This is a genomic window from Thioclava sp. GXIMD2076 (assembly GCF_037949795.1).
Taxonomy (GTDB): domain Bacteria; phylum Pseudomonadota; class Alphaproteobacteria; order Rhodobacterales; family Rhodobacteraceae; genus Thioclava; species Thioclava kandeliae.
This window is the reverse complement of the sequence record NZ_CP149932.1, coordinates 1,078,784-1,979,787: the sequence shown is the minus strand read 5'-3', so window position 1 is coordinate 1,979,787 and position 901,004 is coordinate 1,078,784. Positions and strand designations below refer to the sequence as shown.

At 62.1% G+C, this 901,004-nt stretch carries 874 protein-coding genes, 10 tRNA genes, 2 other RNA genes, 5 pseudogenes, 2 riboswitches and 1 other annotated feature (1 of these 894 cut by a window edge); of the genes and pseudogenes, 367 read left to right on the top strand and 524 right to left on the bottom strand.

Going from position 1 to position 901,004, the window contains the following annotated elements; all coding sequences use genetic code 11:
• A protein-coding gene (locus tag WDB91_RS09750; RefSeq protein ID WP_339112370.1) for a hypothetical protein crosses the window boundary here: on the bottom strand, positions 1–66 show its 5' end (the start). The gene continues 618 nt to the left of window position 1, outside the view; the window shows 66 of its 684 coding nt (coding positions 1–66); it begins with the start codon at positions 64–66; its stop codon lies off the left edge, out of view.
• A 322-nt stretch (positions 67–388) separates the two neighbouring features.
• On the opposite strand from WDB91_RS09750, the gene tkt reads away from it, so the two are divergent.
• The 3 genes from tkt to WDB91_RS09735 are packed head-to-tail and all read left to right on the top strand — an operon-like array spanning position 389 to position 4,251.
• Positions 389–2,407: a transketolase gene (gene tkt / locus WDB91_RS09745; protein WP_339112369.1), complete on the top strand. Its 2,019-nt coding sequence runs from the start codon at positions 389–391 to the stop codon at positions 2,405–2,407.
• 35 nt (positions 2,408–2,442) lie between these two features.
• The gene (locus WDB91_RS09740; protein ID WP_339112368.1) at positions 2,443–3,339 is read left to right on the top strand and encodes a DMT family transporter; all 897 of its coding nucleotides are present in this window, start codon (positions 2,443–2,445) and stop codon (positions 3,337–3,339) included.
• A 39-nt stretch (positions 3,340–3,378) separates the two neighbouring features.
• The gene (locus WDB91_RS09735; protein WP_339112367.1) at positions 3,379–4,251 is read left to right on the top strand and encodes a lysophospholipid acyltransferase family protein; all 873 of its coding nucleotides are present in this window, start codon (positions 3,379–3,381) and stop codon (positions 4,249–4,251) included.
• A 60-nt stretch (positions 4,252–4,311) separates the two neighbouring features.
• Here WDB91_RS09735 and WDB91_RS09730 read toward each other — a convergent pair whose 3' ends face one another.
• Complete coding sequence (locus tag WDB91_RS09730) at positions 4,312–5,262, bottom strand: DUF1223 domain-containing protein (RefSeq protein WP_339112366.1); 951 nt, start codon at positions 5,260–5,262, stop codon at positions 4,312–4,314.
• Positions 5,263–5,703: 441 nt separating this feature from the next.
• On the opposite strand from WDB91_RS09730, the gene acnA reads away from it, so the two are divergent.
• Positions 5,704–8,460: an aconitate hydratase AcnA gene (gene acnA / locus WDB91_RS09725; protein WP_339112365.1), complete on the top strand. Its 2,757-nt coding sequence runs from the start codon at positions 5,704–5,706 to the stop codon at positions 8,458–8,460.
• A 142-nt stretch (positions 8,461–8,602) separates the two neighbouring features.
• Positions 8,603–8,914, top strand: coding sequence for a TM2 domain-containing protein (locus tag WDB91_RS09720; RefSeq protein WP_339112364.1), 312 nt, complete (start codon positions 8,603–8,605; stop codon positions 8,912–8,914).
• A 3-nt stretch (positions 8,915–8,917) separates the two neighbouring features.
• Here the strand turns inward: WDB91_RS09720 and WDB91_RS09715 are convergent, their stop codons facing one another.
• Positions 8,918–9,871, bottom strand: a complete 954-nt coding sequence (locus WDB91_RS09715) for a DUF3445 domain-containing protein (RefSeq protein ID WP_339112363.1) — start codon at positions 9,869–9,871, stop codon at positions 8,918–8,920.
• A 171-nt stretch (positions 9,872–10,042) separates the two neighbouring features.
• Here WDB91_RS09715 and purB point away from each other — a divergent pair, with 171 nt between their 5' ends.
• From purB to WDB91_RS09685, 6 genes are all read left to right on the top strand, one after another.
• Positions 10,043–11,347: an adenylosuccinate lyase gene (gene purB / locus WDB91_RS09710; RefSeq protein ID WP_339112362.1), complete on the top strand. Its 1,305-nt coding sequence runs from the start codon at positions 10,043–10,045 to the stop codon at positions 11,345–11,347.
• A 176-nt stretch (positions 11,348–11,523) separates the two neighbouring features.
• Entirely contained in the window at positions 11,524–12,585 is a 1,062-nt protein-coding gene (locus tag WDB91_RS09705; protein WP_339112361.1) for a FliG C-terminal domain-containing protein, read from the top strand.
• A 212-nt stretch (positions 12,586–12,797) separates the two neighbouring features.
• Positions 12,798–13,805: a type I glyceraldehyde-3-phosphate dehydrogenase gene (gene gap / locus WDB91_RS09700; RefSeq protein WP_339112360.1), complete on the top strand. Its 1,008-nt coding sequence runs from the start codon at positions 12,798–12,800 to the stop codon at positions 13,803–13,805.
• 35 nt (positions 13,806–13,840) lie between these two features.
• Positions 13,841–13,984 carry a glyceraldehyde-3-phosphate dehydrogenase gene (locus WDB91_RS09695; protein ID WP_339112359.1) on the top strand — a complete coding sequence of 48 codons (144 nt, stop codon included), beginning with the start codon at positions 13,841–13,843 and terminating at the stop codon, positions 13,982–13,984.
• 88 nt (positions 13,985–14,072) lie between these two features.
• Positions 14,073–15,074, top strand: coding sequence for a type I glyceraldehyde-3-phosphate dehydrogenase (gene gap / locus WDB91_RS09690; RefSeq protein ID WP_339112358.1), 1,002 nt, complete (start codon positions 14,073–14,075; stop codon positions 15,072–15,074).
• Positions 15,075–15,253: 179 nt separating this feature from the next.
• Positions 15,254–15,952, top strand: coding sequence for a YfdX family protein (locus WDB91_RS09685; protein ID WP_339112357.1), 699 nt, complete (start codon positions 15,254–15,256; stop codon positions 15,950–15,952).
• A 22-nt stretch (positions 15,953–15,974) separates the two neighbouring features.
• Here WDB91_RS09685 and coaD read toward each other — a convergent pair whose 3' ends face one another.
• The 3 genes from coaD to WDB91_RS09670 all read right to left on the bottom strand — a co-directional run bounded on the left by coaD (position 15,975) and on the right by WDB91_RS09670 (position 18,243).
• Entirely contained in the window at positions 15,975–16,472 is a 498-nt protein-coding gene (gene coaD / locus WDB91_RS09680) for a pantetheine-phosphate adenylyltransferase (protein WP_339112356.1), read from the bottom strand.
• Between the two features lie 200 nt (positions 16,473–16,672).
• The gene (locus WDB91_RS09675; RefSeq protein ID WP_339112355.1) at positions 16,673–17,107 is read right to left on the bottom strand and encodes a CBS domain-containing protein; all 435 of its coding nucleotides are present in this window, start codon (positions 17,105–17,107) and stop codon (positions 16,673–16,675) included.
• 221 nt (positions 17,108–17,328) lie between these two features.
• Positions 17,329–18,243 carry a LysR family transcriptional regulator gene (locus tag WDB91_RS09670; RefSeq protein WP_339112354.1) on the bottom strand — a complete coding sequence of 305 codons (915 nt, stop codon included), beginning with the start codon at positions 18,241–18,243 and terminating at the stop codon, positions 17,329–17,331.
• Between the two features lie 153 nt (positions 18,244–18,396).
• On the opposite strand from WDB91_RS09670, the gene WDB91_RS09665 reads away from it, so the two are divergent.
• The 6 genes from WDB91_RS09665 to WDB91_RS09640 all read left to right on the top strand — a co-directional run bounded on the left by WDB91_RS09665 (position 18,397) and on the right by WDB91_RS09640 (position 23,441).
• The gene (locus WDB91_RS09665) at positions 18,397–19,896 is read left to right on the top strand and encodes a CoA-acylating methylmalonate-semialdehyde dehydrogenase (RefSeq protein ID WP_339114500.1); all 1,500 of its coding nucleotides are present in this window, start codon (positions 18,397–18,399) and stop codon (positions 19,894–19,896) included.
• Between the two features lie 112 nt (positions 19,897–20,008).
• A complete protein-coding gene (locus WDB91_RS09660; protein ID WP_339112353.1) occupies positions 20,009–20,815 on the top strand; it encodes a hypothetical protein in 807 nt (268 codons plus the stop codon).
• A 55-nt stretch (positions 20,816–20,870) separates the two neighbouring features.
• The gene (locus WDB91_RS09655; RefSeq protein WP_339112352.1) at positions 20,871–21,920 is read left to right on the top strand and encodes an enoyl-CoA hydratase/isomerase family protein; all 1,050 of its coding nucleotides are present in this window, start codon (positions 20,871–20,873) and stop codon (positions 21,918–21,920) included.
• 112 nt (positions 21,921–22,032) lie between these two features.
• Positions 22,033–22,395, top strand: a complete 363-nt coding sequence (locus WDB91_RS09650) for a hypothetical protein (RefSeq protein ID WP_339112351.1) — start codon at positions 22,033–22,035, stop codon at positions 22,393–22,395.
• A gap of 162 nt (positions 22,396–22,557) precedes the next feature.
• Positions 22,558–22,971, top strand: coding sequence for an excinuclease ABC subunit A (locus WDB91_RS09645; RefSeq protein ID WP_339112350.1), 414 nt, complete (start codon positions 22,558–22,560; stop codon positions 22,969–22,971).
• An 11-nt stretch (positions 22,972–22,982) separates the two neighbouring features.
• Entirely contained in the window at positions 22,983–23,441 is a 459-nt protein-coding gene (locus WDB91_RS09640; RefSeq protein WP_339112349.1) for a hypothetical protein, read from the top strand.
• On the opposite strand, the gene WDB91_RS09635 is transcribed toward WDB91_RS09640, so the two are convergent.
• Together WDB91_RS09635 and uvrA are read right to left on the bottom strand one after the other, a co-directional pair.
• On the bottom strand, positions 23,438–23,836 hold the full coding sequence (locus tag WDB91_RS09635; RefSeq protein ID WP_339112348.1) for a DUF4260 family protein: 399 nt from the start codon (positions 23,834–23,836) through the stop codon (positions 23,438–23,440). The two genes, WDB91_RS09640 and WDB91_RS09635, sit on opposite strands and share 4 nt — an antisense overlap.
• Complete coding sequence (gene uvrA, locus WDB91_RS09630; protein ID WP_339112347.1) at positions 23,833–26,688, bottom strand: excinuclease ABC subunit UvrA; 2,856 nt, start codon at positions 26,686–26,688, stop codon at positions 23,833–23,835. The genes WDB91_RS09635 and uvrA overlap by 4 nt, the downstream gene beginning before the upstream one ends.
• A gap of 256 nt (positions 26,689–26,944) precedes the next feature.
• Between uvrA and WDB91_RS09625 the strand changes: the two genes are divergently transcribed.
• Positions 26,945–27,310 carry a rhodanese-like domain-containing protein gene (locus WDB91_RS09625; RefSeq protein ID WP_339112346.1) on the top strand — a complete coding sequence of 122 codons (366 nt, stop codon included), beginning with the start codon at positions 26,945–26,947 and terminating at the stop codon, positions 27,308–27,310.
• A gap of 30 nt (positions 27,311–27,340) precedes the next feature.
• Here WDB91_RS09625 and WDB91_RS09620 read toward each other — a convergent pair whose 3' ends face one another.
• The 6 genes from WDB91_RS09620 to WDB91_RS09595 form a co-directional block, all read right to left on the bottom strand.
• Positions 27,341–27,580, bottom strand: coding sequence for a hypothetical protein (locus tag WDB91_RS09620; protein ID WP_339112345.1), 240 nt, complete (start codon positions 27,578–27,580; stop codon positions 27,341–27,343).
• A gap of 205 nt (positions 27,581–27,785) precedes the next feature.
• Complete coding sequence (gene lpdA, locus WDB91_RS09615; protein ID WP_339112344.1) at positions 27,786–29,180, bottom strand: dihydrolipoyl dehydrogenase; 1,395 nt, start codon at positions 29,178–29,180, stop codon at positions 27,786–27,788.
• A gap of 70 nt (positions 29,181–29,250) precedes the next feature.
• Positions 29,251–29,859, bottom strand: a complete 609-nt coding sequence (locus tag WDB91_RS09610; RefSeq protein ID WP_339112343.1) for a DUF924 family protein — start codon at positions 29,857–29,859, stop codon at positions 29,251–29,253.
• A gap of 122 nt (positions 29,860–29,981) precedes the next feature.
• Positions 29,982–31,382 (bottom strand): MFS transporter, encoded by a 1,401-nt coding sequence (locus WDB91_RS09605; RefSeq protein ID WP_339112342.1) that lies wholly within the window; start codon positions 31,380–31,382, stop codon positions 29,982–29,984.
• A gap of 149 nt (positions 31,383–31,531) precedes the next feature.
• Positions 31,532–32,581: a tRNA preQ1(34) S-adenosylmethionine ribosyltransferase-isomerase QueA gene (gene queA / locus WDB91_RS09600; RefSeq protein WP_339114499.1), complete on the bottom strand. Its 1,050-nt coding sequence runs from the start codon at positions 32,579–32,581 to the stop codon at positions 31,532–31,534.
• Positions 32,582–32,588: 7 nt separating this feature from the next.
• The gene (locus WDB91_RS09595; RefSeq protein ID WP_339112341.1) at positions 32,589–35,918 is read right to left on the bottom strand and encodes a hypothetical protein; all 3,330 of its coding nucleotides are present in this window, start codon (positions 35,916–35,918) and stop codon (positions 32,589–32,591) included.
• Positions 35,919–36,155: 237 nt separating this feature from the next.
• Here WDB91_RS09595 and WDB91_RS09590 point away from each other — a divergent pair, with 237 nt between their 5' ends.
• From WDB91_RS09590 to WDB91_RS09580, 3 genes are all read left to right on the top strand, one after another.
• On the top strand, positions 36,156–36,632 hold the full coding sequence (locus WDB91_RS09590; protein WP_339112340.1) for a peroxiredoxin: 477 nt from the start codon (positions 36,156–36,158) through the stop codon (positions 36,630–36,632).
• Positions 36,633–36,860: 228 nt separating this feature from the next.
• Positions 36,861–38,171, top strand: coding sequence for a M23 family metallopeptidase (locus tag WDB91_RS09585; protein WP_339112339.1), 1,311 nt, complete (start codon positions 36,861–36,863; stop codon positions 38,169–38,171).
• Positions 38,161–38,661, top strand: a complete 501-nt coding sequence (locus WDB91_RS09580; RefSeq protein WP_339112338.1) for a polymer-forming cytoskeletal protein — start codon at positions 38,161–38,163, stop codon at positions 38,659–38,661. The genes WDB91_RS09585 and WDB91_RS09580 overlap by 11 nt, the downstream gene beginning before the upstream one ends.
• A 53-nt stretch (positions 38,662–38,714) precedes the next feature.
• On the opposite strand, the gene WDB91_RS09575 is transcribed toward WDB91_RS09580, so the two are convergent.
• The 6 genes from WDB91_RS09575 to WDB91_RS09550 all read right to left on the bottom strand — a co-directional run bounded on the left by WDB91_RS09575 (position 38,715) and on the right by WDB91_RS09550 (position 46,700).
• Positions 38,715–39,449: an SDR family NAD(P)-dependent oxidoreductase gene (locus WDB91_RS09575; RefSeq protein WP_339112337.1), complete on the bottom strand. Its 735-nt coding sequence runs from the start codon at positions 39,447–39,449 to the stop codon at positions 38,715–38,717.
• Positions 39,450–39,503: 54 nt separating this feature from the next.
• The gene (locus WDB91_RS09570) at positions 39,504–40,055 is read right to left on the bottom strand and encodes an adenylate kinase (protein WP_339112336.1); all 552 of its coding nucleotides are present in this window, start codon (positions 40,053–40,055) and stop codon (positions 39,504–39,506) included.
• Between the two features lie 238 nt (positions 40,056–40,293).
• Positions 40,294–41,421, bottom strand: a complete 1,128-nt coding sequence (prfB, locus tag WDB91_RS09565; protein WP_339112335.1) for a peptide chain release factor 2 — start codon at positions 41,419–41,421, stop codon at positions 40,294–40,296.
• A gap of 94 nt (positions 41,422–41,515) precedes the next feature.
• Positions 41,516–44,080: a PBP1A family penicillin-binding protein gene (locus WDB91_RS09560; RefSeq protein WP_339112334.1), complete on the bottom strand. Its 2,565-nt coding sequence runs from the start codon at positions 44,078–44,080 to the stop codon at positions 41,516–41,518.
• 163 nt (positions 44,081–44,243) lie between these two features.
• Positions 44,244–45,482 carry an N-acetylmuramoyl-L-alanine amidase gene (locus WDB91_RS09555; protein WP_339112333.1) on the bottom strand — a complete coding sequence of 413 codons (1,239 nt, stop codon included), beginning with the start codon at positions 45,480–45,482 and terminating at the stop codon, positions 44,244–44,246.
• Between the two features lie 69 nt (positions 45,483–45,551).
• Entirely contained in the window at positions 45,552–46,700 is a 1,149-nt protein-coding gene (locus WDB91_RS09550) for a pyridoxal phosphate-dependent aminotransferase (RefSeq protein ID WP_339112332.1), read from the bottom strand.
• Between the two features lie 180 nt (positions 46,701–46,880).
• On the opposite strand from WDB91_RS09550, the gene WDB91_RS09545 reads away from it, so the two are divergent.
• Complete coding sequence (locus WDB91_RS09545) at positions 46,881–47,627, top strand: DsbA family protein (protein WP_339112331.1); 747 nt, start codon at positions 46,881–46,883, stop codon at positions 47,625–47,627.
• 67 nt (positions 47,628–47,694) lie between these two features.
• Here the strand turns inward: WDB91_RS09545 and WDB91_RS09540 are convergent, their stop codons facing one another.
• From WDB91_RS09540 to WDB91_RS09530, 3 genes are all read right to left on the bottom strand, one after another.
• Entirely contained in the window at positions 47,695–48,393 is a 699-nt protein-coding gene (locus WDB91_RS09540; RefSeq protein ID WP_339112330.1) for a DUF1236 domain-containing protein, read from the bottom strand.
• A gap of 132 nt (positions 48,394–48,525) precedes the next feature.
• The gene (locus WDB91_RS09535) at positions 48,526–49,125 is read right to left on the bottom strand and encodes a DUF1190 domain-containing protein (protein WP_339112329.1); all 600 of its coding nucleotides are present in this window, start codon (positions 49,123–49,125) and stop codon (positions 48,526–48,528) included.
• A 32-nt stretch (positions 49,126–49,157) separates the two neighbouring features.
• Positions 49,158–50,381, bottom strand: a complete 1,224-nt coding sequence (locus WDB91_RS09530; RefSeq protein WP_339112328.1) for a glutathionylspermidine synthase family protein — start codon at positions 50,379–50,381, stop codon at positions 49,158–49,160.
• 151 nt (positions 50,382–50,532) lie between these two features.
• Here WDB91_RS09530 and WDB91_RS09525 point away from each other — a divergent pair, with 151 nt between their 5' ends.
• Positions 50,533–51,816, top strand: coding sequence for an AcvB/VirJ family lysyl-phosphatidylglycerol hydrolase (locus WDB91_RS09525; RefSeq protein WP_339112327.1), 1,284 nt, complete (start codon positions 50,533–50,535; stop codon positions 51,814–51,816).
• Between the two features lie 69 nt (positions 51,817–51,885).
• On the top strand, positions 51,886–52,716 hold the full coding sequence (locus WDB91_RS09520; RefSeq protein ID WP_339112326.1) for an aldo/keto reductase: 831 nt from the start codon (positions 51,886–51,888) through the stop codon (positions 52,714–52,716).
• Positions 52,717–52,732: 16 nt separating this feature from the next.
• Here WDB91_RS09520 and WDB91_RS09515 read toward each other — a convergent pair whose 3' ends face one another.
• From WDB91_RS09515 to WDB91_RS09500, 4 genes are all read right to left on the bottom strand, one after another.
• Positions 52,733–54,022, bottom strand: coding sequence for a DUF3422 domain-containing protein (locus tag WDB91_RS09515; RefSeq protein WP_339114498.1), 1,290 nt, complete (start codon positions 54,020–54,022; stop codon positions 52,733–52,735).
• A 215-nt stretch (positions 54,023–54,237) separates the two neighbouring features.
• On the bottom strand, positions 54,238–55,707 hold the full coding sequence (locus tag WDB91_RS09510) for an NAD(P)(+) transhydrogenase (Re/Si-specific) subunit beta (protein WP_339112325.1): 1,470 nt from the start codon (positions 55,705–55,707) through the stop codon (positions 54,238–54,240).
• Between the two features lie 13 nt (positions 55,708–55,720).
• Positions 55,721–57,310: a Re/Si-specific NAD(P)(+) transhydrogenase subunit alpha gene (locus tag WDB91_RS09505; RefSeq protein WP_339112324.1), complete on the bottom strand. Its 1,590-nt coding sequence runs from the start codon at positions 57,308–57,310 to the stop codon at positions 55,721–55,723.
• 440 nt (positions 57,311–57,750) lie between these two features.
• The gene (locus WDB91_RS09500) at positions 57,751–58,224 is read right to left on the bottom strand and encodes a hypothetical protein (RefSeq protein ID WP_339112323.1); all 474 of its coding nucleotides are present in this window, start codon (positions 58,222–58,224) and stop codon (positions 57,751–57,753) included.
• Between the two features lie 170 nt (positions 58,225–58,394).
• On the opposite strand from WDB91_RS09500, the gene moaA reads away from it, so the two are divergent.
• A complete protein-coding gene (gene moaA / locus WDB91_RS09495; RefSeq protein ID WP_339112322.1) occupies positions 58,395–59,402 on the top strand; it encodes a GTP 3',8-cyclase MoaA in 1,008 nt (335 codons plus the stop codon).
• Positions 59,403–59,460: 58 nt separating this feature from the next.
• A complete protein-coding gene (locus WDB91_RS09490) occupies positions 59,461–60,228 on the top strand; it encodes a Crp/Fnr family transcriptional regulator (protein ID WP_339112321.1) in 768 nt (255 codons plus the stop codon).
• A 16-nt stretch (positions 60,229–60,244) separates the two neighbouring features.
• Here the strand turns inward: WDB91_RS09490 and WDB91_RS09485 are convergent, their stop codons facing one another.
• Positions 60,245–61,423: a M20 aminoacylase family protein gene (locus WDB91_RS09485; RefSeq protein ID WP_339112320.1), complete on the bottom strand. Its 1,179-nt coding sequence runs from the start codon at positions 61,421–61,423 to the stop codon at positions 60,245–60,247.
• A gap of 290 nt (positions 61,424–61,713) precedes the next feature.
• Here WDB91_RS09485 and WDB91_RS09480 point away from each other — a divergent pair, with 290 nt between their 5' ends.
• A complete protein-coding gene (locus WDB91_RS09480) occupies positions 61,714–63,645 on the top strand; it encodes a bifunctional diguanylate cyclase/phosphodiesterase (RefSeq protein WP_339112319.1) in 1,932 nt (643 codons plus the stop codon).
• 6 nt (positions 63,646–63,651) lie between these two features.
• Here the strand turns inward: WDB91_RS09480 and WDB91_RS09475 are convergent, their stop codons facing one another.
• Together WDB91_RS09475 and WDB91_RS09470 are read right to left on the bottom strand one after the other, a co-directional pair.
• Positions 63,652–66,075: an ATP-binding protein gene (locus WDB91_RS09475; protein ID WP_339112318.1), complete on the bottom strand. Its 2,424-nt coding sequence runs from the start codon at positions 66,073–66,075 to the stop codon at positions 63,652–63,654.
• Positions 66,076–66,147: 72 nt separating this feature from the next.
• On the bottom strand, positions 66,148–66,522 hold the full coding sequence (locus tag WDB91_RS09470) for a response regulator (protein WP_339112317.1): 375 nt from the start codon (positions 66,520–66,522) through the stop codon (positions 66,148–66,150).
• 78 nt (positions 66,523–66,600) lie between these two features.
• On the opposite strand from WDB91_RS09470, the gene WDB91_RS09465 reads away from it, so the two are divergent.
• Positions 66,601–69,222, top strand: coding sequence for a CheR family methyltransferase (locus WDB91_RS09465; RefSeq protein ID WP_339112316.1), 2,622 nt, complete (start codon positions 66,601–66,603; stop codon positions 69,220–69,222).
• Between the two features lie 17 nt (positions 69,223–69,239).
• Here WDB91_RS09465 and WDB91_RS09460 read toward each other — a convergent pair whose 3' ends face one another.
• Positions 69,240–69,893, bottom strand: a complete 654-nt coding sequence (locus WDB91_RS09460; RefSeq protein WP_339112315.1) for a TetR/AcrR family transcriptional regulator — start codon at positions 69,891–69,893, stop codon at positions 69,240–69,242.
• 170 nt (positions 69,894–70,063) lie between these two features.
• Between WDB91_RS09460 and WDB91_RS09455 the strand changes: the two genes are divergently transcribed.
• Both WDB91_RS09455 and WDB91_RS09450 read left to right on the top strand, forming a co-directional pair.
• On the top strand, positions 70,064–71,176 hold the full coding sequence (locus tag WDB91_RS09455) for an HlyD family secretion protein (protein WP_339112314.1): 1,113 nt from the start codon (positions 70,064–70,066) through the stop codon (positions 71,174–71,176).
• Positions 71,173–72,717, top strand: coding sequence for a DHA2 family efflux MFS transporter permease subunit (locus WDB91_RS09450; RefSeq protein WP_339112313.1), 1,545 nt, complete (start codon positions 71,173–71,175; stop codon positions 72,715–72,717). Before WDB91_RS09455 ends, WDB91_RS09450 begins: the two co-directional genes overlap by 4 nt.
• A gap of 15 nt (positions 72,718–72,732) precedes the next feature.
• On the opposite strand, the gene WDB91_RS09445 is transcribed toward WDB91_RS09450, so the two are convergent.
• Together WDB91_RS09445 and WDB91_RS09440 are read right to left on the bottom strand one after the other, a co-directional pair.
• Positions 72,733–73,125, bottom strand: coding sequence for an adenylyltransferase/cytidyltransferase family protein (locus tag WDB91_RS09445; protein ID WP_339112312.1), 393 nt, complete (start codon positions 73,123–73,125; stop codon positions 72,733–72,735).
• The gene (locus tag WDB91_RS09440) at positions 73,122–74,315 is read right to left on the bottom strand and encodes a LicD family protein (protein ID WP_339114497.1); all 1,194 of its coding nucleotides are present in this window, start codon (positions 74,313–74,315) and stop codon (positions 73,122–73,124) included. Before WDB91_RS09440 ends, WDB91_RS09445 begins: the two co-directional genes overlap by 4 nt.
• 857 nt (positions 74,316–75,172) lie before the next feature.
• On the opposite strand from WDB91_RS09440, the gene WDB91_RS09435 reads away from it, so the two are divergent.
• Genes WDB91_RS09435 through WDB91_RS09425 form a run of 3 tightly spaced genes read left to right on the top strand, consistent with a single transcriptional unit; the run spans position 75,173 to position 79,822 of the window.
• Complete coding sequence (locus WDB91_RS09435) at positions 75,173–76,507, top strand: hypothetical protein (protein WP_339112311.1); 1,335 nt, start codon at positions 75,173–75,175, stop codon at positions 76,505–76,507.
• Complete coding sequence (locus tag WDB91_RS09430; protein ID WP_339112310.1) at positions 76,485–77,831, top strand: hypothetical protein; 1,347 nt, start codon at positions 76,485–76,487, stop codon at positions 77,829–77,831. The genes WDB91_RS09435 and WDB91_RS09430 overlap by 23 nt, the downstream gene beginning before the upstream one ends.
• Positions 77,828–79,822: a cellulose synthase catalytic subunit gene (locus WDB91_RS09425; RefSeq protein WP_339112309.1), complete on the top strand. Its 1,995-nt coding sequence runs from the start codon at positions 77,828–77,830 to the stop codon at positions 79,820–79,822. Before WDB91_RS09430 ends, WDB91_RS09425 begins: the two co-directional genes overlap by 4 nt.
• 871 nt (positions 79,823–80,693) lie before the next feature.
• Here the strand turns inward: WDB91_RS09425 and WDB91_RS09420 are convergent.
• The gene (locus WDB91_RS09420; protein WP_339112308.1) at positions 80,694–81,608 is read right to left on the bottom strand and encodes an NADP-dependent oxidoreductase; all 915 of its coding nucleotides are present in this window, start codon (positions 81,606–81,608) and stop codon (positions 80,694–80,696) included.
• Between the two features lie 85 nt (positions 81,609–81,693).
• On the opposite strand from WDB91_RS09420, the gene WDB91_RS09415 reads away from it, so the two are divergent.
• The 5 genes from WDB91_RS09415 (at position 81,694) to WDB91_RS09395 (ending at position 86,274) form a co-directional block, all read left to right on the top strand.
• Positions 81,694–82,467, top strand: a complete 774-nt coding sequence (locus tag WDB91_RS09415) for a helix-turn-helix transcriptional regulator (RefSeq protein ID WP_339112307.1) — start codon at positions 81,694–81,696, stop codon at positions 82,465–82,467.
• 277 nt (positions 82,468–82,744) lie between these two features.
• Positions 82,745–84,115 carry an IS1182 family transposase gene (locus tag WDB91_RS09410; protein WP_339112261.1) on the top strand — a complete coding sequence of 457 codons (1,371 nt, stop codon included), beginning with the start codon at positions 82,745–82,747 and terminating at the stop codon, positions 84,113–84,115.
• Positions 84,116–84,440: 325 nt separating this feature from the next.
• Positions 84,441–84,938, top strand: coding sequence for a TetR/AcrR family transcriptional regulator (locus tag WDB91_RS09405; protein ID WP_339112306.1), 498 nt, complete (start codon positions 84,441–84,443; stop codon positions 84,936–84,938).
• The gene (locus tag WDB91_RS09400; RefSeq protein ID WP_339112305.1) at positions 84,938–85,372 is read left to right on the top strand and encodes a DMT family transporter; all 435 of its coding nucleotides are present in this window, start codon (positions 84,938–84,940) and stop codon (positions 85,370–85,372) included. The genes WDB91_RS09405 and WDB91_RS09400 overlap by 1 nt, the downstream gene beginning before the upstream one ends.
• Positions 85,373–85,380: 8 nt before the next feature.
• Entirely contained in the window at positions 85,381–86,274 is an 894-nt protein-coding gene (locus tag WDB91_RS09395; RefSeq protein WP_339112304.1) for an alpha/beta hydrolase, read from the top strand.
• 181 nt (positions 86,275–86,455) lie between these two features.
• Here WDB91_RS09395 and WDB91_RS09390 read toward each other — a convergent pair whose 3' ends face one another.
• The gene (locus WDB91_RS09390) at positions 86,456–87,316 is read right to left on the bottom strand and encodes a LysR family transcriptional regulator (protein WP_339112303.1); all 861 of its coding nucleotides are present in this window, start codon (positions 87,314–87,316) and stop codon (positions 86,456–86,458) included.
• 98 nt (positions 87,317–87,414) lie between these two features.
• Between WDB91_RS09390 and WDB91_RS09385 the strand changes: the two genes are divergently transcribed.
• Entirely contained in the window at positions 87,415–88,323 is a 909-nt protein-coding gene (locus WDB91_RS09385; protein WP_339112302.1) for an alpha/beta hydrolase fold domain-containing protein, read from the top strand.
• Entirely contained in the window at positions 88,320–88,955 is a 636-nt protein-coding gene (locus WDB91_RS09380) for an SDR family oxidoreductase (protein ID WP_339112301.1), read from the top strand. The genes WDB91_RS09385 and WDB91_RS09380 overlap by 4 nt, the downstream gene beginning before the upstream one ends.
• A 190-nt stretch (positions 88,956–89,145) precedes the next feature.
• On the opposite strand, the gene WDB91_RS09375 is transcribed toward WDB91_RS09380, so the two are convergent.
• The gene (locus WDB91_RS09375; RefSeq protein WP_339112300.1) at positions 89,146–89,628 is read right to left on the bottom strand and encodes a MarR family winged helix-turn-helix transcriptional regulator; all 483 of its coding nucleotides are present in this window, start codon (positions 89,626–89,628) and stop codon (positions 89,146–89,148) included.
• Positions 89,629–89,694: 66 nt separating this feature from the next.
• On the opposite strand from WDB91_RS09375, the gene WDB91_RS09370 reads away from it, so the two are divergent.
• From WDB91_RS09370 to WDB91_RS09360, 3 genes and pseudogenes are all read left to right on the top strand, one after another.
• Complete coding sequence (locus tag WDB91_RS09370) at positions 89,695–91,227, top strand: FAD-dependent oxidoreductase (protein WP_339112299.1); 1,533 nt, start codon at positions 89,695–89,697, stop codon at positions 91,225–91,227.
• A 33-nt stretch (positions 91,228–91,260) separates the two neighbouring features.
• On the top strand, positions 91,261–91,437 hold the full coding sequence (locus WDB91_RS09365; protein WP_339112298.1) for a hypothetical protein: 177 nt from the start codon (positions 91,261–91,263) through the stop codon (positions 91,435–91,437).
• A 59-nt stretch (positions 91,438–91,496) separates the two neighbouring features.
• Positions 91,497–92,702, top strand: a pseudogene (locus WDB91_RS09360) (IS3 family transposase).
• Positions 91,778–91,893, top strand: a sequence feature (AL1L pseudoknot). It overlaps the preceding pseudogene by 116 nt.
• A 300-nt stretch (positions 92,703–93,002) precedes the next feature.
• On the opposite strand, the gene WDB91_RS09355 reads toward WDB91_RS09360, so the two are convergent.
• From WDB91_RS09355 to WDB91_RS09210, 30 genes are all read right to left on the bottom strand, one after another.
• Positions 93,003–93,377, bottom strand: coding sequence for a hypothetical protein (locus WDB91_RS09355; protein ID WP_339112297.1), 375 nt, complete (start codon positions 93,375–93,377; stop codon positions 93,003–93,005).
• Positions 93,359–94,081 (bottom strand): lysozyme, encoded by a 723-nt coding sequence (locus WDB91_RS09350; RefSeq protein WP_339112296.1) that lies wholly within the window; start codon positions 94,079–94,081, stop codon positions 93,359–93,361. The genes WDB91_RS09355 and WDB91_RS09350 overlap by 19 nt, the downstream gene beginning before the upstream one ends.
• Before the next feature lie 575 nt (positions 94,082–94,656).
• Positions 94,657–95,148 (bottom strand): hypothetical protein, encoded by a 492-nt coding sequence (locus tag WDB91_RS09345; RefSeq protein WP_339112295.1) that lies wholly within the window; start codon positions 95,146–95,148, stop codon positions 94,657–94,659.
• Positions 95,145–95,441, bottom strand: a complete 297-nt coding sequence (locus WDB91_RS09340; protein WP_339112294.1) for a hypothetical protein — start codon at positions 95,439–95,441, stop codon at positions 95,145–95,147. The genes WDB91_RS09345 and WDB91_RS09340 overlap by 4 nt, the downstream gene beginning before the upstream one ends.
• A 44-nt stretch (positions 95,442–95,485) precedes the next feature.
• A complete protein-coding gene (locus WDB91_RS09335; protein WP_339112293.1) occupies positions 95,486–95,818 on the bottom strand; it encodes a hypothetical protein in 333 nt (110 codons plus the stop codon).
• A 10-nt stretch (positions 95,819–95,828) separates the two neighbouring features.
• Positions 95,829–96,860 (bottom strand): hypothetical protein, encoded by a 1,032-nt coding sequence (locus WDB91_RS09330; RefSeq protein ID WP_339112292.1) that lies wholly within the window; start codon positions 96,858–96,860, stop codon positions 95,829–95,831.
• The gene (locus WDB91_RS09325; RefSeq protein ID WP_339112291.1) at positions 96,860–97,774 is read right to left on the bottom strand and encodes a hypothetical protein; all 915 of its coding nucleotides are present in this window, start codon (positions 97,772–97,774) and stop codon (positions 96,860–96,862) included. Before WDB91_RS09325 ends, WDB91_RS09330 begins: the two co-directional genes overlap by 1 nt.
• Positions 97,771–103,800: a hypothetical protein gene (locus WDB91_RS09320; RefSeq protein WP_339112290.1), complete on the bottom strand. Its 6,030-nt coding sequence runs from the start codon at positions 103,798–103,800 to the stop codon at positions 97,771–97,773. The genes WDB91_RS09325 and WDB91_RS09320 overlap by 4 nt, the downstream gene beginning before the upstream one ends.
• Before the next feature lie 125 nt (positions 103,801–103,925).
• A complete protein-coding gene (locus WDB91_RS09315) occupies positions 103,926–104,183 on the bottom strand; it encodes a hypothetical protein (RefSeq protein ID WP_339112289.1) in 258 nt (85 codons plus the stop codon).
• Positions 104,180–104,386 (bottom strand): cold-shock protein, encoded by a 207-nt coding sequence (locus tag WDB91_RS09310; protein ID WP_339114496.1) that lies wholly within the window; start codon positions 104,384–104,386, stop codon positions 104,180–104,182. Before WDB91_RS09310 ends, WDB91_RS09315 begins: the two co-directional genes overlap by 4 nt.
• Before the next feature lie 139 nt (positions 104,387–104,525).
• On the bottom strand, positions 104,526–105,527 hold the full coding sequence (locus tag WDB91_RS09305) for a Hint domain-containing protein (protein ID WP_339112288.1): 1,002 nt from the start codon (positions 105,525–105,527) through the stop codon (positions 104,526–104,528).
• A 106-nt stretch (positions 105,528–105,633) separates the two neighbouring features.
• Positions 105,634–105,885 carry a hypothetical protein gene (locus WDB91_RS09300; RefSeq protein WP_339112287.1) on the bottom strand — a complete coding sequence of 84 codons (252 nt, stop codon included), beginning with the start codon at positions 105,883–105,885 and terminating at the stop codon, positions 105,634–105,636.
• 92 nt (positions 105,886–105,977) lie between these two features.
• Complete coding sequence (locus WDB91_RS09295; protein WP_339112286.1) at positions 105,978–106,433, bottom strand: hypothetical protein; 456 nt, start codon at positions 106,431–106,433, stop codon at positions 105,978–105,980.
• A 115-nt stretch (positions 106,434–106,548) separates the two neighbouring features.
• On the bottom strand, positions 106,549–106,998 hold the full coding sequence (locus WDB91_RS09290; protein ID WP_339112285.1) for a hypothetical protein: 450 nt from the start codon (positions 106,996–106,998) through the stop codon (positions 106,549–106,551).
• 3 nt (positions 106,999–107,001) lie between these two features.
• The gene (locus WDB91_RS09285; protein WP_339112284.1) at positions 107,002–107,220 is read right to left on the bottom strand and encodes a hypothetical protein; all 219 of its coding nucleotides are present in this window, start codon (positions 107,218–107,220) and stop codon (positions 107,002–107,004) included.
• 38 nt (positions 107,221–107,258) lie between these two features.
• Positions 107,259–107,669, bottom strand: coding sequence for a hypothetical protein (locus WDB91_RS09280; protein WP_339112283.1), 411 nt, complete (start codon positions 107,667–107,669; stop codon positions 107,259–107,261).
• Position 107,670: 1 nt separating this feature from the next.
• Entirely contained in the window at positions 107,671–107,991 is a 321-nt protein-coding gene (locus WDB91_RS09275) for a hypothetical protein (protein WP_339112282.1), read from the bottom strand.
• Positions 107,988–108,320: a DUF2190 family protein gene (locus tag WDB91_RS09270; protein ID WP_339112281.1), complete on the bottom strand. Its 333-nt coding sequence runs from the start codon at positions 108,318–108,320 to the stop codon at positions 107,988–107,990. Before WDB91_RS09270 ends, WDB91_RS09275 begins: the two co-directional genes overlap by 4 nt.
• A gap of 89 nt (positions 108,321–108,409) precedes the next feature.
• Positions 108,410–110,476: a head maturation protease, ClpP-related gene (locus tag WDB91_RS09265; protein ID WP_339112280.1), complete on the bottom strand. Its 2,067-nt coding sequence runs from the start codon at positions 110,474–110,476 to the stop codon at positions 108,410–108,412.
• Positions 110,460–111,917 (bottom strand): phage portal protein, encoded by a 1,458-nt coding sequence (locus tag WDB91_RS09260; RefSeq protein ID WP_339112279.1) that lies wholly within the window; start codon positions 111,915–111,917, stop codon positions 110,460–110,462. The genes WDB91_RS09265 and WDB91_RS09260 overlap by 17 nt, the downstream gene beginning before the upstream one ends.
• A 5-nt stretch (positions 111,918–111,922) precedes the next feature.
• Positions 111,923–112,126, bottom strand: coding sequence for a hypothetical protein (locus WDB91_RS09255; protein ID WP_339112278.1), 204 nt, complete (start codon positions 112,124–112,126; stop codon positions 111,923–111,925).
• 2 nt (positions 112,127–112,128) lie between these two features.
• Positions 112,129–114,354 (bottom strand): terminase gpA endonuclease subunit, encoded by a 2,226-nt coding sequence (locus tag WDB91_RS09250; protein WP_339112277.1) that lies wholly within the window; start codon positions 114,352–114,354, stop codon positions 112,129–112,131.
• A 3-nt stretch (positions 114,355–114,357) separates the two neighbouring features.
• Complete coding sequence (locus WDB91_RS09245) at positions 114,358–115,020, bottom strand: DUF1441 family protein (RefSeq protein WP_339112276.1); 663 nt, start codon at positions 115,018–115,020, stop codon at positions 114,358–114,360.
• Between the two features lie 132 nt (positions 115,021–115,152).
• Entirely contained in the window at positions 115,153–115,863 is a 711-nt protein-coding gene (locus tag WDB91_RS09240) for a hypothetical protein (RefSeq protein WP_339112275.1), read from the bottom strand.
• A complete protein-coding gene (locus WDB91_RS09235; protein WP_339112274.1) occupies positions 115,856–116,143 on the bottom strand; it encodes a hypothetical protein in 288 nt (95 codons plus the stop codon). The genes WDB91_RS09240 and WDB91_RS09235 overlap by 8 nt, the downstream gene beginning before the upstream one ends.
• Before the next feature lie 96 nt (positions 116,144–116,239).
• Positions 116,240–116,911, bottom strand: coding sequence for a hypothetical protein (locus WDB91_RS09230; RefSeq protein ID WP_339112273.1), 672 nt, complete (start codon positions 116,909–116,911; stop codon positions 116,240–116,242).
• On the bottom strand, positions 116,908–117,486 hold the full coding sequence (locus tag WDB91_RS09225) for a hypothetical protein (protein WP_339112272.1): 579 nt from the start codon (positions 117,484–117,486) through the stop codon (positions 116,908–116,910). Before WDB91_RS09225 ends, WDB91_RS09230 begins: the two co-directional genes overlap by 4 nt.
• A gap of 261 nt (positions 117,487–117,747) precedes the next feature.
• A complete protein-coding gene (locus tag WDB91_RS09220; RefSeq protein ID WP_339112271.1) occupies positions 117,748–118,362 on the bottom strand; it encodes a hypothetical protein in 615 nt (204 codons plus the stop codon).
• Positions 118,362–118,820 carry a DUF1937 family protein gene (locus WDB91_RS09215; protein WP_339112270.1) on the bottom strand — a complete coding sequence of 153 codons (459 nt, stop codon included), beginning with the start codon at positions 118,818–118,820 and terminating at the stop codon, positions 118,362–118,364. The genes WDB91_RS09220 and WDB91_RS09215 overlap by 1 nt, the downstream gene beginning before the upstream one ends.
• Positions 118,804–119,283: a hypothetical protein gene (locus tag WDB91_RS09210; protein WP_339112269.1), complete on the bottom strand. Its 480-nt coding sequence runs from the start codon at positions 119,281–119,283 to the stop codon at positions 118,804–118,806. The genes WDB91_RS09215 and WDB91_RS09210 overlap by 17 nt, the downstream gene beginning before the upstream one ends.
• Positions 119,284–119,650: 367 nt before the next feature.
• On the opposite strand from WDB91_RS09210, the gene WDB91_RS09205 reads away from it, so the two are divergent.
• The 6 genes from WDB91_RS09205 (at position 119,651) to WDB91_RS09180 (ending at position 124,327) form a co-directional block, all read left to right on the top strand.
• Complete coding sequence (locus WDB91_RS09205) at positions 119,651–119,956, top strand: helix-turn-helix transcriptional regulator (protein WP_339112268.1); 306 nt, start codon at positions 119,651–119,653, stop codon at positions 119,954–119,956.
• A 390-nt stretch (positions 119,957–120,346) separates the two neighbouring features.
• On the top strand, positions 120,347–120,496 hold the full coding sequence (locus WDB91_RS09200; protein WP_339112267.1) for a hypothetical protein: 150 nt from the start codon (positions 120,347–120,349) through the stop codon (positions 120,494–120,496).
• Positions 120,497–120,707: 211 nt separating this feature from the next.
• Entirely contained in the window at positions 120,708–120,959 is a 252-nt protein-coding gene (locus WDB91_RS09195) for a DUF2312 domain-containing protein (protein ID WP_339114495.1), read from the top strand.
• Between the two features lie 215 nt (positions 120,960–121,174).
• Entirely contained in the window at positions 121,175–121,489 is a 315-nt protein-coding gene (locus tag WDB91_RS09190) for a hypothetical protein (RefSeq protein ID WP_339112266.1), read from the top strand.
• Positions 121,482–121,724 (top strand): helix-turn-helix domain-containing protein, encoded by a 243-nt coding sequence (locus WDB91_RS09185; RefSeq protein ID WP_339112265.1) that lies wholly within the window; start codon positions 121,482–121,484, stop codon positions 121,722–121,724. Before WDB91_RS09190 ends, WDB91_RS09185 begins: the two co-directional genes overlap by 8 nt.
• 536 nt (positions 121,725–122,260) lie before the next feature.
• Complete coding sequence (locus WDB91_RS09180; protein ID WP_339112264.1) at positions 122,261–124,327, top strand: PAS domain-containing methyl-accepting chemotaxis protein; 2,067 nt, start codon at positions 122,261–122,263, stop codon at positions 124,325–124,327.
• Between the two features lie 208 nt (positions 124,328–124,535).
• Here the strand turns inward: WDB91_RS09180 and WDB91_RS09175 are convergent, their stop codons facing one another.
• A complete protein-coding gene (locus WDB91_RS09175; RefSeq protein ID WP_339112263.1) occupies positions 124,536–125,180 on the bottom strand; it encodes a DUF2268 domain-containing putative Zn-dependent protease in 645 nt (214 codons plus the stop codon).
• 222 nt (positions 125,181–125,402) lie between these two features.
• Here WDB91_RS09175 and WDB91_RS09170 point away from each other — a divergent pair, with 222 nt between their 5' ends.
• Complete coding sequence (locus WDB91_RS09170) at positions 125,403–125,813, top strand: NUDIX domain-containing protein (RefSeq protein ID WP_339112262.1); 411 nt, start codon at positions 125,403–125,405, stop codon at positions 125,811–125,813.
• An 83-nt stretch (positions 125,814–125,896) separates the two neighbouring features.
• Here WDB91_RS09170 and WDB91_RS09165 read toward each other — a convergent pair whose 3' ends face one another.
• From WDB91_RS09165 to WDB91_RS09150, 4 genes are all read right to left on the bottom strand, one after another.
• Positions 125,897–127,267, bottom strand: a complete 1,371-nt coding sequence (locus WDB91_RS09165; protein WP_339112261.1) for an IS1182 family transposase — start codon at positions 127,265–127,267, stop codon at positions 125,897–125,899.
• 483 nt (positions 127,268–127,750) lie between these two features.
• Positions 127,751–128,716: a tyrosine-type recombinase/integrase gene (locus WDB91_RS09160; protein WP_339112260.1), complete on the bottom strand. Its 966-nt coding sequence runs from the start codon at positions 128,714–128,716 to the stop codon at positions 127,751–127,753.
• Between the two features lie 139 nt (positions 128,717–128,855).
• A tRNA-Thr gene (locus WDB91_RS09155) sits at positions 128,856–128,931 on the bottom strand.
• Positions 128,932–128,982: 51 nt separating this feature from the next.
• A complete protein-coding gene (locus WDB91_RS09150; RefSeq protein ID WP_339112259.1) occupies positions 128,983–130,650 on the bottom strand; it encodes an iron ABC transporter permease in 1,668 nt (555 codons plus the stop codon).
• A 114-nt stretch (positions 130,651–130,764) separates the two neighbouring features.
• On the opposite strand from WDB91_RS09150, the gene WDB91_RS09145 reads away from it, so the two are divergent.
• A complete protein-coding gene (locus WDB91_RS09145; protein WP_339112258.1) occupies positions 130,765–131,640 on the top strand; it encodes a hypothetical protein in 876 nt (291 codons plus the stop codon).
• Between the two features lie 103 nt (positions 131,641–131,743).
• On the opposite strand, the gene WDB91_RS09140 is transcribed toward WDB91_RS09145, so the two are convergent.
• On the bottom strand, positions 131,744–131,995 hold the full coding sequence (locus WDB91_RS09140) for a DUF2312 domain-containing protein (RefSeq protein WP_339112257.1): 252 nt from the start codon (positions 131,993–131,995) through the stop codon (positions 131,744–131,746).
• A 156-nt stretch (positions 131,996–132,151) separates the two neighbouring features.
• On the opposite strand from WDB91_RS09140, the gene WDB91_RS09135 reads away from it, so the two are divergent.
• The gene (locus tag WDB91_RS09135; RefSeq protein WP_339112256.1) at positions 132,152–132,367 is read left to right on the top strand and encodes a hypothetical protein; all 216 of its coding nucleotides are present in this window, start codon (positions 132,152–132,154) and stop codon (positions 132,365–132,367) included.
• On the opposite strand, the gene WDB91_RS09130 is transcribed toward WDB91_RS09135, so the two are convergent.
• The 6 genes from WDB91_RS09130 to WDB91_RS09105 all read right to left on the bottom strand — a co-directional run bounded on the left by WDB91_RS09130 (position 132,364) and on the right by WDB91_RS09105 (position 140,615).
• Positions 132,364–134,346: an enoyl-CoA hydratase-related protein gene (locus tag WDB91_RS09130; RefSeq protein ID WP_339112255.1), complete on the bottom strand. Its 1,983-nt coding sequence runs from the start codon at positions 134,344–134,346 to the stop codon at positions 132,364–132,366. The genes WDB91_RS09135 and WDB91_RS09130 overlap by 4 nt on opposite strands.
• Before the next feature lie 137 nt (positions 134,347–134,483).
• A complete protein-coding gene (locus WDB91_RS09125; protein WP_339112254.1) occupies positions 134,484–135,617 on the bottom strand; it encodes a FliM/FliN family flagellar motor C-terminal domain-containing protein in 1,134 nt (377 codons plus the stop codon).
• Between the two features lie 110 nt (positions 135,618–135,727).
• Positions 135,728–138,436, bottom strand: coding sequence for an ATP-binding protein (locus tag WDB91_RS09120; protein ID WP_339114494.1), 2,709 nt, complete (start codon positions 138,434–138,436; stop codon positions 135,728–135,730).
• A gap of 55 nt (positions 138,437–138,491) precedes the next feature.
• On the bottom strand, positions 138,492–138,761 hold the full coding sequence (locus WDB91_RS09115; protein WP_339112253.1) for a hypothetical protein: 270 nt from the start codon (positions 138,759–138,761) through the stop codon (positions 138,492–138,494).
• Entirely contained in the window at positions 138,748–139,173 is a 426-nt protein-coding gene (locus WDB91_RS09110) for a response regulator (RefSeq protein ID WP_339112252.1), read from the bottom strand. Before WDB91_RS09110 ends, WDB91_RS09115 begins: the two co-directional genes overlap by 14 nt.
• 71 nt (positions 139,174–139,244) lie before the next feature.
• Positions 139,245–140,615 carry a short-chain fatty acyl-CoA regulator family protein gene (locus tag WDB91_RS09105; protein WP_339112251.1) on the bottom strand — a complete coding sequence of 457 codons (1,371 nt, stop codon included), beginning with the start codon at positions 140,613–140,615 and terminating at the stop codon, positions 139,245–139,247.
• Between the two features lie 154 nt (positions 140,616–140,769).
• Here WDB91_RS09105 and WDB91_RS09100 point away from each other — a divergent pair, with 154 nt between their 5' ends.
• Positions 140,770–141,963, top strand: coding sequence for a mechanosensitive ion channel domain-containing protein (locus tag WDB91_RS09100; RefSeq protein WP_339112250.1), 1,194 nt, complete (start codon positions 140,770–140,772; stop codon positions 141,961–141,963).
• Here the strand turns inward: WDB91_RS09100 and WDB91_RS09095 are convergent, their stop codons facing one another.
• The 10 genes from WDB91_RS09095 to WDB91_RS09050 all read right to left on the bottom strand — a co-directional run bounded on the left by WDB91_RS09095 (position 141,964) and on the right by WDB91_RS09050 (position 151,349).
• A complete protein-coding gene (locus WDB91_RS09095) occupies positions 141,964–142,407 on the bottom strand; it encodes a hypothetical protein (RefSeq protein ID WP_339112249.1) in 444 nt (147 codons plus the stop codon).
• A gap of 119 nt (positions 142,408–142,526) precedes the next feature.
• Positions 142,527–143,510, bottom strand: coding sequence for an ABC transporter substrate-binding protein (locus WDB91_RS09090; protein ID WP_339112248.1), 984 nt, complete (start codon positions 143,508–143,510; stop codon positions 142,527–142,529).
• 53 nt (positions 143,511–143,563) lie between these two features.
• A complete protein-coding gene (locus WDB91_RS09085; RefSeq protein WP_339112247.1) occupies positions 143,564–144,406 on the bottom strand; it encodes an ABC transporter permease in 843 nt (280 codons plus the stop codon).
• On the bottom strand, positions 144,403–145,266 hold the full coding sequence (locus WDB91_RS09080) for an ABC transporter permease (protein ID WP_339112246.1): 864 nt from the start codon (positions 145,264–145,266) through the stop codon (positions 144,403–144,405). The genes WDB91_RS09085 and WDB91_RS09080 overlap by 4 nt, the downstream gene beginning before the upstream one ends.
• Positions 145,267–145,374: 108 nt before the next feature.
• Positions 145,375–146,154 carry an ABC transporter ATP-binding protein gene (locus WDB91_RS09075; RefSeq protein ID WP_339112245.1) on the bottom strand — a complete coding sequence of 260 codons (780 nt, stop codon included), beginning with the start codon at positions 146,152–146,154 and terminating at the stop codon, positions 145,375–145,377.
• Positions 146,155–146,235: 81 nt separating this feature from the next.
• The gene (gene hydA / locus WDB91_RS09070) at positions 146,236–147,690 is read right to left on the bottom strand and encodes a dihydropyrimidinase (protein WP_339112244.1); all 1,455 of its coding nucleotides are present in this window, start codon (positions 147,688–147,690) and stop codon (positions 146,236–146,238) included.
• Between the two features lie 64 nt (positions 147,691–147,754).
• Complete coding sequence (locus WDB91_RS09065; protein ID WP_339112243.1) at positions 147,755–148,147, bottom strand: tautomerase family protein; 393 nt, start codon at positions 148,145–148,147, stop codon at positions 147,755–147,757.
• A gap of 175 nt (positions 148,148–148,322) precedes the next feature.
• Positions 148,323–149,573 carry a Zn-dependent hydrolase gene (locus WDB91_RS09060; RefSeq protein WP_339112242.1) on the bottom strand — a complete coding sequence of 417 codons (1,251 nt, stop codon included), beginning with the start codon at positions 149,571–149,573 and terminating at the stop codon, positions 148,323–148,325.
• Positions 149,574–150,072: 499 nt separating this feature from the next.
• Positions 150,073–150,498 (bottom strand): hypothetical protein, encoded by a 426-nt coding sequence (locus tag WDB91_RS09055; RefSeq protein WP_339112241.1) that lies wholly within the window; start codon positions 150,496–150,498, stop codon positions 150,073–150,075.
• Between the two features lie 224 nt (positions 150,499–150,722).
• Positions 150,723–151,349 (bottom strand): TetR family transcriptional regulator C-terminal domain-containing protein, encoded by a 627-nt coding sequence (locus WDB91_RS09050; RefSeq protein ID WP_339114493.1) that lies wholly within the window; start codon positions 151,347–151,349, stop codon positions 150,723–150,725.
• 280 nt (positions 151,350–151,629) lie between these two features.
• Between WDB91_RS09050 and WDB91_RS09045 the strand changes: the two genes are divergently transcribed.
• Complete coding sequence (locus tag WDB91_RS09045) at positions 151,630–152,523, top strand: hypothetical protein (RefSeq protein WP_339112240.1); 894 nt, start codon at positions 151,630–151,632, stop codon at positions 152,521–152,523.
• Positions 152,524–152,589: 66 nt separating this feature from the next.
• Here the strand turns inward: WDB91_RS09045 and preA are convergent, their stop codons facing one another.
• Together preA and WDB91_RS09035 are read right to left on the bottom strand one after the other, a co-directional pair.
• A complete protein-coding gene (gene preA, locus WDB91_RS09040; RefSeq protein ID WP_339112239.1) occupies positions 152,590–153,888 on the bottom strand; it encodes an NAD-dependent dihydropyrimidine dehydrogenase subunit PreA in 1,299 nt (432 codons plus the stop codon).
• A 3-nt stretch (positions 153,889–153,891) separates the two neighbouring features.
• On the bottom strand, positions 153,892–155,235 hold the full coding sequence (locus WDB91_RS09035; protein ID WP_339112238.1) for an NAD(P)-dependent oxidoreductase: 1,344 nt from the start codon (positions 155,233–155,235) through the stop codon (positions 153,892–153,894).
• Positions 155,236–155,249: 14 nt separating this feature from the next.
• On the opposite strand from WDB91_RS09035, the gene WDB91_RS09030 reads away from it, so the two are divergent.
• The 3 genes from WDB91_RS09030 (at position 155,250) to accC (ending at position 157,350) form a co-directional block, all read left to right on the top strand.
• Positions 155,250–155,426 (top strand): hypothetical protein, encoded by a 177-nt coding sequence (locus tag WDB91_RS09030; RefSeq protein WP_339112237.1) that lies wholly within the window; start codon positions 155,250–155,252, stop codon positions 155,424–155,426.
• A 75-nt stretch (positions 155,427–155,501) separates the two neighbouring features.
• A complete protein-coding gene (accB, locus tag WDB91_RS09025) occupies positions 155,502–155,993 on the top strand; it encodes an acetyl-CoA carboxylase biotin carboxyl carrier protein (protein WP_339112236.1) in 492 nt (163 codons plus the stop codon).
• 10 nt (positions 155,994–156,003) lie between these two features.
• Positions 156,004–157,350 (top strand): acetyl-CoA carboxylase biotin carboxylase subunit, encoded by a 1,347-nt coding sequence (gene accC / locus WDB91_RS09020; protein WP_339112235.1) that lies wholly within the window; start codon positions 156,004–156,006, stop codon positions 157,348–157,350.
• Positions 157,351–157,441: 91 nt separating this feature from the next.
• Here accC and WDB91_RS09015 read toward each other — a convergent pair whose 3' ends face one another.
• A complete protein-coding gene (locus WDB91_RS09015; RefSeq protein WP_339112234.1) occupies positions 157,442–158,152 on the bottom strand; it encodes a class I SAM-dependent methyltransferase in 711 nt (236 codons plus the stop codon).
• 72 nt (positions 158,153–158,224) lie between these two features.
• Between WDB91_RS09015 and aat the strand changes: the two genes are divergently transcribed.
• Entirely contained in the window at positions 158,225–158,863 is a 639-nt protein-coding gene (gene aat / locus WDB91_RS09010) for a leucyl/phenylalanyl-tRNA--protein transferase (protein ID WP_339112233.1), read from the top strand.
• Here the strand turns inward: aat and WDB91_RS09005 are convergent.
• The 5 genes from WDB91_RS09005 to uraH form a co-directional block, all read right to left on the bottom strand.
• Positions 158,827–159,210, bottom strand: a complete 384-nt coding sequence (locus WDB91_RS09005) for a DUF2155 domain-containing protein (protein ID WP_339112232.1) — start codon at positions 159,208–159,210, stop codon at positions 158,827–158,829. The genes aat and WDB91_RS09005 overlap by 37 nt on opposite strands.
• Before the next feature lie 4 nt (positions 159,211–159,214).
• Positions 159,215–159,589 (bottom strand): NADH:ubiquinone oxidoreductase subunit NDUFA12, encoded by a 375-nt coding sequence (locus WDB91_RS09000; protein ID WP_339112231.1) that lies wholly within the window; start codon positions 159,587–159,589, stop codon positions 159,215–159,217.
• A gap of 133 nt (positions 159,590–159,722) precedes the next feature.
• On the bottom strand, positions 159,723–160,988 hold the full coding sequence (gene clpX, locus WDB91_RS08995; protein WP_339112230.1) for an ATP-dependent Clp protease ATP-binding subunit ClpX: 1,266 nt from the start codon (positions 160,986–160,988) through the stop codon (positions 159,723–159,725).
• Between the two features lie 126 nt (positions 160,989–161,114).
• Positions 161,115–161,744, bottom strand: coding sequence for an ATP-dependent Clp protease proteolytic subunit (locus WDB91_RS08990; RefSeq protein WP_339112229.1), 630 nt, complete (start codon positions 161,742–161,744; stop codon positions 161,115–161,117).
• 235 nt (positions 161,745–161,979) lie between these two features.
• Complete coding sequence (gene uraH, locus WDB91_RS08985) at positions 161,980–162,336, bottom strand: hydroxyisourate hydrolase (RefSeq protein ID WP_339112228.1); 357 nt, start codon at positions 162,334–162,336, stop codon at positions 161,980–161,982.
• Between the two features lie 148 nt (positions 162,337–162,484).
• Between uraH and puuE the strand changes: the two genes are divergently transcribed.
• Genes puuE through WDB91_RS08970 form a run of 3 tightly spaced genes read left to right on the top strand, consistent with a single transcriptional unit; the run spans position 162,485 to position 165,209 of the window.
• Positions 162,485–163,900 carry an allantoinase PuuE gene (gene puuE / locus WDB91_RS08980; protein WP_339112227.1) on the top strand — a complete coding sequence of 472 codons (1,416 nt, stop codon included), beginning with the start codon at positions 162,485–162,487 and terminating at the stop codon, positions 163,898–163,900.
• The gene (locus WDB91_RS08975; protein ID WP_339112226.1) at positions 163,900–164,733 is read left to right on the top strand and encodes a bifunctional allantoicase/(S)-ureidoglycine aminohydrolase; all 834 of its coding nucleotides are present in this window, start codon (positions 163,900–163,902) and stop codon (positions 164,731–164,733) included. Before puuE ends, WDB91_RS08975 begins: the two co-directional genes overlap by 1 nt.
• Positions 164,730–165,209 (top strand): ureidoglycolate lyase, encoded by a 480-nt coding sequence (locus WDB91_RS08970; protein ID WP_339112225.1) that lies wholly within the window; start codon positions 164,730–164,732, stop codon positions 165,207–165,209. The genes WDB91_RS08975 and WDB91_RS08970 overlap by 4 nt, the downstream gene beginning before the upstream one ends.
• A gap of 77 nt (positions 165,210–165,286) precedes the next feature.
• Here the strand turns inward: WDB91_RS08970 and WDB91_RS08965 are convergent, their stop codons facing one another.
• Positions 165,287–166,483 (bottom strand): deoxyguanosinetriphosphate triphosphohydrolase, encoded by a 1,197-nt coding sequence (locus WDB91_RS08965; protein ID WP_339114492.1) that lies wholly within the window; start codon positions 166,481–166,483, stop codon positions 165,287–165,289.
• Between the two features lie 100 nt (positions 166,484–166,583).
• Here WDB91_RS08965 and WDB91_RS08960 point away from each other — a divergent pair, with 100 nt between their 5' ends.
• The 4 genes from WDB91_RS08960 (at position 166,584) to WDB91_RS08945 (ending at position 169,958) form a co-directional block, all read left to right on the top strand.
• A complete protein-coding gene (locus WDB91_RS08960; protein ID WP_339112224.1) occupies positions 166,584–166,916 on the top strand; it encodes an iron-sulfur cluster assembly accessory protein in 333 nt (110 codons plus the stop codon).
• A gap of 52 nt (positions 166,917–166,968) precedes the next feature.
• A complete protein-coding gene (locus WDB91_RS08955; protein ID WP_339112223.1) occupies positions 166,969–167,583 on the top strand; it encodes a hypothetical protein in 615 nt (204 codons plus the stop codon).
• A gap of 108 nt (positions 167,584–167,691) precedes the next feature.
• Positions 167,692–168,498 carry an exodeoxyribonuclease III gene (gene xth, locus WDB91_RS08950; protein ID WP_339112222.1) on the top strand — a complete coding sequence of 269 codons (807 nt, stop codon included), beginning with the start codon at positions 167,692–167,694 and terminating at the stop codon, positions 168,496–168,498.
• A 41-nt stretch (positions 168,499–168,539) separates the two neighbouring features.
• Positions 168,540–169,958, top strand: coding sequence for a hypothetical protein (locus tag WDB91_RS08945; RefSeq protein ID WP_339112221.1), 1,419 nt, complete (start codon positions 168,540–168,542; stop codon positions 169,956–169,958).
• Positions 169,959–170,013: 55 nt separating this feature from the next.
• Here WDB91_RS08945 and proB read toward each other — a convergent pair whose 3' ends face one another.
• The 10 genes from proB to WDB91_RS08895 form a co-directional block, all read right to left on the bottom strand.
• A complete protein-coding gene (gene proB / locus WDB91_RS08940; RefSeq protein WP_339114491.1) occupies positions 170,014–171,111 on the bottom strand; it encodes a glutamate 5-kinase in 1,098 nt (365 codons plus the stop codon).
• A gap of 32 nt (positions 171,112–171,143) precedes the next feature.
• Positions 171,144–172,175, bottom strand: coding sequence for a GTPase ObgE (obgE, locus tag WDB91_RS08935; protein WP_339112220.1), 1,032 nt, complete (start codon positions 172,173–172,175; stop codon positions 171,144–171,146).
• Between the two features lie 133 nt (positions 172,176–172,308).
• On the bottom strand, positions 172,309–173,337 hold the full coding sequence (locus WDB91_RS08930; RefSeq protein ID WP_339112219.1) for a GNAT family N-acetyltransferase: 1,029 nt from the start codon (positions 173,335–173,337) through the stop codon (positions 172,309–172,311).
• A gap of 27 nt (positions 173,338–173,364) precedes the next feature.
• On the bottom strand, positions 173,365–173,904 hold the full coding sequence (locus WDB91_RS08925) for a GNAT family N-acetyltransferase (RefSeq protein WP_339112218.1): 540 nt from the start codon (positions 173,902–173,904) through the stop codon (positions 173,365–173,367).
• Positions 173,905–174,135: 231 nt separating this feature from the next.
• The gene (gene rpmA / locus WDB91_RS08920; protein WP_339112217.1) at positions 174,136–174,405 is read right to left on the bottom strand and encodes a 50S ribosomal protein L27; all 270 of its coding nucleotides are present in this window, start codon (positions 174,403–174,405) and stop codon (positions 174,136–174,138) included.
• A gap of 19 nt (positions 174,406–174,424) precedes the next feature.
• Positions 174,425–174,808, bottom strand: a complete 384-nt coding sequence (gene rplU, locus WDB91_RS08915; RefSeq protein WP_339112216.1) for a 50S ribosomal protein L21 — start codon at positions 174,806–174,808, stop codon at positions 174,425–174,427.
• A gap of 198 nt (positions 174,809–175,006) precedes the next feature.
• Positions 175,007–176,110, bottom strand: coding sequence for a histidine kinase dimerization/phosphoacceptor domain -containing protein (locus tag WDB91_RS08910; RefSeq protein WP_339112215.1), 1,104 nt, complete (start codon positions 176,108–176,110; stop codon positions 175,007–175,009).
• A gap of 152 nt (positions 176,111–176,262) precedes the next feature.
• Entirely contained in the window at positions 176,263–178,101 is a 1,839-nt protein-coding gene (locus WDB91_RS08905; RefSeq protein WP_339112214.1) for an ATP-binding cassette domain-containing protein, read from the bottom strand.
• A 126-nt stretch (positions 178,102–178,227) separates the two neighbouring features.
• Positions 178,228–178,965, bottom strand: a complete 738-nt coding sequence (locus WDB91_RS08900) for a GNAT family N-acyltransferase (protein WP_339112213.1) — start codon at positions 178,963–178,965, stop codon at positions 178,228–178,230.
• Positions 178,966–179,163: 198 nt separating this feature from the next.
• Positions 179,164–179,643, bottom strand: coding sequence for an outer membrane protein assembly factor BamE (locus WDB91_RS08895; RefSeq protein ID WP_339112212.1), 480 nt, complete (start codon positions 179,641–179,643; stop codon positions 179,164–179,166).
• Between the two features lie 231 nt (positions 179,644–179,874).
• Here WDB91_RS08895 and WDB91_RS08890 point away from each other — a divergent pair, with 231 nt between their 5' ends.
• The 8 genes from WDB91_RS08890 to WDB91_RS08855 all read left to right on the top strand — a co-directional run bounded on the left by WDB91_RS08890 (position 179,875) and on the right by WDB91_RS08855 (position 185,990).
• Positions 179,875–180,435, top strand: coding sequence for a DUF177 domain-containing protein (locus tag WDB91_RS08890; RefSeq protein WP_339112211.1), 561 nt, complete (start codon positions 179,875–179,877; stop codon positions 180,433–180,435).
• Positions 180,436–180,748: 313 nt separating this feature from the next.
• Positions 180,749–180,955, top strand: coding sequence for a 50S ribosomal protein L32 (rpmF, locus tag WDB91_RS08885; RefSeq protein ID WP_339107683.1), 207 nt, complete (start codon positions 180,749–180,751; stop codon positions 180,953–180,955).
• Positions 180,956–181,105: 150 nt separating this feature from the next.
• On the top strand, positions 181,106–182,146 hold the full coding sequence (gene plsX, locus WDB91_RS08880) for a phosphate acyltransferase PlsX (RefSeq protein ID WP_339114490.1): 1,041 nt from the start codon (positions 181,106–181,108) through the stop codon (positions 182,144–182,146).
• A 4-nt stretch (positions 182,147–182,150) separates the two neighbouring features.
• On the top strand, positions 182,151–183,125 hold the full coding sequence (locus WDB91_RS08875; protein WP_339112210.1) for a beta-ketoacyl-ACP synthase III: 975 nt from the start codon (positions 182,151–182,153) through the stop codon (positions 183,123–183,125).
• A gap of 123 nt (positions 183,126–183,248) precedes the next feature.
• Positions 183,249–183,548 carry an integration host factor subunit alpha gene (gene ihfA / locus WDB91_RS08870; protein ID WP_339112209.1) on the top strand — a complete coding sequence of 100 codons (300 nt, stop codon included), beginning with the start codon at positions 183,249–183,251 and terminating at the stop codon, positions 183,546–183,548.
• A 90-nt stretch (positions 183,549–183,638) separates the two neighbouring features.
• Entirely contained in the window at positions 183,639–184,646 is a 1,008-nt protein-coding gene (locus WDB91_RS08865) for a MerR family transcriptional regulator (protein ID WP_339112208.1), read from the top strand.
• A 102-nt stretch (positions 184,647–184,748) separates the two neighbouring features.
• Positions 184,749–184,826, top strand: a tRNA-Pro gene (locus WDB91_RS08860).
• 123 nt (positions 184,827–184,949) lie between these two features.
• Positions 184,950–185,990, top strand: a complete 1,041-nt coding sequence (locus WDB91_RS08855; protein ID WP_339114489.1) for a 2'-deoxycytidine 5'-triphosphate deaminase — start codon at positions 184,950–184,952, stop codon at positions 185,988–185,990.
• A gap of 6 nt (positions 185,991–185,996) precedes the next feature.
• Here the strand turns inward: WDB91_RS08855 and WDB91_RS08850 are convergent, their stop codons facing one another.
• From WDB91_RS08850 to WDB91_RS08820, 7 genes are all read right to left on the bottom strand, one after another.
• Complete coding sequence (locus WDB91_RS08850) at positions 185,997–186,215, bottom strand: hypothetical protein (protein WP_339112207.1); 219 nt, start codon at positions 186,213–186,215, stop codon at positions 185,997–185,999.
• Positions 186,216–186,226: 11 nt separating this feature from the next.
• Positions 186,227–186,895, bottom strand: coding sequence for an SMC-Scp complex subunit ScpB (gene scpB / locus WDB91_RS08845; protein WP_339112206.1), 669 nt, complete (start codon positions 186,893–186,895; stop codon positions 186,227–186,229).
• Positions 186,892–187,671 carry a ScpA family protein gene (locus WDB91_RS08840; RefSeq protein WP_339112205.1) on the bottom strand — a complete coding sequence of 260 codons (780 nt, stop codon included), beginning with the start codon at positions 187,669–187,671 and terminating at the stop codon, positions 186,892–186,894. The genes scpB and WDB91_RS08840 overlap by 4 nt, the downstream gene beginning before the upstream one ends.
• Positions 187,671–188,663: a glycoside hydrolase family 3 N-terminal domain-containing protein gene (locus WDB91_RS08835; protein ID WP_339112204.1), complete on the bottom strand. Its 993-nt coding sequence runs from the start codon at positions 188,661–188,663 to the stop codon at positions 187,671–187,673. The genes WDB91_RS08840 and WDB91_RS08835 overlap by 1 nt, the downstream gene beginning before the upstream one ends.
• Entirely contained in the window at positions 188,663–189,994 is a 1,332-nt protein-coding gene (locus tag WDB91_RS08830; RefSeq protein WP_339112203.1) for an SPOR domain-containing protein, read from the bottom strand. The genes WDB91_RS08835 and WDB91_RS08830 overlap by 1 nt, the downstream gene beginning before the upstream one ends.
• Before the next feature lie 180 nt (positions 189,995–190,174).
• Positions 190,175–191,917 (bottom strand): arginine--tRNA ligase, encoded by a 1,743-nt coding sequence (gene argS / locus WDB91_RS08825; protein WP_339112202.1) that lies wholly within the window; start codon positions 191,915–191,917, stop codon positions 190,175–190,177.
• A 110-nt stretch (positions 191,918–192,027) separates the two neighbouring features.
• On the bottom strand, positions 192,028–193,923 hold the full coding sequence (locus tag WDB91_RS08820; RefSeq protein ID WP_339112201.1) for a sodium:proton antiporter: 1,896 nt from the start codon (positions 193,921–193,923) through the stop codon (positions 192,028–192,030).
• Between the two features lie 330 nt (positions 193,924–194,253).
• Here WDB91_RS08820 and WDB91_RS08815 point away from each other — a divergent pair.
• A pseudogene (locus WDB91_RS08815) lies at positions 194,254–195,837 on the top strand (DEAD/DEAH box helicase); the annotation flags it as partial.
• 719 nt (positions 195,838–196,556) lie between these two features.
• Here the strand turns inward: WDB91_RS08815 and WDB91_RS08810 are convergent.
• The 23 genes from WDB91_RS08810 to WDB91_RS08700 form a co-directional block, all read right to left on the bottom strand.
• A complete protein-coding gene (locus tag WDB91_RS08810; protein ID WP_339112200.1) occupies positions 196,557–198,230 on the bottom strand; it encodes a ribonuclease J in 1,674 nt (557 codons plus the stop codon).
• Positions 198,227–199,006, bottom strand: a complete 780-nt coding sequence (locus WDB91_RS08805) for a type III pantothenate kinase (protein WP_339112199.1) — start codon at positions 199,004–199,006, stop codon at positions 198,227–198,229. Before WDB91_RS08805 ends, WDB91_RS08810 begins: the two co-directional genes overlap by 4 nt.
• A 12-nt stretch (positions 199,007–199,018) precedes the next feature.
• Complete coding sequence (locus WDB91_RS08800; RefSeq protein ID WP_339114488.1) at positions 199,019–199,708, bottom strand: biotin--[acetyl-CoA-carboxylase] ligase; 690 nt, start codon at positions 199,706–199,708, stop codon at positions 199,019–199,021.
• Positions 199,709–199,766: 58 nt separating this feature from the next.
• Complete coding sequence (nuoN, locus tag WDB91_RS08795) at positions 199,767–201,206, bottom strand: NADH-quinone oxidoreductase subunit NuoN (RefSeq protein WP_339112198.1); 1,440 nt, start codon at positions 201,204–201,206, stop codon at positions 199,767–199,769.
• Between the two features lie 12 nt (positions 201,207–201,218).
• Entirely contained in the window at positions 201,219–202,748 is a 1,530-nt protein-coding gene (locus WDB91_RS08790; protein ID WP_339112197.1) for an NADH-quinone oxidoreductase subunit M, read from the bottom strand.
• The gene (gene nuoL, locus WDB91_RS08785) at positions 202,748–204,862 is read right to left on the bottom strand and encodes an NADH-quinone oxidoreductase subunit L (RefSeq protein WP_339112196.1); all 2,115 of its coding nucleotides are present in this window, start codon (positions 204,860–204,862) and stop codon (positions 202,748–202,750) included. The genes WDB91_RS08790 and nuoL overlap by 1 nt, the downstream gene beginning before the upstream one ends.
• A 3-nt stretch (positions 204,863–204,865) precedes the next feature.
• A complete protein-coding gene (gene nuoK / locus WDB91_RS08780) occupies positions 204,866–205,171 on the bottom strand; it encodes an NADH-quinone oxidoreductase subunit NuoK (protein WP_339112195.1) in 306 nt (101 codons plus the stop codon).
• 104 nt (positions 205,172–205,275) lie between these two features.
• Positions 205,276–205,878 carry an NADH-quinone oxidoreductase subunit J gene (locus WDB91_RS08775; protein ID WP_339112194.1) on the bottom strand — a complete coding sequence of 201 codons (603 nt, stop codon included), beginning with the start codon at positions 205,876–205,878 and terminating at the stop codon, positions 205,276–205,278.
• Entirely contained in the window at positions 205,875–206,297 is a 423-nt protein-coding gene (locus tag WDB91_RS08770; RefSeq protein ID WP_339112193.1) for a carboxymuconolactone decarboxylase family protein, read from the bottom strand. The genes WDB91_RS08775 and WDB91_RS08770 overlap by 4 nt, the downstream gene beginning before the upstream one ends.
• Positions 206,298–206,303: 6 nt before the next feature.
• Entirely contained in the window at positions 206,304–206,795 is a 492-nt protein-coding gene (gene nuoI / locus WDB91_RS08765) for an NADH-quinone oxidoreductase subunit NuoI (protein WP_339112192.1), read from the bottom strand.
• Between the two features lies 1 nt (position 206,796).
• Positions 206,797–207,834, bottom strand: coding sequence for an NADH-quinone oxidoreductase subunit NuoH (gene nuoH, locus WDB91_RS08760; RefSeq protein WP_339112191.1), 1,038 nt, complete (start codon positions 207,832–207,834; stop codon positions 206,797–206,799).
• A gap of 23 nt (positions 207,835–207,857) precedes the next feature.
• Entirely contained in the window at positions 207,858–208,229 is a 372-nt protein-coding gene (locus WDB91_RS08755) for a hypothetical protein (protein ID WP_339114487.1), read from the bottom strand.
• Positions 208,230–208,271: 42 nt separating this feature from the next.
• Entirely contained in the window at positions 208,272–210,269 is a 1,998-nt protein-coding gene (gene nuoG, locus WDB91_RS08750; RefSeq protein ID WP_339112190.1) for an NADH-quinone oxidoreductase subunit NuoG, read from the bottom strand.
• 63 nt (positions 210,270–210,332) lie between these two features.
• Positions 210,333–210,629, bottom strand: coding sequence for a hypothetical protein (locus tag WDB91_RS08745; RefSeq protein WP_339112189.1), 297 nt, complete (start codon positions 210,627–210,629; stop codon positions 210,333–210,335).
• Positions 210,630–210,646: 17 nt separating this feature from the next.
• Entirely contained in the window at positions 210,647–211,942 is a 1,296-nt protein-coding gene (gene nuoF, locus WDB91_RS08740; RefSeq protein WP_339112188.1) for an NADH-quinone oxidoreductase subunit NuoF, read from the bottom strand.
• A 102-nt stretch (positions 211,943–212,044) separates the two neighbouring features.
• Positions 212,045–212,803: a hypothetical protein gene (locus WDB91_RS08735; RefSeq protein WP_339112187.1), complete on the bottom strand. Its 759-nt coding sequence runs from the start codon at positions 212,801–212,803 to the stop codon at positions 212,045–212,047.
• Positions 212,804–212,846: 43 nt separating this feature from the next.
• Entirely contained in the window at positions 212,847–213,737 is an 891-nt protein-coding gene (gene nuoE / locus WDB91_RS08730; RefSeq protein WP_339112186.1) for an NADH-quinone oxidoreductase subunit NuoE, read from the bottom strand.
• The gene (locus WDB91_RS08725) at positions 213,737–214,975 is read right to left on the bottom strand and encodes an NADH-quinone oxidoreductase subunit D (protein ID WP_339112185.1); all 1,239 of its coding nucleotides are present in this window, start codon (positions 214,973–214,975) and stop codon (positions 213,737–213,739) included. The genes nuoE and WDB91_RS08725 overlap by 1 nt, the downstream gene beginning before the upstream one ends.
• A 28-nt stretch (positions 214,976–215,003) precedes the next feature.
• The gene (locus tag WDB91_RS08720; RefSeq protein ID WP_339112184.1) at positions 215,004–215,630 is read right to left on the bottom strand and encodes an NADH-quinone oxidoreductase subunit C; all 627 of its coding nucleotides are present in this window, start codon (positions 215,628–215,630) and stop codon (positions 215,004–215,006) included.
• 12 nt (positions 215,631–215,642) lie between these two features.
• Positions 215,643–216,176, bottom strand: a complete 534-nt coding sequence (locus tag WDB91_RS08715; protein WP_339112183.1) for an NADH-quinone oxidoreductase subunit B family protein — start codon at positions 216,174–216,176, stop codon at positions 215,643–215,645.
• The gene (locus WDB91_RS08710; RefSeq protein ID WP_339112182.1) at positions 216,167–216,532 is read right to left on the bottom strand and encodes an NADH-quinone oxidoreductase subunit A; all 366 of its coding nucleotides are present in this window, start codon (positions 216,530–216,532) and stop codon (positions 216,167–216,169) included. The genes WDB91_RS08715 and WDB91_RS08710 overlap by 10 nt, the downstream gene beginning before the upstream one ends.
• 410 nt (positions 216,533–216,942) lie before the next feature.
• The gene (locus WDB91_RS08705; RefSeq protein ID WP_339112181.1) at positions 216,943–218,136 is read right to left on the bottom strand and encodes a DegT/DnrJ/EryC1/StrS family aminotransferase; all 1,194 of its coding nucleotides are present in this window, start codon (positions 218,134–218,136) and stop codon (positions 216,943–216,945) included.
• A gap of 60 nt (positions 218,137–218,196) precedes the next feature.
• The gene (locus tag WDB91_RS08700; RefSeq protein WP_339112180.1) at positions 218,197–218,871 is read right to left on the bottom strand and encodes an HAD hydrolase-like protein; all 675 of its coding nucleotides are present in this window, start codon (positions 218,869–218,871) and stop codon (positions 218,197–218,199) included.
• Positions 218,872–219,010: 139 nt separating this feature from the next.
• Between WDB91_RS08700 and glmU the strand changes: the two genes are divergently transcribed.
• Genes glmU through WDB91_RS08685 form a run of 3 tightly spaced genes read left to right on the top strand, consistent with a single transcriptional unit; the run spans position 219,011 to position 223,080 of the window.
• Entirely contained in the window at positions 219,011–220,345 is a 1,335-nt protein-coding gene (glmU, locus tag WDB91_RS08695) for a bifunctional UDP-N-acetylglucosamine diphosphorylase/glucosamine-1-phosphate N-acetyltransferase GlmU (protein WP_339112179.1), read from the top strand.
• A gap of 3 nt (positions 220,346–220,348) precedes the next feature.
• Positions 220,349–222,163 carry a glutamine--fructose-6-phosphate transaminase (isomerizing) gene (gene glmS / locus WDB91_RS08690; protein WP_339112178.1) on the top strand — a complete coding sequence of 605 codons (1,815 nt, stop codon included), beginning with the start codon at positions 220,349–220,351 and terminating at the stop codon, positions 222,161–222,163.
• On the top strand, positions 222,160–223,080 hold the full coding sequence (locus WDB91_RS08685; protein ID WP_339112177.1) for a DNA alkylation repair protein: 921 nt from the start codon (positions 222,160–222,162) through the stop codon (positions 223,078–223,080). Before glmS ends, WDB91_RS08685 begins: the two co-directional genes overlap by 4 nt.
• Positions 223,081–223,196: 116 nt before the next feature.
• On the opposite strand, the gene WDB91_RS08680 is transcribed toward WDB91_RS08685, so the two are convergent.
• Both WDB91_RS08680 and WDB91_RS08675 read right to left on the bottom strand, forming a co-directional pair.
• Positions 223,197–223,970 (bottom strand): gamma-glutamyl-gamma-aminobutyrate hydrolase family protein, encoded by a 774-nt coding sequence (locus WDB91_RS08680; RefSeq protein WP_339112176.1) that lies wholly within the window; start codon positions 223,968–223,970, stop codon positions 223,197–223,199.
• A 198-nt stretch (positions 223,971–224,168) separates the two neighbouring features.
• Positions 224,169–226,325, bottom strand: a complete 2,157-nt coding sequence (locus WDB91_RS08675) for a malate synthase G (RefSeq protein WP_339112175.1) — start codon at positions 226,323–226,325, stop codon at positions 224,169–224,171.
• Between the two features lie 175 nt (positions 226,326–226,500).
• Between WDB91_RS08675 and pepN the strand changes: the two genes are divergently transcribed.
• From pepN to WDB91_RS08655, 4 genes are all read left to right on the top strand, one after another.
• Positions 226,501–229,044 carry an aminopeptidase N gene (gene pepN, locus WDB91_RS08670; RefSeq protein WP_339112174.1) on the top strand — a complete coding sequence of 848 codons (2,544 nt, stop codon included), beginning with the start codon at positions 226,501–226,503 and terminating at the stop codon, positions 229,042–229,044.
• A 251-nt stretch (positions 229,045–229,295) separates the two neighbouring features.
• On the top strand, positions 229,296–230,813 hold the full coding sequence (gene gatB, locus WDB91_RS08665) for an Asp-tRNA(Asn)/Glu-tRNA(Gln) amidotransferase subunit GatB (RefSeq protein WP_339112173.1): 1,518 nt from the start codon (positions 229,296–229,298) through the stop codon (positions 230,811–230,813).
• Positions 230,814–230,992: 179 nt separating this feature from the next.
• Entirely contained in the window at positions 230,993–231,553 is a 561-nt protein-coding gene (locus tag WDB91_RS08660; protein WP_339112172.1) for a DUF4177 domain-containing protein, read from the top strand.
• 173 nt (positions 231,554–231,726) lie between these two features.
• The gene (locus WDB91_RS08655; protein ID WP_339112171.1) at positions 231,727–232,353 is read left to right on the top strand and encodes a DnaJ domain-containing protein; all 627 of its coding nucleotides are present in this window, start codon (positions 231,727–231,729) and stop codon (positions 232,351–232,353) included.
• Between the two features lie 107 nt (positions 232,354–232,460).
• Here WDB91_RS08655 and WDB91_RS08650 read toward each other — a convergent pair whose 3' ends face one another.
• The 8 genes from WDB91_RS08650 to acs all read right to left on the bottom strand — a co-directional run bounded on the left by WDB91_RS08650 (position 232,461) and on the right by acs (position 242,159).
• The gene (locus WDB91_RS08650; protein WP_339112170.1) at positions 232,461–234,479 is read right to left on the bottom strand and encodes an exonuclease domain-containing protein; all 2,019 of its coding nucleotides are present in this window, start codon (positions 234,477–234,479) and stop codon (positions 232,461–232,463) included.
• Entirely contained in the window at positions 234,479–234,877 is a 399-nt protein-coding gene (locus WDB91_RS08645; RefSeq protein WP_339112169.1) for a response regulator, read from the bottom strand. The genes WDB91_RS08650 and WDB91_RS08645 overlap by 1 nt, the downstream gene beginning before the upstream one ends.
• Positions 234,870–235,403: a hypothetical protein gene (locus WDB91_RS08640; protein ID WP_339112168.1), complete on the bottom strand. Its 534-nt coding sequence runs from the start codon at positions 235,401–235,403 to the stop codon at positions 234,870–234,872. Before WDB91_RS08640 ends, WDB91_RS08645 begins: the two co-directional genes overlap by 8 nt.
• Positions 235,404–235,429: 26 nt before the next feature.
• A complete protein-coding gene (locus WDB91_RS08635) occupies positions 235,430–237,277 on the bottom strand; it encodes a DUF294 nucleotidyltransferase-like domain-containing protein (RefSeq protein ID WP_339112167.1) in 1,848 nt (615 codons plus the stop codon).
• 115 nt (positions 237,278–237,392) lie between these two features.
• The gene (locus WDB91_RS08630; RefSeq protein WP_339112166.1) at positions 237,393–239,135 is read right to left on the bottom strand and encodes a sodium:solute symporter family protein; all 1,743 of its coding nucleotides are present in this window, start codon (positions 239,133–239,135) and stop codon (positions 237,393–237,395) included.
• Between the two features lie 12 nt (positions 239,136–239,147).
• Complete coding sequence (locus tag WDB91_RS08625) at positions 239,148–239,405, bottom strand: DUF4212 domain-containing protein (protein WP_339112165.1); 258 nt, start codon at positions 239,403–239,405, stop codon at positions 239,148–239,150.
• A 122-nt stretch (positions 239,406–239,527) separates the two neighbouring features.
• Positions 239,528–240,220 (bottom strand): adenylate kinase, encoded by a 693-nt coding sequence (locus WDB91_RS08620; RefSeq protein WP_339112164.1) that lies wholly within the window; start codon positions 240,218–240,220, stop codon positions 239,528–239,530.
• 4 nt (positions 240,221–240,224) lie between these two features.
• Positions 240,225–242,159, bottom strand: a complete 1,935-nt coding sequence (gene acs, locus WDB91_RS08615) for an acetate--CoA ligase (protein WP_339114486.1) — start codon at positions 242,157–242,159, stop codon at positions 240,225–240,227.
• Between the two features lie 507 nt (positions 242,160–242,666).
• Between acs and WDB91_RS08610 the strand changes: the two genes are divergently transcribed.
• Positions 242,667–243,209, top strand: a complete 543-nt coding sequence (locus tag WDB91_RS08610; protein WP_339112163.1) for a pyridoxamine 5'-phosphate oxidase family protein — start codon at positions 242,667–242,669, stop codon at positions 243,207–243,209.
• Positions 243,210–243,242: 33 nt separating this feature from the next.
• Here WDB91_RS08610 and WDB91_RS08605 read toward each other — a convergent pair whose 3' ends face one another.
• The 3 genes from WDB91_RS08605 to WDB91_RS08595 all read right to left on the bottom strand — a co-directional run bounded on the left by WDB91_RS08605 (position 243,243) and on the right by WDB91_RS08595 (position 248,090).
• Positions 243,243–245,531, bottom strand: a complete 2,289-nt coding sequence (locus WDB91_RS08605; RefSeq protein ID WP_339112162.1) for a glycosyl hydrolase family 28-related protein — start codon at positions 245,529–245,531, stop codon at positions 243,243–243,245.
• Between the two features lie 165 nt (positions 245,532–245,696).
• The gene (locus tag WDB91_RS08600) at positions 245,697–246,329 is read right to left on the bottom strand and encodes a hypothetical protein (protein WP_339112161.1); all 633 of its coding nucleotides are present in this window, start codon (positions 246,327–246,329) and stop codon (positions 245,697–245,699) included.
• Positions 246,330–246,443: 114 nt separating this feature from the next.
• A complete protein-coding gene (locus WDB91_RS08595) occupies positions 246,444–248,090 on the bottom strand; it encodes a lysine--tRNA ligase (protein WP_339112160.1) in 1,647 nt (548 codons plus the stop codon).
• 120 nt (positions 248,091–248,210) lie between these two features.
• On the opposite strand from WDB91_RS08595, the gene WDB91_RS08590 reads away from it, so the two are divergent.
• Entirely contained in the window at positions 248,211–248,639 is a 429-nt protein-coding gene (locus tag WDB91_RS08590; RefSeq protein ID WP_339112159.1) for a tellurite resistance TerB family protein, read from the top strand.
• A 3-nt stretch (positions 248,640–248,642) separates the two neighbouring features.
• Here the strand turns inward: WDB91_RS08590 and dacB are convergent, their stop codons facing one another.
• From dacB to WDB91_RS08560, 6 genes are all read right to left on the bottom strand, one after another.
• The gene (gene dacB, locus WDB91_RS08585) at positions 248,643–250,073 is read right to left on the bottom strand and encodes a D-alanyl-D-alanine carboxypeptidase/D-alanyl-D-alanine-endopeptidase (RefSeq protein ID WP_339112158.1); all 1,431 of its coding nucleotides are present in this window, start codon (positions 250,071–250,073) and stop codon (positions 248,643–248,645) included.
• 58 nt (positions 250,074–250,131) lie between these two features.
• Positions 250,132–250,749, bottom strand: coding sequence for a nicotinate-nucleotide adenylyltransferase (locus WDB91_RS08580; RefSeq protein ID WP_339112157.1), 618 nt, complete (start codon positions 250,747–250,749; stop codon positions 250,132–250,134).
• Between the two features lie 86 nt (positions 250,750–250,835).
• On the bottom strand, positions 250,836–251,867 hold the full coding sequence (locus WDB91_RS08575; protein WP_339112156.1) for a GGDEF domain-containing protein: 1,032 nt from the start codon (positions 251,865–251,867) through the stop codon (positions 250,836–250,838).
• Positions 251,864–252,487 carry a heme NO-binding domain-containing protein gene (locus WDB91_RS08570; RefSeq protein ID WP_339112155.1) on the bottom strand — a complete coding sequence of 208 codons (624 nt, stop codon included), beginning with the start codon at positions 252,485–252,487 and terminating at the stop codon, positions 251,864–251,866. The genes WDB91_RS08575 and WDB91_RS08570 overlap by 4 nt, the downstream gene beginning before the upstream one ends.
• Positions 252,488–252,551: 64 nt before the next feature.
• Positions 252,552–253,271, bottom strand: coding sequence for an HAD family hydrolase (locus WDB91_RS08565; protein WP_339112154.1), 720 nt, complete (start codon positions 253,269–253,271; stop codon positions 252,552–252,554).
• A 10-nt stretch (positions 253,272–253,281) separates the two neighbouring features.
• Complete coding sequence (locus WDB91_RS08560) at positions 253,282–253,560, bottom strand: DUF3572 domain-containing protein (RefSeq protein WP_339112153.1); 279 nt, start codon at positions 253,558–253,560, stop codon at positions 253,282–253,284.
• A gap of 93 nt (positions 253,561–253,653) precedes the next feature.
• On the opposite strand from WDB91_RS08560, the gene WDB91_RS08555 reads away from it, so the two are divergent.
• The gene (locus WDB91_RS08555) at positions 253,654–255,051 is read left to right on the top strand and encodes a diguanylate cyclase (RefSeq protein WP_339112152.1); all 1,398 of its coding nucleotides are present in this window, start codon (positions 253,654–253,656) and stop codon (positions 255,049–255,051) included.
• A gap of 96 nt (positions 255,052–255,147) precedes the next feature.
• Here the strand turns inward: WDB91_RS08555 and WDB91_RS08550 are convergent, their stop codons facing one another.
• From WDB91_RS08550 to WDB91_RS08535, 4 genes are all read right to left on the bottom strand, one after another.
• The gene (locus WDB91_RS08550; protein WP_339112151.1) at positions 255,148–255,621 is read right to left on the bottom strand and encodes a periplasmic heavy metal sensor; all 474 of its coding nucleotides are present in this window, start codon (positions 255,619–255,621) and stop codon (positions 255,148–255,150) included.
• Entirely contained in the window at positions 255,622–255,999 is a 378-nt protein-coding gene (locus WDB91_RS08545; RefSeq protein WP_339112150.1) for a hypothetical protein, read from the bottom strand.
• Positions 256,000–256,062: 63 nt separating this feature from the next.
• The gene (locus WDB91_RS08540) at positions 256,063–256,641 is read right to left on the bottom strand and encodes an RNA polymerase sigma factor (RefSeq protein ID WP_339112149.1); all 579 of its coding nucleotides are present in this window, start codon (positions 256,639–256,641) and stop codon (positions 256,063–256,065) included.
• Between the two features lie 101 nt (positions 256,642–256,742).
• Positions 256,743–257,462 (bottom strand): EF-hand domain-containing protein, encoded by a 720-nt coding sequence (locus tag WDB91_RS08535; RefSeq protein WP_339112148.1) that lies wholly within the window; start codon positions 257,460–257,462, stop codon positions 256,743–256,745.
• Between the two features lie 216 nt (positions 257,463–257,678).
• Between WDB91_RS08535 and WDB91_RS08530 the strand changes: the two genes are divergently transcribed.
• On the top strand, positions 257,679–258,257 hold the full coding sequence (locus tag WDB91_RS08530; RefSeq protein ID WP_339112147.1) for an NUDIX hydrolase: 579 nt from the start codon (positions 257,679–257,681) through the stop codon (positions 258,255–258,257).
• Here the strand turns inward: WDB91_RS08530 and WDB91_RS08525 are convergent.
• From WDB91_RS08525 to msrB, 5 genes are all read right to left on the bottom strand, one after another.
• Positions 258,254–259,141, bottom strand: a complete 888-nt coding sequence (locus WDB91_RS08525) for an EamA/RhaT family transporter (protein ID WP_339112146.1) — start codon at positions 259,139–259,141, stop codon at positions 258,254–258,256. The genes WDB91_RS08530 and WDB91_RS08525 overlap by 4 nt on opposite strands.
• Before the next feature lie 87 nt (positions 259,142–259,228).
• Positions 259,229–259,750: a lipocalin gene (locus WDB91_RS08520; RefSeq protein WP_339112145.1), complete on the bottom strand. Its 522-nt coding sequence runs from the start codon at positions 259,748–259,750 to the stop codon at positions 259,229–259,231.
• Complete coding sequence (locus WDB91_RS08515; RefSeq protein ID WP_339112144.1) at positions 259,738–260,103, bottom strand: hypothetical protein; 366 nt, start codon at positions 260,101–260,103, stop codon at positions 259,738–259,740. Before WDB91_RS08515 ends, WDB91_RS08520 begins: the two co-directional genes overlap by 13 nt.
• Positions 260,081–261,124 carry an aldo/keto reductase gene (locus tag WDB91_RS08510; protein ID WP_339112143.1) on the bottom strand — a complete coding sequence of 348 codons (1,044 nt, stop codon included), beginning with the start codon at positions 261,122–261,124 and terminating at the stop codon, positions 260,081–260,083. Before WDB91_RS08510 ends, WDB91_RS08515 begins: the two co-directional genes overlap by 23 nt.
• 135 nt (positions 261,125–261,259) lie before the next feature.
• Positions 261,260–261,709, bottom strand: a complete 450-nt coding sequence (msrB, locus tag WDB91_RS08505; RefSeq protein WP_339112142.1) for a peptide-methionine (R)-S-oxide reductase MsrB — start codon at positions 261,707–261,709, stop codon at positions 261,260–261,262.
• 259 nt (positions 261,710–261,968) lie between these two features.
• Here msrB and WDB91_RS08500 point away from each other — a divergent pair, with 259 nt between their 5' ends.
• Positions 261,969–263,297, top strand: a complete 1,329-nt coding sequence (locus WDB91_RS08500; protein ID WP_339112141.1) for a hypothetical protein — start codon at positions 261,969–261,971, stop codon at positions 263,295–263,297.
• Positions 263,290–264,054, top strand: a complete 765-nt coding sequence (locus tag WDB91_RS08495; RefSeq protein ID WP_339112140.1) for a hypothetical protein — start codon at positions 263,290–263,292, stop codon at positions 264,052–264,054. The genes WDB91_RS08500 and WDB91_RS08495 overlap by 8 nt, the downstream gene beginning before the upstream one ends.
• A 25-nt stretch (positions 264,055–264,079) precedes the next feature.
• On the opposite strand, the gene WDB91_RS08490 is transcribed toward WDB91_RS08495, so the two are convergent.
• Complete coding sequence (locus tag WDB91_RS08490; protein WP_339112139.1) at positions 264,080–265,093, bottom strand: putative zinc-binding metallopeptidase; 1,014 nt, start codon at positions 265,091–265,093, stop codon at positions 264,080–264,082.
• Between the two features lie 358 nt (positions 265,094–265,451).
• Between WDB91_RS08490 and WDB91_RS08485 the strand changes: the two genes are divergently transcribed.
• The 4 genes from WDB91_RS08485 to pdeM all read left to right on the top strand — a co-directional run bounded on the left by WDB91_RS08485 (position 265,452) and on the right by pdeM (position 271,912).
• Positions 265,452–266,081: a hypothetical protein gene (locus tag WDB91_RS08485; protein ID WP_339112138.1), complete on the top strand. Its 630-nt coding sequence runs from the start codon at positions 265,452–265,454 to the stop codon at positions 266,079–266,081.
• On the top strand, positions 266,078–268,654 hold the full coding sequence (locus WDB91_RS08480) for an HWE histidine kinase domain-containing protein (protein ID WP_339112137.1): 2,577 nt from the start codon (positions 266,078–266,080) through the stop codon (positions 268,652–268,654). The genes WDB91_RS08485 and WDB91_RS08480 overlap by 4 nt, the downstream gene beginning before the upstream one ends.
• Before the next feature lie 70 nt (positions 268,655–268,724).
• Positions 268,725–271,112 (top strand): ligase-associated DNA damage response DEXH box helicase, encoded by a 2,388-nt coding sequence (locus WDB91_RS08475; RefSeq protein WP_339114485.1) that lies wholly within the window; start codon positions 268,725–268,727, stop codon positions 271,110–271,112.
• Positions 271,109–271,912, top strand: coding sequence for a ligase-associated DNA damage response endonuclease PdeM (gene pdeM, locus WDB91_RS08470; protein WP_339112136.1), 804 nt, complete (start codon positions 271,109–271,111; stop codon positions 271,910–271,912). The genes WDB91_RS08475 and pdeM overlap by 4 nt, the downstream gene beginning before the upstream one ends.
• A gap of 10 nt (positions 271,913–271,922) precedes the next feature.
• Here pdeM and WDB91_RS08465 read toward each other — a convergent pair whose 3' ends face one another.
• The 3 genes from WDB91_RS08465 to WDB91_RS08455 are packed head-to-tail and all read right to left on the bottom strand — an operon-like array spanning position 271,923 to position 275,041.
• On the bottom strand, positions 271,923–272,423 hold the full coding sequence (locus WDB91_RS08465) for a DinB family protein (protein ID WP_339112135.1): 501 nt from the start codon (positions 272,421–272,423) through the stop codon (positions 271,923–271,925).
• 27 nt (positions 272,424–272,450) lie between these two features.
• Complete coding sequence (locus WDB91_RS08460) at positions 272,451–274,040, bottom strand: cisplatin damage response ATP-dependent DNA ligase (protein ID WP_339114484.1); 1,590 nt, start codon at positions 274,038–274,040, stop codon at positions 272,451–272,453.
• Positions 274,040–275,041, bottom strand: a complete 1,002-nt coding sequence (locus tag WDB91_RS08455) for a ligase-associated DNA damage response exonuclease (RefSeq protein WP_339112134.1) — start codon at positions 275,039–275,041, stop codon at positions 274,040–274,042. Before WDB91_RS08455 ends, WDB91_RS08460 begins: the two co-directional genes overlap by 1 nt.
• A gap of 155 nt (positions 275,042–275,196) precedes the next feature.
• On the opposite strand from WDB91_RS08455, the gene WDB91_RS08450 reads away from it, so the two are divergent.
• The 8 genes from WDB91_RS08450 (at position 275,197) to WDB91_RS08415 (ending at position 283,976) form a co-directional block, all read left to right on the top strand.
• Positions 275,197–277,263, top strand: coding sequence for a PAS domain-containing methyl-accepting chemotaxis protein (locus tag WDB91_RS08450; RefSeq protein ID WP_339112133.1), 2,067 nt, complete (start codon positions 275,197–275,199; stop codon positions 277,261–277,263).
• Between the two features lie 286 nt (positions 277,264–277,549).
• On the top strand, positions 277,550–278,434 hold the full coding sequence (locus WDB91_RS08445) for an SPOR domain-containing protein (RefSeq protein ID WP_339112132.1): 885 nt from the start codon (positions 277,550–277,552) through the stop codon (positions 278,432–278,434).
• Between the two features lie 9 nt (positions 278,435–278,443).
• The gene (locus WDB91_RS08440; protein ID WP_339112131.1) at positions 278,444–279,625 is read left to right on the top strand and encodes a D-alanyl-D-alanine carboxypeptidase family protein; all 1,182 of its coding nucleotides are present in this window, start codon (positions 278,444–278,446) and stop codon (positions 279,623–279,625) included.
• Positions 279,626–279,634: 9 nt separating this feature from the next.
• Positions 279,635–280,264, top strand: coding sequence for a dTMP kinase (gene tmk, locus WDB91_RS08435; RefSeq protein WP_339112130.1), 630 nt, complete (start codon positions 279,635–279,637; stop codon positions 280,262–280,264).
• The gene (locus tag WDB91_RS08430; RefSeq protein WP_339112129.1) at positions 280,264–281,391 is read left to right on the top strand and encodes a DNA polymerase III subunit delta'; all 1,128 of its coding nucleotides are present in this window, start codon (positions 280,264–280,266) and stop codon (positions 281,389–281,391) included. The genes tmk and WDB91_RS08430 overlap by 1 nt, the downstream gene beginning before the upstream one ends.
• A gap of 22 nt (positions 281,392–281,413) precedes the next feature.
• Positions 281,414–282,226: a TatD family hydrolase gene (locus tag WDB91_RS08425; RefSeq protein WP_339112128.1), complete on the top strand. Its 813-nt coding sequence runs from the start codon at positions 281,414–281,416 to the stop codon at positions 282,224–282,226.
• A complete protein-coding gene (locus WDB91_RS08420; RefSeq protein WP_339112127.1) occupies positions 282,223–283,029 on the top strand; it encodes an MBL fold metallo-hydrolase in 807 nt (268 codons plus the stop codon). The genes WDB91_RS08425 and WDB91_RS08420 overlap by 4 nt, the downstream gene beginning before the upstream one ends.
• Positions 283,029–283,976 (top strand): AEC family transporter, encoded by a 948-nt coding sequence (locus WDB91_RS08415; RefSeq protein ID WP_339112126.1) that lies wholly within the window; start codon positions 283,029–283,031, stop codon positions 283,974–283,976. The genes WDB91_RS08420 and WDB91_RS08415 overlap by 1 nt, the downstream gene beginning before the upstream one ends.
• Positions 283,977–284,000: 24 nt before the next feature.
• Here WDB91_RS08415 and map read toward each other — a convergent pair whose 3' ends face one another.
• From map to WDB91_RS08275, 28 genes and pseudogenes are all read right to left on the bottom strand, one after another.
• A complete protein-coding gene (gene map, locus WDB91_RS08410; RefSeq protein WP_339112125.1) occupies positions 284,001–284,771 on the bottom strand; it encodes a type I methionyl aminopeptidase in 771 nt (256 codons plus the stop codon).
• A gap of 93 nt (positions 284,772–284,864) precedes the next feature.
• Positions 284,865–285,710, bottom strand: a pseudogene (locus WDB91_RS08405) (ABC transporter permease); the annotation flags it as partial.
• A gap of 14 nt (positions 285,711–285,724) precedes the next feature.
• On the bottom strand, positions 285,725–287,287 hold the full coding sequence (locus tag WDB91_RS08400; RefSeq protein ID WP_339112124.1) for an ABC transporter permease: 1,563 nt from the start codon (positions 287,285–287,287) through the stop codon (positions 285,725–285,727).
• 106 nt (positions 287,288–287,393) lie between these two features.
• Positions 287,394–288,506 carry an extracellular solute-binding protein gene (locus WDB91_RS08395; protein ID WP_339112123.1) on the bottom strand — a complete coding sequence of 371 codons (1,113 nt, stop codon included), beginning with the start codon at positions 288,504–288,506 and terminating at the stop codon, positions 287,394–287,396.
• Between the two features lie 91 nt (positions 288,507–288,597).
• Positions 288,598–289,707, bottom strand: coding sequence for an ABC transporter ATP-binding protein (locus WDB91_RS08390; protein ID WP_339112122.1), 1,110 nt, complete (start codon positions 289,705–289,707; stop codon positions 288,598–288,600).
• Positions 289,708–290,059: 352 nt separating this feature from the next.
• Positions 290,060–290,467 carry an SgcJ/EcaC family oxidoreductase gene (locus WDB91_RS08385; protein ID WP_339112121.1) on the bottom strand — a complete coding sequence of 136 codons (408 nt, stop codon included), beginning with the start codon at positions 290,465–290,467 and terminating at the stop codon, positions 290,060–290,062.
• Positions 290,464–291,864: an FAD-linked oxidase C-terminal domain-containing protein gene (locus tag WDB91_RS08380; RefSeq protein ID WP_339112120.1), complete on the bottom strand. Its 1,401-nt coding sequence runs from the start codon at positions 291,862–291,864 to the stop codon at positions 290,464–290,466. Before WDB91_RS08380 ends, WDB91_RS08385 begins: the two co-directional genes overlap by 4 nt.
• Before the next feature lie 113 nt (positions 291,865–291,977).
• A complete protein-coding gene (gene recN, locus WDB91_RS08375; protein WP_339112119.1) occupies positions 291,978–293,627 on the bottom strand; it encodes a DNA repair protein RecN in 1,650 nt (549 codons plus the stop codon).
• Between the two features lie 36 nt (positions 293,628–293,663).
• Positions 293,664–294,515 carry an outer membrane protein assembly factor BamD gene (locus tag WDB91_RS08370; RefSeq protein WP_339114483.1) on the bottom strand — a complete coding sequence of 284 codons (852 nt, stop codon included), beginning with the start codon at positions 294,513–294,515 and terminating at the stop codon, positions 293,664–293,666.
• A 239-nt stretch (positions 294,516–294,754) separates the two neighbouring features.
• The gene (lpxC, locus tag WDB91_RS08365; RefSeq protein ID WP_339112118.1) at positions 294,755–295,672 is read right to left on the bottom strand and encodes a UDP-3-O-acyl-N-acetylglucosamine deacetylase; all 918 of its coding nucleotides are present in this window, start codon (positions 295,670–295,672) and stop codon (positions 294,755–294,757) included.
• 282 nt (positions 295,673–295,954) lie between these two features.
• Positions 295,955–297,781, bottom strand: a complete 1,827-nt coding sequence (ftsZ, locus tag WDB91_RS08360; RefSeq protein WP_339112117.1) for a cell division protein FtsZ — start codon at positions 297,779–297,781, stop codon at positions 295,955–295,957.
• Positions 297,782–298,040: 259 nt separating this feature from the next.
• On the bottom strand, positions 298,041–299,375 hold the full coding sequence (ftsA, locus tag WDB91_RS08355; protein ID WP_339112116.1) for a cell division protein FtsA: 1,335 nt from the start codon (positions 299,373–299,375) through the stop codon (positions 298,041–298,043).
• A 24-nt stretch (positions 299,376–299,399) separates the two neighbouring features.
• On the bottom strand, positions 299,400–300,356 hold the full coding sequence (locus tag WDB91_RS08350) for a cell division protein FtsQ/DivIB (RefSeq protein ID WP_339112115.1): 957 nt from the start codon (positions 300,354–300,356) through the stop codon (positions 299,400–299,402).
• Positions 300,344–301,267, bottom strand: a complete 924-nt coding sequence (locus WDB91_RS08345; RefSeq protein WP_339114482.1) for a D-alanine--D-alanine ligase — start codon at positions 301,265–301,267, stop codon at positions 300,344–300,346. The genes WDB91_RS08350 and WDB91_RS08345 overlap by 13 nt, the downstream gene beginning before the upstream one ends.
• Positions 301,268–301,351: 84 nt before the next feature.
• Positions 301,352–302,284: a UDP-N-acetylmuramate dehydrogenase gene (murB, locus tag WDB91_RS08340; protein ID WP_339112114.1), complete on the bottom strand. Its 933-nt coding sequence runs from the start codon at positions 302,282–302,284 to the stop codon at positions 301,352–301,354.
• A 71-nt stretch (positions 302,285–302,355) separates the two neighbouring features.
• Entirely contained in the window at positions 302,356–302,622 is a 267-nt protein-coding gene (locus WDB91_RS08335; protein WP_339112113.1) for a DUF2484 family protein, read from the bottom strand.
• A 247-nt stretch (positions 302,623–302,869) separates the two neighbouring features.
• Positions 302,870–304,300 (bottom strand): UDP-N-acetylmuramate--L-alanine ligase, encoded by a 1,431-nt coding sequence (gene murC / locus WDB91_RS08330; protein ID WP_339112112.1) that lies wholly within the window; start codon positions 304,298–304,300, stop codon positions 302,870–302,872.
• Positions 304,297–305,400 carry a UDP-N-acetylglucosamine--N-acetylmuramyl-(pentapeptide) pyrophosphoryl-undecaprenol N-acetylglucosamine transferase gene (locus tag WDB91_RS08325; protein WP_339112111.1) on the bottom strand — a complete coding sequence of 368 codons (1,104 nt, stop codon included), beginning with the start codon at positions 305,398–305,400 and terminating at the stop codon, positions 304,297–304,299. Before WDB91_RS08325 ends, murC begins: the two co-directional genes overlap by 4 nt.
• 11 nt (positions 305,401–305,411) lie before the next feature.
• Complete coding sequence (ftsW, locus tag WDB91_RS08320) at positions 305,412–306,581, bottom strand: putative lipid II flippase FtsW (RefSeq protein ID WP_339112110.1); 1,170 nt, start codon at positions 306,579–306,581, stop codon at positions 305,412–305,414.
• A gap of 247 nt (positions 306,582–306,828) precedes the next feature.
• On the bottom strand, positions 306,829–308,229 hold the full coding sequence (gene murD / locus WDB91_RS08315; RefSeq protein WP_339112109.1) for a UDP-N-acetylmuramoyl-L-alanine--D-glutamate ligase: 1,401 nt from the start codon (positions 308,227–308,229) through the stop codon (positions 306,829–306,831).
• Between the two features lie 150 nt (positions 308,230–308,379).
• A complete protein-coding gene (gene mraY, locus WDB91_RS08310; protein WP_339112108.1) occupies positions 308,380–309,462 on the bottom strand; it encodes a phospho-N-acetylmuramoyl-pentapeptide-transferase in 1,083 nt (360 codons plus the stop codon).
• A gap of 13 nt (positions 309,463–309,475) precedes the next feature.
• On the bottom strand, positions 309,476–310,909 hold the full coding sequence (gene murF, locus WDB91_RS08305) for a UDP-N-acetylmuramoyl-tripeptide--D-alanyl-D-alanine ligase (RefSeq protein WP_339114481.1): 1,434 nt from the start codon (positions 310,907–310,909) through the stop codon (positions 309,476–309,478).
• Entirely contained in the window at positions 310,906–312,396 is a 1,491-nt protein-coding gene (locus WDB91_RS08300) for a UDP-N-acetylmuramoyl-L-alanyl-D-glutamate--2,6-diaminopimelate ligase (RefSeq protein WP_339112107.1), read from the bottom strand. The genes murF and WDB91_RS08300 overlap by 4 nt, the downstream gene beginning before the upstream one ends.
• Before the next feature lie 197 nt (positions 312,397–312,593).
• Positions 312,594–314,399 (bottom strand): penicillin-binding protein 2, encoded by a 1,806-nt coding sequence (locus tag WDB91_RS08295; RefSeq protein ID WP_339112106.1) that lies wholly within the window; start codon positions 314,397–314,399, stop codon positions 312,594–312,596.
• Between the two features lies 1 nt (position 314,400).
• Positions 314,401–314,769: a cell division protein FtsL gene (locus WDB91_RS08290; protein ID WP_339112105.1), complete on the bottom strand. Its 369-nt coding sequence runs from the start codon at positions 314,767–314,769 to the stop codon at positions 314,401–314,403.
• Positions 314,766–315,794: a 16S rRNA (cytosine(1402)-N(4))-methyltransferase RsmH gene (rsmH, locus tag WDB91_RS08285; RefSeq protein WP_339112104.1), complete on the bottom strand. Its 1,029-nt coding sequence runs from the start codon at positions 315,792–315,794 to the stop codon at positions 314,766–314,768. Before rsmH ends, WDB91_RS08290 begins: the two co-directional genes overlap by 4 nt.
• Positions 315,795–315,797: 3 nt before the next feature.
• On the bottom strand, positions 315,798–316,310 hold the full coding sequence (mraZ, locus tag WDB91_RS08280; protein WP_339112103.1) for a division/cell wall cluster transcriptional repressor MraZ: 513 nt from the start codon (positions 316,308–316,310) through the stop codon (positions 315,798–315,800).
• A gap of 877 nt (positions 316,311–317,187) precedes the next feature.
• Complete coding sequence (locus tag WDB91_RS08275) at positions 317,188–318,243, bottom strand: Mrp/NBP35 family ATP-binding protein (protein ID WP_339112102.1); 1,056 nt, start codon at positions 318,241–318,243, stop codon at positions 317,188–317,190.
• Positions 318,244–318,516: 273 nt separating this feature from the next.
• Between WDB91_RS08275 and WDB91_RS08270 the strand changes: the two genes are divergently transcribed.
• Both WDB91_RS08270 and rlmJ read left to right on the top strand, forming a co-directional pair.
• On the top strand, positions 318,517–318,714 hold the full coding sequence (locus tag WDB91_RS08270) for a DUF1127 domain-containing protein (protein WP_339112101.1): 198 nt from the start codon (positions 318,517–318,519) through the stop codon (positions 318,712–318,714).
• A gap of 515 nt (positions 318,715–319,229) precedes the next feature.
• On the top strand, positions 319,230–320,009 hold the full coding sequence (gene rlmJ, locus WDB91_RS08265) for a 23S rRNA (adenine(2030)-N(6))-methyltransferase RlmJ (RefSeq protein WP_339112100.1): 780 nt from the start codon (positions 319,230–319,232) through the stop codon (positions 320,007–320,009).
• Here rlmJ and WDB91_RS08260 read toward each other — a convergent pair.
• From WDB91_RS08260 to ftsY, 5 genes are all read right to left on the bottom strand, one after another.
• Positions 320,006–322,450 (bottom strand): UvrD-helicase domain-containing protein, encoded by a 2,445-nt coding sequence (locus WDB91_RS08260; RefSeq protein ID WP_339112099.1) that lies wholly within the window; start codon positions 322,448–322,450, stop codon positions 320,006–320,008. The genes rlmJ and WDB91_RS08260 overlap by 4 nt on opposite strands.
• A 198-nt stretch (positions 322,451–322,648) precedes the next feature.
• The gene (folE2, locus tag WDB91_RS08255; protein ID WP_339112098.1) at positions 322,649–323,740 is read right to left on the bottom strand and encodes a GTP cyclohydrolase FolE2; all 1,092 of its coding nucleotides are present in this window, start codon (positions 323,738–323,740) and stop codon (positions 322,649–322,651) included.
• A 77-nt stretch (positions 323,741–323,817) separates the two neighbouring features.
• On the bottom strand, positions 323,818–324,996 hold the full coding sequence (locus WDB91_RS08250; protein WP_339112097.1) for an aminotransferase class I/II-fold pyridoxal phosphate-dependent enzyme: 1,179 nt from the start codon (positions 324,994–324,996) through the stop codon (positions 323,818–323,820).
• 125 nt (positions 324,997–325,121) lie between these two features.
• Entirely contained in the window at positions 325,122–325,733 is a 612-nt protein-coding gene (locus tag WDB91_RS08245; protein WP_339112096.1) for an inner membrane-spanning protein YciB, read from the bottom strand.
• Between the two features lie 79 nt (positions 325,734–325,812).
• Positions 325,813–327,102 carry a signal recognition particle-docking protein FtsY gene (gene ftsY, locus WDB91_RS08240; RefSeq protein WP_339112095.1) on the bottom strand — a complete coding sequence of 430 codons (1,290 nt, stop codon included), beginning with the start codon at positions 327,100–327,102 and terminating at the stop codon, positions 325,813–325,815.
• A 183-nt stretch (positions 327,103–327,285) separates the two neighbouring features.
• Here ftsY and WDB91_RS08235 point away from each other — a divergent pair, with 183 nt between their 5' ends.
• The gene (locus WDB91_RS08235; RefSeq protein ID WP_339112094.1) at positions 327,286–328,347 is read left to right on the top strand and encodes an alkane 1-monooxygenase; all 1,062 of its coding nucleotides are present in this window, start codon (positions 327,286–327,288) and stop codon (positions 328,345–328,347) included.
• Positions 328,348–328,427: 80 nt separating this feature from the next.
• Positions 328,428–328,847, top strand: a complete 420-nt coding sequence (locus WDB91_RS08230; RefSeq protein ID WP_339112093.1) for a hypothetical protein — start codon at positions 328,428–328,430, stop codon at positions 328,845–328,847.
• A gap of 96 nt (positions 328,848–328,943) precedes the next feature.
• Here WDB91_RS08230 and xseA read toward each other — a convergent pair whose 3' ends face one another.
• Positions 328,944–330,503: an exodeoxyribonuclease VII large subunit gene (gene xseA / locus WDB91_RS08225; protein WP_339112092.1), complete on the bottom strand. Its 1,560-nt coding sequence runs from the start codon at positions 330,501–330,503 to the stop codon at positions 328,944–328,946.
• Positions 330,504–330,616: 113 nt separating this feature from the next.
• Here xseA and purD point away from each other — a divergent pair, with 113 nt between their 5' ends.
• The gene (gene purD, locus WDB91_RS08220; protein WP_339112091.1) at positions 330,617–331,879 is read left to right on the top strand and encodes a phosphoribosylamine--glycine ligase; all 1,263 of its coding nucleotides are present in this window, start codon (positions 330,617–330,619) and stop codon (positions 331,877–331,879) included.
• 85 nt (positions 331,880–331,964) lie between these two features.
• On the opposite strand, the gene WDB91_RS08215 is transcribed toward purD, so the two are convergent.
• Positions 331,965–333,344 carry an L-serine ammonia-lyase gene (locus WDB91_RS08215; RefSeq protein ID WP_339112090.1) on the bottom strand — a complete coding sequence of 460 codons (1,380 nt, stop codon included), beginning with the start codon at positions 333,342–333,344 and terminating at the stop codon, positions 331,965–331,967.
• 202 nt (positions 333,345–333,546) lie between these two features.
• On the opposite strand from WDB91_RS08215, the gene WDB91_RS08210 reads away from it, so the two are divergent.
• The 6 genes from WDB91_RS08210 (at position 333,547) to WDB91_RS08185 (ending at position 341,365) form a co-directional block, all read left to right on the top strand.
• Complete coding sequence (locus tag WDB91_RS08210) at positions 333,547–334,539, top strand: Hint domain-containing protein (protein WP_339112089.1); 993 nt, start codon at positions 333,547–333,549, stop codon at positions 334,537–334,539.
• A gap of 106 nt (positions 334,540–334,645) precedes the next feature.
• Positions 334,646–335,431 (top strand): ribose-5-phosphate isomerase RpiA, encoded by a 786-nt coding sequence (gene rpiA / locus WDB91_RS08205; RefSeq protein ID WP_339112088.1) that lies wholly within the window; start codon positions 334,646–334,648, stop codon positions 335,429–335,431.
• A 182-nt stretch (positions 335,432–335,613) separates the two neighbouring features.
• On the top strand, positions 335,614–336,966 hold the full coding sequence (gene gorA, locus WDB91_RS08200; protein ID WP_339112087.1) for a glutathione-disulfide reductase: 1,353 nt from the start codon (positions 335,614–335,616) through the stop codon (positions 336,964–336,966).
• Positions 336,967–337,093: 127 nt separating this feature from the next.
• Positions 337,094–338,257, top strand: coding sequence for an FtsH protease activity modulator HflK (hflK, locus tag WDB91_RS08195; protein WP_339112086.1), 1,164 nt, complete (start codon positions 337,094–337,096; stop codon positions 338,255–338,257).
• Positions 338,257–339,204, top strand: coding sequence for a protease modulator HflC (locus tag WDB91_RS08190; protein ID WP_339112085.1), 948 nt, complete (start codon positions 338,257–338,259; stop codon positions 339,202–339,204). The genes hflK and WDB91_RS08190 overlap by 1 nt, the downstream gene beginning before the upstream one ends.
• Positions 339,205–339,976: 772 nt before the next feature.
• Complete coding sequence (locus tag WDB91_RS08185; protein WP_339114480.1) at positions 339,977–341,365, top strand: DegQ family serine endoprotease; 1,389 nt, start codon at positions 339,977–339,979, stop codon at positions 341,363–341,365.
• Between the two features lie 61 nt (positions 341,366–341,426).
• Here WDB91_RS08185 and WDB91_RS08180 read toward each other — a convergent pair whose 3' ends face one another.
• Positions 341,427–342,029: a peptidoglycan-binding protein gene (locus WDB91_RS08180; protein ID WP_339112084.1), complete on the bottom strand. Its 603-nt coding sequence runs from the start codon at positions 342,027–342,029 to the stop codon at positions 341,427–341,429.
• Positions 342,030–342,163: 134 nt separating this feature from the next.
• Between WDB91_RS08180 and WDB91_RS08175 the strand changes: the two genes are divergently transcribed.
• Both WDB91_RS08175 and purU read left to right on the top strand, forming a co-directional pair.
• Positions 342,164–342,487: a 2Fe-2S iron-sulfur cluster-binding protein gene (locus tag WDB91_RS08175; protein ID WP_339112083.1), complete on the top strand. Its 324-nt coding sequence runs from the start codon at positions 342,164–342,166 to the stop codon at positions 342,485–342,487.
• A 169-nt stretch (positions 342,488–342,656) separates the two neighbouring features.
• On the top strand, positions 342,657–343,577 hold the full coding sequence (gene purU / locus WDB91_RS08170; protein ID WP_339112082.1) for a formyltetrahydrofolate deformylase: 921 nt from the start codon (positions 342,657–342,659) through the stop codon (positions 343,575–343,577).
• Between the two features lie 101 nt (positions 343,578–343,678).
• Here the strand turns inward: purU and WDB91_RS08165 are convergent, their stop codons facing one another.
• From WDB91_RS08165 to secG, 3 genes are all read right to left on the bottom strand, one after another.
• Positions 343,679–344,329, bottom strand: a complete 651-nt coding sequence (locus WDB91_RS08165) for a LysE family transporter (RefSeq protein WP_339112081.1) — start codon at positions 344,327–344,329, stop codon at positions 343,679–343,681.
• 206 nt (positions 344,330–344,535) lie between these two features.
• On the bottom strand, positions 344,536–346,179 hold the full coding sequence (locus WDB91_RS08160; protein ID WP_339112080.1) for a CTP synthase: 1,644 nt from the start codon (positions 346,177–346,179) through the stop codon (positions 344,536–344,538).
• Between the two features lie 211 nt (positions 346,180–346,390).
• A complete protein-coding gene (gene secG, locus WDB91_RS08155; RefSeq protein ID WP_339112079.1) occupies positions 346,391–346,780 on the bottom strand; it encodes a preprotein translocase subunit SecG in 390 nt (129 codons plus the stop codon).
• A gap of 242 nt (positions 346,781–347,022) precedes the next feature.
• Here secG and WDB91_RS08150 point away from each other — a divergent pair, with 242 nt between their 5' ends.
• Positions 347,023–348,315 (top strand): adenylosuccinate synthase, encoded by a 1,293-nt coding sequence (locus WDB91_RS08150; protein WP_339112078.1) that lies wholly within the window; start codon positions 347,023–347,025, stop codon positions 348,313–348,315.
• A gap of 5 nt (positions 348,316–348,320) precedes the next feature.
• Positions 348,321–348,563 (top strand): DUF2842 domain-containing protein, encoded by a 243-nt coding sequence (locus WDB91_RS08145; RefSeq protein ID WP_339112077.1) that lies wholly within the window; start codon positions 348,321–348,323, stop codon positions 348,561–348,563.
• Between the two features lie 60 nt (positions 348,564–348,623).
• On the opposite strand, the gene WDB91_RS08140 is transcribed toward WDB91_RS08145, so the two are convergent.
• The gene (locus WDB91_RS08140) at positions 348,624–351,077 is read right to left on the bottom strand and encodes a hypothetical protein (protein WP_339112076.1); all 2,454 of its coding nucleotides are present in this window, start codon (positions 351,075–351,077) and stop codon (positions 348,624–348,626) included.
• A gap of 134 nt (positions 351,078–351,211) precedes the next feature.
• On the opposite strand from WDB91_RS08140, the gene WDB91_RS08135 reads away from it, so the two are divergent.
• A complete protein-coding gene (locus WDB91_RS08135) occupies positions 351,212–351,874 on the top strand; it encodes a thiamine diphosphokinase (protein ID WP_339112075.1) in 663 nt (220 codons plus the stop codon).
• On the opposite strand, the gene phaR is transcribed toward WDB91_RS08135, so the two are convergent.
• The 3 genes from phaR to phaC form a co-directional block, all read right to left on the bottom strand.
• Complete coding sequence (gene phaR / locus WDB91_RS08130) at positions 351,875–352,423, bottom strand: polyhydroxyalkanoate synthesis repressor PhaR (protein WP_339112074.1); 549 nt, start codon at positions 352,421–352,423, stop codon at positions 351,875–351,877.
• 142 nt (positions 352,424–352,565) lie between these two features.
• Complete coding sequence (locus WDB91_RS08125) at positions 352,566–353,021, bottom strand: Phasin (RefSeq protein ID WP_339112073.1); 456 nt, start codon at positions 353,019–353,021, stop codon at positions 352,566–352,568.
• Between the two features lie 171 nt (positions 353,022–353,192).
• Complete coding sequence (phaC, locus tag WDB91_RS08120) at positions 353,193–354,983, bottom strand: class I poly(R)-hydroxyalkanoic acid synthase (RefSeq protein ID WP_339112072.1); 1,791 nt, start codon at positions 354,981–354,983, stop codon at positions 353,193–353,195.
• Positions 354,984–355,110: 127 nt separating this feature from the next.
• Between phaC and phaZ the strand changes: the two are divergent.
• Positions 355,111–356,337: pseudogene (gene phaZ, locus WDB91_RS08115) on the top strand (polyhydroxyalkanoate depolymerase); the annotation flags it as partial.
• A 541-nt stretch (positions 356,338–356,878) separates the two neighbouring features.
• On the opposite strand, the gene WDB91_RS08110 reads toward phaZ, so the two are convergent.
• From WDB91_RS08110 to WDB91_RS08100, 3 genes are all read right to left on the bottom strand, one after another.
• Positions 356,879–357,670 (bottom strand): pyrroline-5-carboxylate reductase dimerization domain-containing protein, encoded by a 792-nt coding sequence (locus WDB91_RS08110; RefSeq protein ID WP_339112071.1) that lies wholly within the window; start codon positions 357,668–357,670, stop codon positions 356,879–356,881.
• Positions 357,671–357,875: 205 nt separating this feature from the next.
• Positions 357,876–359,681 (bottom strand): TRAP transporter large permease subunit, encoded by a 1,806-nt coding sequence (locus WDB91_RS08105; RefSeq protein ID WP_339114479.1) that lies wholly within the window; start codon positions 359,679–359,681, stop codon positions 357,876–357,878.
• Between the two features lie 2 nt (positions 359,682–359,683).
• Positions 359,684–360,262, bottom strand: coding sequence for a TRAP transporter small permease subunit (locus tag WDB91_RS08100; RefSeq protein WP_339112070.1), 579 nt, complete (start codon positions 360,260–360,262; stop codon positions 359,684–359,686).
• A 582-nt stretch (positions 360,263–360,844) separates the two neighbouring features.
• Between WDB91_RS08100 and WDB91_RS08095 the strand changes: the two genes are divergently transcribed.
• Together WDB91_RS08095 and ilvN are read left to right on the top strand one after the other, a co-directional pair.
• Positions 360,845–362,590, top strand: a complete 1,746-nt coding sequence (locus WDB91_RS08095; protein WP_339112069.1) for an acetolactate synthase 3 large subunit — start codon at positions 360,845–360,847, stop codon at positions 362,588–362,590.
• 63 nt (positions 362,591–362,653) lie between these two features.
• Positions 362,654–363,214: an acetolactate synthase small subunit gene (ilvN, locus tag WDB91_RS08090; protein WP_339112068.1), complete on the top strand. Its 561-nt coding sequence runs from the start codon at positions 362,654–362,656 to the stop codon at positions 363,212–363,214.
• Between the two features lie 57 nt (positions 363,215–363,271).
• On the opposite strand, the gene WDB91_RS08085 is transcribed toward ilvN, so the two are convergent.
• The 4 genes from WDB91_RS08085 to WDB91_RS08070 form a co-directional block, all read right to left on the bottom strand.
• Entirely contained in the window at positions 363,272–363,610 is a 339-nt protein-coding gene (locus tag WDB91_RS08085; RefSeq protein ID WP_339112067.1) for a hypothetical protein, read from the bottom strand.
• 157 nt (positions 363,611–363,767) lie between these two features.
• Positions 363,768–364,478, bottom strand: a complete 711-nt coding sequence (locus WDB91_RS08080) for an alpha/beta fold hydrolase (protein ID WP_339112066.1) — start codon at positions 364,476–364,478, stop codon at positions 363,768–363,770.
• Positions 364,479–364,626: 148 nt separating this feature from the next.
• Positions 364,627–365,373: an alpha/beta hydrolase gene (locus WDB91_RS08075; RefSeq protein ID WP_339112065.1), complete on the bottom strand. Its 747-nt coding sequence runs from the start codon at positions 365,371–365,373 to the stop codon at positions 364,627–364,629.
• Complete coding sequence (locus tag WDB91_RS08070) at positions 365,370–366,647, bottom strand: MFS transporter (protein ID WP_339112064.1); 1,278 nt, start codon at positions 366,645–366,647, stop codon at positions 365,370–365,372. Before WDB91_RS08070 ends, WDB91_RS08075 begins: the two co-directional genes overlap by 4 nt.
• Before the next feature lie 187 nt (positions 366,648–366,834).
• Here WDB91_RS08070 and thrS point away from each other — a divergent pair, with 187 nt between their 5' ends.
• Positions 366,835–368,781: a threonine--tRNA ligase gene (gene thrS / locus WDB91_RS08065; RefSeq protein ID WP_339112063.1), complete on the top strand. Its 1,947-nt coding sequence runs from the start codon at positions 366,835–366,837 to the stop codon at positions 368,779–368,781.
• Between the two features lie 228 nt (positions 368,782–369,009).
• Positions 369,010–369,216 carry a cold-shock protein gene (locus WDB91_RS08060; protein ID WP_339112062.1) on the top strand — a complete coding sequence of 69 codons (207 nt, stop codon included), beginning with the start codon at positions 369,010–369,012 and terminating at the stop codon, positions 369,214–369,216.
• Positions 369,217–369,377: 161 nt separating this feature from the next.
• Here the strand turns inward: WDB91_RS08060 and WDB91_RS08055 are convergent, their stop codons facing one another.
• The 7 genes from WDB91_RS08055 to WDB91_RS08025 all read right to left on the bottom strand — a co-directional run bounded on the left by WDB91_RS08055 (position 369,378) and on the right by WDB91_RS08025 (position 375,359).
• Complete coding sequence (locus WDB91_RS08055; RefSeq protein ID WP_339112061.1) at positions 369,378–369,665, bottom strand: helix-turn-helix domain-containing protein; 288 nt, start codon at positions 369,663–369,665, stop codon at positions 369,378–369,380.
• A gap of 125 nt (positions 369,666–369,790) precedes the next feature.
• Positions 369,791–370,114, bottom strand: coding sequence for an ArsC/Spx/MgsR family protein (locus tag WDB91_RS08050; protein WP_339112060.1), 324 nt, complete (start codon positions 370,112–370,114; stop codon positions 369,791–369,793).
• 1 nt (position 370,115) lies between these two features.
• A complete protein-coding gene (locus WDB91_RS08045) occupies positions 370,116–370,793 on the bottom strand; it encodes an ABC transporter ATP-binding protein (protein WP_339112059.1) in 678 nt (225 codons plus the stop codon).
• Entirely contained in the window at positions 370,786–372,078 is a 1,293-nt protein-coding gene (locus WDB91_RS08040; protein ID WP_339112058.1) for a lipoprotein-releasing ABC transporter permease subunit, read from the bottom strand. Before WDB91_RS08040 ends, WDB91_RS08045 begins: the two co-directional genes overlap by 8 nt.
• Before the next feature lie 96 nt (positions 372,079–372,174).
• The gene (locus WDB91_RS08035) at positions 372,175–373,323 is read right to left on the bottom strand and encodes a cytochrome c peroxidase (RefSeq protein WP_339112057.1); all 1,149 of its coding nucleotides are present in this window, start codon (positions 373,321–373,323) and stop codon (positions 372,175–372,177) included.
• 126 nt (positions 373,324–373,449) lie between these two features.
• The gene (gene proS, locus WDB91_RS08030) at positions 373,450–374,790 is read right to left on the bottom strand and encodes a proline--tRNA ligase (protein WP_339112056.1); all 1,341 of its coding nucleotides are present in this window, start codon (positions 374,788–374,790) and stop codon (positions 373,450–373,452) included.
• An 89-nt stretch (positions 374,791–374,879) separates the two neighbouring features.
• Positions 374,880–375,359 (bottom strand): hypothetical protein, encoded by a 480-nt coding sequence (locus WDB91_RS08025; RefSeq protein WP_339112055.1) that lies wholly within the window; start codon positions 375,357–375,359, stop codon positions 374,880–374,882.
• Positions 375,360–375,593: 234 nt separating this feature from the next.
• Between WDB91_RS08025 and WDB91_RS08020 the strand changes: the two genes are divergently transcribed.
• Genes WDB91_RS08020 through WDB91_RS08005 form a run of 4 tightly spaced genes read left to right on the top strand, consistent with a single transcriptional unit; the run spans position 375,594 to position 381,205 of the window.
• Positions 375,594–376,676 (top strand): AI-2E family transporter, encoded by a 1,083-nt coding sequence (locus WDB91_RS08020; protein WP_339112054.1) that lies wholly within the window; start codon positions 375,594–375,596, stop codon positions 376,674–376,676.
• A 35-nt stretch (positions 376,677–376,711) separates the two neighbouring features.
• A complete protein-coding gene (locus WDB91_RS08015; protein ID WP_339112053.1) occupies positions 376,712–377,401 on the top strand; it encodes a DnaA/Hda family protein in 690 nt (229 codons plus the stop codon).
• 45 nt (positions 377,402–377,446) lie between these two features.
• The gene (locus WDB91_RS08010; protein ID WP_339112052.1) at positions 377,447–379,612 is read left to right on the top strand and encodes an RNA degradosome polyphosphate kinase; all 2,166 of its coding nucleotides are present in this window, start codon (positions 377,447–377,449) and stop codon (positions 379,610–379,612) included.
• Between the two features lie 42 nt (positions 379,613–379,654).
• On the top strand, positions 379,655–381,205 hold the full coding sequence (locus WDB91_RS08005) for a Ppx/GppA family phosphatase (protein WP_339112051.1): 1,551 nt from the start codon (positions 379,655–379,657) through the stop codon (positions 381,203–381,205).
• Between the two features lie 2 nt (positions 381,206–381,207).
• Here the strand turns inward: WDB91_RS08005 and WDB91_RS08000 are convergent, their stop codons facing one another.
• The 3 genes from WDB91_RS08000 to WDB91_RS07990 form a co-directional block, all read right to left on the bottom strand.
• Positions 381,208–382,227, bottom strand: a complete 1,020-nt coding sequence (locus WDB91_RS08000) for an endonuclease/exonuclease/phosphatase family protein (protein WP_339112050.1) — start codon at positions 382,225–382,227, stop codon at positions 381,208–381,210.
• 7 nt (positions 382,228–382,234) lie between these two features.
• Entirely contained in the window at positions 382,235–382,933 is a 699-nt protein-coding gene (locus WDB91_RS07995) for a TerB family tellurite resistance protein (RefSeq protein WP_339112049.1), read from the bottom strand.
• Positions 382,934–383,103: 170 nt separating this feature from the next.
• On the bottom strand, positions 383,104–383,604 hold the full coding sequence (locus tag WDB91_RS07990) for an Lrp/AsnC family transcriptional regulator (RefSeq protein WP_339112048.1): 501 nt from the start codon (positions 383,602–383,604) through the stop codon (positions 383,104–383,106).
• 237 nt (positions 383,605–383,841) lie between these two features.
• On the opposite strand from WDB91_RS07990, the gene trxB reads away from it, so the two are divergent.
• Positions 383,842–384,795, top strand: a complete 954-nt coding sequence (gene trxB / locus WDB91_RS07985; protein ID WP_339112047.1) for a thioredoxin-disulfide reductase — start codon at positions 383,842–383,844, stop codon at positions 384,793–384,795.
• A 202-nt stretch (positions 384,796–384,997) separates the two neighbouring features.
• On the top strand, positions 384,998–386,062 hold the full coding sequence (locus tag WDB91_RS07980) for a Hint domain-containing protein (protein WP_339112046.1): 1,065 nt from the start codon (positions 384,998–385,000) through the stop codon (positions 386,060–386,062).
• Positions 386,063–386,077: 15 nt separating this feature from the next.
• Here the strand turns inward: WDB91_RS07980 and WDB91_RS07975 are convergent, their stop codons facing one another.
• The gene (locus WDB91_RS07975) at positions 386,078–386,308 is read right to left on the bottom strand and encodes a DUF1150 family protein (RefSeq protein WP_339112045.1); all 231 of its coding nucleotides are present in this window, start codon (positions 386,306–386,308) and stop codon (positions 386,078–386,080) included.
• A 19-nt stretch (positions 386,309–386,327) separates the two neighbouring features.
• On the bottom strand, positions 386,328–386,741 hold the full coding sequence (locus tag WDB91_RS07970) for an Hsp20 family protein (RefSeq protein ID WP_339112044.1): 414 nt from the start codon (positions 386,739–386,741) through the stop codon (positions 386,328–386,330).
• 233 nt (positions 386,742–386,974) lie between these two features.
• On the opposite strand from WDB91_RS07970, the gene WDB91_RS07965 reads away from it, so the two are divergent.
• The 3 genes from WDB91_RS07965 to WDB91_RS07955 all read left to right on the top strand — a co-directional run bounded on the left by WDB91_RS07965 (position 386,975) and on the right by WDB91_RS07955 (position 388,846).
• Complete coding sequence (locus WDB91_RS07965; protein WP_339107863.1) at positions 386,975–387,193, top strand: DUF465 domain-containing protein; 219 nt, start codon at positions 386,975–386,977, stop codon at positions 387,191–387,193.
• A 124-nt stretch (positions 387,194–387,317) separates the two neighbouring features.
• Complete coding sequence (gene purE, locus WDB91_RS07960) at positions 387,318–387,785, top strand: 5-(carboxyamino)imidazole ribonucleotide mutase (RefSeq protein WP_339114478.1); 468 nt, start codon at positions 387,318–387,320, stop codon at positions 387,783–387,785.
• Complete coding sequence (locus WDB91_RS07955; RefSeq protein ID WP_339112043.1) at positions 387,782–388,846, top strand: 5-(carboxyamino)imidazole ribonucleotide synthase; 1,065 nt, start codon at positions 387,782–387,784, stop codon at positions 388,844–388,846. Before purE ends, WDB91_RS07955 begins: the two co-directional genes overlap by 4 nt.
• Positions 388,847–388,879: 33 nt before the next feature.
• Here WDB91_RS07955 and WDB91_RS07950 read toward each other — a convergent pair whose 3' ends face one another.
• Complete coding sequence (locus WDB91_RS07950; RefSeq protein ID WP_339112042.1) at positions 388,880–389,686, bottom strand: alpha/beta hydrolase; 807 nt, start codon at positions 389,684–389,686, stop codon at positions 388,880–388,882.
• Positions 389,683–390,282 carry a 2-hydroxychromene-2-carboxylate isomerase gene (locus WDB91_RS07945; protein ID WP_339112041.1) on the bottom strand — a complete coding sequence of 200 codons (600 nt, stop codon included), beginning with the start codon at positions 390,280–390,282 and terminating at the stop codon, positions 389,683–389,685. The genes WDB91_RS07950 and WDB91_RS07945 overlap by 4 nt, the downstream gene beginning before the upstream one ends.
• Positions 390,283–390,403: 121 nt before the next feature.
• Between WDB91_RS07945 and WDB91_RS07940 the strand changes: the two genes are divergently transcribed.
• Positions 390,404–391,423 (top strand): ribose-phosphate pyrophosphokinase, encoded by a 1,020-nt coding sequence (locus WDB91_RS07940; RefSeq protein ID WP_339112040.1) that lies wholly within the window; start codon positions 390,404–390,406, stop codon positions 391,421–391,423.
• Between the two features lie 60 nt (positions 391,424–391,483).
• On the opposite strand, the gene WDB91_RS07935 is transcribed toward WDB91_RS07940, so the two are convergent.
• The 7 genes from WDB91_RS07935 to WDB91_RS07905 all read right to left on the bottom strand — a co-directional run bounded on the left by WDB91_RS07935 (position 391,484) and on the right by WDB91_RS07905 (position 397,308).
• Positions 391,484–392,569: a low specificity L-threonine aldolase gene (locus tag WDB91_RS07935; protein WP_339112039.1), complete on the bottom strand. Its 1,086-nt coding sequence runs from the start codon at positions 392,567–392,569 to the stop codon at positions 391,484–391,486.
• Positions 392,566–393,018 carry a YcgN family cysteine cluster protein gene (locus WDB91_RS07930; RefSeq protein WP_339112038.1) on the bottom strand — a complete coding sequence of 151 codons (453 nt, stop codon included), beginning with the start codon at positions 393,016–393,018 and terminating at the stop codon, positions 392,566–392,568. The genes WDB91_RS07935 and WDB91_RS07930 overlap by 4 nt, the downstream gene beginning before the upstream one ends.
• A 48-nt stretch (positions 393,019–393,066) precedes the next feature.
• Positions 393,067–393,987 carry a bifunctional riboflavin kinase/FAD synthetase gene (locus tag WDB91_RS07925; protein WP_339112037.1) on the bottom strand — a complete coding sequence of 307 codons (921 nt, stop codon included), beginning with the start codon at positions 393,985–393,987 and terminating at the stop codon, positions 393,067–393,069.
• A 38-nt stretch (positions 393,988–394,025) separates the two neighbouring features.
• Positions 394,026–394,475 carry a MaoC family dehydratase gene (locus WDB91_RS07920; RefSeq protein ID WP_339114477.1) on the bottom strand — a complete coding sequence of 150 codons (450 nt, stop codon included), beginning with the start codon at positions 394,473–394,475 and terminating at the stop codon, positions 394,026–394,028.
• Positions 394,476–394,704: 229 nt separating this feature from the next.
• A complete protein-coding gene (locus tag WDB91_RS07915) occupies positions 394,705–395,586 on the bottom strand; it encodes a TIGR01459 family HAD-type hydrolase (protein WP_339112036.1) in 882 nt (293 codons plus the stop codon).
• 95 nt (positions 395,587–395,681) lie between these two features.
• The gene (locus WDB91_RS07910; RefSeq protein ID WP_339112035.1) at positions 395,682–396,425 is read right to left on the bottom strand and encodes a sulfite exporter TauE/SafE family protein; all 744 of its coding nucleotides are present in this window, start codon (positions 396,423–396,425) and stop codon (positions 395,682–395,684) included.
• A gap of 91 nt (positions 396,426–396,516) precedes the next feature.
• Complete coding sequence (locus WDB91_RS07905; RefSeq protein WP_339112034.1) at positions 396,517–397,308, bottom strand: SDR family oxidoreductase; 792 nt, start codon at positions 397,306–397,308, stop codon at positions 396,517–396,519.
• A 179-nt stretch (positions 397,309–397,487) separates the two neighbouring features.
• Between WDB91_RS07905 and WDB91_RS07900 the strand changes: the two genes are divergently transcribed.
• Positions 397,488–398,372, top strand: a complete 885-nt coding sequence (locus WDB91_RS07900) for a LysR family transcriptional regulator (protein WP_339112033.1) — start codon at positions 397,488–397,490, stop codon at positions 398,370–398,372.
• A 66-nt stretch (positions 398,373–398,438) separates the two neighbouring features.
• Here WDB91_RS07900 and WDB91_RS07895 read toward each other — a convergent pair whose 3' ends face one another.
• From WDB91_RS07895 to mgtE, 6 genes are all read right to left on the bottom strand, one after another.
• Positions 398,439–399,179 (bottom strand): YebC/PmpR family DNA-binding transcriptional regulator, encoded by a 741-nt coding sequence (locus WDB91_RS07895; protein WP_339112032.1) that lies wholly within the window; start codon positions 399,177–399,179, stop codon positions 398,439–398,441.
• Between the two features lie 88 nt (positions 399,180–399,267).
• Positions 399,268–399,636 (bottom strand): hypothetical protein, encoded by a 369-nt coding sequence (locus WDB91_RS07890; RefSeq protein ID WP_339112031.1) that lies wholly within the window; start codon positions 399,634–399,636, stop codon positions 399,268–399,270.
• Between the two features lie 20 nt (positions 399,637–399,656).
• The gene (locus WDB91_RS07885; RefSeq protein WP_339114476.1) at positions 399,657–401,435 is read right to left on the bottom strand and encodes an SLC13 family permease; all 1,779 of its coding nucleotides are present in this window, start codon (positions 401,433–401,435) and stop codon (positions 399,657–399,659) included.
• 119 nt (positions 401,436–401,554) lie between these two features.
• Positions 401,555–402,376, bottom strand: coding sequence for a TIGR00282 family metallophosphoesterase (locus WDB91_RS07880; RefSeq protein ID WP_339112030.1), 822 nt, complete (start codon positions 402,374–402,376; stop codon positions 401,555–401,557).
• A gap of 57 nt (positions 402,377–402,433) precedes the next feature.
• Complete coding sequence (locus tag WDB91_RS07875) at positions 402,434–402,994, bottom strand: 5-formyltetrahydrofolate cyclo-ligase (protein ID WP_339112029.1); 561 nt, start codon at positions 402,992–402,994, stop codon at positions 402,434–402,436.
• Positions 402,991–404,376 (bottom strand): magnesium transporter, encoded by a 1,386-nt coding sequence (mgtE, locus tag WDB91_RS07870; RefSeq protein ID WP_339112028.1) that lies wholly within the window; start codon positions 404,374–404,376, stop codon positions 402,991–402,993. The genes WDB91_RS07875 and mgtE overlap by 4 nt, the downstream gene beginning before the upstream one ends.
• A gap of 135 nt (positions 404,377–404,511) precedes the next feature.
• Between mgtE and guaD the strand changes: the two genes are divergently transcribed.
• On the top strand, positions 404,512–405,792 hold the full coding sequence (guaD, locus tag WDB91_RS07865; protein WP_339112027.1) for a guanine deaminase: 1,281 nt from the start codon (positions 404,512–404,514) through the stop codon (positions 405,790–405,792).
• A 5-nt stretch (positions 405,793–405,797) separates the two neighbouring features.
• Here the strand turns inward: guaD and WDB91_RS07860 are convergent, their stop codons facing one another.
• From WDB91_RS07860 to WDB91_RS07820, 9 genes are all read right to left on the bottom strand, one after another.
• Positions 405,798–406,265 carry a GNAT family N-acetyltransferase gene (locus WDB91_RS07860; protein WP_339112026.1) on the bottom strand — a complete coding sequence of 156 codons (468 nt, stop codon included), beginning with the start codon at positions 406,263–406,265 and terminating at the stop codon, positions 405,798–405,800.
• 191 nt (positions 406,266–406,456) lie between these two features.
• Entirely contained in the window at positions 406,457–407,803 is a 1,347-nt protein-coding gene (glmM, locus tag WDB91_RS07855) for a phosphoglucosamine mutase (RefSeq protein ID WP_339112025.1), read from the bottom strand.
• Positions 407,800–408,822, bottom strand: a complete 1,023-nt coding sequence (gene folP, locus WDB91_RS07850) for a dihydropteroate synthase (protein WP_339112024.1) — start codon at positions 408,820–408,822, stop codon at positions 407,800–407,802. The genes glmM and folP overlap by 4 nt, the downstream gene beginning before the upstream one ends.
• Before the next feature lie 52 nt (positions 408,823–408,874).
• Positions 408,875–409,777: a dihydroneopterin aldolase gene (locus WDB91_RS07845; RefSeq protein ID WP_339112023.1), complete on the bottom strand. Its 903-nt coding sequence runs from the start codon at positions 409,775–409,777 to the stop codon at positions 408,875–408,877.
• 113 nt (positions 409,778–409,890) lie between these two features.
• Positions 409,891–410,562 carry a cell wall hydrolase gene (locus WDB91_RS07840; RefSeq protein WP_339112022.1) on the bottom strand — a complete coding sequence of 224 codons (672 nt, stop codon included), beginning with the start codon at positions 410,560–410,562 and terminating at the stop codon, positions 409,891–409,893.
• A gap of 235 nt (positions 410,563–410,797) precedes the next feature.
• A complete protein-coding gene (locus tag WDB91_RS07835) occupies positions 410,798–413,332 on the bottom strand; it encodes a putative PEP-binding protein (protein WP_339112021.1) in 2,535 nt (844 codons plus the stop codon).
• Positions 413,333–413,462: 130 nt separating this feature from the next.
• The gene (glyS, locus tag WDB91_RS07830) at positions 413,463–415,523 is read right to left on the bottom strand and encodes a glycine--tRNA ligase subunit beta (protein WP_339112020.1); all 2,061 of its coding nucleotides are present in this window, start codon (positions 415,521–415,523) and stop codon (positions 413,463–413,465) included.
• 1 nt (position 415,524) lies between these two features.
• Complete coding sequence (locus WDB91_RS07825) at positions 415,525–415,950, bottom strand: DUF6446 family protein (protein ID WP_339112019.1); 426 nt, start codon at positions 415,948–415,950, stop codon at positions 415,525–415,527.
• A 1-nt stretch (position 415,951) separates the two neighbouring features.
• Positions 415,952–416,887 (bottom strand): glycine--tRNA ligase subunit alpha, encoded by a 936-nt coding sequence (locus WDB91_RS07820; protein ID WP_339112018.1) that lies wholly within the window; start codon positions 416,885–416,887, stop codon positions 415,952–415,954.
• Between the two features lie 193 nt (positions 416,888–417,080).
• Here WDB91_RS07820 and WDB91_RS07815 point away from each other — a divergent pair, with 193 nt between their 5' ends.
• Entirely contained in the window at positions 417,081–418,979 is a 1,899-nt protein-coding gene (locus WDB91_RS07815; protein ID WP_339112017.1) for a trypsin-like peptidase domain-containing protein, read from the top strand.
• Positions 418,980–419,020: 41 nt separating this feature from the next.
• Here WDB91_RS07815 and WDB91_RS07810 read toward each other — a convergent pair whose 3' ends face one another.
• Together WDB91_RS07810 and WDB91_RS07805 are read right to left on the bottom strand one after the other, a co-directional pair.
• Positions 419,021–419,854: an inositol monophosphatase family protein gene (locus tag WDB91_RS07810; protein ID WP_339112016.1), complete on the bottom strand. Its 834-nt coding sequence runs from the start codon at positions 419,852–419,854 to the stop codon at positions 419,021–419,023.
• A 110-nt stretch (positions 419,855–419,964) separates the two neighbouring features.
• On the bottom strand, positions 419,965–420,330 hold the full coding sequence (locus WDB91_RS07805) for a helix-turn-helix transcriptional regulator (RefSeq protein WP_339112015.1): 366 nt from the start codon (positions 420,328–420,330) through the stop codon (positions 419,965–419,967).
• Positions 420,331–420,652: 322 nt separating this feature from the next.
• Here WDB91_RS07805 and WDB91_RS07800 point away from each other — a divergent pair, with 322 nt between their 5' ends.
• The 3 genes from WDB91_RS07800 to WDB91_RS07790 all read left to right on the top strand — a co-directional run bounded on the left by WDB91_RS07800 (position 420,653) and on the right by WDB91_RS07790 (position 425,180).
• The gene (locus WDB91_RS07800; RefSeq protein WP_339112014.1) at positions 420,653–421,645 is read left to right on the top strand and encodes an NADPH:quinone oxidoreductase family protein; all 993 of its coding nucleotides are present in this window, start codon (positions 420,653–420,655) and stop codon (positions 421,643–421,645) included.
• A gap of 144 nt (positions 421,646–421,789) precedes the next feature.
• Complete coding sequence (locus WDB91_RS07795; RefSeq protein WP_339112013.1) at positions 421,790–422,563, top strand: Bax inhibitor-1/YccA family protein; 774 nt, start codon at positions 421,790–421,792, stop codon at positions 422,561–422,563.
• Between the two features lie 97 nt (positions 422,564–422,660).
• Complete coding sequence (locus WDB91_RS07790) at positions 422,661–425,180, top strand: cation:proton antiporter (RefSeq protein ID WP_339112012.1); 2,520 nt, start codon at positions 422,661–422,663, stop codon at positions 425,178–425,180.
• 6 nt (positions 425,181–425,186) lie between these two features.
• Here the strand turns inward: WDB91_RS07790 and WDB91_RS07785 are convergent.
• From WDB91_RS07785 to WDB91_RS07755, 7 genes are all read right to left on the bottom strand, one after another.
• A tRNA-Arg gene (locus WDB91_RS07785) sits at positions 425,187–425,263 on the bottom strand.
• A gap of 85 nt (positions 425,264–425,348) precedes the next feature.
• Positions 425,349–425,825, bottom strand: coding sequence for a GNAT family N-acetyltransferase (locus tag WDB91_RS07780; protein ID WP_339112011.1), 477 nt, complete (start codon positions 425,823–425,825; stop codon positions 425,349–425,351).
• A 95-nt stretch (positions 425,826–425,920) separates the two neighbouring features.
• Positions 425,921–426,100 (bottom strand): hypothetical protein, encoded by a 180-nt coding sequence (locus tag WDB91_RS07775; RefSeq protein ID WP_339112010.1) that lies wholly within the window; start codon positions 426,098–426,100, stop codon positions 425,921–425,923.
• Between the two features lie 154 nt (positions 426,101–426,254).
• Positions 426,255–426,752, bottom strand: a complete 498-nt coding sequence (nusB, locus tag WDB91_RS07770) for a transcription antitermination factor NusB (RefSeq protein ID WP_339112009.1) — start codon at positions 426,750–426,752, stop codon at positions 426,255–426,257.
• Entirely contained in the window at positions 426,749–427,300 is a 552-nt protein-coding gene (locus WDB91_RS07765) for a 6,7-dimethyl-8-ribityllumazine synthase (RefSeq protein WP_339112008.1), read from the bottom strand. Before WDB91_RS07765 ends, nusB begins: the two co-directional genes overlap by 4 nt.
• Before the next feature lie 12 nt (positions 427,301–427,312).
• A complete protein-coding gene (ribB, locus tag WDB91_RS07760) occupies positions 427,313–428,452 on the bottom strand; it encodes a 3,4-dihydroxy-2-butanone-4-phosphate synthase (RefSeq protein WP_339112007.1) in 1,140 nt (379 codons plus the stop codon).
• Entirely contained in the window at positions 428,449–429,054 is a 606-nt protein-coding gene (locus WDB91_RS07755; protein WP_339112006.1) for a riboflavin synthase, read from the bottom strand. The genes ribB and WDB91_RS07755 overlap by 4 nt, the downstream gene beginning before the upstream one ends.
• Positions 429,055–429,283: 229 nt before the next feature.
• Between WDB91_RS07755 and WDB91_RS07750 the strand changes: the two genes are divergently transcribed.
• From WDB91_RS07750 to WDB91_RS07740, 3 genes are all read left to right on the top strand, one after another.
• A complete protein-coding gene (locus WDB91_RS07750; protein WP_339112005.1) occupies positions 429,284–430,570 on the top strand; it encodes a capsule biosynthesis protein CapA in 1,287 nt (428 codons plus the stop codon).
• A 95-nt stretch (positions 430,571–430,665) separates the two neighbouring features.
• Positions 430,666–431,799, top strand: a complete 1,134-nt coding sequence (locus WDB91_RS07745; protein ID WP_339112004.1) for a polysaccharide biosynthesis/export family protein — start codon at positions 430,666–430,668, stop codon at positions 431,797–431,799.
• Positions 431,800–431,822: 23 nt separating this feature from the next.
• Positions 431,823–433,781: a capsular polysaccharide biosynthesis protein gene (locus WDB91_RS07740; RefSeq protein WP_339112003.1), complete on the top strand. Its 1,959-nt coding sequence runs from the start codon at positions 431,823–431,825 to the stop codon at positions 433,779–433,781.
• Here the strand turns inward: WDB91_RS07740 and ribD are convergent.
• From ribD to WDB91_RS07715, 5 genes are all read right to left on the bottom strand, one after another.
• Positions 433,778–434,845, bottom strand: a complete 1,068-nt coding sequence (gene ribD, locus WDB91_RS07735; RefSeq protein ID WP_339112002.1) for a bifunctional diaminohydroxyphosphoribosylaminopyrimidine deaminase/5-amino-6-(5-phosphoribosylamino)uracil reductase RibD — start codon at positions 434,843–434,845, stop codon at positions 433,778–433,780. The two genes, WDB91_RS07740 and ribD, sit on opposite strands and share 4 nt — an antisense overlap.
• A gap of 20 nt (positions 434,846–434,865) precedes the next feature.
• Positions 434,866–435,327: a transcriptional regulator NrdR gene (nrdR, locus tag WDB91_RS07730; protein WP_339112001.1), complete on the bottom strand. Its 462-nt coding sequence runs from the start codon at positions 435,325–435,327 to the stop codon at positions 434,866–434,868.
• Between the two features lie 145 nt (positions 435,328–435,472).
• Positions 435,473–435,892 carry a secondary thiamine-phosphate synthase enzyme YjbQ gene (locus WDB91_RS07725; RefSeq protein WP_339112000.1) on the bottom strand — a complete coding sequence of 140 codons (420 nt, stop codon included), beginning with the start codon at positions 435,890–435,892 and terminating at the stop codon, positions 435,473–435,475.
• A 5-nt stretch (positions 435,893–435,897) separates the two neighbouring features.
• Positions 435,898–436,239 (bottom strand): hypothetical protein, encoded by a 342-nt coding sequence (locus WDB91_RS07720; protein WP_339111999.1) that lies wholly within the window; start codon positions 436,237–436,239, stop codon positions 435,898–435,900.
• Between the two features lie 58 nt (positions 436,240–436,297).
• Positions 436,298–436,672, bottom strand: coding sequence for a helix-turn-helix domain-containing protein (locus tag WDB91_RS07715; RefSeq protein WP_339111998.1), 375 nt, complete (start codon positions 436,670–436,672; stop codon positions 436,298–436,300).
• Positions 436,673–436,779: 107 nt separating this feature from the next.
• Between WDB91_RS07715 and WDB91_RS07710 the strand changes: the two genes are divergently transcribed.
• From WDB91_RS07710 to WDB91_RS07700, 3 genes are all read left to right on the top strand, one after another.
• A complete protein-coding gene (locus WDB91_RS07710) occupies positions 436,780–437,631 on the top strand; it encodes an NmrA family NAD(P)-binding protein (protein ID WP_339111997.1) in 852 nt (283 codons plus the stop codon).
• 164 nt (positions 437,632–437,795) lie between these two features.
• The gene (locus tag WDB91_RS07705) at positions 437,796–438,449 is read left to right on the top strand and encodes a 3-oxoacid CoA-transferase subunit A (protein WP_339111996.1); all 654 of its coding nucleotides are present in this window, start codon (positions 437,796–437,798) and stop codon (positions 438,447–438,449) included.
• Entirely contained in the window at positions 438,449–439,102 is a 654-nt protein-coding gene (locus WDB91_RS07700; RefSeq protein WP_339111995.1) for a 3-oxoacid CoA-transferase subunit B, read from the top strand. Before WDB91_RS07705 ends, WDB91_RS07700 begins: the two co-directional genes overlap by 1 nt.
• A 3-nt stretch (positions 439,103–439,105) precedes the next feature.
• Here WDB91_RS07700 and fabI read toward each other — a convergent pair whose 3' ends face one another.
• The 4 genes from fabI to dnaG all read right to left on the bottom strand — a co-directional run bounded on the left by fabI (position 439,106) and on the right by dnaG (position 444,646).
• Complete coding sequence (gene fabI, locus WDB91_RS07695) at positions 439,106–439,870, bottom strand: enoyl-ACP reductase FabI (RefSeq protein ID WP_339111994.1); 765 nt, start codon at positions 439,868–439,870, stop codon at positions 439,106–439,108.
• 123 nt (positions 439,871–439,993) lie between these two features.
• Positions 439,994–440,485, bottom strand: coding sequence for a hypothetical protein (locus tag WDB91_RS07690; protein WP_339111993.1), 492 nt, complete (start codon positions 440,483–440,485; stop codon positions 439,994–439,996).
• 3 nt (positions 440,486–440,488) lie between these two features.
• Positions 440,489–442,495, bottom strand: a complete 2,007-nt coding sequence (gene rpoD / locus WDB91_RS07685; RefSeq protein ID WP_339111992.1) for an RNA polymerase sigma factor RpoD — start codon at positions 442,493–442,495, stop codon at positions 440,489–440,491.
• 132 nt (positions 442,496–442,627) lie between these two features.
• Positions 442,628–444,646 (bottom strand): DNA primase, encoded by a 2,019-nt coding sequence (dnaG, locus tag WDB91_RS07680; RefSeq protein WP_339111991.1) that lies wholly within the window; start codon positions 444,644–444,646, stop codon positions 442,628–442,630.
• A gap of 336 nt (positions 444,647–444,982) precedes the next feature.
• Here dnaG and WDB91_RS07675 point away from each other — a divergent pair, with 336 nt between their 5' ends.
• The 11 genes from WDB91_RS07675 (at position 444,983) to WDB91_RS07625 (ending at position 454,187) form a co-directional block, all read left to right on the top strand.
• Positions 444,983–446,797, top strand: a complete 1,815-nt coding sequence (locus WDB91_RS07675) for a pilus assembly protein TadG-related protein (protein ID WP_339111990.1) — start codon at positions 444,983–444,985, stop codon at positions 446,795–446,797.
• Between the two features lie 9 nt (positions 446,798–446,806).
• Positions 446,807–447,385, top strand: a complete 579-nt coding sequence (locus tag WDB91_RS07670) for a hypothetical protein (protein ID WP_339111989.1) — start codon at positions 446,807–446,809, stop codon at positions 447,383–447,385.
• Positions 447,382–448,026: a hypothetical protein gene (locus WDB91_RS07665; protein WP_339111988.1), complete on the top strand. Its 645-nt coding sequence runs from the start codon at positions 447,382–447,384 to the stop codon at positions 448,024–448,026. Before WDB91_RS07670 ends, WDB91_RS07665 begins: the two co-directional genes overlap by 4 nt.
• Before the next feature lie 82 nt (positions 448,027–448,108).
• Positions 448,109–448,339: a hypothetical protein gene (locus WDB91_RS07660; protein ID WP_339111987.1), complete on the top strand. Its 231-nt coding sequence runs from the start codon at positions 448,109–448,111 to the stop codon at positions 448,337–448,339.
• 121 nt (positions 448,340–448,460) lie between these two features.
• On the top strand, positions 448,461–449,765 hold the full coding sequence (locus WDB91_RS07655; protein ID WP_339111986.1) for a homoserine dehydrogenase: 1,305 nt from the start codon (positions 448,461–448,463) through the stop codon (positions 449,763–449,765).
• Positions 449,766–449,999: 234 nt separating this feature from the next.
• A complete protein-coding gene (gene glpX / locus WDB91_RS07650; RefSeq protein WP_339111985.1) occupies positions 450,000–450,971 on the top strand; it encodes a class II fructose-bisphosphatase in 972 nt (323 codons plus the stop codon).
• Between the two features lie 101 nt (positions 450,972–451,072).
• Entirely contained in the window at positions 451,073–451,978 is a 906-nt protein-coding gene (gene rlmF / locus WDB91_RS07645) for a 23S rRNA (adenine(1618)-N(6))-methyltransferase RlmF (RefSeq protein ID WP_339111984.1), read from the top strand.
• Positions 451,979–452,041: 63 nt separating this feature from the next.
• Positions 452,042–453,796 (top strand): single-stranded-DNA-specific exonuclease RecJ, encoded by a 1,755-nt coding sequence (recJ, locus tag WDB91_RS07640; protein ID WP_339111983.1) that lies wholly within the window; start codon positions 452,042–452,044, stop codon positions 453,794–453,796.
• A gap of 116 nt (positions 453,797–453,912) precedes the next feature.
• Positions 453,913–453,987, top strand: a tRNA-Glu gene (locus WDB91_RS07635).
• Between the two features lie 25 nt (positions 453,988–454,012).
• Positions 454,013–454,087 (top strand) — tRNA-Glu (locus WDB91_RS07630).
• Positions 454,088–454,112: 25 nt separating this feature from the next.
• Positions 454,113–454,187: transfer RNA gene (locus WDB91_RS07625), tRNA-Glu, on the top strand.
• 156 nt (positions 454,188–454,343) lie between these two features.
• Here WDB91_RS07625 and ychF read toward each other — a convergent pair.
• Positions 454,344–455,441 (bottom strand): redox-regulated ATPase YchF, encoded by a 1,098-nt coding sequence (ychF, locus tag WDB91_RS07620; protein WP_339111982.1) that lies wholly within the window; start codon positions 455,439–455,441, stop codon positions 454,344–454,346.
• Positions 455,442–455,604: 163 nt separating this feature from the next.
• Between ychF and trpA the strand changes: the two genes are divergently transcribed.
• The 3 genes from trpA (at position 455,605) to WDB91_RS07605 (ending at position 458,655) form a co-directional block, all read left to right on the top strand.
• Positions 455,605–456,402, top strand: coding sequence for a tryptophan synthase subunit alpha (gene trpA, locus WDB91_RS07615; protein ID WP_339111981.1), 798 nt, complete (start codon positions 455,605–455,607; stop codon positions 456,400–456,402).
• Positions 456,403–456,763: 361 nt separating this feature from the next.
• Positions 456,764–457,927, top strand: coding sequence for an alpha-hydroxy acid oxidase (locus WDB91_RS07610; protein WP_339111980.1), 1,164 nt, complete (start codon positions 456,764–456,766; stop codon positions 457,925–457,927).
• Positions 457,928–458,034: 107 nt separating this feature from the next.
• Entirely contained in the window at positions 458,035–458,655 is a 621-nt protein-coding gene (locus WDB91_RS07605; protein WP_339111979.1) for a 50S ribosomal protein L25/general stress protein Ctc, read from the top strand.
• 71 nt (positions 458,656–458,726) lie between these two features.
• On the opposite strand, the gene WDB91_RS07600 is transcribed toward WDB91_RS07605, so the two are convergent.
• The gene (locus WDB91_RS07600) at positions 458,727–459,134 is read right to left on the bottom strand and encodes a rhodanese-like domain-containing protein (RefSeq protein WP_339111978.1); all 408 of its coding nucleotides are present in this window, start codon (positions 459,132–459,134) and stop codon (positions 458,727–458,729) included.
• Between the two features lie 65 nt (positions 459,135–459,199).
• Between WDB91_RS07600 and ftrA the strand changes: the two genes are divergently transcribed.
• On the top strand, positions 459,200–460,210 hold the full coding sequence (ftrA, locus tag WDB91_RS07595) for a transcriptional regulator FtrA (RefSeq protein ID WP_339111977.1): 1,011 nt from the start codon (positions 459,200–459,202) through the stop codon (positions 460,208–460,210).
• 61 nt (positions 460,211–460,271) lie between these two features.
• Entirely contained in the window at positions 460,272–460,976 is a 705-nt protein-coding gene (pth, locus tag WDB91_RS07590) for an aminoacyl-tRNA hydrolase (protein ID WP_339111976.1), read from the top strand.
• Positions 460,977–461,032: 56 nt separating this feature from the next.
• Here pth and WDB91_RS07585 read toward each other — a convergent pair whose 3' ends face one another.
• Entirely contained in the window at positions 461,033–461,467 is a 435-nt protein-coding gene (locus WDB91_RS07585) for a VOC family protein (RefSeq protein ID WP_339111975.1), read from the bottom strand.
• Positions 461,468–461,657: 190 nt separating this feature from the next.
• Here WDB91_RS07585 and thyX point away from each other — a divergent pair, with 190 nt between their 5' ends.
• Both thyX and WDB91_RS07575 read left to right on the top strand, forming a co-directional pair.
• Positions 461,658–462,572: an FAD-dependent thymidylate synthase gene (gene thyX / locus WDB91_RS07580; protein WP_339111974.1), complete on the top strand. Its 915-nt coding sequence runs from the start codon at positions 461,658–461,660 to the stop codon at positions 462,570–462,572.
• Positions 462,572–462,997, top strand: a complete 426-nt coding sequence (locus WDB91_RS07575) for a DUF1810 domain-containing protein (protein ID WP_339111973.1) — start codon at positions 462,572–462,574, stop codon at positions 462,995–462,997. The genes thyX and WDB91_RS07575 overlap by 1 nt, the downstream gene beginning before the upstream one ends.
• 238 nt (positions 462,998–463,235) lie before the next feature.
• Here the strand turns inward: WDB91_RS07575 and WDB91_RS07570 are convergent, their stop codons facing one another.
• Together WDB91_RS07570 and betC are read right to left on the bottom strand one after the other, a co-directional pair.
• Positions 463,236–464,078: an alpha/beta hydrolase gene (locus tag WDB91_RS07570; RefSeq protein ID WP_339111972.1), complete on the bottom strand. Its 843-nt coding sequence runs from the start codon at positions 464,076–464,078 to the stop codon at positions 463,236–463,238.
• Positions 464,079–464,182: 104 nt separating this feature from the next.
• Positions 464,183–465,691: a choline-sulfatase gene (gene betC / locus WDB91_RS07565; RefSeq protein WP_339111971.1), complete on the bottom strand. Its 1,509-nt coding sequence runs from the start codon at positions 465,689–465,691 to the stop codon at positions 464,183–464,185.
• A 186-nt stretch (positions 465,692–465,877) separates the two neighbouring features.
• Between betC and choX the strand changes: the two genes are divergently transcribed.
• The 4 genes from choX (at position 465,878) to WDB91_RS07545 (ending at position 470,724) form a co-directional block, all read left to right on the top strand.
• Complete coding sequence (gene choX / locus WDB91_RS07560; RefSeq protein WP_339111970.1) at positions 465,878–466,798, top strand: choline ABC transporter substrate-binding protein; 921 nt, start codon at positions 465,878–465,880, stop codon at positions 466,796–466,798.
• A gap of 282 nt (positions 466,799–467,080) precedes the next feature.
• Positions 467,081–468,316, top strand: coding sequence for an aromatic ring-hydroxylating dioxygenase subunit alpha (locus tag WDB91_RS07555; protein ID WP_339111969.1), 1,236 nt, complete (start codon positions 467,081–467,083; stop codon positions 468,314–468,316).
• Positions 468,317–468,320: 4 nt separating this feature from the next.
• Positions 468,321–469,391: a hybrid-cluster NAD(P)-dependent oxidoreductase gene (locus tag WDB91_RS07550; RefSeq protein WP_339111968.1), complete on the top strand. Its 1,071-nt coding sequence runs from the start codon at positions 468,321–468,323 to the stop codon at positions 469,389–469,391.
• 301 nt (positions 469,392–469,692) lie between these two features.
• Positions 469,693–470,724: an autotransporter domain-containing protein gene (locus tag WDB91_RS07545; protein WP_339111967.1), complete on the top strand. Its 1,032-nt coding sequence runs from the start codon at positions 469,693–469,695 to the stop codon at positions 470,722–470,724.
• Here WDB91_RS07545 and WDB91_RS07540 read toward each other — a convergent pair whose 3' ends face one another.
• From WDB91_RS07540 to WDB91_RS07505, 8 genes are all read right to left on the bottom strand, one after another.
• Positions 470,725–471,801, bottom strand: a complete 1,077-nt coding sequence (locus WDB91_RS07540; protein ID WP_339111966.1) for a DUF1513 domain-containing protein — start codon at positions 471,799–471,801, stop codon at positions 470,725–470,727. It lies immediately after the preceding gene.
• Position 471,802: 1 nt separating this feature from the next.
• Positions 471,803–472,792 (bottom strand): imelysin family protein, encoded by a 990-nt coding sequence (locus tag WDB91_RS07535; protein ID WP_339111965.1) that lies wholly within the window; start codon positions 472,790–472,792, stop codon positions 471,803–471,805.
• Positions 472,792–474,189, bottom strand: coding sequence for a di-heme oxidoredictase family protein (locus WDB91_RS07530; protein ID WP_339111964.1), 1,398 nt, complete (start codon positions 474,187–474,189; stop codon positions 472,792–472,794). The genes WDB91_RS07535 and WDB91_RS07530 overlap by 1 nt, the downstream gene beginning before the upstream one ends.
• 75 nt (positions 474,190–474,264) lie before the next feature.
• Positions 474,265–475,536 (bottom strand): imelysin family protein, encoded by a 1,272-nt coding sequence (locus WDB91_RS07525; RefSeq protein ID WP_339111963.1) that lies wholly within the window; start codon positions 475,534–475,536, stop codon positions 474,265–474,267.
• An 84-nt stretch (positions 475,537–475,620) separates the two neighbouring features.
• On the bottom strand, positions 475,621–475,968 hold the full coding sequence (locus tag WDB91_RS07520; protein WP_339111962.1) for a hypothetical protein: 348 nt from the start codon (positions 475,966–475,968) through the stop codon (positions 475,621–475,623).
• Between the two features lie 182 nt (positions 475,969–476,150).
• Positions 476,151–476,318: a 50S ribosomal protein L33 gene (gene rpmG / locus WDB91_RS07515; protein WP_339111961.1), complete on the bottom strand. Its 168-nt coding sequence runs from the start codon at positions 476,316–476,318 to the stop codon at positions 476,151–476,153.
• Positions 476,319–476,459: 141 nt separating this feature from the next.
• Positions 476,460–476,869, bottom strand: an RNA gene (rnpB, locus tag WDB91_RS07510) — RNase P RNA component class A.
• 125 nt (positions 476,870–476,994) lie between these two features.
• Positions 476,995–477,447 (bottom strand): nucleoside deaminase, encoded by a 453-nt coding sequence (locus WDB91_RS07505; RefSeq protein WP_339111960.1) that lies wholly within the window; start codon positions 477,445–477,447, stop codon positions 476,995–476,997.
• A gap of 102 nt (positions 477,448–477,549) precedes the next feature.
• Here WDB91_RS07505 and WDB91_RS07500 point away from each other — a divergent pair, with 102 nt between their 5' ends.
• The 8 genes from WDB91_RS07500 (at position 477,550) to WDB91_RS07465 (ending at position 486,467) form a co-directional block, all read left to right on the top strand.
• Positions 477,550–479,376, top strand: coding sequence for a pseudouridine synthase (locus WDB91_RS07500; RefSeq protein WP_339111959.1), 1,827 nt, complete (start codon positions 477,550–477,552; stop codon positions 479,374–479,376).
• Positions 479,377–479,658: 282 nt separating this feature from the next.
• A complete protein-coding gene (locus WDB91_RS07495; protein ID WP_339111958.1) occupies positions 479,659–480,561 on the top strand; it encodes a 5-bromo-4-chloroindolyl phosphate hydrolysis family protein in 903 nt (300 codons plus the stop codon).
• 27 nt (positions 480,562–480,588) lie between these two features.
• On the top strand, positions 480,589–481,770 hold the full coding sequence (locus WDB91_RS07490) for a toxic anion resistance protein (protein WP_339111957.1): 1,182 nt from the start codon (positions 480,589–480,591) through the stop codon (positions 481,768–481,770).
• Positions 481,767–482,786: a DUF2927 domain-containing protein gene (locus WDB91_RS07485; protein ID WP_339111956.1), complete on the top strand. Its 1,020-nt coding sequence runs from the start codon at positions 481,767–481,769 to the stop codon at positions 482,784–482,786. Before WDB91_RS07490 ends, WDB91_RS07485 begins: the two co-directional genes overlap by 4 nt.
• Positions 482,787–482,834: 48 nt before the next feature.
• Positions 482,835–484,028, top strand: a complete 1,194-nt coding sequence (locus WDB91_RS07480) for an SPFH domain-containing protein (RefSeq protein ID WP_339111955.1) — start codon at positions 482,835–482,837, stop codon at positions 484,026–484,028.
• Positions 484,029–484,054: 26 nt separating this feature from the next.
• Complete coding sequence (locus WDB91_RS07475; protein WP_339111954.1) at positions 484,055–485,179, top strand: primosomal protein N' (replication factor Y) - superfamily II helicase; 1,125 nt, start codon at positions 484,055–484,057, stop codon at positions 485,177–485,179.
• An 89-nt stretch (positions 485,180–485,268) separates the two neighbouring features.
• A complete protein-coding gene (gene dtd, locus WDB91_RS07470) occupies positions 485,269–485,718 on the top strand; it encodes a D-aminoacyl-tRNA deacylase (protein ID WP_339111953.1) in 450 nt (149 codons plus the stop codon).
• A gap of 170 nt (positions 485,719–485,888) precedes the next feature.
• Positions 485,889–486,467, top strand: a complete 579-nt coding sequence (locus WDB91_RS07465; protein WP_339111952.1) for a thymidine kinase — start codon at positions 485,889–485,891, stop codon at positions 486,465–486,467.
• A 120-nt stretch (positions 486,468–486,587) separates the two neighbouring features.
• Here WDB91_RS07465 and WDB91_RS07460 read toward each other — a convergent pair whose 3' ends face one another.
• The 4 genes from WDB91_RS07460 to gltX all read right to left on the bottom strand — a co-directional run bounded on the left by WDB91_RS07460 (position 486,588) and on the right by gltX (position 490,116).
• A complete protein-coding gene (locus WDB91_RS07460; protein ID WP_339111951.1) occupies positions 486,588–486,923 on the bottom strand; it encodes a tRNA-binding protein in 336 nt (111 codons plus the stop codon).
• On the bottom strand, positions 486,920–487,732 hold the full coding sequence (gene proC / locus WDB91_RS07455; protein WP_339111950.1) for a pyrroline-5-carboxylate reductase: 813 nt from the start codon (positions 487,730–487,732) through the stop codon (positions 486,920–486,922). Before proC ends, WDB91_RS07460 begins: the two co-directional genes overlap by 4 nt.
• Positions 487,733–487,761: 29 nt before the next feature.
• Positions 487,762–488,262, bottom strand: a complete 501-nt coding sequence (locus WDB91_RS07450) for a YbjN domain-containing protein (RefSeq protein WP_339111949.1) — start codon at positions 488,260–488,262, stop codon at positions 487,762–487,764.
• 528 nt (positions 488,263–488,790) lie between these two features.
• The gene (gltX, locus tag WDB91_RS07445; protein WP_339111948.1) at positions 488,791–490,116 is read right to left on the bottom strand and encodes a glutamate--tRNA ligase; all 1,326 of its coding nucleotides are present in this window, start codon (positions 490,114–490,116) and stop codon (positions 488,791–488,793) included.
• Positions 490,117–490,178: 62 nt separating this feature from the next.
• Here gltX and WDB91_RS07440 point away from each other — a divergent pair, with 62 nt between their 5' ends.
• Both WDB91_RS07440 and WDB91_RS07435 read left to right on the top strand, forming a co-directional pair.
• Positions 490,179–490,628, top strand: a complete 450-nt coding sequence (locus tag WDB91_RS07440; RefSeq protein WP_339111947.1) for a metallopeptidase family protein — start codon at positions 490,179–490,181, stop codon at positions 490,626–490,628.
• Between the two features lie 110 nt (positions 490,629–490,738).
• On the top strand, positions 490,739–491,695 hold the full coding sequence (locus tag WDB91_RS07435; protein ID WP_339111946.1) for an MBL fold metallo-hydrolase: 957 nt from the start codon (positions 490,739–490,741) through the stop codon (positions 491,693–491,695).
• Positions 491,696–491,772: 77 nt separating this feature from the next.
• Here the strand turns inward: WDB91_RS07435 and WDB91_RS07430 are convergent, their stop codons facing one another.
• Positions 491,773–492,768, bottom strand: a complete 996-nt coding sequence (locus WDB91_RS07430; RefSeq protein ID WP_339111945.1) for a hypothetical protein — start codon at positions 492,766–492,768, stop codon at positions 491,773–491,775.
• A gap of 14 nt (positions 492,769–492,782) precedes the next feature.
• Positions 492,783–492,992 (bottom strand): hypothetical protein, encoded by a 210-nt coding sequence (locus WDB91_RS07425; protein WP_339111944.1) that lies wholly within the window; start codon positions 492,990–492,992, stop codon positions 492,783–492,785.
• Between the two features lie 146 nt (positions 492,993–493,138).
• Here WDB91_RS07425 and WDB91_RS07420 point away from each other — a divergent pair, with 146 nt between their 5' ends.
• Entirely contained in the window at positions 493,139–494,086 is a 948-nt protein-coding gene (locus WDB91_RS07420; RefSeq protein ID WP_339111943.1) for a 1-phosphofructokinase family hexose kinase, read from the top strand.
• A 12-nt stretch (positions 494,087–494,098) separates the two neighbouring features.
• On the opposite strand, the gene WDB91_RS07415 is transcribed toward WDB91_RS07420, so the two are convergent.
• Positions 494,099–495,763, bottom strand: coding sequence for an NAD+ synthase (locus tag WDB91_RS07415; RefSeq protein WP_339111942.1), 1,665 nt, complete (start codon positions 495,761–495,763; stop codon positions 494,099–494,101).
• 194 nt (positions 495,764–495,957) lie between these two features.
• On the opposite strand from WDB91_RS07415, the gene WDB91_RS07410 reads away from it, so the two are divergent.
• The 3 genes from WDB91_RS07410 to WDB91_RS07400 all read left to right on the top strand — a co-directional run bounded on the left by WDB91_RS07410 (position 495,958) and on the right by WDB91_RS07400 (position 500,054).
• Positions 495,958–497,466, top strand: coding sequence for a 2-isopropylmalate synthase (locus WDB91_RS07410; RefSeq protein WP_339111941.1), 1,509 nt, complete (start codon positions 495,958–495,960; stop codon positions 497,464–497,466).
• 180 nt (positions 497,467–497,646) lie between these two features.
• Positions 497,647–499,050: a YcjX family protein gene (locus WDB91_RS07405; RefSeq protein WP_339111940.1), complete on the top strand. Its 1,404-nt coding sequence runs from the start codon at positions 497,647–497,649 to the stop codon at positions 499,048–499,050.
• A complete protein-coding gene (locus WDB91_RS07400; RefSeq protein WP_339111939.1) occupies positions 499,047–500,054 on the top strand; it encodes a TIGR01620 family protein in 1,008 nt (335 codons plus the stop codon). The genes WDB91_RS07405 and WDB91_RS07400 overlap by 4 nt, the downstream gene beginning before the upstream one ends.
• 18 nt (positions 500,055–500,072) lie before the next feature.
• Here WDB91_RS07400 and WDB91_RS07395 read toward each other — a convergent pair whose 3' ends face one another.
• The 5 genes from WDB91_RS07395 to ruvC all read right to left on the bottom strand — a co-directional run bounded on the left by WDB91_RS07395 (position 500,073) and on the right by ruvC (position 503,374).
• On the bottom strand, positions 500,073–500,621 hold the full coding sequence (locus WDB91_RS07395; protein WP_339111938.1) for a sugar O-acetyltransferase: 549 nt from the start codon (positions 500,619–500,621) through the stop codon (positions 500,073–500,075).
• Positions 500,618–501,025 carry a group III truncated hemoglobin gene (locus WDB91_RS07390; RefSeq protein ID WP_339111937.1) on the bottom strand — a complete coding sequence of 136 codons (408 nt, stop codon included), beginning with the start codon at positions 501,023–501,025 and terminating at the stop codon, positions 500,618–500,620. Before WDB91_RS07390 ends, WDB91_RS07395 begins: the two co-directional genes overlap by 4 nt.
• A 7-nt stretch (positions 501,026–501,032) precedes the next feature.
• Complete coding sequence (gene ruvB / locus WDB91_RS07385) at positions 501,033–502,064, bottom strand: Holliday junction branch migration DNA helicase RuvB (protein ID WP_339111936.1); 1,032 nt, start codon at positions 502,062–502,064, stop codon at positions 501,033–501,035.
• Between the two features lie 96 nt (positions 502,065–502,160).
• Positions 502,161–502,838: a Holliday junction branch migration protein RuvA gene (gene ruvA / locus WDB91_RS07380; protein WP_339111935.1), complete on the bottom strand. Its 678-nt coding sequence runs from the start codon at positions 502,836–502,838 to the stop codon at positions 502,161–502,163.
• Positions 502,835–503,374: a crossover junction endodeoxyribonuclease RuvC gene (gene ruvC, locus WDB91_RS07375; protein ID WP_339111934.1), complete on the bottom strand. Its 540-nt coding sequence runs from the start codon at positions 503,372–503,374 to the stop codon at positions 502,835–502,837. The genes ruvA and ruvC overlap by 4 nt, the downstream gene beginning before the upstream one ends.
• Before the next feature lie 270 nt (positions 503,375–503,644).
• On the opposite strand from ruvC, the gene WDB91_RS07370 reads away from it, so the two are divergent.
• A complete protein-coding gene (locus tag WDB91_RS07370) occupies positions 503,645–503,800 on the top strand; it encodes a DUF1127 domain-containing protein (protein ID WP_339114475.1) in 156 nt (51 codons plus the stop codon).
• Positions 503,801–503,927: 127 nt separating this feature from the next.
• Here WDB91_RS07370 and WDB91_RS07365 read toward each other — a convergent pair whose 3' ends face one another.
• The 3 genes from WDB91_RS07365 to msrA form a co-directional block, all read right to left on the bottom strand.
• Positions 503,928–504,275 carry a hypothetical protein gene (locus tag WDB91_RS07365; protein ID WP_339111933.1) on the bottom strand — a complete coding sequence of 116 codons (348 nt, stop codon included), beginning with the start codon at positions 504,273–504,275 and terminating at the stop codon, positions 503,928–503,930.
• Between the two features lie 107 nt (positions 504,276–504,382).
• Positions 504,383–505,252 carry a 50S ribosomal protein L11 methyltransferase gene (locus tag WDB91_RS07360; RefSeq protein ID WP_339111932.1) on the bottom strand — a complete coding sequence of 290 codons (870 nt, stop codon included), beginning with the start codon at positions 505,250–505,252 and terminating at the stop codon, positions 504,383–504,385.
• A 118-nt stretch (positions 505,253–505,370) separates the two neighbouring features.
• The gene (gene msrA, locus WDB91_RS07355) at positions 505,371–506,006 is read right to left on the bottom strand and encodes a peptide-methionine (S)-S-oxide reductase MsrA (protein ID WP_339111931.1); all 636 of its coding nucleotides are present in this window, start codon (positions 506,004–506,006) and stop codon (positions 505,371–505,373) included.
• A gap of 162 nt (positions 506,007–506,168) precedes the next feature.
• Between msrA and truA the strand changes: the two genes are divergently transcribed.
• The gene (gene truA, locus WDB91_RS07350) at positions 506,169–506,939 is read left to right on the top strand and encodes a tRNA pseudouridine(38-40) synthase TruA (protein WP_339111930.1); all 771 of its coding nucleotides are present in this window, start codon (positions 506,169–506,171) and stop codon (positions 506,937–506,939) included.
• Between the two features lie 6 nt (positions 506,940–506,945).
• Here the strand turns inward: truA and WDB91_RS07345 are convergent, their stop codons facing one another.
• The 3 genes from WDB91_RS07345 to WDB91_RS07335 form a co-directional block, all read right to left on the bottom strand.
• Positions 506,946–508,895, bottom strand: a complete 1,950-nt coding sequence (locus tag WDB91_RS07345; RefSeq protein WP_339111929.1) for a nucleoside-diphosphate sugar epimerase/dehydratase — start codon at positions 508,893–508,895, stop codon at positions 506,946–506,948.
• A gap of 67 nt (positions 508,896–508,962) precedes the next feature.
• Complete coding sequence (locus WDB91_RS07340) at positions 508,963–509,568, bottom strand: sugar transferase (RefSeq protein WP_339111928.1); 606 nt, start codon at positions 509,566–509,568, stop codon at positions 508,963–508,965.
• Positions 509,565–510,494: an NAD(P)-dependent oxidoreductase gene (locus WDB91_RS07335; protein ID WP_339111927.1), complete on the bottom strand. Its 930-nt coding sequence runs from the start codon at positions 510,492–510,494 to the stop codon at positions 509,565–509,567. The genes WDB91_RS07340 and WDB91_RS07335 overlap by 4 nt, the downstream gene beginning before the upstream one ends.
• 109 nt (positions 510,495–510,603) lie before the next feature.
• Between WDB91_RS07335 and WDB91_RS07330 the strand changes: the two genes are divergently transcribed.
• The 13 genes from WDB91_RS07330 to WDB91_RS07270 all read left to right on the top strand — a co-directional run bounded on the left by WDB91_RS07330 (position 510,604) and on the right by WDB91_RS07270 (position 522,479).
• On the top strand, positions 510,604–511,716 hold the full coding sequence (locus tag WDB91_RS07330; RefSeq protein WP_339111926.1) for a polysaccharide biosynthesis/export family protein: 1,113 nt from the start codon (positions 510,604–510,606) through the stop codon (positions 511,714–511,716).
• 128 nt (positions 511,717–511,844) lie between these two features.
• Positions 511,845–512,711 (top strand): branched-chain amino acid aminotransferase, encoded by an 867-nt coding sequence (locus tag WDB91_RS07325; protein WP_339111925.1) that lies wholly within the window; start codon positions 511,845–511,847, stop codon positions 512,709–512,711.
• A gap of 111 nt (positions 512,712–512,822) precedes the next feature.
• The gene (locus WDB91_RS07320; protein ID WP_339111924.1) at positions 512,823–513,278 is read left to right on the top strand and encodes a universal stress protein; all 456 of its coding nucleotides are present in this window, start codon (positions 512,823–512,825) and stop codon (positions 513,276–513,278) included.
• 85 nt (positions 513,279–513,363) lie between these two features.
• Entirely contained in the window at positions 513,364–513,933 is a 570-nt protein-coding gene (locus WDB91_RS07315; RefSeq protein WP_339111923.1) for a NifU family protein, read from the top strand.
• On the top strand, positions 513,923–514,600 hold the full coding sequence (tsaB, locus tag WDB91_RS07310) for a tRNA (adenosine(37)-N6)-threonylcarbamoyltransferase complex dimerization subunit type 1 TsaB (protein WP_339111922.1): 678 nt from the start codon (positions 513,923–513,925) through the stop codon (positions 514,598–514,600). The genes WDB91_RS07315 and tsaB overlap by 11 nt, the downstream gene beginning before the upstream one ends.
• A 10-nt stretch (positions 514,601–514,610) precedes the next feature.
• Positions 514,611–515,036 carry a ribosomal protein S18-alanine N-acetyltransferase gene (gene rimI / locus WDB91_RS07305; RefSeq protein ID WP_339111921.1) on the top strand — a complete coding sequence of 142 codons (426 nt, stop codon included), beginning with the start codon at positions 514,611–514,613 and terminating at the stop codon, positions 515,034–515,036.
• Positions 515,037–515,192: 156 nt separating this feature from the next.
• Positions 515,193–516,182 carry a BMP family ABC transporter substrate-binding protein gene (locus tag WDB91_RS07300; RefSeq protein ID WP_339111920.1) on the top strand — a complete coding sequence of 330 codons (990 nt, stop codon included), beginning with the start codon at positions 515,193–515,195 and terminating at the stop codon, positions 516,180–516,182.
• Between the two features lie 13 nt (positions 516,183–516,195).
• Positions 516,196–517,863, top strand: a complete 1,668-nt coding sequence (locus WDB91_RS07295) for an ABC transporter ATP-binding protein (protein ID WP_339114474.1) — start codon at positions 516,196–516,198, stop codon at positions 517,861–517,863.
• Positions 517,863–518,951 (top strand): ABC transporter permease, encoded by a 1,089-nt coding sequence (locus WDB91_RS07290; RefSeq protein ID WP_339111919.1) that lies wholly within the window; start codon positions 517,863–517,865, stop codon positions 518,949–518,951. The genes WDB91_RS07295 and WDB91_RS07290 overlap by 1 nt, the downstream gene beginning before the upstream one ends.
• A complete protein-coding gene (locus WDB91_RS07285) occupies positions 518,951–519,919 on the top strand; it encodes an ABC transporter permease (protein ID WP_339111918.1) in 969 nt (322 codons plus the stop codon). The genes WDB91_RS07290 and WDB91_RS07285 overlap by 1 nt, the downstream gene beginning before the upstream one ends.
• Complete coding sequence (locus tag WDB91_RS07280) at positions 519,903–520,706, top strand: purine-nucleoside phosphorylase (protein ID WP_339111917.1); 804 nt, start codon at positions 519,903–519,905, stop codon at positions 520,704–520,706. The genes WDB91_RS07285 and WDB91_RS07280 overlap by 17 nt, the downstream gene beginning before the upstream one ends.
• A gap of 100 nt (positions 520,707–520,806) precedes the next feature.
• Positions 520,807–521,724: a sulfite exporter TauE/SafE family protein gene (locus WDB91_RS07275; RefSeq protein WP_339111916.1), complete on the top strand. Its 918-nt coding sequence runs from the start codon at positions 520,807–520,809 to the stop codon at positions 521,722–521,724.
• On the top strand, positions 521,724–522,479 hold the full coding sequence (locus tag WDB91_RS07270; RefSeq protein ID WP_339111915.1) for a TIGR02186 family protein: 756 nt from the start codon (positions 521,724–521,726) through the stop codon (positions 522,477–522,479). Before WDB91_RS07275 ends, WDB91_RS07270 begins: the two co-directional genes overlap by 1 nt.
• Here WDB91_RS07270 and WDB91_RS07265 read toward each other — a convergent pair whose 3' ends face one another.
• Both WDB91_RS07265 and WDB91_RS07260 read right to left on the bottom strand, forming a co-directional pair.
• Entirely contained in the window at positions 522,480–524,033 is a 1,554-nt protein-coding gene (locus WDB91_RS07265; RefSeq protein WP_339114473.1) for an AAA family ATPase, read from the bottom strand. It lies immediately after the preceding gene.
• Between the two features lie 78 nt (positions 524,034–524,111).
• A complete protein-coding gene (locus WDB91_RS07260; protein WP_339111914.1) occupies positions 524,112–526,088 on the bottom strand; it encodes a protein meaA in 1,977 nt (658 codons plus the stop codon).
• Positions 526,089–526,531: 443 nt separating this feature from the next.
• On the opposite strand from WDB91_RS07260, the gene ccrA reads away from it, so the two are divergent.
• Complete coding sequence (gene ccrA / locus WDB91_RS07255; protein WP_339111913.1) at positions 526,532–527,824, top strand: crotonyl-CoA carboxylase/reductase; 1,293 nt, start codon at positions 526,532–526,534, stop codon at positions 527,822–527,824.
• 40 nt (positions 527,825–527,864) lie between these two features.
• On the opposite strand, the gene WDB91_RS07250 is transcribed toward ccrA, so the two are convergent.
• From WDB91_RS07250 to WDB91_RS07235, 4 genes are read right to left on the bottom strand one after another with little or no spacing between them, the layout of a single operon-like run.
• Complete coding sequence (locus WDB91_RS07250) at positions 527,865–528,575, bottom strand: glycosyltransferase (RefSeq protein ID WP_339111912.1); 711 nt, start codon at positions 528,573–528,575, stop codon at positions 527,865–527,867.
• Entirely contained in the window at positions 528,560–529,147 is a 588-nt protein-coding gene (locus tag WDB91_RS07245; RefSeq protein WP_339111911.1) for a VTT domain-containing protein, read from the bottom strand. The genes WDB91_RS07250 and WDB91_RS07245 overlap by 16 nt, the downstream gene beginning before the upstream one ends.
• Before the next feature lie 4 nt (positions 529,148–529,151).
• The gene (locus WDB91_RS07240; RefSeq protein ID WP_339111910.1) at positions 529,152–530,270 is read right to left on the bottom strand and encodes a ceramide glucosyltransferase; all 1,119 of its coding nucleotides are present in this window, start codon (positions 530,268–530,270) and stop codon (positions 529,152–529,154) included.
• Complete coding sequence (locus WDB91_RS07235) at positions 530,267–531,082, bottom strand: UDP-2,3-diacylglucosamine diphosphatase (RefSeq protein ID WP_339111909.1); 816 nt, start codon at positions 531,080–531,082, stop codon at positions 530,267–530,269. The genes WDB91_RS07240 and WDB91_RS07235 overlap by 4 nt, the downstream gene beginning before the upstream one ends.
• 208 nt (positions 531,083–531,290) lie before the next feature.
• Here WDB91_RS07235 and WDB91_RS07230 point away from each other — a divergent pair, with 208 nt between their 5' ends.
• From WDB91_RS07230 to WDB91_RS07215, 4 genes are all read left to right on the top strand, one after another.
• Positions 531,291–531,569 (top strand): hypothetical protein, encoded by a 279-nt coding sequence (locus WDB91_RS07230; RefSeq protein ID WP_339111908.1) that lies wholly within the window; start codon positions 531,291–531,293, stop codon positions 531,567–531,569.
• A 153-nt stretch (positions 531,570–531,722) separates the two neighbouring features.
• On the top strand, positions 531,723–532,508 hold the full coding sequence (locus tag WDB91_RS07225; protein ID WP_339111907.1) for a hypothetical protein: 786 nt from the start codon (positions 531,723–531,725) through the stop codon (positions 532,506–532,508).
• Between the two features lie 278 nt (positions 532,509–532,786).
• Positions 532,787–532,993, top strand: coding sequence for a cold-shock protein (locus tag WDB91_RS07220; RefSeq protein WP_339111906.1), 207 nt, complete (start codon positions 532,787–532,789; stop codon positions 532,991–532,993).
• 626 nt (positions 532,994–533,619) lie between these two features.
• The gene (locus tag WDB91_RS07215) at positions 533,620–534,768 is read left to right on the top strand and encodes a GAF domain-containing sensor histidine kinase (protein WP_339111905.1); all 1,149 of its coding nucleotides are present in this window, start codon (positions 533,620–533,622) and stop codon (positions 534,766–534,768) included.
• A gap of 15 nt (positions 534,769–534,783) precedes the next feature.
• On the opposite strand, the gene WDB91_RS07210 is transcribed toward WDB91_RS07215, so the two are convergent.
• Positions 534,784–535,146, bottom strand: a complete 363-nt coding sequence (locus WDB91_RS07210) for a response regulator (RefSeq protein WP_339111904.1) — start codon at positions 535,144–535,146, stop codon at positions 534,784–534,786.
• A gap of 595 nt (positions 535,147–535,741) precedes the next feature.
• On the opposite strand from WDB91_RS07210, the gene WDB91_RS07205 reads away from it, so the two are divergent.
• Positions 535,742–536,623, top strand: coding sequence for a transglutaminase family protein (locus WDB91_RS07205; protein WP_339111903.1), 882 nt, complete (start codon positions 535,742–535,744; stop codon positions 536,621–536,623).
• Between the two features lie 508 nt (positions 536,624–537,131).
• Here the strand turns inward: WDB91_RS07205 and WDB91_RS07200 are convergent.
• From WDB91_RS07200 to WDB91_RS07150, 11 genes are all read right to left on the bottom strand, one after another.
• Positions 537,132–537,323, bottom strand: a complete 192-nt coding sequence (locus tag WDB91_RS07200; protein WP_339111902.1) for a hypothetical protein — start codon at positions 537,321–537,323, stop codon at positions 537,132–537,134.
• A 28-nt stretch (positions 537,324–537,351) separates the two neighbouring features.
• Entirely contained in the window at positions 537,352–537,726 is a 375-nt protein-coding gene (locus WDB91_RS07195) for a TniQ family protein (protein ID WP_339111901.1), read from the bottom strand.
• 299 nt (positions 537,727–538,025) lie between these two features.
• A complete protein-coding gene (locus tag WDB91_RS07190) occupies positions 538,026–538,574 on the bottom strand; it encodes a hypothetical protein (protein ID WP_339111900.1) in 549 nt (182 codons plus the stop codon).
• Positions 538,575–538,811: 237 nt separating this feature from the next.
• Positions 538,812–539,474 (bottom strand): hypothetical protein, encoded by a 663-nt coding sequence (locus WDB91_RS07185; protein ID WP_339111899.1) that lies wholly within the window; start codon positions 539,472–539,474, stop codon positions 538,812–538,814.
• 95 nt (positions 539,475–539,569) lie between these two features.
• A complete protein-coding gene (locus WDB91_RS07180) occupies positions 539,570–540,076 on the bottom strand; it encodes a hypothetical protein (protein WP_339111898.1) in 507 nt (168 codons plus the stop codon).
• A 155-nt stretch (positions 540,077–540,231) separates the two neighbouring features.
• Positions 540,232–540,408, bottom strand: a complete 177-nt coding sequence (locus WDB91_RS07175; RefSeq protein WP_339111897.1) for a hypothetical protein — start codon at positions 540,406–540,408, stop codon at positions 540,232–540,234.
• An 88-nt stretch (positions 540,409–540,496) separates the two neighbouring features.
• On the bottom strand, positions 540,497–542,293 hold the full coding sequence (locus tag WDB91_RS07170) for a TniQ family protein (protein ID WP_339114472.1): 1,797 nt from the start codon (positions 542,291–542,293) through the stop codon (positions 540,497–540,499).
• Complete coding sequence (locus WDB91_RS07165; protein WP_339111896.1) at positions 542,286–543,152, bottom strand: ATP-binding protein; 867 nt, start codon at positions 543,150–543,152, stop codon at positions 542,286–542,288. Before WDB91_RS07165 ends, WDB91_RS07170 begins: the two co-directional genes overlap by 8 nt.
• Before the next feature lie 88 nt (positions 543,153–543,240).
• Positions 543,241–545,391: a hypothetical protein gene (locus WDB91_RS07160; protein ID WP_339111895.1), complete on the bottom strand. Its 2,151-nt coding sequence runs from the start codon at positions 545,389–545,391 to the stop codon at positions 543,241–543,243.
• The gene (locus WDB91_RS07155) at positions 545,391–546,083 is read right to left on the bottom strand and encodes a hypothetical protein (protein ID WP_339111894.1); all 693 of its coding nucleotides are present in this window, start codon (positions 546,081–546,083) and stop codon (positions 545,391–545,393) included. The genes WDB91_RS07160 and WDB91_RS07155 overlap by 1 nt, the downstream gene beginning before the upstream one ends.
• 214 nt (positions 546,084–546,297) lie before the next feature.
• A complete protein-coding gene (locus WDB91_RS07150; protein WP_339111893.1) occupies positions 546,298–546,540 on the bottom strand; it encodes a helix-turn-helix domain-containing protein in 243 nt (80 codons plus the stop codon).
• Between the two features lie 228 nt (positions 546,541–546,768).
• On the opposite strand from WDB91_RS07150, the gene WDB91_RS07145 reads away from it, so the two are divergent.
• The 5 genes and pseudogenes from WDB91_RS07145 (at position 546,769) to WDB91_RS07125 (ending at position 551,478) form a co-directional block, all read left to right on the top strand.
• Positions 546,769–547,389 (top strand): helix-turn-helix transcriptional regulator, encoded by a 621-nt coding sequence (locus tag WDB91_RS07145; RefSeq protein ID WP_339111892.1) that lies wholly within the window; start codon positions 546,769–546,771, stop codon positions 547,387–547,389.
• A gap of 247 nt (positions 547,390–547,636) precedes the next feature.
• Positions 547,637–547,858: pseudogene (locus WDB91_RS07140) on the top strand (integrase core domain-containing protein); the annotation flags it as partial.
• A gap of 80 nt (positions 547,859–547,938) precedes the next feature.
• Positions 547,939–549,594: an AAA family ATPase gene (locus WDB91_RS07135; protein ID WP_339111891.1), complete on the top strand. Its 1,656-nt coding sequence runs from the start codon at positions 547,939–547,941 to the stop codon at positions 549,592–549,594.
• Positions 549,591–550,472 carry a hypothetical protein gene (locus WDB91_RS07130; RefSeq protein WP_339111890.1) on the top strand — a complete coding sequence of 294 codons (882 nt, stop codon included), beginning with the start codon at positions 549,591–549,593 and terminating at the stop codon, positions 550,470–550,472. Before WDB91_RS07135 ends, WDB91_RS07130 begins: the two co-directional genes overlap by 4 nt.
• A gap of 337 nt (positions 550,473–550,809) precedes the next feature.
• Positions 550,810–551,478 carry a hypothetical protein gene (locus WDB91_RS07125; protein WP_339111889.1) on the top strand — a complete coding sequence of 223 codons (669 nt, stop codon included), beginning with the start codon at positions 550,810–550,812 and terminating at the stop codon, positions 551,476–551,478.
• Positions 551,479–551,674: 196 nt separating this feature from the next.
• Here WDB91_RS07125 and WDB91_RS07120 read toward each other — a convergent pair whose 3' ends face one another.
• From WDB91_RS07120 to WDB91_RS07100, 5 genes are all read right to left on the bottom strand, one after another.
• On the bottom strand, positions 551,675–552,193 hold the full coding sequence (locus tag WDB91_RS07120) for a hypothetical protein (protein ID WP_339111888.1): 519 nt from the start codon (positions 552,191–552,193) through the stop codon (positions 551,675–551,677).
• Between the two features lie 147 nt (positions 552,194–552,340).
• Complete coding sequence (locus tag WDB91_RS07115) at positions 552,341–553,897, bottom strand: TniQ family protein (protein WP_339111887.1); 1,557 nt, start codon at positions 553,895–553,897, stop codon at positions 552,341–552,343.
• Positions 553,898–554,048: 151 nt separating this feature from the next.
• A tRNA-Arg gene (locus WDB91_RS07110) sits at positions 554,049–554,125 on the bottom strand.
• A 56-nt stretch (positions 554,126–554,181) separates the two neighbouring features.
• Positions 554,182–554,258 (bottom strand) — tRNA-Arg (locus WDB91_RS07105).
• A gap of 94 nt (positions 554,259–554,352) precedes the next feature.
• Positions 554,353–555,753: a HAMP domain-containing sensor histidine kinase gene (locus WDB91_RS07100; RefSeq protein ID WP_339111886.1), complete on the bottom strand. Its 1,401-nt coding sequence runs from the start codon at positions 555,751–555,753 to the stop codon at positions 554,353–554,355.
• Positions 555,754–556,031: 278 nt separating this feature from the next.
• On the opposite strand from WDB91_RS07100, the gene rpmH reads away from it, so the two are divergent.
• From rpmH to yihA, 8 genes are all read left to right on the top strand, one after another.
• Complete coding sequence (rpmH, locus tag WDB91_RS07095) at positions 556,032–556,166, top strand: 50S ribosomal protein L34 (RefSeq protein ID WP_339108028.1); 135 nt, start codon at positions 556,032–556,034, stop codon at positions 556,164–556,166.
• A 29-nt stretch (positions 556,167–556,195) separates the two neighbouring features.
• Positions 556,196–556,714, top strand: coding sequence for a ribonuclease P protein component (gene rnpA, locus WDB91_RS07090; protein ID WP_339111885.1), 519 nt, complete (start codon positions 556,196–556,198; stop codon positions 556,712–556,714).
• Positions 556,715–556,716: 2 nt separating this feature from the next.
• The gene (gene yidD, locus WDB91_RS07085) at positions 556,717–556,998 is read left to right on the top strand and encodes a membrane protein insertion efficiency factor YidD (RefSeq protein WP_339111884.1); all 282 of its coding nucleotides are present in this window, start codon (positions 556,717–556,719) and stop codon (positions 556,996–556,998) included.
• Positions 556,985–557,866 carry a tRNA 2-thiocytidine(32) synthetase TtcA gene (gene ttcA, locus WDB91_RS07080; protein ID WP_339111883.1) on the top strand — a complete coding sequence of 294 codons (882 nt, stop codon included), beginning with the start codon at positions 556,985–556,987 and terminating at the stop codon, positions 557,864–557,866. The genes yidD and ttcA overlap by 14 nt, the downstream gene beginning before the upstream one ends.
• Before the next feature lie 119 nt (positions 557,867–557,985).
• Positions 557,986–559,473, top strand: coding sequence for a GGDEF domain-containing phosphodiesterase (locus WDB91_RS07075; RefSeq protein ID WP_339111882.1), 1,488 nt, complete (start codon positions 557,986–557,988; stop codon positions 559,471–559,473).
• Positions 559,474–559,598: 125 nt separating this feature from the next.
• Positions 559,599–561,443: a membrane protein insertase YidC gene (yidC, locus tag WDB91_RS07070; protein ID WP_339111881.1), complete on the top strand. Its 1,845-nt coding sequence runs from the start codon at positions 559,599–559,601 to the stop codon at positions 561,441–561,443.
• The gene (locus tag WDB91_RS07065; RefSeq protein ID WP_339111880.1) at positions 561,440–562,198 is read left to right on the top strand and encodes an MOSC domain-containing protein; all 759 of its coding nucleotides are present in this window, start codon (positions 561,440–561,442) and stop codon (positions 562,196–562,198) included. Before yidC ends, WDB91_RS07065 begins: the two co-directional genes overlap by 4 nt.
• Positions 562,198–562,848: a ribosome biogenesis GTP-binding protein YihA/YsxC gene (gene yihA, locus WDB91_RS07060; protein WP_339111879.1), complete on the top strand. Its 651-nt coding sequence runs from the start codon at positions 562,198–562,200 to the stop codon at positions 562,846–562,848. Before WDB91_RS07065 ends, yihA begins: the two co-directional genes overlap by 1 nt.
• Here the strand turns inward: yihA and WDB91_RS07055 are convergent.
• The 3 genes from WDB91_RS07055 to WDB91_RS07045 are packed head-to-tail and all read right to left on the bottom strand — an operon-like array spanning position 562,845 to position 565,720.
• On the bottom strand, positions 562,845–564,377 hold the full coding sequence (locus WDB91_RS07055; RefSeq protein ID WP_339111878.1) for a cryptochrome/photolyase family protein: 1,533 nt from the start codon (positions 564,375–564,377) through the stop codon (positions 562,845–562,847). The two genes, yihA and WDB91_RS07055, sit on opposite strands and share 4 nt — an antisense overlap.
• Positions 564,367–565,071 carry an SDR family oxidoreductase gene (locus WDB91_RS07050; RefSeq protein ID WP_339111877.1) on the bottom strand — a complete coding sequence of 235 codons (705 nt, stop codon included), beginning with the start codon at positions 565,069–565,071 and terminating at the stop codon, positions 564,367–564,369. The genes WDB91_RS07055 and WDB91_RS07050 overlap by 11 nt, the downstream gene beginning before the upstream one ends.
• A 4-nt stretch (positions 565,072–565,075) precedes the next feature.
• Positions 565,076–565,720: an SDR family NAD(P)-dependent oxidoreductase gene (locus WDB91_RS07045; RefSeq protein ID WP_339111876.1), complete on the bottom strand. Its 645-nt coding sequence runs from the start codon at positions 565,718–565,720 to the stop codon at positions 565,076–565,078.
• A gap of 363 nt (positions 565,721–566,083) precedes the next feature.
• Between WDB91_RS07045 and WDB91_RS07040 the strand changes: the two genes are divergently transcribed.
• A complete protein-coding gene (locus tag WDB91_RS07040) occupies positions 566,084–567,643 on the top strand; it encodes a 2-isopropylmalate synthase (protein WP_339114471.1) in 1,560 nt (519 codons plus the stop codon).
• Between the two features lie 33 nt (positions 567,644–567,676).
• Here WDB91_RS07040 and WDB91_RS07035 read toward each other — a convergent pair whose 3' ends face one another.
• Complete coding sequence (locus WDB91_RS07035; protein WP_339111875.1) at positions 567,677–568,669, bottom strand: acyltransferase family protein; 993 nt, start codon at positions 568,667–568,669, stop codon at positions 567,677–567,679.
• Positions 568,670–568,953: 284 nt separating this feature from the next.
• On the opposite strand from WDB91_RS07035, the gene WDB91_RS07030 reads away from it, so the two are divergent.
• From WDB91_RS07030 to WDB91_RS07005, 6 genes are all read left to right on the top strand, one after another.
• A complete protein-coding gene (locus WDB91_RS07030; RefSeq protein WP_339111874.1) occupies positions 568,954–569,991 on the top strand; it encodes a rod shape-determining protein in 1,038 nt (345 codons plus the stop codon).
• Positions 569,992–570,111: 120 nt separating this feature from the next.
• Positions 570,112–571,038, top strand: a complete 927-nt coding sequence (gene mreC / locus WDB91_RS07025) for a rod shape-determining protein MreC (RefSeq protein ID WP_339111873.1) — start codon at positions 570,112–570,114, stop codon at positions 571,036–571,038.
• Positions 571,031–571,570: a rod shape-determining protein MreD gene (locus WDB91_RS07020; RefSeq protein ID WP_339114415.1), complete on the top strand. Its 540-nt coding sequence runs from the start codon at positions 571,031–571,033 to the stop codon at positions 571,568–571,570. The genes mreC and WDB91_RS07020 overlap by 8 nt, the downstream gene beginning before the upstream one ends.
• A gap of 75 nt (positions 571,571–571,645) precedes the next feature.
• Positions 571,646–573,592, top strand: a complete 1,947-nt coding sequence (gene mrdA / locus WDB91_RS07015; protein WP_339114414.1) for a penicillin-binding protein 2 — start codon at positions 571,646–571,648, stop codon at positions 573,590–573,592.
• Between the two features lie 11 nt (positions 573,593–573,603).
• The gene (gene rodA, locus WDB91_RS07010) at positions 573,604–574,749 is read left to right on the top strand and encodes a rod shape-determining protein RodA (RefSeq protein ID WP_339114413.1); all 1,146 of its coding nucleotides are present in this window, start codon (positions 573,604–573,606) and stop codon (positions 574,747–574,749) included.
• Positions 574,750–574,758: 9 nt separating this feature from the next.
• Complete coding sequence (locus WDB91_RS07005) at positions 574,759–575,700, top strand: glyoxylate/hydroxypyruvate reductase A (RefSeq protein WP_339114412.1); 942 nt, start codon at positions 574,759–574,761, stop codon at positions 575,698–575,700.
• A 29-nt stretch (positions 575,701–575,729) separates the two neighbouring features.
• Here the strand turns inward: WDB91_RS07005 and hisG are convergent, their stop codons facing one another.
• Genes hisG through hisS form a run of 3 tightly spaced genes read right to left on the bottom strand, consistent with a single transcriptional unit; the run spans position 575,730 to position 579,006 of the window.
• On the bottom strand, positions 575,730–576,437 hold the full coding sequence (gene hisG / locus WDB91_RS07000; protein ID WP_339114411.1) for an ATP phosphoribosyltransferase: 708 nt from the start codon (positions 576,435–576,437) through the stop codon (positions 575,730–575,732).
• Positions 576,434–577,504 (bottom strand): ATP phosphoribosyltransferase regulatory subunit, encoded by a 1,071-nt coding sequence (locus WDB91_RS06995; RefSeq protein ID WP_339114470.1) that lies wholly within the window; start codon positions 577,502–577,504, stop codon positions 576,434–576,436. The genes hisG and WDB91_RS06995 overlap by 4 nt, the downstream gene beginning before the upstream one ends.
• Entirely contained in the window at positions 577,504–579,006 is a 1,503-nt protein-coding gene (hisS, locus tag WDB91_RS06990; RefSeq protein WP_339114410.1) for a histidine--tRNA ligase, read from the bottom strand. Before hisS ends, WDB91_RS06995 begins: the two co-directional genes overlap by 1 nt.
• Positions 579,007–579,192: 186 nt before the next feature.
• Here hisS and WDB91_RS06985 point away from each other — a divergent pair, with 186 nt between their 5' ends.
• Positions 579,193–579,396: a SlyX family protein gene (locus WDB91_RS06985; RefSeq protein WP_339114409.1), complete on the top strand. Its 204-nt coding sequence runs from the start codon at positions 579,193–579,195 to the stop codon at positions 579,394–579,396.
• Between the two features lie 85 nt (positions 579,397–579,481).
• Here WDB91_RS06985 and WDB91_RS06980 read toward each other — a convergent pair whose 3' ends face one another.
• Positions 579,482–580,210: an SDR family oxidoreductase gene (locus WDB91_RS06980; RefSeq protein ID WP_339114408.1), complete on the bottom strand. Its 729-nt coding sequence runs from the start codon at positions 580,208–580,210 to the stop codon at positions 579,482–579,484.
• Between the two features lie 159 nt (positions 580,211–580,369).
• On the opposite strand from WDB91_RS06980, the gene argB reads away from it, so the two are divergent.
• Positions 580,370–581,263: an acetylglutamate kinase gene (gene argB / locus WDB91_RS06975; protein ID WP_339114407.1), complete on the top strand. Its 894-nt coding sequence runs from the start codon at positions 580,370–580,372 to the stop codon at positions 581,261–581,263.
• Positions 581,264–581,391: 128 nt separating this feature from the next.
• Positions 581,392–581,913 carry a histidine phosphatase family protein gene (locus WDB91_RS06970; protein ID WP_339114406.1) on the top strand — a complete coding sequence of 174 codons (522 nt, stop codon included), beginning with the start codon at positions 581,392–581,394 and terminating at the stop codon, positions 581,911–581,913.
• Between the two features lie 36 nt (positions 581,914–581,949).
• Here the strand turns inward: WDB91_RS06970 and WDB91_RS06965 are convergent, their stop codons facing one another.
• From WDB91_RS06965 to crcB, 9 genes are all read right to left on the bottom strand, one after another.
• Entirely contained in the window at positions 581,950–582,792 is an 843-nt protein-coding gene (locus WDB91_RS06965) for a 3-keto-5-aminohexanoate cleavage protein (RefSeq protein ID WP_339114405.1), read from the bottom strand.
• Positions 582,793–582,967: 175 nt separating this feature from the next.
• On the bottom strand, positions 582,968–583,738 hold the full coding sequence (locus WDB91_RS06960; RefSeq protein ID WP_339114469.1) for an amino acid ABC transporter ATP-binding protein: 771 nt from the start codon (positions 583,736–583,738) through the stop codon (positions 582,968–582,970).
• A 24-nt stretch (positions 583,739–583,762) separates the two neighbouring features.
• On the bottom strand, positions 583,763–585,079 hold the full coding sequence (locus tag WDB91_RS06955) for an amino acid ABC transporter permease (protein WP_339114404.1): 1,317 nt from the start codon (positions 585,077–585,079) through the stop codon (positions 583,763–583,765).
• A 1-nt stretch (position 585,080) separates the two neighbouring features.
• Entirely contained in the window at positions 585,081–586,334 is a 1,254-nt protein-coding gene (locus WDB91_RS06950; RefSeq protein WP_339114403.1) for an ABC transporter permease subunit, read from the bottom strand.
• Between the two features lie 134 nt (positions 586,335–586,468).
• Complete coding sequence (locus tag WDB91_RS06945; protein WP_339114402.1) at positions 586,469–587,485, bottom strand: amino acid ABC transporter substrate-binding protein; 1,017 nt, start codon at positions 587,483–587,485, stop codon at positions 586,469–586,471.
• A gap of 222 nt (positions 587,486–587,707) precedes the next feature.
• Positions 587,708–588,418, bottom strand: a complete 711-nt coding sequence (locus WDB91_RS06940) for an ATP12 family protein (protein WP_339114401.1) — start codon at positions 588,416–588,418, stop codon at positions 587,708–587,710.
• A complete protein-coding gene (locus tag WDB91_RS06935; protein WP_339114400.1) occupies positions 588,415–589,077 on the bottom strand; it encodes an HAD-IA family hydrolase in 663 nt (220 codons plus the stop codon). The genes WDB91_RS06940 and WDB91_RS06935 overlap by 4 nt, the downstream gene beginning before the upstream one ends.
• The gene (locus WDB91_RS06930; RefSeq protein WP_339114399.1) at positions 589,077–590,120 is read right to left on the bottom strand and encodes an RluA family pseudouridine synthase; all 1,044 of its coding nucleotides are present in this window, start codon (positions 590,118–590,120) and stop codon (positions 589,077–589,079) included. Before WDB91_RS06930 ends, WDB91_RS06935 begins: the two co-directional genes overlap by 1 nt.
• The gene (crcB, locus tag WDB91_RS06925) at positions 590,117–590,497 is read right to left on the bottom strand and encodes a fluoride efflux transporter CrcB (RefSeq protein ID WP_339114398.1); all 381 of its coding nucleotides are present in this window, start codon (positions 590,495–590,497) and stop codon (positions 590,117–590,119) included. Before crcB ends, WDB91_RS06930 begins: the two co-directional genes overlap by 4 nt.
• Positions 590,498–590,662: 165 nt before the next feature.
• On the opposite strand from crcB, the gene WDB91_RS06920 reads away from it, so the two are divergent.
• On the top strand, positions 590,663–591,994 hold the full coding sequence (locus WDB91_RS06920; RefSeq protein WP_339114397.1) for a replication-associated recombination protein A: 1,332 nt from the start codon (positions 590,663–590,665) through the stop codon (positions 591,992–591,994).
• Here the strand turns inward: WDB91_RS06920 and WDB91_RS06915 are convergent.
• The 29 genes from WDB91_RS06915 to rpsJ all read right to left on the bottom strand — a co-directional run bounded on the left by WDB91_RS06915 (position 591,991) and on the right by rpsJ (position 608,055).
• On the bottom strand, positions 591,991–592,602 hold the full coding sequence (locus tag WDB91_RS06915) for an autoinducer binding domain-containing protein (RefSeq protein WP_339114396.1): 612 nt from the start codon (positions 592,600–592,602) through the stop codon (positions 591,991–591,993). The genes WDB91_RS06920 and WDB91_RS06915 overlap by 4 nt on opposite strands.
• 209 nt (positions 592,603–592,811) lie before the next feature.
• Positions 592,812–593,228 (bottom strand): 50S ribosomal protein L17, encoded by a 417-nt coding sequence (gene rplQ / locus WDB91_RS06910; RefSeq protein ID WP_339114395.1) that lies wholly within the window; start codon positions 593,226–593,228, stop codon positions 592,812–592,814.
• Between the two features lie 154 nt (positions 593,229–593,382).
• Positions 593,383–594,399 carry a DNA-directed RNA polymerase subunit alpha gene (locus WDB91_RS06905; RefSeq protein ID WP_339114394.1) on the bottom strand — a complete coding sequence of 339 codons (1,017 nt, stop codon included), beginning with the start codon at positions 594,397–594,399 and terminating at the stop codon, positions 593,383–593,385.
• A 117-nt stretch (positions 594,400–594,516) separates the two neighbouring features.
• A complete protein-coding gene (rpsK, locus tag WDB91_RS06900; RefSeq protein WP_339114393.1) occupies positions 594,517–594,906 on the bottom strand; it encodes a 30S ribosomal protein S11 in 390 nt (129 codons plus the stop codon).
• Between the two features lie 15 nt (positions 594,907–594,921).
• Entirely contained in the window at positions 594,922–595,290 is a 369-nt protein-coding gene (gene rpsM / locus WDB91_RS06895) for a 30S ribosomal protein S13 (RefSeq protein ID WP_339114392.1), read from the bottom strand.
• Between the two features lie 182 nt (positions 595,291–595,472).
• A complete protein-coding gene (locus WDB91_RS06890) occupies positions 595,473–596,060 on the bottom strand; it encodes an adenylate kinase (protein WP_339114391.1) in 588 nt (195 codons plus the stop codon).
• Positions 596,061–596,074: 14 nt separating this feature from the next.
• The gene (gene secY, locus WDB91_RS06885) at positions 596,075–597,436 is read right to left on the bottom strand and encodes a preprotein translocase subunit SecY (protein ID WP_339114390.1); all 1,362 of its coding nucleotides are present in this window, start codon (positions 597,434–597,436) and stop codon (positions 596,075–596,077) included.
• A gap of 112 nt (positions 597,437–597,548) precedes the next feature.
• Positions 597,549–598,019 (bottom strand): 50S ribosomal protein L15, encoded by a 471-nt coding sequence (gene rplO, locus WDB91_RS06880; protein ID WP_339114389.1) that lies wholly within the window; start codon positions 598,017–598,019, stop codon positions 597,549–597,551.
• A 178-nt stretch (positions 598,020–598,197) separates the two neighbouring features.
• Positions 598,198–598,533 (bottom strand): ribonuclease E inhibitor RraB, encoded by a 336-nt coding sequence (locus tag WDB91_RS06875; protein ID WP_339114388.1) that lies wholly within the window; start codon positions 598,531–598,533, stop codon positions 598,198–598,200.
• Between the two features lie 78 nt (positions 598,534–598,611).
• A complete protein-coding gene (gene rpmD / locus WDB91_RS06870; protein WP_339114387.1) occupies positions 598,612–598,797 on the bottom strand; it encodes a 50S ribosomal protein L30 in 186 nt (61 codons plus the stop codon).
• 12 nt (positions 598,798–598,809) lie between these two features.
• Positions 598,810–599,364 (bottom strand): 30S ribosomal protein S5, encoded by a 555-nt coding sequence (rpsE, locus tag WDB91_RS06865; RefSeq protein ID WP_339114386.1) that lies wholly within the window; start codon positions 599,362–599,364, stop codon positions 598,810–598,812.
• 155 nt (positions 599,365–599,519) lie between these two features.
• Positions 599,520–599,879: a 50S ribosomal protein L18 gene (gene rplR / locus WDB91_RS06860; RefSeq protein ID WP_339114385.1), complete on the bottom strand. Its 360-nt coding sequence runs from the start codon at positions 599,877–599,879 to the stop codon at positions 599,520–599,522.
• A gap of 11 nt (positions 599,880–599,890) precedes the next feature.
• A complete protein-coding gene (gene rplF, locus WDB91_RS06855; RefSeq protein WP_339114384.1) occupies positions 599,891–600,424 on the bottom strand; it encodes a 50S ribosomal protein L6 in 534 nt (177 codons plus the stop codon).
• A gap of 12 nt (positions 600,425–600,436) precedes the next feature.
• Positions 600,437–600,835 carry a 30S ribosomal protein S8 gene (gene rpsH / locus WDB91_RS06850; protein ID WP_339114383.1) on the bottom strand — a complete coding sequence of 133 codons (399 nt, stop codon included), beginning with the start codon at positions 600,833–600,835 and terminating at the stop codon, positions 600,437–600,439.
• Between the two features lie 12 nt (positions 600,836–600,847).
• A complete protein-coding gene (gene rpsN / locus WDB91_RS06845; protein ID WP_339108075.1) occupies positions 600,848–601,153 on the bottom strand; it encodes a 30S ribosomal protein S14 in 306 nt (101 codons plus the stop codon).
• Between the two features lie 18 nt (positions 601,154–601,171).
• Positions 601,172–601,729 carry a 50S ribosomal protein L5 gene (gene rplE / locus WDB91_RS06840; RefSeq protein ID WP_339114382.1) on the bottom strand — a complete coding sequence of 186 codons (558 nt, stop codon included), beginning with the start codon at positions 601,727–601,729 and terminating at the stop codon, positions 601,172–601,174.
• Positions 601,729–602,034: a 50S ribosomal protein L24 gene (gene rplX / locus WDB91_RS06835; RefSeq protein WP_339108077.1), complete on the bottom strand. Its 306-nt coding sequence runs from the start codon at positions 602,032–602,034 to the stop codon at positions 601,729–601,731. Before rplX ends, rplE begins: the two co-directional genes overlap by 1 nt.
• On the bottom strand, positions 602,034–602,402 hold the full coding sequence (gene rplN / locus WDB91_RS06830) for a 50S ribosomal protein L14 (protein WP_339114381.1): 369 nt from the start codon (positions 602,400–602,402) through the stop codon (positions 602,034–602,036). Before rplN ends, rplX begins: the two co-directional genes overlap by 1 nt.
• Positions 602,403–602,499: 97 nt before the next feature.
• Positions 602,500–602,733, bottom strand: coding sequence for a 30S ribosomal protein S17 (gene rpsQ / locus WDB91_RS06825; RefSeq protein ID WP_339114380.1), 234 nt, complete (start codon positions 602,731–602,733; stop codon positions 602,500–602,502).
• Positions 602,734–602,744: 11 nt separating this feature from the next.
• Complete coding sequence (gene rpmC / locus WDB91_RS06820; protein ID WP_339114379.1) at positions 602,745–602,948, bottom strand: 50S ribosomal protein L29; 204 nt, start codon at positions 602,946–602,948, stop codon at positions 602,745–602,747.
• Between the two features lie 208 nt (positions 602,949–603,156).
• Positions 603,157–603,570 (bottom strand): 50S ribosomal protein L16, encoded by a 414-nt coding sequence (gene rplP / locus WDB91_RS06815; protein ID WP_339114378.1) that lies wholly within the window; start codon positions 603,568–603,570, stop codon positions 603,157–603,159.
• Positions 603,571–603,583: 13 nt separating this feature from the next.
• Entirely contained in the window at positions 603,584–604,297 is a 714-nt protein-coding gene (rpsC, locus tag WDB91_RS06810) for a 30S ribosomal protein S3 (RefSeq protein ID WP_339114377.1), read from the bottom strand.
• Complete coding sequence (rplV, locus tag WDB91_RS06805) at positions 604,297–604,677, bottom strand: 50S ribosomal protein L22 (RefSeq protein WP_339114376.1); 381 nt, start codon at positions 604,675–604,677, stop codon at positions 604,297–604,299. Before rplV ends, rpsC begins: the two co-directional genes overlap by 1 nt.
• A gap of 5 nt (positions 604,678–604,682) precedes the next feature.
• A complete protein-coding gene (gene rpsS, locus WDB91_RS06800; RefSeq protein ID WP_339114375.1) occupies positions 604,683–604,961 on the bottom strand; it encodes a 30S ribosomal protein S19 in 279 nt (92 codons plus the stop codon).
• Positions 604,962–604,964: 3 nt separating this feature from the next.
• Positions 604,965–605,804 carry a 50S ribosomal protein L2 gene (gene rplB / locus WDB91_RS06795; RefSeq protein ID WP_339114374.1) on the bottom strand — a complete coding sequence of 280 codons (840 nt, stop codon included), beginning with the start codon at positions 605,802–605,804 and terminating at the stop codon, positions 604,965–604,967.
• A gap of 301 nt (positions 605,805–606,105) precedes the next feature.
• Complete coding sequence (locus tag WDB91_RS06790; RefSeq protein WP_339114373.1) at positions 606,106–606,402, bottom strand: 50S ribosomal protein L23; 297 nt, start codon at positions 606,400–606,402, stop codon at positions 606,106–606,108.
• The gene (gene rplD, locus WDB91_RS06785) at positions 606,399–607,019 is read right to left on the bottom strand and encodes a 50S ribosomal protein L4 (protein WP_339114372.1); all 621 of its coding nucleotides are present in this window, start codon (positions 607,017–607,019) and stop codon (positions 606,399–606,401) included. Before rplD ends, WDB91_RS06790 begins: the two co-directional genes overlap by 4 nt.
• The gene (gene rplC, locus WDB91_RS06780; protein ID WP_339114371.1) at positions 607,016–607,735 is read right to left on the bottom strand and encodes a 50S ribosomal protein L3; all 720 of its coding nucleotides are present in this window, start codon (positions 607,733–607,735) and stop codon (positions 607,016–607,018) included. Before rplC ends, rplD begins: the two co-directional genes overlap by 4 nt.
• An 11-nt stretch (positions 607,736–607,746) precedes the next feature.
• On the bottom strand, positions 607,747–608,055 hold the full coding sequence (gene rpsJ / locus WDB91_RS06775; protein ID WP_339108089.1) for a 30S ribosomal protein S10: 309 nt from the start codon (positions 608,053–608,055) through the stop codon (positions 607,747–607,749).
• Between the two features lie 306 nt (positions 608,056–608,361).
• Here rpsJ and WDB91_RS06770 point away from each other — a divergent pair, with 306 nt between their 5' ends.
• A complete protein-coding gene (locus WDB91_RS06770; RefSeq protein ID WP_339114370.1) occupies positions 608,362–608,928 on the top strand; it encodes a type 1 glutamine amidotransferase domain-containing protein in 567 nt (188 codons plus the stop codon).
• Positions 608,929–608,963: 35 nt separating this feature from the next.
• Here the strand turns inward: WDB91_RS06770 and WDB91_RS06765 are convergent, their stop codons facing one another.
• The 19 genes from WDB91_RS06765 to tuf (WDB91_RS06675) form a co-directional block, all read right to left on the bottom strand.
• The gene (locus tag WDB91_RS06765; RefSeq protein WP_339114369.1) at positions 608,964–609,956 is read right to left on the bottom strand and encodes a zinc transporter ZntB; all 993 of its coding nucleotides are present in this window, start codon (positions 609,954–609,956) and stop codon (positions 608,964–608,966) included.
• Between the two features lie 135 nt (positions 609,957–610,091).
• Entirely contained in the window at positions 610,092–611,267 is a 1,176-nt protein-coding gene (gene tuf, locus WDB91_RS06760; RefSeq protein ID WP_339114354.1) for an elongation factor Tu, read from the bottom strand.
• A 69-nt stretch (positions 611,268–611,336) separates the two neighbouring features.
• The gene (gene fusA / locus WDB91_RS06755) at positions 611,337–613,460 is read right to left on the bottom strand and encodes an elongation factor G (RefSeq protein ID WP_339114368.1); all 2,124 of its coding nucleotides are present in this window, start codon (positions 613,458–613,460) and stop codon (positions 611,337–611,339) included.
• 20 nt (positions 613,461–613,480) lie between these two features.
• The gene (gene rpsG, locus WDB91_RS06750) at positions 613,481–613,951 is read right to left on the bottom strand and encodes a 30S ribosomal protein S7 (RefSeq protein ID WP_339114367.1); all 471 of its coding nucleotides are present in this window, start codon (positions 613,949–613,951) and stop codon (positions 613,481–613,483) included.
• A 19-nt stretch (positions 613,952–613,970) separates the two neighbouring features.
• Positions 613,971–614,342 (bottom strand): 30S ribosomal protein S12, encoded by a 372-nt coding sequence (rpsL, locus tag WDB91_RS06745; protein WP_096433949.1) that lies wholly within the window; start codon positions 614,340–614,342, stop codon positions 613,971–613,973.
• A gap of 270 nt (positions 614,343–614,612) precedes the next feature.
• Positions 614,613–615,353 (bottom strand): phosphatase PAP2 family protein, encoded by a 741-nt coding sequence (locus WDB91_RS06740; RefSeq protein ID WP_339114366.1) that lies wholly within the window; start codon positions 615,351–615,353, stop codon positions 614,613–614,615.
• Positions 615,343–616,764 carry a glycosyltransferase family 39 protein gene (locus tag WDB91_RS06735; RefSeq protein ID WP_339114365.1) on the bottom strand — a complete coding sequence of 474 codons (1,422 nt, stop codon included), beginning with the start codon at positions 616,762–616,764 and terminating at the stop codon, positions 615,343–615,345. The genes WDB91_RS06740 and WDB91_RS06735 overlap by 11 nt, the downstream gene beginning before the upstream one ends.
• Positions 616,739–617,047 (bottom strand): lipid-A-disaccharide synthase N-terminal domain-containing protein, encoded by a 309-nt coding sequence (locus WDB91_RS06730; protein WP_339114364.1) that lies wholly within the window; start codon positions 617,045–617,047, stop codon positions 616,739–616,741. The genes WDB91_RS06735 and WDB91_RS06730 overlap by 26 nt, the downstream gene beginning before the upstream one ends.
• Entirely contained in the window at positions 617,044–617,778 is a 735-nt protein-coding gene (locus WDB91_RS06725) for a glycosyltransferase family 2 protein (protein ID WP_339114363.1), read from the bottom strand. Before WDB91_RS06725 ends, WDB91_RS06730 begins: the two co-directional genes overlap by 4 nt.
• Before the next feature lie 181 nt (positions 617,779–617,959).
• Complete coding sequence (rpoC, locus tag WDB91_RS06720; protein WP_339114362.1) at positions 617,960–622,192, bottom strand: DNA-directed RNA polymerase subunit beta'; 4,233 nt, start codon at positions 622,190–622,192, stop codon at positions 617,960–617,962.
• A 56-nt stretch (positions 622,193–622,248) separates the two neighbouring features.
• The gene (rpoB, locus tag WDB91_RS06715) at positions 622,249–626,385 is read right to left on the bottom strand and encodes a DNA-directed RNA polymerase subunit beta (RefSeq protein WP_339114361.1); all 4,137 of its coding nucleotides are present in this window, start codon (positions 626,383–626,385) and stop codon (positions 622,249–622,251) included.
• Between the two features lie 238 nt (positions 626,386–626,623).
• On the bottom strand, positions 626,624–626,995 hold the full coding sequence (gene rplL / locus WDB91_RS06710; protein ID WP_339114360.1) for a 50S ribosomal protein L7/L12: 372 nt from the start codon (positions 626,993–626,995) through the stop codon (positions 626,624–626,626).
• A 76-nt stretch (positions 626,996–627,071) separates the two neighbouring features.
• Positions 627,072–627,584 carry a 50S ribosomal protein L10 gene (gene rplJ / locus WDB91_RS06705; RefSeq protein WP_339114359.1) on the bottom strand — a complete coding sequence of 171 codons (513 nt, stop codon included), beginning with the start codon at positions 627,582–627,584 and terminating at the stop codon, positions 627,072–627,074.
• Between the two features lie 343 nt (positions 627,585–627,927).
• Positions 627,928–628,626: a 50S ribosomal protein L1 gene (gene rplA, locus WDB91_RS06700; RefSeq protein WP_339114358.1), complete on the bottom strand. Its 699-nt coding sequence runs from the start codon at positions 628,624–628,626 to the stop codon at positions 627,928–627,930.
• Positions 628,627–628,629: 3 nt separating this feature from the next.
• Positions 628,630–629,082 (bottom strand): 50S ribosomal protein L11, encoded by a 453-nt coding sequence (gene rplK / locus WDB91_RS06695; protein WP_339114357.1) that lies wholly within the window; start codon positions 629,080–629,082, stop codon positions 628,630–628,632.
• A gap of 84 nt (positions 629,083–629,166) precedes the next feature.
• Positions 629,167–629,709, bottom strand: coding sequence for a transcription termination/antitermination protein NusG (gene nusG / locus WDB91_RS06690; protein WP_339114356.1), 543 nt, complete (start codon positions 629,707–629,709; stop codon positions 629,167–629,169).
• Positions 629,710–629,912: 203 nt separating this feature from the next.
• Entirely contained in the window at positions 629,913–630,095 is a 183-nt protein-coding gene (secE, locus tag WDB91_RS06685) for a preprotein translocase subunit SecE (RefSeq protein WP_339114355.1), read from the bottom strand.
• Between the two features lie 117 nt (positions 630,096–630,212).
• Positions 630,213–630,288: transfer RNA gene (locus WDB91_RS06680), tRNA-Trp, on the bottom strand.
• 217 nt (positions 630,289–630,505) lie between these two features.
• Complete coding sequence (gene tuf, locus WDB91_RS06675) at positions 630,506–631,681, bottom strand: elongation factor Tu (RefSeq protein WP_339114354.1); 1,176 nt, start codon at positions 631,679–631,681, stop codon at positions 630,506–630,508.
• A gap of 400 nt (positions 631,682–632,081) precedes the next feature.
• Between tuf (WDB91_RS06675) and WDB91_RS06670 the strand changes: the two genes are divergently transcribed.
• Positions 632,082–632,933, top strand: coding sequence for a DUF533 domain-containing protein (locus tag WDB91_RS06670; protein ID WP_339114353.1), 852 nt, complete (start codon positions 632,082–632,084; stop codon positions 632,931–632,933).
• A gap of 74 nt (positions 632,934–633,007) precedes the next feature.
• Here the strand turns inward: WDB91_RS06670 and parC are convergent, their stop codons facing one another.
• Positions 633,008–635,266, bottom strand: coding sequence for a DNA topoisomerase IV subunit A (gene parC, locus WDB91_RS06665; RefSeq protein WP_339114352.1), 2,259 nt, complete (start codon positions 635,264–635,266; stop codon positions 633,008–633,010).
• 159 nt (positions 635,267–635,425) lie between these two features.
• On the opposite strand from parC, the gene WDB91_RS06660 reads away from it, so the two are divergent.
• The 5 genes from WDB91_RS06660 (at position 635,426) to WDB91_RS06640 (ending at position 639,409) form a co-directional block, all read left to right on the top strand.
• Positions 635,426–635,998: an SH3 domain-containing protein gene (locus tag WDB91_RS06660; protein ID WP_339114351.1), complete on the top strand. Its 573-nt coding sequence runs from the start codon at positions 635,426–635,428 to the stop codon at positions 635,996–635,998.
• 118 nt (positions 635,999–636,116) lie between these two features.
• Positions 636,117–636,956 (top strand): SDR family NAD(P)-dependent oxidoreductase, encoded by an 840-nt coding sequence (locus WDB91_RS06655; RefSeq protein ID WP_339114350.1) that lies wholly within the window; start codon positions 636,117–636,119, stop codon positions 636,954–636,956.
• 46 nt (positions 636,957–637,002) lie between these two features.
• The gene (locus tag WDB91_RS06650; protein ID WP_339114349.1) at positions 637,003–637,575 is read left to right on the top strand and encodes a cob(I)yrinic acid a,c-diamide adenosyltransferase; all 573 of its coding nucleotides are present in this window, start codon (positions 637,003–637,005) and stop codon (positions 637,573–637,575) included.
• 155 nt (positions 637,576–637,730) lie between these two features.
• Complete coding sequence (locus tag WDB91_RS06645; protein WP_339114348.1) at positions 637,731–638,489, top strand: electron transfer flavoprotein subunit beta/FixA family protein; 759 nt, start codon at positions 637,731–637,733, stop codon at positions 638,487–638,489.
• On the top strand, positions 638,489–639,409 hold the full coding sequence (locus WDB91_RS06640; protein ID WP_339114347.1) for an FAD-binding protein: 921 nt from the start codon (positions 638,489–638,491) through the stop codon (positions 639,407–639,409). The genes WDB91_RS06645 and WDB91_RS06640 overlap by 1 nt, the downstream gene beginning before the upstream one ends.
• A gap of 56 nt (positions 639,410–639,465) precedes the next feature.
• Here the strand turns inward: WDB91_RS06640 and WDB91_RS06635 are convergent, their stop codons facing one another.
• Positions 639,466–640,287, bottom strand: coding sequence for a DUF6473 family protein (locus WDB91_RS06635; protein WP_339114346.1), 822 nt, complete (start codon positions 640,285–640,287; stop codon positions 639,466–639,468).
• A 164-nt stretch (positions 640,288–640,451) separates the two neighbouring features.
• Between WDB91_RS06635 and WDB91_RS06630 the strand changes: the two genes are divergently transcribed.
• On the top strand, positions 640,452–641,327 hold the full coding sequence (locus tag WDB91_RS06630) for a 3-hydroxybutyryl-CoA dehydrogenase (protein WP_339114345.1): 876 nt from the start codon (positions 640,452–640,454) through the stop codon (positions 641,325–641,327).
• A 25-nt stretch (positions 641,328–641,352) separates the two neighbouring features.
• Here WDB91_RS06630 and WDB91_RS06625 read toward each other — a convergent pair whose 3' ends face one another.
• Genes WDB91_RS06625 through WDB91_RS06595 form a run of 7 tightly spaced genes read right to left on the bottom strand, consistent with a single transcriptional unit; the run spans position 641,353 to position 646,780 of the window.
• Positions 641,353–642,282, bottom strand: coding sequence for an acyltransferase (locus WDB91_RS06625; RefSeq protein ID WP_339114468.1), 930 nt, complete (start codon positions 642,280–642,282; stop codon positions 641,353–641,355).
• A 36-nt stretch (positions 642,283–642,318) separates the two neighbouring features.
• Positions 642,319–642,588 carry an HPr family phosphocarrier protein gene (locus WDB91_RS06620; RefSeq protein WP_339114344.1) on the bottom strand — a complete coding sequence of 90 codons (270 nt, stop codon included), beginning with the start codon at positions 642,586–642,588 and terminating at the stop codon, positions 642,319–642,321.
• Complete coding sequence (locus WDB91_RS06615; protein ID WP_339114343.1) at positions 642,569–642,991, bottom strand: PTS fructose transporter subunit IIA; 423 nt, start codon at positions 642,989–642,991, stop codon at positions 642,569–642,571. Before WDB91_RS06615 ends, WDB91_RS06620 begins: the two co-directional genes overlap by 20 nt.
• Positions 642,988–643,911 (bottom strand): RNase adapter RapZ, encoded by a 924-nt coding sequence (rapZ, locus tag WDB91_RS06610; protein ID WP_339114342.1) that lies wholly within the window; start codon positions 643,909–643,911, stop codon positions 642,988–642,990. The genes WDB91_RS06615 and rapZ overlap by 4 nt, the downstream gene beginning before the upstream one ends.
• On the bottom strand, positions 643,908–644,333 hold the full coding sequence (locus tag WDB91_RS06605; protein WP_339114341.1) for a serine kinase: 426 nt from the start codon (positions 644,331–644,333) through the stop codon (positions 643,908–643,910). Before WDB91_RS06605 ends, rapZ begins: the two co-directional genes overlap by 4 nt.
• A gap of 3 nt (positions 644,334–644,336) precedes the next feature.
• Positions 644,337–646,043, bottom strand: a complete 1,707-nt coding sequence (locus WDB91_RS06600) for a sensor histidine kinase (protein ID WP_339114340.1) — start codon at positions 646,041–646,043, stop codon at positions 644,337–644,339.
• 32 nt (positions 646,044–646,075) lie between these two features.
• A complete protein-coding gene (locus WDB91_RS06595; protein WP_339114339.1) occupies positions 646,076–646,780 on the bottom strand; it encodes a response regulator transcription factor in 705 nt (234 codons plus the stop codon).
• A gap of 355 nt (positions 646,781–647,135) precedes the next feature.
• Here WDB91_RS06595 and WDB91_RS06590 point away from each other — a divergent pair, with 355 nt between their 5' ends.
• The 3 genes from WDB91_RS06590 (at position 647,136) to WDB91_RS06580 (ending at position 651,494) form a co-directional block, all read left to right on the top strand.
• A complete protein-coding gene (locus tag WDB91_RS06590) occupies positions 647,136–648,734 on the top strand; it encodes a phosphoenolpyruvate carboxykinase (protein ID WP_339114338.1) in 1,599 nt (532 codons plus the stop codon).
• A gap of 172 nt (positions 648,735–648,906) precedes the next feature.
• Positions 648,907–649,869, top strand: a complete 963-nt coding sequence (locus WDB91_RS06585) for a VPLPA-CTERM sorting domain-containing protein (protein WP_339114337.1) — start codon at positions 648,907–648,909, stop codon at positions 649,867–649,869.
• Positions 649,870–649,955: 86 nt separating this feature from the next.
• Positions 649,956–651,494, top strand: a complete 1,539-nt coding sequence (locus WDB91_RS06580) for a phospholipase D family protein (RefSeq protein ID WP_339114336.1) — start codon at positions 649,956–649,958, stop codon at positions 651,492–651,494.
• On the opposite strand, the gene rnr is transcribed toward WDB91_RS06580, so the two are convergent.
• From rnr to WDB91_RS06560, 4 genes are read right to left on the bottom strand one after another with little or no spacing between them, the layout of a single operon-like run.
• Positions 651,486–653,768 (bottom strand): ribonuclease R, encoded by a 2,283-nt coding sequence (gene rnr / locus WDB91_RS06575; RefSeq protein WP_339114335.1) that lies wholly within the window; start codon positions 653,766–653,768, stop codon positions 651,486–651,488. The genes WDB91_RS06580 and rnr overlap by 9 nt on opposite strands.
• A 45-nt stretch (positions 653,769–653,813) precedes the next feature.
• A complete protein-coding gene (locus WDB91_RS06570) occupies positions 653,814–654,230 on the bottom strand; it encodes a GNAT family N-acetyltransferase (RefSeq protein WP_339114334.1) in 417 nt (138 codons plus the stop codon).
• Complete coding sequence (dapE, locus tag WDB91_RS06565) at positions 654,227–655,381, bottom strand: succinyl-diaminopimelate desuccinylase (RefSeq protein ID WP_339114333.1); 1,155 nt, start codon at positions 655,379–655,381, stop codon at positions 654,227–654,229. The genes WDB91_RS06570 and dapE overlap by 4 nt, the downstream gene beginning before the upstream one ends.
• Before the next feature lie 60 nt (positions 655,382–655,441).
• On the bottom strand, positions 655,442–656,200 hold the full coding sequence (locus WDB91_RS06560; RefSeq protein ID WP_339114332.1) for a sulfite exporter TauE/SafE family protein: 759 nt from the start codon (positions 656,198–656,200) through the stop codon (positions 655,442–655,444).
• 176 nt (positions 656,201–656,376) lie between these two features.
• Between WDB91_RS06560 and WDB91_RS06555 the strand changes: the two genes are divergently transcribed.
• A complete protein-coding gene (locus WDB91_RS06555; RefSeq protein ID WP_339114331.1) occupies positions 656,377–658,038 on the top strand; it encodes an acyl-CoA dehydrogenase family protein in 1,662 nt (553 codons plus the stop codon).
• Between the two features lie 87 nt (positions 658,039–658,125).
• Positions 658,126–658,629 (top strand): N-acetyltransferase family protein, encoded by a 504-nt coding sequence (locus tag WDB91_RS06550; RefSeq protein WP_339114330.1) that lies wholly within the window; start codon positions 658,126–658,128, stop codon positions 658,627–658,629.
• A 10-nt stretch (positions 658,630–658,639) separates the two neighbouring features.
• On the opposite strand, the gene recO is transcribed toward WDB91_RS06550, so the two are convergent.
• From recO to folK, 12 genes are all read right to left on the bottom strand, one after another.
• On the bottom strand, positions 658,640–659,362 hold the full coding sequence (gene recO, locus WDB91_RS06545) for a DNA repair protein RecO (RefSeq protein ID WP_339114329.1): 723 nt from the start codon (positions 659,360–659,362) through the stop codon (positions 658,640–658,642).
• Position 659,363: 1 nt separating this feature from the next.
• Positions 659,364–659,690, bottom strand: coding sequence for a DUF1491 family protein (locus WDB91_RS06540; RefSeq protein WP_339114328.1), 327 nt, complete (start codon positions 659,688–659,690; stop codon positions 659,364–659,366).
• Positions 659,690–660,601 (bottom strand): GTPase Era, encoded by a 912-nt coding sequence (gene era, locus WDB91_RS06535; protein WP_339114327.1) that lies wholly within the window; start codon positions 660,599–660,601, stop codon positions 659,690–659,692. The genes WDB91_RS06540 and era overlap by 1 nt, the downstream gene beginning before the upstream one ends.
• Positions 660,598–661,284, bottom strand: a complete 687-nt coding sequence (rnc, locus tag WDB91_RS06530; RefSeq protein ID WP_339114326.1) for a ribonuclease III — start codon at positions 661,282–661,284, stop codon at positions 660,598–660,600. The genes era and rnc overlap by 4 nt, the downstream gene beginning before the upstream one ends.
• A complete protein-coding gene (lepB, locus tag WDB91_RS06525) occupies positions 661,281–662,069 on the bottom strand; it encodes a signal peptidase I (RefSeq protein WP_339114325.1) in 789 nt (262 codons plus the stop codon). Before lepB ends, rnc begins: the two co-directional genes overlap by 4 nt.
• 56 nt (positions 662,070–662,125) lie before the next feature.
• Positions 662,126–662,551, bottom strand: coding sequence for a holo-ACP synthase (acpS, locus tag WDB91_RS06520; protein ID WP_339114324.1), 426 nt, complete (start codon positions 662,549–662,551; stop codon positions 662,126–662,128).
• The gene (locus tag WDB91_RS06515) at positions 662,548–662,991 is read right to left on the bottom strand and encodes an ABZJ_00895 family protein (protein ID WP_339114323.1); all 444 of its coding nucleotides are present in this window, start codon (positions 662,989–662,991) and stop codon (positions 662,548–662,550) included. Before WDB91_RS06515 ends, acpS begins: the two co-directional genes overlap by 4 nt.
• Before the next feature lie 18 nt (positions 662,992–663,009).
• Positions 663,010–663,753: a pyridoxine 5'-phosphate synthase gene (locus WDB91_RS06510; protein ID WP_339114322.1), complete on the bottom strand. Its 744-nt coding sequence runs from the start codon at positions 663,751–663,753 to the stop codon at positions 663,010–663,012.
• A 78-nt stretch (positions 663,754–663,831) separates the two neighbouring features.
• The gene (locus WDB91_RS06505) at positions 663,832–664,581 is read right to left on the bottom strand and encodes a DUF2062 domain-containing protein (RefSeq protein ID WP_339114321.1); all 750 of its coding nucleotides are present in this window, start codon (positions 664,579–664,581) and stop codon (positions 663,832–663,834) included.
• 76 nt (positions 664,582–664,657) lie between these two features.
• Complete coding sequence (locus WDB91_RS06500) at positions 664,658–666,775, bottom strand: bifunctional (p)ppGpp synthetase/guanosine-3',5'-bis(diphosphate) 3'-pyrophosphohydrolase (protein ID WP_339114320.1); 2,118 nt, start codon at positions 666,773–666,775, stop codon at positions 664,658–664,660.
• 34 nt (positions 666,776–666,809) lie between these two features.
• Entirely contained in the window at positions 666,810–667,172 is a 363-nt protein-coding gene (gene rpoZ, locus WDB91_RS06495) for a DNA-directed RNA polymerase subunit omega (protein ID WP_339114319.1), read from the bottom strand.
• A 73-nt stretch (positions 667,173–667,245) separates the two neighbouring features.
• Positions 667,246–667,830, bottom strand: a complete 585-nt coding sequence (gene folK, locus WDB91_RS06490; RefSeq protein ID WP_339114318.1) for a 2-amino-4-hydroxy-6-hydroxymethyldihydropteridine diphosphokinase — start codon at positions 667,828–667,830, stop codon at positions 667,246–667,248.
• 150 nt (positions 667,831–667,980) lie between these two features.
• Here folK and WDB91_RS06485 point away from each other — a divergent pair, with 150 nt between their 5' ends.
• On the top strand, positions 667,981–668,535 hold the full coding sequence (locus WDB91_RS06485) for an NYN domain-containing protein (RefSeq protein ID WP_339114317.1): 555 nt from the start codon (positions 667,981–667,983) through the stop codon (positions 668,533–668,535).
• Between the two features lie 105 nt (positions 668,536–668,640).
• On the top strand, positions 668,641–669,090 hold the full coding sequence (locus tag WDB91_RS06480; RefSeq protein ID WP_339114316.1) for a YqaA family protein: 450 nt from the start codon (positions 668,641–668,643) through the stop codon (positions 669,088–669,090).
• Here the strand turns inward: WDB91_RS06480 and WDB91_RS06475 are convergent.
• Genes WDB91_RS06475 through WDB91_RS06465 form a run of 3 tightly spaced genes read right to left on the bottom strand, consistent with a single transcriptional unit; the run spans position 669,087 to position 671,341 of the window.
• A complete protein-coding gene (locus WDB91_RS06475) occupies positions 669,087–670,403 on the bottom strand; it encodes an MATE family efflux transporter (RefSeq protein WP_339114315.1) in 1,317 nt (438 codons plus the stop codon). The two genes, WDB91_RS06480 and WDB91_RS06475, sit on opposite strands and share 4 nt — an antisense overlap.
• Positions 670,404–670,415: 12 nt before the next feature.
• Positions 670,416–670,922: a PaaI family thioesterase gene (locus tag WDB91_RS06470; RefSeq protein ID WP_339114314.1), complete on the bottom strand. Its 507-nt coding sequence runs from the start codon at positions 670,920–670,922 to the stop codon at positions 670,416–670,418.
• Positions 670,919–671,341 carry a PaaI family thioesterase gene (locus WDB91_RS06465; protein WP_339114313.1) on the bottom strand — a complete coding sequence of 141 codons (423 nt, stop codon included), beginning with the start codon at positions 671,339–671,341 and terminating at the stop codon, positions 670,919–670,921. The genes WDB91_RS06470 and WDB91_RS06465 overlap by 4 nt, the downstream gene beginning before the upstream one ends.
• A gap of 199 nt (positions 671,342–671,540) precedes the next feature.
• On the opposite strand from WDB91_RS06465, the gene WDB91_RS06460 reads away from it, so the two are divergent.
• The 3 genes from WDB91_RS06460 (at position 671,541) to WDB91_RS06450 (ending at position 672,924) form a co-directional block, all read left to right on the top strand.
• Positions 671,541–671,897, top strand: a complete 357-nt coding sequence (locus WDB91_RS06460; RefSeq protein WP_339114312.1) for a MerR family DNA-binding transcriptional regulator — start codon at positions 671,541–671,543, stop codon at positions 671,895–671,897.
• Positions 671,898–672,112: 215 nt separating this feature from the next.
• Positions 672,113–672,511 (top strand): MerR family DNA-binding transcriptional regulator, encoded by a 399-nt coding sequence (locus tag WDB91_RS06455; protein WP_339114311.1) that lies wholly within the window; start codon positions 672,113–672,115, stop codon positions 672,509–672,511.
• A gap of 200 nt (positions 672,512–672,711) precedes the next feature.
• On the top strand, positions 672,712–672,924 hold the full coding sequence (locus WDB91_RS06450) for a hypothetical protein (protein WP_339114310.1): 213 nt from the start codon (positions 672,712–672,714) through the stop codon (positions 672,922–672,924).
• 69 nt (positions 672,925–672,993) lie between these two features.
• Here the strand turns inward: WDB91_RS06450 and WDB91_RS06445 are convergent, their stop codons facing one another.
• Together WDB91_RS06445 and WDB91_RS06440 are read right to left on the bottom strand one after the other, a co-directional pair.
• On the bottom strand, positions 672,994–673,593 hold the full coding sequence (locus tag WDB91_RS06445; RefSeq protein WP_339114309.1) for a Hint domain-containing protein: 600 nt from the start codon (positions 673,591–673,593) through the stop codon (positions 672,994–672,996).
• Between the two features lie 257 nt (positions 673,594–673,850).
• Entirely contained in the window at positions 673,851–674,540 is a 690-nt protein-coding gene (locus WDB91_RS06440; protein ID WP_339114308.1) for a sulfotransferase family 2 domain-containing protein, read from the bottom strand.
• Positions 674,541–674,642: 102 nt separating this feature from the next.
• Between WDB91_RS06440 and WDB91_RS06435 the strand changes: the two genes are divergently transcribed.
• The gene (locus WDB91_RS06435; protein WP_339114307.1) at positions 674,643–675,662 is read left to right on the top strand and encodes a hypothetical protein; all 1,020 of its coding nucleotides are present in this window, start codon (positions 674,643–674,645) and stop codon (positions 675,660–675,662) included.
• A 47-nt stretch (positions 675,663–675,709) separates the two neighbouring features.
• Here the strand turns inward: WDB91_RS06435 and WDB91_RS06430 are convergent, their stop codons facing one another.
• From WDB91_RS06430 to WDB91_RS06410, 5 genes are all read right to left on the bottom strand, one after another.
• A complete protein-coding gene (locus WDB91_RS06430; protein ID WP_339114306.1) occupies positions 675,710–677,251 on the bottom strand; it encodes an SPOR domain-containing protein in 1,542 nt (513 codons plus the stop codon).
• Positions 677,252–677,319: 68 nt separating this feature from the next.
• On the bottom strand, positions 677,320–677,952 hold the full coding sequence (upp, locus tag WDB91_RS06425) for a uracil phosphoribosyltransferase (RefSeq protein WP_339114305.1): 633 nt from the start codon (positions 677,950–677,952) through the stop codon (positions 677,320–677,322).
• A 57-nt stretch (positions 677,953–678,009) separates the two neighbouring features.
• On the bottom strand, positions 678,010–679,245 hold the full coding sequence (locus tag WDB91_RS06420) for a phosphopentomutase (RefSeq protein ID WP_339114304.1): 1,236 nt from the start codon (positions 679,243–679,245) through the stop codon (positions 678,010–678,012).
• Entirely contained in the window at positions 679,245–680,552 is a 1,308-nt protein-coding gene (locus WDB91_RS06415) for a thymidine phosphorylase (RefSeq protein ID WP_339114303.1), read from the bottom strand. Before WDB91_RS06415 ends, WDB91_RS06420 begins: the two co-directional genes overlap by 1 nt.
• A complete protein-coding gene (locus WDB91_RS06410) occupies positions 680,552–680,944 on the bottom strand; it encodes a cytidine deaminase (RefSeq protein WP_339114302.1) in 393 nt (130 codons plus the stop codon). Before WDB91_RS06410 ends, WDB91_RS06415 begins: the two co-directional genes overlap by 1 nt.
• Before the next feature lie 206 nt (positions 680,945–681,150).
• Between WDB91_RS06410 and WDB91_RS06405 the strand changes: the two genes are divergently transcribed.
• From WDB91_RS06405 to WDB91_RS06395, 3 genes are all read left to right on the top strand, one after another.
• The gene (locus tag WDB91_RS06405) at positions 681,151–683,427 is read left to right on the top strand and encodes an NADP-dependent malic enzyme (protein WP_339114301.1); all 2,277 of its coding nucleotides are present in this window, start codon (positions 681,151–681,153) and stop codon (positions 683,425–683,427) included.
• 235 nt (positions 683,428–683,662) lie between these two features.
• A complete protein-coding gene (locus WDB91_RS06400) occupies positions 683,663–685,558 on the top strand; it encodes a propionyl-CoA synthetase (protein WP_339114300.1) in 1,896 nt (631 codons plus the stop codon).
• A 339-nt stretch (positions 685,559–685,897) separates the two neighbouring features.
• On the top strand, positions 685,898–687,283 hold the full coding sequence (locus tag WDB91_RS06395; RefSeq protein ID WP_339114299.1) for a sigma-54 dependent transcriptional regulator: 1,386 nt from the start codon (positions 685,898–685,900) through the stop codon (positions 687,281–687,283).
• A 4-nt stretch (positions 687,284–687,287) separates the two neighbouring features.
• Here the strand turns inward: WDB91_RS06395 and WDB91_RS06390 are convergent, their stop codons facing one another.
• Positions 687,288–688,049 (bottom strand): NAD kinase, encoded by a 762-nt coding sequence (locus tag WDB91_RS06390; RefSeq protein ID WP_339114298.1) that lies wholly within the window; start codon positions 688,047–688,049, stop codon positions 687,288–687,290.
• A gap of 182 nt (positions 688,050–688,231) precedes the next feature.
• Between WDB91_RS06390 and glyA the strand changes: the two genes are divergently transcribed.
• Complete coding sequence (gene glyA, locus WDB91_RS06385) at positions 688,232–689,524, top strand: serine hydroxymethyltransferase (RefSeq protein ID WP_339114297.1); 1,293 nt, start codon at positions 688,232–688,234, stop codon at positions 689,522–689,524.
• Positions 689,525–689,620: 96 nt separating this feature from the next.
• Here the strand turns inward: glyA and WDB91_RS06380 are convergent, their stop codons facing one another.
• Positions 689,621–689,992 carry a hypothetical protein gene (locus tag WDB91_RS06380; protein WP_339114296.1) on the bottom strand — a complete coding sequence of 124 codons (372 nt, stop codon included), beginning with the start codon at positions 689,990–689,992 and terminating at the stop codon, positions 689,621–689,623.
• A 97-nt stretch (positions 689,993–690,089) separates the two neighbouring features.
• Here WDB91_RS06380 and WDB91_RS06375 point away from each other — a divergent pair, with 97 nt between their 5' ends.
• Positions 690,090–690,851, top strand: a complete 762-nt coding sequence (locus WDB91_RS06375) for an alpha/beta fold hydrolase (RefSeq protein WP_339114295.1) — start codon at positions 690,090–690,092, stop codon at positions 690,849–690,851.
• On the opposite strand, the gene WDB91_RS06370 is transcribed toward WDB91_RS06375, so the two are convergent.
• From WDB91_RS06370 to WDB91_RS06355, 4 genes are all read right to left on the bottom strand, one after another.
• A complete protein-coding gene (locus WDB91_RS06370) occupies positions 690,848–691,186 on the bottom strand; it encodes a hypothetical protein (protein ID WP_339114294.1) in 339 nt (112 codons plus the stop codon). The two genes, WDB91_RS06375 and WDB91_RS06370, sit on opposite strands and share 4 nt — an antisense overlap.
• Before the next feature lie 68 nt (positions 691,187–691,254).
• The gene (locus WDB91_RS06365) at positions 691,255–692,109 is read right to left on the bottom strand and encodes a metallophosphoesterase family protein (protein WP_339114293.1); all 855 of its coding nucleotides are present in this window, start codon (positions 692,107–692,109) and stop codon (positions 691,255–691,257) included.
• Positions 692,106–693,077, bottom strand: coding sequence for a diacylglycerol kinase family protein (locus WDB91_RS06360; RefSeq protein ID WP_339114292.1), 972 nt, complete (start codon positions 693,075–693,077; stop codon positions 692,106–692,108). The genes WDB91_RS06365 and WDB91_RS06360 overlap by 4 nt, the downstream gene beginning before the upstream one ends.
• 82 nt (positions 693,078–693,159) lie before the next feature.
• The gene (locus WDB91_RS06355; protein WP_339114291.1) at positions 693,160–693,471 is read right to left on the bottom strand and encodes an antibiotic ABC transporter; all 312 of its coding nucleotides are present in this window, start codon (positions 693,469–693,471) and stop codon (positions 693,160–693,162) included.
• Between the two features lie 309 nt (positions 693,472–693,780).
• Here WDB91_RS06355 and WDB91_RS06350 point away from each other — a divergent pair, with 309 nt between their 5' ends.
• From WDB91_RS06350 to WDB91_RS06335, 4 genes are all read left to right on the top strand, one after another.
• The gene (locus tag WDB91_RS06350) at positions 693,781–694,920 is read left to right on the top strand and encodes an efflux RND transporter periplasmic adaptor subunit (RefSeq protein ID WP_339114290.1); all 1,140 of its coding nucleotides are present in this window, start codon (positions 693,781–693,783) and stop codon (positions 694,918–694,920) included.
• Between the two features lie 12 nt (positions 694,921–694,932).
• Positions 694,933–698,001, top strand: a complete 3,069-nt coding sequence (locus tag WDB91_RS06345) for an efflux RND transporter permease subunit (protein WP_339114289.1) — start codon at positions 694,933–694,935, stop codon at positions 697,999–698,001.
• A gap of 212 nt (positions 698,002–698,213) precedes the next feature.
• On the top strand, positions 698,214–698,624 hold the full coding sequence (locus tag WDB91_RS06340; protein WP_339114288.1) for a hypothetical protein: 411 nt from the start codon (positions 698,214–698,216) through the stop codon (positions 698,622–698,624).
• Positions 698,625–698,811: 187 nt separating this feature from the next.
• Positions 698,812–698,973, top strand: coding sequence for a hypothetical protein (locus tag WDB91_RS06335; protein WP_339114287.1), 162 nt, complete (start codon positions 698,812–698,814; stop codon positions 698,971–698,973).
• Here WDB91_RS06335 and WDB91_RS06330 read toward each other — a convergent pair whose 3' ends face one another.
• A complete protein-coding gene (locus WDB91_RS06330; RefSeq protein ID WP_339114286.1) occupies positions 698,974–700,587 on the bottom strand; it encodes a GMC family oxidoreductase N-terminal domain-containing protein in 1,614 nt (537 codons plus the stop codon).
• 210 nt (positions 700,588–700,797) lie between these two features.
• Here WDB91_RS06330 and WDB91_RS06325 point away from each other — a divergent pair, with 210 nt between their 5' ends.
• The 3 genes from WDB91_RS06325 (at position 700,798) to WDB91_RS06315 (ending at position 703,270) form a co-directional block, all read left to right on the top strand.
• Positions 700,798–702,108, top strand: coding sequence for a glycosyltransferase N-terminal domain-containing protein (locus tag WDB91_RS06325; RefSeq protein WP_339114285.1), 1,311 nt, complete (start codon positions 700,798–700,800; stop codon positions 702,106–702,108).
• Between the two features lie 96 nt (positions 702,109–702,204).
• The gene (locus WDB91_RS06320) at positions 702,205–702,684 is read left to right on the top strand and encodes an NUDIX hydrolase (protein WP_339114284.1); all 480 of its coding nucleotides are present in this window, start codon (positions 702,205–702,207) and stop codon (positions 702,682–702,684) included.
• Positions 702,685–702,829: 145 nt separating this feature from the next.
• The gene (locus WDB91_RS06315) at positions 702,830–703,270 is read left to right on the top strand and encodes a DUF1178 family protein (protein ID WP_339114283.1); all 441 of its coding nucleotides are present in this window, start codon (positions 702,830–702,832) and stop codon (positions 703,268–703,270) included.
• Between the two features lie 10 nt (positions 703,271–703,280).
• Here the strand turns inward: WDB91_RS06315 and WDB91_RS06310 are convergent, their stop codons facing one another.
• Positions 703,281–704,792 (bottom strand): pyruvate kinase, encoded by a 1,512-nt coding sequence (locus WDB91_RS06310; protein ID WP_339114282.1) that lies wholly within the window; start codon positions 704,790–704,792, stop codon positions 703,281–703,283.
• A 211-nt stretch (positions 704,793–705,003) separates the two neighbouring features.
• Between WDB91_RS06310 and WDB91_RS06305 the strand changes: the two genes are divergently transcribed.
• On the top strand, positions 705,004–706,266 hold the full coding sequence (locus tag WDB91_RS06305) for an aspartate kinase (RefSeq protein ID WP_339114281.1): 1,263 nt from the start codon (positions 705,004–705,006) through the stop codon (positions 706,264–706,266).
• Between the two features lie 56 nt (positions 706,267–706,322).
• Positions 706,323–708,563 carry a phosphoenolpyruvate--protein phosphotransferase gene (ptsP, locus tag WDB91_RS06300; protein WP_339114280.1) on the top strand — a complete coding sequence of 747 codons (2,241 nt, stop codon included), beginning with the start codon at positions 706,323–706,325 and terminating at the stop codon, positions 708,561–708,563.
• A 77-nt stretch (positions 708,564–708,640) separates the two neighbouring features.
• Here ptsP and WDB91_RS06295 read toward each other — a convergent pair whose 3' ends face one another.
• Together WDB91_RS06295 and WDB91_RS06290 are read right to left on the bottom strand one after the other, a co-directional pair.
• Positions 708,641–709,411, bottom strand: coding sequence for an EcsC family protein (locus tag WDB91_RS06295; RefSeq protein ID WP_339114279.1), 771 nt, complete (start codon positions 709,409–709,411; stop codon positions 708,641–708,643).
• Positions 709,412–709,469: 58 nt separating this feature from the next.
• Entirely contained in the window at positions 709,470–709,970 is a 501-nt protein-coding gene (locus tag WDB91_RS06290; RefSeq protein WP_339114278.1) for an N-acetyltransferase, read from the bottom strand.
• Between the two features lie 102 nt (positions 709,971–710,072).
• Between WDB91_RS06290 and WDB91_RS06285 the strand changes: the two genes are divergently transcribed.
• Genes WDB91_RS06285 through WDB91_RS06275 form a run of 3 tightly spaced genes read left to right on the top strand, consistent with a single transcriptional unit; the run spans position 710,073 to position 712,111 of the window.
• Positions 710,073–710,675 carry a flavin reductase family protein gene (locus tag WDB91_RS06285; RefSeq protein ID WP_339114277.1) on the top strand — a complete coding sequence of 201 codons (603 nt, stop codon included), beginning with the start codon at positions 710,073–710,075 and terminating at the stop codon, positions 710,673–710,675.
• A gap of 10 nt (positions 710,676–710,685) precedes the next feature.
• Positions 710,686–711,552, top strand: a complete 867-nt coding sequence (locus WDB91_RS06280; protein ID WP_339114467.1) for an S-methyl-5'-thioadenosine phosphorylase — start codon at positions 710,686–710,688, stop codon at positions 711,550–711,552.
• A gap of 28 nt (positions 711,553–711,580) precedes the next feature.
• Positions 711,581–712,111, top strand: coding sequence for an adenine phosphoribosyltransferase (locus WDB91_RS06275; RefSeq protein ID WP_339114276.1), 531 nt, complete (start codon positions 711,581–711,583; stop codon positions 712,109–712,111).
• 137 nt (positions 712,112–712,248) lie between these two features.
• On the opposite strand, the gene WDB91_RS06270 is transcribed toward WDB91_RS06275, so the two are convergent.
• From WDB91_RS06270 to cyoE, 6 genes are all read right to left on the bottom strand, one after another.
• The gene (locus WDB91_RS06270) at positions 712,249–713,652 is read right to left on the bottom strand and encodes an FAD-binding oxidoreductase (RefSeq protein WP_339114275.1); all 1,404 of its coding nucleotides are present in this window, start codon (positions 713,650–713,652) and stop codon (positions 712,249–712,251) included.
• Between the two features lie 23 nt (positions 713,653–713,675).
• Complete coding sequence (locus WDB91_RS06265; protein ID WP_339114274.1) at positions 713,676–714,260, bottom strand: GNAT family protein; 585 nt, start codon at positions 714,258–714,260, stop codon at positions 713,676–713,678.
• The gene (locus tag WDB91_RS06260) at positions 714,260–715,519 is read right to left on the bottom strand and encodes a pitrilysin family protein (RefSeq protein ID WP_339114273.1); all 1,260 of its coding nucleotides are present in this window, start codon (positions 715,517–715,519) and stop codon (positions 714,260–714,262) included. Before WDB91_RS06260 ends, WDB91_RS06265 begins: the two co-directional genes overlap by 1 nt.
• On the bottom strand, positions 715,516–716,913 hold the full coding sequence (thrC, locus tag WDB91_RS06255) for a threonine synthase (RefSeq protein WP_339114272.1): 1,398 nt from the start codon (positions 716,911–716,913) through the stop codon (positions 715,516–715,518). The genes WDB91_RS06260 and thrC overlap by 4 nt, the downstream gene beginning before the upstream one ends.
• Positions 716,914–717,025: 112 nt before the next feature.
• Positions 717,026–717,202, bottom strand: coding sequence for a hypothetical protein (locus WDB91_RS06250; RefSeq protein WP_339114271.1), 177 nt, complete (start codon positions 717,200–717,202; stop codon positions 717,026–717,028).
• Positions 717,199–718,158, bottom strand: a complete 960-nt coding sequence (gene cyoE / locus WDB91_RS06245) for a heme o synthase (RefSeq protein WP_339114270.1) — start codon at positions 718,156–718,158, stop codon at positions 717,199–717,201. Before cyoE ends, WDB91_RS06250 begins: the two co-directional genes overlap by 4 nt.
• A 362-nt stretch (positions 718,159–718,520) precedes the next feature.
• Between cyoE and tldD the strand changes: the two genes are divergently transcribed.
• From tldD to WDB91_RS06220, 5 genes are all read left to right on the top strand, one after another.
• A complete protein-coding gene (tldD, locus tag WDB91_RS06240) occupies positions 718,521–719,945 on the top strand; it encodes a metalloprotease TldD (protein WP_339114269.1) in 1,425 nt (474 codons plus the stop codon).
• A 241-nt stretch (positions 719,946–720,186) separates the two neighbouring features.
• Positions 720,187–721,227: a DNA-processing protein DprA gene (gene dprA / locus WDB91_RS06235; protein WP_339114268.1), complete on the top strand. Its 1,041-nt coding sequence runs from the start codon at positions 720,187–720,189 to the stop codon at positions 721,225–721,227.
• 101 nt (positions 721,228–721,328) lie between these two features.
• Positions 721,329–724,073: a type I DNA topoisomerase gene (gene topA / locus WDB91_RS06230; RefSeq protein WP_339114267.1), complete on the top strand. Its 2,745-nt coding sequence runs from the start codon at positions 721,329–721,331 to the stop codon at positions 724,071–724,073.
• Positions 724,074–724,233: 160 nt separating this feature from the next.
• Entirely contained in the window at positions 724,234–724,935 is a 702-nt protein-coding gene (locus WDB91_RS06225; protein ID WP_339114266.1) for a CoA transferase subunit A, read from the top strand.
• Positions 724,936–724,938: 3 nt separating this feature from the next.
• Complete coding sequence (locus WDB91_RS06220) at positions 724,939–725,583, top strand: CoA transferase subunit B (RefSeq protein ID WP_339114265.1); 645 nt, start codon at positions 724,939–724,941, stop codon at positions 725,581–725,583.
• 454 nt (positions 725,584–726,037) lie between these two features.
• Here the strand turns inward: WDB91_RS06220 and WDB91_RS06215 are convergent, their stop codons facing one another.
• Positions 726,038–726,817, bottom strand: coding sequence for a lytic transglycosylase domain-containing protein (locus WDB91_RS06215; protein ID WP_339114466.1), 780 nt, complete (start codon positions 726,815–726,817; stop codon positions 726,038–726,040).
• 519 nt (positions 726,818–727,336) lie between these two features.
• Between WDB91_RS06215 and WDB91_RS06210 the strand changes: the two genes are divergently transcribed.
• The 12 genes from WDB91_RS06210 to WDB91_RS06155 all read left to right on the top strand — a co-directional run bounded on the left by WDB91_RS06210 (position 727,337) and on the right by WDB91_RS06155 (position 739,310).
• The gene (locus WDB91_RS06210) at positions 727,337–727,552 is read left to right on the top strand and encodes a pilus assembly protein (RefSeq protein WP_339114264.1); all 216 of its coding nucleotides are present in this window, start codon (positions 727,337–727,339) and stop codon (positions 727,550–727,552) included.
• Between the two features lie 371 nt (positions 727,553–727,923).
• Complete coding sequence (gene cpaB, locus WDB91_RS06205) at positions 727,924–728,802, top strand: Flp pilus assembly protein CpaB (RefSeq protein ID WP_339114263.1); 879 nt, start codon at positions 727,924–727,926, stop codon at positions 728,800–728,802.
• A gap of 174 nt (positions 728,803–728,976) precedes the next feature.
• Positions 728,977–730,338, top strand: coding sequence for a type II and III secretion system protein family protein (locus tag WDB91_RS06200; protein WP_339114262.1), 1,362 nt, complete (start codon positions 728,977–728,979; stop codon positions 730,336–730,338).
• A gap of 3 nt (positions 730,339–730,341) precedes the next feature.
• Positions 730,342–730,989: an OmpA family protein gene (locus tag WDB91_RS06195; protein ID WP_339114261.1), complete on the top strand. Its 648-nt coding sequence runs from the start codon at positions 730,342–730,344 to the stop codon at positions 730,987–730,989.
• Between the two features lie 217 nt (positions 730,990–731,206).
• Positions 731,207–732,475 carry an AAA family ATPase gene (locus tag WDB91_RS06190; protein ID WP_339114260.1) on the top strand — a complete coding sequence of 423 codons (1,269 nt, stop codon included), beginning with the start codon at positions 731,207–731,209 and terminating at the stop codon, positions 732,473–732,475.
• A gap of 26 nt (positions 732,476–732,501) precedes the next feature.
• Complete coding sequence (locus WDB91_RS06185; protein WP_339114259.1) at positions 732,502–733,935, top strand: ATPase, T2SS/T4P/T4SS family; 1,434 nt, start codon at positions 732,502–732,504, stop codon at positions 733,933–733,935.
• A gap of 2 nt (positions 733,936–733,937) precedes the next feature.
• Entirely contained in the window at positions 733,938–734,906 is a 969-nt protein-coding gene (locus WDB91_RS06180; RefSeq protein ID WP_339114258.1) for a type II secretion system F family protein, read from the top strand.
• 27 nt (positions 734,907–734,933) lie between these two features.
• Positions 734,934–735,911 carry a type II secretion system F family protein gene (locus WDB91_RS06175; RefSeq protein ID WP_339114257.1) on the top strand — a complete coding sequence of 326 codons (978 nt, stop codon included), beginning with the start codon at positions 734,934–734,936 and terminating at the stop codon, positions 735,909–735,911.
• A 75-nt stretch (positions 735,912–735,986) separates the two neighbouring features.
• The gene (locus WDB91_RS06170) at positions 735,987–736,484 is read left to right on the top strand and encodes a tetratricopeptide repeat protein (protein WP_339114465.1); all 498 of its coding nucleotides are present in this window, start codon (positions 735,987–735,989) and stop codon (positions 736,482–736,484) included.
• Between the two features lie 23 nt (positions 736,485–736,507).
• Positions 736,508–737,368, top strand: a complete 861-nt coding sequence (locus WDB91_RS06165) for a hypothetical protein (protein WP_339114256.1) — start codon at positions 736,508–736,510, stop codon at positions 737,366–737,368.
• Position 737,369: 1 nt separating this feature from the next.
• The gene (locus tag WDB91_RS06160) at positions 737,370–737,876 is read left to right on the top strand and encodes a prepilin peptidase (RefSeq protein WP_339114255.1); all 507 of its coding nucleotides are present in this window, start codon (positions 737,370–737,372) and stop codon (positions 737,874–737,876) included.
• A 123-nt stretch (positions 737,877–737,999) separates the two neighbouring features.
• Positions 738,000–739,310, top strand: coding sequence for an ATPase (locus tag WDB91_RS06155; RefSeq protein ID WP_339114254.1), 1,311 nt, complete (start codon positions 738,000–738,002; stop codon positions 739,308–739,310).
• Here WDB91_RS06155 and WDB91_RS06150 read toward each other — a convergent pair.
• The 20 genes from WDB91_RS06150 to WDB91_RS06055 form a co-directional block, all read right to left on the bottom strand.
• Entirely contained in the window at positions 739,307–740,215 is a 909-nt protein-coding gene (locus WDB91_RS06150) for a LytTR family DNA-binding domain-containing protein (RefSeq protein ID WP_339114253.1), read from the bottom strand. The two genes, WDB91_RS06155 and WDB91_RS06150, sit on opposite strands and share 4 nt — an antisense overlap.
• Positions 740,216–740,411: 196 nt before the next feature.
• Positions 740,412–741,314, bottom strand: a complete 903-nt coding sequence (folD, locus tag WDB91_RS06145) for a bifunctional methylenetetrahydrofolate dehydrogenase/methenyltetrahydrofolate cyclohydrolase FolD (protein ID WP_339114252.1) — start codon at positions 741,312–741,314, stop codon at positions 740,412–740,414.
• Positions 741,311–741,616: a chorismate mutase gene (locus WDB91_RS06140; protein ID WP_339114251.1), complete on the bottom strand. Its 306-nt coding sequence runs from the start codon at positions 741,614–741,616 to the stop codon at positions 741,311–741,313. Before WDB91_RS06140 ends, folD begins: the two co-directional genes overlap by 4 nt.
• 182 nt (positions 741,617–741,798) lie before the next feature.
• Positions 741,799–742,386, bottom strand: a complete 588-nt coding sequence (locus WDB91_RS06135) for a sulfurase (RefSeq protein ID WP_339114250.1) — start codon at positions 742,384–742,386, stop codon at positions 741,799–741,801.
• Between the two features lie 136 nt (positions 742,387–742,522).
• Complete coding sequence (gene ftsH, locus WDB91_RS06130; protein WP_339114249.1) at positions 742,523–744,436, bottom strand: ATP-dependent zinc metalloprotease FtsH; 1,914 nt, start codon at positions 744,434–744,436, stop codon at positions 742,523–742,525.
• A gap of 83 nt (positions 744,437–744,519) precedes the next feature.
• Positions 744,520–745,725, bottom strand: coding sequence for a tRNA lysidine(34) synthetase TilS (gene tilS, locus WDB91_RS06125; RefSeq protein ID WP_339114248.1), 1,206 nt, complete (start codon positions 745,723–745,725; stop codon positions 744,520–744,522).
• A 73-nt stretch (positions 745,726–745,798) separates the two neighbouring features.
• The gene (ybgF, locus tag WDB91_RS06120; RefSeq protein ID WP_339114464.1) at positions 745,799–746,635 is read right to left on the bottom strand and encodes a tol-pal system protein YbgF; all 837 of its coding nucleotides are present in this window, start codon (positions 746,633–746,635) and stop codon (positions 745,799–745,801) included.
• Between the two features lie 2 nt (positions 746,636–746,637).
• Positions 746,638–747,171: a peptidoglycan-associated lipoprotein Pal gene (gene pal, locus WDB91_RS06115; RefSeq protein WP_339114247.1), complete on the bottom strand. Its 534-nt coding sequence runs from the start codon at positions 747,169–747,171 to the stop codon at positions 746,638–746,640.
• A 66-nt stretch (positions 747,172–747,237) separates the two neighbouring features.
• Complete coding sequence (tolB, locus tag WDB91_RS06110) at positions 747,238–748,566, bottom strand: Tol-Pal system beta propeller repeat protein TolB (RefSeq protein WP_339114463.1); 1,329 nt, start codon at positions 748,564–748,566, stop codon at positions 747,238–747,240.
• Between the two features lie 146 nt (positions 748,567–748,712).
• Positions 748,713–750,011, bottom strand: coding sequence for a cell envelope biogenesis protein TolA (locus WDB91_RS06105; protein WP_339114246.1), 1,299 nt, complete (start codon positions 750,009–750,011; stop codon positions 748,713–748,715).
• A gap of 19 nt (positions 750,012–750,030) precedes the next feature.
• On the bottom strand, positions 750,031–750,501 hold the full coding sequence (locus WDB91_RS06100) for an ExbD/TolR family protein (protein WP_339114245.1): 471 nt from the start codon (positions 750,499–750,501) through the stop codon (positions 750,031–750,033).
• Between the two features lie 3 nt (positions 750,502–750,504).
• Positions 750,505–751,200 carry a protein TolQ gene (tolQ, locus tag WDB91_RS06095; RefSeq protein ID WP_339114244.1) on the bottom strand — a complete coding sequence of 232 codons (696 nt, stop codon included), beginning with the start codon at positions 751,198–751,200 and terminating at the stop codon, positions 750,505–750,507.
• 117 nt (positions 751,201–751,317) lie between these two features.
• A complete protein-coding gene (gene ybgC / locus WDB91_RS06090; protein ID WP_339114243.1) occupies positions 751,318–751,719 on the bottom strand; it encodes a tol-pal system-associated acyl-CoA thioesterase in 402 nt (133 codons plus the stop codon).
• A gap of 4 nt (positions 751,720–751,723) precedes the next feature.
• On the bottom strand, positions 751,724–752,434 hold the full coding sequence (locus WDB91_RS06085) for a hypothetical protein (RefSeq protein WP_339114462.1): 711 nt from the start codon (positions 752,432–752,434) through the stop codon (positions 751,724–751,726).
• Between the two features lie 57 nt (positions 752,435–752,491).
• Entirely contained in the window at positions 752,492–753,046 is a 555-nt protein-coding gene (locus WDB91_RS06080) for a DUF924 family protein (protein WP_339114242.1), read from the bottom strand.
• A 98-nt stretch (positions 753,047–753,144) separates the two neighbouring features.
• The gene (locus tag WDB91_RS06075; RefSeq protein WP_339114241.1) at positions 753,145–754,767 is read right to left on the bottom strand and encodes a BCCT family transporter; all 1,623 of its coding nucleotides are present in this window, start codon (positions 754,765–754,767) and stop codon (positions 753,145–753,147) included.
• A gap of 252 nt (positions 754,768–755,019) precedes the next feature.
• The gene (locus WDB91_RS06070) at positions 755,020–755,724 is read right to left on the bottom strand and encodes a CDP-alcohol phosphatidyltransferase family protein (protein WP_339114240.1); all 705 of its coding nucleotides are present in this window, start codon (positions 755,722–755,724) and stop codon (positions 755,020–755,022) included.
• 177 nt (positions 755,725–755,901) lie between these two features.
• Complete coding sequence (locus tag WDB91_RS06065; RefSeq protein WP_339114239.1) at positions 755,902–756,312, bottom strand: hypothetical protein; 411 nt, start codon at positions 756,310–756,312, stop codon at positions 755,902–755,904.
• 350 nt (positions 756,313–756,662) lie between these two features.
• Positions 756,663–757,583 carry a tyrosine recombinase XerC gene (locus tag WDB91_RS06060; RefSeq protein WP_339114238.1) on the bottom strand — a complete coding sequence of 307 codons (921 nt, stop codon included), beginning with the start codon at positions 757,581–757,583 and terminating at the stop codon, positions 756,663–756,665.
• 3 nt (positions 757,584–757,586) lie between these two features.
• Positions 757,587–758,303 carry a DUF484 family protein gene (locus tag WDB91_RS06055; protein ID WP_339114237.1) on the bottom strand — a complete coding sequence of 239 codons (717 nt, stop codon included), beginning with the start codon at positions 758,301–758,303 and terminating at the stop codon, positions 757,587–757,589.
• 242 nt (positions 758,304–758,545) lie between these two features.
• Between WDB91_RS06055 and WDB91_RS06050 the strand changes: the two genes are divergently transcribed.
• Positions 758,546–758,860 (top strand): hypothetical protein, encoded by a 315-nt coding sequence (locus tag WDB91_RS06050; RefSeq protein ID WP_339114236.1) that lies wholly within the window; start codon positions 758,546–758,548, stop codon positions 758,858–758,860.
• A gap of 67 nt (positions 758,861–758,927) precedes the next feature.
• Here the strand turns inward: WDB91_RS06050 and fsa are convergent, their stop codons facing one another.
• Positions 758,928–759,581: a fructose-6-phosphate aldolase gene (gene fsa, locus WDB91_RS06045; protein ID WP_339114235.1), complete on the bottom strand. Its 654-nt coding sequence runs from the start codon at positions 759,579–759,581 to the stop codon at positions 758,928–758,930.
• Between the two features lie 150 nt (positions 759,582–759,731).
• On the opposite strand from fsa, the gene WDB91_RS06040 reads away from it, so the two are divergent.
• Positions 759,732–761,921, top strand: a complete 2,190-nt coding sequence (locus WDB91_RS06040; RefSeq protein ID WP_339114234.1) for a primosomal protein N' — start codon at positions 759,732–759,734, stop codon at positions 761,919–761,921.
• 36 nt (positions 761,922–761,957) lie between these two features.
• Here WDB91_RS06040 and WDB91_RS06035 read toward each other — a convergent pair whose 3' ends face one another.
• From WDB91_RS06035 to WDB91_RS06015, 5 genes are all read right to left on the bottom strand, one after another.
• The gene (locus WDB91_RS06035; RefSeq protein ID WP_339114233.1) at positions 761,958–762,935 is read right to left on the bottom strand and encodes a glutathione S-transferase C-terminal domain-containing protein; all 978 of its coding nucleotides are present in this window, start codon (positions 762,933–762,935) and stop codon (positions 761,958–761,960) included.
• Positions 762,925–763,740: a VOC family protein gene (locus tag WDB91_RS06030; RefSeq protein ID WP_339114232.1), complete on the bottom strand. Its 816-nt coding sequence runs from the start codon at positions 763,738–763,740 to the stop codon at positions 762,925–762,927. The genes WDB91_RS06035 and WDB91_RS06030 overlap by 11 nt, the downstream gene beginning before the upstream one ends.
• A gap of 74 nt (positions 763,741–763,814) precedes the next feature.
• The gene (locus WDB91_RS06025; protein WP_339114231.1) at positions 763,815–764,270 is read right to left on the bottom strand and encodes a DoxX family protein; all 456 of its coding nucleotides are present in this window, start codon (positions 764,268–764,270) and stop codon (positions 763,815–763,817) included.
• Between the two features lie 155 nt (positions 764,271–764,425).
• Positions 764,426–764,965, bottom strand: coding sequence for a hypothetical protein (locus WDB91_RS06020; RefSeq protein ID WP_339114230.1), 540 nt, complete (start codon positions 764,963–764,965; stop codon positions 764,426–764,428).
• Between the two features lie 61 nt (positions 764,966–765,026).
• Positions 765,027–765,809, bottom strand: coding sequence for an SDR family oxidoreductase (locus tag WDB91_RS06015; RefSeq protein ID WP_339114229.1), 783 nt, complete (start codon positions 765,807–765,809; stop codon positions 765,027–765,029).
• Positions 765,810–765,963: 154 nt separating this feature from the next.
• On the opposite strand from WDB91_RS06015, the gene ffs reads away from it, so the two are divergent.
• From ffs to WDB91_RS05960, 11 genes are all read left to right on the top strand, one after another.
• Positions 765,964–766,062: signal recognition particle sRNA small type (ffs, locus tag WDB91_RS06010), an RNA gene on the top strand.
• 164 nt (positions 766,063–766,226) lie between these two features.
• Positions 766,227–767,438, top strand: coding sequence for an efflux RND transporter periplasmic adaptor subunit (locus tag WDB91_RS06005; RefSeq protein ID WP_339114228.1), 1,212 nt, complete (start codon positions 766,227–766,229; stop codon positions 767,436–767,438).
• Positions 767,439–767,448: 10 nt separating this feature from the next.
• On the top strand, positions 767,449–769,383 hold the full coding sequence (locus WDB91_RS06000; protein ID WP_339114227.1) for a MacB family efflux pump subunit: 1,935 nt from the start codon (positions 767,449–767,451) through the stop codon (positions 769,381–769,383).
• A gap of 85 nt (positions 769,384–769,468) precedes the next feature.
• On the top strand, positions 769,469–771,334 hold the full coding sequence (locus tag WDB91_RS05995; RefSeq protein WP_339114226.1) for a DNA polymerase III subunit gamma/tau: 1,866 nt from the start codon (positions 769,469–769,471) through the stop codon (positions 771,332–771,334).
• Between the two features lie 15 nt (positions 771,335–771,349).
• On the top strand, positions 771,350–771,703 hold the full coding sequence (locus tag WDB91_RS05990; RefSeq protein WP_339114225.1) for a YbaB/EbfC family nucleoid-associated protein: 354 nt from the start codon (positions 771,350–771,352) through the stop codon (positions 771,701–771,703).
• A gap of 4 nt (positions 771,704–771,707) precedes the next feature.
• Positions 771,708–772,307, top strand: a complete 600-nt coding sequence (gene recR / locus WDB91_RS05985) for a recombination mediator RecR (protein WP_339114224.1) — start codon at positions 771,708–771,710, stop codon at positions 772,305–772,307.
• Complete coding sequence (locus WDB91_RS05980) at positions 772,308–772,664, top strand: TfoX/Sxy family protein (RefSeq protein WP_339114223.1); 357 nt, start codon at positions 772,308–772,310, stop codon at positions 772,662–772,664.
• Between the two features lie 58 nt (positions 772,665–772,722).
• Positions 772,723–773,388: a glutathione S-transferase family protein gene (locus WDB91_RS05975; RefSeq protein ID WP_339114222.1), complete on the top strand. Its 666-nt coding sequence runs from the start codon at positions 772,723–772,725 to the stop codon at positions 773,386–773,388.
• On the top strand, positions 773,369–774,436 hold the full coding sequence (queG, locus tag WDB91_RS05970; RefSeq protein WP_339114221.1) for a tRNA epoxyqueuosine(34) reductase QueG: 1,068 nt from the start codon (positions 773,369–773,371) through the stop codon (positions 774,434–774,436). The genes WDB91_RS05975 and queG overlap by 20 nt, the downstream gene beginning before the upstream one ends.
• A gap of 32 nt (positions 774,437–774,468) precedes the next feature.
• Positions 774,469–775,410, top strand: a complete 942-nt coding sequence (locus WDB91_RS05965) for a DMT family transporter (protein WP_339114220.1) — start codon at positions 774,469–774,471, stop codon at positions 775,408–775,410.
• Positions 775,411–775,515: 105 nt separating this feature from the next.
• Positions 775,516–775,710, top strand: a complete 195-nt coding sequence (locus WDB91_RS05960) for a hypothetical protein (protein ID WP_339114219.1) — start codon at positions 775,516–775,518, stop codon at positions 775,708–775,710.
• Positions 775,711–775,786: 76 nt separating this feature from the next.
• Here WDB91_RS05960 and WDB91_RS05955 read toward each other — a convergent pair whose 3' ends face one another.
• Entirely contained in the window at positions 775,787–776,656 is an 870-nt protein-coding gene (locus WDB91_RS05955) for a branched-chain amino acid aminotransferase (RefSeq protein WP_339114218.1), read from the bottom strand.
• 150 nt (positions 776,657–776,806) lie between these two features.
• On the opposite strand from WDB91_RS05955, the gene WDB91_RS05950 reads away from it, so the two are divergent.
• The 6 genes from WDB91_RS05950 (at position 776,807) to WDB91_RS05925 (ending at position 781,796) form a co-directional block, all read left to right on the top strand.
• Positions 776,807–777,307, top strand: coding sequence for a MarR family transcriptional regulator (locus tag WDB91_RS05950; protein WP_339114217.1), 501 nt, complete (start codon positions 776,807–776,809; stop codon positions 777,305–777,307).
• Positions 777,307–778,020 (top strand): response regulator, encoded by a 714-nt coding sequence (locus WDB91_RS05945; RefSeq protein WP_339114216.1) that lies wholly within the window; start codon positions 777,307–777,309, stop codon positions 778,018–778,020. Before WDB91_RS05950 ends, WDB91_RS05945 begins: the two co-directional genes overlap by 1 nt.
• Positions 778,021–778,268: 248 nt before the next feature.
• The gene (gene petA, locus WDB91_RS05940; RefSeq protein WP_339114215.1) at positions 778,269–778,829 is read left to right on the top strand and encodes a ubiquinol-cytochrome c reductase iron-sulfur subunit; all 561 of its coding nucleotides are present in this window, start codon (positions 778,269–778,271) and stop codon (positions 778,827–778,829) included.
• An 11-nt stretch (positions 778,830–778,840) separates the two neighbouring features.
• A complete protein-coding gene (gene petB / locus WDB91_RS05935; protein ID WP_339114214.1) occupies positions 778,841–780,166 on the top strand; it encodes a cytochrome b in 1,326 nt (441 codons plus the stop codon).
• A 1-nt stretch (position 780,167) separates the two neighbouring features.
• Positions 780,168–780,977: a cytochrome c1 gene (locus WDB91_RS05930; RefSeq protein WP_339114213.1), complete on the top strand. Its 810-nt coding sequence runs from the start codon at positions 780,168–780,170 to the stop codon at positions 780,975–780,977.
• A gap of 72 nt (positions 780,978–781,049) precedes the next feature.
• A complete protein-coding gene (locus WDB91_RS05925; protein WP_339114212.1) occupies positions 781,050–781,796 on the top strand; it encodes an NYN domain-containing protein in 747 nt (248 codons plus the stop codon).
• On the opposite strand, the gene WDB91_RS05920 is transcribed toward WDB91_RS05925, so the two are convergent.
• Entirely contained in the window at positions 781,797–782,456 is a 660-nt protein-coding gene (locus WDB91_RS05920; RefSeq protein WP_339114211.1) for a TetR/AcrR family transcriptional regulator, read from the bottom strand. It abuts the gene before it with no gap.
• 242 nt (positions 782,457–782,698) lie between these two features.
• The gene (gene aroC / locus WDB91_RS05915; protein WP_339114210.1) at positions 782,699–783,802 is read right to left on the bottom strand and encodes a chorismate synthase; all 1,104 of its coding nucleotides are present in this window, start codon (positions 783,800–783,802) and stop codon (positions 782,699–782,701) included.
• A 214-nt stretch (positions 783,803–784,016) separates the two neighbouring features.
• Between aroC and WDB91_RS05910 the strand changes: the two genes are divergently transcribed.
• The 4 genes from WDB91_RS05910 (at position 784,017) to WDB91_RS05895 (ending at position 788,735) form a co-directional block, all read left to right on the top strand.
• Positions 784,017–785,348 carry a dicarboxylate/amino acid:cation symporter gene (locus WDB91_RS05910; protein ID WP_339114209.1) on the top strand — a complete coding sequence of 444 codons (1,332 nt, stop codon included), beginning with the start codon at positions 784,017–784,019 and terminating at the stop codon, positions 785,346–785,348.
• Positions 785,349–785,414: 66 nt separating this feature from the next.
• Positions 785,415–785,516, top strand: a riboswitch (TPP riboswitch).
• Positions 785,517–785,555: 39 nt separating this feature from the next.
• The gene (gene thiB / locus WDB91_RS05905) at positions 785,556–786,542 is read left to right on the top strand and encodes a thiamine ABC transporter substrate binding subunit (RefSeq protein ID WP_339114208.1); all 987 of its coding nucleotides are present in this window, start codon (positions 785,556–785,558) and stop codon (positions 786,540–786,542) included.
• Entirely contained in the window at positions 786,521–788,056 is a 1,536-nt protein-coding gene (locus WDB91_RS05900) for a thiamine/thiamine pyrophosphate ABC transporter permease ThiP (protein WP_339114207.1), read from the top strand. The genes thiB and WDB91_RS05900 overlap by 22 nt, the downstream gene beginning before the upstream one ends.
• Positions 788,040–788,735, top strand: a complete 696-nt coding sequence (locus tag WDB91_RS05895; protein ID WP_339114206.1) for an ATP-binding cassette domain-containing protein — start codon at positions 788,040–788,042, stop codon at positions 788,733–788,735. The genes WDB91_RS05900 and WDB91_RS05895 overlap by 17 nt, the downstream gene beginning before the upstream one ends.
• A gap of 99 nt (positions 788,736–788,834) precedes the next feature.
• Here the strand turns inward: WDB91_RS05895 and WDB91_RS05890 are convergent, their stop codons facing one another.
• Entirely contained in the window at positions 788,835–789,965 is a 1,131-nt protein-coding gene (locus WDB91_RS05890) for an S-(hydroxymethyl)glutathione dehydrogenase/class III alcohol dehydrogenase (RefSeq protein WP_339114205.1), read from the bottom strand.
• A gap of 73 nt (positions 789,966–790,038) precedes the next feature.
• On the opposite strand from WDB91_RS05890, the gene WDB91_RS05885 reads away from it, so the two are divergent.
• Together WDB91_RS05885 and WDB91_RS05880 are read left to right on the top strand one after the other, a co-directional pair.
• Positions 790,039–790,386 (top strand): hypothetical protein, encoded by a 348-nt coding sequence (locus tag WDB91_RS05885; protein ID WP_339114204.1) that lies wholly within the window; start codon positions 790,039–790,041, stop codon positions 790,384–790,386.
• The gene (locus WDB91_RS05880) at positions 790,386–790,673 is read left to right on the top strand and encodes an I78 family peptidase inhibitor (RefSeq protein WP_339114203.1); all 288 of its coding nucleotides are present in this window, start codon (positions 790,386–790,388) and stop codon (positions 790,671–790,673) included. Before WDB91_RS05885 ends, WDB91_RS05880 begins: the two co-directional genes overlap by 1 nt.
• Before the next feature lie 36 nt (positions 790,674–790,709).
• On the opposite strand, the gene WDB91_RS05875 is transcribed toward WDB91_RS05880, so the two are convergent.
• Entirely contained in the window at positions 790,710–791,144 is a 435-nt protein-coding gene (locus WDB91_RS05875; protein ID WP_339114202.1) for a cytochrome c, read from the bottom strand.
• 387 nt (positions 791,145–791,531) lie between these two features.
• On the opposite strand from WDB91_RS05875, the gene WDB91_RS05870 reads away from it, so the two are divergent.
• On the top strand, positions 791,532–791,870 hold the full coding sequence (locus tag WDB91_RS05870) for a DUF2794 domain-containing protein (protein ID WP_339114201.1): 339 nt from the start codon (positions 791,532–791,534) through the stop codon (positions 791,868–791,870).
• Between the two features lies 1 nt (position 791,871).
• Here WDB91_RS05870 and WDB91_RS05865 read toward each other — a convergent pair whose 3' ends face one another.
• The 3 genes from WDB91_RS05865 to WDB91_RS05855 all read right to left on the bottom strand — a co-directional run bounded on the left by WDB91_RS05865 (position 791,872) and on the right by WDB91_RS05855 (position 794,617).
• Entirely contained in the window at positions 791,872–792,729 is an 858-nt protein-coding gene (locus WDB91_RS05865; protein ID WP_339114200.1) for an NlpC/P60 family protein, read from the bottom strand.
• Positions 792,726–794,126, bottom strand: coding sequence for a leucyl aminopeptidase family protein (locus tag WDB91_RS05860; RefSeq protein ID WP_339114199.1), 1,401 nt, complete (start codon positions 794,124–794,126; stop codon positions 792,726–792,728). The genes WDB91_RS05865 and WDB91_RS05860 overlap by 4 nt, the downstream gene beginning before the upstream one ends.
• A 110-nt stretch (positions 794,127–794,236) precedes the next feature.
• On the bottom strand, positions 794,237–794,617 hold the full coding sequence (locus WDB91_RS05855; RefSeq protein WP_339114198.1) for a hypothetical protein: 381 nt from the start codon (positions 794,615–794,617) through the stop codon (positions 794,237–794,239).
• A 245-nt stretch (positions 794,618–794,862) separates the two neighbouring features.
• Between WDB91_RS05855 and WDB91_RS05850 the strand changes: the two genes are divergently transcribed.
• Both WDB91_RS05850 and WDB91_RS05845 read left to right on the top strand, forming a co-directional pair.
• Positions 794,863–795,513: a carbonic anhydrase gene (locus WDB91_RS05850; protein ID WP_339114197.1), complete on the top strand. Its 651-nt coding sequence runs from the start codon at positions 794,863–794,865 to the stop codon at positions 795,511–795,513.
• A gap of 68 nt (positions 795,514–795,581) precedes the next feature.
• Positions 795,582–796,307 (top strand): hypothetical protein, encoded by a 726-nt coding sequence (locus tag WDB91_RS05845; protein WP_339114196.1) that lies wholly within the window; start codon positions 795,582–795,584, stop codon positions 796,305–796,307.
• Here the strand turns inward: WDB91_RS05845 and WDB91_RS05840 are convergent.
• The 4 genes from WDB91_RS05840 to WDB91_RS05825 form a co-directional block, all read right to left on the bottom strand.
• On the bottom strand, positions 796,264–797,811 hold the full coding sequence (locus tag WDB91_RS05840; protein ID WP_339114195.1) for a DUF4139 domain-containing protein: 1,548 nt from the start codon (positions 797,809–797,811) through the stop codon (positions 796,264–796,266). The two genes, WDB91_RS05845 and WDB91_RS05840, sit on opposite strands and share 44 nt — an antisense overlap.
• A gap of 148 nt (positions 797,812–797,959) precedes the next feature.
• On the bottom strand, positions 797,960–798,982 hold the full coding sequence (locus WDB91_RS05835) for an aspartate-semialdehyde dehydrogenase (protein WP_339114194.1): 1,023 nt from the start codon (positions 798,980–798,982) through the stop codon (positions 797,960–797,962).
• A gap of 75 nt (positions 798,983–799,057) precedes the next feature.
• Positions 799,058–799,672: a glycosyltransferase family 29 protein gene (locus WDB91_RS05830; protein WP_339114193.1), complete on the bottom strand. Its 615-nt coding sequence runs from the start codon at positions 799,670–799,672 to the stop codon at positions 799,058–799,060.
• A complete protein-coding gene (locus WDB91_RS05825) occupies positions 799,669–800,694 on the bottom strand; it encodes a glycosyltransferase family 4 protein (RefSeq protein WP_339114192.1) in 1,026 nt (341 codons plus the stop codon). Before WDB91_RS05825 ends, WDB91_RS05830 begins: the two co-directional genes overlap by 4 nt.
• A gap of 147 nt (positions 800,695–800,841) precedes the next feature.
• On the opposite strand from WDB91_RS05825, the gene WDB91_RS05820 reads away from it, so the two are divergent.
• The 4 genes from WDB91_RS05820 (at position 800,842) to modC (ending at position 803,788) form a co-directional block, all read left to right on the top strand.
• Positions 800,842–801,186 carry a LysR family transcriptional regulator gene (locus tag WDB91_RS05820; protein WP_339114191.1) on the top strand — a complete coding sequence of 115 codons (345 nt, stop codon included), beginning with the start codon at positions 800,842–800,844 and terminating at the stop codon, positions 801,184–801,186.
• A gap of 65 nt (positions 801,187–801,251) precedes the next feature.
• Positions 801,252–801,992: a molybdate ABC transporter substrate-binding protein gene (gene modA, locus WDB91_RS05815; protein WP_339114190.1), complete on the top strand. Its 741-nt coding sequence runs from the start codon at positions 801,252–801,254 to the stop codon at positions 801,990–801,992.
• Between the two features lie 4 nt (positions 801,993–801,996).
• Entirely contained in the window at positions 801,997–802,689 is a 693-nt protein-coding gene (gene modB / locus WDB91_RS05810) for a molybdate ABC transporter permease subunit (RefSeq protein ID WP_339114189.1), read from the top strand.
• 1 nt (position 802,690) lies between these two features.
• Entirely contained in the window at positions 802,691–803,788 is a 1,098-nt protein-coding gene (modC, locus tag WDB91_RS05805) for a molybdenum ABC transporter ATP-binding protein (protein WP_339114188.1), read from the top strand.
• Positions 803,789–803,839: 51 nt separating this feature from the next.
• On the opposite strand, the gene WDB91_RS05800 is transcribed toward modC, so the two are convergent.
• Positions 803,840–804,307, bottom strand: coding sequence for an Hsp20 family protein (locus WDB91_RS05800; RefSeq protein ID WP_339114187.1), 468 nt, complete (start codon positions 804,305–804,307; stop codon positions 803,840–803,842).
• Between the two features lie 167 nt (positions 804,308–804,474).
• Complete coding sequence (locus WDB91_RS05795) at positions 804,475–805,266, bottom strand: trypsin-like serine protease (RefSeq protein ID WP_339114186.1); 792 nt, start codon at positions 805,264–805,266, stop codon at positions 804,475–804,477.
• 177 nt (positions 805,267–805,443) lie between these two features.
• Between WDB91_RS05795 and WDB91_RS05790 the strand changes: the two genes are divergently transcribed.
• The gene (locus tag WDB91_RS05790; protein WP_339114185.1) at positions 805,444–806,142 is read left to right on the top strand and encodes a DUF599 domain-containing protein; all 699 of its coding nucleotides are present in this window, start codon (positions 805,444–805,446) and stop codon (positions 806,140–806,142) included.
• Between the two features lie 71 nt (positions 806,143–806,213).
• On the opposite strand, the gene WDB91_RS05785 is transcribed toward WDB91_RS05790, so the two are convergent.
• The 3 genes from WDB91_RS05785 to WDB91_RS05775 form a co-directional block, all read right to left on the bottom strand.
• Positions 806,214–807,584, bottom strand: a complete 1,371-nt coding sequence (locus WDB91_RS05785; protein WP_339114184.1) for an aspartate aminotransferase family protein — start codon at positions 807,582–807,584, stop codon at positions 806,214–806,216.
• Positions 807,585–807,605: 21 nt separating this feature from the next.
• Positions 807,606–809,075 carry an NAD-dependent succinate-semialdehyde dehydrogenase gene (locus WDB91_RS05780; protein ID WP_339114183.1) on the bottom strand — a complete coding sequence of 490 codons (1,470 nt, stop codon included), beginning with the start codon at positions 809,073–809,075 and terminating at the stop codon, positions 807,606–807,608.
• 99 nt (positions 809,076–809,174) lie between these two features.
• Complete coding sequence (locus WDB91_RS05775) at positions 809,175–809,654, bottom strand: Lrp/AsnC family transcriptional regulator (protein WP_339114461.1); 480 nt, start codon at positions 809,652–809,654, stop codon at positions 809,175–809,177.
• 131 nt (positions 809,655–809,785) lie between these two features.
• Between WDB91_RS05775 and WDB91_RS05770 the strand changes: the two genes are divergently transcribed.
• Both WDB91_RS05770 and WDB91_RS05765 read left to right on the top strand, forming a co-directional pair.
• On the top strand, positions 809,786–810,595 hold the full coding sequence (locus WDB91_RS05770) for a glucose 1-dehydrogenase (RefSeq protein WP_339114182.1): 810 nt from the start codon (positions 809,786–809,788) through the stop codon (positions 810,593–810,595).
• 1 nt (position 810,596) lies between these two features.
• Positions 810,597–812,477: a glycoside hydrolase family 15 protein gene (locus WDB91_RS05765; RefSeq protein ID WP_339114181.1), complete on the top strand. Its 1,881-nt coding sequence runs from the start codon at positions 810,597–810,599 to the stop codon at positions 812,475–812,477.
• Positions 812,478–812,524: 47 nt separating this feature from the next.
• On the opposite strand, the gene WDB91_RS05760 is transcribed toward WDB91_RS05765, so the two are convergent.
• Positions 812,525–813,970 carry a PLP-dependent aminotransferase family protein gene (locus WDB91_RS05760; RefSeq protein ID WP_339114180.1) on the bottom strand — a complete coding sequence of 482 codons (1,446 nt, stop codon included), beginning with the start codon at positions 813,968–813,970 and terminating at the stop codon, positions 812,525–812,527.
• Positions 813,971–814,159: 189 nt separating this feature from the next.
• On the opposite strand from WDB91_RS05760, the gene WDB91_RS05755 reads away from it, so the two are divergent.
• The 4 genes from WDB91_RS05755 to metG all read left to right on the top strand — a co-directional run bounded on the left by WDB91_RS05755 (position 814,160) and on the right by metG (position 818,518).
• The gene (locus WDB91_RS05755; protein ID WP_339114179.1) at positions 814,160–815,533 is read left to right on the top strand and encodes an aminotransferase class III-fold pyridoxal phosphate-dependent enzyme; all 1,374 of its coding nucleotides are present in this window, start codon (positions 814,160–814,162) and stop codon (positions 815,531–815,533) included.
• Between the two features lie 97 nt (positions 815,534–815,630).
• Positions 815,631–816,263: a LysE family translocator gene (locus WDB91_RS05750; protein ID WP_339114178.1), complete on the top strand. Its 633-nt coding sequence runs from the start codon at positions 815,631–815,633 to the stop codon at positions 816,261–816,263.
• Positions 816,264–816,285: 22 nt separating this feature from the next.
• Positions 816,286–816,723: a GNAT family N-acetyltransferase gene (locus WDB91_RS05745; protein WP_339114177.1), complete on the top strand. Its 438-nt coding sequence runs from the start codon at positions 816,286–816,288 to the stop codon at positions 816,721–816,723.
• Between the two features lie 85 nt (positions 816,724–816,808).
• Entirely contained in the window at positions 816,809–818,518 is a 1,710-nt protein-coding gene (gene metG / locus WDB91_RS05740; RefSeq protein WP_339114176.1) for a methionine--tRNA ligase, read from the top strand.
• Positions 818,519–818,589: 71 nt separating this feature from the next.
• On the opposite strand, the gene WDB91_RS05735 is transcribed toward metG, so the two are convergent.
• The 10 genes from WDB91_RS05735 to WDB91_RS05690 all read right to left on the bottom strand — a co-directional run bounded on the left by WDB91_RS05735 (position 818,590) and on the right by WDB91_RS05690 (position 828,857).
• Entirely contained in the window at positions 818,590–819,480 is an 891-nt protein-coding gene (locus tag WDB91_RS05735) for a LysR family transcriptional regulator (protein WP_339114175.1), read from the bottom strand.
• A 93-nt stretch (positions 819,481–819,573) separates the two neighbouring features.
• Entirely contained in the window at positions 819,574–821,055 is a 1,482-nt protein-coding gene (locus WDB91_RS05730) for an MATE family efflux transporter (RefSeq protein WP_339114174.1), read from the bottom strand.
• A 27-nt stretch (positions 821,056–821,082) separates the two neighbouring features.
• Complete coding sequence (locus WDB91_RS05725) at positions 821,083–822,105, bottom strand: HesA/MoeB/ThiF family protein (RefSeq protein WP_339114173.1); 1,023 nt, start codon at positions 822,103–822,105, stop codon at positions 821,083–821,085.
• Positions 822,102–822,695 (bottom strand): thiamine phosphate synthase, encoded by a 594-nt coding sequence (locus WDB91_RS05720; protein WP_339114172.1) that lies wholly within the window; start codon positions 822,693–822,695, stop codon positions 822,102–822,104. Before WDB91_RS05720 ends, WDB91_RS05725 begins: the two co-directional genes overlap by 4 nt.
• Complete coding sequence (locus WDB91_RS05715; RefSeq protein WP_339114171.1) at positions 822,692–823,465, bottom strand: thiazole synthase; 774 nt, start codon at positions 823,463–823,465, stop codon at positions 822,692–822,694. The genes WDB91_RS05720 and WDB91_RS05715 overlap by 4 nt, the downstream gene beginning before the upstream one ends.
• 1 nt (position 823,466) lies before the next feature.
• Complete coding sequence (thiS, locus tag WDB91_RS05710) at positions 823,467–823,664, bottom strand: sulfur carrier protein ThiS (RefSeq protein ID WP_339114170.1); 198 nt, start codon at positions 823,662–823,664, stop codon at positions 823,467–823,469.
• The gene (locus tag WDB91_RS05705; protein WP_339114169.1) at positions 823,655–824,638 is read right to left on the bottom strand and encodes an FAD-dependent oxidoreductase; all 984 of its coding nucleotides are present in this window, start codon (positions 824,636–824,638) and stop codon (positions 823,655–823,657) included. Before WDB91_RS05705 ends, thiS begins: the two co-directional genes overlap by 10 nt.
• On the bottom strand, positions 824,635–825,438 hold the full coding sequence (gene thiD, locus WDB91_RS05700; RefSeq protein ID WP_339114168.1) for a bifunctional hydroxymethylpyrimidine kinase/phosphomethylpyrimidine kinase: 804 nt from the start codon (positions 825,436–825,438) through the stop codon (positions 824,635–824,637). The genes WDB91_RS05705 and thiD overlap by 4 nt, the downstream gene beginning before the upstream one ends.
• Before the next feature lie 67 nt (positions 825,439–825,505).
• Positions 825,506–825,604: riboswitch (TPP riboswitch) on the bottom strand.
• Positions 825,605–825,669: 65 nt separating this feature from the next.
• Entirely contained in the window at positions 825,670–828,177 is a 2,508-nt protein-coding gene (locus WDB91_RS05695) for an FtsX-like permease family protein (RefSeq protein WP_339114167.1), read from the bottom strand.
• On the bottom strand, positions 828,174–828,857 hold the full coding sequence (locus WDB91_RS05690; RefSeq protein WP_339114166.1) for an ABC transporter ATP-binding protein: 684 nt from the start codon (positions 828,855–828,857) through the stop codon (positions 828,174–828,176). Before WDB91_RS05690 ends, WDB91_RS05695 begins: the two co-directional genes overlap by 4 nt.
• Before the next feature lie 115 nt (positions 828,858–828,972).
• Between WDB91_RS05690 and WDB91_RS05685 the strand changes: the two genes are divergently transcribed.
• A complete protein-coding gene (locus WDB91_RS05685) occupies positions 828,973–829,581 on the top strand; it encodes an arylesterase (RefSeq protein WP_339114165.1) in 609 nt (202 codons plus the stop codon).
• Here WDB91_RS05685 and WDB91_RS05680 read toward each other — a convergent pair.
• From WDB91_RS05680 to hemC, 3 genes are all read right to left on the bottom strand, one after another.
• Positions 829,569–830,798: a hypothetical protein gene (locus WDB91_RS05680; RefSeq protein ID WP_339114164.1), complete on the bottom strand. Its 1,230-nt coding sequence runs from the start codon at positions 830,796–830,798 to the stop codon at positions 829,569–829,571. The two genes, WDB91_RS05685 and WDB91_RS05680, sit on opposite strands and share 13 nt — an antisense overlap.
• 91 nt (positions 830,799–830,889) lie before the next feature.
• Positions 830,890–832,323 carry an FAD-binding oxidoreductase gene (locus tag WDB91_RS05675; protein ID WP_339114163.1) on the bottom strand — a complete coding sequence of 478 codons (1,434 nt, stop codon included), beginning with the start codon at positions 832,321–832,323 and terminating at the stop codon, positions 830,890–830,892.
• Positions 832,324–832,353: 30 nt separating this feature from the next.
• Complete coding sequence (gene hemC, locus WDB91_RS05670; RefSeq protein WP_339114460.1) at positions 832,354–833,304, bottom strand: hydroxymethylbilane synthase; 951 nt, start codon at positions 833,302–833,304, stop codon at positions 832,354–832,356.
• A gap of 145 nt (positions 833,305–833,449) precedes the next feature.
• On the opposite strand from hemC, the gene hemE reads away from it, so the two are divergent.
• Together hemE and WDB91_RS05660 are read left to right on the top strand one after the other, a co-directional pair.
• A complete protein-coding gene (gene hemE, locus WDB91_RS05665) occupies positions 833,450–834,481 on the top strand; it encodes a uroporphyrinogen decarboxylase (RefSeq protein WP_339114162.1) in 1,032 nt (343 codons plus the stop codon).
• A 78-nt stretch (positions 834,482–834,559) separates the two neighbouring features.
• Positions 834,560–834,727 (top strand): hypothetical protein, encoded by a 168-nt coding sequence (locus WDB91_RS05660; RefSeq protein WP_339114161.1) that lies wholly within the window; start codon positions 834,560–834,562, stop codon positions 834,725–834,727.
• 74 nt (positions 834,728–834,801) lie between these two features.
• Here WDB91_RS05660 and WDB91_RS05655 read toward each other — a convergent pair whose 3' ends face one another.
• Positions 834,802–835,452, bottom strand: a complete 651-nt coding sequence (locus WDB91_RS05655; RefSeq protein ID WP_339114160.1) for a GcrA family cell cycle regulator — start codon at positions 835,450–835,452, stop codon at positions 834,802–834,804.
• A 274-nt stretch (positions 835,453–835,726) separates the two neighbouring features.
• On the opposite strand from WDB91_RS05655, the gene WDB91_RS05650 reads away from it, so the two are divergent.
• From WDB91_RS05650 to rimO, 4 genes are all read left to right on the top strand, one after another.
• Positions 835,727–836,536 carry an ABC transporter permease gene (locus WDB91_RS05650; protein ID WP_339114159.1) on the top strand — a complete coding sequence of 270 codons (810 nt, stop codon included), beginning with the start codon at positions 835,727–835,729 and terminating at the stop codon, positions 836,534–836,536.
• Positions 836,537–836,779: 243 nt separating this feature from the next.
• A complete protein-coding gene (locus tag WDB91_RS05645; RefSeq protein WP_339114158.1) occupies positions 836,780–837,961 on the top strand; it encodes an aspartate aminotransferase family protein in 1,182 nt (393 codons plus the stop codon).
• Positions 837,962–838,004: 43 nt separating this feature from the next.
• Entirely contained in the window at positions 838,005–838,931 is a 927-nt protein-coding gene (gene argF, locus WDB91_RS05640; RefSeq protein WP_339114157.1) for an ornithine carbamoyltransferase, read from the top strand.
• A 131-nt stretch (positions 838,932–839,062) separates the two neighbouring features.
• Complete coding sequence (rimO, locus tag WDB91_RS05635) at positions 839,063–840,457, top strand: 30S ribosomal protein S12 methylthiotransferase RimO (RefSeq protein ID WP_339114156.1); 1,395 nt, start codon at positions 839,063–839,065, stop codon at positions 840,455–840,457.
• Between the two features lie 6 nt (positions 840,458–840,463).
• On the opposite strand, the gene WDB91_RS05630 is transcribed toward rimO, so the two are convergent.
• From WDB91_RS05630 to WDB91_RS05620, 3 genes are all read right to left on the bottom strand, one after another.
• Positions 840,464–841,225 carry an ion channel gene (locus tag WDB91_RS05630; protein WP_339114155.1) on the bottom strand — a complete coding sequence of 254 codons (762 nt, stop codon included), beginning with the start codon at positions 841,223–841,225 and terminating at the stop codon, positions 840,464–840,466.
• Positions 841,226–841,324: 99 nt separating this feature from the next.
• On the bottom strand, positions 841,325–841,549 hold the full coding sequence (locus tag WDB91_RS05625; RefSeq protein ID WP_339114154.1) for a hypothetical protein: 225 nt from the start codon (positions 841,547–841,549) through the stop codon (positions 841,325–841,327).
• Positions 841,550–841,793: 244 nt separating this feature from the next.
• On the bottom strand, positions 841,794–842,336 hold the full coding sequence (locus WDB91_RS05620) for a hypothetical protein (RefSeq protein WP_339114153.1): 543 nt from the start codon (positions 842,334–842,336) through the stop codon (positions 841,794–841,796).
• A gap of 261 nt (positions 842,337–842,597) precedes the next feature.
• Between WDB91_RS05620 and ettA the strand changes: the two genes are divergently transcribed.
• A complete protein-coding gene (gene ettA / locus WDB91_RS05615; RefSeq protein ID WP_339114152.1) occupies positions 842,598–844,253 on the top strand; it encodes an energy-dependent translational throttle protein EttA in 1,656 nt (551 codons plus the stop codon).
• 127 nt (positions 844,254–844,380) lie between these two features.
• Here the strand turns inward: ettA and WDB91_RS05610 are convergent, their stop codons facing one another.
• Positions 844,381–845,076, bottom strand: coding sequence for an outer membrane beta-barrel protein (locus WDB91_RS05610; protein WP_339114151.1), 696 nt, complete (start codon positions 845,074–845,076; stop codon positions 844,381–844,383).
• 270 nt (positions 845,077–845,346) lie between these two features.
• Here WDB91_RS05610 and WDB91_RS05605 point away from each other — a divergent pair, with 270 nt between their 5' ends.
• From WDB91_RS05605 to WDB91_RS05580, 6 genes are read left to right on the top strand one after another with little or no spacing between them, the layout of a single operon-like run.
• Entirely contained in the window at positions 845,347–846,312 is a 966-nt protein-coding gene (locus WDB91_RS05605) for an aspartate carbamoyltransferase catalytic subunit (protein ID WP_339114150.1), read from the top strand.
• Positions 846,305–846,742, top strand: a complete 438-nt coding sequence (locus WDB91_RS05600; RefSeq protein WP_339114149.1) for a hypothetical protein — start codon at positions 846,305–846,307, stop codon at positions 846,740–846,742. Before WDB91_RS05605 ends, WDB91_RS05600 begins: the two co-directional genes overlap by 8 nt.
• Positions 846,739–847,302: a hypothetical protein gene (locus WDB91_RS05595; protein WP_339114148.1), complete on the top strand. Its 564-nt coding sequence runs from the start codon at positions 846,739–846,741 to the stop codon at positions 847,300–847,302. Before WDB91_RS05600 ends, WDB91_RS05595 begins: the two co-directional genes overlap by 4 nt.
• 9 nt (positions 847,303–847,311) lie before the next feature.
• Positions 847,312–848,595 (top strand): dihydroorotase, encoded by a 1,284-nt coding sequence (gene pyrC / locus WDB91_RS05590; RefSeq protein WP_339114147.1) that lies wholly within the window; start codon positions 847,312–847,314, stop codon positions 848,593–848,595.
• Positions 848,596–848,607: 12 nt separating this feature from the next.
• Positions 848,608–849,219 carry a glycerol-3-phosphate 1-O-acyltransferase PlsY gene (gene plsY, locus WDB91_RS05585; protein ID WP_339114459.1) on the top strand — a complete coding sequence of 204 codons (612 nt, stop codon included), beginning with the start codon at positions 848,608–848,610 and terminating at the stop codon, positions 849,217–849,219.
• A gap of 51 nt (positions 849,220–849,270) precedes the next feature.
• Positions 849,271–849,672, top strand: coding sequence for a DUF805 domain-containing protein (locus WDB91_RS05580; protein ID WP_339114146.1), 402 nt, complete (start codon positions 849,271–849,273; stop codon positions 849,670–849,672).
• Positions 849,673–849,746: 74 nt separating this feature from the next.
• On the opposite strand, the gene WDB91_RS05575 is transcribed toward WDB91_RS05580, so the two are convergent.
• Both WDB91_RS05575 and WDB91_RS05570 read right to left on the bottom strand, forming a co-directional pair.
• Positions 849,747–851,117 (bottom strand): glutamate--cysteine ligase, encoded by a 1,371-nt coding sequence (locus WDB91_RS05575; RefSeq protein WP_339114145.1) that lies wholly within the window; start codon positions 851,115–851,117, stop codon positions 849,747–849,749.
• A gap of 78 nt (positions 851,118–851,195) precedes the next feature.
• Positions 851,196–851,696: a hypothetical protein gene (locus tag WDB91_RS05570; protein ID WP_339114144.1), complete on the bottom strand. Its 501-nt coding sequence runs from the start codon at positions 851,694–851,696 to the stop codon at positions 851,196–851,198.
• 93 nt (positions 851,697–851,789) lie between these two features.
• Between WDB91_RS05570 and WDB91_RS05565 the strand changes: the two genes are divergently transcribed.
• The gene (locus tag WDB91_RS05565; RefSeq protein ID WP_339114143.1) at positions 851,790–852,197 is read left to right on the top strand and encodes an SRPBCC domain-containing protein; all 408 of its coding nucleotides are present in this window, start codon (positions 851,790–851,792) and stop codon (positions 852,195–852,197) included.
• On the opposite strand, the gene WDB91_RS05560 is transcribed toward WDB91_RS05565, so the two are convergent.
• A complete protein-coding gene (locus tag WDB91_RS05560) occupies positions 852,194–852,940 on the bottom strand; it encodes an SDR family NAD(P)-dependent oxidoreductase (protein WP_339114142.1) in 747 nt (248 codons plus the stop codon). The genes WDB91_RS05565 and WDB91_RS05560 overlap by 4 nt on opposite strands.
• Before the next feature lie 100 nt (positions 852,941–853,040).
• Here WDB91_RS05560 and WDB91_RS05555 point away from each other — a divergent pair, with 100 nt between their 5' ends.
• Positions 853,041–853,439 (top strand): helix-turn-helix domain-containing protein, encoded by a 399-nt coding sequence (locus tag WDB91_RS05555; RefSeq protein ID WP_339114141.1) that lies wholly within the window; start codon positions 853,041–853,043, stop codon positions 853,437–853,439.
• 3 nt (positions 853,440–853,442) lie between these two features.
• Here the strand turns inward: WDB91_RS05555 and WDB91_RS05550 are convergent, their stop codons facing one another.
• On the bottom strand, positions 853,443–854,168 hold the full coding sequence (locus tag WDB91_RS05550; RefSeq protein ID WP_339114140.1) for a 16S rRNA (uracil(1498)-N(3))-methyltransferase: 726 nt from the start codon (positions 854,166–854,168) through the stop codon (positions 853,443–853,445).
• Positions 854,169–854,179: 11 nt separating this feature from the next.
• Between WDB91_RS05550 and ubiA the strand changes: the two genes are divergently transcribed.
• From ubiA to WDB91_RS05535, 3 genes are all read left to right on the top strand, one after another.
• Complete coding sequence (gene ubiA / locus WDB91_RS05545; RefSeq protein ID WP_339114139.1) at positions 854,180–855,151, top strand: 4-hydroxybenzoate octaprenyltransferase; 972 nt, start codon at positions 854,180–854,182, stop codon at positions 855,149–855,151.
• An 85-nt stretch (positions 855,152–855,236) separates the two neighbouring features.
• Positions 855,237–857,246, top strand: coding sequence for an OmpA family protein (locus tag WDB91_RS05540; RefSeq protein ID WP_339114138.1), 2,010 nt, complete (start codon positions 855,237–855,239; stop codon positions 857,244–857,246).
• Between the two features lie 29 nt (positions 857,247–857,275).
• Positions 857,276–857,590 (top strand): hypothetical protein, encoded by a 315-nt coding sequence (locus tag WDB91_RS05535; RefSeq protein WP_339114137.1) that lies wholly within the window; start codon positions 857,276–857,278, stop codon positions 857,588–857,590.
• Positions 857,591–857,688: 98 nt separating this feature from the next.
• Here WDB91_RS05535 and fdhD read toward each other — a convergent pair whose 3' ends face one another.
• Complete coding sequence (gene fdhD / locus WDB91_RS05530; protein ID WP_339114136.1) at positions 857,689–858,465, bottom strand: formate dehydrogenase accessory sulfurtransferase FdhD; 777 nt, start codon at positions 858,463–858,465, stop codon at positions 857,689–857,691.
• 102 nt (positions 858,466–858,567) lie between these two features.
• Between fdhD and WDB91_RS05525 the strand changes: the two genes are divergently transcribed.
• The 9 genes from WDB91_RS05525 (at position 858,568) to WDB91_RS05485 (ending at position 865,965) form a co-directional block, all read left to right on the top strand.
• The gene (locus tag WDB91_RS05525; protein WP_339114135.1) at positions 858,568–859,407 is read left to right on the top strand and encodes a S49 family peptidase; all 840 of its coding nucleotides are present in this window, start codon (positions 858,568–858,570) and stop codon (positions 859,405–859,407) included.
• A gap of 1 nt (position 859,408) precedes the next feature.
• Entirely contained in the window at positions 859,409–859,594 is a 186-nt protein-coding gene (locus WDB91_RS05520) for a hypothetical protein (RefSeq protein ID WP_339114134.1), read from the top strand.
• Between the two features lie 10 nt (positions 859,595–859,604).
• Entirely contained in the window at positions 859,605–860,546 is a 942-nt protein-coding gene (locus tag WDB91_RS05515) for a calcium/sodium antiporter (protein ID WP_339114133.1), read from the top strand.
• 28 nt (positions 860,547–860,574) lie between these two features.
• Complete coding sequence (locus WDB91_RS05510) at positions 860,575–861,351, top strand: SDR family oxidoreductase (protein ID WP_339114132.1); 777 nt, start codon at positions 860,575–860,577, stop codon at positions 861,349–861,351.
• Between the two features lie 431 nt (positions 861,352–861,782).
• Positions 861,783–863,558 carry an excinuclease ABC subunit UvrC gene (gene uvrC, locus WDB91_RS05505; protein WP_339114458.1) on the top strand — a complete coding sequence of 592 codons (1,776 nt, stop codon included), beginning with the start codon at positions 861,783–861,785 and terminating at the stop codon, positions 863,556–863,558.
• Between the two features lie 32 nt (positions 863,559–863,590).
• The gene (locus WDB91_RS05500; protein WP_339114457.1) at positions 863,591–864,613 is read left to right on the top strand and encodes a lysine-2,3-aminomutase-like protein; all 1,023 of its coding nucleotides are present in this window, start codon (positions 863,591–863,593) and stop codon (positions 864,611–864,613) included.
• A gap of 41 nt (positions 864,614–864,654) precedes the next feature.
• Positions 864,655–865,278, top strand: a complete 624-nt coding sequence (gene pgsA / locus WDB91_RS05495; RefSeq protein WP_339114131.1) for a CDP-diacylglycerol--glycerol-3-phosphate 3-phosphatidyltransferase — start codon at positions 864,655–864,657, stop codon at positions 865,276–865,278.
• Positions 865,275–865,526: a molybdopterin converting factor subunit 1 gene (gene moaD, locus WDB91_RS05490; protein WP_339114130.1), complete on the top strand. Its 252-nt coding sequence runs from the start codon at positions 865,275–865,277 to the stop codon at positions 865,524–865,526. The genes pgsA and moaD overlap by 4 nt, the downstream gene beginning before the upstream one ends.
• Position 865,527: 1 nt before the next feature.
• Positions 865,528–865,965 carry a molybdenum cofactor biosynthesis protein MoaE gene (locus WDB91_RS05485; RefSeq protein ID WP_339114129.1) on the top strand — a complete coding sequence of 146 codons (438 nt, stop codon included), beginning with the start codon at positions 865,528–865,530 and terminating at the stop codon, positions 865,963–865,965.
• 144 nt (positions 865,966–866,109) lie between these two features.
• Here the strand turns inward: WDB91_RS05485 and WDB91_RS05480 are convergent, their stop codons facing one another.
• The gene (locus WDB91_RS05480; RefSeq protein WP_339114128.1) at positions 866,110–867,186 is read right to left on the bottom strand and encodes an FAD-binding oxidoreductase; all 1,077 of its coding nucleotides are present in this window, start codon (positions 867,184–867,186) and stop codon (positions 866,110–866,112) included.
• A gap of 68 nt (positions 867,187–867,254) precedes the next feature.
• Between WDB91_RS05480 and mnmD the strand changes: the two genes are divergently transcribed.
• Positions 867,255–867,938, top strand: a complete 684-nt coding sequence (mnmD, locus tag WDB91_RS05475; RefSeq protein ID WP_339114127.1) for a tRNA (5-methylaminomethyl-2-thiouridine)(34)-methyltransferase MnmD — start codon at positions 867,255–867,257, stop codon at positions 867,936–867,938.
• Positions 867,938–868,843 (top strand): DMT family transporter, encoded by a 906-nt coding sequence (locus WDB91_RS05470; RefSeq protein ID WP_339114126.1) that lies wholly within the window; start codon positions 867,938–867,940, stop codon positions 868,841–868,843. Before mnmD ends, WDB91_RS05470 begins: the two co-directional genes overlap by 1 nt.
• Here WDB91_RS05470 and WDB91_RS05465 read toward each other — a convergent pair whose 3' ends face one another.
• Complete coding sequence (locus tag WDB91_RS05465; protein ID WP_339114125.1) at positions 868,844–870,808, bottom strand: lytic transglycosylase domain-containing protein; 1,965 nt, start codon at positions 870,806–870,808, stop codon at positions 868,844–868,846.
• Positions 870,809–870,955: 147 nt separating this feature from the next.
• On the opposite strand from WDB91_RS05465, the gene dapA reads away from it, so the two are divergent.
• The gene (gene dapA, locus WDB91_RS05460; protein WP_339114124.1) at positions 870,956–871,828 is read left to right on the top strand and encodes a 4-hydroxy-tetrahydrodipicolinate synthase; all 873 of its coding nucleotides are present in this window, start codon (positions 870,956–870,958) and stop codon (positions 871,826–871,828) included.
• Between the two features lie 49 nt (positions 871,829–871,877).
• Here dapA and WDB91_RS05455 read toward each other — a convergent pair whose 3' ends face one another.
• The 7 genes from WDB91_RS05455 to WDB91_RS05425 form a co-directional block, all read right to left on the bottom strand.
• Positions 871,878–873,305: a sulfotransferase gene (locus WDB91_RS05455; protein WP_339114123.1), complete on the bottom strand. Its 1,428-nt coding sequence runs from the start codon at positions 873,303–873,305 to the stop codon at positions 871,878–871,880.
• A gap of 77 nt (positions 873,306–873,382) precedes the next feature.
• A complete protein-coding gene (locus tag WDB91_RS05450) occupies positions 873,383–873,883 on the bottom strand; it encodes a Na+/H+ antiporter subunit G (protein ID WP_339114122.1) in 501 nt (166 codons plus the stop codon).
• An 8-nt stretch (positions 873,884–873,891) separates the two neighbouring features.
• Positions 873,892–874,161, bottom strand: coding sequence for a K+/H+ antiporter subunit F (locus WDB91_RS05445; RefSeq protein WP_339114121.1), 270 nt, complete (start codon positions 874,159–874,161; stop codon positions 873,892–873,894).
• The gene (locus WDB91_RS05440) at positions 874,158–874,649 is read right to left on the bottom strand and encodes a Na+/H+ antiporter subunit E (protein ID WP_339114120.1); all 492 of its coding nucleotides are present in this window, start codon (positions 874,647–874,649) and stop codon (positions 874,158–874,160) included. The genes WDB91_RS05445 and WDB91_RS05440 overlap by 4 nt, the downstream gene beginning before the upstream one ends.
• Positions 874,650–874,662: 13 nt before the next feature.
• Positions 874,663–876,303 carry a monovalent cation/H+ antiporter subunit D gene (locus tag WDB91_RS05435; RefSeq protein WP_339114119.1) on the bottom strand — a complete coding sequence of 547 codons (1,641 nt, stop codon included), beginning with the start codon at positions 876,301–876,303 and terminating at the stop codon, positions 874,663–874,665.
• Entirely contained in the window at positions 876,303–876,644 is a 342-nt protein-coding gene (locus tag WDB91_RS05430) for a Na+/H+ antiporter subunit C (protein ID WP_339114118.1), read from the bottom strand. Before WDB91_RS05430 ends, WDB91_RS05435 begins: the two co-directional genes overlap by 1 nt.
• On the bottom strand, positions 876,644–879,649 hold the full coding sequence (locus WDB91_RS05425) for a monovalent cation/H+ antiporter subunit A (protein WP_339114117.1): 3,006 nt from the start codon (positions 879,647–879,649) through the stop codon (positions 876,644–876,646). The genes WDB91_RS05430 and WDB91_RS05425 overlap by 1 nt, the downstream gene beginning before the upstream one ends.
• Positions 879,650–880,055: 406 nt before the next feature.
• On the opposite strand from WDB91_RS05425, the gene WDB91_RS05420 reads away from it, so the two are divergent.
• The 4 genes from WDB91_RS05420 to WDB91_RS05405 are packed head-to-tail and all read left to right on the top strand — an operon-like array spanning position 880,056 to position 884,938.
• Positions 880,056–881,699 carry a glucan biosynthesis protein G gene (locus WDB91_RS05420; RefSeq protein WP_339114116.1) on the top strand — a complete coding sequence of 548 codons (1,644 nt, stop codon included), beginning with the start codon at positions 880,056–880,058 and terminating at the stop codon, positions 881,697–881,699.
• Entirely contained in the window at positions 881,696–881,887 is a 192-nt protein-coding gene (locus tag WDB91_RS05415; protein WP_339114115.1) for a hypothetical protein, read from the top strand. The genes WDB91_RS05420 and WDB91_RS05415 overlap by 4 nt, the downstream gene beginning before the upstream one ends.
• Before the next feature lie 20 nt (positions 881,888–881,907).
• The gene (gene mdoH, locus WDB91_RS05410) at positions 881,908–883,689 is read left to right on the top strand and encodes a glucans biosynthesis glucosyltransferase MdoH (RefSeq protein ID WP_339114114.1); all 1,782 of its coding nucleotides are present in this window, start codon (positions 881,908–881,910) and stop codon (positions 883,687–883,689) included.
• Positions 883,682–884,938, top strand: a complete 1,257-nt coding sequence (locus WDB91_RS05405) for an OpgC domain-containing protein (RefSeq protein WP_339114113.1) — start codon at positions 883,682–883,684, stop codon at positions 884,936–884,938. Before mdoH ends, WDB91_RS05405 begins: the two co-directional genes overlap by 8 nt.
• 73 nt (positions 884,939–885,011) lie before the next feature.
• On the opposite strand, the gene WDB91_RS05400 is transcribed toward WDB91_RS05405, so the two are convergent.
• Entirely contained in the window at positions 885,012–885,896 is an 885-nt protein-coding gene (locus tag WDB91_RS05400) for a LysR family transcriptional regulator (RefSeq protein WP_339114112.1), read from the bottom strand.
• Between the two features lie 114 nt (positions 885,897–886,010).
• On the opposite strand from WDB91_RS05400, the gene WDB91_RS05395 reads away from it, so the two are divergent.
• The 16 genes from WDB91_RS05395 (at position 886,011) to WDB91_RS05320 (ending at position 897,794) form a co-directional block, all read left to right on the top strand.
• Positions 886,011–886,580, top strand: coding sequence for an NAD(P)H-dependent oxidoreductase (locus tag WDB91_RS05395; protein WP_339114111.1), 570 nt, complete (start codon positions 886,011–886,013; stop codon positions 886,578–886,580).
• A 70-nt stretch (positions 886,581–886,650) separates the two neighbouring features.
• Positions 886,651–886,986 (top strand): antibiotic biosynthesis monooxygenase, encoded by a 336-nt coding sequence (locus tag WDB91_RS05390; protein ID WP_339114110.1) that lies wholly within the window; start codon positions 886,651–886,653, stop codon positions 886,984–886,986.
• A 168-nt stretch (positions 886,987–887,154) separates the two neighbouring features.
• Complete coding sequence (gene ffh, locus WDB91_RS05385; protein WP_339114109.1) at positions 887,155–888,651, top strand: signal recognition particle protein; 1,497 nt, start codon at positions 887,155–887,157, stop codon at positions 888,649–888,651.
• The gene (locus WDB91_RS05380) at positions 888,651–889,163 is read left to right on the top strand and encodes a GNAT family N-acetyltransferase (RefSeq protein WP_339114108.1); all 513 of its coding nucleotides are present in this window, start codon (positions 888,651–888,653) and stop codon (positions 889,161–889,163) included. The genes ffh and WDB91_RS05380 overlap by 1 nt, the downstream gene beginning before the upstream one ends.
• The gene (locus WDB91_RS05375; protein ID WP_339114107.1) at positions 889,160–889,696 is read left to right on the top strand and encodes a GNAT family N-acetyltransferase; all 537 of its coding nucleotides are present in this window, start codon (positions 889,160–889,162) and stop codon (positions 889,694–889,696) included. Before WDB91_RS05380 ends, WDB91_RS05375 begins: the two co-directional genes overlap by 4 nt.
• On the top strand, positions 889,693–889,989 hold the full coding sequence (locus WDB91_RS05370; RefSeq protein WP_339114106.1) for a chorismate mutase: 297 nt from the start codon (positions 889,693–889,695) through the stop codon (positions 889,987–889,989). Before WDB91_RS05375 ends, WDB91_RS05370 begins: the two co-directional genes overlap by 4 nt.
• Positions 889,990–890,037: 48 nt before the next feature.
• Positions 890,038–890,400, top strand: coding sequence for a 30S ribosomal protein S16 (rpsP, locus tag WDB91_RS05365; RefSeq protein ID WP_339114105.1), 363 nt, complete (start codon positions 890,038–890,040; stop codon positions 890,398–890,400).
• 2 nt (positions 890,401–890,402) lie between these two features.
• Positions 890,403–891,044 (top strand): 5,6-dimethylbenzimidazole synthase, encoded by a 642-nt coding sequence (gene bluB, locus WDB91_RS05360; protein ID WP_339114104.1) that lies wholly within the window; start codon positions 890,403–890,405, stop codon positions 891,042–891,044.
• Between the two features lie 4 nt (positions 891,045–891,048).
• Positions 891,049–891,549: a ribosome maturation factor RimM gene (rimM, locus tag WDB91_RS05355; protein WP_339108363.1), complete on the top strand. Its 501-nt coding sequence runs from the start codon at positions 891,049–891,051 to the stop codon at positions 891,547–891,549.
• Between the two features lie 61 nt (positions 891,550–891,610).
• Positions 891,611–892,480 (top strand): tRNA (guanosine(37)-N1)-methyltransferase TrmD, encoded by an 870-nt coding sequence (gene trmD / locus WDB91_RS05350; RefSeq protein ID WP_339114456.1) that lies wholly within the window; start codon positions 891,611–891,613, stop codon positions 892,478–892,480.
• Between the two features lie 3 nt (positions 892,481–892,483).
• A complete protein-coding gene (locus WDB91_RS05345; RefSeq protein WP_339114103.1) occupies positions 892,484–893,080 on the top strand; it encodes an HAD-IA family hydrolase in 597 nt (198 codons plus the stop codon).
• Positions 893,081–893,353: 273 nt separating this feature from the next.
• Positions 893,354–893,728, top strand: coding sequence for a 50S ribosomal protein L19 (gene rplS / locus WDB91_RS05340; protein ID WP_339114102.1), 375 nt, complete (start codon positions 893,354–893,356; stop codon positions 893,726–893,728).
• Positions 893,729–893,739: 11 nt separating this feature from the next.
• On the top strand, positions 893,740–893,961 hold the full coding sequence (gene rpmE, locus WDB91_RS05335; protein ID WP_339114101.1) for a 50S ribosomal protein L31: 222 nt from the start codon (positions 893,740–893,742) through the stop codon (positions 893,959–893,961).
• Positions 893,962–894,187: 226 nt separating this feature from the next.
• Positions 894,188–894,997, top strand: coding sequence for a division plane positioning ATPase MipZ (locus tag WDB91_RS05330; protein WP_339114100.1), 810 nt, complete (start codon positions 894,188–894,190; stop codon positions 894,995–894,997).
• 661 nt (positions 894,998–895,658) lie between these two features.
• Positions 895,659–897,128 (top strand): acetyl-CoA hydrolase/transferase family protein, encoded by a 1,470-nt coding sequence (locus WDB91_RS05325; RefSeq protein WP_339114099.1) that lies wholly within the window; start codon positions 895,659–895,661, stop codon positions 897,126–897,128.
• A gap of 60 nt (positions 897,129–897,188) precedes the next feature.
• Positions 897,189–897,794 (top strand): exopolysaccharide biosynthesis protein, encoded by a 606-nt coding sequence (locus WDB91_RS05320; RefSeq protein WP_339114098.1) that lies wholly within the window; start codon positions 897,189–897,191, stop codon positions 897,792–897,794.
• Here WDB91_RS05320 and WDB91_RS05315 read toward each other — a convergent pair whose 3' ends face one another.
• From WDB91_RS05315 to WDB91_RS05305, 3 genes are read right to left on the bottom strand one after another with little or no spacing between them, the layout of a single operon-like run.
• Positions 897,795–899,075 (bottom strand): TRAP transporter large permease, encoded by a 1,281-nt coding sequence (locus WDB91_RS05315; RefSeq protein WP_339114097.1) that lies wholly within the window; start codon positions 899,073–899,075, stop codon positions 897,795–897,797.
• Positions 899,075–899,617 carry a TRAP transporter small permease gene (locus WDB91_RS05310; protein WP_339114096.1) on the bottom strand — a complete coding sequence of 181 codons (543 nt, stop codon included), beginning with the start codon at positions 899,615–899,617 and terminating at the stop codon, positions 899,075–899,077. Before WDB91_RS05310 ends, WDB91_RS05315 begins: the two co-directional genes overlap by 1 nt.
• A gap of 3 nt (positions 899,618–899,620) precedes the next feature.
• On the bottom strand, positions 899,621–900,634 hold the full coding sequence (locus WDB91_RS05305; RefSeq protein ID WP_339114095.1) for a TRAP transporter substrate-binding protein: 1,014 nt from the start codon (positions 900,632–900,634) through the stop codon (positions 899,621–899,623).
• 216 nt (positions 900,635–900,850) lie between these two features.
• Here WDB91_RS05305 and WDB91_RS05300 point away from each other — a divergent pair.
• Positions 900,851–900,940 (top strand) — tRNA-Ser (locus WDB91_RS05300).
• Positions 900,941–901,004: the final 64 nt, after the last annotated feature.

Below are 901,004 nucleotides of genomic sequence, written 5' to 3'. Positions count from 1 at the left end.
GACACGGGCCAGAGCGAAAGCCAGCCTCCGTTCATATTCCGCGAAATCGGCCGCCTTATCTGTCATCGTGTCAAATCTCCGCTTAACAGCACCTTGCCTGCTGATCTTAATCTAGTCACAAACCAGCGGCCATATCAAATCACCGGATGGGTTCCCCCAAGCGCGGGGCCCGGCCTGCGCCCACGAATCGCGCTATTTACGGTGTTAGTCTGCAGTTTATCCCCTCAGGTCAAGACATTCCCAGTCCGCGCCCCAATATGATCAGCAACTTGGCGCCCGTTCTTGCGACAAAGACCAAAACCGCCTCCACGCAGGCTTGATATTCAGGCGATCCCTGCTATCAGGGGCCGAACGAACGCCACCAAGTCGCCGTATGAGGATCCCGCCCATGGATATCGCCACGCTTCGTGAACAGCACCCCGACCACTGGAAACTCGCCTCGGCCATCCGCGCCCTTGCGATGGACGCCGTGCAGGCCGCCAATTCCGGTCACCCCGGCATGCCGATGGGCATGGCCGATGTGGCGACCGTTCTGTTCCAGAAGCACCTGAAATTCGATGCCAAAGCTCCGAAATGGATGGATCGTGACCGGTTCGTGCTGTCGGCAGGCCATGGCTCGATGCTAATTTACGCTCTCCTCTATCTTTGCGGCGACGCGCAGGTGACGCTCGAGCAGATCAAGAAGTTCCGCCAGAAGGGCGCGCTCACCGCGGGCCACCCCGAGAACTTCCTGCTCGATGCCGTGGAAACCACCACCGGTCCGCTGGGTCAGGGCATCTCGACCGCCGTGGGTATGGCGATTGCCGAGGAAAGCCTGCGCGCGCGCTTCGGCAAGAAGATCTTCGATCACAAGACCTATGTGATTGCAGGCGACGGCTGCCTGATGGAAGGCATCAGCCATGAAGCCATCGGCCTTGCCGGCATGCAGAAACTCAAGAACCTCGTCGTTCTGTGGGACAATAACAACATCACCATCGACGGCCGCGTCGACAAGGCCTGCATCACCGACCAGCGCATGCGCTTCAAGGCTGCGGGCTGGAAAGTGCTGCATTGCGACGGTCATGATCCGGAAGATATCGACCGCGCGCTGACCGAAGCGCAAAAATCGAACGCACCGGTCTTCATCGACTGCAAGACCATCATCGGCTTCGGTTCGCCCAACAAGGCCGATACCTACTCGGTTCACGGCTCGCCGCTGGGGGATGCGGAAATCGACGCCACCAAGAAAATCTATGGCTGGGATCACGGTGCCTTCGAGATTCCTGCGGATGTGAAATCCACCTGGGAAGCCATCGGCGCGCGCGGCGCGGCAGAGCGCGGCGAATGGGAAGAGCGTTTCGGCGCAATTTCGGCCACTAAACAGGCGGAAATCACCCGCATGATGGACGGTGGCGTGTCCAAGAAGCTTGCTGGTGCCATCCGCAAGTTCAAGAAGGACAATTCCGAGGCGGCGCCTAAAGTTGCCACCCGCAAGGCATCGGAAATGGTGCTGGGCGCGATCAACCCCGCCGTTCCCGAAACCATCGGCGGCTCGGCTGACCTCACCGGTTCCAACCTGACCAAGACCGCCGATCTGGGTGTCTTCGATCCCGAGAACCGCAAGGGCCGTTATGTCCATTACGGCATCCGCGAGCATGGTATGGCGGCGGCGATGAACGGTCTTTGGCTACATGGGGGCGTGCGCCCCTATGGCGGCACCTTCTTCTGCTTCACTGATTACGCCCGCGGTGCGATGCGTCTGTCGGCGCTGATGAAAGTGCCTGCCGTCTACGTCATGACCCATGACTCGATCGGCCTTGGCGAGGATGGCCCGACCCACCAGCCCGTAGAGCATCTGGCAATCTGCCGCGCGACGCCCAATACTTGGACCTTCCGCCCGGCGGATGTGATCGAGACGGCGGAAGCGTGGGAAATGGCGCTGACGACCGAGGAAACCCCCTCGGTGATCGCGCTCTCGCGCCAGAACCTGCCGACGCTGCGCACCAAACACACCAACCAGAACATGGTCTCCAAAGGCGCTTATGTGATCGAGGAAGCCGAGGGCAAGCGTCAGGCGATCCTGATGGCGACCGGCTCGGAAGTCGAGATCGCGCTGAAAGCCCGCGAGATCCTGCAAGCACAGGCCATCGGTACACGTGTGGTGTCGGTGCCCTGTATGGAACTGTTTGACGCGCAGGACGAGACCTATCGCCGCCGTATCCTGCCCGCAGGCGCTGTGCGCGTGGCCGTGGAAGCCGCAATCCGTCAGCCGTGGGACAAATACCTCCTCGGCGAGCGTGGCCGCGAGACCAAGGCGGGCTTCGTGGGTATGGAAGGCTTCGGCTCCTCCGCTCCGGCCCCCGAGCTTTACGAGAAATTCGGCATCACCCCCGAAGCGATTGCCGAAAAGGTCAAATCCCTCCTGTGAGACCAGCTGGGGATATGAACCAAGAGGGGGCCGCAATGGCCCCCTCTTCCGTTGCGGCGGGTGGCGGGGCCGAAGGCCGCGTCGCGCCGCGCAACGGGCTTGGCATGCTCTGCGTGCTGGGAGCCTTCGCCTGTTTCACGCTGATGGATGCCATGGCCAAGGGGCTGTCGCGCCAATATGATCCGGTGCAGATCGTCTGGCTGCGCTATCTGTCCAACACGCTGTTGCTGGTGGCGATCTTCGCGCCCCGCCTGCACCGGCTGCTGCCCTCGCGCCAACCCGGCTTGCAGATTGCCCGCGGTTTGATGCAGCTTGCCACCGTGCTCCTATTCTTTACCGCGATCCAGTTTATCGGGCTCGCCGAGGCGACCGCACTTGCCGATCTCAACCCTGTGCTGGTCACGCTGGGGGCTGCGCTCTTTCTGGGCGAGAAGCTCGGACCGCGCCGCCTTTTAGGGATCGCGGCGGCCTTCTGCGGTGCGATGATCATCATCCGGCCCGGTCCGGGCGTCTTTCACTGGGCCTCGCTTCTGGCATTGGGGACCGCGATAAGCTTTGCAGGCGGCATGCTGATCACCCGCCTGATCCAGAAGGACGGGCTGATCACCTCTCTCCTTTGGGGCGCAATCATCGGATTGATCGGCTCGAGCCTCGCGCTGCCTTTTGTCTGGCGGCCGATTAGCGCCGATACGCTCTTGCCGATCCTCGGGCTCGGCCTCACCGGCGCCATCGGTCAGGGCTTCATCGTCAAGGCCTACAGCATTGCCGAAGCCTCCTCTCTGGCTCCTCTGGGATATACCGGGCTGATCTTTGCCACACTCTGGGGGATCGTGTTCTTCGGTCAGTATCCCGATCTCTGGACGGTGACCGGTGCGCTTGTGATCGTGAGCGCCGGACTTTATGTCTGGTGGCGTGAAAACCGCAGGGCCTGAGCGACACGCCGCCCCCTGTGGCACAAGACGGAGACCCCGATGCCCAAACGCGCAACCCCGAGCCTCACCGACAAGCTGTCGAATACCGTCTTCAGGGCGGGGATGGGGCTGTTGCAGCTGATGCCCTATGAAAAGCGCATCCCCATGGCGGGACGGCTGATGACATGGGTCTCGCCGGTGCTGGGCTTCCGGCGCCGTATCCGTGCCAATCTGGCCCTGACCTGCCCCGATATGCCGCAGACCGAGGTCGAGCATCTCTGCCGTGCCGTGCCCGACAATATCGGGCGCACGCTGGCCGAGATGTTCTCGGGACAAGAGTTCATCGCGCATGTGGGCAATGTGGCCATCGAAGGTCCGGGTGCGGCGCGGCTCATCCAACTGAAGGAAGAAGGCCGCCCTTGCGTGCTCGTTTCGGGGCATTTCGGCAATTATGACGCGGCCCGGGGCGTGCTGATCGCGCGGGGCTTCCCGATTGCGGGGCTCTACCGCCCGATGAACAACGCGCTTTTCAACCGCGACTATCTGGCCGCGATCGAGACCGTCGGCACGCCACTCTTCCCGCGTGACCGCCGCGGCATGACCAATATGCTGCGGCATCTGAAATCGGGCGGCATGGTGGCGCTGGCAACGGACCAGTATTTCCGTAGCGGAGCAATGCTCGACTTCTTCGGCCATCCCGCGCCCTCGCCGCTATCGGCGGCAGAGATGGCGCTTCGGCTCGAAGCGGATCTGATTCCGATCTATGCGATCCGCCAGCCCGACGGGTTGAGCTTCCGTATCTTTGTCGATACCCCCGTGCCACCTACGACGCCCGAAGAGATGACACAGGTTACCCTGCATTCGCTCGAGGCGCAGGTGCGCGCGCATATGGACCAATGGCTCTGGATCCACCGCCGCTGGCGCAAGAAATAAACGCAGCAAAAAAGCCCCGCCAGAAGGTCGGGGCTTCGGCAATATCGCCGCAATTGGTCGTTACTTGATGCGCGCGGAGCCGACGATCGCGCCGGGCAATGGAACGGTTCGCCCGGGCTGCGAGGTCTGGACGATCACCACCGCCGGATTATCGCCCTCGACCTGCGTATCAAAGCTCATTGGCGTCTCGCCATCCCAATCAGCCACGATATGCCACTGGGTCACGATATTGGCGTAATTGACGGTCAGTCCCGCATTCTCGCCGCGCAGGATATCGACGGAGGCATCGGGGATATAACGCACCACCTGCACCATGGCATCCTGCCCGAGCGCAGTCTTGGCGGCCAGCGAGATCCGGTAGTTGGCTCCGTCCTGCGCCACCGAGATCTCGACCGGCGAGGGTTTCGATGTTGCGGCATCGAGGGCGGATTTGATCGCCATCCGGTCAGCGCCCAAGAGGCGCTGCTGACCATTCACGATCATCTGCGGGGTGTAGATCATCCGCTCCTTTACCGCACGGGCATAGCCCTTCTGGCGCGAGGTGAAGGCTGGCTGGCCGAAGGGATCCTTCCAGCCCAGATAATCCCAGTAATCCACATGCAAAGCGAGCGCGATCACATCGTCCCGCGCGGCCAGCCCCTGCAACAGCTTGTCGGCGGGCGGGCAGGCCGCACAACCTTGCGAGGTGAACAGCTCGACCACGATCGGTGTGCGCATATCGGGCGTGTCGAGCGTGGCGATGTCGCGCGACGACGCGACATCCTCGGATCCTGTGGCGCTGCCGGTCGCGGCCTGATCGTTCTGCTGGAGCCCGTCCTGAAGGGAGGGCGGCACGGAAGGTGTCTGCGCGCCTCCCATCATATCAGTCGGGGTGCCCTCCTGCGCCCAGACCGGATCGGACAGGCACACCGCTCCCGCGAACGCGCCAAGGCTGAACAGGAGCGCAAAGCGCAAGGGCAAGGCGCGGAACTGTTGTCTTTTCGCCGGATGATCCACCTGCGCAGTCGTCATGGAAGCGTCCAAATCCTTTACATTCCGCCAGAAGACTTAATCAGCCCCTGTGATGAAAGCCAATCAAGGTTTTGCGAGATGGCACGGGCACGGTTACGGCGTCATATTTGCCACGCGACAGAATTCGCCAGCAAGATGGATATACGGTTAATCGGTAACTGGCGCAGATTTGCAACGCCCACCCGAGCAGCGGCACGGATTAAGGTGGACTCTCGCTTCCCGCGCATTAGCATCAGTCGCAGGGCCGGTCAGATATTGAGGGCCCGCACGCGGCGCGCCTTGCAGGGTGTCGTATGTTCCGGCATGTCGCCGGAGCCCGATCGCCCTCGTGCGCAGTATACTGTTGCATACAAAAATTGCGCCTGCCCCCTTGTCCTCCCCCCCTTACCGCTCCAGATTAGGGGCAGCGATACCCTATTGACCTAGAGGGAGGCCAGACACATGCCCATCGAAACCGGCAATGATACCGCCAAGACCCGTCGCAAGCTGACGGTCGGCGACAAGACTTTTTCCTATTATTCCATTCAGGCAGCCTCCGATGCGGGGCTTGGCGATTTCTCCAAGCTGCCCGCCTCGTTGAAGGTCGTCCTTGAAAATCTTCTCCGCTTCGAAGACGACGGCTTTTCGGTGTCGGTCGATGACATCAAGGCCTTCGGCGAGTGGGCCGAAAAAGGCGGGAAGAACCCTCGCGAGATTGCCTACCGCCCTGCCCGCGTGCTCATGCAGGATTTCACCGGCGTTCCCGCCGTCGTGGATCTGGCCGCGATGCGCGACGGCATCAAGGGCTTGGGCGGCGACGCCCAGAAGATCAACCCGCTGGTGCCCGTCGATCTGGTGATCGACCACTCGGTGATGATCGACGAATTCGGCAATCCGCGCGCCTTCCAGATGAATGTGGATCGCGAATACGAGCGTAATATGGAGCGCTACGAATTCCTCAAATGGGGCCAGACCGCGTTCAAGAATTTCCGCGTCGTGCCGCCCGGAACCGGCATCTGCCATCAGGTGAACCTCGAATATCTCGCCCAGACCGTCTGGACCGATACCGATCAGGAGGGCAACGAGGTCGCCTATCCCGATACATTGGTCGGCACTGACAGCCATACCACGATGGTCAATGGCGCCGCCGTTCTGGGCTGGGGCGTGGGTGGCATCGAGGCCGAGGCCGCGATGCTGGGCCAGCCGATCTCCATGCTGATCCCCGAGGTCGTGGGCTTCAAGCTGACCGGCGCCATGGTCGAGGGCACCACCGGCACCGACCTCGTGCTAAAGGTCGTCGAGATGCTACGCAAACATGGTGTGGTGAACAAATTCGTCGAATTCTATGGCGATGGGCTCGATAACCTGCCGCTTGCGCAACGCGCCACCATCGCCAATATGGCGCCCGAATATGGCGCCACCTGTGGCTTCTTCCCGATTGATGCCGAAACCCTGCGCTATCTGGAACAGACCGGACGCGAGAAGGACCGGATCGCGCTGGTCGAGGCCTATGCCAAGGAGAACGGCTTCTGGCGCGATGCGGATTACGCACCGATCTACTCCTCGACGCTCGAACTCGATATGGACACCATCGTCCCGGCGATCTCGGGCCCGAAACGCCCGCAGGATTACGTCGCGCTGACCAATGCCGCGACCGCCTTCGACGCCGTGGTGCGCGAATTCCGCGGCCAAGATGAATCCCAGGCGTCCGCCGATATGCTGGCCGAGGCTCCTGCCCCTGATACCGTGGCCGATCTGAAAAAATCGGTGACAATGGAGTTCGAGGGCGAGGAGATCACCCTGCATGACGGCTCTGTCGTGATTGCCTCGATCACGTCCTGCACCAATACCTCGAACCCCTATGTGCTGATCGCGGCAGGGCTTGTGGCGCGCAAGGCGCGGGAACTGGGCCTGAACCGCAAACCGTGGGTGAAAACCTCGCTGGCACCCGGGAGCCAGGTGGTGACCGAATATCTCAATGCCGCAGGCTTGCAGGAAGATCTCGACGCGGTGGGCTTCAACCTCGTGGGCTATGGTTGCACCACCTGTATCGGTAATTCCGGTCCGATCCATCCCGATCTGTCGAAAGCGATCAATGACAACGACCTGATCGCGACCTCGGTCCTGTCGGGCAACCGCAACTTCGAGGGGCGGATCAGCCCTGATGTGCGCGCCAATTATCTGGCCTCGCCGCCACTGGTAGTGGCCTATGCGCTGGCGGGCGATATGAATATCGACCTCGCCGCGAGCCCCATCGCGCAGACCCCCGAGGGCAAAGATGTCTATCTAAAAGACCTCTGGCCGTCGGATAAGGAAGTGGCGGATCTGGTGGCCAAGGTCGTCACCCGCGAGGCCTTCCAGTCGAAATATGCCGATGTGTTCAAGGGCGACGAGAAATGGCAGGCAGTAGAAGTCAATGGCGGCGAGACCTATGACTGGCCGGCCTCCTCGACCTATATCCAGAACCCGCCCTATTTCCAGGGGATGAAGCCCGAGGCCGGCACCATCTCGGATATCAAGGGAGCGCGGGTGCTGGCGCTCTTGGGGGATATGATCACCACCGACCACATCTCGCCCGCAGGCTCGTTCAAACCATCGACCCCTGCCGGTAAATATCTGACCGAGCGTCAGGTCGCGCCGAAGGACTTCAACAGCTACGGCTCGCGCCGCGGCAACCATGAAGTCATGATGCGCGGCACCTTCGCCAATATCCGCATTAAGAACGAGATGCTCGATGGTGTCGAGGGCGGCTTCACCAAGGGGCCCGATGGAGAACAGACCACCATCTTTGACGCCTCAATGGAGTATCAGAAAGCGGGCACGCCGCTGGTGATCTTCGGCGGCGAGCAATATGGTGCGGGCTCCTCGCGCGACTGGGCGGCCAAGGGCACGAACCTTCTGGGCGTCAAGGGTGTGATCGCCGAGAGCTTCGAGCGGATCCACCGCTCGAACCTGATCGGCATGGGGGTCATTCCCTTCGAGTTCACCGAAGGCGATACCCGCAAGTCGCTTGATCTGACCGGAGAGGAAGTGGTGACGATCGAAGGGCTCGAGGGCGATATCAAACCGCTGAGCCTTGTCCCCTGCACCATCGAATATGCCGATGGCAGCAAAAAGGAGATCAAGCTGAAGGCGCGGATCGATACGGCCGTCGAGATCGAATATCTCAAGAATGGCGGCGTGCTGCATTATGTGCTGCGCAATCTCGCCAAAGCCTGATCGGCTGATATGACGAGAAAGGCCCCGCCCCTCGTGGCGGGGCCTTTTGCATGGGCGGGGCCTGCCTTACGCAAGCGCCCCTTGAAACGCGCCCCTCTCTCCCCATATCCATAAAGACACATGTAACAAGGATTTACATCACATGGACGAGACCCGTCAGCTTTATGTAGAGCAGCGCGTGGCCAACGAAAAAAAATCGGCGCTGATCGCCTATCTTCTATGGTTTTTCCTGCCGATGCTGGGCGTGCACCGCTTCTATCTCGGGCGGTGGATGTCGGGGCTGATCATGCTCATCCTGTTCGGGATCGGCACGGCGCTGGCGGTGATCCTGATCGGCTATATTCCCTTGGCTTTTGTGGGGCTCTGGTGGCTGATCGATGCGCTCCTGATCCCGTCGATGATCCGCCGGGATATGGACGAGATGCGCGCCCGCTATCTGTGGGAAAGCCGCTAAGTATCAGATACCGAGGCGTAAATGGCTGGTCTCCAGCGTTTGCGCCTCGTGGGCGCTGAGGCTTTCGGGGTGCACCATCTGCGTATGGATGGAAAACACCACCGCACGGGTCTGCGGTAGCCGCACGAGCCCCTGCCGCTCGACGCGGATCAGAGGGCGCTCCGCTCGCGCCCGACCGCGCTCGGCTTCTGGGCGGCTGTCGAAGAGATGCTGACCTGTGCGCGAGGCGGTCCCGCGCATCAGCGCCCGCCCCGGTTGCACCCCGTCCAGCAAGCGCTGCACACGGCGGCCCAGATCCTCCGTATAGATCTCGACGGGCTTATGGATACGCATCATCGGGCGGCCGATTTTCTCGGAGAGCTGCCAGCCCGCCGGAAAACACAGGATCGCGCCGGTCAGCAGATGCTCGCCCGAAGGCCCGTCCTGCATCAGGCAGAAATCGTTCTGAGTGAGCCTTCCGAGCGTGAGAAGCGGATGCTGCGCGTCGAGCAGGACCGCGCGCCCGTCGGGGCAGATCATCCGCTCCCCCTCCTGCCGGTAGCCCTTGGCGGGCAGCAGATCCAACACCATCCCGTAGAGCTCCCGCGCAGCCTCTTCGGCCTGCGGCAAAAGCGCATGCACCGCCTCCTCGCGCTCGGCGATCAGCGCCTCGCGCAAGGCCATCTGCCCCGCATAGGCGTCATCCACCTCGATCCAGTCGGCCAGATCGAGCGGCACGATCCCCGGCAACCGGTTGGTGCGCGGATCGGCCCAAGGGGCGAAAGACAGACGGGATTGCAACACATGTTCCATGCCCCGAAGCTGCCCCCGCGCGCGGTTCCCGGCAAGCAGCTTTGCGCCATGCGCGGGCCAGTTTGCGACACTCACGCCCGTTTCAGAGACGATGGCCGGATCGGTGCGCGAAATTCCGGCGTCCGGCAACGCATCGCGCGATGGATTCGCCCGATTATGCGCCACGCCGCGACACCGAGCGCGCAAGCGCCCCGATTTTACTCTCCCTACCGCCATTGATGCGCTAAATCGGCCAGTTTCCCTCCCCATCGCTGCCCCTCCGCCTTGCCCGAACGGGGCGCGCGGTCTAGAAGCGCCCCGACAGCACACATCAAGCGCAATCGAAAGGTCTCAAGCATGATCCCGCGTTATGCCCGTAAAGAGATGGTCGACATCTGGGAACCGGCCACCAAATTCAAGATCTGGTACGAGATCGAAGCCCATGCCTGCGATGCACAGGCCGCCCTCGGCGTGATCCCCAAGGAGAATGCAGACGCCGTCTGGAAAGCCAAGGATGTCGAGTTCGATGTCGCGCGCATCGACGAGATCGAAGCCGTCACCAAACATGACGTGATCGCCTTCCTGACCCATCTGGCCGAGCATGTCGGTTCGGAAGAGGCGCGCTTCGTGCATCAGGGCATGACCTCCTCGGACGTGCTCGATACCTGCCTCAACGTGCAACTGGTGCGCGCCGCCGACATCCTGCTGGCCGATCTCGACCGCGTTCTGGCCGCGCTCAAGACCCGCGCGATGGAGCATAAGAATACCGTCCGCGTTGGCCGCTCGCATGGTATCCACGCCGAGCCCACCACGATGGGTCTGACCTTTGCCCGCTTCTATGCCGAGATGGACCGCAACAAGGCCCGTCTGCAGGCAGCCCGCGCGGAAGTCGCGACCGGCGCGATCTCGGGTGCGGTCGGCACCTTTGCCAATATCGATCCGGCGGTCGAGGAGCATGTGTGCAAGCAGCTGGGCCTGACCCCCGAGCCGATCTCCACACAGGTCATTCCGCGTGACCGCCATGCAATGTTCTTTGCGGTGCTGGGCGTGATCGCCTCCTCGATCGAGAACGTTGCCATCGAGATCCGCCATATGCAGCGCACCGAAGTGCTGGAAGGCGCGGAATTCTTCTCGATGGGCCAGAAGGGCTCGTCGGCGATGCCGCATAAGAAAAACCCCGTTCTGACCGAGAACCTGACCGGTCTGGCGCGTCTGGTGCGCATGACCGTGGTGCCCGCGATGGAGAACGTGGCGCTCTGGCACGAGCGTGACATCTCGCATAGCTCGGTCGAGCGTGGCATCGGCCCCGACGCGACCATCACGCTGGACTTCGCACTGAACCGTCTGGCAGGCGTCGTCGAGAAGATGCTGATCTTCCCGCAGAACATGCTCGACAACATGAACAAGTTCCCGGGTCTGGTGATGAGCCAGCGCGTGCTTCTGGCGCTGACGCAAGCGGGTGTGTCGCGCGAGGACGCCTATTCCATGGTGCAGCGCAATGCGCTGAAGGTCTGGGAAGAGCGTCTGGACTTCCGCGAGCTGCTGCTTGCTGATGAAGAGGTCGTCAAGGCGCTTGGCGTGGACGGTATCAACGCGAAATTCGACATGGACTACCATACCAAACATGTCGACACGATCTTCAAGCGCGTCTTCGGCGCGTAAGGTCATCAGTATCGTTTATGAAAAGGCGCCCCTTCGTGGGCGCCTTTTTCTCATTCTGGTTGTGAGTATAGTTAACTTACGCGAATTGCGTGTTTTTTTCTGATTTCCGGTAACCGCCCCTTAACGCTGAACTGCGAATGTGTGCCGATACAAGGCAGAAAGTCATGGAGTCTCGGGTGAACCAACTTGCCACTTTGGGGAATTTTTCGGCGGCCAGCTTCGATATGGGAAGCTCTCGCCCCGCATTGAGCAAAAAGCAGAAAGCCGCCATCATCGTGCGTCTTCTGTCCTCCGAGGGCGAGAAACTGCCGCTGATGCAGCTAAGCGATGACCAGCAGACGGAGCTTGCCGAGGAAATCTCGCGCCTGAGCCTCGTCGACAAGGACACCATGAATACGGTGATCGAGGAATTCTGCACCGAACTGGAGGCGATCGGTATCACATTTGCCGGTGGTCTGGATTCCGCCCTGAAGCTTTTGCAGGGCCAGCTGACGCCCTCTGCCGAGAGCCGGCTACGCAAACTCGCGGCGGGCAATTCGCGCTCCGACCCGTGGGAGCGGATTGCCGCACTCGAAACCGATGCTCTGGTGCCGATTGCGGATGAGGAAAGCATAGAGATCTGCGCCGTGCTGCTCTCCAAGCTAACGGTGGCGAAATCGGCCGAACTGCTCTCGAAAATGCCGGGCGAGAAAGCACGCCGTGTGGCCTATGCCGTCTCGCTGACCGGCAATATCGCGCCGGAAACCGTCTGGAAGATCGGTCAGGCGATTATCGCGCAGGTGGATGCCGTGCCAGTGCGCGCCTTTACCTCCGGCCCTGTCGAGCGTGTGGGGGCGATTCTCAACTACACCCGTGCCACAACGCGTGACGATGTGCTGAACGGCCTTGATGAGGCCGATAAGGATTTCGCCGATCAGGTGCGCAAGGCGATCTTCACCTTCGCCAATATCCCTGTGCGTATCGCCAAGAAAGACCTGCCGAAGATCCTGCGCAATATCCCTCAAGAGAACCTGCTGACCGCGCTTGCGGCCTCGACCTCGGGCGAGAACCAGAAAGCGGCGGAATTCATCCTCGAGAACATGTCCAAGCGGATGGCCGATGGTCTGCGCGAGGAGATGCAGACACTGGGCAAGGTCAAGGACAAGGATGCCGAGGACGCCTATGGCGTCGTGGTCAACGCGATCCGCGAGATGGAGGCCGCAGGCGAGATCTTCCTTGTTGCCGAGGACGAGGATTAAGCCTTTTATCGATGCAATCGATTCCCCCATTGCCGTCGCAAGAGGGCACTCCCGCGGCGCGCCCAGCAGTAAGCTGCCGAAGTTATCGCCACCGTTAGCGCAACCTTGGAATGTTTACGCTAGCATATTGATCTGAAATGTTTTCTCGAAACGCATGCGATGGTATCCAAGGGGCAATTCACGCATCCGATCGCTTCGCTTGGGAGAGCATCATGACAGTCACCATCGGGATTAACGGTTTCGGCCGTATCGGGCGCTGCACTCTGGCGCATATCGCGGAAGCCGCGCGCAATGATGTGCAGGTCGTCAAGATCAACGCCACCGGGCCGATTGCGACCAATGCCCATCTTCTGAAATACGACTCGGTCCATGGGCGCTTTGGTGGTCAGGTGAAGGTCGAGGGAAACACGCTCGATCTCGGCCAGGGCCCGATCGAGGTAATGTCGACCTATAATCCGCAGGAGCTGGATTGGGAGGGCGTAGACGTTGTCATGGAATGCACCGGCAAGTTCAATGCCCGCGACAAGGCCGCCGTTCACCTGACCCGCGGTGCTAAGCGCGTGCTGGTCTCGGCCCCCGCGACCGCCGTTGACCGGACGGTCGTCTATGGCGTGAACCACCGCGATCTGACGCTGGCCGATGAGGTTGTCTCGAACGGATCGTGCACCACGAACTGCCTCGCGCCGCTGGCCAAGGTCCTCAATGACGCCATCGGTATCGACTCGGGCGTGATGACCACCATCCATTCCTATACCGGTGACCAGCCGACGCTGGACCGCCGCCATAAGGATCTCTACCGCGCCCGCGCCGCCGCAATGGCGATGATCCCGACCTCGACGGGTGCTGCCAAGGCCATTGGCGAGGTGCTGCCCGAACTCGCCGGCCGCCTTGATGGCTCCTCTATCCGCGTCCCCACGCCGAATGTCTCGGCGGTAGACCTGACCTTCATCGCCAAAAAGACCGTGACCGTCGAGGACGTGAACGAGGTGGTGCGCGAGGCCGCAATGGGCCATATGGGCAAGGTTCTGGCCTATGATCCCGAGCCCAAGGTCTCGATCGACTTCAACCACACCCCCTACTCGTCGATTTTTGCTCCCGACCAGACGAAAGTCACCGGTGGCAAGCTTGTGCGCGTGCTGGCTTGGTATGATAACGAATGGGGCTTCTCCTGCCGGATGGCCGATGTGGCCGGCACGATGGGCCGTCTTCTGCTGAACTGAGGCTTCCGGCCAGCCGGGAGCGGAAACGGGGGTCTATGACCAACATCATCGCTCTTTGGCTGGCCGCCTTCGTCGTGCTGGCGATCATCGCCGATTTCATCCTGACCGGCGGCCACACGCTCTTCTTCCTTACTGTCAAATTGACTGATCTTGTCGATTATCTTCAATTCTGGCGCTGATGACCCTACATTCGCGTTGACCTTTCATGGCGAATGTTCATGTTAGCGCAAACGACGACAAAGGCGTCGCAGAAGAGAGGAGACAAAGATGACGGTCAAAGTAGCGATCAACGGTTTCGGTCGGATCGGGCGCAACGTTCTGCGCGGTATTATCGAATCCGGTCGGACCGATATCGAGGTTGTGGCGATCAACGACCTCGGGCCCGTCGAAACCAACGCGCATCTCATCCGGTTCGATTCGGTTCATGGCCGGTTCCCGGGTGAAGTCACCACTGGCGAGGACTGGATCGATGTTGGCCGTGGCCCGATCCGTGTCACCGCGCTGCGCGATCCCAAGGAACTGCCCTGGGGCGATGTCGATGTCGCGCTGGAATGCACCGGCATCTTTACCGACCGCGAGAAAGCCAAGATCCATCTGGAGAACGGCTCCAAGCGCGTTCTGGTCTCCGCCCCCTCGAACGGTGCCGACAAGACCATCGTCTTCGGTGTGAACGACAACACCCTGACCGCCGAGGATCTGGTTGTCTCCAACGCGTCCTGCACCACCAACTGCCTCTCGCCCGTGGCCAAGGTGCTCAACGATAGCGTGGGCATCGTGAAGGGCTTCATGACCACCGTGCACAGCTATACCGGTGACCAGCCGACGCTGGATACGATGCATAAGGATCTCTATCGTGGTCGTGCCGCGGCCCTGTCGATGATCCCGACCTCGACCGGTGCGGCCAAGGCCGTGGGTCTGGTTCTGCCGGAACTCAATGGCAAACTCGACGGCGTCGCAATCCGCGTGCCGACCCCGAACGTCTCGGTCGTCGATCTGACCTTCGAGGCTTCCCGTGCAACCACCGTCGAAGAGATCAACGAGGCGATCAAAGCCGCCGCTGATGGCCCGCTGAAAGGCGTTCTGGGCTATACCGCGCGTCCGAATGTCTCGATCGACTTCAACCACGACCCCCATAGCTCGACCTTCGCCTTTGATCAAACGAAGGTGATGGACGGCACGATGGTCCGTATTCTGACCTGGTATGACAATGAATGGGGCTTCTCGAATCGTATGGCGGATACCGCCGTGGCGATGGGTAAGCTCATCTGAATATTGGCAAAAATGTGTCACAAAAGGGGCCCTCGGGGCCCCTTTTTCATTCCACTCACTTTGGCTTGAAAGCTATGTGACTGGAATCGCGGAACCTTTCTTTCCATGCTGCGTTATCTTTGCAACAGCGCCGGGAAATCCCTGCCCTAATCGATAACTACTCCTCGGAAAGGAGTCACATGATGGACTGTAAAACTCGTTTTGTTTCGGCCGCTCTCATCGGGAGCCTGATCTCCGCCACCGCGATCGCCCCGGTTTTCGCAGAAGAGGCGCAAACGCCCGATCTGGAGAAAATCGAACAGAAATCGGCGACGGATGCAGACCTTGTGAAACTCTCCAAAAATGCTGCGCTATCGATGCATGCGGTGCGCGGCGCACGCCTCGCTATGTTTGATGGCCAGAAAGAGGCTGCAGGCAAGATGATCGACGGGGCTCTGACCTATATGCAGAAAGCTGAAGCCAGCGACAGCAAGGGCATCGCGCCGATGAACACTACACAGCCCGGCGACTATGTGCCCTTTGATCTGGCCATGAATGTCGGCGCCGATTTTTCGGTGACCAAGCAGAACGAGCATCAGATCGAAGCCGCGCAAACCATGGCGGCAAATGGTGACCAACTGGGCGCGGCCAAACTTCTGAAGGCATCGGATGTTTCGGTGGGTCTGTCCTCGGCACTCATCCCCGCCGATCTTGCAACCGAGCAGCTGAAAGATGCGCAGGACGCCTATAAGGCCGGCGATATGGACAAGGCCAACATGGCGTTGAAGGCGGTCGAGGAATCGGTGGTGTTCCAGAATGTGAACTATACCGAGATCCCCGATCAGTCGCCGCAGATCAGCCGTAACAATGCCGCCGCCGTGCTCCGGAACGAAAGCTGACCTTACAACTGCCTGACTTAGGTCAGGCAGTTTTCAGTTTGGCGGTCAGGCGTTGATGCACAAGCGGCGTGACGAAATGCGACACATCACCATCGAGCCGCGCGATTTCCTTCACCAGTTTGGACGCGATCGCCTGACGGCGCGCATCGGCCATCATGAACACGGTCTCGATCTCGCTATTGAGTGCGCGGTTCATCCCGACCATCTGGAATTCATATTCGAAATCGGCGACAGCCCGCAGGCCACGAATGATCACATTGGCACCGACATCGGCCGCACAATCGATCAACAGGTTCTCGAACGGATAGACCTGGATCTCGCCCCCCCGCTTGGCGGTGATCCGCGCACATTCCGCCTCGATCATCTCGACGCGTTCTTCAAGAGAAAAGAGCGGGCCCTTGTCGCGGTTGATTGCGACACCGATCACAAGACGGTCCACAAGCGACAGGCCGCGTTCGATAATATCGAGATGCCCCAGAGTAACCGGATCAAAAGTGCCGGGATACAGGCCGATACGCATGATTGGGGGGCTCCTACCTCTGCTTTTGCGCGTCCTCGCCCGCGCAGTCATCAAGGCACAGGCAACAAGATTGTGTCAGCAGATGCAAGGGTTAACGCGCGCAGAGCGCGAAAACTGGTGCAGATTTACGACCAGTTCCGGCGATCGACCCCCTGACGCCATCGACCGATAGGGCGGGCCACTGGCCCACCCGCAGTCTTTCAGTTACCCATGATCATTCCGGTCAGGGCTTCTTTTTCCATATGCAACTCGTCCACACGCGCCGCAGCCACATCGCGGATCGAGATCAGACCGACCATCTCGCCATCGGCAACGACGGGCATATGGCGGAAACCGCCCGCGCTCATCATTTCGAGAACCTCGGTCGTGGTGGTGGTGCGGCAGCAGCTGGTGATCTTGGTCGACATGATCGTGGAGACCGGATGCGACAGGCAGGTGCCGCCATGGCGACCGATCTCGCGCACCAGATCGCGCTCCGACACGATCCCGTCGATATGTTTGCCATCGCGTGACACAACGACCGCACCGATCTTGCGCGCCGAAAGCAGGCGGGCCACATCGGCAATCGAGTCCTCGGGCACTACGGTTACAACGCCGTCATCTTTCTTCGACTTCAGAATTTGCAGAACCTGCATGGTATCCTCCTCGGGCTGGAATGTCCTTTCCCCAAGTTCAAGGGTCGGGGTCAGACCCCCTTCATGTCAAGCCCGAGCAGTGAACAAGAGATTGCCAGATGCGTATTTCCGCGCGACTCCCGCCAGAGTTGCGACAGTCTGCCGCAGGCGGGTGCCCCTTTTTTGGGCGTAAGCTAGCTCATTGGTTTCTAAAGAATTAATAAGCCCAACCCGAAACGAAACTACTCCGGCAAAGGCAGCCCCTGTGCCGCCAATGTTTCCAGCCGCGCCACTTCCGCGCGCAGGCCCTGCCCCAGCATCTCGGCCACGCGGGTCAGCCGCTCGGAGCGGCGATCATCGGCATGGCGCAGCAACCAGAAGGTGCGCCGGATCGCCACTTCCTCGGTCAGCACCGTCACCACTCCCGGCGCGAAGGGCAGCGCGAAATCATGCACCACGCCCAGCCCTGCACCGGCCCGCAGCATTTGCATCTGAACCGAGACTGAATTCGAAGCCAGCTGCACCCGCTCCGCCCCTGTCTCGGACAGATAATCGAGCCCCTTGTCGAAGATCATGTCGGCGATATAACCGACAACCCGATGATCCCTGATATCGGCCTTCGTGCGGATCGGCGGATGGGCGGCCAGATAATCGCGATGCGCGGCCAGATGCAGGTGGTAATCGGCCAGTTTCTGGACCGTGAGCCGCCCCGCCGTGGGCCGGGAGACGGCAATCGCCATATCGGCCTCGCGCTTGGAAAGGTTGAATACCCGCGGAAGTGCCACGATCTGCAGATCCAGCTCGGGGTTCTCCTCGGTGATCCTTTTGCAGATCTGCGGCAGCAAGTAATTGGCAATCCCGTCAGGCGCACCGATCCGCAGCTGACCCGTCAGCTTGCCCGCCTGCCCACTGATCTCCTCTTCGGCCTGCCCCATCACCTGTTCCATCGCCTCGGCATGCGGCAAAAGCCGCGTGCCCGGATCGGTAAGCGTATAGCCTTGGGGAGATTTCAGAAAAAGCTTCGTCGACATCACCTCCTCGAGCCGCGCGACACGCCGCCCGACTGTCGCGGCGTCACATTTCAGGCTGCGCCCCGCGCCCGAAAGGCTCTCGGCACGGGCCACCGCAAGGAAAACACGCAGATCGTCCCAGTCCATTTACCACCATCCCCTTCAGGCTTTGCGAATTTGCAAAACGTCCTTTGAGACTTATCCCCTTTTCTGCGCAATCCCGCAACACTAGCCTGCTCTCCAGAAACTGCCCTTGGGCAGACAGAGGAGGACACTATGAAAGATTTCGGGAGCCAAGGCGTGAAAGAACTGGGTCATTGGATCAACGGCGAATATGTCGCCGGCAAATCGGGTCGTTTTGCGGATATCTACAATCCCGCAACCGGTGAAATTCAGGCCAAGGTCGCGCTGGCAACGGTCGAAGAAGTGCAATCGGCCATCGCGAAAGCCGCCGAGGCGCAGGTGAAATGGGCGGCCACGAACCCCCAGCGCCGTGCCCGCGTGATGATGAAATTCGCGCAGCTGATCAACGACAATATGGAAGAGCTGGCAGAGCTGGTCTCCAAAGAGCACGGCAAGACCATCCCCGATGCACGTGGTGACGTGCAGCGTGGTCTGGAAGTGGTCGAAGTCTGCCAGGGCGGTCCGTCGCTGCTCAAAGGCGAATACACCGATAACGCCGGTCCGGGCATCGACCTCTACTCGATGCGTCAGGCTCTGGGCGTTGTGGCCGGCATCACGCCGTTCAACTTCCCGGCAATGATCCCGCTGTGGAAAATGGCGCCCGCACTGACCTGCGGTAACGCGATGATCCTCAAGCCCTCCGAGCGTTGCCCCTCGACCTCGTTCCGTCTGGCCGAACTGCTGAAAGAAGCAGGCCTGCCCGATGGCGTTCTGCAGATCGTCAATGGCGACAAGACCGCAGTAGACGCGATCCTCGACGACGAGACCATTCAGGCCGTAGGCTTCGTGGGCTCGACCCCGATCGCGCAATATATCTATGGCCGCGCCACCAGCAACGGCAAGCGCGCGCAGTGCTTCGGCGGTGCGAAGAACCATATGATCATCATGCCCGATGCGGACATGGACAAAGCCGCAGACGCGCTGATCGGCGCGGGCTACGGTGCGGCAGGCGAACGCTGCATGGCAATCTCGGTTGCGGTTCCGGTGGGTGAAGGCACCGCCGAGAAACTCGTCGAGCGTCTGGTTCCGAAGATCGAGAAGCTGAAAATCGGGCCGTATACCGCAGGCGAAGACGTGGATTACGGTCCGGTCATCACCAAAGCGGCTCAGGACCGTATCCTCGGTCTGATCGACAAGGGTGTGGAAGAAGGCGCGACGCTGGTCACCGATGGCCGTGGCTTCAAGCTGCAAGGCTACGAGAACGGCTTCTATGTCGGCCCGACGCTGTTTGACAACGTCACCCCGAATATGGAGATCTACAAGCAGGAGATCTTCGGACCGGTCCTGTCGATGGTTCGCGCAGAATCCTACGAGCAGGCTCTGGCTCTGGTGATCGAGAATGAATACGGCAATGGCACCGCCATCTACACCGCCGATGGCGATGTGGCGCGCGACTTCGCAAGCCGTGTGAATGTGGGCATGGTCGGCATCAACTTCCCGATCCCGGTTCCGCTGTCCTACTACACCTTCGGCGGCTGGAAGAAATCGGCCTTCGGCGATCTGAACCAATACGGTCCGGATGCCTTCCGCTTCTACACCAAGACCAAAACCGTCACCGCACGCTGGTTCTCGGGCATCAAGGACGGTGCCGCGCTGAACTTCAAGGCGATGGACTAAGCTCCCGCTCGGGCTTTGCCGCCCGGCACGAAAGCCGCCCCTCGGGGCGGCTTTTTCTATTTGCGGAACAGCTGCGGCCACGGCGGGGTTGAGCGGGAGAAAGGATCTTCCCATGTTTGATACGTCAAAACCCACCGCCACATTCCCCGAGCCGATCCGCCATAATCTGGACGGCATCCCCGTGCTGGCGCAGCCGCCCGCAGGAGAGATCCGCGGGATCTGGTTGCATGTTCCCGCCTATGAGCTGTCGAAGGAGGATGCGCTCCCCGTCCTGCAGCGTGCCGCGCGTCTGGGCTATCTGGGCGTCAGTTTCGACCCCTGGATGATGGGCGCCCGCACCATCCCCGAAGACACCGATGACGACACCCGCCGCGCCCGGATCTTTGCTAATTTCCGGCGCAATTTCTGGCCGATCCTCGGCCAGACCGCGATCGAGGTGCCACGGGTGCTCGACTGGGCCGAGGCGGAGTTCGGCATCCATGCGCCCGTCACCATGACCGGCCATTCGATGGGTGGCGATATTGGCGTGGTGGCCATTGGTATGGACAAGCGCATCACCAGACTGGCCGCTGTGGTGGGCACGCCCGACTGGACCCGCCCCGCCGCACGCGATCTCGAAACCCAGACCACCTTCATGGATCTCGGGCAGGCCGACTGGCATGCGCGCTTCTTCCATGATGCGCTGGACCCGATGACCCATCCCGAACGCTATGCCCATGGTCCGCGCATCGCCTTCATCCTTGGCGGCGATGACGAGCATGTGCCACGCAACGGGGCCGAGCGTTTCCGGACCGATCTGGTGGAGCGCTACGGGCTGGAGAGTGTCACCATCACCTATCTCGACGGCAAGACCCATATGGATTTCATGGACTATGATTTGTGGTGGGACGAGGCTGTGGCGCAGCTGCAGGCACAATGAGCTTGCGGCCATCGGCCACCTGCCCCACCATTGCCCCGAACGAGGAGGACCCCGAATGGACGACGTGCAGACCCGTATCCAAGGCCGTGCGGGCCGGATTACCCTGACCCGCCCCAAGGCGCTTAATGCGCTAAGCCACCCAATGTGTCTGGAGATCGAGCGCGCGCTTGATCAGTGGCGCGAGGACGGCGCGGTCGATCTGGTGATCATCGATGCCGAGGGCGAGCGCGCCTTTTGTGCGGGCGGCGATATTGCCGCTGTCTATCATGCGGGCCGCGCGGGTGATTATGCCCTGGGCCAGGAATTCTGGCGCGACGAATACCGGATGAATGACAAGCTCGCCCATTACCCCAAACCCATCGTGTCTTTCATGCAGGGCTTCGTCATGGGCGGAGGTGTCGGGCTCGGCAGCCATGTCAGCCACCGGATCATCGGGCATTCGACACAGGTCGCCATGCCCGAATGCGGCATCGGGCTGATCCCCGATGTGGGCGGCACCTGGCTTCTGGCGCGCGCACCGGGACATATCGGCGAATATCTGGGGCTGACCGGCGCCCGTATGGGACCATCGGATGCGATCTTCGCGGGCTTTGCCGACAGGGCAATCCGCGAGGCACAATGGTCCGCGCTGATCGAGGAGCTTTGCAACACTGGCACGGTCGCAGCACTCCCCGCGGGCGAGACGCTCGGGGACGGACCGATCGCGCGGGCGCGCATGACAATCGATCGTTGTTTCTGGGGTGAGGATATCGCCGCCATCCAGTTGAAGCTGGAAACCGCAGGCGACAGTTTCGCGCTCGAGACACTGAAGACCATGCAGCAGAAATCGGCACTGTCGATGGCGGCCACCCTGCGGCTGATCCGCATGGCGCGGGAGGCGCGTGATATCCGCGAGGCTCTTTCGAACGAGTTCCGCTTCACCGCACGCGCCTGCCAGTATGGCGAATTCATCGAAGGCGTGCGTGCCCAGATCATCGACAAGGACCGCCGACCGATCTGGCAATTCAAGGCGGGTGACGTGCCGGAGGACCGGCTCGGGACGCTCCTGTCACCGCTTCCAGAAGGATTGGCTATCGATTTTGGCGCACAAGCAGCCCCAGCTTAAGCAAAGCTGAAAAGTTCCCTCAACACAAAAAAGTTTTTCTTTTAAAAACAGCAACAAAAATCCGACGGAGCACGTTTAAAGGACATCTGAAATAGAAATACGGAGCTGTTATATGAAACGCTTTTTGATGTCCGCCTCTGTCGCCCTCGTTGCAATGTCCGGCGCGGCTTTCGCCGACCAGCATGGTGCAAATAACTGCGCCCCGGGTCAGAAATGCCCCCCCGGCCAATCGCAGAAAGTGGATAACCACAGCCAGAAGCCGCAGGCCAAAGGCGAACAGCACGCACAAGCGACCAAAGCTTCGGGCCATAGCGCTCCGGGTCATGCCCCTACAGCCGCTCAACTCAAGCGCCTGCCGGCTCCGCCGAAAGGTCAGGAATACCGTATCGTCAACGACAAGGTTGTCCGCATCGACAGCGATACGCTGAAAACCGTGGCGGCCATCGGCCTCGTCAGCGCGCTTCTGAGCAACTGAGGCGCTTGCCTGTCTCTCCCGGCCGGGCATCCCAGCGATGCCCGGCTTTTTTTCGCCAACGCTCTTGGCGGAGTTCGGCAATAAGCCGCGCAAGCCACATTCCGCTTATGGAACATTTTCAGGGCTATGCGCATTTCTTACCCAACTCGAAAGGAGTACGTCATGCACAAGACCATTAAAACGTCGATGATCCTCGCCACCACTCTCTCGCTGGCACCGCTGGCGGCGCTGGCAGATCCGCCGTGGCAGAAGAACGGCCATGGCCTGCCCCCCGGGATCGCCAAGAAAATGGATCACGGGCATCACGATGATGACCGGGTGATCGTCATTGACCGCGACCGCGATGACCGCCGCGCCGATGACTACCGCGATGGCTATCGCGACGGGGCCCGTGCGCGCCACGATTGGCAGCGTGGTGAGCGTATCGACCGCGACTATGTTGTGATCAACGACCCGCGCCGCTATGGTCTGGATCCGCGCTACACCTACTATCGCAGCTACGATCAGGTCTATCGTGTCGACAAGACCGGCCAGATGCTGGCACTGATCGGCGCGGTAAGCTCCATCCTCAACTGACCGGAGACGGCATGTCCCGTTTGACACCCAATATGATCTGCACCCTCGGCGCGACCGCCGGGGGTGTTTTACTGAGCGTGGCTCTAGCAGCACCTCTGGCCGCCCAGACCGTCATAAACGGCGGCAATGCGTTGAATGCCCCCAAAAACCTTGCAGGGGCAGAGTTGGTTCGCCAGCAGCCCGAAAGCGAGCGGACCTGCAAGACGCTTTCCACCGGCTCGACTTTCTGCCGTGTCCCCACAACGGACGGCACCAAAGGGCGCTGGGTTCTGCAGGGCGAGAAGAAGCCCGATTTCGCCGTGGGCGACAGCTTTCCTATCTACAAGCATTCGATGCTGATGGATCTGCGCCGCTACAGCCTGCCCGACGTGGATGGCGACTGGCGCTATTACAAGGTCGGACGCCATATCTACCGCGTTGACCCGCGTAGCAAGAAGGTGATCGCCGTGGTCAAAGGCAGCTTCGACTAACCCTTGCGCCCCACTTGCCCAAGATCGGTGTCCTGAAATCCCGCGCGCCGCTTCAGCCCGAAGCCGAGCGCGCGGTCAATGCCTGCATGGCCAAGCACAACAAGCCCTGCCGCCACCAGCCACGGGGTGGCCGTATCCGCTCCCCAACCCGCCGCGCCCAGTGCCGCAATCCCCAGACCGAACCCGTAGATATGGCACAGGTTATACGTGATCGCCCCCGTGGCAGGGCCGAAGAGATAGCCGAAAAACGATAGATCGGGCGCCAGAAAGATTACCGGCCAGACCCACCACGGCCAATCGGGATCAAGCATATAGGCCAGATAAAGCGCCGCCCCGCCAACCGCGAGGCCCTCGAGGCGGCGCCACATCCGGTCCTGAACCTGATCCGCGATCATTCAGCCGCGACTTTCAGCCCCAGCATCGGCGCAAGATACCGCCCCGTATGGCTGCGCGAAACTGTAGCCACATCCTCGGGTGTGCCGACGGCCACGATCTCGCCGCCGCCATCACCGCCTTCGGGGCCGATATCGATCAGCCAGTCAGCCGTCTTGATGACATCGAGATTATGCTCGATCACCACCACCGTATTGCCCTGATTGACCAGCTCGTGCAGCACTTCCAACAGCTTGCGCACATCCTCGAAATGCAGACCCGTGGTCGGCTCGTCGAGGATATAGAGCGTGCGGCCCGTCGAGCGGCGCGAGAGTTCCTTTGACAGTTTCACCCGCTGCGCCTCGCCGCCGGAAAGCGTGGTCGCCTGTTGGCCCACCTTGATATAGCCAAGCCCCACTTCCATCAGCGCATCCATCTTCTCGCGGATCGAGGGCACCGCCTTGAAGAATTCCTGCGCATCTTCCACCGTCATATCCAGCACATCGGCAATCGACTTGCCCTTATACTGGACCTCCAGCGTCTCGCGGTTATAGCGTTTACCGTGGCAGGTCTCGCATTCGACATAGACATCGGGCAGGAAGTGCATCTCGATCTTGATGACGCCATCCCCCTGACACGCCTCACAGCGCCCGCCCTTCACGTTGAACGAGAACCGCCCCGGTTTGTAGCCGCGCGCCTGCGCCTCCGGCAGACCGGCAAACCAGTCGCGGATCGGCGTGAAGGCGCCAGTATAGGTGGCGGGGTTCGACCGCGGCGTGCGCCCGATGGGACGCTGGTCGATATCGATGACCTTATCCAGATGCTCAAGCCCCTTGATCGTCTCGCAGGGCGCGGGCGTCTGCTTGGCACCATTGAGCCGCATCGATGCCGTCTTGAACAAAGTCTCCAATGTCAGGGTTGATTTGCCGCCGCCCGACACGCCCGTCACACAAACGAACTTGCCCAGCGGAAACTCGGCGGTGACATTTTTCAGATTGTTGCCGGTGGCCTTGACCACCTTGATCTTCTTACCATTCCCCTTGCGGCGCGTCTCGGGGACCGAGATCTCGCGCTTGCCCGACAGATACTGTCCGGTGATCGAGGCCGGATCCTTGGCCAGTTCCTCGGGCGTGCCATGCGCCACCACACGGCCACCATGCACACCGGCCCCCGGACCGATGTCGAAGACGTAATCCGCATGGCGGATCGCATCCTCGTCATGCTCGACCACCAGCACCGAATTCCCCTGATCGCGCAGGTTCTTCAGCGTGGTCAGCAGGCGGTCATTGTCGCGCTGATGCAGCCCGATCGACGGCTCGTCGAGCACATAGAGCACGCCCGTCAGCCCCGAACCAATCTGGCTGGCCAGACGGATCCGCTGGCTCTCGCCGCCAGAGAGCGTGCCGGCCGCGCGTGAAAGCGTCAGATAATCGAGACCGACATTGACCAGGAACCCCAGACGCTCGCGGATCTCCTTCAGGATGGCGCGGGCGATCTCGTTCTTCTGGTGGCTGAGCTGCGAGGGCACGGTATCGACCCATGCAAAGGCATCCTTGATCGACATCTCGACCACCTGCCCCACATGCAGTCCTGCGATCTTCACGGCCAGTGCCTCGGGCTTCAGACGGTAGCCGTGACACGCCCCGCAAGGACGGGTGTTCTGATAGCGCTCCATCTCCTCGCGCGACCATGCGCTTTCGGTTTCGCGCCAACGGCGTTCGAGATTGGGGATGATGCCCTCGAAGGTGCGTTCGACCTGATAGACACGCCCGCCCTCATCAAAGCGGAAGGGGATTTCCTCCTTGCCCGACCCATGCAGGAACAGGGTCTGGATCTTCTCGGGCAGATCCTTCCACGGGGTCTTCTTGTCGAATTCGTAATGTTTCGACAGAGCGTTGATGGTCTGCGTCACATAGGGGCTCTTGGTCTTGGCCCACGGCGCCAGCGCCCCGCCCGCGATTGAGAGCGACTGGTCCGGCACCACCAGGCGGTCGTCGAAGAACATCTCGACGCCCAGCCCGTCACATACGGGGCAGGCCCCGAAGGGCGCGTTGAACGAGAAGAGCCGCGGCTCGATCTCGGGGATGGTGAAGCCCGACACCGGACAGGCGAATTTTTCGGAAAACGTGATCCGCTCCCCCTCGCCCTCACGCGGCGCGGTCTCGAGAATGGCAATGCCATCGGCCAGATCAAGGGCTGTGCGGAAACTGTCGGCAAGCCGTGTCTCCAGCCCCTCGCGCACCACGATCCGGTCCACCACCACATCGATATTATGGCGGAACTTCTTGTCCAGAACGGGCGGCTCCTCGAGTTCGTAGAACTCGCCATTGACCTTCACCCGCTGGAAACCCTGCTTGCGCAGTTCAAGGAATTCTTTCTTATACTCGCCTTTCCGGTCGCGCACGATGGGCGCCAGAAGATAGCCGCGCGTGCCCTCTTCCATCGCCATCGTGCGGTCGACCATATCCTGCACCTGCTGTGCCTCGATGGGCTGGCCGGTTGCGGGGCTATAGGGCGTGCCAGCGCGGGCAAAGAGAAGGCGCATGTAGTCATAGATCTCGGTCACGGTGCCGACCGTCGAGCGCGGGTTCTTTGAGGTGGTCTTTTGTTCAATCGAGATTGCCGGTGACAGACCCGAGATATGGTCCACATCGGGTTTTCCCATCATATCGAGAAACTGGCGCGCATAGGCCGAGAGGCTCTCGACATAGCGCCGCTGCCCTTCGGCATAGATCGTGTCGAATGCCAGAGAGGACTTCCCCGACCCCGAAAGACCGGTGATCACCACGAACTGGTCCCGCGGAATATCCAGATCGACATTCTTCAGGTTATGTTCCCGTGCGCCACGGATTTCGATGGTTTTAAGATCGGGCATTTGGACCTCCGGTTGCCTTGGACCCATAGATAGGCGCATGCAGGCAAAACGCCAATGGGATTTAGTGAACAAATTACGAACGTCAGCCAAGGAACTTGTGCAAATCCACCGCGATCAACGGCGACGCCTGCCCAAGAGGCAGAAATACCGGAAGATGGTCGATGTGCTGATCAAATTTCCGCCCATGCCTCAGGCACCCCCTTGCATATGGGCCCGCATTGGCACCATGTCACAGGAAATTTCCAAGGAGCATGACATGTTCGGTTTCCTGCGCCGCCGCGGCAGCGCCATCCCCAGAATCGACGCAGCCGAGGCCCTCACGCGGGTGCGTGCAGGCACGCTGACCCTGATCGATGTGCGCGAGGCCGGCGAGCTGCGCCAGACCGGACGCGCCACGGGCGCGTTGCATATTCCGGTGGGATCGCTCCTGAAACTGGCGCATCCCGAGAGCGCGGAATGCCTGCCGGCGCTCGAGACCTGCCCGCCTGTCGCGCTCTACTGTGCCTCCGGTGCCCGCGCCGAGAATGCGGCCAAGATGATGCTGCAGATGGGCTATACGGAGGTCTATACGATGGTCAGCCTGCGCTACTGGCAGGATGCGGGTGGCGAGATAACTGCCTGACCCAAGTCAGGTAGCTATCCCGCGAGATCCTCAACCCAACCAGCCCCCATCGGGCGCGGCGCAGCCTACAGGCGGCAGGGTTTTGCCAAAGGTCACATGAAGCTTCGCGCAGCCCCATGCGGCGACCGGCGCGGGCATCACGCGATTGAGCGCGATCCCCACCTCGTCATAGGGCGTATCGGAATTGGTGACATACATATACCAGCGCCCGCCCGCCATCACGATTGCGGCGATCAGCGCCACGACCAGAACATTCACGACCTTTGCCATATATCCCTCCTTGCAGATCTGCGCGTAGTTGCGGCAAGACCGGAAACAACCACAAGGCGAAATTCCTGTTTTCCGGCCCCGCAAGGGCCAGTGCGCGGGTTCTTGCGCGAGCCCCCCGCCTGCGGGCGGAATTCCACCGCAAATCATCCCGAAATGCAGAACACCCGCCTGAAAAGGCGGGCGTTCATGGTTATGGATCCGGCACTCAGAAGTGGATCGCGATCCCGTAGGCATCGAGCACGGCTTCATGCATCGATTCCGAAATGGTCGGGTGCGGGAAGACGGTATGCATCAGGTCTTCCTCGGTGGTCTCGAGCGTGCGCCCGATCACGAAGCCCTGGATCATCTCGGTCACTTCCGCGCCCACCATATGCGCGCCGAGCAGTTCGCCGGTTTTCGCATCGAACACGGTCTTCACCATGCCCTCGGGTTCGCCCAAGGCGATCGCCTTGCCATTGCCGATGAAGGGGAAACGACCGACCTTGACCTCATGGCCCGCGGCTTTCGCCTTGGCCTCCGTCATGCCGACGCTTGCGACCTGCGGCGTGCAATAGGTGCAGCCCGCGATGGTGCCTTCCTTGATCGGATGGGCATGTTTGCCCGCGATCAGCTCGGCCACCATGACGCCTTCATGGCTCGCCTTATGGGCCAGCCACGGTGCGCCCGCGATATCGCCGATGGCATAGAGACCGTCCACACCGGTGCGGCAGAACTCGTCCACCACCACATGGGTGCGGTCGACCTTCACGCCCAGCCCCTCGAGGCCCAGACCCTCGACATTGCCCACAATCCCCACGGCGGAGATAACGGTATCGACCTCGAGCGTCTCGGTCTTGCCGTCTTTTTCCAGCGTTGCGATGACCTTATCGGCCTTGCGGTCGAGCGATTTGACATTGGTCTTCTCGCGGATCTTCATGCCCAGCTTCTCGAACTGCTTCTTGGCGAATTTCGAGATTTCCTCGTCTTCCACCGGCAGAACGCGGTCCATGACCTCGACCACGGTGGTCTCGGCGCCCAGCGTATTGAAGAAGGAGGCGAATTCGATACCGATCGCACCCGAGCCGATCACCAGAAGTTTCTTCGGTTGATGCGGCGGGTTGAGCGCGTGCTTGTAGGACCAGACGCGTTTGCCATCGGCCTCAAGACCGGGAAGGTTGCGCGCCCGCGCACCGGTGGCCAGCACGATGTTTTTCGAGGTCAGTTCCTCGACGCCCTTGTCGGTCTTCACCGAAACGGTGCCTTTTTTCGGCAGCGTCGCCTCGCCCATGAAGACAGTGACCTTATTCTTCTTGAGCAGGTGGCCGATGCCGCTCGAAAGCTGCTTGGCCACACCGCGCGAACGTGCCACGACCTTGTCGAGATCGTAGCCGATCTTCTCGGCGCTCAGGCCGAAATCTTTCGCGCGCTCCATCAGGTGATATACCTCGGCCGAGCGCAGGAGCGCCTTGGTCGGGATACAGCCCCAGTTGAGGCAGATGCCCCCGAGATGCTCACGCTCGACGACGGCGACATTCAGCCCGAGCTGTGCACCGCGGATCGCAGCAACATACCCCCCCGGGCCCGCGCCGATCACGATCATGTCGAAGCTTTTGGCGGCCATGCGGATTCCTCCATCTGAAAACTAGTTTGGTATTAAACTAGTTCTGTCACCGGATCAATCACCGCTTGCCCTAGAACTGGTCTTCGCGCGAAATCGTCGCCGCGGGAAGGGTTATGCTCATTTCTTCGCCCTGCCGCAGCAAGGCATGCCCGCCATTCCACAGAAACCGCGCCTCCTCCTCGGTCGAGCGGCGGCCGATGATCTCATTACGCCACGGGAAGCGTCCGAACCGCGCGATGACCGCCTGACGCAACCGCGCATCCAGCACCGACCCTTCGGGCATCCGGTCACGGAACAGCGCCACCCCATGCGCCTGTGCAACGGGATCCTCGGCATGGATGTAGGGAAAATAGAAAAACTGGCGCAGCGGCCCGGCAACCTGCAGGTCATAGCCCCGCGCGGTCGCGACATGCGCCATATCGAGCGCCTGCGCTTCGGCGGCCCAAGCCTCGGGCGCGGCGCGGAACATATGGCGGGGCATCTGGTCCAGAAGAATGATCAGCGCCCATGCCCCCTGCGCGCTCTCGAGCCAACCATCAAGCGTGCCCACCCGTGCCTTCCGCCAGAGCCGCGCAAAGCGGCGGCGCATCTCCTCATCAAGGTCGCCATCCTCCCCGAACCAGCGCTCGGGGCCCATCTGCGCACACCAGAAACCGGTGATATTGGCAATCTGCTCCAAACCCTCACCTCCCCAATTCCATTTTAGGGACGAGCCTGTCAGGTTCTGGCCGTGTTGCAAGCCCTGAAAGACAGGGGCACGGAGATTAGCCCCGAAGCAAGGGCCTCAGCGGTCGGAACCGCCTATCCCTGACGCTCTTCGGTATTGGTGCCATATGCCGGATCGGCAGCCCCCTCGAAAGGTGTATCCCCTTCCTGGGGATCAGCCGGCAGTGGCAGCGCCATACCAGAGGCGGCTTCGGCGGCGCGCAGATTGTCATGCGCTTCCGCCTCGGCGCGGGCCTCGGCATCGGGGTCATCGGTCACCGCATCGAGCGTATAGTTCACCGCATAGGCCGTCACGGTGGGCGAGAGCACGGCGAAGGTGCCGGTATCATCCGAGGACGGCGCCGCACGTTGGGTCATCCGGTAGAGACCATAGGCTGTCAGGCAGGCAAAGAGCACGCTGATGAACAGGAAAAAGGCCTGCGGGCCGAAGGTTTCCATCATCCAGCCGGTCACCACCGGCCCCGCCACCGAGCCGATCCCGTAGAGGAACATCAGCCCCGCAGAGGCCGCCGCCATCTCGGCGCGATCGAGGAAGTCGTTCGTATAGGCCACAAGGATGGAATAGACCGGATTGGAGATTGCCCCCAAGAGGGCTGCCATTGGCAGCAGCACAGCGAAACCGGGTGTGGCGATGAACAGGTAGAACATGGCTACGGCGGCAATTGCCGTCAGCACGGTCACCATCTGCCGCCGGTCGAGCCTGTCGGACAGATAGCCCAGCGGGTATTGCGCAACCAGCCCGCCGACATAGATGGCCGAAACGAAGAGCGAGATCTCTTTCACATTCAGCCCCGCCTGCGTGCCCCAGACCGACACCATCCCGAACAGAGCCGAGAAGATACCACCCATCAGGAAGATTCCGACACATCCGAAGGGCGAGACCGTCCAGAGCCTGCGGAAGCTCATCCGCGTCTCAGTCGAGAAATCGGGCGCGCGCCCCGCCGAAAGCAGGATCGGCGTGAAGGCCAGCGACACGAGAATTGACGGGATGACAAACAGGAAATATCCCGACGGATCGCCCACATTTAGCATCAGCTGCGCCGAGACGATCCCGATGGATTGAACGATCATGTAGGCCGCCAGAAGCTGGCCGCGATTTTCCTTGTCGGCGCTCGAATTGAGCCAGCTTTCTGCCGAGATATACACCCCGCAGAACGAGAAGCCGATCAGCACGCGCATGAACGACCAGGCGATCCAGTTGGGCGCTGCCGCATAGGCGATCAGGACAGCCGAGATCAGCGAGCCAAGCGCCGCGAAGACCCGCACATGGCCGACCCGCCCGATGAGCCCCGGAATGGAGCGCGACCCGATCAGGAACCCCGCGAAGTAGCCCGTCATGACGATGGACATCTCGTAGGTGCCGATCCCCTCCAGCTGGCCACGGATCCCCAGAAGCGTGCCCTGCATGCCGTTGCCGACCATGAGCAACATCACACCCAGCAACAGTGCCCAGCTATCCTTCACCGCAGCAAACATCGAAAGCTCCCAATCCTGTGCCCGAACCGTGGCACAAAGCCGACATCCATGTCGAGAATCAAACATCCCCGCTTGGCGGTCAGCTAGCCCTCATGGTCCTCACTGTCCAGCTTAGTCTGCCCATTTTCGGTGCAAGTTTGACTAAAGGGTCAAGGGATCAGAAGCGAGCTGTCGCCATAGGAGAAGAACCGGTAGTTATTCGCCACCGCATGAGCATAGATCTCGCGGATACGTTCGGGGCCCATCAGCGCCGAAACCAGCATCATCAGCGTCGATTTGGGCAGGTGGAAATTTGTCATCAGCGCATCGGTCACGGCGAATGTGAAACCGGGATAGATGAAGATATCGGTGGTGCCACGGAAAGGCGCGATGGCCCCTGTCCCGCGTGCGGCCGATTCAATCAGGCGCAGCGCCGTGGTGCCCACCGGAATGACCCGCCCGCCCGCGGCTTTGGTGGCGGCGATCTCGGCGGCAGCCTGGGCGGTAATCTCGCCCCATTCGCTATGCATCTTGTGGGTGGTCACATCATCGACCTTCACCGGCAGGAAGGTGCCCGCCCCCACATGCAGCGTGACTTCGGTGAACTCCACGCCCTTGGCATGGAGCGCCTCCAGAAGCTCGCGGGTGAAATGCAGACTCGCGGTGGGCGCGGCCACGGCCCCCGAATGGCGGGCAAAGACGGTCTGGTAATCATCCTTGTCCTGCGCATCGGGCTTGCGCAGCGCCGCGATATAGGGCGGCAGCGGCATCGCGCCCGCCTCGGCCAGTGCCGCGTCGAAATCCTCGCCCGACAGGTTGAACCGCACGGCCAAGCGGCTCTCGGTCATCTCCACCACCTCGGCCGAGAGATCGGCGGAGAAGCGGATCACCTCGCCCTCTTTCACCTTGCGCAGCGGTTTGGCCAGCGCCTCCCATGCACCATCGGCACGCGGCTCGAGAAGGGTCACTTTCACATTGGCCGTCACCTCGCCCTGCGCGGACTGGCGTGTGCGCGTGCCCGAAAGCCGCGCGGGGATTACCTTGGTGTTATTGAGAACCAGCCTGTCGCCCTTCTGGAACACATCGACCAGATCGCGCACATGCAGGTCGCGGATCCCGCCGCCTTGGGCCAATAACAGTTTTGCCGCATCGCGCGGGCGGGCGGGCCGTGTGGCAATCAGGCCCTCGGGCAGGTCGAAGTCGAAATCCGAAAGATGCATCATCGTCTTATTCTGTGCTCAGCGCGGGCGGATCGCTCCGGAACAGGTCGCGGAACATCCCCGGCGTGAAGATGGAAAGCGGGTTGATCGAAACTTTGGGCGCGGTCTTCGATCCCCGCAATGTATAGGTGAAGCCGAACAGGCCTTCTCCGCGTCGGCTCAGGATCTGGCCTATCCCGTTGACGATGTAAAGCGGAGAGATCACCCCTTCCATATCGAAGACGCCGGACTGGGTGAAGTAATTGCCGTTGAGCGTGACCCCCATCGAGGCCCCCGTGGCGCGGCCTTCGCTGATCGACACGCCTTTGGGCGTCAGCTTGAAATCGGCGGAGGCGTTGTTGAACACGATCCCGTCGCCGTTGAGCTGCTCGAGAAGGCCCACGATAGAGGCCGCCGACAGCATGGAGGCCAGTACCGGCGCCTTGATGATCTTGAGATTTCTGACGCGTAACTGGCCCTGATAGCTCCGGTCGCCGGTTGGCGAGAGGTTCAGGGTCATCTGCCCGTCGCGGGCATTGTCGAAGAGTTTCGCCGAGGCCAGCACACCGCCCGCATCACGGGTCTCGACCCGCACGGCGGGACGGCCCGAGGCCGAAGGTCCGACCGCGCCGGACACCACCGCGCCACCGTTCAGCCGCGCATCGAATGTCCCGTTGAAGCCTGCGCGGGTGTTGAACTGCCCCACCAGATCGGTGAGTTCGATCCCGTCGGTCACCAGAAGCCGGTCGAGCCGCACCGAAAGCGGTGTGGTGCCCGAACTGCCGCCCCCACCGCCCGCACTATTGGGCAGATCCGACAGGGTCAGCCGCCCGCCCCTGATGGCCACTTTCGGCGGCAGGTTGCGCCCCTGCCCGATCAGGTCCGCCGCCCCGTTGAACCAGCCGCCGATCGACAGAGCGTCAAACCGCGCTCGCTCCAGCCCCTGACCATCGGCGCGCAGCGAGACCGAGCCTGCGGCCTTGAGCCCCGGCACATCGAGAGCGATGCGATCCACCTTGACCGGCTGGGTCAGCGCGCCGCTGATCGCCAGACTTCCCGACGAGCCTTGCGCCTTGCTCCAGCCGATCTGCGGGATCGAGAGCCCGATCCCCTTCATGTCGCTGCGGATGGAATAGGTCACCGGATCGCCCGTCACCATATCCAGATCGAGCGCGGCCCAGCCCTCGCCCGAGAGGATATTGTCGGGCAGAGCCACGCCCAGAGCCTTCAGCCCGTCGGGGGTGATATTCAGATAGCCCTGAACCTGCGAATGGCCCGCTTCCTCGGGGCTGAACTTCTTGATCCACCATGCATCGAATTTCTGGTCCTGGAACAGACCGCGACCGCCAATGCGCAACCCGTTCTCGGAATCGGCCAGCAGCTTCATCTCGCGCGAGCGCAGCACCTTTCCGGGCACGATCTTGTCGCTATAGACATCGGTGAGCGTCGCACGCACATCATATTTGAAATCGGCAGGCTCGAGATGTTTCTCCAGCGGAAACTCCAGATGCGTGCGCGCCACGGCCCAACCGGTGGCAATATCGGTGCTCTTGCCCGCTTTCGACAGGAAATTGAAGGGCGGCTCATCCATCAGCGAGAGCGCCGCGGGGATCGGCGAACGGGTCACCAGATCGACCTGCATCGGCGCGGGCTTGAGTTTGATATCGGGCACTTTCAGGGTGGTATCGGCCACCTCGATCGGGCCGCCATTGGGGGCGGTAACCTGCCCCTCCTCGACCATCATCGAATAGGTCTTGCCATCTAGATTGGCAAACCCGCGCCCGTCCTCGATATGGGGCAAGGTCTTGACCGCGCGCACATCGGCACCGCTGAACTCGTAGCCCAGATCGATGCGCGGATCATGGCTGGGCGCGATACGGATCGCCGCGCGCACATTATAGAGCGTGCCATCGGCGATATTCTCCTCGGCCCATGTGCGGGTATGCGCCACCAGTTTCGGCGGCCAGAGCGCCAGCAGGCCCTTCGAGGAAATCCGGCTGATCCCGCTATCGAGGGAGACCTGCCAGCCCTGCGGGCTTGCGGTGATCCTGCCCTTGGCAGAGAGGCGCGTCCGGTCCTCGATCAGCTGGGCCTGTCCGATATCCACGCGGAACGGGTCCAGACCGATACGCAGGTCAATGGCCCCTTCCGAGAAATGCGCGGGCTCCTCGAGCACGCCCTCGGGATCGAGCTGCAGATCATCGAGCGCCACTTGCGCCAGCATCTGGCGCGGCAGGCCCTTGCTGAAATCGCGCAAGAGGATCGAGCCGTTGGCCTGAACGGCGGCGGCAGCGCTGCGGACCTCGAGACGGCTCATCTCGATGCGCTGGTCCTGCTGGTCGTAATGCAGCTCAAGCGCCGCACTCTCGAAGGGGATCGGCTGCGAGCCTTCCACAGGGCTCAGCGCCCCCGCCCCGATATCAAGCTTGGCCACCATCCCCGAGACAACACCCTGATCGTCTATCGAGCTTTGCAGCGACCCCGAGATCGGCGCATCAAGCACCGACAGCCCCGCCAGCGCGGGTGATTGCACCGCCAGATCCCGCGCCGGCACACCGGTGACTGCCGCGCCGAATTGCGCGCGCGGGGAGTTCTTGTAGGTCGTAGCGCCCAGGGCCAGCTGCGCAGGCCGGTCGTTCTGGTCGCCAACATTCAGCGACAGGCTGGCGGAGATGCGGTCGGCTTCCTGTGTCAGGCGGAACTGGCCGTTCGAGACCCGCCAGACACGGCCCAGACGTTCATCATCGAGCCGGATATCGATGGTATCGGCGCGGACCTCGGACAGATCGCGCAGCACGGGTGTGGCAAAGGCCGCCTCGATCGCATCGGTGACATCGGACAGGCTGTCGATCTCGAAATGCTGCATCTCGCCCTGCCCGAGATTGATATCGAAAGAGCCGTCGGCAAGACGGCGCATCGCGATGGCCGCCCCCTTCAACGTGACCGAGGACAGTGCGATCCGGCGCTGCAGGAGGGGCGTGGGCATCACGGCGGCCTGCACCTCGGGCAGCACGGCGATGGGCCGCCCCGAGGGGGTGAGCAGCTGCACCGAATTCAGCTGCACCTGCGGGCGCAGCCCGCTTGCGATCACCAGATCGATCCCGCCCGAGAACCGCGCCTGCAATGTCGCCCCGAGCGCCTGATTGACGCGCGTCTCGATCTTGGCGGTCACGCTGGCAGGCACCCGCATCGGATGATGGGTGAGCGCCGCCCAGACCAGAACCACGAAGAGGCTCACAACAGGAATGGTCACCAGCGCCAATAGCCACAAAAGTGCCCTGCGCAGCGGGCGCCGCTTGGGCGGCGGTGACTGACCGGCCTCGGCCGTCTTCGGAAGATCGGAACTCTCTATGCTCACGCGCCTGTCCTGTTGCGGCCTGACCGCCTTCACGCAATAGCCCTTGCGGGCCGCTCCTATGCCGGACGGCGGGTGCCGACCTGTTTTCGGCCAACCCCATCCCTCACCGCCAGCCATAACCGGAAAACGGGACCAATCCGCGAAAGAGGCTCTTGCCTCCCACGGGCTGACAGATAGAGTTCGTCCGGAAATCATCTAGGCCGTGTTTGGGCTTAGAGACAAGCAAAAGGATAGAAAATGGCGACTATCGGCGAGTTGGCGCCCGAATTCACCCTGCCGCGCACAGAAAATGGCGGCAGCGAAACCGAGCTGAGCCTGAGCGCACTGCGCGGCCGCAAGGTGGTTTTGTATTTCTACCCCAAGGACAATACGCCCGGCTGCACGACCGAGGCGCTAGAGTTCACGCGACTGTCGGAAGATTTCGCAAGTGCCGATACCGTGGTGCTCGGCGTGTCCAAGGACAGCCTCAAGAAACACGAGAATTTCTGCGCCAAACATGATCTGAACGTCATCCTGCTGTCGGATGCCGAAGGGCAGACCTGTGAGGATTATGGCGTGTGGGCGGAAAAATCCATGTATGGCAAGACCTATATGGGCATCACCCGTTCGACCTTCCTGATCGACCGCGACGGCACGGTTGCCGCGCATTGGCCGAAGGTCAAGGTGGCGGGCCATGCGGCAGAGGTTCTGGCAAAAGCTAAAGAACTGGCCTGAATCCGTTAATTATCATCGCCCCGCTCTCGGCGAGTTTTCGCTGATGTGAAGGATTGTGCCGCCAAACGGCGCCGGTGCGACAAGGAATCAGGTTGTCACGGGGGGTGCGCGGTTGGTAATCCCTTTCCAGCCGCGCGCAATAGCGCCACATCAATGAAGTCGCACAGGTGACAAATCGGCCACATCCGCCAGACGGACAGGCCCATATCGAAGAGCAGGACAGCCCCTTTGCCCCGACGTCTACTGGATCGAACCAATTCTGCGCTGGAGCGTTTCCTTCCGGAGCAGCGCCTTTTCATGAAGTCGGACGACTCGACCCGTTTCCTGCGGTTGCGCCCCCTGACACAGGCATCGGTTCTGGCAGTGGGCACGGTCCTGTTTGGCTGGTCCATCGTGGCCACCTCGCTCCTGTTCATCGACAATATCTCGGAAGGCTCGTCCGAGCAGCAGGCGGCCATCTCGCAGAAAGCCTTCGAGGACCGCCTCGACAGCCTGTCCTCCGAACGTGACAGCCGCGCCTCCGAGGCGCTGGCCGCGCAGGAACGGTTCCAGACGGCGCTGGGTCAGGTGAGCCAGATGCAATCGGCGCTCCTGCAGTCCGAAGAGCACCGGCGCGAACTGGAAACCGGCCTGCATGTGGTCCAGCAGACCCTGCGCCGTGTAATGAATGAGCGCGATGCCGCCAAGGACGAGCTGGCGGGCCTCCAGACCGGTAGTGACGGCAGCGTCAACCCCGCCGCCCGCACCGCTGATATGTCCGAGACGGTGAAGATGCTCTCGAACGCTCTGGGCGATGTCGCCACCGAGCGGGACGATGCCACCAAAGAGGCGCAGGCCGCACGGCAGGAGACCGAGCAGCTGGCCCTGTCGAAGCGCCAGCTGGAGCAGCGCAACGACCAGATCTTCTCGACGCTCGAGGATGCCGTGACGATCTCGATGGCACCGTTCGACAAGATGTTCAAACAGGCGGGTCTGAATACCGACAAGATCCTTGCCGAGATCCGCAAGGGCTATTCGGGGAGCGGCGGGCCTTTGGGCGTGACCATGTCCTCCAAGAGCCCGGCAGCCCTGACCGAGGATGACAAGCGCGCAGCCTCGATCCTCAAGAAGCTCGATGAGATCAATATGTATCGCATCGCCGCCGACAAACTGCCCTTCCAGCTGCCGCTGAAATCGCAATTCCGCTACTCCTCGCCCTATGGCTACCGCTGGGGCCGGTTGCACGCGGGCGTCGATATGGCCCTGCCGGTCGGCAACCATGTGCTGGCCCCTGCCGATGGCGTCGTGATCGCCTCCGAGGTCGAGCACGGCTACGGCAACGTCATAAAAATCCAGCACGAATTCGGTGTTTCGACCGTATACGGGCATTTGTCAAAACGCCGTGTGAAAAAAGGCCAAAAGGTCTCGCAAGGTGACTGGATCGGTGATACGGGTAATACTGGTCGGTCGACCGGACCGCATCTGCATTATGAAATCCGGCTCGGCGGAAAGCCCGTCGATCCGATGACCTTCATCAAGGCTGCCAAGAATGTTTTCTAAAAGCAAAATCCACGAGCCCGGTTCCAAATCCGGAGACACCGAAATCAGCAAGCCCGACACCGGCATGCCGCCGTCGCGCAGCGAATTCGCTCCCTCGTCGGGGCCGGCCCGCGCGAAACCCGGCGCATCGGTTCTGTCTTCGGACTTGACCATCACCGGCAATATCCGCACCACGGGTGATGTGCAGGTCGAGGGCGTTGTCGAAGGCGACATCCGCGCGCATCTGCTGACGGTGGGCGAGACCGCGACCATCCGTGGCGAGATCGTGGCCGACGATATCGTGGTCAACGGTCGTGTGATCGGTCGCGTGCGCGGCCTGAAGGTGCGTCTGACCTCGACTGCCAAGGTCGAAGGCGACATCATCCACAAGACCATCGCGATCGAATCCGGTGCGCATTTCGAGGGCTCCGTTCAGCGTCAGGAAGACCCGCTGCAGACTGGCGAGACCACGCCCAAACTTGCCCCGCCGGTGGCTGCAAGCGAAGACTGATTTCTCGCGAGAGGATTAGTGAAAAGGGCGGCCAACGGGCCGCCCTTTTTACATTACAACAGACGTTTCGTCAGGCGCAGCGATAGTGCATAGGGCAAGCGTTGCAGGAGCTTCAGCCCCAATGTCAGCTTCTTGGGGAAATGGGTCTCGAACCCGTCGCCCGCCAACCCATCGGCCACGGCCTTCGCCGCCTCCTCCGGCTCGATAATGAAGGGCATGTCGAACTGGTTCTTCTGCGTGAGCCGCGTGTTCACGAAGCCGGGCGAGACAAGGCGCACATCGATGTCGGGCGCGTATTCCACCCTCAGGGATTCCACCAGATTGATGACGCCCGCCTTGGTCGCCGAGTAGAACTGGCCTTTCGGAAGCCCAAAATAGCCTGCGACCGAGCCGAAGATCGCCAGTTGCCCGCCCTGCCGCAGCACAACCGGCGCCGCCTGTGCAAAGCTCAATGTGCCCAAGAGGTTCACCCGCAAAAGCGCCTCGGCCTTCTCCCAGTCGATCTCGCGCACCAGTCCCGGATCATAGAGCGCCGCCGTGGTGATCATGCCGTCGAGCTGCCCCTGCCCGATCTCGGCCACCGCCGCGTCTAGGCTCGCCCGCTCCGACAGATCGACCGTCAGGACGCGATGGGCGGGTCCCAGCCGATCCTGTAGATTGCGCAACGGCTCTTCGGAGCGCGCCGACAGGATCAGCCGTGCCCCGCTCGCAGCCAGCTCGACCGCAAGCGCCTCGCCGATCCCCGAGCTGGCGCCGACAAGCCAGATCACTTTATCTTTGAAATCCATTGGGCATCTCCTTTCCATTCCCTACGCCGGAGCGGACAAGGAGTTCCCTGATGCTTACGCAGCGACCAGATGCCCCAGCTCGGCGAGGACGGTATTCTCGAGATCGGTGATCGCCCGCCCCCCCGACAGCTCCAGAACCGGAGCCGGCTGGCTCTTCAGCCACTCGCGATGGCGGTTCAGCGACCGGCCACAGAAATAGGGGTCGTCGTAGCTGGCAGCCCAGTTCAGGAATTTGCGGTAGATCTGCTCCATATCGCCTCCCGGTGCCACACGGGTGCCATAGCGCAGCACCTCGCGTTTGCGCAGCCGTGTCAGTCGCAAGGGCGTAGGTGTGCGCAGGAAGATCACAAGATCGGCCTGTGAGAGGATTTCGTCCCCCCAGCCATCGCAGGCCCCCGCCAGCACCCAGCCCGCGTCCCCTTGTGCTTCACGTATCAGATCGCACCGCTCGCTTACGCAGCGCTTACGGGTGAAGGGAATATCGGTCTCGGCCCAATAGCAATCATCGGTATCGATATAGGGTATCTGAAGCGTTTTGGAGAGCTGCTTGCCGAGGGAGGTAGAACCGGCGCCGGCAGCCCCTGTAATATAAATTCGTTGCGTCATGAAGCCTCCTAAATTTCCCGTTAAAGGGCCCTGTAGGCAGTCATTTAGTGTTTACAATTTCCTCCATCGGCCTAAGAAAATCAATCCGTTCAGCGATCACATCTCGCTCTTGCAGTAAAAAACTGCGCAATTAGATCAGATATATTCAGTTTTCATTCATCAAATTGGAAAAGGGGAGAGCCTTCGCCCTCCCCTTTTGCTCAATCTGTCAGCAGAGATTCGCGGAAACGCCCGTGGATCAATCCGCCGATTGCGCATCCGCGCGGGATTTGCCCTCAACGCCCATCGCAAGCGTCGCCGCCATGAGACCGTCCAGATCGCCATCCAGAACACCCTGGCTGTCAGAGGTCTCGTAGCCGGTGCGAAGGTCTTTCACCATCTGGTAGGGCTGCAGCACATAGGAGCGGATCTGGTTGCCCCAGCCGGCCTCGCCCTTGTTCTCGTGGGCCTCGTTGATCGCGGCGTTCCGCTTGTCGAGCTCCATCTGGTAGAGACGCGATTTCAACGCATTCATCGCGATCTCGCGGTTCTGGTGCTGCGACTTCATCGAGGAGGTCACCACGATATTGGTCGGCAAGTGGGTGATCCGCACGGCGGAGTCGGTGGTGTTGACGTGCTGGCCGCCCGCCCCCGATGACCGATAGGTATCGATACGGATATCAGAAGGATTGATCTCGATCTCGATATTGTCATCGACCACCGGATAGACCCAGACCGAGCTGAACGAGGTATGGCGACGCGCTGCCGAGTCGTAAGGCGAGATGCGGACCAACCGGTGCACGCCGGATTCCGATTTCAGCCAGCCATAGGCATTGGGACCGGTGATCTTGTAGGTGGCGGATTTGATGCCCGCCTCCTCGCCCGCGGTCTCGGATTCCAGCTCGACCTCGTAGCCCTTTTTCTCGGCCCAGCGGACATACATCCGCGCAAGGATCGAGGCCCAGTCACAGCTCTCGGTCCCGCCCGCGCCCGAATGGACCTCGAGATAGGTATCGTTGCTATCGGCTTCGCCATTGAGAAGCGCTTCCAGCTCCTTGGCGGCAGCGTCTTCTTTGAGGGCCTTCAGCGCAGTCTCCGCCTCGGTGATGACATCAGCGTCATCTTCCATCTCGCCCAGCTCGATCAGCTCGATATTGTCCTCGAGCTCCTGCTTGATGCGCTGATAGGTCTCGTATTTGTCCAGCAGCGCCTGACGGTCACGCATCAGCTTCTGCGCGCGCGCCTGATCATCCCACAGCGTCGGGTCCTCGATCATGGCGTTGAATTCCTCGATCCGGTGCGGCGCCGTCTCGAGGTCCATCCGCTGGCCCAGAAGCTCGAGCGATTTCTTGATCTGTTCAACGATGTTCTGCGTCTCAGCGCGCATGTCGCAACGTCCTTTTCCTGTTCTGGCCGGTCATACAGAAAGACGGCCCCCTCGACAAGTTGCCGAAGGGGCCGAAAATCCGGTCCTGCGCGTGTTAGTAAAGCCCGCCGGCACTGATCGTGCCGAAATTGGCCCGCTGTTTGGGAATGATGGCGGTTTTGCCCGAGGAGGTCGTGACCGATGTGCTGCCGCCCTCATCCGTCTGACCGGGCGCAAAGAGCGGCAGGTTCGAGCCCATACCGAAGCCCCCATCGACCACCAGCCCCATACCGGCCGTCGATTGGCCATCGCGGATATATTCGGCCTGCACATAGTCGCCCGTCGCATCCGCCGAGACCATCTCGCCGGTGAAGCGGTTGAAGTTCTGCCAGTGGCCTCCCGGCGGCACGGTGAACTCGGTGCCACCGTATTTCTTCACCGCTTCCTTCATGAACTCGTTGAAGACCGGCACACAGAGCGTGCCGCCAAAGGCATGTGCCCCGAGCGAGCGCGGATTGTCATAGCCGATATAGCACGAGGCCACGATATTGGAGGTGAAACCCGTGAACCACACATCCTTGGAGTCGTTGGTGGTCCCCGTTTTACCCGCCACCGGCACGTTCAGGTTCACGCCACGGCCCGAGCCACGCTGGACCACGCCCTTCATCAGCGAGATCATCTGGTAGGCGGTGATCGGGTCGATGACCTGCTCGGCATTGGATTCGATGCGCGGGCCCTCGCCTTCGGGCAGCGTCTGGGCCGAGCAATCGTCACAGACGCGCTGGTCATGACGGTAGATCGTGCGCCCGAACCGGTCCTGCACACGGTCCACCAACGTCGGCTCCACCCGCTTGCCGCCATTGGCAAACATCGCATAGGCCGAAATCAGGTTGAACTGCGTGACCTCCTGCGCCCCGAGCGCATTGGCGAGGAACCGTTTCATCGGATGGTAGACACCCAGCTTCTCGGCAAGATCGGCAATGGTATCCATGCCGATCTCCTGCGCGATCCGCACCGTCATCAGGTTACGCGACTGTTCCAGACCGGTGCGCATCGGTGTCGGGCCGAAATAGCGGTTCGAGGCGTTTTTCGGGCGCCACATACCTTGCGGCGTGTTCACCTCGATCGGTGCGTCGACCACCACCGTCTCGGGCGAGAAGCCCGAATCCAGTGCGGCCGCATAGACGATCGGCTTGAAATTGGAGCCCGGCTGGCGCTCGGCCTGCGTCGTGCGGTTGAAGACCGAGGACTGGTAGGAGAAGCCACCCTGCATGGCCAGCACGCGCCCGGTATGCACATCCATCGCCATGAAGGCGCCCTCGACCTGCGGCACCTGCCGCAGGGTCCAGCGGATGAAGCTGCCATCGCTATCGGAGGTCATGGCGCGGACCATCACCACATCACCCACCTCCAGCAGATCGGAGGCCACGCGCGCCTTGCGCTCGAGCTTGCCATCCTTGTTCAGCTTGCGGGCCCATTGAACGTCCTTGGCAGGGATCCAGTTGCCCTTGCCCTCTTCCTTGATGCCCTCGATACCGATCCGCGCATCCTCGGAGGTCAGCTCGAGCACGACAGCAGGCATCCAGCCCTCGACATCGCGCGGCACCTTGTCGCTATGCACATCGGCAAGTGCGGCCCGCCAGTCGACCTCGGTGCCCAGCTTGTCCTTGGGAATGGTCACGCCCGTGCCGCGCCAGACACCGCGGCCACGATCGTATTCCTCCAGCGCGTGCTGCAGCGCGCGCGCCGCCTGTGCCTGCATATCGGGGTCGACGGTGGCACGCACGGTCAGACCGCCCGAGAAGAACTCGTCCTGACCGAAACTGCGCGACAGCTGGCGGCGGATCTCGTCGGTGAAATAATCGCGCGGCGGCAGCTGGTCACGGAAGGGCGCGTAATCGCCGTTCTGAACCGATTTCACCGGCAGTTCTCGCTCGGTCTTGTAGGTCTCTTCCGAGATATAGCCGTTCTGCCACATCTCGTGGAGCACATAGTTCCGGCGGTCTTTCAGGCGCTGCATATTGCGCACCGGATTGTAGTTCGAGGGCGCTTTCGGCATCGAGGCCAGAGTGGCGGCCTCATAGGGCTTCAGCTCCGAGAGCGGCTTGTTGAAATAGGTCAGCGAGGCGGCGGCCACACCATAGGAGTTCTGGCCGAGGAAGATCTCGTTGAGATAGAGTTCGAGGATCCGCTTCTTGGGGATCGCCTTTGACACCCGCGCGGCCAGAATGAGTTCCTTGATCTTGCGCTCGACCGAGCGGTCCGAGGAGAGCAGGAAGTTCTTCATCACCTGCTGCGTGATAGTGGAGGCCCCGCGGATATCATGTCCGCCAGTCTTCACAGCCTCGAAGACCGCCTGCGCGATCCCGACCGGATCATAGCCCGCATGATACCAGAAATTCTTGTCCTCGGCGGAGACGAACGCATCCTGCACGACCTTCGGGATCTCGTCGATCGGCACGAAGATCCGCCGCTCGGTGGCGAATTCGTCGATCAACCGGCCTTCGCTGTTATAAATCCGCGAGATGGTCTTGGGTTGATACTGCGCCAGCTGCTCGTGGCTTGGCAGATCGCGCGAATACATCCAGAAGACGGCCCCGATGGTCAGCGCAGCAAAGAACAGTGCCGTGACTATCCACGAAAAGATGCTGCCGAAGAAGGACAGGATAAATCGGATCAAGGTTCGCTCCTTACCGGGGGATGCCCGTTTTTCGGGAATTACCCGCAATTGTGCCTGCCTATAGCCGCCACGGCTCGGGGCGTCAAAACAAGTTATACCACATCAAGGCGGGATCGCGCTCACATCTCGCTCATGTGAGCGGCCCGCTGTCAGGGTTTTAGGGCTATTTGCGCAAAAGTCTCGCCTCTGCGGCATCCGATTGCGCCCATGTCTGCACCGCCTGCGTGATCACCTGCGCCATATGTTTGCGCCATGTGTCATCGAGCAGTTTCTTGCGGTCGGCGGTTGCATCGAGGAAGCCCAGCTCGATCAGCACCGAAGGGAAATCAGCCGATTTCAGCACCGAGAAATCCGCCCCCTGCACGGGATTTTTGTAAAGCGAGATGCCGCCCGCCTTCATCGCGCCTGCCAGCACCTGCGTGAAGCGCACTGTCCGCGGGCGGGTCTCGGTGCGCGCCAGATCCATCAGAATCCGCGCCACGTCATCGCCATGTCCGTCCAGATCTACGCCGGCCAGAATATCGGCGCGGTCATGGCGCTCGGCCAGTTTCTGCGAAGCGGAATCCGTAGCCTTATCGGCCAGCATATAGATCGTAGTGCCGCTGGCATGGCCGCTTTGCACCGCATCGGCATGCAGCGAGATGAAGAGATCGGCCTCGGCCTGACGTGCGATGGTCAGGCGCGTCTCCAGCGGCACGAATGTGTTTTCGTTACGCGTCATCACCACATCGATTCCCGCCCGGCTCAGCGCCTCTTTCAGCTCGCGGGCAAAGGTCAACACCACGACGGCTTCCGTCGTGCCATCGGCTTCCGCCCCCGGATCGATGCCGCCATGTCCGGGATCGAGCACCACACGCAGCGCCCGCGTGCCGTCCTGCCGCAGGATCGGCGGCGTGACCGGTGTTGGCTGTGGCAGATCCCAAAGCGCGGAATCCGGATCTCCTTTGGCCGTCTCGAACCGGTCTTTGCTGACCGGGGTCAGGGAAATATCCACATCGGGGCTCTCGCCCGTATGCAGCTGCGCCGAGGCGATTTTCATAGGCCCCGTCAGCTCGGCCACCATCCGCGACCAGCCCGGGCGGAACGGCCCCCAGCGCAGCGCACTGACACCGCCCCTGCCCAGCATTTTCGCCGGATCGTGCCCACCGAAATCGACCTCGCGGAAATCCACGACAAGCCGCGGGGGGCTGTCGAGCAGGAAGGCGCGCCACGCCACGGGCTGGGAGATCCCCAGCCGCAGCCGCGTTTCTTTGGCATCTCCGGTGATACTGCTGCGCGCGGGATCCATCTGCGCCAGCGCCGAGAGCCGGTTATCCTGCGCATGGCCCTGAGCAGCCATAAGCGCAAGGCCGATAAGCACCGCGTAAGCCAGCGCCCAGCGGCCAAGGAGTGCTCGCCCCAAAATCTGCATTCTGCCCGATTCCGTTTTGGTTCTTGTCGAAGGCAACGCTAGCCGAAACCGCATCGCAAGTCAGCCAGCCAACCGCGCCGCCATGAAAGCCCTGAGCCGCTCCAGCCCCTCGCGGATCCGTGGTGTGGACTGGGCATAGGAGAAGCGCAGCGTGCTCGCCCCGCGATGGGGATCGAAATCGAGCCCCGGCGTGACCGCCACCCCCGCCTCGCGCAGGATCTCCTCGGCAAAGGCGAGGCTGTTATCGGTCAGATGCGCGACATCGGCATAGATATAGAAGGCCCCGTCGGGCGGCGCGATCCGGTCGAACCCGATCTGCGGCAGCACCTCCAGCATAAGGCGGCGGTTTTCGGCATAGGCCGCGCGGTTGGCTTCCAGCTCGTCGATACAGTCCAGTGCCGCAAGTGCCGCGATCTGGCTGGCGTGGGGCGGACAGATGAACATGTTCTGCGCTAAGCGCTCGACCGTGCGCACATGGTCCTCGGGCACCACGAGCCAGCCGACCCGCCACCCCGTCATCGAGAAATATTTCGAGAAGGAATTGACCACATAGGCCTGATCGGAGACCTCCAGCGCCGTCACCGCGCGATCCTCGTAATGCAGCCCGTGATAGATCTCGTCGGAGATGAAGGCCAGATCGCGGGCTTGCGCCAGATCCATCAGCGCCTTCAGTTCGGGCTTGCCCAGCATCGTGCCCGAGGGATTGCCCGGCGAGGCGACGATCAGCCCCTGCACATTCTCGGGGATGTCCTGCGGCACCGGCTGATAGCGGTTTTCAGCCGATGCGGGCATCCCCACCGGCTCGACCGACATCGCGCGCAGGATCTGACGGTAGCTCGGATATCCGGGCTCGCCCAGAGCCACACGGTCCCCCGCATCGAAGAGCGCCGAAAACGCCAGCACAAAGGCCCCCGAGGAGCCCGAGGTCACCACTACCCGCGCGGGGTCCAGATCGACGCCATACCAGCGCTGGTAAAGCTCCGCGATCCCGCAGCGCAGCGCAGGAAGACCCAGCGCCACCGTATAGCCCATCGCCTGATCGTCGAGCGCCTTGGCCAGCGCATGGCGCGCCCCTTCGGGGGCGGGGGTCGAGGGCTGGCCCACTTCCATGTGAACGATATCGCGGCCCGCATCCTCGGCCGCGCGAGCGGCCTCCATCACATCCATCACGATGAAAGGATCAACTTGTCCGCGGCTTGAGAAACGCATGGGGGGCCTCCATTTTCGGGCTTCGACCCTGCCGCGATAGGCCACGGGCCGCGCAGCGTCAATGCCGCCGCCCCCGAACCTGCGGCAGGCCCTTGCTCCGCAGCGCCGCATGCGTCACTGTGGGGCCCAACCCTCCGCACCTCATCCCATGTGCCGGAGACAGGATCGACAGAGGACCCGATGAACCGCAAACTTATTCCCGCCTTCGCCCTTTCCGCGCTCATGGCCCAGCCCGCAGGAGCGCTGGATCTGGGCTCGATGACCGACGCCGAGCGCGATGATTTCGGGCGCGCGGTGCGCAGCTATCTGATGGACAATCCCGAAGTGCTGGTCGAGGCCATCAACGAGCTGGAGAAGAAACAGAACGCGCAGGTGGCCGAGGGCGACCAGCAGATGATCGCGGCCAATGAGGACGATCTGCTCAACGATCCCAATTCATGGGTCGGCGGCAATCCCGATGGCGATGTGACGATTGTCGAGTTCATGGATTACCGCTGCGGCTATTGCAAGAAGGCCTATCCGGAGGTCAATTCGCTGCTGAAATCGGATGGCAATATCCGCTTCATCGTGAAGGAATTCCCGATCCTCGGCGATGCCTCGGTAAAAGCCGCGCGCTTTGCGATCGCGACCAAGCAGGTGGCGGGCGATGCGGCCTACGAGAAGGTCCATGACGCGCTGATGCGCCTGCGCGGCGATATCACCGACGAGAGCCTGAGCGCGCTGGCCAAGCAGCTCGACCTCGATGGCGAGGCGATCCAGAAGGCCACCAACTCGTCCGGGGTCGAGGCGGTGATCGAGGCCAATTACAAGCTCGCCCAGCGGATGGGCCTGTCGGGCACACCCTCCTTCGTGATCGGCGACGAGATGCTGCGCGGCTATGCGCCGGAGGAAGCCATGAAACAGATGGTGGACGACCAGCGCGGCTGATCGCGCCCCGCGCCATGCAAAAAGCCGGCCCTGAGGCCGGCTTTTTCAATCACGCGTCATGGATGTCTTACTTGAAGACATAGACGATGGCGCGGGTTTGCGGGTCCACGAGGACCGGTTCCTTGTTCACATTGACATAGGAATACTGGCTATCGGGCACGGGCTTGAGCACGACATTCTCGGGCAGCTTCGCGCCAGTCTTCACCTCACCCGACAGATAGACCGGCTCTACCGGGTTTTTCTCGACATAGGTCACGGTGGCCGGTTCGGGCTTGGCCGCATCGCCAATCAGTGCCCCGCCGATGATTGCGCCCACAATGGCACCTGCCGGACCGCCCATCGCCGTGCCCGCCGCGATCGCACCGCCCGCTGCGGCGCCGGCGCCTGCCCCTGCCAGTGCACCTGCGGCTTGACCATCCTCGGCATCGGGGTCGGGCGCCGTGATCGTGGTCACTTCGACATTTTTCGGGCGGTCGGCAAGATAGACGACGTTGTTGCCCTGATTGATCGCGATGTTCGATGCGGGGGTCCAGCCGGTCTGGCCTTCATAGGTCACCTGGCACCAGCTGCCGGTCGCGATGCAGCCATCGACCTCGATATTGGCCGCCTGCGGCGCGCTCATGCTCACCGAGTAATCCGCCCCCGGACCTGCGCGCAGCGAGCCGTCGGTGCCCAGCATGGCCGGAAAGGCCGATGCGGTGGTGGCGATGCCGGCGGTGGTCAGTGTGGCAATCGCAGCGACGGTCATTTTGGTCTTGTTGAGCATCTTCGTATCTCCTCGTCTATTCACGGGCGGCGCTGTTGGCCGCATTTGGACAGACAACTCGGAATGGCCGAAAAGCGTTCCGCCATCCCGATCACAAGATTCTCAGTCTGCTGGCGGGAACCCGCCGAAGGCTCAGCCGCCGAAGCTGCGCGTCGTGGCGCTCGACCCGAAGCCCCCGCGCGAGACAGCGGTGGCTTTGGTCATCGGCGCCTTACCGATGGTCGAGGCCGGTTTCTTGAACAGGCCCTGATTGAGCTTGGCCTTGCCGTTATTGGTCGAGAAGGTCGCCGAGCGGTCGGCATTGGTATAGCCGCCCTGTCCGTTGCGATAGAGAGGCTGCGCCGAGCCGCGTCCGCCCAGCATATTGCCGATCAGATAGCCCGCCAGAAGCGGCATGAAGATCGAGCCCATACCGCCGCTGCTCTGCTGACCGGTGGCCTGTTCCTCGGAGCCGCAATTGCCCGCGCCATGCTCTTCCTCGCAGACCTGCAGGCTGTCATAGCGTGGCGCGGATTCCACATTCAGTTCTTGCGCCTGCGCGAAGGCAGTGCGGCACTGCTCGGCGGTGAACTCGCCCCCCGCGCCCGCGGCCTGCTCGCAAGAGGCCAGATCGGGGAAGGCCTGCGCATCGACCTGACTGTCATCCTTGCACCCCGCCAGTGCAAAGGCCGCGGCCCCCATGATGGTCAGCGTGACATATCTCGAACGTTTGGGACGGAAATGTTTTGTCATCTTTGTGATCCTTCGTCGAACTGGGGCTGCGGTCAGCCGCGGATGAAATGCGGCTTGAACCGCGACAGGTCTTGGGTGATGCGCGAACGGTCCTCGCGGATGCCGATCCCCACACAGGTCTCGCCCACGATCCACGCGCCAATGATCGGACGGAACCCGTCAAATTCCGGCAGCAGCTGATAGGCCTGCACGATGCGCGGATGCTGGGCATAGCCGTCCTGCGTGGCCTTCTCGACTTTAGCCCCTTCGATGATCGAGACCGACGCCCCCTCGCGCGAGAAGATCGGCTTGGTCACATAACCTTTCAGGAGCTGGTTATGGGCGCGCGCGAAGCTCTCGCCGATCTCGGGTGCGGGGCGGCCAGTGCCCGCCAGCGCGCCCGCCACATCCTCTTCGAAATAGGCCGGAAGCAGGTTCGGATGGCCCTCGAAGAAATACCACAGCATCGGCAGGATCGCTTTGTTGGACAACAGCGCCTTCCATGCGGGCTCGAGATATTGCACCCCCGCGCCTGCCAGATATTGCGCGTAATCGTCGCGCAGGAGATCCTCCCACGGATAGAGCTTGAAGAGCGTGCCGATCACACGGTCCTCGTCATCGAGGAACTGCTTCTCCTCGCTGAGCCCGATTTTCTCGAGGTCGAAATAATGCGCGCCAAGCCCCGCCTCACGGGCCGCCCATCCCAGCGCCTCGACGGTGGCATAATCCTCGGGATTGCCGCCCATCGCGGTGAAATGCAGATCCGTATTGGGCTGGAAGAGCTGGCGGAACCGCTCGACAATCGCCTCGTGGATGCCATTGAACTGGTCGCAACCGTCCTCCAGCACGCCCGCCTGCATCTGTTCCTCGAGCCATTGCCACTGGAAGGCCGCGCTCTCGTAAAGCGAGGTCGGCGTGTCGGCATTATATTCCAGCATCTTCGCCGGCCCCTTGCCGTCATAGGCCAGATCGAAGCGGCCATAGAGCTCGGGCTGGTTGTCGCGCCAGCTGTTGCGCACCAGATCCCAATGCGCCTCAGGCAGGCCCATCACCCCGATCAGCTCCTCGGAGTCTACGATCCGGTCCACCGCCTCGCGGCACATCGCATGCAGCTCGGTCGAAGGGTCCTCGATCCGGTCCTCGATCTCGCGGAGCGTGAATTCATAGGCCGAGGTCTCGTCCCAATAGGGCTCGCCATGCATATCGGCAAAGGTGAACCCCACCTCCTGCGCCATCTCGCGCCAGCCTTCGCGTTCGGGCAGATCGATCTTTTGCATGACATCCTCCTGAGGTCTTTCCCGCGATGCCTAGACGTTTTCGCCCCGCCGATCCAGCCTTCTCCGCCCCCAGAGGCGAAAACAACCCGTAGCTTAACCCTTGGGCAAAGATTTCGCCTTATGTCTTTGGCCATTGCAGGAGATGGCCTTGATGTTTTTGCGCAGCCTTACCGTTTTCCTATCGATGATTGTGATCAGCCTTGGTGCCGCCCGCGCGGAGGGGGTGGCCGAGCACGCTGTGACCGGCGTCTTCGCGCCCAATACCGATATCCGGTCCACAGCCTTGATGATTGCAGGTGGGGCCGCCGACCAGAACGCCGCCGAGCTGACCGCTTTGGCGCGGACACTTGCGGATATGAATACCCTCGTCATCCTGATCGAGGCCGACTGGCTTCTGGATTTGGGCGGGGGATGCAGCGGGGCGGTGCCGTCCCTGCTTTCCATTTCGGAGGAGATCGGAAAGCGCCGTGGCGCCGCCCCGAGGGCACCTGTTCTGGTGGGGATCGGGGCAGGGACCGCCGTGGCGCGGGCCGCAGCCGCGCAGGCACCCAACCGGTTCAAGGGGCTGGTGACCGCGGGGCTTGCGCGCGATCTGCCCGATCCGTGCAGGACGCCGCTTCCCGAAACCGGCCGCAAGACTGTGCTGCGCTGGCATGAGGTCGCCTCCGAAGAGACGTCCGCTCTGGCGGGCGTCAGGGGCGTACGCTTCTATCCGCCCGAGGACCGAAGCCCCGAGGCGACGCGCGCCGCGCAGGTGAAGGCCTATCTGGCGCTTGCCGGCACCGATCATGCCTTTGACACCGATACCGGCGCGGAGGGCCTTGATGATCTGCCCATCACCCTGCATCTGCCCGAAGCCGACGCGCCGCCACCGCCGGCCTATGTGATCTTCCTGTCGGGAGATGGCGGCTGGGCCAATTTTGACGAGGAAATCGCCGACAGGCTGGCCAAGGCGGGCCTGCCGGTGATCGGGATCTCTTCCATGCGCTATCTCTGGCAGGAGCGCAAACCAACCAAGATCGCGCAGGACATAGCGCGGATCGACCGGAGTTTTGCCGCCCGTTTCGGGACCGATCGGGTCATTCTTGCGGGGTTCTCGCTTGGGGCCAATGTGACGCCGTTTTATGCACCCTTGCTGCCACAGACGATGGCCGAGCGCGTCTTGGGTCTCGCGCTCCTGTCGCCCGAGACCCATACCGGTTTCGAGGTGGTGATGGGCGGCTGGCTCGGCCAGAAGACCGGATCGCAGGATGTGGTCGCGGCACTGGACGCGCTCCCTAAGGCCATGACCACCCTATGCCTTTTCGGCGAGGATGATAAACATAGCGCATGCCCCGCCACCCGCCATGCTCTTCCGATGGCCTTTGACGGCGGCCACCATCTGGGAAAATCCTATGATGAGGCTGCGGGCGCCATCCTCGACCTTCTTCCCTAAGGGCAGCTTGTTCTCCCCCTCAAAGCCATTAGCTTATGCCCTAAGTTTTTTGACTTAGGAGGTTTGAAAATGGCAGCACCGCTCATTCAGCTCAACGATGGCAACAAGATCCCGCAGTTGGGTCTCGGGGTCTGGCAGATGCCCGAAGAGGACGCCCCCGCCCTGATCAAGGCCGCCACCGATGCGGGATACCGCCATATCGACACCGCCGCGCGTTACGAGAACGAGGCCGGTATCGGGCGCGGTATCCGCGACTGCGGCATTCCGCGCGAGGACCTGTGGATCACCACCAAGGTCTGGAACGACCATCAGGGTTATGACCGCACGTTGACCGCCTTTGACGAAAGCATGAAAAAGCTCGGCCTCGAGGTGCTCGATCTCTATCTGATCCATTGGGCGATGCCCGCGCGCGACACCTATATCGACACATGGAAGGCGCTGATCGAGCTGCAAACGCAGGGCCGTGTGCGCTCGATCGGTGTGTCGAACTTCACGCCCGACACCCTGACGCGGCTGATCGATGCCACAGGTGTGGTGCCTGTGCTCAATCAGATCGAGCTGCATCCCGCCTTCCAGCAGCGCGAGATGCGCGCCCTTCATGACAGGCTCGGGATCAAGACCGAATGCTGGTCACCGCTTGGTCAGTCGCAGGTGCTCTCGCGCCCGGAGCTGGCCGAAATCGGCGAGAAACATGGCAAATCACCGGCGCAGATCGCGCTGCGCTGGCATGTGCAGAACGATCTGATCGTGATTCCGAAATCGGCCAATCCGGAGCGGATCGCCGCAAATATCGACGTGTTCGATTTCACGCTCGATGCCGAGGATATGGCAAAGATCGCCACGCTCGACCGCGCGGATGGCCGGATCGGGCCAGACCCTGCTACCGCCGATTTCACCTGAGATCGCGGCATGGGCGTCAATGCGCGCCCATGCCCCTCTTGATGCGGCGGATCATCAGCCAGACCGCCAGCACGACCAGAGGTGTCAGCCCCGCGATCATCATCTCCTTGCTGACACCCAGCTCTCTAGCCAGCGGATAGACAAGATAGCCGCACAGGCTGACCGCGTAATAACTGATCGCCACCACCGACAGCCCCTCGACGGTATGCTGCAGGCGCAACTGCAGGTCAGAGCGGCGGTCCATATTCTCCAGCACCTTCTGGTTCTGCGCCGAGCGGTCCACATCGACCCGCGTGCGCAGCAGTTCTGCCGCACGGCTGGCCCGTTCGAGCATGGCATTCAGCCGCCCTTCCGCCGCAAAAACGGTACGGATCGCCGGATCATAGCGGCGCAGGATGAACTCCCCCAGCTTCTGGCGCCCCTCGAAACGGGTCTCGCGCAGGATCTCCACCCGCTCGCGCACCAGCGCCGCATAGGCGCGTGTTGCCCCGAACCGGAACGAGAGCCGCATCGCCAGCGTCTCCAGTTCATAGGAGATATCCAGAAGCTCGTTGAGAACCAGCTCGGGGGCTGTATCTGCATCGCGCATCGAGGCGATCAGCGCGGATAGCGCGGGATCGAGCAAGTTGAGCCGTCCCGTCAGATCGCGCGCCCGCGACAGGCCCAGCATCGACATGGCGCGGTAGGCTTCCAGATCGCAGATCCGCTGAACCACACGCCCGACCCGACCGGGCCCTGTGCCGGGGCGCACGAAAAGCGCAAAGCGCATCTGCCCCGCCGGATCAATCCGGAAATCGCCCGCCAGAATGATGTCCTCATCCACCACCCAAGTGCAGACGAGATTTTCGGGCACGAACCAGTCATCGACGAGCCGCGTCACTTGGGCGGGATCCTCCGGCATATCCTCGATCCGGATATGTACCGCCACCAACCGCTTTCCGGGTGCCGCCCGCAGCCAGTCATCGGGAAAGACCGCCGTTTCCGCCGGATCGAAGGGCCGCGATGACACGCCATCGCATTGCGCCAGATAGCTCACGAATTCGGTGTGGCTCTCCCATGAGAGCTGGTAGCGCCCGATCCCGCCGGCATGATGGGTGGCCCCCAAGGGTGGCTGCGGCGCGCCATGACGCCCCAGAAGATCACACAGATGGGCAAAATCGGCCTCGCGCGGGCGCGCGGCGGCCTCCACCGGCTCCTTTACCGCCAGATAGACCACATGCGAGGGCACGGAGATCTTGGGGAACGGGCGCGCATGAAGCTCGGCCACCATCGGGTAGCGCTGCGGGTGATCTTCTTCCGGCGGCATCGGCATAGCGGTATTTCCTCGTTACGACCGGAAAATCCTGCCTCATCAGCGACCAACTGTAAATAAATTTATCCTGTATGATCAGATATTTGCAGGCATACTTTCGCATACTGGCAAAACTGCATCGGCCAAAGCACAAGGCCCCGGAATGTCTCCCGGGGCCCTGGCTTTATTGCGGTTGGCAGCCTGTGTCAGTTCGACAGCAGGCGGGACTGTTAGGCCTTCATCAGATGGAGGAGTTCATCCACCGATTTACGGGCGTCGCCGTAGAACATGCGGGTGTTGTCCTTGTAGAAGAGCGGGTTCTCGATGCCCGAGTAACCGGTGCCCTGACCACGTTTGGACACGAATACCTGCTTGGCTTCCCAGACCTTGAGGACCGGCATGCCCGCGATGGGGGAGTTCGGGTCTTCCTGGGCGGCCGGGTTCACGATGTCATTCGAGCCGATGACGATGACCACATCCGTCGAGGGGAAGTCGTCATTGATCTCGTCCATCTCCAGCACGATGTCATAGGGCACTTTGGCCTCTGCCAGAAGCACGTTCATATGGCCCGGCAGACGGCCCGCAACGGGGTGGATCGCGAAGCGCACGTTCTTGCCGCGCGAGCGCAGCAGGTTGGTGAGTTCGGAGACCGCGTTCTGCGCCTGCGCCACAGCCATACCATAGCCCGGCACGATGATGATGCTATCGGCATCATGCAGCGCATCGGCCACACCGCCCGCATCGATGGCGATCTGCTCGCCCTCGACTTCCATCGCGGGCCCCGTGGTCGTGCCGAAGCCGCCAAGGATGACCGACACGAAGGAGCGGTTCATCGCCTTGCACATGATGTAGCTCAGGATGGCCCCCGAAGAGCCCACCAGCGCGCCGGTTACGATCAGCAGATCATTACCGAGCGAGAAGCCGATGGCCGAAGCCGCCCAGCCTGAGTAGCTGTTGAGCATCGACACCACCACCGGCATATCGGCGCCGCCGATGCCCATGATGAGGTGATAACCGATGAAGAACGCCAGCAGCGCCATCACGATCAGCGTCCATGCGCCGCCGCCACCCATGTAGCACAGAAGGAGCGCCAGCGACAGGATCGCAGCCCCCGCGTTCAGGAAGTGGCCGCCCGGCAGCTTCTGTGCCTTGCCGTTGATCTTGCCCGCGAGCTTGCCGAAAGCGATGATCGAGCCGGTGAAGGTGACCGCGCCGATGAACACGCCAAGGAAGGTCTCGACCTTGAGGATATTCACCTCGGCCATCGACTTATGCGCGACGATCGCGGCAAAACCCGAGAGCTGGTCATAGGCCGCAGGCATCACGCCGGTCTGCGCATGTTCCAGAATGATCGGCATGACCGAGGCCAGCACGACATGGGTATTGAGGCCGATGAACACGGCCGCCAGACCCACGAAGCTGTGGAGTGCTGCCACCAGCTGCGGCATGGCGGTCATTTCCACCTTACGCGCCAGTTGCGCACCGATGGCCCCGCCGATGACCAGCATCACGAGCACCACGACGAGCCAGCCGAAGCCGAGCCCCGAGCCGAAGACAGTGGCGATCACCGCGAGCGCCATGCCCGAGATGCCATACCATACGGCGCGCTTGGCGCTTTCCTGGCCCGAAAGGCCGCCCAGGCAGAGGATGAACAGGATGGCCGCCGCGATATAGGCGGCCGAGATCAGAGCGATATCCATAGATCCCACCCCCTTACGACTTCTGGAACATGGCAAGCATCCGGCGCGTAACCAGGAAGCCGCCGACGATGTTGATCGTGGCAATCAGGATCGAAAGCGCCGAGAGGATCACCACGAGCCAGCCGCCCGAGACCTGTCCACCTGCCCCGATCTGCAACAGCGCGCCGAGGATGATGATCCCCGAGACCGCGTTGGTGACCGCCATGAGCGGCGTGTGCAGGCTATGCGAGACATTCCAGATCACCTGGAAGCCCACGAAGCACGACAGCACAAAGACCACGAAATGCGCCATGAAGCTTGCCGGTGCGACAGCCCCAACGAGCAGCAGCAGAACAGTGCCCGCCACCAGCAGAGTGACCTGGGAGATCGTCTGCTTGCGGAAAGCCGCCTTTTCCTGCGCCTTGTATTCCTCGGGGGTCAGCTCCTTGGCTTTCTCCTTCGGCTTTTGCGCGGCAATCGCCTTGATCTTGGGCGGCGGCGGCGGGAAGGTGATCTCGCCCTGATGCACGACCGTCGCGCCACGGATCACGTCATCGTCCATATTGTGGTTGATGACACCGTCTTTTTCCGGCGTGAGATCGGCCAGCATGTGGCGGATATTGGTCGAATAGAGCGTCGAGGATTGCGTCGCCATCCGCGAGGGCAGATCGGTATAGCCCAGAATGGTCACGCCATTCTCGGTCACGATGCGCTCGTCCTTGACGGTCAGCTCGCAGTTGCCGCCACGCTCGGCGGCCAGATCCACAATCACCGAGCCACGCTTCATCATCTCGACCATATCCTTGGTCCAGAGCACCGGCGCATCGCGGCCGGGGATGAGAGCGGTGGTGATGACGATATCGACTTCCGGTGCCAGCTCGCGGAATTTCTTCAGCTGCGCTTCGCGGAATTCGGGGGAAGACGGGGCCGCATAGCCGCCCGTCGCCGCGCCATCCGTCTGGGCTTCCTCGAAATCGAGATAGACGAAGGAGGCGCCCATCGACTCGATCTGCTCGGCCACTTCGGGACGCACATCGAAGGCCATCGTGATCGCACCAAGCGAGGTCGAGGCGCCGATGGCCGCTAGACCTGCCACACCCGCGCCGACGATCAGCACCTTGGCCGGCGGTACCTTGCCCGCCGCCGTCACCTGACCGGTGAAGAAGCGACCGAAATTGTTGCCCGCCTCGATCACCGCACGGTAGCCCGCGATATTGGCCATCGACGACAGCGCATCCATCTTCTGCGCGCGCGAGATCCGCGGCACCATATCCATCGCGATCACATTCGCGCCTGTGGCCTTGGCGGCCTCCAGCATCTCGGGCGATTGCGCGGGATAGAAGAACGAAATCAGCGTCTGGCCAGCCTTCAGGCGGCTCAGTTCGGCCTCCTCCGGCGGGCGCACCTTGACGACGAAATCGACGGCGTCAAACAGCGCCTCCGCACCGTCGATAACGGTCACACCAGCAGCCTCATAGGCCGCATCGATGAAGCCTGCCTTGAGGCCGGCCCCCGATTGCACAAAACATTCATGCCCCAGCTTTTGAAGCTGAAGCGCCGAATCCGGCGTCATCGCAACACGCGACTCCCCCGAATAAATCTCCTCTGGAGCACCGATCTTCAAGTTGATCCCCCCTTTTGACGCGGTGTCAGGTAACAAGTGACCTGCCCAAACAGACAGGTCTTGCCAAATGCTTAGACTGCGCAAGATTGTTTCACAAGCGCCGCCATCGCCGAAATCCTTGGAAAGACAGCGTGATTACGAGTGAATACTAACGTATACCGAAGCATACAACGGTATGCGTTAGTTTTTCTATTCGATTTCAACCTGTTATTAGGCGTTTTTTCCAGGTCATGAAATTAAAATATGGAATAATCACTGTCCTATTTTTTTTCGATTGCGACAGTGTGACGCGAGCTGTTTGCGGAAACAGTCGAATATAAGACAGTTTTGCTGCCGTATTTTTAATAAGGTCCTGAATTAAAACCAAGTTGAGAGCAAAAGATATGCCGGCCCGTAACGAAACGGACCGGCACATAATGCCCCCGAGGGCATAGCCGTGATCAGAGGGAATAGACCGTAAGGGTCGGCAGGTCGGTCAGCGAGACATCCAGCATCCGCAGCGCCGAGAGGGAGAGCTGGCTCTCACCCGCCGGTGCGGGCATGAGCGTCACCTGCGCCGATTTACCGTTGGACAGGACGACCCGCCCTTTGGTTTCGGCTTTCACCAGCGAGGTTTTCAGCCAGAACCCACCCTGTGTCGGATCGCCGAGGCTGGCAACCGTTGTGCCGAGCTTGGTCCCACCGCTCGACTGCGCCATGGCTGCCGCACGCTCGTCAGCCGTGGCGGTGTCGAGCGCTTGCGCGGTCTGGGCGGCACCCTGCGGGATCGGGCTCTTGGTCAGGCCGGTGGAGGGGGCTGGACCGGGCTGGACCGCCGAAGGGCCTCCAAGATGCGAACATGCCGAAAGACCCAGCGCGGCCAGCGCCACGACAAGGCCACCCCGCACTCCGCCCCGCATCACGCTTCGTGCCACTCTACCGGTCCCTTGCGCAACGTTCATTCGCCCGTCCTCTCTGTCTTGCAAATCGTGATCGACTTCGATCTCGGCTTCAAGCTAGCGCAGCCCCTATGCCGGGGCAAATCGCATTCTGTAATTCCTACTGCGCGCTTGCCGAAACCTGCCGTCGACCCTAGATTTCCGCCATGGATAGCGCACCTCTCATCGACCCTTTCGCACGCCCGATCTCCTACCTCCGTGTCTCCGTGACCGACAGGTGCGATTTCCGCTGCACCTACTGCATGGCCGAACACATGCAGTTCCTGCCCAAAAAGGAGCTTCTGAGCCTCGAGGAACTCGACCGGCTTTGCTCGGCCTTTATCGGGCTGGGGGTGAAAAAGCTGCGCATCACGGGCGGTGAGCCCTTGGTGAGACGCGATATCATGACCTTTTTCCGCTCGGTCTCGCGGCATCTGGACAGCGGACAGCTTGAGGAGCTGACCCTGACCAGTAACGGCTCGCAGCTTGCGCGTTTCGCGCCCGAACTGGCCGCCATCGGTATCCGCCGGATCAATGTCTCGCTGGATACGCTCGACCCTGCGAAGTTTGCGGCCATTACCCGTTGGGGACGGCTCGATCAGGTGCTCGAGGGTCTGAAGGCGGCCAAGGCTGCCGGCCTGCAGGTGAAGATCAATACTGTCGCGCTGAAAGGGTTCAATGAGGACGAACTGTTCGATCTGGTGAGATGGTGTGGCGAGGAAGGGTTCGATTTGACCTTCATCGAGGTGATGCCGATGGGCGAGATGGGCGAGGAGGAACGGCTGGACCAATATTGGCCGCTCAGCCAGCTGCGCGCGCGTCTGGCCGAACGTTTCACGCTGGTCGATCTGGCCCATCGCACAGGCGGCCCTGCCCGCTATGTCTCGGTGGGCGGAACCGGCCAGAAGATCGGCTTCATCACGCCGCTGAGCCATAATTTCTGCGAGAGTTGCAACCGTGTGCGGGTCACCTGCACGGGCGAGCTGTATATGTGTCTGGGTCAAGAGGACCGTGCCGATCTACGCGCACCGCTGCGAGCAAGTGCGCAAGATGCGGATCTGGTTCAGGCGATCCGCGAGGCGATCTCGCGCAAGCCCAAAGGCCATGATTTCGACTATTCGCGCCAGAAGGTCGAGGGCCAGATGCCGCGTCATATGAGCCATACCGGCGGCTGAGGGAACCGTGAGGGCATTTCGCGCTTATGTCTTCTGACATAGCAAAGAAAGCCCGACCATGTTGCAGCCCAGCCCGCGTCACGTCCATAGCACGTCCTGTGCGGCCTGCCCTTTACAGAACAATCCCTGTTTCGAGGATTTCAGCGCGCGCGAACTGGCTTTCATGGAGAAGTTCAAAACAGGCGAGATCTCTGTTGCGGCGGGAAGTGCCGTCATAACGGAAGGTGCGGCCAGCCAGCATATGTATACCGTCCTGAGCGGATTGGGTATCCGCTACAAATCGCTGCCTAACGGCAACCGTCAGGTGCTGAACTTTGTCTTTCCGGGGGATTTCATCGGACTGCAGGCCGCTGTCATGGGCGAGATGTGCCACGGTTTCGAGGCCACGACCGAGATGCGCCTATGCGTCTTCGACCGTGCGCGCTACTGGGATTTGCTGCGCAACGAGCCTGAGCGCGCCCATAGCCTGACATGGATCGCCGCGCGCGAGGAGAATTTTCTGGGCGAGAGCTTGGCCACGATAGGTCAGCGTGGCGCAAGCAGCCGGATCGCTTGGGCCCTTTTGCAAATCTATACGCGGCAGGCCGAACTCGGTGCGTCGCGCAGCAAGCATGACGGGCTCTGGGTGCCTATGCCCTGGAAACAACAGGATCTGGCCAATGCGCTCGGCATGTCGCTTGTGCATACCAACAAGACGCTGGCCAAACTGAAACGCGCAGGACTGGCCGAATGGTCACGCGGCTGGCTGGCCCTGCCCGATCCCGAGCGGCTCGCCCGCGAGCAGGAGATCGTCCTGCCCGGTCAGGCGACCCGGCCACTTCTCTAGCCTCTTGCGCGGAGCATCACGCCGGAAGACGCGCCTCTACCATCTCGACAAACCAGCTTGCCCCATAGGGCAAGGCGCGGTCATCGAAGATGTAGTCCGCACTATGCAGGATCGCGCTATCGCCATTGCCCAGCCAGATATAGGCCCCGGGGCGCGCCTCCAGCATATAGCTGAAATCCTCGGCCCCCATCATTGGCGTCACGTTGGGGTTCACTTTGTCGGTGACCCGCTTTGCGCCCTCGACCGCAAGCGCCGCATATTCGGGGCGGTTCGACGTCACCGGATAGCCGCGATCATACGCGATCTCTGCACGCGCGCCGAATGCCTCGGCGGTGGCAGTGACGATCTGGTTCACGCGCTCCTCGACATAATCACGCAGTTCGGGGCGCATGGTGCGCACAGTGCCGCGCAGCATGACCTCCTGCGCGATAACATTATGGACCGAGCTGTCGGATTTTATCGCGCAGGTCGAAACCACCACCTGATCATGCGGGTTCACATTGCGCGAGGCGATGGTCTGCAGCGCCATGATGATCTGCGCCGAGACCACAACGGCATCTACCGCATCATGCGGCGTCGCGGCATGACCGCCACGGCCCACCACGCGGATGTCGAACTGGTCGCATGCCGCCATGATCGGGCCGTCACAGATCGCGAATTCTCCCACCGGAATGCCGGGCATATTGTGGATCGCATAGACCTCCTCGATGCCGAAACGCTCCATCAGACCGTCACGGCACATCTCCAGACCGCCGCCACCGCCTTCCTCGGCAGGCTGGAAGATCACCACGGCGCGGCCTTTGAAGGCACGCGTCTCGCAGAGATATTTCGCCGCACCAAGGAGCATCGCGGTATGGCCATCATGGCCGCAGGCATGCATTTTTCCGGCCTCTTTCGAGGCATAGGGCACATCAGCCTGCTCACGCACCGGCAGCGCATCCATATCGGCGCGCAGGCCGATGGCGCGGTCCCCGCTTCCCGCCTGACCGCCCCCCGCCTGACCGTGGATCACGCCCACAACTCCCGTGCGCCCGATCCCTTCGATCACCTCGTCGCATCCGAATTCGCGCAGCAGTGTGGCGACCCGTCCGGCAGTGCGTTCGACATCGAACATCAGTTCGGGATGCTGGTGGAAGTCATGCCGCCATGCGGTAATCTCGGGGAGAATCTCGGCAAAACGGTTCTTGATAGGCATGGTTGCGTCTTTCAGAGGGAAACCGGCCTGCAGATTGCGTGATGCGCAAGTCAGGCACAAGCCCCTGCCCTGCATCATTTTTGCAATGATACGCGCAACGCCCGCTCTCCCAACTCGAAAATCGGCAAATTTATTAAAAAAACGTTGACGATAACCCCGAAGTGATGATCTTCTTAAAGTTGTAAAACAGTCCGTTACGGTTTGCGGCTGTTATTTTATCATCAGAGTTTTCGGCCTCAAAATATCGATGTCACGAGTGCAAACGGTTTTTCATGCACAGGACATTATCCATGCCGCAAAAAACCTGCCCGAAAAATACAGCTTCCAGCCTGTTCAGTATGCCGCTGGACCAGCCTGCTGTCCGCGGCCGCCACAAGCTCCGCGAATTGGAGCTGCGCAATCTCCAGAGCGGCCACACGCGGGACTGTGGACCAGCCGCGGATGGCAGGCACAGCATCGACATCCCCCCCCCTGCCCATCCCACCAGCGCTCTGATCACCCTGGCAGAATACACCAAGCGGCTGACGGGGGCCGAATACACTTCGATCACACTTCTGGACACCGGCCATCACGAGGCCACGACGGAGCGGATTGGCGATCTGGAAGCGCATGCCCTGGCGGAAAGCATACAAGACAAACACGCCCCCCACGGAACACGCAAGATCTTCCATTCCCTGTCGGGCAACCACAGCTACTACCGCTTGCGGCTTCTGTCGGACGCGGGCCACCCGTTGGGTTTTCTTAATGTGGTTTTCCCCAAATCGACCCCCGACGATAGCGCGCGCAGGAGCTGTCTCGAAACCACGGCAGATCTGCTGGGACAAGTGCTGACGATACATATCGAGAAGCAGGCGCTGGAGGAGAATTACACAGCGTCCCAACTGCGCGAGAAAAAGCTCGAGCGTCAGGCCGAGGTCGATCCGCTCACACAGGTCGAGAACCATTCCGCTTTCGAGCGTAAGGTCCAGGAGCGCTTGACGATCCTGCGCACCAAAGGCAGCCGCGCCGCCTTCATCATGCTCGATATCGACCATTTCAAATCGATCAACGATCTTTACGGCCATAGTTTCGGCGATAAATATCTGCGCGTAATCTCGTCGGCCATCAGCTCGGCCTTTCCGCCGCCCGCCCTGATCGGACGGCTTGGAGGGGACGAATTCGGCGTTCTGGTCGAGACAGGCTACACCTCGGAGATCTATCTCGAGATGCTGCTTTCGCGCTGCCGAGCCGCCGTCCAGCGCGGGGCGGCAATGCTTGGCAAGGGCGATCTGGGACGGGTGAGTATCGGCGCGAGCCTGTTTCCGGAGCAGAGCGAGACCTATGGCGAGCTGTTCGAGCTGGCCGATAGCGCGCTTTATGCGTCCAAACATGCCGGACGTGCAGTCAATACCGTTTTCTCGGAAAGCCATCATGACAAGTTCAATTCGCGCGCTATCGGGCGGCGGTTCGAACGCGCTATCGCGGAGGATCTTCTGGAACCCTATTTCCAGCCGATTATCTCCACCGCGAGCGGCGCCCGGCTGGGCTACGAGATCCTCGCCCGCTGGCGCGACCCCGAACGCGGTATCCTGATGCCTGATGCGTTCGCCTCTGTCTTCAAGGATTACCGGCTGGCCGAGACGCTGACCCGAACCATGATCCAGCGCGCCCTGACAGCCTATGTCTCAGCCGGGCTGGAGCGGGAGCCCGGCCCTCCGGTCACGCTGTCCATCAACCTCACCTCCTTCGATCTTCTGAACCCCGAATTCGTCTTCGACATGCAGTTGATGTTGAACACGCATGGGCTGGAGTGGGATATGATCACGATCGAGGTGACAGAGAAGGTGATGCTGGACGAGCGCTCGGGCCAGATGCTGCGGTCGTTACAGGAGATGCGCACCCGGGGAGCAACGGTGGCACTCGACGATTTCGGCACCGGCTATGCGGGCCTGCGCCATCTGGCGGACTGGCCGGTGGATATCCTCAAGATCGACCGCAGCTTCTGCGCCAAGATCACCGAGACCGCATCCGACAAAGCTATCGCCGAAGGAATATTGCTGATCGCACAGCGCTGCGGCTATCAGGTCGTGGCCGAGGGCGTCGAGACACCGAGCCAGCTGGACGCCTTGCGTGCCCTGGGCTGCCCGAGGGTGCAGGGGTTCCTCTTCGCCCGTCCGATGTCGAGCGCGGATCTGGCCCGCGCGCCCAGCCGATATATCGTGGCTCCGCATACGGTCAACTGAGCCGGCTTACGCGGGAGATCCGGTCGCCTCTGTCGCGGGCGCCAGCATAACTCCCGGCGGGTTGGAGAGCGTCAGCTCGATCGCATTGACCAATCCGTCGAGCGCCAGCGGCTTGCGCAGTAAAAGCCCTTGGACCAGACGCCCCGAGCGGCTGAGCTGGTCAGTATAGCCCGACATATAGAGCACCTTCAGCTCGGGCCACTGGTGGCGGCATTTTGTGGCCAGCCGGTAGCCATCCACCCCTCCGGGCAGGATGATATCGCTGATCAGGATATCGGGCGCCTTTTCCAGACCCGTCGTGCATTTCCCGAGAGCTTCTGCCGCCGAACGGGCGGAGATCACTTCCGCCCCGAGCACCTGCAGGGATTGCGCGAGAATATCGTGGAAATGCGGATCATCCTCGACCACCATGAACAACAGCCCGGACAGGTCGGGCAGCCGCAGCGCGGTTTGCGGCGCGGAGTTCTGCACGTCGGTGACAGTCTCGAAGCTGAGCGTAGCGACCGTGCCCTTGCCTTCTATGGAACTCAGCTCGAAGCTGCCATCCGCCTGACGGGCGAAATTTTCCACCATTGGCAGCCCGAGTCCCGTTCCGCCCAGACTTTCGCGCGTGGTGTAGAACGGCTCGCGGACATGGCGCAGAAGGGCCTGTGACATGCCCGGACCGTTATCGACCACCGCAATCGCGACCTTGCCGCCGGGCATGGTCTGACAGCGCAGGGTGATTTCGCCATGGCCGCTGCCTTCCATGATCGCATGACTGGCATTGAGCACCAGATTGAGGATCGCACTTTCCAGATCGGTCGGAATACAGCGGATATAGACCGGTGTCGGAGACATATCGAGCCGCAGAAGCACTGCGGAGGGGATGGCCTGCCGCGCCAGATCGACGATGGTGACGAGCTTGGCCGTCAACTCGATCGCCTCTTTTTCGCTGGCACGGTCACGGGTGAGATTGAGGAGCCGCTCCGTCAGATCGGTGCCACGTTCGCAGACCGAACGGACGGCGAGGACCTTGGCGCGCTGCGTCTCGCTCAGCCCCTCCGTCTCCAGCAGGATCGTATCGACCGAAAGCCGCGCAGCGCCGAGGATATTGGCCATTTCATGCGCCACCCCGCCCGCCATCTGGCCGATGGCATCGAGCCGCTCGGTGCGCGAGATATTTTCGCGGAAGATCCAGCTTTCGGTCTGGTCCTCGATCGCCAGAATGCGCAGCGCCTCGGCAAAGCCCTGCCCTTTGCGCGTGAGCGTCGCCGTAATCTTCAGCGCATGTTCGCGCCCTTCAGCGTCGATCCACCCACAATGGAGTTCCCGCGTCGTCGGGCTATTCAGTAAGCGCCGGAACGGGTGCGATGCGCCCAGAAGGGGCTGGCGGTTATCGATGGAATGGAACCGTCCCTCGTGCAGGAAGGCCTCGGGGCTCTCGCCAGCCATCGCTTCGGCAGCAAGGTTCATCATCCGCAATCTGCCCTGCAGGTCGATCACGAAGACCGCCTTGTCGAGACCATCCAGAACATCACGCAGGCGTTTTTCCTCCAGCACCGAGCGGCGTGCGGCGATATTTTGGTAACGCGCCCCCCGCAAGGCTGTGACTGCCGCCAGAAACAAAAGACAGATCGCCAGTGCACTCAAGCGCAGATTGGGAGAAATCAGCCCGTGTTCCGTCGTACTGAGCGCCAGATAACATAGGAGGATCGGCCCGATCACCGCGAGCGGAAGAACAAGCCGCGCCATCTGCCCGCCCATGCTATCGGCGAGAAGATCGGGCAACCAGCTGCCCTCGGGGCTGGCACAGAGCGCCGCCATATAAAGGAGGAGAAACCCCGTCGCGGTATGGAAGGCCATATCCGACAGGTAGGTCACCTTGGCCAATGCGGGCGCATCGAACAGATAGGCCACCATCGCCACGAGACAGAGCAGGATACCGGCACTGGCCAATGCCGCGTGCAGATAGCGCGCCCAGCGGCCCCGCACCCCTTGCAGCCCCAGAATGACCACCATCAGGAAGACGCCCGAAATGGTGGCAGGCGCCATCCGGCCGGTCGGCGCGAGCCGCAGCGGATTGATACTGAGCGGCGTGGTATCGGGATCAGGCAGCGGATACATCTGGTCCTGAATCCCGATCACCGCCATTCCGAGCGCACCAAACAGGAATAAAAGCCGCAGACGCCGGTTCCATTGGCCCTCGCCGCGCAGCCAGAACGCTTGCGCCAGCGTCAGCGTCACGAGCCCCCATGCCGTTTGCGGAACCATCGCAGGCCATGTGGGGGCCAGCTGCCGCAGAGCCGCGCTCTCGAAGACATACCCGCCAACAAGCACCAGCATGGCCAGCGCGAGACATGCGGCCAGAAGCGCCCAGGCAACAGACACACTCGGCAATATCTGCGCGTCCGCGACATTGCGGTCTTGCGCCTGAAACATTCGTTTCATTTAAAATCCTTCCCCCATCCCGCTTGAAGTTCAGCTCGTTAAGACGCCCGTCCCTGCAGGGGGAGAAACGGATCAGGTACTGGTAGACACCACGAGCTGATCCACCAGCCGCGCCAACTCGGCCAGAGAGGTGGATTTCGGCACCCGCATATTCGCCTCGCGCATGCCCAGTCTGAAAATGGGCGAATCGACCACCTCCGACATCCCCGACAGAACGACGATCGGAAGATCGGGCGCGATCTCGCGGATCTTATGGAGCGCCACGATGGCCCCACCACCGGGCATCACGACATCCAAAAATACGATATCCATGCCACCAAGCTCGATATTGGGAATGAGCCGATCCGATTGTGTAACGCCTACTGTGACGTGACCATACGCATCCATGCCTTGCGAGAAGGCAATCAGGTAGTCTTGGTCGTCATCGGCGATCAGAATTCTAGCCAAACGGGTGTCCTTAAAGTTGCAGCTTGCAGAGTATGTGATAGGTTTTCAATTAACTCAAGAGCGACAAGGACTTCCCCCATGCACGATGCGCAGGATGCTCAATTTGCGGAAACCGGTGCATTGCCTCTTGTGGCACTGGGGGCCTCCGCAGGCGGGCTCGAGCCGCTCGAGACGTTCTTCGCGAATTGCGCCGAATATTCCGGCTGGGCCTTTGTCGTCATCCAGCATCTCTCGCCCGATTACCGCTCCATGATGGACGAGATCCTGAGCCGCCGCACAAATCTGCGAATCATCCACATCGAAGACGGCATGAGGATCGAGCCGGACACGATCTATCTCAACAGCCCCAACCAGACGGTCGAACTGAGCGAGGACCGGTTCATCGTCACCGCCTATGGCGCGCGTGGCCTGACACCGCCCATGCCGATCGACTCACTGTTCAAATCGCTGGCGACGCGGGATACGGAAAAGACCGTCGCGATCGTGCTGTCGGGTTCGGGAAGCGACGGGACGCGCGGCGCACAGGCATTGCATGCGGCCGAGGCCACCGTACTAGCACAGGTGCCCTCGCAGGCGGCCTTCTCCTCCATGCCGCGCTCGGTGCTGGCCGCCGGGGCGGCCGACCGTGTCCTGTCGGTCGAGGAAATGCCCGAAGCGATCAATATGATCTTCTCGCTGGGAAAATCGGGCCGTAACGCGATACTGGAGATCAAAGGCACCGCATCACAAGCGATCCTGAAGGCGCTGGAACGCAAATACCATATCGATTTCTCGGCCTATAAACCGGTCAATGTGCAACGCCGCATCGACCGCCGTCAGCATCTGCGCGGAATATCCACCGTCGAGGAATACCACGCGCTCCTAACGTCTGATGACAGCGCGCTCGAGGAACTCTATCAAGACCTTCTGATCGGCGTAACCGAGTTCTACCGCGATCAGGAAGCCATTTATGTGCTCCGTAGGGAGGCGCTCGACAAGCTCGTCGAGCGGTCGGATGACGATGCCCCCCTCCGGATCTGGATCCCCGGCTGCGCCAGCGGCGAAGAGGCCTATACGATCGCCATCGAACTGTCCGAGGCGCTGGAACAGGCCAAACTCGAGCGCAAGTTCCGTGTGATCGCCACCGATGTCCACCGCCGTTCCATCGACATCGCCTCGGCGGGGATCTATTCGGCCGAAAGCGTGGCCAAAGTCCCGCCAGCGCTACGCGCCAAATATTTCATCCACCATCGTGACCAGTTCATCGTCGAACCCAAGCTGCGGCAATCCATCATCTTCTCGGTGCATGATGCGCTCAGCGATCCACCTTTCATGAATCTCGACCTGATCTCGTGCCGCAATATGCTGATCTATCTGAACGAGGAGCCGCAGGCGCGGGTGATCTCGATGTTCCTTTTCGGGTTGCAGAAAAACGGCTACCTGCTGCTGGGGCCATCCGAATCCGTCGGTCGCTTCGGCAGCGAGTTCAAACAGGTCCATACCCGCTGGCGCCTGTTCCAGAAAGCTTCGAGCCGCCGTGTTCTCGACCGCACTATGCTGTCGAACCAGCTCGGCAGCGCCAGTCGCCAGAGCGAGCGCAACGACTTGCCCATGGCCCATTCCAGCAAACTCTCCGCCTCGCGTCACGCTCCGCGCAATGTCGCCTATACCAATGGAAGCTTTCTGGACATGACGCATCGCGAGATGCTTGTCGCGGGGTATGACGCGCTTCTCAAACGCTATGCGCCCTCCTCCATTCTGCTGACCTCCGACGGGCAGGTGCTCAGCTGGTTCGGCGCGGCGAGCGCCTTTATCGACACTATGAATAATCTTGCCGAATGGACGGTAGACCAGATCGTGCATCGCGACCTGCAATTCACAATCAAGGTGGGAATAGAACGGCTGCGACAGGGCGTGGTGGACACCTCGAGCCGGGATGTATCGGTGGATATGGGCAATGGCCGCCAGAGGATGGTAACGCTCCGGCTCGAACCGCTCGATCAGCTGGGCCGTGCGCGGTTGATGCTGGCGAATATCAGCTTCCGCGATGATCCGCAGGACGAGATCCTCGAGCCTGCACCGAGCGAGGCGACGCGGGCCAACGTCCAGCAGAACGAGGATACGCTTTTGTTGACACGCCGCATTCAGGAACTCGAGCGCGATCTGCGTCTGACAGAGGAAACGCTGCAGCATGTGACCGAACGGCTGGAGGCGAGCGGCGAGGAACTTCAGGCCTCCAACGAGGAATTGCAGGCCTCCAATGAGGAGCTTCAGGCCTCCAACGAGGAATTGCAGAGCTCGAACGAGGAACTGCATGCCGTCAACGAGGAACTGGTGACGCTAAGCACCGAGCACGAGATCCAGATCGACAAGCTGTCCGAGCTGAACCAGCAGACCGAAACCGTGCTGCGCAATCTCGGGCTCGGGGTGATCTTCGTAGATACCGACCTGCGCATCCGCCGCTTCAGCGACCTGATCGGAGCGCAGTTCCTGCTGGAGGCGCATGATGTGAACCGCGCACTGGCGGTGGTCTCGCCCAAACTCTCTTTCGTGGATCTGGCAGAGCTGACGCAGGAAGCGATCCGGACAGGGCAGTCCCAACGGGCCGAGGGCGAGCATGGGCGCAATTTCCTGCGGATCGAGATTTTCCCTATGGTCGATCCTGCCTCCTCTGTCGGGGCGCCGGTGACCGATGCGATGTTGATTTTCCACGGGCTCTGAGACCGGAACATCATGCCTCAGGGGCGCCCATAGGCCGCCATGAAAATGCGCACTGCCTCGCGGCAATTGGCCTCGATCTCGTCGTCAGCGGGCGGGGCCGCGCGGAACCCGAACAGGCATTGCCGCCATAGCCCTGCCGTTACCAGTTCGGAAAACCGGTGGGCAGTCATCAACGGATCATCAATGGCAAAGCGCCCCGCGGCGCTTTCCTGACACATCCAGTCCGACAGCACGCCCAGAAAATTCCGTGCGCCGGTCTCGTAGAAACGCTGGCCCAGTTCCGGCATGCGCTCGGCCACCCCGATCACGATACGCTGGCCGCGCACGACATCTTCCGAACACAGTTTGTGCCCCAACAGCCGCGCGGAGTGCAGAAGCTTCTCCTCGGCACTGCCCGGCCCCGCCAGAACCTCGTCGACACCCGCCAAAAAGATCCGCTTGCGCTGTTCGATCAGCCCGACGAACAGATCCTGCTTATCGGCGAAATAGACATAGAGCGTGCCTTTGGACACGCCCGCAGCCTTGCAGATACTGCTCATGGTGGTCGCGTCATAACCGCGCTCGAGAAACATCTTCCATGCGCCTTCCAGGATCTGGTCGCGCTTCTCGGGGTCCTGCCCCGCAGCGTGACGCCGGATCTGGCCGTCACAACAAGAATCGTTTTCGTGCATTACTGCCCCCGAGAGATTTCGGTGAATATAATCGAACCGCTTGGTTCGATAAAGCCCTTGATTGGTAAGCGGACTTGCCTTATCCACATCGAACCGAGCGGTTCGATTGATTCCGCCCGCCTGTCATGCCTGCCGTTCCGCACCGATCATCCGTTCCGAAAGCGCCCATAATGTCCTCCGCTCCTGATACTTCCGTCGAAAATCCCGCCCCCGCCTCCAAACCGGCAGGCCGCAAGAAAAAGATTCTTGCAGGCGTGGCCGTTGTCGCGATCGTGGCCGTTGGCTGGTTCGGCGTCAGCTGGTGGACCCACGGCCGCTTCATGGTGAAAACCGATGATGCCTATGTGCAGGCCGACGTCTCGCTGATGTCCTCCAAGCTGCAGGGCTATGTTTCCGAGATCGAGGTGAAGTCCAACCAGCATGTCGCCAAGGGCGACGTTCTGCTGCGTATCGATGATGGTGACTACAAGATCGCGCTGGAGCTTGCGCAATCCAAACTGCCAACCCTCGAGCGGACATTGGCACGGATCGACGCGCAGATCGCGGCGGCAGAAACCTCGGTGGAACAGGCCAAGGCGCAGCTCGGAGCGTCCGAGGCGGCGCTGACCAATGCCCAGACCAATGCCAAACGTGCCAAGGATCTGGCCGCGCGCCGCGTGACCTCGCAGGCCGATCTCGACACCGCAAACGAGACACTTGCCACGGCTCAGGCCAACAGGACCGCCGCCATTGCTGCCATCGCGGGGGCCGAGGCCGATGTCGAGGTTCTGCGCGCCGAGCGTGCGGAGAGTGAATCGAGCCGCAAGCAGCTGCAGCTGGCCATCGATCAGGCGCAGCGCGACCTCGAGCACACCGTGATCCGCGCGCCCTATGATGGTGTCGTGGCCAATATCGCAATTGAAGAGGGCGAGCTGGTCAGCATCGGCGCCACCCTTGCCGCCGTCGTGCCCGATCATGGTCTCTATGTGGAGGCCAATCTCAAGGAGACCCAGCTGGCCGGTATCACCCCCGGTGCCAAGGCGACCGTGGTGCTCGATGCCGACAAGGACCATCCGATCGAAGGGACCGTGACCTCCATCGCACCGGCCACGGGGGCGATCTTCTCGCTGATCCCGGCCGATAACGCGACCGGCAACTTCACCAAGATCGTGCAGCGTGTGCCGGTGCGCATCGCCCTGCCCGAGGATCAGGTGCCGCTGCGCGCGGGTCTTTCGGCCGAGATCGAGATCGACCGCCGCACCTCGCCCGCAGAGGGCCAGACCCAGACGGCCTCCTCGAAATGACCGACACGCCGGAGCTGACGCCACGCCGGATCATGGCCTTCATGGTCATGGTCTTCGGCATGTTCATGGCCATTCTCGACATCCAGATCGTCTCCGCCTCGCTGTCGGAGATCCAGGCGGGGCTCGGCGCCTCGCGTGACGAGATCTCCTGGGTGCAGACCGCCTATCTGATCGCCGAGGTAATCATGATCCCGCTCTCGGGTCTTCTGGGACGGATGATGTCCACGCGGCTCCTCTTTGCGGCCTCGGCTGCGGGCTTCACGGCGGCCTCCTTCATGTGCGCCACCGCCGGATCGATCAACGAGATGATCCTTTGGCGGGCGCTTCAGGGGTTCTTGGGCGGTGGCATGATCCCTTCGGTCTTTGCCGCGGCCTTCACCATCTTCCCGCCCTCCAAACGCAATATCGTCTCGCCGATCATCGGCCTGATCGCCACACTTGCCCCGACCGTCGGCCCCACGGTGGGCGGTTACCTGTCCCATGCGCTGTCGTGGCACTGGCTGTTCCTGGTCAATGTGCCCGCCGGCATTCTGGTGACCGTTGGCGCGCTCAGCCTGATCGATTTCGACAAGCCCGACTGGAAGCTGTTCCAGACCTTCGACTGGTGGGGCCTTCTGGCGCTGGCCTGTTTCCTTGGCGGGATGGAATATGTGCTGGAGGAAGGTCCGGGCAATGACTGGTTTCAGGACGAGGCCGTGGCCATCCTGTTTATCATTGCCTCAATCGGTTGCGTGACCACCTTCTGGCGGGCCTTCACCCGCGAGAATCCGGTCGTCGATTTCAGTGCTTTCACTGACACCAACTTCTCGCTCGGCTCGCTCTTTTCTTTCGTGATGGGCATCGGGCTTTACGGGATGACCTATCTCTACCCGCTCTACCTGTCCTCCGTGCGTGGCTATGACAGCCTGATGACCGGCGAGACGGTCTTCGTTTCGGGGATCGCGATGTTCATCGCCGCCCCTCTGACCGGCATGCTGGCCTCGAAAGTCGATCTGCGGGTGATGATGGTCGCGGGGTTCCTGGGCTTCGGCCTCTCGACCTATATGCTGACCTATATGACCGACCAGTGGGATTTCTGGGAACTGTTCTGGCCGCAGGTTCTGCGCGGCATGTCGCTGATGATCTGTATGGTGCCAATCAACAATCTCGCGCTCGGCACGCTACCGCCCGCCAAGATCAAGGGCGCCTCGGGGCTGTATAACCTGATGCGGAACCTTGGCGGTGCGGTGGGGCTTGCGGTCATCAACCAGATGCTGACCGACCGCCAGGCGCTGCATGACGCGCGGCTCGCCGAGGCGGTGAATTGGGCCAATCCGGAAGCGCTTCGCCAGCGCGATCTTCTGGCCAATATCTACAGCCAGTCAGGGCTCGACGGCACCACGGCGGCACTGTCGCAACTGGCCGCACGGGTGCAGGGACAGGCCCATGTGATGGCCTTCATCGACACATTCGTGGTGCTGACCTTCCTCTTTGCCAGTCTCGCCCTGATGGCGCTCGCGATGAAACCGCCAAAGGCGCAGGGCAAGCCGCCCGCCCATTGAGGCGGGAGATTGCGTTCAGGCGCTGCGGACGAAAAGTTTGATCTCGGTGCTCGAGACATCTTTCGTGCGCTCGAGATAGATCACCTCGCACAGATCGGACAGGTCATCGAAATGGCCGGCCCAGTCATCGCCCATCGCGAAGATATCGATCTCCAGACGTTCGATATCGCGGCGCTTCTGCTCCCAATGCTCTTCGGGAATGACCTCGTCGACATAGCGGCAGGCCGCCACGATCTCGGCGCGATGGGCATAGGGGATGGAAGAGCGCTTGCCCTTGATCGCGTTGAACTCGTCGGTCGAGACCGCCACCGTCAGATGGTCGCCCAGATCGGCAAGCCGCTGCAACAGCCGCACATGGCCATGATGGAACAGATCGAATGTGCCGTAAGTAATCACTTTTCGGGTCATTTCAGTTCCTTCTCAAGCAGGCTAAGAAAAGCCGAGAACCTCTTCTTCGCCTTGGTCCAAGGAAATACGAAAAACGGATCGGGCACCCGCCATCCCTCGCCGTAATTGGCGCTCAGGACGGTATCGGGGTCTTTGGGGATCAGGCGGCGCGGATTACCCTGCCACGGCACCAGATCCATCAAGGCCTCGCGCGGGACATCGCCATAGCTATAGGGATAGACAAACAACCTGCCCTCCTCGCTGATCCATGCGGGGAACAGATCCACCTGCACCGGACCCACGCGCTTGAGCTTGTGGATACCGGCCGAGACATTGGCCTCGGGATCGATAAGCTCTTCCTCCTCCAGAAGCGTGCGAAGCTGCGAGAAGGCTTCGGCAGCCTCCTCCTCGTTACGCGCATCAAGAAGCACGGCCACATCGATATCATCGTCATGGGGCAGGAAATCGCCATCGCGAACGACGCCCAGAAGCGTGCCGGAATTTAGGAAAACCGTCAGCCCCAGTTCGGCCAGCCGCTCGGCCATCACGTCGAACGCCTCCCAGACGGTCGCGCTTTCCAGCCCGTCGAAGGTCATCCCGCCATGCGGTGCGAGGGCCACGCCATGGCTCGTCATATGCTCGGTGAGCGCGTCAAAGGCCAGCGGTCGCCCCTGTGTCTCGAACGCCTTGCGGATATGGGTCATATGCATCCGGCCACGCGCCGGACGTCTGTCGAACAGCCCGTAGAGCCAGCGGCGGGCAATCCGGTTGCGCAATGTCGTCGGACGGCCATCGATCCGCTTGTAGAGCGTCTTGAACAGGGTATTGCTGCGGGCTTCGGGTTCGCTACGCGCGTAGATCTCCATCAGCGCCACCATCCGCGCATCGCGCAGTTCCGGCAGATCGAAGCTACGGATATAGTCGCTGCGCCGCCCGTCGGGCGTTTCGAGGAACAGATGTAGCGGGAAGCGGTGCAGATCGATGAATTGCGACACGATCCGCGCGCGATCGGCATTACCGCCATCGGTAAAACGGCGCGCGAGCTTGGGGGTGCGCTTGTCGTTGAAGACCACGGGCAGCGTGCCCTCCTCACCCCGCAAGACCAGAACGGGAGCGTCCTCACCGGCGTTCAACGGGAACGCGTCCGAGACGATGAACGACCCGCTGAGCTTGGCCTTACCACGCGGCACATCGACATCCAGCGTCAGCATATCGCTCACGATCATCTCGCGCAGGGGCGCGCTCTTCGCAATTATGTCGTTGTCTTTCGGAATCGGCCCGCCCCTTGATATATGACAGTTTCGTGACACCGATATTGCTGAACGGGTCGGCATCGCGTCAATCGTTAAAAAACTATTAAGTAAATGCGGTCCAATTGTGACAATCTCCGGTTAACGGCGCCGAGGCATTGCACCGTTCTGCCCCAAATCGGTGAAACTCATAGCAGCATGAGAACAGTGCAGCGGTTTTCCGAAGTATGTGTCCCATATAATAAACATATCAATTTGGCACTCCAACTCCGGCCCACGCCTTGCACGCACGCCCTGTTTCAGCTCCTACCGGACGGCTTAAGCGCTCCGAAGCCGCGCAACGTAAATCAACCAAAGCGTGTATTGTGACACAATGAAAATCCTCAAAATTGTTCTATAACTTACTGATTCGAGCGAAAAAATCTGAAACTCTTCTGAAATACGTTTCTGAAACACCCACGCACATTTTTTAAACATCTTCGATGGCAGCCCTTAATTGTGATCAGATAGAACGGGTTGTCGCTCTGCGCTTCGTCAATTTCGAGGCTAAAAGTTAATAAGATTTCGTGATTAATATCCGTAAATGGAAAAAGTAAATGACGGCACTTGATCGGATATCGGTCGCGTGTTGTCATTTACTTAACGAAAGGTAAACCGGGATTGTCCGGTTTAGACGATAAAGCAAGATCCTCCACGACTTCTCGCCCCGGCGCACTGCGCGTCGGAGGAGAACCTATTCAGCTCCGACCCTTCGGGTCGGCGCTCGAGACCTCTTTGCCTTACTCCAGACGTTCAACATCGAGAAATGGAGCCCTCCCATGGCCTTTTCCACTGGTCTCGCTGGTATGCGGGTCTTTTCCTATAGTGCTGCCTCGGTATTGGGGCTTCTGATGGTGTCCAATACCCTCGCTCCGGTCCTGACGACCCGATCCGAACGCGCCATTGTCAATGCGCCCTCCTATCTGATCACCGCCCCCATTGACGGGGTCGTGCAGGGTATGACCATGAACACCGGCAGCCGCCTACGCGACGGCGAGACGGTCGCGCGCATCCGCAATGTCTCGGTCGATCAGGCCAAACTGGTCGAATTGCGGCTTCGGGTCAGCGAGATGACACAGGAGATCACACAGCGCAATCTGCGCCTGAAGACCTTCGAGACGCAGGCCGCCCAGCTGTCGGATCAGGTGCTGCGCATGCAGCGCGAGGTGCTTGGTAATCTGGAGAACGAGCTGGCCATAAACCAAACCCGCATCGAGCGCCTCGAGGCGACGCTGGGACTGGCAAAAGGGGCGGCCGCCCGTCAGGCCAAGCTGCAGACGGCCGGTATCGTGTCCAAGACCGTGGCCGAGGACCAACTGGTGACCGCCGATATCGTCCAGAGCCAGCTGGACGAGTTGCAACTGGGCAAACGCCAGCTCGTCGAGCGCCTGAACGCCGCGCGCAAGGGGATCATCGTCGGGATAGATAGCGGGCAGGTGCCCACCCTGCAGGCCGAATGGCGCAGCGCGACACAGGCGATCGCGCTGTTGAAGGGCGAGATCTCGACACAGGAAGACGGTCTGCGCGCGGTGATCGCCATGCGCGATGCCGAGGAGCACCGCGTCTCGCTGCTGAGCGAGACCAGTGTCGAGGTGCAGGGCCAGTCCGAGGTCACGACGCTGGCCATCGAGGACGGGATGGCGGCGCGCGCAGGCGATACCCTCGCCCGTGCAGTGCGTTGTGATCAGCGTGTGATCGTGGCCATTTTCCCCGAACGCACCGCCAGCAAACTCGGCCCTGGCACCGCGATGAAGATCTCCTCCCCCGATTGGCCGGAACCGGTGCCAGCCAAGGTGACCTCGATCCTGCCGCGCACCACGGATACCGAGGATACTCGCTATGTGCTGCCCTTCCCGCCCACCGAACGGCGCGAGTTCTATGTGATGATCCAGCCCGAAGCTGCCCCGCCGCAGACGGGCGGCATGGCCTGCGGCGTTGGCGCATGGGTCACGGCGGAGCTTCAGGAGGGCACCCTGCCGCAATTGAGCGCAGGCGTGCGCGGTCTGCTCGATACGGCTCTGGCCGCGATCAAGCCGAATTCGGCGCTGGCCGCCTCTGAGGACACGGCGTTCCCCCGCCATGAGATCGCACATGATGTCGCCTCGGGGCTTTAGATCCCCCCTGCTCGGCGGCATTCTGGGCGTGTTTGTAACAAGTTCCTTTTTTCCCGCTGCCATGGCCTCTCCGCCTGCGGAGCTGGAGGAGACATTATGCACCTCCCTGCGAACGAGCCTTCCTGCCGGGCCTGATCCGGGTTTTCTAACCAGCTGGCCTGAACAGCCCGACCGCGGCGCGGGCGTCTCGCAGCCCGATCCGGCGTTGCGCGATGCGGGCTTTGTCTATGACAACGCCCTTGCGGTGATCGCCCTTCTGGGCTGCGGGGACCTGCCCTCGGCCCAGCGCATCGGCGCAGCCTTCCTGCAGGCGCAGGAGGCGGATCGCAGTTATAGAGATGGCCGCTTGCGCAATGCCTATCGCGCGGGCCTTTCCGCCCGGCCTGCCTTGCCCCCCGGTTACTGGTCGGACAAGGAGGGGCGCTGGATCGAGGATGCCTATCAGGTCGGCACGACGAGCGGCAATATGGCATGGGTGGGGTTGGCCTATCTGCATCTCTCTGCCGCCAGCCATGACCCGAAATGGCGCGCGGCGGCGCTGGGGCTTGCCTACTGGATCGATGACCATATGCGCCCCGATAACGGGACGAAGCGGGGCTATCTGGGCGGCTATTTCGGCTTCGAGCCCGACCCTGCCCGCGCGCCATGGTCCTCAACCGAGCACAATCTCGATATCGTCGCACTATCACGGGCCCTGATGGCCAGCACGCCCCCCCTGCCGCCGGACGATGGCGCGCGGCTCGAACAGATCGAGGCCACCGCCCGCGAGATGGTTCTGAAAATGTGGCGCCCCGCGCGCGGAGCCTTTCTGACCGGCACCACTCCAGAGGGGCAGCCCTCAGAGAACGGCGGCACGATGCTCGATGTGCAGGTCTGGCCCTATCTGGCACTCCCCGAACTGGGCCGGATCAGCGGCCGCCCTGCAACCGTGGCCGACATCCTGAAAGGGCTCACTGTCACCCGAAACGGGCGGAATGGGTTGGATTTCAACGACGACCGCGACGGCATCTGGGCTGAAGGCACGGCACAGGCAGCCCTCACCCTGAACCGGCTGGGTCTGACCGCACAGGCAACAGAGTTCATGATCACCCTCTCGACGCTCGTCGACCCCGCGACCGGCTACCTTCTCGCCACGGATGGCACCACCCTCTCGACGGGCCTCTCCATCGGGATCGGATCGAGCGGGGAGATCGCCTTCACCTATCCGCCCCGCCCGCATCTCGGGGCCACCGCCTGGGCGCTTCTGGCCCTGCAGGACCGCAATCCCTTCATACCGGCCCCCTCGCCACTTTCCCAAGACCCCTCTCCGGAGCCTCTCCAATGATTTCTCCTACGCTTGCGGATATGTCCTCGATCCTTGCCTATAATCTCGGGCTGCTGTTCCTGATGCTGGCGCTTGCACTGGGGCTGCCCTCCGACAGGCCCTTTCCACGGCGTCTGATCGGATCGCTCACCGCGCTCTCGGTCATCCTCTACGCGGTCTGGCGCACCACACAGACCCTGCCCGAGTTCTCGTTCACGCTCAAAGGGCTCTGGCCGTGGATCTTCTGGGCGGCGGAGATGGCGGCCATCGCCTATTCGCTCGCCTCGATCGTCATCCTGTTCAACCATCGCGACAATGGGGAGTTTGCCGACGGCGCCGAGGCGATGCTGGAGGCCAGCGAGGACTGGCCCCGCGTGGATGTCTTCATCTGCACCTATAACGAGCCGATCAATGTGCTCGAGAAATCCATCCTGCCCGCGCTGGCGATGGATTACCCAGATTTCCGCGTGTTTGTCTGTGACGATACCCGCCGCCCCGCCCTGCGGGCCTATTGCGAGGCGGTAGGTGCCAATTACCTGACACGCCCCGACAATGCCCATGCCAAGGCCGGAAATCTCGACAATGCCTACCGGCTGACCGATGATGCGGGCAAAGGCGATCTGATCCTCGTGCTCGATGCCGATTTCGCGCCCCAGCGACAGTTCCTGCGCCGCGTGGTGGGCATGTTCGAGGAACCCAGCGTCGGCCTCGTCCAGACCCCGCAATTCTATTACAACAACGACCCGATCCAGCATGCCTTCGGATTGAGCGACAGTTTCGTCGATGACCAGCGCGTGTTCTTCGATATCTTCCAGCCCGCAAAAGACGCGGTGGGCTGCGCCTTCTGCGTCGGCACATCCTTCGTTGTCCGGCGCAATCTGATCGCCGAGTTGGGCGGGTTCCCCAAGGGCGTTCTCTCGGAGGATATGTGGCTCAGCTACAAGCTGATGGAGCTGGGCTACCAGACCCGCTGGCTGAACGAGAGGCTCTCGGTGGGGCTCTCTGCCGAGGGTGTGGGCGAATATATCACCCAACGCACGCGCTGGTGTCTGGGCACGATCCAGATCGGCTGCATGCCCGACGGGCCGCTCTCGCCCAAAGGCCGGTTCACCCTGCGCCAACGGCTGCATTATGTGCACGGGCTGATGTCATGGCTGTCCAAGCCCTTCATCCCGCTAATGCTGATCGCCCCCGTGCTTTACTGGTATTTCGACCTGCCCGCCTATCACGCGGACGAGCTGGCCTTTCTCAGCTTCGGCCTCCCCGCGCTGATCTGTTTCTGGGTCTACTCGACTTGGGTCTCGGGCGGGCGCACGCTGCCGCTTCTGACCGAGGTCACCCATGCGCTGACCGCCCTTCCCGTGACCATGACCCTCCTTGCCGCGCTCAGAAACCCGTTCGGCAAACCCTTCAAGGTCACCGACAAGGGCGGCGACCATTCATCGGTCAAGGTAAACATTCCGCAAGCCACCTTCTTCGGCGCGATCTCCATGGCTCTGGGGCTGGCCATCGCACTCAATCTGGTGGGGCCGCTCGCGATCACCGAACCTTCGGCCAAGGATCTCTTCAATCTGACTTGGGCGGCGGTTGCGATGCTGATCTCGGTCATGGCGCTCGGGATCTGCTATGAGCGCCCCCGCCCCGGCAACGAGGTGGAGATCCGTATGGATCTGGCAGGCCAGCTCCGCTACGGCTCGGAGATACTGGATCTGCGGCTTACAGGGCTGAGCGTCGAACACGCCCGCGCCACTATGGCACAGGGCATCCAGCGGCTGACCGCCAACAGCGTGTGTATTCTGGAACTTGACGGGCTGCCCGAGATCCCTTGCCGGATCGGGATCCTGCGCGCCCATGGTGGACGCCAGAGCCTCAGACTGGAGTTCATGCCCGATACGGCGGCGCGTCAGGCCCTGACCCGCCATCTCTTCTCGCAAGCCCCCGAAAACGTGGCGCGGCGCGGGCAGCTGCTGCCCGCAATAGGCCATAGCCTACGCCATCTCCTCTGGGCGTGACCTATCGGAGAGGCCCGACAACGCCTCAGGTTCATGCGGCCCGAGTGGCGACAGACGCACCCCATCTGTCTGGCCCCGCGTGAACCCGATCCAGTCCTACCCAGCTTTCCGATCGGACAAGCGCCCCTTATCTCCGAGGCATCAACGGTTTCAGATGCCTGGCAGGAACTGCCACGACTAACAGACCTTCCATGCGCACTTCGCCCGCCGGAACGAGAAGAAGGAGCGCCAACGAGCAGGGACGAGAGGTTCACCCAGGAAGATGAGTCGGACCAGATCCCGAGCTGGATTCGGCTGACAGGGGTCCAGCGCTACTTTTCGGTCCACCGCCACACGGTCTGCAAGGCCGAGAGGGAAAGTAAGATCAAGATCTTCCGGCAGTCTAAAAGCTGCAGAAGGCGTGAAGACATTGATAAATGGTGCCCCCAGAGAGCATAATAAAATTATTTAAAATCAGAATACTAAGAAAAAATTCGGGAGAAAAATGCGTATCATAACTATTATCTCAAAGAGATAGCTAAATAGCTTCCCGCCCTATTCTAAGAAGCAGATTCGTGGTTCAAATCACTTCGCGCCTACCAATTCGATTTTCGCGCACAAAAAAGTTCAGAGCATCAGGCGAAAAGTATCTCCTTCGAAAAGCGAATGAGACACTTTCTTAAAATTGCACAAACGGCCCAAAGCCGACGGTCGAGGTGGCATTGTCGCTTAGATGTAGCTTCCCCAAAGTGGTCTTTCGCGGCATGATGCAGAAAAATCTCAGGGTGAAGGTTGGCGCAGCGGGACCAAGCGGACGTTACACGCCTTCAGTCCTCTTCGTTGCTTTCCCGCCGTTACCCGTTCGGAACGCTGCGCCCTCTTCGCAGGATCATTACATCGTCAGCACAATCTTCCCGCGGGCGCGCCCGTTCTCGGACAGCTCCAAGGCATCTTTAACCTCGGATAGACCAAATGTCCGTTCGATGCGTGGCACGAGTTTTCCAGCTTCGGCGAGTGCGCCGATCCGCCCAAGTGTCTCGGCGTTCGAAGCCGTGAAGGAACGTTTCACCGTGACGCCATAACGCGCGGCCTCATCCCCTTCCGGGAGAGCCACGACGGTCACCATTACACCGCCCCGGCGGAGGGTTGCGAAGGCTCGCTGGAATGTCTCGGCACCGACCGTGTCGAAAACCACGTCCATGTCATGGACGAAATCTTCGAAGCGGCATGCGGTATAATCGACAACCTCATCGGCCCCTAAGCCGCGCACAAGGTCGATATTGCGGGTCGAGCAAAGGGCGGTGACATGCGCGCCGGCCGCCTTGGCAAGCTGGACCGCAAGCGTTCCCACACCACCGGATGCGCCGGTGATCAGCAGGCGCTGGCCCTCTACAAGGCCGGCCTCGTCGAACATCGCTTGCCAGGCCGTGGTGCCAGCAAGCGGGAGTGCCGCCGCCTTCTTTAGACCGAGCCCTTCGGGCTTACGGGCGATATCGACGGCGGGAACGGTAAGGTATTCCGAGAAGGCGCCGGTCTTGACCATCCCGAAAACCTCATCACCTGCGGAGAAGTTCGTGACGCCTTCTCCGGTCTGTTCGACAATCCCGACATACTCGCTGCCGAGCCGGATGGGGAGCGTCATTCCCATACGGGCGCCGGCGCCGCTGCGGATTTTCCAGTCGACGGGATTGACCCCGGCCGCAAGGACCCGAACGAGCACTTCGCCGGCGCGCGGAACCGGACGCTCCGCCTCCGATAGATGCACGACGCTGTTAGGGCCATATTCTTCGATATATGTCGTGAGCATTGTATAATGCCTTTCGTCTTGGACTGTGTCTTCAAGAGTGATATCAGGTTGCCTCATCGATATGTGGCCAACAAACATCGCTGAAATGCCAGATTTACCCCCGAAGGTGACACTGCACAGAGTCCTGAAACGGCGGACGGAAGCTCTGCCTGAGCATGCGCATGATCAGGCGCAGCTGACTTTCGTTGCCTCGGGGCTGGCCCAACTGCGGACCGAGGGCGGGGTCTGGCTTCTGCCGCCGCAGCTGGCAGCTTGGGTTCCGCCGGAGATGCCGCATCGACTGGACATCATGACCGATGCCGAGCTTCTCGTGGTGCTGTGGCCGCCCGCCGCGTTGCGTGCATCGGCGCCGGAGGACTTTCCCGCGCGGGATTTCGTGTCTCTCGTATCACCGCTGTTGCGCAGCCTGCTGGATGCACTTGCGGAGTCCGATATTTCGTCGGAGCGGGGCAAGATCATGCTCCGGCTCATCCTGCACGAGCTTCGGGCCATCGAACAGGCCCCGACCTACCTGCCCATGCCTGCGAGCGAGATCGGGCTGCGGGTGGCGGAAATCGCGCTGGCCGACCACCGCAATGACCTGCCGCTCGAGACACTGGCGTCCCGCGCCGCCACATCCATGCGCACGGCAAGCCGCCGGTTTCCGGAGGAGACCGGAATGACATTGAAGGCCTGGCGTCAGCGCGCCCGCATCCTTTGGGCCGTTCCGGAACTCGGGCAAGGCAAGGCCATTGCTCAAGTCGCCCGGGAGACCGGTTTTACAAGCACTGCGGCCTTCTCCCACGCCTTCCGGCAAGTCATGTCCCAGACACCGAGCGAGTTTCTCGCATCATACCAGCACGACGAAAGCATGGTGTGACGGACCACCAAAAAGATTGCTTTGGGTTCGAACCGGGCCTGCGGCCGTACTGCGCACTGGCAGCCCAGAAGAGTGGGGCCGTCCGGCAGAGACGGCCCTTACCGGACATTCATCGGGCTACTCTATCCGGCGGTGCAGTTCGCTGAACCCGCCGTTGTGGCACTATGCGGCACGACCCAGCTGCTCGACGTCAGCATTGCGGAGATATTGTTGAAAAAGTCCGTTGCTTGACGCCCGAGGCTTTGATTCACTCGTTCTGAGAGTGGAGGGCATTGCAATGATGGGGCCAAGGCAAGTTGCGCAGGGCGCTTTGTTTTACGATTTCTCTATTGAGAGTTTCGTGCCGTTGGATCACCCGGTGCGGGGTATCGACCGGTTCCTCGACCTTTCGGATGTACGGCCAATGCTGGCACCGTTCTACAGTTCTGGCGGGCGCCCCTCGATCGATCCCGAGCTGATGATCCGCATGCTTCTGCTGGGCTATTGCATGGGCATTCAGTCCGAGCGGCGGCTTTGCGACGAGGTTCATGTTAATCTGGCATATCGTTGGTTTTGCCGGCTCGATCTGACCGACGCGGTGCCGGATCATTCGACATTTTCCAAGAACCGGCACGGGCGTTTCCGTGAGAGCGGGCTGTTCCGGCATCTGTTCGAGACCGTTCTGCAACGATGCATCAATGAAGGTTTGGTCGGCGGTCACAGCTTCGGCGTCGATGCCAGCTTGATCCCGGCGAATGCCAATCAGACGCGAGGCGTCGACAGCAAGGAAGGCCTGTCGCCAGACCTGCTGTCTCGAGCCGTGAACGAATATATTGAAACACTCGACGATGCAGCTTTCGGCGCCGCAACCGCAGTCGTTCCCAAGTACATCTCGCCAGTAGACCCGGCTGCCCGCTGGACGGGAGCCGACGGCGGTGCCGCATACTTCGCTTATTCTACCAATTATCTGGTGGACTTGGATAATGCTGTGATCGTCGATGTCGAGCCAACAGCTCCGATACGGCCAGCGGAGGCGCGCGCCGCACGGGACATGATCGACCGCGTTCAGCAACGCTTTGGCATCAAACCCGGAAAGTTGGTCGGCGATACAGGCTACGGATCGGCCGAAATGTTGGGCTGGCTGGTGGAGGAGCGCAAGATTGCCCCTCACATCCCCGTCTGGGACAAATCGAAACGCACCGACGGCACCTTCTCGCGGGACGACTTTGTCTACGATACGCCCACCGATCGGTATACGTGCCCTGCCGGAAATACGCTCGAGACGTCCCGCCGGAAATTCTCTACGCCGCGCACCACGAATGTCAGCAAGGACGGATTGATCCGCTACCGCGCGCGCAAGCAGGATTGCGACATTTGCCCGTTAAAAGCGCAATGCTGTCCGACCCAACCCGCCCGAAAAGTGCTCCGCTCGGTTCACGAAGCGGCCCGAGACATCGCTCGCGAAATTCGCAAAACCGACGCCTACATGACCTCGTTCATGCAAAGGCGAAAGGTCGAGATGCTCTTTGCCCATCTGAAGCGTTACATCGGCCTGCGCATGATGCGTCTGCGCGGACCCAAGGGTGCAACCGAGCAATTCCAACTCGCCGCAACCGCCCAGAACCTCCGCAAACTGGCCAAGTTGGTGCCCGGGCCAGCCCCCGCATGAGCGGAGCCGGCAATCCGATCTTTTAGGATCGTACGCAAAACGCTTCGAACGTCGACTTTATCAACAATATCCGGACACAGCTGCTAATCGGTCCCGCTTGCAAACGAGGGTCTGGCGCTATTCGACGCCCCCGCTGAAAATTTTCTTGAATTGACCAGAAAGACTGTAACCTATAAATAGGAAACGAATGATTCCTAAATAAGGTAACTCTATGGGCCCCACACCAGAAACACGCCCTCGTGGCAGACCTCGAGCCTTCGACGAAGACCGCTTCCTCGATGCATCAATCGCATTGTTCAGCGCTGCAGGCTTTGCCGGGGTCAGCATGTCCGATCTGAAGACGGCGTCCGGGCTGACGACCGGCAGCATTTACAAAGCCTATAACGGCAAGGAGGGCGTCTTCGCCTGCGCGCTGGCCCGCTACATCGCCCTGCGCGAAGCCGAAATCGACGCACGCCTGAGTGCCGAGTCAGATGCACGGCAGAAGGTTGCCGCCCTGCTACGGATCTTTGCCGCGTTGAGCCAGGGCCGGGATGGGCGTCTAGGCTGCATGGTCGTTTCCGGAGTGGCTGATCTGGACCTTGTCGGCGATGCAGCGACGATACTGCGCAATCAGCTGGCGACGCGACGGGACCGGCTGGAGCAGCTGATCAACGAGGGGCACAGCGACGGCTCGATTTCAAAAGAAGTCGACCCTGCCACGACCGCCGCCTTGCTGCTTGCCATGCAACAGGGTATGCGCATCTTGGGAAAGGTCGAGCTCATGGAAATGGACAGCGGGACCCTTGTCGCTGGCGCGCTCCGGCTTCTCGGGCAAGCCTGATGCCGTTTCTCATCCTCTCTGCCCTGCTGGCAGGTGCCATGCTACCACTGCAGGGCGCCTTCAATGCCAAGCTCGCGCGCGCTCTGGGATCGGCCTTCTGGGCGGCCGGCATCTCTGCGCTACTCTCGGCTTTCCTGTTGTTCGGGGCAGGCATTTACCTGACACGCGGATTGCCCCGAACGGTTGACCTCGTTGCGCTGCCACTCTGGGCCTGGGCGGGCGGGATCTGTGGCGTCATCACGCTGGCGGGGATAGCCTTTGCGACGCCGCGCCTTGGTGCCGCTGGCATGGTCGCGCTCGTGATCACCGGGCAAGTCGTGTTTTCGCTTCTGCTTGACCGCCTTGGAATGTTCGACATGCCGCAACATCCGCTGACCCTTCAACGATTTCTGGCCGCCGGCATGTTGCTCGGTGGTGCGGTTCTCATTCGATAGGACTTCCCATGACCTCGATAACACTTTCTTCCGCTCCCGAAGGCTTTGCGCACCGTTTCAAGCGTGTCGATGGGCTGCGCTTCCACTACGTCGATGGTGGGCGCAAAGATGCGCCCGCGTTGGTCTTGCTGGCGGGGTACCCTCAAAGCAGCTTCGCCTGGCGTGGAGTCATGACAGAGCTGCGGGACGAGTATCGCATCGTGGCCATCGACCTGCCCGGACAGGGCGACAGCGACAAGCCGCTGGATGGCTATGACACGCAGACCGTTGCACAGCGCCTGCACGGGCTGATCCAAACGCTGGATCTTGGGCAATATTTCCTAGCGGCACATGACGTTGGGGCCTGGGTCGCCTTTCCCTATGCGCATCAGTTCGAGCCCGAGATCAGGGCCCTTGTCCTCATGGATGCCGGTATTCCTGGCGTGACCCTACCAGAACATTTGCCCTCGGATCCCGATAAGTCATGGAAAACCTGGCATTTCCCCTTCCATGCCGTGCCCGACCTGCCCGAGATCCTTCTGGAAGGCCGCGAACTGCCGTATCTCGAGTGGTTCCTGCGGGAGAAGACCGCACATCCTGGTGCCTTTGACGAAGCGGCACTCAAGGAATACTTGCGGATCTTCACTGCACCAGGAGCACTTCGCGCCGGGTTGGCTTTCTATCGCTCGGCCGCTATTTCTGCCAGACAGAACAAACGCTTGGGCCAGGCGCAGCGCCTTTCCCTACCGGTTCTTGCCCTTGGCGCAGATCAGGGCTCAATCCCCGATCTCTCCGGAGCGCTTGCACCGTTCTGTGCAGATGTCCATTCGAACATCATCGAGGAGTGCGGCCATTTCCAGCCAGAGGAGCAGCCAAAAGCGGTTGCCTCCGCTCTTCTGGATTTCTTTGGCCGAAGAGGCTGAGACGACAGCAGGCACGGGGCAGGAGGCCGCACACAGGTGCTTCCAGGTGCGCCGTCGCTCCTGAGATATAGATCTGGGACGTGGGAAGGCCGGCTCCTACTTGTGACGGGCTTTGAAGGGGGCAGCCCTTGCGGCTGCACCGTTCCACCCAACCATTCGCGTGAACCGTGATTCACACGCTTCATTCAGGTGTCCGAAATCTGTTCGATACGAAGTCGACGAAGGCCCTGACCTTGGGCGAGGTCAGGCGGCGGGCGGTGTGCAGAACCCAGATCTGTGTGGCGCTGCCCTCAACTGTCCCCATGTTGAGCAGCTTTCCACGGCGCAGGTCCCCATCCACAAGGGAATGGGGCAGCGCCGCGGCGCCCGCACCTTCAAGCACGGCTGTCCGGACCAGCACATAGCTTGGAAGCTTCAGCACGACCGACCCGGCGATCTGACGCCCACCTGCGTTTGATTGCACGGTCCAATGCCCCTGTGTCTTTTGGGAGGACAGGATGACGGCGGGGACCTCCCCGGCGGCCCGCGCTGCAATTGCGGGCGTGGCGACCAAGGTCAGCCAGTCTTCCATGAAACATCGCCCGACCAGACCATGAGTATCGGGCGGGTTCACGCGGATGACGACGTCGAAACCTTCGTCAACAAGATCAACCTGACGGTCGTCGGCCTGAACGTCCAAGACTACGCCGGGGTGGCGGGCCCGGAATTGGGCCGCGAGCATGGCCATATGCATATGGCAAAAGAGTAAGGGCGCGCTGATCCGTAGTTGTCCATGGGGGTCATCACGGCGGCCCTGTATAGCCTCGCGCAGCTCCGCGAACTCGAGAAGCAACTCCCGTGATCTGGCATGAAGCGCGCGGCCCTCATCGGTCAGCCGCAGGGTGTTTGCACCACGCTCTACCAGCCGTACGCCCAGATCATCTTCGAGACCCGCAAGATGGCGCGAAAGCGTTGCCTTGGAGCGCCCAGAGGCGCGGCTGGCGGCGCCAATGCCGCCGTGTTGTGCAACCAGCACGAAGTCCTTAAGGGCAAGCAGATCCATCGGTATTCCATTTATGAAACAATAGAGACCATTTTTAGCATCTACCATATCACTATTGAAGCGCCATATGCGTGTTAGCCAAAAAGGAGATCCTGATCATGACACGCATTAACCACCCGCTGAGCCCTGCAGATCGCATCACCATGGGCGCGATGCGGGCCTATCTGAAACTTCAGCCGGAGATGGTTCTGACGCCCGAGGGCCGTGAGGCCTATGACGCCTTTATCGGCGCAGTACCCACGGCCGACGGGGTGATGTTCGAGGAGGCGCAAATCGCCGGCGTCGATGGGTGGTGGTGCCGCCCTGCCGACCGGCAGCCGGGCGTTGCCATCCTCTACATTCACGGCGGGGCTTTCACGCTCGGCTCCGCTCGGAGCTACCGCCATTTCGCCAGCCATTTGGCCCGTGCGGCGGGTGCCGTGACCTTTGTGCCGGACTACGCGCTGGCGCCCGAGCATCCATACCCCGCAGCGTTGACCGATATTCGCTCGGTTCTGCGCGGGCTGCGGGCCACGGGTGTCGGACGGGTTGGAGTGGTCGGGGACTCGGCTGGCGGCGGGTTGGCGCTTGCCATCGCACAGATGACTGATCCCGAGGTGGAAGCCAGCCTTCCCGTTATCGACACCGTCGTTGCCCTGTCCCCTTGGACGGATCTGAGCCTTGCAGCGCCTGGTATCGCCGAACGGACGGCCGCCGATCCCCTCCTGTCGCGGGCGCAGCTGAAGACGGCGGCCAGTCTTTATGCGGGCCATGTGCAGGACCTGCGTACGCCGGATCTGTCGCCGTGCTTCGGGCTGAAGGGCAAGATGCCGCCCACGATGATCCATGTTGGCACGGACGAGATCCTGCTCGACGACGCATTGGCCTATGAAGGCGTGGCGGAGGTTCACGTATGGAGCGGTATGACCCACGTGTTCCCCGCCAGTCTGCAATCTCTGGAGGCCGCGCCCGAGGCCATTGCGCTGACGGGGGCCTTCCTGAGGGCACAGTTGGGGCGTGGGGCATGAAGATCCTGGTTCTTGGCGGCACCGGCGGCACCGGCCGAGCCATTGTCCGCGAAGCTCATACGAATGGCCACGAGGTGGTCGTCCTTGCTCGGTCTTCGAAAAAGGCGGCGCCGCTCCGCGATACGGCGACCATCGTTCCAGGGGACGCGCTTGATCCCGTGACGGTCACCATAGCACTATCAGGATGCGACGGGGTAATCAGCGCGCTCGGGCCTACCAGGCTAAGCCCATTGAAGGAGGTGACCTTGCTCTCCGGATCCACGCGTGTACTGGTCGAGGCAATGCAGGCGCAGGGCGTTCGGCGGCTGGTGGCCATCACCGGAATGGGCGCCGGTGACAGCCGCGGCCATGGCGGGTTCCTGTACGACCGGCTATTCCAGCCGCTGCTGCTTGGTCCGATCTACAAGGATAAGGACCGACAGGAGGCACTCATCCGCGCCAGCGGTCTGGACTGGACAATCCTGCGTCCCTCGGTGCTTACAGATGGCCCTGCAACCCGGACGGTCCGGGCGCTAACCGATCTGCATAGCTTCCACGGCGGGAAAGTTTCGCGGGCAGATGTCGCCCGTTTCGCCGTCACCGAATTGGAACGCATGGATTGGAAAGAAAAAGCGCCGATCATTTCGCAGTAGACGCCGTAACTGCCCATCGCAGGTGTTTCGCGCAGGTGCTCATGTGGCGAAATCAGGTGCCGACCTCGACTGACCGCAATGACTTATCGCTGCCGTTCGCCCTAGGTGCAGCGAAGGTCCGGAATCCGCCCACACCGGCAGGACGGTTCAGTTGTAGAGGAAGTCCGCTCAACGATCTCAATCATCTACGCTATGGCGTGTCAAACGGTATCGAGCCGGTCACTTCGCGCATTCCTTTCGCCAGCTTCTGCACAAGATGAACGAGCTCCCCAACCTCTCCCTCGTCCCAGGACTCGAATATTACCCCGGCCATCCTGGCGCGAGCAGCATCGACGGCGTCAGTCATCAACTGCCCATGCGGCGTGATGCAGGCTTGGCGGATGCGGCGGTCGCGCGCACTGCCGCGCCTCTTGACAAGGCCGAGGTCGTCAAGCTTGGCCACCTGCCGGCTAACCGTCGTGTAGTCACGACCGACGCGGTCTGCCAGCTCCACAACACCCAAGGGGCCGAACCTCTCGACGCTGACAAGCAATGCGAAGAGGGCGCGGTCGAGGTTAAGTCCAGATGCTCGAAGCATCTCCTCATCAACCTGCGGGTTGTTCATCAGGGCCATGATATCGAGCAGCGCGATATGTAGTTGGCGCGTAAGTGTCGATATGTGTGTATTTTGCATATTTATCCTTGGCAGAATCGACAGATTTAATTATGTGTATTTTGCACATAATACGGAGAATTGCAAATGCTTGAAGACCTGGACGTTCTGATCGTCGGCGCGGGACCGGCGGGGTCGACCCTTGCCGTCGACCTTGCGCGGCGCGGCGTGAGCACCCGCATCATCGACAAGAGTCCGCACGGATTTCCCGGATCGCGCGCCAAGGGCATTCAGCCCCGGTCGCTCGAAGTGTTCGAAGACCTCGGCGCGCTGGACGACATCCTCGCTGCCGGGTCTCCCTACCCACCTCTGGGCATCCATCTGGGGCCGGTCCGAATCCCCAAGCGGATGTCCAAGCCGGCGCCCGAAAGCGACGCTACTCCCTACCGCGACACCTGGTTGATCCCGCAGTTCAGCACCGACTCGATCATTCAGAAGCAGCTCGCGCCGTTCGGGGTGCAGGTCGAATACGGCACGGAACTTCTCGGGGTCGAGCAGGACGACAGCGGGGTGACGGCGCGGATCGCAGGCCCCTCCGGACCCGAAGAGCTGCGCGCCCGCTATGTTGTGGGGGCCGATGGAGGCGCAAGTCTAGTACGCAAGAGCGTTGGCATCGCCTTCGAGGGGCAGACCAACGAAGCCGACCGGATGATCATCCTCGACTGCCGGATCGAAGGCCTGGGACGCAATCACTGGCACGTCTGGCCCGGCCTCGGGGGCCGGTTTGCCGGGGCCTGCCCGCTGCCGCATGGCGACCTCTTTCAGGTGATGATCCGCCTGCAGCCGGGCGAGGCGCCCGACTTGTCCGATGCCGCGTTGAACGAGCGGTTCCGGAAGCAGACCCGCTCCGGCAAGCTGCGGCTGAGCGACATACAGTGGAAAACAGTCTTCCGTCCCAATATCCGGCTGGCGGCGCGTTACCGTGAAGGCCGGGTATTCCTGGCAGGCGACGCGGCGCATGTTCACACGCCCATGGGGGCCCAGGGGCTGAACACCGGCATCCAGGATGCCTACAACCTCGGCTGGAAGCTCGGTCAGGTCCTGGCCGGTGCCCCCGAGACGCTGCTTGAAAGCTACGAGGCCGAGCGGCAACCGATCGCCGCGCGGGTGCTCGGCCTGTCGACCGCGAAATACGAGGCCCTCAATCGGCTCGATCCTGCCAGCATCAAGCGGGGCGCGGATGAAAAGCAACTCGGCATCACCTACAAGGGCGGCCCGCTGGCCAGCTCCGAAGCCGAGGCAACCACGACACTACAATCGGGAGACCGTGCACCCGACGCGAAGCTCGCGGATCAGGACCGCACCCCCTTGCGCCTGTTCGATGTAACCCGCGGCCCAGCCTTCACACTGTTCGCCATTGGGCAGGAAGCCCGGGCAGAACTCGCAGCCGTCACTTGGCCCGAGAACGGCGCCGGACTGACCCGCGTAGCCATCGACGGAACGGCCGGGAAAGCGCTTTCGCTGAGCGATCCGCAGGGCTCCTTCCGGTCCATTTATGGCATCGCGGCAGACACGCTGATCCTGATCCGACCGGACGGCTACATCGGTGAAATTGCAACCCATGACCGTATCGCGGCGATCAACAACTTCGCATCCCTCGTGGCGCCAATCACCGCCTGACCCTTTCCAACTTTTTCGTGATGGAAACCGACCATGAAAGTTCTTGTTGTCCTCAAACAACCCTACGAGGGCAGCTACTGCGCCGCCATTCTGGAAAGCATCCAGACCAGCCTTGCCGACTATGGCCATGAGCTCGACCTTATTCACCTTGATCGGGATGACTTCGATCCTGTCATACACGGTAAGGACCTAAGGGTCATTGCAGTATGACGATACTGAACCACCCCGGGTTTGCCGGAGGCTCCAACTCTTGATTCGGGTAGAGCATCATGAGAAAGATAACGAACAAGTTTTCCCCAGAAGTGCGCGAACGCGCCGCACGGATGGTTCACGACAATGAAGGGCAGCACGGCTCTCGGTGGCAGGCCATCACGTCGATTTCTGTGAAGATCGGGGGTTCGGCGAAGACGTTGAGCGACTGGGTTAAGAAGGCTTAGATCGACGGCGGCAAGCATGTCGGCATTCTGAGCGACATGGCTGACAAAATGAAGGCCTTGGAGCGGGAGAACCGAGAACTCCGGCAGGCCAATGAGATCCTGCGCAAGGCGAGCGCTATTTTGCGATGGCGGAGCTCGACCGCCGGCCGAAGTGATGGAGGATTTCGTCGAGGTGCACAGAGATGCGCATGGGGTCGAGCCGATCAGCAAGGTGCTGTCGATCGCCCCCTCCACCTAATATAATCACTTGGCGAAGCGGGCCGACCCAGCGCAGTTATCGGTCCGCGCGCGCCGTGATGCTGCTTTGCGGCCCGAAATCCGACGCGTTTTCGAAGAGAACTGTCGCGTCTACGGCGTCCGCAAGGTCTGGCGGCAGCTCGTCCGGGAAGGGTTCGATGTCGCGCGTTGCACGGTGGCGAGGCTCATGAAGGACATGGACATTCAAGGCGTCATCCGTGGCAAGCCGCACAAAACGACGATCCCTGACAGAAAATCCCTATGTCCGCTGAACAAGGTGAACCGCGAGTTCCGCGTCCCCGCGCGGAACATGCTCTGGGTGAGCGACTTCACCTACGTCGCCACCTAGACCGGCTTTGTATGTGTCGCCTTAGTCATCGATACCTATGTGCGCAAGATCGTCGACTGGCGTGCCAGCACTTCTGAATAGACCGGGTTCGTCCTTGATGCTCTGGAGCAAGCGGTCCATGACCGGCGGCCGACAAAGGGCATGGGGCTGGTCCATCATAGCGACAGAGGGTCGCAATACCTATCCATTCGTTACACGGAAAGACTGGGCGAGGCCAGCAGTGTGAGTGACAGCTACGACAACGTTTTGGCCGAGCCATCAATGGCCTCTACAAGGCCACCTCACATCGCTGTGGTCTCTAGCGCAGCTTCGAGGCCGTCGAATATGCCACGCTGGAATGGGTGGACGGGTTCAACAACCGGCGCCTCCTTCAGCCTATCGGGAATATCCCACCAGTCGAGGCAGAGGCGAACTTCTAGGCAACTCTGGAAACCGAAGACATGGCAGCGTAACTAACGACAATCAGACTCCGGCAAAACCGTGGCGGTTCAAGTGCCCACGAGGTCGGGGGAGATGGTCTTTCGCTGCGCTTAGTTCGAATGTCGGCAAAGGGCCGAGTGCTTCATTCAACCATACGTTCAAACGCCTCCACCGCAATCCGACGCCGCCCATCACAAGCGATCAGCTCGTCGCCAAGCCGAGTAATGCTCACCGCGTCATCCGCCAGCGTACCGCCCGTTGAGAGGAGGGACGCCGGCGAGGCGCACGAAATGCGGACGGCGGCTAACAGCACCACCTGCGGGCGCGGTGCTTCATCGGCCACCACCGGCCCAGTGGTCGCGAATTGACTGCAAGCGGCCAGCAGGAATACCGGGGCCGCCAAGATCAGGGTCAGCTTCAATTTCATCGATAAGCCTCCTTCGGGCTATGTCTCTTTCGCCCTGCGCGATCATCAGGGCGCGTTCTGCCTCTGCCAGCGCCGCATTGGCGGCGTTGGTCTTCTGGATTGCCTCGGCGGTGCGCTGGCGCTCTGCGAGCAGGGCCGCGGTTTTCTCCGCATCCCATGCCGCCTGCTTGGCCGCGAGCTGCGCACCGAGCCTCCAGCCCTGCACGGCCCACCCTGCCCCGAAGCTCGCCGCCATCATCAGCAGAAGGACGGCGCCCGCGATTACAGACCGGACAGGCATAATTCACGCTCCGCCTTGCGCCGGTTGGTCAGGCCACGCACCACGCGGCCGCCGGCCTTGTTCCACATCAGGAGCGCATCGCAGGCCCCGAGCAGATCTCCAGCCAGGGCGCGGCGCGACATGCTCGAGCGGCAAAAGCCATGTGACCCGATGTTGTAAGCCGCACTGATAAAGGCCGCGCGGGTCCGCTCCGGCAGGATCAATGGCAGACAGGGCCTGATCTCGGCCTCGAACTGCGCGACCCGCTTGGCAAGCTGCGTCCGGCACTCGGCCTCGGTCGCCACATCGCCCATTTTCACGCCTTCTGTCTCGCCAAAGCAGATCGTCGGGATGCCGACGATATCGCGATAGGCGCGCAGCTCCTTGCCTTCCCAGGGCGCGATCGTGGTGATCGCCAGCGCGATCGCGATCGCGGCCGCCACGCCGGCCACGCCCGCCGCATGGCGCCTGCGCAGCGCCCCGCTCTCGTCTCGGCCGAGATCCTCGGACCAGATGCCGGATTGCTGGACCAGCCGCGCGATGGTGGCCGCGATCGAGATGAGGCCAGCCAGCGCGGCAAACGCCCCGGGCGGCATGCCGAGCAGATCGGCATCGAGGAGCGAGACCACGACCTCGAGGCCGGAAAGCACCGCCGTCAGCAGGATCAGGCGGATCGACCAGGCGCGCAGCAGCACCTCGCGCCAGTCGGGCAAGAGTTTGAACATTCCATTTCTCCATAAAAAAAGACCCCACCGTTTCGGTAGGGCCTGAGCTGACAACAAAGCTGCAAGATGAAAGGGCCCTTTAGCCCTTTCGGTAAATCTCTATCGGGGGGTCGTACTGAACGCTGAACGATCCGTCACCATTGTCCAAAACGGCAGTTCCATCGGCAAGGTTGTAGCTTTTAACGCCGCCAACACTCAGAACTTTACCTGATGGCAAAATACGAGTTTTACGGGGCCGCTGTGCGTATAAAACATATTGCCGTCCGGCACCGTCTTCGCATGTAAACTGGTATGAATCGTCCATCGCATTCTCGTGATTATTTTATCGCTAATAATAACGATGAATGAAAACGCGCTATGTCTTTTTACATCTTTCTGAACGGAAGTCATAAATTATTTCATTTTGAATCTTCATGAAAACAATTCCTTATCAGAAGAGTTTAATTAATATCAGATTATATGAACAATAATATCAACTATATTGATCTTTTAAAATTCTTGCTTCAACGTGAGACTGTTAGCGGTAGCTTTGTTGATGTACGGGCGCGGCGTTACTCAGGTGACAGCCGCGCCCACTACCTCCCCTCCCATTTCCCCTCAACAAACAGGTTCACCTGCACGGTCTTCTCGCGCGAGCATTGGTGATAGGCCCAGAGCTCGTAGCGCTCGGGGATGGCTTTGGCGGCCGGCCAGACGATCTCCCATGGGCCCCAGGGCTGTTTGAGGCGGTTAGGCGGACGTGAGCCCGGCGGACGTAGTTCTTCCTCAGCCGAGGTATCGACCACCGCACGGTAGCTGGTGCCGCCGATCACCACATAGGCGGCGAGCCCGCGATATTCGCAGCGGCGCTTGACCATATCGCCCATCAGCTGCAGCCCCTCGGGCGTCACGCTCGAGGAGGTCACCTTCACCGCCACAAAGGGCGTCTGGCCGGTGAAGTCGCGCCAGGGCCGCGAGGATTGCGCCTGCCGGATCCACGGCTCGGCCACGGCCAGCACCGCGATCGTGGCCAGCACCCAGATCGGCAGGCGGTTGGCGCGGATGGCGGTTTTGATGTGATCGCTCATTTGCCGCCCCCCAGCTTCTTGCGGATCATGTCCTTGAGGAAATCGCGATCACGGACCATGGCGGTGAGCACATCGAGCACGATGAGCCCGACCGACATGATCGCCACCGCCGCCAGCACTTCGGAGCCGCGCACATAGGGCGCAACCGAGGGCGAGAGCCCCACGGTCAGGAAGGCGCTGGCGGCGGTCTTGGCGAGTCGCTTGACGAGCGGCTCGCGTTCGGCGTCGCGGGTGGCGACATAGATCACCATCCCCGCCAGCACCGCCCAGTATTCGATAGGTTTGGAGAACATGCGCCCCTCGCTTCGCTCATAAAAAATCCCGCCTCGGGGGCGGGTCATCCTGCGTCTTCTGTGCTGGTCTGGTCGGGCTCAGGCTCGGGTGGCGCCGGCAGCGGCACCGGCCCGCTGGTCACCGTGACAGAATCAGGGAAGCGCTGCGCCTCGGAAGCGTTGTCGCCGATCGGCAGGAGCAGCGTGACGGTCCAGTCGCCGCTGGCCTGCGTGGCGCTCTGGATGTAGCCGGCGAGGCCCGTCTCTGCGTCATATTCCAGCGCAGTCAGAGTGAACTCGGTGCCGTTGACACTGAGGGTGTCGCCCTCCACGGACAGTTCGTGGAGTTCGTAATCGGTGCCCGGACGGCGGACGATGGGTGAGAAGATGATATTCATGAGCGTCTCCTTAACGCCAGCGACCTGTGGCTCTGACATGGACAATCGCGGAATTTCCACTGGCAAAATCCGTGGCTCCCGCAGAGCGATAAAGGCGTACCGCAGTACCTGTCGCGCTCGGGGTACCGACCCCACAGACGGCAAGACCTGTGGGCCCGACATTCGCCGAAAGCGAAGAGACATTCAGCGTCGTTTGCAGCACGGGGATCGATGAGAACGCAGCCGGATAGGTCCATGAGGCGCTGATGAGCGTCGGCCCTTCATAGGCCAGCGAGACCTTGTTCCAGCATTCCTGCGTTCCGTCCGCAAAGCGGGTGTAATCGCCATTCGCGTTCGAACCGGTCTGGATCACGGCGCCGGTCGGTTTCGTGCCGTCATACCCTACGGTCCCGACCACATTGTTCTCCGTGAAGACCTCGAACCAACCGGTCAGCGAGCTGTCGGAATTATGCCTGCCGATAAACATCCGCCTGCCGCCCGAATCCTGATAGAGCAGCGTTTTGGCATAGGTCGAGTGGGTCATCACCCACATCGTGCCCCAGTTCGTCGGCGCTCCGCCACTCCCGCCCAAGAAGTAGATGCCTGACGAATTGGCATAGAAGTCCGACATGTCATATGTCGCCATACCACTTGTGCCTGCGGGGATGCCAAGGCCGAACGCGCCGGTTTTAAGAATACGCGAAAGCGTCGTGTCATAGGCATCCTGCTGGATCCCCGTGCCGCCCAGCACCGCACCATTGGCCTTCAGCACCCCGCTCTGGCCGATCAGGCTGCGCCCATCCGCCGTCAGATCCGCCATGGCCATGGCACCTGCCCCTGTGAAATAAGGCAGCTTGTTGGCCGCGCCACCCAGATGCGCGAAGGCCGCGATATTGTCCGAGGGCACATCGCCGATCATCGTCTCGATCCACTCGCCCATGCCCTGCATGTACTCGCCCATGACGGGGAACCAGCCGAGGAAGCCTTGGGCTTTGGCCGCAAAGCTCGGGTCGCCGAGGATCGGGGCCTCGTTGGGCGGTGGGGTATAGGTGGGTTTTGCCATCAGGCCACTCCAGTTAATGTAAGGGTTGCAATCGTGCGCCCGCCGCCCGAGAGCGCGGGGAAGAAGTCATCAGCCACGCCGTAGACCGCGAGGGCGAAGGGCGTCATACCGTCGCCCGGGTAGAAATAGGCCGGCGCGCCGCGCGCCTGCTCGAGCGCGCGCTGGATCCGGCGATTGGCGGCCGTGTCAAAGGCCAGCTGCCATTCGGCCTTGCGGGCCGTCGGGCGTTTGACGATCGAGACATTGCCATAATCATCGGTCTCGCGGCGGGAGTAATCGGTAAAGCCCGAGCGCGAGCCATCGAGCACATCGCCCAGATATTCCCCCCGCCCCATCACGATCTCGGCCACAGAGGCCGTGCCGCCCGGATTGGAGATGGTGATCTCGAGCGTGAAGCCCGAGAGCGCGCCCAGATCGACGAAGACCTGCTCGGGGTCAAAGCTGTCCTCATAGGTGAAGAAGTCGGCCCAGCTCTGGATCTGGCTCGTATCCAGCAGATCGGCCGTGCGGTCATAGACCACGCCGCCGCCCGCATCGCGGATCACCACCTGCAACGAGATCGCCACCAGATCGATGAAGGCGATCGCATCGACCCGCGCGGGGAGCCCCAGCGTATAGGTGATGCTCTCCCCCCGCGTGGTGGCCTGCCCCAGCGTGGCGTCAAAGGCCCGCCAGCGATTGGTCGAGCCGACCTCCACCCAGTAGTCCCCGGCATTCGTGCCCGAGACCGGATGCACGCCCGAGCTAGGCGCCAGCGCCTCATAGATGCGATGGGTGGCGGTGAGGATGACCCGATTGCCCACCGCATAAGCCGTGCCAGAGGCCCAGTTGCCATAGTCATCCTCGGCCACATTCGAGGCCTGCATGTTCCCCGCGCCCAAAGGCACGGGGATGATCATCAGGGCTTGTGTCATTGCGCTTCCGCCTCCCGCCGTTCTTCGATCATGCGCAGCTTGCGCATGTCATTGGTGCCGCTCAGCCCCAGCTGACGCTGTTCGCTGCGCATACCGGCCAGTTCTTCGCGCAGCGCCTTCACCTCGGCCAGAAGCGCTGCGTCAGCGCCCTGCCCGCCGCCGTTACCACCCGAAAGCATCCGCCGTGTCTGATCGGCCGACCAGATCCGGCTGGCACCGGTGGCCTCGATCTCGGGGCCCTTCTCGCCCACGAGCCGCAGACCGCCCGCGTGATGGCCACCGCGGGCAAAGGCCGGCACGCCGCCCATTTCCTCAATCTGCGCGCGCAGCACCGCCATCTTCCGCTCGAGCGCCGGCGCATCGCCGATCAGCGAGACCAGCTGGTCCTCGAGCCCGCCCTTCGTCCAGTAAGCCTGACTGAAGCCCGAGATGTCATCGCCGCGCCCGTAATCGACATGGGTCGCCGCATAGGAGACCTTGCCCTCCGCATCGACGGCGAGCGTGGCATCGCGATTGCCATTGCGGATATCGACACCCGTCGATTGCTCGAGCGCCTTGATCTGCGCGATGACCGAACTGGCCGTGCTGATGACACTGGCCTTCTGGTCGGCCAGCGTGGCGAGGCTCGCCTGTGCCTTGGCCAGCGCCTGCGCCGCCCTGGCTTGGGCCAGCTGCTCATCCATAACCTTGCGCAGATCGATGAGCGCCCCGCGCAAGCCGGTCATCGCCGCCTTGGCCGAGGCCATGGGCGTGGCGACCGAATTGGTCATCAGGCTCGCAAAAGCCGAGCTCGGATCGAAGCGGAAGGACCCGCCCAGTGTGATCCTCCCCGCACTCGCCCCCGAGACCGCCGCCAGCAGGCTCTTCTGCTGCGCGGTCAGCTCCGAGAGATCCACCGTGCCCTTGAGCGTGCGGGTCAGCGTCCCGCTTGCGGCCCTGAGCATGCGGATCTGGTCGCCCGAGAGCGACCCGAGCCGCACCGTGCCCGCAATGATGCGCGAGACGGTGAGCGCCGCGCTCGAGAGCGCCGCCCGCTGATCGGAGCTCAGACCTTTGGCAAAACCCGCGCGGATGGTGATCGCCCGCGCGGCCGATGTGTTGGCGTTCAAGAGGAGCGCCTTGATCTGCGCGGATTGGTTGCCCGCCAGCACCCCTGTGATCTGCGCGATATAGCCGCCCTGCTGCGTGAGCAGGATCCGGCGCTGATCGGCGGTGAGCCCTTTCGAGAAGGCCGCCTCGATCATCGCGGCATAGCTGCCCTGCCCCGCAAATACGAGCTTACGCAGATCGCCCGTGATCCCCTTACCGAAGCTCGCATTCACCGTCACCGCATAGGCGCCGATATTGCCGAGTGCGAGTTTGACCGCCCGTGCATCCGCCTTGGAGGACAGCGCCACATTCACCACCCGCGCCAGCTCGCTATTGCCGGCCAGCGCCACGCGCATGGTCTCTGCATCGAGCGTGCGCCCCGTCAGCAGGTTCACCGTCTTCTGCAGCTTGGAGGTCGTGGCGAGCGCCAGCGACCAGACCTTGGCCTGCGGTGTGCGCCCGAGCTGGAAGTCGAGCACACGCGTGAAGGCCTTGGCCGCATCGAGGGCAAGCGATTGCACCCGCCCCGAAGGCAGCACACCTGCCACGATCGACAGGCTGCGCCGGAAGCCCGTCGGGTCTTCCAGCGCCAGCGCCTGCACTCGAGAGGAGACCAGCTTGCCTGAGACCAGATCGAGGATCCGGCGGAACTCTTCCGCCTCGCCCAGGGCCAGCTTCTGCACGGAGCCCGAGACCGACTGCCCGACGCGGAAGTTGATCACCTTGTCGAGCGCGTCGATATCGTTGAACACGATCGCCCGCAGATCCGAGGGCAGGCTCTGCGCCACCCAGCGGATCGATTTGAGAAGGCTCGAGGCATCCTCGAGCGCCAGCGCCTGCAGGTCCGCGGGCAGCAGCGTCCCCGACATATAGCTGATGGTCTTCACCAGCGTATCGGCCGAGGTGAGCGCCAGATCCAGAAGATCCCCGCTGATCTGCCCCTGATCCGCGATCAGGCTGATCGTCTTCACATGTTCCGAAGCCCCGGTCAGCGCGAGCCATTTCTGATCGGCCGAGAGGTCGGATCGGGTGATGAAGTCCACATAACGGGTGACACCAGAGGCGCTGTCGGAAAGCATCGCCTTCAGATAGTCGGGGATCTTCGCATCCTCGACCACATCCACCGCCAGATCGATCTGTTTCTGCAGGCTCGCATAGTTGATCTCGGCCGCCGCCGTGATGGCGTCATCAAGGCTCCCGAGTTGCGTCTCGAGCGTGGTGATCTGCTCCTCGCTCAGCGCATTGCCGGCCGCCAGATAATCCCGCGCCTCGGCCATCAGATCGACCTGTGCCTGTGTGAGGCTGGCGATGGCCTCGGACTTCGCCCCCTCGATCTGGGCGATGCCTTCCACCTGCCCCAGATCGGAGGCCACCCGCGCCTGGGCACGCGCCACATCGAGCGCGCTGCTGGCCGTGGCCGCGACCCGCTCGAGATAGGTCTGCGCCACACCGGTCAGCCCGCTTGTGGCATCGAGATCGCCCGCCTTGGCCGAGGCGAGTGTCGACTGATAGCGCGCGGCCGAGAAGGCCAGTGCCGATTGCGGCGAGGTCATGGCCGAGGCCGTCCCGCGCATCTCGGCCACGAACTCCGCGATACTATCGGCGGCCTTATACCAGTTGGTCGCCGCCTGCGCCGAGGCCTGTTGCGCCGCGGTATAGGCGGTGATCGCGCCATCGAGCGAGGTCGAGACCTGCCCCGAGAGCGCCTCGATCTGCGCCGTGAAGGAGGCCACCTGCGGCAGGATCTCGTCAAAGACGCCGGCCATGCCCACAAGCGTGGCCCAGAGCTCCCGCCCGCCTTCGGTGGTCAGATCCATCGCATCGACCAGCGCACGGTATTGATCGCGGCTCTTGGGCATGGCGATCCCCATCTCCGCCAGCGCCTCGGTCGTCTGACGGGTCAGCGTGGCAAGCCGCTCGCTCTCGGAATAGACCGCCTGGTAATAGCTGCTGACGGCCGTCCCGAAGGCCTCGTCACCACCGAAGAGCTGCGTGAGCTGGCTTGCCATATCGGCCCCCACCAGCCCCGTGGCACGGAAGGCGTTGCCCAGCGTATCCATCGCCGCATTCACCGTTTGCAGCGCCGAGGCCAGGCGGTTGATGGTCTCCATCGCGCCCTCGCCCGAGGCCGAGAACGCCTCAAGCCCCGCCACTTGGCCAGCATAGGCATCGCCCAACTCGGTGAGCTTGTCCTGCAGCACTTCCAGCGCCTCGTCTTCCGAGAGGCCCTTGGTGGAGAACTTCAGCTCATAGGCAAAGCCGTCGAAAGCTTCGGCCCCGATATCAAGCGCCGCGGCCGCGGCGGCAACCGAATCCTGCACGCCATAGACGGCCTGCGTGATCGGGTCGGCCACAGCGCTCGAGGCCGTGGCATATTTGGTCTTCTTCGATTTGGAGAGCCCCCACCATTTGGACTTCTCGATCCGCTGATAAGTCTGCACCGAGACATCGCCGTCCTCGATCAGCGCGCGGATGCCGGTATCAAGCACCTTGGTCTTGCCGATGAGCCCCGAGATCAGAAAGCCCACCGCCGCCACTGGCAGCGCGATCGCACCCACGGCTGCCGCAAAGCCCGCAATCCCCGAGGTCGCCCCGCCCAGAACGGAGGTGAGATAGGTGCCCGCCGCCGCCAACCCGCCGCCTGCGCCGGTGAGGCTAGTGACCAGCCCGCCCGCACCCGAGATGAAGGCATTGACCGAGGTGCCGATAACGCCCGCAAGCCCCAGCCCGCTGGTCGCGATGGAGCCGAGGCTGGCGCCGGGCATCACGCCCGTGGCCGCTGTTCCCGCCGCGGCCGTGCCGGCGACGCCCGAGACTGAGCCCGTGACGCCCATCGCCACCAGAATGCGGTTCTTGGCCGCCGTGGCGATCATCTGTTTGAGCCAGGATTTGAACATATCGCCAATGCTCCCCAATGTGCCGCGGAACCCCGTGAAGAGCCCATCGACCAGCGTGTCTGTGAGGTCGCCCACCAGCGGCAGACTATCGGCCAGATCGGCATTGAGCTGCGCCATGGCCTTTTGAACTTCCTCAGGCGTCAGAAGACCTTCCTTCGCCAAAGCCGTCAGCTCGCCCAGCTCGCGGCGATAGCGGTTCATCGGATCGATCAGATCGCGCCAGCGCTCGGCCTCTTTGGCCTGTGCTTTTGCGAGCTTTTGCGCGGCCTTGAGCCCTGCGGTGTCCGCTTTGGTCGACGCCTTTTGCGCGGCCGTCAGCTGGTCGAGCGTCGCGAGCTTCTCGGACATCGTCTTGATCTGTGCCTGATCGATGGCGAGCCGCGCATCGGCGGCGAAGGCATCCTCGCCCGCGGCCACCGCCGCATCGCGCCGCGCTTGCGCTTCCAGCTCGAGCCCCGCGATGCGCGTGGCATTGGCCACATTCTGCCTGTTCCGCGTGGCCTCGATCTGAACATCGAGCGTTCTGATCTGCGCATCGAGATTGGCCGAGAAGCCCGTGGCCGCTGCCATGGCCGAGGCCAGACGCTGGGCGGCATCGGCCGCACTATTGAGCCCCACCGGCAGATTGGCCGCGATCTTCTCGGCCTGCTCGGCATAGCCCGCCAACCGCAGCGCCTCGATCGCCGTTTGGGCGGCCGCCGAGGCCGCCTCCTGCAGATCGGGCGGAATACGGCCCGCGCTATCCTTCACCGACATCAGCACCTGTGTCAGATCCTTGGCCCCTGCCGCCACCTGATCGACATCGCCCGAATTGATCTTGGCCATCGCATCGGCCACGCCGCGCGCCTCGATGATCGTCAGCCCGAACTGGCTCTGCAGCTGGCGGATGCTCGTCTGCGCCATGGTCAGGAAATCCTCGCGCAGCGCTCCGCCCGCCTGACGGGTCGCGGCATCGAACCGGTCCACCTGCACCACCAGATCGGCGAAGCGCTCTCGCAGGGCGCCCGTCGAGGCATCGAGATCATTCATCGCCTTCAGCTGCGCCAGATCCAGTATCGCGAGGTTCATCTCGCGGGCGGCCTCGGCATTGAGCCCGAACTCCTTACGCAGGGCCGCCATCGGGATAGCCGCGACATCGAGGGCCGATCGTAGATCCCCAAGCGAGCCTTCAAGACCATCGACCGCCTCGCCCATATCCTTGGCCTTCTTGCCAAAATCCCCGAGCATCGGCAGCACCACCGCGCCCACGGCCACCAGCGTGCCCAAAGCCGAGCCGATCATCGCGAGCTTCCCCGAGAAGCCCAGAGCCCCCAGAAGCTGCGGCGCCTGCATCGCAAAGGCCCGCATCACATCGGTGCCGCCTGCGATCTGCACAAAAAAGTCCTGCACCTGGAAGGAGGCATTGGAAAACGCCGAGGACATCCGCGCCGAGATCCCGCCCGTGCGCTGCATCACCCCGCTTGTGGCCGAGAGCTGCTCGCCCAGAAGCCGCAGGGTATTGGCCCGCGCACGGTCATCGACCACCCCCGCCGCTTGGGCTGCATTGAGTACCTCCACCGCCTGCCTGTAGCGCTGCGAGCTGGCGAAAAGCGGATCGACCGAGGCCCGCAGGCTCTCGTAGCTGCGCGCCGCATTTTGCACCGTGCGCGCGGCCTCCGCCTGCGCCGCCTCGCCCGCCCGCGCGGCCTGTGCTGCCCGATCGGACGCCGTGGCCACGCCGAGATATTTGGCCGCCGCCTGCTCGAGCACCTGATTGGCCGCCCGCTGGCTGGCCACGCCGCTCTCGACAAACCCAGCCACCTGACGCTGGATATCGGCATAGCGCTGGGTCGCGGCAAAGGCCGGATCTATCGAGGCGCGCAGCTGGTCAAAGGACCGTGCGGCCTTCACCTCGACCGAATTGCGCACCCCCGCCCAGGCCTGATTGATATTGCCCGCCATCTTCTGCGCCTCGGCACTCGCCGCCCGCGCCCCCGACTGGAACTGGCTCAGGTCCAGCCCGAGCTTCGCCTGCATCGCACCCATCTGGCCCATCGCCATGGCACACCTCTTTTACATAGAAAAAGGGGCAGACCGTGAGGTCCGCCCCTGGGGGTTAGTGCCGCGCGAAGCGGCGATCTTGTAAATCTTTGAAGAACGCCCAGACGGCTCAGCAGCCCGGCTCGTTAACGCGCTGCGTCGCGGGCAAGTCTCGCCGCTTTAAGCCGCGCTGTTTTCTCGGAGCGATTCTTGAGCTCCTCCGCTTGGAGGACTTTGAAAGATGCATCGGTTCTGATGCGCTTTTTGTCGCGGACACGCGCAGCGTCGCTCAGCATGCTCTCAGCGTCGGCTTGGCTTGTCTCCATCGCGCCAGATACTGGCAGTTTCGTCGCGATGACTTCGGTCCGCTCCACCTTCTGGAAAAAATCGTCAGAAGTGCTCATAGCTGCACCAGGTTGGTTGCGGCCATCCGGCCGTTACGGTCAATCTCGGAATCAAAGCTGATCTTCTGACCCTCATTCAGACCACGCAAACCCGCGCGCTCCAGCGCTGTCACATGGACGAATACATCCACCCCTCCATCATCAGGCTCGATAAAGCCGTAGCCTTTGGTGCTGTTAAACCACTTCACGGTGCCATTAGCCATTTCCGTAAACCCTCCCCACAAACCGCCGTCGGCGACATGCGACAACATTCTAGCTTCGAGCTAGGCTGCGTGGGCAAGCGAGCAAGAGCACCGGTCGTAACGGCAATTCGAAGGGATGCGGGCGACACTCTATCTGGCGTTACGCTATCAGCTTGGATTCGTACGCCCGTAAGCAACGCCTTGCTGGCGCAAGGTGCATATCAGTGAGTTCAGGAAAAAGACCTTCGAGTTCGGCCCGTAGCTCGCCATTCATTTGGGCAAGGATACTGTCACCAAAGAACATCGTCTCGGTTGCGGCTCCGTCCGCTTCAATAATCTCATGTCGCTCGCAGGCTATGTGCAAGTAGCTCACGCTTGGCCTCGGATCGATACGGATCGTCGTCCCGTTCACGAGGTGTATGGCACTAGCCAGAACTTCGTCCTCTCCAAACAAACATTCGGCTTGAAAACCTTCGACCAACATACGGTGTTGTTGGGAGACAAGCATGTCGCGGTTATTACCTAAAGCACCGGCCATGATCATTATCGGAGCGTTGCGTCCAATTCCAATACGTTCTGTCCGTCCACACCAGACGATCGGTTGCGCACCATGATCGCGGGTCATCACCATGTCTCCGATATTTAAATCCTCGATTAGGCGTAGACCTTCAGGCGTGCGAATAAGTGTCCCGGGCGTAAAACATGGCACGTCACCCGCATCATCCACACTTGGCTCGGTCGAGGACATGGCTGAGAATGGAAGCTTCGTCTCCGTCCGTTCGGGGAAGATGGGCCCATAGGTCATTGTCCCATCCGTAATACCACTTAGGTCGATCAGATATCCAGAGCTTCCACCGAATAGGAATTCATAGGTCGAGCTGGAAGCACGACCGCTGAACACGTCATCTTGGGGATTAAGCTGCGACGCGACGGTATTGCCCGAGGAATCGTAAATCGTTACCCACTGTCCATTGGCAAAATAGTTGCCATTGACTTGTGTCACCACGACCTTGAAGTAATCGCTAGCGGTTCCCAACGCCTTGACCCCAGTGACAGTCACTTTCAGATCGTCACCAGAGTTATTGTTTGCATTACCCTGAGAGGAGGCAGTTGCATAAGAAGCGATCTTATCGCCCGTGATGTAAAGCGTAACTTCTGTCATCACATACCCCGACTGGATGCAGCTTTGCACTGGTAAAGGCGCCTCCAGTTCCAAAATGTAAAGAGGGCTTTGCGATCCGGATCACAGAAGCGGTATATTTCAAAGGCTACTCGCCATTGAAACATCTCCCCACGGCCAACGGATCTTCCCCCGCCTGACGTGCCGCAAAATACCCCGCGCACATCTCGAAGAGCAGCTCCGCCTCCCAGCCTTCGGTAATCCGGCCTGTGGCCTGCATGAAGGCGCTGATCTCGGGCCAGTCGGTGGCGCGCAGATCGAGGCCGGTGGAGCGGACCGGATCGAGGCGGATCATCGCCTCGACCAGATAGCGCCCGGCATCGAGTTCGGGCAGCCCCAAAGGCCGCCCCATACGCTCGGCGAAGGCCAGCCGGGTCTCGCTCCACGATCTGGGCGTGGAGTGGAGATGGCCCAGCTGGCTTGCATAAGCGATCAGCGCGCGTTTGCGTTTCCCAGATAGCTTTCGCGCTTGGAGGCAAAGGCCAGCACCTGCTCGGCGAAGCTCTTCTCGCCCTCTTGGCCGTTGATCATCTGCAGGTTCAGGAACCAGCGCAGATCGTCCTCGGAGGTGCTAAGCGCCGCCTCCCCCCGCGCGATATTCTCGAAGCCGGTGATTAGGGGCACCGCGCCATCGACCATCTGGGCATGCAGGTCCTCGAGGGTGCGGGCCTCCTCGCTTTCTTTCTTCGGCTTGTCCTTCAGCTTGGCGCGCTGGACCGCGCGCAGGGCCGATTGCACCGCACGGCTCTCGGTGCCGCGCACCAGCACGACGCAGGGTTTGGTCCGCGCCTCATCGGCAAAGAGCTCCTCGCCCGAGGCGGGGTCCTTGAGATGCAGGCGGGCGGGTTTGTCTGCGGCCGAGCGGCTGTCGAATTTGGTGAAGTCCATGGGTTTATCCTTCAGGGTTCGGGTTCAAACAAAAGGGCGACTGCGGGTGAACCACGCCCGCAACCGCCCTGCTCCGGCGCGCAACCCCGTGCGCCGGAGATCTCTGTCAGTCGGCTTAGGCCGCGGCGACGCGGACCAGCGCCGAGTTGATCCGGAACTGGCCGGTCATGCCCTTGGCGGTCGAGGCCGTGCGCGAGCGGTCGCGGACATTCGCGACCTTGGTGTGGAAGTAGATCACCTCGCCATCGGGATCGGTGATCTTTACCGACACATCCTCATTGGTGTTGGACTTGGCCTTGAGGATCTCCTGGCCCGCATCGGTCTCGCCGGTCAGCAGGAAGGTGAAGTCACAGGTCCCGCCATCGAGCGCGCCGTTGACGTGCAGCGTGCGACCCTTGAGCGTGGTCTCGGTGGTATCTTCCGAGGTGTCGCCGATCTCGCCGAACTCGGTGATCTCGCCCACTTCGGCAAAACCGGTGAGCGCGCCAAAGCCTGCCGCATCGAGCGTCGCGGGTTTGCCTTCGGCCACTTCAACAGTGGCGCCGATATAGGTGCGTTGGGTCATGGCTTAGCCTTTCTTCTCGGGAGTGCTGCTGGGGGTGGCGCTGGAGGCTTTGGTCTCCGCCGTGAGGATGATCGCGCCCGAGCGGATCCGCCCGCCCAGCACGTTGCGGTTGTCGATCAGATCGAGCACCGGTTGCGGCAGCTCGGTTTCTTTGCCGGCGGGCAGGACATGACCGCTCGGCAGGGTCAGATCGCTCGACCCGGTATTCTTGACCTTCGGCATCGCGAAGCTCCTTTGCTGTGAGGAACGATCCCCGCGCCTCATCGGCGCAGGGGTTTGAGATAGTGCAGCGTGAAGCTGACAACGGCGGTGCCGATCACCGCCTCGCCCTCGCCATTGAGCGTTGTGGTGACCTCCTCGGGCGTGAGGGTCACGCGCTGGCCCCCAAACGCCCCCATCACCGCCGCCTTGATCGCCTCGGCATCACGGTCGAGCTGGTCTTCCAGATCATCGGCCCCGAGCCGCTTGATCACCACCTGCAGGAGCACCTCCCGCTCGAAGGAAGCGAGCGTGCCCGGACGCCCCCGCTCGCGCGGGGTGGCCACACCCATCACCGGCAGATCATTGGCGGAGAAGTTCCCCGCCCAGGCCGAGACAAGCGTAACGCCCGCGAGATCGGGGGCGCTGGCGAGTGCCTCATGCGCGAGCTTGCGGAACTGCGTCCGGCTCATGTCAGACCTCCTTCAGCTCGCAGAGGATCAGCGCATCGCCGGCCGGCGAGCCCGAGGGATGGATGGTGGCGAGGCGATAGGTCTTGCCCTGCCCCGGATCGATCCGGTCATCCCGGGCGAGCTCCGGCACCAGATCGCGGCTCACCCGCCATGTGGGCGCGGCAATCACGATCGGGGTGCCGTCTGCGCCCTCGATCTCGATGGGGGCGGCGCGGAAGATCGACTGGATCTCGCGCGGGGCCCCGCCTTTGGGGGTGTAGGTGACCACATCGCCAAAGGCCGCACTCAGCACTCCCGCCATGCCGGCAAAGACGCCCGTCACCGGATCCCGCCATCAAGAAGCACCACCCCGATCTCGGAAGGGTCATCGGCCGCCTCCAGCGCCACGCCCACGAGGCTATTGCCCGAGGCCACCGTGGTCACCACATCGCCCGCGGCCGCCAGATAGATCTTCGCACCCACCGTCCAGGCCTGCGCGGAGGTCTTGGGCAGCTCGAACACGCCCCGCCGGATCAGCGTCACGGGATCGCCCGCTGCCGCTGCGCCTTGCGCCACCCCCGTGATGGCGCCGATCTTCACCAGTTGGCCCGAGGCCACTGCGGCCTCCGCCGTCAGGGTGATATTCTCCCCCGCATGCACATAGTTCTTCATCGCGATCTCCTTCTCGCATGGGTCACAATGACGACGGGCGCCACACAGGGCGCCCGTTCGTCAGATCCGATCTGTTACGTCACGCCCGATCAGGCGCCCGCGTTCTTATAGGTGCCGCGATACTCGACCGCTGCTGCACCGAAGATGTGGCGCGCATTCATCGTCACCACATCGGGGTTCATCCCGTCGAGCGTCTCCACCGTCGGGGCCTCATAGCCCTCGAGATAGGCGTGCTGGATCGGCGGCATATCGGAGGAGACCAGATACCAGGCGGTATCCGAGCCACCGGCCGCGGCCCCCAGATGCCCGACCGTCGAGGGCGTCAGCGAATTCGAGAACGGGTTCACATCTGCCGTTTTGGCCGGGGTGATCGTGGTGATGAACTGCCCCGCCACCATCTCGAGCGCGGGCGGCACGATCAGCCGGTCGGCCTCGATCGAGAGGAAGTCGTCACTGTCTTTCGAGCCGAACGCCCGCTGCTCCCACATCGCCTTGCGGGCGGCGGCAATCGAAGCAACCGAGATCGCGGCCGCGGTGCCCGCGAGATTGCCGTGATCGGCATGGAAGAGCGCCTTGCCATCGGATTTGAGCTTGGCGTTATTGCGGAAGAGCGTCCAGACCATCGAGCTTTCCATCAACCGCGCGGCGGTGGCGAACTCGGTAGGGATGCGCTGGAAGGCGCCCATATCGTCATTGATCACCGATTCAAAAGTGAGGTTGATCGTGCGGCCCCGGCGCTCGACCTTAAGCCCCTCGGCCTCATCGACGAGACGCGCCTGTTTATACTCTCCATTCTCGCCCACGGGCTTCAATTGGAAGTCACCCCCGAAGCGCACCGCATGCAGTTCGCGGAAATCGGCGGCCGAGATCGGCGCGCCGGTCACCAGCTGCCAGCTGGCCGCGCGGCGCTGATAGGCGGCCAGAAGCGTGCGCTTCATCACCTCGGTGGTGATATAGGCAAAATCGCTGACGCCAAGCGCCCCGCCGGTCATGGTGGTGGCCATCATGCCGCGCTTGACCTGGGCTGCCTCGTCATAGCCGCGCGTCGCCCCGCCCAGATCCATCGCCATGCGCTTGATCCGCAGCCCGCGATAGTCGGCGGCAGGCCCGTCGGTCTTCTTCATCAGCGCGCCGATCATCCCTTCCATACGGGTGTCGGTCTCGTCGTGGGTAATGCGGGCGGGGCTATGGCTGCGCGAGGGGGCTTCGGCGGCCGCCATCTGCGCCATGAAGCGGGTGCCGGCATCGGCGAGCGCCGTGCCATCATCGATGAGCGCGTCGATATCGGCCTGCATCAACCGGCCCGAAGTCAGGAAGGGCGCGGCCATCTCGCGGATGCCCTTCACCCGCGCCCGCTCGGCGGCCACCGGATCGGGCTGCGGCGTGGTCATCTGGGGGGCCGGTTGCGGTGCTGGTGCGGGCGGTGTCTGGGTCGCAGTGGTCGTGGGCGTGGTCATCAAAATCTCCTTGGGTTTGGGGGTGGCGCGGCGGGCCGCGTCCGGAACACGGGACAGGAGCTGCTCGAAGCTCGCGCCCGCACTCATGAAGGCCGCCTGCGCGGCCTCCATCGTGGCAAATCTTGTCAGGCTGGAGGTGGCAGCGGCACTGTCCTCGCCCGCGATCCCGTCGGCAAAGCCCTGTGCCACGGCCTCTTCGGGGCCATACCAGGTCTCGGCCTTCATGATCTCGCGGACCTCCTCGGGCGTCTTGCCCGAGGCGCTTGCATAGACGGCGGCATAGGTCTGGGCCGAGGCTCCGATCACATCGGCCTCACGGCGCATCTCGGCTTCGGTCCCGAAGACAAAACCCGACGGGTCATGGATCATCAGCTGCGAGCCCTGCGACATCAGGCGGCTGGTCCCTGCCATCAGGAGAAGCGAGGCGGCCGAAGCCGCAAGCCCCTCGACCACGATGGTGGTCCCGCCCGGATGGGCCGCGAGGATCGCGCGGATCTGCTCGCCCGCCCAGACATGGCCGCCGCCCGAATTGACCCGCACGGTCACCGGCCCCTCGCCCATGATCTGCAGCGCTTCGCGCACCATGCGCGGCGCGAAGAAGATATCGCTCTCGAGCATATAGCCCGCATAGTCATCCAGCAGCACCGTCCCGCTCAGGATCAGCTCGCCGCCCACAATCAGGTCACTCGCTTTCATCATCTCTCTCCTGTGTCTGTGCACCCGCCGCCGCTTTGGGCTGGACCGGATCGAGCCCCGCCGCCGCGTCTGCCGCGTGGTCCTGCGCCCGCTCGGCGCGGATCGTGTCAGGATCGCGCCCAAGCTCGCGCTGGGTGCGCTGGCGGGAGTTCAGCCCTGCCTCGACTTCCTCGATCATCGCGGGGATCTCTTTCGTCGGATCGACAAGGATCCGCCGGGGCGGCGTCCAGTCGATGGTGAAGGCGGGAAGCGCCGCCCCTTTGACCGCCAGCCCCTCGCGGAACCAGCGCTCCATGCCGCGGCAGAACTGGCCGATCATCAGCCCGCGCTGCCACATGCGCACCAGCCGGTCCATCTCCATCCGCCCCATCCGGCCCGAGGAGAAGTTCACGCCCTTCAGATCGCCCGCGAGCGCCTCGTAGCTGATGCCGAGGCCCATCGCGACCATGCCAAGGCCACGGCGCATGAACTCGTCATAACCGTCGATCCTCGGCGGGTTGGTGAAGTTGGGCTTTGCCCCCGCGGGGAGGTTGACCACCGCCCCCGGGGCCAGCTCCTCGAGCCCCGCGCCGGCATTGGCCGGACGGGTGGCCGCATCCTCCCATTCGATCACCACCGCCATCAGCGCGGCCATCTTCTGCTTGAGGATCTGCGCTTCCTGATAATCGCCCAACTCGCCCAGCGTCATCATCACCGGCGCCAGCCACGGCACACCGCGCAGCTGGTCCGCGCGGTCAAAGCGGCGGATATGCAGGATGTCGGACCAATGCACCCGCGTGGAGCTGAGAGCGCGACGGTTCTGCACGGCGCCCGGATGCTCGTTATAGAGGTGATAGGCCTCGATCGCGCCGGTGGGCCCGTATTCGATCCCCTCCACCACGAGGTTCTGCCCATGCGATTGCACCGTCATATCGAGATAATCAGCCTCGATCAGCTCGACCTGATAGGGCAGCCGCAGCTGCGGATCATGGCGCGGATTGCGCATGCGCCTACGCACCAGCACCTCGCCATCGGCAAAGACCGTCGACATCACGATCCCCTGCATCTCGAAGAGGTCATACTCGCCAAGCGCATCGATATCGGGGGTCAAGAGATGCTGGAGCGCGGCCTCCACCTGCGTTTTGTCCTGCCCCTTGCCTTGCCCGCCCTCCATGCGGATCGAGGGCGTGATCCCCTCACCCACCACATTGGCCACCACCACATCGCGCCCGCGCGCCGCATAGGGGCGGTTGCGGATCATGTCGCGCGAGAGATTGCGCATCCGCGCGCGATGGCCGAAGGCTGCGGCATCGGCCGAGGAGCCCGGCGCTTTCCAGCCATAGGTGCGCCGTCCGCGCGAGGCGGCATCGAAGTTCATCAGCTGTGCGGCCCCCGCTCGGGCGCGCAGCCGTTTATAGCCCGCTTCAGGACTGAAGAAGGACACCATACGGTCGATCGGGTTCATGGATCTCAGAGCCCCCGCAATGTTCTGGGATAGCTCACCTTGAAGCGGCCCGTGCCTGCGCCCGAGAGCTGGTCTTTCATCATCACCAGCGTGGCGCGCATCTCGTCGAGCGTGCGGCATTCCACCCGCTCGCCATTGATCTGCACCACCCGCGCGCCGGTCGCGATCGCCCGCTCCATGCGGGTGATATCTGCTGCTGTCCAAGCCATCTCTAGCGTCTCCGAAGATATCTGATGCCCATGTTCGCAGGTTGCGGGCGCGGTGTGTAGGGAGGCGTATCGGGATCACCCGCCGCCTCTGGTTCTGTCTCTTGATCCGGCTCGGATGCGTCCGGTTCGGGTGCCTCGCCCGCTTCCGGCGCAAGGCGCACGGCCAAGGGATTGGCCACGCCCAGCACCGCCCAATCGGGCGGATCCTCCCAGTTGATGCGGCTCAGGCCCTTATGCTCGGCCAGTGCCAGCGCCTGCACCGAGAGATCGAGCGTCTCGTTGCGTTTGACGCCGGCCTTCAGCTCGTAGCCCTTCGGGCCACGGCGCTCGGCCAGCAGTTCGGCCAGATGCTCTTCCTCCAGCCAGTCGGGCGTGTGCTGCGCGCCGGGGCCCCGCTCGAACCGCCCGAGTGCCGCCATCACCGAATCCTTCAGCCGGTCGGTCGCCATATTGAGGAGCCGGACTGCACGGGCTTTGCGGCCTTTTGAGCCCCGCGCGGGGGCGGCATACCAGACCTGGTCCGAGAGGTTCGGCCCGCCCCGCCCGATGGAGAGGAACCACAGATCCCCCTCGCCCGCCTTGCGCCGCCCGCGCCAGAAGCGCTCGGCATGGTCCGACCACCCCGCAGGCCCGTTGAAGTCCACCGCGACCGCGCAAGGGGCCAAGGCCCAGGGCTGGCCCTCGACCGGATAGGTGCGGCCGGCCAGCTGGGTGAGTGCGCCGGCATCCTCGGCATAACGGCCGGGATCGAGGGCGCGGACCTCGCCCTCGTCGTTGCGGGCTTTTGGCGCCCCTTCGGGCGGTTGCGCCAGCGCGAAGCGGTCGATAATCACGCGCTCGCCCTGCGCGCCCCAGGCCATGACCAGCGCCTCGAAGCGGTTGCCCTGCACATCGACCGAAGTGGTGATGAAGCGCGTCCAGCCGGGCGCGGTCCTGCGGTCGAGCCTCACTGCCTGCTCGGAGAGCATGGTGGTGGTCAGCTCGCCCTCGATCTGCAACCCATGCGGCACATAAGGCTCGCCGCGCTCGGTGAAGTAGACGCGGGAGAGCTCGGTATAATCGCCGAACTGCTCGGCCTGCCGGAGTGCCAGCTCGTAGGAGGTCACGATCCCTTCCCAGCTGGCAAAGGCCGCCGCCGCCCCGTTGAGCGAATAGCTGGCCACATCGGTAGCGCGCAGATCCGGATCATCAATGGTCACCAGTGCCCGTTTGCCATCCGTGCCAACGGTCGTGCCCTCATGCAGCCAGCCGCCGCGCCCCTTCAGGATCTGGCGGTTCATCTCGTTCTTGTGGCGATGGCTGTAAAGCGCGCCGCACTGCGGGCAGCCCATCTCCGCCCGCGCCCCTGCAACCGCAGGCTCGAGCGTATTGTCATAGCGCAGATATTTGAAGTGCGGCTCGAACAGCTCCCCGCATTCACGGCACTCCCAATAGAAGCGCCCCCGCGTGCCCTCGTTATAGATCCGCACGATGCCGCCCGAGACGGGCGGCAGCTCATGCGGGTTTTGCGGCCCCGCCTTCCAGGTCTCGTCGGTCACCGGAAAGGCCGGTGTGCTTTCCAGAAGCACGCAGCCGCGCGACATGAAGGTCCGGATCCGCTGGCGCGCCATCCCGTAGGGGCTGCCCTCGGGCGCGTCCTTGGGCCCCAGCACCTGCGGCATGTGATCGTAATCGGTCAGGAGCACCAGACGCTGCGAGCGCGAAGACAGCTGGCGCGCCACCGGATAGCCAATGGTCAGCCGCATCCCCTTGAAGCGCTTGCGCGAGAAGGTGCTGTCATCGCGGGCGCGGCCCAGCCGCTCGCGCACCATCCGGCTATGCTCGATCATCGGATCGAGCTTCTCCTCCACCCAGGCATCCGCATCGGGCTTCGACATATGGATGATCTGCACCGGCGCTGGCGCGCACATCACCGAATGCACCGCCACCGTGATCAGCATCGTGGTCTTGGCCGATTGCGACGGCCCCACGAAGCAGACCGATTTGAACTTGCGCGACTGGGTGATATCGGCAGGCTCGACCATATAGGGCGCGACCGAGCGGTCGAACAAAGACCAGTCCGTGCCGATCGGCACCTGCATGAACTGCTCGGCCGCATCGGTCACCGAGATCCGCGAGGGCGGATCCAGAAGCGGCAGCGCATCGGCCAATAGCTCGCGCGGCTGCGTCCAGGCGGGCAGCGGCGGGATGGTCAGCACCGACGCCCCGCGATCCATCATCTCGACCATATCCTAAAGCCCCATCTCGTCCTGACGGAACTCCGCCAGATCCTCCACCACGCCCGCACCGAGGATCGAGCGCTCGATCCGCTCGCGCATCTTCATCACCACCTTGTCGCAGCGCGCCTCGACCTTCGCGACCTCCTCGACCCCGAGCCCGAGATCGCGCTCGAGATGGTCGGGCATCGTGCCCAAGGCCGTGGCCACCACCCCGATCAGATCCTCCAAGAGCTCGGAGACCCGCGCCGCCCGCACCAGCTCGCCCCGCTGCTCGGCCACGCGGTTACGGTGATACTCGGCCTCGGACCATTCGCGCAGCTGCTTGGCGGTCAGCCCGCCCTCTTCCTCTTCCTGCTCCTCATCGAGGTTGCGGAAGGCGAGCGAGGCCTGCATCGCATGCGCCTCGCGCGAGGCCTTGGTCGCGCGGCTCTGTTCGTCCCGCGCCATGCGCCAGGCATAGCATTGCGAGAGCCGGAACTCGTAGGAGACACCGTTCTGGCCCGCGGTCTCCACGGGCATGCCTTGGCCCACCCATTTGCTGACCGAGTTCTCCGAGACATTGAAGGCGATGGCGAGCTGTGCGCGGTTCATCACCCCATCCGCCAACCCGTCGGGCAGCGGATAGAGCGCGGTATCGAGCACGCTCCCGTCCGCCAGCGTGACAAGGTTGTCCATCGGACACTCCCTCCAATCTCAAGAATAACAACAACAACCCCAACCCCACCTGCGGGAAACTCCAGAACAGGTGAAAGTCACGGGGTGCGAATTACCCGCATGCGGGCATGGGCCCGGAAGGACCCGTGGGGCTTACCCGAAGCGCTTGGCGATCATCTTGGCGAGCGTCCGGCCCAGATGGACGGGCAGCCGCGTCTCGTAGATCCGCTCGGCCTCGGCGAAGAAGCCGAGACGCTTGTGATAGACCGGCACCTTGTCCGACAGGATCGCCACGCGCTCGGCGATGCCCGAGGGCCCGCGCTTGTAGATGTCCTGCGTGAGCCCCGCTTTGGGCACGAAATACCGCGCCCGTTTGGGTTTGCGCTTGCGCGAGGCCGTCGTCTCGTTAGCAGACCGGTCCCGCTGGGCATTCAGCGCCGAGAGCACCTGATTGCGCTCGCCCGTCGACCAATTGCCATAGGCATCGAGCCGCGCGCCCTCGGCAGGGATCACCGACTGGATAATGCCTTCAAAGGCGAGGTTCTGCGAAAGCAGCTTCTCGAAACCCGTCTGCCCCCGCGGCCCGCCCTCTTCCTGCACCTTCAGGTAATGGCGCCGGCCGATTGTCGCGCGCTCCTCGACCGACGCCTCCAGATCGGAGCTGCGGGCTTTGCGAACTCGGAACGCGTTCTGCGTGAACCGCGTGGGCCGGTCGAAGACCACATTCATTCGCTCCGCCACATGCGCCCGGGCCTCCTCCACCGTGTCATTGAGCGCCCAGGTCGAGGCAATCGCCACATCGCGCTTGGCCAGCGTGTCGAGGGCAGTGGTGAAGCCGGAGGTGTCGAGGATGGGGTTAGGCATTGCAGAACCATTCGGGCGAGTGCGGAAAGATCACCTCCTCGGCCACGAGCTCGGCATTGGCTGGCAGGAGGCGCGACACTTCAAAGACTGCGCGCCCGCCGATCAGACCGAAGAAGCGCAGGACAAGATAGCCGATCGGTCCCTCCGGTCCGACCATCCGGCAGCACCATTCATTCGTGGTCTCAACAGGAGCGACCGTCGAAGCCTTGAAGGACACCCGCATCCGCACCCCTCGCCCATCCTCCGACGGATCGAACCATACGCGTTCAACCTTATGCATATCGCCACCAATGTCTGGAAATGGAAAACGCCCGAGGTTTTTCAACCTTCGGGCGCTCGTGTGGTTACTGCAAAATGTCAAATCGAACTTCCGCAGTCAATAACTATTTTTCCATGGAGAGAGAGCAGGAAGAGCACCAGAGATACTGATTGCGTCGAGATAGCCCGGACGGCGCAATATTGCAGACACCTCGAGAAGCGCACCATACCAGTCGAGATAACGGCGGCGGGCCGCGGCAATGGTCGAACGACCGCCGCGATAGCCGATCGGGCAGAACTTAGGACGGAAGCGAAGCTTATGGCGGCAGGAAGAGCGGTAGACCCACTCCTCCCCCGCCACGACATAAGCCACGGCTTCACCATTATCATCGATGTCCCAGCCTTGAGGCACCACGCGAAGACGCTCGGCATCGCGCCAATCCGGTGCGGTCCCTGCCCGCGCATGGGTCGCCACCAGCACCGCCATCTTGCGCCCGAACATCGGGTTCAGCTCCAGCGCCTCGACCGCCGCCGCGATCATCGCCGCGTCGGGATGCACATGCGGCGCAGGGCCAGCGCAACCCCCATCGACGCGGCAGCCGAGCTTGGCCTGCTGCATCATCCGCCACTCGGGCGAGACGCCCACGCGATCAAACTCATGCGCCCCGCTATGGTCGAAATCCATCCGCGCATTCTCCGGCCCGAAGGCCCATTCCAGCGCCGAGCGCACACTCATCACCCGAGGCCCCGCCGCCACGATCCGGTCCCGCCGCACATCCGTCATCATCATTGCTCTGCCCCTGCCAGCTTCGCGATTTTCTCGCATTGGTTCATCGCCACCTGCCGCCGGTGGCGGAAGGCCATGTCGTCATCGGAGACCTGCCGGCCGGCGGCCATGTTCTCCTCGATCAGCATCAGGCGGCGCAGGTTCTCCCGCGCCTTCTCGCGCAGCTGGCTGGCAGCGAACGCATTGGGCCAGCGGCGGGTATCCTTGACCGCACGGCGCAGCTCGGGCGCCCAGCCATCGCGCAGCGCCTCGCGCCCCATGCCGCTGGCAAAGACCGCGCGCATCAGCGGGCTGCCGGTCTCTTCGGGCGGATCGATCTCGGCGGCCTTCTTCAGGATCTGCGCGCCCGCCCAGATCCGGTCCCCGCGCGCCCCGCCCGGATGCGCGACGATCTCTTCCTTGAGCGCATCGAGATTGATCTGGGACATATAGGCGAGCTTGCCGCTCACCTCCTCGATCATCTCCTCGAAACCCGCCTTGGTCACGGTCGAGGGGCGCCCGAGCCCCAGCCGCATGAGCGGCTCGAAGAGCACCGCCCGCACACGCTTCTCGCCGGTCGCCTGTTCCACACTGTCCATGTCACCGCTCCTTTCTCAGCAATGGCCGAAATCCCGCCGCGAGCGGGACGCTCAGGGCGGTGCGATCCGGTATTTCTCTTTTCTTTTCATCTCTTTTCTTCTCCTTTCGGCGGTTACAGAAACCGCGCAAAAAAAAGGAAGACAGCCGGATATTCACGGAAAATTCCGTGTCATTTCCGTTTTGATCTGTGTTTTTCCGTAACCGTTCCGGAATATTCTGTAACCGTAACAGAATATCACTGATTACACAGAAACCCCGCATCACCCGTGGACCTCCATGAACTCGTTTAGCGCCTGCCGCACCAGCGCCTCGCGCCGCTGCTTGCCGGGGTAGTGCTCCTCCAGAAAGGCGTTGAACCGGTCGAGGAACATCGGGTTGTTCATCAGCTGCCCTGCCCCGATCCGCTCCTTGATCATCGCCTCGAGATCCTTGAGCTGCTTGGCCACCTTGCGGTTTTCGGCATCGGCGGCATTGCGGCGCTTCGACTTCAGCGCCTCCTCGGCCACCTCGGTCACCACATTGTGGGCATAGCGCACCTCGCCATTGTCGCAGCGCACCTTGTACCAGCCGTGAAGCGGGGTGATGTCGCGTTCGCAAAGCTGCTGCCAGCGCTCGAGCGTGATCCCCAGCGCTTTGGCCAGCAGCCGCTCATTCGTCGGCAAGGTGCCGACCGGCGTCTCGTCATGCGCCTCGCAGAACAGCTGGAAGCCATACCAGCCGACATCGGGCTCGGCCAACTGGCGGAACTCGCTCTTGCGCCAGCGTTTGAGGTTCCACTGGATGAAGAAATGGCTATCGAGCCGCTCTTCGGCGGAGATCGGATAGGAGGGCATGCTGTTATCACCCACCACCGTAAAGCTGCGTTCCGCACTCATCACATCACCCCTTTTGCTTCGACCATGACGGGCACCCCATGCGAGGCGCCCCATTGCACATCGGCCCAGATTTGCGGGCAGCTTGCCCAGCCCCGGCAGGCGGGCACCCAGAGCGCGCCAGCCGTATTGCGGAGGCCTGCGACCTGTTTGGCCCAGCCGGATGGCTCGTTGATTTTGAGATGCATATCGACCTCGAGCATCGCGGCGCCAAGGATCACGGGCGAGACCGCCCAGATGCCCATGTGCGACAGCTCGGCACAGGCCCGCGCCGCCGAGAGCGCGTCGGCTTCGGTGACCTGGCAAAGATCGAGGCGGACGGTCGAGGTCACATAGACAGGCTTTCCGCCCGAGCGCCCGACAACATCCGAAGGCCCTACCCCGAAGACGATCGGGCCGGACCAGTCCTGCGGTTTGGCCGAATGCGACAGCGCCGCCCATTCATCAAACGGGGCGCCCATCACCTGCCCCCTTCGTCTGGATCGTCTGCATCAGGATCGCGCGAAGTCCGGTCATCTCGGTAATCGACTCATCGACTTCCGGCAGCGCAATTTGCGCGTCTTCCCACCGGCCAGACCGCGCCGCCTGCAGAGCGTAGAAGATCGCCTCGCCATTTTCCTTGATGGCATCGGCGCAGGCGCTCGTGAGTTCCTCCATCACGGCCACCTCGATCGGTTGGAACACGCCGCCCGCAAGCGCCGCGAAATGGCTTGCCAGAATGGCCGCCGCGGCGGGATCCATCCGCGCCATGCGGTCGAGGTAGTTCACCCCCAATCCGCCCGGACGATCCTCGCGCATCTCGGTGCCATAGCTCAGGACCGAAGGCGCGAGCCCCGTCGCCGCCGACGCCTTCCGCACCCCGCCAAACACGTCATAAACGTCCGACACCACATCTTGGATCGAACGGGCCTCAACAGGGCGCATGTGAACCTCCGGAAAAACTGTTCGCTAGGATCTGGACGCGACCCGCGTCACAAAGAGAGCATGGGAAATCCGGCAGCATCATTGATCACCGCGCTTGAAGTCGATCGCTCTAACCTCTCCAGAGGTTGCGTCCTCGATTGCAATCGCGAGATCCAAACTGGGCCGCTTCTTCCCCCTCACGATCGTACTGATATGAACGGTGCTACAGCCCACGCTTTTAGCGAAGGCCTCAAGGGTCAAGCTGCGACCAGTGATATATGCGCGAAGTTTCTCCATACCTATTTATTAGCTGAGGGCTAATATGATAGCAAGCGCGCATCTTCTTAAAGCTAATTGCCAGTTTTTCTACCCAGTGCGAAAAAATAGCATGGGCAATAAACTGAAATATTATCGGCAAAAGCGCGGATATACGCTTCAACAGCTCGGAAAGCTGTCGGGCTACGCTGGCCCGACGTTAGGCAACGCCGAGAACGGAAAGCGCAACCCATCCGTTGAGATGATCAGTCGTCTAGCAGAAATATACGGCGTAAGCGCCAACGAACTTTTAGATGATACTCCCCTTAGTTCAGTCGACGAGCAAATCCGGGACCACGCGGAACTTCTTCGATCGATGAGCGACGAAGAGCGTATGGCCGTAATACGGCATGCTCAGGCACTCGCCTCGAAGCACTAACGTCCCTCCAAAATTTACGCTGCGCTTCAGTATTCATGCATAGTAATGCATGGCGCAGCTCAAGCGAAAATTCGTCGTCGTCCAAAGATCAGTCTCACACTTACACAGCTACGAAATCAGCGTATTCGCTGAAATTTCGCCAATTCTATAAGCAAAATCATATCTGATCAGGCTTAGGGGTCAAGTTCGGTGTTCTCATTTTGTTTCAAATGAGGCTAACACTGAGGCATGACGCCACTTACCCCCACCAATTTCCCATCTGCTAGCTACCAGAATTAGCATGTTAGCTGATGGCTAATTTTTTCATTGTAAATTAATTAGCCATCAGCTAACGTCCATCTCGTCGGCAGCGACACAAGAGCCTGCCGCCCCTCAGGATGGAGCCGCGCTATGCAGACGTTTTACCAGACCACCAACTCACGGAAGCCCCTCGCGGGCATCGTCTGCGTCTGCGCGGCTCTCCTCCTGCTGCTGATCTATCTCGACCCCATCGCGCAGATGACCTGCGCACGATGGCAGGCCGAGAACCCCGCTTTCTGAGATCGGTTGCCTATCTACTGCTCGCAACCCAACTGCCGGGCGGTGCTCTGCTCGCCACCGCCCGGCCTTTTCATCCGGAGCCCCCGCCGTGAACGCCATGACGCCGATCCCCCAAGACACAGAGACGCCCGAGTTTCTCGCCCGCGCGGCCCATAACATCAGCCGTGCCAATGCCGGCAAGCCGCCGACGAAACCAGACGCGGATTTCAAGGTGGCCGAGGACAAAGCCTATCAGGTGACCGGCGACGAGTTGCGCCAGTTCATCGAGCAGTTCGAGAGCCTCGAGGCCGAGAAAAAGGATATCGCCGGGCAGCAGAAGGACGTGATGGCCGAGGCCAAAGCCCGCGGATACGACACCAAGATCCTCAAAAAGATCATCGCCCTGCGCAAGCGCGACAAGAACGACATCGCCGAGGAAGAGGCGATCATGGACATCTACAAGCAGGCGCTCGGGATGGACTGACAGCATCCGGCCCCACCCCCTTTCCTCCCGGGGCCCGATACGGGGCGGCGCTTAATACCCACCAGCGCCGCCCTAAGATCCCGAGCTTCGGCCAGCGCCTATCGGGCCCTGCCCCAAACTCAGGAATTCGGCGTGTCCCACGCGCGCCGGACAGGCGGATGCGGCAACCAGTTCGGAGGCCTGCCGCGTCCGTCGACCATCATGAAAGGAGCAACATGGCTTCGCATCAACATAGCATCATAGAGAAACGAGCGGTCATCATTCCGGACGGCCTCGGAAATACCGCCTACTGCACCCGCGTCGTCAGCTTGGCGCGTGCCCCTTGGGACACTGCCGATGGCAAGCTGACGGATCGCCCCGAAACAGCTCCGCGCCAGCCGACCCTTACCAACGGACTGGCGCGCAGGCCGATCAGCGGAAAAGCCTTTGGCAACCTCATGTGTAAGGTAATCGCGGAAGAGCTGCGCCTCCTGCGCGAAGAAGCCTACCCCGCCGAAGTATTTATTGGACAGGAGGCGCAGGATGGGTGAGCAGCCCCGCATGATGGTCATGGTGGACGAGAACCGCCTCAATGCAATGGAAGCGCAGCTGCGCAACCTCTGCCGGCTACTGGAAGCTTCGAACATCAAGCCCAAGGATGAATGGCTCACAGCCGCGCAGGCCGCAGAGCAGCTCGGTGTAAGCACCCAGACGATCTGGCGCAAAGCCACAAGCGGCGAGATCGCAGCAAGGGGTACAGGTAAAGCGCGACGTTACAAACTATGAGTTTTTTAAGACCGGACAAAATTAGCCTAATCGACGAGTTTCAAAGCGTCTGCGCCGCGCCATCAAAGCTTGTCGTGGGACTATTGCGTATTATCAGCAAACTGTCTCTCACTCTCGATAACATAGACCGCGAAGTCTTGCTGAGACTGGCCGGTGAATGCCCGCCCCCAGCGCAACCACTCATTGATCGCGCAGCGAAAAATCGCTTCGAGCCCAGACCACCAGATGCAGCTAATGCAGCATTTTGCAGATGCAGAAATACTGCACCGGTAATTTCGGCCCTGAGTCGACCTTCGGTAGATTTGGTTCTGCTGTGGCGCGGCTCCTCCGAAACGGTCGTTCGCAACATCGCATAGTAAATTCAGATAATAAGGGTCGGCTGTTTACGACATAACACCCGTATAGCAGTGCTTATAAATGAGTAATTTATGATTTTATCTACTCGAAACGAACTGTTTTAGATTATTATCTACCTGAGGATTAAATCAAAATTATCGAAGATGCGCCATGATTCCCCTGACTTAACGGAGGTGTTTATGCGTATCTTGAGTTCGCTTTTCACAAGAAAGCCATCGAACGTCTCGCATCATGTGTCCTGCTTCGATGCTGTCGAACGCAGCTATCTGACGTGCAGGCTGTCGCTTGAGAAAAAGATCATCGATGTGAATGACCGCTTTCTGCAAGCGGTTGATTATGCTCGGGAAGAGCTTATCGGTACGGACTATATGCGGCTGGTGCGCCCGAAGGACCAACAGGATACCAATTATAAAAAACTCTGGGCAGATTTGGCTCAAGGCGTCCCGGCGCAGTTTATCCGCCCGCGTTTAAACAAAGCTGGTGAAGAACGGTGGTTTGACGTTAGTTATTTGCCTCTTGTCGGCTCGAATGGTGCTGTGAACGAGGTCCTGCTTCTGGCGCATGATATCACCGAGATGCACCTGCGCCGGAGGGATAACCGTTCAAAAGTCGATGCTTTGTCACGCACGATGGCGGTGATCGAGTTTGATCTGCAAGGAAACATCCTGATGGCCAACCAGCATTTTCTGGATGCTGCAGGGTACACGCTGGAAGAGATCGTCGGGAAGCACCACCGTATTTTCATGTTATCCGGTGAAGCCGACACACCGGCTTACGCGAATTTCTGGAAGGAGCTTGGCGCAGGTGCGTCTAAGAACGGACAGGTCCGTCGCAAGACCAAATCCGGCGAAGTCTGCTGGCTTGAGGCCACCTATGAAACCCTGACCGATCCAGAGGGCCGACCCTTCAAGGTCGTAAAATATGCGTTCGACATTACAGCCAGCAAAAACCGCGAAGCGGAATGTGATGCAAAATTGGCTTCTATCGAGCAGGTTCAGGCGGTTATCGAATTCACAGCGGATGGGAAGATCACCTATGCCAATGATCTTTTCTGTCAAACTATGGGATACGACCAAGAAGAGATCATTGGCAAACCCCATTCGATCTTTGTCGAGGACGCTTACGCAAAAAGCGCCGATTACATTGAGTTCTGGAAAAGCCTGGGAGCTGGCAAAGCCAATGCGAGCCAGTTCAAGCGTATCAGAAAAAATGGAAAACCCGTCTATATCGAGGCGAGCTATAATCCGATCAAGGACGCCTCTGGACGTGTTGTAAAAGTCGTGAAGTTTGCCGTCGATACGACCATTTTCCAGACAGCCGTTTCCGAGGTGGGTGCGACATTGGACCGCGTTTCAAGCGGTGATCTGACAGCAAGGGTTCAGGCCGATCTCGGGCCGTTAAACGGCCTAAAGCAGTCTCTCAACCTTACAGTCGAAAAGCTTCAGTCGGTGATCGATGCAGTGACACTATGTGCGGGAGATCTGGCGCAGGAAGCCCAAGCGATCAGATCGGGCAGTCATGAACTGTCACGCCGGACAGAAACGCAGGCGGCCACTCTGGAAGAAAGTGCTGCCGCGCTTGAAGAGCTGACCAGTTCAGTTTCTGGGGCCACCCAGATGACAGTTTCGGCTCGCCAGGAAGTGCAAGGGGCATCTGCTGAAGCAAATAGTTCGGCGAGGGTTGTTGATGAGGCGATTGAGGCGATGGGGGGTATTGCAGATTCTTCTCGCCGTATTTCCTCCATCACCAGCGTCATCGATGACATCGCGTTCCAGACCAATCTTCTTGCGCTGAATGCAGGTGTTGAAGCCGCTCGCGCGGGAGATGCTGGCCGAGGGTTTGCAGTTGTCGCATCTGAGGTACGGGCTTTGGCGCAGCGATCCGCTGAGGCTGCGCGGGAGATCGGCTCTCTTCTGGTCGAGTCCGAAAAGTGCGTGGCAGAAGGTGGCGCAATGGTCGATCGCGCAGGTTCTGCGCTCAAGAGCATCGTCCAGCGCGTCGAAAGTATCAACGGGATGATCGCGACCATTGCCTCCTCTGCTTCAGAGCAAGCGAGCGGCCTTTCTGAGATGAACAGTGCAGTTTCTGATTTGGATAGGTCGACCCAGCAGAATGCGGCGATGGCGGAAGAAACTAATGCGGCCGTGGTAGCGCTCAATCAGAGGATCGAGCAGCTGCTTGAAGACGTGAGTTTCTTTAGTCGTGATAAAGGGGCCGATCATACGGCGGCTGAGTGGGTGGCGTGATACTCGCATGAGGCGTCTGCATTGAAGGCTATGATCAGCCGATTTGTGACACTTCTCAGTACTCGTTTTCAGCGACTCCGGTCCCTCCGCATTCGCATTCCATAATACCCGGTTGAAGGCCAAAGGCAGCTTCGAGCTCTTCTTACAATATGCTATAATCGATACAAACGGCGGCTATCGAATGTCGATGATCTTCTGCGCTGTTCTATCAAGAGCCAATTTCAAGGTTGCCGCGAAAGCTGGCCGCTTCGGCGTGGATCAGCGTGGCTGGCGTTTCGTTCGGGTGCGCAATCAGATGCCTCCCAACTAGGGCATATCCAAGGGCGTAGCCCCGCCACGCGGGGTCCGTTCCAAAAAACCATGCGGCGTGGTCGTAGGCTGCATCGTCCCAAGCAACGGCTGCGTCAATTGCGGCTTGCGCAAGGGCTTCGTCATCGAGTGATGACTCCCACTTTTCAGGCGGCCCCCCATAGAGCTGTTGCGCAAAATAACCTGCCAACCCTTCGGAGACGAGGGCCTCGCCCAGCGTGCGGCCGTAACCCGGTCCGCGCCACCGAAGCACATGGTGCAATTCGTGAACAACCGTTCGCTCAAGCGGTTCGCCCAGATTTCCCGCACAGTTCGAGTTGGCCGGATCGAAGGTTAGTTGGATCATATCGGCGGTCGGGGCATAGCCCGCGTGCCCCAGATGCGCGATGACGCGGCCCGGCCAAGCCTGTACCACCACGTCAAGATCTACGGTTTCTGTAACGGCCTCTGCACGCGCTTGCGCACGATCAATCGCGGCACGGATCGGGGACACAAGGCCGTCGAGGTGGCCTGAGGAGTTTGCAATGTGGATGGTCCATGTCATAACGCCTTAATACACATTCAGCACTGGTCGGTCCAATCCACGGAAGCAGCACCGCGTTCAAAATGCAGCGAACTCCCGCTCTGTCCCCTTTGCGGACTTTTTTGGCGGATGCCTCGCGCAGGCTAGGGCGCGATATAACACCCGTCGAAGGCCAATGACCGCTTCGAGCCCATCTTGCGCCTTGATCTCATCCCTGCCAGTAGGTCAACTGAGGGCATGATCATGCCCGAGAAAGTCTGTCCAATTGTGGTTCGTTTGAATAGCGGTCAGCCAGAGGTGTTGGCTTTTGCTCACCCTTCTGCTGGCAAGCAATTCGTCAAGGGCACCATTGAATCCGACGAGGACCCGGATGAAGCCGCGATCAGAGAACTTTGGGAAGAAAGCGGCATTCGCATTGTTAAACCCTTGTTTTATATTGGAGTCCACCAAACCGGGACAACCCGTCAGTGTTGGCATTTCTTCCAGCATGTCTCGTCTGGACTTCCGGAGACTTGGTATCACCACACGGCCAATGATTTCGGCCATACCTTCGCGTTTTTCTGGCATCCGCTGCGAGAACCACTGGATCAAAGTTGGCATTCGATCTTTCATGAAGCCTTTGCGTTTTTTGCGCCGCGTTGCTCACTCGATTGACCGCTTCGTCCGGATATTGTTGATAAAGTCGACGTTCGAAGCGTTTTGCGTACGATCCTAAAAGATCGGATTGCCGGCTCCGCTCATGCGGGGGCTGGCCCGGGCACCAACTTGGCCAGTTTGCGGAGGTTCTGGGCGGTTGCGGCGAGTTGGAATTGCTCGGTTGCACCCTTGGGTCCGCGCAGACGCATCATGCGCAGGCCGATGTAACGCTTCAGATGGGCAAAGAGCATCTCGACCTTTCGCCTTTGCATGAACGAGGTCATGTAGGCGTCGGTTTTGCGAATTTCGCGAGCGATGTCTCGGGCCGCTTCGTGAACCGAGCGGAGCACTTTTCGGGCGGGTTGGGTCGGACAGCATTGCGCTTTTAACGGGCAAATGTCGCAATCCTGCTTGCGCGCGCGGTAGCGGATCAATCCGTCCTTGCTGACATTCGTGGTGCGCGGCGTAGAGAATTTCCGGCGGGACGTCTCGAGCGTATTTCCGGCAGGGCACGTATACCGATCGGTGGGCGTATCGTAGACAAAGTCGTCCCGCGAGAAGGTGCCGTCGGTGCGTTTCGATTTGTCCCAGACGGGGATGTGAGGGGCAATCTTGCGCTCCTCCACCAGCCAGCCCAACATTTCGGCCGATCCGTAGCCTGTATCGCCGACCAACTTTCCGGGTTTGATGCCAAAGCGTTGCTGAACGCGGTCGATCATGTCCCGTGCGGCGCGCGCCTCCGCTGGCCGTATCGGAGCTGTTGGCTCGACATCGACGATCACAGCATTATCCAAGTCCACCAGATAATTGGTAGAATAAGCGAAGTATGCGGCACCGCCGTCGGCTCCCGTCCAGCGGGCAGCCGGGTCTACTGGCGAGATGTACTTGGGAACGACTGCGGTTGCGGCGCCGAAAGCTGCATCGTCGAGTGTTTCAATATATTCGTTCACGGCTCGAGACAGCAGGTCTGGCGACAGGCCTTCCTTGCTGTCGACGCCTCGCGTCTGATTGGCATTCGCCGGGATCAAGCTGGCATCGACGCCGAAGCTGTGACCGCCGACCAAACCTTCATTGATGCATCGTTGCAGAACGGTCTCGAACAGATGCCGGAACAGCCCGCTCTCACGGAAACGCCCGTGCCGGTTCTTGGAAAATGTCGAATGATCCGGCACCGCGTCGGTCAGATCGAGCCGGCAAAACCAACGATATGCCAGATTAACATGAACCTCGTCGCAAAGCCGCCGCTCGGACTGAATGCCCATGCAATAGCCCAGCAGAAGCATGCGGATCATCAGCTCGGGATCGATCGAGGGGCGCCCGCCAGAACTGTAGAACGGTGCCAGCATTGGCCGTACATCCGAAAGGTCGAGGAACCGGTCGATACCCCGCACCGGGTGATCCAACGGCACGAAACTCTCAATAGAGAAATCGTAAAACAAAGCGCCCTGCGCAACTTGCCTTGGCCCCATCATTGCAATGCCCTCCACTCTCAGAACGAGTGAATCAAAGCCTCGGGCGTCAAGCAACGGACTTTTTCAACAATATCTCCGCACTGCGGACATTGGCGCAAGCAGCAGCGAACTTCCGCTTCCCGCCCCTCCTGCCAAACGTCTGGCAATCGCGACACAGATCGAGCCGTTGTGGCGAATGGCGGCGATGTCAGAGGTAGTCGCGGAAATTCGGACCAGCACTGAAAGAACGACTTACCGCTACCCCATTTCGCATCCAAGTTAAGCACGCAAGTACGCAGCAAACCCGCCTTTTACCGGATATCCAAATGACCCGCTGTAAAGCGCTGCTAAAGCTCCGCATCCTGCGTGCGATCCAGTTTGTCATAATCCCAGATTTGATCGGCTTCTCGCTTAGTTCGTTTATAAAAAAAACCGTTCAGCTATCACGCTATCATACGCAAAGTCATTTATTGAGCCCCAACTCACGGCAGCATTAGCGGTCGATCATTCCAAACGTCGCGCAATATCTGACGCGGTTTCGCGGTAATAAGTATTGAGCAAAATGGACAGATCGCGGTGACCAGAGATCTTGGCCAGCGTCATGACATTCACCTTCCGCGATAGCTTGGTCAGCGCATAGGCGCGGCTGTCGTGGAAATTGAGGCCCTCAATCGCGGCCTTGGTTCGAACCTTCCGCCAAAGAACATCGATCTGCTGCGATGTCAGGCCGAACACCAGATCCAGATCCGGCAGCATGCGCAACAGCTCCACAGCAGCAGAGGATAGCGGCACTTCTCTGGCCGAGCCATTCTTGGTCATTTGAAGGCGGCAGACACGTTTCTCCAGATCGACATCCTCGCGGCGTAGTCCGACAATCTCGCCCGCCCGCATGGCCGTCTCGCAGGCGAAACGGAACGCGTGATAGGCCCGCGCGGTTGCGTGGCTCAGGTCATCCCCGGCAACCAATGCCAACCGCTCGAATTCCTCATGGGTCGGCAGACGGTCGCGGGCCTTGGGTTGTGCTGGCTTGCGCACATCTTTGAGCGGGCTTTCCTTGATTAAACCCCATTCGCGGACCGCTTGCGTAAGCACTGCGCCGAGCAGCGTCATCTCCCTTCGCACAGATCCAGCAGAAACCTCGGTCAGCCGCCGGTCGCGCCAGTCGGCCAGATCGCTCGCACGCAGGTCTCCCATGCGGATCTTGGCCAAGCTGTCGCGCTGAAGCTTTTCTAACCGCACAAGCTCCCATCGATGGCCACGCTTCGAAGGCGACACCTCGCGGACATAGCGGTCCATGATCTCGCCAAAGGGCTGCGCCGATGCCACGGCCTCCGAGTTTTCCAGTTCCCATTCGGTCCGCGCAGCCCAGTCTTTAGCCGATTGCTTCGTCGGAAAGATTTTGCTCTTTCTGATTCCACGCTTGTAAACTTGCACTCGCCAGCCGTTGGTGGTTTTCGCGATCGAAGCCATGCGTAATCCCATGCGTAATTTGTGCGTAGTCGAATGCACATTTTTGGAAGAATTACGCATTCATAGCACAACAGAGAAACCGAAAAAGCCCTTATATCAAAGGGATTCCTTACTTTATGCCATCATGGGATTTCAAAGGTGGTGCCCCCAGAGAGACTCGAACTCCCGACCCTCGACTTACAAAATCGCAGCTCTACCAACTGAGCTATGGAGGCACATGCGACCAGATACAAATTTGTCGGGCCGCTGGCAAGCCCCTGATCGGGCTATCTGCGTGAAAGATTGGCGCGTGCCAAAACCACCACAGCGGCAAGCCCCACCGCCATCACCAGAAGCGCTGCGGGTGCTGCATCGCCAAGGTTCTCGAGGCTCGCCTTCTCATGGACGCGGGTGGCAAGGGTCTCGTAGTTGAAGGGCCGCAGCAAGAGCGTGGCCGGCAGTTCCTTCACGCATTCCACAAACACCAGAAGAAGCGCCGAGCCGACAGATCCGCGCATGAGCGGCAGGTAGACCTCGCGCAGGATCTGGCCCGAGCCCCGCCCCAGCGAGCGCGCCGCCATCGGCAAAGAAGGCGGCACCCGCCCGAAGGCGGCATCCGTCGAGGCCTGCGCCACGGCAAAGAAGCGCACCACATAGGCGAGGATGATCGCCACGCCCGTCCCCGTCAGAACAAGCCCCGGATCATGGCCGGTCAGCGCCCAGATCGTATCGGCCTGCCAGTTATCGAACGCGGCCAGCGGAATCAGGATACCCACGGCCAGCACAGCCCCGGGGGCGGCATATCCCAGCGCGGTCAGCGGGATCACCAGCCGTGGCAATCCCTGCCCCGAAAGCCGCATGCCATAGACCATCACCAGCGCCATCGCCACACAGACAAGCGAGGCGACCCCGCCCGTCAGCAGGCTATGCCACGCCGCCAGCAAAAGCCCCGCGCCGATCCAGCCCTCGGGATTGGCCAGCGCATGTGCGCCGATCACCGCGACCGGAAGAACGAACCCGATAGCAAAGGGAACAAAACACAGAGCGAAGGCGAGGCCCCCCGCCCAGCCTTTCAGGTGGATGGGCGTGACGGGGCGGCTCTGGCGGGCGGACTGGTAATAGCGCGAGCGTCTGCGCCCCAAGGCCTCGATCGCAAAAAGCGCGAACACGACGCCGAGGATCACAAGCGCGATCTGCGCCGCGCCACCGGCATTCCCGGCCTCGAGCCATGTGGTAAAAATCCCCGTGGTCAGCGTCTGCACGCCGAAATAATCGACCACCCCGAAATCGGCCACGGTTTCCATCATGGCGATGGCCGCCCCGGCTACAATGGCGGGACGGGCAAGCGGCAGACCAACCCGCCAGAACAGCGCCAGAGGCCCGGCACCAAGCGCACGGGCAACCTCGTAGCTTGCCCCCGACTGCTCGCGGAAGGCATTGCGCGCCATCAGATAGGCATAGGGATAGAAGCTCGCGGCCAGCACGACCACCGCAGCCCAACGCGAGCGCACCTGCGGAAACCAGTAATCCTGCGCCGATTGCCAGCCGAACATATCCCGCAACAGCCCCTGCAAAGGCCCAGAATAATCCAGAAAATCCACGAGCGCATAGGCCGTCACATAGGCAGGGATCGCCAGCGGAAACAGCAGCGCCCATTCGAGCCAGCGATGGCCCGGAAAGCGATACATCGCCACGATCCACGCAGCCCCTGCGCCCACACAGGCGGTCAGCGCCCCTACCCCCGCAGCAAGCACGGCGGAGTTTTCCAGATAGCGCGGCAGGGTCGTGGCCAGAAGATGTGGCCAGATATTTTCCGTGGGATGGGCCGCAAGCCAAACCACCGCTGCGATGGGTGCCACGATCAGCGCCGCAAACACCACCGCCAGTGCGGACCAGCCGCCGGTGCCGGAGGCCCTGCCGCGGCGCAGGCGCGTTAGGAATGCAGTCATCGCCATGGGCTATATCCGACTTGATCAATCAGGAACACAAGTTCCCGCATAGCCCGAAAGCCGTTTGCCTGTAAAGAAAAGCTGCTCTAATCTAACCCCATAAATCGAGCGGGGAAAAACATGCAGGTCGTCTATCACTTGGGTGCACATGCAACAGATGAAGACAGTCTGGTGCGCTGTCTGGCCCGAAACCCGCGGGTGCTTGAGGAGAACGGCGTGGTCGTGCCCCATCCCCGCCGCTACCGGATGGTGCTGCGCGACACGCTGCTGACGCTGAAAGGCGCCGAGGCCGATATCGAGACCTCGGATGCGGTGCTCGCCGCCGTGACCGACAAGGAAGACATCAACCGCATCATCTTCAGCCATGAATATTTCATGTGTATTCCCGAACGTGTGGTGACCGATAAAGGGTTCTACGCGATGGTGCCGGGCAAGCTGGAGCCTCTGGCCAATATCTTCCCCGATGCCGAGATCGAATTCCATCTGGCGATGATCAATCCCGCCACGCTGATCCCCGCACTGGCCCAACGCGACCCCGAGCGCAGCTACGAGGATCTGATGTGCGGACGCGATCCGCGCGATCTGCGCTGGCGGACGGTGGTGGAAGGCATGGTCGATGCGGCGCAGGGCCATAAGGTCGTGGTCTGGTGCAACGAGGACGCGCCCCTGATCTGGCCCGAGATCATGCATAGCCTGAGCGGGATCGGCGACGATGTGACACTCAATGGCGAGCAGATGATCCTGAAGACGATCATGACCGAGGGCGGATTCCGCCGCTATGCCGATTATATCCTCAATAACCCGCCGAAAACACTCGAGCAGCGCCGCAAGGTGACGATGGCGTTTCTTGACAAATTCGCCAAACCTGAGGAGCTGGAGATGGATGTCGCGCTGCCCGGATGGGACGAGGCGATGATCGACGAGATTACCGCGCTCTACGAGGCCGATATCGATGCGATCGCGCAGATGGCAGGCGTCGATTTCATCGCGCCGTAATCGCTAAGCGTGATGCGGGGCAAGGATGGATCCTTCATAAAAAAAGGCCTCCCCGACGGGAGGCCTTCCGGTTGCGACATTCCGGTTGCGACACGGGGGCCGCTCATTCCATGCCAAGCGCCTGCTTGTAGATATCGAGGATCGCTTCCTCCTCGGCCACGTCATTCTTGTCGCGCTTGCGGATCGCGATGATCTTCTTGATCACCTTGGTGTCGTAGCCGCGCGCCTTGGCTTCGGACATGATGTCCTTTTGCTGCTCGGCAATATCTTTTTTCTCGGCTTCGAGGCCTTCGAATTGCTCGATGAACTGGCGCAGCTCATCGGCGGTCACTTGATAGGCAGCATCATTGGGCATCTTATGTTCCTCATAGTCCACTTGCCCCGTTCCCTAAGCCAGCCGCGCCTGCGTCGCAAGCCTCAAGCGTGGCGGGAGCGGCAGCCAAGGCTTGTCACAGTGGCATGAAATCGCTAAGCGCGGGCCCGACAGTATTTCTCTTAGAAGGGCCTCGACATGGAATTCCTGATCTGGATCGGCGCGTTCATCGCGGTTTTGGGGCTTGTCGGACTGGGGTGGTGCATCGTCACCGTCGGCAAGGCCAAGCGCGCAGGGCTGGACGAGGACGCAATGCGCGCAAAACTCCAGCGCATCGTCGCCGTCAATCTGGGGGCACTTTTCGTGTCCGTCATCGGGCTGATGATGGTCGTCGTGGGGATCTTCCTGCGCTAAGCGCGATCCAGATCCCCAAAGCTGCGCCCGTTGCGGATCAGCACATCCCAGAGCGTCACGGGCTCTGCGGCACCGCCCGCCGCCAGGTGCATCAGCTGGTCGCGGCAGGCCTCGAGGCCTCGCTGGTCGGCCATGAACATCGGCCCGCCTTCATGGCGCGGAAACTCGAGCGCATTGACCGCGCTCAGATCCAGATCACCGGGCCGGTCAACAGCCCCCAGCTGCAACAGCTTGGCCCCCTCTGCCGCCATCGCGAGCCAGATCCGCTCGATGATCTGCGCGCCCGTCAGCGGACGCGCTACATAATCCGCCTCGGCCCGCAGCGCCTCGAGAAGCGCGGGCTCCAGCGGATCGGGACGCGCGACGCCGTCGCTATAGAGATAGACCCCGCGCCCCTTGCGCAGACCGCTATAGCCCTCGACCATCAGATAGGTCAGCAAAGGCCCCGGCAGGAAGCCCGCGGCTTTCAGCCGTGCGATGACCACCTCGACCCCCAGCCGGTCGATCTGCGCAAACGGTGCCTGCATGCCGAACCCCTGCAGCGCCTGATCCACCTCTTCGGGTGCAGCGCCGGCCAGAACGCAATATTCGGCCGCCACCCAGATCGCCGCCTGCAGACGCGCGATCAGCCCCGGATCGACCCCCGGCAGCCCGAGCGCCAGATCACCGCCCGCACGCAGGAGCGCAGCCACCAGTAGCGTATCCTCGACCGCTGCCCCATGCACCTCGACATGGCGCCCGTAGCGGTCGATCCGCAGGGCGCAATCGGGTTGGGTCGTGGCGACGAGCGCCCCGCGCACGCCCTCGAGCGCATGGGCGATATCGTCGCGCTCCTGCGCGGCGGGTTCTGCCAAAACGATATCGGCCTGCGCGAAAGCCTGCAGCGGATCGGTGGTCGCACTCACCCGATCCCATGCCGCGTCGCGCGCCTCCCCGCTCATCCGCCCCAGAAGAACGGCCGCCTCCTGCGCACGGGCAAGGTTCGAGAGCCCCTTTTCCAGCCGGTCCTGCATCGCCTCGGCCCAGATCACCCGATGCCCCGCATCGGCCAGCGCATAGACGAGCCCGTCAGGCGGGTTCCAGACGGCCACGATCCGGCATCCCAGCGTCGCGGCATCGATGGGCAGGGCTTCCTGCGCATGGGCGCGCGCGGCAGAGGCCCGCAGATGGCGCAGCGCTTTGGAGGCCGGTGAGGAGAGAAGATCGAGATGCGCGACCGCCTCGAAATCGAGCGCCTCGCCCATCGGCAGCAGAACCGCCGCCTCGGCCACCGCCAGCGCCTTGTCCCAGACGACATGCTGCGGACCGGTCTCGATTGCCTCGCGCAGCGCATCCAGCTCGGTGAAATAGCTCTGCGTCAACCGGCTCGCCCCGTTCGGATCCGGCACCAGACCGACCTCGCCAAAAGCCTGTTCGAGCGTGGCGGAAAGTGCCTGCATCTCGACCGCTTCGGCAGGCACAACGGCATCGCAGACACCCAGCTCGACCGCCTGCAGGGCGGCCACCGGACGCCCCGCCTTGAGGAAGGACAACACCTGACGCGGACCCGAGCGGCGCAGATAGCGGATCAGACAGCCCGCTGCCGGAAGGTAGCCGAGGCTGGGCTCCACCGGATCAAAGCTCGCGGTATCGAGCGCCAGACGCAGTTTTGCCGCCTGCGCCAGTGCCAAGGCCCCCGCGCGGATACGGCCATCAAGCACGACCGCCACCGGACAGGACAGATCGCTCAGGCTCTGCGCCAGCGCCGCAAGTGAAGGCGCCTCCGCATCTTCGTGGAAATCGGCTTCGGGATCCTCGGCACAAGGCCAGCCGGCCGCAGCGCGCATAACGACACCACGCAGATCCGGGTCATGACGGCACATATCGAGGGCCGCGCCCAGAGACCGGCGGAGTTGCGCATCGAAGCCCCGAGCCCCCGCATCGGGCAGGGTCAGGAACGTGACCCCCTCGCATCGCTGTACTCTGATCCGCCTGACCATACCGCCCCGCCTCGCAAAATCCCACGCGGACAGGGCCAATCCAGCCCTGCCTGCCCACCGCTTACGGCAAGCAGTGGTCGTCTCGCAAGTCAGAGCTGCGCAAATTCCTCAAATTCAGGTCCGGATCGCCGCGGGGTCTAGCCGCCGGTGCCGGTCCGCTGGTTCTCGTCCTCCTCGAAGGCGCTGAAATCCATCGCGGGGAAGCCGCCATCGCCTGCATCATCGCCGCCCAGGCCGCCCAGATCCATCGCGGGGAAACCACCCTCGTCCGCGTCACCGCCCATTGCAGGGAAGCCACCCTCCGCTCCGGTCATTCCGCCGAAGGGATTATCGCCCACCGACATCGCGCCCAGATCGGGTCGGGTGGTCAGCTCGTCAAGCTCGTTGATCTCGGTGCTTTCAGCCTCGTTGGCGGTCAGCCGGAGCGCGCGACGCCCGCTATGCTGGCCAAGCTTCGCGGTGCCCATACGGCGGCCGTCCACCCCTTCCACGCGTAGTTTTTCCAACGCCTCACGCGGGATCGGTATCTCGACACCGGGCTTGAAACTCATCACACCCGACAGCGGCATCGACCAGCGATGCAGCACAGCCGTCAGTTCCGCCCGCGTGCCCATCACGGTGCTCTCCATCTGCTGCGCCCAGAGCGCCTCGGCCTCGGGGGCACCCGCATCCTCGGCGGTGGCCGCCAGGACACGCTCGCCCCTGCCCCGCGCAGGCACAGCCCAGAGCATGGAGACCTCGCGGTCCATCGCCTGTCCGATCTGCATGGTGATCGAGAAAACACGGTAGGTGATCTCTTCGAGAATCAGCGACAGTGGCCGCGGATCGTCGAAAAAGGACAGATAGCGGAACCCGCCCGCCCAGATGATGTCGTCACTATCGGCGAGCGCTTCTTCCAGCCCTTCAAGGAGCGAATCGAGCACGCCCTGCACCATGGAAGCATCGACCCGCGTGGGCCGTCGCGGCCCGGGCTGGATCCGCGACAGCACCCCCATCGTCTGCACCTCGATAAGCGAGGAGAACGTGATCGGCGGCAAGGCCACAACCCCAAACGCCTCTTTCGGCCCTTCCAGAACGCAAAGCATCGGCTGCTCGGGAAAAACTTCCATCAATTCGGTCAACGAGACCTGACTCTGTTCGACACGCAACACCTGCAGCGGAAGATCCAGCGTATCTTGCGCAACCTTTGCAAAGACATACCGGATGGCGCGCTCGGGCGACACAGGGCCGCCAGAGGCTGCAGCCTTGGCCGCATCCGTCTTCTTTCGCAAGATTGTTGAAGGCTTCTGATCCACCATGTTATCCCACTTGTACCCGAACCGAGGGTGACACAGGGCAGCCTCGCAGATCAGGGTTTACAAAACCTTTAACGCAGCAATGATTACAAACCATCTTTCACATCAACCACATTTTTTACGCTGCGAAGCGGCGCACGCACCCGGAACGCGGCCCCGCCCTGCCCCGGAAGATAGTCGATAGACCCGCCCAGATTACCCAGAATCTCCTTGCAAATCGCAAGACCCAGCCCGGCCCCGCCTGCTTTAGCTGTATCGGTAAGTCGTGAAAATTTCTCAAAGATCAGATCCTGCTCGGCCTTTGGAATGCCTTGCCCGTTATCGATGAAATCGATCTGGGCAAACTCCCCGTCCCGCCGCACTTCGATTCGCAGAACCGGCTTTGCTGCAACGCAGTATTTGCGTGCATTGGTGATGAGGTTGATGAAGACCTGCACCAGCCGGTCGCCATCGGTAATAAGCCCGACATGTTCGCTCGGGAAGTCCCGTTCGATGCGCAACTGGCCCGCCTCATGCCCCGCCTCCGGCCCTGCGGCCTGTGTCGCGCGGTCCAGCAGATCATGCAAATTCGTGGCCCCGATATGTAGCTGCACCTTGCGATGTTCAAGCACCGAGAGATCCAGAAGATCATCGAGCAGACGCGTCAGGCGCCGGGCTTCGTCGAGGATGATCTTCGCATAGTCGCGCCGCATCGCCTCGGGGAGATCCGGCTCCATCAGGATCTCGGAGAATGCGCGGATCGAGGTCATCGGCGTGCGCAGCTCATGGCTGATCTGGCCCAGAAACGCGTCTTTTTGCACCGAGATGCGGGTCAGTTTGTCATTGGCCTCGCGCAGCTGGCGCGCGACCTGCGCAAGCTCTTCGGATTTGGTCTCGAGCTGATAGGAATGTTCTTTTATGTCAGCCGCTTCGCTGGCCATATTGATCAGATCCCGGACCGAGATCACCCGCCCGCCCGATAGCTGCGCCAGCATCGCATGGGCCGTGGCCGAGCCCACCGAGCCGGCCAGCCGCCGCTCCAGCGCTGTCAGGAAATCTCGGGTGGGGTCAGGCAGCCAGCCGGTTTTACCCTGCCGTGCGGCCTCTTCCTGAAAGAAACGCTGCGCTACCTGCGCGCCAAGGATACGCTGCGCCATCGAGAGGTAATCCTCAGCCTCGGCCACCGCCATATGCCAGCCCCGCGGCCCCGGCCCCTCCTCGTAGATATTGACGAAGGCCACGCCCTGCAGACGTTCCAGAGGCGGCGGGAAAGACAGCAGCGACAGCGTCACATAGCCCGTCACGTTGAAAAACAGTGACCAGAACAGCGCATGTAACAGAGGGTCCATCCCCTCCAGCCCGAAAAGCGCCTCGGGACGGAGCCAGCCGATCCCCCACGGCCCCTCTGCCAGCATCTGCGCCGACATCAGCCCCCCTTCCCCGAAGGACGGCACAAAGAGCGTATAGACCCAGATCGCGCCCCCCAAGAGCAACCCTGTCAGCGCGCCCTGATGGGTGCCACCGCGCCAGTAGAGCCCGCCCAGGAGCGCCGGAAGCGTCTGCGCCGCGCCCACAAAGGCAATGAGCCCGATCTCGGCCAGCGCCCCCTGACCCGACAGCCGGTAGTAGCCAAAGCCCAAGCCCATTACCAAGGCAATCGCCACGCGGCGCGACATCAGCACGATATGGCGCAGATTGCTGTTATGGGCGGGCCACAGCGCCAGCCAGAGCGGCGTCACGATCTGGTTCGAGATCATCGTGGCCAGTGCAATGGCCGCCACGATCACCATCGAGGTCGCAGAAGAGAACCCGCCCAGAAAGGCCAGCAGTGCCAGCCAGTCATGGCCTTGCGACAATGGCACCGTCAGGACGAAAAGATCGGGATTGGCGCCCTCCGGCAGAAGCTCCAGCCCCATTACCGCAATCGGCAGCACGAAGACCGAGATCAGCGCCAGATAGGCCGGAAAGGCCCATGCGGCAAAGGCCAGATGCCGTTCCTCGACATTCTCGACCACCAGCACCTGAAACATCCGCGGCAATGTCAGGATCGCCGCCGCCGACAAAAGCGTCAGTCCCATGAAGCGACCCGGCTGCGGCACCCAGTCCTGCGTCGCGTGCAGATCGATGCGCTCCATGATCGGCCCCCAGCCGCCCCCCAGGACCCAGACGACAAAGCCGCCCACCGCCAGCACCGCCACCAGTTTCACCACCGCCTCGAGCGCAATCGCCATAACGACCCCATGATGGCGCTCCCTCGCATCCAGATTACGGGTGCCGAAAAGGATGGCAAAGGCCGCAAGCCCGATGGCAATCCACATCGCCCAACTCTGTTTGGCATCACTTACCGGGACCGTTCCGCCATCGGCCACGGGCACCGCAAAGGCGCTCAGGCTCTCGGTCACAGATTGCAGCTGCAGCGCGATATAGGGGGTGGCGGCCAGCACAGCCAGCAGGGTCACCACCACGCCGAGACTGTTCGATTTGCCATAGCGGGCCGAAATCAGATCGGCCACCGAGGTCACCCTTTGCGCCCGCCCCACCTGCACCAGCTTGCGCAGCAGCCACCACCAACCGCAAAACACAAGGCTCGGACCCAGATAGATGGTCACGAACTCTAGCCCGGAGCGCGCGGCATAGCCCACGGCCCCGTAGAAGGTCCATGCAGTGCAATAGATCGACAGCGACAGCGTATAGACCCACGGGCTTTGCAGGATGCCCATATGTCCACGGCGCGCCCGCCCCTCGGCCCAGAAGGCCACCCCGAACAGGAGGATCACATAGGCCAGACAGACGAGGATCAGCCCATCAAAGCTCATGCCCGTAAGCGTCGCCTGCTCCAGCCCCGTTCCGAAGACGCCCGTCATCCGGGCGCTAGTCATCGCGGTCCTCTGGCTGCGTCCCCGCCTCGGCCAGCACATGCTCCAGCCTGCGCGAGAGGATTGCCGTCACCACGATCAGCCCGGCCCAGACGGCAAACAGATAGAGCCCCAGCGCCGCCACATGTGCGGGCCGGAGGACGAAGAACCCGGGCAGCACGAACAGGACCAGCCCCAGAAGCGGCAGGAGCCGCAGCGCATCCATCACCCTCCGCAGCCGATAGGAGCGCCGCGCCAGAAACAGCGGGGCCTTAGCCGGTGCCATGCGAGAGCCCTTGGTTCAGGCCGGTCTCCGTCGTGCCACGCCCCGGGGCCAGAATCCCGTCGATCGCTTCCAGCAGATCGGCATTGGCGAAGGGTTTGGCCAGAAAGGCCGTAGCTCCCGCCTCATCGGCCGCAGCGCGGTCACGCGCCTGTCCCCGTGCGGTCAGCATCAGGACAGGGATCGCCTTCAGACCCGGATCCGCGCGCAGGGCCGCAAGTATCTCGAGCCCCGAGCATCCCGGCAGCATCATATCCAGAATGATCGCATCGGGCCGCGTCTCGGCAATGGCCGCCATCGCCCGCGCACCATCCGCCTCGCTGGACACCGCAAAGCCGCGCCGCGTCAGAATGAACCGCAGCGCTTCGGTGATATTCGGTTCGTCCTCAATCAGAAGAACATGGTCTTTCGGCATGCCCGTCTCCTTCTCCCGCTCCGACTATCCCCCGCGAGGGGAACCATGTCAAATCTTCCCGACACCCCACGCTACCCCAGATCCGAGCGCACGGTGCCGAGGATCGAGGGTTCCCGCCGTGCGGTGCAGGCCGTGCGCGGGCAGATCCGGCAGGTGACCCCGATAGGACGGCGCGGACCGCTGGCCAGCGCGGGAGAAAGCGGCACGATCAGCATATGCGAATGCAGCACCAGCGGCTGGCCAAATCCCTGCCCCGCCGCCTGCGGCACGGCGATGGAATAGGTGGCGAAACTCTGGCTCACCCGTCCCGCGATCTCTACGTCATGGCGCAGCGGCTGCATCGGCTGGCGCAACGCCTCATAGATCGGCCAGAGCCCGCAACCCGCCCCGTAACGCGGCAAGGCAAAGCCTGTGCAGGGCCTGCGGAAGATGATCGCGCCCGACGCATCGCAGATCACGAGACCCAGTTCGGGCGCATGCACATGGCCCGCCGGAAGCTGGGCCAGACGGCGCAGAACCAGACCGGCGGGCACGCCCAGATCCGTCGCAATCGCCCCGGGCGCGAGCCCGTGCCGCGCCAGCGCCGCCTCCAGCGCGGCCATCGGCAGCGCCCTGATATCTTCGCGCATGAGCCCCAGCCAGTTGCGCACCAGCGCGCGCGCCGCCTCGGAGGCAAGACTGCGCGCGCCCGTGACGATGGCATCGATACCGGCAGCGGGGTCGGCCTCCAGTTCGGCCACATGCCAGTCCCGTTCGCGCAACCATGCTTCCATCTGCTCGAAAGGGCCGGACTGGGCGAGATCCGCTCCGCTCTGGCTGTCGAGATAGCCCACCAGCGCCTCCGCCGCGCCCGACAGGCGCAGGCTCTCGCCGGAAATCGTCTGCAGGAACCGCGCCTGCCATTCTGGCTCGATCTGGGGCTCGTCGGTCAGGATGGCCGCCGTAGAGCGCAGGCTGGTGACGGCCGAGATCACCTCATGCAGCCCGTCGATCAGGAACGGATCCTCCGACAGCCGTTCGGAGAGTTGCTCGACCAGCCGGTTGAGCCCCGTAATCTGGCGCTGGCGGTCCGACAGGAGCGCCGCCCATCCCGGAAAACGGCCCACAAATTCCTCGATCCGGTCAAGCTCTGCCACAGGCGCCGCCAAGGGAGAGGACACCGCCCTGGCCGGGCTGGCAGCCTCGGTCGGCAGGGAGGCCGCCGCCTCGCGCAAATTGTCAAACAGCGCCCCCTCCGCCCCCTCGGCCAGCGCCAATGTTTCGACCTCTAGAGCCTCGGCGATCTGGACCAGAAGCGGATCGGCTACCCGCCTGCGGTTATGCTCGATCAGATTGACATAGGCCGCCGACATGCCAATGCGCTGCGCCAGATCCGCCTGTTTCATACCAAGTGCCATCCGCCTTTCGCGGATGCGCGTGCCGGTCAATGCCGCGCGTGCCATGCCATTCTCCCCCAAACCCCTTTCGGGGCCTCTTCTCAAAGGGATAGCGCACCAAACCCCATGTTGGAAGCAAAATGCCGCTTATCACAGGCACCTGCCTTGACATCAGCGCGCTGCGCCGCAGCATATAGGCAAACCATCAGCGGAGAAGACTATGGCCACCGACACCACGCCCGAGGCGCTGGACGCGTTACCCGACGGATTGCAGACCCTCGAGACGGCGGTGAGCGATGTGATGGAGACAGCGGTCGATCAGGCCACGCTCTACCTGCCGGACTGGACCGTGTCCGTTATGGTTTTCGTCGTATGTTTTGTTGCTGCGCTCGCGCTGCACCGGATGGTGCGCTCGACACTGGACCGGATGGTGCGCAACAAGGATCTGTTCTGGCGCTCTCTGGTGACGCGTTCGACCAAGCCGCTCCGGCTGTTGCTGATCATCATCGCGCTTGGCGTGGGGGTGAATGCCGCCCCGATCTCCGCCGAGACAGCGCGGCTGTTCAGCCATCTTCTGCTGGTGGCCTTCATCCTCTGTCTGGCATGGATCGGCCATACCGCGCTCTATATCTGGACGACGCTGCATATGCGCCGGTTCAAGCTGGATGCCGAGGACAATCTTCTGGCGCGCAAACATGTGACCCAGACCCGTATCCTGTTGCGGGTGGCCAATGTGGCCATCGTCGTGCTGGCGGTGGCGGCCGCACTCATGACGGTGCCCGCCGTCCGTCAATATGGTGTCTCGCTGCTGGCGGCGGGTGGTGCCGCCGGTATCGTGGTGGGTCTTGCGCTCCAGCCGATCCTGAAAAACCTCATCGCCGGTATCCAGCTGGCCCTGACCCAGCCGATCCGCATCGATGATGCGCTGATTGTCGAGGGGGAATGGGGCTGGGTCGAGGAGATCACCTCGGCCTATGTCGTGCTCAAGCTCTGGGACTGGCGCCGTCTTGTGGTGCCCCTGAGCTATTTCATAGAGCAGCCGTTCCAGAACTGGACCCGCGACAATGCAGAACTGATCGGCACCTGCATGTTCTATCTCGACCATTCCGCAGATGTGGGCAAGCTGCGCAAAGTCGCGCAACAACTGGTCGCACAGAACCGCCTCTGGGATGGCAAGGTCTATGCGATGCAGGTCACGGATTTCCGCGAGCGGGTGATGGAGATCCGTGTGCTGGTCTCGGCGCGCACGGCGCCGCGCGTGTTCGACCTGCGCTGCGAGACCCGCGAGGCGATCATCGACTACATCCAGCGCGAGATGCCCCATGCCCTGCCACGCACCCGCGCAGAGGCCAGCATCAATGCCGAGCCGGGCACAGGACGCAGCCTGCAGGACAATCTGTCCCCCTTGGGCTGATCACTGGAACTCGCGGAATTTCATGCCGTAATTCGTGGCCTTGTGGCTGCATTCGCCGACCGTGAATTCCAGCCATTCCTTCCGCGGATTGGGCCGCTGCACACGGTCGATATCGCGGGTCAGTTGCACCCGCGCCTTCACAAGCGCAGCGCCCATACCGCTCCCACTGATCTCGCGCAGACGCGTCATCCAGAAATTGCGCGCCTCGCTCAGATAGGACCCGGGCGGCACACGGTTGGGATGGACATCCTCCGCCACCACCATGCAATAGGCCGCCTCCACAGCCTCCGAAGGTGTGTTGAACAGATAGGAGGCAGGTGCGGCGAACTGGCTTTGCGACACGGCATAGAACGCCCAGCCAAAGCCCCCCAGCATGGCCGGAAACAGCCCCCATTTGACCCAGGCGGGAAGCCCCTCTTCCTGATACGGTCTCGATCTACTCATCACGCCCTCCTTTGGGCCTCTCTACCTCAGAGTCGCAGAGCGCGATGAAAATACGATTAAAATGTAAAAGACGCGCGGGATTACTCCCGCGCGCCTGGACTTTCCCGATCAAGACCGCCTTATTCGAGCGCCTCGTTGGTGATCTCCAGCGTATAGGCTCCCTCCGGCTTTTTGGTGATGACCGGGTCGGAACCGCCATTCATAAGCACTTCGACCGTGCGATCATAATCTGCCGGATCAAGCGCGCCGTTCGAACCCGCGGTCAGCTTGGCGACCTCGGCCATCATGCGCTTCTGGTGTTCTTCGGTCTGCGCGCCGGTCATGTCGTTATCGAGCACAATCTCGGCCGCCTCGTCGGGATTCTCCTCGGCCCATTTCCAGCCCTTCATCGAGGCCCGGACGAACTTGACCATCTTCTCCTTGAAGGCCGGATCTTTCAGATTATCCTCAAGCACATAGAGACCGTCTTCCAGAGTGGCCACGCCCTCGTCCTCGTATTTGAAGGTCACGAGATCGTCGGGCGAAATCCCCGCATCGATGATCTGCCAGTATTCGTTATAGGTCATGGTCGAGATACAGGCCGCCTGCTTCTGCAGCAGCGGATCGACGTTGAAGCCCTGTTTGAGCACGGTCACGCCGCCCTCCGACCCATCGGTCGGGATACCCAGCGTGCTCATCCAGCTCAGGAACGGGTATTCATTGCCGCCAAACCACACGCCCAGCGTCTTGCCCTTGAAATCCTCGGGCGAGGTGATGCCGCTCTCCTTGAGGCAGGTGAGCATCATACCGGAGGATTTGAACGGCTGCGCGATATTGACAAGCGGGAGCCCCTTCTCGCGTGCGGCCAGCGCCGAGGGCATCCAGTCCACGGTCACATCGGCGCCACCACCGGCCATCACTTGCGTGGGCGAGATATCGGGTCCACCGGCGAGGATATCCACATCGATCCCCTCGTCATCGTAAAAGCCCTTGTCCCTCGCGACATAATAGCCCGCAAACTGCGCCTGCGTGACCCATTTCAGCTGCAGCGTCACATCGGCGGCAAAGGCCGGGCTTGCGGTGGCAAGGGCTGCAAGCGCTGCGCCCATCATCCAGTTCTTCATCTTACTCTCCTGTTGATTATCGTTTATTTCCATATCCCTGAAGCCCCCGTCGCTTATCCCCTTTGCGACGGATGCCAGAAGGTCAGCCCTTTCTCCACAAGCGCGATCAGCCCGTAGAATCCGGTCCCTGCCAGTGCTGCCACGGTAATCTCCGACCAAACGAGCGCCATGTCGAGTTGCCCCACCGCCGTCGAGATCCGAAATCCCATGCCCCGAGTCGGAGAGCCGAAAAATTCAGCAACGATCGCGCCGATCAGCGCCAGCGTCGTGGCAATTTTCAGCCCGTTGAAGAGGAACGGCAGCGCCGCCGGCAGGCGCATCTTCACCAGCGTCTGCATATAGCTTGCCCCATAGGTGCGCATCAGATCGCGCTGCAGCGGATCTGTGGCTTTGAGGCCCGCAACCATATTGACCAGCACCGGAAAGAACACGGTGACAATCACCACCGCTGCCTTGGACTGCCAGTCAAAGCCGAACCACATGACGAAAATCGGCGCGATCCCCACAATCGGCAAGGCGGCCAAGAAGTTCCCGACCGGCATCAGCCCGCGCTCCAGAAACCGCGAGCGGTCCACCAGAACCGCCACCACAAAGGCCGCAGCACAGCCCATGATATAGCCCGAGAGCGCACCCTTGAGGATGGTCTGGCGGAAATCGATCCAGAGCACGCCGGTCGAGGCGGCAAAACGCTCGGCAATCAGGCTCGGAGCCGGCAGGATCACCTGGCTCACGCCAAAGCCCCGCACGATCCCTTCCCAGAGCACCAGAAGCGTCACCCCGAAAAGAGCGGGCACAAAATAGCGCGCCCAACGGCGTTCCGGCCAACGCGCGGCAATGAAGGAATTCAGCGCAATCGCCGCAATCCAGAAGACAATCGCACAGATCAGAACGCTCATCTTGCCAGCCCCATTCTCTTCAATACGATCCTCTCGACGAGCCCGACCAACGCCACCAGCACCGCCGCCAGACAGGCCGCCGCAATCAGCGCCGCCCAGATCTGGATCGTCTGCCCGTAATAGCTGCCCTGCAACAGACGCGCCCCGAGCCCCGCCACAGCGCCCGCAGGCAGCTCGGCCACGATCGTGCCCACAAGAGCCGCCGCCACCCCCACCTTCAGCGAGGCAAAGAAATAGGCCATCGAGGACGGCAGCCGCAGCTTCCAGAACATCGCGGCTTTCGGCGCGCCATAGGTGCGCAACAGATCGATCTGCATCGCATCGGGCGCCCTGAGCCCCTTCACCATGCCCACCAGCACGGGGAAGAAACTTAAGTAAGCCGCAATCAACGCCTTGGGCAGCAGCCCCTTCACCCCGAGGGAGGCCAGCACCACGATCACCATCGGCGCAATCGCCAGAACGGGAATGGTCTGGGAGGCAATCGCCCAGGGCATGAAACTCATATCCAGCGCCTTGTTATGCACAAGCGCCACCGCCAGCAAAAGCCCCGCCACCGTCCCGATGATAAACCCGAGCCCCGTGGCCTCCAGCGTGATCCAGCCATGATAGACCAGAGACCGTTTCGAGGTGATCTTCTGCCCCGTGATCCCGTCCCATAGCCCCATCACCACCTGATGCGGCGCGGGCAGGACAGGCCGTTTCAGCCCCATCGTCTGCCCCAGCATATCCCAGAACCCCACACTCGCCCCCGAACGCTGCGCCTGATCATAGACCCATGCACTATTGAGCCAGACCGCCGCCCCGTACCAGAGGGCGATAATCGCCAGAATGACCGTCAGAACCGGAAAAACCCGCGTCATGCGCGCCCCTCCTTCCCGAGGTCCGCCCTTCCAGCGTCCCTAAATATCCCGGGGGGTTTGGGGGGCAGCGCCCCCCATCGGTTGATCATATCGTCACGCATGGACCCCTCACACATGGGCATGCCCTGCATGCAGACCCTCACGCACACGCTGCGCGATCTCGAGGAATTCGGGCGTATCGCGGATCTCGAGCGGGCGCTCGCGCGGCAAAGGGCTCTCGATCACATCGGTGATCCGCCCCGGACGCGGGCTCATCACCACGATCTTGGTTGACAGGTAAACCGCCTCGGGGATCGAATGGGTGACAAAGCCGATGGTCTTGCCGGTCCGTGCCCAGAGCGCCAGAAGCTCCTCGTTGAGCTTGTCGCGCACGATCTCGTCCAGTGCGCCAAAGGGCTCGTCCATCAGAAGGATATCTGCATCGAACGACAGCGCCCGCGCAATCGAGGCGCGCTGCTGCATACCGCCAGACAGCTGCCACGGGAACTTGCGGCCGAAGCCCTTCAGATCCACCAGCTCCAGCACCTTTTCCACCCGCGCATCCATCTCGGACTTGGGATAGCCCATGATCTCCAGAGGCAGCTTGATATTTCCGGCGATGGTGCGCCACGGATAGAGCCCCGCTGCCTGGAACACATAGCCATAGCTGCGCGCCTTGCGCGCCTCGTCGGGCGAGATCCCACCCACCGTCAGCGCACCCGATGTGGGCGTCTCGAGCGCGGCAATACAGCGCAAAAACGTCGTTTTGCCACAGCCCGATGGCCCGATAAACGACACGAACTCGCCGCGCTCGATGGAGAGGTTCACATCCTTGAGCGCCTGCACCGGCCCGTCATTGGTCTCGAAGACCAGATTGACGCCGCGGGCTTCAATAATCGGTTTCTTCATTTTCCCCGTTCTTCCATCCGACCCGTTTTCCGGGCTCTGTAGGTGAGGATGCCCAAGTTTATGGGCATCCTGCAAGAGATCTCAGACGCCGCTGGCCGGAATACCGGCGCGGACGACCGGCCGCGGTGCGGTCAGCTCTTTCCATGTCGACAGCGCCTTGGACACGGCCGTCCCCGGCGGGCGCGAGACAAACTGCCCATGCCCTTCGGGGGCCTCGACGCGGCCCTCGGTCGCGGCAACAACACCGCGCGAAAGGGTGTAACGCGGCAAGCCCTTCACCTCCTTGCCCTCGAAAACATTGTAATCGATGGAGGATACCTGCGTCTTGGCGGAAACCACCTTGCTGGCCTGCGGGTCCCAGACCACCAGATCCGCATCCGCACCCACAAGGATCGCGCCCTTCTTGGGATAGATATTCATGATCTTGGCGATATTGGTCGAGGTCACGGCCACGAATTCATTCATCGTGATGCGGCCCGTATTCACCCCGTAGGTCCAGAGCATCGGCATCCGGTCCTCGAGCCCGCCGGTGCCATTGGGGATCTTGGTGAAATCCCCCACGCCATAGCGTTTTTGTTCGGTGGTGAAGGCGCAGTGATCGGTCGCCACACAAGACAGCGTGCCAGAGGCCAGCCCCGCCCAAAGGCTATCCTGATGCTGTTTGTTGCGGAAGGGCGGCGACATCACACGGCGTGCCGAATGGTCCCAATCCTTGTCGAAATACTCGCTCTCATCGAGCACCAGATGCTGGATCAGCGGCTCGCCCCAGACGCGTTTGCCCAGCATCTTGGCACGGCGGATCGCCTCATGGCTCTCCTCGCAGGAGGTATGGACTACATAAAGCGGCACGCCCGCCATATCGGCAATCATGATCGCGCGATTGGTGGCCTCGCCCTCCACAATCGTCGGGCGCGAATAGGCATGGGCCTCGGGGCCGGTATTGCCCTCAGCCAGAAGGCGGGCCGACATCTCGGCCACCACATCACCATTCTCGGCATGGACCATGGGCAGCGCGCCCAGCTCGGCACAGCGTTTGAACGACGCGAACAGCTCGTCATCATTAACCATCAGGCTGCCCTTATAGGCCATGAAATGCTTGAAGGAATTGATGCCGCGCTCGGTGATGGTCTTCATCTCGTCAAAGACCTGCTCGCTCCACCATGTCACCGCCATATGGAAGCTATAGTCACAATGCGCGCGGGCAGCCTTGTTATCCCATTTACGCAGCGCATCGAGCATGCTCTCGCCCGGATTAGGCAGGGCGAAATCGATCACCATCGTGGTGCCGCCCGAAACCGCCGCAGCCGTGCCCGCGTCGAAATCATCCGACGAATATGTGCCCATAAAGGGCATCTCCAGATGGGTATGCGGGTCGATACCGCCCGGCATCACATAACAGCCCTCGGCCTCGAGCACCTTATCGCCCTTGAGGCCAGTGCCGATCTCGATGATCTGGCCGCCCTCGACCAGCACATCGGCCTTATAGGTCAGATCGGCGGTCACGATCGTGCCGCCCTTGATGACGGTTGTCGTCATTGAACTCTCCCTTGGTATCGCGAGACGGGCGGGGAATCCCCGATCCCGTCCCGCGAGGGAGAGATCAGGCCAGTTCGCCCGTCAGGAATTGCGCCTGACCGAAGCCGAAGCTCCAGTCGGCCTTGGTGTTGGACATGACCGACACCATCAGATCCTTGGGATCGAGCCCGATGGCTTTCTCCAGCTTGGTGCTGAGGATGTCGTAGAATTTCTGCTTCATCTCGTCGGTGCGCGGCGACGAGAAGACCTGCACGAGGATCGGGCTGGGGCCGCGTTTGAACCCCAGACCGGTATCCTCCAGAACCATATGGCCCGGCTTGTGCGGCGTCACGATCTGGTAGCGGTCGCCTTCCGGCACCCCGAAGGCTTCCAGAACCGCCTCGTGACCCATATCGAGCATGGCTTTGATCTCGGTCTCGGGGCGGCCCTCGATAACATGAAACTGGATAATCGGCATTTGGTCTCTCCTTCATTGTCGCAATGGCGCAACCGCTCGGGATCGCGTCTTCTTGGCAATGAGATCGGTCCATCAGCCCCATGTTTCAAGCATCCTTATTGCAGGTCTGGCTTTGCGAAAATGCTGGTATGCGTCAGGCGAATGCCATTGGATGCCACATTATCCGCAAAATACATCAGCTCACGATCTCCGCGGTTTCCAGCACGGCGTGGCACAGCACATCGCAACCGGCCGCGGCCCATTCGGGGCTGATTTCCTCGGCCTCGTTATGCGACAGACCATCCACACAGGGGCACATGATCATCGTGGTCGGCGCCACTTTCGCCGCCCAGCAGGCGTCGTGACCGGCCCCCGAGATAATATCCATATGGCTATAGCCCAGACGTTCGGCGGCATTGCGGACATTGGTCACCAGTTCCGGCGCAAAGGTCACAGGGTCGAAATGGCCCACAGGATCGATAGCGCAGCCCACACCGATCTCGGCGCAGATCTCGGCGGCTCGGGCCTCGATCTCGGCGCGCATCGCATCGAGCTTGGCCTGATCGGGGGTGCGGATATCGACCGTGAACACTACCTTGCCCGGCAGCACATTGCGCGAGTTGGGGGTGAAGGTCACCTGCCCCACGCCGCCCACGGCGCCCGGTTGGTTCTTCATGGCCACATCCTGCACCATCTCGAAGATCCGGCTCATGGCAAGGCCCGCATTCACCCGCATATCCATCGGCGTGGAGCCCGTATGCGCATCCTTGCCGGTCAGCGTGAACTCGAGCCACCACAGACCCTGACAATGGGTCACAACACCAATGGATTTCTCGGCGGCCTCAAGGATCGGGCCCTGTTCGATATGATATTCGTAATAGGCATGCATCTTGCGCGCGCCAACCTCTTCCTCGCCCTTCCAGCCGATACGCTCCAGCTCGGCCCCATAGGTCTTGCCCTCCAGATCCTTGCGCGAATAGGCGTGATCAAGGCTGATTTCTCCGGCAAACACCCCCGAGGCCAGCATGGCGGGCGCAAAGCGTGCACCCTCCTCATTGGCCCAGTTGGTCACCACGATCGGATGTTTGGTCTTGATATTGAGGTCGTTAAGAGTGCGCACCACCTCGAGCGCGGCCAGCACGCCCAGCACCCCGTCATATTTCCCGCCCGTGGGCTGGGTATCGAGATGGCTGCCGATATAAACGGGAAGCGCATCGGGGTCCTCCCCTGCACGGGTGGCAAACATCGTCCCCATCTTGTCGACGCCCATCGACATCCCCGCCGCTTCACACCAGCTCTGGAACAGGGCGCGTCCTTCGGCATCCTCGTCGGTCAGGGTCTGGCGGTTATTGCCCCCCGCGACGCCCGGCCCGATCTTGGCCATTTCCATAAGACTATCCCAAAGGCGTGCGGAATCGATGCGGAGGTTTTCTCCGGGTGCAGACATATTCAAATACTCCCTGTCACCGGAGCGTCTTGCGGGGGCGCTCTCGTTGTGACGAATTCGTTTCTGACCAAGTGGTCAACTTTATTGAGCACCCCTGCCCGAAACGGGTCAAGGCTTTGCCGGATCTGTCTCGGGATGAACGAAAAAACTGCGAAAAGACGCCTATTTTTTTGGCACCCACCTCCAGCGATATCTCGATGTTAGACGCTAGACCGCACGGTCAGTCCGTGGCTGCAATGCCGGTCTGCACCAGACGCAAAAAGTGCAGAGCGATGCGCTATGGACGAGTCGGGCCATGATGCGCCCGCCCAGCTCTGTCTCCGTTTGCAGACAAGCCGGATCGGACGTCCTCACGCACCAATTCGGAAGCCTGCCAAATGCAGCTCCCGGCGTAAGAGATATTCTTGCGGCGCAGAAACAGGTTTGTGCGGATCATGCGTCATCATTCGGGCCTGGCACCGCCCAGCGCGGGAAGCCACGATAGGTCCGCAGTCGGGCCTTAGCGGGTTACATCCAACACGCTCATCGCCGTAGCTCTCTCGGCTGCATGAGGCGACGCGCCGCCTACCCTATCTGCGGGCCCCGAAACCACGTCCACGGAAGGGTCTACAGACGCGGACCAGCCCGTCTCTGTCTGGAAGAGTTCATGGGTTAAACTGGAATAGGCCGCACCAAATCCAGCCTCCATATCGGCAGAGGACTGACTCGGGAAGGTGCTCGCCCGCACCCGTGCCGCCTGCTGCTCGAGCAGGGACACGCGAAAGGCGGGGCTAGGCCCCGCAGGCAGGGACAGGATCTCGTTATCCGCCACATTCGTCTCGACGTCTTCTTCCGACAGGCTATCGGAGAGCGTGTCGCGCGCCGCAACGGTCTTTGCCAGAGCCTCGGCCCTGCCAGAACCGGATTGACCCGATTGCGTGTCCACATTTGCCCCTTGCCCGCTATTGGTTGATGACGCCCCAACCATGGCTTCGACCGTCGTCGCAGGAGCGACTTTCGGCAGAGACGACATCAATAGCGGCGACCAACCAACCGGGGGCAGAAAACCCGATATGCGATCCATCACCATGGCCCTTTCCCAAGAGCCCCCACGTTCAAAGCGTGACTCGGAGTTGTTACCGAAACCTTAAGTGTTGCAGAAAGACGGGGTTATAGTGAATCGTCCCGAGCGTCCTTGCAGGGATCAACCGAAAGCAACCGGTTGAATAGGAACTCCAGAAATACCTCCGCCTCTGCGAAAGGATCGCGCTCCTGCCCCAGAACGGTGCGAACCTGCACATCGAAATCCGCATAATGCTGCGTCAGTGACCAGATGGAGAATATTAGATGATGCGGATCAAGGCGGGCGAGCTTTCCCTGATCGATCCATGTTTGAATGATACCTGCCTTCTCATCCACCAAAGTCTTAAGCTGCCCTGCCAGCCCCTCGTGGAAACGTGGCGCGCCTTGCAGAACCTCATTGGCGAACAGCCGTGATTCGCGCGGCATTTCGCGCGACATTTCCAGCTTGCGGCGCATATAGGTCATGATCTCGGTCTTCGGATCACCTTCGGCTGTCATCTCGTTCAGCGGCGCCAGCCACAGATCCAGGAGCCCCGACAGAAGCTCCACATGGATCGCCTCTTTCGAAGGGTAGTAATATAGAAGATTTGGCTTCGACAGCCCGGCCTCGGTGGCGATCTGGTCCAGCGTCGCGCCACGGAATCCATGTGCCGAAAATACCTCCAGCGCCGCCTCGAGAATTGTCTGGCGATTGCGTTTCTGGATACGGGTCAGGGGTTTTCCACTGCTTTTGCCCGCAGCAGCCTGCACCGCCGTCGAGACAGGCCCTTTTGCTCCGGTGGTCTTGCTTTGCTTGGCGGCAGACAAATTCTTATCGGTCACTCATTTCCTCCGGGCTTCCCTTCCGGCATAGCCAGCAATACAGATTTCATCAAGTTTCCATCTCGAAAAATGCCCTTACATGACACCGGAAATGCCCCTCCGCGCGAAACTGTCATTGGCTGGAGCACAAAGAGGCTGATATGATGCTTGGCGCAATTCTTTTTCGGTGCATATGATGAGATCACGCTCCCTGCCCTACCTGCTGACCGGTGCATTGGTGGCAGCCTTCCCTGCAACAGTTCTGCCCCTGCCCGCCCATGCGGCCTTGCAGAGCTGCGAAACCTCGATCCGCGGCAAGACGAGCCAGTTCGTCTATGACGACAGCAACCCGCGCGTGGAAGAAAGCCTCAGCCTGCGCGAGAAGATCTTCGGCTCGCGCGGCAAGGTCACCTGCCCCGGCATCGTGACCCTGCGTGCAATGACGCCCGAACTGGACGATACGGGCCGCGCGCCGTTCTGCCTGCAATGGGACAAGGATGCCGATACCTATATTGGCTATGCGCAGGGCGCGCGTGACGGGTTCGGCCATTGCGAGCAACCCTCGCGTAGCTTCTGCGAGAGGGTCAACGGCTCTGGCGACGCCGCCAAGCAGATGACCGAGAATACCAACGGTTTTGCCAAAGATGTTGCAGGTAATGTCGCTGGCGACAAGATCGGCTCCATCGTGGTCAAGACCACGGGCGACAAGCTGAAGGGGCGGCTGAAGGATGCGGGCGTGGCGGCCGTTGCGGCGGCTTCTCCGGTCGGCCTTGCCGCCGTGGCCGTGACAGCGGTGGCCGTGGGCGGCACGATGTATGTCTGCTCCGAGAAAGGCGCCAAGGGCGCGGATGTCGAGGGCACCACCGAGCAGATGCCCGATGGCACCAATGTCGACGCAGCGCTCGCCAATCCCGATGACGGGGCCGAGCTGCTGGGCTCGGAACTGCCGATGATGACCGATACCAAGGCCATTACCCCTTCCGTCACGCAGCCCGTGCAAGAAGGTCCGCTCAACGCCATCAATCCCGATACGGGGATCGGCGTGACCGAGCCCGATGCCGATATCTCCAACAAGAACAAGCACTGAGCCCCTCCACCCTGTGACACGATATCCCTACAATGGAAAAGGGCCGGATCGCTCCGGCCCTTTCGTTCATTCCGCTGCCTGCGAGGCCGGATTATTGGGATGGGTCGTCCAGTTCGCATAGGGCGCGACCTCGCGCCCCGTGCGCGGATCCATCTCGCCCAGTTCCAGCTCGCGCATTGTGATGCACTCCACCGGGCAAACATCGACACACAGATTGCACGCCACGCATTCCTCATCCTTCACCGAATAGACACGATCTTCGCTGACGGCGATGGCCTGATGGCTGGTATCCTCGCAGACCGCATAGCAACGCCCGCATTTGATGCAGTCATCCTGATTGATCTCGGCCTTGGTCACATAGTTGAGGTTGAGATACTGCCAGTCGGTGGTATTGGGCACCGCGCGACCCACCAGCTCGTCGATCGAGGTGAAGCCCTTCTCGTCCATATATTGCGACAGACCCGAGATCATCTCCTGCACCACCTTGAACCCGTAGGTCATGGCCGCCGTGCAGACCTGCACATTACCCGCCCCGAGCGCCATGAACTCGGCGGCATCGCGCCACGTCGTCACACCACCGATCCCCGAGATGGGCAGACCTGCGGTTTCGGGCGAGCGGGCGATCTCGGCCACCATATTCAGCGCAATAGGCTTCACCGCAGGGCCACAATAGCCGCCATGCGACCCCTTGCCATCAATCGTCGGCTGCGGCGCGAAACTGTCCAGATCCACGCTGGTGATGGAGTTGATCGTGTTGATCAGGCTCACCGCATCGGCGCCACCGCGCTTGGCGGCCTCGGCGGGCTTGCGGATATCGGTGATATTGGGCGTCAGCTTCACGATCACCGGCTTATCGTAATACTGTTTGCACCAGCGGGTGACCATCTCGATATATTCCGGCACCTGCCCTACCGCAGAGCCCATGCCGCGCTCGGCCATGCCATGCGGGCAGCCGAAATTCAGCTCGATCCCGTCGGCGCCGGTTTCCATGACGCGCGGCAGGATCGCCTTCCATGCCTCCTCCTCGCAAGGCACCATGATCGAGGCGATCAGCGCGCGGTCGGGATAGTCCTTCTTGACGCGGGTCATCTCGTCGAGATTGGTCTGCAGGTCGCGGTCGGTGATCAGCTCGATATTGTTGATCCCCAACACGCGGCGGTCGGCCCCATAGACCACGCCATAACGCGGCCCCGAGACATTGACGACCGGCGGGCCTTCCATCCCGAGGGTCTTCCAGACCACCCCACCCCAACCGGCCTCATAGGCGCGGCGGACGTTATATTCCTTATCGGTCGGCGGCGCGGAGGCCAGCCAGAACGGATTGGGAGATTTGATACCGAGGAAATTGCTCGACAGATCGGCCATGTCTCAGCCCTCCATCAGGAAAGAGTGGATATCTTCAGCCGCATCGCGCCCCTGCGCGACCGCCGTCACGGTCAGATCTTCGCCGGCATGGGTGCAATCGCCCCCCGCCCAGACGCGGGCCATGCTGGTGCGCCCGATCCCGTCGGTGATGATCTTGCCACCCGCAATCTTGATCTCCTCGGGCGTGTCACCAAGCGTCTGACCGATGGCCTTGAAGCACTGGTCCGCCTTCAGACGGAAGGTCTCGTCGGTCATCTCCAGCCCGTTCGGACCAGCTTTGGCATAGGCAAACTCGATCTCGCGGACCGCACCATTCCCGATGATCCCCACAGGCGCCGCATGTTCGATGATCCGCACGCCCTTGGACAGCGCCAGATCCTGCTCGAAGCTTGATGCCGGCATCTCGGCGCGCGAGCGGCGATAGACGATAGTGACGTTGAGCGCGCCGAGAAGTTTGGCCTGCACCGCCGCATCTACCGCCGTCATGCCGCCCCCGATCACCACCACATCGCGCCCGATCGGCAACGCGGCCAGATCGGAGGCCTGACGCAGATCGGCGATGAAATCCGTCGCCGGAAGGATGCCGTCCTTCTCCTCGCCCTCGAGGCGCAGTGCATTCACCCCCGACAATCCCATCCCAAGGAAGACCGCATCATACTCGGCCAGCAGCTCGGCCAGATCGCCGTCCCCCTTCCGGCCAAGCATCCAGTTCTCGACCATCGTGATGCCACCGATCTGCATCAGCCACGCCACCTCTTTTTGCGCGAAATCATCGGGCGCCTTATAGGAGGCGATCCCATATTCGTTCAGGCCACCCGGCTTGCGGCGGGCATCATAGATGGTGACCTCATGGCCTTTCAAAGCCAGACGGTGCGCCGCCGACAGGCCCGCAGGCCCTGCGCCAACCACGGCCACCGAGCGCCCGGTCAGCGCCGCGCGGGTATAAGGATGGCTCTGTTTTGCCATCAGCGTATCGGTCGCATGGCGCTGCAGCAGGCCGATCTCCACCGGTTTGCCTTCGGCCGTCTCGCGCACACAGGAACCTTCACAAAGGTTTTCCGTCGGACAGACGCGCGCGCACATGCCCCCCAGAATATTACTGTCAAAGATGGTCATTGCGGCAGCCTCGGGCGTGCCGGTCGAGATCTGCCGGATGAACAGCGGAATATCGATGGAGGTCGGGCAGGCCGTGACGCAGGGCGCGTCATGGCAGAAATAGCACCGGTCCGCGGCCACCCGCGCCTCGTGGTTATCCAGAGGCGGATGGAGATCGCTGAAATTCGAGGCCAGAGCCTCCGCGTCGGTCCGCCCCGCCACTATTCCGGCTGTGAGCTGGCTGTTGGACATGATGCCCTCCCTGCTTGCAACTTTTTCCCAGCTTGCGCACCTTTTATTTTTTATCAAATGGTAAAATAACAAATGCGGCAAAAATTTCGATCATTGCCAAAGAACTGGTCGATGACCCTCTCACTGCCGTGATTTTCAGCAGCGCCGAGATGGCTCTTGGCGCTTTTCACCGCGCCATGCTTGGCGTATAAGCCCCCCAGAACGCCTGTGGACAAAGGATCATTGGCATTCCACACAGGCTATAACACGCACCTTTCGAGGACCTCATGAGCAACAATATCCGTGAAACCGACGTCGCCTTCATCCAGGCGCTAGCCGAGCTTCTGAATACGAATGATCTGGCAGAGATCTCCGTCACCCGCGAATATGGCGAGGATGACAGCCTGAAGGTGCGCGTCTCGAAACAGTCGACTGTTGTGACCCAGGTCGCAGCTGCGGCACCTGTTGCGACGCCCGCACCTGCCGCAGCTCCCGCTGCCGCCCCTGCTGCTGCCGCTCCCGCCGCCGAAGATCTCAGCGCCCATCCGGGTGCGGTGACCTCGCCCATGGTCGGCACCGCCTATCTGTCGCCCGAGCCGGGGGCTGCCGCCTTCGTGACCGTCGGCGCGCAGGTCAAGGAAGGCCAGACCGTGCTGATCATCGAAGCGATGAAAACCATGAACCACATTCCGGCGCCGAAATCGGGCACCGTGAAGCGCATCCTCATCGATGACGCATCGCCCGTCGAGTTCGGCTCGCCCCTGATGATCATCGAATAAGGCAGAGCCAATGTTTGACAAGATCCTTATCGCGAACCGGGGGGAGATCGCGCTGCGCGTGATCCGCGCCTGCCGCGAAATGGGCATCGCCTCGGTCGCTGTCCACTCGACCGCCGATGCCGATGCCATGCATGTCCGCATGGCGGACGAATCGGTCTGTATCGGTCCGAACTCGTCCTCCGAGAGTTACCTGAAAGTCAGCCAGATCATCGCGGCCTGCGAGGTCACCGGCGCGCAGGCGATCCACCCGGGCTATGGCTTTCTGTCCGAAAACGCCGCCTTCGTGCAGGCGCTCGAAGATCACGGCATCACCTTCATCGGCCCCTCGGCGGAACATATCCGCATGATGGGCGACAAGATCACCGCCAAGGAAACCGCAAAACGTCTGGGCATTCCGGTCGTTCCGGGCTCTGCCGGTGGTGTGCCCGATATCGAGACCGCGCGTGAGGTCGCCGAGGGTATGGGCTTCCCCGTTATCATCAAGGCCACCGCAGGCGGCGGCGGGCGCGGCATGAAGGTCGCGACCTCGCTCGAGGATCTCGAAGTAGCCTTCCGCACCGCGCGTTCGGAAGCCAAGGCCGCCTTCGGCAATGACGAGGTCTATATCGAGAAATACCTCCAGAAGCCGCGCCATATCGAGATCCAGGTCTTCGGTGATGGCAAGGGCCGTGGCGTCCATCTCGGCGAGCGTGATTGCTCGCTGCAGCGCCGCCACCAGAAGGTGCTCGAAGAAGCCCCCGGCCCCTGCATCACCCCCGAGGAACGCGCGCGTATCGGCAAGATCTGCGCCGACGCGATCGGCGAGCTGGGCTATGCCGGCGCCGGCACGATCGAGTTCCTCTACGAGGATGGCGAGTTCTACTTCATCGAGATGAACACCCGCCTGCAGGTCGAACATCCCGTCACCGAAGCGATCTTCGGCGTCGATCTTGTGCGCCAGCAGATCCGTGTGGCGGCAGGTCTCGGCATGGAGTTCACGCAGGACGACCTCAAGATCAACGGCCATGCTATCGAAGTCCGGATCAATGCCGAGCGCATCCCGAACTTCGCGCCCTGCCCCGGTAAGGTCACGGCCTTCCACGCACCGGGCGGTCTGGGTGTGCGGGTCGATAGCGCGCTCTATGCGGGCTACAAGATCCCCCCCTATTACGACAGCCTGATCGGCAAGCTGATCGTGCATGGTGCCGACCGTCAGGAAGCGCTTGCCCGCCTCCACCGCGCGCTTGGCGAGATGATCATCGACGGGATCGACACCACGATCCCGCTATTTGATGCGCTTCTGCAGGAGCCCGATATCCAGTCCGGAAATTACTCGATCCACTGGCTCGAGAAATGGCTGAAAGCGAAATACGAGTAACGGTTTCGCGTCCTGTCCGGACGGTGCCACAGGCGCCAGAATAGCAACAAGGCCGCCCGTTCAGGGCGGCCTTTCCGTTTGGTTTGCGGCGCTACAGATCCTTCGGGCGCAGCAGGCAGGTATAGCGCCGTTTCTCGCCTGCACGGTAGTAATCCCCCACAAAATCGCGCTGGCCTTCAGGCAGTTCCGCCCAATCGACCCATTCGATATCGAAGCCCTGCACCTCGGCGATCAGGTCCATTGCCTTGCGCGAGGGGATCCCGATCGCCGTCACCTCCTGCCCCGCGAACTGGGCAATCGCATTCAGGTCCTTATGCGTCCGCTCGCGCTGCAGCGCGATCACGGCACCCGGTCGGTCGAGAAACTCGCTATCGACTACCACCAGCTTCGGCCCCAGCTGACGCACCAGATCGAAGAGCCGCATATGGTCCATGACATGATAGAGAATGCCCAGCACACCCACGACATCATAGCGCCGGCCCGCATCGATCTCGGCCTGCATACCCGCAAAAATATCACCGCATTTGAGCGTGACCTTTTTCTTCAGATGCTCGCGCGGAAACTCGGCAAAGCGGTCGATCAATGGCTGGCGGCCTTCGATCCCCACCACCTCCTCCGCACCCGCCGCCGCAAAGGCATAGGCCCAGCGGCCATCATGCGCGGCCAGATCCAGCACACGCTTACCCGCAATCTCGGCCTCGAGCGGCTTGATGACCATGCGATGGCGGGCATTCATCCGCGCCACCGTTCCCGGATCTTCGGAATACCGGTCGATCTCCGGCAGAAAGTCAAAGAAACCCATTATTTGCGCTCGCTCTCAATTCGGTCCATCCTCACAATAGCACGACCCTAAAACGATAATGCAGGCAATAAAATGGCAGAATCGCTGACCGCAGAGCTCCTGCTTGCAGGCTATGCCAATGGCATTTTCCCCATGGCCGAAAGCCGCGACGACCCACGCCTCTACTGGTTCGAGCCGAAACTGCGCGGAGTGATTCCCCTTGAGGGTTTCCACCTATCGCGCTCGCTGGCCCGCGAGATCCGGCGCATGCCCTATCGGATCCGCGTCAATCACGCGTTCCGCGCCACGGTCGAGGGCTGCGCCGCGCGCGACGAGACATGGATCAATGAGGCGCTCTTCTCGCTTTATGACCAGCTCCACATGCATGGGTTTGCCCATTCGATGGAGGTCTGGGACGGCGATGCGCTTGTAGGCGGGCTTTTTGGGGTGACCCTTGGCGGCGCATTCTTTGGCGAATCGATGTTCTCGCGGCGCAAGAATGCGTCGAAAATCGCGATTACCTATGTGGTGGACAGGCTCAAAACCTGCGGCTTCACGCTATTTGATACGCAGTATCTGACACCGCACCTCGCCAGCCTCGGCGGGATCGAGATCCCCCGCGCGCAGTATCGTGCACAGCTGGAACAGGCTCTGGAGGTCAAGGGCGACTTCGCGCGCCGCCATCTCCCATCAGCTCAGGAGTTGGTGCAGCGGATGACCCAGACGTCGTAACGCTGGTTATCCAGCGCCGAGAGCGCAGGGCTCGACGCGATCATCCAGCCGGAAAAGGCTGTCTTGTCGGCCTGGCTGTCATGGATGGTCAGATGGGCGAAAGCGTTGGAGCTGGGGTCGTCGGACGGATAGCGGCACTGGTCCAGCGTCACTTCCAACGTGCCATAGGTCACCGATTGCCCCGTTTTCAAGGCAATATCGGAGGCGATGCCATTGATCTTGTCGAGCCCGCGCAGCTGCGCGCCCGACGCATCGGCCAACCCCGTCATCACGCCGGTCTCCTGTGCCATGGCAGCAAAAGGAGAAAGGCCGAGAACGGCCACACAAAGAGACGTCAGAATACGCATTCTTCTACTCGGGCTGCCAGGCTTCGTAATCACGGCGCTCGACCGGCATTACGCGGCGCAGCGATCCCGCCGGCGCATAGGCTGCGGGCGTGCCGGTGAGGTTCTCCTCATGCGGCTTTTCCCATGTCTTATGGACCATCGGGCGCTCGGTCGGCGGCTCGGCGAAGGTATGGTGCAGCCAGCCATGCCAATCGGGCGACACGCGGCTTGCCTGGCTCTCGCCATTATAGATCACCCAGCGACGCTTGCCGTCCTTGGTCTGGTAGAAGATGTTGCCTTGCTCGTCCTCGCCGACTTTCTTGCCATTGCGCGACGACCAGATCCGCGTGTTAAGCGTCTGGCCATTCCACCAAGTCAGAATTTGAAGCAGGGTTTTCATCTTGTTCCTCCGCAGGCTTTCCCGAAGCCCCTTATATCGCAGCACGGGATAACGTCCAGTGCGCAGATATCCTCAAGCAACCGGAAGCCGGTCACAAAAACGCCGCCCCAATCCCTTGGAGCGGCGTATAATCTCAGCTGGCAGAACTGCCTTCTTTCTTGGCATCCGCATAGATCAGCAGCGGCTTGGCGCTCGCCTGGGTGACAGCCTCTTCATTGACCACCACCTCGTTGACGCTGTCCATGCCCGGCAGTTCGAACATCGTATCCAGAAGGATATCCTCGAGGATCGAGCGCAAACCACGCGCACCGGTTTTCCGTTCGATCGCACGTTTGGCAATCGCCGACAGCGCATCCTCGGTGAAGGTCAGATCCACGCCCTCGATCTCGAACAGACGCTGGTATTGCTTGACCAGCGCGTTCTTCGGTTGGGTCAGGATGATGACAAGCGCCTCTTCATCCAGATCGGTCAGCGTCGCGATGACCGGCAGACGCCCCACGAATTCAGGGATCAACCCGAATTTCAGCAGATCTTCCGGCTCGAGTTCGCTGAACAGCTCGCCCACACCGCGGTCATCATTGTTCTTCACATCGGCGCCGAAGCCCATGGCCGACCCCTTGCCGCGCTGTGCGATGATCCGGTCGAGCCCCGCGAAGGCGCCGCCGCAGATGAAGAGGATATTCGTGGTATCCACCTGCAGGAATTCCTGCTGCGGATGTTTGCGGCCCCCTTGCGGCGGAACGCTGGCCACGGTGCCTTCCATGATCTTCAGAAGCGCCTGCTGCACGCCCTCGCCCGACACGTCGCGGGTGATCGAGGGGTTGTCGGACTTGCGCGTGATCTTGTCGACCTCGTCGATATAAACAATACCGCGCTGCGCGCGCTCGACGTTATATTCCGACGCCTGCAGAAGCTTCAGGATGATATTCTCGACATCCTCGCCCACATAGCCCGCTTCGGTCAGCGTGGTCGCGTCGGCCATCGTGAAGGGCACGTCGAGAATGCGTGCCAGTGTCTGGGCCAGAAGCGTTTTACCGCAGCCGGTCGGGCCGATCAGCAAGATGTTCGACTTCGCAAGCTCGATATCCTGTTTCGTGCCGTGATTGAGACGTTTGTAATGGTTATGCACCGCGACCGAGAGAACGCGCTTGGCCTTCTCCTGACCGATGACATAATCATCCAGCACGTTGCAGATATCCCGCGGGGTCGGCACGCCTTCGGAGGATTTCAGCCCTGCCGATTTCGTTTCCTCGCGGATAATGTCCATGCAAAGTTCAACGCATTCATCGCAGATGAATACAGTCGGCCCGGCAATCAGCTTTCGGACCTCGTGCTGGCTTTTGCCGCAGAAGGAACAGTAAAGGGTGTTCTTGCTGTCGGAGCCTGTAGTGTTCGCCATGATATCCCTCTGCAGTAACGGCCGGGCGGGTCCGGACCTTCTGGGCGGCGGGCCACCCGCTGCCAAAGTCTAGGGCAGCCCGACCGTCATGCCAATGTCAAATTACCTCTCCCGGTTAAGGGAGGGTCACTTCTTCTCTTCAGATTTCCCGCGATTTTCGAGAATATCGTCGATCAGACCCCAGTCTTTGGCCTGCTCTGCCGACATGAAGTTATCGCGCTCGAGTGCGGCTTCAACGGTCTCGTAGTCATTGCCGGTATGCTTGACATAGATCTCGTTGAGGCGGCGTTTCAGTTTTGCCGTTTCCTGTGCGTGGATCATGATATCGGTCGCCTGACCCTGATACCCGCCAGACGGCTGGTGGACCATGACACGCGAGTTAGGCAGCGAGAAACGCATGTCTTTTTCGCCTGCGGTCAGCAGAAGCGAGCCCATCGAGGCTGCCTGACCGATGACCAGCGTCGACACCTTCGGCTTGATGTATTGCATGGTGTCATAAATCGACAGACCTGCCGTCACCACACCGCCGGGGCTGTTGATATACATCGAAATCTCTTTCGACGGATTCTCGGCCTCGAGGAACAGAAGCTGCGCGCAGATCAGCGTCGACATGCCATCATGCACGGGGCCGGACAGGAAAATGATGCGCTCTTTCAGCAGGCGCGAATAAATGTCGTAGGAACGCTCACCGCGCGAGGTCTGTTCGACCACCATCGGCACGAGCGTGTTCATGTAGGTATCCATCGGGTCTTTCATGGAAATCTGCCCTTCCCTGTCATTAGTCAGACATGTCTAACGCCAAAATCGTTACTTGAGTCTTATGATCGCGCACCGCCCTTCGCAAGGGACGTTCACGGTTTGCTCAACGCTTTCGTATTAAAACCTCTCGATTTTTCCTGTGACTGCAAGCTCAGCCCAAACCGCTTTGGACCGTTCCGCATCGAAGGCGTCAAAATTTTCATCTGTCACCGTATAAATTTCGGTCATCGCCTCAACTGCCTCGATAGGTCGACATACCGAAGGCCGAAAGCAGCAGCGGCACATGGTAATGCGCCTGCGCATCGCTGATACCGAACCGGATCGGCACCTGATCGAGAAAGAGCGGCTCGGGCCCGCCTTGTCCGCTCTCGCGCAGATACTCGCCCGCCTCGAACAGCAGTTCATAGGTTCCCACCTCGAAACCCTCCGCTGGAAGAATCGGCTGATCCGTTCGTCCGTCGGAATTGGTGCGCATCACGGCAAGCTTTTCACGGGCCTCGCCCTTCAGCCGGTAAAGCGTCACCTGCAGGCCTGCCGCCGGACATCCCCGCGCGGTGTCCAGAACATGTGTGGTCAGATAGCCGCTCATCGGGAGCCTCCTCGTTTTGTCACAGCTTGGCGCGGGCGCGGGGAAGGTGCAACCCGTTCTCTGCCGCTTTGTCGCGCCCGTTTCCGTAAGCGGGCTCTTGAAACCCCGCGCATTTGGACGTTTGATCACCCCAAGACAGGAGAGCGAAATGACCCGATATCCCAGAAACATGCGTGGCTATGGCCGCAACGCCCCCGATGCCGCCTGGCCCGGCGGCGCGAAGATCGCGATATCGCTGGTCCTGAACTACGAGGAAGGTGGCGAGAACAGCATCCTGCATGGTGATGCAGCCTCCGAGGCCTTCCTTTCCGACATCGCGGGTGCGGCCCAATGGCCCGGCCAGCGGCACTGGAATATGGAATCGATCTACGAATATGGCGCACGCGCGGGCTTCTGGCGTCTGCACCGCCTGTTCACCCGTATGAACCTTCCGGTCACCATCTACGGCGTCGCCACAGCGCTGGCACGCAGCCCCGAACAGGTCGATGCCATGAAAGAGGCCGGATGGGAGATCGCCAGTCACGGGCTCAAATGGGTCGAACACAAGGATATGCCCGCCGAGGAGGAGACGCGCCAGATTGCCGAGGCGATCCGCCTGCATACCGAGGTCGTGGGCACCCCGCCCAAGGGCTGGTATACGGGCCGCTGCTCTGCCAATACCGTGGCGCTTACTGCAAAAACCCACGCGTTCGACTGGATCTCGGACACCTATGATGACGATCTGCCCTATTGGCTGACGCTCGATGGGCGTGATCAACTGGTGATCCCCTACACGCTCGAAGCCAATGACATGCGCTTTGCCACGGCGCCCGGCTATATCGAGGGCGAACAGTTCTTCCAGTATCTCAAGGACAGCTTCGACACGCTTTATGCCGAAGGCGTGGCAGGGCAGGCCAAGATGTTCTCGATCGGCCTGCATAACCGCCTGATCGGGCGTCCGGGCAAAATCGCGGGGCTCAAGCGCTTTCTCGATTATGCACGCGCCCATGAGGGTGTCTGGTTTGCCACCCGTGGCCAGATCGCAGCCCATTGGGCCGAGGCGCATCCGCCAGTCCATAAACCGCGCCCGAGCGAGATGGACCAACAGACCTTTGCCAAGACCTTCGCCCATATTTTCGAGCATTCCGAATGGATTGCCTCGCGCGCATGGGAGCTGGAGCTGGGCCCCGCCCACGATTGTGCCGCAGGTGTCGCCAATGCGCTCTCACGGATCTTCCGCAGCGCGGGCCATGAGGCACAGCTGGCCGTGCTGCGGGCCCACCCCGATCTGGCGGGCAAGCTGGCTCAAGCCAAGCGCCTGACCGCCGAGAGCACCTCCGAGCAGGCCAGCGCCGGTCTTGATGCGCTCACCGATGACGAGCGCAGCCTCTTCGAGGAACTCAACGCCGCCTATGTCGAGAAATTCGGCTTCCCCTTCATCATCGCCGTGCGCGACCATGACAAGGCCTCGATCCTCGAGGCCTTCCGCACCCGCCTCACCCATGACGCCGATACCGAATTCAAGGCCGCTTGCCAGCAGGTCGAACGGATCGCGCGTCACCGCCTGAATGATATGGATATCTGATGAGTTCTCTTTACTACGCCCCACCGGGCGGCCTGCGCGACCAGAATTCGCGCACCGTCGATCGTGCCGTCTTCACCGAGGCCTATGCCTTCCTGCCCGCGCATACGCTGTCGGATATCACTACTTCCTATCTGCCGGGCTGGGACAAGGCGCGGGCATGGGTGCTCGCGCGCCCGATGTCGGGCTTTGCCGAGACCTTCGCGCAAATCAGCGTCGAGATCGCTCCGGGCGGCGGCGCCAGCAAGCCCGAACCCGATGCGCAGGCCGAAGGGGTGATCTTTGTCCTCAAAGGCGCGCTGGAGCTGACCCTTAAGGGCGAGACGCACAAGATGAGCGATGGCGGCTATGCCTTCCTCGCACCGGGCGAGGACTGGTCACTGGCCAATACTTCCGATGCGCCCGTCTCGCTGATGTGGATCCGCAAGATCTGGGAGCCTGCCGAGGGCATCGCGAAACCCGAAAGCTTCGTCACCTCCGATCAGGTGACCGCCGCCCGCCCGATGGAGGGCACCGAGGGCAAATGGGCCACCACCCGCTTTGTCGAACCCGATGACATGCGCCACGACATGCATGTGAATATCGTCACCATCCAGCCCGGCGCCACGATCCCCTTCGCAGAGACCCATGTGATGGAACATGGGCTCTATGTGCTGCAAGGGCGCGGTGTCTATTTGCTCAACAAGGACTGGGTCGAGGTCGAGGGCGGCGATTTCATGTGGCTGCGCGCCTTCTGCCCGCAGGCTTGCTATGCGGGCGGCACCGGACCGTTCCGTTACCTGCTTTATAAGGACGTAAACCGCCATATGCCCCTGCGCGGGATGCTGGGCCGATGATCCGGACCGAACCGCTGACCGCCGAGGCTTTCGCCCCTTTCGGTGATGTGCTTGATGCGACGGGCGCGCCCGACAAGATCATCAATGCGGGCAAATGCGGCCGCTATCACGACCGCGCCAGTCTGAGTTTCTTCGAGGGCCGCGCGGGTGTGTCGATCTTCAAGGCAGAGATCCGCACCCTGCCCTATGACTGCGACCTGCTGGAACGTCATCCCGATGGCAGCCAGTGTTTCATTCCGATGTCGGAACACCCGTTCCTGATTATCGTGGCCCCTGATGCGGGCGGCACACCGGGCGCACCGCGTGCCTTCCTGTCGGATGGCGCACAGGCGATCAACTTCCACCGTGGCACATGGCATGGCGTGCTGACGCCGCTCGACGGGCCGGGCCTCTTTGCCGTGGTCGACCGTATCGGCGCGGGCGCCAATCTGGAGGAGGTCCCCTGCGATCCGCCCTTCACCGTGGTCGCTGGCTAGCCCTGCCGCCGGCCCTCGGGCACCAATAAAAAGGGGGGCCTGCGCCCCCCTTTTCCGTCAGCTCTCCCGGACCCGGCTCACAGATCCGGATCGATCAGCCGGTGATATTCCTGAATGGCGAAACGGTCGGTCATGCCTGCCACATAATCGAGCACCACCCGCGCCAGCAGGATCTCGGCATCACCACCCGAGGCCAAGGCCTTGCCCACATCGCCCTGCCAATCCGAGGGCAGATGCTGCGGGTTCTCCATGAAATAGGGGAAGAGCCCGTTAACCATCGTGGTCACCCGCTTGCGCTCCACGATCACCGAGGGCGCGCGATACATACGGGTGAACAGGAAGCGCTTGATCGCCTTGAGGTTCTGGTAGAGCGGCTTCGAGAAGCGGATGATCGGCCCGTCCATCGAGCGGATATCCTCCACCCGCTCGGGGCGCAGTGATTCCAGCCGGTTCTGGGCCACGGCGATCACATCCTCGACCATCACACCAAACACGCGGCGCAGCGCCTCATGCTGGCGCCGCGAGCGGTCGAGCCCCGGATAGAGCTTGTCGACCGCCTCGAAACACTCGCCGATCACCGGCAGCTCGCACAGATCGTCTTCCGTGAAGAGCCCCGCGCGCAACCCGTCATGCAGATCGTGATGGTTATAGGCGCAATCATCGGCGACCGCGGCCACCTGCGCCTCGGCACTGGCATTGGAGGCCAGTTCCAGATCCCAACTGGCATCGATCTCGGCCAGCGCATAGGGCAGATCCTCGCGGCGTGCGACGGTGTGGCTTCCGCCTTTGTCGGAGATCACCGGACCATTATGTTTGGCAATGCCCTCAAGGGCTTCCCATGTCAGGTTCAGCCCGTCGAATTCGGCGTAATGGCGCTCGAGCTTGGTCACGATGCGTAAGGCCTGCGCGTTATGGTCAAAACCGCCATAGGGCATCATCAGCTCATGCAGCGCATCCTCGCCCGTATGGCCGAAGGGCGGATGCCCCAGATCATGGGCCAGCGCCACCGTCTCGGCCAGATCGGCATTGAGCCCCAAATGGTTGGCGATCGTGCGCGCCACCTGCGCCACCTCGATCGTATGGGTCAGACGGGTGCGGTAGTAATCGCCCTCATGTTCGACAAAGACCTGCGTCTTGTGTTTGAGCCGGCGGAAAGCCGAGGAATGGATGATCCGGTCGCGATCCCGTTGAAACGGGGTGCGGAACGTGGAATAACTTTCCGGAATAAGTCGGCCCCGAGTCTTTTCGGGGTGACAGGCATAAGGCTTGAGCACGGCAACCTCTTCTTGTCGCGGCATATGAGACTACCTATATCCCCCACCCTAGGGAAGAACTAGGGAAGAACAGGCCCATCGGGGCAGAAAGCGTGTGAAAATGCTGCAGATTCCGCCAAAAGTGACCGAGCGCGCCTTTGCGCGGCTCGCCGAGATCAACGAAGATGCCGATACACCTCGCGCGCTGCGCGTGGCCGTCGAGGGCGGCGGCTGTTCGGGCTTCCAGTATGACATCAAACTCGAGGAGCAATCCGCAGAGGACGACCTGATCCTGCAGGGTGCAGGCCAGAAGGTCCTGATCGACCCTGTCTCACTGCCGTTTCTGGAAAACGCGGTGATCGATTTCACTGACGAGCTGATCGGCGCGCGCTTCGTGGTCAACAACCCCAATGCGGTGTCATCCTGCGGCTGCGGGATCTCCTTCTCGATGTGATAACAAGGGGGCCTCCAGTATTCCGGAGGTCCGCTCTTTTTGAAGGCCGCCCATGCGGATACCGTTCATTCTTCTTGTCGGGTCGGTGATTGGCGCAATTACAGCCTTTACCCTGAACCAGCCCGACCTTGCGCTTGTTCTTGTTTTTACCGCGATTGCCGCCCTGATCCTCGCCCTGCGCGGGATCTCTGCGCGCGATTTTTTCCGAGGCGCGTTCTCGCGACCTAGACGTGCGGCAAGGCCCCGTCCGGTCAAGCCCCCCGTTCGCAGACGCAAACCCGTCGTCATCGACGGATCGAACGTCATCCACTGGCGCAGGAACCTGCCCGAACTCCTGCCCCTCCAGCGCGTCATTGCCCGTGCCAAGGCTGCCCATTACACGCCTCTCGTGATTTTCGACGCGAATATCGGCTACAAGATCTCCGATCACTATATGTCGGAGGCCGAACTTGCGCCGCTGCTGGGCCTCGAGCCCGACCAGATACAGGTTGTCGATCGTGGCGCCCCCGCCGATCCCGAGATCCTGCGCCATGCCACCCGCCTCGGCGCGCCTGTCATCACCAATGACCGCTATCGCGACTGGCTCGATCAGTTCGCCCGCCACAAACGCGGCATCAAACTGATCCGTGGCCATTACAAAGGCCAGAGGCTTGTCCTCGATCTCTAAGCCAATCTGCTGAGATCAATTCAGCAGGAAATCCTGTTTCTCAGCACGGTTCATGGTTGTTACGTCAGCGCCTCTTGCCTATCACGGGGAAAAGAACGGGAGAGCCGCATGAAGATCGCGACATTCAACATCAACGGTATCAAGGCGCGTATCAATGCGCTGGTCGACTGGCTCAAGGAAGCCGATCCCGATGTGGCCCTTCTACAGGAAATCAAATCCGTCGATGAGGCTTTCCCCCGCGAGATCATCGAAGATCTGGGTTACCGTGTCGAAACCCATGGCCAGAAAAGCTTCAACGGTGTGGCGATCCTGTCGAAACTTCCGCTCGAAGACATCATCCGCGGTCTGCCCGGAGACGAGAGCGACGAACAGGCCCGCTGGATCGAGGCCACCGTGATCGGGGATCGCGCGGTGCGCGTTTGCGGGCTCTACCTACCCAATGGAAATCCCGTCGAATTCGATGCCGATGGCACGCCGATTGCGGAGGGAAAATACGGCTATAAACTCGGCTGGATGGAGCGTATGCACGCCCGCGCCACCGAACTTCTGGCGCTGGAAGAGCCGCTGGTTCTTGCAGGGGATTACAATATTATCCCGCAAGACGAGGATGCCGCCAAGCCCGAGAGCTGGCAGAAGGATGCCCTCGCTCTCCCCGAAAGCCGCGCCGCCTTCCGCCGCATCCTGAACCTCGGCTTCACCGAAGCCTTCCGTGCCCGCACCTTCGGCCCCGGTCATTATTCCTTCTGGGATTATCAGGCAGGCGCATGGGCGCGCAATAACGGCATCCGCATCGACCATCTGCTGCTCAGCCCGCAGGCCGCCGATCTGATGACCGATTGCCAGATCGACCGCGAGATCCGCGGCCGCGATAAGCCCTCGGACCATGTGCCCGTCTGGATCACCCTTAACGCCTGACCGCTTTCACGGTTAGCCTCTCTTCCATAAGGACCCCGATCATGGCCACCAGCCTCGAACAGCTCAAAGCCACAAAGCTGTTGGACAAAACCATAGGGGTCATGCTCGGGCTGATCATCCTCTTCACCATTCTGTCGAATTGGGACGTGTTTTTCTTTGCCGGGCCTGCCGCCAAAGTGCTGACCGTGCTCTCGGTGCTGGCGCTGGTGCCGAGCGTAAAGGGATCGCGCCGTGTCTTCGTGGTGGTGGCCTTCGCACTGGTGGTCTATGCCTTCGTATTCTACAGCGCGCCTTGGACCGTAATTTCCGAGGGGCTTGCGCGGGCCAGCTTCATCGTTGCCTTTTTCTGCGCATTGGCCACGCTGCGCCACGTTGCGGGCATTTCCGACAAGATCACCCGCGCTGCGGTTTTTCTGGCCAGCCAGCCCCCCGGACGGCGCTATAGCGCGCTGACGCTCGGGGTGCAGGCCTTTGCACCGATGCTGAATTACGGCGCGATCTCGGTTCTGGGCGGGATGTCACGGGCCTCCTCGGACCGCGAGCCCGACCCCGAAATCCGCAAGATCCGCATCCGCCGTATGCTGCAGGCTGTCCATCGTGGTTTTGCCGCGAGCCTGTGCTGGTCGCCACTCGGCTTTGCCATGGTCATCTCTACCTCCATCGTCGATGGCGCCGAGATCAACCATATCATCCTGCCCGCACTGGTCTCCTCCGCGATCCTGATCGGGGTGGGCTGGACGATGGACCAGATCTTCAAACCCACCATCCCCGCAGGCCATCACGCCACGCCTCTCTCGGCCACTCTGCCCACCACTGCCCGCGACCTCCTGCCTGTCCTGTGGCTGATCATCCTGATCGCCATTCCGGTGATCGTGCTCGATCTGGTGGCGGGGCTTTCGGCGGCAATGTCGGTGCTGCTGATCATCCCGCTTCTTTCGGCAGGCTGGCTGCTGGTGGGTGCGCCCCCCAAGGAGCGCGGCCACCATTTTGCGCTCCATGCCTGCGAATTCGGCTTTATCGAGCTGCCGTCCTTCCGCAACGAGATCGTGCTTTTGTCGATGGCCGGCTTCATCGGCTCGACCGCAGGCACCATGCTGGCACCGATCGTCGCGGCCAGCGGCCTTGATCTGGCGGCGCTGCCGGTCTGGCTCCTCCTGATCCTGCCGATCCTGCTGATCCCGCTGGGCGGGCAGCTGGGGATGAACCCGATCCTCTTTGTCTCGCTGTTCGGGCCGCTGTTGCCGAGTGCAGCAGAGCTGGGCATCTCGCCCACCGCCATCGTGCTCTCGATCACCGCGGGCTGGGCGCTGTCGGGGGTAACCTCGCCCTTCACCGCCTCGGTCATGCTGGTGGCGCGGCTCGGAGATGTAACCCCGGCTACGGTCAGCTGGCGCTGGAACGGCCTTTATACCGCCACCTGCGCCGTGGCGCTGGCCGTCTGGCTGATGTTCTGGGCCTGACATGACAAAAGGCGCGCGGATCGCTCCACACGCCTTTTCAATCCGTTGATCCGGTTCAGGTCAGCGAGACCATGTCATCACGATGGATCAGCGCCGCCCGTCCCGGATAGGTCAGGATCTCGGCGATCTCCTGCGACTGGTGGCCCGCAATCGCGCGCGCCTCTTCGGACGTATAGCGGGTCAGACCCTTGGCCACGATCTGCCCGTCAGGCGCGATCACCGTCACCGGCTCGCCACGACCGAACTGCCCCGACACGCGGATCACACCGGCCGGCAGAAGCGATTTGCCCCGTGCAAGCGCCTGCACCGCGCCCTGGTCCACATGGATCTGGCCCTGCGGTTTCATCCCCGAAATCCAGCGTTTGCGCGCGGTTCTCGGGTCGCCCTCGGGCAGGAACCAACTGGTGCGCGCGCCCTCTTCGAGCGCCTTGAGCGGGTGCTGCACGAACCCATCGGCAATCGCCATCGCGCAACCGCCTGCCACCGCCACCTTGGCCGCCAGCAGCTTGGTCTTCATGCCCCCCTTGGAGACGCCGGAGATCGGATCGCCCGCCATCGCCTCGATCTCGGGGGTGATATGCGGCACGATCGGGAAATGCTGCGCCGAGGGGTCGGTTTTCGGATTGGCCGAATAGAGCCCGTCCACATCCGACAGGAGCACCAGCTGATCGGCCCCGATGGTCACCGCGATCGAGGCCGCCAGACGGTCGTTATCGCCGAAGCGGATCTCGTCGGTGGCCACGGTGTCGTTCTCGTTGACGATCGGCACGACACCGAGCCCCAAAAGGGTTTCGAGCGTCGCGCGCGAGTTCAGATAGCGACGGCGATTGGCCGTGTCATCGAGCGTCATCAGCACCTGCGCGGTGGTCACCCCATGCGGCGCCAGCATCTCCTGATAGCCCTGTGCCAGCCGGATCTGGCCTACGGCTGCGGCTGCCTGCGACTGCTCCAGCGCGAGATCGCCCGAGGCGAGTTTCAGGATCCGGCGTCCAAGCGCGATGGAGCCCGAAGACACCAGCACCACATCGGTCCCCTGCCCTCTGAGCCACGCCACATCCTCGGCCAGCGCCTGTAGCCAGGCAGTCCTGAGCCCCGCCTGATCGACCAGAAGCGCCGATCCGATCTTGATCACTACCCGTTTGGCTTGCGACAGGCGCGGTGCCTGCCCTGCCGTGATGCCCGCAGTTAGGGTTGCCACGATCCGCCCTCATCCTCGCCATTGCCGCCGCGGTCTTCCACAATCTGCGCCCAGAGCGCGCGCAGCACCCCCTGCACATTCTGTTGCGCGACGCTCGACATCAGATAGACCTTGCCGCCCACGGCCTCTTCCAGCTCGGCCTTGCGTTCGGCCAAGGTATCCTCATCCAGCGCGTCGATCTTGTTGAGAACGGTCACGCGGGGCTTGTCGAAGAGCGCCTCGGAATAGGCTTCCAGTTCGCCCACGATGGTCTCCCAATCCTCGGCCACCGTCTCGGAGGTGCCATCGACCAGATGCAGCAGCACCGAGCAGCGCTCGACATGGCCCAAGAACTGGTCGCCCAGCCCACGGCCTTCGGAGGCGCCCTCGATCAGACCCGGAATATCGGCCATGACGAATTCGCGCCCATCCACACCCACAACGCCGAGGTTAGGCACGAGCGTCGTGAACGGGTAATCCGCGATTTTCGGGCGGGCATTGGAGACCGTCGCGAGGAAGGTCGATTTGCCCGCATTGGGCATGCCCAGAAGCCCCGCATCCGCGATCAGCTTCAGGCGCAGCCAGATGGTGCGCTCGACGCCTTCCTGACCGGGATTGGCCTTGGAGGGCGAGCGGTTGGTGGAGGATTTGAAGCGCAGGTTGCCCCAGCCGCCATTCCCGCCTTTGGCCAGCAGGATGCGCTGCCCGACCTCGGTCAGATCGGCGATGACGGTTTCCTCGTCTTCCTCGATGATCTCGGTGCCCACCGGAACCTTCAGCACGATATCATCGCCATCCTTGCCGGTGCGCTGGCTGCCCATGCCATGCTGACCGGTTTTCGCGAAGAAGTGCTGCTGGTAGCGGAAATCGATAAGCGTGTTCAGCCCTTCGACCGCCTCGATATAAACCGAGCCGCCCTTGCCGCCATCCCCCCCATCGGGACCGCCGAATTCGATGAATTTTTCGCGCCGGAAAGAGACACAACCGGCACCGCCGCCGCCGGAACGGATATAGACTTTGGCGAGGTCGAGAAATTTCATCGGATAGGTCCCTTCGGGGTTCGGCTTGGATTTGGGGCGTGATGTGGTGTTGATACCAAGGGCGCTGGATACGCTGCCTGCGCGCGCGGATCAAGGTCGGAAGTGGGGGCCAGCCCCCACACCCCCGGGATATTTATGGACAGTGGAAGACCGGATCGGGAGCAGTGTAGCACATTTCCCAATCAGGGGCGGACCGGTCCCGCTGCGCAGATTGGCCGCGACCGGAGCCCGTATGTCGGAAACCCGCCTTTTCGAGAAGGTGGCGGGAGGCGGGGTTGTCGGTGAAGACGCGCGCTTGCAATTGGCGAAGCCCCCAGAAGCTTTCGAGCCACGCGATGAAGCTTGCGAGGGCTTCGCCCATCAGGCCCTGCCCCGAATGGGCGGGGTCGAGGAAATAGAAAAGATGCGGGCAGTCCCCGAGGCCGATCCCGATGGAGCCTATGAGCCGTCCCTCTCGCCGCAGCGCCAGACGACAGGGCCGCGCAGCCTGCCAGGCAGCGCGCGCAACGAAGCCCTGCGCCTCGGGAAGCGACCAGTCGGCAGGAAATATCTGCAACATACGCCCGACCTCCGGCAGGGTGACCAGCCGGTGGAAGGCGCCTGCATCGGTGCTCTTGAGGGGCGTGATCTCCAGACGGTCGGTTATCAGGCGCGGGACGGCGCGTGCCGCCCAATCGCTGCGGGACAGGCGGAGCGGCTGATGCGGACGAAGACTGCCCCATGCGACGCTGAGCCGCTTGTCGGGGGCGCCATCGGGCTGAAAGCCCAGCCGATGCAGGATGCGGGCCGAGGCTCCATTGCCGATGAAATAACCCGCCGCAAGGTCAAGAACCCGCGGATCTGCGAAATGACGCGCTACCAAAAGATGCGCGGCTTCAAAGACATAGCCATGTCCACGCGCATGCGGGCTGATCCAGTATCCCAGCTCCCCCACCATACCGATCATGCCGGCAAAGCCTCGCGCATCCTCGATCGCCCAGACCAGATCACTGGTCATACTCCGCTCGAGAAAGGCCATGGCATCGGACATCCGGTAGGGATGCGGCGCACGGCCCAACCAGCGCGTGGTCTCGAAATCCGAAAGACCTGCGACAATATCGGGGGCATCCTCGAGCCGGAAAGCCCGAAGGTTCAGGCGCGAGGTATAAAGGGAACGCGCCATGGTATCCTGGCGCGTCCCGATCATGGGTCAGGCCATTTTCCGCAGATAGGTCCAGGTCGGCACCGAGGCATTACGCGCCACCGACCAGCTTTCGGCATCACCCAGATATTCGAAGCCCGCATTTGTTACGACGCGACCCGAGCCGGGATTGTCCTGGAACACCTCGGCCAGAAGGGTGCGTGCGCCATGCGGATTCGCATCGACGATGGCCTGCACCGCTTCGGAAGCATAGCCCGCATTCCAGAAGCCCGCGCCGAGCCAGAAGCCCACTTCGGATTGCGTCTCGGAGATGCGGGTCAGCGAGACCACGCCCAGCAATTCGCTGGAGCCCTGTGCCGAACCGTCGATGGCCCAGACATCCTCGTCGCCCTGTTTGCCAAGGATCCGCGCGATGAACTGCTCGGAGGCGCCCGGTGGCAGCGGATGCGGAATGGCGCGGGTGCCAGAGGCGACACGTTTGTCCGAAGTATACATGGTCATGAGGCCCGCGTCGGATTTGCGCAGCGGGCGCAGGATGAACCTTCCGGCTTCGATTACAGGTTGGTCAGGGATCGCTTCCTGATACATGTCGTCCTCCGTGATGCCCCTGAGTTTAATCCATTTTCGGGGCGAGAGATGGCAATTAGTATGCCAAGGTAAAAATCATATGAAGACCTTACGTCACCCCGTCGGACAAACCGACTTGCGCAAGAGTATTCGGCAGGTTTTCCCGCATTGCTCCTCCACAATGCAGAAAAGAAAAAGGGGACCGGCAGATGCCGATCCCCTTTCGATGTTCCGTATGACGGAAAGGTCGGCTTACTCGGCCGCCTCCGCAACAGGAAGAACCGAGACGAAGGTGCGGCCCTTGAGGCCCTTCTTGAACTCGATCTTGCCTTCGGCAACGGCGAAGAGGGTGTGGTCTTTGCCCATCATGACGTTCTCGCCGGCCCAGACTTTGGTGCCGCGCTGACGCACGATGATGTTGCCCGGGATAGCTGCCTGACCGCCATAGAGCTTGACGCCAAGACGACGACCTGCGGAATCGCGACCGTTACGGGACGAACCGCCTGCTTTCTTGTGTGCCATGGGTGGTTAACTCCCCTGATTACTTGGTTTCGTGAGCCGCACGACGTGCGACGGCGGTGCCAACAGCTTCTTTGACCGAAGCATCTGCGCCCGAGGCGACGATGTCGGTGACGCGCAGCAGCGTCAGCTTCTGGCGGTGACCACGGGTACGCTGCGAGGAGTGCTTCCGGCGGCGCTTGTGGTAGGTGATGACCTTGTCGGCTTTGATCGAATCGATCACTTCGGCCTGAACGGCTGCACCTTCGACGAAGGGCGCGCCGACGACCAGATTGTCGCCGCCAACCATCAGAATTTCATTGAACTGGACTTTGTCGCCAGCTTCGGCTGCAATCAGTTCCACGCGGAGCACGTCGCCCGCCTGAACCTTGTATTGCTTGCCGCCAGTCTTGAGGACCGCAAACATCGCGTCTTCCTTTACGTTTCCGCGTCCTATGGCCCCTTGCGGAGTTCCTTGGCCGTGAGGCCGCCTTCGGACAGCGCGCCCCTCTCGGAGCGATGACAATGATAAACCCGGCAGACAGAATCATGCCGGGTTGGCGCCTTATGCAAGATCACAGACCGTAAGTCAACCGTAGCGCGACAGAGCGCGCCCGACAGGCGGTCAGACCGGATCGCGGGTCTCGCGCGGCCGGAAGCGGACCGCCACCGCAAAGCCCGCCGCGACCGGCACGATCTCGTAGGTTCCGGCAGCCTGCGCCGCGGAGGCCTCCATGATCTGCAGCCCCAATCCTTTGCGTTTCACGCCCCCCTCCGGCAACCCGACCCCGTCATCGGACAGCTCGAGAGAAGCATCCTCGGGGCCAAGCATACGCAGAACCACACGGATATTGCCGCGACGCCCGTCAGGATAGCCATGTTTGATGGAATTGGCGACGAACTCGTTGACCAGCGTGCCCAAGGCCGCTGATTGCTCGGCCACCACAGCCAGATCGCAGGTTTCGCAGGCGATACTTACGCGGTCGGGCGTCTGCCCTTCAAGATAGCGCGCCACATCCGTCAGATAGACCCCCAGATTGACCGCCGCACCGCTGTCGGAACGATAGAGCTGTTCGTGCAGCATCGCGACCGTCTGGATCCGGCGCTGGATCGCGCGCAAAGCCTCCCGCCCTTCGTCGGAGGCTACGTTACGCGCCTTGATCGACGCCAGCGCCGCCAGCGATTGCAGCGAGTTCTTCACGCGATGATCCACCTCGCCGCGCAACTCGCGCGCAAGCCGCAGCGTGCGGCGCAATTCCAGCTGGGCCATCACCTGACGCGCCATCACCCGCAGAGTCTGGCGCTGCAGATCGCTCAGCACACGCGGACGGTGATCGAGCGCGCAAAGGCTGCCGATAGCCAGACCGTCCTTGGTGATCAATGGCATCCCCGCATAGAACCGCAGATCGGGATCATCGGTGCACAGACAATTGGTCTGTGTCCGCGGATCTGCCAGCGTATCCTCGATCTCGAGGATGTCGTCCTGCAGCACGGTATACGCGCAGATCGCCTGCTCGCGCGGCGTCTCGGCAGCTTCCAGCCCGCGTTTTGCCTTGAACCATTGCCGATCCTCTTCCACGAGAGAGATCAGCACCACAGGCACATCACAGACCTCGCGCACGAAATCGACAACTTCCTCGAATTCCGCCTCGAATTCGGTATCGACGATATCATAAGAACGCAGCGCCTTCAGGCGCTCGGCTTCACGCGGGTGCAGCGGGGCTTGCATGGTCGTCTCGTTCACTCACTCGGGGCAAAGGTCACAGGCTCAACAGTTTGTGAAAGCTAGTCGCCGGACCCGCATCTGACAAGGCGACAATTCCCGCCCTGTCATCACTTTTCCGGGCCATGCTCTGTCAGGCTCCCCCGTTTGCGGTCCGTTCAGCCCTGAGCCTTCTCTTCCAGCTCCATCCATTCCTCCTCGGCACTGGACAAGGCATCCTGCCGCTCGACCAACGCATCGGTGGCTTTCTGGAATTTCACCGGTTCCTTGGCAAAGAGATCGGGCGCCGAGAGAAACTCCTCCAGCTTGGCGATCTCGGCCTCGAGCCGTTCAATGACTTTCGGCAATTCTTCCAGCCGGTGCTTCTCGGTGAAACTCAGCTTGGCCTCCGGTTTCGCGGCGGATACGGCGGCAGACCCGGCGGCGGCCGCAGCTGGCTTGGTCGAGGATGCCGAAGGCTTGGTGCCGGCCTTTTCCTCCGCCGCGGTCAGCGAGCGCTGGTGGCGGTAATCGCTCCAGCCACCGGCATAGACCACCGCACGGCCATTGCCCTCCATCGCGATCGTAGTCGAGGCCACCCGGTCGATGAAATCACGATCGTGGCTCACCAGCAAAACGGTGCCGTCATAATCGCCCAGAATATCCTGCAGAAGATCAAGCGTCTCCACATCGAGATCGTTGGTCGGCTCGTCGAGCACCAGCACATTCGAGGCCTTGGCCATAATCCGTGCCAGCAAAAGCCGCGCCCGCTCGCCACCCGAAAGCGATTTGATCGGCGCGCGCGCCTGGGCCTCGTCAAAGAGGAAGTCCTTGAGATAGGCCACCACATGTTTGGGTGTGCCGCGCACCATCACCTGATCCGATGCCCCGCGCACCGCCATATCGGGGTCGTTCACCAGTCCCTCCCACAGCGTCTGCTCGGGATCGAGCGCCGCGCGGGTCTGGTCGAAAATCGCGATCTCCAGATTGGTGCCCAGCGTGATCGTGCCGGCATCGGGCTCAAGCTGCCCCATCAGCATTTTCAGAAGCGTGGTCTTGCCCACCCCGTTCGGGCCGACAAAGGCGATCCGGTCGCCACGCAGGACCCGCAGGTCGAAATCCTCCACGATGGTCTTGCCGCCAAAGACCTTGGTCAGGCCCTTGGCCTCGATCACGCGCTTGCCCGAGGCCTTGCCCGAATCGATCTCCATCGCGGCCACGCCCTGCCGCTTGATCTGGCTCGAGCGCTCGGCGCGCATATCCTGCAATGCCCGAAGACGCCCCTGATTGCGCTTGCGCCGTGCGGAAATCCCCTCCACGGCCCATTTCGCCTCGACCTTGATCTTCTTGTCCAGCTTGGCACGTGCCTCGTCCTCGGCCGCCCAAACCTCTTCGCGCCATTCCTCGAAATGCTCGAAGCCGCGCTCCAGGCGCCGCACTTTCCCGCGATCGATCCACAGGGTCGCCCGCGTCAGCGCCTTCAGGAAGGCCCGGTCATGCGAGATTACCACATAAGCGGCTCTGGTGGATTTCAGCTCCTCTTCCAGCCAGCCGATCGCCTCGATATCAAGATGGTTGGTCGGCTCGTCCAGAAGCATCAACTCGGGCGCCTCGGCCAGCAGTTTCGCCAGAGCGGCACGGCGGCGCTCGCCGCCAGAGGCCGTCTCGGGCGAGGCCTCCATGTTCAGCTTCAGCCCCTCGGCCACCATCTCGACCCGGTAACTCTCGGCCGGATCGAGCCCCGAGGCCGCATATTCGCCCAATGTCGCATAGCCCGACAGATCGGGCTCCTGCTCCATATAGCCGACCGAGATCCCCGGCGGGATCACCACATCGCCATGATCGGCTTCGACAAGCTTCGCCATGACCTTCATGAGCGTCGACTTGCCGGTGCCGTTGCGGCCCACAAGCGCCACACGGTCGCCCTGCTGGACAACAAGATCGAGACCGTCGAACACGGGATCGCCGCCATGGGCCAGCGAAATATCGGAAAGCTGTAAAATAGGTGCACGTGCCATAAGGCGCAGCTAATCACGCGTCGCGCAAAGGTCAATCACCCTTCGCACGGCGGCCCTCTTCCAATGTCCATAAATATCCCGGGGTGAATTGGGGCAAAGCCCCAAGAGGGGCAGCGCCCCTCCCCCTCAGCCCGCCACAGCCCGCAAGGCCCGGGCACGGGCTGCCGGAATGGCCGCGATCTCGAGACCGGTAAACACATGCAGCGTGCCCAGATCAGGATCGATCACCGCATGATCGGACACCCATCCCCCCATCGCCAGATAGCTGCGCAGCAGCGCCGGCATGCGCAGCAGGGCCTGTTTCCGGTCCCCTGCCACACCCAAGAGCGCGCGGGCATAGGGCACCACTGCACCAGCCTTGACCTGCGGCAGCCAGCGCGCCGGCGCCAGATACCCCTGCGCCAGATGCGCGAGACTATCGGCATGGGCGCGCCAGTCGGTCCCCTTGAACGACGAGCATCCAAACAGCATCCCCACCTGCGCCTCGTCCACAAAATGGGTAACCGCCCCCCATGCCACACGCAGGATATCGGCGTCATGATGCTCGGGATGGATACAGAACCGCCCCATTTCGACCATCGGCGCAGGATAGGCCCGCAAAGGATCCAGCCCGTAGAACTGCGCCGAATAACTCCGCCCGATCTGCGCGCCGGAGGCGAGCTGCAAAAGCCGCAGACAGCACACAAGCTGCCCCGAGCCGCTCTCCTCGATCATCACATGCTGGCAGATCGCATCATAGGCATCGGCATCCACCGCCCCTGCCCCCCGGAAACACAGCCCCCTGAGCGCCTGCACAGCCGCCAGATCCTCCGCCGAGCCTGCCAGCCGCGCCAGATAGCGCCCCCTCATCAGCGAATAGCTCATCCATGCCTCCGATACCGCCTCACGGCCCTGACCGTCCTGCGTCCATACTACTCCAAGACTAGCTTTCGCGCGTGAAGAAAACGCGTCATATACCCCGCCACTCCGCCCCGCGTCGCTTTTCGCGCCACACTACAGGCGAAAATGCAAAACGCGCCGCAGATGCGACGCGTTTCGTAAAACCCGCAACCGGAGAGCAGATCAGTTGCTCGGGCTATTATCCCCGAGGAGCGACCCCGCATCCATGCGGCCCACCGAGCCCAGAAGCTGGCGGATCAGGCCGATGCCCTTCACATTCGCTTCGGTCACACGATGGGTCGGCGAGACCACATGACCGTCTTTGAGCGAGTAGCGCTCGATATCGGAAACAACGCCCGACTGGGTGAAGCTGACAGCCAGCACCTGACGGTCGATCTCTTTCGACGCGCTCCAGCCCATCCGCTTCCAGCGCGAGCCCACATAATACCAGTCGGATCCTTCCAGCACGCCCGAAGAGCTGGGACGCCCGACAAGTGTATCGAGCTCTTCCTTGGTCGTCTGGCCGACTTTCACCTGCGACAGGTCCTCGTCGGTCGGCACATAGCCGTGATTGCGATAGATAGGCGAACATGCGCCAAGCCCGATCACTGCACAAAGGGCTGCCCCCTGTATCAGGCGGCGCGGTGCGAAACCAATGCTCACTGTATCCCCCTTGCCTCGCGGCCATTGGCCTTTTATCTCGATTACAATACCTGCACACGGCCCTCAAGACCGTAACCGCAAGGTTATAGGATGCTTGGTGCCGGAAATTGCCGGAGAAAACAACCCGCCTTTGCGGCGCTCGGGGGGCGTACCCTCCGCCGCACACGGCCGATAACAGACCCGAAAGGCTGCCCGACCCTGCCGGACAGCCCCCATAGAAGGACACGCGTCATGACAGACGGCACGCCACTCGAAATGCCTTGGTCCCATCCGGTGACGGTAAAAGACCTTAATGCACGCAAGCCCCTGCGCTTCGAAATCTCGCCGGACAAGGCGCAGCGCAAGGCCATCGCCGACTGGGCGGATATCGTCTCGGTCGGGACGCTGATGTTCAAGGGCGAGCTTGCTCCCGCCGGCAAGCATGATTTCATCCTGACCGGCAAACTGATCGCCCAGATCACGCAATCTTGCGTCATCACGCTCGAGCCGGTGCCGGGCGAGGTGCGGGAATCGGTCAGCCGCCGCTACCTGCGTGACTGGGTCGAGCCCACGGCAGAAGAATCGGAGATCCCCGAGGATGACAGTGCCGAGGCCCTGCCTGCTGTGATCGATCTGGCGCATGTGGCACTCGAGGCCTTCGAGCTGGGCCTGCCGCTCTATCCGCGCAAGGAAGGTGTGGAACTGGGCGAGACCGTCGTTACCAAGCCCGGCGAGGCACCTTTACGCGACGCGGATCTCAAACCTTTCGCAAACCTGAAGGCTTTGATGGACAAAAAGGGCGGAAACGCGTAAGCGGGCGGTGAACGCGCGAATCCCGGCCCTTCCACAAGGCCGAACGGCAGGGGCCAAGCCCCCGAAGGACGGAGCATCGCACGATCATTCTGCCCTCTCTATGGGCAGGCCGGACCTTGCCGCGAATTTTCTGCGTCACCGCCTCAATAAAGGGCTTGCACGCTGGGAAAATCGCAGTATGTTCCCGGCCTCATTCGAGTTTTGGGTTCACACCAGAGTCGTCCCTTGTGGAGACCCCGTGAAACCTAGGAAAATCAAGGCCATATGGCCAATCACCGCGGGCGATGCGCCCCCTAACATCCGAGGTTGAGACATGGCTGTCCCTCAGAATAAAGTCACGCGCTCCCGCCGCAACATGCGCCGCGCGCATGACGCACTTGTCGCTGCAAATCCGGCTGAATGCCCGAACTGCGGCGAGCTGAAGCGCCCGCACCACGTTTGTGGCGCTTGCGGCCACTACGACGACCGTGAAGTCGTCGCAGCTGCTGACGAAGTCGATCTTGACGACGACGCGGCATAAGCCGCGTTGCCCGACGATACAGCTATCGGCATGCTTAACCGGCAAGACCAGTCGCTGGACGCAGGGCAGGATACGACTGCTGTGACGCAGGGTCGCGATGCGACCGCAGCGCCGGAGCAATCCGGCGCTATCGTCATTTCTGTCGACGCGATGGGGGGCGATCATGGCCCCTCTGTCGTGGTCGACGGTATCGCGCGCGCCGCGAAGAAGTCTCCTGATCTGCGCTTCCTGCTCAATGGCCCCGAAGCGGAGCTTCGCAGCCTCGTTGCGGCACGCGGTCTGGAGAATATTGTGACCATCCGCCACGCGAAAGACGTGGTGCGGATGGAGGACAAGCCTTCCCAGGTCATGCGTAATGGCAAGGACAGCTCCATGTGGGCCTCCGTCGATGCCGTGCGCGAGAAATCTGCACAGGTTGCCGTGAGCTGCGGCAATACCGGCGCGCTGATGGCGCTGTCGATGTTGCGTCTGCGCAAACTCCCGGGGGTCAACCGTCCGGCCATCGCAAGCTTCTGGCCCTCGCAGAATACGGCGGGCTGGTGCGTCATGCTCGATATGGGCGCCGACATCAAAGCCGATGCGCCCGACCTTCTGACCTATGCGCTGATGGGCAGCTCCTATTGCCGCAACGCGCTCAATATCGAGCGTCCGCGTGTGGGCCTGCTGAATGTCGGCACCGAGGAACATAAGGGCCGCGCCGAGATCCGCGAGGCCTATGGCCTGTGCCGTGATGCCCAAGAGCGCGGTGATTTCGAATTCGTAGGCTTTGTTGAGGGCAGTGATCTGTCGTCGAACAAGGCTGACGTGATCGTGACCGACGGGTTTACCGGCAATATCGCCCTGAAAACCGGCGAGGGCACCGCCAAGCTTGCGGGGCGTCTTCTGAAGGAGGCGCTGACCTCTTCGGTGATGTCCAAACTCGGCGCGATGCTTGCCATGAAATCGCTCAAACGCCTGTCCGAAAGGATCGATCCACGTCGTGCCAATGGCGGGGTCTTCCTCGGCCTGAACGGCACAGTGGTGAAATCGCATGGCTCGGCCGATGCGCTGGGGGTGGCAGCCGCCATCGATCTGGCGGCACGTCTGGCCGCTTCGGGCTTTGCTGAAAGACTCGCGGCGCGGGTTGCAAGTGACCTCCCCCTTGGGCAGGATGCCGCAACTACCGACGCTGCCACTTATAAAAACGAGTAACCCTATGACGATCAGAGCCGTGGTCCGTGGTGTCGGGCATTACCTGCCCGAACGCATTGTTGAGAATGCAGAATTCGAGGCCACGCTCGAGACGTCCGATGAATGGATCCGCTCGCGGACCGGCATCGAGCGGCGCCATTTCGCCGCCGAAGGGGAAACCACCTCGCAACTGGCGGTCAAGGCCGCTGAGGCCGCGCTGAAAAGTGCCGGGATGGAAGCCAACGAGATCGATGCGATCGTCGTGGCAACATCCACTCCCGATTTCACCTTCCCTTCTGTCGCCACCATGGTGCAGGCCGGTCTCGGTTCGACCAACGGCTTTGCCTATGATGTGCAGGCTGTCTGCGCAGGCTTCATCTTCGCGCTGACCAATGCCAACGGGCTGATCGTGTCGGGTCAGGCCGAGCGCGTGCTGGTGATCGGCGCCGAGACCTTCTCGCGGATCATGGATTGGGAAGACCGTTCTACCTGCGTGCTCTTCGGAGATGGCGCGGGCGCGCTAATCCTCGAAGCCGCCGATGGCACCGGCACCTCCGATGACCGCGGCATCCTCGCCTCGGATCTGCATTCGGACGGGCGCTACCGCGAACTCCTTTATGTCGATGGCGGTGTGTCGAGCACCGGCCAGTCGGGCCATCTGCGCATGCAGGGCAATCAGGTCTTCCGCCATGCGGTGACCAAGCTCGCCCAGACCGCGCATACCGCCTTGGGCAAGCTGGGCATGACCGGTGAGAATGTCGACTGGATCGTGCCGCATCAGGCCAATGCCCGGATCATCTCGGCCACCGCCGAGAAGATGGGCGTGCCGATGGAGCGCGTGATCGTCACCGTGCAGGACCATGGCAACACCTCGGCTGCCTCGATCCCACTGGCCCTCTCGGTCGGTGCCTCCGAGGGCAAGCTGAAGACCGGCGATGTGGTCGTGGTCGAGGCGATCGGTGGTGGATTGGCATGGGGTTCGGCCGTCCTTCGCTGGTAATCGGGCGGCTTTTACGGGACAATCGCGCGAAATATCGCAATAATCCCTGCCAAGCCACTGGCGATATTGACTTTGCTGGCTGACATGCCCATCCTTGAATGAAAATTCTCTTCAGGGGGCACCATGTCCAAGACACTGACGCGTATGGATCTCAGCGAGGCCGTCTTCCGTGAAGTCGGTCTCTCCCGCAATGAATCGGCCCAGCTGGTCGAAGATGTGCTGCAGCATGTCTCCGATGCGCTCGTGGCGGGCGAAACCGTGAAGATCTCCTCTTTCGGCACCTTCTCCATCCGCGACAAGGCCTCGCGTATGGGTCGCAATCCCAAGACCGGCGAGGAAGTTCCGATCAGCCCGCGCCGTGTGCTCAGCTTCCGCCCCTCGCATCTGATGAAGGATCGCGTGGCCGAAGGTAACTCGAAATAATCCATAACCGATGATCAGCGCCCCGCAAGGGGCGCATCATGCTATATAGGCCCGGGAATATCCGATTTTCGGGAAAGGAATTCACAAGTCATGGCAAAATCTGCCGATGCCTTCCGGACGATCTCCGAGACCTCCGAGATTGTGGGCGTGCCCTCGCATGTCCTGCGCTTCTGGGAGGGGAAATTCCCGCAAATCAAGCCGACCAAGCGCGCGGGCAACCGCCGTTATTATCGTCCGGACGACATTGCCCTGCTCTGCGGTATCCGCCAGCTTCTCCACGAGGACGGTCTGACCATCCGCGGCGCGCAGAAAGTGCTGAAGGAACAGGGCATCCGGCATGTGAGCGATTTGGGTCGGGAACGGCTTGAGGCGGCAGAGCCGCTGATGGACCCGTCCGAAAACCTCTTGGCAGAGCGCGAGGCCACAGAGACCGATGCGGTTTCTGAGAGCATGCCAGTGCTGTCCGCAGATGATGAAGCACCACAAACCGCTCCGGTCGAAGACGACGCCCCGCATCAGCCCCATAGTTTCCTGCCGGAATTTGACCCCCTTCCCGGCGAAGAGGTCATGGACAGCGTCCCCGAAGACACGGCCGAAGCCGCCCCCGGGATGCACGACGCCGCCTCCCCTTCAGACCTGCCGCCAAGCTTTGACGATGTCTGGGCGCAGACACCGCTTTTCGACGATGAGCCGGAGGAGGAGGAAGACTTCTCCCCGCTGATCGAGGACGAGACCGACGCGCCGGAAACAGAAGCCGCTGCCGGGGACGACGCCGCGCGGGGAGCGGAAACAGCCCCGGTCGAAGCCCCGGTCGAAGCCTCAGTCGATGCCCCTGTACCGCAGGCAGAGGCCGTGGTGCCGCCCGCGCCCCGCCCGAGCCCCGAGCAGAGCGCCGCAGCCCTTGCCGAGATCTCGGCGCCGCAGGCCAGCGCCGAGGAACCCGACCATCTGCCGCCCACCCGAATCTCGGTGGTCGTTGCGCGAATCTCCACGATCCGCCCTGAGCAGATGACGCGCACCGAACAGGTTGCCCTGCGCCGCGCCGCCGACAAACTGCATGCGCTGCGCCGTGAACTGTCGCGCGAAATCCGTCCCTGACGTGTTTTTAGGGGGCCCGGGAAAGCAGATGAAAAAAGACGGAAAAATCTTCGTTTTCGCTCTTGCACCCCGCGCCGCTTTCCCTCTATATGCGCCTCATGTCGGGCCATGGCGCAGCCTGGTTAGCGCGTCCGTCTGGGGGACGGAAGGCCGTGAGTTCGAATCTCGCTGGCCCGACCATCAGAACAGCCCACCCTTCGGGGTGGGCTTTCCTGTATCTAACCGACAGTTTTCGAAAGACATTTCCCGAAGGAGATCCGCCCCGTGACGATTGGTGTTCTTTCCGACAGCGCCATCGAGGCGATGATCTCCAAAGGCGAGATCTCCGCCGATATCGCGGTAACTCCCGAGCAGATACAGCCCGCCAGCCTCGACCTGCGGCTGGGCCTTGTGGCCTATCGGGTGCGCGCCTCCTTCCTTGCGGGACGTGGCATCTGTGTGACCGACAAACTTGCCGATTTCGAGATGCACCGGATGGATCTCTCCAATGGGGCGGTGCTCGAAAAGGGGTGTGTCTATCTTGTGCCTTTGATGGAATCGCTTGCGCTGCCGCAGGGCATCAGCGCGGTGGCCAATGCCAAATCCTCCACCGGTCGTCTGGATCTGCTGACCCGCGTCATCACCGATCACGGCACCGAATTCGACCGTATCCCCGAAGGCTATAGCGGCCCGCTTTTTGCCGAGATCTGCCCGCGCAGTTTCTCGGTTCTAGTGCGACCGGGAATGCGGCTTAATCAGATCCGTTTCTCGGGCGGTCAGGCGGCACTCTCGGATGACGAGTTGCGCGCCCTGCATATGCTGGAGCCCCTTGTCAGCGGTCAGGCGGTGATTGACCACGGTCTGGGCTTCTCGGTCGATCTACGCCCCGAGACGGGCGATCTGGTGGGCTACCGCGCCAAACCCCATACCGGCGTGATCGATCTGGACCGGATCGGTGAATACAATCCGACCGAGTTCTGGGAAGAGCTGCGCACGACCGAGGGCCGGATCATCCTTGATCCCGGCGCGTTCTATATCCTTGTCTCGCGTGAGGCGGTGACCATTCCGCCCGATTTCGCGGCCGAGATGGCACCCTATCTGGCGATGGTGGGCGAATTCCGCGTGCATTACGCGGGCTTCTTCGATCCGGGGTTCGGGCATGGGGCCGCTGGCGGGCAAGGCTCGCGCGGCGTGCTGGAAGTGCGCTGCCATGAGGCACCCTTCGTTCTGGAACATGGCCAGATCGTGGGCCGGCTGGTCTACGAGCACATGGCCGAGCGCCCCAAGCGTCTCTATGGCGCCGATCTCAAGTCGAACTATCAGGGACAGGGCCTGAAGCTCGCCAAACATTTCCGGGCGAGCTGAGCAGCCTCAGAGGCGCCGCCCCATCTTGGTCATGCGCGAGAGCTTCTTCGCGCCCCCTGCCATCTTCTGCAGCTTTTTCTGGCGCTCGCGTTCCTCGGGTGTCATCGGAGTGTCGTCGCCCGCATTGCGGCCACGTTTGGAGGCCATCTTGATCCCCCGATTGACGCCGTAATTGACCCCTTTGCGGATCAGCTGATTCATAATCATTCGCAGGATCTGGTTCATTTCTAAGGCTCCTATTCCTCGAACATCTCGCTTTGCCCTGCACCGTTATCCGAGACCTCGTCATCGTCATCCTCGGGCTCATCTTCACCGGGCATGCGTCTACTATCAAGCAATCCGGCGCTGCGAAGTTCCGCAAGCTGCGGAAGATCGCGGGCGGATTCGAGGCTGAAATGGTCAAGGAATCCTTGGGTCACCACAAATGTGACCGGACGACCCGGCGTCATACGGCGGCGACCGAACCGGATCCAGTCCAGCTCCAGCAGCAGATCGATCGTCCCGCGCGAGACGGCCACGCCACGGATCTCCTCGATCTCGGCGCGGGTGACCGGCTGGTGATAGGCGATGATCGCCAGCGTCTCGGTGGCCGCGCGCGAGAGTTTGCGGCTCTCGACCGTTTCTTTCTGCAACAGGAAGGACAGATCGGGCGCGGTGCGCATGGCCCAGCCTTCGCCCACCCGCACCACATGCACGCCGCGCCCCTCGTAGCGGGCACGCACGCGCTCCAGAGCCTCGCGCGGGTCCGCGCCCACGGGCATACGCGTCTGCATCTCGCGTGTGGTGATCGGCTCGGGCGAGGCAAAGAGCATCGCCTCGACCATCCGCTCCTGCGCCTCCATCGGCGGGGCCGAGAAGAGCTGCGGTTCGCGGTCTTCGACCATGGTCTCTACGGGATCGCTCATGATGTCTTCCGGATTGAGATGGGAGAGAAGGTATCGCTCTGGCGGATCTCGATGGCGCCCTGTTTGGCCAGTTCCAGCGAGGCGGCAAAAGTGGCCGCTGTCGCAGACCGCCTGCGCGCGGGATCGACCCGCCAGCTCTCGGGCAGATAGCTCGACAGATCCATCCACTCGCCCGAGAAGCCGATCAGATCGCGCAGCTGGTCGAGCGCCTGTTCGAGGCTGAAAATATTACGCCGGTCAAACGCATAGGGGCGGAACTCGTCGCGTGTGCGCACGCGCGAATAGGCGCGCATCAGATCCATCAGCGTGGCCGAATAGGTGATCTTCTTCACCCGCACCACTTCTTCGGAGATCCCGCGCGGGAAGATATCGCGCCCCAGCTGGTCGCGCGCCATCAGTTGCGCGGCTGCATCCCGCATCGCCTCCAGCCGTTCCAGCTGGAAGGCAAGATGGGCGGCCATATCTTCGGCGGAGGGGCCCTCGGCATCGGGCTCGGGCGGCAGCAGCAGGCGTGATTTCAGATAGGCCAGCCACGCTGCCATCACCAGATAATCGGCGGCCAGCTCGATACGCAGTTCGCGCGCATGATCGACAAAGGCCAGATATTGCTCGGCCAGAGCCAGCACCGAGATCTTGCGCAGATCGACCTTCTGGCTGCGCGAAAGCGTCAGCAGGAGATCGAGCGGGCCCTCGAACCCGTTCACATCGATGATCAGCGCCTCGGCGGCCAGACGCTCGGCCACGCGCATATCCTGGGGTTTGGGGGGCGTGGCCATCAGACCCCGCTTGCCTGCAAGAGGTCTGCAAGCTCCCGCTCCAGCACCGCGATATCCACGGCCTCGGGCATCGCGCGGCGCGCGATGGCCGCTGCGGCACGGGTCTTGGCGGCATCGCTCAATGTCCCTGCTCCCACCACGGCCTCTTCCATCTCGGCCCGTTCGCCATTGCAGTGGAGCGTGATATCGCAGCCCGCAGCCATCGTGGCCTCGGCGCGCTGGCGGATGCTGCCCGAGAGCGCCTGCATCGAGAGATCATCGGACATCAGCAGACCGTCAAACCCGATCACCTGCCGGATCAAATCGACCATCACCGGCGACTGGGTCGCAGGGGCATCATCGAAAGCGGCAAAGCGGATATGGGCGGTCATTGCCATCGGCATATCATGGAGCGGCTGGAAAGCCGCGAAATCCTGCGCGATCAGATCCTCGGCGCAGGCCTCGACCAGCGGCAGATCCTTATGGCTGTCGGCCGTGGCCCGACCGTGGCCCGGAATATGCTTGATCACCGGCAGCACACCGCCTGCCAGAAAGCCCATCGCGCTTGCACGGGCATTGCGGGCCACGGTGGCGGCATCCTCGCCCATACAGCGGTTGCGCAGGAACGGATGCGTCTGCGGTCCCGCAATATCGCAGCAGGGCGCACAATTGCTATCGACACCCACGGCGCGCAGCTCGTCCGCCATGATCCGCGCCCGCAGCCAGAAGCTGCGCTCGGGATCAAGGAATGCAGCCTGTTCGAGCGGCGGCAGCCATTCGCGCCAATGGGGCGCACGCATCCGCTGAACGCGCCCGCCCTCCTGATCGATCAGCACCGGCGCATCCCGGCCCACGGCCTCGCGCAGATCGGAGGTCAGGCGCAGCACCTGATCGGGCGTATCGATATTGCGCGCAAACAGAATGAACCCCCAAGGCTGCGCCTCGCGGAAAAATGCGCGCTCGGTCTCGGTCAGGGTCAGGCCCGACAGTCCAAGGATCGTGGCTGAAGTCATTATCGCACCGTTGCCGGAATACAGGTTGCGCCCTCGGCGACAAGTGCCGCGCAGAACTGGCGCGCCTGCGCCAGATCATCGAAGCCCTGCACCCTGAGGCGGAAGAAGGTCCGGCCACCCGCGGTGGCCTCTTGCACCACGCGCTTCTTGCCTTCCATCAGGGGGCCGAAACGGGTGGCGGTCTGGTCCCAGGCGCTGCGCGCCTGATCGATATTGTCGAAGGCCCCGATCTGCACGAGCCGCGTGCCTGCCGGAAGGCTGCCCGCATCGATCTCCACGGGACCGGAGCTTTCGGAGGGTGAGGCAGACGCCCCGCCACCGCCCAGCGAGGCGGCCACCGCCTCGGCCACCAGATCATGATCGGGGCGGGCCAAGGGACGCGGCGAACGGATCACACCGGGAATGGTGTCGGCGATCGCATCGGCCGAGGGCGGCGCCACCGCCTCCTGCGTGCCCTCTTCGGCATCATCGACCACCAGAGCGGTGCTATCGGTCATATCGGCATCTTCTGCCGCATCCTCATCGATCGCATTGGGCACGGCCAGCGAGCGGGTCGCGCTCTGCATTTCGGGCGTGGGCGCGGCATCGCTATCGGGGACCGGCACGATGACCTGATCGGGCGCGTCCTCGGCTTCCATCGGAGCGGTCGCCGCATCGATCGGCTTCAGGTCGGACATCGCCTTGTCGCCTTCGGCCAGCACGGCCTCGGGCGGGGCGAGCGTTACGCGCTCGGGCGCGGGAGCGGCCACACCGGTGCCCGCCACGCCATTGACCGACAGGCCCACATGCTCGGCCAGCTCGCCACCCGGATCCTCGGGGGCCACGCGCGCGGGGCCGTCCATCGCCTTGATCACCGGCACGCCCTGAATGTCGCGCATCGCGAGCTTGTAGCCCCAGACCACCACACCGAGGATCAGCGCGACCGAGGTCAGTGCCCCTGCCACATTGACCCAGCGCTGCAGCGGGCGTGCGCGAGCGGGCAACTCCTCGTCCTCGAACACCTCCGCGCCATAGCGGGGATCGAAGGCAGGCGCTTGCGAGGGATGCGGCTGGTTGCTGTAATTGGGGGTAAAGCTGCGCGCAGGTGCCGTGCGCGCCTCGCTTTGCGCTGTTACGGGTTCTTGCGGCTCTGTCCCCTGTTCGGACTGCTCCCACGGATCGTAATCATCATCCGCCGTGATGAATTCGTGATCGTCGGGCTGGCGGTTGGGACGGTAGGCGCCGAATTCCAGCGCCTCGTCATCCACATCGTAATCGTCGCGTGGCCGGAACGCCTGAGACGGCATGAAGAAGCTCGACTCGCCACCAGCACCCACAGAATCGCGCCGCATACGCCCTGCCGACGGCATGGAATAGCCGGAAGCGCGCCGCCGTGGCCGCGCGCTCTCGTTTCCGGATGCTTCCTCCTCATAGGAGGCATCATCCCCCTCGAAGGGTCTGTGAAAGACTGCCATATTCCGCCTCGCCGCCGGTTTCCCGGTCCACTACCTTCTCATCCAGCGGCGTGCGTTTTAGCGCATCTCTTCAGCCGGAGTGACACCAAGGATACCAAGTCCGGCAGAAATCACAACCGCCGTGGCGCGGGCCAGAGCGATTCGTGAGGTGGTCGCAGCCTCGTCACCTTCCTGGAAGAAGCGCAGTTCGGGCTTGTCATTGCCGCGATTCCACAGGCTGTGGAGGTCGGAGGCCAGCTCGTAGAGGAAGAAGGCCACGCGGTGCGGCTCATTGGCACGGGCGGCGATTTCCACCAGACGCGGCCATTCGGCGATCTTGCGTGCAAGCGTGGCCTGTGCGGCATCCTCGAGCATGATATCGGCCTGCGAGAGCTTGGCATCATTGAGATCCCAGCCCGCTTCCGCCGCCTTGCGCATGACCGAACAGACCCGCGCATGTGCGTATTGCACATAGAAAACGGGGTTATCCTTGGACTGCTCGAGCACTTTGTCGAAATCGAAATCGAGGGCTGCGTCATTCTTGCGGGTCAGCATATGGAAGCGGGTCACATCGGCGCCCGCCTGCTCGACCACATCGCGCAGGGTCACAAAGGTGCCTGCACGTTTGGACATCTTGAAGGGCTCGCCATTCTTGAACAGCTTCACCAGCTGGATCAGCTTGATGTCGAGCGGAACGCGACGGTCCGAAAGCGCCGCCACGGCCGCCTTCATCCGCTTCACATAGCCACCGTGATCGGCGCCGAAGACGTCGATCAGCATGTCATAACCGCGTTCGACCTTCGTCCAGTGATAGGCGATATCGGGCGCGAAATAGGTCCAGCTTCCGTCGGATTTTTTCACCGGACGGTCGACATCATCCCCGAACTGGGTCGATTTGAACAGCGTCTGCTCGCGCTCTTCCCAATCCTCGGGCAGCTTGCCCTTCGGCGGCTCAAGCACACCCTCATAGATCAGACCCATATCTTCTAGGCGCTTGAGCGCCGCCTCGATTTGGCCCGTGCCATAGAGCGATTTCTCGGAATAGAAGACATCCATCTTCACACCTAGCGACGCCAGATCACTGCGGATCATCTCCATCATCGCTTCGGTGGCGAACTCGCGGATATCCTCAAGCCAGAACTGCTCGCCTTTTTCCAGCAGGCTGTCGCCATATTTATCCTTGAGCGCCTGCCCCACCGGAATCAGGTAATCGCCCGGATAGAGACCCTCGCGGATCTCGGGTTCGAGGCCGCAGGCCTCCCGGTAGCGCTCATAGGCAGAGCGCGCCAGCACATCGACCTGCGCGCCACCATCGTTGATGTAATATTCGCGCGTGACATCATAGCCCGCGAAATCCAGCAGGCTCGAGAGCGCATCGCCGAAGATCGCGCCACGGGTGTGCCCGACATGCATCGGACCGGTCGGATTGGCCGAGACATATTCGACATTGACCTTCAGACCCTTGCCCAGATCGGCACGGCCGAAATCAGGGCCTGCGGCGAGCGCCGCACGGGCCACATCGCCCCAAACGGACGCATCGAGACGCAGGTTCAGGAAACCGGGCCCTGCCACTTCGGCGGAGGTCACACGCGGCTCCTCGCGCAGCTTGGCAGCCAGCGCCTCGGCCAGATCGCGGGGCTTGGCGCCTGCGGGCTTGGCCAGCACCATCGCGGCATTGGTCGCCATATCGCCATGCAGCGCGTCTCGCGGCGGCTCGACGGTTACGTTGCTCAGGTCCAGCCCCTCGGGGAGCGTGCCGTCCTTCGTCATCTCGTTCAGCGCGTTGATCACGACCGCGCGGATATTGGCAAACAGGTTCATCTGGGTCTTCCTCTGGTTGCCTCTCCACTGCCAGAGGCGGCGGTCAAGGTCAACTGTTACGGCACGGACCGCGGGGTTTTGCGTGGGTCGCTGCCCCGTATCGCGCCATATCAGGGCAGCGGCGCGACCGGACCGGGGGCGGTGTCGGGTTTCTCGTCCACCTCGGTCACCGCCACGCTGGCCGCCTCGTCGGAGCCTGCATCGGGCGGCAGGAGCGACAGGATCCGCACCCCCGCATCGGCCTTAAGCTCCTCGGGCTTGTCGATGAAACCGATCTCCCCTTTTGGAGAAATCCGCAGAAGCGGCACGGCCATCGGGCGCAGCGCGCGCCATTGTGCCAGCGTGAACTCCTCGGTCAGGCGGGTCACGCGGAAGCTCCAGCCCTCGCGCACCATATCGCGGAACATATCGAAGGTCCGCCCCGCCCCGAAGGGCTGTCCGCCCAGCTGCGCAGGCAGCGTATGACGGCGCTGGTCCTCGCGCTGACGGGCGACCTGCCAGACGTTGGCACGGCCCAGCTCTGCGCCGAGATCGGTGCAGACCAGCGTGTTGTAGGCGTCGTTATCGGTGACCGCCAGAACATTGGAATAGGAGAGCCGCTCGATCGTATCCTCGGCGGCCTCCCCCAGAATATCGCCATAGAAGGTCTTCAGCCCCGCCGCCCGTGGCCGGATCAGGTGCTGGTGGTTGGAATCGGCGATCAGCACCGGCACATCGGCCTTTTGCAACGCCTCGCCCAGACGGGTGGAAAACCGCGAGCCGCCCACGATCAGCACGCCCGGCTTCTCGGTATCGGCCAGTCCCAACGCTCGCGCCAGAGGTGCCAGTGTGAACCCGTGCAGCACCACCGTGACCGTCACCAGCAGGAAGGCCAGCGGCGCGATCATCGCGCCATCGGCCACGCCGGCATCGGCCAGACGCTGCCCGAAGAGCCCCGCCACCGCCACCAGAACCACCCCGCGCGGGCCGGTCATGGCGATAAAGACGCGCTCTTTCCACGGGATTTTGGTGCCCAGAAGCGACAAAAGCACCGTAGCAGGGCGCGCGATGGCGATCACCGCCACTAGGAAGCCCAGTGCCTTCCAGTTCAGGAGCCGCAGCTGCGAGATATCGAGGCTCGCTGCCAGCAGGATGAACACCCCCGACACCAGCAGAACAGTGGCATGCTCCTTGAACCGGCGCAGTTCGGTATAGGAGGGGAGATCGGCATTGCCGATCACCAGCCCCATCATGGTCACTGCCAGAAGCCCGCTTTCATGCAGCACCGCATCACTCAGCGCGAAGGTAAACAGCAGCGCCACGAACAGCACCGGCACCTTCATGAATTCCGGCACCCGCCCGCCCTGGAACGCCCAGACCATCGCCCGCCCGCTGGCAAGGCCGAAGACCAGCGCGAAGAGAATGCCGAGCCCTGTCTCGAGCGCGGCCTCGCCCAGCCCCAGATCGGCATGGAACACCAACACGACCCCATAGGCCAGCACAGCAGCCAGCGCGCCGATCGGGTCGTTGACGATGGCCTCCCATTGCAGAAGCTGTGCCGGTCGCCGTGCCAGACGCGCGGAGCGCAGAAGTGGTGCGATCACCGTCGGGCCGGTGACGATCATGATGCCACCGAAGACGGCGGAGCTTTCCCAGGAGAGATTGGCTGCCAGCCGCAGGGCAAGCGTCGACATCAGCCAGCCCAGAGGCGCACCGATCAGCACGAGCCGCATCACACCGGCCCGCGCATCGCCCAGTCGGTGGAGGTCAAGCGACATGCCCCCCTCGAACAGGATCACCGCCACCGCCAGACTGATCAATGGGCCGGTCAGGTCACCGAAATCGCGCATCGGGTCGATGAGCCCCGTCACCGGCCCGACGATAACGCCCGCGATCAGCATGAAGACGATGGCCGGAAGGCGGAGCCGCCATGCCAGCCACTGGGCACCGACGCCGACCGCGCCCACCGTGGCGAAGGCCATGACAGGACCGAGGCCTGCAGCATGCGTGACGATCTCTGAAGTCATTCCAAGTCCTCGCTTTCGGGGGGACGCCAAGCTTTGTCACCTTGGGTCATGGCTGTCAAAACCAAAGCAAGGAGATAGCGCTCCCGGACGGCGCAGGCAATTGCGCTGATCGGTCGCACGGGTCCGCCGGGCTGCATTGCAGGCATAATGGCCACCATTATGGCGAAACAATCGCTACATCCGCCGCTGCATGGCCCTTTACATTGACCTTTTGCTGAAATTCGGCTAGTGCACACGCCATCCCATAATCCGGTGGGAGCTAGCCGGGGCGCCTGAACCGTCGCGTCCCTTATTTTCTGCAGACATTGCTCTGCTGTTATCAGGACGCGTATGACCAAGTTTTCCGAGCTGAAACTCGACCCCAAGGTTCTTCTTGCCATCGAAGAGGCGGGATACACTTCGCCCACTCCGATTCAGGAAAAAGCGATTCCCCCTGCCCTCGAGGGCAAGGATGTTCTGGGGATCGCCCAGACCGGGACCGGCAAGACCGCGTCCTTCACCCTGCCGATGCTGACCCGCCTGCGCCGTGGCCGTGCCCGCGCGCGGATGCCGCGGTCGCTGGTGCTCGCACCGACGCGCGAACTGGCCGCGCAGGTCGCCGAGAATTTCGACCTCTATGCCAAACATACCAAACTGACCCGCGCCCTGCTGATCGGTGGCGTGGCCTTTGGCGAGCAGGACAAGCTGATCGACAAGGGTGTGGATGTGCTTATTGCCACTCCGGGCCGCCTTCTGGACCATTTCGAGCGCGGCAAGCTGATCCTGACCGATGTGAAGGTGATGGTGGTCGACGAGGCTGACCGGATGCTGGATATGGGCTTCATCCCCGATATCGAGCGCATCTTCCAGCTGACGCCTTTCACCCGTCAGACGCTGTTCTTCTCGGCAACGATGGCTCCCGAGATCGAACGTATCACCAATACCTTCCTGCAGGCGCCGGTGCGCGTGGAAGTGGCCCGTCAGGCCACCACCTCGCAGACCATCACTCAAAAGCTCATCGAGATCACCCCGCCCCGCAAGGATCAGGCCGCCAAGACCAAGCGCGAACTGCTGCGCGCGGTGATCACCGCCGAGGGCGAGAAGCTCGATAACGGGATCGTCTTCTGCAACCGCAAGACGGATGTGGATATCGTTTCGAAATCGCTGCAAAAATACGGTTTTGATGCGCAGCCGATCCATGGCGATCTGGACCAGTCGCAGCGGACCCGCACGCTGGAAAGCTTCCGCGATGGCAAGCTGAAAATCCTTGTGGCCTCCGATGTGGCGGCCCGCGGTCTGGATGTGCCCAGCGTCAGCCACGTCTTCAACTACGATCTGCCAATGCATGCCGAAGACTATGTGCACCGCATCGGGCGAACCGGTCGCGCGGGCCGTCTGGGCACCGCGATCTCGCTGGCAACGCCATATGACGAGAAATTCCTCGGCCAGATCGAGGATCTGGTCAAGACGACCCTGCCCCGCGCGGAAATTCCCGAAGGGTTCGAGCTTTCCGACGCCGCAAGCCAGGCTCCGCGCCCACGCACCGAACGTGGTGGCCGCTCGTCCTCCTCGCGCGGCGAACGCGGCGGGCGCAATGGACGTGACCACAAACGTCCCGTCCCCGATCACGGTCAGGAAGCGTCGAAAGAGCCGCTGAACGTGGCTGTCCCCGAGGCAAAACCCGTCGAGGCTAAAGCCGCCGAACGCCGCTACGAGGACCGCCGCGACAGCGAGCGCCGCGAAGAATCTCCGCGCGCCGAAGCCGAGACCCCGCGCAGCCCCCGCCATGATCATGGAAAATCCTACGAACACGGCCGTGCGCAGCCGGAGCGTCATGGCTCCGACCGCTACCGCCGCAATCGTCGTGATGATGGCCCTGATGTGGTCGGCATGGGCGACCATGTGCCGGAATTCCTGCTGCGCGAATTCGTGATCTCGCGTCCGAAGGATGACGAGCATGACGAGGACAGCGTAGTCGAAACGACGGCCGAGGTAACAGTCGAGGCCGCGGCTCCGGCAGCCCCGGTCGAGGCGAAGGCCGATATTCAGGCCGAGGCTCAAACGCAGGTGCAGGAAGAGGCAGAAGCGCCGAAACCCACCCGTTCGCGTCGCCGCAAGGCTGCTCCGAAAAAGGCCGAAGAGACCAGCGCCGAGGCGGCAGTCGAAGCGTCGACCGACGCGGCTGCTCCGGTCGCAACGCCCGAGGCGGACGTAGCCTCCGAAGCCGTCCCCGCGGAACCGGTTGCAGCCGAGCCTGCAGGAGAGACAGCAGCATCTGCCGAAGCTGCGGCAGAGGAACCCGCTGCAAAGCCCAAGCGCACGCGCACCCGCTCGACAACGGCAAAGCCCAAAACGCCCAAGGCCAAAACCACGACCACCAAGGCCGCGGCCAAGCCCAGGGCGACCACCACGCGCAGCCGCAAGAAGAAGACCGATGAACCGGTCGAGGCCGCAGGGGACGCCACCGCCGCTCCGGCAGCGGAAACGCCGAGCGATAGCAGCGAAAGCTGATCGATCAATCCAGATGCAAGAAAGGCGGCCCCGCGGGCCGCCTTTTTCATGTCTGCTCTATCGTCACGCGCCGCAATGGGCGGACATAAAAATACCCGCCGCGTGCCAGGCACGGGCGGGTATCAATTGCAGGTATTGGATGCTTATTCGTCCATCAGACGCGAGACGACGACGGTCACTTCCGGCTTCTTGCCGATCTCCTCGAGCGAGCAGGTGCGGGCCTGGCGGCGCAGCACATCCTCGATCTTGTCGTCATCCTTCATCACCTTGCCCGGTGCGCGATCGAGTGCCTCGGAGAGTTCCTGTTCGAGAACCTCCTCGAGCGCGATGCCAGAACGGCCCTTGACCGGCAGGCCCATCGTCTCGACCCACGGATCGCCCAATGGCGCCCCGTCTTCGTCGATGATCACATTCACCATGATATGGCCGTTCAGTGCCATGCGGATACGCTCGCGCACCACACCGTCCAGCGCGCCGATCAGCACGGTGCCATCCAGATAGAGACGGCCCGTCTCGATATATTCCACGACCTTCGGCTGGTCGCCGGTCAGATCAAGCATGGTCCCGTTGGTTGCGATTTCCGAGGCGATACCTTTGGACTGCGCCAGTTTCATATGCTCGCGCAGATGACGGTGCTCGCCATGCATCGGGATCAGGGTCTTGGGCTTGAGCAGATCATGCACCGCCTCCAGATCGGGACGGTTGGCATGGCCCGAAACGTGATAGAGCCCGCCGCGATCACCGATCACCTCAACCCCCATCTCGGAGAAGGCATTCATGATCTTGATCACGCCGATCTCGTTGCCGGGAATGGTTTTCGAGGAGAAGAGGAACGCATCGCCCTCTTTCATCTCGAGACCAAGATATTTACCGCGCGACAGCGCCGCCGAGGCCGCGCGCCGCTCGCCCTGCGAGCCGGTCACGATCAGCATCAGGTTTTCGCGCGGGATGTCGGCGGCCTCTTCGGGTTGCACCACGGAAGGGAAATCCTTCAGCACGCCGGTTTCCTTGGCGGTCTGAACCATCCGTTTCATCGAACGGCCGAGCAGGCAGATCGACCGGCCCGCCGCGACCCCCGCATCGGCCAGCGTTTTCAACCGAGCGACGTTCGAGGCGAAGGTGGTCGCGACGATCATGCCATCCTGCATCTGGATGAGCTTCGTCAGCGGCTCGATCAGAGTCGCCTCCGACTTGCCCGGCAGATGGCTGAAGATATTGGTGGAATCGCAGGTCAACACCTTGATGCCGCCCGTTTCCTGCGCGATCTCGTGCCACATCTGCACGTCGAAGGGTTCGCCGACGATCGGATTTGCGTCGAGCTTGAAATCCCCCGAGTGGACGATCCGGCCTTCGGGCGTGTCGATGATCAGCGCCGAGCTTTCGGGGATCGAATGCGAGATCGGCGCGAATTGCACCTTGAACGGACCCGCCTCGATCACCTGCGGACGCGGCTCGACCACGTTGATCTGCGTGTTCACGCCGTTCTCGTTCAGCTTCTGCTGGCCAAGGCTCGCCGTAAAGGCACGCGCATAAACCGGTTTGCGCAATTTGGGCCACAGGAAGGGCAGCGCCCCGATATGGTCCTCATGCGCGTGGGTAATGAAGATCGCCTCGATGCGCTCGGCATTCTGTTCCAGCCATGCCGCATCGGCCATGATCAGATCGACACCCGGCGATCCGTCCATATCCGGAAATGTCACGCCCAGATCGACGACGATCAGCCGTTCGGACCCTTCGGGACCATACCCATAGACATAGGCATTCATCCCGATTTCGCCTGCCCCGCCTAGCGGGAGATAGATCAGCCTGTCGCTCATGCGCTTGCCAGCCCCTTGTTATAATCATGGATCAATCGCAGACCATGGATGGTTAGGTCGTACTCGACACTGTCAAAGAGATCAAACCCTTGCTCGAAAAGTTCTGCAAGCCCGCCGGTGGCGATCACCTTCATCGGGCGCGCACGTTCCAGCCTGATCTGGCGCACAATGCCTTCGACAAGACCGATATAGCCCCAAAAGACGCCGGATTGAATACAGGCGACGGTATTTGTGCCCACAGCCTTCTCCGGCATGGTGACATCCACATGCGGCAGGGCCGCCGCCGAGGCATGCAGCGCCTCCAGCGACAGATTGACGCCCGGAGCAATGACACCGCCGATATAGGCCCCGTCGGGCGCCACCACATCGAAGGTAGTTGCCGTACCGAAATCGACGACGATCAGATCACCGCCATGCCGGTCGAAACCTGCCACCGTATTCACCAGCCGGTCCGGACCAACAGTGGTGCCGATATCGACACGCGGCGCCACAGGGAGCTGGCATTCGGGCTTACCCACCACCAGCGGCCGGCAGTCGAAATAGCGGTTGGCCAGAACCCTCAGGTTGAACACCACACGCGGCACAGTCGAGGAAATCACCACCGCCCCTATCCGCACCTTCATATCGTGCAGCATCATCAGCGAGGTCAGCCAGACATAATATTCATCGGCCGTGCGTTTGTGATTGGTCTCGATGCGCCAGGTGCTCAGAAACTCGGAACCGTTCCAGATGGAGAAGACCGTATTGGTGTTCCCGCAATCGATACAGAGAAGCATCGCGCCCCCCTTTCAGAAAAAGATATCAGCGGCAGAGATTGCCAGCCGTCCCTCGGGACGGTTCAGGATCATCGCACCGCTCTCGTCGATGGTTTCAAAAATGCCGTCATGGCTCTGGGTGCCCGTCCGCGCGCGGATAGGCTGGCCGATACGCGCGGCACGTGCCAGCCAGGCCGTGCGGATCGGCGCAAAACCATAGGTCTGGTAATCTGTGGCAAAGCGGTCGAATGCGGGTGCCAGATAGGCCAGAAACTCGTCCGGCGTCGGCGCATATCCCAAGGCCTGCGCCACGCTTACCGGCGCCACGGCGCCCGCTTCCACGAGCCCCGCCTCGGGCGCCTGCGCCAGATTGACCCCGATGCCGATACAGAGCCATGCCTCCGGCCCCTGTCCGATGGTCTCGAGCAGGATGCCCGACACCTTGCCACCGTTCAGAAGCACGTCATTGGGCCATTTGATCGCCAGTTGCGCCTGAGGCCCACAGATCTGGCCGAGCGCCTTGTCGAGCGCCAGCGCCGCGACAAAGGAATAGAGCGCCGCCCGGGCGGGCTCCATGCGGGGCCGGAACAGATAGCTCGCGGAGAAATTCCCCGAGGGCTGCACCCATGCACGTCCGCGCCGCCCGTGACCTGCAGTCTGCTCATGCGCCAGAATCCAGATAGGCCCCGCTTGCTGCGGAGCCATTCTGGCCGCCTCGGCCATCGTACTATCGACCCGGGGCAGCACCTTACGCGCCACTGCCTCGGGCCATTGGGGTAGATCAATTGACAAGTGCTGCTGCTGCCGCCTGTGCGACACCCTCGATACCGAAGAGGTTGATCGAACCGGCGACCATGATGATGCCGGACCCGATCAGAAGGACACGCTGCGGCGTGGCGATGCGTTTGTCGATGCCCAGCTCTTCCTCGTCACCGAAATACATGTAGTAGACGATGCGCAGGTAATAGAAGGCGGCAATTGCCGAGCCGATTACGGCGAAGACCGCGGGCCAGACATAGCCCGCCTCAACTGCCGCGACCAGCACCGAGAACTTGGCCCAGAAGCCCATCATCGGCGGCACACCGGCCAGCGCAAACAGCAGGATCAGCAGCGCCCATGCCCGCATCGGACCACGGCGCGCCAGCATGCTGAGCGCCTTGATATCGGTGACCGGCTGGCCGTCGCGCTCCATCGACAGGATGAAGGAGAACATACCGATATTCATCGCGACATAGACCGCCATGTAAATCAGCATCGCCGCCACACCCTGTTCGGTGCCAGCCATCAGTCCTAGAAGCGCGAAGCCCATATGGGTGATCGAGGAATAGGCCATCAGACGTTTGATATTGGTCTGCCCGATCGCGCCGATCGACCCCAGGAGGATCGAGGCCACCGACAGGAGTGCCACGACCTGGCCCCATTGATCGGTCACACCACCGAAGGCGTCAAACAGCAGCCGCGCAAACAGTGCCATTGCCGCCACTTTGGGTGCGGTGGCAAAGAAGGCGGTGATCGAGGAGGGCGAGCCCTCATAGACATCCGGCGTCCACATATGGAACGGCACGGCGGAGACCTTGAAGGCCAGCCCGATCATCATGAAGACAAGGCCGAAGAGCACGCCCACGGGGATCTGCCCCTCTTTGACCACCGACAGGATACCGGCGAAATCGGTCGTGCCGGCGAAGCCATAGGTGAGCGAGGCACCGTAGAGCATGATCCCCGAGGAGAGCGCACCGAGGACGAAGTATTTCAGACCGGCTTCCGAGGAACGGGTGCTGTCGCGACGCAGTGCCGCTACCACATAGAGCGAGAGCGATTGCAGCTCGAGCCCGATATAGAGCGACATCAGGTTGCCCGCCGAGACCATCATCATCATACCCACCACGGCCAGCGTGATGAGGATGGGATATTCGAACCGCATCAACCCGCGACGTTCCTGATAATCCACACCCATTGCCAGCACAGCCGCCGCCGAGAGCAGGATCAGCACCTTCGCGAAGCGCGAGAAGTTGTCCTCGATGAAAAGCCCGTCAAAGGCCACATTCGTGAGATTATTGAGACCGATCAGCGCCGCGAAGAGCACAAGGATCGCGACCGTCAGCCACAGGATGAACCCCGCGACCTTGTCCTTGCCAAGCCAGACACCACCCAGCAGAGCCACCATCGCGTAAAGCGACAGCAGGAACTCCGGCATCACCGTGGCGAAATCCGTAGAAGTCATTGTTGGCTCTCCTTACTGCACGGCCACGCCAGCGGCGGCGAGATCGGCATGGTAGTTATTGACCAGATTGGCAACCGTCGGGCCGATGATATCGGTCAGGAAGGCAGGATAGACACCGAGCAGCAGCACGATCGCGACCAGCGGGATCATCATGCACATCTCGCGACCATCGAGATCCTTCACGCTTTTCAGGCTTTCCTTCAGCAACTCTCCGAAGAAGATCCGGCGATACATCCACAAGCCATAGGCCGCCGACAGGATCACACCAAGCGTCGCCAGCGTCGCCGCAATGGTGTGCGCCTTAAAGGCACCGGTCAGGGCGAGGAACTCACCCACGAAGCTCCCCGTCCCCGGAAGGCCCAGATTGGCCATCGTGAAGAACATGTAGAAGAGCGCATAGACCGGCATCCGCTTGACGAGGCCCCCGAAGGCCGACAGCTCGCGGGTATGCAGGCGTTCGTAAATGATCCCGACGCCCAGGAACATCGCGCCCGACACGAAACCGTGGCTGAGCATGATATAGACCGCGCCGTCGATCCCCTGCTTGTTGAAGGAGAAGATACCGAGCGTGACAAAACCCATATGGGCGACCGAGGAATAGGCGATGACCTTTTTCATATCGGTCTGCGCCAGCGCCACGAGCGAGGTATAGATGATCGCGATGACCGAGAGCCACATGATGAAATCGGACATCAGGTCGGCGGCCACGGGGAACATCGGCAGCGAGAAGCGCAGGAAGCCGTAGCCGCCCATTTTCAGCAGGATCGCTGCAAGGTCGACCGAACCGGCCGTTGGCGCCTGAACGTGCGCATCGGGCAGCCATGTATGGAGCGGCCACATCGGGATCTTCACAGCGAAAGACGCGAAGAAGGCAAGGAAGAGGAGCGTCTGCACACCGCCCGGAATGTTGATCCCCAGCACCGAGAAGGCCTCGGAGGAGAAATCATACGTCATCAGGGTCGGGATATCGGTGGTTCCGGTGATGGCGAACATCCACGCGATCCCCACCAGCATGAAGACCGAGCCCACGAAGGTATAAAGGAAGAACTTGAAGGTCGCATAGACGCGGCGACGCCCGCCCCAGACACCGATGATCAGGAACATCGGGATCAGCGAGGCCTCGAAGAAGAGGTAGAACAGCACGATATCGAGCGCGGTGAACACGCCCAGCATGAAGGTCTCGAGCACGAGGAAGGCGATCATATACTCCTTCACGCGGCGGTCATTGACCCATGCGGAGAGAATGGTGATCGGCATCATGATGGTGATCAGCATGACGAAGACGAGCGAGATGCCGTCGATCCCGACCTTGTAGTTCATGCCGAGGATCCATTCCGCCTGTTCGACGAACTGGAAATCAGGGTTGGAGGGGTCGTAGCCTGCCAGCAGGAAGAGCGAGGCCAGAAGCGTCACCAGCGTGGCGGTCAGCGCAAACCATTTCGCGTTACGGTCTGCCGCCTCGGTGCCCCCGCGCATGACCACCGCAAGGATGATCGCCGACAGCGCGGGGATGAAGGTGACGATGGAAAGCAGGTTCTGCATTACTGCGACCCTCCGGCCAGAACGACCCAGAACATGAGCACCACGATGCCGATGACCATGGTGAATGCGTAGTGGAAGAGGTAGCCAGACTGCATCCGGCCAGCGAGACGGGTGAGCGCGGGAATGACCTTGAACGCGAGCCCGTTGATGGCACCGTCGATGGTGGCCTCGTCGATCTTCTTCCAGAAGAAGCGCGCAAGGCCGACCGCGGGACGGCGGAAGATGTATTCATAAAGCTCGTCGAAATACCACTTGTTGAGCAGGAATTTGTAGAGCGGATAGAAGGTCGAGGCCATTTTCGCCGGAAGCTTGGGCTGCGCGATATACATCACCCATGCCACGGCAAAGCCGATGACCATCGCGATGAAGGGCGAGACCTTCACCCAGGCAGGGGCCTCATGTGCATCGTGGATCACATGGTTATCGGGCGCGATGAACACAGCCCCCTCACCCGTCGGACCCATCGCAGGCATCTCGTGCGCGCTCTCGGCGGCGTCACCTGCCTCCGTTGCCTCGGCACCGGTCGCCACAATCGCGCCAGCCCCTTCGGCAGCTTCGGGAGCTTCGACAGCGGCCACTTCATGTGTCGGCATGTTGAAGAACTTGGCCATTTTCTCTTCGTTGCCGAAGAACGGACCATACCAGATCATACCGGCCAGCACGGCCCCCAGACCAAGAATGCCCAGCGGCACGGTCATCACGGGCTTGCTCTCACGGGCATGCTCATGCTTGTGCTTGTCGCCGCGCGCGGTGCCGAAGAAGGTCATGAACATCAGGCGCCACGAGTAGAAGGAGGTAAACAGCGCCGCAATGACCAGCATCCAGAAGGCATAGCCGCCTGCGGTGCCCGCCCATGCGCTCTCCACGATCGCGTCTTTCGACAGGAAGCCTGCAAAACCGATATGGGTCAGCGGGATACCGACGCCGGTAATGGCCAGCGTGCCCACCATCATCGCCCAGAAGGTCAGCGGCAGTTTCTTACGCAGGCCGCCATAGTTGCGCATGTCCTGCTCGTGATGCATCGCGGTGATCACCGAACCTGCAGAGAGGAACAGCATCGCCTTGAAAAACGCATGGGTCAGCAGGTGGAACATGGCAACCGGATAGACCCCCACACCAGCGGCCACGAACATATAGCCCAGCTGCGAGCAGGTCGAATAGGCGATCACGCGTTTGATGTCGTTCTGCACGAGGCCGACGGTCGCGGCGAAGAAGGCCGTGGTCGCACCAAGGAAGACGATGAAGGATTTGGTCTCGGGCGCGAACTCGAAGAGCGGCGACATCCGGCACAGCAGGAACACACCTGCGGTGACCATGGTCGCTGCGTGGATCAGCGCGGAGACGGGCGTCGGGCCTTCCATTGCGTCGGGCAACCAGGTGTGCAGCAGAAGCTGCGCCGATTTGCCCATCGCACCGATGAAGAGGAAGATCGCGCAAAGCTCGACCGCATTCACCGAGAAGCCCCAGAAATCGATGCTGCGCTCGGCAAGCTGCGGCACCATCTGGAAGATCGTATCGAAATCGACCGACGAGCTCAGGAAGAACAGCGCGAAGATCCCGATCAGGAAGCCGAAATCACCCACACGGTTGACGATGAAGGCCTTCATGGCCGCCGCCCCTGCCGAGGGGCGCTTGTAATAGAAGCCGATCAGCAGATAGGAGGCCAGACCCACACCTTCCCAGCCGAAGAAGATCTGGATCAGGTTATCGGCGGTGACCAGCGTCAGCATCATGAAGGTGAAGAGCGAGAGATAGGCGAAGAAGCGCGCTTTATACTGCTCGCCCTCACCGAAATTCTCGTCATGCGCCATGTAGCCGATAGAATAGACATGGACGAGTGCGGAGACGGTGTTGATCACCACCAGCATGATCGTGGTCAGACGGTCCAGACGGATTGCCCAGGAACTGTCGATATCACCCGACTCAATGAAGCGGAACAGCTCGATATGCTGGGTCGGACCATCGAAGGACAGGAACACCACCCAGCTGAGAAAGGCCGCCAGCACCAGAAGCGCGGAGGAGACATACATCGCCCCCTTCTCGGTGATGATCCGCCAGCCAAAGCCCGCGATAAGCGCGCCCAAGAGCGGCGCGAACAGAATGATCGTCGGCATCGCTTATCCCTTCATCACGTTGACATCGGAGACGTCGATCGAGCCACGGTTGCGGAAGAACACCACCAGGATCGCCAGACCGATCGCGGCCTCGGCCGCAGCCACGGTGAGCACGAACATGGTGAAGACCTGCCCCACCAGATCGCCCATATGGGTCGAGAAGGCGACAAGGTTGATATTCACCGCAAGAAGCATGAGTTCGATCGACATCAGGATGACGATGACGTTCTTCCGGTTCACGAAAATTCCGAAAATACCGATGACGAACAGGATCGCCGCCACCCCAAGATAATGCTCAAGTCCGATCATCGTTGTCCCTCCGGGTCATCGCCCCGTACTCCGTCTTTGGCAGGCATCCTGCCGAATTCTTTGGGGCGCGAGTTGTCCCGCACCCAATTTTTATCGCGACAGGCTTAGAGCCCCTGCCCCGGCTTCACATCGATCAGCTTCAGCTGCTCTTTCGGGTCGCGCTGCATCTGCATCATCGGATCCTGACGCTTGATATCCACACGGTGGCGCATGGTCAGCATGATCGCCCCGATCATCGCGACCAGAAGCACAAGGCTCGAGGCCTCGAAGAGATAGAGATACTGGTCATAGAGGATCAGACCGAGCGCACGGGTGTTATCCACTCCCTCGGGCGCCACGGCGGCCCGCAGGCTGGTTGCGCCATCGGCCATCTTCCACGTCCCGATCGCCCAGCCCAGCTGCACGAGGATCACGATCCCGATCAGCACGGCGATGGGCAGATATTTGACCATCCCGCTCTTGAGCGCCGTGAAGTCCACATCGAGCATCATCACCACGAAGAGGAACAGCACCGCGACCGCGCCGACATAGACGATGACCATCAGCATCGCGACGAATTCAGCGCCCATCAGGATGAACAGCCCCGCCGCCGAGAAGAAGGCCAGGATCAGCCAGAGCACCGAGTGCACGGGGTTGCGCGCCAGCACAACCATCAACCCCGACACCACCACGAGGATGGCGAAGAGATAAAACGAAAATACCATCATGCGTCATCTCCCGCAGATTCTTCTGCCTGCTCCGCAAAGACCGCCTTGGCGATCTCGAAGGCACGGCTCATGGCGGGCACCCCGCCAAACATGCTCATCTGGAAGATCGTCTCGGCGATCTCCCGCTGTGTTGCACCGGCTTCCATAGCGTGGCGGATCGTCAGCCGGATCTGGCCGTCGGCCTGCGCGCCCATGGCGGTCAGTGCCGCGAGGGTCAGCAGAAGACGCGTCTTCGCATCCAGACCATCGCGATTGAATGTATTGCCAAACCACATCTCCATCATGTCGCGCGACATGGTGGGGAAATAGCTATCGAAAGCCGCAGGATTGAAGCTCTCCAATGCGGGATTGAAGCGGCGGGCCATCTCGGCCCCCTGCTCCATCATCGTCTGGAAAAGTTTGGTGAAATCCTGCGTCATGGCACCTTACCTGTAGGGGGCGTCGATTTCGATATTGCGGGCGATCTCGGCTTCCCAGCGGGCGCCGTTATCGAGAAGCTTGGCCTTGTCGTAGAAGAGTTCCTCGCGGGTCTCGGTCGAGAACTCGAAATTCGGGCCTTCGACGATGGCATCCACAGGGCAGGCTTCCTGACAGAAGCCGCAATAGATGCATTTCGTCATGTCGATATCGTAGCGCGTGGTGCGGCGCGAGCCATCGGCGCGGGGTTCGGCATCGATGGTGATCGCCTGTGCGGGGCAGACGGCCTCGCAGAGTTTGCACGCGATGCAGCGCTCCTCGCCATTGGGATAGCGACGCAGCGCATGTTCGCCACGGAAGCGCGGCGAAAGCGGCCCCTTCTCATGCGGGTAGTTCAGCGTGGGCTTCGGGCTAAAGAAATACCGCATACCAATGCCGAAGCCTTTGATGAAATCGACAAGCAGGAAGTATTTCGCGGCGCGGGCATAATCGAATGCCATATCAGCCTCCAATCGCGAAGCGGGCCCAGAAGGCACCGAGGATTTCGAATTTCGCCAGGAACGAGATCACGACGACCCAGCCCAGCGACAGCGGCAGGAAGACTTTCCAACCGATACGCATCAGCTGGTCGTAGCGATAGCGCGGCGTGATGGCTTTCACCATGGCGAACATGAAGAACCAGAAGACCATCTTCAGGAACATCCACAAGACGCCATCGGGCAGACCCGGGATCGGCGAGAGCCAGCCACCGAAGAACAGGATCGAGATCAGCGCACACATCAGCCAGATCGCGATATATTCGCCCGCCATGAACAGCAGATAGGGGGTGGAGCTATATTCCACCATGAAGCCCGCAACCAGTTCGGATTCCGCTTCCGGCAGGTCGAAGGGTGGGCGGTTCGTCTCGGCCAGTGCCGAGATGAAGAACAGCGCGACCATCGGCAGATGCGGCAGCCAGTACCAGTTGAACAGACCGAAGGACCCGTCCTGCGCGCGCACGATATCAGACAGGTTCATCGAACCGGTCGAGATGATCACCCCGATGATGATCAGACCGATCGAGACCTCGTAAGAGATCATCTGTGCCGCCGAGCGCAGCGAGCCGAGGAACGGGTATTTCGAGTTCGACGCCCAGCCGCCCATGATCACCCCGTAGACCTCGAGCGAGGAGATCGCGAAGACGAACAGGATCGCCACATTGATATCGGCCAGCACCCAGCCATCGGCCATGGGCACCACGGCCCATGCCAGAACAGCCAGCACCATCGACATCAAAGGCGCTAGGAAAAACACGAATTTATCGGCACCGGCGGGAACCACGATCTCCTTGAGAACGTATTTCCCTGCATCGGCAAAGGTCTGGAACAGACCCCAGGGGCCGACAACGTTGGGGCCGCGGCGCATCTGCACTGCTGCCCAGATCTTGCGGTCGCCATAGACCAGAAAGATCAATGCAACCATCACGAAGGCGATCAACGCGACCGCCTGCAGGAGGATGATCACGAATGTGCCAAAGGGTGTAGCGATAAACTCGGCCATGGTGTTCCTCAGATCGCCTTCTCTTAAACCGTCGGGATGCCGCGATCCGCGCAATCGGAGACCGTGACTTCGGCATCGATGGTACGCAGTCCCCGCGGCAATGCGGGTGAAATTGTGTAAACGGCATCTGCCCGCCAGAGACCGTCGCTATCATCAAGGCTCGTGCGGATATGCCGCGCAAAGCCGAAGCCCCTGATCAGGGAATATTGTGCCGCAGCGCAGGCCGCGAATTCCGTCGCAACCTCTGGGGTTGCGCCCTTGCCACCCACCGCCACGCGAAATTCTACAAGATCATCTTGCAAAAGCCGCGTCTCGACCGGCTGATAATCCACTGGTTTGAACGCCGCCCGTGCAGAGGCGCAGCCCGACAGCCCGACCATAAGGCCGGTTGTCATAAGCGCGATCTGGCACAGGTTGGAGCGCATCACTCGGTGTCCTTATTCAGCAGCCACGGGGGCGGTTGCGCGGGCTTTGGCATTGGCGGACAGTTCCGCCATCAGCACAGAGGCCCGAGCAATCGGATTGGTCAGATAGTAGTCGCGGAAGGCCGGACGGAAGGTCGCCTTACCCATGTCGCGGATCTCGAGGGCCGTCCAGTCGCTTTCGACAACCTCATCGACGCGCGCCAGATGCGGCACAGCCGCCACCATCGCACGACGCAGACCGGCCAACGTGTCCCACTCCTGCTTGGCGTTCAGCTCGGCCGAAAGCGCACGCAGGATCGCCCAGTTCTCCTTCGCCTCACCCGGCGGGTAAGCGGCGCGGAAGGCAAGCTGCGGACGGCCTTCGGTATTCACGAAGAGACCGTTTTCCTCGGTATAGCAGGCCGAGGGCAGGATGATATCGGCGCGGTTGGCGCCACGGTCGCCATGGCTGCCCTGATAGATGACCAGCGGGCCACCCTCGGAACGCGGCGCGATCTCGATCTCGTCGGCCCCGAGGTTATAGATCACCTCGGCGCCCTCGATCGCGACCGGCAGACCGCCTTCCGTGACCGCACCCACATCCATTGCGCCCACGCGACCAGCCGCCGTGTGCAACACCAGCATCTTCGCACCGGTGGCCATGACAGCGGCGATCACCGCCTCGCCATCGGCCTCGTTCACGGCACCCTGCCCCACGATCACCAGCGCGCCCTCGCCCACCGACAACTCGGCCAGCGCGGCACGGTCGGTGCCCAGATGCGTATAATCATAGGTCAGATCCGACGCTTCGCCGATCACCCTGATCTTCGCGCCGTTCAGCCAGGCCTTGCGGATTCGGGCATTGAGCACCGGCGCCTCGATACGCGGATTGGACCCGAGGATCACGATGTCCTTGGCGCTATCGATATCGGCAATCGCGGCATTGCCGATATAGGCCGAGCGGTTGCCCACGGGCAGACGCGCACCATCGGTGCGGCATTCCACGCGGCCACCTTGCGCCTCGATCAGCTGTTTCAGCGAGAAAGCGGCTTCCGTCGAGGCCAGATCACCGACCAGACCGGCAACTTTCTTGCCCCTGATCGCCTCGGCCGCCGCCGAAAGGGCCTCGCCCCAGCTTACAGGGGTCAGCTTGCCGTCTTTACGGATATAGGGTTTGTCCAGACGCTGGCGTTTCAGACCGTCCCAGACATAGCGCGATTTATCGCCCAGCCATTCCTCGTTCACCGCGTCGTTGTTACGCGGCAGGATACGCATGACCTGACGGCCCTTGGTATCCACGCGGATGTTCGAGCCAAGCGCATCCATCACGTCGATGGACTCGGTCTTGGTCAACTCCCACGGACGGGCGGTAAAGGCATAGGGCTTCGAAACCAGCGCGCCCACGGGGCAGAGATCGACGATATTGCCCTGAAGATTGCTGTCGAGCGTCTGATCGAGATAGGAGGAAATCTCGCTATCCTCGCCACGACCGGTCTGGCCCATCTGGGAAATGCCCGCGACCTCGGTCGTGAAGCGCACACACCGGGTGCAGGAGATGCAGCGCGTCATATGGGTTTCGACAAGCGGCCCGAGGTTCAGCTCGGTCGCGGCGCGTTTGGGCTCGCGGTAGCGCGAGAAATCGACGCCGTAAGCCACGGCCTGATCCTGCAGGTCGCATTCGCCGCCCTGATCGCAGATCGGGCAGTCAAGCGGGTGGTTGATCAGGAGAAACTCCATCACCCCCTCGCGCGCCTTCTTCACCATGGGCGATTTGGTCTTCATGACCGGCGGCTGGCCCTCGGGACCGGGACGCAAATCACGCACCTGCATCGCGCAGGAGGCGGTGGGTTTAGGCGGACCGCCCACGACTTCTACCAGACACATCCGGCAGTTACCGGCAATCGACAGACGCTCGTGATAACAGAACCGCGGCACTTCGATGCCTGCTTCCTCGCAGGCCTGTAGAAGTGTCAGGCCGCCATCCACCTCGTAATCGGTGCCGTCGATATTGATCTTTCTGAGGTCTGCCATGTCACAATCCGTCAGTCTGCTCGGGCGCGGTCATCCGCGCGGTGATATCTGTGCGAAGGGCCATCACTTACAGCCCCCCGGGAAGATCCAGGACCCGTCCTCGAACCGGTCATCCAGACCCGAATTCACGCCATTCGGGCCGCACCAGCCATTGACCGTCCGCTTGGCCTCGATGCCCTCATCGGCGCGGAAGGGCGTGGCCACCCGCTGCACGATCAGCCCCGAAGGCGATTGGGCGATCTGGTAGCCCTGCGGCACCCCGCGCGACACCGGAACCGGTGTCTCGGGGGCCACGAGCGGCTTGGTGTCACAGGCGGCAAGCGCCAGAAGCGCTGCCCCCAATGCCATACCGCGGGCCATATGTCCGGTCGTCACATTCATTCGGCTGCAAACGCCCCCATGCGGCCGGTCTTGCGAGCCTTGATCCGGTCCTCAATCTCCTCGCGGAAATTGCGGATGAGACCCTGGATCGGCCATGCGGAAGCGTCGCCAAGCGCGCAGATCGTGTGGCCTTCGACCTGTTTGGTCACCGATTGCAGCATGTCGATCTCTTCGATCTCGGCATCGCCGGTCACCAGACGGTCCATCAAGCGGCTCATCCAGCCGGTGCCCTCACGGCAGGGCGTGCACTGGCCGCAGCTTTCGTGATGGAAGAATTTCGACAGGCGCGCCACGGCTTTGATGACATCGGTATTCTGGTCCATGACGATCATGCAGCCGGTGCCGAACACGGTCTGTTTCTCGCGCATGCCGTCGAAATCCATGATCGCGTCCTCGCACATGGAGGCCGGCAGGATCGGACAGGACGCCCCGCCCGGAATAACCGCCTTGAGGTTCTTCCAGCCGCCGCGCACGCCGCCGCCATGTTTCTCGATCATCTCGCGCATCGACAGGCCCAGAGTCTCCTCGACGACGCAGGGCGTGTTGATATGGCCCGAGAAACCGAAGAGCTTCACGCCCACATTGTTGGGGCGGCCGAAGGACGCGAACCACTCGGGGCCACGACGCAGGATGGTGGGGGTCACGGCGATGGATTCGACGTTATTGACGGTGGTGGGGCAACCATAGAGACCCGCGCCTGCGGGGAATGGCGGCTTCATGCGGGGCATGCCCTTCTTGCCTTCGAGGCTTTCCAGAAGCGCCGTTTCCTCGCCGCAGATATAGGCGCCGGCCCCGTGATGCAGGAACACATCGAACTGGTAGCCCGAACCGCAGGCATTCGGCCCGAGGAAGCCCGCATCATAGGCCTCATCGATCGCGCGCTGCAGCGCCTCTTTCTCACGGGTATATTCCCCGCGCTGGTAGATATAGGCCGCGCGCGCGCCCATTGCGTAACCGGCAACCAGCGCCCCCTCGACCAGCGTATGCGGGTCATGACGCATGATCTCGCGGTCCTTGCAGGTCGCGGGTTCGGATTCATCTGCATTGATCACGAGGAAGGACGGACGCCCGTCGGTTTCCTTGGGCATGAAGGACCATTTCAGACCCGTCGGGAAGCCCGCGCCGCCACGGCCACGCAGGCCCGATGCCTTGATCTGGTCCACGATCCACTCGCGACCATTGGCCAGAAGACCGGCGGTATTGTCCCAATGCCCACGCTTCATCGCGCCAGCAAGCGACTGGTCATACATCCCGTAGAGGTTGGTAAAGATCCGATCCTGATCTTTCAGCATGTCACTTTCCTCACTTCCGCGGCCCTCATGGCCGGATATTGCCGGACTTCCGGCGGCAGATGCGCCGATCCGACCAGCGCGGTATACTCGTCGAGCTTGCGCTCAGTAATCATTCGTCTTTGCGCGTTCCAGAAAGGCATCCTTGCCCTCCTGCGCGATCACTTTGGCCTGTTCGACCCATTTGTCCAGCGTGCAGCGCCCTTTGAAACGCGGCACATTGGCATCGGCATAGGCCACCTCGTCGGGGCCCCATCCGGCGATCTGGTCGTAATGCCAGATGCCCCATGCGTTCAGCCGCTCTTCCAGTTTCGGGCCGATCCCCTCGATCAGCTTCAGATCGTCGGCCTGTCCCCCGCGCGGCGCCTCGAGCCCCACAGGCGCAACACCTTCGCCGCTGGCCTCCTCGGCCTCCGCATCTTCCTCGTCGGGATCATGCCAACCGGGCTGGTCCTTCTGGTGACGGATGCGGCTTTCGGCCTCGGCGGCCGTGATATCGACCTTGTCCATATGGACCTTGGCCTGCCCCTCGGCCGCCTCGAGATCCGCATCCAGCGTCTCCTTCAGTTCGGCTGCCGGCTCGCTTTTATGCGTATAGGCGAGGACCGCATCATGACCAACCGAATGGGCAGGCGGCACCGCACGCGCGGCCAGCCCCACCTCGATCTCCGCTTCCTGAAGATCGAGCGTTCCATCCACAAAAGCCCATTTCAGGAAACCACGGAACAGGAAGAACCCGATCAACCCGATAAACAGCGCCGCCAGAAATCCCGTGCCAAGATTGAACAGAAACAGGACAACGCCCAGAACAGCGCCCCAGAGAGTCGCTGTTTGTCGCGCTTGGCTCTTCATTTCGTTCAGCATCTCATTAGGCCTTTCAGGCTGCGGCATGCCCTATCGCGGGCGGTTAAAGCGGCTTGGAATCTTCGGTCGGTTTTCCTTTGGAGTCAGCTTCGGCTTCTTGTTCGGTGATACCGGTGCTATCGGCGGGCACACCCTTGGCGGGGCGCGGACCACGGGCAGCGGCCTGCTGGGCGGCGGTCTTGGGGCGCGGTTCCGCCCCCATCAGACCCACCGGCCCGATCTGGCCATTCACCTTCCAAGGCGCGGTCAGCTCGACTTCGGTCCCGTCGATCTTTTTCAGATAGGTGCCGTATTTCAGGGCGATGGAGGTCGTCGCATTATGCTCTTCCTTATCACCTTCAACCTCGACACAGGCATTCGGACCCGAGAGCGGCTCGGAGGAGAACCGCCCCTTACGCGAGCCCGGCACCGGGCGCTCTCCCGCTTTCAGCTGGTCGATCAGCTCACCGATGCTCTCTTCCGAGAGATCCTCGTAGTAATCGCGGCCGATCTGGGCCATCGGCGCATTGGCGCAGGCACCAAGGCACTCGACCTCTTCCCAGGACAGCGTGCCATCCGCCGACAGCTCGTGCGGATTGGGCGCGATCTTTTCCTTGCAGACCTTCATCAGGTCCTCGGACCCGCAGATCATGCACGACGTGGTGCCGCAGATCTGGATATGCGCGACCGAGCCCACAGGGGCCAGATGGAACATGAAGTAGAAGGTCGCAACCTCGAGCGCGCGCATGTAAGGCATCTCGAGCATATCGGCGACATATTCGATAGCCGGACGGCTCAGCCAGCCCTCCTGCTCCTGCGCGCGGAACAGCAGAGGAATGATGGCCGATGCCTGACGCCCGACCGGATATTTGGTCATCTGCGCCAACGCCCATTCATGGTTGGCGGGCGTGAACTCGAAGCTCTCGGGCTGTTCGTGATGTAGACGGCGAAGCATTAGCGGTCGACCTCCCCGAACACGATATCCATCGTGCCGATGATTGCGGCCAGATCGGCGAGCATGTGCCCCCGTCCGACATAGTCCATAGATTGCAGGTGCAGATAGCCCGGTGCGCGGATCTTGGCGCGGTAGGGCTTGTTGGTGCCGTCGGATTTGAGGAACACGCCGAATTCGCCCTTGGGCGCCTCGACGGCGGCATAGACCTCGCCCGCCGGCACCTTGAAGCCTTCGGTATAGAGCTTGAAGTGGTGGATCAGACTCTCCATCGAGGTCTTCATATCGCCGCGCTTGGGCGGCGTGATCTTGCCACGCGCCAGAATATCACCCTTTTCCACGCGCAGCTTGTCGAGCGCCTGACGGATGATCTTCACCGACTCGCGCATCTCGGCCATGCGGACGAGATAGCGGTCATAGCAATCGCCGTTCTTGCCCACCGCCACGTCGAAATCGAATTCGTCATAGCATTCATAGGGCTGGCTGCGACGCAGATCCCATGCAAGCCCCGAGCCGCGCACCATCACGCCGGAATAGCTCCAGTCGATAATGTCCTGCTCGGTGACGATGGCGATATCCACATTGCGCTGCTTGAACACGCGGTTCTCGGTGATCAGCGTGTCGATATCGTCCAGCTTTGCGGGGAATTCCTTCGCCCATGTGTCGATATCCTCGATCAGCTCGGGCGGCAGATCCTGATGCACGCCGCCGGGCCGGAAATAGGCCGAGTGCAGACGCGCGCCACAGGCCCGCTCGTAGAAAATCATCAGCTTCTCGCGTTCCTCGAAGCCCCAGAGCGGCGGCGTCAGCGCGCCCACATCCATGGCCTGCGTGGTGACGTTCAGCAGGTGGTTGAGCACGCGCCCGATCTCGCAGAACAGAACGCGGATCAGCGAGGCACGGCGCGGCACCTCGGTGCCGGTCAGCTTCTCGATCGCGAGGCACCATGCATGTTCCTGATTCATCGGCGCGACATAATCGAGCCGGTCGAAATAGGGCAGGTTCTGCAGATAGGTGCGGCTTTCCATCAGCTTCTCGGTGCCGCGATGCAGCAGGCCGATATGCGGGTCCACACGTTCCACGATCTCGCCGTCAAGCTCGACCACCATCCGCAGAACGCCGTGCGCGGCAGGGTGCTGGGGACCGAAGTTGAGGTTGAAGTTCCGGATACGCTGCTCGCCGGTCAGGGCGTCCTGCGTGCCGTCGTCATAATGGTTCTGCCGGATATCGCCGTCCATCATGCGCCCATCTCCATGCAAATCTTGGCCATTACTTCGCCCCCTTCTCGTCGCCCGGAAGGATGTATTTCGCCCCTTCCCACGGGCTGAGGAAGTCGAACTGGCGGTATTCCTGAACAAGCTTCACAGGCTCGTAGACTACGCGCTTTTGCACCTCGTCCCAACGCACCTCGACATAGCCGGTGGTGGGGAAGTCCTTGCGCAGCGGGTGGCCACGGAAGCCATAATCGGTCAGCAGGCGGCGCAGGTCGGGATGGCCCGAGAACAGGATCCCGAACATGTCGAAGACCTCGCGCTCGAACCAGTTGGCGCATCTATGCACCTCGGTGATCGAGGGGACCATCTCGTCGGCGCGGACCTCGGCCTTCACGCGGATGCGCTGGTTGCGATACATCGACAGGAACTGCCAGACCATATCGAAACGCTTCGCGCGCTGCGGGTAATCCACCGCCGTCAGATCGGTGAGCGAGGAGAACATGCAATTGGGGTCTTCCTTGAGGAAGGCCACGAAATTCGCGATCCCCGAAAGCGTCACATTCACCGTCAGCTCGCCAAAGGCGATTTCGGTCGAGAGCACGTCATCGGGACGGCGCATCTCGATATGCGCGGCCAGCTCGGCCAGCGCATCGGTTTTGGTATCGGTTGCGTCAGTGGTCATCTGCGTCCCTCCTCAGCGCACCAGCGTGCCGGTGCGGCGGATCTTGCGTTGGAGCTGCAGCAGCCCGTAGAGCAGCGCCTCCGCCGTGGGCGGGCAGCCCGGCACATAGATATCCACGGGCACGATGCGGTCACAGCCGCGCACGACCGAATAGCTGTAATGGTAATAGCCACCGCCATTGGCGCAGGAGCCCATCGAGATCACATAGCGCGGCTCGGGCATCTGGTCATAGACCTTGCGCAAAGCGGGCGCCATCTTGTTGGTCAGGGTGCCTGCCACGATCATCAGGTCCGACTGGCGCGGGCTGGCGCGTGGCGCCATCCCGAAACGTTCCACGTCATAGCGCGGCATCGATACCTGCATCATCTCGACGGCGCAGCAGGCCAGTCCGAAGGTCATCCAGTGCAGCGAGCCATTGCGCGCCCAGTTGATCACATCCTCGGTGGAGGTCAGCAGGAAGCCCTTGTCCTGCAACTCCTTGTTGATCGCTTGCGTGGCGAATTCCTTGTCCACGGCGGCGGTATTGGCAGAGGTCATCACGCCCATTCCAGCGCCCCTTTCTTCCATTCATAGGCAAAGCCCACGGTCAGCACGGCCAAGAAGACCATCATCGACCAGAACCCCGTCATCGACAGATCGGCAAAGGACACAGCCCAAGGGAAGAGGAAGGCCACTTCCAGATCGAAGATGATGAAGAGGATCGAGACGAGGTAGAAGCGCACGTCGAATTTCATGCGCGCATCGTCGAATGCGTTGAAGCCGCATTCGTAGGCCGACACTTTCTCGGGGTCGGGATTGCGGATCGCGATGACCGCAGCAGCCCCCAGAAGCAGAAGCGCCAACGCAATGGCAACGCACAAAAAGATGAGGATGGGAAGATATTCGCGCAGGTAGTCGTGCACTGTCTGGCTCCCTAGACTCGCGACGTATCGTCGCGCCGGTTCAAGCTGCGGTGAGCAATAGACGTGTGTCGCACCGGGGTCAACAGATGTCGGGGTAATTTCGTATCTTTCGAGGCATCCGGCCCTCCGGCCCGGTCACGAAAAAACGAATATCGACAATAAGATCCGGTTTATACCTCGCCGTCCAACTCCCCTTTCAGGATATGATATGACAGCTAGCGGGCAAGCGTGAATCGACCGTTTATGACGAAATCTTTTCGTGAAAAAGATGTATCGATTAACCCTGTTTCTGCCAAACAACTCGTTTCGCTTGAAAAAATGCCTCTTGAACTTTTTATAAAGCCGTCCCATTTCAGGCGGTTTTTTACAAAATTACTGAGCATCGCTAGGATTTTATGCACAATCCTGGGTTATATCACCGGCGTTTTTAACAACTCCGCGCGAATGATCCGCGAAATCAGCGAGATATCCTCGGGATCGAAGCTCAATGGCAGGCGCATATCGACCAGGGTATCGAGCACCGCCCCTGCCCGCGGCAGATCTGCCTTGGGCACATAGCGCCAACTCTCATGGCGGGAGGTAAAGCCCATCGGCTCGCGCGCGCCGAACCATTTCAGCTCCACGCCGCGCGCAAGGCAGCGGGTGATGAAATCCACCACCATCGCGGCAGAGAACCCCGGCAGCCGGAACTGGAAAGACGATCCCACAAAGGATTCGGCCTCGGGCCGCGCGACGAGTTGCAGCCGCTCGAGATCTGCAAGCCCCGCTTCCATCCGCCGGTAAAGCGCATTCCAGCGTGCGATCTGCGCGGGCAGATCGGCCAGCTGCGGGCGCAGGATTGCGGCGCGCAGGTTGTCCATCCGCCCCGACACATTGGGCGTGTCATATTTCAGATGCTCGAAATACCCGTTTGCGGGAGCGGCACGATGGCGGGGATAGAGCATATAGCTCCCCGACAGCAGGATCGCCCGCGCCATCACCATCGGATCGTCGCTGACGATCAGCCCGCCCTCCCCCGAATTCATATGCTTGTAGGTCTGGGTCGAATAGCAGCCGATCAGCCCATGCCGCCCAGAGGGCGTGCCCTTCCACGCCGCGCCCATCGTATGCGCGCAATCCTCGATTACCGTCAGCCCGTGGCGCCCGGCAATCGCCATCAGCCGGTCCATGTCACAGATATGGCCGCGCATATGGCTGAGCATCAAGACCCGCGCCTGATCCGCCTTGGCCTCCAGATCGTCGAGATCGATCACCAGATCCTCGGTCACCTCCACCAGCACCGGCACGCCGCCGACACTCGCAATCGCACCCGGCACAGGGGCGAGTGTGAAAGCATTTGTCAGCACCTTCTCGCCGTGTTTCAGCTCGATCGCGCGTAACGCACAGGCCAGCGCATAGCCCCCCGAGGCCACAGCCAGCGCAAAGCGCGCCCCGGTAAAATCGGCAAACTCGACTTCCAGATCGGCCACCTCGCCATGCTCGCCCGGCAATGTGTTGTAGCGGTGGAGCCGCCCGTGCCGCATCACCTCCACCGCGCGGGCGATCGCCGCCTCCGGCAGGGGCTCCTGCTGGGTGAAGGGCTTTCGGAAGATCTCGTCGCTCATATGCGCGTCCTCTGGCGATGCGGTTCTGGCCTTGCGAATATCAATGCAGCATTTGCACCCTCAGGCAAGTTTCGGCAGCAACTGCGCCACAAGATTGGGTAGGATTGCATAGCTGGCCATCGACGCCTCGGGCTTGAGCCGCAGGATCTCCTCTCCCTCGGGGCCGAAGGTCACCAGCACACAGGGCACGCCCACGGCCTCGGCCGTCTTGCGGTCGGTCACCGTATCGCCGATCAGGATCGAGCGCCCCACATCGCCGCCCGCCTGCACGACAGAGGCGATATAGGGTGCGGGGTCGGGCTTGCGGGTAGGCAGCGTATCGGCACCGATCAGCGCATCGAAGAGCGGCGCGATGCCTAGCTCCGCCACCAGCTTCACGGCCAGTGCCTCGGGTTTATTGGTGCAGATCGCGGTCTTGTAGCCCGCCGCGCGGAGTGCCTCGATGGCTGCGCGCGCGCGCGGATAGAGCTGCGTATGAACGCAGATATGCTGGTCGTAATGGCCAAGGAGAGCTTCGAAATCCTCCTCGATCGCGGCCTCGATATCGGCAATCCCCGCCCGTTCGAACCCCTCGCGCAGCATCGCACGCCCGCCATGGAAGGCGATGAGCGCATCCGCCTCCGGATCGAGCCGCGCCTCCAGACCGCGTTCGGCAAAGCAGGCATTGGCCGCCGCCAGAAGATCGGCCGAGGTATCGGCGAGCGTTCCATCCAGATCGAAGACTACGGTTTCCATCTTGTCCTTCCTGCCCCGCTACCGAGGGCCAATTGAAACACGGCGAAAGACGACGTGATGATCAGGCACCTTGCGGCGCGTCCGACTATGGGTAAAACGGGGATGAGCAGAAGAAAAGGCCAGAAGAAAAGGCAGACCCATGGCGAACGCGCTGATCATCCTTGCCGCAGGGCAAGGCACCCGCATGAATTCCGACCTGCCCAAAGTGCTGCATCAGGTGGGCCGCGCGCCGCTGGTGGCCCATGCGCTGGCCGCAGGGCGCGCCCTCGATCCCGAGCGCGTGGTGACCGTCACCGGCCACGGGGCCGAGCTGGTCGAAAAGGCCGTAGCGGAATGGGCGCCCGAGGCACAATGCGTGCGTCAGGACGAACAGCTGGGCACCGGCCATGCCGTGGCGCAGGCCCTGCCCCATCTTGATGGCTATCATGGCCGGGTGATCGTGCTCTATGGCGACACCCCCTTCATCCGCCCCGAAACGCTGGAAGCGATGGCCGAGTCGGATGCCGCCGTTACCGTGCTGGGGTTCGAGGCCGAGGATCCGGGCCGCTACGGGCGGCTGGTAACCCATGGCCATGCCCTCGAGCGGATCGTCGAATACAAGGACGCCACCGAGGAAGAACGCGAGATCACCCTGTGCAATTCGGGTGTCATCGCCTGCGATGCGGTGCTGCTGACCGAGCTGGTGCAGGGGCTGGGTAATGACAATGCGGCGGGCGAATATTATCTCACAGATATCGTGGGCATGGCGCGGGCGCGCGGGCTGACCACCGAGGTGGTGACCTGCGACGAGGAAGAGACGCTGGGCATCAATACCCGCTTCGAACTTTCCGTAGCCGAGGATCTGTTCCAGGACCGCCAGCGCGCCGACGCGCTCGAGAACGGCGTGAGCATGGTCGACCCCTCCACCGTCTATTTCGCGCTCGACACCTATCTGGGGCGCGATGTCACCGTGGGGCCGAATGTCGTCTTCGGCACCGGCGTCACCGTGGAATCGGGAGCCGCCATCGAGGCCTTCTGCCATCTGGAAGGCTGCCATATCTCGCGTGGCGCGACGGTCGGGCCCTTCGCCCGCCTGCGTCCCGGCGCGGAACTGGCCGAAAACGTCCATGTCGGCAATTTCGTCGAGGTGAAGAACTCCTCGCTCGCCGAGGGCGTGAAGGTGGGCCACCTGACCTATCTGGGCGATGCCGAGATCGGCGCGCGCAGCAATATCGGCGCGGGCACCATCACCTGCAACTATGACGGCGTCTTCAAGCATCGCACCGTGATCGGTCAGGATGCGTTCATCGGATCGTCGACAATGCTGGTCGCCCCCGTCACCGTCGGCAATCAGGCGCTGACCGGCTCGGGCTCGGTCATCACCGAGAACGTCCCCGACGAGGCGCTGGCCATCGCCCGCGGCCAGCAGGTCAACAAGCCCGGTCTTGCAGCAAAACTCATGGCGAAGCTGCGCGCCGCCAAAGCGAAAGGCTGAGATATGTGCGGAATCATCGGCGTCCTCGGCACGCATGAAGTCTCCCCCCTACTGGTCGAAAGCCTCAAGCGGCTGGAATATCGCGGCTATGACAGCGCAGGCATTGCCACGATCAACGAGGGCCGCCTCGACCGTCGCCGCGCGGTGGGCAAACTGTGGAACCTCTCGGATCTTCTGGTCCACGAACCGCTGCCGGGCAAATCGGGCATCGGCCATACCCGCTGGGCCACCCATGGCGCGGCCACAGTGGCCAACGCGCATCCGCATCGTTCGGGTCCGGTGGCGGTGGTCCATAACGGCATCATCGAGAATTTCCGCGAGCTGCGGGCCGAGCTGGCTGAAGCCGGCATCACCCCCGAGACCGAAACCGATACCGAAACCGTCGCCCAGCTGACCCGCCTGATGATGGATCGCGGCATGGCGCCGCGCGAGGCCGCTGTCGCCACGCTGAAAAAGCTCGAGGGTGCCTTCGCGCTTCTGTGGCTCTTTGACGGTGAGGCCGATCTGATGATCGCCGCCCGCAAGGGCTCGCCTCTTGCCATCGGTCATGGCGATGGCGAGATGTTCGTGGGCTCGGATGCCATCGCGCTTTCGCCGATGACCGACCGTATCACCTATCTCGAAGAGGGCGATTACGCCTTCATCACCCGTGCGGGCGCCGAGATCTTCGATCACGAGGGCCGCCGCGCCAATCGTGACGAGGCCCGCATCGATCTGGGCCAGACCCGCGTCGAGAAAGGCGGTTACAAGCATTTCATGGCCAAGGAGATCGCCGAACAGCCGGTGGTTCTGGCCGATGCGCTGACCCATTATCTGCAGGGCGATACGATCAACCTGCCGGAAACGGTCGATTTTACGGGGATCGAACGGCTGACGCTGGTGGCCTGTGGCACCGCCTTCTATGCCTGCCAGACCGCGAAATACTGGTTCGAGAAACTCGCGGGCATTCCCTGCGAGATCGATGTGGCCTCGGAGTTCCGCTACCGCGAACCGCCGATGCCTGCCCGTTCGGTCGCGCTGTTTGTCAGCCAGTCGGGCGAGACCGCCGATACGCTGGCCGCCCTGCGCTATTGCAACGAGAAGGTCGAGAAGACCATCGCCGTCATCAATGTGCCGACCTCCACCATGGCGCGCGAGGCCGATATCGCCCTGCCGATCCATGCCGGTATCGAGGTGGGCGTGGCCTCGACCAAGGCCTTTACCTGCCAATTGCTGACGCTGGCCGTGCTGGCACTGAAGGCAGGGCTCGACCGCGGCCATCTCGGCTCTGATGAGGCCCGTAAACATATGGAGGCGCTGCGCGCCCTGCCCGGCCTGATGAATGCGGGCCTCGGTATCGGCGAGCGCATCGCCGAGCTGTCGAACCAGCTGGCCGAAGCGCAGGATATCCTCTTCCTCGGGCGCGGTCCGCTTTATCCGCTGGCCATGGAAGGCGCGCTGAAACTCAAGGAAATCAGCTATATCCACGCCGAAGGCTATGCCAGCGGCGAGCTGAAACACGGGCCAATCGCTTTGATCGAGCGCACCGTGCCGGTGATCGTCTTCGCCCCCCATGACGGGCTCTTCGACAAGACCGTGTCGAACATGCAGGAGGTCATGGCGCGCCATGGCAAGGTGCTGCTGGTGTCCGATGCCCAAGGTCTGGCCGAGGCCTCCGAGGGCACATGGGCCACGCTGCAACTGCCGGAAGTGCTTGAACCATGGGCGCCGATCCTCTATGCGCTACCAGCTCAGCTTCTGGCCTATCACACCGCCATCGCCAAAGGCACGGATGTGGACCAGCCCCGCAACCTTGCAAAATCGGTGACTGTCGAATGAGCCGCAAACGTGGGGGCCGCAAAGGCCCCAAACCCGAGATCCTTCAGGATGATGGCACCCGCTTGCCCCCCGAGGAAGCCGCAAAACTCAGCGCCGAGGCCGCGGCTTACGCCGCCTCCGACGCCGATTACGAATATTTCGAGGAAGAGGCAGAGGCGGAAGATGCCCTGCCTCCGCCCACGATCGAGGACGCGCTCTATGCGCTCGAGGCATGGACGGATGCCGATCGCGCAGCCCAGATAAAGGCCCAGACCGGCACCAGCTGCCGCGTGATCGGCGTCACGGCGACCGGCATCACCGATATGGCCGCCATGTGGCGCGAGGCGCTCGACAATGAGGGCCGCGTGAGCCTGGCCCACGAGCTCTGGCAATCGGGCATCTTTGAGGCCCGCATCGCCGCCGCCAAGTTGCTGACTCAGGCGCGGATGCGCCCTGACGATATGGCATGGCAACTCCTGACCCAATGGATCGAGGAGGCCGATTGCTTCGCGCTGATCGATGCACTGTGCAAACCGGCCGCCAAACGCCTGCAGGGCAATCTGGCGCGCCTGAGCCAGCTCGATGCCTGGGCCGCCGACGGCCAGCCGACCCTCTCCGGCGATCTCGAGGAAGACGAGCTCGATGATGACGCAATCGAACCACCCCAAGGCCCTGTCGGTCCGAAGATCGCGATCTTCCTGATGACGCGCCCCTATACCAAGCTGCGCAACCCCAAGCCCGAAGACCACCGCGTGCAGGATCACCTGCTGACGCTGGCCGCACGGCTTGCCCCCGGCGCACCGGTCGAGCTGTCGCGTGCCATCGGGCGCTGGCTGGCGGATCTGGCCAAGTTCGAGCGCGCCCGCGTCGAACATTTCCTCGCCACGCAGGAACATCTGCCGCGCACGCTGCGCCGCGAGGCCCAGAACGGTCTTTGAGCATTCCAGCGTCTCTAAATATCCTCGGGGGATGAATTTCATAGTCCCCGACTATGAAAGAAGGGGGCGAGATCGCCCCCTTTTCTACATCAGCCGGTTCCGCATCGGCAGCCGGATCACGCGACTTTTGCCGCACCCCGCCGCGCCATGGCCCAAGACCGCACCGCATGGCCGAACGCCTCGAACAGCGGCCGAGAGACCGGATCTTGCGCCGCGCGATGTTCGGGATGCCATTGCACCGCCATCGTGAAGCCCGGCGCGTCCTTCACATAGATCGCTTCCATCGTGCCGTCCTCGGTGCGGCCCTCGACCACGATCCGCGGACCGGGGATCATGATCCCCTGACCGTGCAGCGAGTTGGTCTCGACCTCCTCTGCCCCGAAGATCCGCGCAAACCGCCCGCCCGGTGTCAGCTGCACCATATGACGGTTGGAGAAGCCCTCATCGAGCGGCACATCCACCGGCATCCGGTGATTACGCCGGCCCGGCAGCTCACGGATCTCGGGATGCAGCGTCGAGCCCATCGCCACCGCGATCTCCTGAAACCCGCGGCAGATACCGAAGACCGGCTGGCCGGTGGCCACACAGGCGCGCACCAGCTCAAGCGCGATGGCGTCGCGCTTGCGATCGAAGGTGCCATGCGCCTCGGTCTCCTCGTCGCCATATTCGGACGGGTGCACATTGGGACGCCCGCCCGGCAGCAGGAACCCGTCACAGGTCTCCATCAGCTCGGCCACCGTCATCCAGCACGGATCGGGCGGGATGATCATCGGGATACAGCCCGAGACCTCCGCCACCGCATCGCAGACCATCGTCCCCACCTCATGGACGGGATAGCGATCATTGATCAGTCCGGTATTTCCGATGATGCCTACGATGGGTCTGGTCATGCCTGCTCTCCTTTGACGGACAAGCTAGGCAGTCCGGCTACGCAGGAAAAGGCCTCAAATGCGCAGCAAATGTGCGCAATGGCGAAGAGACCTCACGATCTGCGCACCTTAGGCCATATTTCACAGCCCTGCCTGCTAAAAGAGCACATAAAAACTGGATCTGCCCGCCACGCAGGCAGATCCGGAACGGCGCCGAGATCAGCGGGCCGCCTTCCATTGCAGCCGGCGGTGATGCAGGACCGGCTCGGTATAGCCCGAGGGCTGGTTGCGGCCCTGGAAGATCAGATCGCAGGCCGCCTGGAACGCCACACCATTATAATCGGGCGCCATCGGCACATAGGACGGATCCCCCGCATTCTGGCGGTCCACCACTTCCGCCATCTCGCGCAAGCCATGCATCACAGCCTCTTCCGAGACCACACCATGATGGAGCCAGTTCGAGAGCGCCTGCGCCGAGATCCGGCAGGTCGCGCGGTCTTCCATCAACCCGACATCATGGATATCGGGCACTTTCGAGCACCCCACACCCTGATCGACCCAGCGCACCACATAGCCCAGAATCCCCTGGGCATTGTTGCGCACCTCGCGGGCGATCTCTTCCTCGGAGAAATTGCGCCCGACGGCCACCGGAATGCTGAGAAGATCCTCAAGGCGCGCAGGCCGGTTGAGGGCCGCAATCTCGCGCTGGCGGGCCAGCACATCGACTGCGTGGTAATGCGTGGCATGGAGCGTGGCCGCGGTGGGCGACGGCACCCAGGCGCAATTGGCGCCCGCCTTCGGGTGGCCGATCTTCTGCTCGAGCATCGCCGCCATCAGATCGGGCATGGCCCACATGCCCTTGCCGATCTGCGCGCGCCCCGACAGCCCGCAGCGCAACCCGATATCCACATTGCGATCCTCATAGGCGGCAATCCATGCCTGCCCCTTCATCTCGCCCTTGGGCAGCATCGGACCCGCCTCCATCGAGGTGTGGATCTCGTCGCCGGTGCGGTCAAGGAAGCCCGTATTGATGAAGGCCACCCGATGTTTGGCCGCGCGAATACATTCCTTCAGGTTGACCGAGGTGCGGCGCTCCTCATCCATGATGCCAAGCTTTACGGTATAGCGTGGCAGGCCCAGCACCTCCTCGACATGGTCGAACACCGCGCAGGCAAAGGCGACCTCCTCCGGCCCGTGCATCTTGGGCTTCACTACATAGACCGAGCCCGTTTCCGAGTTGCGCGGACCAGCCGTCTTGGCCATATCGGGCATGGCGCAAAGCACGGTCACCAACGCATCCATCAGCCCTTCGGGGATCTCGCGCCCGTCCGCATCAAGGATGGCAGGGTTGGTCATCAGGTGTCCGACATTGCGCACCAGCATCATCGAGCGGCCCTTGAGCATACCCTCTCCGCCTTCAGGCAAGGTGATCTCCAGATCGGGGTTCAGAGCGCGGGTGAAGGTCCGGCCCTCCTTCTCGACGCGCTCGGTCAGATCGCCCGCCATCAACCCCAGCCAGTTGCCATAGGCCAGAACCTTATCCTCGGCATCGACAGCGGCGACCGAATCCTCGCAATCCATGATCGCCGAGATCGCGGCTTCCATCACCACATCCGAGATATGCGCCGGATCGGTGCGCCCGATGGAATGGCTCGCATCGATCTTCACGATCACATGCAGCCCGTTATTCTTCAGGACCACTGCGGTCGGCGCATCCTGCGCCCCCTGATAGCCCGCGAATTGCGCGGGGTTCATCAGGCCTGTCATGTCATCGGTGGTCACGAACAGCCCGCCATTCTCCACCGAGATGGCACGGACATCGGCCCATTTGCCCGACACAAGCGGGAAGGTTCTATCCAGAAACGCCTTGACCGCCGCGACAACGCGCGCGCCCCGTGCGGCATCGAACCCCTTGCCCGCGGGAAGGTCGCCAAGCGCATCGGTGCCATAATAGGCGTCATATAATGACCCCCAGCGGGCATTGGCCGCGTTGAGCGCGTAGCGCGCATTCATGATCGGCACCACCAGCTGCGGCCCGCAGATCTGCGCGAATTCCGGATCGGTCGCGGGGGTTCCCACGGTGAAATCCTCGCCCTCGGGCAGGAGGTATCCGATCTCCTCCAGATAGGCCTTATAGGCCGCCGCGTCATGGGGCTGGCCGCGCCGCTCCAGATGCCACGCATCCAGTCGGGACTGCATTTTCTCGCGCGTTTCCAGCAGATCACGGTTCTTCGGCGCGAACTCGGCCATCAGAACCGACATCCCCGCCCAGAATCGCGCGGGGGCGACCCCGCTTTGCGGCAAGGCCCGCCCCTCGATGAACTCGGCCAGTTCCCTGGCAACCTGCAATCCTGCGCGTTCGATGCGTTCGACCATCGCGACCTCCTTATATCTGTAACTTGGCTTACAACCTGACGATAGATAGCCGCCCTGTCCAGAGACACAAACGCCCCCGCACAAACACATGACCCTGTCTTGAACCTCCCCGCGCCCGCGCCTACCCTGTGCCGCCAGACAATACGTCACGAGACGAAGCAAAGGAGCCCCCCCGATGGACGGCACGATCTACCTGAAAGACTATACGCCCTATCCGTTCGATCTTGATCAGGTTCATCTGACCTTCCGACTGGCCCCGTCGGCGACCCGCGTCCTTGCGCGGCTGCACCTGACCCCTAAAGGCGAGGGGGCCTCGCTGCATCTCGATGGCGAGGAACTGAAACTGATCTCGCTCGGGATCGATGGCACTGCACTGCAGCCCGCCGATTATCTGCTGACCGAGACGGGGCTGACCGTGCATGCCGCTGCCCTCCCCGAAGGCGCCTTTACGCTGGAGACCGAGGTCGAGATCGCGCCCAATGCCAATACCGCCCTCGAAGGGCTCTATATGTCGAACGGCATGTATTGCACCCAATGCGAGGCCGAGGGGTTCCGCAAGATCACCTTCTATCCCGATCGCCCCGATGTGATGGCGCGCTTCCATGTGCGCATCGAGGGCGACCTGCCGGTGCTTTTGTCCAATGGCAATGCGGGGGCTTCGGGCGAGGGATGGGCCGAATGGGATGACCCATGGCCGAAACCGGCCTATCTGTTTGCGCTCGTGGCGGGCGATCTCGTAGCAACCTCGGGCACATTCACCACGAAATCCGGCCTCGAGGTCGATCTGAACATCTGGGTCCGTCCGGGCGATGAAGACCGGTGCGATTTCGCGCTCGAGAGCCTGAAACGCTCCATGGTCTGGGACGAGGAAGCCTATGGGCGCGAATATGACCTCTCGGTCTTCAATCTCGTGGCGGTCGATGATTTCAACATGGGCGCGATGGAGAACAAGGGGCTGAATATCTTCAACTCCAAACTCGTGCTCGCCTCCCCCGAAACCGCGACCGATACCGATTATGTGCGCATCGAGGCGGTGATCGGACACGAGTATTTCCACAACTGGACCGGCGACCGGATTACCTGCCGCGACTGGTTCCAGCTCTGCCTCAAGGAAGGCCTGACCGTCTTCCGCGACCAGAGTTTCACCCGTGATGTGCGCCTCGGGCCGGTCAAGCGGATCGAGGATGCCGCTACGCTGCGCACCCGCCAGTTCCGCGAGGACCAAGGCCCGCTCGCCCATCCACCCCGGCCCAATCACTACCGCGAGATCAACAACTTCTACACGGTCACCGTCTATGAAAAAGGCGCCGAGATCGTGGGTATGCTCAAACGGCTCGCGGGCGACGAGGCCTATCGCCAGGCGCTCGATCTCTATTTCGAGCGCCATGACGGGCAGGCCTGCACGATCGAGGACTGGCTGAAGGTTTTCGAGGATGTGACGGGACGTGATCTCACACAATTCGCGCTGTGGTATACCTCCGCAGGCACGCCGCATCTGAAGGTGACCGATGCCTATGCCGATGGCCGCTACACGCTGACCTTCCGCCAATCGACGCCCCCCACTCCGGGCGAGCCCGAGAAAGCCCCGCGCCATATCCCGATTGCCGTGGGTCTTCTGGACCTGCAGGGCCGCGAGGTCCTGTCCACGCAACTGCTGGAGATGACCGAAGAAGAGCAGAGCTTCAGCTTCGATGTGGCCGAAAGACCCGTGCCGTCGATCCTGCGCGATTTCTCGGCGCCCGTCGTGCTGCAACGCGACCAGAGCCCCGAGGAACAGGCCTTCCTGCTGGCCCATGACACAGATGGCTTCAACCGGTGGGAGGCAGGGCGCAGCCTTGCCCAACGCACCCTGATCGCGATGACCAAGGGCGCGCGCCCGGCGCAGGGATATATCGATGCGATCGGCAACCTGTTGGCAGATGACACGCTGGAGCCTGCCTTCACCGCGCATTGCCTTGCCCTTCCGGGCGAGGATGAACTGGCACAGGCACTCTTTGCCGCAGGCGAGACCCCCGACCCCGATGCCATCCACAGCGCGCGCAGCGCCCTCTCCAGGGCCATCGCCACCGCTCATGAGGCCCGCCTGAGCGCGCTCTATGACGCGCTGGAGGTCAAAGGTCCCTACTCGCCCGATGCAGAACCCGCCGGCAAACGCGGCCTGCGTCTGGCCTGCCTGAGCCTGCTGACCAAACTCGATAACGGTGCCCGCGCCAAGGCCCTGTTCGATGCGGCCGATAACATGACCGAAAGCTTCGGCGCATTGTCGATCCTGATCCGCGCAGGTCTGGGCGATGAGGCCTCCGAAACCTTCCGCGCCCGCTGGCAGGACAACCGTCTTGTCATGGACAAATGGTTCATGGTGCAGGTCGCCGCCTGCCCGCCCGAAGACGCCGTGGCAAAGGCCGAGGCGCTGTCGCAAGACCAGGCCTTTGACTGGAAAAACCCCAACCGCTTCCGGTCGCTCATTGGCGGCCTAACCGCCAATCACGCAGGTTTCCATGCCAAGGACGGATCGGGCTATGCCTTCCTTGCGGACTGGCTCATCAAACTCGACCCGATGAACCCGCAGACAGCCGCGCGTATGTCGACCAGTTTCGAGACATGGCGCCGCTATGACAGCGCCCGCCAGAACCTCATCCGCGAGGAACTCACCCGCATCTCCCAGACCCGCGGCCTCTCGCGCGATCTCTCCGAGATGTCCCAGCGTCTCCTGGGCTGACCCCGAGCATCAGGGGGCGCTCGCGCCCCCTCTTGGACTTTGTCCAATTCACCCCCGGGATATTTAGAGACGCTGGAATGCCGTTTTCCAGCGTCCCTAAATATCCCGGGGGAGCGCCTGCAAGGCGCGGGGGCAGAGCCCCCTCGCGCGATCCGGCCAAAGCAGGCACTTGCCCCCGCATCGCCCCTGTCCTAGAAGGCGGATAGCACGTTGGGGCGCAAAGCCCGGCCAAAGACACGAGGAATGCGGATATGCTCGACCATCTCGCTTATGAAGCGCCCAAACCGAAAGTCATCGCAGGGGCCAAGTCGGACTGGGAACTGGTGATCGGTCTCGAGGTCCATGCGCAGGTCCATTCGAATGCCAAACTGTTTTCGGGTGCCTCTACCACCTTCGGTGCCGAGCCGAACTCGAATGTGGCCTTTGTCGACGCTGCCATGCCGGGGATGCTGCCTGTTATCAACGACTATTGCGTCGCGCAGGCCGTACGCACCGGTCTGGGTCTGAAAGCAAAGATCAATCTCTTCTCGGCCTTCGACCGCAAGAACTACTTCTATCCTGACCTGCCTCAGGGCTATCAGATCAGCCAGCTTTACCATCCCATTGTGGGCGAGGGCGAGATCCTCGTCGACATGGGGCCGGGTGTTGGCCGCAAGGTCCGTATCGAACGCATCCATCTCGAGCAGGATGCCGGCAAATCGATCCACGATATGGACCCGCATATGTCCTTCGTCGATCTCAACCGGACAGGTGTGGCGCTGATGGAGATCGTCTCGCGCCCCGATATCCGTGGCCCCGAAGAGGCCGCCGCCTATGTTGGCAAGCTGCGCCAGATCCTGCGTTACTTGGGCACCTGTGACGGCAATATGCAGAACGGCAATATGCGGGCCGATGTGAATGTGTCGATCTGCAAGCCGGGAGATTACGAGAAATTCATCGAGACCGGCGATTTCGGGATTTTGGGCACGCGCTGCGAGATCAAGAACATGAACTCGATGCGCTTCATCCAGGCCGCGATCGAGGTCGAGGCCCGCCGCCAGATCGCCATCGTCGAGGATGGCGGCAAGGTCGTGCAGGAGACCCGCCTGTACGATCCGGACAAGAACGAGACGCGCTCCATGCGCTCGAAGGAAGAAGCGCATGATTACCGCTACTTCCCCTGCCCCGATCTGCTGCCGCTGGAGATCGAGCAGGCTTGGGTCGATGATATCGCAGCCTCCATGCCCGAACTGCCCGATGCCAAGAAGGCGCGGTTCGTGAAGGAATTCGGCCTGTCGGAATATGACGCCTCGGTTTTGACCGCCGATGTCGAGAATGCCGATTACTTCGAGGCGGTGCTGGCTGTGGGCGGTGATGGCAAGCTTTCGGCCAACTGGGTGATCAACGAACTCTTCGGCCGTCTGAAGAAAGACGACCGTGATGTGACCACCTCGCCGGTTTCGGCAGAGCAGCTGGGTAAGATCGTCAAGCTGATCAAATCGGGCGATATTTCGGGCAAGATCGGCAAGGATCTGTTCGAGATCGTCTATACCGAAGGTGGCGATCCGGAAGCGCTGGTCGAGGAGCGCGGCATGAAACAGGTCACCGATATGGGGGCCATCGAGACCGCCGTGGACGAGGTGATTGCCGCCAATCCGGCGCAGGTCGAGAAGGCCAAGGCCAACCCCAAACTCGCAGGCTGGTTCGTCGGTCAGGTAATGAAATCCACCGGCGGCAAGGCCAACCCCGCTGCTGTGAACGAACTTGTTGTGAAGAAGCTGGGCCTTTGAGCACAGCGCTTCATCCGCAGGTAAAGGGCGCTCCGGCGCCCTTTTTCATGCGTATGTTGTGGCGGAACTCCACCGATCCTCACCCTTGTGTCACTTGACCCAAGGGCCCGAATGCACGACAAGTCTGCCCCGAAGCATGGCGAAAGCCAGAGGTGTGGGCCAGAGGGTGTGAGGCAGAGATGCAAGAGTACGAGTATAAGGTAATTCCCGCGCCCGTGCGCGGCGAGCGAGACCGTGGCATGAAGACGCCCGAGGACCGGTTTGCCAACACGCTGACCGCAACGCTCAATGCGATGGCCGTCGATGGTTGGGACTATCTGCGCGCCGAGACCCTGCCCGCCGAAGAGCGCAGCGGGCTGCGTGGCAAGGCCACTGTGTATCACAACATGCTGGTGTTCCGCCGTGCGAAACCGGTAGCCGCCCCGAAAGCACCGGCCTCTTCGGAAGAGACCCAAGCGGCCAAGCCCGTAGCCAAAGCCCCGCTTGTGGCCGAGCCCAGATCCATGAGCAGCGTCTCCGACGGGATCAGGCAGGAGGCGCCGCGCGCCGAGCCGGTTCTGGCGCCCCGCAAGAGCCCTGATCCGATGCTTGATCCGGCCAATCAGGGCGATCCTTCGGGCAGCCCGCAGCCGCTGCGCATCCCCAGCGCCATCGAGCGCCGTGCCCGCGCGCTCTCGGCCAAGGTGCAGGAAGGCACAACGCCGAAGCTTGGCGCGGCCACGCCCGGCACTTCCGGCTGAGGCCGCGCGCGGGGTCGGAATTGCGCTTCCGGGAAGCGATCAATTTTTGGCATCCGGGGCTTTCACCCGCCTGAAAATAACATAGAATGCGTGACCCGAGTCGGAGGGGCCCCGGGGCCTCGCCGAATGCTGTCAGATACCCCGAGCCGTCAGATTACGGAGACCCACCCCTTATGGAAAAGAACGACCCGTTTGGTTTTAATATCTCGGCGAAGGCAGATAAGAAACGCCGCCAGAAGGGCCGCCGTGGCATGTCGGGGGCATTCGAGACCTCGACACGCGTCTGTGACAAGGCAGGCTGTGAGGAGCAGGCTCAATATCGCGCACCCAAGAGCCCCAAGGTTCTGGACGAGTATTTCTGGTTCTGCAAAGAGCATATCCGCGAATACAATCTGAACTGGAACTATTTCCAGGGCCAATCGGAGGAGGAATTCCAGGCCTTCCTCGACAATGCCACCGTCTGGGAGCGCCCGACCAAGCCCTTCAACCGCGCCAATGACGAGAAGCTGGGCCTCGCCCGCCATGGCGTGACCGACCCGCACGAGATCCTGGGCGATAATGCCACACAGAACCCGGGCCGCCGGTCCGTGGGACGCAAGCTACCGCCGACCGAACGCAAGGCCGCCGAAATCCTCGAGGTGACCAATGCCGAGACCAAGGCCGAGGTGCGCAAAGCCTATAAGGCGCTGATCAAGGTGCTTCACCCCGACATGAATGGCGGCGACCGCAGCCAGGAAGAGATGCTGCAGGAAGTCGTCTGGGCATGGGACCAGCTTAAAGACAGCCGTTTCTTCAAGTAAACCGGCGTAAGGGGGCTCTGCCCCCCTTGGGGCCTGACGGCCCCAATTCCCCCCGGGATATTTGACGACAATGGAAGCAGGAGCGGGCGCCGGTATGGCGCCCGTTTTTACAGGTTCAGGTCACGGATCAGGCGCCCATGCTTGCGCGCGGCGATGATGAGGTCCGCCAGCCGGTGCAGACCTTTGGACTTGAGGGCAGGCAGCATGCGCAGGAAGGCGCGCGCGGTGGCATCGGTATCGCCCATCGCGCTGTGGCGGGCCTCGGGCGGGATCAGGATGCCGAGCCTGTCGCAGAGCGCATCGAGCGTGTGTGACTGGCTCTGGCCGAACAGGATGGCCGAGAGAAGGACCGTATCGAGCACGGGATGCTCGAAGGTCAGCGGTTGCGGATGGCGGCGGAGTGCGGCGCGGAGCAGGCCGATATCGAAGGGGGCGTTATGGGCAACCAGCACCGCATCGCGTGCGAAATGATGGAACCTCCCGATTGCTATGGCGGCGGTCGGGGCGGTAGCGACCATCTCGTCACTGATCCCGTGGATGGCCTGTGCCGAGGCGGGGATCGGACGGTCGGGGTTGACCAGCATCTCGAAGGTTTCGCAGACGCGGCCATTGACGATCCGCTGTGCCGCGATCTGCACGATAGCATCGGTTTCGGGATCGAGCCCCGTGGTCTCGGTGTCAAAGACCACATAGGTCAGTTGCTCCAGCGGCGTCAGGCGGATATCGCCCGGGGGCTGGCGGTCGAGAAGGTCGAAATCATAGGTGACGCGGCGGGGGTAGCGGTCGGGCCGGTCCGCAGCCGGCGCCAGATCGCGTAGCGGCAGACAGAGCCGCGCCCGCCCGTCATGCAGGGTTTCGGGCCAGATATCGCTGCGATGGCGGTCGAGCACCTGCCGTTCGGACGGGCCCAGGAGCGCGTCGAGCTGTGCGAATGGCAATGGCGCTCCCTGCCATTCGAGCGCCATGAGCGCCCCCGCCCCCTCGGCCGTGATTTCCAGCCGGAACTCCCCGCGCCCTTCGCGATCCACGGCGGGAACAATCCGGCCCCAGAGATCGAGCAGCGCCTCGGCATCGGCGCGCAGGATCAGCGAGCTGGTGGCGAGCGTCAGCGGGCGGCCGATCCGCGCGCGCACGGCCTCGGCCAGATCGGAGGCACGGATCTCGGCCATCGTCCAGTCGGGGATCCGCTCGGCCTGCTGGCCCAGCCGGTGCAGATCGCGCGTCAGGCTGCGGACCTGCGCCTGCGCCGCCATGCGCACGCGGCTGCGGTCCTCGCCCTGCGGCCCCTGCGGATCGGTCAGGGTATCGAGCAGCGAATGCAGGGCCGCAATCGCGGGCGTGATCGTTGCAAGGATCTCGGCATTGAGGGCCATTGCAGCACGGCTGGCCGAGCTCTGGGCCGAGACATCCTGCAGGGTCAGCACATGACCGCCCTCCGCACCGCTTCCCGGCAGACAGCGCAGATGGCCTGTCAGGACCTGCCCCGCATGGGTAGTGCAGAGAAGATCCGAGCGCGCCTCCGGATCCTCTTCGTGCGACAGGCGGTCTATGGCATGCAGAATCGGCGCGAGTTCCACGAAATCGGCCAGGTTGCGCCCCAGTCCGGGTCTGGCCTCCCCCGCCACCAGCAAGGCCGCTGCCTGCGGATTATAGAGCACGACGCGCAGATCCCGTGACAACAAAAGCACCGCCACCGGCATATCGGCGAGCAGCACTTCGAGCCGCGCCTGCGAGGTAGCGGCCTGGGCAAGCGCCTGTTCGACCTCGCGGGCCATGCGCGTGTTCTGCGCCGACATCGCCTCGCCCAATGCGGCGCCCGCAGGCCCAAGATCGCCCAGATAGGGCGCGTCAAAGGCGGCGCTATCGCCCCATCCGGCCAGACGCATCGCGCCTGCAAGAGCCTCGATCGGACGGGCCACATGTTCATCGAATAACAGCCACAGCCCCGCGACCAACGTGACCCCCAAAAGCCCCGAGACCAGCGCCATGACCACCAGCCGCTCCTGCCCCTGCCGCCCGCCCAGCCATGCTCCGGCCAGCAGTGCCAGCACCAGACCGACAGCCAGAGCCGCAAAAAGCAGAAAGACCCGCAAACGCAACCCCAGCCGCGCCCCCCAAGCCTCCATCAGGCGGCCTCATCGAGCAGGCGATGCAGCTCGGCGCGCAGCTCCTTGAGCTCGAAGGGTTTCGCGATGAACCCGTCCGCCCCGAGCGCCAGCCCCTTGCGACGCTCCACCGAGGAGCCCCGCGCGGTCATCATCAGGATTTTCACCGCCCGCAGATCGGGATCGAGGCGCATGGCCTCGCAGATCTCGTAGCCTGACACCTCGGGCAGCATGATATCGAGAAGCACCAGATCGGGGCGCATGTCGCGGATCAAGTCGATAGCACCTGCCCCCGTCGAGATCCGCGCATGCTCGAACCCCTCGCGCCCCATCAGGAAATCGAGCGCCATGGCGATATTGTCCTCGTCCTCGACGATCAGTATCCGCCGCGCCATGCCATCGTCGCCCCGTTCAGCCATGGCCCACCCCCCCGCAGATCGCGGCCATCGCCGGGTCATCAGGCGCGATATCGCGCCAGTCACCGCCCGTCAGATCGCTCCCCGACAGCTGCGCGCCGCCGATCAGATCGGCGCGGCGATGGCCTGCGCAATCATAGGCCACCGGCACCGCCTGAACAGGCTGCCAGCGCGAGACCAGCAGTAGCCGCCCTTCGCGCAGGCCGGGGGCGGGGTCACTCACCTGCGCCAGATCCACCGCCATGAACCGTGTGGTGACCGGTTTGGCATAGGTCCACGGGCGCCACAAATTGCTATCCTCGACGGTCATCACCACGCTCATATCGCCCCCGAGCCCCGCCTTCAGATCGGGATACCAGCGATATTCGGCATGGACCGTGTAGCCCAGCATGGCGAGACCGGCCATCGCGGGCATCAGCCATTTGGGCAAAGTCACACCGGCCCATTTGCGCAACCCGTGGCGCGCCGCGAAGACCACCAGCACCGCCAGTGCCGCCGCCGAGAACATTGCGATAAAATCTATGATCATGAAGGGTCTCCTTTAGCTGACGCTTGCTACTGGCCGAGATTGGCCTTGCCATGGCCCATGGCCGATTGCAGAGAGCGCACCACCACGAAGGCGTCACGCAGATGCGAGCGTTCGAAATCGGGAAGCGCCGAGGGCGCAAGGTAATTATCGGGGGCCTGCCCCTGACGGATCTGGCGGGCCTGGGTCTCGAGCCGCGTCTGGGCGATCAGATCATAGGCCGCCAGCAGGTCCTGCCCGCCACTGACCGAGAGCGTGCCCGCCTCGCGCGCCGCCATCAGCCGCGCGCGGGTATTGACCGCAACAAGCCGGCCGCGCAGCGCATGGACACGGGCCAGATCGGCCACGGGCACCACGCCGTTATGTTTGAGATCAATATGGTTGCGATGCTCGCCGGAGCGGATCGTGGCAAAGCCGCGGATCAGCCCCAGAGGCGGCGTATGTTTGAGGCTATTGGCGATCATATGCGCCACGAAGATCGAGTTTTTGGCAGCATTGACCAGTGTCTGGGCCTGTAATGCCTCAAACAACGCGGGCGCCGTGCCGCCGATCACCCGCAGGTCGAACATCACCGAGGCCAGCATCTGCGCCTCCGGATTGGGCGTGGCGATCCAGCTACGGAAGTAGCGCGCCCAGACTTCGGTCCGCTGGCACCATCGCGGGTTGGTGGCCATCATATCGCCCGGGCAATAGACATAGCCGCAGGCCTGCAACCCGTCCGAGACGATATGGGCGAATTTGCGAAAATACTCCATATCCGCATCCGATGCGCTGTCATCCACGATCAGGCAGTTATCCTGATCCGATACGCCCGTCTGTTCCTGCCGCCCCTGGCTGCCGCACGCCGCCCAGACCCAGGGCGCGGGCGCGGGACCCAGCTGCGCCTCGGCCATCCCCAACAGGCGGCGCGTGACGGCATCGGCGATATCGGTGATAAGCCGTGTAGTGACCTCATGGGCGTGATGCGCCCCCACCAGCTGCACCAGAAGCTGCGGGATGCGGGCGGTGATCGCGGCCATCTGCGCCACATCCTGCGCGCGCGCGATCTCGTGGATCAGCCCCGCCGAGCTGACCGCCTGAAAACGCGTCAGATCGGTCTGGGTGATCATGCCGATCAGTCGCCCGCCCTCGGTCACCGGCAGATGGCCGATGCCATGCTCGAACATCCGGTGCAGGATATCCGATCCCAGCGCCTCGGGACCGAGGCTCACCGGATCGGGGGTCATCACGCGGCCTACCTCGGCCGAGGTCGGGAAGTTGCCGGCCAGAACCTTACTCGACATATCACGTTGCGTAACGATACCCAGAAGCCTTCCTTCCGCATCTGTTACGCCCAGCGAGGACACATGATGGTCGCGCATCAGCCGCGCAGCCTCCACCACATTGGTCTCGGGGCGGCAGGCCACAACCTTGCCCGATAGCAGGTCCGCCACCCGCATACCCGCCAGATCCGCCCCTGACCGCGCGCGCGCCGATAGCGAGGCCGCCGGCGAGCGGTCGAAAAACCGGTGGAAGCTTTCGACGGCCGCGCATAATGCCGTGAATTCGGCAACAGGCAGCATCAGGAGCAAACCGGCCTCCTCCATCCGCGCCGTGGTGGCCGCCCGCCCGTCGCGCATCAGCCCGCGCTCGCCGAAACTGTTGCGCGGCCCCAGATGAGAGACGAGCCCGCCATTGGCATCGCGGATCTCGACGGCACCGGAGCAGACCAGATAGAGCCCCTCCAGCGGCACGCCATGATGATAGATCTCGGTGCCCTCGGACAGTTCCCTGCGGACAAAGGATCGGGCCACGCGGACCAGATCGTTACGCGGCAGGGTATCGTAGGGGTGGACCCCTTCGAGAAAAGTCACGACTGAGGCAAGATCGTCACGCATGATCTTATCCGTTCTTTGGTCATGATTGCGGATCGGAATGGGCGCCGGAAACCGAATGGGCCTTCGGCCTCCGGCGCTCTACGGGCGGCGAGGCCGCCCGTAGGTCTTTTCCCGTTCAGTGATCGACGGCCTGACCCGCCCCTTTGGGGATACGGATCGACTCGACCAGATCCTGGATCTCTTCCGGCGGCTCTTCGGTGGCCGAGGACACCAGATAGGCAACCACGAAGTTGATCACGGCCCCCACCGCCCCGAAGGAGGTGGATTTGATCGACAGCAGCAGCGGATCGGTATCATCGAAGCTGTTCGTGCCCGGAACGAAGAACCAGCCCTTATGCAGGAAGATATAGATGATGGTCACGATCAGACCGGTCAGCATCCCGGCCACGGCACCCTTGTTGTTGATGCGCTTCGAGAAGATGCCCATCATCAGCGCGGGGAAGATCGAGGAGGCTGCAAGGCCGAAGGCCAGTGCCACGGTCTGCGCCGCAAATCCGGGCGGGTTGAGACCCAACCAGGTTGCCACCGCAATCGCCACCGCCATCGCGATCCGCGCCGATAGCAGTTCGCCCTTCTCCGAGATCCCCGGATTGATCTGGCTCTTGATCAGATCATGGCTCACCGCCGAGGAGATCGCCATCAAGAGGCCTGCCGCCGTGGACAGTGCCGCTGCCAGACCACCCGCCGCGATCAGCGCGACCACCCAGCCCGGAAGATTGGCGATTTCGGGATTGGCCAGCACGATGATGTCGTTATTGACCGACAGTTCATTGGCCGAGGCCGGATCTTCGGCTTTGCCATTGACGTAGTTGATCAGGCCATCGCCATTCTTATCCTCGAACTTCAGAAGACCGGTCTGCTCCCAGTTTTTCATCCAGTCAGGACGCGCCTCATAGGAGAGCGGAGCCGATTGGGTGCCTTCGGGATAGACCGTGTTGATCAGGTTCAGACGGGCCATCGCACCCACCGCAGGCGCGGTCAGGTAAAGCAGTGCGATGAACACCAGCGCCCAACCTGCGGAGGACCGGGCATCCGAGACCTTCGGCACGGTGAAGAAGCGCACGATCACATGGGGCAGACCCGCGGTCCCGATCATCAGCGACATGGTGAACAGGAACATGTTCAGCATCGTGTCCGATTGCGCGGTATAGCTCGCAAAGCCCAGATCGGCGAGCAACCCGTTGAGTTCCTGCAGGATCGGCTGGCCGGTCGCGGTGCTCTCGGAGAACAGGCCCAGACCCGGGATCGGGTTACCGGTGAGTTGCAGCGAGATGAAGACCGCCGGAATGGTATAGGCGATGATCAGCACGACATATTGCGCCACCTGCGTATAGGTGATGCCCTTCATGCCCCCAAGCACGGCATACATGAACACGATCGCCGCGCCGATATAGAGGCCGGTCTCGTTCGACACTTCGAGGAAGCGCGAGAAGGCCACGCCCACACCGGTCATCTGGCCGATGACATAGGTGACGGAGGCGATGATCAGGCAGATCACGGCCACGGTGCGCGCGGTCTGGCTGTAGAAGCGGTCACCGATGAATTCCGGCACGGTGAACTTGCCGAACTTGCGCAGGTATGGCGCCAGCAGCATAGCCAGAAGCACATAGCCGCCGGTCCAGCCCATCAGATATGCCGAGGTATTGAACCCACCGAAAGCGATGATCCCCGCCATCGAGATGAAGGAGGCCGCCGACATCCAGTCCGCGCCGGTGGCCATGCCGTTGAGCACGGGATGGACCCCGCGCCCTGCGGCATAGAATTCCGAGGTAGAACCCGCGCGGGCCCAGATCGCGATGCCGATATAAAGCGCGAAGGTCGCGCCGACGAAGAGCAGGTTGAGGGTAAACTGATCCATCTGTCGCCCCCCTTACTCTTCGACGCCGTGTTCGCGGTCGAGCTTGTTCATCTTTGCCGCATAGGAAAAGATGAGCACGAGGAACACGAGGATCGAGCCCTGCTGGGCAAACCAGAAGCCCAGATCGGTTCCGCCGACGGGGATGCCCGCCAAAAGCGGACGCAGCAGGATGCCGAAGCCGAAGGAACAGACGAACCAGATCACCAGATAGATCTTGATCGTGCGGATATTGGCCTTCCAATAGGCATTGGATGATGATTGATCAGCCATTTTTGGTGTCTCCCTTTGGATTTTCTCCATAAGCCAGCCGCGCACGGACAGATGCCGCGCGAGGCCAACCCCTCCCTAAAACCGGATCGGGCGGCCGGTCGGTCAACCGGCCCTTCGATCCGTCAGACGCCTGTGGTCACGCCCTTCTCCTCCATGACCACCTGCAGTTCCGAGGCGACAGATTCGATACTCCCCATCGCATCCACCACCTCGAGTTTGCCCAAGGCGCGATAATGCGCGATGAGCGGTGCCGTCTGTGCGTGATAGGCCTCCAACCTATGGCGCGCAGTCTCGGCATTATCGTCGGCCCGACGTTTGAACTCGGTGCCGCCGCATTTGTCACAGCATCCCGCCACCCCGGGCTGCTTGAAGCTGTCGTGATATCCTTCGCCACATTTGGCGCAGGTATAGCGACCAGAGACGCGGGCGATCATCGCCTCGTCATCGACCGCCATGGAGATCGCCGCCGTGACCTGCTGATGGGTGTAATGCAGCAGGTCATCGAGCGCCGCCGCCTGCCCCGCCGTGCGGGGGAAGCCATCAAGGATCACCCCCGAACGGGTATCTGGGTTGGAGAGCCGGTCGCGCAGGATCGCCAGAACGATCTCGTCGCTCACGAGCCCACCAGCCTCCATCACCGATTTCGCGGCCAGACCCGCCGGCGTGCCCTTGGCCACCGCCTCGCGCAGCATGTCACCGGTCGAAAGCTGCACCAGCCCGAATTTCTCCTCCAGCATCCGGGCTTGCGTGCCTTTGCCGGCCCCCGGAGGGCCAAGCAGGATCAGAACGGCAGGTGTCGTTGCGGTCTCGGCCATAGGCTCACCCTTTGTTTGCACGGTTGGCGATCAGATCGTCGACCACGGACGGGTCGGCCAGCGTCGAGATATCGCCCAAAGCGCCGGTATCGTTCTCGGCGATCTTGCGCAGGATACGGCGCATGATCTTGCCCGAGCGGGTCTTGGGCAGACCGGGCGCCCACTGGATGACATCGGGCTTGGCAATCGGGCCGATCTCGGTGCGCACCCAGCGCTCTAGATCCTTGCGCAGATCATCCGAAGGCTCCACATCGTTCATCAGGGTGACATAGGCGTAGATGCCCTGCCCCTTCAGCTCATGCGGGAAGCCCACCACCGCGGCCTCGGCCACAGCCTGATGCGCCACCAGCGCCGATTCCACCTCGGCCGTGCCCATCCGGTGGCCCGAGACGTTGATCACATCATCCACACGACCGGTGATCCAGTAATAGCCATCGCTATCACGGCGACAGCCGTCACCGGTGAAGTAATAGCCCTTATACTGGCTGAAATAGGTCTCCTGGAAGCGCTCGTGATCGCCCCAGACGGTGCGCATCTGACCGGGCCAGCTATCGGCGATACACAGCACGCCCTCGGCTGCGGTCTCGTCCTGTTTGACCGCCGTGGTCGGGTCGAGGATCACCGGCTTCACCCCGAAGAAGGGCCGCGTGGCCGAGCCGGGCTTGGTGGGTGTGGCCCCCGGAAGCGGCGTGATCATATGGCCGCCGGTCTCGGTCTGCCACCAGGTATCCACGATCGGGCATTTGCCGCGCCCGACATATTTGTCATACCATGCCCAGGCTTCGGGGTTGATGGGCTCGCCCACCGTGCCCAGCACCTTCAGCGAGGACAGGTCGTATTTCTCCACATATTGCGGCCCCTGCCCCATCAGCGCGCGGATCGCGGTGGGCGCGGTGTAGAACTGGTTGACCTTGTGCTTCTCGCAGACCTCCCAGAACCGTCCTGCATCCGGATAGGTCGGCGTGCCCTCGAACATCAGCGTGGTCGCACCATTGGCCAGCGGACCATAGACGATATAGCTATGGCCGGTGACCCAGCCCACATCCGCCGAGCACCAGTAGACATCGCCATCATGGTAATCGAAGACATATTCCTGCGTCATCGCGGCATAGACCAGATAACCACCAGTAGAATGCACCACCCCCTTCGGCTTGCCGGTCGAGCCGGAGGTATAGAGGATGAACAGCGGATCCTCGGCACTCATCGGACGCGGCGGGCATTCGGGCGAGACCTCTTCCATCATCGCCTTCACATCCACATCGCGGCCCGAGATCCAGGTGATCTGGTCGCCGGTATGTTTGATCACAAGACAGCGCACCTTGTCCGAGCAATGCAGGAGCGCCGCATCGGCATTGGATTTCAGCGGCGTGCGACGCCCGCCCCGCGGGGCGGTATCGGCGGTGATCACCAGCTTCGCGCCGCAATCATTGATCCGGTTGGCCAGCGCATCGGGGGAGAAGCCCGCAAAGACGATCGAATGGATCGCCCCGATCCGTGCACAGGCCAGCATCGCATAGGCGGCTTCGGGGATCATCGGCAGATAGATCACCACACGGTCGCCGCGCATCACCCCCTGGGACAGCAGCACATTCGCCATCCGGTTCACCTTGTCGCTGAGCTCGCGATAGGTGATGTGCTGGGCAGGATCTTTCGGGTCATCGGGCTCGAAGATGATCGCAGTCTGGTCACCACGCTTGGCCAGATGGCGGTCGACACAGTTCACCGAGGCGTTGATCACCCCGTCATGGAACCATTTGATCGAGACATTGCCGAAGGTGAAATCGGTGTCCTTCACCTTGGTATAGGGGGTGATCCAGTCCAGACGCTTCCCCTCGCGGCCCCAGAAGGCCTCTGGATTCTCCACCGACTCGCTATACATCTCGCGGTATTTCGCGGCATCCACATGCGCCGGCCCGAAATGGCTGGGCACCTCGCGCATATCCGGCGCCTCGAGCACCTGTTCCTGAGCAGCCATAAGCTTTCCTCCCTCAGCTATGTCATGCGGCCCGTCTGGACCACGCGGCGCCTCCGACCTCCATCAGAGCCGCCATTCCCCAAGGACAAGTGTAAACATGAGTTTCTATTTTTGATAACCCCCTTTTTTGGCTTGTTTTTTCTGTCAAATATTTGACGCCACAAAACCGGTATCTGTAAATTTTATCATCCTTGCCGCGAAATTCCCCGCAAGTTCCGTCTCTTGCCTGTATATCAAAATGACATATTTACCGATGCCATCGCGCGCATAGATGTGTCGCAAAAACACGTTAGGCGTGTGATGCGTGAAAGCCTGCCAGAAGTGATTCGTTTTATGGGGTCGCGCGGGCACAGCCCTGTCACCGCCCGGGCCCACCCGGTCCTGTCCCGCATGGGGGCGCCATCACGCTCTTGCCAAGCGGGTCTCCCGCACCTACCATTTTACCCCAAGGCCTTAGCGGAGCGGATCTCGATGCCCACACCAATCGACTTGCCCAAGGACCAGATCCCCCTTTCCGGTGCCCGCCAACCCGTCGATCCGGTGCATGAGGCGGATGCGGACTCGCGCGCCCTTGCCCGCAAGCTGATCGCCCAATCGCAATTCGCCGCCATCGGCACCCTCGATCCGCAGACCGGCTTCCCGCATGTCTCGCGTATTGCCATCGGCACGGGGCCACAGGGCGGGCTCTGGTCGCTGGTCTCGGGGATTTCCGTCCATGCCCGCGCGCTCGAGGCCGATCCGCGCGCCGGTATCCTGATCGGCATTCCGGGTGCCAAGGGCGATCCACTGACCCATCCGCGCCTCAGCCTGCAGGTCGAGGCGATCCCGCTCGACCGGCTCGACCCGCGTCATCCCAGCCTTCGCGACCGCTGGCTGGCCGATCACCCCAAATCGAAACTCTATATCGATCTGGGGGATTTCCATTTTATCGAATTCCGCATCCTCGCCGCCCAGCTCAATGGCGGTTTTGCCCGCAGCTACCGGCTCACCCCCGCGGATCTCGTCGAAAACTGAAGGCCGCCTCCCGAAGGAAGCGGCCCGCCCATGTCATGCCGGTGTGTCCATCCTGAGCCGCACCTGCACGCGGCCCTGTGTCGCCTGTGACCAGTTCAACCAGACCTGCTGGCTACCCGTGCCCTGCTCGACCTGCACATAGGGCATCTCGGTCACGCGGGCCGAGCTGCCATTGCGCACCATGCCCTCGGCCACTAGCCCCTCCACATTGCGCGCCCATCCACCAAACGGCAGATAAGCCGAGGCATCGAGCACCCATGTCTGCGCCGCAGTGGACTGGTTCATCTCCAGCGTGACCGGCGAGCAGGTGAACTTGGTCACCCCGTTATACATATTGCCCTCGATCATCACATTGCGGATGCGCGAATAATCAAGATCGGCAAAGGTCGTATCGACCTTCTCGATCTTGTCGATGGTGCCGTTGAGCGATTTGAACACATTGTTCGAGATATTCAGCCCCTGAATGAAATGACCAGTTCCGTAGGGCTTGATCGAGAACCAGGTGAACCACGCCGCCGTGTTGATGCACACACAGGTATTGCCAGTCACCGTCAGCCCGCCAAAGCTGTATTCATTGGAGAAATCCGGCGTGGCATCATGCTCGTTGGTCCATTCGATGATATTGTTGTCGATATAATTACCGGTGACCGCGGATTGCACATTGGTCTGGGTAAAGACGAGCCCCGCCACCCGCGTCGCCGAGGTCTCGTTATCGCCTTGGAACCAGTGATTGCCCACAATCAGATGCCCCGAGCCATTGAGCACAAAGGTGGTGCCGAACCGGACAAACCGGCTATCGCGGATCTTCACATCATTGGCGTTTACATTCAGCACCACGGATTTGCGGTCCTGGGCGGGGGTGGACTGCTCATCGGAGAGGAACTGGCAGCCGTCGATCAGGAAATCCTGACACCCCCGCCCGATCGAGGTGAAGACCCGATCCTTGGGTCGCACCACATAGCTGTCGCGGATCTGGTTCATCTGGCCATCGGGCGCGAACATCCACGCACTCGCGAGCCCGTTACACAGGAATTCCAGATTGGCGATATTGAACCGGTCGAGCTTCTCCATCCCCGAGAAATCCAGCACATACTGGTAACGGGTGAAGGTATAGGTCCGCGTGCCCGCCCCGCCGTAAAGCGGCTGGCTCAGCGTGACGGTCTGCGCACCCACATTCTTGGACCGCACATAGACCTCGCGCCCGACTCCGGTGCCGGTCACATGCGCGCCCACGGGGATATTGGCCACATTGGCAACACCGGTCAGCGTGGTCGGCTGGGCGATGGCATAGGTTGCCTGCGAGGTTACCTTCACATCGTCCCACGCGGTGCCGTCAATCACATTCAGCTGCCCGTTCTGTAGCACACGGCGGTTGGAAAAGCTGGTTACATCAGGCGCATATTCCTCGATCCGCAAAGGCTTCGTGATCTCGACGCGCCGCCCCTTCAGATCGAGCACATTGTGATCCACATAGCCGAACAGCGCCTGCAGCGCCTTGCGCAGCCCCAGTTCCTCATCGCCAAAAGCCGCCGCATAAGTCGGGAAATCATAGCTCGTCATCAGCGCGAGCCGCGCCGCATCGGGCATCACCAGCGTGCCGATAAACCGCATAGGCGATTGCAGCGAAAGCGTCGAACCGATGTAGAAACTGCCCGCAGGCACCAGAATGCTGCGCCCGCCCGCATCGCTATCGGCCGCCGAGAAGGCTGCCCTGTCATCGGTCGTGCCATCACCCACCGCGCCATAATCGCGCACATCGACGATCCCGATCAGATCGCGGAAGAAGTAATCACTCACATCCTCGATCACCAGATCGTCGATCCGCACCACTCCGCCGGTCTGGCCCGTCAGATCGATCCCGAAATGCCCATAGGCAGGGTCCATACCCCAGCCCATATCCACCCCCTCGCGGGTGGCCACCGACACGATCGCCCGCACCGTGACCACCTCGCCATAAGTCTCGAGCGCGGTCGCCGTGCCGACCTCGGTCAGCCCGCTCACATGGGCCGAGCCACTCATCGCATAGCCCGCGATCCGCACACTCGGCAGATTGCCACTCACCGCCTTTACCCGTGCCGTGATCTGCAGGTAAAGACCGGGCCGGATCGGCACCTGCCCCATCCAGCGCAGCTTTTGCGTGGCCTGCGTCTTCTGCAGCTCCAGACAGCCCCCGAAATCGGCATCGGAGGGCACATAGGCCGCCGTCGCCGAGCCATCATATGTCGCCGACCCGCTGGTGCCGTTCTCCGACGACCAGACATCCAGCCCTTCCGAAAATGCGGGGGGCATCAGATCCAGCCCCTCGGTTATCGCGACATTCATAGCAGCCTCCTCATGGATCATCCGGCATCACCCGCTTTGCGTGCTCCGGATCGCTCCGGCCAACGCGACCGCGTGGATCTTCTGCCGCCTGATCACAGGCTGCGCGTGAGGCATGAACATTGTCCGACGCCACCGTGCGCCCGCAACAGCGCGCGCAACGCGGTCCTAGAATGCAAATCCCAGCGAGAAGGCCATGAACGGAATGACCGGCAGATCATCAAGCTCGTCATTGATCCGCGCGCGTTCGGCCTCGACCGCCGCGCGATCCTCGGGTGACAGCCCCTCCAACCCGTCGAGCCGCAACCTGTGCGCAGCAATCTTGCCCCCCAGCTCGACCCCTGCCACCAGCCCGCCATCCGACAGGTAGCGGTAGCCCATGGACACTACCGGTGCCACATCCCGAGGCTGCATGAACTCGAAGCCGAACGGGCCGTCGACGGGGCCGCTCTCCGTCTCGATCCGCTCCAGATCGCCCGACAGATCATACCCCCCCGCCATTACCCCGCCCGAGAAATAGACCCCGTTATCCCACGGCTCATACTCCAGCATGACACCGCCCTGCACCGAGCCCAGATCGCCCCTGAACGCCGTGCCATCTTGGTTAACAGAAACGCCGCCCATCTGCGCCAGATAGAGCGGCACCCTGAGCGAGAGATTCGGCGTCAGTTCCAGCCTCGGCGCGACATAGGCCCCCAAGCTCGATACACCCGTTTCGAGAAAGAATTCACGTTCCAGATCAGTCGCGTAAGCGAAAGACGCGCTGATCATCAGAAAGGTCAGGCAAAGCGGAAGGATCATGGCAGCACCTCTGGCAGGAGATCGGCCAATTCTCGCTCATAGATCTCAACCTATGGTTAACAAAAACGCCCCGAGCCAGAGGCCCGGGGCGTTTTGCATCACCTGTCATGGCGTTCAGCCAACCAGCTCGCCCTTCAGCGCGCGCTCGATCAGCACCACCGTCTCATCGGCACCGTAAAGCGCGATGAACCCGCCAAAACGCGGACCCTGCGACTGGCCCAGAAGCACCTCGTAAAGGGCCTGGAACCACGCGCGCAGGTTGTCAAACCCGTGGTTCTTGCCGATTGCGAAGACCAGCGTCTGCAGGAAGTCGTCCGAGGTCATATCAGCTTCCGGCGCCGGCTCGTCCTTGCCATCCGCCTCGTTCTTCTTGACGATCTCGGCCACCGCACGCGCGGGATCCTTCAGGCAGGCCACCAGATCTTCCAGCGCCGCACGTTCCTGATCGGAGGGCAGGCGGAACTCGAGCGTGGGCTTCACGAAATCGTCGAAATAGCGCAGCGCGAAGCCCGCCGCCTGATCCAGATCGGGATGGGTTTCGGGCGTCGCTTCCGGCGCATAGCGGCGGATAAAGCCCCACAGACCTTCCTTATCGGCCGCCCCAGCCACCGAGGCCAGATTGAGCAGCATCGAGAACGGCACCACCATCTTGCTCTCCGGCGGCTGGCCGCCATGGATGTGCCAGACGGGGTTCGCCACCTGCTGCTCCAGCGTCTGCTCGGGATAAGCGCGCAGCTGCTGGTGATATTCATCCATCATCTTCGGGATGACATCGAAATGCAGCCGCTTCGCGGTCTTGGGCTTGAGGAACATGAAGTAACCCAAGCTCTCGGTCGAGGCATAGGTCAGCCATTCATCGATGGAAATACCGTTGCCCTTGGATTTCGAGATTTTCTCGCCATTGGCATCGAGGAATAGCTCATAGGTAAAATGCTCGGGCTTCTTGCCGCCGAGGATCTCGCAGATGCGGTCATAGATCGGGGTGTTGGTGGAATGGTCCTTGCCATACATCTCGAAATCGACGCCAAGCGCCGCCCAACGGGCCCCGAAATCCGGCTTCCATTGCAGCTTCACATTGCCGCCCGTCACCGGCAGCGTCCATTCACGGCCATCCTCGTCATCGAAGGTGATCGTGTAATCCGCGACATTCACCGATTTCATCGGGACATAGAGCACGCGGCCCGTCTCGGGATGGATCGGCAGGAAGATCGAATAGGTGGACGCCCGCTCGTCACGCAGCGATTTCAGCATCACCTTCATCACGGCATCATAATTCTCGACGGCGCGTTTGAGCACCTCGTCGAACTGGCCGGATTTATAGAATTCCGTCGCCGAGTAGAACTCGTAATCGAACCCGAATGTATCGAGGAAACGACGCAGCATGGCGTTGTTATGATGGCCGAAGCTCTCGAATTCCTCGAAGGGGTCGGGCACCGAGGTCAGCGGCTTTTGCGCATTCTCGTGCAGCATCTCCTGGTTCGGCACGTTCGAGGGCACCTTGCGCATACCATCCATGTCATCCGAGAAACAGATCAGACGCGTCGGAATATCCGAGATCGCCTCGAACGCGCGACGGATCATGGTCGTGCGTGCAACCTCGCCAAAGGTGCCGATATGCGGCAGCCCCGAAGGCCCGTAGCCGGTTTCGAACAGCACCGATCCGCTGGCCGGCGGCTCTTTCTCATAGCGTTTGAGGATATTGCGCGCTTCCTCAAAGGGCCATGCTTTGGACTTCATTGCGGCGTCGCGCAGAGTGCTCATGCTATACCTCGACAGAGTGGAAATGGGCGAAAACCCGCCCCGTTGCCCTTCCCCTATTGAACGCGGGCAGGGTCGTCAATAACTCAGCAGGTATAACCCTGTTGCAAAGGACCAAAGACAATGCCGGATGCCCTTCCCCCGCTTTCGCCGCAAGATGCCCTTGTGGCGGTCATGGTGGCGGTTTCCGCCTCCGATGAAGAGATCCGCACCTCGGAACTGCTCGCCATCGAGCGGATCGTGAACAACCTGCCCGCCTTTGGCGGCTATGACGCGGACCGTATCGGCACGATCGCCCGCACGGTCTATGCGCTGTTCGAGGAAGAGGACGGGCTGGAGGCGCTGTTCGGCCTTGTGCGCGAGGCGCTGCCCGAGGCCGCATTCGAGACCGCCTATGCGCTGGCCTGCGATGTGGCCGCAGCCGATGGTACGCTCAACCAGCCCGAACTGCGGATGCTGGAGGAGACCCGTATCGAGCTGGGCCTCGACCGGCTGCATGCGGCGGCCATCGAACGCGGTGCCCGCGCCCGCCACATGCCCCTGCCCGCCTGACGCTCAGCCGTAAACGGCACCCCAGCGCATAAGTAGCTGCGATTGCAAGATCTTTGAGCGCTTGACCCATTGCACGGAACCGGCAGGACGATCCTCGTCCTGGGTCCGGCGGCGGCGGTCCACGTCGCCGGTCAGGATCGAGAAGACCAGCTCGCGCCCGTTGGGGGCCGTCATATAGCCTGCCAGCGTGGAGACGAAATTCAGCGTGCCGGTCTTGGCATCCACCCGGAACGGCTGGCTGGCATAGGTCTTGCCCGAAGCATCGCGCATCTTGAACGGCTTCACCAGATTGCGCAGCCCCACCGGCTGACCTGCGGCCATCACCCGCACCATGTCGAGGGGCGTGACCCGCGAATTGCCGCCCAGCCCCGAATGATCGACCAGATCGATGGCCTGCGTGCCCGCGCGTGCGGCAATCCATTGGCTCATCGACGCACCCGACCGCCCGACCGAGGCCGGAAGCCCGCGCACGGTCGAAGAAGTCATACCCACAGCCTCCGCCGTGAGATTGGTCGAATATTTCAGCATATCCTCCAGAATATCGGGCAGGCGATGCGAGGCATGGGTCACCAGAACCGTGCCTGCAGGCTGCGATCTGGCCTCTTCGGCTGCGGGCAGCGGACAGCCCTGAGACCGTGCCAGCGTCTGGAACACATCGCCCGCATAGGCCACCGGATGGCGCACGGGCAACCAGCGCGAGCCCGAGCGCCCCAGCGCCGAGGCCGCAACCGACCATTGCTCCTTGCCACCGCGGTCCGAATAGGAAAACAGCGGTGCCTGCCGCGCGGCGACCGTCATCGAGGCGGTATAGGCGCGGGGTTTATACGCATCGCCCGGCGCATCCATCGTCACCTGATAGCCGTTGCCCGCCCGCTTCCACGCGAAATAGACACGGTTGAAGTTGAGGATCAGGCCCGACACGGCGGGGTTGTAGCTCACATAGACCGGCTGGTCGCGCGCGATCTCCTCGGCATAGGGAATCGCCCCGCCCCAGACCAGAAAGCGCCCAGTGATCCCGCGCACGCCGATGCGCGACAGTTCCGCCGCCATCGCCCCCAGATCATCGGTGGACAATGTCGGATCGGCCCCGCCCGAAAGCACCAGATCGCCCTGGATGACCCCGCCCACAACCGGACCCGTCGCGATCAGACGCGTGCCGAAGCGGTAATCGGTGCCAAGGGTTTCAAGGGCATAGAGGGTGGTGACCGTCTTGGCAGTGGAGGCGGGAGGCATATGCAGATCGGGGTGACGCTGCTCCAGCACCTGCCCGCTGCGCGCATCCATCACCACAAATCCCACATCGCCGCCAAGCTGGGCGGCCTGCACATAGGCCTCGGAGGACGACACCTGCGCCTGAGCGATAGAGGGTGGCGCCGCTAGCCCCAAGCCTGTCGCTGCCAAACCCGTGACGAAACCGCGCCGAGATACCTGCATAATGCCTAACTGCCCTTTCGTGGAATGGCCACAAGGGTAGCGCGGGCTGGGCTATGGTTCAAGCGCCGCGCGCGGGACTTTTCCACTGGCCTGCGGCACGGATACGGGTCGAGGATTCCGCCGACATCGGCATATTGATGAAGCACCATTGGGGTGCGCCACTCCCGGCCAGCTCGCGCGAACGCCACCCCGGCAGCTTCGCATTGGCAAAAACCCGCGCAGCCTTGGAATAGCGCGCCCGCATCAACAGGCCCGGACGCGCCAGCACCCCGACCGGCATCCGGTGGAAGATATCGCGCCAGTGATCCCAGCGGTCGATCTGGATCAGGTTATCCGCGCCCATCAGCCACACGAAATTCACGCCGCGATAATGCGATTGCAGCGCATTCAACGTATCGGCGGTGAAATGTGTCCCCAAACGCTGTTCGAGATCGGTGATCTTTACGCGCGGGTCGGGCATGACCTCGCGGGCCCGCGCCATCCGGTCGGCAAGCGCCGCCGGTCCCTGCGGCTTCAACGGATTGCCCGGACTGACCAGCCACCAGACCTCATCCAGCGCGAACCGGCGTAGCGCGATCCGGCTGATATGCGCATGGCCGGCATGAGCCGGATCGAAAGACCCGCCCAACAAACCGATACGCATGCCCGGACGGGCTATGGGAAAATTCTGGCTCATGCGCGAAGACCTAGCCAAAGCGCATGGGGTTGGAAAGCCCTAATGCGACAAATTGCCACCCGCGGGCATGCAAATCGGCAGTGTTCTCAGAGGGCAAGCCCCATGCCCGGCGTCGAGAGAGTGCAGCGTGCACGCCCCTCGCGCTTGGATTTGTAAAGGGCCGCATCCGCATCCGCCATCATCTCCTCGGCCAGCGGGTCGGCGTAATCCTTCGACATGGCCACACCGATGGAGCCCGAGATGCGGCATTCATGCCCCTCGAAGGGGATCGGCACCTCGAGCCGCGCGATGATGCGCTCGCCCATATGCTGCAGACGGCTGGGCTCCAGCGAATCCCGCAGAAGCATTACGAATTCATCGCCCCCCACGCGCGAGACGACATCCATCTCGCGGGTCTCCTCGCGCAGGATCTTGGCAACCTCGGCCAGCACATGATCGCCCGCCGCATGACCCAGAGTATCATTGACCGCCTTGAAATGATCGAGATCGAGTTGCGCCAGCGCAAATGGTGCGCCGCCGCGGCGCGATGCCTCAAGTGTGGCCTCCAGCGCGATGTCGAAGGCGCGGCGGTTGGACAGCCCTGTCAGCGGATCGGTGCGCGCGGCATCCTCGGCCGAACGGCGCGCCCGCTCCAACCGGCTGTTCAGCGCGCGCAGCTCTCCCAGCACGGCAGTTTTGGCCTCCTGCAGATAGAGAAGCTCCATCGTCAGGTCGGAGGTGGTGAAATCAGCCTCGGTCAGGCGGAAGGCGCGGATGGCCTTGTTAAGATGGACCCCGAAGGTGAGGTTGAGCATCAGCCCCTCCTCGACCAGTGGCACGGCCACACCGCGCAGCGACACGTCGGGCCAGCTACGCGGTGTCAGATGCAGCCGGTGCGAGGGCGACAGATCGAACGCCGCCTGCCGCATCCGTCCCCGCCCCATCTGGAAGCAATCGGTCACCGAATGACCGATGGCCGATGGCCCGCCCACAACTTTCGAGAGCGTCGGGCCCATCCCGAGGATCGTCCCTTCGGCATCGAGCCAGAGGAACATCGGCATCAGCTCCCCCAGCGCCTTGATCGAAAGGCGCGGCAGAGAGGGTTTGCGCGCGGTATCACTGGAATTTACCAACATCATGACTGACCTATCGCCAGATCGAAACTGCGTCCTTCGGCAAAGCTTTCCTCGAGCAGGGTTACCAGAACCGATTCCCGTAGCAAACCTTCGGCCCGGATCTCCTCGTCCGTCAGGGCTTCCGGATCGTGCTCCTGATCAAGATATTCGATAAAGGCCAGCGCGCCGTAATCATCGGCCATCGCCCGCACGAGACCGGTAATCGCCGCGCCCCAGCCCAGAACCGGACTGTGCACACGCAGCCGGTAGACACCGGATTGCTCCAGAGAGCAGGTGATCTCGGGCATCTCCAGATCGGGGAGCGCCATCTGGGCGCGCCCCTGCAACTCGCTGAGAGAGGACAGGAATTCCCGGTAGTTCGGGCCACTGAACCGCAGAAGTCTGCGCACAGGCTCGATCATGGCGACATAAGCACCGAGATCCTCCAGAAAAACGAGGGGCGGCTTGTTCAGCCGTGCGGAGGCTGCGGCCAGAAGCGCATCGGTATGCGCATTGTCATAGGTCAACATCGCCTCGTAACCCTCGGGGGAAATCCCCAGATCGGAGGCAACATCAAGCCAGACCGACGGACCATAATTTCCCGTCAGAAACGTCTGGATAGAGGTGTTTATAAGACCATGCATGATAATCGGACCCGTATTGAACGTAATCTCCGTCCAGCATTAGGCTCCGACTGTTAAAATACCCTCAACCCGTCACAGGACACAGATCACAATCCTGCCGTGCAAGCCATTGCGGCAGCTCGCCAATGTCACCGAGCACCGCGCGGGCATGGGGCGCAAGATCCTCCGCACTTGCAGGGCCTGTCAGGACCCCGACCGGCACCATCCCCGCCGCCTTCGCCGCCTGCAGGTCATGCAGGCTGTCACCCAGCATCACGCAATGCGCAGGCGCCACCCCGAGCCTGTGCGCCAGCGCCAGAAGCGGAGCCGGATCGGGCTTGGCCCCGTGCCCGCTATCCGCCCCGAAGACACAGTCAAAATAGTCGAGCGCCGCCTCGCGGGTCAGGTGCACCTTGGCCGAGGCCTCGGAATCATTGGTCATGACCCCCAGCTTCAGCCCCATCCCGCGCAATTGCGGCAAGAGCACATCCAGAGGGGCTGCGGCCACCTGCGGCGCCTCCTGCGCCATCAGATGCATCTCCCGCGCCAGATCGGAGGCCGTGCGTCCCGGCAGATGGGCCAGCATCGCCTCTACGATCTCGTCCATCGTTCCGGCAATGGCCACGGAGGTGGGGCGGAAGCGCGATGTCGCCAGATCATAATCGATCGCCCCTGCCAGATCGGCCCTGAGGACCGTATCCCCCGCCGAAAGATGGTCCAGAAGCCGCGCGGCCCAGACCCCCCATGTAGCGTGGAAGTCGAACAGCGTGCCGTCCTTGTCAAATAGCAGGGCCTTGATATCCATACTGTCTCCCTCAGGTCCAGTGCATCTGGTCGCCGCCGCCCAATACGGCCCGCGCCATCACCAGCTCCTCCGGACGGTGCCCCATATCCTGCGCGCAGCCAAGAACCCATTCATCCTGCGTCAGGATAAAATCGAGGATCGCGGTCTGGAAACCCGCATCCTGCGCGATGGTGCGGATCTGGCTGGCATCGGCGCCGCTGACATTGAGAAAGGCCTCAAGCAGACTTTCCTGCCCCGCAAGCCACCCCAAAGCGCCGAGCGCGATTTCTTCGGCATATTCTTGCCGCATTCCGGCCCCCTTTCCGACAAGTCGAAACATTTTATTAACCTAATCCCAAGCAATATGCACAAGAGAATTAACGCCGAGGGAGAACAAGGCGTCATGGCAGGCAAGATCCTCATTGCAGACCAGATCGCGACCCATCGCATCATGCTCAAGGCAAAGCTTTCGGGTGCACGCTACGATGTCGCACTGGCCAGTGACGGGCGGGGCGCGCTGGAATGCGCGATCCGTGAGCGGCCCGAACTGATCCTCATCGATCAGGCGCTGCCCGATATGACCGGCGTCGATCTGTGTCGCCGGATAAAGACCGACCCTCTTCTGAGCGAAATACCGGTGATCTTCCTGCATCAGGCGCAGGACATCGCCCAACGTCTGGCGGCGCTGCGGGCGGGCGCGGATGTGTGCCTATCCAAACCCTATGACGAGATCCTGCTTCTGGCGCGGCTGCGCAGCCTGCTGCGGGCGCGCTCGACCGATGCCGAGATGCGCCTGCGCGAGAGCACCTTCCGCGATTTGGGCTTTGCCGAGGGGCCGACCACCTTTGCCGCCCCCTCGCGGATCGGGCTGATCGCGCCCACCCGTGCACAGGCATCGGTGTGGAAACAGGCGCTGGGACGGCATCTTCCGGCGAATTACCTCACAGTGCTGGACCGCTCGGAGGCATTGAGCCTTGCGACCGAGGCGCAATCGCCTTTCGATGCGCTGATCATCTCGGCCGATCTGTCGCGCCGCGACGAGGGGCTGCGGCTGATGGCGGAGCTGCGCGCCCGGGCGGGCTCGAAAGCGGCCGTGATCTGCATCGCCGCCGAGGATGCCGCGCGCGAGACGGCCGTAATGGCGCTGGATCTGGGGGCGGATGACGTGCTGCCTGCAGACATGAGTGCACGCGAGACCACCGAGGACATCACCCTGCGCCTGCGCCGCCATCTGGCGCGCAAACGCCGCCTCGACCAGAGCCGCAAGAACCTGACCGAGGGGCTCCGTCTGGCGACGATCGATCCGCTGACCGGCCTCTATAACCGTCGCTATGCCATGCCGCAGCTCGAACGCATCGCCGAGCATGCCCGCCGCAGCTCCAAGGAATTTGCGGTGATGTTGCTGGATCTCGACCGGTTCAAGAAGATCAACGACACCTATGGCCATGCGGTGGGCGATATGGTGCTGACCGAGGTCGCACGCCGCCTGAGCACCGTGCTGGGCGGCAATGACCTCCTGGCGCGTATCGGCGGCGAGGAGTTTCTGATAGCCCTCCCCGACTGTCCTGCCCGCGAGGCGCGTCTGGCCGCGGATCTGCTGTGCCGCGTCATCAACGAACGCCCGTTCCAGCGCGCCGATGGCAGCGCGTTGCATGTGACCATTTCCATCGGTCTGGTGCTGGGGGACAACCGTCTGCACTCGATCGACCATCTGGTCGAGGCGGCCGATCAGGCGATGATGATGTCCAAACATAACGGCCGCAATCAGGTCCAGGTCTATCACTGCCCCTCGGCCGCCTGATCCTCGCGAAAGGATATCGACAGAAAAACCGCCTGCCGTGACACACGGACAGGCGGTTTATCGTTCTGACGTCGTATGATGACACGCGTCCCGCGGTTATTGCGGCGGCGGGGGCGGCGGGCCGTCATTCTCGCGCACACGTTTGACAAAGGCATCGCGTGCCTCGGGCGTCAGCGTGCCCAGCCATTCCACCATCAGATCCTCACCCAGCTGAATCCGCGAGACGATCTGCATACGATGCGCGCTCAGCGCCGCCCGCACCGCATTCTCATCGAACGGTTCCGCGGCCACTTGGGTCAGGATCTCGTCGAGCCAGCGCTCCATATCCTGCGGCATGGCGGCCAGACCTACGCCCTCTTTCTCGGCCATGGAGGTCAGCGTCTTGCGATCCGCCTCCGTCAGACCACGGTCGAAGGGACCGAGCCCCACCTGCGGCGGCGGGGGCGGCGGCATGTGGCGCGGCGCGAAGAACCCTCCGATAAAGACCCCTGCCACCAATAGATTGAGCGTCAGCGAGGCAACAAGCCCCCAACGGGTCTTGCGACCGCTTCCGCTACGCGCCTGCGTCATTCAGTTCACTCCCGAAAGGCTTATGCCATAGCCGGAGACCGAGAACAGATCCCCCGTCGGCAGGAGTTCGATGGTAGTGGCCTGCGCGCTCGACACGGCGCCATTGCCCCAAAACGCGAGCGGGTTGCCGCTACTGAAGCCGATTGCCACACCGGTGCAGGCCGCAGCCACCATGCCGCCCATGGGTAGCCAGTTGCGTGCGAGATCCTGCATGAACCCGCCCAGACGCGTCATCACGCCCGCCTTGCGCGGGACGCCGAAGCCCTGCTGGACCTCCAGCGCATCGCCCATGATCCGCGCCAGAAAATCAGGCGAGGCCTCGGGCGCATGATCGCGCGCTGCCTGCCAGAACGGCTCGAGTTTTTGTTCGTCCACCATGGTCACACCCTCCATAACGGCCCGCTTCCTGCCCTGCACCCTACACCAGAACAGACGGGTTTGCTAATCCTTGCCATAGCCGAGGCTGTCCTTGCGCTGGCCCAGCAAAGTGGCCAGAGCGCGTTTGCCGCGTGCTGTCAGGCTTTCTACGGCCTCCACGCCGGTTTCCATCGCTTCCGCGATCTCCGGATTCGACAATCCTTCGATATGGCGCAAAATAACAGCCTGTTTCTGGCGTTCGGGCAGCTGGTCGAGCGCCCATTCGAGCGCCTGCGCCCGCTGCGCCTCAAGCATCTGCTCGTCGACGGAAGGCCGGCCATCCTCGGGTTCGCCCGCCTCGTCGAGCGACGCCGTGCGTCGTTTGCGCAGACGGTCGGTCGCTAGATTGGAGGTCACGCGATAAAGCCATGTCGAAACTTTGGCCTCGCCTTCGCGCCATTCGGGTGCCACTTTCCACAGCCGGAGCATGGCTTCCTGTGCCACATCCTCGGCTTCGGTCTCGTCGCGCAACATCCGGCAGGCAAGGCGGAAGCTCAATGGCGCAAGGCGCACTGTCAGCGCTTGCGCTGCAGCACGGTCACCCCGGCCATAAGCCAGAAGCAAAGCCTCGTCGGACTTGTCTGCTTCCATATCGAATGCCATTCCTTTCACCCTTCCCCTAGCAGATACGGCATCTTACGCAAGGCGGGTCGGCAAAAGACCGGCCCGCATGAGCGCGCCGGTCAATCCTGTCTCGCAGGGCCTTAGTTGGCCTCGGTCTCGGGTGCATCGCCTGCGGGCGGCATCGGCGGACGGCCATCCATATCGCCTTTCGGGCCACGGTCACCTTTGGGCCCGTGATCTTTAAACCCCTGATCGCCGCCTTTGCCCATACGCGGGCCATGATCGCCACCCGGACCGCGCTTGCCGTCATGCTGTCCGCGCATCTCGGCGCGACGCTCCTGCATCATCTTCTGTGCTGCTTCCAGCTCGGAAGCCTCGAGCTTGCCGTCACCATTGGTATCGGCCTTCTCGAAGAAGCGCAGACCCGGCTCGGGCTTCTGGGCCAGTTCTGCCGCGCTCAGCTTGCCGTCGCCATCGGCATCCATCATCTCGAAGCGCTCTTTCACATGCTTCTCGATGCGGGCCTGCGCATCAGCCATCTCGGCGGCGACCATCTCTTCCTCGGAGATGAAGCCATCGCCATTGGCGTCAAGCTTCTTGGCCTTATCGACGCGGGGGGCCTGCATCTCTTCCAGCGTGATGACGCCATCCTTATTGGTGTCAAAGCGCGAGAAATCCATTACCGGACCGCCTTTGGGACCTTTGCCCATCGGACCTTCCGCACGGACCTGCTGGCTCTGGGCGGGTTTGGTCTGCGCGGATTGGGTCTGGGCGTCCTGCGCGATGGCGGCACCCGCCACGGCAAGACCGCTAGTTGCCAGAAGAACTGCACCGATGGATTTCTTGAACGTCGTTTTCATCTCGAACTCCTCACCGATCCTGTTACGGACCTATCTCGTTCTACGGGCGCAAGCTGCCTTTCCGTTGCAGATCCGGCGCCGTATGATTGCGTTTCCAACTCTTCCGAAGGTCCTTCATGTCCTTCGACAAGACCTGTTCTGACGCCCGATCCTGAAGTGAGCCTGAAGCCAGCTTAAGCTTCGATCACATTGCCATCACGAGAAGCGGAGATCCGCATGCAGACGCCCCCCATCCATGATGCCTGTTCGATTATCCTGTGGAAGAAAACCGCGCGCGGGAGTGCCGTGCTGATGGGCCAGCGAGGCGCGGGGGCGAGCTTCATGCCCCATAAATTCGTCTTTCCCGGCGGGAGGTTGGATGACACGGATCATGACGCCCCCTTCCAGTCACTCGATGCGCAATGCCAGCGCAGGCTCGGGCCGCTGGCGGGGGCGCTGATCCGCTGCGGGCTGCGCGAGCTGACCGAGGAAACGGGGCTGGAGCTGGATCGCGCGCAGGATCTGCGATTCGTCTTCCGTGCGATCACCCCGCCCCGACGCTCCAGACGCTTCGATGCGCGGTTCCTGATGGGACCGGCCTCGGCGTTGAGGCAGACAGCTCAGCCCCTGCCGCCCGATGGGGAGCTGTCGCATCTGACATGGGTGCCGCTGGCCGAGGCGCGCCGCCTTGACCTGCCGTTTGTCACCGAGTTGGTTCTGGCCGAGGTCGCAGCCCTTCTCACAGGCACGCCGCAGGACGGCGTGCCGTTTTTCGAGACGCGCGGGCCGCGGGCGCGGTTCGAGCGGATCCTCTAGGCGGCCATCACCACCGCCAGCACCGAGACCAGCACAAGGGCGATACCCACCATCTCGCGCCGGTGCAGGCGTTCGTGGAAGATCAGGATCGAGGCGCCCAGCGTGAAGACCATCTCCACCTGCCCCAGCGCCCGCACATAGGCGGCATTCTGGAGGGCAAAGGCCATGAACCAGCCCGCAGAGCCCGCAGCCCCGAGAATACCGACCCAGATCGTGCGCGACCATGCGCCCATCACACGGGTCAGCTCGCCCTTCTCGCGCAGGCGCAGGTAAAGCCCCATGCCAAGCGTCTGCGCCGTGGTCACACAGGCCAGCGTCGCCAAGGCGCGGTCAAAGAAGGCGAAGGGCATGAGTTCCAGCGTGGCGCCGCGATAGGCGATGGCCGACAGGCCGAAGAGCCCGCCCGCGATGATGCCGTAGAATGCGGGCTTTCCTGCCGCGCCCCCTTGCGGCGGGCGAGAGAGGCACAGCACCCCTACAAGCCCCAGCACGATCCCCGCCCAGCCCAGAGGCGCCACATGATCGCCCAGAAACACCAGCGACATCAGCGCGACCTGCACCACCTCGGTCTTGGTGAAGGCCACCCCCACCGCGAAATTGCGCAGCTGGAACAGCCGCACCAGCAGCAGCGTGGCCGAGGCCTGCGCCGCCCCGCCGATGATGACATAGGCCCAGAACACCCCGCCCATCTTGGAAAACAGATCCAGCGGGGCCGCCATCTGCGGCACAAGCGCCAGCGTGCCCGCGATCGCCAGAGGCGCGCCGAAGACAAAGCGGGAAAATGTGGCGCCACCTGCCGATAGCCCCGAACCCGCCAGCTTTTTCTGGAGCACGAACCGGCCCGTTTGCAGGGCTGCGGCCAGAAGGGTCAGGAGGATCCACATATGCGTAACTTTCCGATTTGCATAAAGAAAAATAGCCCGCGCAGGGACCCCGCGCAGGCTGGTGGTTACGATCCCGCGAAAACGGGATCAGTTGGTGATAAGGTTGAGGTGGTAGCCGTTGAACGCCATGACTTCACGCGCCGCCGTCATCAGGTCCGAACGCGGCCCGACCGAGGGGCGCACCATGATCTGGCCCCAGCGCCCCGAGGGCGTGCCCAGCGCGACGATCCGGTAATCCTGATCGACCCACAGCACCCAGACCGGCTCGCGGCCATAGCTGTCGGTGGTGGTGATCCGCCCGCCCGGACCGGTGACAAAGGCATTGCCGTGCAACACGCGCGGTGCTTTGCCATCGGTGCAATCGGTGCCCGACAGACGGTAGCTATCCTTGCCGAACGGGGCCCAGACCTGTTTCGCACCCGCGCAATCGGGCGTGTTCGAGGCCATGACCAGCCATTCCCCGCCAAAACGTTTGGGGTCAAACAGCGAGGCCGAGGAGATGCCCGATTTCGGGTCGCGCACCAGAGGCTCGGGCGCGTGACCGCATCCGGCCAGCGCCAGAGCGGCGAGACCGCCCGCAAGAACCAGTTTCCGGCCTATCCCAGACATTGGGTGACACTCATCCCGTTTTCAGTGCGGATGTCGTTGCAGCCCATCAGGGGCTTCAACGGCGCACAGGTGTTCGACCGGGCGAGACATTCGCCCTCGCAATCGGACGCCTTGGAACAGGACTTACCCGCATCTTTCGGCGTCGTCACGCAAATTGCGCCATCGGAACGCTGTTTCCACACACCGCCACGCTTTGTGCAGGCTTCCTGCAACAGGGTGGCGCGGGCCTTGCCAACGGCGGGGAGCGGCTCTGCCGCAGACCTGCCCGGTTTCGGCAGGTCGAACTGGCAGGAGGCGGCACCCAGGAGCGCCACCCCCAGAAGGAGCACCTTAATAGGGCATCGGGTAATCATGATGCACCTTGGCAATCGCCGCCTTCACCTCATCCGAAAGCACCATTCCCGCCGCGTCGATCGATTTTTCGATTTGCGCAACCGAGCGTCCACCGATGATCGGCAGGCAGGGGAAGGGACGGTCGAGCGTGAAAGCAATCGCCATGGTGATCGGGTCAAGCCCGTGATCGCGGGCGATCTTCACATACATGTCGGCGATATCGAAAGCGCGCGGATTGGCACGCCCGCCCAGATCGCCATTGACCGACATGCGCGAGCCCGCAGGCACAGCGCCTTTGGAATACTGGCCGGAAAGAGCCCCTGCCGCGAGCGGCGAATAGGCCAGAAGGGTCACATCCTCATGCACGCCCAGTTCGGCCAGATCGAGGTCGTAATAGCGGCACATGAGCGAATATTCGTTCTGGATCGAGGCGACACGCGGACCGTGACCCGCCTCGGCCAGCTCGAGGAACTGCGCGGTGCCCCATGCGCTCTCGTTGGACAGGCCGAAGGCGCGCAGCTTGCCTTCCTTCACCAGCGCATCAAGGGTCTCGAGGCATTCGACCATATTGGCGCGGATCGCGTCTTTGGAAGGCTGCTTGTCGGGAGCGAAACTCCATGTCTTGCGGAAGTGGTAGCTGCCGCGATTGGGCCAGTGGAACTGGTAGAGGTCGATATAGTCGGTCTGCAGGCGGCGCAGGCTGTCCTCGACGCAGCCACGGATGGACTTGGCGTTGATCTCCTCGCCATCACGCACCGCACCGCCCTCGCCCGCGATCTTGGTGGCCAGCACCAGATCATCGCGCTTGCCACGTTTGGCCAGCCAGTTCCCGATGATCTCCTCGGTGCGGCCTGCGGTTTCCTTTTTCACGGGATTGACCGGATACATCTCGGCGGTGTCGATGAAATCCACGCCGCGATCGAGGGCGTAATCCAGCTGGGCGTGGCCATTCTCCTCGCTGTCTTGCGAGCCCCAAGTCATGGAGCCGAGGCAGATTTCGGTGACCTCGATATCGGTCCGGCCGAGTTTCACTTTCCGCATGGTGGTTTGTCCTTGTTCTTGGCTGTTTTACACAGCTTCGGGGAGGTTCGGGCGCGACCCTGCCATAGGGTCCGGCCAGACAAAAGGCCCCGTAACAGGGCCTTTTGTGCAGTCATTCACAGGCTTGCCTGCATGTCACTCGACACGGTCGATCAGATCGCCATAGCCTTCGGCTTCCATCTCCTCCACCGGCACAAAGCGGAGCGAGGCGGAGTTGATGCAATAGCGCAGCCCCCCCTGATCGCGCGGACCGTCAGGGAAGACATGGCCCAGATGGCTGTCGCCATGGGTCGAGCGCACCTCGGTGCGGACCATCCCGTGGGAGGTGTCGTTGATCTCGACGATATGCTCGTCCAGAAGCGGTCGGGTGAAGCTCGGCCAGCCGCAGCCGCTTTCATATTTGGCCGAAGAGGCAAAGAGCGGCTCGCCCGAGACGATGTCCACATAGATCCCCTTGCGCTTTTCATCGAGATATTCGCCCGTACCCGGACGCTCGGTCCCCGATTGCTGGGTCACGCGGAACTGTTCGGGGCTCAGACGCTCGATGGCTTCGGCGGTCTTGGCATAGGTCTTTTCGATGCTCATGGATATCTCCTTTGCTTGCCCTCAAACATATGTAGCCCGCGCGAAAAGCAAAGGGGCAAATGGCAGCAGGCTGAGGGAATCGGGGCGCGGAGCCTTTCGCACGGCGGTGTCCCCCAGTGGCAATTGGACCCTGACCCTTGAATTACCGCCCGTTCATGGCAACATATCACTGGGGCGCCGCGCTCTTACGCGCCCGGTTTGCAAGACCTGTTCCCCCATATGCCTATCCCCCAGCCCTGCCCCTATGATGGAGCCGCCCTTGGCCGATACGCCTCTCTCCCCCGCCCCCCATTCCGATAGCGAGGCCCATCGCTATGCGCATGAGCTGTCGCGCCATCTGCGCTGGCTCGACAGTTTCACCGGTGCCGCGCTGGGGGTGCTGGCGGCGGCCTCGGGGATCTATACCTATCTCGGTGTGCGCTCGCTGCTCGATGATAGCGGCGCATGGACCACCTTCGCGGCGCTGAGCTATTCGCTGGCCGTCTCGGTCGGGATCTTTGTCTTCTGGTCCTATATGATGCGGCTGCTGCCCGCGATGCGCACGGCGGCCTCGCGTCTGGGCCTGCTGATGAGCATGGCGCTCGGGTCGCTGGCCATCATCGCGATGTCGAGCTGGCTCAATGCGGCAGCCCTTGCAGGCGCGGCCGCCGTCGAGCAGCATCTGGCCCATACCGTGCAGGAATACCAGACAGCCCTCGAACGCACCCATGCCAATACCATCGCCGGTCAGGCGCTCCAGCGTGATGTGGCGCGTGTGCGTGACACATTCGACGGGCTCTCCGAGCAGGAGGCCACGGGCGATCTGTCGGGCCTTGCGGGGCGTGGCGCGGTGTTCCGTGTCCTCACCCAGAAATCCAACGAGTTGCAGGGGCTCGAGGCGCAGATTGCCGCCCAAGACAAAGCGGTGGAGGAAGCCTTTGCCAATGGCAATGCCATCCTGTCGCGGATGCGGGCGCTCTCGGTCGAGCCCGGCGCGGTCGAGGGCCGTTCGGTGCGTTTTTCCGAAGAGGCCGTGCGGCTTTCGGCCATTATCGCGGGACTGCGCCAGCTGAACGTGGCGCCGCTGGTGATGCGGGCCGCCGCCGATCTGCGGGATTCGGTGGTGCTGCCCGATCTTGATGCCAGCACCGATGCAGGGCGTAATTCGCAGCAGAGCACGATTGCCTCGGTGCTGACGCTTCTGGGGGATCGTGCCAGCACACTGGAGAGCGCGGCCCAAGAGGTGCAGGCTTTGCCCGAACCCGCCGAGATCGAATATACCGCGCTCTCGGCTGCGGATGCCGTCATCCGCTATGCGGGCAATTTCGTGCCCTCATGGGCAGGGGCGATTGCCATCGACCTGCTGCCTGCGGTGCTGGTCTTCATCCTGATGGTGGTGCAATCGGCCATCCGTCAGGCGCAGGGTGCGCATGCGCCAGAGGAGCATATGACGGTGGCCGAGCTGCGGGCCGCGCTGGCGGCGGCCCGCGACCTGAATATCGGGCCGGATCCGGTGCAGAGCAGGCCCGCAATGCCCGTCTCGGCCACCGATCCCCCCGCGCCTGTCCATGCCGCGTCCATCCGGCCCGTGGAGCGCGCGCATGAGTGAGGTGGCCCACCCGAGCAACCCGTCGCCAGAGCCCCCCCGCAACCGCATCCGCAGCGTGATCGTGGCACTAGTGGGGACGCAGGTGGCGATAGGCGCGGCATTGATGGCCATTGATCTGAGCCAGAACTGGGGCGCGCGCGATCCGCTGACATCGCCGCTGCCCGCAGGCCCTGCAACCCGCCCCTATTCGCCCGACCGCCGTCCGGGCACCGCCCCCGGCGTGCCTGCGCCGCAAGGCCCGATGCCCGAGCGGCTCGAACTGGGGGGCGAAGGGGCCGATCTGACCCTGACCGGGCAGATTGCCGTGGGCGATGCCGCGCGCATTACCGAAGAATTGCGCCGCCGCGCCGCAACCGGCCAGAGCATCGAGACGGTCGCGCTCGATTCCACCGGCGGCTCGGTCTCGGATGCGCTGGAGATCGGGCAGGTGCTGCGCGATAGCGGCATCGCCACCCGCGTGGGTGACGGGGCCATCTGCCTTTCGGCCTGTCCCTATCTCTTTGCGGGCGGCACCGCGCGCGAGGTGAGTGCCAATGGCAAATTGGGGGTGCACCAGCACAGTTTCGGCACGAGCGCCATTCTGCCCGCCTTCATGGCAGTCGAAAGCGTGCAGCGCGGACAGGCGCAGGTGATGGCCTATCTGATCGCGATGGGCATCGATCCGGCGGTGATGGAGCCTGCCATGCGCACCCCGCCGGACCAGATCTATCTACTGTCGCAAGACGAGCTGAAGAGCTTCGGGTTCGTCCCGGAATAAGTCGGGCCGATCCGGCGGATACCGGTCAGGCCGGAACCGGTGCCCCCTGACGGATGAGCTGGCGCACCCAGTCGAGTTTCTCCGAGACTTTCGGGGTGAGCACGAACGGGTAGAAACTCGGATGGCCCAGACTGTCATTGAGCGCATTGAGCGCCAAGGACAGTGCAACCCATGTCGAGACCAGATCCGCCATCGGGATCTCCAGAAGCCATGGCAGGACCTGACGCTGATCGGACGGGGCATCAAGCCGGTGATCCTCGGGCATCAGACCATGGCCCAAGGCCGTTTCCAGCCCGTCGAGAATATGCAGCAGATTGGCCCAGCTTTCGGCAAAGTCCTCATAGGCATGCGCTGTGGCATATTCGGAGACGAACTCCTGCTCCCAGCCCTCTGGTGCGGGATTGGCGTAATGGCGCTCGAGGGCTGCGCCATAATCCTCGCGATCATCGCCGAACAGCGCACGGCACGAAGCCAGCCGGTCCTCGTATGGGCGCACCATCACCTCCCAGAAGGCATGGCCGCTCTCGTGGCGCAGATGGCCGATCAGGGTGCGGTAGGGCTCGCCCATCTCCGCGCGGGTGGCCGCGCGCAGATCGTCATCGGCTTCCGAGAGGTTGAGGGTGATATCGCCATCGGCATGGCCCATGATCACCTTCTCGCCCGCATCGGGCGACTTGAACAGGAAGCGCGGGCGTGGTGTCTGGCCGTCGGTATCGGTCAGCGGCAGGCCCAGCAGCACCGCCATCCGCATCAGGTTGCGCTTGGCGGCCTCGAACTCGGCCCAACGGGTGACATCCTCCTCGGTCGACAGATCGGGGATCACCGTCGTATGGCGGCACGAGAGACACAGCCCTCCCTCTTCCTCGGCCGCCCAGTTGCACCCGATAATCGCGCGGTTGGCACAGGCAGGCAAGGCCGCCGATCCCATCGCCCCGAACCCCTGACCGGGCACGAATTCGAGCGCCGTATTACAGGACAGACAGGTCTGGTTGTTGAAATACACTTCCGCCCCGCAGGACGGACACCGGTAGCGCATCATGATCAGGGCTCCTCTGGCCTGCAGTGCGCAGGCGGTCCAATGATGCCACACAGATGGCGCGGCGGAGACTGCGGACAATATCGGCTGCACAATAAGTTTATTTGCCAAGCGACGGAACTTTTCGCGCGGCGGCCCGTTCATGACCATGGCCGATCAGGACCAAGCAGCGACGCTGGGGAAAAATGCGAGATGAGGGAGAAAAAGAGGTGCCAGATATGTCTTTTGACATAGCATAAAGCCAGCCCCCATGCCATCTGTTGATGAAACTTCCCAGAGGCCAAGCCGACAGCAGGCCGTCACTTCTTCGGCCCGTGCCATGCCATTCCCCATTTCTTGTCAAACAAAGGCCAGACCAGACTTGCTACACTCTCCCGCCGCGCCACGCGAGGCATCCAATCTGCGAGATGCCCTGCGCCTGCGGCTTGCTCCGGCGCATGCCTCCATCGACACCGCCTTCTCAACCCTCGATCTGACAGAGGACGGGGATTACCGGATTTTCCTGCGCGCCCATCATGACGCCCTGATGCAAATGGCACGGGCCATGCAGGGTCAGCCGCCCAGCGCAGGCACGGCGCTGCTTGCCGATCTTCTGGCCGCGATCGGAACCGATCTGCGGGAACTGGACGGCCCGCCCGCATCGCCGACTGCGCCTCCACCAACCGCTCCCCTGCATCCTTTGGCCTTCGATTACATCCTCTTCGGCTCACGGCTCGGCAATCAGGCGCTGGCCAAACGCCGCGTCAAGGCATTGGCTGCCAAGGGTCGCACCGAGAGCGCCAATCGCTATCTGTGCCATCCGTTCGATCCTCGGCTCTGGCAGAGTTTTCTTCACCAAGCCACCAATATTCCTGTAGAAAACCGCCAGACTGATTGTATTATCGCGGATGCCGAGCGATGCTTTGGATGGTTTTCCATGGCGCTTTCGCAACATGTTACGCCCCCTACTGACCCGCAGCACCACCCGCGGGCACAGAAAGCGCCTTTATGACACAGAACCAGAGCATGACCGTCGAGACGGATCTGACCAATTGTGATCGCGAGCCGATCCACCAGCTGGGCCGCGTGCAAAGCTGGGCCTGCCTGATCGCGCTCAGCCATGACTGGATCGTGCAGCACCATTCGGAAAATACCAGCCGGATGCTGGGGCTCAAACAGGACGACCTGCTGGGGCTGCCGATCTCGGACCTGCTGCCGGTGCAGACCCAGCAGTTGATCCGCGCCCATATCACGCGGCTGAGCCTCGACCAGACGAGTGTACGTCTCTTCGGGCTCGAGATCGGACGGCGCGGGGTGCATTTCGATGTGGCGGCCCATGCCTACAAGCACGGGTTCATTCTCGAATTCGAGGTGAAAAGATCCGTCAACCATATCAGCGATCTGGCCGTAGTGCAGCCACTGGTGCAGAAACTTGCCACGATGCGCGACATTACCCGCATGTCGGCCTCGGCTGCCGAGAGCGTGCGCCGGCTGACGGGGTTTGCACGGGTGATGGTCTACCAGTTCGGCGCGGATGGCTCGGGCAAGGTGATCGCCGAGGCGCTGGCCCCCGGAATGGAGGGCTATCTGGGCCTGCGCTTTCCGGGATCGGACATCCCCAAACAGGCGCGCGCGCTCTATATGCGCTCGCTCCTGCGGTTGATCGGTGATGTGGATGATGAAGGCTCTGCTATCGTTCCCGCCCAGAACCCGTTAGGCGAGCCGCTGGACCTGTCGCTTTCAGTGGCCCGTTCGGTCTCGCCGATCCATCTGGAATATCTGCGCAATATGGGTGTGCAGGCCTCAATGTCGGTATCGATCCTCAATCGCGGCGAGCTTTGGGGGCTGATCGCCTGCCACCATCCCGAACCGCTGATCATGGATTACGAGAAGCGCACGGCCATCGAGCTGTTCGGCCAGCTGTTCTCCTACGAGCTGGCCCGCGCCGAAACGCAGGCGGAAAACGAATCCGCCCTACGCGCGCAGGATACCCACAACCGGATCATGGCGCTGGTGTCCAACACCAGCGAATGGGCCGAGAATTTCAACGACATCACCCGCCAGATCGAGGATCTTATCCAGTTTGACGGTGTCGCACTCTATAGTGACGGCAAGCTGATAACCCGTGGCACGGTGCCGAGCGAGGACCAGTTCTACCGGCTCGCGCGCTATCTCAATACGGCCTCGGGGGCGCATGTCTTCTCCACCGACAACCTGTCGAAGAACTTCCCTGCCGCCTCCGAGTATCAGAGCAGCTGCGCGGGTCTCTTGGCCCTGCCGATATCGCGCCGCCCGCGGGACTATCTGGTGCTCTTCCGTCGCGAGATCGCGCAATCGGTCACATGGGCGGGCAATCCCGAGAAGCCTGTGGAGCACGGGCCCTATGGCGACCGCCTGACACCCCGCAAAAGCTTCGAGGCATGGCGCGAGGTGGTGCATGGTCACTCCGCCCCTTGGGCCACGAGCGAGTTGCGCGCCGCCGAGGCGCTGCGTGGCACGCTTCTGGAGGTGGTGCTCAAACTCACCGATCAGGCCGAAAAAGAGCGCAAGCAGGCGCAGGAGCGGCAGGCGCTCCTGATTTCCGAGCTGAACCACCGCGTGCGCAATATTCTCAACCTGATCCGCTCGATCATGAAACAATCGAGCAACGGGGCCGAGACGCTGGGGCAGTTCACCGAGGCTCTGGATGGGCGGATCAGTGCGCTCTCGCGCGCCCATGACCAGCTGACCCGCGACCAGTTCTCGCCGATCCCGCTGGCCGAGCTGATCGAGGTGGAGGCCAATGCCTTCGGCTCGGGCAATACCAGCCGTCTGGAGTTCAAGGGTCAGGATATCATCATCAGCCCCGATGCCTTCACCCCGATGGCGCTGGTTTTCCATGAACTGGTGACCAATTCGGTCAAATACGGCGCGCTGCACGCCCCCAATGGCCGCGTTCAGATCACCATGAGCGAGGAGCGTGATGGCACATGGACCATCGCCTGGGTCGAGCGCGGCGGGCCCGTGGTGCGCGCGCCCACGCGGCGCGGCTTCGGTTCGACCGTGATCGAGAAAACCATTCCGCATGAGCTGAAAGGCGCCGCCGAGGTGCGTTACAACTCCGCGGGTGTCGAAGCCACCTTCTCATTGCCCGCCACTACCGTTATCGATCATCGCCCGTTTGAAGGTAATCCGGATATCACAATGCAAGATCAAAATTCCCCTGCAAGTGGCGAGCCCTGGGTCGGTGGACCGGCGCTGGTGTTGGAAGATACGATGATCGTGGCGCTGGATCTGGCAGGCATGCTGGAAGATATGGGCGCAGATACGGTGCGCACTTCCGCCTCCGTGGCCGAAGCGCTGGCGATCCTGAATGAGGGGTTCCGTCCGAAGATTGCCGTGCTCGATGTCAATTTGGGCGAGGAAACCTCGCTGCCAGTGGCCGAGCATCTGGCGCGGATGGGAATCCCGATCGTGCTGGCCTCAGGCTATGACGCCAATGAGGCGGGGATCGAGGATTACCCGGCAGCCGAGCTGATGCGCAAACCCTATACCACCGGCGATCTGTCGGAAGTGCTGGGGCGTATGGGCTTCGTGCGCAACTGATCAAATCACGTCGAAACGCCTGCGCTGGATCCCTTGCGCAGGCGTTTTTCTGTCCTATCTCGGGGGCATGATGCCCTCGCTCCCCCCCGCTTTGCAAAACTGGTTCTCGGCCCAAGGCTGGACCCCGCATCCGCATCAGCTGGAGGTGCTCTGCCATCAGGGCGATGCGCTCCTGATCGCGCCGACGGGCGGGGGCAAGACACTGGCGGGGTTCCTGCCGAGCCTCGCCGATCTGCTGCATGGGCCGCAAGGCGGGATGCACACGCTCTATGTCTCGCCGCTCAAGGCGCTGAGTGCGGATATCGCGCGGTCCCTGAACGCCCCGATTGACGGGCTGGGCCTCAATATTCGCGTGGAGGATCGCACGGGCGACACAAGCGCCACGACCCGTAGGCGCCAGCGGGTGGACCCGCCCGATATCCTGCTGACGACGCCCGAATCGCTGGCGCTGCTGCTGTCCTATCCCGAAGCGCCGAAGATCTTTGCGGGGCTGAAACGGGTGGTTCTCGACGAGATCCACGCGCTGGCCGAAAGCCGCCGCGGAGACCAGCTGATGCTGGGCCTTGCGCGGTTGCGCAGCCTTGCGCCCGATCTTACCGTCACCGGCCTTTCGGCGACCGTCGAGGACCCGCAGGGGCTTGCAGCGTTCATGGGCGGCGCACGCATTATTCAGGCCGACCCCGGCCCCGCCCCCGATATCGCGATGCTGGCCACCACTGACCCGCCGCCATGGTCGGGCGGTGGCGGGCGCTATGCCGTGCGCGATGTGATGGCAGCGATCCGCGAGGCGAAATTGACACTGGTATTCCTGAATACCCGTGCGCAGGCCGAGCTGTTCTTCCAGGCGCTCTGGGAAGTCAATGACACGAACGAACCTATCGGCCTCCATCACGGCTCGCTTGCCCGCGAGGCCCGACAGAAGGTCGAGGCGGCGATGGTGGCGGGCAGCCTGCGGGCGGTGGTCTGCACCGGCTCGCTGGATCTGGGGCTCGACTGGGGCGATGTCGATCTGGTCATTCAGGTGGGCGCGCCGAAAAACGTCAAGCGCCTCGTGCAGCGGATCGGGCGGGCCAACCACCGCTATGACACGCCCTCGAAGGCGCGGATCGTGGCGGCCAACCGGTTCGAGGAGATCGAATGTGCCGCCGCCCTGCAAGCCGTGCGGGAGAATGACCTGGATGGCGATCCGCGCGGGGACGGACCTCTGGATGTGCTCTGCCAGCATATCCTGCTGACGGCCTGCGCAGCCCCCTTCAATGCCGATACGCTCTATACCGAGGTGTGCCGCGCGGGCCCCTATGCCGCGCTCACGCGGGCCGTGTTTGACGATTGTCTGGAGTATTGCGCGACGGGTGGCTACGCGCTCAGGGCCTATGACCGCTGGCAGCGGCTGATGCAGCGCCATGGGCTCTGGCAGCTGCGCGATCCGCGGAGTGCACGCGATCTGCGGATGAATATCGGCACGATCGTGGATAGCGAGACACTGAAGGTCCGCCTGAAATCGCGGCGCGGCGGGGGGCCTCTGGGCGAAATCGAGGAAGCCTTTGCCGCCACTCTGGCGCCGGGGGATACGTTCCTGATCGGCGGTCAGGTGGTGCGCTACGAGGGATTGCGGGATCTGGTGGTCGAGGTGACCCCCGCCCGCGGCCGCGAGCCCAAGATCGCCGTCTATTCCGGCACCAAACTCGCCACCTCGACCCAGCTCTCGCGGCGGGTGGAGGCGCTGATTGCCGACCGGAGCGCATGGCGCGCCCTGCCGCCCCATTGCCGCGACTGGCTGGAGCTGCAGGCAGAGGTATCGGCCCTGCCCCAACCCGATCACCTGCTGGTGGAAAGCTTCCCGCGCAAAGACCGCCACTATACCTGCCTCTACGGCTTTGCGGGGCGCAACGCCCATCAGACGCTGGGACTTCTGGTGACAAAGCGGATGGAGGATCTGGGCCTCGGGCCTCTGGGCTTTACCGCCACCGATTATGCGCTCCTCATATGGTCGGTCGATCCGGTCACCGACCCGCAGCCGCTTCTGGAGGCGCAGGACCTGCGCGAGGGGTTCGAGCACTGGCTGGGCCGGAATACGGTGATGAAGCGCGCCTTCCGCACCGTGGCCACCATCGCGGGGCTGATCCAGCGCAATCTGCCGGGCGGGCGGCGCTCTGGCAAACAGGCGACGTTTTCCTCGGACATCCTCTATGACACGCTGCGCCGCTATGACCCCGACCATCTGATGCTGCGCATGACGCAGGCCGAGGCGCAGCGCGGGCTGGTGGATTTCGGGCGTATCGAAGAGATGTTGCGCAGACACCGGTCCGTCACGCATACTACCGCCACTCGCGTGACACCGCTTGCCGCCCCACTCCTTCTTGAAGCGGGACGGGTTGCGATCCGTGGTGGAACGGGCGAAATGCGTCTGATGGAACAAGAAGCGGAACGGCTGATGGCCGAGGCAGGACTGACATGACAGATGGGGTATCGAGCATTCTGCCCGATTTCGACGAGAAGCTGGTCACTGCCCCCGTGCGCTTTGCGGGTCATAGTTTCATGGTGCTATCCACCGGCGCGCTCTACTGGCCCGAGCGGCGCACGCTGATTTTGGGCGATCTGCATTTCGGCAAGGCCGAGCGGGTGGCGCGGCGCGGCGGCGCCCTTCTGCCACCTTTTGGCGATCTCGATACTCTGGCCCGCCTTGATGCGACGCTGTTTTTCACCAAGCCTGCCTGTGTCATCTCGCTGGGTGACGCCTTTGATGACGACGAGGCGGGGCGGTCACTGGCGCGCTCGGTCAAAGCGCGGCTGGCGGCGATCGCCAAGGTGACCGACTGGATCTGGATCACCGGAAACCATGACCCGGGCAAGCACGACCTGCCTGGCGATATCATGCCCGAACTCCGCTTCGGCAATCTGGCCTTCCGCCATCAGGCGGGCGGCCCATCGGGACGGGGCCCCGATATCTCGGCCCATTTCCACCCCAAGACCCGTATCGCGGGGCGCACGGCGCGGGCGCTGCTGGTGGGCGAAGAGCATATGATCCTGCCCGCATTCGGCACCTTTACCGGCGGGCTCGAGATGGACCATCCCGAGCTTGCGCGGCTGACGGGCGGCGGTATCGCCTATGCGATGGGCCGCAAGATCCTGCGGGTGCCGATCCCGGCCCTGCCCGAAGCTGTGGCCGTCTCCGAGGCCGAACCGGACACCGAAGCCACCACGGAAGATGTAGCGGACGCGCCAATGGCTGCGCCCGAGAGCAAGGCCCAACCGTAGCGCCCGCGTCTTACTCCTCCATCATCGCCAGATCGGTGATGCCGGAATTGACGCCCGCCATCGACAGCATCGCATGGATCTGTCCACGATGGTGGGTCTGGTGGTTGAAGATATGGCCGATCACCTGCGCGCGGGGCTTGACCATATCGCGCCCGACCGCGCCCGAATACCATGCCAGATCGCCCGCGAACCACCCCTCGTCCAAACCCTCGACCCAGTCGTAAAGCTGCTGGTCCAGCGCCTTGCGATCGGTCTGGAAGCGGTCCCAATCGGTGATCAGCCCCGTGCTTTCGGGGATCCCCAGCTTGATCGGCTCCACCACGCCAAAGCGCGAGAGCCAGACCTGGTCGGCCCAGAAGATATGCGAGAAGGTTGCCTCGATGGATTTGAAGAACGTGCCGAAATCGCGCTGACGTTCGGGTGCGGGCAGCTGGTTGGCCGCCCCGATCATCGCGTTATTCTGCCAGCTGTTATAGCGCGCCATGCGCAGGGCGTTGGATTTCTCGGACATAGTCGCCTCCCTTGGTTGGCCAGAACGCTACCCTTCGGGCGGCAATTGATCCAGCAGAGAGTTCAGCTGGTCGGCCTCCTCGGCGGGCTTGTCCCAGCGGATACGGCTGATGCGCGGAAAGCGCATCGCCACGCCCGATTTGTGACGCGAGGACCGGTTGAGCCCCTCGAAGGCCACCTCCACGACCAGCTTCGGTTCGAGCGAGCGCACCGGCCCGAAGCGTTCGCGCGTATGGCTGCGCACAAAGCGGTCGAGGCGGCGCAGTTCCTCATCGGTGAAGCCCGAATAGGCCTTACCCACCGGCACCAGAGGCGCCTCGGGCGCCGCACCATCCCACAGGGCAAAGGTGAAATCAGAATAAAAGCCGGAGCGTTTGCCATGACCGCGCTGCGCATAGAGAAGCACCGCATCCACCAGCCGCGCCTCGCGCTTCCATTTGAACCACGGGCCACGCGGACGCCCTGCCTGATAGGCACTGTCATGGCGCTTGAGCATGACCCCCTCGATCACGACCTCGGGCGGATCGGCGCGCAGGGCGGCCAGCGCCTCCCAATCGGCGAAGGGCAGCAGCGGCGAGGCATCGATCCGCGGATCAAGCCCCGCCACCGCCCTCTCGAGCCGCGCGCGGCGCGCATCGAAGGCCAGACCACGCAGATCCTCGCCCTCCCATGTGAGGATATCATAGGCCCGCAGCGCGGCAGGCGCCTCGGCCATCATCTTTGCGCCCGGCTTCTTGCGGCCAAGGCGCTTTTGCAGATCGGCAAAAGGCGCCACCTGATCGCCGCGTCTGATCAGCAACTCGCCATCGAGCGCGCCCTCGAATTCCATCGCCTCCACCAGATCGGGGAAACTGCCCGAGATGTCATCGCCCGTGCGCGAATAGATCCTGCGCGTGCCGCTCTCGGAGACGGCCTGCACGCGGATCCCGTCCCATTTCCATTCCGCCACATAATCGGCGGGGGTGAGTTTCGGCAGATCAGCATCGGTCACCGGCGTCGAGAGCATCACGGGGCGGAAGGGCGCAAAGGCTGCTTGGGCGGGACGCGCGCCGCCCTCGATCCATGCGAAAAGTTCGGTATAGGGCGGGGCCAACCCGTGCCAGAGCTCTTCGATCTCCTCGACCGTAGGCCCACCTATCTGGGCCCCCATCTGGGCGAGCGCCACCCGTGCCAGCCGCGCCGAGACACCCACCCGCAGCCCACCCGTGGCGAGTTTCAGGAGCGCCAGCCGCTCCGGCGCGGACAACTGGTCGAGCCAATGGGCGATCTGGCGGGCGGCTTGGGGCTTTGACATCGGCAGGAGCGTCTCGACCACCCGCCCGAGTGGCAGATCGATCGTCGCGGCAGGTTCGGGCCAGATCAGCGCGATCGTCTCGGCCAGATCGCCCACGAAATCATAGGACAGCGTGAAAAGCTCGGCATCCACCCTCTGGGCCACCATGGCCCGCAAGAGCGCGGGCTGCACACGGCCCAAGGACAGATCGCCGGTGAGGGCCGCCAGCGCATAGCCGCGATCGGGGTCCGGGCTGGCGGCAAAATACTCGGCCAGATAGGCGAGTTTCGCATTGCGCCCGCCAGTATAGGCCAGATGTTCCAGAAGTCCTGCAAAGGTGCGCATCATTCGGGCTCCTCTTCATAGCCCATCAGATGCAAGGGCTGCGCACGGCGCTGGGTGAGCGCCGCCCAACGCATCAGCGCCTCCTCGCGGCCATGGGTGATCCAGAATTCCTCCGGATCGATTTCCTCGATGGTGCGGGTAACATCGGGCCAGTCCACATGATCGGAGATCACGAGCGGCAGTTCGACCCCGCGCCTGCGGGCATGGGCGCGGATCTGCATCCAGCCGCTGGCAAAGGAGATCACCGGATCGGCAAAGCGCTGCACCCATGCCGCGCCAAAGGCCGAGGGCGGCGCGATCAGCACCGCCTCGCGCAACTCCCTCGCCTGCGCCTTGTCCATCGTGGCGGGCCGCAGATCCCCCAAGGGGATACCCTGCGCGATGTGGTAGTCGCACAACGCCTGCAGCGCACCGTGTATGTAGATCGGCGCATCATATCCTGCCTGCCGCAGGAGCATGATCACCCGCTGCGCCTTACCAAGCGCATAGGCGCCGATGATGTGCGGGCGCTCGGGAAAACGGCGCACCGAGGCCAGAAAACGGTTAATCTCGTTAACCGGATCAGGGTGGCGAAACACCGGCAAAGCAAAGGTCGCCTCGGTCACGAAGAGGTCACAGGGCACCGGCTCGAAGGGCGCACAGGCCGGATTGGCCACCCGCGAGTAATCGCCCGAAATTACATCACGCCGCCCGCCCTTCTCGATAACCACCTGCGCGGAGCCCAGCACATGACCCGCTGGCCGCAGGCTGACATTGACATCACCGACCCGAATCGCGCCCTTGATAGCCTGGGTCGCGCCAGCAAAATTCTCACCATAGCGAATCTTCATGATATCAAGGGTTTCCCGCGTAGCGAGAACAGCACCATGTCCCGCTCGCGCATGATCTGCATGGCCATGGGTGACCACTGCACGGGCAACGGGGCGATGGGGGTCGATATAGAAATCCCCTGCCTCGCAGTATATTCCCAAATCTGCCTTATAAATAAGCGGCTTAGTCATTTCCCCAAGGTAAACCTGCAAGATTCTTGCATGTTACGATCACATATCCTGTCTATATTTTCCATGTATATCAATCACATGCTCATGGTTGTTGCGTAGTTCATTAATCAATTCACCTTAGTTTAGGTTCCGTAACGATTACGGAGCATCTCCCTGTGTTTACTCTGAAGAAAAAACGGCTTGGGCCGAACGATACCGTGTTGCCCGTCGCATGGGCGGTCGATCAATCACAGGCCGTGATCTGTTTCGACCCTGACGGAACGATCCGTCAGGTCAATGCGAATTTCTGCACCCTGACCGGCTATGCGGCGGAAGAGCTGGTGGGCAAACCCCATAGCCTGTTCATGCCCGACGGACAGGCAGAGCAGACCGAATATCGTCTCTTCTGGGAGGCACTGCGCAATGGCAAAGCCCAGACCGTGATTTTCGAACGCCGCACCCGCAGCGGCGCGAGCCTTTATCTCAGCGCCAGCTACACGCCGTGGAAAACCGCCGAAGGCCGCATCGGCGGCATCATCAAAACCGCGAGCGATGTGACCAAGCAGGAAACGGCGCGACGGGCGATGATGGCCAAGCTGGAGGCGCTCGACCGCTCGAACGCGGTGATCGACTTCGATCCGCAGGGAAACATCCTCTTCGCCAACCCCGTCTTCTGCAAGGCGATGGGCTATACGCTGGCCGATCTGCAAGGCACCCATCATGCTCGGTTCATGCCCGAAGGCGAGGCGCATACGCCTGCCTATTCGCAGTTCTGGGCCGAGCTGCGTGCAGGCAAGTTCCAGTCGGGCGAGTTCAAGCGCCGGACCAAAGCGGGCCGCGACATCTGGCTGAATGCAAGCTATAACCCGGTCACCGACAGCCGCGGCACGGTGATCGGCGTGACCAATATCGCCAATGACATCACGGAGGACAAGCAGAAGACGATGGATGCCGAAGGGCAGATCGCCGCGCTTGGCCGCTCGCAGGCGGTGATCGAATTCACCCCCGAGGGCAAGATCCTGACCGCCAACGCCCTCTTCCTCGAGGCGCTCGGCTATTCCCTGCCCGAGATCAAGGGCCAGCATCACCGTATTTTTGTGGCCGAGGCCGAACGCGCCAGCAGCGCCTACACGCTCTTCTGGCAGAAGCTGGCCGAGGGCACCTTCCAGCAGGCCGAATACCGGCGCATCCGCAAGGATGGCCGCGATATCTGGATCCAGGCCAGCTACAACCCGATCCTCGACGAGGCCGGTAACGTGGTAAAGGTGGTGAAATTCGCCACCGACATCACCCTGCGCAAGGCCGCCATCGCGGATTTCCAGCAGGTGGTGACGGCGTTGAACCAGGGGGATCTGACTCGGCGTATCACGGTGGAGGTGCCGCGCGACCTCGAAGGGCTGCGCGACGATATGAACAGCTCGCTCGACCAGATCGCGACGCTGATCGGCGGCATCGTGGACAGCGCGAACTCCCTGCGCGCCGAGACCGGAAATCTGGCGGAGGCAGGCACCAAGCTGGGCCAGCGCACCGAGGCACAGGCGGCCTCGCTCGAGGAATCGGCGGCTGCCATCAACCAGCTGGCAGCCTCGGTCAAAAGCTCGGCCGACGGGGCGAAAGCGGCCGAACAATCGGTCGGCGGGGCGCGGGTGCGTGCCGAGAACGGGCGCCAGATCGTGGAAGACACAATCGTTGCGATGAATGCCATCGCCCAGAGTTCGCAGGCGATCTCGCGCATCACCTCGGTGATCGAGGATATCGCTTTCCAGACCAATCTTCTAGCGCTCAATGCCGGTGTGGAGGCCGCGCGGGCGGGCGAGACAGGACGCGGATTTGCCGTGGTGGCCTCGGAAGTGCGGGCATTGGCGCAGCGCTCCTCGGATGCGGCACAGGAAATCGCCGATCTGATCTCGACCTCCGAGCGCCATGTGAATTCCGGTGTGTCACTGGTCAACCAGTCGGGGCAGTCGCTGCAGGAAATCCAGGATGTCGTGATCTCCCTCGATCAGGTGGTGCGCGACATCGCAAACTCTGCCGTCGAGCAATCGACCGGCCTGCACGAGATCCAGACGGCGGTGAACCAGCTCGATCAGGTGACCCAGCAGAACGCGGCCATGTTCGAGGAAGCTTCGGCCACCACGGCCGCGCTGCAGACGCTGGCCGAGACGCTCGCAAGCGAGAGCGCCAAATTCACGCTCGAGGCAGAGCACGCCGCCTGCGCGATGCCGCAGCGTCTGGCGGGCTGACCCCCGCCTCCGTCGCCCGAATACAGACAAGGGAAAATGCCCGAAAACGGGGGCGCGGACCATAGCGGGTCCGCGCCCTCACGTTTTTCTGAGGCATCGCCAGCAATCTGCCGCCAATCGCATGTGCCGAGGTGCTTTCCTTGAACGGAATTGACCGTTACACTCACGTCAAACGATCCGTCCGAAAGAGACGGGCAACCGAGGCATAATAATCACGACCCCGCAGGGCGTGCATGTTCGGGCAGACGGGATCTCCTTGTCTTGCCTTGCGAATGGGAAGGGCAGAATGCACAGACGACTATCTCCGGTGATCATCATGTTCGGCGCGGGTCTCTCGCTTGCGGCCTGCCAGACCACGGGTCTGCCCTTCGGCAAGAAGGACCCCGATGAGGGCGCGGTCACCGAGCAGACCTCGGCCCGTCTGGTCGAGCGCGATGTCGAAGCGCCCCAGGTCTTTTCCGTTACCGAAGACGGCCTCTGGGATGGCCGCCCCTCGCTGGGCGGTGTCTGGGTCGCGCATCCGAGCGTGAAAGATCCCGAGCGGGTCATCATCCGTAACACCGCCAACGGAAAATTCGTGATCGGCGCGCTCTTCCGCCGCGAACGCGAGAATCCGGGCCCCAAGCTTCAGGTCTCCTCGGATGCGGCCGATGCGCTGGGAATGCTGGCAGGCGCCCCTGCCAAACTCTCGGTCGTGGCCCTGCGCCGTCAGGAAGCGGCACCCGAGGGCGCCGAACCTGCCCCCGAGGCAGAGGTCGTGGCCGCCTCCGACGCGATGGCGCCCGAGAAGATCGCCACCGGTGCCCTGCCTGCCGCGGCGCCCGCAGCAAAGGCACCCGCGCAGGCATCTGCGGCCGCAACAGCGGAGCCCAAGAAACCCGCAGCGAAACCCGCTCCCAAGGCTCCGGCCCCTGCCCTGCAGCCCTCTGCGGCCAAACCCACCGGCCTGTTGGTCCAGATCGGGATCTTCTCGGTAAAAGCCAATGCCGAGCAGGTCACCCAGACCCTGTCCAAATCCGGTGTGGTTGCGCAGACCATCGAGGAAAACTGGCAAGACAAGAAATTCTGGCGAGTGGTGGCGGGCCCTGCTGCCTCGCAATCCGACCGCAACACGTTGCTGACGAAAATCAAGGGGCTGGGCTTCAAAGACGCCTTTGCCGTCTCGAAATAAGGAAGAAAGATGAAACGTCTCGCCCACCGGATCGCGGCCCTGTGCCTGACCATCGCTGCGGCTGTGCCGTTTGCGGCCCACAAGGCCCATGCGTTTGACACCTCAGCCTCGGCGGCTTGGGTCTATGATGTCACCACCAAGACGGTGCTGATGTCGAAAAATGCGGATATCCCTCTGCCGCCCGCCTCCATGTCGAAGCTGATGACGCTGGATCTGCTGTTCGAGGCGCTGCGCGACGGGCGGGTGACGATGGATACCACCTTCAGCGTCTCGGCCCATGCGCAATCGATGGGCGGCTCGACGATGTTCCTCAACACGATGGACCGCCCGACCGTGGGCGAGCTGATCCACGGGATTATCATCAACTCGGGCAATGATGCCTGCGTGGTGGTGGCCGAGGGGCTCGCCGGATCCGAACGCGCCTTTGCCGAGCAGATGACCGAGCGTGCCCATCAGCTGGGTATGAAGAACTCGATGTTTGCCAATGCCTCGGGCTGGCCCGATCCGGGACAGCGCATGTCCACCCATGATCTGGGCATTCTGGCGACGCGCATCATCACCGAATTCCCCGAATATTATAAGTTCTTCGGCATGACGAACTTCAACTACAAGGACCGCGCTCCGGCCAATGCCGAGAACCGCAACCCGCTTCTGGATATCAAGGCCGCCGACTGGACGGCGGATGGCATGAAGACTGGCCATACGCAGGAAGCGGGCTACGGGCTGGTGGGCTCGGCCCATATGGGCGACCGCCGGATCGTCTTCGTGCTGGCGGGCATGGATTCCGAAGCCGCCCGCCGTCAGGAGGCGGAGGCGGTTGCCAACTGGGCCTTTCGCCAGTTCGTTATGAAAAAGGTCGTCACCAGCGGCACGCAGATTGCATCGGCCCCCGTCTGGCTGGGCTCGAAATCGCAGGTGTCCATGGTGCCCGCCGAGGATCTCGATCTGCTGGTCCCCGCCACCTCGCAAGACACTATTACCGCCGTGGCCAATTATACCGGTCCGCTCGATGCACCGATTGCCAAGGGCGACAAGCTGGGTGATCTGGTCATCACCATCCCCGGCATCGACAAGCCCAAGACCGTCGATCTGGTCGCGGGCGAAGATATTGCCGAGGGGGGTTTCATGATCCGCGTAAAAACGGCATTGTCGCGGCTGACCGCAAAGGCCCTAGAGGCCGCAAACAGCTAAGGGATTCTGATGTTCATCAGTTTCGAGGGTATCGACGGGTCGGGCAAATCGACCCAGGCCCGACTTCTGGCAGAGGCTCTTCGCAAGGAGGGCCTCGATGTCGTTCTGACGCGCGAGCCGGGCGGCTCGACGGGGGCAGAAGAGATCCGCGCCCTCGTGCTGCAGGGCGAGCCTGACCGCTGGTCGGCCCATACCGAATTGCTGTTATTCACCGCAGCGCGTCGCGACCACATGGAGCGTGTGATCACCCCCGCCCTCGAGGCCGGAAAAGTGGTGATCTGCGACCGTTTCGCCGATAGCACCCGCATGTATCAGGGCCTCTCGCGCGGTGATATCCGTGGCCTTGTGGACCGGCTGCATGACATGATGATCGGGCGCGAACCCGACCTGACCTTCCTCATCGATATCGACCCCGCCGTCGGACTGGCGCGCGCCAAGGGACGGCAGGGCATCGAGGAACGCTTCGAGGATTTCGGGCTCGATCTGCAAAAGAAAATGCGCGCGGGGTTCATCGACCTCTCGCATGACTATCCCGACCGGTTCCGCACGATCAATGGCGGGCGCGACCCCGAACTGGTGGCCGCCGACGTGCTACGTTACACCCGCGAGATGGCCGCCGAGCTGCAGAAAGGCGCCTGATGGCTCCGCGTTCCGCCAAGACCGAACCGGGCCTGCCCGATCCCTCCTGCATCGACGGGGCGCCCCATCCACGTGTGGCCGAGAGCGTGTTCGGGCAAACCCGCGCCGAGGCCGAGTTTCTGGAAGCCTTCCGCGCAGGGCGTCTGCATCACGGCTGGCTGCTGACCGGCCCCCGCGGCATCGGCAAGGCGTCTTTCGCATGGCGGATCGCCAAATTCCTGATGTCGCAGCCCGCGCCCGGCGGCATGTTCGCCCCCGAGCCGCCGCAAACGCTGGACACCGATCCCGACCATCCCGTGGTGCGGCGGATCATGGCGGGCTCGGAACCCGGTGTATTCGAGCTGAAGCGTGGCCCCAATGCCACCGGCTCGGCGCTCAGCCAGGATATCCGCGTGGACCGTGTGCGCGAGATGCGCAGTTTCCTGCATCTGTCGGCCAGCGATGGCGGACCGCGCGTGGTGATCGTCGATTGCGCCGACGAGATGAACACGCAGGCCGCCAATGCGCTCCTGAAGCTTCTGGAAGAGCCGCCCGAGCGGGTGACCTTCCTCATGGTCTCCCACCAGCCTGCGGGGCTTTTGCCCACTATCCGCTCGCGCTGCCGCGAGCTACGGCTCCATGCGCTCGAGCCCGAGGCCATGGCGCAGGCGCTGGGTCAGGCAGAGGCGATGGATCCCGATGTGGATATGATGGCACTGTCGGCGCTATCGGCAGGCTCCGTGGGTGAGGCGATCCGGTTGATAAACCTGGGCGGCCTCGAGACCTATGCCCAGATCGTGGATCTCATGGCCACCCTGCCCCGCCTCGACCGGCCCAAGGCGCTGGCACTGGCCGAGAGCTTTGCGGGCAAACAGAATGCCGAGCGGTTCGAGCTGGCGCTGGGGCTTGTGGATCTGTTCATGGCACGGCTGGCCCGCGCCGGTGTTATGGGGCCCCCTCATCCCGAAGGGGCGGCGGGCGAGGCCAAGCTGATGGCGCGACTATCGCCCGATCCGCTGGCAGCGATGAAATGGGCAGCACTGCACCAAGAACTTGGCACCCGTGCACGCCATGGGCGGGCGGTGAACCTTGACCCTGCCGCGCTGGTGGTCGATATGGTTCTTAAATTGACAGCGGCGGCCGCCTAAGCCGTCCGGAAAGAGAGGCAAAGTGGCCCGCGAGACCGATATTCCGCAAATTACCGACAGCCACTGCCATCTGGATTTCGACAGTTTCGACGAGGATCGCGATCAGGTCATTGCCCGCGCGATCGAGGCAGGCGTCAGCCGGATGGTCACCATCTGCACAAGGCTGAAAAACGAACCCCAAGTCCGCGCGATTGCCGAGACCTATGATCAGGTGTTCTACGCCGCAGGCACCCATCCGATGAGCGCGGCCGAAGAGCCGATGGCCTCGGTCGAGGAGCTGGTGGCACTGGCCCGGCACCCGAAATTCGTCGGGCTTGGCGAGAGCGGGCTCGATTACCATTATTCGGCCGATAGCGCCGAGGTGCAGAAGACTAGCCTGCGGATCCATATCGAGGCCGCGCAGGAGACCCAGCTGCCGCTCATCATCCATGCCCGCAATGCCGATGAGGATATGGCGAAGATCCTTGGCGAGGGCATGGCGCGGAAAACCTATCCTTGCGTGCTGCATTGTTTCTCCTCGGGGCCGGATCTGGCCAAGGCCGCGCTGGAGATGGGGATCTATCTGTCGATGTCGGGGATCGCGACCTTCCCCAAATCGCAAGAGATCCGCGATATTTTCGCCTCGGCCCCCGTGGACCGCATTCTGGTGGAAACCGACAGCCCCTATCTTGCGCCCAAGCCCCATCGCGGCAAGCGCAACGAACCCGCCTATACCGCCCATACCGCGCGTGTGGGCGCCGAGATCTTCGGCATGGATTATGCCGATTTCGCGGCCCAGACACAGACAAACTTCGACACGCTCTTTGCCAAGGCCGCGGCTTGGGGGCAGAAATGACCCTGCGCTTCACCATCCTTGGCTGTGGATCTTCAGGCGGCGTGCCGCGGCTGGGCGGACATTGGGGCGAGTGCGACCCCGCAAACCCCAAGAACACCCGTCGCCGCTGTTCCATGCTGGTCGAGCGCGTGGGCGAAAACGGCACGACCCGTGTGCTGATCGATACCGGCCCCGATATGCGCGCGCAGCTTCTGGATGCGGGCGTGGGCGAACTGGATGCGGTGATCTATACCCATTCGCATGCCGATCATATCCACGGGCTCGATGACCTGCGCCAGATCGTGTTCAATATGGGCCAGCGCCTGCCGGTCTGGGCCGATGCCGAGACCGCGGGGCGGCTGGTGAAGGCATTCGATTATGCTTTTGTCCAGCCCGAGGACAGCAATTACAAACCGATCTGCGAGCTGAACGAGATCACCGGCCCCTTCATTATCGAGGGTGCGGGCGGGCAGATTCCGCTGACGCCCTTCGAGGTAGATCACGGCAATATCAAGGCCTTAGGCTTCCGCATTGGCGGGCCGCAAGGTGGGCTTGCCTATCTCCCCGATGTCTCGGAGATTCCGCCTGTGGCATGGCCCTTCCTGCAGGATCTCGATATCTGGGTGCTGGACGGGCTGCGCCGCAAACCGCATCCGACCCATGCGCATCTGGCGCTGGCGCTTGAATGGATGGAACGTGCAGGCAACCGTCACGGGGTGATCACCAATATGCATATCGACCTCGATTACGACGCGGTCATGCAAGAGACCCCCGATCATGTCGTGCCTGCCTATGACGGCATGGTTCTGGAGATCCCTAGCTGATGAGCGCATTGATCGATGTCATCCTGCCGGTCTTCCTGATTGTGGGCCTTGGCTATCTGGCCGCCTGGAAAAAGCTGTTCTCGGACAGCGCCGTCGACGGGCTGATGCGGTTCGCGCAGAATTTCGCGGTGCCGGTGCTTCTGGCGCGGTCCATCGCCAAGCTGGATCTGGGCGCAAGCTTCGACTGGCGGCTGATGGTCAGTTTCTATGTGGGCGCGCTTCTCTCCTTCGGGCTGGGTATCCTCGGTTCGCGGATGATGGGACGCCGTCCCGACGAAGCGATTGCCATCGGCTTCTGCTGCCTGTTTTCCAACTCGCTGCTGCTCGGCATCCCGATCACCGAACGCGCCTATGGCGCCGATGCGCTGGCGGGCAATTTCGCGATCATCTCGATCCATTCCCCCTTCCTCTATACGGTGGGCATCCTGGCGATGGAGGCCACGCGCTCGGCGGGCACCGGCACCAGCCTTGCCCGGGTGGGGATCAATGCCCTCAAAGGTGTGATCCGCACGCCTCTGGTCATCGGCATCCTGTGCGGCCTGCTGATCAAGCTCGGCCAGTATGTCACCGGTCATGCACTACCGCATCCGATCTGGGAAGCCATGAATATGATGGCGGGCGCGGCTATTCCGGCGGCACTGTTCGGGCTGGGCGGCGTTCTGGTGCGCTACAAGCCCGAAGGAGACAGCCGCGCCATCGCGATGGTCTGCATCCTGTCGCTGATCGTGCATCCCGGCATCGCCTATCTGCTGGCGCGTTTCGGCTTCGGCCTGAATGTGGACCAGCTACGCTCGGTCGCGATGACGGCGGCCATGGCGCCGGGGGTCAATGCCTATCTCTTCGCCAATATCTATGGCGTGGGCAAACGGGTCTCGGCCTCGGCGGTGCTGGTGGGCACGGCACTCTCGACGCTGACCATCTGGTCATGGATCTCCTTCCTGCCATGATCTGCGGGCCCGTCGGCCAGACAGTCAGGCGGGCCGGCCACTGGACCCGTCGGGCACCGTGACGATGATCACGCCCTTCTCGGTCGCCACCACGGTATGCTCGTATTGCACGGTGGGGGCCGAGGGCTCGGCATAGAGCGTCCAGCCATCCTCGCCCGCATCGGCCCATTCTCCCCCCATCGACAGGAAGGGCTCGACCGTCAGCACCAGCCCTTTCTCGATAATCCGCTTCTCGCGTTTTTCGGTCCAGGTCGGGATTTCCTCGGGATATTCATGCAGCGAGGCGCCGACCCCGTGGCTTGCCAGATTGCGGATCAGCGTATAGCCGCGCGGTTTGGCAAAGCGCTCGATCGCCATGCCGATCCCGCCCAAAGGCTTACCGGCGGCCACCTCCCTCACCCCGATCTGCATCGCCTTCTTCCCGTCGCGGCAGAGCTGCTCGAGCATGGGGCGCATCTGCCCCACGCCAAAACTCGCGCCGTTATCGGCAAAGAATCCGTCTTTCGAGGCCGAGACATCGATATTGAGCAGATCGCCTTCGCGGATGATCCGATTACCCGGAATACCATGGGCCACTTCCTCGTTGACCGAAATACAGGTGGCACCCGGAAACTGGTAGACCGTCTCGGGGGCGGATTGCGCCCCCGCCGCCTCCAGCATCGCGCGCCCGATCTCGTCAAGCTCCAGCGTGGTCATCCCCGGCTCGACGGCGCGTGCCATGCCCTGCAGCACATTGGCACAGATCCGGCCGATCTCTTTCAGCCCCTGCAGATCGGACTCGCTGGTAACAATCATCTCGGGCTCCGTTTTGTCGCGCCCTGCCTTAACAAAAGAGACCGCCGCAAACAATGCGACGGCCCTTGATTGTGCAAGACGGGTTTGCCGCGCTCAGCGCGGGGTGACGCCCCGCAGCCGCTCGTTGCGGCGGCGCAGAAGCTCGACCGCCGTCAGAAGCGCGATGGAGAAGACCACGAGGATCGTGGCCACCGCCAGAATGGTGGGCGAGATCTGCTCGCGCAGCCCGATGAACATCTGCCATGGCAGCGTCTTCTGCGAGGCCGAGCCCACGAAAAGCACCACAACCACCTCGTCGAAGGAGGTGATGAAGGCAAAGAGCGCCCCCGAGATCACACCCGGCAGGATGAGCGGCATCTGCACCTTGAAGAAGGTCCGCACCGGACCTGCTCCCATATTTGCCGCCGCGCGGGTCAGCGAGCGGTCGAAGCCCACCAGCGTTGCCGTAACGGTGATGATGACGAAGGGAATGCCGAGGGCCGCATGTGCCAGAACCACCCCGATATAGGTGCCCTGAAGCCCGACACGCGAATAGAAGAAATACATCCCCGCCGCCGAGATGATCAGCGGCACGATCATCGGCGAGATCAGGATCGCCATGATCGCGCGTTTGAACGGCACATGGGACTGGCTGAGGCCGATAGCCGCAAGCGTGCCCAGCGAGACCGAGATGATGGTCGCCACCGGCGCGATGGTGACCGAGTTCTTCAGGGCCTGCTGCCAGTCGGGATTGGTGAAGAAATCCACATAATGCTTGAGCGAATAGGCATCAGGGTCCAGCTCCAGCATGCCCGGCGTGAAGGTGAAGAAATTCTCGGCGTTGAACGAGAGCGGGATGATCGTGATGATCGGCGCGATCAGGAAGAAGAAGATCAGCCCGCACAGCGTCCGGTAGCTATAATGCCAGATCTTCTGACCCGTCGAGGCATAGGGGGGAAGTGCGCTCATATCTCTTATCCCAGTTTCACGTTATCGATGCCGACGATCTTGTCATAAGCCCAGTAGAGCAACATGACGGCGGCCAGAAGGATGGTGCCAAGTGCCGCACCCAGACCCCAGTTCAGCGAGCTGGAGATGTGATAGGCGATGCGGTTGGAGATAAAGGTCCCCGTCGTGCCGCCCACCAGTTCCGGCGTGATGTAATAGCCGATGGCGAGGATGAACACGAGGATCGAGCCTGCCCCGATCCCGGGCACAGATTGCGGGAAATAGACCCGCCAGAAGGCCGTCCAGTCGGTCGCGCCCAGGCTTTTGGCCGCACGCATATAGGCCGGAGGAATGGTCTGCATGACCGAATACATGGGCAGGATCATGAAGGGCAGCAGGATATGCGTCATCGCGATGATCGTGCCGGTCTGGTTGTTGATCAGCGCCAGACGGCCATCTTCACTGATGATATGCGCCCAGACGAGGATATCGTTGATCACACCCTGATTTTGCAAAAGCACCTTCCAGGCCGAGGTCCGCACCAGAAGCGAGGTCCAGAACGGCAGCAGCACGAGGATCATCAGCAGGTTCGATGTGCGCATCGGCAGATTGGCCAGCAGATAGGCCACCGGATAGCCCAGAAGGATACAGCTCACCGTGATCGTCAGCGACATCACCAGCGTGCGCCAGAACAGCTTGAGATAGATCGCCTGATCATCGGGCTGGGGCACGATACCTGCGGGGCTGAGTTTGTAATCGACCGCCGTCAGGAAGTAACCCGGCGTGACGGTGGGAGCATAGGCCTTGATCGTGCCCCAGACTTCCGGATCGAGCCAGCCCTTGTCGATATCCGTGAACTGGTCGCGGATGGAGACGCTCTTGAAGCTGCCCACGGCGGATTTGGCTTGTGCGAACATCGGCGCCAGATCGCCCTCGGGACCATTGGCACCAGCCGCCAGATCGCGATAGAGAGCGGTAAAGAGAATATCGGCGGGTTTGGTCTCGGCCAGCGTGTCGCCATCGGCCTCGACCATACGTTCGAACCCGGCCAGCGCACCTGCGGTCTCGGGCAGTGCCTCGGGGTCGTCATCCAGCGCCTCGGAGAGCGCGACCCAGGTCGCGGGCTTGACCCAGGCCGGATCGAGCGCCTTGAACTGGTCGGCATAGATATCGGTATCGAACCGCTCCACACGGCGGCCCGATTTGCGGAAGAGCGAGGAGATACCCGTTGTCTCGTAATTCAGGCGCGAGCCCAGACGGGTATGTTCCTTCAGCTCGGAGGCCACGAACATATCGTAATAGAAGGCGGCAAAGACGGTCTCGGAGGGGGCCTCGCCGCTCGCATAGCTCCAGTCATCCAGCGCATCCACCGTCAGCGGCAATGTTTCGGAGACGATCTCGTTCTCGACCGAGCGGAACAGCATATCCGCGATCGGGGCGATGAAAGTCACGAGAATGAAAAGAAGGAGCGGCGCAATCATGGCCAGAGCCCGCATCTTCTGGGCCCGCAGAGCCCGCGCGAGGCTGCGCTTGAGTTCGCGGCTGCCTTCGGCGGAAACCTGTTCGGCGCTTTCGACGGTATCGCTCATGGTAATGGTCCCTGTCGGTTCAACCGCCTGCCTCTTGGTCCGGGCCGGTCGGTTTGGGAGTGCGGGGGCCTCAAACGGCCCCCGCGATGATCAGATCGTCAGACGATTACTGGGCAAGCCATGCCTGGAATTTCGCATCCAGATCGTCGCGGTAATCCGCCCACCATTCGTAGTTATACAGAAGGGTGTTTTTCGAGTTGGCCGGATCGGTCGGCATATGCGGTGCCATCTCGATGCCCAGTTCGGCATGTTTGCCGACCATCGGTGCCGAGGAGGCGCGCGCCGGACCGTAGGAGATGTATTTCGCCTGCTCGGCCAGAGCCTTGGTCGTGGTTTCCTTCATGATGAAGTCTTTCACACGCGCCAGATGGTCGGGGGCAAGACCGGTCGGGATGATCCAGCCGTCGATATCGAAGACCTGCATATCCCAGAGCATGGCCACCGGCTGGTGCTGCTCCTCGATCACCGAGAACAGACGGCCGTTATAGGTCGAGCCCATGAAGACCTCGCCATCGGCGAGAAGCTGCGGCGTATCGGCACCGGCCGACCACCAGACGACATCCTTTTTGATGGTGTCGAGCTTCTTGAAGGCGCGGTCCTGACCTTCTTCGGTCTCGAGGACGTCGTAGATATCGTCCTTCGCAACGCCGTCACAATAGAGCGCCCATTCCATATTGTTGATCGGACGCTTCTCGAGCGCGCGCTTGCCCGGATAGGTTTCCAGATCGAACAGCGAGCAAATATCGGTCGGCGGATCGGTGCCTTCGGGAACCATATCGGTGCGGTAGCCGACGGTGGTCGAGTAGACGATCTGCGGGATGAAGCAATCCGATACCATCAGATCGCCGAAATCGTCCGAGGCGCTCGAGCCGTCATCGCCATTGGCCAGATCGGTCTCGGGGTCGATCTCCATCGCGAGACCCTCGTCGCACAGACGGATGGCATCGGAGGCCACGACATCGACCAGATCCCAGGTCACGTTGCCGGCTTCGTTCATCGCACGCAGCTTGGCGACGGCTTCGTTGGAGGATTCATCCCAAGTGGCGGTCACACCAGGATTGGCTGCGACATAGGGTTCAACATAGGCTTTATTCTGGCTGTTCTGATAGGCCCCGCCCCAAGACACGATGGTCATGGAATTGGCCATTTCCTCAGCCGAGAGCGGCGCGGCGAACAGGGCCACGGCAGAACTCGCCAGAAGGGCTTTCTTGAAAGTCATGTAGTCTCTCCCGTTGAAAAAGGTCGTTTTTCTTTGCCGTCTTCCCAGAACGGCACCCGCGCAGAGTGGGCTGCGCGAGGTTAAGGTTCGATCACAGAGGATCGAGTGCCCTTGCGTCATCTGGATGCCAGCCGATCTTGATCTTCTGGCCTTTCGGAAGCATCGAGGCGCCCAGTGTGTTGCGGGTCTTCATCACGAAATCTTCCGTCCCGGCGACGCGCAGGACAGTGCGGTAGATATCGCCCATATAGACGACATCGATGACTTCGGCCTCGATCAGGTGCCAGTCCGGCGCCATACGAGCGGGGTCGAATTCAACACGTTCGGGACGGATCGACACCAGCGTGTCCTGCCCCTCATGACGGATATTGACCGCGGTGGCCGCGATCCTCTCGCCATTCTGCAAACGGATGGTGCAATGGCCTGCCTCCTTGTCGAGGGCCTCGACCTTGCCCGGCAAGCGGTTGTTCTCACCGATGAACTGCGCCACGAAACTGTTTTTGGGGCGTTCGTAGAGGTCATCGGGCGGCGCCAGCTGCTGGATGCGACCATCGTTGAACACGGCCACACGGTCGGACATGGTCAGGGCCTCGCCCTGATCGTGGGTCACATAAACCACTGTGATGCCCAGACGTTCGTGCAAAGCCTTGATCTCGAATTGCATATGCTCGCGCAGCTGTTTGTCGAGCGCGCCGAGAGGCTCGTCCATCAGCACCAGCTCGGGATCGAAGACCAGCGCGCGGGCCAGCGCGATCCGCTGCTGCTGGCCACCCGACATCTGGCCCGGGCGACGGTTGGCGAAGGCCCCCATCTGCACCATGTCCAGAGCCCGTTTGATCTTTGCCTCGCGCTCGGATTTGCCCATCTTGCGGACCTCGAGCGGGAAAGCGAGATTCTCGCCCACGGTCATATGCGGAAAGAGAGCGTAATTCTGGAAAACCATGCCGATTCCGCGCTTGTGCGGCGGCACGTTATTGATATTAGTTCCGTCGAGACGAATCTCGCCATTGGTTGCGGTTTCAAACCCCGCCAGCATCATGAGGCAGGTCGTCTTGCCGGAGCCGGACGGCCCGAGCATGGTCAGAAACTCGCCTTTTCCGATGGACAGGTTGAGGTCTTTTACGACCAGATTCTCGCCGTCGTAGCTTTTTTGCACGCGGTCGAAAACGACGAATCCGTCGTTATCACTGTTTTTAGCCAAATCGGGCCCCCGTCGGATTTCTCTCGGTTTATTGTTCTTACATTCCCGTGAGCACAGCTAAACAAGCCTCTGCCTCTAATTCAACCCTCTGCCACGAAATAAGGCAAAATAGCTGTTTTCCCTGACCATATCGAAAACCGGCTGGCCAGAATGCGGCAACTTTAGCGAAGCAAACGACCAATTCGGTGATTTTACCCCGCCCATTCAAAAAGCAGTTTTAAAAGTTCCAATATATTGAGCATGAAAAACGGGGCAGTTTCCTGCCCCGTTTGCGCCCGATCCGCGCGGATCGATCCGGTTTTCAGGCGGGCTTCCCCATAGATTCGGCACCCGTCCCGCACGCTCCGGGCGATCAGCTCTCCACGACGAACTGTCCCGACACGATCAGCCAGCCATTTCCGGCCCGCGCCATGACCGAGATGAAGACCGCACCCACGCGCCCCGCATCGGAGCCATCGGCATTGACGATGCCCGACAGCACGAAGCGCTGCTGCACGATCACCACATCGCGCCCGACGGCACGGAACCGCACCTTTCCGGTGACCAGACGCGCGCGGGCAAAGGCCCCCGCCATCTCGCCTGCCAGAAGCTCGGCAATCTGCTGGCGGCCGTCGACGGCCTCCCCCGTCAACCCCAGAAAATCGGCATCCTCGGTGAAGAAGGAGGCCAGCAAGCGGGCATCCTTCGAGCTCCACGCGCGGGTGAAGGCACGCGGCAGATCTTCGGGGCTCGAAAACGGAACCTCGATGGTCGATATCATTCAGCGGCCTCCCTGACGGCATTCGACTGATCCGGCACAATCTTGCCGGGATTGAGAATATTCAACGGATCGAGCGCCTTTTTGATTGCGCCCATCACGCCCCATGCGGCCCCGTGCTCGGCTTCCATATAGCCCAGCTTGCCGATACCGATACCATGTTCGCCCGTCACCGTGCCGCCCATCGCCAGCGCCCGTTCGGACATCCTGGCGGCAACCGCCTTGGCGCGTTTGAACTCGTCCTTGTCATTTCGATCCAGAAGAAGGACGGAATGGAAGTTGCCATCGCCCACATGCCCCAGAATAGGCCCGACAAGGCCCGCTGCGTCAATATCCTTGCGGGTATCTTCCACCGCCTCGGCCAGACGGGAGATCGGCACCACGATATCGGTGACCAGCCCCATACAGCCCGGACGATAGGCGATACAGGCCGGATAGGCCCCATGGCGCATGCGCCACAGACGTGTGCGGTCCTCGGTGGTGGTGGCCCAGTCGAAATTGGCCCCGCCCATCTCGCTCACGACCTCACCGAAGCGTTCGGACTGCTCGGCCACCATCGCCTCGGAGCCGTGGAACTCGATCATCAGATGTGGCTTCTCGGGGAGGTCGGTGCCGTTCATCTTGTTGAAGATCTGCGCCGTCATCGCATCGACGAACTCGATCCGTGCCATGCGGATGCCCATCTGAATCACCATCTGCACGGTTTCCACCGCCGCATGCAGGCTATCAAAGGCACAGACCGCCGAAGACACCGCCTCGGGCTGGCCATGCAGCTTCAGGGTCAACTCGGTGATGATCCCGAGCGTCCCCTCCGAGCCCAGCATCAGCGCCGTCAGATCGTAACCGGCCGAGGATTTACGCGCCCGCGAGCCGGTGCGGATAACGGTGCCATCGGCCAGAACGACCTCGAGCGCCATCACATTATCCTTCATCGTGCCATAGCCCACGGTCGTGGTGCCCGAGGCCCGCGTCGAGGCCATGCCCCCAAGAGAGGCATTCGCACCCGGATCAACGGGGAAAAACAGCCCCGTGGCGCGCAACTCGGTATTGAGCACCTCGCGCGTCATGCCCGGCTGGACACGCACCTGCATATCGTCCTGATAGAGTTCCACCAGCTTGTCCATCCGGCTCATGTCGAGGCACAGCCCGCCATGGATCGCCAGCGCATGCCCCTCAAGCGATGTGCCCGTGCCCCATGCCACGACCGGCATCTTATGGGCGGTGCAGATCTTCATGATTTGGGACACCTCGGCGGTATTGGCCGGGTATGCCACCGCATCGGGAGGTGTCGGCGCAAACCATGTCTCGCTCTGGCCATGCAGATCGCGATCCGCCTGCGTGAGGTTAAGCCTGTCCCCCAGAAGGGTTTTCAATGCCTCAAGGGCTGCGTCATGTGCCATTATAGAACTCCGGTCTTTGGCCGTAGTTCTAGGCTTCTGCACGAGCGGAGAAAAGCCCTACGGGCCATATTCTGCGCGCGCCGAGGGTGTGCGGATGCGCGCTTAGGCGGGGATCAGCCGCCCAGAAGCTCGGCAGCGGCTGCGCGGGCAGCCTCGGTCACCTCGGCCCCCGCGATCATCCGCGCGATCTCGTCGCGGCGCTCTGTCTCGTCGAGGGGCACCACCTCCGAAAGGGTCATGCCGTTTTCCACACGTTTCTGCACGCGGAAATGCTGCGCCCCACGCGCGGCCACCTGCGGCGAGTGCGTGACCACCAGAACCTGTGCCTCTTCGGCGACCCGTGCCAGACGGCGCCCCACCGCATCGGCGGTCGCCCCACCCACACCACGGTCGATCTCGTCGAAGATCAGCACCAGCGCATCCGCCCCTTTCGAGAGCACCACCTTCAGCGCCAGAAGGAACCGCGACAGCTCGCCCCCCGAGGCGATCTTGTTCAGCGGGCCCGCAGGTGCGCCCGGATTGGTGGCAACCGTAAAGGCCACATTATCCGACCCTTCGGCAGAGGGATCACCGGCGGAGACGCGGGTCTCGAACACCGCGCGCTCCATCTTCAGCGGCGCCAGTTCGGCGGCCATCGCCTGATCGAGCCGCGTCGCGGCCTTGCGCCGCGCAAGTCCCAAACGGTCGGCCACCTCGCGATAGGCCAGATCGGCCTTGGTCACCGCCGATTCCAGATCGCGGATCCGGCCTTCGCCGGCATCCAGCGCCTCGAGACGGGCGCGCAGGGACACCGCGAAATCGCCCAGATCATCGGGCTGCACGCCATGTTTGCGCGCCAAAGCACGGATGGCGAAGAGCCGCTCCTCGGTGGCCTCCAGCGCGTAAGGGTCGAAGCTCAGCGCATCGAGCGCCTCTTCCACGCCCTGCGTCGCCTCCCCCAGCTCGATCAGCGCGCGTTCGAGCACCGACATCGGCTGGTCGAGCCGACCCTCGGCGCGGTCGGCGGCGCCCTGCAGCCAGCGGTCCGCCTCGCGCATCAGCCCCTCGGCCCCCTCGGGGCCAAGCGCCTGCAAGGCACGCGCCACATCCGAGCGGATCTTCTCGGCCTGCTGCATCACGCGGCGCTCGGTATCGAGGGTGGCTTCCTCGCCCTGTTCGGGGTTCAGCTTGTCGAGTTCGGCCACCGAATGGCGCAGGAATTCCTCCTCAGCCTGCACCTCGGCCAGTGCCGCCTGTGCCGCCGCCAGCGCCTTGCGTGCCGACGCACGGGATTTCCACGCCGCATTCACCTCGGCCAGAAGCGCGCCGTTCTCGGCAAAGGCATCGAGCATCGCACGATGGCCCTTCTCATTGAGAAGGCCGCCATCATCCTGCTGGCCGTGGAGTTCCACCAGCGAGGCCGACAGGCGCCGCAGCACATCGCCGGTCACGCGGCGGTCATTGACATAGGCGGTCTTGCGGCCATCGGCGCGGTTCACGCGGCGCAGGATCAGGCTCTCATCCACCGGCAGATCCGCCTCGCGCAGGATATCGCGCACCGGATGGCCCTCGGGCAGCCCGAATTCGGCGGTCACCTCGCCCTGCTCGGCGCCTTTGCGCACCAGCTCGGCCCGGCCCCGCCAGCCGAGCACGAAACCCAGACAGTCGAGCAGGATGGATTTCCCCGCCCCCGTCTCGCCGGTCAAAACATTGAGCCCCGCACTGAAGTCAAGCTCGGTGCGTTCCACGATCAGAATGTCGCGAATCTCAAGGCTGCGCAGCATGGGCGGTCCTGCAATAGGGCCAGGGTCGGGAAGCGGTTACATCCACTTCCCTTGGATCACCTGGCGATAGATTGTCGATAGCCAGTTATCACCCTTGCTCTCCGGTTCAAGCCCCTTGGCACGCAGGAGCTTGTAGGCATCGTCATAGAAGGGCGACGACTGGAAGTTATGGCCGAGAATCGCGGCTGCGGTCTGTGCCTCGTCAGTCAGGCCGAGCGCCAGATAGGCTTCGACCAGACGCTCCAGCGCCTCGGGCGTATGGGTCGTGGTCTGGAACTGCTCGACCACCACACGGAAGCGGTTGATCGCGGCGGTATAATTGCCGTGCTTCAGATAATAGCGCCCGATCTCCATCTCCTTGGCGGCGAGGTGATCGAAGGCGAGGTCGAATTTCAGCATGGCCGAGCGCGCGTAATCGCTGTCGGGATATTGCTCGATGACCTCGCGCAGCGCCTGCAGCGCCTGATAGGTCAGGCCCTGATCGCGACCGACCTCGTCGATCTGGTCGTAATAGCTGAGGGCCAGAAGATATTTGGCATAGGGCGCATCCTCGGAGCCCGGATAGGTATCGAGGTAACGCTGCGCGGTGGAGCGCGCCTCCTCGTAATTCTTCGCACGGTGCTGGGCATAGGCCTGCATGATCACCGAACGCTGCGCCCATTCGGAATAGGGATAGAGGCGTTCGACCTCTTGGAAATAATGGAGCGCATCGGTGGGGCGGCGCGGATTGCCAACCTCCAGCTGGTATTCGCCGCGCTCATAGATCTGTTGCGCGGTGAAATTGTCGAGAGGCATGTCCTTGGGATCATCGGATTTACCCGAACAGGCGGCGAGCGTCGCCACCAGCAAAAGACATCCGACCCGTGTAGCCGCTGATTTGCCGTGCATCATGCCCTGCCCTTTGTTCTTGCCCGCGCCCCGATGGGCGGGATCTCTTACAGTCCTGCCCGAGGCAGTTACGTCCAACACCGCTTAACACAGATAAATCGGCTGCGCAAAACGCCTTTCGTCTCCTCTTCCTATCGTCAACATCTTGAGAAGCCAAGTATCCCTGTGACAAATGGGAAAGCCCCCGCGCGGGGGACCGCGCAGGGGCTTCACAATCTCTGGAGCAGTTCGCCTGGCGCTTATTGCGCCGCGAAAAGTTGAGGCACACAGACACCCGCCCCGGGGGTCGTGTGGGCCGCATCGGAATCAAGCACGACCCACTCATAGGCGGCAGGATTGGCAAAGACCGCGCGCAGCAGACTGTTGGTCATTGCATGGCCCGAGCGGTTGCCGACATAGCGGCCAAGGATCGGACCACCCGCCAGAAGCAGATCGCCGAGCGCGTCCAGCATCTTGTGCCGCACGGCCTCATCCTTATGGCGCAGACCGCCGGGGCTGAGCACTTTGTCGCCATCGATCACAACGGCGTTTTCATAGGTGCCGCCAAGGGCCAGACCGTTCTTCTGCATCATCTCCACATCGGCGCGGCGGCAGAAGGTGCGGCTGTCCATCAGTTCGCGTACGAAAGCGCCATTGGACATGCCGAGGCGCTTGCGCTGCTGACCAATCGCACGGTCGGTGAAATCGATCGAGAAATCGATCTCGAGCGCGTGATTGGGCTCGAGGCGCGCCCATGCCGCACCGTCGCGCACCTCGACGGGGCGCAGGATACGGAGAGCGCGCAGCTGACCACCGACCTCGACAAGACCCGCGGCGAGGATCTTTTCGACAAAAGGTGCCGAGGAGCCATCGAGGATCGGGACTTCCGGCCCGTCGATCTCGATAAGCGCGTTATGCACACCACAACCGGCAAGAGCGGCCATGATATGTTCGATCGTCGAGACGGTGATCCCGTCTTCATTTTCGATCAGGGTGCAGAGACGGGCATTGGTCACCTTATTCCACAGCGCGGGGATCAGGCCATTGCCCGCCACATCCACACGGTTGAACACGATGCCATGATCGGCAGGCGCAGGCAGAAGACGCATGCGCACAGGCTGGCCTTTGTGAAGGCCGACACCGTCGAAGCTCACGGGTTTTGCAAGGCTTGTCTGCACGATCAATTCCTTTCTCTTCTTGGCGACGAACGGTTGAAAGCTGTCCCTCGTTCCGCCGCATCTTCAGTTAAGAAAAACCCGTGACTTTCTCAACTCACTCTTTGCAACAGAATGAAACATTAACCACACGCCGTGGCGGAACCCTGCCAGCGACAGACCAAGCTGATGATTACAATAGAAAAAAGGGTCAGGCGAACCTGACCCTTTTTAGATATTTTGTGATCGGAATTTTTCAGTATTTCAGGCGCAAAAGGCCATTCTCACCGAAATCTTTCAAACCGATCAGTTTGCCTGACGGCGCAGGAAGGCGGGAATCTCGATGCGGTCCTGTTCGTTGGACTGCTCGTCATCATAGTCTTCGGTGCGGGCATGCGGCTGTTGCTGGGGTGCCGGAGCGGCAGCGCGGGGCTGCTGCTGGCGGACCGGCTGCTGTGCGGGCTGTTGCTGAGGCGCCTCATGGCCGTGACCGGTCATGCGGTTGATCAGCGAGTTGATCCCGAAACGCGGCTTCTCGGCCTGCGGCTGGGGCGCGCGCTCTGCGGCCATGTTCGGGCGACCCTGCGGTGCGGCTCCCTGACCCGGCTGGCGATTGACCGCGGCCTGCAGGCGGGCAAGGGCCTCGGGCGAGGGCTGGCCGGCCTGACGCGGACGCGGTGCAACATATTCAGCAGCCTCTTCGGCGGCTTCGTTGAACTGCGGCTGCGCTTGACGGGGCTGCTGGTAATGCGGCTGCTGCGCTTGCGGCTGGTCCTCGGCATATTGCACGCGGGGCTGCTGGGCGCGGTATTGCGGCTGCTGGGGCGCCTCGTATTGCGGCTGTGCGGGAGCCGCCTGACGGGGCTGCTCGTAGCGCGGCTGCTCATGGCGCGGCGCCTCATACTGGCGCTCGGGCTGCTGCGGAGCCGACTGGCGCATCTCGGCCTGTGCCGGGCGGTGATCGGCGGCGCGATGCTGCGGTGCCTGATAGCCACGCGACTGGTGGACCGGCTGGGCCGAGGTCACCGAAACCTGCGGCTGGCGCGGGGCCGGTGCGGGATCCTGCATATGCGGCGCAGCGGCGCGCGCCTCCTCTGCCGCTTCCTGCGGGTTGCGCAGCGGCTCTGCCAGAGTGCGGCGCGGCACCGGAACTTCTGCCGGAGCGGCCAGCGCGTCGATACCGGTTGCGACGACCGACACACGCATCATGCCATCCATATCGGGATCGAGGGTCGAACCGACGATGATATTCGCATCCGGATCGACCTCCTCGCGGATACGGTTTGCCGCTTCGTCGAGTTCGAACAGCGTCAGGTCGTAGCCGCCGGTGATGTTGATCAGCACACCCTTCGCGCCCTTGAGCGAGATCTCGTCGAGGAGCGGATTGGCGATGGCCTTCTCGGCGGCCTGGATCGCACGATCCTCGCCCGAGGCTTCGCCGGTGCCCATCATCGCCTTGCCCATCTCGTCCATCACGGCGCGAACATCGGCGAAGTCGAGGTTGATCAGGCCCGGACGGACCATAAGATCGGTCACACCCTTCACGCCCTGATAGAGCACATCATCGGCCATCTCGAAGGCTTCGGTGAAGGTGGTCTTCTCGTTGGCCAGGCGGAACAGATTCTGGTTGGGGATGATGATCAGCGTATCGACCACCTTCTGCAACGCTTCGAGACCTTCCTCGGCCTGACGCATGCGCTTGGTGCCCTCGAACTGGAACGGCTTGGTCACGACGCCTACGGTCAGCACACCCAGCTCGCGCGCGGCTTGCGCGATGATCGGCGCCGCGCCGGTGCCGGTGCCGCCGCCCATACCAGCGGTGATGAAGCACATATGCGCACCTGCAAGATGGTCGACAATCTCCTCGATCGTCTCCTCTGCTGCAGCCGCACCGACAGACGGACGCGCACCCGCACCCAGACCCTCGGTCGCCTTGATCCCCATCTGGATCCGCGCCTGGCTCTTGGACTGCTGGAGCGCCTGCGCGTCGGTGTTCGCGACCACGAACTCAACACCCTCGAGCTGCTGCTCGATCATGTTGTTGACGGCATTGCCCCCAGCGCCACCAACGCCGAAGACGGTAATCCGCGGCTTCAGATCCTGTTGATCGGTCATCATGAGGTTCAAGGTCATAGAGGTCCGCCTGTTTTTGTGATGAATGGCCCTGTCCCGGCCGTTTGAATAATTACCGCTAATTTACCAGAAATCGGCGCGCCGTCACGCGAAAAACATAGTTAAAACACAAAATCTAGCCAAGTTAACGCCATACTCAGCGGTATTTCGCGCAATTCCCAGCATCTTGTGGACGCTACGAATTCACCCCCGAAAACCATGGTTTTCGACGCCATATCCGCTACGTTAACTTTAACTTCGCATCCCAAGTCGCTGGCGCTTACCAGTTATCCTTGAACCAGCGGAAGGCACGCCGCAGACTGCGCCCGCCCATCCGGTCGACGGGGATCTCGAAATCCCACCACTCATCCTGTGGATTGGTCGCATGCAGAGCGAGGCCGACAATTGCGCTAAAACCCGCCGATGTGGCCTGCTGTGGCAGGCCCTGCACGCGCAAGGGCCGTCCGAGACGCACGCTATGGCCAAGGATTCGCGCGGCCATGCCGTCGATACCGGGCAGCTGGCTCGTGCCGCCCGTCAGCACGATCTGCTGGCTCGGCATATGCGAGAAGCCCGCCACATCCAGTCGCGCCTTGATCTCCTCGAAGATCTCTTCGACACGCGGACGGATGATCCCGATCAGTTCCGCACGCGTGGCGGTGCGGCTGTCTTTTTCCCAATCCCCCGAATTGGCCGCCAGCTCGATCATCTCGCGGTCATCCATCGAGGTCGCGTGAACCCCGCCATGCACCGTCTTGAGACGTTCGGCCAACTGTCCCGAAACCTGCAGCCCCGCCGAGATATCGGAGGTGATGTGATCGCCCCCCATGCGCACCGCATCGGCATAGATCATATGTTTCTTCATAAAGATCGACAGCCCCGACGCGCCGCCGCCCAGATCGATACAGGCCGCGCCCAGCTCCTGCTCGTCCTCCACCAGCGAGGCAACGCCCGACACATAGGCCGAGCTGGCCACCCCCGCCAGTTCCAGATCGCAGCGCCGGATCGCGTTCACGAGGTTCTGGAGCACGAACCCATCCACCGTCAGCAGATGCATATCGGTGGCCAGCTTGCGCCCTGCATGGCCGCGCGGGTCCGACAGGCCCGAGCGGTGGTCGAGCGCGAAATTTACCGGCTGGGCATGCAGCACCTCGCGCCCCGCCCCGAAATCGGGCACATCACACGCGGCCAGCACACGGCCTACATCCTGCCCTGTCACCTGATCTCCGGCAATCTCGACCTGCCCCGTCAGCCCGTAGCTGCGCGGCTCGCCGCCGGCGAAACAGGCAATCACATGATCGACACGGATCGCGGCCTTCTTCTGCGCGGCCTGCACCACCGTGCGGATCGCACGCTCGGTCTGTGCCATCGTATCGATCTCGCCAAAGCGCACCCCGCGCGACCGTGTCGTAGCGGCCCCGATCACCTTGAAGGAGGACTGACCCGCAAGCGGCGCCGCCCCCTCGACCTGCTCCAGCCCGTTCGTGCTCTCGACCTTCAGCACCAGACAGACGATCTTCGAGGTGCCGATATCCAACAGCGCCACGACACCGCGCTGCATCGCGGCCTTGCGCATACTGCGCATCGCTCTCTGGGCTTGGTAGAATTCGGGCATACGTCAGGTCTCGGTCTTATGGGCTCAGTAGTTATGAGCGATAGCGCGATAGCTTTCCATCGCGTGGGGCGTCAGGCGGATCGTCGGACGACCCTTGTCACGGAGGTCGATCACCGTAAAGTCACGCGCAAGCACATCTTCGGCGGTATTCATCGCCAGAAGGCGCTCGACGGCGGCCACGGGCTGCTCCTGCGGCAACATCACGCGCCGGTCATTCTCGAGCGCGATGTCCCAGCGACGCTGCCCCACACGGATCAGCCCGCGCGCCTTGGGCAACAGCGGGCCCATCGCCTTCAGGATTGAAAGCGCCTCGGGCACTGCCTTGTTGGCCCCGCGGCCGGCGATCAGCGGCAGATCGGAGCGCGCGGAACGGTCCAGAAGCGTCGCCACCCGATGGCCGGTCGCATCGAGCATCTCCAGCCCGCTCGCCGTCCGCCACAGCATGACCGGATTGCGCTCGGTCACGACCACATCCAGCACACCGCCGGATTTGATGCTGATCGAGGCATCAGCCACCGCGTCGAGCCGCATGATCGTGTCGCGATACTGGCCCAGATCGATCTTGAAGGACGAGACCGGAAGCCCCGTGGGCAGCATCGTATAGACCGCTTGCTCGACCTCGGGGCTCGCGCCCTCGACCTTCAGCGAATTGACCATGAACTGCGGACGGTTCTGGATCGAGGTCTTGATGTCATCGAAGGCCTGCAGCATATCCGCCCGCCGCCCCGCATCGCCGAAATAGATCCCGAGCCCCAGCACCACGATAAAGGTGGGCACCCCGATCCGCGTCAGCGACCGCACGATGGGCGTCAGCCACAGCCGATGCAGCCGGAAAGCGAGCCGCGAGGGCGCGGGGTCCTTGCGGCGCGAGGACCGGCGGACATAGAGCTGGCCCTGCTGGGCGCGCGCTACACCTCCAACAGCATGGGTGCCAGCCCATTTCCCCTCCTCGGGAAGGCGCGATGCCTTCATCTTCCGCATGAGGCATCCTCCACGATCCAGCGGCAGAGCGCAGGGAAATCGATCCCCGCCTCCAGCGCCTGCTCGGGCACGAGCGAGGTCGGCGTCATACCGGGCTGGTTATTGGTCTCCAGCAGGAACAGCCCCGCAAGCCCACGGCTGTCATCCCAGCGGAAATCGGTGCGCGAGATGCCCCGGCAGCCAAGCGCCACATGCGCACGCAGCGCATAGTCCTGACAGGCTCTCGCGATCTCCTCGGGGATCTCGGCGGGGCAAATATGGCGCGATCCTCCGGTCGAATATTTCGCGTGATAGTCATACCAGCCGGTGGTGACGATCTCGGTCACGCAGAAGGCGCGATCCTCCATCACGGCACAGGTCAGCTCGCGCCCGGGCACATAGGTCTCGACCATGACGCTCTCGGGCATATCATCCGACAGCTGCGGCGGGCTGTTGGCCGCCTCGTTGACGATATAGACGCCGACCGAGGAGCCCTCGTTATTGGGTTTGACCACATAGGGGGGCGGCAGGAAATGTCGGCTGCGCACCTCGTCGCGCGGCGCGATCACGCTCTCGACCACCGGCAGACCTGCCTGACGGTAGGCAGTCTTGGACCGGTCCTTGTCCATCGACATGGCCGAAGCCAGCACGCCCGAATGGGTATAGGGGATACGCAGCCATTCCAGCATGCCCTGCACACAGCCATCCTCGCCCCAACGGCCATGCAGCGCGTTGAAGACGACATCCGGCTTGATCTCGGTGAGACGCTGCGCCAGATCGGGGCCCGCATCGACCTCGATCACCTCATATCCCGCAGCCCGCAAGGCGATAGCGCATTCACGCCCGGACGAAAGCGACACATCGCGTTCCGCCGATGCCCCTCCCATCAATACCGCCACAAGCTGGGTCGTCCTGCTCGACTTACCCGCCATCATTTGCCTCGTCGGGGTTTTCCCCGTTTATGTATTTTGGTTAAGCCCGCCGGTCACTGCCAGAAGACGGTCCTTTGGCGGACCTTATCTCTCTCCGACGCGCATGATTTCCCATTGTAGCTCAATTCCGCTATTGAGCAAAACTTTTTTGCGGACTTCCTCTCCCAGCCCTTCCAGATCGGCGGCCGTTGCCCCTCCCGCATTGATCAGGAAGTTGGAATGCATCTCCGACATCTGCGCCCCGCCCAGACGCGCGCCGCGCATTCCGGCATCGTCGATCACCTTCCATGCCTTAAGGTCATGCACGTCATCGGCGCGCCCGGTCGAGCTGAAACCGGCCGGATTGCGGAAGGTCGAGCCCGCGCTACGCTCTTTTGTTGGCTGGGAGGCATCGCGTTTGGCCAGCTGGTCCGCCATCCGCGCCTCCAGTTCCACCGGATCGCCCGACGCGGCCTCGAACACGGCATGGGTGATGACCCAGCCTTCGGGCAGATCGCTCTGGCGATATGCCAGACCGAGATCTGTCGCCTTGATCGTGCGGACCGCGCCCGTCCGCGTCACCACGCCGATTTCCACGAGGTGATCGGCCACATAGGTGCCATAGCAGCCCGCATTCATCCGCACGGCACCACCAACCGAACCCGGGATCGTGCGCAGGAAGGTCAGATCCAGCCCCTCGGCTGCCGCCTTGCGCGCCACATGCGCATCGAGCGCCGCAGCCCCTGCCGTCACCCTGTTGCCCTCGAATGTAATGGCGTTGAAACCCCGCCCCAGCCGGATGACCACCGCGCGCAAGCCGCCATCACGCACGATGAGGTTGGAGCCCACCCCCATCGGGAAAACGGCGATATTCTCGGGAAGCCCCGCGAGAAACGCCGCCAGATCCTGTGCATCGGCGGGCTGGAAGAACCAGTCCGCGGGGCCGCCCACACGCAGCCATGTCAGATCGGACAAAGCACGCCCTGCGCCAAGTGCGCCGCGCGGCTGATAGGTGGAAGGAGAAAGCATATCGGTCATAGAGGCTTCCTAGCGAAGCCACCCGAGCACAGCAAGGGCCAAGACAGGTTGCAGCAGGCGCACAAGGGCGATCAGGCGTCCTGACGCTCGTCGCGCAGGCGTCCATCGGCATGAAGACGCTGGATCAGCCGCCGCAACGGCCAGCGCAGCACCGACATCCCCGCCGCCAGCACAACCAGCCCCCAGATCGGCCCCTGCTGATAGGTAACCCCGCCCAGAATGGGAACGCCGGTCGCAATCAGCGCCCATGCCGCCATCCAGTGCCAGCGCTGCGGCCCCATCGCCGCGACAGAGGCCAGGACCACCCAAAGGCAGGCAAGACTAAGGGAAAGCGACATGCGCATGGCTCCTCTGCCCATCACACGGGCGGTTCGAAAGAAATGGCCGGCCCGCGAGGGGACCGGCCCAGTCCGATGCCGCTCCGGCGGACAGACCGGCATCGTCCGGAGACAGAGAACGTCTCTGCCATCCAACGGACAAGCCACACAAATCCGGCGGCTTGCCCTCTACTCGTTACCAGCCCACCCCCTTCACGAGGTTGGCATGACATGCGGGCGCACCGTCTGAACGAGCGCCCCGATCTTCTCAGGCGCCCAGCTTGGCGGGGAGCCCGTTGGCCCATGTCGAGATCGTGCCCGCGCCCAGACAGACCACGATATCGCCCGGACGGGCCTGTTCACGCACGAGCCGCGCCAGATCGTCCTCCGACAGGATGGCGCGGGCATGGCGGTGGCCGTGCTGGATCAGACCGGCCACCAGATCCTCGCGGGTCGCGCCCTCGATCGGGTCCTCACCTGCCGAATAGACCTCGGCGATGGCGACCACGTCGGCCTCGTTGAAACAGGTGCAGAAATCATCGAAGAGCGAATGCAGGCGCGAATAGCGGTGCGGCTGGTGCACGGCGATCACCCGCGCCCCGGGCGAGCCCGAGACCGCCTGACGCGCGGCCTTCAGAACGGCTGCGATTTCAACAGGATGGTGACCGTAATCGTCGATGATCGCGACCCCGCCAAGGACCTCGCCCACTTTGGTGAAGCGGCGGTTCACACCCTTGAAATTGGCCAGTGCATCACGGATCTCGTCACGCTTCATCCCCAGATGGCGGGCGACTGCCACAGCGGCCAGCGCGTTCGAGACGTTATGGTCACCGGGCATCGGGAGGGTGCAGCCCTCGATCAGCTTCGGACGATCGTTCTCGTCATGCTCCTCGCCCTGAAGGGCAATGTCGAACTGTGCGATCCCGCGCTCGTAGCGCAGGTTCAGCGCGCGCACATCGGCCTGCGCGTTGAAGCCGAAGGTCGTCACGCGACGGTCGGTCAGCTTGCCGACCAGCGTCTGCACCTCGGGATGGTCGGTGCAGCACACGGCCAGACCGTAGAAGGGGATGTTCGACACGAAATCATAGAAGCCCTTGCGCAGCGCATCAAAGCTGCCCCAATGCTCCATATGCTCGGGATCGATATTGGTGACGATGGCAATCGTTGCCGGCAGGCGGTTGAACGAGCCGTCGGATTCGTCGGCCTCGACCACCATCCACTCGCCCTCGCCCGCCCGCGCATTGGAGCCATAGGCATGGATCACGCCGCCATTGATAACGGTCGGGTCGAAATTCCCCCGATCCAGCAGGGTCGCCACCATGGTCGTGGTGGTCGTCTTCCCATGTGTGCCCCCGATGGCGATATTGGAACGCAGGCGCATCAGTTCGGCCAGCATCTCGGCGCGGCGCACCACCGGTAGGCCGCGCTTGCGCGCCTCTTCCAGCTCGGGATTGCCCGGCTTGATGGCCGAGGACATCACCACAACACCCGCATTCCCGATATTCTCGGCGCGCTGGCCCTCGAAGAAGGTCGCCCCCAGCTCTTCCAGACGGTCGGTGATCTTGGAGGCTTTCGCATCCGAGCCCTGCACCGTGAACCCTTGGGTCAAGAGCACCTCGGCAATGCCGGACATCCCGATCCCGCCCATGCCGATAAAATGGATCGGCCCGAGTTCACCGGGCAGCTTCGTCGCGTTCATCGCGCGCCTCCTGTTAGTTGTTCGACCATCTCCACAAGCCGGTCGGTGGCATCGGTAATGCCGTAGCTCTGGCTTGCGCGCGCCATCTGCAGGGCACCGTCGGGATTTGCAAGCACCAGACCCACCTGCTCGGCCAGCGCCTCGGGGGTCAGGCGGCTCTCGGGGATCACGATCGCGCCACCGGTCGCGGCGAGGCCCTTGGCATTGGCGCTCTGGTGGTCCCCGGCTGCGGCCGCAAAGGGCACCAGAATCGCCGGACGCCCGACCACCGCGATATCGGCGACCGAGGAGGCCCCCGAGCGCGAGATCACCAGCTGCGCCTCGGTCAAGCGGCGCGGCACATCGTTGAAGAAGGATTGCACCTCGGCCACGATCCCCGCCTCGCTATAGGCCGCAACCACACGGTCGAGATCCTCGGGACGGGCCTGATGGGCCACACGCAGATTGCGCCGCATCTCGGGCGACAGAAGCGCCAGCGCCGCAGGCACCACATCCGACAGGATGCGCGCGCCTTGGCTGCCGCCCATCACCAGGAGCGACATCGGGTAATCGCCCGGCACGATATAGGGTGCCCCCGCACGTTCCAGAACGGCCCCGCGCACCGGATTGCCGGTATGGACGCCGCGCACCCCTGCGGGCAGGTCGGTTGGCCATGTGCCACAGGCCACCGCCCCGACCTTGGGCGCGAATTTGCGGTTCACCTTGCCCATGACGCCATTCTGCTCGTGGATCGCGCGCGGCAGGCCCAGAAGATAGGCCGAGGCCAGCGCGGGCACCGTCGGATAGCCGCCAAAGCCCACAACGGCTGCGGGCTTGTCACGCATGTTCCGCCCGACAGCGGAGGCAATGCCGCTCAGGATACGCAACGGCACCATCAGCCGCGCAAGCAGGCCGCCACGGGCGAAGGTCGCCGAATTCACCTGTTCGATCTGCACCACATGCGGAAAGCCCCCCGCATAGCGCGCACCCCGCGCATCGGTGGACAGTTTCACCCGCCAGCCTTTGCGCACCATTTCCTCGGCAAGCGCTTGGGCGGGAAACATATGCCCGCCCGTCCCGCCTGCCGCGATCAGAAGAAGAGGGGCTGCCTCTTGTGTCATGCCATCCCCTCTCAGCCGCGATTATGGCGCGCCAGAATATCCGAAATCTGCCCCTGCGGGCGCGAACGGGTCAGCGCGAGCAACATGCCCACCGCAATCCCCGAGGCGATCATCGACGAACCACCATAGCTCACGAAAGGCAGCGTCATCCCCTTGGAGGGCAGAAGCCGCACGGCCACCGCCATGTTGATGAAGGCCTGCACGCCGAAGGCCGCCGCCAGACCGCAGCCGGCAAGCCGCGTGAAAGGATCACGCTCGCGCATCAGGCGCAGCATCGAGCGCATGACCACGGTCGCATAGAGCGCGATGATGATCAGCACGAGGATCAGCCCGTATTCCTCTGCCGCGACCGCGATGATGAAATCGGTATGCGCATCGGGGAGCGACCATTTCACCGTGCCCTCGCCCACGCCCACACCGAAGAAGCCGCCCTCCTGGATGGCGTTGGTGGCATAGCCGATCTGCGTGCGCGGATCGATCTCGGGCGACAGGAAGCCGTTGATCCGGCGGGCGAAGTGATCCGAGAAGTTATAGGCAGTGACACCGCCGACAGCCGTCAGACCGCCCACCACAGCCAGAAGCGTGATCGGCGCACCAGCCACGAAATACATCACCATCCACGAGAAGAGCACGAGCGAGGCCTGACCGAAATCGGGCTGCAGTGCCAGAAGCACAACAATGATCGCCATCAGGATGAAGGAATAGAGCCGTCCCGGAGGGCCTGCGACCTCATGGGCCGCCGCCATGAACCAGCCGGCAATGATGATGAAAGCGGGTTTGAGGAATTCCGAGGGCTGGACCGAGGCAAAGCCGAAAGAAAACCAGCGGATCGCGCCTTTGCCGAAATCGGTGCCGACAAACGGAAGCGCTAGAATGGCCGCAAAACAGACAAAGAAAGCCAGAACGCCCATACGGCGCACCTGACGCGGGCTCATCATCGAGCAGAGCAGCATCGTGATGATGCCCGACCCGCCGAAGAACGCCTGCCGTTTCACATAGTAAAACGGCTCGAGCCCGTTCTTTTCAGCCAGCGGCACGGATGCCGCGAGCCCCAAAAGCATTCCGATCCCGAACAGGATCAGCACGCAGGACAACGCCCATTTGTCAATGGTGCGCCACCAGCGTGGAAGTACAGGTTCACCGACGCGCGAAGGCGCGGTGCCGAAAACCATATCTGTCATGGGCTGTTACTGCCGTACTGCCTCGAAAAAATGCCCGTTTTCCGGGTCTGTCTCCGATGCTAACGCAATTCATACTGTATGGCTAGTTAAACTATGGCCGATTTACGGCGCATTTCGCGGGATTTCGCGGCGTCGCCAGGCGGTTCTGTGCTCTGGTGTGGCGCGCATACGCCACAACCCGCAGGTGAAGGGACAATTCTGCACCTATCGCAAAACATTCACCTTTCGCGATAGGTGAAGGCGAATCCTATTCGGGCAACTGCCCCACCAGCGCGACGAAATGCTCGCCACGTTTCTCGAAGCTGCCATACTGGTCGAAGCTCGCCGCCGCCGGCGCCAGAAGCACTGTATCTCCAGCCTCGGCATCGCGGGCACAAGCCGCCACGGCCGCCTCCATCGTCTCGCAGATCTCGTGCTCGAGACCGGTCAGTTGCAGCGCGAAGTCCCGCGCCGAATGGCCGATGAAATAGGCTTTCCTTACATGGTCCAGATCACCGGCCAGCGAGGACACGCCGCCCTCCTTGCCAAGCCCGCCCGCAATCCAGCGGATATTCTTGAACGCCTGCAGGGCCTTCGAGGCACTATCGACATTGGTCGCCTTGGAATCATTGACCCATGCCACGCCCTTCTTCTCGGCCACGCGCTGGCTGCGATGGGGCAGCCCCGCAAATGTATGGAAGGCCGCCTCGATCTCGCGCGGCGCCAGTCCGATGGCGCGCAGTGCCGCAAAGGCTGCACAGGCATTCTGGTGGTTATGCGCCCCCGGCAACCCTTTGATCTCGCGCAGATCGATGGACGCCACCTGCCGCCCCTTGCGCCATTCGCTCAGAAAGCCCTTACGCGCAAAGACCGACCAGCCCCAATCGCCCAGCTTGCGCGAGACGGCAATGCGGATCAGCCGGTCATCCTCGCGATTGGTAGCGATCTGGTTGGCCAGATAGACCCCTTCCGGCTCATCGACGCCAATCACCGCACGATCCGGCCCGCCCTCGGCGAAGAGGCGGCGCTTGGCGGCAAAATACCCCCCCATCCCCGCATGGCGGTCGAGATGGTCGGGCGAGAGATTGGTGAACACCGCCACATCGGGGGTCAGCGCACGCGCCAGATCGGTCTGGTAGCTTGACAGCTCCAGCACCACCACATCGCCATCCTCGGCAGGCTCCAGATCCAGTACGCCACGTCCGATATTGCCGCCCATCTGCGCCCGCCGCCCGCAATGGGTCAGCACATGATGGATCAGCGCCGTCGTCGTCGATTTCCCGTTCGAACCGGTCACGCAGATCGTCTTCGGAGTGGTTTCGAACTGGTCCCAGTCCGGCCCCGCCCAAGACCGATAGAAGAGCCCGATATCGTTATCCACCGGCACACCCGCCTCCATCGCCGCGGCGATCACCGGATTTGGATGCGGATAGAGATGCGGAATACCGGGTGAGACGACCAGAAGCGCCACATCCTCGAACGCGCCCGCTTTTGTCAGGTCACGGCAGGCATATCCCGCCTCCTCGGCCCGCGCGCGGCCCTCGGGGCTGTCATCCCATGCCAGAACCTCCGCCCCTCCCGCCTTCAGCGCCACGGCTGTGGCCAGCCCCGACCGCCCGAGCCCCAGAACCGCGATTTTCTGCCCTTCGACACCACGCACTGCAATCATGACAAAGCCCCTTCCGAAAAGCCGATCCCCGGCTCAGGTCTAGCGAATGCAAAAAAGGGCGACAACGCCCTTTTCCATTGTCGTCAAATATCCTCGGGGGTGAATTGGGCCGCCAGGCCCAAGAGGGGGCAGACAGCCCCCTTCTCACCCTCAACGCAGCTTGAGCGTCGCCAGACCGATCAGCGCGAGGATCAGCGAGATGATCCAGAACCGGATCACGATCTGGCTCTCGGCCCAGCCCTTCTTCTCGAAATGGTGGTGGATCGGCGCCATCAGGAACACCCGCTTGCCGGTGCGCTTGAAATAGAGCACCTGAATGATCACCGACATGGCTTCCACCACGAAGAGCCCGCCCACGATCGCCAGAACGATCTCGTGCTTGGTGCAGACCGCGATCGCCCCAATCGCGCCGCCAAGCGCCAGCGAACCGGTATCGCCCATAAACACCGCCGCAGGCGGGGCGTTATACCACAGGAACCCGAGCCCCGCCCCGATCAGTGCCGCGGTGAACACAAGGATCTCGCCCGTGCCCGGCACATAATGCACATCCAGATAGGAGGTGAAATCCGCGCGCCCGACGATATAGGCAATGACACCGAGCGTGCCCGCCGCAATCATCGCAGGCATGATCGCCAGCCCGTCCAGACCGTCGGTCAGGTTCACCGCATTGGCCGCCCCCACGATCACCAGCATCGCGAAAGGCACGAATAGCACGCCCAGATTGATCAGCACATTCTTGAAGACCGGCACGGCCAGCTGCCCCGAAAGATCCGCCGGATGCAACCAGGCCGCCCAGATACCGGCAATCGCCGCCAGCAACAGGCCCAACCCCATGCGCACCCGCCCGCTGACACCCGCGGTGGTCTGTTTGGAGACCTTGGCATAGTCATCGGCAAAGCCGATCAGCGCATAGCCGAAAGTCACCATCAGCACGAGCCAGACATAACCGTTATCCAGCCGCGCCCAGAGAAGCGTGGAAAACAGGATCGAGGCAAGGATCAGGAGACCGCCCATCGTGGGCGTGCCCGCCTTGGCCAGATGGCCTTCGGGGCCGTCGGAGCGGATCGGCTGGCCCTTGCCCTGCGTGCGGCGCAGAAAGTCGATCAGCGTCGGCCCGAAGAGGAAGCCGAACACCAGCGCCGTAAAGAACGCAGCCCCCGCGCGGAACGTCAGGTAGCGGAAGAGGTTGAAGAAGTCGCCCCCGTCCGAAAGATGTGTCAACCAATAGAGCATTCCGTCTTTTCCTTTATACCTCGGTCGAAACCGGCTGACCAAGTTTGCGCAGCGCCTCGACGACACGACTGACTTTCGAGCCCTTGGAGCCTTTCACAAGCACGACATCGCCCGCATCGACCAGATGGCGCGCCCGCGCCACCATTTCATCCGCGCTTTCATACCATTCGCCACGCTTGGCGCGCGGCAGCGCATCGCGCAGCGCCGCCATACGGTTGCCCACCATATGCACGACATCCACATCCGCCATCGCGGGCAGGCGCGCAAGCCCCGCATGCATCGACAGTTCTTCCGCGCCCAGCTCCAGCATCTCGCCCAGAATCGCCACGCGACGGCCATGTTTCACACGGCCCACACCGTCCTGCGGCTCTTGGGCGGCCAGCATCTCGAGGGCCACGCCCATCGAGGTTGGATTGGCGTTGAACGCGTCATCGAACAGATCGATCCCCATCTCGGGGTTGAAGGCGTCAAACAGCACCCGTTCACGCGCACCGCGCCCCGCAGGCGGCAACCAGCGGCCCAGATCCATCGCGATCAGCGCCTGCTCGCAACCAAGCGCGCCACAGGCCGCGATCACTCCCAGCGCGTTGGACGCAAAATGCCGTCCCGGGCTCTGGACCTTGAACAGAAGGCTCTCGCCCCGCGCCCGCGCCTCGACCACGGTGGTGTCCCCAAGGATGGACACTTTGTCCAGATGATAATCGGCCTGCGCATCCGCACCGAAAGTAATCACCTCACCGGCCACCCTGGCCGCCTCCAGCAGGATATCCGAGACCTCGAGCCCGAGCGGCACGATACACGCCCCCCCTGCCTCCAGCCCCTCGAAGATCGTTGCTTTCTCGCGGGCGATGCCGAAAATATCGTCAAAGGCCTCCAGATGCGCCGCGGCCACCGTGGTAATCATCGCCACATGCGGACGCGCCATCTGTGCCAGCGGCGCGATCTCGCCGGGATGGTTCATCCCAATCTCGATCACCGCGAAATCGGCATCGGCCGGCAAGCGGGCCAGCGTGATCGGCACCCCCCAATGGTTGTTGAAGGATGCCTCGGCGGCATGGGTCTTGCCCTGCCCCTTGAGCACCTCGCGCAGCATCTCCTTGGTGGAGGTCTTGCCCACCGATCCGGTGACGGCGATGACCTTGGCCTTGGCACGCGCCCGCCCCGCACGACCCAGATCCTGCAGGCCTTCCAGCACATCGTCCACGATCACCAGCGGATCGGCTTCGCTACACCCGTCGGGAATGCGCGAGACAAGAGCCGCACCTGCGCCTTGATCGAGGGCCTGACGCACGAAATCATGCCCGTCACGCGCGGCCGTCAACGCCACAAACAGATCGCCCTTGGCGATCGAGCGGGTGTCGATGGAGATGCCGTCAACTTGGGCCTCGCATGTGGCACGGCCACCCGTCGCGCGGGCAATCTCGGAAGCGGTCCAGAGTGTCATCAGATTTTCCCATCCAGTGCGGCAACGGCCACAGAGGCCTGTTCGGCATCGTCAAAGGGGTAGATATCGGTGCCGATCACCTGCCCCGTCTCGTGGCCCTTGCCCGCGATCAGCAGCGCATCGCCCGGCTCGAGCCTGTTCACCGCCAAAAGGATCGCCTCGGCGCGGTCGCCCACCTCGATGGCGGTGGGGCCTGCGCCCTCCATCACGGCAGCGCGGATCTCGGCAGGATCCTCGGTGCGCGGGTTGTCATCGGTGACAAAGACCAGATCGGCATGCTCGGTCGCGGCCTTGCCCATCAGCGGGCGCTTGGTGCGGTCACGGTCGCCGCCTGCGCCCACGATGACCACGATCTTGCCCAGCACATGCGGGCGCAGCGCCTTGAGCGCCGTGGCCACCGCATCGGGAGTATGGGCGTAATCCACAAACACGGTCGCGCCATTATCGCGCACCGCCACCTGCTGCATCCGGCCCCGCACCGTGCTCAGATGCGGCAACGCCTGCACCACCGACAGAGGATCAGCCCCGCAGCCGATGACCATCGCCGCCGCCGTCAGCACATTCATCGCCTGAAACTCCCCGATCAGCGGCAGGCGCGCCATCTGCGGCTTGCCCTCCCACGAGAAGCGGATGTCCTGACCCGACGCATCGGGGCGCTTGCCCAGAAGCCGCATCTCGCAGTCCTCGCCATGGCCCAGACGGATCACCCGCTGGCCACGACCGTTGGCGATCGCGGCCATATCGGCCCCGCGCGGGTCATCCATATTGATCACCGCCACGCCGTCATCGGGCAGCACACGCGCAAAGAGCCCCGCCTTGGCCGCGAAATATTCCTCGAATGTCGCGTGGTAATCGAGATGGTCCTGCGTGAAATTGGTGAAGGCCGCAGCTTTCAGCACCACCCCGTCGAGCCGTTTCTGCGCCAGCCCGTGGGAAGATGCCTCCATCGCGGCATGGGTGATCCCCGCGTGCGCCATATCGCCCAGAAGCCGATGCAGGGTGATGGGTTCGGGCGTGGTGTGGTTGGAGGGCGCGCTATAGGCCCCCTCGACGCCGGTTGTGCCGATATTAGCCGCCTCATAGCCCAGAACCTGCCAGATCTGGCGGGTGAAGGTGGCCACACTCGTTTTGCCATTGGTGCCGGTGACCGCGATCATCGTTGCGGGCTGTGCCCCGAAGAACAGCGCCGCCGCATAGGCCAGCGCCTGTCGGGGGTCTTCGGCCACAACCAGCGCGGCCCCGGCCTGTGCCACGGCATCGTGGATCTGCGTGGCGCCTGCGCGGTCGGTCAGGATGGCCACAGCGCCCTTGGCAAGCGCCGTGGGCACAAATTCGGCCCCATGCACCTTGGTGCCCGGAAGGGCCGCAAACAGATGGCCTGCCTTCACCTGACGGCTATCTACCGACAGGCCCGTGATCTGGCGATCCGCACCGGAACTGGGGGTCAGACCCAATGCGTTCAGGCTCGATTGCGGCAGATCTGTCGGCATGATGATGGCTTTCTGTTTCAAATCCGGCCGCTCGGGACAAGGGCCATGATACGGTCTCGGGGACATAGCCCCGAACGTCTATCCCATTTATCGCGGGCCGGCAGAAAAGGTCAACGCATCAGCCCCGCGGCAAAGGATCCGATCGGCAAATTCCGACCACCGGCGCCCCGCTCGCTCGCAGCGCCGCGATAGCGGGATCACTCATCCGCCACAGTCTTGTTGTTGGGGTCTTTCGCGACATTGATGCCCGCAAGCTCGTCAACAGCCGCATGCGGGCGCAGGCCCAGAAGCGGCGCCACACGGCGGATCACTTCGGCGGCGACAGGCACAGCGGTCCAGCCGGCGGTGCGGCGCGGAATGGAGCCGGAATTATCAGAAGGCTCGTCGAGCGTCAGCACCAATACATATTGCGGATCGGAAATCGGGAAGACACCGGCGAAGGTCGCGATGACCTTGTCATCATAATAGCCGCCCGTGGGTTTCACCTTATCGGCAGTGCCGGTTTTGCCCCCCACCTCATAGCCTTTGACATTGCCGTAAGACGCCGTGCCGCGCGTCACCACGATGCGCATCAAGGCAAGCGCCTCCTTGGCGACCTGATCGCTCATCACGCGCTCGCCATGGCCCTTGTTCACCCCAGCCAGAAGCGTGGGCTCCACACGGATGCCGTGATTGGCGATGGTGGCATAGGCGGCCGCCAGATGCAGCGGGCTTGCGGCCAGACCGTGACCATAGCCGATGGTCATGGCCGAGACATCGGTCCATTTCGGCGGCAGCTGCGGCTGGCCGGTCTCGGCCTCGATCAGCTCGACCGAGGTGGGCTTGAGGAAGCCCAGCTTGCCAAGGAACTCTTTCTGCTTTTCGGGGCCGAACATCTCGACGATATGGGCGGTGCCCACGTTCGAGCTGTGCTTGATGACATCGATCACCGACAGATGCGCGCCGTAATTGTGGAAATCACGGATCTTGAAGCGGCCGATGCGCATGGGCGACTGGCTGTCGACGATGGTGTTGGGCGTGACCAGCCCCATCTGCAGCGCCTGCGCCACGGCAAAGATCTTGAAGGTCGAGCCAAGCTCGTAAAGCCCCTGCACCGCGCGGTTGAAGAGCGGGCTGTCGGAAGCATCGCCCGTGGTCAGCGGACGCGGGCGTTTGTTCGGGTCGAAATCGGGCAGGCTCGCCATGGCAACGATCTGGCCGGTATGGGCCTGCATCAGGATCGCGGTCGCACCCTTGGCATTCATCAGCTTCATGCCGCCATCGAGGATCTCCTCGAGCGCCGACTGGATCGTGAGATCGATCGACAGTTTCAGCGGCGCGCCATTATTGGCCGGATCACGCAGCCAGCCGTCGAATTCCTTCTCGACGCCCGCCGTCCCCACGATCTCGGCCGAATTCACGCCCTCGGCGCCAAAGCGCGAGCCGCCAAGGATATGGGCTGCCACAGCCCCGTTGGGATAAAGACGCATCTCGCGCGGACCGAACAGCAGACCCGGCTCGCCGATATCATGCACGGCCTGCATCTGCTCGGGCGAGATCTTTTTCTTGATCCAGACGAATTTACGGCTGCCGGTGAAATCCTTCATCAACCGGTCATGGTCGAGATCGGGGAAGATCTTCACCAGCTTGTCGACCGTGCCCACCGGATCCACCATCATCGGCGGCTGGGCGTAAAGTGCATGGGTCACAAGATTGGTGGCCAAGACACGGCCCTCACGGTCCACGATATCGGCGCGCTGTGCATGGATACCGTTATTGATCGCGGCGCGCGGCTCCTTGGGCTCGGAGGCAGCCAGTGTGCCCATCCGAACGCCTACAACGGTAAATACGGCCACAAAGGCCAGCCCCATGACCAGAAGGCGGCCCTCGGCCCGTTTGCGCGCGCGATCACGGGTAGCCTCGGAGCGGATGCGGGTATTCTCGCGTTCGATCGCGTCGGGGTTCTCGCCACGGGTACGGGCCGGAAGGATCTTTGCCAGAGGACGAAGCGGAATACGGATCATCTTAGAGCCCTTCTTTTTGTGCCTGCCCGTTCAAAGCAAAGATATCCGGCTGTTTCTGTGCGTCCGGATCGGCCATCTCGACCGGATTGGGATAGGGAATTTCCGACACGCTCGCAAACTGGTCGGCCTGTAGCGGCAGCAGCTGGAGATCGGTGAAGTTCAGGTTCACCAGCTCGCGCAGGCGGTCAGGACGGTTGAGATAGGCCCATTCCGCCTTCAGCACGCCCAGACCCTCGTTGAGCGAGGCGATCTCGCGGTCGAGCGCACGCAACTCGTCGCGCTTGTCCTGCGTGTCATAGTTCACCCGATACGCCCAGAAAGCCAGCCCCATGACACAAAGCGCGGTTACGAGATAGATCAGCGATCTCATCGGGCTCTCCGTTTATGCGAGGCGGGCTTGGCCGCGGGGTCCAGAACGGGGGCCGGAAGGCCCAATATGGTGCGGTCAGCCGGGGTTGCGGGCGTGTCAAGACGGCGCGCGACGCGCAGCTTGGCAGACCGTGCCCGCGGGTTCTCTACCAGCTCTTCGTCATCGGGGGGGATAGCTTTCGAGGGTTTGTCGAAGCCCGGTGTCGCGGATTTGACCACCGGTGCATGGCGCGAGCCCTGCCCGCCGCCGCCCGAACGCGCCTGCAGGAAGCGCTTGATCACGCGGTCCTCGAGCGAGTGGAAACTGACCACTGCCAGTAGCCCGCCGGGTTTCAGCGCGCGCTCGGCCGCCTCCAGCCCTTCGATCAGCTGGCCGAATTCGTCATTCACCGCGATGCGCAGCGCCTGGAAGCTGCGGGTCGCGGGATGGGACTGGTTGGGCTTGGGGCGCGGCAGGGAGCGCTCGATCACCGCGACCAGCTGCTTGGTCGTCGTGAACGGCTCGATCTCGCGGGCCTTGAGGATATTGCGGGCGATCCGGCGCGAGGCGCGCTCCTCGCCATAATGATAGAGGATATCGGCCAGCTCTTCCTCACCCAGCGTATTCACCAGATCGGCCGCCGACGGGCCGTCCTGCGACATGCGCATATCGAGAGGGCCGTCCTGCATGAAGGAAAAGCCCCGCTCGGCCTGATCGATCTGCATTGAGCTGATCCCGAGATCGAGCACCACGCCATCGACCTTCCCCTCGGGGGCGATCTCGGCGGCATAGTCATCCATCTCAGAGAAAGTGCCATGCACGAGCGAGAGACGCTCGCCATACTCGCCGCGCCAGCTTTCGGCCATCTCGAACACCAGCGGATCACGGTCCACGCCGATCACCTGCGCCGCACCTTCCGCCAGAAGCCCGCGCGAATAGCCACCCGCGCCAAAGGTGCCGTCAATCCAGATGCCCTCGACAGGGGCCACGGCCTTCAGCAAAGGACGCAGGAGAACCGGAATATGCGGGCGGCCCGGCGCGCTCATGGCTTAGCCTCCCAGAAGCGAGAGCGGGTCGAAATCATCGCCCATCTCGTCGATCCATTGATCCACATTCGCCTGATCGGCAGCCTCGAAGGTTTCGGGCTTCCAGATCTCGAAGGTCTCGCCCACACCGGCGAAATAGGCCTCGGTGCCGAGGTCGATCTTCTCGCGCAGAAAAGCCGGAAGGACCATGCGGCCATCCGGATCGATTTCCAGCGGTTGCGATTTGGAAAGCACCATGCGTTGCAGGATGGTGCGCTGCTTGGAGCCACGCGGGAGCGCCGCGATATCGGCAGCAAGCGCCTCGAAGGCGCTTTGCGTGTAGACCTGAAGCATTTTCTGATTGTCGGCCCCATAGACGATGACCATCCGGGGGCGATCCTGATTGGGTCGGTTAGGGTCGCCATCGGCCAGCTCTTGGCGATATGCAGCCGGGATCGACATGCGACCCTTGCTGTCCACCTTGAAGGTGTATTCGCCGATGAACATGCCCGCCAATTGCGAACCCTCTCCTGCCACGCTGGTCCGCCCTGTTCACATCGAGCCGACCGGTTTCTTGCCTGCGGTCCCTGCCTCAGGACCTTTGAATGAAAACGGCGGATTGAGCTGCTGCCACTGCCCAATCCGCCGCCCTCGTTCCCATTTGACTGGGCTGTCCGACTGCACGCGCCACCTGGGGGATGTCTGCTCGCTCGCGCGCCGGATCTCTTGCTTTCGCGTCAGGGGGTGCCTGTATGAAACTGCTCTTTTCGCCGTGAGGTCTTTTTGCCTCTATGTTCCCGCCTTTGCGATGAGTTAGGGATGCCATGGGAATTCACGGGAGGCAACCGGTTTTTAGCTAACAGTTGGTTAACGAGCATGGGTAACTCTGTGGATAAGTTAACACTCTAGGAACATTGAGAGAACGCCATAGTAAGAAATCGCGGTTTCTATAAAATCACCCACTAAATGTAGTAGGTAAAAAAATTCGACGGAATCCCGTACTCTCCCAGGATGACCTTACGGATGTCACCGGAAAGCCACGAGTCTAGCGCAAATTAACCATTAATTAACCAAACTCACAGGAACGCGAGTCGCCGTGAACCTGCTTCTTTTCGGCAGCTTTCAAGACGCGAAAAATCGGCAAAACATAGGCAAAATACGTCAATTTTTACGATGCTATGCCGATTCCCTAAAGATTGAGGCGGTTCTTACCCGATCCATTCCAAAGCTTAAAGACCACCCAATACTCGAATCAGAAACAGGCCTCTTATGACCCTGCCTAGAATCAGAATCGGCCGAGCAGTTACCTGCCCGGCCTGTCCCGTCATTTCCCGTCCCGTGAATTCCCATAGGACGATCCCGTGATTTCCCGTAGTCCGCCGGAACCGGCCATTTGCGACCGGGTCCGGTGCGCTCAGCCTTTCAGTCGCGCCACCTCCACAAGCTGCGCCGCAAGCTCCGCATAAGGCGCCGCCACCGCGCTCTCGCCCACGGCGACCGGAATGCCGCCATCTGCGGCCAGACGCACCTCCAGATTCAGGGGCAGGCTACCCAGAAGCGGCACCCCCATCCGCGTGGCCTCGTCCTTGACGCCACCATGACCGAAGAGATGCTCCTCATGGCCACATTGGGGGCAGATATAGGTGGACATGTTCTCGACCATCCCGAGAACCGGCGTCTCCAGACGTTTGAACATATCGAGCGCCTTGCGCGCATCGATAAGCGCGATGTCCTGCGGTGTGGACACAATCACCGCCCCGTCGAGCTTCGTCTTCTGGCATAGCGACAACTGAATATCGCCCGTGCCCGGCGGCAGATCGATGATCAGCACATCGAGCGGGCCGTAATGGTCCCATTTCACCTGACCCAGCATCTGTTGCAGCGCGCCCATCAGCATCGGTCCGCGCCAGATCACCGCCTCATCCTCCTTCAGCATGAATCCGATCGACATCAGCGTAACCCCATGCGCCTCGAGCGGCAGGATGGTCTGGCCGTCAGGCGAGGCGGGGCGTTTGTTGACGCCCATCATGCGGGGCTGCGAGGGGCCATAGATATCGGCATCCAGCAGACCGACTTTTACCCCCTGTTTGGCCAGCGCCACGGCCAGATTGGCGGAAACAGTCGACTTCCCCACGCCGCCCTTGCCCGAGCCCACCGCAATCACATGGCGCACCCCCTCGACGGGAAGCGGGCCGGATTGCTTTTTGGGATGACCGCCGATCTGCGGTCCCTTCCCGCCAGACGGAATCACGATCGACAGGCTTTCGACCCCCTCGAGCGCCTTCAACCGCGCCTCGAGCACGCCGCGGATCTGTTCGAGCGCGGGCTCGGGCGCGCCTTCCAGCACGAAGCGGACCACACCGCCCTCGACCGCCAGCGCATGAATCAGTTTACGGTCGATAACACTGTCACCCTGAGGCAGTTTCACCTCCTCCAGCGCAGCAAGGACCGTTTCTTTGGTAAGTGACATAGGGAGCTCCCGAACTCGAATTTGGGCGACTGTGGCCATTTGGCCGCGTGGTTCAAGCCCTACACCCGTCATGATGACAGATTTTCGCCCCCCATCCCGCCCATGCGCAATGAAATATCCGCAAGAGGGCCGAAAAAGGTCAGAATGTGTTATGCACTTTTCGCATGACGGGCTTGTGAACCCTGCCATTGTGCATGAGCAGCATTTTCTCCATGTTAGCGACAACAAGAGGCGTAATCGCCACAAAGCACGAACTCATAAAGGAAGACGCACATGGCAATCGCACATGACATCCAAACCCGCCGCGGCCTCGGTCTGATCGAAGCACTCAAAGACGCTCTCGCCCGCCGCAAAGTCTATAACGAGACGCTCGCAGAACTGCGCTCGCTCTCGGTCCGCGAGCTCGACGATCTGGGCATGAGCCGCGCCACCCTGACCCGCGTCGCAGCCGAAGCTGCCTACGGTCGCTAAGACATTCGAACGTCCATAGGCTCACTCCTCCTCCCTTGAGCCTTAGGAATGGGCGGCTCTCTCTCCTCCTCCCTGAGAGCCGCCACCACTAAAGGCCCTGTCTGCCGGTTGCCGTATCGCTTTCCTCCTCCCGAGGGATACAGAACATCCAAAGCGGACGGGGCACTTGAAACACGGGAAGCCTCTTCCCAATTAGATACGGACAGCCCACTCCTCCTCCCTAGGGCTGATCGTTAGCGGTGACCTCTCTCCTCCTCCCTGAGGGCACCGCATCCCATACCGCGTCTCACTCCTCCTCCCGAGGCGCGTGTTAGGATTGGCTCTCCTCCTCCTCCCTGAGGGCCGATCCGTTTCCAAGGGTGCCCACTCCTCCTCCCGGGTGCCCTGGTCAACATGAACGGCGATGCCCATCTCCTCCCGGGCATCGCCGTTTTTGTTTTTTCGCCCCTCCCCTTGCGCGTATCGTCCGATCGCGGCATCACCGACTCCAACCCGAAGCTCTCAGGGAGCCAGCCATGCTGTCCTATCAACACGCCTTCCATGCCGGAAATCTGGCCGATCTTCACAAACATGCGCTGCTTTCGGTGATGCTGGATTATCTGACCCGCAAGGACAAACCGCTGAGCTATCTGGAAACCCATGGCGGGCGCGGGCTCTATGACCTGTCGGATGCGCAGGCCCTGAAGACGGGCGAGGCCGCGCAGGGCATCCAGCGCCCCGAAGTGGCAGGCTGGTTCAAACCCGACCATCCTTATGCCCGCGCGATTGCCAAAACCCGCGAACTGCACGGGCCCGACGCCTATCCCGGATCGCCGATGATCGCCGCGACCCTCCTGCGCGAGATCGACAGCCTGCAGGTCTGCGAGCTGCATCCGCAGGAATATCAGGCGCTGTTTCCGGTGATGAAGCGCCATGCACGGCTGCACAACAAGGACGGGCTGGAGATGGCCGTGGCCATGACCCCGCCCACCCCGCGCCGCGGGATGATCATGATCGACCCGTCATGGGAGGTGAAGACCGACTATACCGCGATCCCCAAGCTGATCGACAAGCTGGTAACGCGCTGGAATGTCGGCATTATCGCGCTGTGGTATCCGGTGCTGGAAAACCGCGCGCAGGCCGGAATGGTGGCACGCCTTGTGGGACAATATCCGGAGGCGCTTTCGCACGAGGTCCGGTTTCCGCCCGCCCGTGAGGGGCATGGCATGATCGGGTCGGGGATGTTCATCCTCAACCCGCCCTTCGGGCTGGATGGCGAGGCCAAACGCCTCACCACCCTGTTCAAATCGCTCTAGAACGGCACATCATCCGCAGTATCGGCCGGCACAACGAAAGAGGCGATCAGCTTCTTGGTGCCGGCCTTGTCGAATTCGACAACCAGCTTGTCGGCCTCGGTGCCCATGACCTCGCCATAGCCGAATTTCTTGTGGAAGACACGGTCGCCCACATCAAACTCGTTCTCCACCGTTACGGCGCGCGGGCGCGAGGGCGTCTGGCTCTGCACGCCGCGGGTCTGCAACCGCTTCCAGCCCGGCGAATTATAGACATCGGCGCTCGCCGCGCGGGCATCGATCTGGCTACCCAGCGTCGATTGCCCGTAGCCGCTCCCGTAGCCACCCCCATTCAGACCCGGCGGCGTCATCACATCCACATGTTCGGGGGGCAATTCGTCGATGAAACGCGAGGGCATCTGTGACTGCCACTGGCCGTAGACGCGACGGTTCCCCGCAAACGAAACATAGCAGACCTCCTCGGCCCGCGTGATCCCCACATAGCCAAGGCGGCGCTCTTCCTCGAGCCCCTTCATCCCCGATTCGTCCATGCTGCGCTGGCTCGGGAAGAGCCCGTCCTCCCAGCCCGGCAGGAAGACCACCGGAAACTCCAGACCCTTCGCCCCATGCAGCGTCATCAGCGTGACCTTGGCTTCGCTGTCCTTCGATTCGTTATCCATGATCAGCGCGACATGTTCGAGGAACCCCTGCAGGTTCTCGAACTGCTCCAGCGCCTTGATCAGTTCCTTGAGGTTCTCGAGCCGCCCCGGCGCCTCGGGCGTCTTGTCGTTCTGCCACATGGCGACATAGCCCGAGTCCTCCAAGATCTCCTCGGCCAGACGCAGATGCGAATGGTCATTTGCGGGCGGTACCGCATCGTCGAGCACCTCGAAGAGCTCGTCATCATCCTCCGCAGGGCTGCGCGCAGTGGCAGGCGAGGCCGCCCGCACGACCGCGTTCCAGCGGTCGACATTGGCCACAAAGGCCCGCAGCTGCCCTGCCCCCTTGCCGCTGATCCCACCCTGCGCCAGCAACAATCGCGCCCCTTCCACGAGGCTCACGCCATTCTCGCGGGCCTCGATCTGGATCTTCTGCTGCGCCTTGTCCCCCAGCCCGCGCTTGGGCGTATTGATCACCCGCTCGAAAGCGAGATCATCCTCGGGGCTGATCGCGAGGCGGAAATAGGCCATCGCATCGCGAATCTCCATGCGCTCGTAAAACCGCGGCCCGCCGATCACGCGATAAGGCATGCCGATGGTCAGGAAACGGTCCTCGAAGGCGCGCATCTGATGCGAGGCCCGCACCAGAATCGCTTGGCTCTCCAGCCCGTAGGGCGCCATTCCCCGCGTGCCCCGCGACAGAGCCTCGACCTCCTCGCCAATCCAGCGCGCCTCTTCCTCACCATCCCAATGGCCGATGAGGCGCAGCTTCTCGCCCCCCTGTGCCTCGGTCCAGAGCGTCTTGCCCAGTCGCCCCTCATTGCCCGAGATCAGTTTCGACGCCGCTGCAAGGATATGCTCGGTCGAGCGGTAATTCTGTTCGAGCCGGATCACCTTGGCCCCCGCGAAATCGCGCTCGAACCGCAGGATATTGCCCACTTCGGCCCCGCGCCAGCCATAGATCGACTGGTCGTCATCGCCCACACAACAGATATTCTTGTGCCCCTGCGCCAGAAGCCGCAGCCAGAGATATTGCGCGACGTTGGTATCCTGATACTCGTCGACGAGGATATATTTGAACCAGCGTTGATAACGCTCGAGCACATCGGGATATTTCTGGAAGATTGTGACCATATGCAGAAGAAGGTCGCCAAAATCCACGGCATTGAGCGTGCGCAGCCGCTCCTGATACTGGGCATAAAGCTCGGAGCCACGGTGATCAAATGCCGCCGTCTCGCCACCCGTTACGCGATCAGGCGTCAGGGCCTTGTTCTTCCAGCCATCGATGAGCCCCGCAAGCATCCTCGCAGGCCAGCGCTTCTCGTCCATATTGGCGGCCAGGATCAATTGCTTGAGAAGCCGGATCTGGTCATCGGTATCGAGAATCGTGAAACTGGTCTTGAGCCCGACCAGTTCGGCATGACGGCGCAAGAGCTTGACACAAACCGAGTGGAACGTGCCGAGCCACGGCATCCCCTCGATCGAGCCACCCAAGAGCGCCCCGATCCGGTCTTTCATCTCGCGTGCGGCCTTATTGGTAAAGGTCACGGCCAGAACTTCGTTGGGCTGGGCGCGTCCCGTGGTCATCAGATGCGCGATCCGGCAGGTGAGCGCCTTGGTCTTGCCCGTGCCCGCGCCCGCCAGCATCAGGACAGGCCCGTCCATCGTTTCAACCGCTTCGCGCTGTGCAGGGTTCAACCCGTCAAGATAGGGCTCTGGGCGCATGCCCGCCCCCGTCCGTGCCATTGCACGGGCCGAGAGGCTGACCGCGCCTTCGAATGCGTCATCTTCGTCAAATCGCGCCATATTCCGGCCCCAACCGTTCTACCATTGTTCCTGTCATAGCAAAGATGCCGGTCAACAAAAAGGGGGCTCTGCCCCCGTCGCTCGTTCCGAGCGCCTCCCCCGGGATATTTCAGGGACGCTGGAAAAGCCGTTCCCTTTCCAGCGTCTCTAAATATCCCGGAGTGAATTGAGCCGCAGGCTCAAGAGAGGCAGAGCCTCTCATCCACCGTGGATAAGTGTCGAGAACAGCTTCGGATCAAGGCTCTCGGACGCAAAGACCGGACCTTCTGTAAGGACTGCAACCGCATCATGACTATGCAGGCTTTCCTGATGGCTGGCCACAACGCGGAAATCACCGATGCGCGGATCTGCCTTGAGGCCCTCTGCCAGCACCCGCACCGCATCTTCCACGAAAATCGGATGGGCGGCGTTAAGCTCGGCGAAAGCCTGTTCGTCCTCGCGCTTGACCATTACCTGCGTTTCGGTGGGAATCTGGGCACGGGCAATATCAATCAGGTCCTCGAACCATAGCCGGTCTCCCGGGAGGGTTTCCACGGAGATCCGAGCGACCGAGCGTTGAGAATGCGGCGTGGCCAGCTGGCCGCGTTGCGAGCGGGCATGTTCGGACAGTTCCAGCGAGCAGGGGCAGGTCGAGCTATAGACGTAATCGAGATGCAGGATCTTGCGGCGCTGTCCGCTATGCTCGATAAGTTCCAAAGCAATATCGTAATATTGCCAGCCCGAGAGCCCAGAACGCAGACTGTCGCGGCGCATCGGATAGGAAAACGCCATGGCCAGCCGCGCATCGAAGCTCTCGAGATCGGCTTTGTAGTCATCGAGCACGCCCGCCATCACATCGAGCGAGAAATCGGTTTCGGCATGGGCATAGAAAGAGCGCATGATACGGCTCATATTGATGCCCTTTTTCTCGGCCTCGAGGCTCACCGTGCCGGTGACCGAGGTCTCGAGTTCGCGCTCGCCGCCGTCACGGCGGCGGTAGCGGATAGGCAGGCGGAAGTTGGAAATTCCGACATGGCCGATCCGAGCCCTGGCCCCCACGATCAGCGAGGACGGGCCATTCTGCAGATCGGGCATCGTGGATTTGTAATCCTCGTCGACCGTGAAATCCTCGGGATAGCTCCGCGACAGATCGGGATAGTTCGACACTTCCCGCCCCGGCAGCAGACGTGCAATGGCCGGATCGAGTGCCGCCACCTCTTCGGGGGTCACGGAGCCTGCCCAGTCCCGTAGCTCGTTCAGGGCTGCGCGGGCGCGCTCAAGTCTGGCATCGATGCGGCGATCAACGTTCATCGGGGTGATCCTTTCCGTAGACCGCACAGATAGGGCGGCATGAACCTTCATGCCACCCTCCTAGCGACAAATGCTTATCAAACTGCGTCAAGTGCCCCGACGATATCCTTCACGAGATCGTTTCCATCCTCGATCCCGATCGAGATCCGCACCATGCCGGGGGTGATCTTGATCTCGGCGCGTTCTTCCTCGGTCAGATTCTTGTGCGTGGTGGTCGCCGGATGCGTCGCAATGGATTTCGCATCGCCCAGATTATTGGAGATCTTGACCACTTCCAGCGCGTTGAGGAACCGGAACGCGGCCTCCTTGCCGCCTTTCAGATCCAGCGCCACCATCGTGCCGCCCGATCCCATCTGCGCCATCGCCAGATCATGCTGCGGGTGGCTCGGCAGGCCCGGATAGATCGCGCGGATCAGGGCCGGATGGCCCTCGGTTGCCGCCGCGATCTTGGCTGCGCTCTCGGCCTGGGCGCGCACACGCAGATCCAGCGTCTGCATACCCGAAAGATGCAGCCATGCGTGATAGGGGCTCATCGCGGCGCCGGTATGTTTGGCATAGGTCTCGAGCGGGCCACGGATGAACTCGCGGTCGCCACAGACCACGCCGCCAAGCGCACGCCCGCCACCATCGATATGTTTGGTTGTGGAATAGACGATGTAATCAGCCCCCAGCTCGACCGCTTTCGAGAAGACGGGCGAGGCGAAGACGTTATCGACGACCAGCTTCGCACCATGGGCATGGGCGATATCCGCCACGCCCTTCACATCGATCACTTCCAGACCGGGGTTCGAGACCGACTCGAAGAAACAGATCTTGGTGTTGGGCTGCATCGCGGCCTCCCATTGGGCCAGCTGAACACCATCCACCAGCGTCACCTCCACCCCGAACCCCTGTAGGAGTTTGAGAACATAGAGGCACGACCCGAACATCTGGCGGGCGGCCACGATATGATCGCCCGATTTCACCTGACAGGAGAGCGCCGCATTCACTGCCGCCATACCGGAGGCACAGGCAAAGGCGTCCTCGGTGCCCTCGATCGCCGCGATGCGGTCCTCGAACATGCGGGTGGTCGGGTTGCCGTAGCGGGCATAGATGAACTCGTCGGGGCCCGAATGCAGGAAGCGTTCCTCGGCCACTTCCGCCGACGGATAGACAAAGCCTTGGGTCAGGAACAGAGCCTCGGCCATCTCGCCATACTGGCTGCGACGAATACCCTCGTGAACCAGTTTCGTGCGGGTGTTCCAATCCTTGGTCATCTTGTCCTCATCCTTGACGAAAAGCCGCCCTACGGCCCGATTGGCCGATGCGATACGCCTATCGCCTCACTCGGTCAAGGATTGGCTGGGATGCAGCCGGTGCAGGCGGACAAAGCAGGCGGGGCTCAGCCCTCGTCTGTCTCGTCTTCCTCGAGCGCATAGCGTTTGAGAAGCCCGCCCTGCGCCATCAGGAAGGCGAACATCAGGATCATCAGCCCGAAGGTCTTGAAATTGACCCATAGCTCCTCGGATTGCGTGCGCCAGATCACCTCGTTGAGCACGGCAAGGCCAAGGAAGAACAGCGCCAGCCGCTTGGTCAGGATTGTCCAGCCCTCGGGCTTCATCGGCAGATTGTCCGACAGCACCAGCTGCAGCCACGGCTTGCCAAGCATCAGCCCCAGCCCCAGAATACCCGCAAACAGCAGATAGATCAGCGTCACCTTCATCTTGAAGAAGCGCGGATCATTGAGCCAGACCGACAGCCCGCCAAACACGATCACCAGCACCAGCGTGGCAATCTGCATCGGGGCCAGGCGGCCCGTGAGTTTCCACAGGATCAGCGTGCAAACCGTCAGGAGCGGGATGAACAGCGCGGTCGCCAGAATGAAGCCGTGATATTCGGTGCCATGGAACATCACCGTGGCATCCTTGAACTTCATATAGACCACGAAGAATACGAGCACGGGGCCCCATTCCAAAACGGCTTTCACCACGGGGCTGATCTTGCGTTCCGACATTGTCCGTCCTGTCTCGTCTGAGGGGGCGTGTAAGGGTATGGCGCGAATGGCGCGGGGGCGCCACTCACACTCGTGTCAGTTACTTGGGCTCGATGCCCACCAGCGCCTGCGCGAAGTCCTGCGGGTCGAAGGGGGCCAGATCATCGATCTGCTCGCCCACGCCGATTGCATGGATCGGCAGGCCGAACCGGTCGGCCAGCGCGACCAGCACACCACCTTTGGCCGTGCCGTCGAGCTTGGTCATCACCAGCCCCGACACATCGGCCAGCTTGCGGAAGGTTTCCACCTGATTGAGCGCGTTCTGCCCCGTCGTCGCATCCAGCACCAGAAGCGTGTTATGCGGCGCCGAGGGGTCCTTCTTGCGGATCACGCGGACGATCTTGGCCAGCTCCTCCATCAGATCGGCGCGGTTTTGCAAACGCCCCGCCGTATCGATCATTAGAAGATCGGCACCCTCGGCCTCGGCGCGAGTCATCGCGTCAAAGGCAAGGCTTGCGGGATCCGAGCCCTCGGGCGCGGTCAGAACCGGCACATCGGCGCGCTCGCCCCAGACCTTCAGCTGCTCGACGGCTGCGGCACGGAACGTATCGCCCGCCGCGATCACCACCGATTTGCCTGCCGCCTTGAACTGGCTCGCGAGCTTACCGATGGTCGTGGTCTTGCCCGAGCCGTTCACGCCCACCACCAGCACCACCTGCGGGCGCTTGGGGAAGATCGGCATGGGCTTGGCCACGGGCTCCATGATGCGGGAGACCTCCTCGGCCAGCAGTTCCTTGATCTGGTTGACCGACAGCTTGCGCCCCATCCGCCCCTCGGCGAGATTTGCAGTCACCCGCAACGAGGTCTCGACGCCCATATCGGAGGCGATCAACAGCTCCTCGAGGCTCTCGAGGAACTCGTCATCGAGCACCCGGCGCGGGCTGTCGTCGCGAGCCCCGCCCAGAAGACGTCCGAAGAAGCCCGATTTACCCGCCTGTTGCGGGGCAGCTTGCGCCGGATCGACGGCTGCAGGCATCTGGTCGGCCAGAGGTGCGGCGGCGGATTTCGGCGTCTCGTCGGGCAGTTCCTGCGGCGCGGGAGCCGGCGCCTCTGGGGGCTGTGGGGGCAGCTCGTCAGGGACCTGCCCGAGCGGGATCTCGGAAGGCGGGAGCCCGGCGGGAGGTTTCCCGGCGGGAGGCGTGGCAACAGGGGTAGCGGAGGGGCTTTCGGAAGACGGCATCCCGGAAGCCGAGGGACCGGCCACCGCCTCGTCGATCCCGTCTTCCGGTCCCGGCAGCGCGGGCTTTTCGGCCACCAGATCCTCGATCCCTTCCTCCAGACGGGAGGAAGAACGCGTCAGACGGGATTTCAGCTTTTTGAAAAACGACATGGCTCGCCCCTATTGGCCCATACTGGCCCCTGTTAGATTACGTTCCACCTAATCAATCCCGCCCACCGATGGAAGGGCTTGGGCAGGCCAAACCGCCCCCGCCGCCCTAAAACACCGCGATTTCCGTCGATTTTGCCGCTCGGGCGGCGTATGAAGATGCCACCCTGACGAGAGATGCCGCTGATGCGCCAGACCCTGCCCTTCGTTTTCGCCACGCTTGTGCCCATGGGGCTGGTGATCGTGGCGGCCTGTTTGGGCGGCTGGTGGTGCCTGCTGGCGCTCCTAGCAACCTCGACCTTTCTCCAGCTCCTCGATCTCGCGCATCCCGCACCCCGCTCCGATGCGCCCGAGGGCACGGAATTCCCCGCAGGCAACGGGCTTCTCGTGGTGATTTCCCTCGGGTATCTGGCGGCGTTCGGGCTCGCCATCGACGCGTTGCTAACCGGCTGGGGAATGCGCGCATTTCCACAGGCACTTGCCAAACTCGCGCTATTTACCGCCTGCGGTTTCACGCTGGGCCAGCTCTGTGTGCCCGCCGCCCACGAGCTGATCCACCGCCCCCGCAAAGGGCTCGTGCGGCTCGGGCAGATGATCTACATCACCCTCCTCTTCGGCCACCACGCCTCAGCCCACAGGCTCGTGCACCATATCCATGTCGCCACCCCGCTCGACCCCAATTCCGCCCCGCGCGGCTTGGGCTTCTGGCGGTTCCTGCCGCGCGCATGGATTGGCTCCTGGCAAGCGGGCTGGCAGACCGAGAACCGCCTGCGCCAGCGCCGCGCCCTCCCCCTCTGGCGCACGCCCTATACCGCCCATCTGGTGGGGGCAGCCCTGTCGCTCGGCCTTGTGGGGATGCTGTTCGGCCCGTGGGGGATCGCGATCTATCTGGCGCTCTGTGCCCATGCCCAGATCCAGCTTCTTCTGGCCGATTACGTCCAGCATTACGGGCTGCGCCGTGTCAAGAGAGAGGGACGCTACGAGCCCGTAGGCCCGCACCATAGCTGGGATGCCTGCCCGCCGGCCTCGGCCTTCTGGATGCTCAATGCGCCACGCCACAGCGACCATCATGCCCATCCCTCCCGCCCCTATGCAGGACTTCGCATGGGAACGCTCACCGCCCAGCGCCCGATCCTGCCCCGCTCGCTGCCCAGCATGGCGGTAATCGCCCTCTTCCCACCGCTCTGGCGCAAGATCATGGACCCGCGCCTCGATGCGCTGGACAGTCGGCGGCGGGCACAGGGATAGCTTCCTCACGGCTCTGTGGGTTTCCCTTGCGCCATTGCTTTGCAAAGATAGCCCTGATTGCCCAAGCCGGAGCCAGACCAATGCGCCCCCATGCCACGCTCACCCTCGCCCTGATGGTGGCCCTCACCGGCCATATGACCCTCGCGCAGGATGCCGAGACACCACTTGATGCCGCAGGGTTCGAAGCGCGCACCACCGGCAAGACGATCACCTATTCCGCAGGTGGTCTGCCTTACGGGATCGAACAATATCTGCCAGGCCGTAAAGTGCTCTGGGCGTTCACACAAAGCGAATGCAAGACGGGCACATGGGCGCAGGAAGGCGACGAGATCTGCTTCGATTACCAGGACGAGAATGGCAAGCAATGCTGGCATTTCTTCGACACGAAGGACGGGCTGAAAGCCCAGTTCATGGGCGATGGCGGCGCGTCGGAGCCGCTGATCTCGCTACAGGAAAGTGAGACGCCACTCAATTGCCCGGGCCCCGATATCGGCGTGTGAGCCCCTCCGGCACGGGCGCCCCGATGCGGAACGCATCGCGCGGACCGGAGGGGTTCGATGCCCCGACGGGACGCGCCCCCCCCGAGAGGGGTCGCCCTAGAACAGGCTGCCCTGCTCGGGCGGATCGTCTTTCTTCACGCTTTTCTTCGGGGCCTTCCTCTCTGCGGGCTTCTCGATGGGCGTGGGTGCATCAACACCCTCCACAGCCACCGGCAGAACCCCGTCGGCAAACTCGATCTGCAACATTGCCTGATCCGCCGCCGCGGCCGCCGTTGTCACAACGCGCTCGCCCGCCCGCACAACGGCATAGCCGCGCTTGAGCGTCTCGGTATAGCCCAGCGTCTGGCGCATCCGGTCGAGCCGCTCAAGCCGCTCGCCCAGCTGCTGGGTCCGGCGCAGCTGGGCCTGTGTCATCCGCAGGCTCAGGCTGTCGAGCCGCTCGCGCGATTGCGCATTGCGCATCCGCGCCAGATCCAGATTGCGCGCCCGCGCCGCCAGCAGTCTTGCCGACAGCCCCTCCAGACGGCGCCCCTGCTCGGCCAGCCCGCGCGTCAGAAGGCCGGGCGAGAGCCGCGCCTCGATCCGGCCGAACTCGGAGCGTTTGCGCAAGGTCACCCCGCGCAGCGCCGGATCGAGCCTGTCCGCCCACCAGTCATACCGCTGGCGCACAGGGTCAAGCACTGCCTCTGGCCGCCCGAGTGAACGGGACAGGTCGCTATGGCGCTGGCGCTGGATCTCCACCCGCGCCCGCACCGCTCGGCCCATCCGCGCACCGGCATCCTGTAGCCACACGGCCAGCTCGCCGCGTACCGGCACCGCCATTTCGGCAGCGGCGGTCGGTGTCGGTGCCCGCTTGTCGGAGGTATGATCGATCAGCGTGGTATCGGTCTCGTGGCCCACTGCCGAGATCAGCGGGATACGGCTCTCATAGGCCGCGCGCACCACGATCTCCTCGTTGAACCCCCATAGATCCTCGATCGAGCCACCACCGCGCGCCACGATCAGCAGATCGGGCCGCGGGATCGGGCCATCGGGCGCCATCGCATTGAAGCCGCGGATCGCCCGCGCCACCTCGGACGCACAATTCTGCCCCTGTACGGCCACCGGCCAGATCAGCACATGGCGCGGGAAACGGTCGCGCAGCCGGTGCAGGATATCGCGGATCACCGCGCCCGAGGGCGAGGTCACAACGCCGATCACCTTGGGTAGCCATGGCAGCGGCTGTTTGTGCCGCGCGTCAAACAGACCCTCGGCCGCCAGCGCCTTCTTGCGCGCTTCGAGCATCGCCATCAGCGCGCCCGCGCCAGCAGGCTCGACGGTATCGACAATCAACTGGTATTTCGACTGGCCCGGGAAGGTGGTCAGCTTACCGGTGGCAATCACCTCCATCCCCTCCTCGGGGACGACCGGCATCCGGTCCACCTGCCCCTTCCAGCTGACGGCGGCAATCACCGAACGGTCATCCTTCAGGTCGAAATACATATGCCCCGAGCGCGGACGCGACACGCGCCCGACCTCGCCGCGCACCCGCACGCGACCGAACTCGCCCTCGATCACACGTTTGACCGCCCCCGAAATCTCGGACACGGTGTAATCATGGGCATTGCCGCCATTGGGTCCGCCGCCCGGACCCGATTCATCTTCAAAAAGATCCATACCCCTGTTTCGCCCATCCTCCCTGCCGCTTCAAGGCGTCAATGACACTTGCCCGACGCCCCCCGACCCCGTAAACGGAGCGCGATCACGAGATTGCGGCAAAGGGACGACATATGAACATTCTGGTTCTGGGAAGCGGCGGGCGCGAACATGCGCTGGCATGGGCCATCAAGCAAAACCCCAAATGCGACCGTCTGATCGTCGCACCGGGCAATGCGGGCATTGCCGCGATTGCCGAATGCGCCGCGATCGATCCGTGCAGCTCGCAGGCCGTGCTGGAGCTGTGTCAGGAACAGGCGATCGATTTCGTCGTCATCGGCCCCGAGGCCCCTCTGGCCGCCGGTGTGGCCGACGCGCTGCGCGCGGCGGGCTATCTGACCTTCGGCCCCTCGGCCGAGGCCGCCAAACTCGAGGCCTCCAAAGCCTTCACGAAGGCCGTCTGCGATGCCTGTAATGCCCCCACCGCCGCTTATGCGCGCTTTGACAATGCCGATGCCGCTCGCGCCTATGTCACCGAACAGGGCGCCCCCATCGTCATCAAGGCCGATGGTCTGGCCGCAGGCAAAGGCGTGATCGTGGCGATGACGCTCGACGAGGCGCTCGACGGCATCACCGAGATCTTCGGCGGCGCCTTTGGCGAGGCCGGTGCAGAGGTCGTGATCGAGGAATTCATGGAAGGCGAGGAAGCCTCGCTCTTCATCCTGTCGGATGGCGAGAATATCGCCGTGGTCGGCGGCGCACAGGACCACAAGCGCGTGGGCGATGGCGATACCGGCCCCAATACCGGCGGCATGGGCGCCTATTCCCCCGCCCCCGTCCTCTCGAAGGCCATCGAGGATCTGGCCATCGAACAGATCGTCAAACCGACCGTGGCCGAGATGGCGCGCCGCGGCACCCCGTTCCAGGGCGTCCTCTATGCAGGCCTCATGATCAAGGACGGCCAGCCGCGCCTCGTGGAATACAACGTCCGCTTCGGCGATCCCGAATGTCAGGTGCTGATGATGCGTCTGGGCGCTCAGGCGCTCGATCTCCTGCTGGCCTGCGCCGAAGGCCGCCTCGATCAGGTCCAGCCGCAATGGGCCGATGACCACGCACTCACCGTGGTGCTGGCGGCAAACGGCTATCCGGGTAGCTATACCAAAGGCACCGAGATCCGTGGCCTCGACGCCCTGCCCTCCACCTCGAGCGAGACCGTCTTCCACGCGGGCACCACCGCCAAGGATGGCGCGATTCTCGCCAGTGGCGGGCGCGTCCTCAATGTGACCGCCCGTGGCGCGACCCTGCAGGAAGCCCGCGACCGCGCCTATGCGCTGGTGGACCAGATCGACTGGCCCGAAGGCTTCTGCCGCAAGGATATCGGCTGGCGCGCCCTCTGATCCGCGCGCCCAGGGGCGCTTTGCGGCCCCGGGGCCACGCCTGAGCGGGAGGGGTCACCCTCCCCGAAGGCGGGGCCATCCCGCCTCAGCAGTTAGGCACGTTCACCGCCAAGCCGCCAAGGCTCGTCTCCTTGTAATGCTCGTGCATATCGCGCCCCGTCTGGCGCATTGTCTCGATCGCCGCATCGAGCGGCACGAAATGCGTCCCGTCCCCGCGCAACGATAGGGACGCCGCCGAGACCGCCTTGATCGCACCCAACCCGTTACGCTCGATACAAGGCACCTGCACGAGCCCGCGCACCGGATCGCAGGTCATGCCCAGATGGTGCTCGAGCGCGATCTCGGCCGCATTCTCGATCTGTTCGGGCGTGCCCCCCATTACCGCGCAAAGCCCTGCCGCCGCCATCGCCGCAGCCGAGCCGACCTCTGCCTGACAGCCGCATTCCGCCCCCGAGATCGAGGCATTGGTCTTGATCAGCCCGCCGATTGCCGCCGCCGTCAGCAAGAACTCCCCCACCCGTGCGCGGCTTGCCCCCGGCACATGATCGAGCCAGTAGCGGATCACCGCAGGCAGAACCCCCGCCGCCCCATTGGTGGGCGAGGTCACAACCTGCCCTCCGGCCGCATTCTCCTCGTTGACGGCCATCGCATAGGTCGAGATCCAGTCATTGACCACATGCGGCGCCTGCATGTTCTGGCCGCGTTCGGCCTGTAGCGCATCATGGATCGCCTTGGCGCGGCGCTTGACCTTCAGCCCCCCGGGCAGGATGCCATCGGTCTCGAGCCCGCGCTGCAGACAACCGTTCATGACCTCCCAGATCCGCGCAAGCCCCGCCTCGATCTCGGGTTTCGTGCGGAACCGCGCCTCGTTCTGCATCTTCATCTGCGCGATCCCGAGCCCCGAAGCATGGGCCATCGCCAGCATATCGCTTGCGCTGCGGAAAGCGAAAGGCACCGGAGACGGCGCATCGAGCGCGGCCTCGTCCACGGCGTCCATCGCGCGCGCGCTCATCACGAAACCGCCACCGATCGAGTAATAGGTCTCCTGCGCCAGCACATCGCCCTGACGGTCGAGCGCCTCGATCACCATCCCGTTGGCATGGCCCTTCAACGCCGGGCCGTAATCGAAGACCAGATCGGTCTCGGGATCGAAGACCAGCGGCTCCAGCCCTTCGGGGCGCAGCAAATGATCGGCGCGGTTTTGCGCCAGAACGGCCTCGGCCTGTTCGTGGTCATAGCTTTCGGGCAGGAACCCCGCGAGCCCCAGAATGGTCGCGCGGTCCGTGGCATGGCCCTTGCCGGTAAAGGCCAGCGACCCATGCAGCCTTGCGCGCAGCCCATGCGCCCTGAAATGCGAGCCCTTCAGCATGTCAAGGAACATGCCCCCCGCCACCATCGGCCCCATTGTATGCGACGAGGACGGCCCGACGCCGATCTTGAAGATATCGAACACACTCAAAAACATTCCGCGCTCCTCGAAGGTGGTGGCAGACCGGCTGCACCTGCTTGCCCCGACCATGTCACAAGCCCTCCGGCAGGTCTGTGCGAAAGCGACATTCGACGCCTCAAACGCGCGGCACCACACCGCATAAACAAGAACATTAGTCGAACATTTACCGTTATCCGGTCAAATAATCAGATAGTTCGTTTCTTGACATGATGGTGACATGCCGACTTTTGGCGCCTGGCAACTTTCCGACCTCGCGATTACGGGGCCAGATCCGTTTGCATCCAATGCAACTGCGGAAAGCGACGCCGTGGGAGCCACAAGCTTTACCATCTCGCCCTCGGCAGCAGTGCAACAGGTCCAACTCAACGATAATGACGCCAGTTTCGAAGATGCCGACAGCGGCCAGCAACTGGCCAGTGGCGCGATCTTCGACGGGGTTTCATGGGCTGCGGGCGACAGCGTAGAGACCGAATACAGCTATATCATCCGGCCCTCCGGCTCGACCGATCCCGCCGATAACATCACCATCTATGTGCTCGAATATGAAGGCCAGGTGCATGGTATCGCCTCCTCCGAGCGGCTCTTTGCAGGCCAGAGCTACGACATCGTCGCCATCGACAGCAATGATCCGGTGGTGGCCTATTCGTCGATGGCGATCTGCTTTGCTGCCGGAAGCCTGATCGCCACCAAACAGGGGCCCATGCCGGTGGACCGGCTGCGCGAAGGCATGCGGGTGCAGACCATGGATAACGGCTACCAGCCGCTGCGCTGGTCGGGGCGCTGGCTGGTCAACGGGCGCGGCGCCAATGCGCCGGTGCGCTTTGCCACCGGTGTTCTGGGCAATAGCCGCCCGCTCCTCCTCTCGGGCCAGCATCGCGTGCTGGTCCGCCCCGAGCGCGGGCCGCTGAAGGGCGAGGAGATCCTGGTGGCCGCCCGCGCTCTTGTGGGCCAGCCCGGCATTACCCGCGCGCCCTGTGACCGTATCCACTGGGTGCATCTTCTCTTCGAAAGCCACGAAGTGCTGTTTGCCGAGGATGCCCGCGCCGAGAGCCTGCTGCCCGGCCCTTCGGCGCTCGGCGCGGTCAGCCCCGACACCGCACGCTTCCTGCGCGAAATCCGGGACGCCGACCCCATGTCCACGCTGCCCGCCCGCCCGATCGTCCCGACAGGCAAGGCCGCGCGGATCCTGCGGCTGAAACAGACGGTCTGACCGGCGCGATCCGCGCCGATTTTATCCAAAACGCGGATGAATTGGACGTGCACGGGCGCGCAGGTCTGCTATAAGCCGCGCGAACGGATCTTTGAGGAGCAAAACCATGCCCGCCGAGCTTTCCCCTATGGATAAGGCCAAATTCGCCTCCGCCCGCCGCGCGGTGGATTTCATCGAGGACGGGATGCGTGTCGGTCTCGGCACCGGCTCGACCGCCGCATGGATGGTGCGGTGCCTGGGCGAGCGCGTGCGTGAGGAAGGGCTGAACATTATCGGCGTGCCCACCTCGACCCGCACCGCGGAACTGGCGCGTGAAGTGGGCATCAAGGTCGTCTCGCTCGAAGAGGCGAAATGGCTCGACCTCACCATCGACGGCGCCGATGAATTCGACCCCGAACTGAACCTCATCAAGGGCGGCGGTGCGGCGCTTTTGCAGGAAAAGATCGTGGCGACCGCCTCCGACCGTATGATCGTGATCTCGGACGCCTCCAAGGAAGTCGCGCATCTGGGGGCCTTCCCGCTGCCCGTCGAGGTGACCCCCTTCGGCTGGCCGGTGACCCGCACCCTGATCGAGGAAGTGCTGAGCTCGATGGATGTGCTGGGCCGCGAGACGACCGTGCGTATGGATGGCGACACGCCGCTGATCACCGATGAAGGCAACCACATCATCGACTGCCATCTGAACAAGATCGGCAATCCGCGCCAGCTGGCGCTTGCGCTGAACCAGATTGCGGGCGTCGTGGAAAGCGGGCTCTTCATCGATATCTGCGACATGGTCATCATTGGCGATACCGAGGGCCGCGTCGAAGTGCGCGACATCAATGCGGGCACAGTGGCCCATGAGAAGATCGATTTTGCAGATGCCGAGAACATCTTCGGCGATCTGAAATAACCTGCCAGACCGCGTGAGACTTGAAGGGGGCGACAGCCCCCTTTTTCATTCCATCCCCCCTGCGCGGCCCTGCACTGGCCAAAGCGGCCAAGCTATGGTCTATATCTGCTCCAACAGACAGGACATGCGGCCGCCACGGCGGCCCAAAAGCCGCGCCGGCGCGGCCAAGTAAAGGATATCCCATGAGCGATTTCGATTTTGATCTCTTTGTCATCGGTGGCGGCTCGGGCGGCGTGCGTGCGGCGCGCATCGCGGCAGGCTATGGTGCCAAGGTCGGGCTGGCCGAGGAATACCGCATGGGCGGCACTTGCGTGATCCGCGGCTGTGTGCCGAAAAAACTGATGGTCTATGCGTCGGGCTATCCGGAGGCGGTGAAAGAGGCGCAGGCCTATGGCTGGGACGCCAAGATCGGCGCGTTTGACTGGGGCATCTTCCACGGCAAGCTGGAGGCCGAGCTGGACCGGCTCGAAGGGCTCTACCGCAAGGGTCAGGAGGGCGCGGGCGTGAGCATCCATGATTGCCGCGCAACGGTTGCAGGCCCCCATGAGGTGGCGCTGGCCGATGGGCGCTCTGTCACTGCAAAGCACATCCTGATCGCCGTTGGCGGCAAGCCCTTCGTCCCCCAGTTCGATGGCTGCGAACATGTGCTGACCTCGAACGATATGTTCAAATTCAAGACCCTACCCAAGAAAATGCTGATCGTGGGCGGCGGTTATATCGCCTGCGAATTCGCGGGCATCATGAACGGGCTGGGCACCGAGGTCAGCGTGCTCAACCGCTCGCCCTTCCTGCGCGGGTTCGACGCGGAATCGCGCGATGTGATCATCGGCCAGATGGAGCGCGCGGGCATTACCATGCGCACCGGCCATGTGATCGACCGCGTGACCAAAACCGGCGAGAGCGTCACCGTGCATATCGCGGGCGAAGCCGAGGAAACCTATGATGCGGTGCTATATGCGACAGGCCGTGTGCCGCTGACCGAAGGGCTGGGCCTTGAGGCGGCTGGCGTGAAACTGGGCCAGCGTGGCGAGGTACTGGTGGACGAGTGGTCGCAGACCAATGTGCCCTCGATCTTTGCCGTGGGCGATGTGACCGATCGCATCCAGCTGACCCCTGTGGCGATCCGCGAGGGCCATGCCTTCGCCGATACCGTTTTTGGCGCCACCCCGCGCAAGATGGACCATGATCTGGTGGCCTCGGCAGTATTTACCCAGCCCGAGTTCGGCACCTGTGGCGTGACCGAGGAAGAGGCCAAGGGCACCGGTGCCGATATCTACACCTCCAGCTTCCGGCCGATGAAGAGCCTCTTTGCCGGCAATGACGAGAAGGTCTTGCTGAAACTGATCGTCGACCAGAAGACCCAGGTCGTCACCGGTTGCCATATCGTCGGCCCCGATGCGGGCGAAATGATCCAGATGGTAGCGATCGCCATGAAAATGGGCGCGACCAAGGCGCAATTCGACGCGACCTGCGCCGTGCATCCGACTATGGCCGAAGAGCTGGTGACCATGCGCAACCCGACCCGCAGCGTTTGAGCGGCGGGTTCCGCGAAAAAACGCATGCGGGCGCCAAACTCGCATGCAGTTTTGCTGGGCTAAGGGTTGAAACAATTGGGTTCCCTTCCCAAGTCACAGCAGAGATCAAGAAAAGGTGAGGAGTCTCATGAGCAATTCAGGTCCCTGGGGAACGGGCGGCGGAGACAATGGCGACAAGCCGAACGGGTCCGACAAACGCCCCGGACAGCGCGGTCCGAACAAGGATCAAAATGTCCCCGAGATCGAGGAGTTCATGAAGAAGGGCTCTGAACATCTGCGCGTGCTGATGGGCGGACGCGGCGGCAATGGCCGTGGCACTGGCGGCCCGCGCGGCCCGAACCCCGGCCCCAGTTTCAAGGCTATCGGCGGCATCGTCGTCGCAGGAGCGGTTCTGCTGTGGGGCTGGTCCTCGCTCTATACCGTCCAGCAGGGCGAGGAAGCGGTCGAGATGACGCTGGGCAAATACTCGGCCACCAAGACCGCCGGTCTGAATTTCGCACCATGGCCGATCGTCACCCACGAAATCCTGCCCGTCGATCTGGAACAGACCGTCGATATCGGGATGGGGCGTGCAGGCTCCAACGATACCGGCCTGATGCTGACCGGCGACCAGAATATCGTCGACATCCAGTTTCAGGTCGTCTGGAACATCAATGATCCGGCGAAATACCTGTTCAACCTTGCCGATGCGCAGGAATCGATCCGCGCTGTCGCCGAATCGGCCATGCGCGACATCATCGCGCGCTCGGAACTGGCGCCCGTGCTCAACCGTGACCGTGGCGCGATCCGCTCGACGTTGGAAGGCGCGATCCAAGGCACACTTGATAGTTATAACTCGGGTATCCACATCATCCGTGTGAACTTCAACAAGGCCGACCCGCCGCAGGAGGTCATCGACAGCTTCCGGCAGGTTCAAGCCGCGCAACAGGAGCGTGACCGTCTGACCAACGAGGCCGATGCCTACGCCAACCGCGTGACCGCACAGGCGCGTGGTCAGGCCGCCCAGCTGAAGGAAGAGGCCGAGGCCTACCGTGCGCGCACGGTGAACGAGGCTGAAGGTCAGGCCGCACGCTTTACCTCGGTCTATAACGAATATGTCAATTCGCCCGACGTGACCAAACGCCGGATGTTCCTGCAGACGATGGAAGGTGTGCTGGGCGGCGTCGACAAGGTCATCATCGACGAGCCGGATGGCGGTCAGGGCGTTGTGCCCTATCTGCCCCTGCCCGACATGAAACGCGCAGCCACTTCCGATACCAGCTCCACTACGTCCAACGGGGGGTCGAACTGATGCAGAAACTCGCTCTCGCAATCCCCGCCGTCGTGATCGTCGGCGCGCTCGGGCTCAGCTCGCTCTTCGTCGTGGACGAACGCGAACAGGCACTGGTGCTGCAATTCGGTCAGGTAAAAGAGATCAAGACGACGCCGGGCCTCGGCTTCAAGATCCCCTTCGTGCAGACCGTGCGCACCTATGAGGACCGTATCCTGTCACTGACCACCCGCCCGCTGGAGGTCACACCGCTCGATGACCGCCGCCTCGTGGTGGATGCTTTTGCCCGCTGGCGCATTACCGATGTAGTGAAATTCCACACCGCTACCCGTGGCCGTGGCGAGCCTTGGGCACAGCAGCAGCTCGATAACATCATCACCGCGCAGATCCGCGAAGTGCTGGGCGGCGTGCCCTCCACCGCCGTTCTGTCCGATGACCGGATCGGGCTGATGGTGAAGATCCGCGATCAGGCCCGCGAGGAAGCCAAGGATCTGGGCGTCGAGGTGATCGACGTGCGTCTGACCCGCACCGACCTGCCCGACCAGAACCTCGAGGCGACCTATGCCCGTATGCGCGCCGAGCGTGAGCGGGAAGCGGCGGACGAGATCGCGCGTGGTAACGAGGCCGCTCAGCGGATCCGTGCCAGCGCCGACCGGACCCGCACCGAGCTGACCTCGGATGCGCAGCGTCAGGCCGAGATCGTGCGCGGTGAGGCACAGGCACAGGCCAACAAGATCTATGCCGATGCCTATTCCAAGGACCCGTCCTTCTTCGCCTTTACGCGCCAGCTCGATTTCTATGCCAAGGCGCTGAAATCCGACAGTTCGCGGATCGTGGTTAAGCCGGATAGTCTCTATTTCGACTATGACCGCTTCCTGAAATCGCTCGGGACAAGCGCGGCAACCGACGCTGGCACGACGGCCTCTGCGGGGAGCCCCCCTGCGACAGGCAGCACGCAGGCCCCGTAACACGCAGGCCCATAACACACAGGCCCCGTAGCGTTTTGGCCCAAGCGCATTTTGGCCAAGTGAAAACCGGAAAGGCAGGCGATCCGCCTGCCTTTTTCCTTATCCTCTCCGAGGTCGCACCGGCCCGAGCGCGGACAGATCTGCCACATGTCGGTGGGCATGGGATGGTAGCCTGCCCCGTTCGCAGACCGATCCGCGCGCCGACGAAACTATCCGCCAGCGGTTTCGTCCTGCGGACATGATCGGCTCTGGCAAGAAGGACAAGCCTGACCGTCGGCTGATGTTGCCCGCTCCTGACCTGCAAGCGCAACCGGCGTATTATCGACCCGTTGCAGCCCGGCAGTGTCGCGGCAGCCTCTTGGGGCACCCGTGCCTCCGGGCAATTCCGGGACGCATGAGATATGTCTACCGTTCCTTGGCTTCTCGCGATATAGACCAATGACCATGAACGGGAGACCACCCGGAATGGGTTAAGCTTGGGTAACAAACGCCTCACGAACCCCCTTGTGCCAAATCACATCTCTGGCAGATTGGTGGTCACCGGCGTTTCACAGCCAATTGTCCCGTCGCGACGGGGCTTTCATTTGTGATTTCCGTTGTGGCGTTCTTAAATCGTGTCACCGAGGTCGGAAGCCGAAAGGTGCCGGCCACCCGCATCTTCGGAGCAAGAGAGAGCATGACAATCCAGACACCCGCCTTCCTGTCCGCCAAACGCAGCAGCCGTAGCCTTCGTGGCGCCGTCGGTGCCGCAGCCATCGCCGCAGCGCTCGCAATGGGCCCGATCCACGCGACACCCGTCTTTGCGGAAGCCGCCCCCGCAAGCTTTGCCGATCTGGCCCAGAAGGTCTCGCCTTCGGTCGTGATGATCACCACCTCGATGACCGTCTCGACCCCCACCCAGAACAACCCGATGTTCCCCGAAGGCAGCCCCTTCGATGATCTGTTCCGCGATTTCGGCTTCCCCGATCAGGGCCAGCAAAGCCCGTCGAAGCCACATCACTCCAAGGCCCTCGGCTCGGGCTTCGTGATCTCGGAAGACGGCTATATCGTCACCAATAACCACGTCATCGAGAATGCCGACGATATCTCGGTCGCTTTCTTCGATGGCACGACCAAGACCGCCAAACTGGTCGGCACCGACCCGAAGACCGATATTGCACTCCTCAAGGTCGAGACCGACAAGCCCCTGCCCCATGTGCCCTTCGGCGATAGCGACAAGATGCGGGTCGGCGATTGGGTGATGGCGATGGGCAACCCGCTCGGCCAGAACTTCTCGGCCTCGGCAGGGATCGTCTCGGCGCGCAACCGCGAGCTGTCGGGCACCTATGACGATTACATCCAGACCGACGCCGCTATCAACCGCGGCAACTCCGGCGGCCCGCTCTTCGACATGAACGGCGAGGTGATCGGCGTCAATACCGCGATCCTGTCGCCCAATGGCGGCTCGATCGGGATCGGCTTCTCGATGGCCTCGAATGTCGTCCAGAATGTCGTCTCCCAGTTGAAGGAATATGGCGAGACCCGCCGCGGCTGGCTCGGCGTCCAGATCCAGGATGTCTCCTCGGATATGAGCGAGGCGCTCAACCTGTCCTCGACCAAGGGCGCGCTGGTCTCGGATGTGCCGGATGGACCGGCCAAGGATGCCGGCATGAAATCGGGTGACGTGATCGTCAAATTCGATGGTGGCGAAGTGGCCGATACTCGCGATCTGGTCCGCCGCGTGGCGCGGGCGCCGATCGGCCAGAAGGTGCAGGTTGTCGTGCTGCGCGATGGCAAGGAACAGACCCTGATGGTGACGCTGGGCCGCCGCGAGACGTCAGAGGCGCAGCCGATCCCCGCAGCCGCGCAGGCACCTGACGAAACCTCGGATACCGTGCTCGGGATGACCATCCAGCCGCTCGATGACGATCTGCGCGGCCAGCTGGACCTGTCCTCGGATGCCAAAGGTCTGGTGATCGGCGATATCGATGAGGAATCGGACGCCTTCGACAAGGGGCTGCGTCCGGGCGATGTGATCGCGCAGGCGGGTCAGGAGGATGTGACCACGGTTGCCGAGCTTCAGGACCGTATCAAGAAAGCCACCGACGAGGGGCGCAAGTCGATCCTTCTGCTGATCCGTCGTGAGGGGGCGCCGCGCTTCGTGGCTCTTCCGGTGAAGTAACACCGCCTCTGCCAAGAACCGGAGGGCGCCCCACGGGGCGCCCTTTCTCGTTGGGCTCAGGTCAATTCGGTCCCATCTGCCCCGGATAGGGCGATGCCACGCCTGGCGTGGCCGAGGATGTCGGCGCTGTCTGGTCGGACCAGATGGTCAGGCCAAGCTCCTGTGCTGCCCGTGTGGAAAGCGTTGCGCTGTAGAGCCCACGCGCCTTCTGATAGGCATGGATCGCCTGCCCCGTGGGCGTATCGAGCACCCCCGACAACCCGCCATGATAATAGCCGCGCGCCGCCAGCGCGCGCTGCAGCATCACTACGAAATCCTGCGTGAAGACCGGCGGACAGGGCGCGGCAAACCAGCGTGTGCCACGGGCGGTGACGATCTCGTGGCGGGTTTCGGTATGATATGTGGCGGCCTGCGTGATCTGGCCGGTCTTCGGGTCGCGGATCTCGGGGCTCACCAGCCGCTGCTCGGTGACGGTTTCCACCACCGCAGGGCTTGTCTGACGGGCATAGCAGCCCGCAGCCTTCGGGTCGGGCGGCGTCTCGCGCCACTCATTGGCAAGCGTCAGTGGAATCTCTGCATCGTCGCGCGGGGCAATCTGGCGCTCGCCATCCATGCAGCCCCCCAAGAGCGCAAGCGTGCACAGCCCCGCCAGAAATCTTCCCATCAACGCCATCCGGTATCCATCCGATCTTGTGCACCAAAGCGCGCCCGCATGCACTGGTCAAGCCCGCCCTCTTGCCCTACACCAGAAGCACCAGACACACCAAAGCAAACTTCGGGGCGCGCGCGGAAACAGCCATGGCAAAAATTACCTATATCGAACATAACGGCACGAAACACGAAATCGATGTCAAACCCGGCCTGACCGTGATGGAAGGCGCACGCGACAATGGCGTGCCCGGCATCGATGCCGATTGCGGCGGCGCCTGCGCCTGCTCGACCTGCCATGTCTATGTGGCCAAGGAATGGGTCGAGAAGCTGACGCCCAAGGACAGCATGGAAGAGGACATGCTCGATTTCGCTTATCAGCCCGACCCCGAAACCTCGCGCCTGACCTGCCAGATCACGGTCACCGAGGCGCTTGATGGCCTCGTGGTCCAACTGCCGGAAAAGCAGATCTGACCGGAAAACAGACCTGACAGATCCCGCCCGAAGCCCGCGCTTCGGGCGTTTCTTTTGGAGAATGTCTCCAGCCTGCGTCGCCTTTTCCCGTCAGGCTGTCGCAAACCACCGCGAAGGGAATGGCGGTTCGGATGAAGGTCATGGCAACAGCCATGCGAGAGGATCTCCGATGACCGCCCCCGAAAAAACCGCCGAACCGAGCGCCGAACAGACCTATGTGCTGACCGTCCAATGCCCGACAGCCCGCGGCATTGTCGCCGCCGTCACCACCTATCTGGCTGAAAAATCGTGTAATATCATCGACGCTCAGCAATATGACGATGCGCTCACCGGGCAGTTCTTCATGCGCGTAACCTTCCGCAGCGAGGGTGGGATGGCGCTTGAGGATATCTCGGCGAGCTTCGATCCGGTGGCCGCTCCCTTCGCCATGGCCTGGAAATTCCACGACCCCTCCGAGCGTGTGAAGGTGATGCTGATGGTGTCGCGTTTCGGCCATTGCCTCAACGACATCCTCTACCGCTGGCGCATCGGCGCGCTGCCCGTGGATATCGTCGGAGTGGTCTCGAACCATTTCGATTACCAGAAGGTCGTGGTCAATTACGACATCCCCTTCCACCACATCAAGGTCACCAAGGAGAACAAGCCGCAAGCCGAGGCCCGCTTGCTGGCGCTGGTCGAGGAGACCGGCACCGACCTCATCGTGCTCGCGCGTTACATGCAGGTCCTCTCGGATGATCTCTGCCAGAAGATGTCAGGCCGGATCATCAATATCCACCACTCCTTCCTGCCGTCGTTCAAGGGTGCCAACCCCTATAAACAGGCCTATGAGCGGGGCGTGAAACTGATCGGGGCAACGGCCCATTATGTGACGGCCGATCTCGATGAAGGCCCGATCATCGAGCAGGATACGGTGCGCATCACCCATGCGCAATCGGCGGCGGATTATGTGTCGCTGGGACGCGATGTCGAAGCGCAGGTGCTCTCGCGCGCGATCCATGCCCATATCCACCACCGCGCCTTCATCAATGGCAATAAAACCGTGGTCTTCCCCGCTTCTCCGGGCTCTTATGCCTCGGAACGGATGGGCTAAGACAAAAGGGGCGCACCGCGCCCCTTTTCGATTTGTGGCGGGGCTCGATGCCCCGATGCAAATCGGCCCCCGCCCTAGCCGCAAACGAGCGCCGCAGCGGCCTAGCGCATCTCCTCGACGATCAGGCGCAGCCCGAGAAGCGCCAGCACGGTTCCCGCCGCCCTGTCGAACCAGCGCTTGCTCCGCAGATAGGTCTGCTGCGGCCCCGGCGCCGAAAAGACAAGCGCGACCAGCCCATACCATCCCGCCTCAACAACAAACACCGCGACCGGAAGCGCGAAAATGAGCATCCGTTCAGGGTTCTCCGGCAACATCGCCGCAAAGATACTGGCATAGACGATAGCAGTCTTGGGATTGGCCATTTGCGTCACAAAGCCCAGACCGAAACTCCCAAAATCCTGTCTCTTTGCTTTAGCGGCTCCCGGCATCTGCAAGCTATCCGTCCCCGCCATAACCATAACGCTTCGCGAATGCCTCCAGATTTTCAGGCCAAGGAAGACCAGATAGGTTCCGCCACAGACCTTCAGTCCCCAGTAAAGCCATTCAACCTGCTGCAGAAGTGCGATCAACCCGACCAGAGCGAGAACGGAAAACACGGCCCCTCCCGCCCCCATACCGATCGCAGCGGCCATACCGCTTCGTCGGGAATTCGCGAGGGACAGGCGGGAAATCAGGACAAAACTCGGCCCCGGGCTCATTGCGCCCAGAAGGACCGCACCAAGAATAGCCAGAAAAACCGTAATGGTCGTCATGTCAGCCTCCGGTTCGGGTGTCAGATAGCATGCCCGATCAATCATATGCCCGATCCGGGCACCCGACCAGAAATCCGCCCAGAAATCCGTTACGCTAGATCATGGTTTCGCCTGATGCACCCGAAAGACGCGGAAGAAATATGCAAATGGCCGCACAGAAGCGTTTGTAGACCGCCAAATGAAAAGGGGCCCGAGGGCCCCTTTTCTTATACCAACCGGCTTTGCTCTTTCGCGGCTTTCACAAAGCCCGAGAAGAGCGGGTGCGGCGCGAAGGGTTTCGACTTCAGCTCGGGGTGGAACTGCACACCGATGAACCACGGGTGGTCCTTATGCTCGACGATCTCGGGCAGGCGGTTGTCGGGCGACATGCCCGAGAATACCAGACCGCATTCCTCAAGCTTCTCGCGGTAGCGGCCATCGACCTCATAGCGGTGACGGTGGCGCTCTTCGATTTCGGTGGTGCCATAGACAGCGGCTACATTCGAATCGGCTTTCAGCACGGCAGAATAGGCACCCAGACGCATCGTGCCGCCCTTGTCATCGCTGACCTTGCGCTCGACGCGGTGGTTGCCCTGGATCCATTCCTTGAGGTGATAGACCACCGGCTCGAACCGGCGCTTGCCCGCCTCGTGATCGAACTCTTCCGAGCCCGCATCCTCGATCCCCGCAAGGTTACGCGCGGCCTCGATCACCGCCATCTGCATACCAAGGCAGATCCCCAGATAGGGGATCTTCTTCTCGCGGGCGAATTGCGCCGCACGGATCTTGCCCTCGGTGCCACGCTCGCCAAAGCCACCCGGCACGAGGATCGCGTTATACTCGCCAAGGAAGGTCGCGGGATCTTCCTTCTCGAACTGCTCGGCATCGATCCACTCGGCCTTGACCTTCACGCGATTGGCCATGCCGCCATGGGTCAGCGCCTCGGCGATGGACTTGTAGGCATCTTCGAGCTGGACATATTTACCGACGATGGCCACCTTGACCTCGCCTTCGGCATTATCCATCCGGTCCATCACGTCTTCCCAACGCGACAGATCGGGCTTGGGCGCGGGCGAGATGCCGAACGCGTCCAGAACCGCCTGATCCAGACCCACGCGGTGATAGGCCAGGGGTGCCTCGTAGATCGTCTTCAGGTCATAGGCCGGAATGACCGCATCGGGGCGGACATTACAGAACAGCGCGATCTTCGCGCGCTCTTTCTCGGGGATTGGCTGCTCGGAGCGGCAGACGAGCACATCCGGCTGCAGCCCGATGGAGCGCAGCTCCTTGACCGAGTGCTGGGTAGGCTTGGTTTTCAGCTCGCCCGATGCTGCCAGATAGGGCAGCAGGGTCAGGTGCATGAAGATACACTGCCCGCGCGGACGTTCCTGCGCGAACTGACGGATCGCTTCGAAGAAGGGCAGCCCCTCGATATCGCCGACCGTGCCGCCGATCTCGCAGAGCATGAAATCGACCTCGTCATCGCCGACGGCGAGGAAATCCTTGATACCGTTGGTCACATGCGGGACGACCTGAATGGTCTTGCCCAGATATTCACCACGGCGTTCCTTCTCGAGCACGTCCGAATAGATACGGCCCGAAGAGACCGAATCCGTCTTGCGCGCCGGAACACCGGTGAAACGCTCGTAGTGACCGAGGTCCAGATCGGTTTCCGCACCATCATCGGTGACAAAAACCTCGCCATGTTCGAACGGGCTCATCGTGCCCGGATCGACATTCAGATAGGGGTCGAGTTTGCGCAGTCGCACCGAAAAGCCGCGAGCTTGCAGCAAAGCCCCCAGCGCCGCCGATGCCAGCCCCTTCCCCAGAGAAGACACCACACCGCCGGTGATGAAGACATAACGTGCCATGAAAGCCCCCGTGAGTTTGCTTGGGTCTGCCGGTCCAGCATCGGACCTGACAAAAATTATAAACATTCCCGAGGCCAATGGCTTCGGGATCACGGGATTTGATGCTTACATGATTCGCGGTCAGCCCGCAATCGGACCGCAAGCAGTTGACTAATTTATCCGTAGATACGCAAGAACTAGTGCGCCCGAGGGGGCGCACTGAAGGTCACGTTTACTGGGCCGCAGGCGGCGTTACCGGCGAGTCCGTGGCCGGCGGCGGGGTCAGATCCACATCGGGGATCGCGCTGCCGGTCGTGTTGGTGTCATCCGCGGCCGGTGCGGTCGTATTGCCCACACCGATCCGGTCAAGAACCGAGGATTCGCCCGCCTCGTTTGCGGCCAGAACGGTCAGCGCCACCGAGGTAATGAGGAAGCCCGCTGCCAGAACCCAGGTCGCCTTCGACAGCGCGTTGGCCGCCTGACGACCGGTCATCACACCACCGCCCGCGCCACCACCGGAGCTGCCCATGCCCAGACCACCGCCCTCGGAGCGCTGCAACAGAACGACGCCGATCATCAACAGCGCGAGGATCAGGTGAACGGTAAGGATGATGTTCTGCATATGGAGAGGGACCTTCTTGCAAAGCTTGCGCCTACTTATTCATATGCCGCCCTTCGTGCAACCCCTTATCCCGCGCATCTTCACGCCGCGAAACAGGGTGCAGATACCCTATATATAGGGGCCTGTGGGAGCGCGGGCGATTTTTCATCGTATTCCCGCCGGTTTTGCCAAGAAATCGGTTCCCCCCGAGGCATCGCTTCTGTATACCGCCCAAGGTTTTTCGAAGCGCCAAGGAGAGTCTCATGGCCAATGTCGTCGTCGTCGGTGCCCAGTGGGGTGACGAGGGGAAAGGCAAGATTGTAGATTGGCTGTCGGAACGGGCCGACGTCATCGCACGTTTTCAGGGCGGGCATAATGCCGGCCACACGCTTGTCATCGACGGCAAGGTTTACAAGCTGAACGCGCTGCCTTCGGGCGTCGTGCGCGGCGGTAAGCTGTCGATCATCGGCAATGGTGTCGTGCTTGATCCGTGGCATCTTCTGGGCGAGATCGAGAAGATCCGCGAACAGGGTGTGGATATCTCGCCCGAGACCCTGATGATCGCCGAGAACACGCCGCTCATCCTGCCGTTCCATGGCGAGCTGGACCGTGCCCGCGAGGCGCAAACATCGGTTGCCAAGATCGGCACCACCGGTCGCGGCATCGGTCCCGCCTATGAGGACAAGGTTGGCCGTCGCGTGATCCGCGTGGCGGATCTCGCAGATCCCGCAACGCTGGAACTGCGCGTGGACCGTGCCCTCGTGCACCATAACGCGCTGCGCGCCGGTCTGGGCCTCGAGGCCATCGACAAGGATGCGCTGATCGCGAAGCTCAATGAGGTCGCCCCCGAGATCCTGAAATATGCAGCCCCCGTCTGGAAGGTGCTGGCCGAGAAGCGCAAGGCCGGCAAGCGTATCCTCTTCGAGGGCGCACAGGGTTCGCTCTTGGATATCGATTTCGGCACCTATCCCTTCGTCACCTCGTCCAACGTGATCGCAGGTCAGGCGGCAACCGGCGTCGGCATCGGTCCGGGCTCGATCGATTTCGTGCTGGGCATCGTGAAAGCCTATACCACCCGCGTCGGCGAAGGCCCCTTCCCGACCGAGCTGAAAGACGATGATGGCGAGCGTCTCGGGACCCGCGGTCACGAGTTCGGCGTCGTCACCGGCCGCAAGCGCCGCTGTGGCTGGTTCGATGCGACCCTCGTGCGCCAGACCTGCTCGGTCTCTGGCGTGAACGGTATCGCACTGACCAAGCTCGACGTGCTCGACGGGTTCGAGACGATCAAGATCTGCACGGGCTACGAGCTTGATGGCGAGCGTCTGGACTATCTGCCGACCGCCTCCGACAAGCAGGCGCGCTGCACGCCCATCTATGAAGAGATCGAAGGCTGGAGCGAGTCGACCGAAGGTGCGCGCAGCTGGGCCGAGCTTCCTGCTGCGGCGATCAAATATGTCCGCCGCATCGAAGAGCTGATCGACTGCCCGGTGGCACTCCTGTCGACTTCGCCCGAGCGCGACGACACGATCCTCGTCACCGACCCCTTCGCGGATTGATGGCAATGGCAGGGCGTGGCCTCAGCTGGAAGACGCGGCGCAGGCTGGCGATTCTGGTGCTGGTTCTCGGCCTGCCGGTCTATATCGTGGTTGCGGTGACCTTGGCCAACTGGCTCGAAGCCCGCGTCGGGCGCCTGCCCCTCCCGGCCGAACTCGCGCTCTATATCGCGCTCGGTGTGGCATGGATCTGGCCTTGCAGGCCGGTCTTCATGGGGGTTGGCCGGAGCGATCCCGACCAAAGCAAGTAAAAACAGCCGCCAGAGATCTGGCGGCTGTTTTCATTTCGGCTAGAGACATTTGCGCTCCGCTCAGGCACTTTTCTCTTCGAAGAAGCGCGATTGCTCGGACACCACATATTGCCCGCGATTGATCTTGTTGATCTTGCCCTGACGCAGCAGCTTGCCAAAGCTGCGCATCCGGTCCTCGCGCGAATAGCCCGCCCCCTCTTCCAGCGCCGTCACCTTGCGCATGATCTGCGGCGCGGTGAAATGCGGCTGCTGTTCGATCTGCGCGGTATAGGCGGCGGCGGCCTCCAGAAGATCGGCCAGCCCACGCGTGCCCGCCTGCTCGGCGAATTCGGCAAAGCTGGTCGCGGCCGCGGTATGCATCTCCTCGATCTCCTCGGCGGCCTCGTCGATCTGCTGCGCAATCTCCGAGGTGGTGACCCTGCGCGGACGCACGGCCTCCTCGATGATCGCCGCCGAAATGTCCTCATCCACCCGTTGCTCGGACACCAGCACCAACGGCGCGTCGCGGCTTGCATCCTCTTTGGGTTGCGCGGGGCTGGTCAGTTCGGGACGGCTGTCCCGCTCTTCCCCCGCCACCGGACGGCGCGGACGCACGGCACGATCCAGATCTTCGCGATAGGCCTTGGTCTCGTCGGGCTCGGCTTTCTCGCCTTTCAGACGGCGCTCGGCCACGGTCGCGGCAACCGCAGCCTTCAGATGCGCAATAGCCGAGAGCCGGCGGCGATTATCCCGTCCTGCCAGCTGGTTATCCGCCTCTTTCATCAGACGCGAGACATCGGCTTCGCTGGTGGCCTTCTTCGCGGTCTCTGGCGGTGTGACCTCCGCTTGCGCGGGCTCCGCAGCGGACGCGGCGTCTTTTGCAGGTGCATCGGTCCGCACGGGCTCTTCGGTGCGGCGACGGCGCAGGATGTCGGTCAGGCTCGGACCCCGGCGCGGCGCGACCGGCGCGGCGGGGTCCGCCGCAGACGGCTCCATCGTCCCGACTTCGGGTGCCGGCTCCGCCTTGGGCGATTCGACCGCCTCCTCTGCATCGGGTTCGGCCGCCTCACGAGCAGGCTCCTCGGCGATGGGCTCTTGCGTCTCGGGCTCTTCCGCCGCCAGAAGATCGGCGATCGCCGCATCACTCTCATCGGCGCCTCTCTCGGGGGCGATCTCTACTTGCGCCTCCGCTTGCCCAACAGACGCGGGCTCGTCGATATCCAGCTCCGCCAGCGCCTTCAGCAGATCCTCTTCATCCTCGGGCGACAGGTCAGCGCCGGGCAGATCGTTGGTCGGCACAACAGGACGCTCTGCCACCGGAGCCTCAACCGCTGGCTGGACACGCCGGACCTTGATAACACGGGCCCGCAGTGCCGGACGCACCGGACGCGGGGCCGCCTCGGACGCTTCCTCGGGGCTCTCGGCTTGCGCGATCTCGGAGGAGTGCTCCGCATCTTCCGCGGTCTCCTCCAGCGCCGCCAGCTCGGCAGAAAGCGCCTCGTTCTCGGCCGCCTGCTCCGCCTCTTGCTTGGCCTTACGCTCAGCCTCTTCCTCGGCGGCAAGCTCTGCCTGACGCGCGGCTTCCTCGGCTGCGGCCTTGGCTTCCGCTTCAGCGCGTTCAGCCTCCTTCTTGGCCTTGCGCTCGGCTTCTTCCTTAGCTGCAAGCTCTGCCTGACGCGCAGGGTCCTCTGCGGCGGCTTTGGCCTCTGCCTCGGCGCGCTCCGCCTCTTCCTTGGCCTTACGCTCGGCTTCTTCCTCGGCGGCACGCTCTGCCTGACGCGCAGCGTCCTCAGCGGCGGCTTTGGCCTCTGCCTCGGCGCGCTCCGCCTCTTCCTTGGCCTTACGCTCAGCTTCTTCCTTAGCTGCAAGCTCTGCCTGACGCGCAGCGTCCTCTGCGGCGGCTTTGGCCTCTGCCTCGGCCGCGAGCACGTCAGGCGAGACCTCGTCGCTTTCAGCCATAGCCTTCAGCTCGTCATCCGAGACAGGACCGGAAATATCCAGCGCCTCGCCAAACCCGCCATTCCCGCCGAAATTCTGGGCTTCGGGTGCACCGGACAGATCCTCCAGGAATTCCGGCGTCGGCGCGGGCTTGGTCGCTTCGGCTTTGGAGCGCGCCACAACCTCGCGGATGCGCGCCAGTTTGGCCGCGACACTGTCATCCGTCGGCGCAGGGGGCGCAGACTGCGGACGCGCATCCTTGGCAGGCTCGGAGACCGGCTCCGCGACAGAAGCCGCGACAGGGGCCGCGATCTTGGAGGTCAGATCGAGCTTGGGCGTCTCATCTGAGGCGCGCAGGATCACGCCGTTTTTCTGGATTTTTGCTTCCACACGGCGCTGGATTTCGCGCTCGGCAATCCGGTGCAGCATCTCCGCATCAGGCTGGGGAGGTTCGGCGCCGAAATAGCGGTCCTCGGCCGCGAGATCGCGGAAATATTCCGCAATCGCCTGCATCGTCTGGAACGGTTCGTCGAAGCCCTCCAGCGTGCAGGAGAACGTTCCGTAAGATACCGTCAGAATCTTATTTGCACCGACCATTATGCTCGCCTCTTTGGACTTCCGTTCGGCTAACCATGTTTCGAAATTGGTGCCATTCAGTGAACGAATAATGGCAATTACAAGGAATTTTACCTATTCAGGGCCCAATCGGGACCATCACACAGGGCTATTTGATGACAGAAACACCGGTATTATCAAGAAAAACCGGTATTACGCTCATGGGTGGCGGCGAAATCGACACTCAAGACGTTTACCAAGCTCTGGAATTCGCGCCACATTTGGTGGCCGCGGATGGTGGCGCAAATAAGGCGATGGCGCTGGATCTGATGCCCGAAGCGGTAATCGGCGATCTCGACAGCCTGTCCGCGCAGGCCCGCAACAGAATCGCTCCCGACCGCATCCACCATGTCGCCGAACAAGATAGCGTCGATTTCGAGAAAGCGCTGCGGTTGACCTGTGCGCCCTTCTATCTGGGGCTTGGCTTCACCGGCCGGCGGGTCGATCACACGCTTGCGGCTCTTTCGGTTCTGGTCCGGTTTCCCGAACGGCCCATCCTGCTGCTCGATGCGAGCGACATCATTTTCAGCGCCCCGCCCGAGATGCGGCTTGATCTGCCCGTTGGTATGCGGCTCTCGCTCTATCCTCTGGGGCCCTGCGACGGCTCTTCGACCGGATTGCAATACCCTCTCGATGGGGTGCGGCTCGATCCAGTGGGGATGATCGGCACTTCGAATAAGGTAACAGGGCCCGTCACCTTAAAGATGACGGGCCCCTGTCTGGTGATCCTGCCCAAGGCCGCGCTGCGCATCGTGCTGCACGGATTGGGGCTGCGATGATCAGAGCTTGGAGAGCTTCGATTGCAGCTCTGCAAGCTGTTTCTTGATCTTCTCCAGCTCCTCGCGATCCTCGGAGGCGGCAGGCGCCTCGCGCTCGGGACCCGATGACGCTTTGGGCCAACCGCCCATCATCGTCTGCAAGAAGGCTTGCTGCTGTTTCTGGAGCGCGTCGAACCCGGGCACGGAGGCAATCGGCATCCGGCCCATATTCTCCATCATCTGGGACTGGCCCTGACGCAGCATATCGAAACTTGCGGCCAGAAACTGCGGCACAACGCTCTGCGCCGAAGTGGCATAGGAGCGCACAAGATCGGTCAGCACATCCACCGGCAGAACATTCTCGCCACGGCTTTCATGCTCGGCGATGATCTGCAGCAGATATTGGCGGGTCAGATCGTCGCCCGATTTCAGATCCACGATCTGCACTTCGCGGCCATCGCGAATGAAGCGGGCGATATCTTCAAGCGTCACATAATCGCTCGTCTCGGTATTGTAGAGACGCCGACTTGCGTAGCGTTTGATTAAAAGAGGCTTTTCCGCATCGGCCATGATGATCCTCCCCAGGATATCGAGTGAGTGGCCATCATGAGGCGCAAATGTCACGAAATCAATAAGAAAGGGGCGAGCCGAAGCCCGCCCCAGATCCGTTCCCTGACTGGGAGGATGCTGTCAGAGATCCGGGAGGAAGAGATTACTTCGTCGCGGCTGCGGTGGTTTTCTTCGCGGCAGCTGCGGTCGAGGAGGTTGCCGACTTCATGGCGGCGGTCGCATCCTCCGAGAAATCCTTGCCTGCGGCCAGCATCAGCTCGACGGTTTCCATCTGAACTTTCTTTGCAACTTCTGCGAAAGCCGAGATATTTTCCGAAGCGATCTCGGCCGAAGCGGAAGCGAAATCGCTCATCGCTTTTGCGTAATCAGCCGGCTCGGATTTGGTGGCCGTCATGTCGCCCATCTTGGCAAGCGTCTCTTTGGTCCATTTGGCAGAGATCTCGGTCGATTTCTCTGCGGCATCCAGAGCCACTTTGGACATTTTCTCGGAGAAGGCCGCCTGCGCTTTGAAGCCCTCTTGGAACTTCGACATGTCCATCGGCATCGAGGACATCATATCTTGCATGATCTTGGTGAAGTCTTGGGTAGTTGCGGCCATCGTAGATGCTCCATTCTTGATAGAAGGGCCAGTGGTTCGGTCTGCGCGGCCCTATTCGCTACAATCAACGATATATGCTGCACTGCAGCAAATCAAGTGTTTTGTGCCGCGTTGCAGAAATTTTACACAGCGTAAAGCACAAACGGATCCGGCCCCTCGGGGCCGGATCACTCATAGCACGATGGTTTCGCGCACATAGCTGCCGGGCGCCTCGCCCAGAATCTGATGCCCGCCCTCGCCCGGAATGCGTGCGGCAACCTCACGACCCGATTGCGCGGCCAGCCATTCGGCCCATCGCGGCCACCATGTGCCCTCGTGGAACTCTGCCGCCGCCAGCCACTCATCGGCATCCTCGATCGGCGCGGACGAGGTATAATGGCCGTATTTCTGCTTGCTGGGCGGATTCACGATCCCCGCGATATGGCCCGATTGCGCCATGATGAACTCTTTATCCTTCGAGCCCATTTGCGAAATTCCTTTGAAGGACGCCTTCCACGGCGCGATGTGATCGGTCTCGCAGGCAATCGCCATCAGCGGCACCGTCACATCCGACAGTTTCAGCTCCTCGCCCATCAGGGTGAAGCAGTCCTCGGCAAAGAGGTTCTGCTGGCACAGGCCGCGCAGATATTCCATCGCCATCTTGCCCGGAAGATTGGTGGCGTCCCCGTTCCAGTAAAGCAGATCGAAGGCAGGCGGCGCCTCGCCCATCATGTAGCTGCGGATCGCGGGACGCCAGATCAGGTCGTTCGAGCGCAGGAAGGAGAAGGTGCGCGACATGAAGTAGCTCGAAAGCACCCCGTCCACGCGGCATTGCACCTCCAGCCCGTCCACGAAATCATCCTGCAGGAAGGACACGAACTCGCCCTGATCCGAGAAATCGGTGAGCGTGGTGAAGAAGGTCGCACAATTGATGGAATGGTCGCGCCGCTTTTTCATCAGCGCCAGTGTCAGGCTGAGCGTGGTGCCCGCGATGCAATAACCGATGGCATTGATCTTGGCCACGCCGGTCTCGGATTTCACCTGTTCGATGGCATCCAGATAGCTCTCGATATAGGTTTCGAAGCCCACATCGGCATAGCTCGCATCGGGGTTTTTCCAGCTGACCACAAAAACCGTGAAGCCCTGCTCGACTGCAAACCGGATAAAGCTGTTCTGCTCCTTCATATCGAGGATGTAGAACTTGTTGATCCAAGGCGGGAAGATCAGCAGCGGCGTGCGATAGACCTTTTCGGTTTTGGGCGTGTACTGGATCAGCTCGAACATCCGGCAGCGATAGACCACTTTGCCCTCGGTCGTGGCCAGATTGCGCCCGACCTCGAAGGCCGTGCGGTCGGCCAGTGTCACCAGAAGATCGCCCTGATTCTGTTCGACATCGCGCACGAGGTTTTCGAGCCCCTGCACGAGGCTCTCGCCCTCGGTCTCGATCGCGCGTTCGAGCGCATCGGGATTGGTGGCGAAGAAATTCGTGGGCGCCATCATGTCCACCAGTTGCTTGGTGAAATATTTCAGTCGCTTACGGTCCTTTTCGGCCAGTCCGGGGAGCGCATCCGTAGCCTCGTCTATGGCGCGCGAGGCGATCATATATTGCTGTTTGACGAAGTTGAAATAGGGATGGGTGGCCCAGAGCGGGTTGGAGAAACGCTTGTCCTCGGGGCCGGTATCCTCGGGCGGGCGGAACCCCTGAGTCGCCAGCGCATGGGTCGCCTGAATATAGTGGCTCATTGCATCGCCCCAGTATTTCACTTGGGCTTCAAGGATTTGCGCCGGTTTATCGGATAGCTCCTTCATGACGGCGGCAGTGGTCGACATATAAAGATCGACGCCCGGCCCCTCCAGAGAAGGGTTCGGCATACGTCTGCGGCCCAAAGCTTCGACCAGACGTTGCGAAAGCTGTTCTATTCTTGCCAGATTCTCCTGCATTTTCTGCGATGCAGCAGAAACCTGTGTCTCCCCTGTTGTCATGACCTCGCGCTCCTCCTATCTTTTTCTCAACCATAGACTTCTCTTCTCTACGGTAAAGCGGGCATTCAGCAGATTTTCACCTCAAGCGTGTGAAATGTCCGGACTGGTCGGCCAAAGGAGCGACGCGATGAAAGGCATCTATAGCTACGATCTGATGGAGAGCATCAGGAACACCAATGAATGGATCGGCGCCTCTGCGCGCGCGATGGCGTCCTACCCTGTCTTCGGCCTGTCCCCGAACCCCGCTTACCGCATGCTCGAATCATGGGGGGCGGTGACCGAGCGCAGCTTCTCGCGCATGGTGATGAAACCCGATTGGGGCATCCGCGCCATCGCCGCCGCCGACGGGCGGGACCATATGGTCGAAGTCGATACTATCATGGACAAGGCCTTCGGCTCGCTGATCCATTTCAACGTGCAGGGCCGTGACAAGATGCCCCGCCGTATCCTGCTCGTGGCCCCGATGTCGGGCCATTATGCGACGCTGATGCGCTCGACAGTGATCTCGCTTCTCCCCGATGCCGAGGTCTATGTGACCGACTGGAAGAATGCCCGCGACATTCCGGTGAGCGAGGGCAAGTTCGACGTCGAGGACTATACGCTCTATCTCGTCGATTTTATGCGCGAACTAGGCCCCGATATCAACGTCATCGCGGTCTGTCAGCCGGCACCGCTGGCGCTGGCCGCCACCGCCTATCTGGCGGAAGAGGACCCCAAGGCCCAGCCGCGCACGCTGACCCTGATCGGCGGCCCGATCGACCCCGATGCCGCCGCCACCGAAGTGACCGATTTCGGGCGCCGCATCACGATGGGCCAGCTCGAGCAGATGGTGATCCAGCGTGTGGGCTACCGCTACAAGGGTGTGGGCCGCATGGTCTATCCGGGCCTGATGCAGCTGGCCTCTTTCATCTCGATGAATGCCGAGACCCATGCCAAAGCCTTCCTCGACAAGATCATGAACGATGCCAAGGACGGCCCCGCCGAGCGCGACCGCCACAACCGCTTCTATGACGAGTATCTCTCGGTCATGGACATGACCGCCGAGTTCTATCTCTCGACGGTGGAGCGTATCTTCAAGGGTCTGGAGATCGCGCAGAACAATTTCACCATCAAAGGCAAGAAGATCGATATCGGCAAGATCACCACGGTCGCGGTGAAAACCGTCGAAGGTGAGAAGGACGATATCTCCGCCCCCGGCCAGTGTGTGGCAGCCCTCGATCTGTGCACTGGTCTGCCCGACAGCATGAAGCAGCAGCATCTGGAACCCAAAGCGGGCCATTACGGCATCTTTGCCGGTGGGGCATGGCGCAACAATATCCGCCCGCTGGTGCTGGAATTCATTGACGATCACGCCTCCGACGAGGAGCTTTCGCGCGAGGTGAAGGTCAATAGCGGTGTGACACCGATGGGCGCGCGCAAGGCCCGCGCCCGCAAACCGGCGGCAGCCGCCGCAACTGCGGCCGTGACCAAATCGGAAGAGCCGAAAAAGGCCGCGGCCCCTGCCCGCAAGCCGCGCGCAACCAAGCCCAAATCGGCCACCAAAGCCGCATCGGCCCCTGTGGCAACGTCTGCCGCCCCCGCCCCGTCGCCCGCAGCACCCGCGGCACCGAAAGCCGTGGAAAGCAAACCGGCAGAGCTCAAGCCCGACCTCGCGAAGACGGAGCCCGCAAAGGCCGAGCCCGCAAAGGTCGAGACGGTAAAGGCCGAGGCTCCCAAGCCGGCAGCGGCCTCCCCGCAGACCGAAACGGCAGCAAAACCTGCCGCGCAAGCCGAGGCCGCAAAGGACGACGCCAAGAACTAGGGACGGGCCTCGGCCTCTCCGCAATGAAAACGGGCGCGACCTCGTCGCGCCCTTTTTCATTGGTGTTGCCCCGACAGGCAAACGCCTGCTACCGTCAGCCCCCGATCTCGCGCGCCTTTTGCGCTGCCGCATCGAGCCCCGCAAAGATGTCCTCGCGGATCTCGCTCTCGCGCATGACCCGCAATCCGGCGGCTGTCGTGCCATCATAATCGATCATGCCCTGCACATGTTGCGCGGCCCGCGGTGCCTCGGAAGACAGCAGCTGCCCCGCCCCCAGAAACAGCTGGCGCGTGGCCCGATCTGCGGTCTCCGGCGCAATACCGTGCTCTTCCAGATAGTCCTGCATATATTCCGCAAACAGCGCCACAAAACCCGGCACGGGGCCTGTCATCGCCGTGAAAAGCGCAAGATCCTCCTCGCGCTCCAACCTGTCGCACTGGCCGAGCGCGCCGAACATCGTTTCGATCTGCACGACCATATCGGAGGTAGGCTCCTCTTGCGCGACCCATGGCGAATAGGCCAGCCCACCGGAGGCGGCGGGGCTCGACATGGCCCGCGCCAGCTGCGCGCCCGGTGCGATGCGGCCAAGCCGGGAAAAATCCACCCCCGCCATCACCGAAACCACCAGCCGCCCCTCGAACCGGATCCGCAGCGCTCCTGCCTCGGCCGGGGGCAGCACCAGCACGGCTATATCGCATAGATCGCTGATCTCCCCGAGTTCCTGCGACAGCCCGACCCCCTCGAATACCGCAGGGAGCGGCCTGTCGCTGCGGCTGAAGATTGTCAGATTTGCGGCGGGCATGCCTGCCTTCAGGAGCCCCAATACCATAGCATGGCCAAGCATTCCGCGCCCGCCGACAAATCCGATCCTCATCCGTTCCAGCATATCTCTCTCCTCGCGATCCTGTTCTCCCCCACTAGGCCCGATCGGACGGCGCGGAACAAGAGCGGATCAGACCATGGCTCCGGCGCAACGGGTCGGGACGCGGCGGCAGCCGATCCCGATCAACGGATAGCCCGCCCGCCCCGGCAGCGGAGGGGACGATATGGAAACGGCGGCCCGAGGGCCGCCGTTTCCTTGACTGTGTCGCTCAGTTCAGTCCGCCAAGCCCTGCGGGTGCGGGAATGCCCAGACTGGCATCTCCGCCCTGCGGCGGCTGGGCCGGTTGGCCGGTTGGCGCACCGGGCATGCCCAATGGCGGCAGACCCAGCGGATTCGACCCCGCGCCACCCGAGGGGGCGCCGCCCAGCGGTGCAAGACCGCCGCCGATCCCGCCCAGACCCGGCATATCGGGCAGCTTCATCTCGATGCTCGCCGGATCGATGGTCGGGCCCTTGTAGTGCATGACCATCTGCGGGAAGGCGATCACCAGCCCGATCATCGCGATCTGGATGAAGAGGAAGGGCACTGCCCCCCAATAGATCTGCGAGGTCTTCACGGGCGCGATCGTCTTGCCGGTGATACGGTCCAGATAGGGCACTTTGGGTGCCACCGAGCGCAGGAAGAACAGCGCGAAACCGAAGGGCGGGTGCATGAAGGAGGTCTGCATGTTGACGCCCAGGATCACCCCGAACCAGATCAGGTCGATCCCCATGGCTTCCGCCGCCGGTGCCAGGAGCGGCACGATGATGAAGGCCAGCTCGAAGAAATCGAGGAAGAAGGCGAGGAAGAAGACCAGAACCGAGACCACCAGCAGGAAGCCGATCTGTCCCCCCGGCAGCGAGGTCAGCAGATGTTCGACCCACAGATGCCCGTTCACCCCGTAGAAGGTCAGCGAAAAAACTCGCGCGCCCAGCAGGATGAACATAACGAAGGCCGAGAGGCGTGTGGTGGCGGTCAGCGCGTCGCGCACCACATCGAATTTCAGCCGCCCCTTCATCGCCGCAAGGATCAGCGCGCCAACCGCGCCCATCGCCCCGCCCTCGGTGGGCGTCGCCACCCCGAGGAAGATCGTGCCGAGCACGAGGAAGATCAGCGCCAGCGGCGGGATCAACACGATCACCACCTGTTGGGCCAGACGGCTCATCAGATTGGTCTTCAACCCGCGATCGGCCAGCGCGATGACATAGGCCACGATTACGGCGGCGAAGACCGCGAGAATACCTGCGTCATTGGCCGGATGGTTCGCCGCCAGATAGAGGTCGGCGCCATAGAAAACCGCGACCGCAATCGCCAGCACCACGATCAGCGAAGTCACGCCCGAGCCCAATGTGCGCGCCTCTTTCGGCAGTGCGGGCATGGCGTTCGGGCGGATGATCGATACGACGAAGACATAGCCCAGATAGAGCCCCATCAGGATCATACCGGGGATCAGTGCGCCCTTATACATATCGCCCACGGACCGGCCCAGCTGGTCGGCGAGGATGATCAGCACCAGCGAGGGCGGGATGATCTGCGCCAGAGTGCCGGAAGCCGTGATCACGCCAGAGGCGATCTTGCGGTCATAGCCGTAGCGCAGCATGATCGGCAGCGAGATCAGCCCCATCGCGATCACCGAGGCCGCAACCACGCCGGTGGTCGCCGCCAGCAGCGCGCCCACGATGACCACGGCATAGGCCAGACCACCGCGCACGGGGCCGAAGAGCTGGCCGATCGTATCCAGAAGATCCTCGGCCATACCGGATTTCTCCAGCATCAGCCCCATGAAAGTGAAGAAAGGAATGGCGAGCAGGGTCTCGTTTGACAGGACCCCCCACATCCGCTCCGGCATCGCGTTGAGCAAGGGCCAGCTGAGATGGATCGAGCCACCCGACATCGGTGCCAGAAACACCCCGATGACAAAGAACAAAAGACCATTGGCCGCCAGCGAGAAGGCCACCGGATAGCCCAAAAGCAGGAAGATCACCAGCGAGGCGAACATGATGGGCGCAAGGTTCTGCGCGATCAGCTCCATCAACATCACAGAGCCTCCTCTTTCACGACGGGTTCATCGGACATATCGCCATGCGCCGGCTGGCCCGCATGCGGATCCTCGATCAGCCCGCGCAGGATGGCGATCTTCTTGATGATCTCGGAGATGTTCTGCGCGAAAAGCAGGATGAACCCCACCAGCAGCAGCATCTTCGCAGGCCACAGGATCAGGCCGCCCGCATTGGTCGAGACCTCGCCCGAGCGCAGCGAGAGCATGACATAGGGATAGAGGAAATAGAGCATGAGCAAGGTGAAGGGCAGCAGGAAGACCACATGCCCGAACAGATCGATCCAGTTCTGCGTGCGCCGTTTCAGCGCGCCGTAGAGGATGTCGATACGAATATGCTCGTTCTTCTGCAGCGTATAGGCTGCGGCCAGCAGGAAGGCCGCCCCGAAGAGATACCATTGCAGCTCGAGCCACGCGTTGGACGAGATGCTGAAGACCTTGCGCACCACGGCATTGACCGCGCTGACGAGGATCGCCAGCAGGATAAGCCATGAGACGGATTTTCCGATGAACTCATTCACGCGGTCAATGACCCGCGCAAACGCCAGTAAGGCGCCCATAATTTCCCTCCCTCACATCAGGTCCCGATGGGCAGGACCACATGATGACATATTTCTTCGTCCAAACGGCGCCGCTTGGTCAAGACAATTGCCTCAATCTGGTGAGATTAATTGACCACTTTGCAGATTTACCGCAGTCTGGAACTCAAAAACCATGAAGATTTACCGATCCGGCCTCGCTTACCATGTCTCGCGCGGATGTGAACCCATTTAAGCCTGCCCCGCCGGTAAATTTCCGAATCCGGCGGATGAACACTGCAAAACCTCTCACGGTTTTGCGATTATTCCAGCTTTATAGGATTTCAGCGCAATAAAAAGTTATAATTTGGCCGATTGAAATCATATTATTTCGGATTTTGCGATTGACGGGCCGGACGGTGCGACATAATGTGCCGCCAACCACAGTGAAAGGATTAGCGATGAACTCGCTCCTCGTCGTCATTAGAAGGAAGCGCATGGGCCGGTGACGGTTAGACCATGATGGTTCCCATGCGCCCCCGCCACAGGTCGGGGGCTTTTTCATATCGACACACTGGGTTGGATTGGAACGGGCCCGATCACGGGCAATGGATGGAGTATGCGATGTCACGGCAGATGACTGGCGCGAAATTGGTGGTTCAGGCGCTCAAGGATCAGGGTGTCGAAGTAATCTTCGGCTATCCGGGTGGCGCTGTCCTGCCGATCTATGACGAGATTTTCCAGCAAAACGACATTCGCCATATCCTTGTCCGCCATGAGCAGGCCGCTGTTCATATGGCCGAAGGCTATGCGCGCTCGACCGGCAAACCGGGCGTTGTGCTGGTCACCTCAGGCCCCGGGGCCACGAATGCGGTCACCGGCCTGACCGATGCGCTGCTCGATTCCATTCCGCTGGTCGTGCTGTCGGGTCAGGTGCCGACCTTCCTGATCGGCACCGACGGGTTCCAGGAAGCCGACACCGTGGGCATTACCCGTCCCTGCACCAAACATAACTGGCTGGTGAAAGAGACCGAGGAGCTGGCCGCCACCCTGCACGAGGCCTTCCACGTGGCGACCTCGGGCCGTCCGGGGCCGGTGCTGGTGGATCTGCCGAAAGACGTGCAGTTCGCTCTCGGCACCTATTCCGAGCCGAAACAGGTGGATGTGAGCCATTATACACCCAAGGTGAAAGGCGATATCGAGGCGATCACCAAGCTCGTCGAGCTGATCGAAAACGCCAAGAAGCCCGTCTTCTATACCGGCGGCGGTGTAATCAATTCGGGCTCGGCCGCGTCGCAATTGCTGCGCGAGCTGGTCGATGGCACCGATTTCCCGATCACCTCCACGCTGATGGGCCTCGGTGCCTATCCCGCCTCGGGCAAGAACTGGCTCGGGATGCTGGGGATGCATGGCCTCTACGAGGCCAATCTGGCGATGCATGATTGCGACCTGATGATCAATGTGGGCGCGCGCTTCGATGACCGGATCACTGGTCGCGTGGCCGATTTCTCGCCGGGGTCGACCAAGGTCCATATCGATATCGACCCCTCCTCGATCAACAAGATCATCCCCGTGCATCTGCCGATCGTGGGCGATGTGGGCCATATTCTGGAAGACGTCCTCAAGGTCTGGAAAGCGCGTGGCCGCAAGACCAACAAAGAGGCCATTGCCGAATGGCACAAACAGGTCAACGAGTGGCGCGCCGTGCGCTGCCTCGCCTATACGAACTCGGAAAAGACCATCAAGCCGCAATACGCGCTCGAGCGTCTGCAGGCCCTGACCGCCGGTCGTGACCGCTACATCACCACCGAGGTGGGCCAGCACCAGATGTGGGCCGCGCAATATCTGCATTTCGACGAACCCCATCGCTGGATGACCTCCGGTGGTCTGGGGACGATGGGCTACGGCTTCCCCGCCTCGATCGGCGTGCAGATCGCGCACCCCGAGGCACTGGTGATCAACGTGGCGGGCGAAGCCTCGTGGCTGATGAATATGCAGGAGATGGGCACCGCGACCCAGTTCCGCGCACCGGTGAAGCAGTTCATCCTCAACAATGAACGGCTCGGCATGGTCCGCCAGTGGCAGGAATTGCTGCATGGCGAGCGCTATTCCTCGAGCTGGTCCGAAAGCCTGCCCGATTTCGTGAAGCTGGCCGAGGCCTTTGGCTGGAAGGGCATCCAGTGCCATGATCCGGCCGATCTCGATGACGCGATCATGGAAATGCTGAACCATGACGGTCCGGTCCTGTTCGACTGCCTTGTCGAGAAGCACGAGAACTGCTTCCCGATGATTCCCTCGGGCAAGCCGCATAACGAGATGCTTCTGGCCGCCGATGCGCAGGCCTTCAAAGAGGGCGCCGCTCTCGTGTAAGCCTGATCGGGCGGGTGCGCCCCGCCCGAGCGCTGAAACGCATGGATTGAAAGGAGACCGGCCATGGCCGCTCTGAACATCAAACAAGGCTCCACGAGCCATTCGGCCTATGACCTGCGGGATTTCCATTCCGATGTGGTGCAAAGCCATACTCTGGCGCTGATCGTGGAAAACGAGGCGGGCGTTCTGGCCCGCGTGATCGGGCTTTTCGCGGGGCGCGGCTATAATATCGACAGCCTCACCGTGGCCGAGACCGATCACAAGGGCCACCGCTCGCGCATCACGATCGTGACCCGCGGCACCGTTGCCGTGATCGAGCAGATCAAGGCACAACTTGGCCGGATCGTGCCGGTCCATGAGGTGATCGACCTGACGCTCGAGGGTCAGGCGGTCGAGCGCGAGCTGGCACTGATCAAGGTGGTAGGCTCTGGCGACAAGCGGATCGAGGCACTGCGGCTTGCAGAGATCTTCCGCGCCAATGTGGTCGATTCCACGCTCGAGAGCTTTGTCTTCGAGATGACCGGCGCGCCGGAAAAGATCGACGCCTTTGCAGAGCTGATGCGCCCCTTGGGCCTGAGTGATGTGGCCCGCACAGGTGTCGCGGCGCTCTCGCGCGGCGTCTGAAACAGCAAAAACAAAAACGCGGCCCCAGAGGCCGCGTTTTTGTTCGCAGGGTTACGTTCAGGGATGGTCCTGCCGTGGTAGTCCGCCATTCAGCGCGCCTTCGATCATCCGCATCAGCTCGTCCACGCGCCGGGCCTCTGCCATATGCCGGTCGAGCACGGCATCCGCCCCGTTCATACCAGAGGCCGCCCGCGATGACGGTTTCGAGAAAGCGGGACAGCAGAGCACATCATTTGCAGGCTGGCTCCCCTTCTCGCGTCCAACCCCGAAGAATCTGCATTTGACCAAATCACGCCCGCTATCGGTCGCCGTGACGCGGATTGCGCCACCCGACATCTGGCGATGATCATAGACGAGACCGCTCGTTCTGAAAGTGCAGCTCACGATATGGATCATCTGGCCCTCCTCGCCATTGATCGCCTTCGTGTAAGGCAATGAAAAAACAGAACACACTATTCACCGTAAATAAGAGAATAGAGGCGCAAAAGTTCTTTCTGCCTCTCCTCGACAACACTGTCGGAGAAACATTAACAAATAACAAATTTTAAATCGATTATTTGAATGATACAGGGGCGTTGAGCCATTCACGCAGCGCGGATGTCACCGCTTCGGGCTGTTCGAGAGGGGTAAGATGCCCTGCCTGCGCGATCTCGGTATAGGTTCCATGCGGGATCAGCTCGGCCAGGAACTGGTGTCTGCGCGGCGGGCAGATCGTGTCATGCACGCCGCAAAGAAGTAGCGCCCGCACAGGCGAGTTGCGCAGAAGCCGCTGCTGGTCAGGACGGCGCATCAGCGCGCGGGACTGCGCGGCAAAACGGTCGGGACCGAGCGTCTGTGCCATATCCAGCATCATCGCTTGCACATTGATCCGGCTCTCGCCCTCGGCCAGAGCACTCGCGGGCACCTCCTCGAGCATCGCATCATCAAGACGCCCCGTCTTGGCTTTCAGAATGCGCTGTTCGCGCAGCCCGGCCATCGTGGGGGTTTCGGGTAGCGGCGAGACATTGATCATCGCGATCCGCGTCACACGCTCGGGCGCCTGCCGCAGAACCTCCATGGCCACCAGCGCCCCCAGCCAGTGCCCCGCCAGCGCAAAACGCGGCGGTGCCTCGGCCAGAACGCTGCGCGCCATATCCTCGATGCTGTCGCCGCGCAAAGGACAGACCATCACGGCGCGCTCGGCCGAAAGCTCGGCCAACTGATGCCAATAGAGCCGCGCGTCACTCATGAAGCCCGGCAGCAGAACCAGCGGTTCAGCGGTCATTGCTCGAATTCCCTTCTCCACCCTCGGCGGCTTGCCCGCTCTTACGCGTAATGTGACCGATGGAGCCAGAGGATTGAAGCGCAAACGTCATGTCCCCGTCATGTTTTCGCCGCGCCTGCGGCACCGGGGAGGACTGCCGGTCGTGCCGTCAGGGAATACGCGCCAGCACATCCGCCACGGCGCGTTCGATCATCTTCAGGCAATCCTCGTCCGAGAAACGGTGATCGGCCCCCCTGACCAGTGTCAGGGTCAGATCGGGGCAATCCGCGTGGTTCAGCAGCCGGATCGCCCAGTCATAGGGCACGGCCTCGTCATCGGTGCCCTGCAACAGCCGCGTCGGGAAGGGGAGCGACAGCGGATCGCGCAGCACCAGCCGGTTGCGGCCATCCTCGATCAGGCGGCGGGTGATGATCATCGGCGCCCCGTATTCTGACGGTATGGCGATATGGCCCTCGCGTTCGAGTTTCTCGCGCGTGGCCTCGTTAAAGCTTGCCCAGTATCCGTCCTCGGTAAAATCGGGAGCAGCCGCGATCGTCACAAGCCCCGCCACACGGTCGGGGATGGTGCGCGCCACCAGAAGCGAAACCCAGCCCCCCATCGACGAGCCGACCAACACCTGCGGGCCGGAGGTCAACGTGGTGATTGCGGCCATCGCATCCTCGAACCAATCACCGATCGCGCCCTCCTCGAATGTGCCCGATGACACGCCATGACCGGAATAATCGAAGCGCAAAAAGGCCTTGCCCTGCGCCTTGGCCCATTGCTCGAGCGCCAGCGCCTTGGTCCCCTCCATATCCGAGCGCAAGCCACCCAGAAACACGATCCCCGGCTCGCTACCCTCGATACGGTTATAGCCGATCTTGCGGCCTTCGGCTGTGGTCAGGAAATCGGTCATGTCTGAACCTCGGTCAGTTTCGTTGCAATCCAAGCGCCCGCCACAGACATCACAAGAAAGACCCCGATGACAAGGGGCACCGAGACACTTCCCAATGCGGCAGCCCCTGCCCCCGCGATCAGCAGGAAGAGCCCTACTACTGTATTGGAGACGGCGGTGTAATCGGCCCGCTCCCCGGGGCCTGACATATCCACAAGATGCGTCGAGCGTCCCTGACGCACCCCATGATAGGCCAGCATCAGGCAGAAGAGCACCAAGGGCATCGCCCAGACGGTCTGTGCGAGGCCCGAGGCGTTGAGCCCCAGCGCCAGCGCCAGCGCCACGGCGGCTGCAAGCCCCGCATAGATCAGCACACGGCGCGAGGAGCGGTCTGAGAGCCGCCCCCAGATATAGGCCGACAGGACCGCAGCCACAGATGATGCCAGCACAAGCCCGCCAAGCTCGGCAAAATCTTGGCTTCCCTTGGCCGCCAGCAACACCAGATAGGGCGGCGCCAGAGCCGTTCCCACCAATAACGAGCGCGCGATGACAAAGAGCCGCAGCTGGCGGTCCTCGCGCATCAGGGTCCATGGGTTGGGCAACCCGCTCTCGCCGGTGCCGCCGTCATCCTCCTCGACCATCAGCGCCATCATCACCGCCCCGAGAATCCAGCCGATGGCCGCCAGACCAATCGCCACCTCGACCAGCGCGTAGCGATCCACGGAGATGAAGAGCAGCATTAGCGCAAAGATGACCACTGCCGCCGAGCCAATGGTCGAGGCCGTGCCCGTGACCGTGCCGCGGCGACTCTGGCCGATGGTCTTGCCCAGAACGTCCTTATAGGCCACCGAACAGGCCGAGCGCGCCACCGCCAGCACTGCCAGCAGCGCCACGATGACCATCCCCGCGACCGCACCCTCGAGCCGTAACCCCGCCAGCGCGATCCCGCCCGCTGCCAGCCCCTGCACCGCCGCGCCCAGAGCCCAGACCCATTTGCGCCGACCGCGCTCGTGGATCAGCGCGGCCGTGAAGATCTGTGGCAAAAGCGCCCCTGCCTCGCGCACGGGCACCAGAAGGCCGGCATAGAAGGCCCCGGCGCCCAGATGGTTCAGGAGCCAGCTGAGCACCAGTTTGGGGTCAATCAGCCCGTCTGCCGATTTCGTGGCTGCCAAGCCCACGATGTGGCGCAGGAAATTGGCCGGTTCGGCCTTCAATGGTGCAGCCTCCAACCCGCCATCGCGGTCAGGATCATCGACAAGACGGTTGAACAGGGACCGGCTGAACTGGCTGGGCATGGGGACCTCGCTTTGGCTTCCACGGATAACGGCGCCGTGAGCACGCGGTTCCGTCTAATCCCCCGATTCTGCGGGGCAATCCATTTCTGAGACTTGACACCACAGGCCGCCGGTCGCACAAGGCCCGCACGAACATAACTTGCAACCGGGCGTTCCGTGGGCGCCAAACCGACGAGGAGGACGACAGATGTCCCAGATTACCCTCACCTTCCCCGATGGAAACCAGAAGCAGGTCGATGCCGGCATTACGGCTCTGGAAGTCGCCGAAGGCATTTCCAAATCCCTGTCGAAAAAAGCGATTTCCGCGCAGGTGAATGGCCAGCATTGGGATCTGCAATGGCCGATCACGCAGGATGCGCAGATCGCCATCAACACCATGTCCGATGACGCGCCCGCGCTGGAACTGATCCGCCACGATCTGGCCCACATCATGGCCCGCGCCGTGCAGGAGATCTGGCCAGATGTGAAAGTGACCATCGGTCCGGTCCGCGACAATGGCTGGTTCTACGATTTCGACCGCGCCGAGCCCTTCACTCCCGAAGACCTCGCGGTAATCGAGAAGAAGATGCGCGACATCATCAATGCCCGCGAGCCGGTGAAGACCGAGCTGTGGTCGCGTGAGGATGCGATCAAATATTACGAGGACAGGGGCGAGCCCTTCAAGGTCGAGCTGGTCAACCGCATCCCCGAGGGCGAGGATCTGCGGATGTACTGGCATGGCGACTGGCAGGATCTCTGCCGTGGTCCGCACCTTGTCCATACCGGCCAGGTGCCTGCCGATGCGTTCAAACTGACCCATGTGGCGGGCGCCTACTGGCTGGGCGATTCGACCCGCCCGATGCTGCAGCGCATCTATGGCGTGGCCTTCAAGTCCAAGAAAGACCTGAGCGCCTGGACCACGATGATGGAAGAGGCCGCCAAGCGCGACCACCGCCGTCTGGGCCGCGAGATGGACCTCTACCACATGCAGGAAGAGGCCCCCGGTCAGGTCTTCTGGCACCCCAATGGCTGGACCATCTACACGACGCTTCAGGACTATATGCGCCGCAAGCAGCGCGCTGACGGCTATGTCGAGGTGAATACGCCGCAGGTAGTGAACCGCAAGCTGTGGGAAGCCTCGGGCCACTGGGAAAACTATCAGGAGAACATGTTTATCGTCGAAGTGGACGAGGATCATGCCCGCGAGAAAACCGTTAATGCGCTTAAACCCATGAACTGCCCCTGCCACGTTCAGGTGTTCAATGTGGGGCTGAAATCCTATCGCGACCTGCCCCTGCGCATGGCCGAGTTCGGCTCGTGCAACCGCTATGAACCCTCGGGCGCGCTGCACGGGATCATGCGTGTGCGCGGCTTCACGCAGGATGACGCGCATATCTTCTGCACGGAAGACCAGATCGAGACGGAAACCGCGAAATTCATCAGCTTCCTCGCCGGTATCTATTCGGATCTGGGCTTCGACAACTGGACGATCAAGCTCTCGACCCGTCCCGAGAAGCGCATCGGCTCCGAAGAAAGCTGGGACCGCGTCGAGGCCGCCCTCGGCAATGCGTGCAACCACGCGGGCTATGAATACGAGATCCAGGAAGGCGAAGGTGCCTTCTATGGCCCCAAACTCGAATTCACCCTGACCGATGCGATCGGGCGTGAATGGCAATGCGGCACGCTGCAGGTGGACCCTAACCTCCCCGAGCGTCTGGATGCGAGCTATATCGGTCAGGATGGCGAGCGTCACCGCCCTGTCATGCTGCACCGCGCGGTTCTGGGCTCGTTCGAGCGGTTCATCGGCATGCTGATCGAGAACTTCGCAGGCAAGCTGCCCCTGTGGCTCGCGCCGCGTCAGGTTGTTGTGGCCTCGATCGTCTCGGATGCCGATGACTATGTGCGCGAAGTGACCGAAGCCCTGAAAGCCCGCGGCATCCGTGCGGAGGCCGATACCCGCAACGAGAAGATCAACTACAAGGTGCGCGAGCATAGTCTCGGGAAAGTGCCCTATATCTTCGCGATCGGGATGAAAGAAGTCGAGGACCGCACCGTTTCGGTGCGCAAGCTGGGCGAGAACCGGACCGAGATCGTTGCGCTCGATGACGTTCTCGCAACGCTCGCATCGGAAGCTATGGCCCCTGATCTGCGCTGATTTTTAGGGCAAATCCGGCCATGCCGCAGTGCAACATCACAGAAAGGTGAGGGAGTTCGCTTCCTCGCCATTTCGTCATTGCATTTTCATGCACATGCTTCATCTTCGTAGATGCGTGTAACGCTGACTTTCTACCCCGTGCCCTTAGGCTGCCGGGCGACTTGGAAGACCAGGCAGCGCGGCCCGGTTGCAATATCGCCGCCGGGAAGACCTGAAGGAGATACGGGAATGGCCACTGGCACCGTAAAATGGTTCAACACCACCAAAGGCTACGGCTTCATCGCGCCCGATGAAGGCGGCAAGGATGTGTTCGTGCATATTTCTGCAGTCGAGCGCGCAGGGCTGACCGGCCTCGCCGACAACCAGAAAATCGAGTACGAACTGATCAGCGGCCGTGACGGTCGTGCCTCTGCTGGTGACCTCAAAGTTCTCTGAGCTTTGACTATAGACGCATCTGAACGGCCCGAATTTCGGGCCGTTTTTTCGTGTCCGGCCACGAGATACGCATGGGGCTGCGCTGTTTTGCCGGTGCGTGCGGTGCCGCAAAAGAAAAACGCGCCACACGGGCGCGTTGTCTACCATGCCTGTTCAGGCGTTCATTCGCTGAGATCTGTCTCGGGCACCCCGAGCACCTCGGAGGCCCGGCGGCGGATATCGGCCCCGAGTGTCTCCTGACGGCCCTCGATCCGGGCAAGACGCGCGGGGGATATCCCGATTGCCTCTGCCAGACTTGCGGTCGGCAGATTGGCCGCATGACGCCATGCACAAAGCGGCGTCGCTCCTGCCGTGATCCACGCGAGATGTGTCCAGTAATCAGGGCGCACTGAGGCAACCGGGCGGACTGGCGCAGACATAATCTGGGCAGGGCTGCTAAGCTGAACCATACGGAATCCTTCCGTTACTTCCTAATCTTCACCACTATGAACGACGACGGTTAAAAATTCCGACGCATCCGGCGGCATATTTGGCTAGAAAACGTGAGCTGGCAGAGAAAGTTCCCGCCAGCCCCTTAAAACCAGTGGCTTTGAGCGTCTTTGGTCCAGCCGAGTGTCATCGCCCCATTGGCCACAATGACAGGCCGCTTCATCAGGGTCGGGTGCTCTGCCAGCAGGTCCAGAACGGGTCCGGACCGCGCATCCTCGTTGAGCCCGCGCCATGTGGTCGAGGATTTGTTCAGAAGCTTGTCGCCGAAGGCCGCATAAAAAGCCTCCAGTTGATCCTGCGACAGCGGCGTCTCGCGGATATCGTGAAACGCCACCTCTTTGCCCGCCTGTTCCAGCGCCTTGCGGGCCTTGCGGCAGGTATCACAGGTCTTGATACCGTATAGGTCCATCTTATTCCCTCAGAACTCCCTCCTCGAGCCGGAGAACCCGATCCATCCGCTTCGCAAGATCCAGATTATGGGTCGCGATCAGAGCGGAGAGATTCGTCTCCCGCACAAGGTCCATAAGGGCAGCAAATACCGTGTCCGAGGTCTGGGGATCAAGATTGCCCGTGGGCTCATCGGCAAGAAGAAGCCGAGGCTTGTTGGCCAGTGCACGGCAGAAGGCCACGCGTTGCTGCTCGCCCCCCGATAGCGCCGAGGGACGGTGGCTGGCGCGATCCTTGAGTCCCACCCGTTCCAGAAGCGAGCGCGCATGGGCCGTGGCCTCGCTACGCGCAATCCCGTTGGCGAGCTGTGGCAGGATGATGTTCTCCTCGGCGGTGAATTCGGGCAGCAGGTGGTGGAACTGATAGACAAAGCCCAGCGAGTTGCGCCGTGCCTGTGTGCGCTGCTTGTCGGAAGCGCGGCCCAGATCCTCGCCATCGATCATCACTCCGCCGGTGTCGGGCGTATCCAGAAGGCCCGCGATATGCAGGAGCGTCGATTTGCCGGTGCCCGAGGGCGCAACCAGCGCCACGACCTGCCCCGGTGCGATGGACAGATCGAGACCGCGCAGCACGGCGATCTCTTTCGGCGTGCCGCGGTTATAGATCTTCTCGATCCCCGAGAGTTGCAGGACATCATTCATAGCGCAGGGCCTCCACAGGGTTCAGGCGCGCCGCGCGGCGGGCAGGGAAAATGGTCACGATGAAGCTCAGGCCCAGCGAGAGCCCCACGGATTTGACGATATCCATCACCTGCAGCTTGGCGGGCAATTCGTAGATGCCGCGCACCGAGGCATCCCAGACATCGCCGCCATTGAGCGCGTTCAGCCCGTCGATGATATGCTGGACATTAAGCGAGAAGACGACCCCGAGGATCAGCCCTGCGAAGGTGCCGATGATACCCGTAAACGCCCCGCACAGGAAGAACACGCGCAGGATGGAGCCTTCGGTCAGCCCCATCGTCCGCAGGATCCCGATATCGCGGCCCTTGTTCTTGACCAGCATGATGAGGCCGGAGGTGATATTCATCGAGGCGATCAGCACCAGCACCGAGAGGATAATGAACATCACGTTGTCTTCCATCGTCAGCGCCTTGAGGAAGCTCCCCGAGCTGTCGCGCCACGACCAGAGCATGGTGCCCTCGCCGCCCGCCTCCATCAGCTGGGGCGTCCAGTCATCCACATTCTCGGGATCGGTCACGCTGACATCGATCTCGTCGGCGCCACCCTCGCGGTTGAAATAGCTCTGCGCTTCCTTGAAGGGCATATAGATGCGGGTCTGGTCGATATCGTAACGCCCCGCCGAGAAGATATAGGTAACCGTATAGGCCGAGACCCGCGGGCTGGTGCCAAAGGCGGTCTTGGCCCCTTCGGGCGAGAGAAGCCGCAGCTTGTCGCCCACACCGATCCCCAGATCCCGCGCCATACCCGCGCCGATGGCGATACCCTGATCGAAATTGTCCAGCGACCCGATCGCCTCGTCGGAATGCGCCACGCCGGGGATCTTTTCCAGATCCTGAAGGCGGATCCCGAAGACCTGCCCCACATTGTTGCGGTCATCGAAGGTGGCCATGACCTGCCCCTTCACGATGGGAGCGGCATCAGTCACACCCGGAATGGCGGCGATGCGTTTGGCGCGCTCGTCATAGTCGCGGATGATGCGGCTATAGACGCCCGAGCCCTCGACCACCTCGGTCGGGGCCGAATAAACGGTCACATGCGGATTGGCGCCCAGAATGGTATCGACGAACTCCGCGCGGAAGCCCGCACGCACGGCCAGCGTGATGATGAGGGCCGCGACCCCGAGCGTGATGCCGATCAGGCTGATCCAGGTCATCACCGAGACCCCGCCCTCGGCCCGTCTTGCCCGCAAATAGCGCCAGGCAATCATAAACTCAAACGCCGAGAAGGGCCTGCTTTGGCCAGCCATATGGTCTCTCCGATAAACGTAACCGCGCGGCACAGTTGCGGCGTGCGGAGCAAAGGTCAAGCGCTGGCGAGGGCCACCCGCATCAAACTGCCGACATCATTCTTCCAGAAAATGCTCGTAACGCGCATCGGTCAGGGTCCTGAGGAAGGCCACCAGCGCATCGATCCGCTGATCATCGAGCGCAGGCCCCATCTCCAGTTTGTCGAGCGAGATATTCTGCGCGATCTCGGGCGGCGCAAAGGGCGCGCCGGTCTCGGGGTCGATATGCCGCTCGGGGCGCTTGGTGTTATAGGTATTGTAGAACAGAATCACCGTGCGCAGGTCGGAAAACACTCCGTTATGCATATAAGGGCCGGTCACGGCCACGTTGCGCAGGGTCGGCACCTTGAACTTTCCGGCCTGCGCCGGATCGGTGATCGCGGGATTGTCCAGAAGCCCCCGATCGAGGAAGCCCTCTCCCTTGCCGTTGAGCCCGCGCACCGCCGTATTCACCGGCACACCGATATTGTGGTATTCGTAATTCGAGAAGGTCTCGCCCGCCTCGCCGGGTGTGGCGCGCAGCTGGTGGCACTGGTTACAATTGGTGAATTGCTGCGAGAAGAACAGGATGCGCCCCAGTTCCTCCTCGTCGGTCAGTTCGATCTCGCCGCGCAGGAACCGGTCATAGCGGCTATCAAAAGGCGCGAAATCCTCGGTGCTTTGAAATTCGGCCAATGCCTTGGTCGCAGCGGCAAGCGTGGCCTCGGGATCGGTCTCGAGGTCCGCGATCCCCGCCACCTCGCGCGCCATCCGCGCCTGATCGGGGTTTTCCGCCAGACGCTGCGCGAAGATTTCGGGGGATGGCAGCGCCATCTCGACGGGGTTGAACAGCGGCCCGCGCGCCTGCTCGGCCAGATCCCTGGCGCGTCCGTCATGAAACTGACCGCCGCGATAGATCCCCGAAGCGTCCATCGCGAAATCGGGCGAGAAGGAGGTATAGCCCAGCGTCGGCGCGTTCCGGTCGCCAAGGCTCTCGAAATCATCGCCCAGCGAGACCGCCTTTCCCGCCTCTGATTCACGTGGATCGGTGAAGGCGAAGGACGGATCATGGCAGGTCGCGCAGGATTGCGAGCCGTTCTGTGAAAGCTCCGTATCATGGAACAGCGTCTCGCCCCAATCAGCCCAGAGGTTTACCGGCCCTTCCTGGGCGGATGCCTGCAGAGGCCAGAGCGCGATAACCGCAAGAACGAGAGAACGGGACATCATGGGCACATTCCTTGAGACGGCCCGTTCATGCCCTATTTTCCTGATCTTTTCAATCAGGAACGTCAGGCACGCAAAGCAAAACGCCCCGGACAAGCCGGGGCGTTCCAGAAACGCTAGAGGCGCGGATCAGCGGTGCTTGGCGTAGATCTCGATGATCTTGGCCACGGCGGCCTCGGCCGACATTTCCTCGCTCTCGCCGGTGCGGCGCGAGGTCAGTTCGACCTTGTTGGCGGCCACGCCACGCGGGCCGATGGTCACGCGCCACGGCAGACCGATCAGGTCCATCGTCGCGAATTTGGCACCCGCGCGCTCGTTACGGTCGTCATAGAGCGGGTCCAGACCGGCTTTGGTCAGCGCGGCATAGAGCGCGTCGCAGGCACTGTCACAGGCCGCATCGCCCTGTTTGAGGTTCACGATGCCCACATGGAAGGGTGTCACGCCCTCGGGCCAGATGATGCCCTTCTCGTCGTGGTTCGCCTCGATCAGCGCGCCGACCAGACGCGAGACGCCGATCCCGTGCGAGCCCATCTCGACCGGAACCTTGGAGCCATCGGGCATCTGCACATTGGCGCCCATCGATTCCGAGTATTTGGTGCCGAAATAGAAGATCTGGCCAACCTCGATCCCGCGGGCCGATTTGCGACGCTCTTCGGGGACCTCGTTGAAGATCGCCTCGTCATGGGTCTCGTCGGTACGGGCGTAAAGGGTGGTGAACTCCTTGCAGATCGCTTCGACCTCGTCGCGATTGTCGTAATCCACCTCGCGATCGCCCAGTGTCAGGTCGGTCACGTTGGAATCGTAGAACACCTCCGACTCGCCCGTAGGCGCCAGCACGAGGAACTCGTGGGTATTGTCGCCACCGATCGGGCCGGAATCGGCACGCATCGGGATCGCGGTCAGGCCCATGCGCTCATAGGTGCGCAGGTAGGAGACCATATGGCGGTTATAGGCATGGAGCGCATCTTCCTTGGTCAGATCGAAGCTGTAGCCGTCTTTCATGAAGAACTCGCGGCCACGCATCACGCCGAACCGCGGGCGGACCTCGTCGCGGAATTTCCACTGGATCTGGTAGAGCGTCATCGGCAGCGATTTGTAGCTCTCGACATGGGCGCGGAAGATGTCGGTGATCATCTCCTCGTTGGTGGGCCCGTAAAGCATGTCACGGCCGTGGCGGTCCTTGATGCGCAGCATCTCGGGGCCATAGGCATCATAGCGGCCCGATTCCTGCCAGAGTTCGGCCGATTGCATCGTGGGCATCAGCACCGGAATATGGCCCGCGCGGACCTGTTCCTCATGCACGATCTGTTCCAGACGGCGCAGGACCTTATAGCCCATCGGCAACCACGAATAGATCCCTGCCTGCTGCTGCTTGATCATACCAGCACGCAGCATCAGCCGGTGCGAGGCAATCTGCGCCTCGGACGGGTTTTCCTTCAGAACGGGAAGAAAGTAGCGGGAAAGGCGCATGACGGACGGTCCCTGTCGGTTATGTTAAACTGCGCTCGGGGCTAGCCGATATAGCGCCCTTGGGCAAGAGCAACCGCGCCGTGCCGCGTTCAGAGATCCGTGGAGGCGCTATCCGGCCCGTCGGAAACCGGCTCGAACATCGCACAGGCCAGCTGCACACCGTCCTGCCGCAGGCTGATCGCGCGGGTCTTGCGCGCAAGAAAGGCGCTGCGCACATCGGTATCGGCCAGAATGAACTCGGCCTTCTGGCGCCCGAGCGCGGGCATGGGCAGCGCGGGGTGTTCCCCTTGTGCCACAAGATCGGCCTGCGGGATCAGGAGCATGCCCTGCGCGGATCCGCAGCTGCTGGTGGAGGCCAGCTCCACCCCTGCCCCGAAATGATCCCCCTTGGTCAGCTCGATCGTGGCCAGCATCAGCCGCACCGAGCCATCCTCGGGGGCAAGATCGGCCACCGTCACCGAGGCCAGCGCCTGACCTTGGGCATCCACCAGATCGGCGCGCGCGGTCTCTGCCTGCGCCGTCACGGCCACGGAAATGGACGCGATCACCATAGCGATAAGGGTCTTCATCTGCTGCTCCTGCTTAGGCGCCTTGCATGACATGCCGACCATAGGCAAAGGATGCAAGCCCTGCATCCCGCGCCTCCGATCACCTTTTCTCAAGCGCCACGTTAGACTGTCGTCCTTGTTGCCGGACGTATCGGTTCTTGCCGTGTTTTCGATCCGCCCTAAAATGGCATCATCGAGCGGTTGCGTTTGCCTCATATACTGCCATTCTGCCCGAGTATTTTTTCTGGAGCAATCATGTCTTTCACAATGCGCAACCAAGCGCTCATCTGGTCCATTGCCATCGTGGTCTTCCTTCTGGCGCTGTGGCTGATGGGAGATGTGATCCTGCCCTTCATCGTGGGCGGCGCCATCGCCTATTTCCTCGACCCGCTGGCCGACCGGCTCGAGAAATACATGTCGCGGGCGCTGGCCACCACGGTGATCGCAGTCACCGCCACATTGATCTTCGTGGTGCTGGGCATCGCGATCATCCCGCTCCTTGTCGACCAGCTGACACAGCTGATCGCCACCGCGCCGCAGATCTTTACCCGTCTCAAGGATTTCCTGACCACCAATTTCCCGCAGCTTGTGGAGAACGGCTCGCCGGTCAATGATGCGCTCGTCTCTATCGGCCAGACCATCCAGAGCCGTGGTGGCGAGCTGGCCACAACGGTGCTCAGTTCGGCTATGGGTGTGGTGAATTTCGTGGTCTTCATCGTAGTGGTGCCGGTCGTGGCCTTCTACATGCTGCTCGACTGGGATCCGATCGTGGCCAAGGTCGACCGCATGCTGCCGCGTCAGAGCGCCGAGACCATCCGCGGCATTGCCCGCGATATCGACCGTGTTCTATCGGGGTTCGTGCGCGGGCAGGTCACGGTCTGCCTGATCCTGGGCACGTTCTACGCTGTTGGACTGATGCTGGCGGGGCTGAATTTCGGGCTGATCGCAGGCGCGATCGCGGGCTCGCTGACCTTCATTCCCTATGTCGGCGCGATCATCGGCGGTGGGTTGGCCATCGGGCTGGCGCTGTTCCAGTTCTGGGGCGAATGGTGGCATATCGCGATCGTCGCGGGGATCTTCGCCATCGGCCAGTTCCTCGAGGGTAATATCATCACGCCCAAACTCGTGGGCAATTCCATCGGCTTGCATCCTTTGTGGCTGATCTTCGCGCTCTCGGCCTTCGGCACGCTCTTCGGATTTGTGGGGATGCTGGTGGCGGTTCCGGTTGCGGCGATGCTCGGCGTGCTTGCACGTTTCGGCATCCAGCAGTACATGCAGGGACCGCTTTACAAAGGGGTCGGCGCCAAGGATCTTCCGCCGGAAGATTTCACCAAATAGGCGGGCGGCCCGGCCAGACCGGGGGAGGCAGGATAATGGGCAGACAGCTGATATTCGACCTGCCGCTGCGCCAGTCGCAGGGGCGCGAGGATTACTATGTCGCACAGGCCAATGCGCTGGCGCTGGCGATGCTGGACACACCCGAAAGCTGGACCTCGGGACGGATGATCCTCACGGGCGATGCGGGCGCGGGCAAGACCCATCTCGCGCAGATCTGGGCCGATGCCAACCGTGCCCCCCTGATCCCTGCCCGCGAGCTGGCCGATTACGACGCGCCATGGCTGGCGACCGCCGGTGCCATCGTTGTGGATGACGCCAACCAGATTGCGGGCACGCGCGAGCGCGAATCGCTGCTGTTCCATCTGTGCAATCTCTGTCAGGCCGAAAACGTGAAGCTCCTGCTGACCGCGCGCACGCCGCCGCGCGACTGGGGCCTCGTGGTGCCCGATCTGCGCTCACGGATGGAGGCGACCACTTCCGCCAAGATCATGCCACCCGATGACGCGCTTCTGGCCGCCGTGCTGGTGAAGATGTTCGCCGATCGCCAGATCCATGTGCCGGTCACGCTGATCCCGTGGCTCGTCAGCCGGATGGACCGGTCGCTGGCCACGGCACGGGCGCTGGTGGGCGCGCTTGACGCAAGGTCACTTACGGAAAAACGGGCGATTACCCGCTCGTTGGCCTCCGATGTTCTGGACAGTCTCGGGCTTCACGAAGAAGATTAATCAAACCGTCATCTTTCCGTTACAACTCAGGGCAATAACCGCGGCATGACACAGGCTGATTTTCTCAAAACCCCGTTTCCCGCGCCCGTCGAGCTTCCCGAAGAGGTTATCTCCGGCCCCGGACGTTTCTTCAACCGCGAGCTGTCATGGCTCGCGTTCAACTGGCGGGTTCTGGAAGAGGCGACCAATCCGCGCGTGCCGCTGCTGGAGCGGCTGCGCTTCGTCTCGATTTCGGCCACGAACCTTGATGAATTCTACACGGTCCGCGTGGCGGGGCTGCGCGAGCTGGTGCGCGAGGGCAACAACCTGCCCTCCCATGACGGCCTGACCCCGCGCGAGCAGCTCCAGCTGATCAACGAGGACGCCCGCCAGTTGATGGATATGCAGCAATCGAGCTGGAACAAGATCCGCGCCGAGCTGGATGAGGCGGGCATCCATGTGGTGACCCGCGCGACCCTGACCGAGGATGACCTCGTCTTCCTGCGCAACCACTTCCTGCAGAAGGTGTTTCCGGTGCTCTCGCCCTTGGCGATCGATCCCGCACATCCCTTCCCCTTCATCCCCAATCTGGGCTTCTGTCTGGCGCTCGAACTGGAACGCCCGGGCGACAAACGCCGGATGCAGGCGCTTTTGCCGATCCCGCAGCAGATCGACCGCTTTGTGCGCCTGCCCGGCGAGGCGCGGTTCCTGCCGCTCGAGGATGTGCTCCTCCTGCATCTCAACTCGCTCTTCCCCGGCTTCCGCGAGCGCGGCCATTGCGCCTTCCGCGTGCTGCGGGACAGCGACCTCGAGGTCGAGGACGAGGCCGAGGACCTGGTGCGCGAGTTCGAGACGGCCCTCAAACGCCGCCGCCGCGGTCAGGTGATCCGCCTGAAGATCACCGCAGGAGCGCCCGAGAGCCTGCATCAGGTCATCATGGACGAGCTGCATGTGACGCAAGACGAGGTGGTCGAGGTGCGCGGTCTTCTGGGCGTGGCCGATCTGAAAGAGCTGATCATCGACGACCGGCCCGATCTCCTGTGGCCCTCCTTCACGCCGCGCGTCCCCGAGCGCGTACAGGACCACGAAGGCGATATGTTCGCGGCGATCCGCCAGAAGGATATGCTGCTCCATCACCCTTACGAGACCTTCGACATGGTGGTGCGCTTTCTGACGCAGGCGGCCAATGACCCCAATGTGCTGGCCATCAAGCAGACGCTTTACCGGACCTCCAAGAACTCGCCCATCGTCTCGGCGCTCTGCGAGGCCGCCGAGAACGGCAAATCGGTCACCGCACTGGTAGAGCTGAAGGCGCGCTTCGACGAGGCCGCCAATATCCGCCAGTCGCGCATGCTCGAGCGTGCGGGAGCGCATGTGGTCTACGGGTTCACCAATTACAAGACCCATGCCAAGATCAGCACCGTGGTGCGCCGCGAGGGCGACAGCCTCGTGACCTATACCCATTACGGCACCGGCAACTATCACCCGATCACGGCCAAGATCTATACCGACCTGAGCTTCTTCACATGTGATGATGCGCTGGGACGCGATGCGACCAAGGTTTTCAACTATCTCTCGGGCTATGTGCAGCCCGAAAATCTCGAGAACCTCGCGATCTCGCCCCATACGTTGAAGCCGCGCCTTCTGGAGATGATCGCCCGCGAGGCGGAATTTGCCAAGGCCGGCAAACCTGCCGAGATCTGGGGCAAGATGAACTCCATCATCGACCCCGAGGTGATCGACGCGCTCTACGCCGCCAGTCAGGCGGGCGTGAAGATCAGCCTCGTGATCCGCGGCATTTGCGGCATCCGCCCCGGCATCAAGGGGCTGTCCGAGAATATCCGCGTGAAATCCATCGTAGGCCGCTATCTGGAACATTCGCGCATCGTCTGTTTCGGCAATGGCCACGGGCTGCCCTCCAAGAAGGCGCGGGTCTTCTTCAGCTCTGCCGACTGGATGGGCCGCAACCTCAACCGCCGTGTCGAGACACTGGTCGAGGCCACCAACCCCACCGTGAAAGCGCAGATCACCGAGCAGATCATGGCGGCCAACATGGCCGACGAGGCCCAGAGCTGGATCCTGCAACCCGATGGCAAGTTCATCCGCCATCTTCCGGAAGATAACCAGACGCTTTTCAACTGCCACCGCTTCTTCATGGAGAACCCCTCGCTTTCCGGTCGGGGCTCTGCGGGCGCAAGTGACGTTCCAAAGCTTGCCCATAGCTTCGACTAAGCCTAATGTTTGGGCGAAGTTTGTTTAGTCCGGAAGGCTCAGATGGCAGATATAGTGGCCGTCGGTAACAGCACTGACAACGACGAGTGGGACCCCTTTGGCAAACCGCTCTTCGACGACCCCTCGATTCGCGCACTCAGCCGTGTGGGGGTCGTCGATATCGGCTCCAACTCCATCCGGATGGTGGTGTTTGACGGCGCGGCCCGCTCGCCCGCCTATTTCTTCAACGAGAAAGTCATGGCGGGTCTGGGACAGGGGCTGGCCGAAACCGGTCGGTTGAACCCCGAAGGCCGTACGCGGGCGCTCACCGCGATGCGCCGTTTTGCAGCGCTCGCCAAGGGCATGAAGGTCAATTCGCTGACCTGCGTGGCCACCGCAGCCATGCGCGATGCCGAGGATGGGCCGGAATTCCACCGCCTGATCGAGAACGAGACCGGCCTGACCATCCATGTGGTCGACGGCCCCGAGGAAGCGCGGCTCTCGGCGCAGGGCGTCCTGTTGGGCTGGCCCGATGCCAATGGCCTGATCTGCGATATCGGCGGCAACTCGATGGAACTGGCCGAGGTGCGCGACGGCAAGGTCTGGCGGCGGGTCTCCTCGCAGCTGGGCCCCTTCCGTCTGCAGCTGGTGGGCGACCGCGCGGCGCAGATCCAGCATATCAAGGACACGATGCAGCGGCTCGCCGCCGAGGTCGGCACCGGTTACGAGCGTATCTATCTGGTGGGTGGCTCGTGGCGCGCCATTGCCCGCATCGATATGGAACGCGAGAAATATCCGCTTCTGGTGCTGCATGAATACCGCATGACACCCGAGGCCGTGGGCAAGACCATCGATATGATCGAAAGCGCGGCTCTGTCGGATCTGCGGGCAAGCACGGGGATCGGCTCGGCGCGGATGGATCTGGTGCCCTATGCGGCGCTGGTGCTGCGCGAGCTGGTGGCGGTCTTCCAGCCTGCCGAGATCGATGTCTCGTCCTACGGAATCCGCGAGGGGCTTCTTTACGAACAGATGCCCGACAGGCTACGCAAGCGCGATCCGCTGATCGAGGCCTGCCGCCATGCCGAGCGCCGCGCCGCCCGCATGCCCGGTTTCGGCAAGAAGATGCACAGCTTCATCCAGCCGATCTGGGGCGAGGTGCCGCCCGAAACCTATCGGGTGATCCGCGCCGCCTGCCTTCTGCATGACACGACATGGCGCACCCATCCCGATTACCGCGCCGATGCCTGTTTCGAGAATGTGACCCGTGCCAATATGGCCGCGCTTTCGCATCCCGAACGGGTGCTGATCGGCCTTGCCCTGCTGCACCGCTACAAGAACAACCGCTCGAACTCGGCCCATCAGGACCTGTTCAAGCTGCTGTCCAAGGACCAGATCCGCGAGGCCGAGATCCTCGGAAAGGCGATGCGCTTCGCGGCGATGTTCTCGATCGATGATCCCGGCGATGCCGGACGTCTGGTCCGCCATCGTGAGGACAAGATCCTCGAGCTGAAACTGACCTCGAAAGGCGCGGAACTCTTTGGCGAGGTAACCGAATCGCGGTTTTCATCGCTGTGCAGCTCGCTCGGTGTCAAAGCGGTGATTACCCAGCCCTGACCCTATGCCCCGCTTTCGGGCGGGGCATGCACCACCAGATCCAGCGAAACCGGATAATGGTCCGATGCCGCCAGCAGCGCGTCGCGCAGTTCCGGATCCCTATAGCAGGCCGGATCATCGAACGGATGCCAGATCCGCCATGCCGGACGGTTGGCGCACAGATCGCCCGACACCATGATGTAATCCACGATCGCCCCGAAATACTGCTGCTCGGCCACCGACCAGAACCGCGCCGAGGCCGGCTGCGCAAGTGTCGGCGCGGTCCCGATCCGCGCATGTGGATCATGCAGAAGATAGTGCCCGGGGCCCAGCTGCCCGGCAATCACCTCGAGCGCCGACTGGCCCAGGATCTCCTCGTATTCATCCAGCCCCGGCCCGTCATTCAGATCTCCCAGCAGGATCACCGATTTACGTTCCTCCAAAAGCTGCTCGACCCGCTCGCGCAACCAGAGCGATTGCGCCAACTGCTTGCGACGGTTGCGCAACGCCAGACGGTGCATATTGCTCGCTGTCTCGCCATGGGTGATTTTCGATTTGATATGCACCCCGATCAGATGGAAATCCTGTGCCCCCGCCTGCACCACCGCCTCGAGCGGGGGCTTGTCGAACACATGATCGCCCGAACTCAGTCCGTGGACTTTCGGGACCGGATGCCGTCCGGGCTCGGGCGAGAGCCCCACCCGGACCCGGTCGGGATCATAGAGAAGCGCGATCTCCTGTGCCGTGGTGCTTGCCATGCCATGCAGACAGGCGCGGGTGCGCAGGCCAAAGGCTGCGGCAAACATCTCGAGGCTTACCCGCGTATATCGCCCCACCGCGTCATCGGGCGCCTCGACCACCAGTATGAGATCGGCATCCACCGTCGCCATCACCCGTGCGATGGCCTCCGCCTGCTCCCGTGCGCTCACCTGCCCGTGCCGCATGGGTCGGTCGTCAAAAGCGGGCCTGCCATCCCGATCGAACAGATTGGTGAACCATTCCACATTGTAGGTGGCAATCCGCAGGTTCATATCGCGGGTCATGATGCCCTCAGGCCAGCTCCGGTCGCGCGCGGATCTCTTCCCATGCGCGGTTCAGCGCCACGACACGGTCCTCGGCCAGACGCACAGCCTCCTCGGGCATACCACGGGCAATCGCCCGGTCGGGATGGGCCTCACGGATCGCCGCCTTCCACGCCCGGCGCACCTCCTCGAGGCTCGCTCCGGGCTCCACCTCCAGCACGGTCCACGGATCAGGATCGGACCCCGCCACATAACTCGCCCGCAGCGCCCGGTAGCAGCACTCCTTCAACCCGAAGATCCGTGCCACTTCCTGCAGGAAAACTTCCTCGTTCTCGTGGAAATCCCCATCGGCCACTGCAATCGCGAACAGCCCCTCGAGCACGTCTTTCAGGACCTGATTGCCCTCACCGAACATCGCCGCGATCTTGCGCGCATAGGCGTCGAACCCCGCCACATCGGTGCGCGCCATGTTGAACACCCGCGCGGCATTGATCTCTTCGTCCTCTGGAATGGAAAAAATCCGCCGGAACGCTTCCACCTCGTTACGGGTCACTTGCCCGTCCGCCTTGGCCATCTTCGCTCCGAGCGCGATGACCGCAATGGTGAAAGCCACCGACCGTTCGGGCGGCGCGCGCAGCTGGTCGAACACATCCGACAGCGCCTCCCCCCGTGCGAGAGAAGCGATCGCCGCCGCGATCCGAGACCAGAGTGAAAGAGGCTTGTCCATAAACCCTAGTGTAGCCCGAATTCCGAAAGTTTCACACCGGCAAATTCACACAGCCGGTCACATATCCCTGCGCAAAACAGGCCCTTCCAGCGTCCCTAAATATCCCGGGGTGAATTGGCGGCCCTGCCGCCAAGAGGGGCAGCGCCCCTCCACCACCGCCTCAAGGGCGATCAGGCCTGTTTTGCCAGACGGCTCTCGAGCACATCGAAGGGCACACCCGGCTCGTCCTTTGCGCAACGGATCACCAGCGAGGTCTTCACACTCGCCACGTTTTCTGCCGCGGTCAGATGGCTCATCAGGAAGCTCTGGAACGTCGAGAGATCGGGCGCCACGCATTTCAGGATGAAATCGATCTCGCCATTGAGCATGTGGCACTCGCGCACCAGCGGCCAAGCATTGCAAAGCGCCTCGAACTGGGCCAGATCGGCCTCCGATTGCGAATGCAGCCGCACAGAGGCAAAGACCTGCACCTCGAAATTCAGCTCGCGCGGGTTCACATCCGCGTGGTAACCGCGGATATAACCGGCCTCCTCGAGCGTGCGCACACGGCGCAGGCAAGGCGGTGCCGAGATCCCGACGCGTTTCGCCAGTTCGACATTCGTCATACGACCGTCGGCCTGTAACTCGGCCAGAATCTTCCGGTCGATTTCGTCAAGCTTTGAACTGGCCATGAATACACCTCCGCCTTGCGCCGAAAACTATCGAATATTTCACAGTCGCGCAATAATATTTCACACATTTGACTGCAAGCGCAATCGCGCGACATGCCGCAATGTTTTTCATCACGAAGACGGGTGACAGATCCGCTTCATTCTGCCGCTCTGCCCCGCTCGGGGGTTTTCGTTGCAGGTGGAGGTGTCTATATCCGCAACAAACCCGCTGCAAGACAGGAATCTCAGGAGATCCGCATGTCCGAGACGACCAAGAAAACCAAACTTCTCATCATCGGCTCCGGCCCTGCTGGCTATACCGCAGGCGTCTATGCCTCGCGGGCAATGCTCCAGCCGGTTCTGGTGCAGGGCCTGCAACCGGGCGGCCAGCTGACCATCACGACCGAAGTCGAGAACTGGCCCGGCCACACGGAGGTCCAAGGCCCCGATCTGATGGTTCAGATGGAAGAGCATGCCCGCGCGATGGGCACCGAGATCATCGGTGACTATATCACCTCGCTCGATCTGGGGCAGCGCCCGTTCAAAGCGCGTGGCGACTCGGGCACCACCTACGAGGCCGATGCCGTGGTTCTGGCCACCGGCGCACAGGCCAAATGGCTGGGTCTGCCCTCGGAAGACAAGTTCCAGGGCTTCGGCGTCTCGGCCTGCGCCACCTGCGACGGGTTCTTCTATCGCGGCAAGGAAGTTGTGGTCATCGGCGGCGGCAATACCGCGGTGGAAGAGGCGCTATTCCTCACCAATTTCGCCTCCAAGGTTACGGTGATCCACCGCCGCGACTTCTTCCGTGCCGAGAAGATCCTGCAGGAACGCCTGTTCAAGAACCCCAAGATCGAGGTTGTCTGGAACCACACCGTTGAGGAGGTCCTCGGCACCGAGGCCCCGCTGGGCGTGACCGGCGTGCGCGTCAAATCCACCGCAGACGGTGCCGAGCGCGAGATCCCCTGTGACGGCTTCTTCGTGGCCATCGGCCATGCGCCCGCATCGGAACTGGTGAAAGACCAGCTGAAACTGCAAGATGGCGGCTATGTCTGGGTTGAACCGGGCTCCACCCGCACATCGATCGAAGGCGTGTTCGCGGCAGGCGATCTGACCGATCACACCTATCGTCAGGCCGTTACCTCCGCCGGCATGGGCTGCATGGCGGCGCTTGATGCAGAGCGCTGGCTGGCCGAGCAGGGTCTGGCCGAGTAACACGACTTTTTAAGCGGACAGCGAAAGCCCCCGACTCCAGCGTCGGGGGCTTTTTCGTGCCCAACAATTCAGCATGTTGAAAACACTAGAATTTTACAAAATATACATCTGATATTTAGGTTAGTATGATCACATAAATTAAAGAATTGGCAGGGGCGCAACAGGTAAGCAATCGTGTCCTTTATTACAGTAACGATTTGCTATGTCCGATATAAATTCCTGGGGCTGGTATGCCTCGAGCTTATGGCCCGGTGCCTCCCTCACCGAGCAGAATAACCTCGACACATCCGGTAACGGTCTGTCGGTCGATCCCGACAGCTATGTCGAAGTTACCCTGCATGACGCCGATAACGACGGTTATATCTGGGATGACGACAGCGATGATGTCCACCGGGCCGATGACAACGACACAATCGTCATCGAGGAATTGACGCTCTTTGCGCATGAAATCGCACGCTATTCGAATTCATCCATCACGGTAAACGGAGTCACCTATACCGGCCTTGATATGGAGGTCACGCTTTATACCAACGGCACATGGAGCGCGCGCTTGCTGGATAGCTCGCTACCCAACGGGGTGAACTACCAGAATGTCGACTCGGTCACCCTCGGAACATGGGATGGCGTTGAATATGACGGGGTCACGATCTCGCATATCGATGATCCTTTCGTCTGTTTTGCCGAAAACAGCATGGTGATGACCACCGAAGGGCCGCGACCGGTCGAGACGATCACGACAGATGACAGGCTGATAACGCATGGCGGGCAAGCCGCCGCTGTCGTCTGGGTCGGCTGCCGCACGGTCGTGGCAACCGGCAAGGCCGCACCGATCCGTTTCGGCAAGGGCAGCATCGGCAATCATCGTCCGCTCTACCTCTCCCCCCATCACCGCGTGCTGGTCGGACATCCGGCGCTCGAGGAACTGACAGGCTACTGCCACGGTTTCGTGGCCGCGCGGCATCTATGCGGATTGCACCCCGATATCCGCCCTGCACCGCGCGCGCATATTAACTACTGGCACATCCTGACCGAGTATCACGAGGCGATCATGGCCGAAGGCGCCTGGCTCGAAACTCTCTATCCCGGATCCCAGGCGTGGAACATGCTGGGACCCGCCTGCCATCGCCATATCCATGAGGCGCTACCGCATCTGCAGGATCTGCCGGGAAGCTATGGCCCGCTGGCCTATCCCGACCTACCGGGAAAGATCCGCCGCCAGCTCGGCGCGGATCTGTTATCCGCCGGCAAACGGCAAAGGGCGGCCTGAGGCCGCCCTGTCAACTCAGTGCACCGTAACGGGCGCAAGATCGTTCTGGCGCGCCAGAATGAAAGCCATCTCACGGTCCTTCACCAGCGCCAGCCGCTCGCCATCGGAGGCGTGAAGCGCGTAAAGCTGCTTCACCTCCCCCAGCTGCGCTTTGATATCCTCGGGCAGCTCGCCCGCATCCACGGCACGGATATAGGCGAGACGCTCTGTCTGGTCTTCGGGGGCGAAGTTGAATTTGGTATTCATCACAAGTCCTCCTGCCTGCTTATTTTTTCGAAATCGGAATGGTCTGCACGACCGGATCGGGGATCACGCGGCGCAGATCCACATGCAAGAGCCCGTTCTCCATCGACGCGCCCGCCACCTCGACACCATCGGCCAGCACAAAGCTGCGCTGGAAGGCGCGCGCAGCGATCCCGCGATAGAGATAGATCCGCTCGGAGAGATCATCGCCCTGACGGCCACGGATCACAAGCGCACGGTCTTCCATGGTGATCGACAGGTCATCCTCTCCAAACCCCGCCACCGCCAGCGAGATCCGGTAGCTATCGGGTCCGGACTGTTCGATATTATAGGGCGGATAGGCATCCGATCCGGATTTGGCGGTGCGTTCCACCAGCTGTTCCAGCTGATCAAAGCCCAGCAGATAGGGATGAGATCCAAAGCTCAGTTTCGTCATCAGGCAAGCCCTTTTCAAAGCGACATGCGGTTATCGGGCCCCGCGATCCGGCAACCCCTTCATCTCAATATGGTCAGGCAAAGCGGACACTGCAAGACCCTGCCATGAAAGGATTAACGTCGATTTCCTTCCTGAAATCCGAAAAATCGTGTATTAATAAACGTGAACACCCGCCGAGTCACCCGCATCCGCGGCGCCCCGAGCGGGGTTATAGATATGTTTAGGACGCCATCATGAATGCGCATGTCGAAATGGAACATGAGGAAGTGCTACGGGTAAAGCTCGCGGTGCTGCGTCAGGAACACCGCGATCTGGACGAGGCGATTGCCGCACTTCAGGCGGTGGCGCATTGCGACCAGCTGCGCCTGTCGCGGATGAAACGCCAGAAGCTCCAGCTGAAGGATGAAATCGCGCGGATCGAGGACAAGCTGATCCCCGACATTCTCGCATAATCCAGCCCACATTGCGAAAACACGGGGCTTTCGCCGCCCAAGCCCTTGCCCAGAACGGTGGCGCGCTTATAGTGCGCGCTCAAAGTTTCAGGAGGTACCATTGGGCGTACAAGTCGGAATCATCATGGGGAGCCAGTCGGATTGGCCGACCATGAAGGGCGCAGCACAGATCCTTGATGATCTCGGGGTCAGCTACGAGACGAAAATCGTCTCGGCACATAGAACCCCCGATCGCCTTTGGACCTATGGCAAGACAGCCGTCGAGCGCGGTCTGCAGGTCATCATTGCAGGTGCGGGCGGCGCGGCCCACCTGCCCGGCATGATGGCTTCCAAAACCCGCGTGCCGGTGATCGGCGTGCCGGTGCAGACCAAGGCGCTTTCGGGCGTGGACAGTCTCTATTCCATCCTGCAGATGCCCAAGGGCTACCCCGTGGCAACCATGCCGATCGGTTCGGCCGGGGCGCCCAATGCGGCCCTGATGGCAGCAGGTATTCTGGCGCTTCAGGACCCCGAATTGGCGCAGCGTCTGGACGCTTGGCGCGAGGCGCTTTCGGCCTCAATTCCCGACGAGCCGCAGGACGAACATCTATGACCACCTCGCTTCAACCCGGCGCCACGATCGGTATCCTGGGCGGTGGCCAACTGGGCCGGATGCTCTCGGTCGCGGCCTCGCGTCTGGGCTTCGAGACCCACATCTTCGAACCGGGCAGCAACCCGCCCGCAGGCCATGTGGCCGAGACGGTCACCACCGCTTCCTACGAGGATGTCGATGCGCTGCGCGCCTTCGCGCAATCTGTCGATGTGATCACCTACGAGTTCGAGAATATCCCGACCTCGGCGCTGGATATCCTCGAAGCGATCCGTCCGCTGCATCCCAACCGCCGCGCATTGGCCACCTCGCAGGACCGGATCATCGAGAAGAGCTTCCTGAACGAGATCGGCCTGAAGACCGCGCCTTGGGCAAAGGTCACCGATGCCGCAAGTCTTGAGGTCGCGATCGCGGACGTGGGCACGCCCTCGATCCTGAAGACCACCCGTCTGGGCTATGACGGCAAGGGTCAGGCACGGATCATGGCGCCCGAGGAGGCCTCCGAGGCGCTTGCCGCGATGGCAGGGGCCGAGGCTGTGCTCGAAGGGTTCATCGATTTCTCGATGGAAATCTCGGTGATTGCCGCGCGTGGCACCACCGGCGAGGTCGCCTGTTTCGATCCCGGCCAGAACGTGCACAAAAACGGCATCCTGCACACGACCACGGTGCCGGCGCAGATCCCCGAAAGCCTGCGGATGGATGCCGTGCTGATGGCCGCCAAGATCCTCAATACGCTCGATTATGTCGGCGTCATGGGGGTCGAGCTGTTTGTCACCAAGGGCGGGCTGATCGTGAACGAGATCGCGCCGCGCGTGCATAACTCGGGCCACTGGACGCAGGCGGGCTGCACCGTCGACCAGTTCGAGCAGCATATCCGCGCCGTAGCCGGTTGGCCGCTGGGCGATGGCACGCGTTACGCCGATGTCGAGATGCTCAACCTGATCGGCGATGATGTGCTGCGCGTGCCGGAATTCGCCAAAACGCCGCGTGTGCAGGTGCATCTCTACGGCAAGGCCGAAGCCAAACCGGGCCGCAAGATGGGCCATATCAACAAGGTTCTCTAACCGGAAACGCCGCGCATCAGCGCGGCGTTTGCCTTAGGAGCGGTCGAGATTGACCCCGATCAGATCGGCCAGGCTCTCGGGATGGGTCAGCGGCAGCATATGCCCCGCGCCGGGCACGGTCGCCGTGCCCACATCCTGCATCCGCACCGCCAGCTCGGCACAGACGAGCGGCACCGAGGGATGTGTCTCCTGCCCATGGACCAGAAGCACCGGCGCATCGATTTCCTCGATCCCGTCCGGGCGAAGGATATTGCCCGGATCGGAGAAATTGGCAGCCGCGGCGTTCCCCAGAATGGGCATCTGCGCGACAAACCGGATGCGCTGGTGCTCGGGGAGCGCCTCCCACGGCACACCTGCCCCCCATTGCGCCATGAAGGCTTTCGCCGCCGCCTCATGCTGGCCCGCCGCCAGAAGTGCGCTCAGCGCCGCCTGATCCGCGGCCACCGCATCATATTCGGGTGCGCCCTCGATGGCAGCAAAGAGGATCGGCTCGATCAGCGTCAGGCTGCGGATCGCATGCGGGGCGGCCACTGCCAGCCGCAGGGCTACCGAAGAGCCGAAACTATGCCCGATCAGATCGACGGGCCGGTCGATGAAGCTGGCGGTGATCTGCGTAGCCAGCCGCTCGAACGCCCCCGGCGTTTCGTCATAGGCCCAGTCGCCCGACCGCCCGTGTCCCGGCAGATCGAAGACACGCGCCGAGATGCGGTCTTCCAAGAGCGCGAAGGACGGCTCCCAAGCGCGGGCATTACCCAGCATGCAATGGATCGCCAGAGCGGGACGGTCGCCCTGCCCCAGCTGTTCGGAAGAAATGACGACGCCCTGACGTTCGTCGATCATGAAAGCGTCCCCAGATGCGCGTCCAGAAACTCAAGCCGGTCCTGCCCGAAGAAGCGCGCATCCGTATCGGTCACGATATAGAAGGGCGAGCCGAACACACCGGCGGCGACCGCATCCTCGAGATTCTTCTCGTAGGCGATGGCGCCGTCGAACAGCCCCGTCGTCACCAGATTGCCGTCAAAGCCGTTTTCCACCAGCGCCGCGCGGATCAGATCTTCCTCGCCGATATCGCGCCCCTCGGCCCAGCGGGCGCGCGCAATGGCATGGACAAGCCCGCCCAGATCACCACCACCGGCTTTCTGCGCCGCGATGATAGCATAGGAGGCGGGTGCCGCATTGGGCAACGGCACCGAGATATCGGGCATCGGCATGCCAAGCTTCTCGGCCCAGCGGGTGACCTCCTGATTACGGTATTCCATCCGCGAGGGGTGGCGCGCCGCAGGACGGGTGCCTCCGGTGCGGTCGAAAAGCGCCATCAGATCGAGGGGACGATATGTCACACCGGCCCCGTGGCGGCGGGCGATTTCCTCCAGACGCAGCCCCGCGAGATAGGTATAAGGCGAAAAGATCGAGAAGTAGTAATCAATATGTGACATTCGCATGTCTCCCTTGCACCCTTGGATTTGCCCCGAGGCTACCTCGGTGCTAAGGCAGGCGCAATGTAAGCGAATCTCTGCCGTGACCCTTCCCTCGCGGCGCTGCCCGGAGCCAAAGCCCATGTCCGCCATGACTGAACCCAAACTGATCGCCGGTAATGCCAACCGACCGCTGGCCGAAGCCATTGCCCGCCGCATGTCGATGCATCGCGGAATGTCCGTAGGCCTCGTCGATGCCCGCGTCGAGCGTTTCAACGATCAGGAGATCTTCGTGGAGGTCTACGAGAACGTCCGCGGCGAGGACATGTATGTCATCCAGCCAACCTCCAATCCGGCCAATGACAACCTGATGGAACTGCTGATCATGGCCGATGCGCTCAAGCGCTCCTCGGCAGACCGCATCACCGCCGTCATCCCCTATTTCGGCTATGCCCGTCAGGACCGCCGCACCAAGGCCCGCACGCCGATCTCGGCCAAGCTGATCGCCAACCTGCTGACCGAAGCCGGGGTCAACCGCATCCTGACGCTCGATCTGCACGCGACCCAGATCCAGGGCTTCTTCGATATCCCGGTGGACAACCTCTATGCCTCGCCGGTCTTCGCGCTCGATATCATGCACCACTTCAAGGGCAATATGGATGATGTCATGGTCATCTCCCCCGATGTCGGCGGCGTGGCCCGTGCCCGCGAGATCGCCAAGCGCATCGGCGCACCGCTGGCCATCGTCGACAAGCGCCGCGAGAAAGCGGGTGAAGTCGCAGGCATGACCGTAATCGGCGACGTGACCGGCAAGAAATGTATCATCGTGGATGACATCTGCGACACCGCAGGCACCCTGTGCAAGGCCGCCGAAGTGCTGATGGAAGCGGGCGCGACCGAGGTGCATTCCTACATCACCCACGGCGTGCTTTCCGGCCCCGCCGTCGAGCGCGTGTCGAAATCGGTCATGAAATCTCTGGTGATCACCGACTCGATCCAGGCGACCGACGCGGTGAAGAACTGCCCCAATATCCGCATCGTGCCGACCGCACCGATGTTCGCGCAAGCGATCCTGAACACCTGGTCGGGCACCTCGGTTTCCTCGCTCTTCGAGACCGAAACGATCAAGCCGATCTACGAGGGCATGTATAGCCAGTCGTAAGACCGGCCCCTGCCCCCCTATCGGAAAAGCCCGAAGCAGATGCTTTGGGCTTTTTGCGTTTCAGGCTTCGGAAAATGCCGCCTGGCTGGCGCTCTGGCCGCCCAGATGGTCGAGGAAGGCTCCCACCTCCTGCGCGGTCGTGGACCATGAACAGACAAGCCGCGCCGAAATTAGCTCCTCGGGGTCACCGGTTTCCAGATCCTGATCGAAGGGCCAGAGATAGTAATAGGCGCCCTCTGCCATCAGCTTGCGGTGTAGATGGCGCGGCAGCGCCACAAAGACACCGTTCGATTGCACCGGATGCAGAAGGCGGACCGACGGCAATGCCGCAAGCCCCTGCGAGAGTTTATCGGCCATCGCATTGGCATGACGCGCCAGCTCCAGCCAGTAACCCTCTTCGAGATAGGCCAGCATCTGGGCCGCCAGATAACGGTGCTTGGACATCAGCTGTCCCGCCCGTTTGCGACGGAGTTCGAATTCCTGCGCGCGCGCGGGATCGAAGATCACCACCGCCTCGACCCCCATACACCCGTTCTTGGTGCCGCCGAAGGAGAGCACATCGACGCCTGCCTTCCATGTCATCTCCGCAGGGCTCACACCCAGCCGCACCAGCGCATTGGCAAAGCGCGCTCCATCCATATGCACAGGCAGATCATGGGCCTTGGCCACATCGCAAAGCGCACGGACCTCTTGCGCGGTATAGACCGTGCCGAATTCGGTGGAATTGGTGATCGAGACCATACCGCGCTGGATATTATGGATCGCCGCCCCCGTATGGCCGATCTTTTGCGCCAGCGTCTCGGGCGTCATCTTGGCATCCTCGCCCTCGACCAGCACGAGCTTGGCCCCATCCGAGAAGAACTCCGGCGCGCCGCATTCGTCTTCCTCGATATGGGCATTGCGATGGCAGAAGATCGCCTCCCACGGATTGGTCAGCAGCGCACAGGAGAGCGCATTGGCCGCAGTGCCGGAGGTCACCAGAAAGACCCGCGCCTCAGGTGCCTCGAACACCTCGCGGATACGGGCCTCGACGGCTTTGGTCAGATCATCGGCGCCATAGGAGCGTGCATGGCCCGCATTGGCAGCCACAAGACCTTCCATGATGCGCGGCGCCACGCCCGATGTATTGTCCGACCCAAAATTCATGACAGATCCTCGATGACGTAATCTTCCCAGTCTTCTTCCTGCACTTCGTATTCCGGCACGGTCCAGCCGCGCACGGATTGACCGGCCTCATGCACGGTCTCTTTCGATCCAGATAGAAGGTAGTGCCAGCTTTCCAAGGGCTTGCCCTCGAAGCGCAGCCGATAGGCGCAGGTGCGCGGCATCCAGTAGGCGATCTCGGAAATCGACTCGGGCGTCAGACGCACACATTCGGGCACGAAATGGTGCCGGATCTCGTATTGCGAGCAGCGGCAGGTCTGGCCATCCAGCAGGCGGCAGGCGACGCGGGTGAACTCCACCTCGTTCGTATCCACGAATTCCAGCTTGTTGAGACAGCATTTGCCACAACCGTCACAGAGCGCCTCCCATTCGGTCGGGTTCAGATCGCCCAGCGGCAGTTCCCAGAATTTCTTGCGTTTCTTATCGGCCATGGGGCGAGACTCATCCTTTAGGGTAGGAATTGCAATGCGTCGCTTGGCTCAGGCGGTCAAGATCTCGCGTGTTCGGATCACATCCTGATCCATCTGTTTGATCAGATCGGGAATGCCGGTAAAGGCCACTTCGGGGCGCAGATATTCGACCAGCGCGATCGACAGATGCTGGCCGTAGAGATCGCCTTTGAAATCCAGCAGATTGGTTTCGAGGTTCGGTGTATTGACCCCGAACATCGGCCGCACACCGAGGCTCGCGGCGCCCATATAGCTGCCCTTCTGCGGGCCGGTCATCACATCGACCTTCACCGCATAAACCCCGAGTTTCGGGAGATGCAGCCCGTCAACCGACATATTGGCGGTGGGATAGCCCAGCTCGCGCCCGCGTTTCTCGCCATGGATCACCGCGCCCTCGATCCGGTGCAAATGGCCCAGCATCGCGGCGGCGAGTTCGGGCTGGCCCTCGCTCAGCGCATTGCGGATCGCGGTCGAGGAAACATGCACGCCCTCCACTTCGAGCAGCGGCGCAACGGTCACATCGAAGCCGAATGTCTGCCCGCAGGCTTTCAGCTCCTCGATACCGCCCGCCCGTTTGCGGCCAAAGCGGAAATCGCGTCCCACTGTGACATTGGTCACCCCGAGCGCCTCGGAGAGCACCTCGCGTGCGAAGGTTTCCGGCTCCATCGAGGCCAGCGCCACATCGAAAGGCAGCGCATAGAGGAAATCGACGCCCAGCTTTTCCAGCCGATTACGCCGCGCCTCGGCATTCATCAGGCGGAAGGGCGGATCATCGGGCCGGAAGAACTCGCGCGGATGCGGCTCGAAGGTCAACACACCCAGCGGCGCACCCTCCCGACGCGCCAGATCGATCACCGACTGGTGCCCCAGATGGACCCCGTCAAAATTGCCCATGGCGATGGAGGCCCCGCGTGCCTCTTCAGGGATCTGCCAGTGGTCGTAAACTCGCATAAGCCGTCCGTTCCCGCATTCCGGCGAGAACCATAGCCTCAGCCGCGCAGGGTTTCCCGCGACGGCGCCAGCACAAGGGCCTCACCCTTCAGAACAACCGTATCGCCCACCGTGCACTGGGTTGCAAGTGTGACCCGCCGCTTATCCCGATCAATCGCCGCCACGCGGACAGTTGCACAAACTTCATCCCCCGGCCGCACCGGTGCCATGAAAGTCAGCGACTGTTTGAGATAGATCGCCCCATGTCCGGGCAGCTGCTCGCCGATCACCGCCGAAATCAGCCCCGCCGAGAGAATCCCGTGCGCGATCCGGCCCTTGAACAGGGTGGTGCGGGCATAGTCCTCATCCATATGGACGGGGTTATGATCGGTCGAGACCTCGGCAAACATCTCGATATCGCGGTCGGTGACGGTTTTCACCAGCTGGCGCGACATCCCCATCTGCAGATCCTCGATGAAAATCGTAGACCCTTCGATTTCCTTCATCATCGTCATCACGACTCCCTTTCCCCTACCCCGCTACGCGGCCATGTTGCACCGCAGCATAGCGCGGAATGGCTCAAGAAACAATTACACTCGAAACAATATATCGCAGAATAATAGCTTGGCATCATATTATTGCGAGCAAGATTGTTTCAATTCCGAGACAGTATGGCAAAACGCCCCCGGAGCAGCATGCTCCAAGGGGCGCCAGATCATCGGAATACGGGAGGACTGGTTAGCGCAGGCGACCGATCGCATAGAGCGGCGATTGCCCCTGCCCGTCGAGCCAGTCTTCGAGCTTCCCGGCATCGGGATTCTCGACATCAGGACCAAAAGCTTCCGCAGCCAGCCCACCGGTCACGAACAGGCAGTCAAGCCCCTCACCCGCAGCACCCGCCACATCGGTCAGGATACCGTCGCCCACGGTCAGGATGCGGCTGTCATCGGGCAGGCCGAAGGCCGCCGAGAGCTTGCGCCGCGCCAGATCGTAGATCGGCGGGTGCGGCTTGCCGCAATAGATCGCGTCGGCCCCCATTTCCTCATACAGTTCGGCCAGCGCACCGGCGCAATAGATCCGCTTGTCGCCCATATCCACGACCAGATCGGGATTGGCGCAAAGCATCTTCAGCCCGCGCGTCTTGGCGGCCAGAAACTGCGCGCGATAGTCCTCGGGGGTCTCGGTGTCCTCATGGAACGGACCGGTGCAGACAATGCCCTCGGCGTCCTCGAACGACACACGCTCGATATTGGCGCGACCTTCCCATTCGGCGGGAATATGGGTGAAGAAGCCATCATCCTTTTCCGGCCCCAGATGCCAGACCTTACGGCCCACGGCACTGGCAAACATCGCATCCTGCGCCGCATCGCCGGAGCTGACGATCATATCCCACGCATCATCGGGGATATTCATCTTGGCAAAGCGCTCCTTGACGAAATCCGCCGGACGCGGCGCATTGGTCAGCAGGACCACACGCCCCCCCTTGGCACGGAACGTCTGAAGCGCGGCCACCGCCGCCGGATAGGCGGTCACGCCATTATGCAGGCAGCCCCAAAGATCGCAGAACAGCGCATCATAGGGTTCGGAGATTTCAGCAAGCGATTGAACGATGCGGGTCATGGCAACCTTTCGGGCAGTAAGTCTGTGGCGCGTCACGCGCAGGGCTCTCTTAGGGATGCTCTATGACATGTCTGTAACAATTGGGAAAGCAAGCCCTAGGCGCCAATCAGCGCCATCCCGCCCTTGATGAGCAGAATAACGGACAGGATAAACAGCATCCCCTGGATGACACGCACATAATGGGTATCCGAGAGTTTGACCGTCAGCCATCGCCCGATAAAGGTGCCGATGATGCCGGTGGCGGCGAGCGCCACGATCAGCCCCCAGTTCAACCCGTCGAGCTGACCGATGGCGAAATAGGCGGGCAGTTTGGCCAGATTGCCGATAGCGAAGGAGATGGCGATGGTGCCTGCGAATTTCAGCTTCGGCAGGCGCTGGGGCAGCAGATAGGCCTGCGCGGGCGGTGCGCCCGAATGGGTGATGAAGCTCGCCACACCCGTCAGCGTGCCCCAGAACAGGGCAGGCACCAGCGCGGGTTTGGTCACATGGTCCGATCCACGCCCGAACCATGCGCGAAGACAGAACCACAGCCCGATTGCGCCCGTGAAGACCAGCAGCACCGGCTCGGGCGTATAGGGAGTGATCACCGTGGCCAGCACCACGCCAAACAGAAGCGCAGGCGTGAACATCAACAGGTTCTTGGCCGAGAAATCCTTGCGGAAGAGCCAGACCCCGATCCAGTCGGTGACCACATAGACCGGCAGAAGCGTGGCTGCCGCTGTCACGGGGTTCATGAACAGCGCCAGCATCGGCACAGCGATGGCGGCCGCCGAAGCCAGTCCGCCTTTCGACATACCCACGATCAGGGCGGCGATGAGATAGAGAATGGTCTGGTCCATAGGCCCTCCGAAGGCAGGTCCGGTCTCTTCCCATGATCCGCGGCCCAAGACCAGTGCAGGGGCGCACGGACAGCCCGCGCGCCCCGATATGTCACAGGCTGTTGATCACCCCGCCCTCGACGCGCAGCGAGGCCCCTGTCGTGCCAGAGGACAGGGGCGAGCAGGCATAGACGATCATATTGGCTACCTCTTCGGTGGAGGTGGCGCGCTGCAGGATCGAAGCGGGGCGATTGGCAGCCACGAAATCGGCTGCCGCCTCCTCATAGCTCTTGCTGGTGCTCTCGACCGTGTCTTTCAAGCCCGCTTTCATCCCGTCAGACAGCGTCGGCCCCGGCAGAACGGAATTCACCGTCACCCCCGTGCCCGCCATCCGTTTGGCAAGCCCGCGCGCCAATGCCACATCGGCGGCTTTGGTGACGCCGTAATGCACCATGTCCTCGGGAATGTTGAACGAGGATTCCGAACCCAGAAAGACCACACGCCCCCAGCCCTTCTTCTCCATCGCAGGCAGATAGGCTCGGGCCAGCCGCATCCCCGACATCACATTGACCTGCCAATATTTGTCCCAGACAGCATCCTCGGTCTCGAAGAAATCCACCGGCCCGAAGATCCCCGCATTATTGACGAGAATATCGCAGTCGGGCAGCGCCTTCACCACAGTCTCGCAGCCCTCGGCAGTGCCCAGATCGGCCGCGACGCCGGACAGTTCGGCGTCGGGCAGGCTCTTGCGGATCTCGGCAATGGCGGCGTCCACATCTTCCGTCTTGCGCCCCGTCAGGGTCACGCGCGCGCCACAGGCTGCCAGACCTTTGGCACTGGCAAAGCCGATCCCCTTGGTCGAGCCAGTGACGAGGGCAGATTTTCCGCTCAGATCGATTTTCATGTTATGCTCCGTTTCAAAACTTCTTGGCTCCCAACGCATTACCCCTTTGCATGGGTCCGGGCGTTTGACCGGACGGCAGGGCCATTGGCGCGTTGTCATTGCTGCTGGCTACGCTATTATTCGCGCCTGCCCCGACAAGGGCCTTGTTTTGAAAGAGTGCATTACGCAAAGGCGGCATAATGGATCGCATCGACCTCCTAGAGATCTTCACCGCCATTGCCGATCTGGGTTCGATGGCGGCGGTGGCGCGGGCGCGCGGACAGACGCCTTCGCGGATCACCGCAAGCCTCAAACGGCTCGAGGATATCGCGGGTGTCCAGCTGGTGCAGCGCTCCACCCGCAAGTTGAGCCTCACCCCCGAGGGCGATCTGTTTCTGGCCGATTGCCGCCGCATCCTGCAACAGATCGACAGCGCTTTTGACCGTGCTGCCCCCCATGGCTCATTGCGCGGACGCATCCGTATCACCACCACCAATGATCTGGGACGCACCCGTCTGCCGCCGATCATCGACAGTTTTCTGGCAAGCAATCCCGATATCCGCATTGATCTGATGCTGAATGACGGGGTGACCGATATCGTGGGCTCAGGGATCGATCTGGCGATCCGCACGGGACCACTGAAGGATTCGAGCCTGAAATCGCGGCTGTTGCTGCGCGGCACGCGGCAGGTCTGCGCGGCACCCGGCTACTGGGACAGGCACGGGCGCCCGTCCCATCCGCGCGATCTGGCCAAACATAACTGCCTGATCATCAACCGCGACGGGGCGCCACAATCCACTTGGCATTTCAACGACGGCGACGAGCATATCTCGGTGCCGGTCTCGGGGGACCGCAGCGCAAATGACGGGGGCGCGGTGCGCGAATGGGCGATTGCCGGCGGCGGTGTGGCGCTCAAATCCTCCAACGACATCCAGCCCGACATCCAGGCGGGCCGGCTGGAAGCCGTGCTGGAGGAATATTCGCGCGGCGAGGTGAATATCTATGCCGTCACCCCGGGTGACGCGCGCCCTGCCCGTCGTGTCGAGGCCTTCATAGAGCATCTGGCCGCGGCCCTCACCCACTGACCCCACCGCATGAAAAAACCCGCAGCTGTGGCGGCTGCGGGTTCTGTCATGCGGTGGGATGCCAGCTCAGAGCTGGGCGGCCACGTCCTCGGGCACGTCGAAATTGGCGGTGACGGTCTGGACGTCATCGTCGTCTTCCAGCGTGTCGATTAGGCGCATCAGCTTCTGCGCGGTTTCGAGATCGACCTCGGTGCGGTTCTGCGGCTTCCAGATCAGCTTGGCCTCTTTCGCCTCGCCGAGTTCCTTCTCGAGCGCATCGGTCACAGCCGAAAGATCTTCCATCGGACAGTAGATCCAGTGACCTTCCTCATCCGATTCCACGTCCTCGGCACCGGCCTCGATTGCCGCCATCATGACGGTATCGGCATCGCCCACAGACGCATCATAGATGATCTCGCCAAGACGGTCGAACATGAAGCTCACCGAGCCGCTGGTGCCCAGATTACCGCCGCATTTGGTGAAGGTAGAACGGACATTCGAGGCGGTGCGGTTGAGGTTGTCGGTCAGCGCCTCGACGATCACCGCGATACCCTCGGGCCCATAGCCCTCGTAACGGATTTCCGTATATTCGTCGCCATCGCCCACCTGCGATTTCTTGATCGCGCGGTCGATCACGTCTTTCGGCATGGATTGCGACTTGGCCGCTTTTACCGCCAGACGCAGACGCGGGTTCTTCTCGGGGTCGGCGTCGCCCATCTTGGCGGCAACAGTGATCTCTTTCGAGAGCTTCGAGAACATTTTCGAGCGGATGGCATCCTGCTTGCCTTTACGGTGCTGGATGTTTGCCCATTTTGAGTGGCCTGCCATGAGCCGTCTTCTCCGTCAGATTGTCATATAATTTGGGGACGATATAGGGCATTCGGGGCCCCTGCCGCAAGGTGCTGCGCAAAAAGCCTTAGTGGAGCGCCACCGGCGGCTCGATCTTATTGCCTGTCGCGTCGCGGAGTTCCGGCGTATGGAAGGTCCATGTCCGGCCCTGACCGTTGGACAGCACCACCGTGGATTTGGTTTCCAGCACGGCAGAGGCACCGGGCAGGATCGGATCGCTTTCGACATCCACCTTGTAGTGCAACGGGTTCGAGCAGCCGGGCAGCTGACCCGAATGCGCGCCACCCATATCCACCCGGCAGACCTCGCCATCGAAGAAAGTGACAGCCAGCTGTTCGCCATGCAGCGTCACGCCCTGCGGGTTGGCCTTCCAGCCGGTTGTCGCGGCGCAGGCCCCAAGGCCAAGCAGAAGGCCAAGACCGATCAGGTATTTCATGGGAACTCTCCCGAAATCAGTTAAAGCGGCCAGACCAAGGGAATGATCAGGCAGGCGGTCAGGCCGGTAACGATATCGAGCGGTATCCCGAAACGCAGGAAGTCGTTGAAGCGGTATCCGCCCGGACCATAGACCATCATATGGGTCTGATAGCCGATCGGGGTCGCGAATGCCACCGATGCCGAAAACATTACCGCGATCGCGAAGGGGCGCGGGTCGAGCCCCAGCGATTGCGCAAGGCTGATCGCGATCGGCGCATAGATCACCGCGACCGCGTTATTGGACAGGAATTCTGTCAAGATAAGCCCGATGAAATAGACCGCCATCAATGTGGCGAAAGGCGGCAGATGCGTCAGCCATGGCGAGATATAGCTGACCAGAAGCGCGACAGAGCCCGACGCCTCGAGCGCATCCCCCACGATCAGCATCGAGAAGATCATGGCCAGAAGACGCCCGTCGATAAAGGTGAAAGCCTCCTCGGCATCGATACATTTGCTGACCAGAATGATCGCAACCGCCACGCCCGCAAGAACCAGAATGGGCGCCACATCGAAGGCTGCAAAGCCCACCACACCCAGAAGCGCGCCGATGGCCAGCGGCATATGGCTCCGGCGATAGGCTTTGGCGGTCGGTTTGGACACGTCAACGAGATCCATATCCGAGGCCAGACGCGCGATATCCTCGGGCGCGCCCTCCAGCAGGAGCGTATCACCCACGACCACCACCAGATCGTCGAGCTGGCGCCCGATATTCTGGTTCCGGCGGTGGGCGGCCAGCGTGTAGACCCCATAGCGGCGGCGCAGGCGCAGCTCGCCCAGGGATCGGCCGATCATCCGGCAACCGGGCGAGATCAGCACCTCGACCGTCTCGGTCTGCACCGAACTGAGCTTGTCGATCATCCGCAGATCGGGGTTCTTCTGCATGCCCAGCAACTCGGTCATCTCAGTGCGCAGAACGATCCGGTCACCCTGTTCGAGGATGGCATTGGGCAGATCGCGGCGCAGCGAGGCATCACCGCGCAGCACATCGACCACCCGCACGCCCTCGCGTTTGAACGCATCGACCTCGAGCACCGGAGTGCCCAGCAGCGAGCTATCCTCGGGGATCGCCACTTCGGTGAAATATTTCATCTTCGGACGCTGGCCGAGAAGCGAGGCCATGGACTGGCGTTCGGGCAGCAGGAATTTGGACGTCAGTGCCATGAACAGCGAGCCCGCGAGCAGCACCGCCACGCCCACCGGCAGGATCTCGAGCACACCGAAGGGCTCGAGCCCGCTGCGCCGAGCCACACCATCGACCAAGATATTGGTCGAGGTGCCCAGAAGCGTCAGCATGCCTCCCATCACCGTAAAATAGCTCAATGGCATCAGGAACTTCGAGGGCGACTTACCCAGTTTCCGCGCAACCTGTATAAACACGGGGATCATCACCGCCACGACGGGTGTGTTGTTCATCACCCCCGAGGCGACCGCCGTGATGGCAAACATCAACGCCACCGTAAAGACGGGGTGTTTCGAGATATGGGTCTCGGCATAACGCGTCATCGCATCCAGCGCGCCCGTGCGCACCAGCGCCCCCATGATCAGGAACATGAAGGCGATCGTCCATGGTGCGGAATTCGAGAGGCTCTCCGTGGCCTGTTTGACCGGCTCGAAGCCGAAGACCACCATAAGCGCAGCCCCCGCAATCGCGATCACTTCGGGAGGACGCGTTTCGCGGATGAACATGACGAACATCCAGACCACGATCAAAAGCGGCAAAACGGCGCGCCACGTGTCGGATATCGGTAGATCGATCATCATGACCCCAAGATTTTTTCAAGCGTCTTCGGGCGGATACTAATCAGCGCGGCAAAAGGCACAAGCAGAGTTTGAAATTCGGGAGCCTTTCCGCCGCAACGGGTAGGCGGGCGGACCGTTTATGCCGAAATCGGCGTCTGTTCGGGAAGACGTCCGCCGACCCGCACCGCCATGCAGCGTTTGGCAAGCCCCGTGCGGTCATCGGTTTCCACATAGAACCCCGCGAGCGAGGCCTCGCCTTTGGCCGGCGTGAAGCGATCCTTGGGCATACCGGTGATGAAACGGCGCAAGGGCTCGGCCTTCTCCATCCCGATGACCGAATTATAATCGCCACACATCCCCGCATCGGTCAGATAGGCGGTGCCACCGGGCAGCACCATCGCATCGGCAGTGGGCACATGGGTATGGGTCCCCACGACCATCGAGGCCTTCCCATCGCAGAAATGGCCCATCGCCATTTTCTCCGAGGTCGCCTCGCAATGCACATCCAGCAAGATCGCCTGCGCCTGCCCGCCCAGCGGATAGGCATTGAGCGTCTTTTCTACGGCGGCGAAGGGATCATCGAAGGGACGCTTCATGAAGACCTGCCCCAGCACCTGCGCGACCAGAATCTTGCGGCCACGGCGATCCTCGAACAGCCGCGCTCCTGCACCCGGCGCGTCCTTGGCGAAATTCAACGGGCGGATCACCCGTTTCTCCTGCGCGATGAACTGCATCATGTCCTTCTGGTCGAAGGCATGATCGCCCAGCGTCACCACATCCGCGCCCGCATCGAGCAAAAGCTTCGCATGCTCGGCCGAAAGCCCCATCCCGTTGGAGGAGTTCTCGCCATTGACCACCACGAAATCAAGCTTCCACGCCTCGCGCAGACCCGCGAGACGTTCGCTGATTGCCGTGCGGCCTGCGCGGCCCATTACATCGCCAAGAAACAATATTTTCATGGGCATCTGCCTTAGGGGCTCCGGCGCGAAAGGGCAACTGGTTTTGCGGGCTGCGCCTCAGGCAAACGGGCCGAGCACGCCCTGCTCTGTCACCATCAGATCCAGCAACTCATCTGTGGACTCGATCGGCACCTGCGGCAACTCCTGTGCCGCAAAGGCAAAACCGATCGCGGTTACGGGACCTTGCGCGCGCAGAAGTTCGAGCGTGCGGTCATAGAAACCGCCGCCATAGCCCAGCCGGTAACCGCGGGCATCAAAGGCCACCAGCGGCAGGATCACCACCTGCGGGATCACCGCAGCGGTCTCGGCGGGAATCGCCGCGCCAAAAGCGCCGGGGATCATTTCGGCGGCAGCCGACCACGGGCGGAAGCCCAGAGGCCGCGCCTCGCCCTCCACCACCGGCAGGCACAAAGGCCCGTCATGGCGCAGCATGGCCGGACGTGGGTCAACCTCGGTGCGGATCGGCATATAGCCCGCCACCGTCAGCCCCCTGAACCCCTGCAACACCTCCGCCAACCGGTCGGCGGCCCTGTCTGCCAGACCCTCGACGCCGAATGCCGTTTTGCGTGCCGCAAAGGCGGCCTTTCGGCCGGCCTGTTTGTCCTCTGACAGGCTCACAGCAACATCGCTCCGGCCAGACCGAGGAAGACGAAGAAGCCCACGACATCGGTCACCGTGGTCACGAATGTGCCCGAAGCCAGTGCCGGATCCGCACCCAGTTTCTCGAGCGTCAAGGGCACCAGTATCCCCGCCAGTGCCGCGACCACCAGGTTGATGACCATCGCAATCGCAATGACCGCGCCCAGCGTCGCGCCGTCGAACCAGAACCATGCCACGGCCCCCATCACCACGGCAAAAGCGAAGCCGTTGAGAAGCCCCACCACGGTTTCCCGCCGCACGACCCGCCAGACGTTGCTTTCGGTCAGGCTTTTGGTGGCCAATGCCCGCACCGCCACCGTCAGGGTCTGGGTGCCCGCATTGCCCCCCATCGACGCCACGATCGGCATCAGAACCGCCAGCGCCACCAGCTGCTGGATCGTGCCCTCGAACATCGAGATCACCAGCGAGGCCAGAATCGCCGTCAACAGGTTGACCATCAACCAAGGCAGGCGCTGGCGCACGGTTTCCAGAACGGTATCGGACAGCGAGGACTCATCGCCCACACCGGCCAGACGCAGGATGTCTTCCTCGTGCTCTTCATCAAGCACCGACATGGCGTCATCAATGGTGATTGCGCCAACAAGACGGTCATTCTCGTCGACCACCGGACAGGAGATCAGGTGATACTGATTGAAGGCATAGGCCACATCGCCTTCTTCCTGATAGACAGAGATCGTGCGGAACTCTTCCTCCGCGATATCCTTCAGGCCCGAACCCCGCGGCGCCGACAGGATGCGCCCGAGTGTGACATTGGCCAAGGGCCGATGCGCAGGATCGACCAGAATGACATGGTAGAACTGGTCCGGCAGCCATTCGGACGAGCGCAGATAGTCGATGGTCTCGCCCACGGTCCAGTGCTCGGGCGCGGTCACCACCTCGCGCTGCATCATCCGGCCTGCCGAATATTCGGGATAGGTTAGCGATTTCTCGACCGCAATCCGGTCGCGATCATCGAGGATTTCCAGAATGGCTTCCTGCTGCGGCTCCTCGAGCGCCTCGATGAGGTCGACCACGTCATCGGAATCAAGCTCGCGCACGGCCTCGGCCAAAACATCGGGCGCAAGGCTCGCGATCACTTCCTCGCGGATCGATTCGTCGATCTCGGTGAGGATCTCACCATCGATCTCGCGGCCCCAGAGCCGCAGGATCTCGCGCCGTTCCGGACCGGAAATCTGTTCGAGAAGGTCAGCGATATCAGCCGCGTGCAACGGTTCGAGCAGCGTTTTCAGCTGATCGGCATCCTCCGCCTCGACCGCGTGCAGAATCTTCTCCACGCGCTCGCCATCAAGACCGTATTCCTGCTCTTCGCGCTCTTGTTCGTCGATCAGATAGTCCGCCATCCGGCCCCCTCGTTTTTATTGGCCCGCAACTTGGTCTTCAAACTAGCCTATCTGCTGGGCGGGCAGAAGAGGCTGGTATCCGCTTTTGCCTCGTGCGTAAGATGGAGTGATTTGCGCGAGAGAAAAGGAATGGTGATGGTCGATCTTCTGCTGGGACAGGTGATCCGTTTTCGTGACATGCCCATGACAGACAGCGCCAACGGGATGGAGCATCTGACCCATGGCGCGATTGTTGTAAAGGACGGGCATATCGCAGCCGTCGGCCCTGCCGAAGATGTGAAGCGCGACTGGCCGCAAGCGGTGGTCCATGACTATGACAACAAACTGATCTCGGCGGGGTTTGTCGATGCGCATGTGCATTTCCCGCAGACCGCCATTATTGCCAGCTGGGGAAAGCGGCTGATCGACTGGCTCAACAGCTACACCTTCCCCGAAGAGACCCGTCTGGCCGACCCCGCCTATGCCGAGGCCATTGCCGAGAGCTATATGGATCTGGCGCTGGCGCATGGCACGACCACGATGTGCAGCTTCTGCACCATCCATCCGGCCAGCGTGGATGCCTTCTTTACGGCGGCGCAAAGGCGCGGGCTACGCGCGATGGGGGGCAAGACCTGTATGGACCGCAACGCGCCCGACGGGCTGCGCGACACGGTGCAATCGGCCTATGATGACAGCCGCGCGCTCCTGCGGAAATGGCACGGGCAGGACCGGCTGTCCTATGTGATCACTCCGCGTTTCTCGCCCACCTCGACGCCCGAGCAACTGCGTGTGCTGGGGGATCTGTGGTCCGAGCATCCCGATTGCCTGATGCAGACGCATCTGTCCGAACAGACCGACGAGATCGACTGGGTGAAATCGCTGTTTCCGCAGGCCCGCGATTATCTGGACACCTACGAGGCCTTCGGGCTTCTGGGCGAGAACGGCATCTATGGCCATGCCATCCATCTGGAGCCGCGCGAGATCGACCGCCTGTCGGAGCTGAATGCGGGCATCGCCCATTGTCCGACCTCGAATACCTTCATCGGCTCGGGTCTGTTCGACATGGCGGGTATGGCCGGGCGCACCCGCGTGGGGCTCGCCACCGATACGGGCGGCGGATCGAGCTTCTCGATGCTGCGCACGATGGCCGCCGCCTATGAGGTAGGCCAGCTGCGCGGCACCCCCCTGCATCCGGCCTTCCTGTGGTGGCTCGCGACCCAGGGCTCGGCCCGCACCCTGAAGATCGACGACCGCGTGGGCAATATCAGCCCTGGTATGGAAGCGGATCTGGTGGTCATCGACCTCCACTCCACCCCCGCGATCCGCCAGCGTATGGCGCGTGCCGAAAGTTTCGACGAGGCGCTTTTTGCCACCATCATGATGGGCGATGACCGCGCCATCAGTGATCTATGGATCAACGGCAAACAGCGCCGCTAGGGCGCTCAGGCCGCCTCTCTCGTGTCGAGCTCGAGCTGCATCGTCGCCATGCCATTGCGGCGTGAAAGCTCCTCATAGCCTGCCGAACGATAGGCCCGCACTGCCGGCACATTGTCGAGCTCGACCTTCAGCGTCAGGACCGCAGCCCCCAGATCGCGCGCGGCCTCCTCGACGCGGCCGGTCACATCGGAAGCGGCTCCGCCCCGTGCGTCCTCGACCAGATAGACATAGGTCAGATGGCGCACCTCCGGACCGACCCCCACGCGCAGGGCGAAAAACCCTACATCCTGTTCCGCCTCATCACGCAGATAGAAGGAGACATCATCCCGATCTCCCAGCCATTTGCGGTGCCATTCGCGCTCGTCAAAAGGCACTTTGGCATTGGGATTGATCAGGGGAACGTCCTCGTCGGGGAGCATTTCGGCCAGCGGGGCGAGATCATGATCGTGGTTCCGGCGCAGGGTAAGAGCCATAGGTCCTTCCTTCGGTTGGGCAGCTGTGGAAATTTTCGGGGCTGCGGCTCCCATATCCGGCCGGCCCCGTCAACCGGGTCACAGCCCCGCATCACGCCCAGCCCATAGCCGCCATGTTCCCTGCGGGTAGCGGCACATCCAAAGCGAAACGGACCTGACAGAAAAAAGGCGGCCCCGAGGGCCGCCTCCCATCATCCTGCCGCAACGGTCACGGCATCAACCACCGCATCCACACATTCGGCCAGCAAACCGTCATCCTCGCATTCCGCCATCACGCGGATCAGCGGCTCGGTGCCGGATTTGCGGATCAGCAAACGGCCCTGCCCCTGCAGCCGCGCCTCGGTCTGGGCGATCACCTTCTGGACCTGCGTATCGTTCAGCGGCTCCTGCCCTGCCTGATAACGCACATTCTTGAGAAGCTGCGGCACGGTCTCGAACTGGCTGACCAGTTCCGACGCACGCTGCCCCGTCTCGGCCATGGCCAGAAGGAATTGCAGCCCCGCCATCAGACCGTCTCCGGTGGTGGCGTAATCGGTCATCACGATATGGCCCGACTGCTCGCCGCCCAGATTGAAGCCACCCGCGCGCATCCGCTCGACCACATAGCGGTCGCCGACCTTGGTGCGCTCGAGCCCGATCCCGTGGCCCTGTAGGAAGCGCTCGAGCCCCAGATTGGACATTACGGTGGCGACCAGCGATCCACCCTGCAGGATACCCTTCCCGGCCCAGCGGCGGGCAAAGAGCGCCATGATCTGGTCGCCATCGGCCACACGGCCCGTCTCGTCGATGATCATCACGCGGTCCGCATCACCATCGAGCGAGATGCCCAGATCCGCGCCATGCGTCCGGACCGCCTCGGCGCAGGCCTCGGGGTGGGTCGATCCGACGCCTTTGTTGATATTGTAGCCATTGGGCGCAACCCCCACGGGGATCACCTCGCAGCCCAGTTCCCACAGCACCTGTGGTGCGGCCTTATAGGCAGCCCCGTTGGCGCAATCGACGACCACCTTCAGCCCCGACATCCGGTCGCGGGCGGGGAAGGTCGTCTTGGCATATTCGACATAGCGCCCCAGCCCGTCATCGATGCGCTTGGCACGGCCGATATTGTCGGGGATCGCCAGACGGATCTCACCCTCCAGCATCGCCTCGATCTCCATCTCGGCCTCGTCGGACAGCTTGAACCCGTCCGGTCCGAAGAACTTGATGCCGTTATCCTTGGCCGGATTGTGGCTCGCCGAGATCATGATCCCCAGATCGGCGCGCATCGAGCGCGTGAGATAGCCCACCGCAGGCGTCGGCACCGGCCCCAGAAGGAGCACATTCATCCCCGTCGAGGTCAGACCGGCGGTCAGCGCGTTCTCGAACATATAGCCCGAAAGGCGCGTATCCTTGCCGATCACCACGCGGTGGCCATTGGTGCCCGCACGGCGGAAATAGCGCCCAGCCGCCGCCCCCAGACGCAGCGCCATCTCGGCGGTCATATGGCCCTGATTGGCCTCGCCACGCACCCCATCGGTGCCGAAAAGTTTCCTGCTCATTTCTCTTCCTCCCAGCCCAACGTCAGGGCCGCCCAGAGGTTCACCCCCTGTTTGATTTCCGCCACATCATGCACACGGTGGATCTGCACGCCCTGCGCGATCCCTGCGAGGGTCACCGCCAGCGTGCCGGGCATCCGGTCCTTTGCGGTCTCGACCCCCGCAATGGTGCCGATGAAGCGTTTGCGCGAAACACCCAGCAGGATCGGGCAGCCAAGGCTGTGGAACAGCGAGAGCCCGCGCAGCAGGGTGAGATTATGCTCGACCGTCTTGCCAAAGCCGATCCCCACATCCGAGATGATCGCCGCGCGGTCGATCCCCTCGGCCTCGGCCAGCGCGATGCGCTCCTCGAGATGGTCATAAACATCCAGAAGCACGTCATCATATTCGGGCTTGTCCTGCATGTTCTCGGGGTCGCCCTGCGCATGCATCAGACAGATCGGCAGGCCCGAAACCATCGCCAGCTCCGCCATCCCCGGATCATATTCCATCGCCGAGACGTCATTGATCATATCGGCGCCCGCCTCGACCGCGGCATCGGCCACCAGCGCCTTGCGGGTGTCGATCGAGATCGGCAGATCGAACATGTCGCGCAGCTCTTGAATGAGCGGCACGGTGCGTTCGATTTCTTCGTCCTCGGGCACGGTCTCGGCACCCGGACGGGTGCTCTCGCCACCGATGTCAAAAATATCGACGCCTTCCTCGACCATCGCCTCGGCACGTTCCATCGCCGCATGCATATCGAAATAATCGCCGCCATCGGAGAAGCTGTCGGGCGTGGCATTCAGGATGCCCATCACCCGCGGCACCTCAAGGTGCATCGACCCGATCATCCGGCGCTTGGCGGTGAGCCGTTCCAGCACCTCTTCGGGGCAATGCTGCGCAGGGATCACCTCGGGCGGCAATCCGCGGCGCAGAACCTCGACTTCATCAAACCAGCACCAGCCTCCGGCCAAGCGGAAGGCGGTGTCGGGGCGGGCAAGATCCGTGCGCGGGATCGGGCGATAATAGAGCTTTTCCATGGCCTCCATTCACCGCATGTGCCGTGATTTGGCAAGCCATCTTTGGCCGCGCTCAGCGCTGCGCGAGCACCTTCACGCGGGAACCTGCCGGAGCTGCAATATTTCCGTGAAGTTCCAGCCGGTCGGCGGCCAGCTGCTCGGCCAGCCATACCGCCAGCGCCACCGCATCGCGCGGGCTGCCTTTGGGGCCATCCACCGCATCAAGCACAATCTTCGAAGGCGCCCAGACAACCGTCTTGCCGTGTTTCATCGCCCAGTCGAGCTCGGTGCGCGAGGATACCACCACACAGCGCGGATCACGCCCCGCCAGAACCCAGGCGTTCTGCTCGATCGCCAGCAGATCGATCCGGCGCTGGGTCGGCCCCTGGGCCGATTGCGGGGGCGTGCCCTCGGGCATGCCCACCACCAGAACCACCGCCGCAGCCCCCGCTTCGAGCGCATCGAGGCGCGCCGACAGATCGGGGGCGGCAATGGTCTCGTTCGAGAGATAGGCCAGCACCGGATGCACCGCCTCGCCTGCCGCCTGAACCGGCACCGAGGCCCGCGAGCGCACGATCTCGACGCCAAGCGCCCCCGGACCGCGGTCGAGCTTCTCGATCCGCACGAAGACCCGCATCGCCTGAGGCGCCGCCAGAATGCGCTCGGCCACCCGCTCGGCCAGCGTCTCCAGAAGGTTCAGGCGCTCGGCCGCAAGTTCTGCCGCCACAGCTTCGGTGATCCGGTCATAGGACAGGATGCGGTCCACATCATCCTCGAGCGGTGCGGCCACCGGGCGCACCTCGACCACGATGTTGAACTGCAGCCGCTGGCCATGCCCGCGCTCCTGCTGGAACGCGCCGATATCGGCGGTGACGATATGATCGCGCAGGCTGATGCGGTCACGCGGATCAGCCGGAGCCGAGGCAATCGAACGCTCTTCGGGATGCGCAAAGGCTTGAACGATATCGCTGGACATGGGGATCTCTCTGGCTTGGCCGGCAGGGCTTTTCTTTGGGCGGAAAATAGAAAAAGGGCGGGCAAATGCCCACCCCGAAACGTCGGATAGCAGCGAGAAACGACACGAGCGTGTTAGTTGGAAGCGGTCCGCACCGGTTTGCGGTAGAAAATATGCGAGCCCACGCGGGTGGTTTTCACGAAACGCTTCGACCAGGCGGGGCGCACGGCGGGCGTATGGAAGAAGGTCGCGCCATCGGTCAGGCTGCGCGGGGCGCCATCCATCATGGCACGGGCGACCTTGGCCACACGGGCATAGCTGGCACGGTTGGCGATGGCATCGGATTTGCCATCACAGGTCCAGCTGAACTGGCAAGCGCGTTTGGTGCCCTGATGGACCACACCGCAAACAGTATTAGGGAAGGCCGGATCATCAACGCGGTTGAGCACCACCTCGGCCACGGCCTGCTGGCCCTTGAGGCTCTCGCCGCGCGCTTCGTGATAGATCACCTGCGCCAGACAGTCGAACTGGGCACCGCCCTGTGCGGCAGGCTGGGCTGCCAGCCACGAGGCCGTCAGCGAGGGCGGTGTGGAACCTTCCGGCGGGGTCATGAGTTTGGATACCTGAGCGGCGGAGAACTTGCCCAGCGTGTCACGCTCCCCCGAGAGCATGGATGCCAGAGGCGTATCGATATCGATTGTAGGGTCGTTGGACCCGCTTACTGTCACTTCGGCTTGGGCTGCACCTAGCTGCGCACAGAGCGCAAAGGCGAAAATCGCTACAATCTTACCGATAAACTTCGTCATGTGTCCGTCTCGCAGTGGTTTCGCGCCCTGCCGACCGCTGGCCAACAAGACTTGGGGGACCTACCGCGGAAATCGTTAAAAATCTACAAGCAGATGTTTTTGCCACAGTTTCTTCGGCGAAAGGCGGCGAGAATCCGCCTACCCTAACGTCACCTTAACGTTATTTTTTAGCGCCATATCCAGAAAACCAACTGAATTATCTAAACTTTTAGGATCACGGATTTGCGAGCGCCCCTCACTGCTGCTTGGGAGCCAGAAGGGCGAAATGGGCCGCAGCAAGGCGCGCAACCGGAACACGAAATGGTGAGCAGGACACATAATCGAAGCCCGCAGCGCGGCAGAATGCAATCGATTCGGGGTTGCCACCATGCTCGCCGCAGACCGAGATCGTGATATCGCGCCGTGTCGCGCGGCCGCGCCCTGCCCCGATCAGCAACAACTCGCCCACCCCTTCGATATCCAGAATATGGAACGGATCTTCGGAGAAGACGCGCTGGTTTACATAGGTCGACATGAACCGCCCCGCATCGTCGCGCGACAGACCATAGGTCATCTGGGTCAGGTCGTTCGTTCCAAAGGACATGAACTCTGCATGTTCGGCGATCTCGCCCGCGCGCAGCGCCGCGCGCGGCGTTTCCATCATCACACCCAGTTTATAGGAAAACTGCGCCTTCTGCTGGTTACGCACGGCGGCTGCGACCGCATCGATGCGGGTCTTCACCAGCTCCACCTCGCGCGAGGCGGAAACCAGCGGGATCATGATCTCGGGCACGATGACCGAGCCCCGACGCCCCGCCTCGACCACCGCCTCGAAGATGGCGCGGGCCTGCATATCGTAGATCTCGGGCAAGGTTACGCCAAGACGCACGCCACGCATCCCCAGCATCGGGTTGAACTCCGTCATCGCCTCGCAGCGCCGCGTCACTTCCGACAAAGGCCGCCCCAAAGCCTCGGCGAGTTCGCGCATCCCCTCCCGGCTATGCGGCAAAAACTCGTGCAGCGGCGGATCGAACAGCCGGATACAGACCGGCGCCCCTGCCATAATATCGAAAAGCGCGATAAAATCGTTGCGCTGCATCGGCAACAGACGTTCGAGCACGGCGGCACGGTCCTCGGGGCTGTCCACGAAGATCATCTCGCGCATCACCGTAAGCCTGTCCTCGTCGAAGAACATATGCTCGGTCCGGCACAGCCCGATCCCGTCCGCCTCGAAATTGCGCGCGGTGCGGGCATCATCGGGGGTGTCCGCATTGGCACGGATGCCGATATCGCGCACATTATCGGCCCAATGCAGCAATGTGCGGAACCCGTCATCGAGCGAGGGCTCCAGCATCTCGGCCTCGCCCAGAAGCACCTCGCCACTTGTGCCATCGACGGTAATGATATCGCCCTCGCGGAACACTCTCCCCTTGGGTCCGGTAAAGCTGTGATCACGCGCATTGAGCGTAATATTGGTGCAACCCACGATGCAGGGCAGCCCCAAACCACGGGCAATCACCGCTGCATGGCTGGTCATGCCACCGCGTTCGGTCAGCACCGCATTGGCCGCGTGCATGCCGCGTATATCCTCGGGCTGGGTCTCGCGGCGCACCAGAATACAGGGCTCGTCGCGCGAGGCCGCAGCCTGCGCCGCCGCGGCCGAGAACACGATCTTGCCGGTCGCCGCACCGGGTGAGGCCCCGATCCCGCGGGCGATCACATCGCGCGGGGCGCGCGGGTCCACCTGATAGTGCAGGAGTTCGGTCAGGGCCCGCGGTTCGATCCGCAACAGCGCCTCGTCGCGCGGGATCACCCCGTCCTCGGCCAGAGCCACCGCGATCCGCACAGCCGCCCGTGCCGAGCGTTGCACCCGCACCGCATCGATCACTGCAATGCGGCCACTCTCGATGGTGAACTCGATCTGCATCTCCTCGCGCAGCCGCTTGCGGCAGACGGGGCTGAAGGCAACCAGCTGGGCAAAGACCTCGGGCGCCATCTCCTCGAGCGAGGCACCGCGTTCGTCGCGCGTCAGATAATGGGTCTCGACCGAATTCGCCCGTCCTTGGGACTGGCCACGGAAACGCCCCGTGATCTGCGGTTGGCCGGTCACGCTTTCCACGAACTGGATCGTGCCCGACCCCGAAAGCCCCGGCCCGATCCCCAGCGCCATCTCCTGCAGCACCAGCCCCAGCGTCGCCTCGGCAGGCGCGCCCTTGGCCTGACGCAGAAGACGCGCGGTGGTGCCTTCCCATGCCCGCGCCATCGACCTGAGCACCTCGCGCAGCTGGGTCAGCGGATCCTGCGGGAAATCCTCTTCCATTTCCTCGGCAAATGCGTCCAGTGCCTCCTGCAGCGCGCCCTCCCCAGCCTCTGCCGAGAACATATCCGGGTCGAGGCGGGCGACATGGATCGCATAGCCCTGCACGAAATTCAGATAGAGTGCATCCGCCGCCTCCCGCCCGTGGGTTTCGGACAGGCGCTGATGCATCGCATTGTTCATTCCAACATTCAGCACCGTCCCCGGACCGCCCCATTCGGGGTTCTCGGGGCTCGAGCGCACGGAAATCAGGAAATCCTGCCCGAAGACATTGGTCAGCGGCGCAAGATCGGGCATCTGGCCCGTCGCAATGGATTTTACCGTCTCGACGGGGAGGGCCACGGTCGGCGGCACCGGCAGATCCAGCCGAATCAACCGTTGTAGACATTTCGCGCGCCAACCGTGCCGAGATTTTTCAACCTTGGCGGTGGGGGTTAGCTCGACGAACTCGGGAAAATCATAAAATTTCTGCATTGCAGCGAGCCCCATTGTGCAGGTGCAGCATACATGAAAACCGGTGGCACGCAAAGCGCGTCCCGCCGGTTTCGCATGATGAACGTGTTATCTAGCTTGCGCGCCTCACTCGTGGCGTGAAAACAAGGCGTTAGCCCTCGATCCGGTTCAGATCGGCGACCGACAGGCAGATCTGGCGGATACGGGAGAGCAGGTTCAGGCGGTTCCGGCGCACGATCTGATTATCGGAATTGATCTGCACGGCGGTGAAGAACGCATCAATCGGCGCGCGCAGCTGGGCCATAGCCCCCATCGCGCTGGCGAATTCCTGCGACTTCATGGCCGGTGTGATTTCCGCCTCGGCCTTATCGAGCGCGGCAAACAGCGCCTTCTCCTCGGGGCCTTCGGCGAATTTCGCATCGGCACCGAAGCTGTATTCCACGCCATCTTTCTCCTCGGCCTGCGTGAGGATGTTATTGGCGCGCTTATAGCCCTGAATGAGGTTCTCGCCGTCATCGGTTTTCAGGAAGCCCGAAAGCGCCTCGGCACGGTTGACCAGCAGTGTCAGATCATCATTTCCGGGCATCGCCAGAACTGCGTCGATCACATCATGGCGGATGCCCTGATCCTTCAGATAGACCTTCAGACGATCATGGAAGAAGGACAAGAGATCGGCGGCATCCGCACCCTCATAGCCCTTGGCGAAGACCTCGGTGAGGTTCAGCCGCAGATCATTGGTCAGGATCAGACGGATCACACCCAAGGCCGCACGGCGCAGCGCGAAAGGGTCCTTGGAGCCGGTAGGCTTTTCATCGATCGCCCAGAAGCCCGTCAGCGTGTCGATCTTGTCAGCCAGCGCCACGGCGACCGTCACCGGTGCGGTAGGCACATCATCGGACGGGCCGAGCGGCGAGTAATGGTCGCGGCAGGCATCGGCCACGGCCTCGGGCAGGCCCGCGCGTTGGGCATAATAGCGCCCCATGATCCCCTGCAATTCGGGGAACTCATAGACCATTTCCGAGCGCAGATCGGCCTTGGCGACCTCGGCGGCCTCGCGGGCCAGATCGGGCGAAGCGCCGACCTTTTGCGCGATCTCCGTGGCAAGTGTCGCAATCCGCGCGATACGGTCGGCCTGTGAGCCGAGCGCATTGTGGAAGGTCACATCCGCAAGCCCCGCGCCCATGCCCGAGAGCCCCTCGGCCTTGACCAGACGGTTATCGTTTTCCCAGAAGAATTTGGCATCCGACAGACGCGCCGAAAGCACCTTCTGGTTGCCCTTGAGGATCGTCGCGCCGTTGTCGGCGGTCTCGCGGTTGGCCACGGTGACAAAGCCCTCGATCCGGCCGGTTTTGGGGTTTTTCACCGAGAAGAATTTCTGGTGCTCTTTCATCGAGGTCTGCAGCACTTCGGGCGGCAGCTCGAGGAACTCGTCATCAATCTGGCCCATCAGCGCCACAGGGCATTCGACGAGCCCTGCCACCTCGGTCAGCAGGCCGCGGTCAGCCACCAGTTCGAGCCCGCGGGCAAAAGCCATCTGCTCGGCATCGTGCCAGATGGTCTGCTCGCGCTCGGCGCTGTCCAGCACGACTTTGGCCGCCGCCAGTTTGGCGCAGTAATCCTCGAAACCGGTGACAGAAAAACGGCCCGGTGCCATGAAGCGGTGGCCTTCGGTGGTATTGCCGGATGTGATCCCGTCGATATCCAGATCGACCACCTCGGCCCCGCCCTCATCGGACAGCAGGCACAGGATCGAATGCAGCGGGCGCACCCAGCGCAAACTCCCCGCGCCCCAGCGCATCGATTTGGGCCAGGGGAAATTGCGGATGGTCTTTTCCAGCACCTCGGCGATGATCGCAGGCGCCTCGCGGCCCTCTTTCTCGACGACCGCAAAATAGACCTGACCCTTTTTCTCGTCGCGGATCTCCAGCTGGTCCATCGTCAGACCGGTCGAGCGCAGGAACCCCTCGATCGCTTTCTCTGGCGCGCCGACCTTGGGGCCTTTGCGCTCCTCGCGCAGCGTCGGGCTCTCTTTCGACAGTCCCTCCAGCGTCAGCACAAGGCGGCGCGGGGTCGAGAAGGCGCCGGCAGAGGCGTAGGTCAGGCCCGCCTCGACCAGCCCGTCGGTCACGAGCTTCTTGAGGTCCTCGCGCGCGCGGCCCTGCATCCGCGCGGGGATTTCCTCGGAAAAGAGTTCGATTAGAAGATCGGGCATGTCAATTCTCCGCGGCGTGTCGCTGATGCCAGGCATAGGCCCGGCCATCGGAATAAATGGCCACCACCCGGTCGATGCCGGGGGTGATGTCGGGTTCGGACAGGAAGGCAATCGCCTCGCCTGTGCGCAGATCCTCGGTCAGGCGCGCCGGATCATAGCAGGAAAACCCCTGCTGTTCCGGCTCGGGCGCGGCCTTGGGATCTACGGTGAAGGTTTCGGTCAGCATACCGAGGCTCAGCGGCGTGTGGAAACAGCCCCGGAACTCGGTATCCTGCGTCGTTTTCAGATCTTCGGTCAGAATAGGCTCGGGCTGCCCCGAAGAGATCGACACAAGACGGATCTCGCCCGCAGGCGGTGTGGCCGCCGAGGCAAGCGGCGCAAGCGCCCCCATGGCCAGCGCGGCCAGTATCCTGTGCCGATATGCCATCTCAGACGGCGCCGCCTGCAGGCGTGCGCACGAAGGCATCGGCGCATTTCTTGGCCAGCGCCCGCACCCGCCCGATATAGGCCTGACGTTCGGTGACCGAGATCACGCCGCGCGCATCCAGCAGGTTGAAGAGATGGCTGGCCTTGATGCACTGGTCATAGGCGGGATGGGCCATGATGATCCGGCGCTCGGCGCCATCCTCATCGGCCTGCGCGAGGATCCGCTCGCATTCGGCCTCGGCATCCTTGAAATGCTGCAGGAGCATATCGGTGTCGGCCACATCGAAGTTCCAGCGGGAATATTCCTGCTCGGTCTGCTTGAAGACATCGCCATATTTCAGCGCGATCGGCGCGTCGGGGTCGTTATAGGGCATGTCCATCACATGATCGATGCCCAGCACATACATCGCCAGACGCTCCAGACCATAGGTCAGCTCTCCCGAAACGGGGTGGCAATCATGGCCGCCGACCTGCTGGAAATAGGTGAACTGCGACACTTCCATACCGTCGCACCAGACTTCCCAGCCAAGGCCCCAGGCGCCCAGCGTCGGGCTTTCCCAGTCGTCTTCCACAAAACGGATGTCATGCAGGTCGATATCGATCCCGATCGCGCGCAGCGAGCCCAGATAGAGCTCCTGCAGATCCGGCGGGCTCGGTTTGATCAGCACCTGATACTGGTAGTAATGCTGCAGGCGGTTCGGGTTCTCGCCATAGCGGCCATCGGTCGGACGGCGCGAGGGCTGCACATAGGCGGCGGCCCAAGGTTTGGACCCCAGCGAGCGCAGCGTGGTCGCGGGGTGGAAGGTGCCCGCCCCTACTTCCATGTCATAGGGCTGCATGATCGCGCAGCCCTTGCCCGCCCAATAGGCTTGCAGTCGCAGGATAATCTCCTGGAACGACCGCGGCGCGGCGGGTTTGGTGGCGGTGGCATCTGACATGCGAACTCTCCTAGACGGATCTGTCATCGAAACTTGCCTATGCCTGATAGGCAAGGCCGCAAGCGGGGTCAACGTGCAACAACGTCACGACGTCATACTGTGACATGGGCTTTGGGGGATGACGCGGGACAAAAGCCTGCTAATTTGCGACAACTTTGCAATTTTGAACAGGGCAGGTTTTATAATGAGGGTTATGCGCAAAGCTGTGTCAGCGCTGGTGGGCGCGGGTCTCACGGGCATGGTCTGGGCCGGTGCCGGATGGGCCGCTCCCGTCTGGCTGCAGATCGAAGCGCAACCCTCTCTGGCACAGGCCGAACAATCGGCGCGCGGCTGGTCCAGCCTACCCGATCTGTCCGGTTTCTCGATGTCGACCGGCTGGTATGCGATCTCGATCGGCCCGTTCGAAACCCGTGACGCGGCCAATGACCGCCGCCGCGCGCTCCAGCGCGAGGGGCTGATCCCTTCGGATGCCTATGTGACGGAAGGCACGAATTATGGCGCGCAGTTCTGGCCGGTGGGCGCACGTTTCCTGCAGGCACCCGCGGCCCAGCCGTCTTCCGCCCAGCCTTCTGCCGGCGAACCCTCTCCGGATGCGCCCATCACCTCCGGCGTGACCACAGGCACCGTCGACACGACCGCCCTGCCCGATGACACCGTGCCGGAGACCGGAACCGATACCGTCACCGGCCCGAGCGAAGCTGCAGCCGCACCAGCGCCCACGCCCGAACAAGCCCTCGAAACGGCGGCACCTCCCGCGCCGCAAGGGGAAACACTGGCCGAATCGCGGCGCCTCGAACAACTCCTGTCGCGCGCGGATAAGATGGCCATTCAGGATGCGCTGACATGGCAGGGCTATTACAAGGGCGCGCTCGATGCCTCGTTCGGGCCGGGCACGCGGAGCTCCATCGCCGAGTGGCAGCGCGCGCAGGGCGATGAACCAACGGGGGTGCTATCCTCGACCCAGCAGGCCGCCCTTCTGGACGAGGTCGAGACCGAACGTGCGGCCCTCGGGCTGGCGGTAGTGGAAAATAGCGATGCCGGCATCCGTATCGCCCTGCCCGAGGCGCTTGTCGCGTTCAAAGGATATGACGCGCCCTTCGTGCAATATGGTCCGAAAGACGGCTCCGGTGTCACGGCGCTGCTGATCTCGCGCAAGGGCGATGCCGATGCGCTGGCCGCCCTTTACAAGGTGATGCAGACGCTCGATGCCGTGCCCGCCGATGGGCCTCGCGCCCTCGAAGCCACGGGATTCCATATCGAGGGACGCAACGACAAAGTCATCTCCTACACGCAAGCCACGCTTTCGGACGGGCTGATCAAGGGCTTCACCCTGATCTGGCCAGCGGATGGCGATATGGCACAGCGCAGGCGCGTTCTGGCCGCAATGGAACAGAATTTTGCTCCCATCGGCAATCAGGCACTGGACCCGACCTTGGGCAAACCGATGACCGTCAGCCATGAAGACCTGACACGCGGGACCGACATCCGCAAACCCGTCTTCTCACGTTCGGGCTTCTATGTGGATGATCGCGGCACCGTGGCCACCGCTGCTGCCGGTATCGACAGCTGCAAGAGGATCACCATCCAGGATGGCACGGCCACGCTGAAGGCGCAGGACAAGGCGCTGGGGCTGGCGCTGCTGAGCCCCGACAAGCCACTCGCGCCGAAAACGGTCGCGCGCTTCCAGACGGGGGGCGCGGCTGTGGGCTCCGATATCGCGGCGGCGGGCTTCTCCTATCCGGAGGCGATGTCAGCGCCGGTGCTGAGCTTCGGCACGCTGGCGGCCCTAAAGGGGCTGGAAAACACCGATCCGTCGCTCGCCCGCCTGACCCTGCGCACCCTGCCCGGCGATGTGGGCGGACCTGTGCTGGACAGTTCGGGCGCGGTGATCGGGATGGTGCTGCCCAAAGCTACAGGCGACAAGGTGCTGCCCAAGGATCTCTCGCTGGCCCTACAGGCGCAACCGATGGCCGATGCGATGGCAAGCATGGGCACCCCGCCCGAAGCCGCGGAGCCCCATGGCGCGCTTGCCACCGAAGACCTGACACGCGAGGTGCAGGGCATGGTGGTGCATGTAAGCTGCTGGAAATAAAAATATCCCCCCTGCATGTCGGACATGCAGGGGGGATTGGCTCAGCCGTTCAGCACAGCCAGAGCTGCGGCATGGATCTCGGGATTGGCGGCGGCAATCACCTGCCCCCCCAGATGCGCCGGCCCACCCTGCCAGTTCGTGACGATCCCGCCTGCGGCCTCGACCACAGCCATCGGGCCCTGGATGTCATAAGGGTGCAGCTGTGCCTCGACCACCAGATCGATCTGCCCCGCCGCAAGAAGCGCATAGGCATAGCAATCCATTCCATAACGCGTCAGCTTGGCCTGCGTGGACAGGCGCTTGAAGGCCGCGCCCTCCTCGAGGGTGCCGACCTCTGGGAATGTCGTAAAGAGCACGGCGTCGGCGAGCGCATCGGTGGCCGCGCTACGCGTTTTGAGATCATGTTCGCCATGCGGTCCGATCAGCCTGGCGATCCCCGGACCGCCGATGAACCGCTCGCCGATATAGGGCTGGTCCACGATCCCGAGAAACGGCGCGCCGAGCGCGCCATCAACCACCCGCGCGAGCCCGATCAGCACCCCCCAGGTGGGCGTGCCGGACATGAAGCCCCGTGTGCCGTCGATCGGATCGAGCACCCAGACATAGCCGCTCGTGCCTAGCGACTGCCCCTGTTCCTCGCCATAGATCCCGTCTTCGGGACGTTCACGGCGAAGGATCTCGCGCATCGCCGCTTCGGCTGCGCGATCGGCCTCGGTCACCGGATCGAAGCCCGCAGCCTCTTTGTTGGCGGCGGCTATACCGCCTGCGGGCCGGAAACGGGCCAGCGTCTCGCGTCGGGCCGCATCGGCCAACCGCCCTGCGAGCTCCGTCAGCGCGGTGATGTCATTGGAGGAAAGATCGTGTGACGCGCTCATGCTATTCTCCCGCTGTTTTGCAAGCGGTAGCCAGCACGTTTCACAAGGTCAAGGCAGGAGCCGCGAATTGCCGTCCGGCCGTGGAAGGCCGGACAGCCGATATGGGTGAATCAGGCTGCAGAAGAAGCCGAGAGCACTTTTGCCAGATCGAAAAGGCGACGGCGCTGTTCTTCGGGAATTGCGTAGTAGGAGCGGACGAGCGCCAGAGCTTCCTTGTCGGCAAGGATGTCGCCTTCCACTTCCTTCTTGTCGACCTGACCGTCCAGACCTTCGAAGAAAAAGGAGATCGGAACATCGAGAGCTTCGGAGATGTCCCAAAGACGCGATGCCGAAACGCGGTTCATGCCGGTTTCGTATTTCTGAATCTGTTGAAACTTGATTCCAACCTTGTCCGCGAGCTGCTGCTGCGTGACGCCGATCATCCAGCGACGATGGCGAATACGTTTACCTACATGGGCATCAACTGGGTGTTTCATTCAATCGTCCTTACAACACTACAAATAGGAACCTATCACGTCGACACACGCATAGGGCGGCATTTCCTCACAAAAGGTCGTCAAAATTAGTATAAAAAGACTAAACGAAGTTAATCTTCAGGCCAATTTCTTAAAATTTTTTGTTCCAATGCTTAAAGCGAGCCTTGCGAAACTGTATCATCCTCAGGATGTTTCGCAATTTGCATCGCAAAATGCGAAATTGAAAAGGTTCTCGTTATGGAAATATTCTTTCGCGAATCACCTGACGACTTGTCGTAACGCGCGGAGCCGCTAGTCTGGCCCCCGTTACAGGAGAGATCCGATGCCCCAGATGACCGCCTTCCAAGTCGTCGATTTCGCGCGCCCGCCCGAGCACCGCCCCTGCGCAAGGCCCGAGCCCGAAGCGGGAGAGCTGCTGATCCGTATCCATGCCTGTGGGCTGAATTTTGCCGATCTGCTGATGATGCAGGGCCGGTATCAGGACACCCCAGCCCCGCCCTTCACCTTGGGGCTGGAATGTGCGGGCGAGGTCGTGGGGCGCGGGGTCGGCTGCACCATTCCGCTCGGCACAAGGGTCGCCGTCTATGCAGGACAGGGCGGGCTGGCAGAATATGGCAGCTTTCCGGAAGCCGCCTGCATCCCGCTCCCGCCAGACACCCCCTATGACGAGGCTGCCGGGCTCCTCATCACCTATGGCACATCCCATCTCGCACTGACCCATACGGCGGGCCTGCGCGCCGGAGAAACGCTTGCGGTGATCGGTGCGGCAGGTGGCGTCGGACTGACCGCCGTGGAGATCGGGGCGCAACTGGGGGCACGGGTGATCGCCGTGGCGCGCGGTGCGGAGAAATGCGCCATCGCCCGCACGGCAGGTGCGGCCGAGACCATCGACAGCGATACGGCCGGAGAACAAGGCGGGCTCAAGGCAGGGTTGAAGGCTCTGGGCGGGGTTGATGTGGTTTATGATGCCGTGGGCGGCACACTTGGCGAGGCGGCCTTCCGCGCGCTGAACCGTGGCGGCCGCTTTCTGCTGATCGGCTTTGCGGGGGGCACCCCACCGGCGCTCCCGCTCAATCACGCGCTGGTCAAGAATATCTCGATCCACGGGCTGTATTGGGGCGGATACCGCGAGATCGCCCCCCAAGCCTTCCGTCGCTCGCTCGATGAGGTGCTGCGCGATCATGCGGCGGGCCATCTGCGCCCGCATGTCTCCCACCGGCTCCCCTTCGCCCGTGTGGGCGAGGCGCTGGAGCTGCTACGCAACCGACAGTCGAGCGGCAAGATCGTGATCGCCATCGATGGCAGCAGTTTTTAAACCGTCATCAAAAATTACCACGTTTATTTGGTCGTTTTCCGCATAAAGCCGCCAAGCGCTATCTTGAAATGGAAGCATGGTCTGCCAATATCGGCAGGGATAAGAGCGCCATTGAGGGCGCATGCCACTTCATGGAGGGATTTGATGGCTGGTTTTAACACGATGCGCACCGCGACCGGCGCGCGTCAGGCGCAGATTGACGCAGGTCTGCGCGCACACATGAACAAGGTCTACGGGCTGATGTCGGCAGCGATGCTCATCACCGGGGCAGTGGCATGGGCGCTTGCCGGCCTTGCAATGACCAATGATCCGGCCGCCGCGGTCGGCACCATGCGCAATGGCACCATGCTGACGCAGTTCGGCGCGTTGCTCTATACCTCGCCGCTGAAATGGGTGGTGATGCTGGCGCCTCTAGCCGTCGTCTTCCTGTTCTCGGCCACGATCAACCGCATGTCGGTCGGTGCGGCACAGCTGGTCTTCTGGGTCTATGCGGCGCTTGTGGGCGCATCGATTTCCTCGATCTTCCTCGTCTTCACCGGCGTATCCATTGCCCAGACCTTCCTCGTGACCGCGATCGCCTTCGCTTCGCTCTCGCTTTATGGCTACACCACCAAACGCGACCTGTCGCCGATGGGCTCGTTCCTGATGATGGGTCTGATCGGCCTGATCGTGGCGTCGATCGTCAATATCTTCATCGCGAGCTCGGCTCTGGCCTTCGCCGTGTCCGTTCTTGGTGTGCTGATCTTCGCGGGTCTGACCGCCTATGACACGCAGAAGATCAAGACTACCTATCTCGAGATGGCACATTCGGGCGAGGACTTCCTTGGCAAGGCTGCCATCATGGGTGCGCTGAGCCTCTATCTGGACTTCCTCAACCTGTTTATGCTGCTCCTGAACTTCATGGGGAACCGCGAATAATCGCCTCTCTCCGATACTACGCAAACAGCCGCCGGTTTCCGGCGGCTGTTTCATGTCAGCCCCTTCCCTTTCCTCTCCGAGCCGCTAGTTTCCGATCATGGATATCGTCATTATTGTCGCGATTATCGCGTCACTCTTTTTCGTGATCGGCGTGGCCGAGCCTCTCGCCGCCCGCCTGCGGCTACCCTATTCGGTGATCATCGCCGCATTGGGCATGTTGATCGGCTCGGCGGCGATCTTCTTTTTACAGACCACGCTGACCGATGCGCTCAATCCCGTGGCCGAGGCGATCCTCGGCCTGCCGATCCGTGCCAATGTCTTCCTCTATATCTTCCTGCCGCTCCTGCTGTTCCAGGTAACATTGGGCATGAACCTGCGCCGGATGATGGATGACTGGGTGCCGATCCTCGTGATGGCGGTTGTGGCCGTCGTGGTAGCCACTCTTTCGGTGGGATACGCGCTCTCCTATATCTCCTCGCTGCCGCTCGCTGCCTGTCTACTGGTCGGCGCGATTGTCTCCACGACCGATCCTTCGGCCGTGGTCAGCATCTTCCGCTCGCTCTCGGCCCCGCAGCGGCTGGCGCGGATCATCGAGGGCGAGAGCCTTCTGAACGACGCCGCCGCCATCGCGCTCTTCGGCCTCTTCATCGGTTATGTGATGCTGGGCGTGCCGGACCCCGAACTGGGCGAGGCCTTGGGCCGCTTCCCGATGCTGATCGCGGGCGGCGCCGCCACCGGCTGGGTGCTGTCGCAGATCGGCCTGCGCATCATGGGGCTCTTTCCCCGTTACGAGCTGGCGCAGATGTCGGTTTCGGTCGCCCTCCCCTATCTGTCCTATATTATCGCCGAACAGCTGATCGGGGCCTCCGGTGTGATCGCCGTGGTGGCCGCAGGTCTGACGCTCAACCTCGCGGGGCCCGGCCGGATCGAGCCGCAGACATGGACCAACATGCGCGAGACCTGGGATCTGGTGGCCCATTGGGCCGGCGCATTGATCTTTATTCTGGCCGCGCTCCTGATCCCGCGGCTTCTCGAAGGCACTACTGTCACCGACTTCCTGTTGATCGGTGTGGTCGTCGTGGCGGCCATCGCCGCGCGCGCGGTGATCCTCTGGGGACTGCTGCCGGTGCTAACGCTTCTGCGCCTCTCGCCGCCGGTCGAGCGGCCCTATCGCGTGGCCATTCTCTGGGGCGGGTTGCGCGGCGCGGTAACGCTGGCGCTCGCACTGGCCGTGACCGAGAACGCTCTGGTGCCCGTCGAGATCAAGCGCGTTGTCGGCATCCTTGCCACGGGCTTCACCCTATTCACCCTGATCGTCCAAGGGACGACCCTGCGCAGCGTGATCGGCAAGCTGGGACTCGACAAGCTCTCGCCGCTCGATCAGGCGCTAGCCAATCAGGTCATCGCCGTCTCGCTACAGACCGTGCGCGAGGATGTCGCCAAATCCAGCGAGAACTACAACCTCAACCACGAGATCATCCGCGCCGAGGCGAAGCGCTTCGGCGAGAGGCTGGATTCTGTCGTGCGGGCCGCCGAAGCCGGTGCCAATATTCTGGATCGCGACCGGATCACATTGGGTCTGATCGCGCTGGCAGGGTTCGAGCGCGAACAGGTGCTAAGCCGCCTGCGCGACCGCTCGATCTCGTCGCGTATCGGCGAGGCCGCACTCAGCCAGACCGACCATCTGATCGAAGGCGCACGCGCTCAAGGCCGGACCGGTTACCAGCGCGCGGCCCGCAGCGCCATTGATTACGGGCGCGCCTTCCGGATCGCCAATTTCCTGCACAACCGCTTGCGCTTCTCGATGCCGCTTGCCCTGCTGACCGCCGACCGGTTCGAAAGGCTCCTGTCACAGCGCATGATCCTGCGCGATCTGGATGCGTTCATCGATGCCCGCATCCGCCGCATCCATGGCCGCCGCGTGGCCGACCTGCTCCACGAGCTGCTCGCGCGCCGTGTGGAGGCGCTGGAAACCGCGCTCTACGGTCTGCGCCTGCAATATCCGGGCTATGCCGAAGAGCTCGAGCGCCGCCTGATCCGCCGCACAGCCCTGCGGATGGAAGAGCGCGAATACAACACGATGCACGAGGACGGACTGATCTCCGAGGAGGTCTTCACCTCGCTCATGCAGGATATCTCTGCACGCCGCCTGAAGGCCGAGGAACGCCCGATGCTGGACCTGCAGGTGCAGCGGGCCGACATCCTGCGCCGGATGCGGCTGTTCGAGGATTTGGACGAACGTATCCGCAAACCTCTGGGCCGCAGCCTGCGCACGCGCTATTTCGATCCGGGTGACAAGATCATGCGCAAGGAACGCCATGCCCGCTCGGTCTTTTTCATCGCCTCGGGAGCGGTCGAGCTGGAAACGGCAGGGCAGATCTCGCGTCTCGGGCGGGGCGATATGTTCGGCGAACTGGCCTTGCTGACCGGCAAGCCGCGGCGCACCGATGTGCGTGCCATCGCGCCCTCGACGATTCTGGAGCTGGATGAAAAACGGTTCCGCAAGCTCTTGCGCCGTAGCCCCGCCATCCGCGAGGCCGCCCGCGAGGCCGCCGAAAAGCGTGGTATCTCGATCGACGATCTTCTGGAGGAGACCGCGCCGGAGACTGCGAAATAATGGAAGTGGCGGCCCCTGAAGGATTCGAACCCTCGGCCGTCCGCTTAGAAGGCGGATGCTCTATCCAGCTGAGCTAAGGGGCCATTGTCGCCTTGATAACGCGACAATCGCGAAGCTGCAATCCGCTCCGTGCATCTTGGCCCGCCAATTTCGAGGTGCGGCAAGCGGTTAGGTTTTCACCGCGACCGGCAGGCTCAGCGCCATATAGACGCTCATCGGATCAAGGGTATAGTCGGCGAAAGGTGCACATCGCGTGAAGCCTTCCGTCTCGTAGAGGCTGCGCGCAACCTGGAAGCTGGCCTGCGCACCGGTTTCCAGCCGCACCTCGCGGATCCCTGCCTCCGCCACATCGGCCAGAAGGTGGCGCAGCATCATCCGCGCCAGCCCGCGGCCGCGCTCCTCATAAAGCACATGCATGGATTTCAGCTCGGCCAGATCGGGTCCATGGCGGTTCCACGCCCCCATGCCGATGGCACGGCCTTCCTCGCGCATCACGAAAAACCGGATCTGCGGCGCGGCCAGCGCATCGGGCGGCAGCATATGGATGGAGCCGGGCGGCGTGTCGGCATGCATCGCATCGAAATGGCGCTTGTGCAGAAGCGCCAGATTTTCCTGAACAGGATGTTCGCGCAGAATGGTAATCATGAAAGACCTCCCCTGATGCCGACAGCTTAGCCCAAAGCCCAAAACGCGAAAAGGCGCACCCTCGGGCACGCCTCTTGATTTGAAAACCGGTGAACTTAACGGCGCAGTTGGCGCTGGAGCTTCGTCGGTGCATCGGCACGGACGCGCACCGGTTGCAACTGCAGATCCTGCGCGCGCATCCCGTGACCGGACCGGCCATCATGCCGGAATAACCCAGTCAGGCCCGAAACGAGCTCTGTTGCAGAAGAAACGAGGGTGTTGAGCAGAACAAGCATGGGCGCGTCCTCTAGTTGTTACATTCAATGTAACGCATCGTTTCCAAAAACCAAGAGGCGATTCTCAAATTGCTTATTATTCGGACAACACTTCCCGCATGCAGGCATGAAAAAAGGGGCCGCAGCCCCTTCTTGCAGCCTGCCCTGCAACGGCTCAGGCCATATCGTCGCGCAGCTGGCGGGCCATATTGTCGATGACGGCATTCACGAATTTTGGTTCGCGGCCATCGGGGAAGAAGGCGCGAGCCACTTCCACGAATTCGTTGATCACTACTTTCGGCGGAGTCGCCGGATTGACCAGCTCGGCCCCTGCCGCACGGAAGAGCGCACGCAAAACCGAATCAATCCGGTTCAGCGGCCAGCTCTCCAGCAGCGCCTTATCGGTGGCCTTGTCGATCTTGCCCTGCCACATTACCGCGTCATCCAAGATCCGGCGGAACAGATCAACATTTCCTTCCGACATCTCGACATCGTCGATCACCGCACCAAAACGGAAATTCTCGAACTCTGCCCGCACCTTATCCGCAGACTGACCGCCTGCTTCCATCTGGAACAGGGCCTGCACGGCATAGAGCCGTGCTGCGGATTTCATCCGGCGCTTTTCCTCGAGCGAGGGTTTGCGCGGTTTTTCGGCGGGCATATCTTCGGTCATGCGGTCTTGGTTCCTTCGGCTTCACCGGCAATGCGGACCGACTCGCCCTGCGGGCGGAAGCCAATCCCTTTTGTCCGGTTCGCCCATTTGCGCGATAGAGCGAGCAAATGCAAGGCCGCAGCAGCAGCTCCGCCACCTTTGTTCGCCTTGGCGGTATTGGCGCGCACCTCGGCCTGATCGTAATTCTCGACCGTCAGGATGCCGTTGCCGATCAAGATACCCTCGAGCCCCATCAGCTGGATCGCGCGCGAGCTGTCATTGCAGACCGTGTCATAATGCGTGGTCTCGCCGCGGATCACGCAACCCAGAGCGGTGAAACAGTCGTAATCGGCCATACGCGCGGCCAGTTTGATCGCGGTCGGGATCTCCAGCGCACCGGGCACCTCGACGATATCGACCACCGCGCCACAGCTTTCCGCCATCTCGCGCGCACCCTTCACCATGTGATCCGCGATCTCCTTGTAATAGGGCGCCACCACGATCAGCATCCGCACGGGCTTGTCGAAGCTCGGCGCCGGAAGGGTGTAATGGGTCTCAGATTCGGCCATCGTCTTGTCCTATCAGTATTTACGCGTCGCGCAGATTTCGAGCCCGTAGCCATCGATCCCGACGACTTTGGGAAGAGGGGAATTGGTCAGCAGCTCGACCTTCGACAGGCCCAGTGCCGCGAGGATCTGCGCACCCAGACCGTATTGGCGCAGCGTGTTGGGGCTGCCCTCATCGACCAGCGGCAGCTTCATGCCCGGATCGCGCAGCGCCACGAACACGCCACGACCCTCGGCGGCAATCGCATCGAGCGCACGCCCGATATCGCCCTCGCGGCCCGGCACGAGACCCAGCGCATCGCCCAGCGGATCGAGCGCATGCATACGCACCAGAACCGGCGCCTCGCCCGTCAGATCGCCCTTCGACAGCACGATATGTTCGGCGCCCTCCAGATCGTCGGTGAACACGCGCATCGCCCAATCGCCGCCATGGACCGAGGTCACGGGCTTCTGGGCGGTTTCGGTCACGAGGTTGTCGTAGCGGCGGCGATAGGCGATCAGATCGGAGATCGTGCCGATCTTGATACCGTATTTCTGGCCGAAGGCGATCAGGTCGGGGAGACGCGCCATGGTGCCGTCTTCCTTCATGACCTCGCAGATCACACCGGCAGGGTTCATGCCCGCCAGACGCGAGACATCGACCACGGCTTCGGTATGGCCGGCCCGCACCAGCACACCGCCATCGCGGGCACGCAGCGGGAAGACATGGCCCGGCGAAGCGAGATCATCGCCCGTCTTCATCGGGTCGATGGCCACCGATACGGTGCGCGCGCGGTCATGTGCCGAGATACCGGTCGAAATCCCCTCACGGGCCTCGATCGAGACGGTAAAGGCGGTTTCCTGACGCGAACTGTTGGAGGCCGCCATGGACGGCAGCCCCAGCGCATCAACGCGGTCCGAGGTCAGCGCAAGGCAGACAAGCCCGCGCCCATGGGTCGCCATGAAATTGATCGCATCGGGGGTCGCCATCTGGGCGGGGATGCACAGATCGCCCTCGTTCTCGCGGTCCTCGTGGTCGACAAGGATATACATCCGACCGTTACGGGCATCCTCGATGATTTCCTCGATGGAGGAGATCGCATCGCGATAGCTTTCCTCGACGGGGCCCGGAACATCATGGGTGCCGGATTTGTCCACGGGTTTAATCTCGCTCATGCGTTCCACTCCTGCAGGCGCGCGACGTAACGCGCCATCGTATCGATCTCGATATTGATCGGGTCGCCGGCTTTGGCCGTGCCCCATGTTGTCACTTCTTTGGTATGCGGAATGATATTCACACCGAATTCCGCCCCCGACACTTCGTTCACGGTAAGCGACGTGCCATTAAGCGTCACCGAGCCTTTGGGCGCGATGAAACTGGCCAGATCATCGGGTGCGCGGAAGGTGAAACGCGAGCTGTCGCCCTCGTCACGGATCGACACGATCTCGGCCACGCCATCGACATGGCCCGCCACAATATGGCCGCCGAGTTCGTCGCCCACCTTGAGCGCGCGCTCGAGGTTCAGGCGGCGGCCCACATGCCATGAATTCCGTCCGATATTGGTCTTGGCGACGCTTTCCGCCGAGATCTGCACATCGAACCAGTCCTGCGGGTCCTTACCCTTGGAAATCACGGTCAGGCAGACCCCGTCGCAGGCGATGGAGGCCCCGATATCCACCGTATCCACATCGTAAGAGGTGCCGATCCGCGCCCAGAGGTCACCCTGCTGTTCCAGCGCAAGAACTTCGCCCATATCGGTAATGATCCCGGTGAACATCCGTCTCTCCTTTTCAGTCCCCCTTCCCCTAGCCCGAGGGGCAGAGCGGTGCAAGAACTGGGGTCGCTACATATACGCACATATTCTCAGCATCCCCGTGGCCCTATATGATTTGTCTAAATATTGATCTATTCTTGGCCAGAATTGTGACACAAATTCACCTTACCCAAGGGAATTCGTGCGATTCCTCGTCGCACCACTTCGTCATCAGTCCCGGATCACTCCGCCTATGCCCCTGTTCGACAATCGCCATTTCCTGCTGCTGCAAGGCCCTCACGGGCCCTTCTTCCGTCAGCTGGCCCAGATGCTGGGCCGTGCGGGGGCCAAGGTGTGGCGTGTGGGGTTCAATGGCGGGGATGCGGCCTTCTGGCATGACCCCGAGACCTTTATCCCATGGCAGGGCACACCCGAGGCATGGCTCGAGGCCGTGACCGATCTCTTCCTCGAGAAACAGATCACCGATATCGTGCTCTATGGCGACACCCGCGCGATCCATGCACAAGCCATCATCGCCGCGCGGGCCGCAGGTATCCGCGTGCATGTCTTCGAGGAGGGCTATCTGCGCCCCTACTGGATCACCTATGAACGCGGCGGCTCCAACGGGCATTCGCGGCTGATGGAGATGAGCGTGGAGCAGATGCGCGCGGCGCTCGACCAATCCGATATCGACTTCCCCGATGCGCCGCCGCGCTGGGGCGATATGCGCCATCATGTCTTCTACGGCGCGCTCTACCATTTCCGCGTCATGCGCGGGGCCAGTCGCTGGCCCAATTTCCGCTCGCATCGCGGGGTCACGGTGATGGAGGAGTTCCGCTTCTATCTGCGCCGTATGCTACGGATGCCCCTTCATATGCTCCAACGCTGGCTCGCGACCTCGCGCGTGAAATATGGCGGTTTTCCCTATCATCTTGTGCTGATGCAGCTTGAACATGACAGTAGCTTCGTCATGCACTCCCCCTTTGCCAGCCAGACCGACTTCCTCGATCTGGTGATGAAGGGCTTTGCCGCAGGCGCGCCCAGCCATCACCATCTGGTGCTGAAAGCCCATCCGCTTGAAGATGGCCGTGCGCCCATTGAAGCGGCGATCCGCAACGGTGTGGCCCGCTACGGGCTCAAGGGGCGGGTCCATTTCGTGCGCGGCGGCAAACTGGCCGGTCTGCTGGCACAGGCCCGCTCCGCCGTTACGGTCAACTCCACCGCCGCCCAACAGGTGCTCTGGCGCGGGCTACCAATCAAGGCTTTCGGCGCGGCGGTCTATGACAAGCCCGAATTCGTCTCGCAGCAGTCGCTGCCCGATTTCTTCACTGCGCCTGCGCGCCCGGACACCCGCGCCTATCGCGATTACCGCCATTATCTGCTGGAAACCAGCCAAGTCCCTGGCGGTTTCTACTCGGCCAAGGGTCGGCGGACGCTTCTGCGGCAGGTCGTCGACATGATGCTCTCGACCGAAGATCCCTATGATGCGCTGACCTCCGGAACAGCGGCACCTCGGCAACAGTTGCGCGTAATAAAGTGACGTAACTGGATTTTACTTAGGCTTTCTGCGACGCTGCCCCACAAAATGCATATCGCATATCTATTGAGAAGCATCCCGAAAGAGGAGCTCGAGCAGTGAATACGACTATTTCCAGAGCCACGCGTGTGCTGGTCCTTTCGACGCTGGTCTTCAGCGTGGCCGCCTGCGCGCTCCCGCGCTCCGGCCCCAACAAGCGCGAGATCTTCGCAGGCTCCGTCATGCGTCAGGGCGATGCCTTCGTCGTCTCGGTCAATGACCATGTGGCCCGCGCCACCGCCGTGCAGCCCGCATTCGGCTTCTCGTCAAGCTTCCGCAATGCCGGAGTGCTCGGGTCCGATACCATCAATCCCGGCGATACGCTGGCGCTGACCGTGTGGGAAAACGTCGATGACGGTCTCCTCGTGCAGCAGGGTACCAGCGCGACCCAGCTCACCGATGTGCAGGTGGACGGACAGGGCTATATCTTCGTGCCCTATGCAGGCCGCATCAAGGCTGCGGGCAATACCCCCGAAGGACTGCGCCGCCTGATTACCGACAAGCTCGACGCCCAGACGCCCGATCCGCAGGTCGCCGTCTCGCGCGTGGCGGGCGACGGCTCCACCGTCTCGCTGACCGGCACGATCGGCGGTCAGGGCGTGTACGCGATCGAACGTCCGACCCGCACCCTCTCGGCGATGATCGCCCGTGCAGGCGGCGTCTCCATCGATCCCGCGATTGCACGGGTCACGGTGACCCGCAAGACCGGCCAGACCGGCACCGTCTGGCTCTCGGATCTCTATTCCAATCCGCAGATGGATATCGCCCTGCGCAATGGCGACAAGATCCTGATCGAGAAAGATACCCGCGCCTTCACCGCCCTCGGCGCGACCGGCACGCAGGCGCGTGTGCCCTTCGAGACGAAGACCCTCTCGGCCCTCGAGGCCATCGCCACCGTGGGCGGCTTGCAGACCAGCACCGCCGATCCGACCGGCGTCTTCGTCTTCCGCAACGAGCCGCAGGAGATCGCCCGCGCCGTCCTTGGCCGCGACGATCTCGTGGGCGACCAGCGCATGGTCTATGTCCTCAACCTGACCGAGCCCAACGGGATGTTCATGGCCCGCGATTTCGCCATCCGCGATGGTGATACGGTTTATGTGACTGAAGCACCCTATGTCCAATGGTCGAAGACGCTCTCGGCGCTGACCGGCTCGCTGGGCACGGTCAATACGCTGAACAATCTGGCCAATTAATGCCTCTGGCCGAAGATGACGATATGGCCGCCGGGGTTCCCCGGCGGCTTTTCTTCTATAATGGCGGTTTTTTGCGCCAGCCCCGTTTGCGCCGGATCCTCAAGGCCGCAGGCCATAGCCTGCATCTGGGCCTCCCGTCCACGGGGGATGGCGTGGTCGTCTGGGGCCGCTCGCCCTATGCAAAGCGCGGTGAGGCCATCGCGGCCCGCACAGGTGCGACGCTGGTCCGGCTGGAGGATGCCTTTCTCAGATCGGTGCGGACAGGGCGCGAGGGGGACCCGCCGCTGGGGCTGATGATTGACCCGCTGGGGGTGCATTTCGATGGCACCCGCCCCTCGCGGATCGAGATGCTGCTGGCAAAGGCCCCGTTGGATGATGCGGCCCTCCTAACCCGCGCACGCCAAGGGATCGACCGCCTCAAGGCGCTTGATCTTTCCAAATACAACGCCTTCGATCCCTCCCTGCAGCCCCCCGCTCCAGGTTATGTGCTGGTGATCGACCAGACCCAGGGCGATGCCTCTATCACCTATGGCGCGGCGTCCGCGCGGACCTTCCGCGAGATGCTGGCCGTGGCGCGGATCGAGAACCCTAAGGCGCGCATCCTTATCAAGACCCATCCCGAGACCCGTGCGGGGTTGCGCGCAGGCCATTACGGCCCCGAGAATTGCGATGCGCTGACCGAGCTGGTCAGCGCGCCCCATTCGCCATGGGCGCTTCTGGAGGGAGCGATCGCGGTCTATACCGTCTCCTCGCTGATGGGCTACGAGGCAATCCTTGCGGGACACAAACCACGGGTCTTCGGCCAGCCTTTCTATGCCGGATGGGGGTTAAGCCTTGACGAGAACGCCCCCCCGCGTCGCGCGCGCCGCCTGACCCGCGCACAGATCTTCGCCGTCTCGCACCTCATGGCACCGACTTGGTTCGACCCGTGCCACAACCGGATCTGCAGCTTCGAGGAAGCCACCAACCAGCTCGCCGCCCAGACCCGCGCCTACCGCGAGGACCAGCACGGCTATAGAATGACCGGCATGAGCCGCTGGAAGCACAAACATCTGCGGCAGGTCTATGGCGACTACGGGAAGGTCGGCTTCGGGCAAGCCACGGGTGCGGGCCAGCCCGTCCATTGGGCATCCAAACCCGGCAGGCCCGCGGGCGCGTGGCGGATGGAGGACGGCTTCCTGCGCTCCCGTGGCCTCGGCGCAAAACTGACGCCGCCCCTGTCGCTGGTGACCGACCGGCAGGGGATCTATTACGACCCGTCCGCCCCCTCGGATCTGGAAAAGCTGATCGCCCGTCCGATTTCGGAGCCCGAGCGTCGGCGCATCGAGGCGCTGCTGGACCGGATCGTGAAGGCGGGTCTGTCGAAATACAACCTCACCGGCGCACGGCCTACCTTGCCCGAGGGCCATCGGATCCTCGTGCCCGGACAGGTGGAGGATGACGCCTCGATCCTGAAGGGTAGCCCGAGCACGCAGAGCAATCTGGCGCTTCTCGAGCGGGTGCGCAGCGAGAACCCGCAAGCGGTGGTGATCTACAAGCCCCATCCCGATGTCGAGGCAGGGCTGCGTAAAGGCGCGGTCGCGCCACAGGATCTGGCGCGTCTGGCCAATCAGGTCTGCGCGGATGCCGACGGGGTCGCGCTGATCGAGGCCTGTGACGAGGTCTGGACGATGACTTCGCTCATGGGGTTCGAGGCGCTGATCCGCGGCAAGCCGGTGACGTGCCTCGGCACACCTTTCTATGCCGGCTGGGGGCTGACGCGCGATCTGCAGCCCGCGCCCGCCCGCCGATTGGCGCGGCCCGATCTGTGGCAGCTGGCCCATGCCACGCTGATCGCCTATCCGCGCTATCGCGATCCGGTCAGCGGGCTGCCCTGCCCGCCCGAAGTGGCCGTGGACAGGCTGGCGGCATCGCTCCCCGCGCCTATCGGGCTTCGGATCTTATCGAAACTTCAGGATCTACTGAAACCGCCCAGAGGTTAGGTCCGCCGCCAGCGGTGGAACACATCGCCACCGATCTCGCGCTGGCTGACAAGCTGGTAGTGCGGGGCCTGATCCAGCGCCTCCAGCCCCATCGGGCCAAGGGCCGCGCGGCCATCTCCGCCCAGAACCTTGCCTGCGGTAAAGCCGATCAGCTCATCGACCAGCCCCGCCTGCATCAGGGCCGCCGCAAACCGCCCGCCGCCCTCGCAGAAGACCCGCGTGAGCCCAGCCGCCCCAAGCGCCGCCATCAGCGCCTTTGGGTCGAGCCCGCCCGCGCCAAGTGGCACCTGCGTAAGATCCGCCCCCTGCCCGTGCCAATAGGCCCGCGCCTCCGCCGGCGCATCGGGGCCATGGACCAGCCAGAGCGGCGCATCGGAAACAGAGCCCGCCAAGCGGGCGCGCGGCAGATCGAGCCGTGAGGCCGCCACCACCCGCACCGGCTGCCGGATCGGGGTAAAATTACGCACTGTCAGCAGAGGATCATCGGCGCGCGCCGTCTCCCCGCCCACCATGACCGCATCGAACTCGGCGCGCAGTGCATGCACATGCGCGCGGGCTTGCGCGGAGGTGATCCATTGACTCTGGCCGTTGGACAGGGCGATCCGGCCATCGAAAGAAGTGGCGAGTTTCAGCGCCAGCCAGGGACGTCCATGTTCGACCCGTGACAGAAAACCGGCCTGAAGCGCGCGTGCCTCGGCCTCGAGCGTGCCTTCCGTGACAGAGATCCCCGCCTCGCGCAGCATGGCATGACCGCGCCCGGCTACCCGCGGATCGGGGTCGGTCTGCGCCGAGACCACCCGCGCGACCCCGGCCTCGATCAGCCCCAGCGAACAGGGCGGCGTATGACCATAATGCGAACAGGGTTCGAGCGTGACATAGGCCGTAGCACCGTGCGCGGCCTCGCCCGCCTGCGCCAGCGCATGGCGTTCGGCATGGGGACGCCCGCCCGGCTGGGTCCAGCCGCGCCCCACGATCACGCCATCCTTCACCAGCACGCAGCCCACCGCAGGGTTGGGCCATGTATTGCCAAGACCCCGCCGCGCAAGCGACAGGGCCAACCGCATGAACCGTTCGTCCGCCTGCATCAGTCAGGCGTGCCCGGACGCAACTCGGAGACGAATTTGTCGAAATCGTCCGCTTCTTGGAAGTTTTTGTAAACGCTGGCAAAGCGCACATACCCGACCGTATCGATACGGGCCAGCGCCTCCATGACGATCTCGCCGATCGTCTTCGAGGGGATATCCGTGTCGCCCATGCTTTCCAGCCGCCGCACGATGCCGGAGATCATCTGGTCGATGCGCTCGGGGTCTACGGGACGCTTCTGCATGGCGATCCGGATAGACCGCTCCAGCTTGGTGCGCTCGAAATCCTCACGCTTGCCATTGGTTTTCACCACGACAAGATCGCGCAACTGGACCCGCTCATAGGTCGTGAACCGTCCACCACAGGCGGGGCAAAAACGCCTGCGCCGGATCGCGACATGATCTTCGGCCGGACGCGAGTCCTTTACCTGCGTATCAACATTTCCGCAAAACGGGCAGCGCATCGCGTCCCCCTTTTCCTGTAAAAACCGCCTCTATGGGGTCTGATGCCCCACTTATCCACAAGACTATAGGGGAGACGCGAATCATTGGGTAGCCATAAAGTGACGCTACCAAATCATGTAGATACAGACCTGTGGCCGATCAGACTCAGCGCAGCATTGCGGTGATATGGCGGCTGTGGGGATTATCGCGATGCTCGAAGAGATAGACCCCCTGCCATGTGCCCAGAGCCATGCGCCCGTCGAGAACCGGGATCTGCAGCGAGACCGGCAGAAGTGCCGCCTTCACATGGGCGGGCATATCGTCGGGGCCCTCATAGGTATGCACCATCCACGACTGGCTCGGGTCCGTCGTGGGTGGCACAAGCCGGTGGAAAAAAACCTTCAGATCCGTCTGCACATCGGGGTCGGCATTTTCCTGAATGAGGAGACTGGCCGAGGTATGGCGGATAAACAGCGTCAGCAGTGCCTCGGAAGGGGCCACCTCCGCCACCCATGCGGCCAGCTCGCGTGTGACCTCGTAAAGCCCTTGCCCGCGGGTCTGCACCCGAAAGTCCCGATGCGCCATGGAGGTTACTCCGAAACGGGGCGCGGATCGCTACGGTCGCTGGCGAGGATCGCCAAGCATTCGGGATTAACATCCATGATACGCCGTTCCTTGGCCCATGCCGCGTCAAGCGCCGCCGCATCCAGATCGCGTTTGCGCGTGGCCCAGGGGCGCATCGTGCCGTTACCGATCCCGCTTACAAGATTATAAGTGCCGTCCTTCGGGTCTTCGACATAGAGGAAGCAGGTCCCCGGCTGATCCATCGACGGACCGCTATTATGCATCATGAAGGCCGGACGGCCATTGGCATCCAGCGTGCAGCCCGCCAGAAGCGGCAGGCACAACAGGGACAGGAATCTACGCGTCATTTTCACCTCTGGGCTGCAACTTGTTAAGGCATAGCAAGCAAGAGGCAAGTTGAAAAGATTAGCTGGCAAATGCCGTTCGGGCATCTGCGATCTGTGGCCCATTCGCCTTGGCCCAGTCGATGAGCCCGATCAGTGGCGGCAGAAGCGAATGCCCCATCGCGGTCAGGCTGTATTCGACGCTGGGGGGCTTGGTGGCAAAGACCGCGCGCGAGATCAGCCCGTCGCGCTCCAGATCACGCAGGCTCTGGGTCAGCATCCGCTTGGAAATATCGGGCAGCGCTTTCGAGAGTTGCGAGAACCGGCGCGGCCCTTCGGCCAACTCCAGCACGATCAGCGTCGTCCATTTGGCGGCCAAATGGTCGAGCACATGGCGCACCGGACAATCGGCCAGATCGCGCCCTTTGGCATCCAGCAATATCTCTGCCTGCGTCATGATGGTTCCCTCTGTGTTACCTTGTTCACGAAACCTGCCTCCTTCACACGGGGGCCTTTGGTCTCTAAACGAGACCTATACTAGATTCGTAACCGAAGGAACAGACAATGCGTTACATGGTCACCGGTGCGTCCGGTCAGCTCGGCTCCGCCGTTCTCGAACAGCTTTCCACCCGCGTCGCGAAATCCGACATCACCGCACTCGTGCGCCGTGAAGCGGCCGCAACTGCTCTGGCCGCCCAGAGCTATGGCACGGCTGTAGCCTCCTATGACGATGTCGAGGCGCTGACTGCCGCCTTCAAGGGCGTCGACCGCCTTCTGTTGATCTCGGGCTCCGAGGTCGGCCAGCGCGCGCGCCAGCATGGCAATGTGGTGGCTGCGGCCAAGGCGGCGGGCGTGGGTTTTATCGCCTATACCTCGCTCCTGCAGGCAACCGTGTCCCCGATGATCCTTGCGGTCGAGCATAAAGCCACCGAAGAGGCGCTGGCCGCCTCGGGCATCCCCTATGCGCTGCTGCGCAATGGCTGGTATTCGGAAAACATGCTGGGAGGGCTCGATTATGCCGTAGAGCATAGCGCGATGATCGGTGCTTCGGGCGAGGGCCGTTATGCCTCGGCCCCGCGTGCAGATTATGCCGAAGCCGCAGCGATCGTACTGGCGGGGGGCGATCACGCGGGCAAGGTCTACGAACTGGCGGGCGATGCGGGCTATACGGGCGCCGAACTGGCGGCAATGGTCGCCAAAGCCTCGGGCAAGCCGGTGGCCTATGCCGATCTGCCGCCTGCCGAGTACAAGGCCGCGCTCGTTGGCGCAGGCATCCCCGACGGCTTTGCCGATGTTCTGGTCGACAGCTCGGTGCGCGCGGGCGAAGGCTGGCTGGATGACCAATCGAAGACCCTCTCGGGCCTTCTGGGCCGCCCGACCGAGCCGATGGCAGAAACGGTCCGAAAGGCACTCTGATCCACGCATATCGGGGCCGGTCATCCGGTCCCGATATCTCCAGAATCAAAGATACATTTCAATCACACGTTGAATTCATCGCCCTCCTCATCAATAGTCGGATTACGCGTTTTGATGACGTTCCATTTCGGGCCGCCTCTCGTGGCGGATGTGGAGGTGCGATTGTGAAACCAGCCCTGACTGCCGAGAAAGCTGCTGCCCTCATCCCCGACAGAGCCACTGTGATGATCGGTGGATTTATGGGTGTGGGCTCGCCCCACCGCCTGATCGATGCGCTGGTGGCCGCGGGTGTGAGAGACCTCACCGTAATCGCCAATGATACATGCCGCCCCAATGAAGGGATCGGCAAGCTGGTTGCCGCGCGGGCCGTCCGCCATGTCATCGCCTCGCATATCGGGCTCAACCCCGAGACACAGGCCCAGATGATTGCGGGCGAGATCGAGGTCGAGCTGGTTCCGCAGGGCACGCTGGCCGAGCGGATCCGCGCCGCCGGCATGGGCCTTGGCGGTGTGCTGACGCCCACCGGCGTGGGCACACGGATCGCCGAGGGCAAGGAGGTGCTGACGATTGATGGCAAGGCGTTCCTGCTTGAAAAGCCGCTCCGCGCCGATTTCGCCCTGATTGCCGCGCATGAGGCCGATTATGTTGGCAATCTCACCTATTCGATGACCGCCCATAACTTCAATCCGGTGATGGCGCTGGCCGCAACCACTGTCATCGCCGAACCCGGCCTGATCGTGCCGGTGGGGGCGATCCCGCCGGACGGCGTAAAGACCCCCGGTGTGCTGGTCGATCACCTGCTGGAAAGGGCACATTGATGGAGCCGAAAGAACTCATCGCTCGACGTGTTGCGCAAGAGATCCAGCCGGCAACGCTGGTCAATCTGGGGATCGGCCTGCCCTCGCTGGTGGCGGCCTATGTCCCGCCCGAGAGGAATGTCTTCTTTCAGGCCGAAAACGGCGTGATCGGGCTGGGCACGCGCCCGCCGGACGGGATGGAAGACCCCGATCTGACCGATGCGGGCGGCACATTTGTGACTGCCGTGCCGGGAGCGGCGTCCATTGATAGCGCGATGAGCTTCGGGCTGATCCGTGGCGGGCATCTGGATGTGACGGTGCTGGGCGGGTTGCAGGTGGATGCGCGCGGCTATCTTGCCAACTGGATGGTGCCCGGCAAGCGCATCCCCGGAATGGGCGGCGCGATGGATCTGGTGGCGGGGGCCAAACGGGTTATCGTGGCGATGCAGCATGCTGCCAATGGCGCGCCGAAGATCGTCACGCGATGCACCCTGCCGCTCACGGCCGAGCGCCGCGTGAGCCTGATCGTCACTGATCTGGCCGTGATCGAGCCGCGCGAGAACGGGCTGCATCTGATCGAGCGGGCGCCGGAAGTGAGCGTGGCCGAGATCGAGGCACTAACCGAAGCCCCTCTGATCCATGCAGGAGATGTGCCCGAAATGCGGCTCGGCTAGCCCCTATCCGGTGATGTTGAAACCGCCGTCGATGTAATGCAGTCCGCCGGTGATATTGGCAGCCTCGGCGCTCGCCAGAAAGGCCGCATAGGCCCCGCAATCCTCGATCGTGGCAAGCTGATGGGTGGGCGCACGGGCGCTGGCGGCATCCATCATCTCGTCGAAATGCGCAATTCCGCTGGCGGCACGCGTCTTGAGCGGACCGGGCGAGAGCGCGTGTACGCGAATACCCTTGGGCCCGAGTTCCGCCGCCATATAGCGCGACACCGATTCCAGCGCGGCCTTGACCGGCCCCATGATATTGTAATCCTTCACGACCTTCTCGGCGCCGTAGAAGCTGACAGTCATACAGGTGCCACCCTGCCCCATCAGCGGCTCGGCGCGGCGGACCAGTTCGATAAAACTCCCGACCGAGATATCCATCGCCTGCGTGAACCCCGTGCGCGAGCAATCGGTTACGCGGCCATGCAGATCCTCCTTCGGGCAAAAGGCGATGGAATGCAAAAGCGTATCGAGCCGCCCCCATTTGGCGGTGATCTGCACAAAGAGATCCGTCAGCTGGTCTGGGTCGGACACATCGAGCGGAGCAAAGATCTCTGCCCCCAGCTCCTCTGCCAGCGGGCGCACATATTTCTCGGCCTTTTCATTGAGATAGGTGATCGCCAGATCCGCCCCTTGGGCCTTCAGCGCCTTGGCGCAGCCATAGGCGATGGAGCTCTCGTTGGCGATCCCAACGATCAGGGCTTTCTGACCGGCAAGCGAGAACATGGGCTGGCTCCTTCGATGTCCGCAGAGGGTGAAGGCCGGAAAACCTGGCCGAAACGCATACATGGAACACGACCCATCATGCCGAGCCTGTGCCGGATTGCCAGCTTTTTCTGCGCTGCAGCGTCAGGCGAAGGCCGGACGCATTTCCTCGACCATTGCTGAGCGGATCAGGTCCAGCACTGGCGGGTCCACATCATAGCGGCGCAGGTGGATGCGGTAGGGGCGCGGGGTATACCACCAGCTGAGTTTCAGCGCGGGGGTGGCGGCGGTGACCGACATCACATGCTGACGCAGCGCGCCGCGCAAATTACGGCTGCAGGCCCCCACATGCAGCACCTGTGACCCGCTGCCGGTGGGCTGCAAGATCTTCAGCCGGTGGCGGTTCTGCGGTGTCAGGTTCTGGCGATAGAGCGTAAAAGCCTCCGCCGTCTCCGCCGGATCGCCCAGATCCTCGATCAGATAGATCGCGCCACATTCCCAAGGGAAGCGGGCGTCCAGATCCTCGCCCCAATGGGCATTCTCGAGCGTTACCGCCTCGCTGAAATGCGCAGCGCGCGCGGTTTCCACCACGCGCGCGATACGATCCAGCGGGCCTTCAATCGTTTCTGGCCACATAGGTTATTGGTCGAGGAACGACCGCAGCTTGCGCGAGCGCGAGGGGTGCTTCAGCTTGCGCAGCGCCTTCGCCTCGATCTGACGGATCCGCTCGCGCGTCACCGAGAACTGCTGACCCACTTCTTCGAGCGTATGGTCGGTATTCATGCCGATGCCGAAACGCATCCGCAGAACCCGTTCCTCGCGCGGGGTGAGCGAGGCCAGAACCCGCGTGGTGGTTTCCTTGAGGTTTTCCTGAATCGCGCTGTCGAGCGGCAGCACGGCATTCTTGTCCTCGATGAAATCGCCCAGCTGGCTGTCTTCCTCGTCCCCGATCGGGGTTTCGAGCGAGATCGGCTCCTTGGCGATCTTCATCACCTTGCGGACCTTCTCGAGCGGCATCTGCAGCTTTTCGGCCAGTTCTTCCGGCGTCGGCTCGCGGCCGATCTCGTGCAGCATCTGACGACCGGTGCGGACCAGCTTGTTGATCGTTTCGATCATGTGCACCGGAATACGGATGGTGCGCGCCTGATCGGCGATCGAGCGGGTGATCGCCTGACGGATCCACCAGGTCGCATAGGTCGAGAACTTGTAGCCGCGGCGATATTCGAACTTATCCACAGCCTTCATCAGGCCGATATTCCCTTCCTGGATAAGATCGAGGAATTGCAGACCGCGGTTGGTGTATTTCTTGGCGATCGAGATCACCAGACGGAGGTTGGCCTCGACCATCTCCTTCTTGGCGGCGCGCGCCTCTTTCTCGCCCTTCTGGACCTGATTCACGATGCGGCGGAACTCGGTGATATCCACACCGATATAGGTCCCGATCTGGGCCATATCGCCACGCAGCTCTTCCACCTTGTCGCGATATTTCTCCATCAGGGTCTGCCAGCCACGGCCGGGTTTGGCAGCCATTGCATCGACCCAGGTCGGGTCCAGCTCGTAGCCACGATAGGATTCCACGAATTCGCGGCGGTTGATACGGGCCTGATCAGCCAGTTTCACCATCGCCGAATCGGTCGACATGATACGGCGGTTAATCCCGTAAAGCTGATCGATCAGCGCCTCGATCCGGTTGTTATGCAGATGAAGCGAGTTCACCAGTTCGACGATCTCGGAGCGCTTCTTCTGATAGGCCGCCTCATCGGAGACCGAGAAGGTGCCATCCTCGTTCAGGGTGGCCGACATCCGCATATCCTGCATTTCGGCCAGATCGTCATAAAGCAGCGCGATGGATTCGAGCGTCTCGAGAACACGCGGCTTCAGCGCGGCTTCCATCGCAGCGAGCGACATGTTGGGCGCGTCGTCCTCATCCTCGTCATCCGAATCGATCGGATTGCCGTCGGCGTCGAATTCCTGCGTCTTTTCGGCAGGGCGCACCTGCGCATCACCACCGCCGACGCCACCAACGACATGCTCGTCATCCTCGCCCTCTTCATCGAGCGAGCGGCCGAAGGTCGCATCGAGGTCGATCACGTCGCGCAGCAGAATGTCTTCTTCCAGAAGTTCGTCACGCCAGATCGTGATCGCCTGGAAGGTCAGCGGGCTTTCGCACAGCCCGGCGATCATGGTGTTCCGGCCCGCCTCGATCCGCTTGGCGATGGCGATCTCGCCCTCGCGCGACAGCAGTTCCACCGAGCCCATCTCGCGCAGATACATCCGAACGGGGTCATCGGTGCGGTCCAACGTCTCGCCGGAGCCTGACGAAAGCGCGACCTCGCGCGAACCCCCGCCAACAGTGGCCAGCGCACCGCCGGAAGAGGAGCCGTCATTCTCGGACGCATCCTCGTCTGCTTCCTCGTCCTCGATCACATTGATGCCCATCTCTGAGAGCATCGACATGACGTCCTCGATCTGGTCGCCCGACACCTGATCGGGCGGCATGACCGCGTTCAGCTGGTCATAGGTGATGTAACCTTTTTCCTTGGCCTCGGCGATCATGCGTTTGACCGCCGTCTTCGACATGTCGAAGGACGTACCATCGTCATTGGCGGTATTAGGCTTGTTATCGTCGATGTCTTTGGCGGCCATGGGCGCTCCTTGATCGGCTTGGGCTGTAGCACGGCTAGGGCGGGTACGAATCATATCCCGCTGTATTATCGAATCATTCGACCGAATCACAGGGGGGTGAATCGATCATATTCAGGGCGTTGCATCACCGCGTCATTTTTTCTTCCGCCATATCTCTTGATCGATGACCGATTGCAAATACGCCGAAAGCGCTGCGCGGTCTTCCCCCATATCACTCGTATCATCCAGTTTTGAACGCGACGCCTTCTGTTTTTGTCGCGTTGCTTGGCTCAGGCGCCATGTCAGCCCTTCATCGGCGACGCCTTCCAAGTCTTCCATCGCATCTTCCACTTCGGCCCGCACGGCCCGTTCGGCGTCGAGTTTTGCCAGTTCTTCGGCCAGACACATACGCGCAAGCGCCGTATCCGTAACCTTCACCACGGGCGGCGCGCTACGGAGATGGGGCAAACTCATCATATTTTCAAGATAGTCCCCCATCTGATTTTGCAAGAGCCGCGTCAATTCTTCCGGCTCAAGCCCCAGATTCCGGAGCATCAGATTGCGTAACCGGTCGTGATCGGGATTGGCAAAGGGTGCATTTTCCAGCTGTGCCTCGAACTCGGCCACCAGCCGTGGATGCGAAACAAAGATCGCCAGCACCATCGCCGCGCGCAGATTTTCGGCCACCGCCGCATCCTGCGCCACGGCCAGCATGGAGTTGCGGGTCTGCTCGAGCGGCAGCGCGGGCAGCTTGCCCCAACCGCCCCGCCCGCCATTGCGGCCCTGTGGATAATTACGGCGGAAATTACCACCGCCTTGTTGATAATCCTGTTGATAGCTCTGTGAGTAAGCCCCACGGCCCGAGAAATCCCGCTCGGGCTCGCGGCCCAGCCCGAACAGTTCGCGGCGCTTCTGGCGGATTTCCTCACCATAATGCGCGCGAATCGAGGGATCCTTGATCTGCGAGATTGCCGCGCGCAGTTCCTTGTCGAGCGCGGCTTTGCGCTCGGGGCTGTCGAACACACGCCCCTCGATGGCACGGCTCCACATCAGCTCGATCATCGGACGCGCGGTCTTCAGCACCTCGGCCATCGCCTCGCGCCCCTTGGCCTTGATCAGATCGTCGGGGTCCTGTCCTTCGGGCATGATCGCGATGCGCAGCCCCTTGCCCGCCTCCATCAGCGGCAGTGCAAGATCGATCACCCGATGGGCAGCGCGGATACCGGCCGTATCACCATCAAGCGCGATGACCGGCTCGTCATGGATACGCCACAAAAGCTGTAACTGGGTCTCGGTGACAGCGGTGCCCAGAGGCGCTACCGCGCCACCAAACCCCGCCTCCACGAGCGCGATCACATCCATATAGCCTTCACAGACCACAAGCTGCGCCCCCTTGCCGCACGCCTCGCGGGCGGGCCCGTGATTATAGAGCGAGCGGCCCTTGTCAAAGAGTTCGGTCTCGGGCGAATTCAGATACTTGGCGTTATCATTGGGGTCCATCGCCCGCCCGCCAAAGCCGATACACCGCCCGCGGGGGTCCCGGATCGGATAGATGATGCGGTTGCGGAAGACATCATAGGGCTGCTTTCCCTTGGTCGAGGCCTTGGCGAGCCCCGCACCGATGATCAGGTCTTCGGCGATTCCCTTGGCGCGCAGCGTATCCCACAGGCCCTGCCAGCCATCGGGGGCAAAACCTATCTCGAAACGCGCCTGCGCCTCGGGGCCCAACTTGCGCCGTGCGAGATAGTCGCGCGCACCCTGCCCCGCCTGCGTGTTGAGCATCAGACGGTAGAATTTCAGCGCCTCTTCCATGACCTTGGCAAGCTCGGTCCGGCGGTCGGATTTCTCCTGCGCCCGCGGATCGCGGGCGGGCATCTGCATCCCCGCCTCGGTGGCGAGGATCTCGACCGCTTCCATGAACCCGACATTCTCGGTCTCGCGCACGAAGGTCAGCGCGTCACCTTTGGCATGGCAGCCAAAACAGTAATAGTAGCCTTTGCGATCATCCACATGGAAAGACGCGGATTTTTCCTGATGGAACGGGCAAGGCGCCCACATATCGCCCTTGGCCTGATTGGACTTGCGATTATCCCACATGACTTTCCGCCCGATCACCTGCGAGATCGAGAGGCGGTTGCGTAGTTCGTCGAGGAATCCTGGCGGCAAGCTCATAGGGAGTATATCGGCGCAGTTCGCGCCCCTGTCCAGAGGGTGCGGGATCAAGTTGACGCAAAATTCTCCGGCCTGCCGCCGGATCCGATCCGACATGTTTTGGCCGCAAAGCATCAAAAAAGTGCCGAGATAGCTAAAATACGCGCTAGATTCAGGCCGCTTTGCCTACCGTGATTGATCCAATCTGAACAGTTCGCTGCAATCCTCCCTGAATGCTCAACACAAACACCATTCCTGCCCGAGAATTGCCCCAATTCTGCCCCATGCAAAAGATTAAGAAGACATGAAGAAGTAGCCTCGTTACACGTCCCCCTCTGCCCGCCCGGAGTTCGTCCAATGGTCCATAGCCGCACCCGCCTGCCCGATATGGCCTGCCGGAGCCTACGGCCTGCCATGCGGATGCGCGACGAGGAAACCGGCGCGATCCTTCCGCTGACGATCATCCTGCTGACGGTGCTGCTGGTCCTCTCGGGCGTGGCGCTCGACTTCATGCATTTCGAAGCCCGCCGGACCCAGATCCTTGCGGTCCTTGACCGTGCCTCCCTTGCAGCCGCCTCGCTAAGCCAGGAACTCGATCCCGAGCTTGTGGTGGATGACTATCTCAAGAAAGCGGGGCTCGAGGATGTCGACCGAACCGTGACCGTCACCGAAGGTAGCTACGGGGAATGGCGCAGGGTCCGCATCGAGGCGACCGATACCATGACGACGAGCTTCATGGGACAACTCGCGCAGATCGGCATCAAGACGCTCTCCACCAAGATCGTCAGCGAGGCCTATGAGGCCATCGGCAATGTCGAGGTCTCGCTGGTGCTCGACGTGTCGGGCTCGATGGCGACCGATGTCGGTGACGGCGTGACCCGCCTCGCGGCCCTGCAGGAGGGCGCGGATACATTCGTGGACCAGATGTTTACCAAGGTGCAGCCCGAAAACGCACCCGATGGACGGCTGTCGATCTCGGTCATCCCCTATAACCAGCAGGTCGTTCTGGGCGATGATCTGGCGGCACAGTTCAACCTGTCCACCGAACAGACGGACACGACCTGTGGTGATGTCTTCCTACTGCCGACCGATACCATCGCCATCAGCCCGACCACTGCGATCCAGCGCACGATGTCGGGCGACAGCCTCGATTACTATGTGCGCTTCGGCTATAATGCCGACAACTATAACGGATGGCAGTTCCCCTATCACACCTGGGTGTCGAACTGTGACGAGCAAAGCTACTCCCCGGTCCTGCCCTTCAGCAATTCACAGACTGACATCGAGAAAAAGATCGGCAGCCTGAAGGCCAGTGGCGATACGGCCATCGATATCGGTGCGCGCTGGGGTCTGGCACTGCTTGATCCTGCGGCCCAGCCGGTCGTCGACAATCTGATCAGCGAAGGGGACGTGGACTCCTCCCTCGACGCCCGCCCCTATGAGTACGACCTTGATGGCACGGCAGATATCGACGACCGTTCGATCAAGGTAATGGTCCTGATGACGGATGGCGAGAATACCGGGTCGTTCAGCATCAAACAGAAATACCAGAGCGGGCCCTCCGAACTCTACTCGACCAAAAGCGCGGATTCGCTGAACCCTGCCGATTCCGGCTCCACCAACAGCTCCACGACCAGCGAATGGGACTCGCTCTACTGGCACGACGATAGCTACAGCACCACCAAATGGTATCGTCTGACCAACAAGAAGTGGTATTACCGCGACAGCAATGGCTTCTACACGACCTCCACATCCCGTTATGGCGGCACACAGAAGAATTATGTCTCCGACACGGGCAAGCTCTACCAAATCGACTGGTCGACGGTTTGGGGCAAACTCAATTTCCGGCACGAATACGTTGCCTATACCTATTTCGATGCAGTCTATAAGACCATCAAACGCAGCACATCTTTCCCGGGCACCTACGCCGTTTTTTCCGATGGCAACACCTTCACCAAAAAGGACACGGCGCTTAAGGCGATCTGCACCACCGCGAAAGCCAATGACATCCTGATCTATACGCTCGCGGTCGATGCCCCCGATAACGGTGCCGCTATATTGAAATCCTGTTCGTCGGGCGATGGCTATTACTATGACATCACCTCAGACGAACTGACCGATGCCTTCGCCGAGATCGCTGCCTCGATCAACTCGCTACGCCTGACGAATTGAGGGAAGACGATGCGACGAAGCCTACTCGGACGTTTCCACCACGACCAATCCGGCGCCAGCACGGTGGCCGCGGCCATCGTGCTGCCCTTCTTCCTGATGTTCGTCTTTGCGGGTGTGCAGATCTTTGTGCTGCAGAGCAAACAGACCATGCTCGACCGCGGTCTCGAGATCACCGCGCGCAACCTGCGACTGCAGACCTATGGCAGCACTTTCCCCTCCCAGGAAAAGATCAAGAGCAATATGTGCCGCAATATCGGCCTAATCAAGCACTGCACAGACCAGCTGACCATCGAGCTTGTCGCCGTCGACCGGAGCACATGGACCGCTCCCGACTGGAGCACGACGGCCATCTGTCATGATTATAGCGACGGCAAGGCACTAGATGCGAAACCCGTCCTCCAGCAGGGCACCGAGAACCAGATCATGCTGATGCGGGCCTGTCTCAAAGTGCCTTCCCTGCTGACAGACACGCTGATGAATATCTCTGCCGCGAGCATTCTGAAATGGGCGATGCTTGCCAAGGATGATGACGGAGAGATGAACCTCGTATCGATCACTGTCTTTGCCAACGAACCGATCCAGCAATGATACGCCTCCGCCTCTCCCGCTTGCGCCACAATGAAGACGGCTCGATCCCGATCGAGGCGGTCTTCGGCTATCTGATCCTGACCGTCTGGGTCTTTCTGGCCTTCCAGTTCTACGATGCGTTCCGCACCAAAGGCGAGGTCGCCCGCGCGTCCTATGATGTGGCCGATATCCTCTCGCGCGAGCGTTCGGCCATCGGCCCCGCCTATATCGCGGGGATGAAGAAGGTCTTCGACTTCGCGTCGCGGTCCAGCTTCGACGGGCAGACCTCACTGCGGGTCACCCTCATCACATGCGGCGCGAAGAACAATACCAATGTCTGCGACGGGGTGGACAAGTTTGTCGGTGTGGACGAATCCTATTCGCCTGACGGGCTGACACCGCAAACGAAGAAATCCCTGAAAACACAGGCGGACCGTATTCCGATCCTCGGTGCGGGCGATACAGCGGTCATTGTCGAGACGATCTATCGCTACCGCCCGCCCTTCAATCTCAGCAATCTCGTGCTTCTCCTGCCGGGCAGTGGCGGCACCCAGAGCACGTTCAATGTCGGCATGGAACAGAGCGCCGACGGGATACCTATCGGGAACTTCATCGTGACCCGTCGGCGTGGCACCGCCATCACTTGGGATGACGCGTCCTGATCGTGTCAATGGACCCCGATCGGGCTGGTCAAGGCCTGCGGCCCTGCCTATGGTCGGCCCTGCCCCGTCGGAAGGAGAATCGATGCGACATCTGCCCTGCCTCGCCCTGATCCCGCTGCTCTGCGCCGCGCTTTCGGCCTGTGGCGGAGGGCCGATGATGGACGGCGGCTATCCGGAGCTTCTTCCCCTCGACCAGATTCTCACCCCCACGCCCGAGCCCGATTACACCGCAAGCCGGGCGCTCGAAGCACGGGCCGACGCGCTCAGGGCCGAGGCCGAGGCGCTGCGCAATGCCCCGACCGGCGAGAACTGAGCTTCACCTCGCTGTCGCCACCTGATGAATCTCTGCCGTGCCTTGCCGACGATGCGCGTTGCACGGACAGGGTTTTCCGGCTAACAGACCCCAACTCTGACCAATTCCGATGAGGTATCTCATGTCCACACAGCCCGCGACCGGCCCCGCTCTTCGTCTCGGCATTGCCGGCCTTGGCACAGTGGGGATCGGCGTCGTCAAGATTGTCCAGCGCCATGCCGAGCTGCTGGCCGCCCGCACGGGCCGTCGCGTGGAAATCACCGCCGTTTGCGCCCGTGACCGGACCAAGAACCGCGATGCCGATCTGTCGGGCTACGCCTGGGAAACCGACGCGGTCAGCCTCGCCAAGCGCGACGACATTGATGTTTTCGTCGAGCTGATGGGCGGCCATGAAGGTGCCGCGAAGGACGCGACCGAAGCCGCTTTGAAAACCGGCAAGGATGTGGTCACCGCCAATAAGGCGCTGCTGGCCCATCACGGGCAGGCGCTGGCAGAACTGGCCGAGAGCCTTGGCCGCGTGATCCGTTTCGAGGCGGCGGTTGCCGGTGGCATCCCCGTGATCAAGACCTTGACCGAAGGCATGGCCGGCAACCAGATCCGCCGCGTCATGGGCGTGATGAACGGCACCTGCAACTACATCCTGACGCGGATGGAGGATGCGGGCCTGCCCTATGCGACCGTATTCGAGGAAGCCCGCCAGCTGGGCTATCTGGAAGCCGACCCCAATCTCGATGTGGGCGGCATCGATGCCGGTCACAAGCTCTCGCTTCTGGCCTCCATCGCCTTCGGCACCAAGGTGGCCTTCGATGATGTGGTCCTCGAAGGTATCGGGCGCATCTCGATCGACGATATCCGTCGTGCGGGCGATATGGGCTACAAGATCAAGCTGCTGGGCGTAGCGCAGATGACGGGCCGTGGCCTCGAGCAGCGTATGACCCCCTGCCTCGTGCCAGCCACCTCGGCCTTGGGCCAGCTTTCGGGCGGCACGAATATGGTGGTCATCGAAGGCGATAGCGTGGGCCAGATCGTGCTGAGGGGCGCAGGCGCGGGCGAGGGCCCGACCGCCAGCGCCGTGATGGGCGATGTCTCCGATATCGCGCGCGGTTTGCGCCTGCCGACCTTCGGCATTCCGGCCGCCCAGCTGAGCGATGCGACCCATGCCTCGGCCACGGCCCCCGCGCCCTATTACCTGCGCATCAATCTGGCCGACAAACCGGGGGCGCTGGCCAAGGTGGCACAGGCGCTCGGTAATGCGGGCATCTCGATCTCGCGGATGCGTCAATATGGCCATGCCGATAGCGCCGCCCCCGTGCTGATCGTCACCCATAAGACGACCACTGATGCAATCGACCACGCAATCGCCAGCTTCCCGCAGACCGGCGTGGTGCAAGGCGACCCCGTCGCCCTGCGTATCGAGGAAGTGTAAGGAGAAGGCGGGGCCAGTCCCCGCCTTCTTCATGACGCGTCCCCCGCTCTGTGCCTGCGGGACAGCCCACCGCAGCATGCCTTCCCCTGCCCCGCTCCGCGCGCAGAAATCCGCCCGCCAAAAGCACTAACTTCAGGCTGTTAGCGGTCACGGGGGTTGCCCTGCCCTGGCAAACGGGTTTTCTTGGCGTTGGCCCATTTGCACTGCGCGCAAGCGCATTAAACAGGACAAGACATGAACACTCCCGTAGATTTCAATGACCGCATGCTCTCGCTGGGCCTGGCCCGCGTATCGGAGGCCGCAGCCCATGCCAGCGCCGATCTGATCGGGCGCGGTGACGAGAAGGCCGCGGATCAGGCGGCCGTGAACGCCATGCGCGAGCAGTTGAACATGCTCGACATTCAGGGCGTGGTCGTGATCGGCGAGGGGGAGCGCGACGAAGCCCCCATGCTCTATATCGGCGAGGAAGTCGGCACCGGCACCGGCCCTGCCGTGGATATCGCGCTCGACCCGCTCGAAGGCACCACGCTGACCGCGCTCGACATGCCCAATGCGCTGACCGTGATCGCCATGGCACCGCGCGGCACGCTGCTGCATGCGCCCGATGTCTATATGGAAAAGCTCGCCATCGGTCCGGGCTACGAGAAAGACGTCGTCACCCTCGATATGTCGCCCGCCGAACGCGTGAACGCGCTCGCCAAGGCCCAAGGTGTGGCACCGCGTGACATCACCGTGTGCATCCTCGACCGCGAGCGCCATCAGGACATGATCAAGGAAGTCCGCTCGACCGGCGCCGCGATCCGCCTGATCACCGATGGCGATGTCGCCGGCATCATCCATTGCGCCGAGGCAGAGGCCACCGGTATCGATATGTATATGGGTTCGGGCGGCGCGCCCGAGGGCGTTCTGGCAGCCTCCGCGCTCAAATGCATGGGCGGCCAGATGTGGGGCAAGCTGCTGTTCCGCAATGATGACGAGAAGGGCCGCGCGGCAAAGGCAGGCATTACCGATCTCGACAAGATCTATGCGCGCGACGAGCTGGTGACCTCGGATGTGATCGTGGCGATGACGGGCGTGACCAATGGCTCGATCATGAAGGGCGTGAAGCGCACCCCCGATTACATCGAGACCGAGACGGTGCTGATGCGCTCGAAAACCGGCTCGGTGCGCCGGATGCTCTATCGCAACCCCACCACCCGCAAGTAAGCGGCTTTTCCCAGCGCGCTCTGTCGGCTAGGACAGGGCCTATGGCCACCGGATACAGGTCCGGTGGCCTTTCCTTTTGCCGCAATCCGAGGATGCGCCCTATGGCCAGCAAACCCCTGCTCCACCCCCGCAACCAGCATCGGGACGGCTATGATTTTGCGCGCCTTCTGGCGGACAGCCCCGATCTGGCCGGTTTCACCACGCTCAACCCCTCGGGCGGCACCACCATCGATTTCAAGGATGCCAAAGCGGTCCGCGCCCTCAACCGCGCATTACTGAAGACGCATTACGGCATCGACGACTGGGACATCCCCGAAACCTATCTCTGCCCGCCCATTCCCGGTCGTGTCGATTACATCCATTATCTGGCTGATCTTCTGGCAGAGGCCGATCGGGGCCGCATCCCGCGCGGGCCGGGTATCCGTGCGCTCGATATCGGGACGGGCGCGAGCCTCGTCTACCCGCTGACAGGGCTGCGCGAATATGGCTGGAGCTTCACGGGCGCCGATATCGACCCCGTCTCCATCGCCTCGGCGCAGGCAATCTGCGAGCGGAACGCGCTGCCGATCGAGCTGAGACAGCAGCCCGACGCCGAAAATATCTTCAAGGGCCTCCTCACTGCCGATGATCTTTTCCACGTCACACTCTGCAACCCCCCCTTCCATGCCTCGATGGAGGAGGCGCAAAAGGGCACCGAGCGCAAATGGCGCAATCTCGGCCACGGAAAGTCGAAGGCGCTGAATTTTGGCGGGCAGAATGCCGAGCTATGGTGCGAGGGCGGCGAGATCGGGTTTCTCTCGACGATGATCACCCAAAGCCGGATCTATGCCGAGCAATGCCTGTGGTTCACCTCGCTCGTCTCCAAGAAGTACAATCTGCGCGTGCTCGAGCGGCTGCTGCGTGACGCGAGGGTGGACGAGATGCGCATGGTCGAAATGGCGCAGGGCCAGAAGACCAGCCGCTTCATCGCATGGACCTATTATCCCCGACGCCAGCGCAGCCTGTAACCCGCGCTGCTTTTCCCCAGTTGCCTCTGGCGGCACCGCCCTCTTTTGGGCTAGGACTGCGCCATGAGTGCCTTTCTGAATGTCGAACAATCGCTGACCAATCGCCATTGGGTGGGCCCCGGCCCCGAATCCGATCGGTTGACCGAAGCCATGGTGCAGGAAACCCGCCTGCCCCATCCCCTCGCCCGCATCCTCGTGGCGCGCGGCGTGCCGCCGATGGAGGCGGCAAGCTTCCTCGAGCCGACCTTACGCGACCTGCTGCCCGATCCGCGCGAGATGCTGGATATGGAGAAAGCCTCGACCCGGTTTCTGGCCGCGGTCAAACGCCGCGAGCGGATCGCGATCTTTGCCGATTACGATGTTGATGGCGGGTCTTCTGCCGCGCTCCTGATGGTCTGGCTCAAGCAGATGGGGGTACCCCCCACGCTCTATATCCCCGACCGGATCGACGAGGGCTATGGCCCCAATGTCCCCGCGATGGAGGCCCTTGCACGGGATCACGACCTAATCGTCTGCGTCGATTGCGGCACGCTCTCGCACGAGCCGGTGGCGGCGGCCAGGGGCGCGGATGTAATTATCCTCGATCACCATCTGGGCGGCGAGACCCTGCCCGATTGCGTGGCCTGCGTAAACCCCAACCGGCAGGACGAGACAAAGGACCTCGCGCATCTCTGCGCCGCCTCCGTGGTCTTCCTGATGCTGGTCGATGTGAACCGCCTGATGCGGAGCGAGAGCCTCAAGGGCCCGGACCTCATCGCCATGCTGGATCTGGTGGCGCTGGCCACGGTGGCCGATGTGGCTCCGCTCATTGGTTGCAATCGCGCGCTGGTGCGCCAAGGCCTGAAGGTCATGGGGCGGCGCGACCGCGTGGGGCTGCGCGCGCTGGCCGATGTGGCACGGATGGATCAGGCCCCCAATGCCTATCATCTGGGCTTCCTTCTGGGGCCGCGGATCAATGCGGGCGGACGGATCGGCGCCGCCGATCTGGGCGCGCGGCTTCTATCAACCGATGATACCGCCGAGGCGGAGGCGCTGGCCGCCCGCCTTGACCAGCTTAATACCGACCGCCGCGATATCGAGAACCGCGTGCGCGAAGCCGCCCTGAAACAGGCCGAGGAACGCGGCCTCGATGCGCCTCTGGTCTGGGCTGCGGGCGAAGGCTGGCATCCGGGTGTGGTGGGGATCGTCGCCGCCCGCCTCAAGGAGGCCACCAACCGCCCCGCCGTGGTGATCGGGCTCGATCAGGGGATCGGCAAGGGCTCGGCGCGCTCGGTCAATGGTGTGGATCTGGGGGCTTCGATCCAACGTGTGGCCGCCGAGGGGCTTTTGCTGAAAGGGGGTGGCCACAAGATGGCTGCCGGCCTGACGGTCGAGGAAGGCAAGCTGGAGGCCGCGATGGAGCGTCTGGCGGAATTGCTGGCCAAACAGGGCGCAGGCACCGGTGGTCCGCGCGATCTGCGCATCGACACGCTCCTGATGCCGGGCGCGGTCACCACCGATCTGATCGAGCAGATCGAACAGGCCGGCCCCTTTGGTCAGGGCGCGCCCGCGCCACGCTTCGCCTTCCCCGCAATGGAGATCACGGGCGCGCGTCAGGTGGGCGAGTCGCATCTGCGATTCTCCTTTGGTGACGGGCTCGGCCAGAAACGCGATGCCATCGCCTTCGGGGCCTTCGACAGCGCCATCGGTCCGGCCCTCGCCAAACCGGGGGCCACGCGATTCCACTTGGCAGGACGGTTGGAAATCAACTCGTGGGGCGGCCGCAACAAGGTCCAATTGCGGCTCGAGGATGCGTCTCCGGCTGTCGAAACCCTTTGAAACGCCTTATTTTCATAGCTCTTTCCACCATGCGTTACGACAGGTGAGAATATCGTGAAAAAACCTCTTGCGCGGCGGATAAACCTCGACTATCTACCGCCCCACGCCGCAAGCATGGCCCGTTCGTCTATCGGTTAGGACGCCAGGTTTTCAACCTGGAAAGAGGGGTTCGATTCCCCTACGGGCTGCCACTTGCAACGCAGGCGTGTCAGAAATGGCCCGTTCGTCTATCGGTTAGGACGCCAGGTTTTCAACCTGGAAAGAGGGGTTCGATTCCCCTACGGGCTGCCACTGACACCGCCGAACACGCCAGAGTGGCCCGTTCGTCTATCGGTTAGGACGCCAGGTTTTCAACCTGGAAAGAGGGGTTCGATTCCCCTACGGGCTGCCAGCGCATCCATCTACACTCTCACATATCTACCTGATTAGGCTCGGTTTTCGCCTATTTTCTACGTTGTGAAGCGGTATGGCGGATGGGGTCGTCCCTCACGAAAAAGGGGCGGCGCAAGCCACCCCTTCCGGATCGGTCCTGATTTTCGGGACGCGCTCAGGCGTTGAACAGGAAGTGCAGGACGTCGCCGTCTTTGACCTCGTAGGTCTTGCCTTCCACGCGGAACTTGCCCGCTTCCTTGGCACCGGCCTCGCCGTTGCCCGCGACATAGTCGTCATAGGCGACGGTCTCGGCACGGATGAAACCACGCTCGAAATCACCATGGATGACACCTGCGGCCTGCGGGGCCAGAGTGCCCTGCGGGATGGTCCACGCACGCGCCTCTTTGGGGCCCACTGTGAAATAGGTCTGCAGACCCAAAAGCTCGTAGCCCGCACGGATCAGACGGTCGAGACCGGCCTCCTCGAGCCCCATCTCGCCAAGGAACATTTCGGCTTCCTCGGCGTCGAGCTGGCTGATCTCTTCCTCGATTTTGGCCGAGATCACCACCGTGCCCGCGCCCTGTGCCGCGGCCATCTCGGCCACTTTGGCCGAGAGCGAATTGCCGGTCGAGGCCGAGCTTTCCTCGACATTGCAGACATAGAGGATCGGCTTCGAGGTCAGCAGTTGCAGCATGCGCCATGCTTTCTGGTCCTCGTCCGAGATCTGCACGGTGCGGGCCGGACGGCCCGCCTCGAGCGCCTCTTTCGCGGCCAGTAGCAGCCTCTCCTGCTCTTTGGCGTCCTTGTCACCACCACGGATCTTGCGCACGAGATTGGCCAGACGCTTCTCTACCGATTCCAGATCGGCGATCATCAGCTCGGTCTCGATGGTCTCGGCATCGGCCACCGGATCGATACGGCCATCGACATGGGTGACGTCATCATCCTCGAAGCAGCGCAGCACCTGCGCGATGGCATCGGTCTCGCGGATATTGGCGAGGAACTGGTTGCCCAGACCTTCACCCTTGGACGCGCCCTTCACCAGACCGGCAATATCGACGAAGGTCATGCGGGTCGGGATGATCTCCTTGGACCCTGCGATGCTGGCCAGTTTTTCCAGACGCGGGTCGGGCACGGCCACATCCCCCACATTCGGTTCGATCGTGCAAAACGGGAAGTTTGCAGCCTGCGCCGCTGCCGTTTTGGTCAGCGCGTTGAACAGGGTCGACTTGCCGACATTCGGCAGACCCACGATACCCATCTTAAAGCCCATCACGCTCTCCTTGGCAAAACGGTCCTGAATTTCTGGCCCGTTCCTAAAGCGCCCGGGCATTTCATGCAAGATTGCGCGGCGTGGCGAGAGCTTGTGATGCAGGCTTTGCTAGACAATAGCGGCGGCTTACGCGAAAAGAGGCGCAAAGATCAGGGAGCATGTCATGGAAACCACCCGCATCGACGCAAAATTCGCAGCGCTCAAGGCCGAAGGTAAAAAGGCCTTTGTCGCCTATATCATGGGTGGCGATCCCGATGTGGAACGCTCGCTCGATGTGATGAAGGCGCTGCCGGGTGCGGGCGTGGATATCATCGAACTGGGCATGCCCTTCACCGATCCGATGGCCGATGGCTCGACCATCCAGCTTGCAGGACAGCGCGCGCTCGATGGCGGCATGACACTGCAGAAGACGCTGGATATGGCCGCCGAGTTCCGCAAGACCGACACTGTGACCCCGATCGTGATGATGGGCTATTACAACCCGATCTATTCGCGCGGTGTGGACAGGTTCCTGGCGGATGCGAAAGCCGCCGGGATCGACGGGCTGATCGTGGTGGATCTGCCGCCCGAGGAAGATAGCGAGCTGTGCCTTCCGGCGCAGGCGGCAGGGATCAACTTTATCCGGCTGGCAACCCCCACCACCGATGCGAAACGCCTGCCCAAGGTGCTGCAGAACACCTCCGGTTTCGTCTATTATGTCTCGGTGACGGGCATCACCGGAGGCGCTGCCGCGCAGGCTGCGGATGTGGCGCCCGAAGTGGCACGGATCAAGGCATCGACCGATCTGCCAGTGATCGTTGGCTTCGGGATCAACACTCCGGAGGCCGCGCGCGAGATCGCCGCGATTGCCGATGGCTGTGTCGTGGGCTCGGCCATCGTGAAACAGGTCGCCGAGGGCAAGCCCGCAGCCGAGGTTGCGGAATTTGTGGCCTCTCTGGCGGGCGGCGCGCATTCGGCCTGATCTATGACGCGTGGCGCACGGGTGCGGGGGCTCTGCCCCCGGCGCCTGAGCGGCGCCTCCCCCGGGATATTTGAGGACGCTGGAAAACCAGAGGCACCCGGGCATATCGACCGTCATCTGCTGTCCCCGACGGAGCAGTCCCGGATGCCTCTTCTTCCATCGTCACGGTCATCGGCGTCCCCGCCTATGCCGCCCGATCAGATTGGGACATTCGCCTTAAAATTGCATTACTGTTTCTGTGACGGAAACGAAATCCGGGACCGAATACGCCTGATCGCACGACAGCCATGCAGAAATGGCCGATTGCCCTGCACGAGCTGCATTGCTAAGCCTCCTACAAACTTATCGGGAGTGCATTTTCATGGCCGTTATCACCTGCATCGACGATCTCAAGCGCCTTCATAAGCGCCGCACGCCGAAGATGTTCTATGATTATGCCGAGAGTGGCTCCTATACGGAACAGACCTTCCGCGAGAATACCAGCGATTTCGAGAAGATCCGTCTGCGCCAGAAAGTGGCCGTGGATATGGAGGGGCGCTCGAGCGCGACCAAGATGATCGGGCGCGATGTGACCATGCCGGTGGCGCTGGCGCCCGTGGGCCTGACAGGGATGCAGCGCGCCGATGGCGAGATCAAGGCGGCGCGGGCGGCCGAGAAGGCCGGTGTGCCCTTCACGCTCTCGACCATGTCGATCTGTTCGATCGAGGATGTGGCCGCCCATACGACCGATCCGTTCTGGTTCCAGCTCTATGTGATGAAGGACGAGGAGTTCGTCGATGCCACGTTGGAACGTGCGAAGAAGGCGGGATGCTCAGCACTGGTGCTGACGCTCGATCTGCAAATCCTCGGCCAGCGGCATAAGGATCTCAAGAACGGGCTGACCGCCCCGCCCAAGCTAACCCTGCCGGTGTTGATGGATATGGCGACCAAATGGCAATGGGGGATGGAGATGCTACAGACCAAGCGGCGCTTCTTCGGCAATATCGTGGGTCACGCGAAGGGCGTGGGCGATGCTTCGAGCCTGAGCAGCTGGACCGCCGAGCAATTCGACCCCAAGCTCGACTGGTCGAAGATCGCCCGTATCCGCGACCAATGGGGCGGCAAGCTGATCCTGAAGGGGATACTCGACGAGGATGATGCGCGTCTGGCCCGTGACTTCGGTGCCGATGCGATGATCGTGTCGAACCATGGCGGACGACAGCTTGACGGGGCGCTGAGCGCCATCCGCATGCTGCCGCGCATCCGCGAGGCAGTTGGACCCGGAATGGAGATTTTCATGGATAGCGGGATCCGCTCGGGGCAGGATGTGCTCAAGGCCCTGGCACTCGGGGCAGATGCGACCTTTATCGGGCGCGCTTTCATCCATGGCCTGGGGGCTCTGGGCGAGGAAGGCGTGACCAAAGCACTCGACATCATCCGCAAGGAGCTGGATATCACCATGGCGCTCTGCGGCGAGAAAGACGTGCACGATCTGGGCCGTCACAATCTTCTGCTGCCCCGCGGGTTCATGGAAGAATACGTCTGAGCGGGTGTTTTGGGCTTGCCATAAAGGGGATTCTCGCCTAATGGCAGGCGCTCATGGGTCGCACCCTTGGAGGCGGCCCTTTTACATTCCATATCGGAGATAGCAAAATGGCAAAAGAGATCGAAACGATCGAAGCCGTCGTGCGTTCGGGGACGGGCAAGGGGGCCGCTCGCGCAGCACGTCGTGAGGGCAAAGTACCTGCAATCGTTTATGGCGACGGCAAAGAACCGCTGGCACTGAACCTCGAGTTCAACCCGCTTCTGACCCGTCTGCGCAAAGGCCGCTTCCTGTCGACCCTGTTCAACCTGAAGGTCGAAGGTCAGGAAGACGTCCGCGTGATCTGCCGCGGCGTTCAAAAAGACGTCGTCAAGGACCTGCCGACCCACGTCGACTTCATGCGTACCCACCGCAACTCGCGCATCGCACTCTTCGTGCATGTCGAGTTCGAGAACCACGAAGCCGCACCGGGCCTCAAGCGCGGTGGCGTTCTGACCGTCGTGCGTCAGGAAGTCGAGCTGGAAGTTCTGGCGGGTGATATTCCGGAGCAGATCGTTGTCGACCTGACCGGTCGCAAGATCGGCGACGTGATCCACATCTCCGACGTGACGCTGCCCAATGGCGCGAAACCGACCATCGAGCGTGACTTCGTCATCGCGAACATCGCAGCGCCCAAGGGCCTTGCCGGTGGCGACGACGAGGAAGCCGAAGGCGAAGCAGCAGCCGAATAAGCTGCTGGAAGACATCTGTCTTACGGAACGCGGGGCCAATGCCCCGCGTTTTGCATTGGGTATTAGGGGTATCAGGCCAGAGCCGCCTCGCCCGCGAAGGCGAACCCCTCATACTCCCAGCCCATCAGCCCGCCCAGCATGATCTTCACCGGCCGACGGAGCCGTGCGAAGGCGAGCGCCGCCTGCTCGGCCGCGTTGCAATGGGGGCCGGAGCAATAGACCACGAAGAGCGTGTCCTGCGGATAGGAGGCCAGAGCCTCGGCCGAGATGGTCCGGTGCGGCATGAACACGGCATCAGGGATATGGCGGCGCGCATAGGTGGCGGGCGTGCCCATCGCATGGATCAGCACAAACCCCGCATCCCCGCCGGACATGGCGGCATGGACATCCGAACAATCGGTATGCAGGGCGCATTGGCGCTCGAGAAGGGTCACGATATCGGCGGAAGCGACGGGCGGGCGGGACAGGACTGCATTCATTTCAAATCTCCTTGCAATGATGATGCCAGATTGCCAGACGGATCGGGTTGCCGTAAGCTGGCAAAATGACAACGCCAGATAATATCCTGCCATTTATTTCCCTCCGCCCGATCCCCAACAATCTGGTGGTTGCCCTGATCTATGACGGACTCTGCACGTTCGAATTCGGCGTCACGGCCGAGATCTTCGGCCTGCCGCGCCCCGAGATGGGGCCGGACTGGTACCGGTTCCGCACGGCTGCAGTCGAGCCGGGCCCATTACGCGCCCATGGCGGATTGATGGTCAGCACGGATGGCGGGCTGGAGCTGTTAGACGATGCAGGGCTCATCGTCATTCCCGGCTGGAAAGGGGTCAACACCCCTGCCTCACCCGAGCTGGTCGCGGCGCTCATCGCCGCCCATGCGCGGGGGGCGCGGATTGCCACGATCTGCTCGGGCGCCTATATTCTGGCCCAGACAGGGTTGCTCGATGGCCATAGCGCCACCACCCATTGGCGCTATGCCGACGATTTCGCAGCGCGTTTTCCGCAAGTGACCATGCGGGCCGACAATCTCTATACCGATGATGCGCCGCTCTATACCTCGGCGGGGTCGGCTGCAGGGCTGGATCTGGGCCTGCACATCGTGCGGCAGGATTTCGGGCCGGAGGCGGCCAATTCGGTCGCCCGCCGTCTGGTGATCGCCTCGCATCGCGATGGCGGGCAGAACCAGTTCCTGCCCCGCCCCGTGCCGCGCGCGACCGAGGCTGACAAAATCGCCCCCCTTCTCGACCGGCTTCGCCAGAACCTGCATCACACCCCCACGATCGCCGCGCTTGCCAAAAGCTGCGCGATGAGCCAGCGCACCTTCCTGCGCCGGTTCGAGGAAGCCACGGGCACCACCCCGATCCGCTTCCTGATCGAGGAGCGGCTGCAACTGGCCGCTCACCTTCTGGAGCGCCCCGAGGCCGGCATGGAAGAGATCGCCGCGCAATGCGGCTTTGCCTCTAGCGCGCTCCTGCGCCACCATTTCCGCAAACGTTACGGCCTGCCCCCCGCCGCATGGCGGCAGCGTTTCGGGCAGGCACAGGGCAGTTAGGGGTTTTCTCCGCAGGCGCGCTGGCCTATCTCGAGGGGCAACAGGACCGAAGGAAGACGACATGCAACTCTGGGTGGGCCTCGGCAATCCGGGCGCGAAATATGCGGCAACGCGGCACAATATCGGCTTTATGGCGCTGGACCGGATTGCCGATGATCACGGTTTCGGCCCGTGGAAATCGAAGTTCCAGGGCCAGATCAGCGAAGGGCGGCTGGGCTCGGAACGCATCGTGCTCCTCAAGCCAGAGACCTTCATGAACAATTCCGGCCAATCGGTGCGGGCGGCGGCGGATTTCTACAAATTCACCGTGGCGGATCTGACCGTCTTCCATGACGAGCTGGATCTGGCGCCGGGCAAGTGCCGCCTGAAACAGGGCGGCGGCCATGCGGGCCATAACGGGCTGCGCTCGATCCATGCGCATCTGGCGCCCGAGTATCAGCGCGTGCGGCTCGGCATCGGCCATCCGGGTCATAAGGACCGCGTGGCGGGCTATGTGCTGGCCGATTTTGCCAAGGCCGAGCAGGAGATGCTGGATGATCTGATGCGCGGCCTCTCGGACGGGGCGGCGGCACTGGCGGCGGGCGACCGGCAGAAATTCCTCAATGCCGTCAGCCTGCGCACGGCCCCGCCGCGCAGCTCGACCGGAAATCACCCCGAAAAGGCCCAGACCGCAAAGACCCAGACCGAACGTCCTGCCAAACCAGCGCCGGATCCGGAAGACTCCCGCTCGCCGCTGGAGAAGCTGAAAGACAAGTTCGGGAAATGAGATCGGGCGCCCCTTTCGCGTAGAGAGAGCGCCCGTTTCGATGAGGCGTGAGTTGCTTACCAGTGGCCGGTATTTTCCATGCTGGCCCAAGGCTCGGCCGGCGCCAGCGCATCCCCCATCTGCAACAGCTCGATCGACACATTGTCAGGAGAGCGGACAAAGGCCATATGGCCGTCGCGCGGGGGACGGTTGATCGTGATGCCCGCCTCCTGCAGCTTGGCGCACATGTCGTAGATATTCTCGACCTTATAGGCCAGATGCCCGAAATGGCGGCTATCGGAGGGCAGCCCCGTATCGCCATCCCAATTCCATGTCAGCTCCACATCGGCACGGCCATCAGCCTGATCGGGCGGGCACATGAACACCAGCGTGAAACGGCCCTTCTCGTTTTCCACGCGGCGCCGCTCGACCAGACCCAGCAGCTCGAAAAATGCCTTGGTCTTCTCCAGATCCAGAACGCGGACCATCGTGTGTAGATATTCGACCTTCATGAGGGCCTCCTTTCGTTAAAGCGCAACCTAGCTTATGAACAGGCAGCGGCAAGACGTTTCCGTAAACGCGGCCGCCCTTCGCACTTGGCCAATTCTTCCTTTCCGCGTAACAGGAGGGGGACTCGGCATCCCGGACGATTCTACGCTCCGGCGCGCCGACGGAGAGATTGCCCATCGACTGGAGACCGCCATGACGCTTACCCCCGAACAGCATGCCGAAATCGAGGAACAGCGTTCGCTGTCACAGCCGACCCGCCGTGCTGTCTCCCCCGGCATGGAAGAGCGTCTCTATACCGCGCATCCGGTGCTCGATCACGGACTGGTCCGCGTCATCGACTACATGGGCGACGACAGTGCCATCACGCAGGCCGCGCGTGTCAGCTATGGCCGCGGCACCAAGAAGGTCTCCGATGACCGCGGGTTGATCCGCTATCTGATGCGCCACTGGCACTCCACGCCATTCGAGATGTGCGAAGTGAAGTTCCATGTAAAACTTCCGGTCTTCGTTGCGCGCCAATGGATCCGCCACCGCACCGCGAACGTCAATGAATACTCGGCGCGCTATTCGATTCTGGACCGCGAGTTCTACATTCCCGAACCCGACAAACTGGCGGCGCAATCCACGGTGAACCATCAGGGGCGTGGCGCGGTCCTGCAGGGCGAGGAAGCCGCCCGCGTGCTCGATATCCTGCGCGAGGACGCGATGCGCTCCTATGACCATTACGAGGACATGCTGACGCCCGATGCGGAGGCTGGCAAACAGGGTCTGGCCCGTGAGCTGGCACGGATGAACCTGCCGATGAACACCTATACCCAATGGTACTGGAAGGTCGATCTGCACAACCTCTTCCATTTCCTGCGCCTGCGCGCCGATGCCCATGCGCAATACGAGATCCGCGCCTATGCCGATACGATGTGCGAGATCGTCAAGGACTGGGTGCCCGCGGCCTATGAGGCGTTCGAGGATTACCGTCTGGGCGGGGTCAACCTGTCGGGCCGCGCGGTCGAGGTGCTCAAGCGCCGTCTGGCGGGCGAGACGGTAACCGCCGAGACCTCGGGCATGTCCAAGGGCGAATGGCGCGAATTCGAAGCCGTCTGGGGCTGATGCCGGGCCTTGCTCGATTTCTGAAAGAACAGGAGCGCGACTATCCGGTCGCGCTCTCCGAATTGCGGGCGGGCCGCAAACGCGGCCATTGGATGTGGTGGATCTTCCCGCAGCTCGCCGCCCTCGGCGTCTCGCCAAGATCGAAGGATTTCGGGCTTGAGGATATGGCCGAAGCCACCGCCTATCTCGACAACATGACTTTGCAAACCCGGTTAACAGAAGCCTGCGAGGCGGTTCTGTCTCATCGGGATCAGGAGATAGAACAGATCCTGGGCACAATCGATGCACGCAAATTGCGCTCGTCGATGACCCTTTTCGAAGCCGCGGAAACACTCTCCAGCTCGGACAGCAGCGCCATTTTTACTCGTGTGCTTGTCACCTTTTACAATGGCAGCCGCTGCCCTCGCACGCTCGAGCGGCTTTAACATCCGAAGCCGGAACCAGAGCTTCGGGGCACTCATAACAAGAAACAGACCAGCTTACTGATTACGCACAAACCACAGAACTTGTTAAGTGCGACGGGGGAATGACTGGTGAACAAGAGACGCGATACACCCCCGCCGCAACCTCGCGCGTTTCAGCTGAGGCAAGGACTTTCTAGCAGACCGATAGACATTTTGTAAAATTGAAATTAAATATGTGCTTAATTTTCAGTTACTTAGCTTAATCACCATGAGCCAGCTTGCCAACCCATGTTGATAATGCCTGCAAGGCTTCGGGTTCGTCCAGGAACGGAATATGCGCCCGATCCGGCACATCGGCAAAGATCATAGCGGGTTTGAGCTGCTGCATTCTGGCCGCGGTATCGGCGCTCAACAGGCGGGAATTTGACCCGCGAATCAATAAAAGCGGAAGCTCTCCAAAGGCTTCGAAGAAGGGCCACGCTTCAGGCAGGTCTCCCTTGAAGTCTTTCAGGAAGGGGTCGCGCAATGCGGGGTCATAGCGCAGCTGCAGCCCGCTGCCGGTTTCGATATACTGGTTGCGGACCTCCTGTGCCCAGCGCCGCGCTGGCACATTTGCAAAGCCTGTCATCAGCTCGGGCAGACGGGCGGCCAGCGCATCATAGGTCTTGGGTGCGGGATTGCGCCCGAGATAGTCGAAGATCGCGTTCAGCCCCTCCATCTCCAGCTTGGGGCCGACATCATTGAGCGCCGCGCCCAGAAGCCTGTCAGGCGCCACGGCTGCCAGATACATCGCAATCAGCCCGCCGCGCGACGTGCCCAGCACTGCTGCTTTCGCGATCCCGAGATGTGCCAGAAGCCCCAGCGCATCCGCGCCTTCCTGTGGCACGGTATAAGTTTCGGCACCGCTGAAGTCCGACTGCCCCCGCCCGCGATAGTCCATGCGGATCAGACGCACGCCCATCGCCAGAAGATGCGGGGCGACATAGTCGAAATCGGCCATATTGCGGGTCAGGCCGGTGAGCGCCAGTATCGGCACCCCCTGCCCCTCATCGCGATAGGCGAGCCTCGCGCCATCAGATGCCGTGAAGAAATGCGTCGTCATGAAACCCTCCGTGTTGGCTGTGCACAGGATAGGCCGCCGCCGGCAAAGCGCCACGAAAAAGGGGCGGTCTCCCGCCCCCCTCGCTTCACGACCCGGTCAACCGCTCAATCGCCCCGCGGGAAGCGCTTGTTGGATTCCAGCACATTGAGGTCCATGTGATTGCGCATATAGGCCTCCGACGCATCCTTCAGCGGCTGGTAATCCCACGGGTAATAGCCGCCCTGACGCAGCGCGTCGTAAACCACCCAGCGCCGCGCCTGGGACGCGCGCACATCGCCATCATAGCGCTCCAGATCCCACCGCGCCGCGGCCTCGGCCTTCATCGCCTGATAGGCCTCAGCATGGGCAGGATCGCCCGCGAGGTTGACCAGCTCGTGCGGGTCGGCCCCCAGATGGAAGAACTGGTCGGGATCGAGCTTGCACAGGTTCAGCTTGTAATCACCCTTACGCAGGGAAACGAGCGGCGCATAGGAGCCTTCGGCGGCATATTCCATCTTCACCGCCGATTCGCGCGTGCCGCCATTGGCCAGAGTCACGAGAGATTCGCCATCGAGCCACGGCGCGATCTCCTCCAGATCGATCCCCGCCAGATCACAGAGCGTCGGCGTCACGTCGATGGTCGAGACGGGCGTCTCGACGAGCTTCGGCTCCACCCCGCTGGCCGCCATCATCAAAGGCACCCGCGCCGAGCCCTCGTAGAAGTTCATCTTGAACCACAGCCCGCGCTCGCCCAGCATATCGCCATGATCCGACACGAAGAGGATGATCGCCTCTTGGCCGGTGCTCTCCAGCGCCTCCATGATCTCGCCGATCTTGTCGTCGCAATAGGAGATATTGGCGAAATAGGCGCGGCGGGATTCGCGGATATTGTCTTCCGTAATATTGAAGTTGCGCCAGTCATTGGCATCAAAGATACGCTTGGAATGGTTGTCCTGATTGTCGTAGCCCATATCCGGCACGGTGGGCAGCAGATGCTCGCAATCCTCGTAGAGATCCCAATATTTCTTGCGGGCCACATAGGGATCATGCGGGTGGGTCATGCTGACGGTCAGCATCCACGGACGTGCGTCCAGACCACGCGCCAGATCATAGACCTTCATCTTGGCTTCATGGGCAACATTATCGTCATATTCCAGCTGGTTGGAAATCTCCCCTACGCCTGCGCCTGTGACCGATCCCATGTTGTGATACCACCAGTCGATCCGCTCGCCAGGCTTGCGGTAATCCGGCGTCCAGCCGAAATCGGCAGGGTAGATGTCGGTGGTCAGACGTTGTTCGAACCCGTGCAGCTGGTCGGGACCTACAAAGTGCATCTTTCCCGAAAGGCAGGTCTGATAGCCCGCGCGGCGCAGATGGTGTGCAAAGGTCGGGATGTCCGATCGGAACTCGGCCGCGTTGTCATAGACACCCGTCGAGCTGGGCAATTGCCCCGACATAAATGCCGCACGCCCCGGTGCGCAGAGCGGCGAGCCGGTATAGGCATTTGCAAAGCGCACCGACCGCGCCGCGAGCTTTTTGAGATTCGGCGCGTGCAGCCACTCTGCCGGACCATCGGGGAACAGGGTACCGTTGAGCTGATCCACCATGAAGATCAGGATATTCGGTTGCGACATTTAAAAGGGCTCTCTTTGTTAGAGTGAAAGATCGGCGCCTGCCCAGAAAGCGGGCGCAAAGCGGTCCTGTGAGGTCAATCTGGAAACTCTCCACCGGAACCATGACAAAAACTGATTGCCATGCTAACGTAGGAATGCACTAATTGACTCGTCAATCAAAAAAACACGAAGACAACGGGAGTACAAATGAAAGCCAAGTTTCTGGGCGGCCTCACCGCCTCCGTCATCGCCCTTAACGCCGCTGCCGCTTTTGCCGATTGCGGCACCGTGCGTTTCTCGGATGTCGGCTGGACGGATATTACCGCCACCACCGAGACCGCCAATGAAATCCTGACCGCGCTCGGCTATGACGTGGAAGTCAATGTGCTCGGCGTGCCGGTCACCTTCTCGTCGCTGGCCTCGAACGATATCGATGTCTTCCTCGGCAACTGGATGCCCGCACAGCAGGCCGCCATCGGCCCCTATCTCGACAAGGGCGAAATCGATGTGGTCGCGACCAACCTGACCGGCACCAACTATACGCTGGCCGTGCCGACCTATCTCTATGACAAGGGCCTGCATACTTATGCCGACATCCAGAAATTCGGCGACGAGCTGGATCACAAGATCTATGGCATCGAGCCGGGTAACGAAGGCAATGGCTATCTGATGGACCTGACCGAAAAGGGCGGTGTCCTCGAGGGCTTCCAGATCGTCGAAAGCTCCGAGCAGGGTATGCTCGCGCAGGTTGGCCGCCTCTACCCCAAGAAGGAAGCCGTGGTCTTCCTTGGCTGGGCGCCCCACCCGATGAACTCTACCTATGACCTCAAGTATCTGACCGGCGGCGAAGATTTCTTCGGCGGCGAAGGCACCGTGCAGACTGTCACCCGCAAGGGCTATGTGGAAGAATGCCCCAATGTCGGCAAGCTTCTGCAGAACATGAAGTTCACCCTGCCGATGGAAAACGAGATCATGGGCGCGATCCTCAATGACGGTCAGGACCCCGACGAAGCGGTTCCGGCATGGCTCAAGGCGCATCCCGATGTCGTCACCCCGTGGCTCGAAGGTGTCACCACCAAGGATGGCAAAGAGGGTCTTCCGGTCGTGAAAGAGGCGCTGGGTCTCTGATCCCCGTCTGAGTCGTATTTGAACAAGCACGCCGCGCAAGTCCGCCTTGCGCGGCGTCTCCATTCGGGATCCCTGACCGCTAAAAATATATTAGAAACACAGATTTCCTCCAATTCTGCAGCCATGGCCCGGCGCCGAATTTTTTACGACAAGTTTACGCCTATGTCGCAAATCCCCGCGGGAGGAGTCGCAAACGCGCCGTCGTTTCCTGCCATTCCTGAGTAGTCTCATCTTATTGAAACCCACAGCCGCGCAGCACTAGCGTGCCATGGAGACAAGGCCATGCAACCCTCCGCTTCCCTCACCGAGCTTCTCGCCCGCCGTAAACCCGGCCATGCGCTCGAACAGGCCTTCTACACCTCCCCCGAGATCTACCAGACCGATCTCGAAGAGATCTGGTACAAGAACTGGCTCTTTACCGCCTCCCGCGCCGAACTGCCGAAAAAAGGCGCCTATGTCACCCATAAGGTCGGCGCCTATACGGTGATGATCGTGCGCGGCCAGGATGATGTCATCCGCGCCTTCCACAATACCTGCCGTCACCGTGGCTCCGTCATCTGCCAGCATAAGAAAGGCACCGCTGCCAAGCTGGTCTGCCCCTATCACCAATGGACCTACGAGCTGGATGGGCGCCTTCTGTGGGCGCGCGACATGGGGCCGGATTTCGACGCCTCCAAACACGGGCTCAAGCCCGTTAACTGCCGTGAAGTGGCAGGGCTCATCTATATCTGCCTCGCAGAGACCGCCCCCGATTTCGACGCCTTTGCCGAGACCGTGACGCCCTATCTGGAGGTCCACGACCTCTCCAATGCCAAGGTCGCTTTCCAGTCCACGATCATCGAGAACGGCAACTGGAAACTCGTCTGGGAAAATAACCGCGAGTGCTACCACTGCGCGGGCAACCACCCCGATCTGTGCCGCACCTATCCCGAGGATCCGACCATTACCGGCGTCAGCGCCGATGGCACCTTCCCCGAAAAGGTCGAGAACCACTTCAACCGTCTCGAGGGTATGGGCGCACCCTCGCGCTTCAAGATGGCCGATAACGGCGAATACCGCGTGGCGCGTATGCCTCTGCTGGACGGGGCCGAAAGCTACACGATGAACGGCAAGATCGCCGTGCAGAAACGTCTGGGCCGCGTGCCGGTTCTGGATGCGGGCACACTCTTGCTGTTCAACTACCCCACGACCTGGAACCACTTCCTGTCGGATCACTCGATCACCTTCCGCGTGACCCCGATCAGCCCGACCGAAACCGAGGTCACCACCACCTGGCTCGTGCACAAGGATGCGGTCGAGGGCGTGGATTACGATCTCAAGAACCTCACGACGGTCTGGGAACATACCAATGACGAGGACCGTCAGGTCGTCGAGGACAACCAGCAGGGGATCAACTCGCCCGCCTACGAGCCCGGCCCCTATTCGGCCACCCATGAGGACGGGGTGATCCAGTTCGTGAACTGGTATTGTGACACCATGGCTTCGCGGCTGGATCCCGTGAAGCTGGCAGCGGAGTAAATTGATGACCCTCATTCCCGGCGAAACCGCGATCAAGATCTGGAACGATTCGGAAGAGCTTGAATGCGTCTCGGTGCTTTCCGAGGTGCCCAATGTCATGACCTTCTGTTTTCAGGCACCTTCACGGGCAATCTTCGATTATATGCCCGGCCAGTTCCTGACCTTGGAAATTCCGGTGCCGGGCGGGCCTTTGTATCGCACCTATACGATCTCGTCATCGCCCTCGCGGCCGATGTCGATCACGGTGACGGTCAAGGCGCAGAAGGAGTCGATCGGCACCCGCTGGATGTTCGACAATCTCAAACCGGGGATGAGGATCCGCGCTATCGGCCCTGCCGGTAGCTTCACCAATGCCAATTACCCTGCCGAGAAATATCTCTTTATCTCGGCAGGCTCCGGCATCACGCCGATGATGTCGATGACGACGCAGATGTATGACCTTGGCCGCGAATGCGACATCGTCTTCGTCAATTGCGCCCGTCGTCCCTCGGAGATCATCTTCCGCGAACGGCTCGAGCATATGGCCTCGCGCGTCAGCGGCATCGATCTGAAATGGGTCGTGGAAGGCTCGGACAAATATGACCCATGGACCGGCTATCAGGGCTATTTCAACCAGTTGATGCTGGGTCTGATGGCCCCCGACTATCTGGAACGCGAAGTGTTCTGCTGTGGCCCCGAGCCGTTCATGACCGCCGTGCGCGAGGCACTGGCGGGCCTCGGCTTCGATATGGACCACTACCATCAGGAAAGCTTCGGTGCGCCCATCGAAGAGGTCCGCATCATTCCCGAGGACGAGCTGCCCGAGGAAGGCGCCGTGGCGGAGGTGGAATTCGCCGACTCGGGCGTCACCCAGAAATGCGCCGAAACCGATACCGTTCTGGCCGTGGCCCGTCAGGCAGGGCTCAACATTCCCTCGGGCTGCACGTTCGGGGTCTGCGGCACCTGCAAGATCAAGAAGGTCTCGGGCGAGGTGCATATGGTCCATAATGGCGGCATCACCGATGACGATATCGAAGAGGGTTATATCCTCGCCTGCTGCTCGAACCCGCGCGGCCACCTCGTCGTGGAAGCCTGACAGACCCGCCTCTACCGGATTGCGGGCCGCGCAGGTATCCTGCGCGGCCTTTTTTTATGGCGCAGCGCCGCTGTTCCGCTGCCCCTGCCTGAAACATCATCGTTTCTGATCACATTTCACATATCCGACCGGCAATAACTTGCCAGTGCCCCTGCGCATTTGTTACTTTTGTCCCATACCAAAAGAAAACAGACGGGCCCTCGGCCCTGCCGGAACCATGGCTGCCCAGACGGGGTGGACGGGGTCAACCGCTACGCCGACAAACCCGCCATCAGGCACGACGTAACCAGCGAGGCGTTCTATGAACAGACGGGCGCTACAGCGGGGCACCCTCCCCGCGATCATGACGGTTTTTCTTTGCGCATCCCTGTCGATGCCTCAGGCCGCCGCGAGCGAGGCCGATTTCCCGACCGCACGCGAAACCTCCGTTGCGCTTGCCGGATTGCAGAAAATGCGTCAGGACCGCCTGCTGGCCCGCCAGCCCAACGTGCTGGATTTCATGTTCGAGAACAGCAAGGAGCGTGTTTTTGACGCGCATCTGACCGACGAGCTGGGCGACCTGAGCTTCAACACCGCGAAAGGCCGCCAGAGCTGGGCGGTGGTGGAATCGAACTGGACCCGCAGCGAGAGCAGCTCGCTGCAATACAGTTTCGCGTCGCTGGGCGCACATAAGAAACTGAACAACCGTTTCTATATCGGTGCAATGGCGGAGCTGGACGCCGCAGACCGCAAGGTGGATGCTGATGCCTCGGGCGATGGCGTAGGTTTCCTGGTCGGCCCTTATCTGGCGGGCAGGCTGCCCAAAACCGAACTCGACTGGTCGATGCGCCTTCTGCACGGACGCACCAATAACCAGTTCGCCCCCGATGGCTCGATCCGCCGTGATGCCGAATCCCAACGCACCTTGTTTCAGGCGCGGATGGAGGGGAGGTTCGAGATGGGCACGACCGAGCTGACCCCCAATATCATCGCCAGCCATGTCAACGAGCTGACCGACCATTTCCGCATCGCTGATGGCACAAGGATTGATGGCGAAGAGCTGTCGCTATCGCAATTCTCGGCAGGGGTCGAATTCGCGCATCCGCTGGAAAGCAGCTGGGCGAAGATGGGGCTGACGGGGCAATTCGCGCTTGTGGCGCAACATAGCATGGGCACAGGCCTGCTGGACGAGGCCTATCCCGCGACCGACTGGTTCACCTCGCGCGTCGAGGTCGGTGTGGACATGGACCGCAAGGGGCTGGGCACGCTCAGCACCCGTTTCGGGGTCGATGGGGTCGAGGGGGATCTGACCGATCAGATCCATCTCTCGTTGATGTTCGAGCGCAAGCTCTGATCAGACCCCGATCGGGATCAGGTGGTTATCCCATGCCACGTCCGAGCGTTTGAACGGTGTGATACCGTCTCGGGTGATCTGCGAGACAAGCCCCGCACCATCGGTGGCAGTGAAGCCACCCTGCGCACAGACACCTAGACCACAGACATCGGCACGGCGCACCGACCAGAGCGCCTCGCCTTCGGCCGAATAGGCCTGCACCATGCCACCACGCGGGCTGGTGATGGCCACCTCGCGGCCCGCGCGGCCAAAGGCCACCGATCCGGCATAGCCCTTCATGGCGAATTCCTCACCGGGCAGCGGCTCGGCAAGCACCGCCTTCCGCCCGCGGTCATGCAGCCCTAGGAGCGGCACGGGCTCCATCAGATCGCCCTGCCATTGCATGCAGAACGCCACCCGCCCGTCACTGCGCACCGACAGGTGACGGATCGAGTTCTTCCACAGATCGGGCTCCAGCTCGACCACCTCCAGCACTTCGCCCTCGGGCGAGAGGTAGCTCAGGTTCGGGCGCATGGTCTCGATGTTCAGCGGCGTGCGATCCGTCGGATCGGTCTGGATCCCGCCATTGGCCACCACCAGAACCTCTTGCCCCGGCAGGCGCAGGATCTCGTGCGGGCCGATCCCGTTCGAGGCAAACTCGCCAACCCGCTGATAGCCGCGCGCCACATCCCAGATCCCGATCCGGCCCTCGGAGCCTTCGGCCACCACTTCGGAGGTATAAAGCCGTGTGCCATCGCCCGAAAACGCACCATGACCGTTGAACTGCCGCCCCTCCGGCGGGGTCAGCCGCGCGACCAGCCCGCCGGTTACACAGTCAATCACCAACGCAAACACACCGGGACGGCGAGCAAAGGCCACCGCCTCGGGGCGCTCGGGATGGGCGGTCGCGGCATGGCCACGTCCGGGGAGTGGCTGCGAAAAGATCTGCGTCCCATCCGCCGCAAGCCCCCAGATCGCATAGCTCCCGTCGGGCGCTTTGGCCGCCGCCAGAAAAGCGGGGCTGCCTGCATCGGCCCAGCTAAGCCGCGGGACTGTCGCCGCAGCGGCAAGGCTGGCAAGGAAATGGCGTCGTTTCATATCAATCTCCATCCGCGGCGTTAAAGCCCACGCTGACACCCAGCAAAGGCCCCAGCTCGGCCTGCATGGCCTCGACCGTCAGCCCGATCTGCTGCTGCACGATCTCCACCTTCAACCGGCCCATCGGATCGGCCACACCGGCAAAGACCGGATCATCGAGATCCTGCGCCAGCTCGATCGCGCGGTCAAACGCGGCGTCGGTCTTGGGGATCTCGCCCATGCCCTGCGCCAGCCTGTCGGCAAACCCCCGCAGCGCAACCAGCGACAGCGTCACGTTGCGGGCGGAGCGGCCCGCGTCCAGCATCTCGGCCCGTTCGGGGCGCGGGCGCTCAAACGTGCCCAGAGGGCGACCCAACCGTGTGTCCTTGTTGAATTCGAGCCCCGTGACCAACTGCGTATAAAGCGCCTGCCGCGCCTCGGATTCGGTCAGATAAAGGGTATGACCTTCGGTGCCGGGGCTCAGGAGTTCATCGGCAAAACCGTTCTGCCAGCCGACCTCGACATCGATGGCCATCTGCGCCAGATCACCGGCCATCGCCACGCGCAGCTTGCAGGTATAGTCGTCATCCGTGGCCAGCTCGCCATAAAGAAGATGCTCCAGCCCGAAAAAGCCGCGCACCCCGATGGAGGCTTTCGCCAACTCTGCCGGGTCGGTGAATTGCGGGTTTTGTTGCTCGATCAGCCCCGAGAGCTGGCGCCGCCCCGTGGCCTTGGCATCGGGCCAGAAGGCAAAGGCCAGCGCCCTCCCCTGCTCCTCGACCGGTCCGAGCCGCAAAAACGCCACGCCCAACCACGCATCGACCGCGTCATTCCACAAGGGCTGCATCGTCGCGATGGAACAGTCCGCCTCGGCCCCCTTCTGCAACGCGATCGTGGCATTGGTCAGCGCGGCATATCCGGGCAGGATGTCTTGCGTGACGGCGGCGCGTGTATCGGCCAGAGCTGGCACAGAGATCGCCATCAGAGGCAGCGAGAACAGCAGATTACGCATCACAAGGTCTCCAGAAAGCGAATAAGATCGGCGCGCGTCTTGGCGGGCAGTGCCAGATATCTATCACGGGCGGGCCCCGCTTCGCCACCATGCCAGCGGATCGCCTCGTCCAATGTGGCCGCGCGGCCATCATGCAGATAGCGCGGCGCATGGCCGGAATTGGCCTCCGTCAGCCCGATCCCCCAGAGCGGCGCCGTGCGCCATTCGGAGCCCGTGGCCACGCCTTCGGGACGGTGATCGGCCAGCCCCTCGCCCATGTCATGCAGCAAAAGGTCGGTATAGGGCCAGACCAGCTGGCGCGAGGTGACCGGATTATCGCTGGTTGCGGTAATGAATTTCGGCACATGGCAGGCAATACATTGCGCCTCGTAGAAGGCCTGCTTGCCGGCGAGCACATCGGGTGCCCCCACATCGCGGCGCCTGGGCACGCCCAGACCCGTCACATAGGCGGTGACCGCCTCCAGCGCCTCGGTCGAGACCTCGGCATTGTCGCGCAGCCCCTCGTCAATCCCGTCAGGAAGCGAAAGACAATCCGTCTGCGCCAAGGTGCAATCGCCCGCGCCTGCGGGGAACAGCACACTCGAGAGCCCCATATCCTGACTGAAAGCCTGCGCCGTCATATCGACGAGCCGCCCCATGCCCGCCTTATGGCCGAACCGGCCCAGCCGCACCACACCATCGGGGCCGATCGCATATTGCGCCCGCCCCGAGATCCCGTCGCCATCGGCATCCCCGGGGTCCGCATGTGCCAGAATATCGGCCTCGGGGATCGCCTCCAGAAGCCCCAGCCCGATGATCTGCGGCGCGACCCGCAGCGAGACCAGTGTCTCGGGCGCAAAGCCGTGACGGGCCTCGGGATGGCGCAGATCGCCCTCCTCAATCCAGTCTAGCACCAGCTGTCCCTCCGGTTCCAGCGACGGCAGCGCCCGATCCTGCAACTGCCAGCCGAACTCGGGATCGGCGATCATACCATGCCAGCCGTCGATGCCCTCTGCGCCATCGCCGGACGGAAAGCGCCGCGAGAGCTTCAGCACCATCCCCGAGATGCCCTGGCCATCCTCGGGCCGCCCCCGCGCATTTCCGGGATGGCAATTGGCGCAGGCCCGCGCATTGAACAAGGGCCCCAGCCCGTCCGAGGCCCGCGTGCTCGAGGGCGCAGGCACCCAGAGCTTGTCGAACAACGCCTCGCCCAAGGTGAACCCCATCCGCAGGGATGGGGGCAGATTGGCCGCAGGCGCGCGGAACCCCGTGCCCGTCACCGTGGCCGCCACCGTGGCCGCCCCTGCCGGATTGGCCTCGTAGCGCTCGGGTTGCACGAACTCGGTGGCCGGCGCTGTCACCTCGGCGGCCTGCACCGCCACTGGCACAGCAAGGCAGAAAGCAAGAAGAGCGCGCATCACATCACCATGCAAAACCCCGCGGCATCGCTGCCACGGGGAAGTGTCGGGCATAAGCCCCTATTTTGAATAGTCTTACTGGAAGACTGCATCAGGGTTGTCGAGGCTGTCGGACCCCTCGATCTCGACCTCGGAGCCCAGAAGCGTGACCGCGCGCTCGATCGAACGGGTCTGGGTGACCAGCGCATCGACCAGACCGTTGACGAGCTTTGCCCCCTCGTCATTGCCAAGCGCCAGCATCTGGTCATAGGCCATACCGCCTTCGGCCTTCTGGTAGATCGCATCGGCTGCAGCGACCGATGCGTCCAGATCCTTGGTCAGCTGCGCATCCACATCGGCATCCTTGGCCGCCACCAGTTGCGACAGCGAGGCGCCTTCCACGACCGAGCCGTCCACACGGGTGTATTTGCCGGTATAGACGTTCTGGATCCCCAACGCGTCATAATAATGCGAGACATGGGTCATATCGGAGAAGCAATCATGCTCTTCTTCCGGATCATGCAGCATGAGGCCCAGCTTCGTGCGCTCGCCCGCCAGCTCGCCATAGGACAGCGACCCCATACCGGTGAGGATCGTGGTGATGCCCGCATCGGCATCATCGGTCAGCGCGGTGCGTGCAGCACCTTCCTCGTCCCAATTGCCGACCATTTCCTGCAGATCCGCAACCAGCAGCTTGGAGGCTGCCTGCAGATATTCGGCACGGCGGTCACAATTGCCACCGGTGCAGCCCTCGCCCTGAATGTAATCGGTATAGGGGCGCGCACCCGCGCCCGCCCCGGTGCCGTTCAGATCCTGCCCCCAGAGCAGGAATTCGATGGCGTGATAGCCGGTTGCCACATTGGCCTCGATGCCTTCGGCCTCCTGCAGGGTCTCTGCGAGGAATTCCGGCGAGATCGTGCTGGCATCCACCTTTTCGCCACCGATGGTGAGCGATTTATTGGCGATGACATTGGCCAGAGCCAGATCATTCTCTTCGTTATTGGCCGCCGAATCCTCATCGACATAGTCGATCAGACCCTCATCGAGCGGCCAGGCGTTCACACGGCCTTCCCAGTCATCCACCAGCGCATTGCCAAAGCGGAAAGCTTCGGTCTGCTGGTAGGGCTTGCGGGCCGCAACCCACGCGTCCTTGGCCGCCTGCAGCGTCTCGGCAGAGGGTTCTTTCACCAGCGCGTCAACCGCCGCCTCCAGCGCCTGCGCGGTGGTCAGGCTGTCCTCGAACCCTGCCTGCGCGATATCGGCATAGGTTTCGATCACGGCTTCGGGCTGCGGCGCCTCGGCAAAGGCTGCCAGCGGCGCAGCAAACAGGGCAGTGCTGGCAAGCAGCGCGGAAAGGGGACGGGTCATGCGGTGCCTCGGATCAGTGTAACTGGAGTTCACGGATAAGTGACACATTTACTCGGGAATGTAAATCCCGATTGTTTTACTCGGTCAATTTTTCCAAGACCGTTTCAAACCGTGCCGCAGGCCAGCCACGCGCCCCATACGATGTAGCACCCCCCAAACCCGCAACACCAATGCACCGCCCAAAGTCGCTCCATATCCCGGCCCGTCCCGGCGCAGCGCGTGATGATATTCCTGCAGCACCACCCGAAGCGCCCCATCAGCCAGTTCGGGCGCGACAACATGTTTGGGATTGAAGTTGCGTAGACTCGCGCCCGCCATCAGAGCAAAACCGCAACAGAGGAAATGGTCAGGCAGCCATTCCACCGCCTTACCCACCACATCAAGCCGCAAAACCCGCCACAGAGGCGCAAGACCTGCCTGCGCATCAGCCACAACCTGCCCCAGGGCTGCAATTGCAGGCGCATAGCGTCCGCGCGCATTCAGAAAAAATGTAGATCCATCGCCACAGCCTAGCTCCGGCAACCGGACCACATAATCTCGCAGCCGGAATCGGTCATCAAAACAGCAAAAAACCGCCCAAGGGCGGCTTTCGCTTCGTCAAAGACGGTCAGATCTTACTTGATCTTGCCTTCTTTGTATTCGACGTGCTTACGCACAACCGGGTCGTATTTCTTCACGACCATTTTCTCGGTCATGGTGCGGGCATTCTTCTTGGTCACATAGAAGTGCCCGGTGCCCGCCGTCGAGTTCAGACGGATCTTTTGCGTCGTCGGCTTCGCCATGTTTCATCTCCTGAGTCAGGCAGCCAACATCCGCGTCACTGCCATCGAAATCCTTGAAGCCCGCCTTTTAGCCAGACTCACCCCAGAGTCAACAGCCAATCGCACCCTTCTCGGGAAATTTCACTATCAGCCGAAGAAATTTTGCGCAGGGGGCCTGTAAGCCGGATTCTGTTCAGGGGTTGCCCCCCTTGATGACCATTCCTCTAGGCCTGCAGTTGCCTGCAGGCTCCAGCTGCCAACCCGGATCACTCGGGGCGAAGCTCCCCTACCGTCAGACAGATGCCCGCGGCACGCGATCCCTATTCGGCGTTGCTCCCGGTGGGGCTTGCCATGCCGGTCCTGTTACCAGTCCCGCGGTGGGCTCTTACCCCACCGTTTCACCCTTACCCGTGCATGATGCAGGGCGGTCTGTTCTCTGTGGCGCTATCCCTGGGGTTACCCCCGCCGGGCGTTACCCGGCACCGTCACTTCATGGAGTCCGGACTTTCCTCGGCGATCCGGCTGTCTGCAAAAGCAGAGCTACGAACCGCCGCGGCCATCCGGCCCCCTGCGCAACCCGAGCCTTAGGCCGGATGGCCGCGTATGGTCAAGCGCGAAACCACCGCCTTTTCCAGCGTCCTCAAATATCCTGGGGTGAATTCGACGCAGTCGAAGAAGGGCAAAGCCCCTGCTCCCGCTACCCGTCCCGCCGCGCCGCAAAGAACCCCTTCAGAAGCGCCTCGGCCTCGGCGGCGGCCAAACCGTCATAGATCTCGGGCGCATGATGGCATTGCGGATGCGAGAATACCCGCGCGCCCTGCGCCACACCGCCCGATTTGACATCTGCGGCGCCATAATAGAGCCGCCGGATCCGCGCCGCCGCGATCGTGCCCGCGCAGATCGGGCATGGCTCCAGCGTGACGTAGAGATCATGCCCCACCAGCCGCTCCGATCCCACCTTCCGGCAGGCCTCGCGGATGGCCAGCACCTCGGCATGGGCGGTCGGATCGCATAGCTCGCGGGTGCGGTTTCCGGCGCGTGCCACCACCTGCCCCGATGGCGCAACGATCACCGCCCCGACCGGCACCTCGCCGCGCAAAGCGGCCGCCCGCGCCTCCTCCAGCGCCTGATCCATGAAACTTCTGAACATATCTTCTCTTGGCCGTTTCGCTTCTCTCGTGCAAGGCTCTTCCCACAGGAGATAAGACACTATAGAGAGGCGCCTTCAAGACCGCCTCGGGAGCCGCCTGCCATGACCAATGATTCCAACAACACGCCGAAACCGGATACGACGCCCTCTTCCGGCGAACGTATCGCCAAGGTTATCGCGCGCTCGGGCGTGGCCTCGCGCCGCGATGCGGAAAAGCTGATCCTCGCAGGCCGCGTGGCGGTCAATGGCAAACAGGCGGCCTCACCCGCTCTTGATGTCACGCCCAAGGACAAGGTTACCATCGACGGCAAACCCATCGACGCGCCGCAGGAAACCCGTGTCTGGCTCTATTACAAACCGCTGGGTCTGGTCACCACCGAGAAAGACGAGCAGGGCCGCCGCACGATCTTCGACGAGATGCCCGAAGGTATGCCGCGTGTGCTCAATGTCGGCCGTCTCGATCTCAATTCCGAGGGTCTTCTGCTTCTGACCAATGATGGCGGCCTCAAGCGCCGCCTCGAGCTGCCCGAAACCGGCTGGCTGCGCAAATACCGCGTGCGCGTGAATGGCCGCCCGACACCCGAGACCTTCAACCCGCTGCGGGCCGGCATCACCATCGATGGCGAGGATTTCCAGCCGATGGAGATCACTCTCGACCGCCAGCAGGGCGCAAATGCCTGGCTGACCGTGGGCCTGCGCGAAGGCAAGAACCGCGAGATCCGCCGCGCCATGACCGAGATCGGCATGACCGTGAACCGCCTGATCCGCGTAAGCTATGGCCCGTTCCGCCTCAACGAGATGCAACCGGGTGATGTGGTGGAAATCAAGCGCCGCGTGCTCCATGACCAGCTGGGAAGCCTTCTGGAAGACACGCCCAACGCCCAACCCGCCGACCGCAGCAAATCTGCGGGTCGTCGCGATGATGGCGAGCGCCCGCGCGGCAGGTTCGGTGACCGTGGTGATCGCGGCGACCGCGGGGGCCGCAGCTTCGGTGACAAGAAATTTGGCGACAAGAAATTCGGGGACCGTGGCCCGAAACGCTTCGACCGCGAGGATGGCGAGGGCCGTGGCACTTCCGAGCGCAGCTTCGGCCGCCAGAAGGATTTCGCAGGCCGTGGCGACCGTCCCGAGCGCGCACCGCGCACCGAGGGAGAGGACCGTCCGCGCAAGGAACGCTGGTCGCCCGAAAAGCGCAGCGCACCGCGCGAAGATCGCAGCGACACCCGTTCCTTCGGTGACAAGAAGTTCGGCGACCGTCCGCGTCGTGAAGGTGGCGAAGGCCGCTCCTTCGGCGACAAGAAGTTCGGCGACCGTCCGCGCCGTGAAGGCGGCGAGGGCCGTTCCTTCGGTGACAAGAAGTTCGGTGACCGCCCGCGCCGTGAAGGCGGCGAAGGCCGCTCCTTCGGTGACAAGAAATTCGGTGACCGTCCGCGTCGCGAAGGCGGCGAAGGCCGTTCCTTCGGTGACAAGAAGTTCGGCGACCGTCCGCGTCGCGAAGGCGGCGAAGGCCGTTCCTTCGGTGACAAGAAGTTCGGCGACCGCCCGCGCCGTGAAGGCGGCGAAGGCCGTTCCTTCGGTGACAAGAAGTTCGGCGACCGCCCGCGCCGTGAAGGCGGCGAAGGCCGTTCCTTCGGTGACAAGAAGTTCGGCGACCGTCCGCGTCGTGAAGGCGGCGAAGGCCGTTCCTTCGGTGACAAGAAATTCGGCGACCGTCCGCGTCGTGAGGGTGGCGAAGGCCGTTCTTTTGGGGACAAGAAATTCGGTGACCGTCCGCGTCGTGAAGGCGGCGAAGGCCGTTCCTTCGGTGACAAGAAATTTGGTGGCAAACCGGGCGGCGGCTTCAAAGGCGGCCCCCGTGGGGATGCCCCCCGTAGCAACGGACCGCGCGGCTCTGGCTCCAAAGGTCCGCGCAAGCCCCGCAGCGAATAAGTAAACATCGAACGGCGCCAGAGAGATCTGGCGCCGTTTGTCGTTCCGGCCCCATAGCTCATACAGATGTCATGACAGAGCGCCTGCGTATGGGCGCTTTTCTGCCATCCCCCTCTGGCACAGACGTGCCGAAATACCTATTCTCCGCTTAAGATGAGCACCACCATGACCATTCGGGCAAGTTTAGGGGGACCCATGTCGCAAAAAGCCATCCAGCGCATCGCCTTCCTGCTGATGCTGGCGCTGGTGCTGAAGATCGCGGCAACAGGCAGCGTCTGAGCCATGGCCCGCCGTTTCTCTGGCAGATACAGCCCCGATGCCCCGCCCCGCAGCGCCGGACAGGAAGACATCCCTACCGAGCGGCTGCCCCGCCCCGAGCACCCCTATGAGGGCCGCCCCTTCTGGCTGGCGGTCTGTGCCCTGCCCTTCCTTTTTGGCGCTTTCGGCGACGGGCCGGTGGGACTGGCACGCGGTATTCTGGGCTTTGGGTTTTGTGCGGGTGCGGCGCTTTTGCTGCGCGAGGGGCTGAAAGCGCAAGCCGCCTATGAGGCGCGTGGCAAGGCCCGCCGCCCCGCCCTTCCCCGCAAGATACTGGGCAGCCTCGGCTTTGGCCTCGGGCTGGCGATCGGCGCGCAGGAGATGGGGCTGACGGGCGCCATAGGCTGCGGCCTCATCGGCACCGTTCTGGGCCTCGTGGCCTTCGGGATCGACCCGCTGAAGGATAAGGGGCTCGAGGGCATCGACCCATTCCAGCAGGAGCGTGCCGCCGAGGCCATCGCCACCGGCGAGGCGCATCTGGCCGCCATGCGCGAGGCCATCGCCCGCGCCTGCACGCCCCAGCTGACCGCGCGGGTCGAGATCTTTGCCACCCATGCCCGCGATCTCTTCCGCACGGTCGAGGAAGACCCCAACGATCTGCGCGCGGCGCGGCGCTATCTGACGCTCTATCTCGAAGGCGCGCGTGATGCGACCATCCGCTTTGCCGACCTATATGCCCAGACGCGCGACGCTGAGGCGCGGGCCGGTTACGAGACCCTTCTCGATGACCTCGAACGCAATTTTACCGCCAAATCGCGCCAGCTCATCGAGAGCGGTCGCGAGGGGCTGGAGATCGAAATCGACGTGCTGCGCGAACGGCTGGAGCGGGAAGGCATTGCCCCGCCCCCTCCGTCCGCGCATAAATGACACCGAAAGCCCTGAGGAGACCATCCTATGAGCGACACGACCCGCGAAGCCGCCGCCAAAAATGTGAGCGAAATCGAACAGGTGGCCGCGATCCGGCTGCCTGATCCGCAGGAGGTGGGCGTGGCGCTCGAGGGCGCCGAGGCTCCGACCGCCATCGAGATCCGCTCGCGCATGGACGAGGTGGATCTGAGCGATTCCAACACGATCCTACGTTTCGGCACCCGCGCCCAGTCCGAGCTGCAGGAAATCAGCCAGGCCATGCTGGTCGATGTGAAGAACAAGGATACCGGCCCTGCGGGCGACAGCCTGCGCAATATCGTGACCACCCTGCGCGGGTTCTCGGTCAGTGAACTGGATGTGCGCCGCAAGCAGAGCTGGTGGGAAAAGCTGATGGGACGCGCCGCTCCCTTTGCCAAATTCCTCGCCCGTTACGAGGAGGTCCAGGGCCAGATCGACAAGATCAGCGATGTGCTTCTGTCCCATGAGACGAAGCTGCTCAAGGATGTAAAATCGCTCGATCTTCTCTATACCAAGACGCTGAAATTCTACGATGAGCTCGCGCTCTATATTGCGGCGGGCGAGGCCAAGCTGGCGCAGGCCGATGCCGAGATCATCCCCGCGAAAGAGGCCGAGGTGGCGCAGGCCAGCGAGACCGACAAGCTGATCCGCGCGCAGGAGCTGCGCGATATCCGTGCCGCCCGCGATGATCTGGAGCGCCGCGTGCATGACCTCAAACTCACCCGTCAGGTGACGATGCAATCGCTGCCCTCGATCCGGCTGGTGCAGGAAAACGACAAGGCGCTGGTGTCGAAAATCAACTCGACGCTGGTGAATACCGTGCCTCTGTGGGAGACCCAGCTGGCTCAGGCGGTGACCATCCAGCGTTCGGCCGAGGCTGCAGGTGCCGTGAAGGCCGCCAATGACCTGACCAATGAACTGCTGACCGCCAATGCCGAGAACCTGCGTCAGGCCAACCAGACCGTGCGGCAGGAAATGGAGCGCGGCGTTTTCGACATCGCTGCCGTGCGTCAGGCCAACGAGACGCTGATCGCCACCATCGAGGACAGCCTCTCGATCGCCGACGAAGGCAAGCGCCAGCGCGCTGCGGCGGAAGCCGAGCTGGTCCAGATGGAAGGCCGCCTGCGCGATACACTGGCCTCGGCCCGCAGCCCGCGCAGCTCCGCAGATAAAGGAGCCCCCCGAGCATGACCTCCGGCCCGAGCACGCCCTCCAGATCGGGCATCCCTGCGGGATCACACGGCCCGAGGCTGCGCATCGCAGGGCTCGGCCTTTGCCTGCTGGCGGTGCTCGGCTGCTCGAACCTGCCCGGAATGGACGGCTCGGCACAGGCACCGCGCGCGACGCCGCGCCCGCTTCTGGCCCCCCCGAAATCCTCCGGCCCACCCAAGGTCGCGCCGCGCTCGCAGGACAGTCTCGCGCTTTCGGCCTATTTCCAGCAGGTGCAGGACAATCTTCTGGCGCAGGGGCTGCTGCGCACCGATGTCGCGCCGCGCGATGCGCCCTTCCACCGGCACCAGTTGATTGATAACTTCGTCAATGTGGCGCTCTACGACGAATACGAGCACCGCAACGGCGCCTTCATTGCCAGACCGACCGTGTCGAAGCTGCGGCGCTGGGAAAAACCGGTGCGCATGGATCTGCATTTCGGGGCCTCGATCCCCGAAGAAGAACGCCTCAAGGACACCGCCACCGTGCGCGCCTATGCCGGCAAACTGGCCAGTGCCAGCGGCCATCCGGTCAGCCTTGTTCCCGATAACGGTAATTTCTCGATCCTTGTGCTGAACGAGGACGAGCGCGAGAAATCGCAGGACCTGTTGCGCAAAATGGTGCCCGGCATCGACGAGAGCTCGATCCATGCGATCACCAACCTGCCCACCACGACCTTCTGCGTGGTGTTTGCCTTTTCCGAGGGCGACCGCTCGGACTATTCGCGCGCGGTCGCGATCATCCGTGGCGAGCATCCCGATGCGATGCGCGAAAGTTGCTATGACGAGGAGCTGGCGCAGGGTCTCGGGCTGGCCAATGACTATCCCCGCGCGCGCCCCTCGATCTTCAATGATGACGAGGAATTCGCCCGCCTGACCCGTCAGGACGAGCTGATGCTGAAGATGCTCTACGATCCGCGCCTGCGTCCGGGCATGTCGGAAGACGAGGCCATGCCGGTGATCCGGCAGGTCGCCGCGGAGCTGATGCCGAACGACTGAACGAGGGCCTGCGCGCCCTCCCCCAAACCGACAAGCGGAGACCGGATCATGGGTATTCTCGACTTTCTCAGCGGAGAATTCATCGATGTTATCTCTTGGGTGGATGACACCCGCGATACGATGGTCTGGCGCTTCGAGCGGCAGGGACATGCCATCAAATACGGCGCGAAACTGACCGTTCGCGAGGGACAGGCCGCCGTCTTCGTGCATGAGGGGCAGCTGGCCGATGTCTTCACCCCCGGCCTCTATCTCCTCGAAACCAACAACATGCCGATCCTGACGACGCTGCAACACTGGGATCATGGCTTCAAATCGCCCTTCCAGTCCGAGATCTATTTCGTCAACACGACGCGCTTCACCGATCTCAAATGGGGCACCAAGAATCCGGTGATCACCCGCGATCCCGAATTCGGCCCCGTGCGGCTGCGGGCCTTCGGCACCTATGCGGCGCGGGTCACCGATCCGGCCAAGTTCATCACCGAGATCGTGGGCACCGACGGCGAGTTTACCGCCGATGAGGTGAGCTACCAGCTGCGCAATATTATCGTGCAGGAATTCTCGCGCGCGCTGGCCGGCGCGAATATCCCCGTGCTCGACATGGCAGCCAATACGGCCGATCTGGGCAAGCTGGTGGCCGAGGCCATCGCACCGACGATTGCCGAATACGGGCTGGGCCTGCCCGAATTCTATATCGAGAACATCTCGCTGCCCTCCGAGGTGGAGACAGTGCTCGACAAACGGACCTCGATGGGGATCGTGGGCGATCTCAACCGTTACATGCAGTTCAATGCCGCAGAAGCCATGGGCCAACCCGGATCGGGAGCATCCGCCGGTATGGGGGCTGCCATGGGGGCAGGGCTCGGTGCGGGGATGGGCATGGCGATGGGCCAGCAGATGGGGGGGCCATGGGGTCAACCCGCACATACCGCCCCGCAGGCGGGCCCTTGGGGCCAGATGGCTCCGCAAGGCGTTGCCCCGGGGCAAGCCCCCGCGCCCCAAGGCACCGCCGCACCGCCTCCTCCGCCCCCGCCGGCTGTCGAGAAGGTCTGGCACATGGCGGTGAACGGCCAGACGCTCGGGCCGTTCGGGCGCGGGCAGCTGGCGCAGATGAAAGCGGAGGGGCAGTTCACCCGCGCCTCGCTTGTCTGGGCGCCGGGACAATCAGGCTGGCTCGCCGCCGAGGAGATCCCCGAACTGGCGCAGCTCTTCACCATCCAACCGCCACCGCCGCCGGGCGCGTAACCGCACCCCGAACGAGGCCCGCCGCCATGAAGCTCCCCCAAGTCCCCCGTGCCGTGCGCCGCGACACGCCAAGCGTCTACCCCTGCGAAGCCTGCGGCGCCGATCTGCGCTTCAATCCGGGCGAGACGCGGATGGTCTGCGACCATTGCGGCCATATGCAGGACATTCCCGCCATCACCCATCGCGGAGAGAGCGGGCTGCGCGAGCTGCCGCTTGCGCCGGTGCTTGTGCAGGGTCTGCCGGAGACCGAGAGCATAGGTCAGCGCCATCTGTCCTGCCCCAACTGCTCGGCCCAAATCGAGCTGGGACCGGACCAGCAGGCCACGGAATGCCCGTTCTGTGCCACCCCGATCGTGGCCGAGGCGGGCGGGGCCCGCCAGTTTGCGCCGCAAGGCGTGCTGCCCTTTACGGTGACCGAGACCGAGGCCCGCGCGGCGCTGACAAAATGGCTCAAGGGCCGCTGGTTCGCCCCCAACGGGCTTGCCGAGTTTGCCCGCAAGGGGCGACGCATGACCGGCGTCTATGCGCCATTCTGGACCTTTGATGCGCGCTCGCGCACCCGCTATTCCGGCCAGCGCGGCGATTATTACTACGAGACACGGCTGGTCACGGTCAACGAGAACGGCCAGACCGTGCGGCGCGAAGAGCAGGAACGCCGTATCCGCTGGACCCCCGTTACAGGGCAGGTGGCGCGCGATTTCGACGATGTGCTGGTCTATGCCGCCCGCTCGCTGCCCGATGACCATGTGGGGCGCCTGCACCCGTGGAACCTCTCGCGGGTGGCTGCCTATGACGGGAGCTTTCTGGCAGGCTTCTCGGCCGAGAGCTATACGGTCGAGATCCCCGAGGCCCATCATCAGGCACAGGCCAAGATGCTGCAGGTGATCCAGAGCGATATCCGCCGCGATATCGGCGGCGATACCCAGCGCCTTGGCGCGATGGATCCGCAATTCCATGACGAGACCTTCAAACATATCCTGCTGCCGATCTGGTCCGCCGCCTACCGGTTTCAGGGCCGGAGCTACCGGTTCATCGTCAATGGCCAGACAGGGGTCGTATCCGGCGACAGGCCATGGTCGGTATGGAAGATCGCGCTAGCCGCCCTCCTGGCCGCGCTGGTGGCGGGGGTGCTCTTCTACATCGCCCGCTAGGTCGTATTCCGCCCGACAGTGACGTAGAATGCCTGCACGGCAGCGCCAGAGTGGCTATGCTGCCGAAAAACCCTCAGAAAGGCATCGTCATGCGCGCACTCCTCCAACGTGTCACCTCCGCCAAGGTCGAAGTGGACGGCCAGATCACTGGCGAGATCGGGCGCGGCCTTCTGGTGCTTGTTTGCGCGATGGATGGAGATACCGAAGTGCAGGCCGAGAAGCTCGCGGCCCGCGTGTCCAAGCTGCGCATCTTCAAGGACGAGGCGGGCAAGATGAACCGCTCGGTCAGCGATGTGGGCGGGGCCTGCCTTGTGGTCAGCCAGTTCACTCTGGCCGCCGATACCCGCACCGGCAACAGGCCCGGATTTTCCAGCGCCGCCGCCCCCGAGACCGGCAAACATCTCTACGAGTATTTCAGCGAAGCGCTTCGCAAGCTGGATCTGCCTGTGGAAAACGGGATCTTTGCCGCCGATATGGCCGTCAGCCTGACCAATGACGGCCCGATCACGATCTGGCTCGACACCGCCGACCGCGCCTGAACGCCGGCCTTGGGCTTCACAGCCCCGCAGGGGATGTGGCGGTGGCAAGGGGGCTCGATGCCGCCTTGCCACCGCCCCCGCGCCCCCGGCGCAGTCATCCGCCGAATTCCCCGCACCAAGAGGGCTGCAAGGCTCTTGCTCAACTCCCGCAGCACAGCTATCCCCCGCCTATGGCCAAGCTTTACTTCCATTATTCCACCATGAATGCCGGCAAGAGCACATTGCTGCTGCAGGCCTCCCACAACTATGTCGAACGCGGGATGCAGACGCTTCTGGTCACGGCCCAGCTCGACACACGCGCAGGGACAGGCCGGATCGGCAGCCGGATCGGCATCGGTGCCGATGCGCTCTGCTTCACGCCCGAAACCGACATGTTCGCGATGATCGAGGACCGCCTTGCCCAAGGTCCCTGTGCCTGCGTCTTCATCGACGAGGCCCAATTCCTGACCCGCGAACAGGTCTGGGCTCTGGCGCGGGCCTGCGATGACCTCGGCATTCCGGTCATGTGCTACGGGCTGCGCGTCGATTTCATGGGCGAGCTTTTCCCCGGTTCGGCGGCGCTGCTGGCGCTGGCCGATGACATGCGCGAGGTGCGCACCATCTGCCATTGCGGGCGCAAGGCCACGATGGTGGTGCGGATGGGGCCTGACGGACAGGCGCTGCGCGGCGGCGATCAGGTGCAGGTGGGCGGCAACGAAACCTATGTCTCGCTTTGCCGCAGGCACTGGCGCGAGGCAATGGGGCAATAATCCCGCACCTGTCCGAGAGATTGCGCGCGAGCGCGGCGAAGCCGCGCCTGCGCGCCCCGGGCGCGCCGCTTCGCGGCGCGCGCACACCCCCTTGTCGAATGGTTCACCTGACTGGGAGTGTCAGTGCAGGCGGCCCCCCTCGGGCACATCCTGATCCGGCCCGATCAGGACAATCCCGCCCTCTTCATCAGGCACACCCAGCACCAGCACCTCCGACATGACTGGACCAATCTGGCGCGGCGGGAAATTCACCACCGCCATAACCTGTTTTCCGACCAGCGTCTCGGGCGCGTAATGTGTGGTGATCTGCGCCGAGGACCGTTTCTCGCCAATCTCGCCACCGAAATCGATCCAGAGCTTGATCGCAGGCTTTCGCGCCTCGGGGAAAGGGTCCGCGCGGGTGATGCGCCCGACACGGATATCGAGCTTCAGGAAATCCTCGAATGTCACGCTCACGCGCCCAACTCCCGCCCGCGATCCGCCGCAGCTTTCACCGCGCGCTCCAGAAGCGCGGGAAACCCGGAGGTTTCGTCCATCAGGACGGCCAGAGCCGCTGCCGTGGTCCCGCCCGGCGAGGTCACATTGACCCGCAGCTGCGACGGATCCTCGGGCGCATCCTCGGCGAGCTGCCCCGCCCCCCCCACAGTCGCCTTGGCAAGCTTCATCGCCAGATCCTCGGGCAGCCCTTGAGCCACACCGGCCGCGGCCAGCGTCTCGATCAGATGGAAGACATAGGCCGGACCCGAGCCGGACACGGCGGTGACCGCATCCATCTGGTCCTCGGCGTCAAGGCGCACCACCTGCCCGATGGCCTGCAACAGCCCTTCGGCCTGATCCATCTGCGCGTCGCTGACCGGCGCATTGCCGATGATCGCGGTGATCCCGCGCCCGATGGCCGAGGGTGTGTTGGGCATGGCGCGCACGATCGGGGTCTGCGCTCCGAGGATTCCCTCGTATTTCGCGAGCGTCAGTCCCGCCGCAACCGACAGGAACAGCGTCGCGCCATTGCCAAGGGCCGCCAACTGCGGCAGGGCCTCGCCCATCTTCTGCGGCTTTACGGCCAGCAGCACGACCGCGGGAGACGCAGGCAGATCCTCGTTGATGCGCACACCGGTCGAACGGACCCAATCGGAGGGACGCGGGGCAATGACGGTCACCGATTTCGGATCAAGGCCGCCCTTCAGCCAGCCCGCCAGCATCGCCGAGCCCATCTTACCGCAGCCCAGCAGAACCAGACCACGTTCGGAAATATCGGAAAAATCCATTCTGCACCCCTTCTTTTGCGGGGCGCAGCTTAGGCGCGACCGTAAGCCTCTGCAATGGCGACCTGAATGGCATCTGCCGCCGTGCGATTGCCCCAGCAGCCCAGCTGGAAGGCCGGATAGAACCGCTCGGCCGACATCAATGCGGTGCCGATCATCTCGTCGAGCTGCTGGATCGAGGCGCATTGGCCACCGGCCAGCACCAGACCATAGCGCCATGCCATCAGACGCTGCTCGGGCCAGTAGACGAAGCTGCCCGACCAAACCTGATCATTGGCGCGGTTCATCATGTCATAGAGCACCGGCAGGCGCTCGGCAGGCGGATCCATCTCGAAGGTCATGATCAGGCGCAGCACCTCGTCCTGATCGGACCATGCAAGCGTCAGCGAATAGCTGCGCCACTGCCCTTCCACCACCATCGCGATCTGGTCATCGGTTACGCGGTTGAATTCCCACGCATGGGCTTCGGCCAGATCCTCGACCACATCGATCGGGTGGGCGTCGTCGCCGATATAATCGTCGCTGAGTGCCATATCTCTGGTCCTTCTGCTCTTGTTCATTCCCCTGCGATGAACCGCAACGGGTTGTCATGCATACTAGGGACGGCGGATCCGTTCCTAGTTCATACCAGATATCGTGACTTGTGTGAAACAGGGTGTAAACGTGTTACTCGTGGATAACTCTAGATCCGAACACGATATCTGGGGATAAAAAAATGTCCCCACCACAGATATGGACGAATCCGGTCATAAGCCTGTGGATAACATCCCGCAGACCTTCCCAGAAATGTTTCACGGCCTCCTGCATCGCCTGACTCGAGGGGGATTCGCAACCACCGAATCGAATTTTTACGGTAGTTCAAAAGCTTGCCGATTCGCTGTGACGAATCCGCAACCCGCCCCTGTCTTGCGCGAAAATTGTTCCACGCGCTCTTATCCGCGCCTCCCTGTGCGCTTCACTTTTCCGTGCCCCTACGGAAACATGGGGGCCTTCCCCTGCCCCGCACATGAAAAAAGGGCGCCCTTTCAGGCACCCTTCCATCGTCTTGTCAGAGGCTTCGCTCAGGCGCGGGCACGCACCTTGTGCAGAAGCGGCATCAGCTCGCCCATATCGGGGCCGTGCTCCATTCCGGTCACAGCCTTGCGCAGCGGCATGAACAACCCCTTGCCCTTGCGGCCCGACTGCGCCTTCACCGCCGTTGTCCAGTCCTTCCACGTCGTCTCGGTGAATGGAGCCTCCGGCAGGATCGCCAGAGCCTCGGTCACAAAGGCACGATCTTCCTCGTCGATCAGCGGCTCGGCCCCGTTGAGGCACAGATCCGCCCAGCCTGCCAGATCCGATAGCTTGTCGATATTCTGCGAGGCGACCTTCCAGAACTGCTCGGCCTGAGCGGCGGGAATGCCGAGCGCGAGGATCTGCTCCTTCACATCGGCAAAGGGCAGATGCTGGTTGCGCGCACGGGTCAGCGGGATCAGGTCCTCGCGGTCGAATTTGGTGGGGGCGGAACCGAACTGGCTGATCTCGAAGCCGTCGATCAGCTCCTGCATCGACATTTTCAGCTCGACCGGCTGGCTCGAGCCCAGACGCGCCATCATCGACAGCAGCGCCTCGGGAGCGATGCCCTCGGCCCGCAGGTCGCGCAGCGAGAGCGCGCCCAGACGTTTGGACAGCTCCTCGCCATGCGGGCCGGTCAGAAGCGAGTGGTGCGCGAAATTGGGCGGCGTGCCACCGATGGCGCGGATGATCTGGATCTGCGTCGCGGTATTGGTAACATGGTCGCCGCCGCGCACGATATCGGTCACCCCCATATCGGTATCATCGACCGAGGAGGCGAACGTATAGAGGATCTGGCCCGAGGCTTTGATCAGCACGGGATCCGACACCGAGGCCGCATCGATGGACAGATCGCCAAGAATGCCATCCTTCCACTCGATCCGCTCCAGATCGAGGCGGAAGCGCCAGTAGCCCTGACGGCCCTCGTCGCGATAGGCCTGCTTCTGCTCTTCGGTCAGATGCAGGGAGGCGCGGTCATAGACCGGCGGCTTACCCATGTTCAGCTGTTTCTTGCGCTTAAGATCCAGCTCGGTCGGGGTCTCGAAGCATTCATAGAGACGGCCAGCCGCCTTCAGCTCCTCGGCCACCGCATAATAGCGGTCGAAGCGCTTGGACTGGTATTCCTCACGGTCCCATGTGATGCCCAACCATTCGAGGTCGGTTTTCAGACCATCGATATATTCCTGTTTGGAGCGTTCCTGATCGGTATCGTCGATCCGCAGAATGAACGTGCCTCCCTGCTTGCGGGTGATGAGGTAATTCATCAGCGCGGTGCGCAGGTTGCCGACATGGATGTAGCCGGTGGGCGACGGGGCAAAACGTGTAACGGTCATTCAAAGTCTCCTGATGCGGCTTCCGTCTTCCATAAAAGCACGAATTTGTCCATATCTACGGCATGAATGATCGCTCAGACCAGCCCTGCACCCCACGCCCTAGCGCCGATCCTGACGCAGGGTCCGATCTGCCGCCCTCGCTCGACGCGATCGAAGCGCTCGCGCTGGCTGCGCGCGATGCCCTGCCCGACCCGTTCCGGCAGGCTGCAAGGGCCGTGCGCCTGCATGTGGCCGAGCTGGCCCCCGAGGACATGCTGCGCGATCTGGGCATTGACGATCCCTTCTCGCTGACCGGCCTCTATGAGGGGGTGCCCCTGACCGAGGTCGCTTTCAGCGATCCGCAGGGCCCGAGCGTGATCTGGCTCTTCCAGCGCGCGCTTCTGGACGAGTGGATTGCCCGCGGCGATATCGGTCTGGCCGATCTGGTAACCCATATCTATGTGCACGAGCTTGCCCATCATTTCGGCTGGTCCGATGCGCAGATTGCCAAGATCGACCGCTGGTGGGAATAATTATGCACACCCGCACATATAACTCATCAGATATAACGCAGCCGTGAGTCGCAATTCGTTCCAGAGCACCTAGTTTGCACTAGCAACTGGTTTCCAAAGGGGAAGGCCCAATGACCACCCATATGACACGTCGTAACGCGTTGCTCTCGGCCGTGGCCGCACCGGTTGCCGGCGCTGCGCTTGCAGCAGCAACAGCGGCGACGGCACAAGAAAACGAGCCCTCTATGCCCAAATCCACGCCCGCGATCCCGCCATACCGTCGTTTTACACTGGGCGATATGACCGTGACGACGCTGCTGGCCGGCACGATGCCGATGGCGGACCCGCATGGCACCTTCGGGCTGAATGCGTCGGATGGCGAGTTCACCGCCCTGTCCGAGGCCAATTTCATCCCCGCCGACCGCTCGCTGAACGGGTTCACGCCCGTTCTGATCGAAACCGCCGACGCGAAAATCCTGTTCGACACCGGCCTGAACTCCGATGGCATTCTCGCCGCATTGGAAGCCGCGGGGCTCGACGCCTCGGCGATCACCCATGTGGTCATCACCCATATGCATGGCGACCATATCGGGGGTCTGATGGGCGAGAGTGGCCCGACCTTCCCCAATGCCGCCTATATTACCGGTCAGGTCGAATGGGATTACTGGTCACAGGCCAAGAACGAGACCTTCGAGGCAAAGGTCCGCCCACTGGAAGACAAGTTCAGCTTCATCGGTCCCGATGACGAGGTCGTGCCCGGCATCAAGGCGATGGAAGCCTATGGCCATACGCCCGGCATGCTGGCCTTCTGGATCACCAGCGGCGCGCAGGAATTTGCCCTGACCGCCGATACCGCCAATCACTATGTTTGGTCGCTGCAGCGCCCCGATTGGGAAGTGCGCTTCGATATGGACAAGGAGAAGGCCAAGGAAACGCGTGATCGCATCCTGAAGCGCGTCGCCGATGCGCGTGTGCCGTTTATCGGCTACCACATGCCCTTCCCGGGTCTGGGCTTCCTGCGCGCAAAAGACGAGGGATACGAGTTCATCCCCGCCTCCTACCAGTTCAACCTGCCCGAACAGGCCTGATCTGCCGTGCGATACACAGAAAGGCCCGCCATTACGGCGGGCCTTTTGCATTGTGGCTTCTGCCGGTCAGGCGCGGCTCAAGCCGCGTCCGTATCCGAGATATCCATCCGCACCAGCGTCTGGTTGAGAAGAATATAAGCGATCTCGCCGAAGGTGACCGGACCGGTGAAATTACCGGTGCGCTGACCTTCCAGCTCGCCATAGAGATAATTCAGGATGCAGTTGCACGAATACTGCCCCTCTCCCGTATTGCCTGCGCCCTCTGCAAAGGCTTGTGCATAGCTGCCAAGGGCATTGGCCATGCGGTATTCCACCCCCGCCACGACAGGCGCGTAGAACTTCACCTGCCCCGAAACCGTATCGACCGACTGGATCGAGACATTGACCATCGCGCCGGAATAGTTGGCCACCAGCGGCAGGCGGGTATCGATCTGGTTCTCCTCGATATAGGTCGCAAAATCGACCTCCTCGCCATTCACCTCTACGGTGCTGGCAACAAAGCCGTCTTTTTTGAAACGGAAGGTCAGATCCTCCCTGTCTCCCTGAGCGAAGATATTGAGAATATCGAGATCGGCTTTCGCATCCGCCGGAAGGCCCACATGCAGCAGCACCGCCCCTTCGTCATGGCCCTGCCCCGTGGCGCCATCGAAGATCATCGGGGCTTTCCTGCCCAGATCGTCGAGATGCACACCGGTGATCCAGCCCGCCAATGGCTGATTGAAGAGATTGTCATAGGTCTGGCCTTCGACGGCAAAATTCGAATGCGCCACCGAGAAAGCGGGAATCATGATCATCGTAAAGCCATTAGGCTTATAGCCCTCGGCGATGGTGGGCAGCGCGTCCACATCCACATAGCGCATATCCGTTTCGGCCACGCGGTCGAAGGTAGTGCAGAACAGCTTGTCACGCACAACGGCCCCGCCCTGATCGGTCACGAAATAGACGGTCGTGCCGCCGATCCATTTCCCCTTGGGCAGTTGACGCAGCAGTTCCTCGGCCCCCGCGATGACCATCGTTGCACCGTCATTGATCCGTGCGGACACATCCGCAACACTCAGCATTTCATTTTTCATCGGAGGCTCCAGCTTCAGAATTTGGCCATATCAGCAGTGGCAAAGGGGTTCTTGACCACAAAATCGCGCAATTCCCCGATTTTTGCAGCCAGGGCTGCGGGGCTTGCTGCAACTTCACGACGGAGACGGGACACCATAAGACGGGTGGCCAGCGAGGTCGCGGACAGGTCGGACTCGGAAGTCAGAACGCGCTTCCAGCGCGGGTCGTTCGTATCGGGAATCATTACGTCTCTCTCCTCAACTCTATGAGTCGACATAAGGCACACACTCTTAAGTTTTGCTTTCCCAACGTAAGCTCAGCTAGCAATCCACCCTATCGTCAGCTTATAATTTAAATTCGAGGTAAATTCCTTCATAACCCGGGACATCAATGACACCGATCCTGACCGTTACGCTCAATCCGACCGTCGATCTGTCCATTGCCACGGCGCAGGTGCTCCCCGATCGCAAGCTACGCTGCACCGCGCCGCAAGAGGATCCGGGTGGCGGCGGGATCAATGTCAGCCGCGCGATTGCCGCGATGGGCGGTCAGAGCACGGCCTTCGTGGCCTTGGGCGGGGCGATTGGCACCAAGATCACGGGGTTGCTGGCGGCACAAGGCATCGGCGTGGTGCCTTTTCCCGCACCGGGCGAGACGCGGCAGAGCCTGACAGTGGATGATTTGGCCAGCAATCAGCAATACCGCTTTGTCATGCCGGGCCCCTGCTGGAGCGCATCCGATGTGGCGTCCGCCCTGAGTCAGATCGCCCGCGCCCTGCCCGAAGGCGGGATTGTGGTGCTGTCGGGCAGCCAACCGCCCGGTGTCCCCGAGGATTTCCCCGCGAGGCTCGCCGATCATCTGGCACCCGTCAGAGCGCGGCTGTTTCTCGACACGTCCGGCCCCGCCCTTCTGCATCTGATGCAGCGCAAGCACCGCGCCGCCGATTTTCTGCGGATGGATGATCTGGAGGCCGAGGAACTGGCAGGACGCCCCCTGCCCACCCGTCGCGACACGGCCGATTTTGCACAAGAATTGGTCGTTTTGGGTCTGGCCGATTGCGTTCTGATTGCACGCGGCGCCGATGGCAATGTGATGGCCACGCGCGAAGGGCGCTGGGTGGCGGAAGCGGCAAGGGTGAAGATCGCCTCCAAGGTCGGAGCGGGAGATAGTTTCGTGGCCGGCTTCACATGGGCGCTGGCGCGCGGGCTGGACCTGCCGCAGGCGTTGCAGCATGGGGCAGCGGCCGCCTCGGCGGCGGTGATGACGCCCGCCACCGAACTTTGCCATGGCGAGGATATCGAGGCATTGCTGCCGCAATGCCCCCTGCATTTCGTCTGATTATTGGCGCTTTTAGTGGCCCGACTGGTCGCGCCAGCGATTGACCATCGGATAGCGGCGATCAAGCCAGAACGCCTTGCGCGTCAGCTTCGTGCCGGGCGCCGACTGGAAGCGTTTCCATTCGGAAATATACAGGAGATGCTCGATGCGTTTGACCGTCTCGCGGTCATGGCCTGCCGCCACGATCTCGGCCACTGACTGATCGCCCTCCACCAGCCGCTCGAGGATGTCATCGAGCACCGGATAGGGTGGCAGGCTGTCTTCGTCCTTCTGGTCGGGGCGCAGTTCGGCCGAAGGCGGCTTGTCGATGATAATGCTCGGGATCACCTCGCCCTCGGGCGCCTTCATCCACGGGCGGTGATTGGCATTGCGCCAGCGGCAGGTCTCGAACACGCGGGTCTTGTAGAGATCCTTGATCGGGTTATAGCCGCCATTCATATCGCCATAGATCGTGCAATAGCCCACGGCCATCTCGGATTTGTTGCCGGTGGTCAGCAGCATGGCGCCAAACTTGTTGGAAATCGCCATCAGGATCGTGCCGCGCAGGCGCGACTGGATGTTTTCCTCGGTCACGTCAGGCGCCATGCCATCAAACACATGGGCCAGCGCTTTGGTCACCCCGTCGCGGGCGGGCTCGATATGCACGGTATCGAGCTTCGTGCCCACACGCCGCGCCAGTTCGGCCGCATCATCGAGCGAGCCTTGGCTGGTATATTCCGAGGGCAGCATCACACAATGCACATTCTCGGGGCCGAAGGCATCGGCGGCAATGGTCGCCACAATGGCGGAATCGATCCCGCCCGAGAGACCCAGCACCACCTTCTTGAACCCCGATTTCGCCAGATAGTCATGGGTCGCCATGACCATCGCACGGTAATCCTGCTCCCATGCGTCGGGCTGCGGGTCGAAGCGGCCCTCGCCTGCCACCCAGCCCGAGGGCGTTTCGGTGAAGGTGATATGGTCGATGATTTCCTCGAAAGGAGCGAATTGCGCGGCCAGGGAACGGTCGGCATTGAGGACGAATGTCGCGCCGTCAAAGACCTGATCATCCTGCCCGCCCACCGAGTTGAGATAGACGAGCGGCAAGCCGGTCTCGACCACGCGGGCCACCATATGATTGAGCCGCACCTCGTGTTTGTCACGGAAATAGGGCGAGCCATTGGGCACGATCAGGATCTGCGCACCGGTCTCCATCAGTGTCTCGGCCACATCGGGGTGCCACGCATCCTCGCAGATAGGCAGACCGATCCGCGCCGCGCCGATCTGCACGGGCCCCGAGATCGGGCCCACATCATAGATCCGGTGCTCGTCGAAGACCTCTTTATGCGGGAGTTCGTGCTTGAGCATCCGCGCCACGACCTTGCCGCCCTTGAGCACCCAGTAGGCGTTGTAATGGCCGGTCGCGTCCTGATAGGGCGCGCCGATCCCCAGCGCCGGACCGTCGGCCAGACGCGCGGCAAGATCCTCGATCCGCGCCATACAATCGGCGATGAAGGCGGGCTTCATCACCAGATCCTGCGTCTGGTAGCCGGTCAGGAACATCTCGGGCAAGGCCACGAAATCGGCCCCTGCCTGTTTGCCCTCCTCCCATGCGGCTTGCGCCTTGGCGGCATTGGCATCAAGCGCGCCCACCGTGGGGTTCAGCTGGGCAAGGGTCAAACGGAAGGTCGCGGCCATGGGACAGATCCTCATTAAGTCTCGAGGGATGGTGTAACGGCAAGCGCGCGCGAGGGGAAGGGCATCGCGTTCCATCACATAGGGCGAAGGCACCATGCGCCACCCTTGTCTCATACGCGCTCTGCCCGTAGTTTAGCGGCAAAGACCTGCCGCAGCCCGACGGGCCGGCGGGCCACACAGGAGAGCCGCGCCCCATGACTTTCGCCCCGCTTCGCAATATCGCCCTCATCCTTGCTCTGGGTCTCGGCACGGCAGGTGTCGTGGCCGCACAGGAAAATGCAGGCGATGTGGCGACCAAGGAATATGATGATGGCGGCATCTATACCGGCACCTTCCGCAATGGCAAACAGGACGGGCACGGCAAATACACCCTGCCCTCGGGCTATGAATACGAGGGCTCCTGGGTTGCGGGACAGATCCAGGGCGAAGGCCGCGCACGCTTCCCCAACGGCTCCGTCTATGAGGGCCAGTTCACCGCCGGAAAGCCCGACGGCACAGGCAAGATCACCTTTATCGATGGCGGCACCTATGAGGGCGAGTGGAGTGCGGGCGAGATCACCGGCGAAGGCACCGCCCGCTATGCCAATGGGACGACCTATAAAGGCCAGTTCAGGAATGCCCGCCATGACGGCAAGGGCGTGCTGACCGGCGAGAACGGCTATCGCTACGAGGGCGACTGGGTCAATGGCGCAAAAGAGGGTCAGGGCAAGATCACCTATCCCGATGGTGCGACCTATGAGGGCGGCATGAAGGCGGGTCAGCGCGACGGCACGGGCACGCTGACCATGGCCGACGGGCTGAGCTATACCGGCCTGTGGAAGGCGGGCCAGATGAACGGCACCGGCCATCTGACACAGGCCAATGGCGATACCTATGAGGGCGCGATGGAGAACGGGCGCCGTAACGGTCAGGGCAAGGTGACCTATGCCAATGGCGATACCTACGAGGGCAATTTCGCGATGGACCGCCGTCAGGGCAAGGGCACGTTCCGCGGGACGGATGGCTATGTCTATGAGGGCGACTGGGTCGAGGGCCGGATCGAGGGTCAGGGCAAGGTCACCTATCCCGATGGCTCGGTCTATGTGGGCGCTTTCGTCAACGATCTCCCCGACGGACAGGGCAAGATCACCTATCCCGACGGGTCGAGCTATGACGGGCAGTGGTCAGCGGGACAGATCGAGGGCAAGGGCCGCGCGACCTATGCCAATGGCCTGACCTATGAGGGCGATTTCGTGAATGCCCGCAACGAGGGTCAGGGCCGGATGACCTATCCCGACGGCTATGTCTACGAGGGGTCCTGGAAGGGCGGTCAGCGTCAGGGACAGGGCCGCGCGAGCTATGCCGATGGCACGGTCTACGAGGGCAATTTCGAGAATGGCCAGCGCTCGGGCAAGGGCCGCCTCACGATGACCGATGGCTTCACCTATGAGGGCGACTGGCGCGAGGGCGAGATCGACGGCGAGGGCGTGGCCACCTATGCCAATGGTGATGTCTATACCGGCCATTTCGCGCAAGGAAAGCGGCAGGGGGCGGGCGTGATGAAATATGCCGACGGGCAGACGGCCGCAGGCAGTTGGTCGGACAACACCCTGACCGAAGCCGGTGGCGAGGCCAAACCGGCACCAGACCAGCCCGCAGCCCCTGCCGAGGAAGCCCCTGCCCCCGAAATGGCCACACCGCCTGCCAGCAGCGCGCCGAACTGAGCCTGCTCTGCGTGAGGGGCGCGCGCTCGGGGGCATCGAGCCCCGCTTCGCGCGCGGATGGGCGGCCTGCGGCACGCCCATCGGCCCTCGCCACAAGAGCCAAGCAAGGGCCACCACGATTGAACCCCGCCAGCCCCCCTCCTATATCTAAGCGGGATCAATCGTATAGGGGCGCGCGTTTTGGGCATTTCGGATCTGGCAGACGGGCTGACACGGCGGATCGAGGGTCTGGGATCCTCGGTAAGCGAGAGCCTGTTCGAGCCGGTGATCCGGCTTGGCGTGACGGGGCTCTCGCGCGCGGGCAAGACGGTGTTCATCACATCCCTTGTGGCCAATCTCCTCGACCGTGGCCGGATGCCCGCGCTTACCGGCCAATCGCGCATCCGTGCCGCTTTCCTGCAGCCCCAGCCCGATGATACCGTCCCGCGCTTCGCCTATGAGAGCCATCTGGCCGCACTTACCGGCCCCGATCCGCATTGGCCCGAAGGCACGGGGGCGGTCTCGCAGCTGCGGCTCAGTTTCCGCGTCCAGCCGGGCGGGCTTCTGGCGGGGATGCGGGGTATGCGCACCGTGCATCTCGATATCGTCGACTATCCTGGAGAATGGCTTCTGGATCTGGGGCTGATGGAGAAAAGCTACCGGCAATGGGCGGATGAGGCTTTCGCGCGGCTCTCGACGCGTCCGGGCGGGGCGGACTATCTGGCGCTGGCCCGCCAGACCGACCCCGACCAGCGCCATGACGAGCCCGTGGCCGACCGTCTGGCCCAGGGCTTTACCGCCTATCTGCATAGCGCCAAGGATGCCGGATTTTCGGACTGCTCGCCGGGGCGGTTCCTGCTGCCCGGCGAGAAGGCCGGATCGCCCGCCCTCACCTTTGCGCCGTTGCCGCCCTCGGCCAGCCCCCGCGGCTCGCTGGCCCGCGAGATGGAGCGCCGCTATGACGCCTATAAGCGCGAGATCGTGCGCCCCTTCTTCCGCGACCATTTCGCCCGTATCGACCGGCAGGTGGTTCTGGTGGATGTGCTCAGCGCCATCCATGCGGGGCCGGCAGCCCTCGAGGATCTGCGCCAGACCATGGCCGATATCCTGACCGCCTTCCGCCCCGGGCGGGCGAGCTGGCTTACGAGCCTGATCGGCGGGCATCGGGTGGAGCGCATCCTCTTTGCCGCGACCAAGGCCGACCATCTGCATCACAGCCAGCATGCCCGCTTGGCCAATATCACGCAGGCCCTCCTGCGCGAGGCCCGCGACCGTGCCGATTTTGCCGGTGCCGAAACGCAGGCGCTGGCCATCGCCGCGCTACGCGCCACGACCGAGGCCGATATTTCGCAGGGCGAAACGGTGCTGCCTGCGGTGCGGGGTCGCCTGCCCGACGGGCGCAATGTGGCGCTTTATCCGGGCGAGCTGCCCGATGACCCCGCCCAGCTTCTGTCCTCGGCACGGCGCGGGCGCGAGGACTGGCTGGCGGGAGATTACTCCATCATGGATTTCGCCCCCGCGCCTCTCGCCCTGCGTCCCGGAGACGGGCCACCCCATATCCGCCTCGACCGTGCTGCCGAATTCCTGCTGGGAGACCGCCTGTGACAAAGCCCGTGATGATCGAGCTGGATGACGCGCCCCAGAACCCCGCCGATGCGCCCCCCGTGGCCGACCTGCCAGACGCCACGCAGGAGCGGCTCGAGGGCCGCGCCATGCAGATTGCGGCACGACTTGCCGCCCGCCCTCCCTCGAAGATCGGGCGGTTCTTCTGGCGGTCATTCGTGGCACTGATCGGCTTTCTGGCCTCGGTCGCGGCATGGCGCTTCGTCGAAAGCCTCTTTGCCGCGAACCCCTTCCTCGGATGGATCGGGGGCGGGCTGTTGGGGCTCTTCGTTCTGGCCGCCCTCATGGTGGCCTTGCGCGAGATCGCTGCCTTCTCGCGGCTCAAACGGCTCGATACGGTGCACCATGAGGTCACACAATGCGTGCAGAGCGATGATCTTGCCCGCGCACGGAAGGTCTCGGCCCGCGTGTCCTCCATCTACGCGGCCCGCAAGGAGATGGACTGGTCGCGCGCGCGGCTGGCCGAGCAGGCCCCCGAGCAGCTGGATGTGCAGACGCTGATCGGCCTCACCGAAACAACGCTGATGGAGCCGCTCGATCAAGCCGTGCGCCTCGAGATCGAGGCCGCCTCGCGCATGGTCGCAGCCACCACCGCGCTCGTGCCGCTGGCACTGGCCGATGTGGGCACCGCGCTGATGGCCAATATCCGCATGATCCGGCGCATCGCCGAGATTTACGGGGGTCGCGCAGGAAGCCTCGGCTCGATCCGGCTGGCGCGCTCGGTGATGACGCATCTGGTCGCCACGGGGGCGGTTGCGGCAGGCGATGACCTGATCGAGACAGTCGCGGGGGGGCATCTGGCCGCCAAACTCTCGCGCCGCTTTGGCGAGGGGGTGGTGAATGGCGCATTGACCGCGCGCGTGGGCATTGCCGCGATGGAGGTCTGCCGGCCGATGCCCTTCGCGACGTTGCGCAAACCGAAAGTGACCAATATCCTCTCGCGCAGCCTGACGGGCCTTTTTGGCCGCGAGAAGGATCAGAGCTGACGGATCAGAGGTTCCGGATCAGAGGTTCCGGATCAGACGGGCGGGATTTCCCGCCACCAGCGTATTCGGTGCCACGTCGCGGGTCACCACGGACCCTGCCCCAATCACGGCATTCTCGCCAATCGTCACACCGGGGCAGACAATCGCGCCCCCGCCGATCCAGACCCCGTCATGGATGGTGACAGGCTTGCCCGATTCCAGCATGGCGCGACGGGGCGCGGCCTCGATCGGATGGGTGGCCGCAAAGATCTGCACATTGGGGCCGATCAGCACCTCGTCACCGATCGTGACCGGAGCGCAATCCAGAATGGTGGCGTTGAAATTGATAAAGCTACGGGCTCCCACACGGATATGCTGGCCATAATCGCAGCGGAAAGGCGGCTTGATCTGCGTGCCCTCACCAAAAGCGCCCAGCAACGGCCCGAGAAGTTCGGCGCAGGCCCCCGCATCCAGCCGCGCATTGAACGCGGCCAGCACCGCTGCCGCCCGCGCCATATCGGCCTGCAATTCGGGATCGGCAGCGCAATATAAATCACCCGCCAGCATCTTCTGTTTCTCGCTTCTCATCGCAGCTTCGGGATACCGCCCGGCAGTTTCTCGCGCTCCACCACACCCGCCCGCAAGCTGGTGCCGATCCGGTGCGCCAGCGCCGACCAGCCAGCCGCGGCCAGCGGGTCCAACTCGCGCCGCAATGTGTCGTCAAACAGTCCCAACCAGACCGGAAACATGCCCGGCCGCACATTGCCCGCCCGCCGATGTGCCATCATCGGAGATCCGTCATAGTCCCCCTCATGCAGGATCGATCCGCGCCAGAAGGCCGCGACCTTTTCCTCATGGGCCGGCCAGTCGGTCACATGGGCAGCAAAGACCGGCCCCAACATGTGATGCTCGCGCACACGGGCGTAGAAGGCCGCCACAACGCGGTCGATCTCGGGGCCGGTAATCGGGAAACGGGCCAAGGGGTCGGTCATCAGCGCCTCACTCGAACATATCGCTTTGTGCGGGCGGGGTCGTCTGCGGTTCGGCAAGCCCCATATGGCGCCAGGCACGTTGCCCCAGCATCCGCCCGCGCGGCGTCCGCTGGATCAGGCCCTGCTGCAAGAGATAGGGCTCGATCACCTCCTCGATCGCATCGCGGCTTTCCGACAGCGCTGCCGAGAGTGTCTCCACCCCGACCGGCCCGCCGCCATAATGCTCGGCCATCAGCATCATGTAACGCCTGTCCGCCCCGTCGAGACCGAGCGTATCGACCCCCAGCCGCGTCAGCGCGCTATCGGCAATCTCGCGGGTCAGGCGGCCATCGCCCTCGACCAGCGCGAAATCTACCACACGGCGCAACAGCCGCCCCGCGATCCGCGGCGTGCCACGGGCACGTTTGGCGATCTCGCGGGTGCCCTCGGGATCGGAGGGGATCCCCAACAACCGCGAGCCCCGCGTCACGATCTGGTCAAGCTCGTCCTCTGTATAGAACTGCAGCCGCGTCGGAATACCGAACCGGTCACGCAACGGCGTCGTCAGGAGCCCCAGCCGCGTGGTGGCGCCCACCAGCGTGAAGGGCTGCAACTCGATCCGCACGGTGCGCGCGGCAGGCCCCTCGCCGATCACCAGATCGAGCTCGAAATCCTCCATCGCGGGGTAAAGCACCTCCTCGACCGCAGGATTGAGCCGGTGGATTTCGTCGATGAACAGGACATCGCGCGCCTCGAGATTGGTCAGGATCGCCGCCAGATCCCCCGCCTTGGCCAGAACAGGGCCAGAGGTCATCTTGAAATTCACCCCCAGCTCGCGGGCCATGATCTGCGCCAACGTGGTCTTGCCCAGACCGGGCGGGCCGTGGAACAGCGTGTGGTCCATCGCCTGCTGGCGCATGCGGGCCGAGGCAATGAACACGCGCAGATTGGCCCGCGCCTCGGCCTGCCCCACGAATTCATCAAGCCCCTGCGGCCGCAAGGCGCGGTCGGCATCTTCCGGCAGACGGTCGGGGCGAAGGGTGGGGTCTGGCTCGTTCATGCTCTCATTCTCGCGCAAGCTCGGAGGTCTGTCGATGGGCGGCTGTGCCGCCCGCGATGCGAAGAGGGCTCGATGCCCTCAAGCATCGCACTCCCCTCAATCTTTCGGCGCCAGCAGACGCAGTGCCAGCCGGATCAGCTTGGCGGTATCAACCGCCGCCGGATCCTCGGAGGCCTGCGCCACCGCCCCCGCGGCCTCGGTCGGCGAATAGCCCAGATTGGTCAGCGCCGACAGCGCCTCGGCGGTGAAATTGGTCTTTGGCGTCGCCGCAGGCGCAGGGCGAGGCGTCTTCGGTGACATCTCTATGACCTCGCCATCCGCCTCGATCACCGGCGCGGCCTCCACCGTCAGATCGCCGCCCATCGCCATGATCGAGGGCGCCTTGTCGCGCAGCTCGTTCACCACTCGCTGGGCGATCTTCGGCCCCACACCGGGCGCAGCTTTTACCGCCGACCAGTCGCCCAAGGCAATCGAACGCCCCAGAACCTCCGGCCCGAGTGTTCCCAAAATCGCCAGCGCCGCTTTCGACCCGATCCCTTGAACGGAAATGAGCAGGCGATACCACTCTTTCTCCAGAAGGCTCGCAAAACCGAAGAGCTGCAACAGATCCTCGCGCACCAGCAGGTCGGTATAGAGAGCGCAGGGCTCGCCCACCCGCGGCAGGCTCTGCGAAGTCAGCGCGCTCACATGCACCACATAGCCTACGCCACGCACATCGATCATCACCTGATCGAGCCCGCGATGGATGATGGTTCCGGCCAGACGTCCGATCATGATGCGCTCCTTTTGATCCGCCCGCTGCCCGAAGCCGCGCGCGACAGTTGCGCGGCATTCATGCGGCGCGCCGATTGCAGATGCAAGGCATGACAGATCGCAATCGCCAGCGCATCCGCCGCATCGGGGCTGTCGAAACTGACGCCAGGCAGCTGGTGCTTGACCATATGCTGGACCTGCACCTTATCGGCATGACCCACGCCCACCACGGTCTTTTTCACCGCATTGGGGGCATATTCACCCACTTCGAGCCCTGCCTGCGCCGGCACCAGCAGCGCGATCCCCCGCGCCTGCCCGAGCTTCAGCGTGGCCACCGCATCCTTGTTGACAAAGGTCTGCTCGACTGCGGCCGCTTCGGGGCTATGGATCTCGAACACCTGCGTCAGGCCCGCATGCAACTCCATCAGCCGCCTCGCCAGAGAATCACCTGCCGAATGCAGCGTCCCGTTGGCAAGATGACGCATGCGCGATCCCTCCATCTCGATCACGCCCCAGCCGAGATTCCGCAATCCCGGATCGATTCCGATCACCCGCATAGCCTGCCCCTTTACCGTTCTTTTACGACTGCTAGCACGAAACAGGAACATCAGGAAGGGGACACCGCCGCGAACGGCATAAACGTCTAAAAAGAAGGCATGAAACGCTACAAAATATGCCATGCAAAAACTGCATGGCGGGACTGCCCAAGCGCCATTTGTTTTTATAAACCGCTCACATTATGTGCAGCTTCATAAGAGAAGAGATCAACTATTAGCACGAACTGAAAAGGTGACCCCATGTCGCTGCAAACTGCAAACCGTATCGAAATGCGCACCGTCCGCGCTGGCTTCTTCCAACAGGTGATCGACATGATCGCGAACTGGAACGACCGCCGCATGACCCGCATCGCCCTGTCCAAACTGACCGATCGTGAACTCAACGACATCGGCCTGAGCCGCTTCGATATCGCAAAAATCCGCTAAGCTATGGATGTAAGGACGTTAACTCTCCTCACCCGCGCTTACGAAGCTAAAAGACAAGCCGTGCAACTCTGAGAGTGCACGGCTTTTTCTATTTCTGTCTGACATCTGGCCCGATGCGGGCTGAGCCTTATCCCAGCAGTTGCGAGATAAAACGCGCCGCGATGTGGCTGAGCGTATCCGGCGCCATGACGAGAGCGACCGCAGCATCGAAACCACCATCCGCCTTGAGGGTCGTCAGACGCAGCAGATAACTCTGCTCGCCCATCTGCGCGATCATCGCACCCTTAAAGAGGAAAAAGCCAAGGAACAGGAAGACGAGCGCTTTCAGCGGCAGGCTGATCCGGCACGACGACTGCGGCTTGACCTGATCCAGACGCCCCAGAGCCCCCACAGCCTCGAAACCGCCACCGGCCTTGTGGGTTCGCGCGATACGGTCGATACGCTCGGCGAATTCTTTCGAAATATGCGTGCCCATAACATCCTCCACAGTGCCGCAGCAGTCATTGCCGCTACGGCACTTATGAAGGGATTGTTAAATTATTTCGAGCATTTTTAGCAAAAACCCATTCAAAATCTTGGCGATTAGCTCCTTTGAAGAACCAATGTCGTCCAGTCGCCATGTTCGTTTCGCTGGCGGAGACTGAACCCTTCCGCTTCGTAAGCTGACACGACGTCATCAGCCTGCTCATGAAGGATTCCGCTTAGAATTGCGTAGCCTGATTCGGCGCAGTTGCGACCCATATCGGGGGCAAGCGCCAGCAGCGGGCCCTTGAGGATATTGGCAAAGATCAGGTCGAACGGCGCGGCCTCGGCCAGGGCCGGATTGCCAAAGCCCGCAGCCTCGAGACAGATTACGCGCCCCGCAAGATCATTGCCCTCGACATTGGCCCGGGCCGTCTCGACCGCGATCGGATCGATGTCCGAGGCCAAAACGGTTTCCGGCCAGATCTTGGCCGCGGCCATCCCCAGCACGGCAGTGCCACAGCCGATATCGACCGTGTTTTTCGCGTGGAAGCCGTCTTTCTCCAGCGCATCCAGCGCCAGAAGGCAGCCCAGCGTTGTGCCATGATGGCCGGTGCCGAAGGCCATCGCCGCATCGATCTTCAGCGCGATGGCCCCCTCGGGCACCTTGTCGGCATCGTGGCTGCCGTAAACAAAGAACCGGCCCGCAGCGACCGGCGCCAACTCGCGGCGCACATGCGCGACCCAGTCCTGATCGGGCAGTTCGGACACTACAAAATCCTGCGCGCCATGCACGGCGGCCAGGAGAGCCAGCGCGATCTCGTTGGGCTTCTCGGTGAAATAGGCGCCGATCTCGTAACGCCCCGACCCGTCCTCGATCTCGAAGACGCCCGTGCCATAGGGGGCGGGCTCGATCTCGCCCACGCGCTCTTCAAGCGCATCGGCAAGATCGCGGTCGGAAAGCGTGGTGAAAGCGGTATAGGTGGGCATGGAGATCTCCTTTCGGGCTTCTCCCTGCTTTGGCGGGCTTTGGCCCTATCGTCAAGCACCCCACCGGCCGAACAAGCCTGTCAGCAGAAGAAGAAGGGCGCCATAGCGCCCCCCCTTATCAGACCGCAAGTCCGATGGGACAAGAGACCCCAGTGCCGCCAATGCCGCAATAGCCACGCGGGTTCTTGGCCAGATATTGCTGGTGGTAGTCTTCGGCATAGTAGAAGGGCGGTGCGGGATAGATCTCGGTGGTGATCGCCCCGTGGCCGGCCTGCGCCAGCTTGGCCGCATAGACGGTGCGGCTTTCCTCGGCGGCTCTGGCCTGTTCGGGGCTGAAGGTATAGACGCCCGAGCGGTATTGTGTGCCGCGGTCATTGCCCTGCCGCATGCCCTGCGTCGGGTCATGGCCTTCCCAGAATACCCGCAAAAGCGCCTCGTAAGAGATCGTTTTGGGGTCATAGATCAGGCCAACCACCTCGTTATGGCCGGTCAGGCCGGAACAGACCTCCTCGTAGGTCGGATTGGGCGTATGACCGCCCGCATAGCCCACCATGGTGAGCCAGACCCCGTCCAGCTGCCAGAAGAGCCGCTCGACGCCCCAGAAACATCCCATGCCGAACATGGCGCGCTGCATTCCCGCGGGCACGGGAGCCTCGAGATCGCGTCCGGTGACGAAATGCGGTTGGGTGACGGGCATCGGCATCTCGCGCCCCGGCAGGGCCTCGTTGATGGATGGAATGCGGCTGAGTTTCATGTCTCTTTCCTCCCCTTCTGGTCGCGGCACTAAGATAGGCATTCAGCGCGCCCGATCCACCCCGCAATCACGGTAAGGTTAGCATGGGACGCAGGGTTTCTATATGTCATTTACCATAGCGAGATACTTGCAAGGGCGAACAGCCCTCGCTAGGGAAGCCTTATGCCCAGATATGCTCTCAAGATCGAATATGACGGCAAGCCCTTCGCGGGCTGGCAAAGACAGGCCGACCAGCCCTCGGTGCAAGGCGCCATCGAGGCGGCACTGGCACGACTGGAACCACGCGAGCACACGATTGCGGCGGCAGGCCGCACCGATGCCGGCGTGCATGCCACCGCGCAGGTTGCGACCTTCGATCTTGAAAAGGACTGGGATGCGTTCCGGCTCTCCGAGGCGCTGAACTTCCATCTGAAGCCCGCCCCCGTGGCCATCCTGAAAGCCGCAAAGGTGGCCGACGATTTCCACGCCCGTTTTAGTGCCGTAGAGCGGCAATATCTCTTTCGGCTCGTGGTGCGGCGCGCACCGATGACGCATGAGGCCGGTCAGGTCTGGCGGGTGCGCAACCCGCTCGATCTCCACGCCATGCGCGAGGGGGCCGCCCATCTGGTGGGCCTGCATGATTTCACCACCTTCCGCAGTTCGATCTGTCAGGCAAAATCGCCGGTAAAGACGATCGACGAGATCACCATCGAGGAACGCCCCATACCGCATGGGCAGGAATTCCGCTTCTTCCTGCGCGCCCGCAGCTTCCTGCATAATCAGGTGCGCTCGATTGTGGGGACGCTGGAAAAGGTCGGCAGCGGCGCATGGGCGCCCGATCAGGTGAAAGACGCGCTCGAGGCCTGCGACCGGGCGGCCTGTGGCCCCGTCTGCCCGCCTCAGGGGCTCTACCTGTGTGGCGTGGGCTACCCGCAGGACCCCTTCACGGACTGAACTGCCCTATTCTGCGGGGGTGCCACTCGCGTCGTCTTTGCGGATTTCGCGCAATTCACGGGCAAGGCGCAGCTGTAGGGATCCCTCGGGCAGGCTGCGCGGCACATATTCGGGCACGGATTTCAGGATCACGCCCAGAATACCCGCCGTATCGCCCAGATCGACCGCCTCGCGCAGATCGCGCAGCGCGGCGGCCATCTCGATTTCGGAGAGCATATCCTCGCGCACGCGGATGATCTTAGGGTGATCCGTGGTCTGCGCGCCCTTGCGCACCATCAGCTCCTCATGCAGCTTCTCGCCCGGACGCAGACCCGTGAAGGCGATCTCGATATCACCTTCGGGATTTTCCTCACTGCGCACGGTGAAGCCCGCCGCATCGATCAGCTTGGCGGCCAGATCGACGATCTTCATCGGGCGGCCCATATCCAGCACATAGACCTCACCGCCCTCGGCAAAGGCTCCAGCGGCCAGCACGAGCCGCGCCGCTTCGGGGATGGTCATGAAATAGCGCGTCATGCGCGGATCGGTCACCGTTACCGGTCCGCCCCGCGCGATCTGCTCCTTGAACAGCGGAATGACCGAGCCCGAGGATCCCATCACATTGCCGAAGCGCACAATGGAATAGATCGTGCCCTGCGAGCGGCCCGCAAGATCCTGCACGGTGAGTTCGGCGAACCGTTTGGAAGCGCCCATCAGATTGCTCGGGCGCACGGCCTTGTCGGTGGAGACCAGCACGAAACGGCGCACTCCGCAATCGCGGGCGGCGCGTGCCAGAACGGCGGTGCCGAGCGCGTTATTGGAGATCCCGACACGCGCATTGCTCTCGACGAGGGGGACGTGCTTGTAGGCGGCGGCATGCAGCACCACCTCGACACGATGCTGGGCCAGCGTCTCGCGCACATGCACGGAATCGCAGACCGAGCCCAGCACCGGCACGATCTCGCAGCCGATCGCCTCGCCCAGGACCCGCATCTCGGCCTCGGCCTGATAGAGCGCATATTCGGACAGCTCGAACAGCACCAGTTTGCTCGGACGGCTGGTCATCACCTGGCGGCATAGCTCGATCCCGATCGAGCCCCCCGCCCCCGAGATCATCACCACACGTCCGCGATAGGCGGTGTGACTGTTGCTGATTTTCTTCTCGAGATTCTCGCGCGGCAGAAGCGCTGCCGTGCCGGCCGGCATCAGCTTGGTCAGCAGATTGGTCTCGCCGGTCAGCCGCGCGAAGGCCGGCAGAGTCTCGACATCGATCCCCAGACGCGCCAGACGCTTGGAGATGAAGGTCTGTTTCTGCACCGAGACCGACGGCATCGCGAGGATCACACGGTTGATCTTGTGACGCTCGATAACCTTGTCGGCATGCACCCCGGAGAAGATCGGAACACCGTTGAGGTTCATCCCGTCCAGCGTGCCGTTATCATCAAGGAACGCATAGATCATCATGCCGGGCCGGTTGCGTAGCTCATGCGCCAGCGCCATGCCGGTGCGCCCCGCGCCATAGATCGCGATCCGGCTGACGACATTCGACTGCCGGTAGATCTGCACCAAGAGGAAATAGAGGAATTGCCGCATCCCCACCGTCGCCACGAAATGCACGATGGCAAAGAGGATATGCAGCCGCAGCCCAGCATTCACATGCGAGATGGTCGACAGGAGATAGGAAGAGATCCCGAGCGCTACGGAAATCGCCAGTGACCGCAGCACGGCCTCGCCATCGAAATCCTTCAGCTTGCGGTTGAACATCCCCAGCACAGAACCGAGACCGACACTGACCATCAGCAGGAAGGGCAGATAGACCAGCGTGAAGCGGAATGTATTGACCGCCTCCTCCAGCCCGAAGCGCAGGATAAGCGCCAGCCAGAAGGTCAGCGGGACCATCATCAGGTCGACCACCGCCAGAATGCAGAATTTCGTTTTCTGGTTCAGCGCCACGAGGCGCCGTGTCAAAGAAGGCATAGGCCTCTCGGGGTCAAATAGAGTTCGTCAGTCGGTGCTGCATGTGCAGGATAAGCCTCGCACTCTGTCAGTCGAGAACTTTTTTGATCGTATCATAGACAATTCGGGCATCGAAGCAGACGGAGCGATGTTTTTGATACATAAGATCCAGCTTTGCTTTGGCCGGAATGCAGGTCTCGCAATAGACACGATCGGTCTCCTCTGGCGTATCACATTGGGAAAGCAGCCATTCTTCATGGCGATGGTAGTAGAGCGAGGCCAAACCCGTCGCGCCGGGGCGGGATTTGAGCACCTCGCCATAGATGGCGGGAAACCGCTCGACATATTCGCGCAGCGGTGCGCGCGGACCGACGAAGCTCAGATCACCTTTGAAGATATTCCATAGCTGGGGCAGCTCGTCGCCACGGGTCTTGCGCAGGATCCGTCCGATTCGGGTGATCCGTGCCGCCTTGTTGCCCCCCGAGACCCCGCTATCGCTCTCCACGAGGCTCATCGTGCGGAATTTCCAGAGCCGGAAGCTCTCGGTCGGGCTTTTCATCCGCTCGGCAACGTAGAAATAGGGCCGCCCTTCGGTAAAGGCCAAGGTAACCAGCACGATCGCGATCAGCGTCAGCAGGATCGGTGCGAGCAAAAGCGCAAGCACCAGATCAAAGAGGCGTTTGCCGAATGTCATCGAAGATCTCCACGCAATTGACGAAGTTCGGCCACCAGTCGCGTGGCCTCGACGGGGCGCTCGGGCACAAGCCCCAGCGCCACCGCCCGACTGACATCCAGCTCGACCCGTTCGATGGCCTCGGCCGGTGCCGGACGCGGGGTGAACGGCTCGCCCGCCGCACGCAGCAGCGCGTCCATCGACACCAGATCGGGTTCGGCCATGTTGAGGATTTCGGGCACGCGCGCGCCCGCCGCCAGGAATCGCGCGAGCCGCGCAAGCGCCTGCGCCAGCGTCACCGGCCCGATATAGCTCCGCAGCGGCCCGTGCGGCTTATCCGCCATGCCCCCGAACATATCGAGCACGCGCCCCGCCGCGGGAGCCTCGGCCCCCAGAAGCGCATCCGCCCCCGCCACATTCCCGATGCGCAGACAGCAGGTCCGCGCATATCCGCGTGCCATTTCCTCCATTGCGACCTTGGCACGGCCGTAATCGGACAGGGGCGCGAGCGGCCCATCCTCGGCAAGCGGCAGATCGGCGGAGCCCCGCCCATAGACCGCCGCCGAAGAGGCCAGAATGACCGGCCGTTCCGTGGCCTTTCCCGCCTCGCAGGCAGCCTGCGCGAGCGTCACATTGAGCCCCATTTCCACGTCCTGTCCCGGCGTCACACCCGCCAGACACAGCACCACATCCGCAGCCTCGGCCGCGCGGCGGAAATCGACGCTATCTGCCAGTGGATCAAAGAGAATATCGGCCCCCTTCCCCTCGCTGCGTGCCTGCAGCGCAAGTTCGAGCCCCGAGGTCAGGCCGAAGGCCGAAGAGCGCCATGCCGGCACAAGGAGCCGCCCCAGCCGTCCGGTCGCGCCAACAGCCAGCACCCTGACGGGACGCTGCGCCAGAGCGGCAGGTTGCGCGAGGGCGGGCTGGGTCGAAAAATTATCTGCCAACTTGTAAATCTCTCTCGGACAGGCCATGAATAGCGCCGAACGCGCCTATGCGATTGAAGCCTGCCAAAGACTTAGCATCCGTTTCAAGGATGCGAAACGGGGGAAGTGAATGAGTTTGAAAAACCGTCGCGCAGTATTTCTGATTGCGGCCCTCGTCGCCCTAGGCGCCTGCACGCTCCCGCGCGGTGCGGCCATGCGCTCTGAGATCCTCAAGAACGAAGGCAAGGAAAACGCTCAATTCGCCCATTACGAGATTGACCGTGCCCATCTCGCCCAGATCCATAGCTGGCCTGCCGGTGCCCATGCCCTGCCGCCGCGCGCATGGCTGCGGGGCGGCGCAAGCTCCCAGCCCGGCACGTTGAGCGCCGGTGACAGCGTCGGTCTGGCGGTCTGGGAAAACGGTGACAACAAGCTGCTGACAACCGAAGGCGCCCCCTCGGTGGCGCTGCAGGCCACGCAGATCAACGATGACGGGACGCTCTTTGTCCCCTATGCGGGGCCGATCCATGTGGCGGGCCTCACGGTCGAGACCGCCCGCGAGCGGGTGCAGGACGCGCTCAGCTCGCTCCTTCCCGCCGCACAGGTCCAGCTCTCGCGCCAGCCCGGTGCACGCAACACCGCCGATCTGGTCAGCGGTGTGGCCGCACCCAAATCCATCGATCTGTCGCAACGTCCGATGAGCGTGTTGTCGGCCATCACTGAGGGCGGCGGGGTGTCGTCATCCTTCGCCAACCCGCAGGTGCGTCTGCTGCGCGGCAACTCGGTCTATGAAATCTCGATGAAGCGCCTGATCGACGATCCCACGCTCGACACCGGCATGCGCCGAGGCGACAAACTGCTGGTGACCGAAGATCCGCGCTATTTCCTCTCGATGGGCGCCACCGGCAAGGAAGCCATCGTGCCCTTCCCGCGTGACAAGGTTTCCGCGCTCGAGGCGATCACCCTTGCAGGCGGCGTCAATGACAGCCGCGCCGACCCGAAAGGCGTGCTGATCCTGCGCGACTATCCGGCCAGTGCCGTGGGCCCCAACGGTCCGTCGAACCAGCGGGTGATCTTCTCGATCAACCTGACCACAACGGATGGCCTCTTCTCGGCACAGAACTTCTATCTGCAGCCGCAGGATGTGGTTCTGGCCACCGAAAGCCCGATCGTGAAGGCCCAGACGCTGTTCAGCCTGTTCAACACGACGGTCTCCTCGGCGGCCCGCGTCGACAACTTCTGATCATATAACCGCCATGCGCTCCGCTCCCTGAGCGCATGGCGGCCCTGCACAAGCGTTTTTACGTTCCGCCTCTCTGGACCTTTGCGGCGCAAGATGATTGCTTGGCGCCAGAATTTGGAGAGAAGAAGATGGCATTCGGTAAGAATATCCGCACATGGTTTGACGGGGCTTGGCACGATGGCGATGCGATGGTCATGCGCGCGGCAGATCACGGGCTCTGGCAAGGGTCCAATGTCTTTGACGGCGCGCGCCTCTTTGGCGGGCTCGTCCCCGATCTGGACGCCCATTGCGCCCGCCTGAACCGCTCGGCAGAGGCGCTGATGATCACCCCGACGATGGACGCCGCCGAGATGGTCGAGATCGTGCGCGAGGGGCTCAAACCCTATGGCACCGATACCGCCGTCTATATCCGTCCGATGTATTGGGCGGTGAACGGCTCCGAACTGGGGATCTCGCCCGCGCCGAACTCCACCGGCTTCGCGATCAGCCTCGAGGAAGTGCCGATGCCCGCCGAGGATGCGGCCACCACGCTGACCACCACCCAGTTCCGCCGCCCCGTGCTGGCCGACAACGTCTGCAATGCCAAAGCGGGCTGCCTCTATCCCAATAACGCGCGGATGCTGGTCGAGGCGCAGCGCAAGGGCTTCGGCAATGCGCTGGTGCAGGATGCGCTCGGCAATGTGGCCGAGACCGCTTCGGCCAATGTGTGGATGGTCAGGGATGGCGAGTATTTCACCCCAGTCGCCAACGGCACCTTCCTCGCGGGCCTGACCCGCAAGCGCCATATGAAGAACCTGCGCGAGGCGGGCTATACCGTCAACGAGACGGTTCTGACGCTGGAAGACTTCCGTAAAGCCGATGAGGTCTTCCTGACCGGCAACTTCTCGAAGGTGCAATATGTCAAGGCCTTCGACGATGTGAGCTATGAATACGGCCCGCTAACCCGCAAGGCGCGCGAGCTGTATATGGACTGGGCGACGAGCTGCCCGCTCTGATTTCACAGGCGGTTGCAAAGATCGGAGCGGCGGGCAATCATGCACCCGCCCCTCCTATGGGCACTCCTTTCACGGCCAAGCCGCGCTTGGCCCCGTTTTCCCGGAGCTTTCATGCGCAAATTCCTTGTCGTGCTCGATGATACCCGCGAATGCCTGAACGCGATGCGTTTTGCGGCAATGCGCGCCAGCCACACGGGTGGCGGCGTGACCATCATCTCGGTGATCCCGCCAGAGGAATACCAGCACTGGATGGGGGTGGCCGAGCTGATGCGCGAGGAAGCCCGCGAGCGGATCGAGGCACATTTCGAGGTCTTCGCAAAATGGATGCGCGACCGTCAGGGGGTGAACCCCGAGCTGGTGATCCGCGAAGGGGAACCGGCTAAGGAAATCTTCAAACTGGTCGAGGATGACCCCGAGATCGGCGTTCTGGTTCTGGGCGCGGGTTCGGGCAAGGGCGGCCCCGGTCCGCTGGTGACGCAGATGACCAAGATCGCCGGAACCCTGCCCTTCCCGCTGACCATCGTGCCGGGCGATATGTCGAAGGAAAAGCTCGAACAGATCACCTGATCGGGAATAGTTTAGAACTTTTCTAAACATTGACATCGGGGCCCCTGAAGCGCATATCAGGTGCCCAAAGCCGAAGGAGCCCATCATGTTCATTCAGACCGAGACCACGCCGAACCCGGCGACGCTGAAATTCCTGCCCGGCCAGACCGTTCTGGAGATGGGCACTGCCGACTTCCCGACCGCGGACGCGGCTGCCAAATCACCGTTGGCAAAGGCCATCTTCGCCGTGCCCGGCGTGACGGGCGTGTTCTTCGGGTCCGATTTCGTGACCGTGACCAAAGACGATGCGACCGATTGGGATCATGCGAAACCTGCAATCCTCGGCGTGATCATGGAGCATTTCCAGTCCGGCGCGCCAGTGATGGACGGTGAAGGTTCTGGCTCTGGCGGCCATGCCGAGCATACGGGCGACGCCGAGGACGGCGCGATCGTGGCGCAGATCAAGGATCTTCTCGATACCCGCGTGCGTCCCGCCGTGGCTCAGGATGGCGGCGACATCACCTTCCACGGTTTCGAGCGTGGCGTGGTCTATCTGCATATGCAGGGCGCCTGCGCGGGCTGCCCCTCCTCGACGCTGACCCTGAAAATGGGCATCGAGAACCTGCTGCGCCATTACATCCCCGAAGTGACCGAGGTCCGCCCCGTTGCAGGCTGAGCCTCTGATACTGTCTTTCGACACCTCGGCCGCGCATTGCGCGGCCGCTTTGCTGCGCGGCGACACGCTTCTGGCCGCGCGCACCGAGGAAATGTCGCGAGGTCAGGCCGAGCGCCTGATGCCGATCATGCAAGAAATGATGTCGGATCAGGGCGTTAGCTGGGCCGACCTTGATGCGATCGGCGTCGGGATCGGGCCGGGCAATTTTACCGGCATCCGGATTTCGGTCTCGGCCGCGCGCGGTCTGGCGCTGGCCCGCAAGATCCCCGCAATCGGCGTGTCGAATTTCGAGATCCTGCGCGAGGGCCAGTCTGCGGGCCGCGAGATCGTCTCCGTGGCGGCCCCGCGCGATCAGGTCTATCTGCAGCTCTTCGATCAGGGGGCGCCCGCCGCCAAACCTGTGCATTTCGACCCCGAAGCGCCCGACACCGCGCTGACCGTTCTGGGCGCCCAGCGGGTGATCGGCGCGCAGGCCGAACGGATCGCCAGCCTTCTGGGCATTGCGCAGGCCCTGCCCTGCGAGATGGCACAGGTGCCCGAGCGCATCGCCCGTATCGCGGCGCGCAAACTGGCCACGCAGACCGATCACACGCGCCCCGCGCCCCTCTATATCCGCGCCGCCGATGCCGCCCCGCCCTCGGATGCGCCGCCTGTTATCCTCGACTAAGAGCCTGCCCATGACACCTGCCCAGATGGCCGCGATCCACAAACAGTGTTTCACGACCCCGCGCCCGTGGCGGGCCGAGGAATTCGCCGAGACGCTCTCGAAGAAATTCTACTTCTGCCTGTCGGAAGACCAGGGCTTCCTGATCGGTCGGGTGATCGCCGGAGAGGCGGAGCTCACCACCATCGCGGTGGCCCCCGCCGCGCGGCGTCAGGGCATTGCGCGCAGGTTGATGGCGCGGTTCGATGACGAGTTACGCGCCCGCAACGCCGAGATCGCCCATCTCGAGGTCGCGATGGAAAATCATTCCGCCCACGCACTTTACCTAGCGACGGGCTGGTCCGACAGCTGTATCCGCGAGAACTATTACCGCCATCCTGATGGCAAGCGGAGTGACGCGATCCTGATGGTGCGCGACTTCGGGCCGGACATTTTCTGACCAATCAGACGAAAAATGACGACCGCCCCCTACGGAGGGGTCAAATCTGACTTGACGCGTCTTGCCGAGTTCGGTCTGAATTGGCTATGGGGCACAGATAGAATGCCCTTCCACCGGCCCCTTCGGGCCGGCCAAGCCATGATCGGGGAGATATCCATGAGCTTTATGAAATCCATTCTCGGCGCTGCCGCGACGCTTGCGCTGACCGCGGGTGCCAGCCTTGCCGATCCGGCCTTGATCTACGATCTGGGTGGCAAATTCGATAAGAGCTTCAACGAGGCCGCGTTCAATGGCGCGAAACGCTGGGTCGAGGAGACCGGCGGCAGCTATAAAGAACTCGAGATGCAATCGGAAGCACAGCGCGAGCAGGCGCTCCGCCGTCTGGCCGAATCCGGCGCGAACCCGATCATCACCACCGGCTTCGCTTTCGGCGATACGCTGAACACCGTGGCGCCCGATTATCCGGACACCAAATTCGCGATCATCGACTCGGTCGTCGATCTGCCCAATGTCCGCTCGGTCGTGTTCAAGGAAGAACAAGGCTCGTATCTGGTCGGCATGCTGGCGGCAGAGGCCTCCAAATCCGGCACCGTGGGCTTTATCGGCGGCATGGACATCCCGCTGATCCGCAAATTCGCCTGTGGCTATGTGCAGGGCGCCAAAGCGGCCAATCCCGATATCAAGGTGGTTCAGGCGATGACCGGCACCACGCCCTCCGCATGGAATGACCCCGTGAAAGGTGCCGAGCTTGCCAAGGCGCAGATCAGCCAGGGCGCGGATGTGATCTATGCCGCCGCCGGTGGCACCGGTATCGGTATCCTGCAGGCCGCAGCCGACGAGAACATCCTGTCGATCGGCGTCGACAGCAACCAGAACATGCTGCATCCGGGCAAAGTGCTGACCTCCATGGTCAAGCGCGTGGATAACGCCGTCTATGACATGTTCACCGCGGGCCCCGATATGGAAACCGGCGTTGTGACGCTGGGTCTGGCCGATGACGGCGTGGGCTATGCGATGGACGAGAACAATGCCGATCTGGTCACCGCCGAGATGCGTGCACCGGTAGATGCGGCCGCCAAGAAGATCGCCGATGGCGAGCTGGAAGTGCATGATTACACCACGGACAGCACCTGCCCGGTCGAGTGATCCCATGAGCGATATGGCAACCAATATGACGCGGCAGGAAACTGCCGCGTCTGGCGTTAAGCCCGCCCCCGCAATCGAGCTGCGCGGCATCTCGAAGGCCTTCGGGCCGGTGCAGGCCAACAAGGACATCTCCATCAAGGTGATGCCCGGCACGATCCACGGCATTATCGGCGAGAATGGCGCGGGGAAATCCACGCTGATGTCGATCCTTTACGGCTTCTACAAGGCCGACCGTGGCGAAATTCTGATCAACGGGCGCGAGACCTTCATCCCCGATAGTCAGGCCGCGATCCGCGCGGGCATCGGTATGGTGTTCCAGCATTTCAAGCTGGTCCCGAATTTCACCGTGGTCGAGAACGTGATCCTCGGCGCCGAGGATGGCCGCCTGCTGCGCCCCTCCATCGCCAAGGCGCGGCGCGAACTGAAGCGGCTGGCCGAAGACTATGAAATGGATGTGGACCCCGACGAGCTGGTCGAGAACCTGAGTGTGGGCCACCAGCAGCGGGTTGAAATCCTCAAGGCGCTCTATCGTCAGGCGGAGATCCTGATTTTGGACGAACCTACCGGCGTGCTGACCCCCGCCGAGGCCGACCACCTGTTCCGCATTCTCGACACGCTGCGGGCCGAGGGAAAGACGATCCTGCTGATCACCCATAAGCTGCGCGAGATCATGATGGCGACCGATACGGTCTCCGTGATGCGGCGCGGCGAGATGACAGCCACCGTGAAGACCTCCGAGACCTCGCCCACCGAACTGGCCGAGTTGATGGTGGGCCGCAAGGTTCTGTTGAATGTCGAGAAGACCAAAGCCCGGCCCGGCAAGCCGATCCTCGAGATCCGCGACCTGCGCGTGCGCGACGAGGCCGGTGTCGAGCGTCTAAAAGGCGTCGATCTGGAGATCCGCGCGGGCGAGATCGTGGGGATTGCCGGTGTGGCCGGCAATGGCCAGACCGAGCTGCTGGAGGTCTTGGGCGGCTATCAGACCGCCAAGGGCCAGATCAGGGTGAACGGCAAGGTGCTGGACCTGACGGGCCGCGCCGATGCGCAAAGCCGCCGCCGCGACGGTATCGCCCACGTCCCCGAAGACCGTCACCATCACGGGCTGATCCTCGATTTCCCCGCTTGGGAGAATTTCATCTTCGGCTATCACGGTGCGCCGGAATACCAGAAGAACGCCCTGCTGATGGATAATGCGGGGATCGTGAAAGCGACCGAAGGCGCGATGGAACGCTTCGATGTGCGCCCGCCGATCCCCTCGCTGGCCGCCAAGAATTTCTCGGGCGGCAACCAGCAGAAGATCGTGCTGGCGCGCGAGATCGAACGCAATCCCGCCCTTCTGCTGATCGGCCAACCGACGCGGGGGGTGGATATCGGCGCAATCGAGTTCATCCACAAGCGCATTATCGAGCTGCGCGATGCGGGGGCCGCTATCCTGCTGGTCTCTGTCGAACTTGACGAGATCAGGTCCCTGTCGGACCGGATCGCGGTGATGTTCGATGGCGAGATCATGGGCTTCCGCGATCCGGCCACCACCGACGAGAAAGACCTCGGTCTGCTGATGGCGGGCATGCGTGACCCGAGCCCGATTGCCCGCGAAGATAACGACGACCAGCACCGCCATGACGACCATCTTCACGATGATGAGGATGACGGCGATGGCGATGACGGCGGAGAAGGCTGATGAAAAAACTACCGACTTGGGCCGATGTGGTCCTTGTGCCGCTGATCTCGATCCTGATGGCTGCGATCATCTCGGCCATCGTGGTGCTGGCCATCGGCGGCAACCCGATCGAGGTGATCTCGGTCATGTTCGAGGGCGCTTTGGGCACCCCCTATGGCTGGGGCTACACGCTTTATTACACCACCAGCTTCATCTTCACGGGTCTTGCCGTGACGGTCGCCTATCACGCGAGCCAGTTCAACATCGGCGCCGAGGGTCAGGCCCAGCTGGGCGGGCTTGGCGTGGCGCTGGTCTGCCTCGCGCTGCCTTGGCCCGCGTGGTGGCTGGCGCTTCCTGCGGCGATGGTGGGGGCGGCACTTTTTGGCGCGGCATGGGCCGCCATTCCGGGCTGGCTTGCGGCCAGACGCGGCAGCCATATCGTGATCACCACGATCATGTTCAACTACATCGCCTATAGCCTGCTGCAATATCTGCTGGTCACCGTCATGCGCCCCGAAGGCGCGATGGATCCGGCCACCGCGCGTTTTCCTGCTGGGGCGAGCCTGCCGACCTTCCACGATATTCCGGGGCTTGGCGCGATCTTCAAACCCTCGGTTCCGGCCAATATCACTTTCTTCATCGCCGTGGCGGCCTGTGTGCTGGTCTGGGTGCTCCTGTGGAAGACGAAACTCGGCTACGAAATCCGCGCCTTCGGCCTGAACGAGAAAGCCGCAAGCTATGCCGGTATCTCGCGCACCAAGATCATTCTGGGGTCCATGCTGATCTCGGGCGCGCTGGCGGGACTGATGTCGATCAATAACGTCATGGGCGAGGCCGAGCGTCTGTTGCAGAACTCCGCCGAAGGCGCGGGCTTTATCGGGATCGCCGTGGCGCTGATGGGCCGCAACCATCCGCTGGGGGTCTTCTTTGCGGCGTTCCTCTTCGGCTTCCTCTATCAGGGCGGTGCCGAGATGGGGCTCTGGACCTCGATCCCGATCGAGCTGCGCCTGCTGATCCAGGGTCTGGTCGTGCTCTTTACCGGCGCGCTTGACGGGATGGTGCGGATGATGCTCCTGCCCTTCTTCCGCGTGAAACAGGGGGCCAAGTGATGGATTACGCAACCCTAATCGCCATTCTCGATTCCACCCTGCGGCTGGCGACGCCGCTGCTTCTGGCCTGCTTGGCGGGGCTTTACTCCGAGCGTTCGGGCGTGTTCGATATCGGGCTCGAAGGCAAGATGCTGATGGCCGCGATGACCTCGGGCGCAGTGGCCTACCTCACCGGCAATGTCTGGCTCGGCTGTCTGGCGGGGATCGTGGCCTCGATCCTGTTCTCGCTCCTGCATGGTCTGGCCTCGATCACCTTTCGTGGCAACCAGCTGATCTCGGGCGTGGCACTCAACTTCCTTGCCTCGGGCATGACGGTGCTCATCGCGCAGGCACTCTTCCATCAGGGCGGGCGCACACCGGCGCTATCGGGCGAGGCGCGGTTCAACGAGCTGCACCTGCCCTTCGAAGATGCCGTCCGGCAGGTGCCCGTGATCGGCCCGCTTTACTCGGATGTGCTCTCGGGTCATTCGATCTTGGTCTATGTGGCGCTCCTTTGCGTGCCGCTGACATGGTGGGTGCTCTACCGCACCCGCTTCGGGCTGCGGCTGCGCGCCGTGGGCGAAAACCCCGAATCCGTCGATACCGCGGGTATTTCGGTGATCGGGCTGCGCTATGGCGCGGTAACCATCACAGGCGTGCTTTGCGGGCTGGCGGGCGCCTATATGGCCACCGGCCTGCAGGCAGGCTTTGGCCGCGAGATGGTGGCGGGGCGCGGCTATATCGCGCTGGCCGCCCTCATCTTTGCCAACTGGAAACCGTGGTCCGCGCTCTGGGCGACCCTGCTCTTCGGGTTCCTGCAGGCACTGGCCCTTCGCCCCGATGTGCTGCAAAACACGCTTCATCTGTCGGTTCCGGGCGCGCTTCTGGATGCGTTGCCCTATATCCTGACCGTGATCGTGCTGGCCGGTGTCGTCGGCAAACCCCATCCCCCGAAGGCCGGAGGCCAACCCTATGTCAAAGAGCGCTGAGCTGGCGGGCCTCATCCGCGAGCGGGCGGGCGATACGCCCCCCGCTATCGGGCTGGTTCTGGGGTCGGGTCTGGGCCATCTGGCCGAAGAGATCGACGGCACAGCCATTCCCTATGCCGACCTGCCGGGCTTTCCGCATGCGGGCGTTTCGGGCCATAACCCCAAGCTGGTGATCGGAGAGTTCGAAGGGGTGCGCGTGGCCGTCTTCGGGGGCCGTGTGCATTATTACGAGCATGGTAACCCCGCCGAGATGCGCCTGCCGCTCGAGATCCTGAAGGAGCTGGGCTGCGAGCGGCTGATCCTGACCAATGCGGCAGGCTCGCTACGCCCCGATATCCTGCCGGGCGGGCTGATGATGGTGGAAGACCATATCAATTTCGCGGGCCATAACCCGCTGATCGGCGAACCCACGGAGGCGCGTTTCGTGCCGATGACGGACGCCCATGACGTGGAGATGCGCGCGGGTCTCATGGCCGCGGCCCAAGCCGAGAGCATCGATCTGCCCACCGGTGTCTATTGCTGGTTCTCCGGTCCGTCCTTCGAGACCCCAGCCGAGATTCGCGCCGCCAAAATCCTTGGTGCGGATGCCGTGGGCATGTCCACGGTGCCCGAGGTGATCCTCGCGCGGTTCCTGGGGCTAAGAGCTGCGGCCATTTCGGTCATCACCAATATGGGGGCGGGCATGAAAGCCGACGAGCAGATCAGCCATGCCCAGACCAAGGCGATGGCGCCTCTGGGCGCTGCCAAGCTCGAAAAGATCCTGCGACGATATCTGCGAAGTCTCTGACCCTGCCGCCTCCGGCGGCGAGGACGGCCTGCCTTTCGCAAAGGTTTGACAGACCGGCAAGAGGCGCTCACAGTAAGTCACTGACATTGCGCGGATCCACATGCAAATCTATCTGCCCATCGCCGAAGTCTCGGTCAATTTCTTCCTCCTCTTCGGGATCGGCGGAATCGTCGGCATCCTGTCGGGGCTCTTCGGGGTGGGCGGCGGCTTCCTGATCACGCCGCTTCTGTTCTTCATCGGCATTCCGCCCACCGTCGCGGTGGCCACCGGCGCCAATCAGGTGGTGGCGTCCTCGGTCTCGGGTGTCCTCAGCCAGCTCAAGCGCAAGGCCGTGGATATCCCGATGGGGATGATCCTGCTGATTGGCGGTCTGATCGGCTCGGTCGCGGGGATCTCGATCTTCAATTACCTGCAGGCACTGGGCCAGATCGATCTGGCCGTGCAGCTGTGCTATGTGGTCTTTCTGGGCGGCGTCGGTCTTCTGATGTTCCTCGAGAGCCTGCGGGCGCTGCGGCGCACCAAAGGCGCCTCGGCCCGCCGCGGCAAGCGCAACAGCCACGGCTGGGTCCATAAACTGCCTTTCAAGATGAAATTCCGCGCCTCGGGTCTCTATATCTCGATCATACCGCCGCTTCTGGTGGGGTTCTGCGTGGGGATTCTGGGCGCGGTAATGGGCGTGGGCGGCGGCTTCATCATGGTGCCTGCGATGATCTACCTGCTGGGCATGCCCACCAAGGTCGTGATCGGCACCTCGTTGTTCCAGATCCTGTTCACCTCGGCGTTTACCACGATGATGCATGCCATCACCAACCAGTCGGTCGATGTCATGCTGGCCATCATGCTGATCTTGGGCGGGGTGATCGGGGCACAGATCGGCTCGGTGCTGGGCGGGCGGCTGAAGGCCGAACAGCTGCGCATCCTGCTGGCGGCGCTCGTGCTGCTCGTCGCGCTGAAACTGGGCTTCGATCTGGTGCTGAAGCCGAGCGAGCTTTACTCGATCTCGCTGGGAGATGGCTGATGCTGCGTCTTGCCCTTCTCCTGATTGTCATCGCCCTGCCCGCCCGTGCCGCCGAAACCGTGGTGGCCGGTCTCTCGCGCGAGAGTATCGGGATCACCACCTCCTTCGACGGCTCCGAGATCCTGATCTTCGGCGCGGTCAAACGCGCCGCCCCCGAGCCGAGCGGCCCGCTGGATGTGATCGTGACGCTGGAGGGTCCGCAAGGCCCCGTGACCGTGCGCCGTAAATCGCGCCAGATGGGGATCTGGATCAATACCGGCTCGGTCGAGATCCCTTCGGCCCCGACCTATTACGCCGTGGCCACCACCCGCCCCGAGCATGAGTTTCTGGCCCCCGAGGTTGACGAGATCTACCGCATCACCGTGCCGCAGGCCCTGCGCAATTATACCGACGCGATCGAGCGCGCCAATGCCGCCCCCTATGCCGAGGCGCTGCAGCGTATCCGGCTGCGCCAGAGCCTCTACAAGGATAATCCGGGCGATGTGAAACTGCTCGACGACACGCTCTTCCGCGCCGATTTCAAACTGCCTGCCAACCTGATCGAGGGCGATTACAAAGTGCGGATCTTCCTTGTGCGCAAATACCGCGTGATCGACGAATATACCGCCCCCGTGAGCGTGCGCAAAGTCGGGCTGGAACGCTGGCTCTATGCGCTGTCGCAAAACTATCCGCCGCTTTACGGCATCATGTCGCTGGCGCTCGCGGTGTTTGCGGGTTGGGCGGCCAATGCGGCCTTCCGCAGGTTCTTCAGCTGATCAGCCTTCAGGCGCGTCCTGGATCTCGAGCTTGAGCGCCTGCGCCGCCCCTTTGGGCAGATCCTCCACGCCCAGCGGCGCCGAAGGACGTGCCAGCCGCGCCCGCGTCACCCACAAAAGGCGGTGCTCGGCACGGGTGATCGCCACATAGGCCAGACGTTTCCACAAGGGGATACCTGCCTCCACCCGCCCCGCACGGGCGGCCGCATAGATATCGGGCGCGAAGACCTGCACATCGCGCCATTGCGAGCCCTGAGCCTTGTGGATGGTCACCGCCGCCCCGTGCAGGAAGGTGGCCCCCATGCGCGCGGCAAAGGGGATGAAGGGCTCTTCCTCGTCGGGCAGCTCGATCTTCACGATCGAGGCCGCAGACAGGCGCGGATCTTCCGAGCCGATCACATGCAGCCGCGAGAAACCGGGTTTCTTGCCCGGCCCCAGATAAATGACCTGCGCGCCCTTGATCAGGCCGCGCGCTTCCAGATCGATCCGGCGTTTGCGGTGCTTTACCGGCAGCTCGATCCCGTCGCAGATCAGCGGCTCGCCTGGCAGAAGCTCATCGACCGGCGCACTGAAGGCGCCGCGGAAGGCATGGATCAGCCGTATACGCGTGGCATTGCGCCAGACAAGCACCGGCGAGCGCGCCATCAGATCGGCCTCGACGCGGCCCGCCCAGACCACACGCTCGTCACCTGCGGCGCGGTCCTCGATCATCCGCTCGAACCGGTCGAAAGTGAGGGCGTCATCGGCCAGCGCATGGGCCAGATCGAGGATCGGATTATCCTGCGTCTGGCGGTGGATCCGGTGGAGCACATGTTTGCGCTCGTCGGGAAGTTTCTCGAAACTCATCTGGCCCGACTGGTTTACCGGCGCCAGCTGCGCCGGATCGCCGAACAGGATCAGCGTCGGAAAGATCTCGCGCAGATCGTCGAACTGGCGCTCGTCCAGCATCGAGGCCTCGTCGACAAAGCCGATATCGAGCGGATCCTCGCGCCGTTTCCAGCCCTGAATAAAATCGGAGCCGCGCAACCCCGCCGATGCGAGCGCGGCGGGCACGGATTTGTGGATATCGTAGAAGGCTTTGGCACGGTCGAGCATCTCTTCGGTCAACCCCTCGACCTTCAGGATATCGAGGTTCGGGCGCTCACCCTGGCCGCCCAACCACTCGGCGATCCGCTCGTATTCTGGGTCATAGACGGGGGTGTAGAGGATGCGGTGGATGGTGGTTGCCGGCACCCCGCGCGAGCGCAGCACCGAGGCCGCCTTATTGGTCGGCGCAAGGATCGCCAGCGTCCGGCGTTCCTTCTTTTTCTTGCCTTCGTAATCCCCCGAGACGATCTCGACGCCAGCCTCCTGCAGGGCCTTGTAGAGCGAGGACAGCAGCATGGTCTTGCCGGAGCCCGCCTTGCCGATCACCGAATGCACTTGGGCAGCCGAGGTTTCGGGCATCACCATACCGTCATCAACATCGACCCCTGCCTTGCGCAGAGCGTCGGCGACGGCATCCCAGGCCTCGGCCTGATCTTCGGAAAACTGGATTGCGGGCACATCATTCATGGCCGCGACCATAAAGAAGCCCGTCTACGGGCGGAAGAGCGAAAGCCCCCCGCCCACGCGGATTTCGAGCAGCCGCCCCTATTGCGCGGCCTGCGGTACGGCAAGCCCCACGATATCCATCATGATGCGGTTCAGCTCGAAATCCTTGGGCGTGTAGACCCGTGCCACGCCATAGCCCATCAGGCGTCTGGCATCGTCGTCGGGGATAATCCCGCCAACCAGCACGGGCACATCGGCAAGCCCCGCCTCGCGCATCCGCTCCATCAGCTCCTCGACCAGCGGCAGATGGCTGCCCGACAGGATCGAGACGCCCACCACATGCGCGTTTTCCTCGAGCGCACGGGCCACGATCTGCTCGGGCGTCAGGCGGATACCCTCATAGGTAATGTCCATGCCGCAATCGCGGGCGCGGAAGGCGATCTGCTCAGCCCCGTTGGAATGGCCATCGAGCCCGGGCTTGCCCACCACGAACTTGAGGCGCCGCCCGAGTTTGCGCGAGGCCTGCTCGACCGCCTCGCGGATATCATCCAGCCCTTCGGTGCGGTTGGAGGGCGTGCTGGCCACACCTGTCGGGCCGCGATATTCGCCATGAACGGCGCGCATGACCCCCGCCCATTCGCCCGTGGTCACGCCCGCGCGGGCCGCCTCGATCGAGGCAGGCATGACATTCTCGCCCTTTGACGCCGCAAGCCGAAGCGCCTCCAGCGCAGCGCTCACCCGCGCCCCGTCACGTTCCGCGCGCCACTCGGCCAAACGCGCCACCTGCTCGGCCTCGACCGCAGGGTCCACAACCATGATCCCGCCATCCCCGGCGGTCAGCGGCGAAGGCTCCCCCTGCTGCCAGCGGTTCACGCCCACCACGATCGTCTCCTCGGCCTCAATCCGCCCGATCCGGGCGGCATTGGCCTCCACCAGACGCGATTTCATGTAATCGATGGAGGCAATCGCCCCCCCCATCGCATCGATCTGCGCCAGCTCCGAACGCGCGCCGTCCTTCAGCGCCTCGACCTTGGCGGCCACCGCCGGATTGCCGTCGAAGAGATCGCCATATTCCAGCAGATCGGTCTCGTAGGCCATGATCTGCTGCATCCGGAGCGACCACTGCTGGTCCCATGGGCGCGGCAGGCCCAGAGCCTCGTTCCATGCCGGCAGCTGCACCGCACGGGCGCGGGCATTCTTCGAGAGCGTCACGGCCAGCATCTCGATCAGGATACGATAGACGTTATTCTCGGGTTGCTGTTCGGTCAGACCGAGGCTGTTGACCTGCACCCCATAGCGGAAGCGGCGGTATTTCTCTTCCGCGATCCCATAACGCTCGCGGCAGATCTCGTCCCATAGCTCGGTGAAGGCGCGCATCTTGCACAGCTCGGTGACAAAGCGGATGCCCGCATTCACGAAGAACGAGATCCGCCCGACCATTTCGGGGAACGCCTCCACCGGCACCTTGGTCTTCAGGTCGTCGAGCACGGCAATCGCCGTGGCAAGCGCGAAGGCCAGCTCCTGCTCGGGCGTGGCCCCCGCCTCCTGCAGGTGGTAGGAACAGACATTCATCGGGTTCCATTTGGGCAGATGCTCGCGGGTATAGGCCGCCACATCGGTGATCATCGCAAGGCTCGGTTTGGGCGGGCAGATATAGGTCCCGCGCGAGAGATATTCCTTCACCAGATCGTTCTGCACGGTGCCCTGCAGCCGCGAGATATCGGCGCCCTGCTCCTCGGCCACCGCGATATAGAGCGACAGAAGCCACGGCGCGGTCGCGTTGATCGTCATCGAGGTATTCATCTGTTCGAGCGGAATATCGGCAAACAGCGCACGCATGTCGCCCAGATGGCAGACCGGCACACCCACCTTGCCCACCTCGCCCCGCGCGAGGATATGATCGCTATCATAGCCCGTCTGGGTGGGAAGATCGAAGGCCACGGACAGCCCCGTCTGCCCCTTGGCAAGGTTCGTGCGGTAAAGCTCATTCGATTTCCGAGCGGTCGAATGACCGGCATAGGTGCGAAACAGCCACGGCTTGTCACGAGCGGGTAGATCGGTTCTGGTCTCGGTCATGGGCGGCCTCCCCTCCACGAATCCAATATGGAAACATAATTCCTGAAATTAGATACTACACGCAACTTTATAATAACAAGAAAATTCTGCATCGCAGAGATTGTCCGGCAAAACGCGCGTTTGCGCGCCACACGCCCAAGATGAGAGCAATATGTGAAGCTCTCCTTTCTTTTTACCCGAAAGTTACCGTTTGCCGCCAGAGTCATGCTATAAAATTTCTGCGGAAAGTCAGCATAGCAAGGCCGGACTACACGAAATCGCGACAGGACAGGGCACCAAAGCGGGTGGCTTGGCCGGTATGGCTACGCTCGGAAAAATATCCATTGCGACACAAAATTACAAAATCAAAATCTATATAGTTGCTTTATTGCGCATCCGATTGTAGAACTGAGGAGCACCCAGACGATTCTGCGGCGCGGCATCTTGGGAAGAGGAAGATGGGGATGGCATTGGATAGCGACAGCAACATCATTCCGTATAAGGCGGAAGAGAAAGACCTATACGAGATCGGGGAAATCCCGCCTTTGGGCTATGTGCCGCCCAAGATGTATGCGTGGGCAATCCGCCGCGAACGCCACGGCGCCCCCGAAGATTCCTTCCAGAAAGAAATCGTCGATACATGGACTATCGACAGCAACGAGGTGCTCGTCCTCGTGATGGCCGCGGGCGTAAACTATAATGGCGTCTGGGCAGGGCTCGGTGTGCCGATCAGCCCGTTCGACGTGCATAAGGCCCCCTACCATATCGCCGGTTCCGATGCCTCGGGCATCGTCTGGGCCGTGGGCGACAAGGTGAAGAACTGGAAAGTCGGCGACGAGGTGGTGATCCATTGCAATCAGGATGATGGCAATGACGAGGAATGCAATGGCGGCGATCCGATGTTCTCGCCCAGCCAGCGCATCTGGGGCTACGAGACGCAGGACGGCTCCTTCGCGCAGTTCACCCGCGTGCAGGCCCAGCAACTGATGCCGCGCCCCCGGCATCTGACATGGGAAGAGAGTGCCTGCTATACGCTGACGCTGGCCACTGCCTATCGTATGCTGTTCGGCCATCACCCGCATGAGCTGAAACCGGGACAGAACGTGCTGGTCTGGGGCGCCTCGGGCGGCCTCGGCTCCTATGCAATCCAGCTGGCCAATACCGCGGGCGCCAATGCGATCGGCGTGATCTCCGATGAATCCAAGCGCGAGTTCGTCATGGCACAGGGCGCCAAGGGCGTGATCAACCGCAAGGAATTCAAATGCTGGGGGCAGCTACCCACTGTCAACAGCCCCGAATATAACGACTGGCTGAAAGAGGCCCGCCGCTTCGGCAAGGCGATCTGGGACATCACCGGCAAGGGCGTGAATGTCGATATGGTCTTCGAGCATCCGGGCGAGAGCACCTTCCCCGTCTCCACCCTCGTGGTGAAAAAGGGCGGCATGGTGGTGATCTGCGCGGGCACGAGCGGGTTCAATTGCACCTTTGACGTGCGCTATATGTGGATGCACCAAAAGCGCCTGCAAGGCAGCCATTTCGCCAATCTCAAACAGGCAGCCTCGGCCAACCGGCTGATGATCGAACGGCGGCTCGATCCCTGCATGTCGGAAGTGTTCCCGTGGGAAGAAATCCCGCAATCCCATACCAAGATGATGCATAACCAGCATAAGCCGGGGAACATGGCGGTATTGGTGCAAGCAACCAGAACGGGCCTGCGCACCTTTGCCGATACGCTCGAAGCCAGCGGACAGGTCTGACCCCAAACAGAAAGGCTGCCAGAACGGCAGCCTTTTTGCGTTACAGAGACGCGTGACCGCCAGAGATATCCCGCACCCGCATCCGGCGCATCGACCAGATCTGGCCCCCCGCCTCCAGCGGGCTGACCACACGGAACATATCGGCCAGCATTGCCGCATCGGCGCGCAGACCCGCCGCCCAGCTGCCCAGTTTCGCGTGTTTGTAGGGGCTTGCCACATCGGGCCATTCGACCACCGCAATCCGCGCATTGTTGCGGATCAAGAGGCGGTTCATATGCACCTCCAGCCCGAAATGCGGCAGATCGTCGAGCCCCTCCATGAGCCAGTTACGCGGCAGAACCCGCTCGCCCGAGATGTAATCGAGCCCGATCATCCGCCAGACCATGGGCGCATTGCGGCGCAGGCTGATCGCCACATCGGCGCGCCCCCTCCGCACGGGGTCGAGCAGTTCCGACACATGCAGCCCCGTCAGCCCCAGAAGATCACTGTCGAGGAGCATCACATAGCTGCCCGCCGCCGCCGCGATCCCCCGCGCCACCGCGGCCGATTTGCCTCCATTCTGCGCCTGCCGGATCAGCCTCACCGAGGGCAGCGTTGCCACCACGTCGGCGGTGCCATCGCTCGATCCGTCATCCACCACGATGACCTCATGGATCGCGGGATGGCACAGCACCGCCTCCAGAACGCGGCGGATACGGGGCGCCTCGTTATAGGCGGGGATCACGCAACTGATGCTTAGTCCTGCGGACATGACGACTGCCTCTTGTGATGGATATACCAGCCGATACCGGCGATAACGAGTATTGCAAGAACGATGATGGAGCCCTTCGAGATCCATCCGTCGATCCGCGCATAGGCCGAGCCCATGAAATAGCCCAGTGCCATGAGTGCGCCGGTTTTGGGGATCGTCGCCAGCAAATTATACAGAAAGAACGGGACGATCGGCATCCGCGAGATACCGGCAGCCACCAGAATGGCCGCCCCTGCGGAATGGGTAATTTTACCCGCGATCAGGGTGCGCCCGCCTTTCTCGCGGAAATGGCGCAGCATCTTGCGCAGGCGCCGTCCGTCGAGCCCCAGCCTGTGGCGCCATTTCGGCGGCACGATCCCCAGCCCCTTGCGGCCGAGGAAATAGAAACCCAGATCGCCGATCAGATCGCCTGCGACCAGAACGAAGAACAAGGGCACCACGTCGAAGGCGCCATTCGAGGCGAGCCACGAGGCCAGCACGGTCACGATAGGCCCTTCCAGAATGGAAAGGCCGCCCACCAGCACAAGCCCGTGGGACGACAAAAGCGCTATAATCTGGTCGAGACCGAACATAGGGTTACTTCGCGGCTTTCGGAGGTGTCAGGGCGCCATTCCGGTCCATAGCCGAGCCGCGCCACTCGAACCCGCGCCGCGCCCATGTCATGACCCAGAGCGCGGGCATCAGGATATCGCGCGCGACCATCGCCGCCACATCACGCGCGCCATGCGGCCAGCCCGCCCGTTTGGCCAGCGCCCATTCCGCCAGATACCACACACAGCATAGCACAGGGATCAGCGCCCATGCTCCCGCCAGCCCCAGAGCCAGCGCGGGCAACCACGGCCCAAGCAAGATCTCGGCGGCGAAAATCATCAGGAATCCGTCGCGGCGGACCCGCGCCCAGCGCAGCTGCCTGTCCCAGACCGCGCGGAAACCACGGGAGCCCACCGGCTGCGCAAAGGGCTTACGGACCACGCGTACCTTCAGCCCCTGACGGCGCACGGCCTTGGTCGAGGCCACATCCTCGGCCAGATCGCGCCCCAGAGCCACCAGACCACCCGCTTTTTCCAGCACATCGCGACGCCAGCACAGCGTCTTGCCCTGCGCGAACCCATTGCCCAGCATATCCGCCGATAACTGCCAGCGGGCCTGGAAACTGTTGAGGAAAGCGGCCTCGACTGCGCCCCAGAAATTTCCGGCGCGGATCCCGATGGGCGGGCTGGTCACCAGCCCCGTATCGGCTTCCACCACCTCCAGCATCCGGTCGATATAATCGGGCGGCAGCAGCAGATTGGCATCGGCCATCGCGATCCATTCGCCGTGCGCGGCCCTGAACCCTTTTTCGAGATTGTTCAGCTTGGGATTGCCGGTAATCCGGTCCTCACCAATCAGGATCTGGCATGACACCCGCGGATAACGCGCCGCAAGCGCGCGCAGCACCTCTACCGCCGGATCATGCTCCACCGCGGCGCAGAAGATCACTTCATAAGAGGGATAATCGAGTTTGAAGCTGGTCTCGAGCGTCTCGGCGTCGAACCGGTCAAGCCCGCAGACCGGCCGTAGGAGGGTGACCATCGGGCGCGCCGCGATCTCGGCGGCTGGTCTGCGGCGATATCGCCAGAGCCCCTGCGCCACCGTCACCAGATGCACACCGAAAAGCACGCCGAAGATCGCGAGAAAGATCATGGACCAGCTCATACCCGCACCTCCGCAGGCTGCGGCAGCTTGCGGCTCTGGCGCTTGGCCACAGGCCGCAGCTCAAGCAACTCCAGCCGTCCGTCCTCGGTTTCGACCATCGCCGTGTAGCTATCGATCCAGTCGCCGCAATTGGCATAGACCAGCCCCTCGACATTGCGCAGGGCCGGCTTGTGGAAATGGCCGCAGACCACGCCATCAGCCTCCCGCGCCCGCACCAGCTCCATCAGGCGCCCCTCATAGCGATTGCCTGCGGTCATCAGCATATTCACACCCGTCACAAGCATCTCGACCAGATTCCGCTCGGGTTCACGGTGGAACGACCGCGACAGTCCCCGCCGCGCCCACGCGTCAAACCGGCGCAGCCCCGCATCCAGCCGCGACCCGAGCCGTGTCATGAAATGGAAGCGCAGGAGCCGTGCATCGCATTGATCGCCATGCAGGACCAGAAAGCGGCGGCCGTCGGCGCTCTGGTGGATCGCCTCATTGACCAGCTCCATACCCTGAAACTGGCGCCCCAGACGTTTGCGAAGCTCTGCATCGTGATTGCCCGGCAGGTAGACCACCCTGACGCCCGCGCGGATACGGGCACGCAACTCGTCCATCACCGCGTCATGAGTGGCCGACCAGTTGGGCTTGCCACCATGCCAGATATCAAGAATATCGCCCACCAGATAGATCGTCTCGGCCTCGGTCTGGCGCAGGAATTCCAGAAACCGCCCCGCCTGACTCCCCCACGCTCCCAAATGCAGGTCCGATACGAAAAGCGTTCTGACACGCCTCGGGCGCAGTGGCGGGATGAAGCTGCCGGTCATACCCTGATCCTTATACGTCTTCTATTGTCTTTGGTGCCAAGCGGATACGAAGTTCCAATGACACATAGATGAAGCATTCATGACGGTCGGCAAGGTGCGGACGATAACATTGACGGGAACTTGTCGCGACGACGCGCGTTGGGCCTCCGACGGATCGGAGACGCGATCCATGAAAAGGCCCGTTAAAGGCCGGTAACTGGAGATCAAAATGAAAAAACTTCTGCTCGTTCTGCCGATGGTCGCCGCTCTCGCAGCCTGCCAGACCGCAAACCAGACCCGCGCCGCAGGCGCATTGGGTGGCGCGGCGCTTGGCGCGAATATCGCCGACAACAATGACGAGAACGCCATCTCGGGTGCGGCAGCCGGTGCCGCTGTCGGCCTGATCGCGGGTCAGGCTGTCGCAAGCCGCACCAATCCCGATGCGCAGACCTGCCGTTATACCGACTCCTATGGCCGCTCCTACGCTGCAGCCTGCCCTGCACGCTGATCCGGCGCGGACTGCGGGAAAGCAAAGCCGACGGGATCATCCCGTCGGCTTTTTGCATGGCCGCGTCTCCGATCATTTCACGTGAAACCCCGTTTGAGGCGGCAAATTGCAGGGGCTGGACTTGCGCGATATGAAGGGGGAGAGGAGATCACCGTGCCGCCCCTATCCCTGACCCGCCTTTATGACACCTCCGCATTTGCCGTCGATTACCATGAGGGGGATGGGGATGCGCTGGTTCTGTCTTTTTCCTCGATAGGCCATGATGCGACGCGTCTGCCCTCGCCAGAATTCGTGGCCTCTGCCATTGGTCACCGGCAGGGTGGCAACCGGCGTGCACTTTTCTTCATGGATGCCGCGCGCAGCTGGGGCAATACGCCGCTTTTCCCCGAGATCGTCCGGCGCGCCTATGCCCATGCTTGTGCGCAGCGCCCTGTGCGCCAGCTGATCGCGCTCGGGCTTTCCATGGGCGCCTATCAGGCGTTGATTGCCGCGCAGATCCTGCCAGTGGACACGGTGCTGGCCTTCGGGCCGCAATATTCACTGGAACTGGCCGCCAACCGGAGGGAATGGCAGCCTTGGGTCGCGCGCATCGACCAGCCCCTTTGGCCAATAGCCCCCCTTCCCGCCGCGCCCTGTCAGACCTTCCTCGTTCACGCCCTGCGCGACGATCTGGACCATGCGCAGGGCTTCCGGCCCGCAAGGGGTGTGGATCACATCCTCCTCGACGATCTCGATCATTCCTCCTTGTTACCGCATCTGAAACGCCGCGGATGCCTCGACGGGGTGATTGACGCCGCCGTGGCCCAAGACAGACGCCGGATGCTCCGCATTCTCCAGAGCGCGGGCGGAAGACGGCGAAAGGAGAGCGTTCTCCAGGCCGGGTCACCCCCGGCACAAAGGCAGGAGACACAGGAAAGAATGCGGAAATCCGACCTTTGACGCGTCTGAGACAGATAGCCATATGCGCAGGAAGCGGATACGGGACAGAGCGCCCCGTTCCCCTCGCGCTTCCGCACAGGTCACCGACCTTGGACAGGAATGCAATCGACCACAACTAAACTATTGATTTTTTTCGGGCAGGCACTATGTAGAATGTGCTTACGTTTCTTCTCTTCGTTATTCCGCCGCCACTAGCTTGGTTTCGGTTGATCGGCTTGGATCGACTATGCCGGGCTGCCGCGATCTTGTGGGCAGCGTTTATCAAGGAGACCACGGACATGGCCAACGGCACCGTGAAATGGTTCAACAGCACCAAAGGCTTCGGCTTCATTCAGCCCGAAAACGGCAATAAAGATATTTTCCTGCACATCTCTGCCGTCGAACGCGCCGGGATCAGCCGGATTGAAGACGGTCAGGCTGTCACCTTCGACATCGAAAGCGGTCGTGACGGTCGCGAATCCGCTGTCAACTTGGCACTTGCGTGAAGACGTAGCTGGGAAACCTGCTTGAAGGTATTCCGGCTCAGAAAAGAAAAGGCGGGCGGCTTTCGACGCCCGCCTTTTCCATTCCGGCTGAAAATGCCGTAACTGCGCCTGAAAAGACGCTCACAAGCACGGGACGATAGCGACAGATCCCCATCCCGATACCGCCGCTTTCCACGCTTCTGCCTGCACGAAATTTTCCACAAACATTTCTGTAGCTCATCATAAACCGAGCAACACGAAAGGGCGGTCGCAGGCTATTTCCATCCGGCACTGCCCTGATGCGGGACCAGTCGTGACCATCGTCGCGCCAAGCTGGCGATCTCCTGCATTTTCGACAAGCATTGCGGGCGACCCTTCCGGACAGGCAGCGCCGGAATTGCAGTCCCGGACCGGAACAAAACCATGTTGCCAGGACAAGAGGAAACGGTCACCCTCAATCCGGCACAGGAGAGTGTCGCGAAACGCTTCGGCTCCCCGGACATTCGGGGACACGCATCGGCCCTTGGAATTCAACATCGTGTCAAGTAAGTTGCCCCGAGACCACCTTACTGGCCAGGCGCGTGTTACCTAATATTGATCCCCTTCAAGACAGTATCCGGCAGGTCGATCTTGTCTCCGATATTTCGATGATCCTCGACGCTTGCGGAACGGCAACCGGTATGGGTTTTGTTGCCGTTGCTCGGGTAACCGACAACCGCTGGATAACCTGCGCGTCCCGTGATCGGGTGAATTTCGGTCTGACGCCCGGCGATGAGCTTGATGTGGCATCGACAATCTGCAGCGAAGTACGAGCCTGCCGCAGCAGCATCACGATTTCGGATGTGGATGATAGCGAGATCTACCGCGACCACCCCACGCCCCGTCAATACGGTTTCAAGAGCTACATATCGGTTCCGATCATCAAAAGCGATGACAGCATCTGGGGCACGCTATGCGCCATCGACCCGAACCCGCGCGAAATCGGGTCGCATGCGGAACAGCTGTTTACGATCTTTGCAAGATTGATTGCCCGCGAGCTCGACCGTCAGGACGAGCTTACCAAGGGGCGTGAAGAGCTGGCAGAAGGTCGCGCCACCCTTCAGACCGAACGCGATACGGCACGGTTGAGGGAAGAGTTCATCGCCATCGTCGGGCACGATCTGCGCAATCCGATCGCCGCGGTTACATCCGGCTTACGGATGATCGAGAAACCCAACATTTCTCCGGATCGCCGGGCGATGCTCGTGTTCGAGATGCAGCGAGCGCTGACGCGGGCCAGCCAGATCATAACCAACTTGATGGATTTTGCCCGTGGCCGCCTTGGGGCCGGGATAGACGTGAATGCGCCCGCGCCGATCGACCTCGTGCCGGTGTTTCGTGACGTGATTGGCGAGATCGAGCAGATTGCCGGTCAACCAGTCCTGTCCTCGATCGACCTGCCGCGTGCTCTGGTTGCCGATCCGCAGCGGCTTGCTCAACTTTTGTCAAACCTTCTGGGCAATGCCGTGGCCCACGGCGCCCCCAACCAGCCGATTTCGGTCGACATTGCCGAGCGAAACGGTGAGCTGGTCGCCAGTGTCACGAACCAGGGCACGCCGATCCCGCCAGAGATGCACCCGTCATTGTTCCACCCCTTCTCGCGCAATGAAAGCAATCAGAAGGGTCCTCAAGGCCTCGGCCTGGGCCTATACATCGCGTCGCAGATCGCTCTGGCGCATGGCGGACGGCTCGATGTTTCGTCTTCGGCGGAGGCCGGCACGACATTCACCCTGCATATGCCGGCCAAACCGGCCTGAGTGCGTGATCTGAGATCATGGCATCCGGCCAAGCGCCGCAATAACATCCTCGGCGGCAAGAGGCTTCGCGAGAAATGGACTGTGTTCCGGCATGACATGAGAGGCGGGGCGTGTGCCACCCGACATGATGAGGATCCGGCAACTGTCAGACCGCCGCCGCACTTGCGATGCAAGGGCGACACCGTTCATGTCGCCCGGCATATCGATATCGGTGACAAGCACGTCAACCGTATCGCCACCGTCTATGACACGAAGTGCCGTTGCCGCATCTTCCGCTTCCAGAACATTATATCCCAGATCCGCAAAACCGAGCGCCAGATCCATGCGAATTATCGGCTCGTCCTCGACAACGAGAATCGTCAGGCTCTTGTCAGTCATGCGGTCGCTCCAATCCTACAGGTGAACTGCAACGCAGCCAGCGCTCGCGCGCTCTACGATACTCAGGACAACGGCTCGGGAGCACACGCGTTCCCCTTTTTCTTTTCGGCCCGTGATTTTTTGAGTAAAATTATCAAGTAAGACCGCGCCCCCAGTAGGGCCGGCGCCGCTTCCATGACGAATAATATGCGCGAAACCCGCGACAGCGGCATGGACGCCGATATCCTCCAAAGACCATGCCCTGTGCCCGACGGCGACGCTCGGCGAGACCGCACGGTCCGAGGCCGTCAATCGTGACAGACCTGCCATTGCAATTCAGGCGCGGCACTCTATATTTTGTATCAACACCTGTCGCGCATCCCAAATTTAGAGCTTCAGAGGGAAAGGTTGCCCCCGCCGATTGTCCGGCATGCCCGGCCCCAATACCGGAGCTCTCATGCGCCGCTCGCTTCCGCAGAACGACCCCACGCCCAGACATCTCACGCGCCGAACGGATCTGCGCCGAGGACTGGCTTTCAGGCAGGCTCTTTTTTCTGCCCCGCCTCTGACCAAGCAACCGCAACAACCTCTTGCGAGGTGATTGAAAGGATCGTCCGTGACCAAGGACACCCGCCCCTCTTCGATGGCAGACCGGAATTCGGCGCTGCGTATGAATATCGGGTGCACTATCACCCACACCCTGACCCAGCCGACTCCCCTGATCGCGCTGCTGAATGTGCATTACTCGCGGTTCGGCGACCTCGAGCGCGCGGATTACCTTGTGACCCGGCCCAGCGTTCCGCTCGAAAGCTACCGCGACGGCTTCGGTAACTGGTGTACGCGCATGGTCGCCCCCGCGGGAGAATTCACCCTGACGACTGACGGGATCTTCCGCGATGCAGGCCATCCTGATCCCTATTGCCCCGATGCACAGCAACATGCCGTGGAAGACTTGCCCTTCGATACGCTCGTCTACCTGCTGGGCAGCCGCTACTGCGATACGGACCTGTTGTCCGAGCGCGCCTGGGAGCTGTTCGGAAAGACCGATCAGGGCTGGTCGCGGGTGCAGGCGATCTGCGACTATGTGCATGACACCATAAGCTTCGACTACATGAAAGCCGATGCAACCCGGACGGCAGCGCAGACCTTGGCCGGAGGTTTCGGGGTCTGCCGCGATTTCACCCATCTCGGTATTGCGCTTTGCCGTTGCATGAACATTCCGGCCAGATACTGCACAGGCTATCTGAGCGAAATCGGCGAGCCGCTGCCCCATGCCGAAGACGATTTCGCTGCATGGATGGAGGTCTATCTGGGCGGCCAATGGTGGGTGTTCGATCCTCGAAACAACAAACGGCGCACCGGGCGCATTCTCGTAGCGCGCGGCAGGGACGCCGCAGACGTGCCGCTGACACAGATATTCGGGCCGGGAACCCTGTCGGAGTTTGAAGTGTGGACTCAGGAAGTGCAGGGCGAAAGACCAGTCTCTCCCGGGAGCTGACCTTCAAGAGCCAGGGCCACGGCCCTTTCCGTCAACGGGCGCGTGCCCGCTTGCCGGGGTCTTTCGATATTTCCAAGGACAATCCAGATGAGCCCGTAAATCCGTGCAACGACCTTTCCGCGCATGTCAGGCGAGTTCCTGCCTGCCAGCCTTCACTCACCGGATGAGGCCCTCGCAGGCCAAGCGGCTTCATGCTCAGAACATGATCGAACCGCTACGCCTCCGGACGCCCTGCGGCGATCAGAGCTGGCAGAACACAGCCTCAGCCGGATTTTGACCGGATCTGAACACGATGTCACCGAAGGTCGGGAACTGACCTCTTTCTTGACCCCCGCCATGGTCCAGGAAGACATGAAAGGCACAGTTCAGATGGCGCGGCGAGATCGGGTCGATCTCCGGATTGCACGGGAACAGCCAGCCTTCGGGCTCTGCTTCCTGCCAATAGTCTCGGAAGAGTTCGAGCAACCCCTTTGACAGCATTGGCCTTGCGGCTCTTCCGCCCTTGGCCCTACTCGACATGAAGCAGCATCCGGTCGCTGTCGATGTCGCCGATCTTGAGATTACAGACCTCGGTGAGCCGCAGGCCAGCTCCGCAGGAGATGCGGGACACCACCGGCGGCCTCCGCGGCTGGATACGGACCTGCATGTAGCGCTTCATGGTCTCGCGCCCGCAAGTCATGCCGAAGAAGAACCGGAGCACCACGATCCTCACGTTAAACGTACCGGCCCTAACTCCGGTGTGGGTATTGACGCAGGCATTCGGGACAGATGCGTATGCGCGTGCGCTGCAGGCTATGCGTCGTCGCGATCTCGTCGCGCAGGCGGAAGCGGCTATGGCCGAGATGACGGATGGAGACCTGCGACAGCGCGGCAGCGTCACAGCCTGCAAGCTGCGCAAGCTGGGCGATTGCCAGAGGCTCACCGCGGAACAGAAGATCGACAGGAAAGGCCAGGTCGACGCAGAACTGGTAGACAGAGGGTGCACCATTGCGCGCGGCCAACCGCGTTAGCAAAGACGAGGCGGGCAAAGAGCGTTCGTGCTGCACGGTCAGCGGCAGCGGCGCGAAATCCGCTTCAGGATCCACAGATTGACTTTTTGCCACGCATGTCTTTCGGGATTGGGCATTGGCTGCGCCCTGATCCTAAGCCAACCCGATCAATCGACCAACATGCCAAACATGCGCCAAGAACATATTCGTGGACATCTACGTGAAAGAAAAGCCAGTTTCGTCTGACATTCGATAGTTTCTGTCGAATGTCATCGCTTTGCAGCCCAATCGAGGAATTTTCTCAAGTCTTTTCAATAAGGCGCATCGAGCAATTCCAACCCAATCGCCAAGTATTCCTGACCCATTTGAGCAACACCTACCAAGCCTTAAAGCGTCTTAAAGGCGCAGCCAGCTTACCTATTAATAGGCATTAGAGCACTTTCATCACCACTACTTAGCTGCGCCTCAGATTTGACCTGCGTTATTCGACGTTTCAGAAGCTCCTTGGAAAGTTCCAAGTCAGCACGCAAAGAATTCAATCCAAAGAATGAAAAGCTGTAAGGGAGAAGTACAAAAATAATGATCACCAGGAGCAAAGCTCCTCTAGTGTAAAGATAAACACCCCACCGTTTCACCTTATTTACATAAAAAATCATCCAGCCAATTCTCGCTCGAGCTAGCTTAATCCGCCTCCAGCGGTTTCGGCTTTCGCGCTCTGAAATCCCCATAAGGCTTGCAGAAAGCGCTGCAAAAACCAATCCTAATAAAAATAAGAAAAGCCAAAGAACCAGCTTAAATAAAGATAAAGTCATCAAATAGAATGATAAATTGTCGCCAGCCTGTGACGCTGCCAGCAGCAGCGACGACATGACTGCTCCGACGACCGTAAATGACCAACGAAGCAGCGCAATTCCCTCTGTTCTTGTTACATGAAAAAATTCATCTTTTGATTTGCGTGGCAATGCATACCTCTTCAAATGATCTAAGGGGGCTTATCAAAAATTTCGCTCGTTCCTCTTCGTACCACTTAAATAGGGGTCAACAACGCTTCTAGAGCGTTTAAAATACGGAACATGCTTACTTGACCTGAGTCATTTTAAATCTGTAGGCGAACGAGCTATAGGGGCCAATCTACGACATAATACCCGTTGAAGGCCAAGGGCAGCTTCGAGCCCGTAGCGTATTTTCCTTATTGCTATTTAGTGAAGCTTCAACTTCGCTAGATTAGCTTCATATGCCGCGAACGTCGGCATCAAGCTTTCGCGGAATTCAGACGGAAGATCCGTTTGAGTCAGAAATTGCGCCATTGCTTGGGTATTACCCTGTAATAGCTGGATCAGAACAAAAGCCCTTGGATCTTGCCGATAGAATGGACTGTAATAGACCCAGTTTTTTGGGCACGATCGAAGAAATTGCCATTCATCGCCTAAGTCAAAGCCAGAGGAAAGATAGTGCTCTGCGCAGGATGTCAGTTGCTGGATATATGCTGGGACATCTGAGATTTCACGGTCTCCTGCGGTTGCCGGATACCCTGCAAGATCCTCCATGAAAGACTGTGGGTAGCCACGCTGTCCGCAGGATCTCCAAAATTGCTGATTAACAAGCGTGAGGACCGCGACGGCATCTCGCTGTCCCGACAATAGCCTATGCGTTGAAGATACGCGCTCCGAGAATAGATCCAGACGCGGCTCTGTGCGCGCGATCCAGCTCTTGAAGCCCCAGTTTGGCGCTAACAGAGCAGTAATACCTTCGACTGGCGTCAAAGCGAATGTTTTGGCCCGCTTGTTATAAGCCCAGCTGCTCGCAATCTCGCCTGCTGCTGTCTCTGTGAGAGCAAGTACCGCATCTTTGGTTGTAGTCAATCTTTACTCCTTGCGTGGCGCATGATCGGCCCACGGCGCGACTTATTGTCCGCTTTGTCCCGCATTGCTGACGTTTGCAATGATCGCCGTGCCGCTCACTTCTCGTAAGGCTCCTGTTCTCGCCGGGCACGGCATTTTTGCCAATGCTCGACGTCGATCCCCCATGTGTTGCTCAGCTCCGGGTTACGCGCTTCCTCTTCTGAAAGCTCGCTCACTCCACGCATGAAAAGGCCCATCCAGCTGTCCCATTCCGGAATATGGGCGAAGTTGATATTCATCTTGCCCTTTTCCGTGAGTTCGACACGCATATGCGTGAAGGGATCGCGGTCGAAAGGTGGCGTGCGCCGCAGGTTCAGGGCAAGCGTTTCGATTGCGCGCATGGCGTCGAATGGAGTTGCTTTTGAACCCATCGGCCCGATGCGGTTTCCGGCGTCGTCGAGCCAATCCAACCTCGATCCATGCCCCCCAGAGCCGAAACGGGCCCAGAAAACAATTGCCTTTGCCTCTGGCGGGAAGACTTTCCAAAGGAGCTGTCCGATTTCTTCTGTTATTTTTGAGCTCTGGGATTTGCCGCCAGAGATGCGCCGAAGCCATTTGACCATGGTAATCCTATAGCTGTGTTGTGGTTTTCGGCGGCTACGGAGCGCAACCCTAGCCTGATTTTGCGTGCGCCCCGCCTTAGTTCCATAACATCCAATCCCAGCGCAATCTGGACGGGAAAATGGCGCAATCTATGGCTAGGCCGCAGGTCCCGAATTTACGACATCAAGACCTTTACAAGCGCGATCCAAACGAGCGTCGCGATCGCACCAACGGGAGCCATATACCAGCGGTTTTGCGCCTGAAGCCGCATCGTCTCGGCAATAAGCGTCCCCGTCACGGAGTTGAGCCGCGCAATATCTTCGCTGATCTTCTTCGCTTCTGTTTCTGTCATGGTCGTGCCGCTCATGAAAATGCCAGCCTAGGGTACCCCCGAAACCCTAATAAAGCGAGGAATTCCGCATTCCGCTGGCGCTCAGCTATCAAAACTCACCTACCAGCGCTCGGTCATAGACCCTGATGCGGCCCCCTCCGCAGTCGAGTGTTGGCACCCCTGCCCGATCCAGCTGGCGCGCAAGGTGAATGGGTGCCTTGTTCACATCTGCCGCCAGTTGGCCGAGTGTAAGATAGTGTTTTTCGAAAGCCGTGATGCTGGTCTGGCTAATCAGCTGATGCAGATAATTGGTCTCGGGGTTTCGCTCTGTCACGCCCCGAAGATAACCGGCGTTTCTTAGCGACCGAACTGAGCCCGCGCTGATCTTAAGACGCTTGGCCGCGTCCAGAAGCGGCAGGTTACCTTCCCGACAAGCAAGCTTCGTTTCCTGCACTTGTTGACCCACCGGCACATACAGCCCCCGCAGTCCCGCGGCATCGGTCGCCCGTACCATGCCATCAAGCGTACCCGAGCGCCATTGCGCAACCAGATGCGCCACGCGGATCCTCTGCGATCGCGCAAACTGATGGAGAGACTGAAACCCCTGCAGATGCGACAGCACTGGCAGTTCTGACACCTGCGCAAGCAATTGGTCGACATCGGCAGCATAGGCGTAGCGAAGCGCCGTTCCGAATTTGATATGCCCGATCAGCCCCAGATCCATCATCGCCGTCACCTGCGTTGGCGCGATATTGAGCCTCTGTGCAGTAATGGTCAGGTTGTGCAAACCCCGCCAGAACGCAACCGCCCTTGCCAGTTGCGCCGGTGTCGTTTCCCGAAGGGCGGCCATTTCCGCCTCGGAAAGTAAATCGACATGCGCAATGAGCCGCCGGATCAACGCCACCCCCAGCCCAGATTGCCGTCGCGCCGTCTCGAAAGAAATCCGCTGGATCTCGGGGGCAGCTTTCCCGAGCACGGTTTTTCCGGGCGTCATCGTATAGCTGCGGGTCGCGAATTGATGCACGCAATCGAGGATGTCCTGCATTTCCGGCTGATCATCGACCGATTGCAACCAGCTGTAGAAAAGTCCGAGATCGGAGGACAGGTAGGATCGTCGTCCCACCCCCCTGCCCCGCAGCGCTTCAAGGCAATTCTCAAGCGCGATAGGGCCGGAAGACAAGACATTGAAACCCTCAAGACAATAGTCATCTTCGGCTTCTGGCGCGAGTTTTGAGAGACTATCGGCGGGATCACCTGCAAGCACCGCACCGAGGGTGAGACAAGCTCCATGCAATTGGCCAAGCTCCAAGCCGCTCATCCAATCGGCCTCCACTTGCCCACGGATCCGGCCCCGTACATAGGTCTCGAAATCCGTAGCAAAATGCGGAGCGGCGTGATCGGCTGCGGATCGCAAAGCATCCTGATGACGGCCCAGTTGCGTCACCACATCATAGGTTTCATGCGACGTGGCCGCCCGAGGCAATTCGAGCAGGGCGACCTCATGCCGTTCACATCCCTTCAGACAGAGCACATTCCATTCCAGAAGCTGATGCGCCCCTGACCTGCCGAACTGTGCCAGGGCCTCCTCCAGACAGAGCGGGCAGACCCGCGTAAGACAGCGGTGAAACACCCCCGTTGTGCTGCGCATCTGTCCGATACGATAGCGTCCAACACCGATCTGTTCCGGATTCCAGTGATGAAGATAGGCCAAGTCTACCCCCGAGACTTCGGCCAGCAGCGAGAGCTGATCGGGATGGCCCGAGCAGAGATAGGGCCATCTCAACCCCATATCCGAGCAAAGATCACGCGGCGGGGTCTCATTGCGACAGGCAAGCCGTGCTGCAATGCTGGCGGGTGTCTCTCCATCGAACGGAGAGACCGACAGAGCAAGGTGACGCTCAAGCATCGTCATCCTCCTCGTCATCATTGAAGCTTTGACGCGGGTCGATGCGGTGGAAATCGTCCGCGAGAAACGGGTTGAGCGCTGGAAGCGCGTCAGTACGCATCCGGTATGTTTCTGCAAAATGCTCTTTGCGCAGGCAGCCATTGATCCCATCCTGACCAAGAACCCTTGTCTGGGCTTCAACGATGAACTGCGCCAGAAGACCGAATTCATAATCTGCCGCATGCATAAGACGGGCCGCGAACTCATCCGACATCACATCCTCCCCCATCTGGAGCCGCGCCCGATCGCAATAGACGGAAACCAGGCTGAACACCTCCTCGTGGCTCGAATATTGCGAGAGCCGCTCGATCTCGATGGGATAGATGCGCCGCGCCAATTGTGCGTCCTGATTGATGATCCTTTTGAGGCCAGGCATGCCCGTCAGCATCAAGCCCACGGGCCATTGGCTGTTCTCCATGAGAGACTTCAGGGTATTAACAATCGCCTGTCGCTCTTTGATCGTCTGGTGCTGTGCCAGATCCTGCGCCTCATCGAGATGCAGGAATAGCGTTTTCCGCAGCTTGCAGTGCCGCTTCACGAGGTTCCAGATTACCGCCGAGGATCGATCCTGCTGCAGCTTATGTCCCAAGGCATGCAAGATATCGGTCCCGACCACCTTCATCGTTGCCGGAGACGGCACCTTGAGGCTTACCAGCTCACTTTCGCCATCCGGGCCCTCAAAAAGAAGCCGGCTCTGGTATCGCCGTCTTAACTCCTTGATCGCCGTCGTTTTGCCAGCGCCAGAACGGCCCACGAGCGCGATGCCGCGCAAATCCGCCACAATCCCGTCCGCAAGATCGGCACGGCGTTGTTCCAGCAACTGATCGAAATACTCCTCAAGGCGACGGAAAGCCGCGGTCGGGATATAGGCAGACCGGATATCCTGAATAATCTGCCGCACGTTCGGGTCATTCATTGTCATCACTGAACCTCCAACTGAATTTGGGTTTTCGCGAGCCGCCGTCGGTATTCGGCGCTGGATCTGGCGGCGTGGGTTGCGTAGAAGCCGTCGGTGTCTTCTCGGCAGCCTGCGAGATTGCATTGCTGAGACTTGGTCGATCAGAGAGAGGGGTGATTTGTTCCGCCTCGGCTTCACCACCAAAGCTCAGTCCGAAAAAGCACTCCTGCTCGGCACGCCGGATGTCGCGCGCCGATACTGTCAGTGGGCCAATCTGCCGCCATGCCCGCTGGGCATCGTCGTTCTTGGTCGAGCGTTCGAGGGCTGCATCCACCACATCGATATGAAGGCGCGCGGCAGCCTTATTGGTCCGCCGGAGATCGCGGATCGTCGCGTCCCAGACCGCCAGAGACACGCCTTGCAGCTTGCTCAGTCCGGCAGGGATGGTGTGCCAGGCATCGTCATACCAAATGGACAGAAATCCCATATCCTCGGGATCAAGCCGCAGATCCATTTTCTGTGCGCCATAGCGCATGAAATACTCAGCAAGCTCCCGGCTATGGTAATTGACGCCACAGACCAGAACCCCATGCCGCCCCAGCTGGCGTTGCAGTGGAATACCCAGAATATGGCGCAGCTCATGCGGGGATTTAGCGGGACTATGGCCGTATTGATCGATCAGGCGGTCCCAAGTATTCGCCGGCGTCGCATATTCCAAGCCGCGGTGCGGCGTATCGTGGTATTCGTCGACAACGAAACTGACGAGCAATTCGACGATGCTCTCGGCTGTATGGACGATATTCTGGTCAGCAGGATAATCACCACGCTCTTGCGTATTGCCGAATGTTCTTCCCGTCAGCCGCTGCATCAACCGCGTTCCGAAGGTTCGAAAAAGCCGCTCGATACGGGCACGCAATTTTGGAACCCCAGCGGGTAAAACCTCATAGCCCACATCAAGATCGGCCAAGGCTGCCGAGAATTTGGAATCGACGAATGCGCTGCCGTTATCGACGAACACCGAAAAGATATGCCCGCCTTGGCTCCACTCTTTCTGACATCCAAGCTGCTTGGAGATCGCGGCCTTATTGCGCATCGCCAGCCAAAGGGTCGCGAGGGCGATATCCGAATTAGGTTTAAATGCCATTTTTACGGCCAGTACGACGCGTGTCGCACGGTCCAAGGCCACGCAGATCCAGGAGCGTCCGGTTCTCAGCTTGTCAAAACTCGGACGACTGACATCAATGCCACCCCCTTCAAGAAAGGCAAGAAGATCTATCTGCCATTCGTCCATCTCGACGCCTTGCAGGGGCGCCTCGACCAATAGACCTTTGGTGTAGGGACCAAACTTATTCTTGGCGACCGTGAGCCCTTCTCTCGCAGCGCAGACCTCGAACTTGTTCAACTCGGAGATCCGTCGTCTGACCGTGCTTTCGGAAATCTCTGGCTCCGGCAGGTCTTCATTCAAGGCGAGTGACTTGTTTAGCTCGCGAATGACCCTGTTCACTTGCATGGTCACATAAGGCACATTGACCCGGTTCGGATGTAGATAGAGCTTGAATGTCTCCTGCATGATCGCCTCGGCCCGCGCAGAGACCCGCTTGGCATTCTGGCTATTGAAACGCGACCTTTTGACAAAGCACATCGGATCGCGCGTTTCCTGCCAATCCCTCAGCCATTTCATCAGTGAAGTCCGACAAGGCGCGCGCAGCGCAAAGAGCTTTGCCAGTTCTTCAGCGTTGCGCCCTTGGCAGATCTGCTCCGTCAGCCTCGCCTCGACACGCTCGACCAGTTTGGGCATGTAGGCGCACACGGAAGCTTGCGAGCGGCTGACCTCCTTGGCGGCCTCCCCCGCCTCAAATTCTTCTACGAAAAGCTGTTTGCGAAAAACGCGGGCCTGCTCGGCAGCAGGCATTCGGCTGACAAGCATGCTTCCCGCCGAGGCCCGCCGCGCAGCTCTTGAGTTGGAAAAATAGCCATATTCCAGCCGTGCCTTACCATCGTCCAGCATCGTTTTAAGATCCTGATGGCTCAGGCAAAGAGGTTCGGAAGTGGCATTTAACGCGCGCAACTCGACAAGCGTCTCGCTCACATTGTCGACCATGTGAAGGGTCTCGCCGAGGATCACCGCCTCGGCCTTGGATATGCGTAACCGGACCGCCATTATTGCACCTCCGGCAGCGTCAACATACTGCGCTCGGTGACATGGTGGGACAGATCTGCCTCGACTGCCCCGTCAAAGATCGCCCGAAAGACCGCGCGATAGGCCCGCCCCTTCAGCCCGGTCGCCTCCACGACCTGCTGCACCGATGTCGATCCGTTCAGCCCGCGCAAGACTTCGGCGACAACAGCATCCGCTTCCGCGTCCTCAATCCCACGAAACATATGAAGGAGCTCGGCATTCCGCACCTCTGCCTCGGAGTAGCTGTTCTCGGTCACGAGCAGAGCATCATCCGCAAACCGCTTCGGCAGCTGAGCTTTGATAAGAGCGAGCTCCTTATCGAAACCGTTACGTTCGACCAAGGCGCTCGGCTTTACGGCCAGAGCAAGCTTGAAGCCGGTCTCAAACAGAAGAAGGTAATCAAAGACGTGATACCGAAGCTTCCCCGCAGCATCGCGAAAGGGAACGCGGGGCGGCTGGTCCCAGATGTCGACCACTTCCCTTTGCGAGAAGCTAACGAGCAGGCATTTACGCTCCTCATTGCTCTCGAAGATAAACTGGCGCCATGCAGCACTCCGATGCAGTTTGGCCAGCAGAAAACCACGCGCGCTCGACTTTGAGCGCGCCGCAAACATACGCGTCGCCCGCGTGCGCTCCGGGGGCACATACGGCCCCCAGAAATCAAATCCATCCATTGGAATTCTTACCCGCGCGGCAGATCAATCTCTGCCCACGCCGAGCTCCTCTTTCATTGAGACACAAAGACCCGCCGCGCAGAAAGCTCTGCGCGCTTGACCGGATCCAGAAAATGGGTCATGAAAGAGATGTATCGGGTGCTACTTGATACATCTCCATAGAGGGCCTTCGGAGCTGCAACTCCGACGGCCCTTCTTCATTTACGGCGTATTGTTACAGATCATCATCGGCCCTCCTTTTTTGACAAGGAAACAGGTCCTCGACGTGTCGTCCCACGGCTTCGGCAAGCGCTTTCTCGATGCGCGCCGAACGGCACATACGTTTTCCAACCAAAGTCAGCGCTGAATCATTCACACCAATCTCACGAGCCAGCTGCGCAAGGGATGTTCCCCGGATACGTAGCTGTGCTTTCAGCAGTTCATGGGCGTCTAATTCTTCCTTCGTCGGGGTGCGCATTGAGCCGCCTCCAGGTTCTGCATGAATGGAATGTGGGCAAGCCCCCTTTCAAGCTAAGGATCTCTATCTTTCTGGGTCAACCGCGCAATCAATTGACTTAAAAGGAAAAAGAGAAGCGGACTCTTTGGTCCGATCGGACCGAAAAGTCCGGCCGTTGTATTTCCAATATAAATTTCGGTTCCCGAACTAAGGTTTCTGAGTAGGCTGGAAAAACCAGCAGCGGAGGCAATGGAAATGGCAGAGGGAGACAGCCCATACGATTCGACGATCAAGCACGTTGGAGCGACCGAGCTGCTGAACTTTCGACTGGAGAGAGGGTGGACCAAAAAGCATCTCAGTACGGAGCTCGGCATATCGACACGAGACTACTACCGCTACGAAAAGGGCGAACGTCCCGTGCCGGCCTCAACGCGATGTGCAATGATAGACAAATTTCAGTTTGATTTACTGCCCGCAGAAGAGCTGGCCCGCCATATAGGCGTAACCCTCGCACCAGTACCCGAACCGGTCCCCACAGTCGTCCCTATTCCATCACCCGAGCCAGAACTGGATTTCTGGAAAAACCTGCGTGAGAATGAGGTGAAGAGAAATCGTAGAGAGAGATACTCTAAAGCGGGGCAAAAATTCATTCAGCTTCGTGACGACGCGTATATCTGTAGCACGGCATATGTAGTAATTAAGATCATCGTTGAAGAGCTTAGTTTACCTCGCGACTTTAAGCTGTTGGAGGTTGATTGGGCGTTTGGCGCTGCCGTTGCCGTTATCGTGCTATGTTCACCGCCAGTCCTTGCTGAACTCCCTTTACTTAAGGCCGTGCAGCACCTGTTAAAGCGCACTCAAACGCCATAGTGTGAAGCCAGATGTCGAACTAAGAATAACTTCCGCTCCTCTGCCCTTTTAGCGGTGCCGCCGATTGAACGGCAACAACGCAGCGAAAGTATTGGCTACGTGTTTCTCCTCGACGCCCTGCATGGGGGAATATCGGCGGAAAGCTGACTTGCGGCGCCGCGGCGTGGTAGCTGCAGCAATAGCTCAAAGCCGTCATTTGCTGTGCTCTCGATGAATGCCAGCTCTTCGCCGGAGAGCGAACACGGCTCTTGCTCTAGCACATTTCCAGCCAGGCAAACCGCAGCAGAATGGTTACGTCGACTGATACAACCGGACGGTCCGGCATGAATGGCTTGATCTCCACATCTTCGAAGCCATCAAAGTGTTGCGGCAGATTGGCACCGAGTGGCTCTACCGCTACAACCAAAAACTCTCGACCATCGGCACCGGCGGGATGACCCTAGTGCAGAAACTGAGAATGGCCGGATGAATCCTCTGCCCAAGCCCTTGCAAAAATTGGTCGGAGTTGCGACCACAACAGTACAAAGTTGAGGTCTTGGAGAGTGTGTTGTGGACGAATACGCTGACGGTTATCGGGTTCTGTTCGTAAACGAGAAAAATCTTTCGAGCACCACCGAACCGGGCACAATCCTAATCGCGCCCAGTTTGGATAGTTGGAATGACTTTGGTGAACGTATTCTTATCGAGGCGGTGCTCCAGCCAAGACTTGATGCCAAATTCGGAAGCGAACGCCTAGAGTTCCGCGGATTTTTTGGCTTTTTAGATAAGCAGGGCGATAACTACGATACTTTACCGCTTCGCGACCTTATCGATCGTGCTTCTGCCCCGACCTCCGCCGAAAAGGTGCCGGCATATTTCACTATGCTACCCGATATGGAGAGCTATCGGCGAATCGTCGGCCAACTTGGACCGGAAGAAGCTCGCATCGCATTACGCGCGATGAACGATATTGTCGAAGCGGATGACCGACCCGCTGGGAGGCAGTGGCTTAACAGAGCCCGTAATAGCCCATTATTTCTCAATGCATTTCTGCGAAATAGCGAATCTTATTTCACTTGGAAAAACGCAGCACCAATCTTACGCGGTGTTGAGTTCGAGGAACTTGGCAGGATATCCAGTGGCTTGCATATACAGTTCCAGCTCGCTGGACGACCAAATGCACACGATCTAAAATTTCGATTTGCTCAGGGGGAGCATGTGCTCCCACAGCGCTTTGCGGTCGTAATTGGTAAAAATGGCGTCGGCAAGAGCCAAGCGCTGGCACAGATTATCGATGCAGCGTTGCTCGGGAAATCAGAACTCACTGATCTGGATGGTCATCGCCCGATATTTAACCGAATACTTGGTTTTTATCCGTCAGCCTCGGCATCGTCCGCATATCCCAGCGATCGCCGCAAGCGCTCGCGATTCTGGTACCGACGCTTTCCTTTGATGAGTCGATGGTCGAAACATACCGCCAGTGACCTCATCATTCAACTTGCACGCAGCATTGAGGGTATCGCCGGACAGAGCCGCTACAAAATTTTCCTGAACGCAGTAACCGCGATTGAAGGTCACAAAGAACTGGTATTGCGTACAAAGGACGGTGAAGACCGCCCTGTCTCCATTTTTGAACTTAACCAAGGCGGAGAGCAAAAGCGGCTTGAGCGATATGCCGCAATCAATGTCGGCGTTGAACCTGTCCGTATGATCGAGGGCAAGACCTATCGTCTAAGTAGCGGAGAACTTAGTTTTCTTCGCTTCGCTGCGCTCACCAGTCTCTTTATTGAGAACGGTACACTGCTACTTTTTGACGAGCCTGAGACGCATCTCCACCCGAACTTTATAAGTCAATTTGTTGCACTACTGGACAAATTACTTGAGCAGACCGGATCCGTGGCGATCCTGGCAACGCACTCGGTCTATTTTGTTCGCGAAACGATGGAGGATCAGGTCACTGTCCTGCGTTCCGACGCGGATCGCAGAGTATTAGCCGAGACCCCGACGCTGAAAACGTTTGGCGCCGATGTTGGCGCTATTTCCTACTTTGTATTCGGCGAAGATCAGCCTTCGCGTCTCGCTCAGGAGGTGGAAACCAAAATCATGGCGCATTCCGTCTCTTGGGAACAAATATTCGAGACCTATAAAGATCGGGTCTCGCTTGATCTGCTCGGAGAGATTCGCGCTCGGGTGGAAAGATCTGAGCGCGAGGCTGGCGGTCAATGAATCGACTTGATCCGCCCGACTATTTCGATGACGCGGCCGCGCTCGACGCATTGGCATTGAATATACGGCTCAAATGCTACCCGAATTTGGCCGTTGAGGTTCCCGCGCTCAAGGCAGGTTATCTTCAGTATGTCGGTGCCAGCGGCAATGTGCATAACATCGCCAATGTTGCGCTCCCAGTTCAGATACAGAAGCAGCTCAAGGCGCTTTACTCCTCGCCTTCAAAAGAACTACCGCACATTGATCGCATCCGCGAGGAGAGCGATGCTAACTGCTGCCCGATGTGTGGGTCGTTTCACAGTGGCACCCTCGACCATTTTCTCCCCAAGGAGGAGTATCCGGCCTTCGCCATCTTCGGACCCAACCTTGTTCCAGCATGCAAATGCAATAGCAAGCGGACCAACCAGCTTGTTGGCGCAAATATAAGCGAGCGTATCCTCCATCCTTACTTCGACGATATCCTCCGCGAGCGGCTATTTATTGCGCATTTCGAGGACTTTGGTCTCGTGCCGCGTATCTCGCTCCGACTTGCACTCGATCCAGCGCATGCATACGCCTCGGCGGTACATTTCCACATGACAAATGTTGTAGAACGAACCTCGATACTGAGGCATCTGCGCACCAGTTGGACTAATCTTCTGCGTCGACCAAGCCTCGCGGCGGCAGACCTACGGAATGCGCCAGCGTCTCGGCAATCTCTGATCGACATCCTGAGGGCGGAACTGGATCGACAAGATGACACTTATGGCAGTCGTAACAACTGGCGTTCAGTATTTCTCTCTGGCTTGCTCGAAGACGCCTTGCTTGACTGGCTATTTGCAGCATTCCAACGAGCAGGATGGGAAGCAGACGGACCTCTCGTTGAAGGAATCGTCTAAGATCACGCCTATATCAGAAACTCGTTTACAGACGTGGCCGGTACAGGGGACAGGTTACAGGGCTGGTGAGGATATCGCCGAGCGAAAATGGGCGCGTGAGTATATGTCTAACGTCCATCTATTCGCTGTGTCTACGCCCTACACCTATTTGAGGGTGGTACAGCAGCTGAGCTGATTGCGCCCTGCCTGCTGCTGTCACTCCGTGGAGTTGCATCGGACAGCCACTTAGCGGAATGCTGCTCCGCAGCATCGATTGAATTGGAATTTCGGGTTTGGGCCGGAATTGCTGTGTTCGGGCTGCCTTGCTCTCAGCGGCGTTATAGAAGAGATTTGAAGCATGGCATTATCGCAAGTTCAGATTATTCAATCCCTAGCTGAAGCACTTTCTTGGTTTGAGAAAGAGCTGAACTGGGGCGTACAGCAAGCCGAGTTACGCCACTTATCTGGTCGGATCGGGGAGCTTTATGCAGCGATGATCACACGTGGCCAAATGGCGTTGGCCGTCAATCAGCACGGGTATGATGTTGTCAGCGCCGACGGGGAGCGTATTTCTGTCAAAACGATCACGACATCATCTCAAGTTTCATTCAATTTGGACACATTCGATCAGGTGGACCGAGTAATTGTTCTTCGCTTGGTCGTCGAAGAAAATGAGGTTTCGATCGAAGAACTGCTCGATTGCACGAGTGCTGAAGCGCGCAGTGAAATGCGCGCTTCAGCGTCTAAATTGGTCTATACGCCTCGAAAGCTGCCCCGAGTGCGCGAACTTTCTGATTTACGTGTTACCGCGCAGGCAGTGTCTCGTGACATTCTCATCAAGCAACTCGAGAACGGCACTATTTTAGTTGAGCGCAACGGACAGCGAGAAACCCCTGCCATACCTGCACTTCGTGAAGTAGCCGTGGCAATCGGAGTCGACATTCTCAACTCGAATGGAAATCCGAAAAATACTCGATCGCTCGGTGCTGATATCTTGACCGTTTTATGCTCTCAATCCGTTTGGTAAAAAATATAGATTACATACACTTGTTAGAGGAGAGGGGTCCTGCGCATTTAGCTTGAACAACTGCTAAGATCGATGTCTATCAAGAATAGCCAAACCCCGCCATCGTGCCTGATCCCGGCAGCTAATGTGCCGCATGACTGGCTCGAGCACAGCGGCCAATCATATTCGCAGTATTTCGATCTCGGATAGGTTGGTGCTAGTTGCGCGCAAGCTGTTTGACGATTTCATCCACGACAGCATAACTGGCCCGAGAGAGATGAGGACAAGTTATTAGCTTTCCACCGGTCCAGCCTTGAAGGTGCTTTGCAGCGGGAACACCATGAGCAATGATGACACGCGGTTCGAATGTCGTCAAAAGGAGATCGAAGGCGTCTGTCGTGCTTGCCGGCATATTAGCCATTTCAGTCGATGGTGTCGCGTAAATATTGGTTTCTAACACGCCCGACACCTTTGACGTGAGCCTATCAATACGTCGTCTCGTTGCCGATGGACCCTTACCGCGCGCCGCTCTTTCGGCGTCGTAGTCTCGACGCCATAAGCCAAGGTCGAACCCCTTGTCGGACGTCCAGAACCGCCACCAGTTGCCACCAGTAGTCGCCGCGTTGTAACCAACGACCCATGTCGAGCAGGTTGAAGGATCACCATCGCAGACAAATGGTCTTTGTGATGAGGGTCGACCAATTGTTTCTGCAAGTTTCATTTCGAATTCGGTCATGAGATCATAGTTGCAGGTAATCGCTGGGCGCGCAACGTACTCGTTGCCGCGAATGTCCTCTTCGACGGGCTGCAGTGCAACATGGCCGAAGCTCTACGAAAGTCGGCGGAGGGCCGAAAGCTACAAACTCACTTATTTCGCTATCGACTAACGGGCGACGCGACTGTTCCCTGCATCGCACTCGGCCAAGCAACCAGATATGGTCAAATCGGAGCGCCAATAAATGCGGCTTAGGTCAGGTGGCATAGGTAGCGTGGCCACGCCTTTGTTTCGCAAACGAGTGGACAAAGCCCCTACGGGGTTTCGCGTAGAATTCGCGAGCTCTCCGAGAGATATGAATCTTTGACGAAAAGCCTCAAGGCTTTTGCGAGATACCTGCAGCGCTCCGATACGAGCCTCAGCATTGCAATGGGCACGACTTAGAAAGCCGGCATGCGCAAGGTAGCTGGCTGTCCTTACAGTTATGCGCAAATAGCTTGCTGCCTCAGCAATCGGATAGGCTATAGATTCCAGCTCATCCACTTCACTCCGATCTCCATCAGCCTCGATCCACTCTCCTAGTTCACGCCTGAAGGCAGAAAGCATAGCCTCGGTGACAAAACTTTTGGTAGCGACCGTGCCATCCTCTTGCCTATATGCCAGCCCCCTCCGGACGAGCAGCTCTTGCTCTTCAAGAGAGAAGCCCTCAACTGAGGGAACAAGCGCTTCATTACGCGAAGCAATACCCTCAGAAGGCACACCAAAGACCTGAACGCCTTTGCGAATCGAGAAACGAGCAAAGATTTCTCGCCGCATCAAAGCACGCAGCGGCTCCACTTCATCACCAAGCCCCCTACTCTGAAGCCATTTCATCAGCGGCCCGTAAATACGCCCGAAGAAGCGCTTCTCGGCATGTTGCTCAGCCAGCTCTTGCAAGCAGCTTGAGAAGGCCAACTCACCCCCCTTGAGCACTTGGTAGCCTGCTTCTCCATACTGTGCCCATTCGTGCTCACCATGGCCGCTGAGCGTCGCCTCGGGCCCCTTCTTTAATAGTAGACCTAGGACCTCACAGAGGCGTGCTGCAACATTAAGCTCGAGCCTGTCGAGCCATGCATCGCCCCGCCCGCTAAGAATACGCTCCATAAGACAGCACTCAAAGGAGCCCGTAGCTGCGGGCACGAAGTTTTGCGATAAAACCCAGTCGAAGTGCTTCCGGATCTGCGCCGCGAAATCCCGTCCATCCCTCGTGATTTTCTCAGGCGGCAATGTGACCAGTAAACAGCCATGATCGGCACAACTTCGTACCGAGGCAAACTTCCAATGTAGCCTGCGAGGCATCCGCCACGCTTCCTTCGCAGATGGAACCTCTTGGCGTAGACAATCGGGGCAGATGCGTATGCGCGAGCGTTGCAGGCTGGACGTCGTCGCGATTTCATCGCGCAGGCGGAAGCGGTTATGACCGAGATGACGGATGGAAACCCGCGCCAGCGCAGCAGCATCACAACCTGCAAGCTGCGCAAGCTGGACGATTGCCAAAGGTTCGCCGCGGAACAGAGGATCGACCGGAAAGGCCAGATCACCGCAGAACTGGTAGACAGAAGGTGCACCATTTCGCGCGGCCAACCGCGTTAGCAATGACGAAGCTGGCTCAAAGCACGCGTGCTGCACGGTCAGCGGCAGCGGCGCGAAATGGGCATCGGGATCTACAGGTCGACTTTTTGCCACGCGAGTCTTTCGGAAGTAGGCATTGAGATCGCCCCAACCCTAGGCCAGCCCGCTCAATCGACCAATACACCAACCATAGGCCAAAATCATATTCGTGGACATCTATGTGAAAGAAAAGCCAGTTTCGTCTGACATGCGACAGTTTCAGAAATGGCGGACCCGGAGCGATTCGAACGCCCGGCCCCTTGATTCGTAGTCAAGTGCTCTATCCAGCTGAGCTACGGGTCCGCAATATCTGCACCTGAGTAATCAGGCTATGTCGTTTCTGGCAAAGCCAGAGATAGTGGCGGACCCGGAGCGATTCGAACGCCCGGCCCCTTGATTCGTAGTCAAGTGCTCTATCCAGCTGAGCTACGGGTCCGTCGTGGGGGGCTATCTATTGGGTAAGTCGGGGGGGCGCAAGAGGAAAAATGAAAGTTTTTTCACAAGACAGCATTTCTCGGGAAATGCGCTTCTCAGACAGGCTGCATCGATAGCTCCTGCGGCAGATAGAGCATGAACTGAGTACCCGTCTCGTCGCTCCGGTTCAGCTCCAGCCGGCCACCATGGCCTCGGATCAGCTCGGCCGAGATCGCCAACCCCAGCCCCGTGCCGCCCTTGCGCGAGCCTCCCGTGAAAGGCTGGAACAGATGTTCGCGCGTTTTGGCGGGCAGGCCCGGACCGGTATCCTGAACGCGGATCCACCAATCATCGCGCGTCTCGCCTGCGCCCACCTCGATCGTGCCATGCTCGCCCGTGGCTTCCAGCGCCTGACGCGCATTGCGTACGAGGTTGGAGATCACGCGATAAAGCTGCTCGCGGTCGGCACGAATGGTGAGATTCGGCGCGATATCAACGATGAAATCGACAAGTCCCGCCCCCTCGAGCGATTGCTCGCTCTCGACCACCTCGGCCACCAGCGGCGCCAGCATGAAACGCGAAAGCGAGGGCGGCGGCTCCTCGGCTTTGCCGAAGGCCAGTGTCGTCTCGCACAGATTGACCGCCCGCCCGATCGAATTGATCAGCTTGGGGGCGGCGCGCTTTACCACCGGATCCTCGGAGAACTCCATCCGGTCCGCAAAGAGTTGCGCCGTGGTCAGGATATTGCGCAGGTCGTGGCTGATCTTGGCCACCGCCTGCCCCAGCTGCGCCAGACGCTCCTTCTGGCGCAGGGCCGCCGTTAACTGGGTCTGCATATCGGCCAGGGCATCCTCGGCCACACGCAGCTCCTGAATACGGGCATTGGGCGCGATGATACGGCGGTTATCCTCGGGCGCCTCCGAATAGGAGGACATATGCGCCACCAGCCTCTTGATCGGGGTCACCATCAGGCGCTGCACCAACGCGAAGAGAAGCACGGCCGTAATCCCCGAGATCACCGCCGACAGGGTCAGCAGGCGTAGCCCGTATTCGATCATCCCGATTCGGATCGGTTTCGTGTCGAGCGTGATCTCGATCACCTGCCCGCCTCTCTGCACCGGTTCCCCCACCACGCGGATGATATGGTTCTCCGGGTCGATCAGGATCCTGAGCGCATCGTGGATCCGGCTCCAGAGCGAGGCATTGCGGATGTCATAGGTGCCCGAGATCGCCTCGGGGAGCGGCGAGGACAGCACCAGCTGACGCACCGCATCGCGGCGCAACACCACGTTATAGACGCCCGCATTGGCCAGAAGCTCGTTCTCCAGATCGGGATCGATAGTCGATTGATCCGTGGCCAGCAGCGAGAGAGAGGCGATCTGGGCACGCTCCAGACGCGTGAGCAGATAGTTCTCGCGGTAGGTCGCGATTCCCGGCAGCAGAATCAACAGCTCCGCCAGGACGACGAAGATCGTCGTCAGAATAAGGAAACGGCCGGAAAGCGAGTTGATCTTCATTACCTGTCTCGGGTGGCTCCGCGACTATGACTGCGGGACGGATCTGCAAATATTGTTGCTTTGTTGCGATAAATAGGGCGTGATGGCAAAAGACAAAAGAGACAACCGCCCGAATTATCGTGAATTCGACATCAACTTCGGGGCAATCGGCAAAAAACTGCCCCGGGTCAATTGACTTGTGATCTTATCCTGACTAAAGACCGGGCCTCGAATATGAGCGGCAGCCGAATCCGTTTGGCGTCGTGTTGCCCTACCGTATCAGAACCCGGAGTTAAGCGATGAAACGCACTTTCCAGCCCTCGAACCTCGTTCGCGCCCGTCGCCACGGGTTCCGCGCCCGTATGGCAACCAAAGGTGGCCGTAAGGTCCTGAATGCACGCCGTGCAAAAGGCCGGAAGTCGCTGTCGGCATAAGCCGTCACGACTGGCGACAGGCTAATCCTATGACACCGTCGGAGGCTTCCGTGACAGACCCCCAAGGTCAGGACGCGGGCACGGCTCCGGCGGTTTCTTCATGCGCGGATGCCAGCCATCCCGCCACCCCGCCACCCGTTGCGACCCTTCGCAAACGGGCCGATTTCCTGCGTGCGGCCTCCGCGCGCCGTGCCGGCATGCCGGCAGGGCTCCTGCAGGCACGGCTACGTGTGGATGACCTCGTCTCGCCACGTCTGGTGCGGGTAGGCTTTACCTGTTCCAAAAAGGTCGGCAATGCGGTAGCCCGCAACCGCGCCAAGCGCCGCCTGCGCGAGATCGCGCGGCTTGTGCTGCCGCAACATGGCAAGCCCGGCTGGGATTATGTGCTGATCGGGCGTGCAGACGCCACCGCCACGCATGATTTCAAGGCGATGCAGGACGATCTGGTCCGTGCCTTGGAGCGGGTCCATGCCGAGGATTACCGTCCACCCAAGCCCCGCGGCCCGAAGCCGAACATTCCCCGTGGCCCGCGCCGCGGCAAAGGCTAGACATGAGCCCCCTGGCCCATATCATCGCCCTGCCCGTGCGTGCTTACCGGCTGGTCGCGAGCCCGTGGGTCGGGAATGGCTGCCGCTATCAACCGACCTGTTCGGCCTATATGCTGGAAGCGCTTGCCCTGCATGGGGCCGTCAAAGGCACCTATACGGGCGTCCGGCGCATCCTGCGCTGCCACCCGTGGGGCGGACACGGCTATGACCCCGTTCCGGGCGCCGACCCCGACCATGACGCGAAATGCCATTGTGCAAAGGAGCATGACCATGCTGGACGATGACGACGCCCCGATCCATCCGCTCTTTGCCGACGCCCCCTCGACGACGGCCTTCAAGAAGCTGCGCAAGCGCATCGTCCGCCAGACCCGCGAGGCGATCGAGCAATATGGCATGATCGAGCGTGGTGCCCGCTGGCTTGTGTGCCTCTCGGGCGGCAAGGACAGCTATACGCTGCTCGCGGTCCTGCATGAACTGCAATGGCGCGGGCTGCTGCCGGTCGAGATCCTCGCCTGCAACCTCGATCAGGGCCAGCCGGGTTTTCCGGCCACCGTTCTGCCCGAATTTCTTGAGAAAATGGGGGTTCCGCACCGGATCGAGTATCAGGACACCTACTCGGTCGTGATGGACAAGGTTCCGCAGGGCCGCACCTATTGTGCGCTCTGCTCGCGCCTGCGCCGCGGCAATCTCTACCGTATCGCGCGCGAGGAAGGGTGCTCGGCCGTTGTGCTGGGGCACCATCGCGACGACATCCTCGAGACATTCTTCATGAATCTCTTCCATGGCGGGCGTCTGGCAACGATGCCGCCGAAGCTGGTAAACGAGGAGGGCGATCTTTTCGTCTATCGCCCGCTGGCTTTCGTGGCCGAGGAGGATTGCGAGAAGTTCTCCCGCGACATGAACTATCCGATCATCCCCTGCGATCTCTGCGGCAGCCAAGACGGGCTTCAACGCCAGCAGGTCAAGCAAATGCTTGATGGATGGGAGAAAAACCGCCCTGGACGGAGACAGGTCATGTTCCGTTCGCTGATGAATGCGCGCCCCTCGCATCTGCTGGATACGGGACTGTTCGACTTTGCCGGCCTGTCGCTGAAAGCGGGCGGTGATTCAAATTTGAACGATAACATCCCCGATTTGCGCCAGCACGATTAACCGATCACTGACAAAACCCGCCTAAGACTACGGCTATTAATTTATGCGCCGTTTGACGAGGTATGGTGATGTCGAAGGAAAAGAATCGAAAACCCACCCTGAAAGGGGGCCCGATTCTCATGCGTCGTGAAATGATCGCCTTTGTCCCGGCGATCATTCTGGCGGGCTACTGGATCGGACTGGAAGCGATGATCCTCCTCGGCGTTACCGCATTGGCGGTGGGCTGGATGACCCGCCCTGTCCTGCCTTCCGATGATCTGGAAATGACCACTCTCGATCCGGCAACGGGGCTGCCGCTACGCGAACTGGCCCTACCGATGATGGACAAGATCATGACCGAAGCGCGCACGAGCAATCGCCTGACGAGCTGTTTCGTGATCGCCATCGACGATCCGCAGAATTTTACTGCCAATACCAGCACCCGCGAGTTCGATGATACGATGCGTCGCTCGGCAGAGCGTCTGCGCTCCGTGCTACGCGATTCGGATTACATCGCACGCCTGGGCGGCGCGCGCTTCATGGTGATGCTGAAACCGACACCCAATCCCGATCTCGAAAGCATGATCCAGCTTTCCGTCCGGCTTCAAAGCACGCTGGAAGAGCCACTCTCCATCGGCGGGCGCACCCTGTCGCCCACCTTCCATATCGGGTTCTGCCAAATGAGCCGCAGCCCTAAGCCAGATGCCGAAAGCATTCTGGACGCCGCCGAGATTGCGGCAGAGGAAGCCTCGCGCAACGGCACATCGGCGATCCGAGCCTTTTCCAACGAAATCCGCCGCTCTGCCGAAATCCGCTCGGCGCTTTCCGCAGAGGTGGGCGATGCGTTGGAGAACGGCGAGATCGTCGCCTATTTCCAGCCGCAGATCTGCACCGATACCGGCCTGATCTCCGGTATGCAGGCGATGCCGCGCTGGCTGCACCGTGATCGCGGCGTGCTGGGTGAAACCGATATCATGCCCGCAGTCATGGCCGCAAACCTGCGCACCCGCTTCTACGAAGTCATGATGTTCCAGGTCTTCAACGGGCTGAAGGAATGGAATGCGCGGGAAGAACTGGTCGGCGTGATCTCCTTGCCCATCAACGAGGAATTGCTCGCCAACCCGAAGATGCCCGAGCGCCTGCAATGGGAATTCGACCGGTTCGAGCTTCCTGCGGACCAGATCCGTCTGGTGCTCGAACAGGAGATCGTTTCGAAGCTCAGCGATGATATGATCTCCCATACGCTCAGCGCCTGCCGCAAGATGGGCTGTAAGATCGAGCTTGCCGGTTTCGGAAGCGGCCCGGCTTCGATCAATTCGGTCCGTAATGCCTGCGCCGAGCGGATCCGCATCCATCGCAGCTTCGTGGCCCATGTCGATCACGATGCCGAACAACAGCGCCTTGTAGCCGCCATCATCTCGCTTGCCGAGGGGCTGGGCATCCAGACCATCGCAGAGGGGGTAGGTTCCATCGGAGAGCACGCAATGCTCGCGCAGCTGGGCTGCAACCATGTGCAGGGCCGCGGTATTGCCAGCCCGATGCCGCTGGAAGAAACCCATGACTGGATCGCCCGCCACATGGCCAAGCTAGAGAAAACACCAAGGCTGAATACCCGCCGAGGGTCGTAAAACCGGCGCGATCATCACGAATCCTATTGGGAAGCGAAGGAACGGGGGGAAAGGGCTTGACCTTTTGCCCCCCCTTCTGTTGAACCGACACGACTTCCCGAAAGGCAGACGGATCCTCATCGCCCATGGAAAACCAGAATAAGAACCTCATCATCGCAGCCGTATTATCCGCACTCGTGCTGATCGGCTGGACAGTCTTCTTCCCGCCGGAGCAGACGACCAATCCGGAGGGTGGTGAAACCGTCTCGGATCAGGCCGCCTCGGCAACCGCGCCCACCATCGCACCGACACCGGATGCGCTGAATACCGCGACGCAGGACGCCAAGAATGTAGCGAATGCCACCAGCGATGAGCTGGCGAACATTCCCCGCATTCCGGTCCAGACGCCGGATCTGAAAGGCTCCATCTCGCTGATGGGCGGCCGTTTCGACGACCTCTCTCTCGAGAAATACAAGGAAACGCTGGCCGACGACTCCCCTGATGTGCGGCTGCTCGCGCCGATCAGCGGCACCGAGCCCAACGCCGCCAAACCCTATTATGTGGTCTATGGGTGGTCCCCCGCAGGCGGCTATTCGGCCGATCAGGTTCCCGGGCCCCGCACGGTCTGGACCGCCCCTGAAGGCGCCAAGCTAACCCCCGACACCCCCGTCACCCTGACCTGGGACAATGGCGCTGGCCTGATTTTCCGCCGCACGATCTCGGTCGATGACGATTACATGTTCACCGTCCAGCAATCGGTCGAGAACACCACAGACACCGAGGTCCGTCTCGCGCCTTATGGCATCATCGCCCGTCACGGCCTGCCGCCGTCGAAAGCGACCTATGTCCTGCATGAGGGCGCCGTGCGCATGAGCGATGGCAAACTCGAAGAGATCAAATACAAGAAATTCGGCGATCTCGAGCAAAGCGCGGGCGAGGGTCAGGCCGAGCTGATCTCGGTTTCCGAAGGCGGCTGGACCGGTTTCACCGATAAATACTGGATGACCACGCTGGCGCCGAAAACCGGCCCCTTCACCTCGGTCGTCAAATATTCGGGCGAGAACTCCGATATCTATCAGACCGAGACCCGCCTGCCCGTGATGACCGTGGCCGCAGGGGCAACCCAGTCGGCAGACACCTATCTCTTTGCCGGTGCAAAGGAATACGAGGTCATCAAAGGCTATCAGGACAATCTCGGGATCACCAAATTCGTCGATTCGATCGACTGGGGCTGGTTCTACTTCCTGACGAAGCCGATCTTCTGGCTCCTGCACTGGCTGCATGCCGCCATCGGCAATATGGGCTGGGCAATCATCGCGCTGACCTGCATTATCAAGCTGATCGTCTTCCCGCTGGCCCGCAAATCCTACATCTCCATGGCGAAGATGAAGGAATTGCAGCCCGAAATGGAAGCCCTCAAGGAGCGCGCAGGCGACGACCGCCAGAAGCTGCAACAGGGCATGATGGAGCTTTACAAGAAGAACAAGGTCAACCCCGCCGCGGGCTGTCTGCCGATCCTGCTGCAGATCCCGATCTTCTTCTCGCTCTACAAGGTGATCTATGTCACGATCGAGCTGTATCATGCGCCGTGGTTCGGCTGGATCCATGACCTTTCGGCTCCCGATCCGACCTCGATCCTGAACCTCTTCGGCCTGCTGCCATGGGGCACGCCGGAACCGGGCAGCTTCCTGTTCATCCTCAGCCTCGGCATCCTGCCGATCCTCTTGGGCGTGTCGATGTGGTTCCAGCAGAAGCTGAACCCCGCCCCCGCCGACAAGAGCCAGGCGATGATCTTCGCATGGATGCCGTGGATCTTCATGTTCATGCTGGGTAGCTTCGCGTCGGGCCTCGTGCTCTACTGGATCGCGAACAACACGATCACCTTCATCCAGCAATATACGATCATGTCGATGCACGGGAAACGCCCGGACATCTTTGGCAACATCAAGTCGAGCTTCGGGAAGAAGAAAGCCGACGGAAAGGCCAAATGACCGGCATTCTGAGCCATATCTTCCGCCATCCGATCAAAGCGATCGGGGCGGAAGCCATCAACAGCGCGTCCCTCACAGAGGGGCGCGCTCTGCCTTTGGACAGGGTCTGGGCCGTGCTGCACGAGCGCTCCAAGATCGAACTCCGCGAGGGCCGCGCCGATTGGGCGCAAAAACTCAATTTCGTGGTGGGCGTCTCCGCCCCTGCCCTGATGGCTGTCACGCTCGAGACGCGCGGCGAGGCATTCTGCCTCTCGCATCCTACGAAAGATCCACTGGTTTTCTCACCGCAAAACGCCGAGGACCACGCGCGGTTTCTGGCATGGCTTGACGATCTCTGGCCCGCGCATCGCCCCCGCCCCACCGGACTGGCCGCGGCAATCGATCAGCCCCTGACCGACCAGAAAACGCCGGTCCTGTCGCTGATCGGCACCGGCTCGCTGGGCGATCTGTCGCAGGCGGCGGGCACCACCCTCGACATGCGCCGGTTCCGTGCCAATCTCTGGGTCTCGGGTTGGGGTGCCATGGCCGAGCAGGAGCTGGTCGGGAAGCGCCTGCGTCTGGGCGAGGCGGAGCTGGAAGTGGTCGAACCCGTAGGTCGCTGCCGCGCCACCGACGGCAACCCCGAAACCGGTGCGCGTGATCAAGACCTTCTCAAACTGCTGAAAGACCGCTATGGGCATACAAATTTCGGGATTTTCGTGCGCGTCACGAAACCCGGCCAAATCGCGACCGGCAGCAAAATCGAGGTGATCTGATGCAAATCCAATTCAAGGAAGCCCCCGCCCCCGAGCAATTCGCCGCCGAACGTGGCCGGTTGATGTTCGCGGCTCCTGTCGAGTTTCTCAAAGGCGTTGTGGCGATGTCGGGCATGCCGCCTGCCGACCGGATCGAAGTCTGTTTTGCGGGCCGCTCGAATGTCGGGAAATCATCCCTGATCAACGCCTTAACAGGCCGCAAGAACCTTGCACGCGCCTCCAATACCCCAGGCCGGACGCAGGAGATCAACTTTTTCACCACGCAGGACGGCCCCTATCTGGTCGACCTTCCCGGCTATGGTTTCGCGCAGGCCCCCGTGCCGATCGTGAAAAAATGGCAGGAACTGCTGCGCGCCTATCTGGCGGGCCGCCCGACCCTGCGCCGCGTCTTTGTGTTGATCGATTCGCGCCATGGTGTGAAGGCCGTGGATGAGGAGATCCTGACGCTTCTGGATAAATCCGCCGTGACGTTCCAGGTGGTGCTGACCAAAGCCGACAAGATCAATGCCAAGGACCACGAGGCGCTCTTCAAGCAGGTCTCGGGCGCTCTGGCCAAACACGCGGCAGCGCATCCGGAGATCATCCTGACCTCGTCGGACAAGGGCGTTGGCATCGAGACACTCCGCGCGATCATTGCCGGTCTCGACTAAAACGCGTCCTGCGCGATCTTGTTGAGCATCGTCTCGGCCTGCCCGAGGATCGTTTCGCGATCCTCGGGTTTTCTCTTGTCCCATGACCGATAAATGACTGCCATACGGGGGTTCCCCGCGAATTTCTCGCGGTTCCGGTCGAGAAAGTGCCAATAGAGCAGATTGAACGGGCAGGCCCCCTCACCCATTTTCTTCTTCACCGAATAGGCGCAAGACCCGCAATAATCCGACATCCGGTCGATATAGGCGCCCGAGGAGACATAGGGTTTGGAGGCGATCACGCCGCCATCGGCAAACTGGCTCATGCCCGCCGTGTTGGGCGCCTCGACCCATTCGAACGCATCGATATAGACCGCAAGATACCACTCCTGCACCTGCGCGGGATCCACCCCCGCCAGAAGCGCGAAATTGCCGGTGATCATCAGACGCTGGATATGGTGGGCATAGGCCAGATCGCGGGTCTGGGCCACGGCGTGGCGCAGACAGTTCATCTCTGTCTTGCCGCCCCAATAGGCCCAAGGCAGTTTGCGGTGCTGATCCAGATGGTTGCGCGCGGTATAGTCCGGCCCCTCATGGAAATAGATGCCGCGCACATATTCGCGCCAGCCGATGATCTGCCGGATAAAGCCTTCCGCAGAATTGAGCGGCACCTTGCCCGCCGCATAGGCGCGGGCTGCCGCCTGACACACCTCCAAAGGCCCCAGCAGGCCAAGATTGAGATAGGGCGAGAGGAGCGAGTGATAGAGAAGCGGATCGTCTTCCAGCATCGCATCCTGATAGGTCCCGAAATCCGCCAGATTATGCGCGATGAAATGAGCGAGCGCCTTTTGGGCCCCCTTGCGGTCCACTGCCCAGTTGAACCCTTCGAGCCCGCCGAAGTTATCGGCAAACTCCCGCGCCACCAGATCCAGCACCTCGCGCGTGGTGCCATCCGGCGCAAAGCGCGGCGCGTTCACGCGGAATAGGTCGGCCTGCGCGGGCTTACGGTTCTCGGCGTCGTAATTCCACTGCCCACCCTCTGGATCATCTCCTGCCATCAAGAGCCCTGTTTTGCGGCGCATCTCGCGGTAGAAATATTCCATCCTGAGCGATTTGCGGCCCTTGGCCCATTCGGCAAACTCTGCCTCCGAGCACAGGAAGCGGTCATCGGGCAATTGCACCACGGGGATCGGGCAATCCTCCAATGCCTGCCGCAGCCGCCACTCGCCCGGTGCAATCGTCACAGCCGAAGCCGCCCCATGTTCCTCGGCGCGGCGCAGGATTTCGCCGGTGATCGAGCCACTATTTCCCGCCTCGCCGAACCGCGTATAGGCCACGGTCCAGCCATCGGCCCGCAAGCCCTCGGCAAAAGCCCGCATCGCGGCAAAGACCAGCGCGATCTTCTGTTTGTGATGGCCCACATAATCGGTCTCTGCGCGGACCTCGGCCATCACGATCACATCGCGGGTCTTGTCGGCGGCGCGCAGGGCGGCACCCTCGGCCGTCAGCTGGTCGCCCAGCACCAGAACGAGGCGTGGTTTATTCGCCATAGATCATCCGCCGTGTCATGCCGCCATCGACGGGCAATACTTGCCCCGTCACAAACCCCGCCCCCGCCAGATACATCACCGCATCGGCAATATCCTCGGGTAGGCCCACACGCCCCACGGGATGCTGCATATGATCACGCGGGCTGAGCGGCTCGCCCACCGTATCGATCCAGCCCGGAGCGATGGCATTGACCCGCACATCGGGCCCCATCCCCACCGCCAGCGCATGGGTCAGTGCCACCACACCCCCTTTGGCCGCGGCATAGCCATAGGTCTGCGGCTGCGACTGGAAGGCGCGGGTGGAGGCCATATTCACCACAGCACCCCTGGCCGCCTTCAGAGCGGGTGCACATTCACGCACCATCAAAAAGGTGCCGGTCAGATGGGGCTCCAGCCAATGATCCCAATCGGCGAGCGTCATGGTCTCGATCGGGCCGGAGAACGGGTCGGCGGGGCCGCCGTTATTGACCAGCAGATCCAGCCGGTCGAAACCCGCCTGCTCCACCGCCGACTTGACCGAGGCCTCATCGCCCAGATCGCAGACAAAATCCCATAGCGCCATCTCGTGCGGCAGGGTCGCAAGCGCCTCCTCGTCGATATCGAGCGCCGCAACCTGCCAGCCCTCTTTGACCAGACGCAGCGCAATCGCCCGCCCGATCCCCGAGGCCGCCCCCGTTACGATCGCCGTCTTCATATAGTCACCACTCCACTGGTCTGCCGGAATAATCCCAGAAACCACCGCTTTGTTCCGGCGTCAAACCCTGAACCACGGTCAACAGCCGTTCGGCCGCCTCTTCGGGAGAAACCTTATCGGCGGTGTAATTGCTGGTGAAGGCCGTAGCCACAGTCCCCGGATGGAGGGCAGCCACTACAAGCTGCGGGAATTTGCGCCGCAATTCGATGGCCGAGGTATGCACGAGTTGGTTCAGCGCGGCCTTGGAGGCCCGATAGGAATACCAGCCCCCCAGGTGGTTATCACCAATCGATCCCACCCGCGCCGACAGCACGGCCAGCGTGGCTCGCCTGTCGCGCGGCAGAAGCCTGCGCACATGCTTGATCACCAGCGCGGGCCCCATCGCATTTACCGCGAACTGGCGCATGATATCCTCGGCCTTCAGTGCCGAGAGCGACTTCTCGGGCGTGCCGAGAATACCGGAGGCAATAAAGACCAGATCGAATGTGCCGTCGAGACCCGACATCACCGCCTCGATCTTGGCCTCTTGGGAAATATCGAACCCGTCCCGCGCGCGCGAAAGCCCGATGACCTCGTGTTCGCCCTGTTCCAGACGGTCGCGCAAGGCGCCGCCAATACCGCCGGTATCGCCAATGATCAGTGCACGCATAAGTGCCTCCCTAAGCTCCCTTCCTGAAATTGCCGCGCCGCAGCATGATTTCAACCCCAAAAAAAGGACCGGTCCGGCCATTTTGGGCTTTTCATCGTGGAATCTGCCCCTATAGTCCAGCCCATGATGACACGCACCGCACATAACCCCACCTCGCTGGCCGCCCAAGGGCGTGGCCTGACGGCTGGTGGCGGTGCGCTGCGCGGCCTTCTCCTTCTTCTTACGCGCCTCTGAGCGTGCCCTTGGGCGCGACCGCTCGGAGGTAGCCAGCGCCCAAGCCACCCGATGCCCAAGCGGTTTGCTGGCCATCGGGGTTCAGACGCGTTAAGAGCCGATTACGAGGAGACAACCATGGCTGCGAACATGACCGATAATTCCCAAGTTCTGATTTTTGACACCACCTTGCGTGATGGCGAGCAATCGCCGGGTGCGACGATGAGCCATAACGAGAAGCTCGAGATCGCAGGGCTGCTCGATGAAATGGGCGTGGATATTATCGAGGCAGGCTTCCCGATCGCCTCCGAAGGCGATTTCGCTGCTGTCAGCGATATTGCCAAAAACTCGAAGAATTCGGTGATCTGCGGCCTGAGCCGCGCCAATTTCAAGGATATCGACCGCTGCTGGGAGGCCGTGAAACACGCCGCCCGCCCGCGCATCCATACCTTCATCGGCACCTCGCCCAGCCACCGCGAAATCACCAAGCTCAATCAGGACGAAATGGTCGAGCGCATCTTCGAGACCGTCACCCATGCCCGCAACCTGTGCGAGGATGTGCAATGGTCGGCAATGGATGCGATCCGCACCGAGCGTGACTATCTCTGCCGCGTGGTCGAAACCGCGATCAAGGCCGGCGCCACCACGATCAACATCCCCGACACCGTAGGCTACACCCTGCCCGACGAATCGGCCGACATCATCCGTATGCTGTTGGAGAAGGTTCCGGGTGCCTCGGATGTGGTCTTTGCAACCCATTGCCACAATGACCTCGGCATGGCGACCGCCAACAGCCTGGCGGCGGTTTCGGCAGGTGCGCGCCAGATCGAGTGCACGATCAACGGCTTGGGCGAGCGTGCGGGCAATACCGCGCTCGAAGAGGTCGTCATGGCCCTGCGCGTCCGTAAAGATCTGATGCCCTACGAGACCAAGATCGACACGACCAAGATCATGAACCTCTCGCGTCGCGTGTCCCAAGTGTCGGGCTTTGCGGTGCAGTTCAACAAGGCGATCGTCGGCAAGAACGCGTTCCTGCATGAATCGGGCATCCACCAGGACGGCGTATTGAAAAACGTCGAGACCTTCGAGATCATGAAGCCCGCCGATATCGGCATCACCGAGACCAATATCGCGATGGGCAAGCATTCGGGCCGTGCCGCGCTGCGCTCGAAGCTGAAGGAACTGGGATACGATCTGGCCGATAACCAGCTGCAGGACGTGTTCGTACGCTTCAAGGCTTTGGCCGACCGCAAGAAAGAGGTCTATGACGAGGACATCCTCGCGCTGATGACCGATAGCGTCGTCAATACCGGCGAGGACCATCTGCAGGTGAAGAAACTGCGCGTGGTCTGCGGCTCGGACGGTCAGGAAGCCGATCTGGTGATGACCGTTGCGGGCGAGGAGAAAAAGGCCACCTGCGAGGGCGACGGCCCCGTTGATGCCTGCTTCAATGCGGTCAAACAGATCTTCCCGCATGGCGCGCGCCTGAAGCTCTATCAGGTGCAGGCCGTGACCGATGGCACTGATGCGCAGGCCACCGTGATGGTGCGTCTGGAAGAGGATGGCCGTATCGTGACCGGTTCGGCGGCGGATACCGACACCATTCTGGCCTCGGTCAAGGCGTATGTCGGTGCGCTCAACCGCCTGATTCTGCGCCGCACCAAGACGGCACCGGATGCCGATATGAAGACGGTCTCCTTCAAGGAATAAAGCAGAACGGCGCGGGCATCCCCCGCGCCGTTTTCACAAGACGGGAATAGACCGGTTGACCTGCCGCAGGACCGGCACCGAGGCCAGTGACAGCGCGATCACCGCCAGCCCCAGCGCCAGCTTTGGCAAGTCGGGCAGCGCCATCCCCAGCACATTGATCCACAGCACATGGACCAGATAGATCCCCGTGGACCATACGGGCGAGATCTGCCAGCCGCCGCCCTGCCCTTTCAGCGTCAGGAACAGCACAGGGATAAAGAGCGCGCTCGACAGGAAGATGTCGAACGGCCCGACCGCGTTGAAGACCAGATCGTTCATCCCGATCTCGGCGGCGAAGATCGCGCCTGTAACGCCCAGAAGGAGGCGCCGACCCGTCTGTGTCAGCCCATCCCAGCGGCCCTGAAGCCGTGCTGCCACATATCCCAGTGCCATGAAAGGAAAGGCGAAAAATAGGAAATTCCGCGCCAATGCTCCATCCGCCGAAATCGGCAGGCTTTCATGGACCGGGCTCTGGTCCACCCGCTGGCCATATTGCAGCGCCGCGCCGAGGAAGAGGATCGCCACCGCAAGCCCGATCAGCACTTTCGGGGAGAGCCCCCGCACCAGATAGAGCATCACCGCCGAGATCAGCGCCGCCAGCAGATACCAGAGTTGCCAGTAACCCACGATGACATTGGTGACGAAGAGCGGAAGGGTCGCATCGCTGATCCAGAACGGTAGATAGATCAGTGTCCAGATCGCGTAGAGCCCCGCCATCCGCCTCAAGAGGTGCCCGATCCCGCGTTTAACCTGTCTGTCAAAATAGAACCCCGTCACAAACAGGAAGAACGGCACCCCGAGCCGCGCGAGATTGTTGCCGATAAGGATATTCAGAGGGCGCGACAGATCGCTGAAAATACCGGTATGCAGACACACGATCGAGAGCGCGAATAGGATCTTCGTCCATTCGATCGCGGCAATCCGCGTGGATTGCGTTCTTGGATGCGGCTGCGCGTCACGTCCGGCCCATTGCAAACTCTGTGTCATGTCTCCTCCTGACGCGCGCAACGACAAGACGGAAGGCACAGGTCCGACACCATCGCGTGAAAATCAGGCATGTTCGAAAAATGACACTATCCACGCGGAAAACCGCCTATTTGACGGCCAAAAATTGCGTAAATCACACTCGCAAGTATGTGATTGGCGGATAGGGGCGTCATTGCAATGTCGTGAGGGCAATTGGACTTTCCGCGTCCCTATTCCTTGACTATACGGGCTGGGGGCGACCGTATGAGTCGCCGAAGGCTTTACAGGGCAGTGCAGGACGAAACATGGTTAGCTTGGGCGGAATCTTTTCATCAGACATGGCGATCGACCTCGGGACGGCGAACACGCTGGTCTACGTGAAAGGGCGTGGCATCGTCTTGAACGAGCCCTCCGTGGTGGCTTACCACGTCAAGGACGGCAAGAAGCAGGTGCTGGCCGTGGGCGAGGACGCGAAACTGATGCTGGGCCGGACGCCCGGCTCCATCGAGGCGATCCGCCCGATGCGCGAAGGCGTCATCGCCGATTTCGACAGCGCCGAAGAGATGATCAAATATTTTATCCGTAAGGTGCATCGCCGCTCGACCCTGTCCAAGCCCAAGATCATCGTCTGTGTGCCCCATGGCGCGACGCCGGTGGAAAAACGCGCGATCCGCCAGTCGGTGATCTCGGCAGGCGCCCGCCGCGCCGGCCTGATCGCCGAGCCGATTGCCGCAGCCATCGGTGCGGGCATGCCCATCACCGACCCCACGGGCTCGATGGTCGTGGATATCGGCGGCGGCACCACCGAGGTGGCCGTGCTCTCGCTGGGCGATATCGTCTATGCACGTTCAGTACGTGTGGGCGGCGACCGCATGGACGAGGCCGTGATCTCCTATCTGCGCCGCAACATGAACCTGCTGATCGGGGAAGCCACCGCCGAGCGCATCAAGACCTCCATCGGTTCGGCGCGTATGCCCGATGACGGGCGCGGCACCTCGATGTCGGTGCGCGGCCGCGATATCCTCAACGGTGTGCCGAAAGAGGTCGAGATCACGCAGGCCCAGATCGCCGAGGCGCTGGCCGAACCCGTGCAGCAGATCTGCGATGCGGTGATGCAGGCGCTCGAGACAACCCCGCCGGATCTGGCCGCCGATATCGTCGACCGTGGCGTGATGCTGACCGGTGGCGGCGCGCTTCTGGGCGAACTGGATCTGGCGCTGCGCGAGCAGACGGGCCTGTCGATCTCGATCGCGGACCAGTCGCTGAACTGTGTGGCCCTCGGCACCGGCAAGGCACTGGAATACGAAAAACAGCTGCGTCATGTGATCGATTTCGACAGCTAAGACGCGTGTAGGAATGTGATGAGAGGCGGGCGTCTGCTGCGTTGAGCGGGGCGCCCGTTTTCGTTATAACCCCGCCAGATCGGGCCGCTCGGGCCCAACCCCAGAATTCCGGAGTGGACAGTGGCACGAAACCGCGATGAAGAGGACTATCTCGGCCCCCTGCGCCGGATCGTCATTGCCATTCTCGTGCTCGCCCTCGTGGCAGCGGTCATCTTGTGGCGCGTGGACAATCCGCGCGTCGAGCGTCTGCGTTCGGCCTTTATCGACCGTTATGTGCCGACCTTCGACTGGGCGATGGTGCCGGTGACCAAGGTGTTGGACATGGCCGAGGGCTTCCAGTCCTACACGCGGATCTATGAACAGAACCAGGAGCTTCGCCGCGAGCTGCAGCAGATGAAGGCGTGGAAAGAGGCCGCCGTCCAGCTGGAGCAGGAAAACGCCAAGCTGCTGGCGCAGAACAATGTCCGGCTCGATCCCAAACTGACCTCCGTCTCGGGCGTGGTGATGGCCGATAGCGGCTCGCCCTTCCGGCAGTCGGTGCTGCTGAATATCGGCTCGCGTGACGGGATCGTGGATGGCTGGGCGACGATGGATGGCTTGGGGCTCGTGGGGCGCATTTCGGGTGTGGGCAAGACCACCTCGCGGGTGGTTCTGCTGACCGATTCTTCCTCGCGCATTCCGGTCACGCTGCAGCCCTCCGGCCAGCGCGCGATCATGTCGGGCGACAACTCCCCCTTCCCCGCGCTCGATTTCATCGAACATCCCGACCGGATCCGTGCGGGCGACCGCATCATCAGCTCGGGCGATGGCGGGGTATTTCCGGCGGGTCTGCTGGTGGGTCAGGTGGTCGAGCGCAACGGCCGCCTGAGGGTCCGGCTTGCCGCCGATTACGAGCAGCTCGAATTCCTCAAGGTCTTGCGCTCCTATCCGGCCGAGCAGTTGAAGGGCGTGGGCGCCCTCATCCCGCCGCCCGTCGGCAAAATCGACCGCGAGCAGCAGGCCCTGCCCCCCGCCCCCAAGACATCCACCGGGCAAAGCAATGGTTGACCCGCTCACCTCCCGCATCTGGGCGCACAGGCTGCTGTTTGTGGTGATCATCTCGGTCATCATCTTCATCCGCCTGCTACCGATCTCGCCCACCTATCACGGGATACCGGGGCCGGATCTGTGCCTTGCCTTCGCCCTTGCATGGGTGCAGCGCAAACCCGATTATGTGCCTGCCATCCTGATCATCGCAGTGTTTTTCGTGCAGGATCTGGTCTTCTGGCGCGCACCGGGGCTGTGGACGCTGATCGTGCTGATGGCCACTGAATGGTTGCGCCGCCGCGAGACCCGCCTACGCGAGATGCCCTTTGCCATGGAACTGGCCATGATCGCCGCCCTTCTGGTGATGATGGTCTTCCTGGAACGGATCGTGATGACCCTGATGATGGTAGACCAGCCCCCCTTGGGCCGCGTGCTGCTGCAGGCGCTGACCACGCTGATCGCCTATCCCTTCGTCGTGGCGCTGTCGCGGCTGGCCTTCGGGGTCAAACGCGCCGTGCCGGGCGAGGTGGACGATCTGGGACATCGCGTCTGACCAAAAAACTCCCGCAGGCAGCCACTGCCCGCGGCCCCGCCGAAGTTCAGCCCCTTTCCGAAGGAAGGACCGCCCATGAAACAGACCGAGAAAACGATCCGCGAGAGCAAAAGCCGCATTACGCGACGCGCGCTCATGCTGGGCGGTATCCAGTTGGGGGTCATGGGCATTCTGGGCGAGCGTATGCGCAAGATGCAGCTCGAGGATTCCGAGCAATACCGGACGATGGCCGAGGGCAACTCGGTCAAGTTCCGGCTGATCCCGCCGACGCGCGGGCTGATCTACGAGCGCAACGGGGTGCTGATTGCGGGGAATGAACAGCTCTACCGCATTTCCATTACCCGTGAGGATGTGGACGATCTGGACCGTGTCATGACCGATCTGCGCGCACTGATCCCGATGACCGATGAGCAGGTCGCCGATATCCGCGACGAATTGCGCAAGCGTGCCCGCACCGTGCCGGTGACCGTGGCCGACCGTGTCAGCTGGGAGGAATTCTCGCGCGTGGCGGTCAATGCGCCCTCGCTGTCGGGCGTCACCCCCGAGGTGGGCCTCTCGCGCATCTATCCCCGCCATGATGATTTCGCCCATGTTCTGGGCTATGTCGGCCCCGTTTCCAGCTACGATCTCTCGAAAATTCCCGATCCGAGCCCCGTTCTGATGCTCCCCGGTGTGCAGCTGGGCAAGATCGGTGTGGAGGCGAAATTCGAGGAGGAGCTTCGCGGTGAGGCGGGCCAGCGCGAGGTCGAGGTCAATAGCACGGGTCGCGAGATGCGCGAACTGGGCCGCCGCGAGGGGACGCCCGGCGAGAACCTGCAACTGACACTCGATTACAAACTCCAGAATTTCGCACTGCAGCGGATGGGCGATGAATCGGCGGCCTGCGTGGTGCTCGATATCACGAATGGCGATGTGCTGGCCTGTGCCTCGGCGCCGTCCTTTGACGCCAATCTCTTCGTGCGCGGCATCTCGGTGGCCGATTACAAGACCCTGACCGAGGATGACCACCGTCCGCTGGCCGACAAGACCGTGCAGGGCCTTTACCCGCCAGGTTCGACCTATAAACCGGTCGCGGCACTGGCGGCGCTCGAGGCCGGCCTCGTGACCCCCGACGAAAAGGTCTATTGCCGCGGCTATACCGAGATCGCGGGCCGCCGCTTCCACTGCTGGAAAGGCTCGGGGCATGGCTGGCTCAACATGTCCCAGAGCCTCGAGCAGTCCTGCGACTGCTACTATTACGAGATGGCGCAGCGCTGCGGCATCGACCGGATGTCGGCCATGGCCGAACGTCTGGGTTTCGGACACAAACCCGATCTGCCGATGTCTGCGGTGCAGGACGGTATCGCGCCCACTCGGGCATGGAAACGCGAGCGGTTCGGCAAGGACTGGCAGGTGGGCGATTCGGTCAACGCGTCCATCGGTCAGGGCTATGTGCTGGTCTCGCCGATGCAGCTGGCGATCATGACGGCGCGGATCGCCTCCGGCAAGGAGATCGTGCCGCATCTCGTCAAATCGAAAAACGGGATCGAGGTGCCCCGCCCCGAGATGCCCCATATGGACCTGCCCGAAGCGATGCTCAACAACGTGCGCCGCGGCATGGATATGGTGGTGAACGGCACACATGCGACGGCGGGCAAATCGAAGGTCGTGAAATCCGAATGGCGCATGGCGGGGAAGACGGGCTCGGCACAGGTGCGTAACATCACGGCCGCCGAGCGCGCCCGCGGGGTGATCCGCAACGACCAACTCCCGTGGCGCCGCCGTGACCACGGTCTGTTCGTGTGCTACGCGCCGGTGGATAACCCGCGCTATGCCATTTCGGTGGTTGTCGAACACGGCTCGGGCGGGGCCACCGCCGCGGCGCCGATCGCGCGCGATGTGATGCTGTTTGCACTGGCCGACGGCCTGCCGCCGCTTGATGCCTATCCGCGTAGCCAGCGCGGCGAGATAGAGGAGCGCTTCTCGAAGCTCAACCTCGTCGATCCCGATCTGGCCAAGCCCTCGGGCACCAGCAGAGCGTAAAGGGGCCTGACATGAGCTATCTCGAATCCAATCTCAAGACCGTCCCCACAGGGCTGCGCAAGATCCTCTATATCAACTGGCCGCTGGTGATCCTGCTCTCGGCCGTGGCCTCGGTAGGCTTTTTGATGCTCTACTCGGTGGCAGGCGGTGACATCAAGACATGGGCCCAACCGCAGATGGAACGCTTCGGCATCGGGATCGCAGCGATGTTCATCGTAGGCTTCACGCCGATATGGTTCTGGCGCAACGTCTCGGCGGTTATCTATATCATCGCGCTGCTTCTGCTGCTGGCGGTGGAGCTGTTCGGGGCGATCGGCATGGGCGCGCAGCGCTGGCTGGAGGTCGGACCGTTGCGCATCCAGCCCTCCGAGCTGATGAAAATCGCCTTGGTGATGCTGCTGGCCGCCTATTACGACTGGCTCGATGTGAAAAAGGTCTCGCGTCCCCTCTGGGTGCTGATCCCTGTGGTGCTGATTTTAATCCCGACCTTCCTTGTGCTGACCCAGCCCGATCTGGGCACGGCGGTCCTCCTCGTGGCAGGCGGGGGGCTGCTGATGTTCTGCGCCGGTGTCAGCCTCTGGTATTTCGGGACCGTCATCGCCATCGTCTGCGCTCTGGTCTTTACCGTGATGGAAAGCCGCGGCACCGACTGGCAGCTCTTGCATGACTACCAGTTCAAACGGATCGATACCTTCCTCGATCCGGGCGCGGACCCGCTGGGCGCAGGCTATAACATCATGCAGGCGCAGATCGCGCTTGGCTCGGGCGGGCTGCATGGGCGCGGCTATATGCAGGGCACCCAATCGCGGCTGAACTTCCTGCCCGAGAAACATACCGACTTCATCTTCACCACACTGGCCGAGGAATTCGGCTTTGTCGGGGCCTTCTCTCTGCTCTGTCTCTATGGCGGGATTATCGGGTTCTGCATCCATTCCGCCCTCCATAACAAGGACCGCTTCTCCTCACTGCTGACATTGGGGATCGCGGGGACATTCTTCCTGTTCTTCGCGATCAACATGGCGATGGTGATGGGGCTGATGCCGGTGGTGGGTGTGCCCCTCCCCCTTGTATCCTATGGCGGAACCGCGATGATGATCTTGCTTGCGGCCTTCGGCCTCGTGCAAAGCGCCCATATCCACCGCCCCCGAACCCGATAGGAATTCCCCATGCCCCGTATCCTCTTTGCCGCCACCGAAGACGACTGGCACGACTACCGCCATTGCCTTCCCCGCGCCTTGCAGGAAAAGGGCATCCAGGCCGAGCTGGTGCCCGTGCATGAGGGCATGGACCCCGCGCTGGTAGACTATATCGTCTATGCGCCAGCAGGCCCGCTTCAGGATTTCAGCCCCTATACCAAGGCCCGTGCGGTGCTCAGCCTCTGGACGGGGGTCGAAAAGATCGTGGGCAACGCCAGCCTCACCCAGCCCCTCTGCCGCATGGTCGACCACGGGCTGGAGCGCGGGATGGTCGAATGGGTGCTGGGCCATGTGATGGCGCACCATCTCGGGATCGGCTTCTTTGCCGCCCATCAGGATGGCGTTTGGCGCAATGGCCATGCAGCGCCTCTGGCCTCCGACCGCAAGGTAACCGTTCTGGGGCTTGGTGCCTTGGGGCGGGCCTGCGCCAAGATGCTCGCGCAAGTGGGCTTCAACGTCATCGGCTGGAGCCGCAGTCCGAAGGAGATCGAGGGGATTACCTGCCTCTCGGGTGATGCGGGGCTCAAAGAGGCCCTGATCGAGGCCGAGATCCTCGTGACACTGCTGCCGCAAACGCCCCAGACCACCAATCTGCTGGATGCCGCCCATCTGGGGCTTTTGCCGGAGGGGGCTGTAATCCTCAATCCGGGGCGCGGGACGGTGCTGGTGGACGAGGCACTGCTGGCGGCGCTGGATGCCGGCGAAATCGGCCATGCGGTGCTGGATGTGTTCCGCGTGGAGCCTCTGCCCGCGACCCATCCGTTCTGGGCGCATCCGCGCGTGACCGTGACCCCGCATATCGCCGCCGCTACACGCCCCGAGACGGCCTCCAAGGTGATTGCCGAGAATATCGCGCGAGCCGAGGCGGGCCAGCCGCTCCTGCATCTGGTCGACCGCACCCGCGGCTATTGAAAAAGGCGCCCCACGGGGCGCCTTTCCTGTCACAGATCCTGCGTCTCGACCTGTAGCTGCGCCGCAAAGCGGGCGAAATTGTCACAAACCGAACCCCAGTCTGCCGAGCGGGATGCAAACAGCGTCGCCTGCGACTGGTGGATCAACCCGTCCGACAGGATCTTGAGGTGGTTGGCCCGCAGGGTCTCGCCCGAGGAGGTGATATCGGCAATCGCCTCGGCGGTGAGGTTTTTCACCGTCCCCTCGGTCGCGCCCTGACTATCGACCAACTGGTAATCGGCCACGCCCTCGCGGGTCAGGAACTCGCGCACCAGACGGTGGTATTTCGTGGCGATCCGCAGCCGCATGCCATGGGTCGTGCGGAAGGCATGCGCCACCGCGTCGAGATCTTCCAGCGTATCGACATCGGCCCAGCAATCGGGCACGGCGATGATCAGATCGGCATGGCCAAAGCCCATCGGGGCCAGATCCACCACCTGTTTATTCCAATCGACCAGCTTGTCGCGCACCAGATCGGACCCGGTCACCCCCAGATGGATACGCCCCGCCGCCAGCTCGCGCGGAATCTCGGAGGCCGACAGAAGCACCAGTTCGACGCCCTCAGCCCCCTCGACCGCGCCGGCATATTCTCGGTCGGACCCTGTGCGTTTCAGCGTCACACCGCGCTCGGCGAACCACGCAAAGGTCTTTTCCATCAGCCGCCCCTTGGACGGCACACCCAGCTTGATCATGCTCATCGGCCTGCCTCCAGATCTGCCAGAACGCCCGGACGGATGACGCCCCCTACGGCGGGAATTTCGGCGCCCTGCCCCAGAATGCGGGTCAGCGCATCATAGCGCCCTCCCGTGGCCACAGGCGGCATATCTGGGTTTTCGGTGGCAAAGCTGAACACGAACCCGTCGTAATATTCCATCGTGGAGCGCCCGTGGCTCGCGTCAAAGCGCAAGGCACATAGATCGATCCGGCGGGCCTTGAGGGCGGCCAGACGGGTTTCGAGCCGCGCGATCGCCGGAGCAATCGCCGGAATATCCAGCGCACGAAGCGCGGCGGGTGCATCCTCGGCGGCGCAGTTGAGCGCAAAGAGCGCATCGAGTTTCTCGACATCGGCGCGGGAAATCGGCGCTTCCTCGGCCTCTTCCTTCAGCACGGAAATCCGCAGCTCCATCTCGCCCGAAGACCGCAGACCGATCCACGGCGCTTCCGAGCGCATGCCGCCCAGCGTCTCGCGGCGGGTCTCGGGCACGGGGACCAAACCTGCATAACGCTGAAGCAGTTTCTGGAACCGCGCGGGCCGCCAGATATGACGCGAGAGCGCCGCCTTGCGGGCGGGCATCGTATCGAGCCCGTCCACAGCCGCCCGCAGGATACCGAAATCACCCATGGTGGCGGTCAGACCCAGCCGCGACAGAAGCCCGTTGAAGAGCGCGAACACCTCGGCATCGGCAGTCTCGGGATCCTCGCGGTCAAAGACCTCGTAGCCCACCTGCTGATATTCCACCGCGCGGGCGGAGCCCAGATGGTCCTGACGACGGAAAACCTCGCCCAAGTAGCAATAGCGCGCGGGCTCGGCGCCGCCGGCCATATGCGCCTGCACCACAGGCACGGTAAAATCAGGGCGCAGCATCATCTCGCCCTGACCCGGATCATGGGTCACATAGGCACGGGCGCGGATATCCTCGCCGTAAAGGTCCAGCAGCACCTCGGCGGGTTGCAGGATATCGGGCTGGATCTCCGCCGCCCCTGCCGAGAGGAAGGATTGCAGGATGCGCTGGCCGGTGGCACGGGCCTCGGTCTTGGTCGCCATCATTTCACCTCGTAGCGGGCCAGCATCTTGCGCGTCTCGGCCACCAGATCGGCACGCGGGACCTCGACCTGAGCAGGCTGCGATTTCCATTCCTCGAGGCTGGCTTCCTGCGCAAGCTTCGCGCCAAGCACCAGATCCTTGAGCTGCAGCACACCGCGATCGGCCTCATCCGAGCCTTGGATTACCGCCACTGGGCTTTCACGTTTATCTGCATATTTCAGCTGGTTACCGAAGTTCTTGGGATTGCCCAAGTAAACTTCGGCACGGATGCCAGCGGCGCGCAGCTCTGCGGCCATCAACTGGTATTCGCCCATCCGGTCGCGGTCCATGACCGTGATCACCACGGGGCCTTGGTGGCTGGCACCGATCCGGCCCTTGGCCCGCAGGGCGGCCAGCAGGCGGTCCACGCCGATGGAGACGCCGGTGGCGGGCACTTCCTGACCGGTAAAGCGCTTGACCAGATCATCATAGCGACCGCCGCCCGAGACCGAACCGAACTGGCGCTTGCGGCCCTTCTCGTCAAGGATCTCGAAGGTGAGTTCCGCCTCGAAGACGGGTCCGGTGTAATAGCCAAGGCCGCGCACGACGGAAGGATCGATCTCGATCCGGTCGGAACCGAAGCCCTGGATGTCGAGGAGTTCCGCGATCTCCTCAAGCTCGTTGACGCCCTCGGCGCCGATCAGCGACCCGCCGACCAGCTCACGCAGACGCGCGGCCGTGGCGGTGCCGTTCTCGCGTTTTGCCGACATGAAGCCCATGACGATGTCGCATTGTTCGGGGGAAAGCCCCGCGCCCTTGGTGAAATCGCCCGACTCGTCGAGACGGCCGGGGCCCATCAGAAGGCGCACGCCCTCCTCGCCGAATTTGTCGAATTTGTCGATGGCGCGCAGGACCGTGCCGCGCTCGTCCTCGAAGCGGGCCGGATCGGAGGGGTCGAGCACGCCCGCCATCTCCATCACGCCGTTCAGCACCTTGCGGTTATTGACGCGCACGAGATAGTCGCCCCGCGGGATACCCACCGCCTCGAGCGAGGTGGAGAGCATGCCGCAGATCTCGGCATCCGCTGCGACCGATGCCGCACCAACCGTGTCGGCATCGCATTGATAGAACTGGCGGAAGCGTCCCGGACCGGGTTTCTCATTGCGCCAGACAGGCCCCATCGTATAGCGGCGGTAGGGGCTCGGAAGGTCATTGCGGAACTGCGCCGCGACCCGCGCGAGAGGAGCCGTCATATCATAGCGCAGCGCCAGCCATTTGCCGTCATCTTCCTCCTGCCATGCGAAGACGCCGGCATTCGGGCGGTCCACATCGGGAAGGAATTTGCCAAGCGCCTCGACCGTTTCCACAGCCGAGGTTTCCAGCGGATCGAATCCATGGGAGCGATAGACCTCGGCAATGGTCGCGAGCATTTCCTGACGCTCGGTCACTTCCGAACCGAAGTAGTCGCGGAAGCCTTTCGGCGCTTCGGCCTTCGGGCGGGGCTGTTTCTTCTGCTTGGCCATGGTCTTTCCCAATACTGGTTGTGCGCAAGGCAATAGCGGCTTGCGCCAAGGGGGGCAAGGCTTTGGGAGGGGTTTCAGGGTGCTTTGGGACAGGGTCGGATTGATGATTTCCCTTCGGGCACGGGCGTGGCATAAGCACGCCAGACCTTTCGGGCGGCACGCGCCGCCCACGGAACGGAGAGCGCAATGGACCGCAGCACGGAACTCGAAGAGAAACTCGCCCACCTGACCCGCACGGTCGAGGACCTGTCGGATGTCGTCGCACGGCAGGATGCGCAGATCACTAAACTGGAGCGTCGGGTATCGATGTTGCTGGAACGCGAGGCGCAGCGCGAATATGACGATAGCAGCGCGATCCCGCTAGCCGACCAGCGCCCGCCGCACTGGTGAGAAAGGCGGGCCTCGGCGCGGCGGGGCATCGAGCCCCTTGCGCCTCGCGAAGACCGCCCCCGAGGGACGGCTTCGGGGGCCTCACTCAGACGTGTTGTCCGCCATTGACCTCGATCTCGGTGCCGGTGACATAGCTCGACGCATCCGAGCAGAGATAATAAATCAGATCGGCCACTTCCTTCGGCTCGCCCAGACGGCGCATCGGGATATTCTCGACGATCTTCTCGGTGCCGGGGCTGAGGATCGAGGTTGCGATCTCGCCCGGTGCGATGGCATTCACCCGCACACCATAGGGACCGAAATCATGTGCCATCTCGCGGGTCAGCGCCTTGAGGGCTGCCTTGGAGGTCGCATAGGCCGCACCGGCAAAGGGATGCACCCGCGAGCCCACGATCGAGGTCACATTGACCACCGATCCCTTGGCCGCGCAGAGCTCTTCCTTCAGCCCGCGCGCCAGAACGATCGAGGCGAAGAAGTTGACATGGAACACTTTTCCCCATGTCCGCAGATCCGTTTCCAGCGCCGAGAGCCGCCCGCCGGTTTCGGTCTTGGGCGAGATCCCCGCATTATTGACCAGCGCATGCAGCTTGCCATCGAGGCGTGAATGGATCTCGCTGATCCCATCCATCGTCTGCTGCGGGTCCGCAAGATCGATCTGGATATGGTCCTCCTCGCCGCCCCAGGGGCAGCGCGGATCGAAGGGCTGGCGCGAGCAGGTCAGCACCCTCCAGCCTTCGCTGTCGAAGCGTTTGACCGTCGCGTGGCCGATCCCCCGGCTTGCGCCCGTCAACAGGATCACTTTGCGTTCGTCCATCAGCACGACTCCTTAAACCGAATGGCCAAACCCTAGTAGTTCCGTCAGGAACTGCAAGCCTTAGCTCAGAGCGGTCCGTGTCACGCGAAGCTCCGGAGAGGGGCCTTCACACTCCGGCCAGAACGGCTTAACAAAGGACAATCCTTTCGGAGACAGCGCATGAGACCCCAGACCATGAACCAAGACTGGCCAGCCGCCGCCCGCACCCTTTCGGAAGCCCTGCCCTACCTGCAGCGCTACACCGGAGCCGTCGTTGTTGTGAAATTCGGCGGCAACGCCATGGGCGATGACGAGGCGATGGCCCAGTTCGCCCGCGACATCGTGCTGATGCGACAGGTCGGTGTAAACCCCGTGGTGGTCCATGGTGGCGGCCCGATGATCAACGAGATGCTGGAAAAGCTGAACATCAAATCGGATTGGGTGCGCGGCAAGCGTGTCACCGACAAGGCCACGGTCGAAGTGGTCGAGATGGTGCTGACCGGCCTCGTGAACAAGCGGATCGTTCAGGCGATCATGGATGAGGGCGGACGCGCCGTGGGGATCTCCGGCAAGGATGACGACCTGATGGTGTGTGAGGCTGATGATCCCGAGCTGGGCTATGTCGGCCGTCCCGTCGAGATGAATGTGCAGGTGATCCGCGATCTCTACAACGCGGGAATCATTCCGGTGATCGCGCCGGTTGCCACCGGCATGAACGATAACGAGACCTTCAATGTGAATGGTGACACCGCCGCCGGCGCGATTGCCGGTGCTCTGAAGGCTGACCGCCTGCTGCTGCTGACCGATGTGAAGGGCGTGAAGAACAAGGAAGGCGAGGTTGTCACCCAGATGACCCCCGAGGATGTCCGGGCAATGATCGAGGACGGCACCATTGCCGGCGGTATGATCCCCAAAACCGAAACCGCGCTGGCTGCTGTCGAGGCGGGCGTTCGTGCGGTGGTGATCCTTGATGGGCGCGTGGACAATGCCTGCCTGCTGGAGCTGTTCACCGAAGGCGGTGCGGGCTCGATGATCCGCTCGAGCGCGCCGCGCGTGGCGCCCAAGAACGGTTAAGCCTACCCGTAAATACCGTGCGAAATCCGCAAGCTCCCCTTGCATGGGGGCTTGCGGCGGGTCCGCTGGCTTGGCACAGTGGCCGCGTTCCCATCAATATTCCAACACTAGACCAGAGGGCTTGCCATATGACGACTCCTGCAGGATATCGCCGACTGATCCTGACGCGACATGCAAAGTCCAGCTGGGATGATCCGACGCAGGACGATTTTGACCGCCCGCTGAATGCGCGGGGGCGGTTTGCCGCAAGCGAGCTGGGAGATTTTCTGGCCTCCCGCGGGCTCGAGCCGGAAGAGGTGCTGTGCTCGCCTGCCGCTCGCACACAGGAGACCTGGGCAAGGGTCAAGGGCGCGGTGCTTGAAAGCCTGCCCGAGGAGCATATCATCCCCGAGCTCTATCAGGCCAATGCCGCCCAGCTTCTGGCCTCGCTGAAACAGGCGACGATGCCCACGGTGATGATGCTGGCCCATAATCCGGGCATCGCCGATTTCGCGGCCAGCCTGCCTGCGCGGGTGCCGCTGAGCGGCGATTTCCGCCGTTATGTGACCTGTGCGACGCTGATCGTGGATTTCCAGATCGACAGCTGGTCCGATCTGAAGCCCGGCACAGGGTCAGTGCTCGATTTCTTCACGCCGAGCCGCCGCGGCTGAGGCTGGGCTACCCGCAAGAGGAGGCCCCACCGCTGATCAGGCCGGTTGCGGCAGAGGCAGCTTGAGCAGTTCGCGCGCCTCGTTCCATGTGGCAACGGGGCGTTCGTATGTCTCGCAGAGATCTGTGACACGGCGCACGAGAGCGGCGTTTGACGGCGCCAATGTGGTTTTATCCAGACGGATATTATCCTCGAGCCCGCAACGCGCATGACCGCCATTGGCCACCGACCACTCGTTGACGGTGATCTGGTCGCGCCCGATCCCGGCAGCACACCATTCGCTCTCGGGCAAGAGCCGCGCCATGGTCTTGCGGTAATAATCGAAGACATCGCGATCCACCGGCATGGCGTTTTTCACGCCCATGACGAATTGCACATAGGGGCTATCAACCAGACGGCCATCGGCATGCATCCGCGCGGCCTGATGGATATGGCTGAGGTCAAACGCCTCGATCTCGGGGCGCACGCCATAGGTTTTCATCTCCGAGGCCAGCCAGTCGACCAGATCCGGCGGGTTCTCGTAGACGCGGGTCGGGAAATTGTTCGAGCCGACCGAAAGCGAGGCCATATCGGGGCGCAGCGGCAGCATACCGCCGCGGGTCTGGCCCGCGCCCGAACGCCCACCTGTAGAGAACTGGATGATCATGCCGGGGCAGTGCTTCTCGAGACCTTCCTTGAGGGCCGCGAATTTCTCGGGGTCCGAAGAGGTGGTCTCGTCGTCGTTGCGCACATGGGCATGGACGATGGTCGCACCGGCTTCAAAAGCCTCATGGGTGGATTCGATCTGTTCCGACACCGTGATCGGCACGGCCGGATTATCGGCTTTGCGGGGCAGCGAGCCTGTAATGGCAACGCATATGATGCAGGGTTTTTGTGTCATAATAGGCAGATAGAACGCCTGCGCCCGTGCACTGTCAACTGCTGCTGCAACGCGGCATGGAAAAAGGGGCCGCGCGGGCCCCTTCCGGTTTCATGTGATGGCGGGGCCGGATTGGCTTGGGGCATTGAACCCCAAGCCAATCCGGTCGGGGGCTCTGCCCCCTCCGCCGCCCAACTCAGTGGTTGAGGATCTGGCTCAGGAACTGCTTGGTGCGTTCCGATTGCGGGTTGTGGAAGAAATCATGCGGATTGTTCTGCTCGACGATCTGGCCATCGGCCATGAAGATCACGCGGTCGGCCACGGATTGCGCGAAGCCCATCTCGTGGGTCACGCAGAGCATGGTCATCCCCTCTTCCGCCAGCTCGATCATGGTGTCGAGCACCTCCTTGATCATCTCCGGGTCAAGCGCCGAGGTCGGCTCGTCGAAGAGCATGATCTTGGGCATCATGCAGAGCGAGCGGGCAATCGCCACACGCTGCTGCTGGCCGCCCGAGAGCATACCCGGATATTTATGGGCCTGATCGGGGATCTTCACCTTCTCGAGGAAATGCATCGCGGTTTCTTCGGCCTGCTTCTTCGGGATCTTGCGAACCCAGATCGGCGCGAGCGTGCAGTTCTCGAGGATCGTCAGATGCGGGAAGAGGTTGAAGTGCTGGAACACCATCCCCACTTCAGAGCGCACCTTGTCGATGTTTTTCAGATCATTGGTCAGCTCGGTGCCATCCACGACAATCTTGCCCGACTGGTGCTCTTCCAGACGGTTGATGCAGCGGATCATGGTGGATTTCCCCGACCCCGACGGACCCGCGATGACGATGCGCTCGCCACGGGTGACCGTCAGGTCGATATCACGCAGGACGTGGAACTGGCCGTACCACTTGTTCATGCCCTCGATACGGATCGCGACCTCGTCGGAGGCTTTCGGATTGGTGGTTGCCATAGTCATATCAGCCATTTGTCTCTGGCCTCCTTATCGGTGGTCACGTTTCAGCTTGCGCTCGAGATACATCGAGTAGCGCGACATGCCGAAATTGAAGAGGAAGAAGATCACGCCCACGAAGAGGAAGGGTTCCCAATAGACGCCCTTCCATTCGAAATTGTTGCGGATCGCATCGGGGATGGATTTCAGCGGGTCATAGAGGCCCACGAAGGTCACGAGTGTTGTGTCCTTGAACATGCCGATGAAGGTCGACACGATGCCGGGGATCGAGATTTTCAGCGCCTGCGGCAGGATGATCAGCCGTTGCGCTTTCCAGTAATCCAGACCCAGCGCATCCGCCGCCTCGTATTGGCCGCGCGGCAGGGCCGCCAGACCGCCACGAATCACTTCCGCGATATAGGCGGCCGAGAACAGCGTAACGAGGATCATTACCCGCAGGATGATGTCGAAATTCGTACCTGGCGGCAGGAAGTAGTTCAGGAGCGTCGAGGCCACGAAGAGAAGCGTGATCAACGGAACGCCACGGATAAACTCGATGAAGACAATCGACAGCGTCTTGATCAGGAACATATTCGACTGGCGGCCAAGCGCCAGCATGATCCCCAAGGGCAACGACAGGCCGATGCCCCCTGCCCCGATGACGATCGCCAGCAGGAAGCCACCGAACTGGTTGGACCCCACAGAGGCGATCGCGACCGGAAGGATGGCACTCAGCCCCGCATCCAGCGGGTCAACCGCGTAGACCCAGAAGAGCACCGGCACGAGGATTGCAGCAATCACAGCGAGGGCCCTGTTCACCGGCGCCAGTGCTTTCAGCAGGACATAGCCGATGAAGAAACCCGCAGCGATCATGACCACCGGCCAGATCGAGCCACCCCACAGAAGCCAGATGGCAGCCAGCGGGTAGAGGGCGGAGAACGCCAGCATCTTGCGCGGCAGCTGCGAGAACAGCACCGGTGCGATTGCCACGAACAGGCCAAGGAAGACCACAACCGGGCGCCAGTAGAGCTCTGGCGGGTAGAAGCCGAAGATGATCTGGTTCCAGCGGTGATGGATCACCGCCCAGCAAGCGCCGGTTGCCCCCTCACCCCATTTCTCGGTGATGATCTGGCGGCATTCGCTCAGGCTCTCGGCATTCCAGACGCCATGGAGGAACCACGCGTAGAAATGCGAGACGAACAGATAGACAACGATGATGCCCAGAAGGGTCAGCACCGTGTTCGCCCAGCCCGAGAACATATTCTCGCGTAGCCATTTCACCGCGCCGGATTGATTTGTCGGCGGTTGTTGCTGGGGCAGCATGGTGTCGCGCACATAGGCGACGGATTGTGCATGTGTATCGCTCATCTCACCGCTCCTTCAGCTTTACCGACCGGTTGTAGAGGTTCATGACGCCGGAAATTGCCAGCGAAACGGCGAGATAGATCAGCATCATCAAGAGGATGGCTTCGATCTCGCGACCGGTCTGGTTCATCGTGATACCGCCCAGCGTGCCGCGCAGGTCCATGTAGCCCACGGCGATTGCCAGCGACGAGTTCTTGGTGAGGTTGAGATATTGCGAGATCAGTGGCGGCACGATCACGCGCAGTGCCTGCGGCAGGATCACGAGCTTCATCGTGCGGTTGGGCCGCAGACCCAGCGCGAAGGCCGCCTCGGATTGCCCGCGCGAGACGGACATGATGCCCGCGCGTACAATCTCGGCGATGAAGGCACCGGTATAGAGCGACAGCCCCAGCCAGAGCGCGACCATCGCGTTCGACACATCGATACCGCCGGTAAAGTTGAACCGCTCGAGCATCGGCGCGTTCAGCGTCATCCCGAGCGCGGCCAGAAGGGCGATCGCAGGCACAAAGAGGATCAGGAGTGATTTCCACCACGTCGTCGGGCGGACGCCGGTCGCGCTTTGCACACGCGCCGCATGATCACGCAGCTTGCGGTTGGCAAAGATCGACACGGCGACCACGATGACAAAGGCGATGAAATTCAGCGAGATCGGCGCCAGCGCGGTATCGATCGAACCAAGGCCATGAGTGAACTCGATGCCCGGAATATGCGTGCCACGATTGGTAAAGGCCACCGTGTCAAAGAACAGCATCGACGAGGCGGAATTCTCGCCGCGATAGCTTGCCGGAGAGGGCGTCAGCTCGGTCATGACGGCAATCGCCACCAGAATCCACAGCAGAAGCGGAACGTTACGGAACGCTTCGACATAGACCGTCATCAGCCGCGAGATCAGCCAGTTATTCGACAGCCGCAGAATCCCCACGACGATCCCGATAATGGTCGCCGCAATACAGCCGAGGAAGGAGACCCAGAGCGTGTTGAGCAGCCCCACAAGAGCCGCCCGCGCATGGGTATCGTCATTGCTGTAGGGAATCAGTGTCTGGGCGATGTCATAGCCCGCGCGCTGTCCGAGGAAGCTGAAGTTGAAATCTTTTCCAAGCGCTTGGAAATTGGTGATCACGTTATCCACCAGCCAGACTACGCCCAGCATGACGAGGATTAGCGTGATTGTCTGGATGGTCAAAGACCGGTAGCGCGTGTCGTATATGAGATCGCTGAGCCGGAAGCCACGCTCCGGCCCATCATGCGCATTTGCCATTGGTATACCCCTGTGCCTGTGCTGGGCGGCTGTTTGTCGCCAATGAGGTCGTTGCCTCGCCCGCGGGCCATTTTTTGTTCGTTGAATTGAAAAGGGGCGCTGGGTCTCCCGAGCGCCCCCCTTCAGGATCTATATTAGCGGAAGGGCGGAGCGTAAAGCAGACCACCTTGGGTCCACTGTGCGTTCAGACCGCGCGCCAGACCGATCGGGGTATCCTCACCGATGGTGGCAGCGAAGATCTCGCCATAGTTGCCGCCCGCCTTGATCGCGCGCTTGGCCCATTCGGCGTCCAGACCGAACATCTTGCCCAGATCACCCTCTGCACCGAGAATACGGCGGATCTCGGGGTTCTCGCTGGTGGTTGCCAGCTCATCGGCATTGGTCGAGGTGATACCGTATTCTTCGGCAGCGATCAGCGCGTTCAGCGTCCAGCGGACAATATCGCCCCACTCGTTATCGCCGTGGCGGACCGACGGTCCGAGCGGCTCTTTCGAGATGATTTCCGGCAGGATGATGTAATCACCCGGATTGGCGAAAGCTGCGCGGGTTGCGGCCAGACCCGATGCGTCGGTGGTGTATGCGTCACATGCACCGGCGAGGAATTGCTGCTCGCCCTCCGAGTTGGTGTCAACCGAGACCGGATTATAGGTCATGCCATTGGCTTTGAAGTAATCGGCAAGGTTCAGCTCGGTGGTGGTGCCGGTCTGGATACAGACGGTCGCGCCATCCAGTTCCTTGGCCGAGGTCACGCCCAGATCCTTGCGGACCATGAAGCCCTGACCGTCATAGTAGTTGACGCCCGCGAAATCGAGTTTCAGGTCGACATCACGCGAGAAGGTCCAGGTGGTGTTCCGCGACAGCAGGTCGATCTCGCCCGAGCTGAGTGCGGTGAAGCGGTTCTGGCTCGAGACCGGAACGTAGTTCACTTTGCTCGCATCGCCCAGAACGGCGGCGGCTACGGCTTTACAAATCGCGACATCGAAGCCGGTCCAGTTACCGTTGGCATCCGGCGTAGCAAAGCCGACCAGACCCGAGTTCACGCCACAGTTGAGCGTGCCGCGTGCCTTCACATCATCCAGCGTTGCAGCTTGTGCCGCGGCTGCGGTCAGACCAGTGGCAGCTACAGCGCCGAGAAGTGCTAGTTTATTCATTATTACCTCTTCCTGAGTTGCCGCCCTTGAGGGCGGTTCTTGAACGGTTCTCACGCGGCTTTGTGCCGTCGGGAGACTGTGAGGTTATCCCCAGTGCCAGAATTGTGAGCGCGTATTGGCTTTAAGGTCAAGAACCCAAACCATCATTTTGCAATAAATTCGCTCATCGATTAGGCAATTGCTCAGGAAAGGAACTCAAACTTGCCTTTTTAGACAGGCCGTTCATTCGTGTAACAAGGACCAGAACCGCGCGGCGTCCAGAAGAGCCTGTTTTTTGACCAGATCTGCAAGATGGGCCTCTTCGTCCCGGCCCCATTCTTCCGCTTGGAATCTCTCGTCAATTCGCGACAGCGTGAAGGCCTGTTCGGCGTCGATCTCACCTTCGATCACGGCCAGACCCAGAATCAGCGAGCCGCTGATTCCCACCAGATCATGCAGCGGTGACAGCTCGAAGGGGGTCAGCGCGCGCACCTCGTCATGCAGTTTGCGGAGGTCGACTTCCGGTTGCGGGACGGGCAGAAGCCCCTGCGTGACCGCAAGCGTGACCCCGTAACGCGCCTTGGCCCAAGCCAGAAGCGGGTCCCAGCCCTCGGCCTGGCGCTCGGCCAGACGCTCCGGCTGATCGGCGCGATAGCATAGCAGATCGGTGCCGCCATATTCCGCAATATAGGCCGCAACCTCCTCATGCTGGACGGCGACCTTGTCGATGGCGGCATTGGCCGCGCGGGTGAGTGGCATGGTCTCGGGCTTGATCTCGCCCTCCTGCGCGTCCCATTCGGCGGCAATCGCAAGCGCCAGCGCCTGTGTCGGCACCACCAGCGGCGCCTTTGCGGGGGTCTTCACCGGACGCCCGTCGAGCGCCACGCCGAACCCGTCGTCGGACGCCACTACGGTTGCCTCTTTCCAGAAACGTTTCGCAGTCCAGCTGCTCATGCCACCTCCTCCGTTAGGCGCGTCAGAAGCGCCTCCAACTCTTTGAAATCGTGAACGATATGATCCACACCGGCAGCCTCGAGCGCGTCCAGCGGATGATATCCCCATGCCACCCCGATGGTGCGCAGACCGGCGGCACGGCCCATCTCGATATCGTAGCTCGTATCCCCGATCATGACCGCCTGCGCAGCCTCCATGCCCGTTTCCTCGAGCGCCGCCTGCACCATGGCAGGATGCGGCTTGGAGGGATGGTCATCGGCGCATTGCAGCGACACAAAATGCCGCTCGAGCCCATGATGCTCGACCAGCGCGCGCAATCCGCGGCGCGATTTTCCGGTCGCCACCGCAAGCACGGTATCCTCGCGCGCCTGCAGACGGTCCAGCAAGTCCTTGGCCCCCGGATAGAGCGGAGCGGGGCTGGCGGCACGCGCGGATTTGTAGCTGGCCTTGTAGCCCTCGACCACCGCATCGCGGGTCGCTTGCGGCGCATCGGGCAGAAGCCGCATCAGAGCCTCGGGCAACGAGAGCCCGACGATCGACAACACCTCGGAGGCAGGCAGAGGCGTCAGCCCTACTGCCTCGAACCCCAGCGCCATCGCATGGGTGATATGGTGCTGGCTATCCGAGATCGTGCCATCGACGTCGAAGATAGCAAGCATTACATCAGATCCTCGAACGGATCGGCGGGCACATCTTTCTCGTTCCAGTCCAGCAACTTCCATGTCTTTTTCATATGCTCGGGCAAGGGCGCCTCGACGGTGATGCGCTTGCCGGTGATCGGGTGATCGAAGCTGATCTGGCGCGCATGCAGGTGCAGCTTGCGCGAGACCTCGCCACCCAGCTGGGCGCCCCAGCCGTCGCCCATGTTTTCCTGGCTCGAGCCACCATATTTGCCGTCGCCCACGATCGGGTTGCCGATCTCGGCCATATGGGCGCGCAGCTGGTGGGTGCGCCCCGTGATCGGCACCAGCGCGACCCATGACAGGCGCTGGCCAAGGATATGCAGCGTGAAATAATCGGTAGTAGAACGCTTGGCCTCGGGATGCTCGTTCATCTTGGCGGGATGGATGCAGATCATCTTCTCGCCCGCGCCATGCGGCCCGTGACCGCCCTGCTTTTCAAGCCCGTAGCGGATTGTGCCGAATTTCGGCTGCGGTGCTCCCGCGACGGCCGCCCAGTAGATCTTGCGGGTGGTCTTGCGGCGGAAGGCCTCCGACAGGCGGCGTGCCACACGGTCGGTGCGCGCCAGAAGCAGCACGCCCGAGGTATCCTTGTCCAGACGGTGCACCAGTTTCGGGCGTTCTTTATAGCCGAACATCAGAGCGTCGGCGAGGCCGTCCACATGGACATTGCCCTGCCCCGACCCGCCCTGCGAAGGCAGACCCGGCGGCTTGTTGATCGCGATGATATGCTCGTCCTTCCAGATCACGCAGGACTGGATCATCTTCTCCTGATCGGAGGTGATCGCACCATCATTCTTGGGCTCGGGGCGCTCTTCGGGCAACGGGGGCACACGCACCTCCTGCCCTTCTTCCAGACGATGGGCCGGCTTTACCCGCCCGCCATCCACGCGGATCTGCCCCTTGCGGCAGAGTTTTTCCACCATGATCTGCGTCATCTGCGGAAAGCGCTTCTTCAGGAAGCGGTCAAGCCGCATTTCCGCGCCATCCGCATCGACCTTGACGTTTTGAACCTTGCTCATGCCAGCACCCAGCGCATTACATGCACCCCGAAAATAAGACCCAGAAGAGACGCCCCGAGCGAGATCGCAACATAAACGGAAGCCAGCCCCGTTTCGCCCCGCTCGATCAGCATCCATGTTTCAAGCGAGAAGGAGGAGAATGTGGTGAACCCGCCAAGGATCCCTGTCGCCAGAAAGGCGTTCCAGTGGGTCAATTCTTTCTGACCCAGAAACGTCACCAGAGCGCCCATCAAAAACGAGCCGACGATATTGACGAAGATCACCCCGAGAGGGATCTGTTGAGGCCCCATCATCCGCAGGATCGCCACCCCCGAGAGGTAGCGCCCGGAGGCACCGATCGCGCCACCCAGCGCCACTTGCAACATCGTCAACAACATCTTCATCTCCTATCGCAGGCGCTTTTGCCCCGCCTGCGTGCCGGAACCCGCCGCCTTGACGGGCCCTGCATCCTTCATCTTTGGTGTGCTTGTGCCATATCTGCACGGATGATGCACCGCAAATCCCGTCTTCATCTTGCCTGAAAGGGCGATTACTGTGCACCCATGAGCGATCTTTTCGACAACAGCCCCGACATGGCCGACCAGCGCCCCGCAACCGAGCCCGAGTCGCGCGACCGGCCGCTGGCCGACAGTCTGCGCCCGAAAGATATCACCGAGGTAATCGGCCAGGCCCATATTCTGGCCGAGGAGGCCCCGCTGGGCCGGATGCTGGCCTCGGGTAAACTGTCCTCGATGATCCTCTGGGGCCCGCCCGGTGTGGGCAAGACCACCATCGCGAGGCTCCTCGCGGACGCCTCCGACCGCCATTTCGTGCAGATCAGCGCGATCTTCTCGGGGGTGCCGGAACTGCGCAAGGTGTTCGATGCGGCCAAGACCCGCCGCCGCGCGGGCCAAGGGACGCTCCTCTTCGTGGACGAGATCCACCGTTTCAACAAGGCGCAGCAGGACGGCTTCCTGCCACATATGGAAGACGGCACCATCGTGCTCGTGGGGGCCACCACCGAGAACCCGAGTTTCGAGCTGAACCGCGCACTCTTGTCGCGCGCTCAGGTGATGGTGCTGCACAGGCTCGATGCGGGCGCTTTAGGGGAGCTTCTTTCGCGCGCCGAGGCCGCCCGTGGCACCCCCCTGCCCCTGACCGAAGAGGCACGCGCCACATTGGTGGCGATGGCCGATGGCGACGGGCGCGCCATGCTGAATCTCGTCGAGCAGGTCGCGGCGATCCGGGTGAGCACCCCGATGGATGCCAAAGAGCTGGCCCAGCGGCTGCAACGCCGCGCCGCCCAATATGACAAATCCGGCGACGAGCATTACAACCTGATCTCGGCCCTGCACAAATCCGTGCGCGGCTCCGACCCCGATGCGGCGCTTTACTGGTATGCGCGGATGCTCGAGGGCGGCGAGGACCCCCGCTATCTGGCACGGCGCTTCGTGCGGATGGCGGTCGAGGATATCGGCTTGGCCGACCCGCAGGCCCAGACCCACGCCCTCCATGCCTGGGAGATCTATGAGCGCATCGGCTCGCCCGAAGGCGAGCTGGCGCTGGCGCAAACGGTGATTTATCTGGCTTTGGCCCCCAAATCCAATGCGGGCTATGTGGGTTATAAGGGTGCGCGGGCATTGGCCAAGCAGACCGGATCGGCGCCGCCGCCCAAGCATATCCTGAATGCGCCGACCAGCCTTATGAAAGAGCAAGGCTATGGCGCGGGCTATGCCTATGATCATGATGCCGAGGACGGGTTCTCGGGACAGAATTACTTCCCCGACAATGTGCCCCGTGCGCAGCTCTATGACCCGCCCGATCGCGGATTCGAACGCGAGATGCGCAAGCGGGTGGACTGGTTCGCCAAGCTCCGCGCCAAGCGCAATAGCTAGATCAGGCGATGCTCGCGGGCTTTGCGGATCGCCTCGGAGGTGGTGCGCGCCTCGAGCCTGAGCCGCGCCGATTTCAGCCGCGCCTTGAAGGCGCTCTCGCTGATCCCCAGACGGGCCGCCGCCGCGGTATGGCGATCTCCCGAGGCAAGCAGGCGTAATGCCTCCGCTTGGGCCGGCGTGAGCGACAGGCACTCCTCGTGATGGGCATGCAGCGCCTGCGTGATCCGCGCCAGCGCTGCCAACTCCTCATCCGAAAATTCGCGCTCTACATGCGCGATGCCGATGATGGACCGCGAGGACATCGGACCCGCCGAGGCGCTCGCGCCGAAACAGAGCCCGAACCGCCCCGCCTCATCGAAGAGACCGAACGGATCCGGCAGCCGGATTGCGCTCCATCGCGTCACACCGGTATGGGAAATTCCCCAGAACACCGCAGGGTCACGCAGATAATAGGATCGCTCGTTATAGCGCGTCACCCAGTCGGGCGGGTAGCTGCTGTGATAGATACGGGGCTGCGCCAGACGGATATGCAGTCCGACCATATATCCGGCCGGGGCGAGCTTATCGAGCTCGTCAAGCAATGCCTCTGTTTCCGAATCAAATGCCATGGCATCCCAATATCTAGCCAAAATATGTGCGCGCCCCAACAGCTAGGTCGAAGCCGCCGACAGTCATTCAAACCAAACACCGATTATGGCACCGGATCTCCCCTTCAGGTGCCTGCCCCAAGCATTCCCCTAAAATCTTAAATAAAGCATTGAAAAACCCCGCCCAGAGGGACGGGGTTTGACCTTGTAGACCTAAAGGTAGGTCCGAATTATTCAGCAGCTTCTTCTGCTTCGAGGCGCGCACGGTCTGCTGCGCCTTTGGCCGACGCATCGCGCTCGACGAACTCGATGAAGGCCATCGGAGCCATATCGCCATAACGGAAACCGGCTTTGAGAACGCGGGTGTAACCACCGTTACGCTCTTTGAAACGCGGGCCGAGGACGTCGAACAGCTTGGCAACGTCTTTATCCTGCTTCAGCATCGAAGCCGCTTGACGACGTGCGTGCAGGTCGCCGCGCTTTGCCAGCGTGATCAGCTTCTCGATCACCGGACGAAGCTCTTTTGCTTTCGGCAGGGTGGTCTTGATTTGCTCATGCTCGATGAGCGAGCCGCACATGTTGGCGAACAGCGCCTTGCGGTGTTCGTGAGTACGGTTGAGACGGCGGTAACCGCGAGCGTGACGCATGTGAATTCTCCGTAATTGCGTTTTGCTTTGTCAGGGCGCCGATGCGTGCCGGTGCCTCAGTTGGGGCGGAGCCCGATATTCCCAGCCTACGCTGGCATTGAATGGGGGGCGTGTAGCCCACGCCCCCCTATCCGTCAAGCCTGTAAGCGCGAGATCAAAACTGATCTTCGAAACGCTTGGCCAGATCCTCGATATTCTCCGGCGGCCAGTCTTCGACTTCCATCCCGAGATGCAGCCCCATGCCCGAAAGCACTTCCTTGATCTCGTTAAGCGACTTGCGGCCGAAGTTCGGGGTGCGGAGCATCTCTGCTTCGGTTTTCTGGATGAGATCGCCGATATAGACGATGTTGTCGTTCTTGAGGCAGTTTGCCGAACGGACCGAGAGTTCCAGCTCGTCGACCTTCTTGAGGAGGAGCGGGTTGAACTCGAGACCGTCTTCCGCGTCTTGCTTCGACGCCGATTCGGGCTCTTCGAAGTTGACGAAGATCGACAGCTGGTCCTGCAGGATACGCGCCGCAAAAGCGACGGCGTCTTCCGGCGTGATCGAGCCATCGGTTTCGATCTTCATGGTCAGCTTGTCATAGTCCAGAACCTGACCTTCGCGAGTCGGGGTGACTTCGTAGGCAACCTTTTTCACCGGCGAGTAGATCGCGTCGATCGGGATCAGACCGATGGGCGCATCTTCGGGACGGTTCTTATCGGCGGCAACATAGCCTTTACCGGTATTCACGGTCAGTTCCATGAACAGGTCGGCGCCATCGTCGAGGTGGCAGATAACGTGCTCTTTGTTCAGAACCTCGATACCCGCGGTCTCCGCGATATCGCCAGCCGTGACAACGCCCGGACCTTTGGCCGAGACCGACACGCGCTTCGGACCTTCAATGTCCATACGCAGCGACACGCCTTTGAGGTTCAGCACGATGTCGGTGACGTCTTCACGCACACCGGCCACGCTCGAGAACTCGTGGAGAACGTTATCGATCTGAACGCTGGTGATGGCCGCGCCTTGCAGCGAGGACAGCAGAACGCGACGCAGAGCGTTGCCCAGAGTGAGGCCGAAACCACGCTCGAGCGGTTCTGCCACGAGCGAAGCCTGACGCTCCGGATCGTTACCCGGTTTCACTTCCAGCTGCGTCGGCTTGATCAGCTCGGCCCAATTTTTGTGGATCATGCAGTGCCTCCATACCTGTTCCCAACCCATGTCCTAAGCAGGGAACGCCCGAGGATAGAATGCGGACACGATTGGGCCGCGCGGGAAACCCCACACGGCCCAACCGGAATTCAAAAATCAGACGCGGCGGCGCTTCGGCGGACGGCAGCCGTTATGCGCGATCGGGGTGACGTCACGGATCGAGGTGACAGCCAGACCGACAGCAGCCAGTGCGCGCAGAGCCGATTCACGACCCGAACCCGGACCTTGAACTTCGACGTCTACGGTGCGCAGACCGTGCTCTTGTGCTTTGCGTGCAGCGTCTTCTGCAGCCATCTGAGCGGCGTAGGGGGTCGATTTACGCGAACCCTTGAAGCCCATGGTGCCCGAGGACGACCACGAGATGGCGTTGCCCTGAACGTCGGAGATCAGGATCTTGGTGTTGTTGAACGACGAGTTCACATGAACAACACCAGCGGCGATGTTCTTGCGCTCTTTACGCTTCGTGCGGACCTTTTCACGTGCCATGTGTCAAGCCTCCCCTTACTTCTTCTTGCCAGCAATGGCTTTTGCCGGGCCCTTGCGGGTACGAGCGTTGGTATGGGTACGCTGACCGCGAACCGGAAGGTTCCGGCGGTGACGCAGACCGCGGTAGCAGCCCAGGTCCATCAGACGCTTAACGTTCATTTGAACTTCACGGCGCAGGTCACCTTCAACGGTGAGGTTTGCGTCGATATATTCACGGATCGCGAGAACCTCTGCGTCCGACAGCTCGTTCACACGACGGGTCGCGTCGATGCCAACGGCTTCACAGATTTTACGCGCGGTGTCGTCGCCGATACCGGTGATATAGGTCAATGCGATCGGGGTGCGTTTCCCGGTCGGGATGTTGACGCCAGCAATACGTGCCAAAGCGTGCTTCCTTCACGTTGCGGTTCCGTAGCTCCAGAACCTTTTTTCACAACAGATGGCCCGAAACCTCATGTTTCGGACCCTGATTCCGACAGGGTGTAAATCCTGTCGAAAAATTGATTCTCATAAGAGAGACTTGCACCTACGAGGTTCCGCCCGCAACGTCAAGCCTCCCTGATGATTTATTGCTGCTGATCCAGGATCGCCGCGATCTGGGCGGCGACAGTATCAATCTCGGCCAGACCATCCACACGGAACAGATCGCCCGAGTGGTAGTAATAACCGATCAGCGGCGAAGTCTTCTTGTAATATTCCCGCAGGCGGTCACCGAAAACTTCAGCGTTGTCATCCTTACGGACCGGCAGCCCCTTGGCGGCAGCTTCCTCGGCACGGCCCACTATACGACCGACCAGAATCGCATCATCGACAACCAGCTCGATCACGGCATCAAGCTTCTGCCCCATACGCGCCAGAAGCGCGTTGAGGGCGTCCGCCTGCCCCAGCGTGCGCGGGAAACCGTCGAAGATGAAGCCGTTACCATCGGTATTGCTCAGCTTCTCCTCGATCAGGCCGATCACGATCTCGTCGGTGACCAGCTCGCCGCGATCCATCACCTCGGCAACCTTCAGACCCATCTCGGTGCCCGAGGTTTTGGCCTCGCGCAGCATGTCGCCGGTCGAAAGCTGGACCATACCGCGTTCCGCGACGAGTTTACCGGCTTGGGTCCCTTTGCCGGCCCCGGGCGGGCCAAGCAAGATGATATTGGTCATAATCAATTTTCCTTTTAGCGGCGCGCAGGGGCCTTACGGCCGGACTTCTTGCGCTTGCCACGAAGTTGCGACTTTTCGATCAGACCTTCGTATTGGTGCGCAAGAAGATGCGACTGCACCTGATTGATCGTGTCCATCGTCACGGAGACGATGATCAGGACCGAGGTGCCGCCAAAGTAGAACGGGATCGAAAGCGACGAGCGGAGGATCTCCGGCAGCAAGCACACAGCCGCCAGATAAGCCGAACCGATCACCAACACACGCGAAACCACGTAATCAAGGTAATCTTCGGTTTTCTTACCGGGACGGATACCCGGAATAAAACCGCCTTGGTTCTTGAGATTGTCCGCGACTTCATCCGATTTGAAGGACACATTCGCCGTGTAGAAATACGCGAAGAACACGATCATCGCCACGTAGAACAGCAGATAAAGCGGCTGACCCGGCCCGAAATAGGCCAGAATGGTCGACATCACGGGGCCGGTATTGCCGCCCGAGAATGTCGCAATGGTGGTCGGCAGGAGCAAGAGCGACGAAGCGAAGATCGCAGGGATAACGCCTGCGGGGTTCACCTTGATCGGCAGATGCGAGGAGCCGCCATCATAGATTTTCATCCCCACCTGACGGCGCGGATACTGGATATGGATCTTGCGCAGCGCGCGCTCCATGAAGACCACGAAACCGATCACGGCAATGATCATAACGATCACGGCGATGGTTGCAGGCAGCGAGATCGCGCCGGCGCGGCCCTGGGCTAGGAAGCTCGCGAAATGCGCAGGGATTTCGGCGACGATGCCGACGAAGATGATCAGCGAGATCCCGTTACCGATGCCGCGTGCGGTGATCTGCTCACCCACCCACATCAGGAACATGGTGCCCCCAACCAGCGTGATGACCACAGCTGCCTGGAAATAAAGGCCCGGATCGTGCGCAAGACCACCGGCTTCAAGTGATTTCGCCAGACCATAGGCCTGGAACGTCGCCAGAGCGACGGTGCCATAACGCGTGATCTGGTTGATCTTCTTGCGGCCTTGCTCGCCCTCTTTCTTCATCTGCTCCAGCGCCGGAACCATTGCGGCCAGCAGCTGAACGATGATGGAGGCCGAGATATACGGCATGATGCCCAGAGCAAAAATACCCATACGGCCGAGTGCGCCGCCCGTGAACATCGAGAGGATGCCCCCGAGGCCAGCGCCCGCGCTGTCCATAAAGTCGCGCAGGGCCTGTGCGTCGATCCCCGGAACAGGGATGTAGGTCCCCAACCGGTAGATGATCAGCAAGCCGATGGTGAAGAAAATCCGTTGGCGAAGCTCGGTGGCCTTGCCCAGGGCGCCCCAAGAGAGGTTCGCCGCCATTTGCTCTGCAGCAGATGCCATATGCCTGTCTCTTTCATGTCAGCGCCGCCAGACCGGTATCCCGATCGGCGGCGCCAGAAAACCTATGCCTTTGTAAGCAGACCGGGGCCTGCTCACAACAGCTGATTAAGCCTTACTCGGCAGCGGCAGCCGCAACGGTGAGTTTACCGCCTGCTTTTTCGACAGCTTCAACAGCCGATTTCGAAGCACCGGTGACGTTCAGGGTCAGAGCCGACTTCACGTCGCCTTTGGCCAGAACGCGGATGCCGTCCAGCTTGCGGCGCACGAGGCCCGAAGCAACCAGAACGTCTTCGTTGATCTCTGCTTTCGCGTCGATTTTGCCGGCCTCGATGAATTTCTCGATCAGGCCGAGGTTAACAACAGCGAAGTGCTTGGCGTTGGGCTTCGAGAAGCCACGCTTCGGCAGACGACGGTAGAGCGGCATTTGGCCACCCTCGTAACCGTTCAGTGCAACACCCGAACGCGACTTCTGACCTTTGATACCACGGCCAGCCGTTTTACCTTTGCCCGAGCCCGGACCACGGGCAACGCGTTTTTTCTTCTGGGCAGCGCCCGCATTATCACGGAGTTCGTGAAGTTTCATATCGCTTCTCCTATCGCCGGACGTGACCCCAGAAGCGTAGCTGGGTCAGCCTCGGCATTTCTTGTTCTGCTTACGCAATTGATTCGGGCCCCGCGAGGGGGCCTGCCGCCGCTATACAGCCGCAAACGCCCACAGGCAACCGTTTAGACAAAGCGCCCAATCAGCAGGGCCCCTGCCCTCATTTACCGGAAAACGCCCACCCGTCGGGAGCAAAGCCGTGGATCGAGGCCAGCAATGTTAGCTGCTCTTCATGGGTCCACAGACTCTCCGCATTCAACGCGATGACGGGCGTCGTGATCTCGGCCACGGCCTCGTCCTCATCATCCTGCGCCTCATAGAACTCGACACTGTAGCCAAGCCCTTCGGCAGCGTCCGACAGCTCGTCCCAGTTGGCACCGGCGTCATCCATTACGAACTGGAAGGCCACAACGCCCTGTTCCGGAACGGCATCCATCTTGGCGATTTCGGCGAAAATCTGGAAGGTCTCGGCCTTCTGGTCTTTCATATCCATCATTACTCTCCCGCAAGGACAGGCTGATACCAAAACGCCCCGGACAATGCCGGGGCGTTTTGTGAAAAATACTGAACGAAATCAGGCTTTTTCTTCGACGATCGCAACAAGGTGCGGGATCGAGTTTACCATGCCGCGGACGGCGGGGGTATCTTCGAGCTCGCGGGTGCGGTTCATCTTGTTCAAACCGAGGCCTTTCAGCGTAGCGCGCTGAGAAGCGGGACGGCGGATCGGCGAACCGATTTGTTTCACAACGATAGTAGCCATGTCCTGATCTCCTTACGCGTCAGCCGATTCGGCTTCCGGCTTCTTCAGGATGTCAGCCACTTTCTTGCCACGGCGAGCCGCGACGTTACGGGGGCTTTGTTCCTGACGAAGCGCATCAAGCGTCGCACGGATCATGTTGTAGGGGTTCTGCGAACCGGTCGACTTGGCGACCACGTCCTGAACGCCCAGCATCTCGAAGACGGCACGCATCGGACCACCTGCGATGATACCGGTACCTTGCGGTGCGGTGCGCATGATCACGCGGCCAGCGCCGTGACGGCCTTCGATATCGTGGTGCAGCGTACGCGCGTCACGCAGCGGAACACGGAACATGTTGCGCTTTGCTTGCTCGGTCGCCTTACGGATTGCCTCCGGCACCTCTTTCGCTTTGCCTTTGCCGAAGCCAACGCGGCCGCGCTGGTCGCCAACAACAACGAGAGCGGCGAAGCCGAAGCGCTTACCGCCCTTGACGGTTTTCGACACGCGGTTGATCGCGACAAGACGATCTGCGAATTCCGGGGTCTCTTCGCGGTCGCGGCGATCCCGGCGGTTTTCACGTTCTGCCATGAAAACATCTCCTGATATGGACCGAAGTCCTTTTCCCAATCCAAGTGGATTTATGTCCCTGGATCATCGAGGGGTTGCCCCCTGCTCTAAAATCGAAGGGCGCTTTGGGGCGCCCTTCGAGAGATTTCGATCACCCTGCCCTGAGGCAGAAAGGATCAGAACTTCAGACCGCCTTCGCGTGCTGCATCGGCCAGAGCTTTGATTTTCCCGTGGAACAGGAAACCGCCGCGGTCGAAGTAGCAATCGGTCACGCCAGCCGCTTTCGCGCGCTCTGCGATGGTTGCACCGATTTTGGTCGCTGCTTCCACGTTGTTCTTGCCAACCAGGCCCAGATCCTTCTCGAGGGTCGAAGCTGCTGCAAGGGTCACACCGTTGACGTCGTCGATCAGCTGGACGCTGATGTTCTTCGACGAGCGGTGAACCGACAGACGCGCACGGCCATTGGCCATTTTGCGCAGTTTGTTCCGCACGCGCAGGCGGCGCTTCAGGAACAGTTCTCTTTTCTTGTTCGCCATTTTCGCGCCCCTTACTTCTTCTTGCCTTCCTTACGGAAGACATACTCACCCTTGTAGCGGATCCCTTTGCCTTTATAGGGCTCGGGAGCGCGCCACTCGCGGATATTCGCAGCGACCTGACCAACGAGTTGCTGGTCGATGCCTTCGATGACGATCTCGGTGTTCTTGGGCGACGTAATGGTCACGCCGGCCGGAACAACGAAGTCCACATCATGCGAATAGCCCAGAGCCAGCTTCAGAGTGTTGCCCTGCATCGTGGCGCGGTAACCCACACCTTGAATTTCGAGCTCTTTCTTGAAGCCGACAGTGACACCGGTCACAAGGTTCGCGATCATCGAGCGGGCCATACCCCACTGCTGACGCGCACGCTTGGACAGGCCACGCGGGGTCACGGAAACCGACGAATCTTCAACCGCGAGGGTCACATCGTCGGTGGCGGTGAAGGTCCGGGTCCCTTTCGGGCCCTTCACTTCGATGGTTTGGCCGGACACCGAAGCGGTTACACCGCTCGGAAGTTCCACTGCCTTCTTACCAATACGAGACATCGTGAGACCTCCTTAGAAGACGGTGCAGAGGACTTCGCCGCCAACATTGGCGCTACGAGCTTCTGCATCCGACATCACGCCCTTGGACGTGGAGACGATGGAAACGCCGAGGCCCTGGCGGACCGACGGGACGTCTTTTGCAGCCATGTATACACGACGGCCGGGGGTCGAAACGCGTTTGATTTCGCGAATAACCGGCGTGCCTTCGTAGTACTTGAGGCTGATGGTGAGCTCAGGCAGGCCGCGCGAGTCGGTGGTCGACTCGTAACCGCGGATGTAGCCTTCCGCTGCAAGCACATCCAGAACCCATGCGCGCAGTTTCGACGCGGGGGTTTTGACGGTGGACTTGCCGCGCATTTGCGCGTTGCGGATACGGGTCAGCATATCGCCGAGAGGATCGTTCATAGACATATTCCGACCTCCTTACCAGCTCGACTTGACCATGCCGGGGATCTGGCCGAACGAGGCCAGGTCACGCAGCTTGATACGCGAGACTTTGAGCTTACGGTAGTAAGCGTGGGGACGACCGGTCAGCTGGCAACGGTTGTGCAAGCGGACAGCCGACGAATTGCGCGGCAGTTCTGCCAGCTTCAGGGAAGCTTTGAAGCGCTCTTCCATCGGACGATCCTGATCGGCGATGACTTCTTTCAGCGCGGCGCGTTTGGCGGCGTATTGTTTAACAAGACGCTCACGCTTCACTTCGCGCGCAACCATGGATTTTTTAGCCATTGTTCACTCTCCTCGCGATCAAGCCGTGAACGGCATGTTGAAGTGCTTCAGAAGCGCCTTCGCCTGCACGTCATCATTGCTCGTGGTCACGATGATGATGTCCATACCCAGAACTTCGTCGACTTTATCGAAATCGATCTCGGGGAACACGATCTGTTCCTTGAGGCCCATTGCGAAGTTGCCACGGCCATCGAAGGACGGCTTCACGCCGCGGAAGTCGCGAACGCGCGGCAGTGCCACGTTGATCAGGCGGTCGAGGAATTCGTACATACGGGTGCCGCGCAGGGTCACCTTGCAGCCGAGCGGCATCTCTTCACGAACGCGGAAGCCTGCAATGGACTTCTTCGCTTTCGTCATGACAGCCTTCTGACCGGCGATGAGCGTCAGCTCTTCAGCGGCTTGCTTGACTTTCTTGGTGTCTTTCGTGGCTTCGCCAACGCCCATGTTGATCACGATCTTTTCGATCTTCGGGATCATCATGTCATTTTTCAGACCGAATTCTTCCTTCATGGCAGCACGGATCTTGGATTCGTACTCTGCCTTCAGGCGCGGGGTGTAGGTAGCTTGATCGAGCATCAGATTACGTCCCCTGTGGTCTTGGCGAAACGAACCTTTTTGCCGTCTTCCATGCGGAAGCCAACGCGGGTCGCTTTGCCGTTTGCGTCCAGCAGAGCGAGGTTCGACAGGTCGATCGGCATTGCCTTCGGCTGACGGCCACCTTGGCTCGTTTGGGTTTGACGGGTGTGACGGATAGCTACGTTCACGCCATCGACAACGGCTTTGTTCGAAGCCGGCATAACCGAGGTGATCTCACCTTGTTTGCCTTTGTCCTTACCGGACAGAACAACAACCTTATCACCTTTACGGAGTTTAGCAGCCATTACAGCACCTCCGGAGCAAGCGAGATGATTTTCATGAAGTTCTTGGCGCGCAGTTCGCGAACAACCGGTCCGAAGATACGGGTACCAACGGGCTCGTTGTTGTTGTTCAGAATGACTGCTGCGTTCGAGTCGAAACGGATGGCGGTGCCATCTTCACGACGAACTTCTTTAGCGGTGCGAACGACGACGGCTTTACGCACGTCACCTTTTTTCACACGGCCACGCGGAATGGCTTCCTTTACGGAGACGACGATAATGTCGCCGACCGACGCATAGCGACGGTGCGAACCACCCAGAACCTTGATGCACTGAACTTTCCGAGCACCGGAATTGTCAGCAACATCCAGATTGGTCTGCATCTGGATCATAGGGTTACTCCCGACCTTTGGAGACGACCATGCAGTTGGCGCCCCAGGGTTTCGATAAACTGGTGTTTATCGCCGGGCCTGTCATTCCTTGCGGAAATCAGGCCTCGACGACGACCGTCCAGCGCTTGGTCTTCGAAATCGGCGCACACTCTTCGATACGAACGGTGTCACCTACCTTGAAGGTATTGTTCGCATCATGCGCACGATACTTCTTGGATTTACGAATGGTCTTTTTCAGAACGGGGTGCGTGAAGCGGCGTTCAACGATGACGGTGATCGTCTGCTCGTTCTTGTCCGAGGTCACGACGCCTTGAAGGATACGTTTGGGCATGGGAAGATTCCTCAGTTCGCAGCAGCGTCAGCAGCTTTTTGGTTCAACACGGTTTTCACGCGAGCGACGTTACGACGAACGGCGCGCATGCGAGCGGTGTTTTCCAGCTGGTTCGTGGCTGCCTGGAAACGGAGGTTAAACGCTTCCTTTTTCAGCGCAACGAGCTCGTCACGGAGCTCATCGGCCGTCTTGGCCTTGAGTTCTTGGGCTTTCATGCCTTTGGTCCTTTAAATAGCACCAGAGGGCCCCGCTTGGGTGCGTTGACACACTTGGGGTGACCCTGATTCTGGTGGGTTATGTCGGTCCTGTCACCAGGAACTCGGGCCAACTAACATCATCAGCCCGCTCTGGCAAGGGGAAATCCAATAAAACAAGGCGCAGAGGTCTCCCCCTGCGCCTTGTTCCGATTCATAGAGACTGGAATTACCAGTCTTGACGCTCGACGATGCGGGTCGCGACCGGGAGCTTCGCAGCACCAAGGCGCAGGGCCTCGCGTGCGATGGTCTCGTTCACGCCGTCGATTTCGAACATCACGCGGCCGGGCTTCACTTTGGCTGCCCAGAAGTCCACGGAACCTTTACCTTTACCCATACGGACTTCGGTCGGTTTCGCGGTGACCGGGGTATCCGGGAAGATCCGGATCCAGACGCGGCCCTGGCGCTTCATGTGACGGTTGATCGCACGACGGGCAGCTTCGATCTGACGTGCGGTGACACGCTCGGGCTCGACGGCCTTCAGACCAAAGTGACCAAAGTTCAGATCGGTGCCGCCTTTGGCTTCACCGTGGATCCGGCCTTTGTGCTGTTTGCGGAACTTAGTCCGTTTCGGTTGCAACATGGTATACTACTCCTCAGCGCTCGCGCTCACGGCGCGGACCGCGCGGTGCCGGGCCCTCTTGGGCTTCAGCAGCTTTGCGCTCACGTGCCTGCGGATCATGTTCCATGATCTCACCTTTGAAGATCCACACTTTCACACCGATGATCCCGTAGGGGGTCATGGCTTCGTCGTGTGCATAATCGATATCCGCGCGCAGCGTGTGCAGCGGAACGCGACCCTCACGATACCATTCGGTACGCGCGATCTCGGCGCCGCCCAGACGGCCGGCAACGTTCACACGGATACCCAGGGCACCCATGCGCATCGCGTTCTGAACGGTACGCTTCATCGCGCGACGGAAGGACACACGACGCTCGAGCTGTTGGCAGATGGACTCTGCTGCGAGCTGCGCGTCGATTTCCGGCTTACGGACTTCAACGATGTTCAGGTGAAGTTCGCTGTCGGTGAAGTTTGCCAGCTTCTTGCGCAGAGCTTCGATATCGGCGCCTTTTTTGCCGATGATCACACCCGGACGTGCTGCGTGAATGGTCACACGGCACTTCTTGTGGGGGCGCTCGATGATAACGCGCGAGATACCAGCTTGCTTGGCTTCGTCCTTGATGAACTCACGGATCTTGATGTCTTCGAGGAGAAGATCACCGAAATCCTTGCTTTCAGCGAACCAGCGGCTGTCCCAGGTGCGGTTGACCTGGAGACGCATACCGATCGGATTTACCTTATGACCCATTATGCTTGCTCCTCAACCTGACGCACCTTGATGGTGAGCTCCGAAAACGGCTTCATGATCTTGCCGAAGCGACCACGAGCACGCGGGCGACCGCGCTTCATGACCAGGTTCTTGCCAACCCATGCTTCCGCGACGACCAGCTCGTCAACGTCCAGACCGTGGTTGTTTTCCGCATTGGCGATCGCCGATTGCAGGCACTTCTTCACGTCCAGAGCGATACGCTTCTTGGAGAAGGTCAGATCGGCCAGAGCCTTGTCGACCTTCTTGCCGCGGATCATCGCTGCAACGAGATTCAGTTTCTGCGGCGAGGTGCGAAGCATGCGCGATTTTGCCATTGCTTCGTTATCCGCCACGCGGCGCGGATTCTTTTCCTTACCCATGACGATTACTTCCTCTTGGCTTTCTTGTCAGCAGCGTGACCGTAATAGGTACGGGTCGGCGAATATTCACCGAACTTCTGACCGATCATTTCCTCGGTCACGGCGACCGGGATGTGCTTCTGACCATTGTAGACCCCAAAGGTGAGGCCAACGAATTGCGGCAGGATGGTGGAGCGGCGCGACCAGATCTTGATCACTTCGCCTTTGCCCGACTCGCGTGCTTTCTCTGCTTTTTTCAGCAGATAGGCATCGACGAAGGGGCCTTTCCAAACAGAACGAGACATATGTTAGCGACCCTTCTTCTTCGCGTGACGCGAGCGCAGGATATATTTATCCGTCGACTTGTTCGAACGGGTGCGTTTGCCCTTGGTCGGCTTGCCCCACGGGGTAACCGGGTGACGGCCACCGGAGGTCCGGCCTTCACCACCACCATGCGGGTGGTCGATCGGGTTCATTGCAACACCGCGAACGGTCGGGCGGACGCCCATGTGACGCTTACGACCTGCTTTACCGAGGTTCTGGTTCGAGTGGTCATGGTTCGACACGGCACCGATGGTGGCCATGCATTCCTGACGCACAAGACGCAGTTCGCCCGAAGAAAGACGGATCTGAGCGTAGCCACCATCACGACCCACGAACTGGGCATAGGTGCCAGCTGCGCGTGCGATCTGACCGCCCTTGCCGGGCTTCAGCTCGATGTTGTGAACGATGGTACCGATCGGCATACCCGAGAACGGCATTGCGTTACCCGGCTTGATGTCGACCTTTGCACCCGAAACGACCTTGTCGCCGAGGGCGAGGCGTTGCGGTGCGAGGATATAAGCGGCTTCGCCATCTTCGTAGCGGATCAGCGCGATGAACGCGGTCCGGTTCGGGTCGTATTCGATACGCTCGACGATAGCCGAAACATCAAATTTGCGACGCTTGAAGTCAACGATACGGTAGAGACGCTTGGCGCCACCACCCTTGTGCCACATCGTGACGCGTCCGGTGTTGTTCCGGCCACCAGTCTTCGTCAAACCCTCGGTGAGGGCTTTGACCGGACGGCCTTTCCAAAGCTCCGAACGGTCGATCAGAACCAGCCCACGCTGGCCCGGCGTAGTCGGTTTATACGACTTAAGTGCCATGCTTTCTGTCTTCCGTTAGCTGAAGGCGGGTTGTACCGCCTTATGTGAAGGGCCCCTAAGGTCCCCAGATAACAACGCGATTTGGCCCCGGACGAATCCGAAGCCTCTGGCGATGGGCGTAGCTACCAAATCAAACGCAATCCGTCTACTGCTGAATCCGATGTTTTGGCGCTTTCGGCCCTTATATTTAAGGACGCGGCTCAAAGGATTGAAGCGTCTGGATTTTCCAGCACTCCGAGCCCGCCCAAAGCAAAAGCCCCCGCGACAGCAGGGGCTTTCGATAGCAATAAGGATCAACAGATCACAGACCGGTGGTCACGTCGATCGTGTTGCCCTCTTCGAGGGTCACATAGGCCTTCTTCACGTCCGAGCGCTTGCCCGCGATGCCGCGGAAACGCTTGGTCTTGCCTTTGGTGATCGTCGTGTTGACGGCTTTCACCTTGACGTTGAAGAGGGTTTCAACCGCTGCTTTGATCTCGGGCTTCGAGGAGTCTTTCGACACTTCGAAAACCACGGCACCGTTTTCCGACGCGAGCGTCGCTTTTTCGGTGATGATCGGCTTGACGATTACGTCGTAATGTTCGGGTTTCGCGCTCATTTCAGGCGAGCCTCCAGTGCTTCGACGCCCGCTTTGGTGAGGACCAGGGTCTCACGCTTGAGGATGTCATAAACGTTGGCGCCCATCGACGGCAGAACATCGATACCTTCGATGTTGCGAGCTGCTTTCGCGAAGTTGTCGTTCACGTCTGCACCGTCGATGATCAGGACCTTTTTCCAGCCCAGTTCCTTAGCCGCTTTGGCCAGCGCTTTGGTTTTCGATTCGCCGAGGTTGATGTCCTCGAGAACCACCAGATTGCCGGTTGCCGCTTTGGACGACAGAGCATGCTTCAGACCCAGTGCACGGAACTTCTTCGTCAGATCGTGGGCGTGCGAACGCGGGGTCGGACCCTTGTACACACCACCGTGACGGAAGATCGGAGCCTTCTTGGAACCGTGACGTGCGCCACCGGTGCCTTTTTGGCGGTAGATCTTCTTGGTCGAGTAGGACACGTCCGACTTGCCCAGCGTCGAGTGCGTGCCGGCTTGTGCACGCGCACGCTGCCAGCGAACAACGCGGTGCAGAATGTCTGCACGCGGCTCGAGACCGAAGATGTCGTCAGCCAGATCGATATCGCCAGCTTTGCCAGCGTCGAGCTTGATCACATCAAGTTTCATGCTTCACCCCCTTCTGCCTGAGCTTCCTCGGCAGGAGCAGCCGCGCCTTTCAGAGCCGCCGGCATCGGAACGTTCTCGGGGAGCGGTTTCTTGACCGCATCCTTGATCGTGACCCAACCGCCTTTGGAACCCGGAACCGAACCCTTTACCAGGATCAGACCGCGCTCGGAATCGGTGCGAACGACTTGCAGGTTCTGGGTGGTCACACGCACGGCACCAAGATGGCCAGCCATCTTTTTGCCTTTGAAGACCTTGCCCGGATCCTGACACTGACCGGTCGAACCGTGCGAACGGTGCGAGATCGACACACCGTGCGATGCACGCAGACCGCCGAAGTTGTGGCGCTTCATCGCACCAGCAAAACCTTTACCGATGGAGGTGCCCGCGATGTCCACGAACTGGCCTTCATTGTAGTGGCTTGCTGCGATTTCCGAACCGACTTCGATCAGGTTTTCTTCGGATACGCGGAATTCGGCAACCTTGCGCTTGGGCGCAACGGAAGCTTTCGCGAAGTGACCACGCACAGCCGCGCTTACGCGCTTGGCTTTTGCGTCGCCTGCACCCAGCTGCACAGCAACGTAACCATCGCGATCGGTGGTACGTTGGGCAACGACTTGCAGGTTGTCGAGTTGAAGAACGGTAACAGGAACCTGCTTGCCGTCTTCAAGGAAAAGCCGGGTCATGCCCAGCTTCTTGGCGATAACACCAGTCCGCATCGTGACCTCCCTTATACCTTGATCTCGACGTCAACGCCGGCGGCGAGGTCGAGCTTCATCAGCGCGTCAACGGTTTGCGGGGTCGGGTCGACGATGTCGAGCATACGCTTATGCGTACGGATTTCCCACTGGTCGCGCGACTTCTTGTCGATGTGCGGACCACGGAGAACCGTGAATTTCTCAACTTTGTTCGGCAGCGGGATGGGGCCGCGAACCTGTGCACCCGTGCGCTTGGCGGTGTTAACGATTTCCTGCGTGCTGGCATCCAGTACGCGGTAATCGAACGCCTTCAGCCGGATGCGGATGTTTTGACCGTTCATATGTCATGCCTCTCGCATGGCGTGAAGGTTGAGAGGCAGACTGCACCGGATGTGACGCCTGCTTCGAACCTAAGATCTGATGGGTAGATCAGGCTGCGCGAATAGGCCGCCTGAAGGATTCTGTCAACCCATGCTGGGCGATTAGCGGTGATTTTCTCGACTGGCCCCACCCTGCCCTGTGGACGGAGGGTCTCACGCGACCTTGAGGCGCAGAAAAGGAACAGTTTCAGGCCCGAGGTGTTGTGCCCCCAACGAACGCAGCTGGGGCATACGCCCTATCTGATACCATATTCAAAGGAGGACACCATGCCGAAGATTACCGACAGCAAGATCCTGATTATTGCCACCGATGGCTTCGAGAAGACCGAGCTGACCGTTCCGCGCGACAAGCTGCGCGAGGCGGGAGCGACAGTCGATATCGCCTCGCTCGATGGTGCCCCGATCCGCAGCTGGGACGAAACTGACTGGGGCGAGATGGCGCAGGCCGAGCTTAGGATTTCCGATGCCAATGTCGACGACTATGACGCCATCATCCTGCCGGGCGGCCAGATCAACCCCGACGTTCTGCGCACGAAACCCGAGGCCGTCGATCTGGTGCGGGACTTCTACAACGCCAAGAAAATCGTCGCCGCGATCTGCCATGGGCCTTGGATGCTGGTTGAAGCCGGTGTTGTGAAAGACCGCAAACTGACCTCCTACCCCTCGATCAGGACCGATATCCTGAATGCTGGTGGTCACTGGGAGGACAAAGAAGTGGTCAATGATCAGGCACTGATCACCTCGCGCAATCCCGGCGATCTTGACGCTTTTGTCAACAAGATCATCGAGGAGGTTGAGGAGGGCCGCCACACCCAGCGCAGCAAAGCCGCCTGACCCAAAGCGCGCCGCCTCCCCGGGGTGGCGCGCCCTTATTGGCGCCCCATCGTCAGCAGCCGCCACATGAACAAAAGCTGCACCATGACCAGCCCGACGCACCAGAAACAGAGCCACATAAAGGCGTTGTCGCTGTTCAGTCCCGGCATGCCCCCGATATTGACCCCGAAGAGTCCCGTCAGGAAGCCCAGCGGCAGGAAGATTACCGAGACCACCGATAGGACAAAAGTATTACGGTTCACGCGGTCCGAAAGCTGGGTCGACAACTCCTCGCGCAGCACCTGCGCTTGATCACGCAGCTCGTCCATGTCCTCCGAGATTCGGGTCATTTTCACTGCTTCCTCTTCCAGCTCGCGCCGGACCTCTTCGGTTACCAAAGCACATTGCGCTTGGGAGGCCTTCAGTAGCGCCTCGCGTTGCGGCCCCAGATAGCGTCGCACAGCGATGACCTGAAGCCGCAGATCCAGCACATCGCGGCGCAGATGGTCCCCACCCTGCCCGTAGACCTTATCCTCGAGAGCTTCGGCATGCTCGTCGAGCTCGCTTTGGAAGGCGCCGATACGGCCAACGATATCCTCCGTCAGCCGCACGACGAAGAGCCCGGCATTCTCCGGCACTTGTCCCGACCGGATCGCGTCGTCCATACGCTCGATCGCCCGCACCCGCTTGCGCGCAATCGTTACGATCCGCTTGCTATCCGCATAGATGCGAAGGGACACCATATCCTCGCGATCCTCACCCTCGTTGAAATTGATCCCCCGCAGGATGATCAGCATCCCCTCTCCGATAACCGTCGTTCGCGGACGGGTATCGCGGTCCAGCAGTGCTTCGACAGCCTGCGGTTCAAGATAATCCAGCTCCTGCCGGATCCAGCTCTGCGCCTCGGGATGGGTGCCATCCAGATGGACCCAGGCCAGCCGGTCATCGCGCAGCGCTGCAACGATATGGGCCTCGTCGGCATGCAGGAGGTCATTCGCGGAGGGATGGCCTGTCAGGATATGCGAAAGCTTGATCGGGCTGGTTGTCATACGGCGCGCTCCTTGGATCGTGGCGCATAGCTAGCGCCGGGCCCTGTTGGAGACAATCTCTTTTGCCCCTGCCCTCGCATAGCAAAAGGGCGACCCTTGGGCCGCCCTTCCGTAAATCACATGATCCGCGTGGGATTATGCGAGGATTTTCGACACAACGCCTGCACCAACGGTACGGCCGCCTTCGCGGATTGCGAAGCGCAGACCATCTTCCATGGCGATCGGAGCGATCAGTTCGACTTCGAACTTCAGGTTGTCGCCCGGCATAACCATCTCGGTGCCTTCCGGCAGCGTAACGGTCCCGGTGACGTCCGTGGTACGGAAGTAGAACTGCGGACGGTAGTTCGCGAAGAACGGCGTGTGACGGCCACCTTCCTCTTTGGTGAGGATATAGGCTTCTGCTTCGAACTTGGTGTGCGGCTTGACCGAACCCGGCTTGCACAGAACCTGACCACGCTCAACGCCTTCACGGTCGATACCGCGCAGCAGGGCGCCGATGTTGTCGCCTGCTTCACCACGATCCAGCAGCTTGCGGAACATTTCCACACCGGTGCAGGTCGTTTTCTTGGTGTCGCGGATACCGACGATTTCGAGTTCGTCGCCAACGTTGATCACGCCGCGCTCGACACGACCGGTCACAACGGTACCACGGCCCGAGATCGAGAACACGTCTTCGATCGGCATCAGGAAGGGCTGGTCAACAGCACGTGCCGGGGTCGGGATGAAGTCGTCAACGGCTGCGATGAGCGCGCGGATCGAGTTCTCGCCGATTTCCGGATCGCGGCCTTCGAGGGCTGCAAGTGCCGAACCTTTGACGATCGGAATATCGTCGCCGGGGTAGTCGTAGGACGACAGAAGCTCGCGGACTTCCATCTCGACCAGATCCAGCAGCTCTTCGTCGTCAACCTGGTCAACCTTGTTCAGGTAAACAACCATGGTCGGGATGCCGACCTGACGGCCGAGCAGGATGTGCTCGCGGGTCTGCGGCATCGGGCCGTCAGCTGCGTTCACAACGAGGATCGCGCCGTCCATCTGTGCCGCACCGGTGATCATGTTCTTAACATAGTCAGCGTGGCCGGGGCAGTCGACGTGCGCGTAGTGGCGGTTTTCCGACTCATACTCGACGTGTGCGGTCGAGATGGTGATGCCGCGTGCTTTTTCTTCCGGTGCGCCGTCGATCTGGTCGTAGGCCTTGAAGTCACCGAAATACTTGGTGATTGCTGCGGTCAGCGTGGTTTTGCCGTGGTCAACGTGGCCGATCGTGCCGATGTTAACGTGCGGTTTGTTACGTTCAAACTTTGCCTTTGCCATAATGGCCTCCTGTCACAGGCTACTGATCTAAGGGGTGCGCCCGCGGAGCTACCGCGGACGCATATCAGATCAGGCGTATTGTTTCTGGATTTCGTCCGAGATGTTCTGCGGAACGGCTTCGTAATGCGCGAAGATCATCGTGAACACTGCGCGGCCCGAAGACATGGAACGCAGGTTGTTGATGTAGCCGAACATGTTGGCGAGCGGAACGAAGGCGTTGATGACATTCGCGTTGCCGCGGGTGTCTTGCCCTTGAACCATACCACGACGCGAGGTCAGGTCGCCGATGATCGAACCGGTGTATTCTTCCGGCGTCACGACTTCCACTTTCATCATCGGCTCGAGCAGCTTTGCGCCGGCCTTACGAAGACCTTCGCGCATTGCGGCACGGGTTGCGATTTCGAAGGCGAGAACGCTCGAGTCGACATCGTGGAAGGCACCGTCAAGCAGAGCAACCTTGAAGTCGATAACCGGGAAGCCTGCCAGCGGACCGGAGTCCATAACCGACTGGATGCCCTTCTCGACGCCCGGGATGTATTCCTTCGGAACAGCACCACCGACGATTTTCGATTCGAACGAATAGCCTTCGCCCGGCTCGGTCGGAGTGATCGCCAGTTTCACGCGCGCGAACTGACCGGTACCACCGGTTTGTTTCTTGTGCGTGTAGTCGATCTCTGCCGCTTGCGAGATTGTCTCGCGGTAAGCCACCTGCGGAGCACCGATATTCGCCTCAACCTTGAATTCGCGCTTCATGCGGTCAACAAGGATGTCGAGGTGAAGTTCGCCCATGCCCTTCATGATCGTCTGACCGGATTCGAAGTTGGTCTCGACGCGGAAGGACGGGTCTTCTGCTGCCAGGCGAGCCAGGGCGATGCCCATTTTCTCTTGGTCAGCTTTGGACTTCGGCTCCACGGCGATCTCGATCACCGGCTCCGGGAAGGTCATCGTTTCGAGAACGACGGGCTTCGAGCTGTCACAGAGGGTATCACCGGTGGTGGTCTCTTTCAGACCGGCCAGCGCGATGATATCGCCTGCAAACGCTTCTTCGATCTCTTCACGGTTGATCGCGTGCATCATCATCATACGACCGATGCGCTCTTTCTTGCCCTTCGTTGCGTTCAGGACGGAATCGCCCTTCTTCAACACGCCCGAATAGATACGGGTGAAGGTCAGCGAGCCCACGAAGGGGTCGTTCATGATCTTGAACGCGAGACCCGAGAAGGGTTCTGCATCATCCGCGTGACGTTCGATGTTACGCGTTTCGGTCTCGTCGTCGGGTGCGAAGCCGGTATAGGCGGGCACGTCGAGCGGCGAGGGAAGGAAGTCGATAACCGCGTTCAGCAGCGGTTGGACGCCCTTGTTCTTGAAGGCCGAACCGGCGAAGACCGGAACGAACGAGAGCGACAGGGTGCCCTTACGGATCAGTTTCCGCAGGGTGTCCTCGTCGGGCTCGTTGCCTTCGAGATAGGCTTCCATGGCCGCGTCGTCTTGCTCTACAGCAATCTCGACGAGGTTGGCGCGCCACTCGTCTGCCATGTCCTGAAGATCGGCACGGATCGGTTCACGAGCCCAGCTTGCGCCGAGATCTTCACCTTTCCAGACCCATTCTTCCATCTTGATCAGGTCGATGATGCCTTCAAGTTTATCTTCTGCGCCGATCGGCAGACACACGGGAGCCGGAGTGGCGCCGGTGCGGTCCTTGATCATCTTGACGCAGTTGAAGTAATCCGCGCCGATCTTGTCCATCTTGTTGACGAACACGATCCGCGGAACCTTGTAGCGGTCAGCCTGACGCCAAACGGTTTCGGTCTGCGGTTCAACGCCTGCGTTGGCGTCGAGAAGGCAGACTGCGCCGTCGAGCACGGCCAGCGAACGCTCGACTTCGATAGTGAAGTCAACGTGGCCGGGGGTGTCGATGATGTTGAAGCGGTACTTGGTGTCCGAGGTGCCTTCTGCGGTCGGATCTTCCTGACGCTGCCAGAAAGTCGTGGTCGCAGCAGACGTGATCGTGATGCCGCGTTCCTGCTCCTGCTCCATCCAGTCCATGGTTGCGGCGCCGTCGTGGACTTCGCCGATTTTGTGGGACTTGCCGGTGTAGTAGAGGATCCGCTCGGTCGTGGTCGTCTTGCCCGCGTCGATGTGGGCCATGATCCCGAAGTTGCGGTACCGCTGAAGGGGATAGTCGCGTGCCATAGGGCGTCCTTCCGTTGGATTTACCAGCGATAATGGCTGAACGCTTTGTTCGCGTCGGCCATCTTGTGCGTATCTTCACGTTTCTTAACTGCAGAACCGCGCGAATTCACCGCATCCAGAAGCTCGCCTGCAAGGCGCTCTTCCATGGTGTTTTCGTTACGACCACGTGCAGCCGAGATCAGCCAGCGGATTGCCAGCGCCTCGCGGCGTGCCGGACGAACTTCGACCGGAACTTGGTAGGTTGCACCACCCACACGACGCGAACGGACTTCAACAGCCGGCTTCACGTTGTCGAGGGCTTCGTGGAACACTTCGATCGGCTCGCGCTTGAGCTTGCCCTCGACGCGGTCCAGCGCGCTATAAACGATGCGTTCGGCGGTAGATTTCTTACCGTCGATCATCAGGTTGTTCATGAACTTGGTCAGAACGCGGTCACCAAACTTGGCGTCCGGGAGAACTTCGCGCTTCTCAGCGGCGTGACGACGAGACATATGTATCCCTTTCCTACGATCACTTTGGACGCTTCGCGCCGTACTTGGAGCGACGTTGACGACGATCTTTAACACCTTGGGTATCCAGCACACCGCGCAGGATGTGGTAACGGACACCCGGAAGGTCTTTCACACGGCCGCCGCGGATCAGAACAACAGAGTGCTCTTGCAGGTTGTGCTTTTCGCCCGGGATGTAGGAAATGACCTCGAAGCCATTCGTCAGACGCACTTTGGCGACTTTACGCATAGCGGAGTTCGGTTTCTTCGGCGTGGTGGTGTACACACGCGTGCAGACGCCACGTTTTTGCGGGCACTGCTGGAGGTGCTGCGACTTAGAGCGCTGCACTTTCGGCTGACGCGGTTTGCGGATCAGCTGCTGGATTGTCGGCATTCGGTTCCCCGTTCGCTTTCTATCAGGTTGTCAATACTCGCCACCGGGATGATGGCGCCACTTCTCGACAGCGTCATGCGCCCATTCGCACAAACGCCAAATCGCAACCTTCGCGGGCTTTCGGCCTTCGAAGACTGCGTGCGAAACAAGGGGGGTCGGACATGGGTCCGGCCTAGGACCACCGCTGTTTCTGTCTCCCGCACGGTTTTCAAGCCCGAGGGGATGGGCGGCGTATAGGCTCTTGCCCCGCCCTTGTCAACTCGGACGATGTTACCCTGCGGGACTGTCCGTTTTGTCTGCTGCGGCCTTGCCTTCACGATAGTCCGTGCCGAGCTTCAGCATGCCCCAGAGCGCCCATGCGATTGTCAGCGAGATAAGGGCCGCAAAGGTCACATCCGACAGGAAATGCCGCCCCGTCACGACCCGCTGGGCCAGAACGAAAACCGACAGGGCCCACGCGATGCCGGTCGCCCATCCCTGCCCGCGCGGCCCGCACCAGCGTTTGGCCACAAACCAGACCGCCAGCGACAGAATCACGACCGCCGACCCCTCGCCCGAGACAAAGGAGCAGTTGCGCGAGCACTGGTCGGCAAAGTGCCATGCGGGGGTGAAGAGATGCTCGCCGCCGAAATCGACAGTGCTAGCGGGACGAGCGCGGCCGGAATAGGTCTTGAAAAGCCCGTTCACCAGAATGACGGAGCCGAGGAAATAGCTCAGCGTGATCCACGCCCAATCCCGCAAACCCAGCCGCAAGACGGGCTTGCGCAGCACCGCACAGACCGGAACCATCACCAGCGAGACCAGCGCGAGGATCACCGACAGGTTCCAGATGCGTTGGCGCAGGAATTCGAGCACGGCGTCCAGCCAGCCGGCGGTGAACCCCTCCCCCGCCGTGTAGAAGAGGCCCGACACCCAGAGATCTAACCGGGGCGCCGCCTCGAAGAGGCAGACGGCCACCGCCCATGCGCCCAACAGCCAGAACCCTGCTCCACGATAGGATTCAATGCGCATAGAGACACTCCGCATTCACCGTCCAGGCTTTCACGTCATAGCGGGTCCAGTAGCCACCACGCGGCAGATCACGGGTCTCGCTCGGGCTGCAGCCCTCGGGCAGATCGCGATCCACCAGAACCACCTGCCCCAGCCCGGCGGGCATCGGGAACATCTGCTCGTAATAGCTGCCCGGACGGCCTTTGGACGGAACGGCATAGACCGGCACATCGCCATCGCGGTTCTGGTAGAAGAGATCCGCCAGGATATCGCGGTTTTCCGAAACGACCGGCAGGCCCGTCTCATGCCCGATCGCGAGAGCGGCGTGGCTCAGTTCGGCCCGCCCCAGATAGCGCTGCAGAAGCGGCTTGCCATCAATCACCGGCCACGGTGCCAACACGGTCAGCAGAGGCAGAAGGATACAGGGGATCAGGTTGATCGCCAGCGAGATCCGGCGCATACGCGGGCCAAGGACCGACACCGCAAGGATGGTCCCCGCGAAATAGGCGCCCACCGCCCAATTGGCATAGGCCCGGTCCAGAAGCGCCTGCACCAGCACCACTGCAAGCGCGGGCACCGACAGGAAGGCAAACCCCGCCCATGCGGAGGTGCCGCCGCGCAGATACCCCCACAGAAGCGCCACCATGGCAACCGGACCGAACACCCCGAACTGGCTGGCAAAGAACGTGCCCAGCGAGGCCCAGTTCAGATGTGCGCCCGTGCGGACCCAGCCCGCATTATCCATCGTGTGTTCGACCGTGGTCAGATCGTGGGTCAGGTTCCAGATCACATTTGGCGCGATCATCAGCCCGAAGGCCACCAGCATCAGCACAGCATTGCGCCAACCGGGACGGAAATCGCGCAGGAACAACGCCGCCAGAAGCGCGCCGGGGATCAGATAGATCGCAGCGTATTTCGCCATGAACCCCGCCCCTGCGCAGAGCCCTGCCAGAATGGCACTTCCTGCGCCGCGGGTCTGGCAGGTCTTCACGAAGAACAGGATCGCACCCGCAAAGAAGGGCGCCATGACCGTATCGGTCGAGATCAACAGCGAACCAAGCGCCACAAAGGGCAGCGTGACATAGGTCAGCGCCGTCCAGAACGCGGTGCGCGCATCGAAAAGCCGCGCCGCGGTCAGCCCCAGAACCAGAGCCGTGATCCCATGCAGCACCGATCCGGGCATCCTCACCCAGAAGGGGCTCGAACTGCCCGCCAGATCAGTCACGGCCCGGATCAGCCAGCCGATCAGTGGCGGTTTGGAATAATATCCGAAGTCGAAATTCTGGCCCCAGAACCAGTATTGCGTCTCGTCGACGAACAGCTCGGCCTTGTTAAAGACCAGTGCAATCAGCCGTAAGGCCGTCACCAGAGCGACAACGGCAAAAGCTTGCGGCAGCCAGCCGCGTTCAGGCGTTCCGACGACGTTTCGCATAGATCAACCACAGATTCCGAGAATAGATCACAACGCCGAGCGACTGCCCCAGCACGAAAACGGGATCATGGCGATAGATCGCGTAGGAGAGCAGCATCACCCCGCCCAAGAGCGAGAAATACCAGAAGGTCACCGGCATCACCGAATCCTGTGCCTTCTCCGAGGCGATCCACTGGACCAAAAACCGCGCGGTAAACATCAGCTGCGCGGCAAGACCGAACAGGACCCATGCCAGCTCGGTGCCGTTATCGACATGGAACAGCTTCAACAGATGATCGATCATTGCGTCTCCTCCGCAACGGAAACTTCAGTCGGACGAGCGGTCTTCTTACGCTTGAGAAGCCATGCGACGCCGCACAGATCGACAATTCCCACCATCGCCCGTTGGAAATTATTATAATTCGACTGTCCACCCAGACGTGCACGGTGCGTCACATCCACCAGAATGATTTTCAGCCCATCGCGCTTGAAGAGCGCGGGCAGATAGCGGTGCATATGGTTGAAGAAGGGCAGCGCCATGAACGCCTCACGGCGGAAGGCCTTGAGGCCGCAACCGGTATCGCGCGTGCCATCCTGCAGCACCCGCGCCCGCAAACCATTGGCGAATTTCGAGGCATAACGCTTGGACCATGTGTCCTGACGCCCGACCCGCTGCCCGGCCACAAGAGACGCTTGCGGATCGTTCAGTAGGGCATCCACCAGCTTCGGGATATTCTCGGGCGGGTTCTGGCCATCGCCATCAAGTGTGCAGCAGATTGCCCCGCGCGCGGCCAGCACGCCGCTATGGACCGCGGCACTCTGTCCGCCGGATCGGTCATTGGCCAGAAGGCGCAGACGGTGATCCACCGCCAGACGCTCGGTCAGGATACGCCGCGTGGCATCGGTCGAGCCGTCATCGATCACGATCACCTCGTAATCGTATCGCGCATCGCAGAAAGAGTGAATCTCCTCCACCAGCGCGGCGATGTTCTCGGCTTCGTTCTTAGCGGGAATTATTATTGTTAGCTCTGTCATCTACCGCAGCATTCGTCTCGTATCTGGGTTGTGCCACACCCTCGTAACAACGGGGCGACAGCGATCTCGTCGTGGATTCGCCCTGTGTCTAGCCGTCTGGCGGCGCTGGGGCTAGACACTTTAACGACAAAGGGCCCCGCTATTATAGCGGAGCCCCTTATTTCTTTCAGTCAGACGCGTCTTAGTCGCGGCTTTCCGGCGTTTCGACAACACCGAAATCGGCACCGGTATCGGTGTCGGCCGGTGCGGCAAGAGCCACGGCTTGTTCGGCCTCGGCGCGCTTGGCCTCGATCACGACGCTGTCGCGCTCGGTCGCCACACGACGGACCTGGCTGGTTGCCCCACCAGTCCCCGCCGGGATCAGACGACCCACGATAACGTTCTCTTTCAGGCCGACCAGCTTGTCGCGCTTACCTTGGACAGACGCCTCGGTAAGAACGCGGGTGGTCTCCTGGAAGGATGCCGCCGAGATGAACGAACGGGTCTGCAGCGAGGCCTTGGTGATCCCCAGAAGGACAGGCTCGCCATGTGCCGGACGTGCACCGCGTGCAAGCGCCTTGGCATTGACCTCTTCGAACTCGACCTTGTCGACATGCTCGCCCTTGAGCAGCGTGGTCTCGCCCGAATCCAGCACCTCGATCTTCTGCAGCATCTGGCGCACGATCACTTCGATATGCTTATCGTTGATCTTCACGCCTTGCAGACGATAGACGTCCTGCACCTCGTTGATGAGATACTCGGCCAGTGCCTCGATCCCCATGATGCGCAGGATGTCATGCGGTGCGGGGTTCCCGTCCATGATGTAGTCACCCTTCTGCACGAAGTCGCCTTCCTGCACCGGGATGTGCTTGCCTTTCGGCACCATGTATTCGACGGGCTCCAGACCTTCGTCGCGCGGGTCGATCGCGATGCGGCGCTTGTTCTTGTAGTCTTTCCCAAAGCGCACATAGCCATCGATCTCGGCAATGATCGCGTGATCCTTCGGACGGCGTGCCTCGAAGAGTTCGGCAACACGCGGCAGACCACCGGTGATGTCCTTCGTCTTCGCGCCTTCACGCGGGATACGCGCAACCACGTCACCTGCACGGACGTCCTGCCCCTCTTCGACCGACAGAATTGCGTCGACCGACATCGGGTAGGTCACCGGGTGGCCCATATCGTTACGGACGGGTTCGCCATTCGCATCAACGATGATGATCTCCGGTTTCAGGTCCTTCGCACGGGCGGAGGAGCGCCAGTCCGACACGATCTTCTGTGTCATACCGGTCGCGTCATCGGTGTCCTCGCGCAGCGAGATACCCGCGAGCAGGTCCACCAATTTGGCCTTACCGGCCTTCTCGGCGATGATCGGCAGGGTATAGGGGTCCCATTCGAACAGCTTGGTGCCGCGTTTGACGCTTTCGCCCTCTTTCACGAAGACATGGGTACCGTAACCGACCTTGTGGCTGGCCAGCTCCTCGCCATGATCGTTGACGATCACGATCTGCATGTTCCGGCCCATGATGATCTGCTCACCATTGGCGTTTTCAAGCAGCGACGGGTTGCGGAACTCGATCTTACCCTCTTGGCTTGCCTCGAGGAAGGATTGCGAGCCACCCTGTGCGACGCCGCCGATGTGGAAGGTCCGCATCGTCAGCTGGGTACCGGGTTCACCGATGGACTGGGCCGCGATGATACCGACAGCCTCGCCCTGGTTCACCATGGTGCCGCGCGCAAGGTCACGACCGTAGCAGAGTGCGCAGACGCCCTCATCGGCCTCACAGGTCAGAGCCGAACGGATACGGATCGACTGGACGCCAGCCTGTTCGATCTGGTCGGCTTTACGCTCGTCGATCAGCTCGTTACGGCGCACCAGCACCTCGTCGGAGCCCGGAACCAGAACGTCATCTGCAGCCACACGGCCCAGAACACGCTCGGATAGCGGTGCCACGACCTCACCGTCATTGACGGCGGCCGATGCGGTGATCGCGTTCTCGGTGCCACAATCATGCGCACGCACAATGCAGTCCTGAGCCACGTCCACCAGACGACGGGTAAGATACCCCGAGTTTGCCGTCTTCAACGCGGTATCCGACAGACCCTTACGGGCGCCGTGGGTCGAGTTGAAGTATTCAAGAACGGTCAGACCTTCCTTGAAGTTCGAGATGATCGGCGTCTCGATGATCTCGCCGTTCGGCTTGGCCATCAGGCCGCGCATCCCGCCCAGCTGCTTCATCTGCGTGACCGAGCCCCGTGCACCGGAGTGGGCCATCATATAGACAGAGTTCGGTTCCATTTCGGCGCCGTTCTCGTCGAACTTGGACGCAGAGATGGTCGACATCATGGCTTCGGTGACCTGGTCGTTACATTTCGACCACGCATCGACAACCTTGTTGTACTTCTCGCCCTGAGTGATCAGGCCGTCCATATACTGCTGTTCGAAGTCCTTGACCTGATCGCGCACGTCATTGACGATTTCCCACTTGCTATCGGGGATAACCATATCGTCCTTGCCGAACGAGATACCTGCCTTGAACGCTTCCTTGAAGCCCATCGACATGATCTGGTCGCAGAAGATCACCGACTCTTTCTGGCCGCAATAACGGTAGACGGTGTCGATGACGTTCTGAACGTCTTTCTTCCGCAGCAGACGGTTCACCAGATCGAAGGGTGCCTTCGCGTTCAGCGGCAGGAGCGCGCCAAGACGCAGACGGCCCGGCGTGGTCTCGAAGCGGATGAACACCTCGTTACCGGTTTCGTCGATCTGTTTCACACGGGCGTGGATCTTGGCGTGCAGATGCAACTCGCCTGCATTCAGCGCGTGCTCCATTTCCTCGATCGAGCCGAAGACCATGCCTTCGCCCTTCATGCCCTTACGCTGCATGGTGAGGTAGTAGAGCCCCAAGATCATATCCTGCGACGGAACGATGATCGGTGCGCCGTTCGCGGGCGACAGAACGTTGTTCGTCGACATCATCAGGACGCGCGCTTCCAGCTGGGCCTCGAGGCTCAGCGGAACGTGCACAGCCATCTGGTCACCGTCGAAGTCGGCGTTGAAGGCCGAGCAGACGAGCGGGTGCAGCTGGATGGCCTTACCTTCGATCAGCGTCGGTTCGAACGCCTGGAAGCCCAGACGGTGCAGCGTCGGTGCGCGGTTCAGGAAGACCGGATGCTCGCGGATCACCTCGTCGAGGATATCCCAGACTTCCGGACGCTCTTTTTCAACGAGCTTCTTCGCCTGTTTCACGGTGCTCGACAGACCTTTGGCCTCGAGACGCGAATAGATGAAGGGCTTGAAGAGTTCGAGCGCCATCTTCTTGGGCAGGCCACACTGGTGCAGCTTGAGCTCCGGACCGGTCACGATAACCGAACGGCCCGAGAAGTCGACGCGCTTACCGAGCAAGTTCTGACGGAAGCGACCCTGCTTACCTTTAAGCATGTCCGAAAGCGATTTCAGCGGGCGACGGTTGGTGCCCGTGATCACGCGGCCACGACGGCCGTTATCGAACAGAGCATCGACCGATTCCTGCAGCATACGCTTTTCGTTACGCACGATGATATCGGGCGCACGCAGTTCGATCAGACGCTTCAAACGGTTGTTCCGGTTGATGACGCGGCGATACAGATCGTTCAGATCCGAGGTCGCGAAACGGCCACCATCGAGCGGAACGAGCGGACGCAGTTCCGGCGGGATCACCGGAAGAACGGTCAGCACCATCCATTCGGGACGGTTGCCCGACTCGAGGAAGGATTCAACGATCTTCAGACGCTTGATGATCTTCTTCGGTTTCAGCTCGCCGGTCGCTTCTTTCAGCTCCTCGCGCAGGGTCTCTGCGGTGGCTTCCAGATCGATCCCTGCCAGCATCTCGCGGATCGCTTCAGCGCCGATATTGGCGGTGAAGGCGTCTGCGCCATACTGGTCCTGCGCGTCGAGATACTCTTCTTCGGTCATCAGCTGGCCATACATCAGGTCGGTCAGACCCGGCTCGATGACAACGTAGTTTTCGAAGTAGAGGATGCGCTCGAGATCGCGCAGCGTCATGTCCAGCATCAGACCGATGCGCGAGGGCAACGACTTGAGGAACCAGATATGGGCGCAGGGTGCGGCCAGCTCGATATGGCCCATACGCTCGCGACGGACCTTTTGCAGCGTGACTTCCACACCGCATTTCTCGCAGACAACGCCGCGATATTTCATACGCTTATATTTGCCGCACAGGCATTCGTAGTCTTTGATCGGGCCAAAGATACGCGCGCAGAACAGACCGTCACGCTCGGGTTTGAACGTGCGATAGTTGATAGTTTCCGGCTTCTTGATCTCGCCATAGGACCACGAGAGGATCCGTTCGGGCGATGCCAGAGATACCTTGATCTCGTCAAACTGCTTGGGCTGTGCCAGCGGATTGAACGGATTGGTAGTGATTTCCTGGTTCATCTGAAAATCCTTGTTAGAGGGCAGCAGAGGCGGGGGAAGTAAGGGGGAAGCCCCCCTTACTCGTCATCCTCCGCATCCAGGAGTTCCATGTTGAGGCCAAGGCCCCGGACCTCTTTGACGAGAACGTTGAACGATTCCGGCACGCCGGCCTCGAAGTTGTCCTCACCTTTGACGATCGATTCATAGACCTTCGTCCGGCCTGCCACGTCATCCGACTTGACGGTGAGCATCTCTTGCAGGGTGTAGGCGGCGCCGTAAGCTTCCAGAGCCCAGACCTCCATCTCCCCGAGACGCTGACCACCGAACTGCGCCTTACCACCGAGCGGCTGCTGGGTGACGAGCGAGTACGGACCGGTCGAACGGGCGTGCATCTTGTCATCGACGAGGTGGTGAAGCTTCAGGAAGTATTTCACACCCACGGTGACCTTACGAGCGAACTGCTCACCGGTCCGACCGTCGAAGACCACCGACTGACCCGAAGTGTCGAAGCCCGCACGACGCAGCGCGTCGTTGATGTCTTCTTCCTTCGCACCATCGAAGACCGGCGTTGCAATCGGGACACCCGTGCGCACGGCTTCCGCCGATTCCACGAAGCGCTCGTCTTCCATTGCCGCGAACTCTTCCTCGTAGGTCTCGTCGCCATAGCCATAACGCATTGCGTCACGAACAGGCGTCAGATCGCCAGACTTGCGATAGTCTTTCAGCGCTTCGTCGATGCGAAGGCCCAGACCGCGCGATGCCCAACCCATATGGGTTTCAAGGATCTGACCGACGTTCATCCGCGAAGGCACGCCCAGCGGGTTCAGAACGAGGTCAACCGGCGTCCCATCCGCGAGGAAGGGCATATCTTCGGCCGGAACGACCTTCGAGACCACACCTTTGTTCCCGTGGCGGCCTGCCATCTTGTCGCCTGCCTGAAGCTTGCGCTTCACAGCCACGAAGACCTTGACCATCTTCATCACGCCCGGAGGCAGATCGTCGCCCTGACGGACTTTCTCGACCTTGTCTTCGAAACGCAGATCGAGCGCCTTCTTCTGCGCCTCGAACTGGTCGTTGAGTGCCTCGACTTCTTTCGCGTCGGCCTCATCTTCCAGTGCGAGCTGCCAGTATTGGCCGCGCGAGAGGGTTGCCAGAAGGTCAACAGTGATCTCGGAACCCGGCTTGACGCCTTTGGGACCCTTGACCGCCGTCTTGCCGATGATCAGCGAGCGCAGACGTGCGTAGATGTTCCGCTCGAGAATGACGAGTTCGTCGTCACGGTCGCGGGCCAGACGCTCGACTTCTTCACGCTCGATCTGCAGCGCACGTTCGTCTTTGTCCACACCATGACGGTTGAAGACGCGGACTTCCACGATGGTCCCATAGGCACCCGGCGGCAGACGCAGCGAGGTATCGCGCACGTCGGACGCTTTCTCACCGAAGATGGCGCGGAGGAGTTTCTCTTCCGGCGTCATCGGGCTCTCGCCCTTCGGCGTGATCTTACCTACAAGAATATCACCCGGGCCGACTTCGGCACCGATATAGACGATACCGGCTTCGTCGAGGTTGCGCAGGGCTTCCTCACCGACGTTCGGGATATCGCGGGTGATTTCTTCCGGACCAAGCTTCGTATCACGCGCTGCGACTTCGTATTCATCGATATGGATCGAGGTGAACACGTCGTCTTTGTGGATACGCTCGGAGATCAGGATCGAGTCTTCGTAGTTGTAGCCATTCCACGGCATGAAGGCCACGACCACGTTCCGGCCAATGGCCAGATCGCCGTGATCGGTGGAGGGACCGTCAGCAATGACCTGACCCTTCACGACCGCTTCGCCCACTTTCACCAGCGGGCGCTGGTTGATGGTCGAGGACTGGTTCGAACGCTTGAACTTGCGCAGACGGTAGATGTCGACGCCCGGATCGCCCGGCTCGAGGTCTTCGGTCGCACGGATAACGATACGCGCCGCATCGACCTGGTCGATGATGCCCGAACGGTCCGCCGAGATCGCAGCCCCCGAATCGCGTGCCACGGTCGCTTCCATACCGGTGCCCACGAAGGGTGCCTCGGCACGGATCAACGGCACGGCCTGACGTTGCATGTTCGCCCCCATCAGAGCGCGGTTGGCGTCGTCGTTTTCAAGGAACGGAATCAGTGCCGCACCGACCGAAACCAGCTGTTTCGGCGAAACGTCGATCAGGTCCACGGCTTCGTTCGGGTTGAGCATGAATTCGCCCGACTGACGGGTCGAAACGAGTTCGTTCTTGAAGCGCCCTTCCTCGTCGAGGTCGGCGTTGGCCTGAGCCACGGTGTGGCGCATCTCTTCGGTCGCCGACATATAGACCACGTCATCCGTGACCTTGCCGCCTTCAACCTTGCGATACGGGGTTTCGATGAAACCGTATTTGTTCACACGGGCGAAGGTTGCGAGCGAGTTGATCAGACCGATGTTCTGACCTTCCGGCGTCTCAATGGGACACATCCGGCCATAGTGGGTCGGGTGAACGTCGCGCACCTCGAAGCCTGCACGTTCGCGCGTCAGACCGCCCGGGCCGAGGGCCGAGAGACGACGCTTGTGCGTGACTTCCGAAAGCGGGTTGGTCTGGTCCATGAACTGCGACAGCTGCGAGGAGCCGAAGAATTCACGCACCGCTGCCGCTGCCGGTTTCGCGTTGATCAGATCCTGCGGCATGACCGTATCGATCTCGACCGAGGACATGCGTTCCTTGATCGCGCGTTCCATGCGCAGCAGACCGACGCGATACTGGTTTTCCATCAGCTCGCCGACAGACCGCACACGACGGTTACCGAGGTGGTCGATATCGTCGATCTCGCCTTTACCGTCGCGCAGCTCCACCAGACCCTTGATGCAGGCCACGATGTCTTCGTGACGCAGCGTGCGCTGGGTGTCCGGCGCATCAAGGTCGAGGCGCATGTTCATCTTCACGCGGCCAACAGCCGAGAGATCGTAGCGCTCACTATCGAAGAACATCGAATCGAAGAGATTCGACGCGGCTTCGACAGTCGGCGGCTCGCCCGGACGCATGACGCGATAGATATCCATGAGCGCGCCGTCGCGGCCCATGTTCTTGTCTGCGGCCAGCGTGTTGCGGATGTAGGGACCGACGTTGATGTTATCGATATCCAGCACCGGAATCTCGGTGATGCCGTTATCGATCAGCGTCTTGATCGACCCGCCCACGAGGTCGCCGTCACGGTCGTATTCTGCGGTCAGCTCGTCGCCTGCCTCGATGTAGATGAAGCCGGTCTGGTCGTTGACGATGTCCTTCGCGCAGAAGCGGCCCAGAATGTGATCGAAAGGCACGAGCAGGTCGGTGACTTGACCTTCGTCCTTGATCTTCTTGACCATGCGCGGGGTCATCTTGTCGCCCGCTTTGCAGATAACCTCGCCCGAGTCCGCATCGACCAGATCGAAGGTCGGACGGGTTCCGCGAACGCGGTCGGGGAAGAACTTGGTGACCCAGCCCTGACGCCCCTTGGAGGTGTAGGAGACCGTGTCGTAATAGGCATCCATGATGCCTTCCTGATCCATGCCGAGCGCATAGAGCAGCGTCGTCACCGGAAGCTTCCGGCGGCGGTCGATCCGTGCGAACACGAGATCCTTGGCGTCGAATTCGAAGTCGAGCCACGAGCCGCGATAGGGAATGATGCGGCAGGCGAACAGCAGCTTACCCGAGGAGTGGGTCTTGCCGCGGTCATGGTCGAAGAATACGCCCGGCGAACGGTGCATCTGGCTGACGATCACGCGCTCGGTGCCGTTCACGATGAACGTCCCGTTCTTGGTCATCAGGGGCATATCGCCCATGAACACGTCCTGTTCCTTGATGTCCTTCACGGAACGCGCACCGGTGTTCTCGTCGACATCGAACACGATGAGGCGCAGGGTGACCTTCAGCGGGGCGCTATAGGTCATATCGCGCTGCTGGCATTCCTCAACGTCGTATTTCGGCTTTTCGAGCTCGTATTTCACGAACTCCAGAATAGCGTTGTCATTGAAATCTTTGATCGGGAAGACCGATTGGAAGACCCCTTTGATGCCTTCGCCATCCAGATGACCTTCCCCTTCGCCGGAGCGCAGGAACAGGTCGTAGGATGCCTTTTGAACCTCGATGAGATTCGGCATTTCGAGGACTTCGCGGATCTTACCATAGTAGCGGCGAATGCGCTTTTGACCAACGTAAGCTTGAGCCATGCTCGTCGTCACCTTTCGTCTTTTCGCGTGCGGCACTATGTCGGGGCCCATGGTGCGCGCCTGGCGATAAGGGGGGCGGCTCCATACCTGCCGACCGTCCCACCGGTCAGCTCCCGAGCCGCGAACGCCGCCTTGGAGAGCGCTTTATCAAAAAGCCCTCTCCGAGACAGGTTCGGCTGGGCCCGGAAACTCCGGACCCAGCCCAATCTCAAACTCGATGCGTGCGCACCGAACCCAATTACTTGAGTTCGATCTTTGCGCCTGCTTCTTCGAGCTTTTTCTTGATTTCTTCGGCTTCTGCTTTTGCAGCGCCTTCTTTGACTTTACCGCCGGCCTCAACGAGGTCTTTGGCTTCTTTCAGGCCGAGGCCGGTGATGCCGCGGACTTCTTTGATGACGTTGATTTTCTTGTCGCCTGCATCGACGAGGATCACGTCGAATTCGGTTTTCTCTTCAGCTGCTTCAGCAGCTGCTGCCGGGCCAGCCATCATGACGGCGCCACCGGCTGCCGGCTCGATGCCGTACTCGTCTTTCAGGATGGTTTTCAGCTCTTGTGCTTCCAGCAGCGTGAGAGCAACGATTTCTTCGGCGAGTTTTTTCAGATCAGCCATTTTACTCAGTTCCTAAGATTAGGGTTTGGTTTCCAACGTCGGACTTCAAGCCACGACGAAGGCCATAACAGTTTGCTTACGCAGCTTTCTCTTCGATGGTCGAGAGAATGCCCGCGATGTTCGAAGCAGGCGCGCCAATGGCACCGGCGATGTTCGAAGCGGGTGCACCCAGGCACGAAACGATCTGAGCGATAAGCTCTTCACGCGACGGCATGGCTGCCACGGCTTTAACACCGGCGACGTCAAGTGCATCATTCCCCATTGCGCCGCCGAGGATCGAGAGTTTCTCGTTCTTCTTGGCGTATTCCACGACCACTTTCGCCGCAGCGACCGGATCTTCGGAATAGGAGAGCACCGTCATGCCCGTGAGGTACTGAGCGATGCTTTCGCACGGCTTGTCCGCAAGGGCGATCTTGGCGAGCTTGTTCTTGGCAACGCGCACAGACCCGCCCGCTTCACGCATTTTCGCGCGCAGGTCCTGCATTTCAGCAACCGTCAGGCCTTCGTAGTGGGCAACCACCACGACGCCAGAGCTTTCGAAGATCTGGCCGAGTTCCTCGACCACTTTCTCTTTCTGGGCTCTATCCACAGTTACACTCCAAGTTGGGAGGTTTGACCCTCCGGCTCATTTTGCCGGGGCACTTGCCCCGACTCGGGGTCCGCAACGGTCCGTCCAAGATCACCTTTGGGGCTTCATGCAAAGCACCTAGGAAATCTGTCCTTCCCGCCTCAGGCAGGATTTACCAGGCTCGCGCCTCACCCACCGTCTCGGACGAATCGTTCCACCTTGACCAAGCGGTCAGCGGTGCAACAGGCTGCGTTCCTACACCTGAACGCAGCTTTTGTGAAGCCTTAATTTCTCAGCTCACGGATGTTTTCAAACAGAAAGGGCGGCCCGAGGACCGCCCTTCCCTATCCGATGCAACCCGGGCTTAGTTGCCGGTTGCCGAAGCGAGGTCTACCGATACGCCCGGACCCATGGTCGAGGAGATCGAGACTTTCTTCATGTAGTTGCCTTTGGCGCCCGCGGGCTTCGCTTTGGCAACTGCCTCGACGAATGCACGAACGTTCTGGGCCAGTTGCTCTTCGGTGAAGGAGATCTTGCCGATACCGCCGTGGATTACACCGGCTTTCTCGACTTTGAACTGGACTTCGCCGCCCTTGGCTGCTTCCACGGCCGCTTTCACGTCCATGGTCACGGTGCCGACTTTGGGGTTCGGCATGAGGTTGCGCGGGCCGAGGATCTTGCCCAGACGACCGACGATCGGCATCATATCCGGGGTCGCGATGCAGCGATCGAATTCGATCTTGCCCGACTGGATGGTTTCCATCAGGTCTTCTGCGCCAACGATATCCGCGCCAGCTGCTTTGGCTTCGTCGGCTTTCGGGCCGCGAGCGAAGACAGCAACACGGACCGTTTTACCGGTGCCGTTCGGCAGCGAGACCACGCCGCGGACCATCTGGTCTGCGTGACGCGGGTCAACGCCGAGGTTCAGAGCGATTTCGAGCGTCTCGTCGAATTTCGCTTTTGCATTGGCTTTCACCAGTGCAACGGCGTCTTCAACCGAGATCAGTTCTTTGCCTGCGAATGCTTCGCGAGCGGCTTTGGTGCGTTTACCGAGCTTTGCCATGATTTAGCCTTTCACCTCGATACCGATCGACTTCGCGGAGCCGAGGATGATGTTCATCGCGCCTTCGATGTCGTTGGCGTTCAGATCAGACATTTTTGCTTCAGCAATCGCGCGCACTTGTGCAGCGGTGATGGTGCCAGCAACTTCACGACCCGGTGCAACCGAACCCTTCGGGCGGTTACGCTTGCCAACCGGCTTCAGGCCAGCGGCTTGCTTGATGAAGAAGGACGCAGTCGGTTGTTTCACTTCGAAGGTGAACGACTTGTCGGCATAGTAGGTGATGACCGTCGGGATCTTCGCCTGCTTGTCCATTTCCTGCGTCTTGGCGTTAAACGCCTTGCAGAATTCCATGATGTTGATGCCGCGCTGACCCAGTGCCGGGCCGACGGGCGGGGATGGGTTCGCGGAACCCGCTGCGATTTGCAGCTTCAGCTGCCCAATCACTTTCTTAGCCATTTGGCTTCTCCTTTATCACTCTGCCCCGCGGGGGCAAGTTTAGTGGTCGCGGTGCGGGCTCATTCCCGACACCTCCCACATCCCTCAGGCGATTTTCTGCACCTGAGTGAATTCCAGTTCGACCGGGGTCGGACGACCGAAGATCGAGACCGTCACCTTCAGGCGGCTCGCAGCGTCGTCAACTTCCTCGACCATACCCGAGAAGCCCTCGAAGGGCCCGTCGGTCACATTCACATTCTCGCCTACCTCGAAGGTGATCAGGCTGCGCGGCTCGGCCTTCTCGGAAGAGGCACTGCCACCACGGTTCAGCATCCGGTCCACCTCGGCGTCCGACATCGGCATCGGCTTACCCTGATGACCGAGGAACCCGGTCACCCGGTTGGTCGAGTTGATCAGGTGGTAGCCCTGATCCGTCATATCCATACGCACGAGCACATAGCCCGGCATGAAGCGGCGCTCGGAGGTGACTTTCTTGCCACGGCGCACTTCGATCACTTCTTCGGTCGGAACGAGGACTTCCTCGATCTCTTCCTCAAGGCCCTTCTCGACAACAGACTGCCGGATCTGCTCGGCAACCTTCTTCTCGAAGTTCGAGAGAACCATTACCGAATACCAACGCTTCGCCATGCTCGAGCCTGCCTTTTCCTTAACCGGCGCTTCGAACGCCGCGAATTCCCATTTTGCCCTGCCCTGGCCAAGCGGCCCAGACGCGACACCGAAACAAAACGAGCGCGCACGATCCGAATCGATGCACGCCCTTTTCCGGAGAGTCATGCTCCCATACAGACGCTACGGGAGGTTTTCAACCCCATAGCGCCCAGACCGGAGGATCAGCCGATCAGCTGACCGACACCAAGCCGGATCACGAAATCCACGCCCGAGAAGAACAGCGCAGTCAGCGCCGTCAGCACGAGCACCATGACCGAAGTCAGCACCACTTCACGACGCGAAGGCCACGAAATCTTGGCCGTTTCAGAACGCACTTGCTGCAAGAACCGAAGGGGATTTGCCATTATGCCATCTTCCTCTAGTCGCCCGAAACAGGCGGGCTACATTCACGCGTCGCTACGTTCCCGTAGCGCCGACCGTCACCAGCCTGCCTACATGAGCGCTTCATCGAAGGAAAGGACTGGCAGGGGCAGGGGGACTCGAACCCACGACCCTCGGTTTTGGAGACCGATGCTCTACCAACTGAGCTATACCCCTAGGCCGTGAGCGGGAGATACAGACCCGCAGAGAGGAAAGCAAGGGGGTATTTCAAGGTTTTCGACCAATCCCCGAAATTCTTTTTCCCGCGGGTCCCGCCTTCGCCAAGCGCCTCGGAAAAAACACTAATCCCCTGCCCGTTCGCATCAGCAGGGCGGGCAAAGCAAAAGGGCGGCCTGTTGGCCGCCCTTCCGTAGATCACATGATCCGCGTGGGATTATGCGAGGATTTTCGACACAACGCCTGCACCAACGGTACGGCCGCCTTCGCGGATTGCGAAGCGCAGACCATCTTCCATGGCGATCGGGGCGATCAGTTCGACTTCGAACTTCAGGTTGTCGCCCGGCATAACCATCTCGGTGCCTTCCGGCAGCGTAACGGTCCCGGTGACGTCCGTGGTGCGGAAGTAGAACTGCGGACGGTAGTTCGCGAAGAACGGCGTGTGACGGCCACCTTCCTCTTTGGTGAGGATATAGGCTTCTGCTTCGAACTTGGTGTGCGGCTTGACCGAACCCGGCTTGCACAGAACCTGACCACGCTCAACGCCTTCACGGTCGATACCGCGCAGCAGGGCGCCGATGTTGTCGCCTGCTTCACCACGATCCAGCAGCTTGCGGAACATTTCCACACCGGTGCAGGTCGTTTTCTTGGTGTCGCGGATACCGACGATTTCGAGTTCGTCGCCAACGTTGATCACGCCGCGCTCGACACGACCGGTCACAACGGTACCACGGCCCGAGATCGAGAACACGTCTTCGATCGGCATCAGGAAGGGCTGGTCAACAGCACGTGCCGGGGTCGGGATGAAGTCGTCAACGGCTGCGATGAGCGCGCGGATCGAGTTCTCGCCGATTTCCGGATCGCGGCCTTCGAGGGCTGCAAGTGCCGAACCTTTGACGATCGGAATATCGTCGCCGGGGTAGTCGTAGGACGACAGAAGCTCGCGGACTTCCATCTCGACCAGATCCAGCAGCTCTTCGTCGTCAACCTGGTCAACCTTGTTCAGGTAAACAACCATGGTCGGGATGCCGACCTGACGGCCGAGCAGGATGTGCTCGCGGGTCTGCGGCATCGGGCCGTCAGCTGCGTTCACAACGAGGATCGCGCCGTCCATCTGTGCCGCACCGGTGATCATGTTCTTAACATAGTCAGCGTGGCCGGGGCAGTCGACGTGCGCGTAGTGGCGGTTTTCCGACTCATACTCGACGTGTGCGGTCGAGATGGTGATGCCGCGTGCTTTTTCTTCCGGTGCGCCGTCGATCTGGTCGTAGGCCTTGAAGTCACCGAAATACTTGGTGATTGCTGCGGTCAGCGTGGTTTTGCCGTGGTCAACGTGGCCGATCGTGCCGATGTTAACGTGCGGTTTGTTACGTTCAAACTTTGCCTTTGCCATCTCGCGGGACGCCTCTGGTTTGGGGGGCCGTCTGAAGGCCCGTGACAATATCGCGGGCTAGATATTTCCCTACAGCAGAAAAATCAAGCGCGATAAGCAGATTCCCGTCGCTTTCACCGATAGTTTTCCTGCGCCTGAATGGGCGCGGATACCGAGTCAGGGCAGCGCTTGGAGAGCGGGCGCGACAAAAGCGCGCGGGCGGGCGCGGACGCATAGGCGTAAACGCCACCAATTTGGCCATCGCTGCCTGATCTTTGAGCATAATGGCCAAAAACACCCCGTAAATGGTAGCTTTCCGCGTAGCAGCCGCGCCACACACCCACTCAGCAGGAACCCGACCCGCTGACTTTTGGTAGGTCCCGACATAGACTCGTTACATGTGACACTGCAGGAGGCCATCATGTCATTCGTCGGAACACTCGCCAAGGTAACGCTCGGGATCGCCCAAGCGAAAGGCGGCTCGAACCTTGCCCGTGCGGCCAGAGGCGAGTTGGGCGGATCGGGTGGTCTTTTGAACGGCGATGCGCAGGGCGATTTCGAAGAGCGCCTCGCCGCATTGCTGGGTGGCAAAATAAACCACCTCTACCAGTTCAGTGGCTATAGCATGGGGGCCATGCTGGAGCGGCTCGGGCGGAGCGCCTCGCTGGTGCGCCACCGCTCCAGCTCGGCCGGAAGCGGCGGCATGTCCGACGCGATCTCGCAACTCGCGCGTGACATGTGCGGCAAGCGCGGCGGTCTGGGCAAGCTTCTCGAGCAGCTCTCCGAGACCACCAGTAGTGAATGCCTTGGCAAGACGCCGGCGCAGCGCGTGACGTCCGAACGCTCCTTTGGCGAGGAACTGAACGCGGCCTTCGCAAGCGGCTCGGAACCGTGGAAAAAGCCTTCGCCCGCCCAGAACGTTGCCGCCGCCGTTCTGGTGAAGGCATTGCTGCAAGCCGCCAAGGCCGACGAGGTGATCGACCAGCCCGAGCGCGACAAGCTTTTGGCCAAGCTCGACGGCATGCATGGCGACGAGCGGGCTTTCGTGAAACATATCCTCGAAGCGCCGATCGACATCGAGCGCCTGAGCCTGAAGGTGCCCTCGGGCCTTGAGCCGCAGGCCTACGCGATGTCGGTCATGGCCATCGACCCCGACCAACCGAAAGACATCGCCTATCTCGAAGCGTTTGCAGATGCGCTCGGCCTGCCCGAGGCGGTCATCGAAAAGGTCCATAAAGAGCTGGGCGTAGCCCCCCTTCTGGTTGCGGCCTGACGAGCCGACCTATGCGACAAATAAAAAGGGCGGCCCGAAAGGCCGCCTTTTCCACATCCATCCAAGACATGTCCTCAGTTGAACTTGTTGTCGCGCGGGAAGCCGCGCGGGGCCATACGGCCCGCAGTTGCCCGCTTGGCTGCCCATTCCGAAAGATCGCTCTCGCTCCGCGTGCGCCCCGCCGGATCCTTCCAGCTCAGACCGTCGGCTGCGTTGAATGTGCGGATATCGGACAGGCCGCCATCCTTGTATTTCTGCAGCCGCACGCCCTTGCCCTTGGACATCTCGGGCAGCTCGCCGATCGGGAAGACCAGCACCTTGCGGTTCTCGCCCACCACGGCAACCATATCGCCTTCGACAAGCTTACAGGCCGCAGTCTGATCGGGTGCCTTCACATTGAGCACCTGCTTGCCGCTCTTGGTCTGGGCAATCAGTTCTTCGGCAGGACAGATGAACCCGTCCCCCGCCGATGAGGCCAGCAGATATTTCTCGCCCTCTTTCGGCACCAGAACGTGGGTAATCTCCACCTCGTTCGGGATGTCTGCCATCAGGCGGACAGGCTCGCCCATACCCCGCCCGCCGGGGAGATTGGCTCCCAGCACGGTATAGGCGCGGCCATTGGCCCCCAGCATAACGATCCGGTCGGTGGTCTCGGCATGGAGCGCGAAGCGCGGCCCGTCACCGTCCTTGAACTTCACCTCCGCATCAAGGGCGTTATGCCCCTTCATGGCGCGAATCCAGCCCATCTTAGACAGGATCACGGTGATCGGCTCGCGCTCGATCATCGCCTCGATCGGCACCTCCTCGACCTCGCCTGCCGCGCCGAAATGGGTGCGGCGCGCGCCGATCGCAGTGCCTTTGCCGAAGAGCTTGCGCATGTCCTTCAGCTCGGTGCCGATGGCTTTCCACTGCAACTTCTCGGAGCCCAGCAGTTCCTCGAGCCCCGCCCGTTCGGCCAGAAGGTTGTCGCGTTCCTGCCGCAGCTCCATCTCCTCGAGACGACGCAAGGACCGCAGGCGCATGTTCAGGATCGCCTCGGCCTGCACTTCCGTCAGGAACACCGCTTCTCCATCGGTCACGGCCCAGTTCTCGCGCATGAGCGCGGGCTTGGCCTCGTCCTCGGTGCGGATGATCTCGATCACACGGTCGAGGTTGAGATAGGCGATGATATAGCCGTTGAGCACCTCGAGCCTGTGCGCGATCTTGTCCAGACGGTGCTGGCTGCGGCGGCAGAGCACATCGCGGCGATGGTCGAGAAACGCCCGCAGCACTTCCTTGAGCGAGCAGACCTTGGGCACCCGCCCGTCGATCAGCACATTCATGTTCATCGAGAACCGCACTTCCAGATCCGAGTTCCGGAACAGCATCCCCATCAGCATCTCGGGTGCGACGGTCTTGGTCTTGGGCTCGAGCACGATGCGGATATCCTCGGCGGATTCGTCGCGCACATCGGCCAGCGCCGGCACTTTCTTGGTCTGGATGACTTCGGCCAGACGCTCGATGAGCTTGGATTTCTGCACCTGATAGGGGATCTCGGTAACGATCACCTGCCATTGGCCACGGCCAAGATCCTCGACCTCCCATTTGGCCCGCAGCCGGAACGCGCCGCGCCCCGTGCGATAGGCGGTCAGGATATGCTCCTTGGGCTCGACGATCACGCCGCCCGTCGGGAAATCCGGCCCCGGAATGTAATCGACCAGCCGGTCATCCTCGATATCCGGCTTGCGGATCATCTCGAGGCAGGCATCGACCAGTTCGTCGAGATTATGCGGCGGGATATTGGTTGCCATCCCCACAGCGATCCCCGAGGCACCATTGGCCAGCAGGTTCGGGAAGGCGGCAGGCAGCACCACCGGCTCTTCCAGCGTGCCATCGTAATTGGGACGGAAATCGACCGCGTTCTCGGCCAGCCCTTCAAGAAGGCTTTCCGAGGGCTTGGCCATCCGCGCTTCCGTATAGCGCGAGGCAGCGGGGTTATCGCCATCGATATTGCCGAAGTTCCCCTGGCCATCGACCAGCGGGTAGCGCATGGCGAAATCCTGCGCCAGACGCGCCATCGCATCATAGATCGCCGCATCGCCATGGGGGTGATAATTGCCCATCACGTCACCGGAAATCTTCGCCGATTTCCGGAACCCTCCGGTGGAGGACAGTTTCAGTTCGCGCATCGCATACAGAATGCGGCGATGCACGGGTTTCAGCCCGTCTCGTGCATCGGGCAGCGCCCGGTGCATGATCGTGGACAGCGCATAGGTCAGATACCGGTCGCCGATTGCACGGCTTAACGGCTCGGAGGACAGCGCCGAAGGAATCTCATCATCATGCTCGCTCATGGGAAAAATCTCTAAAGCGGTGATGACCTCCGGTCCAGCAGCAAATTTTCGCCGATGCGGAACCGACGGTGGGTTGACGCGTTGCTCCCCCGAACAGCTTCACGGGCACGTTATTCTCGCCAAGGGTAGATAACCCTCTGGCGAAAGGGGGAAATTTTTATGTTGAAACTCGTCGTCAACACGTTGGTCGCACTTTTTCTGGTGCTTGTCATTTTTGGTCGTGACGACGATCCGGCCGCACCACAACCCGTGCTGCAGGCCAGCGCAAGCGACAGCCAGACAAACCCCGTGCTGATCCAGAAAGCCGTTGCCACCGAAGAGAGCAACCGCGCGACGCTGATCACGGCCGCTGCGGCGGCAACCCTACCCGATAGCGAATCCCTTGATGCCCCCGCGCCCACCCCACACGCGGCGGTCGCGGCACCGCAAGAGCCCGCCATCACCCGCACCTTCCCGAAAGTGACCAACGCCTCCGCCCTGCGCAGCTCGCCGCAATACCGCAGCGCCGAGCCCGAGACCGCAGCTGCACCTGCCGGTGCCCTCTGGCGGGTGACCGCGGCCGCGCTGAACGTGCGCTCGGGTCCCGCGACCTCCTATCAGCGCGTGGATGGCGTCACGCGCGGCGAGGAAGTCCTGATCGTGGCGCAAAAAGGGAATTGGGCGCATATTCGGATCGAGGGTGACGGCGTCAATGGCTGGGTCTCCAAGAAATTCCTGAGCCCCTCGAACTGATATCCCGACCATTTCCTACTCCCCCGACCCGCTCCGCAAGCCGCAGATACTCTCTGCGGCTTTCTCTTGCGCCATGCCTCCCCAGTCCCTACTCCTTAGCTTCCAAGGGAGACACGCAATGACAAAGACAATCCTCATCACCGGCTGCTCGTCCGGTATCGGCTATGACGCCGCGCACGGGCTGACAGCCGCAGGCTGGAAGGTCATCGCCAGCGCGCGCAAAACCGAGGATTGCAAAAGATTGCGTCAGGAAGGTCTAAGCTGCGTGCAGATGGACATGGCCGACCCCGCCTCCATCGACGCCGGCTTCGCACAGGCGATGGAACTGACCGGCGGACGGCTCGACGCGCTCTATAACAATGCAGCCTTCGCCTGCCCCGGCGCGGCCGAGGACCTGCCCGCGGGCGCCCTGCGCGAGATCTTCGAGACCAACCTCTTCGGCCTGCACGATCTGACCTGCCGCGCCATCAAGGTGATGCGCCAGCAGGGGAGCAATGGCGAAGGCCGGATCCTGCAATGCTCCTCCGTGCTGGGGCTGGTCGGGGTGCGCTGGCGCGCGGCCTATGTCTCGACGAAATTCGCCCTTGAAGGCCTCACCGATGTCATGCGGCAGGAAATGAGGGATACGGGGATCAAATTCATTCTGATCGAGCCGGGCCCGATCACTTCGCGCATCCGCGCCAATTCCATCCCGCATTTCGAGCGCTGGATCAACTGGCGTGCCTCGCCCCGACGCGCGCAATACGAGGCAAGCCTGCTCAAGCGCCTCTACGAGCCGAAAAAGGACCCCGACCGGTTCGAGCTCCCTGCATCGGCCGTGACCGCAAAAATCCTTCAGGCGCTCGAGACCCCCCGCCCCCGCGCACGCTACGCGATCACTGTCCCGACCCACATCATGGCAATTGCACGGCGCATTCTACCGGTTAACGCTCTGGACTGGCTTGCAAGCAAGGGCTGATCTCTCGTATAGATTCGCTACGGATTTGATCAAAAAGAGGCACTTTATGGTCGTTCTGAATAAAATATACACACGCACGGGTGATGATGGCGAAACAGCGCTCGTTGATGGACAACGTGTTGCCAAATCATCGGCCCGCGTGAACTGCTACGGCACGGTCGACGAACTGAACGCCGTTCTGGGGCTCGCGCGGCTGCATGCAGAGGGCGGGCTTGAGACGCAGATTGCCCGCATCCAGAATGATCTCTTCGATCTGGGCGCCGATCTGGCCCGCCCTCACCCCGAGCTGGACAACGAGGCGGGATATGAGGTTTTGCGCATTACGGCCCAGCAGACCGACAGGTTGGAGACCGAAATCGACGCGATGACCGCAGTGCTGGAGCCACTCAAGAGCTTTATCCTCCCCGGAGGCACGGCCTGCGCTGCACATCTCCATCACGCACGCACCGTCGCGCGCCGTGCAGAACGCGAAGCCGTCGCCCTGATGGCAGAGGCCACGCTCACCCCTGATTGCCTCAAATATCTCAACCGGCTTTCGGACTGGCTCTTCGCGGCATCGCGCATGGCCAATGATGAGGGGCGCGCAGATATCCTCTGGGTTCCTGGCGCCAACCGGTGAAACATGCCGCGGAGAGGCCATGGTCAACCCATGCCGCAGCGAAGCTCTGGGGGGTCGGTTTTCCCCTGTTTCTCTGTATCACCGCGTTGTAACACTACCCATGAAACTCCACGAAGCCCCGCAAGGGATTATTAAATAAAGGGAGCACCACGCTTATGAAGGTCCTCGTACCCGTCAAGCGCGTGATTGATTATAACGTGAAAGTCCGCGTGAAGGCGGATGGGAGCGGTGTCGATCTTGCGAATGTGAAAATGTCGATGAACCCGTTCGACGAGATTGCCGTGGAAGAGGCGATCCGTCTGAAGGAGAAGGGCGCGGTCTCGGAGATCGTGGTGGTCTCCGTGGGCGTGAAGCAGGCGCAGGACACGCTGCGCACGGCGCTGGCGATGGGGGCGGATCGCGCGATCCTCGTGGAAGCCGCCGATGACGTGCATACCGATATCGAGCCGCTGGCCGTGGCCAAGATCCTTGCCAAGGTGGTGGCCGAAGAGGCTCCGGGTCTGGTGATCGCCGGCAAGCAGGCCATCGATAACGACATGAACGCGACGGGCCAGATGCTTTCGGCCCTGCTGGGCTGGTCTCAGGCGACCTTTGCGTCGTCGGTGGAGATCACCGGTGACGAGGCACAGGTCACGCGCGAGGTCGATGGCGGGTTGCAGACCATCAAGGTCAAGCTGCCGGCGATCATCACTGCCGATCTGCGCCTGAACGAGCCGCGCTATGCCTCGCTGCCCAACATCATGAAAGCCAAGAAAAAACCGCTCGAGGCAAAGACCGCCGCCGATTACGGCGTCGATGTCAGCCCGCGTCTGGAGATCGTGAAGACCGCCGAGCCTGCGGGCCGTGCGGCGGGCGTCAAGGTCGGGTCGGTTGACGAGCTGGTGGCGAAACTCAAAGAAGCGGGAGCTCTGTGATGGCTGTTCTTCTGATCGCGGAAATCGCGGGTAAAGAGGTCGCGCTCGACGCGACCGCCAAGGCGCTGAAGGCGGCTGCGGCTCTGGGCGAGGTGACCGTTCTGGTGGCTGGGTCCGGCGTGGATGCAGCGCCTGCGGCAGGCCTGTCGGGCGTGGCGAAAGTGATCGCTGTGGATGATGCGGCTTATGCCCATGATCTTGCCGAGCCGCTGGCCGATCTGGTCGTGGCAATGGCGGGCGGGTTCAGCCATATCGTGGCGCCCTCGACCGCCTCGGCCAAGAACGTGCTGCCGCGCGTGGCCGCGCTTCTGGATGTGATGGTGATCTCGGATGTGACGGCCGTGGTTGATGCCGACACCTTCGAGCGCCCCGTCTATGCGGGCAATGCCATCCAGACGGTGAAATCGAAAGACGCGACCAAGGTGCTGACCGTGCGCACGGCCTCGTTTGACGCAGTCGCAGCCGGTGGCGCGGCGTCGGTCGAGGCAGGTCAAGCCGCTGGCGACAAGGGCCTGTCGTCTTGGGTCGAGGACCGCGTGGCGGCCTCGGACCGCCCCGAACTGACAAGCGCCAAGATCGTCGTCTCGGGTGGCCGTGGCGTGGGTTCGGAAGAGGACTTCGCCATCATCTCGACGCTGGCGGACAAGCTGGGGGCGGCTGTTGGCGCCTCGCGCGCGGCCGTCGACTCGGGCTTTGCCCCCAACGACTGGCAGGTGGGCCAGACCGGCAAGGTCGTGGCCCCCGATCTCTACATCGCCTGCGGCATCTCGGGCGCGATCCAGCACCTTGCCGGCATGAAGGATTCCAAGGTGATCGTCGCGATCAACAAGGATGAGGAAGCCCCGATCTTCCAGATCGCCGATTACGGCCTCGTGGCAGATCTCTTCGCCGCCGTGCCAGAATTGACCCAGAAGGTCTGAGACAAGAAAGGGGGCCGAAAGGCCCCCTTTTTTACCGCGCTGGTCAGTGCCTGCGCTTAGATCATTTTTGCCAGAACCGGCGCCAGAGCCTCGGCAATCTCTTCATGCACAAGCGGGCCAGGCATCGTCAGAGCCGCGGGCTCTTCCATAGCTGCAAAATGCATACCTTCCGTGCCAGACCGCCGCGCTTTCATCGACGGTTCGATCGCCACGACCACATCTGCACGACTGCGTATCTGATCCAGCATCTCGGGTGAGACCAGCAGCGGCTCCGGTCCAAGCGAGTCCCCTTGCGAGGGGTCGGTGTAATCATGCAGCGACAGCAGCACCTTACGGCCCGGGATACGGTCCAGAAGCTTGTTCATCCGCGATACCCAAGCCATCTGCAACTCTTGCGCAAGCGCCTCGAAACGGTCCGGCGCACGGCGATGCAGAGCTGTCAGCATATGCCGGGTGAAGTTGAATTCCGTAAAGTCGATATCATTGAAAACCGCGCGCATCAGATTCGACGCCCGCAGGAAGCGGTCGTTCCGGCGGGGATGCACGGCATAGAAGCGGTTCGACATATTCTGCGCGCCCATCAGCTGGATCACACTCACATGCGACTTCTGAAGGATTTCGCTCATCTGCGGCTCGTGCAAGAACACATCGACCCCCGCATTCAGATAGCCGAAATTCACGACCTGCATGCCGATTCTCTCTTCGACAAGCTCCGGCCATGGATTTTCCACGAACTTGCCGTAGGTTTCAGAGCCGCCGATTGCAGAGACAAAAGGCACATCCAGCCGTCGACGTGGCCCACGGAACAATAGTTTGGATTTCCCGTAACGGCACGGGAAGTAATCTAGGGCGCCATCGCCCGGATATTCAAAGGCCATCTCCCACCTCAGTCTCAAAATCACCCAAAGGCAGTCTGCAATAAACCCATTACCAAACCACTAAGGTGAAAATTTGGCATAGAGGGTTGACCATAAGCTTTCCCCTTGCGGCGAAAGCCCTCGCCGCCCTACTGTGCAGGTGCAGAAGAGAGAGGGAGATCGCCATGACGATTCAGACAGTTGGCATCGTAGGCGCCGGACAGATGGGCAACGGGATCGCCCATGTTTTCGCGCTTGCCGGATTTGACGTGCTGCTGAACGACATTTCACAGGACGGTCTGGACAAGGGGATCGCCACGATTCGCAAGAATCTCGACCGGCAGGTTTCACGTGAAAAAATTTCCGCCGAGGAGCGTGATGCAGCCCTGTCGCGTGTCACGACGACCCTCACCCTGACCGATCTCGGACCGATGGATCTGATTATCGAGGCCGCGACCGAGCGCGAGTCGGTGAAATCCGCGATTTTCGAGGATCTCGTGCCGCATCTCGCACCGCATACCATCCTGGCCTCGAACACCTCCTCGATCTCCATCACGCGGCTTGCCTCGCGGACCGACCGCCCCGAGAAATTCATGGGCGTGCATTTCATGAACCCGGTGCCGGTGATGCAGCTTGTCGAGCTGATTCGCGGCATCGCGACCGATGAAAAGACCTTCAATGCCCTGAAAGAGGTCGTTGATAAACTTGGCAAAACCCATGCCAGCGCCGAGGATTTCCCTGCCTTCATCGTCAACCGTATCCTGATCCCGATGATCAACGAGGCGGTCTATGCGCTCTATGAGGGCGTGGGCAATGTAATCTCCATCGACCAGTCGATGAAGCTCGGTGCCGCCCATCCGATGGGCCCGCTGGAGCTTGCGGATTTCATCGGGCTCGACACCTGTCTGGCGATCATGAATGTGCTGCATGACGGGCTGGCCGATACCAAATACCGCCCCTGTCCGCTTCTGACGAAATATGTCGAGGCCGGCTGGCTCGGCCGGAAATCCGGTCGCGGGTTCTATGATTACCGCGGCGAGACACCCGTCCCGACCCGCTGAACAAAAGCCCGGCTCTGGCCGGGCTTCATTCTTTCAGCGAGAGCACCTCTTCACGCATATCGGCGAGCCATTGGCGCGGAGTCTTCAGCGCATCCGCCATCTCCTCGGGTGATCTGACATGGCCGATGATCGGGCGCTGCGGCTTGTTGAAGGCGGCACGGATCTCGTAAAGAAGCAAAGATTGACGTAGCGTCGCCGATAGCTGGTTCGCGATCTGGTAGAGCCGCGAGTTATGCGTCGGGAAGCGGACCGGCAGAACCTGCGCCCTGGACCGTGCGACCATCTTGGCGGTAAACGGGTTCCATTCCTTCTCGACCACCGGCCCGAAAAAGCTCTCGGAGGCCGCCACAGACCCTGCGGGGAACAACACGATACAGCCGCCGCGCTTGAGATGCAGCATTGCATCCGCGCGCATCTTCAGGCCTTCTTCCCGCGCATCCGCCTCATGGGCAAAGGGCACAGGGATCATGAAAGGCGCGATTTCTGGCAGGCCTGTCAGAAGGTTGCGTGTGAGGATCTTGTAATCGGTGCGCACCCGCCCGATCACCTCGGCCAGCACCATCCCATCCACCAGCCCATGCGGATGGTTCGCCACGATCACCAGAGGGCCCGTGGGGGGAATTCGCATGATCTCCGCCTCGGGAGTGGTGACAGTGATCCCCATGACATCGAGCGCCTGCGCCCAGAACGCCTGTCCTTCGGGGATGCCGCGCGCCTCGAACTTGCGGATTATACGCAGGATATGCAGCTTGGCGGTGCCCCATTCGATTGTGCGGATCACCGCGCGTTTGAATGGGTTGGTGAAGGTGCCCGCATAGGACAGACGGCGTTTGTCATAGGGTTTCTGAACGGTCTGGAAACCGTCATCTGTCCGGATATCCTGCGCTGCACTCCCCGAGGACAGGACCGATCTGCCTTTGCCATCATCAGGCGTTTGTAAATCGGTCTGTTGCATCTGGTTCACGACAGGCCTCTTCGTCAGGTGGCGGGGTCAGAACCCCTCGCCGAAATAATCGGCAACCAGTTCCGCAAGAGCCGTCATCAGCGCCTCGGCTTCGGCTCCCGTTGTGGTGACCTCGATGGTCGTTCCACGTGAAGCAGCCAGCATGAGAAGCCCCATGATCGAGTCGCCCGACACGCTCATGCCATCTTTGGACACTTCGGCCCGAGCGTCAAATCTTTCAACGATCTCAACGAATTTTGCCGAGGCCCGCGCGTGCAGCCCCTTCTCGTTGATGATCTTAAGCTCCTGATGCGCCATGCATTCCTTCCCTGCTCCCATAGGCAGAGTAACTATTGATATATTTGCGTCCTGCATCAAGTGCTGCCTCCACCGCGGCGTGTACGCCGAGGCTTCTGGACTTCGCAAGCTTGATCAATAGTGGCAAATTCGCACCATAAATGATCTCGCGCTCGCAATTCTCACAGGCTTTCAGGCTGAGATTGGATGGCGAGGCCCCAAACATATCGGTTACGACCACGACCCCGAAACCGCTATCCACCGCATCGGCTGCCGCCCTGATCTCGATCTGTTTTTCGGCCCGATCATGGCCATCCTCGATGGTGATGGCACGGATGCCCTGCTGGGGCCCCACGACATGCTCCACCGCCGCGAGATACTCGCGGGCCAAACCACCATGAGCGACAATCACGATTCCGATCAAGCGCCGTTTCCCGTTCCAGAGGCGGGCAGCTCGAGCCCGCGCCGTTCCAACTCTCTGTGCCGTTTAGACACATGCCAACCGGCCTCTGCAAGAGCACCAGAAACCGATTCCGTAAGGGCAACAGAGCGATGTTTACCCCCAGTACATCCAAAGCCTACAGCCAAATGTGTTTTTCCTTCCTCAACATGGGCAGGCAAAGTGAAAAGAAGAAGCCCCATCACCCTGTCGAAGAATTCACGATAGCGTGGATCATGTGTGACATAGTCCGCCACCGCAGCATCGCGCCCGTCCTTTGGGCGCAGTTCGGGCTGCCAATGCGGGTTGGCCAGAAACCGGCAATCGAACATGATATCGAGCCCTCGCGGCACGCCACGTTTGTAGCTGAAACTATGCACCGATACCGCCAGCCCCGCCGTCTTGCGCTGATCGAACAGCTGGTTGATCTCGGCGCGAGCATCATGGACCGTCATCGCCGAACTGTCGATGAGGATATCGGCACGGGCGCGGATCGGCACCAGAAGGTCGATCTCGCGCAGGATGCCCTCTTCGGGCGCATCATCGGGCGAGAGCGGATGACGCCTGCGCGTTTCGGAATAGCGCCGCTGCAGCACATCGGGCCGCGCATCCATATACAGAACTTCCAGCTGGATCTTCGGCTCCCGCGTCAACCGGTCGATCAGCTCGATAAGGCGCGTCGCGCTGAACTCGCGGTTGCGTACATCGATCCCCAGCGCGATGGGCTGCAATACCGGCCCGTCAAGCACTCTCGGAACCATCGAGAGCGGCAGGTTGTCGATAGTCTCGTAGCCCAGATCCTCCAGTGCCGCGATCACGGTCGACCGCCCTGCCCCGGAGGGGCCGGTGACCAGCACAACGCGCTGGCTCAGATCTTCGGTGTCACATTCGGCGTGGTGGGTCACGCAACTCTCCCGGCTTTGAGATATTGCCAGATTGCTGCATCAAGATGACCATGTTGCAAGCGCAGCACAAGGGGCAGCGACACCCCATAAAGAGAGATATTTCGCAGCGGCGGCAGTCTTTCCGTCTCGGTCCGGTCAAGATCCACAACCAGTGAGATAAAAGCCTCCTCCAACACATCCGCCGCAAGAATGCCCACACCGCGCGCCTCGATCCGCCCGCGGATCGCTGCTGGCGCGCGCGCCAACAAGCCACCATCCCTAAACGTCAGATCGGTGCGGTCATCGGCCACAAGCTGCCCGCCAATGGCCATCAGCTTGAGTGCCAGCGTGGATTTCCCTGTACCGGATGCCCCGAGGATCAACACCGCACGCTGCGCATCGAGCGCGACACAACTGGCGTGCAGGATGTGCCGGACGCTCATGGATTAGAACGGAAGCCCGACCACGAAACGCGCGCCAAGCGGTTCGGAGGTCACATCGGCATCGGTCGGGCGGATATTCTCGGCCCAGATCACGCCGCCATGCGCCTCGACGATCTGCTTGGAAATCGCCAGACCGAGCCCCGAATGATCCCCGAACTGGCCCTCGGGCCGCTGCGAGTAGAAGCGTTTGAAGACCTTCGACAGAGCCTCTTCCGGAATGCCCGGACCGGTATCCTCAACCACCACCAGCACCCGATGATCGCGCCTGCGGGCCCAGACACGCACCGCATCTCCCTCTTCGCTGAAGGAAATGGCATTGCTGATCAGGTTCACGAAGACTTGCGCGAGGCGGCCCTCCAACCCGTTGATCACGATAGGATCGGCGGGCAGATCGATGATGAAATCCACGCCTTTCTGCTTTGCCTGATCGCCCAGATACTGCGCGAGATTATCGACCATATGGATCAGGTCGAAGGGCTCTTCCTCCTCCTTGACCAGCTCGGAATCAAGCCGCGAGGCATTGGAGATATCGGACACCAGACGGTCGAGACGGCGCACGTCGTGGTCGATCACATCGAGAAGCTTCTCGCGGTGCTCTTCCTTCTTCACCATCCGCAGCGAGGCCACGGCAGAGCGCAGGCTCGCCAGCGGATTCTTGATCTCGTGGCTGACATCTGCCGCAAACTGCTCGTTGGCATCGATCCGGTCATAAAGCGCCGTCACCATCCCGCGCAGCGCACCAGACAGACGTCCGATCTCGTCGGGGCGGGCGGACAGATCGGGGATGCGGACCCGCGCGGGACTGACCTTGCGGGCATGGCGCTCGCCGCCGATCTCGGCCGCCGCCGCCAGATCGGAGATCGGGTTGGCGATCGTCGAGGCCAGCACCAGCGACAGACCGATCGAGACGATGATGGCGATGACAAACATCTGCAGCACCTGCTCGCGTTCCACGCGCACCAGATGGTCGATCTCGCCGGCAGCCGAGGTCAGCGCGATAGAGCCCACGATCCGATCTCCCTGGTAAATCCCTGTTGCAACAGAGAAAATCGTAGCGCCGGACGTATCGCGGCGTGTATCCATGCGGGTAACACCGGGACGCAACTCGGCATTGAGATCCTGCGCGATGACCTGCGTGCTGACCTTCGCACCCTCCTCATCGCCATGGATGAGCGAGGACGCCCATCCCCAGCCACGGCTCAGGAGATCGGTCAACAGGGTCGAGCGCGTATCGTCATGTCCGCCAGTCACATCGGCAGGGGGAGCGGTCACCACGTCATCCGAGCTGATCAGCAGGTTACCCGCCGCATCGAAGACATAAAGCGAAGAGCCCGAGGGAAGCTGGATACCCGAAAGCGTATCCACGACATCGATCCCGTCGCCTGCCGCCAGATTGACGGGCGCGGTCTTGGGCAGACGCGCCTCGAACACATCGGCAACCAGCTCGGCCTCGACCACGATCGCATTCTCGCGTTGGACCACAAGGCTGTCACGGAACGGATTGAGATAGAGCACCCCCGCCACGAGAACGACCATGGCCAGAAGATTGAAGATGATGATCTTTCGCGCAAGCGGCGAGCGGTTGAGCGAGATTAGGTTGCGTGTCTCGCGGCGTTTGCTCACGCTCTCGTCGACGGCGCCCTTGCCCGCGACCAAGTCCTCGCCCGGATCGACAGCCACCGTATCCCTGTTCCGTTTCCTGGCACTCATTCCAAGGCTCAACCCGATCCGTCCTGCGATACTCATTCTTCGTTATAACGATAGCCGATGCCATACAGCGTCTCGATAGCCGAGAAATCCTCGTCGACACTGCGCATCTTCTTGCGCAGACGCTTGATATGGCTGTCGATCGTGCGATCATCGACATAGACCTGATCGTCATAGGCCACATCCATCAGCTGATCGCGCGATTTCACGAAACCCGGACGCTGTGCCAGCGCCTGAAGAAGCAGGAACTCGGTGACCGTCAGAGTCACATCCTTACCCTTCCAGCTGACCGAGTGGCGCAGCGGATCCATGACCAGCGCCCCGCGCGTGATCGTCTTGGTCTCTTCGGTCTGCACCGTCTCCACGCGGCCCTCCAGCGCATCCTGACGGCGCAGGAGCGCCCGGATACGCTCGACCAGAAGCCGCTGGCTGAAAGGCTTTTTCACATAGTCGTCGGCGCCCATCCGCAGGCCCAGAACCTCGTCGATCTCGTCATCTTTCGAGGTCAGGAAGATCACCGGCATCTGGGTCTTCTGGCGCAGACGCTGCAGCAGGTCCATCCCGTCCATACGCGGCATCTTGATATCAAGAACGGCCATATCGGGCAGGCGTTTATTGAACGCATCCAGCGCCGATTGCCCGTCATTATAGGTCTCCACATCGAACCCTTCGGCCTCGAGAGTCATGGCAACCGAAGTAAGAATATTGCGATCATCATCGACCAAAGCAATCCGCGACATGTGCCTGCACCCTCATTCTTCCGGACGGTTATACTTAATGGCCATCATCGACGCCCCTGCGAGAAGAATCAACACGAAGCTCAATCCCGCAGCAATTCCGCCCTCCATTGCATCCGAAAAGCCTCAATTTAAGATTAACTGCAAAGATTGCGTCCTTCTGTCACATAAGTGATTGCGCTAAAGTGTAAATGATAACGCTAACGGTAGCGCACCCTGTGTTCCCTAAAGATTTCAGCGTGATATATGGTCGATTATCCGGTGCATCTCTGGCACCGAAGGCGATCCGGCCAAGGCCCGGCAGGATCGGGAGGATTCCATTGAACCGCCGCACCACGACGGCATTCGGGAGCAACAGATGATCATCGGACACGTGAACCCGGCACAGCGCCTGGAAGATCAAGGCATTTCTGGACTGGGCAATGTCTATTACAACCTGATCGAGCCGGCGCTTATCGAAGAAGCGCTGAAACGCAATGAAGGCACGCTTGGCAAAGGCGGCGCATTCTATTGCACCACCGGCGCCCATACCGGCCGTTCGCCCAAAGACAAGTTCGTCGTCCGCACCCCCGAAGTCGAAGACACCATCTGGTGGGAAAACAACGCGCCCATGGAGGAGGACAAGTTCGACCTTCTCCATGCCGATATGCTCGAGCATATGAAAGGCCGCGATTACTTCGTGCAGGATCTCTTCGGCGGTGCCGATCCCGAACACCGTCTCGACGTGCGCGTTGTGACCGAGCTCGCCTGGCACAACCTGTTCATCCGCACCATGCTGCGCCGTCCCGAGCGCTCCGAACTGGACGATTTCATCCCCGAATTCACCATCGTGAACTGCCCCAGCTTCAAGGCCGATCCCGAGCGTCACGGTTGCCGCTCGGAAACAGTCATCGCGCTCAACTTCACCAAGAAGCTGATCCTGATCGCCAATACCCAGTATTCGGGCGAGAACAAGAAGGGCGTCTTCACCCTTCTCAACTATATCCTGCCCGGCAATAACATCATGGCGATGCACTGCTCGGCCAACCATGCCATCGACAACCCCGACGACAGCGCGATCTTCTTCGGCCTGTCGGGCACCGGCAAGACGACGCTTTCGGCAAGCCCCTCGCGCACGCTGATCGGCGATGACGAGCATGGCTGGTCCGACAAGGGCATCTTCAATTTCGAGGGCGGCTGCTACGCAAAGACGATCAATCTCTCGGCCGAGGCCGAACCGGAGATCTACGCGACCTGCTCCATGTTCGGCACCGTGGTCGAGAACATGACCTTCGACCCCGAGACGCTCGATCTCAATTTCGAAGACAACTCGATCACCGATAACATGCGCTGCGCCTACCCGCTGCATTACATCTCGAATGCCTCGGAAGACTCGGTGGGCGGCAACCCCAAGCATGTGATCATGCTGACCTGCGATGCCTATGGCGTCCTGCCCCCCATCGCGCGCCTGACACCGGCACAGGCCATGTATCACTTCCTGTCGGGCTTCACCTCGAAGACCCCTGGCACGGAGATCGGTGTGGTGGAACCCATCCCGACCTTCTCGACCTGCTTCGGTGCACCCTTCATGCCGCGTCGTCCGGAAGTCTATGGCAAGCTTCTGGCCGAGAAGATCGCCAAGAACGGCGCCTCGTGCTGGCTGGTGAATACCGGCTGGACCGGCGGCAAGTTCGGCGAAGGCAAGCGGATGCCGATCAAGGCCACCCGCGCCCTTCTGGATGCGGCTCTCGACGGCTCGCTCGAGGCGGTCCAGTTCCGCAAGGATCCGAATTTCGGCTTCGACGTTCCGGTTCTGGTCGATGGCGTGGACACCAAACTACTGAACCCGCGCGACACCTGGGCGGATGGCGCTGCCTATGACGCACAGGCCGCCAAGCTGGTGAAGATGTTCTCGGACAATTTCGAGCAATACGTGCCCTATATCGACGACGAAGTGAAAGCCGTCGCGATCGGCTGATCCGACCAGCCCCGCAAAACATCGGAGATCCCGCCATAAAAAGTGGCGGGATCTTTTCATTCTGGGGTTGAATTCCTTTCGGCCAATAATTTCTCAAAACACTTGTTGCCCCAAGGTAAACATCAGGCATTCTTATCTCCACGAGCATTTTACACATTTTGGAGACAGAGAATTGCGCCTGAGACATATCAGACATTTTGCGCTCTACGCAGCGCTTGCCCTGCCGGTTCTGACAGCTCCGGTCCATGCGGCCAGCACCTATGCCGAAGTAAGCACGTTTGAAGGCAGCGCATATTGCTATGTAAGCTGCACGGATATAACGCTCACCAATCCCCGCAACTACATCACCTACAACACCTATACAGGCTATGGCAGCCGGGGCGCGGTTGCAGGGCAGGAAACCTCTTCGGTCGCGATTGATGGGTCCACCGGTGCCATTACAAGCAGCACCAGCTACCTCCAAGGCGATATGCCTGTCGAGGAACAGCCCTTTGGGAACTGGTATAGCAATGATGATGTCAGCGACGATCCGACGACCGAGGCCTATGAATACAGTGGCTGGGGCGCCTATGCCGGTGCCAGTATCTATGGAGCTCTGACGGCTTCCGGCAGCGGCTATCTGACCGCCTCCGCCACTTTCAGCGGGGATGTGGCCATGACCTACTACCAGCGCCTGAATTCGACCTATACGGACATCTCGGCCATTGCGGGTCTCACGCTCTACACATCGGATTATCTGTCGGACGGGGCCGAGAGTTTTTCGTCGGATAGCGCCAGCTATTATCAGTATCTCGATACCTATTCCTTCTCCGATGGCGGGATACTGGCGGATGGCAGCTATGATTTCGGCGATACGTTCAGCTTCGACCTGACCACAACGATCTGGCTTGAAGATGGCGAAACCGCATTTCTGGATCTTTGGACCTATCTCTCTGCCTGGGGAGCAACCACAGCGACATCCACCCTTGCGCTGGCATTCGCAACCACCGAGGGTCTAGCCGTCTCCTCCGATAGCGATCTCTTTTCCGCGGTCCCCGCGGTTCCCCTTCCCGCAAGTGCCCTGTTACTTCTATGCGCGATTGCGGGACTGCCTCTATTGCGTCGGAGCGAGAGGACACCCATTCCCGCAGCCTGATCCGTCTTCGTCAGGGCCGGCTTTCCGGCCCTTTTCCTTTGACGGCCACGGACTAGGTAATATCCGTAACAAGCCCGTGGTGACCTATGCTCTTTGCTTTATTCGCGATTTTAGCCATCGCGCTGATTTTTCTATGGCGGATCACGCGTCTGCCTACCCGTCCCGATCTCTCGCCTGACCATGTCACCACACCCGATGGAACCCGTCTCGGAAAGATGTGGCCGGATCTCGAGACCACGGGGCTTTTGCCCCTGCCCGACGGGATTGAGGCTTTTGCCACGCGGCTCAAGCTCGTCGAGCAGGCCGAGCATAGTCTTGATGTGCAATATTACCTCTGGCGTCCGGATGCCTGCGGCAGCCTGATGTTCGACGCATTGCGCCGCGCGGCCGATCGCGGGGTAAAGGTCCGCATCCTGCTCGATGACAATGCGACCAAGCGCATCGATCCGCGCATCGTCTGGATGGACGCCCATCCGCAGGTGGAGGTCAGGCTCTTCAACCCCTTCCCGCTGCGCGGCATGCGGCTTTTGGGCTATGCGATGGATTTCGCCCGCCTCAACCGGCGGATGCACAACAAGGCGCTGGTTGCCGATGGTCGCGCCGCCGTGCTGGGCGGGCGCAATATCGGGGACGAATATTACAACGATCTCGCCCGCATGGGCACGTTCATGGATTTCGACGCGCTGGTGATGGGCAAGGCCGCGCAAGAAGCCCGCGAGGAATTCGAGACCTACTGGAATAGCGAGCCCACATGGCCCGCAAGCGCGATCCTGCCGCAGCGGTTACTGAAAGACGAGACCACCGGCGGGACGCAGAATGCCGAATGTCTAACCAGCGAGGGCGCGCAGAAATTCGCGGCCCTTCTGGAGCAAACGCCCACCACCGACGAGCTGGAAGCCGATCGTCCCACCCTGCGTCAGGCAGAGGTCAAGCTCCTCTATGATGCGCCCGAGAAAGTGCTGGGCCGCGCGCGCCGCCGCAATCTCCTGTTTCCCAATATGCATATGGCGATGGGCACGCCGACCAAGAGCTTCGATATCATCTCCCCCTATTTCGTGCCCCGCAATGCGGGCCGCCGGCAGCTGATCAAACTGGCCAAAGCGGGCGTGAAGGTCCGCATCCTCACCAACTCTCTGGCCTCCTCGGACAAGCCGATCGTTCATACGGGTTATGCCGGCCAGCGGCGCAAGCTTCTCTCGGGCGGGGTGGAGATTTTCGAATTCGCCCATGACGAGCATGTCAAGTTCCGCCGCGGGCTGATCGGGCATCACCGCCGCGGGACCTCGCCCTTCGCGCGGACCAAACTGCATGCCAAGATCCTTTCGGTCGATGTCGAGAAGGTCTTTATCGGCACGTTCAATTTCGATCCGCGCTCGCTTCTGCTCAACACCGAGATGGGGATCGTGATCCATGACAAGAAATGGGCGGAAGACCTGCATAAGGGCTTTGAGACCGTCATCCCTGCCGCCGCATGGCAGCTGACGCGCGAACATAAGCGCATCCGCTGGGAGCGGCAGGTTGACGGACAAGGCACCGAGGTCTGGCACCACGAGCCCTATACCTCGTGGTGGCAGAGATCGCTGATCGTGGCAGGATCTCTTCTGCCGATCGAGTGGTTACTTTGACTTCCGCTCGCGCTTGACCTTGCGGGTCTTGGCGCGGGCTTTGGCCTTGAGCGCCCCGATCTTGCGCGGCGCCGAGGTGCCGGGCCGCCCCTTACGCCTTGCGCCGCGACGCGAGCTGGGCAGTTCTGCCCCTTCCAGCTGCAGCAGGTCCAGCAGCAGGCCACCCGTCACCGGCACGGCTTCCACCAGACGCACCAGAACCCGCATGCCAGCGGTGATCTCTATGCCGGTATCAGCGCCGGTCAGGGTCTGGGCCTCGCGGTCGAAATGGAAGAACTCGTTGCCGATGGCACGGATCGGGATCATGCCATCCGCCCCCGTCTCATCGAGCCGGATGAACAGGCCGAACCCCTGCACGCCCGACACGCGCCCCGTAAACTCGTTGCCCACGCGTTCGGACAGATAGGCCGCCAGATAACGGTCGGTCGTGTCGCGCTCGGCCGCCATCGAGCGGCGCTCGGTATCCGAGATCTGCTTGGCCGTCTCTTCCAGATGCTCGACATCCCATTGGCTGAGCCCGTCATCGCCCCATTTATGCCCCGCAATCAATGCGCGATGCACGATCAGGTCCGAATAGCGGCGGATCGGCGAGGTGAAATGCGCATAGGATTTCAGCGCCAGACCGAAATGCCCGAAATTCTGCGGGTAGTAATAGGCCTGCGTCATGGTCCGCAGCGTAGACATATTGATCAGCTCGTTGAAATCGCTGTCCAATGCCTGCTCCAGCAGGTGGTTGAGATGCGAGGTCCGCAGGACCTGCCCCTTGGCCAGCTTGAAGCCCGAGGCCTGTGCCACCTCGCGCAGGCTCTCGAGCTTGTCCTGGCTCGGTTCCTCGTGGACACGATAGAGCAGCGGGCGTTTCAGGCGCTCGAGTTCCTCGGCAGCGGCCACATTGGCCAGCACCATGAATTCCTCGATCAACTTATGCGCATCCAACCGCTCCTTGAACTGGATCGACAGCACCTTACCCTCATCCGAGAGCACGATCTTGCGCTCGGGCAGATCGAGATTCAGCGGCTGACGACGGGCCCGCGCGCGCAAGAGAGCCGCATAGCAGTCGTAAAGCGGCTCGATCACCTCGTCCATCAGGGCCGCGCATTGCTCATCCGGGTTGCCATCCTGAGCGCGCTGCACTTGGCCATATTCCAGCGAGGCCACAGATTTGATCATCGCGCGGTGGAAGCTGTGGCGGACCTTGTTGCCATCGGCATCGATGGTCATCTTCGCTACCAGCACGGCGCGCGAGACACCCTCATGCAGAGAGCACAGATCGCCCGACAGACGGTCGGGCAGCATCGGCACCACACGGTCGGGGAAATAGCTCGAATTGCCGCGCATCCGCGCCTCGCGGTCGAGCGCGGAATTGGGCGTCACATAATGCGCCACATCGGCAATCGCGACCCAGAGGATGGTGCCATCCTCATTCGCGGGATCCTTGTCATATTCGACGAAACAGGCATCGTCATGGTCGCGCGCATCGCCCGGATCGATGGTGACGAAGGGCATATGCGTGAGGTCCTCGCGCCCCGCCATGCCCGCAGGCTTCGCGGCATCGGCCTCGGCGATCACCTCATTGGGGAAACGGTCCGGGATACCATGCTGGTGGATCGCGATGAGCGACACGGCCTTGGGTGCGGTCGGATCGCCCAGACGCGCGATGATCCGCGCGAGCGGCAGACCCATGCGGCCACGCGGGCCGGTCTGCTCGGCCTCGACCAGCTCGCCATCGCGGGCCTCCATCGCGGCGGCATGCGGCACATGCCATTCCTTGTCCTGCCCCTTGTCGATCGGCACGATCCGCCCGCCCTCGGCGGTTTTGCGGAAAATACCCACAACGACCTTCTTGGCCGCCGAACCGATCTTGCGGATCGGGCGCGCCTCGTAATCATATTGCTCGTCAGGCGTCTCGGTCAGCCGTGCCAACACACGGTCATGGGGCCCCAGCGCCTCTTCGCCCGCTTTGGGGATGATCAGGATCAGAGGCTCTGCCCCCTCACCTTCCCATTCCAGCGGCTTGGCCCAGAGATCACCCATACTGTCGGGGCGCAGCACCTCGAGCACGGTCACGGGCGGCAGCTTCGAGGGCTCGCGGAAGGACTTGCGACGGCGCTCGACCAACCCCTCGTCCTCCATCTCGCGCAGGATGCGCTTCAGCTCGATCTTGCCTTGGCCTTTGATCCCAAAAGCACGGGCAATATCACGCTTGGAGGTCGTGGTCGGGTTATCATTGAGCCAATCGAGGATTTGGCTGCGGGACGGAATCTGTGTTGTCATGATTTTTGCCTAGCACGGCGCGCCAATTCCGTCACGCGGGAAAGATCAAAGGGGGGCAACCATATCGCGATGGGGCACATGGCCGTCGGGATAGGGGGCGCCATAGGCCACATAGCCGAGCTTTTCGTAGAAGGGGATCGCCTGCACCTGTGCGCTGAGTTTGGCTTTGGTGCAGCCCCTCGCCTTGGCCCGCGCCATGGCATCGCGCAGGATCTCGGCCCCGAGACCCAGACCGCGATGCGATTTCGCCACGCAGATCCGGCCGATCTTGGCGGTATCGCCCTCGGTGAACACCCGCGCGGAGGCAATCGGCTGATCCCCCTCGCGCATCAGGATCTGCATCGCCTCCGCGTCGCGGCCATCGAATTCATCGGCCTCGGTAAAACCTTGCTCGTCGATGAAGACCGCGCGGCGCAAGGCGTAGACTTCGGTCAGATCGGTCACTTCCTCGCAGGTTCTCATGCGAAATAGCCTTTCAGGATACGGGTATAGACGGCCTTCAACTGGGTGATCTGGGCGATCTCGATCCGCTCGTCGACCTTATGCATGGTCTTGCCGACCAGACCGAATTCGAGCACCGGACAATGGTTCTTGATGAACCGCGCATCCGAGGTGCCGCCCGAGGTCGAGAGTTCTGGGCGAATGCCGCATTCGGCTTCAATCGCATCGGAGACCAGATCCACGAAAGGCCCCGGCGCGGTGTAGAAGCTCTCGCCCGAGATCGACGCCGTCAGGCCGATCTTCACGCCCGTTGCCCCAGCCACCTCCGCCACCAGACCCTCGGCCCATTCGGTCAGAGACGCCCCGCTATGGGCATCATTGAAGCGGATATTCACCCGCGCCATGGCCCGTGCAGGCACCACATTGCTGGCCTGATTGCCACAATCGATGGTGGTCATCTGCAACGATGTCGGGTCAAAATGCGCCGTGCCATTATCCAGCGGCTGGGCATTCATCCGGCCCAGCAGGTCCACCAGCGCATGGAGCGGGTTCTTGGCGCGATGCGGATAGGCCACATGCCCCTGCACGCCCTCGGCGACAAGGTCAAAGGTCACCGACCCGCGCCGCCCGATCTTGATCATATCGCCCAAAACCTCCGGAGAGGTCGGCTCGCCCACCAGACAGACAGACATCGTCTCGCCTTGGGCCTCCATCCAGTCCAGCACAGCCACGGTGCCATCCTTGGCGGGGCCTTCCTCGTCACCGGTAATGACAAACACAATCGCCCCATCGGCCAAAGCTTCGGGCGGCGTGTCTTTCACGAAATCCACCGCCGCCGCGACAAAGGCCGCAACCCCCGTCTTCATATCCGTAGCCCCACGGCCCCAGAGGACACCCTCCTCGATCAGGCCGGAGAAGGGCGGCTTGGACCACGCGGCCTCATCGCCCACCGGCACCACATCAGTATGGCCGCCGAAGCCGAAGGTTTTAGCCGCGTTCTTCGCGCCCCAGCGGGCAAAGAGGTTCGACACCCCGCCGCGATCCACGCGGGTGCAGGCAAAGCCCGCCTCTGCCAGCATCCCTTCCAGCAGCACCAACGCGCCCCCCTCTTCCGGCGTCACGGAAGGGCAACGGATCAGCCGGGCGCTCAGGTCGACGGGATCAATGGGCATGGGTTGGGCTCCTGTCAGGGGTTTTGCTCGGCATAGCGCGAAGACAGCCGAGGCACAACATCAGCCCATGAAGGCCTTTCGCAGCAGGTTCATCCCCGTCAGCATCAGAACGAACAGTGTCGCACGGCGGAACATCACCGCATTCAGGCGGTCATGCGCCCGAAAACCCAGCCACAGCCCGACAAAGGACGGGATCACCAGAAGCGCCGACATCGGGAAGGTATGGGCATTCATCACACCGGTCATCAGATGCGCGCCCGTCAGCATGACACCACCGGCAAAGAAGGACACGCCCATGATGCGCATGGCCTCGGTCTTCTCGATCTTCATCGACATCAGATAGGCAATCAGCGGTGGCCCCCAGATGCCGGAAATCCCGCCAAACAGACCACCCACGACGCTCGACCAGAACTCGAACCGCTTCGCGTGGCGGGTATGCAGGCGGAACCCGTATCCGAGGATCTCGGAGACCGAATAGAGGATGATCGGCCCGCCCAGAAGCGCATAGGCCACAGCCTGCGGCAGGATGGTGACGAAATTGGCGCTGATCGCGATACAGACCAGAAGCGTGATCAGGTGCACACGGTATTGCACCGCCGTCTTCCACGCCTCGCGCCAGCCCTGCCGCAACGCCTGCGCCACATTGGTGGCCGTCACCGGCAGGATCAGGAGCGCCAGCGCCGTATCCGCATCGAAAATCGACGCATAGACCGAGAGCATGATCATCGGCAGCGCAAAGCCGATTGCCCCTTTGACGAACCCCGCAAGCACCGCCACCCCGACAGCCACAGCCAGCTGCCAGATCTCCATCCCGAACATCACACTCTCCCCCCAGAGGTTTCGCCCCAGACTTACAACCCGTGGAAGACCTTGAATAGACAGAACTATCCAATTCAATGCGTAACTTTACATCAAATTGTAACGCACTTTTGTGTTTTTATTGCGCTGCGGGTGCAAAAAGATTATGCTGCAAGCGAGAAATGGAGGAGTGATTCATGGCGCATGACGGGGCGGAGATGAGCATGAAGGGCATTATGGCAGGGCTGACCGGGCTGACGGGAGCGACCCTGCCCGAGATCGCCGCTCTGGTGGCCGGGGCCAAGGACGCCTTGCGCGCGAAGGTCACCAAGGACGGGCGCATCTCGGCAGCGGCCCTCGAGGACCACCAGTTCCAGGCCCATGCGCTGGCATGGCTTGCCACCTATGAGGAGAGCCTCAAACAGCTCCATGCATGGGCGGCGCGCGCGGGCGAGACCGGCCTCGGCACCATCGATGCGCTCCTGCTGCAGATCGGCTTCGGCGAATATCTCAACCAGATCGCGGGCGGCATCCCCATGAGCCAGGGCGAGATCGCGCGCCTGTCGGATCTGGAGATCAGCTGGACCCCTTCGGCCGAGGCGCGCGAGTTGATGGCGCATGGCAATAGCCCGCAAGCGCGCCAGACGCTCGTGGCCGAACTGCGCGAGCTCCAAGGGCGCTCGATTTTCGGCACCTCCGGTCTCGACGAGGAGCTGGAGATGGTGCGCGAGCAGTTCTACCGCTATGCCGAGGAAAAGGTGAAACCTTTCGCCCATGAATGGCACCTGAAGGACGAGCTGATCCCGATGGAGACGATCGGGGAACTGGCAGAGCTCGGCGTGTTTGGCCTGACCATCCCCGAGGAATATGGCGGTTTCGGCATGTCCAAGGCGGCGATGGCCGTGGTCACCGAGGAACTGTCGCGCGGCTATATCGGCGTGGGCTCGCTGGGCACGCGCTCCGAGATCGCGGCCGAGCTGATCCTGTGCGGCGGCACGGAGGAGCAGAAGCAGAAATGGCTCCCCGGTCTGGCTTCGGGCGAGATCCTGTCGACTGCCGTCTTTACCGAACCGAATACCGGCTCCGATCTGGGGAGCTTGCGCACCCGCGCCGTGAAGGAGGGCGATGACTGGGTGATCACCGGCAACAAGACATGGATCACCCATGCGCAGCGCACCCATGTGATGACTCTTCTGGCCCGCACCGACCCTGCCACGAGCGACTATAAGGGCCTGTCGATGTTCCTCGCCGAAAAGACGCCGGGCACCGATGACACCCCCTTCCCCACCGAAGGCATGACCGGCGGCGAGATCGAGGTGTTGGGCTATCGCGGCATGAAGGAATACGAGCTGGCCTTTGACGGTTTCCGCGTGAAGGGCGAGAACCTTCTGGGCGGCGAGGAGGGCCGTGGCTTCAAGCAGCTGATGGAGACATTCGAATCCGCCCGCATCCAGACCGCCGCGCGCGCGGTCGGCGTAGCGCAATCGGCCTGCGAAGTGGCGATGCAATATGCCATCGACCGCAAGCAGTTCGGCAAATCGCTGATCGAGTTCCCGCGCGTCGCCGGCAAGATCGCGATGATGGCCGCAGAGATCATGATCGCCCGCCAGCTGACCTATTTCTCGGCATGGGAAAAGGATCACGGCCATCGCTGTGACCTCGAGGCGGGCATGGCGAAACTGCTGGGCGCCCGCGTCGCATGGTCAGCCGCCGATAACGGGTTGCAGATCCATGGCGGCAACGGTTTCGCGCTGGAATACCAGATCTCGCGCATCCTGTGTGACGCCCGCATCCTCAATATCTTCGAGGGCGCCGCCGAGATCCAGGCGCAGGTGATCGCCCGCCGCCTTCTGGGCTGACCCCGACGGGTCGGGGCTCACGGGCCCCGATTTCCATTGCAAACCGCCTTCATCCGCGCAATCTGGGCGGAAAAGAAGGAGACCGCCATGATCCGTGACGCGCGCGCGACTGATGCCGAGGATATTCTGGAAATCTACAATGACGCGGTAGAGACCACGACCGCGATCTGGAACGAGATCCTCGTCGATGCCGAGAACCGCCGCGCATGGATTGCCGAGCGTCAGGCGGCAGGGTTTCCGGTCTTTGTCACAGAGATCGACGGCAAGGTGATGGGCTATGCAAGCTATGGCCCCTATCGCCCCCATGATGGCTATGCGCTGAGCATCGAGCATTCGGTCTATGTGCATCCGTCGATGCGCGGGCGCGGGCTCGGCACGCCGATGCTCGAGGCGCTGATCACCCATGCACGCGCGGCGGGCAAACATGTGATGGTCGCGGCAATTTCCGAGGACAATCCCGGCTCGATCAGGCTGCATGAACGGCTGGGCTTCGTTGAAACGGGCCGCATGCCGGAGGTGGGGCGCAAATTCGGGCGCTGGCTCAATCTGGTGCTGTTGCAGCTGAAGCTGGACGACCGGCCCGCGCCCTAAAGCCGCGATATCACAAGCGGGCGAGCGCCTCGACCAGACGCGCCCGTGCGGCAGGCAGCGGGCGGTTGCCCAGAGCGGGGGCCAGATGGGCGTTCAGGAAATGGCCCGTCAGCCCCAGCCCCGCCTCGACCTCGGCCAGCGAGGCAGGCCCCTGCCCCAGCAGGAATTGCGGCAAGGGCAGAAGGCGCGGCGCCCAATCGCCCGCGCCCGCACGGCTGACCGCTCGGCCCGTTTTGGGGCTGACATAGGCCAGATCGTCAAAACTGCCGGTTACCGCACAGCGCGTGAGGTCCAGCCCGTAGCCCAGATCCTCCAGCAGGCTCATTTCCCAGCGCAGATAATCCAGTATCCAGCCCTCATGGGCCTGACCGATCACATCGAACAGAGGCTCGGAGCGGTGATAAAGGGCAGGATGCGCCTCGCGGTCGGGCAGCGCGAAAGCCAGCAGAGCGCAGGTCGAATTGAGCCCCAGAAGCGCCATCCGGTCGGCCATGGCCCCCGCGCGGGATTTCAGAGGCTCGACAGTAAAGGACCCCAGCTGATCGGCCAGACGTGCCCGCCACGTCACGCTTACATGGCTGCCCGGTTGCAGATGCGCGGCCATCTTGCGCGAGGCCCCGCCCCGCACGATGCCCGCATGGCGGCCATGGGTTACGGTAAACACCTCGATCAGGCGCGAGGTCTCGCCCTGAGGACGGCTGGTCAGGATGGTGCCTTGATCAACCCAGTCCATCTCAATCCATCAAACCGTCTTCATCCAGCAGCGTGACGCCCTCGCGGCTCTCGATCTCGATCACCCAGAGGTCACGGTCGAAGCTGCGCTGTTTGCGGATCGAGGCATCGACATCGGGCTCGGGGCCCGACACCAGAGACATCCATTTGCGCGCGCCCGTCATCAGATCGAAACTGCGCTGAAAAGCCTCGGCGGTGCCATCAAGGCGGGCGCATTTCACCAGCACCGCGCCCGAGGCATCATTGCCATGCGCCGTCACATAGGCCGGAATATTCGCAAGCTCGAGCCGTTTGAGATAGGCCTTCACCCAGAATTCCGCCGTCAGCATCAATCGCCGTCCTTGAAATCCAGCCCCATCTCGGAATAGCGGTCGCGCTCTTCGAGCCAGTTCGGACGCACCTTCACCTGCAAGAAGAGATGCACGGTCTTGCCGAGGAATTCGCACAGATCGGCACGAGCGGCGGTGGACACGCCCTTGATGGTCTCGCCCCCCTTGCCCAGCACGATACCCTTATGGCCGTCGCGCGCGACATAGATCACCTGATCGATACGGGTGGTGCCATCCTCGCGATCGGTCCAGTGATCGGTCTCGACGGTGAGCTGATAGGGCAGTTCCTCATGCAGGCGCAGGGTCAGCTTCTCGCGGGTAATCTCGGCGGCGATCATCCGCATCGGCAGATCGGCGATCTGGTCCTCGGGATAGAGCCACGGGCCTGCAGGAACCTCTCCTGCCAGCCATTCGCGCAGATCCTCGACCCCATGGCCGCGCTCGGCAGAGATCATGAAGGTCTTCACAAAGGGGAAAGCGTCGTTGAGTTTCTGGGTCAGCGCCAGAAGATCCTCGGATTTCACCTTGTCGATCTTGTTGATCGCCAGTGCGACCGGCTGGTCGCCCCCGCGTTCCCTCAGCGCCTCGATGATCGCCTCGACACCACCGGTAAGACCGCGATGGGCCTCGACCAGGAGCACCACCACATCGGCATCCGCTGCGCCACCCCAAGCGGCCTTAACCATCGCGCGGTCCAGACGGCGGCGCGGGCGGAAGATACCGGGGGTATCCACGAAGACGATCTGGCTCTGGCCCGCCATCGCCACACCACGGATACGCGCGCGGGTGGTCTGGACCTTATGCGTGACGATCGACACTTTCGCGCCCACCATCCGGTTCAGCAGCGTCGATTTACCGGCATTGGGCTCGCCGATCAGGGCAACAAAGCCTGCGCGGGTCTCTTCGGTCATGCTTTCTTCTCCATCCGGTCGAGCAGGGCTCGGGCTGCGGCCTGTTCGGCCTGACGTTTTGCACGGGCCTTGGCACGGGCGCTTTCGCCATTTTCAAGTTGGGCTTCGATCTCGAAGACGGGCGCGTGGTCCGGCCCGTCCCGCGAGATGGTAACATATTTCGGCGGTGCGAGGTGACGGGCCTGCGCCCATTCCTGCAACGAGGTCTTGGCGTCACGGCTATCGGCATCCACGCTGTCGACACGGTCTCCCCAAAGACGCAGCACCAGATCGCGCGCGACCTCGAAACCGGCATCCAGATAGACGGCGGCGATCACGGCTTCCATCGCATCGGCCAGAAGAGCCTCCTTGCGGCGGCCGCCGGTCATCATCTCGGAGCGTCCGAGTTTGAGCACCGCACCCAGATCGATCTGGCGGGCCACTTCGGCGCAGGCTTCCTTGCGCACCAGCGCGTTGAAACGCGGCGCAAGCTGGCCTTCGGTGGCGGCTTTATCGGCAGAAAACAGTGCCTCGGCCATTGTCAGCCCCAGAACGCGATCGCCCAGAAACTCCAGCCGCTGGTTGTCGGGCCGGGTCTTGGTGGAGATCGACGCATGGGTCAATGCACGAATAATCAGCTCGGGCTTATCAAACTGATGCCCGAGCCGATCCATGAAGTCTGTTATGTCGCTTGAGATTTTCACTCGATTGCCTTGAAGAAACGATCCGGACGCCAGGTCCAGAAGAAGAAGAGCGACCGCCCTGCCGAAGAGAACATGATCCGGTCGGCGCGACCGATCAGATATTCCGCAGGCACGAAGCCCACACCGCCTGCGCGCACCGGCACGCGGCTGTCTTCGGAATTGTCGCGGTTATCCCCCATGAAGAAATACTCGCCTTCGGGGACGGTGAAGACTTCGGTGTTATCCACAAATCCCTGGGTGGTGATGTTGAGGATATCATGCGTCACGCCATTGGGCAGGGTTTCGCGCTGGCGCTCCTTGACGCAGGTGCCGCCCGTGCCCACCGGATCATTGGCGCAGCGCGGGGTCAGGCCCTGCGGACCTTGCGGCTCCTTGATCTCGGTAAAATCGGGGGCGCTTTCCAGCTTCACGGCCTTGTCGTTGATATAGAGCACACCGTCGCGCACTTGGATACGGTCGCCCGGCAGGCCGATCAGACGCTTGATGAAATCGACGCCTTTGGTCGGATGGCGGAACACCACCACATCGCCGCGCTGTGGGTCATGCGCGAAGATCCGGCCATTGATCGGGCAAGCCGAGAACGGGCAGGAATAGCGCGAATAGCCATAGGCCATCTTGTTCACGAACAGGAAATCGCCGATCAGCAGCGTATCCTTCATCGACCCCGACGGGATCCAGAAGGGCTGGAAGAAGAGCGTGCGGAACACGCCCGCGATGAGCAAGGCCCAGAAAACCGTCTTGATCGTCTCGATGATGCCGTTCTGGGGCTTCGACTTGGCTGCCATGCGGGGCGTGCTCCTTTGTAGCTTGCGCCCTTCCTTCGCGCGATGTGCGGGCGCTGTCAAGAAAGGCCAGCGCCGGAAGGGGTAGAAAGCGGTCGTGCTTCGATCACAACAAAGGCCTGTGCCCAGGGATGGTCATCCGTCAGGGTCACATGGATCACCGCCTCGTGACCGGCAGGCGTGATCTGCGCGAGCCGCTCGGCCGCCCATCCAGTGACCTCCATCACCGGCTGGCCGGTGGGCAGGTTGGTCACCGCCATGTCCTTCCACGAGATCCCCATCCGCAGCCCCGTGCCAAGCGCCTTCGAGCAAGCCTCCTTGGCCGCCCAGCGTTTGGCATAGGTGCCCGCGATATCGGCGCGGGCCTCGGCCTTGGCCTGTTCGACTTCCGTGAACACGCGATTGCGGAACCGGTCCCCGAAACGGTCGAGCGTATTCTGGATCCGTTCTATATTGGCCAGATCACTTCCGATACCGATGATCATGTCTTTGCCTGTCTGGCGGCGCGTTTCGCCTGCGCCTTCAGCGTCGATTTGGCAATATTCCGGAAAATGAAGCGCGAGGCGACCGCTGTCAGCACGAAGATGGCGCCCAAGGCGGCCAGCACATAGGCCGCGAATTGTGCAAGCGTCAAGCCGGTGAAGCTCTCGGGCACGAGCCAGTAGAAGGCCGCGCCTGCAAGACATTGCAACACCATAACGACCATCCCCGCCTGCAGACCGAAACGCCATGCGTCACCTTTTGTCGGAAGGCGTTCGTGCTTCTGCGCATAGCATTGGCCCTCGACGAAGGCCGCGATGATGACGGGGATGAGCGCGATTGATCGGGCTTCGATATAGATGCCCGCCATGGAGAGCCCTGTTAGCAAGACGCCCAGACCAAGCATCGTGGCCACAAGAACCAGAATATATCTTTTGAAATTCATACGTTTCTCATCGACCCCTCAACCGCGGGCCGCATCCATCAGATGGCGCATATGCTCGACAGCCGGCCGCAGACCGAGGAAGACAGCCTCGGCAATCAGGAAATGCCCGATATTGAGCTCCTTGATCTCCTTGATCGCGGCAATGGGCGAGACGGTGTCATAGGTCAGCCCGTGACCCGCATGGACCTCGAGCCCCAGCGAATGCGCATAGGCGGCTCCGGCGGCCAGCGCCTCGAGTTCGAGATCACGCTCGGCAAAACGGCCCGCAAAATGCATATCGCAGTAATGGCCGGTATGCAGTTCGATCACCTGCGCGCCGATCTTGGCCGAAGCCTCGATCTGGGCCGGCTCGTGGCCGATGAACATCGAGACACGGATACCGGCATCGACCAGAGGCTTGAGATATTCGGTCAGACGCGCCTGATCGGCGGCGACATCCAGCCCGCCCTCGGTCGTCACCTCCTCGCGCTTCTCGGGCACGATACAGCAGGCATGCGGGATATGGCGCAGGGCGATGGCCTGCATCTCGGGAGTGGACGCCATCTCGAAGTTCAGGGGTGTGCTCAACTCGGCCCGCAGCGCCTCGATATCGCTGTCGCGGATATGGCGGCGATCTTCGCGCAGATGCGCCGTAATGCCGTCAGCCCCCGCCTCTTCGGCCAGTTTAGCCGCACGGACAGGGCTCGGATAGGACGAGCCGCGGGCGTTACGGATCGTAGCGACGTGATCGATATTCACGCCAAGACGGAGTTTCTTCGACATTTATGGGCCAACCTTCAAGGCAATCAACTTGCCCCGAGTATGGCCCGTCTCACGGGCGGATTGAACCCCAATATGACGTCAGCTCTCGCGCTTTGCGGCCTTGTCGCTGGCGCGGCGTTCGGTACGCTCGCGCGAGCGGGCGACAAGCTTGGCGCGGGCCTGTTCGAGGCGCTCCTTGAGCCGCGCGCGACGACGGTTCTGATAGGCCGAGATGAAGGGCAACGTAACGTAATACATCACGATCCCTGCGATCAGCCCCGGCAGAAGCCCGCCTACCAGATAGGGCAGCCAGACATCCTCGAAGAACTGTTTCAGCCCGCCCCATTCGGTCTGCGCAGGCGTGAAGACCGAATAAAGGTTATGCACCAGATCATGGCCTGCCCGGGCAAATACCTCGCCCAGCGTGGTCGCGGCCTGCGGATCGGGCGAGAGGATTGATCCGCCCTGCCCCAACTCCGTCTGATGCGGATGGTCCTCACCCAGAATGAACCGCCCGAACTGGGTGGCCGAGACGGCGATGATCGGGAAGGTCAGCGGGTTGCCGAAAAACGTGCCGAGGATCGAGGCGATGATATTGCCCCGCAAAATCCACGCCAGAGCCGCAGCGCCGAAGAAATGCAGTCCGAAGAAGGGCGTGAAAGAAATGAACACCCCAGCCGCAATGCCCCGCGCGATACGCTGCGGGCGGTCCGGCAGGCGGTTGATGCGGTGTTTGACATACTGGAAGGCACGAGACCATCCCGTACGCGGCCACAAAGCATCCCGCGCGGCGATCAGGACAGGTTTTTTATCACGCCGCTTGAACACGTTGAACTTACTTCCCTTCATCCGCTGACACTGGCTGTGCGCGGATTACCACGCAACCATCAAGGCCCGCTTACAAGGTAGACGCAACCGCCAATCGTCAGGGCTTATGCGATAAATCGCGCCAGCGTTCCACCTGTGCCACATCTGTTTCGGCTTCGAGCGCTGTCAACAGGCGGTGGAGATGCTCCATATCCCGCAACTCCACCTCTATGATCAAAGAGTAAAAGTCCGGTTTCCGGTCCACGAAATTCAGATCCGAGATATTCGCCCGTTGCTGACCGATCAGGGTGCAGATATGCCCCAGCACACCTGCATCATTCGAGATCGTGACCTTCAGCGAAGCGGTATAGACCGGCGGATGCTGGCCGCCCTGCCAATGCAGATCGACCCAGCGCTCGGGTTCGCTCTCCACATCCTCCAGCGCCGGGCAGTCGATCGAATGGATGACCACGCCCTTGCCGCGATAGGTGATACCCACGATCCGCTCGCCCGGAAGCGGCTGACAACAGCCTGCGCGGGTGAAGCTCTGATCGGCGCCGAGGCCGATCACGGCACGCGTCGGCTCGATAGTCTCCTCGCGGCGATGGATCAGTTCAGGGTAAAGGACGCTGATCACCTCGCTCGAGGTGATCTCCGCCGACCCCAGCCGCGCCAGCACCTCGGTCTCGTCGGTCAGCCCCAAAGCCTTGGCGGCGGTGCGCAGCGCCTTGTCGGAGACCTTGCGCCCCACATGCTCGAAGGCCACACGCGCAAGCTCGGAGCCCAGTTTGACAAAGCGGGTCCGGTCTTCCTCGCGCAGGGATTTGCGGATGGACGCCCGCGCGCGTCCCGTGCCTACGATATCGAGCCATGTCGCCTGCGGGCGCTGGCCGGAGGCCGTAATCACCTGAACGGACTGGCCATTTTTCAACCGCGTCCACAAAGGCACGCGGATACCGTCAACCTTCGCGCCCACGCAGGAATTGCCGATCCGTGTGTGGATGGCATAGGCGAAATCGATGGGGGTGGCGCCTTTGGGCAGCTTGACCACATCGCCTTTGGGGGTGAAGCAGAAGACCTGATCGGAATACATCTCCAGCTTGACGGTCTCGAGGAATTCCTCGTGATCGCCCTCGCCGAAACGCTCGGTCAGGGTCGCGATCCACTGCGCCGGATCGACCGCGAACGGGTTCGACGAGCGCGCCCCGTCCTTATAGGCCCAGTGGGCGGCCACACCCGATTCGGCAACCTCGTGCATCTGGCGGGTGCGGATCTGGACTTCGACACGTTTGCCATCGCGCCCCGATACGGTGGTATGGATCGAGCGGTAGCCGTTGGTTTTGGGCTGGCTGATATAATCCTTGAACCGCCCCGGCACAGCGCGCCAGCGATGGTGGATCAGCCCAAGCACGCGATAGCATTCGGCCTCGGTCTTGGTGATAACCCGGAAGCCGTAGATGTCGGACAGGCGCGAGAAGGCGAGCTGTTTCTCCTCCATCTTGCGCCAGATGGAATAGGGGCGTTTGGCACGGCCAAACACATCGGCGTCGATTTTCGCCTCTTCGAGCAGCAGACGGATGTCGCCCGAGATCTTGGGGATCACATCCCCCGTCTCTTTCTGCAGCCCGACAAAGCGGCGGATAATCGAAGTCCGCGCCTCGGGGTTGAGCACCTTGAAGGCCAGATCCTCCAGCTCCTCGCGCATCCACTGCATCCCCATACGCCCTGCCAGCGGCGCATAGATCTCCATGGTCTCGCGGGCTTTCTGGGCCTGCTTCTCGGGCTTCATCGACTTGATCGTGCGCATGTTATGCAGACGATCCGCCAGTTTCACGAGAATAACCCGCAGATCCTTCGACATCGCCATGAACAGCTTGCGGAAGTTTTCCGCCTGCTTGGTCTCGGAAGAGGACAGCTGCAGATTGGTCAGCTTGGTCACGCCATCGACCAGCTCGGCGATAGGCTCGCCAAACAGCCCTGCGACCTCCTTGTAGGAGGCACGGGTGTCTTCGATCGTGTCATGCAAAAGGGCGGTGACGATGGTCGCATCGTCGAGGCGCATCTCGGTCAGGATCGCGGCGACCGCAACCGGATGCGTGAAATAGGGCTCGCCGGACCGGCGGAACTGCCCTTCGTGCATCTGTAGCCCGTAGCTATAGGCGGCACGGATCAACCCGTCATCGGTCTGCGGGTTGTAATTGCGAACGAGCGCGATCAGGTCTTCGACATCGATCATTTACGCTCGTTCCGCATTTTCTCGTATGTTCAGATTACTCGCGGCCTTGCGCTTCCATCAGCGCGCGCAGCATCCGCTCTTCGTTCATGTCATCATCGGCGGGCTTGTCTGCCGTGGCGGGCTCGCCCGACATCAGCTGTGCCATCTGATCGTCTTCGGGTTCGTCGACTTCGATCTGGGTCTGGTTCGCCTCGATCAGACGCTCGCGCAGATCATCTGCGGATTGGGTCTCGTCGGCGATTTCGCGCAGGGCGCAAACCGGGTTCTTATCGTTGTCACGATCAACCGTCAGGGCAGAACCAGCCGCAATCTCGCGTGCACGATGGGCAGCAAGCATCACCAGTTCGAAACGGTTCGGGACTTTGTCAACGCAATCTTCAACCGTCACGCGGGCCATATGTCACTCCAGTCGGATCTCGGGGAATGTCTGAACCGCCTACATAGGCAGAAACGTCACGATTGACAAGCGCTCATTCACACAACTGCGCCGGATCGAAGGCCGTGAGCCCCTCGGTCTGCGCGGCAGGCAGCTCCGCGATCATCTGACGGACCGTCTTCAAGGTCAATGGATGACGCCAGTTCGGGGCGACCTCGGCCATGGGAATCAGCACGAATCCGCGGTCTTCAAGACGTGGATGGGGCAGGATCAACTCCTGCGGGGTGGCGATCTGCTGCTCTTCGAAGGGAAGCCCTCTCCAGTGACGCAACGTCATTTCTTCTGGTAAGACCCTGTCACCATAGGCGATCAGGTCCAGATCGATCACCCGCGCGCCCCATCGCACCAGTCGCGTCCGTCCCAGCTCCGCCTCAATTTCATGCAATAAATACAATACGTCATAAGGGCTGCCGGATACCTCGAAACATCCACAGGCGTTGACAAAATCCGGACCGCTTCCCGCCGGATAGGCAGGCGACCGATAAAAGCGAGACATTGCCGATGGGCGAAGTGACGCATCACATAAGCGCTTGAAGGCTTCCTTGATTGCATCAGATGGGCTACCGAGTGCAGAAGGAACATTGGCCCCAAAGGCGATGATAATCGTGTTACTATCCATTTAGACAGATACCCATGATCATATTGCATTGCTATCTGACAGCGATATCACTCGCGAAGTCTAATGAGTAGATGAGTTTCGAGCATCTAACCACACCACTCTAGATGCTTTTGGTTGTAGCGAGTGTGAAATAGAAAGGAATTTGATTTCATGTTCTACAAAGACGAACGGCTTGCGCTGTTCATTGACGGCTCGAATCTTTACGCAGCGGCGAAATCGCTCGGGTTCGACATTGATTACAAGCTCCTGCGTCAGGAATTCGAACGTCGCGGGAAGCTGGTACGCGCCTTCTATTACACCGCGCTGCTGGAAAACGAGGAATACTCCCCGATCCGCCCGCTGGTCGACTGGCTGCATTACAACGGCTATGCGATGGTAACCAAACCCGCCAAGGAATACACCGATTCCATGGGTCGCCGGAAGGTGAAGGGCAATATGGATATCGAACTGGCGGTCAATGCGATGGAGCTTGCGCCCCGTCTCGACCATGCCGTGCTCTTCTCCGGTGATGGCGATTTCCGCCCGCTGGTCGAGGCACTACAACGTCAGGGCGTGCGCGTCTCGGTCGTTTCGACAATCCGTTCGCAACCGCCAATGATCGCGGACGAGCTGCGCCGTCAGGCCGATAATTTCATCGAGCTGGATGCGCTGCGCGATGTTGTCGGCCGCCCCCCGCGTGAGCCGCGCGAAGACGACCAAAGCTGAGCCGGACCAACACTCACGGAACCAGTTTGACGGGCGAGGCATTTCCATGCCATCGCCCGTTTCAGTTTAGCGGCCTCACCTGACCGCCATCGACAGGACCACTGCATGCTCGATCTTACCGCCTCCCTTGCCGGCCTGTTCTTCTCCGGCCTGCTGGCGGCGACCCCTATCCCTGCACAATCCGAAATCGTGTTTGTCGCAATGCAGACGGCTGATGCCGCGCCGATCGGCCTGATGATCGTGATTGCGGGCATCGGGAATACGCTTGGCGCGCTGATTACCTATTACATCGGTGCGGGCGTCACCCGCTGGCGCGACCGGAAATGGTTTCCCGCCAGCGAGAAACAGCTCGAGCGCGGGCATCGCTGGTTCGAGCGCTGGGGCAACTGGCTGCTGTTTCTCAGCTGGGCGCCGGGCGGTGATCTGATCTGCCTTATCGCGGGCATCTTGCGGAAATCGTTATGGCAGTTCATTCCGATCGTGTTTCTGGCCAAGACCGGTCGCTATGCCGTTGTCGCGCTCATTGCCGCCAAGACGATGGAGATCGTCCACTAACTCGTGGCCACCCGCCGCTCGAGCCCCGGATAGAGCCCGCCCAAAGTGAGCGCGCGCAGGAAATTCAGCACCATCAGCGCGCCCCAGAGCCCGTGATTGCCCCAGAGCGGCACCATTACAAACAGCAGACCGGCATAGATCGTGACGGTCACGATCATCGCATTGCGCATCGCCCGCGTCTGGGTCGCCCCGATGAAGATCCCGTCAAGGATATAGCTGCCGACACTCACCAGCGGCATCACCACAAGCCATGGCAGATAATCCCGCGCCACGCTGCGCACTTCTCCGGCCTGTGCCATGACGTCGATGATTTTCCCGCCCGCAACCGCGAAGACCAGCCCCAGCGCCAGCGAGAAGCCAAGCCCCCAGATTCCGCTGATCCCGCCTGCGCGACGCAGCCGCGCCACGGAGCCCGCGCCCACCGCTTGCCCCACAAGGCTCTCGGCCGCAAAGGCGAAACCGTCCAGTGCGAAGGACGTAATCTGCAGGAACTGCAAGAGCACCTGATTGGCCGCCAGCGCCACATCCCCCCGCCCTGCCGAGAGGAACAGGAAGGTGGTAAAGCTCGCCTGCAGCAGCACGGAACGGATCATGATATCGGTATTGACCCGGAGAAGCTTCATGAGTTCGACCCTGTCGAAGAGCCGCGCAATCCGCATTGCGGCAGGCACGAAAGCCCCGCGTGCCAGCCAGAGCGCCCCGAGCGCACCAAGCACCTCCGAGATCAGCGTCGCCCATGCCACGCCCTCGACGCCCCAGCCAAGCCCCAGCACGAAGAGGAAATCCAGCCCCACATTCAGCGCATTCATCGCCACCTGTATCAGCAGGATCGAGCGGGTGCGTTCCAGCGCGATCAGCCAGCCGATCAACCCGTAAAGCCCGATCGTGGCGGGCGCCCCCCAGATGCGGATCGCGAGATAGTCACGCGCAAGGCTCTCGACTGCGTCGCTGGCAGGCGCCAGACGAAACGCCAGTTCGAAGAGCCATCCCTGCAATGCGATCAGCGCCAGACCCGCGACCAGCGCGATCAGGAGCGCGCGCAAGAGCCCTGCGGCGGTTTCCACCCTGTCCCCGCGCCCATGCGCCTGAGCCACGAGCCCCGTCGTGCCCATGCGCAAAAACCCGAAGACCCAATAAAGCGAGGACAGGATCACCGCCCCTACCCCGACAGCCCCGATCGGCGCGGCCTCACCCAGCTGCCCCACGACCGCCGTATCGACAAGCCCCAGAAGCGGCACCGTCACATTGGAGAGGACCACCGGCAGGGCGATGGCCAGAACGCGGCGATGCGTAATCGCTTGGGAACCTGTCACGGAGGGCGTCTCTTATCGGGCCAGATCGGCGGGTTCGGGCATCAGGAAATGGCCCGTTGCCTGTGCAAAGGGACGCGCGCGGTTATCCTGCCACGCCTCGACGAAGACGCTGGCATAGCGCCGCCCCGAACGGGTGACCCTTGCGCGCGCATAGGCATCGCGCGGCAGACCGGGCCGCAGATAATCCATCGTGATATCGATGGTCTTGGGCATCGGCGGGATACGGTCGAGCGTGACCTTCTCCTTCTCGAATTCCGGCCAGAGCGTGGACCAGCTCAGCTCGATGATCGCGGTGATCTCCATGAAGGCCGCCGTTGCACCACCATGCAATGCAGGCACCGAGGCATCCCCGATGAGGCTGTCCTTATAGGGCAGGATCGCGGTCAGCTCGTCTCCACGGCGGTCGAACTCGACGCCGAGGAAATTGATATAGGGCACTGCCGCCACCAGCTGGCGTAGCGCCTCGTCGCGGCGTTTCTTGATGACCTGAACGGGTTCGGGGGACAGACGGGTTTTCATTGGGCCGCCTCCTCGGGCAGATAGACCGTGAAAGCTGCGGTCGCCTGCGCCACAGGCACATCATCGGGCCCGCCACTCTCGTCGCGGGCGATCGCGCGCACGAACGCCACACTGCGCGAGATGCGGTAAACCTCGGCCGAGGCGGTGATCGTCTGCCCCGGAACGGCCGGGCGCATATAATCGATCCGCAGATCGAGCGTCGCGGTGCTCTGGGGGTTTGCGGGATGGGCCATGACCGCCGTTGCACAACAGGTATCCATCAGCACGGAAACCGCGCCCCCATGAACAACGCCGGTCTCCGGATCTCCGATCAATTTTTCGTTATATGGCAACGCCATACGTGCCTTCCCTTCGGAGACCTCGACCATCCGCATATCCAGAGATTTGCAGTGGGGAAGACCCTCAAGGAAAGAATTCATCAAAAAATTGCTGCTTTTGCCATCATATGTTGGCTTATTATTCTCGGTCATGGACTGTCTCCATCTTTTTCTCGCGGACAGTATCTGCCCCCGCGCGCCCAATACAAGGGCCTTCACCTCCGGGATGCTACCGCTGATTGCGGTTGAAATAACGGCCAGTGCTGTTAGCGTATCGCCACTGAGACGAATGGGGAGGCGTATGCTCAACCTGAAGGAAATGTGTGCAAAATTCGACGTCACTCCTCGAACGCTGCGCTATTACGAATACATTGAACTGCTCGCGCCCATGCGTGAGGGGCGTAAAAGGTTCTATGGTCCAAGGGAAGTCGCAAGGATGACGATCATCCTGCGCGGGAAACGGTTCGGCTTCTCTCTGGAGGAGCTGCGCCAGTGGCTCGAGATATATGATACCGACGGAACGGACGAGCAAAGACGTGTCTTTCTGGAGCTTTCCGAGCGTCAGTTGGTGGTTCTGGAACAGCAGCGCAGCGAGCTGGACAAGACGATTGACGAGTTGAGGAACCTGCGCGAACAAGCGCTTACCCAGAGTAAGTAACATGAAAGAAACTTGATCTTTTACCCTTGGGAAGGCATATCGCCTCTAGGTGGTGCTCCGGCTTTCACCTTATATTCAAAGCCTTTTATATGTCACGACATTCTGTCCAGTCGGGCATAACGCGCTGCACCACAAGCGCATTTTTTTTCAAATATCGAGTAACGCATAGGTGGAAATTTCTCTGCTACCTGTGCATTAGACTGTGTGAGGCACGGATGGAAAATGAAGTAATGACGATCCGCGAGATGTGCGACGCCTTCGAGGTAACCCCGCGCACACTCCGGTTCTATGAGAGCAAGGAACTCCTGTTCCCGATACGAGAAGGCCAGAAGCGGCTCTTTACCCGCCGCGACCGGGCCCGTCTCAAGCTGATCTTGCGGGGGAAGCGTTTTGGCTTCAGCCTCGAGGATATCCGGCAGCTGCTGGATCTCTACAGCATCGGCGACAATCAGGTGACCCAGCTAACCGAAACACTGAAGCTCGCGCGCGTCCGCCTGCAGGAAATGCAGCGGGAACGCGACGAACTGGCCGCGGCGATCAACGAGCTGGATGCGGAAATCTCGGCAGGCGAAGGCAAGCTGCAGGAACGCCGCGCGGAGAGCTCGGCCGCCTGAGCTGGCCTGCAAGACAAGACAAAGGTAGGGGCGCCGTCCACCGGTCCGACCCATTTTCCACGGCCGGCCGCCATCCACTCTGGCAAAGCCGAAAGCCCAGGATCACCGGACCCGCCCCTACCACTCCGGCCTTCTTCTGTCCATGCACTCAAAATCTTGCCATATTCTCCGGTTAACGAGAGAAAAACAGCAGGATCGCAATGCCCAAACGCCTCAGACTAACCCGCCGCTTCCCTGCCGCCATGACCAATGACGGCTATCGCCGCCTCCAGCGTTTTGCGCAGGAGGCGGGGCTGTCGCAGGACGAAGCGCTTACATTCATCTTCGAGAATTTCAGTTCGGTTTTCCGAGAGGATAATCTGTCGGCCCGCCTGAGCCTGTTCAAGGCGGAACTGGTCGAGCGCAAAGCCTGATCATCAGCAAAAGGCATGCCGGAGGGAGGTGGCAGCCTTGCCCTCCGGCATAAACCAACGCCGCGCTTTTCAGAGCGCGGCGTCATCCTCTTGGCCGGTTTCATCCCCTTCCTTGAGCGCGTCAATCACGGCACGCGCCGCCTCGACAGGAAGGGAGATATAGGAGGGCAGATTGCCCCCGATCAGCTGTTCTAGCCCTGCGGTCGAAGTGCCGCCGCAATGCACCAGCCCCGCCCCGTTAACATAGATGACCTCGTCATCGGCAAATTGCAGCGTGTAGACGGACAGGCGCTGTGCAGTATCGGCCCGCGCGATACCGCGATAGCCGGTGAGCGCATGGGCAGGCACCAGAACGAAGGGATCGCCAAACGCATCCTCGGCCATATCGCTCTCGATCATCACATATTGGTTTGGCTGCAAGACGATCGCATCGCGATTACCCAAAGCCTGTGCCGGAACCGCAACGAGCTGTCCGTGATCGGGACAATCCGCGCTCCCCGCCAAAGACAGCGACCGTGCGATCCGGCGCAAGGGTCGATATCCATGATCGAACGTCATGACCTCGTCATCGGCCTGAAGCGTCTCGACCGCGCGCCACCCGAATTTGGTCAGCACCAATGTCCCTTCACAGAGCCCTTCTGTCTTGCCTTCCGAAGATGCGGCGAACATCTGCCGTGCATTTGGCCGCGTGTCGAAGGCAGACCGCACAGCAGGATTTTTTACTTCCGAACCAGTTCTCAACCCAAACACAACCAAACTCCATCGCTAAGTCCCTCAACTCCGAGGGGAACTGACGCTAGTTTCAACCTTGCGTAGTGGAAATACGACGGCGCAATTAAGGTTAATTAAAGGCGAAACCTTACGGAAACCCTTCTCTTTAAAGACAAAAGCTTCGAAATGAGGCATCCATTTAGAAATTCAGTCCGTTAACGATTAAATTTATAGTTGAATTGCGCGATATCCTCGGCGCAGATCTCGGCCACAAGATCGACCGAGGAAGAATCATAATACCGACGGTAATCCGCCTCGCGCTCGGAACGGTTGGCGACAGGCAAGACGCCAAGCGCAAACCCCAAATGCGCCTCCAGCGCCGCTACATCCTCGACAAAATGCTCGAGCCGGATGAAGCTGCTACAGCACAGCCCTCCATCGGGCAGCCGCATATAGCTGGCGTAGGAATGCGCCTGAAGGCTGCGCCGGATCAGCGGTTGGGCAAGAAACGCCCCGAAACCATAGGTCTTTGCCGCATGCACCGCCCCATGGTCGAAGCCCTGCCCCCGCAGCCAGTGATAGTAGCTCACCAACCTGTCCCACGGGTTGCGCACCAGCGTGAAGGTAAAATACCGGCGCGCTTCCTCGGGCGTATAGAGACCGATCCCGTCCGACAGTGTGGCATGTTTCCACTTCCGCCCCGCCATCCGCATCCCGTCCACACGCTTGCGGCGACGCAGGGCCTTGGGCGTGTCCCCGATCATCAGATCATCGGCCATCGCCCGCGCCTCCAGCGCGAGCGCAAGCGCCGTGCCTGCAGTCTTGGGAATATGGACGAAGATATAGCGGCGGCCATGCGAGACGATCATTTCCCCAATCTGCCGCACAATGCCGGCTTTGGGCAATGGGATTCGCCTCCTTCCCATAAGACACGGCAATCAACCTGATTGACCCTGCACCGCGTTCGTCTATCTTTAATGGCAATGATAAGAACAGAAACGTAGCAGATGGTTTCCCTACCGAAATATGATCGCCTCGAGGCGACTGGTCGCTGGACACAAAGTGCCGAGGCCGCTCCGCAAGAGGTCATCCTCTCTTTCGGTCGCGCCTCTCTGGTCCTGTCCGAGGTCAAGGAAACCCGCTTCATCTCGCATTGGTCGCTGCCGGCAATGGTCCGGATCAATCCGGGCAAGCGTCCCGCCATCTATGCGCCCTCCGAAGAGACCGATGAACGCCTCGAGATCGAGGAAGAAACGATGATCGACGCCATCGAGCGCGTCCATCAAGTGATCGCCGCGCGCAAACCCCATCCTGGACGGCTGCGCGGCGTGCTCTATGCCAGTCTCGCGGTGGCTGTGCTGGGTGGGGGGGGCTTCTGGCTCCCCAGCGCACTGATCAGCCATGCGGCCTCCGTGGCCCCGCCCCCGACACGTCAGGAGATCGGTCAGCATCTGCTACGCGATCTCGTCAAACGCACAGGCGCCCCCTGTGGCGGCGAGGCAGGCAACGAAGCCCTGCGCAAGCTGGCCGCCCGCATTCCCGGCACCGCAGGCATTGCCGTTCTGCCCGAAGGTGTGAGCGGTGTGCGCTGGTTGCCCGGCGGGATCGTGATCATGGGTCAGGATCTCTTGGAGAAATACGATACCCCCGAGGTGGCCGCAGGCGCGATCATCACCGCCGAGGTCGATGCTCAGGCGCATGATCCGCTGCGGCGGCTGCTCGATTGGGCGGGGATCGGCGCGGCGTTCCGGCTCCTGACAACGGGGGCATTGGGGAGCGATGATCTGATGGGCTATGACAGTGTGATGCTGGATCAATCCGCACCACTGCCCGACAGCACCGCGCTGCTGGCGGCCTTCAAGACGGTCGGCGTCTCCTCGACCCCCTATGCCTATGCGCTCGATCCCTCGGGCGAAAAGGTGCAGCCCCTGATCGAGGCAGATCCGTTCAAGGGCGCCCCTGCCCCGATGCCGCTTCTCGATGACAGCCAGTGGGTCGCATTACAGGATATTTGCAACACCGAATGAAAAAGCCGGCCTCACGGGGCCGGCTTTCTTACAGATCGGTCTAACCCTTAGCGGATATAGGCGTCGCGGAAACCGGCCTGACGGGCGGTGCCCAGAGCACCGGAAATGGAACCGCCATCGAAGGGCCCCGCATAGACGATCACCAGCCCCTTGGACGTGCGGCTCGAGGCCACCGGCAGGCCGCTGGCCCGCAGGCGGGCCTTGGCCGAGGCCGCATTCGAGGCATCCGCATAGGCCCCAACCTGCACGAAGCGCCCCGAGGCGACCACCTTGCGCGTTTTCGGCGCGGGTGCGGTGCGCGGGGATTTTGACGAGACAGAGACCTGCACGGACGGCTGGGGGGCTGCATAGGCCGTAGGATAGGGGATCAGCTTGGCGGGCACGGAGTCATCCCAGAGCTGACGCATCTGCGCATCGCCCGAGGTCGTGCGCGGCCCGCGGAACGGGTTCAGGCGACCATCATCGAAGGCGGGCTCGTATCCACCCGGGTTCGAGGAGGAAATCGCCACCGGCGCGAGGCTTACCGGCGCATTCGGCGTCTTCACATAGACTTCACGCGGGATCGCATAGGGCGAGCTGGCGGCGTAGGCTTGCTGCGAACTGGCCCCGACCGTCACGGTCTCGGTGCTGCTCGGCACCGGTGCGGGCAGACGGGTGGTGTTATGGTTGATCTTGGCGCGCGACGGAACCGGGGCGTTTTGTGCCACCGCTACACCACCGGTGACATAGGGCGACTGGTAACCGCCCGACGGGTTGCTGCTCGTCCGGACTGTCAGGTTGCCGACATTCGCGGTATTGATGAAGCTGGCCGGATCCTGCACCGGAGCGCCACAGCGCAACACGGAGCGCCCATCGCTGAGCATATAACGGGTGGCCTGGGCGGGGCTGTTGGGGCAACTCGTCGTTGCACCTGCGACCACCTGTGTGCTGGCGATCGTCACGGCAGGCGCAGCGCCCTGCAGCATATAGGGGGAGACATAGCCGGAGGCTGCAGGAGTGCTCTGGGCAAGGACCGTGGGGGCCACGCGGCTCGGCGCGCCGGGAACGGGGGCGGGCACCTGACCTGCGGCAGGCACGGGCTGCGCTGTCGCAACCGCACGGCCGATCCGCGGCGGGGTGGTGGTCAGCGCGATGGTGGGCATCGGCGCATTCCGCCCGCCCTTATAGCCTGCCAGAGGATCGGACGCGGGCTTGGCGACGGGTTTCGCGGCAGGCGTGCTGGCGGCCATTGTCGGCGCGGGCGCGGGTTTCTCCACGGGCGCAGGCGTGGCCTCGGGCGCGGGTTTCTCCACGGGCGCAGGCGTGGCCTCGGGCGCGGATTTCGCGATATCGAGAACCTTCTCATTGCTGCCGAAAGTAGGTTTGTAGTTACAGATCGGCGTGCGGTCACGATTCACGCGCGGCACCCAGCGCACCACATTGCCAAAGCCACCCCGCACGAAGACGCAGCCCTGACTATCCACATATTGCCGCCCCTTGTAGGAGGCAGGAGGAAGTTCGGCGGGGGCGCTCTCTTGGGCGAAAGCGGCTCCGGCCGTGCCCAGAACCGCTAGGATCACAGTGCTCGTCAACAGGCGGCCCATACGCATATTCCATCCTCGAGGTAGAAGTTACCTAAAGATGAATGAGGACGGGCCGCAAGTAAAGCTCAAATGGCTTATTTGGTGCCAAAGATACGGTCACCCGCATCCCCTAGACCCGGCACGATATAACCGTGGTCATTGAGGCATTCGTCGAGCGCCGCCGTCACAACCGGCACATCGGGATGGGCTTCCTTCATGCGGGCCACGCCTTCCGGGGCTGCCAGCAGGCAGAGGAAGATGATGTTCTTGGCACCCTTCTTCTTGACCAGATCGATGGCGGCGACCGAGGAATTGCCCGTGGCCAGCATCGGATCGACCACGATGGTCATGCGCTCTTCCAGAAGGTTCGGCAGTTTGGAGTAATATTCCACCGGCTGGAGCGTCTCGGGGTCGCGATACATGCCCACAAACCCTACGCGCGCGGCGGGGATCAGCTCGAGGATCCCGTCCAGAAGCCCGTTGCCCGCGCGCAGGATCGACACCAGTGCCAGCTTCTTGCCTTCGAGGATCGGCGCATCCATCGGCTGCATCGGGGTGTCGATGCGCAAGGTGGTCAGCTCCAGATCGCGGGTGACCTCATAGGCCAGAAGCAGGCTGATCTCGCGCAGCAGCTGGCGGAAGGATGCGGTGGAGGTATCGGCCTTGCGCATGAGCGTCAGCTTGTGCTGGACGAGCGGGTGATCGACGACGGTGAGATGCTGGCCCATTGGCCTCTCCTTCTTGTGGCTTTCCCTGCGGAACGGTTCGGTCTGTCCCTTATGCTATCAAACGGGACTGTGCAAAAGGAAGCTGTTCCCCGTTTTTTGCATAGCTGGCACGGAAAGGCCCAGATGGCCGGCAACCGAGGCCGCCACATCGACAAACCCCACCTGCCCCAGCGCCCGCACCCCGAGCCCCGCCGCGAGCACGGGCACCCGCTCGCGGGTATGGTCGGTGCCCGCCCAGGTCGGGTCATTGCCATGATCGGCGGTGAAGATCGCCAGATCACCAGGGCGCAGCGTCTCGAGGAAGCGCGCCGCCCCCCGATCGAACCATTCGAGCGCCCGCGCATAGCCCGACACATTGCGCCGATGCCCCCAGAGACTGTCGAATTCGACGAAATTGGCAAAGGTCAGACTGCCCTCTTCCGCCTCTGTCCCCAGCCGCACCAGATGGTCCATCAGATCGGCATCATTCTTGCCCTTGTGCAGATGGGCAATGCCACGATGGCTGAAAATATCGCCGATCTTGCCAATTGCATGGGTCGTGCGGCCCGCATCGTGCGCCCAGTCCAGAAGCGTGGGGGCGGGCGGAGCAATGGCGAAATCGCGGCGGTTGGGTGTACGGATAAACCTGCCTTCGCTGCCGGTGAAGGGCCGCGCGATGACCCGCCCGATTTTCATCCCGTGCAGACGCGGGGCGATGTCGCGGCAAAGCTGCAGAAGACGCTCGAGGCCGAAGGTCTCCTCATGCGCCGCAATCTGGAAGACGCTATCGACAGAGGTATAGCAGATGGGCCAGCCCGTGCGGATATGCGCGTCGCCCAGATCCTCGATGATATTGGTGCCCGAGGCATGGCAATTGCCCAAGATCCCTTCCGTGCCCGCGCATCGCGCCACGAAGTCCACCAGATCCGGCGGGAAGCTGTCCTGTTTGTCGGGGAAATAGCCCCAGTCCCACGGCACGGGAACACCCGCCAGCTCCCAATGACCCGAAGGAGTGTCCTTACCCTTGGAGATCTCGCTGGCCGCGCCCCATGCCCCTTGCGGTTCGGCCCCAAGCCCGGGGGCCACCTCGCCCGAGGCGAGCCGCACCGCCGCCCCCAGCCCCAACCGGTCGAGCGTTGGCATCCGCAGCGGGCCAGAGCGCCCGTCTTCGGCACGCCCTTGCGCACAGGCCTGCGCGATATGGGCAAGCGTATTGGCGCCGGTATCGGGTGTGCCATCATTGAAAAACGCATCGGCATCGGGGGCACCACCAATCCCCACACTGTCCATCACGATCAGGAAGGCGCGGGTCATCAGGCAAGCCTCTCATGGATCAGCGGCGGCTCTTCGGGGCGGCTGTCGCTCAGCTGATAGGCAGCCTGCACCCGCGCAACCGCGCGTTCGGCGGCCTCGGGGGTGGCGGCATGAACCATCGCCAGCGGCTCGTTCGGCTCGCGGTCCTCGCCGATCATCGCAAGGCTCGACAGGCCGACGCCCGGATTGATGCGATCGCCCGCATTCATCCGCCCGCCGCCCAGCTGCACCACCGTCTCGCCCAAGGCGCGCGTGTCGATCCGCGCGATATAGCCACGGCGCGGTGCCGGCACAGGACGCATTACCGGCACAGAGGGCAGCCGGTCGAGATAATGTTCGACGAAATCATTGGGCCCGCCAAGCCCAGCCACCATCCGCCCGAAGACCTCGGCCGCGCGCCCGCTCTCGAGTGCGGCATCAATCCGCGCCGATCCCTCATCGGCTGTCTTGGCCAGCCCCGCAAGCAGCAAAGCCTCGCCACCCAGGGCCGAGACCACATCCCACAGCGCCTCATTGACCTGATTGCCGGTCAGCGTTTCCATCACCTCGATGATCTCGAGCGCATTGCCGGCCGCGAAGGACAAAGGCTGGTTCATATCGGTGATCAGCGCCGAGGTGCGGCAGCCCGCGCCATTGGCCGTATCGACCAGCGCCTGCGCCAGACCGAGGGACTGGTCATGCCCCGCCATGAACGCGCCCGAGCCAGTTTTCACATCCAGCACCAGTGCATCAAGCCCCACCGCCAGCTTCTTCGACAGGATCGAGGCGGTGATCAGGTCGATGCTTTCCACTGTGCCGGAGATGTCGCGGATCGCATAAAGGCGCTTGTCTGCGGGCGCGATCCGGTCATTGGCGCCGATAATCGCACAGCCGACCGCGGCCACCAGATCGCGGAAGCTTTCTTCGTCGGGATTGACCGTATAGCCCGGAATGGCCTCCAGCTTGTCGAGCGTGCCGCCCGTATGGCCCAGACCCCGTCCCGAAATCATCGGCACATAGGCGCCGCAGGCCGCAAGCGCCGGTGCCAGCAGGAGCGAGGTGCAATCACCCACACCGCCTGTCGAATGTTTGTCGACCACCGGCCCGCCCAAATCCCAGCGCATGACGCGGCCGCTGTCGCGCATGGCCTCGGTCAGCGCCACCCGTCCCGAGGTGCCGATCCCGCGACACAGGACAGCCATCGCAAAGGCCCCTGCCTGCGCATCTCCAACCGAGCCGTCCACCAGCCCGCGAGTGAACCATTCAGCGGCCTCCACGCTCAGGCCACAGCCATCGCGGACCGTCTCGATCACACGGCGCGCATCCATCAGGCGTTGTCCATATGGCTCTTGTCGAATTGGCCGGGCAGCAGATCGCCGATTGTCGTCTTCAGCGTGGCACCCGACAACGTGCCCAGCGTAACCGGCGTGTCTTTGGCGCCGAATTCGGCCAGCTTCTGGCGGCAGCCGCCACAGGGCGGGACGGGCGTCGGACTATCGGCAATGACAGCGACTTCGGCCAGCTCGGTCTCGCCTGCCGCGACCATTGCCGCAATCGCGCCCGCTTCGGCGCAGGTGCCTTCGGGATAGGCCACGTTCTCGACATTCACGCCCACATAGACCGTTCCCGAGGCCGTGCGTAGCGCCGCCCCGACCTTGAAGTTGGAATAGGGCACATAGGCATTTTCGCGCACCTTGCGCGCAGCATCGAGAAGCGTCATCCCATCATCTCCGGGTCAGCAGACTGTTTGACCGGACTCTGCGCCGAGTAGACAGGCGATGCAAGGCCCCGCCTCCCCGCACAGACGGCCCGCCCCCACGCCGAAGTGATGCGGCCCGCGCGAGACCTGCGACAATTCGCCCCAACAGCCATTTGACCCCACGAGAAAATAGTTTAATACCAAACCAACTCTCATCGGAGGCAAGAATGGAAGACATCCGGTCCGACAAGCCGCGCCATCCGGCGCTCGACTACCACGAATTCCCCAAGCCCGGTAAGCTGGAGATCCGCGCAACCAAGCCCATGGCAAACGGTCGCGACCTTTCCCGTGCCTATAGCCCCGGCGTGGCCGAGGCCTGCCTCGAGATCAAGGCAGAGCCGAAAGATGCCGCCCGCTACACCGCGCGCGGCAATCTTGTGGCCGTGGTCTCGAACGGCACCGCCGTTCTGGGCCTTGGCAATATCGGCGCGCTCGCCTCGAAACCCGTGATGGAAGGTAAGGCGGTTCTGTTCAAGAAATTCGCCAATATCGACTGTTTCGATATCGAGCTGAACGAATCCGACCCCGAGAAACTGGCCGAGATCGTCTGCGCGATGGAGCCCACTTTCGGCGCGATCAACCTCGAGGACATCAAGGCCCCCGACTGTTTCGTGGTGGAAAAGATCTGCCGCGAGCGGATGAATATTCCGGTCTTCCATGACGACCAGCACGGCACCGCCATCGTGGTGGGCGCGGCTGTCACCAACGCGCTGAAGATCGCGGGCAAAAAGCCCGAGGATATCAAGATCGTGTCCACCGGTGGCGGGGCTGCGGGCATTGCCTGCCTCAACATGCTGCTCAAACTCGGTGTGAAGCGCGAGAATGTCTGGCTGTGCGACCTTCATGGTCTGGTCCATGAGGGCCGCAACGAAGACATGAACCCGCATAAGGCCGCCTATGCTCAGAACTCCGACCTGCGGACCCTCGACGAGGTGATCGACGGTGCGGATCTGTTCCTCGGCCTGTCGGGTCCGGGTGTCCTGAAGCCCGAGATGGTCGCGAAGATGACCAAACAGCCGATCATCCTCGCTCTGGCCAACCCCACCCCCGAGATCATGCCCGAAGAGGTGCGCGCAGTGGCGCCCGATGCGATCATGGCCACGGGCCGGTCGGATTATCCGAACCAGGTCAATAACGTGCTCTGCTTCCCCTTCATCTTCCGCGGTGCGCTGGATGTGGGTGCGACCGAGATCAATGACGCGATGAAGATCGCCTGCGTCGAAGGGATCGCCGAACTGGCGCGTATCACCACCTCTGCCGAGGCGGCCGCGGCCTATCAGGGCGAAAAGCTGACCTTCGGGGTAGATTATCTGATCCCCAAGCCCTTCGATCCGCGTCTGATGGGCATCGTGGCGACCGCTGTGGCTAAGGCCGCGATGGAAACCGGCGTGGCCGAGCGCCCGCTGCCCGATATCAAGGCCTACAAGCAGAAGCTCGATAGCTCGGTCTTCAAATCCGCCCTGCTCATGCGTCCGGTCTTCGAGGCCGCGGCCCAGGCCTCGCGCCGGATCGTCTTTGCCGAGGGCGAGGACGAGCGCGTGTTGCGCGCGGCGCAGGCGATGATCGAGGAAACCACCGATACGCCGATCCTGATCGGCCGTCCGGAGGTCATGCAGATGCGCTGCGAACGGGCGGGCCTTACGCTGGATCTCAACCAGACCGAGATCGTGAACCCCGAGAACGACCCGCGCTACCGCGATTACTGGGGCACCTATCACGAGCTGATGGCGCGCCGTGGCACCACGCCCGATCTGGCGCGGGCGATCATGCGCACCAATACCACCGCGATTGCGGGCGTGATGGTGCATCGTAACGAGGCGGATTCGATGATCTGCGGCACCTTCGGCCAATATGGCTGGCACCTGAAATATGTGCGCGAGATCCTTGCGCGCGGGGGCCTGCATCCGGTGGGGGCGCTGTCGCTGATGATCCTCGAGGACGAGCCGCTGTTCATCGCCGACACGCATGTGCACCATTCGCCCACGCCGCTCCAGATCATGGAAGCGGTGATCGGCGCGGCTCGCCATGTGCGTCGCTTCGGTCTGGAGCCGAAGATCGCGCTCTGCTCGCATAGCCAGTTCGGCAATCTCGACACCGACTCGGGCCGCCGGATGCGCGAGGCGATGGATCTGCTCGAAGCGCATGAGGTCGATTTCTGCTTCGAGGGCGAGATGCATGTGGACGCGGCACTCGACGCATCGGTCCGCGAGCGCCTGCTGCCCAGCTCGCGTATGCAGGGCGCCGCCAACGTGCTGGTCTTTGCCAATACAGATGCAGCCTCGGGTGTGCGTAACATCCTGAAGATGAAGGCAAACGGGCTCGAAGTCGGCCCGCTCCTGATGGGCATGGGCAACAAGGCCCATATCGTGACGCCGTCGATCACCACCCGCGGTCTTCTGAACATGTCGGCCATCGCGGGCACGCCGGTCGCGCATTACAGCTGATCGGCACCGGTTTCCGGAAAGCGGGGCGCTCTCGGGCGTCCCGCTTTTTCATGCGCTTTGCAAATATCGACAGAATTTACAGGGCTCGCCTTCCCCTTCGTCAATTTGCAAATTATTCGCGTATTTCTGCGAATGACTATGCAAATATTTTCGGCAAAGGCGCAACTTCAGCGGTAACATTGTTGCTAGGGTTCGTCCTGCATCCTACCAAATAGGGAGGTAGGAGGAGGAACCCATGAATTATAAAGAGGTCTATGAGGGCTGGAAGGCGGATCCGGACGGGTTCTGGATGCAGGCCGCCCGCGGCATCGACTGGGAGAAACGCCCGAGCAAGGCCCTGTTCGACGAGAAGGCCCCCGTTTATGAATGGTTCAGCGACGGGATGGTGAATACCTGCTGGAACGCCGTCGACCGCCATGTGGAGGCAGGGCGCGGCGACCAGATTGCGATCCAGCACGAAAGCCCGATCACCCATTCGACCAAGGGTATCACCTATAAGGAATTACAGAACCGCGTTGCCTCGCTTGCAGGGGCCTTGCGGATGCGTGGCATCGAAAAAGGCGACCGCGTCGTCATCTATATGCCGATGATCCCCGAAGCCGTGATCGCCATGCTCGCCGTGGCACGGCTGGGCGCGATCCATTCGGTCGTCTTCGGGGGCTTTGCCGCCACCGAGTTGGCGGTAAGGATCGATGATTGCACCCCCAAGGCGATCATCGCCGCCTCCTGCGGGCTCGAGCCCAATCGGGTGGTCCATTACAAGCCGCTGCTGGATCAGGCGATCGATCAGGCCGCCCATAAACCCGAATTCTGCGTCATCCTGCAACGCGAGCAGGAGGTCGCCAAGCTCGTCGACGGGCGCGATTTCAGCTGGCACGGTTTCCAGTATGGCGTGCGCCCTGCCGAATGCGTACCGGTTGAGGGCAACCATCCCGCCTATATCCTCTACACTTCCGGCACCACCGGCCAGCCCAAAGGCGTGGTGCGCCATACGGCGGGCCATCTGGTCGCGCTGCAATGGTCAATGAAGGCGATCTACAATATCGAAGCGGGCGACAGGTTCTGGGCGGCCTCGGATGTGGGTTGGGTCGTGGGCCATAGCTATATCTGCTACGGACCGCTTCTGGCAGGTGCCACCACGGTGGTGTTCGAAGGCAAACCCGTAGGCACGCCGCATCCGGGCGTCTTCTGGCGCATCATCCAGAACCAGCGGATCAAGAGCTTCTTCACCGCGCCCACAGCCCTTCGCGCCATCCGCCGCGAGGACCCCGATGGCGAATGGATCCGGCGCTACAAGCTGCATGACCTACAGGCGATCTTCCTAGCCGGCGAGCGGGCCGACCCCGCGACGGTGGAATGGGCGCAGAAACATCTGGGCGTGCCGGTGGTCGACCACTGGTGGCAGACCGAGACCGGCTGGGCCATCGCGGCAAATCCCATCGGCATCGAGACCCTACCCACCAAACCGGGCAGCCCCTCGGTGCCGATGCCGGGCTATGACATCCATATCCTCGATGATGAGGGCAATCCCATGCCACAGGGCGAACTGGGCGCGATTGCCATCAAACTGCCTCTGCCCCCCGGAACGCTGCCCACGCTGTGGAATGCCGAGGACAGGTTCCGCAAAAGCTATCTGGAACATTTCCCAGGCTTTTACGAGACAGGCGATGCGGGCTATATCGATGCGGACGGTTATGTCTATATCATGGCCCGCACCGATGACGTCATCAATGTGGCGGGCCACCGCCTCTCGACTGGCGCGATGGAGGAGGTTCTGGCCTCCCATCCCGATGTGGCGGAATGCGCGGTGATCGGGGTCTCGGACGCGCTGAAGGGCCAGATGCCGCTCGGGTTTTTATGCCTCAATGCGGGCTGCGGGCGGGCACATAACGAGATCGTCCGCGAATGCCTCGGCCTCGTACGCGAGAAGATCGGCCCCGTAGCGGCCTTCAAGACCGCCTGCGTGGTCGACCGGCTTCCCAAAACGCGCTCCGGCAAGATCCTGCGCGCGACGATGGTCAAGATCGCGGATGGCCAGCCCTACAAGCTTCCCGCCACAATCGATGACCCAGCGGTCCTGACCGAAATCGAAGAGGCGCTGCACGGTCTGGGACTGCCCAAAACCGCCTGAATCCTCTGCCAGGCACCGCGGGACCTGCCCCCGGTGCCTGCATATCCACCCGATGCTGGCCTGATAACCTTTTTCAAAGATCCGTGCGCTAGGACTGGGAAACATAGAGTCCTTTTAAGCGCACATGATCAAATCAGACCTCTTTCTCGCAGCCTCCCCCCGCCGGACAGATTTTCGGAAGGATGCGGCGTTTGATCTGCCCCAGACGCAACTCAACCCAAGGCGGAAAGGTAGTCCGCAGGGCATCCTTGGGGCAATTAGGTTTATGAACCTCGCGATTGTTACGATAAAAGAAACAGTATCCTGTATCACTTGCCCATTAGCCGAAGAACAGCCGGTATGATGAATTCTGCTCCTGTGCCCCTTCCCGACCCCAACCCGACCCCTGTTCTGGTTGTCGAGGATATTGCCAGCGTGCAGCATGTCTATATGGCCCAGTTGCAGAAGATGGGGCTGGTGCCCCATTCTGCCGAGAATACCAGACAGGCAATGGCGCTATTTGCCCAGCACCCCTACCCGCTTGTCCTTCTGGATCTGATGCTGCCGGATGGCGACGGGATGGATCTGATCGCGCAGATGCGCGCAGAAGCTCCCCATACCCAGATCATCGTCATCACCGCCGAACGCATGGCAGAGCGCGCGGTGACAGCGATGCGCGCTGGCGTGTTCGATTACCTGACAAAACCGGTGAGCGAGCCGCGCCTACAGTCCGCGATAAACCGCGCGCTGGCGCAAATCCGCGGCCAGCGCGCCAGTGGCAGCCCGTCTCCGGGGGCGGTGGGCGCCTTTATCGGTCAGTCCGAACAGATGGCCGCGCTTTACGACCGTATCCGGCAGACGGCGACCTCGGATGCCTCGGTCCTGATCGTGGGCGAATCCGGCACCGGTAAGGAAATCTGTGCCGAGGCCATCCACCGGCTATCTCCGCGCGCGGGCAACCCGTTCGTGGTCTTCGACTGCTCGGCCATCCGGGCCGACCGCTTTGAATCCGAGCTGTTCGGCCATATGCGCGGGGCGCTACCCGGTGCAATCTCCGATCATGCGGGGGCTGCCATCCGCGCCGATGGCGGCACGCTGTTTCTCGACAAGCTGACCGAGCTCGACCCCGCGCTTCAGGGCAAATTACTGAGGTTCTTGCAGAACCAAAAGGTCCGCCCTGTCGGCAGTCCGACCGAGAGACAAGTTGATCTGCGCATCCTCAGCGCATCGGACATCCCGCAGCAGGACGCCGTAGAGCAGGGCAAACTGCGTGCTGATCTGCTCTATCGGCTCTGCGTTGTGGCACTTCATATCCCGCCCCTTCGCGAGAGATGCGAGGACATTGGCCCGCTGGCCGAACATTTCCTTCGGAAATTCGCCGCACAGGAACAGCGGGGCTTCACCACCATTCCGGAGCAGACATTGCATCGCCTGCAAACCGCCCTCTGGCCGGGAAATGTGCGCGAGTTGATGAACATGATCCGCTCGGCCGTGATCCTCAATGACGGGGATGCGCTGACGCTCGACATGCTGCCGCAGATCAGCGAACCGCCCGCGCAGAATGATACGCCGCTCGACGCGCTGGCAGCGTTCGATGGGGAAAGCCTTGCCCAGATCGAACGGCGGATCATCGAATACCGGCTCGCCCGGAACGATCAGTCCGTGCCGCAGACAGCGCGCGGGCTGCAAGTGGCACCCTCGACGCTCTACCGCAAGCTGGAGACATGGCGCGCGACCGAAGAATGAGCGTTCAGGCGAATTGCTCGTTCATCAGCCGCTCTTCCAGACCATGCCCCGGATCGAAGAGGATACGGTGCGAGATGCGGCGCTCCAGCTCGATCTCGACCCATTTGACCGGATGCACCGAACGGGAATCGGCATCTGCCATCACAGGCCGCTTCATCGGTTCCAGCACCTCGAACCGGACCTTCGCCTGATCGGGCAGAATCGCCCCGCGCCATCTGCGGGGCCGGAAGGACGCGATACCGGTCAGCGCCAGCACCCCTGCCCCGATCGGCAGGATCGGCCCATGCGCCGAGTAGTTATAGGCCGTCGATCCGGCGGGCGTGGACAGGATCGCCCCGTCGCAGATCAGCTCGCTCATCCGTTCGCGCCCGTTCACCGAGATCCGGAGTTTCGCCGCCTGCGGACCAGCACGAAGAAGCGAGACCTCGTTGATTGCCAACGCCTTGTGGATCTCGCCATCCGCGGTCTGGGCAGTCATCGAGAGCGGATGGATCACGGCCTCTTCCGCAGCCTCCAGCCGCGCCTCGAGATCCTCGAAACCATATTTATTCATCAAAAAGCCGACCGTGCCGCGATTCATCCCGTAGACGGGCAGATCCAGCCCCTCATGCAGGGTCTGCAGCATGAACCCGTCGCCGCCCAGAGCCACCAGCACCTCGGCCTGTGTCACCGCGCACTGGCCGTAATGCGCGGTAAGCGCCTTGAGCGCTGTCTGCGCAACCTCGCCACGCGATGCGGTGAAATGGATTTTATTGCGAAAGCGCACGAGCCTTCTCCTTCATTCGACCCGAAGATAGATCAAGCACGGGCATGAAAGGCAATACAATCCCGACCGCAAGTCCTCCCCCTGCCGCCATTCGTCGCATATTTGTCGCCTATAGCGCTTTCCGCCAGAGATTTTCTGCGATAAACGGTGCACGAAAATTCCTTACCCGGGAGATCCGAGAGATGACCGAACAGCGTGATGCAGGCTTCTTCACCGAAAGCCTTGAAACCCGTGACCCCGAGCTGTTTGGCTCGATCCGCAACGAGCTTGGCCGCCAGCGCGACGAGATCGAACTGATCGCCTCCGAGAACATCGTCTCGGCAGCGGTGATGGAAGCCCAGGGCTCGGTTCTGACCAACAAATATGCCGAAGGCTATCCGGGCAAGCGCTATTACGGCGGCTGCGAGTTCGTCGATGTTGCCGAAAACCTCGCCATCGAGCGCGCAAAGCAGCTGTTCGGGTGTGAATATGTCAACGTCCAGCCGAACTCGGGCTCGCAGGCCAACCAGGGTGTGTTCACCGCCCTGCTGCAGCCGGGCGACACCATTCTGGGCATGTCGCTGGATGCAGGCGGCCACCTGACCCACGGTGCCAAGCCCAACCAGTCGGGCAAATGGTTCAACGCCGTGCAATATGGCGTGCGCCGTCAGGATGAGCGTATCGACTATGACCAGATCCAGGAACTGGCCAACGAGCACAAGCCGAAGCTGATCATCGCCGGTGGTTCGGCCATCCCGCGTCAGGTCGACTTCGCCAAAATGCGCGAGATCGCCGACTCGGTTGGCGCTCTGCTGATGGTCGATATGGCGCACTTTGCCGGTCTGGTCGCAGGCGGTCAGCACCCCTCGCCCTTCCCCTATGCCGATGTGGCCACCACCACCACCCACAAGACCCTGCGTGGTCCGCGTGGCGGCATGATCCTGACCAATGACGAGGCGATCGCCAAGAAGATCAACTCGGCCATCTTCCCGGGCATTCAGGGTGGTCCTCTGATGCATGTGATCGCGGCGAAAGCCGTGGCCTTCGGCGAGGCGCTGCGCCCCGAGTTCAAGGTCTATGCCGAGCAGGTCGTGAAAAATGCGCAAGCTCTTTCGGACGAGCTGATGAAAGGTGGCCTGAACATCGTCACCGGCGGCACCGACACCCATGTCGTGCTGGTTGACCTGCGCCCGAAAGGCGTGAAGGGCAACGCGACCGACAAGGCTCTGGGCCGTTCGCACATCACCTGCAACAAGAACGGCGTGCCCTTCGACCCCGACAAGCCGACCGTGACCTCGGGCGTCCGTCTGGGCACCCCCGCAGGCACCACCCGCGGCTTCAAGGAAGAAGAGTTCCGCCAGATCGGTCGCATGATCGTGAAGGTCGTGGACGGTCTGGCCGCTAATGGCGAAGACAATAACGACGCGGTCGAGGCCGAAGTGCGCGAGGAAGTCGCGGCACTCTGCGCCAAGTTCCCGCTCTACCCGAACCTCTGATCCGGTTCGAACCAACCGAAAAGGCCCCGGAATTCCGGGGCCTTTTCCATATCCGCGCTCAGGATCGCCAGGCGGCCCGCAGCGGGGCCGGCCCTCTCAAAGCTGCCCGTGGGCTATGGCATAAGCCAGCATCGCGCCACCGGTGAGCACGATAAGGAAAACGATCCCCGTGATCACCTTCAGCACCCCCTGCACCAGCCTCTGCTCCGCCCCCAGAGGCTCCAGATACTTGATACAGATACGATAATTCCGGTCGGTCTTTTTCTGATCGACCTGTTTCATCAACTTGGGCGCCCCCATCATCGGCTCGAGCCTCGCCAGCTCGCGGGCGGCCACCCGCACACGGCGTGGCAGCGCGCGGGCACGGTGGTTGATCCGTTCGCCAAGGCTCGCCCCCTTGGCCCCCAGCCGCTTGGCCAGCAGCCTAGACACATGATCCACTTTGTCTTGAAATTCGGCAGGGTTCATCGCGGGCTCCTTTGCAGGCAAGCTAGCCCTGCGACCGCATGGGGACAAGCGTTGAAACCTCTGGCATTGCGCGGGCCCGCGCGCTAGCAATGGGCCCATGTTGAACGTGCTCTCCCAAGGTAGCCCCACCGGCAAGCCCCCGCTTCTGATCGTCCACGGTCTTTTCGGATCCGCCCGTAACTGGGGGGTCATCCAGAAACGCCTGTCGGACGGGCGCGAAGTGCTGGCTGTAGACCAGCGCAATCACGGCGACAGTCCCCAGTTGGACAGCCAGAGCTATTTCGATATGGCCGGGGATATCGCGCAAGTGATCGAGGCGCATGGCGGCAAAATGGACGTGCTGGGCCACTCGATGGGCGGCAAGGCGGTGATGGTGCTGGCGCTCACGCGACCGGAGCTGATCAACCGGCTGATTGTAGCCGATATCGCGCCGGTGGGTTATGCGCATTCACAGAACTCTTTGGTGCGCGCGATGAAGGGCCTCGATCTGGAGGGGCTGACGCTGCGCTCGGAGGCCAATCGCCGCCTATCGGAGACCGTTGCCAGCGAGCCCGTGCGTGCCTTCCTGCTGCAATCGCTGGATCTGAAATCCGAGCCGGCACAGTGGAAACTGAACCTTGATGTGCTGGAACAGGAGATGGACAAGATCGTCGGCTTCCCCGATGTGACAGGCTCCTTCAACGGCGAAACCCTCTTTGTCTATGGCGGCGCTTCGGACTATGTCCGCCCCGAATTCCAGCCGAGGATCGACGCGCTTTTCCCGCAGAACAGCATGGTCAGGCTCGAGGGCGTCGGGCATTGGCTCCATGCCGAGAAACCGCGCGAGTTCGAGGACATTATCCGCGAATTTCTGGATTAAGCCCCACACTCAAGCCGGAACCTCGCCTCGCCCGTATCCCCGGGCAGCGAGGGGGATCTGAGCGGGCCACTCGAGGGGCCGGTCACCTTGCAACCAGTCGTCGCTTCGGCCGCGCGACGCATAAGGGGCGGCACCCGATCACGCTCGCGCAATGTCAGATACCCCATGCGGATCACCTCGGCATCGCCTCCGCGGTCAAACACCACAAAGCGGATACCGTCGAGCGTGATCTCGTGGCGTTCGGCATTGAAGAACTGGGGGGCGGGTTGGGCACCACAGCCTTGCAGGAGCATCGCACATCCTGTGACCACACAAGCTGCAAATTCTCTACGCATGGTGCCCTCCCCTCTTTGACGGAGTAGCCATAGCATGGCCGGATGATGGTTAAGGCTTGGTAAACAGCTTACGGGGCAAAGGCCACCGACCGGATCATATCGTGGGAGGTCGCCTCGATCGGGCTTGGAGAAGCGACCTCCGACCAATCCTGCGCGGTCTTGCGGAAATGCCGCACGGCCTCCGGCGCAAACTTTCCCTCAGAACTCGAAAGATAGCGCGTGATAGACACCTCGCCCGCCGTCTGGTGTTCCAGCAGATTGAACATATTGGGAGTGCCCCGCAGCCGCGTCGACAGCCCCGTTCCCGCCTGCACGAACAAAAGCCCGGGCGCCGCGTGGAATGGCGCGGCAGATCCCTCGTGAAGATGTCCCGACAAAACAATATCCGCACCGCATTTCGACAGCCGCCTGAGCGCGTGGGAAGCACCCTCCATCAACTTCTTGTCGGTCTCCGGCCCATGTTCGAGCGGATGATGCATCACAACGATTCGCAGAACATCGCGCGGCACTGCAGAAAAGCTGCTGCACACGCGGCGGATGGTATGCGGGCCGATCCGTCCGCGCTGCCATTTGAACCGGTTGACGGTGTTCACGCCGACCACATGCACACGCGCGTCGCGCCATTCGGGCTCCAGCTCGCGGTCGATCGCCTGCCGGTAACGCCGCCACGGTGTAACAAAGCGCACCAGAACATTATCCAGCGGCGTGTCATGGTTGCCCGGAACCGCCAGCACGGGCGCTTTGATCCGGTTCAGAAAAGCGCGCGCCTGCGCGAACTGATGGCGCCGTGCACGCTGGGTAAAATCACCCGAAACGATCACCAGATCAGGGGCAAGCTCGTCGATCTTGCGCAGAAGAGGCCGCTCCAGCCGTGGATCGGTCTTTCCGAAATGGAGATCGGAGAGATGGATGATACGTCTCATGTCTCCTCGCTCTCCTCGGGGATAACAATGGTCAGCGGCTCGGGGTGCATACGGAATTCGAAAGGCGCGTTCATCCGTGCCTTTTCGCCATCAAAGGCCAGCAGCGCGCGACGTTTGTCGAGCAGGCTGACGGTAAACTCGCGGCAGCGCAGCACATCGTAATCCCGACCCTCCTGCACCTGCCGCGTCACCAGCCGCCATGCCAGCCGGAACAGCTCGCCACGGGTCTTGCCCTTGGCGATGAGAACGGCGAATTTGTCATCGGTGATCGCCCGCACGCCGCGCAATCCGAAGAAATCCAGCTGATAGGCCGAACGCGCCACGAAAATCAGTGGGGTCGAGCGGGTATCGTGCAGATCCTCGGTCCGGAACTCAACTTTCATAGGTTTCTGGAATTTCAGGAAAGTGCGGATCACCGACCAATAGGCCACCAACCGGTGCCGGCCCCAGCGCGCATAGATCGCCTCGCGCGCTTTGAGGATCTTGGGATAGATCCCGAGCGAGGCATTGTTCAGGAACACCTGTCCTTCGACAGTGCCAACCCTGATCTGGCGGGTATCCCCTTTCAGGATCTGGCGCGCCGCTTCGGTCGCATCCTCCGACAGGCGCAGACCGCGGGCGAAAAAGTTGAACGTGCCCAAAGGCAGAACCGCCATCGGGACGTTCTTGCCCAGCATCGCCTGCGCCACGGCCATGACGGTGCCATCCCCCCCTGCGGCCACGATCAGTTCCGCGCCATCAGCAATCGCGCGGTCCACGGCTTTCGAAACTTCCTCATCCGGCGCCCAGCGATAGAGCTTGGCCTCATCGCCAAACACTTCCAGAGCGGCTTCAATGGGTTCCCGCGCGCGAGAATTCTGGCCGGATTTGGGGTTGGCGACCACATAGATGCGCCGGAATTGCGCAGTATCGACAGCCAACGGCTCGGGACTGCGAACCTCTTCTACATCAACCTGAGACAGTGACATGCGTGCGAACTCCTGTGATTACAGGGTGAACGCGAAAACGCCCCACGGGTTTCATGGGGCGTTCAAATTCATCGACGCGGTTTCAGAAGACCTGCGCGGGGCCCAGCTTGGATAGGCGCTGCACATTATCCGAGGTATGACGGCTATATTCCTTCACCATCGCACGCATTGCCTGATCCATGGTGCCCCCTGCAAACACGGTGCGGGCGGCGGCTTCGGTCGCGCCGAAACCTGCATCGATTTTCTCGGTAACCATTCGGGTCATTTCATCGGGCGCGGCATGCCAGAGCCCTGCCATTCCCGCCATGCGCATGGCGATCACGGCCTGCGCTTCCCAGCCAAGCCACGCAGTTTCAAGAGGCAGTGAGGCCGAAGCCGTGGGATCGAAGAACATGGGTCACCTTTCTACACCAGACGGGGCCGGCGCAATGCTGCACCTGCAGCATGGCATATTGCTCCCTTACCGTCCATTAACGCGTTTGAGACGCGGTCAGTTACACACGTTTGCGCAAACATGGAAAAGAAACAGCGCCGATACAGCATTTACCTTGCGTCAGTGTTATTTGACCCACAGTTTCTTCCCCCTATGGCACACGAAAACTTTAAGCTTGCTCAAAGAAACGTGACAGAGATAAGAAGACCTAACTGAACCCAATAGTTCAGTTCGATGCTTATTATTCCCCGCAGGCTAATCGGAGCCACCATGTTCAGACGACTCCTCTCCCCTACCATTGCCATTATCCTTCTGATCGTGGTCGCCGGTGGCATCATCGGTTTCAACCTGTTCCGCGAGAAAATGATCGGTCAGTTCTTCGCCACGATGCAGGCTCCGCCCGTCGTGGTCTCTGTCACCGAGGTCCGCCCCGTCACATGGACACCGGGGATCGAAGCCATCGGCACCGCCAATGCCGCCGAAGGCACCGATCTGGCGGTCGAGGCCGCAGGGATCGTGCGCGAGATCAACTTCACCGCCAATGCGGAGGTCAAACAGGGCGATCTTCTCGTGCAGATCGACGACCGTCAGGAGCGCGCCGATCTGGCAGCGGCTCAGGCCTCGCTCGAACTGGCGCAGACCTCGCTTGAACGGGCGCAGAAACTCAGCGACCGCGGCGTTTCGGCCGTCTCCACACTCGATAGCGCGATTGCCGATGCCACCACTGCCCGTTCCAGCGTCGAGAAGCTGAAAGCCGCGCTTGAAACCAAACGGCTTCTGGCCCCCTTCGATGGCACGATCGGTATTCCGCAGGTGGATCTGGGCGAATATGCCACCGTCGGCACCACCTATGCCACGCTGCAAAATGCCTCGAAAATGCATGTCGATTTTACCCTCTCCGAGCAGCAGGTCCGCAATGTCTCGGTGGGTCAGGATGTGCAGGTGACCTCCGAAATCGGCGGCATCACCCGCGAGGGTAAGATCGTCGGGATCGAACCCAAGATCGATGCCAATTCCCGTCTGGTCGGGGTGCGAGCGATGATCCCCAACGAGGACCGCGCGCTGACGCCCGGCCAGTTCCTGCAGGTGCGGGTGATCCTGCCGACCGAGGACGGGGTCATCGCCCTGCCGCAAACCGTCATCACCTCGAGCCTCTATGGCGATAGCGTCTATGCGGTGCGCGACGAGCAAAGCGATGGCGAGACACGCCAGATCGCCAAACAGGTCTTCGTGAAACTGGGCCGCCGTTCGGGCGATATGGTCGAGATCACCGAAGGCGTGACGGCGGGCGACAAGGTCGTCAATGCCGGCCAGAACCGCCTCAATCCGGGGGCGACCGTCACCATCGACAATTCCGTCACCCTGCCCGCCGATCCGGGTAGCGATATCGCGCCCGACGCCTCGAAATAAGGACGACGGATCATGCATTTCACCGAAATCTTCATCCGGCGGCCCGTGCTGTCGATGGTCATCGGCGCCTTCATGCTGCTGATCGGGGCGCAGGCCTTCTTCAACCTGCCGGTCCGTGAATATCCCGAGGTCGACGAGACCGTGGTGACCATCACCACCACCTATCCGGGGGCGGCGCCCGATCTCATTCAGGGCTTTATCACCGCGCCGATCTCGGCGGCGGTGGCCACCACCGAGAATATCGACTTCGTCACCTCCTCCTCGCGGCCTTCGGTCTCCACCGTCTCGGTCAATATGAAACTCGGTGCCAATCCCGATGTGGCGCTGACCGAAGTGCTGGCCAAGGTCCAGCAGGTGCGCTCCGATCTGCCCGATGGCGCGGAAGATCCGCAGATCGTCAAGGGCACGGGGATGACCTTCGCACTGATGTATCTGGCCGCGACCAACCCCAATATGACGCAGGAGCAGCTGACCGAATATCTCGACCGCGTCATCCGTCCCCGCATGTCCACCATTCAGGGTGTGGCCGAGATCCAGATCATCGGTGGCTCGACCTATGCGATGCGCGTCTGGATCGACCCGAAAAAACTCGCGGCACGCGGCGTGACCGCGGCAGAAGTGCTGCAGGCCATTCAGGCCTCGAACTTCCTGTCGGCCCCCGGTGCGACCGAGAACGATTTCTATACCCAGTCGATCACACTCAAATCCACGCTGTCCTCACCCGAGGCGTTCGGCGCACTGCCAATCCGTGGCGAGGGCGATAGCGTCATCCGGCTGCGCGATGTGGCACGGGTCGAGCTGGCTTCGGACGAGGCGGGCGAGATTGTCAGCTTCAATGGCCAGTCGGGCACCTTTATCGGCGTGATGCCGACGCCTGCGGCCAACCCGCTCGACACGGCTCAGGCGGTGATCGATGCGCTGCCCTCGATCAATGCCTCTCTGCCCGAGGGCATGGAAATTCAGAACGTCTACGACTCCACCGAGACCATCTCGGCCTCCATCGAGGAGGTGTTCCACACGATCGCCGAAGCCGTGATCATCGTGGTGCTGGTGATCTTGCTGTTCCTCGGCTCGGTGCGCTCGGTTCTGATGCCCATCATCACGATCCCGCTCTCGCTCGTGGGGGTGATGGCGGTGCTTCTGGCGCTGGGATACTCGATCAACCTGCTGACATTGCTGGCGATGGTTCTGGCCATCGGTCTGGTGGTGGATGACGCCATCGTGGTGGTGGAAAACATCCACCGCCACATCGAGGACGGTATGAAACCGATCCCCGCCGCCGTCAAAGGCATGAAGGAGATCACCGGTCCGGTCATCGCGATGACCATCACGCTGGCCGCCGTTCTCGCACCGCTGGCCTTTACCGGCGGCCTCACGGGGGCGCTCTTCACCGAGTTCGCCTTCACTTTGGCCGGATCGGTGATCCTGTCGGGCATTATCGCGCTGACCATCACGCCGATGATGTCGGGGCGGATCCTCAAATCGGGGCATGCAGGCGGTTTCCAGGGCTTTGTGGACCGCATCTTCGAAAAGCTCGCGGGCTTCTACGAGCGCCGCGTGACCGGATCGCTGAACATGCGCTGGGTCACGCTGCTGATCGTCTTGGTGCTCGTAGGCACCACCGGCTTCATGTTCACCAAAACCTCCACCGAACTGGCCCCCGAAGAGGATCAGGGCGCGCTCTTTGCCATCATGAAGGGCCCCAAATACGCGACCGACCGCTATACCTCGGCCTATATCAAGCAGGTGGACGAGAACACAAAGGACATCCCCGAGGTGCGGCAGAGCTTCTCGATCGCGGGCTTCGGCGGCGATGACGGTCAGGGGATCGAGATCTGGCAGCTCAAGGACTGGGCCGATCGCGACCGTTCGCAGGCCGAGGTCCAGCAGGATATTCAGGCAGGGCTGAACAGATCGCCGGGCCTTCAGGGCTTCGCCTTCGCGCCGCCCACCCTGCCGGGGGCCGGTGGTGGCCTGCCGATCTCGGTCATCATCCAGTCGGTCAACAGCTCGTCCCGCGTGGCCGAAGTCTCGGCGGAGATCACCCAGAAGGCCATGCAGTCGGGCAAGTTCATCATCGTGCAGAACTCGCTCAGCTATGATGCGCCCGAGGTGCAGGTGACCATCGACCGTGACCGCGCCGCCTCGCTCAATGTGCCGATCAGCCAGATCGGGCAAACGCTGGGCCTTCTGGTGGGCGGTGGCTCTGTCGCGCAGTTCGACCGCGATTCGAACAGCTATGACATCATCACGCAAGTGCCGCGCAACTTCCGCCAGAACCCCGAGGAGCTGGGCAATTACTTCGTGCGCGCCTCGACCGGCGAAATGGTGCCGCTCTCGGCGCTGGTGAAGATCGAAGGCGGCGTGCGTTCTGCGGCCATCGAGCAGTTCAACCAGCTCAACTCTTCCACCATCACCGCCCTCCCCCTGCCCACGGTTTCCACCGGTGAAGGTCTGGCAGAAATCCAGAAAATCGCCAACGAGACCATCCCCGACGGATTCTTCATCGATTATTCCGGCCAGTCGCGGCTGGAGGTCACGCAGGGCAACACCATCGTCATCGCCTTTGCGGCGGCCATTCTGGTGATCTATCTGGTGCTGGCCGCGCAATTCGAGAGCTTCCGCGACCCCTTCATCATCCTGATGACGGTTCCGCTGACGATCTTCGGGGCGCTCCTGCCGCTCAATATCGGGCTCGGCACACTCAACATCTACTCCCAGGTCGGCCTGATCACCCTTGTGGGCCTGATCACCAAGCACGGGATCCTGATGGTCGAGTTTGCCAACCAGCAGCGCGAGGAGCACGGGTTGATGCGACGCGAGGCGATCATCGCCGCCGCTCGCACCCGCCTGCGCCCGATCCTGATGACCACCGCCGCCATGGCGCTTGCGGTGATCCCCCTGGTGATCGCCGAGGGCGCAGGGGCTGCGGCCCGTCAGGCGATGGGGGTCGTGATGTTCTCCGGTCTGATCATCGGCACGCTCTTCACCCTCTTCGTGGTGCCGATGTTCTACACCTTCATCTCGCCCTCCGATCAGGCATGGCGCAAGGCCCGCGAACGGAAGATAGCCGCAGGCTGAGCCATAAGGCAAACCACTCCAGTAAGGCCCCGATGATCAGTCATCGGGGCCTTTTGAACTTAATAGTTCAGTTTCAAGGGGCGTTTGTGTTTTTTTACGCACATCAAAAGGATAGTTTTGGGGAATTACCTATTAAGGTGCACATTGCTAGATATCACTCATCAAGAACACGCCGGATGGCACTGACCCGGCACATCACTGGAGATAGAGATATGAAAACCATTCTGACCGCCGCCGCCCTGATCGTTGCAGCAACCGCAGGTATCGCTTCGGCTCAAAGCAATGACGCACAGCTCGCAGCCCTGCTGAACGTGAACGGCGCCGAATTCACCACCGCCGAGCTGAACAACATCAACGAAGCCCGTCGTGATGGCGATGTCGAGAAAGCCAACTACTTCCTGAACCACGAGAACCGTGCGGATGCCTCGGCAGGCAGCCACGGCAAAGCACAGCTGGCCGCACAGCTGGGTGTGAACGCTTCCGACTACACGCTGGCCGAGCTGGTCACCGTCGACAGCGCGCGCCGCGACAACAACATCCAGAACGCCGATTACGTTCTCAACGGGACCTCGCGCACCTCGGTCGCACCGATCGCGACTCCCTATATCGGCACCGGTCGCTAAGCGGACCAAGCGCCCCGGCCTTCGGGCATAGGGCAACACGAACGGCTATCGGGAGAGATCCCGGTAGCCGTTTTCCATTTATCCGGGCAACGCCCGATTTGGCCCAGCGCGGGCGGATCGCCCCAAGAACAGACTTGCCGGATATGCCGCGCTCTGGCAGGGAGATAGAAGCCAAGGAGACCAGATCATGGATTACAGCAAATCCGGCAATGCGCCCTCTGACAAGAATGCGCCGCGCCACGCCGAACATAACGCCAAGGGCAGCGACAAGAACCCCTTCGGTGGCAAGGCGGATAAAGCCGCCCTGCTGGCCCGCATGAAGGCCGCAGCCAAGAAGACCGAGAAGTAATCACTCGGCCGCCATACTGCCCGCGCGTGCATCCTCAAGGATCATGCGCGCGGCTTTCTCGGCGATCATCATGGTCGGTGCATTGGTATTGCCCGAGGGAATGGACGGCATGATCGAGGCATCGGCAATGCGCAGCCCCTCGACCCCGCGCACGCGTAGCCGCGTATCGACTACCGATTCGTCATCAATCCCCATTCGGCAGGTGCCGACGGGATGGAAGATCGTCGTTCCGATATCCCCCGCAGCCCCGATCAGCTCCTCGTCGCTCTGATAGCGCATCCCGGGTTTGTATTCCTCGGGGTTGAAACGGGCAAAGGCGGGCTGGCTTGCCACATGGCGCACCTGACGGATCGCCCGTGCCGCAACCAGCCGGTCCCCTTCGGTCGAGAGATAGTTCGGCGCAATCACCGGATGCTCGCGGAAATCGCCCGAACGTATATGGATCGAACCACGGCTTTCGGGGCGCAGGTTACACACGCTGGCCGTCATGCCGGGGAAGGGATGCACCGCATCCCCGAATTTATCAAGGCTCACCGGCTGGACGTGATATTCCAGATCGGGCGTCGCTTTCTCGGGCGAGGATCGCGTGAACACCCCCACCTGACTGGGCGCCATCGCCATCGGCCCCGAGCGCTTGAGCGCATATTCCGCCCCGATCATGGCTTTGCCCCAAAGGGTCGAGGCCATCGTGTTCAGACTTTTGACGCCTTGCACCTTATAGACCAGCCGCAACTGCAGATGGTCCTGCAGGTTCTCCCCCACATTCGCGCTTTCAATGCGGGGGGTGACACCCATTCCCGCCAGTGTCTCGGCCTTGCCGATCCCCGAGAGTTCAAGCACCTGAACGGACCCTACCGCCCCTGCGGACAGGATCACCTCATGGGCGGATACCTCATGGCTCTGGCCCTGCCGATGATAGACCACGCCTGTGACCCGACGCCCCTCGAGGCGCAGCCTCTCGACCTGTGCACCGGTGCGGATCTCCAGATTGGGGCGCGATTTTACGGGGTTGAGAAACGCCCGCGCGGCAGACCAACGCCAGCCACTACGCTGGGTCACATGGAAATACCCGCCGCCTTCATTGGTGCCGGTGTTGAAATCATCACTTCGCGGAAAGCCCGCCTGCTCCGCCGCCTCCAGGAACGCATCCAGAACATCCCAGCGCACACGGGCCTTTTCCACCCGCAGAGGCCCTCCCGCGCCATGCAGATCCGAGGCCCCGCGGTAGAAATCCTCCTGCGCCATGAACAAAGGCAGGACATCATCCCAGCCCCAGCCTGTGCATCCCATCTGGCGCCAGCCGTCATAATCGGCCGCCTGCCCGCGCATATAGATCATCCCGTTGATCGACGAGCACCCGCCAAGGATGCGCCCACGCGGATAGAGAAGTTCGCGCCCGTTCAGCCCTGCATCCGGCGCGGTCTTATAGCCCCAATCGGTGCGCGGATTCCCGATGCAGTACAGATAACCCACCGGAATATGCACCCAATGGTAGTTATCCTTGCCACCCGCCTCCAGAAGCAGAACACGGTTGCGCGGATCCGCGCTCAGGCGGTTGGCCAGCACGCAGCCCGCCGAACCCGCCCCGATGATCACATAATCGAAATTGTCCATAATACTCCTCCCTGTTAATCCCTGTAAAATAGCAGAAGCACCCGTTCGGATGCGCTTCCTTCCCCAAGGAAAGCTTCGCAACGGATCGGGCGCTTGGCAAGCCCGCTGCGCATGGGGCGATGTCGTTGCCGCTATAACCCTGCGTCCGGTAACCTTTGGCCCCAAGGTCGCGTCATCTTGGCTTGCATCTGCGGTCGTGGCAGGTTTTGGATGCCGCGCACCCCCTGCCTGATCGAGGATCTGCCTTTGCTGCGTTACCGCCTGCTCCTGTCCCTTGCCCTACCCTTGCTGCTTGCCCATCTCCTCTGGGGCTGGGCGCGCGGGCGGCAAAACCGCACGGGGCTGGCGGAGCGGCTGGGTGGCCTGCCATCCGGCCCGAGCCAGCCCCTCCCCCATACAGCCCGACCGGTCTGGCTGCATGCGGCCTCCAATGGCGAACTCACCTCGGCCCGTCCGGTGCTCGACTGGCTCGTGACGCAGGGCCATAGCCTGCTCATCACCACCAACTCTGCTACCGGACAGGATCTCGCACGAAACTGGCGCGAGGCCGGCAGCCTGCCGTCAGGCACACGGATCGTTCTGGCCCCTCTGGACGCGCGCTGGGTGCTGCGCCGCTTCCTGCGCCATCACCGCCCCTCGGCGCTCATCGTCATCGAAAACGAGATCTGGCCCAACCGTTTCGCCCTCATGCAAGAGGCGAACCATCCCTGCCTGATGCTCGGAGCGCGGCTGTCGGAGGGGTCGGCGCGGTTCTGGCAGCGCCTCTCCCCCGGCAACGTCCTTGCAGGGCTGACGGCCGTCTCTGCACAGGAGGCCGCTTCCGAGGCACGCTTCCTGCGCTTGGGAGTCCTTGCGACCCACGTCCTCCCCCGGATCAACCTCAAAACGGCTGTCGTCCCCCAGAACCTGCCACCGCTCGCCCCCTGGCCCGCAGACTGGACCCGCCAAAACACATGGCTTGCGGCCTCGACCCATGAGGGCGAGGAAGAACTGATCCTCGAGGCCTTTTCCACAGCCCTTGCATCCCGCCCCGAGTTGCGTCTGATCCTTGCCCCGCGCCACCCGCGCCGGGCTACAGAAATCACCCGCATGATTACCGCCCGTGGCTTTACCCTCGCGCGCCGCTCGCAGGGGGAGCCGCCATCCGGGCCGGTCTATCTGGCCGATACGCTGGGCGAGATGGGCCATTGGTATGGCCGATCCGCGGCCTGTTTCACCGGAGCTTCCTTCGTTCCCAAAGGCGGCCATACCCCGTTCGAGCCGCTGGTCTATGGCTGCGCCCTGTTGCACGGTCCGCATTTCGAGAATGCGCGCGAAGCCTATGAGCGGCTCGATGCCTGCGGCGGCGCCCGCCTTCTGCCCGATGCAGATGCGTTGGCACAAGCAATGGCCACCCTCACCCAGCCCGACTTCCGTGCGATGACGGACGCTGCCCGTTCGGGTCTCCCCGAGACCGATCCTGCCTATTTAAGCGGCTTTCTCGCGCAGCTTGCCCCTTTAATACCACCTCCAGATGTATAAATTCATCTATATGTCATTGGCGGGTCACCGGAATGCGCTAGATTTGTGGAAAAGGCGCAAACACCGCCCCCTCCCAACAGGCAGCCCGCAGACCCAATGAAACTCGACCGCAAGCTCAGTCTTCTCGAACGCACAGCGCTTGGCAAATCGGCGCAGGAAGCAGCCCTTTGCCTGCGCATGAAGGCCGGACGGCTGCAGGTGCTGATGATCACCTCGCGCGATAGCGGCCGCTGGATCCTCCCCAAGGGCTGGCTGATGAAAGACTGTGCCGCAGGCGAGACCGCGCTGTGCGAGGCATGGGAAGAGGCGGGCGTTGTGGGCCGGCTTTGCGAGGATGGCCCCGTCGGCCATTACACCTACCAGAAGCTCTTCGAGGACGGCATAACCCGCCGTTGCAATGTCGATCTGCATGTGGTCCGCGTGATCCGTTTGGAGGCAAAATTCCCCGAAAAAGGCCAGCGCCGCCGCAAATGGATGGACATCTCCAAAGCCGCGACATCGGTCATGGAACACGATCTGGCGCGCCTGCTGCGGGAATTGCCCGACCAGCTCCCTGACCGGTTGCCGCAGCTATAAATCTTGCGTTTACTGCAATCATGCTTAAGTAAACCCGAGCACGAAAGTGCAGGCCCTCGATCGGGGCCGTTCAATCGGGAAGCTCCGCTCCGTGCCGGATCAGCATTGGCCACAGGGCGCGGGCGGGGTGTTTTAGGGTAGATCCATGATCCGCTACACGCTGAAATGCGCAGATGGACATCAATTCGACGGCTGGTTCGCCTCCGGAGAGGCCTTTGACACGCAATGCGCCAAGGGACTGGTCACCTGCGCGGTCTGCGGCTCTGCCGATGTGTCGAAGTCCCTGATGGCCCCGTCGGTGCAATCTCCCCGCAAAATGGCCGCCGCCCCAGCGCAAAAAGCCCCCTCGCTGAGCGCTCCGGCCAGCGAGATGGAAGCGGCCATGGCCAAGCTGCGCGAGCATATCGAGAAAAACTCGGATTATGTCGGCGATGATTTCGTGCGGGAGGCCCGTGCCATGCATGAGGGCGATGCTCCCGAGCGGGCGATCCATGGCGAGGCCAAGCCCGACGAGGCCCGCGCGCTGCTGGAAGACGGGATCGGCATCATGCCCCTGCCCTTCGCGCCGCGCCGCAAAACCAACTAGCCCCAGCCCGCTATGCAGACCAGCGGACGAAGCCTCCAAGCCGCGCGCTGGTCCTCGTCATGAACCGCTCGGCGCGCAGCAGGACCTCCGACATTTCCCCGATCGCGCGAATTGTATGCGGCCCGTGCTCAAGCATAACGCAATCGGCCGGATGGCTCAGCGCCGCCTCGTTCCACTCGGCACGGCTCTGACGCCCCTCCTGCACCAGCCGCTCCATGAGGCCGGGCGCCCAGAGCACCGGCACCTCTGCCGCACGGCACAGCCAGAAGATCGTGTCCTGCACCTCGCTCAACCGCGCATAGCCCAGCTCGAGTGCCAACTCGGGGCGCGAGATCATCACCCCCACCCCGCAGCGCCCGCCGGTGGCCACGATCAGATCGGGAAGGTTGTGCCATGCCTGCGCTGTCTCGATGCGCAGAATGATCACCGGCCACGGCCCCTCCGGCTGGAGCCGTTCCAGCTCCGCGAAGAACGCCTGCACCGCCTTCGGGGTCTGCAACGAGACGCTGAGATTATCGGCATGGCGCAGGGCCACCTCCAGCGCGGGCAGATCCTCCGGCCCGAGCGGTGGTAACTCCGGCTCGGCGCCGGCAAGACTGACCGGCATCCCCGGTTTGAGCCGTGCGCCCCGTGGAGGTGTCGCGGTCACCTCTACCCGCACCCTGTCGGGACCGCTACGGACGACCTCTCCCTGCAACTTGCCCCCGTTGATCCGAATCACACACCCCTCTGTCAGCGCCTTCCAATGGGCGGGCTGGCTGAGCGTGATGCGGGGAACATCGCCCTTGACCAGTTTTTCGACGACCTCGAACCGGTCGCCGATGCGCAACCGGCCATGGCCGCCGATCATCCGCGCCACTCGGCAGTGCGGCCCGGCAATGTCGATCTGCACCGGCACCCGCCGACCCAGATCCTGCGCGACCTCGCGGGCCATCTGTGCCAGCCCGCTCCAGTCCTCCGGCCCGCCCGAGGACAGATCGATGCGCAGCGCATCGGCGCCTGCCCCGATCAGGTGTCGCAGATAGCTCTCGGCAGTGCGCGGCTCGCCGCCCTCCGGCGGGGTGGTGATGCAGTTGATCCCGAGACTCGCCATGATCCGTGCATGTGGCGCGTGCCGACGGGCGCCAAACATCTGCCCGCGCCGCGCGGCAAGCCGTGCAGGCCCCGCAGCAAAGACCTCGACCGGCGGATAATCAGCCACGGCCTGACCGGAAATTAGCGCCAGAGACGCCAGAACCGCATCGATCGAGGCCCGCAGATGCGGTTCGGCACGGTTGAGCGAGGAAATCCCGAAAGAGGCGAAAGGCGCCTCGAACGGGGCCAGCTCGCCCGGCGCAAGCGAGAGGTAATCCGCCAGATTGCGGGCTGAGGGGTAGAATTCGGGACGTTTGATCCAGTCATCCCACAGGTCCATCTGCCCCTGCGCGCGCTCGTCCATCGCCATCCGCAGCCCCGTCAGCGCCGTAGACAGCCCCGTCGCCTGCGCTTTGCGCTCTTCCATCTCGCGTTCGTGCAAGCTCATAGGCTCCTCCTCCCGAGACAGGACACATGCCAAAGATCCGACGGCACCGGTCTATCAAGGCCGCCGCGCCCTCGCTACCGCCCCACAACGACATTCTTATGACAGAAGCGATGGATCACCATATCGCCACTCTTGCGCAGGGGTAGCGCTTGCTTTAACCGGAACCCGAACTCCCGGCACAGGGACCGGGCAGCGAAGCGAGGGGGAAGATATGCCGCTTCTCGTCATGAAATTCGGTGGCACTTCGGTGGCCGATCTCGACCGCATTGCCAATGCGGCCGCTAAGGTCCAGCGCGAAGTTGAGCGGGGCTATGACGTCATCGTAATCGTGTCGGCTATGTCCGGCAAGACCAACGAGCTTGTGGGCTGGGTCGAGAAGACTGCGCCCCTCTACGACGCGCGCGAATATGACGCCGTCGTGGCCTCGGGTGAGAATATCACCGCCGGTCTGATGGCGCTGCGCCTGCAGGAAATGGGCGTGCCCGCGCGCAGCTGGCAAGGCTGGCAGGTGCCGATCAACACGACCTCGGCCCATAGCGCCGCGCGCTTCAAGTCGATTCCGCGCGACAATATCGACGCGAAATTCGCCGAAGGTATGAAGGTCGCTGTCGTGGCCGGTTTCCAAGGCCTGTCGGAAGAAGGCCGCATCACCACGCTGGGTCGTGGTGGCTCGGATACCACCGCCGTGGCCTTTGCCGCCGCCTTCGATGCCGAGCGTTGCGACATCTATACCGATGTCGACGGCATCTACACCACCGACCCCCGCGTCTCGGGCAAGGCCCGCAAGCTCGACAAGATCGCCTTCGAGGAGATGCTGGAACTGGCCTCGCTGGGTGCGAAGGTTTTGCAAACGCGCTCGGTCGAGTTGGCAATGCGTTTTAATGTGCGCCTACGGGTGCTGTCCTCCTTCGAGGATACCGACGAAAACTCCGGAACCCTGGTCTGCGGCGAGGAAGAAATCATGGAATCGAAAGTCGTCTCTGGTGTCGCCTTCTCGCGCGACGAGGCAAAAATCACGCTGTTCACCATTCACGACCGTCCGGGCGTGGCGCAGGCCATCTTCGGCCCGCTGGCCGATGCCGGTGTGAATGTCGATATGATCGTGCAGAACATCTCGGAAAAGGACTATGACGACACCTATGCCGGTGCTGTCACCGATATGACCTTCTCGCTGCCGATCAATCAGGTCGCCCGCGCCCAGAAGGCGATGGAAGAGGCCAAATCCGCAGGCAAGATCAACTACGACCAGCTGATCATCGATACCGAGGTTGCCAAGGTGTCGGTCGTGGGTATCGGCATGCGCAGCCATGCAGGCGTCGCCGCCAAGATGTTCCAGGCGCTTTCCGCCGAAAACATCAACATCAAGGTCATCTCCACTTCGGAAATCAAGATTTCCGTCCTGATCGACCGGAAATATATGGAATTGGCCGTGCAGGCACTCCATGATGCGTTTGAACTGGACCAGAAAGGCTAACGCCTTTCTACCCTGTTTCGGGCGTAACTATCGAACCAAAGGATCGGCCTTTTCTCATGGCGGAACGCAGTGATAGCGACAGTCGGAACCTGTTGCGCCGTTTGCGCGACGTCCTGGCCGAGCCTGGCAACGGTCAGGACAGGCTGGACCGGATCACCTCGCTGATCGCCCATTCCATGGGCACCGAGGTGTGTTCGATCTACCTGTTCCGCGACCCCGAGACGCTGGAACTCTGTGCCACCGAAGGCCTGAAACCCGAAGCCGTGCACCAGACACGGATGCGTCTGGGCGAGGGCCTCGTGGGCCGCGTCGCCCGTGTCGGCAACCCGATCAACACCCATGACGCCCCCTCTGCCCCCGGTTTCCGCTATATGCCCGAGACCGGCGAAGAGATCTATTCGAGCTTCCTCGGCGTGCCGATCCAGCGGGTGGGCGAGAAACTGGGCGTGCTCGTCGTGCAGTCGAAAGAGGCGCGCGATTACAAGGATGACGAGGTCTATGGCCTCGAGGTCGTCGCCATGGTGCTGGCCGAGATGACCGAGCTGGGCGCCTTTGTGGGCGATGGCGAGGGGATCGGGCACAGCCATCGTTTTCCGGTGATGTTCCGCGGCTCCTCCGGTCAGGAAGGCGCCTGCGAGGGCCGCGTCTGGCTGCACGAACCGCGCGTGGTGGTCACCAATCCCGTGGGCGACGATCCCGATCACGAGAAACAGCGGCTCGAGGATGCCGTGGGCGCGCTTCAGGCGCAGGTCAATGACATGATCTCCGGCTCCGGCGATATGGATATGGACCACCGGCAGGTGCTCGAGACCTACCGGATGCTGGCCAATTCGCGCGGCTGGATGCGGCGGATGACCGAGGATATCGCGCTTGGCCTTTCGGCCGAGGCCGCGGTCGAGAAGGAACAGTCGCAGAACCGTTCGCGGCTCGAACAGGCGGCTGATCCCTATCTGCGCGAGCGCCTCTCGGATCTCGATGACCTCTCGAACCGGCTCCTGCGCCTCTTGACGGGGCAAGGCACCCATACCGGCGCCGAGCTGCCCGAGAACCCCGTTCTGGTTGCCAAGAATATCGGCCCTGCGGAACTCCTTGATTACGGACGCGGGCTGAAAGGCGTGGTGCTGGAGGAAGGCTCGGTCGGCAGTCACGCGGCCGTCGTGGCGCGGGCCCTGGCCATCCCTCTGGTGATCCATACCAAGCGGATCACCACCGAGGCGCTCAATGGCGACCCGATTCTGGTGGATGGCGATCAGGGTGTGGTGCATCTACGCCCCGAAGACCCCGTGGCCAATGCCTTCCGCGACAAGATCGCGATGCAGGCCGAGGCCCAGAAACGCTATGCCGATCTGCGCGAGCTGCCCGCCGAGGACCGGCAGGGCACACGGATCAATCTGGTGATGAATGCGGGGCTTCTGGCCGATCTGCCCTCGCTGCAAAATAGCGGCGCCGAAGGGGTGGGCCTGTTCCGCACCGAGCTGCAGTTCCTGACCCGCTCGCGCGTGCCGCGCCGCGACGAGCTGGCCCAGCTCTATAACCGCGTGATGGATGCAGCCCAGGGCAAGCCGGTGAAATTCCGCACGCTCGATATCGGCTCGGACAAGGTCCTGCCCTATATGAAACCGCAGGACGAGCCCAACCCCGCGATGGGCTGGCGGGCGATCCGCGTAGGGCTCGACAAACCCGGCGTCCTGCGGATGCAGCTACAGGCGCTGATCCGCGCCGCCGGCACGCGCCCGCTGGAGGTGATGTTCCCCTTCATCGCCTGCCCGTCCGAGTTCTACGCCGGACGCGATGCGCTATTGCGCCAGCGCGACCGCGAGGCCGCCCTTGGCCGCCCCGTCCCCGAATGCCTGAAGATCGGCGCCATGCTGGAAACGCCGTCGCTGGGCTTTGCGCCCGACAGTTTCTACCAGACCTGCGATTTCATCTCGATCGGCGGCAATGATCTCAAGCAGTTCTTCTTTGCGGCGGACCGCGAGAACGAGCGTGTGCGCCGTCGCTATGACACGCTGGATGTCAGCTTCCTGACCTTCCTCGAGCGGATCATCGTGCGCTGCGAGGCTACCAATACGGTGCTGAGTTTCTGCGGTGAGGATGCGGGCCGCCCTGTAGAGGCGCTGACATTCGCGGCGCTGGGGCTCAGGACGCTCTCGATGCGGCCTGCCTCGATCGGGCCGATCAAGCACCTGATCCGCCGTGCCGATCTGGCCGAACTGCGCCAGATCGTGCAGCGCGTGCGCAATGAGGGGCATAGCTCTGTGCGCAATGCGGTGACGACCTATCTGGCCCATCTGTAAGGCAGGAAGGGGCTCTGCCCCTCTCGGGGCCTGACGGCCCCGCTTCACCCCGGGATATTTAGGGACGCTGGAAAGGTTCAGCGTTTGCGGCTGATCCGCGCGACCAGTTCCTCGCGCAGGAGGCCTTCGTCGATCTGCGCATCGCGGGCGAGGCGCTTGAGGCCGAAATGCACCCGCGCCACATCCTGATAGTAGCTGGTGAAGGTATAGTTGACCGCAGCGCCCGCCACAGCACCCAGAAGCGGCGCCGCCTGGGCCGCGAGTTTCTGGCCCAGAACTGCCGACAGGCGCGGGGCGACCTTGGCGATCAGTCCCTGCATGGACGAGCCTGTCAATGTCACACGCGTGGCGATCAGACCGACATCGGTGCCGTCATCCTCTTCGAGCGGACCGGCGGAGGCGAAGATTCGCAGGCATTCGGTCTTCACCTCATCAGAGGCCGGATCGAAGCCGTGTTCGGCCGCGATCCCCTGAATGGAGCGCAGGAGCATGGTGATGGTCAACGGCAGTTCTGCGGCCGCGCCGGGCAGGCCCGCAAAGCCTCCCGCCGCCCCCATCGCCGTCGTCAATGCCCTGTTGAGCCAGTCCGGCTTGTCCTCGACGACACCGCGCGAGCGGCCTGCCGCAGCCAGAGCCGTCTGGAGCGCCCTGGCCGTGATTCCCTCCAGACCACCACGCACGGGGCTCGGGAGTTTATTCAGAAGCGTCTCGGCAGAGCCGCCGAGATAGGACAGGAGCTGCATGCCCGGCCCGGAGGCCGAACGGTAGCGCCGCGCCAGCCCGTCCAGCTCGCGCATCACGTTGTGATCGGTCAGGGGTTCGAAGATTTCGGCGGTGGTCTGAGACATGGGCATACTCCCTTTCCGTTCAGATATGGAGCGGGCAGGCGCGAGTGCAAGAGGCCGGTCAGGCGCCCGGGGAAGGGGTCGTGAATTTCTCGACCTCGCCGGTCACGCCTTCCCATGCGCCGGGCACCAGTTCCAGCGCAAGCACACGGTCGGGGTTGGTGGGCGGCGGCATGATCACGTCATCGATCTTCCAGAACCCGAAGCGGCGGTAATAGGGCTCGTCCCCGACCAGCAGCACCCGCTCCCAGCCAATGCGTCGCGCCTCGTTGAGGCTTTCATGCATGAGCATTCCGCCCAGGCCTTCGCCCTGACGGGTGGGGTGGACGGCCACAGGCCCCAGAAGCAGGCAGCGATGCCCCGAGACCAAGATCGGCCAGTAGCGGATCACCGCGGCTAGAATGCCGTCCTGCCGCAATGTAAGGCAGAGCTGGCTGACTTTGGGCACGTTATCGCGCAGCCGGTAGGAGGAAAGCGCGGTCCGGCCGGGCGCGAAGCACAGGTCATAGAGCGCCTCGACTTCCCACCAGTCGGCCTCGTTTTCTTCGTCGAGCTGATACATCGGCCACGCCCCATGCGATCTGATCCCCGAACACCAAGGCTGGGGCTTTCCATTCCGCCTAGCACGCGGCAGTGTCAGGTTCAAACCATAGGAGGCATCGAAATGTTCTATCGTCCTGCTCAGGGACACGGCCTGCCGCATGATCCGTTCAGCGCCATCGTCTCGCCCCGCCCCATTGGCTGGATCTCGACACGCGGCAAGCTGGGCGACAATCTGGCGCCCTATTCCTTCTTCAATGCCGCCGCCTACACGCCCCCGCAGGTCGTGTTTTCCTCGCTGGGTGCGAAAGAGGATCGCGACGGCACCAAAGACAGCCTCGCCCAGATCCGCGAGAGCGGGGTGTTCTGCGTCAATCTGGTAGAGCCCGCGCTGGTCGAGGTGATGAATGCCAGCACCGCGCCCTATCCGGCGGGGGTGGACGAGTTCGCGGCCTGCGGCATCGAGAAGGCCGAGTGCAGCGAGATCGACTGCCCGCGTGTGGCGCAGGCGCCTGCCGCGTTGGAATGCCGGTTTGTGGGAGAGATGCCGTTACTGGGTATGGCAGATGTGCTTGTCCATGCCGAGGTAGTGGGCGTACATCTGCGAGAGGATTGCCTGACAGACGGGATCTACCGTCCGCCAGGCTGGGTCAGCCGGCTGGGCTATCGCGGGGATTATGCCACCGTGACCGATACATGGGAACTGCTGCGCCCGCGTTTGAAGTAAGGAAAACATGATGGACAAGGTAATCGGGATCATCGGCGGCTCGGGGCTTTATGACATTGCGGGGCTGGAAAACCGCAAATGGCAGGCGGTCGAGACACCTTTCGGCACCCCGTCGGACGAGCTGCTGACAGGCGAGCTGGACGGGGTGCGGATGGTTTTCCTGCCCCGCCACGGGCGCGGCCATGTGCATATGCCCACCACGGTGAATTACCGCGCCAATATCGCGGCGATGAAGACCATGGGTGTGACCGATCTGGTGGCGGTCTCGGCGGTGGGGTCGCTGAAAGAAGACTATGCGCCGGGCGATTTTCTGGTGGTGGACCAGTATATCGACCGCACCTTCGCCCGCGAGAAAAGCTTTTTCGGGACGGGGCTTGTGGGCCATGTGCCGTTTTCCCACCCGACCTGCGCACGGCTTTCGGAGGTCTGTCTGGAGGCGGGGCGCGAGGCGGGTGGCACCATGCATAGGGGCGGCACCTATGTGGCGATGGAGGGTCCGCAATTTTCCACTCTGGCCGAGAGCCGCCTCTACCGGAGCTGGGGCGCGGATGTGATCGGGATGACCGGCATGCCCGAGGCCAAACTCGCCCGCGAGGCCGAGATCTGCTACGCCTGTATCGCGATGATCACCGATTACGACTGCTGGCACCCCGATCATGACGCGGTCGATGTGGCGCAGGTAGTGGCCACCGCCAAGGCCAATGCGCAACTGGCGCGCTCGGTCATCGCGGCGCTGCCCAAGCGCCTCAAAGGGCCGCAAAGCGATTGCGCTTCGGGATGTAACCGTGCATTGGACGGGGCGATCATGACGGCGCCCGAGTGCCGCGATCCCGAGATGAAAGAGAAACTGAACTGCGTGGCTGGTCGCGTCCTGTGACCCCCTCCCCGCCCGCACGGAGACACCCATGAAAACCGTCAAGGATTACATCCGCACCATCGCCGATTTCCCGCATGAGGGGATCCTGTTCCGCGATGTCACCACCCTCTTCGCCGACCCGCGCGGCTTCCGCATGGCGATCGACCAGCTCCTGCACCCTTGGGCAGGCCAGCCGATCGACAAGGTTGTAGGGCTCGAGGCGCGCGGGTTCATCCTTGGCGGGGCGATTGCCCACCAGCTGTCGAAAGGGTTTGTCCCGATCCGCAAGAAGGGCAAGCTGCCGGGCCAGACCATCAGCCAGGCCTACAAGCTGGAATATGGCGAGGCGATCATGGAGATGCATGAAGACGCCATCCAGCCCGGAGAGCGGGTGCTGATCGTCGATGACCTTCTGGCAACGGGTGGCACCTGCGGTGCGGGGATACAGCTCATCGAGAAGCTGGGCGGCCAGATCGTAGGCTGCTCCTTCATCGTGGACCTGCCCGAGCTGGGCGGACGCCGCAAGCTGGAAGCGATGGGGCAACAGGTGCAGGTTTTGTGCGAATTCGAGGGACTTTGATCGCGCAGGGTTAAGGGCGCTAACCTTTTATCAGGTTTTAGCGTGCTACACACATCGCGCAGACTGGTTCTGCTGCTTGCAAACACGTGAACCACTTGCAGAGCGCCTCGCCACCACCCATTGGGCGAGGCGCTTTTTCATTCACCCGCCACCAGCACCGCGCCCGGGTTCATGATCCCCTTGGGGTCGAGCGCCGCTTTGACCGCGCGCATCACCGCCAGCTTGCCCGCATCGCCATAGCGCTCCAGATCGCCGGTCTTGATCCGCCCGATCCCATGCTCGGCCGAGACCGATCCGCCGAAACTGTCGACCACCGCATAAACGCAATCCTTCACCGCACCCTTGAGATGGTCATAATCGGCGCGGGTTTTGCCCGCCGCAGGGAAGGCATTGTAATGCAGATTGCCATCGCCCACATGGCCGAAGCAGTTCACGCGGATATCGCCCAGCTCGGCCAGCCCCTCGCCCGCCGCCTTGATGAAGGCCGGAAGCGAGGGCAACGGCACCGAGACATCGTGGCTGGAAATCGAGCCGATGCGCTTGTTCGCCTCGGGGATATTCTCGCGCAGCGCCCACATATCAGCCCGTTGCTGGCCCGATTGCGCGATGACACCATCGCTCACCAGATCGCCCGCAGCCTCGAAGAGCCCCGCAAGCGCCTCCTCGGCATCCATCCCCGCGGGCAGGCCGATCTCGCACAGCACCATCCAGTCCGGCGCCTCGGCAAAGGGCATATGCACCTCGGGGCCGACCTGCGCCAGAAATTCCAACCCCTGACGGGCGATCAGCTCGAAGGCCGATACACAGCCCACCATCCGTGCCTCGGCGATCTCCAACAGCTCCAGCGCCGCTTCGGGGCCCTGAACCACGAAAAACGCCGTGCCAACTTCGGAGGGGCGCGGGAAAAGCCGCAGGCTGGCTGCCGTGATCACACCAAGGCTTCCTTCGGAGCCGATCATCAGATCCTTGATGTCATAGCCGGTATTGTCCTTGCGCAGGCGCTTGAGTCCCGAGACGATCGTGCCATCGGCCAGCACCGCCTCGACGCCCAGACACAGCTCGCGCGTATTGCCATAGCGCAGCACATTCACCCCGCCCGCATTGGTCGCCAGGCAGCCGCCGATCCGCGCCGTGCCCTGAGAGGCCAGCGATAGCGGGAAGAGCCGCCCGCGCGCCTCGGCCGCCTCCTGCACTTGCGCCAGGGTCAGTCCCGCCTCGACGATCATCGTATGGGCATCGGCATCGCGGATACGGGTCATTTTTTCGAGGCTGAGGATCAGCGGGCGGATCTCGCCGGGCATGATCTGCCCAGACACCAGTCCCGTGCCACCGCCATAGGGCACCACCGGCACGCTCTGCGCGTGACAAAGCTTGAGGATCTGCGACACCTCTTCGGTGCTTGCGGGCTTTGCCAGAAGCCCCCCCTGCCCGAACCAGCGCCCGCGCGGCTCTTCCAGATAGCGCGGCTCCGCCTCCGAGAGCGCCAGATCCGGTAGGAGCTCGGAAAGCTCTTCGCGGAAGATATCGTCGGCAGCGCGCATGGAATTTCCTTTATAATCTGGACTTAACCCACATCCGTCCGGCCACGGCGGTCGGGACGCAGGTTGGAATAGAGCACATGGTTGCGCCAGCGGCCGTTGATTTGCAAATAGGCCTGCGCCACACCTTCATATTTGAAGCCGGATTTCTCCAACACGCCGCGCGATGCCGCGTTTTCAGGCAGGCAGGCTGCCTCGATACGACTGAGATCGAGGATGGCGAAGGCGTAATCCACAACCCCTTCAATGGCTTCGCGCATGAAGCCCTGACGGGCATAGCGCTCGCCCACCCAATAGCCGATGGTTCCCGATTGCGCGGGGCCACGGCGGATATTGTCGAGGGTGATAGCCCCCACCACGCGCTCGTCGCCGCGCCGTATGAGGAAGAAGGGCAAGGCAGTGCCTGCGGCCTCGGCCCGTGCGGACCAGTAGACCCGATTGGCAAAGGCCTTGCGCGAGAGATGGTCGTTGGACCAGAGCGGCTCCCATTGGGTCAGGAAGTCGCGGCTCTCCTCGCGCAGGCTCGCCCAGTCGCGATAGTCGGAATGTTGCGGCAGGCGAAGCGTCAGCCGATCGGTTTCCACCTTCGGTTTACGGCGACGCGTCAGCATCAGGCAGCAAGCCTCCGTCGCAATTCCTCCAGATCGGGAGCACGATCAACCGGACCATAAAGGGCGAGCGCCGAATTGGGCTCGGCGATCAGCTTGGCCGCATAGGCGCGCACGGCCTCGACGGTAACACCATCGATACGGTTCGCCGTCTCCTCGAGATCGGGCACACGGCCCCAGACCGACAGATTACGGGCCATCCGCTCGGCGCGGCTTGACGGGCTCTCGAGCCCCATCAGCATACCCGCCTTGATCTGGGCCCGCGCACGGGCGACCTCGACCTCGGACATATCCTCGGCGGCGCGCTTCAGCTCGTCCACCGTCAGGGTGGACAGCTGCTCGACCTCCTCGGCGGAGGTGCCCGCATAGATCGTCATCATGCCCGTGTCCTCATAGGCACCGGCCTGGGAGAAGATCGTGTAGCACAGGCCCTTCTCTTCGCGGATCTTCTGGAACAGCCGCGAAGACATCCCGCCCCCCAGCGCCGTTGCATAGACCTGCGCCGCATAAAGATCGGTCGAGCGGTAGCTCGGACCCTCGAATGCCAGTGCGAAATGCGCCTGCTCGAGGTCTTTCGACTTGCGGTATTCGGCACCCTTCCAGCTCGCAGGCTGGATCAGCGCATCCTTGCGCGGGATCATATGGCCGAAGATCATCTCGGCCTGTTTGACGATGGCGTCATGATCCACATCCCCCGCCGCCGACAGGATCATCTGACCGGGGCCGTAATGCTCGGAAACAAAGCCTGCCAGATCGCTCTGGCCAAAGCCTGCGACCTTTTCCGCCGGACCGAGGATCGTGCGACCGATCGCCTGATCGGGATAGGCCGCCTCCTGCAGCCAGTCGAAGATGATATCGTCGGGCGTATCGAGCGCCTGCCCGATCTCCTGCAGGATCACACCGCGCTCGACCTCGATCTCGCGCTGGTCAAAGACCGGGTTCATCAGGATATCGCCAATGACATCGAGCGCCAGCGGCACGTCATTGCCTAAGACACGCGCGTAATAGGCGGTTACCTCGCGCGAGGTATAGGCATTGATATAGCCGCCCACATCCTCGATCGCTTCAGCAATCTGCAAGGCAGAGCGCGTCTTGGTGCCCTTGAACGCCATATGTTCGAGGAAATGTGCGATACCGTTCTGTTCGGGGCGCTCGTGACGCCCGCCCGCATTGACCCAGATGCCGATGGCGGCAGAGGCCATCGAGGGCATCCGCTCGGTCACGACGCGCAGGCCGTTGGGAAGGGTCGAGAACTGGATCATGCGCGGCGCTCTTTACGGATCAGGGTTTCCAGCGCGTCCAGATCATTGGGGACACGGGTCACACGCTCCTCGCGCTCGAACAGATCGGCCATGCGCGGCGGAAGCTCGGGATGCACAACCGACGCCTCGTTGACCGCCGCAGGGAACTTGGCCGGATGCGCGGTGGCCAGCGTGATCATCGGCGTTGCCGGATCGCGCTCGATCGCATCCATCGCCACCCCCACGCCCACGGCGGAATGCGGGCAGAGCAGCTCGCCGGTCGTCTTGAGCGTCTTGGCGATGATCTCGAGGGTGCGGCCCTCGCCGACGGCACCGCTGTCGTAATGCTCGAGCAATGCTCCCATCGCGTTTCTCGACACGGTGAAGGAGCCCTGATTTTTCAGCTCGTCCATCAGTGCGGCAACCGCGGCGCCATCGCGGCCATAGGCCCAGAACAGCGCGCGCTCGAAGTTGGAGGACACCTCGATATCCATCGAGGGGCTCATCGAGGGTTTCACGCCGCGCTTGGTGTAATCGCCCGCCTTGATGCAGCGGTCGAGAATGTCATTCTGGTTGGTGGCGATCACCAGACGCTCGATCGGCAGGCCCATTTCCTTGGCAAGGAAGCCCGCGAAAATATCCCCGAAATTGCCGGTCGGCACGGTGAAGGACACTTTGCGATGCGGTGCGCCCACGGCCACGGCCGAGGTGAAGTAATAAACGATCTGCGCCAGAACACGGGCGAAGTTGATCGAGTTCACGCCTGCCAGACCGACTTCATCACGGAAGGTGAAATCGTTGAACATATCCTTCAGCTTGGCCTGGCAATCGTCGAAATCGCCCTCAAGCGCCAGCGCATGAACATTGCCTTCGATCGGCGTGGTCATCTGGCGGCGCTGCACTTCCGACACGCGGCCATGCGGGAAGAGGATGAAGACATCGACATTATCGAGCCCACGGAAGGCCTCGATGGCCGCCGAGCCGGTATCACCGGAGGTGGCACCGACGATCGTGACCTTGCGGTTCTGTTTCGCCAGCTCGATCTGGAACAGCTGGCCGATGACCTGCATCGCGAAATCCTTGAACGCGAGCGTCGGGCCGTGGAACAGCTCCAGCAGGAAATGGTTCGGCGCCAGCTGCTTGAGCGGCGCGCGCGCGACATGACCGAACCCGGCATAGGCACGGGTGATCGCGCCTTTCAGCTCTTCATCCGAGAAGGTCTCGGCGGTGAAGGGCTTCATCACGCGGAAGGCGACCTCCTCATAGGACAGACCGGCCATCGCGGCAATTTCGTCCGCGGTGAATTGCGGCACCGTCTCGGGCACATAGAGCCCGCCGTCACGGGCCAGACCCGTCAACATTGCTTCGCCAAAGCTCAGAGCCGGGGCCTGTCCCCGGGTCGAAATATAACGCATGGTCAGTCCTTCGGTTCGTCGGGGTCTGATACGCCAATGCACGGGCGCTGTCATCCCTGACTGCATATATCATGGAAAAATCAACGCAATCTGCGGCAGAAAAGCCCGCGGATCAGCGCGTCTGGGTGATGGTTGTGGGGGCCGCGGCCTCGGTGGCGGCTCCTGTCTGGGCCGAAAGCTTCACGATGGTCAGCCCGAAGACCAAGAGACAGAACACGGCAAGCGTCAGGCCCAGCCCCTTGTTGCGCGAGGCGCGGGCCAGATGCATGGGATACAGCCGACCACTCATGACCAGGTGAACCCTTGCGCGAATTGCGCATAGGCGGGCCACAGATGCAGCGCCTTCTCGACCAGCAGTGCCCCGAAATGCAGCGCCAGATAGAGGAGCGAGAAGTAGAAATAGCGCTTCTCGAAACGGTAGCCCTCTGCCTCTGCGGTCTCTTCGGCGCGGCGCCAGATGACCCAGCCGCCATGGATGAAGATCGCGTTCAGCACCAGCGCCGTGGCCAGATAGACCGGCCCGCCGATCGAAGTCACGCCCAGCCCGATGGCCACCGGCCCGAGGATCAGCGCATAGGCAAGGATATGGCGACGCGTGGTCTTGCGGCCATGGGTCACCGTCAGCATCGGCACTTTGGCCGCCGAATAATCGCTCTTCATGAAGAGCGCGAGCGCCCAGAAATGCGGGGGCGTCCACAGGAAGATCAGGAGGAACATCGCCACTGATTCGACCGATACGCTGCCCGTCGCGACAGCCCAGCCGATCATCGGGGGGAAGGCCCCCGCCGCGCCACCGATCACGATATTCTGCGGCGTCGAGCGTTTGAGCCACATCGTATAGACGATGACGTAGAAAAAGATGGTGAAGGCCAGAAACAGCCCCGCGAAGATATTCGACGCAAGCGCCAGCATCACGCAGGAGATCACCGAGAGCGCCAGGCCAAAGCCCAGAGCCTCGGTCTCGCTGACGCGGCCAGCAGGGATCGGGCGGCTTTGCGTGCGCTTCATGATGCGATCGATATCGGCATCATACCACATATTCAGCGCGCCCGAGGCACCACCACCCAAGGCAATGAAAAGAATGGAGATAAAGCCAACCAGCGGATGCACAGGCAGAGGAGCTACCACAAGTCCCACAAAGGCGGTGAACACTACCAGCGACATCACGCGCGGCTTCAAGAGAGCCACGAAATCGTTGAACTGCGCGTCCTGTCCTTGCGGTTTTACATAGCCGATATCGCTCATCCGTGCCTTCCGGTTCGTCTTTGCCATCTGTCGCGCGGCTGCGCGGCACAAAACCTGTCCAGCTCCTGCCCACGGCATCCCGACCTGTCACGTTTCCGACAAGAGCCGAGAGCTACGAGGTGCCCCGATGCGGCAAAAGCCAAGCCCAATCCGCCTCTGAAAGCGAAATCGCGCAGGGGCCGGATACACCTATTATTGATATTACGCCACATCTTTACATAGTGTGAGCGTTCAAATTTGCTGCTGATGAGCGCGTGCGGCCCAGCGTCCTGTCTTCAAAACTTGTAACGGTGGGCCGGACGCGACATATCCATAGGCAGACCCGCGCGCGCCCGTGCCGCGCGAATAGGAAAGGATACCGCATGAGCGAGACCCGCTTTGCCCCGTTCGAAACCCAGCTGGATGAAGAGCGCGCGCTTGCCGTCTTGCGAGAGGCGACGGCGGGCGCCGATGATGGCGAGCTGTTTCTGGAACGCCGTCGTTCCGAGGCGCTCGTCTTCGACGATGGCCGTGTGAAAAATGCAAGTTACGACGCCTCGGAGGGCTTCGGCCTGCGCGCTGTGCGCGGCGAGGTCTCGGGCTATGCCCATTCGACCGAGCTGACCGAAAGCGCGCTCAAACGCGCCGCCGAGACCGCACGTCTGGCCGTTGGCTCCGGTGGCGGCACGATGGCGCCCCCGCCGCAGGGCACCAATCTGCGGCTTTACACCGATAACGATCCGATGACGGACGCGACCTTTGCCGCCAAGATCGACATCCTCAAGGAGATCGATGCCTTCGCCCGTGATCTCGATCCGCGCGTGGTGCAGGTCTCGGCCTCGATGGCGGCCTCGCTGCAGGAGGTCTTCATCCTGCGCCCCGAAGGCGGGCTGGTGTCGGATATCCGTCCGATGGCGCGGATCAATGTCTCGGTGATCGTGGAGGAAAACGGTCGCCGCGAGTCGGGTAATCATGGCGGCGGTGGCCGCTACGGTCTGGCAGGGCTGATCACACCCGACACATGGCAGCCCGCCGTGCGCGAGGCGCTGCGCATCGCACTGGTCAATCTGCGCGCCGAGGCTGCGCCTGCGGGGCAGATGGATGTAGTGCTGGGTCCGGGTTGGCCGGGTGTCCTCTTGCACGAGGCCGTGGGCCACGGGCTGGAGGGCGATTTCAACCGCAAGAAATCCTCGGCCTTTGCCGGTCTGATGGGGCAACAGGTGGCCGCCAAGGGCGTGACCGTTCTGGATGATGGCACCATCCCCGACCGTCGCGGCTCGATCACCATCGACGACGAGGGCACGCCTTCGGGCAGGAATGTGCTGATCGAGGACGGTATTCTGGTGGGCTATATGCAGGACCGCCAGAATGCGCGCCTGATGGGGGTCATGCCCACCGGCAATGGCCGCCGCGAGAGCTTTGCCCATTGCCCCATGCCGCGCATGACCAATACCTATATGATGGGCGGCGATACCGATCCGGCCTCCATTCTGACCGATCTGAAAGACGGAATCTATGCCGTGGGCTTTGGCGGCGGTCAGGTGGACATCACCAATGGCAAGTTCGTGTTCAACTGCACCGAAGCCTACCGTGTGAAGAACGGTGTTGTGGGCGCGCCGGTAAAAGGGGCCACGCTGGTCGGTGACGGCCCGACCGCGATGCAGAAGATTCGCGCCATCGGCAATGATATGGCACTCGATCCGGGTGTCGGGAATTGCGGCAAGCAAGGTCAATGGGTGCCCGTAGGCGTCGGCCAACCCAGTCTGATGATCGGCGGGCTGACGGTTGGCGGCTCGGCTGCATCCTGACCTTGGGGCACTCGTTTCCTTGGTATGACAACAGGATAGCCGCCTCTCGGGGCGGCTTTTTCTATCGAAAGATCAAATAAATTTTTAGCAAAATTCCAGCGATGCCGGATTCGGTAACCTTTCGTTAATCTTAACGCAGCAATCTGGTTTTGCGATAGAGGCGGAGGACCGGATGAAAACAGGCTTGTTTTCTTACCCCACCCCCTTCACCCCACCCACCACGGAAGAAAATGAACTGCTGGTGCTCCGCCTCTTTCGCTCGCGTCGTATCGGGGCCACGACCTTTCACCGGATCATTGCCGAACACGGATCGGTCGCGGCGGCCTTTGAGGCCCTGCCCGAGATTGCCCGTTCTGCCGGTGTGACCGATTATTCTCCTTGTAGCGAGGCCGCCGCTCTGGCGGAACTGAACGCGGGCCGGAAGGCGGGCGCGCGCCTCCTTTGTTTCGGCGCGCCCGATTACCCGCAGGCGCTCTACGATCTTCCGGATGCGCCTCCTGTCCTGTGGGCAATGGGCGATCTCGGGTTACTCAAACGCCCTGCACTGGCCTTTGTCGGCGCCCGCAGCGCCTCGTCTCTCGGGCGGCGGATGGCGGAAGGTCTGGCCCGCGAGGCGGGCGAGGCAGGCTATGTGGTGGTCTCGGGACTGGCCCGCGGGATCGATGCCGAGGCGCATAGGGCGGCGCTCACCACCGGCACGATCGGTGTGCAGGGCGGCGGGATCGATGTCGTCTATCCCAAAGAGAACAAAGCGCTGCATGCGGATCTTGCCGCGCAGGGGCTGCGACTTTCGGAAAATCCTGTCGGGATGCCGCCGCAGGCCCGCCATTTCCCGCAACGCAACCGCATCATTTCCGGTCTCGCGCGGGCGACGATTGTCATAGAGGCTGCCACGAAATCGGGAAGCCTGCTGACCGCCCGCAATGCGCTCGATCAGGGGCGAGAGGTCATGGCCGTGCCCGGCCATCCGATGGACGGGCGTGTGGGAGGCTGCAACCTGCTGATCCGCGATGGCGCCACATTGATCCGCGATTTCGCCGATATTGCCGAGGCACTGGGACCAGTGCAGACCACGCCCGTCCCTGCCCCCGAGGCTCCGCTCGCGGCGCCCGAAGATCCGGTGCAGGCGCTGCTGGAGCTATTGGGCCCCAGTCCGGTTCTGGAGGAGCATGTGATCCGTGATTTGCGGATCGATGCGGCAAGTTTCGCGCAGATCCTGACCGAACTCGAGCTGGACGGGCTGGTCCTGCGCCACGCCGGAAGCCGGATCAGTCTGGCCTGAGCCAGCCCTGCGACACAGGAAAATCAGGCCCTACATTGACATTGCCCGAAGAAATCCCAATCTTCCGCCCAACTCAAGAACATGCCCAAAGCGAGGTCCATATGGCGGTTGTCGTCGTCGAATCACCAGCCAAGGCCAAGACAATTAACAAATATCTTGGTTCCGATTATACCGTCCTCGCATCCTTCGGGCACGTTCGCGACCTGCCGCCGAAAGATGGTTCCGTCGACCCCGAACATGATTTCGATATGAAATGGGAGGTCGCCTCCGATTCGAAAAAGCACATCAAGGCGATCACCGATGCGCTCAAAGACGATGACACCCTGATCCTCGCGACCGACCCCGATCGCGAGGGGGAAGCGATTTCATGGCACCTCGAGCAGGCGCTTGAGAAGAAGCTCAAGGGCAAGAATGTCAGCCGTGTGACCTTCAACGCGATCACCAAAACCGCGATCCTCGAGGCGATGAAATCCCCCCGTCAGGTCGATACCGCGCTGGTCGAGGCCTATCTGGCACGCCGCGCACTCGATTATCTGGTGGGCTTCAACCTTTCGCCGGTGCTGTGGCGCAAGCTGCCCGGTGCGAAATCGGCGGGGCGTGTGCAATCGGTCTGCCTGCGGCTCATCGTCGAGCGCGAGATGGAGATCGAGGCGTTCAATCCGCGGGAATACTGGTCGGTGGTTGCCCAGATGGAGACCCCGCGCGGCCAGACCTTCGAGGCCCGCCTAACGATGATGGGCGGCAAGAAGCTTGATAAATACGACTTGGCCAACCAGACCGATGCCGAAATGGCCGTGCAGGCGGTGTCCTCGCGCGCGTTGATGGTCAATTCGGTCGAGGCCAAGCCCGCGACCCGCAACCCCTATGCGCCCTTCATGACCTCGACGCTGCAACAGGAAGCCTCGCGCAAATTCGGCATGGGCGCCAAGGCCACCATGTCGGCGGCACAGCGTCTCTACGAGGCGGGCTATATCACCTATATGCGGACCGATGGCATCGACATGGCGCCCGAGGCCGTGATGCAGGCGCGCGACGCGATCAAAGCCAAATTCGGCGAGAAATACGTCCCCAAATCGCCGCGTATGTACAAAAACAAGGCCAAGAACGCGCAAGAGGCCCACGAATGTATCCGCCCGACGGATATGTTTGTCTCGCCCGACAAGCTGAAGGTTTCCGCTGATGACCAGCGCAAGATCTATGATCTGATCTGGAAGCGCACGATTGCCAGCCAGATGGAAGCCGCGCGTTTCGAGCGCACGACCGTGCTGATTGGCTCCAAGGACGAACAGGTCGAACTGCGCGCGACAGGCTCCGTGGTGACCTTCGACGGCTTCCTGAAGGTCTACGACCAGGGCCGTGACGATGATGATGACGAGGACAGCAACCGCCTGCCGCAGGTCATGCAGGGCGAGGCGCTGAAACTCGCCCCTGCCTATGAGGATGCTTTCGGCAAGGCGCAGGGCGAAGACGCGCTAATCGAGGACGAGAAGGCCGGTATCCGCCGCTGCCCCGCCGCTGTGATGAGCGAGAATGCCGCGATCCTCGGCGCACAGCACCATACCCAGCCGCCTGCCCGTTACACCGAAGCGACGCTGGTCAAGCGGATGGAGGAACTAGGCATCGGGCGGCCTTCAACCTATGCCTCGATCGTCACGACCATTCAGGACCGTGGCTATGTCCGCAAGGACAAGAACCGGCTGTTCCCCGAGGATAAGGGCCGTCTGGTGACGGTCTTCCTCGAGAACTACTTCCGGCGCTATGTAGAATACGACTTCACCGCAGGGCTGGAGGACCAGCTCGATGACGTCTCGGCGGGCAGCCGCGACTACAAGGAAGTGCTCTCGCGGTTCTGGCGGGATTTCTCGGCGGCACTGGCCGAGACCTCGGAGTTGCGCATCACCGAGGTGCTCGACAAGATTGACGAGGTGCTGGCCCCCCATATCTATCCGCCCCGTGAGGACGGCTCGAATCCGCGGATCTGCCCCGTCTGTGGCAATGGCCAGCTGCATCTGAAGACCGCCCGTTCGGGTGGCGCCTTCATCGGGTGTGGCAATTACCCCGAATGCCGCTACACCCGCCCGCTTTCCGCACCCGACGGGGATGATGCGGCGCAGGCGCTGGATGGCAAACTGCTGGGCTATGATGAAGGGATGCAGGTCACTCTGCGGGTGGGCCGCTTTGGCCCCTATGTGCAGAAGGGCGAAGTCACCGAGGATGTGCCAAAACCGCCGCGCGCCTCGATCCCCAAGACCTGGTCGCTGGAAGATCTCGATCTCGACAAGGCAATGCTGCTTCTGAACCTGCCGCGCGAGATCGGGCCGCATCCGGAAGATGGCGAGATGATCGAATCGGCCATCGGGCGTTTCGGGCCCTATGTGAAGCACCTCAAGACCTACGCGAATCTGCCCTCGGTGGAGGATGTGTTCACCGTTGGTATGAACCACGCCGTCGAGCTTCTGGCGCAGAAGGCGGCCCGTGGTGGCCGTGGCGCGGCAGCAAAGCCGCTGAAGGAGCTGGGGGACCACCCCGATGGCGGCGCGGTCTCCGTGATGCCGGGGCGCTACGGGCCTTATGTGAAATGGGAAAAGGTCAATGCGACCATTCCCAAAGAGGTCGAACCCGAGCAGGTAACGATGGAACAGGCGGTGGAGTGGCTGGCCGAAAAGGCGGCCAAATCCCCCAAGAAAAAAGCACCGGCCAAAAAACCGGCTGCCAAGAAAACCGCGGCCAAAAAGCCTGCAGCCAAAAAGGCTCCGGCGAAAAAGACGACCGCCAAGAAGGCCGCCCCGAAGAAAGCCACGGCCAAGACACCCGATACCGAGGATGGGTCGGGCGCAGAAGAGTAAGACGGAAAGGCAGGTGCGCAGGCAGCCTGCCTTTTTTCTTGGGCAGATGATCCGAAGCGGGCCGCCCGTTTTCCGTGCCGGCCCACCACCTGCCGCAGCGCAGCATTGACTTGCCCAGAGCGATAGCGCCTTATTGGCATAAACAATTGGAGGAGTATTTATGCAGAAAATTTACGGCTCCGCAGCAGAGGCTCTCGACGGGCTTCTGTCGGACGGCATGCTGATTGCGGCGGGCGGATTTGGCCTTTGCGGCATTCCCGAACTTCTGATCGATGCCATCGTTGCCAGCGGTACGAAGGATCTGACGGTCGCCTCCAACAATGCGGGCGTGGACGGGTTCGGCCTCGGCAAGCTGTTGGAAACGCGCCAGATCAAGAAGATGATGTCCTCCTATGTCGGCGAGAATGCCGAATTCATGCGGCAATATCTCTCGGGCGAACTGGAGCTGGAATTCAACCCGCAGGGCACGCTGGCCGAGCGGATGCGCGCAGGCGGTGCGGGCATTCCGGGCTTCTATACCAAAACCGGCGTGGGCACGCAGGTCGCCGAGGGCAAGGAAGTGAAACAGTTCAAGGGCGAGGATTATATCCTCGAAGAGGGCATCTTTGCAGATCTGGCCATCGTCAAGGCATGGAAGGCCGACGCGACCGGCAATGCGATCTTCCGCAAGACCGCGCGCAACTTCAACCCGCCGGCAGCAATGTGCGGCAAGGTCTGCGTGATGGAAGTCGAGGAGATCGTCCCCGTGGGCAGTCTCGACCCCGATGCCATCCACCTGCCCGGTATCTATGTGCACCGCCTGATCCAGGGTCAGCATGAGAAGCGTATCGAAAAAGTCACCACCCGCCCGAAGGAGGCCTGATCCATGTCTGACGTTCAAAAGGGCTGGGACCGCAACCAGATGGCCGCCCGCGCGGCAAAGGAGCTGGAAGACGGCACCTATGTGAATCTCGGGATCGGCATCCCGACGCTCGTGCCGAACTTCATCCCCGAAGGCGTAAATGTAACGCTGCAATCGGAAAACGGCATGCTGGGCATGGGCCCCTTCCCCTATGAGGGCGAGGAAGACCCCGATCTGATCAATGCCGGCAAGCAGACCATCACCGAACTGCCCAACACCGTCTATTTCGACAGTGCCACCAGTTTCGGCATGATCCGCGGTGGCAAGATCGCGGCGGCGATCCTCGGCGCGATGGAAGTGGCCGAAAACGGCGATCTGGCCAACTGGATGATCCCCGGCAAGCTGGTGAAGGGCATGGGCGGCGCGATGGATCTGGTCGCGGGCGTGAAAAAGGTCGTCGTGGTGATGGATCACCAGAACAAGGCCGGCGAATCGAAGGTGCTCAAGGCCTGCACCCTGCCGCTGACCGGCACCGGCGTCGTGGACCGGATCATCACGAATCTGGGCGTTCTGGATGTGGTCGAAGGCGGGCTGAAGATCGTGGAACTGGCCGAAGGCATCAGCGAGGACGAGCTGCGCGCCGCAACCGAGGCCACATTGGTCGATTGATCCCTCAAGCTGACAATCTTCTAAAGGGCGGATTTTCCGCCCTTTTTTCATCGACCCTCGGATTCATCCTGAACAATTCGCATGATTTCCCCCGAATTTGTCTAAATCTGGAAACAGCGCCTTATTCTTGCCCCAATTGGCCTTCAACTTGCCTTTATCGGCGCAGCGCTTGATCCTGTGGCAGCGGGTGAAGCCAAGAACGCCATATAAAAATGAGCAGAACGACCGAGGCAAGCAGGACCCATACCACATATCGCCCTCCGCATCACCCAATCACACCGGGGGACGCCATTGGCTATGGGTTCATCATACAGGCCCTCATCCAGACGATCACCGGCGGCCCTGCCGCCCGATCCGTCAGAAGATAAAAAGGCATCCGCTGGCAGGCGGGTGCCTTTTCTCTTTGTCCCGGGGTCTCTTCTCACCTTTGGGTCTCTTTGTCGCGAGGCGAAACTCAGCCGCGATCGGCGAAGACACAGCCATCGGTGACCAGCTCGGGCGGCGTCAGGCACAACCCGCGCGCCACCGACCAGGCCGCCAGCACCTTGGGCACATAATCCCGCGTCTCGCTGAAGGGAGGCACACCGTTATTGCGCTTTACCGCGTTCTCGCCCGCGTTATAGGCCGCAATCACCATCAGCGGATCGCGGTCGAATTCGGTCATCAGCCAGTCCAGATAGGCTACCCCGCCCTTGATATTCTGCGATGGATCCTTGCTATCGGCCACGTCGAACCGCTCCGCCGTCGCGGGGATCAACTGCATCAGTCCCACCGCCCCCGCATGCGAGATCGCATCATGGCGCCCCGCCGATTCCGTCGAGATCATCGCCAGCACCAGCGCGGGCGAGACCTGCGTGCCGATTGTTGCGGCAAGGATCTGCGAGCCATGCACATCCGCGATCCGCTTCAGATCGGCCAGACGGGGGGCACGCACGCTCTGCCCTTTGGGCCCTTGGCTGAGCGCCGCAATCGCCTGCTCGAACCGCCCCGCCCTGTCGCCCAATGTGGGCGAGATCAGGTTCCAATACCACTTATAGGCCGAATTGGCAGGCGGCGCCGCAGCCGTCTGGGGCATCACAGGCGTAAAGGGCGTGGCAGACCGTGCCGCCAGCGCCGCCTTCTGCTCCTCGGGATTGATCTGGATGGTGATCAGCCGCTTCGTGCCCGGCGCGGGCGGGCGCACCGTCTTGGGCGAATAGCGATTGACCGTAGGCGTCTGGCTCTGCATCGACATCGTGCGCACCGTGGGCGTGGTGATCACCGATTGCGCAGAAGCCAGTTGCGCGGCCCCTACGATCAAAGCGGCACCGATGCCCCGAAACGCCGCCTGTCTTACATCCATTGGATCATCCTACATGTATGGGGCATCCCCTCCCCGCCTATTAACCCCGAATCCGTTCCACGGGGCCAGTATTTCTCGGCACATCAAGGCTTAACGGATACGATTCCCCGTAAAGCGTTGCCCGTTTCCCGCGGATTTCCCGCCAGAATCGGGAGAATCGGACCTGTTTCCTTCCGCAAATTCGCCGCCGAGGCAGGACTTGGGCCAGTCAATTCTCCCGCTACGAGACCCGACAGACGAAATTCTCAACAAAAGATAAAGATTCTGCCCTTGGTCCATGAAACGCCCGCAACCCGCCCCAATCTCGCCACGAACCAACGACAAATTCACCTCATGCCGCAGCGTAGAGGGGTTAGGGTGAATGACCCAGCACTGCGGAAAGAGACACCAAATCAAACTTGGAGAGCTGCCATGAAACTGTTTCGTATGACCAAAAAAATCCGCAACGAAGAAGACGGCGCTGTGACCGTTGACTGGGTTGTGCTGACCGCTGCCATTGTGGGCCTCGGCGTTGCTGTTATCACGCTTATCGGCAAAAAGGTCTACACTGCGGGCAATGACACGGCGACTTCGGTTGGCGATTCTACATCGATCGACTTCGGTCAAGGCACTGGTGGTAACGGCTAATCCAGAGCTTTTTGAGCGTTCTGGCAAGATAAAAGTAGCGAAAGAGCCGCCGCAATCGGCGGCTCTTCTGCGTGATCCGTATGGATCGCTCTTCGCGTCTTGAAACAATAGGCATTGGGGGAAAGAATGAGGAAGCTACACCTTCAGAGACGCTTCAACCGCTGCGAAAGCGGCGCAGTAACGACCGAGTGGGTCGTGCTAACGGCGGTATCGGTCGCGGTAGCTCTCGCTGTTGCAAAGCTTATCGCCACGAGCACCTATACCGCTTCGACCAAAATCGCCGACTACCTCGAATCCGTCGAGATTCAGGACGATTTTTAACCCTAAAATAGGGTTTTACGCCGCAAAGTCCTCTCAGAAAGGGAACCACAATGCGCCTCATCTTTGGACTCGTCTTCATTCTGGGCGTCGCACTGGCCGGCATGGCTGTGTATATGACCCAAGGCAAGATTGCCGAATTTCAGGCCCAGCGTGACTACCTGCTGAAAGAGCGGCAATCCATGACCCAGATGGCCGATATGGTCGTCGTCAAGCATCCGCTCAAATATGGCGAGCGGTTTACCCAAGGCGATCTCGAGGTCATCAAGGTGCAGAGGGGCAAACTCCCCGAAGGCGCCTTTACCGCCATTTCCGCCCCGCAGGGCGACGGGAGCGCGCAGGATGCCGCCAAGAAGGCCGCGTTCATCGAGGGCGAGACACGCCCGCGCGCGGCGCTGCGCTCCTATGAGGCAAACGAACCGCTGATCGCCACCAAGGTCACCGAACCGGGCGTGGATGCGGGTATTACCGCCCGTCTCGAACCCGGCATGCGGGCCTTCACCATCGGTGTGAATGCCAGCTCCGGCGTTTCGGGCTTCCTGCGCCCGGGCGATCATGTGGATGTCTACTGGTATGGTCAGGTCAATGGCCGCGATGTGGCAAAGCTGATCGAGAGCAATGTGAAACTGATCGCCATCGACCAGAATGCCGATGCGGACCGCTCGGAGGAAACGGTTGTCGCGCGTAACGTGACCGCCGAGATCAGCCCCGAACAGGTCGCCGCACTGACCTTGGCGCAAAGCACGGGCAAGATCATGCTCTCGCTCGTCGGCAATGTCCTCGATACGAGCGATCTGGGCACGATCGAGCTGGATCGCGATCAGCTGCTGGGCACGCCCGAAATCGCTGCCGCGCCTGCCCCCAAGGTCTGCACCATCAAGACGCGCAAAGGCACCGAAGTCATCGAAACGCCTATTCCTTGCACGAACTGAGTATAGAGAAACATCCGCCTGTGTCCCCTGCGGCACAGGCCGTCACGTTTAGCCCGAGCGAATTATTGCCAAATGCCTGTCTTTGGGTCATGCTCGCCTCAAAAGCAGTTAATGATCGCCAAACGGACGCCAGAGCCGTGAGACATTCCCTGTGGTCGGAGAGGCAGGATCACAATGAACCTAAAGACTTTATTCTCGGCAGGCCTTCTGGCGCTGTCCTGTAGCTTTGGTGCATATTCTGCCGCCCAAGCCGAAACCCTGCGCGTGATGTCGGGGGCATCCTCGGCGCCGCTTGCCGTTCCGATGAACCGTGCGGTGGTTGTAGAAAGCGACCAGCCCTTTACCGAATTGTCGATCGCCAATCCGGGCATTGCCGATATCACCACCCTGTCCGACCGGACCATCTATGTGCTCGGCAAGCTGCCCGGCCGCACCACGATGACGATCCTTGGCGCGGATGGCAAACTGATCTCGAATGTCGAGGTGCAGGTCACCCCCGATATCGCCGAGTTCAAGGAACGTCTAAAACAGATCCTGCCCGGCGAGAATATCGAGGTGCGCACCGCCAATGACGGCATCGTGCTGTCGGGGACCGTCTCCTCGACCGGCAAACTCGACCGCGCCCTCGATCTGGCCAATCGCTACGCACCGGACCGCGTCTCGAACCTGATGTCCGTCGGCGGCACCCAGCAGGTCATGCTGCAGGTCCGCTTTGCCGAGATGCAGCGGTCTGTTGCCAAGAACCTCAACGCCTCCATCGGCTTGGGGCTCACCAGCAATAGCGGCAGCACCACGACGGGTCTCAGCAACTCGACCAGCAGCGGCGAAGGCGGCCAGTTCGGTCTGAGCCTGAGCCGCGGCAATTTCGAGATGAGCGTTCTGCTTGAAGCGCTTGAAAGCAAGGGCGTCGTGCGCACCTTGGCCGAGCCCAACCTCACTGCCCTTTCGGGACAAGAGGCCCATTTCCTTGCCGGCGGCGAATACCCTATTCCGGTGGTTGATGATGATAGCATTGCCATCGAATACAAGCCCTTCGGCGTCGAGCTGAGTTTCATCCCGCGCGTTATCGACAATGGCGTTATCAATCTGGAAATGAAAGCCGCGGTCTCCTCCATCGATACAAGTGTCACGATGGAATCGGGCGGTTTCTCGGTCAATGCGTTCAAGCGTCGCGAGACTTCGACGACGGTCGAGATGCGCGATGGCGAGAGCTTCTCGATCGCGGGTATCCTGCAGGATGACTTTAACGGGCTGAACAGTCAGGTGCCGTGGCTGGGCGACGTGCCGGTTCTGGGCGCGCTGTTCCGCTCCAGCGAATACGAGCGCAAACAGTCCGAGCTTGTCATCATCGTGACGCCGCATCTGGTCACGCCCACCAAAGGCACGGCCTATGCACTGCCGACCGACCGCGTCAAACTGCCGTCGGAAAAGGATATGTTCCTCTTCGGTCGCACCACGGGCCGCCCCGTGTCGGGGGCCGCGGCCGAAGTGGCCAAGCAGGACTATTCAGGCTCTTACGGCTATATGATGGAATAACGGATGCACCATTTTGCAATGAAACTCGCGATTTGCGGTGCGACCCTGGCACTGGCCGCCTGCACACAGGAAATCGGTGCGGATCTACAGACCGACGGCTATGGCAATGCAACCGCCCATAATCTGCAGGTGATGACCAATCCGCAGGATTTCGCGATCAACCTGAACCGGAAATTCAGCGCCAGCGTGCCGACCACGATCAACTTCGCCTTCAACTCGGCAGTGCTGACACCTGAGGCCCGCGCGATCCTGGCTCGTCAAGCGGGCTTCATCCGCCAGTTCCCGGAAGTCCGCTTCCGCGTCTATGGCCATACGGATCTGGTCGGCTCGAATGCCTATAACAAGGCTCTCGGCCTGCGTCGGGCACGCGCGGCGGTGGACTTCCTGACCGCGCAGGGCATCTCGCGTTCGCGGCTCGAGGCAATGGTCAGCTATGGCGAGACACAGCCTGTGGTCCAGACCAGCGGCCCCAATATGCAAAACCGCCGCACCGTGACCGAAGTCTCCGGCTTTGTCGCGAGCAACCCTATGGTGCTGAACGGAAAATACGCAGAAATCGTCTTCAGGGACTATGTCACGAGTGCAAGATCCGTGACCACATTGACCGGCGGCCAGACCACCTCTGTGGGAACAGCCGACAGCGGCAGTTAACAAGCATAGTTACAAAACTCTTTCAGCGGGCGGGGCTTGGAAACAAGCTTCGCCCGTTTTCCTGATCGTCGCCTATATCCCCACAATTGAAACAGTATGGCCGCATTCTTGCCAGAATTCGGCATGATCTTGAACGAAAGCGCGACCCCGGCCGCCGAGTCGGCGCGGGGTAACCTAAGGTCAAGAATATGACCGAAGCAGAAGGGACGACACGCAGATGAGTGCAGCACCTATCCTTAGCCCGGAACCGGCACCGCTGGTCGCCTGCACCGTGTCGCGTGATGTGTCCAATTTCAACCTTCTGATCGAGGATATGGAGGCCGAACTGGGCGAGAGCTGGGGGGACCTCGGCTTCGATGACACCCTCTTGTTCCTGAACCAGCCCGATGCCGAAAACCTCGAATTTCTCGCCATCGCGCTGGATGGCGATGACGAGGTCCATCTGGACCGGATCACCCGCATCATCACGACCGCCAAGGACAAAGGGCTGCGGATCATCCTGATCGCGGAGGAGCTGTCGCCGATCGCGCTGCACCAGTTGCTCCGGCTCGGCGCGGATGATTTCGTGCCCTATCCGCTTCCCGAAGGGGCGCTGCACGAGGCAATCCGGCGGTTGGGTAACGAGGAAGACGAGGTGGCCCCTGCCGCCCCGGCCCCCGCGCGCAAGAGCAGCACCGACCGCAATGGCGCCATTCTGGCGGTGCACGGAATGGCGGGCGGCGTCGGTGCCTCCACCTTTGCCGTCAACCTGGCATGGGAGCTCGCCTGCAATCCCGGCGCGACCGGCAAGAAGAAAGGCGCGATCCCCGAAGCCCCCCGCGTCTGCCTGATCGACCTCGATCTGCAATATGGCACCGTCTCGACCTATCTGGACCTGCCGCGCCGCGAGATCATCTTCGATACGCTCAGCCATAGCGCGCAACTCGATAGCGACCTGCTGCATCAGGCCCTGCAGGTCTATCAGGACAAGCTGCATGTCTTCACGGCCCCCGCCGATATGCTGCCGCTCGACCTGCCCACGACCGAGGATATCTCGCGGCTGATCAAAACCGCGCAGAGCCAGTTCGATTTCGTCGTCATCGACATGCCCTCGACCGTGGTGCAATGGACCGAGACCGTGCTTTCGGCCTCCGATCTCTATTTCGCGATGCTCGAGCTGGATATGCGCTCGGCCCAGAATCTGCTGCGCATGATCCGTGCATTGCAGGCCGAGGAACTGCCGATCGAGAAGCTCCGCTATGTCCTGAACCGTGCACCGAAATTCACCGACCTTACCGGCAAGTCGCGCGTGAAACGTCTGGCAGAGAGCCTCGATATCACCATCGAGCTGCAGCTGCCCGATGGCGGACGCGCGGTGACGCAGGCCAATGATCACGGCCAGCCGATGGCCGAAGCGGCCGCCAAATCGCCGCTGCGCCGCGAGTTCCAGAAACTCGCGCGCACCGTCTACGATCTCGATCATGCGGCCAAAGCGGCACAGGGCTGAGTCCGGCTGGACCAGAAAGGACGAAGATGTTCTCGCGTTACAAGAAACCGGCCACGCCGACCGCTCCCGCCCCCGTTCTCGAAGAGATCTCCGCCCCCGAGCCGGAGGTGGAAAAGGCCCCGCTGATCACGCGCCGGATCGCGCCCTCGGCCCCCGCACAGGCCGAGCCGCAGGACAAGGACCGCCGCCGCCGCCAGAAGCTCGGCGAGCTGAAGACCGAAATCCACACCCGCCTCTTGGAGGATCTCAATCTCGCGGCGCTGGAAACCGCCCGCGAATCCGACCTGCGCAGCGAGATCGCCTCCATTGGCTCGGAGGTGGTACAGGATGCCGGTATCGCGCTGACCGCCACCGAACGCACCGGCCTGATCAACGAACTCTATGACGAGGTCATGGGGCTCGGTCCGCTGGAGCCGCTCCTGAAGGACGAGACGGTCTCGGATATTCTGGTCAACGGCCCGCAACAGGTGTTCGTGGAACGCGGTGGCAAGCTGCAGCTGACCGATACCGTCTTCAAGGACGAGCGCCACCTGATGCGCATCATCGACAAGATCGTCTCGGCCGTGGGCCGCCGCGTCGATGAATCGAACCCCTATGTCGATGCCCGTCTGGCCGATGGCTCGCGCTTCAACGCGATGGTGCCGCCGGTTGCGGTGGACGGTTCGCTGGTCTCGATCCGGAAGTTCAAGAAAGACAAGCTCGGGATCGACGATCTGGTACAGTTCGGCGCCTTTACCGAGGAAATGGCCGCCTATCTGCAAGCCGCCGTCTCCACGCGCCTCAATGTCATCGTCTCGGGAGGCACGGGCTCGGGGAAAACCACGACCCTCAACGCGCTGTCTTCGTTTATCGACAACTCGGAACGTATCCTGACCATCGAGGATACGGCCGAACTCCAGCTGCAACAGACCCATGTGGGCCGGATGGAAAGCCGCCCGCCCAACGTGGAAGGTCGCGGTGCGGTCACGCCGCGCGACTGTCTGAAGAACGCCCTCCGGATGCGCCCCGACCGGATCATCGTGGGCGAGACCCGCGGCGAGGAGGTCATCGACATGCTGCAGGCGATGAATACGGGCCATGACGGCTCGATGACCACCATCCACGCGAACTCCGCGCGCGATGCGATGTCGCGTCTGGAGAACATGATCGCCATGGCCGGCATCGAGATGCCGATCAAGGCGATGCGTGCACAGATCGCCTCGGCTGTGAACCTTGTGGTGCAGGCCTCGCGTCTGCAGGACGGCTCGCGCCGGATGACCTCGATTTCCGAGATCACCGGCATGGAGGGCGATGTGATCTCGATGCAGGAACTGTTCCGCTATGAACGCCTCGGGCTGACGCCGGAAGGCAAGATCATCGGGCGCTTCACCGCCACCGGCGTACGCTCGCATTATGCCGACCGCTTCCGCCAATGGGGCTATGATCTGCCCGCCTCGATCTACGAGCCGGTGGAGGGCTGAACATGGGCGCGATTTCTACCGTTGCCATCTATGCGGTCATCTTCGTCGCCGTGCTACTGCTGGTCGAGGGGCTCTATCTTCTGGTCTTCGGAAAGTCGATCTCGCTCTCGCGCCGCGTGAACCGCCGCATCGACATGCTCGAGAAGGGCGGGCGGCGCGATGAGGTGCTGGAACAGCTCCGCAAGGAAGTGACCCAGCACGAGAAGGGACGGAACATCCCTTTCTACTCTCTCCTCGCCACCAAGGCACAGAAGGCCAATATCGCTTTCAGCCCCAAAGCCCTCATGGGGGTGATGGGCGCGATGAGCGTGATTGTCTTCGTCGGTCTGTCGGTCGGTCTTGCCATCGATCTGCCCACGCGTCTCCTGCTATCGGTTTTGATGGGGTTCGGTGCGGTCTATTTCTGGGTCTCGCAGAAGGCCAACAAGCGTATGGCCCTGGCCGAAGAGCAGCTTTCCGACGCGATCGAACTGATGGTGCGCAGCCTGCGCGTGGGCCATCCGCTCTCCTCCGCCATCCAGGCTGTGGCCAAGGAGATCCCCGATCCGCTGGGCACCGAATTCGGCATGATCGCGGATGAGGCCGCCTATGGCCGCCCCGTAGCCGATGCGCTGCGCGACATGGCCCAGCGTCTGGATATGCAGGATCTGCGCTTCCTCTCCGTGGCGGTCTCGATCCAGCAGCAATCGGGGGGTAACCTGGCCGAGGTGCTCGACGGGCTGTCCAAGGTGATCCGTGCCCGCTTCCGGCTGTTCCGCCGTGTGAAGGCCATCACGGCCGAGCCGAAATGGTCCGGCATGTTCCTGTCGGGCTTCCCGCTGGTGATGCTCGCAGGTGTGCTGATCCTCTCGCCCGGCTATTACGACAAGTGCAAGGACTCGCCCCTGTTCCTGCCGCTGGCCATCGGGGTCTTCGTCCTGCTGGGGATGAACTACCTGTTCATGAAAATCATGACCAATATCAAAGTCTAACTCCTTCTGCCGCTTAGAGAGACCACCATGGGCCCGCTCAATCAATATCTGCTCCAGACCCTCGGCCCGATGGGCCCGATGATCGCCCTTCTGGGCGCGGCGGCGCTGCTGATCGCGGCGACCCTGCCCTTCCTGCTCAAGAAACGCGCCGATCCGCTAGACAAGATCGCCAGCCAGCGCCGCCGCCCGCAACAAGCCGGTGCCGCAATGGCTCCGGGCAAGCTGCGCGACAGCGGAACGACCAAGCTCGACCGGTTTGCAGGCTTCCTCGAGCCGCAGGACGAGAAGGAAATGTCGGCGGCCAAGAAATGGCTGCAAAGCGCGGGCTATCGCGGCCCCAATGCCGTGCGGACCTTCCACGCGACGCAGGCCGCAATGGCCATCGGCGGGCTGGCTCTCGGCGCGCTTATCATCGTCTACATGACCCTCACCAGCCCCGATCCGGTCGAACCGGCCGTCATGATCGGTATCATCATGGGTCCGGGTGTTGTGGGCTATTTCGGCCCCAAACAATGGGTCAACAGCCGCGTCGCCGCCCGCACCGAAGAATTGCAGAACGGTTTTCCCGATGCGCTCGACATGCTTCTGGTCTGCGTGGAGGCCGGTCAGTCGCTCAATCAGGGAATTATCCGCGTGGCGCGCGAACTGGCGCAATCCTGCCCCGCCATCTCCGAGGAATTCGCCCTGATCGCCTACGAAATCAAGGCAGGCAAGGACAAGGCCACAGTCATGCGCAATTTCGGCGAGCGTTCCGGCGTCAGTGACATTCAGAGCTTTGCCACCGTGATGATCCAGTCGCAGACCTTCGGCACCTCGATCGCGGAGGCCCTGCGTATCTATGCCGCCGATATGCGCGACAAACGCATCATGCGCGCCGAGGAAGCCGCCAACAAGATCCCGACCAAGATGACTTTGGGCACTATGGCCTTCACAGTGCCGCCACTTCTCATCATCCTTGTTGGGCCTTCGGTCTACGATATGGTAGTCAGCTTCGGTAACATGTAAAACCAGACCGGACCGATGCGCGCCACAGGACGTTTCCTCGCCCTTCTCTGCCTATCTGCCGCGCTCGGGGGCTGTATGCCCTTTGGCGCGAAAACCGATTCCCCCTTTGCTCCGGGCTATGCCGACGGCGAGGGCGTGGACGGGCTGATCGTGGGCCACCGGCTGATGGCCGCGGGCGAATACGATCTGGCGCTCAAGGCCTATTACCGCGCCATGGCCGAACAGGGCGTCAATGTCGATACGCTCTCGGCGATAGGCTCGGCCAATCTCAAGCTCGGACGGCTCGGTCAGGCCGAACAGATCCTGCGCCGCGCCACCGAGGAGGACGGCACATTCGTGCCCGCGTGGAATAATCTGGGCGTGGTCCTGATGGAGGAAGGCAAGGTGGCCGAGGCCGCGCGCACCTTCCGTATCGCCTACGGGCTCGATAATGGCGAATCTGACGCAATCCGTGAAAACCTGATGCACGCGCTCGCAAAGATCGACAAACCTGTCTATGATCCGGCGAAAGAACAGACATTCAAGCTGGTGCGACGCGGGCGCGGTGAATACCTGCTGCTGACCCAGCATTGAGGCCGAGCAAGAGGACGCGGACCATGCGCCAGACCATCCTGATCTGTGCCCTTCTGGGCAGCGCCCTGACGCTTGCGGCCTGCGGTGCGCGCGACAGTGCCCAGGAAGCCAAGGCCATGAAAGCCGTCAATGCGATCGACGAGACCAATCTCTCGGACATCATGCTTACGGTCAGCGACCCGAAAGAGGCCGTGAAATATTTCGAGCGCGCCAGCACCGAAAGCCCCGACCGGATCGACCTCAAGCGCGGCCTTGCCAAATCGCTGGTGCGTGCCAAGAGCCACGAGCGCGCAATCACGGTCTGGCAGGAGGTTCTGGCCATGCCGGGGGCCGGTGATGCCGACCGTGTGGGGCTGGCCGATGCACAGATCCGCAGCAATGACTGGGCCGCGGCCAAGGCGACGCTCGCCACCGTCCCGCCCACCTACGAGACCTATGACCGCTACCGCCTCGAAGCGATGGTGGCCGATAGCCAGAAAGAGTGGAAAAAGGCCGACAGTTTCTATGACACCGCCGTGGGCCTGACGACCCGCCCCGCAGGGGTGCTCAACAACTGGGGCTTCTCCAAGCTCACCCGCGGGGATGGGAAAGCGGCCGAGAAGCTCTTCGCCGAGGCGCTGACGTATAATCCCTCGAGCTTCACCACCAAGAATAACCTCGTTCTGGCGCGGGCCGCGCAGCGCAAATACGATATGCCGGTCATAGACATGACCCAGACCGAGCGTGCGCAGCTGCTCTATACGGCGGCCCTTTCGGCGATCAAGCAGGGTGATGTGAACACGGGGCGCTCGCTTTTGCAGGAGGCGGTAGATACCAATCCGCAATATTTCGAGGAAGCCGCCCGCGCGCTGGCAGCGCTCGACGCCAATAAGGTGAAATCCTGACATGCTCGCTTCGGGGCCTTTCGTCACCGCGCTGGCCTTTCTGCTGGCGCTGACGCCGATCTGTATCTGGATCACCCTTACCGATCTGCGCGACATGAAAATCCGCAATGTAGCGGTCTATACGATGGCGGGAATTTTCGTCGTGCTGGGGCTATTGGCCTTACCGCTGGATGTCTGGGCATGGCGCTGGCTCAATTTTGTGGTGGTCTTTGCCATAGGCTTCGTGCTTTTCGCCTATGCGGGGTTCGGCGCGGGCGATATCAAATTCGTCTCCGTGGCCGCGCTCTTCGTCTCGCAGGCCGAAGGGCAGATCTCTCTGGCGCTGATCTGCCTGTCGGTCGGGCTGATCGCGGGGCTGGGACTGCACCAGATCCTCAAGCGCATCCCTGCCCTGACCCGCGCCACCCCCGACTGGAAAAGCTGGGGGGCCAAGCGCACACCCGCCGGTGTCGGTCTCGCCCTCGCGCTCTGGGCCTATCTGGCGCTTGCTTGCGTCTTGGCAGCATAAGGCCAGACAGCGCCCGCCTTTTTCCCGAATTCGGCCACATTGCGGCGGCACTTTCCGATCATAAGCAGGGCTAACAGTCCGTTAATCCCTATCGGAAATCCCGTTTCAGGAAGGTCGTGTCGTATGAATATGATGGCCCGCACAATTACCGCCCCTCATATGCCACGCAGCCTGTCCGAGACGGGCCTGAGCCTTGTGATGATGCGCGACATCCTGTTGAAAACGATGTTCCGCACCAACCAGACCACGCTGAGCTCGCTGGCCGAACTGCTCTGCCTGCCGACCACCCTGCTGCAGGAGCTGATCGACATGGCCCGCGACCAGCGCCTTGTGGAGGCGATGGGCACGCTCCATGCCAATTCCGGCAACGAGATGGCCTTCCAGCTCTCGGATGCGGGGCGCGCGCGCGCGCTCGATGCGCTGGCGCAATCGGAATATTATGGTGCGCTGCCCGTGCCGCTGGCGATGTATCGCGAGCAGGTCAAACGCCAGTCGATCCGCAATATCCAGCTGACCCGCGATGCGCTGCTCGCGGCGATGGGCCATCTGGTCCTGCCACCCGACCTGATCGACCAGCTTGGCCCCGCCGTGGGCTCGGGCCGTTCGATCCTGATGTATGGCCCGCCGGGCAACGGGAAATCCTCGATCTCCAACGGCATCCGCGATGCGCTTGGCGACCAGATCTATGTGCCGCGCGCCATTGAATATTCGGGCCAGATCATCACCGTCTTCGACCCGATCATCCATAGCGAGGCACCGCTCCCCGCGGAGGACCCCACCGCCCTGCGCCGCGCCGGACACCGCTTCGACCGCCGCTATGTGCTCTGCGAGCGTCCGACCGTGATCACGGGGGGCGAACTGACGCTGGATATGCTGGACCTCAAGTTCAACCCCACGGCCCGCACCTATACCGCGCCCCTACAGCTGAAAGCCTCGGGCGGGGTGTTCATCGTGGACGACCTTGGCCGTCAGGCCGAGCCGCCGCAGAAGCTGGTGAACCGCTGGATCGTGCCGCTGGAAGAAAGCCGCGACATCCTCGCGCTGCAATCGGGCGAGAAATTCGAGGTGCCTTTCGACACGCTCGCGATCTTCTCGACCAACTTCCACCCCAATGCGATCTTCGACAAGGCCGCGCTGCGCCGGATCTTCTTCAAGATCAAGATCGACGGCCCGAACCAGCGCGACTTCCTCAAGATCTTCAAACTGGTGGCCAACAAACGCCAGATCCCGCTCAGCGAGGCCGCATTGGTGCATCTTCTGAAGGTGAAATACCCCACCATCCACAACGTCTATGCCAATTACCAGCCGATCTTCCTGATCGACCAGATGATCGAGATCTGCAAATTCGAGGGTATCCCGCCGCAAATGACGCCCGAGCTGATCGACCGCGCATGGGCCAATATGTTCGTGCGCGACGAGGAGATCCTGCACTAACTGAGCCGGTAGCCCTGCGGCCCTTCATCCAGATCGAAAAAGCCCGCATCCTCTGCATCGGATAGATAGGTGCGCGAGACAGGGATCACCGCCCCGTTGCGAAGCGTCAGCTCGGCCTTGGAATTCAGCTTGCGCCCTTCCGCTACGGCCTCTTCGGCCACCCAATGCGAGCGGTGGACCTGCAACCCCTGCACCCCTTCCAGCTCTGCCATCGCATCCGCCAGCCGGATCAGCACCTGATGCGAGCCTTTCGACGTCGTGACATGGACATAATGATCGCGGCTCTGCAGATGCCAGATATCGCCCTGCCGGGCCTTGGGCAGACGCTGCAGCAGGCGTGGCGTGGTCAGGGCATCAGGCTCTGGCTCGCAGGTGGCGTCTGGCGAGAAGGCGGGTTCCGGATCGGCAGGCGAGGCATAGGATGCAGCATCCGCTTGCGGCGCGGCAGACTGCCAGTCGGAGACAGGGCGGACTTCGTCCTCTCCTGTCGCTGACCCTTTGCTTTCAGGGTAGAAAAGCCGCCGCAGACTGACGCAGAAGAACGTCATTACGAAATTGTAGGCGCCGAGTTGCAGAAGCGAGGGCAGATGCGCGTGATCGATCTCGGCGAGATAATGCAGCAAACTGTGATATGGGAACGCCATCAACAGCCCGAGACTACTGGCTTCCAGCAACGCATAGCTCCAGAAGTTACGGATCTGCAGAACCTCCTCGTAGAGCAGTCGCAACGCACAGCCGATCGTGATTCCCAGCGCCCAGAGCGACGGCCAGTAGACGAGCCTCTCGCCAACCGTCAGCCATTCAAAGGTGCCGAACGGCCCACCAAGCACACCAAATGCCGAAGCTGCAACCCATGTCAGCAGCAGCGTCGGCACGCTCAGCGATCGGAGATAGGCCTGCCACATCCCGTCTTACCTCATACGAATAGTCTTACTCTCCGTTATGGAGGATATAATAAGCTTTAACCCAGCTTACCTCCTCAACCATATCGCAGAATGAAAGAAAATGCGTCCATGAGCGGGAAGCGTCGCAAAAACGAGACAGGCGCCGGAGACTTTTCCGACGCCTGCCCCTATCATTCAATCCCCGCGTGTGGGCGGATTACGCAGTCAACCCTTCAGGCTCTGCCAGACCATTGGCCCGCGCACAGGCGGTCAAGGTATTGGCCAGCAGGCAGGCGATGGTCATCGGACCGACACCACCGGGCACCGGCGTGATGGCACCGGCCACCTGAGCGGCGGAAGCGAAATCGACATCGCCCACCAAGCGGTTCTTGCCCTCGCCCTTTTCGGGCGCGGGAATGCGGTTGATACCCACATCGATCACTGTCGCACCGGGTTTCACCCAATCCCCCTTGATCATCTCGGGACGGCCAACGGCCGCCACCAGAATATCAGCAGAGCGGCAGACAGATTCGATATCCTTGGTGCGCGAATGCGCCACCGTCACCGTGCAGCTGTCACGCAGCAACAGCTGGGCCATCGGCTTGCCCACGATATTGGAACGCCCGACGACCACCGCATTCAGCCCCGAGAGCGAGCCGTGATGGTCGCGCAGCATCATCAGGCAGCCGAGCGGCGTGCAGGGCACCATGGATTTCTGCCCAGTGGCCAGAAGGCCGACATTGGAGATATGGAAGCCGTCGACATCCTTGGCCGGATCGATCGAGTTGATCACCAGATCCTCGTTGAGATGTTTGGGCAGAGGGAGCTGCACCAGAATACCATGCACGGCCGGATCGGCATTGAGCTTGGCGATCAGGGCCAGAAGCTCGGCTTCCGAAGTGGCGGCATCAAGCTTGTGCTCGTAGGAATTCATGCCGACCTCGACGGTCTGCTTGCCCTTGTTGCGCACATAGACTTCCGATGCCGGGTCCTCGCCCACCAGAACCACGGCCAGACCGGGGGTGATCCCGTGATCTTCCTTTAGCTTGGCTACCTGTGCGGCGACTTTCTCGCGCACCGTGGCCGCGAAAGCCTTACCATCAATGATCGTCGCACTCATTTCACGTCTCCTGTGCCAAGAACCCGCTCCTCGCGCAGGATCGATGCCTCGATCATGATGCGATAGAGCTGCTCGAATAGTTCCACGTCTCCGCCGGTCTGCACGGCATGCGCCTTGACCTTGGCGACCACATCCTCGACCCGTTCCTCGATCCGCGCGGGCAGCCCTTCCGAGGGTTTCAGATCGATCGCACGGTCGATCAGGCTCAGCCGGTAGGTCAGCTGCTCGACAATCTGCCGGTCCAGCCGGTCGATCTCGACGCGTAGCTCCCGCATCGAAGCGACAGTTTTCGGATCGAGCATCGGCATCTCCACATAAAAGAACAGGTCAGCCTCCTATCGCAGACCCCTAATCCCAAGACAAGGGTTTGAGGTCATAAGCCCCCGAAACCGGCTTGCCGGACGTGTCGGGAAGAAACTATGCGCGATCTGGAGAAGGCCCTGTTCTGGATGCGACCTAAGCCGGCCATTTACAGGCATCCGGTTCAGCCCTCGCCCTCGCCCTGCCGCCAGACCCGTTGCGTAGGCACCCACAGATCGACAAGCTGGCCCAGTCTCAATCCGCCTGGGCGTTCGACCCATGCGGTAACCCCGCGCCGCCCGAGGGCTGCGGGCTTATAGGCTTTTCCCTTGTCGGGATAGGTCTTGGCGATCTCTATCCCAGGCTGGACACAGGGCAGGTTCTCGAGATCCACAACCAGCGAGACCCCCTCCTCGCTCTGCAGCCGCGAGGAGGGCGGGATATGCGTGAAATCCGGCAGGCCGCGCAGCACGATGGAGGCCCCCACCCATTCGGGCTTCAGCTCGGGGATGCGCATGACGAAAGCGGTCTCGGCCATCTCCTCCGCTGACAGGATGCTCAACTGGCGGGTGTTGGCGATCTCGGTGCCCTTGGCAAACTGCCCGGTGACCCGCGAGCAGGAGGCGCGCGTATATCCACGATGCGCCTCGCCGAGCGGCCCCTCGAAATCCAGTTCCATCCGGTCCACCGCCACCGATTGCATCTGGCCCTGTGGCACGATGCCCAACCAGACGATCTCTGCCTGATATCCGGTCCGTCTCAATGCCGGCATGAGTTTCCCTGTCCGATCGCGAAATGCCTTCTGGGACACATGCTTGGGAGAGTTGTCGCAAAGGTCAAGCACAGTCGTTGCGTCGCATGGAAAAGGCCGCCCCGAAGGGCGGCCCATCTACCGGATTGTAGCTTGCTTAAGCGGTCGGCTCTGTCCCGTCGGGCGTGCCCTCGGGCTTCACCTCCTCGGTTTTGGCTTTGGGCACCGAGGTCACCGTCGGCAGACCACCGGTGGGGGTGTCGTCATCACCGCCACCCAGAGCCTCGCCCTTGATGACTTTCTTGATCTCTGCGCCGGTCAGGGTCTCGTATTCCAGCAGGCCCTGCGCAAGGCGTTCCCACTCGACTTCCTGCTCGTCGATAATGCGCACCGCCTCGCGGTAGCCCTCCTCGATCAGCTCACGGACCTCTTCCTCGATCAGCTGCTTGGTCGCCGCCGAAACCGAGAAGCCAGCGGTATTGCCGGAATAGCCCTCATGCGCCTCGGCATAGTCGATATTGCCGACCTTATCGGACATGCCCCAACGCATCACCATCGCGCGCGCAATGGCCGATGCCTGCTGGATATCGCCCGCCGGACCGTTCGACACATGGTCGGGACCCCATTTCTTGATCTCGGCCGCCTTGCCCGCCATGGTCATGGCGATCTTCTGCTTGGCCTCGTCCTTGTGGTAGTTCAGCTTGTCCATCTCGGGGAGGCTCACCACCATACCCAGCGCCTGACCGCGCGGAATGATCGTGGCCTTGTAGACCGGATCGCATTTGGGCAGCGCAAGGCCGACAATGGCGTGACCGGCTTCGTGATAGGCCGTCATTTCCTTCTGCTCGGGCGTCAGGATCATCGAGCGGCGCTCGACACCGAGCATGACCTTATCTTTGGCCTGCTCGAAATCCTCCATCGTCACGAACCGGCGGCCAACGCGTGCCGCCATCAGCGCCGCCTCGTTGACGAGGTTCATGAGGTCCGCCCCCGAGAAGCCCGGCGTGCCGCGCGCGATGGTGCGCAGATCGACATCGGGACCAACGGGAACCTTGCGGGCATGGACGGTCAGGATCTTCTCGCGGCCTTTGATATCGGGGTTCGGCACATGGATCTGACGGTCGAAACGGCCCGGACGCAGCAAAGCGGGGTCCAGCACATCGCGGCGGTTGGTCGCGGCAACGATGATGATGCCCTCATTGGCCTCGAAACCATCCATCTCGACCAGTAGCTGGTTGAGGGTCTGTTCGCGCTCGTCATTGCCGCCGCCGATGCCCACACCACGGGCACGGCCCACAGCGTCGATCTCGTCGATAAAGACAATACAGGGCGCGTTTTTCTTGGCCTGTTCGAACATGTCACGGACGCGGCTTGCACCGACACCCACGAACATCTCCACGAAGTCGGAGCCCGAGATGGTGAAGAAGGGCACGCCCGCCTCGCCCGCAATCGCGCGCGCCAGAAGCGTCTTACCAGTCCCCGGGGGGCCAACCAGCAATGCGCCTTTCGGGATCTTACCGCCAAGGCGGCTGAATTTCTGCGGATTGCGCAGGAATTCCACGATCTCTTCCAGCTCTTCTTTGGCCTCGTCGATGCCTGCGACATCGTCAAAGGTCACGCGGCCCTGCTTCTCGGTCAGAAGCTTGGCTTTGGATTTGCCGAAGCCCATCGCGCCGCCTTTGCCGCCGCCCTGCATCCGGTTCATGAAGAAGATCCAGATCCCGATGAGCACGAGGAAGGGCAACCAGACGCCCAAGAGCGACATGAAGCCGGACTGTGCCTGCTTGACCACTTTCACCTGCACGCCCGACGAGATCAGCCGCTCGGCGATCGGGTCGGTCAGCGGCTTGACGGTGGAATAGGTCGCAGTGCCGTCTTTCAGCTGGTAGCGCACATCCTCCCCATCGATCTGGACATTGCTGACATTGCCCTTGTCGACCGCCTGAATAAACTCGGAATAATCGACTTGCTGCGAATTCATCGCGTTCTGTCCATCCCCAAACAGGTTGAACAGGGCGAGGATCAGCACGAACAGCACGGCCCAAAAGGCAAGATTGCGCGCATTACCCAAGGAAAAACCTCCAATTCATTTTGGCCCCCCAAAGTGTAGAGCGGGGAACCGTTGGAATGAAAATAGGGATTTAGGCTCAGGGTTCAACGGGTGAATAGCATTGAGGGCGCAAACGGGACGGCAATTTCTGCAATCCAGCCATTCGGCAGCCCTGCCAAGGGGGCGGCAACAAGCGTTTCACCTGCCCAGACCGCGGGGCTGGCCATAAGCGAGGCGCGCGGCAGCCCTGTCTCGCGCCAGTCCGAGCACAGGGCCAGCCCCGCCTCGCCAAGGGCGCCTATACTCAGGCCCTGCAGGCCGATCCCGTCCTGCGAGCCCCGTAGACGCCATCGGTCCCACACCTCACCCCCCTGCACCACCAATGCCTGAACAGACGCCAACTCGCGGGTAAAGCGGATAAAATCACCGTCATGGCTGCGGCGGACACCGGCCAGCGTCCGGGTTTGCCCAATATCGTGGCAGAAGGCCTCCAGCTTGGTGCCGCGCGGCGCATACTCCCCGCCATTGATCCAGCCGAGAATCACGGCCCAGAGCCTGCGCCGGAATTCTCCCTGAAGCTCGGTCTCGAGCCCATCGAGCGACACCAGCACATCGCCACGATCCACCGTCACATGACGCGCAACCATCCCCACCAGCGCCTGCGAAAGCGCCTCTTCGGCGCGGGCCAGATGGGCCACACTCGCAGAGATCACCTCGGGCGTCAGGCCCAGTGCGGCGAGTTGCGGGGCGGCCTTCCTGATGCGCACGCGCTCGTATTTGGGATTGTCATTGGACGGATCATCGGCCCAGTGTCCCCCTCGGTTGCGCAGATAATCGCGTAACGCCCCCCGCCCGAGATCCAGCATGGGACGGTGCCACATGACTCCCGCCTCGCACCACGCATGCCGCATTCCCGACAGGCCCTGCAGCCCCGAGGCCCGCGCAAGGCGCATGATAAAAGTTTCCAGCTCGTCATCGGCTGTATGGGCCATCGCGATATGGCCAATGCCCTGCGCCCGTGCCCATTCGCCCATCAACCCGATCCGCGCACGGCGCGCCTGATCCATCAGGTTGCCGCCCGCAGGCGCGTTCCAGTGCAGCGTATGATGGGTAAGGCCAAGGCTTTGTGCCACCTGCCCCACCATGCGCGCCTCGTCAGCCGCTTCGGGGCGCAGCCCGTGATCGACGGTCACGACCGAAAGATCCAGCCGTCCCGCCAGCAGATACAGCATCGCCATGGAATCCCCGCCGCCCGACACGGCCAGCGCCACGCGCTGCCCCGCCAGACGGCCGATGAATCGCTCGAGCATCGGGGAGTTCAAAGACAAACTGCCGCGACACGGCGCGGCAGTCTGGGTATTCTCATGGTCCGACAAGGGCGCCTCACATACAGCCGAGCTTCGACATCTCGGATTGTGCCTCCGAGACGGCCGTTGCCTGCGGATAGCGGGTGCCCACCTGTCCCAAGGCCGTGCAGGCCTCGTTACGCTGGCCGAGTTGCCCCAGCGCCCAACCCAGTTTGGTCAGGCTTTCCGGTGCCTTGTCGCCATCGGGATAGGTCGAGAAGGCATTGAGCCACGCGCGCGCCGCCCCTGCCATATCGCCGGATTTCTGCAGCGCCTCACCCTGATAATAGAGCGCGTCGTCGCTCAGCGGGCCGCCCGTATAGGATTGGGCAAAGGCCGCAAGCTCTTTCGCGGCGCGAGGAAAGTCACCCTGATCGAGCACCCCCTTGGCCCGATCGAAGTCCGACTGTTCGTTCATCGCGAGATCGGCGCTCGATTGCCCCGATCCGTTCGATGCCGCCGGCGCCGGTGCCGGTGCTGCGGTTGCGGCCTCGCCGCCCAGCGGCTTGGTCGTGCCAAGAGATCCGATATCGCAGCCCTGCTCCATCTCGCAAACACGGAATTCCAGATCGCCGATCCGGTTGGTGCCATCGCTGACAACGCGGTTGATCTTGTTCTGGAGTTCCTCGGTCTGTGAGGTCAGGCGCGAGAGCGACGCTTCCATTGTATCCATACGTTGCAGCGCCGAGGCACCGCCCGCCGCCTGCAGACCCTGCGAACCGGACGAGACCAACTCCTGACGCAGGCTTTGCACCTGCGTCGAGAGCTGCGCCAGTTCCGAACGGATATCGGCCAGAGACTGCTGGTCCTGCGCGAAGGCGGGCAGACCCGCCATCAGTGCCAGACCGCAGACTACCCCCTTCAGCGCGCGCATCATCAGGAACCTGCGCCTTGCGCGATCACCGTCACGGCGCGACGGTTCTGGGCGTAGCATTCGGGAGCCGAGCAGACCGCGATCGGGCGCTCTTTACCATAGGAGACGGTGCGCAGACGGTTGCCGCTCACGCCTTGGCTGATCAGGAAGGATTGCACCGAGCTTGCACGACGGGCACCGAGGGCGAGGTTGTATTCGCGCGTGCCTTGCTCGTCGGCATGGCCTTCGATCACGGCGGTATAGTTCGGATGCGAGGTCAGCCATTGTGCCTGCTGCGTCAGGATCTGGGTCGCTTCGGGCGTTAGGGTGGACTGGTCAACCACGAAATGGACCATATCGCCGATGGTCTTCTGGAAATAGGCGGGCGAGTTCGGGTCCGAGATATTGCCCTGGCTTACCGAGCCGTCGCCATAGCCGCTGCCGTAAGCGCCGCCCGGATCGGTGACGCCCGACCCGTCGCCGAAGCGGTCGGGATTGTTACACGCGGCAAGGCCCAATGCGCTCAGCAGCAGGGCGGCTTTGATTGCGGTTTTCATAGGTTTTTCCATTATGTCAGAAGCTCGTCATGAGCACGGTAACAGTATTTGGCTCGCTTGGGAATGTCACTGCAGGAGCGGTGACCACGTCACGTCGGAGGCAGCACTCGGGGTCGGCACTTTCTTGAGGTTACGGCCCGAGATATCCACCGACCACAGGCTCGCGCTGCCGCTCGCACCGGGGCTCTCGCGGGTGAACATGATCACGCGGCCATTGGGCGACCAGGTCGGACCCTCGTCGAGGAACGAGGCCGTCAGCAGGCGCTCCTCGGAACCGTCGGTGCGCATCACGCCGATGTGGAAACGGCCCGCATGCTGTTTGGTGAAGGCGATCATATCACCGCGCGGCGACCAGACCGGCGTCGAATAGCGTCCCTCGCCGAAGGAGATCCGCGTGGGCTCGCCGCCATTCGCGCTCATCACATAGAGCTGCTGGGTGCCCGAACGGTCGGATTCGAACACGATCTGCGAGCCGTCAGGGCTGTAGGAGGGGGCCGTCTCGATCGCAGGGCTATTGGTCAGGCGCTGGGGCGCGCCGCCACCGGTGCTCATGCGGAAGAGGTCGGTATTGCCGTTCTGTTCCATCGAATAGAGGATCGAGCTGCCATCGGGCGAGAAGCGCGGCGAGAAGGTCATCGTGCCGGGGGTCTCGGGCAGGAGCTGCGAGCTGACATTGCCGACATTCATCATCTTGATGCGCGGGAAGCCGGTCTCGAAGGTGGTGTAGATCAGCTTGGACCCGTCCGAAGAGAAGCGCGGCGCCAGCACGATGGTGCTGGAATCGGTGAGATAATTCACGTTCGCGCCATCATAATCCATGATCGCGAGACGTTTCTGACGGGCATTTTTGGGGCCGGTTTCGGAGACGAAGGCCACGCGGCTGTCGAAATAGCCGCCCTCGCCCGTGATGCGCGAATAGATCGTATCGGCAACCTTATGCGCCAGACGGCGCCAGCTTTGCGGCGTGGCGGCCAGTTGCTGGCCCTCGCCCATCTCGGCGCCGGAATAGGTATCGAACAGACGGAATTTCACCACGGCCTTGCCGCCCTGCATGGAGACCGCGCCCACCACCAGCGCCTGCGCCTTGATTCCCGTCCAGTCGGGATAGCTGACCGGCGTGCCGAAGCTCGAGAAACGCTGGATATAGGCATCCTGCGGGATCTGGCGGAAGAGGCCGGTGCCCGAGAGATCGGAATTGATCACGCTGGAAATATCCTGTGCCACTTTCGCGGCATCCGGCGTCTCGGCGATAAAGGTGGGCATCGCATAGGGCAGCGGCTCGATCACGCCATCGGTGATCTCGACATGTAGCGGGCCGCCATCCTGCGCCATGGCCGGAGTGGCAACCAGCCCCGCCGACATCACACCTGCGGCAGCCAGTCCGGCCATCATCATACGCAGCATCGAAACACTCCTTGTCTGGTCCGCGCCCGTCCCATGCGGACGGGCAGGTTTTGTCGGTTGTAGCGCGGAATGCGCGACAGGCGCATCACATCCGCACGCGGTCTCGCGATTATTTGCCGAAAACGGGATTTCCGGCATCAGCGCATCCTCATCTTGGAGGGGTTGAAGTCCATCTCGATGGTCTTCCACTGGCCATATTTCTCCGCAGGCAGCGGGAAGCCGTCCGAACCACAGCGGATGATGGCGCGGCGCGCGGCCTCATAGGCCTGTTTTGCCGCAGCATCGCTTCCCCCCTGCGAGCCCACCAGTTTGATCGAGCTGGCGATCGGCATGCCGTCGGGCTGCATCTGCACCGAGACGGTCACCGTGGTGCGCAGCGCCTCGGACGACAGCGCGCCCACGTTCCAGCATTGCTTCACATCCACGATCAGCGCGTCTTTCTCGCCGCTGGTCATCGGCGGCCCCATCGGCGCATTGCCGGTGCCCCCGGTGCCCTCGCCCCCCAGAGCCTGTGCCAGCGCATCCTGCACGGCCTTCTCGGTATTGGGCGCAGGTGCCGCGGGTTTGGCCGCTGCCGGTTTCTTCTCGGCGGGCTTCTTGGCAGGCGTATCCGCTTTCTTCTCGGGCGTTTTCTCTGCCGGCTTATCAGCAGGTTTATCCGATGCCTTTTCCGATGCTGCGGTCTTCACCGGCTCGGGTTTGGGCTCTTCCTTCTTGGGCGGGGTAGGCTTGGTGCGCGGCTTGGGGCTCGAGGGCGGAGCCGAGGTCTTGGCCTCTTCCACCGGCTTCGACGCCTCGGTCTCGATCTCGGTGCCCGATTCCTCGGGCGCCTGCGCCTGCTGTGCCTCTTCCTTGGGTGTCTCGGGCTCGGGGGCCTCGGCCTCTTGAGTGGCCTCTTTCGGCACCTCGGCCACCTGTGCCTCCGGCTCAGGCGTGGGCATCGGATCGGGCGCGACGCGGCGCGCGGGCTTGGCAATGGGGCGCGGGCTGAACTCGGGCGTCGCGGTATCCTGCGGCTCCTCGACCTCGGGCATCATCGAGGGCGGAACTTCCGTGACCTCGGTAGGCTCAGCAGGCTCCTGCACATCCGATAGATCGGGCTTCGCCTCGGGCGTGGGCTCGGGCTCGGCCAAGGCCTCCTGCGGTGCCGGATCGGGCGCCTCCTCGGGCGCAGGCGTGTCTTCGGCCGGAGAGACATCCTCCTCGGGGGCCGCGATCGCCTCCGGCGCGGTTTCCTGCACCTCGCCCGCCTTGGGGGCGGCGGCCTGCATGGCCTGGAAATCGGCATCCGAGATCACCGATACAGAGGTCATCTGGATCGGATCGACCGGATCGCGTGTAAACAGCAGATCGCCCAGCACGGCCCAGAGGATGATCCCTACATGGATAATCCCCGACACCCAGATGCCGATCTTATATGCCCGTTCCGTCCGCATGTAGTTGCGTGCCTTGCGCTTACTGTTTCGCCGGTCCCGTCAGCGACGGACCACCGGATTCGGTCACCAGAGTGATGTTGTTGAAGCCCGCGCCATTGAGCGCGCCCATCACTTCGACCACACGGGAATAATTGATACCACCATCGGCGCGCAGATAGATCTTGTTGCTCTCGCGCTCCTTGGCGATCGCCTCCAGACGGCCCACCAGCTCGTCTTCGGGCACGCTCGAATTCATCAGCGACACCGTGCCATCCAGCTGCAGCGACACCGTGAGCGGCTCTTCCTGCTCGGTCGGCACCGCCTTGGCAGAAGTCTTGGGCAGCTCCAGCGGCACACCGACGGTCATCATCGGCGCAGCCACCATGAAGATGACCAGAAGCACCATCATCACATCGACCATCGGCGTGATGTTGATCTCGGCCATGGCCTGATGCTTCCCGCGTCCGCGACGCCCTCTCCGGTTGGAGTTCTTTGCTACGCCACCGCCCATGGATCAGGCGTCCAGCTGGCGCGAGAGGATGGTGGAGAACTCGTCCGAGAAGGCCTCGTAGCCGCCAACGATACGGTCGGCATCGCCCGAGAGCTTGTTGTAGAAGATCACGGCGGGGATTGCGGCCAGCAGACCGATGGCGGTGGCCACAAGTGCTTCTGAAATCCCCGGTGCCACGACGGCCAGCGAGGTGTTCTGCGAGATCGCGATCTCCTCGAACGCCACCTTGATCCCCCAGACGGTCCCGAAGAGACCAACGAAGGGCGCGGTCGACCCGACAGTCGCGAGGAATTGCAGCCCGTGATTGAGCCTCTCGCTTTCCTTGGTGATCGCGACATCCATCGAGCGCTCGATACGCGATTGCGCACCCGCGATCAGGTTACCATCCTGCCGGTGGCTGCGGCGCCATTCCAGCATACCTGCGGCAAAGATCTTCTCGCTCGCGCCATCGGGACGGGTGCCGATCTGCTCGAACAGCTCATCGAGCGGCTCGCCCGACCAGAAGGCCTGATCGAAAGTCTCGGCCTCGCGGCGTGCCGCGCGGAACGAAATGAACTTGCGGATGATGATCGCCCAGGACCAGAAGCTGGACAGCATCAGCACGATTACCACGAGTTTTACGGTTAGGGAGGCATGGGCAAAAAGGGCAAGCAGCGAGAAATCCATCTGCTGCGCCGTGCCAAGCACGTCTGTTTCCATCGGTCTACTGCTCGTCAAATAGGGGCCGCGTTTGTCGCGGGTTGATTGGCAGCGATTTTAGCGCACATAAAGGGGGCGCGCCATAACATCTACGTCACCTAGGGGCGAATTGCGCACTCAATGCAGGCTTGGAGCCAGCTTCCGGCGTATTTCGGCAGATATCCGCTGTGCCGCCCCCGTTTCGTTAAGGCAGACAAGCGTGACCTGCGCCGAAAACAGCACCTCCCCCGCCCGTGTCACCTCCTGTGCAAGCACGATCCGCGCACCGGTCTCGGCGACCAACCGCGTCATCACAACAAGCTCGTCATCGAATCTGGCGGGCTTGAGATAATCCGCCTCGACCCGTCGCACGGCAAAGACAGTGCCCGTCTCGGCTTTCATGCGCGCCTGATCGACACCCAGCGAGCGGATCCACTCACTGCGGCCGCGCTCGATGAATTTCAGGTAATTGGCATAGTAGACGATGCCGGCCAGATCGGTATCTTCGTAATAGACGCGGACGGGAAACGCGAAGGCCATCACTCTACCCTTTCGGCGCCAGCTTGGCCTCGGCCATATCCTGCGCCATGCGGGCGCTTGCGGCCTCGGCCTTCTCGCGCATCATGTTGGCGCGGGCGAAGAGGCGCAGCGCATGGGAGGCGTCCCCGGACACGGCAGGCATCACCGGATCATAGGCCGCGGCAATCACCGCTGCCACCTCGGGACGCAGCACCGCCGCCCCACGCGCCAATCCCAGAGGCGAGCGCCCGGTCCAGGCCTCGTTGCCCCATGCAAGGATCATCTGCACCGCCTGCCCCAGCGCGATGGTCTCGGCGGGCACCTCGGCCATGGCCTCGTCCATCCGCACGAAGCTGAAACAGGCGCGGATCGCCCCCTGATCATCGAAGCGGAAGGTGCGGTAATGGGTGGCCCCCGCATCATCAAGCCGGACGACCAGATCCTGCAATCCGGGGAGCATATGGTCGAGATTAGGCACCTCCAGCAGCTCCTGCCAGTCGCGGAAGAAGAAGATCATCAGATTGGCGCCAATCTCGGGATCGGTCTCGGCCAGCTTATGACCCGAGAGGGCGGCAATCGCCTCCAGCGCGCCCTTCATGATCTGCAGCGTCTCTTCCTGCACCCCGAACACGATCGGCACGATCGGACGGCCCCAGCGCGCGAAATGGTATTGCCCATCCGCGCGGGTGAACAATGCGGTGATCTCTTCGGGCGTCAGGCTATCGGTGTCGGTCATCATGATCCTCTTGTCTTGGGCCCGATCATAGGGCCTCTGCCCACGGAGAAAAAGGCGTCAAAAGCCTTTATGTGTTTCCAGAAAGGCCAGTTCTTCCTTGGTGCTCTCGCGTTTGAGCGCCGCGTTGCGATGCGGGAAACGCCCGAACCGCGCGATGATGTCGCGATGTGCATGGGCAAAGCGCAACCCGTTCTCATCCTCCGCCGCCTCGTAAAGCGCTACGGCGCGGTCCTGATCGGCCAGATCCTCGGAATGCATGAAGGGCAGATAGAAAAAGGCCGGTGCCTGTGGGTCGAGCGCCTTCACTTGCGCATCAAATCCCTGCGTCAGAGCGTGCCCGGCCACCTCGCGCGCCCGGGCATCGCTGGCAAAAGCATGGCCCGTGCCACGGAACATATTGCGGGGAAACTGGTCGAGCAGGATCACCAGCGCCAGAGCGCTTTCGGCCTTCTCGCGCCATGCCGCCAGAGCGCCCTCTGTGGCCTGCGCCTGTAGCGGCCCGAACCGGTCGCGGATAAGGCCGTCGAACAGCTCGTTCTTCTCGAACCAGCTCTCGCGGTGCTCGGGCGCGAACCAAAACTCCAGAACATCTGCGGGGTGGTCATAGGTCATGCGGGCCTCCTCGGGCATGGGCTGCACAGATAGGACGCATGGATCAAATGGAAACGGGCGCCCCGAGAGGCGCCCGTTTCACAGTTCGGAGATCTCGCTCAGGCCTTCTTTTCCGCCTGCAGCCCCTTCACGATGGAATAGCACATCACCAGAAGCACGATGGTGAAGGGCAACCCCGTCGAGATGACCATCGATTGCAGCGCCGACAGGCCACCGCCCAGAAGCAGCACAATCGCCACGACGCCCTCGAACGTCGCCCAGAACACCCGCTGCGGGACCGGCGCATCGACCTTGCCGCCTGCGGTGATCGTGTCGATCACCAGCGAGCCCGAATCCGAGGAGGTCACGAAGAAGACGATCACGAGGATCACCCCCACCACGGAGGTGATCTGCGACAGCGGCAGCTGGTCGAGCACACGGAACAGCTTCACCGAGATATCGGCATCCACCGCGCCCTGATAGCCATCCATGATCACCTGTTGCAGCGCGACACCGCCAAAGATCGACATCCAGACCACACAGGCCAGCGACGGGATCAGCAGTACGCAGACGATGAACTCGCGCACGGTGCGCCCGCGCGAGACACGCGCGATGAACATGCCCACGAACGGCGACCAGCTGATCCACCATGCCCAGTAATAGGAGGTCCAGCCCTGAACAAAGCCGGTATCCTCACGCCCGAACGGGTTCGACAGCGCCGGAAGCTCGGTCAGATAGGCGCCAAGCCCCGTGCCGATATCGCCCAGAAGCGTCAGCGTCGGACCGGTGAACAGCACGAAAAGCAGAAGCACCAGCGCGAGAATCATATTGATCTCGGAGAGTTTCTGCACGCCGCCCTCGAGCCCGCGCAGCACCGAGATCAACGCGACACCGGTGATGGCCGCAATCAGGATCACCTGGATGGTGGTCGAGATCGGAATACCGAAGACCGCATGCAGACCGGCATTGGCCTGCGTGGCGCCAAGGCCCAGCGAGGTCGCCAGACCGAAGAGCGTCGCGAATACCGCCAGAATATCGATGACATGGCCCGGCCAGCCCCAGATGCGCTCGCCCAAAATCGGGTAGAAGGCCGAGCGGATCGTCAGCGGCAGGCCCTTGTTATAGGAGAACAGCGCCAGCGCGAGGGCCAGAACCGCATAGATCGCCCAAGGATGCAGCGCCCAGTGATAGATGGTCGCGGCCATACCCAGCTTGAAGGCGGCCTCGTTGTCGCCCTCGGCCCCGCCAAGCGGCGCACCGGCGGCACCGGCGAAAGAAGTCGAGAAATGGGTCAGCGGCTCGCCCACGCCATAGAACATCAGCCCGATGCCCATGCCTGCGGCAAAGAGCATGGCAAACCATGCCGGATAACCGAAATCAGGCGTGGCCTCGGACCCGCCCAAGCGGATCTTGCCCCAAGGCGAGACGATCAGGAACAGGCTGAACAGCACGAAGATGTCGCCCGCCGTCAGGAAGAACCAGTCGAACCCGCCGGTCACCGACGAGAAGAGCCAGCTGAAGAGGCCCTGCGCGGTGTCGGGGAAGACCAACGTAAACAGCACGAAAAGAACGACAGCCGCGCCGGAGATGGCGAAAACCGGGTTATGGATGTCGAACGCGATCCGCCCGACACTGCCTTCGATATTATCCTGACCGACGCTGTAATCGGTATCGATCGGGGCAGCCGTGCCCTCGGGCGCGGGTACACCCAGATCTTCATCCTGATCCCTTGACTCTGCCATGCAGTCTCTCCTGTCCCGTTTCACTTTTATCGTTCTGGTGAGCTCCGCGGCCAGAACGCCGCACGGCCCGTGCTGCGCGATTTTCCGCACAGCCCCGACCCATCACAGCGTCGCGTCCGCAAAGGGATATTCCAAAAACGACATTTCGTGGCGCTTATGGACTATCTCTCAAAAACTTTCCACCATAGGAACAAGCAAAAATCCGCCGGGTTCCCCGACGGATCGCAAAAAGATGACTATGTCCGGATCGCCTCAGCGAGAAGCGGCGGTCTTTATCGGCACCAGCTGTTGAACGATCCCGACAAAAAGCAGGTAGAGCGAGGTCACCACCAGACCGCTATGCACCAGCGGCCCCGACTGGAAATCGGTCCAGGCGGCAATGGCGGCAAACACTACCCACGCCAGCGCTACCGGCAGCGACAGCTTGCGCCAGCGCTGTGTGCGCACGGGGTGGATGAACTTCAGCGGCAGGAACATCGCGATCGTGCAGATCAGCACCAGCACCAGAATGACTGGCGGCGAAGGCGTCGTCGCAAAAACCACAATCGCCACCATATTCCAGCATCCCGGGAAACCTGAGAAGGAGTTATCCTTTGTTTTCATTCGTGTATCCGAGAAATACACCACGCTGAAATAGGTAATCGCCACCACCACGAGCCAGCCCGGCCAGCCCGGCAACAGGTCGGATTTGAACAGCGCATAGGCGGGGATAAAGACATAGGTGAGATAGTCGATAATCAGATCCATCAGCACGCCATCGAAAACCGGTGCGTTATGTTTCACGTCATAGCGTCGTGCCAAGGGGCCATCGATCCCGTCAACGACCAGCGCCACGACGAGCCACAGGAACATGACGCTCCAGTTACGTTCGACCGCGGCATCAAGCGCCAGCAGGGAAAACACCGCGCCGGTTGCGGTAAGGAAATGGACCGATAGGGCTTTGGTTCTTATCATCATGTCTTTGGTCATGCCGCAAAGACTGCGGTGGTTCAAGCGCTGACATGGCACGGGGCGGACCGGTAGGACGGATATGATACATATCGCACAGGGCTGCGGAAACATCCGGCCTCAGGCATAAAGAAGGGCAGCGCAGAGCCGCCCTTCCCGTTCAAGCCATGTCTCTCGGGCCGCGGTTCAGCCCTGCAACACGCCTCCAAGCGTTTCTGCCAGAAGTTGCTCAAACTGCTGAACACGGCGCATGTCATCCTGCGCATCCGCCGTCTCGGCATCCTCGGTAGCTGTAGCAGCCAGTGATTCAATAACAGACTGGGCTGTCGGGACGCCTTCATCCTCATCGGACGGTGGCGGACCCGGCGGCGGCCCCGGAGGCGGCGGGGGCATCATCATCGCAGCCTCCGTCCCGTCGGTCTCCGAGACCGCTTCCTCGCCGAGCGATGCGTCATAGGCCGCCTGCTCCATCGAGGAGAGGGCACCATCGCCATCGAGATCGAAGACCTCTTCATCATCGCTCAGTGTAACCGTTGAACTGGTCGTCGAGGACGATGACGAGGCCTCGCTCGTATCGCCAAACAAAGAAACAAACATGGATTCGGAATCGGCGCCGCTGCCGGAAGGGGGGGGAGGGGGCGGCGGAGGGGGAGCTGCAGCCTGCGTCTCCCCGACGTCAGTCGTGCTTTCGTCATCGTCCGTCGTCGTGCTGCTTGTGGCCATGAGAGCCTGCAGCGCGGACGCGACACTTGCACTACTGGCAAGGGTGGATACGTTCATATCGCGTTCCTTTCTGAACTTGAAACGTCTCCAGAAACTGCGCCCGCAAAATGAACGAAACCTTGCCAGAATATGGTTAACCCATTGACATTTCTGATAGGTAGCCGGTTTACATTTAAAAATTTACCTAACGATAACCGGAAAATTCCGGTTACCGGCTCTTTCCATTAGCGGCGCGGATGGGCCGCGCGATACACCTCCATAAGCCGCGCCTGATCGACCGCCGTGTAGACCTGCGTCGTGGCCAGACTGGCATGGCCCAGAAGCTCCTGAATCGCCCGCAAATCGCCGCCATGGCTCAGGAGATGGGTCGCGAAACTATGGCGCATGGCATGCGGCGTGGCCGTCGCCGGAAGCCCCAGCGCCATGCGAGCCCGCTCCATCGCCTTCGCAATCAGCCGCCCGTTCAGCGCCCCGCCCCGCTTGCCACGGAAGATCGGCATGTCCTGAGCCATCGGGAAGGGGCAGAGCCCGAGATAGGTTTCGACCGATTGGCGCGCCACCGGCAGAAGCGGCACCATCCGCTCCTTGCGCCCCTTGCCCATGATCGTCAGGCTATCGCCCAGAGGAAGATCGGCGCCAGTCAGCGACAGCGCCTCCGAAATCCGCAGCCCGCAACCATAGAGAAGCGTCAGCACGGCGGTGTCTCGCGCCGCCACCCAGGGGTCCTGCGCCTGCAGATCGACCTGCTCGATCATCGCGACCGCCGCATCCTCGGCCAGCGGACGGGGCAATTTGCGCTGGAACCGCGGCGGACGGGCCGAGAGGGGTGCGGTCGCGTCGAACCCCTCGCGATCCGACAGCCAGCGGATGAAGCTTTTCAGCGAAGACAACGCGCGCGCCAGAGAGCGCGCCGAAAGCCCCCGCCCCCGCTCATGTGCCATCCATGCCCGCATATCGCCGGTGCTCAGCCGTGCGATCCGCGCAACGCCCAGCGATTCGCCGTGATACTGGTGCATAAAGGCCAGAAACCCCCGCAGATCCGCGCCATAGGCGATGATCGTCTGCTCGGAGGCTCCTTCGAGCCCGCGCAGATGCAAAAGCCAACGCTGCATCGCATCGCGCAGCCCGTCCGACATACCAATCATGACCTACCCCAGAAACCTCTGCATCATACGCTCGAAGACCGCGCCGAAAAAGCCAAGAAGATCGGTGCCTTGCGAAACCTTGAACCGGTTGGGATCGTTCGACCCCAACACCAGCATCGCCGGCAGCCGCCCCGCCCCCAGATCCAGCGCCAGAACGGCCTCCGACCGGATCGCTTCGGACTGGCTGTCAGGACGTGTATCATGGACGGGTGTGCCCGCCTCGGGGGTCTTGCGCAGCAGGATCGGATCCTGAGAGGCATGACGTCCGTCACGCATATATTCGGCGGAAAATCCCGGCTCGGCCAGACAGAGCACCTTGCCCATATGCCGCAGTGCCGGATCGGCCTCGGATTGATGGGTCTCGAGCACCAGCCGGATCGACTGGACCTCGAGGATTTCGGCCACTTCCTCATGCAGAACCGCCAGAAAACCTCGGAATTCCAGCGGCGCAAGCAGCGACAGGACCGCACGGTGGATCTGATAGGTACCCGCGAGATTTTCGTAAGCCGCGGCAATCACGGAGCGATGGGTATCCTCGAGCCGGTCCAGACGGCTCTCGAGCCGTCTCATTGCAACCGAGCGCAGATCGACAACCTTCCCCGCCCCGATCACATCATCGGCACCGATCAGCACCTGCATCAGGGCCGGATCATCCAGAATGAGATCGGGGTCGGACAGAATCTTTTCACGCAAGGGCTGCGTCAAACCGGCTTGTGTCATGGAAAAATGCCTTTAAAAACGGCTCTGTCAGCTAATCTACCAAATTTCCGCATTTTTCCCAAGAGGTTCACGCGAAGACAGCCAACGAATTCCGGTCATGAGCTATTAGATTGGATTCATTGAGTATGTCAGTGAACATAAAAGAAAATTAGACTTACTCTTCGTGAATTTAAGAGCTAAATAAAATAACCATGCTTAGTTACTCGACGAGTGAAATTCGCTCCCGCCTTCAGAAAGAGCTTATGCGTATCGGGATTTCGATGCGCCAAGCCTCGTTGAAAGCAGGCAAATCGCCGGGCTATCTGCATTCTGTCCTGAAGGATGGCAATGACCCGACGGTCAGCAGCCTGACAGAGATCTGTCAGACCAACGGGTTGAACTTTCCCTATATCGTTTTCGGCGTGCATATCGATGATGATGTCGAGGAGCTCCTGCGCCTTTCCCATCGCCATCCTGCCCTGCGCAATGCGCTTCTGACGCTTTTGCGGAGCGGCCAGCCGGACGCGGCATCCGGCGGCACGGAGACGCCGCGCACCGCCCGACAGGTCAAGGCCTAGGACCTGACACCGCCAGATATGAAAAAGGGGCCCCGAGGCCCCTTCCTGGATCATGCCGATCCGGTGATCAGACGATTTTCTGGCCGGTCTTGGCCCAGTCCGCCATGAACTGCTCGAGGCCCTTGTCGGTCAGCACATGCTTGACCATACCCTTGATGACAGCCGGCGGGGCGGTGATGACATCGGCACCGATCTTGGCGCAATCGGTGATGTGGTTGACCGAACGGATCGAGGCCGCGAGAATCTCGGTCTTGAACTCGTAATTGTCATAGATGGTGCGGATGTCCTCGATCAGCTCCAGCCCGTCGAGATTGATATCGTCCAGACGACCGATGAAGGGGGAGATGAAGGTCGCACCGGCTTTGGCCGCAAGGATCGCTTGCGCCGCGGTAAAGCACAGGGTGACATTGACCATATGGCCTTCGGATGCGAAAGCCTTACACGCGGTCAGACCGTCCCAGGTCAGCGGAACCTTGATCGCGATATTGGGGGAAATCTTGGCAAGCTTCAGACCTTCTTCGATCATGTCCTTGGCTTCGGTGGCGACCACCTCGGCCGAGACCGGGCCGGTGACGATGTCGCAGATCTCTTTGGTCACCTCGAGGATATCGCGCCCCGATTTCATGATCAGCGAAGGGTTGGTGGTTACGCCATCGACCATACCGAGATCGTTGAGTTCCTTGATGGCGGCCACATCGGCCGTGTCGACGAAGAATTTCATTGGTGTCCTCCAGATGGGCAGTCGCGGCACTGATAGCGCAAAACGTGGTGTCGCGAAAGGGTGGTTATGGCGGGCAGCGGGGGCTCTGCCCCCCTTGGCCTGCGGCCAATTCCCCCCGGGATATTTATCGACGCTGGAAGGAGGCGCGCCATGAGCGGACAGGACTGGTTTGCGGACGGGGCGCGGGTCTCGGTGCTGACGGCGGAGCCTGTAGGGCGGCCGCTGGATTATCTTGCCCCCGAGGGCGGGTGTTGGGCGGGGGCTTTTGTCATGGTGCCTTTGGGGCCGCGCAAGGTTCTGGGCGTGGTCTGGGGCGCGGGAGATGGCGATTTTGCCGCAGCCAAATTGCGCCGCGTGCTGCAAGTGATGGATGTGCCGCCGATGAAAGCGGATATGCGGCAGTTCCTGATGCGGATGGCCGCCTATACGATGACACCGCTGCCGCAGGTGCTGCGTCTGGCGACCCGTGCTCCGGGGCTGTTCGATGCGCCGGGGTTGCGCAAGATCTACCGTCTGGGCGCGGGCGAGCCGCCACGGATGACCGATGCGCGGGCGCGGGTATTGGAGGTTCTGCGCGATCATGGTGGAGCGGGGTTCCAACTGGGTGAATTGGCCGCTTTGGCGGGGGTGACCACATCCGTTGTGAAGGGGATGCTGACCTCGGGGGCGGTTGTGGAGGCGGACGTGCCCCGCGATGCGCCGTTCGAGCGGCTTGATCCGTCCTTGCCCGGAAAGGTGCTCTCGGAGGCACAAAAAGCGGCTGTTGCACGGTTGGAGGATGGCTCGGGCGGGTTTGCACCGGTTCTGCTGAAAGGCGTCACAGGCTCGGGCAAGACGGAGGTCTATCTGGAGGCAGTGGCCGATTGTCTGCGGCAGGGGCGGCAGGCGCTGGTGCTTTTGCCCGAGATCGCCTTGTCCTCGGAGTTTCTGGCCCGCGTGGAGGCGCGCTTCGGGGCGAAGCCGGGCGAATGGCATTCGGGCGTGACCCAGACCGAGCGGCGGCGGCTGTGGAAGGCCACGGCCACGGGCGAGGTGCAGATGGTGGCGGGGGCCCGTTCGGCGCTATTCCTGCCCTTCCGTGACCTGGGATTGATCGTGGTCGATGAGGAACATGATACCTCCTACAAGCAGGAGGAGGGTGTCTTGTATAACGCCCGCGATATGGCGGTGTTGCGGGCCTCCCTTTGCGGGGCGCAGGTGGTGTTGGCTTCGGCCACACCATCGCTTGAGACCTGGGCCAATGCCGAGGCCGGCAAATATGCGCGGGTCGATCTGGGGGCGCGGTTTGGCGCATCGAAGCTGCCGGAGATGCGGCCCATCGATATGCGTAACGAGACCATCGAGAGCCAACACTGGATCGGGCCGACGCTGGTGGGCGCGGTGATCGAGCGGGTCCGCCGTGGCGAGCAGGCGATGCTGTTTCTCAACCGTCGTGGTTATGCGCCGGTCACCATCTGTCGGGCCTGCGGGCACCAGATCGGCTGTGAGCAGTGCGATGCGCGGATGGTGGAGCACCGGTTCCTCAAGCAGCTTGTCTGCCATCAATGCGGCGAGACGAAACCGATCCCCACGCAATGCCCCAATTGTCAGGTCGAAGGGAAACTGGCCCCTGTGGGTCCGGGTGTCGAGCGTCTGGCCGAGGAGGTGCGCGAGCGCTTCCCCGACAGCCGGATGGCGGTGCTGTCCTCTGATCTGTTCACCACCGCGCGGGCACTGAAGGAGGCGATTTCCGATATTGCCAATGGCGGGGCGGATATCATTATCGGCACGCAGATCGTGGCCAAGGGGCATAACTTCCCGAAACTGTCGCTCGTGGGGGTGATCGATGCCGATCTGGGGCTGCAGGGGTCGGACCTGCGCGCCGCCGAGCGCACCTTCCAGCTGATGCGGCAGGTCGCGGGCCGTGCGGGCCGCGCCGAGACCGAAGGGCTGGCGCTGTTGCAGACCTATCAGCCAGAGCATCCTGTGATCCGTGCGATCTTGGGTGGGGATGAGGAAGCCTTCTGGCGCGCCGAGGCCGCCCAGCGCCATGCGCAGCATGTGCCGCCCTATGGGCGGATGGCAGGCATCATCCTCTCGGGACCGGATCTGAAACCCTTATTTGACATCGGCGAGGCGCTGTCACGTCAGTCAGGTCCCCTGCGCGAGATCGAGGCGACAGTCTATGGCCCCGCCCCTGCCCCCGTGGCGCGGGTGCGTGGGCGGCACCGCGTTCGGCTTCTGGTGAAGGCCGATAAGCGCGCGCCCTTGCAGGCAGCGCTGGCGCGTTGGGTCGCGCAGGTGCGCCTGCCCAATAATGTGCGCCTTGCCATCGATATCGACCCCCAGAGTTTCATGTGAAGCAGCGTTTCATGTGAAACCCGGCGGGTCGATAGATCAGTGGCAACGGGCCTCGGCCAACAGCCGATAGCTGTCTTCCGGCCCTTTCGGCACGATCAGCGGCGGGTTGAGACGCTTGATCGAGTAATAGCCTGCCTTGATATGGTCGAGATCGACCGTTTCGGCCACGCCTGGCTGGTTCAGCATCCGCACCATATGCGCATAGAGCGCAGGATAATCGCGCAGCATCTTCAGGTTGGTCTTGAAGAGCCCGTGATAGGCCACATCAAAGCGGATCGAGGTCACGAAGATGCGGATATCGGTCTCGGTCAGACGGTCGCCATGGAACCACGGCCGGCCATCCGACAGCACGGTCTCCATCCGGTCCATCTCGGCAAAGACACCGGCCACGGCTTCGTCATAACCCGCCTGAGAGCTGGCAAACCCCGCCTTATAGACCCCGTTATTATAGGCGTCATAGATGCGGGCAGTCTCGGCCTCGACATCCGCCTCGATATCCTCGGGGCGCAGACGCGGGGTCTCGGGGGCGAGCCCTTCAAAGGCCGTGTCGAACATACGCACGATATCGGCGCTCTCGTTATTGACCAGAGTATCGGTCTTTGTATCCCAGAGCACCGGCACGGTCGCGCGGCCGGTATAATGCGCATCGGCACGGGTATAGAGTTCGTGCATAAAGGACGCGCCATGCAAGGGGTCTTTATCCGCCCCCTCGAAGCCGCCGAATTCCCAGCCCTGATCACCGAGGCGCGGATTGACCACTGTCACCTCGATGAACGCCTCCAGCTTCTTCAGCTTGCGGGCGATCAGCGTGCGCGAGGCCCAAGGGCAGATATAGGCCACATAGAGGTGGTAGCGCCCGGCTTCGGCCTTGTAGCCGCCCTGCCCCGCGGGGCCGGCCGCCCCATCGGGCGTGATCCAGTTGCGGAACCCCGAGACCTGCCGCACGAAGCGGCCCTTGTCATCGGCCTTCTGCACCGGCTGCCAGTCGGCAGTCCATTTGCCATCAACGAGCATTGGCCATCTCCTTTGTCTGCAATGTTACCGGCAGCCCCCAAGGGTCCACCAGCGTGGCCTCGCCACCGAGCCCGTCAATCTCCTTTGCCTCCCCGCGCAGGGTCAGCCCCGATAGGCCGGTGGCCGGACGGGAAACGGTCCCTGCCCCCCGGGAGTTCCAGATATTGGTGGCGATATGGTGGTGATAGCCCCCCCAGCCGAAGAACTTCGCACCGGGATAATCGGTCATCACCGAAAGGCCCAGACGGTCACCGTAGAACTCCATCGCGGGTGCGAGCCCGCCCACCTGCAGGTGCACATGGCCGATGGTCATCCCCTTGGGCGCGCCGGACCATTTGCCGGAGCGCTGGTTGTGCAGATCCTGCAGATCCAGCGGTTCGGTCACCATATGGATCTGGTCGCCCATACGGATCCACTTGTCGCGCGGACGGTCGACATAGACCTCGACGCCATTGCCTTCCGGATCGGCCAGATAGATCGCCTCGGACACCGAGTGATCGGAGGCGCCCTGCAAAGGCGCCCGACGCGCCACCGCGTTATCGAGCCAATCGGCCAGAGCGCGGCGCGAGGGCATCAGGAAGGCCGTATGGAACAGCCCCGCCTCGCGATGGCTGGCCTTGCGGGCCGCCTTATCCGCCCGCAGCTCCACCAGCACGTGGCCATCCGCGCCATAGCGGGCCACCGTGCCGTCCGATGACAGCCGCGCCAGACCCAGCACGTTTTCATAGAATGCGCCCACGGATTTCAGGTCGTGGACCGTCAGAACGACATGGCCGATTTCAATCGGTGCATCACTCGTTGCCATTTCAAACCTCCTGCCACCCGCGTGGCGTTACAGGTTGCGGGGAATGCGCTCCCCGCAAGCTTCAATCCAAGAATTCAGCGGCGGAACAGACGGCGCGTCGGGAAGATGGCGGCGGCACCGTCACCCAGCAGAGCCATCATGCCCATCACGGCGGCCCACATCACCGGATATTCCCAGCCGCCACCAGCATTCGAGAAGGTGAAACCGTTAGGGATATGCGCGGCAATCGCCGCCCCCAGCAGCACCGGCACGAAGAGCGCCGAGACGATGCGCGGCAGCACACCAAAGATCAGGGCCAGACCACCGAAGAACTCGGCCGCCATGGTCAGCAGACCAACCCAGCCCGGCAGACCGAGGCTCTGGAAATACCCGGCGGTGCCCGCAGGGGTGAAAACGAAATATTTGATCAGCCCGTGGGTCACAAACAGCGCACCCGTCGTCAGGCGCAGGCCGAAGATTCCCCAAGGGGCAAGGTTACGGTCGGCTGCAGGGGCATCATGGGCTGCGGTATTGAAAGCGATATGTGCCATTGTCTTGTCTCCATCCCCGGCGCGGCGTTCAGGCAGGAGGCCTGAGGCTCGGGGCCGGTAAGTTGCGGACCGTTTGTGCTGGCCCTTTCGATGAAGCCAATATGCGCTCCGTCCTTTGCCAATAAAATGGTCTTTAAATAGAAACACTATCTACATTACGTTCCCAATGTGCGCCTTTTGATCGTCTTGAGCACCCGCCGCCGGATCAGCCCGCTGACAGGCCGGATGACCATCCAGTAGCGCGCGAAATTCGCCCGAGCCGCCTCATCCAGACAATAGATGCGCGTTCGCGTCGTCAGGCAGGCTTTGCCCTCACCTCCGATATGGTAGTGCAGTGCAAGTTTGACGGAGCCCGCTTGGTCATAGGTCTCGAAGGCCTGCAGATCCGCCAAGGGGTCCTGCCCGTAGCCTGCCTGCCAGAATCGCCCGACCATGCCGAACACGGCCTCTTGCGAGTTGCGGGCGAGTGGCGTGAAATTGTCCAGAGTGAAGGCGGGGCGGTCATGGGTCCTCCCCCGCAACCGTGCCCAGCCGCGTATCGGCGCTTCCCTGAGCGCGATCGCCCCGCGGAAGAACGCGTCATCTTCGGGCTTATAGACCAACGCCTCGGCCATGATACGGGAGGCAGGCGCATCTATCAGGATCGAATGGGTTTCCTGAAAATGGAAATCGGGGAGAATATTGTCGATAAGCATAAAAAACTCCGGCCTGAACTGAACGCATCAATCCAGACCGGAGAGGATGTGGCAAGGGTCATCAGACCTCGATGGAGCCCACCGAGCCACCATCCACGCGCCAGTTTGCGCCGGTCACAAAGCTTGCGCGTTCCGAGCAGAGCATGGCGATCACGGGGGCCACCTCTTCGGCCTTGCCGCGACGCCCCAGTTTCAGGAAGGGACGTTCTTCCTTCAGGAAACTCTGGATCGCCTCGTCTTTCGACACGCCAAGCTCCTTCGAGCGTTTCTCCATCATCCCGTCAGTCATCGGCGTCTCGATGAAGGCAGGCGCCACGCAATTGGCCATCAGCCCTTTGGAGGAATGCGCAAGCGCGATGGATTTCGAGAAACTCAGCAGCGCCGATTTCGCACAGTTGTAAACCGTTTCATCGGCATAGGGCTGGGCCACGTTTTCCGAGGTCACAAAGACCATCCGGCCCCAGCCGCCCCTGATCATTGCAGGGCCCAGATGGCGGGCCAGACGGACAGCCGAGAGAAAATCGATATCGATCGCTTCTTTCCAGTCCTCTTCCGCCATCTGCAGCGGATCACCTTTGGCCCCCGTCACCCCTGTGGCATGAACCCAGATATCGAAATCGGTCCCGACCTTGCCAATGAATTCCTCGACACCTTCGGGCGTCGAGAGATCGCCCGCCACGGCTTTCGCGCCCAGCGGCTCGGCCACGGCATCGAGCTTCTCCTGATCGAGATCGGTCAGCACCAGATCGACCATTTCCTCGGCCAGAATCTTGGCGGTCTCGCGGCCCATGCCGCCCGAGGCTCCGGTAATAAGCGCACGGCGTCCCCTGATCTGTAGATCCATTTGAAATTCCTCCTGAGTAACTGCTGTTGGAAGGCCAACGCCACCGCCCCCGTCCCCTGTTCCAAGGGAACCGATCACGCGCACGCGAGCGCCGTCTGAAGCAGCATCGAAAACAAGACTTGCGAAAGCGACGCGGATTTTCTATATGCCCCCTCGAGAGGCTGGCGCGGGCGAGCGCCTCGCCAACCCGGTCAGGTCCGGAAGGAAGCAGCCGCAACGAGCCCCGCTTGGGTCGCTGTCCAGTCTCTCACCTTTTCTTCCCCGCTTCAGCTTGTCTTCAGGTGCATCCGCCACACCGTCCCCAAAGCCATATGGTCTTGGATCAGCTGATATTTGCGTGAATGCACGATTTCATCAGACAGATTTTGCCCCATACGGCGTTGAACGTGAAAGACGCATGGAGTGATGGACGGGCCTATGACGCAAAAATTGAAATCGACACGCGTGAAAGTCGCTTCAGTGCTGGCCGTTATCGTGATTGCGGCGGGCCTTCTGGCGTGGTTCCATTCACGCAGCAATGCCGCCGAGGAAGCCGCGCCCCAGACTGTGGCCGTCAGCCGCGGTGATGTGCGTAAGACCGTGCTGGCGACCGGCCTGATCGAGGCCGATGATCTGGTGTCGGTCGGCGCGCGGACCTCGGGCCAGATCGAGACACTGGCCGTATCAGTCGGCGACGAGGTCAAGGAAGGCGATCTGATCGCGCAGATCGACAGCCTCGAACAGCAGAATGCCGTCGCACAGGCCAAGGCCGATCTGGACCAGATCGACGCCGAGATCACCTCGAAACAGGCCGAGATCAAGGTCGCGCAACTGGATGTAACCCGCCAGTCCGGGCTGAATTCGCAAAAGCTCTCGGCCACGTCCGATCTGGAATCAGCTCAGGCCACGCTCGAGATGGCCAAGGCGGGGCTTGTCTCGCTTCAGGCACAGCGCGCCCGCGCCGTGATCGAGGTCTCCTCGGCCGAGCTGGATCTCGACCGCACCAAGATCACCGCACCCATCGACGGCACCGTTGTGGCCGTGGTCAATGGCGAGGGCACCACCGTGAACGCCTCGCAGGATGCGCCGACCATCGTCAAACTCGCCAAGCTCGACAAGATGCAGATCAAGGCCGAGATCTCCGAAGCGGATGTGATCAATGTCAAAGCGGGCCAGAAGGTCGAGTTCTCGCTTCTGGGCGATCCGGACCAGACCTATGAGGCGACGCTCGACAAGGTCGAGCCCGCGCCGTCTTCCATCGAGGATGATGACGAGATCGATACCGATAGCGCGATCTATTACGATGCGCTGTTCACCGTGGACAATCCCGATGGCCTGCTCAGGATCGGCATGTCGGCCAATGTGACGATCATCATCGATGAGGCCGATAACGCGCTGACGCTCCCCGTCTCGTCGCTGCCGCCCAAAGGGCCGGACGGGAAATACCGCGTGCAGGTGATGGGCGCTGACGGCAAACCGGCCATGCGCGAGATCACCGTGGGGCTCGAGGATCAGACCACCGCTGCCATCACCGACGGGCTGTCCGAAGGCGATAAGGTCGTGGCCATGCAAGCGCCTTCCGGCCCGCCCCCTTCGGCCAGCAGCGACCGTGGTGGTCGGGGTGGTCCACCGCCGATGATGGGCATGTAAGGGGCGTCTCATGGCATTGATCGAACTGAACAATATCCGCCGTAGCTTTGCTGCGGGCGATCAGGAAGTGACCGTCCTGCATGGCGTCGATCTGAAGATCGAAGCGGGTGAGATGGTCTCTATCATCGGGCAATCGGGCTCGGGCAAATCGACGCTGATGAACATTCTCGGCTGTCTCGACCGTCCGAATGAGGGCAGCTATCTCTTTGACGGTGCCGAGGTGGGCCGGATGGCTGACGAGGATCTGGCCGAGCTGCGCCGTGCGCATTTCGGCTTCATCTTCCAGCGCTACCAGCTGATGCCCGAACTCGATGCGGTGGAAAACGCCGAGATCCCCGCCGTTTACCGTGGCATGTCGCGGGGCGCGCGCCGCAAGCGTGCGCAGGACCTGCTGACGCGGCTAGGCTTGGGCGAGCGCCTTGGCAACCGGCCCGGTGCGCTTTCGGGCGGACAACAGCAGCGGGTGTCTGTGGCCCGCGCGCTGATGAATGGCGGCGAGGTGATTCTGGCAGATGAGCCCACCGGTGCGCTTGACAGCCAGTCCGGCAAAGAGCTGATGGCCCTCTTGCAGGAGCTTCATGCCGAGGGCCATACGGTCATCATCGTCACCCATGACCCCGAGATCGCCGCCCAGACCGAACGCGTGATCGAGATCCGCGACGGGCGCATCATCGACGACACCCGCAAGGTGCCGCATCAGACCGGCGCACGGATCACGCCCCCTTCCGAGGGCGCGGGGGGCTTCGGCGTCTGGCTGGACCGGTTGCGCGAGGCCGCTCGCATGGCGATGAAGTCCATCGCCGCCCATAAGCTGCGGTCCTTCCTGACCATGCTCGGGATCATCATCGGCATCACCTCCGTGGTGTCCGTGGTGGCGCTGGGGAATGGCTCGCAACAGAAGGTGCTGGAAAACATCGCCTCCATCGGCACCTCCACCATCTCGATCCGTCCGGGCACGGGCTTCGGCGACAGGCGCGCCAACCGGGTGGAAACGCTGGTGGGGTCGGACGCAACCGCGCTCGAAAGCCTCGATGTTGCGCAAAGCGTCTCGCCCGAAGTGTCCGAGACCGCCAATGTGATCCACGGCAATGTCACCGCCTCGGCCTCGGTCAACGGGGTGACGGCGGGTTATTTCGACCTGGGCGCCTATACGGTGACCAAGGGCGCAGTCTTTGACGAAAGCGACGTCACCAACCGCACCCAGGTCGCGGTGCTGGATGCGGATGCCGCCGAGACCTTCTTCGGCACCGACAACCCCATCGGCCAGCGCGTGCTGATCGGACGTATCCCCCTCGAGGTGATCGGGGTGGTCGAAAGTTCGGGCGCGAGTTTCGGGCCGCAATCGATCAAGATCTTCACCCCCTATACCACGATGATGGTGCGGGTGACCGGCGCCGATACGGTCGATTCGATCACCGTGCAGGTGAAGGATGGCGCCGATATGGATCAGGCCGAAACCGCAATCAACAACCTGCTGGAACAGCGCCACGGCACGGTCGATTTCTTCCTGCGCAATTCCGACACGATTCGTGAAACGATCCAGTCCACCTCGCAAACGCTAACCTATCTGATCTCGGCGATTGCCGTGATCTCGCTCATCGTGGGCGGCATCGGCGTGATGAACATCATGCTGGTCTCGGTGACCGAGCGCACGAAGGAGATCGGCATCCGCAAGGCTGTGGGGGCGCGACGGTCCGACATCACGGCGCAATTCCTGATCGAAGCGGTGATGGTCTGCATATTGGGCGGGGCGCTTGGGGTCGCTTTGGCCTTCGGCATCGGTGAGGTCATCACCATTGTCTCGCCCAGCACGCGGCTCGTCTATTCGGGAGTGACCATTGCGGCCGCCTTCACCTCGGCCACGCTGATCGGGATCGTGTTCGGCTACCTGCCCGCCCGCTCGGCCTCGCGGCTCGATCCGGTGGTGGCGCTTGCCCGCGAGTGAGCCGCGTCATTCCCAACAGGCGAGTGATCGCACCTTGCCCGCAGGCGGCCCAATCCCTAGATTGGCGCCAACCAAAGGAGAGGTCATGACAGACGCGATGGGAACCGACGCCCCCGAAAAAGGCGGCTATCAGGTTCTGGCCCGTAAATACCGCCCCGCCACCTTTGCCGATCTGATCGGTCAGGAGGCGATGGTGCGCACCCTCAAGAATGCCTTTGCGGCGGACCGGATCGCGCATGCCTTTGTCATGACGGGCATCCGCGGTGTGGGCAAAACCACCACCGCGCGGATCATCGCCAAGGGTCTCAACTGTATCGGCGCCGATGGCAAGGGTGGCCCCACCACCGAACCTTGCGGGGTATGCGAGCATTGCCGCGCCATCGCGGAAGGCCGCCATGTCGATGTGATGGAGATGGACGCGGCCTCGCGCACCGGGGTCGATGATATCCGCGAGATCATCGAGAGCGTGCATTACCGCGCGGCCTCGGCCCGCTACAAAGTCTATATCATCGACGAAGTGCACATGCTCTCGACCAACGCCTTCAACGCCTTGTTGAAGACGCTGGAAGAGCCGCCTGCCCATGTGAAATTCATCTTTGCCACCACCGAGATCCGCAAGGTTCCGGTGACGGTTCTGTCGCGCTGCCAGCGGTTCGACCTGCGCCGGATCGAGCCGGAGGTGATGATCGACTATCTCACCAAGGTGGCCGCCAAGGAAAATGCCCAGATCAACGCCGATGCGCTGGCGCTGATTGCCCGCGCCGCCGAAGGCTCGGCGCGCGATGCGATGTCGCTGATGGATCAGGCCATCTCGCATGGCGCGGGCGAGACCACCGCCGATCAGGTCCGTGCGATGCTGGGTCTGGCCGACCGTGGCCGCGTGCTTGATCTGTTCGACATGATCCTCAAGGGCGATGCCGCAGGCGCGTTGACCGAGATCGCGGGGCAATATGCCGATGGCGCCGATCCGATGGCGATCCTGCGCGATCTGGCCGAGATCACCCATTGGGTCTCGGTCATCAAGATCACGCCCGATGCTGCCGAAGACCCGACCATCCCCCCCGACGAGCGGGATCGTGGCATGGGCATGGCCGAGAAGATCCCGATGCGGGTGCTGACGCGGCTCTGGCAGATGCTCTTGAAGGCCATCGAGGAGGTCTCCTCGGCCCCCAACGCGATGATGGCCGCCGAGATGGCGGTGATCCGTGTGACCCATGTGGCCGACCTCCCCGACCCCGAGGCGCTATTGCGCCGTATTCAGGACGGGCCGGGGGTAAAGCCCCCCACGGGTGGTGGTGGCGCGGGCGGAGGTGCCCCTGCGGGTGGCGCTCCTTCTGGTGGCATGGGTGGCGCTGCGCCCTCGGGCGGGCCGGTGCATGGGCCGACCATGTCCGGCAATGGTCAGGTGATGGCGATCCATCCTTATGCCACCACGATGCGGGCACGCTTTGGTCAGCCCATCGTTGCGGCAGGCAATCTGGCGGTGGCGAGCCAGCCCTCTGCCGAGGAAGCGCTGGCACGGTTCGACACATTCGAGAAGGTCGTCGACCTGATCCGCCGGATGCGGGACATGACGCTGCTGATGGATGTGGAAAACGGGTTGCGCCTCGTGCGCTATCGCCCGGGCCTCATCGAATTCCAGCCCGCAGAACGCGCGCCGACATCGCTGGCCGCCCATCTGGCGCAACGCCTCCAGAACTGGACGGGACAACGCTGGGGCGTGTCGGTTGTCAACGAGGGTGGCGCCGAGACCATTGCCGAGATGCGCGATGCCGACCGGCGCATCGCCGAGAAAGCCGCGATGGACAACCCTCTGGTGCAGGCGATCTTTGCCACATTCGAGGGCGTGAAATTCGAGAAGATCACCTCTTCGGAGGAGATCGCGCAAGAGATGCAGGATACCGTCCTGCACGAAGTCGAAGATGAATGGGATCCCTTCGAGGATCACTGAGAAAGGAGAACCCCGATGTTCAAAGGTATGGGCGGCCTGGGCGGTCTTGGCGACATGGCCAAGATGATGAAACAGGCCAAGGAAATGCAGGAACGCGTGCAGGGCCTGCAGGAAGAGATGCAGAAGATCGAGGTCACCGGTGAAGCCGGCATGGGCCTCGTGAAGGTGCGCGCCGCCGTTTCGGGCGATCTTCTTGGCCTCGATATCGACCCTTCGATCCTCGTGGCCTCCGAGAAAGAGGTGGTCGAGGACCTGATCATGGCAGCGATCAAGGATGCGCAATCGCGTGCCAAGGTCCGCGCGCAGGAAGAGCAGAAAAAGATGCTGCAGGATATGGGTCTTCCGGCCGATATGAACCTGCCGATCTGACCTGATGGCCGGGCCCCGCGACGAAATCGAGGCGCTGATTGCGCTGATGTCCCGCCTGCCGGGGCTCGGGCCGCGATCCGCGCGGCGCGCCGTGCTGCACATGCTCACGCGGCGCGAGGGGCTGATGGCGCCTCTGTCGCGGGCAATGGGCGAGGTGGCGGCGCATGCCCGCGAATGCACCATCTGTGGCAATATCGGAACGGGCGAGATCTGCGAGATCTGCACCGATCCGCGCCGCGCCACCGGCGAGATCTGCGTCGTGGAAAGCGTGGCCGATCTCTGGGCCATGGAGCGCGGTCAGGCTTTCAAGGGGCGCTACCATGTGCTGGGCGGCACGCTCTCGGCGCTCGATAGCGTAGGCCCCGACGAGCTGGGCATCCCCAAACTTCTCGACCGGATCAGCGCGGAGAACGTGACCGAGGTGATCCTGGCGCTCAATGCCACGATCGAGGGCCAGACCACCGCCCATTATATCGCCGAGGCGCTGGAGGCGCGCGAGATCAATGTCAGCACGCTGGCGCAGGGCGTGCCGATTGGCGGCGAGCTGGATTATCTCGATGACGGCACCATCGGCGCGGCGCTGAAAGCCCGCCGCAAGTTCTAGATGCCCGTCTCTCCCGATATCGAGCTGTTCCTGCGCGAACAGCTCGAGGGCCGCGTCCATACGAAGCGGATGTTTGGCGGCTATGGCGTCTATACGGATGTCAAATGCGTGGCCTTCCTGATCAATGACGCGCTGTTCCTGCGCCCCCTGCCCGAAATCGGCGCCTATATCGAGGGCACGGGCCACGATCCCGTCAAGGACAGCCCTGTGAAAGGCGCGCAGGGCTATTACCGGATCGACCCCGATCTGTGGGAGGACGGGGACTGGCTGATGGGGCTGATCCGCACGGCCCATGAGGCGATCCCCGCCCCCAATCCGAAAAAACCGAAAAAACGCCGCGAATCAGGCAAGGATTGAACAGTCCCGCATTCCCGCGTATCACCGGATCTGCCCCCAACCGCCAGAAGAGGTGAAGATGAACCGGCTCTACCATATGACGCTGTCGCCCTATTGCCGTAAAGTGCGCCTGACGCTTGCGGAAAAGCGGATGGAAGTCGAGCTGGTCGAAGAGCGGTATTGGGAGAAATCCAACGATCTGATGCGCCGTAACCCTGCCGGAAAAGTGCCGATCCTGCGCTATGAGGGCATGCTGATGACCGAAAGCCAGGCCATCTGCGAGTTCCTCGACGAGATCGCCCCCGAGCCGCGCCTGCTTCCGCAAGATGCGATGGGCCGCTACGAGGTGCGCCGCCTGTGCAGCTGGTTCGATGACAAGTTCAACGCGGAGGTCTCCGGCCCCATCATGAACGAGCGCGTCTGGAAGAAGGTGCGCAAGGAGGGCTATCCCGACAGCCGCACGGTCAAGGGGGGCCTGGCCGCGATCAAATACCATATCGATTACATGGACTGGCTCCTCAACGAGCGCCGCTGGCTTGCGGGCGATATGATGTCTCTGGCCGATTTCACTGCCGCCGCGCATCTGAGCTGCCTCGATTACATCTCGGATGTGGACTGGAACCGCTCGCGCAATGTGAAGGACTGGTACGCCAAGATCAAATCGCGCCCCGCCTTCCGCTCGCTTCTGGCCGACCAGCTTCCGGGGATGCGGCCCAGCCCGCAGTATGCCGAGCTTGACTTCTGATCCCTATGCCCGGCTGAAGGAGCGCCTGAACGCACAGGCGCTGGCCGAAGGGTTCTCCAAGATGGGCATCACCCGCCCCGATGCGATCCCCGAGGCGATGGAGCGCCTGCGCGCCTTTGTCGAGGCGGGCTATCACGGCGATATGGGCTGGATGGAAGAGCGCATGAACTGGCGCGGCGCGCCCGATACGCTCTGGCCCGAGGCGCGATCGGTCATCATGCTGGCCGAGACCTATACGCCGGACCATGACCCGATGGAGGTGCTGAACCACCCCGAACAGGGCGGGATCTCGGTCTATGCGCAGGGCAAGGATTACCATGATCTGGTGAAAAAGCGGCTCAAACGCGTGGGCCGCTGGCTGATGGACGAGGCAGCAACGCTGGGCGATGATCCGCAGATCAAGGTGTTTGTCGATACCGCCCCCGTGATGGAAAAGCCCTTGGCACAGGCGGCAGGGCTCGGCTGGCAGGGCAAACATACCAACCTTCTGGGGCGCGATCTGGGATCGTGGTTCTTTCTGGGGGCGATCTTCACGACGATCCCCTTGACGCCCGATGCGCCCGATACCGGCCATTGCGGCTCGTGCCGCGCCTGTCTGGATGCCTGCCCCACCAATGCCTTCCCCGCACCCTACCGCCTCGATGCGCGCCGCTGCATCTCCTATCTGACGATCGAGCATAAGGGCCCCGTGCCCCATGATCTGCGCGCCATGATGGGCAATAGGATCTATGGTTGCGATGACTGTCTGGCCGCCTGTCCATGGAACAAGTTTGCCGCCGAGGCGCGCGAGATGCGCTATCACGGCCCCCACCGCGCGCCCGATCTGGCCGATCTGGCAGCCCTCGATGACACAGCCTTCCGCGAGCGGTTTTCCGGCTCGCCCATCAAGCGCATCGGGCGCAACCGGATGGTGCGCAATGTGCTTTACGCGATGGGCAATTCCGGCAGGCGCGACTTTATCGGGCAGGTGCAGGAGCTTACGCAGGATGCGGATGAAACTGTCAGCGATGCAGCGCATTGGGCCTTGGAACAGCTGAAGAAAGCGTGATAGCCAAGCTTAGTATTCCAAGGACCGCGCCCATGCCCGACAGTTCCGACGCCCAGCTTTCTCCCCTGACAGGTATCGTCCTGAAGACCGTCTCCGTGCTGGCGTTTATCGTGATGTCCTCGCTGATCAAGGCCACGGCCGATACGGTCCCTGCGGGCGAGACGGTGTTCTTCCGGTCCTTCTTCGCCATTCCGGTGATCGTGGTCTGGCTGGCCATGCGCGGTCAGCTGCGGGTGGGCTTTCAGGTCGCCAGTCCCTTGGGCCATTTCTGGCGCGGGATCGCGGGCACGGCAGCGATGGCACTGAACTTCGCGGCCCTCGGTCTCCTGCCCCTGCCCGAGCTGACCGCGATTACCTATGCCACACCCCTTCTGGTGGTCATCCTTGCCTCGATGTTTCTGGGCGAGGAGGTAAGGGTGTTCCGTCTGACCACCGTGGCCATCGGTCTGGCAGGTGTGCTGATTGTGCTCTACCCCAATCTGGGCGATCTGGGCGACACCTCGGATGCACAGGCCTTCGGGGCGATGATGGCGCTGACCGGCGCGCTTTGCGCGGCTCTGGCACAGGTCTTCATCCGCAAGATCGTGGCGACCGAGCGGACCTCGGCCATCGTCTTCTGGTTCACCATCACCTCGACCGTGCTGTCGCTGGTCACCATTCCCTTCGGCTGGGTCCTGCCAAGCCTGCGCGACACCAGCTTCCTGATCCTTGCGGGGCTTCTGGGTGGCGTGGGACAGATCCTGCTGACTTCGGCCTACCGTTTCGCGCCGGCCTCTATCGTCGCGCCCTTCGATTACGCCTCGATGATCTTCGCGCTTATCATCGGCTTCGTCTTCTTCTCCGAGATCCCCACCAGCATGACACTGATCGGGGCGGCTGTGATCATCTTTGCGGGCATCCTGATCATCTGGCGCGAGCGCCAGCTGGGCCTGCAGCGCGACCGCCAGCGCAAGGCCCAGACCCCACAGGGCTGAGCGTTCTTTGCGATCATGGTTTCCCGCCGATCAACCTTCGGGAAAATTAATTCCGATGCGGACCTTTTTCGTGCTATGGTCACGGCGGGGAAGGAGGACCCTGCTATGACCAAACATGTTCTGGACCATATCCCGACACGCACCGACAACAGCCGCTGCCGCCGGTTCCTGAAGCTCGATCTTGACGGGCAGATGGCGCGCAATACCCGCGCCCTTCTGCAGCGCCCGCGCAAATCCAACGCACAGCAACGGGTGATGCATTTCATGCGGATCGCCCATCACGGGCTCGGCACTGTGTGACGCAAAGACGGGTTGACGCAAAGATAAAAGGCGCATCGGGGAGGATGCGCCTTTTTTTCAATTGCGGGAGTGTCGATCAGCTGCGCACCAGCGTCTCATAGGCATCCGAGAGCGCCCGTGCGACCGGCCCCACCGTGAAGGTGGTCTCGCCGATCTGGGCCACGGGGGTCACCTCGGCGGCCGTGCCGGTCAGGAAGCACTCGTCGAACGAGGGCAGTTCCAGCGGGTTGATCCGGCGCTCATGCACGGTGATCCCCTTCTCGCGCGCCAAGACGATGATGGTCTGGCGGGTCAGCCCGTTCAGGAAGCAATCCGCCAGCGGCGTGTGGATCTCGCCATCCTTGACGAAGAAGATATTGGCGCCGGTGGCCTCAGCCACATTGCCGCGCCAGTCAAGGAACAGCGCATCCGAGCACCCCTTGGCTTCGGCGGCATGTTTGGACATGGTGCAGATCATATAAAGACCCGAGGCCTTGGCCTGCACCGGAATGGTGCGCGGGTCGGGACGCGCCCATTTCGCGATATCGAGCTTGGCGCCCTCCCATTTGGCATCGCCGTAATAGCTGCCCCATTCCCATGCGATCACCGCCACCTGCACCGGATTGCGCGCAGCCGATACGCCCATATCCAGCCCCGCGCCGCGGAAGGCCACCGCCCGCACATAGGCATCCGACCAGCCATTGGCCTCGAGCACCGCATATTTCGCGGCATCGAGCTCTTCCGGCGTATAGGGGATCTCCATATCGATCAGGCGGCCCGACTCGATCAGACGCTCCGAATGCGCGCGGCATTTGAAGATCTTGCCATTATAGCAGCGCTCGCCCTCGAAGACGGAGGAGGCGTAATGCATGGCATGGCTCAGGATATGGACCTTGGCATCGCGCCAGTCGACCAGCTGGCCATCCATCCAGATCTTTCCATCGCGATCATCATAAGCACCGGCCATTTCAACCTCCTGTCCTAGCTTACTTTTCATTAGTTGCGATATTGTGATCCATAAAATCACAAAATTACGCAAAACATGCCGATCCGCTACCAATCCATCCTTGGAAAGTCAACATCGTTGACGTAAACTCGGTAAAAAATGAGGTGAGACATGGCGGAAATCGGATCACAGGGCGGCGAGACCCTTCTGTTTCTGACCGACGAGCAATTGCGCAAAGGGATCGAGGCGATGTTTTTCGCCTATCGGGCCTTCACATCCGACCCCGACCGGATTCTCGACAAGCATGGCTATGGTCGTGCCCATCACCGCGCGCTGCATTTCATCAACCGTCAGCCAGGGCTCACGGTGACGGCGCTGCTGTCGGTTTTGGGGGTGACGAAACAGTCGCTCAACCGCGTTCTGCGCACCCTGATCGAGGATGGGCTGGTCGACAACCGCGTGGGCCGCAAGGACAAGCGCGAGCGCCATCTGTATCTGACCAATACCGGCCTTGCGCTGGAGCGCGAGATCTCGGATGCGCAGCGTGCGCGGATGCGTGCGGCCTACCGTCAGGCGGGGCCGCAGGCAGTGGCGGGCTTCCGTCAGGTGCTGGAGGCGATGATGGACCGCGAGCTGCAAGAGCAATACCAGACGATGAAAGACAACAGCTGATGGCCTATGATCCCGCAGCGCCCCATCTGCTGATCGTCGATGATGATGAGCGTATCCGCTCGCTCTTGCGCAAATTCCTGATGCGTAACGGTTTTATCGTTACTACCGCCCGCGATGCCGCCCATGCGCGCCGCCTGCTGGAAGGGCTCGAATTCAACCTGATCGTGCTCGATGTCATGATGCCCGGCGAGGACGGGATCAGCCTGACCATGGACCTGCACAAGACGCTGCGCACCCCGATCCTGCTGCTGACCGCGCGTGGCGAGACCCGCGACCGGATCGAGGGGCTCGAGGCGGGGGCCGATGACTATCTGGCCAAGCCGTTCGAGCCGCGCGAGCTGCTGCTCAGAATCAATGCGATCCTGCGCCGTGTGCCCGCCGAGACCGTCTCGGGGCCGAAATTCCTGCATCTGGGCGATCTGCGCTATGATCAGGACCGGGGGGAGTTGTGGGATGGCGAGGAGATCGTCCGTCTGACCGCGACCGAGATGGCCCTGATGAAGATCTTTGCCGCCCGTCCGGGCGATGTAGTCTCGCGCACCGATCTGATCGAGGAACTGGCCCGCGACCGGCCCGCCTCCGACGAGGCAGCGGGCGACCGCGCCATCGATGTCCAGATCACCCGCCTGCGCCGCAAGCTGGAGCGCGACCCCAAGGAGCCGCGCTATCTGCAGACGGTGCGGGGTCTGGGCTATATGCTCAGCCCCGATTGAGACCTCTTCACATTGTCTTGACCTAAATCAAGGCAGGGCAAAGCCTTGCCTGTGTATCGGATGCTAGAGGCGGAACTTTATGTTCCCGTAAAAGGGCATCGGTCTGTCAGGCCGCTGGCCTGCATCCCGCCCGAAGGCAGAGGCCCGAGGCCGCGTCTCCCGCGCGGCAGAAGTCTTTGGCCTTTCGGTCGGACGGCAGGGCGGGCAAAAGACAGGCACGGCACAGTCTAGGCAAGGGAGAGGAACGCGTGTCCCACTCAGACGATCACAAAGGCACCCGTAGGGACTTCCTTTATTTTGCAACCGCAAGCACCGGCGCCGTCGCCGCAGGGGCGGCCGCTTGGCCTCTGATCAACCAGATGAACCCTTCGGCCGATGTTCAGGCGCTCTCGTCGATCTTCGTCGATATCTCGGGCGTCGAGCAGGGCACGCAGATTACCGTGAAATGGCGGGGCAAGCCCGTCTTCATCCGCCGCCGCACCGCCGCCGAGATCGAGGCGGGCCGCGCCGTGCCCATGAGCGATCTGATCGACACCTCCGCCGAGAACGCCAACAAGCCCGGTGCCGATGCCGACGACCAGAACCGCACTCTGGACGAGGCAGGCGAGTGGCTGGTGATGATGGGTGTATGCACCCACTTGGGCTGCGTGCCGATCGGCAATGCCTCGGGCGATTTCGGCGGCTGGTACTGCCCCTGCCACGGCTCGCATTACGACACCGCAGGCCGCATCCGCAAAGGCCCTGCCCCGCGCAATCTCGACATTCCGGTGGCGAAATTCACCGATGATACCACCATTCAACTGGGCTGAGGGAGGAACCTATGTCCGGCATTCCCCATGATCGCTACACCCCCAAGACGGGGTTCGGCAAATGGATGCATTCGCGCCTTCCGGTGATCGGCCTCGTCTATGACACCATCATGATCCCCACCCCGAAAAACCTGAACTGGTGGTGGATCTGGGGCATCGTTCTGGCCTTCTGTCTGGTCTTGCAGATCGTGACCGGCATCGTGCTGGCCATGCATTATACGCCCCATGTCAGCCTCGCTTTCGCCTCTGTCGAGCACATCATGCGCGATGTGAATGGCGGCTATTTCATCCGCTACCTGCATGCCAATGGCGCCTCGCTCTTCTTCTTTGCGGTCTATCTCCATATCTTCCGCGGCCTTTATTACGGGTCGTATAAAGCACCCCGCGAGGTGACTTGGATCATCGGCATGATCATCTATCTGTGCATGATGGGCACGGCCTTCATGGGCTATGTGCTGCCTTGGGGGCAGATGTCCTTCTGGGGTGCCACGGTGATCACTGGCCTGTTTGGCGCGATCCCCGGCATCGGGCCGTCCATTCAGGAATGGCTTCTGGGCGGACCTGCGGTCGATAACGCCACGCTCAATCGCTTCTTCTCGCTGCATTACCTTCTGCCCTTCGTGATTGCGGCGCTGGTCGCGCTGCATATCTGGGCCTTCCATACCACGGGCAATAACAACCCCACCGGTGTCGAGGTCCGCCGGACCTCCAAGGAAGAGGCGCAGAAAGACACCCTGCCCTTCTGGCCCTATTTCGTGATGAAGGACCTCTTCGCGCTGGCGCTGGTGCTGCTGATCTTCTTCGCCGTCGTGGCCTTCATGCCCAACTATCTGGGCCATCCCGACAACTATATCGAGGCGAACCCGCTGGCCACGCCCGCCCATATCGTGCCCGAATGGTATTTCCTGCCCTTCTACGCGATCCTGCGCGCCTTTACGGCAGATGTCTGGGTGGTGATCCTCGTCAACAAGATCACCTTCGGCTTCATCGATGCCAAATTCTTCGGTGTGATCGCGATGTTCGGCTCGATCATCGTAATGGTGCTGGCACCGTGGCTTGATACCTCGAAGACCCGCTCGGGCATGTTCCGTCCGGCCTTCAAGTTCTGGTTCTGGCTCTTGGCGATCGACTTTGTGGTGCTCACCTGGGTTGGCGCGATGCCTACCAGCGGCATCTACCCCTATATCTCGCTCATCGGTGCCACCTACTGGTTTGCCTATTTCCTCGTGATCCTGCCGGTGCTGGGCCGTATCGAAAAAACGAAGCCCCTGCCCGCCACCATCGAGGATGATTTCAACGCCCATTACGGCCCCGACGCCGCGGAAAGGGGCCTGTAATATGAAAACCCTTCTGATCTCTGCCATTGCCGCTCTCGGGCTGGGCTTTGCGGCCCATGCCAATGAAGGCGGCCATGTCACCGATATCCCCTTCAGCTTCGAGGGCCCTTTCGGCACCTATGACCAGCAACAGCTACGCCGCGGCTTTCAGGTCTATCGCGAGGTCTGCTCGGCCTGTCACGGGCTGAAATATGTGGCGCTGCGGACGCTGTCGGATAAGGACGGGCTGGGCATGGACCCCGATTGGGTCCGCGCTTATGCAGCCGAGATGACGGTCACCGATGCCGAAACGGGCGAAGACCGCCCGGGCAAGGAGACCGACCACTTCCCAGCCAATACATCTGCCGGTGCACCCGATCTGTCGCTGATGGCCAAATCGCGCGCAGGCTTCCACGGGCCTTACGGCACGGGGATCGCGCAGCTGGTGCAAGGTATGGGCGGGCCGGAATATATCTACTCGCTCCTGACAGGCTATACCGGCGAGGAAAGCGAAACCGCGGGCAATGTCCTCTACGAGAACCATATCTTCCCGACCGGTGCGCTACAGATGCCGCCGCCGCTGATGGCGGATATGATCGACTACGAGGATGGCACGCCTGCGACCGTGGACCAGATGGCCCGCGATGTGTCGGCCTTCCTGATGTGGGCGGCAGAACCCAAGCTGGTGGACCGCAAGCGATGGGGTTTTGTGGCGGTGCTGATCCTCTCGCTTCTGACGATCCTGCTCTATCTTGCCAATAAACGGCTCTGGGCGCCTTACAAGGACCGTTTCCGCGAGGATGATTACCGCGAGCATATACCGGAAGAATAAAGATGCGCGTCCCTCGGGGCGCGCATTTTCCTTTTGGCACGGATGCGATAGGGTAGGTCAAAAGAGGATGCCATGCCCGAGAACCAACGAACCGCCCGCCTGTGTGTCCTGATCGACGCCGATAACATGCCCGCCACCCATGCCGAGGCGATCTTCGAGGAGATCTCGGGGCTGGGTGAGGCCAGCGTCCGCCGTATCTATGGCGACTGGTCCGCCCAGCGTCTGGGCGGCTGGGCCAAGAAGGCCAATACGCTGGGCCTCGTGGCCGACCAGCAATTCGCCAATACCAAGGGCAAGAACGCCTCCGATATCGCGCTGGTGATCGCGGCGATGGATTTCCTGCATTCGGGACGGTTCGATGGCTTTGTGCTGGTCTCGTCCGATAGCGATTTCACCCGCCTTGCACAGCGGATCCGCGAACAGGGGCTCGATGTGTTCGGCATCGGCGAGAAAAAGACGCCCGAAGCCTTCCGCAATGCCTGCAAACGCTTCATCTATGTGGAGAATCTGGGCGAGACCACGCCCGAGCCGGAACAACCCGCAGACCCGCAGGCCGAGGCCGCGCCGCGCCCTGCCCGTCCCGAGAAACCGGGTGCCAAGGAGGCCATTCCGCTGGTGGCTGCCGCCATGAAACGGATCGGGCTGGAAGAGGAGTGGTATTCGCTAGGCCAGATCGGCCAGTTCATCATGCAGGCCAATCCCGATTTCGATACCCGCACCTATGGCGCGGCAAAGCTGTCGGATCTCCTGCGCCAGACGGGGCGCTTCGAGGTGAAAAAGGGCGAGGGCAACAGCCTGCAGGTGCGCGATCGCGCCTGATTACGTCTCGCGGCACCGGCAAGCGGTGCCGTAGCGGGCGAGAAACATCTCGACCGCCTCTTTGATCGTGCGCTGCCGGCCTGCTTCCGAGATCGCCTCGGGGCAGCCGAATACGATCTTGGCATGGAGATTGGCTTTGCACAGTTCCAGAAACTGCTCTGCTGCAAAGTCGAAATCCTCTATCGCCAGCTCGCCCCGCTCGACCCCGCGGCGCATCAGCCCCGCCAGCTTTTCGCACACGACGACATGACCGGTTTCATAAAACCGCCGCCCGACCTCGGGGAAACGGTCCGCCTCGGCAACGCAGACGCGGAAGATATCGCGGCCGAAATCGGAAAACATATAGGCGGTCAACTCCTCCGCTGCACTGGTCAGGACATCGCGGATCGGCGCATCCATCGCCTCTACAGGAGACATGGAGGCTTGTGCCTGCATCGCGCATTCCTGCTGGGCAAACACAAGAAAGAGCAGCCGTTTGTCCGACACGTAACTATAAAGCGTCGCCTTGGAGACGCCCGCCTCGCGCGCGATGTCATCGACCGAAGCCCCCTCGAACCCGTCGCGCAGGAACACCTTGCGCGCGCCTTCCAGCACCTGATCGAACTTGCGTCCGCGGCGGATACATGCGTCCTTAGCTGGCGCTTTACAGGAATTCGACATGGGACACCCTTTTTCCGTCAATATAGACAGAACGGTTTAGAGGGGAAAGGGGATCCATGTGCAAGGTTACTTTCCGTGCACATCCGCAAGACAGACACGAATCGCATGCAGATTCGCCCTGCTTGCGGATAACCGCCTTCTTCTGTGGCACATCCGGTCAGTCGGCCACCCGAAACAGCATGCTCTGCAGCACCTAAAGCCTCGGTTCGCGCGAACCGAGGCGCCCGCATCCCGGGCAAATGCTAGCGGCCGATCCGACCGCGCAGGCCACCGGTCTGACCGCGATCCATCAGCAGATGGTCGAGAATGACGCACGCGGCCATCGCCTCGGCCACCGGCACCGCGCGGATGCCCACGCAGGGGTCATGGCGGCCTTTGGTCACCACTTCCACGGCCTCGCCATCAAGGTTGATAGACTGGCGCGGTGTCAGGATCGACGAGGTCGGCTTGACCGAGAAGCGCACGATAACCGGCTGTCCGGTGGTGATCCCGCCAAGGATGCCGCCCGCATGGTTGGTCAGATATTCCGGCCCGTTCTCGCCCATCACGATCTCGTCGGCATTCTCGATACCGGTCAGATTGGCCGCGTCCATGCCCTCGCCGATCTCGACGCCCTTCACGGCGTTGATCGACATCATCGCCGCTGCCAGATCGGTATCCATCTTGGCATAGATCGGCGCGCCGAGCCCTGCAGGCACGCCCGTGGCCGTAACCTCGATCTTGGCACCGACCGAGGAATGCTGCTTGCGGATCGCCTGCAGGTAATCCGCCCATTCATCGACCACATCCGCATCGGGGATGAAGAAGGGATTCTTCAGGATCTGGCTCTCGTCGAAACGGGCGCGGTTGATGTGCTTCACCCCCATCTGCACCATGTATCCCGTGATCTTCAGCTCGGGCACCAGCTGGCGCAGCACGGCCTGCGCCACACCGCCTGCCGCGACCCGTGCCGCCGTCTCGCGCGCCGAAGAACGTCCGCCGCCGCGGTAATCACGGATGCCGTATTTCTGGAAATAGGCCAGATCGGCGTGACCGGGACGGAACTGGCGCGCGATCTCGCCATAGTCTTTGGAGCGCTGGTCGGTATTCTCGATCATCAGCTGGATCGGTGTGCCGGTGGTTTTCCCCTCGAAAACGCCCGAAAGGATGCGCACGGCATCGGCTTCCTTGCGCTGGGTGGTCTCTTTCGACTGCCCCGGACGGCGACGGTCGAGAAAGACCTGAATGAACTCTTCCGAAATCTCGATGCCCGGGGGGCAGCCATCGACGGTGGCCCCGAGCGCGGGACCGTGGCTCTCGCCCCAAGTGGTGACGCGGAACAGATGTCCGAAAGTATTATACGACATGGGGCAGCTCCCTGATTACGCGCCAGATCCGGTTTGGGGGCATCAAAGCCCGATTCCAGCCTGCATAAAAGGCTGGCACCGATGTAGCAACTGCTTCCCCTCTAGACAATCTGTGCGTTACCCCGCATGATAGGCAGGCTCACGGGTCACTCGGCGCTCGCGGAACGGGAGCCGCGCGCCACACTGGACCCATCACAACAGGGAGATCAGGCGCATGGCCAGCAAACGCATGTCGCTGACGACACAGATTATGACCGCTATGGGAGCGGGCATCGTATTGGGTGTGATTTTCAACCAGATCGGCTCGGATTTTATCTCGACCTATATTACCGGCGGCCTTCTGGCGATGATCGGCAAGATGTTCGTCAATGCGCTGAAGATGCTTGTCGTGCCTCTGGTGTTCTTCTCGCTGATCTGCGGGGTCACGGGGATCGGCGATATCCGCGTGCTGGGCCGCGTGGGGGGCAAGAGTTTCGGGCTCTATATCATGACCACCGCCATCGCGATCGCCATCGCGATCCTCATCGCCAAACTCGTGGGACCGGGCACCGGGTTCACCATGGAGGGCGTGGACACGTCGGGCGTCACCGCCAAGGAAGCCCCCTCGGTCTGGGATGTATTCGCAGGGATCGTGCCGACCAATCCGGTGCAGGCCTTCGCCAGCGGCGAGATGCTGCAGATCATCTTCTATACGATCATCCTTGGCGTGGCCGTCCTCATGCTGGGCGAGAAATCCAAGGCCTTCGTCGCGGGTTGTGAATATATGAACGAGGTGATGATGAAGATCGTCTCCATCGTCATGGCCTTCGCCCCCATCGGCGTCTTCTGCCTGATCACCAAAACCTTCGCCGAACAGGGGATCGACCTGTTCCTGCCGGTGCTGACCTATGTGTTGACCCTGACGGGGGCGCTGTTCCTGCATCTGTTTGTCACGCTGATGATCATCCTCAAGGTCTTCTCGGGGCTTAATCCCATCACCTTCATGAAGAAGATCCGCCCCGCGCAGATCTTCGCCTTCTCGACCGCCTCCTCCAATGCCACCATCCCCGTGACGCTGCGCTGCGTGACGGAACGCATGGGCGCCAAGAACTCGGTCGCCTCCTTCTGCATCCCCTTCGGCGCCACCATCAACATGGACGGCACCGCAATCATGCAGGGGGTGGCCACGGTGTTCCTTGCCAATGTCTATGGTATCGATCTGGGGCTCGGCGGCTATCTGACGGTGATCGCCATGGCCGTTCTGGCCTCCATCGGCACCGCCGGTGTGCCGGGTGTGGGTCTGGTGATGCTGACCATGGTGCTGGGTCAGGTCGGCCTGCCGATCGAGGGCATCGCGCTGATCTTGGGCGTCGACCGCCTGATGGATATGATCCGCACTGCGGTGAACATCACAGGTGATGCTGTGGTCACCACAATCGTGGCCAAGACCGAGGGGCAGCTGGATATGGCGACATACGAGAACCCGCTTGCCGGCACCGCCGATGACGATCTGGGCATCGACCCCGCCGCCGAGGCAGAGCTGGCCGAATACGCCCGCCCGCACTGACACCGCGGCACGGGGGGCGCGCCCGCGACACCTTGTCTGAGAACGCGCCCCGTGCAATATATCTGGCCCATAACCTCGGGGTGCCGGTGATCCGGCTGAGATGCCTTTGGCGAACCCGTCGAACCTGAACCGGTTAGCACCGGCGGAGGGAAGGTCACGGGACGCACCCATTGCGCCCTCCTTTCCTGCGGATCTGGAGGAGCACAGATGAGAAGATCCCTTATTGGCTTGGCCTTTCTGGCAGGCATGGCAACCACCGCACAGGCCGAGGACACACCCGTCCTGACCGTCTATGCGCCCGATTATTTCACCTCGGAATGGGGCCCCGGCCCGCAGATCGAAAAAGGCTTCGAGGCGCAATGCGGCTGCGATCTGCAATTCGTGGCGGGCGATGTGCTCTCGCGCATCATGCTGGAGGGCAAGAACACCAAGGCGGATGTGGTGATCGGGCTCAATACCGACCAGACCGCCCGCGCCCGCAAGACCGGCCTCTTTGCGCCCTCGAACGAGGATAATTCGCGCCTGACCCTGCCGATCAAATGGACCGATGATACCTTCGTCCCCTTCAACTGGTCGGAAACCGCCTTCATCTACGACAAGACCAAGCTGAAGAACCCGCCGAAATCATTCGATGATCTGCTCAACGCCCCCGATGATCTGAAGATCGCCATTCAGGACCCGCGCTCCTCCGTGTCGGGGCTCGCGCTGCTGCTATGGGTGAAGGCCGTCTATGGCGATAAGGCACCCGAGGCTTGGGCCAAGCTGAAGCCCAAGGTGCTGACCGTGACGCCCGGCTGGTCGGAGAGCTATGGTCTCTTTACCGATGGCGAGGTGGATATGGTGCTGAGCTACACCACCTCCCCCGCCTATCACATCATCGCCGAGAACGATGATACCAAGGCCGCCGCCATCTTCCCCGAGGGCCATTATTTCATGGCCGAGCTGGTGGCCCAGCTGAAAAGCTCGAAACATCCCGAACTGGCGCAGGATTTCATGGATTATGTGCTCTCGGATGATTTCCAGGGAATGATCGCCACCGCGAACTGGTCCTATCCCGCCATCATCAAGGACGGCTTCCTGCCCGAGCAATTCGCGGACCTGCCCCGCCCTGCAAAGACCATCTTCTACAGCGAAGACGAGGCCGAGGCCCTGCGCCAGCCCGCGCTTGACGAATGGCTCGCCGCCTTCCGCTGATCGCCCTCGGAGCGGCTCTGGTGCCAGTGCTTCTGGTGCTCGGGCCAATCCTTGCGACCGCCCTCCATGGGGGCGGTCTCACTGCTTTGCGCGGATCGGACCTGCAGGCGCTCTGGTTCACCCTCTGGCAGGCGGCGCTCTCGGCGCTGATCTCCTGTGCGCTGGCCGTGCCGCTGGCGCGGGCGCTGGCGCGACGGCGGTTTGTCGGGCGCACTGTGCTGATCACCGCGCTCGGCGCGCCCTTCATCCTGCCGGTGATCGCGGCCATTCTGGGGCTGCTGGCGGTCTTCGGCCGCAGCGGGCTCCTCAATCAGGCGCTCGGAGGGATTGGCCTGCCCACGCTCACCATCTATGGCCCGCATGGGGTCATTCTGGCCCATGTGTTCTTCAACCTGCCGCTTGCGACCCGCATGGTGCTGCAGGGCTGGCAATCGATCCCCGCCGAGCGCCTGCGCCTTGCCGCCACGCTCGATTTCGACGGGGCCGCGATGTGGCGCCATCTCGAACGCCCGATGCTGCGCGCCACCCTGCCCGGCGCGTTCGTGGCGATCTTCCTCGTCTGTCTGGGCAGTTTCGCGGTGGCACTGACTTTGGGCGGTGGCCCCTCGGCCACGACGGTCGAACTGGCCATCTATCAGGCTTTCCGTTTCGACTATGACACAGGCCGCGCCGCCAGCCTCGCGCTGGTGCAGGTGGCCCTGTGCCTGATGGCCGTGGGCATAGGGGCAAAGCTCTCGGCCCCCGCGGCCTTCGGCGCAGGGCTCGACCGGCCCGCCCTCTTCGCCCCCTCGACCCGGCTGGCGCAATGGGCCGATGCGGCCATCATCGCGGCCTCGGCCCTGTTCCTTCTCCTGCCCATCGCGCTGATCCTCTGGCGCGGGCTGCCCGCGCTGGCCACGATGCCGCCCATGGTCTGGCAGGCCGCGCTGACCTCGCTCACCATCGCGCTGGGGTCCACGGCACTGACGCTGACGCTCGCAATGACGCTCGCCCTTCACGCACCACGCCACCGCTGGACGGAAGGTGCTGCCATGCTGCCGCTTGCGGCCTCCGGACTGGTGCTGGGCACGGGGCTGTTCCTGATGATCCAGCCCTTTGCCGCCCCCACGAGCCTCCTGATCCCCGTCACTCTGGTGGTCAACGCCACCCTGTCGCTGCCTTTTGTCACACGCCTCCTCCTGCCCGAGATCCACGCGCTTCAGGCCGATTACGACCGCCTCGCCACCTCGCTCGACATGGGCGGCATGGCCAAGATGCGGTTCCTTACCCTGCCGCGCCTCGCCCGCCCTCTGGGCTTCTCGGCAGGGCTTGCCTGCGCCTTCTCGATGGGGGATCTCGGTGTGATCACGCTGTTTTCCGATGGCCAGACCCGCACCCTGCCACTCGCCATCTTCCAGCTGATGGGCAGCTACCGCCTCGATCAGGCCGCCGCCGCCGCGACCCTGCTTCTCACGCTCACCTTCGGGCTTTTCGCCCTTTTCGACCGGATCGGACATCATGCTGGCCCTCGATAACATCACCCTGCATCAGGACGACTGGAGCCTGTGCGCCGACCTCACCATCGGGGAAGGCCAGCATACCGCGCTGATCGGCCCCTCGGGGGCAGGCAAATCCACCCTGCTGGCCGCCATCGCGGGGCTATTCCCGCTCGGAAGCGGGCGTATCCTCTGGCAGGGGCAGGATCTGGCCGCCCAGCCCACGGGCAAACGCCCGCTCTCGATCCTCTTTCAGGACCAGAACCTCTTTCCCCATCTCACCATCGCGCAAAATCTCGGTCTCGGCATCTCCCCGCGGCTGAACCTCTCGGCCGCAGACCGGGCGCGGATCGAGACCGTGCTCGAGGCCACGGGGCTTGCGGGGCTCGGTCCGCGCAGGCCCGCCGAGCTGTCAGGCGGCCAGCAGAGCCGCGCAGCACTGGCCCGTGCACTCTTGCGCAACCGCCCGCTCCTGCTGCTCGACGAGGCCTTCTCGGCCTTGGGTCCTGCCCTGAAATCCGAAATGCTGGCCCTGACCCGCACCCTTGCGGCAGAGCACCGCTTCACCCTTCTTATGGTTACCCATGACCCCGAGGATGCCAAAGCGATCTGCCCGCAGACCATCCTTGTGGCCGATGGCCGCGCCGAAGCCCCGCAAGACACAGGCACCCTGCTGGCCGACCCTCCTGCCGCCTTGCGCGCCTATCTGGGCGGCTGATCCTTCCAGCGTCCCCAAAATATCCTCAGGGGGTGAATTTGCGTGAAACGCAAAGAGGGGGCGCGAGCGCCCCCTCCCCGTCTGCCAGATAGACCGGCGTCAATATTTCACGACCGCGCGGATCGATTTGCCCTCATGCATCAGGTCGAAGCCGTGATTGATCTCCTCGAGCGCCAGCTCATGGGTGATCATCGGATCGATCTCGATCTTGCCATCCATATACCAGTCGACGAATTTCGGGACATCGGTCCGGCCCTTGGCGCCCCCGAAGGCGGTGCCCTTCCAGACGCGGCCCGTGACCAGCTGGAACGGACGGGTCGAGATCTCGGCGCCTGCCGGTGCCACGCCGATGATCACCGACACCCCCCAGCCGCGATGCGAGCATTCCAGAGCATCACGCATGACCTTCACGTTGCCCGTCGCATCGAAGGAGTAATCCACGCCGCCGATCTGGTCATCGCCCTTCTTGGTGAGGTTCACGATCTCCTGCACCACGCTGCCTTCGATCTTCGAGGGGTTCACGAAATGGGTCATGCCGAATTTCTTCGCCATCTCGGCTTTGTCGTCATTCAGATCGACACCGATGATCATATCGGCCCCGGCCATCCGCAGACCCTGAATGACGTTCAGACCGATCCCGCCCAAGCCAAATACCGCCGCGGTCGAGCCGATCTCGACGCCTGCGGTATTGATCACGGCACCGATGCCGGTGGTCACGCCGCAGCCGATATAGCAGATCTTCTCGAAAGGCGCGTCCTCACGCACCTTGGCCAGCGCGATCTCGGGCATCACGGTGTGGTTGGCAAAGGTCGAGCAGCCCATATAGTGATAGATCGGCGTGCCATCGAGCATATGGAAGCGCGTGGTGCCATCGGGCATCAGGCCCTGACCCTGGGTGTTGCGGATCGCGGTGCACAGGTTGGTCTTGCCCGAGCGGCAGGAGGGGCATTCACGGCATTCGGGCGTGTAGAGCGGGATCACATGATCGCCGGGTTTCAGCGTGGTGACACCCTCGCCCACCTCGATCACGACCCCTGCACCCTCATGGCCGAGAATCGACGGGAAAAGCCCCTCGGGGTCCGCGCCCGACAGCGTGAAGGCATCCGTGTGACAAAGCCCCGTGGCCTTGATTTCGATCAGCACCTCGCCCTTCTTCGGAGCGTCGAGTTCGACCTCCATGATTTCCAAGGGCTTACCTGCTTCTAGTGCAACTGCAGCACGGGTTCTCATCGGACTTCTCCGTCATATGGAATTTTGTCCGAACCTGAGGCACAATGCGATCAAACACAAGCAAGAGAGCGACATGTTGACCCGAGTTTACGCCTTCGCAGCCATTGCCCTACTGGCTGCCTGCCAGCCTTCGCAGCAAGAGCTGGCCCCCACCCCCATTCTGCCCGAATCAGCACAAGCGATGATTGGCGCAGCCGATACCGCAGACGGCCTGAACGAGCGCGAGCCCGACCTGTGCGGAGCCAAGGAATATTCCTATATTCTGGGCCAGCCCGAAAGCGCCATCGCCGGCCTGCCGCTGGGCGACAAGAAATATCGCGTCGTCCGCTGGCGCGGGGTCGAGGACCAGATCTACCAGCCCCACCGGATAGTGTTCCGCCTCGACGAGATGGGCAATGTCTATAACGTGGATTGCGGCTGATGCGCCGCAATACCTTCTGGGGGATCGCAGGGCTTCTGGCGCTGACGGCCTGTCAGAGCCCCGCGCCACAGCCAGAGGCGCCCGGTGATCTGCCGCCCGCGCAATGCGGGGCGGACCGGTTGCAGGACCGCATCGGTGCGCCGCTTGCGCGCTTCGATCAGGCCGACTGGCCTGAATCGCACCGCGTCGAGGCTCCCGGCAGTCTGCAGACGATGGATTTCCGTCCCGAGCGGCTAAGGATCCAAACGGATGCGGCGGGCACCATCACCGCACTGCTTTGCGGCTAGAAAAGCGGCCCCGGACCTCCGGGGCCGTTTCGCGTTTCAGTCCTTGAATTCCTTGTGGCAGGCCGCACAGGCGCCGCCTACGGCTTTCATGCCCGCCTGCACGCCCGCGAGGCTGGACGTATCCATATCGGCGGCGGCCATCTCCAGATCCTTGGCGTGCGAGGTAAATTCCTCCCAATTGTCCCAAATACCGGATTTGGCATCCGATTCGGGATCCTCGGCCTTAGTCTTGAACAGCTCCGGCAGCTTCTTGGCCTCTTCCTGCATCGCCTGCGCGGCCGAGCCCGCGATATCGGCATTGAAATCGGATTTCTTCTTGGCCATGTCCCCGAGGATATTGCTGGACTGGCGCAGCTCGTGCATGCCGTCCTGCCACGCTTTCACGGTGGGGTCGGCCGCATCGGCATTGGCAATCGCAACCGATCCGATCACTGTAAGAATGGCGACAGGGGCTTTGATGTAATGGTGCATATCCGCTCCTTTGCTGAAATCCCGTGAGATCAAGATAGCTCACCCCTGCGCGAGGGCGACATCACAATCGGTCCATCACCCACGCAAAAGCTGAGAGCTTTCATCGCATCCGGTGTCATCGCTATGGGGAAAACTGCTCCGGCATCGCCGACTGGGTGGGGGCTGTTGCGTGCGACACCGGAGCAGAGCGTTTGCTTTCGCTATCGCTATTTCTGACAGCAGATCAGGGCGGCATGTGGGGAGGATTAAGGTCATTTCACGTTTGGATCACGGCTAAACCGTGAATTGATTAAGGCCGTTTAGGGCCTGTTCACGATGCTGTTCGCAGCTCGCGTTCCTTTTGGCGTGACGATTGCGTAAAATTCAAACTAGTGGCAGGCTGGGTCCATGACAGTGCAGAATATGCCGCCTCTTCCGGGAGGCACGCCCCAAATCGCCTTTGACCGCCGCGAGCTTTCGGTGATCCTGTCCGTCTACGGGCGCATGGTCGCCGCGGGCGAATGGCGCGATTACGGGATGAGCTTCCTCAGGGATGTCGCGATTTTCTCGGTGTTCCGGCGGGCGGCGGAATTTCCGATCTACCGGATAGAGAAACGTCCCGCCCTGCGCAACAAACAGGGGATGTATTCGGTTATCGGGATGGACGGGCGGATCCTCAAGCGCGGTCACGACCTTGCGCAGGTGCTGCAAGTGCTGGAGCGCAAGCTGATCCGCCCGATCGACTGAATTACAGGCGCCGCTTGCGCCCGAGATAGGCCCCCTCGCCCGCAGCTTGGATCCGCGCCATCGTCTCCCGGATCGGCTCGTGGCTTACCGCCATCGCATGGCCGTTGGCATGGACCAGCTGCGTCTCACTCACCGCCATCGCCACATGCCCCCTCCAGAAGAACAGATCGCCACGCTGGATCGGAGTCTCGTCCAGAAGCTCCTGACCGAAGCTTTTCCATTGCAGGTCGCTATCGCCCGGACAGGCAATCCCGCAGCCCGCAAACGCCGCCTGCACCAACCCCGAACAATCGATCCCGTCATAACCGTTGCCGCCCCAGAGATAGGGCGCCCCCAGCAGGCGCTCGGCCACAGTGGCAGGGTCGCTTTCCGGTTGGTCCAGCGGGCGCAGATGCGGTCGGGGCACGAACCCCTCCTCGGTCACCGCAAACGGTCCCTCCTCGCGCAGAACCGTCAGCGTCGCCCCCATCGACAGCGCCATGACCTCGCCACGCTTGATGGAGGCCTCGCAATAGATATGGGTCGCGGGCGCCCGCACGATATGGGTGGCGGCCCTGGCCTCCCCCAGAGCAGGCAGCCCGACCCAGCCGCAATAGCCATCGGCCTCGGCCTGCACGAAGGCCCAACCGGCACGCTCGTCGACCACGGTCACCGAAGCTCCGAACAGAAGCTGCCGGTCGCGCGCGCCCTCGGGCGCATCGCAGAGATCGACCACCGGCACGACCACCCGCGCGGGCCGCCCGTCGGTAAAGCTGATCGCCTCGACCTCCCCCGTAAGGCTGCGCAGGGCGACCGATCCCGAATAGGGCGTCAGCCGCCGGTCACGCCCCGCCAGCGGATCACATCCGGCAGGGGTCATGCGCCGAGCCCCAGCACATCCGGCAAGCTGGCCAGAATGGCGCGCGCGCCCTGACCCACCCCGCCCTTCGGACGGCCCGGCATCGCGGAGGGCTGCCAGCCATAGATATCGAAATGGGCAAACCGCTCGGTTTCGGTCACGAAGCGGCGCAGGAACAGCGCCGCCGTGATAGAGCCTGCCATGCCGCCTGCGGGCGCATTGTCGATATCGGCGATCCCCGGTTCGATCTTCTCCTCGTAGGGTTCCCAGAACGGCATCCGCCAAAGCGGATCGGCGACCTGCTTGGCCGCTCCCGCCAGTGCCGCGGCCAGCGCCTCGTCATCGGTATAGAAGGGCGGCACATCCGGCCCCAGCGCCACACGGGCCGCACCGGTTAGCGTGGCCATGCACAGGATCAGATCGGGGCTTTCCTCATCGGCATAGGCCAGCGCATCGGCCAGAACCAGACGCCCCTCGGCATCGGTATTATTGATCTCGACCGTCAGCCCTTTGCGGGAGGTATAGATATCCTGCGGACGGAACGCATCTCCCGACACCGCATTCTCGACCGCAGGCACCAGCACCCGCAAGCGCAGCGGCAGTTTCAGCGCCATAATCATATGCGCAAGCCCCAGCACGGTGGCCGCGCCGCCCATATCCTTCTTCATCAACCCCATCGAGCTACCGGGTTTGAGGTTCAGACCACCGGTATCAAAGCAGACGCCCTTGCCGACAAGCGTCAGCTCCGGCCCCTCGCTGCCCCAGCGCATTTCCACAAGACGCGGCGCGCGCGGACTGGCCTGACCTACCGTGTAGACGAGCGGGAACCCCCTCTCGAGAAGCTTCTCGCCCACGATGGAGTTGATCTCGGCACCGTGGCAATCGGCGAGATCCTTGATCGCGCGCTCCAGCTCTGCCGGCCCCATATCATTGGCCGGCGTGTTGATCAGATCGCGGGTCAACGCCTCGCCTGCGGCAATCGCCTCGAGGCGCGAGGCGTCCACCCCCTCGGGGCAGACGAGCCGTGCCTTGGGCGTGCTGGCCGCGGCATAACGATCATAGGCATAGCCCGCCAGAAGCCAGCCGAGGGCTGCCTCTTCCAGCTGGTCCTCCGCAAGCCCCGTGATGGACCAGACCCCTTCGGGCAGCGCATGAGCAGCGCGCGCCAGAGGGAACCGGCTGCGGGCCCGCGTGGCATTACTGCCCCAGCCAAAGAGCGCCGCAGCGATACCGCCCTCTGCGGAGGGCAGCACACAGACCTGCCCCAGCGCCTCGCTGAAACCTTGCGCCCTGGCCCAAGCGGCCTGTGCGGGCGTCAGCGCCTCAGGCAGCGGCCCTTCGGTCACATAAAGCGGCAATGGCGCATCGGCTGTGGCAAAACGCATGGCAGGGCGGTCGGGCAAGATAGGCAAGGACATCTGACTTTCCGGGTCATTTGAGTTGATCCCTAGCCTAGTCTGCTGCACGCCACCCGCAAGGGGTAGCCCGCATGCACCACCACCCGATCACGCGGCTTTGCGAAAGCATCTCAGATGCTCATATCTTCCAGATCCCAGACCTCGCTCAGGGAGCGGTCACCGATCCGCATCAGCCGCGACAGGACAGCCCGCGTGGCCACCATATCCTTCCGGCGCATACAGTCGCGCAGATCGCGCGTGACCTGTTCGAGCTTGGTCATCCCCACCTGACGAGCCAGCGGAATCAGCGCGGTCACGGCCTCGTCGAAGGCGTCCAGCTCGTTTTTCTGGACAGCAGCATCAATCGCGACCATGTGCATCGCGAGATCCTCGATTGCGCTGGCCATCAACCGTTCTGCCGCCTGCTGTCCCAACTGGGCATAGAGCGCGACGATCCGGGCCTGTTCAATCCGCACCGACTCATTGCAGCGCAACTTCATAACATTTGCCAAACTGGCACCCTCCGCATTGCGTCGGGTCACATCGTAACGGCCATGCAAACACACGCATGGCTCCCATGACCCCTTCACGGCAGGTAAAGCCTGCCCCCAACGACCCCCACGGTCGCGTTCACCTTGGCGCATAGGTCTCAAGAAATGATTTCATAAATAGGAAAAACTCTGCCTAATTACGGGAATTTTGCTCGAACTCCGGTTTTTTCAGGTCTAAGTAGGTGCAAATCATATAGGGGATGATCATGAGGGAACGTGTAAAACTGTTGCCGCCTACTCTGGTTCAACGCTTCCACGGCTGGAAAGCCACCACCTATTCCGAGAATTCGGTCTGGTACAAGAAGCTCGCGGACGAGGGTCAGCGCCCGCGTGCAATGGTGATCTCGTGCTGTGATTCGCGCGTGCATGTCACCTCGATCTTCGGGGCAGACTCGGGCGAGTTCTTCATCCACCGCAATATCGCCAATCTCGTGCCGCCCTACGAGCTCGATGGCGAGCATCACGGCACCTCGGCGGCGGTAGAATATGCCGTGCAGGCGCTTAAGGTCTCGCATCTGATCGTGCTGGGTCACTCCAAATGCGGCGGTGTCGCGGGCTGCAATGCGATGTGCACGGGGCATGCCCCCGAACTCGAGGAGAAAACCTCCTTCGTCGGCGCGTGGCTGAACCTGCTGCGTCCGGGTTTCGAGCGGGTCAAGGATCTGCCCGAAGAGGAACGAATCACGGCGCTCGAAAAGGAAGCCGTCATGGTCAGCCTCGAGAACCTGATGACGTTCCCCTTCGTCACCTCGGCCGTCGAATCGGGTCAGATGACGCTGCACGGACTGTGGCATGACATCGGCAGCGGCAATCTGTGCCAATACAACCCCAACACGAATGGCTTCGAGAACGTTTGAAGCGATTTTAATAAAAAAGACTAAGCGCGCTTAACTCGCGATTAAGGATAGGGATGCAATCTGGCGACATGACCCAGATTGCATCACACCTCGTCACCCTTCGCCTGCCCGCCGAGATGATCCGTCAGATCGAACTCTCTGCGCGCGCTCAGGCTAAAGCCCCCGCGGATATCATCCGTGGCGCGCTCTTGGCTTCTCTTTCGCAAGAGGCCGCATCAGTGACCGAACGCCTGCGCAAGCAGGCGTCGCTTACCCAGTGTTTTGATCTTGCAGACGGTTGGCTCGACCTTCAGGCGCAATTGCGCAGTCTGGGCTATGTGTTACGTCATGATGGCGAAGGCCGCGTGGCACTGCATGAGTTCCCGTCCAACGATTTCCTGTGCACGCTTCATGACATCGGCCAGAATCAGGGCGAGCTGACGCGCCGCTACCAGTCGCCCTTCCCCGGCCTGGTGCCGGAAAAGGCGCCGGAGCCCGTCGCCGCAACGGTGAAGACGCCCCTGCAAAAGGCCGCAGCACCCATGCCGGAGATCGAGACGGAGGCGGCCGGGCCCGTATCTGCGCCTGCAACCGAAACCGTGGAAGAGGACGAAAGCCACGCTCTGGTCTTCCATTCCCTGCGCAAGAAACCTCGCGCAGAGATTGAAAAGCCCAAACTGGTCTCCGTGCCAGAAGCCCCTCCGAAATCATCTGTCGATGAGCTCAGGGAGGTTCTGAGCGGCGCCATGTTCCGCTCGCGGCGTAAACCGGTCAGCGAAGAACCTGATCTTCTGGCCACTCGAATCGCGTCGTGACCGTGATCTCCCGACTTGCCTTCGCGGGCAAGTCGAACCGCCAGCCAAGCACTCCCGTCCGGTCATCGAGATCGGTTTCAGAAGGCGCAGGCTCCGCCGTCCAGTCGATCTTGAGATCGTCCTGCTCGGAATAGGGGACCTGCCCCACGACCCGCAGCGGCCAGTCCTGACCGGTATGGTTCTCGACCGTCATCCGCGTGATCTCCTCGCGCGCGTTCCGGCGCGAGATGACACCCCGATCACCGGTCTGGCGGGTGACGTCATGCGAGAGCGTGACACCATCCAGCGCGCCGAAGCCTGTGGTGATCTTCTCACCCGGCATCGTCATCGGCAGATCACTCTGCCCCACCAGCGCACCATCGACATAGAGCGTGGCCCGACCCGGCAGAATCGGCCCCTCGCCGTTATTCGTCGCCTCCGCAACCAGATAGGCGGTCTCGTCACGCGAAGGTACGGCCTCGGCCCAGATATCGGAGGCGAGGCGCTCATCCTGCATCCGCAGACGCAGGGCCTCGACGCCGTCACGGATATCCACCGCCTCGGGCAGGTGATAGACCAGAGACACCCCTTCCATCTGCGGATCGAGCTGGTCGCTCTTCAGCATCGCGGCACTTTCCGCCATCGGCGCAGCCGCCCCCATCGAGCGCAGGACAGGCCCTTCAGTGCCGATCTGGCGCAAATCCGGCCAGAGTTCGGTCGGATCCATCCGGTCATTCGGACGCGCTGTCGAAAGCGTCAGGTCGACACCGCTCCAGTCCTCACCGCTGGATTGATGCACCGAAACGAGCCGCGTCAGATCGATCTGCTTCGCCTCGCGATCAAGCCGCATATCATAAACCGGCGCCCAGCCCGCATCCTCGACAAAGCTCGTGAGCGTCAGCACGCCCTCGCCGGTTGCGGTCGCCTCCAGATGCTTCTCGGTCTGTGAATTTGCCTCCAGATCAGAGAGATCGGCTCTGGCTTCTGCCAGTGCGCGACGGTCGGGATCGAGCGCCGCTTCGGCCTGACGGGCGCGGGCCTGCGCCTCGACCGCATTGCGGCGCGCCACCAGCGCCCGTGCCTCGATTTGCTCGCCCAGATCCAGTGCCTGTTGGGCATCCCCCTGCGGGTTCAGCCCCCGCAGATAGGCCACCCGATCCAGCGCGGCCTCGGCCTCGGCCTGCAGCAGCTTGACCCCGTCTTCCTTCTGCGCCAACGCCTCGGTCAGCTGCGTGACCCGCACCCGCGCCTCGCCAAGCGCCGGACTATCGGCACCGTTGCCGGCCACCAGACGCACCCCGCTCAGGCGCGCCTGATCCGCCGAAATACTCAAACGGTCCAGTGTCATGCTCTGCGGCAGACCGGCAATCACCACCTGCCCCGCGCCTTGCGGAATACGCACCTGCCGGACCACTTCCGCGCCTTGCGGATAAAGCGTCACAGCGCTCACCTTGCCATAAAGCACATCCTGCGCCCATACCGCCTGCGGCAGAGCCACGACCATTCCGGCCATCATCAATCGCATGTGTTTCCCTCCCTCACTATACGGTGAAACGTGGGGGGCAAGGCACCGCCTGGCAAGTCCGCGGCCTGCCTGACCGATGACGTTTCCGTCAGAATGCAGAACGCCCGAGGTTTCCCCCGGGCGCTCTGACACCTCAATCGAAGCTGGATCAGCCTTTTTTCAGGCAGCGTTTACCAAGCGTTTCGGCGATCTGAACGGCATTGAGCGCCGCACCCTTACGCAGGTTATCGGACACGCACCACAGGTTCAGACCGTTTTCGATCGTGCTGTCCTGACGGATGCGCGAGATGAAGGTCGCGTAATCGCCCACGCATTCCACGGGCGTGACATAGCCGCCATCCTCGCGCTTATCGACCACCAGAATACCGGGGGCCTCGCGCAGGATGTCACGGGCTTCATCCTCGTCGAGGAATTCCTCGAACTCGATATTCAGCGATTCCGAGTGGCCCACAAAGACCGGCACACGCACGCAGGTTGCAGTAACCTTGATCGACGGATCGACGATCTTCTTGGTCTCGGCGACCATCTTCCACTCTTCCTTGGTCGAACCGTCTTCCATGAAGACGTCGATATGCGGAATCACGTTGAAGGCGATCTGCTTGGTGAATTTCTTCGGCTCTTTTTCCTGACCGGGGACGTAGAGGCCCTTGGTCTGGTCCCACAGCTCGTCGATGCCTTCCTTGCCCGAGCCGGACACCGACTGGTAGGTCGAGACGACAACGCGCTTGATCTTGGCGCGGTCATGCAGCGGCTTGAGCGCCACGACCATCTGTGCAGTCGAGCAATTCGGGTTCGCGATGATGTTTTTCTTGATGTAGCCGTCAACCGCCTCGGGGTTCACTTCCGGCACGACCAGCGGGATCTCCGGATCATAGCGGTAGAGCGAGGAGTTATCGATGACAACACAACCGGCTTTCGCCGCGATCGGCGCATATTGCTTGGTTGCATCCGAGCCGATGGCGAAGAGCGCAATGTCATAGCCCGAGAAGTCGAAACCCTCGATGTCCTTACATTTGAGTGTCTTGTCGCCATAGCTGACTTCAGTACCAAGGCTCCGGCGCGACGCCAGAGCAACAACCTCATCGGCAGGGAACTCGCGCTCGGCGAGAATATTCAGCATTTCGCGGCCCACATTACCCGTGGCGCCAGCAACGACGACTTTATAGCCCAATTTAGGCCCTCCTTGTATCTCGGACGAGGTGCGACATAGCCCGAACGCCTGTAAATTTAAAGGGTTTTCGCGAAATTAGCGGCGAATAAGGCGGTTATCTTGCGCCATCAGCCCTGCCACAAAATCCGCCTCGGAGGTAAAATCATGCGGCACATCGTGGGCCGTACGGCGCCCCGAAAGCGACAAAGACGCAAAGAAATCAAAGCCGTAGAGCGTGATCCCCGCCAATTCCGAACGCAGGAGAAGATCGATCATCATCGCCCCCGTCGTCGGTTGTGCGCCAAGCCGGCTTTGCAGATCCGCATAATCGGCCTGCGGGTGCAGATAGAACCCGTCGCTTGTGGCGGTCGTCCAGTCCAGCCTCTTGCGCTTGTGGCTCATCCACAGATACCGCCCCGCCCCAATCCGCGCGCGGTCCTGCGGGGCCAGTCGCACCGCCAGCGCCAGCCAGTCGGTCCGTGTGCCGTGGCTTTCCGCCTGCGGCATCGGGGCGCGATTGATCCGCACCACCACGTCATGCGCATCGATAGCCGCGCCGTGGTTGTTTTCGGCCAGCGAGCGCGCATTCCCGACCAGCGCCACGGATTTCCCCGCAAGCGCCCCCAGCAGTCCGCTCTGCGGCACGGACATGGCGGCAAGCGGCCCCTCCTGCCGCAGCAACCGCGCCAGATAGAACCCCGCCCGTGTCATGCCAGCAGGTCCCGATAGACCTCGATCAGCGCATCAGCCTCATCATCGATCTGGAAGCGCTCTTCCACATTGCGCCGCGCCGCCTCGCCTGCCGCAGCCATCGCCTGAGGATCATCGAGATAGGCCGCCACGGCCTCGGCCATGCCCGCCACATCGCCCGGATCGACGAGTTTGCCGCTCTCGGGCGTCACGATCTCCTCGAAGGCGCCCACGCGGGTCGCCACCACCGGCACATGGCAGGCCATGGCCTCAATCGGCGTCAGGCCGAAACCTTCCCAGCGTTGCGGCGCGACATACAGATCCAGCACCCGATACCAGTCGGCCATGCTATCGACCGAGACCTCGGGCATGAACAGGATCCGGTGCTCCAGCCCCGCCTGCCCCACCTTGCGCTTCAGTTTGGTCAGGAACTCCGAATGCCCCTCGGTCGCACGCCCCATCACCAGCGCCGACACCTTGGGCCGCGACGGAAGAACCTCGATCATCGCATCGACAAAGGCGTCGGTGCCCTTCTGATGGCGCACCCGCCCGTAACAGCCGATCACCACACCTCTGGGCAGATTCATCGACGCCCGCAAGGCCGTGCGATTTTCGGCCCGGTCAAAGCCCGAGATATCGATCCCGTGATGGATCACCCGATTCGGCACGCTCAGATACTCCGCCGTGCGCGCCGATGTCGCCACAACCGCATCCATCCGGCCGATCAGCCACTTGGTATAGCCCGAATGTTTCCGCTGGCTGGCCGAGGTGAACAGCAGCTTAAGATCCATGAACCACAGATGTTTCAGAGCCAGCCCCAGCAACATCTCCACATTACGCCGCGCATGCCAGACGCGGCGACGGCGGCTCAGGAATGGTACACGCCACAGGGGCACATGCGGGAGGGTATCGGGCAGGCCCGGCCCCGTTGTCACTATCCCGATCTTGCGCGCCTGCGCGGGCACAAGCCGCACAATAGTGGCCGTCACACCGGACAAACGGCGCTTGAGGTTCGGGGCGATAACATCGATCTCTTTATCCATGCTTTCTCTTAACCTGTCCCGCGCCTATTGTCTTTGGCGAATTGCTGCATGAAAAACCGCAATTAACGGGCCGTGACGGCCCTTGCCGGAAACTGTCTTTCCGGACGGGGTCTCCTGCAAGCCTGCCGTAACGAAAGGACTACCCCGATGTCGCTCAACCGTCTGGCTTTGCGCCTTTACTGGGATCCGGTGATGATGGGGCCAGGCAAGGCCGACCTCCTGCAGGCCATCACCGAGGAAGGCTCGATCTCGGCAGCAGGGCGGCGCATGGGAATGAGCTATCGCCGCGCATGGGCGCTGGTCGAGGAACTTAACGCGGGCTTCCGCGAGCCGCTGGTGCTCTCTGCGCGGGGCGGAGCCAAGGGTGGCGGAGCGCAACTCAGCCCCACCGGCGAGGAGGTGTTGCGCCTGTATCGCCAGATCGAGGCCCGTCTGCGCGAGACCTGCGCCGAAGATATCGCCCGGATCGAGGCTCTGACCAAGGGTCACTGACAACCGCATACTGGACCTGTCTGCCGAAAGGGTTATGTTTGTCGAAACATAACGGAGACCCGAACATGCGCGCCCTTCCCCTTCTGGCCCTCGTGGCTTGCCTCACCCCTATGGCCGCCTCGGCAGAGCCGGTCATTTTTGCCGCTGCCTCGATGAAGACCGCGCTCGACGAGATCGCGCGGGATTGGGCCGAGGGTCATGATCCGGTGACCATTTCCTATGCCGGATCCTCCAAACTCGCCCGCCAGATCGAGGCAGGGGCGCCTGCCGATATGTTCATCTCCGCCTCGACCGACTGGATGGATCAGGTCGAGACATCCGGCGCCGTCAAGGATGGCAGCCGCCACGACCTTCTGGGCAACGCGCTGGTTCTGGTGGCCCATGACGATGTGAAGACCGCCCCGCAAGACCTGCCCGAAGCCTTGGGCAAGGACGGGTTTCTGGCGATGGCGCTGGTCGATAGCGTGCCTGCGGGCATCTATGGCAAACAGGCGCTGACCCATCTGGGGCTCTGGGACCAGCTCTCCTCCCATGTGGCGCAGGCCGATAACGTGCGCGCGGCGCTCGCGCTGGTGGCCACGGGCGAGAGCCCTTATGGCGTGGTCTATGCCACCGATGCCCATGCCGAAAAGCGCGTCCATATCGCCGCTACCTTTCCCGAAGACAGCCATGATGCCATCACCTATCCGGTGGCCCTGCTGACCACCGGCTCGGATACCGAGGGTGCCAAGGCATTCCTCGATTATCTGAGCAGCCCCACCGCCGTCGGCGTCTTCGAGGCGCAGGGCTTTAGCGTCAAACACTGACACAATGATGCTCTCTCCCGAAGAATGGGCGGCGATCGCGCTCTCGCTGAAAGTGTCCTCGGTGGCGGTGCTCTGCGCATTGCCACTGGCCATTATCGTGGCGCTCGTTCTGGCACGGGGGCGCGGGCCGCTGGTCTGGGGACTGAATGCGCTGGTGCATCTGCCACTGATCCTGCCGCCGGTGGTCACGGGTTATATCCTGCTGCTGGCCTTTGGCCGTAACGGCCCCATTGGCGCCTTTCTCGATCGCGCGATCGGGCTGGTCTTCGCCTTCCAGTGGACGGGGGCGGCGCTGGCGGCGGCCGTCATGGGCTTTCCGCTCATGGTCCGCGCGATCTGGCTGGCCATCGAGGCCGTCGATCCGGGGCTGGAACAGGCCGCCCGCACCCTTGGCGCACGGCCTTTAGGCGTGTTCTTCTCCATTACCCTGCCGCTCATCGCGCCGGGGGTCATCGCGGGGCTGATCCTCGCTTTTGCCAAGGCGATGGGCGAGTTCGGCGCCACGATCACCTTTGTCTCCAATATTCCGGGACGGACACAGACCCTGCCCTCGGCCATCTACGCGCTCCTGCAGGTGCCCGGCGCCGAAGGCTCGGTGGCCAAACTCGCAGGCATCTCCATCGGAATTGCGGTCACCGCGATGCTTCTGTCGGAATCCGTGTCGCGGATGATTGCCAAGCGGATCAGGGGGAGCTGATATGCACAACACACCGATGCTGGATGTGTCTCTGCGCCACCGCGCGGGCCAGCTGGATCTGGCCGTCGCGTTCACCGCCCCCACCGGCGTGACCGCCCTCTTCGGCCCTTCGGGCGCGGGAAAATCCACCGTCATCAGCGCGATCTCGGGGCTTTTGCGCCCGGATCAGGGCCGGATCACGCTGGGCGGCACTCCGCTCTTCGACCGCGCAAACCGTATCGATATGCCAGCCCATCGCCGCCGCATCGGCTATGTCTTTCAGGACCCGCGGCTCTTCCCGCATCTGGGCGTGCGCGGCAATCTGGACTATGGCGCCAAACGCGCGCCGAAAGGGGCACAGGGGCCCGCCTTCGATCAGGTGATCGAGATGCTGGGGATTGCGCCCTTGCTTGACCGCCGTGTGGCCGCCCTGTCGGGCGGCGAGAAGGCGCGAGTTTCCATCGGGCGGGCGCTGCTATCGAAGCCGCAGATCCTGTTGATGGACGAACCGCTGGCCGCCCTCGATACGCCAAGGCGCGCCGAGATCCTGCCATTTCTGGAGCGCTTACGCGATACCGGCCTGCCCATTGTCTATGTCAGCCATTCGGTGGCCGAGATCGCGCGACTGGCCGATACGCTCGTGCTGATCGATCAGGGCAAAACCCGCGCCTCCGGCCCCCTGCGGAGCCTGTTGGCCGATCCCGATCTGGCCCATCTCTTCGGACAGGACGAAGCGGGTGCCGTCATCGAAGCCCGAGTCACGGGTCAGGACCCCGATGGCATGACGCTTGTTCAAGGCGCGGGCGGCACGCTCTATCTGACCGACCCGCACCCTGCGGGCACGGATCTGCGGCTGCGCATCCAGGCCAGTGATGTGATCCTCGCACGCCAGCGCCCTGAAGGGCTCTCGGCGCTCAACATTCTTGCGGGCGAGGTGCGCAAGATCACCCCGACCTCCGCCGATCGCGCCCGTGTCTGGGTGCAGATCCGCTGTGGCGGGGAGGAGATTCTGGCCAAGATCACCGCGCGCTCGGCACAGGCACTGGAACTGCGTGAGGGCACCCCCTGCCATGCGATCCTGAAAACCGTGGCTGTGGAGCGGCGCACCCCGAAGGCCTAAACGCAAAAAGGCGCGGGTCTCCCCGCGCCTCCGTAGAGCCTGTCACGCAGATTATTGCGCGTTATCGATCACCTCACGGGACACGCGCCCCGAGCCGGTATTGGTGATCTCGATGCGGCGGGGCTTGAGCGCCTCGGGCACCTCATGCACCAGATCGATATGCAGCATGCCATCCTCGTTGCTGGCACCCGTCACGCGGACATGGTCGGCCAAGCCAAAACGGCGCTCGAAGGCGCGGGTGGCGATCCCGCGATGCAGATAGGTCTTCTGCCCCGCTTCCTCGGATTTGCGGCCCGCAACGATCAGCGCGCCATCCCGCATCTCGACACTCAGCTCGTCGGCGGCAAAGCCAGCGACAGCGATGGTGATGCGATAGGCATTCTCATCGGTTTTTTCGATATTGTAGGGCGGGTAGCTGGGCTGGGCGACATCCTTGGACATCACGCTATCCATCAGGTCGGCCATCCGGTCGAAACCGACGGTGGCACGGTAAAGCGGCGAAAGATCGAAACTACGCATTATGGTCATCCTCATTGAGCGATGTAGGGCCCACCCCGTGCGGGCATGGGCGGTTAAGGGAGCGCGGGACCCTGTTGCGGCATCCCGACACATTCAATCTGGGAAGGCCGAAATGCGGTTTCAAGCCTCCCACCCGCAAGATTTTTCCACCGCCTGCGCGTAACCGGTTAGGGCTTCACGCGCGGGGCTACCGAAATGAATTTGGCGCCCCCAACCATCTGCGCGCGCTGGCCACCCGACTGGCGCAAATCGGTCAGCATACGGTGCATCTCACCGGCATCGGCGAGCAGAGCCACTTTCCTGTCGCCGAGCTTTCCCTTGGCCGAGACGATACCTACAATCCGTGGCCTGCCATTCTTCATAACGAAAACCGGCGCCCCGGAGGCCCCGAAATCCACATCGCAATCCGTCACCATCCGCTCCCCGATGACCTGCAAAAGCGTGCAGCTCTGCTGGAGCGAGGGCAGGTTCTCGCGCCCTTCGGCATAGGAGACAACCTGAAGAGCGGCCCCGATCGCGGGCCGGTCCCCTAGCTGGAACGGTTCGATCGGCGAGATCCTTACCGGCTGCATGAGCCGCAACAAGGCCATATCCTCGGCTGCACGGTCGAACTGGTGCGGGCCCTGATAGGCATAGTCGGGATGGGGATAGGCCTCCTTGATACGGCGCACAACGATCGCGCGGTCATTGCGCAGGCCCATGCGGAACTGCGCGCTGCTCATATCGACCTTCTGACGCGTCTCACTGTCATAAAGACAATGCGCCGCCGTCAGGATCAGGTCCGCCCCCACAAGGCTTGCCGTGCAAAAACCGCCATCGTCGAAATCGAGGCGCCCCACGGCCTCCCAGCCGCGTCCTGCGTCCCCCGTGGTGAGCGCCCGCAATGTTGTCTGCGCCGCCACGCCCGCAGGCAGCGCGAGCGCCAGAAGCAGCGGGACCCTGACGGCCAGTCGTGTCATATGCCGGATCATCGCGTTCCATCCGCGGCCAGTTTCCTTGGCCCTAGAAGACACAGTTAATGCGGCGATTTTGCGACCCCTGTGCGAAAAGCTTCCGGCCGGTCGCGGGCACGGTTTACCGCCCGAGCGCCCCCCGATAGAATGAATCGTCTGTTGCTTATGGCGGAAAGACCATTCATGACTTCCTTCTCGATCGGCCCGCTCGGCCTTGCGGACCTGTTTGCGCTGACGCTTCTCGTGCTGTGCTGGGCCCTTATCGGCTGGTTCTGCGAGAACCCGCCCAAGAACCGGATCTCGGTTGGCAAGTTGATGGAACGCTACCGCCACGAATGGATGCGACAGATGGTCGGGCGGCAGAACCGGATCTTTGATAGCCAGATGGTGGACGGGCTGCGGCAATCCACGACGTTTTTCGCCTCGACCGCGCTGATCGCGATTGGCGGCGGGCTGGCGCTGATCGGCAATCCCGACCCGCTGACCACGCTGGCCTCGGATCTCGAGCTGGATCAGGCCCCCGCGCTGCTCTGGGAGGTGCGGATCCTGACCGCCGTCCTGTTCGGGGCACTGGCCTTCCAGAAATTCGTGTGGTCACACAGGCTGTTTTCCTATGCCGCGCTCGCAATGGCCGCGATTCCTAACGACCCGAACGATCCCGATGCCTTTCCGCGCGCGGAACAGGCCGCCAAGGTGAATATCTCGGCGGCCAAGAGCTTCAATCGGGGCCTGCGCAACGTCTATTTCGCTCTGGCCTCCCTAGCATGGCTCCTCGGACCCGAGACCCTGATTGCGGCAGCGGTAATCACGACCGTGACGCTCTGGCGCAGGGAATTCGCCTCGGCCTCGCGCGAGGCGCTGCTGGAAAATCCGCCCCGCTAGGGAAACCGATCCGGGCGGGGCCATCGAGACCCCGCCCAGATCGCGAACCGGCCCCGGGGGCCGTTTCGGGGTCAGCCCAGCACCTGGGTGACTGCTTTCTTCGTGGCGGCGACGATGAGATCGGCCTCCGCCTCGCTGAGGCAGAGCGGCGGGGCGAAACCAAGAATATCCCCCTGCGGCATGGCGCGCCCGATCACCCCTTCGGAGGCCAGCGCGGCGGCGATCTGCGGGCCGGTCTTGGCGCTCGCATCGAAGAACCGGCGGCTGTCACGGTCCTCGACAAACTCAACCGCACAGAGCATGCCCTCGCCACGGATATCGCCGACATTGGGGTGGTCACCCAAGACCGCTTTCATCGCCCTGTTCAGATAGGCCCCCGTTTTACCGGCATTTTCCACCAGACCGAGGCTGTCAATCAGCTTGAGGTTTGCCACGCCTGCCGCAGCCCCGATGGGGTGGGCCGAATAGGTCCAGCCATGACCGATGGGGCCATTTTCATCCGTGCCCTGTTCCAGCACCTTCCACATCTTGTCGCCCACGATCGAGCCCGAAAGCGGCGCATAGGCCGAGGTCAGCCCTTTGGCGATGGTGATCAGATCGGGTTTCATCCCGTAGTGATCCGAGCCGAACATGGTGCCCAGCCGCCCGAAGCCCGTAACGACCTCATCGGCCACCAAAAGGATGTCATGCTTGGCCAGTACCTTCTGGATGGCGCCCCAGTAACCTGCAGGTGGCGGCACGATACCGCCGGTGCCCAGAACCGGCTCGCCGATGAAGGCCGCGATCGTATCCGCGCCCTCGCGTTCGATCAGCGCCTCCAGTTCGGCCACGCAATGGGCGGTGAAGGCCTCCTCGGTGTCGATCCCCTCGGGGCGGCGGAAATAGTAGGGTGCCTCGGTATGCAGGATCGGCGCGCGCGGCAGATCGAATTTGTTATGGAACCCCGACAGTCCCGTCAACGAGCCGGTCATCACCCCCGAACCATGATAGCCCCGCCAGCGCGAAATGATCTTCTTCTTCTCGGGACGGTTCAGGATGTTGTTGTAATACCAGATCAGCTTGATATTGGTCTCGTTCGCATCCGAGCCGGACAGCCCGAAATAGACTTTGGACATGCCCTTGGGGGCGCGTTCCATGACCATCTGTGCCAGCGTGATCGAGGCCTCGGTCCCGTGCCCCACATAGGCATGGTAATAGGCCAGCTCGCGCGCCTGATCGGCAATCGCATCGGCGATCTCGGGGCGGCCATAGCCCACATTCACGCAATAGAGCCCCGCGAACGCATCGAGCATCTGGCGGCCGTCACGGTCCTCGATATAGACCCCCTTCGCAGTGCGGATCACACGGGTCGGCGTCTCGCCACGGGCATGCTGTGCCAGATGGGTCGAGGGATGGAAGAAGTTCTCGCGGTCCCAGCGGGCAAGTTGGTCATTGGTCAGCATAATGCCTCCTTTCGTCTTCAGTTAGATACCCCAGTCGCGGCAGAGGTATTTGATTTCCATGAATTCCTGCATGCCCGTGCGCGCGCCCTCGCGGCCAAGGCCGGATTGCTTCATGCCGCCAAAGGGAATGGGCGCGCCGGTCACCTTGGTGCGGTTTATCGCCACCATGCCGAATTGCAGCGCGCGGCTTGCGCGATAGATGCGTTTGGGATTGAGGCTGTGGATATAGGCCACAAGCCCGTATTCGCCCGTGTTGGCCCGCGCGATCACCTCGTCCTCGGTGTCGAACGGGGTGATCGGTGCGATGGGGCCGAAAGTTTCCTCGCGCATGATCTTGGCGTCATCGGGCACATCGGTCAGCACGGTCGGCTGGAAGAACAGCCCCTCATGCGTGCCCCCCGTGGACAGTGTCGCGCCTTTGGCCAGCGCGTCCTCCAGATGCTCGACCTGCTTGGCGATGGCGCCCGCGTTCATCAGCGGGCCGATATCGGGGTCGTCGATCCCGCGCCCTACGGTCAACGCCTGGACGGCCTCGGTGAATTTCGCGCAGAAGGCATCATAAATCGGGCGCTCCACATAGATGCGGTTGGCGGCCAGACAGTCCTGCCCCGAAGTGGCGAATTTGGCCTTCAGCGTCTCGGCCACGGCGCGGTCGAGATCGGCACCCTTGAAGACGATCACCGGTGCATGGCCACCCAGTTCCAGCACCAGCCGTTTTACCGTTTGTGCCGATTGCGCATAAAGCAGCTTGCCGATGGCGGTGGAGCCGGTGAAGCTGAGCGCGCGCACACGGCTGTCCTCGCACCAGGGCGTGACGATTTCGGGCGCATGGCCCGTAACTACGTTGAAAACCCCTGCCGGAAAGCCCGCCCGCTCGGCCAGCTCCGCCAAGGCCAGCGCCGAATAGGGCGTCTCGGCCGAAGGGTGCGCCACCACGGTGCAGCCCGCCGCCAAGGCCGCTGCCGCCTTGCGCGTCAGCATGGCCGAGGGGAAATTCCACGGGGTGATCAGCGCCGCCACCCCCACGGGTTCCAGCCACAGCTCCATTTCGGCATCGGGCAGATGCGAGGTCACGCTTTCCACATTGGGGCGCTTGGCCTCCTCGGCGTAGAATTCCACGAAACTCGCGGCATAGTCGATCTCGCCGCGCGCTTCCGAGATGGGCTTGCCCTGCTCGGCCACCATGAGGCGCGCGAGATCTTCGCGGGCCGCGACGATCAGCTCGAACCAGCGGCGAAGAAGCCCGGCTCTTTCCTGCGGCAGGGTCTGCGACCAAGACCCGAAGGCACGATCTGCCGCCTCCACCGCAGCCAGTGCCTGCGCGCCTGACAAGCGGGCAACATGGCCCAGTTCGACCCCGTCGGCAGGATCGGTGACCGCAAAAGAGGCGTTCTCCGCGCCGGCCTGCCATTTGCCGTCGACATAGGCGAAACTTCGCAGCAGTCGGCGGTCTTTCAGGGACGCACGGTCGGAAATCGTAGCATCAAGCATGGGCGGGTCTCCTTTCCCGTCCAGTGTGCCTGACCCGCGCCGCAAGGGAGACCGAAGATCGGCCATCCGCAGCCCGTGCGGACTGCGGCACCGGCCCTCTCAGTCCAAATGGCCTGCCAGCAGATCGAAAGGCGGCAGCCCCTGCTTCACCGGCTTGGTCACGATATAGGTGAAATAGCGCGCAATCCCGATGCGCCCGTCCAGAAGCATGTCGATCAGGCGCTGGTAGCTGTCGATATCGCGGGTGACGATCTGCATCAGATAATCGAACCCGCCGCCCAGCGCCCAGACATTCACGATCTCGGGGATGGGCTGCACCGCATCCTCGAAAATGCGGAAGGTCGCGGCCTTGTGGTCGGCCAGTTCGGCGGCCACGAACACCGTCACATGCGGCCCCAGTTTCTTCAGCGCGATCCTCGCGCCATAGCCCTCGATCAGCCCTGCGGCCTCCAGCTTTTTCAGCCGGTCCCAGGCAGGAGTGGGCGAGAGGTTGATACGCTCGGCCAGAACCGCCTTGGTGATGCGGCCTTCACGGGCGAGTGTCGTCAGAATGGCAAGATCACGGTCATCAAGTTTCAGCATGGTGCCATGCTAGCGCAGGCCGGAGCCAACCGCATCCGGCAAAAACATCATAGTGATGGAAACTTGGCGCGGGTCTCGCCCGTTACTCCTGCAAGCAACCCGAGGATAGCCCGAGGAAAGGATCTTCCATGTCTCCTGCAGCGCCGCAACCCACCAAAGCCGCCAACCGCCTGAAAGGCAGGGTCGCCATCGTCACCGGTGGCTCTTCGGGGATCGGAGCGGCGATCGCCGAGAGCTTCGCGCTCGAAGGGGCCGATCTGGTGATTACCTACCGCTCGGATGAGGCCGGCGCCAAAAAAACCGCCGATCATGCCGCAGCCCATGGCAGCCTTGTGGAGATTGTTAAATGCGATCTCTCGAAGCAGGACGATATTGACGCGCTTTTTGCCAAGGCGGAGGACCGGTTCGGGGCGGCGGATATTCTTGTCAACAATGGCGGCATGGACCCCGACCCCGCCGATCTGGACGAGATGGCCCCCGAGGACTGGTCCAAGGTGATCGCCGTTAACCTGACCGGCCCTGCCATGGCATCGGCCGCCTTCATCCGCATGCGGAAGGCGGCGGGCGGCGGCGGGCGCATCGTCACCGTGTCCTCGGTGCACGAGAATGTGCCGCGCGGTGGCACCTCGGCCTATGATGCCTCAAAGGGCGGGCTGCGGATGCTGACCCGCACACTGGCACTGGAACTGGCGCCGCACCGCATCACCGCCAATAACATCCTGCCCGGCATGATCCTTACCCCTATCAATCAGGAAGCGATGGATGACCCCGAACTGCTGAAAGAGATGGAAAGCAATATCCCTTGGGGCCGTGCGGGCCAGCCATGGGAAGTAGCAAAGATGGCAGTCTATCTGGCCTCCGACGATGCGGACTATGTCACAGGGCAGAGTTTCGCCATTGATGGCGGGCTGTCGATCAATCTCGGTCAGGGGGCGTAAAATGGAGGGCCGCTTCACCCGCCCGCTCTCGTCCGATCCGCGCCATGTGGCGCTTGCCGACCTCCCCGAACGCGAGACCGCCTACCCGCCGATCCGCGATTTCGCCCTGATCGGCGATACGCTCAGCGCCGCGCTGGTGGCGCGTGACGGGGCGATCGAGTTCCTCTGCCTGCCGGATTTCGATGGCGATGCGGTGTTTACCGGCATGCTCGATGCCCGTCGTGGCGGGCGCTTCTTTGTGGGGCCGCTAACCTGTGGCGAAGTCACCCGCAGCTATATCGGCGAGAGCGCAGTGCTGCGCACGCTGCACCACACGCCGCAGGGCGTGCTGGAAGTGACCGATCTCATGCCAATCGGCAAACGCGGGGATGGGTCAGTTGGCGGCGAACGACAGGTGCTGCGGATGGTCAAGGCGCTGGAGGGCCAGCCCGAGCTGGGCGTGCTGATCAACCCGATGCTCGACTGGGGCACCACCCTGCCCGATTTCCGGCAGGACGAGGATGGTAGCTGGCAGATGGAGTTCGGTTCCGACGGGCTGCGTTTTGTCTCGGATGTCGACCTGGCCCCGGTGGCGCCCGGCGCATTGGCAGGCAGCTGCACGCTCGAGACGGGAGAGACGCGCTTTGTCATGCTGACAAGCGCCAGCCCCGACGCCCGCCCCGTCACCCCCGACACGCCTGCCCGCGAGTTGGACCGAACACTCGCCTACTGGACACAGGTCAATACCGGCTGCAAACCCGATGGCCCGTTCCGTGAGGCCATCATGCGCAGCGCGGTCACTTTGCATCTTTTGCACTACAACAATTCAGGCGCGCTACTGGCCGCACCCACAGCGGGTCTGCCCGAGGTCATGGGCGGGGCGCGCAACTATGATTACCGCTTCTGCTGGATCAGGGATGCAACCTTTGTTCTACATGCCTTTTTCTCGCTGGATCTACCGGAATGCGCAGAGAATTTCTTCCGCTGGCTCATGCAGGCCGCTCGCCATTCGGCGCCGCGTCTGGGGGTCTTCTACTCTATCGGAAAAGAACATGATCCGGGCACGCGCGAGTTAACGGCGCTCGAAGGCTATCGCGGCTCGGCGCCCCTTATCATTGGCAATGACGCGCAGGGCCAGCTGCAACTGGATGGCTATGGCGCTGTTCTGGACTGTGCACGGATGTATGTGCGCCATGGGGGCACGCTCTCGGAGGAGGAACAGACCCGCCTGCAGGGCTATGCTCAGGCCGCGATGCTGGACTGGACCCTGCCCGATAACGGGCTGTGGGAAATTCCGGGCTCGCGCCAGCATCACACCTATTCCAAGGCGATGTGCTGGCAGGCGCTCGACGCGTGGCTCGACCTGATCGAGATGGGAGCGGTGCAGGATGACCCGACCGGATACCGCAGTGAGCATAGCCGCATTCGCGAGCATGTCCTGTCACAAGCATGGAATGCGGAAATCGGCGCCTTTACCGGCGCGATCGGGCGGGACTGGCTGGATGCCTCGGTGCTGCTTCTGCCACGGATCGGGATCGTCGAAGCCGATGATCCGAAGATGGTTGCCACTTTCAAGACGCTCAAACGCGAACTGTCCGAAGGACCGCATTTCAGGCGCTACCCCACGGGGCTCGACGGCCTGCCCGGCGATGAGGGGCATTTCATGGCCTGTGGTTTCTGGGCCGCCGATTACCTGACCCGTGCGGGCCGCCTCGAGGAGGCGGAAGCGCAGATCGCGGGCCTTCTGGCCTCGGCCAATGATCTGGGTCTGATGCCCGAGGAGATCGATGCGGCCACCGGTGAACATCTGGGTAATTTCCCGCAAGCCTTCTCCCATGCGGGGCTGATCGCGGCTTCCGTCGCGCTCGAGGAAGCGCGTGGGGCCCGTCGCGACTGCGACTAACATATAGTTGCGCGACTGCGACGGATGCAGGGGGCCACGACCGGCGGCTAGCGCAGACCGTCGGCCACCGCCCCCAGAGCCGCCAAGCCGGGGCGCACAGCCTCGGTCCGGATACAGCTGAGGCCCAAACGGATAAACCGCCCCGCCCCTTCGGGGCCGGTGAACGGATCGCCCAGCTCGAAGGCTACCCCACGCGCCAGCGCGCCTTTCAGGAGTGCGGCATTGTCCATGCCCTTGGGCAGTCCCAGCCAGAGGCTCGAGCCCCCATGGCAGGGATCGGGCGCGCTGAAACCGCCCAGATCCTTGGGCAGGCGCTCCATCACCTGATACCAGCGCTCGGAATGCGCCTCACGCAGGCGCCGCATCAGCGCAAGATAATGCCCCTCGGCCAGAAAGATCGCCGCGGTGCGCTGGTTGTTCAGTGGCGCCGAGCGGTGCAAAAGCCTGCGCATCCAGCGCGCCTCATGCACGAACCCCTCGGGCGCCACCATGAACCCGAGCCGCACACCGGGCGCGAGGATTTTGGACATGGTGCCCAGATAGATCACCCTTCCTGCGCGGTCTTGCGATTTCAGCGAGGGACCACGGGCCAGAGCCAGCTCGCCCTCGTAATCATCCTCGAGGATCAGGAAATCCTCGGTTGATGCACGGTCCAGCCAGTCGGCGCGGCGGGCCTCAGACATCACGGCCATCGTCGGGCAATGCGAGGCGGGCGTCAGCACCGCCAGATCGAGGCGCGGCGCAGGCGCGGCCCCCTCGGCATCGACACCGAGATCCACTTCCTCCGCCCCTGTCAGCCCGAAGATGAACCGCGCATCGGGATAGCCGGGCCGCTCGAGCCCGACCCGCGTGCCCTCCCCCGCCAGAAGACGGGCCGCCAGATAGAGCCCCTCCTGCGCGCCGAGCGTGATCAGGATTTCCTCCGGCTTGGCAAAGATCCCGCGCGCCGGCAGGATACGGGTGCGGATCTGCTCGATCAGCATCGGATCATCCTCGATGGCCCGATCCGCCGACCACCAGTCAAGCGCCGAGCGCCCCATCATATCGCGCGAGCAGGACCGCCATGCCTGAATCGGAAACAGCGTCGGGTCCACCTGACCGTAGATGAACGGATAGGGATACTCGGCCCAACCCGTCATCTTGCGGATCTGCTCGAACGCCGAAGGCCTTGCCCGCAGCCTGCCCGGCCAGTGGATCGCCCCCTGCGCGGGAGATTGCGCCACGGGCTGCGATCGGGCGGCCACAAAGGCACCGCGACGGGGATGATTGTCCAGATAGCCCCGCGCCACCAGCTCGTCATAGACCAGCGTCACCGTGTTCCGCGCGATCCCCAGCGCCTGCGCAAGGCTGCGCGAGCCGGGCATCTTCTGGCCCGGACGCATGCGGCCCTGCTCGATCCCCGCAATGATCCCCTGCCGCAGCTGGCGTTGCAAAGGGTCCGGACCCGCCCGATCCAGTATGATCCCCAATGACGCTTTCAGCCCATCACCCATCGCGGTCTCCGCACAAAAAACAGACGCTTGCCCTGCAGAGTGCAAAAGCGCGTGCCGAACTCTGTATCACATCTCGGAAACTGGCACCATTCCTTGCAGAAAACTGGCCCTATCAGCCGCGACCGGAAAGATATTGGGTGAACCCGACGCAGATCAAAGCCAAACTAAACCAAAGAAGGACGGACCCTGATGGACGGTCACGCACTCAACGACATTCAGGCCACTGTCGATGCCGATAAAGCCCATGTCTTCCACCACCTGTTCCAGCATGCCAAGCTGCATACCAATGACCCGCGTATCATCGTCGAGGGCAAGGGCATGTCGGTCTGGGACCAGAACGGGCGCGAATATCTGGATTCCGTCTCGGGCGGCGTCTGGACGGTAAATGTGGGCTATGGCCGCGAGAGCATCGCCAATGCGGTCCGTGACCAGCTCATCAAGATCAACTATTTCGCAGGCTCCGTGGGCTCCATCCCCGGGGCGCAATTCGCGCAGCGCCTCACCGAGAAAACCCCCGGCCTCAACCGTCTCTACTATGTCAACTCGGGCACCGAAGCCAACGAGAAGGCGTGGAAGATGGTCCGCCAGATCGCCCACAAGCATCACGGCGGCAAGAAATGGAAGATCCTCTACCGCGAGCGCGATTACCATGGCTCGTCGCTGGCGGCCTTGGCGGCCTGTGGCCAGCACCAGCGCGCCGATCAGTATGGCCCCTTCCCCGAGGGGTTCATCCCCGTGCCGCATTGCCTTGAATACCGCGCGCAATGGGATGTGGAGAATTACGGCGAACGGGCCGCGGATGCGATCGAAGAGGTCATCCTGCGCGAGGGCCCCGACACCGTGGGCGCGCTCTGCCTCGAGCCGGTCACCGCAGGCGGTGGTGTCATCGTGCCGCCCAAGGGCTATTGGGAGCGCGTGCAGGAGATCTGCAAGAAATATGACATCTTGCTGCATATCGACGAGGTCGTCTGTGGCATGGGCCGCACCGGCGAGTGGTTCGGCTATCAGAACTACGGCATCACCCCCGATTTCGTGACCTGCGCCAAAGGCGTGGCCTCGGGCTATGCCGCCATCGCCTGTATGCTGACCACCGATGAGGTCTTCGAGAAATTCCGCACCGACCCCGATGACGAGATGAGCTATTTCCGCGATATCTCGACCTTCGGCGGCTGCACGGCGGGCCCTGCTGCAGCGCTGGAGAATATGCGCATCATCGAGGACGAGGGGCTTCTGGCCAACACGAAGGCAATGGGCGGTTATCTGATGACCCGTCTCGAAGAGCTGAAAGAGAAGCACAAGGTCATCGGCGATGTGCGCGGCAAGGGCCTGTTCTGCGGGGCAGAGCTGGTGGCCGACCGCGCCACCAAGGAACCGCTGGCCGAGAAGCTGGTGCAATCGGTCGTGGCCTCAGCCGATGCCGATGGCGTGCTGATCGGCGCGACCTCGCGCTCGTTCAAAGGCATGAACAACACGCTCTGCTTCAGCCCCGCGCTGATCGTGGACGAGCCCAAGATCGACCGCATCATCGACGCCGTCGACCGCGGTCTGGCCAAGCTCGCCTGATCCCTGCGTGACCATCCGGAAAGAGGCAGGGGCACGCTCCTGCCTCTTTTCTATAGCGCCCTTCGCAGGCATACTCGCGCCATCTCAGGAGCGCCCGATGACCCTCGCAACCCTACTGACCTTCGCCCTTGTCACATCGCTTCTGGTGATCTCGCCCGGACCGAACGGCATGCTGATCGCACGGATCGTGCCGCTTTCGGGGCGACGGGCGGGGCTTGCGGCGGTCTGCGGCTTTGTCGCCGCCTTCTACCTGCATGGGACGCTGTCGGTGCTGGGGATCTCGGCGCTGCTGATGCAATCGGCATGGGCCTATAGCATTTTCAAGCTGCTGGGTGCGGGCTATCTGGTCTGGCTCGGGGTCAGATCGCTGATCGCTGCGGCCCGTGGGGCCACACCCTCGCCCCATACCCCCGAACTGCGCCGGACCCGCAAGCGCCGCGCCTTCATCGAAGGCTTCCTGACCAACGCGCTCAATCCCAAGGTTTCGCTTTTCTATCTTGCGGCCTTCCCGCAGTTCCTGCCTGTCGATCATGGCCTCGCCCAGCCCTTCGCGCTGGTCACGCTCCATGCCACGATCAATGCGCTGTGGTTCTCGGCCATGGTGATGGCGCTTGGCGGGCTCAGGGCCGCCACCCGCCGCCCCGCAGTCCAGCGCGCCCTGAAAGCCGCGACCGGCGTGGTCTTTATCGGCTTCGGCCTGAAACTGGCGCAGAGCCGCATCACCCCGTAAGACCGCACCCCGAGGACCCTCCATGATCCGCCTTGCCACCCCCCATGACGAAGCCGCGATCCGTGCCTGCGCCATCGAGGCCTATACCCCCTATATCGCCCGTATGGGCCGCGAGCCTGCGCCGATGGGGGCCGATTATGCGGCCCAGATCGCCCGTGGCGTGGTCTATGTGGAGGAGGAGGAGAGCCTTCTGGGGTTCATCACCTTCTATGACGAGGGTGAGCATATCCTGCTGGAGAATGTCGCGGTCACACAGGCCGCGCGCGGGCGTGGCACGGGTCGCAAGCTGATCGGGCTTTGCGAGGCGGCGGCGCAGGCCTTGGGCAAGCCGGTGCGGCTCTATACCAATGCCACGATGGTCGAGAACCTCGAGATCTATCCCCGCCTTGGCTATACCAAGATCGACGAGCGCGAGGAAAACGGCTTCCACCGCGTCTATTTCGAGAAAAATCCCGCGTGAAGCGCGGCCCTCGCGCCGCTATCCCTCTGGCCATACGCCCCGCCCCGCGTTAAACCCTGCGCAAACTCATCTGAAAGGCGGATATATGGCACGTCACCTCGTCACATCGGCGATTCCCTATATCAACGGCATCAAACACCTCGGGAATCTCGTCGGCTCGCAGCTTCCGGCGGATCTGTTTGCCCGCTACCAGCGCGCGCGCGGCAATGAGGTCATGTTCATCTGCGCCACCGACGAGCATGGCACACCCGCAGAGCTGGCCGCGCAGAAGGCCGGAAAGCCCGTGGCAGACTATTGCGCGGAAATGCACGAGGTGCAGGCCCGTATCGCCGAAGGCTTCCGCCTGAGCTTCGACCATTTCGGCCGCTCTTCCAGCCCGCAGAACCGCCATCTGACCCAGGCTTTCGCCAAGCGCCTCCATGAGATGGGGCTGATCCGCGAAGTGTCGGAAAAGCAGATGTATTCCAACGCCGATGGCCGCTTCCTGCCGGACCGCTATATCGAGGGCACCTGCCCCAATTGCGGCTATGACAGCGCACGCGGCGACCAGTGCGACAATTGCACCAAGCAGCTTGATCCGGTCGATCTGATCAATCCGCGCTCGGTGATCTCGGGCTCGACCGATCTGGAGATGCGCGAGACCAAACACCTCTTCCTGTGCCAGTCCAAGATGAAGGACAAGCTCGAAGCGTGGATCGACAGCAAGACCGACTGGCCGGTGCTGACCACCTCGATTGCCAAGAAATGGCTCAATGATGGCGACGGGTTGCAGGACCGCGGCATCACCCGGGATCTCAACTGGGGTGTTCCCGCACAATTCGAGGGCGCTCCGTGGGGCGGCATGGAGGGCAAGGTCTTCTATGTCTGGTTCGACGCACCGATCGAATATATCGCGGGCACGCAGGAATGGGCCGATGCGAATGGCGGCGACTGGGAGCGCTGGTGGCGCACCGACAAGGGCGCGGATGATGTGACCTATACCCAGTTCATGGGCAAAGATAACGTCCCCTTCCACACCATCGGCTTCCCCGCCACGATCCTCGGCTCGGACGAGCCGTGGAAGCTTGTGGATTACATCAAGTCCTTCAACTACCTCAATTACGATGGCGGCCAATTCTCGACTTCGCGCGGGCGTGGTGTCTTCATGGATCAGGCGCTCGAGATCCTGCCCTCGGATTACTGGCGCTGGTGGCTGCTCTCGCACGCCCCCGAGTCAGCAGATGCCGAATTCACTTGGGAGAATTTCCAGGTATCGGTGAACAAGGATCTGGCCGATGTTCTGGGCAACTTCGTCTCGCGCATCACCAAATTCACCCGCTCCAAGTTTGGCGAGGCGATCCCCGAGGGCGGCGATTGGGGAGAGGCAGGCGAGGCACTGATTGCCGAACTGACCACCCGCATCCGTGATTACGAGAAGTTCATGGAGGCCAAGGAGGTCCGCAAGGCGGCAGCGGAACTGCGCGCGATCTGGGTTGCGGGCAACGAATATCTGCAATCCTCGGCACCCTGGACGGTATTCAAGACCGATCCGGTGCAGGCGGGCGCCATCGCGCGTCTCGCGCTCAACCTCGTTCCGCTTTACGCGGTGCTCTCGGCGCCCTTCATCCCCGATGCGGCGAAATCCATGCTGGAAGGCATGCATGCGACCGACCAAGGCTGGCCCGATGATGTGGCCGCTGCGGTGCGCGCCCTGCCCGAAGGCCATGCCTTCACCACGCCCGAAGTGCTGTTCGGCAAGATCTCGGACGAGCAACGCGAGGACTGGCAGAGCCGGTTCGCGGGCATCCGCACCTGAGCCCCACGCTCCGGACATGAAAAAACGGCGGGCCGATCAGCCCGCCGTTTCTATTTGTGCATTCGGCCCGATCAGGCGTTCGCCTGATGGATCGTGGCCAGACATTCCGCCATGAATTTTACCGGCTCGCTAGCGCGATCGACATCGCGATACACCAGATCCAGCGCCACCTTGCGACGGCTGACACCACCCGCATTCAGCGTGACCAGCTCACCGCTTTCGAGCTTCGAGGCGATGGGCTCCATCGGCAACCAGCCAAAGCACATGCCACGCTCGACCGCAGCCACTGCGCTTTCAAGCGAGGACACGGTCCAGATCCGGCCATGCGGGCGATCCACCTCGGTCCCGTCCAGACGGTTCTCGCGGATGAACACGCGCAGATGACGGGCCATCTCGGCCTGCGTGAGGTTATGATGGGCCTGCGCCAGCGGGTGCTCCTTGCGCGCCACCAGCGCGAAATCCATCTCGCAGATGCGCTGACCGGGCACGGGGCACAACTCGGGCAGGACCACCGCGAGATCGAAGGGAAGGCTCATGAATTCCGACATTTCCAGACGCACGGTCTCGTGCACATCCACCAGAACGTCGGGATATCGGGTCTGTAGCTTCAAAAGCGCCTCGCCCAGCCATTCGCGGGGGAATAGCGCATCCACCAGCAGACGCACCTGAAGCGGGCCGGTGCCCGATTCCGCGCGCGCTGCGGTTTCCACCGAGACCAGCTCGTCGATCAGTGGCGAGACCTCGGCGAGGAGCAGTTTGCCATGTTCGGTCAGCACCGCACGGCGCCCCTGCATCTCCATGATCGCGAAGCCCAGCGATTCCTGCAGCTTCGAGACAGAGTAACTGATGGCGGACTGGCTGCGTTCGAGGCTCACAGCCGCTTCGGCAAAACTCCCGCATTCGACCACGCGACGCAGGATCGCCCAGTGTTCGAGGTTTGTCTTCGGAATGCTCGACGGCATGTAGTCCTCATCTGTTTTATTTTTCTTCACACTGGACGTGTGGAACGGCCAGCGCAAGGTCAAGTCTTCGTGAATCCGCCCCCGTTGCGCGGTTCAGGTGCGATGCGCTCCTATGTCGCGCGAAAGCGTGCAGGACGCAGGGTCAGGCTGGGTGTCGCTAGGGGAGGCAATAGGCGGCTTTTGCGGGTCTTGCAATCTGTCCGAATGTGCAGGGCGCCAATGACCGAAGCGATAATACAACAGTCCCATGACCATGGTCGCGCTGAAGGCCACCGGGAAGCTCCACCAGATCGCATCCGCCCCGAGGCTCGGGCCGAGCGCCCAGACAAAGCCCAGTCGCACCGGATAGAGCGCGACCGCCAGAATGATCAGCGGCGGAATCACCTTGCCATTGGCGCGCACCGTGCCGAACACCACCTGCGACACGCCAAACGCCACATAGCCCCATGTCGCCACCAGCAGCACATGCCGACCGATCTCCAGAGCGTCCCCTCCGCCCGTCAGGAAGATCGAGAGCGCATAGCGGTCGGCCAGAAGAAGCAGGACGATCAGACCGCCCGTCAGCGCGATATTGAACACGACACCGATGCCGGTGATCCGCGCCACACGGTCGAACCGTCCCGCCCCAATATTCTGCGCGGCCATCGCCGAGACAGCGGCCCCGAGCGCCATGGCAGGCATCTGGACATAGGTCCAGATCTGCTGCACCGCGCCATAGGCGGCGGTCGTATCGACCCCCTCGTTATTGATCAGCCGCAGCACCGTCAACGCGGCGGTGGTCACCACCACCATCTGCAAGCCGATGGGCAGGCCCTTGGCCACGATCTGCCGCAGGAGCGCGCCATCGGGGATCAGGAAGCGCAGCTCCGCCCCGCGCAGCCGCAGCGGTAGATCGCGCAGATAGATATAGGCCAGCATCGCCACCAGCGAGACATAGTTCGCCAGCCCGAGGCTAATGGCCGAGCCGCCGATGCCCAGCTCGGGCAATGGCCCCAGCCCGAGGATCAGGCACGGGTTCAGCACCGCCGCCAGCACCACCGCCATGATCATGAAATAGAGCGGCGTGAGCGAGTCACCCGACCCGCGCAGCACCATCATCAGCATGGTCTGCATCAGGATGCCGGGCATGGCGACAAAGGTCAGCTGCAGATAGCTGCGCGCCAGTTCCTCGATCTGCGGATCGGTGCCCAGAAGCGCCAACAGATGCGGTGCCGTCACATAGCCCGCGCCGGCCACCACCACCGCCAATGGCAGGAAACATCCAACCGCGGTGCCCACAATCCGCCGCGCCTCGCCCAAGGCTCCCCGCCCGATGGCCTGCCCGATCAGGATCGTCGCGGCCATGCCGAAACCGAACACAAAGCTGACCAGCAGGAACATGATCAGGTTGCCATTGGTCGTGGCCGCCAGCGCCGCCTCGCCGATTAGATTGCCGACCCAGGCCGAGTCGATCGAGCCGCCCGCCGATTGCAGCACCGACGAACCCAGCGTCGGCAGCGCGAAGAGCGCCAGTTGCCACGGGATCGACCCCGTTGTCAGCCGGTTCGGGGCATCTGGTCTGTGGCTCTGTGGCATGCGGGGCTCCGTCATATCGTCAGGCCGCTAGATAGCGCCCGGCACCTCCATGTCACCGGCTACAACCGGAGAATTATTATAAGCCTCTTCACCATTCCGAGCGCCCATCGCGACCAGCACGATTTCGCCCTGCCAATATGGCCGCACGGCCTCCGCCGCGGCCCAGGCCCGCTGGCCCGAACGGCAGACCAGCACCAGACGTTCATGCCTCGCCTGCCGCGCCATCTCCGGCAGGTCCGCGGCCTGCAGGCGATGCGCTTGAGGATGCGCCAGCGGGCCTTCCTCGGGCCGCCGCAGATCGACAACCAGATCCGCATCGCTCAGTGCCTCGGGCGCAATGAAGCGCGGTGCGAAATCGGGTTCGGGTGCCCCGTGGAAGGCAAAGCCACCAAAGCGCCAATGGGTGGCGTCAAAGCTGGTGACCCGCCCCAGAGGGCTCTCGCCATGGTCGGTCAGAACCGCCAGCGCCATCTGCGCCTGCAGGCTCCCGATAATCCCCACGACCGGCCCCAGCACCCCGTCCTCGGCGCAGCTGCCCATGCGCTGCGGCAGATCGGGGAACACCGCCCTGAGCGAAGGCGCCCCCGCACAAAAGCCCCCCACATAGCCTGCACTTTCGACCACAGAGGCCGAAATCAGCGGGATGCGCCGCGCAAGACACTGATCCGAGAGGATATAGCTGACCGCAAAACTATCGGCGCAATCAAGCACCAGATCGCAGCCTTCCACCGCCTGCGCCACATTGGCGGGGCTCAGCGCCTCAGCCTGCGGCGCGATCCGCACCTCCCCATTGAGCGCAGCCATATGGCGGGCAGCGGCCTCCACCTTGAGCGCACCCAGATCCCCCTCACGGAACAGCGTCTGGCGGTGCAGGTTCGACAGGCTCACCCGATCCGCATCCATCAGACGGATATGGCCCACGCCCGCCCCGACCAGATATTGCAGCACGGGGGCTGCCAATCCACCGGCCCCCACAGCCAGCACCCGCGCCTTTTGCAAACGGTCCGAGGCCGCACCCAGAATAGCGCTCTGGCGGGCATAGCGGGTCATGCGGTGGCCTCCAGCCATTGTCCGATCCGCGCCTCGGGGTCAGCGTTCAGCGTGATATCGGTCACCACCGACACGCAATCGGCCCCTGCCGCAAGGGCCAAGGGCGCGCGTTCCACCGACAACCCGCCAATCGCCACCAAGGGCACCCCTGCGCAGAGCCGCTTCCACTCGGTCAGCTTCTCCACGCCCTGCTGATGCCATTTCATCTTCTTCAGGATCGTCGGCCAGACAGGCCCCAGCGCGATATAATCGGGGATCACCGTCAGGGCACGATCCAGCTCGGCCTCGTCATGGGTGGAGACGCCCAGCTTCAGCCCCGCGCCACGGATCGCCATCAGATCGGCACTCTCCAGATCCTCCTGCCCCAGATGCAGCCAGTCACAACCCAGCTCGATCGCCAACTGCCAATGGTCATTCACCACCAGCTGCGCCCCATGCGCACGGCACAGATCGCGGCCCTCAGCCAGCATCTCGCGCAGGCGGTCCTGCGGCTGGTCCTTGATCCGCAGCTGGACGAATTTCACCCCCAAGGGCAGCGCGCGGCGCAGCCAGTCGGGATGGTCGAAGATCGGATAGAACCGCGGGATCATGCCAGCACCGCCATGCCGATCACCGGCGTCGAGGGCTGGGCCATATCGCGCGGCTCCATCGGGTCGGCCTCATAGGCCAGCCGCCCTGCCTCGAGCGCGCGGGCAAAGCCTTCGGCCATCGCCGCGGGGTCGCCTGCCTTGGCCACCGCCGTGTTCAGAAGCACCGCATCAAAGCCCATCTCCATCGCCTGCGCGGCATGGCTGGGCAGCCCCAGCCCCGCATCGATGATCATCGGCACATCAGGGAATTGCGCGCGCAGGGTTCGCAGCCCGTAGGGATTGTTCACCCCGAGCCCCGTGCCGATAGGCGCCCCCCATGGCATCAGGACCTCGGCCCCCGCCTCCAGAAGCCGCCCCCCCAGGACACCATCCTCGGTGGTATAGGGAAACACCTTGAACCCGTCCTCCGCCAGAATGCGCGTGGCTTCCACAAGGCCGAAAGGATCGGGCTGGAGCGTATCGGGATGGCCGATCACCTCCAGCTTGATCCAGTCGGTGTCAAAGACCTCGCGCGCCATATGGGCGGTGGTCACCGCCTCCTTCACCGAATGGCAGCCAGCGGTGTTGGGCAGGACCTGCACCGCCAGCCCGCGGATCAGATCCCAGAAGCCCGCGCCCGTGCCACCGCCCGCGCTCTCGCGGCGCAGGGAGACGGTCGCCACCCCCGCCCCCGAGCGTTCAAAGGCCTGCGACAGATCCACGGGGCTGGGATATTGCGAGGTGCCCAGCATCAGCCGCGATGCGATTTCGGTGCCATAGAAAACAGGCATGTTACCCTCCCTGACGGGGTGCGAGAATTTCCAGACGGTCGCCGTCGCGCAGCGCATGGCCCGCGCGGGCGGCAGAGGCCACAAAGACCTCGTTGACGGCTGTGGCGACTTTCGCCTCGCCATAGCCCAGAGCCATCAGGGCCTCGGCCAGAGTAGCTGCTTCCGCCTCGGTTGGCGTTCCGTTGACGATCAGGCGCATGCGGCCTCCTTGCACAGTTCGGATATGGTGCCTTCCATCAGGTAATCGGCCGCCGTCACCGCCAAAGCGGGCGACATCAGATAGCCATGACGGTAGAGCCCGTTGACATGGGTGCGCTCTCGCGCGGCCACCACGCGGGGGATGTTATCGGCAAATGCAGGGCGGGCATCGGCACCCAGTTCCAGCACCTCGGCCTCGGCAAAACCGGGATGCAGCGCGAAGGCCGCATTCAGCAGCTCCACGGTGGAGCGCAGGGTCGAGGGCCCACGGCTGTCGCCTTCGAGTTGAGAGGCGCCAAGCATGAAAACCCCGTCGCCGCGCGGCACGATATAGAGTGGATAGCGCGGATGCAGCAGCCGCACCGGTCGGCTGAGCGTGATCTGCGGACAGCGCAGCACCACCATCTCGCCCCGCACGCCGCGCAGATCGGGCAGCAGATCCCGCGCCGCCAGCCCGCGACAATCCACGAGCCGCCCCAGATGCGGGGCATCGGGCAGGATCTCGACCCCCTTCGCCGCCAGCCCGTCGCGCAGACCGCGCAATGCGATACGCGGATCGATATGGGCCTCGGTGTCAAAAAACAGCGCGCGGGCGTGGCGTTCCGCTAGATCGGGCTCCAGCGCGGCGATCTCCGCGCCTCCCAGCCAGCGGTGCCCGTCGGTGCGCCGCGCGAAACGGTCCAGCTCGCGCCGGTCGCGCGCAAGCGTCACCACCAGCGTCCCGCGACGGGTCACCGGCACGCCCGCCCGCGCCCACCAATCCGCCGCCGCCAGACCATGGCGCACGATCACCTCCTCGCTGATCTCGCTCTCGCAATACGGCGCCAGCATGCCGCCCGCCCACCAGCTGCAGCCATGCGGACCAGCCGCGCCATTGGGGTCGATGACCTGCACCCGCGCACCACGCGCGACCAGCTCATGCGCGGTGGCAAGCCCCGCAACCCCCGCGCCAAGAATGGTGAAATCAACGCTCATACCAGTGCCTCCTCGGACCAGATCCCGTGGAAATGATGCACCGGCCCATGGCCCTGCCCGATCTGCAGGCTGTCGGCCGCACGGATCGCGCCCTGCAGCCAGTCATGGGCGCGCGCCACCGCCTCAGGCAGCGGCCTCCCCGAGGCCAGCCCCGCCGCCACCGCAGAGGCCAGCGAACAGCCCGTGCCATGGGTATTGCGGGTCGCCACACGCGGCGCGGCAAATCGGTAGGCCCGATCTGCCAGCAGCAGGTCGGTGCAAACCTCTCCTGCCGCATGGCCGCCTTTCAGGAGCACGGCCCCGGGCCCCAGCGCCTGAAGCGCGCGGGCCTGTGCCTCATCGGCCTCCTGCGCTTCGGGCAGGCCCAAGAGACAAGCGGCTTCGGGCAGGTTGGGGGTCAGGAGCGTCGCCCTTGGCAGGAGCTGGGTGGTCAGCGCGGCCACCGCCTCCTCTGCCAGAAGCGCATCACCGGATTTGGCGATCATCACCGGATCAAGCACCACAGGGCCTGCAAAGCCCGCAAGTTCCTCGGCCACCACCCGCACCAGATCCGCCGAGCCGAGCATGCCGATTTTCACCGCATCCGCGCCGATATCCTCCAGACAGGCACGGATCTGGGCGCGCAGCATCTCGGGCGTCATCAGCGCTACGGCGCTCACACCGCGCGTGTTCTGCGCGGTGACAGCCGTGACCGCAGTCATCGCATAGACCCCGAGCGCCGAAGCCGCCTTCATATCGGCTTGAAGCCCCGCACCGCCGCCCGAATCGGAGCCTGCAATAATCAGAAGTCTTGCGACCATATCCCCTCCTCCAAAGTCACCGGCACAAGGGCGCGGGCGGAGAAAGGGGGCGCAGAGAGACTGCACCCATCGCTTCGGTTCCGTTTCCTACGCCGGTATGAGCCGGATCAGGTTCGATGGGTTAGCTATCGCCTCTCAGCCCTTGCGGGCACCCCAACGGATTTGGTGTCAGGCTAGACCTCTGGCCGGTCCAGCACAAGGGGGATCGATGCGCCCCTTCGGTTAGCCCGTTCAGTCGGCCTGCCGCAGGATGCGGGCCGGACGCACCCGCAGCGGACGGATCACGAAGAACAGATCCGACAGGAGTGCCGCCAGCATGCCGGTGAACAGGATCGCCAGCGCCGGCCCCCAAGCCATTGCATAGCCCAGATCCATGACGCGGGTGAGCACCGCCCATCCGGCCAAGGCCCCTGCCCCCACGGCCACCAGCCCCGCGACGCCGCCGAGGATGAGCGCGCGCAAAAGGAACGCCGTCAGGATACGGGTCCGGCTGGCGCCCAGTGTCTTCAGCAATGCCGCTTCCCATGCGCGGCGCGCCTCGCCCGAGGCCGAGGCCCCGATCAGCACGATCACCCCCGTCACCAGCGTCACACTTGCCGCCAGAGAGGTGGCCCGCGCAATCGCCTGCAGCGCCTCGGTCAGGCGCCCGATCGCCTCGCGCACGGGCAAAGCAGTGACATTGGGGAAGGCCTGCGCAAGCGTGCGCAGGATCTCGGGCTCGGCTGTCTCGGGGGCATAGAGTGTGGCCAGATGGGTATGCGGTGCGCCTGCCAGCGCCGAAGGGTTGAAGGTGATCACGAACCCGATCCCCGCCGTCGAGAAATCGACATTGCGGAAGGAGGTGATCGGCGCGGTGATATCGCGGCCAAGGATATTCACCGTGAGCGTATCTCCCAGTTTCAGCCCGATCTCCTTCGCCTCTTCGGCGGCAAAGCTGATCTGCGGGGTGCCGGTGTAATCCTCGGGCCAGAACTGGCCCTCGGTGATCGCCTCGCGGGGGGTCGCGGCATAGGTCACGCCCCGGTCACCGCGCAGAACCCAGTGATCGGGGCGTCCTTCACGCGCGGGCTTGCCGTTGATCTGCGTGATCACACCGCGCAGCATGGGCGTGGTCTCGACCCGCTCGACCTGCGGATCGGCCTGCATCCGCGCCTTCAAAGGGTCGAGCTGATCGGGCTGGATATCGAGCAGGAAGAAGGCCGGTGCCTGTTTCGGCAGATCGGTGGCAATCGCGTTGCGCAGCCCCGCATCCACCTGCCCGATGGCCGACAGCACCGACAGGCCCAAGCCCAGCGACAGCACCACCGGCAGCGCCTCGGACCCCGGCCCCGAGATCCCCGCAAGCGCCACGCGCAGCGCCGGCGCGCCGCGCAACACGCGCTGCACCCGCGCCGCTAAGCGTTTGGTCAGCCAGCCCATCAGCGCCAGCAGGCCCAGCGCCCCAGCCACACAACCCAAAGCGCCAAGCGCCAGCCAAGGCAGACCAGAGAGCGCCATCGACGCCCCCACCAGAACCGCCAGCAGCACGGCGATCAGCGCCAGCATCCCCAAGGGTGGCAGCCCCCGCGAACGCGAGCGATAGAGGCGCGCCACCCGCGTCTGCGACAGGCGCGAGAGCGGCCAGAGCGAGAAGATCGCGGTGACCAGCGCGCCATACATCGCGGCCTCGGCCATTGGGCCAAGCGCCAGACGCAAATCCACGGGGATCGGCATGACCCGCCCGATCAGCCCGCCAAAGCCCAGAACCAGAAGGCTCGCCAGCGCAAGCCCCGCCACGATGCCAAGCACCGTCAGCCCGATCAGCTGCCAGTAGAACACCCAGCGGATCGTGCGCCCCGTAGCCCCGATGGCGCGCAGGGTGGCCACCGTCGCGGCCTTGCGTTCGAGCCAGCTCGAGACCGAGGACGAGATCCCGACTCCGCCCACGGTCAGCCCCGCAAGCCCGACAAGCACAAGGAAACTCCCCAACCGCGTCACAAAACGGTCCGCCCCCGGAGAGGCGCGTCTGCGATCGCTCCAGCTCATACCCGCATCCTTGAACCGGATGCGGGCCTCGGCCTTCAGCGCATCGAGATCGGTGCCTTGGGGCAGCGCCACGCGGTATTCGCTCTCGAAAAGTGCCCCCGCATCCAAGAGCCGCGAGCCCTCCAGCGCCTTCGTGGCCACGATCACCGGCGGGCCGAGCGTGATCCCCGCCCCTGTCTCGTCGGGCGCACGGGCAAGCCGCGCCAGCATGCGCAACGCCACCCCGCCGATCTCGACCCGATCGCCCGGTTTCAAGCCCATCCGGTCCGCCAGAACGGGATCGATCAGGGCGCCATAGATCCCGTCCTGCGGGGTCTGGAGCTGATCCAGCGGCAGATCGGGCGCAGTTTCGACGGTCCCGTAAAGCGGATAGGCGCTATCGACCCCCTTCACCTGAATGAGCGCGGTCTGCAGGCTGTCCCCCTCGCCGTGACGCAGCATGGAGCGGAAATCGATCACCTCGGAGACGCGGCTGGCGCGCTCCTCGATCCATTGCCGCTCAAGGGGCGTGGCGCGGCGATAGGTGAATTCCAGCTGCGCATCGCCCCCCAGAAGGGCCGCCCCCTGATCATGGAGCGCGGACTGGATGGCATGGCGCACCAGCCCCACCGAGGCAATCGCCGCCACTCCCAGCATCAGACACAGGAAAAACACGCGGAAGCCGCGCAAGCCGCTGCGCAGCTCGCGCCGCGCGATGGTCCATGACACGCTCATGCGCGGCTATCCGAGACAACGGTCCCGTCGCGCAGACCCACCACGCGGTCACAGCGCGCGGCCAGATCGGCAGCATGGGTGACCAGAATAAGCGTGGCACCATAATGGTCGCGCAGCCCGAACAGCAGGTCCATGATCTGCGCCCCCGTCTTGGCATCGAGATTGCCGGTGGGCTCGTCGGCCAAGAGGATCTCGGGGCGCGGGGCGAGCGCACGGGCCAAGGCCACACGCTGCTGCTCGCCGCCCGATAGCTCTGTCGGGTGATGGTGCATCCGGTGGGAAAGCCCCACGGCCTCCAGCTCGGCCTTGGCGCGGGCAAAGGCATCGCGCGTCCCCGCGATCTCCAGAGGAAGCGCCACGTTTTCCAGTGCGGTCATCGTGGGAAGCAGGTGGAAATTCTGGAACACCACCCCCATGTGATTGCGACGGAAGCGTGCCAGAGCGTCTTCCTTCATCGCGCCCAGATCCTGACCGAGCGCCAAGACAGACCCCGATGTGGCGCGTTCGAGCCCGCCCATCACCATCAGAAGCGAGGATTTCCCCGACCCCGAAGGTCCCGTCATTCCAAGGCTTTGCCCGCGCTGGACGTCCAGTGAAATTCCGTTCAGGATCGAGACAGGCCCCACATTGCCCTCCAGTTCCAGCTCCACACCCTTCATGGAAAGCACACTATCCGCCATGTCCATCCTGTCCCGCATCCGTTCTTTGCTGCCCCGTAAACCTCAAGATAGGCAGCTCGCGACATATCACAACCGCGCCAGCCAACGAATTACCGCCCTCGGCCTCGGGCTTGCCTTGCTCGCTCTGCCCGCGCAGGGTCAGGCGGCCGAGAAAACGCTGCTGGCTTTCGGCGATAGCCTGACCCAAGGCTATGGCCTGCCCGATGGCGAAGGGCTGGTGCCGCAGCTTCAGGCATGGCTGAATGCGCATGGCGAGGATGTGACGATTATCAATGGCGGGGTTTCGGGCGATACAACGGCGGGCGGGCGCGCCCGTATCGACTGGTCGCTGACGCCCGAGGTGGATGCGGTGATGGTGGCGCTTGGCGGCAATGACATCCTGCGCGGGCTCGCGCCCGATCAGGCGAAGGCCAATCTGGACGCGATCCTGAAAGCAGTGACCGACAAGGATCTGCCGGTGCTGCTGGCGGGCGTGCCGGTGCCCGGCAATTACGGCGCGGCCTACCAGACGGCTTTCACCGCGATCTATCCCGATCTGGCGGCGAAATATGACGCGGTGCTGGTGCCCGACCTTCTGGCCCCGCTGGCCGAGGCGCAGCATGATGATGCCAAACGCGCGCAATATCTGCAGGGCGATGGCATCCACCCTTCGGCTGCGGGCGTGAAACTGGTGGTCGAGGCGCTGGGGCCGCAGGTGCTTGATCTGCTCGATCAGGTGGAGTGACGCCCCTGATAGCCGCCCGTGCGGCGGTCCATCACAAAAAGCGCCATGGCGGCCAGGATCGCCAGGGCGGATCCGAGCATTGCGACAAACCCGTAGCCCGCCACAGCTGCGCCGATGGCAAAGACCGCTGCCCCCGAGACATCGCCGATGAGCTTTTGCAACGCCAGCAATGACGCCCCCGCCCCCGGACGCGAGGACAGGAGATCCTGCAGATAAGCCATCGGCTGGGTCAGAATGAACGCGCCTCCCAAGGCTCCGAAAACCGGCAGCACCCAGAGAAGCGGGCTCGACGCCAGCACCGGAATGAAGGCCAGATGCACGCAGTAGAGCACGGTGCCCACAAGGATCAGCGTGATCCGCGGCACCCGCATCGAGATCGCGGGCACCATCAGCATCAAAGGCACCTCGAGCCCCGCCGTAATCGCGGCATAAAGCGAGACATCGCCCGCCCCCCGTCCGGGCACCTGCGCGAACACAAGCCCGATCAGCACCAGATAGAGCACCACGCCGCCATTGATCGCCCCCAGCGCCACGACGCGCACGAGGATGCGCCAATCGCCCATCTCCTGAAGCGACTGGCGGAAGGTCAGGCCGGATTTCGGATCAGGCCAGCGGGTTGCCCCGTCGCGCGGCCAGAAAAAGAAGGTCAGCACCAGAACGGCCAGCGCCAGACAGAGACAGACCGGATAGATGGTCATCAGATCGACGCCCGCGCCGAAGGCCAGCGACCAGATCGGCAGCACGCCCAGCCATGGCAGCGCGAAGAGCGCGCGCAGACTCGACTGGATCGCCTCGCGCTCGCGTTTGGGGTGGACCGAGGCTGCCAGCCGCCCCAGCGCGAACATCTGCCCGAAGAGCGTGGAGGAAAGCGGCACGAAGATCGCATGCGCCAGAACAAAGGTCACCGGGCCCGGATGCAGGGTCATCAGCCCCGAGCCCAGCGTCAGGAACACGCCCGAGACCAGCGCGATGGCGCGCCGGTTGGCCCGCTGGTCGGCGATAATCCCGAAGCCCACCGAGGTTGTCACCGCAATGACCGACGCCACCACGAGAATGCGCGAGTAGGCCCCGTCATCCAGCCCGAAGACCGTCACCGCGATGGTCGAGGCCTGTGGCAAAAGCGAGGCCACATGCGCACCGAACAGCACCATAAGGGCGGCGGTGAGCAGAAGCGCGGGATCTTTGACCAGCGGTTTATAGGCAGCAAGGACGGACATGGGATTCCTTTCGCATGTCCCCCCAATGCCCGTTCCTGAGCATGGCTGCAATCCCCTTGGCCGCAGGGCGGGCATCGCCGCCCTGCACAGATCAGGCTTCGGGCACCGTCTTGCCGGGATTGAGGATACCGAGCGGATCGAGGGCGGCCTTGATCGCGCGCATCGTGCGCAGCGCCACAGGATCCTTGTATTTCGCCATCGACCCCAGCTTCGACAGACCCACCCCATGCTCGGCCGAGAAACTGCCGCCCATGATCACCGCCTCGCGCGAGATCGCATCGCGGATCGGCGCGACGAAAGCTTTCTCCGAGGGATAGACGGTGTAATGCAGGTTGCCATCGCCCAGATGCCCGATCGCCATCATCCGCGCCTGCGGATCGAGGCGCGACACCTCGGCATTCATACGGTTCAACCATGGCTCGATCAGATCGAGGGGAAGCGACACATCGGTATCGACCAGCGGGTCCTCGTTGAGCGACACCTCGGCCGCCGATTCGCGCATCGTCCAGAGGTAGCTGCGCTGCGCCTCGGAGGAGGCCACGACCGCATCGAGGATATCGCCCGCCTCGAGCGGCGCCTCAAGCAGATCCTCGAGCCGCGATTGCGGATTGTCGCCGGGCACGGTGGTGGCGATCTCCAGCAGGATATTCACCGGCGCGGGCGTGATCGGACAGGTCCAGTCGGGCTTGTATCTCGCCATCCGGTCGAAGAACAGATCGGGCAGATATTCATAGGCCTCGATCGCACCGCCCGTCCCCGTCTGGAGACGGTTCAGCAGGCTTAGCGCCTGCGGGAAACCGGGCAGCGCCAGAAGCGCCGTGGCACGGGCGGCGGGCTCGGGCACCAGATGCAAAACGGCCGCCGTGATCACGCCCAGCGTGCCTTCGGCTCCGATCATCAGATCGCGCAGGTCATAGCCCGTATTGTCCTTATGCAGCGCGGTCATAAGGTTCATCACCGCTCCATCGGCCATCACGACCTCGAGCCCCAGACAGAGCGCGCGGGCATTGCCATAGCGCACCACATTCGAGCCACCCGCATTGGTCGACAGGAACCCGCCGACCATGGCCGAGCCCTTCGCCCCGAAGCTCAGCGGGAACATCAGCCCCTCGCGGGCCACATTCTCGTGGATGGTCTGCAAGATCACCCCCGCCTCGACCGAGATGGTGCGGGCGGCAGGGTTGAAATCGCGGATCCGGTTCATGCGGGCCAGCGAAATCATCAGGCGGCCCTGCGCCTCATGCCCGCCATTGAGCCCCGTGCCACCCGACACGGGCACCACCGGCGTGCGGCTCTCGGAGGCCAGCCGCAGGATACCCGATACCTCGTCGGTGGTTGCGGGGCGCAACACGGCCAGCGGCGCCCAGTGGTAATGGCCGGTAAATTCGTCGCCATAGCCCGCCATATCGGCGCCGGTCAGCACATGATCGGCCCCCAGAAGATCGCGCAGACGGTCAAGCAGCATACCGGTTTCCATCAAGAAAGCGGGGGCCTTGCGCGCCCCCGTTACCATCTTACTATCCATTAGACGCGTCCCGTTGATGGAGGCAGCATCTTACGCGTCCTTCCAGTCGAAAAATCCTGCAGGTGCCTGATCGAGAAGCTTGCGTGCGATATCGACCCCCAGTTCTTCGGCATCCGACAGGCTGGCACGGCCCTCGGCGCGCAGGCATTCGGACCCGTCGGGACGCAGGATCTCGCCACGCATCCAGATCTCGGACCCCTCGATCAGCGCAAGACCCGCAATCGGCGTCTCGCAGGAGCCATCAAGAGTGGCGAGGAAGGCGCGCTCGGCATTCAGGCGCTGCTCGGTAGGAATATCGTGGATGGGCGACAGGAGCATGGCCGCACGCTCGTCACCCGTCCGGCGTTCGATCCCGATGGCCCCTTGGGCCACGGCGGGCAGCATCTCTTCGGGGTCGATGGCACCCGAGGCCAGCTCGGTCATGCCCAGACGGTTGAGGCCCGCCATCGCGAGGAAGGTGGCCTCTGCCACCCCATCGGCGAGCTTCTGGCGGCGCGTCTGCACATTGCCGCGGAACTCGACGAGCTTTAGATCGGGACGGCGATAAAGGAGCTGCGCACGGCGGCGCAGGCTCGACGTGCCCACGACAGCGCCCTCGGGCAGATCCCCGATACCGGCGGCCTTCAGAGACACGAAGGCATCGCGCACATCCTCGCGCGGCAGATAGGTGTCGAGGATCAGCCCTTCGGGCTGGACCGTCGGCATGTCCTTCATCGAGTGGATCGCGATATCGATCCGCCCCTCCAGCATCGCCTCCTCGATCTCCTTCGTGAAGAGGCCCTTGTTGCCGATCTCCTTGAGCGGCTTGTCGGAGGCGATCATCGCGCGGTCATCGCCGGTCGTCTTGATCACCACCACCTCGAAGGCGGCTTCGGGGAGATCATGCGCCGCCATCAGGCGGGCACGGGTTTCATAGGCCTGAGCCAGTGCCAGCGGGCTGCCGCGGGTGCCAAGCTTCAAGGGCTGATCGGGAGAGGGCATCTGTGTCATGGCCATAGCCTTAGCCCCGCGCGTGCGCCCTTGCAAGAAGGCCCATGACAAAAGCCACTCGGGCTTTGTGCACAGCGCATAGCTTGACACGAACCCCCACAGCTTGTTCTAGAGAGCGCAACCAAGGAGTGACGAGATGGCCGACAAAACGATCCTGCGCGCCCTACGCGGCGAGCGCCTGCCCACCCCCCCGATCTGGATGATGCGGCAGGCAGGGCGTTACCTGCCGGAATACCGCGCCACCCGCGCCAAGGCGGGCGATTTCCTGTCGCTGTGCTACAACCCCGAACTGGCCGCCGAGGTTACGCTCCAGCCGATCCGCCGTTACGGGTTCGATGCGGCGATCCTGTTTGCCGATATTCTTCTTTTGCCGCAGGCGCTTGGCGCGGATCTGTGGTTTGTCACCGGCGAAGGCCCGCGGCTCTCGACGATTACCGGCCCCGAGGGGCTGCGCGGGCTGAAGACCCGTGACGATATCCACGAGGTGCTGAACCCCGTTTACGAGACGGTGAAAATCCTGTCGCAGGAACTGCCCAAGGAAACCACGCTGATCGGCTTTGCCGGTGCGCCATGGACGGTGGCCACCTATATGGTCGCCGGTCGCGGCACGCCCGATCAGGGTCCCGCGCATAAGCTGAAAGACGAGGACCGCGCCACATTTGCCGCCCTGATCGACCTGCTGACCGATGCGACCATCGAATATCTGTCCAAGCAGGTCGAAGCCGGTGCCGAGGTTGTGAAGCTCTTCGACAGCTGGGCAGGCTCGCTCAAGGGCGCGGATTTCGAGGAATTCGCCGTCAAGCCCGCCGCCCGCATCACCAAAGAGATGAAGGCCCGCTTCCCCGGCCTGCCGGTCATCGCCTTCCCGCGCGAAGCGGGCGAGGGCTATATCGGATTCCACCAGAAAACCGGTGCCGATTGCGTGGCCATCGACAATTCGGTCAGCCCCGAATGGGCGGCAGAGCATGTGCAGGTCTCGGGCTGCGTGCAGGGCAATCTGGCCTCGCGCCATATGGTCACCGGCGGTCAGGCATTGGTCGAGGAGACCCGCCATGTGGTCGAGGCTTTCCGCAACGGCCCGCATATCTTCAATCTGGGCCATGGCATCACCCCCGATGCCGATCCCGAGAATGTAGCCCTGATGATCGAGACCGTGCGCAGCATGTAAGAAACGCTCTTTAACGCGGGGGGAACCTTTTGGGCGTTCATGCGTCTAGCTTTCAATGTATTTGAAAGGATGATTGCGATGAAACTCGTGAAAATGACCCCTGCGATTGCCGTTCTCGCCCTGCTCGCCGCCTGCGGCCATAACGCGACCGAGCGCGCGGCGACCGGCGGTCTGGGCGGCGCATTGGTGGCAGGCCCTGCAGGCGCCGTGGTCGGCGGCACCGTGGGTGCAGCCACCGCGAACTGAAGCCACCACGCTCAGGACATGGAAAAACCCGCAACCGGAAGGCTGCGGGTTTTTCTTTTACAGGACGCCAGGGCTCAGCGGCGGCGGTCGCGGCGCGAGCTCATCGGCTGGAAGGCCACACCCACATGCGCCTCGCAATAGGGTTTGCCCGATTGGGTCGGCAGGCCGCAGAACCAGAAATCATCGGTCGCCGGATCGCCGATCGGCCATTTGCAGGTGCGCTCGGTCAGCTCCATCAGGGTGAGCTTCTTGGCATGTTTCTCGATCTCGCCTACGCGGGCCAGCGCCTCGGGACTGATCTCGTTGGCCGAGGGCTGCGGCGGGAGCGGCTGGCCTGCGGGAATGATCTGGCGGCGCATCGGCGCGGCCACGACCTCGTCAGCCGCCTCATCCGTGACGGGCTCCGCCTCTGGCTTGGGCGCGGGCTCGGGCGCGGGACGCGCGGCAGCCGCCGGAGCGGCGGGCTTGGGCGCGGGGCGTGCCGGTGCGGCAGCGGCGGGTTTCGGCTCGGGTTTCGGCTCCGGCGCGGGTTTCGCGGCAGGCGCTGCGGCGGCAGGGGCCGCGGCCTCGCTGGCGGCCGTGCGGTTCGAAAGGCCGAGACGGTGAACTTTGCCGATCACGGCGTTACGGGTCACCCCACCCAGTTCCTTTGCGATCTGGCTGGCAGACTGGCCCTCGGACCACATCTTTTTCAGAGTTTCGACGCGTTCATCGGTCCAGGACATGGGTTTCCTTTCGCTGTTCCGGTCCGGACGGGCCCAAGGTCACCCAAGGGTTTTCCGGCTCCGGAAGTTCAAGAGCCATGGATTTACCCCGCCATAGCCCCTTTTTCAAGATGCCAGAGCACGAGAAGCTGTGTTCTTGTGCAGATGCCGGACGCAGTGTGCCTTAGTTGCCCGAATGCCCTTTGGCCACTAGGTAGTGCACCGACGCAAAATGCCCGCCTGCGGGCGCGCGGCAGACGCAGGCAGGCCTATTGGATGAAGGACGACGACACAGATGAGCGCACAGGCAAAGAGCGAGATGGGCGTCAGACGCTTCGGGCGCGTGAACTGGCTGGGGCTCTACAGCCTTGCCCATCGCGAGAACCGCCGCTTCATGTCGGTCTGGCAGCAGACTGTTCTGGCTCCGCTGATCACGGCAGGGCTGTTTCTGGTGGTGTTCGCGCTGGCCTTCGGCAAGGGGCGCGCCGATGTGATGGGGGTGCCCTTCCTCGCCTTCCTCGCGCCGGGTATCCTTATGATGACGGTAATCCAGAACGCCTTCGCCAATACCTCCTCCTCGCTTGTGGTGGCCAAGATTCAGGGCAACATCGTGGATACGCTGATGCCGCCGCTGGCCCCGTGGGAGCTTCTGGTGGGCTTTCTGGCGGGTGCAATCGGCCGGTCGCTGCTTGTCGCGGCGGTGATCAGCGCGGGACTGTTTGTCTCTATCGGTCAGGGGATCGCGCATCCGCTCTGGGCACTTTTATTTGTGGTGCTGGGTGCCATGCTGATGGGGGGCCTGGGCCTTCTGGCCGCGATCATCGCCAATAAGTTCGACCAGATGGCGGCCTTCACCAATTTCGTCATCACGCCGCTCTCCTTCCTGTCGGGCACCTTCTATTCGGTCGAGGCCCTGCCCCCGTTCTTTCAGGCGCTCTCGCACTGGAACCCCGTCTTTTTCCTGATCGACGGCGCGCGCTACGGCTTCATCGGGGCATCGGATGCCTCGCCTTTGCAGGGCGTGGGGGTCATCGCGCTCTGGCTCTGCATCGTGCTGGGTCTGGCATGGTACTGGTTCCGCGTGGGGTTCCGGCTGAAATCCTGAGCCGGATGACGAATCCAGATTTACAACGATGCGATCCGCGGCTAATTGGCGGGGCATGATCACAGGTTTTGACCATATCTCGCCTATCCGACGTCGCTGATTAGCGCCGATCCGCCCCGTGGCGGGTGATCTGACGTGGCCAATTGCCACACCCCTTCCTAAAACAGCTTTCAATCGGCCCCAGCCTTGACACCCCTCGGGGTTCGTCGCACCAAATGGGCCTTCCCTTATGGAGTTTGCACCATGATACCGTCCGTCCTGCCCACCTATAACCGCGCACCGCTGGCCTTCACCCGCGGATCGGGAAGCTGGCTCGAGACGGAGGATGGCAGCCGATATCTGGATATGGGCGCTGGTATCGCGGTGAATGTGCTGGGCCATGCCGCGCCGGAACTGGTCGAGGCGCTGACCGATCAGGCGCAGAAACTGTGGCATGTGTCGAACCTCTACCAGATCCCGCTGCAACAGAAGCTGGCGGATATGCTGGTTGATAACAGCTTTGCCGATACGGTCTTCTTTACCAACTCGGGCACCGAGGCTGCCGAGCTGGCCATCAAGATGGCGCGCAAATACTGGTATTCCAAAGGCGTGGACCGGACCGAGATCATCACCTTCGATGGCGCCTTCCATGGCCGCTCGACCGGTGCGATCTCGGCTGTGCCCCATGCCGAGAAGATGGTGAAGGGCTTTGGCCCCCTGCTGCCCGGGTTCACGCAGATCGCCTGGGGCGACATGGATCTCATCAAATCGACCATCACCGACAAGACGGCCGCGATCTGGATCGAGCCCGTGCAGGGCGAGGGCGGCATCCGCCCGCTGCCCGAGGCGGATATGAAGGCATTGCGCGCGCTGTGTGACGAGACCGGCATCCTGTTGATCTTCGATGAGGTTCAATGTGGCGTGGCGCGGACCGGCAAGCTCTTTGCGCATGAATGGTCGGGAGTGACCCCCGATATCATGATGATGGCCAAGGGCATCGGCGGTGGTTTCCCGCTGGGCGGTGTGCTGGCCACCGAGGAGGCCGCCTCCGGCATGGTCGCGGGCACCCATGGCTCCACCTATGGCGGCAACCCGCTGGGCTGCGCGATCGGCGCCAAAGTCATCGAGATCGTCACTGATCCGGCCTTCCTCGATGCGGTCAACGCCAAGGCGGGCTTCATGCGCCAGAAGCTCGAAGGGCTCGTGGCCACCCATCCCGATATCTTCGAGGAGGTGCGCGGCATGGGCCTGATGCTGGGCCTGAAATGCAAGGTGCCCTGCGGCGATGTGGTGCAGGCGGCCTACGCCCAGCATCTGCTGAGCGTGCCCGCAGGCGATAATGTGCTGCGCCTGCTGCCCGCACTGAATATCTCGGAAGAGGATCTGAGCGAGGCGGTGAACCGTCTGGACCGCGCCGCCCAGAGCCTCGAGGCCAAAAGCAACTGACCCGAAAGACCCCGAGCCTTTCGGGAGACAGAAAGCAAGACCGATGAACCATTTCCTTGATATCCATAAAACCTCGCAGGCCGATCTCCGGGCCATGATCGATCAGGCGCGCGCCATGAAGGATGCCCGCCGCGGCCAGCCCAAGGGTATGGCCGATGCGGAAAAGCCGCTGGATGGCCATATGGTCGCACTGATCTTCGAGAAACCCTCGACGCGGACCCGCGTGAGCTTCGATGTAGGGGTGCGCCAGATGGGCGGGCAGACGCTCGTGTTGTCGGGCTCGGACATGCAGCTTGGCCATGGCGAGACGATTGCCGATACCGCCCGTGTGCTGTCGCGCTATGTGGACCTGATCATGATCCGCACCTTCGAGGAAGAGACCCTTCTGGAGATGGCAGAATATGCCACCGTGCCGGTGATCAACGGCCTGACCAACCGCACCCATCCCTGCCAGATCATGGCCGATATCATGACCTTCGAGGAGCATCGCGGGCCGATCAAGGGCAAGAAGGTGGTCTGGTCGGGCGACGGCAACAATGTCTGCGCCTCCTTCATGCATGCGGCAGGCCAGTTCGGCTTCGATTTCACATTTACCGGCCCGCAAACGCTCGACCCCGAGCGCGAGTGGGTCGATTTCGCGCGCAATATGGGCGTGAAATGCGAGATCGAGCGCGATCCGGTGAAGGCCGTCGAAGGGGCCGATCTGATCGTGACCGATACATGGGTCTCGATGCATGACCCCGAATCAGCCAAGGAGCGTCGCCATAACCAGCTGCGCCCCTATCAGGTCAACGCGGAGCTGATGAAACACGCCAATCCCGATGCGCTCTTCATGCATTGCCTGCCCGCGCATCGCAATGACGAGGCCACCAGCGAGATCATGGACGGGCCGCATTCGGTGATCTTCGACGAGGCCGAGAACCGCCTGCATGCGCAAAAGGCCGTCATGCGTTACTGCTTGGGCAAGTAAACCGGCCCCCGAATAAACCGGCCTTCGGGCAAAGGACTTGCAGCATGCCCCCTCAAGGGAGTATCTGCAGCACAACAAAGGGCGGGCCTTGGCTCGCCCTTCGCATTAGCCACCATGACACGGGAAGCGACATGAGCCAGAACCCTCCGAACCTGCGGCCCGACCTTGCGCCCCGTATCCGCGTGGACGAGCCCGCACGCCCCGGCCAGCCGAAGATCGGCATGGTCAGCCTCGGCTGCCCCAAGGCGCTGGTGGATAGCGAGCGGATCCTGACCCGCCTGCGCGCCGAAGGCTATGCCATCAGCCCCGACTATACGGGCGCCGAAGCGGTCATCGTGAATACCTGCGGCTTTCTGGACAGCGCCAAGGCGGAAAGCCTTGAGGCCATTGGCGAGGCGCTGAAGGAAAACGGCAAGGTGATTGTCACCGGCTGTCTGGGGGCCGAGCCCGACTATATTACCGGCGTGCATCCCAAGGTGCTGGCGGTGACCGGCCCGCAGCAGTTCGAGCAGGTGCTCGATGCCGTGCATGGCGCGGTCCCGCCCTCGCCCGACCCGTTCATCGACCTGATGCCCGCCCAGGGCGTGAAACTGACCCCGCGCCATTACAGCTATCTGAAAATCTCGGAAGGCTGTAACCACAAGTGCAAATTCTGCATCATCCCCGATATGCGCGGGCGTCTGGCCTCGCGTCCGGCGCATGCGATCCTGCGCGAGACCGAGAAACTTCTGGAGGCAGGTGTGCGCGAGATCCTGATGATCTCTCAGGATACCTCGGCCTATGGTCTGGACCGCAAGCATGACCTGAGCCCATGGAAAGGCGGCGAGGTCCGCGCCCATATCACCGACCTGACCCGCGAGATGGGCAAGATGGTGAAGGACGCCGATGCGTGGCTGCGTCTGCATTATGTCTACCCCTATCCGCATGTGCGTGACCTGATCCCGCTGATGGCGGAGGGACTGGCCCTGCCCTATCTGGATATCCCCTTCCAGCATGCGCATCCCGATGTGCTCAAACGCATGGCGCGGCCCGCGGCCTCGGCCAAGACGCTGGACGAAATCGCCGCATGGCGGGCGGATTGCCCCGAGATCGTGCTGCGTTCGACCTTTATCGTGGGCTATCCCGGCGAGACGGAAGAAGAGTTCCAGTATCTCCTCGATTGGATGGACGAAGCGCAGCTCGACCGCGTTGGCTGTTTCCAGTATGAAAACGTCGATGGGGCGCGCTCCAACGACCTGCCCGACCATGTGGACCCCGAGGTCAAACAAGACCGCTGGAACCGCTTCATGGAGAAGGCACAGGAGATTTCTGAAGCCAAGCTGCAAGCCAAGGTCGGTACGCGGCAACAGGTGATCATCGACGAGATCGACGAGGAAGGCGCCACCTGCCGCACGCGCGCCGATGCGCCCGAAATTGACGGCAACCTGTTTATCGACGAGGGGTTCGAGGCCCTGAGCGTGGGCGATATGGTCACCGTCGAGGTGGACGAGGCCTCCGATTACGACCTCTGGGGGCGGCTCGTCTGAGCCCCCTCAAAGCTGCCCTTCGGTGTCGATATGCACGGTCTCGCCGCAATGTTTGCAGTGGACGGCATCGGCATCATGCAGCTTCAGCCCGCAGGTAGGGCATTCATACCGCACCTTGACGGGCCGGAAAAGCACCTGCGCGAGCCGCAAGAACAGCGTGACGCCGAAAATCATGATCGCAACCGAGATCATTCGCCCCCACTCGCCTTTGGGGGTGATATCGCCAAAACCGGTCGTGGTCAGCGTCGTCACGGTGAAATAGAGCGCATCGGCATAGTTGTTGATCTGGTCGTTGACCTTTTCCTGCGTGACATAGATAAGCCCCGTCATCACAAACAGGAACACCGCAAGGTTGATCGCGGCCAGCAGCACATCCTGATGTTTGCGGAAAAACGGCCAGTCCTGCCTGAGCCGCGAGAGCGTCTGGTAGGCGTGGAGCAGGCGTAGCGTGCGCAAGACCCGCAGGAAGCCCAACCCCTCCCCCGCCAGCGGCACGAGAAAGGACACCATCGCCACCAGATCGGCCAGTGTCGCGGTCTGGGTCCAGAACCTCCATTTTCGCGGAGCAATGGCGAAACGGGCCACAAAATCGGCGACGATCACCACACCGATCCCGATATCCAGAAGGGTGACAATCATCGTGCGCTCGATGAAGGAGGTCGCGATCACAAAGACCACCGTGGCGATATCGAAGGCAAGCAGAGTATAGCGGAAGCGATGGGCGCGGTCGCTATCGCCGTCATAGAGAGTGCGGAGGGTATCGAGCATCAGACAGGCCTATTGGTTGTGGCCCCAGTCATAGGGGATTTCCACAGCGGCTTTAAGGTTTAATCTGATCTAGCGGCCCTGTGCCGAAAGGCACGGATTTCAGGAATTCTGGTCGGTCGCGGCAGGTTGGGCATCCTGCGCCTCTTCGGCAAAATCGAGCGTCTTGAGGTCACGGGTAACGAATTCCATCCCGCCTGCCTTAAGGATCGCAGCGATCTGCGCATTGCGCGTCGCATCCTGCGCCATGACAGGGCCGGACAAGGTCACAGCGAATGTGGCCAGAACAGAAGATAGCACCAGCATTTTCATTGCAGACCCTTTCATATCAACAACTTGAAATAAACCAATCAGTTCAAACTGTCATAAAACTGATATATGCCTACCAGCCCTAAAAGGGAACCAAAGCGCGCTTAGAAACACTGTGCTGGCTTGCACAGCAGATGGGCAACGATGCGCATTATGGCCAATCAGGCGGCAGGCACCCGATTTATTCGCCCGATAATTCATCACACGGAAAAGTCGGCCTGCATATTGCAGGCCGACTTGAAACATCAACCGTCACAGATGCTTATTTATAGTTGTGTTGCGCGGTGATAAGGCCAGAGTCGCCATTGCCCACAACATTCGACATCATCAGGTTCAGTTGGGCATCGGTATAGTCGGCAGGGTTGACGCCAAGCTGGGCGGCGATCTGCGCCTTGCCCGGGGTTACGACACCTTTGGCACCCGGAACCATACGGTTATCATGGGCCTCGACGAAGGCCACGTTCTGCATGTTGTCACTGCGCAGCGCCGTGCTGACCGCCTCGAGTTCCCCCGTGGTGTAATTGCCCGGGTTCAGGCCGAGTTGCGCGGCAAGCTGTGCCGTGCCGGGGTTCACATCGGCCGGATGCTCGACCGCACGATCCTCGTGGTTGATGTAGTATCGAGCAGTGGTCACATCCCCGTTGCGCAGAGCGGTGTTGATCTGGCGGGCCTCGCTGTCGCTGTATTGCGACGCGTCGATCCCGTTACGGGCAAGCATCGGGTAGTTCAGCGGCGCGGCGGACGCCACACCGGCAGTTGCAGTCAGACCAATCAGGGCGGCGGCGGCAAATTTCGAAAGTTTCATAGCATTTCTCCAGTTTTCCTAGAGATCTCGGTCATTGGCTGAGTCATGTGGCTATGCCGGCCGGGGTCTCGTTCAGTTCATGAGGTTGATATAAACGTTCGGATCGTAAGTTAAACGCAGTTAGTTAGCAGGCTAATGTGCGAAAACGCACCTTGACTCTTATAAGCCTGCTAACTACTTCGGTGCGCTTGCCCTCTTTTATCAAACGCCATTTCAGACTAGAAAGGCCGCCAAACCTGCCTCGAACCAAAGGGAATTCGCATGGCCTCCTACCAATTCGTCTACCATATGGATGGTGTCTCGAAGACCTATCCCGGTGGCAAGAAATGCTTTGAAAACATCCGCCTCAACTTCCTGCCCGGTGTGAAAATCGGTGTGGTCGGCGTCAACGGCGCGGGTAAATCCACGCTGCTGAAGATTATGGCCGGCATGGATAAGGACTTCCAGGGCGAAGCCTGGGCCGCGAAAGGAGCCAAGGTCGGCTACCTCGCGCAGGAGCCCGAGCTGAACGAAGAGAAGACCGTGCGCGAGAACGTGATGGAAGGCGTGGCCGCCAAAACCGCCAAGCTCGAGCGCTATAACGAGCTGGCGATGAACTATTCGGACGAGACCGCCGATGAAATGGCCCAGCTGCAGGACGAGATCGACGCGGAGAACCTGTGGGATATCGACAGTCAGGTCGATATCGCGCTCGAAGCCCTGCGCTGCCCGCCCGATGATGCCAATGTGTCGACCCTTTCGGGCGGTGAACGCCGCCGTGTGGCGCTGTGCAAGCTGCTCTTGGAAGCGCCCGATATGCTGCTGCTCGACGAGCCGACCAACCACCTCGATGCCGAAACCATCGCGTGGCTGCAAAAGCACCTGATCGAATACAAGGGCACCATCCTCTGCGTGACCCACGACCGTTACTTCCTCGACGATATCACCTCGTGGATCCTCGAGCTGGAACGCGGCCGCGGCATTCCGTGGGAAGGCAACTACTCGAGCTGGCTCGAGCAGAAAGCCAAGCGCATGGAGCAGGAAGCCCGCGAGGACAAGGCCAAGCAGAAGGTCCTCGAGAAAGAGCTCGAATGGATCCGCGCCGGTGCCAAGGCCCGTCAGGCGAAATCCAAGGCGCGTATCGCAGCCTACGAGAAGATGGCCGACGAGGGCGTCAAGGACCGTGTGGGCAAGGCGCAGATCGTCATCCCGAACGGCCCGCGTCTGGGCGGCAAGGTCTTCGAGGTCGAGAACCTGACCAAAGCCATGGGCGACAAGCTCCTGATCGAGAACCTGTCCTTCTCGCTGCCGCCGGGCGGCATCATGGGCGTCATCGGTCCGAACGGCGCAGGTAAATCCACGCTGATCAAGATGCTGACCGGCAATGAACAACCCGACGAGGGCACGATCAAGGTCGGCGAGACCGTGAAACTGTCCTATGTGGACCAGTCGCGCGATGCGCTCGACCCCAACAAGAACGTCTGGGAAGAGATCTCCGAGGGTGCCGAGATGATTGTGCTGGGCGATGCGCAGATCGCCTCGCGCGCCTATTGCGGGGCGTTCAACTTTAAAGGCGCCGACCAGCAGAAGAAAGTGGGCCTCTTGTCGGGCGGGGAACGTAACCGCGTCCACATGGCCAAGCTGCTGAAATCGGGCGGCAATGTGCTGCTCCTTGACGAACCGACCAACGACCTCGACGTGGAAACGCTGCAGGCGCTGGAAGCGGCTATCGAGGATTTTGCGGGTTCGGCCGTGATCATCTCGCACGACCGCTTCTTCCTTGACCGTCTGTGCACGCATATCCTCGCCTTCGAGGGCGAAGGCCATGTCGAGTTCTTCGAAGGCAACTTCGAGGATTACGAGGCCGACAAGATCCGCCGTCTCGGCCCCGATGCCGCCGAGCCCAAGCGCGTGAAACACAAGAAGTTCAGCCGTTAAGCTTTACGGGTTTCACGAACCATGCCACAAACCTCCGCATTGAGTTGCGGAGGTTTTCTTTTGGCGAGGGCCAAAAGAAAAGGCGGCCCGCATGGACCGCCCTCCCCTGACCATAGGCTCCCGAAAATCAGAAGCGGTAGTTCACACCGGCTTTGATCTGGTGCAGATCGGCTTCGACATTCCCCTCGGTATTGTCGATATCGCCGAAATCCGTGTAGGCGTATTCGCCATAGGCCGACCATTTGTCATTGATCAGATACTCGCCACCCAGACCGATGGTCACGCCGTCAAGATCCTCTTCCTCGCTGCCCAGACCATCGACCGAGGCTTCAAGCTTACCCCAGCTATAGCCAAGCAGCCCGTAGGCCATGAACTTGTCGTTGAACGCAAAACCTGCGCGCGCGAAGATCGTGGCGACATTCTTGATCTCGAAATCCACATCTTCGCCAACAAACGCGTCATAGCCGTTCGCGAGACCCGATTTGTATTTGCCGAAGTTGTATTCGCCACCCAGTCCAAGCACTGTCTGGCCGAATTGCCAATCATAGCCTGCGCGCAGGGCAGCGCTTGCCCCATCGGGCTCGGCCAGAGTTTTGTCAGCGCCGAAAGCCTCCAGCAGGTCGCCGAGATCACCGGTCGCGTCAATGGATGCCGAACCATAGTTCACATTGCCACCGACATAGGCCCCCGACCAGTCAGCGACCGGTGCGACAACGGCCGTGGCCACCGGAGCGGCCTCAACGACGGGGGTCGTATAGCCGCCAGCAAAAGCGACGGTCGAGGACAGGGCCAGCGCGGCACCACCAATAATAACGTATTTCATTCAAACTCTCCCAAGCCTGCTCCAAACCAGCAGGCCATCGCCCGATAACCGCAATCTATAAAAAGAGAAGATACCCCCACAAAAGGCTTATCATCCTGTGCTCGAAATGTCGCAATATTCAATCTCCGGCTGTGCAGGGACGGGCGCGGCAAAGCGGCGGGGCGGGCGTTACGGCTCTGTCCCGCCCCCCGATGGCCGTGATCCACTCTGGACGCAGCCGCTCCGATTTGCGATAAGCCCGCCAACATGGCGGGATAAGGAGTGGCTGCAATGGCGTTTCGGCAAAGGCACCTTCTGGGGATCGAGCATCTCTCTCAGGAAGATATTCTGACCGTATTGGATCTGGCCGAGAAATATGTCGACCTGAACCGCCGCACGGTGAAGAAGACCGACGCGCTCGCCGGCATGACCCAGATCAACATGTTCTTCGAGAACTCGACCCGCACGCAGGCAAGCTTCGAGCTGGCCGGAAAACGTCTGGGTGCGGATGTGATGAACATGTCGATGCAGACCTCTTCGGTGAAGAAGGGCGAGACCCTGATCGATACCGCGCTGACGCTCAACGCGATGCATCCCGATCTGCTGGTCGTGCGCCACCAGAATTCGGGCGCGGTGGACCTTCTGGCGCAGAAGGTCGAGGCGGCAGTGCTCAATGCAGGCGACGGCAAACATGAACACCCGACGCAGGCGCTTCTGGATGCGCTGACCATCCGCCGCGAGAAAGGCCGCATCTCGCGACTGACCGTGGCCATCTGTGGCGATGTCACCCATAGCCGCGTGGCACGCTCGAACATGATCCTGCTGGGCAAGATGGAAAACCGTGTGCGTCTTGTAGGTCCGCCGACCCTGATGCCTGCGGGCGCGAGTGATCTGGGCGTCGAGGTCTGCCATGACATGCGTCAGGGGCTGCAGGATGCCGATGTGGTCATGATGCTGCGGCTGCAGAAAGAGCGGATGGATGGCGGGTTCATCCCGTCGGAGCGCGAATATTTCCACCGCTACGGGCTTGATGCCGAGAAGCTCTCCTATGCCAAGCCCGATGCCATTGTCATGCATCCCGGCCCCATGAACCGTGGCGTCGAGATCGACGGCACCATCGCTGATGATATCAACCGCTCGGTCATTCAGGAACAGGTCGAGATGGGCGTGGCCGTGCGTCAGGCCTGCATGGATCTTCTGGCACGTAACCTGCGCGCCGAGCGGGGCCGTGCGCTTAGTGAAGGCACCTATGCCTGACACGCCCGATACGAGCCCTGACGAGACGCCCCTTGCCGCGTTCCGCGCGGATCGGCGGCGCTTTTTCTCGATCCAGATCTTCTGGGTGCTGACCACGCTCGCAGTGGCGCTGTTTGTCGGCAACCTGATCACCTCGGGCCAGAATCTTCTGGCGCTGATGGGGGTCGTGCTGATCGCGCAGGTTTTTGCGGTGATGATGGGCTATCGTCGGGTGTTTTCCGTGACATGGTATCTGACCGACCGGCGTCTGATCGGTCCGCGCGGGCGCTCGCTCCTGCTTCTGGAAATCCAGAAGCTGATCCCGTTTCTGGGCGATGTGCAGATCATCAATAATGATGGTCGCCGCTTCCGCATCGAGCATCTGGCCGATGCGAAAGAAGCCATCGCGCAGATCGAGGCCGCCCGCCAGAGGCGGGATGCCGCGCAATGAGCCCGATCCCGCGCATAACCACACCGCATTCGCGGCTGCATGCCCCGTGGAGCGGCCGGATTCCCACCGATGAGGCCGTGCTCTGGCAGGGGATGCGCATGGGATCGGTGCTGCATAACACGGCGCGGGGTCCAGCCGTGCTGCTGGCGATCGCGGTGCTCTGGACGGCCTTCTTTGCCACCACCCAGCGCGATCTGGAAGTGCCCGTGGTGTTCTCGGCGCTCGCGCTCGTCTGGCTGATCGGGCAAATCATCGCCATCCGCCGCAACCCGCATGCCGAGCGCTATCTGCTGACCGACCGTGCGGCCTATATTGCCACCGGCCCCGCCACAAATGCCAAGCTCTCGCGCTTCTCGCTCTTTGTCGATGACGATGCGGGGCGGCTTGATGACAATGACCCGCATTCGGTGCAGATCGGCACACGCCAGCGCCGCCCGCAATCCATGCGCATGGACGACATGCCCGTCCATGACGCCGTTCCCGCCTATTTCCACGATATTACAGACGCTGAAAAAGTCTCCGACCTGATCCGCCAGATCCGGGCAGGCCACAGCCAGTGAGGTGACCCCATGACCCTGTTTCTTGAAAATGCCCGCCTGATCGACCCCGAGGCCCTGACCGAGACCACGGGCAATCTGGTGATTGATGACGGCAAGATCGCCGCCATCGGGCAGATGTCCGCCCCCAAAGGCGCCGAGGTGATCGATTGCGGTGGCAAATATCTGGCGCCGGGGATCGTGGATCTGGGCGTGAAAATCGGCGAGCCGGGCGAGCGTCACCGCGAGAGCTTCCGCACCGCAGGGCTTGCGGCGGCGGCAGGCGGGGTGACCACCGTGATCGCCCGCCCCGACACGACGCCCGCCATCGACAATCCCGAGACGCTCGAATTCGTGACGCGCCGCGCGGCACAGGCCCCCGTTCGCATCCACCATATGGCGGCGCTGACCAAGGGCCGCGAGGGCCGCGAGATGACGGAACTCGGTTTCCTGATGGATGCGGGCGCGCTGGCCTTTGGCGATGTGACCCATGTCAGCACCGATAACAAGGTGCTCTCGCGCGCCTTCACCTATGCGCGGTCGCTGGGCGCGCTGGTGGTCTGCCATCCGCAGGAGCCGGGGCTTTCCAAGGGCTCGGCCGTGACCTCCGGCAAATTCGCCTCGCTGCGCGGCCTGCCGGGTGTCTCGCCGATGGCCGAGCGGATGGGTCTCGAGCGCGATCTGGCCTTGGTCGAGATGACCGGCGTGCGCTACCATGCCGATCAGATCACCACCGCCCGCGCCCTGCCCGCGCTGACCCGCGCCAAACAGGCGGGTCTGGATGTGACGGCGGGGATCTCGATCCACCACCTGACGTTGAACGAGCTGGATGTGGGCGATTACCGGACCTTCTTCAAGGTAACCCCGCCGTTGCGCTCCGAAGAGGACCGGCTGGCGATGGTCGAGGCCGTGGCCGATGGCCATATCGATATCATCTGCTCGATGCACACGCCCGCCGATGAGGAATCCAAGCGCCTGCCCTTCGAGGAGGCCGCCTCCGGCGCCGTGGCGCTCGAGACCTTCATTCCGGCGGCGATGCGCCTTTATCACGCGGGCCATCTGAGCCTGCCGCAGCTCTTCCGCGCCATGTCGCTCAACCCTGCCAAACGTCTGGGCCTGCCGCAGGGCCGACTCGCCGAGGGAGCCCCCGCCGATCTCGTGCTCTTCGATCCGAATGCACCTTTCGTGCTCGACCGGTGGACATTGCAGTCGAAATCGAAGAATACCCCCTTTGACGGCCAGCGCATGGAGGGCAAGGTGCTGGCGACCTTCGTCGCAGGCGTCAAGGTCTACGACCGCGCCAACCAGACCGCCTGATCAAAGAGGAGCATCCCGGTGACCGAACAGACCCCGGCCATTCTGGCCCTTGTGTCCCTGCTGGGATATCTTCTGGGCTCGATCCCCTTCGGTATCGTGATCACCCGCATGCTGGGTCTGGGCGATCTGCGCCAGATCGGCTCGGGCAATATCGGGGCGACCAATGTGCTGCGCACGGGTAACAAGCCCGCAGCCCTTGCCACGCTCCTGCTCGATTCGGGCAAAGGCGCGATTGCGGTGCTGCTGGTGCGTTATTTCATGGCAGATCCACTGGCCGCACAGCTGGCGGGGGGCTTTGCCTTCTTGGGCCATCTCTATCCGGTCTGGCTGAAATTCCGTGGCGGCAAGGGCGTGGCCACTTTCCTCGGCACGGTGCTGGCGCTTTACTGGCCGCTGGGTCTGGCGGCCTGCGGGATCTGGCTGCTGACGGCTCTGGCCACGCGCATCTCCTCGCTTTCGGCGCTGGTCTCGGCGGCGCTATCCGTGCCGCTGGCGCTGCTGATGGGCGAACGGCAGTTGATGCTGCTGCTGGCAATCCTTGCGGTGCTGATCTTCTGGCGCCACCGCGCCAATATCTCGCGTCTGGCACAAGGCACCGAGCCCAAGATCGGCAAGAAGGGCTGAGGGAACCTTGCGGGGGCCACCATCGTTGCCCCCGAAACCTATGAGGGACCGATGACATTCCAATCCGCGGTAAAAACCTGCCTGACCCAGAACTACGCCCGTTTTACGGGGCGCGCGCGCCGCGCCGAGTTCTGGTGGTTCGTGCTCTTTGTGCTCTTGGGCAATTTCCTCCTCAGCCTTGTGGACGGCGCGATCTTCGGCGGGCTTTCGATGGGCGCGGGCGAAGGCCATGCGTGGTTCATCTCCAATGGCGGGCCGCTCGAATTCCTGTTCTCGCTGGCGATCCTGATCCCGCTTCTGGCGGTCTCGGTGCGGCGGCTGCATGATATCGACCGTACGGGCTGGTGGCTCCTGCTGCATTTCCTGCCGCTCTTCGGCCAGATCATCCTGTTCATCTTCATGCTTGGCCGCACCCGCGAGGGGACGAACCGCTTCGGCCCCGAACCGCATTAAACGGCACGGTATCGACAAATGAAAAAGCGCGGGGTTACCCCCGCGCTTTGTGCATTCTTTGGTCCGGCAAAGGATCAGTAGCTGTACTCGCGATAGATCTTCGACAGATCGCCCTGCCATTCGCCGTGGTATTTTTCCAGAAGTTCATCGGCGGGCACGCGCCCCGTTTCGACGCTTTCTTCCAGCGCGTTGAGGAAATGGGTCTCGTCGGGCACCAGTCCGCCGGCACCGGGCTTGGCGCGGGCCTTGAGGCCGGATTGCGAGATCGCCACCGCTTCACGCGCCAGATCATGAAGTTTGATGCCGTTATACTCGCCCTGAAGCGCATCTTTCGCGGCGGCGCGACGCAGACCCTCGCGGGTCTCGTGATCCCAGCCCTTCACCAGATCCCATGCCGCATCCAGCGCAGACTGGTCATAGGTCAGCCCCACCCAGAAGGCAGGAAGCGCGCAAAGACGGCGCCACGGCCCCCCATCGGCCCCGCGCATCTCGATGAACTTCTTCACCCGCGCCTCGGGGAAGACGGTGGTCATATGGTCGGCCCAATCCGAAAGCGTGGGCTTCTCGCCCGGCAGCGCGGGCAGCTCGCCCTTCAGGAAGTCACGGAAAGACTGGCCCAGAGCATTGATATATTTGCCATCGCGATAGACGAAATACATAGGCACATCGAGGACATAATCGACCCAAGCCTGATAGCCGAAGCCCTCCTCGAACACGAAAGGCAGCATGCCGGTGCGCGCCTCGTCGAGGTTCTGCCAGACATTGGCGCGCCATGATTTGAACCCGTTGGGCTTACCATCGAGGAAGGGCGAATTGGCAAACAGCGCCGTGGCTACCGGCTGCAGCGACAGCGCCACGCGCATCTTCTGCACCATGTCGGCTTCGGAGGCGAAATCGAGATTCACCTGAACCGTGCAGGTCCGGTACATCATGGTTTTGCCCATGGTGCCGACACTATCCATATAGTCGGTCATCAGGCGGTAGCGGCCCTTGGGCATCATCGGCATCTCGGCCTCGCCCCATTGCGGCGCAGCCCCCAGCCCGATGAAACGCGCCCCGATCTTGTCGGCGATGCTCTGCACCTCGCGCAGGTGCTGGTTCACCTCGTCGCAGGTCTGGTGGATGGTCTCCAGAGGCGCGCCCGACAGTTCCAGCTGGCCACCCGGCTCGAGGCTGACATTGGCACCATTATGGGTCAGGCCGATGATATTGCCCTGCTCCTCGACCGGCGTCCAGCCATAGGTATCGCGCAGGCCTTCCAGCATTGCCTTGATGGAGCACGGCCCCTCATAGGGCAGCGGCTTCTGGGCCTTCTCGCAATAGCCGAACTTCTCGTGCTCGGTGCCGATACGCCAGTCATCCTTGGGCTTTTCGCCCTCGGCCATATATTCGGCAAGCTGTGCGAAATCTTCGATCGGGCCACCGCCCTGCTGCGGAATGGACATGGACGCTCCTAAATCTTGTGGCCCTTTGGAGGGCAAGAGGTGTGACGAATAGCGGGTCAAGTCAAGCGCAATGCGATCTCAGCCAGACGAGCGCTTCCACAAAACCTGTGCGGTCACGCGCCGATCCAATGCCGCAGAAATCGCGCGCATGTCGGTTCCGGGCAAGCTTGCATAGGCATCATAGAGTTGCGCAGCACCCGCCGCATCGACGGGGATCAGCAGGGCCTGCCCATCGGCGGTCTTGAGCCGCCAGAGATGGCGGCCGTTCAGATGCAAGAGCCGGATCTCGGCCAGATCGCGCAGCGCCACCTGTCCGCCCAGCAGCCGCCCCGCCCCGAAATAGCCGATCTGGCCTTCATCGATCTCCACCATACCGGGCGCCACCGCATCACGCGTAAAGCGCAGCCTGCGCCACGCCACCACCGCCCAGGCGACAGCCCCTGCCACCAGTGCCAGCCCGACAGGCAAAAGCACCCAGCCGCCCAGCCAGACAAGCCACAGCCCGGCCGCCAGCGGCACCAGCGCCAGTAGCACTTCGGAATGATGCGCAATCGCGCGACGCAACTCGGGACGGATCATGACAGGTCCTGATACACTCTTTGCGCAAACTCTTGCCCGCCTCCCCGCAGAATGCAACCATTTGCACCTAAAGCCCGTTCCGAGGAGATCCCAATGGACAAGCTGACCGTTCAGACGACCATCAACGCCGCGCCGGACGCGGTCTGGGCGGGCTATACAGAGCCCGCCCGGATCATGGAGTGGAATTTCGCCTCGCCCGACTGGCATTGCCCGCATTCCGAGGTCGATCTGCGGGTCGGCGGGCGGATGGTCTCGAAGATGGCCGCGAAAGACGGCAGCTTCGCCTTCGATTTCGGCGCGACCTTCACCGAGATCGCGCCGGAACGGCTGCTGGCGATCCGCCTCGATGACGGGCGCGAGGCGGTGACCGCTTTCGAGCCGGTGGCGGGGGGCACCCGCGTCACCACCCGCTTCGAGCCGGAGACCCAAAGCCCGCCCGCCATGCAGCAGATGGGCTGGCAGGCGATCTTGGAGAATTTCCGCCGCCATATGGAAGCCTAGCCATTGATGGCGGCAAAGGCTGCTGCAAACCGGCCCTCGCTCTCGGCAAAGCGCTGGAAATGCACACGCTCGACCAGAATCTCGTCGGGCACATCCGGGCGCTGCATCTGCCCGACCACCTCCGAGATGAAAGCGTCAAGCGGCAGGGCCGCCGCCACCTGCGACTGGCCCGGCGTCAGTTCGGTCGCCACCAGCGGCGGCGCGATCTCGTGCACGCGCACCGATGTGTCCCGCAGCTGGTGGCGCAGCGATTGCGACCACGAATGGATCGCGGCCTTGCTGGCCGAATAGAGCGGGGTCGTGGCTTTGGGCACGAAAGCCAGCCCCGAGGATACGGTGACCAGCGCGGCCCGAGGCTGCGCCCGCAGATGCGGCAAAAAACCTGCCGCCATTTCCACGGGGGCTGTCAGATTGGTGGCAATCACCCGATGGGCCACTTCGGTCGAGACCGGATCGCTTGTGTAATCCTCGGGCTCCATGATCCCCGCATTCAGGATCACCGTATCCAGATCGGGATGGTCGGCCAGAACCTGCGGCGCAAAGGCCGAAAGCGCCTGCGTGTCGGTCACATCCAGCTGGTAGCCCGCCATATCGGGATTGCGCTCCAGCATGGCGTTCAGGCTCTCCGCCTTGCGCCCCGTGATGATGATGCGGTTGCCCGCGGCCTGCAGTGCCTCGGCCAAGGCCTGACCGATGCCGGAATTGCCGCCGGTGATGAGGATGGTGCGATTGGTAAAGCTCATGGTCTGTCCTTTCTTGCTCTGGTGACAAGATGCGGCCCGTGCTATCCTTCCGAAAGAAGGCACCCAAAAGAATTATACTTACCCAAAAGAGAGTATGGATATGTCCACCACCGATCTGCGCGCCGAGTTGAACGCCCTGCCCTGCGATCCGGCGGTGGACCGGCTGGTGGAAGAGATCATCGGGCGCGTCGCCGATAAATGGACGATGCTCCTGATCGAAATCCTGACCGAGCATGAATGCGCCCGCTTTGGCGAGCTGTCGCGCGCCTGCACCGGCATCAGCCAGAAAATGCTGACCCAGACGCTGCGCGCGATGGAACGCGACGGGCTGGTGAGCCGCAAGGTCTATCCGGTCGTGCCGCCCAAGGTGGAATACCGGCTGACCGAGTTGGGGCTGGGCCTATCAAAAGCCTTCTGCGGCGTCTGGCTCTGGGCCGAGAAGAACTATGACACGATCGAGCGGGCGCGGAAGGATTTCGAGGCCCGCACGATCGACTAGCGATCAACCCCAGTCCCCCAGCGCCGATTGCCACAAGGTGATTGCCGCGCAGACGGCGGTATCAGCGCGCAGGATGCGCGGGCCGAGGCTGACCGGCGTGACATAGTCGAGGCTGCGCAGCATATCGCGCTCGGCGGGCGAGAACCCGCCCTCGGGGCCGATGAGGATCGCCCAGGGGCCGGGGGCAAGCTGCGCCAGCGTCTCGGCCGGACCCACGAGGCTCTCGTCGCAGAAGAGGATACGCCGCGTCTCGTCCCACCCGCGCAGAAGCTGCATCAGGCTCTGCATCTCGTCGACGGGCGGCACGAATGTGCCAAGGCATTGCTCGGCGGCCTCCATCGCATGGGCCTGCGCGCGGTCCTGCTTGATCCGGCCCGCATTGGTGAATTCGGTTTGCACCGGCAGGATACGGGCACAGCCCAGCTCGGTCGCCTTTTCGACGATGAAATCCGTCCGCTCTTTCTTGATCGGCGCAAAGAGCAGCCACAGATCGGGCGGGTCGAGCTGGGGGGCGGCCTGTTCGACACAGGTCAGTTCTCCGGCCTTCTTATGGGCGCGGGTGACGGTGGCGGTCCATTCGCCGTCGCGGCCGTTGAACAGCGCGATATGGCTGCCCTCCCCTTCGCGCATGACGCCGAAGAGATAATGCGATTGTTTATCGGTCAGGGCGATGACTTGCCCCTGACCCAGCGGATGATCTACATGAAGACGTATCTTGGCGCGTTGCATGGGGCAAATCTATGAGTAGTGGGCGGAAAACTCCAGAGGCAGACGGTATCGTCTATGATGCCTATGATGGCAACTGGGTCGATCATCACGCCCCCCGCCGCCTGCGTCCCCTGTTGCGGCTCAGCCGCGCCGACCGCCCGATCGGCACATGGCTGTTGCTGATGCCCTGCTTCTGGGGCATCGCGCTGGCGGCCAATGCAACGGGCGGATTTGTCTGGTGGGATCTGTGGCTGGTCATCGGTTGCACCATCGGCGCCTTCCTGATGCGCGGTGCGGGCTGCACATGGAACGACATCACCGACCGCCATTTCGACGGCGCGGTGGCGCGCACCCGCTCGCGCCCGATCCCCTCGGGCCAGATCACCGCCAAGGGCGCGCTGGTCTGGGCCGTGGTGCAATGCCTGGTCTCGCTCCTGATCCTGCTGACCTTCAATGCGCCCGCCATCTGGCTGGGGGTGCTGTCGCTGGCGCCTGTGGCGATCTATCCCTTCGCGAAGCGTTTCACCTGGTGGCCGCAGGTCTTTCTGGGGCTTGCGTTCAACTGGGGCGCGCTTCTGGCATGGACCGCGCATACCGGCAGCCTCGGGCTGCCTGCCGTGCTCCTTTATATTGGCGGGATCAGCTGGACGCTCTTCTATGACACGATCTATGCCCATCAGGACAAGGAAGACGATGTGCTGATCGGGGTAAAATCCACCGCCCGCCTCTTTGCCGAGAAGACGCCGCAATATCTGCTGGGCTTCCTGATCATCGCCACGCTCCTGATGGTGGCCGCCGTATTGGTGGCGCTGCTGCCCAATGATCCTTCGGCCATCAAACTGGCGATTACCCTCATGGGGCCCGTGGTCTTTGCCGGCCATATGGGCTGGCAGCTGAAACAGCTCGATATCGACAATCCCGATCTCTGCCTGCGGCTTTTCCGCCGCGCACAGAAGGCGGGTCTGTTCGCTGCGCTGTTTTTCGCCGCTGGCGCGATTGTGTAAACCCTCATCGCCCCAAGCGGATTGCGGGAATCTCCCCTAACCCGTAAGCATCCCGCAACCTGAACGACACCGGAGAGCCCGCCTTATGCGAAGCAAGATCCTGACCGCCACAGCCTTTGGTGCCGCACTTGTCTGCGCGGCACTCGTGGCAGGTGGCTCGGCCACTGTGATCGAGAAGCGCACCCAGTCCGAGGTGCGCGTAGCCCTCGAGACCTCGGGACATGGCTGGGCCAAGGTCGCCACCGACGGGCTTCAGGTCCAGATCAGCGGCACCGCTCCCTCGGAGGCCGAACGCCTGCGGACCATGGCGGTGGTCTCGGGGATCGTCGATGCGACCCGTATCCGCGACAATACCGATGTGACCAAGATCGCCGATCTGACCGCGCCCGATTTCTCGCTCGAGATCCTGCGCAATGATGACGGGATCTCGCTGATCGGGCTGGTGCCCAGCTCGACCGACCGCAAGGCGCTGATGGACGAGGTGGCTTCCTTCACGCAGGGCGGCGAGGTGGTCGATATGCTCGACGAGGCCGATTATCCGGTGCCGGTGGGCTGGAACACCGCCTACCAGTTCGCCGTGGACACACTCGCCAGCCTGCCGCATTCGAAGATCTCGGTCGAGGCAGGCAAAGTGTCGGTCACTGCGATCACCTCCTCAAAGCGCGAGAAATCCGACATCGAGACGGCGCTCACCCGCCGCAAACCCGACGGGCTGGACCTGAGCTACAATATCTCGGCCCCGCGTCCGGTGATCACGCCCTTCACGCTGCGCTTCATCAAGGATGAGCAGGGCGCGCGGTTCGACGCCTGCTCGGCCGATACCGACCGTGCCAAGACCAAGATCCTGGCGGCTGCCAAAGCGGCGGGTGCCACCGGCGATCTGGGCTGCACCGTGGGGATGGGCGTGCCCTCGACCGACTGGGCCGATGCGACCGCCATGGGCATCGCCGCGATCGGCCAGATGGGCGCGGGCACGATCACCTATTCCGATACCGATATCGCACTCGATGTGCCCGCCTCCGTCAGCAATGACGCGTTCGATCAGGCCGTGGCGGATCTGGAAACCAACCTTCCCGATGTCTTCTCGCTGCAATCGGTGCATGAGAAACCCAAGCAGGAACAGGCGCAGATCGCACAATTCTCCGCCTCGCGAGACGCCTCGGGCAAGATCAAGATCGGCGGACGGGTCAAGGATGCGACCCAGCGCGACATGATCGAGAACTATGCCCGCGCGCAGTTCGGCTCGAAAGGTGTCTCGGGCAGCACCCGTGTGGATGACGCCCTGCCCGCCGATTGGGGTGTGCGCACCATGGCGGGGCTTGCCGCGCTCGACCAGCTGAATACGGGGCAGATCACCGTGCGCCCCGATATCCTGCGCGTCTCGGGGATTTCGGGCAATGCACAGGCCAGCGACGAGATCTCGCGTTCGCTCTCCAAGGCGCTCGGCGAGGCTGCACGGATCGATCTGTCGGTGCGCTATGACCGCCGCCTCGATCCGGTTCTGGGCCTGCCCTCGGGCACGGAATGCGCCACCCGTCTCAACAATGTGCTCGCCAGCCAGAAGATCACCTTCGAGCCCGGCTCGGCCAAGATCGATGCCGACGGAGCCACCCCGATTGCCGCCCTCGCCAAAGCCTACCAGAACTGCGAGGATTACAAGCTGGAGGTCGATGGCCATACCGATAGCCAGGGCCGCGACCAGATGAATCTCGACCTGTCGCAAGACCGTGCCAACGCCGTCTTGCAGGCGCTGGCCGACCGCGGCGTCTCGGTGCGCAACCTGACGGCCAAAGGCTTTGGCGAGACCCAGCCGATTGCCGATAACGGCACCGAAGCGGGCCGTGAGGCAAACCGCCGGATCGAGTTCACCCTGCTCGACGAGCAGCCGCTCGATACCGGCGAGACCCTGCCCGAAGCGACCGCCACCGCGACGGCTCCCATCGTCGAGGAAGCCGCCGAGGGCGAGGCGCAGGCCGATCAGGTCGGCGGCACACAGGATACCTCTGCCGATGCCGCGGTATCCGTGGCCCCTGCGGCGCAATCACCGGCCAAGCCGAAGCTGCGTCCGGCCGATCTCGATACTTCCAAGAAATGACCGGATGAAAGCCCGCGGGACCCTATGATATGAACAGAACCGAATTCGTTTTTGCCACAGCCATCATTCTTTTCATCGCCTTCTGCCTTGGATGGTTTGCCTGCTGGCTGCTGCACCGCCTGACCCGCGTGAGTAAAGCCGATATGGGCGAGTTGGAACAGATGGCCCATGCCCTGCACGAGGCCGAGGATACCCGCGAACGTGCCCTAGCCTATATCGAGCATCGCGAAGCGGAACTGACCAACCAGCTGCACCAGTCCGAAGCGGAGTTGCGTGCCGCGATGGAAGGTCTGCGCGATGCCCGCCGCGACGCCGAGGAGTTGCGCTCCAAGCTCGACAGCTAAAACCGGGGGCGCCCCCCGCGCTAGTCGCGCCCCACATTGCTATCACCGGCCTGCGCTCCGGCGCCGCCCGTCCGCCGCCTGCGATGTCTCCGAACGGATCAGAAAGCGGTGTAATCAGCCCGACCCTCGGGCGCGTGGCGGGCCCGTGCGATCAACTGGAGCCCCGCCATACGCGCCTCCTCGACTGCCAGCCCCGTGGGGGCCGAGGGCGACACAATCGCGCCCGCCCCAATCATCGCGGCTTTTTGCACCAGATCCACCGAGATCCGCGAGGTCATGATGATAGCAGCTCCCTCGGGCACAGCTCCCACCGCCCCGATCAGCTTGTCGAGCGCGTTATGGCGTCCCACATCCTCGCGACAGAGCCGCAAACCACCCGCCACCCAGAGCCCCGCCGCATGGCAGGCGCGGGTCTCGTCCTGCAGCACCTGCGCCTCGCGCAGCGCGTCGAGCGCCTGCGCTGCCTCGGCAAGCCCCAGCACAGGCCGGTAGGCTCTGTGTGGCACCTCGCGCAGCGCCTGTGAAAGACTGTCGATGCCGCACAGCCCGCATCCTACCGGCCCCGCTATCACGCGCCGCCTGTCGCGGAAGGCCGCGCCCGCCCTTGCAGGCAACCATGCCCGCGCCTCAATCCCGCGCGACTGGGGCACGATCTCGATGCCGGTCAGGCTCTCGCCCTGTGCGATGATCCCCTCGCTTACAGCAAATCCGCGCAGGAAATCCTCCAGATCGGCGGGGGTCGCCATCATCACGGCCTGTGTCACCCCGTCAAAGACCAGCGCCACCGGCACCTCCTCGATCAAAGGCTCGATCAGCGGCTCTGCGGCTCCGGTGGCACCTATGGCCAGAGTCTGCTGACGGATTGGCTGGATCATGCGGACCTCCCTGCCCTTCTGTGCGGGCGATTATGCGAAAACTTCACGAAAAGGACAGCGGCTTGCTTGTAGGGCTCTGTCCGAGGACTTACATCCCCCACCATGGATTTCAAAGCCCTTCTCCCCCTGCGGCGCAAAGAGCCGCGCGTCGCGCTGATCCGCCTGCAAGGGGCGATCGGCATCTCCCGTCCCGGATCTGCGGGGCTCTCGGATGCCTCGGTGGGCCCGCTGATCGAGCGCGCCTTCCGCAAGGCCAGACCCACGGCAGTGGCGCTGATCATCAACTCGCCCGGCGGATCGCCTGTGCAGAGCGCGCTGATCGCTTCCCGGATCCGGCGTCTGGCCGATGAAACCGGCGTGCCGGTCCATGCCTTCGTGGAGGATGTGGCCGCGTCGGGCGGCTACTGGCTGGCCTGTGCAGCGGATGATATCTGGACCGATCCGACCTCGGTCGTGGGCTCGATCGGGGTGATCTCCTCGGGTTTCGGCTTCGACCAGTTTATCGGGAAGCATGGCGTGGAGCGGCGCGTGCATACGGCGGGCGGCTCGAAAAGCTTCATGGACCCGTTCCGTCCTGAAAAGCCCGAAGATATCGACCGGCTGAAGGCTCTGTTGGAAGACATGCATGAAAGCTTCAAGGACCATGTGCGCGCCCGCCGCGGAACGCGCCTGACCACTGAACGCGATCTGTTCACCGGTGATGTCTGGACGGGCCGTCAGGCACTGGCCGAGGGTACCGGCCTGATTGACGGCCTCTCGCATGCGGTGCCCAAGCTCAAGGAGCTCTATGGCGAGAAGGTCCGGCTGATCCCCTTCACCCAGAAGAAATCCATCTTCAAGCGTTTCGGCGCCTCTTTCGGCAGCCAGATCGCGCAGGAGGCGGTCGGCGCGGCATTGCTCGAAGCAGAGGAGCGCGCCCTCCGGGCCCGTTACGGGCTCTAGGATGCTTCTGAAGGTGATGGCGATCTTCCTGCTCGTCATGGCCGTTCTGGCCATGTTCGGCAGGCTGCGCCTTCCCAAAGGTCTGCCCGGCGCGAAGCGCCTTGGCAAGACACGCTGCCCCGATTGCGGGCGTCCCAAGATCGGCTCGGGGCGTTGCCCTTGTGGCCATCATTCTTCAAAAGGCTGAGGAGCCCTTCGTGCTGATAGATATCGCAATGGTTGTCGCGGGACTTGTCCTGCTTGTGTTCGCAGGCGACTGGCTGGTCAAGGGGGCGGTGAACCTGTCGCTCCGGCTCGGCATTCCAGCGTTGATCGTCAGCCTGACCGTCGTGGCCTTCGGCACCTCCGCGCCCGAGTTGCTGGTCTCGATCACGGCAGTCCTCAATGACAACCCTTCCATCGCGCTTGGCAATGTCATCGGCTCGAACACGGCCAATATCCTTCTGGTGCTGGGGCTTCCGGCGCTGATCTCTGTGATCCATACCCATACCCATGACACGCGCGAGAGCTATCTGATGATGCTGGGCTCGACCGTGCTGTTCATCGCGCTGGCCGTGACAGGGCCGATCACATGGTGGAAGGCTGTGGTGCTGCTTGTGGCCATCGGCGCGATCCTGACCCGCCAGATCCTGCAGGCGCTCGGCCATCGCCGTGACCGCGATGACGAGGAGGTGGAAGGTGCCGAGGACAGCATCACCGGTCGCGCCATTGCGGTCTACATCATCCTCGGGCTGATCGGCCTGCCGATCGGCGCCAATCTTCTGGTTTCGGGCGCCTCCGATATTGCCAGCGCCATGGGCATCTCGGATGCGGTGATCGGGCTGACGCTGGTAGCGGTGGGCACCTCCCTGCCCGAGCTTGCCACCTCGATCTCGGCCGCCCTCAAGGGCCGTGCTGATGTCGCTCTGGGCAATGTCATCGGCTCCAATATCTTCAACCTGCTGTTCATTCTGGGCATCGCGGGGCTCTTCGGCACCATGCCGGTGCCGCCGGAAATGCTGCGCGTCGATCTCTGGGTCATGCTTGCAGCGACCCTCGTTCTCGGGCCATTCATCTTCTTCAGGAAATCGCTCGGCCAAATGACGGGCATCGCGTTCACACTGGCCTATATCGGCTATGTGGTGGCAATCGTCGCCTGATATCCCAAGCGTGCCGGAGGAGAAAACCATGCACAATGCCCTGATCACCGGCGGAGCCAGACGTCTGGGCCGCGCGATGGCTTTGACTTTGGCAGCCCGTGGCTGCAACGTGGCCATCCATTACCACGGTTCGGAAGCCGAAGCCGAGGACACGGCTCGGGCCTGCCGCGCCCATGGCGTGCGCGCGGTCACCCTGCAGGCCGATCTCTTGGACGAGGCTCAGGTGGTGCCGCTGCTGCCTGCGGCGGCAAAGGCGCTCGGTGCCCCGATCGATCTGCTGGTCAACAATGCCTCCGTGTTCGAATATGACAATATCCACACGGCCACCCGCACGAGCTGGGACCGGCATATGGAATCCAATCTGCGCGCGCCCTATGTGCTGACGCAGGCCTTTGCCGAACAGGCCCCCAAGGCGGATCGCAGCGCGGGCGAGCCGCGTGCGCAGGCGATGGTGATCAATATGATCGACCAGCGGGTGCGAAAGCTGACGCCGGAATTCTCGACCTATACGTTGGCCAAGATGGGGCTCTGGGCACTGACCCGCACGGCGGCCATGGGGCTTGCCCCCGATATCCGCGTGAATGCTATCGGACCGGGGCCGACGCTGCAGGGCGGGCGCCAGACGCTCGAGCATTTCACCAAACAGCGCCAGTCCACCATCCTCGAACGCGGCTCCGACCCCGAGGATATCCGCGCGGCACTCACCTATCTGATGGACGCCAAATCGGTCACCGGACAGCTGATCTGCACCGATGGCGGACAACATCTGGGCTGGCAGACGCCGGACATATTGGGAACGGAATAATCACGCGCAAAACCGCGTTAATATTCGCCAGAGCCGCGCCTGCAAACGGTTACCAAAGTCCTAATCTTTTCAGCCTGTTACAGCAGTAAAATTATTTTTCCTTTGGATTCAAACGGCTACAAAAATGCACAAAAAACGGGCAAAGCAATGACATGCCAGTGTTACAAGGCAAATTCGTGCTTTCCCCGCGGATATCTACAAGCTTATCCACAAGAGTCGTGGAAAGTCTCCACTCTTGCTTTTCCCGAAAGGGGAGCGAAGAGATCAATAGAATCGGATGGTTAAAAAATCGGGGGTGAATGATTAACTCCCCTTAGGACAACCGGAACGAGGTTACCTTGAACGACAATGCACAGCCTGCCCCGTTGCGCGGCCATGATCTGATCGCCGATTATGTGAAACGTCTGGACTCATCGCCCGGCGTTTACCGGATGCTGAATGCCCAGAACGAGGTGCTCTATGTCGGCAAGGCCCGCAACCTGAAGGCGCGCGTGTCGAATTATGCGCGCCATTCGGGTCATTCGGCACGGATCGCGCGGATGATCTCGGAAACGCGCTTCATGATGTTCCTGACCACGCGCACCGAGACCGAGGCGCTGCTTCTGGAACAGAACCTCATCAAGCAGCTCAAGCCCCGCTACAACGTGCTCCTGCGCGACGACAAGAGCTTCCCCAATATCCTGATCCCCACCGACCATCCTTTCCCGATGATCACCAAGCATCGCGGGGCGCGCAAACAGAAGGGCTATTATTTCGGCCCCTTCGCCTCTGCGGGGGCGGTGAACCGCACGCTCAACCATCTCGAACGGGTGTTTTTGCTGCGCAACTGCTCGGACAGCCAGTTCTCGGGGCGCACGCGGCCCTGCCTGCAATACCAGATCAAACGCTGCGCGGCGCCCTGTGTCGGCAAGATCTCCGAAGCCGATTACGCCCAGCTCGTGGAGGATGCCAAGCGCTTCCTCGAGGGTAAAACCACCTCGATCCAGCGCGAGCTGGCCGAGCAGATGCAGGCTGCCTCCGAGGATATGGAGTTCGAGCGTGCCGCCGCGTTGCGCGACCGGATCAAGGCGCTAACCAATGTGCAGCAATCGCAGGGCATCAACCCGCGCGGCGTGGCCGAGGCGGATGTGGTGGCGCTGCATATGGAAGGCGGGCAGGCCTGCGTGCAGGTCTTCTTCATCCGTGCCAATCAAAGCTGGGGCAATCACGATTTCTACCCCAAGACGGGCTCGGGTGCCGATGAGGCAGAGGTGCTGGAGGCGTTTCTGGCGCAATTCTACGACAACCGTCCACCGCCCAAACAGATCCTGCTGTCGCATCCGATCGAGGATGAGGACCTGATGACGGAGGCGCTCTCCCAAAAGGCTGAGCGCAAAGTCGAGATTCTGGTCCCCAAGCGCGGCGAGAAGGCCGAGTTGGTGGAGAACGCCCATCGCAATGCCCGCGAGAGCCTTGGCCGGAAGATGTCGGAAAGCCAAGCACAGGCGAAACTGCTGAAGGGCGTGGCCGAGGCCTTTGCCCTGCCCAAGATCCCCGAGCGGATCGAGGTCTATGACAACTCCCATATTCAGGGCGCCCATGCCGTGGGCGGCATGATCGTGGCGGGGCCGGAAGGGTTCCTCAAAAGCCAGTATCGCAAATATAACATCAAGGATACCGAGGTCACTCCGGGCGATGACTTCGGCATGATGAAAGAGGTGCTGACGCGGCGCTTCCAGCGCCTTCTGAAGGAAGACCCCGAGCGCAAGACCGACGCCTGGCCCGACCTACTGCTGATCGATGGCGGCGCGGGGCAGGTCTCGGCGGTGCAGGAGATCATGGATGATCTGGGCGTGGCCGATGTGCCGATGGTCGGCGTGGCCAAGGGGATCGACCGCGATCAGGGCAAGGAGGAATTCTACCGCACGGGCCGCCCCGTCATGGCGCTGCCGCGGCAGGATCCGGTGCTCTATTACATCCAGCGCCTGCGCGACGAGGCCCACCGCTGGGCCATCGGCACCCATCGCGCCAAACGCGCCAAGGCCAATCTCGCCAATCCGCTGGATGAAATCCCGGGCATCGGCGCGACCCGCAAACGGGCGTTGCTGACGCATTTCGGCTCGGCCAAGGCGGTCAGCCGCGCAGGGCTGACCGACCTGATGGAGGTTCCGGGCATTTCCGAGGCCACCGCCGAGACCGTCTACAACTTCTTCAACGAGAAGGGTTGACCGATTGGCCGCCGGGGCGTAGCGCGCAGCCCATGACCCACGCGCTGACCACCCCCGATGATCTGGCCGCCGCCGGACTGAGCACCGAAGACCCCGCCCTACTGGCGCGGGTCGCACAGGAGTTCCGTATCCGCATCACGCCCGAGATGCAGATGGACGATCAGGCGATTGCCGCGCAATTCGTGCCGACAGCCGCCGAACTCACCACTCTTCCCGAAGAACTGGCCGACCCGATCGGCGATCAGGCGCATTCGCCGGTCAAAGGGCTGACCCATCGCTATCCCGACCGCGTGATCTTACACATCACCAAGACCTGCGATGTCTATTGCCGTTTCTGCTTCCGTCGCGAGACCGTGGGCGAGACCGGCCCGCTGCCGCCTGCCCAACTGGATGCCGCGCTCGATTATATCGCCGCCACCCCTACCCTGCGCGAGGTGGTGTTGACAGGGGGCGACCCGCTGACCCTGTCGCCGCGCCGTCTGCGCGATGTGCTGACGCGGCTCGATGCCATCCCGCATCTCGCGATGGTCCGCTTCCACACCCGCGTGCCGGTCGTGGCCCCCGAGCGTATCACCCCCGAGCTGACACAGCTGCTGGCCAGCCTGCGCCTTGCGCCGTGGCTGGTGCTGCATACCAACCATGCCGCCGAGCTGACCCCCAATGCCCGCGCAGCCCTTGCACGGCTTGTCGATGCGGGCATCCCAGTGATCTCGCAATCGGTTCTTCTGCGCGGGGTCAATGACAGCACGCAGGCGCTGGCCGACCTCTTCACCACGCTCTCGGCCCTGCGGGTGAAGCCCTATTACCTGCATCACTGCGATCTGGCCCGCGGCACCTCGCATTTCCGCACTACGATCGATGAGGGCCGTGCCCTGATGCGCGCCCTGCGCGGGCGGATTTCGGGTCATTGCCTGCCCACCTATGTGCTCGATATTCCGGGCGGCTTTGGCAAAGTGCCCGTCTCGGCCGAGTATTTTACGCAACAATCCTCGGGCCATTGGAAAGTCACCGATTGGCAAGGCCGGATTCACGACTATCTTGACCCCAAAAGGTGAAGCCCCTTCCCCTTCCTGAACGACGCGGTTAACTTGCCCCCATGACGTGGACCCTTCCCAATATCCTCACTGTATTGAGGCTCGTTGCCGCCCCCGGTGTTGCGGTGATGTTTTTGTATTTCAGCCGCCCCTGGGCGGATTTTCTGGCCCTTGCGCTATTCATCGTCGCGGCGATCACTGACTGGTTCGACGGCTATCTGGCCCGCTCCTGGGGCCAAGAGAGCAAATTCGGCGCGATGCTGGACCCCATCGCCGATAAGGCGATGGTGGTGATCGCGCTGGTGATCCTCACGGGGTATTCGGGGATGAACCCATGGCTCATCCTGCCGGTGACGGTCATCCTCTTCCGCGAGACATTCGTGGCAGGGCTGCGCGAGTTCCTCGGTACCGATTCCGGCAAGCTGAAAGTGACCAGACTCGCCAAATGGAAAACCACGGCGCAAATGGTGGCAATCGCCATCCTCTTCCTCGGCACAGGGCTGACCTATGTCGAAACGGGCCGCCCGCCGCGCGTGGGCGAGGGCGACCTGCCCACCGGCCTGACGCCCGCCGATCTGGCCACCCATGCAGGGATCGTGCTGATCTGGATCGCGGCCATCCTGACAGCGATCACCGGCTGGGACTATTTCCGCAAGGCACTACCCTATCTGAGAGGCCCGAAATGAAGCGCGAACTGGTCTATTTCGCATGGGTGCGCGAGCGGATCGGCGCGGCCCGCGAAACCGTAGAGACAGAGGCGCAGACTGCGGCGGAACTGGTCGAGGAGCTGCGCACCCGCAGCGACTATCATGCCGCCGCCCTGGCCGATCTGACGGCGCTGCGGGTGGCGCTCGATCAAGAACTCTCCGATTTCGACACACCTCTTGGCGAGACTCGCGAAATTGCCTTCTTTCCGCCGATGACAGGAGGGTGACATGCGCGTTCTGGTGCAGGAGGCCCCGTTCGATCTGGGCGCAGAGCTGAAAGGGTTCGGCCATGGCGGCCGTGCGGGTGCCGTGGTCAGCTTCACAGGGATCGTGCGCGACGACACCGGCACATTACAAGCACTGGAACTGGAACATTATCCCGGCATGACCGAACGCGCTTTGGTCAAGATCGCCGAAGACGCGCAGACCCGCTGGGCGCTGACCAATGTGACCATCATCCACCGGATTGGCCGGCTGGAGCCGGGTGACGAGATCATGATGGTGGCCACCGCCAGTCCCCATCGCAAGGCCGCTTTCGAGGCGGCCGACTATCTGATGGATTTCCTGAAATCCCGCGCGCCCTTCTGGAAAAAAGAGCATTTCGCCGATCGGAGCGAATGGGTCGCCGCGAAGCAGAGCGACGAGGTCGCCCTAGATCGCTGGTAGAAGAGGGGGCTCTGCCCCCGTCGGGCCAAGGCCCGCCTCCCCCGGGATATTTATGGACGCTGGAAAACCGTTACTTCCAGCGTCCATAAATATCCTGGGGTGAATTCGGCGAAGCCGAAGAGGGGCAAAGCCCCTCCGCGTTCCTCAGAGATTATCCTCGACATGGAAGCCCTGAGGGATCTGCGTCCTGTTCTCGAGGATCAGATCGGCCATCACCTGCGCGACTTTGGGCGCCATGCCGAAGCCGATCTTGAACCCGCCATTGGCAATGAAATGCCCTGCACGGTCAGGCCAAGCGCCCAGCATCGGCGCACGGCTTTTGGCGCGGGGGCGTAGCCCTGCCCAGCGGTCCACGACTTCGGCTCCAGCCAGTTCGGGGCAGATCTGGCGGGTTCTGGCGATGAGCGCCTCCAGCTGATCGTCCGTCCGGTGGGCGTTGTCATACGCGCGCTCGGAGGTCGATCCAATTGCCACCGTTCCATTGGAATGCGGGATGATATGCAGACTTTCGGCATAGATTTGCGGCACGTCACCAGCGTCGAAGGCAAAGACCGCCGCCTGACCTTTTATCCCTGCGCCTACGTTCTTGCCCAGTTGCAGGCCCAGATCCTGCAGTCCTGCCGCGCCCGTTGCATGCAGCACGGGGCCTGTCTCTTCGGCCTCACCGATGAGGACCTCACCGCCGAGAGCAATAATCGCCCGTGCCAGTGCATCGCCTGTAGCCCTCGGGCAGGCCCGGGCGCTGAGGGTATCATGCACCACATATCCGCTGGGGCTTTCAAAGCCGAGGGGGCCGAACTCCCGCATTGGCACCACCTCCCAGACCGCTTTCCCCTGCCACAGCGTCTTCGCGTTCTCGCCGCGTTCTCTGGCGCGGACGATCTGAGCGTCGTCGGCCAGCGGCTGCAGGCGGCCGATCCTGGCATAGCCCGCATCCCCGCCACCGATCCGCGCGGCATCGGACCAGAACGCGTCCGCCATCAGCAGGCTTTCCAACTGGAACTGCTTCTTGGGATTCCAGTTCTCGGGCACATGGGGTGCAAGCGCCCCCACCGTGCCGCCCGAGGCACCGGCCCCGACGCCATGGATATCGATTACCCGCACCCGCGCGCCACGTCGCGCCATCTCGAAGGCGCAGGCAAGCCCGAAGACCCCCGCGCCCCGCACCGTGACCTGATCGCCGACATGGCTGACCGGATTGACCCTAAGCCCGCTTGTCATTGCCTTTGCCTTTCTGCATTGTCCCGCTCGGGCGTCCGGCGCCCTGTTGATCCAAGGCCCTACCCCGCATGACCCGCACTGACCAGAGTGAAGCTGACCTGACATGGCGCGACGAGGCCATTCCTGTGTCCTCGCGCTTCGATGATCCCTATTTCTCGCTCGGAAACGGGCTTGAGGAAACCCGCCATGTCTTTTTGCGCGGCAATGATCTGCCTGCGCGGGCGAAAGATGGCTTCCGGATTGCCGAACTGGGCTTCGGCACGGGGCTGAACCTGCTGGCCACGGCGCTGGCCTGCCCCGATGCGGCGCTGCACTATACCAGCTTCGAGGCATTTCCGATGTCCGCCGCCGAGATGGGCCGCGCGCTCGAGGCCTTCCCCGAGGCCCGCGCCATTGCCGATCCGCTGATCGATGCCTGGGGGAAGGGGCAGACCGAGTTCACCTTGGGCAAAATCCAGGTGCGTATCCTCATGGAGGATGCCCGCGAGGCTCTGCCGCGATGGGAGGGCCGCGCCGACGCGTGGTATCTCGACGGGTTCTCGCCCGCCAAGAACCCCGAACTCTGGGGCGAGGATCTGATGGCCGAAGTGGGCCGCCATACGGCACAGGGCGGCACCTTCGCCACCTATACCGCCGCAGGTTTCGTGCGCCGCGCGCTGAAAGCTGCAGGGTTCGAGGTCGAGCGCGTCTCGGGCTTCGGCAATAAACGTCATATGTCACGCGGACAGCTCGTCCCGAAGGAATCCGCGTGATGGCCGTCCAGAACAATAACAAACTCGGGGCGATCCTGATCATCATCGTGACGATCGTCTTTGCGGCGCAGGATGCGATCTCGCGCCATCTGGCCGACACCTACAACACCTATATGGTCGTGATGATCCGCTTCTGGTTCTTTGCGCTTTTTGCGATCTGGCTTGCGGGGCGCAAGCAGGGCGGGCTGGCGCGCGCCATCCGCGCCCATCACCCGTGGATGCAGGCGATCCGTGCGATTTTCCTCGTGCTCGAAATCTATGTGATGATCGCGGCCTTCGTGATGCTGGGCCTGATCGAGACCCATGCCGTGTTCATCTGCTATCCGCTGATCGTGGCGGCCCTTTCCGGCCCCGTGCTGGGCGAGAAGGTTGGCTGGCGGCGATGGACCGCGATCGGCATCGGCTTTGTCGGCGTGCTGATCATCCTCAAACCCTCGGGGAATGTCTTCTCGCCGGCGGCGACCTTCCCCTTCCTGTGCGCAGTGATGTTTGCGGTCTACGGGCTCCTGACCCGCAAGGTCGCCGACAAGGACGATAGCAACACCTCGATCTTCTGGACTGCCGTCGGCGGGGCGATCATTTCCACCGTCGTCGGCATGTGGTTTTGGCAACCGATGTCCGGCCCCGACTGGATCTGGATGGCCATCCTCTGTGTCACCGGCGTTCTGGGCCATGCCCTGATGATCCGCGCCTACGAGATGGCCGAGGCCTCGGCGATCCAGCCCTTCAGCTATCTTCAGCTCGTCTGGGGCGCGATGATCGGCATGGCGGTCTTTGGCGATGTGCTGCGCACCAATGTGGCCATCGGTGCCTGTTTCGTGGTGCTGGCGGGGCTGTTCACGCTCTGGCGGCAGGCGCAGAAAAACATCGACCCCGTGCCGCCCGCGCCCACGGTGAAGCCCTGATCAGGGGCCGTCACCGCGTAGCTCCTGCGTGAAGGGCACGGGAGGTTCGCCCAACCGCGCACGATAGATCGGCAGGCTTTCGGAGACGCGCATGACATAGTTGCGCGTCTCGTCGAACGGGATCATCTCGACCCAGTCGACGACATCCGTGCCCGGCGCGCGCGGATCGCCCATCTCCTCGATCCATTGCCGCGACCGACCCGGCCCCGCATTATAGCCCGCCGCCACCAGCAGGGGCGAATTGCCGAAATCGTCGCGCAGCCCTTTGAGGTATTCCGACCCCAGCTGGATATTATAGGTGACATCCCTCGTCAGATCATCGGGGCGATACTCGACCCCCAGCTTTGCGGCCATCATCTTGGCGGTGCCGGGCATCAGCTGCATCAGGCCACGTGCCCCCACATAAGACACGACCGTATGATCGAACTCGCTCTCGCGCCGCGCGATCGACAGGGCAAGCTCTTCGGGCACGGCCAGATCATGGGTTCTCAGCTCGGGGATCGGAAAATAGCCCGCCACCAGAATGGTCCCGTTAAGAGCGGCACGTTTGGAAAGTTGCAGCGCCAGATGCGGGTCGCGCCATTCGAGTGCCAGATCAACCAGCCCCGGTATGCGGCTATCGTCGATATTCTCCTCGTATTGCAGCACGAACCGCTCGGCCAACGGCTGATCTCCTGCCGCATGCAACAGAAGTGCTGCCTGAAATACCGAGCTTTGGTCATAGCCCCCCGCACGCCAGTCCGGCAGCGGATCGGGCTGCACCAGAGCGCGGTCCAGAGGCTTGCCGATCTTCTCCGAGGCCAGCAGCCCGTAATAGGCTGTCTGGTAGCGCGCCGCCGCCCCATAGGCCTGATCGGCCTCGGTCTTGCGCCCCAATGCCTCAAGCGCGCGCCCCCGCCAGTAATCGGCCCGCGATTGCGAGATCGGGCTGCCCACCGCCGCCGAGAGTGCCTGGAAGTGGCGCAGCGCCGTGGGGGCATCATCAAGCTTCAGCGCCGCAAACCCCGCCAGAAACTCCAGCTCGGCATAATCCGACCCGCCGGGTTTCAGATGGTGATTGGCGGCCTCGCGATAGGCGCGGTGGAAATCCCCCCGCCGCATGTCCCAACGCGCCATCCGTTTGCGCACATCGGCCCACATCTCGGGGTCGCCCAGTTTCTTGGCCGAGGACGACCAGCCGAGGATCAGCTCCGCCGCCCCGTCCTCAAGGCTCTTGCGCCAGCGCCAGACCGCACGATCCCGCGCAAGCCCGTAGGAATGCATCATATAGTCTGGCACCGCATCAACGAGCCCGTCCACCCCGTCGCGCCGCGCCTGCAGTGCTATACGGGCCTCGGCCACGGCCTTGGTGCCGGGCGGCACCAGATCCAGCATCCGCCGCGCCTGTGTCAGATCACCCCGGTCCAGCATCGCCTGCATCCGCCCGCCATTCGAGGGCGCGACCAACACACCATAGCGCTCCAGAAAGGCCTGCTGTTCGTCCGCGCTCAGATCCAGATGGCGCCATGCCCTCTCGGCTTCGGTCGCGGCGGATGTGCTCTCGCCCCTGGCTTGATAGGCCGCGATCAGCGCCAGCGATCCCGTGCCCGTCTGCGGCTTGTGCTGCGCGAAATAGGAGATCACCTGATCGGGGCTCACACCCTCGAGCTTGTCCTCGCCCTTGCGACGCAGCAGCGGCATACCCGGCCAGTCGGGTCTGCGGGCCGAGAAATCGGCATAGTCGCGGAAGCTGCCCTCGCCCGCGCGCAGCCGCTCCCATTCGATCAAATCAAAGCCCACCATGCCCGAATGGCGCGCCGCATCCTGTGCTGCCGGCCAGTCCTTCCGGTCGGCCAGTTCGAGCGCCTGCGCCAATGCCTCGCCAGCATCTCGAGGAGCGTCTTCGGCATGCACAACGTCCGGCAGGGCGCAAACCGCCCCGAATGTCAGAACGATCAGGCTGGCGAGAAGGGTCTTTCGATGCATGGGATCCTCTTTGCTTGGCCTCTTGTGTGCCATAGTGACAGGCCAGTGCAATTCACAAGTTGGCAAGAGCGCCAAGCTCGCATAATGTCCGCCCGATTTTAACCCGACGATTCCGTTCGGATACCCAACACTGCAAAGGAGCGTGTCATGTTCAAAGGGTCCTACCCCGCCCTCATCACGCCGTTCAAGGACGGCGAGCTGGATCTGGACGCGCTCAAGAAGATCGTCGACTGGCATGCCGATCAGGGCAGTCACGGTCTGGTGCCCGTAGGCACCACCGGCGAGTCGCCCACGCTCAGCCATGCCGAGCATAACACCGTCGTGGCCGAGGTCGTGAAGGTTGCCGCAGGGCGCATGAAGATCATCGCCGGTGCCGGCTCCAATTACACCCGCGAGGGGATCGAGCTGATCCAGCACGCGCAGGCCGCAGGCGCCGATGGCGCGCTGGTCGTGACGCCCTATTACAACAAGCCCACTCAGGCCGGTATGATCGCGCATTTCACCGCGATGCATGATGCCTCGAATATTCCGATCATCATCTACAACATCCCCGGCCGCTCGGTCGTGGATATGACGCCGGAAACCATGGGCGAACTGGCCAAGCTGCCGCGGATCGTCGGCGTGAAGGATGCCACTGGCGATCTGATGCGCGTGGCCAAGCAACGCATCACCTGCGGCAAGGACTTCCTGCAGCTGTCGGGCGAGGATGGCACGGCGCTCGGCTTCAACGCGATGGGCGGCGTCGGCTGCATCTCGGTCACCGCAAACGTGGCCCCGAAGCTCTGCTCCGAGTTCCAGAACGCCACACTGGCCGGTGACTGGGCCCGCGCGCTCGAGATCTCCGACAAGCTGATGCCACTGCATATCGCCATCTTCCTCGAACCGGGCGTCTGCGGCGCGAAATACGCAATGTCGCGTCTGGGGCTATGCTCGGACGAGGTGCGCCTGCCGCTGGTCGGCCTGAGCGATGGCGTCAAGGCCCGTATCGACGAGGCGATGGAATTCGCAGGGCTTCTCTGAAGCTCGCACTGAACGGCATCAAAGGCGCCCCCCGGGGCGCCTTTTTTCGTCAGGAGGCCTTGTTCAGGCGGGGCGCGGCTTGAGCATCACGCTCTTCCCACTCGGCGATCCAGTCCCGCCCCAATGCCTCGATCAAGGGCTGGAGATGGGCCTCGTAATGGCGCCAGCGCGCTACACCATCACGATTGATCCCGCGCCGCACCCGCAAATCGGAGGCCGTGCGCACGGCCCCTGCCGCAGCTTTCGGGTCGAAGCAGGCGCTCTGCATCTGCAGACCGATATGATCCAGAAGTTGCGGGATCTGCTGCTCGGGATAATCGATCAGCGCCTGCAGTGACTGGATGCGGAACACAGGCCCCAGCTTCTGCGCATAGTCCCGCATCGACTGGTCGGTGAGCTGGATCATATGAGCGATCCAGTCCAACCGTTCGCTGAATCCGTGACCATTGGCAAAATCGGTCATGAACAAAGACAGCCCCAGATCCAGCGGATGCCGGTCCAGCGCGATAAACCGCGCCTCGGGAAGCATGGCCCGCAACAGCCCCGCATGGGACAGATCGAGCGGGGTCTTGGACAGCAGGACCGGCGTCTCGACCCGCCGCTCGGTGATCCGCTGGCGATAGAGCGCCTCCAGACTTCGGACCAGCGGTTGTCCCGGCACGCCGAACCACTTCCAGTAATCCGCAACGAGCCGGCCGTTGGCCTGCTCGGACCGCATCAGATCCAGTATCGCAAGCCGGAAATCGGGCGCCTCGCCCAATGTAGAGACCTGATCATGGCGCAGGAGGATCTGTTCTGTCAGGGTCGTGCCCGAGCGCGGCAGACCACCGATAAAGACCATACGCGGCCCCTGCGCGGGCGGCGCCCCCGCCAGATCGGCCAGATCGGGGCAGAATTCCAGCTGGTCGGCCAGACGCTGTTCGGTCACCAGCGGATCATAGCCGCGCATCTTGAGCGCATTGCCGCGGCTGTAATGGGCAAAGGCACGGTCATACTGCCCTTCGGCATCCTCGATCGCGGCAAGCGCGAATTCGGCGCTCACCCGCAGACGCGTGCTGGTGCTCTCGTCCTCGCAGGTGGCCTCGAGACGACGTGCCTCGCGGCCGGAGCAGGGAAAACGGCGCAACCGGTTGCGCCCGGATAACAGGCGGACATCCTCCGGTGCATAGAACAGCGCACGGTCATAGGCGGCAACCGCCTCGTCCACAGCGCCGAATGCCGTCAGGATCGCGGCGTAGATCCCCCATAGCGGAGCGCGATCCGCCCAGAGGGTCACCCCTTCCTGCGCCAGCTTACGGGCCTGTACATCCTGACCAAGCGCCCAGCTGCTGCGGATCGCCTGTAACATCAGATCTGGACTTGGTCCCTTCTGCGACCAGAGTGTCTCTATGCGCTGTAAGGCGGCCCGATGATCTCCATCGAGAACCGCTTTCGCGAGGGAGACATCCTCATCATAAAAGAGATCGGGTGTGTCCATCGTTATCGTCCAAGTAGTAGGGGCAGACCATCGGCCTGCCCCCTATAATGATCACACCGATCTTTATTTAATATGAATCACTTCTGGTTGTCTTTGCCCTCGTCCACCGGATCGGTTCCGTCGACCTCACCCTCGTATTCGTCCTCGAGAATGGCCTTCTTACGCGCTTTCTCGGCGCGCTCCTTTTCGATCTCTACGGCTTCATCCAGCTCATGCGCCGCCGTATCGGACAGGGGCGTGTAGACCGCCCAGTCGCCCTCGGTGGGTTTGGGCAAGGACTCGCGCGGAATGTTGCGCAGCATGATCGCCTTGGACAGGAAATGCGCGGTGATCGGCGCGGTCATGAAGAGGAAGAGCGTGATCATCAGTTCGTGCAGGGACAGCTCGCCCTTTTCCGCACCGAACCACACCATCGATGCGATCAGGCAGGCCCCCACCCCGAGCGTCGCCGTCATCGTGGGCGCATGGAGCCGCGTCATGGCATCGGGCAGTTTCACCAGCCCGAACGAGCCCACAAGCCCGAAGAAGCCACCGATGACCAGAAGCGCCGAGACAAGAATTTCCCAAAACAGTTCCATATCTTACCTCACTCGATCAGATCGCCGCGGAGAAGGAATTTGGCATAGGCCACCGTCGAGACGAAGCCCACCATGGCATAAAGGATAGAGGCCTCGAAGAAGATCGCGGTGCCTTCCCAGATCCCGAAACAGACAAACAGTCCGATTGCATTCACCGCCATCGTATCGAGCGCCAGAATACGGTCTGTCACGCCCGGCGATTTCACCACGCGATAGAGGTTGAACAGAAGCGCCAGCGCATAGCAGCCGATGGCGAAGATCAGAGCATAGGTGATCATTCGAAGATCTCCTTCAGGCGGGCCTCATAGCGGGATTTCATACCGTCGCGTGCGCCCTCTGGGTCGGTTTCATGCAGGCAATGGACAAGAAGCGAATGACCATCGGCCGACAGCTCCGCCGCAACCGTGCCCGGTGTCATGGTGATCGTGCCGGCGAAAACGGTGATCGCCTCTGGCGTGTGAAGGTCGAGCGGGATCGAGATCCAGACCGGCTTCAGATCGGCATTGCGCTTGAACAGGATGATCTTGGCGACCGAGATATTCGAGACCACGATATCCCATAGCACGATCAGCGCATATTCGATCATCTTCGGAATATTGCGCACGACGGGCCGGTCGGGCCAGTAGGGCGCGGTGACCCAGGGGATCACGATCCCGACGATAATGCCGAAGACCAGCGAGTTGAGCGTATAGGCATTGGCCAGCAGGAGCCACACCACCGTCAGAAGAACGGTCAGATGCGGATGCGGAAGGATGCGTCTAATCATGGTCTACCCCTCCTCAATGGCCGTCGATCACGGTGTGATCGGGCTCATGGGCACTGTCTTGCACATCATGGTCATCGCCCTGCGGATGGGCACCGGCCTCCGCCGCCTCTTCGGCACGCTGATAGGCCCCGTCCATCACCGCCGAGATATAGCTCCCGCTATTATAGAGCTGCGCGGACATACCCTGCACATAGGTCGTGGCAGGCCCCGCAAAGACGGTCCAGGCCACAAGCCCCGCCAGCAGGCCGCCTGTCGCCACAAAGGCCAAGGCGGGCGAGCTGGCATCCTCGACGCCCAGACGCGGCGGGGTCTCGTCCTTGCTGTCCGCGGTGGCGTAGCATTTCCAGAACACAGTCGAGCCCGCCCGCGAGAAGCCCACGATGGCGATCAGCGAGGTGATCAGGATCGCCGCCCAGATCCACCATTGCCCGAAGGTCGCATGCAGGATCATCAGCTTGCCCAGGAAGCCCGAAAGCGGCGGCATACCGGCCATCCCGATCGCGGCCATGAAGAACATCGCGGCCAGCAGGCCGTTCTGCCCGATCACCGGCTGCGGGATCAGCTTCAGCCCGATGGCACGGCGTTCCCTGACCATATCGGCCACGAGGAACAGCGCCGCCGCCACCAGCGTCGAATGGACCATATAGTAGAGCCCTGCCGCCGTGCCCTCGGGCGTGAATTGCGCGAAGGCCAGCAGCATGGTGCCGACCGAGCCGATCACCGAGAAGGCCACGACACGCCCCAGATCGCGCGCGCCGAAAATGCCCACCATCCCGATGATCAGCGTCAGCGCCGCCGCAGGCAGCAGCACGTCATGGGCCAGCGAACCCACCGCACTTTCGGGGGTGAAGACCAGCGTATAGATCCGGATGATCGCATAGATCCCGACCTTGGTCATGATCGCGAAGAGCGCAGCCACTGGACCCGGGGCATTGGAATAGGTGCCGGGAAGCCAGAATTGGAAGGGGACGATAGCGCCCTTGACAGCGAAGACGAGGATCATCAGTGCCGCGCCCACGCGCAGCAACGCGGCCTCGCCTGCGGGCATCTGGGCCACTTTCTGCGCCAGATCTGCCATGTTCAACGTGCCGGTCGTGGCATAGATCGTCCCTAGCGCGAACAGGAACAGCGTAGAACCGGCGAGATTATAGACCACATATTGCACGCCGGCCTTCAGCCGGTCACGCCCGCCCGCGTGGATCATCAACCCGTAGGAGGCAATCAAGAGCACTTCGAAGAAGACGAAAAGGTTGAAGGCATCGCCTGTCAGGAAGGCACCGTTGATGCCCATCATCTGGAACTGGAGCAGCGAATGGAAGTGCCAGCCGCGCTTGTCCCAGCCCGAGCCGATGGCATAGAGCGCGATCGCCAGCCCCAGCACCGAGGTCAGCACCAGCATCAGCGCCGAGAGCTGGTCGAGCACGAGGACGATCCCGAATGGGGCCTCCCATGCGCCAAGGCGGTAGACCTCCGGCACGCCCGAGGAAGCGCGCACCATCAGCGTGAGGGAGATCGCGACCAGCGCCAGCATACCTACAATGGAAAACACCCGCTGGGCTGTGCGGTCGAACCGCATCCACAAGACGATCAGGGGCGCCAGAAAGGCCGGCAGCACCACGGGCGCGATAACGAGTTGATCAAAGAAGCCCAGCATCAGTCTTGTTTTTCCTTATCGTCATCGAGGTCGATATAGTCATCGCCCGCCTCGATGAAGGCGCCAAGCGCCAGCATCACCGTCACCGAGGTCATCCCGAAGCTGATCACGATAGCGGTCAGCACCAGCGCCTGCGGGATCGGGTCGGTATAGGTCGAGACGCCATCCTGCAGGATCGGCGGCATATTCACCGCCAGACGCCCCGTCGCAAAGAGGAAGACGTTCACGGCATAAGACAGCATCGTCATGCCCAGAACCACCGGAAAGACCCTGAGCCGCAGGATCAGGTAGATCCCCGCCGCCGTCATCACGCCGATTGCGCTTGCAACCAAGGCTTCCATCAGTGGTCTCCCTCATTCTTGTTGGGCCCGTTTTGATTAGGCCTATCGGTCGCGCGCTCCATCAGGTGACGCTCCTCGAAACTGCCATCCTCGCGCCGTTCCAGCCAGCGCCGCGGCACGACCGATCCTTCAGGGAAGTTCTCGATACCGACCTCGGCCACGGTGCGGGCCTCGGGGCGTTCGGCCAGGATATGGGCCGCACGTTCCTCGGTCGGCAGGGCGGCACGCCGCGCCAGACGCGAGAGCCCGCCAAGCGCCAGAAGCACGGAGCCGACGACGCCAAGGAACACGCCCAGATCGAAGCCCATGGCGGTGGCCAGCTCGAACTTGTCGAGGAACGGCAGTTTGAAATAGCCGAAATCGGAGGTCAGGAAGGGCATCCCGTTGAACCATGCGCCCACGCCGGTGATCCCTGCGGCCAGCACGCCCAGCCCGATCAGCTGGTGGTAATAGATCTTCTGCCGCGCCTGCGTCCATGCAAAGCCCGAGGAGATATATTGCATCACCAGCGCGATCGCGACGATCAGACCGGCGATAAAGCCCCCGCCCGGCAGGTTATGCCCGCGCAGGAAGATGAACAGGCCGAAGACCAGCGCGATGGGCATCATCACGCGGGTAGCGATCAGCATCATCATCGGGTGCTTGTCGCCCGCGCGCAGCATATCGGGGCGCCATGCGATCAGTTTGCGCGAGCCGGTGCCGTTCAGGAGCGCCTCGGTCAGCGCGAAGATCACCAGCGCCGCGATCCCCAACACGGTGACCTCGCCATAGGTATCATAGCCACGGAAATCGACGAGGATCACGTTGACCACGTTATCGCCGCCCGCGAGATTGTAGCTATTGGCCAGATGGTATTCCGACATCGAGGGGAAGGCGAAATCGCGCATCATCAGCGCATAGATCAGCGAGCCTGTGCCAAGCCCCACGACCACCGAGAAGATCTTGTCGAAATGGCGCTTGAGGTTGCTGGTTTCGGCTGCGGTGACCTTGGGCAGGAAATTGAGCGCCAGCAGCATCAGAACGGCGGTGACCACCTCGACCGAGATCTGGGTCAGCGCCAGATCGGGTGCCGAGAGATAGATGAAGCAGATCGAGACGATCAGCCCCACGATCCCCACCAGTACCAACGCAAGGAAGCGGTTGCGGTGGAAGGCCGCGACGCAGATGGTCGCGGTGACCAGCATGATCCAGCCAACCAGCGCCACGGGGCTGACGGGCAGCATCTCGCGGGTCTGCGGCCCCTGGCTGCCTGTGCTCCAGGCCCAGAAGCCGATCGCCAGTGCCGCCGCCGAGAAGATCAGCAGATAGCGCGCCATCGAGCCGTTATGCAGGCCCGAGGTGAAAATCCGCGCAGCGCAGGCACAGCGCACCATGCCCCAGTCGAACATCGCCTTGGCATCGGGGCGCGGAACCGCGTCCCAGATCGCCCGCAGCGGTTTGAAGGCCGATAGCACGATGATGCCGCCGATCACCGCGATGACCGACATGATCAGCGCCGCATTCACCCCGTGCCAGATCGCCAGATGCAGATGCTCGTCGAGCGGCGCGCCGATCACGGCCTCCGAGACCATCGCCACGAACGGATCCATCAGGAAGGGGAAGCAGCCGATCAGCAGCACAAGGCAGGCGAGGAAAGCAGGGCTTGCCCACATGCCGAAGCCCGGGTCATGGGGTTTGTGCGGATAGTCGTCGCGCACCGGACCCATGAAGCCGTGCCAGATGAAGCGGAAGGAATAGGCCGCCGACAGGAGCGCCGCGATGGTGGCCAGCACGGGGATCAGCCACTCATTGCCCAGCCACGGGGTCTTGGCCGCCTCGTAGAGCATCAGCTCCTTCGACAGGAAGCCGTTGAATAACGGGATGCCCGCCATCGAGAGCGTCGCGATGGTGCCGATGGTGAAGGTCACCGGCATCAGCTTGCGCAAGCCACCAAGGCGCTTGAGATCGCGGGTATGGGCCTCGTGGTCGACGATACCCGCCGTCATGAAGAGCGCGGCCTTGAAGGTCGCGTGGTTAATGATGTGGAAGACACCGGCGATCACACCCGCCTGCGTGCCAAGCCCGAAGCAGAAGGTGATTAACCCCAGATGCGAGATGGTCGAATAGGCCAGAAGCCCCTTCATATCATCCTTGAAGATCGCGATCTTGGCGGCAATCAGCATTGTGACCAGCCCGACCGTCACCACAATGTAGAACCATTCCGGCGTCCCCGAGAGCACCGGCCAGAGCCGCGCCATCAGGAAGAGACCGGCTTTCACCATCGTGGCCGAGTGCAGGTAGGACGACACCGGCGTGGGCGCAGCCATCGCATGCGGCAACCAGAAATGGAACGGGAACTGCGCCGATTTCGTGAACGCCCCCAAAAGGATCAGGATCAGCGCCGGAAGATAGAGATCGGAGGACTGGATCGCGTCTTTCGCCGCAAGGATATCCGAGATCGTGTAACTGCCCGCGATATGGCCCAGCAGCATCATCCCCGCGATCATTGCAAGCCCGCCTGCCCCCGTGACGGTCAGCGCCATACGCGCGCCCTGACGCCCTTCGGGGAGGTGCTTCCAATAGCCGATCAGCAGGAAGGAGGACAGCGAGGTCAGTTCCCAGAAGATCAACAGAAGCAGGATGTTGTCGGACAGAACGATACCCACCATCGCGCCCTGAAAGAGCATCAGATAGGTGTAGAACTGGCCCGCCGGATCTTTCGAGGACAGATAATAGCGTGCGTAAAGGATCACCAGCAGCCCGATCCCGAGGATCAGCGTGGCAAAAAGCATTCCCAGCCCGTCGATCATGAATTCGACATTGAGGCCGAGCCACGGCATCCAGTCGATCTTCGTGCGGACCACCTCGCCCGCCATGACCTCCGGCAAATGCAAAAGCAGCCCCAGAAGCGCAAGGCCGGAGCAGATTGCAACCGATATCGCTGTGGTATTTCTTCCGGTGCGGATCAAGACGCCGGGAAGCAGCGCCCCCAGAAATGGCAAGACGGCAATTAAGGCTGGTGACATTGCTCTCCGGTCCGTTCAAGGCTTCGCGCACGGCCTGCCTGCGCGTGGAACGACCGGCAACGTGACTGATCAGGTTACCTTTAACTGCGAATTCCACCCCCTCATGTCAAGGGCAAGCGGGGCGAATCGAACACGGGCCTCTCACGAGGGTGTCATTCGCAGAAACCGACAGAAATTAACCTTTATGACGTGGTTAACAAGAAAACCCCTCGGTTTCGCCCGAGTTTTGGGCGGGTTTTCGCCACACCCCTACAGAAACAAGCGCAATTATGCGGAACAAAGCACAGTGCTTTGCTGTTCTGCACATTGAATATCAACCTCTATTGCACATCATATTGGTTCAAGAGTATGCCTCGGCGTAAGAGGTTCGCATCCTAGGGAACTTCCTGAGATTACTGGATAATACATGATTAAAACCGGCAAGCCCGCACATCGTTCTCCGAACCGCCGTCAGGTGATGGCCCATCTTGCCGCTGGCACGATGCTGGGTGGGGTATTGGCCGGTCGTCCGCTCTGGGCACAGGAGGCTACGCAGGCCCCCGCAGAGACGCAGGCCCCGCAGCCCGAACTGCCCCCCGCCGCCGAGACCAAGCCCTTCAGCTTCGACAGTCTGACCATCGAGATGCGCGAGGCGGCCAAGCAGGATGCCGTAGCCCCCCAGAAGGTGGACGGGTTCCTCTCGGAACTGGACTATGACGCTTATCGCATGATCCGCTTCAATCCAGAGCACGCGCGTTTTGCCGATGGCGACCACCCGCAATTCACGCTTCAGGCCTTCCATATGGGCTGGCTCTTCCGCGAGCCGGTACTGATCTACGAGATCAAGGACGGTCAGGCGCAGGCAATGACCTTCTCCACGGATGATTTCATCTACGAGCGTAAAGCCCGCGAGATCGTGCCTGAACATGCCCCACTTCCCGGGGTTGCTGGCTTCCGGCTGCATTATCCGCTCAACCGTCCCGATGTGCTCGATGAGCTGGTGGCCTTCCAGGGCGCCTCCTATTTCCGCGCGCTCGGGCGCAATTCGCAATACGGCCTGTCGGCCCGCGGCCTCGCCGTCAATACCGGCCTGTCGGTCGCAGAAGAATTCCCGCGCTTCCGCCGCTTCTGGGTGGAACGCCCTGCCGAAAACGCGCGGACCGTGACCGTCTACGCCGCGATGGACAGCGCCTCGCTGACCGGTGCCTACCGTTTCGTGATCACGCCCGGCGATGCGACCGTGATGGAGGTCACCGCGCGGCTGTTCCTGCGCAAGGATGTGCAGCAGCTCGGTGTGGCCCCGCTGACCTCGATGTTCCTCTATGCCGACCGTTCGCGCGACCGGTTCGACGATTTCCGTCCGCAGGTGCATGACAGCGACGGGCTGATGATCGTGAAAGCCAATGGCGAGCGCGTCTGGCGTCCGCTGGCCAATCCCGACCGGCTTGCCTCGAGCTATTTCAGCGAGACCGCGCCGAAAAGCTTCGGCCTCTACCAGCGCGACCGCGAGTTCGAACAGTATCAGGATGCTTGGGCCCGCTACGAGCGTCGCCCCTCCCTGAAGGTCGAGCCCACAAGCGATTGGGGTGATGGCATGGTCCGTCTGGTGGAGATTCCGTCGGAGGCGGAGGCCAATGACAATATCGTCGCGTTCTGGGTGCCCAAGGATGGCGCCAAAGCGGGACAGGAGCGGGAATTCTCCTATCGGCTCAGCTGGGGCGATCTGCCCCTTGATCCGAACGAGGACATCGCACATGTAAAGGAAACCTTCGCCGGTGCCGGCGGGGTTGCGGGCAGCAACGATAAGACCCGGAAGTTCGTTGTGGACTTCACAGGCGGGCGTATCGCGAATCTTCCGTCCGAGAAGGTTGAGGACCTGAAAGTCGTCAACACGATCAGCGGAGGGTCTATCACCAACCAGAGCTTCTCCAAGATCCCTGGCCATGACATTTGGCGCCTCGTGATGGATGTAGAAGCCGAAGAAGGCTCCACAGTGGAACTTACCGCCTACCTTGAGGGTTATGGTTCCAAGCAATCTGAAACATGGGCCTACCAATGGATCAAAGCATGACCGTAAATACCTCCCCCGCGGCGGTGGACGCCGTGACGACTGAACCGCAGGACCTGATCATGGGCCCCTGCGCCCTTCCCGATGCGCCGATGGCAATGCCGGTGCAGGTGCTCGAACGCGAAGGCGCGGGCATCTGGCAGGCGCTGCTGGCCCTTCTGCCGCAGCCGATGCGCGCGCATCGCGGCTGATCGCTAGATAGGAAATCGAGATGACCGTTGGACGCCTGTTCCTCTGGGCTTTGCGCAGCATTGCCATTGCACTGAGCCTCGTGGCGGGCGGCGGTGCCTTCGTTCTGTTCCTCCAGTTCGGCTCGGCCGACGGTCTGGACGCGTTTGACGTCGTCCGTGCCGTTCTCATCCTGATTTCCACGCTCTGGCTGGCTTGGGGGGCCGTTCAGGCCCTGATCGGGCTGACCACCCGCGCCAAAGCGCCCGAATATGACCCGAGCGCCCCGATCAAGGGGCGCACGGTCGTTCTGATGCCGGTCTATAACGAGGACCCGCTCTACACCTTTACCCGCCTCGCCGCGATGGATGCCTCCCTGCAGGACGCCCAGACAAAGGCAGGCACTTCGGCCGAAGTGCATTTTGCCATTCTCTCCGACACCCGTAACGATCTGACCGCGCGCCGCGAGGAACTCCTCTTTGCCAAGCTCGTCAAGGAACGTAACGGAATGGGGCGGTATTATTACCGCCGCCGCGAAAACAACACCGGCAAGAAAGCCGGCAATATCGAGGATTTCATCACCCGTTCGGGCGGTGCCTATGACTTCGCTCTGATCCTTGATGCCGACAGCCTGATGGAAGGCGAAACTATCCTGCAGATGGCCCGCCGAATGGAAGCCGATCCACGGCTCGGCCTGTTGCAGACCCTGCCAAAGGTCATCCGTGCCCGCTCCTATTTCGGGCGTGCGATGCAGTTTTCCGCCGCCTTCTTCTCCCCCGTCTTCGCGCGTGGCCTTGCGATGATGCAGGGGCGCACCGGTCCGTTCTGGGGCCATAACGCGATGGTGCGCACCCGTGCCTTTGCCGAGTGCTGCGGCCTGCCGACCCTGCGTGGCAAGCCCCCCTTTGGTGGCCATGTCATGAGCCATGATTATGTCGAGGCTGCGCTTCTGGCGCGTGGCGGCTGGACCGTCCGTCTGGATGACGATCTCGAGGGCTCTTTCGAGGAAGGCCCCGAGAACATCGTAGATCACGCCAAACGCGACCGCCGCTGGTGTCAGGGCAACCTCCAGCATACGCGTATCATCAACGCGCCCGACCTGCGGATGTGGTCGCGTTTCGTCTTCGCGCAAGGGATCATGGCCTATATCTCGCCGTTGTTCTGGCTGGCCTTCATCCTTGCATCGGTCGGCGCGATGGCCTTTGTCGCTCCGCCCAACTACTTCCCCGAGCCCAACTGGCCCTTCCCCTATTTCCCGCCTTCGGAGGCGTCGAAAGCGATCGGTCTGTTCATCGGGATCATCGGCCTTCTGCTGCTGCCGAAACTGCTGATCGCGCTGCGCTCATGGGCCGACGGAACCTCGCGCGGTTTCGGGGGCGGGCTCAACGCGCTTGCCGGCACCGTCTGCGAGTTGCTGATCAGCTCGGTCAATGCACCGATCCTCTTGATGTTCTCGACCCGCTCGGTGTTGCAAGTGATCTTCGGTGCGGATGGTGGCTGGCCCACCAACAACCGTGGCGATGGCACGCTGGGCTTGCGCGACGGGCTCAAGGCATCGTGGTGGATCGTGCTTATCGGCGCGCTTGGAATGTGCGCGATTTTCATGTATGCACCGGGGCTGTTCTGGTGGCTTTCGCCTGTTGGCATCCCGATGATTCTGGCGCCCTTCGTCATCTCTGTGACCTCGCGTACAGCCAAGGGGAATCTCTTCGGCACCCCTACAGAATATCATGCCGCCCCGATCATGGAGCTGCATGACCGGATTCTCAACAATTGGTCGGCTGAACCGGAGGCCTCGACCATAGAGGAACAACAACATGCCTGAAACTCGGTCCGCGCGCGATCCGCGGCTGGATTTCTTCCGCGGCATCGCTCTGGCGATGATCTTCGTCAATCACATCCCCCACCAGATCTACGAGAATTTCACCTCGCGCAATTTCGGTCATTCCGATGCCGCCGAGGGCTTCGTCTTCATGTCCGGCCTTGCAGCCGCTCTGGCCTACGGGCCGAAGCTGGCTGACGGGTTCAACCGCCAGAGCTTCGGCAAGATCTGGGGCCGCTCGTGGACGCTCTATATGACGCATCTGGTGATCACGTTCTGGGTCATCGCGATCTTCGCGGGTGGCGCATTGTTCTTCGGTGGTGACAAGCTGCTGGAGATGAATGCTTTCGGCCCATTGGCCGACCAGCCGTTGCAATGGCTCATCGGGCTGGCCTCCCTGACGCACCAGTTAGGCTATGTGAACATCCTGCCGATGTATGCGGTGCTGATGATCGCGGCCCCGTTCATGATCCGACTGTCGCAAACTGCGCCGTTGAAACTTCTGGCGATCTCGCTGGTGGTCTGGGCAAGCGCGGGCATGTTCCGCCTGAACTTCCCCAACTTCCCTTATGAGGGCGGCTGGTTCTTCAATCCGCTCTCGTGGCAGCTGATCTTCTGTATCGGCATCCTGACCGGCACGGCGATGCGGAGTGGCAAACGGTTTCTGGGTGTCCATAAGCCAGTGGTCATCACCGCGGCTCTCTGGCTCGTATTCTCGGCGATCTGGGTCAACAACACCTGGATGCTCCAAAATCTCGGCCCCGCGCTTGGCAGCCTGAAGGACCATGGCGTGCCCTTCTTCCTCGTGACCTTCGACAAGACCTTCCTGTCATTGCCGCGTCTGCTGCATGTGCTGGCGCTGGCCTATATCCTGTCGATGCCGTTCCTCGTGCCGCAGATCGCTGCATCGAAGGCGGCTGCGCCGTTGCGCCTGCTGGGCCGTAACGGGCTGAAGATCTTTGCCTTCGGGACCGTGCTGGCGATCTTTGCACAGGCGGTCAAGGTCGTGCATCCGGGCGGCTTCGTGCAAGATAGCGTTCTGGTGCTGGGCGGGCTGGGCCTGCTTTACGCCATCGCCTGGGTCTCGGAATGGATGCGCCGCAAACCCGCCAAGCGCGAGGCCCCTGCCCCGCGCGAGGAGACCCAGGGCGATCTCCGTCCCAGTGGCCCTGCCCTGTCGCTGCCGCGGCTCTCGCTGCCCTCGACCATTCCGGTCGTCCAGCCTGAGATCCCGCGCCGCGCCGAATACTGACGCGAAATGCTAAAGCAGAAAGGCCACGGAGCGATCCGTGGCCTTTTCCCTTGGCAGATCCTGTCAAGCGGCGTCACATCGGACGTGGGCTGCCGATCAGATCTTTCAACACTTTGAGAACCGCCTGCACCTTCGCCGTGCGGTGCAAATCGACATGGGTTACCAGCCACAGAGCCGATTCCCATTCGGGGCGCGGCGGCAGAACCTCGACCATCCGGCTATCGGAGCAGCCCTCGTTATAGGGCACAAAGCCCAGACCAAGCCCCTGACGCACCGCAGCCAACTGGCTCTCGTGGTCATTGGCACGGAACACCACACATTCATCGGGCACCGCATTCGACATCCAGCGCCAGAAAGGCGCACGGCTGTCGCGCTGTTCAGGGCCGATGAAACGGTGCTGATCAAGCGTATCCTCGGTCGGCATTCCGAAACGCTCGATATAGCTCTTGCCCGCATAGAGCCCCGTGCGGTTGGCGCAGAGCTGCTGGACAACGTTATCGGGCTCGGTCGGGCGGTTGCCCGCACGGATGGCCACATGCGCCTCGCCATATTCCAGACGGAAGACGCGCTGGTCGGTCAGATAGCGCAGCTGCAATTTGGGATGATCCACCAGCATCTGCTCGAGCGCGGGGAGAATCAGGGTGGAAATCGTGGGCACCGAAGTCACGATCAACTCGCCCGAGACCTCCTCGCCCGCCCCCGCAATCCGTGCGGCCAGCTGGCTGAACTGGTCTTCTGTGGCCTGCCCTACCGCCAGAAGCTGGTGACCGGCCTCGGTGGGCGTATAGCCGCGCGGATGGCGCTGGAACAGCTTCGTGCCCAGCCGGTGCTCCAGCGCATCGACATGGCGGATCACCGTAGCATGGTGCACACCAAGCACTTCTGCGGCCCCCGACACCGTCCCCACGCGCGCGACCTGATAGGCCGTTCTGATTTCATCCCAGTTATCGAAACTCATGCTGTGCACCCGCGAACAAACTTCGTGCGATCATGCCAGTTGAGTTCGAGGTGGCAAGGGGCAATCCTGCGTCAGACTAAAAAATCCTCCCCTTTTCCTTTTATGGAGATCCCAATGTCCATTCTGCGCATCGACAGCTCGATCAAGGGCGACGCCTCCGTCACCCGCAAACTGACTGGTATGATCTGCGAAAAACTCGGTGGCGATGTCGTCACCCGTGACACCAGCACCCTTTCGCTGATCGACGGCGCATGGCTCGGCGCGGCCTATACCCCCGCCGAAAACCGCACGGCCGAGCAAAAAGAGCTGCTGAAAGTCTCCGACGAGCTGATCGCCGAGATCAAGGCCGCCGACGAGATCGTCATCGGCATGCCGCTCTACAACTTCGGCGTCACCGGCCCGCTGAAAGCATGGGTCGACATGATCTGCCGCGTTGGTGAAACCTTCCGCTACACCGAAGCCGGCCCCGAAGGTCTGGTGAACCCCAAACGCGTTTTCGTGGCCTATGCCTCGGGCGGCGTGCCGCAAGGCTCGGGTTATGATCTTGCATCGAGCTATCTCAAGCAGGTTCTGGCCTTCATCGGCCTGACCGATGTCACCTTCATCTCCGCCGAGGGCGTTGCCATGGGCGAAGCCGAAGCACTCGCGAAAGCCGAAGAGCAGATCAAAGGCCTTGCCGCCTGAGACCATCGCGCATAGCGTGCATCACAGGCCCGTAGCTTCGCGCTGCGGGCCTTTTTTATAAGGACCGCCCATGTCGACCTTTGCGCCGATGCCCGACCCGCCCTATCACGCGGTGATCTTTTCCTCGCAACTGGGGGCGGAAACCGCGGGCTATCATGAAATGGCCGAGCTTCTGGCGGATCTGGCCAGCAAACAGCCCGGCTATATCGGGGCCGAGTCGCTGCGTGACAGCCGCGGCTATGGCATCACTGTCAGCTACTGGCGCGACGCGCAGGCGGTGTTGGGCTGGAAACAGATTTCCACCCATCTGATGGCACAGAAGCTTGGCAAAGCCCGCTGGTATGACCATTACACGCTCAGGGTCGCACAGGTCGAACGCCACTATGAGGGCCCTGAGGGTCGCTAATCTGCCTTGCGCGGTTGACTCCGCACCCTTTTTTGACTAAGTCACCCAAGATTCCCCGGAGGACTAGCCCTCCGGTCCCCGCACACGGCGGGGATCGCCACCAGTCAGCGCGTTGCGCCCACTGGTGCGCTTGTCGTTTGTCTGATGCCCTTATGCAAGGAGGGAGCCATGTTCGAGAGCCTTTCAGATCGCCTTGGCGGTGTGTTCGACCGGCTGACCAAGCAGGGGGCATTGTCCGCTGATGACGTGAAGACCGCGCTGCGTGAAGTGCGCACTGCGCTCCTCGAGGCCGACGTGTCACTGCCGGTGGTACGTTCCTTCGTGAAGGCCGTAGAGGCCAAGGCGACCGGCGCGGCCGTGACCAAATCCATCACCCCCGGCCAGCAGGTCGTGAAGATCGTCCATGACGAGCTGATCGCGATGCTTGCGGGTGATGATGAAGCTGGTGCGCTGAAGATCGACAACCCGCCTGCGCCGATCCTGATGGTCGGTCTGCAGGGCTCGGGCAAGACCACCACCACCGCCAAGCTCGCCCGCCGCCTGAAGGAGCGCGAGAAGAAACGCGTGCTGATGGCCTCGCTCGATATCTATCGCCCCGCGGCCATGGAACAGCTGGCGATTCTGGGCAACCAGATCGGCGTCGATACCCTGCCTATCGTGCAGGGCGAATCTGCCGTGCAGATTGCCAAACGTGCCAAGCAGCAGGCGATGCTGGGCGGCTATGACGTCTATATCCTCGATACCGCGGGCCGTCTGCATATCGATCAGGTGCTGATGTCCGAGGTCCAGCAGGTCCGTGACATCGCCAACCCGCGCGAGACGCTTCTGGTGGTCGACGGGCTGACCGGTCAGGTTGCCGTCGAGGTCGCGCAGGAATTCGAGGAAAAAGTCGGCATCTCCGGCGTGGTCCTGACCCGTATGGACGGCGATGGCCGCGGCGGTGCGGCGCTGTCGATGCGCGCGACCACCGGCAAGCCGATCCGCTTCGTCGGTCTGGGCGAGAAGATGGAAGCGCTCGAGACTTTCGAGGCCGAGCGTGTGGCGGGCCGTATCCTTGGCATGGGCGATATCGTCGCCCTCGTGGAAAAAGCGCAGGAGGTCTTCGAGAAAGAGGCCGCCGAGCGTATGATGAAGCGGTTCCAGAAGGGCCTCTTCAACATGAACGACCTCAAGTCCCAGCTCGAGCAGATGCAGAAAATGGGCGGCATGCAGGGCGTGATGTCGATGATGCCGGGCATGGGCAAGATGGCCAAGCAGGCCGAATCCGCCGGTTTCGACGACAAGATGATCCGTCGCCAGATCGCGCTGATCCAGTCGATGACCAAGGAAGAGCGCGCCAAGCCCGAAATGCTGAAAGCCTCGCGCAAGGAACGTATCGCCAAGGGCGCGGGCATGGATGTGGCCGAGCTGAACAAGCTTCTGAAGATGCAGCGCCAGATGGGCGACACCATGAAGAAGCTCGGCAAGATGAAGGGCGGCGCCCTGAAACGCGCGATGGCCGCGATGACCGGCAAATTCGGCGGTCTGCCGGCGGCGGGCGAGATGGATCCCGCCAAGATGGAAGAAGCCACCAAGATGCTGGGCCAGTCCCTGCCCAAGAACATGCCCGGTCTGGGTGGCATGGGCGGCCTCGGTGGCCTCGGAGGCTTTGGTAAGAAGAAATAATGGTCGCGCCCGTCCTTCATACAGAGCGCCTGACGCTACGTCCGCATGACATGTCGGATTTCCCCGCTTTTGCGGAGGTGATGAAATCTGCGCGGGCGGCCTATATGGGCGGGCCTCATGATGTGAAGGCGGCGTGGTTCCATTTTGCTTCCGATGTGGCGCAATGGGCGCTCAAGGGCTGCGGCGCGCTAGCCGTGGTGCGCAAATCCGACCGTCAGGTCGTGGGTCAGGTGGCGCTGAACGATCTGCCGCATTTTCCCGAGCGTGAACTGGGCTGGATCGCGTTCACGGGCTTCGAAGGTCAGGGCTATATGACCGAAGCCGCGCGCAAGATGCGCGATTTCGCGGCGCTCGAGCTGCACTGGAAACGCCCTCTGGTGAGCTATATCACGCCGGGCAATGCCCGTTCGGTCGCGCTGGCCGAGCGGATCGGCGCCACGCTTGACCGTGATGCGCTGCCTGCCGTGCCGGGGCAGCTGGTTTACCGCCATCCGATGGGAGGTCAGGCATGATCGCGCTGTCCCCCACCCCCGTGCTGCATAGCGCGCGCCTCGTGCTGCGCGCGCCCGCCGCCCATGATTACGCCCATTGGCTGGCCTTCCACAAAACGGACCGTCCGAGCTTCATCCGCGTCTCGGAGAGCTTCGACGAAGGGCTTGTCTGGCGCGCATGGGCTGCCGTGATCGGCCATTGGGTCATGAAGGGCTGGGGCCCGTTCGTGCTGACCACCCACGCAAGCGATCGCGGGCTGGGGCTCGTGGGCCCGTGGCAACCGCATGGCTGGCCCGAACCCGAGATCCTGTGGCAGATCTGGGACAATGCCCATGAGGGCAAAGGGTTTGCCGCCGAGGCCGCGCAGATAGTGCGTCGCCATCTTTATACCGATCTGGGCTGGAACAGCGTGGTGAGCTATATCGCCCCCGCCAATGCCCGCTCGATCACCCTGGCCGAACGGCTTGGCTGCACGATTGATGCGACCGCCCAAGGCCCCGCAGGCAAGACCTGCCTCGTTTACCGCCATCCCAAGCCGGAGGACCTTGCATGAGTGATGCAACCGCCCGCGCCGCGGAGCTTCTGAAAGAGCATCGCGACAGTATCGACCGTCTGGATGCGGTGATGATCTATACGCTCGCCGAGCGCTTTGCCCAGACCCAGGCGGTCGGCAAGCTCAAAGCGGAACACGACCTTCCTCCCTCGGATCCCGACCGGGAGAAGACCCAGATCGCACGTCTGGAAAAACTGGCCGACGACAGCGGTCTCGACCCGGAATTCGCAAAGAAATTCCTGAATTTCGTGATCTCGGAAGTCATCCGGCATCACGAGCAGTTCCAAAAGTAACGGACCCCGAAACAGGTCCGACACCAGCCATTCAAAGGAGATCAACCCATGGCTATGAAAATCCGTCTCGCACGCGGTGGTTCCAAAAAGCGCCCCTTCTACGCAATCGTTGCTTCCGACTCGCGCATGCCGCGTGACGGCCGCTTCCTCGAAAAGCTCGGCACCTACAACCCGCTGCTGGCAAAAGACAGCGAAGAGCGCGTGAAAATGGACATGGAGCGCGTTCAGTACTGGCTGAGCAAAGGCGCGCAGCCGACCGACCGCGTTGCCCGCTTCCTCGAAAATGCCGGCGTTGTTGCCAAAACCGAGCGTAAGAACATGAAGAAAGCAGAGCCGGGCAAGAAAGCCCAAGAGCGTGCAAAAGAAAAAGCCGAGAAAGCCGCTGCTGCTGCAGAGGCATCCGAGGCCTGATCTTGGACGCGTTCAGCCCCGAGTTCCGCGAGGATCTGCACCGGTTGATGGCGTGGCGGCGCGATGTGCGCCGCTTCCGCACCGATCCGGTGCCGGACGATATCCTTGCACGGGGTCTGGACGCTTTCGCCCTCGCGCCCTCGGTCGGCCTGTCCGAACCGTGGCGCGTGGTCAATGTCGAAAGCGCCGCGGCCCGTGCTGCGGCGCTTTCCAATTTCCAGAGCGCCAATGCCGAGGCACTGGCCGCTTATCGCGCGGGTGGCGATATCGACCGCGCCACGCTCTACGCGGGGCTGAAGCTTTCGGGCATGCAGAAGGCGCCGGTGCAGCTGGCAGTGTTCTGCGACGATGCCACGACCAAAGGCGCCCGTCTGGGAGCCCGTTCGATGCCGGAGATGCGCGCCTATTCGGTGGTTGCGGCCATGACCATGATGTGGCTGGCGCTGCGTGCCGAGGGTGTGGGCATGGGCTGGGTCTCGATTCTGGACCCCGAGGCACTGGCGAAATCGCTCGATGTGCCTGACAGCTGGAAATTGATCGGTTATCTATGTATCGGCTGGCCTGAACAGGCGCAGCCTACGCCCGAGCTGGAACAGCTCGGCTGGGAGGCCCGCGAGGGGCTGGCCCGATTGGAACGGAGATGAGGCAATGACGGAACGGACCTGTGTGGGCGCAATTGCAGGGGCTTTCGGCGTCAAGGGCGAGGTGCGGCTGAAGAGCTTCTGCGCCGACCCGCTGGCCATTGCCGATTACGCGCCACTTTATACCGAGGATGGCAAACGCGCCTTCGATCTGACCGATCTGCGCGCCATCAAGGGCGGCATCGGCGCCTATCTGAGCGGCGTCGAGACCAAGGAAGAGGCCGATGCGCTGAAGGGCGTCTCGCTCTGGGTGGACCGCGATATGCTGCCCCATCTTCCCGATGACGAATTCTACCATGCCGATCTGATCGGGCTGACCGTCGTGGATACCGGCGGCGCGGTGCTCGGATCGGTGCGGGCGGTGCAGAACTATGGCGCGGGTGATTTCCTCGAGATCACCACCGCAGGCGAAAGCCAGCCGCTTCTCCTGCCCTTCACCATGGCCGTCGTGCCCACGGTTGACCTGACCGCAGGCCGTATCGTGGCTGATCCGCCCGAAGACGTCTGAGACAATGAGTGATATTCCCGAAGAGACCCCGAAAAAAGGCGTGATGCGCCTTGGCAACCTGATGGGCGTTGATGCGCAGGCCGAGAATACGCCGCCCCGCGCGACCCGCTCGCATGGGCGGGTGTCGATCAGCGCGAGCCACCAGATCCGGTCCCTGATGGACGAGCCGGTGCAGTTGGCGCGGGCGTGGAAAGCCAAGATCGTGACGCTCTTCCCCGATGCTTTTCCGGGCGTTCTGGGGCTATCGCTGACCGGAAAGGCCCGTGATCAGGGGCTATGGGGGCTTGATACGATCGATCTGCGCCGCTTTGGCGTGGGTAAGCACCGTAATGTCGACGACACGCCCGCAGGTGGCGGCGCGGGCATGGTGCTGCGCCCCGATGTGGTAGGTGCCGCCCTCAAGGAGGCCGCGCGTGGGGTGGACCCGAAGGCCGACTGGCCCGTGGTCTATATGTCGCCGCGCGGCAAGCGGTTTGATCAGGCCATGGCGCGGCGCTTTGCGGCGGCCGACGGGATGACCATTCTTTGCGGTCGCTTTGAAGGTGTGGACGAGCGCGTGCTGGAGCATTTCGGCATCAAGGAGGTCTCGATGGGCGATTTCGTTCTGACGGGGGGCGAATTACCGGCGCAAGCGATGATCGATGCGACCGTGCGCCTGTTACCGGGCGTTTTGGGCAATGCCGAATCGGCTGTGGAAGAGAGCCACTCCAACGGGCTTCTGGAGCATCCGCAATATACCCGCCCCGCCGAATGGGAAGGCCGCGCCATCCCAGATGTGCTGATGTCGGGCCATCACGGCCATATCGAGACGTGGCGCCGCGAGATGAGCGAGAAGATCACCGCCGAGCGCCGTCCCGATATGTGGGAGGCCCATCTGGCCAACACGCCCCGCAAGGCGCCCAAACGCAAGAAGGCTGATCGGAAGGACTAAGCCATGCGCTGCCTGATGCTGGATGTCGATGGGGTCATCGTGACGCATCGCAAAGGCGGCGCTTGGACCGACGGGTTGGCGCAGGATATGGGCATCCATCCCGATCGGCTCAAAGCGCTTCTGTTCCGCCAGCACTGGGAAGATATAGTGACGGGACGGGCCGATTTGCACGAGGTGCTGGAGGCCGTTCTACCGCATCTGACCCGCAGCCCTGATGCACGCGCCTTCATGGAATACTGGTTTTCGCATGATACATATCTGGATCAGGCCGTGCTGGCAGCCTGCGACACGTTGCGTCGCAGGGGCTGCCGGATCTATCTGGCCACAAACCAGGAGCACCACCGCGCACGCCATCTGATGCACGACAAGGGACTGGCAGACCATGTCGACGGCATGGTGTATTCTGCCGCTCTGGGCCTGCGCAAACCTGAAGCAGGGTTCTTTTCCCTCGCGGCACAGCAGGTTGGCTGCCCGCCTGACGGGCTGCTACTGGTCGATGATACCCGCGCCAATGTTACCGCCGCGCGGCGGGCCGGCTGGAAAGCCTGCCACTGGCGCCCCGATCGTGATCTGGTGACACTGGTCGAAAACGCCGATTAGGGCGCATTTGCTTTACCACACAGGCTATTCCGCGCTTGATCGGGACGGCATTTGGCCCTATAGCGCACAGGTCCGTGCCGGAATCGGTGACCGGACCTTTTTCGTTTGCCGCGCGGCGAAGGCTTCACCGCCCTAAAGCTGCATCCGGATCTGTACATAAAGGATGTCCTGTATCCTCCGGTGGGCGCATGAAGGCGGACCCGCGAAGACCCGGAGCTCTGAGGCGTGAAACCACCTTCACGGACACACCGTGAGTATATGAAAGGATATGCGATGAACCTGATCGCTCAACTCGAGGCGGAACAAATCGCCGGCCTCGGCAAAGACATTCCGGATTTCAAAGCCGGCGACACCGTTCGCGTTGGCTACAAAGTGACCGAAGGCACCCGTTCGCGCGTCCAGATGTATGAAGGCGTCTGCATCGCTCGCAAAGGCGGCGAAACGCTGGCTGCGTCGTTCACCGTCCGCAAGATCTCCTTCGGCGAAGGCGTGGAACGTGTATTCCCGCTCTACTCGACCAACATCGACTCGATCGAAGTCGTCCGTCGTGGTCGTGTGCGCCGTGCGAAACTGTACTACCTGCGTTCGCGTCGCGGTAAATCGGCCCGTATCGCCGAAGACACCAACTACAAACCCAAAAAAGCCTGAGGAGCGGTTCGATGAAAGCGGAAATCCATCCCGACTACCACACCATCACCATCAAGATGACCGATGGTACCTCCTACGAGACCCGCACGACCTGGGGCAAAGAGGGCGACACCATGACCCTCGATATCGACCCGACCTCGCACCCGGCATGGACCGGTGCAAGCTCGCGCCTGATGGACACCGGTGGTCGCGTGTCGAAGTTCAAGAACAAATACGCGGGTCTGGGCTTCTAATCCCACCTTGCGGTATTTACGAAGGGCGTGCCATCGGCGCGCCCTTTTGAATTTCGGCAAGCGGTCCTGGCCGGAAAGACGGGCGGGATGATGTAAGCGCACATCAGTTGCCCGCGCCTCTTCGCGCTTGGCAGCTCTCCTGCGCGTGACCGCTTTCCCCGCAGCACCTTACTGCCTATAGTCACGGCAGAGACATCACCCACAAGATGACGTGAGGACGGCGAAGTTGGCGCATATCATCGTGACTGGCAATGAAAAGGGCGGATCGGGAAAATCGACCACCTCCATGCATGTGGCAACCGCGCTTGTGCGCATGGGCTGGCGCGTGGGGGCGCTGGACCTCGACCTGCGCCAGAGGTCAATGGGGCGGTATGTGGAGAACCGCCGCGCCTTCATGGCCCGCGAAGGCGTAACCCTGCCCTGCCCGGATTACCGCGTGCTGCCCGAAATCGATCCGGCCAGCCTGCCCGCGGGCGAGAACCCTTATGATTACCGGCTCTCGGCGGCCGTGACAGAGCTGGAGGATATCTGTGATTTCATCCTGATCGACTGTCCCGGATCGCATACGCGCCTCAGTCAGGTGGCGCATTCGCTGGCCGATACGCTGATCACGCCGCTCAATGACAGCTTCATCGATTTCGACCTTCTGGCGCGGATCGATCCGAACACCTCGAAGGTCACCGGACCCTCGATCTATTCCGAGATGGTCTGGTCCGCTCGCCAGTTGCGGGCCCGCGCTGGTATGAAACCCATCGACTGGATCGTGCTGCGCAACCGGCTGGGCGCACAGCAGATGCACAACAAGCGCAAGGTGGGGGCCGCGCTCGAGCAGCTGTCCAAGCGGATCGGTTTCCGCGTTGCCCCGGGCTTCTCCGAGCGGGTGATCTTCCGCGAGCTGTTCCCGCGTGGAATTACCCTCCTCGATCTGAAGGATCTGGGCGTCGAGAACCTGAATATGTCCAATATCGCTGCGCGGCAGGAACTGCGCGACCTCCTGAAGGAGCTGAACCTTCCGGGCGTCGAGGTTGATTTCTGAGCACCTGCCGCGGCACACGCGCCATCAGACGATCCGAGGCACGAACGGCACCCGCTGATTGACCCGAAACGGCGAGATGGGGCAGTTATGACGGCGTTGGCGCCGCAGCCCCAGCTCAGCCAGCCGCATATCGACCCTGTCGTGACGACGCGCGGAACAAAAGAACAGTACGGACGGCAACCGGAATACAGATGACATGATATCCTCCTGTTATAGTAACCCTGCTCAATGTAACGCGATTCGCCTTAAACGCGAAAATATCATTAGATAAATTACTACGCTTCTTTGCGTCCGAAGAATGGTGCGACCGAGGCGGAGCATGGTTGGAAGATGACAGGATCAAGGCACGGCACGCCCTCCGGACCGTATATGGGGCGGCGGGGAACTGTGCCGGCATCTAGGCCAAAGCCCCGCAAGATTCAGGATTATCATAGGCATAGTATACATATGCATACAGCGCATAGCTGCCAGACTATGGACAATCACGGAGCATAAAGGAACTCTGGTTATGATAAGCTACCACCAAACGCTGGTCTGGGCGGGTGCCGAGGAGCCCCGCTGCAATTCGGCCCGAAGGTAGCACCTGAGGAGGACCCCAATGAGCTTTGATGTAAAAGTTAGTTCTTCACGCATTCGCAGTGATGTTTTCAAACAGAAAATCATGTCCGCCGAAGATGCCGCAGCCCTGATCGATCCGGGCGCCATCATCGGCATGTCGGGCTTTACCGGCTCGGGCTATCCCAAGGCCGTGCCGCAGGCACTGGCCGCCCGAATCGAAGCAGCCCATACCCGCGGCGAGCAGTTCAAAGTGTCCATCTGGACCGGCGCCTCTACCGGCCCCGAACTGGATGGCGCCTTGGCCAAGGCCAATGGCATCGACTTCCGCCTTCCCTTCAACTCCGACCCTATCGCGCGGGCGCAGATCAATAGCGGCCAGATGTCCTATTTTGACATCCACCTGAGCCAGGTTGCGCCGATGGCATGGGAAGGGTTTCTGGGCAAGCTCGATACCGCTGTGATCGAGATCTCCGGTATCACCGAGGACGGCCAGCTGATCCCGTCCTCCTCCGTCGGCAACAACAAGACGTGGCTCGAACTGGCCGACAAGATCATTCTCGAGGTCAACAGCTGGCAGACCGAGCTGCTGGACGGGATGCACGACATTTACTACGGCACCGCCCTGCCGCCCCATCGCAAACCGATCCCGATCCTGAAATCGGACGACCGGATCGGCCAGCCCTATTTCAACGTCGATCCGTCGAAAGTGGTGGCCGTGGTGCTCACCGACAGCCCCGACCGGAATGCCCCCTTCTCGCCGCCCGATGAGACGGCCAACGCTATTGCAGGCCATATTCTGGACTTCCTGAAATGGGAGGCCAAACGCGCGGGACTCCCCAACTCGCTCCTGCCGCTGCAATCGGGCGTGGGCAATGTGCCCAATGCCGTGATGTCCGGCCTGATCGACACGCCGTTCGAGAACATGACCGCCTTTACCGAGGTCATTCAGGACGGGATGCTGGATATGCTCGAGGCGGGCACTTTGCGCATGGCCTCGGCCACGGCCTTCTCGCTCTCGCCCGAAAAGGCCGAGTATTTCAATGATAACGCCGCCTTCTTCCGCGACAAGCTGCTGCTGCGCCAGCAGGATATCTCGAACAATCCCGAACTGGTGCGTCGTCTGGGCTGTATCGCGATGAACGGGCTGATCGAGGCGGATATTTATGGCAACGTCAACTCGACGCAGATCATGGGCTCGAAGATGCAGAACGGTATCGGCGGCTCGGGAGATTTCTCGCGCAATGCCTATGTGTCGATCTTCATGACGCCCTCCACGGCAAAAGGTGGCGCGATCTCGGCCATCGTGCCGATGGTCAGCCATACCGACCATATCAATCAGGATGTGCAGGTGATTGTGACCGAACAGGGTCTGGCCGATCTGCGCGGGCTCTCGCCCAAACAGCGTGCCGAGAAGATCATCGAGACCTGCGCCCATCCCTATTACCGCCCTATGCTGCGCGATTATTACGAGCGTGCGAAAAAGGGCAGCTATGCGCAGCAGAGCCCGCATCTGCTGAATGAGGCGCTGAGCTGGCACCAGCGATTCATCGATACAGGCTCGATGAAGCCCTGAGGCACCCCTTCTCACTGGAACCAGATCACCTCTGCGGGGTTCACCCGCAGAGGTATTTTTATGCAGCACTCCAGCGACAACAATCATTCCGTCACCGATATCGTCCGCACCATCGACAGCCGCGCCCAAGGCGTGGACAGGCTGCGGATCGAGGATATTCTGGGCTCGCTCGGCGGGGCCTCTTTCGTGCCGGTGCTTCTGGTGCCTGCCCTCTTCGTGGTCAGCCCGCTTTCGGGCATCCCGCTCTTTTCCAGCGCCTGCGGTATCCTGATCGCGCTGATCTCGGCGCAGATGCTGCTCGGGCGACGCCATCTCTGGCTGCCGGGTCTGCTGACCAACCGTCATATCGCTGGCGACAAACTGCGCAAGGCCACCGACAAACTGCAAGGCGTGGCACGGTGGATGGACAGCCACACCCGCGAACGGCTACGATTTTTCACCCATCGTCCCTTCCGCTGGGTGACGCAGGCGGCCTGTCTTCTCTGCGGGGCCGCCATGCCGTTTCTAGAACTGGTGCCCTTCAGCTCGTCGATCCTCGGCGTGGCCGTCACCCTTCTGGCGCTCTCTTTGCTGGTGCGCGACGGGCTGATCGCCCTGATCGGACTGTGCTTTATCGGGATGGCCGTGGGTGTGGGCTATTGGGCCATCAGCAGCGGTGTGGTCTGATCAGGTCAGCAAAAGCACGAGTGCGGGGAAAGCAATGATCAGCCCGATCCGCACGATATCCATCGCCACAAAGGGCACCAGCCCGCGGAAGATCGTGCCCAAGGCCACATCCGGCACCACCGAGCGCAGGACGAAGGCGTTCATCCCCACGGGCGGCGTGATATAGCTGATCTCGGTGATCACCACGACAAAGATCCCGAACCATATCAGGTCGAACCCTTGGGCTGCCACGATCGGGTAGAAGACCGGGACGGTCAGCATGATCATCGAGAGCCCTTCAAGCATGCAGCCCAGCACCAGATAGATCACAAGAATGGCCAAGATCATCGCCATCGGGCTGTCACCAAAGACCGAGAGCCAGCTCTGGATATCACTCGTCATACCCGACATGTTGACATAATTGGTGAAACTCAGCGCACCGAAGAGGATGAAGAACATCATCGCCGTGGTCTTCATCGTGTCATAGAGCACGTTGACGAGCCCGCCCCACGAGAACTTGCCCGACCCGATCACCAGCAACAGCGCCCCCGCCGCGCCCATCCCGGCGCTCTCGGTGGGGGTAAAGACGCCCAGATAGATGCCGCCCATCACGAACACAAACAGCACCAGTGCCCCTGCCGTGCCTTTGAGCGCGCGGATACGGGCGCCCAGCGGCAGTTTATCCTCGACCGGAAGGTCGATCCCGCGCATCCGGATCGAGATCTTCACCGCCAGCGCATAGCCGATGATCCCGATGATCCCCGGAATGATGCCTGCCAGAAACAGCTTGCCGATATCCTGCTGCGTCATGATCCCGTAAAAGACCAAGATGACCGAGGGCGGGATCAGAATACCCAGCGTGCCACCGGCGGCAATGGAGGCCGTCGAGAGCCGGTCGGGATAGCCGAAACGCCGCATCGAGGGCAGCGAGATCCGCGTCATGGTGGCTGCTGTGGCCATGGACGAGCCGCAGACGGAGGAAAATGCCCCGCAGGCGATCACCGTGGCCATTGCCAGCCCGCCCTTCTTGTGGCGCAACCACGCATAGGCGGAATTGTAGAGTTCGGACGCGATGCCCGATTGCACCACGAAATTGCCCATCATCAGGAAGAGCGGCAGCACCGAGAGCGAGTAATCGCGCCCGTTGTCGAAAAACGCCGAGCCGATCAGCGACAGCGCGGGCGTCCAGCCGATGATCGTGGCCACGCCCACAAGCCCCACGCCCGCAAGCGCGAAGGCAATCGGCACACCGCCCAACAACAATGCGATAAGGATCGCCAGACCGACAGGCCAATGCTCCATCACCGCCCCCTGACCTGAAGACGGAACTGGCGGAGCGCGGCGACAAGCGTCAATACCACGCCCACCGCACAGCACAGCGCGCAGAGATAGCCCAGAGGCGCAATCGGCAAGCGCAACGAATTGGTCGCCTCGCCATAGCTGGCTTTCTGCGCCGCATAGACCCAGATCCGCCACGAGACCACGCCCAGCACCACCACCGAAAAGACCGACACCGCCAGCTCGCGCCATGGCTGGAGCCATGCGGGCAGCCGGTCGATCACCAGATCTACGGTCACATGGTCACGGTCGAAACAGACCGCAGGCAGGCCGAGGAAGATTACCGCACAGAGCAGCATCTCGGTCAGTTCGGTCGCCCCGATCAGCGGCGCGTTGAACAGATAGCGCCCGATGACATCCACCACCGTCAGCCCCATCATCGCCAGCAGCATCGCGCCGCATAATAGTCCCAGCGCCAACCGCGGGCCATTGCGCGGCACCACGGGCGCCTTGCGGCCCGAGGACGGATCCGTCTCGGGCACGCGCGGAAAATTGTCTCGGGTCACGGGTTACTCGGCCGTTTCTTTGGCAATCTCGGAGGTCAGGAACTCATAGGCCGCCTGCCCGTCGATACCGGTGCTGGAGGCCTCCTCGATCTTGGCATCCACCAGGGGCTGCAGTGCGGTTTTCCATGCGTCCATCTGCGCATCGGTTGCGGGCGTGATCGCGATCTTGCCTTCCATCGCCGCGCGGCCCTTCTCGTCGGCGGCATCCCACATCTGGCCCGCCTTGCGCGCCAATGCCTCACCGGTCACCGAATTGATCTCGTCCTGCACTTCCGGCGAAAGCGCCTCCCATTTCGCCTTGTTCATGACGATATAGAAGGAGGTGTTATACAGCCCGCCATCGACGGCAATCGCCTTATCAAGCTGCGGAATCAGCTTGAAGAAATTCACCGATTCATAGGGGAAGGTGATGCCATCCGCCACGCCCTGGCTCAACAGTTCGTAGGATTTGGACGACGGTCCCTCGACCGGCACAGCACCCAGTTTCGAGACCACCTCATGCACAATGCCCCCGCCTACGCGGATCTTGCGCCCCTTGAGCACATCCACATCAGAGACATCGCCCTCCTTCAGGAAAACCTCGCCCGGACCATGGCTGAAGACGGCCAGCACATGGACATCATCATATTCGCCCGCATCCCGCAGCATGGTGTCGAAGGTGCGCCAGTAGGCAACCGAGATCGCCTCGGCAGAATTGCCCAGGAAAGGCAGCTCGACAATATTGGTGGTCTTGAACCGGCCCGGATTATAGCCTTGCACCCCGAAGGTAATATCGGCCACCCCATTGATGGCGAAATCGAAATGCGCAGCGGGCGGCCCTAGTGGTGCCGGCAGGAGCGTGGCTTTCACCTCGCCATGGGTCGCCTCCTCGATCGCCTGCGTCATCGGCACGATCAGCTCCGAGACCAGCGGATGCGAGGGCGGAAGCCAGTTGGCGACGGTCAGAGTGGTCTGCGCCGCGACCGGCAAAGCGAGCGCCATGAATGCGGCAGAAGACAACAAAGCGAAACGGGTCATTGGCGGAACCTTCCTGTAACTATGCTCCGAATTTTCCCGATATTAGGCCCGCCCGATCACAAGATGGAAGGCATCCGCTCGCGAGTTCTTGAAGGTTGCGCCTTCCCTGCCACAAGCGCCCGCAAAATATGCAGGCGCATCGCGGTCAAGATCTTGTCAGCCCCACCGCAACCGATTAGACCCGCTCAGGCGCATGCGGCTTCGCTTCAGCGCTGCGGATGGGTGGCCGAGTGGTTTAAGGCTCTAGTCTTGAAAACTAGCGTGCGGGGAACCGTACCGTGGGTTCGAATCCCACCCCATCCGCCAACAAGTCAGCACAAGAATATGATTTAATTGAATTAAATCTGCGATTATCCCTACCGGCGCCCCA

Excerpts from the sequence above, each read along its gene's own strand:
- tkt (WP_339112369.1), top strand. The coding sequence starts at position 389 with ATGGATATCGCCACGCTTCGTGAACAGCACCCCGACCACTGGAAACTC.
- WDB91_RS09740 (WP_339112368.1), top strand. The coding sequence starts at position 2,443 with ATGGCCCCCTCTTCCGTTGCGGCGGGTGGCGGGGCCGAAGGCCGCGTC.
- WDB91_RS09735 (WP_339112367.1), top strand. The coding sequence starts at position 3,379 with ATGCCCAAACGCGCAACCCCGAGCCTCACCGACAAGCTGTCGAATACC.
- WDB91_RS09730 (WP_339112366.1), bottom strand. The coding sequence starts at position 5,262 with ATGACGACTGCGCAGGTGGATCATCCGGCGAAAAGACAACAGTTCCGC.
- acnA (WP_339112365.1), top strand. The coding sequence starts at position 5,704 with ATGCCCATCGAAACCGGCAATGATACCGCCAAGACCCGTCGCAAGCTG.
- WDB91_RS09720 (WP_339112364.1), top strand. The coding sequence starts at position 8,603 with ATGGACGAGACCCGTCAGCTTTATGTAGAGCAGCGCGTGGCCAACGAA.
- purB (WP_339112362.1), top strand. The coding sequence starts at position 10,043 with ATGATCCCGCGTTATGCCCGTAAAGAGATGGTCGACATCTGGGAACCG.
- gap (WP_339112360.1), top strand. The coding sequence starts at position 12,798 with ATGACAGTCACCATCGGGATTAACGGTTTCGGCCGTATCGGGCGCTGC.
- WDB91_RS09695 (WP_339112359.1), top strand. The coding sequence starts at position 13,841 with ATGACCAACATCATCGCTCTTTGGCTGGCCGCCTTCGTCGTGCTGGCG.
- gap (WP_339112358.1), top strand. The coding sequence starts at position 14,073 with ATGACGGTCAAAGTAGCGATCAACGGTTTCGGTCGGATCGGGCGCAAC.
- WDB91_RS09685 (WP_339112357.1), top strand. The coding sequence starts at position 15,254 with ATGATGGACTGTAAAACTCGTTTTGTTTCGGCCGCTCTCATCGGGAGC.
- coaD (WP_339112356.1), bottom strand. The coding sequence starts at position 16,472 with ATGCGTATCGGCCTGTATCCCGGCACTTTTGATCCGGTTACTCTGGGG.
- WDB91_RS09675 (WP_339112355.1), bottom strand. The coding sequence starts at position 17,107 with ATGCAGGTTCTGCAAATTCTGAAGTCGAAGAAAGATGACGGCGTTGTA.
- WDB91_RS09670 (WP_339112354.1), bottom strand. The coding sequence starts at position 18,243 with ATGGACTGGGACGATCTGCGTGTTTTCCTTGCGGTGGCCCGTGCCGAG.
- WDB91_RS09660 (WP_339112353.1), top strand. The coding sequence starts at position 20,009 with ATGTTTGATACGTCAAAACCCACCGCCACATTCCCCGAGCCGATCCGC.
- WDB91_RS09655 (WP_339112352.1), top strand. The coding sequence starts at position 20,871 with ATGGACGACGTGCAGACCCGTATCCAAGGCCGTGCGGGCCGGATTACC.
- WDB91_RS09650 (WP_339112351.1), top strand. The coding sequence starts at position 22,033 with ATGAAACGCTTTTTGATGTCCGCCTCTGTCGCCCTCGTTGCAATGTCC.
- WDB91_RS09645 (WP_339112350.1), top strand. The coding sequence starts at position 22,558 with ATGCACAAGACCATTAAAACGTCGATGATCCTCGCCACCACTCTCTCG.
- WDB91_RS09640 (WP_339112349.1), top strand. The coding sequence starts at position 22,983 with ATGTCCCGTTTGACACCCAATATGATCTGCACCCTCGGCGCGACCGCC.
- WDB91_RS09635 (WP_339112348.1), bottom strand. The coding sequence starts at position 23,836 with ATGATCGCGGATCAGGTTCAGGACCGGATGTGGCGCCGCCTCGAGGGC.
- uvrA (WP_339112347.1), bottom strand. The coding sequence starts at position 26,688 with ATGCCCGATCTTAAAACCATCGAAATCCGTGGCGCACGGGAACATAAC.
- WDB91_RS09625 (WP_339112346.1), top strand. The coding sequence starts at position 26,945 with ATGTTCGGTTTCCTGCGCCGCCGCGGCAGCGCCATCCCCAGAATCGAC.
- WDB91_RS09620 (WP_339112345.1), bottom strand. The coding sequence starts at position 27,580 with ATGGCAAAGGTCGTGAATGTTCTGGTCGTGGCGCTGATCGCCGCAATC.
- lpdA (WP_339112344.1), bottom strand. The coding sequence starts at position 29,180 with ATGGCCGCCAAAAGCTTCGACATGATCGTGATCGGCGCGGGCCCGGGG.
- WDB91_RS09605 (WP_339112342.1), bottom strand. The coding sequence starts at position 31,382 with ATGTTTGCTGCGGTGAAGGATAGCTGGGCACTGTTGCTGGGTGTGATG.
- queA (WP_339114499.1), bottom strand. The coding sequence starts at position 32,581 with ATGCATCTTTCGGATTTCGACTTCGACCTGCCCGAGGGCCTGATTGCC.
- WDB91_RS09590 (WP_339112340.1), top strand. The coding sequence starts at position 36,156 with ATGGCGACTATCGGCGAGTTGGCGCCCGAATTCACCCTGCCGCGCACA.
- WDB91_RS09580 (WP_339112338.1), top strand. The coding sequence starts at position 38,161 with ATGTTTTCTAAAAGCAAAATCCACGAGCCCGGTTCCAAATCCGGAGAC.
- WDB91_RS09575 (WP_339112337.1), bottom strand. The coding sequence starts at position 39,449 with ATGGATTTCAAAGATAAAGTGATCTGGCTTGTCGGCGCCAGCTCGGGG.
- WDB91_RS09570 (WP_339112336.1), bottom strand. The coding sequence starts at position 40,055 with ATGACGCAACGAATTTATATTACAGGGGCTGCCGGCGCCGGTTCTACC.
- prfB (WP_339112335.1), bottom strand. The coding sequence starts at position 41,421 with ATGCGCGCTGAGACGCAGAACATCGTTGAACAGATCAAGAAATCGCTC.
- WDB91_RS09550 (WP_339112332.1), bottom strand. The coding sequence starts at position 46,700 with ATGCGTTTCTCAAGCCGCGGACAAGTTGATCCTTTCATCGTGATGGAT.
- WDB91_RS09545 (WP_339112331.1), top strand. The coding sequence starts at position 46,881 with ATGAACCGCAAACTTATTCCCGCCTTCGCCCTTTCCGCGCTCATGGCC.
- WDB91_RS09540 (WP_339112330.1), bottom strand. The coding sequence starts at position 48,393 with ATGCTCAACAAGACCAAAATGACCGTCGCTGCGATTGCCACACTGACC.
- WDB91_RS09535 (WP_339112329.1), bottom strand. The coding sequence starts at position 49,125 with ATGACAAAACATTTCCGTCCCAAACGTTCGAGATATGTCACGCTGACC.
- WDB91_RS09530 (WP_339112328.1), bottom strand. The coding sequence starts at position 50,381 with ATGCAAAAGATCGATCTGCCCGAACGCGAAGGCTGGCGCGAGATGGCG.
- WDB91_RS09525 (WP_339112327.1), top strand. The coding sequence starts at position 50,533 with ATGTTTTTGCGCAGCCTTACCGTTTTCCTATCGATGATTGTGATCAGC.
- WDB91_RS09520 (WP_339112326.1), top strand. The coding sequence starts at position 51,886 with ATGGCAGCACCGCTCATTCAGCTCAACGATGGCAACAAGATCCCGCAG.
- WDB91_RS09515 (WP_339114498.1), bottom strand. The coding sequence starts at position 54,022 with ATGCCGCCGGAAGAAGATCACCCGCAGCGCTACCCGATGGTGGCCGAG.
- WDB91_RS09510 (WP_339112325.1), bottom strand. The coding sequence starts at position 55,707 with ATGGATATCGCTCTGATCTCGGCCGCCTATATCGCGGCGGCCATCCTG.
- moaA (WP_339112322.1), top strand. The coding sequence starts at position 58,395 with ATGGATAGCGCACCTCTCATCGACCCTTTCGCACGCCCGATCTCCTAC.
- WDB91_RS09490 (WP_339112321.1), top strand. The coding sequence starts at position 59,461 with ATGTTGCAGCCCAGCCCGCGTCACGTCCATAGCACGTCCTGTGCGGCC.
- WDB91_RS09485 (WP_339112320.1), bottom strand. The coding sequence starts at position 61,423 with ATGCCTATCAAGAACCGTTTTGCCGAGATTCTCCCCGAGATTACCGCA.
- WDB91_RS09480 (WP_339112319.1), top strand. The coding sequence starts at position 61,714 with ATGCCGCAAAAAACCTGCCCGAAAAATACAGCTTCCAGCCTGTTCAGT.
- WDB91_RS09475 (WP_339112318.1), bottom strand. The coding sequence starts at position 66,075 with ATGAAACGAATGTTTCAGGCGCAAGACCGCAATGTCGCGGACGCGCAG.
- WDB91_RS09465 (WP_339112316.1), top strand. The coding sequence starts at position 66,601 with ATGCACGATGCGCAGGATGCTCAATTTGCGGAAACCGGTGCATTGCCT.
- WDB91_RS09460 (WP_339112315.1), bottom strand. The coding sequence starts at position 69,893 with ATGCACGAAAACGATTCTTGTTGTGACGGCCAGATCCGGCGTCACGCT.
- WDB91_RS09455 (WP_339112314.1), top strand. The coding sequence starts at position 70,064 with ATGTCCTCCGCTCCTGATACTTCCGTCGAAAATCCCGCCCCCGCCTCC.
- WDB91_RS09450 (WP_339112313.1), top strand. The coding sequence starts at position 71,173 with ATGACCGACACGCCGGAGCTGACGCCACGCCGGATCATGGCCTTCATG.
- WDB91_RS09445 (WP_339112312.1), bottom strand. The coding sequence starts at position 73,125 with ATGACCCGAAAAGTGATTACTTACGGCACATTCGATCTGTTCCATCAT.
- WDB91_RS09440 (WP_339114497.1), bottom strand. The coding sequence starts at position 74,315 with ATGCTGACGCTGGATGTCGATGTGCCGCGTGGTAAGGCCAAGCTCAGC.
- WDB91_RS09435 (WP_339112311.1), top strand. The coding sequence starts at position 75,173 with ATGGCCTTTTCCACTGGTCTCGCTGGTATGCGGGTCTTTTCCTATAGT.
- WDB91_RS09430 (WP_339112310.1), top strand. The coding sequence starts at position 76,485 with ATGATGTCGCCTCGGGGCTTTAGATCCCCCCTGCTCGGCGGCATTCTG.
- WDB91_RS09425 (WP_339112309.1), top strand. The coding sequence starts at position 77,828 with ATGATTTCTCCTACGCTTGCGGATATGTCCTCGATCCTTGCCTATAAT.
- WDB91_RS09420 (WP_339112308.1), bottom strand. The coding sequence starts at position 81,608 with ATGCTCACGACATATATCGAAGAATATGGCCCTAACAGCGTCGTGCAT.
- WDB91_RS09415 (WP_339112307.1), top strand. The coding sequence starts at position 81,694 with ATGCCAGATTTACCCCCGAAGGTGACACTGCACAGAGTCCTGAAACGG.
- WDB91_RS09410 (WP_339112261.1), top strand. The coding sequence starts at position 82,745 with ATGATGGGGCCAAGGCAAGTTGCGCAGGGCGCTTTGTTTTACGATTTC.
- WDB91_RS09405 (WP_339112306.1), top strand. The coding sequence starts at position 84,441 with ATGTCCGATCTGAAGACGGCGTCCGGGCTGACGACCGGCAGCATTTAC.
- WDB91_RS09400 (WP_339112305.1), top strand. The coding sequence starts at position 84,938 with ATGCCGTTTCTCATCCTCTCTGCCCTGCTGGCAGGTGCCATGCTACCA.
- WDB91_RS09395 (WP_339112304.1), top strand. The coding sequence starts at position 85,381 with ATGACCTCGATAACACTTTCTTCCGCTCCCGAAGGCTTTGCGCACCGT.
- WDB91_RS09390 (WP_339112303.1), bottom strand. The coding sequence starts at position 87,316 with ATGGATCTGCTTGCCCTTAAGGACTTCGTGCTGGTTGCACAACACGGC.
- WDB91_RS09385 (WP_339112302.1), top strand. The coding sequence starts at position 87,415 with ATGACACGCATTAACCACCCGCTGAGCCCTGCAGATCGCATCACCATG.
- WDB91_RS09380 (WP_339112301.1), top strand. The coding sequence starts at position 88,320 with ATGAAGATCCTGGTTCTTGGCGGCACCGGCGGCACCGGCCGAGCCATT.
- WDB91_RS09375 (WP_339112300.1), bottom strand. The coding sequence starts at position 89,628 with ATGCAAAATACACACATATCGACACTTACGCGCCAACTACATATCGCG.
- WDB91_RS09370 (WP_339112299.1), top strand. The coding sequence starts at position 89,695 with ATGCTTGAAGACCTGGACGTTCTGATCGTCGGCGCGGGACCGGCGGGG.
- WDB91_RS09365 (WP_339112298.1), top strand. The coding sequence starts at position 91,261 with ATGAAAGTTCTTGTTGTCCTCAAACAACCCTACGAGGGCAGCTACTGC.
- WDB91_RS09355 (WP_339112297.1), bottom strand. The coding sequence starts at position 93,377 with ATGCCTGTCCGGTCTGTAATCGCGGGCGCCGTCCTTCTGCTGATGATG.
- WDB91_RS09350 (WP_339112296.1), bottom strand. The coding sequence starts at position 94,081 with ATGTTCAAACTCTTGCCCGACTGGCGCGAGGTGCTGCTGCGCGCCTGG.
- WDB91_RS09345 (WP_339112295.1), bottom strand. The coding sequence starts at position 95,148 with ATGAGCGATCACATCAAAACCGCCATCCGCGCCAACCGCCTGCCGATC.
- WDB91_RS09340 (WP_339112294.1), bottom strand. The coding sequence starts at position 95,441 with ATGTTCTCCAAACCTATCGAATACTGGGCGGTGCTGGCGGGGATGGTG.
- WDB91_RS09335 (WP_339112293.1), bottom strand. The coding sequence starts at position 95,818 with ATGAATATCATCTTCTCACCCATCGTCCGCCGTCCGGGCACCGATTAC.
- WDB91_RS09330 (WP_339112292.1), bottom strand. The coding sequence starts at position 96,860 with ATGGCAAAACCCACCTATACCCCACCGCCCAACGAGGCCCCGATCCTC.
- WDB91_RS09325 (WP_339112291.1), bottom strand. The coding sequence starts at position 97,774 with ATGACACAAGCCCTGATGATCATCCCCGTGCCTTTGGGCGCGGGGAAC.
- WDB91_RS09320 (WP_339112290.1), bottom strand. The coding sequence starts at position 103,800 with ATGGCGATGGGCCAGATGGGTGCGATGCAGGCGAAGCTCGGGCTGGAC.
- WDB91_RS09315 (WP_339112289.1), bottom strand. The coding sequence starts at position 104,183 with ATGAGCACTTCTGACGATTTTTTCCAGAAGGTGGAGCGGACCGAAGTC.
- WDB91_RS09310 (WP_339114496.1), bottom strand. The coding sequence starts at position 104,386 with ATGGCTAATGGCACCGTGAAGTGGTTTAACAGCACCAAAGGCTACGGC.
- WDB91_RS09305 (WP_339112288.1), bottom strand. The coding sequence starts at position 105,527 with ATGACAGAAGTTACGCTTTACATCACGGGCGATAAGATCGCTTCTTAT.
- WDB91_RS09295 (WP_339112286.1), bottom strand. The coding sequence starts at position 106,433 with ATGGACTTCACCAAATTCGACAGCCGCTCGGCCGCAGACAAACCCGCC.
- WDB91_RS09290 (WP_339112285.1), bottom strand. The coding sequence starts at position 106,998 with ATGACCCAACGCACCTATATCGGCGCCACTGTTGAAGTGGCCGAAGGC.
- WDB91_RS09285 (WP_339112284.1), bottom strand. The coding sequence starts at position 107,220 with ATGCCGAAGGTCAAGAATACCGGGTCGAGCGATCTGACCCTGCCGAGC.
- WDB91_RS09280 (WP_339112283.1), bottom strand. The coding sequence starts at position 107,669 with ATGAGCCGGACGCAGTTCCGCAAGCTCGCGCATGAGGCACTCGCCAGC.
- WDB91_RS09270 (WP_339112281.1), bottom strand. The coding sequence starts at position 108,320 with ATGAAGAACTATGTGCATGCGGGGGAGAATATCACCCTGACGGCGGAG.
- WDB91_RS09265 (WP_339112280.1), bottom strand. The coding sequence starts at position 110,476 with ATGATGAAAGCGAGTGACCTGATTGTGGGCGGCGAGCTGATCCTGAGC.
- WDB91_RS09260 (WP_339112279.1), bottom strand. The coding sequence starts at position 111,917 with ATGAACCCGATCGACCGTATGGTGTCCTTCTTCAGTCCTGAAGCGGGC.
- WDB91_RS09255 (WP_339112278.1), bottom strand. The coding sequence starts at position 112,126 with ATGGCTTGGACAGCAGCAGATATCACCCGCATGGAGCGGGCGATCGCG.
- WDB91_RS09250 (WP_339112277.1), bottom strand. The coding sequence starts at position 114,354 with ATGGTCGAGATGATGGATCGCGGGGCGTCGGTGCTGACCATCCCGCCG.
- WDB91_RS09245 (WP_339112276.1), bottom strand. The coding sequence starts at position 115,020 with ATGGACAACCTTGTCACGCTGGCGGACGGGAGCGTGCTCGATACCGCG.
- WDB91_RS09240 (WP_339112275.1), bottom strand. The coding sequence starts at position 115,863 with ATGCCTAACCCCATCCTCGACACCTCCGGCTTCACCACTGCCCTCGAC.
- WDB91_RS09235 (WP_339112274.1), bottom strand. The coding sequence starts at position 116,143 with ATGCATAAGGTTGAACGCGTATGGTTCGATCCGTCGGAGGATGGGCGA.
- WDB91_RS09230 (WP_339112273.1), bottom strand. The coding sequence starts at position 116,911 with ATGATGATGACGGATGTGCGGCGGGACCGGATCGTGGCGGCGGGGCCT.
- WDB91_RS09225 (WP_339112272.1), bottom strand. The coding sequence starts at position 117,486 with ATGGACAGTGTGGAACAGGCGACCGGCGAGAAGCGTGTGCGGGCGGTG.
- WDB91_RS09220 (WP_339112271.1), bottom strand. The coding sequence starts at position 118,362 with ATGAGTGCGGAACGCAGCTTTACGGTGGTGGGTGATAACAGCATGCCC.
- WDB91_RS09215 (WP_339112270.1), bottom strand. The coding sequence starts at position 118,820 with ATGGGCGCCCCGTTTGATGAATGGGCGGCGCTGTCGCATTCGGCCAAA.
- WDB91_RS09210 (WP_339112269.1), bottom strand. The coding sequence starts at position 119,283 with ATGCGCCCTGTTGAGGCCCGTTCGATCCAAGATGTGGTGTCGGACGTT.
- WDB91_RS09205 (WP_339112268.1), top strand. The coding sequence starts at position 119,651 with ATGGGCAATAAACTGAAATATTATCGGCAAAAGCGCGGATATACGCTT.
- WDB91_RS09200 (WP_339112267.1), top strand. The coding sequence starts at position 120,347 with ATGCAGACGTTTTACCAGACCACCAACTCACGGAAGCCCCTCGCGGGC.
- WDB91_RS09190 (WP_339112266.1), top strand. The coding sequence starts at position 121,175 with ATGGCTTCGCATCAACATAGCATCATAGAGAAACGAGCGGTCATCATT.
- WDB91_RS09185 (WP_339112265.1), top strand. The coding sequence starts at position 121,482 with ATGGGTGAGCAGCCCCGCATGATGGTCATGGTGGACGAGAACCGCCTC.
- WDB91_RS09180 (WP_339112264.1), top strand. The coding sequence starts at position 122,261 with ATGCGTATCTTGAGTTCGCTTTTCACAAGAAAGCCATCGAACGTCTCG.
- WDB91_RS09175 (WP_339112263.1), bottom strand. The coding sequence starts at position 125,180 with ATGACATGGACCATCCACATTGCAAACTCCTCAGGCCACCTCGACGGC.
- WDB91_RS09170 (WP_339112262.1), top strand. The coding sequence starts at position 125,403 with ATGCCCGAGAAAGTCTGTCCAATTGTGGTTCGTTTGAATAGCGGTCAG.
- WDB91_RS09165 (WP_339112261.1), bottom strand. The coding sequence starts at position 127,267 with ATGATGGGGCCAAGGCAAGTTGCGCAGGGCGCTTTGTTTTACGATTTC.
- WDB91_RS09160 (WP_339112260.1), bottom strand. The coding sequence starts at position 128,716 with ATGGCTTCGATCGCGAAAACCACCAACGGCTGGCGAGTGCAAGTTTAC.
- WDB91_RS09150 (WP_339112259.1), bottom strand. The coding sequence starts at position 130,650 with ATGGCGATGACTGCATTCCTAACGCGCCTGCGCCGCGGCAGGGCCTCC.
- WDB91_RS09145 (WP_339112258.1), top strand. The coding sequence starts at position 130,765 with ATGCAGGTCGTCTATCACTTGGGTGCACATGCAACAGATGAAGACAGT.
- WDB91_RS09140 (WP_339112257.1), bottom strand. The coding sequence starts at position 131,995 with ATGCCCAATGATGCTGCCTATCAAGTGACCGCCGATGAGCTGCGCCAG.
- WDB91_RS09135 (WP_339112256.1), top strand. The coding sequence starts at position 132,152 with ATGGAATTCCTGATCTGGATCGGCGCGTTCATCGCGGTTTTGGGGCTT.
- WDB91_RS09130 (WP_339112255.1), bottom strand. The coding sequence starts at position 134,346 with ATGGTCAGGCGGATCAGAGTACAGCGATGCGAGGGGGTCACGTTCCTG.
- WDB91_RS09120 (WP_339114494.1), bottom strand. The coding sequence starts at position 138,436 with ATGAGCTTTGATGGGCTGATCCTCGTCTGTCTGGCCTATGTGATCCTC.
- WDB91_RS09115 (WP_339112253.1), bottom strand. The coding sequence starts at position 138,761 with ATGGCACCGGCTAAGGCCCCGCTGTTTCTGGCGCGGCGCTCCTATCGG.
- WDB91_RS09110 (WP_339112252.1), bottom strand. The coding sequence starts at position 139,173 with ATGCCGAAAGACCATGTTCTTCTGATTGAGGACGAACCGAATATCACC.
- WDB91_RS09105 (WP_339112251.1), bottom strand. The coding sequence starts at position 140,615 with ATGGCACGCGCGGCATTGACCGGCACGCGCATCCGCGAAAGGCGGATG.
- WDB91_RS09100 (WP_339112250.1), top strand. The coding sequence starts at position 140,770 with ATGGCCACCGACACCACGCCCGAGGCGCTGGACGCGTTACCCGACGGA.
- WDB91_RS09095 (WP_339112249.1), bottom strand. The coding sequence starts at position 142,407 with ATGAGTAGATCGAGACCGTATCAGGAAGAGGGGCTTCCCGCCTGGGTC.
- WDB91_RS09090 (WP_339112248.1), bottom strand. The coding sequence starts at position 143,510 with ATGAAGAACTGGATGATGGGCGCAGCGCTTGCAGCCCTTGCCACCGCA.
- WDB91_RS09085 (WP_339112247.1), bottom strand. The coding sequence starts at position 144,406 with ATGAGCGTTCTGATCTGTGCGATTGTCTTCTGGATTGCGGCGATTGCG.
- WDB91_RS09080 (WP_339112246.1), bottom strand. The coding sequence starts at position 145,266 with ATGACGCGGGTTTTTCCGGTTCTGACGGTCATTCTGGCGATTATCGCC.
- WDB91_RS09075 (WP_339112245.1), bottom strand. The coding sequence starts at position 146,154 with ATGAAGAAACCGATTATTGAAGCCCGCGGCGTCAATCTGGTCTTCGAG.
- hydA (WP_339112244.1), bottom strand. The coding sequence starts at position 147,690 with ATGACGACAACCGTCATCAAGGGCGGCACGATCGTGACCGCCGATCTG.
- WDB91_RS09065 (WP_339112243.1), bottom strand. The coding sequence starts at position 148,147 with ATGCCGATTATCCAGTTTCATGTTATCGAGGGCCGCCCCGAGACCGAG.
- WDB91_RS09060 (WP_339112242.1), bottom strand. The coding sequence starts at position 149,573 with ATGTCTGCACCCGGAGAAAACCTCCGCATCGATTCCGCACGCCTTTGG.
- WDB91_RS09045 (WP_339112240.1), top strand. The coding sequence starts at position 151,630 with ATGATGAGATCACGCTCCCTGCCCTACCTGCTGACCGGTGCATTGGTG.
- preA (WP_339112239.1), bottom strand. The coding sequence starts at position 153,888 with ATGGCCGATCTGTCGAGCAATTTCCTCGGTATCAAATCTCCCAATCCG.
- WDB91_RS09035 (WP_339112238.1), bottom strand. The coding sequence starts at position 155,235 with ATGTCCAACAGCCAGCTCACAGCCGGAATAGTGGCGGGGCGGACCGAC.
- accB (WP_339112236.1), top strand. The coding sequence starts at position 155,502 with ATGAGCAACAATATCCGTGAAACCGACGTCGCCTTCATCCAGGCGCTA.
- accC (WP_339112235.1), top strand. The coding sequence starts at position 156,004 with ATGTTTGACAAGATCCTTATCGCGAACCGGGGGGAGATCGCGCTGCGC.
- WDB91_RS09015 (WP_339112234.1), bottom strand. The coding sequence starts at position 158,152 with ATGGGTTTCTTTGACTTTCTGCCGGAGATCGACCGGTATTCCGAAGAT.
- aat (WP_339112233.1), top strand. The coding sequence starts at position 158,225 with ATGGCAGAATCGCTGACCGCAGAGCTCCTGCTTGCAGGCTATGCCAAT.
- WDB91_RS09005 (WP_339112232.1), bottom strand. The coding sequence starts at position 159,210 with ATGCGTATTCTGACGTCTCTTTGTGTGGCCGTTCTCGGCCTTTCTCCT.
- WDB91_RS09000 (WP_339112231.1), bottom strand. The coding sequence starts at position 159,589 with ATGAAAACCCTGCTTCAAATTCTGACTTGGTGGAATGGCCAGACGCTT.
- clpX (WP_339112230.1), bottom strand. The coding sequence starts at position 160,988 with ATGGCGAACACTACAGGCTCCGACAGCAAGAACACCCTTTACTGTTCC.
- WDB91_RS08990 (WP_339112229.1), bottom strand. The coding sequence starts at position 161,744 with ATGAAAGACCCGATGGATACCTACATGAACACGCTCGTGCCGATGGTG.
- uraH (WP_339112228.1), bottom strand. The coding sequence starts at position 162,336 with ATGAGCGGCTATCTGACCACACATGTTCTGGACACCGCGCGGGGATGT.
- puuE (WP_339112227.1), top strand. The coding sequence starts at position 162,485 with ATGACCCGATATCCCAGAAACATGCGTGGCTATGGCCGCAACGCCCCC.
- WDB91_RS08975 (WP_339112226.1), top strand. The coding sequence starts at position 163,900 with ATGAGTTCTCTTTACTACGCCCCACCGGGCGGCCTGCGCGACCAGAAT.
- WDB91_RS08970 (WP_339112225.1), top strand. The coding sequence starts at position 164,730 with ATGATCCGGACCGAACCGCTGACCGCCGAGGCTTTCGCCCCTTTCGGT.
- WDB91_RS08960 (WP_339112224.1), top strand. The coding sequence starts at position 166,584 with ATGCTGCAGATTCCGCCAAAAGTGACCGAGCGCGCCTTTGCGCGGCTC.
- WDB91_RS08955 (WP_339112223.1), top strand. The coding sequence starts at position 166,969 with ATGCGGATACCGTTCATTCTTCTTGTCGGGTCGGTGATTGGCGCAATT.
- xth (WP_339112222.1), top strand. The coding sequence starts at position 167,692 with ATGAAGATCGCGACATTCAACATCAACGGTATCAAGGCGCGTATCAAT.
- WDB91_RS08945 (WP_339112221.1), top strand. The coding sequence starts at position 168,540 with ATGGCCACCAGCCTCGAACAGCTCAAAGCCACAAAGCTGTTGGACAAA.
- obgE (WP_339112220.1), bottom strand. The coding sequence starts at position 172,175 with ATGAAATTTCTCGACCTCGCCAAAGTCTATATCCGTTCCGGCGGCGGC.
- WDB91_RS08930 (WP_339112219.1), bottom strand. The coding sequence starts at position 173,337 with ATGGCGCGTTCCCTTTATACCTCGCGCCTGAACCTTCGGGCTTTCCGG.
- WDB91_RS08925 (WP_339112218.1), bottom strand. The coding sequence starts at position 173,904 with ATGTATCAGGAAGCGATCCCTGACCAACCTGTAATCGAAGCCGGAAGG.
- rpmA (WP_339112217.1), bottom strand. The coding sequence starts at position 174,405 with ATGGCACACAAGAAAGCAGGCGGTTCGTCCCGTAACGGTCGCGATTCC.
- rplU (WP_339112216.1), bottom strand. The coding sequence starts at position 174,808 with ATGTTTGCGGTCCTCAAGACTGGCGGCAAGCAATACAAGGTTCAGGCG.
- WDB91_RS08910 (WP_339112215.1), bottom strand. The coding sequence starts at position 176,110 with ATGCAAGCCCCGCTGCACCCGCGTGAAGCCGAGCGCCTGAAGGCGCTG.
- WDB91_RS08905 (WP_339112214.1), bottom strand. The coding sequence starts at position 178,101 with ATGGCACGTGCACCTATTTTACAGCTTTCCGATATTTCGCTGGCCCAT.
- WDB91_RS08900 (WP_339112213.1), bottom strand. The coding sequence starts at position 178,965 with ATGAGCTATTCGCTGATGAGGGGGCGCTATCTGGCGCGGCTGGCAGGC.
- WDB91_RS08890 (WP_339112211.1), top strand. The coding sequence starts at position 179,875 with ATGACAGACGGCACGCCACTCGAAATGCCTTGGTCCCATCCGGTGACG.
- rpmF (WP_339107683.1), top strand. The coding sequence starts at position 180,749 with ATGGCTGTCCCTCAGAATAAAGTCACGCGCTCCCGCCGCAACATGCGC.
- plsX (WP_339114490.1), top strand. The coding sequence starts at position 181,106 with ATGGGGGGCGATCATGGCCCCTCTGTCGTGGTCGACGGTATCGCGCGC.
- WDB91_RS08875 (WP_339112210.1), top strand. The coding sequence starts at position 182,151 with ATGACGATCAGAGCCGTGGTCCGTGGTGTCGGGCATTACCTGCCCGAA.
- ihfA (WP_339112209.1), top strand. The coding sequence starts at position 183,249 with ATGTCCAAGACACTGACGCGTATGGATCTCAGCGAGGCCGTCTTCCGT.
- WDB91_RS08865 (WP_339112208.1), top strand. The coding sequence starts at position 183,639 with ATGGCAAAATCTGCCGATGCCTTCCGGACGATCTCCGAGACCTCCGAG.
- WDB91_RS08855 (WP_339114489.1), top strand. The coding sequence starts at position 184,950 with ATGATCTCCAAAGGCGAGATCTCCGCCGATATCGCGGTAACTCCCGAG.
- WDB91_RS08850 (WP_339112207.1), bottom strand. The coding sequence starts at position 186,215 with ATGAACCAGATCCTGCGAATGATTATGAATCAGCTGATCCGCAAAGGG.
- scpB (WP_339112206.1), bottom strand. The coding sequence starts at position 186,895 with ATGAGCGATCCCGTAGAGACCATGGTCGAAGACCGCGAACCGCAGCTC.
- WDB91_RS08840 (WP_339112205.1), bottom strand. The coding sequence starts at position 187,671 with ATGGCCACGCCCCCCAAACCCCAGGATATGCGCGTGGCCGAGCGTCTG.
- WDB91_RS08835 (WP_339112204.1), bottom strand. The coding sequence starts at position 188,663 with ATGACTTCAGCCACGATCCTTGGACTGTCGGGCCTGACCCTGACCGAG.
- WDB91_RS08830 (WP_339112203.1), bottom strand. The coding sequence starts at position 189,994 with ATGCGGCGCGATTCTGTGGGTGCTGGTGGCGAGTCGAGCTTCTTCATG.
- argS (WP_339112202.1), bottom strand. The coding sequence starts at position 191,917 with ATGAACCTGTTTGCCAATATCCGCGCGGTCGTGATCAACGCGCTGAAC.
- WDB91_RS08820 (WP_339112201.1), bottom strand. The coding sequence starts at position 193,923 with ATGACTTCAGAGATCGTCACGCATGCTGCAGGCCTCGGTCCTGTCATG.
- WDB91_RS08810 (WP_339112200.1), bottom strand. The coding sequence starts at position 198,230 with ATGAGCGACAGGCTGATCTATCTCCCGCTAGGCGGGGCAGGCGAAATC.
- WDB91_RS08805 (WP_339112199.1), bottom strand. The coding sequence starts at position 199,006 with ATGCTTCTCTGTATCGATTGCGGGAACACCAATACGGTCTTCTCCATC.
- WDB91_RS08800 (WP_339114488.1), bottom strand. The coding sequence starts at position 199,708 with ATGGCCGAGGCGGCCAGAATGGCTCCGCAGCAAGCGGGGCCTATCTGG.
- nuoN (WP_339112198.1), bottom strand. The coding sequence starts at position 201,206 with ATGACTTCTACGGATTTCGCCACGGTGATGCCGGAGTTCCTGCTGTCG.
- WDB91_RS08790 (WP_339112197.1), bottom strand. The coding sequence starts at position 202,748 with ATGCAGAACCTGCTTTCCATCGTCACCTTCATCCCCGCGCTGTCGGCG.
- nuoL (WP_339112196.1), bottom strand. The coding sequence starts at position 204,862 with ATGCCGACGATCATTCTGTTCGCGCCGCTCTTGGGCGCGCTTATCGCG.
- nuoK (WP_339112195.1), bottom strand. The coding sequence starts at position 205,171 with ATGATCGGACTTGAGCATTATCTTGGGGTGGCGGCGATCCTGTTCGTC.
- WDB91_RS08775 (WP_339112194.1), bottom strand. The coding sequence starts at position 205,878 with ATGATGGTATTTTCGTTTTATCTCTTCGCCATCCTCGTGGTGGTGTCG.
- WDB91_RS08770 (WP_339112193.1), bottom strand. The coding sequence starts at position 206,297 with ATGACGCAGGATTTCACCAAACTTTTCCAGACGATGATGGAGCAGGGG.
- nuoI (WP_339112192.1), bottom strand. The coding sequence starts at position 206,795 with ATGGCATTCGATTATGCCCGCGCCGCGAAATACTTCCTGCTTGTCGAT.
- nuoH (WP_339112191.1), bottom strand. The coding sequence starts at position 207,834 with ATGGCCGAGTTTATCGCTACACCCTTTGGCACATTCGTGATCATCCTC.
- WDB91_RS08755 (WP_339114487.1), bottom strand. The coding sequence starts at position 208,229 with ATGACAACCGGCCTTATGGTCGGGCTGTCGGGCTGCGCCTCTGCACGG.
- nuoG (WP_339112190.1), bottom strand. The coding sequence starts at position 210,269 with ATGGCAGACCTCAGAAAGATCAATATCGACGGCACCGATTACGAGGTG.
- WDB91_RS08745 (WP_339112189.1), bottom strand. The coding sequence starts at position 210,629 with ATGGCCCGCGGTATGGCATTGGGGGCAGCGCTTCTGGCGCTTGCCGCC.
- nuoF (WP_339112188.1), bottom strand. The coding sequence starts at position 211,942 with ATGCTGAAAGATCAGGATCGGATCTTTACCAACCTCTACGGGATGTAT.
- WDB91_RS08735 (WP_339112187.1), bottom strand. The coding sequence starts at position 212,803 with ATGCTGAACGAAATGAAGAGCCAAGCGCGACAAACAGCGACTCTCTGG.
- nuoE (WP_339112186.1), bottom strand. The coding sequence starts at position 213,737 with ATGCTTCGCCGTCTACATCACGAACAGCCCGAGAGCTTCGAGTTCACG.
- WDB91_RS08725 (WP_339112185.1), bottom strand. The coding sequence starts at position 214,975 with ATGATGGACGGCGATATCCGGCAGAACCATTATGACGACGGCACGCAG.
- WDB91_RS08720 (WP_339112184.1), bottom strand. The coding sequence starts at position 215,630 with ATGACCACTGACGCAACCGATACCAAAACCGATGCGCTGGCCGAGCTG.
- WDB91_RS08715 (WP_339112183.1), bottom strand. The coding sequence starts at position 216,176 with ATGGGCGTGATGACCTCTGCCAATACCGCCGCCGTGGACAAGGAATTC.
- WDB91_RS08705 (WP_339112181.1), bottom strand. The coding sequence starts at position 218,136 with ATGAGCGACGAGATCTTCCGAAAGCCCTTCACCCAGCAGGAGCCCCTG.
- WDB91_RS08700 (WP_339112180.1), bottom strand. The coding sequence starts at position 218,871 with ATGGAAACCGTAGTCTTCGATCTGGATGGAACGCTCGCCGATACCTCG.
- glmU (WP_339112179.1), top strand. The coding sequence starts at position 219,011 with ATGGCGAACGCGCTGATCATCCTTGCCGCAGGGCAAGGCACCCGCATG.
- glmS (WP_339112178.1), top strand. The coding sequence starts at position 220,349 with ATGTGCGGAATCATCGGCGTCCTCGGCACGCATGAAGTCTCCCCCCTA.
- WDB91_RS08685 (WP_339112177.1), top strand. The coding sequence starts at position 222,160 with ATGAGCCGCAAACGTGGGGGCCGCAAAGGCCCCAAACCCGAGATCCTT.
- WDB91_RS08680 (WP_339112176.1), bottom strand. The coding sequence starts at position 223,970 with ATGACCAGACCCATCGTAGGCATCATCGGAAATACCGGACTGATCAAT.
- WDB91_RS08675 (WP_339112175.1), bottom strand. The coding sequence starts at position 226,325 with ATGGTCGAACGCATCGAACGCGCAGGATTGCAGGTTGCCAGGGAACTG.
- pepN (WP_339112174.1), top strand. The coding sequence starts at position 226,501 with ATGGACGGCACGATCTACCTGAAAGACTATACGCCCTATCCGTTCGAT.
- gatB (WP_339112173.1), top strand. The coding sequence starts at position 229,296 with ATGCTCGACCATCTCGCTTATGAAGCGCCCAAACCGAAAGTCATCGCA.
- WDB91_RS08660 (WP_339112172.1), top strand. The coding sequence starts at position 230,993 with ATGCAAGAGTACGAGTATAAGGTAATTCCCGCGCCCGTGCGCGGCGAG.
- WDB91_RS08655 (WP_339112171.1), top strand. The coding sequence starts at position 231,727 with ATGGAAAAGAACGACCCGTTTGGTTTTAATATCTCGGCGAAGGCAGAT.
- WDB91_RS08650 (WP_339112170.1), bottom strand. The coding sequence starts at position 234,479 with ATGGAGGCTTGGGGGGCGCGGCTGGGGTTGCGTTTGCGGGTCTTTCTG.
- WDB91_RS08645 (WP_339112169.1), bottom strand. The coding sequence starts at position 234,877 with ATGGCTGAACGGGGCGACGATGGCATGGCGCGGCGGATACTGATCGTC.
- WDB91_RS08640 (WP_339112168.1), bottom strand. The coding sequence starts at position 235,403 with ATGATCATAGATTTTATCGCAATGTTCTCGGCGGCGGCACTGGCGGTG.
- WDB91_RS08635 (WP_339112167.1), bottom strand. The coding sequence starts at position 237,277 with ATGCGTGACGATCTTGCCTCAGTCGTGACTTTTCTCGAAGGGGTCCAC.
- WDB91_RS08630 (WP_339112166.1), bottom strand. The coding sequence starts at position 239,135 with ATGGATCAGTTTACCCTCAACCTGCTCTTCGTCGGCGCGACCTTCGCG.
- WDB91_RS08625 (WP_339112165.1), bottom strand. The coding sequence starts at position 239,405 with ATGGCTGATCAATCATCATCCAATGCCTATTGGAAGGCCAATATCCGC.
- WDB91_RS08620 (WP_339112164.1), bottom strand. The coding sequence starts at position 240,220 with ATGGCCGAGACCGCAACGACACCTGCCGTTCTGATCCTGCTTGGCCCT.
- acs (WP_339114486.1), bottom strand. The coding sequence starts at position 242,159 with ATGCGCGAGGTGCCCAGCCATTTCGGGCCGGCGCATGTGGATGCCGCG.
- WDB91_RS08610 (WP_339112163.1), top strand. The coding sequence starts at position 242,667 with ATGCCCACACCAATCGACTTGCCCAAGGACCAGATCCCCCTTTCCGGT.
- WDB91_RS08605 (WP_339112162.1), bottom strand. The coding sequence starts at position 245,531 with ATGAATGTCGCGATAACCGAGGGGCTGGATCTGATGCCCCCCGCATTT.
- WDB91_RS08600 (WP_339112161.1), bottom strand. The coding sequence starts at position 246,329 with ATGATCCTTCCGCTTTGCCTGACCTTTCTGATGATCAGCGCGTCTTTC.
- WDB91_RS08595 (WP_339112160.1), bottom strand. The coding sequence starts at position 248,090 with ATGAGCACTCTGCGCGACGCCGCAATGAAGTCCAAAGCATGGCCCTTT.
- WDB91_RS08590 (WP_339112159.1), top strand. The coding sequence starts at position 248,211 with ATGCCGGATGCCCTTCCCCCGCTTTCGCCGCAAGATGCCCTTGTGGCG.
- dacB (WP_339112158.1), bottom strand. The coding sequence starts at position 250,073 with ATGCAGGTATCTCGGCGCGGTTTCGTCACGGGTTTGGCAGCGACAGGC.
- WDB91_RS08580 (WP_339112157.1), bottom strand. The coding sequence starts at position 250,749 with ATGAGCCAGAATTTTCCCATAGCCCGTCCGGGCATGCGTATCGGTTTG.
- WDB91_RS08575 (WP_339112156.1), bottom strand. The coding sequence starts at position 251,867 with ATGATGTTGGTAAATTCCAGTGATACCGCGCGCAAACCCTCTCTGCCG.
- WDB91_RS08570 (WP_339112155.1), bottom strand. The coding sequence starts at position 252,487 with ATGCATGGTCTTATAAACACCTCTATCCAGACGTTTCTGACGGGAAAT.
- WDB91_RS08565 (WP_339112154.1), bottom strand. The coding sequence starts at position 253,271 with ATGGATATCAAGGCCCTGCTATTTGACAAGGACGGCACGCTGTTCGAC.
- WDB91_RS08560 (WP_339112153.1), bottom strand. The coding sequence starts at position 253,560 with ATGCGGCAAGAATATGCCGAAGAAATCGCGCTCGGCGCTTTGGGGTGG.
- WDB91_RS08555 (WP_339112152.1), top strand. The coding sequence starts at position 253,654 with ATGGCAGGCAAGATCCTCATTGCAGACCAGATCGCGACCCATCGCATC.
- WDB91_RS08550 (WP_339112151.1), bottom strand. The coding sequence starts at position 255,621 with ATGACGCAGGCGCGTAGCGGAAGCGGTCGCAAGACCCGTTGGGGGCTT.
- WDB91_RS08545 (WP_339112150.1), bottom strand. The coding sequence starts at position 255,999 with ATGGTGGACGAACAAAAACTCGAGCCGTTCTGGCAGGCAGCGCGCGAT.
- WDB91_RS08540 (WP_339112149.1), bottom strand. The coding sequence starts at position 256,641 with ATGGCATTCGATATGGAAGCAGACAAGTCCGACGAGGCTTTGCTTCTG.
- WDB91_RS08535 (WP_339112148.1), bottom strand. The coding sequence starts at position 257,462 with ATGAAAACGACGTTCAAGAAATCCATCGGTGCAGTTCTTCTGGCAACT.
- WDB91_RS08530 (WP_339112147.1), top strand. The coding sequence starts at position 257,679 with ATGCAGACGCCCCCCATCCATGATGCCTGTTCGATTATCCTGTGGAAG.
- WDB91_RS08525 (WP_339112146.1), bottom strand. The coding sequence starts at position 259,141 with ATGTGGATCCTCCTGACCCTTCTGGCCGCAGCCCTGCAAACGGGCCGG.
- WDB91_RS08520 (WP_339112145.1), bottom strand. The coding sequence starts at position 259,750 with ATGTCTGGGATAGGCCGGAAACTGGTTCTTGCGGGCGGTCTCGCCGCT.
- WDB91_RS08515 (WP_339112144.1), bottom strand. The coding sequence starts at position 260,103 with ATGATTACCCGATGCCCTATTAAGGTGCTCCTTCTGGGGGTGGCGCTC.
- WDB91_RS08510 (WP_339112143.1), bottom strand. The coding sequence starts at position 261,124 with ATGCGGAAAGTGAAACTCGGCCGGACCGATATCGAGGTCACCGAAATC.
- msrB (WP_339112142.1), bottom strand. The coding sequence starts at position 261,709 with ATGAGCATCGAAAAGACCTATGCCAAGACCGCCGAAGCCATCGAGCGT.
- WDB91_RS08495 (WP_339112140.1), top strand. The coding sequence starts at position 263,290 with ATGAGTGAGGTGGCCCACCCGAGCAACCCGTCGCCAGAGCCCCCCCGC.
- WDB91_RS08490 (WP_339112139.1), bottom strand. The coding sequence starts at position 265,093 with ATGATGCGCTACCGGTGTCCGTCCTGCGGGGCGGAAGTGTATTTCAAC.
- WDB91_RS08480 (WP_339112137.1), top strand. The coding sequence starts at position 266,078 with ATGACACAGAACCAGAGCATGACCGTCGAGACGGATCTGACCAATTGT.
- WDB91_RS08475 (WP_339114485.1), top strand. The coding sequence starts at position 268,725 with ATGCCCTCGCTCCCCCCCGCTTTGCAAAACTGGTTCTCGGCCCAAGGC.
- pdeM (WP_339112136.1), top strand. The coding sequence starts at position 271,109 with ATGACAGATGGGGTATCGAGCATTCTGCCCGATTTCGACGAGAAGCTG.
- WDB91_RS08465 (WP_339112135.1), bottom strand. The coding sequence starts at position 272,423 with ATGTCCGAGAAATCCAACGCCCTGCGCATGGCGCGCTATAACAGCTGG.
- WDB91_RS08460 (WP_339114484.1), bottom strand. The coding sequence starts at position 274,040 with ATGCGCACCTTTGCAGGACTTCTGGAACATCTGGCCTATACTGGCGGG.
- WDB91_RS08455 (WP_339112134.1), bottom strand. The coding sequence starts at position 275,041 with ATGACTAAGCCGCTTATTTATAAGGCAGATTTGGGAATATACTGCGAG.
- WDB91_RS08445 (WP_339112132.1), top strand. The coding sequence starts at position 277,550 with ATGCACAGACGACTATCTCCGGTGATCATCATGTTCGGCGCGGGTCTC.
- WDB91_RS08440 (WP_339112131.1), top strand. The coding sequence starts at position 278,444 with ATGAAACGTCTCGCCCACCGGATCGCGGCCCTGTGCCTGACCATCGCT.
- tmk (WP_339112130.1), top strand. The coding sequence starts at position 279,635 with ATGTTCATCAGTTTCGAGGGTATCGACGGGTCGGGCAAATCGACCCAG.
- WDB91_RS08430 (WP_339112129.1), top strand. The coding sequence starts at position 280,264 with ATGGCTCCGCGTTCCGCCAAGACCGAACCGGGCCTGCCCGATCCCTCC.
- WDB91_RS08420 (WP_339112127.1), top strand. The coding sequence starts at position 282,223 with ATGACCCTGCGCTTCACCATCCTTGGCTGTGGATCTTCAGGCGGCGTG.
- WDB91_RS08415 (WP_339112126.1), top strand. The coding sequence starts at position 283,029 with ATGAGCGCATTGATCGATGTCATCCTGCCGGTCTTCCTGATTGTGGGC.
- map (WP_339112125.1), bottom strand. The coding sequence starts at position 284,771 with ATGATTGTTACCAGCGAGTCCGATCTGCAGGGGCTGAAAGAGATCGGC.
- WDB91_RS08400 (WP_339112124.1), bottom strand. The coding sequence starts at position 287,287 with ATGAGCGATACCGTCGAAAGCGCCGAACAGGTTTCCGCCGAAGGCAGC.
- WDB91_RS08395 (WP_339112123.1), bottom strand. The coding sequence starts at position 288,506 with ATGACTTTCAAGAAAGCCCTTCTGGCGAGTTCTGCCGTGGCCCTGTTC.
- WDB91_RS08385 (WP_339112121.1), bottom strand. The coding sequence starts at position 290,467 with ATGATATCGACCATCGAGGTTCCGTTTTCGAGCCCCGAAGATCTGCCG.
- WDB91_RS08380 (WP_339112120.1), bottom strand. The coding sequence starts at position 291,864 with ATGGCACATGACGCAGCCCTTGAGGCATTGAAAACCCTTCTGGGGGAC.
- recN (WP_339112119.1), bottom strand. The coding sequence starts at position 293,627 with ATGCTGCGCAGCCTTGAGATTCGCGACATTCTGATCGTGGAACGCACC.
- WDB91_RS08370 (WP_339114483.1), bottom strand. The coding sequence starts at position 294,515 with ATGCACGGCAAATCAGCGGCTACACGGGTCGGATGTCTTTTGCTGGTG.
- ftsZ (WP_339112117.1), bottom strand. The coding sequence starts at position 297,781 with ATGACCTTGAACCTCATGATGACCGATCAACAGGATCTGAAGCCGCGG.
- ftsA (WP_339112116.1), bottom strand. The coding sequence starts at position 299,375 with ATGCCCGAATTCTACCAAGCCCAGAGAGCGATGCGCAGTATGCGCAAG.
- WDB91_RS08350 (WP_339112115.1), bottom strand. The coding sequence starts at position 300,356 with ATGCGGAAGATGAAGGCATCGCGCCTTCCCGAGGAGGGGAAATGGGCT.
- WDB91_RS08345 (WP_339114482.1), bottom strand. The coding sequence starts at position 301,267 with ATGGCGGGTAAGTCGAGCAGGACGACCCAGCTTGTGGCGGTATTGATG.
- murB (WP_339112114.1), bottom strand. The coding sequence starts at position 302,284 with ATGACCGATATGCTTTCTCCTTCCACCTATCAGCCGCGCGGCGCACTT.
- WDB91_RS08335 (WP_339112113.1), bottom strand. The coding sequence starts at position 302,622 with ATGTCGCTTTCCCTTAGTCTTGCCTGCCTTTGGGTGGTCCTGGCCTCT.
- murC (WP_339112112.1), bottom strand. The coding sequence starts at position 304,300 with ATGAACGCGACGAAGCTGCCCGGTGAACTCGGGCCGATCCATTTTATC.
- WDB91_RS08325 (WP_339112111.1), bottom strand. The coding sequence starts at position 305,400 with ATGACACAAGAGGCAGCCCCTCTTCTTCTGATCGCGGCAGGCGGGACG.
- ftsW (WP_339112110.1), bottom strand. The coding sequence starts at position 306,581 with ATGACAGATATGGTTTTCGGCACCGCGCCTTCGCGCGTCGGTGAACCT.
- murD (WP_339112109.1), bottom strand. The coding sequence starts at position 308,229 with ATGATTGCAGTGCGTGGTGTCGAAGGGCAGAAAATCGCGGTTCTGGGG.
- mraY (WP_339112108.1), bottom strand. The coding sequence starts at position 309,462 with ATGCTCTATTGGTTGACACATCTTTCGGACGGGGGCGACTTCTTCAAC.
- WDB91_RS08300 (WP_339112107.1), bottom strand. The coding sequence starts at position 312,396 with ATGCCGACAGATCTGCCGCAATCGAGCCTGAACGCATTGGGTCTGACC.
- WDB91_RS08295 (WP_339112106.1), bottom strand. The coding sequence starts at position 314,399 with ATGATCCGTATTCCGCTTCGTCCTCTGGCAAAGATCCTTCCGGCCCGT.
- WDB91_RS08290 (WP_339112105.1), bottom strand. The coding sequence starts at position 314,769 with ATGAGATCGCTGATCTATCTCGTAACCGCGCTTTGTGTCATGGGGCTG.
- rsmH (WP_339112104.1), bottom strand. The coding sequence starts at position 315,794 with ATGAGCGCGCCGGGCCGCCCGCATATTCCGGTTCTCCTGCGTCCTTTG.
- WDB91_RS08275 (WP_339112102.1), bottom strand. The coding sequence starts at position 318,243 with ATGTCACTTACCAAAGAAACGGTCCTTGCTGCGCTGGAGGAGGTGAAA.
- WDB91_RS08270 (WP_339112101.1), top strand. The coding sequence starts at position 318,517 with ATGGCAATCGCACATGACATCCAAACCCGCCGCGGCCTCGGTCTGATC.
- rlmJ (WP_339112100.1), top strand. The coding sequence starts at position 319,230 with ATGCTGTCCTATCAACACGCCTTCCATGCCGGAAATCTGGCCGATCTT.
- WDB91_RS08260 (WP_339112099.1), bottom strand. The coding sequence starts at position 322,450 with ATGGCGCGATTTGACGAAGATGACGCATTCGAAGGCGCGGTCAGCCTC.
- folE2 (WP_339112098.1), bottom strand. The coding sequence starts at position 323,740 with ATGAACGTTGATCGCCGCATCGATGCCAGACTTGAGCGCGCCCGCGCA.
- WDB91_RS08250 (WP_339112097.1), bottom strand. The coding sequence starts at position 324,996 with ATGACCAAGGATTGGAACACCCGCACGAAACTGGTTCACGAGGGTATT.
- WDB91_RS08245 (WP_339112096.1), bottom strand. The coding sequence starts at position 325,733 with ATGTCGGAACGCAAGATCAGCCCCGTGGTGAAAGCCGTTTTGGAATGG.
- ftsY (WP_339112095.1), bottom strand. The coding sequence starts at position 327,102 with ATGTCGTTTTTCAAAAAGCTGAAATCCCGTCTGACGCGTTCTTCCTCC.
- WDB91_RS08235 (WP_339112094.1), top strand. The coding sequence starts at position 327,286 with ATGCGCCAGACCCTGCCCTTCGTTTTCGCCACGCTTGTGCCCATGGGG.
- WDB91_RS08230 (WP_339112093.1), top strand. The coding sequence starts at position 328,428 with ATGCGCCCCCATGCCACGCTCACCCTCGCCCTGATGGTGGCCCTCACC.
- xseA (WP_339112092.1), bottom strand. The coding sequence starts at position 330,503 with ATGGATCTTTTTGAAGATGAATCGGGTCCGGGCGGCGGACCCAATGGC.
- purD (WP_339112091.1), top strand. The coding sequence starts at position 330,617 with ATGAACATTCTGGTTCTGGGAAGCGGCGGGCGCGAACATGCGCTGGCA.
- WDB91_RS08215 (WP_339112090.1), bottom strand. The coding sequence starts at position 333,344 with ATGTTTTTGAGTGTGTTCGATATCTTCAAGATCGGCGTCGGGCCGTCC.
- WDB91_RS08210 (WP_339112089.1), top strand. The coding sequence starts at position 333,547 with ATGCCGACTTTTGGCGCCTGGCAACTTTCCGACCTCGCGATTACGGGG.
- rpiA (WP_339112088.1), top strand. The coding sequence starts at position 334,646 with ATGCCCGCCGAGCTTTCCCCTATGGATAAGGCCAAATTCGCCTCCGCC.
- gorA (WP_339112087.1), top strand. The coding sequence starts at position 335,614 with ATGAGCGATTTCGATTTTGATCTCTTTGTCATCGGTGGCGGCTCGGGC.
- hflK (WP_339112086.1), top strand. The coding sequence starts at position 337,094 with ATGAGCAATTCAGGTCCCTGGGGAACGGGCGGCGGAGACAATGGCGAC.
- WDB91_RS08190 (WP_339112085.1), top strand. The coding sequence starts at position 338,257 with ATGCAGAAACTCGCTCTCGCAATCCCCGCCGTCGTGATCGTCGGCGCG.
- WDB91_RS08185 (WP_339114480.1), top strand. The coding sequence starts at position 339,977 with ATGGGCCCGATCCACGCGACACCCGTCTTTGCGGAAGCCGCCCCCGCA.
- WDB91_RS08180 (WP_339112084.1), bottom strand. The coding sequence starts at position 342,029 with ATGGGAAGATTTCTGGCGGGGCTGTGCACGCTTGCGCTCTTGGGGGGC.
- WDB91_RS08175 (WP_339112083.1), top strand. The coding sequence starts at position 342,164 with ATGGCAAAAATTACCTATATCGAACATAACGGCACGAAACACGAAATC.
- purU (WP_339112082.1), top strand. The coding sequence starts at position 342,657 with ATGACCGCCCCCGAAAAAACCGCCGAACCGAGCGCCGAACAGACCTAT.
- WDB91_RS08165 (WP_339112081.1), bottom strand. The coding sequence starts at position 344,329 with ATGACGACCATTACGGTTTTTCTGGCTATTCTTGGTGCGGTCCTTCTG.
- WDB91_RS08160 (WP_339112080.1), bottom strand. The coding sequence starts at position 346,179 with ATGGCACGTTATGTCTTCATCACCGGCGGTGTGGTGTCTTCTCTGGGG.
- secG (WP_339112079.1), bottom strand. The coding sequence starts at position 346,780 with ATGCAGAACATCATCCTTACCGTTCACCTGATCCTCGCGCTGTTGATG.
- WDB91_RS08150 (WP_339112078.1), top strand. The coding sequence starts at position 347,023 with ATGGCCAATGTCGTCGTCGTCGGTGCCCAGTGGGGTGACGAGGGGAAA.
- WDB91_RS08145 (WP_339112077.1), top strand. The coding sequence starts at position 348,321 with ATGGCAGGGCGTGGCCTCAGCTGGAAGACGCGGCGCAGGCTGGCGATT.
- WDB91_RS08140 (WP_339112076.1), bottom strand. The coding sequence starts at position 351,077 with ATGGTCGGTGCAAATAAGATTCTGACGGTATCTTACGGAACGTTCTCC.
- WDB91_RS08135 (WP_339112075.1), top strand. The coding sequence starts at position 351,212 with ATGACAGAAACACCGGTATTATCAAGAAAAACCGGTATTACGCTCATG.
- phaR (WP_339112074.1), bottom strand. The coding sequence starts at position 352,423 with ATGGCCGATGCGGAAAAGCCTCTTTTAATCAAACGCTACGCAAGTCGG.
- WDB91_RS08125 (WP_339112073.1), bottom strand. The coding sequence starts at position 353,021 with ATGGCCGCAACTACCCAAGACTTCACCAAGATCATGCAAGATATGATG.
- phaC (WP_339112072.1), bottom strand. The coding sequence starts at position 354,983 with ATGACAACAGGGGAGACACAGGTTTCTGCTGCATCGCAGAAAATGCAG.
- WDB91_RS08110 (WP_339112071.1), bottom strand. The coding sequence starts at position 357,670 with ATGCTGGAACGGATGAGGATCGGATTTGTCGGCGGGCGCGGAATGCTT.
- WDB91_RS08100 (WP_339112070.1), bottom strand. The coding sequence starts at position 360,262 with ATGGGCGCCTTACTGGCGTTTGCGCGGGTCATTGACCGCGTGAATGAG.
- WDB91_RS08095 (WP_339112069.1), top strand. The coding sequence starts at position 360,845 with ATGTCACGGCAGATGACTGGCGCGAAATTGGTGGTTCAGGCGCTCAAG.
- ilvN (WP_339112068.1), top strand. The coding sequence starts at position 362,654 with ATGGCCGCTCTGAACATCAAACAAGGCTCCACGAGCCATTCGGCCTAT.
- WDB91_RS08085 (WP_339112067.1), bottom strand. The coding sequence starts at position 363,610 with ATGATCCATATCGTGAGCTGCACTTTCAGAACGAGCGGTCTCGTCTAT.
- WDB91_RS08080 (WP_339112066.1), bottom strand. The coding sequence starts at position 364,478 with ATGACCGCTGAACCGCTGGTTCTGCTGCCGGGCTTCATGAGTGACGCG.
- WDB91_RS08075 (WP_339112065.1), bottom strand. The coding sequence starts at position 365,373 with ATGACCGATTTCCTGACCACAGCCGAAGGCCGCAAGATCGGCTATAAC.
- WDB91_RS08070 (WP_339112064.1), bottom strand. The coding sequence starts at position 366,647 with ATGCCCAGCCAGTTCAGCCGGTCCCTGTTCAACCGTCTTGTCGATGAT.
- thrS (WP_339112063.1), top strand. The coding sequence starts at position 366,835 with ATGTCCCAGATTACCCTCACCTTCCCCGATGGAAACCAGAAGCAGGTC.
- WDB91_RS08060 (WP_339112062.1), top strand. The coding sequence starts at position 369,010 with ATGGCCACTGGCACCGTAAAATGGTTCAACACCACCAAAGGCTACGGC.
- WDB91_RS08055 (WP_339112061.1), bottom strand. The coding sequence starts at position 369,665 with ATGGTTCAGCTTAGCAGCCCTGCCCAGATTATGTCTGCGCCAGTCCGC.
- WDB91_RS08050 (WP_339112060.1), bottom strand. The coding sequence starts at position 370,114 with ATGGACCTATACGGTATCAAGACCTGTGATACCTGCCGCAAGGCCCGC.
- WDB91_RS08045 (WP_339112059.1), bottom strand. The coding sequence starts at position 370,793 with ATGAATGATGTCCTGCAACTCTCGGGGATCGAGAAGATCTATAACCGC.
- WDB91_RS08040 (WP_339112058.1), bottom strand. The coding sequence starts at position 372,078 with ATGGCTGGCCAAAGCAGGCCCTTCTCGGCGTTTGAGTTTATGATTGCC.
- WDB91_RS08035 (WP_339112057.1), bottom strand. The coding sequence starts at position 373,323 with ATGATGTCCCGTTCTCTCGTTCTTGCGGTTATCGCGCTCTGGCCTCTG.
- proS (WP_339112056.1), bottom strand. The coding sequence starts at position 374,790 with ATGCGCCTTTCCCGCTACTTTCTTCCCGTTCTGAAGGAAAACCCGTCC.
- WDB91_RS08025 (WP_339112055.1), bottom strand. The coding sequence starts at position 375,359 with ATGAAGACCCTTATCGCTATGGTGATCGCGTCCATTTCCGTGGCCGTG.
- WDB91_RS08020 (WP_339112054.1), top strand. The coding sequence starts at position 375,594 with ATGTCTTTCACAATGCGCAACCAAGCGCTCATCTGGTCCATTGCCATC.
- WDB91_RS08015 (WP_339112053.1), top strand. The coding sequence starts at position 376,712 with ATGGGCAGACAGCTGATATTCGACCTGCCGCTGCGCCAGTCGCAGGGG.
- WDB91_RS08010 (WP_339112052.1), top strand. The coding sequence starts at position 377,447 with ATGACACAGGCTGATTTTCTCAAAACCCCGTTTCCCGCGCCCGTCGAG.
- WDB91_RS08005 (WP_339112051.1), top strand. The coding sequence starts at position 379,655 with ATGGCAGATATAGTGGCCGTCGGTAACAGCACTGACAACGACGAGTGG.
- WDB91_RS08000 (WP_339112050.1), bottom strand. The coding sequence starts at position 382,227 with ATGACCCGCGATATGAACCTGCGGATTGCCACCTACAATGTGGAATGG.
- WDB91_RS07995 (WP_339112049.1), bottom strand. The coding sequence starts at position 382,933 with ATGGACAAGCCTCTTTCACTCTGGTCTCGGATCGCGGCGGCGATCGCT.
- WDB91_RS07990 (WP_339112048.1), bottom strand. The coding sequence starts at position 383,604 with ATGGCCAGTTCAAAGCTTGACGAAATCGACCGGAAGATTCTGGCCGAG.
- trxB (WP_339112047.1), top strand. The coding sequence starts at position 383,842 with ATGTCCGAGACGACCAAGAAAACCAAACTTCTCATCATCGGCTCCGGC.
- WDB91_RS07980 (WP_339112046.1), top strand. The coding sequence starts at position 384,998 with ATGTCCGATATAAATTCCTGGGGCTGGTATGCCTCGAGCTTATGGCCC.
- WDB91_RS07975 (WP_339112045.1), bottom strand. The coding sequence starts at position 386,308 with ATGAATACCAAATTCAACTTCGCCCCCGAAGACCAGACAGAGCGTCTC.
- WDB91_RS07970 (WP_339112044.1), bottom strand. The coding sequence starts at position 386,741 with ATGACGAAACTGAGCTTTGGATCTCATCCCTATCTGCTGGGCTTTGAT.
- WDB91_RS07965 (WP_339107863.1), top strand. The coding sequence starts at position 386,975 with ATGAATGCGCATGTCGAAATGGAACATGAGGAAGTGCTACGGGTAAAG.
- purE (WP_339114478.1), top strand. The coding sequence starts at position 387,318 with ATGGGGAGCCAGTCGGATTGGCCGACCATGAAGGGCGCAGCACAGATC.
- WDB91_RS07955 (WP_339112043.1), top strand. The coding sequence starts at position 387,782 with ATGACCACCTCGCTTCAACCCGGCGCCACGATCGGTATCCTGGGCGGT.
- WDB91_RS07950 (WP_339112042.1), bottom strand. The coding sequence starts at position 389,686 with ATGATCGACGAACGTCAGGGCGTCGTCATTTCTTCCGAACAGCTGGGG.
- WDB91_RS07945 (WP_339112041.1), bottom strand. The coding sequence starts at position 390,282 with ATGTCACATATTGATTACTACTTCTCGATCTTTTCGCCTTATACCTAT.
- WDB91_RS07940 (WP_339112040.1), top strand. The coding sequence starts at position 390,404 with ATGTCCGCCATGACTGAACCCAAACTGATCGCCGGTAATGCCAACCGA.
- WDB91_RS07935 (WP_339112039.1), bottom strand. The coding sequence starts at position 392,569 with ATGAATTTTGGGTCGGACAATACATCGGGCGTGGCGCCGCGCATCATG.
- WDB91_RS07930 (WP_339112038.1), bottom strand. The coding sequence starts at position 393,018 with ATGGCCGATAAGAAACGCAAGAAATTCTGGGAACTGCCGCTGGGCGAT.
- WDB91_RS07925 (WP_339112037.1), bottom strand. The coding sequence starts at position 393,987 with ATGCGAGTTTACGACCACTGGCAGATCCCTGAAGAGGCACGCGGGGCC.
- WDB91_RS07920 (WP_339114477.1), bottom strand. The coding sequence starts at position 394,475 with ATGATGAAGGAAATCGAAGGGTCTACGATTTTCATCGAGGATCTGCAG.
- WDB91_RS07915 (WP_339112036.1), bottom strand. The coding sequence starts at position 395,586 with ATGACCCGCATCGTTCAATCGCTTGCTGAAATCTCCGAACCCTATGAT.
- WDB91_RS07910 (WP_339112035.1), bottom strand. The coding sequence starts at position 396,425 with ATGGACCAGACCATTCTCTATCTCATCGCCGCCCTGATCGTGGGTATG.
- WDB91_RS07905 (WP_339112034.1), bottom strand. The coding sequence starts at position 397,308 with ATGAAAATCGATCTGAGCGGAAAATCTGCCCTCGTCACTGGCTCGACC.
- WDB91_RS07900 (WP_339112033.1), top strand. The coding sequence starts at position 397,488 with ATGGATCGCATCGACCTCCTAGAGATCTTCACCGCCATTGCCGATCTG.
- WDB91_RS07895 (WP_339112032.1), bottom strand. The coding sequence starts at position 399,179 with ATGGCAGGCCACTCAAAATGGGCAAACATCCAGCACCGTAAAGGCAAG.
- WDB91_RS07890 (WP_339112031.1), bottom strand. The coding sequence starts at position 399,636 with ATGAAATACCTGATCGGTCTTGGCCTTCTGCTTGGCCTTGGGGCCTGC.
- WDB91_RS07885 (WP_339114476.1), bottom strand. The coding sequence starts at position 401,435 with ATGATCGATCTACCGATATCCGACACGTGGCGCGCCGTTTTGCCGCTT.
- WDB91_RS07880 (WP_339112030.1), bottom strand. The coding sequence starts at position 402,376 with ATGAAAATATTGTTTCTTGGCGATGTAATGGGCCGCGCAGGCCGCACG.
- mgtE (WP_339112028.1), bottom strand. The coding sequence starts at position 404,376 with ATGGCGGACTATCTGATCGACGAACAAGAGCGCGAAGAGCAGGAATAC.
- guaD (WP_339112027.1), top strand. The coding sequence starts at position 404,512 with ATGGTCGATCTTCTGCTGGGACAGGTGATCCGTTTTCGTGACATGCCC.
- WDB91_RS07860 (WP_339112026.1), bottom strand. The coding sequence starts at position 406,265 with ATGGCTCTTACCCTGCGCCGGAACCACGATCATGATCTCGCCCCGCTG.
- glmM (WP_339112025.1), bottom strand. The coding sequence starts at position 407,803 with ATGAGCAGGAAACTTTTCGGCACCGATGGGGTGCGTGGCGAGGCCAAT.
- folP (WP_339112024.1), bottom strand. The coding sequence starts at position 408,822 with ATGGAAAAGCTCTATTATCGCCCGATCCCGCGCACGGATCTTGCCCGC.
- WDB91_RS07845 (WP_339112023.1), bottom strand. The coding sequence starts at position 409,777 with ATGTCCAGCGATATCGTTCAAGCCTTTGCGCATCCCGAAGAGCGTTCG.
- WDB91_RS07840 (WP_339112022.1), bottom strand. The coding sequence starts at position 410,562 with ATGACGAAGTTTATCGGTAAGATTGTAGCGATTTTCGCCTTTGCGCTC.
- WDB91_RS07835 (WP_339112021.1), bottom strand. The coding sequence starts at position 413,332 with ATGCAGAAATTTTATGATTTTCCCGAGTTCGTCGAGCTAACCCCCACC.
- glyS (WP_339112020.1), bottom strand. The coding sequence starts at position 415,523 with ATGCCCGATCTTCTAATCGAACTCTTTTCCGAGGAAATCCCCGCGCGG.
- WDB91_RS07825 (WP_339112019.1), bottom strand. The coding sequence starts at position 415,950 with ATGGCATATCGGCACAGGATACTGGCCGCGCTGGCCATGGGGGCGCTT.
- WDB91_RS07820 (WP_339112018.1), bottom strand. The coding sequence starts at position 416,887 with ATGTCAGATGCCACCGCCACCAAACCCGCCGCGCCGCGGTCGTTCCAG.
- WDB91_RS07815 (WP_339112017.1), top strand. The coding sequence starts at position 417,081 with ATGCGCAAAGCTGTGTCAGCGCTGGTGGGCGCGGGTCTCACGGGCATG.
- WDB91_RS07810 (WP_339112016.1), bottom strand. The coding sequence starts at position 419,854 with ATGAGCGCGTCACACGATCTTTCCTCCAATGACATCACCGCGCTGACG.
- WDB91_RS07805 (WP_339112015.1), bottom strand. The coding sequence starts at position 420,330 with ATGAAACACCCAGTTGATGCCCATGTAGGTAAACGTATTCGCCATCGT.
- WDB91_RS07800 (WP_339112014.1), top strand. The coding sequence starts at position 420,653 with ATGCCCCAGATGACCGCCTTCCAAGTCGTCGATTTCGCGCGCCCGCCC.
- WDB91_RS07795 (WP_339112013.1), top strand. The coding sequence starts at position 421,790 with ATGGCTGGTTTTAACACGATGCGCACCGCGACCGGCGCGCGTCAGGCG.
- WDB91_RS07790 (WP_339112012.1), top strand. The coding sequence starts at position 422,661 with ATGGATATCGTCATTATTGTCGCGATTATCGCGTCACTCTTTTTCGTG.
- WDB91_RS07780 (WP_339112011.1), bottom strand. The coding sequence starts at position 425,825 with ATGATTACCATTCTGCGCGAACATCCTGTTCAGGAAAATCTGGCGCTT.
- WDB91_RS07775 (WP_339112010.1), bottom strand. The coding sequence starts at position 426,100 with ATGCTTGTTCTGCTCAACACCCTCGTTTCTTCTGCAACAGAGCTCGTT.
- nusB (WP_339112009.1), bottom strand. The coding sequence starts at position 426,752 with ATGACCGAAGATATGCCCGCCGAAAAACCGCGCAAACCCTCGCTCGAG.
- WDB91_RS07765 (WP_339112008.1), bottom strand. The coding sequence starts at position 427,300 with ATGGCCGAATCTGAGACCCATTACACCCTTCCGGCGCCGAGCTTCGAC.
- ribB (WP_339112007.1), bottom strand. The coding sequence starts at position 428,452 with ATGAGCGAGATTAAACCCGTGGACAAATCCGGCACCCATGATGTTCCG.
- WDB91_RS07755 (WP_339112006.1), bottom strand. The coding sequence starts at position 429,054 with ATGTTCACCGGGATCATTACCGATATGGGCGAAGTTCTTGCGCTGGAA.
- WDB91_RS07750 (WP_339112005.1), top strand. The coding sequence starts at position 429,284 with ATGCCCCTGTTCGACAATCGCCATTTCCTGCTGCTGCAAGGCCCTCAC.
- WDB91_RS07740 (WP_339112003.1), top strand. The coding sequence starts at position 431,823 with ATGGCCGCCGGGGTTCCCCGGCGGCTTTTCTTCTATAATGGCGGTTTT.
- ribD (WP_339112002.1), bottom strand. The coding sequence starts at position 434,845 with ATGCGGTTGGCCCTGTCGCTTGCGCGGCGGGGTCTTGGCAATACATGG.
- nrdR (WP_339112001.1), bottom strand. The coding sequence starts at position 435,327 with ATGCGCTGCCCGTTTTGCGGAAATGTTGATACGCAGGTAAAGGACTCG.
- WDB91_RS07725 (WP_339112000.1), bottom strand. The coding sequence starts at position 435,892 with ATGGCGCATCGGGACTTTCGGGTGCAGACCCGCGGGCAAGGGCTTTAC.
- WDB91_RS07720 (WP_339111999.1), bottom strand. The coding sequence starts at position 436,239 with ATGACGCGTAGATTCCTGTCCCTGTTGTGCCTGCCGCTTCTGGCGGGC.
- WDB91_RS07715 (WP_339111998.1), bottom strand. The coding sequence starts at position 436,672 with ATGACGCAGGCAGAGATATTGCTGGATGCCAAAGGGCGCGATCTGGCC.
- WDB91_RS07710 (WP_339111997.1), top strand. The coding sequence starts at position 436,780 with ATGCGTTACATGGTCACCGGTGCGTCCGGTCAGCTCGGCTCCGCCGTT.
- WDB91_RS07700 (WP_339111995.1), top strand. The coding sequence starts at position 438,449 with ATGGAGCCGAAAGAACTCATCGCTCGACGTGTTGCGCAAGAGATCCAG.
- fabI (WP_339111994.1), bottom strand. The coding sequence starts at position 439,870 with ATGTTCTCGCTTGCCGGTCAGAAAGCCCTGATCGTTGGGATCGCCAAC.
- WDB91_RS07690 (WP_339111993.1), bottom strand. The coding sequence starts at position 440,485 with ATGTGGCCAGAAACGATTGAAGGCCCGCTGGATCGTATCGCGCGCGTG.
- rpoD (WP_339111992.1), bottom strand. The coding sequence starts at position 442,495 with ATGGCCGCCAAAGACATCGACGATAACAAGCCTAATACCGCCAATGAC.
- dnaG (WP_339111991.1), bottom strand. The coding sequence starts at position 444,646 with ATGAGCTTGCCGCCAGGATTCCTCGACGAACTACGCAACCGCCTCTCG.
- WDB91_RS07675 (WP_339111990.1), top strand. The coding sequence starts at position 444,983 with ATGGTCCATAGCCGCACCCGCCTGCCCGATATGGCCTGCCGGAGCCTA.
- WDB91_RS07670 (WP_339111989.1), top strand. The coding sequence starts at position 446,807 with ATGCGACGAAGCCTACTCGGACGTTTCCACCACGACCAATCCGGCGCC.
- WDB91_RS07665 (WP_339111988.1), top strand. The coding sequence starts at position 447,382 with ATGATACGCCTCCGCCTCTCCCGCTTGCGCCACAATGAAGACGGCTCG.
- WDB91_RS07660 (WP_339111987.1), top strand. The coding sequence starts at position 448,109 with ATGCGACATCTGCCCTGCCTCGCCCTGATCCCGCTGCTCTGCGCCGCG.
- WDB91_RS07655 (WP_339111986.1), top strand. The coding sequence starts at position 448,461 with ATGTCCACACAGCCCGCGACCGGCCCCGCTCTTCGTCTCGGCATTGCC.
- glpX (WP_339111985.1), top strand. The coding sequence starts at position 450,000 with ATGAACACTCCCGTAGATTTCAATGACCGCATGCTCTCGCTGGGCCTG.
- rlmF (WP_339111984.1), top strand. The coding sequence starts at position 451,073 with ATGGCCAGCAAACCCCTGCTCCACCCCCGCAACCAGCATCGGGACGGC.
- recJ (WP_339111983.1), top strand. The coding sequence starts at position 452,042 with ATGAGTGCCTTTCTGAATGTCGAACAATCGCTGACCAATCGCCATTGG.
- ychF (WP_339111982.1), bottom strand. The coding sequence starts at position 455,441 with ATGGGCTTTAAGATGGGTATCGTGGGTCTGCCGAATGTCGGCAAGTCG.
- trpA (WP_339111981.1), top strand. The coding sequence starts at position 455,605 with ATGGAAACCACCCGCATCGACGCAAAATTCGCAGCGCTCAAGGCCGAA.
- WDB91_RS07610 (WP_339111980.1), top strand. The coding sequence starts at position 456,764 with ATGGCCGTTATCACCTGCATCGACGATCTCAAGCGCCTTCATAAGCGC.
- WDB91_RS07605 (WP_339111979.1), top strand. The coding sequence starts at position 458,035 with ATGGCAAAAGAGATCGAAACGATCGAAGCCGTCGTGCGTTCGGGGACG.
- WDB91_RS07600 (WP_339111978.1), bottom strand. The coding sequence starts at position 459,134 with ATGAATGCAGTCCTGTCCCGCCCGCCCGTCGCTTCCGCCGATATCGTG.
- ftrA (WP_339111977.1), top strand. The coding sequence starts at position 459,200 with ATGACAACGCCAGATAATATCCTGCCATTTATTTCCCTCCGCCCGATC.
- pth (WP_339111976.1), top strand. The coding sequence starts at position 460,272 with ATGCAACTCTGGGTGGGCCTCGGCAATCCGGGCGCGAAATATGCGGCA.
- WDB91_RS07585 (WP_339111975.1), bottom strand. The coding sequence starts at position 461,467 with ATGAAGGTCGAATATCTACACACGATGGTCCGCGTTCTGGATCTGGAG.
- thyX (WP_339111974.1), top strand. The coding sequence starts at position 461,658 with ATGACGCTTACCCCCGAACAGCATGCCGAAATCGAGGAACAGCGTTCG.
- WDB91_RS07575 (WP_339111973.1), top strand. The coding sequence starts at position 462,572 with ATGCCGGGCCTTGCTCGATTTCTGAAAGAACAGGAGCGCGACTATCCG.
- WDB91_RS07570 (WP_339111972.1), bottom strand. The coding sequence starts at position 464,078 with ATGACGACGCATTTCTTCACGGCATCTGATGGCGCGAGGCTCGCCTAT.
- betC (WP_339111971.1), bottom strand. The coding sequence starts at position 465,691 with ATGTCGCAACCGAATATCCTGATCTTCATGGTGGATCAGCTCAACGGT.
- choX (WP_339111970.1), top strand. The coding sequence starts at position 465,878 with ATGAAAGCCAAGTTTCTGGGCGGCCTCACCGCCTCCGTCATCGCCCTT.
- WDB91_RS07555 (WP_339111969.1), top strand. The coding sequence starts at position 467,081 with ATGCAACCCTCCGCTTCCCTCACCGAGCTTCTCGCCCGCCGTAAACCC.
- WDB91_RS07550 (WP_339111968.1), top strand. The coding sequence starts at position 468,321 with ATGACCCTCATTCCCGGCGAAACCGCGATCAAGATCTGGAACGATTCG.
- WDB91_RS07545 (WP_339111967.1), top strand. The coding sequence starts at position 469,693 with ATGAACAGACGGGCGCTACAGCGGGGCACCCTCCCCGCGATCATGACG.
- WDB91_RS07540 (WP_339111966.1), bottom strand. The coding sequence starts at position 471,801 with ATGAAACGACGCCATTTCCTTGCCAGCCTTGCCGCTGCGGCGACAGTC.
- WDB91_RS07535 (WP_339111965.1), bottom strand. The coding sequence starts at position 472,792 with ATGCGTAATCTGCTGTTCTCGCTGCCTCTGATGGCGATCTCTGTGCCA.
- WDB91_RS07530 (WP_339111964.1), bottom strand. The coding sequence starts at position 474,189 with ATGCGCGCTCTTCTTGCTTTCTGCCTTGCTGTGCCAGTGGCGGTGCAG.
- WDB91_RS07525 (WP_339111963.1), bottom strand. The coding sequence starts at position 475,536 with ATGACCCGTCCCCTTTCCGCGCTGCTTGCCAGCACTGCCCTGTTTGCT.
- rpmG (WP_339111961.1), bottom strand. The coding sequence starts at position 476,318 with ATGGCGAAGCCGACGACGCAAAAGATCCGTCTGAACTCGACGGCGGGC.
- WDB91_RS07505 (WP_339111960.1), bottom strand. The coding sequence starts at position 477,447 with ATGTTCAGAAGTTTCATGGATCAGGCGCTGGAGGAGGCGCGGGCGGCC.
- WDB91_RS07500 (WP_339111959.1), top strand. The coding sequence starts at position 477,550 with ATGACCAATGATTCCAACAACACGCCGAAACCGGATACGACGCCCTCT.
- WDB91_RS07495 (WP_339111958.1), top strand. The coding sequence starts at position 479,659 with ATGGCCCGCCGTTTCTCTGGCAGATACAGCCCCGATGCCCCGCCCCGC.
- WDB91_RS07490 (WP_339111957.1), top strand. The coding sequence starts at position 480,589 with ATGAGCGACACGACCCGCGAAGCCGCCGCCAAAAATGTGAGCGAAATC.
- WDB91_RS07485 (WP_339111956.1), top strand. The coding sequence starts at position 481,767 with ATGACCTCCGGCCCGAGCACGCCCTCCAGATCGGGCATCCCTGCGGGA.
- WDB91_RS07480 (WP_339111955.1), top strand. The coding sequence starts at position 482,835 with ATGGGTATTCTCGACTTTCTCAGCGGAGAATTCATCGATGTTATCTCT.
- WDB91_RS07475 (WP_339111954.1), top strand. The coding sequence starts at position 484,055 with ATGAAGCTCCCCCAAGTCCCCCGTGCCGTGCGCCGCGACACGCCAAGC.
- dtd (WP_339111953.1), top strand. The coding sequence starts at position 485,269 with ATGCGCGCACTCCTCCAACGTGTCACCTCCGCCAAGGTCGAAGTGGAC.
- WDB91_RS07465 (WP_339111952.1), top strand. The coding sequence starts at position 485,889 with ATGGCCAAGCTTTACTTCCATTATTCCACCATGAATGCCGGCAAGAGC.
- proC (WP_339111950.1), bottom strand. The coding sequence starts at position 487,732 with ATGGATTTTTCCGATATTTCCGAACGTGGTCTGGTTCTGCTGGGCTGC.
- WDB91_RS07450 (WP_339111949.1), bottom strand. The coding sequence starts at position 488,262 with ATGGCACTCAGCGACGATTATATCGGCGACGACGCCCACCCGATCGAT.
- gltX (WP_339111948.1), bottom strand. The coding sequence starts at position 490,116 with ATGACCGTTACACGTTTTGCCCCGTCGCCCACCGGCTACATCCATGTC.
- WDB91_RS07440 (WP_339111947.1), top strand. The coding sequence starts at position 490,179 with ATGAATGATCGCTCAGACCAGCCCTGCACCCCACGCCCTAGCGCCGAT.
- WDB91_RS07435 (WP_339111946.1), top strand. The coding sequence starts at position 490,739 with ATGACCACCCATATGACACGTCGTAACGCGTTGCTCTCGGCCGTGGCC.
- WDB91_RS07430 (WP_339111945.1), bottom strand. The coding sequence starts at position 492,768 with ATGAAAAATGAAATGCTGAGTGTTGCGGATGTGTCCGCACGGATCAAT.
- WDB91_RS07425 (WP_339111944.1), bottom strand. The coding sequence starts at position 492,992 with ATGATTCCCGATACGAACGACCCGCGCTGGAAGCGCGTTCTGACTTCC.
- WDB91_RS07420 (WP_339111943.1), top strand. The coding sequence starts at position 493,139 with ATGACACCGATCCTGACCGTTACGCTCAATCCGACCGTCGATCTGTCC.
- WDB91_RS07415 (WP_339111942.1), bottom strand. The coding sequence starts at position 495,763 with ATGGCCGCGACCTTCCGTTTGACCCTTGCCCAGCTGAACCCCACGGTG.
- WDB91_RS07410 (WP_339111941.1), top strand. The coding sequence starts at position 495,958 with ATGACTTTCGCCCCGCTTCGCAATATCGCCCTCATCCTTGCTCTGGGT.
- WDB91_RS07395 (WP_339111938.1), bottom strand. The coding sequence starts at position 500,621 with ATGAGAAGCGAGAAACAGAAGATGCTGGCGGGTGATTTATATTGCGCT.
- WDB91_RS07390 (WP_339111937.1), bottom strand. The coding sequence starts at position 501,025 with ATGACCGACCCCTTGGCCCGTTTCCCGATTACCGGCCCCGAGATCGAC.
- ruvB (WP_339111936.1), bottom strand. The coding sequence starts at position 502,064 with ATGAACGAGCCAGACCCCACCCTTCGCCCCGACCGTCTGCCGGAAGAT.
- ruvA (WP_339111935.1), bottom strand. The coding sequence starts at position 502,838 with ATGATCGGACGTCTGGCCGGAACCATCATCCATCGCGGGCTCGATCAG.
- ruvC (WP_339111934.1), bottom strand. The coding sequence starts at position 503,374 with ATGCGGGTGATCGGAATCGATCCGGGATTGCGGAATCTCGGCTGGGGC.
- WDB91_RS07370 (WP_339114475.1), top strand. The coding sequence starts at position 503,645 with ATGCGCACCGTCCGCGCTGGCTTCTTCCAACAGGTGATCGACATGATC.
- WDB91_RS07365 (WP_339111933.1), bottom strand. The coding sequence starts at position 504,275 with ATGGGCACGCATATTTCGAAAGAATTCGCCGAGCGTATCGACCGTATC.
- WDB91_RS07360 (WP_339111932.1), bottom strand. The coding sequence starts at position 505,252 with ATGCCCACCTATACCGCTTTCACCACGCTTTCCGACCGCGATCTTGCC.
- msrA (WP_339111931.1), bottom strand. The coding sequence starts at position 506,006 with ATGAAACTCAGCCGCATTCCATCCATCAACGAGGCCCTGCCGGGGCGC.
- truA (WP_339111930.1), top strand. The coding sequence starts at position 506,169 with ATGCCCAGATATGCTCTCAAGATCGAATATGACGGCAAGCCCTTCGCG.
- WDB91_RS07345 (WP_339111929.1), bottom strand. The coding sequence starts at position 508,895 with ATGCCTTCTTTGACACGGCGCCTCGTGGCGCTGAACCAGAAAACGAAA.
- WDB91_RS07340 (WP_339111928.1), bottom strand. The coding sequence starts at position 509,568 with ATGACATTCGGCAAACGCCTCTTTGATCTGGTGCTTGCGCTTTTGCTC.
- WDB91_RS07330 (WP_339111926.1), top strand. The coding sequence starts at position 510,604 with ATGAGTTTGAAAAACCGTCGCGCAGTATTTCTGATTGCGGCCCTCGTC.
- WDB91_RS07325 (WP_339111925.1), top strand. The coding sequence starts at position 511,845 with ATGGCATTCGGTAAGAATATCCGCACATGGTTTGACGGGGCTTGGCAC.
- WDB91_RS07320 (WP_339111924.1), top strand. The coding sequence starts at position 512,823 with ATGCGCAAATTCCTTGTCGTGCTCGATGATACCCGCGAATGCCTGAAC.
- WDB91_RS07315 (WP_339111923.1), top strand. The coding sequence starts at position 513,364 with ATGTTCATTCAGACCGAGACCACGCCGAACCCGGCGACGCTGAAATTC.
- rimI (WP_339111921.1), top strand. The coding sequence starts at position 514,611 with ATGACACCTGCCCAGATGGCCGCGATCCACAAACAGTGTTTCACGACC.
- WDB91_RS07300 (WP_339111920.1), top strand. The coding sequence starts at position 515,193 with ATGAGCTTTATGAAATCCATTCTCGGCGCTGCCGCGACGCTTGCGCTG.
- WDB91_RS07295 (WP_339114474.1), top strand. The coding sequence starts at position 516,196 with ATGGCAACCAATATGACGCGGCAGGAAACTGCCGCGTCTGGCGTTAAG.
- WDB91_RS07290 (WP_339111919.1), top strand. The coding sequence starts at position 517,863 with ATGAAAAAACTACCGACTTGGGCCGATGTGGTCCTTGTGCCGCTGATC.
- WDB91_RS07285 (WP_339111918.1), top strand. The coding sequence starts at position 518,951 with ATGGATTACGCAACCCTAATCGCCATTCTCGATTCCACCCTGCGGCTG.
- WDB91_RS07280 (WP_339111917.1), top strand. The coding sequence starts at position 519,903 with ATGTCAAAGAGCGCTGAGCTGGCGGGCCTCATCCGCGAGCGGGCGGGC.
- WDB91_RS07275 (WP_339111916.1), top strand. The coding sequence starts at position 520,807 with ATGCAAATCTATCTGCCCATCGCCGAAGTCTCGGTCAATTTCTTCCTC.
- WDB91_RS07270 (WP_339111915.1), top strand. The coding sequence starts at position 521,724 with ATGCTGCGTCTTGCCCTTCTCCTGATTGTCATCGCCCTGCCCGCCCGT.
- WDB91_RS07265 (WP_339114473.1), bottom strand. The coding sequence starts at position 524,033 with ATGAATGATGTGCCCGCAATCCAGTTTTCCGAAGATCAGGCCGAGGCC.
- WDB91_RS07260 (WP_339111914.1), bottom strand. The coding sequence starts at position 526,088 with ATGACCGAGACCAGAACCGATCTACCCGCTCGTGACAAGCCGTGGCTG.
- ccrA (WP_339111913.1), top strand. The coding sequence starts at position 526,532 with ATGGCATTGGATAGCGACAGCAACATCATTCCGTATAAGGCGGAAGAG.
- WDB91_RS07250 (WP_339111912.1), bottom strand. The coding sequence starts at position 528,575 with ATGTCCGCAGGACTAAGCATCAGTTGCGTGATCCCCGCCTATAACGAG.
- WDB91_RS07245 (WP_339111911.1), bottom strand. The coding sequence starts at position 529,147 with ATGTTCGGTCTCGACCAGATTATAGCGCTTTTGTCGTCCCACGGGCTT.
- WDB91_RS07240 (WP_339111910.1), bottom strand. The coding sequence starts at position 530,270 with ATGAGCTGGTCCATGATCTTTCTCGCGATCTTCGGCGTGCTTTTCGGT.
- WDB91_RS07235 (WP_339111909.1), bottom strand. The coding sequence starts at position 531,082 with ATGACCGGCAGCTTCATCCCGCCACTGCGCCCGAGGCGTGTCAGAACG.
- WDB91_RS07230 (WP_339111908.1), top strand. The coding sequence starts at position 531,291 with ATGAAAAAACTTCTGCTCGTTCTGCCGATGGTCGCCGCTCTCGCAGCC.
- WDB91_RS07220 (WP_339111906.1), top strand. The coding sequence starts at position 532,787 with ATGGCCAACGGCACCGTGAAATGGTTCAACAGCACCAAAGGCTTCGGC.
- WDB91_RS07215 (WP_339111905.1), top strand. The coding sequence starts at position 533,620 with ATGATCCTCGACGCTTGCGGAACGGCAACCGGTATGGGTTTTGTTGCC.
- WDB91_RS07210 (WP_339111904.1), bottom strand. The coding sequence starts at position 535,146 with ATGACTGACAAGAGCCTGACGATTCTCGTTGTCGAGGACGAGCCGATA.
- WDB91_RS07180 (WP_339111898.1), bottom strand. The coding sequence starts at position 540,076 with ATGGTCAAATGGCTTCGGCGCATCTCTGGCGGCAAATCCCAGAGCTCA.
- WDB91_RS07175 (WP_339111897.1), bottom strand. The coding sequence starts at position 540,408 with ATGACAGAAACAGAAGCGAAGAAGATCAGCGAAGATATTGCGCGGCTC.
- WDB91_RS07170 (WP_339114472.1), bottom strand. The coding sequence starts at position 542,293 with ATGCTTGAGCGTCACCTTGCTCTGTCGGTCTCTCCGTTCGATGGAGAG.
- WDB91_RS07160 (WP_339111895.1), bottom strand. The coding sequence starts at position 545,391 with ATGGCGGTCCGGTTACGCATATCCAAGGCCGAGGCGGTGATCCTCGGC.
- WDB91_RS07155 (WP_339111894.1), bottom strand. The coding sequence starts at position 546,083 with ATGGATGGATTTGATTTCTGGGGGCCGTATGTGCCCCCGGAGCGCACG.
- WDB91_RS07150 (WP_339111893.1), bottom strand. The coding sequence starts at position 546,540 with ATGCGCACCCCGACGAAGGAAGAATTAGACGCCCATGAACTGCTGAAA.
- WDB91_RS07145 (WP_339111892.1), top strand. The coding sequence starts at position 546,769 with ATGGAAATGGCAGAGGGAGACAGCCCATACGATTCGACGATCAAGCAC.
- WDB91_RS07130 (WP_339111890.1), top strand. The coding sequence starts at position 549,591 with ATGAATCGACTTGATCCGCCCGACTATTTCGATGACGCGGCCGCGCTC.
- WDB91_RS07125 (WP_339111889.1), top strand. The coding sequence starts at position 550,810 with ATGGCATTATCGCAAGTTCAGATTATTCAATCCCTAGCTGAAGCACTT.
- WDB91_RS07120 (WP_339111888.1), bottom strand. The coding sequence starts at position 552,193 with ATGACCGAATTCGAAATGAAACTTGCAGAAACAATTGGTCGACCCTCA.
- WDB91_RS07100 (WP_339111886.1), bottom strand. The coding sequence starts at position 555,753 with ATGAAGATCAACTCGCTTTCCGGCCGTTTCCTTATTCTGACGACGATC.
- rpmH (WP_339108028.1), top strand. The coding sequence starts at position 556,032 with ATGAAACGCACTTTCCAGCCCTCGAACCTCGTTCGCGCCCGTCGCCAC.
- rnpA (WP_339111885.1), top strand. The coding sequence starts at position 556,196 with ATGACACCGTCGGAGGCTTCCGTGACAGACCCCCAAGGTCAGGACGCG.
- yidD (WP_339111884.1), top strand. The coding sequence starts at position 556,717 with ATGAGCCCCCTGGCCCATATCATCGCCCTGCCCGTGCGTGCTTACCGG.
- ttcA (WP_339111883.1), top strand. The coding sequence starts at position 556,985 with ATGCTGGACGATGACGACGCCCCGATCCATCCGCTCTTTGCCGACGCC.
- WDB91_RS07075 (WP_339111882.1), top strand. The coding sequence starts at position 557,986 with ATGCGTCGTGAAATGATCGCCTTTGTCCCGGCGATCATTCTGGCGGGC.
- yidC (WP_339111881.1), top strand. The coding sequence starts at position 559,599 with ATGGAAAACCAGAATAAGAACCTCATCATCGCAGCCGTATTATCCGCA.
- WDB91_RS07065 (WP_339111880.1), top strand. The coding sequence starts at position 561,440 with ATGACCGGCATTCTGAGCCATATCTTCCGCCATCCGATCAAAGCGATC.
- yihA (WP_339111879.1), top strand. The coding sequence starts at position 562,198 with ATGCAAATCCAATTCAAGGAAGCCCCCGCCCCCGAGCAATTCGCCGCC.
- WDB91_RS07055 (WP_339111878.1), bottom strand. The coding sequence starts at position 564,377 with ATGGCGAATAAACCACGCCTCGTTCTGGTGCTGGGCGACCAGCTGACG.
- WDB91_RS07050 (WP_339111877.1), bottom strand. The coding sequence starts at position 565,071 with ATGAAGACGGCGATCGTAACGGGGGCGGCCTCGGGGATCGGGCGGGCG.
- WDB91_RS07045 (WP_339111876.1), bottom strand. The coding sequence starts at position 565,720 with ATGCGTGCACTGATCATTGGCGATACCGGCGGTATTGGCGGCGCCTTG.
- WDB91_RS07040 (WP_339114471.1), top strand. The coding sequence starts at position 566,084 with ATGACCGATAATTCCCAAGTTCTGATTTTTGACACCACCTTGCGTGAT.
- WDB91_RS07035 (WP_339111875.1), bottom strand. The coding sequence starts at position 568,669 with ATGACACAGAGTTTGCAATGGGCCGGACGTGACGCGCAGCCGCATCCA.
- WDB91_RS07030 (WP_339111874.1), top strand. The coding sequence starts at position 568,954 with ATGGTTAGCTTGGGCGGAATCTTTTCATCAGACATGGCGATCGACCTC.
- WDB91_RS07020 (WP_339114415.1), top strand. The coding sequence starts at position 571,031 with ATGGTTGACCCGCTCACCTCCCGCATCTGGGCGCACAGGCTGCTGTTT.
- mrdA (WP_339114414.1), top strand. The coding sequence starts at position 571,646 with ATGAAACAGACCGAGAAAACGATCCGCGAGAGCAAAAGCCGCATTACG.
- rodA (WP_339114413.1), top strand. The coding sequence starts at position 573,604 with ATGAGCTATCTCGAATCCAATCTCAAGACCGTCCCCACAGGGCTGCGC.
- WDB91_RS07005 (WP_339114412.1), top strand. The coding sequence starts at position 574,759 with ATGCCCCGTATCCTCTTTGCCGCCACCGAAGACGACTGGCACGACTAC.
- hisG (WP_339114411.1), bottom strand. The coding sequence starts at position 576,437 with ATGAGCATGATCAAGCTGGGTGTGCCGTCCAAGGGGCGGCTGATGGAA.
- WDB91_RS06995 (WP_339114470.1), bottom strand. The coding sequence starts at position 577,504 with ATGGCGACCAAGACCGAGGCCCGTGCCACCGGCCAGCGCATCCTGCAA.
- hisS (WP_339114410.1), bottom strand. The coding sequence starts at position 579,006 with ATGGCCAAGCAGAAGAAACAGCCCCGCCCGAAGGCCGAAGCGCCGAAA.
- WDB91_RS06985 (WP_339114409.1), top strand. The coding sequence starts at position 579,193 with ATGGACCGCAGCACGGAACTCGAAGAGAAACTCGCCCACCTGACCCGC.
- WDB91_RS06980 (WP_339114408.1), bottom strand. The coding sequence starts at position 580,210 with ATGGACGAACGCAAAGTGATCCTGTTGACGGGCGCAAGCCGGGGGATC.
- argB (WP_339114407.1), top strand. The coding sequence starts at position 580,370 with ATGAGACCCCAGACCATGAACCAAGACTGGCCAGCCGCCGCCCGCACC.
- WDB91_RS06970 (WP_339114406.1), top strand. The coding sequence starts at position 581,392 with ATGACGACTCCTGCAGGATATCGCCGACTGATCCTGACGCGACATGCA.
- WDB91_RS06965 (WP_339114405.1), bottom strand. The coding sequence starts at position 582,792 with ATGACACAAAAACCCTGCATCATATGCGTTGCCATTACAGGCTCGCTG.
- WDB91_RS06960 (WP_339114469.1), bottom strand. The coding sequence starts at position 583,738 with ATGACTATGGCAACCACCAATCCGAAAGCCTCCGACGAGGTCGCGATC.
- WDB91_RS06955 (WP_339114404.1), bottom strand. The coding sequence starts at position 585,079 with ATGAGCGATACACATGCACAATCCGTCGCCTATGTGCGCGACACCATG.
- WDB91_RS06950 (WP_339114403.1), bottom strand. The coding sequence starts at position 586,334 with ATGGCAAATGCGCATGATGGGCCGGAGCGTGGCTTCCGGCTCAGCGAT.
- WDB91_RS06945 (WP_339114402.1), bottom strand. The coding sequence starts at position 587,485 with ATGAATAAACTAGCACTTCTCGGCGCTGTAGCTGCCACTGGTCTGACC.
- WDB91_RS06940 (WP_339114401.1), bottom strand. The coding sequence starts at position 588,418 with ATGAGCAGCTGGACTGCGAAACGTTTCTGGAAAGAGGCAACCGTAGTG.
- WDB91_RS06935 (WP_339114400.1), bottom strand. The coding sequence starts at position 589,077 with ATGCTTGCTATCTTCGACGTCGATGGCACGATCTCGGATAGCCAGCAC.
- WDB91_RS06930 (WP_339114399.1), bottom strand. The coding sequence starts at position 590,120 with ATGAGCAAGGTTCAAAACGTCAAGGTCGATGCGGATGGCGCGGAAATG.
- crcB (WP_339114398.1), bottom strand. The coding sequence starts at position 590,497 with ATGTTGTTGACGATGTTGCAAGTGGCGCTGGGTGGCGCGATCGGTGCC.
- WDB91_RS06920 (WP_339114397.1), top strand. The coding sequence starts at position 590,663 with ATGAGCGATCTTTTCGACAACAGCCCCGACATGGCCGACCAGCGCCCC.
- WDB91_RS06915 (WP_339114396.1), bottom strand. The coding sequence starts at position 592,602 with ATGGCATTTGATTCGGAAACAGAGGCATTGCTTGACGAGCTCGATAAG.
- rplQ (WP_339114395.1), bottom strand. The coding sequence starts at position 593,228 with ATGCGTCACGCTCGCGGTTACCGCCGTCTCAACCGTACTCACGAACAC.
- WDB91_RS06905 (WP_339114394.1), bottom strand. The coding sequence starts at position 594,399 with ATGATCCACAAAAATTGGGCCGAGCTGATCAAGCCGACGCAGCTGGAA.
- rpsK (WP_339114393.1), bottom strand. The coding sequence starts at position 594,906 with ATGGCACGTGAAAAGGTCCGCACGAAGCGTAAAGAGCGCAAGAACATC.
- WDB91_RS06890 (WP_339114391.1), bottom strand. The coding sequence starts at position 596,060 with ATGACCAATATCATCTTGCTTGGCCCGCCCGGGGCCGGCAAAGGGACC.
- secY (WP_339114390.1), bottom strand. The coding sequence starts at position 597,436 with ATGGCATCTGCTGCAGAGCAAATGGCGGCGAACCTCTCTTGGGGCGCC.
- rplO (WP_339114389.1), bottom strand. The coding sequence starts at position 598,019 with ATGAAACTTCACGAACTCCGTGATAATGCGGGCGCTGCCCAGAAGAAA.
- WDB91_RS06875 (WP_339114388.1), bottom strand. The coding sequence starts at position 598,533 with ATGATGGATATGAAAGACCAGAAGGCCGAGACCTTCCAGATTTTCGCC.
- rpmD (WP_339114387.1), bottom strand. The coding sequence starts at position 598,797 with ATGGCTACTATCGTTGTGAAACAAATCGGTTCGCCGATCCGCCGTCCC.
- rpsE (WP_339114386.1), bottom strand. The coding sequence starts at position 599,364 with ATGGCAGAACGTGAAAACCGCCGGGATCGCCGCGACCGCGAAGAGACC.
- rplR (WP_339114385.1), bottom strand. The coding sequence starts at position 599,879 with ATGGCGAACAAGAAAAGAGAACTGTTCCTGAAGCGCCGCCTGCGCGTG.
- rplF (WP_339114384.1), bottom strand. The coding sequence starts at position 600,424 with ATGTCTCGTATTGGTAAGAAGGCAGTGGAACTTCCGAGCGGTGTAACC.
- rpsH (WP_339114383.1), bottom strand. The coding sequence starts at position 600,835 with ATGTCTATGAACGATCCTCTCGGCGATATGCTGACCCGTATCCGCAAC.
- rpsN (WP_339108075.1), bottom strand. The coding sequence starts at position 601,153 with ATGGCTAAAAAATCCATGGTTGCGCGCGAAGTGAAGCGTGAGCGTCTT.
- rplE (WP_339114382.1), bottom strand. The coding sequence starts at position 601,729 with ATGCTCGATCAAGCTACCTACACCCCGCGCCTGAAGGCAGAGTACGAA.
- rplX (WP_339108077.1), bottom strand. The coding sequence starts at position 602,034 with ATGGCTGCTAAACTCCGTAAAGGTGATAAGGTTGTTGTTCTGTCCGGT.
- rplN (WP_339114381.1), bottom strand. The coding sequence starts at position 602,402 with ATGATCCAGATGCAGACCAATCTGGATGTTGCTGACAATTCCGGTGCT.
- rpsQ (WP_339114380.1), bottom strand. The coding sequence starts at position 602,733 with ATGCCCAAACGTATCCTTCAAGGCGTCGTGACCTCGGACAAGAACGAG.
- rpmC (WP_339114379.1), bottom strand. The coding sequence starts at position 602,948 with ATGAAAGCCCAAGAACTCAAGGCCAAGACGGCCGATGAGCTCCGTGAC.
- rplP (WP_339114378.1), bottom strand. The coding sequence starts at position 603,570 with ATGTTGCAACCGAAACGGACTAAGTTCCGCAAACAGCACAAAGGCCGG.
- rpsC (WP_339114377.1), bottom strand. The coding sequence starts at position 604,297 with ATGGGTCATAAGGTAAATCCGATCGGTATGCGTCTCCAGGTCAACCGC.
- rplV (WP_339114376.1), bottom strand. The coding sequence starts at position 604,677 with ATGGGTAAGGAAAAGAATCCGCGCCGCGTGGCGGATAACGAAGCAATG.
- rpsS (WP_339114375.1), bottom strand. The coding sequence starts at position 604,961 with ATGTCTCGTTCTGTTTGGAAAGGCCCCTTCGTCGATGCCTATCTGCTG.
- rplB (WP_339114374.1), bottom strand. The coding sequence starts at position 605,804 with ATGGCACTTAAGTCGTATAAACCGACTACGCCGGGCCAGCGTGGGCTG.
- WDB91_RS06790 (WP_339114373.1), bottom strand. The coding sequence starts at position 606,402 with ATGAGCGCGAAACCCGAACATTACGACGTAATCGTCAAGCCGATCATC.
- rplD (WP_339114372.1), bottom strand. The coding sequence starts at position 607,019 with ATGAAACTTGATGTGATCAAGCTCGACGCTGGCAAAGCTGGCGATATC.
- rplC (WP_339114371.1), bottom strand. The coding sequence starts at position 607,735 with ATGCGGACTGGTGTTATCGCCAAGAAGCTGGGCATGACCCGGCTTTTC.
- rpsJ (WP_339108089.1), bottom strand. The coding sequence starts at position 608,055 with ATGAACGGTCAAAACATCCGCATCCGGCTGAAGGCGTTCGATTACCGC.
- WDB91_RS06770 (WP_339114370.1), top strand. The coding sequence starts at position 608,362 with ATGCCGAAGATTACCGACAGCAAGATCCTGATTATTGCCACCGATGGC.
- WDB91_RS06765 (WP_339114369.1), bottom strand. The coding sequence starts at position 609,956 with ATGACAACCAGCCCGATCAAGCTTTCGCATATCCTGACAGGCCATCCC.
- tuf (WP_339114354.1), bottom strand. The coding sequence starts at position 611,267 with ATGGCAAAGGCAAAGTTTGAACGTAACAAACCGCACGTTAACATCGGC.
- fusA (WP_339114368.1), bottom strand. The coding sequence starts at position 613,460 with ATGGCACGCGACTATCCCCTTCAGCGGTACCGCAACTTCGGGATCATG.
- rpsG (WP_339114367.1), bottom strand. The coding sequence starts at position 613,951 with ATGTCTCGTCGTCACGCCGCTGAGAAGCGCGAAGTTCTCCCGGACGCC.
- rpsL (WP_096433949.1), bottom strand. The coding sequence starts at position 614,342 with ATGCCGACAATCCAGCAGCTGATCCGCAAACCGCGTCAGCCGAAAGTG.
- WDB91_RS06740 (WP_339114366.1), bottom strand. The coding sequence starts at position 615,353 with ATGCGCATTGAATCCTATCGTGGAGCAGGGTTCTGGCTGTTGGGCGCA.
- WDB91_RS06735 (WP_339114365.1), bottom strand. The coding sequence starts at position 616,764 with ATGCGAAACGTCGTCGGAACGCCTGAACGCGGCTGGCTGCCGCAAGCT.
- WDB91_RS06730 (WP_339114364.1), bottom strand. The coding sequence starts at position 617,047 with ATGATCGATCATCTGTTGAAGCTGTTCCATGTCGATAACGGCACCGAG.
- WDB91_RS06725 (WP_339114363.1), bottom strand. The coding sequence starts at position 617,778 with ATGACAGAGCTAACAATAATAATTCCCGCTAAGAACGAAGCCGAGAAC.
- rpoC (WP_339114362.1), bottom strand. The coding sequence starts at position 622,192 with ATGAACCAGGAAATCACTACCAATCCGTTCAATCCGCTGGCACAGCCC.
- rpoB (WP_339114361.1), bottom strand. The coding sequence starts at position 626,385 with ATGGCTCAAGCTTACGTTGGTCAAAAGCGCATTCGCCGCTACTATGGT.
- rplL (WP_339114360.1), bottom strand. The coding sequence starts at position 626,995 with ATGGCTGATCTGAAAAAACTCGCCGAAGAAATCGTTGCTCTCACGCTG.
- rplA (WP_339114358.1), bottom strand. The coding sequence starts at position 628,626 with ATGGCAAAGCTCGGTAAACGCACCAAAGCCGCTCGCGAAGCATTCGCA.
- rplK (WP_339114357.1), bottom strand. The coding sequence starts at position 629,082 with ATGGCTAAGAAAGTGATTGGGCAGCTGAAGCTGCAAATCGCAGCGGGT.
- nusG (WP_339114356.1), bottom strand. The coding sequence starts at position 629,709 with ATGGCGAAGCGTTGGTATTCGGTAATGGTTCTCTCGAACTTCGAGAAG.
- secE (WP_339114355.1), bottom strand. The coding sequence starts at position 630,095 with ATGGCAAATCCCCTTCGGTTCTTGCAGCAAGTGCGTTCTGAAACGGCC.
- tuf (WP_339114354.1), bottom strand. The coding sequence starts at position 631,681 with ATGGCAAAGGCAAAGTTTGAACGTAACAAACCGCACGTTAACATCGGC.
- WDB91_RS06670 (WP_339114353.1), top strand. The coding sequence starts at position 632,082 with ATGTCATTCGTCGGAACACTCGCCAAGGTAACGCTCGGGATCGCCCAA.
- parC (WP_339114352.1), bottom strand. The coding sequence starts at position 635,266 with ATGAGCGAGCATGATGATGAGATTCCTTCGGCGCTGTCCTCCGAGCCG.
- WDB91_RS06660 (WP_339114351.1), top strand. The coding sequence starts at position 635,426 with ATGTTGAAACTCGTCGTCAACACGTTGGTCGCACTTTTTCTGGTGCTT.
- WDB91_RS06655 (WP_339114350.1), top strand. The coding sequence starts at position 636,117 with ATGACAAAGACAATCCTCATCACCGGCTGCTCGTCCGGTATCGGCTAT.
- WDB91_RS06650 (WP_339114349.1), top strand. The coding sequence starts at position 637,003 with ATGGTCGTTCTGAATAAAATATACACACGCACGGGTGATGATGGCGAA.
- WDB91_RS06645 (WP_339114348.1), top strand. The coding sequence starts at position 637,731 with ATGAAGGTCCTCGTACCCGTCAAGCGCGTGATTGATTATAACGTGAAA.
- WDB91_RS06640 (WP_339114347.1), top strand. The coding sequence starts at position 638,489 with ATGGCTGTTCTTCTGATCGCGGAAATCGCGGGTAAAGAGGTCGCGCTC.
- WDB91_RS06635 (WP_339114346.1), bottom strand. The coding sequence starts at position 640,287 with ATGGCCTTTGAATATCCGGGCGATGGCGCCCTAGATTACTTCCCGTGC.
- WDB91_RS06630 (WP_339114345.1), top strand. The coding sequence starts at position 640,452 with ATGACGATTCAGACAGTTGGCATCGTAGGCGCCGGACAGATGGGCAAC.
- WDB91_RS06625 (WP_339114468.1), bottom strand. The coding sequence starts at position 642,282 with ATGCAACAGACCGATTTACAAACGCCTGATGATGGCAAAGGCAGATCG.
- WDB91_RS06620 (WP_339114344.1), bottom strand. The coding sequence starts at position 642,588 with ATGGCGCATCAGGAGCTTAAGATCATCAACGAGAAGGGGCTGCACGCG.
- WDB91_RS06605 (WP_339114341.1), bottom strand. The coding sequence starts at position 644,333 with ATGAGCGTCCGGCACATCCTGCACGCCAGTTGTGTCGCGCTCGATGCG.
- WDB91_RS06600 (WP_339114340.1), bottom strand. The coding sequence starts at position 646,043 with ATGAGTGCCAGGAAACGGAACAGGGATACGGTGGCTGTCGATCCGGGC.
- WDB91_RS06595 (WP_339114339.1), bottom strand. The coding sequence starts at position 646,780 with ATGTCGCGGATTGCTTTGGTCGATGATGATCGCAATATTCTTACTTCG.
- WDB91_RS06590 (WP_339114338.1), top strand. The coding sequence starts at position 647,136 with ATGATCATCGGACACGTGAACCCGGCACAGCGCCTGGAAGATCAAGGC.
- WDB91_RS06580 (WP_339114336.1), top strand. The coding sequence starts at position 649,956 with ATGCTCTTTGCTTTATTCGCGATTTTAGCCATCGCGCTGATTTTTCTA.
- rnr (WP_339114335.1), bottom strand. The coding sequence starts at position 653,768 with ATGACAACACAGATTCCGTCCCGCAGCCAAATCCTCGATTGGCTCAAT.
- WDB91_RS06570 (WP_339114334.1), bottom strand. The coding sequence starts at position 654,230 with ATGAGAACCTGCGAGGAAGTGACCGATCTGACCGAAGTCTACGCCTTG.
- dapE (WP_339114333.1), bottom strand. The coding sequence starts at position 655,381 with ATGCCCATTGATCCCGTCGACCTGAGCGCCCGGCTGATCCGTTGCCCT.
- WDB91_RS06560 (WP_339114332.1), bottom strand. The coding sequence starts at position 656,200 with ATGTTCGGGATGGAGATCTGGCAGCTGGCTGTGGCTGTCGGGGTGGCG.
- WDB91_RS06555 (WP_339114331.1), top strand. The coding sequence starts at position 656,377 with ATGGCGCATGACGGGGCGGAGATGAGCATGAAGGGCATTATGGCAGGG.
- WDB91_RS06550 (WP_339114330.1), top strand. The coding sequence starts at position 658,126 with ATGATCCGTGACGCGCGCGCGACTGATGCCGAGGATATTCTGGAAATC.
- recO (WP_339114329.1), bottom strand. The coding sequence starts at position 659,362 with ATGGACTGGGTTGATCAAGGCACCATCCTGACCAGCCGTCCTCAGGGC.
- WDB91_RS06540 (WP_339114328.1), bottom strand. The coding sequence starts at position 659,690 with ATGCTGACGGCGGAATTCTGGGTGAAGGCCTATCTCAAACGGCTCGAG.
- era (WP_339114327.1), bottom strand. The coding sequence starts at position 660,601 with ATGACCGAAGAGACCCGCGCAGGCTTTGTTGCCCTGATCGGCGAGCCC.
- lepB (WP_339114325.1), bottom strand. The coding sequence starts at position 662,069 with ATGGCAGCCAAGTCGAAGCCCCAGAACGGCATCATCGAGACGATCAAG.
- acpS (WP_339114324.1), bottom strand. The coding sequence starts at position 662,551 with ATGATCATCGGTATCGGAAGTGATCTGGCCAATATAGAACGGATCCAG.
- WDB91_RS06515 (WP_339114323.1), bottom strand. The coding sequence starts at position 662,991 with ATGAATTTCAAAAGATATATTCTGGTTCTTGTGGCCACGATGCTTGGT.
- WDB91_RS06510 (WP_339114322.1), bottom strand. The coding sequence starts at position 663,753 with ATGTCGAAGAAACTCCGTCTTGGCGTGAATATCGATCACGTCGCTACG.
- WDB91_RS06505 (WP_339114321.1), bottom strand. The coding sequence starts at position 664,581 with ATGAAGGGAAGTAAGTTCAACGTGTTCAAGCGGCGTGATAAAAAACCT.
- WDB91_RS06500 (WP_339114320.1), bottom strand. The coding sequence starts at position 666,775 with ATGATCGATGTCGAAGACCTGATCGCGCTCGTTCGCAATTACAACCCG.
- rpoZ (WP_339114319.1), bottom strand. The coding sequence starts at position 667,172 with ATGGCCCGCGTGACGGTTGAAGATTGCGTTGACAAAGTCCCGAACCGT.
- folK (WP_339114318.1), bottom strand. The coding sequence starts at position 667,830 with ATGGATAGTAACACGATTATCATCGCCTTTGGGGCCAATGTTCCTTCT.
- WDB91_RS06485 (WP_339114317.1), top strand. The coding sequence starts at position 667,981 with ATGTTCTACAAAGACGAACGGCTTGCGCTGTTCATTGACGGCTCGAAT.
- WDB91_RS06480 (WP_339114316.1), top strand. The coding sequence starts at position 668,641 with ATGCTCGATCTTACCGCCTCCCTTGCCGGCCTGTTCTTCTCCGGCCTG.
- WDB91_RS06470 (WP_339114314.1), bottom strand. The coding sequence starts at position 670,922 with ATGAAAACCCGTCTGTCCCCCGAACCCGTTCAGGTCATCAAGAAACGC.
- WDB91_RS06465 (WP_339114313.1), bottom strand. The coding sequence starts at position 671,341 with ATGAATTCTTTCCTTGAGGGTCTTCCCCACTGCAAATCTCTGGATATG.
- WDB91_RS06460 (WP_339114312.1), top strand. The coding sequence starts at position 671,541 with ATGCTCAACCTGAAGGAAATGTGTGCAAAATTCGACGTCACTCCTCGA.
- WDB91_RS06455 (WP_339114311.1), top strand. The coding sequence starts at position 672,113 with ATGGAAAATGAAGTAATGACGATCCGCGAGATGTGCGACGCCTTCGAG.
- WDB91_RS06450 (WP_339114310.1), top strand. The coding sequence starts at position 672,712 with ATGCCCAAACGCCTCAGACTAACCCGCCGCTTCCCTGCCGCCATGACC.
- WDB91_RS06445 (WP_339114309.1), bottom strand. The coding sequence starts at position 673,593 with ATGTTCGCCGCATCTTCGGAAGGCAAGACAGAAGGGCTCTGTGAAGGG.
- WDB91_RS06435 (WP_339114307.1), top strand. The coding sequence starts at position 674,643 with ATGGTTTCCCTACCGAAATATGATCGCCTCGAGGCGACTGGTCGCTGG.
- WDB91_RS06430 (WP_339114306.1), bottom strand. The coding sequence starts at position 677,251 with ATGCGTATGGGCCGCCTGTTGACGAGCACTGTGATCCTAGCGGTTCTG.
- upp (WP_339114305.1), bottom strand. The coding sequence starts at position 677,952 with ATGGGCCAGCATCTCACCGTCGTCGATCACCCGCTCGTCCAGCACAAG.
- WDB91_RS06420 (WP_339114304.1), bottom strand. The coding sequence starts at position 679,245 with ATGACCCGCGCCTTCCTGATCGTGATGGACAGTGTGGGGATTGGTGGT.
- WDB91_RS06415 (WP_339114303.1), bottom strand. The coding sequence starts at position 680,552 with ATGGATGCGCGCCGTGTGATCGAGACGGTCCGCGATGGCTGTGGCCTG.
- WDB91_RS06410 (WP_339114302.1), bottom strand. The coding sequence starts at position 680,944 with ATGACGCTTCTCGATGCTGCGCGCAAGGTGCGCGAAAATGCCTATGTG.
- WDB91_RS06405 (WP_339114301.1), top strand. The coding sequence starts at position 681,151 with ATGGAAGACATCCGGTCCGACAAGCCGCGCCATCCGGCGCTCGACTAC.
- WDB91_RS06400 (WP_339114300.1), top strand. The coding sequence starts at position 683,663 with ATGAATTATAAAGAGGTCTATGAGGGCTGGAAGGCGGATCCGGACGGG.
- WDB91_RS06395 (WP_339114299.1), top strand. The coding sequence starts at position 685,898 with ATGATGAATTCTGCTCCTGTGCCCCTTCCCGACCCCAACCCGACCCCT.
- glyA (WP_339114297.1), top strand. The coding sequence starts at position 688,232 with ATGACCGAACAGCGTGATGCAGGCTTCTTCACCGAAAGCCTTGAAACC.
- WDB91_RS06380 (WP_339114296.1), bottom strand. The coding sequence starts at position 689,992 with ATGAACCCTGCCGAATTTCAAGACAAAGTGGATCATGTGTCTAGGCTG.
- WDB91_RS06375 (WP_339114295.1), top strand. The coding sequence starts at position 690,090 with ATGTTGAACGTGCTCTCCCAAGGTAGCCCCACCGGCAAGCCCCCGCTT.
- WDB91_RS06370 (WP_339114294.1), bottom strand. The coding sequence starts at position 691,186 with ATGCGTAGAGAATTTGCAGCTTGTGTGGTCACAGGATGTGCGATGCTC.
- WDB91_RS06365 (WP_339114293.1), bottom strand. The coding sequence starts at position 692,109 with ATGAGACGTATCATCCATCTCTCCGATCTCCATTTCGGAAAGACCGAT.
- WDB91_RS06360 (WP_339114292.1), bottom strand. The coding sequence starts at position 693,077 with ATGTCACTGTCTCAGGTTGATGTAGAAGAGGTTCGCAGTCCCGAGCCG.
- WDB91_RS06355 (WP_339114291.1), bottom strand. The coding sequence starts at position 693,471 with ATGTTCTTCGATCCCACGGCTTCGGCCTCACTGCCTCTTGAAACTGCG.
- WDB91_RS06350 (WP_339114290.1), top strand. The coding sequence starts at position 693,781 with ATGTTCAGACGACTCCTCTCCCCTACCATTGCCATTATCCTTCTGATC.
- WDB91_RS06345 (WP_339114289.1), top strand. The coding sequence starts at position 694,933 with ATGCATTTCACCGAAATCTTCATCCGGCGGCCCGTGCTGTCGATGGTC.
- WDB91_RS06340 (WP_339114288.1), top strand. The coding sequence starts at position 698,214 with ATGAAAACCATTCTGACCGCCGCCGCCCTGATCGTTGCAGCAACCGCA.
- WDB91_RS06335 (WP_339114287.1), top strand. The coding sequence starts at position 698,812 with ATGGATTACAGCAAATCCGGCAATGCGCCCTCTGACAAGAATGCGCCG.
- WDB91_RS06330 (WP_339114286.1), bottom strand. The coding sequence starts at position 700,587 with ATGGACAATTTCGATTATGTGATCATCGGGGCGGGTTCGGCGGGCTGC.
- WDB91_RS06325 (WP_339114285.1), top strand. The coding sequence starts at position 700,798 with ATGCCGCGCACCCCCTGCCTGATCGAGGATCTGCCTTTGCTGCGTTAC.
- WDB91_RS06320 (WP_339114284.1), top strand. The coding sequence starts at position 702,205 with ATGAAACTCGACCGCAAGCTCAGTCTTCTCGAACGCACAGCGCTTGGC.
- WDB91_RS06315 (WP_339114283.1), top strand. The coding sequence starts at position 702,830 with ATGATCCGCTACACGCTGAAATGCGCAGATGGACATCAATTCGACGGC.
- WDB91_RS06310 (WP_339114282.1), bottom strand. The coding sequence starts at position 704,792 with ATGAGCTTGCACGAACGCGAGATGGAAGAGCGCAAAGCGCAGGCGACG.
- WDB91_RS06305 (WP_339114281.1), top strand. The coding sequence starts at position 705,004 with ATGCCGCTTCTCGTCATGAAATTCGGTGGCACTTCGGTGGCCGATCTC.
- ptsP (WP_339114280.1), top strand. The coding sequence starts at position 706,323 with ATGGCGGAACGCAGTGATAGCGACAGTCGGAACCTGTTGCGCCGTTTG.
- WDB91_RS06295 (WP_339114279.1), bottom strand. The coding sequence starts at position 709,411 with ATGTCTCAGACCACCGCCGAAATCTTCGAACCCCTGACCGATCACAAC.
- WDB91_RS06290 (WP_339114278.1), bottom strand. The coding sequence starts at position 709,970 with ATGTATCAGCTCGACGAAGAAAACGAGGCCGACTGGTGGGAAGTCGAG.
- WDB91_RS06285 (WP_339114277.1), top strand. The coding sequence starts at position 710,073 with ATGTTCTATCGTCCTGCTCAGGGACACGGCCTGCCGCATGATCCGTTC.
- WDB91_RS06280 (WP_339114467.1), top strand. The coding sequence starts at position 710,686 with ATGGACAAGGTAATCGGGATCATCGGCGGCTCGGGGCTTTATGACATT.
- WDB91_RS06275 (WP_339114276.1), top strand. The coding sequence starts at position 711,581 with ATGAAAACCGTCAAGGATTACATCCGCACCATCGCCGATTTCCCGCAT.
- WDB91_RS06270 (WP_339114275.1), bottom strand. The coding sequence starts at position 713,652 with ATGCGCGCTGCCGACGATATCTTCCGCGAAGAGCTTTCCGAGCTCCTA.
- WDB91_RS06265 (WP_339114274.1), bottom strand. The coding sequence starts at position 714,260 with ATGCTGACGCGTCGCCGTAAACCGAAGGTGGAAACCGATCGGCTGACG.
- WDB91_RS06260 (WP_339114273.1), bottom strand. The coding sequence starts at position 715,519 with ATGATCCAGTTCTCGACCCTTCCCAACGGCCTGCGCGTCGTGACCGAG.
- thrC (WP_339114272.1), bottom strand. The coding sequence starts at position 716,913 with ATGCGTTATATTTCGACCCGGGGACAGGCCCCGGCTCTGAGCTTTGGC.
- WDB91_RS06250 (WP_339114271.1), bottom strand. The coding sequence starts at position 717,202 with ATGAGTGGTCGGCTGTATCCCATGCATCTGGCCCGCGCCTCGCGCAAC.
- cyoE (WP_339114270.1), bottom strand. The coding sequence starts at position 718,158 with ATGAGCGATATCGGCTATGTAAAACCGCAAGGACAGGACGCGCAGTTC.
- tldD (WP_339114269.1), top strand. The coding sequence starts at position 718,521 with ATGAGCGAGACCCGCTTTGCCCCGTTCGAAACCCAGCTGGATGAAGAG.
- topA (WP_339114267.1), top strand. The coding sequence starts at position 721,329 with ATGGCGGTTGTCGTCGTCGAATCACCAGCCAAGGCCAAGACAATTAAC.
- WDB91_RS06225 (WP_339114266.1), top strand. The coding sequence starts at position 724,234 with ATGCAGAAAATTTACGGCTCCGCAGCAGAGGCTCTCGACGGGCTTCTG.
- WDB91_RS06220 (WP_339114265.1), top strand. The coding sequence starts at position 724,939 with ATGTCTGACGTTCAAAAGGGCTGGGACCGCAACCAGATGGCCGCCCGC.
- WDB91_RS06215 (WP_339114466.1), bottom strand. The coding sequence starts at position 726,817 with ATGTCGATGCAGAGCCAGACGCCTACGGTCAATCGCTATTCGCCCAAG.
- WDB91_RS06210 (WP_339114264.1), top strand. The coding sequence starts at position 727,337 with ATGAAACTGTTTCGTATGACCAAAAAAATCCGCAACGAAGAAGACGGC.
- cpaB (WP_339114263.1), top strand. The coding sequence starts at position 727,924 with ATGCGCCTCATCTTTGGACTCGTCTTCATTCTGGGCGTCGCACTGGCC.
- WDB91_RS06200 (WP_339114262.1), top strand. The coding sequence starts at position 728,977 with ATGAACCTAAAGACTTTATTCTCGGCAGGCCTTCTGGCGCTGTCCTGT.
- WDB91_RS06195 (WP_339114261.1), top strand. The coding sequence starts at position 730,342 with ATGCACCATTTTGCAATGAAACTCGCGATTTGCGGTGCGACCCTGGCA.
- WDB91_RS06190 (WP_339114260.1), top strand. The coding sequence starts at position 731,207 with ATGAGTGCAGCACCTATCCTTAGCCCGGAACCGGCACCGCTGGTCGCC.
- WDB91_RS06185 (WP_339114259.1), top strand. The coding sequence starts at position 732,502 with ATGTTCTCGCGTTACAAGAAACCGGCCACGCCGACCGCTCCCGCCCCC.
- WDB91_RS06180 (WP_339114258.1), top strand. The coding sequence starts at position 733,938 with ATGGGCGCGATTTCTACCGTTGCCATCTATGCGGTCATCTTCGTCGCC.
- WDB91_RS06175 (WP_339114257.1), top strand. The coding sequence starts at position 734,934 with ATGGGCCCGCTCAATCAATATCTGCTCCAGACCCTCGGCCCGATGGGC.
- WDB91_RS06170 (WP_339114465.1), top strand. The coding sequence starts at position 735,987 with ATGCCCTTTGGCGCGAAAACCGATTCCCCCTTTGCTCCGGGCTATGCC.
- WDB91_RS06165 (WP_339114256.1), top strand. The coding sequence starts at position 736,508 with ATGCGCCAGACCATCCTGATCTGTGCCCTTCTGGGCAGCGCCCTGACG.
- WDB91_RS06160 (WP_339114255.1), top strand. The coding sequence starts at position 737,370 with ATGCTCGCTTCGGGGCCTTTCGTCACCGCGCTGGCCTTTCTGCTGGCG.
- WDB91_RS06155 (WP_339114254.1), top strand. The coding sequence starts at position 738,000 with ATGAATATGATGGCCCGCACAATTACCGCCCCTCATATGCCACGCAGC.
- WDB91_RS06150 (WP_339114253.1), bottom strand. The coding sequence starts at position 740,215 with ATGTGGCAGGCCTATCTCCGATCGCTGAGCGTGCCGACGCTGCTGCTG.
- folD (WP_339114252.1), bottom strand. The coding sequence starts at position 741,314 with ATGAGTGCGACGATCATTGATGGTAAGGCTTTCGCGGCCACGGTGCGC.
- WDB91_RS06140 (WP_339114251.1), bottom strand. The coding sequence starts at position 741,616 with ATGCTCGATCCGAAAACTGTCGCTTCGATGCGGGAGCTACGCGTCGAG.
- WDB91_RS06135 (WP_339114250.1), bottom strand. The coding sequence starts at position 742,386 with ATGCCGGCATTGAGACGGACCGGATATCAGGCAGAGATCGTCTGGTTG.
- tilS (WP_339114248.1), bottom strand. The coding sequence starts at position 745,725 with ATGCTCGAGCGATTCATCGGCCGTCTGGCGGGGCAGCGCGTGGCGCTG.
- ybgF (WP_339114464.1), bottom strand. The coding sequence starts at position 746,635 with ATGCGCGCGCTGAAGGGGGTAGTCTGCGGTCTGGCACTGATGGCGGGT.
- pal (WP_339114247.1), bottom strand. The coding sequence starts at position 747,171 with ATGAAAACCGCAATCAAAGCCGCCCTGCTGCTGAGCGCATTGGGCCTT.
- tolB (WP_339114463.1), bottom strand. The coding sequence starts at position 748,566 with ATGATGATGGCCGGACTGGCTGCCGCAGGTGTGATGTCGGCGGGGCTG.
- WDB91_RS06105 (WP_339114246.1), bottom strand. The coding sequence starts at position 750,011 with ATGCGGACGGAACGGGCATATAAGATCGGCATCTGGGTGTCGGGGATT.
- WDB91_RS06100 (WP_339114245.1), bottom strand. The coding sequence starts at position 750,501 with ATGGGCGGTGGCGTAGCAAAGAACTCCAACCGGAGAGGGCGTCGCGGA.
- tolQ (WP_339114244.1), bottom strand. The coding sequence starts at position 751,200 with ATGGAAACAGACGTGCTTGGCACGGCGCAGCAGATGGATTTCTCGCTG.
- ybgC (WP_339114243.1), bottom strand. The coding sequence starts at position 751,719 with ATGGCCTTCGCGTTTCCCGTCCGCGTCTATTACGAAGATACCGATCTG.
- WDB91_RS06085 (WP_339114462.1), bottom strand. The coding sequence starts at position 752,434 with ATGACCGACACCGATAGCCTGACGCCCGAAGAGATCACCGCATTGTTC.
- WDB91_RS06080 (WP_339114242.1), bottom strand. The coding sequence starts at position 753,046 with ATGACCTATGACCACCCCGCAGATGTTCTGGAGTTTTGGTTCGCGCCC.
- WDB91_RS06075 (WP_339114241.1), bottom strand. The coding sequence starts at position 754,767 with ATGGCAGAGTCAAGGGATCAGGATGAAGATCTGGGTGTACCCGCGCCC.
- WDB91_RS06070 (WP_339114240.1), bottom strand. The coding sequence starts at position 755,724 with ATGATGATAAGAACCAAAGCCCTATCGGTCCATTTCCTTACCGCAACC.
- WDB91_RS06065 (WP_339114239.1), bottom strand. The coding sequence starts at position 756,312 with ATGTTTGTTTCTTTGTTTGGCGATACGAGCGAGGCCTCGTCATCGTCC.
- WDB91_RS06060 (WP_339114238.1), bottom strand. The coding sequence starts at position 757,583 with ATGATTGGTATGTCGGACGGGCTGCGCGATGCGATGCAGCGTTGGCTT.
- WDB91_RS06055 (WP_339114237.1), bottom strand. The coding sequence starts at position 758,303 with ATGACACAAGCCGGTTTGACGCAGCCCTTGCGTGAAAAGATTCTGTCC.
- WDB91_RS06050 (WP_339114236.1), top strand. The coding sequence starts at position 758,546 with ATGCGTATCGGGATTTCGATGCGCCAAGCCTCGTTGAAAGCAGGCAAA.
- fsa (WP_339114235.1), bottom strand. The coding sequence starts at position 759,581 with ATGAAATTCTTCGTCGACACGGCCGATGTGGCCGCCATCAAGGAACTC.
- WDB91_RS06040 (WP_339114234.1), top strand. The coding sequence starts at position 759,732 with ATGAGCGGACAGGACTGGTTTGCGGACGGGGCGCGGGTCTCGGTGCTG.
- WDB91_RS06035 (WP_339114233.1), bottom strand. The coding sequence starts at position 762,935 with ATGCTCGTTGATGGCAAATGGACTGCCGACTGGCAGCCGGTGCAGAAG.
- WDB91_RS06030 (WP_339114232.1), bottom strand. The coding sequence starts at position 763,740 with ATGGCAACGAGTGATGCACCGATTGAAATCGGCCATGTCGTTCTGACG.
- WDB91_RS06025 (WP_339114231.1), bottom strand. The coding sequence starts at position 764,270 with ATGGCACATATCGCTTTCAATACCGCAGCCCATGATGCCCCTGCAGCC.
- WDB91_RS06020 (WP_339114230.1), bottom strand. The coding sequence starts at position 764,965 with ATGCTTATCGACAATATTCTCCCCGATTTCCATTTTCAGGAAACCCAT.
- WDB91_RS06015 (WP_339114229.1), bottom strand. The coding sequence starts at position 765,809 with ATGGATCTACAGATCAGGGGACGCCGTGCGCTTATTACCGGAGCCTCG.
- WDB91_RS06005 (WP_339114228.1), top strand. The coding sequence starts at position 766,227 with ATGACGCAAAAATTGAAATCGACACGCGTGAAAGTCGCTTCAGTGCTG.
- WDB91_RS06000 (WP_339114227.1), top strand. The coding sequence starts at position 767,449 with ATGGCATTGATCGAACTGAACAATATCCGCCGTAGCTTTGCTGCGGGC.
- WDB91_RS05995 (WP_339114226.1), top strand. The coding sequence starts at position 769,469 with ATGACAGACGCGATGGGAACCGACGCCCCCGAAAAAGGCGGCTATCAG.
- WDB91_RS05990 (WP_339114225.1), top strand. The coding sequence starts at position 771,350 with ATGTTCAAAGGTATGGGCGGCCTGGGCGGTCTTGGCGACATGGCCAAG.
- recR (WP_339114224.1), top strand. The coding sequence starts at position 771,708 with ATGGCCGGGCCCCGCGACGAAATCGAGGCGCTGATTGCGCTGATGTCC.
- WDB91_RS05980 (WP_339114223.1), top strand. The coding sequence starts at position 772,308 with ATGCCCGTCTCTCCCGATATCGAGCTGTTCCTGCGCGAACAGCTCGAG.
- WDB91_RS05975 (WP_339114222.1), top strand. The coding sequence starts at position 772,723 with ATGAACCGGCTCTACCATATGACGCTGTCGCCCTATTGCCGTAAAGTG.
- queG (WP_339114221.1), top strand. The coding sequence starts at position 773,369 with ATGCCGAGCTTGACTTCTGATCCCTATGCCCGGCTGAAGGAGCGCCTG.
- WDB91_RS05965 (WP_339114220.1), top strand. The coding sequence starts at position 774,469 with ATGCCCGACAGTTCCGACGCCCAGCTTTCTCCCCTGACAGGTATCGTC.
- WDB91_RS05960 (WP_339114219.1), top strand. The coding sequence starts at position 775,516 with ATGACCAAACATGTTCTGGACCATATCCCGACACGCACCGACAACAGC.
- WDB91_RS05955 (WP_339114218.1), bottom strand. The coding sequence starts at position 776,656 with ATGGCCGGTGCTTATGATGATCGCGATGGAAAGATCTGGATGGATGGC.
- WDB91_RS05950 (WP_339114217.1), top strand. The coding sequence starts at position 776,807 with ATGGCGGAAATCGGATCACAGGGCGGCGAGACCCTTCTGTTTCTGACC.
- WDB91_RS05945 (WP_339114216.1), top strand. The coding sequence starts at position 777,307 with ATGGCCTATGATCCCGCAGCGCCCCATCTGCTGATCGTCGATGATGAT.
- petB (WP_339114214.1), top strand. The coding sequence starts at position 778,841 with ATGTCCGGCATTCCCCATGATCGCTACACCCCCAAGACGGGGTTCGGC.
- WDB91_RS05930 (WP_339114213.1), top strand. The coding sequence starts at position 780,168 with ATGAAAACCCTTCTGATCTCTGCCATTGCCGCTCTCGGGCTGGGCTTT.
- WDB91_RS05925 (WP_339114212.1), top strand. The coding sequence starts at position 781,050 with ATGCCCGAGAACCAACGAACCGCCCGCCTGTGTGTCCTGATCGACGCC.
- WDB91_RS05920 (WP_339114211.1), bottom strand. The coding sequence starts at position 782,456 with ATGTCGAATTCCTGTAAAGCGCCAGCTAAGGACGCATGTATCCGCCGC.
- aroC (WP_339114210.1), bottom strand. The coding sequence starts at position 783,802 with ATGTCGTATAATACTTTCGGACATCTGTTCCGCGTCACCACTTGGGGC.
- WDB91_RS05910 (WP_339114209.1), top strand. The coding sequence starts at position 784,017 with ATGGCCAGCAAACGCATGTCGCTGACGACACAGATTATGACCGCTATG.
- thiB (WP_339114208.1), top strand. The coding sequence starts at position 785,556 with ATGAGAAGATCCCTTATTGGCTTGGCCTTTCTGGCAGGCATGGCAACC.
- WDB91_RS05900 (WP_339114207.1), top strand. The coding sequence starts at position 786,521 with ATGGCTCGCCGCCTTCCGCTGATCGCCCTCGGAGCGGCTCTGGTGCCA.
- WDB91_RS05895 (WP_339114206.1), top strand. The coding sequence starts at position 788,040 with ATGCTGGCCCTCGATAACATCACCCTGCATCAGGACGACTGGAGCCTG.
- WDB91_RS05890 (WP_339114205.1), bottom strand. The coding sequence starts at position 789,965 with ATGAGAACCCGTGCTGCAGTTGCACTAGAAGCAGGTAAGCCCTTGGAA.
- WDB91_RS05885 (WP_339114204.1), top strand. The coding sequence starts at position 790,039 with ATGTTGACCCGAGTTTACGCCTTCGCAGCCATTGCCCTACTGGCTGCC.
- WDB91_RS05880 (WP_339114203.1), top strand. The coding sequence starts at position 790,386 with ATGCGCCGCAATACCTTCTGGGGGATCGCAGGGCTTCTGGCGCTGACG.
- WDB91_RS05875 (WP_339114202.1), bottom strand. The coding sequence starts at position 791,144 with ATGCACCATTACATCAAAGCCCCTGTCGCCATTCTTACAGTGATCGGA.
- WDB91_RS05870 (WP_339114201.1), top strand. The coding sequence starts at position 791,532 with ATGACAGTGCAGAATATGCCGCCTCTTCCGGGAGGCACGCCCCAAATC.
- WDB91_RS05865 (WP_339114200.1), bottom strand. The coding sequence starts at position 792,729 with ATGACCCCTGCCGGATGTGATCCGCTGGCGGGGCGTGACCGGCGGCTG.
- WDB91_RS05860 (WP_339114199.1), bottom strand. The coding sequence starts at position 794,126 with ATGTCCTTGCCTATCTTGCCCGACCGCCCTGCCATGCGTTTTGCCACA.
- WDB91_RS05850 (WP_339114197.1), top strand. The coding sequence starts at position 794,863 with ATGAGGGAACGTGTAAAACTGTTGCCGCCTACTCTGGTTCAACGCTTC.
- WDB91_RS05845 (WP_339114196.1), top strand. The coding sequence starts at position 795,582 with ATGACCCAGATTGCATCACACCTCGTCACCCTTCGCCTGCCCGCCGAG.
- WDB91_RS05840 (WP_339114195.1), bottom strand. The coding sequence starts at position 797,811 with ATGCGATTGATGATGGCCGGAATGGTCGTGGCTCTGCCGCAGGCGGTA.
- WDB91_RS05830 (WP_339114193.1), bottom strand. The coding sequence starts at position 799,672 with ATGACACGGGCGGGGTTCTATCTGGCGCGGTTGCTGCGGCAGGAGGGG.
- WDB91_RS05825 (WP_339114192.1), bottom strand. The coding sequence starts at position 800,694 with ATGGATAAAGAGATCGATGTTATCGCCCCGAACCTCAAGCGCCGTTTG.
- WDB91_RS05820 (WP_339114191.1), top strand. The coding sequence starts at position 800,842 with ATGTCGCTCAACCGTCTGGCTTTGCGCCTTTACTGGGATCCGGTGATG.
- modA (WP_339114190.1), top strand. The coding sequence starts at position 801,252 with ATGCGCGCCCTTCCCCTTCTGGCCCTCGTGGCTTGCCTCACCCCTATG.
- modB (WP_339114189.1), top strand. The coding sequence starts at position 801,997 with ATGATGCTCTCTCCCGAAGAATGGGCGGCGATCGCGCTCTCGCTGAAA.
- modC (WP_339114188.1), top strand. The coding sequence starts at position 802,691 with ATGCACAACACACCGATGCTGGATGTGTCTCTGCGCCACCGCGCGGGC.
- WDB91_RS05800 (WP_339114187.1), bottom strand. The coding sequence starts at position 804,307 with ATGCGTAGTTTCGATCTTTCGCCGCTTTACCGTGCCACCGTCGGTTTC.
- WDB91_RS05795 (WP_339114186.1), bottom strand. The coding sequence starts at position 805,266 with ATGACACGACTGGCCGTCAGGGTCCCGCTGCTTCTGGCGCTCGCGCTG.
- WDB91_RS05790 (WP_339114185.1), top strand. The coding sequence starts at position 805,444 with ATGACTTCCTTCTCGATCGGCCCGCTCGGCCTTGCGGACCTGTTTGCG.
- WDB91_RS05785 (WP_339114184.1), bottom strand. The coding sequence starts at position 807,584 with ATGCTGACCAATGACCAACTTGCCCGCTGGGACCGCGAGAACTTCTTC.
- WDB91_RS05780 (WP_339114183.1), bottom strand. The coding sequence starts at position 809,075 with ATGCTTGATGCTACGATTTCCGACCGTGCGTCCCTGAAAGACCGCCGA.
- WDB91_RS05770 (WP_339114182.1), top strand. The coding sequence starts at position 809,786 with ATGTCTCCTGCAGCGCCGCAACCCACCAAAGCCGCCAACCGCCTGAAA.
- WDB91_RS05765 (WP_339114181.1), top strand. The coding sequence starts at position 810,597 with ATGGAGGGCCGCTTCACCCGCCCGCTCTCGTCCGATCCGCGCCATGTG.
- WDB91_RS05760 (WP_339114180.1), bottom strand. The coding sequence starts at position 813,970 with ATGGGTGATGGGCTGAAAGCGTCATTGGGGATCATACTGGATCGGGCG.
- WDB91_RS05755 (WP_339114179.1), top strand. The coding sequence starts at position 814,160 with ATGGACGGTCACGCACTCAACGACATTCAGGCCACTGTCGATGCCGAT.
- WDB91_RS05750 (WP_339114178.1), top strand. The coding sequence starts at position 815,631 with ATGACCCTCGCAACCCTACTGACCTTCGCCCTTGTCACATCGCTTCTG.
- WDB91_RS05745 (WP_339114177.1), top strand. The coding sequence starts at position 816,286 with ATGATCCGCCTTGCCACCCCCCATGACGAAGCCGCGATCCGTGCCTGC.
- metG (WP_339114176.1), top strand. The coding sequence starts at position 816,809 with ATGGCACGTCACCTCGTCACATCGGCGATTCCCTATATCAACGGCATC.
- WDB91_RS05735 (WP_339114175.1), bottom strand. The coding sequence starts at position 819,480 with ATGCCGTCGAGCATTCCGAAGACAAACCTCGAACACTGGGCGATCCTG.
- WDB91_RS05730 (WP_339114174.1), bottom strand. The coding sequence starts at position 821,055 with ATGCCACAGAGCCACAGACCAGATGCCCCGAACCGGCTGACAACGGGG.
- WDB91_RS05725 (WP_339114173.1), bottom strand. The coding sequence starts at position 822,105 with ATGACCCGCTATGCCCGCCAGAGCGCTATTCTGGGTGCGGCCTCGGAC.
- WDB91_RS05720 (WP_339114172.1), bottom strand. The coding sequence starts at position 822,695 with ATGATCCCGCGGTTCTATCCGATCTTCGACCATCCCGACTGGCTGCGC.
- WDB91_RS05715 (WP_339114171.1), bottom strand. The coding sequence starts at position 823,465 with ATGCCTGTTTTCTATGGCACCGAAATCGCATCGCGGCTGATGCTGGGC.
- thiS (WP_339114170.1), bottom strand. The coding sequence starts at position 823,664 with ATGCGCCTGATCGTCAACGGAACGCCAACCGAGGCGGAAGCAGCTACT.
- WDB91_RS05705 (WP_339114169.1), bottom strand. The coding sequence starts at position 824,638 with ATGAGCGTTGATTTCACCATTCTTGGCGCGGGGGTTGCGGGGCTTGCC.
- thiD (WP_339114168.1), bottom strand. The coding sequence starts at position 825,438 with ATGGTCGCAAGACTTCTGATTATTGCAGGCTCCGATTCGGGCGGCGGT.
- WDB91_RS05695 (WP_339114167.1), bottom strand. The coding sequence starts at position 828,177 with ATGAGCGTGTCATGGACCATCGCGCGGCGCGAGCTGCGCAGCGGCTTG.
- WDB91_RS05690 (WP_339114166.1), bottom strand. The coding sequence starts at position 828,857 with ATGGCGGATAGTGTGCTTTCCATGAAGGGTGTGGAGCTGGAACTGGAG.
- WDB91_RS05680 (WP_339114164.1), bottom strand. The coding sequence starts at position 830,798 with ATGTCCGTCCTTGCTGCCTATAAACCGCTGGTCAAAGATCCCGCGCTT.
- WDB91_RS05675 (WP_339114163.1), bottom strand. The coding sequence starts at position 832,323 with ATGGATAGTAAGATGGTAACGGGGGCGCGCAAGGCCCCCGCTTTCTTG.
- hemC (WP_339114460.1), bottom strand. The coding sequence starts at position 833,304 with ATGCCCTCTCCCGATCAGCCCTTGAAGCTTGGCACCCGCGGCAGCCCG.
- hemE (WP_339114162.1), top strand. The coding sequence starts at position 833,450 with ATGGCCGACAAAACGATCCTGCGCGCCCTACGCGGCGAGCGCCTGCCC.
- WDB91_RS05660 (WP_339114161.1), top strand. The coding sequence starts at position 834,560 with ATGAAACTCGTGAAAATGACCCCTGCGATTGCCGTTCTCGCCCTGCTC.
- WDB91_RS05655 (WP_339114160.1), bottom strand. The coding sequence starts at position 835,452 with ATGTCCTGGACCGATGAACGCGTCGAAACTCTGAAAAAGATGTGGTCC.
- WDB91_RS05650 (WP_339114159.1), top strand. The coding sequence starts at position 835,727 with ATGAGCGCACAGGCAAAGAGCGAGATGGGCGTCAGACGCTTCGGGCGC.
- WDB91_RS05645 (WP_339114158.1), top strand. The coding sequence starts at position 836,780 with ATGATACCGTCCGTCCTGCCCACCTATAACCGCGCACCGCTGGCCTTC.
- argF (WP_339114157.1), top strand. The coding sequence starts at position 838,005 with ATGAACCATTTCCTTGATATCCATAAAACCTCGCAGGCCGATCTCCGG.
- rimO (WP_339114156.1), top strand. The coding sequence starts at position 839,063 with ATGAGCCAGAACCCTCCGAACCTGCGGCCCGACCTTGCGCCCCGTATC.
- WDB91_RS05630 (WP_339114155.1), bottom strand. The coding sequence starts at position 841,225 with ATGCTCGATACCCTCCGCACTCTCTATGACGGCGATAGCGACCGCGCC.
- WDB91_RS05625 (WP_339114154.1), bottom strand. The coding sequence starts at position 841,549 with ATGAAAGGGTCTGCAATGAAAATGCTGGTGCTATCTTCTGTTCTGGCC.
- WDB91_RS05620 (WP_339114153.1), bottom strand. The coding sequence starts at position 842,336 with ATGAAACTTTCGAAATTTGCCGCCGCCGCCCTGATTGGTCTGACTGCA.
- ettA (WP_339114152.1), top strand. The coding sequence starts at position 842,598 with ATGGCCTCCTACCAATTCGTCTACCATATGGATGGTGTCTCGAAGACC.
- WDB91_RS05610 (WP_339114151.1), bottom strand. The coding sequence starts at position 845,076 with ATGAAATACGTTATTATTGGTGGTGCCGCGCTGGCCCTGTCCTCGACC.
- WDB91_RS05605 (WP_339114150.1), top strand. The coding sequence starts at position 845,347 with ATGGCGTTTCGGCAAAGGCACCTTCTGGGGATCGAGCATCTCTCTCAG.
- WDB91_RS05600 (WP_339114149.1), top strand. The coding sequence starts at position 846,305 with ATGCCTGACACGCCCGATACGAGCCCTGACGAGACGCCCCTTGCCGCG.
- WDB91_RS05595 (WP_339114148.1), top strand. The coding sequence starts at position 846,739 with ATGAGCCCGATCCCGCGCATAACCACACCGCATTCGCGGCTGCATGCC.
- pyrC (WP_339114147.1), top strand. The coding sequence starts at position 847,312 with ATGACCCTGTTTCTTGAAAATGCCCGCCTGATCGACCCCGAGGCCCTG.
- WDB91_RS05580 (WP_339114146.1), top strand. The coding sequence starts at position 849,271 with ATGACATTCCAATCCGCGGTAAAAACCTGCCTGACCCAGAACTACGCC.
- WDB91_RS05575 (WP_339114145.1), bottom strand. The coding sequence starts at position 851,117 with ATGTCCATTCCGCAGCAGGGCGGTGGCCCGATCGAAGATTTCGCACAG.
- WDB91_RS05570 (WP_339114144.1), bottom strand. The coding sequence starts at position 851,696 with ATGATCCGTCCCGAGTTGCGTCGCGCGATTGCGCATCATTCCGAAGTG.
- WDB91_RS05565 (WP_339114143.1), top strand. The coding sequence starts at position 851,790 with ATGGACAAGCTGACCGTTCAGACGACCATCAACGCCGCGCCGGACGCG.
- WDB91_RS05560 (WP_339114142.1), bottom strand. The coding sequence starts at position 852,940 with ATGAGCTTTACCAATCGCACCATCCTCATCACCGGCGGCAATTCCGGC.
- WDB91_RS05555 (WP_339114141.1), top strand. The coding sequence starts at position 853,041 with ATGTCCACCACCGATCTGCGCGCCGAGTTGAACGCCCTGCCCTGCGAT.
- WDB91_RS05550 (WP_339114140.1), bottom strand. The coding sequence starts at position 854,168 with ATGCAACGCGCCAAGATACGTCTTCATGTAGATCATCCGCTGGGTCAG.
- ubiA (WP_339114139.1), top strand. The coding sequence starts at position 854,180 with ATGAGTAGTGGGCGGAAAACTCCAGAGGCAGACGGTATCGTCTATGAT.
- WDB91_RS05540 (WP_339114138.1), top strand. The coding sequence starts at position 855,237 with ATGCGAAGCAAGATCCTGACCGCCACAGCCTTTGGTGCCGCACTTGTC.
- WDB91_RS05535 (WP_339114137.1), top strand. The coding sequence starts at position 857,276 with ATGAACAGAACCGAATTCGTTTTTGCCACAGCCATCATTCTTTTCATC.
- fdhD (WP_339114136.1), bottom strand. The coding sequence starts at position 858,465 with ATGATCCAGCCAATCCGTCAGCAGACTCTGGCCATAGGTGCCACCGGA.
- WDB91_RS05525 (WP_339114135.1), top strand. The coding sequence starts at position 858,568 with ATGGATTTCAAAGCCCTTCTCCCCCTGCGGCGCAAAGAGCCGCGCGTC.
- WDB91_RS05520 (WP_339114134.1), top strand. The coding sequence starts at position 859,409 with ATGCTTCTGAAGGTGATGGCGATCTTCCTGCTCGTCATGGCCGTTCTG.
- WDB91_RS05510 (WP_339114132.1), top strand. The coding sequence starts at position 860,575 with ATGCACAATGCCCTGATCACCGGCGGAGCCAGACGTCTGGGCCGCGCG.
- uvrC (WP_339114458.1), top strand. The coding sequence starts at position 861,783 with ATGCTGAATGCCCAGAACGAGGTGCTCTATGTCGGCAAGGCCCGCAAC.
- WDB91_RS05500 (WP_339114457.1), top strand. The coding sequence starts at position 863,591 with ATGACCCACGCGCTGACCACCCCCGATGATCTGGCCGCCGCCGGACTG.
- pgsA (WP_339114131.1), top strand. The coding sequence starts at position 864,655 with ATGACGTGGACCCTTCCCAATATCCTCACTGTATTGAGGCTCGTTGCC.
- moaD (WP_339114130.1), top strand. The coding sequence starts at position 865,275 with ATGAAGCGCGAACTGGTCTATTTCGCATGGGTGCGCGAGCGGATCGGC.
- WDB91_RS05485 (WP_339114129.1), top strand. The coding sequence starts at position 865,528 with ATGCGCGTTCTGGTGCAGGAGGCCCCGTTCGATCTGGGCGCAGAGCTG.
- WDB91_RS05480 (WP_339114128.1), bottom strand. The coding sequence starts at position 867,186 with ATGACAAGCGGGCTTAGGGTCAATCCGGTCAGCCATGTCGGCGATCAG.
- mnmD (WP_339114127.1), top strand. The coding sequence starts at position 867,255 with ATGACCCGCACTGACCAGAGTGAAGCTGACCTGACATGGCGCGACGAG.
- WDB91_RS05470 (WP_339114126.1), top strand. The coding sequence starts at position 867,938 with ATGGCCGTCCAGAACAATAACAAACTCGGGGCGATCCTGATCATCATC.
- WDB91_RS05465 (WP_339114125.1), bottom strand. The coding sequence starts at position 870,808 with ATGCATCGAAAGACCCTTCTCGCCAGCCTGATCGTTCTGACATTCGGG.
- dapA (WP_339114124.1), top strand. The coding sequence starts at position 870,956 with ATGTTCAAAGGGTCCTACCCCGCCCTCATCACGCCGTTCAAGGACGGC.
- WDB91_RS05455 (WP_339114123.1), bottom strand. The coding sequence starts at position 873,305 with ATGGACACACCCGATCTCTTTTATGATGAGGATGTCTCCCTCGCGAAA.
- WDB91_RS05450 (WP_339114122.1), bottom strand. The coding sequence starts at position 873,883 with ATGGAACTGTTTTGGGAAATTCTTGTCTCGGCGCTTCTGGTCATCGGT.
- WDB91_RS05445 (WP_339114121.1), bottom strand. The coding sequence starts at position 874,161 with ATGATCACCTATGCTCTGATCTTCGCCATCGGCTGCTATGCGCTGGCG.
- WDB91_RS05440 (WP_339114120.1), bottom strand. The coding sequence starts at position 874,649 with ATGATTAGACGCATCCTTCCGCATCCGCATCTGACCGTTCTTCTGACG.
- WDB91_RS05435 (WP_339114119.1), bottom strand. The coding sequence starts at position 876,303 with ATGCTGGGCTTCTTTGATCAACTCGTTATCGCGCCCGTGGTGCTGCCG.
- WDB91_RS05430 (WP_339114118.1), bottom strand. The coding sequence starts at position 876,644 with ATGGAAGCCTTGGTTGCAAGCGCAATCGGCGTGATGACGGCGGCGGGG.
- WDB91_RS05425 (WP_339114117.1), bottom strand. The coding sequence starts at position 879,649 with ATGTCACCAGCCTTAATTGCCGTCTTGCCATTTCTGGGGGCGCTGCTT.
- WDB91_RS05420 (WP_339114116.1), top strand. The coding sequence starts at position 880,056 with ATGATTAAAACCGGCAAGCCCGCACATCGTTCTCCGAACCGCCGTCAG.
- WDB91_RS05415 (WP_339114115.1), top strand. The coding sequence starts at position 881,696 with ATGACCGTAAATACCTCCCCCGCGGCGGTGGACGCCGTGACGACTGAA.
- mdoH (WP_339114114.1), top strand. The coding sequence starts at position 881,908 with ATGACCGTTGGACGCCTGTTCCTCTGGGCTTTGCGCAGCATTGCCATT.
- WDB91_RS05405 (WP_339114113.1), top strand. The coding sequence starts at position 883,682 with ATGCCTGAAACTCGGTCCGCGCGCGATCCGCGGCTGGATTTCTTCCGC.
- WDB91_RS05400 (WP_339114112.1), bottom strand. The coding sequence starts at position 885,896 with ATGAGTTTCGATAACTGGGATGAAATCAGAACGGCCTATCAGGTCGCG.
- WDB91_RS05395 (WP_339114111.1), top strand. The coding sequence starts at position 886,011 with ATGTCCATTCTGCGCATCGACAGCTCGATCAAGGGCGACGCCTCCGTC.
- WDB91_RS05390 (WP_339114110.1), top strand. The coding sequence starts at position 886,651 with ATGTCGACCTTTGCGCCGATGCCCGACCCGCCCTATCACGCGGTGATC.
- ffh (WP_339114109.1), top strand. The coding sequence starts at position 887,155 with ATGTTCGAGAGCCTTTCAGATCGCCTTGGCGGTGTGTTCGACCGGCTG.
- WDB91_RS05380 (WP_339114108.1), top strand. The coding sequence starts at position 888,651 with ATGGTCGCGCCCGTCCTTCATACAGAGCGCCTGACGCTACGTCCGCAT.
- WDB91_RS05375 (WP_339114107.1), top strand. The coding sequence starts at position 889,160 with ATGATCGCGCTGTCCCCCACCCCCGTGCTGCATAGCGCGCGCCTCGTG.
- WDB91_RS05370 (WP_339114106.1), top strand. The coding sequence starts at position 889,693 with ATGAGTGATGCAACCGCCCGCGCCGCGGAGCTTCTGAAAGAGCATCGC.
- rpsP (WP_339114105.1), top strand. The coding sequence starts at position 890,038 with ATGGCTATGAAAATCCGTCTCGCACGCGGTGGTTCCAAAAAGCGCCCC.
- rimM (WP_339108363.1), top strand. The coding sequence starts at position 891,049 with ATGACGGAACGGACCTGTGTGGGCGCAATTGCAGGGGCTTTCGGCGTC.
- trmD (WP_339114456.1), top strand. The coding sequence starts at position 891,611 with ATGGGCGTTGATGCGCAGGCCGAGAATACGCCGCCCCGCGCGACCCGC.
- WDB91_RS05345 (WP_339114103.1), top strand. The coding sequence starts at position 892,484 with ATGCGCTGCCTGATGCTGGATGTCGATGGGGTCATCGTGACGCATCGC.
- rplS (WP_339114102.1), top strand. The coding sequence starts at position 893,354 with ATGAACCTGATCGCTCAACTCGAGGCGGAACAAATCGCCGGCCTCGGC.
- rpmE (WP_339114101.1), top strand. The coding sequence starts at position 893,740 with ATGAAAGCGGAAATCCATCCCGACTACCACACCATCACCATCAAGATG.
- WDB91_RS05325 (WP_339114099.1), top strand. The coding sequence starts at position 895,659 with ATGTCCGCCGAAGATGCCGCAGCCCTGATCGATCCGGGCGCCATCATC.
- WDB91_RS05320 (WP_339114098.1), top strand. The coding sequence starts at position 897,189 with ATGCAGCACTCCAGCGACAACAATCATTCCGTCACCGATATCGTCCGC.
- WDB91_RS05315 (WP_339114097.1), bottom strand. The coding sequence starts at position 899,075 with ATGGAGCATTGGCCTGTCGGTCTGGCGATCCTTATCGCATTGTTGTTG.
- WDB91_RS05305 (WP_339114095.1), bottom strand. The coding sequence starts at position 900,634 with ATGACCCGTTTCGCTTTGTTGTCTTCTGCCGCATTCATGGCGCTCGCT.